The 922,746-nt window shown below is 46.2% G+C and carries 812 protein-coding genes, 1 tRNA gene, 11 pseudogenes, 12 riboswitches and 3 other annotated features (1 of these 839 running past the window's edge); of the genes and pseudogenes, 623 read left to right on the top strand and 201 right to left on the bottom strand.

The window, feature by feature from the left end:
• The first annotated feature begins 16 nt into the window (after window positions 1-16).
• On the top strand, window positions 17-208 hold the full coding sequence (locus tag C5I45_RS14480; RefSeq protein ID WP_007409223.1) for a membrane protein YhzF: 192 nt from the start codon (window positions 17-19) through the stop codon (window positions 206-208).
• 57 nt (window positions 209-265) lie between these two features.
• Here C5I45_RS14480 and C5I45_RS14475 read toward each other — a convergent pair whose 3' ends face one another.
• The 3 genes from C5I45_RS14475 to C5I45_RS14465 form a co-directional block, all read right to left on the bottom strand.
• Window positions 266-784, bottom strand: a complete 519-nt coding sequence (locus C5I45_RS14475) for a tryptophan transporter (protein WP_003155234.1) — start codon at window positions 782-784, stop codon at window positions 266-268.
• A gap of 120 nt (window positions 785-904) precedes the next feature.
• Window positions 905-1,984 carry a 3-phosphoserine/phosphohydroxythreonine transaminase gene (gene serC, locus C5I45_RS14470; RefSeq protein ID WP_025852104.1) on the bottom strand — a complete coding sequence of 360 codons (1,080 nt, stop codon included), beginning with the start codon at window positions 1,982-1,984 and terminating at the stop codon, window positions 905-907.
• Between the two features lie 136 nt (window positions 1,985-2,120).
• Window positions 2,121-2,558, bottom strand: a complete 438-nt coding sequence (locus C5I45_RS14465; protein WP_003155232.1) for an HIT family protein — start codon at window positions 2,556-2,558, stop codon at window positions 2,121-2,123.
• A 490-nt stretch (window positions 2,559-3,048) separates the two neighbouring features.
• Here C5I45_RS14465 and C5I45_RS14460 point away from each other — a divergent pair, with 490 nt between their 5' ends.
• From C5I45_RS14460 to C5I45_RS14450, 3 genes are read left to right on the top strand one after another with little or no spacing between them, the layout of a single operon-like run.
• Entirely contained in the window at window positions 3,049-3,792 is a 744-nt protein-coding gene (locus tag C5I45_RS14460) for an ABC transporter ATP-binding protein (RefSeq protein ID WP_025852101.1), read from the top strand.
• On the top strand, window positions 3,785-5,011 hold the full coding sequence (locus tag C5I45_RS14455; protein ID WP_025852099.1) for an ABC transporter permease: 1,227 nt from the start codon (window positions 3,785-3,787) through the stop codon (window positions 5,009-5,011). The genes C5I45_RS14460 and C5I45_RS14455 overlap by 8 nt, the downstream gene beginning before the upstream one ends.
• Window positions 5,012-5,053: 42 nt before the next feature.
• The gene (locus C5I45_RS14450) at window positions 5,054-5,758 is read left to right on the top strand and encodes an EcsC family protein (RefSeq protein WP_003155229.1); all 705 of its coding nucleotides are present in this window, start codon (window positions 5,054-5,056) and stop codon (window positions 5,756-5,758) included.
• Window positions 5,759-5,780: 22 nt separating this feature from the next.
• On the opposite strand, the gene C5I45_RS14445 is transcribed toward C5I45_RS14450, so the two are convergent.
• The 3 genes from C5I45_RS14445 to hmoB all read right to left on the bottom strand — a co-directional run bounded on the left by C5I45_RS14445 (window position 5,781) and on the right by hmoB (window position 9,041).
• The gene (locus tag C5I45_RS14445) at window positions 5,781-6,968 is read right to left on the bottom strand and encodes a M20 family metallopeptidase (protein ID WP_014304730.1); all 1,188 of its coding nucleotides are present in this window, start codon (window positions 6,966-6,968) and stop codon (window positions 5,781-5,783) included.
• 68 nt (window positions 6,969-7,036) lie between these two features.
• Window positions 7,037-8,422 carry a hypothetical protein gene (locus C5I45_RS14440; RefSeq protein WP_057080119.1) on the bottom strand — a complete coding sequence of 462 codons (1,386 nt, stop codon included), beginning with the start codon at window positions 8,420-8,422 and terminating at the stop codon, window positions 7,037-7,039.
• A gap of 118 nt (window positions 8,423-8,540) precedes the next feature.
• Window positions 8,541-9,041: a heme-degrading oxygenase HmoB gene (hmoB, locus tag C5I45_RS14435; protein WP_003155224.1), complete on the bottom strand. Its 501-nt coding sequence runs from the start codon at window positions 9,039-9,041 to the stop codon at window positions 8,541-8,543.
• Window positions 9,042-9,163: 122 nt separating this feature from the next.
• On the opposite strand from hmoB, the gene C5I45_RS14430 reads away from it, so the two are divergent.
• The 6 genes from C5I45_RS14430 (at window position 9,164) to C5I45_RS14405 (ending at window position 18,090) form a co-directional block, all read left to right on the top strand.
• Window positions 9,164-11,305: a transglycosylase domain-containing protein gene (locus C5I45_RS14430; RefSeq protein WP_069013597.1), complete on the top strand. Its 2,142-nt coding sequence runs from the start codon at window positions 9,164-9,166 to the stop codon at window positions 11,303-11,305.
• Between the two features lie 123 nt (window positions 11,306-11,428).
• A complete protein-coding gene (gene hemE, locus C5I45_RS14425; RefSeq protein ID WP_107994595.1) occupies window positions 11,429-12,490 on the top strand; it encodes a uroporphyrinogen decarboxylase in 1,062 nt (353 codons plus the stop codon).
• A gap of 75 nt (window positions 12,491-12,565) precedes the next feature.
• Window positions 12,566-13,501 carry a ferrochelatase gene (gene hemH / locus C5I45_RS14420; RefSeq protein WP_107994467.1) on the top strand — a complete coding sequence of 312 codons (936 nt, stop codon included), beginning with the start codon at window positions 12,566-12,568 and terminating at the stop codon, window positions 13,499-13,501.
• A 27-nt stretch (window positions 13,502-13,528) separates the two neighbouring features.
• Window positions 13,529-14,962, top strand: coding sequence for a protoporphyrinogen oxidase (gene hemY, locus C5I45_RS14415; RefSeq protein WP_003155220.1), 1,434 nt, complete (start codon window positions 13,529-13,531; stop codon window positions 14,960-14,962).
• Window positions 14,963-15,109: 147 nt separating this feature from the next.
• Window positions 15,110-15,682 (top strand): TetR/AcrR family transcriptional regulator, encoded by a 573-nt coding sequence (locus tag C5I45_RS14410; protein ID WP_003155219.1) that lies wholly within the window; start codon window positions 15,110-15,112, stop codon window positions 15,680-15,682.
• A gap of 74 nt (window positions 15,683-15,756) precedes the next feature.
• Window positions 15,757-18,090 (top strand): YhgE/Pip domain-containing protein, encoded by a 2,334-nt coding sequence (locus C5I45_RS14405; RefSeq protein ID WP_014304734.1) that lies wholly within the window; start codon window positions 15,757-15,759, stop codon window positions 18,088-18,090.
• A 50-nt stretch (window positions 18,091-18,140) separates the two neighbouring features.
• On the opposite strand, the gene fabHB is transcribed toward C5I45_RS14405, so the two are convergent.
• Window positions 18,141-19,118, bottom strand: a complete 978-nt coding sequence (gene fabHB, locus C5I45_RS14400; protein ID WP_003155217.1) for a beta-ketoacyl-ACP synthase III FabHB — start codon at window positions 19,116-19,118, stop codon at window positions 18,141-18,143.
• A gap of 136 nt (window positions 19,119-19,254) precedes the next feature.
• Window positions 19,255-19,476, bottom strand: coding sequence for a hypothetical protein (locus C5I45_RS14395; RefSeq protein WP_003155215.1), 222 nt, complete (start codon window positions 19,474-19,476; stop codon window positions 19,255-19,257).
• 131 nt (window positions 19,477-19,607) lie between these two features.
• On the opposite strand from C5I45_RS14395, the gene C5I45_RS14390 reads away from it, so the two are divergent.
• Window positions 19,608-20,639 (top strand): M42 family metallopeptidase, encoded by a 1,032-nt coding sequence (locus C5I45_RS14390; protein ID WP_406842680.1) that lies wholly within the window; start codon window positions 19,608-19,610, stop codon window positions 20,637-20,639.
• Window positions 20,640-20,679: 40 nt separating this feature from the next.
• Here the strand turns inward: C5I45_RS14390 and C5I45_RS14385 are convergent, their stop codons facing one another.
• Together C5I45_RS14385 and yhfH are read right to left on the bottom strand one after the other, a co-directional pair.
• On the bottom strand, window positions 20,680-21,969 hold the full coding sequence (locus C5I45_RS14385) for a glutamate/proton symporter GltT (protein WP_003155211.1): 1,290 nt from the start codon (window positions 21,967-21,969) through the stop codon (window positions 20,680-20,682).
• Between the two features lie 233 nt (window positions 21,970-22,202).
• Window positions 22,203-22,325: a protein YhfH gene (gene yhfH, locus C5I45_RS14380; protein WP_370465857.1), complete on the bottom strand. Its 123-nt coding sequence runs from the start codon at window positions 22,323-22,325 to the stop codon at window positions 22,203-22,205.
• A gap of 169 nt (window positions 22,326-22,494) precedes the next feature.
• Between yhfH and C5I45_RS14375 the strand changes: the two genes are divergently transcribed.
• The 4 genes from C5I45_RS14375 (at window position 22,495) to C5I45_RS14360 (ending at window position 26,635) form a co-directional block, all read left to right on the top strand.
• Window positions 22,495-23,229 (top strand): MBL fold metallo-hydrolase, encoded by a 735-nt coding sequence (locus C5I45_RS14375; protein ID WP_014304736.1) that lies wholly within the window; start codon window positions 22,495-22,497, stop codon window positions 23,227-23,229.
• A gap of 12 nt (window positions 23,230-23,241) precedes the next feature.
• A complete protein-coding gene (gene lplJ / locus C5I45_RS14370) occupies window positions 23,242-24,237 on the top strand; it encodes a lipoate--protein ligase (RefSeq protein WP_003155205.1) in 996 nt (331 codons plus the stop codon).
• Window positions 24,238-24,317: 80 nt separating this feature from the next.
• Window positions 24,318-24,962, top strand: coding sequence for an SDR family oxidoreductase (locus tag C5I45_RS14365; protein ID WP_003155203.1), 645 nt, complete (start codon window positions 24,318-24,320; stop codon window positions 24,960-24,962).
• Between the two features lie 131 nt (window positions 24,963-25,093).
• On the top strand, window positions 25,094-26,635 hold the full coding sequence (locus tag C5I45_RS14360) for a fatty acid--CoA ligase family protein (RefSeq protein WP_014304738.1): 1,542 nt from the start codon (window positions 25,094-25,096) through the stop codon (window positions 26,633-26,635).
• 47 nt (window positions 26,636-26,682) lie between these two features.
• Here the strand turns inward: C5I45_RS14360 and C5I45_RS14355 are convergent, their stop codons facing one another.
• Entirely contained in the window at window positions 26,683-27,078 is a 396-nt protein-coding gene (locus C5I45_RS14355) for a YhfM domain-containing protein (protein WP_003155199.1), read from the bottom strand.
• A gap of 154 nt (window positions 27,079-27,232) precedes the next feature.
• On the opposite strand from C5I45_RS14355, the gene C5I45_RS14350 reads away from it, so the two are divergent.
• Window positions 27,233-28,483, top strand: a complete 1,251-nt coding sequence (locus C5I45_RS14350; RefSeq protein WP_003155197.1) for a M48 family metallopeptidase — start codon at window positions 27,233-27,235, stop codon at window positions 28,481-28,483.
• Between the two features lie 44 nt (window positions 28,484-28,527).
• Here the strand turns inward: C5I45_RS14350 and C5I45_RS14345 are convergent, their stop codons facing one another.
• A complete protein-coding gene (locus C5I45_RS14345; RefSeq protein ID WP_003155195.1) occupies window positions 28,528-29,676 on the bottom strand; it encodes a S8 family peptidase in 1,149 nt (382 codons plus the stop codon).
• Between the two features lie 488 nt (window positions 29,677-30,164).
• On the opposite strand from C5I45_RS14345, the gene C5I45_RS14335 reads away from it, so the two are divergent.
• Window positions 30,165-31,043 carry an ABC transporter substrate-binding protein gene (locus C5I45_RS14335; protein WP_077722019.1) on the top strand — a complete coding sequence of 293 codons (879 nt, stop codon included), beginning with the start codon at window positions 30,165-30,167 and terminating at the stop codon, window positions 31,041-31,043.
• Between the two features lie 14 nt (window positions 31,044-31,057).
• Here the strand turns inward: C5I45_RS14335 and C5I45_RS14330 are convergent, their stop codons facing one another.
• From C5I45_RS14330 to C5I45_RS14305, 7 genes and pseudogenes are all read right to left on the bottom strand, one after another.
• On the bottom strand, window positions 31,058-31,633 hold the full coding sequence (locus tag C5I45_RS14330; protein ID WP_014304741.1) for a histidine phosphatase family protein: 576 nt from the start codon (window positions 31,631-31,633) through the stop codon (window positions 31,058-31,060).
• 50 nt (window positions 31,634-31,683) lie between these two features.
• Window positions 31,684-32,775, bottom strand: a complete 1,092-nt coding sequence (locus tag C5I45_RS14325; RefSeq protein WP_107994465.1) for an acetyl-CoA C-acyltransferase — start codon at window positions 32,773-32,775, stop codon at window positions 31,684-31,686.
• Window positions 32,763-34,199 (bottom strand): acyl-CoA synthetase, encoded by a 1,437-nt coding sequence (locus C5I45_RS14320; protein ID WP_014304742.1) that lies wholly within the window; start codon window positions 34,197-34,199, stop codon window positions 32,763-32,765. The genes C5I45_RS14325 and C5I45_RS14320 overlap by 13 nt, the downstream gene beginning before the upstream one ends.
• An 11-nt stretch (window positions 34,200-34,210) precedes the next feature.
• Entirely contained in the window at window positions 34,211-34,768 is a 558-nt protein-coding gene (locus C5I45_RS14315) for a biotin transporter BioY (protein ID WP_014304743.1), read from the bottom strand.
• A gap of 130 nt (window positions 34,769-34,898) precedes the next feature.
• Entirely contained in the window at window positions 34,899-35,414 is a 516-nt protein-coding gene (locus tag C5I45_RS20265; protein WP_369719112.1) for a methyl-accepting chemotaxis protein, read from the bottom strand.
• Between the two features lie 243 nt (window positions 35,415-35,657).
• Window positions 35,658-36,398 (bottom strand): annotated as a pseudogene (locus C5I45_RS20260) (protoglobin domain-containing protein); the annotation flags it as partial.
• Entirely contained in the window at window positions 36,314-37,837 is a 1,524-nt protein-coding gene (locus tag C5I45_RS14305) for an FAD-dependent oxidoreductase (protein ID WP_043866970.1), read from the bottom strand. The gene C5I45_RS14305 and the pseudogene C5I45_RS20260, both read right to left, overlap by 85 nt.
• A 124-nt stretch (window positions 37,838-37,961) precedes the next feature.
• Here C5I45_RS14305 and C5I45_RS14300 point away from each other — a divergent pair, with 124 nt between their 5' ends.
• Window positions 37,962-38,819 (top strand): SDR family oxidoreductase, encoded by an 858-nt coding sequence (locus C5I45_RS14300; RefSeq protein ID WP_007610477.1) that lies wholly within the window; start codon window positions 37,962-37,964, stop codon window positions 38,817-38,819.
• A 30-nt stretch (window positions 38,820-38,849) separates the two neighbouring features.
• On the opposite strand, the gene C5I45_RS14295 is transcribed toward C5I45_RS14300, so the two are convergent.
• Window positions 38,850-39,083 (bottom strand): IDEAL domain-containing protein, encoded by a 234-nt coding sequence (locus tag C5I45_RS14295; RefSeq protein ID WP_003155181.1) that lies wholly within the window; start codon window positions 39,081-39,083, stop codon window positions 38,850-38,852.
• 315 nt (window positions 39,084-39,398) lie between these two features.
• Here C5I45_RS14295 and C5I45_RS14290 point away from each other — a divergent pair, with 315 nt between their 5' ends.
• From C5I45_RS14290 to C5I45_RS14270, 5 genes are all read left to right on the top strand, one after another.
• Window positions 39,399-39,977 (top strand): competence protein ComK, encoded by a 579-nt coding sequence (locus C5I45_RS14290; protein WP_003155179.1) that lies wholly within the window; start codon window positions 39,399-39,401, stop codon window positions 39,975-39,977.
• Window positions 39,978-40,104: 127 nt separating this feature from the next.
• The gene (locus C5I45_RS14285) at window positions 40,105-40,290 is read left to right on the top strand and encodes a hypothetical protein (protein ID WP_072588961.1); all 186 of its coding nucleotides are present in this window, start codon (window positions 40,105-40,107) and stop codon (window positions 40,288-40,290) included.
• A gap of 3 nt (window positions 40,291-40,293) precedes the next feature.
• The gene (locus C5I45_RS14280; RefSeq protein WP_101562872.1) at window positions 40,294-41,670 is read left to right on the top strand and encodes a hypothetical protein; all 1,377 of its coding nucleotides are present in this window, start codon (window positions 40,294-40,296) and stop codon (window positions 41,668-41,670) included.
• Window positions 41,671-42,237: 567 nt separating this feature from the next.
• Complete coding sequence (locus C5I45_RS14275; RefSeq protein ID WP_003155175.1) at window positions 42,238-42,606, top strand: iron chaperone; 369 nt, start codon at window positions 42,238-42,240, stop codon at window positions 42,604-42,606.
• A 26-nt stretch (window positions 42,607-42,632) separates the two neighbouring features.
• Window positions 42,633-43,004 (top strand): iron chaperone, encoded by a 372-nt coding sequence (locus C5I45_RS14270; protein WP_032857761.1) that lies wholly within the window; start codon window positions 42,633-42,635, stop codon window positions 43,002-43,004.
• A gap of 134 nt (window positions 43,005-43,138) precedes the next feature.
• On the opposite strand, the gene C5I45_RS14265 is transcribed toward C5I45_RS14270, so the two are convergent.
• The gene (locus tag C5I45_RS14265) at window positions 43,139-43,849 is read right to left on the bottom strand and encodes a YrpD family protein (protein ID WP_003155170.1); all 711 of its coding nucleotides are present in this window, start codon (window positions 43,847-43,849) and stop codon (window positions 43,139-43,141) included.
• 195 nt (window positions 43,850-44,044) lie between these two features.
• Between C5I45_RS14265 and C5I45_RS14260 the strand changes: the two genes are divergently transcribed.
• Entirely contained in the window at window positions 44,045-44,314 is a 270-nt protein-coding gene (locus tag C5I45_RS14260; RefSeq protein ID WP_003155168.1) for an excalibur calcium-binding domain-containing protein, read from the top strand.
• Window positions 44,315-44,346: 32 nt separating this feature from the next.
• Here the strand turns inward: C5I45_RS14260 and C5I45_RS14255 are convergent, their stop codons facing one another.
• The 4 genes from C5I45_RS14255 to C5I45_RS14240 form a co-directional block, all read right to left on the bottom strand.
• Window positions 44,347-44,664, bottom strand: coding sequence for a YbjQ family protein (locus C5I45_RS14255; protein WP_003155166.1), 318 nt, complete (start codon window positions 44,662-44,664; stop codon window positions 44,347-44,349).
• 40 nt (window positions 44,665-44,704) lie between these two features.
• Window positions 44,705-46,174, bottom strand: a complete 1,470-nt coding sequence (locus tag C5I45_RS14250) for a sodium:solute symporter family protein (protein ID WP_015388467.1) — start codon at window positions 46,172-46,174, stop codon at window positions 44,705-44,707.
• Window positions 46,171-46,371, bottom strand: a complete 201-nt coding sequence (locus tag C5I45_RS14245) for a DUF3311 domain-containing protein (protein WP_003155162.1) — start codon at window positions 46,369-46,371, stop codon at window positions 46,171-46,173. The genes C5I45_RS14250 and C5I45_RS14245 overlap by 4 nt, the downstream gene beginning before the upstream one ends.
• Window positions 46,372-46,491: 120 nt before the next feature.
• Complete coding sequence (locus C5I45_RS14240) at window positions 46,492-46,851, bottom strand: YhjD family protein (RefSeq protein WP_003155160.1); 360 nt, start codon at window positions 46,849-46,851, stop codon at window positions 46,492-46,494.
• A 152-nt stretch (window positions 46,852-47,003) separates the two neighbouring features.
• On the opposite strand from C5I45_RS14240, the gene C5I45_RS14235 reads away from it, so the two are divergent.
• From C5I45_RS14235 to C5I45_RS14220, 4 genes are all read left to right on the top strand, one after another.
• Window positions 47,004-47,630 carry a TVP38/TMEM64 family protein gene (locus C5I45_RS14235; RefSeq protein WP_024085095.1) on the top strand — a complete coding sequence of 209 codons (627 nt, stop codon included), beginning with the start codon at window positions 47,004-47,006 and terminating at the stop codon, window positions 47,628-47,630.
• Entirely contained in the window at window positions 47,627-48,142 is a 516-nt protein-coding gene (lepB, locus tag C5I45_RS14230) for a signal peptidase I (RefSeq protein WP_003155158.1), read from the top strand. Before C5I45_RS14235 ends, lepB begins: the two co-directional genes overlap by 4 nt.
• Before the next feature lie 145 nt (window positions 48,143-48,287).
• Window positions 48,288-49,769 (top strand): monooxygenase, encoded by a 1,482-nt coding sequence (locus C5I45_RS14225; RefSeq protein ID WP_107994464.1) that lies wholly within the window; start codon window positions 48,288-48,290, stop codon window positions 49,767-49,769.
• 90 nt (window positions 49,770-49,859) lie between these two features.
• A complete protein-coding gene (locus tag C5I45_RS14220) occupies window positions 49,860-50,381 on the top strand; it encodes a MarR family transcriptional regulator (protein ID WP_107994463.1) in 522 nt (173 codons plus the stop codon).
• Between the two features lie 36 nt (window positions 50,382-50,417).
• On the opposite strand, the gene C5I45_RS14215 is transcribed toward C5I45_RS14220, so the two are convergent.
• The 5 genes from C5I45_RS14215 to C5I45_RS14195 form a co-directional block, all read right to left on the bottom strand.
• Entirely contained in the window at window positions 50,418-51,575 is a 1,158-nt protein-coding gene (locus tag C5I45_RS14215) for an AbrB family transcriptional regulator (protein WP_107994462.1), read from the bottom strand.
• A 167-nt stretch (window positions 51,576-51,742) separates the two neighbouring features.
• Window positions 51,743-52,939: an MFS transporter gene (locus C5I45_RS14210; RefSeq protein ID WP_003155154.1), complete on the bottom strand. Its 1,197-nt coding sequence runs from the start codon at window positions 52,937-52,939 to the stop codon at window positions 51,743-51,745.
• A gap of 15 nt (window positions 52,940-52,954) precedes the next feature.
• Window positions 52,955-53,575: a TetR/AcrR family transcriptional regulator gene (locus C5I45_RS14205; protein ID WP_014304751.1), complete on the bottom strand. Its 621-nt coding sequence runs from the start codon at window positions 53,573-53,575 to the stop codon at window positions 52,955-52,957.
• Between the two features lie 251 nt (window positions 53,576-53,826).
• Window positions 53,827-54,336 (bottom strand): ferritin-like domain-containing protein, encoded by a 510-nt coding sequence (locus tag C5I45_RS14200; protein ID WP_014304752.1) that lies wholly within the window; start codon window positions 54,334-54,336, stop codon window positions 53,827-53,829.
• 68 nt (window positions 54,337-54,404) lie between these two features.
• Window positions 54,405-55,118, bottom strand: a complete 714-nt coding sequence (locus tag C5I45_RS14195) for a DUF421 domain-containing protein (RefSeq protein WP_021734194.1) — start codon at window positions 55,116-55,118, stop codon at window positions 54,405-54,407.
• 141 nt (window positions 55,119-55,259) lie between these two features.
• Between C5I45_RS14195 and addB the strand changes: the two genes are divergently transcribed.
• The 5 genes from addB to C5I45_RS14170 all read left to right on the top strand — a co-directional run bounded on the left by addB (window position 55,260) and on the right by C5I45_RS14170 (window position 67,386).
• Entirely contained in the window at window positions 55,260-58,760 is a 3,501-nt protein-coding gene (gene addB / locus C5I45_RS14190) for a helicase-exonuclease AddAB subunit AddB (protein WP_088037062.1), read from the top strand.
• Window positions 58,747-62,451, top strand: a complete 3,705-nt coding sequence (gene addA / locus C5I45_RS14185; RefSeq protein ID WP_107994594.1) for a helicase-exonuclease AddAB subunit AddA — start codon at window positions 58,747-58,749, stop codon at window positions 62,449-62,451. The genes addB and addA overlap by 14 nt, the downstream gene beginning before the upstream one ends.
• Before the next feature lie 64 nt (window positions 62,452-62,515).
• Complete coding sequence (sbcD, locus tag C5I45_RS14180) at window positions 62,516-63,688, top strand: exonuclease subunit SbcD (protein WP_107994461.1); 1,173 nt, start codon at window positions 62,516-62,518, stop codon at window positions 63,686-63,688.
• The gene (gene sbcC / locus C5I45_RS14175) at window positions 63,685-67,077 is read left to right on the top strand and encodes an exonuclease subunit SbcC (protein WP_107994460.1); all 3,393 of its coding nucleotides are present in this window, start codon (window positions 63,685-63,687) and stop codon (window positions 67,075-67,077) included. Before sbcD ends, sbcC begins: the two co-directional genes overlap by 4 nt.
• A gap of 15 nt (window positions 67,078-67,092) precedes the next feature.
• Window positions 67,093-67,386: a hypothetical protein gene (locus C5I45_RS14170; protein ID WP_003155144.1), complete on the top strand. Its 294-nt coding sequence runs from the start codon at window positions 67,093-67,095 to the stop codon at window positions 67,384-67,386.
• A 43-nt stretch (window positions 67,387-67,429) separates the two neighbouring features.
• On the opposite strand, the gene C5I45_RS14165 is transcribed toward C5I45_RS14170, so the two are convergent.
• The 7 genes from C5I45_RS14165 to C5I45_RS14135 all read right to left on the bottom strand — a co-directional run bounded on the left by C5I45_RS14165 (window position 67,430) and on the right by C5I45_RS14135 (window position 69,779).
• On the bottom strand, window positions 67,430-67,648 hold the full coding sequence (locus tag C5I45_RS14165) for a spore germination protein (RefSeq protein WP_003155143.1): 219 nt from the start codon (window positions 67,646-67,648) through the stop codon (window positions 67,430-67,432).
• Window positions 67,649-67,687: 39 nt separating this feature from the next.
• The gene (locus C5I45_RS14160; RefSeq protein WP_003155142.1) at window positions 67,688-68,083 is read right to left on the bottom strand and encodes a spore germination protein GerPE; all 396 of its coding nucleotides are present in this window, start codon (window positions 68,081-68,083) and stop codon (window positions 67,688-67,690) included.
• Window positions 68,083-68,259, bottom strand: a complete 177-nt coding sequence (locus tag C5I45_RS14155; RefSeq protein ID WP_003155141.1) for a hypothetical protein — start codon at window positions 68,257-68,259, stop codon at window positions 68,083-68,085. The genes C5I45_RS14160 and C5I45_RS14155 overlap by 1 nt, the downstream gene beginning before the upstream one ends.
• Complete coding sequence (locus C5I45_RS14150) at window positions 68,256-68,873, bottom strand: spore germination protein GerPC (RefSeq protein WP_003155139.1); 618 nt, start codon at window positions 68,871-68,873, stop codon at window positions 68,256-68,258. Before C5I45_RS14150 ends, C5I45_RS14155 begins: the two co-directional genes overlap by 4 nt.
• A 35-nt stretch (window positions 68,874-68,908) precedes the next feature.
• Window positions 68,909-69,145 (bottom strand): spore germination protein GerPB, encoded by a 237-nt coding sequence (locus C5I45_RS14145; RefSeq protein WP_003155138.1) that lies wholly within the window; start codon window positions 69,143-69,145, stop codon window positions 68,909-68,911.
• 12 nt (window positions 69,146-69,157) lie between these two features.
• The gene (locus C5I45_RS14140; protein ID WP_003155135.1) at window positions 69,158-69,379 is read right to left on the bottom strand and encodes a spore germination protein; all 222 of its coding nucleotides are present in this window, start codon (window positions 69,377-69,379) and stop codon (window positions 69,158-69,160) included.
• Window positions 69,380-69,569: 190 nt separating this feature from the next.
• On the bottom strand, window positions 69,570-69,779 hold the full coding sequence (locus tag C5I45_RS14135; protein ID WP_003155132.1) for an aspartyl-phosphate phosphatase Spo0E family protein: 210 nt from the start codon (window positions 69,777-69,779) through the stop codon (window positions 69,570-69,572).
• A gap of 215 nt (window positions 69,780-69,994) precedes the next feature.
• Here C5I45_RS14135 and C5I45_RS14130 point away from each other — a divergent pair, with 215 nt between their 5' ends.
• On the top strand, window positions 69,995-70,900 hold the full coding sequence (locus tag C5I45_RS14130) for a fumarylacetoacetate hydrolase family protein (protein ID WP_107994459.1): 906 nt from the start codon (window positions 69,995-69,997) through the stop codon (window positions 70,898-70,900).
• A 93-nt stretch (window positions 70,901-70,993) separates the two neighbouring features.
• Window positions 70,994-71,350 (top strand): YisL family protein, encoded by a 357-nt coding sequence (locus C5I45_RS14125; protein ID WP_003155128.1) that lies wholly within the window; start codon window positions 70,994-70,996, stop codon window positions 71,348-71,350.
• 241 nt (window positions 71,351-71,591) lie between these two features.
• On the opposite strand, the gene C5I45_RS14115 is transcribed toward C5I45_RS14125, so the two are convergent.
• Window positions 71,592-72,182 (bottom strand): DUF2777 family protein, encoded by a 591-nt coding sequence (locus C5I45_RS14115; RefSeq protein WP_107994458.1) that lies wholly within the window; start codon window positions 72,180-72,182, stop codon window positions 71,592-71,594.
• Between the two features lie 127 nt (window positions 72,183-72,309).
• On the opposite strand from C5I45_RS14115, the gene asnB reads away from it, so the two are divergent.
• Together asnB and C5I45_RS14105 are read left to right on the top strand one after the other, a co-directional pair.
• Window positions 72,310-74,151, top strand: coding sequence for an asparagine synthase (glutamine-hydrolyzing) (asnB, locus tag C5I45_RS14110; protein ID WP_003155123.1), 1,842 nt, complete (start codon window positions 72,310-72,312; stop codon window positions 74,149-74,151).
• Window positions 74,152-74,236: 85 nt separating this feature from the next.
• Entirely contained in the window at window positions 74,237-74,977 is a 741-nt protein-coding gene (locus C5I45_RS14105) for a squalene/phytoene synthase family protein (RefSeq protein ID WP_107994457.1), read from the top strand.
• A gap of 35 nt (window positions 74,978-75,012) precedes the next feature.
• Here C5I45_RS14105 and C5I45_RS14100 read toward each other — a convergent pair whose 3' ends face one another.
• On the bottom strand, window positions 75,013-76,380 hold the full coding sequence (locus C5I45_RS14100; protein WP_003155121.1) for an MATE family efflux transporter: 1,368 nt from the start codon (window positions 76,378-76,380) through the stop codon (window positions 75,013-75,015).
• Between the two features lie 122 nt (window positions 76,381-76,502).
• On the opposite strand from C5I45_RS14100, the gene C5I45_RS14095 reads away from it, so the two are divergent.
• The 3 genes from C5I45_RS14095 (at window position 76,503) to iolG (ending at window position 79,683) form a co-directional block, all read left to right on the top strand.
• On the top strand, window positions 76,503-77,366 hold the full coding sequence (locus tag C5I45_RS14095; protein WP_003155120.1) for an AraC family transcriptional regulator: 864 nt from the start codon (window positions 76,503-76,505) through the stop codon (window positions 77,364-77,366).
• 35 nt (window positions 77,367-77,401) lie between these two features.
• Complete coding sequence (locus tag C5I45_RS14090) at window positions 77,402-78,427, top strand: LacI family DNA-binding transcriptional regulator (protein ID WP_107994456.1); 1,026 nt, start codon at window positions 77,402-77,404, stop codon at window positions 78,425-78,427.
• A 224-nt stretch (window positions 78,428-78,651) separates the two neighbouring features.
• Entirely contained in the window at window positions 78,652-79,683 is a 1,032-nt protein-coding gene (gene iolG, locus C5I45_RS14085; protein ID WP_107994455.1) for a scyllo-inositol 2-dehydrogenase, read from the top strand.
• A gap of 45 nt (window positions 79,684-79,728) precedes the next feature.
• Here the strand turns inward: iolG and C5I45_RS14080 are convergent, their stop codons facing one another.
• From C5I45_RS14080 to C5I45_RS14055, 5 genes are all read right to left on the bottom strand, one after another.
• Entirely contained in the window at window positions 79,729-80,223 is a 495-nt protein-coding gene (locus C5I45_RS14080; RefSeq protein ID WP_003155117.1) for a DinB family protein, read from the bottom strand.
• 172 nt (window positions 80,224-80,395) lie between these two features.
• Window positions 80,396-81,022, bottom strand: coding sequence for a pentapeptide repeat-containing protein (locus C5I45_RS14070; protein WP_014304763.1), 627 nt, complete (start codon window positions 81,020-81,022; stop codon window positions 80,396-80,398).
• 234 nt (window positions 81,023-81,256) lie between these two features.
• Window positions 81,257-81,697 carry a GNAT family N-acetyltransferase gene (locus C5I45_RS14065; RefSeq protein WP_007409151.1) on the bottom strand — a complete coding sequence of 147 codons (441 nt, stop codon included), beginning with the start codon at window positions 81,695-81,697 and terminating at the stop codon, window positions 81,257-81,259.
• Window positions 81,698-81,779: 82 nt separating this feature from the next.
• Complete coding sequence (locus tag C5I45_RS14060) at window positions 81,780-83,621, bottom strand: bifunctional homocysteine S-methyltransferase/methylenetetrahydrofolate reductase (RefSeq protein ID WP_107994454.1); 1,842 nt, start codon at window positions 83,619-83,621, stop codon at window positions 81,780-81,782.
• Window positions 83,622-83,710: 89 nt separating this feature from the next.
• A riboswitch (SAM riboswitch) is annotated at window positions 83,711-83,833 on the bottom strand.
• Between the two features lie 100 nt (window positions 83,834-83,933).
• Window positions 83,934-84,425, bottom strand: coding sequence for a YajQ family cyclic di-GMP-binding protein (locus C5I45_RS14055; RefSeq protein WP_003155112.1), 492 nt, complete (start codon window positions 84,423-84,425; stop codon window positions 83,934-83,936).
• 99 nt (window positions 84,426-84,524) lie between these two features.
• Between C5I45_RS14055 and C5I45_RS14050 the strand changes: the two genes are divergently transcribed.
• The 3 genes from C5I45_RS14050 to C5I45_RS14040 all read left to right on the top strand — a co-directional run bounded on the left by C5I45_RS14050 (window position 84,525) and on the right by C5I45_RS14040 (window position 88,215).
• Window positions 84,525-85,421, top strand: a complete 897-nt coding sequence (locus C5I45_RS14050; RefSeq protein ID WP_169539338.1) for a CvfB family protein — start codon at window positions 84,525-84,527, stop codon at window positions 85,419-85,421.
• A gap of 170 nt (window positions 85,422-85,591) precedes the next feature.
• Window positions 85,592-86,569, top strand: a complete 978-nt coding sequence (locus tag C5I45_RS14045; protein WP_107994453.1) for a BMP family lipoprotein — start codon at window positions 85,592-85,594, stop codon at window positions 86,567-86,569.
• A complete protein-coding gene (locus C5I45_RS14040) occupies window positions 86,566-88,215 on the top strand; it encodes a methyl-accepting chemotaxis protein (protein WP_107994452.1) in 1,650 nt (549 codons plus the stop codon). The genes C5I45_RS14045 and C5I45_RS14040 overlap by 4 nt, the downstream gene beginning before the upstream one ends.
• Before the next feature lie 60 nt (window positions 88,216-88,275).
• Here the strand turns inward: C5I45_RS14040 and C5I45_RS14035 are convergent, their stop codons facing one another.
• The gene (locus C5I45_RS14035; RefSeq protein WP_003155105.1) at window positions 88,276-88,398 is read right to left on the bottom strand and encodes a hypothetical protein; all 123 of its coding nucleotides are present in this window, start codon (window positions 88,396-88,398) and stop codon (window positions 88,276-88,278) included.
• A 48-nt stretch (window positions 88,399-88,446) separates the two neighbouring features.
• Window positions 88,447-89,298, bottom strand: coding sequence for a DegV family protein (locus tag C5I45_RS14030; RefSeq protein ID WP_043866975.1), 852 nt, complete (start codon window positions 89,296-89,298; stop codon window positions 88,447-88,449).
• Window positions 89,299-89,423: 125 nt separating this feature from the next.
• On the opposite strand from C5I45_RS14030, the gene C5I45_RS14025 reads away from it, so the two are divergent.
• Both C5I45_RS14025 and C5I45_RS14020 read left to right on the top strand, forming a co-directional pair.
• Window positions 89,424-90,266, top strand: a complete 843-nt coding sequence (locus C5I45_RS14025; RefSeq protein WP_003155101.1) for a YitT family protein — start codon at window positions 89,424-89,426, stop codon at window positions 90,264-90,266.
• A 14-nt stretch (window positions 90,267-90,280) separates the two neighbouring features.
• Window positions 90,281-90,742 carry a BsuPI-related putative proteinase inhibitor gene (locus C5I45_RS14020; protein ID WP_003155099.1) on the top strand — a complete coding sequence of 154 codons (462 nt, stop codon included), beginning with the start codon at window positions 90,281-90,283 and terminating at the stop codon, window positions 90,740-90,742.
• Between the two features lie 36 nt (window positions 90,743-90,778).
• On the opposite strand, the gene C5I45_RS14015 is transcribed toward C5I45_RS14020, so the two are convergent.
• The 3 genes from C5I45_RS14015 to C5I45_RS14010 form a co-directional block, all read right to left on the bottom strand.
• Complete coding sequence (locus C5I45_RS14015) at window positions 90,779-90,976, bottom strand: DUF3813 domain-containing protein (RefSeq protein ID WP_003155097.1); 198 nt, start codon at window positions 90,974-90,976, stop codon at window positions 90,779-90,781.
• Window positions 90,976-91,125, bottom strand: a complete 150-nt coding sequence (locus C5I45_RS19800; RefSeq protein WP_003155094.1) for a hypothetical protein — start codon at window positions 91,123-91,125, stop codon at window positions 90,976-90,978. The genes C5I45_RS14015 and C5I45_RS19800 overlap by 1 nt, the downstream gene beginning before the upstream one ends.
• A gap of 85 nt (window positions 91,126-91,210) precedes the next feature.
• Window positions 91,211-92,023: a Cof-type HAD-IIB family hydrolase gene (locus C5I45_RS14010; RefSeq protein ID WP_007610550.1), complete on the bottom strand. Its 813-nt coding sequence runs from the start codon at window positions 92,021-92,023 to the stop codon at window positions 91,211-91,213.
• Between the two features lie 120 nt (window positions 92,024-92,143).
• Between C5I45_RS14010 and C5I45_RS14005 the strand changes: the two genes are divergently transcribed.
• Window positions 92,144-92,911, top strand: coding sequence for a prolyl oligopeptidase family serine peptidase (locus tag C5I45_RS14005; protein ID WP_003155090.1), 768 nt, complete (start codon window positions 92,144-92,146; stop codon window positions 92,909-92,911).
• 62 nt (window positions 92,912-92,973) lie between these two features.
• Complete coding sequence (locus C5I45_RS14000) at window positions 92,974-93,282, top strand: metal-sulfur cluster assembly factor (protein ID WP_003155088.1); 309 nt, start codon at window positions 92,974-92,976, stop codon at window positions 93,280-93,282.
• Window positions 93,283-93,390: 108 nt separating this feature from the next.
• Here C5I45_RS14000 and fosB read toward each other — a convergent pair whose 3' ends face one another.
• The gene (gene fosB, locus C5I45_RS13995) at window positions 93,391-93,813 is read right to left on the bottom strand and encodes a metallothiol transferase FosB (protein ID WP_014304771.1); all 423 of its coding nucleotides are present in this window, start codon (window positions 93,811-93,813) and stop codon (window positions 93,391-93,393) included.
• Window positions 93,814-94,155: 342 nt separating this feature from the next.
• Here fosB and C5I45_RS13990 point away from each other — a divergent pair, with 342 nt between their 5' ends.
• The 10 genes from C5I45_RS13990 to C5I45_RS13945 all read left to right on the top strand — a co-directional run bounded on the left by C5I45_RS13990 (window position 94,156) and on the right by C5I45_RS13945 (window position 105,949).
• The gene (locus C5I45_RS13990; protein ID WP_003155084.1) at window positions 94,156-95,592 is read left to right on the top strand and encodes an FAD-binding oxidoreductase; all 1,437 of its coding nucleotides are present in this window, start codon (window positions 94,156-94,158) and stop codon (window positions 95,590-95,592) included.
• A complete protein-coding gene (locus tag C5I45_RS13985; protein ID WP_003155082.1) occupies window positions 95,589-96,131 on the top strand; it encodes an MFS transporter in 543 nt (180 codons plus the stop codon). Before C5I45_RS13990 ends, C5I45_RS13985 begins: the two co-directional genes overlap by 4 nt.
• A 166-nt stretch (window positions 96,132-96,297) precedes the next feature.
• Entirely contained in the window at window positions 96,298-97,335 is a 1,038-nt protein-coding gene (gene argC / locus C5I45_RS13980) for an N-acetyl-gamma-glutamyl-phosphate reductase (RefSeq protein WP_014417398.1), read from the top strand.
• Between the two features lie 22 nt (window positions 97,336-97,357).
• Window positions 97,358-98,575: a bifunctional ornithine acetyltransferase/N-acetylglutamate synthase gene (gene argJ, locus C5I45_RS13975; RefSeq protein ID WP_043866979.1), complete on the top strand. Its 1,218-nt coding sequence runs from the start codon at window positions 97,358-97,360 to the stop codon at window positions 98,573-98,575.
• A gap of 14 nt (window positions 98,576-98,589) precedes the next feature.
• Window positions 98,590-99,366 carry an acetylglutamate kinase gene (gene argB, locus C5I45_RS13970; protein ID WP_043866980.1) on the top strand — a complete coding sequence of 259 codons (777 nt, stop codon included), beginning with the start codon at window positions 98,590-98,592 and terminating at the stop codon, window positions 99,364-99,366.
• Window positions 99,363-100,520, top strand: a complete 1,158-nt coding sequence (locus tag C5I45_RS13965; protein WP_014304776.1) for an acetylornithine transaminase — start codon at window positions 99,363-99,365, stop codon at window positions 100,518-100,520. The genes argB and C5I45_RS13965 overlap by 4 nt, the downstream gene beginning before the upstream one ends.
• Window positions 100,521-100,588: 68 nt before the next feature.
• On the top strand, window positions 100,589-101,647 hold the full coding sequence (locus C5I45_RS13960; protein WP_079004793.1) for a carbamoyl phosphate synthase small subunit: 1,059 nt from the start codon (window positions 100,589-100,591) through the stop codon (window positions 101,645-101,647).
• A complete protein-coding gene (locus C5I45_RS13955; RefSeq protein ID WP_107994451.1) occupies window positions 101,640-104,735 on the top strand; it encodes a carbamoyl-phosphate synthase (glutamine-hydrolyzing) large subunit in 3,096 nt (1,031 codons plus the stop codon). Before C5I45_RS13960 ends, C5I45_RS13955 begins: the two co-directional genes overlap by 8 nt.
• Window positions 104,723-105,694: an ornithine carbamoyltransferase gene (argF, locus tag C5I45_RS13950; RefSeq protein WP_015388451.1), complete on the top strand. Its 972-nt coding sequence runs from the start codon at window positions 104,723-104,725 to the stop codon at window positions 105,692-105,694. Before C5I45_RS13955 ends, argF begins: the two co-directional genes overlap by 13 nt.
• Before the next feature lie 75 nt (window positions 105,695-105,769).
• Complete coding sequence (locus C5I45_RS13945) at window positions 105,770-105,949, top strand: YjzC family protein (RefSeq protein ID WP_003155070.1); 180 nt, start codon at window positions 105,770-105,772, stop codon at window positions 105,947-105,949.
• A 36-nt stretch (window positions 105,950-105,985) separates the two neighbouring features.
• Here the strand turns inward: C5I45_RS13945 and C5I45_RS13940 are convergent, their stop codons facing one another.
• Window positions 105,986-106,171: a YjzD family protein gene (locus C5I45_RS13940; RefSeq protein ID WP_003155069.1), complete on the bottom strand. Its 186-nt coding sequence runs from the start codon at window positions 106,169-106,171 to the stop codon at window positions 105,986-105,988.
• A 260-nt stretch (window positions 106,172-106,431) separates the two neighbouring features.
• Here C5I45_RS13940 and C5I45_RS13930 point away from each other — a divergent pair, with 260 nt between their 5' ends.
• The 4 genes from C5I45_RS13930 to C5I45_RS13915 all read left to right on the top strand — a co-directional run bounded on the left by C5I45_RS13930 (window position 106,432) and on the right by C5I45_RS13915 (window position 109,062).
• Window positions 106,432-107,166, top strand: coding sequence for a lipase family protein (locus tag C5I45_RS13930; RefSeq protein ID WP_069013065.1), 735 nt, complete (start codon window positions 106,432-106,434; stop codon window positions 107,164-107,166).
• A gap of 82 nt (window positions 107,167-107,248) precedes the next feature.
• The gene (locus C5I45_RS13925) at window positions 107,249-107,815 is read left to right on the top strand and encodes a Rossmann-fold NAD(P)-binding domain-containing protein (protein WP_041481852.1); all 567 of its coding nucleotides are present in this window, start codon (window positions 107,249-107,251) and stop codon (window positions 107,813-107,815) included.
• 89 nt (window positions 107,816-107,904) lie between these two features.
• Window positions 107,905-108,858 (top strand): BMP family ABC transporter substrate-binding protein, encoded by a 954-nt coding sequence (locus C5I45_RS13920; RefSeq protein ID WP_003155063.1) that lies wholly within the window; start codon window positions 107,905-107,907, stop codon window positions 108,856-108,858.
• A gap of 12 nt (window positions 108,859-108,870) precedes the next feature.
• The gene (locus tag C5I45_RS13915; protein WP_003155061.1) at window positions 108,871-109,062 is read left to right on the top strand and encodes a ComZ family protein; all 192 of its coding nucleotides are present in this window, start codon (window positions 108,871-108,873) and stop codon (window positions 109,060-109,062) included.
• Between the two features lie 29 nt (window positions 109,063-109,091).
• Here the strand turns inward: C5I45_RS13915 and C5I45_RS13910 are convergent, their stop codons facing one another.
• A complete protein-coding gene (locus C5I45_RS13910) occupies window positions 109,092-109,310 on the bottom strand; it encodes a hypothetical protein (RefSeq protein ID WP_003155059.1) in 219 nt (72 codons plus the stop codon).
• 167 nt (window positions 109,311-109,477) lie between these two features.
• On the opposite strand from C5I45_RS13910, the gene C5I45_RS13905 reads away from it, so the two are divergent.
• From C5I45_RS13905 to C5I45_RS13865, 9 genes are all read left to right on the top strand, one after another.
• Complete coding sequence (locus tag C5I45_RS13905; RefSeq protein ID WP_003155057.1) at window positions 109,478-110,416, top strand: beta-ketoacyl-ACP synthase III; 939 nt, start codon at window positions 109,478-109,480, stop codon at window positions 110,414-110,416.
• A 22-nt stretch (window positions 110,417-110,438) separates the two neighbouring features.
• Window positions 110,439-111,677, top strand: a complete 1,239-nt coding sequence (gene fabF / locus C5I45_RS13900; RefSeq protein WP_003155056.1) for a beta-ketoacyl-ACP synthase II — start codon at window positions 110,439-110,441, stop codon at window positions 111,675-111,677.
• 83 nt (window positions 111,678-111,760) lie between these two features.
• Window positions 111,761-112,546, top strand: coding sequence for a DUF2268 domain-containing putative Zn-dependent protease (locus C5I45_RS13895; RefSeq protein WP_012117278.1), 786 nt, complete (start codon window positions 111,761-111,763; stop codon window positions 112,544-112,546).
• 173 nt (window positions 112,547-112,719) lie between these two features.
• Window positions 112,720-113,706 carry an ABC transporter ATP-binding protein gene (locus C5I45_RS13890; RefSeq protein ID WP_003155054.1) on the top strand — a complete coding sequence of 329 codons (987 nt, stop codon included), beginning with the start codon at window positions 112,720-112,722 and terminating at the stop codon, window positions 113,704-113,706.
• Window positions 113,703-114,692 (top strand): ABC transporter ATP-binding protein, encoded by a 990-nt coding sequence (locus C5I45_RS13885; RefSeq protein WP_025851953.1) that lies wholly within the window; start codon window positions 113,703-113,705, stop codon window positions 114,690-114,692. Before C5I45_RS13890 ends, C5I45_RS13885 begins: the two co-directional genes overlap by 4 nt.
• A 77-nt stretch (window positions 114,693-114,769) precedes the next feature.
• A complete protein-coding gene (locus C5I45_RS13880) occupies window positions 114,770-116,398 on the top strand; it encodes a peptide-binding protein (RefSeq protein ID WP_025851951.1) in 1,629 nt (542 codons plus the stop codon).
• A gap of 74 nt (window positions 116,399-116,472) precedes the next feature.
• Window positions 116,473-117,423, top strand: a complete 951-nt coding sequence (appB, locus tag C5I45_RS13875; RefSeq protein ID WP_025851949.1) for an oligopeptide ABC transporter permease AppB — start codon at window positions 116,473-116,475, stop codon at window positions 117,421-117,423.
• Between the two features lie 14 nt (window positions 117,424-117,437).
• On the top strand, window positions 117,438-118,349 hold the full coding sequence (gene opp4C / locus C5I45_RS13870; protein WP_025851947.1) for an oligopeptide ABC transporter permease: 912 nt from the start codon (window positions 117,438-117,440) through the stop codon (window positions 118,347-118,349).
• A 145-nt stretch (window positions 118,350-118,494) separates the two neighbouring features.
• Window positions 118,495-119,247, top strand: coding sequence for a YjbA family protein (locus tag C5I45_RS13865; protein ID WP_014304784.1), 753 nt, complete (start codon window positions 118,495-118,497; stop codon window positions 119,245-119,247).
• 33 nt (window positions 119,248-119,280) lie between these two features.
• On the opposite strand, the gene trpS is transcribed toward C5I45_RS13865, so the two are convergent.
• Complete coding sequence (trpS, locus tag C5I45_RS13860) at window positions 119,281-120,273, bottom strand: tryptophan--tRNA ligase (RefSeq protein WP_014304785.1); 993 nt, start codon at window positions 120,271-120,273, stop codon at window positions 119,281-119,283.
• Between the two features lie 55 nt (window positions 120,274-120,328).
• Window positions 120,329-120,540, bottom strand: a binding site (T-box leader).
• 476 nt (window positions 120,541-121,016) lie between these two features.
• Here trpS and C5I45_RS13855 point away from each other — a divergent pair.
• From C5I45_RS13855 to spx, 8 genes are all read left to right on the top strand, one after another.
• Complete coding sequence (locus C5I45_RS13855; RefSeq protein ID WP_014304786.1) at window positions 121,017-122,651, top strand: peptide ABC transporter substrate-binding protein; 1,635 nt, start codon at window positions 121,017-121,019, stop codon at window positions 122,649-122,651.
• A gap of 106 nt (window positions 122,652-122,757) precedes the next feature.
• Complete coding sequence (locus C5I45_RS13850; RefSeq protein ID WP_003155043.1) at window positions 122,758-123,693, top strand: ABC transporter permease; 936 nt, start codon at window positions 122,758-122,760, stop codon at window positions 123,691-123,693.
• A gap of 3 nt (window positions 123,694-123,696) precedes the next feature.
• Window positions 123,697-124,614, top strand: coding sequence for an oligopeptide ABC transporter permease OppC (gene oppC, locus C5I45_RS13845; protein WP_003155041.1), 918 nt, complete (start codon window positions 123,697-123,699; stop codon window positions 124,612-124,614).
• A gap of 12 nt (window positions 124,615-124,626) precedes the next feature.
• On the top strand, window positions 124,627-125,703 hold the full coding sequence (locus C5I45_RS13840) for an ABC transporter ATP-binding protein (protein WP_003155039.1): 1,077 nt from the start codon (window positions 124,627-124,629) through the stop codon (window positions 125,701-125,703).
• Window positions 125,696-126,613 (top strand): oligopeptide ABC transporter ATP-binding protein OppF, encoded by a 918-nt coding sequence (oppF, locus tag C5I45_RS13835; protein WP_003155037.1) that lies wholly within the window; start codon window positions 125,696-125,698, stop codon window positions 126,611-126,613. The genes C5I45_RS13840 and oppF overlap by 8 nt, the downstream gene beginning before the upstream one ends.
• Before the next feature lie 106 nt (window positions 126,614-126,719).
• Window positions 126,720-127,907 carry a putative glycoside hydrolase gene (locus C5I45_RS13830; protein ID WP_043866988.1) on the top strand — a complete coding sequence of 396 codons (1,188 nt, stop codon included), beginning with the start codon at window positions 126,720-126,722 and terminating at the stop codon, window positions 127,905-127,907.
• Between the two features lie 117 nt (window positions 127,908-128,024).
• The gene (locus C5I45_RS13825) at window positions 128,025-128,603 is read left to right on the top strand and encodes a GNAT family N-acetyltransferase (protein ID WP_003155035.1); all 579 of its coding nucleotides are present in this window, start codon (window positions 128,025-128,027) and stop codon (window positions 128,601-128,603) included.
• A gap of 178 nt (window positions 128,604-128,781) precedes the next feature.
• Window positions 128,782-129,177: a transcriptional regulator Spx gene (spx, locus tag C5I45_RS13820; protein ID WP_003155034.1), complete on the top strand. Its 396-nt coding sequence runs from the start codon at window positions 128,782-128,784 to the stop codon at window positions 129,175-129,177.
• 57 nt (window positions 129,178-129,234) lie between these two features.
• Here the strand turns inward: spx and C5I45_RS13815 are convergent, their stop codons facing one another.
• Complete coding sequence (locus tag C5I45_RS13815) at window positions 129,235-129,891, bottom strand: TerC family protein (protein ID WP_003155033.1); 657 nt, start codon at window positions 129,889-129,891, stop codon at window positions 129,235-129,237.
• Between the two features lie 275 nt (window positions 129,892-130,166).
• Here C5I45_RS13815 and mecA point away from each other — a divergent pair, with 275 nt between their 5' ends.
• From mecA to pepF, 3 genes are all read left to right on the top strand, one after another.
• Window positions 130,167-130,823, top strand: coding sequence for an adaptor protein MecA (gene mecA / locus C5I45_RS13810; protein WP_003155032.1), 657 nt, complete (start codon window positions 130,167-130,169; stop codon window positions 130,821-130,823).
• 150 nt (window positions 130,824-130,973) lie between these two features.
• The gene (locus C5I45_RS13805; RefSeq protein ID WP_044053100.1) at window positions 130,974-132,134 is read left to right on the top strand and encodes a competence protein CoiA family protein; all 1,161 of its coding nucleotides are present in this window, start codon (window positions 130,974-130,976) and stop codon (window positions 132,132-132,134) included.
• A 227-nt stretch (window positions 132,135-132,361) separates the two neighbouring features.
• A complete protein-coding gene (gene pepF / locus C5I45_RS13800; protein ID WP_003155028.1) occupies window positions 132,362-134,191 on the top strand; it encodes an oligoendopeptidase F in 1,830 nt (609 codons plus the stop codon).
• Window positions 134,192-134,228: 37 nt separating this feature from the next.
• On the opposite strand, the gene C5I45_RS19790 is transcribed toward pepF, so the two are convergent.
• The 5 genes from C5I45_RS19790 to C5I45_RS13780 form a co-directional block, all read right to left on the bottom strand.
• Window positions 134,229-134,396 carry a hypothetical protein gene (locus C5I45_RS19790; protein WP_003155026.1) on the bottom strand — a complete coding sequence of 56 codons (168 nt, stop codon included), beginning with the start codon at window positions 134,394-134,396 and terminating at the stop codon, window positions 134,229-134,231.
• 285 nt (window positions 134,397-134,681) lie between these two features.
• Entirely contained in the window at window positions 134,682-135,584 is a 903-nt protein-coding gene (spxH, locus tag C5I45_RS13795) for a protease adaptor protein SpxH (RefSeq protein ID WP_003155024.1), read from the bottom strand.
• The gene (locus tag C5I45_RS13790) at window positions 135,581-135,979 is read right to left on the bottom strand and encodes a globin domain-containing protein (protein ID WP_003155023.1); all 399 of its coding nucleotides are present in this window, start codon (window positions 135,977-135,979) and stop codon (window positions 135,581-135,583) included. The genes spxH and C5I45_RS13790 overlap by 4 nt, the downstream gene beginning before the upstream one ends.
• A 228-nt stretch (window positions 135,980-136,207) precedes the next feature.
• Entirely contained in the window at window positions 136,208-136,894 is a 687-nt protein-coding gene (locus C5I45_RS13785; protein ID WP_003155022.1) for a lytic transglycosylase domain-containing protein, read from the bottom strand.
• A gap of 4 nt (window positions 136,895-136,898) precedes the next feature.
• Complete coding sequence (locus tag C5I45_RS13780; protein ID WP_015388447.1) at window positions 136,899-137,474, bottom strand: CYTH domain-containing protein; 576 nt, start codon at window positions 137,472-137,474, stop codon at window positions 136,899-136,901.
• Window positions 137,475-137,598: 124 nt separating this feature from the next.
• On the opposite strand from C5I45_RS13780, the gene C5I45_RS13775 reads away from it, so the two are divergent.
• Genes C5I45_RS13775 through C5I45_RS13760 form a run of 4 tightly spaced genes read left to right on the top strand, consistent with a single transcriptional unit; the run spans window position 137,599 to window position 140,357 of the window.
• Window positions 137,599-137,964: a UPF0738 family protein gene (locus C5I45_RS13775; protein WP_015388446.1), complete on the top strand. Its 366-nt coding sequence runs from the start codon at window positions 137,599-137,601 to the stop codon at window positions 137,962-137,964.
• Between the two features lie 27 nt (window positions 137,965-137,991).
• On the top strand, window positions 137,992-138,627 hold the full coding sequence (gene yjbM, locus C5I45_RS13770; protein ID WP_003155019.1) for a GTP diphosphokinase: 636 nt from the start codon (window positions 137,992-137,994) through the stop codon (window positions 138,625-138,627).
• Window positions 138,628-138,648: 21 nt separating this feature from the next.
• Complete coding sequence (locus C5I45_RS13765; RefSeq protein WP_003155018.1) at window positions 138,649-139,449, top strand: NAD kinase; 801 nt, start codon at window positions 138,649-138,651, stop codon at window positions 139,447-139,449.
• Window positions 139,450-139,463: 14 nt separating this feature from the next.
• Entirely contained in the window at window positions 139,464-140,357 is an 894-nt protein-coding gene (locus C5I45_RS13760) for an RluA family pseudouridine synthase (protein WP_060657725.1), read from the top strand.
• A 33-nt stretch (window positions 140,358-140,390) separates the two neighbouring features.
• Here C5I45_RS13760 and prpE read toward each other — a convergent pair whose 3' ends face one another.
• The gene (gene prpE / locus C5I45_RS13755; protein WP_107994450.1) at window positions 140,391-141,143 is read right to left on the bottom strand and encodes a bis(5'-nucleosyl)-tetraphosphatase PrpE; all 753 of its coding nucleotides are present in this window, start codon (window positions 141,141-141,143) and stop codon (window positions 140,391-140,393) included.
• A gap of 227 nt (window positions 141,144-141,370) precedes the next feature.
• Here prpE and C5I45_RS13745 point away from each other — a divergent pair, with 227 nt between their 5' ends.
• From C5I45_RS13745 to C5I45_RS13700, 10 genes are all read left to right on the top strand, one after another.
• Complete coding sequence (locus C5I45_RS13745) at window positions 141,371-143,215, top strand: monovalent cation:proton antiporter family protein (RefSeq protein WP_003155014.1); 1,845 nt, start codon at window positions 141,371-141,373, stop codon at window positions 143,213-143,215.
• Window positions 143,216-143,268: 53 nt separating this feature from the next.
• A riboswitch (TPP riboswitch) is annotated at window positions 143,269-143,377 on the top strand.
• Between the two features lie 87 nt (window positions 143,378-143,464).
• Window positions 143,465-144,172: a thiaminase II gene (gene tenA / locus C5I45_RS13740; protein ID WP_003155011.1), complete on the top strand. Its 708-nt coding sequence runs from the start codon at window positions 143,465-143,467 to the stop codon at window positions 144,170-144,172.
• Window positions 144,150-144,767, top strand: coding sequence for a thiazole tautomerase TenI (tenI, locus tag C5I45_RS13735; RefSeq protein ID WP_107994449.1), 618 nt, complete (start codon window positions 144,150-144,152; stop codon window positions 144,765-144,767). The genes tenA and tenI overlap by 23 nt, the downstream gene beginning before the upstream one ends.
• Window positions 144,751-145,860, top strand: coding sequence for a glycine oxidase ThiO (thiO, locus tag C5I45_RS13730; RefSeq protein ID WP_107994448.1), 1,110 nt, complete (start codon window positions 144,751-144,753; stop codon window positions 145,858-145,860). The genes tenI and thiO overlap by 17 nt, the downstream gene beginning before the upstream one ends.
• Entirely contained in the window at window positions 145,857-146,060 is a 204-nt protein-coding gene (gene thiS, locus C5I45_RS13725) for a sulfur carrier protein ThiS (RefSeq protein ID WP_003155008.1), read from the top strand. Before thiO ends, thiS begins: the two co-directional genes overlap by 4 nt.
• On the top strand, window positions 146,057-146,827 hold the full coding sequence (gene thiG / locus C5I45_RS13720; protein WP_088005363.1) for a thiazole synthase: 771 nt from the start codon (window positions 146,057-146,059) through the stop codon (window positions 146,825-146,827). Before thiS ends, thiG begins: the two co-directional genes overlap by 4 nt.
• Window positions 146,824-147,834 (top strand): thiazole biosynthesis adenylyltransferase ThiF, encoded by a 1,011-nt coding sequence (gene thiF, locus C5I45_RS13715; RefSeq protein ID WP_003155005.1) that lies wholly within the window; start codon window positions 146,824-146,826, stop codon window positions 147,832-147,834. Before thiG ends, thiF begins: the two co-directional genes overlap by 4 nt.
• Window positions 147,835-147,856: 22 nt before the next feature.
• The gene (thiD, locus tag C5I45_RS13710; protein ID WP_003155003.1) at window positions 147,857-148,669 is read left to right on the top strand and encodes a bifunctional hydroxymethylpyrimidine kinase/phosphomethylpyrimidine kinase; all 813 of its coding nucleotides are present in this window, start codon (window positions 147,857-147,859) and stop codon (window positions 148,667-148,669) included.
• A 130-nt stretch (window positions 148,670-148,799) separates the two neighbouring features.
• Window positions 148,800-149,576: an enoyl-ACP reductase FabI gene (gene fabI / locus C5I45_RS13705; protein ID WP_003155001.1), complete on the top strand. Its 777-nt coding sequence runs from the start codon at window positions 148,800-148,802 to the stop codon at window positions 149,574-149,576.
• A gap of 97 nt (window positions 149,577-149,673) precedes the next feature.
• Window positions 149,674-150,282 carry a CotO family spore coat protein gene (locus C5I45_RS13700; RefSeq protein ID WP_043866992.1) on the top strand — a complete coding sequence of 203 codons (609 nt, stop codon included), beginning with the start codon at window positions 149,674-149,676 and terminating at the stop codon, window positions 150,280-150,282.
• A 58-nt stretch (window positions 150,283-150,340) separates the two neighbouring features.
• Here the strand turns inward: C5I45_RS13700 and cotZ are convergent, their stop codons facing one another.
• The 5 genes from cotZ to C5I45_RS13675 form a co-directional block, all read right to left on the bottom strand.
• A complete protein-coding gene (gene cotZ, locus C5I45_RS13695; protein ID WP_003154997.1) occupies window positions 150,341-150,784 on the bottom strand; it encodes a spore coat protein CotZ in 444 nt (147 codons plus the stop codon).
• Between the two features lie 145 nt (window positions 150,785-150,929).
• Entirely contained in the window at window positions 150,930-151,412 is a 483-nt protein-coding gene (locus tag C5I45_RS13690; RefSeq protein ID WP_003154995.1) for a CotY/CotZ family spore coat protein, read from the bottom strand.
• 150 nt (window positions 151,413-151,562) lie between these two features.
• On the bottom strand, window positions 151,563-152,063 hold the full coding sequence (locus C5I45_RS13685; protein ID WP_003154994.1) for a spore coat protein: 501 nt from the start codon (window positions 152,061-152,063) through the stop codon (window positions 151,563-151,565).
• A gap of 92 nt (window positions 152,064-152,155) precedes the next feature.
• A complete protein-coding gene (locus C5I45_RS13680; RefSeq protein WP_003154993.1) occupies window positions 152,156-152,470 on the bottom strand; it encodes a hypothetical protein in 315 nt (104 codons plus the stop codon).
• Window positions 152,471-152,507: 37 nt separating this feature from the next.
• Complete coding sequence (locus C5I45_RS13675) at window positions 152,508-152,894, bottom strand: spore coat protein (RefSeq protein WP_003154992.1); 387 nt, start codon at window positions 152,892-152,894, stop codon at window positions 152,508-152,510.
• A gap of 170 nt (window positions 152,895-153,064) precedes the next feature.
• Between C5I45_RS13675 and C5I45_RS13670 the strand changes: the two genes are divergently transcribed.
• The 4 genes from C5I45_RS13670 (at window position 153,065) to C5I45_RS13655 (ending at window position 154,583) form a co-directional block, all read left to right on the top strand.
• A complete protein-coding gene (locus C5I45_RS13670) occupies window positions 153,065-153,421 on the top strand; it encodes a DUF1360 domain-containing protein (RefSeq protein WP_015388440.1) in 357 nt (118 codons plus the stop codon).
• 287 nt (window positions 153,422-153,708) lie between these two features.
• Window positions 153,709-153,906, top strand: a complete 198-nt coding sequence (locus C5I45_RS13665; protein WP_003154990.1) for a hypothetical protein — start codon at window positions 153,709-153,711, stop codon at window positions 153,904-153,906.
• Between the two features lie 92 nt (window positions 153,907-153,998).
• A complete protein-coding gene (locus C5I45_RS20255; RefSeq protein ID WP_003154988.1) occupies window positions 153,999-154,166 on the top strand; it encodes a YjcZ family sporulation protein in 168 nt (55 codons plus the stop codon).
• A gap of 162 nt (window positions 154,167-154,328) precedes the next feature.
• Window positions 154,329-154,583: a sporulation-specific transcription regulator SpoVIF gene (locus C5I45_RS13655; RefSeq protein ID WP_003154986.1), complete on the top strand. Its 255-nt coding sequence runs from the start codon at window positions 154,329-154,331 to the stop codon at window positions 154,581-154,583.
• 68 nt (window positions 154,584-154,651) lie between these two features.
• On the opposite strand, the gene C5I45_RS13650 is transcribed toward C5I45_RS13655, so the two are convergent.
• Entirely contained in the window at window positions 154,652-156,937 is a 2,286-nt protein-coding gene (locus C5I45_RS13650) for an ATP-dependent helicase (protein ID WP_107994447.1), read from the bottom strand.
• A gap of 120 nt (window positions 156,938-157,057) precedes the next feature.
• Here C5I45_RS13650 and C5I45_RS13645 point away from each other — a divergent pair, with 120 nt between their 5' ends.
• Both C5I45_RS13645 and bla (C5I45_RS13640) read left to right on the top strand, forming a co-directional pair.
• Complete coding sequence (locus C5I45_RS13645) at window positions 157,058-157,312, top strand: hypothetical protein (RefSeq protein ID WP_003154980.1); 255 nt, start codon at window positions 157,058-157,060, stop codon at window positions 157,310-157,312.
• A gap of 68 nt (window positions 157,313-157,380) precedes the next feature.
• Entirely contained in the window at window positions 157,381-158,130 is a 750-nt protein-coding gene (bla, locus tag C5I45_RS13640; protein WP_107994446.1) for a subclass B1 metallo-beta-lactamase, read from the top strand.
• Between the two features lie 40 nt (window positions 158,131-158,170).
• On the opposite strand, the gene C5I45_RS13635 is transcribed toward bla (C5I45_RS13640), so the two are convergent.
• The 6 genes from C5I45_RS13635 to C5I45_RS13610 form a co-directional block, all read right to left on the bottom strand.
• Window positions 158,171-158,893: an ABC transporter permease gene (locus C5I45_RS13635; protein WP_107994445.1), complete on the bottom strand. Its 723-nt coding sequence runs from the start codon at window positions 158,891-158,893 to the stop codon at window positions 158,171-158,173.
• Window positions 158,886-159,623 carry an ABC transporter ATP-binding protein gene (locus tag C5I45_RS13630; RefSeq protein WP_003154975.1) on the bottom strand — a complete coding sequence of 246 codons (738 nt, stop codon included), beginning with the start codon at window positions 159,621-159,623 and terminating at the stop codon, window positions 158,886-158,888. The genes C5I45_RS13635 and C5I45_RS13630 overlap by 8 nt, the downstream gene beginning before the upstream one ends.
• Entirely contained in the window at window positions 159,624-159,857 is a 234-nt protein-coding gene (locus C5I45_RS13625) for an AbrB/MazE/SpoVT family DNA-binding domain-containing protein (protein WP_003154973.1), read from the bottom strand.
• Between the two features lie 160 nt (window positions 159,858-160,017).
• Entirely contained in the window at window positions 160,018-160,449 is a 432-nt protein-coding gene (locus C5I45_RS13620) for a GNAT family N-acetyltransferase (RefSeq protein ID WP_003154971.1), read from the bottom strand.
• A gap of 4 nt (window positions 160,450-160,453) precedes the next feature.
• Window positions 160,454-160,969 (bottom strand): YjcG family protein, encoded by a 516-nt coding sequence (locus C5I45_RS13615; RefSeq protein WP_003154969.1) that lies wholly within the window; start codon window positions 160,967-160,969, stop codon window positions 160,454-160,456.
• A gap of 25 nt (window positions 160,970-160,994) precedes the next feature.
• Window positions 160,995-161,717, bottom strand: coding sequence for an esterase family protein (locus C5I45_RS13610; RefSeq protein WP_003154967.1), 723 nt, complete (start codon window positions 161,715-161,717; stop codon window positions 160,995-160,997).
• 174 nt (window positions 161,718-161,891) lie between these two features.
• A riboswitch (SAM riboswitch) is annotated at window positions 161,892-162,015 on the top strand.
• Window positions 162,016-162,084: 69 nt separating this feature from the next.
• Between C5I45_RS13610 and C5I45_RS13605 the strand changes: the two genes are divergently transcribed.
• The 3 genes from C5I45_RS13605 (at window position 162,085) to C5I45_RS13595 (ending at window position 164,584) form a co-directional block, all read left to right on the top strand.
• Window positions 162,085-163,206 carry a methionine biosynthesis PLP-dependent protein gene (locus C5I45_RS13605; RefSeq protein ID WP_024085136.1) on the top strand — a complete coding sequence of 374 codons (1,122 nt, stop codon included), beginning with the start codon at window positions 162,085-162,087 and terminating at the stop codon, window positions 163,204-163,206.
• Complete coding sequence (gene metC, locus C5I45_RS13600; RefSeq protein WP_003154961.1) at window positions 163,199-164,374, top strand: cystathionine beta-lyase; 1,176 nt, start codon at window positions 163,199-163,201, stop codon at window positions 164,372-164,374. Before C5I45_RS13605 ends, metC begins: the two co-directional genes overlap by 8 nt.
• Window positions 164,375-164,511: 137 nt before the next feature.
• Window positions 164,512-164,584 (top strand) — tRNA-Val (locus C5I45_RS13595).
• 278 nt (window positions 164,585-164,862) lie between these two features.
• Here the strand turns inward: C5I45_RS13595 and C5I45_RS13590 are convergent.
• Window positions 164,863-165,153, bottom strand: a complete 291-nt coding sequence (locus C5I45_RS13590; protein WP_025851902.1) for a contact-dependent growth inhibition system immunity protein — start codon at window positions 165,151-165,153, stop codon at window positions 164,863-164,865.
• Between the two features lie 16 nt (window positions 165,154-165,169).
• Window positions 165,170-167,052 (bottom strand): annotated as a pseudogene (locus C5I45_RS20165) (ribonuclease YeeF family protein).
• Window positions 167,053-167,754: 702 nt separating this feature from the next.
• Here C5I45_RS20165 and C5I45_RS13580 point away from each other — a divergent pair.
• The 9 genes from C5I45_RS13580 (at window position 167,755) to C5I45_RS13535 (ending at window position 174,589) form a co-directional block, all read left to right on the top strand.
• On the top strand, window positions 167,755-168,303 hold the full coding sequence (locus C5I45_RS13580; RefSeq protein WP_032861417.1) for a hypothetical protein: 549 nt from the start codon (window positions 167,755-167,757) through the stop codon (window positions 168,301-168,303).
• Window positions 168,304-168,351: 48 nt separating this feature from the next.
• The gene (locus tag C5I45_RS13575) at window positions 168,352-168,582 is read left to right on the top strand and encodes a hypothetical protein (protein WP_025851900.1); all 231 of its coding nucleotides are present in this window, start codon (window positions 168,352-168,354) and stop codon (window positions 168,580-168,582) included.
• A gap of 246 nt (window positions 168,583-168,828) precedes the next feature.
• Window positions 168,829-169,527: a hypothetical protein gene (locus C5I45_RS13570; RefSeq protein ID WP_025851897.1), complete on the top strand. Its 699-nt coding sequence runs from the start codon at window positions 168,829-168,831 to the stop codon at window positions 169,525-169,527.
• A gap of 47 nt (window positions 169,528-169,574) precedes the next feature.
• Window positions 169,575-169,835: a UPF0715 family protein gene (locus C5I45_RS13565; RefSeq protein WP_226565940.1), complete on the top strand. Its 261-nt coding sequence runs from the start codon at window positions 169,575-169,577 to the stop codon at window positions 169,833-169,835.
• 404 nt (window positions 169,836-170,239) lie between these two features.
• Window positions 170,240-170,617: a hypothetical protein gene (locus C5I45_RS13560; protein WP_058905941.1), complete on the top strand. Its 378-nt coding sequence runs from the start codon at window positions 170,240-170,242 to the stop codon at window positions 170,615-170,617.
• Window positions 170,618-171,889: 1,272 nt separating this feature from the next.
• Window positions 171,890-172,252, top strand: coding sequence for a hypothetical protein (locus C5I45_RS13550; protein WP_025851892.1), 363 nt, complete (start codon window positions 171,890-171,892; stop codon window positions 172,250-172,252).
• 291 nt (window positions 172,253-172,543) lie between these two features.
• Window positions 172,544-172,930, top strand: coding sequence for a VOC family protein (locus C5I45_RS13545; protein ID WP_015388384.1), 387 nt, complete (start codon window positions 172,544-172,546; stop codon window positions 172,928-172,930).
• Between the two features lie 347 nt (window positions 172,931-173,277).
• Window positions 173,278-174,198: a class A beta-lactamase gene (gene bla, locus C5I45_RS13540; RefSeq protein ID WP_095324102.1), complete on the top strand. Its 921-nt coding sequence runs from the start codon at window positions 173,278-173,280 to the stop codon at window positions 174,196-174,198.
• Window positions 174,199-174,307: 109 nt separating this feature from the next.
• Window positions 174,308-174,589, top strand: a complete 282-nt coding sequence (locus C5I45_RS13535) for a putative quinol monooxygenase (RefSeq protein ID WP_003154950.1) — start codon at window positions 174,308-174,310, stop codon at window positions 174,587-174,589.
• Between the two features lie 99 nt (window positions 174,590-174,688).
• Here C5I45_RS13535 and C5I45_RS13530 read toward each other — a convergent pair whose 3' ends face one another.
• The 9 genes from C5I45_RS13530 to lacG all read right to left on the bottom strand — a co-directional run bounded on the left by C5I45_RS13530 (window position 174,689) and on the right by lacG (window position 185,319).
• Complete coding sequence (locus C5I45_RS13530) at window positions 174,689-176,101, bottom strand: MDR family MFS transporter (RefSeq protein WP_025851887.1); 1,413 nt, start codon at window positions 176,099-176,101, stop codon at window positions 174,689-174,691.
• A 132-nt stretch (window positions 176,102-176,233) separates the two neighbouring features.
• The gene (locus C5I45_RS13525) at window positions 176,234-176,707 is read right to left on the bottom strand and encodes a MarR family transcriptional regulator (protein ID WP_003154948.1); all 474 of its coding nucleotides are present in this window, start codon (window positions 176,705-176,707) and stop codon (window positions 176,234-176,236) included.
• 269 nt (window positions 176,708-176,976) lie between these two features.
• Window positions 176,977-178,089, bottom strand: coding sequence for a glycoside hydrolase family 53 protein (locus tag C5I45_RS13520; RefSeq protein WP_095324101.1), 1,113 nt, complete (start codon window positions 178,087-178,089; stop codon window positions 176,977-176,979).
• Window positions 178,090-178,140: 51 nt separating this feature from the next.
• On the bottom strand, window positions 178,141-179,640 hold the full coding sequence (galT, locus tag C5I45_RS13515; protein WP_025851882.1) for a UDP-glucose--hexose-1-phosphate uridylyltransferase: 1,500 nt from the start codon (window positions 179,638-179,640) through the stop codon (window positions 178,141-178,143).
• A 1-nt stretch (window position 179,641) separates the two neighbouring features.
• The gene (gene galE, locus C5I45_RS13510) at window positions 179,642-180,634 is read right to left on the bottom strand and encodes a UDP-glucose 4-epimerase GalE (RefSeq protein ID WP_107994444.1); all 993 of its coding nucleotides are present in this window, start codon (window positions 180,632-180,634) and stop codon (window positions 179,642-179,644) included.
• A gap of 3 nt (window positions 180,635-180,637) precedes the next feature.
• The gene (locus C5I45_RS13505) at window positions 180,638-181,807 is read right to left on the bottom strand and encodes a galactokinase (RefSeq protein ID WP_107994443.1); all 1,170 of its coding nucleotides are present in this window, start codon (window positions 181,805-181,807) and stop codon (window positions 180,638-180,640) included.
• Window positions 181,808-181,822: 15 nt separating this feature from the next.
• Window positions 181,823-183,529, bottom strand: a complete 1,707-nt coding sequence (locus tag C5I45_RS13500) for a PTS lactose transporter subunit IIBC (RefSeq protein WP_044053114.1) — start codon at window positions 183,527-183,529, stop codon at window positions 181,823-181,825.
• Between the two features lie 11 nt (window positions 183,530-183,540).
• Entirely contained in the window at window positions 183,541-183,855 is a 315-nt protein-coding gene (locus C5I45_RS13495) for a PTS sugar transporter subunit IIA (RefSeq protein ID WP_107994442.1), read from the bottom strand.
• 63 nt (window positions 183,856-183,918) lie between these two features.
• Window positions 183,919-185,319: a 6-phospho-beta-galactosidase gene (gene lacG / locus C5I45_RS13490; protein ID WP_025851873.1), complete on the bottom strand. Its 1,401-nt coding sequence runs from the start codon at window positions 185,317-185,319 to the stop codon at window positions 183,919-183,921.
• Window positions 185,320-185,571: 252 nt separating this feature from the next.
• Between lacG and C5I45_RS13485 the strand changes: the two genes are divergently transcribed.
• The 3 genes from C5I45_RS13485 (at window position 185,572) to C5I45_RS13475 (ending at window position 188,532) form a co-directional block, all read left to right on the top strand.
• Complete coding sequence (locus C5I45_RS13485; protein ID WP_003154937.1) at window positions 185,572-186,333, top strand: DeoR/GlpR family DNA-binding transcription regulator; 762 nt, start codon at window positions 185,572-185,574, stop codon at window positions 186,331-186,333.
• Between the two features lie 17 nt (window positions 186,334-186,350).
• Entirely contained in the window at window positions 186,351-187,034 is a 684-nt protein-coding gene (locus tag C5I45_RS13480; protein ID WP_107994441.1) for an HAD family hydrolase, read from the top strand.
• A gap of 298 nt (window positions 187,035-187,332) precedes the next feature.
• Window positions 187,333-188,532 (top strand): Kelch repeat-containing protein, encoded by a 1,200-nt coding sequence (locus tag C5I45_RS13475; RefSeq protein WP_223151993.1) that lies wholly within the window; start codon window positions 187,333-187,335, stop codon window positions 188,530-188,532.
• Window positions 188,533-188,771: 239 nt separating this feature from the next.
• Here C5I45_RS13475 and C5I45_RS13470 read toward each other — a convergent pair whose 3' ends face one another.
• On the bottom strand, window positions 188,772-189,104 hold the full coding sequence (locus C5I45_RS13470; protein WP_003154935.1) for a hypothetical protein: 333 nt from the start codon (window positions 189,102-189,104) through the stop codon (window positions 188,772-188,774).
• A 101-nt stretch (window positions 189,105-189,205) separates the two neighbouring features.
• On the opposite strand from C5I45_RS13470, the pseudogene C5I45_RS20250 reads away from it, so the two are divergent.
• Window positions 189,206-189,602: pseudogene (locus C5I45_RS20250) on the top strand (MgtC/SapB family protein); the annotation flags it as partial.
• Between the two features lie 283 nt (window positions 189,603-189,885).
• Here the strand turns inward: C5I45_RS20250 and C5I45_RS20245 are convergent.
• The 4 genes from C5I45_RS20245 to C5I45_RS13445 form a co-directional block, all read right to left on the bottom strand.
• A complete protein-coding gene (locus C5I45_RS20245) occupies window positions 189,886-190,068 on the bottom strand; it encodes a hypothetical protein (RefSeq protein ID WP_071543315.1) in 183 nt (60 codons plus the stop codon).
• A gap of 112 nt (window positions 190,069-190,180) precedes the next feature.
• Window positions 190,181-190,354 carry a YjfB family protein gene (locus C5I45_RS13455; protein WP_071543316.1) on the bottom strand — a complete coding sequence of 58 codons (174 nt, stop codon included), beginning with the start codon at window positions 190,352-190,354 and terminating at the stop codon, window positions 190,181-190,183.
• Window positions 190,355-190,397: 43 nt separating this feature from the next.
• Window positions 190,398-190,799, bottom strand: a complete 402-nt coding sequence (locus C5I45_RS13450) for a ribosomal maturation YjgA family protein (RefSeq protein ID WP_014304825.1) — start codon at window positions 190,797-190,799, stop codon at window positions 190,398-190,400.
• Window positions 190,800-190,896: 97 nt separating this feature from the next.
• A complete protein-coding gene (locus C5I45_RS13445; protein WP_003154930.1) occupies window positions 190,897-191,466 on the bottom strand; it encodes a YjgB family protein in 570 nt (189 codons plus the stop codon).
• A 121-nt stretch (window positions 191,467-191,587) separates the two neighbouring features.
• On the opposite strand from C5I45_RS13445, the gene fdhF reads away from it, so the two are divergent.
• From fdhF to C5I45_RS13425, 4 genes are all read left to right on the top strand, one after another.
• Window positions 191,588-194,545, top strand: coding sequence for a formate dehydrogenase subunit alpha (gene fdhF, locus C5I45_RS13440; protein ID WP_095315335.1), 2,958 nt, complete (start codon window positions 191,588-191,590; stop codon window positions 194,543-194,545).
• Window positions 194,538-195,080: a helical membrane plugin domain-containing protein gene (locus C5I45_RS13435; RefSeq protein ID WP_012117344.1), complete on the top strand. Its 543-nt coding sequence runs from the start codon at window positions 194,538-194,540 to the stop codon at window positions 195,078-195,080. The genes fdhF and C5I45_RS13435 overlap by 8 nt, the downstream gene beginning before the upstream one ends.
• A gap of 207 nt (window positions 195,081-195,287) precedes the next feature.
• A complete protein-coding gene (locus C5I45_RS13430) occupies window positions 195,288-196,508 on the top strand; it encodes a cytochrome P450 (protein ID WP_025851864.1) in 1,221 nt (406 codons plus the stop codon).
• Window positions 196,505-197,689 carry a macrolide family glycosyltransferase gene (locus C5I45_RS13425; RefSeq protein WP_025851862.1) on the top strand — a complete coding sequence of 395 codons (1,185 nt, stop codon included), beginning with the start codon at window positions 196,505-196,507 and terminating at the stop codon, window positions 197,687-197,689. The genes C5I45_RS13430 and C5I45_RS13425 overlap by 4 nt, the downstream gene beginning before the upstream one ends.
• 38 nt (window positions 197,690-197,727) lie before the next feature.
• Here C5I45_RS13425 and C5I45_RS13420 read toward each other — a convergent pair whose 3' ends face one another.
• Entirely contained in the window at window positions 197,728-197,913 is a 186-nt protein-coding gene (locus C5I45_RS13420) for a DUF8096 family protein (protein WP_003154919.1), read from the bottom strand.
• 175 nt (window positions 197,914-198,088) lie between these two features.
• Here C5I45_RS13420 and C5I45_RS13415 point away from each other — a divergent pair, with 175 nt between their 5' ends.
• Window positions 198,089-198,907: a uroporphyrinogen-III synthase gene (locus tag C5I45_RS13415; protein WP_025851860.1), complete on the top strand. Its 819-nt coding sequence runs from the start codon at window positions 198,089-198,091 to the stop codon at window positions 198,905-198,907.
• 25 nt (window positions 198,908-198,932) lie between these two features.
• On the opposite strand, the gene C5I45_RS13410 is transcribed toward C5I45_RS13415, so the two are convergent.
• Genes C5I45_RS13410 through C5I45_RS13400 form a run of 3 tightly spaced genes read right to left on the bottom strand, consistent with a single transcriptional unit; the run spans window position 198,933 to window position 201,442 of the window.
• The gene (locus tag C5I45_RS13410; RefSeq protein WP_003154915.1) at window positions 198,933-199,694 is read right to left on the bottom strand and encodes an ABC transporter permease; all 762 of its coding nucleotides are present in this window, start codon (window positions 199,692-199,694) and stop codon (window positions 198,933-198,935) included.
• A gap of 1 nt (window position 199,695) precedes the next feature.
• Window positions 199,696-200,433 carry an ABC transporter ATP-binding protein gene (locus C5I45_RS13405; RefSeq protein ID WP_003154913.1) on the bottom strand — a complete coding sequence of 246 codons (738 nt, stop codon included), beginning with the start codon at window positions 200,431-200,433 and terminating at the stop codon, window positions 199,696-199,698.
• 25 nt (window positions 200,434-200,458) lie between these two features.
• On the bottom strand, window positions 200,459-201,442 hold the full coding sequence (locus tag C5I45_RS13400) for a DMT family transporter (RefSeq protein ID WP_003154911.1): 984 nt from the start codon (window positions 201,440-201,442) through the stop codon (window positions 200,459-200,461).
• 129 nt (window positions 201,443-201,571) lie between these two features.
• On the opposite strand from C5I45_RS13400, the gene C5I45_RS13395 reads away from it, so the two are divergent.
• The 12 genes and pseudogenes from C5I45_RS13395 to C5I45_RS13340 all read left to right on the top strand — a co-directional run bounded on the left by C5I45_RS13395 (window position 201,572) and on the right by C5I45_RS13340 (window position 214,034).
• Window positions 201,572-202,069: a cupin domain-containing protein gene (locus tag C5I45_RS13395; protein WP_024085183.1), complete on the top strand. Its 498-nt coding sequence runs from the start codon at window positions 201,572-201,574 to the stop codon at window positions 202,067-202,069.
• 387 nt (window positions 202,070-202,456) lie between these two features.
• Complete coding sequence (locus C5I45_RS13390; protein ID WP_003154908.1) at window positions 202,457-202,873, top strand: DUF1641 domain-containing protein; 417 nt, start codon at window positions 202,457-202,459, stop codon at window positions 202,871-202,873.
• Window positions 202,874-202,912: 39 nt separating this feature from the next.
• Complete coding sequence (locus C5I45_RS13385) at window positions 202,913-204,091, top strand: NAD(P)/FAD-dependent oxidoreductase (RefSeq protein ID WP_003154907.1); 1,179 nt, start codon at window positions 202,913-202,915, stop codon at window positions 204,089-204,091.
• Between the two features lie 186 nt (window positions 204,092-204,277).
• Window positions 204,278-205,675 carry a glucuronate isomerase gene (gene uxaC, locus C5I45_RS13380; RefSeq protein ID WP_107994439.1) on the top strand — a complete coding sequence of 466 codons (1,398 nt, stop codon included), beginning with the start codon at window positions 204,278-204,280 and terminating at the stop codon, window positions 205,673-205,675.
• A 24-nt stretch (window positions 205,676-205,699) separates the two neighbouring features.
• Window positions 205,700-207,091, top strand: a complete 1,392-nt coding sequence (locus tag C5I45_RS13375; protein WP_049589350.1) for an MFS transporter — start codon at window positions 205,700-205,702, stop codon at window positions 207,089-207,091.
• A 70-nt stretch (window positions 207,092-207,161) separates the two neighbouring features.
• Window positions 207,162-208,160 (top strand): LacI family DNA-binding transcriptional regulator, encoded by a 999-nt coding sequence (locus C5I45_RS13370; RefSeq protein WP_003154904.1) that lies wholly within the window; start codon window positions 207,162-207,164, stop codon window positions 208,158-208,160.
• A 75-nt stretch (window positions 208,161-208,235) separates the two neighbouring features.
• Window positions 208,236-209,681, top strand: coding sequence for a tagaturonate reductase (locus C5I45_RS13365; protein WP_107994438.1), 1,446 nt, complete (start codon window positions 208,236-208,238; stop codon window positions 209,679-209,681).
• Complete coding sequence (locus C5I45_RS13360; protein WP_025851843.1) at window positions 209,678-211,171, top strand: UxaA family hydrolase; 1,494 nt, start codon at window positions 209,678-209,680, stop codon at window positions 211,169-211,171. The genes C5I45_RS13365 and C5I45_RS13360 overlap by 4 nt, the downstream gene beginning before the upstream one ends.
• 183 nt (window positions 211,172-211,354) lie before the next feature.
• The gene (locus C5I45_RS13355; protein WP_003154900.1) at window positions 211,355-212,026 is read left to right on the top strand and encodes a response regulator transcription factor; all 672 of its coding nucleotides are present in this window, start codon (window positions 211,355-211,357) and stop codon (window positions 212,024-212,026) included.
• Window positions 212,023-213,381, top strand: coding sequence for a HAMP domain-containing sensor histidine kinase (locus C5I45_RS13350; RefSeq protein ID WP_003154898.1), 1,359 nt, complete (start codon window positions 212,023-212,025; stop codon window positions 213,379-213,381). Before C5I45_RS13355 ends, C5I45_RS13350 begins: the two co-directional genes overlap by 4 nt.
• A gap of 119 nt (window positions 213,382-213,500) precedes the next feature.
• A pseudogene (locus C5I45_RS13345) lies at window positions 213,501-213,683 on the top strand (ATP-binding cassette domain-containing protein); the annotation flags it as partial.
• 159 nt (window positions 213,684-213,842) lie between these two features.
• Complete coding sequence (locus C5I45_RS13340) at window positions 213,843-214,034, top strand: hypothetical protein (RefSeq protein WP_014304836.1); 192 nt, start codon at window positions 213,843-213,845, stop codon at window positions 214,032-214,034.
• A 75-nt stretch (window positions 214,035-214,109) separates the two neighbouring features.
• Here the strand turns inward: C5I45_RS13340 and C5I45_RS13335 are convergent, their stop codons facing one another.
• Both C5I45_RS13335 and C5I45_RS13330 read right to left on the bottom strand, forming a co-directional pair.
• Window positions 214,110-214,874, bottom strand: a complete 765-nt coding sequence (locus C5I45_RS13335; RefSeq protein WP_003154887.1) for a sulfite exporter TauE/SafE family protein — start codon at window positions 214,872-214,874, stop codon at window positions 214,110-214,112.
• A gap of 148 nt (window positions 214,875-215,022) precedes the next feature.
• Window positions 215,023-215,490 carry a DinB family protein gene (locus C5I45_RS13330; RefSeq protein WP_014304838.1) on the bottom strand — a complete coding sequence of 156 codons (468 nt, stop codon included), beginning with the start codon at window positions 215,488-215,490 and terminating at the stop codon, window positions 215,023-215,025.
• 204 nt (window positions 215,491-215,694) lie between these two features.
• On the opposite strand from C5I45_RS13330, the gene C5I45_RS13325 reads away from it, so the two are divergent.
• The 3 genes from C5I45_RS13325 (at window position 215,695) to C5I45_RS13320 (ending at window position 218,051) form a co-directional block, all read left to right on the top strand.
• Complete coding sequence (locus C5I45_RS13325; RefSeq protein WP_087920760.1) at window positions 215,695-216,831, top strand: Rap family tetratricopeptide repeat protein; 1,137 nt, start codon at window positions 215,695-215,697, stop codon at window positions 216,829-216,831.
• Window positions 216,821-216,955 (top strand): PhrA family phosphatase inhibitor, encoded by a 135-nt coding sequence (locus tag C5I45_RS19680; RefSeq protein ID WP_003154881.1) that lies wholly within the window; start codon window positions 216,821-216,823, stop codon window positions 216,953-216,955. The genes C5I45_RS13325 and C5I45_RS19680 overlap by 11 nt, the downstream gene beginning before the upstream one ends.
• A gap of 142 nt (window positions 216,956-217,097) precedes the next feature.
• Window positions 217,098-218,051: an N-acetylmuramoyl-L-alanine amidase gene (locus C5I45_RS13320; protein ID WP_107994437.1), complete on the top strand. Its 954-nt coding sequence runs from the start codon at window positions 217,098-217,100 to the stop codon at window positions 218,049-218,051.
• A 37-nt stretch (window positions 218,052-218,088) separates the two neighbouring features.
• Here C5I45_RS13320 and C5I45_RS13315 read toward each other — a convergent pair whose 3' ends face one another.
• On the bottom strand, window positions 218,089-218,466 hold the full coding sequence (locus C5I45_RS13315) for a PH domain-containing protein (protein WP_003154878.1): 378 nt from the start codon (window positions 218,464-218,466) through the stop codon (window positions 218,089-218,091).
• 109 nt (window positions 218,467-218,575) lie between these two features.
• On the opposite strand from C5I45_RS13315, the gene C5I45_RS13310 reads away from it, so the two are divergent.
• Complete coding sequence (locus C5I45_RS13310; RefSeq protein ID WP_003154876.1) at window positions 218,576-219,181, top strand: poly-gamma-glutamate hydrolase family protein; 606 nt, start codon at window positions 218,576-218,578, stop codon at window positions 219,179-219,181.
• Complete coding sequence (locus C5I45_RS19785) at window positions 219,171-219,320, top strand: hypothetical protein (protein ID WP_003154875.1); 150 nt, start codon at window positions 219,171-219,173, stop codon at window positions 219,318-219,320. Before C5I45_RS13310 ends, C5I45_RS19785 begins: the two co-directional genes overlap by 11 nt.
• 15 nt (window positions 219,321-219,335) lie before the next feature.
• On the opposite strand, the gene C5I45_RS13305 is transcribed toward C5I45_RS19785, so the two are convergent.
• The gene (locus C5I45_RS13305) at window positions 219,336-219,926 is read right to left on the bottom strand and encodes an ImmA/IrrE family metallo-endopeptidase (RefSeq protein WP_003154873.1); all 591 of its coding nucleotides are present in this window, start codon (window positions 219,924-219,926) and stop codon (window positions 219,336-219,338) included.
• A 148-nt stretch (window positions 219,927-220,074) separates the two neighbouring features.
• Entirely contained in the window at window positions 220,075-220,413 is a 339-nt protein-coding gene (xre, locus tag C5I45_RS13300) for an HTH-type transcriptional regulator Xre (RefSeq protein WP_003154871.1), read from the bottom strand.
• 191 nt (window positions 220,414-220,604) lie between these two features.
• Between xre and C5I45_RS13295 the strand changes: the two genes are divergently transcribed.
• The 36 genes and pseudogenes from C5I45_RS13295 to C5I45_RS13125 all read left to right on the top strand — a co-directional run bounded on the left by C5I45_RS13295 (window position 220,605) and on the right by C5I45_RS13125 (window position 247,431).
• Window positions 220,605-220,784 carry a hypothetical protein gene (locus C5I45_RS13295; protein WP_003154869.1) on the top strand — a complete coding sequence of 60 codons (180 nt, stop codon included), beginning with the start codon at window positions 220,605-220,607 and terminating at the stop codon, window positions 220,782-220,784.
• Window positions 220,774-221,601 (top strand): phage portal protein, encoded by an 828-nt coding sequence (locus C5I45_RS13290; protein WP_107994436.1) that lies wholly within the window; start codon window positions 220,774-220,776, stop codon window positions 221,599-221,601. The genes C5I45_RS13295 and C5I45_RS13290 overlap by 11 nt, the downstream gene beginning before the upstream one ends.
• On the top strand, window positions 221,501-222,301 hold the full coding sequence (locus C5I45_RS13285) for an ATP-binding protein (RefSeq protein ID WP_044053121.1): 801 nt from the start codon (window positions 221,501-221,503) through the stop codon (window positions 222,299-222,301). Before C5I45_RS13290 ends, C5I45_RS13285 begins: the two co-directional genes overlap by 101 nt.
• Window positions 222,301-222,468 carry a hypothetical protein gene (locus tag C5I45_RS19780; RefSeq protein ID WP_003154863.1) on the top strand — a complete coding sequence of 56 codons (168 nt, stop codon included), beginning with the start codon at window positions 222,301-222,303 and terminating at the stop codon, window positions 222,466-222,468. The genes C5I45_RS13285 and C5I45_RS19780 overlap by 1 nt, the downstream gene beginning before the upstream one ends.
• Before the next feature lie 97 nt (window positions 222,469-222,565).
• Window positions 222,566-222,895: a hypothetical protein gene (locus tag C5I45_RS13280; protein WP_014304844.1), complete on the top strand. Its 330-nt coding sequence runs from the start codon at window positions 222,566-222,568 to the stop codon at window positions 222,893-222,895.
• A 1-nt stretch (window position 222,896) separates the two neighbouring features.
• Entirely contained in the window at window positions 222,897-223,100 is a 204-nt protein-coding gene (locus C5I45_RS13275; RefSeq protein ID WP_003154859.1) for an XtrA/YqaO family protein, read from the top strand.
• Between the two features lie 112 nt (window positions 223,101-223,212).
• Window positions 223,213-223,725 carry a sigma-70 family RNA polymerase sigma factor gene (locus C5I45_RS13270; RefSeq protein ID WP_058905954.1) on the top strand — a complete coding sequence of 171 codons (513 nt, stop codon included), beginning with the start codon at window positions 223,213-223,215 and terminating at the stop codon, window positions 223,723-223,725.
• A 112-nt stretch (window positions 223,726-223,837) separates the two neighbouring features.
• On the top strand, window positions 223,838-224,635 hold the full coding sequence (locus C5I45_RS13265; RefSeq protein WP_003154855.1) for a terminase small subunit: 798 nt from the start codon (window positions 223,838-223,840) through the stop codon (window positions 224,633-224,635).
• Window positions 224,632-225,930, top strand: a complete 1,299-nt coding sequence (locus tag C5I45_RS13260) for a PBSX family phage terminase large subunit (protein WP_024085188.1) — start codon at window positions 224,632-224,634, stop codon at window positions 225,928-225,930. The genes C5I45_RS13265 and C5I45_RS13260 overlap by 4 nt, the downstream gene beginning before the upstream one ends.
• 48 nt (window positions 225,931-225,978) lie before the next feature.
• A complete protein-coding gene (locus C5I45_RS13255) occupies window positions 225,979-227,358 on the top strand; it encodes a phage portal protein (RefSeq protein WP_099762611.1) in 1,380 nt (459 codons plus the stop codon).
• Window positions 227,359-227,389: 31 nt separating this feature from the next.
• Window positions 227,390-228,238: an XkdF-like putative serine protease domain-containing protein gene (locus C5I45_RS13250; protein WP_014304846.1), complete on the top strand. Its 849-nt coding sequence runs from the start codon at window positions 227,390-227,392 to the stop codon at window positions 228,236-228,238.
• Between the two features lie 26 nt (window positions 228,239-228,264).
• On the top strand, window positions 228,265-229,200 hold the full coding sequence (locus C5I45_RS13245) for a phage major capsid protein (RefSeq protein ID WP_007407274.1): 936 nt from the start codon (window positions 228,265-228,267) through the stop codon (window positions 229,198-229,200).
• Between the two features lie 16 nt (window positions 229,201-229,216).
• A complete protein-coding gene (gene yqbG, locus C5I45_RS13240) occupies window positions 229,217-229,600 on the top strand; it encodes a protein YqbG (RefSeq protein WP_003154846.1) in 384 nt (127 codons plus the stop codon).
• Window positions 229,597-229,953 (top strand): DUF3599 family protein, encoded by a 357-nt coding sequence (locus tag C5I45_RS13235; RefSeq protein WP_003154844.1) that lies wholly within the window; start codon window positions 229,597-229,599, stop codon window positions 229,951-229,953. The genes yqbG and C5I45_RS13235 overlap by 4 nt, the downstream gene beginning before the upstream one ends.
• Window positions 229,950-230,453: an HK97 gp10 family phage protein gene (locus tag C5I45_RS13230; protein ID WP_043867016.1), complete on the top strand. Its 504-nt coding sequence runs from the start codon at window positions 229,950-229,952 to the stop codon at window positions 230,451-230,453. The genes C5I45_RS13235 and C5I45_RS13230 overlap by 4 nt, the downstream gene beginning before the upstream one ends.
• Window positions 230,450-230,896, top strand: coding sequence for a hypothetical protein (locus C5I45_RS13225; protein ID WP_014304848.1), 447 nt, complete (start codon window positions 230,450-230,452; stop codon window positions 230,894-230,896). Before C5I45_RS13230 ends, C5I45_RS13225 begins: the two co-directional genes overlap by 4 nt.
• Entirely contained in the window at window positions 230,893-231,102 is a 210-nt protein-coding gene (locus C5I45_RS13220) for a YqzN/YkzM domain-containing protein (protein WP_107994435.1), read from the top strand. Before C5I45_RS13225 ends, C5I45_RS13220 begins: the two co-directional genes overlap by 4 nt.
• Window positions 231,102-232,499 carry a phage tail sheath family protein gene (locus C5I45_RS13215; RefSeq protein ID WP_003154838.1) on the top strand — a complete coding sequence of 466 codons (1,398 nt, stop codon included), beginning with the start codon at window positions 231,102-231,104 and terminating at the stop codon, window positions 232,497-232,499. The genes C5I45_RS13220 and C5I45_RS13215 overlap by 1 nt, the downstream gene beginning before the upstream one ends.
• Window position 232,500: 1 nt before the next feature.
• Window positions 232,501-232,944, top strand: a complete 444-nt coding sequence (locus C5I45_RS13210) for a phage tail tube protein (RefSeq protein ID WP_107994434.1) — start codon at window positions 232,501-232,503, stop codon at window positions 232,942-232,944.
• A 76-nt stretch (window positions 232,945-233,020) separates the two neighbouring features.
• Window positions 233,021-233,467: a phage tail assembly chaperone gene (locus tag C5I45_RS13205; RefSeq protein ID WP_003154836.1), complete on the top strand. Its 447-nt coding sequence runs from the start codon at window positions 233,021-233,023 to the stop codon at window positions 233,465-233,467.
• Window positions 233,468-233,508: 41 nt separating this feature from the next.
• Complete coding sequence (locus C5I45_RS13200; RefSeq protein ID WP_015239684.1) at window positions 233,509-233,661, top strand: hypothetical protein; 153 nt, start codon at window positions 233,509-233,511, stop codon at window positions 233,659-233,661.
• Window positions 233,649-238,610, top strand: a complete 4,962-nt coding sequence (locus C5I45_RS13195; RefSeq protein WP_107994433.1) for a transglycosylase SLT domain-containing protein — start codon at window positions 233,649-233,651, stop codon at window positions 238,608-238,610. The genes C5I45_RS13200 and C5I45_RS13195 overlap by 13 nt, the downstream gene beginning before the upstream one ends.
• Window positions 238,603-239,262, top strand: a complete 660-nt coding sequence (locus tag C5I45_RS13190; protein ID WP_007610816.1) for a LysM peptidoglycan-binding domain-containing protein — start codon at window positions 238,603-238,605, stop codon at window positions 239,260-239,262. The genes C5I45_RS13195 and C5I45_RS13190 overlap by 8 nt, the downstream gene beginning before the upstream one ends.
• A gap of 13 nt (window positions 239,263-239,275) precedes the next feature.
• Window positions 239,276-240,253, top strand: coding sequence for an XkdQ/YqbQ family protein (locus C5I45_RS13185; RefSeq protein ID WP_003154829.1), 978 nt, complete (start codon window positions 239,276-239,278; stop codon window positions 240,251-240,253).
• Window positions 240,253-240,519, top strand: coding sequence for a DUF2577 family protein (locus C5I45_RS13180; RefSeq protein WP_007610818.1), 267 nt, complete (start codon window positions 240,253-240,255; stop codon window positions 240,517-240,519). The genes C5I45_RS13185 and C5I45_RS13180 overlap by 1 nt, the downstream gene beginning before the upstream one ends.
• Before the next feature lie 103 nt (window positions 240,520-240,622).
• The gene (locus C5I45_RS13175) at window positions 240,623-241,048 is read left to right on the top strand and encodes a DUF2634 domain-containing protein (protein ID WP_003154825.1); all 426 of its coding nucleotides are present in this window, start codon (window positions 240,623-240,625) and stop codon (window positions 241,046-241,048) included.
• Window positions 241,041-242,087, top strand: coding sequence for a baseplate J/gp47 family protein (locus C5I45_RS13170; RefSeq protein ID WP_003154824.1), 1,047 nt, complete (start codon window positions 241,041-241,043; stop codon window positions 242,085-242,087). Before C5I45_RS13175 ends, C5I45_RS13170 begins: the two co-directional genes overlap by 8 nt.
• The gene (locus C5I45_RS13165; RefSeq protein WP_007407262.1) at window positions 242,071-242,649 is read left to right on the top strand and encodes a YmfQ family protein; all 579 of its coding nucleotides are present in this window, start codon (window positions 242,071-242,073) and stop codon (window positions 242,647-242,649) included. Before C5I45_RS13170 ends, C5I45_RS13165 begins: the two co-directional genes overlap by 17 nt.
• Window positions 242,646-242,918: a hypothetical protein gene (locus tag C5I45_RS13160; RefSeq protein WP_014304854.1), complete on the top strand. Its 273-nt coding sequence runs from the start codon at window positions 242,646-242,648 to the stop codon at window positions 242,916-242,918. Before C5I45_RS13165 ends, C5I45_RS13160 begins: the two co-directional genes overlap by 4 nt.
• Before the next feature lie 2 nt (window positions 242,919-242,920).
• Window positions 242,921-244,543 (top strand): pyocin knob domain-containing protein, encoded by a 1,623-nt coding sequence (locus C5I45_RS13155; protein ID WP_107994432.1) that lies wholly within the window; start codon window positions 242,921-242,923, stop codon window positions 244,541-244,543.
• A 12-nt stretch (window positions 244,544-244,555) separates the two neighbouring features.
• Window positions 244,556-244,927, top strand: a complete 372-nt coding sequence (locus tag C5I45_RS13150) for an XkdW family protein (protein WP_014304856.1) — start codon at window positions 244,556-244,558, stop codon at window positions 244,925-244,927.
• A 5-nt stretch (window positions 244,928-244,932) separates the two neighbouring features.
• Complete coding sequence (locus C5I45_RS13145) at window positions 244,933-245,130, top strand: XkdX family protein (protein WP_003154819.1); 198 nt, start codon at window positions 244,933-244,935, stop codon at window positions 245,128-245,130.
• A gap of 56 nt (window positions 245,131-245,186) precedes the next feature.
• Window positions 245,187-245,947: pseudogene (locus tag C5I45_RS13140) on the top strand (phage portal protein).
• Between the two features lie 51 nt (window positions 245,948-245,998).
• Complete coding sequence (locus tag C5I45_RS13135; RefSeq protein WP_003154815.1) at window positions 245,999-246,262, top strand: hemolysin XhlA family protein; 264 nt, start codon at window positions 245,999-246,001, stop codon at window positions 246,260-246,262.
• Between the two features lie 13 nt (window positions 246,263-246,275).
• Window positions 246,276-246,539: a phage holin gene (locus C5I45_RS13130; protein WP_003154813.1), complete on the top strand. Its 264-nt coding sequence runs from the start codon at window positions 246,276-246,278 to the stop codon at window positions 246,537-246,539.
• 13 nt (window positions 246,540-246,552) lie between these two features.
• On the top strand, window positions 246,553-247,431 hold the full coding sequence (locus C5I45_RS13125) for an N-acetylmuramoyl-L-alanine amidase (protein WP_058905962.1): 879 nt from the start codon (window positions 246,553-246,555) through the stop codon (window positions 247,429-247,431).
• Window positions 247,432-247,466: 35 nt separating this feature from the next.
• Here C5I45_RS13125 and C5I45_RS19950 read toward each other — a convergent pair whose 3' ends face one another.
• The 6 genes from C5I45_RS19950 to C5I45_RS13100 form a co-directional block, all read right to left on the bottom strand.
• Window positions 247,467-247,592 (bottom strand): hypothetical protein, encoded by a 126-nt coding sequence (locus C5I45_RS19950; protein WP_003154809.1) that lies wholly within the window; start codon window positions 247,590-247,592, stop codon window positions 247,467-247,469.
• Window positions 247,593-247,688: 96 nt separating this feature from the next.
• Window positions 247,689-247,859: a type II toxin-antitoxin system SpoIISB family antitoxin gene (locus tag C5I45_RS13120; RefSeq protein WP_003154807.1), complete on the bottom strand. Its 171-nt coding sequence runs from the start codon at window positions 247,857-247,859 to the stop codon at window positions 247,689-247,691.
• On the bottom strand, window positions 247,860-248,606 hold the full coding sequence (locus tag C5I45_RS13115) for a type II toxin-antitoxin system SpoIISA family toxin (protein ID WP_003154806.1): 747 nt from the start codon (window positions 248,604-248,606) through the stop codon (window positions 247,860-247,862).
• Window positions 248,607-248,710: 104 nt separating this feature from the next.
• Window positions 248,711-249,709, bottom strand: a complete 999-nt coding sequence (locus tag C5I45_RS13110) for an inorganic phosphate transporter (protein WP_003154805.1) — start codon at window positions 249,707-249,709, stop codon at window positions 248,711-248,713.
• A gap of 12 nt (window positions 249,710-249,721) precedes the next feature.
• Window positions 249,722-250,339, bottom strand: a complete 618-nt coding sequence (locus tag C5I45_RS13105) for a DUF47 domain-containing protein (protein WP_003154804.1) — start codon at window positions 250,337-250,339, stop codon at window positions 249,722-249,724.
• A gap of 285 nt (window positions 250,340-250,624) precedes the next feature.
• Window positions 250,625-251,941: an APC family permease gene (locus tag C5I45_RS13100; RefSeq protein ID WP_003154801.1), complete on the bottom strand. Its 1,317-nt coding sequence runs from the start codon at window positions 251,939-251,941 to the stop codon at window positions 250,625-250,627.
• A 322-nt stretch (window positions 251,942-252,263) separates the two neighbouring features.
• Here C5I45_RS13100 and C5I45_RS13095 point away from each other — a divergent pair, with 322 nt between their 5' ends.
• The 3 genes from C5I45_RS13095 to C5I45_RS13085 all read left to right on the top strand — a co-directional run bounded on the left by C5I45_RS13095 (window position 252,264) and on the right by C5I45_RS13085 (window position 256,522).
• Window positions 252,264-253,214, top strand: a complete 951-nt coding sequence (locus C5I45_RS13095) for a ring-cleaving dioxygenase (RefSeq protein WP_069448685.1) — start codon at window positions 252,264-252,266, stop codon at window positions 253,212-253,214.
• 183 nt (window positions 253,215-253,397) lie between these two features.
• Window positions 253,398-255,539: a glycosyltransferase family 39 protein gene (locus C5I45_RS13090; protein WP_107994431.1), complete on the top strand. Its 2,142-nt coding sequence runs from the start codon at window positions 253,398-253,400 to the stop codon at window positions 255,537-255,539.
• Between the two features lie 11 nt (window positions 255,540-255,550).
• Window positions 255,551-256,522 carry a glycosyltransferase family 2 protein gene (locus tag C5I45_RS13085; protein WP_003154790.1) on the top strand — a complete coding sequence of 324 codons (972 nt, stop codon included), beginning with the start codon at window positions 255,551-255,553 and terminating at the stop codon, window positions 256,520-256,522.
• Between the two features lie 86 nt (window positions 256,523-256,608).
• Here C5I45_RS13085 and C5I45_RS19775 read toward each other — a convergent pair whose 3' ends face one another.
• Both C5I45_RS19775 and htrA read right to left on the bottom strand, forming a co-directional pair.
• A complete protein-coding gene (locus C5I45_RS19775) occupies window positions 256,609-256,785 on the bottom strand; it encodes a hypothetical protein (protein ID WP_014417532.1) in 177 nt (58 codons plus the stop codon).
• A gap of 100 nt (window positions 256,786-256,885) precedes the next feature.
• Window positions 256,886-258,235, bottom strand: a complete 1,350-nt coding sequence (gene htrA, locus C5I45_RS13080) for a serine protease HtrA (protein ID WP_152036128.1) — start codon at window positions 258,233-258,235, stop codon at window positions 256,886-256,888.
• 287 nt (window positions 258,236-258,522) lie between these two features.
• On the opposite strand from htrA, the gene C5I45_RS13075 reads away from it, so the two are divergent.
• The 10 genes from C5I45_RS13075 (at window position 258,523) to C5I45_RS13030 (ending at window position 269,604) form a co-directional block, all read left to right on the top strand.
• Entirely contained in the window at window positions 258,523-260,082 is a 1,560-nt protein-coding gene (locus C5I45_RS13075) for an MFS transporter (protein WP_107994430.1), read from the top strand.
• Window positions 260,083-260,237: 155 nt separating this feature from the next.
• Entirely contained in the window at window positions 260,238-261,062 is an 825-nt protein-coding gene (locus C5I45_RS13070; RefSeq protein ID WP_007407248.1) for a M55 family metallopeptidase, read from the top strand.
• A gap of 14 nt (window positions 261,063-261,076) precedes the next feature.
• A complete protein-coding gene (locus C5I45_RS13065) occupies window positions 261,077-262,003 on the top strand; it encodes an ABC transporter permease (protein ID WP_014304864.1) in 927 nt (308 codons plus the stop codon).
• Window positions 262,004-262,008: 5 nt separating this feature from the next.
• On the top strand, window positions 262,009-262,956 hold the full coding sequence (locus C5I45_RS13060; protein WP_024085201.1) for an ABC transporter permease: 948 nt from the start codon (window positions 262,009-262,011) through the stop codon (window positions 262,954-262,956).
• Between the two features lie 5 nt (window positions 262,957-262,961).
• Window positions 262,962-263,990 (top strand): ABC transporter ATP-binding protein, encoded by a 1,029-nt coding sequence (locus tag C5I45_RS13055; RefSeq protein WP_025851774.1) that lies wholly within the window; start codon window positions 262,962-262,964, stop codon window positions 263,988-263,990.
• Entirely contained in the window at window positions 263,987-265,606 is a 1,620-nt protein-coding gene (locus C5I45_RS13050) for a peptide ABC transporter substrate-binding protein (RefSeq protein ID WP_014304866.1), read from the top strand. Before C5I45_RS13055 ends, C5I45_RS13050 begins: the two co-directional genes overlap by 4 nt.
• Window positions 265,607-265,693: 87 nt before the next feature.
• Window positions 265,694-266,629, top strand: a complete 936-nt coding sequence (locus C5I45_RS13045) for a S66 peptidase family protein (protein ID WP_025851768.1) — start codon at window positions 265,694-265,696, stop codon at window positions 266,627-266,629.
• 36 nt (window positions 266,630-266,665) lie between these two features.
• Window positions 266,666-267,733: a dipeptide epimerase gene (locus tag C5I45_RS13040; RefSeq protein ID WP_221419323.1), complete on the top strand. Its 1,068-nt coding sequence runs from the start codon at window positions 266,666-266,668 to the stop codon at window positions 267,731-267,733.
• On the top strand, window positions 267,730-268,629 hold the full coding sequence (locus C5I45_RS13035) for a C40 family peptidase (RefSeq protein ID WP_025851766.1): 900 nt from the start codon (window positions 267,730-267,732) through the stop codon (window positions 268,627-268,629). Before C5I45_RS13040 ends, C5I45_RS13035 begins: the two co-directional genes overlap by 4 nt.
• Window positions 268,630-268,632: 3 nt before the next feature.
• Window positions 268,633-269,604 (top strand): ABC transporter ATP-binding protein, encoded by a 972-nt coding sequence (locus tag C5I45_RS13030; protein ID WP_025851764.1) that lies wholly within the window; start codon window positions 268,633-268,635, stop codon window positions 269,602-269,604.
• A 26-nt stretch (window positions 269,605-269,630) separates the two neighbouring features.
• Here C5I45_RS13030 and C5I45_RS13025 read toward each other — a convergent pair whose 3' ends face one another.
• Entirely contained in the window at window positions 269,631-270,680 is a 1,050-nt protein-coding gene (locus C5I45_RS13025) for a lactonase family protein (RefSeq protein ID WP_025851762.1), read from the bottom strand.
• A gap of 70 nt (window positions 270,681-270,750) precedes the next feature.
• Window positions 270,751-271,611, bottom strand: coding sequence for a dimethylarginine dimethylaminohydrolase family protein (locus C5I45_RS13020; RefSeq protein WP_107994429.1), 861 nt, complete (start codon window positions 271,609-271,611; stop codon window positions 270,751-270,753).
• A gap of 188 nt (window positions 271,612-271,799) precedes the next feature.
• On the opposite strand from C5I45_RS13020, the gene C5I45_RS13015 reads away from it, so the two are divergent.
• The 8 genes from C5I45_RS13015 to C5I45_RS12980 all read left to right on the top strand — a co-directional run bounded on the left by C5I45_RS13015 (window position 271,800) and on the right by C5I45_RS12980 (window position 278,042).
• Complete coding sequence (locus tag C5I45_RS13015) at window positions 271,800-272,318, top strand: acyl-CoA thioesterase (RefSeq protein WP_003154772.1); 519 nt, start codon at window positions 271,800-271,802, stop codon at window positions 272,316-272,318.
• Window positions 272,319-272,417: 99 nt separating this feature from the next.
• The gene (locus C5I45_RS13010) at window positions 272,418-272,963 is read left to right on the top strand and encodes a GNAT family N-acetyltransferase (RefSeq protein WP_014304873.1); all 546 of its coding nucleotides are present in this window, start codon (window positions 272,418-272,420) and stop codon (window positions 272,961-272,963) included.
• Window positions 272,964-272,975: 12 nt separating this feature from the next.
• A riboswitch (guanidine-I (ykkC/yxkD leader) is annotated at window positions 272,976-273,084 on the top strand.
• A 66-nt stretch (window positions 273,085-273,150) separates the two neighbouring features.
• Window positions 273,151-273,489, top strand: coding sequence for a DMT family transporter (locus tag C5I45_RS13005; RefSeq protein WP_003154767.1), 339 nt, complete (start codon window positions 273,151-273,153; stop codon window positions 273,487-273,489).
• Window positions 273,489-273,803: a DMT family transporter gene (locus C5I45_RS13000; RefSeq protein ID WP_025851759.1), complete on the top strand. Its 315-nt coding sequence runs from the start codon at window positions 273,489-273,491 to the stop codon at window positions 273,801-273,803. Before C5I45_RS13005 ends, C5I45_RS13000 begins: the two co-directional genes overlap by 1 nt.
• 73 nt (window positions 273,804-273,876) lie before the next feature.
• Window positions 273,877-274,779 carry a formyltetrahydrofolate deformylase gene (purU, locus tag C5I45_RS12995; protein ID WP_003154764.1) on the top strand — a complete coding sequence of 301 codons (903 nt, stop codon included), beginning with the start codon at window positions 273,877-273,879 and terminating at the stop codon, window positions 274,777-274,779.
• 86 nt (window positions 274,780-274,865) lie between these two features.
• Window positions 274,866-275,078: a binding site (T-box leader), on the top strand.
• A gap of 68 nt (window positions 275,079-275,146) precedes the next feature.
• On the top strand, window positions 275,147-276,259 hold the full coding sequence (gene proB, locus C5I45_RS12990; RefSeq protein WP_044053138.1) for a glutamate 5-kinase: 1,113 nt from the start codon (window positions 275,147-275,149) through the stop codon (window positions 276,257-276,259).
• On the top strand, window positions 276,256-277,503 hold the full coding sequence (proA, locus tag C5I45_RS12985) for a glutamate-5-semialdehyde dehydrogenase (protein WP_107994428.1): 1,248 nt from the start codon (window positions 276,256-276,258) through the stop codon (window positions 277,501-277,503). Before proB ends, proA begins: the two co-directional genes overlap by 4 nt.
• A 113-nt stretch (window positions 277,504-277,616) precedes the next feature.
• A complete protein-coding gene (locus C5I45_RS12980) occupies window positions 277,617-278,042 on the top strand; it encodes an organic hydroperoxide resistance protein (RefSeq protein WP_060386903.1) in 426 nt (141 codons plus the stop codon).
• Between the two features lie 27 nt (window positions 278,043-278,069).
• Here C5I45_RS12980 and C5I45_RS12975 read toward each other — a convergent pair whose 3' ends face one another.
• Window positions 278,070-278,516 (bottom strand): MarR family winged helix-turn-helix transcriptional regulator, encoded by a 447-nt coding sequence (locus C5I45_RS12975; protein WP_107994427.1) that lies wholly within the window; start codon window positions 278,514-278,516, stop codon window positions 278,070-278,072.
• A gap of 137 nt (window positions 278,517-278,653) precedes the next feature.
• Between C5I45_RS12975 and C5I45_RS12970 the strand changes: the two genes are divergently transcribed.
• From C5I45_RS12970 to C5I45_RS12955, 4 genes are all read left to right on the top strand, one after another.
• Complete coding sequence (locus C5I45_RS12970) at window positions 278,654-279,064, top strand: organic hydroperoxide resistance protein OhrB (RefSeq protein WP_003154758.1); 411 nt, start codon at window positions 278,654-278,656, stop codon at window positions 279,062-279,064.
• 140 nt (window positions 279,065-279,204) lie between these two features.
• The gene (locus C5I45_RS19945; RefSeq protein ID WP_025851750.1) at window positions 279,205-279,789 is read left to right on the top strand and encodes an alpha-helical endospore appendage domain-containing protein; all 585 of its coding nucleotides are present in this window, start codon (window positions 279,205-279,207) and stop codon (window positions 279,787-279,789) included.
• A gap of 21 nt (window positions 279,790-279,810) precedes the next feature.
• Window positions 279,811-280,275 carry a hypothetical protein gene (locus C5I45_RS12960; protein ID WP_107994426.1) on the top strand — a complete coding sequence of 155 codons (465 nt, stop codon included), beginning with the start codon at window positions 279,811-279,813 and terminating at the stop codon, window positions 280,273-280,275.
• 4 nt (window positions 280,276-280,279) lie between these two features.
• A complete protein-coding gene (locus C5I45_RS12955; protein ID WP_003154755.1) occupies window positions 280,280-281,407 on the top strand; it encodes a glycosyltransferase in 1,128 nt (375 codons plus the stop codon).
• A gap of 20 nt (window positions 281,408-281,427) precedes the next feature.
• Here C5I45_RS12955 and C5I45_RS12950 read toward each other — a convergent pair whose 3' ends face one another.
• Window positions 281,428-282,489, bottom strand: a complete 1,062-nt coding sequence (locus C5I45_RS12950) for a BclA C-terminal domain-containing protein (RefSeq protein WP_014304879.1) — start codon at window positions 282,487-282,489, stop codon at window positions 281,428-281,430.
• 242 nt (window positions 282,490-282,731) lie between these two features.
• Window positions 282,732-283,916, bottom strand: coding sequence for an MFS transporter (locus tag C5I45_RS12945; RefSeq protein ID WP_107994425.1), 1,185 nt, complete (start codon window positions 283,914-283,916; stop codon window positions 282,732-282,734).
• 81 nt (window positions 283,917-283,997) lie between these two features.
• On the opposite strand from C5I45_RS12945, the gene yeiL reads away from it, so the two are divergent.
• Complete coding sequence (gene yeiL, locus C5I45_RS12940) at window positions 283,998-284,669, top strand: transcriptional regulator YeiL (RefSeq protein ID WP_107994424.1); 672 nt, start codon at window positions 283,998-284,000, stop codon at window positions 284,667-284,669.
• Window positions 284,670-284,717: 48 nt separating this feature from the next.
• Here the strand turns inward: yeiL and metE are convergent, their stop codons facing one another.
• Window positions 284,718-287,006, bottom strand: a complete 2,289-nt coding sequence (metE, locus tag C5I45_RS12935; protein WP_107994423.1) for a 5-methyltetrahydropteroyltriglutamate--homocysteine S-methyltransferase — start codon at window positions 287,004-287,006, stop codon at window positions 284,718-284,720.
• Between the two features lie 83 nt (window positions 287,007-287,089).
• A riboswitch (SAM riboswitch) is annotated at window positions 287,090-287,244 on the bottom strand.
• Between the two features lie 139 nt (window positions 287,245-287,383).
• Window positions 287,384-288,343 carry a S8 family peptidase gene (locus C5I45_RS12930; protein ID WP_014304883.1) on the bottom strand — a complete coding sequence of 320 codons (960 nt, stop codon included), beginning with the start codon at window positions 288,341-288,343 and terminating at the stop codon, window positions 287,384-287,386.
• A gap of 219 nt (window positions 288,344-288,562) precedes the next feature.
• Here C5I45_RS12930 and C5I45_RS12925 point away from each other — a divergent pair, with 219 nt between their 5' ends.
• Window positions 288,563-289,396 carry an STAS domain-containing protein gene (locus C5I45_RS12925; protein ID WP_003154749.1) on the top strand — a complete coding sequence of 278 codons (834 nt, stop codon included), beginning with the start codon at window positions 288,563-288,565 and terminating at the stop codon, window positions 289,394-289,396.
• Window positions 289,397-289,441: 45 nt separating this feature from the next.
• Here the strand turns inward: C5I45_RS12925 and C5I45_RS12920 are convergent, their stop codons facing one another.
• The 3 genes from C5I45_RS12920 to C5I45_RS12910 are packed head-to-tail and all read right to left on the bottom strand — an operon-like array spanning window position 289,442 to window position 292,401.
• Window positions 289,442-290,203, bottom strand: a complete 762-nt coding sequence (locus tag C5I45_RS12920) for an energy-coupling factor transporter transmembrane component T family protein (protein ID WP_014304884.1) — start codon at window positions 290,201-290,203, stop codon at window positions 289,442-289,444.
• A complete protein-coding gene (locus C5I45_RS12915; RefSeq protein WP_014304885.1) occupies window positions 290,178-291,815 on the bottom strand; it encodes an ABC transporter ATP-binding protein in 1,638 nt (545 codons plus the stop codon). The genes C5I45_RS12920 and C5I45_RS12915 overlap by 26 nt, the downstream gene beginning before the upstream one ends.
• On the bottom strand, window positions 291,802-292,401 hold the full coding sequence (locus C5I45_RS12910) for an ECF transporter S component (RefSeq protein WP_003154744.1): 600 nt from the start codon (window positions 292,399-292,401) through the stop codon (window positions 291,802-291,804). Before C5I45_RS12910 ends, C5I45_RS12915 begins: the two co-directional genes overlap by 14 nt.
• Before the next feature lie 181 nt (window positions 292,402-292,582).
• A riboswitch (TPP riboswitch) is annotated at window positions 292,583-292,696 on the bottom strand.
• Between the two features lie 148 nt (window positions 292,697-292,844).
• Between C5I45_RS12910 and C5I45_RS12905 the strand changes: the two genes are divergently transcribed.
• The 3 genes from C5I45_RS12905 (at window position 292,845) to mgtE (ending at window position 296,197) form a co-directional block, all read left to right on the top strand.
• A complete protein-coding gene (locus tag C5I45_RS12905) occupies window positions 292,845-294,107 on the top strand; it encodes a glycosyl hydrolase family 18 protein (protein ID WP_107994422.1) in 1,263 nt (420 codons plus the stop codon).
• A gap of 90 nt (window positions 294,108-294,197) precedes the next feature.
• The gene (locus C5I45_RS12900) at window positions 294,198-294,335 is read left to right on the top strand and encodes a transcriptional regulator SplA domain-containing protein (RefSeq protein WP_107994421.1); all 138 of its coding nucleotides are present in this window, start codon (window positions 294,198-294,200) and stop codon (window positions 294,333-294,335) included.
• 106 nt (window positions 294,336-294,441) lie between these two features.
• A riboswitch (M-box (ykoK) riboswitch) is annotated at window positions 294,442-294,607 on the top strand.
• Between the two features lie 234 nt (window positions 294,608-294,841).
• Complete coding sequence (gene mgtE, locus C5I45_RS12885; protein WP_014304888.1) at window positions 294,842-296,197, top strand: magnesium transporter; 1,356 nt, start codon at window positions 294,842-294,844, stop codon at window positions 296,195-296,197.
• Between the two features lie 35 nt (window positions 296,198-296,232).
• Here the strand turns inward: mgtE and tnrA are convergent, their stop codons facing one another.
• Window positions 296,233-296,565, bottom strand: coding sequence for a MerR family transcriptional regulator (gene tnrA / locus C5I45_RS12880; protein ID WP_003154734.1), 333 nt, complete (start codon window positions 296,563-296,565; stop codon window positions 296,233-296,235).
• Between the two features lie 194 nt (window positions 296,566-296,759).
• On the opposite strand from tnrA, the gene C5I45_RS12875 reads away from it, so the two are divergent.
• From C5I45_RS12875 to C5I45_RS12860, 4 genes are all read left to right on the top strand, one after another.
• The gene (locus C5I45_RS12875; protein WP_003154733.1) at window positions 296,760-296,915 is read left to right on the top strand and encodes a hypothetical protein; all 156 of its coding nucleotides are present in this window, start codon (window positions 296,760-296,762) and stop codon (window positions 296,913-296,915) included.
• 88 nt (window positions 296,916-297,003) lie between these two features.
• Window positions 297,004-297,186, top strand: a complete 183-nt coding sequence (locus C5I45_RS12870) for a Fur-regulated basic protein FbpA (protein WP_003154731.1) — start codon at window positions 297,004-297,006, stop codon at window positions 297,184-297,186.
• Window positions 297,187-297,328: 142 nt separating this feature from the next.
• Window positions 297,329-297,793, top strand: coding sequence for a MarR family winged helix-turn-helix transcriptional regulator (locus C5I45_RS12865; protein ID WP_007610911.1), 465 nt, complete (start codon window positions 297,329-297,331; stop codon window positions 297,791-297,793).
• A 178-nt stretch (window positions 297,794-297,971) separates the two neighbouring features.
• Window positions 297,972-298,526, top strand: coding sequence for a YkoP family protein (locus tag C5I45_RS12860; RefSeq protein WP_003154727.1), 555 nt, complete (start codon window positions 297,972-297,974; stop codon window positions 298,524-298,526).
• A 9-nt stretch (window positions 298,527-298,535) separates the two neighbouring features.
• Here the strand turns inward: C5I45_RS12860 and C5I45_RS12855 are convergent, their stop codons facing one another.
• On the bottom strand, window positions 298,536-300,371 hold the full coding sequence (locus C5I45_RS12855) for a DNA ligase D (RefSeq protein ID WP_107994420.1): 1,836 nt from the start codon (window positions 300,369-300,371) through the stop codon (window positions 298,536-298,538).
• Between the two features lie 2 nt (window positions 300,372-300,373).
• Window positions 300,374-301,255 (bottom strand): non-homologous end joining protein Ku, encoded by an 882-nt coding sequence (gene ku / locus C5I45_RS12850; protein ID WP_003154722.1) that lies wholly within the window; start codon window positions 301,253-301,255, stop codon window positions 300,374-300,376.
• Between the two features lie 576 nt (window positions 301,256-301,831).
• Here ku and C5I45_RS12840 point away from each other — a divergent pair.
• From C5I45_RS12840 to C5I45_RS12825, 4 genes are all read left to right on the top strand, one after another.
• Window positions 301,832-302,467, top strand: coding sequence for a DedA family protein (locus tag C5I45_RS12840; RefSeq protein ID WP_370880545.1), 636 nt, complete (start codon window positions 301,832-301,834; stop codon window positions 302,465-302,467).
• A gap of 246 nt (window positions 302,468-302,713) precedes the next feature.
• A complete protein-coding gene (locus tag C5I45_RS12835; protein ID WP_046559538.1) occupies window positions 302,714-303,496 on the top strand; it encodes a TerC family protein in 783 nt (260 codons plus the stop codon).
• A 276-nt stretch (window positions 303,497-303,772) separates the two neighbouring features.
• Complete coding sequence (gene sigI / locus C5I45_RS12830) at window positions 303,773-304,528, top strand: RNA polymerase sigma factor SigI (RefSeq protein ID WP_003154719.1); 756 nt, start codon at window positions 303,773-303,775, stop codon at window positions 304,526-304,528.
• Window positions 304,525-305,703, top strand: a complete 1,179-nt coding sequence (locus C5I45_RS12825) for an anti-sigma-I factor RsgI family protein (protein WP_014304893.1) — start codon at window positions 304,525-304,527, stop codon at window positions 305,701-305,703. Before sigI ends, C5I45_RS12825 begins: the two co-directional genes overlap by 4 nt.
• 6 nt (window positions 305,704-305,709) lie before the next feature.
• On the opposite strand, the gene C5I45_RS12820 is transcribed toward C5I45_RS12825, so the two are convergent.
• Complete coding sequence (locus tag C5I45_RS12820) at window positions 305,710-305,904, bottom strand: alpha/beta-type small acid-soluble spore protein (protein ID WP_003154717.1); 195 nt, start codon at window positions 305,902-305,904, stop codon at window positions 305,710-305,712.
• Window positions 305,905-306,038: 134 nt separating this feature from the next.
• Entirely contained in the window at window positions 306,039-306,740 is a 702-nt protein-coding gene (locus tag C5I45_RS12815; protein ID WP_003154716.1) for a DUF1836 domain-containing protein, read from the bottom strand.
• A gap of 148 nt (window positions 306,741-306,888) precedes the next feature.
• Here C5I45_RS12815 and htpX point away from each other — a divergent pair, with 148 nt between their 5' ends.
• The 4 genes from htpX to C5I45_RS12795 all read left to right on the top strand — a co-directional run bounded on the left by htpX (window position 306,889) and on the right by C5I45_RS12795 (window position 310,235).
• Window positions 306,889-307,782 carry a protease HtpX gene (htpX, locus tag C5I45_RS12810; protein WP_003154715.1) on the top strand — a complete coding sequence of 298 codons (894 nt, stop codon included), beginning with the start codon at window positions 306,889-306,891 and terminating at the stop codon, window positions 307,780-307,782.
• Window positions 307,783-307,940: 158 nt separating this feature from the next.
• Window positions 307,941-309,293: a TrkH family potassium uptake protein gene (locus C5I45_RS12805; RefSeq protein ID WP_014304894.1), complete on the top strand. Its 1,353-nt coding sequence runs from the start codon at window positions 307,941-307,943 to the stop codon at window positions 309,291-309,293.
• 95 nt (window positions 309,294-309,388) lie between these two features.
• A complete protein-coding gene (locus C5I45_RS12800; RefSeq protein ID WP_025851707.1) occupies window positions 309,389-310,063 on the top strand; it encodes a DUF421 domain-containing protein in 675 nt (224 codons plus the stop codon).
• 1 nt (window position 310,064) lies between these two features.
• The gene (locus C5I45_RS12795) at window positions 310,065-310,235 is read left to right on the top strand and encodes a hypothetical protein (protein WP_003154711.1); all 171 of its coding nucleotides are present in this window, start codon (window positions 310,065-310,067) and stop codon (window positions 310,233-310,235) included.
• A 41-nt stretch (window positions 310,236-310,276) separates the two neighbouring features.
• Here the strand turns inward: C5I45_RS12795 and C5I45_RS12790 are convergent, their stop codons facing one another.
• The gene (locus tag C5I45_RS12790; protein ID WP_003154708.1) at window positions 310,277-311,299 is read right to left on the bottom strand and encodes an acyltransferase family protein; all 1,023 of its coding nucleotides are present in this window, start codon (window positions 311,297-311,299) and stop codon (window positions 310,277-310,279) included.
• Window positions 311,300-311,554: 255 nt separating this feature from the next.
• Here C5I45_RS12790 and C5I45_RS12785 point away from each other — a divergent pair, with 255 nt between their 5' ends.
• Both C5I45_RS12785 and C5I45_RS12780 read left to right on the top strand, forming a co-directional pair.
• Window positions 311,555-313,774: a PAS domain-containing sensor histidine kinase gene (locus C5I45_RS12785; protein WP_003154707.1), complete on the top strand. Its 2,220-nt coding sequence runs from the start codon at window positions 311,555-311,557 to the stop codon at window positions 313,772-313,774.
• Window positions 313,771-314,268: a methylated-DNA--[protein]-cysteine S-methyltransferase gene (locus C5I45_RS12780; RefSeq protein WP_107994419.1), complete on the top strand. Its 498-nt coding sequence runs from the start codon at window positions 313,771-313,773 to the stop codon at window positions 314,266-314,268. The genes C5I45_RS12785 and C5I45_RS12780 overlap by 4 nt, the downstream gene beginning before the upstream one ends.
• Window positions 314,269-314,509: 241 nt before the next feature.
• Here the strand turns inward: C5I45_RS12780 and mtnA are convergent, their stop codons facing one another.
• The 3 genes from mtnA to C5I45_RS12765 form a co-directional block, all read right to left on the bottom strand.
• Window positions 314,510-315,571 (bottom strand): S-methyl-5-thioribose-1-phosphate isomerase, encoded by a 1,062-nt coding sequence (gene mtnA, locus C5I45_RS12775; RefSeq protein WP_003154704.1) that lies wholly within the window; start codon window positions 315,569-315,571, stop codon window positions 314,510-314,512.
• Between the two features lie 6 nt (window positions 315,572-315,577).
• Window positions 315,578-316,762 (bottom strand): S-methyl-5-thioribose kinase, encoded by a 1,185-nt coding sequence (gene mtnK, locus C5I45_RS12770; RefSeq protein ID WP_003154703.1) that lies wholly within the window; start codon window positions 316,760-316,762, stop codon window positions 315,578-315,580.
• Window positions 316,763-316,871: 109 nt separating this feature from the next.
• A riboswitch (SAM riboswitch) is annotated at window positions 316,872-317,027 on the bottom strand.
• A 91-nt stretch (window positions 317,028-317,118) separates the two neighbouring features.
• On the bottom strand, window positions 317,119-317,898 hold the full coding sequence (locus C5I45_RS12765; RefSeq protein ID WP_058905979.1) for a carbon-nitrogen family hydrolase: 780 nt from the start codon (window positions 317,896-317,898) through the stop codon (window positions 317,119-317,121).
• A gap of 92 nt (window positions 317,899-317,990) precedes the next feature.
• Between C5I45_RS12765 and C5I45_RS12760 the strand changes: the two genes are divergently transcribed.
• From C5I45_RS12760 to C5I45_RS12735, 6 genes are all read left to right on the top strand, one after another.
• Window positions 317,991-319,187, top strand: coding sequence for a pyridoxal phosphate-dependent aminotransferase (locus tag C5I45_RS12760; RefSeq protein WP_058905980.1), 1,197 nt, complete (start codon window positions 317,991-317,993; stop codon window positions 319,185-319,187).
• Between the two features lie 36 nt (window positions 319,188-319,223).
• Window positions 319,224-319,323, top strand: a riboswitch (SAM riboswitch).
• Window positions 319,324-319,404: 81 nt separating this feature from the next.
• Window positions 319,405-320,619, top strand: a complete 1,215-nt coding sequence (gene mtnW, locus C5I45_RS12755; RefSeq protein WP_025851696.1) for a 2,3-diketo-5-methylthiopentyl-1-phosphate enolase — start codon at window positions 319,405-319,407, stop codon at window positions 320,617-320,619.
• On the top strand, window positions 320,616-321,320 hold the full coding sequence (mtnX, locus tag C5I45_RS12750) for a 2-hydroxy-3-keto-5-methylthiopentenyl-1-phosphate phosphatase (RefSeq protein ID WP_025851694.1): 705 nt from the start codon (window positions 320,616-320,618) through the stop codon (window positions 321,318-321,320). The genes mtnW and mtnX overlap by 4 nt, the downstream gene beginning before the upstream one ends.
• A complete protein-coding gene (locus C5I45_RS12745) occupies window positions 321,278-321,907 on the top strand; it encodes a methylthioribulose 1-phosphate dehydratase (RefSeq protein ID WP_003154694.1) in 630 nt (209 codons plus the stop codon). Before mtnX ends, C5I45_RS12745 begins: the two co-directional genes overlap by 43 nt.
• 15 nt (window positions 321,908-321,922) lie before the next feature.
• Window positions 321,923-322,459 carry a 1,2-dihydroxy-3-keto-5-methylthiopentene dioxygenase gene (locus C5I45_RS12740; protein WP_003154692.1) on the top strand — a complete coding sequence of 179 codons (537 nt, stop codon included), beginning with the start codon at window positions 321,923-321,925 and terminating at the stop codon, window positions 322,457-322,459.
• A 280-nt stretch (window positions 322,460-322,739) separates the two neighbouring features.
• Window positions 322,740-323,000 carry an aspartyl-phosphate phosphatase Spo0E gene (locus C5I45_RS12735; protein WP_003154690.1) on the top strand — a complete coding sequence of 87 codons (261 nt, stop codon included), beginning with the start codon at window positions 322,740-322,742 and terminating at the stop codon, window positions 322,998-323,000.
• Between the two features lie 210 nt (window positions 323,001-323,210).
• Here C5I45_RS12735 and C5I45_RS12730 read toward each other — a convergent pair whose 3' ends face one another.
• Window positions 323,211-324,728 carry a sporulation kinase KinD gene (locus C5I45_RS12730; protein ID WP_046559543.1) on the bottom strand — a complete coding sequence of 506 codons (1,518 nt, stop codon included), beginning with the start codon at window positions 324,726-324,728 and terminating at the stop codon, window positions 323,211-323,213.
• A 198-nt stretch (window positions 324,729-324,926) separates the two neighbouring features.
• On the opposite strand from C5I45_RS12730, the gene C5I45_RS12725 reads away from it, so the two are divergent.
• On the top strand, window positions 324,927-325,373 hold the full coding sequence (locus C5I45_RS12725; protein WP_003154686.1) for a MarR family transcriptional regulator MhqR: 447 nt from the start codon (window positions 324,927-324,929) through the stop codon (window positions 325,371-325,373).
• A gap of 35 nt (window positions 325,374-325,408) precedes the next feature.
• On the opposite strand, the gene motB is transcribed toward C5I45_RS12725, so the two are convergent.
• The 3 genes from motB to clpE all read right to left on the bottom strand — a co-directional run bounded on the left by motB (window position 325,409) and on the right by clpE (window position 329,247).
• Window positions 325,409-326,194, bottom strand: a complete 786-nt coding sequence (gene motB / locus C5I45_RS12720) for a flagellar motor protein MotB (protein WP_003154685.1) — start codon at window positions 326,192-326,194, stop codon at window positions 325,409-325,411.
• Window positions 326,166-326,981, bottom strand: coding sequence for a flagellar motor stator protein MotA (motA, locus tag C5I45_RS12715; protein ID WP_003154684.1), 816 nt, complete (start codon window positions 326,979-326,981; stop codon window positions 326,166-326,168). The genes motB and motA overlap by 29 nt, the downstream gene beginning before the upstream one ends.
• 169 nt (window positions 326,982-327,150) lie before the next feature.
• Entirely contained in the window at window positions 327,151-329,247 is a 2,097-nt protein-coding gene (gene clpE, locus C5I45_RS12710) for an ATP-dependent protease ATP-binding subunit ClpE (RefSeq protein WP_014304900.1), read from the bottom strand.
• Between the two features lie 401 nt (window positions 329,248-329,648).
• Between clpE and C5I45_RS12700 the strand changes: the two genes are divergently transcribed.
• From C5I45_RS12700 to C5I45_RS12670, 7 genes are all read left to right on the top strand, one after another.
• On the top strand, window positions 329,649-330,686 hold the full coding sequence (locus C5I45_RS12700; protein ID WP_046559544.1) for a YkvI family membrane protein: 1,038 nt from the start codon (window positions 329,649-329,651) through the stop codon (window positions 330,684-330,686).
• A 97-nt stretch (window positions 330,687-330,783) separates the two neighbouring features.
• Complete coding sequence (locus C5I45_RS12695; protein ID WP_107994418.1) at window positions 330,784-331,905, top strand: hypothetical protein; 1,122 nt, start codon at window positions 330,784-330,786, stop codon at window positions 331,903-331,905.
• A 109-nt stretch (window positions 331,906-332,014) separates the two neighbouring features.
• Window positions 332,015-332,059: riboswitch (PreQ1 riboswitch) on the top strand.
• A 96-nt stretch (window positions 332,060-332,155) separates the two neighbouring features.
• Window positions 332,156-332,815, top strand: a complete 660-nt coding sequence (gene queC, locus C5I45_RS12690) for a 7-cyano-7-deazaguanine synthase QueC (RefSeq protein WP_003154679.1) — start codon at window positions 332,156-332,158, stop codon at window positions 332,813-332,815.
• Window positions 332,816-333,256, top strand: coding sequence for a 6-carboxytetrahydropterin synthase QueD (queD, locus tag C5I45_RS12685; protein ID WP_015388312.1), 441 nt, complete (start codon window positions 332,816-332,818; stop codon window positions 333,254-333,256).
• Window positions 333,249-333,980: a 7-carboxy-7-deazaguanine synthase QueE gene (gene queE / locus C5I45_RS12680; protein WP_014304903.1), complete on the top strand. Its 732-nt coding sequence runs from the start codon at window positions 333,249-333,251 to the stop codon at window positions 333,978-333,980. Before queD ends, queE begins: the two co-directional genes overlap by 8 nt.
• A gap of 17 nt (window positions 333,981-333,997) precedes the next feature.
• Window positions 333,998-334,492, top strand: a complete 495-nt coding sequence (gene queF / locus C5I45_RS12675; protein ID WP_003154673.1) for a preQ(1) synthase — start codon at window positions 333,998-334,000, stop codon at window positions 334,490-334,492.
• A 347-nt stretch (window positions 334,493-334,839) separates the two neighbouring features.
• Window positions 334,840-335,115 (top strand): DUF3219 family protein, encoded by a 276-nt coding sequence (locus tag C5I45_RS12670; protein ID WP_003154671.1) that lies wholly within the window; start codon window positions 334,840-334,842, stop codon window positions 335,113-335,115.
• A gap of 77 nt (window positions 335,116-335,192) precedes the next feature.
• Here C5I45_RS12670 and C5I45_RS12665 read toward each other — a convergent pair whose 3' ends face one another.
• Complete coding sequence (locus C5I45_RS12665) at window positions 335,193-335,378, bottom strand: YkvS family protein (RefSeq protein WP_003154669.1); 186 nt, start codon at window positions 335,376-335,378, stop codon at window positions 335,193-335,195.
• Window positions 335,379-335,541: 163 nt separating this feature from the next.
• Here C5I45_RS12665 and C5I45_RS12660 point away from each other — a divergent pair, with 163 nt between their 5' ends.
• From C5I45_RS12660 to C5I45_RS12635, 6 genes are all read left to right on the top strand, one after another.
• On the top strand, window positions 335,542-335,736 hold the full coding sequence (locus C5I45_RS12660) for a hypothetical protein (protein WP_003154667.1): 195 nt from the start codon (window positions 335,542-335,544) through the stop codon (window positions 335,734-335,736).
• A gap of 272 nt (window positions 335,737-336,008) precedes the next feature.
• Window positions 336,009-336,632, top strand: a complete 624-nt coding sequence (locus tag C5I45_RS12655) for a cell wall hydrolase (RefSeq protein WP_003154665.1) — start codon at window positions 336,009-336,011, stop codon at window positions 336,630-336,632.
• Between the two features lie 115 nt (window positions 336,633-336,747).
• Window positions 336,748-338,088: a polysaccharide biosynthesis protein gene (locus C5I45_RS12650; RefSeq protein ID WP_003154663.1), complete on the top strand. Its 1,341-nt coding sequence runs from the start codon at window positions 336,748-336,750 to the stop codon at window positions 338,086-338,088.
• A gap of 62 nt (window positions 338,089-338,150) precedes the next feature.
• Window positions 338,151-338,645, top strand: coding sequence for an endospore biogenesis thiol-disulfide oxidoreductase StoA (gene stoA / locus C5I45_RS12645; RefSeq protein ID WP_060657354.1), 495 nt, complete (start codon window positions 338,151-338,153; stop codon window positions 338,643-338,645).
• 242 nt (window positions 338,646-338,887) lie between these two features.
• A complete protein-coding gene (locus tag C5I45_RS12640) occupies window positions 338,888-340,801 on the top strand; it encodes a heavy metal translocating P-type ATPase (protein WP_003154661.1) in 1,914 nt (637 codons plus the stop codon).
• Window positions 340,802-340,916: 115 nt separating this feature from the next.
• On the top strand, window positions 340,917-342,011 hold the full coding sequence (locus tag C5I45_RS12635; protein ID WP_003154660.1) for a M24 family metallopeptidase: 1,095 nt from the start codon (window positions 340,917-340,919) through the stop codon (window positions 342,009-342,011).
• Between the two features lie 57 nt (window positions 342,012-342,068).
• Here C5I45_RS12635 and C5I45_RS20125 read toward each other — a convergent pair whose 3' ends face one another.
• Window positions 342,069-342,194 (bottom strand): hypothetical protein, encoded by a 126-nt coding sequence (locus C5I45_RS20125; RefSeq protein WP_003154659.1) that lies wholly within the window; start codon window positions 342,192-342,194, stop codon window positions 342,069-342,071.
• Window positions 342,195-342,293: 99 nt separating this feature from the next.
• On the opposite strand from C5I45_RS20125, the gene C5I45_RS12630 reads away from it, so the two are divergent.
• The 9 genes from C5I45_RS12630 (at window position 342,294) to C5I45_RS12590 (ending at window position 353,065) form a co-directional block, all read left to right on the top strand.
• The gene (locus C5I45_RS12630; protein WP_003154658.1) at window positions 342,294-343,259 is read left to right on the top strand and encodes a LacI family DNA-binding transcriptional regulator; all 966 of its coding nucleotides are present in this window, start codon (window positions 342,294-342,296) and stop codon (window positions 343,257-343,259) included.
• A gap of 50 nt (window positions 343,260-343,309) precedes the next feature.
• Window positions 343,310-344,176 (top strand): glucose PTS transporter transcription antiterminator GlcT, encoded by an 867-nt coding sequence (gene glcT / locus C5I45_RS12625; protein WP_095836060.1) that lies wholly within the window; start codon window positions 343,310-343,312, stop codon window positions 344,174-344,176.
• A 230-nt stretch (window positions 344,177-344,406) separates the two neighbouring features.
• Complete coding sequence (ptsG, locus tag C5I45_RS12620; RefSeq protein WP_003154656.1) at window positions 344,407-346,503, top strand: glucose-specific PTS transporter subunit IIBC; 2,097 nt, start codon at window positions 344,407-344,409, stop codon at window positions 346,501-346,503.
• A gap of 96 nt (window positions 346,504-346,599) precedes the next feature.
• A complete protein-coding gene (locus C5I45_RS12615; RefSeq protein WP_003154654.1) occupies window positions 346,600-346,866 on the top strand; it encodes a phosphocarrier protein HPr in 267 nt (88 codons plus the stop codon).
• Entirely contained in the window at window positions 346,866-348,581 is a 1,716-nt protein-coding gene (gene ptsP, locus C5I45_RS12610) for a phosphoenolpyruvate--protein phosphotransferase (protein WP_003154648.1), read from the top strand. The genes C5I45_RS12615 and ptsP overlap by 1 nt, the downstream gene beginning before the upstream one ends.
• Window positions 348,582-348,668: 87 nt before the next feature.
• Entirely contained in the window at window positions 348,669-348,908 is a 240-nt protein-coding gene (locus C5I45_RS12605) for a splAB operon transcriptional regulator SplA (RefSeq protein ID WP_003154646.1), read from the top strand.
• Between the two features lie 86 nt (window positions 348,909-348,994).
• Complete coding sequence (gene splB, locus C5I45_RS12600; protein WP_003154644.1) at window positions 348,995-350,023, top strand: spore photoproduct lyase; 1,029 nt, start codon at window positions 348,995-348,997, stop codon at window positions 350,021-350,023.
• A gap of 127 nt (window positions 350,024-350,150) precedes the next feature.
• A complete protein-coding gene (locus C5I45_RS12595) occupies window positions 350,151-352,118 on the top strand; it encodes a methyl-accepting chemotaxis protein (protein WP_003154642.1) in 1,968 nt (655 codons plus the stop codon).
• 80 nt (window positions 352,119-352,198) lie between these two features.
• Window positions 352,199-353,065 carry an NAD(P)-dependent oxidoreductase gene (locus tag C5I45_RS12590; protein WP_003154640.1) on the top strand — a complete coding sequence of 289 codons (867 nt, stop codon included), beginning with the start codon at window positions 352,199-352,201 and terminating at the stop codon, window positions 353,063-353,065.
• A 32-nt stretch (window positions 353,066-353,097) separates the two neighbouring features.
• Here C5I45_RS12590 and C5I45_RS12585 read toward each other — a convergent pair whose 3' ends face one another.
• Window positions 353,098-353,874, bottom strand: coding sequence for a CAP domain-containing protein (locus C5I45_RS12585; RefSeq protein ID WP_107994417.1), 777 nt, complete (start codon window positions 353,872-353,874; stop codon window positions 353,098-353,100).
• 340 nt (window positions 353,875-354,214) lie between these two features.
• Here C5I45_RS12585 and C5I45_RS12580 point away from each other — a divergent pair, with 340 nt between their 5' ends.
• Both C5I45_RS12580 and C5I45_RS12575 read left to right on the top strand, forming a co-directional pair.
• The gene (locus C5I45_RS12580; RefSeq protein WP_021493760.1) at window positions 354,215-356,347 is read left to right on the top strand and encodes a peptidoglycan D,D-transpeptidase FtsI family protein; all 2,133 of its coding nucleotides are present in this window, start codon (window positions 354,215-354,217) and stop codon (window positions 356,345-356,347) included.
• Window positions 356,348-356,524: 177 nt separating this feature from the next.
• Window positions 356,525-358,345, top strand: a complete 1,821-nt coding sequence (locus tag C5I45_RS12575; RefSeq protein WP_003154628.1) for a PAS domain-containing protein — start codon at window positions 356,525-356,527, stop codon at window positions 358,343-358,345.
• On the opposite strand, the pseudogene C5I45_RS12570 reads toward C5I45_RS12575, so the two are convergent.
• Together C5I45_RS12570 and C5I45_RS19770 are read right to left on the bottom strand one after the other, a co-directional pair.
• Window positions 358,321-359,540 (bottom strand): annotated as a pseudogene (locus C5I45_RS12570) (aminotransferase A). The gene C5I45_RS12575 and the pseudogene C5I45_RS12570 overlap by 25 nt on opposite strands.
• A 200-nt stretch (window positions 359,541-359,740) precedes the next feature.
• Window positions 359,741-359,902 carry a hypothetical protein gene (locus C5I45_RS19770; RefSeq protein WP_007409608.1) on the bottom strand — a complete coding sequence of 54 codons (162 nt, stop codon included), beginning with the start codon at window positions 359,900-359,902 and terminating at the stop codon, window positions 359,741-359,743.
• A gap of 188 nt (window positions 359,903-360,090) precedes the next feature.
• Here C5I45_RS19770 and cheV point away from each other — a divergent pair, with 188 nt between their 5' ends.
• Window positions 360,091-361,002, top strand: a complete 912-nt coding sequence (gene cheV, locus C5I45_RS12560; protein WP_014304917.1) for a chemotaxis protein CheV — start codon at window positions 360,091-360,093, stop codon at window positions 361,000-361,002.
• Between the two features lie 42 nt (window positions 361,003-361,044).
• Here the strand turns inward: cheV and C5I45_RS12555 are convergent, their stop codons facing one another.
• The 4 genes from C5I45_RS12555 to C5I45_RS12540 all read right to left on the bottom strand — a co-directional run bounded on the left by C5I45_RS12555 (window position 361,045) and on the right by C5I45_RS12540 (window position 364,432).
• A complete protein-coding gene (locus C5I45_RS12555; protein WP_003154622.1) occupies window positions 361,045-361,509 on the bottom strand; it encodes a YkyB family protein in 465 nt (154 codons plus the stop codon).
• A 122-nt stretch (window positions 361,510-361,631) separates the two neighbouring features.
• A complete protein-coding gene (locus tag C5I45_RS12550; protein WP_107994416.1) occupies window positions 361,632-362,924 on the bottom strand; it encodes an MFS transporter in 1,293 nt (430 codons plus the stop codon).
• Window positions 362,925-362,999: 75 nt separating this feature from the next.
• Window positions 363,000-363,494: a L,D-transpeptidase family protein gene (locus C5I45_RS12545; protein ID WP_088037173.1), complete on the bottom strand. Its 495-nt coding sequence runs from the start codon at window positions 363,492-363,494 to the stop codon at window positions 363,000-363,002.
• A 74-nt stretch (window positions 363,495-363,568) separates the two neighbouring features.
• A complete protein-coding gene (locus C5I45_RS12540) occupies window positions 363,569-364,432 on the bottom strand; it encodes a metallophosphoesterase (RefSeq protein ID WP_003154619.1) in 864 nt (287 codons plus the stop codon).
• 143 nt (window positions 364,433-364,575) lie between these two features.
• Between C5I45_RS12540 and fadH the strand changes: the two genes are divergently transcribed.
• The 14 genes and pseudogenes from fadH to C5I45_RS12465 all read left to right on the top strand — a co-directional run bounded on the left by fadH (window position 364,576) and on the right by C5I45_RS12465 (window position 374,870).
• Window positions 364,576-365,340 carry a 2,4-dienoyl-CoA reductase gene (gene fadH, locus C5I45_RS12535; RefSeq protein WP_003154618.1) on the top strand — a complete coding sequence of 255 codons (765 nt, stop codon included), beginning with the start codon at window positions 364,576-364,578 and terminating at the stop codon, window positions 365,338-365,340.
• 110 nt (window positions 365,341-365,450) lie between these two features.
• Window positions 365,451-365,996, top strand: a pseudogene (locus C5I45_RS19935) (hypothetical protein).
• A 143-nt stretch (window positions 365,997-366,139) separates the two neighbouring features.
• On the top strand, window positions 366,140-367,360 hold the full coding sequence (locus C5I45_RS12520; RefSeq protein ID WP_069013466.1) for an EAL domain-containing protein: 1,221 nt from the start codon (window positions 366,140-366,142) through the stop codon (window positions 367,358-367,360).
• Between the two features lie 442 nt (window positions 367,361-367,802).
• Window positions 367,803-368,042 carry a YkuJ family protein gene (locus C5I45_RS12515; RefSeq protein WP_003154613.1) on the top strand — a complete coding sequence of 80 codons (240 nt, stop codon included), beginning with the start codon at window positions 367,803-367,805 and terminating at the stop codon, window positions 368,040-368,042.
• Between the two features lie 122 nt (window positions 368,043-368,164).
• Entirely contained in the window at window positions 368,165-368,683 is a 519-nt protein-coding gene (locus tag C5I45_RS12510) for a ribonuclease H-like YkuK family protein (protein ID WP_003154611.1), read from the top strand.
• A gap of 140 nt (window positions 368,684-368,823) precedes the next feature.
• Window positions 368,824-369,015, top strand: coding sequence for an antirepressor AbbA (abbA, locus tag C5I45_RS12505; RefSeq protein WP_003154609.1), 192 nt, complete (start codon window positions 368,824-368,826; stop codon window positions 369,013-369,015).
• 143 nt (window positions 369,016-369,158) lie between these two features.
• A complete protein-coding gene (gene cbpB / locus C5I45_RS12500; RefSeq protein ID WP_003154608.1) occupies window positions 369,159-369,602 on the top strand; it encodes a cyclic-di-AMP-binding protein CbpB in 444 nt (147 codons plus the stop codon).
• A gap of 140 nt (window positions 369,603-369,742) precedes the next feature.
• Entirely contained in the window at window positions 369,743-370,624 is an 882-nt protein-coding gene (gene ccpC / locus C5I45_RS12495; RefSeq protein WP_003154605.1) for a transcriptional regulator CcpC, read from the top strand.
• 111 nt (window positions 370,625-370,735) lie between these two features.
• On the top strand, window positions 370,736-371,209 hold the full coding sequence (locus C5I45_RS12490; protein WP_107994415.1) for a flavodoxin: 474 nt from the start codon (window positions 370,736-370,738) through the stop codon (window positions 371,207-371,209).
• Window positions 371,199-372,092 carry a WD40/YVTN/BNR-like repeat-containing protein gene (locus C5I45_RS12485; protein ID WP_003154601.1) on the top strand — a complete coding sequence of 298 codons (894 nt, stop codon included), beginning with the start codon at window positions 371,199-371,201 and terminating at the stop codon, window positions 372,090-372,092. Before C5I45_RS12490 ends, C5I45_RS12485 begins: the two co-directional genes overlap by 11 nt.
• A 26-nt stretch (window positions 372,093-372,118) precedes the next feature.
• Window positions 372,119-372,574, top strand: coding sequence for a flavodoxin (locus C5I45_RS12480; RefSeq protein ID WP_003154599.1), 456 nt, complete (start codon window positions 372,119-372,121; stop codon window positions 372,572-372,574).
• A gap of 81 nt (window positions 372,575-372,655) precedes the next feature.
• Window positions 372,656-373,366, top strand: a complete 711-nt coding sequence (gene dapD / locus C5I45_RS12475; RefSeq protein WP_003154598.1) for a 2,3,4,5-tetrahydropyridine-2,6-dicarboxylate N-acetyltransferase — start codon at window positions 372,656-372,658, stop codon at window positions 373,364-373,366.
• Window positions 373,367-373,436: 70 nt separating this feature from the next.
• Complete coding sequence (locus C5I45_RS12470) at window positions 373,437-374,564, top strand: N-acetyldiaminopimelate deacetylase (RefSeq protein ID WP_003154597.1); 1,128 nt, start codon at window positions 373,437-373,439, stop codon at window positions 374,562-374,564.
• 60 nt (window positions 374,565-374,624) lie between these two features.
• The gene (locus tag C5I45_RS12465; protein ID WP_003154596.1) at window positions 374,625-374,870 is read left to right on the top strand and encodes a YkuS family protein; all 246 of its coding nucleotides are present in this window, start codon (window positions 374,625-374,627) and stop codon (window positions 374,868-374,870) included.
• A 33-nt stretch (window positions 374,871-374,903) separates the two neighbouring features.
• Here the strand turns inward: C5I45_RS12465 and C5I45_RS12460 are convergent, their stop codons facing one another.
• Window positions 374,904-375,710 (bottom strand): mechanosensitive ion channel family protein, encoded by an 807-nt coding sequence (locus C5I45_RS12460; protein WP_003154595.1) that lies wholly within the window; start codon window positions 375,708-375,710, stop codon window positions 374,904-374,906.
• A 287-nt stretch (window positions 375,711-375,997) separates the two neighbouring features.
• On the opposite strand from C5I45_RS12460, the gene C5I45_RS12455 reads away from it, so the two are divergent.
• Window positions 375,998-376,456 carry a TlpA disulfide reductase family protein gene (locus C5I45_RS12455; protein WP_003154593.1) on the top strand — a complete coding sequence of 153 codons (459 nt, stop codon included), beginning with the start codon at window positions 375,998-376,000 and terminating at the stop codon, window positions 376,454-376,456.
• Window positions 376,457-376,907: 451 nt separating this feature from the next.
• On the top strand, window positions 376,908-377,504 hold the full coding sequence (gene rok, locus C5I45_RS12450) for a transcriptional regulator Rok (RefSeq protein WP_003154591.1): 597 nt from the start codon (window positions 376,908-376,910) through the stop codon (window positions 377,502-377,504).
• Between the two features lie 20 nt (window positions 377,505-377,524).
• On the opposite strand, the gene C5I45_RS12445 is transcribed toward rok, so the two are convergent.
• On the bottom strand, window positions 377,525-378,517 hold the full coding sequence (locus tag C5I45_RS12445) for a coiled-coil domain-containing protein (RefSeq protein ID WP_003154589.1): 993 nt from the start codon (window positions 378,515-378,517) through the stop codon (window positions 377,525-377,527).
• Between the two features lie 145 nt (window positions 378,518-378,662).
• Between C5I45_RS12445 and C5I45_RS12440 the strand changes: the two genes are divergently transcribed.
• The 14 genes from C5I45_RS12440 to sipT all read left to right on the top strand — a co-directional run bounded on the left by C5I45_RS12440 (window position 378,663) and on the right by sipT (window position 391,448).
• The gene (locus C5I45_RS12440; protein WP_003154587.1) at window positions 378,663-379,265 is read left to right on the top strand and encodes a molybdenum cofactor guanylyltransferase; all 603 of its coding nucleotides are present in this window, start codon (window positions 378,663-378,665) and stop codon (window positions 379,263-379,265) included.
• A gap of 51 nt (window positions 379,266-379,316) precedes the next feature.
• Window positions 379,317-380,336 carry a molybdopterin-synthase adenylyltransferase MoeB gene (locus C5I45_RS12435; protein WP_003154586.1) on the top strand — a complete coding sequence of 340 codons (1,020 nt, stop codon included), beginning with the start codon at window positions 379,317-379,319 and terminating at the stop codon, window positions 380,334-380,336.
• Between the two features lie 17 nt (window positions 380,337-380,353).
• Entirely contained in the window at window positions 380,354-381,646 is a 1,293-nt protein-coding gene (locus C5I45_RS12430; RefSeq protein ID WP_025851480.1) for a molybdopterin molybdotransferase MoeA, read from the top strand.
• The gene (gene mobB, locus C5I45_RS12425) at window positions 381,607-382,128 is read left to right on the top strand and encodes a molybdopterin-guanine dinucleotide biosynthesis protein B (protein WP_003154581.1); all 522 of its coding nucleotides are present in this window, start codon (window positions 381,607-381,609) and stop codon (window positions 382,126-382,128) included. Before C5I45_RS12430 ends, mobB begins: the two co-directional genes overlap by 40 nt.
• A complete protein-coding gene (locus C5I45_RS12420) occupies window positions 382,129-382,599 on the top strand; it encodes a molybdenum cofactor biosynthesis protein MoaE (protein WP_003154579.1) in 471 nt (156 codons plus the stop codon).
• Window positions 382,596-382,829 (top strand): molybdopterin converting factor subunit 1, encoded by a 234-nt coding sequence (gene moaD / locus C5I45_RS12415; protein ID WP_003154578.1) that lies wholly within the window; start codon window positions 382,596-382,598, stop codon window positions 382,827-382,829. The genes C5I45_RS12420 and moaD overlap by 4 nt, the downstream gene beginning before the upstream one ends.
• Before the next feature lie 323 nt (window positions 382,830-383,152).
• Entirely contained in the window at window positions 383,153-383,851 is a 699-nt protein-coding gene (locus C5I45_RS12410) for a YknW family membrane protein (protein ID WP_003154577.1), read from the top strand.
• A gap of 1 nt (window position 383,852) precedes the next feature.
• On the top strand, window positions 383,853-384,989 hold the full coding sequence (locus C5I45_RS12405; RefSeq protein WP_003154576.1) for an efflux RND transporter periplasmic adaptor subunit: 1,137 nt from the start codon (window positions 383,853-383,855) through the stop codon (window positions 384,987-384,989).
• Window positions 384,990-385,682 carry an ABC transporter ATP-binding protein gene (locus tag C5I45_RS12400; RefSeq protein ID WP_003154575.1) on the top strand — a complete coding sequence of 231 codons (693 nt, stop codon included), beginning with the start codon at window positions 384,990-384,992 and terminating at the stop codon, window positions 385,680-385,682.
• Complete coding sequence (locus C5I45_RS12395; protein ID WP_107994414.1) at window positions 385,679-386,872, top strand: ABC transporter permease; 1,194 nt, start codon at window positions 385,679-385,681, stop codon at window positions 386,870-386,872. Before C5I45_RS12400 ends, C5I45_RS12395 begins: the two co-directional genes overlap by 4 nt.
• Window positions 386,873-387,153: 281 nt before the next feature.
• Entirely contained in the window at window positions 387,154-387,909 is a 756-nt protein-coding gene (locus tag C5I45_RS12390) for a DeoR/GlpR family DNA-binding transcription regulator (RefSeq protein WP_003154573.1), read from the top strand.
• Window positions 387,906-388,817 (top strand): 1-phosphofructokinase, encoded by a 912-nt coding sequence (gene pfkB / locus C5I45_RS12385; protein ID WP_003154572.1) that lies wholly within the window; start codon window positions 387,906-387,908, stop codon window positions 388,815-388,817. The genes C5I45_RS12390 and pfkB overlap by 4 nt, the downstream gene beginning before the upstream one ends.
• A 14-nt stretch (window positions 388,818-388,831) precedes the next feature.
• On the top strand, window positions 388,832-390,736 hold the full coding sequence (locus C5I45_RS12380) for a PTS fructose transporter subunit IIABC (protein WP_003154570.1): 1,905 nt from the start codon (window positions 388,832-388,834) through the stop codon (window positions 390,734-390,736).
• Between the two features lie 130 nt (window positions 390,737-390,866).
• Complete coding sequence (sipT, locus tag C5I45_RS12375; protein ID WP_003154568.1) at window positions 390,867-391,448, top strand: signal peptidase I sipT; 582 nt, start codon at window positions 390,867-390,869, stop codon at window positions 391,446-391,448.
• A 36-nt stretch (window positions 391,449-391,484) separates the two neighbouring features.
• Here the strand turns inward: sipT and C5I45_RS12370 are convergent, their stop codons facing one another.
• On the bottom strand, window positions 391,485-391,754 hold the full coding sequence (locus C5I45_RS12370; protein WP_003154565.1) for a hypothetical protein: 270 nt from the start codon (window positions 391,752-391,754) through the stop codon (window positions 391,485-391,487).
• A 162-nt stretch (window positions 391,755-391,916) separates the two neighbouring features.
• Here C5I45_RS12370 and C5I45_RS12365 point away from each other — a divergent pair, with 162 nt between their 5' ends.
• Together C5I45_RS12365 and C5I45_RS12360 are read left to right on the top strand one after the other, a co-directional pair.
• Window positions 391,917-393,536 carry an ABC-F family ATP-binding cassette domain-containing protein gene (locus tag C5I45_RS12365; RefSeq protein ID WP_003154562.1) on the top strand — a complete coding sequence of 540 codons (1,620 nt, stop codon included), beginning with the start codon at window positions 391,917-391,919 and terminating at the stop codon, window positions 393,534-393,536.
• A gap of 112 nt (window positions 393,537-393,648) precedes the next feature.
• The gene (locus tag C5I45_RS12360) at window positions 393,649-394,557 is read left to right on the top strand and encodes a ketopantoate reductase family protein (RefSeq protein WP_025851471.1); all 909 of its coding nucleotides are present in this window, start codon (window positions 393,649-393,651) and stop codon (window positions 394,555-394,557) included.
• Between the two features lie 29 nt (window positions 394,558-394,586).
• On the opposite strand, the gene C5I45_RS12355 is transcribed toward C5I45_RS12360, so the two are convergent.
• The 3 genes from C5I45_RS12355 to mreBH all read right to left on the bottom strand — a co-directional run bounded on the left by C5I45_RS12355 (window position 394,587) and on the right by mreBH (window position 397,133).
• Window positions 394,587-395,819 carry an aminopeptidase gene (locus C5I45_RS12355; protein WP_025851469.1) on the bottom strand — a complete coding sequence of 411 codons (1,233 nt, stop codon included), beginning with the start codon at window positions 395,817-395,819 and terminating at the stop codon, window positions 394,587-394,589.
• Window positions 395,820-395,919: 100 nt separating this feature from the next.
• Window positions 395,920-396,054 carry a protein YkpC gene (locus tag C5I45_RS12350; RefSeq protein ID WP_003154559.1) on the bottom strand — a complete coding sequence of 45 codons (135 nt, stop codon included), beginning with the start codon at window positions 396,052-396,054 and terminating at the stop codon, window positions 395,920-395,922.
• Between the two features lie 71 nt (window positions 396,055-396,125).
• Entirely contained in the window at window positions 396,126-397,133 is a 1,008-nt protein-coding gene (mreBH, locus tag C5I45_RS12345; protein ID WP_003154558.1) for a cell shape-determining protein MreBH, read from the bottom strand.
• Between the two features lie 268 nt (window positions 397,134-397,401).
• On the opposite strand from mreBH, the gene C5I45_RS12335 reads away from it, so the two are divergent.
• From C5I45_RS12335 to ade, 5 genes are all read left to right on the top strand, one after another.
• On the top strand, window positions 397,402-397,686 hold the full coding sequence (locus C5I45_RS12335) for a transcriptional regulator AbhA (protein WP_024085249.1): 285 nt from the start codon (window positions 397,402-397,404) through the stop codon (window positions 397,684-397,686).
• A 172-nt stretch (window positions 397,687-397,858) separates the two neighbouring features.
• Complete coding sequence (locus C5I45_RS12330) at window positions 397,859-399,163, top strand: ATP-binding protein (protein WP_014304932.1); 1,305 nt, start codon at window positions 397,859-397,861, stop codon at window positions 399,161-399,163.
• A gap of 1 nt (window position 399,164) precedes the next feature.
• Window positions 399,165-399,992: a gamma-glutamylcyclotransferase family protein gene (locus C5I45_RS12325; RefSeq protein WP_025851463.1), complete on the top strand. Its 828-nt coding sequence runs from the start codon at window positions 399,165-399,167 to the stop codon at window positions 399,990-399,992.
• 40 nt (window positions 399,993-400,032) lie between these two features.
• A complete protein-coding gene (ktrC, locus tag C5I45_RS12320; protein WP_003154554.1) occupies window positions 400,033-400,698 on the top strand; it encodes a Ktr system potassium transporter KtrC in 666 nt (221 codons plus the stop codon).
• A gap of 148 nt (window positions 400,699-400,846) precedes the next feature.
• Window positions 400,847-402,580: an adenine deaminase gene (ade, locus tag C5I45_RS12315; RefSeq protein WP_025851460.1), complete on the top strand. Its 1,734-nt coding sequence runs from the start codon at window positions 400,847-400,849 to the stop codon at window positions 402,578-402,580.
• Between the two features lie 31 nt (window positions 402,581-402,611).
• Here ade and rnjA read toward each other — a convergent pair whose 3' ends face one another.
• The gene (gene rnjA / locus C5I45_RS12310) at window positions 402,612-404,279 is read right to left on the bottom strand and encodes a ribonuclease J1 (RefSeq protein ID WP_003154550.1); all 1,668 of its coding nucleotides are present in this window, start codon (window positions 404,277-404,279) and stop codon (window positions 402,612-402,614) included.
• A gap of 5 nt (window positions 404,280-404,284) precedes the next feature.
• Window positions 404,285-404,494: a DNA-dependent RNA polymerase subunit epsilon gene (locus C5I45_RS12305; protein ID WP_003154548.1), complete on the bottom strand. Its 210-nt coding sequence runs from the start codon at window positions 404,492-404,494 to the stop codon at window positions 404,285-404,287.
• Window positions 404,495-404,848: 354 nt separating this feature from the next.
• On the opposite strand from C5I45_RS12305, the gene C5I45_RS12295 reads away from it, so the two are divergent.
• Window positions 404,849-405,622 (top strand): Cof-type HAD-IIB family hydrolase, encoded by a 774-nt coding sequence (locus C5I45_RS12295; protein ID WP_003154546.1) that lies wholly within the window; start codon window positions 404,849-404,851, stop codon window positions 405,620-405,622.
• 33 nt (window positions 405,623-405,655) lie between these two features.
• Here the strand turns inward: C5I45_RS12295 and def (C5I45_RS12290) are convergent, their stop codons facing one another.
• A complete protein-coding gene (def, locus tag C5I45_RS12290; RefSeq protein WP_107994413.1) occupies window positions 405,656-406,210 on the bottom strand; it encodes a peptide deformylase in 555 nt (184 codons plus the stop codon).
• 112 nt (window positions 406,211-406,322) lie between these two features.
• The gene (locus C5I45_RS12285; RefSeq protein ID WP_003154542.1) at window positions 406,323-406,496 is read right to left on the bottom strand and encodes a YjcZ family sporulation protein; all 174 of its coding nucleotides are present in this window, start codon (window positions 406,494-406,496) and stop codon (window positions 406,323-406,325) included.
• A 246-nt stretch (window positions 406,497-406,742) separates the two neighbouring features.
• Between C5I45_RS12285 and C5I45_RS12280 the strand changes: the two genes are divergently transcribed.
• The 14 genes from C5I45_RS12280 to lpdA all read left to right on the top strand — a co-directional run bounded on the left by C5I45_RS12280 (window position 406,743) and on the right by lpdA (window position 466,529).
• Window positions 406,743-407,381 (top strand): YkyA family protein, encoded by a 639-nt coding sequence (locus C5I45_RS12280; protein WP_032861331.1) that lies wholly within the window; start codon window positions 406,743-406,745, stop codon window positions 407,379-407,381.
• A 466-nt stretch (window positions 407,382-407,847) separates the two neighbouring features.
• On the top strand, window positions 407,848-410,154 hold the full coding sequence (gene fabD / locus C5I45_RS12270; RefSeq protein ID WP_107994412.1) for an ACP S-malonyltransferase: 2,307 nt from the start codon (window positions 407,848-407,850) through the stop codon (window positions 410,152-410,154).
• A gap of 20 nt (window positions 410,155-410,174) precedes the next feature.
• Complete coding sequence (locus C5I45_RS12265; RefSeq protein ID WP_107994411.1) at window positions 410,175-422,426, top strand: SDR family NAD(P)-dependent oxidoreductase; 12,252 nt, start codon at window positions 410,175-410,177, stop codon at window positions 422,424-422,426.
• The gene (locus C5I45_RS12260) at window positions 422,426-427,198 is read left to right on the top strand and encodes a type I polyketide synthase (RefSeq protein WP_025851446.1); all 4,773 of its coding nucleotides are present in this window, start codon (window positions 422,426-422,428) and stop codon (window positions 427,196-427,198) included. The genes C5I45_RS12265 and C5I45_RS12260 overlap by 1 nt, the downstream gene beginning before the upstream one ends.
• A gap of 47 nt (window positions 427,199-427,245) precedes the next feature.
• Complete coding sequence (locus tag C5I45_RS12255) at window positions 427,246-435,954, top strand: type I polyketide synthase (protein ID WP_107994410.1); 8,709 nt, start codon at window positions 427,246-427,248, stop codon at window positions 435,952-435,954.
• Window positions 435,947-442,945, top strand: coding sequence for an SDR family NAD(P)-dependent oxidoreductase (locus C5I45_RS12250; protein ID WP_057079990.1), 6,999 nt, complete (start codon window positions 435,947-435,949; stop codon window positions 442,943-442,945). Before C5I45_RS12255 ends, C5I45_RS12250 begins: the two co-directional genes overlap by 8 nt.
• 23 nt (window positions 442,946-442,968) lie before the next feature.
• Window positions 442,969-448,680: a type I polyketide synthase gene (locus tag C5I45_RS12245; protein WP_107994409.1), complete on the top strand. Its 5,712-nt coding sequence runs from the start codon at window positions 442,969-442,971 to the stop codon at window positions 448,678-448,680.
• The gene (locus C5I45_RS12240) at window positions 448,680-456,062 is read left to right on the top strand and encodes an SDR family NAD(P)-dependent oxidoreductase (RefSeq protein WP_107994408.1); all 7,383 of its coding nucleotides are present in this window, start codon (window positions 448,680-448,682) and stop codon (window positions 456,060-456,062) included. Before C5I45_RS12245 ends, C5I45_RS12240 begins: the two co-directional genes overlap by 1 nt.
• Before the next feature lie 50 nt (window positions 456,063-456,112).
• On the top strand, window positions 456,113-459,967 hold the full coding sequence (locus C5I45_RS12235) for an alpha/beta fold hydrolase (RefSeq protein ID WP_107994407.1): 3,855 nt from the start codon (window positions 456,113-456,115) through the stop codon (window positions 459,965-459,967).
• A gap of 32 nt (window positions 459,968-459,999) precedes the next feature.
• Window positions 460,000-461,091 (top strand): serine hydrolase domain-containing protein, encoded by a 1,092-nt coding sequence (locus tag C5I45_RS12230; RefSeq protein WP_024085261.1) that lies wholly within the window; start codon window positions 460,000-460,002, stop codon window positions 461,089-461,091.
• A gap of 471 nt (window positions 461,092-461,562) precedes the next feature.
• Entirely contained in the window at window positions 461,563-462,678 is a 1,116-nt protein-coding gene (gene pdhA / locus C5I45_RS12225; RefSeq protein WP_003154530.1) for a pyruvate dehydrogenase (acetyl-transferring) E1 component subunit alpha, read from the top strand.
• A gap of 3 nt (window positions 462,679-462,681) precedes the next feature.
• Window positions 462,682-463,659 (top strand): pyruvate dehydrogenase complex E1 component subunit beta, encoded by a 978-nt coding sequence (gene pdhB, locus C5I45_RS12220; RefSeq protein WP_003154528.1) that lies wholly within the window; start codon window positions 462,682-462,684, stop codon window positions 463,657-463,659.
• Between the two features lie 124 nt (window positions 463,660-463,783).
• Window positions 463,784-465,112, top strand: coding sequence for a pyruvate dehydrogenase complex dihydrolipoyllysine-residue acetyltransferase (pdhC, locus tag C5I45_RS12215; protein WP_003154526.1), 1,329 nt, complete (start codon window positions 463,784-463,786; stop codon window positions 465,110-465,112).
• A 4-nt stretch (window positions 465,113-465,116) separates the two neighbouring features.
• Window positions 465,117-466,529 carry a dihydrolipoyl dehydrogenase gene (gene lpdA, locus C5I45_RS12210; protein ID WP_107994406.1) on the top strand — a complete coding sequence of 471 codons (1,413 nt, stop codon included), beginning with the start codon at window positions 465,117-465,119 and terminating at the stop codon, window positions 466,527-466,529.
• A 47-nt stretch (window positions 466,530-466,576) separates the two neighbouring features.
• On the opposite strand, the gene C5I45_RS12205 is transcribed toward lpdA, so the two are convergent.
• Window positions 466,577-466,951, bottom strand: coding sequence for a hypothetical protein (locus C5I45_RS12205; RefSeq protein ID WP_003154522.1), 375 nt, complete (start codon window positions 466,949-466,951; stop codon window positions 466,577-466,579).
• A gap of 247 nt (window positions 466,952-467,198) precedes the next feature.
• Here C5I45_RS12205 and C5I45_RS12200 point away from each other — a divergent pair, with 247 nt between their 5' ends.
• Together C5I45_RS12200 and C5I45_RS12195 are read left to right on the top strand one after the other, a co-directional pair.
• The gene (locus C5I45_RS12200; RefSeq protein ID WP_044053179.1) at window positions 467,199-467,990 is read left to right on the top strand and encodes a polysaccharide deacetylase family protein; all 792 of its coding nucleotides are present in this window, start codon (window positions 467,199-467,201) and stop codon (window positions 467,988-467,990) included.
• Between the two features lie 113 nt (window positions 467,991-468,103).
• A complete protein-coding gene (locus tag C5I45_RS12195) occupies window positions 468,104-468,223 on the top strand; it encodes a GapA-binding peptide SR1P (RefSeq protein ID WP_003154518.1) in 120 nt (39 codons plus the stop codon).
• Between the two features lie 48 nt (window positions 468,224-468,271).
• On the opposite strand, the gene C5I45_RS12190 is transcribed toward C5I45_RS12195, so the two are convergent.
• Window positions 468,272-469,744 carry an aminotransferase class I/II-fold pyridoxal phosphate-dependent enzyme gene (locus C5I45_RS12190; RefSeq protein WP_015388285.1) on the bottom strand — a complete coding sequence of 491 codons (1,473 nt, stop codon included), beginning with the start codon at window positions 469,742-469,744 and terminating at the stop codon, window positions 468,272-468,274.
• A gap of 180 nt (window positions 469,745-469,924) precedes the next feature.
• Here C5I45_RS12190 and C5I45_RS12180 point away from each other — a divergent pair, with 180 nt between their 5' ends.
• A complete protein-coding gene (locus C5I45_RS12180) occupies window positions 469,925-470,191 on the top strand; it encodes a UPF0223 family protein (protein ID WP_007409667.1) in 267 nt (88 codons plus the stop codon).
• Between the two features lie 35 nt (window positions 470,192-470,226).
• Here the strand turns inward: C5I45_RS12180 and C5I45_RS12175 are convergent, their stop codons facing one another.
• Window positions 470,227-470,859 carry a DUF1054 domain-containing protein gene (locus tag C5I45_RS12175; RefSeq protein WP_014470447.1) on the bottom strand — a complete coding sequence of 211 codons (633 nt, stop codon included), beginning with the start codon at window positions 470,857-470,859 and terminating at the stop codon, window positions 470,227-470,229.
• A 236-nt stretch (window positions 470,860-471,095) separates the two neighbouring features.
• On the opposite strand from C5I45_RS12175, the gene C5I45_RS12170 reads away from it, so the two are divergent.
• The 3 genes from C5I45_RS12170 (at window position 471,096) to C5I45_RS12155 (ending at window position 472,654) form a co-directional block, all read left to right on the top strand.
• The gene (locus C5I45_RS12170; RefSeq protein ID WP_003154513.1) at window positions 471,096-471,284 is read left to right on the top strand and encodes a hypothetical protein; all 189 of its coding nucleotides are present in this window, start codon (window positions 471,096-471,098) and stop codon (window positions 471,282-471,284) included.
• Between the two features lie 133 nt (window positions 471,285-471,417).
• Entirely contained in the window at window positions 471,418-472,215 is a 798-nt protein-coding gene (gene suhB / locus C5I45_RS12160) for an inositol-1-monophosphatase (RefSeq protein ID WP_003154512.1), read from the top strand.
• Window positions 472,202-472,654 carry a GNAT family N-acetyltransferase gene (locus C5I45_RS12155; protein ID WP_003154511.1) on the top strand — a complete coding sequence of 151 codons (453 nt, stop codon included), beginning with the start codon at window positions 472,202-472,204 and terminating at the stop codon, window positions 472,652-472,654. Before suhB ends, C5I45_RS12155 begins: the two co-directional genes overlap by 14 nt.
• Window positions 472,655-472,704: 50 nt before the next feature.
• Here the strand turns inward: C5I45_RS12155 and C5I45_RS12150 are convergent, their stop codons facing one another.
• A complete protein-coding gene (locus tag C5I45_RS12150) occupies window positions 472,705-474,273 on the bottom strand; it encodes a M4 family metallopeptidase (RefSeq protein WP_015388283.1) in 1,569 nt (522 codons plus the stop codon).
• A gap of 366 nt (window positions 474,274-474,639) precedes the next feature.
• On the opposite strand from C5I45_RS12150, the pseudogene C5I45_RS12145 reads away from it, so the two are divergent.
• A pseudogene (locus C5I45_RS12145) lies at window positions 474,640-474,774 on the top strand (RNA polymerase sigma factor); the annotation flags it as partial.
• Complete coding sequence (locus C5I45_RS12140) at window positions 474,771-475,064, top strand: anti-sigma factor family protein (RefSeq protein ID WP_003154508.1); 294 nt, start codon at window positions 474,771-474,773, stop codon at window positions 475,062-475,064. The pseudogene C5I45_RS12145 and the gene C5I45_RS12140, both read left to right, overlap by 4 nt.
• A 42-nt stretch (window positions 475,065-475,106) precedes the next feature.
• Here the strand turns inward: C5I45_RS12140 and C5I45_RS12135 are convergent, their stop codons facing one another.
• On the bottom strand, window positions 475,107-475,724 hold the full coding sequence (locus tag C5I45_RS12135; RefSeq protein ID WP_015388281.1) for a hypothetical protein: 618 nt from the start codon (window positions 475,722-475,724) through the stop codon (window positions 475,107-475,109).
• A 311-nt stretch (window positions 475,725-476,035) separates the two neighbouring features.
• Window positions 476,036-476,224 carry a YlaF family protein gene (locus C5I45_RS12130; protein WP_003154504.1) on the bottom strand — a complete coding sequence of 63 codons (189 nt, stop codon included), beginning with the start codon at window positions 476,222-476,224 and terminating at the stop codon, window positions 476,036-476,038.
• 111 nt (window positions 476,225-476,335) lie between these two features.
• Here C5I45_RS12130 and typA point away from each other — a divergent pair, with 111 nt between their 5' ends.
• The gene (typA, locus tag C5I45_RS12125; RefSeq protein WP_003154502.1) at window positions 476,336-478,174 is read left to right on the top strand and encodes a translational GTPase TypA; all 1,839 of its coding nucleotides are present in this window, start codon (window positions 476,336-476,338) and stop codon (window positions 478,172-478,174) included.
• A gap of 56 nt (window positions 478,175-478,230) precedes the next feature.
• The gene (locus C5I45_RS12120; protein ID WP_014304952.1) at window positions 478,231-478,551 is read left to right on the top strand and encodes a YlaH-like family protein; all 321 of its coding nucleotides are present in this window, start codon (window positions 478,231-478,233) and stop codon (window positions 478,549-478,551) included.
• Between the two features lie 42 nt (window positions 478,552-478,593).
• Here the strand turns inward: C5I45_RS12120 and C5I45_RS12115 are convergent, their stop codons facing one another.
• Window positions 478,594-478,803, bottom strand: a complete 210-nt coding sequence (locus C5I45_RS12115; protein WP_003154499.1) for a YlaI family protein — start codon at window positions 478,801-478,803, stop codon at window positions 478,594-478,596.
• Between the two features lie 101 nt (window positions 478,804-478,904).
• Complete coding sequence (locus C5I45_RS12110; protein ID WP_003154498.1) at window positions 478,905-479,528, bottom strand: YhcN/YlaJ family sporulation lipoprotein; 624 nt, start codon at window positions 479,526-479,528, stop codon at window positions 478,905-478,907.
• 154 nt (window positions 479,529-479,682) lie between these two features.
• Here C5I45_RS12110 and C5I45_RS12105 point away from each other — a divergent pair, with 154 nt between their 5' ends.
• Window positions 479,683-481,011: a PhoH family protein gene (locus C5I45_RS12105; protein ID WP_003154497.1), complete on the top strand. Its 1,329-nt coding sequence runs from the start codon at window positions 479,683-479,685 to the stop codon at window positions 481,009-481,011.
• Here C5I45_RS12105 and C5I45_RS12100 read toward each other — a convergent pair.
• Window positions 481,006-481,482, bottom strand: coding sequence for a hypothetical protein (locus tag C5I45_RS12100; protein WP_025851416.1), 477 nt, complete (start codon window positions 481,480-481,482; stop codon window positions 481,006-481,008). The two genes, C5I45_RS12105 and C5I45_RS12100, sit on opposite strands and share 6 nt — an antisense overlap.
• 103 nt (window positions 481,483-481,585) lie before the next feature.
• On the opposite strand from C5I45_RS12100, the gene glsA reads away from it, so the two are divergent.
• The 4 genes from glsA to pyc all read left to right on the top strand — a co-directional run bounded on the left by glsA (window position 481,586) and on the right by pyc (window position 487,842).
• The gene (gene glsA, locus C5I45_RS12095; RefSeq protein WP_107994405.1) at window positions 481,586-482,515 is read left to right on the top strand and encodes a glutaminase A; all 930 of its coding nucleotides are present in this window, start codon (window positions 481,586-481,588) and stop codon (window positions 482,513-482,515) included.
• A gap of 107 nt (window positions 482,516-482,622) precedes the next feature.
• Entirely contained in the window at window positions 482,623-482,904 is a 282-nt protein-coding gene (locus tag C5I45_RS12090) for an Fpa/YlaN family protein (protein ID WP_003154494.1), read from the top strand.
• A 204-nt stretch (window positions 482,905-483,108) separates the two neighbouring features.
• On the top strand, window positions 483,109-484,320 hold the full coding sequence (locus C5I45_RS12085; protein WP_003154492.1) for an FtsW/RodA/SpoVE family cell cycle protein: 1,212 nt from the start codon (window positions 483,109-483,111) through the stop codon (window positions 484,318-484,320).
• 75 nt (window positions 484,321-484,395) lie between these two features.
• Window positions 484,396-487,842 carry a pyruvate carboxylase gene (gene pyc / locus C5I45_RS12080; RefSeq protein WP_003154490.1) on the top strand — a complete coding sequence of 1,149 codons (3,447 nt, stop codon included), beginning with the start codon at window positions 484,396-484,398 and terminating at the stop codon, window positions 487,840-487,842.
• A 96-nt stretch (window positions 487,843-487,938) separates the two neighbouring features.
• Here pyc and ctaA read toward each other — a convergent pair whose 3' ends face one another.
• On the bottom strand, window positions 487,939-488,865 hold the full coding sequence (gene ctaA, locus C5I45_RS12075; protein ID WP_014304955.1) for a heme A synthase CtaA: 927 nt from the start codon (window positions 488,863-488,865) through the stop codon (window positions 487,939-487,941).
• 343 nt (window positions 488,866-489,208) lie between these two features.
• Between ctaA and cyoE the strand changes: the two genes are divergently transcribed.
• The 6 genes from cyoE to ctaG all read left to right on the top strand — a co-directional run bounded on the left by cyoE (window position 489,209) and on the right by ctaG (window position 495,181).
• Window positions 489,209-490,126 carry a heme o synthase gene (cyoE, locus tag C5I45_RS12070; RefSeq protein ID WP_003154486.1) on the top strand — a complete coding sequence of 306 codons (918 nt, stop codon included), beginning with the start codon at window positions 489,209-489,211 and terminating at the stop codon, window positions 490,124-490,126.
• Window positions 490,127-490,343: 217 nt separating this feature from the next.
• The gene (gene coxB / locus C5I45_RS12065; RefSeq protein ID WP_003154484.1) at window positions 490,344-491,414 is read left to right on the top strand and encodes a cytochrome c oxidase subunit II; all 1,071 of its coding nucleotides are present in this window, start codon (window positions 490,344-490,346) and stop codon (window positions 491,412-491,414) included.
• A 31-nt stretch (window positions 491,415-491,445) separates the two neighbouring features.
• Window positions 491,446-493,314, top strand: a complete 1,869-nt coding sequence (gene ctaD, locus C5I45_RS12060) for a cytochrome c oxidase subunit I (protein ID WP_007611227.1) — start codon at window positions 491,446-491,448, stop codon at window positions 493,312-493,314.
• A complete protein-coding gene (ctaE, locus tag C5I45_RS12055; protein ID WP_003154482.1) occupies window positions 493,314-493,937 on the top strand; it encodes a cytochrome c oxidase subunit III in 624 nt (207 codons plus the stop codon). Before ctaD ends, ctaE begins: the two co-directional genes overlap by 1 nt.
• Window positions 493,938-493,939: 2 nt before the next feature.
• Window positions 493,940-494,272 carry a cytochrome c oxidase subunit IVB gene (gene ctaF / locus C5I45_RS12050; protein ID WP_015388278.1) on the top strand — a complete coding sequence of 111 codons (333 nt, stop codon included), beginning with the start codon at window positions 493,940-493,942 and terminating at the stop codon, window positions 494,270-494,272.
• Between the two features lie 24 nt (window positions 494,273-494,296).
• Window positions 494,297-495,181, top strand: a complete 885-nt coding sequence (gene ctaG, locus C5I45_RS12045) for a cytochrome c oxidase assembly factor CtaG (RefSeq protein ID WP_003154480.1) — start codon at window positions 494,297-494,299, stop codon at window positions 495,179-495,181.
• 33 nt (window positions 495,182-495,214) lie between these two features.
• On the opposite strand, the gene C5I45_RS12040 is transcribed toward ctaG, so the two are convergent.
• Entirely contained in the window at window positions 495,215-495,574 is a 360-nt protein-coding gene (locus C5I45_RS12040; RefSeq protein WP_003154479.1) for a YugN family protein, read from the bottom strand.
• 140 nt (window positions 495,575-495,714) lie between these two features.
• Between C5I45_RS12040 and C5I45_RS12035 the strand changes: the two genes are divergently transcribed.
• The 9 genes from C5I45_RS12035 to coaD all read left to right on the top strand — a co-directional run bounded on the left by C5I45_RS12035 (window position 495,715) and on the right by coaD (window position 500,305).
• Entirely contained in the window at window positions 495,715-496,158 is a 444-nt protein-coding gene (locus C5I45_RS12035) for a CBS domain-containing protein (RefSeq protein WP_003154478.1), read from the top strand.
• 84 nt (window positions 496,159-496,242) lie between these two features.
• Window positions 496,243-497,283, top strand: coding sequence for a CAP domain-containing protein (locus C5I45_RS12030; RefSeq protein WP_014304958.1), 1,041 nt, complete (start codon window positions 496,243-496,245; stop codon window positions 497,281-497,283).
• A gap of 164 nt (window positions 497,284-497,447) precedes the next feature.
• Window positions 497,448-497,858 (top strand): YlbD family protein, encoded by a 411-nt coding sequence (locus C5I45_RS12025; protein ID WP_014304959.1) that lies wholly within the window; start codon window positions 497,448-497,450, stop codon window positions 497,856-497,858.
• Between the two features lie 15 nt (window positions 497,859-497,873).
• On the top strand, window positions 497,874-498,113 hold the full coding sequence (locus C5I45_RS12020) for a YlbE-like family protein (RefSeq protein ID WP_003154475.1): 240 nt from the start codon (window positions 497,874-497,876) through the stop codon (window positions 498,111-498,113).
• A 70-nt stretch (window positions 498,114-498,183) separates the two neighbouring features.
• Complete coding sequence (locus tag C5I45_RS12015) at window positions 498,184-498,633, top strand: regulatory iron-sulfur-containing complex subunit RicF (protein WP_003154472.1); 450 nt, start codon at window positions 498,184-498,186, stop codon at window positions 498,631-498,633.
• Window positions 498,634-498,691: 58 nt separating this feature from the next.
• Window positions 498,692-498,964, top strand: a complete 273-nt coding sequence (locus C5I45_RS12010; RefSeq protein WP_025851397.1) for a YlbG family protein — start codon at window positions 498,692-498,694, stop codon at window positions 498,962-498,964.
• A 90-nt stretch (window positions 498,965-499,054) separates the two neighbouring features.
• The gene (locus C5I45_RS12005) at window positions 499,055-499,264 is read left to right on the top strand and encodes a hypothetical protein (protein WP_015388275.1); all 210 of its coding nucleotides are present in this window, start codon (window positions 499,055-499,057) and stop codon (window positions 499,262-499,264) included.
• Window positions 499,264-499,818 (top strand): 16S rRNA (guanine(966)-N(2))-methyltransferase RsmD, encoded by a 555-nt coding sequence (rsmD, locus tag C5I45_RS12000; RefSeq protein ID WP_003154468.1) that lies wholly within the window; start codon window positions 499,264-499,266, stop codon window positions 499,816-499,818. The genes C5I45_RS12005 and rsmD overlap by 1 nt, the downstream gene beginning before the upstream one ends.
• A gap of 4 nt (window positions 499,819-499,822) precedes the next feature.
• Window positions 499,823-500,305: a pantetheine-phosphate adenylyltransferase gene (gene coaD, locus C5I45_RS11995; protein ID WP_003154467.1), complete on the top strand. Its 483-nt coding sequence runs from the start codon at window positions 499,823-499,825 to the stop codon at window positions 500,303-500,305.
• A gap of 18 nt (window positions 500,306-500,323) precedes the next feature.
• Here the strand turns inward: coaD and ylbJ are convergent, their stop codons facing one another.
• Window positions 500,324-501,550 carry a sporulation integral membrane protein YlbJ gene (gene ylbJ / locus C5I45_RS11990; RefSeq protein ID WP_003154466.1) on the bottom strand — a complete coding sequence of 409 codons (1,227 nt, stop codon included), beginning with the start codon at window positions 501,548-501,550 and terminating at the stop codon, window positions 500,324-500,326.
• A 179-nt stretch (window positions 501,551-501,729) separates the two neighbouring features.
• Here ylbJ and C5I45_RS11985 point away from each other — a divergent pair, with 179 nt between their 5' ends.
• The gene (locus C5I45_RS11985; protein WP_015388274.1) at window positions 501,730-502,509 is read left to right on the top strand and encodes a patatin family protein; all 780 of its coding nucleotides are present in this window, start codon (window positions 501,730-501,732) and stop codon (window positions 502,507-502,509) included.
• 5 nt (window positions 502,510-502,514) lie between these two features.
• Entirely contained in the window at window positions 502,515-503,537 is a 1,023-nt protein-coding gene (locus tag C5I45_RS11980; protein WP_003154464.1) for a SepM family pheromone-processing serine protease, read from the top strand.
• An 18-nt stretch (window positions 503,538-503,555) separates the two neighbouring features.
• On the opposite strand, the gene C5I45_RS11975 is transcribed toward C5I45_RS11980, so the two are convergent.
• The gene (locus tag C5I45_RS11975) at window positions 503,556-504,803 is read right to left on the bottom strand and encodes a nucleotidyltransferase (protein WP_015388273.1); all 1,248 of its coding nucleotides are present in this window, start codon (window positions 504,801-504,803) and stop codon (window positions 503,556-503,558) included.
• A 208-nt stretch (window positions 504,804-505,011) separates the two neighbouring features.
• Here C5I45_RS11975 and C5I45_RS11970 point away from each other — a divergent pair, with 208 nt between their 5' ends.
• From C5I45_RS11970 to gerR, 3 genes are all read left to right on the top strand, one after another.
• Entirely contained in the window at window positions 505,012-505,530 is a 519-nt protein-coding gene (locus tag C5I45_RS11970; protein WP_003154459.1) for a YceD family protein, read from the top strand.
• 21 nt (window positions 505,531-505,551) lie between these two features.
• Entirely contained in the window at window positions 505,552-505,731 is a 180-nt protein-coding gene (gene rpmF / locus C5I45_RS11965; protein WP_003154457.1) for a 50S ribosomal protein L32, read from the top strand.
• A gap of 167 nt (window positions 505,732-505,898) precedes the next feature.
• On the top strand, window positions 505,899-506,474 hold the full coding sequence (gene gerR / locus C5I45_RS11960; RefSeq protein ID WP_003154450.1) for a sporulation-specific transcriptional regulator GerR: 576 nt from the start codon (window positions 505,899-505,901) through the stop codon (window positions 506,472-506,474).
• 40 nt (window positions 506,475-506,514) lie between these two features.
• Here the strand turns inward: gerR and C5I45_RS11955 are convergent, their stop codons facing one another.
• Complete coding sequence (locus C5I45_RS11955) at window positions 506,515-506,997, bottom strand: N-acetyltransferase (RefSeq protein ID WP_003154449.1); 483 nt, start codon at window positions 506,995-506,997, stop codon at window positions 506,515-506,517.
• A gap of 162 nt (window positions 506,998-507,159) precedes the next feature.
• Here C5I45_RS11955 and C5I45_RS11950 point away from each other — a divergent pair, with 162 nt between their 5' ends.
• The 50 genes from C5I45_RS11950 (at window position 507,160) to C5I45_RS11700 (ending at window position 564,237) form a co-directional block, all read left to right on the top strand.
• Window positions 507,160-508,041 carry a 2-dehydropantoate 2-reductase gene (locus tag C5I45_RS11950; protein ID WP_032868805.1) on the top strand — a complete coding sequence of 294 codons (882 nt, stop codon included), beginning with the start codon at window positions 507,160-507,162 and terminating at the stop codon, window positions 508,039-508,041.
• Window positions 508,042-508,127: 86 nt separating this feature from the next.
• Complete coding sequence (gene bshC, locus C5I45_RS11945) at window positions 508,128-509,747, top strand: bacillithiol biosynthesis cysteine-adding enzyme BshC (protein WP_057080693.1); 1,620 nt, start codon at window positions 508,128-508,130, stop codon at window positions 509,745-509,747.
• A 125-nt stretch (window positions 509,748-509,872) separates the two neighbouring features.
• Window positions 509,873-510,304 (top strand): division/cell wall cluster transcriptional repressor MraZ, encoded by a 432-nt coding sequence (gene mraZ / locus C5I45_RS11940; protein ID WP_003154445.1) that lies wholly within the window; start codon window positions 509,873-509,875, stop codon window positions 510,302-510,304.
• Window positions 510,305-510,373: 69 nt separating this feature from the next.
• On the top strand, window positions 510,374-511,309 hold the full coding sequence (gene rsmH, locus C5I45_RS11935; RefSeq protein ID WP_003154444.1) for a 16S rRNA (cytosine(1402)-N(4))-methyltransferase RsmH: 936 nt from the start codon (window positions 510,374-510,376) through the stop codon (window positions 511,307-511,309).
• Window positions 511,310-511,348: 39 nt separating this feature from the next.
• Window positions 511,349-511,702 (top strand): cell division protein FtsL, encoded by a 354-nt coding sequence (ftsL, locus tag C5I45_RS11930; RefSeq protein ID WP_003154442.1) that lies wholly within the window; start codon window positions 511,349-511,351, stop codon window positions 511,700-511,702.
• A gap of 6 nt (window positions 511,703-511,708) precedes the next feature.
• Window positions 511,709-513,853: a penicillin-binding protein 2B gene (gene pbpB, locus C5I45_RS11925; protein ID WP_046559578.1), complete on the top strand. Its 2,145-nt coding sequence runs from the start codon at window positions 511,709-511,711 to the stop codon at window positions 513,851-513,853.
• 113 nt (window positions 513,854-513,966) lie between these two features.
• Complete coding sequence (locus tag C5I45_RS11920; RefSeq protein WP_003154438.1) at window positions 513,967-515,886, top strand: stage V sporulation protein D; 1,920 nt, start codon at window positions 513,967-513,969, stop codon at window positions 515,884-515,886.
• A gap of 195 nt (window positions 515,887-516,081) precedes the next feature.
• The gene (locus C5I45_RS11915; RefSeq protein WP_107994404.1) at window positions 516,082-517,554 is read left to right on the top strand and encodes a UDP-N-acetylmuramoyl-L-alanyl-D-glutamate--2,6-diaminopimelate ligase; all 1,473 of its coding nucleotides are present in this window, start codon (window positions 516,082-516,084) and stop codon (window positions 517,552-517,554) included.
• Window positions 517,555-517,661: 107 nt separating this feature from the next.
• Window positions 517,662-518,636, top strand: coding sequence for a phospho-N-acetylmuramoyl-pentapeptide-transferase (gene mraY / locus C5I45_RS11910; RefSeq protein WP_007409707.1), 975 nt, complete (start codon window positions 517,662-517,664; stop codon window positions 518,634-518,636).
• A complete protein-coding gene (murD, locus tag C5I45_RS11905) occupies window positions 518,637-519,992 on the top strand; it encodes a UDP-N-acetylmuramoyl-L-alanine--D-glutamate ligase (RefSeq protein ID WP_003154432.1) in 1,356 nt (451 codons plus the stop codon).
• Between the two features lie 58 nt (window positions 519,993-520,050).
• Window positions 520,051-521,151: a stage V sporulation protein E gene (spoVE, locus tag C5I45_RS11900; RefSeq protein ID WP_003154430.1), complete on the top strand. Its 1,101-nt coding sequence runs from the start codon at window positions 520,051-520,053 to the stop codon at window positions 521,149-521,151.
• Between the two features lie 116 nt (window positions 521,152-521,267).
• The gene (gene murG, locus C5I45_RS11895; protein WP_003154428.1) at window positions 521,268-522,359 is read left to right on the top strand and encodes an undecaprenyldiphospho-muramoylpentapeptide beta-N-acetylglucosaminyltransferase; all 1,092 of its coding nucleotides are present in this window, start codon (window positions 521,268-521,270) and stop codon (window positions 522,357-522,359) included.
• 25 nt (window positions 522,360-522,384) lie between these two features.
• Window positions 522,385-523,296: a UDP-N-acetylmuramate dehydrogenase gene (gene murB / locus C5I45_RS11890; protein WP_014304967.1), complete on the top strand. Its 912-nt coding sequence runs from the start codon at window positions 522,385-522,387 to the stop codon at window positions 523,294-523,296.
• A gap of 129 nt (window positions 523,297-523,425) precedes the next feature.
• Window positions 523,426-524,214, top strand: coding sequence for a cell division protein FtsQ/DivIB (locus C5I45_RS11885; RefSeq protein ID WP_107994403.1), 789 nt, complete (start codon window positions 523,426-523,428; stop codon window positions 524,212-524,214).
• A gap of 549 nt (window positions 524,215-524,763) precedes the next feature.
• On the top strand, window positions 524,764-526,077 hold the full coding sequence (gene ftsA, locus C5I45_RS11880) for a cell division protein FtsA (protein WP_003154425.1): 1,314 nt from the start codon (window positions 524,764-524,766) through the stop codon (window positions 526,075-526,077).
• Window positions 526,078-526,112: 35 nt separating this feature from the next.
• Window positions 526,113-527,261, top strand: coding sequence for a cell division protein FtsZ (gene ftsZ / locus C5I45_RS11875; RefSeq protein ID WP_003154424.1), 1,149 nt, complete (start codon window positions 526,113-526,115; stop codon window positions 527,259-527,261).
• A 274-nt stretch (window positions 527,262-527,535) separates the two neighbouring features.
• A complete protein-coding gene (locus tag C5I45_RS11870; protein ID WP_107994402.1) occupies window positions 527,536-531,831 on the top strand; it encodes a S8 family peptidase in 4,296 nt (1,431 codons plus the stop codon).
• Window positions 531,832-532,047: 216 nt separating this feature from the next.
• Window positions 532,048-532,977 (top strand): sigma-E processing peptidase SpoIIGA, encoded by a 930-nt coding sequence (gene spoIIGA, locus C5I45_RS11865; protein ID WP_003154422.1) that lies wholly within the window; start codon window positions 532,048-532,050, stop codon window positions 532,975-532,977.
• A gap of 57 nt (window positions 532,978-533,034) precedes the next feature.
• Window positions 533,035-533,754, top strand: coding sequence for an RNA polymerase sporulation sigma factor SigE (gene sigE, locus C5I45_RS11860; RefSeq protein ID WP_007409714.1), 720 nt, complete (start codon window positions 533,035-533,037; stop codon window positions 533,752-533,754).
• A gap of 140 nt (window positions 533,755-533,894) precedes the next feature.
• Window positions 533,895-534,677, top strand: a complete 783-nt coding sequence (gene sigG / locus C5I45_RS11855) for an RNA polymerase sporulation sigma factor SigG (RefSeq protein WP_003154420.1) — start codon at window positions 533,895-533,897, stop codon at window positions 534,675-534,677.
• A gap of 128 nt (window positions 534,678-534,805) precedes the next feature.
• Window positions 534,806-535,603 (top strand): ABC transporter ATP-binding protein, encoded by a 798-nt coding sequence (locus C5I45_RS11850; RefSeq protein WP_071391860.1) that lies wholly within the window; start codon window positions 534,806-534,808, stop codon window positions 535,601-535,603.
• Between the two features lie 4 nt (window positions 535,604-535,607).
• Window positions 535,608-535,712, top strand: a riboswitch (TPP riboswitch).
• 72 nt (window positions 535,713-535,784) lie between these two features.
• Complete coding sequence (locus C5I45_RS11845; protein WP_107994401.1) at window positions 535,785-537,065, top strand: acetylornithine deacetylase; 1,281 nt, start codon at window positions 535,785-535,787, stop codon at window positions 537,063-537,065.
• A gap of 60 nt (window positions 537,066-537,125) precedes the next feature.
• Complete coding sequence (locus C5I45_RS11840) at window positions 537,126-537,377, top strand: YlmC/YmxH family sporulation protein (RefSeq protein WP_003154415.1); 252 nt, start codon at window positions 537,126-537,128, stop codon at window positions 537,375-537,377.
• Between the two features lie 154 nt (window positions 537,378-537,531).
• Entirely contained in the window at window positions 537,532-538,368 is an 837-nt protein-coding gene (gene pgeF, locus C5I45_RS11835; RefSeq protein WP_275954018.1) for a peptidoglycan editing factor PgeF, read from the top strand.
• A gap of 4 nt (window positions 538,369-538,372) precedes the next feature.
• The gene (locus C5I45_RS11830; protein WP_024085283.1) at window positions 538,373-539,065 is read left to right on the top strand and encodes a YggS family pyridoxal phosphate-dependent enzyme; all 693 of its coding nucleotides are present in this window, start codon (window positions 538,373-538,375) and stop codon (window positions 539,063-539,065) included.
• Window positions 539,062-539,520, top strand: coding sequence for a cell division protein SepF (sepF, locus tag C5I45_RS11825; protein ID WP_003154410.1), 459 nt, complete (start codon window positions 539,062-539,064; stop codon window positions 539,518-539,520). Before C5I45_RS11830 ends, sepF begins: the two co-directional genes overlap by 4 nt.
• A gap of 6 nt (window positions 539,521-539,526) precedes the next feature.
• Window positions 539,527-539,805 (top strand): YggT family protein, encoded by a 279-nt coding sequence (locus tag C5I45_RS11820; RefSeq protein WP_003154408.1) that lies wholly within the window; start codon window positions 539,527-539,529, stop codon window positions 539,803-539,805.
• A gap of 61 nt (window positions 539,806-539,866) precedes the next feature.
• Window positions 539,867-540,637: a YlmH family RNA-binding protein gene (locus C5I45_RS11815; protein WP_015388260.1), complete on the top strand. Its 771-nt coding sequence runs from the start codon at window positions 539,867-539,869 to the stop codon at window positions 540,635-540,637.
• Between the two features lie 94 nt (window positions 540,638-540,731).
• Entirely contained in the window at window positions 540,732-541,226 is a 495-nt protein-coding gene (gene divIVA / locus C5I45_RS11810) for a septum site-determining protein DivIVA (protein WP_003154406.1), read from the top strand.
• A gap of 61 nt (window positions 541,227-541,287) precedes the next feature.
• Window positions 541,288-541,516: a binding site (T-box leader), on the top strand.
• A 51-nt stretch (window positions 541,517-541,567) separates the two neighbouring features.
• On the top strand, window positions 541,568-544,333 hold the full coding sequence (gene ileS, locus C5I45_RS11800; RefSeq protein ID WP_024085284.1) for an isoleucine--tRNA ligase: 2,766 nt from the start codon (window positions 541,568-541,570) through the stop codon (window positions 544,331-544,333).
• 149 nt (window positions 544,334-544,482) lie between these two features.
• Entirely contained in the window at window positions 544,483-544,854 is a 372-nt protein-coding gene (locus C5I45_RS11795; protein WP_014304976.1) for a TraR/DksA family transcriptional regulator, read from the top strand.
• A 101-nt stretch (window positions 544,855-544,955) separates the two neighbouring features.
• Window positions 544,956-545,417 (top strand): signal peptidase II, encoded by a 462-nt coding sequence (lspA, locus tag C5I45_RS11790; RefSeq protein ID WP_003154398.1) that lies wholly within the window; start codon window positions 544,956-544,958, stop codon window positions 545,415-545,417.
• Between the two features lies 1 nt (window position 545,418).
• Window positions 545,419-546,333 (top strand): RluA family pseudouridine synthase, encoded by a 915-nt coding sequence (locus C5I45_RS11785; protein ID WP_003154395.1) that lies wholly within the window; start codon window positions 545,419-545,421, stop codon window positions 546,331-546,333.
• A 188-nt stretch (window positions 546,334-546,521) separates the two neighbouring features.
• Window positions 546,522-547,067 carry a bifunctional pyrimidine operon transcriptional regulator/uracil phosphoribosyltransferase gene (gene pyrR / locus C5I45_RS11780; RefSeq protein WP_003154392.1) on the top strand — a complete coding sequence of 182 codons (546 nt, stop codon included), beginning with the start codon at window positions 546,522-546,524 and terminating at the stop codon, window positions 547,065-547,067.
• Window positions 547,068-547,221: 154 nt separating this feature from the next.
• Window positions 547,222-548,532, top strand: a complete 1,311-nt coding sequence (gene pyrP / locus C5I45_RS11775) for a uracil permease PyrP (RefSeq protein ID WP_003154389.1) — start codon at window positions 547,222-547,224, stop codon at window positions 548,530-548,532.
• Window positions 548,533-548,673: 141 nt separating this feature from the next.
• Window positions 548,674-549,588 carry an aspartate carbamoyltransferase catalytic subunit gene (locus C5I45_RS11770; RefSeq protein WP_107994400.1) on the top strand — a complete coding sequence of 305 codons (915 nt, stop codon included), beginning with the start codon at window positions 548,674-548,676 and terminating at the stop codon, window positions 549,586-549,588.
• A complete protein-coding gene (locus C5I45_RS11765) occupies window positions 549,572-550,858 on the top strand; it encodes a dihydroorotase (RefSeq protein ID WP_107994399.1) in 1,287 nt (428 codons plus the stop codon). Before C5I45_RS11770 ends, C5I45_RS11765 begins: the two co-directional genes overlap by 17 nt.
• Window positions 550,855-551,949, top strand: coding sequence for a carbamoyl phosphate synthase small subunit (locus tag C5I45_RS11760; RefSeq protein ID WP_007409730.1), 1,095 nt, complete (start codon window positions 550,855-550,857; stop codon window positions 551,947-551,949). The genes C5I45_RS11765 and C5I45_RS11760 overlap by 4 nt, the downstream gene beginning before the upstream one ends.
• Window positions 551,934-555,149: a carbamoyl-phosphate synthase (glutamine-hydrolyzing) large subunit gene (gene carB / locus C5I45_RS11755; protein WP_107994398.1), complete on the top strand. Its 3,216-nt coding sequence runs from the start codon at window positions 551,934-551,936 to the stop codon at window positions 555,147-555,149. The genes C5I45_RS11760 and carB overlap by 16 nt, the downstream gene beginning before the upstream one ends.
• Window positions 555,146-555,916, top strand: coding sequence for a dihydroorotate dehydrogenase electron transfer subunit (locus C5I45_RS11750; protein ID WP_014304981.1), 771 nt, complete (start codon window positions 555,146-555,148; stop codon window positions 555,914-555,916). The genes carB and C5I45_RS11750 overlap by 4 nt, the downstream gene beginning before the upstream one ends.
• Window positions 555,916-556,851 (top strand): dihydroorotate dehydrogenase, encoded by a 936-nt coding sequence (locus tag C5I45_RS11745; RefSeq protein ID WP_025851348.1) that lies wholly within the window; start codon window positions 555,916-555,918, stop codon window positions 556,849-556,851. The genes C5I45_RS11750 and C5I45_RS11745 overlap by 1 nt, the downstream gene beginning before the upstream one ends.
• Window positions 556,820-557,539 (top strand): orotidine-5'-phosphate decarboxylase, encoded by a 720-nt coding sequence (gene pyrF, locus C5I45_RS11740; protein WP_015388255.1) that lies wholly within the window; start codon window positions 556,820-556,822, stop codon window positions 557,537-557,539. The genes C5I45_RS11745 and pyrF overlap by 32 nt, the downstream gene beginning before the upstream one ends.
• Window positions 557,536-558,168 (top strand): orotate phosphoribosyltransferase, encoded by a 633-nt coding sequence (gene pyrE / locus C5I45_RS11735; RefSeq protein ID WP_007611309.1) that lies wholly within the window; start codon window positions 557,536-557,538, stop codon window positions 558,166-558,168. Before pyrF ends, pyrE begins: the two co-directional genes overlap by 4 nt.
• 101 nt (window positions 558,169-558,269) lie before the next feature.
• Window positions 558,270-558,374, top strand: a riboswitch (SAM riboswitch).
• 127 nt (window positions 558,375-558,501) lie between these two features.
• Window positions 558,502-559,203 (top strand): phosphoadenylyl-sulfate reductase, encoded by a 702-nt coding sequence (locus C5I45_RS11730; RefSeq protein WP_003154369.1) that lies wholly within the window; start codon window positions 558,502-558,504, stop codon window positions 559,201-559,203.
• Window positions 559,204-559,215: 12 nt separating this feature from the next.
• A complete protein-coding gene (locus tag C5I45_RS11725) occupies window positions 559,216-560,280 on the top strand; it encodes a sulfate permease (RefSeq protein ID WP_003154367.1) in 1,065 nt (354 codons plus the stop codon).
• 48 nt (window positions 560,281-560,328) lie between these two features.
• A complete protein-coding gene (sat, locus tag C5I45_RS11720) occupies window positions 560,329-561,477 on the top strand; it encodes a sulfate adenylyltransferase (RefSeq protein ID WP_024085289.1) in 1,149 nt (382 codons plus the stop codon).
• 13 nt (window positions 561,478-561,490) lie between these two features.
• Complete coding sequence (cysC, locus tag C5I45_RS11715; RefSeq protein ID WP_003154363.1) at window positions 561,491-562,084, top strand: adenylyl-sulfate kinase; 594 nt, start codon at window positions 561,491-561,493, stop codon at window positions 562,082-562,084.
• Between the two features lie 124 nt (window positions 562,085-562,208).
• Window positions 562,209-562,982, top strand: coding sequence for a uroporphyrinogen-III C-methyltransferase (gene cobA, locus C5I45_RS11710; RefSeq protein ID WP_025851340.1), 774 nt, complete (start codon window positions 562,209-562,211; stop codon window positions 562,980-562,982).
• Window positions 562,983-563,768 carry a sirohydrochlorin chelatase gene (locus C5I45_RS11705; protein WP_003154360.1) on the top strand — a complete coding sequence of 262 codons (786 nt, stop codon included), beginning with the start codon at window positions 562,983-562,985 and terminating at the stop codon, window positions 563,766-563,768. It abuts the gene before it with no gap.
• Window positions 563,749-564,237, top strand: a complete 489-nt coding sequence (locus C5I45_RS11700; RefSeq protein ID WP_015388251.1) for a precorrin-2 dehydrogenase/sirohydrochlorin ferrochelatase family protein — start codon at window positions 563,749-563,751, stop codon at window positions 564,235-564,237. The genes C5I45_RS11705 and C5I45_RS11700 overlap by 20 nt, the downstream gene beginning before the upstream one ends.
• A gap of 423 nt (window positions 564,238-564,660) precedes the next feature.
• On the opposite strand, the gene C5I45_RS11690 is transcribed toward C5I45_RS11700, so the two are convergent.
• Window positions 564,661-566,367 carry an Rqc2 family fibronectin-binding protein gene (locus C5I45_RS11690; RefSeq protein ID WP_107994592.1) on the bottom strand — a complete coding sequence of 569 codons (1,707 nt, stop codon included), beginning with the start codon at window positions 566,365-566,367 and terminating at the stop codon, window positions 564,661-564,663.
• Window positions 566,368-566,486: 119 nt separating this feature from the next.
• On the opposite strand from C5I45_RS11690, the gene C5I45_RS11685 reads away from it, so the two are divergent.
• The 17 genes from C5I45_RS11685 (at window position 566,487) to spoVM (ending at window position 584,040) form a co-directional block, all read left to right on the top strand.
• Window positions 566,487-569,159 (top strand): calcium-translocating P-type ATPase, SERCA-type, encoded by a 2,673-nt coding sequence (locus tag C5I45_RS11685; protein ID WP_107994397.1) that lies wholly within the window; start codon window positions 566,487-566,489, stop codon window positions 569,157-569,159.
• Between the two features lie 81 nt (window positions 569,160-569,240).
• Window positions 569,241-570,116, top strand: coding sequence for a YicC/YloC family endoribonuclease (locus tag C5I45_RS11680; RefSeq protein WP_025851329.1), 876 nt, complete (start codon window positions 569,241-569,243; stop codon window positions 570,114-570,116).
• A gap of 76 nt (window positions 570,117-570,192) precedes the next feature.
• On the top strand, window positions 570,193-570,462 hold the full coding sequence (remA, locus tag C5I45_RS11675; protein ID WP_003154355.1) for an extracellular matrix/biofilm regulator RemA: 270 nt from the start codon (window positions 570,193-570,195) through the stop codon (window positions 570,460-570,462).
• Between the two features lie 7 nt (window positions 570,463-570,469).
• Entirely contained in the window at window positions 570,470-571,084 is a 615-nt protein-coding gene (gmk, locus tag C5I45_RS11670; RefSeq protein WP_025851320.1) for a guanylate kinase, read from the top strand.
• 3 nt (window positions 571,085-571,087) lie between these two features.
• Window positions 571,088-571,291 carry a DNA-directed RNA polymerase subunit omega gene (rpoZ, locus tag C5I45_RS11665; protein ID WP_003154346.1) on the top strand — a complete coding sequence of 68 codons (204 nt, stop codon included), beginning with the start codon at window positions 571,088-571,090 and terminating at the stop codon, window positions 571,289-571,291.
• 90 nt (window positions 571,292-571,381) lie between these two features.
• Window positions 571,382-572,602, top strand: a complete 1,221-nt coding sequence (coaBC, locus tag C5I45_RS11660) for a bifunctional phosphopantothenoylcysteine decarboxylase/phosphopantothenate--cysteine ligase CoaBC (protein ID WP_025851318.1) — start codon at window positions 571,382-571,384, stop codon at window positions 572,600-572,602.
• Window positions 572,599-575,010 (top strand): primosomal protein N', encoded by a 2,412-nt coding sequence (gene priA / locus C5I45_RS11655; protein WP_107994396.1) that lies wholly within the window; start codon window positions 572,599-572,601, stop codon window positions 575,008-575,010. The genes coaBC and priA overlap by 4 nt, the downstream gene beginning before the upstream one ends.
• A gap of 24 nt (window positions 575,011-575,034) precedes the next feature.
• A complete protein-coding gene (gene def / locus C5I45_RS11650; RefSeq protein ID WP_003154343.1) occupies window positions 575,035-575,517 on the top strand; it encodes a peptide deformylase in 483 nt (160 codons plus the stop codon).
• Between the two features lie 4 nt (window positions 575,518-575,521).
• Complete coding sequence (gene fmt, locus C5I45_RS11645) at window positions 575,522-576,475, top strand: methionyl-tRNA formyltransferase (protein WP_032856784.1); 954 nt, start codon at window positions 575,522-575,524, stop codon at window positions 576,473-576,475.
• Entirely contained in the window at window positions 576,462-577,805 is a 1,344-nt protein-coding gene (gene rsmB / locus C5I45_RS11640) for a 16S rRNA (cytosine(967)-C(5))-methyltransferase RsmB (RefSeq protein WP_003154341.1), read from the top strand. The genes fmt and rsmB overlap by 14 nt, the downstream gene beginning before the upstream one ends.
• A 2-nt stretch (window positions 577,806-577,807) precedes the next feature.
• On the top strand, window positions 577,808-578,899 hold the full coding sequence (gene rlmN / locus C5I45_RS11635) for a dual-specificity RNA methyltransferase RlmN (protein WP_003154339.1): 1,092 nt from the start codon (window positions 577,808-577,810) through the stop codon (window positions 578,897-578,899).
• A 5-nt stretch (window positions 578,900-578,904) separates the two neighbouring features.
• The gene (locus tag C5I45_RS11630) at window positions 578,905-579,666 is read left to right on the top strand and encodes a Stp1/IreP family PP2C-type Ser/Thr phosphatase (RefSeq protein WP_015388247.1); all 762 of its coding nucleotides are present in this window, start codon (window positions 578,905-578,907) and stop codon (window positions 579,664-579,666) included.
• A complete protein-coding gene (gene pknB / locus C5I45_RS11625) occupies window positions 579,660-581,603 on the top strand; it encodes a Stk1 family PASTA domain-containing Ser/Thr kinase (protein ID WP_025851308.1) in 1,944 nt (647 codons plus the stop codon). The genes C5I45_RS11630 and pknB overlap by 7 nt, the downstream gene beginning before the upstream one ends.
• Before the next feature lie 14 nt (window positions 581,604-581,617).
• A complete protein-coding gene (rsgA, locus tag C5I45_RS11620) occupies window positions 581,618-582,508 on the top strand; it encodes a ribosome small subunit-dependent GTPase A (protein WP_003154333.1) in 891 nt (296 codons plus the stop codon).
• A 1-nt stretch (window position 582,509) separates the two neighbouring features.
• Entirely contained in the window at window positions 582,510-583,163 is a 654-nt protein-coding gene (gene rpe / locus C5I45_RS11615) for a ribulose-phosphate 3-epimerase (RefSeq protein ID WP_003154331.1), read from the top strand.
• Between the two features lie 65 nt (window positions 583,164-583,228).
• Window positions 583,229-583,873, top strand: coding sequence for a thiamine diphosphokinase (locus C5I45_RS11610; RefSeq protein WP_003154330.1), 645 nt, complete (start codon window positions 583,229-583,231; stop codon window positions 583,871-583,873).
• An 86-nt stretch (window positions 583,874-583,959) separates the two neighbouring features.
• Window positions 583,960-584,040, top strand: a complete 81-nt coding sequence (spoVM, locus tag C5I45_RS11605) for a stage V sporulation protein SpoVM (RefSeq protein ID WP_003154329.1) — start codon at window positions 583,960-583,962, stop codon at window positions 584,038-584,040.
• A 77-nt stretch (window positions 584,041-584,117) separates the two neighbouring features.
• Here spoVM and rpmB read toward each other — a convergent pair whose 3' ends face one another.
• On the bottom strand, window positions 584,118-584,306 hold the full coding sequence (gene rpmB / locus C5I45_RS11600; protein WP_003154328.1) for a 50S ribosomal protein L28: 189 nt from the start codon (window positions 584,304-584,306) through the stop codon (window positions 584,118-584,120).
• A 258-nt stretch (window positions 584,307-584,564) separates the two neighbouring features.
• Here rpmB and C5I45_RS11595 point away from each other — a divergent pair, with 258 nt between their 5' ends.
• The 124 genes from C5I45_RS11595 (at window position 584,565) to mutL (ending at window position 712,218) form a co-directional block, all read left to right on the top strand.
• The gene (locus C5I45_RS11595; protein ID WP_003154327.1) at window positions 584,565-584,927 is read left to right on the top strand and encodes an Asp23/Gls24 family envelope stress response protein; all 363 of its coding nucleotides are present in this window, start codon (window positions 584,565-584,567) and stop codon (window positions 584,925-584,927) included.
• A gap of 15 nt (window positions 584,928-584,942) precedes the next feature.
• Window positions 584,943-586,610, top strand: coding sequence for a DAK2 domain-containing protein (locus C5I45_RS11590; RefSeq protein ID WP_022553356.1), 1,668 nt, complete (start codon window positions 584,943-584,945; stop codon window positions 586,608-586,610).
• A gap of 142 nt (window positions 586,611-586,752) precedes the next feature.
• Window positions 586,753-587,415, top strand: a complete 663-nt coding sequence (gene sdaAB / locus C5I45_RS11585) for an L-serine ammonia-lyase, iron-sulfur-dependent subunit beta (protein WP_003154325.1) — start codon at window positions 586,753-586,755, stop codon at window positions 587,413-587,415.
• A 20-nt stretch (window positions 587,416-587,435) separates the two neighbouring features.
• On the top strand, window positions 587,436-588,338 hold the full coding sequence (gene sdaAA / locus C5I45_RS11580) for an L-serine ammonia-lyase, iron-sulfur-dependent, subunit alpha (protein ID WP_107994395.1): 903 nt from the start codon (window positions 587,436-587,438) through the stop codon (window positions 588,336-588,338).
• A complete protein-coding gene (gene recG, locus C5I45_RS11575) occupies window positions 588,316-590,364 on the top strand; it encodes an ATP-dependent DNA helicase RecG (protein ID WP_014304995.1) in 2,049 nt (682 codons plus the stop codon). Before sdaAA ends, recG begins: the two co-directional genes overlap by 23 nt.
• A 106-nt stretch (window positions 590,365-590,470) precedes the next feature.
• Window positions 590,471-591,037, top strand: coding sequence for a transcription factor FapR (gene fapR / locus C5I45_RS11570; RefSeq protein ID WP_003154320.1), 567 nt, complete (start codon window positions 590,471-590,473; stop codon window positions 591,035-591,037).
• Window positions 591,038-591,050: 13 nt separating this feature from the next.
• Entirely contained in the window at window positions 591,051-592,049 is a 999-nt protein-coding gene (plsX, locus tag C5I45_RS11565; RefSeq protein WP_003154319.1) for a phosphate acyltransferase PlsX, read from the top strand.
• An 18-nt stretch (window positions 592,050-592,067) separates the two neighbouring features.
• Entirely contained in the window at window positions 592,068-593,021 is a 954-nt protein-coding gene (fabD, locus tag C5I45_RS11560; protein WP_003154316.1) for an ACP S-malonyltransferase, read from the top strand.
• Window positions 593,014-593,754 carry a 3-oxoacyl-[acyl-carrier-protein] reductase gene (gene fabG, locus C5I45_RS11555; protein ID WP_003154312.1) on the top strand — a complete coding sequence of 247 codons (741 nt, stop codon included), beginning with the start codon at window positions 593,014-593,016 and terminating at the stop codon, window positions 593,752-593,754. Before fabD (C5I45_RS11560) ends, fabG begins: the two co-directional genes overlap by 8 nt.
• Window positions 593,755-593,838: 84 nt before the next feature.
• Window positions 593,839-594,072: an acyl carrier protein gene (gene acpP / locus C5I45_RS11550; RefSeq protein ID WP_003154310.1), complete on the top strand. Its 234-nt coding sequence runs from the start codon at window positions 593,839-593,841 to the stop codon at window positions 594,070-594,072.
• A 138-nt stretch (window positions 594,073-594,210) separates the two neighbouring features.
• Window positions 594,211-594,960 carry a ribonuclease III gene (gene rncS / locus C5I45_RS11545; protein WP_003154303.1) on the top strand — a complete coding sequence of 250 codons (750 nt, stop codon included), beginning with the start codon at window positions 594,211-594,213 and terminating at the stop codon, window positions 594,958-594,960.
• Between the two features lie 101 nt (window positions 594,961-595,061).
• Entirely contained in the window at window positions 595,062-598,622 is a 3,561-nt protein-coding gene (gene smc, locus C5I45_RS11540; RefSeq protein ID WP_069013486.1) for a chromosome segregation protein SMC, read from the top strand.
• Window positions 598,623-598,641: 19 nt separating this feature from the next.
• Complete coding sequence (gene ftsY, locus C5I45_RS11535; protein ID WP_003154301.1) at window positions 598,642-599,631, top strand: signal recognition particle-docking protein FtsY; 990 nt, start codon at window positions 598,642-598,644, stop codon at window positions 599,629-599,631.
• A gap of 83 nt (window positions 599,632-599,714) precedes the next feature.
• A complete protein-coding gene (locus C5I45_RS11530; RefSeq protein ID WP_025851293.1) occupies window positions 599,715-600,485 on the top strand; it encodes a phosphotransferase family protein in 771 nt (256 codons plus the stop codon).
• Window positions 600,486-600,606: 121 nt separating this feature from the next.
• A complete protein-coding gene (locus C5I45_RS11525) occupies window positions 600,607-600,939 on the top strand; it encodes a putative DNA-binding protein (RefSeq protein WP_003154299.1) in 333 nt (110 codons plus the stop codon).
• A 13-nt stretch (window positions 600,940-600,952) separates the two neighbouring features.
• Window positions 600,953-602,293, top strand: a complete 1,341-nt coding sequence (gene ffh, locus C5I45_RS11520) for a signal recognition particle protein (RefSeq protein WP_003154298.1) — start codon at window positions 600,953-600,955, stop codon at window positions 602,291-602,293.
• A gap of 105 nt (window positions 602,294-602,398) precedes the next feature.
• Window positions 602,399-602,671, top strand: a complete 273-nt coding sequence (gene rpsP / locus C5I45_RS11515; protein ID WP_003154296.1) for a 30S ribosomal protein S16 — start codon at window positions 602,399-602,401, stop codon at window positions 602,669-602,671.
• A complete protein-coding gene (locus C5I45_RS11510; RefSeq protein ID WP_007611392.1) occupies window positions 602,671-602,916 on the top strand; it encodes a KH domain-containing protein in 246 nt (81 codons plus the stop codon). The genes rpsP and C5I45_RS11510 overlap by 1 nt, the downstream gene beginning before the upstream one ends.
• A gap of 90 nt (window positions 602,917-603,006) precedes the next feature.
• Window positions 603,007-603,393, top strand: coding sequence for a YlqD family protein (locus C5I45_RS11505; RefSeq protein ID WP_003154291.1), 387 nt, complete (start codon window positions 603,007-603,009; stop codon window positions 603,391-603,393).
• A gap of 4 nt (window positions 603,394-603,397) precedes the next feature.
• Complete coding sequence (gene rimM, locus C5I45_RS11500) at window positions 603,398-603,922, top strand: ribosome maturation factor RimM (protein WP_003154290.1); 525 nt, start codon at window positions 603,398-603,400, stop codon at window positions 603,920-603,922.
• Window positions 603,919-604,650: a tRNA (guanosine(37)-N1)-methyltransferase TrmD gene (gene trmD / locus C5I45_RS11495; RefSeq protein ID WP_003154289.1), complete on the top strand. Its 732-nt coding sequence runs from the start codon at window positions 603,919-603,921 to the stop codon at window positions 604,648-604,650. The genes rimM and trmD overlap by 4 nt, the downstream gene beginning before the upstream one ends.
• A gap of 140 nt (window positions 604,651-604,790) precedes the next feature.
• Complete coding sequence (gene rplS, locus C5I45_RS11490) at window positions 604,791-605,138, top strand: 50S ribosomal protein L19 (protein WP_003154288.1); 348 nt, start codon at window positions 604,791-604,793, stop codon at window positions 605,136-605,138.
• Between the two features lie 142 nt (window positions 605,139-605,280).
• Window positions 605,281-606,129 carry a ribosome biogenesis GTPase YlqF gene (gene ylqF, locus C5I45_RS11485; protein WP_003154287.1) on the top strand — a complete coding sequence of 283 codons (849 nt, stop codon included), beginning with the start codon at window positions 605,281-605,283 and terminating at the stop codon, window positions 606,127-606,129.
• A gap of 72 nt (window positions 606,130-606,201) precedes the next feature.
• Entirely contained in the window at window positions 606,202-606,969 is a 768-nt protein-coding gene (locus tag C5I45_RS11480) for a ribonuclease HII (RefSeq protein ID WP_014304999.1), read from the top strand.
• A gap of 16 nt (window positions 606,970-606,985) precedes the next feature.
• Complete coding sequence (locus C5I45_RS11475) at window positions 606,986-608,689, top strand: glycosyl transferase (RefSeq protein WP_107994394.1); 1,704 nt, start codon at window positions 606,986-606,988, stop codon at window positions 608,687-608,689.
• Window positions 608,686-608,967 (top strand): FlhB-like flagellar biosynthesis protein, encoded by a 282-nt coding sequence (locus C5I45_RS11470; protein WP_003154284.1) that lies wholly within the window; start codon window positions 608,686-608,688, stop codon window positions 608,965-608,967. Before C5I45_RS11475 ends, C5I45_RS11470 begins: the two co-directional genes overlap by 4 nt.
• A gap of 174 nt (window positions 608,968-609,141) precedes the next feature.
• On the top strand, window positions 609,142-610,299 hold the full coding sequence (gene sucC / locus C5I45_RS11465) for an ADP-forming succinate--CoA ligase subunit beta (RefSeq protein WP_003154283.1): 1,158 nt from the start codon (window positions 609,142-609,144) through the stop codon (window positions 610,297-610,299).
• 28 nt (window positions 610,300-610,327) lie between these two features.
• A complete protein-coding gene (gene sucD / locus C5I45_RS11460) occupies window positions 610,328-611,230 on the top strand; it encodes a succinate--CoA ligase subunit alpha (protein ID WP_003154281.1) in 903 nt (300 codons plus the stop codon).
• A 64-nt stretch (window positions 611,231-611,294) separates the two neighbouring features.
• The gene (gene dprA, locus C5I45_RS11455) at window positions 611,295-612,194 is read left to right on the top strand and encodes a DNA-processing protein DprA (RefSeq protein ID WP_015388238.1); all 900 of its coding nucleotides are present in this window, start codon (window positions 611,295-611,297) and stop codon (window positions 612,192-612,194) included.
• A 181-nt stretch (window positions 612,195-612,375) separates the two neighbouring features.
• The gene (gene topA, locus C5I45_RS11450) at window positions 612,376-614,451 is read left to right on the top strand and encodes a type I DNA topoisomerase (protein ID WP_003154274.1); all 2,076 of its coding nucleotides are present in this window, start codon (window positions 612,376-612,378) and stop codon (window positions 614,449-614,451) included.
• A 64-nt stretch (window positions 614,452-614,515) separates the two neighbouring features.
• Window positions 614,516-615,823 carry an FADH(2)-oxidizing methylenetetrahydrofolate--tRNA-(uracil(54)-C(5))-methyltransferase TrmFO gene (gene trmFO / locus C5I45_RS11445; RefSeq protein WP_003154273.1) on the top strand — a complete coding sequence of 436 codons (1,308 nt, stop codon included), beginning with the start codon at window positions 614,516-614,518 and terminating at the stop codon, window positions 615,821-615,823.
• A gap of 69 nt (window positions 615,824-615,892) precedes the next feature.
• Window positions 615,893-616,810, top strand: a complete 918-nt coding sequence (xerC, locus tag C5I45_RS11440; RefSeq protein ID WP_007409774.1) for a tyrosine recombinase XerC — start codon at window positions 615,893-615,895, stop codon at window positions 616,808-616,810.
• 15 nt (window positions 616,811-616,825) lie between these two features.
• Window positions 616,826-617,371, top strand: a complete 546-nt coding sequence (hslV, locus tag C5I45_RS11435; RefSeq protein ID WP_003154267.1) for an ATP-dependent protease subunit HslV — start codon at window positions 616,826-616,828, stop codon at window positions 617,369-617,371.
• A 16-nt stretch (window positions 617,372-617,387) separates the two neighbouring features.
• Window positions 617,388-618,791 carry an ATP-dependent protease ATPase subunit HslU gene (gene hslU, locus C5I45_RS11430; RefSeq protein WP_014305002.1) on the top strand — a complete coding sequence of 468 codons (1,404 nt, stop codon included), beginning with the start codon at window positions 617,388-617,390 and terminating at the stop codon, window positions 618,789-618,791.
• A 37-nt stretch (window positions 618,792-618,828) separates the two neighbouring features.
• Entirely contained in the window at window positions 618,829-619,608 is a 780-nt protein-coding gene (gene codY, locus C5I45_RS11425; RefSeq protein ID WP_003154263.1) for a GTP-sensing pleiotropic transcriptional regulator CodY, read from the top strand.
• Between the two features lie 353 nt (window positions 619,609-619,961).
• On the top strand, window positions 619,962-620,351 hold the full coding sequence (flgB, locus tag C5I45_RS11420) for a flagellar basal body rod protein FlgB (protein WP_003154260.1): 390 nt from the start codon (window positions 619,962-619,964) through the stop codon (window positions 620,349-620,351).
• Window positions 620,351-620,803 (top strand): flagellar basal body rod protein FlgC, encoded by a 453-nt coding sequence (flgC, locus tag C5I45_RS11415; RefSeq protein WP_003154259.1) that lies wholly within the window; start codon window positions 620,351-620,353, stop codon window positions 620,801-620,803. The genes flgB and flgC overlap by 1 nt, the downstream gene beginning before the upstream one ends.
• Before the next feature lie 10 nt (window positions 620,804-620,813).
• Window positions 620,814-621,134 (top strand): flagellar hook-basal body complex protein FliE, encoded by a 321-nt coding sequence (gene fliE, locus C5I45_RS11410; protein ID WP_007409777.1) that lies wholly within the window; start codon window positions 620,814-620,816, stop codon window positions 621,132-621,134.
• A 42-nt stretch (window positions 621,135-621,176) separates the two neighbouring features.
• On the top strand, window positions 621,177-622,787 hold the full coding sequence (gene fliF, locus C5I45_RS11405) for a flagellar basal-body MS-ring/collar protein FliF (RefSeq protein WP_003154257.1): 1,611 nt from the start codon (window positions 621,177-621,179) through the stop codon (window positions 622,785-622,787).
• A gap of 12 nt (window positions 622,788-622,799) precedes the next feature.
• Window positions 622,800-623,816, top strand: coding sequence for a flagellar motor switch protein FliG (gene fliG / locus C5I45_RS11400; RefSeq protein WP_003154256.1), 1,017 nt, complete (start codon window positions 622,800-622,802; stop codon window positions 623,814-623,816).
• Window positions 623,809-624,564, top strand: coding sequence for a flagellar assembly protein FliH (fliH, locus tag C5I45_RS11395; RefSeq protein WP_025851275.1), 756 nt, complete (start codon window positions 623,809-623,811; stop codon window positions 624,562-624,564). Before fliG ends, fliH begins: the two co-directional genes overlap by 8 nt.
• Window positions 624,561-625,877 (top strand): flagellar protein export ATPase FliI, encoded by a 1,317-nt coding sequence (gene fliI / locus C5I45_RS11390; RefSeq protein ID WP_025851273.1) that lies wholly within the window; start codon window positions 624,561-624,563, stop codon window positions 625,875-625,877. Before fliH ends, fliI begins: the two co-directional genes overlap by 4 nt.
• 5 nt (window positions 625,878-625,882) lie before the next feature.
• The gene (gene fliJ, locus C5I45_RS11385) at window positions 625,883-626,326 is read left to right on the top strand and encodes a flagellar export protein FliJ (RefSeq protein WP_003154253.1); all 444 of its coding nucleotides are present in this window, start codon (window positions 625,883-625,885) and stop codon (window positions 626,324-626,326) included.
• 11 nt (window positions 626,327-626,337) lie between these two features.
• Window positions 626,338-626,952, top strand: coding sequence for a MotE family protein (locus C5I45_RS11380; RefSeq protein WP_015388236.1), 615 nt, complete (start codon window positions 626,338-626,340; stop codon window positions 626,950-626,952).
• A gap of 6 nt (window positions 626,953-626,958) precedes the next feature.
• Window positions 626,959-628,302, top strand: a complete 1,344-nt coding sequence (locus C5I45_RS11375) for a flagellar hook-length control protein FliK (protein WP_014305004.1) — start codon at window positions 626,959-626,961, stop codon at window positions 628,300-628,302.
• On the top strand, window positions 628,303-628,743 hold the full coding sequence (gene flgD, locus C5I45_RS11370; RefSeq protein WP_003154247.1) for a flagellar hook assembly protein FlgD: 441 nt from the start codon (window positions 628,303-628,305) through the stop codon (window positions 628,741-628,743).
• A gap of 24 nt (window positions 628,744-628,767) precedes the next feature.
• The gene (gene flgG, locus C5I45_RS11365; RefSeq protein WP_003154244.1) at window positions 628,768-629,544 is read left to right on the top strand and encodes a flagellar basal body rod protein FlgG; all 777 of its coding nucleotides are present in this window, start codon (window positions 628,768-628,770) and stop codon (window positions 629,542-629,544) included.
• A 39-nt stretch (window positions 629,545-629,583) separates the two neighbouring features.
• A complete protein-coding gene (locus tag C5I45_RS11360; RefSeq protein WP_043867090.1) occupies window positions 629,584-629,799 on the top strand; it encodes a swarming motility protein SwrD in 216 nt (71 codons plus the stop codon).
• Window positions 629,796-630,215, top strand: a complete 420-nt coding sequence (fliL, locus tag C5I45_RS11355) for a flagellar basal body-associated protein FliL (RefSeq protein ID WP_003154241.1) — start codon at window positions 629,796-629,798, stop codon at window positions 630,213-630,215. Before C5I45_RS11360 ends, fliL begins: the two co-directional genes overlap by 4 nt.
• Before the next feature lie 33 nt (window positions 630,216-630,248).
• On the top strand, window positions 630,249-631,247 hold the full coding sequence (gene fliM / locus C5I45_RS11350; RefSeq protein WP_003154240.1) for a flagellar motor switch protein FliM: 999 nt from the start codon (window positions 630,249-630,251) through the stop codon (window positions 631,245-631,247).
• Window positions 631,237-632,373 (top strand): flagellar motor switch phosphatase FliY, encoded by a 1,137-nt coding sequence (gene fliY, locus C5I45_RS11345; RefSeq protein ID WP_003154239.1) that lies wholly within the window; start codon window positions 631,237-631,239, stop codon window positions 632,371-632,373. The genes fliM and fliY overlap by 11 nt, the downstream gene beginning before the upstream one ends.
• Window positions 632,374-632,399: 26 nt before the next feature.
• Window positions 632,400-632,762 carry a chemotaxis protein CheY gene (cheY, locus tag C5I45_RS11340; protein WP_003154238.1) on the top strand — a complete coding sequence of 121 codons (363 nt, stop codon included), beginning with the start codon at window positions 632,400-632,402 and terminating at the stop codon, window positions 632,760-632,762.
• Window positions 632,763-632,776: 14 nt separating this feature from the next.
• Complete coding sequence (gene fliZ, locus C5I45_RS11335) at window positions 632,777-633,430, top strand: flagella biosynthesis regulatory protein FliZ (RefSeq protein ID WP_003154237.1); 654 nt, start codon at window positions 632,777-632,779, stop codon at window positions 633,428-633,430.
• The gene (fliP, locus tag C5I45_RS11330) at window positions 633,423-634,088 is read left to right on the top strand and encodes a flagellar type III secretion system pore protein FliP (protein WP_003154235.1); all 666 of its coding nucleotides are present in this window, start codon (window positions 633,423-633,425) and stop codon (window positions 634,086-634,088) included. The genes fliZ and fliP overlap by 8 nt, the downstream gene beginning before the upstream one ends.
• Window positions 634,089-634,102: 14 nt before the next feature.
• Window positions 634,103-634,372, top strand: coding sequence for a flagellar biosynthesis protein FliQ (fliQ, locus tag C5I45_RS11325; protein WP_003154234.1), 270 nt, complete (start codon window positions 634,103-634,105; stop codon window positions 634,370-634,372).
• 6 nt (window positions 634,373-634,378) lie between these two features.
• On the top strand, window positions 634,379-635,158 hold the full coding sequence (gene fliR, locus C5I45_RS11320) for a flagellar biosynthetic protein FliR (RefSeq protein WP_003154233.1): 780 nt from the start codon (window positions 634,379-634,381) through the stop codon (window positions 635,156-635,158).
• Complete coding sequence (flhB, locus tag C5I45_RS11315; RefSeq protein WP_003154232.1) at window positions 635,158-636,237, top strand: flagellar biosynthesis protein FlhB; 1,080 nt, start codon at window positions 635,158-635,160, stop codon at window positions 636,235-636,237. Before fliR ends, flhB begins: the two co-directional genes overlap by 1 nt.
• 33 nt (window positions 636,238-636,270) lie before the next feature.
• Window positions 636,271-638,304 (top strand): flagellar biosynthesis protein FlhA, encoded by a 2,034-nt coding sequence (gene flhA, locus C5I45_RS11310; protein ID WP_063174822.1) that lies wholly within the window; start codon window positions 636,271-636,273, stop codon window positions 638,302-638,304.
• A complete protein-coding gene (gene flhF / locus C5I45_RS11305; protein WP_003154230.1) occupies window positions 638,304-639,395 on the top strand; it encodes a flagellar biosynthesis GTPase FlhF in 1,092 nt (363 codons plus the stop codon). The genes flhA and flhF overlap by 1 nt, the downstream gene beginning before the upstream one ends.
• A complete protein-coding gene (locus C5I45_RS11300) occupies window positions 639,392-640,285 on the top strand; it encodes a MinD/ParA family protein (protein ID WP_003154229.1) in 894 nt (297 codons plus the stop codon). The genes flhF and C5I45_RS11300 overlap by 4 nt, the downstream gene beginning before the upstream one ends.
• Entirely contained in the window at window positions 640,282-641,349 is a 1,068-nt protein-coding gene (locus C5I45_RS11295) for a protein-glutamate methylesterase/protein-glutamine glutaminase (RefSeq protein ID WP_003154228.1), read from the top strand. The genes C5I45_RS11300 and C5I45_RS11295 overlap by 4 nt, the downstream gene beginning before the upstream one ends.
• Before the next feature lie 5 nt (window positions 641,350-641,354).
• A complete protein-coding gene (gene cheA / locus C5I45_RS11290; protein WP_003154227.1) occupies window positions 641,355-643,373 on the top strand; it encodes a chemotaxis protein CheA in 2,019 nt (672 codons plus the stop codon).
• Between the two features lie 22 nt (window positions 643,374-643,395).
• Complete coding sequence (cheW, locus tag C5I45_RS11285) at window positions 643,396-643,869, top strand: chemotaxis protein CheW (RefSeq protein ID WP_003154225.1); 474 nt, start codon at window positions 643,396-643,398, stop codon at window positions 643,867-643,869.
• A 15-nt stretch (window positions 643,870-643,884) separates the two neighbouring features.
• The gene (gene cheC, locus C5I45_RS11280; protein WP_003154222.1) at window positions 643,885-644,514 is read left to right on the top strand and encodes a CheY-P phosphatase CheC; all 630 of its coding nucleotides are present in this window, start codon (window positions 643,885-643,887) and stop codon (window positions 644,512-644,514) included.
• Entirely contained in the window at window positions 644,511-645,011 is a 501-nt protein-coding gene (gene cheD, locus C5I45_RS11275) for a chemoreceptor glutamine deamidase CheD (protein WP_003154219.1), read from the top strand. Before cheC ends, cheD begins: the two co-directional genes overlap by 4 nt.
• A 26-nt stretch (window positions 645,012-645,037) precedes the next feature.
• Window positions 645,038-645,802, top strand: coding sequence for an RNA polymerase sigma-28 factor SigD (gene sigD, locus C5I45_RS11270; protein WP_003154217.1), 765 nt, complete (start codon window positions 645,038-645,040; stop codon window positions 645,800-645,802).
• A 27-nt stretch (window positions 645,803-645,829) separates the two neighbouring features.
• Window positions 645,830-646,303, top strand: a complete 474-nt coding sequence (locus C5I45_RS11265; protein WP_003154216.1) for a DUF6115 domain-containing protein — start codon at window positions 645,830-645,832, stop codon at window positions 646,301-646,303.
• A 143-nt stretch (window positions 646,304-646,446) separates the two neighbouring features.
• Entirely contained in the window at window positions 646,447-647,187 is a 741-nt protein-coding gene (gene rpsB / locus C5I45_RS11260; RefSeq protein WP_003154215.1) for a 30S ribosomal protein S2, read from the top strand.
• Window positions 647,188-647,286: 99 nt separating this feature from the next.
• Window positions 647,287-648,168, top strand: a complete 882-nt coding sequence (gene tsf / locus C5I45_RS11255; RefSeq protein ID WP_003154214.1) for a translation elongation factor Ts — start codon at window positions 647,287-647,289, stop codon at window positions 648,166-648,168.
• 145 nt (window positions 648,169-648,313) lie between these two features.
• Window positions 648,314-649,036, top strand: a complete 723-nt coding sequence (gene pyrH, locus C5I45_RS11250) for a UMP kinase (RefSeq protein ID WP_003154213.1) — start codon at window positions 648,314-648,316, stop codon at window positions 649,034-649,036.
• 2 nt (window positions 649,037-649,038) lie between these two features.
• Entirely contained in the window at window positions 649,039-649,596 is a 558-nt protein-coding gene (frr, locus tag C5I45_RS11245) for a ribosome recycling factor (protein WP_003154212.1), read from the top strand.
• A gap of 125 nt (window positions 649,597-649,721) precedes the next feature.
• A complete protein-coding gene (locus tag C5I45_RS11240; RefSeq protein ID WP_003154211.1) occupies window positions 649,722-650,504 on the top strand; it encodes an undecaprenyl pyrophosphate synthase in 783 nt (260 codons plus the stop codon).
• A gap of 3 nt (window positions 650,505-650,507) precedes the next feature.
• Window positions 650,508-651,305, top strand: coding sequence for a phosphatidate cytidylyltransferase (locus C5I45_RS11235; protein WP_021734132.1), 798 nt, complete (start codon window positions 650,508-650,510; stop codon window positions 651,303-651,305).
• Between the two features lie 55 nt (window positions 651,306-651,360).
• Entirely contained in the window at window positions 651,361-652,512 is a 1,152-nt protein-coding gene (gene dxr / locus C5I45_RS11230) for a 1-deoxy-D-xylulose-5-phosphate reductoisomerase (protein ID WP_003154208.1), read from the top strand.
• Window positions 652,513-652,518: 6 nt separating this feature from the next.
• Complete coding sequence (rseP, locus tag C5I45_RS11225) at window positions 652,519-653,787, top strand: RIP metalloprotease RseP (protein ID WP_007611459.1); 1,269 nt, start codon at window positions 652,519-652,521, stop codon at window positions 653,785-653,787.
• A gap of 31 nt (window positions 653,788-653,818) precedes the next feature.
• Window positions 653,819-655,513 carry a proline--tRNA ligase gene (gene proS, locus C5I45_RS11220; RefSeq protein WP_025851262.1) on the top strand — a complete coding sequence of 565 codons (1,695 nt, stop codon included), beginning with the start codon at window positions 653,819-653,821 and terminating at the stop codon, window positions 655,511-655,513.
• 111 nt (window positions 655,514-655,624) lie between these two features.
• A complete protein-coding gene (locus tag C5I45_RS11215) occupies window positions 655,625-659,938 on the top strand; it encodes a PolC-type DNA polymerase III (RefSeq protein WP_025851260.1) in 4,314 nt (1,437 codons plus the stop codon).
• 239 nt (window positions 659,939-660,177) lie between these two features.
• Complete coding sequence (rimP, locus tag C5I45_RS11210; protein WP_003154197.1) at window positions 660,178-660,648, top strand: ribosome maturation factor RimP; 471 nt, start codon at window positions 660,178-660,180, stop codon at window positions 660,646-660,648.
• Window positions 660,649-660,687: 39 nt separating this feature from the next.
• A complete protein-coding gene (nusA, locus tag C5I45_RS11205; RefSeq protein ID WP_003154195.1) occupies window positions 660,688-661,809 on the top strand; it encodes a transcription termination factor NusA in 1,122 nt (373 codons plus the stop codon).
• A 13-nt stretch (window positions 661,810-661,822) separates the two neighbouring features.
• Window positions 661,823-662,098 carry a glucose-induced regulator RulR gene (rulR, locus tag C5I45_RS11200; protein ID WP_003154193.1) on the top strand — a complete coding sequence of 92 codons (276 nt, stop codon included), beginning with the start codon at window positions 661,823-661,825 and terminating at the stop codon, window positions 662,096-662,098.
• Between the two features lies 1 nt (window position 662,099).
• The gene (locus tag C5I45_RS11195) at window positions 662,100-662,402 is read left to right on the top strand and encodes a YlxQ family RNA-binding protein (protein ID WP_003154192.1); all 303 of its coding nucleotides are present in this window, start codon (window positions 662,100-662,102) and stop codon (window positions 662,400-662,402) included.
• A gap of 19 nt (window positions 662,403-662,421) precedes the next feature.
• The gene (gene infB / locus C5I45_RS11190; protein ID WP_003154190.1) at window positions 662,422-664,572 is read left to right on the top strand and encodes a translation initiation factor IF-2; all 2,151 of its coding nucleotides are present in this window, start codon (window positions 662,422-662,424) and stop codon (window positions 664,570-664,572) included.
• The gene (locus tag C5I45_RS11185) at window positions 664,569-664,847 is read left to right on the top strand and encodes a DUF503 domain-containing protein (protein ID WP_003154188.1); all 279 of its coding nucleotides are present in this window, start codon (window positions 664,569-664,571) and stop codon (window positions 664,845-664,847) included. Before infB ends, C5I45_RS11185 begins: the two co-directional genes overlap by 4 nt.
• 16 nt (window positions 664,848-664,863) lie before the next feature.
• On the top strand, window positions 664,864-665,217 hold the full coding sequence (rbfA, locus tag C5I45_RS11180) for a 30S ribosome-binding factor RbfA (RefSeq protein ID WP_003154185.1): 354 nt from the start codon (window positions 664,864-664,866) through the stop codon (window positions 665,215-665,217).
• A gap of 83 nt (window positions 665,218-665,300) precedes the next feature.
• Complete coding sequence (truB, locus tag C5I45_RS11175) at window positions 665,301-666,230, top strand: tRNA pseudouridine(55) synthase TruB (RefSeq protein WP_015388228.1); 930 nt, start codon at window positions 665,301-665,303, stop codon at window positions 666,228-666,230.
• Between the two features lie 19 nt (window positions 666,231-666,249).
• Window positions 666,250-667,191 (top strand): bifunctional riboflavin kinase/FAD synthetase, encoded by a 942-nt coding sequence (ribF, locus tag C5I45_RS11170; protein WP_107994393.1) that lies wholly within the window; start codon window positions 666,250-666,252, stop codon window positions 667,189-667,191.
• 165 nt (window positions 667,192-667,356) lie between these two features.
• Window positions 667,357-667,626 carry a 30S ribosomal protein S15 gene (gene rpsO, locus C5I45_RS11165; RefSeq protein ID WP_003154182.1) on the top strand — a complete coding sequence of 90 codons (270 nt, stop codon included), beginning with the start codon at window positions 667,357-667,359 and terminating at the stop codon, window positions 667,624-667,626.
• 174 nt (window positions 667,627-667,800) lie between these two features.
• Window positions 667,801-669,924, top strand: coding sequence for a polyribonucleotide nucleotidyltransferase (gene pnp, locus C5I45_RS11160; protein WP_003154181.1), 2,124 nt, complete (start codon window positions 667,801-667,803; stop codon window positions 669,922-669,924).
• 112 nt (window positions 669,925-670,036) lie between these two features.
• The gene (locus tag C5I45_RS11155) at window positions 670,037-670,996 is read left to right on the top strand and encodes a polysaccharide deacetylase family protein (RefSeq protein WP_003154180.1); all 960 of its coding nucleotides are present in this window, start codon (window positions 670,037-670,039) and stop codon (window positions 670,994-670,996) included.
• Window positions 670,997-671,035: 39 nt separating this feature from the next.
• Window positions 671,036-672,271, top strand: coding sequence for a M16 family metallopeptidase (locus C5I45_RS11150; protein ID WP_003154178.1), 1,236 nt, complete (start codon window positions 671,036-671,038; stop codon window positions 672,269-672,271).
• A 78-nt stretch (window positions 672,272-672,349) separates the two neighbouring features.
• Window positions 672,350-672,607, top strand: a complete 258-nt coding sequence (locus C5I45_RS11145) for a YlmC/YmxH family sporulation protein (protein WP_003154176.1) — start codon at window positions 672,350-672,352, stop codon at window positions 672,605-672,607.
• Window positions 672,608-672,763: 156 nt separating this feature from the next.
• Complete coding sequence (gene dpaA, locus C5I45_RS11140) at window positions 672,764-673,654, top strand: dipicolinic acid synthetase subunit A (protein WP_025851250.1); 891 nt, start codon at window positions 672,764-672,766, stop codon at window positions 673,652-673,654.
• 2 nt (window positions 673,655-673,656) lie between these two features.
• The gene (dpaB, locus tag C5I45_RS11135) at window positions 673,657-674,247 is read left to right on the top strand and encodes a dipicolinate synthase subunit B (RefSeq protein WP_007409809.1); all 591 of its coding nucleotides are present in this window, start codon (window positions 673,657-673,659) and stop codon (window positions 674,245-674,247) included.
• Window positions 674,248-674,381: 134 nt separating this feature from the next.
• Window positions 674,382-675,422 (top strand): aspartate-semialdehyde dehydrogenase, encoded by a 1,041-nt coding sequence (asd, locus tag C5I45_RS11130; protein ID WP_003154169.1) that lies wholly within the window; start codon window positions 674,382-674,384, stop codon window positions 675,420-675,422.
• An 88-nt stretch (window positions 675,423-675,510) separates the two neighbouring features.
• Window positions 675,511-676,725, top strand: a complete 1,215-nt coding sequence (gene dapG / locus C5I45_RS11125) for an aspartate kinase (RefSeq protein ID WP_025649453.1) — start codon at window positions 675,511-675,513, stop codon at window positions 676,723-676,725.
• 30 nt (window positions 676,726-676,755) lie between these two features.
• On the top strand, window positions 676,756-677,625 hold the full coding sequence (gene dapA / locus C5I45_RS11120) for a 4-hydroxy-tetrahydrodipicolinate synthase (RefSeq protein WP_003154166.1): 870 nt from the start codon (window positions 676,756-676,758) through the stop codon (window positions 677,623-677,625).
• A 178-nt stretch (window positions 677,626-677,803) separates the two neighbouring features.
• Window positions 677,804-679,471, top strand: a complete 1,668-nt coding sequence (gene rnjB, locus C5I45_RS11115) for a ribonuclease J2 (protein ID WP_003154163.1) — start codon at window positions 677,804-677,806, stop codon at window positions 679,469-679,471.
• Window positions 679,472-679,586: 115 nt separating this feature from the next.
• A complete protein-coding gene (locus C5I45_RS11110; protein WP_025851243.1) occupies window positions 679,587-680,324 on the top strand; it encodes a ClpP family protease in 738 nt (245 codons plus the stop codon).
• Window positions 680,321-680,530 carry a YlzJ-like family protein gene (locus C5I45_RS11105; protein ID WP_003154161.1) on the top strand — a complete coding sequence of 70 codons (210 nt, stop codon included), beginning with the start codon at window positions 680,321-680,323 and terminating at the stop codon, window positions 680,528-680,530. The genes C5I45_RS11110 and C5I45_RS11105 overlap by 4 nt, the downstream gene beginning before the upstream one ends.
• A 134-nt stretch (window positions 680,531-680,664) precedes the next feature.
• Window positions 680,665-683,025 (top strand): FtsK/SpoIIIE family DNA translocase, encoded by a 2,361-nt coding sequence (locus tag C5I45_RS11100; protein ID WP_025649451.1) that lies wholly within the window; start codon window positions 680,665-680,667, stop codon window positions 683,023-683,025.
• Between the two features lie 124 nt (window positions 683,026-683,149).
• Complete coding sequence (locus C5I45_RS11095) at window positions 683,150-683,875, top strand: GntR family transcriptional regulator (RefSeq protein WP_015388224.1); 726 nt, start codon at window positions 683,150-683,152, stop codon at window positions 683,873-683,875.
• Window positions 683,876-683,986: 111 nt separating this feature from the next.
• Complete coding sequence (locus C5I45_RS11090) at window positions 683,987-685,216, top strand: bacillibactin exporter BcbE (protein ID WP_003154158.1); 1,230 nt, start codon at window positions 683,987-683,989, stop codon at window positions 685,214-685,216.
• A 106-nt stretch (window positions 685,217-685,322) separates the two neighbouring features.
• Window positions 685,323-685,778 (top strand): MarR family winged helix-turn-helix transcriptional regulator, encoded by a 456-nt coding sequence (locus C5I45_RS11085; protein WP_003154157.1) that lies wholly within the window; start codon window positions 685,323-685,325, stop codon window positions 685,776-685,778.
• On the top strand, window positions 685,778-688,897 hold the full coding sequence (locus C5I45_RS11080) for an MMPL family transporter (RefSeq protein ID WP_044053214.1): 3,120 nt from the start codon (window positions 685,778-685,780) through the stop codon (window positions 688,895-688,897). The genes C5I45_RS11085 and C5I45_RS11080 overlap by 1 nt, the downstream gene beginning before the upstream one ends.
• A 151-nt stretch (window positions 688,898-689,048) precedes the next feature.
• On the top strand, window positions 689,049-690,329 hold the full coding sequence (yfmF, locus tag C5I45_RS11075) for an EF-P 5-aminopentanol modification-associated protein YfmF (RefSeq protein ID WP_025851237.1): 1,281 nt from the start codon (window positions 689,049-689,051) through the stop codon (window positions 690,327-690,329).
• Window positions 690,326-691,612 carry an EF-P 5-aminopentanol modification-associated protein YfmH gene (yfmH, locus tag C5I45_RS11070; protein ID WP_025851236.1) on the top strand — a complete coding sequence of 429 codons (1,287 nt, stop codon included), beginning with the start codon at window positions 690,326-690,328 and terminating at the stop codon, window positions 691,610-691,612. The genes yfmF and yfmH overlap by 4 nt, the downstream gene beginning before the upstream one ends.
• Before the next feature lie 58 nt (window positions 691,613-691,670).
• Window positions 691,671-692,399, top strand: coding sequence for an elongation factor P 5-aminopentanone reductase (gene ymfI, locus C5I45_RS11065; RefSeq protein WP_025851235.1), 729 nt, complete (start codon window positions 691,671-691,673; stop codon window positions 692,397-692,399).
• Between the two features lie 75 nt (window positions 692,400-692,474).
• A complete protein-coding gene (locus C5I45_RS11060; RefSeq protein WP_024085305.1) occupies window positions 692,475-692,732 on the top strand; it encodes a DUF3243 domain-containing protein in 258 nt (85 codons plus the stop codon).
• Between the two features lie 127 nt (window positions 692,733-692,859).
• Window positions 692,860-693,651: a DUF3388 domain-containing protein gene (locus C5I45_RS11055; RefSeq protein WP_003154149.1), complete on the top strand. Its 792-nt coding sequence runs from the start codon at window positions 692,860-692,862 to the stop codon at window positions 693,649-693,651.
• Window positions 693,652-693,669: 18 nt separating this feature from the next.
• A complete protein-coding gene (locus C5I45_RS11050) occupies window positions 693,670-694,569 on the top strand; it encodes a helix-turn-helix domain-containing protein (RefSeq protein ID WP_014305022.1) in 900 nt (299 codons plus the stop codon).
• Between the two features lie 73 nt (window positions 694,570-694,642).
• Window positions 694,643-695,224, top strand: coding sequence for a CDP-diacylglycerol--glycerol-3-phosphate 3-phosphatidyltransferase (gene pgsA, locus C5I45_RS11045; RefSeq protein WP_003154147.1), 582 nt, complete (start codon window positions 694,643-694,645; stop codon window positions 695,222-695,224).
• 17 nt (window positions 695,225-695,241) lie between these two features.
• Window positions 695,242-696,492 (top strand): competence/damage-inducible protein A, encoded by a 1,251-nt coding sequence (locus C5I45_RS11040; protein ID WP_043867100.1) that lies wholly within the window; start codon window positions 695,242-695,244, stop codon window positions 696,490-696,492.
• Window positions 696,493-696,662: 170 nt separating this feature from the next.
• Complete coding sequence (gene recA, locus C5I45_RS11035; RefSeq protein WP_003154145.1) at window positions 696,663-697,706, top strand: recombinase RecA; 1,044 nt, start codon at window positions 696,663-696,665, stop codon at window positions 697,704-697,706.
• A 166-nt stretch (window positions 697,707-697,872) separates the two neighbouring features.
• Window positions 697,873-699,054, top strand: coding sequence for a serine hydrolase domain-containing protein (locus tag C5I45_RS11030; protein WP_003154142.1), 1,182 nt, complete (start codon window positions 697,873-697,875; stop codon window positions 699,052-699,054).
• Between the two features lie 292 nt (window positions 699,055-699,346).
• Window positions 699,347-700,906: a ribonuclease Y gene (gene rny, locus C5I45_RS11025; protein ID WP_003154140.1), complete on the top strand. Its 1,560-nt coding sequence runs from the start codon at window positions 699,347-699,349 to the stop codon at window positions 700,904-700,906.
• 60 nt (window positions 700,907-700,966) lie between these two features.
• Window positions 700,967-701,761 carry a TIGR00282 family metallophosphoesterase gene (locus C5I45_RS11020; RefSeq protein WP_003154137.1) on the top strand — a complete coding sequence of 265 codons (795 nt, stop codon included), beginning with the start codon at window positions 700,967-700,969 and terminating at the stop codon, window positions 701,759-701,761.
• 199 nt (window positions 701,762-701,960) lie between these two features.
• Complete coding sequence (gene spoVS / locus C5I45_RS11015; protein WP_003154135.1) at window positions 701,961-702,221, top strand: stage V sporulation protein SpoVS; 261 nt, start codon at window positions 701,961-701,963, stop codon at window positions 702,219-702,221.
• Window positions 702,222-702,479: 258 nt separating this feature from the next.
• Window positions 702,480-703,526 (top strand): L-threonine 3-dehydrogenase, encoded by a 1,047-nt coding sequence (gene tdh, locus C5I45_RS11010; RefSeq protein WP_024085310.1) that lies wholly within the window; start codon window positions 702,480-702,482, stop codon window positions 703,524-703,526.
• A 12-nt stretch (window positions 703,527-703,538) separates the two neighbouring features.
• Window positions 703,539-704,717, top strand: a complete 1,179-nt coding sequence (locus tag C5I45_RS11005) for a glycine C-acetyltransferase (protein ID WP_095324086.1) — start codon at window positions 703,539-703,541, stop codon at window positions 704,715-704,717.
• Window positions 704,718-704,859: 142 nt separating this feature from the next.
• A complete protein-coding gene (gene miaB, locus C5I45_RS11000) occupies window positions 704,860-706,389 on the top strand; it encodes a tRNA (N6-isopentenyl adenosine(37)-C2)-methylthiotransferase MiaB (RefSeq protein WP_003154116.1) in 1,530 nt (509 codons plus the stop codon).
• 2 nt (window positions 706,390-706,391) lie between these two features.
• Window positions 706,392-706,823: a regulatory iron-sulfur-containing complex subunit RicA gene (locus C5I45_RS10995; protein WP_003154113.1), complete on the top strand. Its 432-nt coding sequence runs from the start codon at window positions 706,392-706,394 to the stop codon at window positions 706,821-706,823.
• Window positions 706,824-707,075: 252 nt separating this feature from the next.
• On the top strand, window positions 707,076-707,621 hold the full coding sequence (gene cotE, locus C5I45_RS10990) for an outer spore coat protein CotE (protein ID WP_003154111.1): 546 nt from the start codon (window positions 707,076-707,078) through the stop codon (window positions 707,619-707,621).
• Window positions 707,622-707,739: 118 nt separating this feature from the next.
• Window positions 707,740-710,325 carry a DNA mismatch repair protein MutS gene (gene mutS / locus C5I45_RS10985; RefSeq protein WP_003154108.1) on the top strand — a complete coding sequence of 862 codons (2,586 nt, stop codon included), beginning with the start codon at window positions 707,740-707,742 and terminating at the stop codon, window positions 710,323-710,325.
• Window positions 710,326-710,340: 15 nt separating this feature from the next.
• The gene (gene mutL / locus C5I45_RS10980; RefSeq protein ID WP_003154106.1) at window positions 710,341-712,218 is read left to right on the top strand and encodes a DNA mismatch repair endonuclease MutL; all 1,878 of its coding nucleotides are present in this window, start codon (window positions 710,341-710,343) and stop codon (window positions 712,216-712,218) included.
• A 320-nt stretch (window positions 712,219-712,538) separates the two neighbouring features.
• Here the strand turns inward: mutL and C5I45_RS10975 are convergent, their stop codons facing one another.
• On the bottom strand, window positions 712,539-712,748 hold the full coding sequence (locus C5I45_RS10975) for a hypothetical protein (protein ID WP_003154104.1): 210 nt from the start codon (window positions 712,746-712,748) through the stop codon (window positions 712,539-712,541).
• A gap of 1,070 nt (window positions 712,749-713,818) precedes the next feature.
• On the opposite strand from C5I45_RS10975, the gene C5I45_RS10965 reads away from it, so the two are divergent.
• From C5I45_RS10965 to C5I45_RS10905, 13 genes are all read left to right on the top strand, one after another.
• Window positions 713,819-714,496: an MBL fold metallo-hydrolase gene (locus C5I45_RS10965; RefSeq protein ID WP_003154103.1), complete on the top strand. Its 678-nt coding sequence runs from the start codon at window positions 713,819-713,821 to the stop codon at window positions 714,494-714,496.
• A gap of 314 nt (window positions 714,497-714,810) precedes the next feature.
• Window positions 714,811-715,680 carry an ACP S-malonyltransferase gene (gene fabD / locus C5I45_RS10960; RefSeq protein WP_025851197.1) on the top strand — a complete coding sequence of 290 codons (870 nt, stop codon included), beginning with the start codon at window positions 714,811-714,813 and terminating at the stop codon, window positions 715,678-715,680.
• Window positions 715,681-715,816: 136 nt separating this feature from the next.
• Window positions 715,817-716,791 carry an acyltransferase domain-containing protein gene (locus tag C5I45_RS10955; protein WP_003154101.1) on the top strand — a complete coding sequence of 325 codons (975 nt, stop codon included), beginning with the start codon at window positions 715,817-715,819 and terminating at the stop codon, window positions 716,789-716,791.
• Window position 716,792: 1 nt separating this feature from the next.
• Window positions 716,793-719,033 carry an ACP S-malonyltransferase gene (fabD, locus tag C5I45_RS10950; protein WP_025851194.1) on the top strand — a complete coding sequence of 747 codons (2,241 nt, stop codon included), beginning with the start codon at window positions 716,793-716,795 and terminating at the stop codon, window positions 719,031-719,033.
• 65 nt (window positions 719,034-719,098) lie between these two features.
• Window positions 719,099-719,347 (top strand): acyl carrier protein, encoded by a 249-nt coding sequence (locus tag C5I45_RS10945; protein WP_003154099.1) that lies wholly within the window; start codon window positions 719,099-719,101, stop codon window positions 719,345-719,347.
• A 51-nt stretch (window positions 719,348-719,398) separates the two neighbouring features.
• On the top strand, window positions 719,399-720,661 hold the full coding sequence (locus tag C5I45_RS10940; RefSeq protein WP_025851191.1) for a hydroxymethylglutaryl-CoA synthase family protein: 1,263 nt from the start codon (window positions 719,399-719,401) through the stop codon (window positions 720,659-720,661).
• Window positions 720,658-721,431: an enoyl-CoA hydratase/isomerase gene (locus C5I45_RS10935; RefSeq protein WP_024085319.1), complete on the top strand. Its 774-nt coding sequence runs from the start codon at window positions 720,658-720,660 to the stop codon at window positions 721,429-721,431. Before C5I45_RS10940 ends, C5I45_RS10935 begins: the two co-directional genes overlap by 4 nt.
• A gap of 9 nt (window positions 721,432-721,440) precedes the next feature.
• Window positions 721,441-722,190, top strand: coding sequence for a polyketide synthase (locus C5I45_RS10930; RefSeq protein WP_003154094.1), 750 nt, complete (start codon window positions 721,441-721,443; stop codon window positions 722,188-722,190).
• Between the two features lie 39 nt (window positions 722,191-722,229).
• Window positions 722,230-737,184 (top strand): non-ribosomal peptide synthetase, encoded by a 14,955-nt coding sequence (locus C5I45_RS10925; protein WP_107994392.1) that lies wholly within the window; start codon window positions 722,230-722,232, stop codon window positions 737,182-737,184.
• 1 nt (window position 737,185) lies between these two features.
• Window positions 737,186-750,610, top strand: coding sequence for a type I polyketide synthase (locus tag C5I45_RS10920; protein WP_107994391.1), 13,425 nt, complete (start codon window positions 737,186-737,188; stop codon window positions 750,608-750,610).
• Between the two features lie 17 nt (window positions 750,611-750,627).
• Window positions 750,628-761,172 carry a type I polyketide synthase gene (locus tag C5I45_RS10915; protein ID WP_107994390.1) on the top strand — a complete coding sequence of 3,515 codons (10,545 nt, stop codon included), beginning with the start codon at window positions 750,628-750,630 and terminating at the stop codon, window positions 761,170-761,172.
• Window positions 761,162-777,463, top strand: a complete 16,302-nt coding sequence (locus tag C5I45_RS10910; protein ID WP_107994389.1) for a non-ribosomal peptide synthetase — start codon at window positions 761,162-761,164, stop codon at window positions 777,461-777,463. Before C5I45_RS10915 ends, C5I45_RS10910 begins: the two co-directional genes overlap by 11 nt.
• Window positions 777,464-777,476: 13 nt before the next feature.
• Window positions 777,477-784,934, top strand: coding sequence for a beta-ketoacyl synthase N-terminal-like domain-containing protein (locus C5I45_RS10905; RefSeq protein ID WP_107994388.1), 7,458 nt, complete (start codon window positions 777,477-777,479; stop codon window positions 784,932-784,934).
• Between the two features lie 132 nt (window positions 784,935-785,066).
• Here the strand turns inward: C5I45_RS10905 and C5I45_RS10900 are convergent, their stop codons facing one another.
• Window positions 785,067-786,278 (bottom strand): cytochrome P450 family protein, encoded by a 1,212-nt coding sequence (locus C5I45_RS10900; protein ID WP_057080788.1) that lies wholly within the window; start codon window positions 786,276-786,278, stop codon window positions 785,067-785,069.
• A 288-nt stretch (window positions 786,279-786,566) separates the two neighbouring features.
• Between C5I45_RS10900 and C5I45_RS10895 the strand changes: the two genes are divergently transcribed.
• Both C5I45_RS10895 and C5I45_RS10890 read left to right on the top strand, forming a co-directional pair.
• Window positions 786,567-787,001, top strand: coding sequence for a NucA/NucB deoxyribonuclease domain-containing protein (locus C5I45_RS10895; protein WP_003154085.1), 435 nt, complete (start codon window positions 786,567-786,569; stop codon window positions 786,999-787,001).
• A 59-nt stretch (window positions 787,002-787,060) separates the two neighbouring features.
• Window positions 787,061-787,828 carry a YoaK family protein gene (locus C5I45_RS10890; RefSeq protein ID WP_025851167.1) on the top strand — a complete coding sequence of 256 codons (768 nt, stop codon included), beginning with the start codon at window positions 787,061-787,063 and terminating at the stop codon, window positions 787,826-787,828.
• Window positions 787,829-787,848: 20 nt separating this feature from the next.
• Here C5I45_RS10890 and C5I45_RS10885 read toward each other — a convergent pair whose 3' ends face one another.
• Together C5I45_RS10885 and C5I45_RS10880 are read right to left on the bottom strand one after the other, a co-directional pair.
• Window positions 787,849-788,211, bottom strand: a complete 363-nt coding sequence (locus C5I45_RS10885; protein WP_003154082.1) for a protein YmzB — start codon at window positions 788,209-788,211, stop codon at window positions 787,849-787,851.
• A gap of 192 nt (window positions 788,212-788,403) precedes the next feature.
• Entirely contained in the window at window positions 788,404-789,732 is a 1,329-nt protein-coding gene (locus C5I45_RS10880) for a serine protease AprX (RefSeq protein WP_024085327.1), read from the bottom strand.
• 179 nt (window positions 789,733-789,911) lie between these two features.
• On the opposite strand from C5I45_RS10880, the gene C5I45_RS10875 reads away from it, so the two are divergent.
• The 3 genes from C5I45_RS10875 (at window position 789,912) to C5I45_RS10865 (ending at window position 791,620) form a co-directional block, all read left to right on the top strand.
• Window positions 789,912-790,145, top strand: a complete 234-nt coding sequence (locus C5I45_RS10875; protein ID WP_031306556.1) for a hypothetical protein — start codon at window positions 789,912-789,914, stop codon at window positions 790,143-790,145.
• A 255-nt stretch (window positions 790,146-790,400) separates the two neighbouring features.
• Window positions 790,401-791,108: a poly-gamma-glutamate hydrolase family protein gene (locus C5I45_RS10870; protein ID WP_003154076.1), complete on the top strand. Its 708-nt coding sequence runs from the start codon at window positions 790,401-790,403 to the stop codon at window positions 791,106-791,108.
• Window positions 791,109-791,167: 59 nt separating this feature from the next.
• Window positions 791,168-791,620 carry an OsmC family protein gene (locus tag C5I45_RS10865; RefSeq protein WP_015388205.1) on the top strand — a complete coding sequence of 151 codons (453 nt, stop codon included), beginning with the start codon at window positions 791,168-791,170 and terminating at the stop codon, window positions 791,618-791,620.
• 13 nt (window positions 791,621-791,633) lie between these two features.
• Here the strand turns inward: C5I45_RS10865 and erbB are convergent, their stop codons facing one another.
• The 3 genes from erbB to C5I45_RS10850 all read right to left on the bottom strand — a co-directional run bounded on the left by erbB (window position 791,634) and on the right by C5I45_RS10850 (window position 792,750).
• A complete protein-coding gene (erbB, locus tag C5I45_RS10860; RefSeq protein WP_107994387.1) occupies window positions 791,634-791,987 on the bottom strand; it encodes an SMR family multidrug efflux transporter EbrB in 354 nt (117 codons plus the stop codon).
• Window positions 791,988-792,003: 16 nt separating this feature from the next.
• A complete protein-coding gene (erbA, locus tag C5I45_RS10855; protein WP_003154071.1) occupies window positions 792,004-792,318 on the bottom strand; it encodes an SMR family multidrug efflux transporter EbrA in 315 nt (104 codons plus the stop codon).
• Window positions 792,319-792,456: 138 nt separating this feature from the next.
• Window positions 792,457-792,750 (bottom strand): hypothetical protein, encoded by a 294-nt coding sequence (locus tag C5I45_RS10850; protein ID WP_003154069.1) that lies wholly within the window; start codon window positions 792,748-792,750, stop codon window positions 792,457-792,459.
• A gap of 101 nt (window positions 792,751-792,851) precedes the next feature.
• On the opposite strand from C5I45_RS10850, the gene C5I45_RS10845 reads away from it, so the two are divergent.
• The 9 genes from C5I45_RS10845 to C5I45_RS10805 all read left to right on the top strand — a co-directional run bounded on the left by C5I45_RS10845 (window position 792,852) and on the right by C5I45_RS10805 (window position 799,620).
• The gene (locus tag C5I45_RS10845) at window positions 792,852-793,256 is read left to right on the top strand and encodes a YmaF family protein (RefSeq protein ID WP_003154067.1); all 405 of its coding nucleotides are present in this window, start codon (window positions 792,852-792,854) and stop codon (window positions 793,254-793,256) included.
• Window positions 793,257-793,354: 98 nt separating this feature from the next.
• The gene (gene miaA, locus C5I45_RS10840; RefSeq protein WP_015388203.1) at window positions 793,355-794,299 is read left to right on the top strand and encodes a tRNA (adenosine(37)-N6)-dimethylallyltransferase MiaA; all 945 of its coding nucleotides are present in this window, start codon (window positions 793,355-793,357) and stop codon (window positions 794,297-794,299) included.
• 39 nt (window positions 794,300-794,338) lie between these two features.
• Entirely contained in the window at window positions 794,339-794,560 is a 222-nt protein-coding gene (gene hfq, locus C5I45_RS10835) for an RNA chaperone Hfq (protein WP_003154064.1), read from the top strand.
• Between the two features lie 96 nt (window positions 794,561-794,656).
• Entirely contained in the window at window positions 794,657-794,932 is a 276-nt protein-coding gene (locus C5I45_RS10830; RefSeq protein WP_024085330.1) for a YmzC family protein, read from the top strand.
• Between the two features lie 82 nt (window positions 794,933-795,014).
• Entirely contained in the window at window positions 795,015-795,230 is a 216-nt protein-coding gene (locus tag C5I45_RS10825; RefSeq protein ID WP_003154062.1) for a hypothetical protein, read from the top strand.
• 259 nt (window positions 795,231-795,489) lie between these two features.
• A complete protein-coding gene (gene nrdI, locus C5I45_RS10820) occupies window positions 795,490-795,882 on the top strand; it encodes a class Ib ribonucleoside-diphosphate reductase assembly flavoprotein NrdI (protein ID WP_014305044.1) in 393 nt (130 codons plus the stop codon).
• A complete protein-coding gene (gene nrdE, locus C5I45_RS10815; protein WP_003154060.1) occupies window positions 795,842-797,944 on the top strand; it encodes a class 1b ribonucleoside-diphosphate reductase subunit alpha in 2,103 nt (700 codons plus the stop codon). The genes nrdI and nrdE overlap by 41 nt, the downstream gene beginning before the upstream one ends.
• A 17-nt stretch (window positions 797,945-797,961) precedes the next feature.
• Window positions 797,962-798,951 carry a class 1b ribonucleoside-diphosphate reductase subunit beta gene (nrdF, locus tag C5I45_RS10810; protein WP_003154059.1) on the top strand — a complete coding sequence of 330 codons (990 nt, stop codon included), beginning with the start codon at window positions 797,962-797,964 and terminating at the stop codon, window positions 798,949-798,951.
• A gap of 48 nt (window positions 798,952-798,999) precedes the next feature.
• Window positions 799,000-799,620 (top strand): hypothetical protein, encoded by a 621-nt coding sequence (locus tag C5I45_RS10805; RefSeq protein WP_025851155.1) that lies wholly within the window; start codon window positions 799,000-799,002, stop codon window positions 799,618-799,620.
• A 55-nt stretch (window positions 799,621-799,675) separates the two neighbouring features.
• On the opposite strand, the gene C5I45_RS10800 is transcribed toward C5I45_RS10805, so the two are convergent.
• Entirely contained in the window at window positions 799,676-800,428 is a 753-nt protein-coding gene (locus C5I45_RS10800) for an N-acetylmuramoyl-L-alanine amidase (RefSeq protein ID WP_032857390.1), read from the bottom strand.
• A gap of 306 nt (window positions 800,429-800,734) precedes the next feature.
• Between C5I45_RS10800 and spoVK the strand changes: the two genes are divergently transcribed.
• The 12 genes from spoVK to C5I45_RS10735 all read left to right on the top strand — a co-directional run bounded on the left by spoVK (window position 800,735) and on the right by C5I45_RS10735 (window position 810,983).
• Window positions 800,735-801,703, top strand: a complete 969-nt coding sequence (gene spoVK, locus C5I45_RS10790; protein ID WP_015417523.1) for a stage V sporulation protein K — start codon at window positions 800,735-800,737, stop codon at window positions 801,701-801,703.
• Between the two features lie 129 nt (window positions 801,704-801,832).
• Entirely contained in the window at window positions 801,833-803,095 is a 1,263-nt protein-coding gene (hflX, locus tag C5I45_RS10785; protein ID WP_015239904.1) for a GTPase HflX, read from the top strand.
• Window positions 803,096-803,111: 16 nt separating this feature from the next.
• Window positions 803,112-804,377 carry a methionine gamma-lyase family protein gene (locus C5I45_RS10780; protein ID WP_107994386.1) on the top strand — a complete coding sequence of 422 codons (1,266 nt, stop codon included), beginning with the start codon at window positions 803,112-803,114 and terminating at the stop codon, window positions 804,375-804,377.
• Between the two features lie 109 nt (window positions 804,378-804,486).
• Window positions 804,487-804,891 (top strand): MerR family transcriptional regulator, encoded by a 405-nt coding sequence (locus C5I45_RS10775; RefSeq protein ID WP_007410366.1) that lies wholly within the window; start codon window positions 804,487-804,489, stop codon window positions 804,889-804,891.
• Between the two features lie 57 nt (window positions 804,892-804,948).
• A complete protein-coding gene (gene glnA / locus C5I45_RS10770) occupies window positions 804,949-806,283 on the top strand; it encodes a type I glutamate--ammonia ligase (protein ID WP_003154048.1) in 1,335 nt (444 codons plus the stop codon).
• 260 nt (window positions 806,284-806,543) lie between these two features.
• Complete coding sequence (locus C5I45_RS10765; RefSeq protein ID WP_371979680.1) at window positions 806,544-806,849, top strand: ArpU family phage packaging/lysis transcriptional regulator; 306 nt, start codon at window positions 806,544-806,546, stop codon at window positions 806,847-806,849.
• Window positions 806,850-806,957: 108 nt separating this feature from the next.
• On the top strand, window positions 806,958-807,587 hold the full coding sequence (locus C5I45_RS10760; RefSeq protein ID WP_025851142.1) for a hypothetical protein: 630 nt from the start codon (window positions 806,958-806,960) through the stop codon (window positions 807,585-807,587).
• Window positions 807,588-808,281: 694 nt separating this feature from the next.
• Entirely contained in the window at window positions 808,282-808,881 is a 600-nt protein-coding gene (locus C5I45_RS10755; protein WP_032859058.1) for a hypothetical protein, read from the top strand.
• 80 nt (window positions 808,882-808,961) lie between these two features.
• Window positions 808,962-809,171, top strand: a complete 210-nt coding sequence (locus C5I45_RS10750; RefSeq protein ID WP_025851137.1) for a hypothetical protein — start codon at window positions 808,962-808,964, stop codon at window positions 809,169-809,171.
• A gap of 29 nt (window positions 809,172-809,200) precedes the next feature.
• Window positions 809,201-809,572 (top strand): YrdB family protein, encoded by a 372-nt coding sequence (locus C5I45_RS10745; RefSeq protein ID WP_032861248.1) that lies wholly within the window; start codon window positions 809,201-809,203, stop codon window positions 809,570-809,572.
• A gap of 236 nt (window positions 809,573-809,808) precedes the next feature.
• A complete protein-coding gene (locus tag C5I45_RS20120) occupies window positions 809,809-810,096 on the top strand; it encodes a PIN-like domain-containing protein (protein ID WP_025851133.1) in 288 nt (95 codons plus the stop codon).
• Window positions 810,097-810,110: 14 nt separating this feature from the next.
• Window positions 810,111-810,983, top strand: coding sequence for a PIN-like domain-containing protein (locus tag C5I45_RS10735; protein WP_025851131.1), 873 nt, complete (start codon window positions 810,111-810,113; stop codon window positions 810,981-810,983).
• A 720-nt stretch (window positions 810,984-811,703) separates the two neighbouring features.
• Here the strand turns inward: C5I45_RS10735 and C5I45_RS10725 are convergent.
• Window positions 811,704-812,798 (bottom strand): L-dopachrome tautomerase-related protein, encoded by a 1,095-nt coding sequence (locus C5I45_RS10725; RefSeq protein WP_032861246.1) that lies wholly within the window; start codon window positions 812,796-812,798, stop codon window positions 811,704-811,706.
• 544 nt (window positions 812,799-813,342) lie between these two features.
• Between C5I45_RS10725 and C5I45_RS10720 the strand changes: the two genes are divergently transcribed.
• Both C5I45_RS10720 and xynB read left to right on the top strand, forming a co-directional pair.
• The gene (locus C5I45_RS10720) at window positions 813,343-814,734 is read left to right on the top strand and encodes an MFS transporter (RefSeq protein ID WP_003154046.1); all 1,392 of its coding nucleotides are present in this window, start codon (window positions 813,343-813,345) and stop codon (window positions 814,732-814,734) included.
• 41 nt (window positions 814,735-814,775) lie between these two features.
• Window positions 814,776-816,377: a xylan 1,4-beta-xylosidase gene (gene xynB, locus C5I45_RS10715; protein WP_025851126.1), complete on the top strand. Its 1,602-nt coding sequence runs from the start codon at window positions 814,776-814,778 to the stop codon at window positions 816,375-816,377.
• Window positions 816,378-816,538: 161 nt separating this feature from the next.
• Here the strand turns inward: xynB and xylR are convergent, their stop codons facing one another.
• Window positions 816,539-817,693, bottom strand: a complete 1,155-nt coding sequence (gene xylR, locus C5I45_RS10710; protein WP_025851124.1) for a transcriptional repressor XylR — start codon at window positions 817,691-817,693, stop codon at window positions 816,539-816,541.
• A gap of 262 nt (window positions 817,694-817,955) precedes the next feature.
• On the opposite strand from xylR, the gene xylA reads away from it, so the two are divergent.
• The 3 genes from xylA to ppsA all read left to right on the top strand — a co-directional run bounded on the left by xylA (window position 817,956) and on the right by ppsA (window position 824,101).
• Window positions 817,956-819,293: a xylose isomerase gene (gene xylA / locus C5I45_RS10705; RefSeq protein ID WP_024085337.1), complete on the top strand. Its 1,338-nt coding sequence runs from the start codon at window positions 817,956-817,958 to the stop codon at window positions 819,291-819,293.
• A 134-nt stretch (window positions 819,294-819,427) separates the two neighbouring features.
• A complete protein-coding gene (gene xylB / locus C5I45_RS10700; RefSeq protein WP_015388195.1) occupies window positions 819,428-820,927 on the top strand; it encodes a xylulokinase in 1,500 nt (499 codons plus the stop codon).
• Window positions 820,928-821,503: 576 nt separating this feature from the next.
• Window positions 821,504-824,101 (top strand): phosphoenolpyruvate synthase, encoded by a 2,598-nt coding sequence (gene ppsA, locus C5I45_RS10695; RefSeq protein ID WP_107994385.1) that lies wholly within the window; start codon window positions 821,504-821,506, stop codon window positions 824,099-824,101.
• 515 nt (window positions 824,102-824,616) lie between these two features.
• Here the strand turns inward: ppsA and C5I45_RS10685 are convergent.
• Window positions 824,617-824,715, bottom strand: a complete 99-nt coding sequence (locus C5I45_RS10685; RefSeq protein WP_003154037.1) for a YjcZ family sporulation protein — start codon at window positions 824,713-824,715, stop codon at window positions 824,617-824,619.
• Between the two features lie 502 nt (window positions 824,716-825,217).
• A complete protein-coding gene (locus C5I45_RS10680) occupies window positions 825,218-825,640 on the bottom strand; it encodes a hypothetical protein (protein ID WP_003154036.1) in 423 nt (140 codons plus the stop codon).
• A 1,128-nt stretch (window positions 825,641-826,768) separates the two neighbouring features.
• Between C5I45_RS10680 and C5I45_RS10675 the strand changes: the two genes are divergently transcribed.
• Window positions 826,769-827,683 carry a helix-turn-helix transcriptional regulator gene (locus C5I45_RS10675; protein ID WP_025851119.1) on the top strand — a complete coding sequence of 305 codons (915 nt, stop codon included), beginning with the start codon at window positions 826,769-826,771 and terminating at the stop codon, window positions 827,681-827,683.
• A gap of 63 nt (window positions 827,684-827,746) precedes the next feature.
• Window positions 827,747-828,247 carry a DinB family protein gene (locus tag C5I45_RS10670; protein ID WP_014305055.1) on the top strand — a complete coding sequence of 167 codons (501 nt, stop codon included), beginning with the start codon at window positions 827,747-827,749 and terminating at the stop codon, window positions 828,245-828,247.
• A 150-nt stretch (window positions 828,248-828,397) separates the two neighbouring features.
• Here C5I45_RS10670 and adhP read toward each other — a convergent pair whose 3' ends face one another.
• Window positions 828,398-829,414: an alcohol dehydrogenase AdhP gene (gene adhP / locus C5I45_RS10665; RefSeq protein WP_025851115.1), complete on the bottom strand. Its 1,017-nt coding sequence runs from the start codon at window positions 829,412-829,414 to the stop codon at window positions 828,398-828,400.
• Window positions 829,415-830,022: 608 nt separating this feature from the next.
• On the opposite strand from adhP, the gene C5I45_RS10660 reads away from it, so the two are divergent.
• The 9 genes and pseudogenes from C5I45_RS10660 to C5I45_RS10615 all read left to right on the top strand — a co-directional run bounded on the left by C5I45_RS10660 (window position 830,023) and on the right by C5I45_RS10615 (window position 836,868).
• The gene (locus C5I45_RS10660; RefSeq protein WP_025851114.1) at window positions 830,023-830,439 is read left to right on the top strand and encodes a UPF0715 family protein; all 417 of its coding nucleotides are present in this window, start codon (window positions 830,023-830,025) and stop codon (window positions 830,437-830,439) included.
• A gap of 35 nt (window positions 830,440-830,474) precedes the next feature.
• Window positions 830,475-831,236: pseudogene (locus tag C5I45_RS10655) on the top strand (GNAT family N-acetyltransferase).
• Between the two features lie 217 nt (window positions 831,237-831,453).
• On the top strand, window positions 831,454-831,996 hold the full coding sequence (locus C5I45_RS10650; protein ID WP_025851112.1) for a GNAT family N-acetyltransferase: 543 nt from the start codon (window positions 831,454-831,456) through the stop codon (window positions 831,994-831,996).
• 213 nt (window positions 831,997-832,209) lie between these two features.
• A pseudogene (locus C5I45_RS20160) lies at window positions 832,210-832,488 on the top strand (hypothetical protein).
• Window positions 832,489-832,518: 30 nt separating this feature from the next.
• Window positions 832,519-832,953 (top strand): DUF3902 family protein, encoded by a 435-nt coding sequence (locus C5I45_RS10640; protein WP_025851111.1) that lies wholly within the window; start codon window positions 832,519-832,521, stop codon window positions 832,951-832,953.
• Window positions 832,954-833,081: 128 nt separating this feature from the next.
• Window positions 833,082-833,540, top strand: coding sequence for a DUF4944 domain-containing protein (locus tag C5I45_RS10635; RefSeq protein ID WP_107994384.1), 459 nt, complete (start codon window positions 833,082-833,084; stop codon window positions 833,538-833,540).
• A gap of 562 nt (window positions 833,541-834,102) precedes the next feature.
• Entirely contained in the window at window positions 834,103-834,735 is a 633-nt protein-coding gene (locus tag C5I45_RS10625; RefSeq protein ID WP_025851107.1) for a DUF3885 domain-containing protein, read from the top strand.
• 225 nt (window positions 834,736-834,960) lie between these two features.
• The gene (locus C5I45_RS10620) at window positions 834,961-836,034 is read left to right on the top strand and encodes an LLM class flavin-dependent oxidoreductase (RefSeq protein ID WP_003154027.1); all 1,074 of its coding nucleotides are present in this window, start codon (window positions 834,961-834,963) and stop codon (window positions 836,032-836,034) included.
• Window positions 836,035-836,247: 213 nt separating this feature from the next.
• Window positions 836,248-836,868, top strand: a complete 621-nt coding sequence (locus tag C5I45_RS10615; protein WP_003154023.1) for a lytic polysaccharide monooxygenase auxiliary activity family 9 protein — start codon at window positions 836,248-836,250, stop codon at window positions 836,866-836,868.
• A gap of 160 nt (window positions 836,869-837,028) precedes the next feature.
• Here the strand turns inward: C5I45_RS10615 and C5I45_RS10610 are convergent, their stop codons facing one another.
• Window positions 837,029-837,127 carry a YjcZ family sporulation protein gene (locus C5I45_RS10610; protein ID WP_003154022.1) on the bottom strand — a complete coding sequence of 33 codons (99 nt, stop codon included), beginning with the start codon at window positions 837,125-837,127 and terminating at the stop codon, window positions 837,029-837,031.
• A gap of 141 nt (window positions 837,128-837,268) precedes the next feature.
• Here C5I45_RS10610 and C5I45_RS10605 point away from each other — a divergent pair, with 141 nt between their 5' ends.
• Window positions 837,269-837,808 (top strand): GNAT family N-acetyltransferase, encoded by a 540-nt coding sequence (locus tag C5I45_RS10605; RefSeq protein ID WP_025851103.1) that lies wholly within the window; start codon window positions 837,269-837,271, stop codon window positions 837,806-837,808.
• Between the two features lie 346 nt (window positions 837,809-838,154).
• Here the strand turns inward: C5I45_RS10605 and C5I45_RS10600 are convergent, their stop codons facing one another.
• The 3 genes from C5I45_RS10600 to C5I45_RS10590 all read right to left on the bottom strand — a co-directional run bounded on the left by C5I45_RS10600 (window position 838,155) and on the right by C5I45_RS10590 (window position 841,715).
• Window positions 838,155-838,691: a hypothetical protein gene (locus C5I45_RS10600; RefSeq protein ID WP_025851101.1), complete on the bottom strand. Its 537-nt coding sequence runs from the start codon at window positions 838,689-838,691 to the stop codon at window positions 838,155-838,157.
• 285 nt (window positions 838,692-838,976) lie between these two features.
• Complete coding sequence (locus C5I45_RS19765) at window positions 838,977-839,129, bottom strand: hypothetical protein (protein WP_015388185.1); 153 nt, start codon at window positions 839,127-839,129, stop codon at window positions 838,977-838,979.
• Between the two features lie 168 nt (window positions 839,130-839,297).
• On the bottom strand, window positions 839,298-841,715 hold the full coding sequence (locus C5I45_RS10590) for a peptidase G2 autoproteolytic cleavage domain-containing protein (RefSeq protein WP_107994383.1): 2,418 nt from the start codon (window positions 841,713-841,715) through the stop codon (window positions 839,298-839,300).
• A 380-nt stretch (window positions 841,716-842,095) separates the two neighbouring features.
• Here C5I45_RS10590 and C5I45_RS10580 point away from each other — a divergent pair, with 380 nt between their 5' ends.
• From C5I45_RS10580 to C5I45_RS10570, 4 genes are all read left to right on the top strand, one after another.
• Window positions 842,096-842,530, top strand: coding sequence for a dUTP diphosphatase (locus tag C5I45_RS10580; RefSeq protein WP_014305062.1), 435 nt, complete (start codon window positions 842,096-842,098; stop codon window positions 842,528-842,530).
• Between the two features lie 276 nt (window positions 842,531-842,806).
• Window positions 842,807-843,628, top strand: a complete 822-nt coding sequence (locus C5I45_RS10575; protein WP_025851095.1) for a poly-gamma-glutamate hydrolase family protein — start codon at window positions 842,807-842,809, stop codon at window positions 843,626-843,628.
• Between the two features lie 108 nt (window positions 843,629-843,736).
• The gene (locus C5I45_RS19760) at window positions 843,737-843,886 is read left to right on the top strand and encodes a hypothetical protein (RefSeq protein ID WP_003154013.1); all 150 of its coding nucleotides are present in this window, start codon (window positions 843,737-843,739) and stop codon (window positions 843,884-843,886) included.
• Window positions 843,873-844,703, top strand: coding sequence for a prohibitin family protein (locus C5I45_RS10570; protein ID WP_003154011.1), 831 nt, complete (start codon window positions 843,873-843,875; stop codon window positions 844,701-844,703). Before C5I45_RS19760 ends, C5I45_RS10570 begins: the two co-directional genes overlap by 14 nt.
• 27 nt (window positions 844,704-844,730) lie before the next feature.
• Here the strand turns inward: C5I45_RS10570 and C5I45_RS10565 are convergent, their stop codons facing one another.
• The gene (locus C5I45_RS10565) at window positions 844,731-845,180 is read right to left on the bottom strand and encodes a YndM family protein (RefSeq protein ID WP_015388182.1); all 450 of its coding nucleotides are present in this window, start codon (window positions 845,178-845,180) and stop codon (window positions 844,731-844,733) included.
• Window positions 845,181-845,321: 141 nt separating this feature from the next.
• Here C5I45_RS10565 and C5I45_RS10560 point away from each other — a divergent pair, with 141 nt between their 5' ends.
• Window positions 845,322-845,750 (top strand): hypothetical protein, encoded by a 429-nt coding sequence (locus C5I45_RS10560; RefSeq protein WP_025851092.1) that lies wholly within the window; start codon window positions 845,322-845,324, stop codon window positions 845,748-845,750.
• 339 nt (window positions 845,751-846,089) lie between these two features.
• Here the strand turns inward: C5I45_RS10560 and lexA are convergent, their stop codons facing one another.
• Window positions 846,090-846,710: a transcriptional repressor LexA gene (lexA, locus tag C5I45_RS10555; protein ID WP_003154004.1), complete on the bottom strand. Its 621-nt coding sequence runs from the start codon at window positions 846,708-846,710 to the stop codon at window positions 846,090-846,092.
• Window positions 846,711-846,866: 156 nt separating this feature from the next.
• On the opposite strand from lexA, the gene yneA reads away from it, so the two are divergent.
• From yneA to C5I45_RS10525, 6 genes are all read left to right on the top strand, one after another.
• Window positions 846,867-847,178, top strand: a complete 312-nt coding sequence (gene yneA, locus C5I45_RS10550) for a cell division suppressor protein YneA (protein WP_003154001.1) — start codon at window positions 846,867-846,869, stop codon at window positions 847,176-847,178.
• A 15-nt stretch (window positions 847,179-847,193) separates the two neighbouring features.
• Complete coding sequence (locus tag C5I45_RS10545; RefSeq protein ID WP_003153998.1) at window positions 847,194-847,844, top strand: YneB family resolvase-like protein; 651 nt, start codon at window positions 847,194-847,196, stop codon at window positions 847,842-847,844.
• Between the two features lie 68 nt (window positions 847,845-847,912).
• Window positions 847,913-848,146, top strand: a complete 234-nt coding sequence (locus C5I45_RS10540; protein ID WP_003153997.1) for a DUF896 domain-containing protein — start codon at window positions 847,913-847,915, stop codon at window positions 848,144-848,146.
• A 166-nt stretch (window positions 848,147-848,312) separates the two neighbouring features.
• The gene (gene tkt / locus C5I45_RS10535) at window positions 848,313-850,316 is read left to right on the top strand and encodes a transketolase (RefSeq protein WP_025851089.1); all 2,004 of its coding nucleotides are present in this window, start codon (window positions 848,313-848,315) and stop codon (window positions 850,314-850,316) included.
• A 151-nt stretch (window positions 850,317-850,467) separates the two neighbouring features.
• On the top strand, window positions 850,468-850,914 hold the full coding sequence (gene sirA, locus C5I45_RS10530) for a sporulation inhibitor of replication protein SirA (RefSeq protein ID WP_003153995.1): 447 nt from the start codon (window positions 850,468-850,470) through the stop codon (window positions 850,912-850,914).
• Between the two features lie 85 nt (window positions 850,915-850,999).
• On the top strand, window positions 851,000-851,218 hold the full coding sequence (locus C5I45_RS10525) for a YneF family protein (protein WP_003153994.1): 219 nt from the start codon (window positions 851,000-851,002) through the stop codon (window positions 851,216-851,218).
• Window positions 851,219-851,291: 73 nt separating this feature from the next.
• Here C5I45_RS10525 and C5I45_RS10520 read toward each other — a convergent pair whose 3' ends face one another.
• On the bottom strand, window positions 851,292-851,465 hold the full coding sequence (locus C5I45_RS10520) for an aspartyl-phosphate phosphatase Spo0E family protein (protein ID WP_012117647.1): 174 nt from the start codon (window positions 851,463-851,465) through the stop codon (window positions 851,292-851,294).
• Between the two features lie 201 nt (window positions 851,466-851,666).
• Here C5I45_RS10520 and C5I45_RS10515 point away from each other — a divergent pair, with 201 nt between their 5' ends.
• The 3 genes from C5I45_RS10515 (at window position 851,667) to C5I45_RS10505 (ending at window position 853,392) form a co-directional block, all read left to right on the top strand.
• The gene (locus tag C5I45_RS10515) at window positions 851,667-852,374 is read left to right on the top strand and encodes a cytochrome c biogenesis protein CcdA (protein WP_088037157.1); all 708 of its coding nucleotides are present in this window, start codon (window positions 851,667-851,669) and stop codon (window positions 852,372-852,374) included.
• An 84-nt stretch (window positions 852,375-852,458) separates the two neighbouring features.
• A complete protein-coding gene (locus C5I45_RS10510) occupies window positions 852,459-852,821 on the top strand; it encodes a response regulator (RefSeq protein ID WP_007410327.1) in 363 nt (120 codons plus the stop codon).
• Window positions 852,822-852,900: 79 nt separating this feature from the next.
• Window positions 852,901-853,392 carry a CcdC family protein gene (locus C5I45_RS10505; protein ID WP_088005392.1) on the top strand — a complete coding sequence of 164 codons (492 nt, stop codon included), beginning with the start codon at window positions 852,901-852,903 and terminating at the stop codon, window positions 853,390-853,392.
• Window positions 853,393-853,419: 27 nt separating this feature from the next.
• Here C5I45_RS10505 and C5I45_RS10500 read toward each other — a convergent pair whose 3' ends face one another.
• From C5I45_RS10500 to sspO, 4 genes are all read right to left on the bottom strand, one after another.
• Window positions 853,420-853,848, bottom strand: coding sequence for a DUF2621 domain-containing protein (locus tag C5I45_RS10500; RefSeq protein ID WP_003153987.1), 429 nt, complete (start codon window positions 853,846-853,848; stop codon window positions 853,420-853,422).
• Between the two features lie 233 nt (window positions 853,849-854,081).
• Window positions 854,082-854,453 (bottom strand): Hsp20/alpha crystallin family protein, encoded by a 372-nt coding sequence (locus tag C5I45_RS10495; RefSeq protein WP_003153985.1) that lies wholly within the window; start codon window positions 854,451-854,453, stop codon window positions 854,082-854,084.
• Between the two features lie 94 nt (window positions 854,454-854,547).
• Complete coding sequence (locus C5I45_RS10490; RefSeq protein ID WP_003153984.1) at window positions 854,548-854,694, bottom strand: small acid-soluble spore protein P; 147 nt, start codon at window positions 854,692-854,694, stop codon at window positions 854,548-854,550.
• A gap of 29 nt (window positions 854,695-854,723) precedes the next feature.
• Entirely contained in the window at window positions 854,724-854,870 is a 147-nt protein-coding gene (gene sspO / locus C5I45_RS10485; RefSeq protein WP_003153982.1) for a small acid-soluble spore protein SspO, read from the bottom strand.
• A gap of 230 nt (window positions 854,871-855,100) precedes the next feature.
• On the opposite strand from sspO, the gene acnA reads away from it, so the two are divergent.
• The 7 genes from acnA to C5I45_RS10450 all read left to right on the top strand — a co-directional run bounded on the left by acnA (window position 855,101) and on the right by C5I45_RS10450 (window position 859,897).
• Entirely contained in the window at window positions 855,101-857,827 is a 2,727-nt protein-coding gene (gene acnA, locus C5I45_RS10480; protein WP_014305071.1) for an aconitate hydratase AcnA, read from the top strand.
• Between the two features lie 61 nt (window positions 857,828-857,888).
• The gene (locus C5I45_RS10475; protein ID WP_107994382.1) at window positions 857,889-858,398 is read left to right on the top strand and encodes a TlpA family protein disulfide reductase; all 510 of its coding nucleotides are present in this window, start codon (window positions 857,889-857,891) and stop codon (window positions 858,396-858,398) included.
• Between the two features lie 78 nt (window positions 858,399-858,476).
• Window positions 858,477-858,602 carry an FbpB family small basic protein gene (locus C5I45_RS10470; protein ID WP_012117651.1) on the top strand — a complete coding sequence of 42 codons (126 nt, stop codon included), beginning with the start codon at window positions 858,477-858,479 and terminating at the stop codon, window positions 858,600-858,602.
• Between the two features lie 63 nt (window positions 858,603-858,665).
• Window positions 858,666-858,812, top strand: coding sequence for an acid-soluble spore protein N (locus C5I45_RS10465; RefSeq protein ID WP_003153977.1), 147 nt, complete (start codon window positions 858,666-858,668; stop codon window positions 858,810-858,812).
• A 24-nt stretch (window positions 858,813-858,836) separates the two neighbouring features.
• Entirely contained in the window at window positions 858,837-859,079 is a 243-nt protein-coding gene (gene tlp / locus C5I45_RS10460) for a small acid-soluble spore protein Tlp (RefSeq protein ID WP_003153975.1), read from the top strand.
• A gap of 86 nt (window positions 859,080-859,165) precedes the next feature.
• Window positions 859,166-859,582 (top strand): YbgC/FadM family acyl-CoA thioesterase, encoded by a 417-nt coding sequence (locus tag C5I45_RS10455; RefSeq protein WP_003153973.1) that lies wholly within the window; start codon window positions 859,166-859,168, stop codon window positions 859,580-859,582.
• 15 nt (window positions 859,583-859,597) lie between these two features.
• Window positions 859,598-859,897, top strand: a complete 300-nt coding sequence (locus C5I45_RS10450; RefSeq protein WP_003153968.1) for a hypothetical protein — start codon at window positions 859,598-859,600, stop codon at window positions 859,895-859,897.
• 31 nt (window positions 859,898-859,928) lie between these two features.
• Here C5I45_RS10450 and C5I45_RS10445 read toward each other — a convergent pair whose 3' ends face one another.
• Window positions 859,929-860,216, bottom strand: a complete 288-nt coding sequence (locus C5I45_RS10445; RefSeq protein WP_003153966.1) for a HesB/YadR/YfhF family protein — start codon at window positions 860,214-860,216, stop codon at window positions 859,929-859,931.
• A gap of 88 nt (window positions 860,217-860,304) precedes the next feature.
• Complete coding sequence (plsY, locus tag C5I45_RS10440) at window positions 860,305-860,886, bottom strand: glycerol-3-phosphate 1-O-acyltransferase PlsY (protein ID WP_003153964.1); 582 nt, start codon at window positions 860,884-860,886, stop codon at window positions 860,305-860,307.
• Window positions 860,887-861,037: 151 nt separating this feature from the next.
• Between plsY and C5I45_RS10435 the strand changes: the two genes are divergently transcribed.
• From C5I45_RS10435 to parC, 3 genes are all read left to right on the top strand, one after another.
• A complete protein-coding gene (locus C5I45_RS10435) occupies window positions 861,038-861,445 on the top strand; it encodes a CoA-binding protein (RefSeq protein ID WP_007410316.1) in 408 nt (135 codons plus the stop codon).
• Window positions 861,446-861,868: 423 nt separating this feature from the next.
• Entirely contained in the window at window positions 861,869-863,836 is a 1,968-nt protein-coding gene (parE, locus tag C5I45_RS10430; protein WP_025851072.1) for a DNA topoisomerase IV subunit B, read from the top strand.
• A 2-nt stretch (window positions 863,837-863,838) separates the two neighbouring features.
• Window positions 863,839-866,262 carry a DNA topoisomerase IV subunit A gene (gene parC, locus C5I45_RS10425; protein WP_025851071.1) on the top strand — a complete coding sequence of 808 codons (2,424 nt, stop codon included), beginning with the start codon at window positions 863,839-863,841 and terminating at the stop codon, window positions 866,260-866,262.
• Window positions 866,263-866,313: 51 nt separating this feature from the next.
• On the opposite strand, the gene C5I45_RS20115 is transcribed toward parC, so the two are convergent.
• Together C5I45_RS20115 and C5I45_RS10420 are read right to left on the bottom strand one after the other, a co-directional pair.
• Window positions 866,314-866,439: a hypothetical protein gene (locus C5I45_RS20115; RefSeq protein ID WP_003153957.1), complete on the bottom strand. Its 126-nt coding sequence runs from the start codon at window positions 866,437-866,439 to the stop codon at window positions 866,314-866,316.
• A gap of 24 nt (window positions 866,440-866,463) precedes the next feature.
• On the bottom strand, window positions 866,464-866,817 hold the full coding sequence (locus tag C5I45_RS10420; RefSeq protein ID WP_003153956.1) for a hypothetical protein: 354 nt from the start codon (window positions 866,815-866,817) through the stop codon (window positions 866,464-866,466).
• A 376-nt stretch (window positions 866,818-867,193) separates the two neighbouring features.
• Here C5I45_RS10420 and C5I45_RS10415 point away from each other — a divergent pair, with 376 nt between their 5' ends.
• From C5I45_RS10415 to C5I45_RS10365, 11 genes are all read left to right on the top strand, one after another.
• Window positions 867,194-868,612 carry an alanine/glycine:cation symporter family protein gene (locus C5I45_RS10415; RefSeq protein ID WP_003153955.1) on the top strand — a complete coding sequence of 473 codons (1,419 nt, stop codon included), beginning with the start codon at window positions 867,194-867,196 and terminating at the stop codon, window positions 868,610-868,612.
• 203 nt (window positions 868,613-868,815) lie between these two features.
• Window positions 868,816-869,772, top strand: a complete 957-nt coding sequence (locus C5I45_RS10410) for a sugar kinase (protein ID WP_025851068.1) — start codon at window positions 868,816-868,818, stop codon at window positions 869,770-869,772.
• A gap of 29 nt (window positions 869,773-869,801) precedes the next feature.
• Window positions 869,802-870,821 carry a zinc-binding alcohol dehydrogenase family protein gene (locus C5I45_RS10405; RefSeq protein WP_025851067.1) on the top strand — a complete coding sequence of 340 codons (1,020 nt, stop codon included), beginning with the start codon at window positions 869,802-869,804 and terminating at the stop codon, window positions 870,819-870,821.
• 13 nt (window positions 870,822-870,834) lie between these two features.
• Window positions 870,835-871,470, top strand: a complete 636-nt coding sequence (locus C5I45_RS10400) for a bifunctional 2-keto-4-hydroxyglutarate aldolase/2-keto-3-deoxy-6-phosphogluconate aldolase (RefSeq protein ID WP_003153952.1) — start codon at window positions 870,835-870,837, stop codon at window positions 871,468-871,470.
• Window position 871,471: 1 nt separating this feature from the next.
• Window positions 871,472-872,548 carry a mannonate dehydratase gene (gene uxuA, locus C5I45_RS10395; RefSeq protein ID WP_014305078.1) on the top strand — a complete coding sequence of 359 codons (1,077 nt, stop codon included), beginning with the start codon at window positions 871,472-871,474 and terminating at the stop codon, window positions 872,546-872,548.
• Window positions 872,545-873,381, top strand: a complete 837-nt coding sequence (locus tag C5I45_RS10390) for an SDR family oxidoreductase (protein ID WP_014305079.1) — start codon at window positions 872,545-872,547, stop codon at window positions 873,379-873,381. Before uxuA ends, C5I45_RS10390 begins: the two co-directional genes overlap by 4 nt.
• Window positions 873,382-873,464: 83 nt before the next feature.
• A complete protein-coding gene (locus C5I45_RS10385) occupies window positions 873,465-874,466 on the top strand; it encodes a substrate-binding domain-containing protein (protein ID WP_025851066.1) in 1,002 nt (333 codons plus the stop codon).
• A gap of 135 nt (window positions 874,467-874,601) precedes the next feature.
• The gene (locus tag C5I45_RS10380; RefSeq protein WP_014305081.1) at window positions 874,602-875,873 is read left to right on the top strand and encodes an MFS transporter; all 1,272 of its coding nucleotides are present in this window, start codon (window positions 874,602-874,604) and stop codon (window positions 875,871-875,873) included.
• 118 nt (window positions 875,874-875,991) lie between these two features.
• Window positions 875,992-876,807 carry a hypothetical protein gene (locus C5I45_RS10375; protein WP_003153945.1) on the top strand — a complete coding sequence of 272 codons (816 nt, stop codon included), beginning with the start codon at window positions 875,992-875,994 and terminating at the stop codon, window positions 876,805-876,807.
• Window positions 876,804-877,412 carry a DUF4166 domain-containing protein gene (locus tag C5I45_RS10370; RefSeq protein WP_003153943.1) on the top strand — a complete coding sequence of 203 codons (609 nt, stop codon included), beginning with the start codon at window positions 876,804-876,806 and terminating at the stop codon, window positions 877,410-877,412. Before C5I45_RS10375 ends, C5I45_RS10370 begins: the two co-directional genes overlap by 4 nt.
• Window positions 877,406-879,034: a YndJ family protein gene (locus C5I45_RS10365; RefSeq protein ID WP_107994381.1), complete on the top strand. Its 1,629-nt coding sequence runs from the start codon at window positions 877,406-877,408 to the stop codon at window positions 879,032-879,034. The genes C5I45_RS10370 and C5I45_RS10365 overlap by 7 nt, the downstream gene beginning before the upstream one ends.
• A gap of 173 nt (window positions 879,035-879,207) precedes the next feature.
• On the opposite strand, the gene C5I45_RS19675 is transcribed toward C5I45_RS10365, so the two are convergent.
• Complete coding sequence (locus C5I45_RS19675) at window positions 879,208-879,483, bottom strand: hypothetical protein (RefSeq protein ID WP_155759321.1); 276 nt, start codon at window positions 879,481-879,483, stop codon at window positions 879,208-879,210.
• Between the two features lie 15 nt (window positions 879,484-879,498).
• Here C5I45_RS19675 and C5I45_RS10355 point away from each other — a divergent pair, with 15 nt between their 5' ends.
• Both C5I45_RS10355 and C5I45_RS10350 read left to right on the top strand, forming a co-directional pair.
• A complete protein-coding gene (locus C5I45_RS10355; protein ID WP_231135361.1) occupies window positions 879,499-879,957 on the top strand; it encodes an MFS transporter in 459 nt (152 codons plus the stop codon).
• 144 nt (window positions 879,958-880,101) lie between these two features.
• Window positions 880,102-880,371 (top strand): hypothetical protein, encoded by a 270-nt coding sequence (locus tag C5I45_RS10350; protein WP_014418037.1) that lies wholly within the window; start codon window positions 880,102-880,104, stop codon window positions 880,369-880,371.
• Window positions 880,372-880,641: 270 nt separating this feature from the next.
• Here the strand turns inward: C5I45_RS10350 and C5I45_RS10345 are convergent.
• Both C5I45_RS10345 and C5I45_RS10340 read right to left on the bottom strand, forming a co-directional pair.
• Window positions 880,642-881,491, bottom strand: a pseudogene (locus C5I45_RS10345) (alpha/beta hydrolase).
• Window positions 881,492-881,686: 195 nt separating this feature from the next.
• Complete coding sequence (locus C5I45_RS10340) at window positions 881,687-883,186, bottom strand: cellulase family glycosylhydrolase (protein WP_025851060.1); 1,500 nt, start codon at window positions 883,184-883,186, stop codon at window positions 881,687-881,689.
• A 460-nt stretch (window positions 883,187-883,646) separates the two neighbouring features.
• Here C5I45_RS10340 and C5I45_RS10335 point away from each other — a divergent pair, with 460 nt between their 5' ends.
• Window positions 883,647-883,958 carry a magnetosome magnetite crystal formation protein family gene (locus C5I45_RS10335; RefSeq protein WP_014305088.1) on the top strand — a complete coding sequence of 104 codons (312 nt, stop codon included), beginning with the start codon at window positions 883,647-883,649 and terminating at the stop codon, window positions 883,956-883,958.
• A gap of 51 nt (window positions 883,959-884,009) precedes the next feature.
• Here C5I45_RS10335 and C5I45_RS10330 read toward each other — a convergent pair whose 3' ends face one another.
• From C5I45_RS10330 to bamA, 7 genes are all read right to left on the bottom strand, one after another.
• A complete protein-coding gene (locus C5I45_RS10330) occupies window positions 884,010-885,410 on the bottom strand; it encodes a sensor histidine kinase (RefSeq protein WP_071543332.1) in 1,401 nt (466 codons plus the stop codon).
• Between the two features lie 2 nt (window positions 885,411-885,412).
• Window positions 885,413-886,120, bottom strand: coding sequence for a response regulator transcription factor (locus C5I45_RS10325; RefSeq protein WP_025851058.1), 708 nt, complete (start codon window positions 886,118-886,120; stop codon window positions 885,413-885,415).
• A gap of 141 nt (window positions 886,121-886,261) precedes the next feature.
• Window positions 886,262-887,533, bottom strand: coding sequence for a glucuronoarabinoxylan endo-1,4-beta-xylanase XynC (locus tag C5I45_RS10320; RefSeq protein WP_058906062.1), 1,272 nt, complete (start codon window positions 887,531-887,533; stop codon window positions 886,262-886,264).
• 51 nt (window positions 887,534-887,584) lie between these two features.
• A complete protein-coding gene (locus C5I45_RS10315) occupies window positions 887,585-889,123 on the bottom strand; it encodes a glycoside hydrolase family 43 protein (RefSeq protein ID WP_003153930.1) in 1,539 nt (512 codons plus the stop codon).
• Between the two features lie 323 nt (window positions 889,124-889,446).
• Window positions 889,447-897,300 carry a non-ribosomal peptide synthetase gene (locus C5I45_RS10310; RefSeq protein WP_107994380.1) on the bottom strand — a complete coding sequence of 2,618 codons (7,854 nt, stop codon included), beginning with the start codon at window positions 897,298-897,300 and terminating at the stop codon, window positions 889,447-889,449.
• Between the two features lie 88 nt (window positions 897,301-897,388).
• Window positions 897,389-913,477 (bottom strand): non-ribosomal peptide synthetase, encoded by a 16,089-nt coding sequence (locus C5I45_RS10305; protein WP_107994379.1) that lies wholly within the window; start codon window positions 913,475-913,477, stop codon window positions 897,389-897,391.
• A gap of 44 nt (window positions 913,478-913,521) precedes the next feature.
• A protein-coding gene (gene bamA, locus C5I45_RS10300) for a bacillomycin D hybrid PKS/NRPS BamA (RefSeq protein ID WP_107994378.1) crosses the window boundary here: on the bottom strand, window positions 913,522-922,746 show its 3' portion. It continues 2,721 nt past the right edge of the window; only the last 9,225 of its 11,946 coding nucleotides appear in the window; its start codon lies off the right edge, out of view — the gene reads right to left on this strand; its stop codon occupies window positions 913,522-913,524.

Genomic DNA, 922,746 nt, shown 5'->3' with positions numbered 1-922,746 from the left:
AAAAGGAGGGAGAAGGTTGTCTGTCTTTATGATTGTTTTATCTTGTATGGCTCTTGTCTTTGCGGCGGGCGCCGTTTATTACCTGAAACTGCTCGGCCAGGCCGCTTCTTATCCGCCGAAGCGGGTCGTCCGCCAAAAGGCCATCGTCTGCTCAGCAGGAACCGCCCTCGCATTGTTCCTTATCTTTTTCACAAAACTTCTCGTATAAAACATGCTGAAACACATTAAAAAACCTCTTCCGGCCGGAAGAGGTTTCGGTATGCGGCTATTTCACCGTTTCAATCATATTGGACCGTTTTAAGATCGTCTGCACAATCGGATGCATAATGATAATGGCGATCGCATTCAGCGCAGCCGCCGGAAGGACGACCGCGAGCACCAAGGCGGTGAATCCCCCCGGCAGGCCGACAATCAGAAGGGCCAGCGCCAGAAAGAGCAAACCGGAGATGAAGGTGCCGGCTATTGTAATGACGGCGGCGGCCGCTGTTTTCACGCTCTTTTTCACCAAAAGCGCCAGCGCGAGAAACAGAAACGCCGTTACCGGTTTTTCAATGATATTCGGAAGCTGTCCGCCCGGAAAAGATGTCGTGAGTGCGGAAATGATTCCCGTTACAATCCCGATCATCAGCACGTTCTGCACACGGGGAAATAACAGAATACCCATAAACATCATCACAAGCATCATATCGGGTTTCATTCCGAATAATACCGGCGGCATAATGGAATGAAGCACCGCTCCGATTGCCGCAAACAGGGCCATAATGACTAATTCTTTTGTTTTCATACTAAGCTCTCCTCTGCTAAGCTTTTTCGCCATCCAATAATATGCTCGTCATTTATTGCGATGGCCGGAAAAATTGATATGCAAACAGTATATCAAAGGAACCGTTATGTTAGAAGAAATTTATTCGTTTTCCTGCTGGAACTTTTTCATAAACTGAGCCAGTTTTTCACAATCAGCCAGGCTGACGGCGTTGTAGATAGACGCCCTGCATCCTCCGACTGAGCGGTGGCCTCCGAGTCCGGTCATTTTAGCCGCTTTCGCTTCTTCAACGAATTTTTTCGTGAGACTGCTGTCGCGGAGGGTGAACGTGACGTTCATGTGAGAACGGCTGTCTTTTGCGGCATGCCCCGCGTAAAACCCGCCGCTTGCGTCGATTGTGCCGTACAGGACGTCGGCCTTTTCCTGATTGCGCCGTTCAGCCGCTTCGACACCTCCGTTTTCAGCCAGCCATTCAAGGACGAGGCTCAGCATATAAATCGCAAATGTAGGCGGCGTATTATACAGTGAATCGGCTTTTGTATGAGTGGAGTATTTCAAAATTTTAGGGACGTTGGCGTTTTCGTTTTCAAGCCATGATTTTTTCATGATGACGACCGTGACGCCGGACGGGCCGAGGTTTTTCTGGGCGCCGCCATAGATGACATCAAACGTTTTGACATCAATTTTTCTGCTCAGGATGTCGCTTGACATGTCGGCTACGAGCGGGATCGGTGAATTCGGGAACTCTTTCCACTGCGTTCCGAAAATCGTGTTATTGGACGTAAGATGCAGGTAGGCGCCGTCTTTGATTCCTGTGAGGTCCGCTTCCGGTATATGGTTGTGGTTTGAATCTGCGCTTGTTGCCGTGACGGATGTGTTTCCGAACAGTTTCGCCTCGGCGAGTGCTTTTTCAGACCATGCGCCCGTTACGATGAAGTGAGCCGTTTGCTCCGGCGTTAAAAAGTTCATCGGCAGCATGGAGAATTGAAGGCTTGCGCCGCCTTGAAGAAATAAAATATCATAATCGTCGGGAATATCCATCAGTTCTTTCAGAAGGCTTTTTGCTTTTTGATGCACCGCATCATATTCTTTGCTTCGGTGGGACAGCTCCATGACGGACATGCCGGTGTCATTGAAGTTGACAAATTCTTTCTGTGCTTTTTGCAGCACATCCAGTGGAAGGGCTGCGGGTCCTGCATTGAAATTCGTTGTACGTTCCATGTTTACGATCTCTCCCTGTTTTCCGCTTTAGTGTAAGAAATAATACAATTATCCTATCACAATTTTTTGATTTTTTTGATATGAAAAAATATAATTTTATGTTTTTTGTGTTGCCGGACGCAAAAAAACCTCATCTTTAAGATGAGGCAAGCCGTTTTCTGACGGTTGAAGCGATCTCCTGAAGATCGTCAGGCGTATAGTCTTCGGCGTGGGTCTTCCAGACAGCCCCGAAACCGTCGCCTTTTCCGTAACGCGGAATGATATGCATGTGAAAATGGAACACCGATTGGCCCGCTTTTTCACCGTTATTATTGAGAATATTCAGCCCGATCGGCTCGAATTCATCGCGGATGGCGCGTGCGACTTTCGGCACCGCTTCGAAATATTCTTTAGAAAGCTCAGGCGTAAACTCGTACACGTTTTCGATATGTGTTTTCGGAATCACGAGCGTATGGCCTTTTGTGACTTGGCTGATATCAAGAAACGCCACAACATGTTCATTTTCGTATACTTTTGAAGACGGAATGTCACCGGCAATGATTTTGCAGAAAATACAATCGTCCGCTTTGTGCATAGATGGGTTTCCTCCCTGAAAAGAAATATATGTATATTCTCATCGTACCACAAAAACGGTCAAAACAAAAAACAGGATGAACGGCTGCGCGTTCACCCTGATGCAGAAGTACGAGCTTTATCACAGAAAATTAAATATGCCTTTTGTAAGCACCTCATTTGTTTTTAAAATGAAGACTTATGGGTCTGCTTAATCATTCCTGGGACAAACACCTCATTTGATTATTTCATCATGAATGAAGAACATCATCAAAGCAGTGTGTGAAGAAATTGTAAGCACAGGACATGTTGATTTTCATCCAACTGTTCTAAGACGTCTTTTATAAACACCTCATTTTCAGTTGATTAAAGCTGTTTCCTTCTACATACATTATGATGTCCGCCAAAACGATAACTATGCACGCTTTTCACGTGAGAAAAAAAGGGAATCGTTTCAAATCAGACTTTATTTTTGGTACTATGAAGAAAAACGAATCAGAAGGGGAGAAATTATGTCTCTGCTATCGGTAAAAGACTTAACCGGCGGTTATACGAGAAACCCGGTCTTAAAAAATGTTTCATTCACCCTTGAGCCGAACCAGATTGTCGGACTCATCGGATTAAACGGCGCGGGCAAAAGCACGACGATCCGGCATATTATCGGATTAATGGACCCGCATAAAGGCTCGATCGAGCTGAACGGCAAGTCGTTTTCGGAGGATAAGGAAAGCTACCGCTCGCAATTTACGTACATCCCCGAAACGCCGGTGCTGTATGAAGAACTGACGCTCAAAGAGCATCTGGAGCTGACGGCCATGGCGTACGGCCTTTCCAAAGAAACGCTTGAAAAAAGGCTTCCTCCGCTTTTGAAAGAATTCAGAATGGAAAAAAGGCTGAAATGGTTTCCCGCTCACTTTTCCAAGGGGATGAAGCAGAAGGTCATGATCATGTGCGCGTTTCTCGCGGAGCCCTCGCTTTATATCATTGACGAGCCGTTTCTCGGCCTTGACCCGCTTGCGATCAATGCATTGCTGGAGCGGATGGACGCCGCGAAAAAAGCCGGATCAAGCGTGCTGATGTCAACGCATATCCTGGCTACGGCAGAGCGCTACTGTGACGCATTCATTATTTTACATAACGGCGAAGTGCGGGCAAGCGGCACACTGGAAGAACTGAGAGAGCAGTTCGGCATGAAAGACGCAGCTCTTGATGACTTGTATATTGAACTGACGAAGGAAGACGCCGGCCATGAATAATATGTCTACTATTTGGCAGTCCCGGCTTGAAGAGCATATAAAGGAAACCAGAATGTATATGAAATATATGCTCAATGATCATCTCGTCATTGTGCTGATCTTTTTTATTGCCGGCGCGGCGAGCTGGTACAGCAAGTGGGTCAAAGACATTCCCGTTCATTTTCCCTCTTTTTGGGTGATGGCGGTGCTCTTTTCATTTGTGCTGACCGGTTCATACGTCCGGACGCTGTTAAAGGAAGCGGACCTCGTGTTTCTGCTGCCGCTTGAACCGAAAATGGGGACATACTTTAAGCATTCATTTAAGTACAGCTATCTGTCACAGCTGTTTCCGCTTATTGCTCTGTCTCTTGTATGCATGCCTCTGTTTTTCGCTGTAAGTCCGGGGGCGTCGCTTGCGTCGTATGCCGCCATATTTATTCAGATGCTGGCGGTAAAAGCGTGGAATCAGGCCATGGAGTGGCGGATGACGTTTATGAATGACAGAAGCATGAAAATGATGGATGCGGTCATACGCTTTATCTGCAATATGCTGCTTTTATACTTCGTCTTACAGTCGTTTTATGTGTACGCTGCCGCCGTCTACATTGTGATGGCCGGCCTTTATGTGTATTTCACATCGGCAGCAAAACATAAATCATTAAAATGGGAAGCTCATATTGAATATGAATTAAGAAGGAAGCAGCGGTTTTACAGAATCGCCAATCTGTTTACCGATGTGCCTCACCTGAAAAAACAGGCAAAACGCCGGGCGTATCTCGACTTTTTGCTCAGAATGATTCCGTTTGAGCAGCGGAAAACGTTCTCCTATATGTATGCGCGGGCCTTTCTGCGTTCAAATGATTATCTCGGCATTCAGGTCAGGCTCACGATTATTTTTATCCTGATTATTATGCTCGTTTCCGCCAATCCGTGGATCACGGCGGCGTTAACCGTATTTACCGTCTTTATTACAGGAATACAGCTTCTTCCGCTGTTCGGGCATTTTCATCATCTTTCTCTGCAGGAGCTTTACCCGGTCAATCAGAAAGCGAAGCTGCAAAGTTTCTTTTCGCTGATGAAATCGTCATTAACCGTGCAGGCGCTGCTGTTCTGCGCAGCGTCAGCCTATGCCGCGGGAGTCAGCGGGGCGCTGTATGCGGCCGTTGCTTCAGCCGTTCTGATTTTTGTGATCATGCCATCGTATATGGGCGGAAGATTGAAAAAGTACGGCAAGCTGTAATCAATCGGGTTTTTGAAACCTCAATGAAAGAAGGAGACACAGATGACCGACGATCAGCAGCTGGTACAGGAAGCACTGCAATGGAAAGCGCGTTTTTTGCGCAAAGATTCCATGCTTGAACGCTTTTCTAAAGGAATGCAGGCGAAAATAAATGAGCGGATTCCCGAAAAAATTCATGCCGTCATCACAGAAAGCATTAAAAAAATGACCGAAGCAACAATGGCGGGTTCAAATCTGGTGAAAAGCAAGCGGGATACAAACGGTATGACGCTTGCTGAAAAAGATGCTCTCGCCAGACAAACCATCGCATCGTACCAAAAGGTCGCGGCAGCTGAAGGTATCGGTACGGGGGCCGGCGGAATTTTTTTAGGAATGGCTGATTTTCCTTTGCTGCTATCCATTAAAATGAAATGTCTGTTCGATCTTGCCTCCATTTACGGCTATGATGTGAAAGACAGGGATGAGCGATTGTTTTTGCTGTTTATTTTTCAGCTGGCTTTCTCAAGCGGTGAGCAGCGGAAACGCATATACTCAATGATTGAACAGTGGGATTCGAAAAAGCATGATGTCGATTGGAGAGTTTTTCAGCAGGAATACCGCGATTATCTGGACGTGGTGAAATTGTTTCAGCTTTTGCCGGTCGTCGGAGCCGCCGTGGGCGGAGCGGCCAATTATAAACTGCTGTCACAGCTCGGTGAGACGGCAAGGCACGTTTTTCATTTAAGAATTACAACAGCCGGTACGTAATGTACCGGCTGTTTTTTTTATGTCAGCGGGGGTAGCTTACCGCGGCGCCGATAAGCACCTTGGCGGCTGTCAGCATCGCTTTTTCATTAAAATCAAATTTCGGGTGGTGATGAGGATAAACGGTTTCCGCGTTTTCTAAAGCGGCGCCCGTAAAGAAAAAAGCGCCTTTTGTATGCTGCAGATAATAGGAAAAATCCTCTCCCGCCATCTGCGGCTCTCCTTCAACGACTTTCGTAACGCCGTCTGTTTCCGCTGCGGCTGCCGCCGCGTGCGCCGCTTCCTCAGGATGATTGACGACGGCGGGATAGCCGCGTTTGAAACGATATTCATAGGAAGCGGAGTGCATGGAACAGATTCCTTTTACGACGGCTTCTATTTCTGCTTCGAGCAGGCCGCGCACACTTTCGTCAAACGAGCGGACGGTGCCTGAAATGACTGCCTGATCGGCAATCGCATTAAACGGATTTTCAGCGGTGAACGAGCCGGCTGAGATGACGGCCGGCTGCACCGGATTTACCCGCCGGCTGACGATATGCTGAAGAGCCGTGACGATTTGTGAGCCGATTAAAACGGCGTCCTTCGTATCGTGAGGGATCGCACCGTGACCGCCTTTGCCGATGACTTTAATCGTAAAGCCGTCAGCGGCGGCCATTACTGGGCCCGGGCGGCATAAGACCGTTCCGACGGGTTCAGTCGCCCATAGGTGTGTGCCGAAAATGGCATCGACATGTTCGAGGCAGCCGTCCTCAATCATTGCTTTTGCTCCGCCGGGAGATAATTCCTCAGCGTGCTGGTGGATCATCACAAATGACCCTTTCAGCTTTTCCCGGTTGCGGTACAGCACTTTTCCGGCCGCGAGCAGAGCCGCCGTATGGCCGTCATGCCCGCAGGCGTGCATGACGCCGGGAATTTGTGAAGCATAGGGCACATCTTTTTCATCCTGTATCGGCAAAGCGTCAAAATCAGCTCTGAGTGCCACGACCGGTCCCGGTTCACCGCCTTCAATACAGGCTGTGACACCGTTGCCCCCGACATTCGTCCGGATGGGGACGCCGAGCTTTTCATAAAATGAGGCGATGAACGCCGGTGTTTTTTTCTCCTTAAAGGATGGCTCGGGATTCATGTGAAGGTGACGCCTGATTTCAACCATTTCCTCATACAGCCCGTCAAGCTGAGCGTTTAAGCTTTTTTGAAGTGTCGTTAACGTCAAAAGCGATGCCCCCTCGTCTGCTTTTCCCATGATTGTATAGAAAATGTCAGAAGATTTCAATCTTTTTGCTACGGGAGAATGATGATGGCGGCGATGGTCGTGATGATAAGTCCGGCCGCAACAGGGATAAAGTTTTTCCTGGCAAGCTCAAACGGGTCAACTTTACAAATAGCCGCAGCGGGAATCAGTGCCCAAGGGACCAATGTTCCGCCCCCGACCCAGATCGCTGAAATCTGGCCCAGCGCCGTTAAAACGGCCGGGTCCGTATGAAGCGCGGCAGAAAACAGCTTTGCCATCGAGCCTGCAAGAGATATACCGGAAAACCCTGACCCGTCGAGCCCGGTAATCGCACCGACTGCGGCCAGGGCGATGCCGGCGAATTCTCCGGACATCGGAAAAGAATGGGACAGGGCCAGTCCGAGGTCATTGACGATTCCCGCAGACCCTTTCGGCAGCGGGGTGTTCAAAATACTTTTAAACCCCGCGTCACCGAGATAAAAGAAGGCCGCGATCGGAATGACGGGGCCGAATACTTTAAAGCCGAATTGAAAACCGCCGATAAAATACTCGGTGATCTTTTCTAAATGCCGCTCTTTATATACAATGAAATGAATGATCAGGAGAATGCCGATCGCGGTTCCTCCGACGAGTGCCGTCGCATCGTTTCCTTGGAGGCGGTATACGATCATGCAGATAATATCGGCGAGAAAAACAAGCGGAATGAAAACCGCCAGGATCACCCTGAGTTTTTTCGGCAGATACATACTTGTGTCCAAAGAACCGGAGCTGTCCAAGGAGAGGGGGGCCTTCGTTTTTTTTCGATCCCGCATGATGAGGAAGAAAGCGGTGATTGTCGTCGTTAACCCCATGATCAAAACGAGCGGAATACTTGCCTGCATGACATCGCTCACTGGGATGCCCGCGGCATCGGCCGTTAATTTCGGGGCCGCCTGAATGACGTAATCGCCCGATAAAGCGAATCCGTGGCCGAACAGGTTCATCGCCATAGCCGCAGCGATCGGAGAAAGGCCCGCCCGGATCGCTGCGGGAAGCAGCACAGCGCCGATCAGCGCCACCCCGGGTGACGGCCAGAAAAAAAGAGAGATGGCAAACATCAGACAGCCGATAACCCAATACGCGACAGCCGGCCCTTTCATCAGCTTTGCAAACGGAGAAATCATCGCTTCATTAATACCGGTTTTGGTCAAAAGGCCGCTCATCGCCACGATAAAACAAATGATAAAAATCGTCGGCAGCAATTCTCCGGCGGCATACGTAAAGCTGTGAAACAGGCTGCTGACCGAAGCGGAGAATGAATGCGTCGTCCATAGCGCAATCACAAAAATGCCGGCGAGTGAAATAAAGGTTGTATCTTTTCTGAGAAGCATAAAAACGATAATGGCCGCGATAAAAGCAACATAAAGCAGATGTACCGAGTAGACGCCGATCCCCAATTGAACCACTCCGTTTATAAATAGGATTGCTACAGGGTATTCATAGGCGGGCGGAAGGTGCAAAGAAGGATGCGTAAAATCGGGACATCAAAAAAGCCGGAGAATCTCCGGCGGTTTTTTAGTCTATTGCGTAATAAGCGGTTACATAAGACGGACGGGAAAAAATAGACGTCGTGTCGATACCGGCAGATGTTCCGCGTTTTTTATGAGCTTCCTGATAAGAGTTTGACTGCTGCCAATCCTGAAAGGCTTTTTCCTCTTCCCACAGGGTCAAAATGACATACGTATCGCCTTCGAGCGGTCTTAATACGCGGATGGCTTTAAAACCGGGTTCATTTTCCACCTTGCCGGCGCGGTTTTTAAACCGGTTTTCAAACAGCGGACGGCCTTCCTGGGTAACGGCGATGTTGTTGAGGACGGCGTAGCCCGGATTTTTGATTTCCCCGACGCTGTCGATGCTTTCATAGGAATGGGGCGCCTGAAAAACGGTTTCTCCATTTGTTTCATGAATTAAAACCGCATTATCCTCCCCTTGCATCAGCACCATATTCTCACTCGGGTGTTTCTTGGCAATCGTCTTTAAAAAATCGGCTGTCCCGTATGTAATATAAACCTTCATATCAGCCACCTCCTGCTTGCTAGTATATCAAAAGAGTGGTATAAGTTTCTATTGGCGACTCATTCTGACATAATTCGAAACAATATTTCCCATACTACAAGTTAAGAAAGGCGAGGTGACTTATGCTGAAAAAGAAAAAAAGATTCTTTATTCCGGCTGTAATTGCGGCGGCAACCGCTTTTCTCGCGTTAATCGGATACATTATCATTATATTTCTCGGCCATTATGTCATCGATGAAAAGAAATTAATACTGCACGCATCTTCAAAAATCGTCGATCAAGACGGTGATGAAATCGCGAGCCTCTATACGGAAAATCGTGAGCCGGTATCCATTCAGCAGGTTCCGGAAGATGTGAGAGATGCCTTTATCGCCGTTGAAGATAAACGGTTTTACGAACATCACGGCATTGATGTGAAGTCTGTCGGCCGGGCGGTGTTCCGGGATGTTTTAGCAGGCGGCAAGGTGGAGGGCGGAAGCACGATCACCCAGCAGCTGGCGAAAAACATTTTTCTGACTCATGATAAAACATTTTTGCGCAAGACGAAGGAAGTCATTATCGCCATCAATCTTGAGCGTGATTACAGCAAGGACAAGCTGCTTGAAATGTACCTGAACCAGCTTTATTTCGGCCATGGCGTTTACGGCATTCAAGCCGCGTCCCACTACTACTTTAATAAAGAAGTAAAAGATTTAACCGTTGCAGAAGGAGCCGTTCTGGCAGCGATTCCGAAGGCGCCATCTCTTTATTCGCCGATTCAGCATCCGGATAAAAATAAAGAACGGCGCGATACGATTCTTGCAATGATGAACGATCAAGGCTATATCAGCGCCAAGGAAGCCGTCAGAGCCCAGGGCCGGACATTGGGGCTTAATGTCAAGAAAACATCAGAAACGCCTTGGTTTGACAGTTATATCGATCTTGTCATCAAGGAGGCGGAAGACCGTTATTCGATGTCAGGAGAACAGCTGCTTCAAGGCGGCTATACGATCCGGACGTCACTTGATTCCAAGCTGCAGAAAACGGCATATACCCTCATGAAGGAAAGCGGCTATTTTCCGGGGACGGATCAGGCGGCAGAGGGAAGCGCCGTCTTTATTGATAATAAAACCGGAGGCGTGCGCGCGGCGGTCGGCGGGCGCGACTACGTGACAAAAGGATACAACAGGGTTACGGCGAAGCGGCAGCCGGGCTCAACGTTTAAGCCGATTGCCGTATACGGGCCCGCCATGCAGGAAGACAAGTTCAAACCGTATTCGCTTCTCCAAGACAAACTGACGTCCTACGACGGGTATGAACCGAAAAATTATGACGGACAGTACAAGGGGGAAGTGACGATGCAGGATGCGATCACTTACAGCATAAATGCGCCCGCTGTCTGGACATTGAAGCAGATCGGCGTGGATACGGGAAAATCGTATCTTGAGAAAAACGGCATGAACATTTCTGACAACGGACTCGCGATTGCGCTGGGCGGTCTGTCTGAAGGCGTCACTCCGCTTCAGCTTGCCGGAGCTTATCATACCTTTGCGGCAAACGGAATGTATACGAAGCCATTTTTTATAGAGAACATCACGGACGAAGACGGAGAAACGCTATCCGGGCCTAAAAATGGCAAAACGCGCGTCTTCAGCGGACAGACGGCATGGAATATGACGAGAATGCTTCAGCAGGTCGTAAAAGAAGGAACTGCTTCACAAGGCAGCTATCAAGGTGACCTGGCGGGGAAAACCGGCACGACCACATTTACCGGCATCCCCGGCGCGACAAAGGACGCCTGGTTTGCGGGATACACTCCCGGACTGACGGGAGCCGTCTGGATGGGCTATGACAAAACGGATAAAACCCATTACCTGAAAGGCGGAAGCCAGTACCCGGTCAGACTCTTTAAAGATATCGTCACAAAAGCGGGGGAAAACGGCCGGACATTCAAAAAGCCTGAAAATGTGAAGGAACTGGGCAGCCCGATTGAGCTGGAAGCGGTAAAATCCCTGTCGGCCCGTTATACATTTAAGGCGATGGGACTGATTACGGTTCAATTAAAATGGGATATTCAAAAGGATGATCGGGTTGTTTACCGAATATATGAGAAGAAAGACGGAAAAGACAAGCTTCTGGATTCGGTGAAAGGAAAAGGCAGCTTTGACATACCGTACGCCAATCTGTTTTCAGGGGCTTCATACAAAGTCGTTCCATTTAATTCGCAGACGAATCAAGAAGGAGAGGGAACGGAATACGTTCAGCCGAAGCTTTTTTCTTCTTAATCATGAATTCGGCGATTTTTTGAACATTAAGCCTCAATTCTATACCATTCAGAAAAAACAAGGTATAGTGTAATGGGCGAAGAACACGAACGTATGGTTGCAGGAGGAAAGGTGGAAATTCAGATGAGTAAACGAGAAGCGTTTAATGATACGTTTTTAAAAGCGGCACGGGGAGAAAAAACAAATCACGTCCCTGTCTGGTACATGAGACAGGCGGGGAGGTCTCAGCCGGAATACCGCAAGCTGAAAGAAAAGTACGGCTTAGTCGAAATTACGCATCAGCCCGAGCTGTGCGCGTATGTGACGAGGCTCCCGGTCGAGCAGTACGGAGTGGACGCTGCCATTTTATATAAAGATATTATGACGCCTCTTCCTTATATCGGAGTGGATGTTGAAATAAAAAACGGAATCGGCCCGGTGATCGATCAGCCGGTGCGCTCTGCTGCGGATATTGAAAAGCTCGGCGAACTGAATCCCGAACAGGATGTTCCTTACGTGCTGGAAACGATCCGATTACTCGTAAACGAACAGCTGAATGTTCCGCTCATCGGTTTTTCGGGAGCGCCTTTTACGCTGGCCAGTTATATGATTGAAGGCGGGCCTTCTAAAAATTACAACAAAACAAAAGCGTTTATGCACAGTATGCCGCAAGCGTGGCAAATGCTGATGGACAAGCTCGCGGACATGATTATCGTTTATGTAAAAGCGCAGATTAATGCCGGCGCAAAAGCCATTCAGATTTTTGATTCATGGGTCGGCGCGCTGAACCGCGAAGATTACCGGCAGTTTATAAAATCGGTGATGGACAGAATATTCCGGGAGCTCTCAGCAGAGCAAGTTCCGCTGATCATGTTCGGCGTAGGCGCAAGCCACCTGGCCGGGGATTGGCATGACCTTCCTCTTGATGTCGTCGGTCTTGATTGGAGACTCGGCATAGATGACGCCAGAAAACAAGGCATTACAAAAACGGTTCAGGGCAATCTTGATCCGTCGCTTCTTCTTGCGCCTTGGGAAGTCATCGAGAAAAAAGCGAAAGCGATACTTGATCAAGGCATGAAAACGGACGGGTTTATTTTCAATTTAGGTCACGGCGTATTCCCTGATGTCAATCCGGCAACGCTGAAAAAGCTGACGGCGTTTGTACATGAATATTCCGCGGCCAAAAAAACGGAACAATCTTCCTGAGCAGATCGTTGGTTATAAGAAGATTTTCCTGTCAAAATCAAGGTAGACAGACCATCAAAAGAGGTGTTTAACAAAATGAGCAGCAAAAAGAAAATGGGACTTCTCGTCATGGCTTACGGAACGCCTTACAAAGAAGAGGACATAGAACGTTATTATACACATATCAGACGCGGAAGAAAGCCGGAGCGGCACATGCTTCAAGACTTAAAAGACAGATATGAAGCGATCGGAGGCATTTCTCCGCTGGCAAAAATCACGCAGGAGCAGGCGGAGAAGCTCGCACAGCGTTTAAATGAAATCCAGGATGACGTAACATTCAAAGTGTACATCGGATTAAAACATATTGAACCGTTTATTGAAGACGCGGTGGCGGACATGCATAAAGACGGCCTTACAGAAGCTGTCAGCCTTGTGCTCGCCCCTCATTTTTCAACATTCAGCGTCCAGTCATACAACAAACGCGCGAAAGAAGAAGCGGAGAAGCTCGGCGGCTTGACCATCAAGTCTGTTGAAAGCTGGTATGATGAACCGAAATTCGTTGATTATTGGGTCGGCCAGGTGAAGAAAACGTATGAATCAATGCCGAAAGAAGAACGGGATGACGCGATGCTGATCGTCTCAGCGCACAGCCTTCCTGAAAAAATTAAAGAATACGGCGATCCGTATCCTGACCAGCTGGAGGAATCCGCAAAACTGATTGCCGAAGGCGCCGGAATTACCGATTACGCAGTCGGCTGGCAAAGCGAAGGGAACACTCCTGATCCGTGGCTCGGGCCGGATGTGCAGGATCTCACGCGCGAGCTGTATCAAAAGCATCCTTATAAAGCATTTGTATACGTGCCCGCAGGCTTCGTTGCCGATCATTTAGAGGTGCTTTACGATAATGATTATGAATGCAAAGCTGTGACCGAAGAAGTCGGCGCAAGCTACTATCGTCCGGCCATGCCGAACGCACAGCCTGAATTTATCGACGCGCTTGCAGCGGTCGTGCTGAAAGAGCTGGACAAGTAGAATTAAACGGTAAAGAAGGCGATAAAAATGAGTGGCGATAAAAAACATCTGGTCATCATCGGCGGCGGCATAACGGGATTAGCCGCCGCCTTCTACATGGAAAAAGAAATCAAGGAAAAACAGCTGCCGCTTGAGGTCACCCTGATCGAAGCGGGCCCGAGAGCGGGCGGCAAAATTCAGACGGCGCATAAAGACGGCTACATCATTGAGCGGGGGCCGGATTCTTTTTTAGAAAGGAAAAAAAGCGCGCCGCAGCTCGTTAAGGATTTGGGGCTTGAGCATCTGCTCGTCAACAATGCGACCGGCCAGTCTTACGTGCTCGTCAATGAGACGCTTCATCCGATGCCGAAGGGCGCGGTGATGGGCATTCCGACCAAAATCGCTCCGTTCATCTCCACCGGTTTATTTTCTGTTCCCGGAAAAGCGCGGGCGGCGCTTGACTTTGTCCTGCCTGCGAGCAAACCGAAGGAAGATCAGTCTCTGGGTGAATTTTTCCGCAGACGCGTCGGTGACGAAGTCGTTGAGAATTTAATAGAACCGCTATTATCAGGGATTTATGCCGGAGATATTGATAAGCTGAGCCTCATGTCAACGTTTCCGCAATTCTATCAGACTGAGCAAAAGCACAGAAGCCTGATTCTCGGTATGAAAAAATCACGTCCGCAGCCTTCGGGACAGCAGCTGACGGCCAAAAAGCAGGGCCAGTTTTTAACGCTGACGACAGGGCTTCAAACGTTGGTGGAGGAGCTGGAAAAGCAGCTTACGCTGACAAAGGTGATGAAAGGAACGAAAGTCACCCATATCGGCCGCGAGGAGAAAGGATATTCCGTGACGCTTGATAATGGCAAAGTGCTCTATGCGGAAGGATGCATAGTGACAGCCCCGCATAAAGCCGCGGCGAAAATGCTTTCTGATCTGCCGGCGGTTTCATGTCTCAAAGATATGCATTCTACGTCCGTTGCCAACGTCGCCTTAGGTTTTCCTGAGGGAGCCGTCAAAATGGAGCATGAAGGTACGGGATTCGTTATCTCAAGAAACAGCGATTTCTCCATCACGGCCTGCACATGGACGAATAAAAAATGGCCGCACGCGGCGCCGGAGGGCAAAACACTTCTCAGGGCGTACGTCGGAAAGGCCGGAGATGAATCCATCGTAGATCTTTCAGATAACGAGATCATTAAAATCGTAATGGAAGATTTGAAAAAAGTAATGAAAATAAATGGCGAACCGGAAATGACCTGTGTGACCCGCTGGAACGAAAGCATGCCGCAATACCATGTCGGCCATAAGGAGCGCATCAAAGAGTTCAGAGATGCGCTGAAAGCTTCCTATCCGGGCGTATACGCGACGGGCGCGTCTTTCGAAGGGGTGGGCATCCCCGACTGTATCGACCAGGGAAAAGCCGCCGTATATGATTCACTCGCTTATTTATTTGAAACGTACCAGCCTCCGTTATCGTAAAACGGAGGTTTTTTGCATGTTCCCGTTCTGTAAAGGGAACACCAATAAAGAGAAAAAACATTTGAATCTTCTTTGCGACTGTGATAAGTTATCTTATGTACAAAATGACTAAAACGTTCAAACGGTCAATTTAACGAGGTGGGAAACATGTCCGTCGATCGGAAAAAGCTCATTCTGGAAGCGGCAACGAAGTCTTTTACACAATTCGGCTACAAAGCAACGACAATGGATCTGGTGGCAAAGCTTGCAAATGTGGGGAAGGGAACCATCTACACGTTTTTCAAAAACAAAGAAGAACTGTTTGATGATATTTTCACCACTATTTTAAGAGAAATGAAGGAACACGCAGACGAAGCGATGAAACCGGAGCTTTCATTTCACGAAAATGTTCACCGGGCGCTTGTCGCGATTTTGGAATTCAGAAAAACACACCAGCTGACTATTAAAATTTTTCAGGAGAACGCCGAGATTGGTACAATAGCCGTTCAGGATGTCATTGCGAAAATGGAGCGGGCCATTCTGTCATACATTAAAGAAAAGATAGAAACAGCCATTGAAAACGGAAGCATTAAACCGTGTGATCCGGAACTGACCGCTTTTGTGATGCTCAAGCTCTACATCGCGCTGATATTTGACTGGGAAAAAAACCATCCGCCTCTTGAAAAAGAGACGATCGCCGAATTGCTGGAAATGTATGTTGGTCAAGGATTATCTAAATAATAGATGATCCTTCACTTTTTAGGTGCCGTGACCGTTTTGTCAAATGAGTCAGTTTGCGGAAGGAGGCAACAGGGTTGAATACAATAAAAAGCCAGTGGAAAGACATTGTAACGAACAAGAAACTGTTAATCCCCATCATTGCCATATTATTCGTTCCGCTGATCTACAGCGGAGTGTTTTTGAAGGCGTACTGGGACCCGTACGGCACGGTGGATCAGCTGCCGGTTGTCGTTGTCAACCAGGATAAAGGGGCGGACTACGAAGGGAAACATCTTCAGATCGGTGACGATCTTGTGAAAGAGTTAAAGAAAAATGATAATTTTGATTGGCATTTTTCAAACGATCTTGATCAATCGTTAAAGGACTTATTAAATGCTAAATATTATTTATTGGTCGAGATTCCTGAAGATTTTTCTAAAAACGCCAGCACGGTAATGGATAAAAATCCGAAGAAGCTGGATCTGAAATATCATACGAATGCCGGATCAAACTATGTCGGCGCGACAATCGGCGAAAAGGCGATCGACAAGCTGAAAGCCTCCGTGTCGAAAGAAGTGACGGAGCAATACGCAAAAGTCATTTTTGACAATTTTAAAGATATTGCCAAAGGACTCGGCAAAGCCAGCAGCGGCGCCAAGAAAATAGACGACGGCACGAAAAACGCGAAAGACGGCAGCGCCAAGCTGAAGGAAAATTTAGCGAAGCTTACTGAAAGCACCGCCACCATCGGCGATAAAACGCAGCAGCTTGCAGACGGAGCGGCGAAAGTGACAAGCGGAATTCAAACGCTTGACAGCTCTATCGCAAAACTTCAGAGCGCAAGCGCCGAAATTCAAGATAAATCAGGACAGATTGCTTCAGGAGGAGGCCAAGTGGCCAGCGGGCTGAAAACGAGCCTTGACGCACAAAAGCAGCTCCAGCAAAAGCTTCCGGATTTAACGAATGGATTAAGCGCGTTAAACAGCAAGGCGCAGGAAGTGTCGCAAAAAGCGGCGGCATTTGAAGATGCGATCAATTCAGTCAACCTCTCAGATATTGAAAAAGCGGTTGGCGAGCTTGAGCAGACTGAAAAGGAATTGCAGCAGTTTAAGAAAAAGCTTTCTGATCTGAAAAACAGCCTGGATGCCCGGGATGATGCGGTCAAAAAGGTGATTAAGGACAGTGATTTCTTAACGGATGAGCAAAAAGCGAAACTTGTTCAGCTTCTGAATGAGAAGCTTCCGAAGGCCGACCTTCCGGATTTAGACAATATCGTCAGCCAGCTTCCGTCCGGCGGAGATATCCAGCTTCCGGATATGTCAGTCATAAAAAGCGCGCTGGCAGATGTAAAAGCGAAGGCTGATCAGCTGAAAGCACTGCCTCAGTCCACATCGAAACTGTATAACGGCGCGGCGGCGGTACAAGACGCGATTAACCAGCTGACGGCTGGAACTGATAAATTGTACAGCGGAGCGCAGACCGTCTTTGAAAGCCAAAACAAATTGACGGCCGGTATCGGCGAATACAACAGCAAGTTCGGACAGCTCAAATCAGGATCAGAAGCGTTAGTGTCAGGGAGCGGCCAGGTGTCTGGCGGCTTAACGAAACTGCTGGACGCGCAAAACAAAATCCATGACGGCTCGTCCAAAATTGAGCAGGGTCAAGCGTCTCTCGGCACCGGTTTAAGCAAGCTTTTAGACGGCACCGGACAATTGTCCAGCCAGCTGAAAGATGCGGCTGATCAAACCGGGGACATTAAGACAGATGACAAAACGTACAGCATGTTTGCCGATCCGGTAAAAACGGACGATAACGCGATTCATTCCGTGCCTAACTACGGTACCGGACTGACGCCTTATATTCTCTCTATGGGCTTGTATGTCGGCGGATTGATGCTGACGGTCGTATTCCCTCTGAGTGAAGCTTCAGGGCGTCCGAGAAACGGTTTTGAATGGTTCCTCAGCAAATTCAGCGTCATTCTGCTCGTCGGACTGATTCAATCCGTTATAGTCGCCACGGTTCTGTTAAAAGGAATCGGGCTTGATGTGGAAAGCACTTGGAGATTCTATCTCTTTACGATGATTACCAGCATCGCGTTCCTGTCGATGATTCAATTATTGGCGACAACGATGGGAAATCCGGGACGCTTTATCGCTGTCATCATTCTGGTGCTCCAGCTTGGGGCAAGCGGAGGAACCTTCCCGCTTGAACTCCTGCCGGGATTCTATCAAGTGATTCACGGGGCACTGCCGATGACTTACAGCATCAACGGGTTCCGTGCCGTCATTTCAAATGGCGATTACGGCTATATGTGGCAGCAGGCATCCATTCTGTTGGGCATCGCCGTTGTCATGATCGCGCTGACCATCGTGTATTTTACGGTGCAAAGCAAAAAAGAACACAAAACGGAAGAAGAAATAACAGCATAAGAAAAAGAGGCGCTGAGCAGATGCTCAGGGCCTCTTTTTTTTGATTTCGATTAAAATCCCCATCTCACCAAAAGTCCGGTATACGTCAATCCGCCGCCGAACCCGAACAATACCAGCGTCTGGCCTTCCGACAGTTTTTTTGCTTTCACAGCTTCATCCAAAGCGAGAATAATAGAAACCGATGAAGTGTTGCCGTAATATTCAACGCTTGTCAATGTCCGTTCAAGCGGGAAGGGCAGTTTTTCACAGATGGATTCGATCATCCGCATGTTGGCGCTGTGAGGAACGAACCAATCCAGATCGTCTTTTGAAAAGCCGGCTTTTTCTAAAAGGGCATTGCATTCCTCAGGCACGGTTCTGGCCGCCCATTTATATACTTCGCGCCCGTTTTGCACCATATTTCCTCCGCCTTTAAGCGGCTCGCCGTTTAATTCTGCGCTCAGTCCCGTGCGATACAACACGTCCGCGCTTCCTCCCGCTGTTCCTTGCACGGCTGCCAAAAAGCCCGGCGCTGATTCGTCGCGTTCCACCAATAGGGCGCCTGCAGCATCTCCGAAAAGAACGCAGGTCGTCCGGTCAGTATAATCCGTTACCTTTGATAATGTTTCACCGGCAATGACAATCACTTTTTGATGGGAACCGGCGGTAATTAATGCGTCTGCGAGCTGAAGGCCGTAAGTGAGTCCGGCGCATGTGGCGTTAATATCAAGCGCTCCCGTGTGCGGCCAGCCGAAGTAAGCCTGCACGCGTGCCGCGGTGCTTGGAAACGCATAGTCCGCCGTCGTTGTGGCGACAAGAATCATATCGACATCATCAAGAGTTCCGCTGTATCGTTCTGCAAGGTTTTTCACCGCTTCCACACACAAATCCGATGTGAATTCATGTTCGCCGGCAATGCGTCTTTCCTTCATACCGGTGCGCTGGACGATCCATTCATCAGATGTATCGACGATGCGCTCCAAATCCGCGTTTGTTAATCGGCGTGCCGGAGCATATGTACCGATTGCTGTAATTTTAGATTTTGACATGAAAAAATCACTCCTTTATATCAGATTATAACACCTGATATTATTACTTGGTACTAATTTTAATAAAAAAACCCAAGCAGCATCCGCTGTTTGGGGAGCATGAGAAATTTATTTGTAAAACGGGCTTGTGTGACGATTACCAATGACGGCAGCAGCGGCGGCATGAATGATGATGCTTCTTTTTGTCTTTCTTCTTTTTGTCTTTCTTCTTTTTGCAAGGGTCTTCTTTTTTCTTTTTACAGTGATCTTTTTCTTTTTTACAGCACCAGAAGGCTGCACCAGACCAATCATCCTCAAACCAATCCTCAAACCAATCATTATGAAACCTTTTCCGCTTGTGCGGTTTACGGCTGATCATACATTTCCCTCCTATGCTCATGCTCCCTTCATTCTATGAAAAAAGAGCAGGAAAAGATTGGACGGGTTATGGATCAAAAGAGTATATTTTAAGAAGAATAAAATTGATAGGAGGAATGACCTGTGGAAAATATGAAACATACGATGGAACTGATTAAAGAATTGGTGTCGATTCCGAGTCCGACGGGCAATACATACGAGGTTATCGCCTATACAGAAAGTCTTTTAAAAGAATGGGGCGTCTCCTCTTACAGAAACCGCAAAGGCGGTCTTTTTGTCACAATTCCCGGCCGTGATGACAAGAAACACAGATTGCTGACGGCGCATGTCGATACGCTCGGCGCGATGGTAAAGGAAATAAAGTCGGACGGCCGGCTGAAGATTGACTTGATCGGCGGCTTCCGATATCACTCGATTGAAGGGGAATATTGCGGGATCCAAACTTCTTCCGGCAAAACCTATACAGGCACCATCTTAATGCATCAGACTTCAGTGCACGTCTACAAGGACGCCGGCAAGGCAGAGCGGAATCAGGAGAATATGGAAGTCCGCCTTGATGAGCCTGTCCGGACGAAGGAAGAGACGTCCGATCTCGGCATCAGGGTCGGCGATTTCATCTCATTTGACCCGCGCGTGCAGATTACGCCGAGCGGCTTTATTAAGTCCCGGCATCTTGATGACAAAGCGAGCGTGGCTCTGCTCTTGAATTTAATCCGCCGCATCACGGAAGAGAAAATCGAACTTCCGTATACGACGCATTTTCTGATTTCTAATAATGAAGAAATCGGCTACGGCGGCAATTCCAACATTCCTCCTGAGACCGTCGAATACTTGGCTGTTGATATGGGAGCGATCGGCGACGGCCAGTCTACGGATGAATATACCGTCTCCATTTGCGTGAAGGATGCGAGCGGACCGTACCATTATCAGCTCAGAAAACATCTGGCCGGGCTTGCGGAGCGCTATGGCATTGATTATCAGCTTGATATTTATCCGTATTACGGTTCTGATGCCTCAGCAGCCATCCGTTCGGGCCATGACATCGTTCACGGGCTGATCGGCCCGGGAATTGACGCTTCACACGCTTTTGAACGCACGCATGAATTATCGCTTCTTAATACGGCGAAGCTTTTGCACCGGTACGTTCTATCGCCGATGGCATAAAAAACCCTGCGCGGAAATCATTCCGTGCAGGGTTTTCATTTTAACCTGAAATGGTTGTGTTTTGTTCTGTTTTGGCGAGGCTCATGACCTTCGCGCCTTTAACGGGATCATACTGGCCTTCCCATTTTGACATCACAACGGATGCCAGCGCGTTTCCGGTCAGATTGACGACCGTGCGGGCCATGTCCATAATCCGGTCAACACCGGCGATGAATGCAAGGCCTTCTGCAGGAATGTTGAATGCGCCTAATGTCGCAAGCAGGACGACGAAAGAAGTCCCGGGCACGGCAGCCATTCCTTTGGAAGTGACCATCAAGACAAGCACAAGGGTAATCTGCTGCCAAATGGACAAGTCAATGTGGTATACCTGAGCGAGGAATAAAGCGGCGATAGATTGGTACAGCACAGATCCGTCTAAGTTAAAGGTATATCCGATCGGCACAACAAAGGAAACAATACCTTTCGGACAGCCGATTTTCTCCATTTTTTCCATAACGCGGGGGAGTACGGTTTCGGAGCTTGACGTACTGAACGCTAATAAAATTTCATCCTTCATATAGGCGAGGAATTTGAAAATGTTTACTCCGGCAAGCTTTCCGACGATTCCGAATACAACAATGAGAAAGAAAGCCAAAGCTACATACACTAAACCGACCAGTTTACCGAGTGAAAGCAGGGAACTGAGCCCAAATTTGGAAACGGTAACACCAATCAACGCAAAAACACCAAACGGCGCAACTTTCATGACGAGGTTCACAACATGGAACATCGCATGAGAAACACCTTCAAAGAAGGCCAAGACAGGCTTTCCTTTTTCACCGATTGCCGAGATGCCGAGTGCAAACAGCACGGTAAAGCAGATGATGGCAAGCAGATCTCCTTCGGCTAATGATTGGAAGAAGTTTGTCGGTACGATATGCAGGAATGTGTCTGCGATAGATTTGTTATTTTGTTCTTTTTCTGTTTCAACATATTGACTGATATCTGTCTTTTGAGCTTCATGTATATTAACGCCTGTTCCCGGATGAAACAGATTCGCCAAAGCCAGCCCGAGAATAATGGCAAAAGTGGTAATGATCTCAAAATACAAAATCGTTTTGAAGCCTAATTTTCCGACTTGTTTTCCGCTTCCCGCGCCGGCAACGCCGATGATTAAGCTGGAGACGACAATTGGAATCACTATCATTTTGATTAAGCGTAAAAACAAATCGCCGATAGGCTGTAAATATGTTGGAATGGCGGGATTGCCGTACCAGATGACACCGACTACAACCCCTAGTATGAGTCCGACGAAAATTTGCGTCGCTAGTCCAAAGCGTAATTTTTTCATAGATTACCTCCCGAAGAAAAAAGTGCAATAAGTATCTAAAAAGATAGCTATTAGAACAAATTATAATAGAAAAGAAAACAATCCGTCTATAGAAAAATATAGATTGAAAATACTGAATCTTTTAAAACGTACAGATAATTGCTAATAATGGTGAATAACGCCCTATTCAGAAAGTATGATGACGGCCGAAAAAACGGGCGCCGCACAACTTAGAATTGTGCGGCGCCCTATTGTCACATATCCTTAATTTTCAAGCAGTCATTGCACAGATTAATGTGACACTCATACTGCTCAACAATCTCATTTCCGCATTCTTCGCATTTCTTACCGGGTAAATTTCTGAAAAAATCCGACATCTTTTCCAACATACCCATCCCTCTTTCATTGTTTTGTCTCTACATTGTATTATAACAGTTTCTGAAAATCAACGGCTGTTTTGGCACAATGTTTAAAACATGCAATTTGTACGAAAAATAGGTATATTGGAGGAAAGGGTCTTTTTATCATAAACATTCGGAGGGTCATATGAAAGTTACAGTCATTGGATGCTGCGGCGGGTTTCCGGCCGCAAACGAAGCAACTTCAGGCTATCTGTTTCAGTCCGGCGGCTATTCTCTGCTCGTCGATTGCGGAAGCGCCGTATTATCAAAGCTGTTTGCCTATGTTCCGGCAGAAGAGCTTGATGCCGTCATTTTGTCCCATTATCACCATGATCACATCGCTGATATCGGGCCGCTTCAATTTGCCAAACAGGTCGGCTCCTTTCTCGGAAAAGGGACGCATGCACTGCCGATTTACGGGCATGATGCTGATATAGAACAGTTTGAGCGTCTTACATATAAAACGCATACGAAAGGAGTGGCCTATCAGCCGGACCGCCCGCTTTCCGCCGGGCCGTTCACCATTACCTTCCTGAAAACGGTGCATCCGGTCACTTGTTATGCGATGCGGATTACTGACGGTTCAGCTTCTGTTGTGTATACGGCTGATTCAAGCTACCAGGACGCGTTTATCCCGTTTGCGGAAAATGCCGATCTGCTGATCTGCGAGTGCAATTTTTACGCGGACCAGGACGGCACGTCAGCCGGCCATATGAACAGTTTGGAAGCCGGACGTATCGCGGAGGAGGCCGGAGCGGGGGAGCTGATTCTCACACATCTGCCTCATTTCGGCGAGCACCGGAAGCTGAAAGAAGAAGCGGAATCCGTGTTCGGGGGCGAAGTGACAATCGCCGCTTCCGGATTGAAGTGGGAGAAATAAAGGAGGAGCACCATGTTATTTATCGACAACCAAAACATAACCGACCCGAGGATCAACCTCGCAATCGAGGAATATTGCGTGAAGCATCTCGACCCTGAACAGACATACCTGCTGTTTTATGTCAATCAGCCGTCGATTATCATCGGGAAGAACCAAAACACAATAGAAGAAATCAATACGAAATACGTAGAAGATAACGGAATCATCGTCGTCCGCAGGCTGTCAGGAGGCGGCGCGGTTTACCATGACCTCGGGAATCTGAATTTCAGTTTTATCACCAAGGATGACGGCGACAGCTTCCACAATTTTAAAAAATTCACCGAACCCGTTATTCAGGCGCTGCGCCAGCTCGGTGTGGAAGCTGAATTAAGCGGCCGAAACGACATCGTCGCGGACGGCAGAAAAATTTCCGGCAACGCTCAATTTTCGACGAAAGGGCGTATTTTCAGCCACGGAACATTAATGCTGGATTCCGCCATTGATCATGTCGTGTCAGCCTTGAAAGTGAAAAAAGACAAAATCGAATCAAAAGGCATTAAGTCAATCAGAAGCCGTGTCGCCAATATCAGCGAGTTTCTTGATGACAAAATGACGGCGGACGAATTCAAAAAACATCTGCTTCACCATATTTTTAATACAAATGATCTTTCCGAAGTGCCGGAATATAAACTGACCGATGAAGACTGGAAAGCGATCCGGAAGATTTCCGAAGAGCGCTATCAAAACTGGGACTGGAATTTCGGAAGGTCGCCCGCATTCAACCTTCAGCATTCGAAACGTTATCCGGTCGGATCGATTGATCTGCGTCTTGAAGTGAAAAAAGGAATCATTCAGGACTGCAAAATTTTCGGTGATTTCTTCGGTGCGAAAGATGTGAGTGAAGTCGAACAGGCGCTGACCGGAAAACAGTATGACAGAACCGCTATCAGGGAGGCGCTGGCCGGAATCGATCTGAAACAGTATTTCGGCAAAATAGAGCTGGAAGATTTCCTCGAGCTGATTTATTAGAACATTTGCCGAACGCATGATTTGAATCAGCGCCCGTTTTTGTGAAATGATAGAACCATAATGAATGGGGAGGGATCATGATGAAAGTATTTCTCATCGGAGCAAACGGACAGATCGGACAGCGTCTGACCGGGCTGTTTCAAAAAGACGGCACGCATACGCTGCGGGCGATGGTCCGGAAAGAAGAGCAGAAAGAAGCGCTTCAAGCCGCGGGAACAGAAGCCGTTCTTGCAGATTTGGAAGGAAGCACGGAAGACATCGCGAAAGCCGCTGAAGGCTGTGACGCGATTGTATTTACCGCCGGATCAGGAGGAAGCACCGGATACGATAAGACGCTTCTGATTGATCTTGACGGAGCGGCGAAAGCGATAGAAGCGGCAAAGAAAGCCGGCATCAAGCGGTTCATTATGGTAAGCGCCCTTCAGGCTCATAACCGCGACAATTGGAATGAAGCGCTGAAGCCGTATTATGCCGCAAAGCATTATGCGGATAAAATTCTTGAAGCGAGCGGTCTGACGTATACGATTATCCGGCCGGGCGGGTTATTAAATGATCCCGGCACGGGAAATATCAAAGCCGCGGCCGATTTAGAAAGAGGCTCCATTTCAAGAGACGATGTCGCCAAGACCGTTATCGCATCCCTTGATGAACCGAATACGTATGAAAAAGCGTTCGATCTGACAGCGGGCGGCACGCCGGTCAGTGAAGCGCTGAAACAATTATAGTTTCCGGTTTTACGGCACTCGGGGCTTTTTGCCCTTGAGTGTTTTTCTATATTTTTCTATAATAAAAGTGAACGTTTATTCCGGATAAATGAATGACTATTCATTCATTATATTTTTAAAGGGGTGGGAAAATGAATCTGGTTTCCAAATTGGAAGAAACGGCATCGCAGAAACCGGAAAAACCAGCTTGTCTGTTTCAAGATCAGTACATGACGTATGAGGAGCTGGCAGGTAAAATCAAAGCATTTGCAAACGGCTTGGAGGACAGGGGACTGAAAAAAGGGGATCATCTCGCGCTGCTGCTCGGAAATACGCCTGACTTTGTTATTGCGTTTTTCGGCGCGTTAAAAGCGGGAATTGTCGTCATACCTGTTAATCCGGCATACACACCTTCAGAAATCGCATACATGCTGAAAAACGGCGATGTCAAAGCGATCGCCGGCATCGACCTATTAATTCCCGTATTTGAAAGCCTGCACGGCTCGCTGCCGCTGCTGGAGCATATCATTATCAGCCAGACAGCAGAGAACGCTCCATCGACAGAAGACCCTCAATTGCGCTTAAAAATGACAACGTTTACAAAAATGCTCCGCCCGGCGGAGCGCAGCAGAACTTATCCGACATTGTCCAAAGACGATACTGCCGTCATTTTATACACCTCAGGGACGACCGGAAAACCGAAAGGCGCCATGCTCACCCATCAGAATCTTTTCTCCAATGCAAATGATGTCGCCGGATACTTAGGAATGAATGAGAAAGACAAAATTGTGGCGGCACTGCCGATGTTTCACGTTTTTTGTTTAACCGTTTGTATGAATGCGCCTCTGATGAGCGGAGCGTGTGTCTTAATCGAGCCGCAATTCAGCCCGGCTTCTGTGTTTAAACTGATTAAAAGCCGTCAGGCAACCATTTTTGCCGGCGTTCCGACGATGTATAACTATCTGTATCAATACGAGCACGGCAAGGCGGAGGATTTTGCGTCCGTCAGACTGTGCATTTCAGGCGGGGCCTCCATGCCGGTCGCTCTGTTGCAGACGTTTGAACAAACCTTTGACGTCACCATTCTGGAGGGATACGGACTTTCTGAAGCGTCTCCGGTTACTTGTTTTAATCCGTTTGACCGGGGGAGAAAGCCCGGCTCGATCGGGACGAATATTTTACATGTCGAAAATAAAGTCGTCGATACGCTCGGACGCGAATTGCCCGACCATCAAGTGGGAGAATTGATCGTGAAAGGGCCGAATGTGATGAAAGGCTATTACAAGATGCCCGAGGAGACGGAGCACGCGCTGAAAGACGGCTGGCTGTACACGGGTGATTTGGCGAAGCGCGACGAAGACGGTTATTTTTATATCGTCGACAGAAAAAAAGATATGATTCTCGTCGGCGGATACAATGTCTATCCGCGCGAAGTAGAAGAAGTGCTCTACAGCCATGAGGGCATTAAAGAAGCCGTGGTCATCGGCGTTCCTGACGCCAAAACGGGGGAAGCGGTGCATGCTTATATAGTGCCTGCGGACGGTGAGCTGACAGAGCAGGCGGTTTTCGATTACTGTGAAACACATTTGGCAAAATATAAGCGGCCGGCGGAAGTGGTTTTTCTTGATGAGATTCCGAAGAACGCGACCGGGAAGCTGCTGAGAAGGGCGGTCCGGGACATGCTTCCGAAATGACGGACGAAAAGCGAAGCCGGGGGCTTCGCTTTTACATGCTGATCCGGTCAGCTCTGCGATTCTTCCTTAATGATGCTTTGCACAAGCTTCGTATCATGCCGGGTCAGTTTGTAATACGTGTTTTTATACTTGTACATCATATAATTGCCGCTTTCGAGCCACATGCTGAATGAATCAAAACGGTCTTCATGGTATTTGACCGTTCCGTCGTAATCGGGAGACACGCTTTTGGTCAGTTTGACTTGTTTTCCTTGGTTCAAGATATCGAGCATATCTTTTACATTCTGCCTGTCTTTAATTTTGATTTCTTTTTTTCCGTGCTCTGACAGAATAATCAGATCTGCGTTGCTTGATGGAAACACATCGCCGGTCCGGCTGTATACATAGAAGAAAGCAATAACCAAAAGGGCGATTACTACAATAAACGCGATTATTTTTTTCATATTCATCACTCCGTCTTTTAGTCTTTCCCGCTTCCTGTTGTTCCATTCTTTTCTGTTGTGAAAAGATTAACATCCGTTTCGGAGGCTTGGTTCTATTTATTTGCATTTATGCTTACAATAGGAGTAAGTCATAAGGCTAAGGAGGGAGACTTCCATGCGCAAATGGATAGCGGCAGCGGGACTTGCCTATGTGCTGTACGGCCTTTTTTTCTATTGGTATTTCTTTATGACAGGAGACTCCGCCGTCCCGGAGGCCGTAAAGGGAACGAAAGCCGATCCGTCCTCGTTCATGGACCCGGGCCGCCTTGCAGCCGCTGAAAACTTTTCAAATGTAAAGGATTTTTTATTTTTCATCGGAGCGCCGTTAGATTGGTTTTTATTTTTTCTGCTGCTCATTACGGGGCTTGCAAAAAAAATAAAGCATTGGCTGGAAGCAGCAGTGCGCTTTCGGGTGCTGCAAATCGTAAGCTTCGTATTTGTGATTTCACTCATCGTTACGGCGGCTTCGCTTCCGCTTGAGTGGATCGGATATCGGGTTTCGCTTGCGTATCATATTTCGACGCAGACAGCAGCAAGCTGGATAAGAGACCATGTCATTGATTTCTGGATCAGTTTTCCGCTGTTTGCCGTGTGTGTGCTTGTGTTTTACTGGCTGATCACAAAGCATACAAAAAAATGGTGGTTTTACGCTTGGTGTCTTACTGTGCCGTTTACCCTGTTTTTGTTTTTCCTGCAGCCGGTCGTGATTGATCCTTTATACAATGATTTCTATCCGCTGAAAGACAAGGAGCTGGAAAGCAAAATTTTGTCGCTTGCCGACAAGGCCGACATTCCGGCCAGCCATGTGTATGAAGTAAATATGTCGGAGAAAACGAATGCGCTGAATGCGTATGTGACGGGCATCGGTTCGAATAAGCGGATCGTTTTGTGGGATACGACGCTTAACAAACTGAAGGATCGGGAAATTTTGTTCATTATGGGGCATGAGATGGGGCACTATGTGATGAAGCACGTGTACATCGGACTGGCCGGGTATCTGCTGCTGTCATTAGCCGGGTTTTATATCATTGACAAGCTTTATAAGCGGCTGTCCAAATTCTTCGGCCGAATGCTTCATATAAAGGGGCCTGAAGATCTGGCCGCCCTCCCGCTGTTATTGCTGCTCATATCCGTTCTCAGTTTTGCTTCTGATCCGATTACGAACGCCGTCTCCCGGTATCAGGAAAACGCCGCCGACCGTTACGGCATCGAGCTGACCGGAAACCGGGAAGCGGCGATTGAGACGTTTCAGGACTTGGCCGATACGGGACTGAGCCGGGTCAACCCGCCGTTTCTCGTCAAAATTTTCAGAGGGAGCCACCCGTCGATCATGGAGCGGATTGAACATGCGGAGGAAGAAAAATAATAAAAAAACCGGCGGGGCCATGGCCGACGCCGGTTTTTTATGTTTTACTGAGCTGCCGCCTGTACGTTGATCAGCCCTTTTCCATAGTAGAAAGCATCACCAAGTTTTGTAGTGGTGTTTTCTAAACTGCTGCGGACTTGAGTGTTTGTCCAGTTCGGGTGCTTAGAAAGAATCAAAGCAGCCGCTCCGGCAACGTGCGGAGATGCCATTGACGTACCATTGTACGCGCCGTATTTGTTTCCAGGAAGCGTACTTTGGATAGAGACGCCTGGTGCCATGACATCAAGCTCAGAACCTACGCTTGAGAAAGATGCTCTTTGGTTGCTGCTGTTAACAGCGCCTACCGCAATGACAGAAGGGTATTTACCAGGGTAGCCCACTGTGCTTGAGCCGCCGGAAGTGCCTTCGTTACCGGCTGCCGCAACCACTACGACGCCGGAAGCAACGGCTTTGTCAACTGCCGCTTTTAACGCTGCAGAACCAGAAGGTCCGCCGAGGCTCATGTTAATAACGTCCATATTGTTTGCGATCGCCCACTCAATTCCGTTAATGATCCAGCTGTACTGGCCGGAACCGTCAGCGCCGAGAACTTTTACAGCGTAAAGAGATGCGCTTGGCGCAACGCCTAATACACCGACTGAGTTATTAAGAGCCGCAACTGTACCGGCAACGTGAGTTCCGTGAGAGTTGTTATCTTGGAAAGGATTTGTTTCAGAAGGAACCATGCTGGCTCCGCCTGCTACCTTTAAATCAGGATGAGAAGAATCGATACCGCTGTCGATAACCGCTACTTTAACATTTGATCCGGTGAAGCCTTGAGAGTGCAGAGCAGGGGCTTTAATCTGTGATACGCCGTAAGGCACGGACTGCGCGTACGCCTGTGCAACATGATCTTCTTCAACGTAAGCGACGCTAGGGTCTTTTTTCAGCTCTTTTACAGCTTTTTCATTTAATGTAGCTGAAGCTGCGTCTACATATTTGAATTGCTTTTCCACTTTCCCGCCTTTTTCAGAAATGACATCTTTTTTCTTGGCGGCGCTCATCGTGCTCATTGTCTGCTTAAATCCGACAATATATTTCTTTTCCCCGTTTGATTTCCCTGCAGCCTGGGCAGAAGTCGTGCTGCCGAACGCCATCGTAAAGATTAACGCTAAAGCAAACAGCAAACTGATCCATACCTTTTTGCCTCTCACTCTTTATCCACTCCTTTTTTCATTTGCAGAATAACCAATAGACAGATTATTCTGTGGATTAATTGTATAGTATGGAATAATATTTTAGTAGACCCAATTTTTTTCAGTTTGTTTTATTTCTATTTAGGTATATCATCTCTCTTTCGTTTAATAGGAACCCGAAATATTTAAATTTTAATGGAAAAAACCGATGGAAGGACATGAGTATTTGTACACAGCCGCAATCGCTCTCTTGTTTACTGGGTCGAACGGTTTGATTCCATTTTTGGAAGCTGAGGCAAAAACAGGATAAATGTCACCTTTTGTTGAATGCAGAAGTCTGATGGAAACGAAAGCGGAATGAAATAAAGCGGCCGGCATGAATCAGTCTTTGGCTTTCTTGAGGGAGAAAAGCTGTGAAACCATTTTATAAAAATAATGATAATGAATATCATTGATACTCATATTATCAATGATATAATTGCGGAAAAACGAAAGAGGGGGAACAGATGAAACTAATTTTCAGTATGCTGATGATCTTATCCGTTCTCTTCATAACGGCATGCTCAGAACAGGAACATGAAACCGCCGTCAGGCATGATCTGGGGACGGCGCATGTGGCTGCGCACCCGCAGCGCATCGCCGTATTGAATGAGGGCTTTATTGACACCCTCCATGATCTCGGTATAAAGCCGGCGGCCGCGGCGGATAATCGGAAAGAGCGAAACGACGGCAGTCCGTCCGTCGGGCCCCCGTCACATCCCGATTTGAAAAAAATCACTTCGTTAAAACCCGATCTCATCATTGCAGACTCAAGCCTGCACAGGGGGATATACCATGAGCTGACAAAGATCGCTCCGACAATCGCTTTGAAAAATGAAGCTGCGGATTATCAGGATGCGGTTGATGCTGCCCTTACCATTGAAAAGGCGGTCGGTAAAGAGGGCATCATAGAGAAACAATTGTCGGCTCAGGAAGAAAAGCTGAATGACATCAAAAGAAAGCTGGATGCAGAAGGCGGCACGATTTTATTAATTGACGCTGCAAATGGCAGCATTTCCGTAAAGGATGACCGGTTTTTCACATCCCGGCTTATGACGCTCGCAGGGTTTACATATGCGGTCCAGACGGATTCCGGCGGGAAATCAGGCGCTATCAAAATGACGCCCGGGCAGCTTTTGCATATCGATCCTGATTACATCGTACTATTGGACGGTGAGAAAGAACTCGAAAAAAATCACCTCTGGAAACAGCTGACTGCCGTAAAAAACGGCCGCGTTTACCGCGCGGACAGGGCGGTATGGACGGAGCGCCGGAGCATTGACGGTGCGGACGCCGTATTACATGATCTTCAGAAAAAAATGCTCGCCAAAAAGGCCCAAAACTAATTCGGGCCTTTTTGTTATGATTCTGATAGGTGGCTGCTTACATTGTAATCTTTGACGCGCCACTTATTTTCAATTCGTTCGATATTGCTCAGGCACGCATTGACAAGCTTTGCGTTTTGTATGCCGGTATCACCGTCAGAAATAGCGGACAAGAGGGCGTGAATGGCTGCGCCGTGAGCGACGATCAGTACTTTTTGATCAGGAAACCGCTCCTGAACTTTCACTAAACCGGCAAGCATTCTGTCTGTCAGCTCTTCTGCGGTCTCCATGTTCGGGTAGTTTTTATCCGGGTAGCGCTTCGACCGTTCCGGCAAAGACATTCCTTCCGCATCACCGTAGCTCCGTTCTCTGAAATCTTCCATGACGACAATGGGAAGATTCAAAAACCCGTTAATAATGTCAGCTGTTTTTCTGGCCCGTTTCATCGGGCTCGAGACGATGACATCCCATTCGGACCCCTTTAAGTACTCTCCTGTTTCTTTCGCCTGACGCTCTCCCGTCGCATTTAACGGAATATCCGATTTGCCTTGAAGCTTCTTTTGGGCATTCCAATCAGTCTCTCCATGTCTTACTAAACAAACGGCAGTCATAAAGTCTCCACTCCGATCATTTTTTATCGATATCATCTATTATACTGCCGTTACGTTAACACTTCAAAGAGAAGCGCCAGTCCGACTCCGCCTCCGCTGCCGATCGCTGCTGCTGCGTAGCGGGCATCCGGGCGTCTTTTTGCTTCATAAAAAAGCCGGGTGATAAGCGCCGCCCCGGAAGCCCCGTACGGATGCCCGACGGCCAGAGCGCCGCCCCGGACATTTATTTTAGAATACGGCACTTGAAGCTGCTGTGAAAAAACGCATATTTTGACGGCAAACGCCTCGTTGATTTCGTATATATCAATATCATCCGGTGACAGGTCCCGTTCCTTCAAAAGCTTTTTGACGGCATAAACCGGAGCTGCTGACGGATAATGCGGATGGACGCCGCTTACCGCGCTTCCGATAAAACGCAATCCCGGCTTTAAACCGAGAGACCGCGCTTTTTGTTCTTCCATCACACAAACTGCCGCCGCCCCGTCAGAAATTCCGCAGCTGTTGGCCGCGGTGACAGAGCCTCCGGACTGAAAGACGGGTTTGGCGCGGGCGATGAGAGGCTCCATGTTCCGCTTTTTCAGCATGTTTTCGTCAGCGGCGAATCCGTGACAGGGGAGAATTTCCCGGCGGTACAAGCCGTCTTCGTACGCTTTGACGCTCCGTTCATAGCTGAGAAGGGCATATTCGTCCTGCATCTTTCTCGTTACGCCGTAAGCCTGTGCCGTATACTCGGCCGCTATGCCCATATCAGGATCGCCGATGTGTTCAGGAGAAAAGCGCGCCCGGGATGAGAAAGGGGAACGGCTGCTGCTCTCCGCTCCTCCCGCGATGTATGTGCTCCCCGCGCCGGCTTTAACAAAGTGGCACGCGACCCTCACGGCGTCCAATCCGGAACCGCACTGCCTGTCGATGGTCGTACCGGACACGCTCAAAGGAAGCCCGGCGGCCAAGGCTGACAGCCGGGCGAGGTTCCCGCCGCGGCCCGTCGCGTTTCCGATCAGGACTTCATCAATGTCTTCGGGCATGTTCCGGCTCAAATGTCGGATCAGCGGAGCTGCCAAATCTTCGGGGAGACAGTCTTTTAACAGGCCGTTTTCCCGGGCGAAAATCGTCCGCTTCGCATCCGTAATTACAGCTTCCATTCCATCATGTCCTTTGCCAGCTTTTGTACGGCGGCACGGGCGATCTTTCCGCCGGCTGTTTCCGGTATTTCTGAAAACAGCCATTTTTTCGGGATTTTATATGCCGCCAGCTGCTCGCGGCACTGTTTCTTCAGTTCCTTTACATTTGCATGTCCGTCGATCACCGCAACGGCGATGCTGCCCCAATAATCATCAGGAATGCCGATGACGGCCGCTTTTCTGACGCCCGGACAGCGGTTGAGCACACGTTCTATCTCTTCCGGGAATACATTCAGGCCGCCTGATACGATCATCCCGTTTTCACGTCCTTCGATATAAAGATAGCCTTCACGATCGATATATCCCATGTCATCAACCGTCATCCAGCCGGAATCATCAGGTTTTGCGCCGTTGATGTATCCGGAAAATTTCATCGGGCTGTTCACAAAAATCTTCCCCGTTTCGCCCGGCATGCAGCGTTCCCCGCCGGGCCGGCGGATTTCGATTGTAACATTTTCAAACGGACGGCCCGCCGCGTCAGGCTTCCGGGCGCTGTCTTCAGGCGATAAGAACGCCACGAAACTCAGCTCAGACGTTCCGTAAAAATCGTACAACCGTAAATGGGGATAGCGCTCTGACAGCGCTTGTTTAGACGAAGCGGGCCAGTCTGCACCGGAAGAAATCACCTTGAGCGGTGTATCCGGAAACGCCTCTAGTGAGAGCAGGGCGTCCGTCATTGTCGGAACGGTATATAGAACGTCAGCTTGTCTGAGCCGGTCTTTCATTCCGGCCGGATTGAATTTTCTTTGAAGGAGGACGGTTCCGCCGATAAACAAAGTGCTGACGGCGCCGTATAAAAAGTGTGACGAGCGAAGCGTGCCCGGTACCAGCACTTTGTCATCAGGGGAAATGCCGAACTCACGTTTCGTACAAGAAAAGCTCTCCAGCCACGAACGGTGAGAGCGGGTGAAGGCTTTCGGCTTACCGGTCGATCCCGAGGTGAATCCGGTATAAAAGGGCAGGCCGGTGTTTTTGATAAAAGCGCCTTCCGTTTTTTCCGCCTCGATCAAAGGCCTGCATTCATCCCACAGGATGACAGGCGTTTTGATGCCGTCCAGTCTGCCGCTCAGCCGGCGGTCACAGATGACGAGGTCGGTTTTGCTGATGTGCAGCTGGTCCGCGAGTTCCGCCGCAGCCGAGCGGGGATCTAACGGAACCGCCGTGCAGCCGGCATGCGCCGCCCCTGCGAAAAGTTGTAAAAATGGGATGCCGTTCGGCAGTAATATCGCAAGGTTTTCCGGTTTATCTGAAAGGCTGCCAAGCCAGTTTGCGGTTTGGTTTACTAGCCTGTTCCAAGTTTGATAGGTGATCTGTTCTGTTTCTGTCTGAATTGCGATCTGTTCCGGCGCTTGTCCGGCTGTATCTGAATATGATGATGTAATCATGGTGACTAAAATCAGCTTCCTTTCGTCGGCAAAAGCCGGCTTGCTTGAAGAGTTTTTCTGATTCTTACGGCTGCGAATGAGGCTGCGGCCGCTTTAAGCAGATCTCCGGGCACATAGATGAGGCTGAGCTTTACGGCAGTCAAGATATCAATGTGCATTATAAAAGCCTGAACGGGAATGCCGATGACATACAAAAACAGCACGCCGAACAAGAACTGTCTGATAAACAAATGGGGGACAGCAGCTGAGCGAAGGCCTTGGATGCTGAGGCTCAGCAGTAATGCCGCCAGCGGATATGCGATGAGATATCCGGCGCTCGGCCCGAAAAAAACCCCGAACCCGCCTCTTCCGCCTGAAAGGAGAGGCGCTCCGCATGCCACAATCAGCAAAAAAAGCAATTGGCTTAAAAATGCCGCTTTCGGTTTCAGGATGCTTCCTGATAAGAGCACACCGATCGTCTGGAGCGTAATCGGAACCGGCGTAAAGGATAAGAAAAGCGGCGGAAGCAGCCCCAAAAGTCCCATAATGGCGGTAAACACGGCAATATGCATCATTTCTGTCAATTTCATTATGTATTCCTCCAGCTTATCAAAATATGTTTATACAATAAAGCGAGTCTTTATATATGTCAACTCTATTATATTTTAAGTTAACATTAAAAAGACCGGCCCTTTATGAAAAAGGCCGGTCGGTTTATCTTTATTCTTCTGTAAGGATAACAAGTGAATCAACGGATGATGCAACGTGGGAAACGGCGCGGCTGACTTCTTGAAGGCCGCCGAGAAAGGCCTGCAAATCAACGTCGATTTTGCCTGTCTGGTCTTTGCTCGTTTTCATGCTTTGGACGATGTCATCAAACAGACGGTTGATCTGCGTCATTTTTTCTTTCGTTTCGCTTACAAGTCCGTTTACATCTTTAATATGTTTGGACACGATGTTGATTTGTGTATTGGTATTGTTCACGAGCTCTGATACGGTGGAAACGGTTTTTTTCGTATCCTCTGAAAGCTTCCTTACCTCCGTCGCGACAACGGCGAACCCTTTGCCGTGCTCTCCGGCTCTTGCGGATTCTATTGAAGCGTTGAGTGACAGGAGATTCGTTTGCTCGGCGATCCCCGTCACGATGCCGAAGATTTTTTCGATCTGCTGGGCGATGTCATTCAGCTTGTCCATTTCTTCTTCAATCTGCAGAAGGCTGGCGTCGATTTTATTCATCTGCTGCTGCTGGCTTTCAAGCTCTTTTTTCCCGCCGATTGATTTTTCTTCGACATGTACGGAAGTGACGGTGCCGGCTTTTGACGCCTCGGAAATGCCCTCGGATTTATCGACCAGCTCCTGCACGGCTCTGCTCGTTTCTGAAAACAAATCAGCGAGTGATCCGGAAGTTTCCTGGATTTTCTGATGAAGACGGGCTTTCTTTTTCTCTTGTTCGTCACGCTGGCAGTTATATTCAGTCTGGAATGCTTCAAGGACGAGCTGCTGTTCAAGATTCAATATTTTCGTCGTCGCTTTGATCGCTTTTAAAAGCTCATGCAAATCCGGAATGGTTGCTTCATATATGTTCATCATCGACAGAAGCAGATCCTGAAACGCTCCCATATACCATTTCGGTTCAAGGCCGATCCGCAAGTGGATGGAAGCGATGCGCTGTCTTTTTTCAATGAATTCATCATCAATTGTGCCGGCGAACATCTCATGGATATGACGCCGTAATGTTTTTTTCAGGCGCTCGACCGTGCTGTGGTCGTTAATGATCGTCATTAATGATTTTTCGTGATCAAGGTTTCGGTAAAAGGAATCGACGATTGTTGAGATATGTTCTTTAATTAACGGCTGCAGCTCTTCAAGCACATGAAGTTCTTCGTTTCCGAGCCTGACCATTTTCAGCTGTTTTTGGACATCTGCATATTGATTTGAAAGCGCGATGCGTTTTTTTCCATCGGCTTCTGAAAAATATGCTGTTTCTTTTTTGCGGTCTTTTTTAAATAACAATATAAGTTCCCCCAGATATTCTCTTTTTCTTTTTATCGGTTTGGAAGGAACTTGAATGAAGGAATCTGATAAAAATATTTTAATGCGGAAAAAAATAAAACCATTCGTACAGAATGGTTTAGTCAATCTTGGGTGAGACGTTTCAGCGGCTTGATGGCGGGACCTTCGGCAACCCCGCCGTCGGGTGTGAACCGGGACCCGTGACATGGACAGTCCCACGTCCGTTCGCCGTCATTCCATTCAACCTCACAGCCTAAATGGGTGCATGTCGTATCGACAAGATGCAGACAGCCTTTTTCATCTTTATAGGCGCCGGCCCGTTTGCCGTTTACCGTTACGATTTTTCCCTCCCCGGGCCCAAGACTCTCAGGCGCAGCGTCCGGCCTCTCAAGTTTGCCCGAGATAAGGTGTTTGGCCACGTCGGCATTATAGGAAATCAGTTTTTTCAGTCCGGGATCTGCGTGGAAGCGTGACGGAATAAACAGGCCGGAAAACGGGTTCTTTTTGTTTTGAATATGATCAGCCAAAAGCTTCGCGGCGAGCGCTGAGCTTGTCATGCCCCATTTTTTAAAACCGGTCGCCGCCAAAATATGTTCTTCATCGCCTGAGATCGGACCGATGAACGGAATTTTGTCAATGGTGACAAGGTCTTGTGCAGACCAATGATATGGGATGCTTTCAACTCCGATTGTGTCTTCCGCAAATTGTTTCAGCGCTTCGTAATGCCCGGACATTTCTTTTCCTTGGCCTGTTTTGTGGCTTTCACCGCCGACAAGCACCAGTTTTTCACCGTTCAAATCGGTGTATCGCAGTGATCTGGACGGCTTGTCTATGCTGAGATACATCCCGTCCGGATACGCTTGTTTCGGTTTTACCGCAAGTACGTAGGATCTGCTGGCATACATTCTGGCGGCATAAAGCCCGCCTCCGTCATAAAAAGGAAAGTGGGAAGCGCAGACAATGTAGCTGCACTTGATGCCGTGTCTGTTTTTCGTGACCACTTCCGGCTGCGGTTCTTTTTTTATGTCGATCGCAGCCGTCTGTTCAAAAATCCGCGCCCCGTTTTTAACGATCTCTTTGACGAGCGCCGCACCATATAAAAGCGGATGGAATTGCGCCTGATTCTTCATGGCGAGGCCGAGCCTGCAATCAACGGGGACGGGAAGTTCTTTCACAAGCTCGTGTTCAATACCGAGCTTGGTATAAGCTTCCTGCTCACTGCGCATTTTTTTGACGCCTGATTCTGTATTGGTGTAAAGATATGCGTCTTGTTCAATCAGTCTGCAGTCAATCGAAAGGTCCTTGATGATCTGCTTCATGTCTTCCATGGCGCGGAGATGGGCTTCGAAATACAGCCTTGCGCTGGTCAGGCCGATCTGCTGAATAAGATCGGCATAGATGAAATCATGCTGGGCGGTGATTTTTGCGGTCGTGCCCGCGGTCGTCCCGTTTAAAATCCGGTCTGCTTCAATGACAGCGACACGGAAACCTCTTTTCGTCAGTTCGTATGCCGTTGTCAGGCCCGTAATTCCTCCGCCGATCACCGCAACGTCACATTCCGTATCTTCAGTGAGGGCGGGAAAGGAAGGAATGTCAGCTGTTGCTTTCCAATAGGAAGCCGGTTCCTCGTTTGAAAAAGTAGTCAATTCAGATTTACCTCCTCTGTTGTATATTCTTAATTTTTCCAATAAGACTCTGTTCATACATGAAATTCGTATAAGATGCTCAAATTACTCATAATATAGTAATTAATGTAAAGGAGTGATCAAAATGGCGAATCAGAAGAAGAAAACCTTGCCGCCGCAGCATCAAAATCGGCAGCCGGGCTTTGAATATGTAATGGACCCGCGCCCCGTTTTTGACAAACCGAAAGCGGCGAAAAAACTTGAAGGGAAAACGGCGATCATCACGGGCGGAGACAGCGGGATCGGCCGCGCCGTATCCGTTTTATTCGCGAAGGAAGGCGCTAATGTGGTCATCGTTTACTTTGATGAGCATCAGGATGCCGAAGAGACGAAGCAATATGTAGAAAAAGAAGGGGCGAAGTGTCTGCTGATCGCAGGGGATGTCGGCGACGAAGCCTTTTGCAACGATGTCATCCGCCAGGCGGGCCAAGCCTTTCCTTCCATTGACATCCTGGTCAACAACGCGGGTGAGCAGCACGTGCAGCCGGGGATTGAGAAAATCACGAGCCACCAGCTCATCAGAACGTTTCAGACGAATATTTTTTCAATGTTTTACTTGACGAAAGCCGCGCTCCCTCACCTGAAAAAAGGAAGTTCAATCATTAATACGGCCTCCATTACCGCCTATAAAGGCCACAAAACATTGATTGACTATTCAGCGACAAAAGGGGCGATCGTCACGTTTACAAGATCTCTTTCCCAATCTCTTGTCACTCAGGGCATCCGGGTAAACGCAGTGGCGCCGGGGCCGATCTGGACGCCGCTGATCCCGGCGAGCTTCTCGGCGAAGGAAGTGGAAGTCTTCGGCTCAGACGTGCCGATGCAGCGCCCGGGAGAGCCTGTTGAAGTGGCGCCGAGCTATTTGTACTTAGCAAGCGATGATTCTTCCTATGTCACGGGACAGACGATTCATGTGAACGGCGGCACCATCGTAAACGGATAATGTAAAAAAAGCCAATCCATATGGATTGGCTTATTCACTCTGTTTGAGAGCGGCATATTCTTTTGAAAGCGTGAGGAACGCTTCTTTATTTTTATCATCAAGCGCCTTATTAATCTGCATTGTCAGCATGGCGATCCGGCGTTTATACAAGGATTCATCAAGCACCATTTGAATGTAAATATCGGCCATTGTCACATCGAATTCGTTTGCTTTTTCCGTGTTGCGGGACTTCATGAGCTCAGTGTACGACTTTTTCTCTTTCATAAAGAATCCCCCCAATGCCTTTTTTATAGTATATGGATAACGGCCGGAAAAATCAATTAATTTTTATAATCTTTAGATAACTAATACTTGGAAATATATCGACATATCCTGCAAATTGACGAAAAAACGAAAATGATCATTGTATAAATGAGGTGAAATGAAAAAGAAAAATAATATTTAAATAGTAATTTAAGACTAAATTACAGCTTTAAAAGGTGATTTTTAGCTATATTCAAAAAAAACCTGTCGTTTTCCAATGACAGATGATAGATTATTAGTATAAATTTTCAAGAAAAGGATTGGAGGCTGCACATCATGTGCCAGAAAACACACGCACCCTTAGAAAGCTACGAAGTAAATCGTTCAACCATCGCTGTTTTGCCTGAGGAAATAGACGGTAAAATGGGGTCGAAGGTCATTGAAAAAGACTGCATTCTGTATGTCAGCATGAAGCCGATTCACATCATCGACAGAAGCTGCCGCTACTTTGGCTCCAGCTATGCCGGGAGAAAAGCGGGAACATATGAAGCGATTAAAATTTCTCACAAGCCGCCGATTATGGTGGACCCTTCAAATCACATCTTTTTATTCCCTACACTTTCTTCTGCAAGGCCTCAATGCGGCTGGATATCTCATGTGCACGTTAAAGATTTTCAACCGACGGCATTTGATGACACAGCGGTCACGTTCTCAAACGGCAAAACGATGGAACTGGAAGTATCCTATCATTCTTTTGAAAATCAGGTTTACAGAACCGCCTATCTCAGAACCACTTTTCAGGACAGGATGGGCAGTCATATCCCGAAGCGGCAGGAATTCATGCTGTATCCGAAAGAAGAGCGGACAAGAATGATCTACGACTTTATTTTGCGGGAGCTGGGGGAGAGATATTAGAGAAAGCTGTGATGTAAAGGGACGGGCCCTTTCCTTTTGGGAAGGGCTTATGATTCGTCTGAGATTACAAAATTTTCATTTAATGATAATATTAAAGAAAAAATTCTTGTAATTAAGAGGTGTTAGCATGAATATTGATTCGCAAGCTATAGCTACAATTATTGCTGCTGTTATAAGTTTATTTGCGGGAGCTGCCCTGTTTCGTTTTAAATTAAATGCAAAAAAAACGACTGTTAATAAAATTAAAGGAAACAATAACGTTATTCAGTCTGGCAAAAGAAATAACTCTATAATCAATGAAAAGAAGGATTAAGTTATGAAAAACAAAATTAAAGGAAATAAAAATGTCATTCAATCAGGTTATGAAAACTTATCAATTGCGGATTCTGAAGTAACAATAGTGAAAGTCTCTACAAAAGATAAGATTAATGAACTTATGTCTCAAGGAAAACAAGATGAGGCCATAAAACTTTTACAGTATTATAGAAAACAACTAGAGAGTAGTCACCCTTTTTCTCCATTTTATAAATACGAAATTATTGATGTTGGTGATAGAACCTTAGTTAAGCATTCTCCTATAAACAAGCAAGCCGCTTATGATTACCCCTTATCATATAAAACCAATTTTACAGTTGATGATAACGAAATTAATGGATTTACTGATCTAAACGAGCTTATTGAAAATGCTTTTTTTAAAAGAAAAAAAGTTAAAATAAACTTATTGTCTCTGCAAGCAATAATTGGTAGTGAACCAGTGCACACACCACACTTAAATGAGTTTATTAAGGGAAATGAGTGGTTTATTGCACCTATAGGAGAGCCGCCGATCTTAAAATTAAATTTATATATCAAAAACCCTTCATCTGATATTATTATAGACTATCTTGAGATGAGTATTAACGAATTTAACAGAAAGAAAGGTTACATGATTATTAATAACGATGTTCAAGAAGAATCCAAGTTACAGGTAAGTATGTTAATTCCTCTCGTGATGAGCACAGATGGAAATTCATTCTCAATTGTTTCTGCTGAAATTATACTCAATATGAAAACAAGAGAAGGTTATGAAAAAAATGTTAGTGCACATAAAATTTTATTGAATTTTTTGGATGTTATTTCCGAAAATAAACATCCATTAGCATTTAAAGAGCTGGTCAGTGGGAAGGACTTTATGGTTGCAGAGAATTACATAAATAAACCTAAAGATGATAAGCTTGATTTTGAATTAGAAATTATAAAAAGGCTCAGTCGATTGGAGGATTTTTTCAAACTTACATTTGAACTCCCCGATACTATTTCAAAAAATGAATTTGAAGGAATTGAGTTGTTAGAAAGTATTATGAATAATACATTTGTTGAAAAAAAACTAGACAAGCTTGAATTGAGTGGAATTCAAAAAGAATCAGTTGAGAGTCTTATTTCTTATTTTGATAAAGGTGATGAGGACGGCATACCTTTTTATTTAGAGAGAAGCGGAGTTAATCCCCGCATAGAATTGTTTGGTGCGATTATTCCTATTGAAAAGATTGAATTAACATATAAATCATTGAGAATTTTCGAAATAGAAAAAATTAAGGAGAAATATAAGTTTATGGATTGTGGTGATAATATAACAATTAAATTTATTCCTGGTTCAAATCCAATATTTAAAGAACGGGTTATTTTAAAAAATGATGAATCTATAAGAAATTGAAATTTTCGTAAAAAAGCAAGACTGTAATAAATATCAGATTGATAGGAGTTTATTAGGGAAGGAATTTATAAACAATAACTAATGAGAGAACAATGCTTTGAAAAAGATTTGATTGAAATGAATAAACAGAGAGAATTGAATTAGGAAACACTTCATTCAATAAATACTCTGATTCGCTAGAATTGTTGATGATTTCATTAAATGAAAAAGCATCCTTTTTTTCGAAATGGATCATGTAAGAAGGAGATTAGAAATGTTGAATTTGTGAAAGCTGATCAATCAAGAATGTAGCATACCTTTCTTAATTTTCCTTTAGACTTTCTTAAACAGATTGGAGCTATTTTCTTGAGGAAATCCTTGCCCCAAAGGAAGAGGACAAGAATGATCTACGACTTTATTTTGCGGGAGCTGGGGGAGAGATATTAGAGAAAGCTGTGATGTGAAGGGACGGGCCCTTTCCTTTTGGGAAGGGCTTCGATTTACATGCCCGGATAGAGTTGTATCGTGTCCGTCTGTTGGCTATGATGATGTAAAGAGTAATGATAATTCATTTTAGGAGAGATGGGCATGGATGTGTTTGCAAAATATGTATCAGAAATCGATAATCCGGATCACCGTCTCAAAGCAGAGGAAATTTTGTCGTGGACGGCTGACCAATTTCCGAACTTAGAAGCGCAGATCAAGTGGAACAAACCGACATTTACCGATCACGGCACCTATATCATTATGTTTGCCGCGGCAAAAAATCATTTGAGCATTTTACCTGAAAAAGAGACGATGGAGCATTTTGCCGATGACATCGCCCAAGCCGGGTACAGCGCTTCTTCACGCCTGTTCAGAATTCGGTGGACTGATCCGGTGCACTATGATCTGCTTAAGAAGATCATCGAATTTAACATCAAAGAAAAAGCTGAAAATCCGGGGTTTTGGCGTTAGCGGACGTGATGTTGAAGGAGGAAGACATGGACGTTTTCAAAGACTATTTATCAAGTATCGACAGCCCTGACCATCGTCTGCGAATGGAGGAAATCCTGTCGTGGACGTCTGAGCAATTCCCGGGCTTAACACCGCAGATCAAGTGGAACACGCCGATGTTTACCGATCACGGCACCTTTATTATCGGCTTTGCGGCAGCAAAGCATCATGTAAGTGTTTCTCCCGAAGAAGCTGGAATTTCGCATTTTGCCGACGACATTGCCCGTGCCGGCTACAGCGCTACTTCCCGTTTGTTCAGAATTCAATGGACTGAACCGGTGTATTATGAGCTGCTTGAACGCATGATTCAATTTAATATCAAGGATAAGGCGGACTGCTCAGCGTTTTGGCGGAAATAATGAAAGAAATGTTAAAAAAACAACCCTGAGGAGGGCTGTTTTTTTATTAAACGTAATCCGAAAAATAAGGGATTTGCGTATCCGGCAGACCCTTACGAAACACACGATGGCGGAAATCGTGCGTTCAAAATTCTTTATTTGACGACAGACATGCTGACGCTGCTGCCTGACACTGTCAATTTGGCAAAATCCTGTGTATCAATCACAGGTGTGACTGCTTTATTGTCGATCGTGATGTTCGTAAAGGCTGTCGAGAAGTTTGATTTGATGTAAGGGCGCTGATCCTCTGATGTGACCGCGACGGTGGCGAGCGCTTTCCATTTTGAGACAGAGCCTACATTGGTTTGGGCGAGTTCTGAGATGATGCGGCCGGTGTATCCGTCATTATTCGTGCCCCAATATGTGGCGCGGGTATTGCCGTTCAGATTTTTGTAAATGGTCAGCTGTACGGTGCTGCCGGGCCGGAAGCCTTTCGTATAAGTGAATTGGCTTTCTCCTTCCAGATACCGGACCTGGCCTTGTCCCTTTGAACCGACTTTCATGATCGGTTTCCATACATGATAGGTGTCACTGTACTGAAGCCCGATATCGGCCTCTGTGCCTCCGGTAAATCCTGAGTAAATATAGGCTGTCCCATTTGACACCTGAATCGAGCTTGGAAGCTGAATTTTCGTGACGAGAACTGAGCCCGTGCTGTTCAGATAGGCCCTTCCGCCGATTCCTTTACTGAGCTGGGACGCCGCTTCCGCCGTATTGGGACTGATCACCCCCGGAATATCCGCCGTACATGCGCCGAATAGAACGGCTGTAGTGAGAACACCCGCAACAAGCCCTTTTTTCATCATCATTTCTCCTCCTATCATCATAGTCAGATAGCGCTATCAATTCATATTATAAAAGGTTTTGGGAAAAATTCCATAAAAGATATACGGGAGGACGTAAATTAAAACTATTTTCCTATTTATCTTGTAAATGGAGATTATTTGAACTATGATATGTTCAGTCATACAACATGATTCAGGAAAGGGGATAGGATAGAAATGAAAAAGACGGCAGCTGTGCTTTTGTCTTTCGGCCTGGTATTCGGTTGTTCATACGGAGCGGGGCAGACGGCAGAAGCGAAAACAAAGGTAAAAACGTATCAAAACTGTAAGGCGCTGAATAAGGTGTATAAGGGCGGCGTGGCCAAATCGTCGAAAGTGAAAAACAAGGGCGGCAGAACAAAGTACAAGCCGTATGTATCAAAAGCGCTTTATAATGCAAATAAAAGACTTGACCGGGATAAAGACTATATCGCATGTGAGAAATAAAAAAACAAGCCTCTTTAAAGAGGCTTGTTTTTTTAAATGGATTCGGCGGTGACGGCGGTTCCGTATCCGATTAATTCGGATGTGTTCTGTCCTGCGGTCAGTTCGAACCGCAGGCCGACGATGGCGTTCGCTCCGAGCTGCTCCGCCTCTCTGATCAGCCGCTCTTTCACCGCTTTTTTGGAGTCTTCCAGCATTTCGGTATAGCTTTTCAATTCGCCGCCGACGACAGATTTTAAGCCTGCAAGCAAATCTTTTCCGATGTGACGGGACTGGACGATACTGCTTGTCACCAAGCCTTTTACTTCCGTAATCTGTTTTCCGGCGACGGTTTCGGTCGTTGTCATGATCATGCGGCTTTCCCCCTTCATGTGTCTTACCGCTATTTTATCATTAAGCCGCCTTTTCGGCTGCGCTGATTTGTTTTTTTCTGACTGCGGCGCTGACGGCAAACATGACGGCAATGTTCAGAACCAGCGCGATGATGCCTGTATTCATATCCTTAACGATCTGCGGAAGAAACGGAAAGAGGGTTCCGACGGTTGATTCGGTCAGCGTAATGAAGGCCACTGTTCCGACCCCGGCCGTTATGCCGGCAAAAGCGCCGTGGCTTGTGATGAAACGCCGCTTCGGCAGGCTGAATAAGAGGGCGGGGAAAAGCTGGGTGACAAGGCTGTAGCCCATTAAAAGCAAGGTGACGATGGTATTTCCGCCTTTCAGCGTAAAATATACGGAAATCAGCGCGATAACGGGTACGGCGTATTTTGCGAGCCGTGAGACTTTTTCGTCAGTCGTGCCGGGCAGAATGGCTTTGTACACATTTTTGGCGAACAGCGTGCTTGAGGCCATTAATATCATTGAACCGGGTACAAGCGCCGTCAGGATGCCCGCCGATCCGATCAGCCCGACAAACCAGGGATCAAAGGTTTTCACAGACAGCTTTAATAAGGCGAGATCCGTGTCCGCCCCTTTTAAACCGGGCACCTGCAGAATCGCCGCAAATCCGGTAAAGATGACAAACAGCAGGACGAGCTGATAAAGAGGCATGATGATCGCGTTTTTCCGAAACACCCGCGGATGCTCCGCCGAATAGGAAGCGGCAAAGGTATGAGGCCACATATAAAAGCCGAGGGCGGTCAGCAAAACCGTTGAGCTGAACCAGGAAACGCTCTGTCCGGTTTCCGGCAGCGTGAGAAAACCGGGTTTTGCGGCGTCAATTTGTTTGAACATCTCCGTAAACCCGCCGTAATAATGAATGGGCAGATAAATACCTAAATACAGGACGATGCCTAAAATCATGATATCTTTGACGACGGATATCCACGCTGAACCGTGGATTCCTGAAATCATCACATAAATCGTGATGGAGACAGCGCCGATCCAGACAGCGGCGGAGGGCGGAATCTGTCCGTATGACGTTGCTGAAACAATTAATCCGAGCCCTTTCAGCTGCAGGACGAGATAGGGGATGAGGGATGCGATGCCGACGAGCGATACGAGAATGCCGAGGAGCGGGCTGTTGTATTTTGAAATAAAAAAATCTGATTGCGACATCAGTTTGTGTTGTTTGGCGTAAGTCCACACGGCTGGCAGAAGCCAATATGACAAAATGTAGGCAAGACAGCCGTACGCGATAATATAAAAGGCCGGGCCTCCTTTTCCGTAAGCCCATCCGCTTCCGCCGAGGAATGTAAAGGTCGTGTATATTTCTCCCGCCATTAATAAAAAGACAAACATCGTGCCGAAGCCGCGTCCGCCCACCGTCCATTGTTCAAGGTCCATATGTTTTCCTTTTCGGGCCCGGATTCCGAGATATACACAAAACAGGAGCACGGCGGCCATTACGGGAAATGCTGCGTTCATTCCGTCTCACCCGCCTTGTTTTCTTTGTCCAATTTGTAAACGGCGGCCATCAGAACGGAAGTCAGCACCGCCCAGATGACGACATATGCGAGAATGAAAGGCATTCCGAAAACATAAGGCGTCACCCGGTTGGCAAATGGAATGCCGGCGAGAATTCCGAAAAAGGGCAGGGCGGCGAGAACATGAATCAGTTTCATAACATTCCTCCTTTTCATTGAAAACAGCGTGTCCCGATTATAAAGAAAATCATGTCGAATGTATAGTGTGAATAGTCTGAATTTTATTTTTTGAAAAGGAAAAGCAGTCCCGGCTGCTTTTTAAATGGTCGCAAGAGACAGGTAATATTCCAATAAGGCGGTTACCTGTTCCCGTATTCTCGGGTTGAAATAACGGTGTTTTTCTTCATAGCCGTTAATGGTGCATATATAAAGCGTAAATGCTTCGTCTCTTTCCGCTTCGTATATTTTAATTTTACGCTTTCTTAACTCTTTTCGAACATCACTCAAATCCTTTTGTGCTAATTTTAAAGAGCAGCTGATAAGCTGTTTATAGGGTTGTTTTAATTTGAACGGGCACGAATCAAGCGCTTCGAGGTCCCGGTTCAGGATGGCGGCCGCCATGGGCAGAAACAGCCCTTTTTCGATGAGATCGCGGGAGCCGCTCCGAATGTCAGGCATAAATACTCCTTCTTTCTTAAAAAAGAGAACGTTTGTTCTTATTTTATACTCGCTTACACGATATTTCAAGACGGAAAATCCCGTAAACATTTTCGTTTTTTGGAGATAATGTGTAGAATAAGGATAGACAAACTCGTTAAGGAGTATAAACGTTGGAGCATTTTTTATCATATTTGACTGAGGAACAGCTGACGGAATGGTTCCAAAGCTATAGAGCTTTCGGCCCGGCGGCTGCGGCTGTATTGCCTTTTATTGAAGCGTTTCTTCCGTTTTTGCCGCTCGTTGTATTTGTGGTGGCGAATACGAATGCATTTGGTTTGTGGGAAGGTTTTTTTCTGTCATGGCTCGGGTCTGCGTCAGGATCGATGCTGATGTTTTATGCCGTCCGCCGTTTCGGACAGAAAAGAGCTTTCGGTTTCATCCGCAGGCATCAGACCATAAGGCGGATGATGCTCTGGGTTGAGCGGCACGGTTTCGGTCCGCTGTTTATTTTACTTTGCTTCCCCTTTACGCCGTCCGCTGCGGTTCATATCGTTGCCGGTCTGTCACGGGTAGGGGCGCTGCAGTTTATATCAGCAGCCGCGATGGGGAAAATGGTTATGATCTTTATGATCAGTTTTATCGGGTATGATCTTCACGCACTCATTACACAGCCTTTCAGGATGGCGGGCGCCATAATGGTGATCGCGGTGCTGTGGTATGCCGGAAAGCATATCGAACGGCGTTTACAGACGAGAATCAGTCAGCATGAGAAAGACGGAGGGAGACAGGAATCTTGAAAAAACGATTTTGGTTTATAGCCGGCGTGCTTATCGTTGTTTTGGCCATACAATTAAAGAATGCCATTTTTATTGATTATAAAGTCGAAGGAATCAGCATGAATCCGACCTTTAAACAAGGAAATGAGCTGATGGTCAACAAGTTTTCCCATCGTTACAAAACGATCCGCCGTTTCGATATTGTTCTGTTTAAAGGCCCGCACCGCAAAGTGCTGATCAAACGTGTCATCGGGCTCCCCGGCGAGTCAATCGCATACAGGGAGGATCAGCTGTATGTGAATGGAAAACGGGTGGCGGAACCGTTTTTAAAACCGTTAAAGTCATCATTGTCCGCCGGGAGCCATGTGACCGGTGATTATACGCTGAAGGAAACGACCGGGCGCAAAAGCATACCGAAGGGACAATACTTTGTTATTGGCGACAACCGCATATACAGCCTCGACAGCCGTCATTTCGGTCCGATTAAGGATAAAGACATTGTCGGAGTCATCAGTGAATCAGACGCCAAGTGAACGGCGTCTTTTTTTCGGAAATGATTGTCAAAAAGCGGAGGAAAGACTATAATGAAAATTGTTACGCGCGAAACAAAAAAGGAGGCGTTTTATTTTTCATATTTTTGTTACGCGCGCAACAAAAATATGAAAGAGGGCTGATGAAATGAAAACACAGGCTGCCATTATCGGGGGAGGTCCGGTCGGGCTTATGCTTGCATCAGAACTGGCGCTGGCCGGAGTGAAAACGACTGTCATTGAACGATTGAAGAAGACGGTGCCGTATTCCAAAGCGCTTATCATGCATCCGCGCACACTTGAGCTTTTTGCCATGAGAGGCATATTGGAACGCTTCTTGGAAAAAGGGACGAAGGTGTCTTCCGGCCATTTTTCCATGCTGGATACACGGCTGGATTTTTCTCGGCTGGATACGAAGCAGAATTATTCGTTAATGCTGCCACAGGCAGAAACGGAGCGGATGTTGGAGGAGTATGCATCAAGTCTCGGCGCAGACATCATCCGCGGGGCGGAAGCGGTGGCTGTTACCCAGACGGATGACGGAGTGGAGACGGTGTTCCGGGACGAAAGCGGAATCCGCACTCTTCACAGCTTATATGCCGCGGGTACAGACGGAGCGGGGAGCATTGTCCGGAAACAGGCGGGCATCGCTTTTTCGGGCACTGATGCCGACTTAACAGGAACCCTTTGTGATGCCGCTTTGAAACATCCGCCCGAATCTTCCTTTTTTTCAACGTGCCGGCTGGAGGGATCGGTTGTGATTATCCCTCTTACGGACGGACTTTTCCGCGTCCTCATCGTTTCTCCGCACGTCCCGCAAAAGCGGAAGGAAGAGCGGGTCACCGAAAATGAGCTGAAAGAAGACCTGCGGCGGATATGCGGCACTGATTTCGGATTGAGTGATCCGGTATGGATGTCGCGGTTCGGCAATGCCGAGCGTCAGGCTGAGCAGTACCGCTCCGGCCGGATTTTTGTGGCCGGGGATGCGGCGCACATTCATTTTCCCGCAGGCGGCCAAGGCCTGAATACGGGGCTTCAGGATGCCGTCAATCTCGGCTGGAAGCTGGCGGCGCAAATGAAGGGAAAAGCGGCGCCTCATCTTCTGGACAGCTATCATCAGGAAAGGCACAGCACAGGAAAAGAAGTGCTGCACAATATCAAAACGCAGATCAAGCTCATGGATTTTACCGAGTCGGGGATGGCATTAAGAGAAACGATGACCGCTTTGCTGGATTTTCAGGAGTCCAACCGTTTATTGGCGGGAAAAGTATCCGCGCTTGATCTGCATTATGAACCGGATGCGGAGCTGCCGCCGCATACCCTGAACGGAAAACGCCTGCCGGATATCGAACTGACCCTTCATGACGGGCGGCCGGCCCGGCTGTATGATTTTCTCCGCAAGGGCGGCTTTGTGCTTCTGTCATTAAGAGGGAGCATTCCCGCCGGTATTGATACGGACAGCGTGGCGGCAGTCAGGGCGGAGCTTGCTGAAACACGTGCCGATTGGAATGACGTCCACACCGTTTTAATCCGGCCGGACGGCCATGCGGCATGGGCAGCCGGCGGCTCGGGACGTGAAGCGGAAGAAGCCGTTCTGGCCGGTTTGGAAAGATGGGGATTATTCATCTGATAACCTTTTTATGCGCCTGTGTGATTGTTTCTTGTGTAACAAAACGTTATAGTAAAAAGAAACAATCAATACGGAGGGGTGACTCAGCAGTTGGACAGAAGACAGCCAGACCATGCAAAACACATGATTCTTGAAGGGCTGACAGATATTTTTCACGAGCAGGAGAGGTGTCAGGAGGATATCAGGGCGTCGTTGGCCGGACGGATGGATGAACTCCGTGAAGAAAACGGGAAAAAATTACAATTGACCTTGACGGAAATTCACATTTTGTCGTGTATCGGAGAACATGAACCGATCAATGTCACGTCAATAGCGGAAAAAATGAAGACGACAAAGCCGACCGTGTCGAGAAGCTGCGCGAAGTTTTTGGAAGCCGGCTTTCTGCGCAGAACCCGGCTGAGCGACAATAAAAAAGAAGTCTATTTCCGGCTGACTCCTGCCGGGAAAGAGCTGCATTCCCTTCATCATGAATATCATGAATTGATAAAACAGCGGCTCTTGGCGTTTTTAGACCGCTATACAGATGAAGAACTGTTATTTGCTGAACGGCTGTTCCGTGATCTTTCAGCAAACTGGCGGTCTGTCAATGGCAGCGGAGAGCTGTTCAAATAAAAAACACGCATATGGATGCGTGTTTTTTTATTCGGATCATGTTCCTCTTTCTGCCCGGCCTCTTTCGCCGTGTGCCCGTTTCAGCTGAGAAAGGTGGTGCAGCAGCCGATAGAAGGGCGGAAGCATGGCGATGACGAGAACGATCCGGATGACCTGAACCGCGACGACGAAAGTCGAGTCTTCGTGCAGGGTGATCGAAGTCGCCGCCATCTCGGCGATCCCGCCGGGAGAAAAGGCGAGAACAGATGTAATCATGGAGATGCCCGTTAATTTAGAAACCGCAACCGCGCTCAGAATCATGGCGGCGATTAATCCGACTGAAGAAATAAATCCGACGGTCAGCACTCTCGTCACGCCGGTGAACATGCTTTTGTACATTTTTGATCCGATTGTGGCGCCGAGAAAAATTTGTGACAGCTGGTTCGCTTCCGGCGGCCACCAGGCCAGCATGTCTTTGCCCGCCAAGGCGGACACGCCGATTTCCGCAACAGCAACGCCGATCATGCTGCCGAGCAGCCAAGGGGCGGGGAATTTCAGCCGTTTTGCGCCTTTACTTGCAAGCCAGGCAGCTAAAATAAATCCGGCCGTTAACAAGACGGGAATAAGGCCCGGATGTGAAGCTCCTGCTGAAACGGCTCCGGCTGGTGTCTGAGCCGCACCGTTTTGTTTAGTAAATAAGAAAATGACGAGAAACGGTATTGTCATGACGACCAAAAGGACGCGCGTCAGCTGAATAAGGCTTACAATCGCGGTGTTTGCGCCGACTTCCTGGGCGATACCCGGCATGGCGGATAAACCGCCCGGCGCCGTTCCTACAAAGCTTGTCATCATGTCCGTCCGGCTGAACCGAAAGAGCACATATCCGGAAACAAGCGCCATCACGATAGAGAAAATCAGCATGAAGCCTACCGGAAGCCAATGCTCCCGTAAAACCGACAGAACGGACAGGTTCAGTTTCTGGCCGAGTTCGATGCCGAGGATCATTTGTCCCGCCGCAAGCCATCTGCGGTGAATCCCTCTTCTGTCAGGCGCCATGAACAGCCAGCGGGGCCTCGTCATGGAGAGGATGCAGCCGGCGGCAAGCGTTCCGAGCATCCAGGCGATCGACATCCCTGTGAGCGAAAGAAGAAACCCCCCTGCCGCACTGATGAGAATAAACCAGATATCCGTAAGGAGATGTTTGTCTTTCTTCAATGAAAACCCTTCTTCCTGAAACATTCATATTAAATTGTTAAGCTCGTTAACCTTACTATTACTATAGTATAGATTTTGAGATAAATAAATAATGAATTATTTCTCATAATCCATTCATTTTTCTTATCGAAAACACAAAAAAAGCTCCGGAGATGGGTGAGTGCACCCTACTCCGAAACCTCGCCCGCTTTTCCTTTCCACACAAGCGTCAATCCCAGACCGAGAAATAAAACCACACCTGCGAACAGAAACGGGAAGTGAATATTCATATCAAATAAAATACCGCCCAGAGCCGGGCCGAAAATGGTGCCCAAACTCGTGTATGTTGAGTTCATACCGGCAACAAACCCCTGCTGATTTCCTGCGATCTTCGATAGATAAGTAGTCAGTGCCGGGCGCAGTAAATCAAACGCAAGGAAAATGATGCAGGTGACAGCGAGCACGGGCAAAAACCCTGACATCACCGTAGAAACGAAAGCCAGCACAGCGCCGATGATCAGACAAAGCTGAATGACTTTTTTCTCCCCGAGGAAGTTGACAAGTCTGCCGAACGCGAGCACTTGAATGAGGACTGCCACAATGGAGCTGAACGTAATAATAATGGCGATATCCTTTGGCGTGAAGCCGAATTTATGGTTTGTAAATAAGCTGAATACCGTTTCGTACGCCGACAGCCCGAATGCCAAAACAAAAACGATGATAAAGGCGATCAAGTAGCTTGGATGAATCGACTTTTTCAAATCTTTTAAGAAGGTTGATTCTTTGGCGCTTTCCATCTGCTTTGCGCGTTCTTCTTTAGTTAACGGCTCTTTCAGCATAAAGACAGAGGAAATCACTGCGATAAATGCAATTCCCGCCGCAAAGAAAAACGGCATACGAACGCCGTGATCGGCAATAAATCCTCCTATGCCGGGCCCGATGATAAACCCTGTGCTGATGGCGGCAGATACATAGCCCATCGCCTTCGATCTTTCCTGCACCGTCGTAATATCTGCGACATACGCTGTAACGGCGGGCATGATAAAAGCGGCACTGATGCCCCCCAGCACCCTTGCGAAATATAAAATGGAGACATGTGTGCCCAATCCGAAGGTCAGCTCGGATAATGCGAACAAAAACAGTCCGGCGAGAATCATGATTTTTCTGCCGAAACGGTCAACCCATCTCCCCGCAATGGGAGATGCAATTAATTGCGCGACGGCGAAGGCAGCGACAAGGTATCCCATTGTGCTGCCCGTCAAGTGCATCACATTCATAAACAGCGGCATAACGGGAATGATCAATCCGATGCCTAAAAACGCAATAAATATGTTGCTTAATAAGATGATGAGTACAGCCTTTTGTTCTCTGATCGGTTTTTGCATGTTGTTTCTCCTTTGTCAGCTGTCATTCAGTTTATCAGCGTTGATCGACCCGTGAATAAACACGGAGATGGCTTCTTTTTGCAATTCGATTCTTTGCTGAATGGTATCGTTTTTATATAACACATCTAAACCGTAGAAGACGGATAGCAGGATTTTTACTTTTGATTCGACATGATGAATGGACCAGCTTCCGTCTTGATTTCCTTCTTCTAAGATCTCTCTCATCACATCGTCATATTCAATATCAATTTTGTTGAGCCGCTTTACGACCTCCTCTGACGTAAACGCACTCGCATAAAACTCTTCACTTGCTCTCATAAGCGGGTAATTGATGCTCATCCGGCTGAGCAGCTCCGCAAAGCCCGTCAGCTTTTCGGCAGCATCTTTCAGATCAGCTTCCATTTCCCTCCACGTCTCGATCATCACGCGGTGATCCTCTTCCATGATATGAAGAAACAGAAACTCTTTTCCTTTAAAATGGTGATAAAGATTGCCTTTACTGATCTCGGCCGCCTCTAAAATATCCCGAATCGATGTTTCTGAATATCCTTTTTTTGCAAATAAGTCACGCGAAGCGGATACGAGCCTGTTCTTCGTCTTTTCGCTCTTTCCGGCACCGCCTTTTGTATTTGTCACTTCACACAGATCCTTTCCGCCTCATTCATATCGTTGTCCCGGCAAAGCGGGGCTCGGTTCGTTTAAAACCGACCAGTTGGTTTATTTTATTATAAAGGGTTTTTGCTGACTATACAATGAAGAAGTTATCCATTGTTTAGTGGAAGTATAAAAACGGCTCGAAAAATAAACCCCATTCTCTCCTATTGAAAGAACGGGGTTTGTCTGCCGTCTGAAGACTCCCGGCGGGGGAGTGTGATCTGCCTGAATCGTTATTTTCCGGTATTTACCTCGGTGTAGCTTGTGTTCGGCGCGTTTGATACCGTTCCCCCTGTATGGTGGAAAGGAGAGTGGGCCATATCGTATAAAAACCAGACGGCATGACGCTGCTCGTCAAATGCCGTGCGGGCAAATAACCGTTTCGCTTCCGGATGCACCGCTCTATCGGATGCCTGTAAATAAAAATCATTCGTTTTCTGCTCATCATAAAACGCCGCCCTCAGTCCTTCTCTGTATGTGTGCGGACAATGCTCCGTCTGTTTCGGCGTCAACTGTTTTCCGGTAATTGACGTATACAGTGAAGAGAAAGCGTGCATGTGGCGCACTTCTTCCTCTCTGATATGTTCGATTCGTCTTCTGATTTCTGCGGTCGGCGCTTTTTCGGCTAATATTGAGTAGCAAATCACAGCGCTGTATTCACCGTTTATGGATTTTACCAGATCCTTTATAAGCACAGAATCGTCACTGCAGATGGCTGTATAATGAAAAAAATTCTCGTGCATTGGACTCACCCCCGGATGTTTATAGGGTATTATACGGCGGCAGCCCGTGACATGTGCGGATGTCATTTTTATTCTTGATCCAGCGGCGATGTAATATGGTCGTCGTATGTGTCGACAAAAAGCCGGCCGTTGCTTCCGCGCACAGCGTATACGACGTCTTCCGGTTTGAGGTTTCTCTTATCCAATTCTTCTCTCAGCCATTTTTCCGATACGTGGTTTTCTTCCAGATTTTTCATTACCAGCCGGCCGTCCATAATCAGCTCAACGGCAAAGTTCTTTTCATGTCCGGCAAAGATGCCGAGATCCTGTCTTGTAACGGGCGCAAATTCCGGTTTGACCTCCACTGACATGCTGCCGTTTGTTTCAATGATGGCAGTCTGAACCTGAGAAATGTCAAATACATCATTTTCACGAAGCTGCTGGTTCAAGTAGTCGAGGGTATAGCGCATCTTTTTCATATTATGCTCAAGTATTTTTCCGTTTTGAATGATAATGGTCGGTTTGCCTGCAAAGAAACCCCTGGCAGTTCTGTTTTTCATAGAAAGATATGCGACAAGATAAATGATAACCACAAAAATCGTGTAAGCACTGACAGTAAAATGAATCGGCAGTTTTGTATTAAACGACAGATTGGCTGTGATGGCGCCGAGCGAGATGGCCGCAATGAAATCAAAAAGCGTCATCTGTGAAATGGTTTGTTTTCCGAGTATACGGGCGCCGATAAACAGAATGCTGAACGACAGAATCGTTCGCACAATCACTTCGGGATATTCTGACATCATATTTAATCCTTTTTTTCTTTAATTTGGTCAAAAACGATATGTTTTAAAACAGTCATCCCGTTTTTACCAGCAGATGAGATTGGTCATTTTCGTCAACTTTCGATAAAATGTAGAAAGATAAAAAGAGAGGGGTCTTCTAATTTGGGTGTTGAGTTTTTAGTAGGCAGATCGGGGAGTGGGAAAACGAGGCTGATTATCGACAGCATTCAAGATGAACTGCGCCGGGAGCCGTTCGGGAAACCGATCATTTTTCTAGTCCCGGATCAAATGACGTTTTTAATGGAATATGAGCTTGCTAAAACGCCGGATATCGGAGGCATGATACGCGCTCAAGTGTTCAGTTTTTCGCGTTTGGCGTGGCGCGTGCTTCAGCATACCGGGGGCATGAACCGTCCGTTTGTGACGACGACGGGTGTGCAGATGCTTTTAAGGAAACTGATTGAAGAACATAAGCACGATTTTAAAGTGTATCAAAAAGCGAGTGACAAAGCCGGATTCACTGAGCAGGTGGAACGGATGCTGACAGAGTTTAAGCGATACTGTATTGAGCCTGAAGACGTCCGCCGCATGGCGGAAAGCGGAACGGCGTCAGAGTATCGCGGAGAGCGGGTGCTGTCTGAAAAACTTCATGACTTAGGCATTTTATATCAGCAGATGGAAAGAAGCCTCGCCGGACACTATTTGCATTCGGAGGATTATTTGACGCTGCTCGCTCAGCAGATTCCTTTGGCGGACGTTGTAAAAGGCGCCCGTGTTTACGTCGACGGATTCTATCAATTTACGCCGCAGGAATTAAGGGTGCTGGAGCAGCTGATCATGTATGCTGAACATGTCACATTCTCGCTGACGGCGGACAGCCCTTCGGCGGAACAGGCACCGGATGAGCTCGATCTGTTCAGAATGACGGGAAGCACTTACTATAAGCTTTATCAGACGGCAAAGGAATTGAATGCCGATATTTCCTGCAAGGAACTGCATGGCACGAAGCGGCATCGGCATGTGCCGGAGCTTGCCTGTATAGAGTCGCAGTACGATGTGCGTCCCGCCGCCGCGTATACCGGCGGACAGGAAGCTTTTACCGTCATGCAGGCGCAAAACAGAAGAGCTGAGCTCGAAGGTATTGCCCGGGAAATTCAATCGCTTGTCCGGGACGGAGGATACCGGTACAAAGATATGGCGATTCTCATCCGTCAGCCGGAAGATTATAAAGATTTGCTGAAGGAAGTGTTTGCCGATTACGGGCTTCCTTATTTTATTGACGGAAAAGCTTCTATGCAGCATCACCCGCTTATTGAATTCATCCGTTCAAGCCTGGATGTCGTGAAGGGGAACTGGAGATATGAAGCGGTGTTCCGCTGTGCGAAAACCGAACTGTTATTCCCGCTTGATCAGCCGGAGCAGAAAATAAGAGAGCAGGTAGATCAGCTTGAAAATTACTGTATCGCCTACGGCATTAAAGGGGAGCGCTGGACGAACGGCGAGCGGTTTGTATACAGGCGCTTCGTATCGCTCGATGAGGATTTCGCGCAGACGGATCAGGAAATCGAGATGGAACACATGCTGAATGAGACGAGAGAGTGGATAGCTGCACCCCTTATCCGGCTGCAGAACCGGATGAAAAAAGCGAAAACGGTTCAAAGCATGGCGGAGGCTCTTTATCTCTTTTTGGAAGATACCGATGTTCCCCTGAAGCTGGACCGGAAAAGGCAGCGTGCCGAAGAGGCCGGAAACATGATCGAAGCGCAGCAGCACGGCCAGGCGTGGGATGCCGTTATCCAGCTTCTCGAGGAGTTTGCCGGCATGATGGGTGAAGATGAAATATCTTTGGCGCTGTTCCAGCAAATGCTTGAAACGGGAACGGAATCGCTTCATTTTTCTTTAATTCCTCCTGCGCTTGACCAAGTATTTGTAGGGAATATGGATCTCTCAAGAATATACGGCACGTCCTGCACATTCGTCATCGGGGCCAATGACGGCGTTCTTCCGGCGCGCCCGGATGAAAACGGCGTGCTGTCTGATGATGACCGGGAGTGGCTGAAAGCGGTCGGAGTGGAGCTGTCTTCCGCGGGGCGTGAGCGGCTGCTTGATGAGCATTTTCTCATCTATATGGCGCTGTCGAGTCCGTCTGACCGTCTTTATGTGTCATACCCGATTGCCGATGCGGAAGGAAAAACGCTCCTGCCGTCAATCGTTGTAAACAGGCTTGGCGAGCTGTTTCCCGATCATCAGGAAAAGCTGTCAGCGGCTGATCCCGAGCAGGTAAGCGAAGAAGAGCAGCTTCAGTATCTCGTCAATAAACAGGTGGCTCAGACGTATACGGCAAGTCAGCTCAGGCTGTGGACAAGAGAGTACGAGATCAGTGACGTATGGTGGAGCGCATACAATGTGCTGATGAAAGAGTCTGATCACCAGCGTGCGAAAAAGCTGTTTTCAAGCCTGTTTTTCCGCAATGAGGCGAAGCGTCTTGAACGGCCTGTTTCGCGCCAGCTTTACGGCGAGCATATTAAAGGAAGCGTCTCCCGGATGGAGGCGTTTAATGCCTGCCAGTTTTCTCATTTTGCATCTCACGGGCTGCAATTAAAAGAGCGGCAGTTTTTCAAGCTGGAAGCGCCGGATATCGGCCAGCTGTTTCACTCCAGTCTGAAGCTGATTTCAGACCGGCTTCGTGAGCAGAAGCTGGAATGGCGCGATCTGACGAAAGATCAGTGCCGGAATTTCTCCTATGAAGCGGTGGAACGGCTTGCGCCAAAGCTGCAAAAAGAGATTCTGCTCAGCTCAAACAGACACTTTTACGTGAAGGAAAAACTGCAGAAGATCGTCACGCGTGTTTCTGGCATATTAAGCGAGCATGCGAAGGCGAGCGGTTTCGTCCCGGTCGGTCTTGAACTCGGTTTCGGCGGAAGCGGACCGCTGCCTCCGCTCACTTTCACGCTGAAAAACGGCTGTACGATGGAACTCGTCGGACGGATCGACCGCGTGGATAAAGCGGAAAGTTCAAAAGGCCTGCTGCTGAGAATCGTTGATTATAAATCAAGCGACAGGGGGCTTGATCTGGCTGAGGTGTATTACGGGCTCGCTCTGCAAATGCTCACATATCTTGACTTATCGATTACACATTCTGCGGATTGGCTCGGCATGAAAGCGACCCCGGCAGGCGTTTTGTATTTCCATATCCATGATCCGATGATTCAGGCCAGTCTGCCGATGGGGCTTGATGAAATCGAGCAGGAAATTTTCAAGAAATTTAAAATGAAAGGCCTTCTCCTCGGTGACCGGGAGGCGATCAGCCTGATGGACACGACTTTGGAGGAAGGGCGTTCAAATATCGTCAATGCCGGTTTGAAAAAGGACGGGTCTTTAAGATCCGACTCAGCGGCGGTCAGCGAACAGGACTTTCATCTGCTGACAGACCATGTGCGGCGGACATTTGAACAGGCGGGGGAAGCGATAACGGACGGGCTTGTGTCCATTACCCCGTATAAGCTGAAAGATAAGACGCCTTGTACGTACTGTGCGTTTAAATCGGTGTGCCAGTTTGATGAGTCGCTTAAGGAAAATGAATACCGCAGCCTGAAAGCGGAAAAAGACGGCACCATACTGGATTGGCTGAAAAAGGAGGCGGATGATGATGCAAATTCCTAAACCGAAAGACAGCATATGGACGGATGACCAATGGAGCGCCATCGTTTCTTCCGGCCGCGATATTCTTGTCGCTGCCGCAGCCGGATCAGGTAAAACGGCCGTGCTCGTGGAACGGATGATCAGAAAGATAACCGCGGAGGAAGATCCGGTCGATGTTGACAGGCTCCTTGTGGTGACCTTTACAAACGCCTCAGCAGCGGAGATGAAGCATCGGATCGCTGAAGCATTAGAAAAAGAGCTCGCCAAAAATCCGGGATCTCTGCATATCAGACGGCAGCTCTCTCTATTAAATCGGGCGAGCATTTCGACGCTTCACTCTTTCTGTCTGCAAGTGCTTAAAAAATATTATTATATGATTGATCTTGACCCCGGTTTTCGCATGGCTGACCAGACGGAAGGCGAATTGCTCGGAGACGAAGTGCTTGATGAGCTGTTTGAAGATGAATACGCAAAAGGGAATCAGGCGTTTTTTGAGCTTGCGGACAGATATACGACAGACAGGCATGATCTGGATCTTCAAGACCTTGTCAAACGGGTGTACGAGTATTCCCGGTCGCATCCTGACCCGGAAGCGTGGCTGCAGAGCTTTGTCCGCTTGTATGACGTGACGGAAGAAAGCAAAATGGAAGAGCTTCCGTTTTACCAGTATGTGAGAGAAGATGCGGAAATGGCGCTCTTCGGGGCAAAACAAAAGCTTGAGAAGGCGCTTGAACTGACAAAAGCGCCCGGCGGGCCGGCCCCGCGCGCTGGTAATTTTCTGGATGACCTTCAGCAGATAGAAGAGCTGATCAGCTGCCGGCATGACTTCGATGCGCTGTATGAACGGGTCCCCGCAGTCTCATTTAAGCGGGCGAAGCCGGTAAAGGGTGATGAATTTGACAAAGCGCTTTTGGACGAAGCGACCGATTTGCGAAACGGCGCGAAGAAACTGATCGAAAAGTTAAAGACCGATTACTTTACAAGAAGTCCGCAAGATCACTTGAAGAGTTTAACAGATATGAAGCCTGTCATCGAAACGCTCGTTCAGCTCGTGATATCGTACGGAAAACGATTTGAAGCGGCGAAACAAGAAAAATCAATTATTGATTTCTCAGATTTGGAACATTACTGCCTGGCGATTCTAACTGCGGTTGATGAAGAAGGCCGGCGGGTGCCGAGCGAAGCGGCCGTTTATTATCAAGACCAGTTTCATGAAGTTCTGGTTGATGAATATCAAGATACCAATCTTGTGCAGGAGTCTATCCTGCAGCTTGTGAAAAGCGGGGATGAAGAGGCGGGAAATCTGTTTATGGTAGGCGACGTCAAACAATCGATCTACCGTTTCAGACTTGCTGAGCCGCTGCTGTTTCTCGGGAAATATAAAAGGTTCACAGAAAGCGGGGAAGGCGCGGGGCAGAAAATTGACCTGAACCAAAATTTCCGCAGCCGTTCCGATATTTTGGACAGTACGAATTTCTTGTTTAAGCAGCTGATGGGCGGAAAAATCGGCGAAGTGGACTACGATGAACAGGCGGCATTGAAGCTCGGCGCATCGTATCCGCCGAATGACGCGGCAAAAACGGAACTGCTGCTGATTGACAGCGCTGATGACGCAGACAGCTCCGAGGATGCCGAAGACTTTGAAACCGTGCATTGGGAAGCGAAAGCGATAGCCGGGGAGATCCGAAAGCTTGTCTCGTCTCCGTTTAAGGTCTATGACGGCAAAACAAAAACACACCGGAATATCCAGTACCGGGATATCGTGATTTTGCTGCGCTCCATGCCGTGGGCGCCGCAATTAATGGAAGAGCTGAAAAACCAGGGCATTCCGGTGTACGCCAATTTGACGTCGGGTTACTTTGAAGCCGTGGAGGTGGCTGCGGCGCTTTCAGTCTTGAAGGTGATTGATAATCCGTATCAGGATATTCCGCTTGCTTCCGTGCTGCGCTCGCCCATCGTCGGCTGTGACGAAAATGAACTTGCGCTGATACGCCTTGAAAAGAAAAAAGCGCCGTTTTATGAAGCGCTGAAAGCATATATAGCGAACGGTGACAGGCATGATGAACTGTATCAAAAACTGAGAACCTTTTATGACAGTCTGCAAAAGTGGCGGTCATTTTCGACGAATCATTCGGTGTCTGAGCTGATTTGGGAAGTATACCGCGATACCGGATATTTTGACTATGCAGGCGGCATGCCCGGCGGAAAGCAGCGCCAGGCCAATCTGCGCGTCTTGTATGACCGGGCGCGCTCGTACGAAGCGACGGCGTTCCGCGGGTTATTCCGCTTTTTGCGGTTTATTGAACGGATGCAGGAGCGCGGCGATGATCTGGGGACCGCCCGTGCGCTCAGCGAGCAGGAGGATGTCGTTCGGCTGATGACGATCCACAGCAGCAAAGGACTTGAATTTCCCGTCGTTTTCACCGCCGGACTCGGCAGAAGTTTTAATATGATGGATCTCAACAAATCATACCTGCTTGATAAAGAGCTCGGTTTCGGCACGAAGTATATTCATCCGGAACTCAGAATCAGCTATCCGACTCTTCCGCTTGTGGCGATGAAGAAAAAGATGCGCAGAGAGCTCTTATCCGAAGAATTGCGCGTATTGTATGTGGCGCTGACCAGAGCGAAGGAAAAGCTGTTTCTCGTCGGTTCCTGCAAAAACCGGGAAAAACAGCTGGCCAAATGGCAGGCCCAAGCAGACCGGGCTGATTGGCTTCTTTCTGAATTCGACCGCTATCAGGCGTCATCTTATTTGGACTTTATCGGGCCGGCGCTCATCCGCCACCGTGACATGGAGGCGCACAGGACGCCGGGACTTTCATCGTCTGAGGATATCGCGCGCGACCCGTCGCGTTTTCACATCCGGATGCTTCAGCAAAGTGAATTGCTGGAAGAGAATCCAAAAGAACGTGCTGAAGAAAAGAGCAAACGTCTCAAAGCGATACAGCAGGGCGAGCCGATTCCTGGTTCGTTTTCATTTGATGATCAGGCGCGCCGTCTGCTTGAATGGGAATATCCGTACCGAGAGCTGACGGCTATCAGAACGAAGCAGTCAGTTTCTGAGCTGAAGAGAAAGCAAGAGTACGAGGATGAATACAGCGGCCGCTCTCTCATCAAACCGTCAGGGGACACGCTTTTATACAGGCGTCCCGGTTTTATGATGAAAAAAGGGCTGACAGCCGCCGAAAAAGGGACGGCGATGCATACGGTGATGCAGCACATACCGCTGACGCACGTTCCGACTGCCGAAGAAGCAGAGCGGACGGTCCGGATGCTTTACGAAAAAGAGCTGCTGACAGAAGAGCAGCAGGAAGCCATTGATATAGAAGAAATTGTTCAGTTTTTCGGAACTGAAATCGGTAAAGACCTTCTCGGGGCGCTGCGGATTGACCGGGAAGTGCCGTTCAGTATGGCGCTTCCGGCCGGCGAGGTGTACAAGGATGCCGAAACGGCCGGTGAACCGCTGCTCGTGCAAGGGATTATTGACTGCCTCTACGAAACTGCGGACGGTCTCTATTTGCTGGACTATAAAACAGATCGGATAGAGGGGAAATTCCGGAATGGATTTGAAGGCGCGGCTCCGATTCTGCAAAAAAGATATGAAACACAAATCGAATTGTATACAAAAGCGGTTGAACAAATTACAAAAACGAAAGTGAAAGGGCGTGCGCTCTATTTCTTCGATGGAGGTCACGTTCTTACACTGTAACGAGATCCGAAGCTCCTTTTTGGAGCGGATCTTTTTTTCTATCAAAAAGTGAGGTGAATGCGGTATGCGCATTTTACATACAGCTGACTGGCACCTCGGCAAAACGCTGGAAGGCAGAAGCCGGCTGAGCGAGCAGGCCGAAGTGCTGGAAGAGCTGAATACCATTGTCAAGGAAGAAAACATTGATGCGGTCATTATGGCGGGGGATGTATTCGATACGGTCAACCCGCCTGCGCTCGCTGAACAATTGTATTACGAAAGTCTTTCCGCGCTTTCTGACGGCGGAAAACGCCCGGTTGTCGTCATTGCCGGAAACCATGACAATCCCGACAGGCTGGCGGCGGCTTCTCCGTTAACAAATGAGCGCGGCATTCATTTAATCGGCTATCCGCAGACAGAACCCGTCCATATTGAGGTGCCGTCGGCGGACGAGCTGTTAGCCGTAGCCGCGCTGGCATATCCGTCAGAGGCGAGATTAAACGAAGTGCTTTCTGATACGTTTGAGGAAAAGCTTCTTCGCGATCATTACGATGTGAAAATCAGAGAGGCGTTTGCTCACATGTGCGGACTGTGCCGGAACGATGCCGTGAAAATCGCGGCGAGCCACATTTATGTCGCGGGGGGAAATCAGACCGATTCAGAGCGTCCGATTGAAGTCGGGGGCGCTTACACGGTCGCCGCTGACAGCCTGCCGGCTGATGCGGCTTACGTGGCTCTCGGCCATCTCCACCGTCCGCAAACGATCAAGCGCGCCAAGACGGCTGCCCGTTATTCAGGCTCTCCGCTCGCATACAGCTTTTCTGAAGCCGGTTATGCCAAATCGGTGACAGTGGTAGAAGCGAAGCCCGGCGGAGAAGCGAAGTGGGAAGAGATTTTCCTGTCTTCCGGTAAACCGCTCGTCAAATGGAAAGCGCAGGGGCTGAGCGAGGTTCACGGCTGGCTTGATGAAGGGCGTGACCGGAATGCCTGGATCGATCTTGATATCCATTTGACGGATCAGCTTTCTCTCGAGGAAATTCATCGGCTGAGAAAGGCGCATCCCGGCTTTATCCATATCAGGCCGGTTTTTGAAGAAAAAGAGACCGAAAATGACCGGATTGAAGTGAAACACACATCAATTGAGGATCGATTTAAGAAGTTTTATGAAAAACAAACGGGCGGCGGCGTGCCGGATGAGGAGATGGTCAAGCTGTTTTTAGAGCTTGCGTCAGCAGATGATGAGGAGGATGCGACATGAAGCCGATTCTGTTAACGATAAAAGGGCTCCACAGCTTCAGGGAGGAACAGACCATTGATTTTGCCGGACTGTCAGGAGCCGGGGTGTTCGGGATTTTCGGGCCGACCGGAAGCGGAAAATCGTCGATCCTTGATGCCATTACACTCGCTTTATACGGAAAAGTGGAGCGCGCCGCAAATAATACGCACGGCATTCTGAATCATGCCGAAGATCAGCTTGCCGTCTCATTTACATTCGCGCTTCAATCCGGCCACCGGGTTTCCTACAAGGTCGAGCGCGTTTTTAAGAGAACGGATGAAACGAAAGTAAAAACCGCCCTCTGCCGGCTGATTGAAATCAAAGACGAACAAACGGTGCTGGCCGATAAAGCGAATGAAGTGAACAAAAAGGTAGAGGAGCTTCTTGGCCTGACCATTGACGACTTTACAAGAGCCGTCGTTCTGCCGCAAGGAAAGTTTGCCGAGTTTCTGTCGCTTAAAGGCGCGGAAAGAAGACATATGCTCCAGCGCCTGTTTAATCTGGAACAGTACGGGGACAGGCTTGTCAAAAAATTGCGGCGGCGGGCGCAGGAAGCGGCAGCGAAAAAAAATGAAATGCTGGCCGAACAATCCGGCCTCGGAGACGCAGGAGAAGATGCGCTGAAGCAGGCTGAACAGCAGTTTCACGAAGCGAACGAACGGCTTGAAGCAGCTGAGAAGAAACGGGTCCGGGCAAAAGAGCGTTTTGAAAATCACCAGGAAATTTGGAACTTGCAGACAGAAAGAGATGAATATGAGCGCCGGGAGAAAAAGCTTGAGGAAAGACGCCCGTACATCACGGATTTGACTGAGCGTCTTAAAGAGGCGGAAACAGCTCTCGCCCTTGAGCCGTACGCAGACCGCTGCACCGAAGCCGTCCGCCGGAAGCAGCGCGCCGAACAGGAACACGAACTGGCCAAACGGAAATCAGAGGCGGAAACCGTTTCATTTACCCGGCAAAATGAAGCCTATGAAGCATGGCGCGCCCATAAGGCCGAACAGGAGCCGAAACTTGTCAAGGAAGAAGAGCTGTATCAAAGACTTTCAGCCATTGAACAAAAACTGCTTGAAGCGAAAAAAGAAGCGGAAAAAACAAATGCGGAGCACAGCAAAAAAGAGGAAGAATACGAAGCCGCCTCGAAACAGCTGGCCGCAGTGAAAGACCGCCTGACCCGCGGCCAAAACAGGCAGAATGAGCTGAAAGAAGAGCTGAAAGCAGTTCAAGTGACCGCCGATGAACGGAAAAAATGCCAGACCGCAGCACAGCTGGCGGCGGGCTTTCAGCAGACACAGGAACAAATCACGAAAGAGCGGGCCAATCTGACAACGCAGCTGAAAAACGTGGAGAAGCTCAACGGAGAAAGCGAGTCGCTCACAGCGAAAGCGAAAACGGAAGAGGAAGACATTACGCGCGCTTATCAAACGCTGCAAACCGTTTACCATATGGTCTGTGAAACGGAACGTTCACTGAAAGCCGCAGCCGAACGGGCTGAAAAAACGCAAGCCGATCTCCGCAGGCGCTCAGAGGAAGCGAGAACGGCTGCATTAACAAAAGAATTATCGGAAAAACTGATCGAAGGAAAGCCTTGTCCTGTATGCGGCTCGACGCAGCATGACCGCCCGCGTTCCGCTCATGAAACATTCTCGCCTGATACCGCTGTGCAGGAACATTTGCAGCAGGTGGAAGCACTGCTTTCTGAGGCGGCGGCTCTTTCTCAGGAAGTGCTGACAGCCAAGGTTGCATTAGAAGAACAGTCGGGGCGTTTTACCGAAGAATGTCCGTTTCTGCAAAGCGCCCGGGTTCCGGAGCTGGAAGCCGCTTCTTCCATCAGCGGACGCCCGCTTGATGAAGCGTTCAGCGCCGTCCGCTTGGAATGGAAACAAATGAAACAGGATATGCTGTCGGTAAAAGAGAAGGTCACAAGACTGATCAGCGCGCATCAGCAGACGGTAAAACAAGCTGAGCAGCTTGCCGAACGAATCCGCTACGAGGAAAAAGAAGCCGACCGTCTCAGACATTCATTAGAAGAGCTTGAATCGCTGTCAGAAAGCCGATTGAATCAGTACAACGAAGTCTGCGGTGATATTCCGCCAAACCGGATTGACGCCTGGCAGGCTTCGATAGATGAGAAGGACAGGCAGGCAGAAGAATGTGAGAAGCGCATTGAAACAAGCATCGCATTCCTCAAGGAACATGAAGAGGAGAAAGAACGCCTGCAGGAGATGAAGCATCGGCTTGAACGGGAACGGCTCGAGCTTCACTATGCGTCTGAGCGCCTGCAGCAGGTGATTGACGGATATGAACAAGAGCTCGGAACAGCAGCTGAAGAAACATCAGTTTCCGCAAAGCTTGAAGCGGTGCGGCAGGAATTACAGCTGTTAAAATCAAAAGAACAGTCCCTATTCGATGCGCTGAAGCAGGCGCAGCAATCACTGAATGACGCAAAAGGCCGGGAATCAGGGAGTCTCATGTCACTCAGGGATGCTGAGGCCTCTCTTGAGAAAGCGCAAAACGACTGGCGCGTGAGGTCACAAGACACCGGGTTTACCGAACCGGACCAAGTTAAAAAAAGTCTGCTTCCACAAGGGCGTGCAGAGGAAATGAAAAAAGAAATTGATGAGTTTCTGGACACCTCAAAACAGCTATCGGCAAATATCAGCCGTGTTACTGATAAATTAGCCGAGCGCCGGATATCGGAGGAAGAATGGACAGCATCCGTTTCTCTGCTGAAGCAGGCAGAGGCTGAGTCAGGCGCCGCCATGGAGGAAAAAGGAGCACAGGCAAAAGCCTACGCGGTTATGCAAAAACAGCATAAGCGCTTTAAAGAGATTGAAGCCGAACTGAAAAACTGGCAGACACAGATTGACAGGCTTGATAAGCTCCAGTCTGTATGTAAAGGCAATACATTCGTCGAATTTTTAGCGGAAGAACAGCTGGAAAGCGTGGCTCGAGACGCCTCTGCCCGTCTCGGAGCGCTGACAAGGCAGCGGTATGCCATATTAGTCGATTCAGAAGGCGGTTTCGTCATGCGTGATGACGCGAACGGAGGCGTCAAACGGCCCGTATCAAGCCTTTCCGGCGGGGAGACGTTTCTGACATCGTTGTCGCTTGCGCTTGCCTTGTCCGCCCAGATTCAGCTGCGGGGGCAATACCCGCTGCAATTCTTTTTCTTAGATGAAGGATTCGGGACTCTTGACCAAGGGCTCTTAGACACCGTTGTCACAGCGCTCGAAAAGCTGCAATCGGACAACTTATCCGTCGGAGTGATCAGCCATGTGCAGGAGCTGAGAGCGCGTCTGCCGAAAAAATTAATCGTTCATCCGTCCGAACCGGGCGGGAAAGGCACCCGGGTCACATTGGAGATCATGTAGAAAGGAGAAGGAATTATGGCCGATTCTGCCGAGGGCACATGTGAATTATGCGGCCGCCATCATGTGCGGCTGACGGAGCACCACTTAACGCCTAAGGAAGAAGGCGGGACATTCCTTCCGACCGCAATGCTCTGCATCCCTTGTCATAAACAGGTTCACGCGCTCTATACGAATCAGGAGCTTGCGGCAAGGCTCGCGGGAATAGAAGAGCTGCGGCGTGACCCGAAACTCGCGCGGTTTGTGAAATGGATCAGAAAACAGCCGCCGGAAAAGCTTGTAAAAACAAAAAAAGCAAATGAACGAAAATAACGCTGAACCAAAAGCAGCCCTCTTCTGAAAGAGCGGCTGCTTTTTAGGCGTTTCCGACCACATTTTGATCGCTGACATCGGGGTCTATATAGTTTGTCGCATTGACAACGTTGTTTAATAACAGGAAATCTCCGGTATTGCCTGCTCCCGAACCGAGCGCAGATTTAGAAGAGCTTTTTGGAGAAAGGTAAAAGGAATCACCAAAGTTTACGACTCCGCCCGATATGGAATTGATAGCTATAGGTCCGGTAATTGCTGGCATAAACGACACCCTTTATAGAAGTCTCACCGTCATTATATGTCAGGGCTGCTGTGATTGTGAGCTTGGCGTGAAGATCTGCCTAATATGTTTCAGCCGCGAATCTCCCAGAACGACCGACGTCGATCCGATTTGAACCACGGACGCTGACGATACCCCTTGAACTTTCACATTCCTTACCCGAATTGAAGGATTTTCATGGCAGAATGCGCTTTGGACTCCCGTTTCCGGTAACGGCATGACGGCCGGCTGCCGAAAGATCTGGTACTCTTTTTTGTTAAATGAGCCTTCATCATCTCTGTATACAGCAAGACTGCGCTGATCGGCCAATACTTTGATCCGCATATTGATTTCATTCGTATCGCCTGCTTGAAAGACACTCGCAATCCCGACTGAATTGATTTTGGCGTTCCGGAGGCGTGAAATGCGCTTTAACATTATTCCGGCGCCAGCGGCACATAAGGCCCGATAATAAGAGATTCCGGAGGCGTGTCAAAGATGGAAGACAGATAGACGGAATCGGTGTCGCCGATTAATAATAAGGAAGAACTGGATACACCGGTAGACCGGATGTCGCCGACTTCAATATTCCGGTTAATCACTGTAAAAATCATGACGGATCATCACCTTTCATTTCACCAGGTATGTGTTTAATAAAGTGCTCGACGGCCCTGACAATATCACGCTTCACATGTTCGGCAATCTGCTCGGCATATTGCGCGGGCGCCGTATTTTCTTCTTTCGGGACATGGGACAGATAATACTGAATCCGGCTGTCCATCTGCTTTCTGATATCTTCAATAATATGATATTTGTTCGTTTCGTCCAGCCTGCTCTCATACTGAGTTTCGAGCTGCTCTAAAAGCGCGGGGATTTCTTCATTCAGGTACATATCGACGTTTTGACGGATTTGCTGCATTTGCTGGCCCGCCTGTTCCTGCTGCATCATTCCGACCTGCGGAGATGTCTGGCCGACTTCGAAGTTTTGCACGGCATTCGGATCAGTCGGATTCAATCCGATATTCAGCGTTCCTTCCAGCCGTTCAATTTTCAGCTGATCAAATTTATACTCGAGCCGATCGATTCTTGTAGAAGGCTGCTGCTTCAGCGTTGAAATTTCATTTTGGAATTCTTTCAGCTGCCGTTCGAGCTCCTGAATCTGCTGCGCCTGCTGCTGGACGAAAGAATTTAAATTCTGCAGGTAGGATGAAACGGATTGATCATACATGACATTCACCTCGCGTCTCGTTTCCTTCATTAAAACTACCGGCTTGGCGGCTGGAGCGGTACAAATGATGAGGTGCCGGGACCTCCCCCTGTTGTTACAGCCTGCTGCCCCGCGGTGACAGGCGGCGCCGGCTCAACATAACTCCCTGTGTTGTACAGATTGGAAAGAGATTTAATTGAACCGGCGCTTCCGATTTGCAGTATGGAGGAATTGCTGACAGATTCTACACGCATGTAATTGATATGGATCGACTGATTGACGTAAAAATTCATACGGCGCCTCCTTTATGCGTTTCCTGCCATCGGCTGATCGATTACATCATTATCGTACACATTCGTTGAATTCCTGTAATTCGTCAGTGTGAGATTGTCTCCGGTATTGAAGCTGCCCGCTCCGGCAAATGTCTTAACCTCTGCTTTTGGAGAAATGGTGATGCAGTCGCCTATATGAACGACTCCGCTCGTACCGACGGCATTAATTTTAAACGCTCCGACAATTGCGGGCATACGAGCACATCCTTTTCGTGAAGATTTTCATGACTGCACTCCAGGAGCTTATCTGGGCTGCCTGCCTAAAATAGCTTATGACAAATGCACATTTTTGTGAGCGGAAAAAACTTTAGACGTAAAAAACACCGGCACTTTACACATGCCGGGTCTTATACATAAATGATACAGATTTATATACATATCACGTTTATGAGAAAGCCTCTTTTCTTTCGCGGCCGTGCTGAATCTGTGCGGCCGGGTTCGGCCCGCTGTCTTTCGTTTGTTGGATGAGCCCGCCCCGGCACCCGTTTAAAAGGCTGTCCAGCTCCTGGCTGCACCTGATGGTCTCCGTCGCATTGATTCCGAATTTTTGCGCTGTCTCGAATAAAGTTAATCTTTTTTCTTCAATTTTGTTCATCGTGTGATCTCCAATTCTCGATTATTTTGGAAAACATAGGATGATAATAGTATAACCCATTTTGGCCAAGAAGGTTTTATTTCGTCAATATGACTAAAAAAGTGACAATTTTTGATACTCTTTTACACTTATTTTCAGCCTGTTTAAAAGAGGGATTTCCCGTCCGGAGGAAGAATACATAAAGGAATGCCATTTAAAAATGATGGGGGATTAACATGAAATTTGCGACAGGGGAACTGAACAGCCGAAAATTTGTCGGTCTGATTATTGATGATGACAAAATCTTAGATCTGCAAAAGGCTGAAAAAAAATTGTTTGAACTTGAGACGATTCCGGGTTCGCTGATCGAGTGCATTCAAAAAGGAGATAAGTTCGTCGCGCATGCCGGACAGCTTGCGGAATGGGCGAAAAAACCGAATGACGAGTCGGGTTCATTTATGTATGCGCTGTCTGACGTAAAGCTTTGCGCGCCTATTCCGAGACCTTCAAAGAACGTGATCTGCATCGGGAAAAATTATCGTGATCATGCCGTTGAAATGGGGAGTGAGACGGATATACCGGAGCATCCCATGGTTTTTACGAAAGCCCCGGCTGCCGTTACAGGACACGGAGAAACAGTGAACAGCCACTTGGACGTAACGGAGCAGCTTGATTATGAAGGGGAGCTTGCGGTAATCATATCAAAAAGCGGATCGCACATCTCCAAAGAACATGCGCTTGATCATATATTCGGCTATACAATTGTAAATGATATCACAGCGCGCGATCTGCAGAAAAAACATAAACAGTTTTTTATCGGCAAAAGCCTCGATACGACATGCCCGATGGGCCCGGTCATTGTACATAAGTCGGCCGTCAGTGATCCGCAAAGCCTGAAAGTTGAAACGCGGGTGAACGGAGAACTGCGCCAATCAGGATCAACGGGTGACATGATTTTTCCGATAGCTGAATTAATCGAGACGCTGTCAAAAGGGATGACGCTTGAAGCCGGTGACATTATAGCGACGGGAACGCCGTCCGGTGTCGGAAAAGGGTTTAAGCCGCCGAAATTTTTAAAGCCGGGGGACCGCATTGACATTACAATTGAACCGATCGGCACGCTGTCGAACCAAATCGGATAATTGTGTGTCTTTCGCACGATTGATAATGCTCCGAGCGGCTTGTTGTGGTACCATAAGTGAGGCAGATTGATCTGATAGGGGGAATTGAACATAATGACACATTGGCATATTACTTCATGGGTCGTTGCACTTATCCTGGTGTTTGTCAGCTACGGGCTGTACGGTGCCGGAAAAGCGAAGGGCGCAAAAATTACGCATATGATTCTGCGCTTATTCTACATTATTATTATTCTGACCGGAGCTGAGCTTTTTGTCCGTTTTGCGAATTGGAACGGAGAGTACGCCGGAAAAATGCTGCTCGGCATCATTACCATCGGACTGATGGAAATGCTCGTCATCCGCAAGAAAAAAGGCAAATCAACCGGCGGACTGTGGATCGGTTTTATTATCGTGCTCGTCCTGACGGTGCTGCTCGGCCTTCACTTGCCGATCGGTTTTCACGTATTTTAATCAATCGCTTGAAAAACCCGGATGCATCCGGGTTTTTTTAGTTGCGCAACTGGGCCGCTGAATGAGAAATGCCGTGTTGATGAGGCGAAAGAGATGTCCAGGATGCCAAAAGCGTCAATCACTCTTGTTGCCGCAAAAGCTACGGCTGTGATGGGTAAAAGCAAACGCCGGCCGTCAATCAGCGTGAAAAACAAAGCTGAATACATCAGGCGGCACCTATTTAAAAGGTGCCGCCTGTTTGTTACGCGGTGCCGTCTTGTCTTGCCGCTGAATACATAATGGAGCGCCGCCCGTCAGATGCCGTCCATTCAAATCTGTCGTGTTTACCCGAGTTGCCGCGGTGATGCTGCAGGGCGCATTGTGCGTCATCCGCCGAGAAGTGATAAAACGAAACGCCTTCACCGGAAAACAGTGCCTGATTATAGGAAAATACGCAATCATATACAGACAGGCCGAACCCGTGCAGATGGCTGAGAAACAGCAGAAACGTTTCATCGTCCAGCGAATCGAGCAAGGTTAACAGCGGCCGTTTGACCGCCTTTTCATAACGGATTTCTTCCCCGCCGAGCAGGGGGATGGTGTCTGCGCCGATTTCGGCCGAACCGCCGCAAATCTGTGCCGGCTGCCATCTGCCGTCGCGTTTCATCAATACGTCTGCGTTTCCGAGACTGTCTGCAAGCAGGATATCGCCTTCATCGTTTTCGACGAGGCAGATGCCGTCCTCTATCATCAGTGTGCCGCGCCCCCATTTGTTTTTTTCTGAGAAAAGCTGTTTTCGTTTCATAACCGTGCCCGTCTCCTTTGTTTGTTTCTTCTCTTCCGTTCTTTCCAAATCGGGCTTGTCTCATACAACTCTTAGTGGGACAAATCAACTATCTGCGTTTCTTTGCATAAACTGGGTAAAGTGCTGATAGAAACGAATTTGAAACCGACAGAAACGGGATTGGAGCTGATATCACATGTGTGGAATTGCGGGTTGGGTCGATTTTCAAAAGCAGCTCGTCCAAGAGAAACATATTATGAACAATATGATAGACACTCTTTCAAAACGAGGGCCTGATGATTCAAACGTCTGGGGAGAGCCCCATGTTTTATTCGGACATAAAAGACTTTCGGTCGTTGACATTGAAGGCGGCCGCCAGCCGATGGCCTGCACGCATCAAGAGGAAACGTACACCATCATTTATAATGGCGAGCTGTATAACACGGAGGAATTGCGGAAGGAGCTTCAGGCGAGGGGCCACCGTTTTGAGAGGACCTCTGATACAGAAGTGCTGCTGCACAGCTATATTGAGTGGCGGGAGGAGTGCGTGGACCGCTTGAACGGTATTTTCGCTTTTGCCATCTGGGATGAAAAGCGAAAGCGGCTCTTCGGGGCAAGAGACCGGCTCGGCGTCAAACCGTTTTTTTATAAAGAACACGGCTCTTCCTTTCTGTTTGGGTCGGAATTGAAAGCCATCCTTGCTCATCCTGATGTGAAAGCACGCACAGACAGCGGCGGACTTGCGGAAGTATTCGGACTCGGGCCGTCCAGAACTCCGGGCTGCGGGGTGTTTAAAGGAATTCACGAGGTGCGTCCCGCCCATGCGTTCACTTTCTCAAAGGACGGTTTGTCCATATGGCGTTATTGGAATGTAAAGAGCGAAAAGCATACAGACAGCTTCGATGAAACCGCCGCTCACATTCGGTACTTATTTCAGGATGCAGTGACACGCCAGCTCGTATCTGACGTGCCGGTTTGCACGTTTTTATCAGGGGGGCTTGATTCGAGCGCGATAACCGCGATAGCCGCCGCTCATTTTGAGAAACAAGGAAGAGATCCCCTTCATACTTATTCAATTGATTATGAGGAGAACAGCAAATTTTTTAAAGCGAGCGCCTTTCAGCCGAATGATGACGGCCCGTGGATCGATAAAATGACAAATGCATTCGGCACACAGCATCATAAGTGCGTGATTACGCAGGATCAGCTGGTTGAACATCTGGAGGAATCCGTTCTCGTCAGAGACCTGCCGGGCATGGCTGATGTTGATTCATCGCTATTATGGTTCTGCCGGGAAATTAAAAAAGATTTTGTCGTGAGCCTTTCCGGAGAATGCGCGGACGAAATTTTCGGCGGATATCCGTGGTTTCACACCGCGGCAGAAGAAGACGGATTTCCTTGGATGAGGTCGACTGAGGAGAGGGTCACGCTCTTGGATGAAAAGTGGCAAAAACGGCTGAATCTTAGAGAATACGTGAATGCGAGATATGAAGAAACCATTGCGGAAACGCCGCTGTTAGACGGTGAGACGGGAACAGATAAAGCGAGACGGCAGCTGTTCTACTTAAATATGCTTTGGTTTATGACAAATCTGCTCGACCGCAAAGACCGCATGAGCATGGGCGCAAGTCTTGAAGTACGGGTGCCGTTCGCCGACCACAGACTTGTGGAATACGTTTGGAATATTCCTTGGGAAATGAAAATGCATGGCAGCCGGGAAAAAGGCATTTTGCGGAAAGCGCTTGAAGGACTGCTTCCTGAAGATATTTTGTACCGCAAAAAAAGCCCTTATCCGAAAACGCATCACCCGAAATACACGCAGGGGGTCACAGAATGGCTGAAAACGATTTTGCAACAGAAAGATTCCGTGCTTCACACCCTGCTTGACAGAAAGAAGCTGGAAATGCTGCTGGAGACAGAAGGTTCATCTTTTCAGGTGCCGTGGTTCGGCCAGCTGATGAAAGGCCCGCAGCTGATCGCCCATCTTGCCCAGATCCATACATGGTTTGAGGCGTACCGTATCGATATAGAAGAATAACAGTGCCGCGACCGGTTTCCGCTGAAGGATATCGGTCTTTTTATTGTGAAACATATGGTACACTAAAAAACAGAGGAGTGATACCATGACCGAATATGAAACATGCGCCCAGCTTGCCGAGGCGCACTTTCCTTTATATAAACGGACTTTCTCATCCCTGCCGCCAAAAAACAGGCGGGCCGCATGGGCGGTGCTTGCTTTGTTTCACGAAGCTGATCGGCTCGATGTGCAGGAACTTGGGGGATTTGAACAGGCGGCACAAGACTTTCTGAACGGGGCACGCGCCGACGGCTTTTTGTGGGAGGCGCTCACCGATGTGCGGCAGCAATTTGCGCTTGAAGAAGAGCCGTTGCGTGAGTTTATCGCCGGCCACATCTCTGACAGAGAAAAAGTAACGTATCAAGAGTTTGATGACCTGCTGATGTACGCGGGCCAAACAGGCGGAGCCCTCGGCCTGCTTCTGCTGCCGGTTTGCGCGCGCCGGAACCAAGAGAAACTCCGCCATGCAGCCGTTTCATTAGGAGCAGCCATTCAGCTGACCCGGGTGCTTCTGGGGGTCCATACGGACGAGCTGGCGAAAAAGCGTCTCCCGCGCCAGGTGATGAAGCAATTCGGCTATACGGAAGAAGAGCTGGAGAGCCGTACCGTCAACAAAGCTTTTATGAATGTATGGGAGTACATCGCATTCGAGGCCGAGGCGTATTTCGAGGAGGCGTCTGAAGAGCTGGAGCTGTTTCCGTTATACTCAAGGCCCGCCGTTACCGGTTTGCTGGCACATTACCGGTCAGAGCTCGGTGACATGAGAAAACGGCTTTCGCAAGCATAAAAAAACGCCCGGCTTCTTAACGAAGCTCCGGGCGTTTATGCAATCCCTTTTTGAATCCAAATCCGCGACCGCCATCTTCTGTACATAAGAATGCCTCTGACCCATTCATCCGCGATAAATGAAATCCAGATGCCCATAAGCCCCAATCCGAAATGGATGCCGAACAGATAAGCGAGAGGCAGTCCGATACCCCACATGGAAATCATCGCCATGTAGACGGGGAATTTTGCATCTCCGGCAGCCCGCAGCGAGTTGATGATAATGACATTAAATGAACGGCCGGGCTCAAGAATGATCGTCATGGCGATCAGCATGCTCGCCGTCGCAATAATGTCAGGACTGCTTGTGAAAATTCCGATCAGCTGTTTTGAAAACAAGGTCATGATCACGGATGTCAAAGCGGCAATGCCAAGCGCCCAGTACAGACTTTTCATGCAGCGGTCATAAGCGTCGTCAAACCGTTTGGCGCCGATATATCTGCCGATCAAAATCTGTGTGCCCTGGCTGATCGCCGTTCCGAACAGCAGGATAAACATGGTGATGTTTTGTGTATAAACCTTTGTTGTAAGCGCCTGAGCGCCCATAATGGCGATAAAATAAGTGACAACCATTTGTGAAATGTTATAAGACAGCTGTTCGCCGGCAGACGGAATCCCGATTTTCAGGAGTTTCCGCAAGTGCTCTTTATGGACGTGAAAAATCTTTTGCCATGTCAGACCGAGTCCGATGCGTTTTTTGACGATCACAATCATCGCGATGAGCCCGATGATCCGCGCAAAGGACGTTGACATCGCAACACCGGCGACGCCTAACACCGGAAGGCCGAGCGGCCCGAAAATGACAAGAAAGTTTCCGGCAATATTTAAAATATTCATCCCGATCGTAACGAACATCGTATCCTTCGTATGACCGTAGCTTTTTAAAATGGCGCTGAACGTCATAATCAAAGCCTGAATGAAGGACAGCCCGCCGACCACCTGCAAAAAGACTTTGGCATCCGGCATCAATTCATTGGAAAGACCCATCACATGAAGCAGCGGAACGGCCGCAAAAAATATGGCGGCGCTGATGGCGAGACTGATGACAAAGTTCGCTCCTATTGATACATAAGCCACTTCCTGCGCCTCTTTTTTCTGTTTAGATCCTAAAAACTGTGAAATCACAATTGTCGTACCCGTAGCGATAAAGCTGAACATCACGATAATTAAATTTAAAATCTGATTGCTGACACCCACGGCCGCCACACTGTTGTCAGAGTATTGGCTAAGCATAAGAGTGTCGGCGTTTCCCATAAACATATATAATGAAACCTCAATAAATATCGGCCAAGTCAGCGCGTATAATGAGAGTTTGTGATCAGAGGATTGTTTGAATGCAGCCCGTTTTAAAATCGCTTGTTTCATTTCTTTTAACCCCTTTCCTGAAAAAATCAACGTTTAAAAGTGTACCTCCATTTTCTTATAATAAAAAGGGAGAGAAACGAAACTTCTTGCAAAAATCCGACTTAAAAAGGAGGGCCGGAAATATGTCCTTTCTCGAGTTCACAGTCCCTCCGTTCCCGGTCTTTATCGCTGCGGGAGAAGGAGTGTTCAAAAAAGGCGAAACCCATGTGAGACGGGTCTTCCCGGTGTTTGATCTGCTGTATGTGAAAGAAGGCGTCCTCTACATTACAGAAGACGAAAACGCCTTTTCCGTTGAAGCGGGAGAATATATTCTGCTTTCTCCCGGGCTTGAACATTACGGAACAAAAGGCAGTGAAGAAACGACATCCTATTCGTGGCTTCATTTTGAAGGAGCGGATTATGAGGTGACGGAAACCACCGGGAACAACTGGTCGGAGCTGAGGCGAAAAAAAGGGAGCTTTGAAGAGCCGTCCCGCTACCGCTTGTCCCTGCCGCAAAAAGGGAAGGTGAGACGCCCGCAGTTTATGGCCGGGCAATTCAGTGTGCTGACAGATGAAAGCGCCGAGAACTCCGACCTGCCGCTCAGAAAGCAGATTCTGTTTGAAGAGCTGCTGCTCCATCTTCAGAAAGAAGCGTTCCAAATCCCGTCCGCAAAGGAAAGAGTCGCATGGGAGGCCGCCCGGTACCTGCAGGAGCACTATCAGGAGAAAACAACCATCAAAGCGCTCTCTTCGGCTCTTCATTACAACCAAGACTACGTGACCCGCTGCATGCAGCAGGTGCTCGGCGTCACGCCCGGCCAGTATACGAACAAAGTCAGAATGACGGAGGCGAAACGTCTTTTGTCCGCAACCAATGACAAAATGGGGGCGATCGCGGACGCCATCGGCATGGAGGACCCAACCTATTTTTCCAAACTGTTTAAACAGATTGAAGGCATTTCGCCGCTTGAATACCGCAAATTCGTAAGCCGGAAAACGGACTGACCTAATACCAGAGAACAGAAGAGGGATCGGTAAGCATGAAAATGACAATTTACGACGTGGCCGAAAAAGCGGGCGTCTCCATCTCGACCGTCTCGCGGGTCATCAACAATACGGGGAGGATCAGTGACAAAACCCGCCGGATGGTGCTCCGTGTCATGGAGGAGATGGACTATCATCCGAATGTTCACGCATCCGCTTTGACGGGCAAAAAGACGAATATGATCGGCCTGATCACCCCGGACATTTCAAACCCGTTTTTCGGGGAACTGGCGAAAAGCATTGAAGACAGCGCCGGTGTACTTGGGTTTCATATCATTATCTGCAGCACCGATTATCAGCCTGAAAAAGAAACGAAGTATTTTTCGATGCTGCGGCAGAAGCAGGCGGACGGCATTATATTCGCGACGGGACTTGATCATGATGACAGCGTCACGGCGCTTGATGATATTGTGAAATCGGGCATCCCGCTTGCGATGATTACGCAGGATAAACCGCTCGCGCCGATGGACGTCGTCATTATCGATGACTTTCTCGGCGGCTATACGGCGGCTGAGCATCTCATATCTTTAGGCCATGAAAGAATCGCCTGTATCGTCGGAAACGGCTCGACCACGGGTGAAAGAGACAGAATCAAAGGTTTTCAAAAAGCGCTGCGGGAAGCGGGGATGACACTAGATGAATCGCTGGTCATACCGACGGAATATTCGCTGGAAAGCGGAAAACAGGCAGCGGGCGAGCTGTTTGACAGAGACCTTCCGACCGCCGTTTTCGCCTTTAATGATGTCTTGTCATGTGCGGCGATACAGGCGGCGCGCTCCCGGGGCATTCGGGTGCCGGAAGACTTGTCCGTCATCGGCTTTGACAATACCATTCTCGCTGAAATGACGGCACCGCCGCTCACGACGATTTCTCAGCCGATCCGCGAAATGGGGCGGCGTGTCGTTGAACTTCTCATTGATGAGATTCAAGGGAAGAAAAAAACAAAAAGCAAAATCATTTTATCTCCGGAACTCGTCATCAGGCATTCTACGGCACCGGTAAAAACGCGCCCTCAGCGATAAGGCGCGTTTTTTTCTGTGAAAAACATTGTCAAACGAGCGAAAAGCATTGTAAAATTAAAACAGCTTTTGAGAAAGCGCTTGCGCAAATACTGCGGATTGCAAGCAAAGAAAGCAAACAGCTTGAGTTGTAAATAAAGCGCTTTCAAAATAATGATTTCTGTTTAATAAGAGAAACCGCTTGCGCCATTACGGCATGCGGCCTCAAGAAAAAGGAGCGGTGATAGATGACAGATCAAGTCAGGTGTGCGGTGCTGGGATTAGGACGATTAGGGTATTTTCATGCGAAGCATTTAGCCGGCGAAGTGCGGGGAGCCGAGCTTGCGGCCGTCTGTGACCCGATGAAGGGGAAGGCGGAAGCGTGTGCGAAAGAATTAGGAATCGCCAAATGGACGGAGAATCCGTATGAACTGCTGGAAGATCTCACGGTTGACGCCGTCATCATTGTCACGCCGACAAGTACACATGCGGAAATGATCATGAAGGCGGCTGAAAACGGCAAGCACATCTTTGTTGAAAAGCCGCTCACCCTGAGTCTTGAGGAATCGATAAAAGTCATGAAAAAAATCGAAGAAACGGACGTCATCTGCCAGGTCGGTTTTATGAGGCGGTTTGATCCGGCATACGCCGACGCGAAAAGAAGAATCGACGCCGGGGAAATCGGCAGACCCATTTATTATAAAGGATTTACAAGAGATCAAGGCGCACCGCCCGCGGAATTTATCAAACATAGCGGAGGGCTTTTCATTGACTGCTCGATTCATGATTACGACATCGCGAGATATCTCATGAATGCCGAGGTTACGTCTGTCAGCGGGCACGGGAGGATTTTAAAGCACCCGTTCATGGAGGAGTGCGGCGATGTCGATCAGGCATTAACGTATCTTGAGTTTGATTCGGGCGCGGCCGGCGATGTGGAGGCAAGCCGAAATTCTCCGTACGGCCATGACATCCGCGCGGAAATTATCGGGACGGAGGGAAGCATTTTAGTCGGCACGCTGCGGAAAAGCCATGTCACCATTTTAACGGAGTCAGGCAGCAGCTACGAAATTATTCCGGATTTTCAAGCCCGCTTTAAAGACGCTTACCGTCTGGAGCTTGAGCACTTTGCCGAATGTGTGAAAAAAGGGGAAACGCCGATTGTGACAGACATCGATGCCGCGATTAACTTAAAAATCGGGATCGCCGCGACGGAATCTTTTAAAACCGGAAGGCCTGTAAAGCTTACCCCGGGCGCCCCCGGCTATGCCGGATTATGATAGATTCGAAGTAAAAAAGCAAAGGCCCGGCATGCCTTTGCTTTTTTATGATTCATATGAGAAAAAAATGTAGTCAGTCGGCACGCCTTTATAGCCCATTTGGTGAAGCATCGCGCTTATATTGCCGCGATGGTATGTGCCGTGATTCACAATATGCCGGATCACATCGGCATATGTCGTCCGGAGCGTTCCCATGCGCGGATGAGAAATGGAGATCGGGCCTTTCGTGTTCTCCATTTCTCTTAAAAATTCGCTGTATTCTTTGTCCAGTTCAGTCATTCTATGTTCAATCGCCTCAAAATCTCCGTCAAGCTTTTCAAATTGATCAAACTGCGAGACGATTTGTTCGTAAGTTTCTCCGTAAAGCACGTGAAGCCAAATGTAATCAGCCCGGCATATATGCACAAGCACGGCGTTCAAAGTCGGAAAAACACTATCCAGTTCCTGCTGTAAGCTTGCCGCGGGCAGGGTCTTCAGATGCTGAATAACTTGCTCATTTGCCCATCTGTGGTAGTGATACAGCTTTAAAATGTCTGACATTCCAATTCCCCCTTTTCCTTCCGGTACATTCAACATGGCCTGGCCGAATTCCTTTTATCGAAACAAAAGCGCCGCAAAATAAAAAGCAGCACCCCACATCACCAATGCCGAGCATTGATTCAGGATGCCGAGGAGCCGGCCGCCTGTATCCGCGGTTTCGTTTAATAAAAGATTACGTCACGATGGCGCCGAGCGCTTCTGCGAATGTAACGGCATGAGACGGAGAGATGCGGCATCCTTTCAGCTTATCAAGCGAGACGTGCAGATGATCAAATGTGCACGTGCTGATATCCATATTAAAAAGAGACGTGCCGATGAAGTTTGCGCCGTTCAAATCACAGACGTCAAGATCTGTGTATTCAAGAACAGCATCATTCCACTCACTTTCTGAAAGGCCGCACGAGTCAAAACGGACATGCTTCATATTGGAATAGCTGAAGGAGCTGTAATTTGCGAGGCAGTCTTCAAACCGTACATGACGCATGGCGGAATCCGCCAGATTCAAGCCGAGAAGTTTTGAATGCTGAAACGCCGTTCTATGGATGATGCTTCCGCTGAAATCAGCGTTTGAGACATCACATTTGTCAAACAGGACATCCGTACATTCCATATGTCTGAAAGAGACATCCGTAAAAACGGTGTTTCTGAAAATGACTTTTTCGGCGCGCAGGCCGTCCAGTTTGCCGTTTACGATGCCGTTTTCAATGATGACTTCTTTGAGCTCCTCATCCTGAAGCGCTTCAGTGAAAGAAAGCACCGGCAATTCTTTCGGGATTTTCGGTTTTTGGATCGTATTCATCTCATACTCCCTTTTCTAAACATAATAGCTGAAATCGGCAATTGGCAGATATCGTTTTCGCCCCTGCCCACCCTTGCCGAATTGCGTGTTGCTTACTGAACAAAGGGTAATATCAAAGCGGGATCGCGTCAATAGCGGCGCTTATAAAAGCTTCATTTCGTTTGAACTCATCCGGCACGCCGAAAGATAACAAAACAAAGCCCTTATAAGGGATGCCAAGGGCTTTTGTCTGTTTCAGGCGAGTTCTTTATACATGATCACATGCGGGCCGATGCCGGGTATGTCAAAGGGGCTGCCCGTGCTTTTCCAGCCGAGCTTTTCGTAATATCCCTTCACGTGGCATCTGGCGTTGCACCAGACAAGCGCCGCCCCCATATCTGCCAGTTTTCGTTCCGCATAGGCGATTAACGTGCTTCCCGCTTTTTGCGTCCGGTATTCTTCAAGCGTTGCCATGCCGCGCAGCTGGTAGGCGGGCGCCGCCTGTAAAGCCTGCTGGTTCTGTGGGTAGAAAGAAGCGATGCTGATCAATGTCCCGTCGTAAAAACCTCCGAGATGAAATGCTCCTTTGACGCTGTCCTGATCATATTTACAATCCTCAATCGTCTGATGGGGGCGCAGCACGCTGTGTCTGATCGCGTATGTGTCTTCTGCGGTGATGGGTTTTACTTCAACCATGAAAAAATCCTCCTTTGCTTGATTCTTTTTCTGTATCGTACCATGAAAAAGCCGCCTGTCGTATCAGGCGGCCTCTTCCGCGTCAATGCAAATATACATCAGCCCGCTTTTCATCCTTTTGCTTAATATAAGCTGCAAGTTCTGATGTCAAATCAGAACGGAGAAACGGGGTGATTAAATAAATTCCGTTAAACAGTTCGCACGCCGTGTCGAGAAGCGACTTGGCGATGGCGAGGCCTTCGGTTTTCTGCTTTTGCTTGTCTTCGCCGGCGAGCGCCATTTTTTCCCGGATGCTGTCTGACAGCTTAATGCCCGGGATTTCATGATGAATAAACTCTGCGTTGCGGCTGCTCGTTAACGGCATAATTCCGATATACACCGGTGTTTTGAGATGTTTCGTTTCATGATGAATGTCAATGAGCTGCTGCTCCGAGTAGACAGGCTGGGACACGAAGTAGTCAGCTCCGCACTCGATTTTTTTCTCCAGCCGTTTTACCGCTTTATCAAGATGGCGGACATTCGGATTAAATGCTCCGGCTACGGAAAAGTTCGTTTTCTTGCCGAGCGGTTTCCCTGATAAAGAAATGCCTTCGTTGAATTGTTTAATCAGCCTGATCAAGTCAAAGGACGTTAAATCATAGACGGAGGTAGCCCCCGGAAAGTCGCCGATTTTTGAAGGATCGCCCGTGATGGCTAAAATGTCGGTGAGCCCGAGCGTATCCAGCCCCATTAAATGTGACTGAAGGCCGATGATGTTGCGGTCTCTGCATGTAATGTGAACGAGAGAACGGATATCAAGGCGTTCTTTCAGCAATGAACCGCAGGCGGCATTGCTGATCCGCGGTGTCGCCAATGAATTGTCGGCGAGCGTCAGCGCTTCTATGCCGGTTTCTTTTAATTCAGCCGCCGCTTGCAGAAATTTGTCAAAATTCAATTTTTTCGGCGGATCAAGCTCTACGATAATTGACCGTTTTTGAGCGGCGATTTCGTTTAAACCCGGCTCGGTCCGTTCATTCCGGACGGAGATGACTTCTTCTTCACGTCTGATTTTCACTTCTTTATCAGTGACGGGAGAAAGTCCGCAGACCGCTTCAGCCATGGCTCTGATATGGTTTGGCGTCGTACCGCAGCAGCCGCCGATAATGCGCGCGCCCTGAGTGCGGAACTGTACGGCGCTCTCCCGGAAATAGGCATCGTCCGTATCATAAACAAGCCGGCCTTCTTCTAAAGACGGGAGGCTGCTGTTCGGATAGACCGATAAATAAGCGTCACGGAATATCGGCACTTCGGTGAGCGCTTCAATCATGTGGTACGGGCCGAGCCGGCAATTGATTCCCGTTATGTCAGCGCCGAGATCGGCAATTGACCTGAGGGCTTCCCGAAGCGGCGTTCCGTCCTGCAGCACGCCCTGTTCGTGCATGGATACATTCAGCATAATCGGAAGTTCCGTTTCTTTTCTCGCTATCTTCAGCACTTCGCGCGCCTCTTCTAAATCATAGTATGTTTCCAGGAGCAGACCGTCCGGCTCTTCGTAAAGCAATAAATAAAGCTGCTCCCGAAAGCTGCGTTTAATCTCCTCCAGGCTGTAGGCGTTTTTGTTAAATGTGCGGATGCCGCCCATCGTTCCCAATACATAAGCGCCGTCTGAGGAAGCGCGCGCGATTCTGACCGCCTCCTGATTGATTTTTTTCGTTTCATCCTCAAGTCCGTATCTTGAGAGCTTAATAAAATTCGCGCCGTACGTATTTGTCTGGATGATGTCTGCCCCGGCTTCGACGTAAGCCTTATGTATCCGCTTGATTTCCTCGGGCTTTGATACGTTCAGTTCCTCAAAACATCTGTCAATGCCGTAGGAATAGAGGAGAGTGCCCATCGCGCCGTCCCCGATTAAAATCCGTTCTTTTAAGTCTTGTAATAGTCCCATTGTTTGCCTCCTTCGTCGCATTCAGCAAGGAAAAAAGAGAAATAAAAAAAGTCTTCTTAAGAAGAAGACTTTGTAATCATTTGTCTCTCTTCTTATCTTCCAAGCTGTTTTTAGCTTGCTGGATTTAGCACCTTGGTCATGGTTTGGGTTAAACCATTACACCGGTTGCTGAAGCGTCGTCGGGCCAGTCCCTCGGCTTCTCTTGATAAGAACGTTCATGTAATTGTCATGGGTTTCCAAAACTTAACTGTGAAAATCCCTTTCTCCAAATTTACCGAAAATAGAGACAATAATCAATAGGAATCACATAATTTATCTAAAATTAATAAATTGAACGTCAATCGGCAGGTCTGCCCCGCGGACGGCTGCAATAATCTGCTGCAGATCATCTTTATTTTTTCCGGTGACGCGCACTTGGTCGTCCTGAATCTGCGACTTGACCTTCAAGCCGGAGTTTTTAATCACCGCGTTGATTTTTTTGGCGCTGTCTTTATCAATGCCCTGTACAAGCTTCGCGCGCTGGCGCACCGTGCCCCCTGAGGCATTTTCGATTTTGCCGTATTCAATGTTTTTCGTCGGCACGTCCCGTTTGATCAGCTTGCCGCTCAGCACATCTTTGAGCTGATTCAGTTTAAACTCGTCATCAGAAATCAGGACAAGTTCTTCCTTTTCTAAAGTTACATCGCTTTTAGATCCTTTAAAGTCATAGCGCGTGCCGATTTCTTTCAGCGTCATCTGAATCGCATTCTGCACTTCGGGAAATTCAACTTTGGATACAATATCAAAAGAACTTTCTTTTGCCATGAGAAAACCTCCTATAACATTTCACTTATGAGTTGATTATAGTAGAATAAAGAGAAATGTCCAACTGCATAAAGCATGAATTTATGCATATTGGAAAAAATGAGAAAAACATCAGCCCCATACGGGCGAATCAGGAAGGACGATAACATGAGACCAGGGCAGCAGCTCACGCTTAGTATAGATCACCAAACCGATTTCGGTTATTTTTTAACCGACGGCGAGGATACGGTTCTTTTACATAACAGTGAAATTACAGAGGATATTGAAGACAGAGATGAAGTGGACGTATTTATTTACGTCGATCATCAGGAAAGACTCGCGGCGACGATGAAAAAGCCGCTCATCAGCTTTTATGACTACGGATGGGTGGAAGTGACGGACGCTGTGGAGGATATGGGCGTATTCGTCGACGTCGGTCTGTCAAAAGACGCGCTCGTCGCAACGGAGCACCTGCCTCCGTACAAATCCGTCTGGCCGCAAAAAGGCGACAGACTGTATTGCATGCTGAAGGTGACAAGCCGCGGACGCATGTTTGCCAAGCCGGCGCCTGAGGATATCATCAGTGAATTATTTACGGATGCAGAGGAAGACGTCATGAATAAAGACCTGACAGGCACGGTGTACAGACTGATCGCATCAGGCTCTTTTCTGATTACCGATGAAGGCATCCGCGCGTTTATTCACCCTTCAGAAAGAAAAGAAGAGCCGAGACTCGGCAGCCGCGTGACGGGGCGTGTCATCGAGGTGAAGGAAGACGGCTCCGTCAACATGTCCCTGCTGCCGAGAAAGCAGGATGCGCTTTCGGTTGACGCGGAGGAGATTCTGACCTATCTGAGATCAAGAAACGGCGCGATGCCTTACGGAGACAAAAGCGATCCTGACGATATCCGCGAACGGTTTCATTTAAGCAAAGCCGCCTTTAAGCGGGCGCTCGGGCACCTGATGAAAAACGGCAAAGTGTATCAGAAAGACGGCTGGACATACGAAAAACAATAAATTTTCTGCAAAAACATCGGTGAACCAAAACCGGTGTTTTTTATTTTCTCAAAAGCTTCTATGCCCTCATTTGTTTATCACCCTGCCGAACATACATATTTTATTGAAATAAAATATTCTGACATCCGAACCGATATATAACTATAGAAAAAAACAAAAGGAGAGTTTCAATGAGAAAAATGGCGATATTTGCGGCTGTACTGCTGCTTGCGCTCAGCACGGCGGGATGTGCCGGCAAATCCGAGGGGGCGGCGGCTGAAAAAACGAAAACAATCGGCATCATGCTGACAGACAACGGCCTCGGCGACCAATCATTTAATGATTCAGGCTTTCAAGGTTTGATGAAAGCAAGAGACGAGCTCGGCATCACATTTGATTACAGAGAAATAAAAGACACCGGTACGTACGAAAAAGGACTGACCCAGCTTGTCCGGGAAGGCAATGATCTTGTTGTGGGGCTCGGTTACAGCATGCAGGCGGATTTAGAAAAGGTCGCCAAAAAATATCCGAAGCAGCGGTTTGTGCTGATTGATTCTGTATCAGACCTGGATAATGTCACCTCCGTCACGTTTAAAGAGGATGAAGGAAGCTTCTTAGCCGGAGCGCTCGCGGCTATGACGAGCAAAACCGGCACGATCGGATTTATCGGCGGTTCAGATGCCGACGTCATTAAACGGTTTAAGAAAGGCTATCTGAAAGGCGCGGAATCAGTCAAACCGAACATCCGCGTGCTGTCGGAAATCAGCGGTACGTTTGATGATGATAAGCTCGGGAAGCGCATCGCCAAAAACATGATCCGAAAAAAAGCCGATGTCCTGTTTACGGCGGCCGGCTTCACGGGTGTCGGCGCACTGAAAGAAGCGGAGGCGCGAAAAGTATACGCCATCGGTGTTGACAGCGATCAATATTACACCGCCGAGCACGCCGTTATCTCTTCTTTAGTGAAAAACGTCGACCATGTCATCTATGAATTGGCGAAAGATTTAAAAGACAACAAGGAGATCAAAAGCGGTGAGATCGTTTACGGACTGAAGGAAAACGGCATGGACTTAGCCAAGATCAGAGTTGTCAAAAACGCAGGCGGGCTGACGAAAAAGATCACGGATATGAAAAACAGTCTGATTGAAAAAGGAGGCGATCGGAAGTGACATTACGGACAAGGCTGCTCGTTAACGCAGCCGTTACGATGATTTGCTTCGCCGCCGTCATCGGCTTTACCATCGTAAACATGATGAAGATTCAGGCTTCAAATGAAGATGAAGTGGACGCGCTGTTAAACGTCCAGGAAGCAAAAGCCGACCTTAATACGTTAAAAGAAAGCATAACCGGTTATTCCTATACGCTCGCAGACGCCCAGAGAGAAGATGTACGAAGCTATATGAAAAGCAGCTCAGACAAACTGGCGGCGCTCAAAAAAACGATGACGGACGATGCGGACAAAGCCGCTTATGACAAACTCGCCAAAAAATACGAATCGTGGCAGGCGGAGGCGGACGCTGCTCTTGATTCGAAAAGCCCGGCTGAAGCGACAAGGACGGCGGCCCGCATCAACGGTCTTCTGAATGATATTTATATGCTGAATCTGAAAAGCCGGGATCACTATGAAGACATGCAGAAGCAGACGGCTGACCAGATTCAGTTTATCGTTTACAGCGCAGCCGTGCTGACCATCGTGATACTTGCTGTCACCGTCATATCTTCCATCAGGCTGACGAAGAGAATTGCAGGGCCGATCCGCCGCATGGCTGAAAATGCCCGTCGTATTGCAGCGGGGAACCTTGCCGTTGAAATGCTTGATTATAAAGGGAAGGACGAACTGAAAGAGCTGAATGACTCATTCGGAATGATGGCTGAACAGCTCCGCACCTTAATTCAGGCGATCGGAGAGGTCGGCCGTGAAGTCGAGACTTTTGCGGAAGGTTTGACGAAGGAAAACCAGACGCTGAAGGACATGACCGAGCAGGTGTCCGTATCGACGGAAGAAATGGCGCAAGGCTCCCAAACCATTTCAGAAGATCTGCAGCATGCGGTGCAATTCATTGAACAAATGGATGAACATTCAAAGGCGAACGCCGAACGTTCAAAACAAACGACGAGAAGCAGCGAAGAGACGATTGCTGCGGTGGCTGCGGGGCGAGGTGCTTTAGCCGAGACCAAGCAAGCCATTGATAAAAGCAATGAGACATCAAAAGAGATTTCCGAAGCCGCCGATCTCTTCATAGAGCATGCGGCAGGCATCAGTATGATGGCGCAGACCGTTTCCGACATTGCGGGCCAGACCAATCTGCTGTCCTTAAACGCCGCAATCGAGGCGGCCAGAGCAGGCGAGGCCGGAAAAGGATTTGCCGTCGTTGCCGAGGAGATACGGAAGCTCGCAGACGGATCAGCCAAAGCGACCGCGCAGATTTTCGATATGGTAAAGCAAATTGAAGACGGCATCACATCTATTACCGGAGCTGTCACGACCGGCGTCGCTTTAGCGGACAGACAGCAGGAGCTGATGGAGAAAACGTCAGAATCATTCGCCCATATTGAACAAAAAGCCGCCCATATTAAGGCGGAGCTTACTCAATTGGACGGACGGATCATCGAATCGAAACAGCTTGGTGAGCAAGTGCTGCATCATGCCGAAAGCATCAGCGCTGTCGTTCAGGAAACGGCTGCAGGAAGCGAAGAGATTTCTGCCTCCGCGCTTGAGCAGCTGTCTTCTTTTCATAAAATGGCGGAAAGCGTCAATAATCTGGTGAGCCTGACAGAGCGGTTTAACGATCAGGTCCGCCGGTTTACTTTGTAACAGACATCCGTGCGCAAAAAACAGCCCTCTTTCTTCTAAGACAAGAGGGCTGTTTTGCTTTTACAGATGGTCCGGTTTTTTGGAATTCTGGTTTTTTCCCGCCTGCCGGTTTTTTTCGGCAAGCCGGTTCTTTTTCTGATTTACGGCGTTATTGTCCAACGGTTTTTTGTCATCATCTTTCATGCGGCAAAGCCTCCCTTCTGTCCGTTAGGATGCCCGCCCGCATTGAAATTATGGCTTCAGGAAAAAAATCGCGAGCGTGCCCGGCCCGGAGTGGGCGCCGATCGCAGAGCCGATTGAATGAAGAATGATTTCTTTCGGATGGAACGCTTCTTCAATCATTTCCTTCATCCCAATCGCCGTCTCTTCATTATCTGCATAGCTGATTCCCACGGTTTGATCCGCCCAATCGCCGCCTTCTTCCTTCATCATTTCTATAATCCGTTTAAACAGTTTCTTCTGTCCGCGCAATTTTTCGAGCGGCACGAGCCTGCCGTCATCCACATGCAGAATCGGTTTGATGTTCAAAAGCCCCCCGACAAAAGCGGACGTTTTTGAAATTCTGCCGCCCCGTGCGAGATAGGCGACGTCATCGACCGTAAATATATGTTTCATCCGTGCGCAAAAGTTCTTTACAGACGTTTCGATTTCTTGTATTGTATTCCCGTTAACACAGAGTGTTTGCGCGTGCATCACCGCGAGGCCGCAGCCCAATGAAGCGCATTTGGAATCTACAATCCGTAAATCAAAATCGGGAAATTCCTCTTTTACTTCATTGGCGATCATTACGGCCGTCTGATAGGTGCCGGAAAGACCTGAGGAAAAGGCGATGTATATCGCCGGTTCTCCCAGTTCCGCGTATTGTAAAAATACTTTTTTTATCGTATCCGGTGATGCCTGGGATGTTTTCGGAACTTTCCCTTCCCGCATCGCTTGAAAGATATGATCCGCCTGAATGGTGACCGCGTCCTCATATTCGTTTCCGTCAAGTGTTACGTGCAGCGGAATGAACCCGATCCGGTTTTCTTCAATATAAGATTTCGGCAGGTCAGAGGCGCTGTCAGCAATAAGGTGAACTGTCATCATAATTCCCTTCTTTCCGGTTGGTGAGAGTGATGCCAACTATATCATATAAATTTGGCAAAATAGTGTTCAAAACTTTATTTTAAGGGAAAAGCTAATAATGAAAATGAGCGGAGGAGCAAGCCATGGTACTAGAACAAGTAAAAAAATTAGCAATCGTCGTCATCGGCGCGTTTCTGTATGCGGCGGGACTGAATTTATTCCTGATACCGGCGAATGTATATGCCAGCGGTTTTACCGGTGTCGCCCAGCTGCTGTCAAGCGTCGTTGATCAATACGCCCCCTTTTATATTTCGACAGGAGTTCTCATGTTCCTCTTAAACATTCCCATCGGTGTGTTAGGGTGGCTGAAAGTCGGCAGATCATTCACCGTGTACAGCATATTAAGCGTAGCGCTGACGTCCGTCTTTATGGGGATTCTCCCGGAAATGAGACTGTCACACGATATTCTTCTGAATACCGTATTCGGAGGAGTCATCTCAGCTATCGGCATCGGTTTAACGCTGAAATTCGGCGCTTCGACAGGCGGTCTTGATATCGTGTCGATGGTGCTGGCCAAATGGAAGGATAAACCGGTCGGCACATATTTCTTCATTTTGAACGGGATTATCATTTTGACGGCAGGATTATTGCAAGGATGGGAGAAAGCATTATATACCCTTGTCGCTCTGTATGTCACAACAAGGGTGATTGACGCCATTCACACGCGCCACATGAAACTGACCGCCATGATCGTTACAAAAAAAGCTGATGAAATCAAAGAAGCGATTTACGGGAAAATGGTCCGAGGCATTACGACGGTGCCGGCAAAAGGCGCTTACACAAACGAACAGAAAGAAATGATGATCATCGTCATCACGCGGTACGAATTGTATGACCTTGAGAAAATCGTGAAAGAAGTCGACCCGAAAGCCTTCACAAACATCGTGCAAACGACGGGGATCTTTGGTTTCTTCAGAAAAGACTGATAGGAGCGGATAGAATGAAGTGGCTGTTTGGCCTGTTATTACCGGTCATTTTATTGATCGGATGCAGCAGTCAATCCGGGCAGAAGGAGCCCGCTGAGGAGGTATCCGGAGAGATGAATGAACAGCAAGCGGAATTAGCCGTAAATCCTGTGCAGACAGATCAGCAGATCGAATTTCAAATGTCTTTAAAAAACAAAAGCGAAAGCCCGATCGATTTCACATTCAGCTCAGGGCAGAAATTCGAACTGACCGTACATGACCAACATCACAAAGAACTGTACCGCTATTCAAAAGACAAAATGTTTACCCAGGCGTTTCAGACCGTGACCTTAATGCCGAATGAAACGTATGACTTTTCAGATGTGTGGAAAAACGTGCCCGGTCCGGGAACATACACGGTGACGGTGACGTTTTTAGGGAAGTCCGATCAGATCGGAAAAAGACTGAAAACGGTAAAAACATTTGAAGTAAAATAAAAAAGCGGCGCCCTCATCTAAACGGGGCGCCTTTTTTTATTGCAATTTCTCCAGCTGATCCTGAAATTGGTGCAGCTGCTGACGTTCTGCATCCGTCGAATTGGCGTACGCGGAAGACACGGCATTTTTGGCGCGTGAGACAGCTTTTTCCTGGTCGCCGTCCTCGAAACCGTTAGCAATCATGACGGCCTGCTGGACAAATGACTTGGCTTGAGAAAACAGTTCGTTTCTCATTAAAAGTCAACCTGCCTTTCAGCCGAATCTTTTGCTGCATCATGCTGTGCTTCCTCTAATGTAGACCGATATGGAAATCTTGCGTCATGAAGACTGACAGAGTCCTTGCCTTGCTGAATAAACCGTTTTGATTTGTTTCGTTTACCCATTGCAATGTCCCCCTTCCATATTTAGACGAGATGAGTCGTCTGTTTTAGTATGGGCGGAAGGCTTTGTGTTATGAGCGGGAAAACCTCACAGGGAGAAATAGGATTTTAAAAATTCGGCGATTCCGTCCGCTTCATTTGAACCCGTGACGCGATCGGCGGCCTGTTTGACTTCATCCGTGCCGTTTCCCATCGCTACGCCGCACCCGGCAAATCGGAGCATTTCAAGATCGTTGTCTTCGTCGCCGAACGCGATGATCCGTTCTCTCGGCACTTGGTAATAGTCGCTGATTTTCTTCAGGCCGACCGCTTTATTCATCCCGTGTTTAATAATTTCAATCACATGCCAAGGAGCCGCCCATCTTCTGTGGTCAATGACCTCGGCGTGCACATCGGATAAATGCGCGCGTATGTCCGCGACGTCCTCTTCCTTCGCGTGAATCAATACGGACGTCACATCCTCTTGGACCGTTTCGCGCAGATCGCCGAATGTGACATTCGCCGTATTCATATGAAACGCCTCAATTAAATGCTCATCATGATAATGGAAGTACACATCATCAATGATCTCAGCGAGCACATTATGTATTTGGTAGGTCTCTGTAAGTTCGGCAAGCTGTCTGACCACATCGACAGATAAAGACGTGTGGTATCGTCCCCATGACTCGTCTTTCGGGTGGTGGACAAACGCTCCGTTAAAATTGACAATCGGCGTTGTCAGCCCAAGCTCGTCATAATACATCGAACTGGAACGGAAAGGGCGGCCGGTTGAGATGCAGACATGATGGCCCGCTTCTTTCAGCGTCTGAATCGTCCGTGCCGTTTCAGGGGAAATGGTTTTATCATCTTTTAATAAGGTTCCATCCAGATCTAAGGCGATGAGGTAAGGTTTTGTCTCCATAAATAACTCCTTTTGTCATATAATTTGCTGTTTTTCTCTTATGTACAGTGTAGCTTTTTACCATCTTTATTGTCTACATGTTACACTTATGATTATGGTTATCCTAAGGAGGGAGTCAACGTGATTCTTATTGATCATCAAACCGTATCAGGCATTCCGTTTTTACATATTGTAAAAGAAGAAAATCGGGACCGTCCCGCTCCCCTTGTTTTCTTTATTCACGGTTTTACAAGCGCGAAGGAGCATAATCTTCATTTCGCTTACCTGCTTGCTGAAAAGGGTTTCAGAGCCGTGCTGCCGGAAGCTCTTTACCACGGTGAACGCGCTGAACAGCTGTCAGCAGAAGAGCTCGCCGTCCATTTTTGGGACATTGTCTTAAATGAAATCGAGGAGCTTGACGTGCTGAAAAAGGATTTTGAAGGGCGCGGTCTGATTGAAGACGGGCGGATCGGTCTTGCGGGGACGTCAATGGGCGGAATTACGACATTCGGCGCGATGGCCGCGTATGATTGGGTCAAAGCCGGCGTCAGTCTGATGGGAAGTCCGAACTATACGGCATTTTTTCAGCAGCAGATTGACCACATTCAAAAGCAGGACATCGACATTGACGTCACAAAAGAACAGGTCGATGAACTGTTTGCGCGGCTCAAACCGTTCGATCTCAGTCTGGAACCGGAAAAACTCCGCAGCCGCCCGCTGCTGTTCTGGCACGGTGTTCAAGACAAAGTCGTTCCGTATGCACCGACCCGCGGATTTTATGAAACGATTAAACCTCATTACAGCAGCCGGCCCGACCATCTTCAGTTTCTGAAAGACGAACGGGCTGATCATAAAGTCCCGAGATACGCCGTTTTAGAAACCGTCGCCTGGTTCGATAAGCATTTATAAAGCACAAAGGTGTTAACAAAAGCCGCTTTTACGTTATACTGAGGAAAAAGGAGTGATGGAACGTGGAAGAAGCATTAAAAGAAAACATCATGGGCGCCTTGGAGCAGGTTGTTGACCCTGAGCTCGGCGTCGATATCGTCAATCTCGGCCTTGTATACGACGTTGATATGGATGACGACGGCCTGACGCACGTTACGATGACACTGACATCAATGGGGTGCCCGCTCGCTCCGATCATCGTCGACGAGGTGAAAAAAGCGCTCGCCGACATTCCGGATGTAAAAGAGACGGAGGTCCACATTGTCTGGAATCCGCCGTGGACAAGAGACAAAATGTCACGCTACGCAAAAATCGCATTAGGGATTCAGTAATAAGAAAATGCACCCCGGATTTTAGGTACATCCTAAAGTTTGGAGGTGCTTTTCTTTTGTCTGCATATAAGCGACAGTGAGGGCTTGTTTTGGATCGCAAACGAACCCTTATATATAAAATTTCATATGAGGTTTATCTTTTTTGTAATAGGACAGTCTGTCCTGGAGTGTACCTGTGCGGAATTCAAATTTATGTCCATCGGGATCAGTAAAATAAATTGACTTTTGATCTTGCTTATCCCTAGGACGCCCATTTAATATATTTACATTTAGATTTTTTAACCTTTGAAGTATTGCATCAAAATCTTTTGGGTCAATTGTAAAGGCCGTATGCGTATAGGATTTATGTATTTCATTTCTTGGTATATCCGCCTCTAAGTTAAGTGCAAGCCAAAGCCCGTTCAGATCAAAATATGCTGTTTTTTGCCCTTTAACCAGAAGTTGTGCATGAAATACTTTCTCATAAAATTCTATAGATTTTTCCAAATCTGAAACAGAAAAAAGAAGATGATTGATCCCTTTTATGTTCATTTTCCCCACCTCATTTAACATCTTTGTTTTAAACAATCCCTTTGGTAATACATCTGCATATATATCGATTATATACTGACTAAAAAATCATTTTTAGGGATTTCTGTGTATTTTTTATGCCCGGTGTTTTCCGGATGACCGTTTTGAACTGTACTAAACATGATTCTGCCGGGCGCCGTTTTGTCTGCTTTGTCGCTGCAGACCGGCGTGCGGAAAGAAGGGCAAGTCACTAAAAAAACCAAGTTTCCCGCCATTCGGGGTTTTTTGCGGTATCGGGTTAAAAAGGAAAAAAACGGACGGAGGCATGATATAATAGACCGGCTGCATGCGAGGGAGGAACCCATGAAGAAAAAATTACTTCTCATTATCCTTAGCATTCTTGTTTATACGGCGCTGTTCGCTGTTTCCGCCTTTCACAAAGAGCCGGAGGGGCAGGCAGGGACAATGACGGATGTCAGCCGTCTCATGCCCGTGAAAATTAAGCAGACGGTCAAAGGAAAAGAGAAAGAAACATTGGTCGAAACGATTAAGGAAGCAAAGAGAAAGCATTTGAAGATCTCAATCGCAGGCGCCCAGCACTCAATGGGCGGCCAGACGTATTATGAAGACGGTATCGTTCTCGACATGACGGGCTACAACAAAATACTCGGTCTCGACCGAAAGAAAAAAATCATCAGAGTGCAGGCGGGAGCGACGTGGAATGATATTCAGCGCTATGTCAATCCGTACGGGCTCGCGGTAAAAGTCATGCAATCGCAAAACATTTTTACGATCGGGGGCTCACTGAGCGCCAACGCCCACGGCCGGGATATCCGGTACGGTTCGCTGATTGATACGGTCAAATCGTTTCATCTTTTAAAGGCGGACGGCAAAGTCATCACCGTTACTCCGAAAGATGACCTGTTTTCAGCCGTCATCGGCGGCTACGGCCTGTTCGGCGTCATCCTTGACGCGGATATTGAGCTGACGGATGATGAGCTTTATGAAATGAAAACGAAACGCATGAACGCTGATACATACAGTCAATATTTTACGCAGCATGTTCAGCGCAACCCCGCCGTGCGCATGCATCTCGCGCGGATCGCAACAGGGGATAAAGGCTTTTTGCACGATATGTATGTGACTGATTACACACTCTCAGACAACCAGAAAGAATTAAAGCGGCACAATGAACTGAAAGAAGATGAGCATCCGGCGCTGACGAAATTCGCGCTCGGCCTCTCCCGCCGGTATGACTGGGGAAGAAATTGGTTCTGGTCAACCCAGCAGTCTTATTTTCTCAGTCAAAACGGCGTGAAAGTCTCCAGGAACAATGTCATGCGGTCAGAATCGAAATTTTTGGAATATGAAAACACGGACAACACCGACGTGCTTCAAGAATACTTCGTGCCCGTCGGCGAATTTGCACCGTACATTCATGATTTACGCAAGACGCTGTCACATGAAGATCTCAATCTCGTAAATATTACGATCCGCTACGTGCAAAAAAATGAAAAAGCCGATCTGTCATACGCAAAGGAAGACATGTTTTCACTCGTTCTTTTAATCAATGAAGGGTTTTCAAAAGACAGCCAGGCGAGTGCAGCGCGGATTGTCAGAAAAATGACGGATACGGCGTTGCGCCACCGCGGCAGCTATTATCTGCCGTATATGCTGTATCAAACGAAAGAGCAGATGCGCGAGGCATATCCGAAAAGCGATATGTTCTTTCAGAAAAAACACAAATATGATCCCGATGACTTGTTTATGAATTATTTTTATCAGAGGTACAAATCATGAAACACAACCATTTAAAATGGCTGATCCTGTCTCAGAGCAGTGTCTTTTTTGCCGGCAGCCTGATCTTTCCGTTTTATATTTTATTTATTAAAAACATCGGTTCCAGCTACACGCAATTCGGTCTATCATACGGCTTGTTCGGCCTGAGCGGCGCATTGATTCATCCGCTGCTCGGCCGGCTGTCGGCAAGACTGGATCCCCGCTGGTTCCTGATGGCGAATTCGTGGGGGATGGCGGTGCTTCTTCTGACGCTCCCGCACATTACCGGCGTGCACCAGGTTTATGTGGTGCAGGTGCTTTTGGGCCTGTTCGGCGCCATGCAAAAACACGGCGAGAAAATCATGATCGCCGATTACACTGACGGCGGGGAGCGGGGGAAAAAAGTCGGCAGCTATCATTTCTGGACGGCCGTATTTTCAGCTGCCGCCATTATTCTCGGCGGGTTTCTCGCTGATTTCTTCACGGTTTATATTATTTTTTACGCCAGCTCCGTGCTGTTTTTTATAAGCGGGCTGATGATGCTGAAAAAAACAGGCTGATCCGATCAGCCTGTTTTTCTTATGAAACCCCCTCGATCGAGAGGGGGTTTTTTGTCAGCGAAAACCGATGGAAAATGAATGAAAAAATATTAAATATACAATTGAATTAATTTTTATTCATGTTATAATGTTAAATAATTTCACAAAAACCAAGAAGGTGAACCCGTTGAAAATAGGTATTATAGGCGCGACTGGTTATGGAGGCGCCGAACTTGTCAGGATTCTTAACCATCACCCTTATGCAGAAGATTGTATATTATATTCATCGAGCGACGAAGGAAAAGAATATGCCGCTTCATATCCGCATTTGAGGAATATAGCGTCACAATCACTTCAGCCGCTTCATATAGAAACGATTCGAAACGAAATTGATGTCATGTTTATAGCCGCGCCGCCCGGCGTTTCCGGAGAGTGGTCGCCCAAGCTGGCGGAGGCGGGCATCCCGGTCATTGATCTATCCGGCGATCTGCGGATTCAAAACCCGGCCGTGTATGAAAAGTGGTATAAGCGGAAGGCCGCGCCGAAAGGAACGATTCAAAGCGCGGTTTACGGTTTAGCCGAACTGCAAAAAGAAGAGATTCAGACTGCTAAGCTGATTGCCAATCCGGGATGTTTTCCGACGGCTGTGCTGCTCGGGCTCGCCCCGCTGGCGAAGAATAAGCTTTTACAAGATTCTTTTCTGATTGTTGATGCGAAAACAGGCGTATCCGGTGCCGGCCGAAAAGCATCCATGGGCACTCATTATTCTGAGCTGAATGATAATTTTAAAATTTATAAGGTTAATGAGCATCAGCATACTCCGGAAATTGAACAGCAATTAGCGGCTTGGCAGCCCGGCACAGGCCCGATCACGTTTTCCGCACATTTGGCGCCGATGACAAGGGGCATTATGGCGACGATGTATACGGAGGCTCCCCCGGGTATGTCTGCTGCACAGGTAAGAGAATTGTATTCCGAATTCTACAAAGATTCATATTTTGTCAGAATCAGGCCGGAAGGTGAATTTCCGGCGACGAAAGAGGTATACGGCAGCAATTTTTGTGATATCAGTGTCACCGTGGATGAAAGAACAAACCGTGCCACCATCGTTTCTGTCATAGATAATCTGATGAAAGGCGCCGCAGGGCAGGCGGTTCAAAATTTAAATATCATGAATGGCTGGCAGGAAGAAACGGGACTTACGATGACGCCAGTCTATCCATAGAACGAAAGAGGGATTCGAAAATATGATTCAGCTGAGTGAGGAAATCACGAAAGTAAAAGGCGGCGTATCTTCGCCGAAAGGGTTTGAGGCAAAGGGCGTGCACTGCGGTCTGCGCTATTCAAAAAAAGATCTCGGAGCGATTATCAGCGAAGCGCCTGCAGTCAGTGCGGCGGTATATACGCAAAGCCATTTTCAGGCAGCGCCCTTGAAAGTGACGCAAGAGAGCTTAAAAAAAGAGGCCGTGCTTCAGGCGGTTATCGTCAACAGCGCGATTGCCAACGCCTGTACGGGAGACCAAGGATTAAAGGACGCCTATGAAATGCGGGACGGCTTCGCGAGCCAGCTCGGCATTGAGCCGGAGCTTGTTGCGGTTTCGTCAACCGGGGTGATCGGCGAGCTTTTAGACATGAAAAAAATTCAGGCGGGCATTGAACAGCTCGGTCAAGCGCCGTCAGTGTCCGGAGCATTTGAAGAAGCCATTTTGACGACGGATACAGTGACGAAACAGACGTGTTATGAACTGGTGATCGGCGGAAACATCATCACGATCGGCGGAGCGGCGAAAGGCTCCGGCATGATCCACCCCAACATGGCGACAATGCTCGGCTTTGTCACAACGGACGCGGCCGTGGAAGAACAGTCGCTCAAAAATGCGCTCAGAGAGATTACGGATGTTTCATTTAACCAAATCACCGTTGACGGAGAAACATCGACGAATGACATGGTGCTTGTGATGGCGAACGGCTGCGCGGGGAATGATTGCCTGACGGAGCAGCACCCTGACTGGCCGGCATTTAAAAAGGGGTTAAAGCTTGTATGCGAAGACCTTGCCAAAGATATTGCCAGAGACGGTGAAGGAGCGACGAAATTAATTGAAGCCAGAGTCGAAGGCGCGAAAAATAACCTTGAGGCGAATATTATCGCCAAAAAAATCGTCGGCTCAAGCCTTGTGAAGACCGCCGTTTACGGCACAGATGCCAACTGGGGGCGCATCATCGGCGCCATCGGGCACAGTGCGGCAAGCGTAACGGCCGAACAAGTGGAAGTTTTCCTCGGCGGTCAGTGTCTGTTTAAACACAACGAACCTCAGCCGTTTTCGGAAACTGATGCCAAGGAGTACTTATCAGGTGATGAAATTACGATTGCAGTCCGCCTGCAGGAAGGCTCCGGCAGCGGCCGGGCATGGGGCTGTGACTTAACCTATGATTATATCAAAATCAATGCGAGCTATCGCACATAGCAAAGGGGAGCGGCATGAAGAAAACCATCGTTTTTAAGTGCGGCGGCAGTGTAATCCGCGAGTTATCCGCCGATTTTTTTCAAAGTGTAAAAGAGCTTATGCAATCGGGCTGGAACCTTGCCGTCGTGCATGGAGGAGGCCCGGACATTTCAAGAATGCTGAAAACATTGCAGATTGAAACGGAATTTGTCGATGGACAGCGGAAAACGACCAAACCGGTGCTGGAAACAGCGGAAATGGTCTTGTCAGGGACGATCAATAAATTTTTCGTAACCGAACTCGCGAAAAACGGGCTGAAAGCCGCGGGAATATCAGGAAAGGACGGCGGTCTCCTTCAAGCGTCTTACCTTAATCAAGACAAATACGGAGAAGTCGGCGAAATACAAAAAACCGATCCGTCAATCATCCACGCATTAATGAAAGAAGGCATCATTCCCGTTATCGCTCCGCTTTCCATGACAAGTGATTTCGAAACGCTGAACGTCAACGCAGACGCCGCGGCATCGGCCATCGCTTCAGCCTTACACGCCGATAAACTTTTATTTGTCACAGATGTCGAAGGAATTATGGACGGAGAGAACAGGCTGGATACTTTGTCGCCGCAAGAAATTCAGGCCCTCATCGATGACGGCGTAATTTCAGGGGGGATGATTCCGAAGGTAAACTCGGCATTATCGGCACTGAGTGAAGATGTCGAGGAAGTGATGATCGTAAACGGAAAAGGAGCGTTTTTCACCAATCAAGTCTTCCGGGGAACAAAAATCGTCAAAGAAAAGGAGAGCGTGTCATGAGCAGCCTATTTCAAACCTACAGCCGCTGGCCTATCGATATTAAAAAAGCGAAAGGGACAATCGCAGAGGATGAAAACGGAAAAACGTATCTCGATTTTATTCAGGGCATCGCCGTTTCCAATCTCGGCCATTGTCATGATGCGGTGACAGAAGCGGTGAAAGAACAGCTTGGCAGCGTATGGCACGTTTCCAATCTGTTTGAAAATGATCTTCAGGAAAAAGCCGCGGCAAAGCTTGCCGGACATAGCGCGGGGGATCTCGTTTTCTTCTGCAACAGCGGAGCCGAAGCGAATGAAGGCGCCATTAAGCTTGCCCGTAAAGCAACGGGAAAGACAAAAATCGTAACATTTCATCAATCCTTTCACGGACGGACCTATGCGGGGATGGCCGCCACCGGACAAGACAAAATCAAGACCGGTTTCGGACCGATGCTCCAAGGCTTTCACTATCTTCCGTTTAATGACCCGTCGGCATTCAGCACACTTTCAAAAGAGGATGATATCGCCGCCGTCATGCTTGAGACGGTGCAGGGAGAAGGGGGAGTCAATCCCGCCGATCCGGAATTCATCGAAGCCTTACAGACATTTTGTAAAGACAAACAGGCGCTGCTTATCGCAGACGAGATTCAAACCGGAATCGGCCGGACGGGCAAGGCATTCGGCTATGAGCACTTCGGCATCTCTCCGGACATCATCACTGCTGCGAAAGGGCTTGGAAACGGTTTTCCCGTCGGAGCCGTGATCGGCAAAAAGAAGCTTGGCGACGCCTTTACGCCGGGTACGCATGGTACGACTTTCGGCGGTAATAAGCTCGCCATGGCAGCTGTGAAAGCAACTTTGGACATTGTGTTTCAGCCGGACTTTCTCCAGGCGGCGGCAGACAAAGGCTCTTTTTTAAAAGCGCAGCTGAACCGTGAACTGACAGGGCCTTTTGTAAAAGAAATCCGCGGAAAAGGGTTATTAATCGGCATTGAATGCGCAGGTCCCGTGTCCGGCATCATCGGAGATCTGCAGGAACGCGGGCTTCTCGTGCTTCCGGCCGGACCGAATGTCATCAGGCTGCTTCCGCCGCTTACGGTTTCTGAAGAAGAAATGCTGTCGGCCGTCAGTATGCTGAAAGCAGCGATCGAAGCGCATTCGGCAGTGAAACGGTAATTTTTTTCGATATAAAGGTATAAAAATTCATATTTTTAATTAATTATTCATCAAGAGGTGGGCTTTAGATGAAAGGCTATTTAGTATTGGAAGACGGAACATCATTCGGCGGTGAACTTGAAAAAGAGGCTTGCTGTGTTGGCGAAGCTGTTTTTTTCACCGGAATGACGGGCTATCAGGAAGTGCTTACAGACCCGTCATATAAGGGTCAGATCATCGTCTTTACGTATCCGCTGATCGGAAACTACGGAATTAATGAAAAAGACCTTGAAAGTAAAATTCCTCAAGTCAAGGCTGTTGCCGTCTATGAAGCGTGTGAACATTTTTCTCACCATGAAGCAGTCTCAAGCTTGAGAGAGTATTTAAATAAATGGAACATCCCGCTCTTAACCGAAGTGGACACACGGGCCGTCGTCAAAGCCATCCGCTCCGGCGGCACGATGAACGCTGCTGTGTCAACAGCAGGAGAAATTCCCGCAGCATCCGGAACACAAAATCCGGCGGAGCTGGCGCAGTCTGAAGACATCACTTCAATGGGGAACGGAGACCGGCATATTGCGCTGATTGATTTCGGTTATAAAAAATCAATCGCCTCGTCACTTGTAAAGCGCGGCTGTAAAGTAACGGTCATTCCGTATCAGCAGATGGACGCCGTTTATGACATTCAGCCTGACGGAATCGTGCTCTCAAACGGCCCGGGCGACCCGAAAGCGATTGCGCCGTACATGAACCGGATTACATCTTTACTCAGTGATTTCCCTGCACTCGGCATTTGCCTCGGGCATCAGCTGATTGCCCTGGCTTTCGGAGGAAATACGTATAAGCTGCCGTTCGGCCACAGGGGTGCCAACCATCCCGTCATTGACCGGAAAACGAAAAGGGTGTTTATGACAAGCCAGAACCACAGCTATGTCGTCGATGAAGCGTCAATTGACGAAAACGAGCTGTCCATCAGATTTCACCATGTCAATGATACATCAGTGGAAGGGCTCATTCATAAGCGCCTTCCTGTATTAAGCGTCCAGTTCCACCCTGAAGCTCATCCCGGTCCGGCTGAGAGCGAGTGGATATTTGATGAATTTCTAGAGAAAGTGATACCAGCAAGGAGAGAAATCGCTCATGCCTAAAGATACAACCATTTCCAGCATATTAGTCATCGGCTCCGGCCCCATCATCATCGGCCAGGCGGCTGAATTTGATTATTCAGGAACGCAGGGCTGCATGGCTCTGAAAGAAGAAGGATACCGCGTTATTCTAGTCAATAACAACCCGGCAACGATTATGACGGATGAGGCGTTTGCCGATGAAATATATTTTGAACCGCTCACAACCGACAGCATCGAGGCCATTATTGAAAAAGAAAAGCCCGACGGTCTGCTTGCCAATTTGGGCGGCCAGACGGCATTGAATTTAGCCGTTAAGCTTGAAGAAGCAGGCGTGCTGAAGAAGCATCACGTCAAGCTCTTAGGAACATCGGTGGAAACCATTCAAAAAGGCGAAGACCGGGAGCAGTTCCGCGCCCTGATGAAAGAGCTCGACCAGCCCGTTCCGGAAAGCGAAATCGTCGACAACGAAGAAGACGCCCTCCGCTTCGCTGAGTCTATCGGATTTCCGGTTATTCTGAGACCGGCGTACACATTAGGCGGAAAGGGAGGCGGAATCGCGAAAACGAAAGAATCGTTTCAGACGCTTATTAAACAGGCGCTGTTAGCAAGCCCGATCAGCCAATGCCTCGTCGAAAAAAGCATCGCCGGATTTAAAGAAATCGAATATGAGGTCATGCGCGACAGCAATCATACATGCATCACCGTCTGCAATATGGAAAACATCGATCCCGTCGGCGTGCATACAGGAGACTCTATCGTCGTCGCACCGTCCCAGACGTTAACGGATGAAGAATATCAGATGCTGCGTTCCGCAAGCCTGGCGATTATTTCGGCGCTGGATGTGGTCGGCGGCTGCAACATTCAATTTGCGCTGGATCCGTTCAGCAAACAGTACTATGTCATTGAAGTAAACCCGCGTGTCAGCCGTTCATCGGCCCTCGCGTCAAAAGCGACCGGCTACCCGATTGCCAAAATGGCGGCGAAACTTGCCGTCGGCTATACGCTCGACGAACTGAAAAATCCGCTGACGGGCTCTACTTATGCAAGCTTTGAACCGGCGCTTGATTATGTCATCGTCAAATTCCCGCGCTGGCCGTTTGATAAATTTAAACATGCCGACCGCACGCTCGGAACGAAGATGAAAGCGACGGGAGAGGTCATGGCGATCGAAAGAAATATGGAAGCGGCCATTCAAAAAGCGGCGGCCTCCCTTGAGCTGAAAACGATCGGCACCCGCCTGCCTGAACTCGGCGGCTGTACGATCAATCAGCTGTGGGAATTAGCGGTAACGCCGGATGACCGGAGATTTTTCGTCGTCATGGAACTGTTAAGCCGCGGTGAAACGATAGAAGATATCCATGCCAAAACGAAAATTGACCCGTTTTTTCTCCATGTATTCCGAAATATCATCACATTAGAAAACAAGCTGATGGAAGAAGGGGATCATCTGTCTGTCCCGCTTTTAAAGCAGGCGAAGGTAAAAGGCTTCACGGATGTCATGATCGCATCTCTCACGGGAAAAACGGAAGAAGACATCCGTGCTCTCAGAAAGAAATCAGGCATCGTCCCGTCGTTTAAAATCGTAGATACATGCGCCGCTGAATTTGATGCCAAGACGAATTATTTCTACTCCACCTACCTTGGGGAAAGCGACGGAGATGTCAGCCGAAAAGAGAAAAAACGCGCTCTCATCATCGGCTCAGGCCCGATCCGCATCGGTCAGGGAGTGGAATTTGATTACAGCGCCGTCCACGGCGTTCTGACCCTGCAAAAGCTGGGATATGAAACGATTATGATCAATAACAATCCGGAAACAGTAAGCACGGATTATGAAATCGCCGACCGGCTTTATTTTGAACCGCTGACGACAGAACATATTTTAAACGTGGCGGAACATGAAAACATTGATTTTGCCATCGTCCAGTTTGGGGGACAGACCGCGATCAATGCCGCTGAACCGCTGGAAAAAGCGGGCATTCCGCTGCTCGGAACATCCTTTGAAACCCTTGATGCACTGGAGGATCGGGATCTGTTTTATCAGCTGCTTGACGATCTTGACCTCAAACATGCCAAAGGCGAAACGGCTTATTCAAAAGAAGAAGCAACGGAAAAAGCAAGCCGAATCGGCTACCCCGTGCTGATCCGTCCGTCTTATGTCATCGGGGGGATGGGCATGATCATCGTTCATTCAGAAGCGCAAATGTCAGAGCTGCTGGGAAAAGAAGCGGGCATGCCGTACCCGATTTTGATCGATCAGTACATTACAGGAAAAGAATTGGAGATCGATCTGATTTCCGACGGACATGAAGTATTCGTGCCGACTTACACAGAGCACATTGAACGGGCCGGCGTCCATTCGGGCGACAGTTTTGCGATTCTTCCGGGTCCGTCTGTCACACCTGATATGCAGCGGAATATAAAAGAGGCCGCCGAAAAAATCGCGGTAAAACTGGCTTTTAAAGGCATTATGAACATTCAGTTTGTCATTGATGACAAAGGGGATATTCTCGTTCTTGAAGTGAATCCCCGGGCAAGCCGCACGGTTCCTGTCGTGTCTAAGGTGATGGGGGTGCCGATGATCCCGCTTGCCGCCAGATTGCTGGCCGGCGCTTCCCTTAAAGACATCAAGCCCGAGGTTCAAAATCAGCACGGAACGGCAGTGAAATTCCCGGTTTTTTCTTCTCACGCCATTCAGGATGTGGACGTAAAGCCCGGGCCGGAAATGAAGTCGACCGGAGAAGGCATGTGTGTCGCGTTTGACGCAGAAAGCGCACTGAAAAAAATCTACGCGCACGTCTGGGAGAAAAAAGGCAGCATCTATCTGGAAGGCTGTGATGCGGAATTGGAACGTCAGGCTCAAGAGGCGGGATTTACCGTATGCAAAGATGCGTTCCCGGCATGGGCAGAGCGAAAGGATAAAGCGGTCCATATTAATTTCAATCACTCTGAAGAAGCGCGTAAACAACGGATCGAAGCCATGACGCACGGTGTGACGGTCTTTACTGAACCGGAAACCGTAAAGGCATTTTTAGCAAGCGGCTCCGGCAAACCTCAGCCTGTATCGCTCAAAGATCTTTATCAAAAGGAAGTGGCATCATGCACACAATAAAAGCGGAACACACATTAACCCATTTGTACGGCAAAGATTTTCTTTCATTAAAAGATGTCAGCCCGTCAGACATCAATGCGCTTCTGACAGAAGCTTCATTATTAAAACAACATCCGATACAGCCGATTTTCCAAGGGAAAACATTGGCGATGATTTTTGAAAAATCTTCAACCCGCACACGTGTGTCTTTTGAAGCGGGAATGGCCCAGCTCGGGGGAACGGGACTATTTCTTTCAAGCAGCGACCTGCAGCTTGGGCGGGGGGAGACGGTCGCGGATACGGCGAAGGTGCTGTCCGGCTTCGTTGATGCCATTATGATCCGCACCTTTGAGCATGAAAAAGTCGAAGAGCTTGCCGAGCATGCTGATATTCCCGTCATAAACGGGCTGACCGACCGGTATCACCCGTGTCAGGCACTCGCGGATCTGTTAACAATACAAGAAATAAAAGGAAAATTAAAAGGGGTAAAAGTCGCCTATATCGGTGACGGAAATAATGTCGCGCATTCACTTATGATCGGCTGCGCAAAAATGGGCTGTGACATTGCGGTTGCTTCGCCGAAAGGCTATGAAGCAGAGGAAGAGGCGGTGAATGCCGCGAAAGAAGCGGCGGCTGTTTCCGGAGCGAAAATCACCCTTACCGAAAATCCGCAGGAAGCGGTGCGGGATGCAGACGTGATTTACTCCGACGTCTTCACGAGCATGGGGCAGGAGGAAGAGACGCAGCAGCGGCTGAATGTGTTTGCTCCGTATCAAGTCAACGCCTCACTCGTCAGTCTCGCCAAACCCGACTATACATTTTTGCATTGCCTGCCGGCGCATCGGGAAGAAGAGGTCACGTCCGAGATTATCGACGGCCCGAACTCTGCGGTATTCCAGCAGGCGGAAAACCGGCTTCACGCGCAAAAAGCGCTCCTGAAAGCTCTTCTATACAAACAGGATGAACAAAAAAACCGCTGAATCTCATTCAGCGGTTTTTGATATTTCTCCGCATACAAGCGCATACTACATAAAAAAGAAAAAGGAGGAAATGACGTGGGACAGCAGCATCAATTCCGCCCGGGACAAAAAGCGCCGAATAACGGTGTGTACGTTGAAATCGGCGAAACGGGAAGCATGGTCAAAAATCCGCAAAAAATCAAGCTTACGGTGGGAGAAATGTTCCCTGAAACTTCAAACCACAACAGATTGTGGACGTACCAACGAAAACCGTGAACACAAAAAAACCTGCTGAATAGCAGGTTTTTTTATTTAATGCTGGTTTGCATCCTGTTTGACAGGCATGATCTCCGCAAGAACAAAGACTAGCACCGCAATAACCACGGCAATAACGGATGATTGCTTGAAATTGTACGCCGCGCTGTTCATGGAGGCGACCAAATAACAGGCCATATGTGTTAAAAGGAACGTCCAAATAAAACCGATAATAAACCGCACGTTTCCACCTCGTCCTTCATTTTATTCTACGTTGTATCATACCATACATAAAGCGCGGGCGGAAGGTCATTTTCTCATCAAAAAGCGCGCCTGAAACTGACATGTGCCCGCCTGTCTTGCCGTCTGACGGAAAATTCGGTTCCCGTGCTTGGGATAATAGCCAAAACATAGCAGCAAATAGGAGTTTATCCGATCCGTTTTCATTCTTTTTACATATGATAGCCAATAGAGAGATTAGGAGTAAAAGGAGGCGGGCAGGCATGGGGATAACGGAAAGATTTTTCCAATTCGGATCTGAGCTGAACGTCATCCATCTGCCGTATCGGCCGAACGGCTTCTGTATCTTTATTCTGGGGGACAGAACTCACTTTGTCAGCCGGGACTCAAGCTTTTGGCTCGAACATGAAGGGAGGAACCAGCTGTTAAATACGCTGCTTGACAGAGGGTACACCATTTTCAACAGCAATTTATACGGACGGCATTGGGGTTCGGAAAAAGCCGCCCTTTACGCCAGACAGCTGATTCATTATGTGCTGAAACAAGAAACCCTCAATCCGAAAATACACTTGCTCGCAGAAGGCATGGGCGCCCTCATCGCCGATCAATTGCTGCAGTCTTCACCGGAGCATATCCGTTCAGCCGCAATGTTAGATCCTTGTCTTGACCTTCAAGCCCATTTTGAATCAGAGAAAGAAAATAAGTTTTTTTATAAGCAGTTTCTGAGGGAAACGGCACAAAGCTTCGGTGTTTCTGAAAAAGAGGCAAGCTCACTGAGCTATCAGACCATTACCGGCTGCCGCACCCGCGTGCCGGTACATATATGGCAAAGAACGACCGGAGCGCCGTACCCGTACACCCTGCACGCGAACACGTATAAAGAAGCCCGGGAAAAGACCGGAAGCAAGATTGATATCACGTATCACCTGCTTGAGAACCCTGCTCGTATGTACAGAGCCATCTGCCGGTTTTTCCGCAGTCATGAAAAAGACCTGTAATGAATAGAATACAACAGCCATCTCTTTTCAGAGGGCTGTTTGGCTTGTGTGTGTATGAAAAACCGGAAAGGCGGCAGATGTGATGAAAACAGCGCTGATCATTGGAGCAGATGAATTTCTCGGCCTTTCATTGTGCGAACGGTTGATGGATGAAGGTGTGCACGTTGATGTCATTTTGGCAGAACCGGAGGACAAAACGAGGCAGCTGTATTTAGAAGAACGTTTAATGTGGCTCGCGAGAAACGGGCTTTTTCAAATAATAGAGAAAATCGGTGAAAAGGAATACGATCGTATCTGCGTTCAATACGGGAGCGGGTGTCTGCCTGAAAAAAGGGCTGAGCCTTTATATTGGATTGTTTACAGTGAGGATCACGGAGACTGGGAAAAAAACGGTCAGCGGGATACGGCAAAAGCGATTATCCTTCCTCCCCTTTACGGTCCGTGGACGGAAGCAAAAGAAGATGGCGAAAGCAGGATCTTTTTAGAAGACGCGGTCTGCGGGCTGATGAATAAGCTTGAGGCTGACGGCACAGAAGACGAAAATCAGATTATTACCCTGGAAATAAAAGAAAAAACGCAAAAAACGGAAGCGGAAGAAAAAATTAAAGAATGGAAAAGACAATTTTCATCAATATTCGACATTTTTTAAGAAATACCTTCCATGTTATGTGCATTACCGCTACAATAAACGTATATCAATTATACATGTTATGAGTTTGAAAAGGGGTTGAACATGGCTTGATCACCAGGCTTGTCATGATCTTTTCTGTCCTCCTTTTATTGAGCGGATGCACACAAACTCCGTTTAAAGGAAAAATTGAGAAGGTCGGAATGCTTTTCCCCGATACCATCAGTGACTTGGTATGGGGCACAAAAGGTTACAAAGGTTTATTAGCGATACAATCTGAATTTAACGTTGACGTTTATTATAAAGAAAATATCAGATCCGATGAAGATATTTTAAAAGCGATAGATGATTTTCATAAAAAAGGAGTCAATCTTTTATACGGGCACGGAAATGAATACGAGGAAATCTTCAATATGATCAGCAAGGATTATCCCGACATGGAATTCGTCGTCGCAAACGGAACGGCGAAAAGCGATAATGTCACAAGCGTTCACCTTATGGGAGAAGCAATGGGTTTTTTCGGGGGAATGACGGCCGCCCATATGTCAAAAACCAATGAGGTCGGTGTCATCGCCTCCTTTTTGTGGCAGCCTGAAGTAGACGGCTTTATCAAAGGGGCGAAATATGAAAAGCCTGATATCACCGTCAATACTGAATTTACGGACCACTGGGATAACGGCAATGAAGCGCTGCATCTTTACGAGAAGTTAAAAGCGGAGGGCACGGATGTTGTATATCCGGCCGGAGACGGGTATAATGTTCCTGTCATTCAGCAAATCAAAAAAGACGGGCTTTACGCCATCGGCTATGTCGCCGAGCAATCGAATCTCGGCAAAAACACGGTGCTGACAAGCACGGTGCAAAACGTAGATAAAGCCTATACATTAATTGCCGAGCAATATAATAAAGGTACGCTCAAGAGCGGAGATCACGACTTTGATTTCAGGGAAGGAGTCGTTGAAATGGGGACGTTCAGCCCGCTGGTGGACAAAGCGTTTCAAGACAAAATCTCAGACCTTGTCAAAACGTATAATCAAACAAATGAACTGCCGTCAAATGAATAGAGGTGGATACACATGCAGCATGAAAAGTCTCTTGAATTTATGCAGATCGCGATGAAATACTTGCCGGAAGCAAAGGCGGAGCTTGAGAAATCCGGCATAGATCTGTCTATGGAAATGATTCAGCCGTTTATGGACCTGTTTACATCGGTCATGGCGGAAGCGTATGAGCTTGGCAGATCTGATGCCGGGGAGCTGAATAAATAAAGAGAGCCACTTTTTCATGAAGTGGCTTTTCACATGATTTTTTTCTTTATGGCGGACACCATCGGCGCAAAGTCTTTAAATACGGGCTTTAATTGATCCAGGGAGTTCATGATGGACCCCAGCTGATTCAACACGTGGTTGTAATCGATCTCTTCTTCGTTTTCAGCCTGAGGCTGCTCCGGGTTTTCTTCCGGTTCTTTATCCCGGTCTCTGGAATCGCCGAACATCATTTTGGAGAAAATATCCATAGTGAAGCCTCCTTTCGTCTTCCTTTTATTCTATGAGGAGCAGCGTCCGATAGTTTAGACGAATATATTGCCAACAGAAAAAAAATAGGGTAGAATTAGTACCTGATACTAATAATTGATCATAACTAATTAGTTTTAAATTCATTATAAAAAAGGAGTCTTTTCCAATGAAAGCTGGAATTCTTGGCGTCGGCCGTTACATCCCGGAAAAAGTGCTGACAAATCATGATCTTGAACAAATGGTAGATACATCGGACGAGTGGATTCGTACGAGAACAGGTATAGAAGAAAGAAGAATCGCCGCTGAAGATATGTATTCATCCGGCATGGCCGCTGAGGCTGCGCAAAAAGCGCTTGATCAGGCCGGCATTTCCGCTGAGGAGCTTGATATGATCCTTGTGGCGACGGTTACTCCTGACCAGTCTTTCCCGACCGTTTCCTGTATGATACAAGAGAAGCTCGGGGCCAAAAAAGCGTGCGCGATGGATATCAGCGCCGCATGTGCGGGTTTTATGTACGGTATTGTAACCGCCAAACAATTCATTGAATCGCAAACATACAAACATGTCCTCGTGGTCGGCGTGGAAAAGCTCTCAAGCATTACCGACTGGGACGACCGTAATACGGCTGTGCTGTTCGGAGACGGAGCCGGAGCGGCGGTCATCGGACCGGTCAGCGACGACAGAGGCATACTTTCATTTGAGCTCGGAGCAGACGGTACAGGCGGTCAGCACTTGTACTTAGATGAAAAAGGGCATACAATCATGCATGGAAGAGAAGTATTCAAATTCGCCGTCCGGCAAATGGGTGAATCGAGTGTAAATGTTATTGAAAAAGCCGGCCTCTCCAAAGAGGACGTAGACTTTTTGATTCCGCATCAGGCAAACATCCGCATCATGGAAGCGGCACGGGAACGTTTGGAGCTTCCGGTTGAAAAGATGTCTAAAACAGTCCATAAATATGGAAACACATCCGCAGCATCCATTCCGATTTCATTAGTAGAGGAACTGGAAGCAGGCAAAATTAAAGACGGCGACGTCATCGTCATGGTCGGTTTCGGCGGAGGATTGACATGGGGCGCCATAGCATTACGCTGGGGACGATAAAAAAAGGTGAGGTGCACACAAGATGAGTAAAAAAAGAGTAGTCGTTACAGGGCTTGGAGCCTTGTCTCCGCTTGGCAACGACGCCGAAACAAGCTGGAAAAATGCAATCGGCGGCGTATCCGGAATCGGACCGATCACACGTGTGGAATCGGACGAGTATCCGGCGAAAGTAGCTGCTGAATTGAAAGATTTCAATATTGAAAATCACATGGATAAAAAAGAAGCGCGAAAAATGGACCGCTTCACGCAATACGCTGTCGTAGCCGCGAAAATGGCCGTTCAAGATGCCGGTCTGAACATCACAGACGAGATCGCGCCGAGAGTCGGCGTTTGGGTCGGGTCCGGAATCGGCGGTCTTGAAACGCTTGAATCCCAATTCGAAATCTTCCTGACAAAAGGGCCGAGAAGGGTCAGCCCGTTCTTTGTTCCGATGATGATTCCGGATATGGCGACAGGCCAAATCTCAATCGCTCTCGGAGCAAAAGGAGTCAACTCCTGTACGGTGACGGCATGTGCGACGGGAACGAACTCTATCGGTGACGCGTTTAAAGTCATTCAGCGCGGCGATGCCGATGCGATGATTACGGGCGGAACGGAAGCGCCCCTGACAAGAATGTCATTTGCGGGCTTCAGCGCAAACAAAGCCCTTTCTACAAATCCTGATCCGAAAACGGCAAGCCGCCCGTTTGATAAAAACCGTGACGGCTTTGTCATGGGAGAAGGCGCGGGGATCGTCGTGCTTGAAGAGCTTGAGCATGCCCTTGCCCGCGGTGCGAAAATCTACGGGGAAATTGTCGGCTACGGCTCAACGGGTGACGCCTACCACATTACCGCGCCTGCCCAAGACGGGGAAGGCGGTGCAAGAGCGATGCAGGAAGCAATCAAAGATGCGGGCATCAAGCCTGAAGAAATTGATTACATCAACGCTCACGGCACAAGCACGTACTACAATGATAAATACGAGACAAAAGCCATTAAGACCGTTTTCGGTGATCATGCGTACAAGCTTGCCGTCAGTTCGACAAAATCAATGACGGGTCATTTGTTAGGCGCTGCCGGAGGAATTGAAGCAATCTTCTCCGTCATGGCAATTAAAGACGGCATTATCCCGCCGACGATTAACATCGAAACACCTGATGAAGAGTGTGATTTAGATTATGTACCGGACAAAGCGCGCGAGCAGGATGTCAACATCGTTCTCAGCAACTCGCTCGGCTTCGGCGGACATAATGCCACTTTGATCTTTAAAAAATATCAATAATACAGTTTTTGACCGGCTGCCTGAAAAAGGTGGCCGGTTTTTTTGTGCGTGCATATGATAACAACAAGAGGAGGCGAACCGGTATGAGCGTCAAGCAGACATATCAATGGATGGAAAAGGCGGCATCCGTAAATGACCTGGCCCCGCATCTTTTGCCGCTTTTTTCAGGGGCCGATAAGAAAGAGTGGAAGCCGATACTCGGGATGCTGCAAAACCACGGCATGTTCCGCCATCTGAAGGACGGCGTTAGGACCAGTAAACGGCTGAAAGAAAAAGGATGCTACAGCCATATACAAAAGGAGGAAGCCTATTTAAAGGAGAAGTGGAACGGGCCGGACGTGCCGATCGTAGTTTTGCCCGTTGATGAACGAAACCGGAAAATCCGTCAGGAATTCGGATCAAAATCCGGTCTGGCCTTTCGGGACAAAATGTTCCTCTTTCTATCGTCGGATAGTTCCAATTCAGCTGTATCCGCCCTTATGACACATGAATATAATCACGTCTGCCGGTTAGAACATGTGACAAAGGACGAAAAAGATGAGACATTTCTTGATACAATCATGATGGAGGGGCTGGCAGAATATGCTGTATATGAGCGGTTCGGCTCAAGTCTTACGGCGGAATGGACGTCCTACTATACGCCTGAGCAGCTTGATTTTTTGTTTGAAAAAAGAGTCAAGCCGAACCTCCGCTTAACGAGAGACAGCAGAATGTTTTCCCAGCTGTTATACGGAAAAGGATACTTCCCCTCAATGCTTGGCTATGCCGTCGGATTCAATATAGTAAAAAAATATTTAACCGACCATCAAAAAACAGTAAAAGAAGCATTGGCCATCCCTTCAAAAACCTTTCTGGAAGCAACGCTTTAATAGATTAAAAGAATGGAAATTATTTAAGGATATTACATTTATCCTAAAAAATTCTTGCTTTTGTAATAATGATGTAATAATATACAACTATAAAATTTTTCGACTATTCTATATTTTGTGATAGCGAAACGTATGTTTCCCTCTGCTTCAGCGGAATGAGAAAGGGGCGTATCATGAGCACACTATTAGAAGTGAATAATTTAAAGACCTATTTTTTCAGAAAGAAACAGCCGATCCCTGCAGTCGACGGGGTTGATTTTCACATTAACAAAGGCGAAACCGTCGCTCTTGTAGGAGAATCCGGCTCGGGCAAAAGCATCACCTCGCTTTCTATTATGGGACTTGTCCAAAGCTCGGGCGGAAAAATTATGGACGGCTCGATTAAGCTGGAAGGCAGGGACCTGGCCTCCTTCACCGAAAACGAATATTGCAAAATCCGCGGAAATGACGTCTCTATGATCTTTCAGGAGCCCATGACTTCCCTGAATCCGGTGCTGACCATCGGCGAACAAATTACCGAAGTGCTTGAATACCATAAAAAAATGAATAAAAAAGAAGCGGCTAAAAAAGCCGTTGAGCTTCTGGAACTCGTCGGATTCTCCAGAGCGGAACAAGTGATGAAAGAATATCCGCACCGTCTTTCCGGAGGGATGAGACAGAGGGTGATGATCGCCATTGCGCTCAGCTGCAATCCGAAGCTTCTGATCGCTGATGAGCCGACGACGGCGCTTGATGTGACGATACAAGCCCAAGTATTGGAGCTGATGAAAGACCTCTGCAAAAAATTCGATACTTCTATTCTGCTGATCACTCACGATTTAGGTGTGGTTTCCGAAGCCGCCGACAGGGTGATCGTTATGTATTGCGGACAAGTCGTAGAGAGTGCGGGTGTGGAGGACTTATTTTTAAACCCTCTTCATCCGTATACCGAAGGGCTGTTAAACTCCATACCGGTGATAGATGGAGAGATTGATACATTAAAAGCGATCAAAGGCAGTGTCCCGACACCGGATAATCTTCCGGAAGGCTGCCGATTCGCCCCGAGGTGTTCAAAAGCGATGGACAAATGCAAAACAGGGCAGCCGGAGCTGATAACGCATGAAAGCGGCCGTTCTGTAAGATGTTTTTTATATGAGGAAGAGGGTGCCCAATCAAAATGACAGCTGCAGACCAAGAAACGATTTTAGAGCTGAAAGACGTAAAAAAATATTTCCCGATCCGCTCCGGTTTTTTTCAAAGGAAAGTCGGTGATATAAAGGCTGTTGACGGCGTTTCTTTTTCACTGAAGCGCGGGGAGACGCTCGGCATCGTCGGTGAATCAGGATGCGGCAAATCAACGGCGGGAAGGACGATGATCCGTTTATACAAGCCGACAGACGGCCGGATTCTTTTTAAGGGGCAGGATATCTCCGGCTTATCTGAAGAAAAGCTGAGAAAAAGCGTCCGCAAAAACATCCAGATGGTATTCCAAGATCCCTTCGCATCCCTTAACCCGAGGAAAACGCTGCGTTCCATTATTAAAGAGCCGTTCCAGACTCACCATATGTACAGCATGAGCGAGCGGAACGAGCGAGTGGAGGAGCTGCTGGCGAAAGTCGGCCTTCACCCGAGCTTTGCAAACCGCTATCCGCACGAATTTTCCGGGGGGCAGCGCCAGCGGATCGGGATTGCGCGGGCTCTGACGTTGAATCCCGAGCTGATTATTGCGGATGAACCCGTTTCCGCACTCGATGTCTCCATTCAGGCCCAAGTCATCAATCTGATGGAAGAACTGCAGGATGAATTCAACCTGACCTATTTGTTTATTTCTCATGATTTGAGTGTTGTCCGCCATATCAGCGACAGAGTCGGCGTCATGTATCTGGGAAAAATGATGGAGCTGACCGATAAACACGAGCTGTACGGCAATCCGCTTCACCCTTATACGCAAGCGCTTTTGTCTTCAGTGCCCGTCACGAGAAAAAAAGACGCCGTCAAGCGGGAACGAATCATCCTGAAAGGAGAACTGCCAAGCCCGGCAAACCCGCCGAAAGGCTGCGTGTTCCACACGCGGTGCCCGATGGCCAAACCGATCTGCAAGGAACAAATCCCGGCATTTGAAGAAGCCGCTCCCGGCCATTACGTCGCCTGCCATTTATATGCCTGAAATGACAAGCATCGAGAGGGGGTATGCCGGATTACATAACCAGTTTGCTGCATATATATCACAAAGGGGGAATTGATATGAAATTACGTAAAAGCGCACTGATGATGCTAAGTGTTTTTATGGCGCTCGCCATCTTCCTGTCAGCCTGCTCCGGCTCAAAATCCACAAGCACCGAATCCAAACCGGCAGGAAAACCGCAAAAAGGCGGAGATTTGGTTGTCGGGTCAATCGGGGAACCCACACTTTTTAACTCTCTGTATTCTACAGATGACGCAAGTACGGATATTGAAAATATGCTGTACAGCTTTTTAACGAAAACGGATGAAAAACTGAACGTGAAATTATCACTCGCTGAAAATATTAAAGAATTAGACGGCGGCCTAGCATATGATGTGAAAATTAAAAAAGGCGTTAAGTTTCATGACGGAAAAGAACTGACTGCAGATGACGTCGTATTTACGTACAGTGTCCCTTTAAGCAAAGATTACAAGGGAGAACGCGGCTCAACATATGAAATGCTGAAATCCGTAGAGAAAAAAGGCGATTACGAAGTATTGTTCAAGCTGAAATATAAAGACGGTAATTTTTATAATAATGCGTTAGACAGCACAGCCATTCTGCCGAAGCACATTCTCGGTAATGTTCCGATTGCTGATTTAGAAGAAAATGAATTTAACAGAAAGAAACCGATCGGTTCAGGACCATTTAAGTTTAAAGAATGGAAGCAGGGCCAATATATTAAACTCGAAGCGAATAATGATTATTTTGCAGGAAGACCGTATTTAGATACTGTAACGTATAAAGTCATTCCCGACGCAAATGCTGCCGTTGCTCAGCTGCAGGCAGGCGATATTAATTTCTTTAATGTGCCCGCCACTGACTACAAAACGGCTGAAAAATTTAATAATCTGAAAGTCGTTACTGATTTGGCATTAAGTTACGTGTACATCGGGTGGAATGAAAAAAATGAATTATTTAAAGATAAAAAGGTCCGTCAGGCGCTGACAACCGCTCTTGACCGCGAGTCAATCGTCAGCCAGGTATTAGACGGAGACGGCAAGGTAGCCTACATTCCGGAATCCCCTTTATCTTGGAACTACCCTAAAGATATAGAAGTTCCGAAATTTGCGTACAACGAGAAAAAAGCGAAACAGATGCTTGCAGAAGCCGGCTGGAAAGATACAAACGGTGACGGCATCCTGGATAAAGACGGAAAGAAATTCTCGTTTACGCTTAAAACGAACCAAGGAAACAAAGTCCGTGAAGACATCGCTGTTGTCGTCCAGGAACAGCTGAAAAAAATCGGCATTGAAGTGAAGACCCAGATCGTTGAATGGAGCGCTCTCGTTGAACAAATGAACCCTCCGAATTGGGATTTTGATGCAATGGTCATGGGATGGAGTTTATCCACATTCCCGGATCAATATGACATCTTCCATTCAAGCCAGATTAAAAAGGGCTTAAACTACGTTTGGTATAAAAATGCCGAAGCGGATAAGCTCATGAAAGATGCAAAATCAATCAGTGACAGAAAGCAGTATTCAAAAGAATATGAGCAGATCTATCAAAAAATTGCGGAAGATCAGCCGTATACGTTCTTGTATTACCCTAACAACCATATGGCAATGCCGCAAAATCTTGAAGGATTCAAATATCATCCGAAACGTGAATTGTATAATATCGAAAAATGGTGGCTTGCAAAATAATTTTCCCTTAAGGGGAGGGAGAGCGTTTTCTCCCTCTTCTGTTTTTAATAAGGAAAGTAAAGGGGGACAAGTATATGGCTGCATATATTCTCAGAAGAACCTTAATGTCTATCCCGATTTTATTGGGAATTACAATTTTATCATTTGTTATTATGAAAGCCGCGCCCGGAGATCCGATGACATTAATGATGGATCCGAAAATCAGCCAGGCTGACAGAGAGCAGTTTATTGAAAAATACGGTTTGAATGATCCTCAGTACGTTCAATATTTAAAGTGGCTCGGTAACATGGTACAGGGCGATTTCGGAACGTCAATTGTAAGAAAAGGAACGCCTGTTTCAGAATTGATTATGGCCCGAATGCCCAATACGCTGCTGCTGATGCTCGTTTCAACGATTTTGGCACTTATGATTTCTATTCCGTTTGGTGTCCTGTCGGCAAAGCGGCCTTATTCAAAGCTCGACTATGGCATTACGTTTACCTCATTTATAGGTCTGGCCATTCCAAACTTTTGGTTTGGATTAATTTTGATTATGATTTTATCAGTAAATCTCGGCTGGTTTCCTACCGGCGGTGTCGAGACGCTGAATGCCGATTTCAATATATTTGACCGGATTCATCATTTAATTCTGCCTGCATTCGTATTAGCTACAGCTGACATGGCCGGACTGACGAGATACACGAGATCCAATATGCTTGATGTATTAAATCAGGATTATATCCGTACAGCGAGAGCGAAAGGGTTCAAAGAGAACCGTGTATTATTTAAACACGGATTGAGAAATGCATTATTACCCGTCATTACAATTTTCGGTTTGATGATTCCCTCGTTTATCGGAGGATCTGTCGTTGTCGAACAAATTTTCACATGGCCGGGGTTAGGAAAGCTGTTTGTTGATTCAGCGTTTCAGCGTGATTATCCCGTCATTATGGCGATGACCGTCATTTCAGCTGTTCTTGTGGTCATTGGCAACCTTGTCGCTGATATTTTATACGCAGTGGTTGATCCGAGAATTGAATATTAAAAGGGGGGACATCGATGGCTGAGCTGAACACATCTCCGTCACCGGAGATCGGGCTGAAAGAAAATATTGCTGAGAAACCGGAAACCATGACAAAAATCTTTTGGGAAAAGTTTTCGAAAAATAAACTGGCGGTTGCAGGTGCTGTTATTCTGTTCGTGATTATTATGTCAGCGATTTTTGCACCGGTGATTGCTCCTTATTCTCAAGAGCAGCAAAACCTGCTTGATAAATTTAAAGCGCCGGGTCTAGAACATTTGATGGGAACGGATAAATTCGGACGTGACATCTTCAGCCGGATTCTGTACGGCGCGCGAATCTCTTTACTAGTCGGATTTGCCTCTGTTGTCGGCTCTATTTTTATCGGGACGATTTTAGGAGCGGTAGCGGGTTATTTTAAAGGTTTCGCAGATGCTGCTATTATGCGGTTGGTGGATATAGTTCTTTCCATTCCTGATATTTTCTTATTGATTACGCTTGTTACAATTTTTAAGCCAGGCGTGGATAAATTAATTTTAATTTTCTGTCTGACGGGCTGGACGACAACCGCTCGTTTGGTCAGGGGAGAATTTTTATCCCTGCGATCGAGAGAATATGTATTAGCCGCTAAAACAATCGGAACAAAAACACATAAAATTATTTTTTCACATATCCTGCCCAATGCGCTGGGACCGATTATTGTGTCAGCCACTTTAAAAGTCGGATCGGTTATTCTGGCCGAATCGGCGCTAAGTTATCTCGGTTTCGGGATTCAGCCGCCGATCGCAAGCTGGGGCAATATGCTTCAGGATGCACAGAACTTTACGATTATGATTCAGGCTTGGTGGTACCCGTTATTTCCGGGACTGTTCATTCTTCTTACCGTATTGTGCTTCAACTTTGTCGGAGACGGGCTGCGTGATGCGCTTGATCCGAAAAATGTGAAATGATCTCCCGGACGAACGGGAGATTTTTTGTTGCAATGCATTCGGAAATCCAGCTCCGTAAAACGGAAATCTCATATTGAAATGGAATAATTTATCTATCCCTTGCCTATACTGTGGACAACAGTTTTTATAAAGTGAGGGGTCGAATATGTTATTTCTTCATGATGTATGGGTCAATTGGTTTGAAGGGGAAGAAAACGGCTACAATGTATGCCATTTTCACGAATGGCGGAAGGAAGACACGGTTGAGCTTTTGGATCAGACGCCGCTGCTCAGAGTGCCGTCGGTATTATTTCATTACATAGAAAACGACTTATCAGAGCTTCCGAAAGAGCTGCTTGACCAAGTCCACCAGAAGTCATACGTGCGAAAAAATCATGAGCGGACAAAGCTGGAGTACTGTTTTGTCGTGACAGACGGGATCGGCATCATTGCCGTGGATACGATCGGGTATACCATTCCGGTCAGAAAGAGCCGCCTGATTCCGAGACAGGAGCAGCTTGTTTATGAAATGGTAAAGGATGTAGAACCGGAATCGTTTCAATTTGAGCCGTCGCAATTGGAGTCTTCAAAGGAATATCACATTTTGTCATTGGCGCCGGAGCATGTCAGAGGTCTGACGAGAAAAGAGCGGCAGATCAAGCAGCTGATGTTTATGGCGCTCGACCAGCTGAAAGGGCTGAAAAACCGTGCGGAAATTGTGTATTGGTACACGGAATGGAATCCGCATATGTATGAGCAGATCAAACGGATGAGTTTTGAAGAGATCTGGGACATGCTTTACAATGAAACAATTGAAGGCTGGTCGGATAAACATCTTGCGTTCTGTGAAAATTTGATTAAAGGGCAGCCGTTTTTCGAAAAGCTTTGGGAAATGGAACAGGAATCAAAAGTGAACTAAAAAAAGAGGCGGGGATTCTCCCGCCTCTTTTTTTTATCTTCTTTTCCGTCCGAGACCCATGGCGTTTTCCATTTTCTTCACCATTTTGCCGGCCGTTTTGTTTGCGCGCGCCGCCCCTTCGTCGAGAATGCGGTCAAGCTCGTCGCTCTCAATTAATTCACGGTAGCGCTCTTGGATCGGTGTCAATGCGCCGATAACGACTTCGGCTAAATCGCTTTTGAATTCACCGTACCCTTTGCCTTCATATTTAGCTTCTAATTCTTCAATTGATGTGTTTCCTAAAATAGAATAAATCGTCAAAAGATTAGAAACGCCCGGTTTGTTTTCTTTATCATACTTTACAATGCCTTCAGAATCAGTCACGGCGCTCTTGATTTTCTTCTCGAGCTGCTTCGGCTCATCAAGCAGCGTGATGAATGCCTTTTGGTTCGGATCTGATTTGCTCATTTTTTTGAGCGGATCAGCCAGTGACATGATGCGCGCGCCTGATTCAGGAATTTTCACCTCAGGAATCGTGAAGATGTCATTGTATTTTTTATTAAAGCGTTCCGCCAGGTTGCGGGTCAGTTCAAGATGCTGTTTTTGGTCTTCTCCGACCGGAACAAGATCCGTTCCGTACAGTAAAATATCGCCGGCCATCAGCGGCGGATAGGTTAACAGTCCGGACACGACGGCTTCTTTGCCCTTTGACTTATCCTTAAATTGCGTCATCCGCTCAAGCTCGCCGATATATGCGACGCATTGGAGCATCCACCCCGCCTGGGCATGAGCGGGAACCTCCGACTGGATAAAGAGGGTCGCTTTCTCGGGATCAAGTCCGACGGCCAGATAAAGAGCCGCGAGATTGCGGATGTTCTTCCGCAGCTCAAGCCGATCCTGCGGAACCGTAATCGCATGCTGATCGACAATACAGAAGTAGCCGTTGTAGTCATGCTGCAAATCAACAAATTGCTTCATTGCGCCGATGTAGTTGCCGAGGGTAACGGAACCGCTCGGCTGAATGCCTGAAAAAATCGTTTTCTTCATAGTTCTTACCTCATTTCTTAAAACATAATAAAAAAAGCCCATTCTTCCCGTAGAAAAAAGGGACGAATGAACCGTGGTGCCACCCTGATTATTCCATTACAATGGAATCGCTCGAGACGTTGGTAACGGAGGCTGCTCCGGCTGGGCCTACTAACGTTCGGTCAGCTGCTCAGAAGTCCATTCCACATCGCCCGTTACCTGCTCCCAGCACCGCAGACTCTCTTCAAACGGATGAAAATGTGTACTACTCTTCATCATCGCAATCACAACAAATGTATTTGATTGATCTATTATAAATCAATTATAGCCAAATGTCATCAGAGGAATACAAGCTTATTTCCAGTTTGCTTTAGGGGTGGAAATCCTCAAAAAGAACTGAAAATGCTTAAATGATAACGTATATCAACATTTCGTATAACGAATATTATATGTAAAAAGCAATATGAACTGGAAATTACATTAAAAAAATTTAGTTAGGTCATGCTTTAAACTATAGAAGTGTATCACCTTTTTGACAGAAAAACTGACCAAATTTAAATATTTTAAATTGAGAAAATAGTATTGCAATAAATTATTCATTTCATTATAATGAACTTGTTCACTCTATTGTTACAGCTTCTTTACATAAAATAATCAGAAAAGACGGAACACAATTAAAGTTTAGAAAAATATTAAGTTATTTTGTCTGATATTTCTGAGTATTTAGTAGTAAAGGCTGAAAAATTTGATTAGGGGGTTAGTGCATGAAAAAGCGTTGGTCTATTGTAGGTTTGATGCTTATCTTCTCGCTTGTATTAAGTGCGTGCGGCGGATTCAGCGGCGGATCAGGCGGCGGTAAAAAAGACACCAAAGGACAGACTTCACTTAATATCAATATTAAAACCGAGCCGTTCTCATTGCATCCGGGTTTAGCGAATGATTCCGTTTCAGGAGGCGTAATCCGACAGACTTTTGAAGGATTGACACGCGTAAACTCCAAAGGTGAGCCTGAAGAAGGAATGGCATCTAAAATTGAAACAAGCAAAGACGGAAAGACCTATACATTTACGATTCGTGAAGGTGCGAAATGGTCTAACGGCGACCCTGTGACGGCGCAGGATTTTGAATATGCATGGAAATGGGTGCTTGACCCGAACAACGAATCACAATACGCTTATCAGCTCTACTACATCAAAGGCGCTGAAGCTGCCAATACAGGAAAAGGCAAGATTGATGATGTAGGCGTAAAAGCCGTAAATGACAAAACATTAAAGGTTGAACTGAATAACCCGACACCTTATTTCACGCAATTAACTTCATTCTATACGTATATGCCGATCAACAAGAAAATCGCCGAAAAACATAAAAACTGGAACACAAACGCGGGCGAAAATTATGTGTCAAACGGCCCGTTCAAAATGACGGCCTGGAAACACAGCGGTTCCATCACGCTCGAAAAGAACGATCAATATTGGGATAAAGACGCTGTGAAATTGAAGAAAATCAACATGGTGATGATTAACAATAACAACACCGAACTGAAAAAATTCCAGGCCGGTGAGCTTGACTGGGCAGGAATGCCGCTCGGCCAGCTTCCGACTGAATCTCTGCCGACATTGAAAAAAGACGGATCTCTTCACGTTGAACCGATCGCAGGCGTGTATTGGTACAAATTCAACACAGAAGCGAAACCGCTGAACAATGTTAACATCCGTAAAGCCCTTGCTTATGCGATCGACCGCTCGTCCATCGTGAAAAATGTAACGCAGGGCGAACAAATCCCGGCCATGGCTGCGGTGCCGCCGTCAATGAAGGGATTCAAGGATAACACAAAAGGTTACTTCAAAGACAATGACGTCAAATCAGCTAAAGAATTCTTAAATAAAGGACTGAAGGAATTAGGCGTCAAGAGTGCCTCTGACCTTCCGGCGATCAAGCTGTCCTACAATACGGATGACGCGCATGCGAAAATCGCGCAGGCCGTACAGGAAATGTGGAAAAAGAACTTGGGCGTCAAAGTTGAACTTGATAACTCCGAATGGAATGTTTACATCGACAAGCTGCACAGCCAAAACTACCAAATCGGGCGTATGGGCTGGCTCGGCGATTTCAACGATCCGATCAACTTCCTTGAATTGTTCCGTGATAAAGAAGGCGGAAACAATGATACCGGGTGGGAAGATCCTGAGTTTAAAAAGCTGCTGAACCAATCTCAGCTTGAAACGGATCCGGATAAACGTATCGAAGAGCTGAAAAAAGCAGAAAAGATCTTTATCGACGCAATGCCGGTCGCGCCAGTTTATTTCTATACGGATCCTTGGGTGCAGGATAAAAACCTCAAAAATGTGATCTTGACAGGAACAGGCGAAGTTTACTTCAGAAACGCTTCTTTTGAATAAAAGCCGGTTCTGAAAACAAAAGACCCAAGGTATATGGGGAGGATGTCCCCATATACCTTTCTTACTGATTACGTATAAAATTGTAAAAAACATGGAGGTGTTCACCTTGCTGAAATATATCGGTAAACGATTCATTTACATGATCATCACATTGTTTGTGATTGTGACCGCCACGTTCTTCTTAATGCAGGCAGCGCCGGGCGGACCATTTTCCGGCGAAAGAAAGCTGCCGCCTGAAATTGAGGCAAACTTAAACGAACACTATGGTTTGGACAAGCCTCTTTTCGTTCAATATGTCAGCTACTTAAAATCTGTGGCGATGTGGGACTTCGGGCCTTCTTTTAAATATAAAGGCCAAAGTGTTAATGATTTAATCAATTCAGGCTTCCCCGTCTCATTCACTCTCGGTGCAGAAGCTATTCTCCTCGCTTTAGCGTTCGGTGTGCTTTTCGGGGTGCTTGCTGCCCTGTACCATAATAAATGGCAGGATTATACCATTGCGATTTTAACGATCTTTGGGATCTCAGTTCCGAGCTTTATATTGGCGACGATTTTGCAATATATTTTCTCAATTAAATTAGAACTGTTCCCGGTCGCAGGGTGGGAATCCTGGGCATACACCTTTCTGCCCTCCATTGCGCTCGCTTCCATGCCGATGGCGTTCATTGCCAGACTCTCCCGTTCAAGCATGATTGAAGTGTTAAACAGCGATTACATACGGACTGCAAAAGCTAAAGGACTTTCCCGTCCGTCAGTCACCGTGCGCCATGCGCTGCGAAACGCGCTTTTGCCGGTCGTGACATATATGGGGCCGATGGCGGCATCCATTTTAACGGGAAGTTTCATCATTGAATCCATTTTCGGAATTCCCGGTTTAGGCGCGCATTTTGTAAACAGCATTACAAACCGTGATTATACGGTCATTATGGGAGTTACCGTGTTCTTCAGCGTGCTCCTGCTTCTATGCGTATTAATTGTAGATGTGCTGTACGGATTAATCGATCCGAGAATCAAGCTTTCCAAAGCAAAGAAAGGAGCCTAGACCATGCAGAACATTCCTAAAAATATGTTTGAACCAGCTTCAGCTAATGCCGGCGATGCCGAAAAAATAAATAAAAAAAGCCTTTCCCTCTGGAAAGACGCCATGCTCCGCTTCCGCAGCAATAAGCTTGCGATGGTCGGGTTCGTACTGATCGTTCTTATTATTCTGATGGCGATTTTTGCGCCTATCTTTTCAAGATATGATTATGCCACCACCAATCTATTAAATGCGGATAAAGCGCCGTCGAAAGATCATTGGTTCGGCACGGATGACCTTGGAAGGGATATATTCGTCCGGACATGGGTGGGCGCGCGGATTTCCATCTTTATCGGTGTCGCAGCTGCCGTGCTTGATTTATTGATCGGCGTAATCTGGGGCAGCATTTCCGGATTCCGCGGCGGACGCACAGATGAAGTGATGATGCGCATCGCCGACATTCTGTGGGCTGTTCCTTCATTATTAATGGTTATTTTGCTGATGGTTGTCCTGCCGAAAGGATTGCTCACCATTATCGTCGCCATGACGATCACGGGCTGGATCAATATGGCGAGGATCGTCCGCGGACAGGTGCTGCAATTAAAGAATCAGGAGTATGTGCTTGCTTCACAGACACTCGGTGCCAAAACCGGCCGGCTTTTGTTTAAGCATATCGTCCCGAACGCGATGGGCTCTATACTCGTAACGATGACACTGACGGTTCCGACGGCGATTTTTACAGAAGCGTTTTTAAGTTATTTGGGCCTCGGCGTACCTGCGCCGCTTGCGAGCTGGGGAACGATGGCCTCAGACGGATTGCCTGCATTAACCTATTACCCTTGGCGTCTGTTCTTCCCTGCCGGCTTTATCTGCCTGGCGATGTTCGGCTTTAACGTTGTCGGCGACGGGTTAAGAGACGCGCTGGATCCTAAGTTACGCAAATAAGGAGTGATATGAGTGACACGTTTGCTAGAAGTAAAAGACTTAGCCATTTCATTTAAAACATACGGCGGAGAGGTACAGGCAATCCGCGGCGTGAATTTCCATTTGAATAAAGGAGAGACGCTGGCGATCGTGGGGGAGTCGGGTTCCGGAAAAAGTGTGACCTCCCAAGCGATTATGAAGCTGATTCCGATGCCGCCGGGCTACTTTAAAAGAGGACAGATTCTTTTTGACGGACGCGATATCGTGCCGATGTCCGAAAAAGAAATGCAGGCCATCAGAGGAAAGGACATCGGAATGATTTTCCAAGATCCGATGACCTCTCTGAACCCGACGATGAGAGTCGGCAAGCAAATTACGGAAGTGCTTTTCAAACATGAAAAAATCTCAAGTGAAGCGGCGAAAAAGCGCGCCATAGAGCTGCTTGATCTCGTCGGAATACCGATGCCCGAAAAACGGATCGGCCAATTCCCCCATGAATTTTCAGGCGGGATGAGACAGCGTGTCGTCATCGCGATGGCGCTTGCGGCAAATCCGAAACTGTTAATTGCCGATGAACCGACAACAGCGCTTGATGTGACGATTCAGGCACAGATCCTTGAGCTGATGAAAGATCTGCAAAAGAAAATTGATACGTCTATCATTTTTATCACGCATGATCTCGGCGTTGTCGCCAATGTCGCCGACCGGGTCGCCGTCATGTACGCGGGTCAGGTCGTCGAATCGGGCACGGTGGATGAAATCTTTTATGATCCGCGCCATCCGTATACGTGGGGGCTGCTTGCCTCAATGCCGAGTCTGGACAGCACCGATCAGGAAAAACTGACGGCCATCCCGGGCACGCCGCCTGATCTGACGAATCCTCCGAAAGGGGATGCATTTGCGCTCCGCAGCTCATATGCGATGAAAATTGACTTTGAACAGGAACCGCCGATGTATAAAGTGTCTGATACGCATTTTGTGAAATCGTGGCTTCTGCATCCTGATGCGCCTAAGGTCGAGCCGCCTGAAGCGGTGAAGGCTAAAATCCGTCAGCTTCCGAATACGTATCAGCATCCTGTTTTAATGAAGGAAGGTGAAAAAAATGACTGAGAAACTTCTCGAAATCAAACACTTAAAACAGCATTTTTTCACGCAGAAAGGAACGGTAAAAGCCGTAGATGATTTGTCATTTGATATTTATAAAGGCGAAACGCTCGGCCTTGTCGGAGAATCGGGCTGCGGTAAATCAACGACGGGCCGCAGTATTATCCGGCTGTATGAGGCAACCGGCGGGGAAGTTCTCTTTAACGGGGAAAATGTCCACGGGAAAAAATCCCGCAAGAAGCTGCTGGAGTTTAACCGGAAAATGCAGATGATTTTCCAGGATCCGTACGCATCTTTAAATCCGAGAATGACAGTCGCCGACATTATTGCCGAGGGAATAGATATTCACCGCCTGGCAAAAACGAAAAAAGAGCGGATGCAGCGGGTTCACGAACTGCTGGAAACGGTCGGTTTAAATAAAGAGCACGCCAACCGCTACCCGCATGAATTTTCAGGCGGACAGCGCCAGCGTATCGGAATCGCCAGAGCGCTGGCGGTTGATCCGGAGTTTATCATCGCGGACGAACCGATTTCGGCGCTTGATGTCTCCATTCAGGCGCAAGTCGTCAATTTAATGAAAGAATTGCAGAAAGAAAAAGGGCTCACTTACCTGTTTATCGCCCATGATTTATCAATGGTCAAATACATCAGCGACCGCATCGGCGTCATGTATTTCGGAAAATTGGTGGAGCTTGCGCCGGCGGATGAGCTTTACGAAAACCCGCTTCACCCATATACGAAATCATTGCTGTCCGCTATCCCGCTTCCTGATCCGGACTATGAAAGAAATCGCACGCGAAAGAAATACGATCCGGCAGTTCATCAGCTCCAAGAAGGAGAAAAAATGGAATTCAGAGAAGTGAAACCGGGACATTTTGTCATGTGCACAGAAGCTGAATTTAAAACCTATCTATAAACGTATCATCCTCCAAGACTCAGTCTTGGAGGATTTTTTTGCGCACATTCAAGTTTATTAAGCCTGCTCCCGTTTTTCTATAATGGAAAAAAAGGGGGAGATCAGTATGAAAACCATTTTTTGCGCCATTTGTGCGGGACTGTTTATCAGTGCAGCCGCTTATCCGGCCCATGCCGCTGTGAAAGAGGAGCAGCCGCTTGTAAAAGTAGCACTGGCTGAAAAAGAACTGCCGAAATCAAATGCACGGTTCGCTTATCCGTCAGGGTTGCATTTTTCACATCCTGATAAGGTGCGGGGCATTTACGTCACAGGGCATTCAGCGGGAGGAAGCAAATTCGGGGAGCTGACAGACTTTGTGGACAAAACGGAACTCAATACAATGGTCATTGATGTCAAGGACGACAACGGGAACCTCACCTTTAAGCCGGACGGCCATTCTGAGTATGCAAAAATCGCCAAGCCGTACATCAAAGACCCAAAAAAGATGATGAAAAAGCTGGAGGAAAAAAAGATCTATCCGATCGCGCGTATTGTCGTATTTAAAGACAGCGAACTCGCGAACAAAAAGCCCGAGTGGTCCTTTAAAGAAAAAAACGGAAGTGTCTGGAAAAACGGCCGCGGCGAATCGTTCGTCAATCCGTTTATGAAAGAAGTATGGGATTACAATGTAAAGATTGCAAAACAAGCTGTAAAGATGGGTTTTCAAGAAATTCAGTTTGATTATGTCCGTTTTCCTGAAGGGTTTGAAAAACGTGATGACGAACTGACATACGGACACGGCGATTACGGAAAAACAGCAGACAGCAATGTGCAAAAACGCGTTCACGCCGTCACCGATTTTGTCGGTTATGCGAAGAAAAAACTCAAGCCGTACGGCGCGGATGTGTCGGTTGATATTTTCGGCTATTCAGCCACGCTGCCGGAAGCGCCTGGTATCGGCCAGAATTTCAGCAAAATTTCAGACCAGGTCGATGTCATTTCATCCATGATTTATCCGAGCCATTGGACAAGCTATTTCGGCATTGATAAACCGGATCTTGAGCCCTACAATGTCGTCAAAGAATACGCGAAGGTGGAAAATAAAAAGCTGTCCAAGCTGAAACACCCGCCTGTATCGCGTCCGTGGCTTCAGGACTTCACGGCATCATATCTCGGCAGCGGAAATTATCAAAAGTACGGGAAACGCCAGGTGGAAGACCAGGTTAAAGCGCTGCATGATGAAGGTATTGACGAATTTTTATTGTGGGACGCGGCAAACCGTTATACCAAAAACGTCGATTACACACCATTTTAAAAAAATTGAAACCATGTTAAAGGATCACACGTCTTAATAGATGTAAGATTGTTTAAACAATCGGAAATGGGGTATATCTAAAAGTGTGAAGACAACGAACCCATAAGGAGCAAATGAATGAACTGGTACGAAAAGCTGAGTGAATATTTTCCGATTGAAGAAATGAAATCAAAAGCGCATATGGAAGCTCTGTTAAAGGAGCAAAGCGATGTTTATCATAAAGAAGAGGGGCAGTACCACGTGCTGATGTATGCGGAATTTGACTCTTTCATCTTTATTGATTACCTGTTTGTGTCAAAGAAATCCAGAGGACAAGGCCTCGGAAGCAAGCTGATCGGCAGACTGAAAAAGAAGAACAAGCCGATTCTGCTTGAGGTGGAGCCTGTTGACGAGGATGACACGGATACACAGAAACGCTTGCGTTTTTATCAAAGAGAGCATTTCAAGCACGCGCAGTCAATCGGGTATCGGCGCCGGTCATTGGCTACGAATGAAGTGAACAAAATGGAGATTCTGTACTGGTCACCTAAGACGGAATCAGAAGAAGAAATATTTGAAGCGATGAAACAGACATATGAAAACATTCACACTTATAAAGATGAAAAATGGTACGGAGAATCATACGAAAAAACGGATGAAGTTCTCAAAGTCATTGATGAGAAAAAACAAAAAAACATTTTCGATCAGCTGAGCTAATTGAGAATGGAGAAAAATCCTCCAGCCGTAAATTTGCCGGATTGACACATTTTTTTCTCAGGAGACTGTTCACACTTACTTTTTTATAGTATAATACCTATAAAGATTCCTTTTTTAAAGTCATTTCAATTTGAGAATACAAACATGTTCATCCTACTAATTAGAGGAGTGAAGATTAATGGTTACATTATACACATCACCTAGCTGTACGTCATGCAGAAAAGCAAGAGCTTGGCTTGAAGAGCACGAGATTCCGTTTGTAGAAAGAAACATTTTCTCCGAGCCGTTATCAATTGATGAGATCAAGCAGATTCTGCGTATGACTGAAGACGGTACGGATGAAATTATCTCTACCCGTTCTAAAGTATTCCAGAAACTGAACGTAAATGTTGAATCTATGCCGCTTCAAGACTTATATACTTTGATCAATGAGCATCCGGGACTGCTCCGCCGTCCGATCATCATTGATGAAAAACGTCTGCAAGTCGGCTATAACGAAGATGAAATCAGACGATTCCTGCCAAGAAAAGTGCGTTCTTTCCAATTAAGAGAAGCACAGCGTCTTGCCAACTGATATAAGCTTACGATAAGCATGGAAAAAGCCCAAAACCATCGCGGTTTGGGCTTTTTGTTATTTTTCAGTCTGCTGGTAAATCATACTGGCGAGGATCACAAAAACGACGGTCAAAATCGGCAGCATCATCTGTATCATGCCGTGTTCTGCCATGAAAAATGACAGCTTGCTGTCTCCGGCAATCATTTCACCGCCGGTAAATGCGAGAAGACCGCTCCCGGCATACATCAATAAAGGCATTTTTTCCATGGCGGCATGAACGAGCTTGCTGCCCCAAATAATAATCGGCACCGAGATGAAGAGACCGATCACTACTAGTGTCAGCTCACCGTGAGAAGCGCCGGCTACTGCGATGACATTGTCAAGCGACATAAAGATATCAGCCAGAACGATTGTGCGGATGGCTTTCCAAAGAGAAGAACTGCTTTTCACATGCTGCGCATCTTTCTTCTCAATCAGAAGCTGATAGCCGAGATACAATAAAAATACCCCGCCTGCGCATTGTAAAAAAGGAACATTCAATAAATAGACCGCAGCGCTCGTCAGAACGATTCTCAAGACGACTGCGATAAATGTTCCGAAGATGATCGCTTGCTGTCTTTGTTTATGGGCCAGATTCCGGCTGGCCATCGCGATGACGACGGCATTGTCACCGCCGAGAATAAGGTCAATCCCGATAATAAGCAGAAGGGACAGCAGATAATCGTGCGGCATGGTAACACCTCGCTTATAGATCGATTGCTTGTACAGCTAATATATGAAGCAATGCGCTATTTATGATGGGAACCGGGAGAAAGCCTGTTTTTCGGTGTGAAAATGCTTTTTTATTTCTTTTATAACTGTTTTATCATAAAATAGAAATATAAAGAATTTGCGCTGTCTTCTATAAGGTTAAGATGTGGACGGAATGGGTAAAGTGTAGTAAAGTACTATTCATCGGGAGCTTAGATGTCCCTTCAACATCTTATAAAGAAGGGAAGGTTGGCAAAATGGAAATAGAAAGAATTAATGAGCATACTGTAAAATTTTATATGTCTTATGGTGATATTGAAGATCGCGGTTTTGACAGAGAAGAAATCTGGTACAATCGCGAGCGCAGTGAAGAACTGTTCTGGGAAGTCATGGATGAAGTGCATGATGAAGAGGAATTCGCTGTCGAGGGTCCTCTTTGGATTCAGGTTCAGGCATTGGACAAAGGACTGGAAATAATCGTAACAAAAGCCCAGCTTTCCAAGGACGGACAAAAACTCGAACTGCCGATCCCGGAAGATAAAAAACAAGAGCCGGCAGATGAAAATCTCGATGCTTTACTTGATGATTTCCAGAAAGAAGAGCAGGCCGAGAGCCGGGAAGATAAGGAGCAAAAGCTTCAGTTCACTTTGCGGTTCGATGATTTTGAGGATCTCATCTCGCTATCAAAATTGAATCTTAACGGAATCAAAACGACCCTGTATTCGTTTGAAGACCGATATTATTTATATGCAGATTTTTATGAGCAAACTGATGAAGAGGTTGAAAATCAGCTAAGCATCCTGTTGGAGTACGCGCACGAATCATCAGTCAGCATTCACCGTCTTGAAGAATACGGCAAATTGGTGATCGCTGATCATGCGTTATATACAATAAAAAAACACTTTGCATCATAACAAACCGATTTCTCTCAGCAGAAATCGGTTTTTTTTGTTCTGAATGACAGGATGAACGGCTGAAAACCGTATAACGGCTCTCATCCGCAAACAGGATTATGCCTTCTTTCTGCTGAATACAACAAGATTCAGGAAAGGAGAAGATGCAACATGTTCAGTGCAGTGACTGCCGGCGGACGGCTCATTCAGCTGGCCGGAAGCTATTCAAAGGAAAAAGCGGCGGAGCTGAGAAAGAAACGCTGGTTCTGCCCCGTTTGCAAAAGTGAGCTTGATATCAAACTGGGACGCGAAAAACTGCCGCACTTCGCTCATAAAAAAAGCAGGCTGTGTCCCGGGGAATCCGAACCTGAAAGCGAATACCATCTGGAAGGAAAAAGACAGCTTTTTCTCTGGCTGAAGACACAAGGGTGCAGTGTCAGCCTGGAACCGTATCTGACTTCCGCTGGACAGCGGCCTGACTTGACGGCAGAAAGCGGAGAAGAAAGGCTGGCTTTTGAATTTCAATGTGCGAACCTTTCGGCGGACTCTTTAAAGAGCCGGACGGCAGGCCTGAAAAACGCCGGGTACCGGCCGGTCTGGATCATTGGGGCAAAACGGTTAAAACGGATGGCCGCGCAATTTTTCCGGCTTTCTGCTTTTCACTGGCAGTTCTTTGAAGTCAATTCATTTTCCTCCTTAATGTTTTACTGCCCCGACGCCCGCTCCTTTTACAGGCTGCATTCCATCACTCCGTTTTACACCGGCTATTCTTATGCCGGCTTAACCGCAATCCCTCTTCACAAAGCAAACCTGAAAGACATTTGTCATCCGGAAGGGCGGCACAGCGTCAGACTTTCCTCGTGGGGGCGTGCCGTTGCCGGCTTCCGCAACAAAGACGGGCGGTTTTTATCTGAAGATGCCGGTCTTATCCGGCGTCTTTTTTACGAAAGACATCAGGTTGCATTTCCATTTCTCCCCTCTGAAGTGTTTATTCCCGTTTCAGCAGGCTTTGTGTTTGCAAGTCCCGTTTTTGTGTGGCAGGGCCATTTATACTTGCGGCTTGCGGAACTTTCTAAAAAAGGCGCGCCGATCCGATTATCCGGCATGGTTCATGATTTACGGCAAAAAATCAGGCATAAGGAGATCCGGATGCGGTATGGTTCACAAGACAGCCTTATCGGAATGGCGGTAAAACAATATGCTGATTTCTTATGCTTGCAGGATTTTTTAAGGGAAATTGAGAATGAAGTATATATGCCCTCATCCCAACAGAAGCGCCCTCAAACGGCAGAAGAGCTGCGCCGGCGGGACCTGCTCTTTTTTGGGGAATGAGAATGCTTCATTTCGTTCACCCTAACGTCAAGGTGGTGGCGAATGTGAGGGGCGTACAAGCATTTTGTTTTCGTTTTTTCACTGTATTATTGGTATGCTCGGTCTTATATGCCGCATATGATTTGACAAAAGGCAGTGAAAAGCCGGAAGATAATCACAACACAAGTTTTTGGAGAAACAATCGTTTTTTCAATTGGCTTGAAGTAAAGAAAACGAGGGGGATCACCATGACTGAGGAAAATAAAGCAGCACAGCTGCCTGACAGAAGTGAAGTAAAGGCAGAGCATACATGGAGACTAGAGGATATTTTTCCTAGTGATGAGGCCTGGAATAAAGAATTTCAAGCAGTTAAAGAATTAATTCCGAATTTATCTTCATTTAAAGGCACGCTTGCTCATTCGGCTGATAATTTATACGCGGCGCTTACGGCACAGGATGAAGTGACGAACCGCCTTGGGAAACTTTATGCATACGCGCATATGCGCTCAGACCAGGATACGGGAAATTCTTTCTACCAAGGGCTGAACGACAAAGCCGCAAGCCTGTATTCTCAGGCTGCCAGCGCGACTGCTTACATTGAACCGGAAATTCTGGCGATTCAGGAGGACAAGCTGCACCAGTTTATTCTGGAAAAAGAGGAGCTTAAGCTTTACTCCCATGCAATTGAAGAAATTACAAAACAGCGTCCGCACGTGCTGAGCGAACAAGAAGAGGCCCTGCTTGCGGAAGCCTCTGAAGCGCTGTCTTCGCCTTCCAATACATTCAGTGTTTTAAATAACGCCGATATTACGTTTCCGTCGATTAAAGATGAAAACGGCAAGGAAACTCAAATCACACACGGCAACTTTATTAATTTCCTGGAAAGCAGCAATCGTGAAGTCCGCAAAAACGCATTTGAAGCCGTATATAAAACATACGGACAGTATAAAAACACGATGGCGACTACACTCAGCGGCACTGTGAAAAAAGATAATTTTTACGCCCGTGTGAAAAAGTATAAATCAGCACGGGAAGCGGCTTTATCCAATAACAGCATTCCTGAAGAGGTTTACGATAACCTTATCAAAACGATCAATAAACATCTTCCGTTATTACACCGTTACATTGACCTGCGGAAAAAGGTGCTCGGCCTTGATGAAGTCCATATTTATGACCTGTACACACCGCTTGTAAAAGATTCGGGAATGAAGGTCACATATGAGGAAGCGAAAGATTATATGCTCAAAGGACTTGCTCCGCTGGGCGAGGAATACGCGTCTATTTTAAAAGAAGGACTTGAAAACCGCTGGGTCGATGTATACGAAAACAAAGGAAAACGCAGCGGTGCTTATTCGTCCGGTACATACGGCACGAATCCGTACATCTTAATGAACTGGCATGATAATGTCAATAATCTGTTTACGCTCGTTCACGAGTTCGGCCATTCCGTGCACAGCTACTATACGAGAAAATATCAGCCGTATCCGTACGGTAACTACAGCATTTTTGTCGCTGAAGTCGCTTCAACGACTAATGAAGCGCTGCTCGGTGAATATATGCTGAACAGCTTAAAGGATGAAAAACAGCGCCTTTACCTGCTCAACCACATGCTTGAAGGATTCAGAGGCACAGTGTTCAGACAGACGATGTTCGCTGAATTTGAGCATCTGATTCATACGAAAGCGCAGGAAGGCGAGCCGCTAACGCCTGAACTGCTGAACGAACTTTATTATGATCTGAATAAAAAGTATTTCGGTGACAACATGGTGATTGATAAAGAAATCAGTCTGGAATGGTCAAGAATTCCGCATTTCTATTACAATTATTATGTGTATCAATATGCGACGGGCTACAGTGCGGCCCAAGCGCTGAGCAGCCAGATCTTAAAAGAAGGCAAGCCTGCGGTGGAGCGCTATACCGAATTCTTAAAAGCGGGAAGCTCGGAATATCCGATCGACATACTGAAAAAAGCGGGGGTCGATATGACATCGCCTGAACCGATCGAGGCGGCCTGCAAAATGTTTGAAGAGAAACTGAATGAAATGGAAGAGCTTCTTTCGAAAGTGAACCCTTCGTAATTCAAAAAAGCCTGTGCATTAAATGCGCAGGCTTTTTCTAAAACCCCTTAAACGTTTTTCGGTGATTCAGCCGGTACAGGGCAAACAATATGGACAGAAACAGCAGTGGAGATGTAATGTAAATCGGCAGCATGTGCATCATGGCCAGCAGGTTTAAAAAGAAGAAAAACACAATCATTCCGATGATCAATACGGTGCGGAGCATTGATTTCCCTCCTTGTTTATGATTGATATATTCTATGAAAACAAGCAGTCAGTTATGTTTTGTGACAAAAATATGAACATTAATCTTATGGCTTGTCAAAACTCGACAAGATTTGATATGATAAGGATGTGAAATTGATCACAAACAAACATTACCCCTTTGTTTGACCGTGAAAAATTTCTCCCATCCCCTTTGTTGTCGTTAAGACATATGAAACCGCGCTTATCCCGGCGCGGTTTCTTTATTTGCACAAAAAAAGCCGGCTCCGTAAGGAATCAGCTTTTTTTAATGGTCACAACAGGTGACATCCTCCTGGGTGCCGGCCAGAGATTTCCAAAACAGACCGTGCTTTGCTTCCACTCTGGCGACCTTTTTGGCGAATGCCAGTTTTTTCATTTCTTTTTCAACTTCTTCTAGACTCAAATCATAAACGAGTGCGATTTCTTTCGATGCGACAAACCGGAAATATTCAATGAAACATTCCAAAGGCGGCGTTTCAGAAGGCTTCGGTTCATCCCCGAGCATTTCGAATAAGATCTCTTCGTATACGTCATAAGAATAGTTGCCGGGAACCTTCAGCCCTTCATCATCATGCAGGCTGTTAAAGAACGTCAATGTCGGGTTGACGGTGACGTCCATTTCCGCCGCGATTTTCATATCGCACTGAAGCGCTTTTACCGCGCTTTGCGAATGGAGGTCGCGCTTGAATTCTTCAACATCCAATTTTGTCTTTTCAGCAATTTCTAAAAGAACGTCTTCATCCGTAATATTCTGCTTGGAGACAAACAGGCTTTCCTGCATGCTGCGGAGAAACAGAATGCCCGCTTTTCTTCCCTGCAGTTCGGCCGCTTTTAAAGCGAGTGCGGCAAGGTAGGGCGATGAAAGAGGCTGATCCTGCTCAAGCCAAAGGCTTCCGTCACAGGGCATCCCGGAACGGTTCGCAATTTTTTCCCAAGCTTCGGCAAGAAGGTGTTTTTTCCGCTTTTGCTTATTCAGCGATGTAATGCTCGCGGAAACAATGATCCGCAGGGTGAAAAAACGTCCGTATTTGATTTTTAATTTTTTTATGGCGGGCTCCAGCGACCAGCATTCAGGACATAAAGGGTCGACAAACATGTAAATTTCGAGCGGTTTTTTTGGATGTCCGTGGCAATGGGCGAAGTATTGCTCATGCTGATAATTCGTCAATATGATCGATCCTCCGCTTCTGACTGGTTTACCATATGCCTGGCCGTCAGTTCCAGACGCCCGTACAGAAATTCACGAATATCGCCCTCCAGCCCGACCTGATCCATCGCTTTGCTCATACAGCTTAGCCACGCATCAGCCCTCTCGTCCGTAATCGGAAAGGGGAGATGCCTTGCCCTGAGCATGGGATGTCCGTGCTCTTCAGTATAAAGAGGAGGTCCGCCCAAATACTGGGTTAAAAATTGCTTTTGTTTTCTGGCCGTTTCAGTCAAATCACTTGGAAATATCGGCTTCAGCAAGGGATGAGACGAGACACGCTCATAAAAAGTATCAACAAGTTGCGATAGAAGTTCCTCTCCAATCGCTTCATATGGTGCGTTAAACGATTGTCCCATGTTGACTACTCCTTTATATGGCTAATAGGAATCATAATTCCCATTGCGAATTTATCTTTCAGTTTTACTATCTTCAGTTACTGTATATTTTAGCAATAACATTTTATTTCTACAAACAAAGTGCCTTTCTGTCAGGCGCTTGTATTTCATATCATATCACATCGCCTTCATTCATGTGTAAGATTTCACTCCGCAAAAAAACCAGAGGGCGAAGGAAGCCTCTCTGGTTTACGCGTAATACTGCCGGGTTATGTTTTTGACATATTGCTGTGTTTCCTTAAACGGCGGAATGCCTCCGTACCGATCTACGTTGCCGGGGCCTGCGTTGTAGGCGGCTAACGCGAGAGATACATTTCCGTCGTATTTCGTGAGCATCTGCTTTAAGTACTTTGTGCCGCCCTCAGCGTTCTGGACGGGATCAAGCGGGTTTGACACCCCGAGTGATTCTGCCGTAGAAGGCATGAGCTGCATCAGCCCCATTGCCCCCGCACCGCTGACCGCTTTCGGATTAAAGCCTGATTCCTGTTTAATAACCGCGCGGATCAGTTTTTCGTCCACTCCGTATTTTTCGGCTGCTTTCTGAATGGCGCTGTCTATTGAAAAGTTTCCGGTGCTGATGTCAGAAGCCGCATTCGGAGACTTTATGCTCGGGGAAACGGTCTGTGAAGCTGCCGCGGAACCGGATGAAACCGGAATTCTCGGTGAATATGAAGCGTGAGCGGTCCGCACACCGTTTAAAATCCCTGATTCCGGCTGCTGCCGGACGGCTGTGTCCGTATACTGGCTGAGCAGCGCGCTGAAATTGGCAAGCGGGCTTTCTGAAGATTGTCCGCCTGAATCCGTGCTTGTATGAGAGATTGATTGCAGCGCCATTGACTGCAGCTGGAGGAGGGCCGCCCAATTCGTTATATTCACTGTGTCATTCCACCTTTTTTTGTTTCTGTTCATAAAAACGCTGGATTTTATTTTTCGTGATCCGCTCTGGGATGCCGAATTGCTTGAGCAATTGTTCAAACGCCCGTTTTCCTTCATCCCAGTCAGCAGCCTCGAATTCCAATTCAAAGTCTTCTTTCTCTAAATATCGGCTGTGATCTAAAATGATTAAGCCTTTTTCTGATTCTTTTTCCGCGCGTGCGGTCGACAGTGTTCCGAAGCAGCAAATGTGTTCTGAACGGATACCTAGACCGTCCAGCTGCCGTTTGACGGGGCCATCCGGAATCTTGAAGACGTCAAGATCCGGTGCCGCCGCAAGCTGTTGGTGCGTTTCCAGCAGACCGACCGCGGCAGGTTCTTTTAAAGTCAGAACGAACGAGCCGTCTTTTTCTCGGATGCGGAGTGCTGATTTTTTTTGTTTCAGGGAAAAATCTTTCGTGTCGAAATAATGATTGACCTGCTGTTTAAAATCATATTCTTTCATGCAGAGTGCTTCACTCAGCTTCAGAAATTCTGATTTTGTCAGCAGGTTTTTGAATTCAATTTCTATTTCTTGGGTCATGACAGTCTTCCTTTCAGGACGAAAAATTGTATAATTCCCATTATCTCTTTAGAGGTTACGTTTATCAATATCGACCTTGATATGATAAAATAAATGCTGTACTTTGTTAAAAAAGGAGAACATTATGCAAAAGAGAATTGAAATCCAGAATGCATCATTAACAGAAGACGCGCTCCGCTTGAAGTGCGGAGAAGACTTAAGCGGAGCGGAACGCAAAGCCTCAGGTCAAATGCTTGTTGATTCCGATCACTTTGCTTTTGTATACATACTTGAATCAGCTGACTCTTTTGAATATGTCATTATAAAAGAACATATCTGGCCGGATCTGAAAGAAGCCTTAGACCAAGGAAAACCGGCGGTCCTTGAGGCCGGCGGAAAAACGGTTGAACTTTCAGGGCTGCATGAAGAACTCGATTATCTTCTTGAAAATATTAAAGATAATGCAAACTACGGAGATATGGAAGAAAAAGTGAAAAGCGTATTTCTTTAGAACAGGTTCGGAATTGGGGGATGTACGATGGATGACAAACAATGGGAGCAATTTCTAGCGCCATACCGCCAGGCTGTTGAAGAATTAAAGGTGAAGCTGAAAGGCGTCAGAACCCTTTATGAGTATGAAGATGACCACTCACCGATTGAGTTTGTGACAGGCCGCGTGAAGCCGGTGGCGAGCATACTTGAAAAAGCGAGACGAAAAAGCATACCGCTTCATCAGATTGAAACGATGCAGGATATCGCGGGGCTGCGTATTATGTGCCAATTTGTCGATGATATCCAGATCGTCAAAAATATGCTGTTTGCCAGAAAAGATTTTACCGTTGTCGATAAGCGGGATTACATAGCAGAGCATAAGGAAAGCGGATATCGGTCTTACCACCTTGTCGTTTTATATCCTTTACAAACAACGTCCGGTGAAAAGCACGTTCTTGTGGAGATACAGATTCGGACGCTTGCCATGAACTTTTGGGCAACCATTGAGCATTCACTGAATTACAAATACAGCGGGAACATTCCCGAAAAAGTAAAGCTGAGGCTGCAGCGGGCCTCAGAAGCCGCATCCCGGCTCGATGAAGAAATGTCAGAAATCCGCGGAGAAATCCAGGAAGCCCAAGCCGCGTTCTCGCGAAAGAAAAAAGCGGGAGACCGCCAGTAGGAAGGAAAGGAGGGGAATGGCATGAAATTTGCCGTTTCTTCAAAAGGAGACGAGGTTTCAGATACACTGAAAAGCAAAATACAGGCGTATTTACTCGATTTTGATATGACCTTGGATGAAAAAGAGCCGGAAATCGTTATTTCCGTCGGCGGTGACGGAACGCTTCTTTACGCATTTCACAGGTACAGCGACCGTCTTGATAAAACGGCTTTTGTCGGAGTTCACACGGGGCATTTGGGTTTTTATGCCGATTGGGTTCCGCAGGAGATAGAAAAGCTCGTTCTGGCCATTGCCAAAACGCCGTATCATACCGTGGAGTATCCCCTTCTTGAGGTGATTGTCACTTATCATGATGAAGAGCGTGAGGAGCGGTATCTGGCTTTGAACGAATGTACGATCAAAAGCATAGAAGGCAGTCTCGTCGCTGACGTGGAAATTAAAGGCCAGCTGTTTGAAACGTTCAGGGGAGACGGTTTATGTCTGTCCACGCCTTCCGGAAGCACGGCTTATAATAAGGCGTTAGGCGGTGCAATCATCCACCCTTCCATCAGGGCGATTCAGCTTGCCGAAATGGCATCTATCAACAACAGAGTGTTCAGGACTGTCGGCTCGCCGCTTTTGCTTCCCGATCATCATAACTGTGTCATCAAACCGAGAAACGACGTCGACTTTCAAGTCACAATTGATCATTTAACCTTGCTGCATAAGGATGTCAAGTCCATTCTATGCCGTGTGGCAAATGAAAAAGTCAGATTTGCAAGATTCCGCCCTTTTCCGTTTTGGAAAAGGGTGCAGGATTCCTTTATCGGAAAAGGCGAATAGAAAGAGGAAACGGATTGGACAACTTTTTTATCCAAAAGAACATGACTGCCCGGGAAGCCGGCATGACGGTAAAAGAATATACGGCGCAGCTCGGCATTTCAAAACGGCTTCTCGCTGACATTAAATTCGGCGGGGGAGACCTGCTTGTGAACGGAGAGCATGTAACCGTCCGCACCGTGTTAGCGGAGGGAGACGTGCTTAAGATTGAATTTCCGAAGGAGCATGTGAGTGAAACGCTTTTGCCTGAGCCGGTTCCGCTTGATATTCTTTATGAAGATGACCATGTGCTTGTGGTCAATAAACAGCCGTATGTCTCCTCAATTCCATCAAGAGAACACCCGTCGGAAAGCATCGCTAACGGAGTGATCAGCCACTACCGAAAAAGCGGCGTGCAATCAACGGTTCATCTTGTCACCCGCCTTGACAGGGACACATCGGGGGCGATGCTCATCGCCAAACATCGGCTTTCCCATTCTCTTTTGTCGGCAGCACAGAAAAAGGGGCTTGTCAGCAGGCGATATCTCGCTGTCGTACACGGGATCATGCTGCAGAAGGAAGGAACGGTGGACGCGCCCATCGGAAGAAAACACGACAGTATTATTGAGCGGATGGTAACGCCGGATGGACAACGAGCGGTGACGCATTTTCAAACGGAAAAAGCGGGACATGCGTTTACGCTTGCAGCCCTGCGGCTGGAAACGGGGCGGACGCATCAAATCCGGGTGCACATGAGCTACCTCGGCCATCCGTTAGTCGGTGATACATTGTACGGCGGAAAAAATGAGGGAATTGCCCGGCAGGCTCTTCACAGTGAGCGGCTTTCATTCGTACACCCCATGACCGGAGAAACGCTCGTTTTTCACGCTCCGGTGCCTGACGATATGAAAACATTAATTGAACACATGTAAAGCCCGAACCGTTTACCGGTTTCGGGCTTTTTTTCATGCCTGCCTGCCGTGATCCTCGCGAAATCGTGAAGCATCATACGGCATAGAGCTTTCCACAGAGACGGTTTCATGCTCGGGAAAACGAAAGCCTGTCAGCTGATTGCCGAAGACACAGCCTGTATCAATGTTGACCGTACGGTTGACGATCCGGGGGCGTTTTACCGGGGTATGGCCGTACACAACCCACGCCTTGCCTTCATAGTCGGCAGCCCAGTCTCTTCTGACGGGTCTGCCGTCGGGATGCGTTTCACCCGTAATATCGCCGTACAGAACAAATTCTTTTACCTTACGCGAGTATTTACCGATATCGTCAGCTTTTATGCCGGCGTGGGCGACAACGAGATCGCCATTATGTAAAATGTCATAAAGCGGCGCTGACTCATATAATCGGATAAATTGTCCGGAGACTTCCGTTCTGTCGGCAGGAGACAGCTCTTTCAGTTCGGCTGCCGTCGTTTCCAGTCCGTGCATCACTTTTACGGGGTTTCCTTTTAAGTAACGATACAGTTTGTTGCAATGATTTCCCGGGACATAACGGACGGTTCCTTTTTCATATGCTTTTGCCACAAAACGCATCACTTCTACGGATTTTGGGCCTCTGTCCGTTAAATCCCCCGCAAAGAAGACAAGCGTTCTGCCTTCAGAATGGACGGGGGTTCCGTCTTTCACTTCATATCCGAGCTTTTGCATTAAGGCGATCATTTCGTCATAACATCCGTGTATATCGCTGATGATGTCATAAGCCATTCGTTTCAGCCTCCTTATTAACGGTTTTTTATTTATTATGGGGCTAATTCCTATACCTAATTACGCTGTTTTGGTACAAATTAAAAAAAGAATTGAAGAAATAAAGCCTTATCACTTTTTTTTCGCGTTCAGCCTTGTTAGAATATGCGTTATGTTTTTAAAAAAAGTAAGGTTTCGTCCGCTTAAAGCGGGCTTTTATAACCCTTGTTTTAAGGAGGTATTTACAAATGGAACACACATCAGTCGCATCTTTAGTCGTCGTTCTGATCGTCGCTTTTTTGACGCCGCTCCTTTTACATCGGTTTAAGCTCAGCATCCCCGTCGTCGTCGCGGAGATCATCATGGGGCTTATTATCGGAAAAAGCGGCCTGAATCTTGTCGTTCAGGGAGACACGTGGCTGGAGACGCTGTCTGTTCTCGGCTTTATCTTTTTAATGTTTTTAAGCGGCTTGGAAATTGATTTTTCTTCATTTGAGAAAGGGAAGAAAAAACAATTCCTTCCGAACGGCAAGGAAGCGCCCAACACGTTTTCTGCCGCGCTGATTATCTTTTTCGGCATCTTTATTTTATCATTGCTGCTGTCCTATGCCTTTGTATTAGCCGGTTTTATTCAAAACGCATTTTTAATGACGCTTATTATTTCAACAATATCACTCGGTGTGGTGGTCCCGACTTTAAAGGAAGAACGGATCATGAACTCCAATATCGGCCAGATCATCCTGCTTGTCGCCGTTATCGCAGACTTGGCTACAATGATTCTGCTCGCTTTCTTCTCTTCTCTTTACGGAGAAGACAGCGGAAATATGTGGCTTCTGTTGATTCTCTTTGCCGCGGGGGTCGTGCTGTATTTCTTCGGCAGGATCTTTAAACACCGTTCATTTGTGCAGTCGATGTCTAAAGGCACTGTGCAGATCGGCACGAGAGCCATTTTCACACTGATTATCGTGCTTGTCGCTTTATCGGAATCTCTCGGGGCGGAAAATATTCTCGGCGCGTTTTTGGCAGGCGTTCTGGTATCGCTTCTGTCTCCGAATAAAGAAATGGTGGAACAGCTGGATTCCTTCGGCTACGGGTTTTTAATTCCGATCTTTTTCGTCATGGTCGGGGTGAAATTGGATATTTGGACGCTTTTCCAAGATCCGAAAACATTAACGATGATTCCGCTGCTTCTGCTTGCGCTGTTTATCAGCAAAATGTTCCCGGTGTTTTATTTAAAGAAATGGTACGACAAAAGAACCGTGTTTGCTTCGGGCTTTTTGCTGACGTCGACGCTGTCGCTTGTTATCGCGGCGGCTACGATCGGAGAAAGGCTCCACATTATCAGCGCCAATATGTCCGGCGCGCTGACTTTAGTTGCGGTTATTGCCAGCATCATCACGCCGATCGGCTTTAAGAAATTATTCAAACGGCAAAGCGCGCCGCAGGAAAAAAAGCGCATTACATTTATCGGCGCCAACCAAATGACGCTCCCGGTTACGCTGGAATTGCCTGAGGAGGAATATGAAGTACGGGTCGTCCATGTGTATCAGGAAAATGCCGGGGAAACGCTTGCGGAATCCGTTTTTTCGGTTGACACGATTTCTGATTACGAGCCCGGCACGCTTGAGTCGCACGGTATTTTCAAAACGGATATTCTTGTCGTGGCGACGGGAAATGAAGATGTGAACGCTGAAATCGCCTTACTGGCGAAAGAGAAAGGGACTGAGCGTATCATCGCAAGCGTCGGCTCGGTTGAGCATGAAACAAAACTGAAAGAAGAGGGCATCAGTATTTTTTCTATCCTTCTGTCTACAAAAACGCTGCTGCGCGCGTTAATTGAGGCGCCGGGCGTGATGAGCCTCCTGACGAATGAGGAGTCTTCGTTATATCAGATCAATCTGGAAAACCCGGCGTATAACGGCATCATTCTGCGGGAATTTCCGCTGATGGGCGATGTGATTTTCGTCCGGATTTTCAGAGGTGTGGACAGCATCGTTCCGCACGGAGACACACGGCTGAAAACAGGAGACCGTCTCATCGTCACAGGCTCGCGCAACTACGTGTCAGAACTGAGAAAAATCCTTGAAGCTTGACCAAATTGCAATTCGTGATAATATAGAAGGCATAACAAATAAATCATTAATCGTATGACCACTAGGGGTGTCCTTCATAAGGGCTGAGATAAAAGTGAGACTTTTAGACCCTCATAACTTGAACAGGTTCAGACCTGCGTAGGGAAGTGGAGCGGTATTTTTTTGGGGTTCCTTTTATCCATTTAAATTCCAAACCACTTTTCCGATGCGGGAAAGTGGTTTTTTTATTTTATCAGGGGGGAAGACATGATGACATTTTCTGAAGAATGCAGACAGGCGGCTGCCGAATGGTGGGACGGAAGTTTTGTTCATCCGTTTGTAACGGGAATCGGTGACGGAAGCCTGCCGATAGACCGTTTCAGCTATTACGTGCTGCAAGATTCCTACTATTTGACGCATTTTGCGAAAGTTCAGGCGTTCGGCGCCGCATATGCCGAAGACTTGTTTACGACGGGCAGGATGGCGGGCCACGCTCAAGGGACATATGAAGCGGAAATGGCGCTGCACCGCGAGTTTACGGAGCTTTTAGGAATTACGGAAGAAGAGCGTGCAGCATTTAAACCGGCACCGACCGCCTATTCTTATACGTCTCATATGTACAGGTCGGTGATGAGCGGCAATTTTGGAGAAATATTAGCTGCGCTTCTGCCTTGTTATTGGCTTTATTATGAAGTCGGCGAACACCTAAAAGAGTGCAAACCGGAGCATCCGATTTATGAAAAATGGATCGGTACATACGGCGGAGACTGGTTCAGACAGCAGGTCGAAGAACAGATCAGCCGTTTTGACGAGATTGCTGAAAACAGCACAGAGGAAATCCGCGCGAAAATGAAAGAGAATTTTGTGATTTCAAGCTATTATGAATATCAATTTTGGGGAATGGCTTATCAAAAAGAAGGCTGGTCCGAGAAGGACGGAAAAGAGGTGGAATCCTTTGGAGCTGCACGCGGTAACTGATAATCGCAAACCCGTTGCCGAGCTGGCCGAGGATATTCTATCGATTCAGCGCGAAGTGAGCTTTATCCATATCCGTGAGCGGGATAAAACAGCGGGAGAGATCATGCATCTTTTGTCCCTTTTGAAAAAGGGCGGTGCGGATAAGGACAAATTGATCATCAATGACAGGGCGGATATCGCGCTTTTTGCCAACATACACCGTGTTCAGCTTCCGTCCCGCAGCTTTTCCGTAAAGCAGGTGCGAAGCAGATTTCCCCATCTTCATATCGGACGTTCGGTTCATTCGCTGGAAGAAGCCATCCAAGCTGAAAAGGAAGATGCGGATTATGTGGTGTTCGGCCATATATTTGAAACCGAATGTAAACAAGGACTTGAAGCAAGAGGCATCAGCCTGCTTTCAGAGATCAAACGCACGCTTTCCATCCCCGTTATCGCAATCGGCGGAATGACACTGCAGACGATCGGACACACAAAGCAGGCGAAGCCGGACGGAATTGCCGTCATGTCAGGCATTTTCTCAGCTGAAAATCCCGAGGAGGCGGCAAAACGGTATGCACGCGCGGTAAGGGAGGCCGATTATGAAGAAGCACTATGATACGGCGGTGATCGGCGGCGGAATTATCGGGTGCGCCATTTCTTATGAGCTGGCGAAGACGCAGCAGAACGTTGTCTTGTTTGAAGCCGGAGAAGTCGGCCGAAAAACGACAAGCGCTGCCGCGGGAATGCTGGGCGCTCATGCGGAATGTGAAAACCGGGATGCGTTTTTTAATTTTGCCATGCACAGTCAAAGGCTGTATGAAGCGGCGGGGCAAGAGCTTGAGGAAGCTTGCGGCATTGACATCAGGCGCCATAACGGCGGAATGCTTAAACTGGCGTATACCGAAGAAGATATCGCCCGTTTACGGAAGATGGATGATCTGCCTTCCGTCACTTGGCTTTCAGCGGAAGATGCTCTTGAAAAAGAGCCTTACGCTTCAAAAGACATTCTCGGCGCAAGTTTTATAAAAGACGATGTCCATGTCGAACCGTACTATGTTTGCAAAGCGTATGCAAAAGGAGCGCGGCGCTATGGCGCTGACATATGTGAGCATACACAAGTCACTTCCGTAAAACGGGTGAACGGAGAATATTGCATCACAACGTCCGGCGGGGATGTTTATGCTGACAAAGTCGCAGTTGCAAGCGGTGTATGGAGCGGCCGGTTTTTCAGCCGGCTCGGCTTGGGACAGCCTTTTTTTCCTGTGAAAGGAGAATGCCTTTCCGTGTGGAATGACGATACCCCGCTGACCAAAACCCTTTACCATGATCATTGTTATGTCGTCCCGAGAAAAAGCGGCCGGCTTGTCATCGGCGCCACGATGAAACAGGGCGACTGGAGCGATACGCCTGACATCGGAGGAATTGAGGCCGTCATTGCAAAAGCGAAAACCATGCTTCCCGCCATCGAACATATGAAAATAGACCGGTTTTGGGCGGGGCTCAGGCCGGGAACAAGAGACGGAAAGCCGTTTATCGGGCAACACCCTGAAGACAGCGGCATCATCTTCGCCGCCGGCCATTTTCGGAACGGCATCCTGTTGGCGCCGGCAACGGCTGAAATGGTGCGGGATATGATCATGGAAAGACAGATTAAACAGGAATGGGAAGAAGCGTTTCGAATCGATCGCAAGGAGGCTGTTCATATATGATCCTTCAGCTGAACGGAAAACAAATTGATTGGAATCGAAAAGAGGGGACGGTTCAGGATTTGCTTGAATCGTACCAGCTTGACCAAAGAATCGTAGTTGTGGAGAGAAATAAAGAAATCATTGAAAAAAAGAATTATGAAAATACAAGTTTGTGTGACCGCGATGTCATAGAAATTGTCCATTTTGTAGGAGGCGGATGAGGATGTTAACAATAGGCGGAAAACAGTTTCGGTCAAGATTGCTGTTAGGAACGGGAAAATATCCGAGTTTTGAGATTCAGAAAGAGGCGGTGGCCGTCTCGGAATCAGATATTTTAACCTTTGCGGTGCGGCGGATGAACATCTTTGAAGAGTCTCAGCCTAACTTTCTCGAACAGCTTGATTTGTCTAAATACACGCTTCTGCCGAATACGGCCGGCGCCGCAACGGCTGAAGAGGCGGTCCGAATCGCAAGGCTTGCCAAAGCTTCAGGGCTTTGTGACATGATAAAAGTAGAAGTCATCGGATGCAGCCGGTCACTTTTGCCTGATCCGGTTGAAACGCTGAAAGCATCAGAACAGCTGCTCGAAGAGGGATTTATCGTGCTTCCGTATACGTCGGACGATGTCGTGCTCGCAAGACGTCTTGAGGAGCTCGGAGTGCATGCCATTATGCCGGGCGCTTCGCCGATCGGTTCCGGTCAGGGAATTTTAAATCCGCTGAATCTTTCCTTTATCATTGAACAGGCGAAGGTGCCGGTCATTGTCGATGCCGGCGTCGGATCTTCAAAAGACGCCGCCTACGCGATGGAGCTCGGGGCTGACGGCGTGCTGTTAAATACCGCTGTGTCAGGCGCAGATGATCCGGTCAAAATGGCCAGGGCGATGAAGCTTGCCGTAGAAGCTGGCCGTCTTTCTTATGAAGCCGGGAGAATTCCGGTGAAAGATTACGGAACTGCAAGCAGTCCGCGAGACGGTCTTCCGGTATGACGGACAGATATTCCAGACAGGAGCTGTTTCAGCCGATCGGTCCCACCGGCCAAGAGAAGCTCCGGTCGTCTCATGCCGTGATTATCGGCGCAGGTGCGCTTGGGACGGCAAGTGCGGAGATGCTTGTCAGAGCAGGGGTCGGGAAGGTAACGATCGCTGACAGAGATTATGTGGAGTGGAGTAATCTCCAGCGCCAGCAGCTTTATACCGAAGACGATGTCAGACAGGAAATGCCGAAAGCCGCGGCGGCTGAAAAACGGCTTCGGTCTATAAATAGCGATGTAGAGGTCGAGGGATTTGTCATGGATGTCACTGCGGAAAACGCACCCGGATTGATTCGTGATGCCTCCCTCATCGTGGATGCCGCCGACAACTTTGAAACGAGGCTGATTGTGAATGATGCGGCTGTGCAGAAAGGGATTCCCTTTCTGTACGGCGCCTGTGTCGGCAGCTACGGGCTCTCTTTTACCGTCATTCCCGGTGTCACGCCGTGCCTTCACTGTCTGCTTGAGACATTGCCTTTAGGCGGTATGACATGCGATACGGCGGGAATCATCAGCCCGGCTGTATTGCAGACGGCCGTTTTTCAGGCAGCAGATGCGCTGAAGCTGTTAACGGGCGGATCTATCGAGCATGTTCTCCGTTCCTTTGATTTATGGAAAAATGAACGGTCAGAAATAAACGTCGCCCGTCTTAAGTCGGCTGATTGCCCAAGTTGCGGCACAAACGATTTTCCGTTTTTATCCTATGAAAATCAGACAAAAGCGGCGGTTCTGTGCGGGCGGAACACGGTGCAGATCAGAACGGGGATTTCCGAACAGTTTGATCTGCAAAATCTTGCGGGGCAGCTCAGACGGGCAGGGCTTGATGTTTCAGCCAACCCGTATTTAATTTCGTTTTGCACAGACAATTTCAAGATGGTACTGTTTCGTGACGGCAGAGCATTAATACACGGCACAAGTGATATCAGCAGAGCGAAATCTTTTTATCATAAATGGATCGGATAATGTGAAAGGAGCGAAAAACATCATGAGCATATGCAAAGCATTGACGATTGCCGGATCAGACTCAGGAGGCGGCGCCGGTATACAGGCGGATCTCAAAACCTTTCAGGAGCTCGGCGTTTTCGGGATGTCAGCCCTGACAGCGGTAACCGCCCAGAACACGTTGGGCGTTCACGGCATTTATCCGCTCACCCGGGAGGCGCTGGGCAGCCAGATTGACGCGGTGGCGGAAGATTTGCGGCCTGATGCTGTAAAAACAGGAATGCTGTGGAGCGCGGAAATGATTGCGGAAATTGCGGAAAAAACGGATCAGTACGGGCTTGATCATCTCATCACCGATCCCGTCATGATTGCCAAAGGAGGCGCTTCCCTGCTGCGTGAGGAATCTCAGGCCGCGTTAAAAGAGCTGTTAATTCCGCGCAGCTATGCGGTGACGCCGAATGTTCCGGAAGCTGAGGTATTGACGGGGATGGAAATCCGCACGTTTGAGGACCGGAAAAAAGCGGCCGAACGCCTTTGCAAGCTTGGGGCAAAGCATGTCATCATAAAAGGCGGACATCAGCCTGAACAGGGGAGAATCGTTGATTTATTATTTGACGGTTCGTCTTTTACCCAAATCAGCCACGCTTATATTGACACGAAACACACCCACGGAACAGGCTGCACGTTCGCAGCCGCGCTGACGGCGGAAACGGCAAAGGGGAAAAACATTCAGACCGCGTTTGAGACAGCCGTCAATTTTGTGCGGGAAGCCGTGGAACATACACTCGGCATCGGAGCGGGACACGGCCCGACCAATCATTTTGCCTTTAAAAGGAACAGTCTGCAGACGAGATAAAAAAGAGACCGCTTCAACATCCGCGGTCTTTTTCCCATGCTTTCAATCTGGACAAGGTTATGATATGATAAAAATTAAGATCAGGTACTAAAACTATGTCTTTAAGACGATTACAGGAGGCTTTATACATATGAATTTCTCACTTGAAGGCCGCAACATCGTTGTGATGGGCGTTGCCAATAAACGCAGTATCGCATGGGGAATCGCCCGTTCGCTGCATGAAGCCGGAGCGCGCCTCATTTTCACTTACGCGGGAGAGCGCTTGGAAAAATCAGTTCATGACCTTGCGGCTACATTAGAAAGAAATGATTCCATCATCCTTCCGTGTGATGTGACAAATGACGCTGAGATCGAAACTTGCTTTGCAAGCATTAAAGAGCAGGTCGGCGTGATTCACGGCATCGCGCACTGCATCGCGTTCGCAAACAAAGAAGAGCTTGTCGGCGAATATTTAAATACGAACCGCGAAGGATTCCTGCTTGCGCATAACATCAGTTCTTACTCTCTGACAGCGGTCGCAAAAGCGGCGCGCCCGATTATGACTGAAGGCGGAAGCATCGTTACACTCACTTACCTCGGCGGAGAGCGCGTCGTTTCAAACTATAACGTAATGGGTGTGGCAAAAGCGTCTCTTGATGCGAGCGTGAGATATTTAGCCGCTGACTTAGGAAAAGAAAACATCCGCGTCAACAGCATTTCAGCAGGGCCGATCCGTACGCTGTCTGCAAAAGGAATCAGTGATTTCAACTCTATCCTGAAAGAAATTGAAGAGCGCGCGCCGCTGCGCCGCACGACAACACCTGAAGAAGTGGGCGACACGGCTGCATTCTTGTTCAGTGACCTGTCAAGAGGCATCACGGGCGAAAATCTTCATGTAGATTCAGGATTCCATATTACCGCACGTTAAATAACAAGCAGTCCCTTTCAGGGATTGCTTTTTTCTTTCTTCTGATTTTAATCATTCCGTCATATAAATAAAACATGACAGAATCGGAGGGATGAAGATGTCAAAACAAAACAGAAACGCGGAAAAAAAACCGCTCATGTATATTGTTCAGGCGGATTATTCAGACACGCAATCATCAATGCAGGACATATTAATCAAAAAAAGGAAAGCGCCGCAGCCGCCGGAAGAAGAGCCGATGCATGGAAAGCGGGAGGAAGAATGTAAAACTCAGCCTGAAGGAGCAGTGGCTGTCGAACCAGAAAAGCAAGTACCTGAACAGCACAGCCGCTCAGAAGAAGCCGTTCAAGAAGTTCCGGCGCAAGCGGAGCAGGACACTGCCAAGCCTGAAGCCGCTAAAAAAGAGCCTGAAGCCGCTGAAAAAGAGCCTGAAGCGGTTCACAATGCCGCCCCAGAGGAAAAGATCCCGCCAAAGCGCGTGAAAAAGCCGATGAGCAGAATGTCTATTCTTGAAAAAATTGATTTCTTAACGAAGCTGCCGCATAATATGCCGCGGACCCTTTGTCTGATAGAAGCTAACGGGAAAACCTACAGAGGCGTAATCGTCGGAAGAAAAAATAATGCGATCTTCCTGCGGACGACAAGCAACGGAGCGCCGGCAGAACTCGCAATAGACGATATTACCTCGCTGCATCCGCTTGGATTTTAACCATACAAAAAGCTGCCTGAATTCTTTAATCCGGCAGCTTATTTTTATGCTTTTTGATTTAAGAATGTGTGCGGTTGATCAGTCTCGGGTTCAGGCAATTGATGGCGCAGAAGCTATGGAGATCGACTTCAACGCAATAGTTCGTTTTTTCTAAACGGAATACATCGCAGAGAGAGTCTTTATCTGTAAAATCAAGAATGTGCTTATGCTCGTCAAAAGCAATAAGCAGGCTTAATGTGGCACAGCCGTCACAGACCCTTTCAACTCTGAAAAAAACGGTGTTAAAACACGGACCGTTATCCAGCTCGCCGACATTTCCGAATGCGGTAAACGGTGATGATTTAGAAGTGAAAAGTACAAACGGCACTGTATCGCCTAATGAAAAACCCGGCGATAAAAGGTTGGAATAGCATCCGGCCGGGCAATCTTCCTCGACCGCATTTTGAAGGTCTTCAATATTTTCTACCGCTTCACGCACACAGTATGTTGTATGCTTGCTCATAATATCCCTCCTGACTTCACGTTTTATATACCGGATTAAACGATATCGGAGAGTCAGCCGCCCGGAAGTCCGGGCGGGCTGATGATTGCATCTGTAATAGAAGGTTGGAAGGGGATTCTTCTTTAGGAAAGATGCGAATCAATGACTATCCGTGATGCTTTTTCTCTTTGTGCGGCTCAGGCCGGTCAACAAGCTCCGGTGAAAGGCATTGAATGGCGCTGAAGCAGCTCAGATCAACTTCAATGCAAAAATCTGTTTTTTCTAAACCGAAGAAATCCGGGTCACAAGGATGGCAGACGCTGAGGGTGTCGCCGTGCACATCTACGGGGCGCAATACTGAAAGCGTTGCGCAGCAATCACAAACTCTTTCTGCCCGGAAGAAAATAGACTCGAAGCACTGGCTGTCATCCGCAAATCCTCCGACGTTCCCGAATGTGGAGAACAAACCGCCTTTTTTATCAAACAAGAGAAACGGGATGGTATCTTTACCGGTAACCGTCGGGCTTAACAGATTGGTATAGCATCCAGTCGGGCATTGTTCTTCAACAGCCTCTTGTTCTGCTAAAATCTTCTCGACTGCATCGCATACACAACTTTCATCTCGGCCATGGTGTTTTCCGCAGCTCATGGATTTCAGCTCCTTCTTTTAGGGTATTTGACTTTTGTCTTTAACAACATATGTACGCGAGCCTCACTTGGTGTGGGTGAACGTCTATATATTCATCATATGCGGAGAAAATAAGAAAAAGCAGAGCATTTTTAGCTCTGCTTTTTCTTTTTAGAGGACAAGGGTGATGACTAAGACGGCAATCAGTAAATTTGTCGCTGTTGAGATCAACACTGCGATATCGGCATCTACTGTTGTCACGTTTACGCCGCGGGAGTTTTCGATGAGCAATTTTTGACGGTTGATTTGTTTGTTAGCTGTTAGCTGCAATAAGTCTTGTGCGACCAATTCAGCGATGACTCCGTCAGCAATTGAAGTGAGAGTGGCCGTTACGACTGCTGCATTAATCGCTGTCATGACTGAAGCGACTGCTTGAACGTCTGTTGACGTTACGTTAATATCACAAGAGTCTCTGATAATAATCGCTTCTTCAGAAACTTGTTTGTTGATATTCGCCTGAGCCAGGTCTTGGTCAAGGAAGGCATTATCTTCGCCAAATCCATGTCCATTACAGCAAACACTGCATCTTCTTCCTTCTTTTTCTTCTTTTTCTTCTCGCGGATGTTCGCATTCAGGATCAAGTGCAACCCAAGAGTATGGTCTGCTTTCCATATCTATTCCTCCTTTTCTTTTACTATTATTAAATGAGCCGGCCCCTTATTTTGACTCAGGCATCTATCCTGATAAAAATCACTATTTTTTAGTTATTGACCGGGATTTTGGCGTCTTTGCCGGAGCTGTTCGATTAATTGTTCTCTGCGGGTTTGCGGATTTGTCTGCTGTTCTTGCGCTTTTTCCTGCTCTTTTTTCTGTTTCTGGCTTTCAAGAAAAGCTTCTGTTTTCGCCTGCATGTCTTTGACTAATGCGATCAGCATTTCTTTTTCTTCATCAGGGATTTCCCGCATTTTATCCTTTGTCACGCCGTGTTTTTTGAAGACATTGCTGACGAGCACCTTTAAAAGCGGATCCACTTCTGGTAGATTTTCGAGTTCTTTTTTTAATTTTTCGTTATCTGCCATTTGTTCTCACCTCTATTTAAATATTTGAAAAGAAAGGTTAAAGGATGTCTAGTTCAGCAAAAAGTATATTTAATAATTGAAACAAAATTTGTACAAAGGCCATGATATCGTCTGCTGTCAGTGTGATTTTAATATTGCGGCTGTTCAGGACTTGAATGACGGTCCTCTTTTTTATTTGGCAATCATCCAGGATCAGCAGTTCGGTTGCGATTTGGTCGGCTGTGTCTTCATCTGCGATCGCGAGCTGTGTCGCGAGGATAATCGCCGTAGTAACTGAGGCTTGTATAGAAAGAGCGGCCGTTATATGTGTTGTATCTATTGTGACATTTTCGCAATCAATCACTTCGATCGTCTGCTCGAATTCGTTGGATAATTGTTCGTATATTTGCGGTTGCAGTGTTTCGACTTTTTCTTCAAACGACATAACCTTCACTCCTTTCTCATTCATACTCTATATAATGCAAATGAAACGCCGAGCGGAATAAGAAAAACAACTAAACCGCACCTATTTTTTTACCGGACAAGGTGCGATTCATGAAGATCAGGGTTTTCGCATATGTATAAAGAGGTCAAGTTTTAAAAAGGAGTGAACAGGTGGTTATCAATTGGCTTTCATTTATTCTGTTATCGTTTGCCGTTTTCCGGCTGGCCAGGCTTTTCGTATTTGACACCATTATGGCGCCGCTTCGGAGCCTTTTTCACGAGGAAAAAACAGAAACCGCACCCGACGGCACGACAGAAACCTACATTGTCATAAAAGGAAAAGGCATCAGGGCATTTATCGGTGAACTTCTCAGCTGCTATTGGTGTACGGGCGTATGGTGCGCCGCCTTTTTAATTGCGGCGCAGATTGTGATCCCCGAGGCCGCGCAATGGCTGATTTTGCTGTTAGCCATAGCCGGCGCGGCCGGGATCATTGAAGCTGCGGTTTCTCGTCTTCTGCAGGAATAAGGCGGTTCCACCAGCAACTTACCGTCACTTTCGGCATAAACTGGCATATATGACATAAGGAAAGGAAGGATCACCATGAATCAATCAAGCAAACCTTCCCAACACTCTCCATACAAATCAACTGTGCATCAGCCTTACGAAAAAAAAATTAAGAAAAAAGGCTGCGGCTGCGGCCAAAAGAAAAAACCGAAATAGCCGTTTTCAAAAAAAACCGGAGCTTCCGGTTTTTTTGTTTTTTGCCGAACGCCGGCCTCTGTCCGGCATAGATCATAGGAGGAGGGGATGTTATGAATATATTTGAATCATTCATAAACGGTAAATACCGCCGGCACAATCAAAATCAGCGGGAGCATGACAACTATATCTTATCTATTGAAAAACAGCTGTCTGAGTTTGATGAAGCGGGATCGCGCTTTGAGGAATGGATAGATGTGTTTGCCGCCGAAACAGAAGCGAAACTGAAGAAAAATGAGCATTCTCAATAAAATGAAATGAAATCCGCACCGGCCCTATGCATTTATCCAAGCCAAACAAGTCGGCTCACATAGAGTATAGAGAGTAAAGGAGGTGCTTAAATATGGGATTCGGATATGGCGGATTCGGCGGCGGCTACGGCGGTTACGGCTGCGGCGGCGGCTGCGGATACGGAGGCGGCTATGTCGGAGGCGGATACGGCTCAACATTTGTTCTTGTTGTCGTATTGTTCATCCTTCTGATCATTGTCGGTGCATCCTTTTTTGGCTAAACCTTAGCAAGACTTTGGATAAGCGCGGGACCGTTCAGTCCCGTGCTTCCCTAATGTATGAAGGATAGAGAAGGAGATGCGGAATTTTTTCCTTGTCTTACGGGCACACGTTCCGCCCTTTATTCATACAATATCGTATTACTCCACAAAAGGAGGCACACCATGGATAATCAATTTTTCAAAAATATTGAGAAGAAAACAGGCGTCAGCATGAAGGATGTCATGAACCTTGCAGGATCATTGCAAAATGCCAATTTCAAAGATGAAAACACGGTGAGAGGCGTCATTCAGAAGGTGTCCCAGCTGGCTAACAAGCGTGTTCCGAAAGAATTGGAAGACAAAATCGTTCAATCGATTACAAGCGGTAAAGAGAAACTTGATTTTGGCACCATTTCTAAAATGTTAAACAATAAATAGGCGTCAGCCGGCCTTGCTAAAAAGGCCTTTTTATGTGAGAAGAACCCGGCAGTGATCTGCCGGGTTCTTTATATCCTGAGTGCGCTCCGTCTGTCCGTCCGAAGAAGGGGCTCGAGAAATCTTGAGCTGCGCGCTGTTTTTCCCCGCCTGTACGCGGGACAAGATACATATAAATGCTGCATGGCCCTTGTCATGGCGACATACAGGAGCCGTCTTTCTTCTTCGAGCGGAGCGGGATCGCCCTGTCTCGCCGTCTCAAGCGCGAAGTCATGGGGGATCGAGCCGTCAGCCGCGCCTAAAATATAGACTGTATTGAATTCAAGACCTTTAGAGCGGTGAATGGTCAGCAGTTCGACGCCGTTTTCATCGGTTTTCTGATTCTCAGCGGCGCGCATATGATCGACATGCGCAAGAAAATCGGGAATGGTTTTGAATTTTTTGGCGGCCACTTTGACATCCCTGAGATCATCAGAGCCTTTTTCCAGTTTGTTTCCCTCATTGCCCCGTTTTTTTAAATACTCGGAAAAACCCATTTTGCTTTCTGCAAAGGTGATGGCTTCAACGGGCTTCATTGTCCGGATGCTTGCGAAAAACGGAACGATCTGCTTGATCTTTCCTATTTGAAAAGGCTTCAGGTCAGGCAGTTTCGTCAGTGCCTTAATCATCGTGCAATCTTCCGTGATTGACAGCGCCTTTAACGTTTGCAGGGCGGATTGCTTTAAAAATAAGGCGGGCAGCAGATCTTTCACCGCATCCGTATCATCTTCATTCTGACTCGCATATAAGTAGGCGAGGATCTGGCGTACGATTCTGCGGCTGTAGAACGTCTGCACGCCACGGTCGGCATGATAAGGAATCGATGATTGGTGCAGTCTTTCATAAATGGCCCGTCCGGCGCTGTTTGTCCGGTAAAGCACGGCAAAATCATCAGGACTCGCCCCGTTTTGAATTTTCTCTTTCATATCCGAAACGATCATGGTCGCTTCTTCTTCTTCATCGTAAGGATAAAACATCACGGGATTGTGAACGCCGTCTTTGACGGCAGAAAGTGTTTTTTCATACCGTTTTTTATTTTTCTTTACGACGGCATGAGCGCTTGAGACGATCGGATGCGGCGAGCGGTAATTTGCCGTTAAGTAAATGGTCTTTGCTGCCGGATAATCCTTTTGAAAATCAAGAATGAAAGACGGGCTGCTGCCGCGGAACGCATAAATGGATTGGTCGTCATCACCCACGCAGCACAGGTTATTCTCCGGGCTTGCGATCATTTGCATAATGTTGTACTGGACAGGATTAATATCTTGAAACTCATCAATCAAAATATGAGAAAATCTGTTTTGGTACTGCGCGAGAATATCAGGCCGGCTTTGAAACAGTTCATAACAGCCTTGGGCCATGTCATCAAAATCAAATTGCCGTTTTTCCCGCTTCTGCCGTTCGTAATGTTCGTAGAGCCGGTACACTTTTTTCTCCCAGTCGTCCGCAAGCGGAATGGTCTCATGGGGGAGATACGTGTTTTTCCAGCAGCCGATAAGCTGCAGCGCCTGGTCGACGGGAAACTCTTTTTCATCCAAATTTTCTTCATAGAGCGCCTTTTTCACATATTGCTCTTTTTGCCACTCCATTTTTAAAAGCTGGCTGCCGTTCCATTTTGAAGAATCAAAATGATAGAGTATTTTATAGAAAAAACTGTGGAATGTTCCGGTCACGAGACGGGAGACTTTTCCGGCTGCCAGCCCGTACTCATTCGCCATCCGCTCTTTCATTTCGGCGACGGCTTTTGTCGTAAAGGTCACAAGCAGCATATTCTCAGGTGAAATGCCGAGGTGTTCAATCATATGGGCGGCGCGGGCTGTCAGCACCCTTGTTTTTCCGCTTCCCGCTCCGGCAAGCACCAGCAGGGGGCCGTCCGTTTCCGTGACTGCCCGCATCTGTTCGCGGTTCAGGCCGATGCCGGGGAACAAAGATGTATCAGCTGCCTCGGATGTTGGTGAAAACGGTTCGGCCGCAGGCACTTTTTTCGGGCTTTTCCATTCTGAGACGATCGGTTTCGGATTCTCTGAAATCGCTTTTCCTTTCGGCAGGCGGAACATGCCTGCCTCCTTATACTCTTCTTTTTCTTTCTCCGCTTGTGGTTCCTCGGCCGCGCATGCTTTTTCACAGGCGGTGAAGTCTCCCTTTTGCCGATGATAAAATGCCGGCTGCTCTAAAATCGAAAGCCGCATCAAGACAGGCTGGTCACAATGTGCGCAAAAAATATTTCCTTTCTGAGCTTCTTCAAAAAGGAATTGGTAATGTTCTCTAGAATATGTATGTAAATGTATCATTCGGTTATTCAGTCGGGCGCATTTCAAAAAGGGGTCCTCCCATTAAAAGGTGTTCATCCATTTGATAGACAAAGAATATCATAACAAAAGAACCGCGTTTCAAAAAGTAAGATTAAGGGAAATGAAAAGCGAAGGGGAGGGGTACATATGATTTATGCAGGACGGATTCAAAACCAGCAGTATTCTCAATACGCAAACCGGGCAGCGGGTTATAAGCCTGATTACGCCGGCATTACGAAAGCGGCCGCCCTCGCCAATGACAGGGTGTACAGAGAGGTGGAGCGCCGCCAGGAAAACACCGCAGCCGCAGAAAAGAAAATGCATGAGGAAAAACGTAAGCGCTCTCTTTCCCGTCTGCCGCAAATTATGGGAAAAGGCCGGTTGATAAATCAATATGTGTGAAAAAGCCCGGAAATCTCCGGGTTTTTTTGAGCCGTATATATGAAAGATGCGGAAAGGAATGATTCAATTTGAGAAAGCTTTCATTATTAATTGCGGGGTTATTTCTATTCGGCCTCTTTACTGCCGGAATGAAACCGGCACACGCGGCGGAGAGCTCCGCAGCAAAAGATGTCACTCTCACACAGCTGGAGCCGCATGTCTGGATGCATACAAGCATCGGTACGGCAGACGGAAGTCCCGTCCCTGCGAACGGATTGCTTCTTGAAACTTCCAAAGGAATCGTACTGATTGATACTCCGTGGAATGACAGTCTCACAGAGCAATTAATGACACAAATAAAACAGCGGTTTCCCGGTAAAAGGATGACCGATGCCATTGTGACACACGCCCATGACGATCGCATCGGCGGGCTGAACGCACTGTACAAATACGGTGTAAAGGTGCACAGCACGAAGCTGACCGCCGACTTCGCCCGGCAGCAGGGATATGACCGGCCGCTCGGAGATTTGAAAAACGTGACAAAGCTGCAGTTTGGCGATATGAAAATTGAAACGTTTTATCCGGGAAAAGGGCATACGGAAGACAATATTACCGTCTGGCTGCCTGAGGATAAGCTCTTATTCGGCGGTTGCTTAATCAAGGCTTTAGAAACAAAGGAAATCATACCAACTCCGGGCTTTTATCCGGATCAGTGGCCGCGCGCCGTCCGCAAAGTCATGAAAAGATATCAGGACATCAGCATTGTTGTTCCGGGCCATGGCAGTCCGGGGGATGACCGTCTGCTGCCGCATACGATAAGCCTTCTGAAAGAAACGTAAAAAAGAAGACCGGCGCTCCCATTACGGAGTGCCGGCTTTTTTATCTCTTCCTGATTTTTATAAAACTGAGCAAAGCAAGTGCAAGCGCCAAAACGGTATATCCCGCTATCGGCCAAATATGCTGATGAAAGGAAGAATAATCTCCGGATATGACTTCCTGAGCCAGCTCGATCGAGTGGATAAACGGTAAGGCATAAGCGATATGTTTGAATGTGTCACCGAGCAGGCTCACCTCCATCCAAGCCCCGCCCAGAAATTGCACGAGTGTAATATAAATCGTTCCGATACCTGAAATTTGTTTGTCCGTAAACACAGCCCCTAAACATAAACCGAAGAAAACGGACATCATCGCAATCGGCAGCAAGACAGCGATACCTGCGAGAAGATTCATCCACTCGGCGGATAAACCGGCAGCAGCTGCTGCGATAAAACAAATGACGATTTGTAAAATGGCTAACGGAAGCATCGGCAGTGCGTAACCGATGATATACTCGGCTGTTTTTAAAGGGGAAGCAAACAAACGGGTCAAAAGGGCGGTCTGTTTGTCTTTTGCGATCAGCAATGCAGAGAACATCGTAAGGAAAGCGAAACCGAAAACAATGAGTCCGGGTGCTAAATGCTGAATTTTAAAGGTATCAAGCGGCGCATTTTTTTCAATTGCCGTAAACAGAAACAATAGAATAACAGGCAGTGCGATTCCAAGGATGATAGATAAGGGATCACGAAAAATCTCTTTGCGGTTGCGAATGGCGAAATCAAGCATAAAGACCCGCCTCTCCGTCACAAATCGCTAAAAAGGCATCTTCAAATGTGGCTGAATGAGTTTGTTTTTTCAGATCCTCTGCCGTGCCCAGTGCTTTTAATGTCCCATTTTCTAAAATGCAAATACGATCTGCCAGTGCTTCAGCCTCTTCTAAATAGTGTGTCGTTAAAATAATCGTCATGTCTCCCTTTAATGTCTCAAGATTTTTCCACAACTCGCGGCGTGAACGGACGTCCAGCCCTAATGTCGGCTCATCTAAGAAATAAATATCCGGTTTCGTAATCATGCCCATTGCGATGCTGAGGCGGCGCTGCATTCCTCCTGATAATGTTTTGGTTTTTGCTCTTTCTTTCTCTTTTAATTGAAACAATTCGAGCATCTCATCTGTTCTTTTTTTTGCTTCTTTTTTCGGAATTCCGTAGACTCCGGCTATAAACTCTAAGTTTTCCCGTACGGTTAGATGAGGAGCGATGGCTGTTTCCTGCGGGGACATATTCAATTTCGGTTTTATTTTATCCAAATCAGTCAAAATACTGTGTCCAAGCACTGATGCATCACCTTCATCCGGAGAAAGAAGTCCGCAAAGCATATTGATTAATGTCGTTTTTCCGGCTCCGTTCTCACCGAGTAAAGCGAAAAATTCCCCTTTCTCAACTGAGAACTCAAGACGGTCAACGGCGGCGGTTTCTTTATAATGTTTCGTTAATTGCTTCAGCTCAATCGCGTGCATTTACTCATCCTCGCTATCTGCGTCGATTTGCTTAGCGTTTAAAATATCTTTTGCAAACTCGAAAAAGAGTTCTTGTTTAACAAGTGCGATACCTTGCTGGTCATCCCCAAGCATAAGCAGTGAATCCCCCGGATTTATATCGAAAACATCTCTTGCTTCTTTAGGAATGACAATCTGTCCTTTTGTGCCCACTTTAACAGTCCCGAATATGTGTTTTCCTTTTGGTGCCGTCATGTTTATCCCTCCGAAATATGAATTGTATTTTTTGTATGAATTGTAATACTTCGTATACTAAACATACATTAACCTTCCAAAAAATGCAATAAAATTCATGAAACGGGATTGTTTTCATAAAAAAAGCACTCCTGCTATATCAACAGGAGTGCTTTTGATTTTATTGTTTGTATTCCTTTATCATTTCCAGATGGGGGATGCCCGCATCGAGAAATTCTTCGCCGGATGTGACGCGGTATCCTTGTTTTTCGTAAAACGGGACCGCCTGCGTCTGCGCATGTAAGATAAAGCTGCCGGCGCCCTTGGCTGCCGCCGCTTTTTCAAGCGCCTGCATTATGATGGCTCCGACGCCTAAAGAACGATGGCTTTTCATTACGCAGATGCGCTCTAATTTTCCATGCCCGTCTTTCAAGCGCCATCTGCCGGCTCCGACCGGCTGGCCACCGTCATATATGACTATATGCTCTGACGTGTCTTCGAATTGATCAATCTCTTCTTCTTCCGGAACGTGCTGTTCTTTAACAAAGACCTCTTTTCTGACGAAAAAAGCGTCGTTCAGCTGTTTTTCAGTTTTTACGATGATGGATTCCAAGCAGTTATTCTCCTCCGCCTAATAAAAATGTTTCGTACACAGTCCATGAGCCGTTATCCAGCTGATAGAGCAGGTGAAAACGGTCGATGACTTCTTCGTGGGAAATGTCCTGCATTTTCAGCTGTCCGAGTACGTCGGAATGTTCATCTGATGACAGCTTCTGGCCGACCGTGACATGCGGAACAAAGCTGTATTCCGGCTCGCCGGATAATGCTCCTGAGTAGCATTTCTCACTCAGAGATTTTAATTCCTCCGTCGGCTCTGCTTTCATATATATCACATTATTCACAGGAGAAAACGAGCTGTATTTTGTGATTTTCAGAACGAGCGGATGCGACTCTTTCGCCGTCTGTCTCAGCTGTGATACGACCTGCTCGATTTCCTGTTCTGTCGCTTCAAACGGATCTCTTACCGTCAGATGCGGCGGAATGAGCGCGTAGCTCGGGTCGTAGCGTTTCCGGTACGAATTTGCGAGATCCTGTAATTTTTTTGATGGAAATAAAACAATACCGTATTTCATGAAAGTTCCCTCCTTAAATGAATGGTTACAGCATTTTTTTCAGCGCCGGCGTGATGAGCGGCTGCCAGTAGGTCCATTTATGATCCCCGTCGAAGGTTTCATACGTGTATTCAGACTGTTTGCTTTCCAGCAGCTGTTTGAGCTCTTCGTTCGGCGCGGTGAAATCAAGAACCTGGCCGTCCGTCGTGTGAACGCCGGTTTCCTTTTCTCCGATTTGATGATAAACGGAAATCTGTTTGAGATCCTCCGACTGCCGGACGGCATCCAGCACGTGCCCGTCAACATACGGAGACTGCATGATGACGTTTCCAAACATATTCGGATAGTCAATCGCCGTCATGAGCGAAACGGTTCCGCCGAGGGAATCCCCGATCATGGTGCGGCCGTATCCGACTTGATAAGTCGGGTATTCTTTGTCGATAAAAGGAACGAGCTCATTGGCGATAAACCGCTTATATGAGGCGAACTTAGAGCCTTCTGGATGGTATGTGTTTCTTCGCTCCCGCACATTTTTATAAGGGACGCCGATAATGATGCAGCGGTCAATTTCCCCTTTTGACATAAGCTCTTCCGCCTGACGCCCGATTCTCCCTAATCTGAAATAATCATGGCCGTCCTGAGCGATGACCGTATGATATTTATACAGAGGGGAGAAGGTGGCGGGCAGGTAGACCAAAACGGTCATTTCCTCTTCAAGCTCATGGGAGAAAAGTGTTTTCTCATGAATGATTCCGTTTTTTGATGCCACTTCGCATTCCTCCAGGCCGCTTCTTGTCTTGATGGTTTTTTCCTATTGTACCATGAATTATTAGAAATTTCTTTCTTCAGATGCACTTCTTGCGAGAGTTCAGATAAATAAAAAGTTGTTGAAATCTATTTTATAGTGCGTTAATATAGAACAATCAGAAAATACAAAACAATATTCTTATCACGAGAGGTGGAGGGACTGGCCCTTTGAAACCTCAGCAACCGGTTTGCTTTGCCGCGGGAAGGCAAAGTGCCAAGGTGCTAAATCCAGCAAGCGATTCACGCTTGGAAGATAAGAGGAAGAGAAAAGCTCCTTCTTCTTATGAAGAGGGGGCTTTTTTATTTTTGAAAAAGGATGGTGCTTACTGATGACGCAGCATGTTGAAACAAAATTAGCCCAAATCGGAAATAGAAGCGAAGAAGCAACGGGAACGGTCAGTCCGCCGATTTATCTGTCCACCGCTTACCGCCATAGAGGAATAGGAGAATCTACAGGTTTTGATTACGTGCGCACGAAAAACCCGACACGCCAGCTCGTCGAAGACGCCATCGCCGTGTTGGAAAACGGTGCGAGAGGATTTGCTTTCAGCTCGGGAATGGCAGCCATTCAAACCATTATGGCTTTATTTAAAAGCGGGGATGAATTGATTGTATCCTCCGATTTATACGGAGGCACGTACCGTTTGTTTGAAAACGAATGGAGAAAATACGGCTTGAGCTTTATTTACGATGATTTCAGCGATGAAGACTGTTTACGCTCCAAAATAACGGAAAACACGAAAGCGCTATTTGTTGAAACACCGACAAACCCGTTAATGCAGGAGGCGGACATTGAAAAAATCGCCCGGATTACGAAAGAAGCCGGCCTGCTTTTGATTGTGGATAATACGTTTTATACCCCGGTCATCCAGCGTCCGCTTGAACTGGGAGCGGACATCGTCATTCACAGCGCCACAAAATATTTAGCGGGGCACAATGACCTCCTTGCCGGTCTGGCTGTCGTTAAGGATGAAGAGCTCGGCGACATCATGTTTAATCACCAAAATGCGATCGGCGCCGTTCTCCCGCCGTTTGATTCGTGGCTTTTAATGAGAGGGATGAAAACACTCGGACTCAGAATGCGCCGTCATGAAGAAAACGCCCGTGAACTTGCAGAATTTTTAGAACAGGAAGAGGAAATCGCCGACGTGTTATATCCCGGAAAAGGCGGGATGCTGTCTTTCCGGCTGCAAAAAGAGGAATGGGTCAATCCGTTTTTAAAGGCGCTGAAAACGATCTGTTTCGCAGAAAGTCTCGGCGGGGTGGAAAGCTTTATTACATACCCTGCGACACAGACGCACATGGACATTCCGGAAGATATCCGTATCGCAAACGGCGTCTGCAACCGCCTGCTGCGTTTTTCAGTGGGAATTGAACATGCAGAAGATTTGAAGCGGGATGTAAAGCAGGCATTACAGCAAGTAAAAGAGGGGGCCGTGTCATATGAGTAATCACAATTGGACGCTGGAAACCCAGCTCGTGCACAATCCATTTAAAACAGACGGAGCCACCGGAGCCGTCAGCGTCCCGATCCAGCATGCTTCCACATTCCATCAGTCTTCATTTGAAGAATTCGGGACATATGACTACAGCCGCTCAGGCACACCGACAAGAACAGCGCTTGAAGAAACGATTGCAGGTCTTGAAGGCGGAACGAGAGGTTTTGCTTTCAGCTCCGGTATGGCGGCGATTTCGACGGCGTTTCTGCTCTTATCCCAAGGCGACCATGTTCTCGTCACGGAGGATGTGTACGGCGGAACATTCCGCATGGTGACTGAGGTTCTGTCCCGTTTCGGAATCGAACATACCTTTGTCGATATGACGGACACAGAAGCGGTCGCCCGCGCCATCCGGCCGAACACGAAAGCCATTTATATGGAAACACCGTCAAACCCGACGCTCGGCATCACGGATATTAAGGGCGTCGTCAAACTGGCAAAGGAACACGGCTGTCTGACATACCTTGACAATACATTCATGACGCCTGCTCTGCAGCGTCCGCTTGATCTCGGTGTAGATATCGTGCTTCACAGCGCGACGAAATTTTTAAGCGGCCACAGTGACGTGCTGTCAGGCCTTGCCGCCGTAAAAGATGAAGAGCTCGGCAATCAGCTGTATAAGCTGCAAAACTCGTTTGGAGCGGTGCTCGGTGTTCAGGACTGCTGGCTCGTATTGAGAGGCTTAAAAACATTGCAGGTCAGACTGGAAAAAGCGAGCCGGACGGCTGAGCGGCTGGCTGCCTATTTTGACGGGCATCCCGCCGTCAAAAACGTTTACTATCCCGGACTTGCCGGACACCCGGGAGCCGATACCCATAAACGTCAAGCGAGCGGAGCGGGCGCCGTCCTGTCCTTTGAATTGGAAAGCAAAGAAGCCGTCAAAAAGCTGGTCGAAAACGTATCGCTTCCGGTATTTGCCGTCAGCCTCGGCGCTGTCGAGTCCATTCTCTCATACCCTGCAGCCATGTCGCATGCCGCCATGCCGAAATCAGAGAGGGAAAAACGCGGCATCACAGACGGCCTTCTGCGCCTGAGCGTCGGAGTCGAAAACGCCGAAGATTTAGAACGCGACTTCGAACAGGCATTGAAAAAAATAACCCCCGCCCAAGTGAGATCATAAACGAAAAGGGCGCCGTCAATTTTGCGACGCGCCCTTTTTTATTTTAGATAAAAAAAGTGTTGACGAATGAGAAATCAGGATATATAATTATAAATGTCAGAGAGACAACAACATACCCAGCAACACATACATATCATGATTCCGTAGCTCAGCTGGGAGAGCGCTACCTTGACAGGGTAGAGGTCGCTGGTTCGAGCCCAGTCGGAATCATAGCCAAAACCCTTGCGTAGCAAGGGTTTTTACTTTCTCTTAATATAGCCGGTTTATCAAATTCGCAAGTTGTTGGCAAACTGTTGGCGAACTCGATTTTTTGGCTCGAAATTTATTGTCCGTATCTCTTATTAGGGTCAAAATTGTTGAAAAGTTCAGCTGGTGATGCCGTCAAGTAGACCCAAACCGCACTGTCGGTATTGCATTTCTATCCGGCCACAAACTTCGGTATCAATATAAAAAGGCCCTCTCATAAAATGGGGGCCTTCAGTGTTCTTTTAAATAGCTTCTTTTAGTTGTTCTATTACACTTTTCAACCATTCTATAGGTGGTAAGCCAATTGTCGGGAAATATATTTCTGCATTACACTTTATAATGTCTTCCTTTTCTTCTATAGTTAAATCGCTATTTAGAAACTCTTCGCAATACTTTACTGTAAATAGCAGACCTTCTTTACTAATTTCCTCAATAAATTCCTCTAAGGCATGCTCAGGGGATTGGATATCTTGATGAAATGTTGCACCTAAAAAATTTTCTAATTCATCTAAGAAATCATACCTTTCATCCATGATACTTCCTCTCTTTCTATTTGGTTGGATATCCTGTAAGAATAAAGTTACCGTTATTATCTTTTTTGAGTATAATTTTTGCGTTTGTAACGTTTTCTACTAGATCTGAATTTCTTGATACACTTCTGCCGATTATTTCTCCATTGCCCTTGTATCTTAACATTAATTTAGGTTTTTTAGGATCATCAATCCAATTTTCGATTTTCTTTATATTTTTTGGATCGTTTAAAACTGAATTAGCAATTCTTTCAGCGGTAGCCCTATCTTTAAATGTAGATGAAGCTGTAATATGTGGGTTAGGATCAGTTTTCAGTCTTTCTATTAATTCTTTATCTGTTTTCCCAACATGTTTTTCCAATAAATGTCCGCCTTTTGCTTCGTGAGCAGCTAAACCCCCGCCCGGTGCGAGAGGACTGCTGTCTCCTTGTTTAACACTATGTATGCCGTTATTGTCAGAAGTCACAGATTTACTGAGCACACTCTCTTTCTGACCTTCAATAATACTTTTCAACAAAGGAGTATTCTTCACATTGTGAGTATTTTCAATATCCAGTGCTATTCCGGCAAGCGCGGGTTCGTACTTGTTTTTCGAAACAGAATTGATATAGTCTTTTCCTTTTTCAATCCTGGTTTTTACATGTTTTGCAGCCGCTTTTTCACTGGCTTCCAAGACGTTATCCACTTTGGCGGCGCCTGTTTTGGCGAGCTTACTTGATACTTTTACAGCTGAGCCGGAACCTTTTAGTCCGACGATGCTCCCGATGGCGTAGGTGATGTAATGGGATCTTGAATACGCATCCCCGTTAACCATTTTATCATTCCACGAATCCGCCAGGTTTGTCCATATGATTTTTGCGTAGGAGGGCGTGTTCAATACAGCCGATATGGTTTAGCGACTTTTTGTTCATCAGAGAGATGGTAAAAATCCCATGCGCCGACAGCCAGATCTTTGACGCCGGTTATGGTGTCTTTTCCAACATCATAAAGGCCGACGCCTATTCCTTTGACGATATCCCAAGCTGTTTCTCCGACTTCTTCGAGCTGCTTTGCTTGTTCGAGCTGCATCACGTATTCCACCTGAGCGGGTTCAAGGTTTTCATAGCCGATCTTCTTCGCGATTTCCAAATACTCATCCGGATCGGTGATACCATCCGCCAGCTTTTTCTTCAGATCCTTGATTTCACGCTCTTTCGCTTCTTCCTTTTTAATCGTCAAATAAGCATCCGAATGTCTTGCAATCTCGCCTTTTTTCTTATGGATGTCGCTTTCTCGGTATGCCTTGGCGTTGTAGTGAAGCGGCGTGGCGCTTTTTCCTTTGCCCGTGGCGTTTTGAAGCTGCTGGAAGTCAGCTTGGATGAACTGTTCGTTTGCTTTGGTTTCTGCGTATTCTTTCGTTAGATCGTGATCAAGCTTGCCGAGCTTATGTATCGTTTCGCTTCTTTTTTTGTCAGCTGAGGAAAGCTTTTGATCTGTGCTTTCCGTTGAAAACAGATCAAGCGAGATGATGTCTTCAATCTCTCCGAGGATGGAGCGCATGTCCTTTTTTTGCTCTTCCATAATCGCCTTTGATTTACTGAGGGCATGGGTGAGCTCGTGCTCCAGAAATGATTCCTCCACATGCGAATTGGAAAGTCCGGCATCTTCGACCTTGCCGGGAAGGCTTGTGAGAAATGCGATTTTCATATCGATCAGATCAAGCCAGCTGTCTGTGACGCCGGCGTGGTCTTTGAAAAAGGCTTTGATGTTGTCAGCGCCCCGGCCTGAGAAATCATTGTCACCAAGATCAGCCATACCTTGAAACGCTTTTTTCAGATTGACCATCTGGCCGCGCAGTTTTTTGTATTCACCCGCGCGCTGTTTGGCGGCGGCCAGGAGGGTGGTTGCTTCGAAAACTTTCATGACCATATCCTTTCATGCGAAATACTTCAACAAGATATTACCATGGAAGAATGAGGAATAAGGTCAATGTGCTATCTTAAATGGTAAAATGAATCATTTGACCCATTTCTTTGTCCTTTTAATTATGTGATTAAGCATTTGAGAAGAGAGCTTATGGATGAGAAACCGGAGTGCAGGGAATTTACTCGGCAGCGTTTGAATTAATTGAATTGGAAAGATTAAGCGGGGTAAAAAGGTTGGAACAGTCACATTAAAGACATTATTACTTTGATAAGGAGAAATAATTATGAAACAAATTCATTGAAAGGTATAGTATTATTAGATTATGAATTGTAGTGTGTTAAAAATGAAAATAGGGTAATTCAAGGTGCGGGTGAGTTATTAACCGGAAGTGATATATTAACGGAAAATAATGTACCAGGCAGCTTGAACTCATTGAAGGTGATGAAATTGAAGTCATTGTTAAAAAAAAATAATTTTTCATTTTAGTCAAATAAAACATGTATTTTAAAGAAAGGTTATTAACATGAAGATAGTATAAATAATCCTGATTCAAATGGAGAGATTAAATTATCTAAAACTTCGTATAAGTCTTTTTGTTCTGTTTTTTATTTCTGATACCCCTTTTACTTTGCTATAATACAGCTTTAAAGTTGCAGATCACAAATATAGAGCGCGGTGTATTAACGGGGGGGAATGAATATGGTAAACAAAGTATTACGTAAAATAAATGGAGCAACAATTTTCTTTATCCTGGTTTTAGCATTTGATTTAACTGTTTTCTTAATGTCTCATGATGGTTATTACTTAAGCTTTGTGGTGGAAACAAATTATATTTTCCCTGTACTGCTTACTTTAGTCGGTTTTTTTGTGTTAGCTCGAAGGTATAAAATACTGAAATTATATGTAACTTGTATAACAATTCCAGTAGTACTTATAGTTGCATTGTTGGCTGCAACTGGTGATTCATACGGTACCATTTCTTCGCCAGCTAAAAATGTAACAGTAACAATAGAACATAGAAACGCCACCTTAGGGGAAACGAATCACTTTTACGATTTTTATGTTCATGTTCCTAGTTTATACCCTGGTTTAATGAGAAAAGTGAATAAGGACACCGTATATATTATGACCCGAAATACAGAGGGTGAAGACGACCTTGATGTGTTAGGAGTAGGTAATGCCGAATGGAAAGATAACAAAATAATTTTCCATTCAGCATATGAAAAGGCGATTGAGGTTGATTTATAGTTTTAGTCTAAATTGACGCATTTCAATGAAACAGATCGGGGGATCGCAATGAAAATTTTGAAATTTAAATTTGACGATTCGTTCTTTGAGTTACATGCAGCATTTAAAGTTAATTTGGATATTCAAACAGATTATGATATCCAGAAGGATATGCTCATGATGAGTAAAGCGATACTCAAAACAGCCGGCTATACAAAGTTCTTAACCCAAGATACATATATTAGATATGAAGAAAGCAACTCAGTTTATTGTCATTATTCTTTTGAAGAAACTAAGTAAATATGCATCATAAGGAACTCTCGCCTTTTTTAGGAGGAAGGTATGTCAATTTTAACAATAATTGAAATCGTGTGAGTGGCAACTGTATTAGGGTTATTTGCATGGACTTTTAAAAAAGAGAAAAATACTGATGAAGATGTATTAAATTATGCTAGATATATGATTTATTTGCTTATCGCTGAAGTTGCATTGTATGTCGTATTTCAAATTGTTTAAGTTTATTCCAGGCAAAGAGAGATGTGAATCATGATAGATGTCTTAACTAATATCTTAAAAAATGACAGACTGGATGAATACCCATTATTTAAAAAGTTTTGCTCTCTCAAAGAAAAAGGGTTACGTAAAGAATCCTTTAAAGTATTATCTTCGTTTATCGATGAAGCCAAAACGTGGGATAATCATGCACAACAGAATTTTGCTTGTTGGCTATTTGCTTTATTAGAAACATCAGATGATATTCACCATATACTTGTTCACCCTTTAGAAATGGATCTTTTAAAGCCTTTGCTTGAATCATGGATGAAGAATAACCCCGAAGATCCAAGACCATACAGGTGGTATGGTGTGTTTTTAAATACTAAAAACCGTGTCGATTACTTAAATAATGCACTTAGACTAGGAGGCAGTAATGAACAATTATCTTTATTAACGTTAATCGATATTCATTTGAACGCCTTGTGGTATTCATTTCATCACATATCCGAAGATTTATATCTAGGCGATATTAAAGAAGATAAAGCACTTCTTATCAAGTCCCGGCAGTTGAACAACAAGATAGAATGTCAACAAACAAGAAAAAGCAATAACGAACAGCTTAACTATTATCAAGATTTGTTGAATGACTGGTTGTTGTTTAAAGAAGAACAATCAAAGGGATTTGTTGAATGGTGTGAAAATAAGGGCAGAAGCTATCCTTGGGTCAAATCTTATTATTACGAAAAATAGCAATTGCAAGCATGTTTGATTTTTAATTGTAAGGGGAGATAGATTTGATGATAATAAGATACGTAACTGTTCTTATTTTATCGGCCATATGCTCTGCACTGGTATATGTTATCACCTTGGATCAAGCTGAATATATCCCTTATCTTATAATTAGCGGGATCATGTTGACATGTTATTCAATTTTTGAATTGCCATTGCAGCTTTTCTTAAACCGAAAACCTAGAAGGTTCAATTTTAAATATCTCTTAATATATACAGTGTTTTCATTTATTGCATGGCGGTTCTCTTTGAACCTTATAACCCAATAGGGTCTATACTAGCGAGTTATGAGATATATTTATTCAGTGTATTATTTGCTCTGATCTTTTGACTTTGGGACTCTATTCTTGTACAGAAAGTTGTGGGTTAAGTAACTGAGCTCTAAATAAAAATACCTTTTTGTATTCATCAGTTCTTCCCTTATCTTCAAATATTGTACAATTTCAGAAGGGTGAGCAACTTTGAAGTGAATGGATTGAGGATAGATAGAAAAAAACATTGTTGTTGCGGAAGGCTGGGGTGAATAGGCATCAATCCTGGAAGACATTTATCAGCAGCGATTTAAGGATGTTGAATGGAAGCGGCTTGTTTAAAGTCTAAACATTTATATGTTAGTACATAAATTGTGAGATTTACTTATATCAACACGGCATGATAAAGAAAAGGGTTGTTTATGTTGAACTGGAAAATAAATGAAAAAATTATGTTTGCAGGAACTTTAATTGCAATTTTTTTGATTTTAATTTTTAGCGTAATATTTATTAAAGGAGCAAGCCATACTCCCGGTAAGGATGATGTTGCTGTTTTTGGGAAATTTGCAATCAGCAGACCGCCGGTCAACTATGATCTATATAATAAAGACAATTCCAAGACGGTTTTAGAAAACGTTACGGGTTACTATGAATTATCTGACTCCCAAGTTTATGTGCAAAATAATTCTGATTTTGTTGTGATTAATAAAGGAACATCATATGAGAAAAGATCGCTGAAGAGAGCTTCGAAAAATGATAGGAGAATGTTAAGCAGAATAAATAAATTTGAGAAAGAATAAAGAATTTATTAATCAGAAAAAAACACAAAATGTTAAAATTCCTTAAAGTTAAGGCATAATCATTTTTTTAGACGTATTGAAATCTTTTCTTAGAGGAGAAAGTTTATGGATTTACTTAATTGGACTTATATTATATCTACAATTATAGGAGCTCTGGGTTCATAAGTTTATTGTGGTTCTCTTATTTTAATAATAAAAGTGAAAAATAAAGCAGAACATCGCGATGAATTATTAAACGGAAAAATAAAAGTAAATAAAGTTTTAAAAACCGAGAATGTATTGCCGTATCATCATACAAGACCTTTTGGCCATTGCATTTTGTAGTTATTCCAAAAAAACGCATCTCTTCTTTGATAACTTTGGAAGAAGACGACCTTGCTCTAGTTGCTGGGTGTGAATAAAAAGGTGCGGAGAAGGTGACAAAAGAAAATGGTTCTAGCAGGGTACTTACAAAATCGAAGAATCTGAATTAAGCAAGTTCTTTATGTTTCTTCTCCATAGCTCTGAAGTACCTTAATTTGAAACATCTAACCCCTTGTTTAATTCTTTTCCTTTTTAATTAAATTTTTGTACATTAACATGGCGGCAAAATCATCACCTCTTCGATCCATTTTTGCATCTCTTCGTTTATTTCAGTTGTTACCTTATCCATGCTTAAAATATTTCAATCTAGAAAAAGTATATCTGCAGATGTTATTGAGATGCAGACATTTGGAGTTTAATAAAGAAATATCGCCACATACTCAAGACCCCCTCACCATTCTGTGAGGGGGTCTATTTTATTTATCTTATTAATTTGAAATATGCGTTGACCAGCAATTCATATTCAGAGAGATCAATTGTTTTTAGATTCACCGTTCTTTTTGTTCTCGACAAATCTTTTTGTCGACTAAATCACTCTGTTTAAGGTGAATCGGTTGTTAGAACATCATGTGACGCACTTTCTTTAAAAAGCATACACACACATATTAGAGGGCTGAAATTTACCCGAATGAATTAGGATACGGCGGCCCAAACTGCTTTCCGCATGGAATCAACCTGGGCAACTGGTCAATAGCTTTAAAAACTTCATCATAACAGGGAAGTGCGGCGGGCATTGGGAATATAAAGGAATATAGGCTTACAGCTATGCAGGATGGATGAAAATCCGTCAGACGGCGAAGGAAAGGCAATCTCCCTGTGTTGTGACAGTTCGAATGCGGGGGTATGGAACTTCCCATTCATCCGGAGATATGTCAGAGGGACGAAGCGACTTTTTGAGGAGGAAGCGGAATGATTAAATTTACACGGCCTTCACCTATGAAGAAAACATGTACGATGCACCCGGAAAAGGAATCTGTCAGATCAGTTTCGTTTACTGATTTTAACGGCAATTCTGTAACAATAACCCTTTGTCAAATGTGTCTGGCTGAATTAAAAATGAAAGCCGCGACTGAATACAGGAGCATGACCGAGGAGCGGGCCAAACTGAATCGTTTCAAGATTGGTGATCATGTGTATTTAGAGCATTTGGGAGTCGTCAGCGAGATAAAAAACATGGAAGGCGCTCGAGTGGCAAACAGGACAGACACAGACGGAGTCCGGAAGGCTACCCCTAAGGAAATCGCAGAGTATAAAAAGCAGGGGAAGCGATGACGGTGAAAAATTATTCAGTCAATTATTTATCAGTTGTGTTACTTATGGGAGCGGGGGCCGGATGTTTACGGGTGCGCGACTTACACGGCCGGAGCCTCCACGGTGGAGAGGAGGAGAATTCAAACTAAGAATGTGAATTGATCAAACGCAGTTTCATGAATCTTCGAAGGCTTTCCATCCGAAATTTGGGTGCAGTATGGGAAATTTTTTTGTGGAAACTTGACATAATGCTGTCAGGTCCCTATTGTATGATTAAATGAATGGCCAGTAAAATGATAGGAGGCGTTCAATATGAAGCTGCTGCAAATTAGACTATTGGTTAATGACTTTAAAAAAAGCGTCGAGTTTTACAGAGATTCATTAGGACTTCCAATAAGTTGGTTAGAGAAGGAAATGGAATATGCACTTTTCGATAATGGAGAAACGAAAATAGAGCTTTTATCTCAAGAAAATATGGCTGAAATAGTTGGAGAAGAAAGAAAATCTTTAGACGGAGATGCGCAATCGAGATTTTTGCTTCAATTTAAGGTAGAAGATGTTGATAAAACGTATGACTATTTGCACAAGCAAGGGATTACATGCGTCAATGAACCACATGATCGTCAGGAATGGCGTGCACGAGTTGCTCATTTCAGAGATCCAGATAATAATCTTATTGAAATATATAAAATGATATAATTTTTTGACCGGCAAGATTAAGGTAATGCGTTTGTTAACTTACCTTATGATTTTTATAGTCTGCAAGAGAAACATATATAGATCCAAGACGGAAAGCCTGCGGACACTGATCATTGCACAGCTCACTATGCTCTGATTGGTGTCCGTTTTTATTTGCACGGAGGGATAACAAATAGATAATGAACACGAAGCGGACATGCAAACATTCAGACGCGGCAAGGGCGGCGCATTTAATAAGGGGAGGAATCAGAATGCAGGATTTAATCATTCACAGGAAATATATTGACTTTCATCCTGTTTGTAATGTTAATTAGAAGATGTATACAAAAACATTATAATGAGGAGGTCTGGATGTGAAAAATAAAGCGGGAATACAAGTTGGAATATGCATTGGGCTTTTATGTTTAAGCTTTACCGGTTTCAGCCCTTTATTCGGCTCTACGCACGCTGAAGCAAAATCCATAGAAAACACAAAAATGACAAGCTGTATAACGGATCAAAAATTTGTTCAGCTTGAGAAAAAATTTGATGCCAGGCTTGGGGTTTATGCGATTGATACGGGGTCAAACAAGACAATCGCCTATCGGCCGAATGAACGGTTTGCTTACGCATCAACTTATAAAGTTCTGGCCGCAGCTGCTGTTCTGAAGAAAAGCTCAAATGAAAAACTTAATGCCATCATCCGCTACAGCAAAGACGATTTAGTTACATATTCTCCAATCACAGAAAAACACCTGGATACAGGCATGAGCCTGAAAGAAATCTCAGAAGCCGCTGTCCGTTACAGCGATAATACCGCCGGGAACCTATTACTGCAGCAGCTTGGCGGCCCTAAAGGTTTCGAAAAATCACTGAAACAGATTGGGGATCATGTAACGAAAGCGGATCGATTCGAGACGGATCTAAACTCTGCGATTCCCGGGGATCGTCGTGACACAAGCACAGCAAAGGCACTGGCAACCGATCTTAAAGCGTTCACTTTGGGTAACACTCTCACGACTGACAAGCGCACGATCTTAACGGATTGGATGCGGGGCAACGCTACCGGCGATGAACTGATTCGGGCAGGCGCTCCTGCAGGATGGGAAGTCGGCGATAAATCCGGAGCCGGAAGTTACGGGACGCGAAACGACATTGCCATCGTTTGGCCGCCTGACAGAGCTCCGATTGTTTTGGCAATCCTGTCAAACCGATTTACGGAAGATGCCGATTATCATAATGCTCTTATCGCTGAGGCTGCAAAAGTCGCTCTTCATGATCTTAAATAAACATGCCGTTCATTTTTTATGGACGGTTTTTTATATGTTGAGAATGCGGTATGCGGGTTTCGATGTTATAATGTAAAGCCATAAAATGATGGGAAGAGGGGGAGTTTCGATGCATTACATAACGGCATGCTTAAAAATCATCAGTGATAAAGACCTTAATGAAATAATGAAGGAATTCAAAAAACTTGAGGAAGAAACGAACAAAGAAGAAGGCTGTATTCAGTTCCATGCTCATCCGCTTGAACCATCAGAACGCAAAATTATGCTTTGGGAGATTTGGGAAAACGAAGAAGCTGTTAAAGTCCATTTTACGAAAAAGCACACAAAAGACGTTCAAAAACAAGAATTAACGGAAGTAGAATGGTTAATGAAAAGCAATGTGAATGAGTAAAAGGCTTTGTCTGTTGTTGGCTGACTCTGCCGGTAACAATCATCAGTTTCATTCATTAAAACCCTTGCTGCGCAAGGGTTTTTTACTTTGAAAAGTTCTTTATATCGCAGTCTTTTTATGGGTAAGGAACAGACTTGGAATGAAGATGGCCGCAAGGATGATGACGGATACTAAGAATCCGGCATGGTAGCCTTTTAAACTGTTCGGAATCGTTGGCTGCAATCCTTGTATGACAGTTGCGGTAACGGTTGCGATCACAGCTGACCCAAAGCTGGAACCGAGGTTTTCAATCATATGAATACCGACACCTGCTTCCGGAAGCTGTTTGCTGTCAAGACCTGTATAAGCGTCACTCATTAATGGGAGCATAATTCCTCCAAAACTGGTGCCGCGGATAAACAATACGACGGAAATCCAAATCATACTTGTGTTATCGGTGATAAAAATAAGCGGGATAGATCCGATCAGCGAAAGAACAAGACTGACCGTAACCACGTATTTCGCACCGATCTTATCAATCATTTTTCCGATCAGCGGACGAGTCACGAGCATTCCGACTCCTTGAGGGATTAAAGCGAGTGCTGCTCCGACTGTCGTGAAATGACGAATGTCTTGAAGAAACAGCGGAAGTATTAACATCGGCCCCATGATGGCAACATTCGCTAAGAACAACCCGATCGAAGATGCTAAGAAGCTCTTGTTTGCAAACAAATTCATAGGCAGCACGGTTTGGTTTTTCTTGATCAGATTATATACAAGATAAATGACTGCTGAAACAAGACCGATGCCCGCCCATAAAATGGTGTCGCTATTGTTAAATGATGCATGATCCGCCGCTTTCGTAATACCGTACATCAATGCCGCGCTCATTAATGACAAATTGATAATCCCGAAAATATCGAGTTTACGATCTTTGTTGAAGGGTTCAAAGTCTGGAATGGTTTTCATCATAAGCGGTGCGGCAACCAAAACGATGAACACGTTGATGTAAAAAATCCAATGCCATGAAGCGCCTTGGACGATGAAGCCTCCGATGACAGGTCCTAAGATCGGGCCGAAGATCATAGGGGTGCTGACGATTGCCATCACTTTTCCCAGGTTTTCCGGACCTGCCGTTTTAACCAAGAGTGTTGACATAAGCGGAGTGATAATGCCGGCGCTGAATCCTTGAAGCAAACGGAAGAAGATGAAGCTGGAAACGTCACGGCTCATTCCCGCAAAAACAGAAATGACACCAAAGGCGATGACTGAGCCGATGAAGATTTTCTTACCGTTATATTTATTCATAAGCCAGCCGGATACGGGTACTGCAATCGCAAGTGCTAACATATAGCCTGTAACGGACCACTGAATGGTATCCAATGTCGTGTTGAAGTCTTTGGTCAGTTTGTCGATGGCGATGTTTACCATCGTAGAGTCAAGCATTGGAGCAATTGCTCCCAGTGCAATAGCCCAGGCGGCTGTGAGAACTTCTTTTGGCAGCCGAAGTTCCTTTCTTTTATGTGTTGACATATTATTCTCCTCTCAAAATCTCTGTCTTTGTTTCCTTGTCAACAAAATAATAGAGTGATTTTGTTTCTTTGTCAACAATAAGAAGGATATAAAAAGGCAGCCCGTTTTCATGGAGCAGGGCTGCCTATGGTTTTATTCCGATTTCATGTCTGCACCAAGTTTCTTTATTTCTGAATCCAAATGCCTGCTGTATGTTTCCACGAAGCTCAGCATCGTGTCAAATTGTTCATCAGTTACTTGTTCAAACACGATTTTGTCCCGTTCTTGAAACTCTTTGTGCAATTCCTCGTGAATTTTATAAATGACTTTTCCTTGCTCGGTAAGCCTGAAATAGATTTCTTTCTTGTTAAGCGGCTTCTGATAGCTTTCGATAAGGCCTTTATTGATAAGCTTCTTCGTTAATTTACTTATAGCGCCTCTTGTCATATAAAGGGACTCCGCAAGTTTTGTCACATTGGCGTCTTCAATTTTTTCGATGAATTCGATGCAATGCACTTCAGAAGGTTTATGCCCCTTAAGGCTTTCTTCCATCTTCAGCCTATTCAGCCACACCATCTTGTTAAAAAAGTCCCTGAAATCCGTGAGGAGCTGTTCTTTTTTGTCCATGACCCGTCCTCCTGCTCGGTGGTGCTTACACAATATTATAAAATGTTTGTTTCTTTTTCAACAATCGTAAAGTTATTATTTAGGAACTGAGAGATAGTGCGCAGAAATAAGAAGGAGGGGGAACAGAAGAAGTATCCTATTTTTAACCGAAATGTGTTTTTTCGAGTATGTTTCTTTCCGTATTCGTTACTAGCTCTTCATAACAGGCTAACTCTGCAGCCTTACAAAAAAGCAGGCTGCGAAAAGAGCCTGCTTTAGAATTGCATCAATCATTTTCCTGTTGCGGCATCATAAAAAGCGTCAATTGCGGTTGTGTATTTCAAGACGTTTTTAGACACTTTTGCGGTTGCGCCTAGTGGATACGCATCTGACAGAACGCTGGAGTGAGCTTCGGGTTCCCAGTAAAATACGCCGGTTCCTTTGCCGTTCGGAACGGCTTTCACCAGTTTTATGGTGTCTTTTATGGTCCAGTAGGAATCTTTCGGATTATTTTCATCTCCGCCCAGTTCAACCACCATGACTTCCTTGTTGTAGCGTGAGGCGATGTCATTCAAATTAGATGATAAATGGCCGGTGAGCTCCCAGTACGGCTTACCTTCCCAATAGGGATAGAACGAAACGCCGATGATGTCGGTTTTCCCTCCGTTTTTAAAGAATTGATCAAACCACCATCTGAATAGGCTGTTGTCCGTGCCGTGTGCCAAATGGCTGATTACCTTGGTGGCCGGGCTGACGGATTTCACGGCGTCATAGCCTTTGTTCAGTAAGCCGGTCAATTTGCTGAAATCGTTCGTGCTGCCGTCGGGCAGTAAAATTCCTGAATTCATTTCATTTCCTACTTGCACCCAATCAGGGGAGATGCCGTGATTTTTAAGTTCTTTCATGACATCGTACGTATGGTTATACACGGCTGCCTGCAGCTGGCTGTTTGAATAGCCGGTCCATTGGTTCGGCTTGATCTGGTGGCCGGGATCAGCGAACACGTCACTGTAATGGAAGTCTACCATTACTTTCATTCCTAACGCTTTTGCCCTTTTGGCCGCCGCAAGTACGCCCGCTTTGTCACTATAGCCGAGCATGGTCCATGTTGTGCCGTCTTTCAGCCAATAATAGCTGCTTGGCGGATTCACAAACACTCTCAGTCTCACGGCATTTATTCCGTGATCTTTAAGAATCTGCAAGGCATCTTTCTGTTTCCCGCCGTCATCCAGCCAGCGCACACCTTCATCCTCCATTTGTTTCAGCCATCCTATATCCGCGCCATAGGCAAACGGGGCATCCGCTTTTGCTTTAGGAGACTTACCAATAAATGTAAAAGTGGTGAAAATGAGAGAAAGACAGATTGCGCTCACAAATACACGTTTCAATCGGTTTTTGAACATCACAATACCTCCTGATAAAAAAGATTGTTGATTGATTTCACTCTGAATGTTTCAGCTGCCATTCTCCAATAACGTCGTGAAACGCTGAAACGCCTGAATTCCTTCGGGTGTCATTTTAAAAACGCCTGCATCGGTCAGCGCGCGTAAAAATACATTCGCGGTTTCTCTTTGTAAAACAGCGGCTGCATTTTCCGGTGTCACGTCTTTATCCGCTTTGATGTTTTCAGCCCACGGAAGATGAATGTCCTTGATGTCATGATGTTCATTCAGTAAATACTTTTTCACTTCTGCCAGCTCATCTTTCAGACGGGGAGGTAAAACGGCGAGCCCCATCACTTCAATCAGACCGATATTTTCTTTTTTGATGTGATGGACGTCTTGGTGCGGGTGAAAAATGCCATCCGGATGATCTTCGGAGGTGCGGTTGTTTCTGAGAGCGAGATCGATTTCAAAATCCGTTCCCCTGCGTCTGGCAATCGGGGTGACGGTATTATGGGGTTCATTTGTCTTCGAGATGATGCTGACGGATTCATCTGAATATTCCCGCCACTTTTCAAAAACATAGGCAGCGGCATCTGTCAGCAAATCCGGATCTTTTGCGCGAAGGCGGATCACTGATACCGGCCACTTTACGGCTTCGGCCTGAACGTCTGGAAAATGACGCATATGAAAAGGGTAGAGGGAACCCGCTTTTGCCATGGGAAACTCATGGGCGCCGCCTTGATAATGATCGTGTGAAAGAATGGAACCTCCTACGATCGGCAAGTCTGCGTTTGATCCCGCGAAATAATGCGGGAAAATTTCCGTAATGGCCAGAAGCCTTCTGAAGCTGTCGCGGCTGATGTTCATCGGCTTGTGCACGCTTGAAAGAAAGATGGCATGCTCGCTGTAATACGCATAAGGAGAGTATTGAAAACCCCACTGTTCTCCCGCTAAGTCAAGCCTGATGATGCGGTGGTTTGAACGGGCGGGGTGATGCGGTGTTCCGGCATACCCCTCGTTTTCCATACAGAGCAGACATTTCGGATACCGATTTTCCGGACTGTTTTTTACCGCGGCGATGTCTTTAGGGTCTTTTTCCGGTTTTGATAGATTAATGGTGATGTCCAATTCCCCAAAAGGTGTTGTTGAGCGGTACACGATATTTTTTCGAATGGCCCGCGTCTTAATATAGTCGTTGTTTTGACTCAATCTATAAAAATAATCTGTTGCTTTTTTCGGGCAATCTGATAACAATTCTCTGAATGCGGCATTGATCAGAGAAGGGGCCGGTGTGATTACGTCCATGATTCTGCTTCCCAGCATGTCTCTTTCAGCCGGCGTATCGTTTATGATTGACCGTTTTACCGCGTCTTTCACCATTTCGTCCAAATAGTGAAGCCTGTTTTGTTTCTTGATACGTTTCGGTTCTGCATAATCCGTCAGTCCGAGCAGATCGAGAAGTCTGTTTCTTGTATAAATCACATCTGTTTCATTTATGTCGCCTAAGACAGTGCTTTCTTTCAGAAACCCTGCCACTGATTCAAAAACGTCAATGACCGCCGCCTCCATTTCATTTGTCCTTGTATCCGTTAGGATGATGCCGATGCCAATTCCATGCTGACGCAATGATTTCCGATATGTCCGTTTGTTTCGGATTCCAGCCGAGAATGTTCCGCGCTTTATCGCTGGAAGCGATGAGGGCGCTTGGATCACCGGGTCTTCTTGCGGACGCTCTTACTTTTATGTCTCTTTCGGTCACTTGCCGGGCCGCTTCCGCTATTTCTGATACGGAAAACCCGCTGCTTGATCCTAAATTGAAAATGCCGCTGTCTCCGCCGTTTTGCAAATATTCCAGAGCGAGAATATGGGCATCGATTAAATCGGAAACATGAACATAATCGCGGATGCACGTGCCGTCTTTTGTATCATAGTCAGTGCCGAATATCAAAACCTCCTCGCGCTGACCGAGCGCGGTTTGTAAAAGGATAGGGATAAGGTGGGTTTCCGGATGATGATCTTCTCCGATGGAACCGTCCGTTTTCGCGCCGGCAACGTTAAAATACCGAAGTGAGACATATTTTATGCCGCAGGCGGTATCGCACCACTTCAGCATTTTTTCTGCCATGAGTTTTGATTCCCCGTATGCGCTTTCCGGCTTTTCCGGCATGTCTTCTGTGATGGGCGCTTTTTCAGGTTCGCCGTAAACAGCGGCGGATGAAGAAAACACAATGTGTTTCACTTCGAATTCCTGCATGACCTCCAGCGTAATTTGCGTACCGTACACATTATTATTGAAATATGAAAGAGGGTCTTTCATTGATTCGCCGACAAGGGATTGAGCGGCAAAATGGAGAACGCCTGTTACGTTCTCCTTCGCAAATACAGAGCGAAGAAACGGTTTGTCACGGATATCTCCATGGTAAAAAACGGCTTTTTCATGAACGGCTTTCCGGTGGCCTGTCTGGAGATTATCCACAGCTATCGTTTCAAATCCTTTGTTTACTAATTGATCAACCGCATGAGAACCGATATAGCCGGCTCCGCCGAGAACGAGAATCGCCATGATTTATTTTTCCCTCCATTCAGCCGCGCCATCGCTTATATCCGCGATGTAGAAAGAAGCTTCAAGACCTGTCCTGCTGCGGTAGTGAGATGAAACGGCCCGGATAAAGCCGGCGGTTTCTTCACTTTCCACAATGGCTATGGCGCAGCCGCCGAACCCCGCGCCCGTCATCCGCGCTCCGAGTGCTCCTTCTTTCCAGGCTGCTTCAGCCAGCGCGTCTAATTCGTCACCGGTCACTTCGTAGTCATCACGTAACGAACGGTGCGACGCATTCATCAGCTCCCCGAACGTTTTCAAATCATTCGATTTGAGAGCTTCCGCCGCTGAGAGGGTCCGCTCGTTTTCATTGACCGCGTGCCGGGCTCTTTTACGCAAAGTTTCACGGGAGAGAAGAGGTTCGAGTTCGTTGAATTCTTCTCCCGTCAATTCCGCAAGTGATGCGATATTTTGATATTGCCGCAGTTCCGTGAGAGCCGCGTCGCATTCGCTGCGGCGTTCATTATACTTTGAAGCCGCCAGCTCCCGGCGCTTGTTCGTATTCATAATGACGATTTTATATCCGTTAAAAGCAGCCGGAATCATTTCGTGCTCAAGCTTATCGCAGTTTAACAGAATGGCCATGTTCTTTTTGCCTTTTTGCACTGCGAATTGATCCATAATCCCTGAATTCACGCCGATAAATTCATTTTCGACTCTTTTTCCGATAAGCGCCAGTTCAGTATCGGAAACATCCAGGCAGAATAACTTTCTTAAAATGGAACCGGTTAACATTTCAATGGAAGCAGAGGAGCTTAAACCGGCTCCGTTTGGTATCGTACCGTGAAAAAGAATATCCATTCCGCTGTCTATTTGGCCGCCGGCTTCAAGAAGATAATGGATCATCCCCTTCGGATAATTGGCCCAGCCGTCTTCTTTTTTGTATGCTGTGGCGGAAAGATCAAGGCAGACAATGCCGCTGTCAGGAAAGTTTTCTGAGTATAACCGGATCTGGTGATCTTCGCGTTTTGCGCATACGGCATATGTTCCGATCGTAATCGCGCATGGAAGAACGTGGCCGCCTATATAATCCGTATGTTCCCCGATCAGGTTGATCCGGCCGGGTGCGAAAAACAGTTCTCCGTTACTTCTCTTGAAAATGTCTTCGAATCTTGATTTCAAAAGTTTGGCATCCATGATAAACCTCCGATTCTATTTTGAGGTATGCTCCAGTATGAACTGAATGGCTTTTTGTGAATTTCTGGTGAGGCTGATATATTCCGCTCCTTTCGTTGCGACGAGTTTCACATGCAGGCGGTCCGCATCTTCTTTAATGTCATCATAATAAGAGCCGACTTGCGGAGCCAAAATGATCATATCGAAGTCTTTCATGATGTCGTAATGGGATCCGTAGGCGCCTGCTGAGGCGGTGATCGGCACGTTGTATTCTTCGGCTCCTTCTGTCAGTGCGTTCGCAAGCATAGCGCTCGTTCCCGCTCCGGCGCACAGCACTAACACATTGGTGCCGTGTTCCAAGGCGGATGAGGATTCCTGAAGATTTGTGCTGATGACGGTGGCCGCGTCTTCTGAGGCGCCGGCCATGGCTGGCTGTATCTCCCGGGATTTTTGCGGCGCGGTTTCAGGTTCGGTATGTTGGGCTTCTTCCGCCGCTAATACTTTGTCATAAGCTTTACAGAATGGCAGGTATATCAGGAAATCGACAATGATTAATACAGCCGTCAGCACAAAAGCCGAGAGCCCCATGCCGGTTCCGAGAATCAAGCCGGCGGGCGCCGGGGTGGCCCACGGAAGAACATACATAAAACTGTTCATTCCGATGACATCCACGAAAAATTTAAACAGACAGACATTCACCATCGGCGTTACAACAAACGGAATGAAAAAATAAGGATTTAAAATGATCGGCGCAGCAAAGAGAAGAGGTTCGTTTACTGCGAAAGACACCGGAACCGCGGATGCTTTTCCGACTGCTTTCAATTGCTTGGATTTTGCGAAAAGCAGAAAGATAAACGGAACAACAAGGGTTGCGCCGGTTCCTCCCATTGTGCCGACGAAGTTCCCGAGTCCGACGGTCAGCACGTTGGACGCCTGCTCGCCGGCATTATGAAGCTGAAGGTTCGCCTCCACATTTGCGTAAATAATAGCTGCGATGGCCGGCTCTACAATAGAAGGCCCGTGAACGCCGACAAACCAGAACAGCGCCATCATTCCCCAAATGACACAAATCCCGAGATAACCGTCTGCGGCGGTAAAAAACGGCGATAAGAGAGAGGAGAGAGCCTCTGCAAACGATACATTCAGCGTATTCCTGATCAATAAATCAACGATCACCATGGCCAAAACGGAAAAAGCGAACGGAAAAACATCTTTAAATGTTTGTGAAATGGTACCCGGTACTTCTTTAGGCATTTTAATCGTAATATTTTTCAGCACGCAGAATCTGTAAACGTTCACCGTTATGAAAGCGGATACAAAAGCGGCTAAAAGACCTTTTGTGCCGAGATATTCCGTGGAGAACCCGCCGTCGATTTGAGTGACGCTTAAAATGAGAAACCCGACGACTGAAGCAAGCATCGCTGAAACGGGGTTGATCCCTTTGTTTTTCGGCATTTTTCGGTTCATTGATTCACTCAGGCATTTCGCACTTGTTGCCGCAACGATCAGACCGAGGGCGCCCATTGAATAGTTATAAACTTTCCAAAGCCATTCAGAAACACTTTTAGGCCAAGTGAAACCCAACACTTCCGGCACAGCGGCGGTGAGGATGAAAATGCTGGCGAATAAAATAACAGGCATGGCAGTTAAGAAGCCGTCGCGGATCGCGCCTAAATAAATGTTTCTTGAGATTTTTTCGAAAAACGGTTTTCCCTTTTCGATTTGCTTGATGATACCGTTCATTTTTCCACTCCTTATCGGCGGCTTCGGTAGAGTTCTATAAAATCCTGAATAAGATCACGGAGCAAAAGGGTTGTCATCAAGTGGTCCTGGCCGTGAACGAAAATAAACCCTAATTCCATGTCCTTGCCGTCAGCTTCTTCAGCTAACATTTTCGTTTGCGCATTGTGGGCGAGGGTTAAATTTTCATCGGCGCTTTTCAATGCTGCTTCCGTGTTTTCGAAGTTTCCGGCACGGACTTCTTTCAGGACTTTCAATAAATTGCTCCTGGCGTCGCCGGCATAGGCGACGATTTCAAAACCGAGCATCTGCAATTCTTCCTTTGTCATGAAAAAAACCTCCTAAAGACGGCACACATGATGAAAAGAGATTCTTTTCATCATGTATGATCGTTAAATGATTGTTTTTGTTTCACTTACAAGTTTGTACCAGTAGGCCGATTCTTTCGGATACCGTTTTTGGGTGTCGAAGTCGACGTAAAAAAGACCGTAACGTTTGTTGTAGCCGTTGGTCCATGAAAATAAATCCATTAAGGACCATAAGAAGTACCCCTTTACATTGACTCCGTCGGTAATCGCTTTACTGACGGCTTCTAAATATACTTTTAAATAGTCGATTCTTGCCTTATCCATAATGATGCCGTCTTCAAACTCATCTTTATAGCCCATGCCGTTTTCGGTAATGTAAATTTTGTTATATTGGGGATAGTCCCGTTTGATGCGCATCAGCATGTCATACATGCCTTCAGGGTAAATAAGCCAGTCCCAATCGGTCCGCTTCAGGCCTTCTTTGTAAATTCGTTCGCCGATTCCTTTTACTTTATAGACCGAAGTGCCCTTATCGCCCGTTCCGTTATGGTGAATAATGGTTTCTCCGTCGTACGCTTTGACGAAATGGCATTGATAATGATTGATGCCGAGATAATCATTGCGCGTTGAGGCTTTTTTCATCACGTCAAAGTCACTGTCTGAAAACTCGTATGAAGCGCCGTTTGCCTCACAGATTTCATCCAGAGCACGCATGGTTTCCTCAGAATAATAGCCAAGGTAGGTGGCATCGAGGAGGAATCTCACTGATAACGCGTCATCCAGAAAACAGGCGTGGCGGTCTTCTTCTGTGCCGCTGGCGGGATATTTTGTTTCCAATGAGTGGACGACCCCGATTTCTCCCGGATAACCGCCGTCTTTAAAAAGGTTGACGGTCATCGCATGCGCTACCATCATGTGATGGAGGCATTGAATGACTTTTGTGATATCACTTTTAACAGATGGCGGGAAAACCCCGAGTAAATACTGGTTGGTGGCTGTGGGATAAATTTCGTTAAACGTGCTCCAATATCTGATTTCGCTGAATTCTTTAAAGCAAAACTCCGCATAGCTGACGAACGCTTCTATTGCAGCGCGGTTGAGGAAATCTCCCTGATCAAATAATCCTTTCGGTGTATCGAAATGATGCAGCGTGACAAAAGGGGTGACGTTGCGTTTATGGCACTCTGAGAAAATACGATGATAGTAATCAACACCTTCCTGATTGATTTTGCCCGTGCCGTCAGGGAAAATTCTCGTCCAGGCTATAGAAAGGCGGATGCCGTTTATTCCGAACTTTTCACATAGTTTAATATCTTCCGGAAACTGGCGGTAAAAATCACTTGCCGGATCAGGGCTGAATCTTCCCTGTTTTTCAAGAAATTCATCCCAGGCCACAGGCCCTTTGCCGCCTTCTTTTGTGGCGCCTTCCGCTTGATATGCCGCAGTCGCCCCGCCGAAAATAAAGTCATGAGGTAATTTGAGCATTACTGAATCCTCCTTCGCCAATGTGTGAATTGGAGTTTGTTAATGTTTGTAATTGTTATCTTTTGTTTAATAGTAAACGCATACATTTTTGTTGTCAATAGCTTCATAAAGAAATAACATCTGTGTTTATAGAGGTTATATAAGTTTTTCGTTGTTTCGCATGTTGATTATGTTGTTTGTTAATGTTTATTTTTGTTGACCGGATTGCCGCAGTATGTTAGATTGTGTGTAAAGTTGAGGGGATGATTGAACATGTTAAAAAAAGAGCGACTTTTAAAAATCATCGATATCGTAAACTCGCGGGGGTTTATTACGGTGAGTGATATTATCGATGAACTGGAAGTTTCTGATATGACAGTGAGAAGAGATCTGGACGAGCTGGATAAGGCCGGAAAAATCGTACGTATTCACGGAGGCGCACAGAGCATATCTTATTCCATTGATCACGAATTATCGCATAATGAAAAACTCGGTGTTCAAATGGAGGAGAAGGGGAAGATCGCGGAACTCGCAGCTTCCTATGTAAATGACGGCGATACCGTTTTTTTAGGGCCCGGCACGACGATTGAACTTTTAGCGAAACACCTGCTGCATAAGCGAATCAGGATTATCACAAACAACTATCCCGTATTTGATATTTTGAAACATGGCGACACTGCGGATACCATCCTGATTGGCGGCGACTTCCGAAAAAATACCGGTGCCTTCGTCGGCCCCATCGTGAACGGCAATCTGCAGAAATTCAATTTTACGAAGGCTTTCATCAGCGCCAACGGCATACATAATGATGAGATTTCTTCTTACAGCATTGAAGAAGGGGAAGCTCACCAAATCGCGCTGAATAATTCGCGGACGAAATTTTTGCTGGCGGATAATAAAAAATTTAACCGGGAAGATTTTTACGTGTTCTATAACTTGCACGATATGGACTATCTGATTACGGATGATAAAGTCATGAAAGATGTTCAAATTCATTACGAGCAATATGTAGATGTCAAAATCGCAAAAAAATAAAAAAGGCGGGCGGTTCGATGAAAGGGGTTATTTTTGATTTCAACGGCACGATGTTTCAAGATTCGCATCTGCACGAAAAAGCATGGTTTTTCATGGTGAAAAAATACGCGCCGAAAACCATTTCTGATGATGACATTTTCGTTAACATTCACGGGAGAACAAACAGTGAAATCCTGACGTATTTTATTTCCGGCGATTTAACAAATGAAGAAATCAGGAAGCTGTCTTTTGAAAAAGAAGCTTACTACAGAGAATTATGCCTTGAAAACAAAGACGAATTAAAGCTGACGAAGGGACTGACCGGCGTATTGAATCATCTGAAAAAATCTAAAACGCCGATGACCATCGCTACGGCTACGGTAAAGGAAAATGTCGAGTTTTACTTTGACGTCTTTCATTTGGATCAGTGGTTTGATTTTGACAAAGTCACGTTTGATGACGGGAGCTTCCCCGGAAAACCGGCGCCGGATATTTTTCTCATCGCATCGGAAAAGTTAGGCCTCAGACCTGAAGAATGCTTGGTCATTGAAGATGCCTTTTCGGGGCTCACAGCGGCGAAAAAAGCAGGTGCGGGCAAGATTATGGCCATTGACCCGCACGGAAAAAACCGCGCGCTATTTGAAGAAAAACAGCTGGCGGGTGACGGGATACTGACAGATTTCACCTCGTTTTTTGAGGTGATTGCCGGACATTCTGTTTGAGAGATGCAGTTGGATTGAGAGTGATCTTTACTTTAATGTGAAATGCCTTTGGTTGAAGCTATTATGAGCTTCATTAAGGATTCATTGAGAGGTGTTATTCTATATTACTCTTATATACTAAATTTTTAGTAAACTGTTGGCCAATAACCGAGAAGTGAAAACCAAATCACTTTTAAATCCAGAGGCCTTTTTCAATATTTCTTTGATCGAAAGTAAGTGATCTTGGATCGCTTAGTTAAATGAATCTCTTGTCATACGATCGCCATCTATAAATGGAATTATCACAAAGATGAGAGGAATGAATAAATTGACAGAGAAATATGACAAGTGGACAAGATTACTTGATATGATTGAACCTAATTATGCTTTTGAATCAGCAGTTGTGGGTAACTCTATTTATGTATTAGGAGGTGCACGTAATCAAAAATATAACAAAAATTATAGTTTTGACACCATAAGTCAAAAATGGACGCAAGGATTAGATATACCCACACCCAGGGTAGGTTCATGCACAGCAGTGATAGGTAATTATATTTATGTATTGGGCGGTTATAAGGGAGCAAATGTTTACAGCTCTGTAGATGTTTATGATACTAAAACAAATACATGGGGACGTGCACCTGATATTCCGACCCCGACTTGCCATGCATCAGCCGCTGTTATTAACGATACAATTTATTTGATTGGGGGATTCGACACCGATGCTGCTCATTCGCAACATTATGCTTTTGATACTTTATCCAAAACTTGGAGTGTTAAAAAAGCGCCCCCAATTAATATATATGCAACAGAAACTGAAGTTTTTAACGGAAAGATTTATTTAGTTGGCGGGCAAACTAAAGAAGTAGTTCAAGGACATATCAGAAGCGATCTAAACGAATATATTTACGAATATGATCCTGTTATGGATAGATGGAATCGCAAAAAATTTTTAGGACCTTTGCAAAATACTTCGACAGCTGTCCTTAATAATAAGATTTACATTATTGGCGGTAGAAAAAATCCAAGTGTGATTGAGCCTTTAACAAAAGTATATGATCCAATTAAAGATGAAATTAGCGTAGAAAAACCCTATCCTTTTGAAAGATATGATGCCAGAATAGCCGCAGTTGGAGACAATCTTTATCTTTTTGGCGGTCTAACGCCGTCTGGATATGCATTAGAATATCTGCATGCTCTTACTCCGGTAAAAACCGAAGAGGATAAAGATGGAGAACCAAAGAATCCTGAGGAACCACCAAATAAACAGCCCGCCAGTAATCGGGCAATTCTTCTTGTTACAATGACCACAGGTCTTGAGAAAGAATTTGATCTTTCAATGGAAGAGATTAAAGATTTTATCAGATGGTATGATCAAAAAAGTTCTGGAATAGGCTTATCTAGATATGTTATCGAGAAGCACTATAATAATATAGGGCCTTTTCAAAATAGAAGGGACCATATTGTTTTTGGAAACATTCTTACTTTTAATGTGAGTGAGTACACTTTAGATAAATAATTACCTGTTTTCCTTCTGCAGCCCTCTTTTTTAAAAAGAGGGCTTTTTTTATGAGGTGTCTATTCTTTTTCAGTTGCGCTTTTGTTTTTGTATAATGATTTTCTCATTGAAGGCGGCATTTTTGGATCAGAAAGGTGTTCGCCTTAATTGAAATATTGGCTGAATTTATAGATTCGCAGAGATAAGGGAGTCGTAAAAGATATGCCGTTTGCGGATTTCAGCCTGTCTTTTGAGAAGGATCATTCTTCAATGACGCTTATTTCCCCCGTGCCGAAAAAAAGTGAAACACGTTCTCCTCGCTTTTCATAGGTTTTGATAAGTCCTTCCTGCCCTTTAAGTTTCCAGCCTTTTTCGGCTATTTCCAATTGGTATAAACCGCTCGGACCTTCTTCTTCTTTTGCGAAACGGTATGTATAGTTTGAAACGTAATTTCCTTTTTCATATTCCTTTGTTTTAGTGTGCATAGCGAATAATGGCACCGGGAAATCAGGGTGAGAAACAGCTGCTTTATATCCTCCCAAAATAAATAAGCTAAATAACAATAATATAAAAAACCACAGAATATATTTCATAAAACCTCCTTATGTCAATTAGTCGGTGCATTTTAAAAAAAGATACACCGCATGATTGGGTTATAAAAGCGGGTAAGAAGATAAGGAAAGGAGAGAGACGGATGGAACTTGATTTTGTGATTCGTCTGGCGGTTGCGGGTCTGCTTGGGGCTCTTATTGGATTGGAGAGAGAATTCAGGGCAAAGGAAGCCGGTTTGAGGACGCATTTTTTAGTGGCCGTCGGCAGCGCCTTGATGATGATCGTTTCCAAATACGGCTTTTTTGATTTGTTATCCAACAGCCATACGTCCTTTGATCCGAGCCGGGTGGCGGCGCAGGTCGTCAGCGGCGTCGGATTTTTAGGAGCCGGCACGATTATTTTGCAGCGGCATGTCGTGCGGGGGCTTACGACGGCCGCGGGGATTTGGGCTACGTCGGGGATCGGGCTGACGATCGGGGCAGGTATGTATGTCATCGGCATCAGCGGCACGATTTTGGCGTTAATCGGGCTTGAACTGTTAAATTTTCTGTTTAAACCGGCGGCGCATTCTTTGTCTGTCAGTTTCAGGATTGAAGAGAAAGCCGTCATGCATGATATTTTAACTTCTCTTGAGGAAAAAGGAATTCTGATTACGTCCTATGAATTGAATAAGGCGGTGCTTGAAGTGAAGGGAAGGGTGAAAAGCAAAAGCGGGAAAGCAGCGGTAATGGAGAAAGTTCAAGTCCTCCCGTATATCCTGTCGGTCAAAGTTGAATAGCAGACAGGGGAAGCCTCCTGTCTGCAGTCATTTCTTTTCAAACATTAATACCAAGGATAGAACGGGATATACGGCCGCGGATAGTATGGGTATGGTCTGGGGTAATAATAAGGCGGCCGCGGATAGTATGGATATGGTCTGGGGTAATAATAAGGCGGCCGCGGATAATGATATGGCACCCGTTCGTGGCTCTCGGCTGTGTATTCATGATCGAAAGGATCGTACAAGAGGAAAACCTCCTTTTCAAATGTTGGTTCCGTTTACCTTATTCCTGTATGCCCGGTACGGTGTATGTACAATGGGCAAAAAAAAGACGCCGGTTATCATCCGGCATCTTTTTTACACTTTCACATCAATTGAATGTCCGGCAGTCGGGTGCTGGGACGGCAGCATTTTCACTGTTTCTTCCGCCGCAGCCTGTGCATGCTGCAGGACCGTTTTTGTTAAAGCGATATTTACATTCTTGGCCAGAGATGCCTGATGCATTGCGATTGATAACGCAGGTATATCCATAGCTTCCACCTCCTTATCCCTTCATATCGGCGGCGTGCTCCGATTATGAAGAGGGCTGGCGGTTTCTTTTTACGGCCCATTCTAAAAGTGCGGCAGCGCATACCCCGAGGGTATAGGCGAAAATGTCACTCCAGACAAATTGCCAGCCGAGGATCAGCCCCCCGAGCGTGCTGCTTCTGACCGCGTCAATCCACGGCGCGTGATACAGCTGGCTGCATTCAATCAGACAGCAAAACGAGAGGCTCAAAATTGCGGCTGTTTCCGTCCGGATGTGCCGAAATAAAAGCCCGAATCCTGTAAAAATCATGGCCGCCCACAAGGCATCTCCTAAATAAGCATTTATGATGCCGGGCAATAGGGCGGTGATGTATGCGGTTCTGGACAGCAAACCGAGGGCGATGATAAAAACGGTACATATTCCGTATGTCAATGGATGTCTATTCACTTCACACTGTTCCCCTTTTTTTGTACTCCCATGTATTGTAAGGAACGACGGAGAAGCTGTCTATGAAAAAAACGGCCCGGGAGGCCGCTTTTTTGCGTTATCTGGCTTTTAGGTTGACATGATCTGCTTTTTGATCACTGCCGATGACGAAGCGGAGCTCATACTGCCCCGTATGGTAGACGTAATCTGTTTCGCCCGTTTCTGGCACTGTCAGGATTTTGTCAGCGCTGCCGATTTGTTTGCTTAAGACGTCAGGTGTGACGCTGCCGAGGTTTAAGCGCCGCTCGACCCCCGTTCCGAAATAGCGTATTTCCGAGATTTTTCCGTTTTTATGATAGGAAAATCCATACCCGGGGTTTCCCATGTTCCAGCTGTATAAATCAAATGGATTGCGGCTGTCTGCTTTTTGTTCCGGCTCGCCGATTTTATTGTAAACGTCCTGTCTTGTGCTTTGGTTGATTTTCAGGCCTTTCACATTTTGCGGCATTTCCCCTTTAAATGCCGATTGGTAAAGGCTGTTCACCAGTTCTTGTGCACGCTGGTTTTCCGTTTTTGAAGCGGCTGCGGCATGGACGGGCTGTGTATCCGAAAATGCTTCTGCTCCGAAAGCGCATCCCGTGAGCATCACTGCCGATAATCCCGTGACGAGTGTTTTTTTCTTCAACATGTGAACGCCTCCTTTTTACCGCTCATACCCGTATGTTTCCTGAGATAAACGAGATGTTTTAGTGAAAGGCCGGTTGGGAATCATAGAGGATGTATAGAGGGGTACAGAAAGGGGAAAGAAAATGGCTGATACAAAGAAAGTTACAATCAATGGGGTTGAAATGGAAGCGCCGGACGGCCAAACCGTTTTGCAGCTTTTGAACAATAGTTCAATTGACGTGCCGCACGTGTGTTATCACCCGAGTCTCGGGCCGATTGAAACGTGCGATACCTGTATCGTCAATGTTAACGGGGAACTGGTGCGTTCGTGTTCCGCGCAAATAAAGGACGGAGATGTCATTGATACGCTTTCGTCCGATGTAAAAAAAGCGCAGGTTATCGGCATGGACAACATTTTGCACAACCATGAATTGTACTGTACGGTCTGTGATTACAACAATGGGAGCTGCGAAATACATAATACCGTAAAGGAAATGAAAATCAATCATCAAAGCATTCCGTTCGATCAAAAACCGTATCCTAAAGATGAATCAAATCCGTTTTACCGATATGATCCCGATCAGTGCATTTTGTGCGGACGCTGCGTCGAAGCCTGTCAGGACGTACAGGTAACCGAAACGTTAAGCATTGATTGGGAGCGGAAACGCCCGCGGGTCATTTGGGATCAGGATGTGCCGATCAATGAATCATCATGTGTTTCCTGCGGACATTGTTCGACGGTATGTCCGTGCAATGCCATGATGGAAAAAGGCATGGAAGGCGAAGCTGGGTATTTAACAGGCATTAACCAAGAGACGCTTCGGCCGATGATTGATATCACAAAAGGCGTCGAAACCGGATACGGATCAATTTTAGCCATATCGGATATGGAATCGGCCATGCGGGATGAAAGAATCAAGAAAACGAAAACCGTATGCACATACTGCGGTGTCGGCTGCAGTTTTGATATATGGACGAAAGGAAGAGACATTTTAAAGGTCGAGCCTCAGGCTGAGGCGCCCGCAAATGGAATTTCGACGTGTGTGAAAGGGAAATTCGGCTGGGATTTCGTCAATAGTGAAAAGCGCCTTACCAAACCGCTTATCCGGGAAGGAGACTCGTTTCGGGAGGCGGAATGGGATGAAGCGCTGCAGCTGATCGCTGATAAATTTACCGATATAAAAGAACATTTCGGCCCGGACGCGCTTGCTTTTATCACATCTTCCAAATGCACGAATGAAGAATCATACGTGATGCAGAAGCTTGCAAGAGCCGTTATCGGAACAAATAATGTCGACAACTGCTCACGCTACTGCCAGTCTCCCGCCACGGCCGGATTGTTCAGAACGGTCGGATACGGCGGTGATTCAGGGTCGATTACAGATATAGAAAAAGCTGAGCTCGTGCTGATTATCGGTTCAAATACATCTGAGTCTCACCCCGTCCTGTCCACACGCATTAAACGTTCTCATAAGCTGCACGGACAGAAGCTCGTCGTTGCTGACTTGCGAAAACATGAAATGGCCGAGCGCTCCGACGTGTTTTTCCAGCCGCGTGCCGGATCAGATATTGTCTGGCTGAATGCCGTATCGAAATATCTGCTTGATCACGATTTGGCGGATACTGCATTTCTGAAGGAGAGAGTGAACGGATTAGATGAATTCGTGAAAAGCCTTGAACCTTATACGATGGAATATGCGGAAAAACATACCGGTGTGGACAAGGATACCTTAATTAAAGTGGCCCGGATGATTCATGAAGCCAAAAGCGTATGCGCACTGTGGGCGATGGGGGTCACCCAGCATATCGGAGGAAGTGATACGAGCACGGCCATTTCCAACATGCTTCTTGTGACCGGAAATTACGGCAAGCCCGGCGCAGGCTCATATCCGCTTCGGGGCCATAATAACGTGCAGGGAGCCAGTGATTTCGGCAGTATGCCTGACAGCTTCCCCGGCTATGAAAAAGTAACGGATGAAAAAGCCCGCAAAAAGTATGAACAGGGCTGGGGAACAGACCTGCCGAAAGAAATCGGAATGACAAATCATGAAATGATCGAGGGCATCCACTCGGGAAAACTGAAGTGTATGTATGTAAAAGGGGAAGAAATGGGACTTGTCGACTCCAATATCAACCATGTTCATGCCGCCTTTGAAAAGCTTGATTTCTTCGTTGTGCAGGATATTTTTCTCTCGCGGACGGCCGAGTTCGCCGATGTGGTGCTCCCGGCAAGCCCGAGCCTTGAAAAAGAAGGGACGTTTACGAATACGGAACGGAGGGTGCAGCGCCTTTACAAAGTGTTTGAACCGCTGGGCGATTCAAAGCCTGATTGGCAGATCATTACGGACATCGCCAACCGGCTGGGCGCTGATTGGCGCTATGAACATCCGGCAGACATTATGGAAGAAGCGGCAATGCTTTCGCCGCTCTACGCAGGCGTCACTTACGAACGTCTCGAAGGCTACAATTCACTGCAATGGCCGGTAGCAGCGGACGGAACCGATTCACCGCTTTTATTTACGGACAAGTTTCCGTTTTCAGACGGCAAAGCGATTCTATATCCCGTTCAGTGGACCGAGCCGAAAGAATTTGATGAAGAATATGATATCCATGTGAATAACGGGCGGCTGCTCGAGCATTTTCACGAAGGGAATCTGACTTACCGATCAAAAGGAATATCCGAAAAAACACCGAGTGTGTTCCTTGAGGTCTCGCCCGAACTCGCCGAAGAAAGAGGGCTGGAAGACGGAACGCTTGTCCGTCTGACATCACCGTACGGAAATGTGAAAGTCAAATGCGTCATCACAGACAGGGTAAAAGGCAAACAAGTCTATCTCCCGATGAACGATTCAAAAGACGCCGCCATTAACCTTTTGACAAGCAGCTATGCGGATAAGGATACCGATACACCGGCATATAAAGAAACATCAGCGAAGATGGAGATTTTGAAAAAAGAAGGCGTTAATCCGCTTCCGAAAATCAATTTCCGTTACGGAAACCCGCAGCCGCAGATCGGTGTCCGGGTTGATCGGAAATGGGCGCGTCAAGATTATGTATTTCCGGGAGACGCCGTAAAAAGGGGGAAACAGCAGAATGGCTAAAGCAATCAGCGGCATCCGAAAACAGACCGTCACAGAAGAAGACAAACGAAAAAAGGACTTAGAAGAGATCGAAACGGCTCTTTTACGAAATAAAGACGCGATTTTGGAATCTCTGCACATTCTTCAGCACATGAACGAGCGCGGCGTTTTGGCGCTTCTGCGCGGGCTCTTCGGCCAAGGAGACAAAGTGATGGATATCCTCGTGAAGAAGGCGAATACGCCGGAAACGGCCAATATGCTGAAAAATCTCCTGCTGTTAAGCGGCGTTCTTGGCATGCTCGATGTAAAACAGCTTGAGCCGTTTATCGTTAAAATCAATGCGGGCGTCACAAAGGCCGTCGAAGAAAAAGACAGCGGCAGGAAGACAGGGTATTTTGATATCGTCCGCGCTTTAAAAGACCCGGAAATCAACAAGGCCGTCACTCTGCTGTTTTCTTTTCTGAAAGGCATGGGCGCTGATACGGACGATATGGAAAGGAATACGCAGCCTCCTGAAGACCAAAAGCAGCATCAGAAACCGCAGACGAATGAGTGAACATTTCTCCCGAGCCTGGCCGAAGGCTCGGGTTTTTTGTGCGCTTCTGCTGTTTTCTTGGGAGAAATTTCACCTCCGGATTCATGACTTTTGTTGTGTTATGTTAATAGTTAAGGTTATGAATAGAAAAAAATTGAAAATATGTGCTAGGATAAAATTCAAGGTACGTCAACTATTCAAATATGAAACAATCAGGAGTGATGTAACATGAGTAAGCTGAGGAGCACGAGACAAGCCATCCAAAGAACCCTGATGAAAGGAAAAAACGGCCTGGACGTATACAACCCTTTTCCTTGGTATGAAAAAATGAGACGGGAAAGCCCTATATACTTTGATGAAGAAACGAAGGTTTGGAGTGTGTTTTTATACGATGATGTCAAAAAAGTCATCAGTGATAAAGAGACGTTCTCAAGCCGCATGACTGATGTGAAAAGCTCGATTGCAAAGTCCATGCTGAATATGGACCCGCCGAAACATACCCAAATCAGATCTGCCGTCAATCGCGCTTTCACTCCCCGCGTCTTGAAGGAATGGGAGCCGAGAATTAAAGACATTACCGATCATCTCCTGAAACAGGCAAAGAACAAAGGGCGGATTGATATCGTTAAAGATCTCTCTTACCCTTTGCCGGTCATGGTGATTTCAGAATTATTAGGCGTTCCGTCCGAACGTATGGATCAGTTTAAAAAATGGTCGGACATTCTCGTCAGCATGCCGAAAGATGCGAGTCCTGAAGCGGCGGAGAAAAATCAGCAGGAACGTGACCAATGTGAGGCGGAGCTGGCGGCGTTTTTTGCGGGAATAATAGAAAGCAAACGAAAACAGCCCGGCCAAGACATTATTTCTATTTTGATAAAAGAGGAAGAAGAGGGGGAGAAGCTCACGCCAGAAGATCTGATCCCGTTTTGCAACCTGCTTTTAGTGGCGGGAAATGAAACAACGACTAATCTCATTTCAAATGCGGTTTACAGCATATTAGAGACGCCCGGCCTTTATGAAGAGCTGAGACAGGACCCTTCTCTCATCGCGCAAACAGTGGAAGAAACGCTGCGTTTTCGCGCTCCCGCTCCGTTTGTCAGAAGGACGGTCCGGCACAACACTGAACTGCGCGGGCGCCGCTTGAAAAGCGGAGAGATCGTTCTCTGCTACGTTGCATCTGCCAACCGTGATGAAAACAAATTTGAGAAGGCGGGCGTATTTGATATCCATCGCCAATCGAATCCGCACCTTTCCTTCGGATTCGGCGTACACTTCTGCTTAGGCGCTCCGCTTGCCAGACTTGAAGCGGAAGCCGCACTGAAAGGAATTGTAAAAGCCTTTTCACACCTTGAGCCCGTTCGGATTGAGCCGATCCGAAACAGTGTCATGTACGGGCTGGAGTCTTTAGAAGCCGAGATAAACGAAAATGAGGGAGAAGAAAAAAGATGAGAAAAACACACATCGCCATTATTAATGTGGCCGCTCACGGTCATGTCAATCCCACGCTGCCTGTAGCCGAGGAACTTGTCAATCGCGGATATAAAGTGACATTCGCTACGACTGAGGAATTTGAAGCTTCCGTTGCCAAAACGGGTGCCATTCCCGTTTTATACCGCACAAGCATAAAGGCGGACCCGAAGACGATAAAAGAACGGGTAAACAAAAGTGACGCGTTTGTGATGTTTCTGGAAGAAGCGGTTGAAGTGCTTCCGCAGCTGGAAGAGCTGTACAAAGACGACCTTCCTGACATCGTCCTGTTTGATTTTTTAGCGCTTGCCGGAAAATTGTTTGCGGATAATGGCGGCATCCCGGCCGTAAAGTTCTGCCCGAGTTATGCAATGAATGAGTATTTTCAATTAGGAAGAGACGAAGAAACGATGGAAGCGGCCAAACAGGCGATAGAAGAATATCAGGAGAAAATTGAAAATGAACAAGTGAAACGGATGACAATGGAAGAATTTTTCATGCCTGAAAAATTGAATATCGTCTTTATGCCAAGGGCCTTTCAGCCGAAACAGGAAACCTTTGATGAACGATTCTGTTTTGCGGGTCCGTCTCTTGGGGAACGCACAAATACGGGAAGTCTGGAAATTGATGCAGCCGATGACCGTCCGCTTATGCTCATCTCACTGGGAACGGCGTTTAACGCCTGGCCTGAATTTTACCGGATGTGTATTGACGCGTTTCGGGACTCGGGCTGGCGGGTTATTATGTCAGTCGGCACAACAATTGATCCGGAAAGTTTTTCGGATGTGCCCGATCACTTTATCATCCGCCAGCACGTTCCGCAGCTTGATGTGCTGGAGAAAGCAAAGCTGTTCGTATCTCACGGCGGGATGAACAGTACAATGGAGGCGATGAATGCGGGTGTTCCGCTCGTTGTCGTTCCGCAAATGCACGAACAAGAGGTCACCGCAAAGCGTGTGGATGAATTGGGGCTTGGCGTGCATCTGCCGCCGAAAGAAGTCACTGTGGCCCGTCTGCAAAAAGACGTTCAGAACGTATACGGCGATAAAAACATTCTCAGCCGCGTGAAAAGCATGCAGCAGAAAATAAAAGAAACCGGCGGCCCTAAACAGGCTGTTTGCGCCATTGAAGAATTTTTGAAAACGGCGGCCGTCGAAAATTGATTAGGAAAACAGGCAGCACCGGACGGCTGCCTGTTTTGTTATATGTTTTTCTTCATGCCGCATCTCCGGCATTCCCTCAAAAATTTTCCGCCCTTCACTGAGCTTTTAAACAGCGTGTAGTCGCAATTGTCACATCGGCCGCTGTGAACATCAGGATATTCATTGAACTCATAAATGACCGAAGTATCGTATCCTTTTGTCTCGAACTCTTTTTTTGTTTCCATGATTGAAAGTCCCTCCGCGAATCAAATCGTTCTGCCCGGTTAATGATACAGCAACTGCACGGGGGATTCAACGGGAGCATAGCTTGATTTTCCCGGCTGATTGCGTAACAATAATAGAAATAAATGACGGCCTGCCATAGGGCGCCCGGCATCTGAAGGGAAGAAGAAAACAGCGATGGGAAAAGGATTGAACGGGAAACGGATTGCCATCGGCGGTTCGCGGAAAACAGAAGAGATCACAAAATTAATAGAAAAGCAGGGCGGAACGGCGGTCATCCGTTCCCTCCAAGGAACCGTATACCTGGCGGAGGATCAAATGGAACCCGACGTAAGAACATTTGCCGGGCAAAAAGCCGACTGGGTGATATTCACCACAGGCATCGGTACGGAAACGTTATTGTCGGTATCGGAAAAAATCGGTCTGAAAGAAGAATTTTTAGCGGCCGTTCATGAAGCGAAAATCGGCTGCAGAGGCTATAAAACATATGCGGCCTTAAAAAAGCTCGGCATCACGCCGCATGCCTCAGATGAAGACGGTACAACAAGAGGGCTGATCCGCTCCTTGGAACGATTTGACTTTAAAGATAAAAAAGTTATGATACAGCTTCATGGCGAAAAAGCGCCGGTTTTAACGGAGTTCCTTGAGAAAAACGGAGCGGAGGTATTCCCTGTTCTGCCGTATCAGCATATTCCGCCTGAAAGGGAGACGGTCGATAAACTGATGGGAGAGCTGTTAAACGGAGAGGTCGATGCCGTATGTTTTACGACAGCCATTCAAGTGCGCTCTCTCTTTGATTATGCAAAAGAAAAAGGATCCGCAAAAGAATTGCAGCAGGCATTCGAAAAACATGTGCTTGCCGCCGCAGTCGGCAAAGTGACGGCTGAAGCGATCCGGGATGAAGGGGTAAAGAGGGTCCTTGCTCCGGACATTGAGCGGATGGGAGCGATGATAATTGAATTATCCCGTTACTATGAATCTCTGACCTTGTCATAAACCACCATTCAGCAGGGAAAAAAGCTTACGCTTCCCTGCTGAATTTTTTTAATTGCCAGTGTTCCGTGAAAAGGGAAGGATATGTCAAGGCGCTGAGTATGATGCATGTAAGAAGAGCGGAGGCCATCGTTGTAAAAACGATCAGCAGCTGAAAGCGCACCGCCTGTATCGGATCAGCCCCCGCTAAAATCTGCCCCGTCATCATGCCGGGAAGCTGAACGAGACCCAATGTTTTCTGGCTTTCTAGCGTCGGGATCATACTGAGTTTCATACTGGACGTCAATATCTGCCGGACGGCCTGCTTAGGCGTTCCTCCGAGAGAGAGAATCAGCTGGATTTCTTCTTTCCGCAGGTCTGCTTCCGAACTGAGCCGGCTTAAAAACAGACTTGAGAGCACCATGGAGTTTCCGATGACCATGCCGCTTATCGGAATGACATATCTTGAAGTGAACGGAATGATGTGAAGGGTCAGTAAAAGTCCCTGCGTCACGGTTTCTGCGATTGCCAGTGTCAGAAAAACGCGCCAAAATGAGCCGATCCGCATTTTTTTCCGTTTGGCGACATTGTGCGAAGCGGCCGTGAGCATGAGAAGCACCATTAATATGATAAATATCGGGTGATCACCGCGAAAAATCAGCGACAGCACATAGCCTATGATGAGAAGCTGAATGACGGCCCTGACGGTTGCGACGATCATATCCTTTTCGACGCCAGCTTTAAAAGATTTAGACAGGAATAAAGCGATAATGACAAATATACTTGTTAGTAACAGTGAAAGATCATTCATATCAGCACCCGCTCCCTTGTAAAAGCGCCCGGGCTTTTTCGTGTTTCGGTTCCTTAAAGAACGTTTTCGTTTCCGCGGTCTCTAAAAGCCGTCCCTCAGCCATAAACCATACCGTATCGGATAATCGTTCTGCTTGTTCAAGGTTATGGGTGATCCACAGGATTGTCAGCTGTTTTTGCCGATGGAGTTTCGTAATCAGTTTCTCAATGGTGAGAACGGATGAGGGGTCGAGCGCCGAGGTGATTTCATCCAGCAGCAGGATGGACGGCAGTCCGGCGAGAGTTCGCGCTAATGAGAGTTTCTGCCGCTGACCTCCGGATAATTCTTTCGCATTCCGATCCAGAAGCCCGCGCGGAAGGTCTGTAAAATCTGCGAGCTCTTCAGGGGTATAGTGCTGCGCCCCGTGGAGTTTTTCTGCGAGCAGAAGGTTGTCCCGCACCGTGCCCTCCGTGACGGGAGCTGATTGAAATGCAAGGCCCGCGGTTTTTCTGAGCTCCCTGATATCCCAGCGCCTTATTTCTTTTCCGAATACAAGAACTTCCCCTTCATCAGGTGTATTCATCAGATTGCAAAGTGACAGCAATGTGCTTTTTCCCGCGCCGGAAGGCCCTATCAACGCCGTGATAGAACCTTTTTGAATATGTCCGGTTACACGGCTTAGGACATCAAAGGACGTATTGTTTTGTTCAAAGCGTTTGCCGGCTGACAGAAAAGATATTGCCGGAATTTCTTCTTTCATATAGGATGACACCTTTCGTAAAAAATCAGGAACCGGTGAGATTGGCTGACGTTTGCTCCGCCGTTTTCTGATCTGTCTGCCGGGAAGCGAATGTATGCATGACCATTCCCGCAATAATAATGAACAGTCCGGCAAATGAAAGAAGTGACGGAAACGCCGCGGATAAAAAGACGATTTCGCCGATCAGTGCAAAAAGAACCTCTCCGGACTGCGTCGCTTCAACAGCAGCGAGCTTCTGCGGCTCATTCCTCACCATATCGGTGGCGCGGAAAAATAATACTGTTGCGATAACGCCCGAGCTGAGTGCGACGATAAAGGATTGGAATGTCTGTCCCATTGAGGGAAGCCCGTCTCTATGCCAGCCGAAAGCGGCGATCAAAAGCCAAAACGGAAGGCTTGCGAGCGTCATGCCGAGCACCCGCTGAAACGTATCGAGTTTTCCGCCGTATTGTTCCAGCATTTTGCGGTTGCCGAGCGGATAGGCAAACGCCGCGACGACGACCGGCGCCACGCTGAATAGTATCGTGCGGCCGGACAGAGAACCCGCATGCTGAAGCTGAATCAGCCCGGCTCCGATCAGGATGATGACGGAAGTAACCAGCGAAATCAGCGGGATCTTTTGTCTGACGGAAACCGGGCCCGCCGGTGAATTTTTTGTTTCGCAGAAAAACGGCGACAGAAGCACACCCGCGACAATTGTAATCTGCCACGTGCCGGCGATCAGCCAGCCAGGCCCATATGCCGCCGCAAACGTAATCGGGGCATAAAAAAGCACGAACCCGGTAAAACTCCACTTCAGCCAAAAAAACGGTTTTTTCCGGATTTCATGCCAGAGCGGCGCCCATTTTCCTTTCGCATAAACGATCAAAAATAAAAACGGAATCATAAAAAGAAAACGCAGGGAAGAGCTCCACATCCAGCTTCCGCCGGAAAGCTCCATCGCCCTGTTTAAAATAAATGTGACTGCAAAAAACAGAGATGCCAATATTCCGATCACGATGGCTTTCATTAAATCCCTCATTTTGACACATATTTTTTTATACTATACTATTCACCGGCAGGCTTCGCAATGGAATATGAGAAAATAGCGTTTTAATAAATGATGAATGGGAAACAGACATATACGGAGGTGAACACAATGCAGAAAGAAGATATTCAAGTGCTTTATTTCGAAGATGACGGCCGCATTCCGAATAACCCGAATCTTCCGCTTGTTATTTATAAAGCGGTATTTAATGAAGAAACGGTACAGAAAGCAGAGTCCGTCCTCAGCCGGCACGATTGGTCGAACAGCTGGACGGGCGGAGTATTTCCGTATCATCATTTTCACAGCACCACGCACGAAGTTCTTGTCGCGGTAAAAGGAACCGCGGTTTTGAGGTTCGGCGGGGAACAAGGGGCGGACGCCGTTCTTCAAACGGGAGACGCAGCGGTCATTCCGGCCGGCACCGGACATAAAAAACTGTCGGGCAGTTCTGATTTTACCGTGATCGGGGCTTATCCGGGCGGCCGGCAGTACGATACAAAAACGGAGAAAAATGATAGAACTTCAGAAGAAATCAGCCGTGTCCCGCTCCCGGAATGTGACCCCTTTACGGGAAAAACGGGCCCGCTTTTAAAACTGTGGGAAAAATGACAGGGGAAAAGCGGACGGTCTGTAAAAAAATAGCCTAAAAGAAACGTTATTACACCCCCGCCATATAAATAATTTCATAAACGAAACAATTCACGTTCAAATTTTGTTCAAAAAGTGTTATTATATAAGAGTAAATCAAATTGGGGTTTTTTATGTTTGCTATTTTCAGAGAGGAAAAAGAAATTTTGACTTATTCAATTGTTTTTGTTGATATAAAAATAATACTGGATATGGCAAAGTGAAAAACTGGGTAGTAAACATTTATTTTTGTAAATGATTGTGCACGAATTCACAATCTTGCTTTTTCGTGCTTTTCTGCATGAAGGGGGAAAGGCTACCCTTTCCAAAAAAAATCAGCATACTGCTTATAGTAAAGGAGAATCGGATATGCCAGAAACAATCGATCAAACAAATGCATCTGTCAGCCAAGGCCAACGCGATCTTATTGATCAGCTGCTAAAACCTGAAGTTCAAGAATCACTGACTGTTTTAGTGGATCAGCTTCCAAAACTGACTGAGTTAGTAAATATTTTAACGAAGTCTTATGATTTTGCACAGTCTGTAGCGACAGACGAAGTATTGAAGAGCGATACAGTGGGTGCGCTTACAGAAATTCTTGAGCCGGTGAAAGAAACAGCGAAAGAAGTTGCGGCTACTGCGATCGAAGCAAAAGACCGCGCGGATGCAAGCAATGAAACGATCGGACTTTTCGGCCTGCTGCGCATGCTGAAAGATCCTCAAGCTCAAAAGCTGTTCCGTTTTGCTAACAGCTATCTTGAAATCATGAACGAAAAACAAAAATAATCTCAGATTCAAATTGATATAAAGGACGGAGGATATACGATGTCAAAACATATTGTCATTTTAGGCGCTGGTTACGGCGGAGTTCTTTCTGCTTTAACCGTTCGCAAACATTACAGTAAAGATGAAGCACGCGTAACCGTTGTGAACAAATACCCGACTCACCAAATCATTACGGAACTGCACCGCCTTGCAGCCGGCAACGTGTCTGAACAGGCTGTTGCTATGCCGCTGGAAAAACTTCTGAAAGGAAAAGACGTTGACATTAAAATCGCAGAAGTCAATTCTTTCTCAGTTGATAAGAAAGAAGTTGCCCTTTCTGACGGTTCTAAGCTGACTTATGACGCGCTTGTTGTCGGACTTGGTTCTGTTACGGCTTATTTCGGCATTCCTGGACTCGAAGAAAACAGCATGGTGCTGAAATCTGCTGCTGATGCCAACAAAGTATACAAACACGTGGAAGACCGTGTGCGTGAATACTCTAAAACGAAAAACGAAGCTGATGCAACGATCCTTATCGGCGGCGGCGGCTTAACAGGCGTCGAGCTTGTCGGTGAGCTTGCTGACATCATGCCGAACCTTACGAAAAAATACGGCGTAGATCCGAAAGAAATCAAACTGAAATTAGTAGAAGCAGGTCCGAAAATTCTTCCTGTTCTTCCTGATGACCTTATCGAACGCGCGACAAAAAGCCTTGAAAAACGCGGCGTTGAGTTCTTAACAGGTCTTCCTGTTACAAATGTTGAAGGAAACGTTATTGATCTGAAAGACGGTTCAAAAGTCGTTGCCAACACATTTGTATGGACAGGCGGCGTACAAGGCAACCCGTTAGTCGGCGAATCCGGCCTTGAAGTGAACCGCGGCCGTGCGACGGTTAACGATTTCTTACAATCTACTTCTCACGAAGATGTATTCGTTGTCGGAGACAGCGCTGTATACTTTGCGCCGGACGGCCGTCCGTACCCGCCGACAGCGCAAATCGCTTGGCAGATGGGTGAACTTGTCGGTTACAACCTGTTCGCTTACTTAGAAGGAAAAACGCTTGAAACATTCAAGCCTGTAAACTCTGGTACGCTTGCAAGCCTCGGACGTAAAGACGCGGTTGCCATCATCGGAGCGAACTCTACTCCGCTGAAAGGCCTTCCGGCATCTTTAATGAAAGAAGCAAGTAACGTACGTTATTTAACACATATCAAAGGATTATTCAGCCTCGCTTACTAATCCTTAAGATCATACAGAAGACATTGCCGGACTTTTCTCGGCAATGTCTTTTTTACATGAAAATGTTAACGGATACAATTTTCTGAAAAATAAAATAAAAATGATTGATATGTGAGAAAGAGGAAGCTAAAATAAAAAAGAACCATTTTGTTAACGTTAACATTTTTTAAGAGGGAGGATGAGAGTGTGAAAGCTTTTATGGGTGATGACTTTTTACTGGATAGTAAAACGGCCGTAAAGCTGTACCGGGAATACGCTGAAAACATGCCGATCATTGATTATCACTGTCACTTAAGCCCAAAGGAAATCTATGAAAATAAAACCTTCGCAACCATTACGGAGGCATGGCTTTACGGTGACCACTACAAGTGGCGGATCATGAGGGCCAACGGCATTGAAGAGCGCTGCATTACCGGAAACGCTTCAGATGAAGAGAAGTTTTTCGCCTGGGCAAAAACGGTGCCGATGGCGATAGGCAATCCGCTGTACAGCTGGACGCATTTAGAGCTGCAGCGCTGGTTCGGCATTTATGACGTATTGAATGAAAAAACGGCCGCGGCAATTTGGAAAAATACGAATGAGCTCCTGCAGGGAGACGGGTTTGGCGCAAGGGATCTCATACTGAAATCAAATGTCAAAGTCATTTGCACAACCGATGATCCTGCCGATGCGCTGACATACCATGAACTGTTGAAAGAAAGTGATTTTCCGGTTCAAGTGCTGCCCGGATTTCGGCCTGACAAAGGTCTGGACATCAGCAGCCCGGGTTTTGCCGATTGGGTCCGGTCGCTGGAGAGCGCTTCCGGAATGGCTGTCACCACCTACCAATCGTATTTGGATGCGTTGGAATCCCGCGTCCGCTTTTTTCACAATGCCGGGGGAAGAGTGTCGGATCACGCATTAGATCAAATGGTTTATGCCGAGACGACCGAAGAGGAAGCGGCCCGGATTTTTGCCGCCGGATTAAGCGGAGAGCATGTGTCTTTTGAAGATGAAAAGAAATTCAAAACACGGACGCTGCAATATCTTTGCGGTCTTTACGCCGAACTGGACTGGGCGATGCAGTTCCATATTAACGCGTTAAGAAATACCAATACAAATAAGTTCAGCAGCCTCGGTCCTGATACGGGATATGACTCGATTAATGATGAATGTATCGCAAAACCGCTTGCCCGGCTGTTAGATTCCGCCGAAAAAAAGCGGCAATTGCCTAAAACGATTTTGTATTCTCTGAATCCGAATGACAACTATATTATCGCCAGCATGATCAACAGCTTTCAGGATGGGAAAACACCGGGGAAAATTCAATTCGGCACAGCCTGGTGGTTTAATGACACGAAAGATGGAATGCTTCAACAAATGAAAGCGTTATCAAACGCAGGTCTGTTCAGCCGTTTTATCGGGATGCTGACGGATTCAAGAAGTTTCCTGTCCTATCCCCGCCATGAATACTTCAGGCGGCTTGTCTGCACGCTGATCGGCGGCTGGGCGGAACAAGGCGAAGCGCCCTGCGATATGGAGCTTTTAGGGAGGATTGTCGAGGGAATTTGTTACCGGAATGCTGAGGAATATTTCCGCTTTTAAAAAATGGAATGAAAGAGGTGGCCTATGAGTAATGTGCCTGTCGTGACAGCACCTGCCGCAAAAGTGAAGGAGCATAAGCTGAGTCTGAAAGAAAAAGTATCCTATGGTTTCGGAGATTTTGGGAACGGATTTATGTTTGATCTCGGGCAGATCTATTTGCTGAAGTTTTTCACAGATGTCGCAGGCATTCCGGCAGCGTTCGCCGGCAGTATTTTTTTGGTCAGCAAGCTGTTTGCGGCTTTGACTGATCCGATTGTCGGCTCGGCCATTGACTACAGAAAAAAGATCGGACCCCGGGGGAAATTCAGGCCGTACTTATTATTCGGAAGTATTATTCTTGCGGTCATGACCGTATTGATTTTTGTGTCACCGGACGTGAGTGTCACCTGGAAGCTTGTGTACGCCTATGCTTCTTACATGCTGTGGGGGGTCGCTTATTCTTTCGTCAATATTCCGTACGGCTCCCTCGGTGCAGCCATTACACAGGATGCGGAGGACAGAACGGCGCTTTCCGCATTCCGCCAGATCGGCTCTCTCGGCGCGCTGCTCATTACAAGTGTCATCGTCATCCCGATTCTCGTTCATTTTGATAACGTTCACATCGGCTACCCGGCAGTTATGGGAATGATGGCCGTAATCGGAATCGCGGGATTTATGATCTGCTACCGAAACTGCAAAGAAAGAATTATCGTCCGTGAAGCGCCGAAAGAAAAGCTGTCCGTCATGTCGGTTTTCAAATGCTTTATCGGCAACAAACCGCTTCTGACTGTCGTTTTCATGACGATTTTCTCAATATCGGCATACAACATTAAATCCGCTATGCTTGTTTACTTCGCCCAATACAATCTCAACAATGCGGAGCTGATGTCCTACATGAGTTTTATCATCATCGGCTCTTCATTTTTAGGTGTGTTGTTTATGCCGAAACTCGTCAAACGCTTCGGAAAAAAGCAAACGGTGATGATCGGTTTTGCCGTCAGCGCCGCGGCTGATGCGCTGAATTTCTGTCTCCCGTCAAATGTATATATCTTTACGGCGTTAGCGAGCATTGCTTTTATCGGGATCAGTATACCAAACGGCATTACGTGGGCGCTTGTGTCGGACATTATTGATTACGGAGAGTGGAAGACGGGTGAACGGAAGGAGGCGACGACATATTCGCTTTTCAACTTCTCCAGAAAACTCGCCCAATCTTTATCAGGTTTTCTTTCAGGCATCGGGCTGAGCGTTATCGGCTATATCCCGAATGCGTCTCAGACAAAAGGCACGTTAATCGGGATTAAAGGGCTTCTGCTGCTGTACCCGGCTTTCGCTTTAGCGTGCGCCATGCTGATAATCGGTTTAATGTATAAACTGACGGACCGGCAGCATGCCGAGCTCGTTCAGGACTTACATCATGCAAAACCTCAACTTTAGTGATTTTATGGACTGTCCGTTAATGATACAATAGAAATAAATGACAGCATACAGAAAGAAAGGAAAAACGATGGTAACCATAAAAGATATCGCAAAACTCGCCAACGTATCCCACACAACCGTATCCCGGGCACTTAACGGCAGCCCCTACATTAAAGAGCATACAAAACAAAAAATATTAGAGCTCGCTTCACAGCTGAATTACACACCGAATGTAAATGCAAAAAGCCTTGCCATGCAAAAGTCCCATACGATCGGACTGTTTTTTACAAGCATCACAAACGGAACCTCACACAGCTTTTTTTCCGATACCATCAAAGGTGTAAACCGCACAATCAGTGAGGAATACAATTTGTTCGTCCGCGCGATTGACGATCTGAAAAGCTTTGAAACCATTACGCCCATGAGATATGACGGAATCATTTTAATGAGCCAAAGCGACAGTGATAATTCATTTATTTATCATATCCGCGAGAAAAACATCCCGCTCGTCGTGCTGAACCGGGACATTGATGACCGGAGCATCACGAATATCCTGTCAAACGATAAAGAAGGCTCCAGACAGGCGGTCGACTGCCTGATCGCAAACGGACACAGAGATATCGCGATCATTGAGGGAAAGGAAGGATTCAGGTCAGCTTCTCAGCGGAAAGAAGGCTATTTGACATCTTTAATTGATCATTCTATTCCGATTAAGCATGAATACAGTGTAAAAGGCCGCTATGATATGGAGAGCGGCAGTCAGGCGATGGAAAAACTCTTGGCGCTTCAATCACCGCCTACGGCTGTTTTTTGTTCAAACGATGATATGGCGATCGGGGCGATGAATACCATTTTCGCCAAAGGCCTGAACGTTCCGGAAGATATATCCGTTATCGGGTTTGATGACATCGGCATTTCCCAATACATGACGCCGAGGCTTTCGACAGTAAAACGCCCGGTTGAAAAAATCAGCATACTCGGCGCAGAGAAGATTTTGGCGCTTATCACCGACCCGGATACGGCGGCGGAAAAAATATACGAAAACACCGAGGTGATGATAAGAGATTCAATTAAAAAACTCACATAACGGCCCGTCTGATTATCCGGGTTTTCGTACGGAAAAATGTTAACGTGTGCATAAATGCAGAAGGAGGCGGACAGCTTGCGGCAGCTGAATAAAAAGATGTGCGGTGAATACATTCAATATCCTGAAAAAGTCCTTCAGTTCGGCGAAGGCAACTTTTTGCGGGCCTTCGCTGACTGGCAGATCGATCAATTGAATCAATTGACGGATTTTAACGGAAGCGTTGTCGCCGTACAGCCGAGAGGCTCTGAGAAAATAAAACGTTTAAACGAACAGGACGGTTTGTTTACGCTTTTTTTGCGGGGGTTAAAGGATGGAAAACCGGCTGAAGAACACACGATCGTCAAATCCATCAGCCGCGGCATTGATCTATTTTCTGACTATGATTCCTTTAAACAGCTGGCAGCACAAGAGGATCTTCGTTTTATCATCTCCAATACGACAGAAGCGGGAATCACGTTTGAGAAAGGCGACCGGCTTGAGGATAGACCTCAAAAAACATTCCCCGGGAAATTAGCGGCGTTCCTTTATTTCCGCTATAAGGCATTTGCGGGTGCCGCCGAGAAAGGGTGCATTGTGCTTCCATGTGAACTGGTCGAAGAAAACGGACGGAAACTGAAGGCTGCCGTGCTTCAATATGCCGGGCTGTGGAAGCTGGAGCCTGATTTTACTCAATGGATTCATGATGTGAACATCTTCTGCAATACCCTCGTGGATCGGATTGTTCCGGGATTTCCTGTTGATGCCGCGGAAGAACTTACCGATTTTCTCGGATACGAAGACCGTCTGCTTGTGGTCGGAGAGCATTATTATTTGTGGGTGATAGAAGGCCCGGAACAGCTTCAGAATGAGCTTCCTTTTGCTGAGGCCGGGCTGAACGCACTGATCACGTCTGACCTTACGCCTTACAGGACAAAAAAGGTGAGAATCTTAAACGGCGCTCATACGGCATTGGCGCCAGTGGCTTTATTATACGGACTCCAAACCGTCCGGGAAGCGGCTGAGCACGAGGTGACGGGCAGATTCATCGAAGAACTGATCAATGAAGAAATCCTTCCCGTGCTGCAAATGGAGGGTGTCACCCAGTATGCGGCAGATGTGTTACACCGGTTTAACAACCCTTATATCCAACATTATCTGCAAAGCATCACCCTTAACGCCGCCGCAAAATTCAAAACAAGAAACCTGCCGACGCTGAAGGCTTATATCGAACAGGAGGGCCGGCTTCCTGAGAGGCTGGTGTTTTCATTCAGCGCCATGATCTATTCATACTGGAACGGGCCGAACAAACCGGCAGACGGCGAGGAGGTTCTGAACCGTTTTCAAATGGCGCGGTCCCGTTGCAAAGATGATATGTTTCAAGCGGCATTTTCTATATTAGGAGAAGAGCGATTGTGGGGAAAGAATCTGAACCATCTTCCGGGGCTGACTGAACGAACGGCTTTTTTTCTCTCTGTCATTCATAAGCGGGGGATGAAGCATGCGTTACATGAATGCTGCGGCAATAAGGGGGAAGTGGAATGAAAGAGGTCATAAAAATCCATAAAAACGATAACGTGCTTCTCGCCATGCGCCATTTTAACAAAGGAGAGCGGCTGCATACAGACGGACTGACGATTGAAGTGAAGGACCCTGTAAAGCGGGGGCATAAAATCGCGCTGCAAACCATTGAAGAAAACGGCAGCATCATTAAATACGGTTTTTCAATCGGGCGTGCGACAAGGCGGATTTCGGCCGGCGAGCATATTCATACCCATAATCTGCAAACGAATTTATCCGATGTGCAAGAATACACGTATTCACCGCGCTTCGAGGACAATCCTTTTACAAATGAGAACCGGACATTTAAAGGCTACAAAAGAGAAAACGGTACATCCGGCGTCCGGAATGAACTGTGGATCGTGCCTACAGTCGGCTGCGTAAACGGCGTCGCTGAGAAAATCCTGCAGCGCTTCGTAAAAGAGGCGAAAGACATTGCCCCCTTTGACAATGTGCTGGTTTTAAAGCACCAATACGGCTGCTCCCAGCTTGGCGATGATCATGAGAATACGAAACAAATGCTGATTAACGCCATTCGCCATCCAAATGCGGGCGGTGTGCTGGTTTTAGGGCTGGGCTGTGAAAATAATGAGCTGGCGGCAATTAAGGAAACGCTTTCTGAAGTGAACGGAGATCGGGTGAAATTTCTCGAATCACAGGCTGTCACAGATGAAATTGAAGCGGGGACAGCGCTTCTTAAAGAGATACACCTTGCGGCAAAGGGAGATAAACGTGAGGAGATTCCGCTGTCAGAATTGAGCATCGGATTGAAATGCGGCGGGTCGGACGGTTTTTCCGGCATCACCGCAAACCCTTTATTAGGGAGATTTTCTGATTACTTGATTGCACAGGGAGGGAGCACGGTCTTAACGGAGGTGCCTGAGATGTTCGGCGCCGAGACGATTCTCATGCAGCGTGCGGCGAGCGAAGAAGTGTTTCATAAAACAGTCCGATTGATCAATGATTTCAAGCAATATTTTATGAAGCACGAGCAGCCGATTTATGAAAACCCGTCACCAGGGAATAAGGAAGGCGGCATTTCAACGCTCGAAGACAAGTCGCTCGGCTGCACCCAAAAAGCCGGTCTTGCACCGGTTTCTGATGTGCTGACATACGGTGAAACACTGAAAACAAAAGGATTGACACTGCTCAGTGCGCCCGGCAATGATTTAATCGCTTCTTCAGCGCTCGCTGCGGCGGGCTGTCACATCGTGTTGTTTACAACCGGAAGAGGCACGCCGTTCGGCACATTTGTCCCGACTGTGAAAGTATCAACAAATACCGATTTATTTCAATCAAAACCTCATTGGATTGATTACAATGCGGGCAGATTGGCGGAAGACCAAACAACAGAAGATCACATTGTGAGAGATTTTATTCAATACATTATTAAAGTTGCAAGCGGAGAATACGTCAATAACGAAAAAAACGATTTTCGGGAGCTTGCAATCTTTAAGTCCGGTGTGACGTTATAAGGGAAAAGGCGATCTGACAACAGACCGCCTTTTCGCATTCACTTATCGTTTTGCCCCTTGATGAATTGTGAATATCTATGAGCTATAATAATGGAATGGTGCCTTACATAAAGGAGATTTTTATAATATATATAATTATTATGGAAGATTGGTTTTTAGTCACATATTTCAGAGGGGGTCCTAATGAATAACATTTTATACATTGAAGATGACCAAGAAATTGGCCAATTTGTAAAGGATGATTTAGAAGATCGGGGCTATATGATTATATGGCTCACTTCTTCCTATAATTACGAAACATATATAGAAAAGGCTGATCTGATCGTGCTTGATATAATGATGCCCGGTTTAGATGGATTTACAATCGGTCAAAGGATGAAAAAAACACATCCGCAGATCCCGCTCTTGCTTTTAACAGCGAGAACGGGTCTGGAAGATAAACTGAAAGGCTTAGGATTTGCGGATGATTACGTGACAAAACCCTTTCATCCCGATGAACTGGCCGCTCGAATCGAAGTATTATTAAGAAGATTTGACAAGACTGCCATTCATGAATTAAAGCTAAAACACTTAAGTGTCCACTTGAAAGAAAAAAGAATTTTAAATCATCAAAGTCATGAGGAAATATTTTTAACTGATAAGCAGTTAAGAATTTTTTTGCTTTTGCTTAGACATCCCAATCAAATATTAACAAAGGAACAAATTTATGAAAATATTTGGGAGCAGCCTTATATCGAAGGGGATAAGACGTTGATGGTACATATCAGGCATTTACGGCAAAAAATCGAGATCAATCCAAATGAGCCGGAAATTCTTGAAACGATCAGAGGGATTGGATACAGGATTAAACAATGAAATTATCAACAAAATACCTTATTAATATCGTTGCCTCAATTTTGTTTTTTCCGATAGCCTTTTTAGGTGTGAATTTTCTTTACTATGTCACATTAACATACTTGATTGATCACCAGGGGCAAGTACACTATGAACCAAACAAGTTGGAAAGTGATTGGAAGTCTGATGTGGAAGGTTTTTCAGGGAAATCCAATCGGGAAATTACGTCTGCTTTCCCGCACATGAAGCAATATAAACACTCTGATATTGTATGGATAAATGATAAGGGAAAGGTGATGTTTTCGAACTCAGAACGGTTGGCCAAAAAGGGTGAGGTTATTCACGTTAGCGAATTGATTAAATTGATGGAACAAAACCAAAAGAAATATTTATTGCTGAGTGCTTATGTAAATGGGAGTGAAGACAGCGGATATGCATTTTTAGAAACTCCGCGCTCAATTATAGGATCTCAATGGGAGGTTATGAGGGCCAAGTATTCCTATATATGGTTTATCGCCTTGATTTTTGTCTGTTCACTTTTTGTGATTAATTCATGGATGTTTTTTGCGAAAATACAAAAAAGGTTAATTTCTTTGGGGAATCATATGAAAAAACAAGATAATGACGGCATACCGGAATTTGTAACAGTTAAACAGAAGGATGAACTGGGTCAAGTGGAATATTCATTCAACCAGATGGTTGAGGAACTAAGGAACAGCAGACAAAAAGAGCGTGAAGAAGGCGAAATCCGAAAAAACTTGATTGCTGATTTATCTCATGATTTAAGGACCCCTCTTACGGTTATAAGAGGGCATACATTTACGTTGAAGAATGAAATAAGCAGTGAAAATGGAAAGCATTCTTTAGGCATCATAAACGATAAAATAACGTTTATGGGCGAACTGATTGACAATTTGTCATCATTTTCTCTTCTTGCCGCAGGTAAATTGCCGCTTCATAAAAAGAGTTGTGACATATTAAAGATAATACGTTCTTCGTTAACAGCTTGGTATCCAATTTTTGAGAAAGAGCACTTCACAATAGATATTGATCTGAAGGAAAACATCGTATGGGAAATAGACGAGACTTGGCTTAAGAGAATTCTTGATAACATTTTTCAAAATGTTTTGCGCCATGCTCATTCAGGAAAATACGTTTCCGTACAGACAAAGCTAATTGAAAACAAACCCGTAATCATAATTGAGGATAGGGGCCCGGGAATGAATTATAAATCTGAAAGAAAAGGCGCCGGGATCGGCTTATCGATCATTAATATGATGCTTAAACAAATGGGGCTTGAACATAAAATAAAGAGCAATCAAAACGGAACGGTTTTTATTATTTATCCAAACAGCAATGAATACGTGAAGCCGTAGAGGCTTCACGTATTTTTTATATTGAGAAATTTAAACGTAAATTAACCTTGACTATATCTTCTTTTTAACCTCGTAAGTTTATATTATAAACAGAACAAGACGGAGAGGAATGATGAAAAGTGGGAAAGGCTGATCCAGCTTTAATATCCAAGGGTATCAATGTTTCTATAAAAAAGAAAGAAATTTTACATGATATAAATTTAACATTGGAAAAAGGTAAAATATATGGTTTATTAGGTCCCAACGGTGCAGGAAAAACGACATTGCTTAAAGTTCTTTTAGGGATATTTCCTCCAACTTCAGTCCCGGCAAACTATTAATAGCGACATTTTTTCTGCTGCTATAAACTTTGTAACGTTTCATTTCTAGTAATGAAAATGTCAGGTCGCAATAGTTTTATCTTTTTCCCAGACTAATAGGCATATTTGAGAAAATAGAATGTAAATGGAGGATGATTTGACATGGAGCAGGTTATTTTTGTGATTTCAATGCTCGCTTTAGGAGTTACACTGGTGACATTTTTCGGAATGATTTTGAATGATGGATTAAGGGGAGTATTAAACTTCTCAAGAAAACCCGTAAAATTTATGACTGGATCATTTCTGGTATACATTGTCGCGTTTGCTGTTTATATTTTAATAAGTGTAAGGTAATATTGAACTTTTATAGAGGTGCCTCATTGGGGGGATTTCCCAAATAAAAAAGCGATCCTGTAAAGGACGCTTTTTTTAGATTAATTTTATCCCGCTGATTAAAATAATCGCCGCCATCACAAACTGCAGCGGGCGCGGTGAGAATTTCGGCGAAAAGAAGCTGCCGAGAAGCACACCCGGCACAGAGCCGATCAACAGATTCAATACAAGCAGGTAATCGACGCTTCCGAAGCTTGCGTTTAACAGACCGGCAACAGTTACGAGCAGAAAGGCATGTGCGATATCCGTTCCCACCACTTCTGCCGTTTTCATTCTGAACAGGTATAACATGGCGATCGCAAATAATGAGCCGGACCCAATAGATGTCAGGCCGACGATGAAGCCGAAAATGACGCCGATCAGTATCATGAGTGTCCGCTTTTCTTCAAGTGTTTTTTGCTGCCAGCGGTTCGGCCGCAGCTTTTTATCGAAAAAAAGGCGGGCGATAATGGAAATGGCGACAAGGGTCAGCACGTAGCCGAGCGCCTGTTTGATAATCTGCTCCTGATGCTGGTGAAAAGCGGGAAACAAGTGAAGAACACCGATGGCGGCTGTTGCGCTGGGAATGCTCCCGAGCGCCAAGTAGCCGACAAGTTTAAATTGAACGGTGCGCTGCTTCCAATGAGAAACGACACCGAACAGTTTGGTGATGGAGTTATATAAAAGGTCAGTGCCGACGGCGATTGAGGGGTTGATCCCCAAAACGATCAGTAAAGGAGTCAAAAGCGCCGCTCCTCCCACACCCGTCAATCCGACCAGCGTTCCGACAAAGAAACCCATAAACACAATGCTTACAGTCATCTGTGTGCCTCCTGAATAATCCTACTATTTTTATCAGATTATATATGATTAAGAGGCAGTAATCAATTAAATTTTCGGAAAATTTTATACAGAACAAAAAAATCCGCCTGCCTGCTGTTATTTCGCAGATCGGCGGATGATGGCCGGATTATGATTTTTGCTGATAAAACGGAAGTTCCGTGTGGCCCATTTCTCTGACATACACGAAAAGATTGCCTTTATGATGAATTTCATGCTCCATGGCAAGCTGAAGGAGAGCCGCGCCGGTTATTTTTCTGCCGAAAGAGGCAGTCAGGTCAATTTCGCGGTTCAGCTGCTCTTCAGTCAGCTGTGACAGGATGTCTGTCGTTTTTTCAGTACATGCTTCAGCCAGTTTGACGAGGTCTGTTTCCGCTTCTTCTTTCGGTTTGTTCTGGATAGCTGATCCGTTTCCGTCGTTAATGACGTTTGCAAACATAAGAAAAGAATAAACGATGTGTTTTACAAGTTCCTGAGCGGACATTGATGTCTCCGCCGGCTTGTAGTCGTAATGCTCGCGACTGATTTTTTCCGCCAGCTCAATCGTCACGTTTCGATGTGACAGAAAGTGGCTGACCAATTGATTTTGTGCTGTCATGTGAAAACCCCCATTTAATACAGAATAAAAGCTGCAAGGATATGCTATATCAACGGCACGGAAGAAACAAGCAATAAGCTTGTGATGAAGATAAATCGTTGCGGATATCCGAAATTCGACAATTGCGGTCTTTTTGCGTTCTTCTTTTTCTAGCAATTATGATAAAATATGACATATCTCGGTCATTCCAAAAGGGGGGATTTATTGAGGATGAAGCAGACTATTCCGTCCTCTTTTGTCGGGCTCAAAATTAATGAATGGTATACCCATATCCGGCAGTTTCACGTCCTTGAGGCGGAGCGCGTCAAACGTGAAGTAGAGAGAGAGATTGAGGATATGGAAGAAGATCAGGATCTGCTGCTGTATTATTCATTAATGGAATTCAGACACCGCGTCATGCTGGATTACATCAAGCCCTTAAAGGAGGACCCTTCTCAGCCTGAGTTTTCAGAATTATTGGAAGACATTGAAGGCAACCAGTATAAACTGACAGGACTGCTTGATTACTACTTTAATTTTTTTCGAGGAATGTACGAATTTAAACAGAAAATGTTCCTAAACGCCATGATGTATTACAAACGGGCTGAAAAAAACCTTGCACTCGTTTCTGATGACATCGAGAAAGCTGAGTTTGCTTTTAAAATGGCCGAGATTTTTTACAACCTGAAACAAACCTACGTCTCCATGAGTTATGCCGTTCAAGCCCTTGAAACGTACCAATCGTATGAGACGTACAACGTCCGCAGAATCCAATGTGAATTCGTTATTGCAGGGAATTATGATGACATGCAGTATCCAGAAAGAGCATTGCCCCACTTAGAACTTGCTTTAGATCTTGCAAAACAAGAAGGCAATCCCCGTCTTATCAGTTCAGCCTTATATAATCTCGGAAACTGTTACGAAAAAATGGGAGACCTCTCTAAAGCAGCCGAATATTTTGAGACATCCGTTTCCATTTGCAGGTCAGAAAAGTTCGATAATCTTCCGCATTCTATTTACTCATTAACACAGGTTCTTTATAAACAGAACACTACAGCCGAAGCAGAGAAGCAATATCGCCTCGGGCTCAGTATCGCCCGCGAATACAATGATGAATTGTTTGTCAATCTGTTCCAATTTTTGCATGCGTTATACGGCAAGGAAATGGATAACGCATCCGTCAGGCACACGTTTGATTTTCTGGAAGAACACATGCTGTATCCGTATGTGGAAGAATTGGCGCATGACGCTGCCAAATTTTACATGAAACACGGACAGCCTGAAAAAGCGCTCACGTTTTATGAAAAAATGGTGCACGCCCAAAAACAAATCCAGAGAGGAGATTGTCTATATGAAATCTAAACTGTTGTCAGGATTGCTGCTTGTTGCTGTCGGGTTCAGCTTTACACAGGTGATCGGCCATGAAAGCCATTTGGAAAACCAAGCGGACGGCACATTCCATATTGCCGCACGCAACCAAACATAACATAAAGACCCTTCTTTGGAAGGGTCTTATTTTTTGCATGCGTATCCATTCCAATTTTATCCGAATGCAGGGTCGATATGCTCAAGTTATCTGTCCTACGAATGCCACCTATTGATGAAAAAGGCATAAGGAGAGATGAAGAGTGGGGATTGAAGTGAAAAAACGGCTCGTATCGGCTGATAAATATGCGTTAAAATGTCCGAATCCGATGACGCCGGAGTATATTACCATTCATAACACGGCAAACGACGCATCCGCCGCTAATGAAATCAGCTATATGACGGGAAACAGCGAATCAACGAGCTATCATTTTGCGGTTGATGACAAAGAAGTGATCCAGGGAATTCCGTTGGACCGGAATGCCTGGCATTCGGGAGACGGCACGAACGGCACCGGAAACCGAAAGTCGATTGCTATAGAAATCTGTTACAGCAAGTCAGGCGGCGAACGGTACAGAGCCGCAGAAGAACTGGCGATTGCGTTTGCGGCGCAGCTTTTGAAAGAACGGGGCTGGGGGATTGACAGAATCAGAAAGCATCAGGACTGGAACGGAAAGTACTGCCCGCACCGTATTTTGTCTGAAGGCCGCTGGGGTGAAGTGAAGGCGAAGATTGAAAAGAAATTAAGCGGAAGTATGCCGGCGAAAAAAGCCTCTATTTCTTCTTCCGCGTCTGAATACCATGTGAAAAAAGGCGACACCTTATCGGAAATCGCCGCATCGCACGGTGTCAGCGTAAAATCGCTGCAAAGCATCAACCATATCACCGATCCGAATCACATTACAGTCGGACAAGTGATCAAGCTCGCTCAGACGGGTTCTTCTTCAAAAAGTCAGGCTGTGTCTTCCTATCCGCTTCCATCCGGTGTGATCAAAGTGACGAAACCGCTGACGAAAGGGACAAACGTAAAACAAGTGCAAAACGCTTTATCCGCACTTTATTTTTATCCCGATAAAGGAGCAAAAAATCATGGGGCGGACGGCGTTTACGGCCCGAAAACGGCAAATGCCGTAAAACGTTTTCAATCCGTCAGCGGATTAACGGCAGACGGAATTTACGGCCCGAAAACGAAGGCGAAAATTGAAGAAAAACTGTAATCAAGAAAACGGAAGCTCCCCGGGCTTCCGTTTCTTCTTACATACAAACTGCGGCAAGGGCCTTTTGAATATCATAAATGCTTTCATCTTTTTTAAACTGCTTTGAGACAGCGGGAAGTTCCGCGCCTGAAATCCAAATTTTCAGCTCTGAATCAAGGTCAAAGCGGCCGGCGGTTTCTACGCTGAATCTGGAAATGCTCTTGTACGGAATGGATTGAATCTCCGTTTTCTTCCCCGTGAGTCCCTGTTTATCAACAAGAATAAGACGCTTATCCGTAAAGACAATGATATCTCGGACAAGCTTAAATGCGGCATTGACATTCTCGCCTTCCAGCAAAATACGGGCCAGTTCTGATTTTGCTTCAGCCGTCGATATTGTCGACGCATTGCCCAGCAATCCGTTGATGAACCCCATGATATCTCCCCCCTGATACGTATTCTATCAAATCATACTATAAAAAGGTTTCCATTCCCAGATGAGTAGAGTAAACTGGTGCTGACTGGAAAAGGAGAGCATGTTACACATGAAAGATAGATATGACAGCTTCGCAGCTCTTTCCGCTGCTGAATCGGAATACAGAATTATTTATGAAGAAAAAGAGGGAAGTAAATGTATCGTTCTCGCACCCCACGGCGGCAGGATTGAGCCGGGTGTCAGTGAGCTGGTGCAGGCATTTTCTGACCAAAGCTCAATTTATTTATTTGAAGGGACGAAGCGGTGCGATAACCGTTCTCTCCACTTGACAAGCACACGCTTTGACGAGCCTCTGGCTTTAGAAAAAGTGACCGCCCATCATTACGCATTGGCTTTTCACGGGTATCATGATCTGAAAAAGGCAAATACACTCGTCGGGGGCGCGGATCTGGAAAAAGCAAGACTGATTTGTGATCTGCTGCGTGAAGCGGGATTTGATGCCGAGCTGACAGAGAAGAATGATCGGCTGGCAGGTGTAAATCCCGGCAACATTGTCAATCGGACAAAAAGGAAAATGGGGCTGCAATTGGAAGTGAGCACGGCGCAGAGACACGCGCTGTTCAGCAATTTTGGCTGCCGGGGAGAAAAATACACGCCAACCGATCTGTTTTTTCGGTATGTAGAAACCGTGAAGGCCGGTTTTTATGATAAATGAACAGAGGGCCCGTTCTTACATTCACTGGAGCTATGCGGCGCATGAAGTGCTTGGCGGGCAGCACGGTGATTACAGCGTCATGATGCAAAAACCTTTTCTCCGATGTCAAAATGATGACATTCTGCCGGCTGTGTTCTAAGCCGGCGGAGAATCGCTAATTTTCAATAAAATACGGCGTTTTTTCTTCAGCGGCATGCAAGTGTGTCTGTCCGCTTCCATAATACACATTCGGCCGCTTGTCGGATAACAGACAAGCGAGCCGCTTCTGAAATTGAATACCTGCTTTACGCCGTTCAAACAGCTCGAGCCTTTTTTCCGCAAATGATGCCGTCACCCGGAAAGCGGCTGCGATTAAAATAACGGCGTGGCTCCTCCGCTGGGGCAGCTCCATGTTTAACAGCATAAAGGTCGGCACACAGAAGTGGTACATAAAATGGTTGGCCTGAAATTCCTGCAGTTCCCTGAACAGCTTGTTCATATGAAAATGGTTCCCGGTATGCTTCAGCACATGGCACAGTTCGTGCGCAAAATCCTGCCATTGCTCTTCGGGTGACTTTTTTTGATTCAGGACGATGCTGTACATGCCGTCCCGCTTCAGCATCATACTGTGCGTATCTTCAAAATGAATCCAAATGTCAAGCTCCTTGGCAATCATCTGCATATCAATATGGAGAGGGGCGGTCATTCCCATGCGGCAATATAAGTTTTTGACGTATTCCTCAAGATGTGTTAAAAAATCGCCCAATTGAATACACCCTTTCGAACATATGTTCTTTTTTAAGCGAGAAAGAAAAGCCCTGATCGGACTTTGAATCAATTCCCTTTTCTTTTAAAAATAAACATTCAGCTTTTATATCGGCTGAACGTTAAGCAGTTTAAAGGAAAAGAGCGGATTATTTATGTTTCGGCCTGCGGTTTTTCTCTTTTTCTTTTAAATAATTAATGAATTCAATGGCCTGCTGCTTGCTTTCCGGGGAAAAGTCCTGCATGTCCCGATATGCGATCTGCAGGTCGGGATCGGCAAACATGTCTTCATCTGAAGGTTCTTTTCCGGTTAACAAATAATCAGTCGACACTTTGAAATAATCCGCAAGCTTTTGCAGCGTGTCGTAATCGGGTTCAGATCGGCCGTTTTCATAATGAGAATATCTGGCGCGCGAGACACCGATATGATTTGCGACTTCTTCCTGCGTTTTCTTACCTCTGAGACTCTTTAATCTTCCGCCTATCATCCGAAATGACCTCTCTTTTTTCAACACCCTAAGTTACTTATGATTATAGATACAAAATGTATCAAAAGAAAGGGATGATAAAAAAAGTATCAAAAAGGTCTTGATGATACGAAATGTATCGTATATAATCAACATCATAGAGATACAAAACGTATCAAAATACGATAAGAAATTGATCAGGAGGGTGAGAGATGCAGCCGATAATCATCCGTTTCAGCAGCAATCCGGCTGACCAGAGATGTTTAGGAAAAGCAGGCGGTTCGATATCTTTTACCGCTTGCGGACTACCGGTATTCCGATTTGATAACCGATTGCAGTATGAGCGCTATATACGTCTGAAGAAAAATGGAGACGTCCCTTATGAATCGTAAAAGCTACCCGTTTTTCATCTATTCCGGATTATTGAATTCTGAACATTATGACAAAATAGGGTCCGCCATTTGGCTGTTTTTATGGTTCATCAGCTCAACGACAAAGGAACATGTAAAAGACGGCAAAAAGTGGGGGATCGTCCTCGGACATAAGCCCGTAAAAGCAAGAGAAATGGCCGATGTATTCGCGGTCAGCGAAAAAACCGTCAGGCGGTGGCTCGAGAGCTTGGAACAGCATGAGTATATCAAAACCGTCCGCGCCCCTTATGGACTCATCGTCTCCGTAAAACACTCGAAAAGATTCACTCCGAAAAAGACATTAACCCGCCCGGAAGCAACTGACCGGACAATATCGGCGGATCACCGGGACAAAAATGTCCGGAGAGAAATAGATATAACAAAAAATCATACTGCTGAAGAAGCGATTAACGAAATTGCCGCCCATTTTATCAGATTAAGGTCTGCACAGGAGGGGCGGAGCGTATACCCGTCGCCCCGGGATTATCAGGCCATCGCCCGGATTGTTTCCCTCGGTGCGTCAGCACAAGAAGCAATCAAATGGCTCGGCGAATGCTTTACCGCTTTTGAACAGCGGCGCACCTCTTCAGCTGAAACGATCAAGGCTTTCAGCTATTGCGCCAAGTTTATGGAAGACCGCTTGAATGCACGAATTGCGGGAAGGACAATCACAACAAAAAAAGAGAGGAATACGATACATGACAAAACGAACGATCGAGCAGATACTGGCCGACCTGAAAAACGGAAAACGTCCATTACTGGCGGACAGACCGGAAGAATCAGACAAAAGCCGCTTTGACTGCCCGCTCTGTAAAGATCAGGGCGGTTATCTCAAAAACCAGCTGGGAATGGAAGTGTGGGTGAAGTGCCGCTGCGCCGCCGAACGAAAAGTAGAACGCATTCTCGGCGCAAGTGAGATTACAAATGCCTTTCGGAAGCTGGATTTCAAAGGATTTATCACGCGGGGCAAGCCTCAGGCAGTCGTCGACGCATATGAGTGCGCCCTTGAATATGTTGAGAACTTTGACAAGATGAAAAACTGCCGGAAAAACAGCATTGCCCTTTTAGGGCGTCCGGGGTCGGGGAAAACCCATCTTTTGACCGCTCTCAGCAATTATGTCATGAGACAGAAGCAGACACCGGTGCTGTATTTTCCTTTTGTTGAGGGCTTTACGGATTTAAAAAATGATTTTGATTTGCTTGATGCAAAGCTTGGCCGTATGAAACAGGCGGATGTGCTTTTTATTGACGATCTGTTCAAACCGCTGAACGGAAAACCCCGGGCGACCGATTGGCAGATTGAACAAATGTACGCCGTCGTGAATTACCGCTATTTAAATCATAAGCCGGTTCTTATCTCGAGCGAGCTGGCCTGTGACGGATTGGTGCAGGTTGATGAAGCCCTGGGCACAAGAATTTATGAGATGTGCAGCGATTATTTAGTCATCATTAACGGCAATTCATTTGACGTAAACCACAGATTAGAGGGGGCGAGATAATGTGTAAGCTGTGCGGACCGAAGAAGGTCATTGTGACGGAAACGGGTTTCGGCGCTGTCTTTCACCCTTGCCCGAACTGCAAAACAGGCACTGATTTAACGCCGGTCATTAAACGGCTTGAACGAATGGTTCAAGACGCAAAAGCGAGGCTTGATGCACGTGTGTAAATATATCAAATGGCTTTTTTGCCTGCTGTTCAGGGCAAAACGGATAGAAAAGCAAATTGAAGCATGGCATGAGGCTGATGGAAAGTGAGGATCACCATTGCAAGAAAAAAACAGCCCCGCTCCATGGCGGGCCGTACACAGCGGAGAAGAAAAACCCATTTACATTTATTCCGCTTACAGCGAAGCGGATAAAGAGAAGTTCCCTTATTCAAACGGAAGGCTCATCGCGGCCGTTTTCAACTTAAGTTCATACTCACAGCACATCAACGCGGCATTGATGGCGAAAGCCCCGGAACTCTTTGAGGCGGCCGAAACGGCTCTCCGCCTGCTCCGGGGAGAAAGTTCTGAAGAAAAAGAAGCGTTCATAAATGAGCTCGGAAGCCTCATACATGAAGTGAACATTTTGAAAAAGACGGAGGACGTATAACATGAATCCTAAAAAACTGACTGACATTGAACATACAACATTAAAAAGCCAGCTGGAAGAAGGCAAGGTTCGGGTGATTATAGTAGACGGACTGAAGAAGGAAGCATGGCTCGCCGAAGCGCCGGAGCACGGCAAAACGCTTGTCGAAACGCGAAAAGGGGATCTGGCCCGGGTCGAATATGAAATCGGCTTTAAATTGAATTAATCGAAAAAAACAGAATACGTCCAAGACGGAAAGCCTGCGGACACTGATCAATCGCGCACATGCTGCGCATTGATTGGTGTCCTTTTTTGTTCCGAAAAAGAGGAGGATCTACATGGAAGACTTACTATTTGACTATAAACGCACGCTGAAAGAGACGAAAAAGTGGTACAAGCAGCTGGAGGAAGCCGATGAAACGGTGCTTACTTCAGAAGAACTGAAAGATAAAAAAATCATCAGAACGATTATTACAGATTTGGAGTATGTCATCGAATGGCTTGAAAAAGGCCGGCAGCCCGGCATAAGAAGAGCGATAGACCGCAGAGACGCTTATCAGAGAATGCTCATTAAAGATCCGAGAATCATAGAAACCTATTCGCAGGCGCTGATGTTTGAACCGTCCGCAAATGTGACTGAAGAAGACAGAATCAGACTGCGGGACGCATTAGCCGTTTTAACGGATAGAGAAAAAGAAATGCTGCTGCTCCACAAAGCGGAATGCTTTTCGTATGAACGGATCGCCGCCTTGCTGAATATAAAGAAATCAACCGTACAAACGACGGTCAAACGGGCGCTTCTGAAAATTCAAAAACAGCAGGAACAAAGAAATCAATCGCCTGCTTCATAAGTTGTCATACGTTTGCCACCTAGAAGTGAACAGACGATCACAAAAAGCGGCCCGATTAGAAGCCGCTTTTTATTATAGACAATCATGTCGGAGGTGGCGGTGATGCCGTAGCATGAAAAACGCAAAAAGAGAACAGGCATTTACAATCTATCAGTCTCATAAAGGCCGCATCACAAATCGCGCCCTTGCCGGCAAATCAGGCGTATCCGCAAGAACAATCGGCAGATGGAAAAAAGAAGGGCGCTGGGACGAGGCGCTTAATAAGAACGCGGAAAGCGGCGGAAAAAACAACCCGGGCGAAGGTGATGAGTTAAACGAACGCCAGCGGCTGTTTTGTCTTTATTATGTGAAAAGCTTTAACGCCACCCAATCTGCGATAAAAGCCGGGTATTCACCGGAAAGCGCGCATGTGACGGGAAGCAGGCTGTTAAAAAACGAAAAAGTCGCTAAAGAAATCAGCCGCATGAAAAAGGAAATGGTCAATAAAGTGTTTGTCGAAGCGATGGACGTTCTTCAAGTCTATGTGAAAATCGCTTTCGCTGACATTACCGATTATGTAACCTTCGGAAAAAAAGAGGTTCAGGCCTTCGGAAAATCAGGGCCGCTCTTTGACGAAAATGATAATCCGATTATGCAGGAGATCAGCTACGTTGACGTTAAAGATTCGCACCTTCTGGACGGAACCATCGTCACGGAAGCAAAACTAGGGAAAGAAGGCATTGCAATAAAGCTTGCCGACAAGATGAAGGCTCTTGAAAAGCTGTCCTTGTACTTTGACCTTTTCCCTGACCAATTTAAACAAAAAATCGAAAATGAAAAATTAAAGCTGGCACAGCAGAAGATGGAAAAAACAGAAGACAGCCAAAAGCCGATTGACATTGTCATTACGCGGAAAGAGGAACGGACATGATTGAAAAAGCGGTCAACCCGCGCTTTGAAGATTATTTGTTCAATTGGAATGAAACGTACCAATTTCTCGTCGGAGGCTATGGATCGTCAAAAAGCTATCATACCGCGCTGAAAATCATCTTGAAGCTGCTTCGTGAAAAGCGGACGGCGCTTGTCGTGCGGGAAGTTTTCGATACGCACAGAGATTCTACTTTTGCCTTGTTTGAGGACATTATCGAAGAGCTTGAGCTGGGACATGCCGTAAAGGCCGTGTCATCACCGATGCAGCTGAGATTTTCAAACGGAAGCCGGATTATGTTTAAAGGGATGGACAACCCGGCCAAATTGAAATCCATTCATCATATTTCACTGATTTGGATTGAAGAATGCTCTGAAGTGAAATATGAAGGCTTTAAGGAGCTGATCGGCCGTCTGCGCCATCCTGAGCTTTCGCTTCATATGATATGCACCACAAATCCCGTCGGCACCTCCAATTGGACGTACCGGCATTTTTTTCGTGATGAGCAAAACAAACGGTTCGTATTGGATGATCAGACACTGTATGAAAAAGGCACCGTCGTTAAGGGAGATACGTATTATCACCATTCCACAGCGTGCGATAATCTGTTTTTGCCGAAAAGCTATATTAAGCAGCTGGACAGCTTACGGCATTACGATCCTGATTTGTACCGGATCGCCCGCAAAGGACGGTTCGGCGTCAACGGCATCCGCGTGTTTCCGCAGTTTCAGGTCATGGAGCACAACGAAGTAACGGAGCGGATTGCGTCCATCAGGCGCCCCCTGTTTCGGACGGGCATGGATTTCGGTTTTGAAGAGTCATACAATGCGGTCATCCGGCTTGCCGTCGATCCGGATCAAAAAGAGCTTTATATTTTCTGGGAGTATTACAAAAACAAAATGACCGATGATCAGACAGCTGAGGAGCTTCAAGAATTGGCGGATCAAAAAGAGCTGATCAAAGCGGATTCGGCTGAGCCGAAAAGCATCCAATATTTCCGCAGGCAGGGATTTTGCATGGTCGCGGCCAAAAAGTTTCCGGGCTCAAGACTTCAGTATACAAAAAAGCTGAAACGGTTCAAACATATCTATTGCTCAGACAGCTGTGAAAATACGATCCGCGAATTGCAGAACTTAACGTACGCAAAAAACAAAAACGGCGTTCTGTCGGAAGATGAGTTTTCAATTGATCCCCACACACTTTCAGCCATTTGGTATGCGCTGGATGACTATGACGCGGCGGATCTGAAAGATGCATCACAAAAACGGAGACGTCCGAATCGGGAAAGGAGGAGATAGGCGTTGCCTAACTATCAAAACGTTAGAGCCACCGTCTTTAAATCAAAAATGGCCGCGCCGCAGGCAAGGCAGATGAACGAAGATCAATTTGCCGATCTGTACGGCGAAGACATCATTTCACCGCCCTATAATCTCATTGAACTGAAAACAATCGCCGAATACTCGACGATTCTTCAGCAGTGCATTGACGCGTATCGGGTCAATATTACGGGTTTTGGGTTCGATGTGGAATATACCTTTGATGTAAATAGCCCAGATTGCTCACCGTCTAAAAAGGCCCGGGCCGAAAAAAACTGGATGAAGCTGGAGAGCTTTTACAAATGTCTTCATTTTGATGAATCGGCCGAGACGGTCCTCGGATATGCGATAGAAGACCGCGAAAAAACGGGCAACGGTTTTCTCGAAGTGCTTCGGGACGGCGCGGGAAAACCGGCGGGGATTGAATATCTGGATGTGAAACATATGCGCGTCTGCGGTGTGACTGATCCCGTTGAAGTTACATTTTCATATGAAGAAAACGGCGCATCCAAAACGATTAAAAGGCAAAAACGGTTCCGTAAATATGTTCAGATGCTGAACGGACGGAAAGTGTTTTTTAAGGAATACGGCGATCCCCGCATGATGGACATGAGAACCGGTGAATACGTAAAGACCCTGTCTGAAGAATACCGGGCAAATGAAGCCATTCACTTAAAAATCGGCAGCGGCACTTACGGCATTCCGCGCTGGGTCGGCAATATCGTCAATCTGTACGGCGCCCGGAAAGCGGAAGAACTGAATTTTATGTATTTCAAGCAGGGCCGTCACGTGCCGGCCGCCATTACGGTTGAAAACGGCATGCTGTCAGAAACCTCGTACAAAGAGCTTCAGGATTATATGAATGACCTGGAAGGGGTGGAAAACGCCCACAAATTTCTGCTGATTGAGGCGGAAGGCATTGCGAAGGAAAAAGACCTTCACGGAGGCGAAGACATTACGCCCGTGTCTGTGGAAATTAAATCACTTGCGGAAATTCTGCAGGATGATGCGCTGTTTCTTGAATATGACGACAGAAGCAGAAATAAACTCCGTTCCGCTTTCCGTCTCCCGCCGCTTTATACGGGAGAGGCGCAGGAATACAACAAAGCCACAGCCGATACGGCACGGAAAATAACGGAGGAGCAGGTGTTTCAGCCGGAGCGGAAAACGCTGATTAATAAGCTCAACACGTTATTTTTGCCTGAACTGGGTCTCCACGATGTACAGCTCACATTAAAAGGGCCTGATTTTCGCGATCCGCTTGAAATTGCGAAGGTGCTTACGCCATTTATTTCCGCCGGCGCGGTCTCTCCTAATGACCTCCGTGATCTGGCGGGAAGAGTGCTCGGCAAGACGCTTGAGGAATGGCCTGAAGAGTACTACAGCCGGCCGGTGCTGAAAGGGAAATAGGAGCAATCCTGAAAGGGGGTGAAAACATCTCGTGCCGAGAGAATTGAGAAATGCCGTCATCAGTTTTGTGAGCTATGTCGATAAGGCGGCGAACCAAACGGAATTCTTTTTTACAAAATCAGCCGGAGGCCTTCCGTCATTTGAAAAAAAGGTGCAGGTGTTTACAAAAAACGAATCGGATGAGCAGAAGCTTGTTTACGGCATCGTTTACGAGCCTGATGTCCCCGATGCACATGGCGATTATATGACGGCTGAAGAGATTGAAAAGGCCGCTCACGGTTTTTTGGCGGACGCCCGCAACATCGATACAAATCATAATTTTGAAGGCGGGACCGGCGAGGTGGTGGAGTCGTACGTCGCCCCGGATGACTTTGAAATCGGGAATGCTGTGATCCGGAAAGGATCTTGGGTGCTTGTCACCAAAGCTTCCGATGAAGTATGGGATCAGATTAAAGCCGGTATCATTACGGGCTACAGCATGGCGGGAACCGCTGACGTTTACGAAGAGCCGGCAGAAAAGCAAGCCGGCTTATTCGGCGCGGTCAAGCAATTTCTCGACCGTGACCGCAAATCAAGAAACCGCAAGGGAGAGGACTTGAACAAGATGAGAAAAGAAGACGTAAGAGAATCGATTGAACACGCGCTGCACCCGCTTTTAAAGCGGCTTGACAGTTTAGACCAGAACAACACGGAAGACAAGGACGGGGCGGCTGCGCCGTCTGATGAAGAAAAGCTGAAAACACTTGTTGAGGACATGCTGGCGCCGATTATTAAACGCATTGAAGCGCTTGAAAAAGTAAGAGGCGCATCAAAGCAGCCGGAAGAAGAGACGGGCGGCCAAGAGCCTGTTAAAAAATCCATTTGGAGCGGACTGCTTTAAGCCCAGTCAGAAGGAGGAACTGTAGAGTGAGAAATCAAGATATCATCAGAAAGGCGGAAATGTCACTTTCCGCTTTAAAAAGCGGCGGTTTAATGAACCCCGCACAAGCTTCAGCATTTATCCGCATGGTGCAGAACACGCCGACCATTTTCAGCGAATCGCGTGTGATTCAAATGGAAAATGACTCGCAGAAATTTGAAAAAATCGGTTTCGGCCAGCGGATTCTGCGTGCCGCTGAGGAAGGAAAAGCCTTAACTGACGATCAGCTGACCGTCCCGGCAACAAGTACGGTGCAGCTGAATACGAAAGAAGTCATTGCGGAAATTAATATCACCTATGACACGCTTGAAAACAATATTGAAAAAGACGGCCTGCAGCAGACGATCATGCAGATTTTGGCGGAGCGGGCGGCAGTCGATATTGAGGAGCTTGTCGTAAACGGCGATACATCTTCTTCTGATCCGTACTTGGCACAGCTTGACGGAATCCGTAAGCAGACTGTATCTCACGTCATTGACGGAAACGGGGAAGAGCTGTCCAGAGCCACATTTAAAAAAGGCTTAAAAGCCATTCCGGCAAAATATTTGCGACTGCCTCAGGAATTCAGATTTTACACATCTCAAGGCATGGAGATTGAATGGAAAGACCGTGTGGCTGACCGTCAGACCAATCTGGGAGATCTTGCGGTGCAGGGCGGTTTGTCTTCAGCATTCGGCGTTCCGGTCAAAGGAGTGTCCAATCTGCAGCCGTACTCAGTCGGAGAAGGTGATTCCCAGTACGATGCGTCTGACATCATTTTGACTCACCCGAAAAATATCATTCTCGGTTTTTCAAGAAATATCCGAATCGAAGTAGATAAAGATATTCGCAGCCGCAAATTTATTATCGTACTGACGGCTAAACTTGACAGCAAATTTGAAGAAGAAGATGCAAGCGCCAAAATCGTAAACGTTAAAGAATAAGACGGGGGTGGCAGTTATGTTAATTCAGCCGTCTGACGTTGTTTCATATTCAGTTTATGATCAAGTCAAAAACAGGCCGGAGCCGCTTCTTATACAGGACATTCTGGAGGCGGAGGCGGAGGCGGCCAGAATGGCGGGGCATTCGTTCACTGACCCTGTTTACTCACCGCTTCCCGAAAAGATTAAGCTTGCGTTATTAAAGCTTTCTCAATATTTTGCGCTGATCAACCAGAATGAAGCAGCCGCTTCCGCCTATCAATCTGAAAAGATAGGCGACTACTCGTATACGGTGGCAGGTGAAGGCGGAATCAGAAAACCGGCGGTGCACCATCTGCTCTGTGAATATATCGCGCCGGGTTATTCCCCGGTTTCTGCACACGCAAAGGTGAGACCTTTATGAGCTACGAACGGCTGCTCACTGACAGATGCGATATTTATCATGAGACGGTGTCAGTTCCGAAGGCCGGACGCTTCGGGATTCCCGCCGAAAAGCTCCAGCCTGTCTTTTCTTATCCGGAAGTGCCCGATTATGAAGATGTGCCGTGTCTGTTTGTTGAAAAACAGCAGCAGCTTATTCAGCTTGAGCCTGATCATAAGGTATATCAGCGGTTTCTCGTTCATTTTCCGAAAGAGGCCGTTGTGCGTGTTAATGACAAAATCATTTGGGAAGGACAGGCGTATATTCTGGAAATGCCGAAGAAAGCAAGACAGCACCATTGGGAGGTTATCGCTGTGAGAGATGACAGACTATGAACATAAAAAACCTTGAACAATGGAATCGGTCGCTGCAAAAGGCATCATCCGGAGAATTTGCCCGTCAGGCAGGCGAATGGCTGGAACAGTCAGGAGAGGATTTTCTCGACTTGGTACGGGAGGAGCTTATTCATTCGGGCGGGATTGATACAGAAAGCCTGCTGTCTTCTTTCCGAAAAGGAGCGCAAGATCACGTATGGATCATTGAAAACGGGGGACTGACCCTTGAAATCGGCACCAATGTAGAGTATGCCTCATTCATAAATGACGGACATTGGACCGTCTCAGATGAAAATGTCAGATGGGTGCCCGGGTATTTTCAAGGCTCCCGGTTCATCTATGATCCGTCAGCTTCAACGGGTATGGCGCTCAAAAAACAGTGGATCAGCGGAAATGGGTTTTGGGACAAAGCCCTTCTTTTGTATGAAACACTCTTCGCCGAATCGCTGGACAAGCGTTTCAATCAGTGGCTTAACACGTTGGGGGGAGATATCGGATGAATCGCGAGACCGGTTCAATCGCCGCTTTTTTGTATCAGCAGTGCGGTGTGCCCGTATATGAAAATGAACTGCCTGAACAATTTCAGGTGCCGTCACTTTACATCCCGCCCCCGTATGCTTTTGACGAGAATGACACAGTCTCCACCTTTAAGAAGACATACAGTCTGAATGTGAAGCTGTTCCATGCCGACTCGGTGCAGGCCCTCTATGCAGCCGACGGGATCGCCGATGCGGTGAGAGAATCAAGACAGCTGATTCCGCTGCTTACGGAATCAGGGGAGGATACCGGTGATTTCGTCCGCATCAGCCGTATCGAAACAAGAGTCGGAGACAAAGGCGAGGCAGTGATCACCATCCGCTGGACGAGCCGCTACTACTATCAAAAACAAACATCTCCCGCACTGCGGGATGTGGACATTAACAGCGGGGTGAAACAAAAGTGAAACAATATAAAAAGAAAAACGCCGCAACGGCGGAACGAGCGGTTCTTTATGACACGGCGGATTTAACAAAGCACGCGAAGGGGCTTTTCGGCGTAAAACCCGAGATTCTCCAGGGGGCTTTATTCGGCGTGAAGCAAAAACAAATGACAAAAGCGCAAGCCAAGTCTTACATTGAAGCATTTTTAACCAAGGAGGTCATGCAATAATGAACGGCGGAACATTTACGCAAGGAAAAGAAAAAGAACGTGCCGGAATCTATTTTAACTTTAAAACAACCGCCCAGGAGCGGGTATCGATCGGTGAACGCGGGATTGTCGCCCTTCCCGTCGCATCCGGCTGGGGGGAAGCGAAAACATTCGTTTCCATTTCAAGCGTTGAGGATTTGAATAAAAAAGTGGGGCTCAGTATTGAAGATCCGTCACTGATTCTGCTTCGTGAGGCGAAAAAGAAAGCAAAAACCGTTTTGATGTACCGTCTGACAGAGGGAATCAGAGCGAGTGCAGATCTTTCGCAAGGTGTTAAAGCAACCGCTTTGTACGGGGGTTCAAAAGGAAATGACATCATCATCCGCATCAGTGAAAACGTCCTTGATCAGACCGCTTTCGATGTGACCACTTACATGGATGAAGCGGAAGTTGACAAACAAACGGTGAAAAAAGCCGAAGAATTAAAAGCAAACGGCTATGTCACATTTACGGGAACGGGCGAACTGTCGGCTTCCATCCCGCTGACAGGCACTGAGGAAGAATCCGGGGAAACGTTAAACCCGCAGGCAGGCATCCGTCTCGCGGGAGGAACTGATAAAGCACCGGTCAACTCAGACTATACGGATTTTTTAGCTGCGGCTGAAACGGAGAATTTCGATGTCATCGCTCTTCCTGTCGCGGAAAACGATCAGCTGAAAGCGACATTTGCCGCATTCATTAAACGCCTTCGCGATGGGCAGGGACAGAAAGTGCAAGGGGTGACCGCCCATTACAGCGGGGATTATGAAGGCATTATCAATGTGACTGAAGGTGTGCTGCTGGAAGACGGAACTGAGATTAAAGCTGAAGATGCGACCGCCTGGGTGGCAGGCGCAAGTGCCAGCGCCGCATTTAATCAATCCTTAACATTCGTTGAATACGAAGGCGCCGTCGATGTGCTGCACCGCCTGACTCATGATGAAGTGATCGAACGTCTTTCCAAAGGTGAATTCCTTTTCTCTTATGATGCCCGTGATAAGTCAGTCAGCGTTGAAAAAGATATCAACTCATTGGTGACATTTACGGCAGAGAAAAACAAAAAGTTCGCGAAAAACAAAATCGTCCGTGTGCTTGATGCGGTGAATAACGATTTGACACGTGAACTGAAAGCCTTAATTAAATCGAAAAAAGGCACCGGAAGCGATCTTCCTGCGACAAATGACGGCCTTCAATTCGTTAAAACGATGATTATTCAATATTTGACAACGCTCCAGGATGCGGGCGGCATCGCTAACTTTGATTCAGACAAAGACATTACAATCGGGCTGAATGAAGACCGCGACGGCTTTTTAATCGATCTCGCCGTACAGCCTGTGGATGCGGCAGAAAAATTCTACTTTAATGTGGAGGTAAACTAAGATGGCATTAAAAGCGCAAAACACGATTTCAGGAAAAGAAGGCCGTTTATTTCTCGACGGAGAAGAGATGGCGCATATTAAAACCTTTGAAGCAAACGTGGAAAAAAACAAATCAGAAGTAAACATCATGGGCCGCCGCATGACGGGACATAAAACAACAGGCGCCAACGGAACAGGCGCGGCAACATTCTATAAGGTCACATCCAAATTCGCCGTCCTTATGATGGATTACGTCAAAAAAGGCAGCGACCCGTATTTTACGCTGCAAGCCGTTCTTGACGACAAATCATCAGGCCGCGGAACAGAACGCGTCACCCTGTATGACGTCAACTTTGATTCTGCAAAAATCGCCGGACTGGACGTAGACTCAGAAGCCCTCGAAGAAGAAGTGCCGTTTACTTTCGAAGATTTCGATGTGCCGGAAAAGCTTTCTGAAACGTTTTAATCAGGATCATTATGAGTGAAACAGGCCTTTTAAAGGCCTGTTTTTTTATAAAAAAAAGAGTAAGGGAGTTTTCATCATGAGCGAAAAAAACGAACAAGTATATGATCTGTCATTCTTTATGCCGGGTAAAACAGTCGAGGCTGAGGAGATCCGGGTTCCGCTTTCAAAGCGTTTTGTCGATAAAAAAGGAAACATCGTGCCTTTTATTTTTAAAGCCATTACGACTGAGCGCATTGACGAACTGGAGAAGGAAAGCACGACATATAAAAATGTGAAGGGCAGAGGCCGCGTAAAAGACTTAGACAGCCAGCGCTTCTATGCGCGGATCGCGGTTGAATCTACGATTTACCCTGATTTCCGGTCTAAGGAGCTCCGCGACGCTTACAAAACGGCAGATCCGGTCGAGGTGGCAAAACGCGTTCTTTCAGTCGGCGGTGAGTATGCAAATTGGCTGAATAAAGCGATTGAGATCAATGGTTTTGAAGATGAATTAGAAGATCTGGAGCAAGAAGCAAAAAACTGATAAAAGATGGGAATAAGGAAGCCGTGTATCTCTATTACGCGATGCATGAGCTTCATTATTCTCCATCAGAACTGAAAGAGTTATATGAAGCACCGAGACATTTTAAGGCGCTGTTGTACGGTTTAATCGGTTACAAGCTGGACATTCTTGAAAAACAAGCGAAGAAAGGGGGAGCGACATCATGGCAAAGCTGACCGCCCGTTTTGAATTGGAAGATCGGGTTTCAAAGAAAATAAGGAAAATCCAAAATGGCTTCAGAGCGCTTGAGAAATACAGGAAAATGACAAAACGCCAAAGTGAAATTGATATACGCAAAGAGAGTAAATCTGTTTTAAGAACAATTGACCGCATCCAGCGCTCTATGAAAAGAAAGCTGGGCGCACAAATGATCTCTATTTCAGCTGAAGACGGAGCCAGTGCCGTCATTCAAAAGGTGCAAGCCCAATTAGCGGGTCTGCCTGCGTCTTTAACCGTTAAAATAGGAGCAAAAGACAGCGCGACAGCGGCATTTGAGAGATTGCGGGATCTGGCTGCCGGTTTTAAAGGATTTACCGTTTCACTGTATGCGTCAGACGAAGTGACTCCTGCCATGGAACGTATCAAACGCTACATGCAATCTGCGTTAAAGAACGGGTACTCTGTCACTATACGCGTCATAGATCACGTCATGAAAACAGTCGGCCGAATTTCAGCGGGGATTGATTCGCTGACGGGGAAAAACAATGTCATTCAATTATCGTTAAACGAAAAGGTGACAGCACAGCTGGCTGCAATGCAAAAGAATATGCCGGACGTCGGAAAAGCTTCTGCATCTGCTGCTCCTGCTTCACCGAAAAATGATTTTTCAATGCTTGACTCCATTGCAGACACCTTCATGAAAAAAGTCAATGATATCGCATCCAAATTTTATCCGGAAACAATCATAGCGGAACTGGATAAATTCGCTGCAAGCTTTATGAAGAAAGCGGACGAAATCGCGAGCAAATTCAGCCCGGAGACAATATTAGCAGAGCTGGATAAGTTCACGACCTCATTCATGGGGAAAGCGGATGAAATCGCGAGCAAATTCAGCCCGGAGACAATATTAGCAGAGCTGGATAAGTTCACGACCTCATTCATGGGGAAAGCGGACGAGATTGCGAGCAAATTCAGCCCGGCAACGATATTAGCCGAGCTGGACAAGTTCACGACCTCATTCATGGGGAAAGCGGACGAGATTGCAAGCAAATTCAGCCCGGAGACAATATTAGCAGAGCTGGATAAGTTCACGACCTCATTCATGGGAAAAGTGGACGAAATCGCGAGCAAATTCAGCCCGGAGACGATATTAGCCGAGCTGGACAAGTTCACGACCTCATTCATGGGGAAAGTGGATGAAATCGCGAGCAAATTCAGCCCGGAGACGATATTAGCAGAGCTGGATAAGTTCACGACCTCATTCATGGGGAAAGCGGATGAAATCGCAAGCAAATTCAGCCCGGCAACGATATTAGCCGAGCTGGACAAGTTCACGACGTCATTCATGGGAAAAGTGGACGAGATTGCAAGCAAATTCAGCCCGGAGACGATATTAGCCGAGCTGGAAAAATTCGCTGATTCGTTTATGAAAAAGGTAGACGGGGTCGTGAGTAAATTCAGTCTGGAAGCCATATTGAAAGAACTGGATAAATTCACTGATTCATTTATGAAAAAGGTTGATGACGTTGTCAGCAAATTCAGTCCGGAGACCATATTGAAAGAGCTGGATCATTTTACTGATTCGTTTATGAAGAAAGTCGACGACGTTGTCGGTAAATTCAGTCCTGATAAGCTAATCGACCGCGCCGAACAATTTGTAAATGACACGATTGACCGAATTTCTGAGAAATTCGATTTTCTCAATCCGGATAAGATTCTGGAAAAAGTGGAGCAGTTTACTTCCTCACTGTTCGGAGGCATTGATAAAAAGTTCGGCAAGTTCAGCCCTGATGCGATCATCGAAAAAGCCGAGGCATTTGTTGATAAAATTGTCAGCAAGATTGCCAAGAAATTTGAGAAATTCAGCCCGGACAAAATCATGGAAAAAGCCGGGGAATTAATAGAAAAAATATTTTCAGGAATCGCTGAAAAATTAGGCAAACTCAATATCGGCGGATTATTAGGAGGCGGCACGAAAAAAGAAAAGAGTAAGGGGAGCCTTTCTGCCGGCGGCACCAACAGCCCGAAGCGTCCTGAGCTGACAAAGGGTCCGCAGCGCACGGGACCATCACCGAAATCTTCAGGAAGGTCAGCCAAAAAAACCGGCGGGGCTTTGGGGGGCTGCTGCTGCTGTACCGGAGTGACGAGGGGCAAAAGCAGTAAAGTCGAAGGGCGGAATAAATCTTCGAAAAGAGGTTCCTCCGTAAAGGAAAGCAAACAGGCATCCGTAAACACGCCGAAAACAAAAGGGGCAGGTAAAGGCATCGGCGGGCTTTTGAAAGGCTTAGGAGATTCAAAGGCGCTGAAAGGCGGTATGAAAGGGTTAAAAGGTGCCGCTAAAGGAATTCCCGGCATAGGTGAATTGTTATCACTTACTGATTTAGCCGGCATCAATAAAGATAATGCAGGAGAGAAGGTCGGCTCAGCAGGCGGCGGTCTTGCAGGAGCCGCGGCCGGAGCGGCAATCGGCAGCGTTGTTCCCGGAGTGGGCACATTAATCGGCGGCGCGGTAGGCGGCATCGCCGGCAGTTTAGGCGGTTCCAGCTTGGGAGAGGCCTTTGATTCAGGGGCTTTGAAAGACACATGGAATGATATTTCCGAAGCGGCGCAAAGTGCTTGGACAACAATACAAGATACTTGGGGAAGCGTTTCATCCTGGTTCATGGAAAATGTATGGACGCCGGTTTCATCAGCTGTCGCCGGAGTGGCGACAAGCATCTGGTCAAATATTGTGAATGCGTGGACGACGATTCAAGGGATTTTCAGCACGGTGTCATCCTGGTTCATGGAGAATGTATGGACGCCGGTTTCAACGGCTGTCGTCGGAGTGGCGACAAGCATCTGGTCAAATATCGTGAATGCGTGGACGACGATTCAAGGTGTCTTCAGCACAGTATCCGGCTGGTTTATGAGCACTGTCTGGGAGCCCGTAAAATCGGCTGTCGTCGGAGTAGCGACGTCCATTTGGAGTAAAATCACAGGAGCTTGGGATAAAATTAAATCTGTTTTCAGTACGGTATCCGGCTGGTTCATGGATATTGTCTGGAACCCGGTGAAAAACATGGTGGAAAAAGTCGGAAAAGGAATATCAGACGCTTTCACGACTGCTTTAGATACGGTAAAGGATATATGGAAAGGGTTAAGCGGCTGGTTTGAGAAACATATAAAAGAACCTCTTGTAAAAGTGGGAACAGCCATATCAGATGCTTTTTCTGCAGCATTCGACTGGGTGAAAAAGATTTGGGATAAAACCGGCGGCAAATTGATTTCAGGCGTAATGGACTTCGTCACAGGCGGCGGAGATAAAAAGAAAAAACCGGACAAAAACGCCACGGGCGGCTACATTACAAAGCCGACCATTTCCTGGATCGGTGAAGCCGGAAAAGAATTTGTCATCCCCGTCGACAACAATCGCGGCCGGGGGAAGATGCTGCTTTCACAAGCTGCGTCTAAGCTCGGCATGCGTGTTGTCGATGATATGGGTGCGGCTTCAACTCAATCTTCTGCTGTGCCGGCGGGAGCGGGCGGTGTTTCTTCTTCGGCGTCTGTATCGGCCGCTGCGTCTGTGGATGCTTCCGGATTTGCGGGGACGGCTTCATCACTCGGCAAACAGTTTACTGAAGGCTTTGACAGCGGAATCAGCAATAAAGCGGTGGACATGGACGGCTGGAAGGAGAAAAACATCGGAACGCCGTTTAACGCCCTTATTTCGTCTTCGCCCGATTACGGAAAGCAAGTCGCTGCGGGCTATGCCAAAGGTCAGAATACATCGCCGACGGGCACCGATTCGTTTTTAAAAACAAAGGTGAAAACACCTTATCAATCGGCGGTTAATCAATCGTCATCATGGGGCGCCGCCACAGTGAAAGGTTATTCGGCCGGACAGAATGCAAAAGATACGGGAACGTCGCAATACGTAAGCACACATATCAATAAACCGTTTGTGCAATCAAGAGATTCCGCGAACGGCTGGGGGTCAGGCCTGATCGGACACTTCGTATCAGGAATGACTGCAAAAGGAAGCGAAGTCAAACAGGCGGCCAAAGATATGGCCAAAAAAGTCGAGGACGCATTCAGGGAAGAGCTTGATATTCACTCTCCTTCCCGTGTCATGATGAGTCTCGGACGCTTTGCTTCAGTCGGCGTCGTCAAAGGTCTCAGCTCAGTTGACGTGAAAAAATATGCGGAAAAACAGGCAGGCTCGCTTGCAGCAGCCTTTTCCGGTATGGGTGCAGCGGGAGGAAGCGTCAAAGAATGGCTTTTGGCCGCAATGAAAGCAACCAATACGCCGATCAGCTGGCTTCCGGGATTAATGACGATCGCACAGCATGAGTCAGGCGGCAACCCTAATTCCATTAATCTATGGGACAGCAACGCCAAAGCCGGACACCCGTCACAGGGGCTTATGCAGACGATTCCGAGCACCTTTGAAGATCACAAAGCGCCGGGCATGAATGATATCAGAAATCCAATCCACAACGCCGCTGCCGCTATCGGCTATATTAAAAGCCGATACGGCTCGATCAGCAATGTCCCCGGGATTAAAAGTATGGCTCATGGCGGCCCTTACGTCGGTTATGCCAATGGGGGTCTGATTACCAAGGAGCAGATCGCCCGTGTCGGCGAAGGGAACAAACGGGAGTGGATCATCCCTGAAGAGCGGGGCATCCGCGGCCGATATCTGCTGCAAAAAGCGGCTCAGGCGCTCGGCATGGAAGTGTCCGATCCGTCCCGGACGGAACCGGCGGCGCTTTCAGCCGGCACGGTTTCCGCAGCCGTTAAAGGCGGCGGCCAAACCGTTCAAAAAACGGGAACAAAAGAAATTAAAATCGAATTCAGCGGCGATCAGCATTTCCATAACGGGCAGGACGCCGAGAGCCTAGCCGCCAAAATCAAACAGGCGCTGATTGATGAACTGCAAAAAGACATTTATACCGGAGCAAAGGGGGCCGTTGCTTTTGACTAAATCTGTTTACGAATTTTGGCTGTCTCAGGGGAAGGACAAGCTCCGGCTTCCCGTTCTCCCTGAAGCGATTGATATCGCAAACAGCGTGCAGAATGATTCCGTGAAAGTCACCGGACTTGGAGAGGTGACGTTTATCGAAGAACCGGGAGCGAAAGAAATTTCGTTCTCTTCTTTTTTTCCGAAACGGTACAGCCCGATTGCCGAATATCAAAGCATTCCTTCACCGGAAAAAGCCATTTCAGCCATTGAAGCATGGATGAAAGCGAAAAAACCCGTTCAGTTTTTGATTACAGGGACAAAAATCAATGTCACATGCAGCATTGAAAGCTTTAATTACAGCGAAGGTGACAATGAAATCGGCGACCGGAATTTTGATATCGTACTGAAAGAATATAAAACCGCTTCGCCAAGAAAAATCAAACAAAAGAAAAAAACGAAAGCGAAGCGCCCGTCCAAAGCTTCACCCAAAACATATACCGTCAAAAAAGGGGATACGCTTTGGGACATCGCCGGCAAGTTTTACGGAAAACACACGGAGTGGCGGAAAATCTGGAACGCGAATAAAACCGCCATGATTAAGCGCAGCAAACGGAATATCCGGCAGCCTGGGCATTGGATCTTCCCGGGGCAGAAGCTGAAGATACCGCAATGAAACGGGTGAAAAGATGATTGAACTATTTGTCATAAAGGAAACGGAGTGGCTCGAGCTTGTCACAGAAAGCGTAACGCTGGAAGGACACAGATATCAGGCGCCCCGCTCCATCGAAGCGACGATTGTCGTAAAGCAGGGCAGCCAGACGTATTACGGCGTATCAGAAGGGGATACGGTTTTGTTCAAATGGAACGGAAAAGAGCTGTTCCGCGGCATTGTTTTTGCAAGAACGCCCGATGAGCATACCGTCGCCTTCACCGCATACGATATGCTCCAATACCTTGTGAAAAACCAGGACGTTTACGTGTTTTCCAACAAGCGCGCTGATCAAATATTAAAAAGGATCGCCAGCGATTTTCAAATTCCCGTCACATCCATTGCCAACACAGGCCATACCATTAAATCACTCGTTTTTAAAAATGATACAAGCCTTTACGATATGATGCTAAAAGCGTTAAAGCAGACAAAAAGCCAGACGGGGCGCAATTATCAGCTCTATTCAGAAAAAGGCAGGCTCGGCTTGCGTGAATGGCCGGAGCCGTCTGACATATGGGTGCTGGAAACAGGAGTTAATATTACAGGGTATCAATACAGCACCTCAATTGATGACACCGCAACCCGTGTCGTCATGCGGCTGCAAAAAGACAATAAAACGATAAAGGCTTCCGCCTCAGACAGCGCCGGCATGAAAACATTCGGCGTTTTGCAGTATACCGAAACGGTTTCTGACGACATTAACGAAGCCCAACTGAAACAGCGCGCAAAAGTGAAGCAGGCTGAGAAAAAAGGCATTAAGAAAGAGCTGAAAAATATACAGGCGATCGGTATTCCTGGGTTGGAAAGCGGATTGCCCGTCTATATTTCAATTCCGGAAATCGGGCTGAAGAAAACCTATTATGTAGATACGGACCGCCATGAATTCCAAGGAACAAAACATACCATGACGATTGACGTCACGGAGAAAAATTCACTTCCGGAGGGGACAGCCTGATGAGATTAAGTGATGCTATTAAACATTTAGCTGTCGGAGCGGTTGACGCTGAAGCGCCGGTGGAGCTGATGCCGGCCGAAGTGACCTCCGTTTCGCCGCTCGAGCTGAAACTGAAAGATCACGACAAACTTTTGATTCCGTCTGATGCACTCATTGTGCCGAAGCGGCTGAGATCCGGAGAAGATGATCAGCTCCAGGCGGGAGATCGGGTGATGACCGCCGCTTTAACAGGAGGACAGTCTTTCTTTGTACTGGACAAAATTTAACCGGCATCCGGACGGAGATATACGGGAATATCAGCCTATTAAAGCCGCTTCATCTGCCGAAGAGGGCTTTTTTACATGAACAAATCTAAAAGGAGCGGGTGCAATGGCCCTGACACCGGAAATCGAATTTGAAGATTTGGAGGATGCGAGTGAGGCTGTTGAGACTTCACAAACCTACCGAATTGACTTTGAAAACAACCGGATTACCAATGAACTGATAAACGGACTGGACGCAATCAGACAATTCGTCTATATCGCTCTTCACACAGAACGGTATTCATATTCGGTTTTCAGCCATGATATCGGAAACGAACTTCAGGAAGTGCTTTCAGATCAGAACACGACGGATGCTTATAAAAAAATGGAGATTCCAAGACTGATAGAAGAAGCCTTGCTGTATGATGACCGTATTTTGGCCGTTACCAATTTTGAGATTGAGAAAAAAGATGATGCCTTCATCGTCTCTTTTACCGTTGAAACTGATGAGGGCATGCTTGAGATAGAGGAGGTGCTGGGTGAGGATGTTTGAAGCTCAGACGTTTGACGACATTATGGACAGAATGCTGGCGCGCGTTACGGCGGATATTGATACGAGAGAAGGCAGCGTCATTTACAATGCGCTCGCGCCTGCGGCCGCTGAGCTCGCAAAGTCTTATATTTGGCTGGATACCGTGCTGGAGCTCGTGTTTTCCGATACGGCTCAGGGTGAATTTCTGGACAGGCGTGCTGCTGAGGCGGGAATTGAACGAACACCTGCCACTAAAGCGGTCAGAGCCGGAGAATTCACAGCGGGCATCACCATTCCGCCAGGCTCCCGTTTCTTCGTTGATAACCTGTATTTTCAATATACGGGGGATGGAACGCTTGAATGTGAAACAGCCGGTGAAGCGGGCAATGCCGGCATTTCGGGGCAGAACCTGCTGCCGCTTGATACGATACCCGGGCTTGAGAAAGCAGTCATGCGCGATATATTAATTCCCGGCCGTGAGGAAGAAGATGACAACAGCTTAAGGGCGCGCTATTTTACCCGTGTCCGCCGGGAGGCAGTCAGCGCAAATAAACAGCATTATAAACAATGGGCCGAAGAGGTTGACGGCGTCGGCAGGGCAAAAATCTTCCCGCTTTGGAACGGAGACGGAACAGTGAAAGTTGTCATCACAAATGCGAATTTGGAACCGGCATCAGATATTCTGATCAAAAAAGTAAAGGATTATATTGATCCGGACGAAGGGCAGGGAGAAGGACAGGCGCCGATCGGAGCGGCAGTAACGGTGGAAAGCGCCGTATGGAAGGAAATCGAAATCTCCGCTTCCGTGCTGCCTGAGCTGAACAGCTCGATCGATGACGTAAAAGCGGAGATTGAAAAAGGCGTCCTGAATTTATTCAAGAAAATGGCCTTTGAAGAAAACACCGTCCGTTTATCACAAATTAACAACATCGTTTATAACTCGGCATCCGTCAGTGACTACGCCGATATTAAAATGAACGGTGCGGCGGAAAACCTCGTGCTCAGTGACGTGGAAATTCCTAAACTCAAAGAGGTGAAAATCCTTGAGCAGACTCGATGAGATGACGGCGTACCTCCCGCCGTTTTTAACCCGATTAAAAGAGATGGCACAACTGCTTGAGGCGGAAGCTCCTGAGTTTGAGCGGCAGAATAACGATATTTTCGATTTGACGGATCAGCTCTTTATCACGACGGCGACATGGGGGCTTGACCGCTGGGAAAAAATATTAAAAATACCGCGGGAATCAGGTGACACGGAGGATATGAGACGGCTCAGGCTGATCTCGAAGATGTCGAATATTCCGCCCATCACACATCAAGCGATTGAGCAGGCGCTAAACCGTTTTTTAAAACATCCGTCAGCTTATGTTCGGATGTTTCCGGGGCAGTATCGTTTTTATGCCGATATCGGGCTTGATGACCTGCAGCACATGAACGAGCTGATTGAAACGCTTGAAAAAATCAAACCCGCTCATTTGGCGTATACACTGAGAGCCGCATTAAACGAAACACTGGAAATCAAAGACCGGGTCATTCTCAACAATCGGAGATACCGAAAAGTCAGTGAACTGAAGGTCGGTTATTCCGTCACACTCAACAATAACGAGGTGGTCTTACCATGATATCAGCCGCTTACAGACAGCGTGCCGCAGCCGATCTGAAAAACAGGATCACAAAAGTGCTGTTAAACGGCAAAGAAACTCCGATTGCGGACATTTCCGTAAAAGATGCCGCAGTCACCGTTCTCACACGCAGGGAAGAAGACGTCAAACACATTGAAACCGTGCAGATGCTTGACGAAACAGGAAGCGTCATTACAGAACGAAAAACAAATTTAGATCTCAACAATAACAGAACGCTTGATTTAAGATTTACCTTTGAGGTGGTGTAACGATGGCTTACGAAGAAAAAACAGACTGGCTTCCGGACGATCCGATTAATGAAGATGACGTCAACCGCTGGGAAAAAGGCATAAAAGACGCCCACACGGATCTGGCGGCCCATAAAAACGACATGAACAACCCGCACAAAACGACAAAGGCGCAAATCGGCCTCGGAAACGTGGACAATGTCCAGCAGGCAGCAAAGAAAGATTTTGACCGGCACAATCAAGATCTGGACCGGCATGTGACGAAAGAAGAGCGCCAGAAGTGGAATAACGGGCAATTGTCTAAAATCACAAAAGATGATGGCTCCGCTTTTATTAATATCTCTGACGGACAGGATTTTCATCAGACCGCTGCCAGCCAGAATAAGACCTTTACTTTCTCAGCAGCTGCAACCGGAATAAATACCCCGCCTAAACCGTCAGAGGGTATATACCTTTATTCTTCAGAGAATAACGGAGAGGCGGCCGCTTTCTCAGATGACGGGGGATTTTGGAGAAAAACGCTGAAAAACGGCATCTGGACGGAATGGATGCCATTTGAAACAGCTGCCGGAGCACAAGCAAAAGTAAATGAGCATGCCGACAAAACAGATCTTCATGTAACCAAGTCTGACAAAGACAAATGGAATGCAGGGCAGTTATTCAATCTGACTGACAATGACGGGAATGCTAAAACGGTAACAGAAACAAACTTAGACAATATAAAAACGTCCGGCATCTACTATATATCAGTTCAGCATACGGAAAATAAGCCTGCGGAATACGGACAATTAATTGTCATGCAAAGAACCCGCGGAGCATCACCGACTTTTGTCCAAATGTTTATAGACACAGTGACCGCCGGAAATCCCATATACGTCCGAAGTTTCAGCACTAAAGGCGTATGGTCGGAATGGAGCCAACAAGAAACAGATTCAGGCTCTCAAGCAAAAGTAGAGACTCACGCCAATAAAAAAGACATTCATGTCACACAGGCGGATAAAGATATGTGGAACGGCGCACAGCTTTCGAAAATAACAAACGATAACGGCGGCTATCTTCTGACAATTGGTGATGATGATAACTTTCTTGAAAAAATCGTTAAAAACGGCAGGGCGTTCGGCACCTTTTATTCAACCGGCAAAGCGGCAAACAGTCCGAGCAACGCTTCAACCCGCGGCATGTTTCATTTTACCTCTCTTGACAGTGAGGGGAAAGGAACGTTTGGGTATGTCATTGCCGTCGATTATAAAAATAATATGTTCACGAACTATTTGGATTTGAACTTGGGCTGGCAGGGCTGGCGTCGCCTCGTTACTGAACTTGATACTGAGAATGTACCTTGGATAAATGTTCCTTATAAAAATGGCGCTAAATCAGGAGACAGGCCGCTTCAATACCGTAAAGTGGGAAACACCCTTCACCTGAACGGACACGTTCTTACGGACAGAGAAGTGGTATTCGGGAGTGTGCCATCCTCTTGTGCGCCGGCCAAAGGCGTTGTGACGATGGTTGCAGCCAGCGGCACCACCGGTTACAGCAAATTTATTATCTATTCTAATGGAGATATGAAGCTGACGGGAATTATGGCCAATATAGAAAATAACGTGAACGGCTATTATATTGACCTTGTTTTGGCACTCACGTAAAGGAGCGAGAATATGAAATTAATATTTCCGTATGACAATGACAACATTTATACAGGCACTCCGGTTGAGCTTTATCCGGATTCTGAGACAGGAGATTATGTGATGCCGCCTAACGCTGCGGGCTTTCCGCCGGAAATAAACGGCGAAGGCATGTGGCGCCCATTTTTTGATGAAGAGAAACAAGAATGGGTGGAAACCGCTGACGAAGCATATAAAGAGAGCTTAAAAAAAGATACGGCTCCCGATTCAAACCAGCTTGCAGGCCTCGGCGGACAGCTGGCGAATGAGAAATTGGCCAGAAAAGCAGCCGAACAAGCGCAGCAGTCACTCGGCAGGCAATTAGCGTCTTTAAAACTGGAACTCTTAAACGTAAAAGGAGAATGAAAAAAATGAAAAAACTTAACTTTTGGGTTTACGCCTTGTTTTATGAGTGGGCCTCAACAGAAATGGTAAAACAGGCTATGGGCTATGATGACTGCTCTGCCGAAGATCTGGCTGAAGGGGTGGCCGCGAAGTATATCACGCCTGAGGAATTTCAAGAAATAACGGGTGAAACATACGAAAACTATAAAAATGCTGTGTCATAAGCCAAACGGCTTTTTTTATTTGTCATTTTTAATAAATGAGAACAGGAGGACGGCCGATGAAAAAGCATTCATTTGAATTTCCCGCCGATCAACTTGGCAGGCCCGGCGCCGTAAAAGCTTATCGCGGTAACAAAAACGATTATGTCACACCGGTTGCTGATTTGTCCGGAATGGCAGAGCTTCTTACCAATACGCCGCTAGAAGCGATTGAAGTCTACAGCCAATTCGGACAAGACCGTTTAGGAGCCGTCTTAATAGACAGAGCACAGGGTGGGCTTATTCGGACCGCAGCGGAACTCTTTTTATCGAAGAGAGCGAGGATAACAATTCGTGGACAGCTTCACATTTTGTCGCAGTAAAAGGCGGAGTGCTGACCGCTTCGGGGTGGGTCAGCCTGACAAAAAGATATTACCGGTTCCGTTTTGAAAATGGAAATCAAAAGCAGTCCGAATTTGTTTTATACCAATCTGTCGGTACGGGCGGTGATATGGCGTTTTCATATACAGACGTGATTTTTCATGGAAATGCAGCAGAGGCGGGCGAGGGAAGCATCTTCTCAGCAGGCGCTTGGAAAAAACTTCTCGTCGAAATCACCGGTACGGCTGAGTCGGGCCATGTCGCGTTTTGGGGGAGATCCATCTCGGGAAAAAATGTGCCGATCAGAGGAATCAGGTCTGATGACGGGACATCAGCCGCCGGTACGTCTGGCACAGAAGAAGTGTGGTCATTTGATATTGCCGGCTTTAAGGAAATCGTCATGGAAATCAAGAGCATTTCCGGCGGGAGCCTTTCTGTCAAAGGCACGGCATTTTCTTAAGAATGAAGCTTCCGAAGGGAGGTGAGAACAATGTAAGAGGAGGGAGCGGAAGTGCTTCTGGATGAACAAGCGGTGCAAAAAGAATTCGCAGGCATCAAAGGTGAACAAAAGGTGCTTGAACAGCGGGTAGCCGCATTAGAGCGGGTATCAGACCGGCAGGATCAGCAAATCATGACGCTGAATGAAAAACTGAACAAAATTGACGAAAACACAACATGGATTAAGCGGACCATTACAGGAGCGATCGTGACAGCAATCTGCACGGGCGTCATTGGCGGAGCCATCGCCATCATGTACAATCTGCTGCAAAAGTAAGGGGGAAACCGATATGAAATTCGCGGACAAAGGCACGGTCGTCAGGACGGTGCTTCTTTTGCTTGCTTTATTGAATCAAACTTTGCTGATGTTCGGCAAATCGCCGCTGAATATTCAGGAGGACCAGGTCAGCCAGCTTGCAGATACGCTGTATGCCGCCGGGTCGGCCGTTTTTACAATCATAACGACTGCCGCCGCCTGGTTTAAAAACAATTATGTTACAGCAAAAGGGAAAAAACAGCAGGCTTTATTAAAAATAAACAATTTATCGAAATAGGAGAGATGAGAATATGGTGAAAATCACACAGGATTTTATCCCGGCAGGAAACAATAACCGCCCAGGCTATGCAATGACACCGATTTACATTACGGTGCACAATACAGCCAATACCGCAGTCGGAGCTAACGCCAAAAGTCACGCAAGCTATGTGAAAAATCCCGATACACCGACAAGCTGGCATTTCACAGTCGATGATACGGAAATTTATCAGCATCTTCCGCTGAACGAAAACGGCTGGCATGCCGGTGACGGAAACGGGGACGGCAACCGTAAATCCATCGGTATTGAAATTTGTGAAAACGCAGACGGCAACTTTTCGCAGGCCGTGGCAAACGCCCAATGGCTCATCCGCACATTAATGACGTCGCACGGCATCCCGCTTGCGAATGTCGTTGCGCACAAGCATTGGTCAGGAAAGCTTTGTCCGAGAAGACTGCTGGATACATGGGATGAGTTTAAAGCGGGAATCGGTTCTGGGGAAAGACAGACGTATACCGTCCAAAAAGGAGATACGCTGTCGGCGATCGCGCGGAAATTCGGCGTCAGCGTGGCCGATCTGCAGAAATGGAATAACATCGCTGACCCGAACTTGATTAAAGTCGGACAAGTGCTGATCGTCAGCCCGCCGGTTGAAGCACTGTATTCTCTTCCGGATGAGGTGATCAAGCTGACAGAGCCGTACACGTCCGGTGAAAAGGTATACCAGGTGCAGAACGCGCTCGCCGCGCTTTATTTCTATCCTGAAAAAGGAGCTGTCAATAACGGCATTGACGGTATCTACGGTCCGAAAACGGCAGATGCCGTGGCCCGCTTCCAATCTGTAAACGGACTGACGTCTGACGGCGTCTACGGTCCCGCTGTAAAAGCGAAAATTCTGATGCAGCTTTAACAAAAAAAGGCTGAGTCCCGTTCACATTGCGGGATTCAGCCTTTTTTCTTTTTTAACCGGTTCAATAACCCGAGATTCCTCGCCCGCATCCTCAGCGAATAAGCGGAAAGCCCGAAGCGTCCGTAATCCACAAACTTTACGCGCCTGACAATTTTCTTCACATCATCACCTGTCGCATCTCTTTGTTGGTTTTATTATATGAAAGATATGGAAAAAAGGAATAAGGACAAGAGCCGTGTCTCCTGTCCTTAGTGTAATCAAGCTTTTTTTTGTTTATACTTGTCAATCAGCCGCTCGTTTTCTTTAAAAATTCTGGCGGTATGAGGGCTGACCTGGTAACTTGCGATACTTGTCATTGAACGTTTTTTAAACATTTTGAACGGTTTCGCTCTTTGTTCCGGCTGCCCGTTTTGAAATGCCTGCTCCATTTAACCGTCACCTTCCTCTTCTATTGGCAGCATTAAATCATAAATGCTCGTTAGCGATGTGAAAAGCAAATAATCGAATTCCGTCAACAGGTTTTCCGACGTGAGTTTGATCACGTAATGGCGGTCCTGGACTGTAAACGGAATAAGCACAAGCCTGCCTTTTTGATCATAGTAGACGTCTTTACGGTTAAGACGGGACTGAACGTCCGCCGCATCAGGCATATGCTCCGTCAAGCGGTCCTTATCCGATTGTGCGGAATAGTCGCACAAGGAAGCCGTGACATTCATTTTTTCTCCATAAGCGGCCAGCAGTCTGCTGATGCCTTCCGCATAAGCTTCTGTACTTCCATAATATACATGGATCGGTTCATTTTTCAACAGATATTGATAGGTTTTCAGTTTTTCAAGATAGGAGTGAAGCATTTCGTTATTTTCTTCTAAAATTTCCCGCGTATCCGTCTCTAATTCATTGCCGGCGAGCTTTTTGATATACGCGCTCAAAAAGATAAACGCATCAATAAGGGCAAAGCAGACGGCAACAATCAAATATTGTCTCCATGCGGCAAAGAGCGATTCGGGATCATATGTCCAATAGACCATGGCGCCTACTACAAATAGTAAATACCACGTTTTACGGATGGCAAACATTTTTTCTTTTACCTTTGCTTCATACCGCCAGGATGCGTACACATATAAAATGAGTGCGGCCGCCATCGTCCACACCATGATCTGAAAAAACAAAAGCATGAGCATCCCTCACAATTCGAAAAATGGTCTGCTATGTTCATTCTATGTCATGACATCATTTTCCTGTCACAAAAAAAACCGCTTCTGTAAAGAAGCGGATGTCATCAGAAAAAGAGATCTAAGATGAAAAAGGCGATGGCGCCGAGTGTACCTGCAATCGGCAGGGTGATGACCCATGTAATAAGCATCCGTTTAGCCGTTCCCCAGTTTACGCCTTTTACGCGGTGGGAAGCGCCCACACCGAGAATGGAAGACGAAATGACGTGCGTCGTGCTGACAGGGAGATGAATAAACGTGGCCCCGAAAATAATGGCTGCGCCGGTTAAGTCGGCAGATACGCCGTTTACCGGACGGATTTTCATAATTTTTCCGCCGACGGTTTTAATGATTTTCCAGCCGCCGATGGATGTGCCGAGACCCATTGCCAGGGCGCAAGAGAGCTGCACCCAAAAAGGAATGGCATCACTTTTATGTAAATTGGCCGTCATAAGCGCCATCGTAATGATACCCATCGCTTTTTGCGCGTCGTTTGTTCCGTGTGTATAGGATTGAATGGCAGCCGTCAAAATCTGCACTCTGCGGAAGCGTTTATTTGTTTTCGCCAGATTGCTGTCTTTAAAAATCAGCTTCACGATCGAATATACGATAAAGCCGAGAACAAAGGCGATAATCGGCGATAAAATAAGTGCTTCGATAATCTTAATGAACCCTTTATAATTAAGCGTCGCAAAACCTGACGCTGCAATGGCCGCTCCGGCGATCGCTCCGATAATCGCATGTGAAGAGCTGCTCGGAATGCCGAAATACCATGTGATCAAGTTCCAGGCGATTGCGGCGAGTAGAGCCGCCAGAATGACAACTGACCCGTTGTCTAATGTATAAGGATTCACAATGTCCTTCGTAATGGTTTTCGCCACACCGGTAAATGTCATCGCTCCGAGAAAGTTCATGATGGCGGCCATGACGATTGCGTGCCGCGGCTTCAGCGCTTTTGTCGAAACTGAGGTGGCGATTGCGTTTGCGGTATCGTGAAATCCGTTAATGAAGTCAAATACCAAAGCGCATATGACAATTAATATCGTTAAAAGTAATAGAGTATCCATTATAACCCCTCGTTACGCGTTTTTCATAATAATGGTTTCAAGGTTATTGGCAACGCTTTGGCAAGAGTCGGCAATTTCCTCAAGCGTTTCGTAAATCTCGCGGTACTGAATCACTTTAATCGGATCGGTTTCTGTGCCGAACAGATTTTTTAATGATTTACGGTGCAGGTTATCACAGCTGTGCTCGTATTCCTTAATTTTAATGGCGTGAGGGTGAATGTCCTTCAATCGGTTTTCTGCAAGCAGCTCAATCGTGATTAAAATTTCCTTCGCGCACTCTCTGATGTATCCGCTGAACTTATCGATATGCTCATCTGAAGAAGTGATCGAGAAAATCTCCATCATTGCTGAAAAATGTTCGATTCCGTCAAGCACGTCATCGAGGCTGTTTGTCAGCTCAAGGATGTCTTCACGTTCAATGGGAGTGATAAAAGCTTTGTTCAGCTCTTTAATCATGACATGAACATGATTATCTCCTTTTGTTTCAAACTCTTTTAACGTATCGGCAAATTCCTTTAAAGTCGTCTGGTTCGTCACTTTAAAGTTGACAAAGTATTCTGCGGTTTCGTCTATGTTTTTTGCGATTTCTGTTAAAAGGAGTGAGAACTTATCTTTTTTTCTTTTTATCATTAAAAACCCTCCATTGTTTGAATGAGACAATGCACACATCAAATTATTATATAGCCTTTTGTCGAAAAAAAACAGATAAAGTCGAAAAAAACGCCTCTTGATTTTTTCGTAAAAACGTGTCTCATCCTGTTTTTCTTATGTTACCCACTTCGCCAAAAAAACGTAACATACTTCGAATTCAGACATCTTGCTTAAAAAGTATAACAAAAGATGTGAATTTGCTGTCAACTTTTGCACGTGATTTTGCCAGAAAAAAAACGGCTCCCGTAAAAGGAACCGTTTTTGTCAGTTTTTTCTGCCGTTTTTCAGCCAAAAATAAAGCGGCAGCCCGGCGAGGCCGATCAAGAGGGACAGCGCGCAGCTCAGTGTATCTGTAATGATCGTGCTGATCAGCACAAACAGTGAACCCGCGATGGCCAAAACAGGAATGATCGGATACAAAGGCACGCTGTAGGCGCGCGGTTTTCCGCCGCTTTTTTTTCTGAGGATAAACACGGCGAAAAAAGCCATGACGTAAAAAATATAAATCATGAAAATAGAGATCTCAGACAGCTTATCGGGATTGCTGGCGATCATGAAAATAATGGCCAGCGCGATCTGAAATGACACGGCAATCCACGGGGTGCGGAATGTCGGATGCACCCGCGAAATCTGTCCGGCAAACGGCAGCTGTTTCCGTTCCGCCATCGCAAACGAGACACGCGGAAAAGCGAGAATCTTTCCGTTTAAACAGCCGAAGATGCTGACGATGATTCCGACGCTGATCAATTTTCCCCCGATGTCGCCAAACAGCATTCCGGCAGCGGTGCCGGTCGCATTTTCACCGAGTTTGACGATGTCGGTCGCAGGAAGAATGTGCAGCAGCGCAAAGTTAATGAAAAGATAAATGGCGGTGACGACCAAGAGTCCGCCCGTCATCGCTCTTGGGAGCAGCTTTTCCGGATTTTTCATTTCGCCGCCGAGTGCCGCAAGCAGAATCCATCCGTCATAAGCAAACAAGGTGGCCAGTATGGCGGCGCCGAAATTCATTTCCGACATGCTGCTTGTGACGGCTGTGAAAATATGCTGATCGCCTTTCCAAAGGCCGAACACGATCATGCAGATAATCGGAATCAATTTGCCGACAGTCGTAATTCCCTGTACGATGCCGCCATATTTCGTTCCGATAATGTTAATGATGCTTAAAAATAAAACGGCTGAAATCCCGATTAATTTAGACCAGCCGGAATCCCAATTGAACAAGTGCGCCATCAAAGAGCCGAAATACAAGCCGATTGCTCCGATAATGGCGGGGCCGTAAATGATAATTTGAACCCATCCGCACAAAAAGCCCCAAAATTCGCCGTACACTTCTTCCAGATATGTATAAAGTCCGCCCGTTTTCGGAATCTGAGTGCCGATTTCCGCAACGGTCAAGCCGCCGGCAAGCGTCAAAATGCCTCCTAACAGCCACGCGATAAGCGCGGTTTTCGCATCACCGGAGTAGGCAAGCACGGCGCCTGGTTTCATAAATACGCCGGAACCGATGATGGTGCCGATAACAAGTGAGAGGGCGATGGTAAGGCCGATCTCTTTTTTAAGTCCATTCTCTTCAATCTGCATATCCTTTCCCTCCAGATGTAAAATCGTTATGCTGAAAAAACTATTTTCCATATTGTAAACCCTAATTGCTGAAACACGAATAAAATAAATTTTCTGATTTTGGTGTTTTGCCTAAAAGATAAAGGTTTATGCTTTTGAGAAGGAAAAAATACTGTTTTAAAAGCGAACATTAATGGTTTTTTAATATCAAAAGTTCGTTATTTTGAGAGCGGCAGTCTGCAGACCGTCTGTGAAGCAGATGGGTTGACTTTACGATCCGGATAACATAAATTGTATATATAAAATATCTCGAAATCGAGATAATTGACTGGAGGATAACATAATGAAAGTTAATGGAATACACCATGTATCAGCATTGACGGCTGATGCGCAGAAAAATTTAGATTTTTATCGAAATATCCTGGGGCTGAAGCTTGTGAAAAAATCGGTAAACCAGGATGAACCGACGATGTATCACTTATTTTACGGTGATGAATCAGCCAATCCGGGATCGGAATTGACGTTTTTCGAGATTCCGCGGATCGCGCCGTTCCATGCGGGGACAAACAGTATTTCTTCAATCGGCCTGCGTGTTCCGGATGCACAAGCGCTTCAATATTGGAAAAAACGATTTGAAGAGCATCAGGTCTCTCACGGTGAGATCGTGAAAATAGCGGGCAGGGACACACTCGCTTTTCAGGATCATGAAGGACAGCGGCTTGTGCTGACAGCTGACGAAAAAGGAAAAGACATCGGTGAAGCGGTGAAGCAAAGCGGCATACCGGAAGAATATTCTTTCCGCGGTCTTGGTCCCGTTGAATTGACCGTCCCGTATGCAGAACCGACGCTGCGAGTGTTAACCGATGTGCTGGGCTTCACTGAAATCGGGAAAGAAACACATGAAGACCGGGGCACGGTTACGGTGCTCGAATCCGGAAACGGTGGCGCGCGTACAGAAGTCCATCTCATTGAAAGAAACGATCTTCCGCGCGAGCGTCCTGGAAAAGGCAGCGTGCACCATGTGGCCTTCCGTGTTCAGAATGAGGAGGAGCTTGCTTTATGGCACCGCATCATTACGAAAGAAGGTTTCAGCAACTCAGGCATTGTAGAGCGTTATTATTTCAAAGCGCTGTACTTCCGGGAACCGAACGGAATTCTGTTTGAATTGTCAACGGACGGTCCGGGATTTATGGTTGATGAAAAACCTGAAGAGCTAGGCAAAACGGTTGCGCTCCCGCCTTATCTCGAACACCGCCGTTCTGAAATAGAAGCGCGGCTGAAACCGATTCAGTAAATCAGAAATAATGACAGATGCCTTCCGGCTTGACGGGGGCATCTTTTTTTTGCTTTTTTACCCGTTTTGTCATTCTTTTTACCTATTTGTAAACGGCAAAATAATTGTCTTTGTTTATTAATAAATTTTTCACATTTGGTTGTTACACTTGTTCAAAGTTAAACAAAAGGAGTGAAAACACAGGTGAAAATGAAAAAACGCGAGATAGACGCAGTCTTAATCCTCATTTTACTCGCTTCCGCATTCTTGAATATGTACAACATCTGGAATGACGATACGGTGAATCCTTATTACACCGCAGCGGTAACGAGTATGCTTCAAAGCTTTCATAATTTCTTTTACGCTTCATTTGACGCAGCCGGATTTATCACGGTAGATAAACCGCCTGTTACATACCAGATTCAAACGATCAGCGCGCTGATATTCGGTATGCACGGGTGGAGTGTCATCCTGCCTCAGGCATTGGCGGGGGTAGGTTCAGTTCTATTCATGTACTTATTAATAAAGCCGACGTTCAGAAAAACGGCGGCGCGCATCGCTTCGTTTGTCATGGCGTGTACACCGATTGCTGTAGCCGTAGCGCGCACAAACAATGTCGATGCTTTACTGGTCTTTTTCCTCTTGTTCGCCACATGGCTTCTCTTTAAAGCGATTCGAAAAGGAAAACTGATCTGGCTTTTGGCGGCATTTTTTGTCGTCGGAGTAGGCTTTAACACAAAAATGCTTCAGGCTTATATGATCTTACCGGCCTTCTTGCTGTTCTATATGATGGCGGCAAATACCGCGATTAAGAAAAAAATCATTTCACTGGTAAGCGCGCTGGCCGTATTAGCAGCCGTTTCATTGTCATGGCCGCTCATTGTTGACAATATTCCTGCCGGCAAAAGGCCATATGTCGGAAGCAGCCAGACAAACTCCGTATTGGAATTGGCTTTCGGATATAACGGGATTCAGCGGCTGACGGGGCAAAGTTCCGGCGGCGGCCAGGGCGGGCCCGACGGAAACGCATCGAAAGGGATGTCTTCTTCCGGCGGTTCTTCACAAATGCAAAAACCGGCCGGCCAGTCAGCAAGCGGAGACAAATCACAAACCGGCAGTATGACGGCACCTCCATCTAACGGACAAATGCCAAGCGGCGGTCAAGGAGGCCCTCCAAGCGGCGGAGACGGCGGAAAAGGCGGTCCTGGCGGAGGAAAAAGCGGTACAGGCACCGGCTCGAAAATGCAGTCAGGATCAGGAATGTTCGGTACGGGAACACCCGGTCCGCTGAGACTCTTCCAACAAGAATTATCTGATCAGATCAGCTGGCTCCTGCCGTTTGCGATTTTTGGACTGGCCGGTTTATTGATCGCCGGAGCGAGAGAAAGAAGAAGATTATCAGCAGAACAGAAGGAAACGATCTTTTGGGCAGCTTGGCTTGTGCCGATTGCCGGATTCTTCAGTGTGGCGGAATTTTTCCACCATTATTATCTCATTATGCTGGCGCCTCCGATTGCTGCTCTTACCGGTGCGGGATGGGTCGCCCTCGTTCATCTGTACCGCAAGCAGGCGGGATGGAAAACTTGGCTATTGCCGGCCGCTATTCTTGTGACAACCGGATTTGAGCTGTTTATCCTTAGAAACTACAATGATCAAATCGGCGCAGGCTGGAGCATCGGAGCAGGCGTTCTCGGCGCAGTGGCGGCAATCGCCCTGTTCGTATTCAAACAGCGCCAAAAACCGCTCAGTTACTATGTTTCACTTGCAGCCCTTCTCGTCTTGATGGTGATGCCGATTTATTGGGCGAGCACACCGCTTCTGTACGGAGGCAACAGCTCATTGCCTGAAACAGGCCCTCAGCTTGCGTCAGCAGGCGGAAAAGGCATGGGAATGGATAACGCATCTGTCAATACAAAACTGATCAACTATTTAGAGAAACATAACGCCGGAGCGGATTATCTATTTGCTGCAACCGATTCCAACACAGCTGCGCCTTACATTATAAAAACGAAAAAAGCGGTCATGGCGATCGGCGGATTCAGCGGGTCTGACCCGGCCATTACGCTGACTCAATTTAAAAAGCTCGTAAAAGAAGGGAAAGTAAAATACTTCTTAACATCCGGAATGGGAAAAGGCGGAAACAACGATATTGTTGAATGGGTTGAGAAAAACGGAAAGAAAGTATCTTCATACAAATGGCAATCAAGCACAGATCAGAAAACGAAAAATCATGATGCAGCTGATACAAAAAGCAGCAAGGCCGCGGGTAAAAACAGCCGAATGAGCGGCGGGCCGGGCGGAATGAATCAGTCAGCTTCACTATACGAACTTCAATCTGATGAATAGGAGGAAAAAACATGAGCAGACATATTCAATATTCAATAGTCGTCCCGGTTTATAACGAGGAACTCGTCATTCAGACAACCTATCAGCGCCTGAAAGAAGTCATGGATCAAACAAAAGAGCATTATGAATTGATCTTTGTCAATGATGGAAGCAAAGACCGCAGTATTGAGATTTTAAGAGAGCAAAGTCTGATTGATCCGAGAGTGAAAATTATTGATTTTTCCAGAAACTTCGGACATCAGATCGCGATCACAGCGGGCATGGATTATGCAGAGGGGAATGCAATCGCCGTCATTGACGCCGATTTGCAGGACCCTCCTGAATTAATCCTTGATATGATTGAACAGTGGAAAGAAGGCTACGATGTGGTGTACGCCGTCAGAACGAAACGAAAGGGAGAAACCTTTTTCAAGAAACAGACGGCCTCTCTGTTTTACCGGCTGCTGCGGAGCGTGACTGATATTGATATTCCGCTCGACACCGGAGATTTCCGCCTGCTGGACAGAAAAGTCTGTGATGAGATGAAAAGATTAAAAGAAAAAAATCCTTTTGTCAGAGGACTCGTCAGCTGGGTCGGCTTTAAGCAGACTGCTGTAGAATATGAACGAGATGAGCGGCTTGCGGGGGAAACGAAATACCCGCTTAAAAAAATGCTGAAGCTTTCCATGGACGGGATCACAACGTTCTCTCATAAACCGCTCAAGGCGGCAAGCTATGCGGGAATGCTCATGTCCGGAGCGGGTTTTCTCTATATGTTTATCGTTTTATACATGAAGCTTTTTACAGACAGCACCATTACGGGCTGGTCCTCTCTGATTGTGATACAGCTGTTATTCAGCGGCATCGTTTTATTAATGCTCGGAATGATCGGCGAATATATCGGAAGGATTTATGACGAAGCAAAAGATCGTCCGCTCTATATCGTGCAAAAAGCGTACGGTATGAAAAACGAAAAGATTTATCGGGACCAGCATATGTCTTAACAAACACCCTGTCCGGCCGGCGGACAGGGTGCTTTTATGTAAAATAAAAGCCGCGGGATGACAGAATGTCCCGCGGCTTTTTTCATTCATCTGCGGCCGGTCTGCGTGTGCAGAGAGCGCATGATCAGTCCGGTTCCCGAAAGGTTCAGTAAAATGCTTGCACCAAGCGTCATTCCCCAAGCAGCGTTTTGCTGAGGAAGCTGAATGCTCAGCTGCAGCAAGATCAGGCCGGTAACGACCAGCAAAAGTCCGGTTTGTTTCATGTGTATGTATCCTCCTTTGCACACTGAGTCATACGGCTGATCCAGGCCTAAAGTTTCAGCTGTATATAAAAAAATCCAAGGCGGCTGCCTTGGATTTTTGTTAAGAAGATGTTTCTTCTTTTTGAGTCAGTTTCATTTTTTTCGTCATTTCCTTGCCGTTTCTGATAATCTTCACGTCAACGGTGCTGCCGACTTTCGTATTCTTGTAGAGAATATTGCGAAGTTCGCTGCCCGTGTCAGTTTCTTTCCCTTTTAAGCTGATAATGATGTCTTCTGCTTTTAATCCGGCTTTGGCAGCAGGGGATCCCTGCGCCACTTCGCGAATGTAAACCCCTTTATTCAGCTGTTTGCCGAAGAGGCCGAGTGTGCCTTCCTGATAGTTTTGCGGCACTTGTTCCAAGTCGATCATGCTCACGCCGATATAAGGGCGCTCCACCTGTCCTTTCGTGAGAAGCTCTTCGGCGATCGGTTTTACATCGTTGCTCGGAATGGCAAAGCCGATGCCTTCTACATCATTTTCGCTGATTTTCATGCTGTTGATGCCGATGATTTTGCCGTCTGTATTCAAGAGCGGTCCGCCGCTGTTTCCGGGATTGATGGCGGCATCGGTTTGGATGACGTTGATGCTTGACTCACCGGCTGACGTGGAGATCGAGACGGTTCTGTTTAAGCCGCTCACGATGCCCTGTGTGACGGTGCGGGAAAGGTCTTTTCCGAGCGGATCACCTATGGCGATGACGGATTCACCCGTTCTGAGAGCGGATGAGCTGCCGAAGCTTGCCGTTTTTGTTACGTGTTTATCACTGATTTCTAAAACGGCCAAGTCTGTCAGAGAGTCGCTGCCGACGAGTTTAGCTGTTACATCGGTGCCGTCATATAATGACACTTTAAGGGAAGAGGCGCCTTCGACCACGTGGTTATTCGTAATGATATACGCTTTGCCGTTTGCTTTCTTAAAAATAACGCCTGAACCCGATCCCGTTTCCGCATCATCACCCGATGAATTAGAGTTTGAATCTGAGCTTGATCCGAATCCGAATAAATCGGAACTGCTTTGCTGCTTTTGCAGATTAGTGATTCCGACGATCGCCGGTGAAATGTCTTCCACCATATTCGAAATGCTGCTTGAATTTGCCGATGAGCTGTTTGCCGATTTGCCGCTGCCGGATTCAGAAGATGTCTGCTTAGCGGTTACCGATGACGTTTCCTGAGCGGGAGCCGGATTGGAAGTATCTTGAGTCTGATGGTCTCCAAGCGGCGTAAATGTATAGATGCCGAGGGCGAGCCCTCCGCCGATCACTCCGCCGAGAAGCGGTCTGAACCAGCCGAAGCTTCGTTTTTTCTTGTCCTCGTCCGGCGCGGAATATCCGGCCGGCTGCGGGTTTTCTTTTACTAAAAGGACTTCCTGTTCTTTTTGGTCTGTCCGATTTTCATCACGATAGTTATCCATCATGTTCACTCCGTTTCTCTATTTCATCATAGCATGATTTGCCTATTATTACTGACTCCATCTTAAACAAAAAGTGTGGGATAATAATGAAAAGATTGTGGGAAATTGTGAAAAAGACGAAATCGGACGGCGGCGCTTTATATTGACAATTTCCATCGGATTTGAAATAATAAATGGGATATTATGTTCAATCCTTCACATGAAAAGATATAAAAAATTTTGTCAAGCTAATGGGGGAAATCTGTTAGCTTTTTCACTTTGTCAAATAGTAAGAAAGGAGCTGTCAAATGAAAGAAAAACATCACTGGATCATTTCTCTGCTTGCTGTGCTGGCTGTCGGGCCGGGGCTGATGTCGAATACCGCTCTTTCGGCTGCCCAAAGCCTTGTCCGGCAGACGGTCGGCGGAGAAAACTTTGACTCTTTTCATCCGATTATTATTGGTAATATGGCATTTGCCTTATTCGTGCCGGCAGGGCCGTATTTAAGAAAAAGATTCGGCTCCCGGCCTGTCTATATGATTTCGATGGCCGCGGGTGTCATCGGAGCGCTGCTTGCTGCTGTGACAAATGATATTTATCCGCTCGCCGCGGGCCGTTTTTTACAGGGAGCTGCGGCGGGCACTATGCTGATGATTATGATTCCGATGCTGGTGCTTTCGTTTCCGATTGAACGCCGGAATTATGCATTATTTGTGTTAATCGGCGGATTTTACGGGTCCGTCATTATGGGGACCGTTTTAGGCACGGCGGCGGCAAGCGCCGGCCATTGGCATTGGCTGTTCGGCATTTTTGGCCTGCTGTCTTTTTTCGGCCTCATTTTCAGTTATATGTGGCTGCGGGATGACGCTCATAAAAATACTGAAAAATCTCCATTTGACGGCATCGGTTTTCTGTTAGCGGGTGGATCAGCCGTGCTGACCGCCTATACTTTTATTCATCTGCCGAAATGGGGCTTTTCATCATGGCAGACATTGGCGGGATTTGGAGGAAGCATCGTCATTCTGCTGATCCTGCTGATTATGCAGTACAGAAACGAACATGCGCTGATTTCGATTAAACTTATGCTGATTCCAAAGCCGATTTTGGGTGTTTTCATGATCGCTGCGGGCAGTATTTCCATAGCGGTCAGTCTTTCTGCATTTCACGGGGAGCTTCAGACCGCATATCACATGTCACAAACTCAACTGATATTCTTATATGCGAGCCTTTTGGGAGGCGTGGCCATCGCCGCTGTTATCAGTGCATTAGCATATGATAAAGTCGGTCCGGGCATGCTCGGCATAACAGGCTCTGTTATACTGGTGTTCGTGAATTTCCAATGGATGACGGCGGGTCATCATATACCGTTTATTCTATTTGCGGCGCTTTTCGTGATGCTGGCGGCCGGGACAGGGCTTATCGTAGCAGCCGGACTGATGGGCGCCGCGTTGGGCGGACCGCTTCCGGAACTGGTGAAACGCATGACGGCCGTTCAGTTTTTAAGGCTGTTCATTTATATGGGCGCACCTGTTTTAATAGGATATTTTACGAAAAGAGATGCTTCCGGCATGCTTCGGGGCGCGCGCGGCACACAATCGCCGCATGACCTGCTGATGGGGACATACAGCGATTTGTTTCTTATTGCTTTCATCTTAAGCTTGCTTTTAGTGTGTTTATCATTTGTCATGAATGCGACCGGCATGGGACATAAGCTGGCGCATAAACCGCATGCCGTCCGTAAGCAGGCGGTTGAAGAGCCTTCGCTGCAGACTCCTGAACCGATCAGGCATCAGGTTATTCCCGATCGCGAATACAGAAGTGCGGTCAGACAGTTTCGGGGTCACCCTATAAACAAAAACGGTATGTAACTTTTTCTATCAGCAAACCCTTTTCCCGGTGAAAAGGGTTTGTTTTTTCCCATAATGGCAGAATGGTATATTGCATGTTTCATCCTTTTTTAATATAATTTGTTAGAATATTCGTAATTTAATATCGAAATTTTAAGTAAAAAAGGAGGCATTACATGAAACTGTATCTATCTGTGGATATGGAAGGGATTTCCGGACTGCCTGATGAAACATTTGTCAATTCCCGCATGCACAATTATGAGCGCGGCAGGGTTCTGATGACCGAAGAAGCAAACTGGTGCATCGCAGAAGCGTTTAATAACGGATGCACGGAAGTGACCGTGAATGACAGCCACTCAAAGATGAATAATCTGCTCGCGGAAAAACTTCACCCTGAGGCAGAGCTGATTACGGGGGATGTCAAGCCGTTTTCCATGATGCAGGGGCTTGATGAATCGTATTCAGGTGTGATGTTTATCGGCTATCATGCGAGAGCGTCGATGCCGGGCGTCATGTCGCACAGCATGATATTCGGCGTCCGCCACTTTTACATAAATGATAAGCCTGTCGGTGAACTGGGGTTAAATGCCTATCTCGCCGGATTTTACGATGTCCCGGTCATCATGGCTGCCGGAGATGATTGCGCCGCAAAAGAGGCGGAGGAGCTGATCCCGAATGTGACGACTGCCGCCGTCAAACAAACCATTTCAAGAACCGCGGTCAAATGCCTGTCCCCTCAAAAAGCCGGACGGCTCCTGACGGAAAAAACAGCCTATGCGCTCAAAAATAAAGATAAGGTCAAACCGCTGACTCCGCCTGAAAGACCTGTATTAGGCATTGAATTTGCCAATTACGGACAGGCTGAATGGGCCCATTTAATGCCGGGCACAGAAATCATCCCGGGAACGACAATCGTTCAATTTCAGGCAAAAGACATGCCGGAAGCCTATCAGGCCATGCTCGTCATGACAGAACTCGCTATGAGAACAACATTCTGTTAAAGGGGTGAACGGCATTGCTGCGGTATTTTATCAAACGTTTTATCGCCATGATGATGACCGTCCTCGTCATCACCACTCTGACATTTGTCATGATGAAAGTGATACCCGGCTCGCCTTTTAACGAAGAGCGGGGCACAAACGAAGCGGTCCAGCGAAATCTTGAATCCTACTACCATCTGAACGAACCTCTTATCACTCAATACGCCATCTATCTAAAATCCATTCTTACCTTTGATTTCGGTCCTTCAATCAAAAAACCGTCAGACAGTGTAAACGCCATGCTTGAACGCGGATTTCCCGTCTCCTTCGAGCTTGGGATAACGGCGATCATCATCGCTGTGATTTCCGGACTCGCGCTCGGCATAACGGCCGCTCTCAGGCGCGGCGGCTTTCTCGATTATGCGGCCATGAGCCTTGCGGTGCTCGGGATTTCCATTCCGAATTTTATAATGGCTACGCTGCTGATTCAGCAATTTGCGGTTCATCTGAAATGGTTTCCGGCAGCTACCTGGACGAGTCCCGTTCACATGGTTCTGCCGACTGTTGCGCTTGCCGTCGGTCCCATGGCCATTATCGCGCGGCTGACAAGATCAAGCATGGCCGAAGTGTTGACTCAGGATTACATCCGCACGGCAAAAGCAAAGGGGCTTTCTCCCGTCAAAATTGTGATCAAACACGCATTGAAAAACGCACTTATGCCTGTTGTGACAGTACTCGGGACGCTTGCCGCAAGTATTTTAACGGGCAGTTTCGTCATCGAGAAAATTTTTGCCATACCGGGAATGGGCAAATATTTCGTAGAAAGCATCAATCAGCGCGATTACCCGGTCATCATGGGAACGACCGTATTTTACAGTGTGATTCTGATCGTCCTGCTGTTTCTGGTTGATTTGGCATACGGCCTGTTAGACCCGCGCATAAAACTTCATAAGAAAGGGTGATCCTGATGAATCTCCCGCAAGAAACGGTAAAACACACAGAAGTGCCTGATGACTGGTTTCAGCCGGGCGCGGAAAGAAAGGGTGAAACCGAGTCGGTCAAGCGTCCGAGCCTGTCTTACAGTCAGGATGCGTGGCGGCGGCTTAAAAAGAACAAATTGGCGATGGCCGGACTTGTGATATTATGCTGCCTGTTTCTAGCGGCTGTGTTCGGCCCGCTGATATCACCGCACAGCGTGACAAGGCAGACGCTCGCCGAGCAGAATCTTCCGCCGTCTTTTTCACACTGGTTCGGAACCGATGAACTTGGCCGGGACGTGTTTACAAGAACGTGGTACGGAGCGAGGATCTCTTTATTTGTCGGTGTGATGGCGGCGCTGATCGACTTTTTGATCGGCGTTATCTACGGAGGCGTCGCCGGCTACAAAGGGGGCCGGACAGACAGCGCCATGATGAGAATCATCGAGGTTCTCTACGGTTTGCCTTATCTGCTCGTTGTCATTTTGTTAATGGTGCTGATGGGGCCGGGGCTCAGTTCCATTATCGTCGCTCTGACAGTGACGGGATGGGTCGGCATGGCGCGGATTGTGAGAGGGCAGGTGCTGAGGATGAAGCATGATGAACACGTATTGGCATCGAAAACATTTGGAGCGAAAACATTTCGGATCATTAAGAAAAATCTGCTGCCGAATACGATGGGAGCCATTATTGTCCAAATGACGCTGACGGTGCCGGCGGCGATTTTTGCGGAATCATTTTTAAGTTTTCTCGGACTCGGCATTCAGGCGCCGTTTGCAAGCTGGGGAGTCATGGCAAACGACGGGCTGCCGGCGATTTTATCAGGCCATTGGTGGCGGCTGTTTTTTCCCGCTTTTTTCATTTCCTTAACGATGTACGCGTTTAACGTGCTTGGAGACGGCTTGCAGGACGCGTTAGACCCGAAACTGAGGAGGTAGGAAAAATGGCGCAGCAAGTTCTTTCCGTTCAAAATCTGCATGTTACTTTTTCAACATACGGAGGCACTGTAAAAGCCGTCAGAGGCGTCAGCTTCGATTTATATAAAGGTGAAACGTTTGCGATCGTCGGTGAATCGGGATGCGGAAAAAGCGTGACGTCACAAGCCGTGATGGGTCTTCTTCCGAAACATTCGGCAAAGATTGAATCCGGAAGCATACAATTTAAACAGAAAGACCTTTGCCGAATGTCGGATCGGGAAATGCGGGGAATCCGGGGGCGCGATATTTCTATGATCTTTCAGGACCCGATGACGGCGCTCAATCCGACTTTGACCATAGGGGATCAGCTCTCAGAAGCGCTGTTGGAACACCGCGCCATGACAAGAAAACAAGCTGAATCCGAGGTTCTCGCCATGCTGGATCTGGTCGGTATCCCGGACTCGAAATCCCGCCTGAAGCAGTACCCCCACCAATTAAGCGGGGGCATGCGGCAGCGGATCGTGATCGCGATGGCTCTGATCTGCGAGCCGGAAATTATGATCGCCGATGAACCGACAACGGCTCTTGATGTGACAATTCAAGCACAAATCCTTGAATTATTTAAGAAGATTCAAAGAAAAACAGGCGTGTCTATTATTCTGATCACCCACGATCTCGGCGTCGTCGCTCAGACCGCCGACAGAGTCGCCGTTATGTATGCGGGGAAAATCGCCGAAATCGGCACGAGGCATGATATTTTTTACCATCCGGCTCATCCATACACAAAGGGGCTGCTTCGTTCAGTGCCGCGGCTGGATATGGAAGATAGTGAGCTTTCGCCGATTGACGGGACGCCGCCTGATTTATTCGATCCGCCGCCGGGCTGCCCGTTTGCCGCCCGCTGCCCGGACAGGATGATCGTCTGTGAAAAGGTATACCCGGCAACAACCGTGAAATCCAAAAGCCATATCGTCAACTGCTGGCTTCAGGATCACCGTGCAGAGCGGCTGAAGCAGCAGCTGACTGCAGCAGAGGAAAAAGGGGGATTGAAATGAAAAAGAGATGGGCGATTGGTGTGATTGCTGTTGTTTCGTTTGCTCTGATGGGCTGTACAGCCAATGAACAGGCGGGGACAGAACCCGGCAAAGCAAAAGAACAGGGGGGAGAGACGGTGCTGCGGCTCAATAACGAAAATGAGCCGACCTCACTTGATCCGCCGATCGGATTTAATAATGTTTCCTGGCAGCCGCTGAATAACATCATGGAAGGATTGACGAGGCTCGGAAAAGATAATAAGCCCGAACCGGCCATGGCGGAAAGCTGGAAGGTGTCCGCTGATAAGCTGACATATACCTTCAATATCCGAGATAACGCCGAATGGACAAATGGCGATCCCGTCACGGCGGAAGACTTCGTGTACGCCTGGAAGCGGATGCTCGATCCGAAAACGGGCGCATCTTCCGCTTTTCTGGGCTATATGATCAAAGGCGGAGAAGAATTTAACAGCGGAAAAGGCAAAAAAGAAGACGTGAAAGTCACGGCAAAGGATAAAAAAACGCTTGTCGTCACATTGGCGGCCCCGCAGGATTATTTTTTGAGCGTCGTGTCCAATCCGGCGTATTTCCCGATTAATGAGAAGGTCGCCAAGGCTGATCCGAAATGGTTCACTGAAGCAAAAACTTTTGTCGGCAACGGGCCGTTCAAACTGACGGAATGGAAGCATGACGACAGCATGACGATGGTCAAAAACGAGACGTATTGGGATAAAAAGACGGTGAAACTGGATAAAGTGACATGGGCGATGGTCAGTGACCGGAATACCGACTATCAGATGTTCCAGTCGGGGGATTTGGATACCGCCTTTGTGCCGGCAGAGCTGAGCGAGCAGCTGATGGGAGGAAAAAATGTCCGCACGTGGGATCAGGCCGGACTCTATTTCTATCGTTTTAACGTTAAAATGGAGCCGTTTCAAAATGAAAAGATCAGAAAAGCGTTCGCGGCAGCGATTGATCAGAAAGAAATCACGGATTATGTGACCAAAAACAGTGAAAAGCCGGCACATGCCTTTGTATCCCCGGGATTTACTCAGCCTGACGGGAAAGATTTCCGCGAAGCGGGCGGCAGTTTACTAACTCCGGATGAATCAGAAGCCAAAAAACTGCTGGAAAAAGGCATGGCAGAAGAGCATTATGACAAGCTGCCCGCCGTTACATTGACATACAGCACAAAACCGGAGCATAAGAAAATAGCGGAAGCGATTCAGCAGAAGCTCAAAAGTGTGCTCGGTATAGACGTTAAACTCGCCAATATGGAATGGAACGTCTTTTTAGAAGAGCAGAAAGGACTGAAGTTCCAGTTCTCTCAAAGCTCATTTTTACCGGATTACGCAGATCCGATCAGTTTTCTTGAGGCTTTCCAAACGGATAATTCCATGAACCGCACCGGCTGGGGCAGCGCGGCATACGACGGCTGCATCAAGCAGGCAAAACAGGAAGCCGATGCCAAAAAACGTTTTGCGCTCATGCATAAAGCGGAAAAGCTGCTCATGAACGAGGCTCCGATCATTCCGATTTACTTTTACAATCAGGTGCATCTGCAGAACAGCGGCGTGAAGGGCATTGTCCGGCACCCCGTCGGTTACATTGATCTGAAATGGGCGGAAAAGTCCTGATCTTACAGCGGAAACATATGCCGCTCTTTTGCCGTTAAAGGAGCGGCGTGTTTCACTTTTCAATCCGGAAAGGAGATTGAAAAAGTCATGAACCATAAACCGAAAGCACTGCAAAAAGGCGACACGGTCGGTGTGATTGCGCCCGCAAGCCCGCCTGAGAGCGGGACGCTGCAAACCGCGCTGCTGTTTTTAGAGAATGAGCTTGGCCTCCAAGTGAAACTCGGCCGGGCGCTGAAGACCCGTCACGGCTATTTGGCGGGAGAAGACCGGGCGCGCCTCGATGATCTCCATGATATGTTTAGTGATCAGAATGTCAAAGCGGTGATATGCGCGTGCGGAGGATTCGGCACGGGCCGCATTGCCGCCGACATCGATTTCGGCTTAATCCGCCGCAATCCGAAAATTTTCTGGGGATACAGCGATATTACTTTTTTACATACCGCCATTCATCAAAATACGGGGCTCGTCACATTTCACGGCCCGATGCTGAGCACGGATGTCGGGCTTGAAGATGCTGAACCCCTGACAAAAGCGTCGTATCATCAGCTTTTTACTGAAACGGAATTCACCTATACGGAGGACATTTCTCCGCTGGAGGTGCTGACAGGCGGAAGGGCCGAGGGAGAGCTTGCGGGCGGCAATCTGTCGCTCATTACGTCCACACTCGGCACGCCGTTTGAAATTGATACGAAAGACAAATTGCTGTTTATCGAGGATATTGATGAGGAGCCGTATCAAATCGACAGGATGCTGAATCAATTAAAGATGGCCGGAAAACTGTCAGACGCAGCCGGAATACTGGTCTGTGATTTTCACCAATGCGAACCGAAGCATAAAGAAAAGTCGCTTACTTTAGAGCAAGTGCTGAACGATTACATTGTCAAATCAGGGAAGCCTGCGCTCAAAGGCTTTAAAATCGGCCATTGTTCACCGAGCTTCGCCGTTCCGATCGGAGCCCGCGCGGTTATGGATACGGCAGCCAAAGCGGTAACGATTGAATCAGGGGTTTCCGGAAGGGAGTGATCAGGCGTGAGGATTACAGATATTCAAACGGGACGGATGTCCGTGCCGCTGAAAAAGCCGTTTAAGACCGCTTTGCGCACGGTTTACAATGCTGAATCGGTCATTGTGAAGCTCACATTTGACAACGGTCTGACCGGCTGGGGCGAGGCGCCGCCGACGGTTGTCATTACAGGCGACAGCACGGACGGTATTGAAAGCGCCGTCCGCGATGTGCTGAAGCCCGCTCTCTTGGGGCGGAGCCTTTCCGGCATAGAAGCTGTTTTGTATGATATCAGCCGGCTGTTGGAAAGAAATCAAAGCGCAAAAGCCGCGGTGGATATGGCTGTATATGACGGATGGGCGCAAATGCACGGACAGCCGCTTTACCGGCTTCTCGGAGGCTATCGGAATACACTGGAAACAGATTTTACCGTCAGCGTCAATTCTCCTGAGGAGATGGCGGGGGATGCAGACCGCTATGTGAACAAAGGATTTCATATTTTAAAGATAAAAGTCGGCATAGGTGACATATCGGACGATGTTGCCCGGATTCAGGCGATCAGATCACGTGTCGGCGGAAACGTCAAACTGAGATTGGACGCCAACCAAGGCTGGACGCCGAAAGAAGCCGTGACTGCGATCCGAAAGATGGAAGACGCCGGCCTCGGCATTGAGCTGGTCGAGCAGCCTGTTCATAAAGACGATATCGCCGGGCTGAAGCAGGTCACCGATGCCGTAGACACGCCGATTATGGCGGATGAGAGCGTCTTTACTCCCCGTCAGGCCTTCCACGTGCTGCAGACGAGAAGCGCCGATTTAATCAATATTAAGCTGATGAAAGCGGGCGGCATAAAGCAGGCGGAAACAATCAATGCGATGGCCGAAACGTGCGGCGTGGAATGCATGGTCGGCAGCATGATTGAGACCAAGCTCGGCATCACCGCCGCGGCTCATTTTGCCGCGGGCAAACGGAATGTGACAAGGTTTGATTTTGATGCGCCGCTTATGCTGAAAGATGATTTGATTAAAGGCGGCATCACATACAGCGGCAGTCAGATTACGATTCCCGATGAACCGGGTCTCGGCATTACCGGGGTGTCGAAACAAGAGGAGGCGAAAAGATGAGAGCAGCCGTTACAGCGGCGGCAGCCAACGTATGGACGATGCCGTCATCTCCCCGTTCGTATGATGCGCCGATGCTTGAAAACCCGCCGCAGATCAGAAGATGGTTAGCGTCTATGGGATATGAAGAGCGGCTGCAATTATGCACAGACAACCTTGTCCAAACGCAAGCGCTTTTCGGGGAAGAGGTGATCATTCTCAAAGAGGAAGGGGAATGGGCTTTTGTCGCCGTTCCCGGCCAGCCCTCAAACAAGGATGCGCGCGGATATCCGGGCTGGATGAAAAAAAGCCAGCTTTCAAAAGACGGCTTTTATACATCTTCGCCCGCCGTATGGATTACCAAACCGACAGCTATTTTATATCACACAAACGGCGAACCGGACTTGGAAGTAAGTTTCTTAACGCGTCTTCCGGCATCAGGACGTGAGAAAGGCTTTTTTCGGGTTGTGACGCCTCTCGGAGAACGGTTCGTAAATGAAGCTGACGCAGACGAGTGCCGGCATACGAAAGGACGGGCGGCCGATGTCATCGAAACGGGCATGATGTTTCTCGGGCTTCCGTATTTATGGGGAGGACTGAGCGGTTTCGGGTTTGACTGTTCCGGGTTTATGTATTCGATATTTAAAGCAAACGGCTATACCCTTCCCCGTGATGCAAAGGACCAAGCAAAAGCCGGGTGCGGCGCGGCGGTAAACGATATCCGGCCGGCTGACCTTTTGTTTTTCGCCTATGAAGAAGGAAAAGGCGCGATTCACCATGTCGGTTTGGCGCTGGGAGACGGCCGAATGCTGCACTCCCCGAAAACGGGAAAAACAATCGAAGTGCTGTCCTTGGAAGGAACGATCTATGAAAAAGAATTATGCACCGTACGCCGCTGTATAAGCGAAAAGGGGGAATAGAAAATGACGGCATCTCCGCTCCTTGAAGTCAGCGGGCTGAAAATGCATTTTGACGCAGGAAGAAAGAAAGCCGTAAAAGCAGTCGACGGTGTCAGCTTTCACATTAAAAGAGGGGAAACATTCGGACTTGTCGGAGAATCGGGATGCGGTAAATCGACGCTCGGAAGAGTTATTCTCCGTCTGTATGACCCGACGGCCGGTTCGGTATCATATGAAGGTACGGATATACACCGTGCCGCGGCCGAACAGCGGTCGGTCTTCTTCCGCAAGCTGCAGATGATTTTCCAAGACCCTTACGCCTCGTTAAATCCGCGCCTGACCGTAAGGGAAATTATTATGGAGCCGATGGAAATCCACAATCTTTACAATACAAGAAAAGCCCATATGATGATGGCGGATGAACTGCTTGAAGCTGTCGGGCTCCATCCGGATTTCGGCAGCCGGTATCCCCACGAATTCAGCGGCGGACAGAGGCAGAGAATCGGGATTGCCAGAGCGCTCTCTCTGCATCCCGAATTTATCGTGGCGGATGAGCCGATTTCCGCGCTGGATGTGTCGGTACAGGCTCAGGTCGTCAACCTATTAAAAAGGCTTCAGAAAGAGAAAGGGCTGACATTTTTATTTATCGCCCACGATTTATCAATGGTCAAGCATATCAGCGACCGGATCGGCGTGATGTATTTGGGCCGCATGATGGAAATAACAGAAAGCGCTGCGCTTTACCGGGAACCGCTTCACCCTTATACGAAGGCGCTTTTATCCTCAATCCCGATTCCTGATCCGCTTCTTGAGGACAAGCGTGAACGGATTATTCTGAAAGGGGAGCTGCCGAGCCCCCTTAACCCGCCGAGCGGCTGTGTATTCAGGACGCGGTGCCCTGAAGCGATGGAGCTCTGCGGTAAGATAACGCCTGAGCTTGAAGAAGTGAAGGCGGGGCGTTTTGTCGCCTGCCATTTATACAAAAAAGAAAGCTGACAATATAAAGTCAGCTTTCTTTTTGATTAAACCTGATGCAGAAATGACACGCAGACCGGATACGGAACCGGAATGTCGGATTGAAGCAGAGTCAATTTGCCTGTTTCCGGATCACGTTCAAACAAAACCAGATTTCCCGTTTCTTCGTTTGACGCGACAAGGAATGTCTCGGAAGGGTCAAACGCGAAATCACGCGGCCAGTTGCCTTCTGTCGGCACCCATTCAATAAGAGACAATTCACCGGAATATTGGTTGATCTTAAAGATGGCGATGCTGTCATGTCCGCGGTTGGCGGCATAAAGAAATCTGCCGTCTTTAGATATGCGGATTGCGCTGCCTTGCGATTTGTCCGTAAAGCCTTCAGGCAAAGCGGAAATGACCTGCAGCTCTCTGAATTCACCTAAGGTCGGGTTGTATTCAAGCGCGATGACTTCATTGCTGATTTCCGTCATGACATAGGCGTATTTTTCCGCCGGATGGAAAACGATGTGGCGCGGCCCTGAACCCGGTGCGAAAGAGTGAGTTTTCACCTCTGTGAGCGAACCGTTTTTCATTTGGTACGTATACAGCGTATCCGTCCCTAAATCGACGGCTGCAATGTAGTTATGCTCAGGTGTATAGCCAGCGAAATGGGTATGCGGTTTCTCTTGTCTTTCATGAGGACCTGTTCCCGTATGAGCGGCTTCGGCAGCCGGCTCCTGCAGACTTCCGTCCTCATTGACGGGAAAGGCGTGCACTTTTCCGCTGTGGTAATTAGCGGTTAACACATATTTATGTTTATTATCAATGCTGACGTGGCATGGAGACGGGCCTTCAATCAGCTGGTGGTTTACAAACGTTAATTCCCCGCTGTTCTGATGAATCTGATAGGCTGCGACGCCGCCTTTTCCGTCTGCTTTTTCAATGGAATACAGCATGCTGTTATCAGAATTCGGAGTGACGTATGTCGGGTTGCCGAGCTTTGCTGCCAGCTTCGGCCGGCTGAGCCTTTTCGCTTCTGTATCAAGTTCAAAACAATAAATGCCTTCGCTTCCGCCTTTTGTATATGTTCCCGCGTATCCTATGTACTTAGCCATTCGGTTTCCCCCTTTAGAGTCTTGTCTTCTCTATATTAACGTATCTTGAAGGAAACTGCCTTGTAAATGTTTAAGATGTTCTGACAAGCGGCAAGGTGCAGCAGCGGAAGGAACCGCCTGATTTGATAATTTCGGAAAACTCGGTTTCAATGACCGTATAACCCCTTTTTCTGAGCTCGCGGTTCGTATGACGGTGCTGCGGCAGGCTGATAATTGTCTGATTGCCGATTGACAGGATATTCGGGCCGAGCGTGAATTGCTCTTCTTCAGGCACTTCTATCATCTCAAAACGTTCGGCGAGAAGATCAATTTCTTTCTGCCGCAAGCCATTTTTGCAGTATAGTGCTTCCGTTTCCGAGATCATATTAAATACACAGTCCAAATGTAAGAAATCCTCCTTGAGAGGGATCGGCACAACAGTCATCTCCGGCAGCGCCTCCCGCAGCTCCCGGACAGCCGCTTTATCCGTACGCTTGCTCAGCCCGGCGTAAACGGTGCCGTCTGCGATCAAGATGTCGCCGCCTTCAATGTTCGCTTTTTTCAGTCGCGTATAAGGGATTTTCTTATCGTCAAGCAGGTCTTGAAACACTTTTTCTTCTCCCTGCCGGACTGAAGCCGCCATGTTTGAAATAAACGCTGTCTCGCCTAAGACAAATCCGATATCCCGGGTGAATACCTGCTCAGGCAAAGCGGGATCAGCAGGCAGCAGGACGACTTCAATCTGATGAGATCTTAAAATGTCAATAAACTCACTATGCTGTTTGAGGGCAACGGGTATGTTAATATTTTCTTGTTTGAAATGTTTCTGCGTTCTGTTAATAATATCCTTGATGGTCATGTGTTCCGGCCGGCATAAGATGACTGTCTGCAAAGCATCAAACTCACTGCGGCAAGCCGGTTTCCGCGTGGATTTGGGAATGGATACGTCCATGTGATATCCTCCTATCGGTATTCTATGTGCGTTTATTATTCCCGGATGTGCTGAATAATGAAACATACCTGATAGAATATCTAACCAACTTAATATTTAAAATTTTAGACAAAACGATCAAAGTATTGTTTAATAGGGTACAGATGAAATGTCAAAACGACCAGACACCAAAGGGGAGTTTAAATAATATGAAGTTGCCAGAATCAAGATTTTGCAAAGAAACAAGGGTTGTCAAGACAAGCAGGGTTTTTCCGCTTGATACGAATAATCACAATACGCTGTTTGGCGGAAAGCTGATGAGCTATATTGATGATATCGCTTCAATTTCCGCGGCCCGCCACTGCCGATGTGAAACAGTCACGGCCTCAATGGATTCTGTGGATTTTTTGCGCCCGATCGGCCAACAGGATTCCGTATGCCTTGAATCCTACGTCACATGGGTCGGCACATCGTCTATGGAGGTGTTTGTCAAAGTCATTAAAGAACATCTGATGACGGGTGAACGCGAGCTTGCGGCAACGTCGTTTCTGACATTCGTCGCGCTCGATTCAAACGGGAAATCGGTGCCCGTTCCGCGGATCGTGCCGGAAACCGAGGAAGAAATCATGCTTCACAATACGGCCGTTCAGCGCGCCGGAGAACGAAAAAACCGCTTAAAACACAGCAAGGCCCTGGCCGAGGCGCTCGGAACAGATAAACCTTGGTAATCGTCAAACCGCTTTTTTTAAAAGCGGTTTTTTTATGCTGAAAAAGGACTTTTCCTGCCGGGTCCATAATTTATTACAGGGAAAGGAGACGTGGCGTGCATGATGAAACATAAGTCTTCCGGCACCATCCTGACAACCGGGCGTATCCGTCTGCGGACTATGCGGGATGACGATGAAGACAATTTGTACGGGCTGTTTACCGACAGAGAGGTCATGAAATATTATCCTTCTCTTAAAAGCAGACGGGAAACGAAGGAATGGATTGCCTGGAACAAACGATTGGCCGCAGGATACGGCGTCAGTCTTTGGATCGCAGAGGATAAAGTGACGGGCGCATTTCTCGGTCAATGCGGAATCGTTCCGCAGACGGTAAACGGAAACACTTTGATGGAAATCGGCTATATGTTTGCCCGCTGCCGCTGGGGCTGCGGCTATGCGACAGAGGCGGCGAACGCCTGTCTGGACTACGGTTTTCATACGCAGCAATACGGACGCATAGCGGCGCTGATTGATCCGGAAAATGCTGCCTCCGTCCGCGTCGCGGAAAAAATCGGCATGGTGCCCGGTGAGACCGTTACCAAATGGGAGAGGCGGCTGACGGTATTTGACATCACATCTGACGTTGAACGTTTCGGCGAAATGTAGTATGATACGAACAGACATGTTTTCTAGGGTTCCGCATGTTCATACATGGCCTGGTCCGAGAGAAAACACATATGCGGACATATCCCGCATATGCACACGGAGGGAAAAAAGCCCGGGAGAGTCAATCTCATGTGAGACGACTATTCCGGGCTTTTTGTATTGCCCGGAAACAGAAAGGATGAAGAACATGAAATGGGGTTTAGTGGTCATAGCGGCCGTATTTGAAGTGGTATGGGTCACCGGCCTGAAACATGCTGATTCGGCACTGACGTGGGGCGGCACGATTACGGGAATCATCATCAGTTTTTATCTATTAATCAAGGCGACGGACAGCCTGCCCGTAGGAACGGTATATGCGGTCTTTACCGGACTCGGGACAGCGGGCACCGTGCTCAGTGAAATCCTGCTTTTCAAAGAACAGGCCGATCCGGTAAAAATCGTGCTGATCGGCGTTTTGCTGATCGGTGTCATCGGATTAAAGCTGGTCACACAGGATAAGCCTGAGACGAAGGAGGAGAAGGCGTAATGCATTGGATCAGTCTGATAGCCGCGGGTCTTTGTGAAATGCTCGGGGTCATTTTAATGAATCAATTTCAAAAAGAAAAGAAAGTCAAGTGGATTCTCTTCATAATCGTCGGCTTTGCGGCTTCTTTTTCCCTGCTTTCTTATGCGATGGAGACGATTGCGATGGGCACGGCCTATGCGATCTGGACCGGTATCGGCACGGCGGGCGGCGCTTTAGCCGGCATTCTTTTCTACGGCGAGCAGAAGGATGCGAAGCGCATCTTTTTCATTGCGCTTATTTTGGGCGCAGCCGTAGGGCTGAAAATTCTTTCGTAAATTGATTTTTATCAAATTTTCAGTATAATCTATAATAAGTTACGAATTATGAAGATACGAGGGATTAAAACAGATGAATTCATATATGACACAGCGGCTGAAAGAATACCGCCGCGGTAATGAGGAAAAAGGGCGCCTGCTTGTCAGCTGCCCCGATCAGCCGGGAATTGTATCGGCTGTTTCCGCGTTTTTGTTTGAACACGGCGCAAATATTATTGAATCAAATCAATATACGACTGACCCTGAAGGCGGACGTTTTTTTCTCAGGATTGAATTCGACTGCAAGGGCATTCGTGAGAAAAAAGAGGATTTACAGCAGGCGTTCGCCTCAATCGCCCAGACATTCGGCATGACATGGAGCCTCTCTCTGGCAAGTGAGCTGAAGCGAGTGGCGATCTTTGTATCCAAAGAGCTGCACTGCCTTCATGAACTGATTTGGGAATGGCAAAGCGGCAATATGATGGCCGAAATTGCGGTCGTCATCAGCAACCATGAAGAGGCGAAAGAAGTGGTCGAGCCGCTGAATATTCCATTCCATTACATGAAAGCTAACAAAGATATCCGCGCCGAAGTGGAGCGGCGCCAGCTTGAGCTGCTGGAGCAGTATAAGATTGATGTGATCGTTCTTGCCCGCTACATGCAGATTTTGACGTCTGATTTTGTATCTGCCCATCCGAATCGGATTATTAACATCCACCATTCATTTCTGCCGGCCTTTATCGGCGCTAATCCGTATAAACGGGCTTATGAGCGCGGAGTGAAATTAATCGGCGCGACCTCTCACTATGTGACGGACGATCTTGACGAAGGGCCGATTATTGAACAGGATATTGAACGCGTCGATCACAGAGATCACGCAGAGGATCTGAAGAATATCGGCAGAACGATTGAGCGGAGCGTGTTGGCAAGAGCCGTAAAATGGCATCTGGAAGACCGTGTCATCGTTCACGGAAACAAAACGATCGTATTTAATTAATGACGGTCCGCCGGGGAGGCGGGCTGTTTTTTATGGATGAAAATGTCTTGACAAGAACCTGTTTTCTTTGCATAATATAAAAAAATCATTGAGCGTTGAAGAGGATCAGTACGCAGAACTTTCTGTGACAGAGAGCAAAATGGCCCGCTGAAACATTTTGCCGCATGAAACCTGCCGAACCTGCCTTGGAGTCCTGAGGGGAAAACTCAGGCGCGATACCTGGCGTTACAGGAAAGCGGGACGCGTGAAAAACGCGTTCAAACAAGGTGGTACCACGGAAAGCCCATTTCGTCCTTATTTTTCAGGACGGAATGGGCTTTTTTATTGACGAGAGCCGGTTTGGATTGATTGCCACGGAGGAGAAACGATGAAAAAACAAAGAATTGTTGTGAAAATCGGGAGCAGCTCGCTCACCAACAGTAACGGAAGTATTGATGAAGCAAAAATCAAGGAACATACGGAAGCCATTTCTTTATTAAAAGAAAACGGGCATGAAGTGATCCTCATTACCTCAGGCGCGGTGGCAGCGGGTTTTTCCGCTCTCGGCTATCCGTCGCGACCCGTTACGATAAAAGGAAAACAGGCAGCTGCAGCAGTCGGCCAGACGCTTTTAATGCAGCAATATATGGACCATTTAAAAAGATACGGTCTGACGCCGGCACAAATTTTATTAACAAGAAATGATTTCTCAAAAAGAGAGCGGTACAGAAATGCCTATGCCACTGTAATGGAACTGTTGGAGCGCGGCGTCGTGCCGATTATTAATGAGAATGATTCCACATCAGTCGAAGAGCTGACGTTCGGTGATAACGACATGCTGTCGGCGCTTGTAAGCGGTTTGATTCATGCAGACCAATTAATGATTCTCACAGACATTAACGGGCTGTACGATGCCAATCCGAATGAAAACCCGGATGCAAAGCGGTTTGACTATCTGAATGACATCACACCTGAATTGCTCGGATATGCCGGGTCAGCAGGCTCAAAGGTCGGCACCGGAGGCATGAAGTCAAAACTTCTCGCCGCTCAGACCGCATTGTCGCTCGGGGTGAAGGTGTTTATCGGAACCGGCTCCGGACGTGAAAAACTGATGGTGATTTTAGACGGAAAAGGCGACGGCACTTATATCGGCGATAAAGACCTGTCCTCAGTGAATAATACACGGCAATGGATCATGTTTCATTCTCCGATATCAGGGGAAATCATCATTGATGGGGGAGCGGAGCAGGCGATGATCCATAACGGGTCAAGTCTCCTCCCGGCCGGCGTCGCCGATGTCTGCGGCAGTTTTCCGAAAGGAGCCGTTGTGGAAGTCAGAGGGCCCGGCGGCATTATCGGCAAAGGGCAGACGCAGTACTCATCCGATGAAATTTTAGAAGCCAAAGGGAAGCGGAGCGACCAGCTTTCAGGAACGAAGCAGGTGGAAGTGATTCACAGAGATGATTGGGTGAATTTATTTGACGAGGGGGAACACAAATGAGTGAAGTATTGCAAAAAGCAGCTTTGGCAAAAGAAGCGGCTGCCGAAATGGTCATGAAAACGACGGCTGAAAAAAACGAAGCGCTCCAATGTATTGCAGACGGACTCAGAAATGAACGGCAGCTGATTTTAACAGAGAATCAGAAAGATATTGAAGCGGGACGGAACAGAGGACTGACAGCTGACATTATTGACAGGCTGACGCTTGATGAAAAACGCCTGCTCGATATCGCGGACGCCGTGGAACTGCTAATCGGTCTTGAAGATCCCGTCGGTGAATCATTGGAGACCATTCAAAAAGAGAATGGATTATCTATTGAAAAGATCCGCGTGCCCCTCGGAGTAGTGGGCATGATCTATGAGGCCAGACCGAATGTTACCGTAGACGCGGCCACACTCTGTCTGAAAACCGGAAACGCGGTTGTGCTCAGAGGAAGTTCTTCCGCCATCCACAGCAACATAGCGCTTGTCAGTGTGATGAAACGCGCACTTGGGCTGTCAAAGCTTCCGATTGATGCCGTTCAGCTCATCGAAGATACAAGCAAAGAAACCGCCAAACAGCTCTTTACATTAAATGATGGGCTGGATGTATTGATCCCGCGCGGCGGTAAAAATTTAATTGATCTTGTGGTCAGGGAATCAACCGTACCCGTTTTAGAAACCGGAGCGGGCAATTGCCACGTGTACATAGATGAGTCAGCAGATCCCTTTATGGCAAGCGAGGTCGTCATCAACGCCAAAACACAGCGTCCTTCGGTCTGCAACGCGATTGAATCTCTTCTGATTCATGAAAAATGGGCCGAAGAACACGGACGAAAGCTGCTGAATCAGCTGACAGAAAAAGGGGTTGAGCTCCGAGGAGACCAGGTGATTTGCGGACTGGAGCCTCAAGCGAAACAAGCAGAAGAAGCCGATTGGGGAGCGGAGTACCTGGCGCCGATTCTCAGTGTAAAAACGGTGCAGGACGTACAGGAGGCGGTCCGCCACATTCAGCAGTACGGCACAAACCATTCAGAAGCCATTCTGACGGAGAACGCCGAGCATGCGGCTTACTTCCAGACCGCCGTTGACGCCGCCGCCGTGTATCATAATGCTTCAACCCGGTTTACGGACGGTTTTGAATTCGGATACGGAGCCGAGATCGGCATCAGCACGCAAAAGCTTCACGCGAGAGGGCCGATGGGACTTCCGGCGTTAACATCTACAAAAATCATCATCAAAGGAAACGGACAAATCCGGGTATAATCTTTTAAGCTTATCCTTCAAAAAGGGTAAGCTTTTTTTATGCGGAAAGATTGACGGTTTCCATTACATTTCGTAAAATTAAATTGCGCACAATATAATAGAGGTGAATTTACATGACAAAACCATTATTTACTGCAACCGTATCAGCCGACGGCGGACGTGAAGGGAAAGTCACGTCTTCTGACGGAGTGCTGAATCTTGATGTTGCCATGCCGGGAACGCCAAGAGCAAAAAAGCTCGAACAAGCCACAAACCCTGAACAGCTGTTTGCCGCAGGATATTCAGCCTGCTTTGACAGCGCTCTTCAACTCGTAGCAAGAAAAGAGCGTCTGAGTATTGAAACAGAGGTCACTGCGCATGTCAGTCTGCTGAAAGATGAAAGCGACCAAGGATATAAACTCGGCGTCACCCTTGAGGTCAAAGCTTCCGGCATTGAGAAACAGGAGCTTGAAGCCCTTATCCAAAAAGCGCACGGTGTCTGCCCGTATTCAAAAGCGACAGCGGGAAATATTGAAGTGAAGCTTCTGGCAGCAGAATAAAAATAAGGATGCCCATTCGGGGCATCCTTATTTTTTGCCGTGCAGCGTTTTCAAAACCTCATAAAGCGACTGTTTTACCTGCTTTAATTCCTCTTTTGACAGTCCCGTCTGTTCCAGCATGGTAATGGGGATATCCGCCGCTGTATTCTGCAAGGCCCGTCCTTCATCTGTGAGCCTGATCGTCACGGATCGCTCGTCTTCAGCCGACCGCTTTCTCATGATGATTCCGTGCTGCTCCATCCGTTTCAGCATCGGTGTCAGCGTTCCGGAATCCAGGTGCAAAAGCTCACCCATCCGTTTCACATTCAGTTCTTCGTGCTCCCATAATAAAAGCAGCGCCAAATACTGGGGATAAGTTACGTTGAGCTTATCAAGCAGCGGTTTGTACCGTTTCGTCATTTCCCTTGAGCTTGCGTACAGCAAAAAACAAAGCTGATTCTCCAGTTTCATATGTTCAAAATCTTTTTCTGCCATTACTTCTTTCACCAACTCTTTTTTGTTAACGTTACCCCTATTGTAGCCGAAAAACGGCCCATTTCCTATTGCAATCATGTTTAAAAATATGAGCAGGGGCAATATATACAGTAAGTACAATGAGGAGGCTGATAATAATGGCATTATTTACTTCAAAAGCGACCGCAGTCGGCGGACGAGCAGGACATATTAAATCCGAAGACGGGGTGCTGGATTTTGACATCATCATGCCGAATGCAAAAAAAGACGGAGAAACCGGCACAAACCCTGAACAGCTCTTTGCGGCAGGATATGCTGCCTGCTTCGGGGGAGCGCTTGAACTCGCCGCCCAAAAACAAAAAATCGACATGACCTCTGAAATTGAAGGACAGGTCAGCCTTTTAAAAGATGAGAGTGACGGGGGTTACAAAATCGGCGTAACGCTCGTCATTGATACAAAAGATCTTGATAAAGAAACGGCGGAGAAGCTGGTGCACGCCGCTCACGAGTTCTGTCCGTATTCAAAAGCAACAAGAGGAAATGTAGACGTCAAACTTGAATTGAAATAAAGAAACGAACGAATATCCCGGATTTCATATCCGGGATATTTTATTAACGAAAACATCAGTAATGATCTCTTCTCTCCCGGAATAAGAATACGATATAGCACTTTTGCATAATGACACCAAGAGAAAAGAGGGAGAAATCGATGACTCTTCCAAACATACCGAACATCACCCCCGACATTACACTCTCCAGATGTGAGACCCTGAACCTCCTTCTTTCATCCGTGGCTATGGAAGAAATCGGACTATCCCATATTCTGCAGGCGGAAGCGGAAAGGATTCAAATGTTTCTCAGCGCTTCCGGCGATCCCTCCTTAGGGGAATTATCATCAATCAATAGAAGCACTGAACGGCTCCTGCGCACCGTCATGAAATCACAACTCCTTTTGCAGACGAAGCTTGAAGACATTATCTACTTACAGGATGCTGAAGCCTGTATAGACCCGGACGATCCAAGTAATCCGAGTGATCCAGGCGATCCTGATGACCCGTGGAATCCGGACGACCCAAGTAATCCGAGTGATCCGGGCGATCCTGATGACCCGTGGAATCCGGACGACCCAAGTAATCCGAGTGATCCGGGCGATCCTGATGACCCGTGGAATCCGGACGATCCCAGTGATCCGGAAGATCCGTGTGACGACCTGTTTTACGGCCGTATTGGCTGCTGTGAGTGCGGGGATTGTGAGGACTGCGATTGGAAGAAAAAAGGCGGGGAGCGTTCATAAAAAAAGAGACGGGTGAAGCATATGCCGTATCCAAGCATCTCAAAAGCGAAACAGACATCTTTTGAAGCCTTGCATTGTCTCACGATGGCGCTGTTAAATATATTATCTGTGACCGTGGATAAAAGAAGGGGTTCAAATTACAAAGAAGAAATCAGGCTGTTCTCCGCATTGTGCCGCTGGCAGATGGAAACGGGCGGCCGGCTGTTTTTAATGATCAGCTTGGGAGAAGAACAGAAGCAGATGTATGCGCGGCACTTTCATGAAATGAAGACAGTGACGGAACGAACGAAAAAATTCATTTGTGAAAGCCCGCGCGAATTCCGGGCGCATCCCATTACGAAGCGGGCTGTCAGGCAGCTTCAGGAATGGGATGCAGAATCAACTGCCGAACCTGCCGTCAGATGGGTGCGGCCTGTCATCATAACGATGAACGGCACTCCTGGACGGCCTTGGTTCAATCAACAACTCCAAAATCGGGAAAGGTGAGAAAATGAGCGGAAATGCTGAATGTAAACTGACTCTTTGCATGATTGTGAAAAACGAGGAGAGATACATCTCCCGTTGTTTATCAAGTGTACAAGACATCGCTGATGAGATCGTCATCGCAGACACCGGATCACAAGATAATACAAAAGATATATGCAAAAGCTTTCAGGCAAGAGTGTTTGATTTCGAATGGGAGAATGATTTCGCAAAGGCCAGAAATTACGCCCTGCAGCATGCCGAAGGGGATTGGATATTAGTGCTTGACGCGGATGAAGAGCTCGATCAGGAGACGGGCCGTTTTTTAACTTCGCTGCTTCATGACGGATTACCGAGCCGGGGACTTTTGAAAATCATCAATTATACGGGGAAGCAGCTCGATGAAAACGAAGCGTTTGAAAGCATGCAGCCGAGGCTGTTCCGCAATCATAAAGGCCTTCTGTATCAAGGCAGAATTCACGAGAATATCTCGGCTCCCAATGAGGAAGAAAACAATGCTTTTTTCACGCTCCCATGTGTGATTCATCACTACGGCTACTTGGAGCAGGAAGAAAAAATCAAACAAAAACATAAACGGAATATCAGCATATTAAATGAAGAACTTTCAGAGGAAAATCCTGATCCGTGGCTAGTCTATCATCTGGCAAGTGAATGTTACAGAATAAAAGACTATGAAAAAGCATTACATCTTGTCAACGGCTCAATATTTCAATTTTTAAGTGAGAAACGAATGCCTCCGTCTCTTCTGTATTTTCTAAAATATACAATATTGCTTGAGCTCAAGCGATATGAAGAAGCCGAACAAGGGATTCAAAAAGTGCTCAAGCTTTATCCTGATTACAGCAATCTTCATTATTATAAAGGCCTTGTATTATATCATTTGGAAAAGTACAGAGCGGCAATCAAAGCATTTGAAGCCGGAACGCAGGTTGAAGGAGAAAACGCTGATCACTTCATTTTAAAAGGTGCTGCCGATTTCAGAGCTTTTTATTATATGGCGAAATGCCATGCTGCATTAAACCATGATATGACGGCCATCGCTTACGCCAAAAAATCCGTGAAATTCAATCCGCAATTTAAACCCGCGCAAGAACTTCTGTCTCAATTAAAAAAGGATCAGCGGACAAACGCCTGATCCTTTTTTTGCATGTTCCATTAAGATAATCGAATAATGTTTAAAGCTGCGCCGGCACTTCCTCTAAGCAATGTGGCCGCACCCAATAATCCGAACAGCTGGAGCTGAATGGTGCTGCCTGCTGTCAAAGTCACAATAAAGGAGTTATTGAAGCTTGCCAAAGACGCGACCGGGGCAATAATCGAACTTGCAGCCGGAGTGCCGTTGATTAAGATGCGCGAACTTACTAGCAGGCCGGCCGTTAAATTAATATGGTAGGAAATATAGTACCGTCCTGCCGGAGCAACGGTGAATACAGTATTTGCGGCATTAGCGGTAATATCCGCTGAGAGGTTTTGTTCATTCGGTAAGGAAATGTCCGTGCCGCCGACAATAACTGCGACAACACCGCCGCCCGTATTGCTCGCATAGCCGGAAGTGGCTGTCAGACTTGTTCCGGTGCTTCCCGGAGGCCCTGTAATGCCGGTAGCCCCGGTAACTCCGGTCGGTCCTGTAACGCCAGTAATTCCAGTTGATCCAGTGCCGCCAGTAGCCCCGGTAATTCCGGTCGGCCCGGTTGAACCAGTAGCGCCGGTGCTTCCCGCCGCAGCTAAAAGTGTATAGTCAGCTGAGGTTTCAGGGGTTCCCGACGGGCTGTTTACGTTTGCGACATAAGAGCTGCCGTTATACAAGACAACCTGTCCGGTCGTGTAAGTAGGGGCGATCAGCGGATTAAAAGCAACAATCCCTTGAAGACCCGCACCCGTGACCCCCGTCGGCCCCGTGGCACCAGTCGGTCCCGCCAATGTAGGGATATTTGAGATACTGTCCAATTTTGAACCGAGAAGGAGCTCCTGTTTCATTAAGCTGTCAAGCGTATCCCGGACGCTCTCATTCAGGTTAAGAATATCCGCAAGACTTGACGGGGGTCCTGTTAATCCGGGAATCGTTCCGAGCGCGTATTGGATTTTTTCCCCTTCCGCATTCAGAATATGTGCCATTCCCAGCTCTTCCATAGCAATTGACGAAAGAAGAAGGTTAATGGTATCGTCTCTGGAAAGTGTAACGACAGGGGTGATATTGGGCATATTAGGCTGTGACACAATGTCCCTCCTTATGAGTTGGCTGAAAATCATTTTATTGCGAACAAAGTTCCCCCCAAATGAGCGTAAGCAGTACTGTATCATTATATTCACTGATTCTGTCCAAGTTTCTGAACGAATTCCCTTCATTAATTTCATCATATATGATGGAAATACTTTAAATATAGAGAAAATACATCGCCCAGCATTCACAAAATCGGTCAAAATGACAGCGGGACATGTGATCGTCTATAAAGCGATGGCTATATATCTTGTGCGTTTCCTGCAAAAACGCTCTTTTTCATTTCAAGTTTTCTGTATAAAAGGGCGAGAAGCATGGACGGTATCGTACAAACAATCATTCCGATAAAGGAATACCGGGGTTCAATTTCATATAAAAAACCTCCGAAAATAGTAAATACCGCAGTGCTCCAGCTGAGAGCAAGCGCTGAATATATACCTTGGGCTTTCGGGATTTGCGCGGGTGAAATATTTTTAATTAAGTATTTCATAAATGCATAGTGTCCCATCGCGAATGAACAGGCATGCAGCGTCTGCGCAAGACAGAAAATGATGACATGCGGAAAGGCAAATACGAGTATCCAGCGTACGGTAGCACCAAGCGCCGCCAGGGCGAGCAAAGAGCCTGCCGTAAATTGATGAAAGTATCGGTCAGCGATTGCAAAGAAAATAATCTCCGCGATAACGGCGATGTTGATGATGATTCCGATGGCATATGCGGGCGCATCGATGTCCTGCAAAAAGAGATAACCGTAATTGTAGTAAGATGCATGTGCCGCCTGCAGTAAGATAACGATTGCGAGCACCAGACCGAAATATTTGATGCGGAATAAGGCAAACATGCCCTCTTTTCTTGCACGGTCTGTTTCCGGCCGTTTTGAAAGAACAGCTGGCGCATGCATAAAGCTTAGGGATGCGAATATCAGGGCGCCCAAAAGCAGTGCCCATAAAATCGCTTGATCTCCGAATATACCTGTAAAGACGGACAGGATGACGCCGGCTGAAACAAAACCCGCAGATCCCCACTGTCGGCTAGTCCCATAAGCCTTTAATTCGTTATGCTGTACAAGGACGCCGCAAGCGCTGTCTAAAGCAGGCATTAAAGCCGGGTAAAACACATGCAGCACTAATGTGACAAGAAGCAGGCTTTGAAAAGAATCAGCGGGAATATAACATAAAAGTGCGAGTAGCGTCCCGATTCTGGCACCGTTTAATAAGGCTTTGCTGCTGAATTTTCCTGATAAATAAGGGAAGAAAAATAATGTGGAAATCCCTCTTGCCGCCAGGCCCAGGCTCATAATGAAACTGGCTTCGGATACGGAAACCCCTTTTATATGCACCATCCATCCCGTCCAATAGGGCAGAAAAACACCCCATGTCATAAAAAAACTAAAAAAATGCAGACTCATCCAGCGATATGCTTTCATTCCCGTTCCTCCTTTAATTGGCATGTTATCATGTAAGGACATAAAGACAATATGAGATATCTCATATTTTTGGGGTGGACGATGGAAATTTATAAAGGCGAGAAAAAGCGGCATCAGTTAGAAAAACACTCAATCGCGCATTTATTCTCTTTCCCCGCTGAAGAGTTTATGGAAGTGCGCGAATATGAGCGGGACGAATGGATTATTCAAGAGGGCAGGAGGCCTGACTTCCTGTTTTACGTGATTGAAGGAAAAGCGAAAATATATGTAACCCACCAAAACGGGAAAGTTTCTTTAATTAATTTTATCAACAAAAATGATTACATCGGAGAGATGGAACTATTACATGAAGTGTATTACACAAAAGGAATTCAAGCCTCAGCGAAGACTGTTTGTTTTGTTCTGCCTATTTACCGCTGCCGCGCGCAATTGCTGCAGGATGCGAAATTCCTGCGTGAGCTGGCTAAGTTTTTAAGTGCTAAGGCAACGCTTATGGCTTCGAAATATTCACAAAGTCTGGCGTTCCCGCTTGAAAACCGGCTTGCTGATTTTATTTTGCAGACGGCTTATAAAGGGGTTTATAAAGAGAAGCACGTAACGGTCTGTGATTATTTGGGTGTATCTTACCGTCATCTCTTGCATGTGCTGACGCAATTCTGCCAAAAAGGGTATTTGCAAAAAGAGGGGCGGGGCTATCAAATTAAGCAGTATGATTCATTGTATGAACTTGCAGAAGCGCTGCAGAATAAGTAGCATGCCCAGAAAAAACAGCCACCCGCAATTTACGGATGGCTGTTTTCATTATACAAGCTGAGCTTGTTTTTTTCGTGCCTGTTTCGCGGCGTCGACCATATTTTTTAATGCCGCAACGGTTTCTTCCTGCTGTCTTGTTTTCAGTCCGCAGTCCGGGTTTACCCAGAAGCGGTCAGTCGGACACACCTCAAGCGCGTCATCAATAATTTGATAGATTTCTTCAGTTGCCGGCACACGCGGGCTGTGAATGTCGTATACACCGAGTCCGAGGCCTTTCACGTAAGGATGTTCTTTCAGGTACTCTAAAAATCCTCCGTGGCTTCTGCTGTGTTCGATTGTAATGACATCCGCGTCAAGATCATTGATCGTATCTACGATATCTTCAAAGTTGCTGTAACACATATGCGTATGAATCTGCGTCTCATTTTGCACAGAAGACGTCGTTAACCGGAATGCTTCTGCGGCCCAAGTTAAATATTCATCCCAATCCTGCGTTTTTAACGGCAGTCCTTCGCGGAGCGCGGGTTCATCCACTTGGATAATCTGAATACCGGCATCTTCAAGCGCTTTTACTTCTTTTCTGAGGGCAAGCCCGATCTGGAAGGCGATTTCTTTTCTTGAAATATCCACACGCGGGAATGACCAGTTTAAGATGGTGACAGGTCCCGTCAGCATGCCTTTTATATGTTTTTCCGTCAGCGATTGGGCGTAGACCGTATCTTTTACCGTCATCGGTTCGATAAATTCGACATCTCCGAAAATGACAGGCGGACGTACGCAGCGTGAACCGTAAGACTGGACCCATGCATATTTCGTAAAGGCGAATCCGGCCAGCTTTTCACCGAAGTATTCCACCATGTCCGTCCGCTCAAATTCTCCGTGAACGAGCACGTCTAAGCCGATTTCTTCCTGAATGTCAACCCAGCGCTTCGTTTCCGCATTAATAAAGGCTTGGTACTGTTCATCCGTCCAATCTTTTTTCCGCCATTTTTGCCGTGCGCTCCGCACCTCGGCAGATTGAGGGAAGCTTCCGATTGTCGTCGTCGGCAGAAGGGGAAGACCGAGTGATTCATTCTGCAGCGCCAATCGTTCTTCAAAGCTTGCCGGACGGGAGAAATCTTTTTCCGTCAGCTGATTCAGCTCTTCTTTTTGAGCGGAGTTCGCTCCTGTTGCGAATGCTTTTAAAGCCTTAAGTGCCGCTTTTGATTCTTCGATCTGCTCACTGACGGCCGCTTTGCCGGACAGAAGCCCTTCTTTTAAGACGCCGAGTTCCGCCAGTTTTTCTTTAGCGTATGACAGGCCGTTCAGCAAATCCTTTTCAAGATGCTCGTCAGGGTGTTTCGCCACCGGCACGTGCAGAAGGCTGCTTGAAGGCTGAATCCATAACTCCTCAACATCAGCGTGGCTGAGGATATCCAAAGCCGCATCAAGGCGTTCTTCTACATCGATTTTCCAAATGTTCCGGCCGTCGACCACACCGGCTGCCAGCACTTTATCTTTCGGGAAGCCGTGCTTTTTCAATTGCTCAAGGTTTCTGCCTTTATCATGCACGAAATCAAGTCCGATTCCCTGTACGGGATAAGAAACGAGTTCTTCATATGCATCAACTGAATCAAAGTATGTCTGCAGGAGGACATTCAGTCCTGAAAGCTCTTTTGTAATAGATTCATAGAGGTCTTTTGCGGCGCGGACATCTTCAGAAGAAGCTGTCACAAGGGCAGGCTCATCAATCTGAACCCATTTGACGCCTTCTGCTTCAAGCTCTTTCAGCAGCTGCACATAAAGAGGAACAAGGCGTTTTTGAATCGCTTTCGCTTCTGATTCTTCGTATCCTTTCGCAAGCGTGACGAATGTATACGGACCGACGATGACAGGTTTCGTTTCCGCTCCGAATTCTTCTTTGATCCGGCGGTAGTCGTCAAGCTGTTTGTTTCTCGTCAGACGGAATTCAATGCTTTCATCATATTCAGGAACGATGTAATGATAGTTGGTATTGAACCATTTCGTCATTTCACTGGAAACGGCGTCTTTTACACCGCGGGCAATCGCAAAGTATGTATCAACGGGATCCGTGATGCTGCGGAATCTTTCCGGAATCCAGTTAAAGCTGACGGCGGTATCAAGCACATGATCATAATGAGTGAAATCAGAGACCGGCACGATATCGATATGTTGGTCAAGCTGTGTTTTGACAGCTGATAAGAATAAACCGTCAAGCTTTTTAAGAAACGTTTCTTTATCAGTGTTTCCTTTCCAATAAGCCTCAAGTGCTTTTTTCCATTCTCTGTTCAAGCCGATTCTCGGAAAACCGAGGTTCGAAGTTTTGATTGTTGTCATTAAATCTCCTCCTTTAAGTGAGATGTAACAAAAAAGCCTCTTTCTCATGAGAGAAAGAGGCTTTAACTTCAAAATGCAAGCCTCTCTTATCTCTCAGATCACGTCTGATGGAATTAGCACCGTGCCTTATGAGACAATCGTCTCGGCGCAAAAATCACGCGCCCCATTTCACAATGGAATTACGGTCGGTTGCTGTTGGGGTCAAAAGGCCAATCCCTCGCCCAACTCTCGATAAGAGAAAGTATTTCAATTTTTTTGAAAAGTTACATCATTTGTTGGTTATCTTATCAGCTTATTCAGATCACTGTCAATAGAAAATCTCACAATTTAAAAATTGGTGATGTGACAAACTGATCAATCATTATACGAGAAAAATATCAGAAAGACAGCAGCTGTGCCTGTTCGGCTCTTTCCATCAGTACTTCAGGCGCGTCTAAATACAGAAATCCGTTCCCGGCCAATGTTTTGGCGATGTCCAAAGGAAGGGTCCGCCGCACGAGCTGGGCGTAGACTTCAGCCTCAGAAAGCGTCCGCTGAAACGCGTCCTGTTCAAGCCCTTTTATTAAGGCAAGCGCTCCGCTCACATGCGGGGCGGCCATTGAAGTGCCCGTCAGCTTCCCGTATTTATGGTTGGGAAGGGTGGAGAGAATATTTTCTCCCGGAGCCACCAGGTCAATCTCTTTATTAGCGTTTGAAAATTCAGACGATTTACGGGCGATTGAGACTGATCCGACTGCGATCACTTCGTTGTAAGCGGCCGGATACGACAGTTCCTCTGTACGCTCGTCTCCGTCGCCTTCGTTTCCTGCCGCGCAAACGACCAGAACACCGCTTTTTACCGCATTTGTGACCGCTTCTTTCAGTTCAGGCACATCGCTTGGCCCGCCGAGTGACATGGAAATAATGTCCGCCTTTTGTTCAACGGCGTAGTTGATGCCGTTAATAATCCATTCGTATTTGCCGCTGCCGTTTTTCCCGCCGAGAACTTTAACGATTAAAAGGCTTGCTTCCGGCGCGACACCCGAAATTCCGCCGTTTGAATCATTGGCTGCAATCGTTCCGGAAACGTGTGTCCCGTGTCCGTTGTAATCGGAAATCACGTCTTCTTTGCCTCCGTCATCATCGGTGAAGTTTTTCCCGCCGACAATCCGGTCTTTCAAATCAGGATGATTGATGTCGCAGCCTGTGTCAAGCACCGCGATTTTAATATCCTTGCCTTTAAACCCTTTTGCCCACAACTCTGGCGCCTTAATCACTTTAATCCCCTCAGGAAGCTCGTTCACATCCATGATCTGTTCATCCGTGACATAAGGAATCAAATGCATTTCACCATTCATAAAAAAGCCCTCCTTTTTTATGCTTGCGAGTGGATACAAGGGTGTTGCTACTATTTTATGGCAGAGCATGCCGGCCGGAAAGAGTCATTTGAAGCATTTTCATAAAAAAGGCGTAATCTATCGGACTAAAAAATTTCAAATAAATGGATAGTTTGACAGCTTTCATTTTCATTCATGACCCGCTGACGCTATAATTGGAAATGGGAAAGGAGAAGAGAGATGAAGATAAATGAAGCGTTATACAGCTATTTTTCAGAACAAGTGGATCAAATTGCGAAAGAGTGGATCGAAACGATGGAAGATTCGGATCCGAATTCGATTTATTCTTTGACAAATCCCGTCATCACAGAAGAACTGACGGAGCAGGATAAAGAATTTTACCGGCATATTAATAAAATGTATATCATGCCGGAAAAAGAATTTTTAGAAGAGTTCGAGCGGTGGGTGATTGAGCTTGCGAAAGACCAGAAGCATCTGGATACTCCCGTCCAGTATGTAGTCCGTGAATTCATGAGAAACCGGAGACTATACATCAGTTATTATGATGCGTTTGCCGATAAACATGAATCTTCATTTGCCGAGGGAGAAAGGAAGAAATGGGAGAATTTAATTGCACAAGTATTTGATTTTACGATTTACACGTTTGTCGATCATGCTGAGCATAACTCAAAAATGCAGCTGAATGCGCAAAGAGAAATGATTTTGGAGTTAAGCTCGCCGGTTATCACGCTGAGCAAACGGACGGCGCTGCTGCCGCTTGTCGGCGATATTGACACGGAGCGCGCCAAATTCATTCTTGAAAATACGCTGAGCACATGTGCAAAACGGCTGATTGAACATCTGTTAATTGACCTGTCGGGTGTAGTGGTTGTCGATACGATGGTGGCGCATCAGATTTTTAAATTAATTGAGGCGCTGAAATTGATCGGCGTCACGTCCACTTTATCCGGAATCAGGCCGGAAATTGCTCAAACCGCCGTACAGCTCGGCATTAATTTCTCAGAGATTACGGTCAAGTCCAATCTCGCTCAGGCTCTCAATTATCATCAATAACATACATAACAAAACAGGCTGCCGAATCACTCCGGCGGCCTGTTTTTATACAAACAACAATGAAATGAGCCAGCTTGCGCCGAATAACAGAAGCACGAGCAGGAAAAAGCACCAGTCGCCGCGGCGCACAGTAACAGTTCTGTAAAACGTGCGGTTTCGGCTCCCAGTAAAGCCTTTAGATTCCATCGCGATCGCCGTGCGTTCCGCCTTTCTGATTGCGCCTGCCAATAGCGGAATGGTGAAGCGCCTGAAGGCGGAGAGCTTTCCTTTCAGCCCGGAATCAGACGCCGCACCCCTGATTCTGTGCGCCTGCCGGATGATCAGGATTTCATCTTTCAGAAGAGGGAGAAACCGGAATCCCGCGATAACGCCGTATGCAAGCTTGGGCGGCAGCTTACACTGCTGAATCAGACTGAGCATGAACAGAATCGGATCGGTTGTAAAAAGAAACATCATCGACAAAGCGGAAAAACATAAAATACGAAACGCGATAGAAATCCCGAGCGCCGCGTTATCACTGTTGACGGCAATCGGCCCGAGTTTAAACAGCAGATTGCTCCCGGTTGTCGGGACGTTTCCGAATACGGCGGCTGTCCATAAAGAACCGAAGGCCAGAATGACAAACGGAATCGTGAACAGCAGCCATTTTTTCAGCGGCACACGCCCCGCCGAGAGGACGCCTCCCGCAATGATGATATAAAACAAAGCAGGGGTGTACGGATTATAAATAAATGACAGCATAATGACGCATAACAATACAGCCGCCGCCTTTATTGACGGGTTAACAGCCTCCAGCCGCAAGTTCATTTCTCCGCCTCCTGTCGTGTTTCATCCATTCATACCGCAGGGGCAAAGCTAAATGCGCCCGCTCCGCGATTCCGATATGATCAGAAAACAATGAGTCGGGCGTTCCGCGGTACACCAGCTTCGTGCCGCAGAGCACAAGGATCGTGTCGGCATAATCCGAGACGAGTTCCATATCGTGTGTCACCATCAAAACAGCCGTTCCTTCCTTTTGAATCTCACGGAGCATTTGCATACACTCCCGCGCCGTTTTGGCATCCTGTCCGAAAGTCGGTTCATCAAGCATCAAAACGTTCACATTGTGCATAAGCATCGTCGCGACGCTGAGCCTGCGTTTTTGTCCTTGGCTTAAAGAAAACGGATGCTGTGAGGCATGGCGTCTCAAGCCGAATCGGGTTAACAGCTGAAGAGCTTTCTCCTTTGCGGCTCTGTTGCTTTCAAAACCGAACATCAGCTCTTGAATGACGGAATCTGTGACAAACTGGTGTTCAGGATTCTGGAAAACATATCCGATCTGTCGCCGCAGCTCTTTTTCAGAATAGGAATCAATCGGTCTGCCGTCTATTTTGATGTCTCCGCCCAGCGGACGGATGAGCTTGGCCGCGGCAGAAAGGAGCGTGGATTTTCCTGTTCCGTTAGGACCGGCAATCGCGGTGATTGACCCTTTTTTTACGGAAAAGCTCACATCCTGAAAAATGACTTCTGCTCCTCTTGAGAATGACAGTTCGTGAACGCTCAGCGCGTCTTCTGCCGAAAGCGCGGCGGGCCGGGGTTCGGGCAGAGATGGTACAGGTTCGTCAAACAGATTTTCTTTACACAATGTAAAAGGAATGCTGACGTGCTCCTGCAATGAGATCACACGCGGAATCGGAATGCCGAGCTGCATCAGCTCTTCAATCTTTGTTTCAAAGATAACGTCTGTCTCTCCGTCCATCACCTTCTGACCCGTTTCGTCAAGGACAATCGTCCTGTCCATCCACGGCGCCCAGTGATCAAGCTGATGTTCGATAACGAGAAGGCCGAAGCCTTTTTTTGCTTGAAGATCTTTGATCAGCCGCACTAATTCACGTGCCGAATATGGATCAAGCTGTGCCGTCGGTTCGTCCAAAATAATGAGTTCCGGTTCCATTGCAATGATACAGGCAAGCGCCACTTTTTGTTTTGAACCGCCTGACAGCGAAGCGATCGTTCGCGTTTTCAGATGAGTGATCTCTAATTTTTCTAAAACGTCATCGATGATTGCGTCCATATCTTCTTTTGTATATTGCAAATTTTCCAGGCCGAAGGCGATTTCATCTTCAACCGTCAGCATGCAAAACTGCTGGTCCGGATCTTGAAACACGACGCCGATGGATCTGGCGGCGGGTTCTGTCAGGTGTGAAAGAGGTGTTCCGTATAAAGAAACGGTTCCCGATTGAACCCCATCGCATGCTTCCGGGTACAGACCGTTTAAACAGAGAGCGAGCGAGCTTTTGCCGCATCCGCTCGGCCCGAGCAATAAAGCCCGCTCTCCTTTGCGGAGCTGAAAGGACACGTTTTGAAAAATCGGCTTTTCATCCTGATCATAAGAAAAGGTAAGACGGCCGGCGGATAGAAGGGGTTCAGATGCCTGCATCTTGGTTCACCTGTTTCTTTTTCTTCTTGAATTGTTTTCCGAGCGCCATGCCGTTCAGCACTCCTGTGTAAGCCAGCGCATCACTGATTGCTTTGCCGAGAAGGCCGGCAAGAAGCGCACCTGAGACCAGACGGATGAGAAGCATGACGGCTAATAAACCCGGATTCAAAACAGAGTATCCGGAAACGAACAAGTCATAAATGAAGCTTGTCACAGAAGACCCCATACCGGATAAAAGAAGCACGGGCAGGGTATACACCCGCCAGCGTGTCGCTAAAAAGACCGCTTCCGCACCGATTCCCTGTGCGATCCCGATCAGAATCACCATCGGTCCTGACGGATTTCCGAGTAAGCACTCCACAAACGCGGCGATGATTTCAGAAACGAGAGCCGCTCCCGGTTTTTGAATAATGTAGGCGGCAATCACCGAGACGATAAACCAGATACCGTAAATCGGTTCGTAGCTCATCCGGCCGAAAAATCCTGCCGCTATATTGCTTGCATGAGTTGATACTAAATAAATGACAGCAAATACAACACTGATGACGGACATGACGACAATTTCTCTCATTTTCCAATTTTTCATTGTGATCTCCTGCTTTCTTATCGATAGTCGTAAGTATGAAAGAGTTGATTTTACGAAAGACGATTGATCGTAAGTTTCATATTGCGGTGTCCTCCCCCGTTTTTTAATGAAAAATAAAAAACTGCATATCCGAGGGAATATGCAGCAGCAGAACGAAAACGCATGGGGAAAAACCCTGCGCTCCGGTCAATCTGCACTTCCCCACGCTGGTATTATCCAGATCGGGTTATAAGGGATCAAAACACGCCTGCCGCATGTTTTATCTCAGCCGATAACAGCACCCCTAGTGCGTTTCCTATACAGTTTTTTATGATGACATCATCATAGTTGATCATGTCTGATTTGTAAACAGCCTTTCTCCGAACAGAGTTTGGAATCGGACCGGAAGATCATTCATAAAGATAAGAAGAGCCCTTTTGATCAAAAGGAAACGGAGGACATCTATGTTTGTTCATACAGTGCAGTCTGGCGACTCGTTATTTTCCATCAGCAGAAAGTACGGATACCCTGTTGACAGCATCAGAAGCGTCAACGGGCTTGAGGAAACGAATATCGTTCCGGGGCAGGCGCTTTTAATCCCTCTTAATGAATATACGATTCAGCCGAATGATACGTATGCCGTTATCGCAGGTAAGGCTTATGTGCCGCAGATGCAGCTGATGCAGGCAAACCCGGATATTCCGCCGAACCGGCTGCGGACGGGTATGAAAGTGAAGATCCCTGATATCTCTAACTATCTTGCGGGAACCCTGCAATTTTATGTCATTCGGACGCCTGAAGCGGATAGAGAGCTGATTAATGATTTTGCGCCGTATTCTTCGGCGATTTCTTTGTTTGAATATCATTTCGGCCCGAATGGAGATATCATGAACGATTTAAACGACAGAACCGCAATAGAAACCACATGGCAGAACAGAGTGCGCCCGCTTGCCGTCATTACGAATCTGACAGAAGGGGGATTCAGTCCGGAATTAGCCCATCAAGTGCTGCAGAATCCGGCGGCAAGAACGAATCTCGTCAACAATATCGTCTCCTTAACGGTAAGAAAGGGATACGGCGGTGTAAATATCGATTTTGAACGGGTCAGAGAAGCTGACAGGGATCTCTTCACAGGATTTCTCCGGCAGTTAAAAACCCGGCTTTCAGAGCATCAGCTCGCGTTAACGATATCGGTTCCGGCGAAAACAAGTGATGCAGTGCCGTGGCTGAGGGGATATGATTACGGCGGAATCGGAGCCGTCGTCGATTATATGTTCATTATGGCGTACGACTGGCACCACGCCGGCAGTGAGCCGGGACCCGTGGCGCCTTTGACAGAGGTCAGGCAAACGATCAATTTTGCCATCAGCAGGGTGCCGAGAAGAAAAGTGATTCTCGGTGTTCCGCTGTACGGGTATGATTGGGTGATTCCGTACCGTCCCGGAACGATCGGATCTGCCATCTCCAATCAGCGCGCCATGGAAACGGCGATGAAGCATCAATCAATGATCCGTTATTCCCAGCAGGAGCGTTCCCCTTACTTCCGGTATACTGATGAAAATGGAAGAACGCATGAAGTGTGGTTTGAGGATGTACGGAGCATGAGTGAAAAAATGGTTCTCGTTCGAGAGTTCGGACTGCAGGCGATCGGCGCGTGGCAATTAACGCTCGGTTTCAAACCGGGCCCGTGGCTGCTTAGGAACTTTTTCACGATCCGAAAAATATAGCTGCATGTCCCTCTCCGTAAGTGATTTTTTCTTTCCTATGATAACGGAGCTTCTTTTGGACAATCTAAAATTGAAAAGGAGGTCTGTCATATGAAGAAAAGGGAAGAGCAGTATATCAACGAGGCTGAGTATGTACCGCATCCGACAAAAGAAGGGGAATACGCGCTCATGCTGCATGAATCCTATCATTTCCTTTCAGAAGACGATGAAAGCGATTTGCCGGAATAAGGGCTTTATGCCTTTATTCCGTTTATTTTATAGGCATGTGCTGAAATCACAAATTTAAGGTTGACACATTCCTTTTTTTTCTGTAATCTCAGTGTGTCAATTCAAATAAGAACTTCGTTAGGTGAGGCTCCTGTATGGAGATACGCTGCTGCCCAAAAATGTCCAAAGACGCCAATGGGTCAACAGGAATCATCGACATAAGGTGATTCTTAACGCAGCTGGATGGCTGTCCTATGCCATACAGTGCTAAAGCTCTACGATTGGAGGCCCCGCACGTTTATTTGCCGTGCTTGTTTTCGCCTTCATATCGGAAGGTTTTTTTTATGCCTCAAAACGTACACGACTGAGCATGATAAGGAGGTGCGGAGTATGGATTCTCCCCATTCGAGTATGTCAGAAGAAGTACCCATATACAGCCAGATAACCAGTGACGACATGATGAGGAGACAAACCGCCGCACTTCCCTTGACGGACGGCGCGTCTCCGTAAAGGAGGTACGAGTCCCGATGGTCCAAAACATGACCTATGACGAACTCATATTACGCATTATCATTTTATTGCGGGACGGAAAAATAAAAGAATTCCGAAACATGATAGATGAGCTTCAGCCCTATGACATGGCATTTTTATTTAAAGAAATGCCGGAAAAGCACCGGGCCCGCTATCTGTCATATATGACGGTTGATGACATCACCGACATGATCGGAGAGCTGGAGCGGGAATTTCAGCTTGCCGTTTTGCATAAGGTCGGTAAAACGAAAGCCACTCTCGCAATGAATAAAATGGATAACGACGATCTCGCCGCATTGCTTGAAGAGATGGATGAAGAACTGAAAGAACAGCTTTTATCCAGTATGGAGGCTGAGGAATCAAAGGCCGTACAGCTTTTGATGAACTATCCGCAAGAATCGGCGGGCCGGATGATGACGAACCGCTTCGTCTGGATTCCGCAGCATTATACAGTAAAAGATGCGGTCGTGAAGCTGAAAAGCTTTGCAGAAATCGCAGAATCAATAAATTATTTGTACGTGATTAATGACAGCAAGCAGCTTGTCGGAGTGCTCTCTTACAGAGATTTAATTCTCGGCGAGCCTGACGATAAAGTGCAGGATCTCATGTTTACGCGTGTCATCTCGGCCGGGGTGCTCCAAGACCAGGAAGAAGTCGCCCGGCTGATCCAGCGGTATGACTTTTTAGCCATTCCCATCGTGGAAGAAAATAATGTGCTTGTCGGTATTGTCACTGTCGATGATATTATTGACGTCGTGATTAAAGAAGCCGATGAAGATTACGAAAAATTCGCAGCCTCCGGTAAGGCGATTACATTTGATACGAAAGCATACGTGGCGGCGTACCGCCGTTTGCCGTGGCTCATTCTGCTTTTGTTTATCGGATTGATTTCCGGAAGCATTCTGAATTATTTTGAAGATACATTGCAAAAAGTAGTCGCCCTCGCGTTTTTCATGCCGATGATCGCGGGAACGACGGGTAATACAGGCACACAGTCACTCGCCGTCGTCATCAGAGGACTGGCTAAAGAAGAAATGAATAAAAAAACCATTTTTAAACTGATTTTCCGTGAATTAAGAACCGGTATCTACATCGGCATTGTCTGTGCGATCGCGATTACGATCGTCGCAACCGTCTGGCAGAAAGACTTAACGCTCGGTTTTGTCGTCGGTTCATCGCTGCTTGCAACGTTGATTATCGGTACGATGGCCGGAACGATCGTCCCTATTATTCTTCATAAACTGAACATTGACCCGGCGATTGCGTCAGGACCGCTGATTACGACGCTGAACGATATTTTGTCCTTATTAATTTATTTCGGCATTGCAACTGCATTTCTTCATGCTTTATAAAAAAAGTCCGTCTCACAGGAGGCGGACTTTTTTGATCAGCGGTTTTTATACTTAAAATGAGCATTAAGCTGTCCTTCCAGCATTTTTTTGCGGAGCTGCGGGTCGTTTTTGAGAGCCTGTTCTTTTTTCCGCATGTCTTTTAAAATCTCAGCCGTCTGCACGCCGTCTTCCCGCTTGTTGGCAATATCCATCAGCCGCTCAACGTCCGCGAAGGAATACTTTCTCGTTCCCCGTGATGATCGCTGCGGGTAGATTAATTTCCGTTCTTCATAGTATCTGATCTGTCTGACTGACAATCCGGTTAATTCGCTTACAATGCCGATCGAGATTACTTTTTTATCTTTGTAAGATTGTTCGTCTGTCGTCATTTTTCCACCCCTGGATGTCTTTTACTCATATTATATAAGAAAAAAAGAGAAAAAACCTGACGCTTGTCAGGTTTTCTGACGCGGAATAGAAAATTTTAGAAAAAAAGCGGCAGAAAAATTGACAAGGTTAATGCATGGTTCTGTGCCCCCGTTTTATGCTTATTGTACAGATACAATGAGGAGGAAGGATAGGAATGGAGAAAGAAAAAGCGGTTTCGCTGGCAAAAGAAATCATTGAATTAGATATGAAACGCGATGAAATGCTGGAGGCGTTCATGCAGCTTGCCGGGGAACACGCTTTTCCGCTGCTCAGAGCGGTCCAGAACGGTCTTTACCGAAAAACATCATAATCTACAGAAGTTTTACAATGGCTTTATACGTCTTTGATATAAAAGCGTTATTCTGATCATAGAATAACGGAAAACAAAGGAGGCCGTCATGAGTCGTTTGCTTCAAAATGCATTGGATAAAGAGAGAAACCATTATTCCAAAAAGCTTCTGCAGATCGGAGTCTATACGAAAGAAATACTTAATTCCATGACAATTACGGAGCTGAGAAAGGAATACGCGTATTTTTTTCGGAACATTCCCTATAAAGAACGGAACCCTTATACAAATTAAATGATGTATAAGGGTATTTTTTTATATAAAAAAGAAGGAATTCTGAAAAACGGCACGAATAGAATATAAAACAAAGAACGACTCTTATGAATTGTAAGGGTTTACATTATTTTTTTATAAAAATCTTAAATACGGGGTAGATATGATGAGATTATCATTTAACGAAGAAGAAGTGATGCGTTCGATGAATTTGTACAAAGTTTTTGCGAGGGCTTTCAAGAGTGTGTCTGAACACAGCATCCGCGACAGTAAAGAACACGGTTTTAATCCGACTGAATTTGCCGTTTTGGAGCTGCTCTATACGAGAGGACCGCAAAAGCTTCAGCAAATCGGGTCGCGTCTTTTGCTTGTCAGCGGGAATGTCACCTATGTCATCGACAAGCTTGAAAGAAACGGGTTTTTGGTCAGAGAACAAGACCCGAAGGACAAACGGTCTGTTTACGCCCATTTAACTGATAAAGGAAACGAGTATTTGGATAAAATTTATCCGATTCATTCATTGAGAATTGCGAGAGCGTTTTCAGGACTTATGCCTGAGGAACAGGAACAGCTGATAGCCTTACTGAAAAAAGCGGGAATTCACAGCCAGCATTTGCTTTTCCGTTAAAAGAAAGCGGATACAGACACTCTTCTTCATGAAGAGTGTTTTTTTCTGTTTCGGACAGTAGAGCCTGAAGCGGTTTTTGCATAAGCTGATACAGGGCTGCATCATTATTTACCAATCATAATGTGTCATGCCTCATGCCAAAATATGAGGGTGCTTTGAATATAAAGAAGGTGAACATGTGAGAAGCTGTCTGCTGTCTATATGGTACTTACTTGATCCGCTTTATTTCTTCTTTACCCGGCTGACGCTGATTGATAAACGGCAATCGAATGTATTCCGCGTCCGTTTGACTAGATATAAAGGAAAAGAAGTCATCCTGAGCGACGGAACCAGAATTAAAAAAAACGACGTGTTAGTTAAGATTCATCTTCATAATGTCAAACTCCTGAAAGAGCTGCAGCCTATTGAAAGCGCGGTCAGAAGGGGGATTATGCTATATCAGAAGGTATATCAATCCATGCCACATTTAGCGGATTATATTAACCAGCATAAACGGAAAGACGAGATTAAGGGAGTCGTCGGCATTACAATGCTTCATAAAGGAGCGGCGAGACTCGGTTTTGATGTGATAAAACCGTCCAGCGGCTGCTACAGGCTGTTTAAGAAAGCGGCCCATCTTCCGATTTTATACTTTACTGCAAAACAGCTCACCCTCAAAAACATTCCTTACTCCTGCTATTTATTTATTTCCAAAGAAAAATTGATGTGCACGTATCAGACTGAAAAGAGCTGACCAAAAGCGTCAGCTCTTTCTCTTGATTTGCTCAAGCACGATTGAAAGCGGGCCGTCCTGCGGATTCCGGTAAAAATCATAAAACGGATCTCCCTCTGTCCTGACGCGGTTCACTACTGTATCGATCGTATAATCATCAGGTGTTAAAGAGGAGTTGACTTCGCTCCAATAAAGGGGAGCCGCAACCGTTCCCAATTCGTTGCCCCGGGTCGAATAGGGGGCGATAATGGTTTTCCCTTCGGCATGCTGCAAATAATCTAGGTAGAGCCTGCCGTTTCGGTTTTTGATAAACCGCTCTGTCGTAAAAAGATCCGGGCGTGTCCTGACGCAATAATCGGCGATGAGCATTGTGAAAGCACGGGTTTCTTCATAGGTGAATGCTTCCGGTGAAAGCGGGATGTAAAGCTGAATGCCTTTATTTCCGGAGAGCTTCGGGAATGACGTCATGCTGAATGAGTCAAACAGCTGTTTCAGCACATGCGCAGCCTCCACTGCCATAGGAAAATCATTCCTTGACGGAGGATCAAGATCAATGACGATTTCTGCGGGCCTTTCAGAATGCACTGTCTGAAACGGAACGTGAAATTCAAGCGCCAGCTGATTAGCCAGCCATAGAAGTGACGGTATGCTGCTGCATACGATGTGCTCGTGGCTCCCGTCAAACACGCTTGAGACAAAGTCCGGCGTGTAGTCCGGTTTGTTTTTTTGAAAAAAAGATTCGCCAGGCGCGCCGTGCGGATAACGGATCACCGTGACGGCCCGATCTTTAAGAAAGGGCATAAGAAAATCGCTCATTTTCACCATATAACTAAGGAAATCTGCTTTCGTTTTTTCATGTTTTTTAAAAACGATCTTATCCAGGCTTGTGAACTGCAGCTTCGGCGGCAGCGTTTTAGAGCGGAGGATAAGCTGCTGATACGTGCATTCCGTCCAATCCATTTCAAACTGAAAGGACACAAAAGATACTTCACGCAGCGTGTCCTGCAATATGGTTAAATACTGCACGGTCATGCAGATAGAAGGCTCAAGTGTATACTCGCCGCTTTTTTGTTTTTTTCCGTGGGTCTCCATAATGGTTCTGACGGCGTTTTTTTCTTCCGCCTGCATGCCGTGGGACACGGAAGCGATCGGGACGACGATGCCGTCTTTCAAAACAGAGGCTGTCACATACCCGTTCTTCGGATTGAATCCGGTTAATAGCACATGAGCCGTTTTCATATGTTTATACTTCTGCCAGTCGGGAGAGCGTTTATTTTCCGCCCATCCGCTGGAAGTCCTTTTGGCTACGATACCTTCTCCGTCATGGCGGACGACCTTGTCCCAAAGCGCGTCAAAGTCAGTGTGCTCCGGAATGTATTGAATTGCTTCTTCCGCTAAGTGATGAGGGCAGGCGGGAAGATTTGCTTCTTTAAGCAGTTTGGAAAGGGCGCGCTTCCGTTTCACATACGGTAATGAGACGGTGCCGGCGCCTTCCAGAACGAGGAGATCAAATGCCAGAAAGCGGCACGGCCGTCTCTCAGCGGTGCTTTTAATTGCTTCGGTTCGTTTTAAACGTCCGCGGATTTGAAGATGCTCAAAGTCCGCCCTGTACGGATTGATTAAATAGACAAGCTCTCCGTCAAGCGTAATGGGGAACCTGTCTTTCATGTGCTGAAAACACCGGGCCGCAAAAGCCGTGATTTCCGGAAATTGATTCGTCAGCGTCTGTCCGTTTCTGCTGGTTAATGTAACACCGTTTTCGTCTATGCGGAGAAGACAGCGGAATCCGTCATACTTTACCTCATAGCGCCACTCACTGCCTTCAGGCGGTACAGAGGTCAAAATCGGCTGCATCGTCAGCACCATGATTAAGACGTTCCGGCTTTTTGTCTGGTCGTCTTCTGCTTTTTGCCTCCGCCGCCAGCTGACGCTGTGTCTTTTGTCCGTGCCGGTGCAGCCTGTTCGCGATTCGGCCGCTTCGTCCGGTCAATGCTTGCCTGAAGCGCGCTGACAAGATCAATGACATCTTCTCGCGGGCCGGCAGGAGCAGGTGTCACGCCCGCTTCTTCATGTTCGAGCTTATCGTTAATTTTGGCGAGAAGGGCTTTCCGGTATGTGTCTTCGTATTGTTCCGGGTCAAACTCGGTTGTCAGCTCATTAATTAATGTGATCGCCGTCTGCAGCTCTTTTTCATTAACGGCTGTCTGCTCAGGAACGCCCGGCACATGTCCGGCATTTCTGACCTCATCCGGATAATGAATGGATTCCATCACGATGCAGTTGTCATACACGCGAAGAATCGCAAGCTGCTGTTTAGAGCGGATCGTAATGGAGGCAATCCCGATTTTACCCGTCGTCCTCAGCGCTTCCCGCAGAAGTGTATAGGCTTTTGTGCCGTTGTCTCCCGGCCCGACATAATATGACCGGTTAAAATAAATCGGATCGATTTCCTGCAGCTGGACAAAGTCAACAATCTCAACCGCTTTTTCTTCATGTTCCTGTTTTACGTCTTTCAAGTCTTCGTCTGTCATAATGACGTATTTCCCTTTTACATACTCATAGCCTTTCACGATTTCATCAGGCTCCAGACTCTTTTCACATCCGGTGCAGATTTTTTCGTATTTAATCGGCGCATGGTCTTCTTTATGAAGACTGCGGAATTTTATATCTTTATCTTCAGTGGCCGCAAAGAGCTTGACCGGGATATTGACGAGGCCGAAACTGATCGAACCCTTCCACATCGTGTGCATGAATAAAAACTCCTTTTTGTCTTTATTGTGGATAAACGGGTCCGTTCCATGTGTAGCAACTTATGGGTGATGCGGCGTTCATGGAGCGGCTGTTCTATTTCCTCATGCGGTAATGGCCGGCTGAAAAGGAAATCGCATGTGAATCGGTAAGTTCTTTAAATCGCTGAAGTCCCCGAAAATCATCAATGGTTGATCAAAAAGATTATACAGAATCATTCCCCGGGAAATGCCCACGCATTTCCATGTAGTGACCGAGAGAATTTCCCGCTCCCATAAAAACAGATTCGGCGATGGCAAAGATCCCGGCAAAACGCACTGCCCATATGAACTGAATTCCGGTCAGCGCCGCTTACCGCAAATGGTAACTTTCCGGAGATCTTAAGTGATGTAACCGCCGCCAGACGAGCAATCAGGAGACAGGCGGGACGTTGTATTGCGCATGTCATTCCCTCCCGCTATACCGATCTGAAACGACTATATTTATAACGGGCATGTCTAAAAGATATTTCAGCCTCAAGGTTTTGTGTTAAAATCATTCTTAAGTTTCAGAATATAGACGTAAGCCGGGAGTGATAGATCATCGAAGATTTCATCATATCAATAATTGAAGCGTTTAAAAGCTTATCTTACGCCGGAATTTTTTTGGCGCTCAGTATAGAATTCATCCCGGCGGAAATTGTTCTTCCGCTTGCGGGCTATTGGGTCTCAAAAGGGGATATGACGCTTGCCGGAGCCGTGTTTGCCGGTTCGCTCGGCGGTGTTTCAGGTCCGCTTGTCTTATATGGGATCGGCAGGCTGGGCGGTCGGCCGTTTTTGCTGAAATATGGAAAGTACATATGGATAAAACCCGAATCCCTGCAGAAATCAGATGAATTCTTTCAGAAGCACGGAGGTTTGGTAGCGTTCAGCGGCCGTTTTATACCGGGGGTCAGGACGCTGATTTCTTTGCCGTGCGGCATTGCGAAGATGAATGTCTGGGTGTTCTCTCTCTATACATATGCAGCGATGCTGCCGATTACATTTGCTTACGTATACCTCGGTATGAAACTCGGGGAAAATTGGAAAAGCGTCGGTTCCATTCTCGATCAATATATGCTGCCGCTCGGTATATTCATTGTGTTGCTTCTCGTTCTTTGGATGTTTTTGAAGAGAAGAAAACAGCGGGTCAAAACAGAAAAAATTTCTCAATTTGTTAAAAAAGTTAAGCGTTGACAAATGATGAAACAGGCTTTATCATGAGCGTATAAACAAATATTTCTTGAAATCCCAAAGGGGAGTAGCGTCCGGATATTCCGGAAACAAAGTCGTCAATTCATGGATCATATCCATCGGCTTTGTTGGCATGCCAATCATTCATGTCTAGCAAGACCTTTGCCTTATATCGGCAAAGGTCTTTTTTGCGTAAAAAAACCGCCGGTATAAGCTCGGATGATAGAAAAAAGAAACGGAGGGAATGGATTGGACTTTGCATTATTATTGGAGTATGGATGGGTTCTTCTCGTTTTAATCGGGCTGGAAGGGATTTTGGCGGCGGATAACGCGCTGGTAATGGCTGTGATGGTGAAGCATCTTCCTGAAAAACAAAGGAAGAAGGCTTTATTTTACGGATTGGCGGGCGCATTTATTTTGCGTTTCGGGTCGCTGTTCGCCATTTCATTTCTGGTGAATGTTTGGCAGATCCAGGCCGTCGGCGCTTTATACCTGTTTTACATTGCGGTCAGCCATTTGCTGAAGCGGTATGTATTCAAAGATAACGCCGGGCAGAAAACGCAGAAAGAAAGCGGGTTTTGGCAGACTGTCTTGAAAGTGGAACTCGCGGACATCGCTTTTGCCGTTGACTCCATTTTAGCGGCGGTCGCGCTTGCCGTAACGCTCCCGGGAACACGGCTTCCCGCCATCGGCGGCTTGGACGGCGGTCAGTTTCTCGTTATTTTAGCCGGCGGCGTAATCGGTTTAATCATTATGCGTTTTGCGGCATCAATGTTCGTATCCTTACTGAAAACCAGGCCGGGCCTTGAAACGGCGGCATTTGTGATTGTCGGATGGGTAGGCGTGAAGCTCGCTCTTTATACGTTGGCCCATGAGGAACTCGGTATAATTCCGGCAGATGTCATCCATTCGGCGGCCTGGAAAATCATTTTCTGGGCGGTTCTGGCTGCCATTGCGGTTTGCGGATGGTTTATGTCAGGAGCAAAACAAACAGAGTCCGGCGCGGCATCGGAAAAAAGAGAACACGCGTAAAATGATCAAAAAGGGAGTCTGGCTTTTTAGAAAGCAGGTTCCCTTTTTTGTTTGAAACGCTTACATTTAAGACATATGATAACAATTTTATAACAGCATTGTTACAAAAAACACAGAGAAAACCCCCTTAATTCTGCATGGGGGCACGAAATCATGTATAGTACGTCTTATTGGCTTGTCATAATTGAGACAAATGAAATCGATTTCTCTTTTTCTTCCTTTGCGAATCCCTACTAAATTAGCTATGATTATGAGTAGTTATAGGGAGGAACTGAGGTGAAACCAGTGCTTAGCCTTTTGTTTAAATTGGGAAAAAAGAAGCAAACGCTTGAAACATCTGTTGAAAAAATACAAAAAGGCGACAAAGATCTGCAGAACGATTTAATACAGCAATATAAGCCTTTTATCGCGAAGACGGTTTCATCCGTTTGTAAACGATATATAGATGAAAAAGACGACGAATTCAGCATCGGGCTGATCGCGTTTAACGAAGCTATTGAAAAGTATTCGGCTGAAAAAGGTAATTCGCTGCTTGCATTTGCAGAGCTGATTATAAAAAGAAAAGTGATAGACTATATCAGAAAAGAAGCAAGAACCGCTCAGCATATCAATATGGATGTGCAGGAGGGCGACGACCAGGAATCTTCGCAGAGCCTTATCGAAGCGGAGCTTTCCATTGATGAATACCGCAAACAGATAGAACAGGAACAGCGCCGGGAAGAAATTCTTTTTTTTCAGAAGCAGCTGAAAGAATACGGCCTGTCTTTTAAAGAGCTGCTGGAACAATCGCCGAAGCATACAGATGCGAGGCAGAATGCGATTAAGGTAGCCTACACGCTTGTTGAAAATGAAGAGCTGGCGTCCATTTTGCACCAGAAAAAACAGCTTCCTGTCAAACAGCTTGAGCAGCTCGTGTCGGTCAGCAGAAAAACGATCGAACGGAACCGAAAATATATCATCGCCATGAGTATTATTATTACCGGTGATTATATTTATTTAAAAGATTATCTTAAAGGGGTGTTGCACTCATGAGAAGAGGGATCATAGTAGAGAAAAATAAAAAATTCGTCACGTTGCTAACCCCTGACGGACAATTTTTAAAAACAAAAAATGATCACCGCACTTGTGAAATCGGAGAGGAAATTACGTTCGAAGGCGAAACGCGTATGGGAAGAAGGGCCAGCTTTTTTGATTTTCTGAAACTGCGCCCTTTTAAATTGGGAGTGTTTACGATGACTGCTATTATTTTGTTTATTTTAATTTTGCTCCCGGTTTTTTCTGATAACAAAGCTTACGCGTATATGACGCTTGACATTAATCCCAGCATTGAAATGGCTTTAAACAGCAAATATGAAGTCATTGAACTGACACCGCTGAACCATGACGCCAAACAGGTCATCAGTGACATCGGAGATTGGAAAAGCAGCGATTTTAAGGAAGTCATCAATAATATTATTACCGATTGCAGCAAGCATGGATATGTAAAGGAATCAAAAGAGATTTTAATTTCCACGGTTTATGAAAATACAGATGACAATACATATAAAAAAGGCGTTAAAAAACAGCTGGCTGACATGACTGAAAAATATAAGGGCACCTACCAGGTCCAATCTCTTGAATCTGATATGGAAACAAGAGAAAAAGCAAAACAGGAAGGGATGTCAACAGGCAGCTACATAAGAAGAAACGAAAAGAAAACAGAAGAAAAACAGTCTGAAAAGCAAACCGACGGCAATGAAACAGATCAAAAAGATACCGAAACAGACGCTGATCAAAGCAAGCAGCCGGACACAGAAAAGCCGGCGGCTGATGAAAAGACAGCTCCTGATGAAGAAAAGGCAGCAGAGAAGCCGGAAAACAATGAAACAACGCCCGGCACGGAAGAAGCGAAGCCGGACAGTCAGGACGGCAGTCAGCAAACCGACAAAAATGCAGCTTCCGGATCAGAAGAAAACACACAGAAGGAACAAGATGGGGAAACAGAGCAGCCCCCAACACAAAATCCTCAGGAAAACGGAAATGACAAAGAGCCTAAGCAAAAGTATTACAATCATTACTGGAATCAGCGGAATCATGATCGCAATGAACATTGGGACTCCTATCGGCATCATGAAGATTCATCAGACCGCAGGAATCCGAACGGCTACCGGCACGGAAAGGAGAATGCCGATAAATATCAAAATTCGCCGAGAAGTCCCGGCGAATAAGCTGCATTATTGATTTTTCCCGTTTAATTGTGATTGAGCCTGCTGTACAAGACGTTTTGTCATTTCCCCGCCTACAGAGCCGTTTGCGCGTGCTGCTGTATCAGAGCTAAGGTTCACGCCGAATTCTTGAGCCACTTCGTATTTAAATTGGTCAAGTGCCTGCTCAGCCCCTGGAACTAAGAGTTTATTTCTGCTCGCCATCTTTTTCATCTCCTTTTCTCTGGCAAGATGTGTTTACGCATTTTAGTTTCAAACGGAACGGTATTGATTATGCTGGCAATTGTTGTACAGCAAAAAACCCCGGCGCAGACACCGGGGCGAAGAAGCGTTATGAATTATAATAAATGGCTGGTCATTTTGTAGGCTGAGGCTTGAATATGGAAAGTCAAAACGGAGAGCACCGTGACGGCGATGATGGATCTGATATCGTTCCATTGTCCGCTTCCGAGTTCTTTAAAGCAGCCTTTGAGCTTGTCCGTCTGCTCTTCGACGAGCTCCTGCAGGCTCGTTTCCTTCATCGGCGGGTTTGCCTTATGATGAAGATAATCAATCACTTGAGCGCAGCTTTCATAGTAGCTGATCGGGCTGATGACGTCGTCTGATCTGTCTGTGATCGTGTTAAAAGCGATTTTTAATATGCCGCGTATATGTTCGAAGTCATAAATTGATTTTAAATCACGTACAATGAGAAGGATGACAGCTTGTTCAATTGTATATTTTTTGCCGAGTAAGGGGTGGCCGATTAAATCTTTAATATCGCGCTTCACCCAGTTTTGGACGGCGGTTGATTTTAAAGACGTCAGCTCGCACAGATTTCCCAGCTCGACAATCTCGTTAGTTGAAAGCCCGTATTCCTTTTTCTCTTTTTTTCGTTCGAATCTCGTCAGAAATTCAGGGATATGCAGACGGCTTTCCGCTTCATCCAATGTCATTTCCGCTGATTGCAATAAGATTTGGAGAGGAGTTGCGTCTCCTTGGCCTTTTAACGCGTAAAGAAGCCGGACCATATCAGTTCGGGTCAGTTTAAACGTGTTCATGGTTCACCTCTGATTGATTACGTGTTCACTTTCTGATATCACTGAGAATTACATTTACATCATACGTCGAAATTGTTGCATTTTCAAACAGATCATTTATAATTTAATTAAATAAGTTCTTTTGATCTTAAAAAAGACGGAGGTAATTATGGCGAAAAGAATATTTCTGTTTATTTTAACGAACCTTTTGGTCATTACGACAATCGGAATTGTGCTTACGATTATTACAAGCGTTACCGGTGTCGGCTCGTATATACAAAATGGCCGCATTGATCTGATGGCATTGCTCGTGTTCAGTCTTGTCGTCGGTTTTGTCGGTTCTTTTATTTCTCTCGGAATGTCCAGATGGATGGCCAAAACGATGATGGGCGTCCGGGTGTTAAATCCGAAGAAACAGTCACTCAGCTATGAAGAACAGCAATTGGTTGACCGTGTGCACAGATTGTCCCGTGCCGCAGGGATGACGAAAATGCCTGAAGTCGGCATTTATCAGTCCCCGGAGGTCAATGCTTTTGCGACCGGACCTTCTAAGCGCCGTTCGCTTGTTGCGGTTTCTTCAGGTTTATTGCAGCAGATGGATGATGCTGCGGTGGAAGGGGTTCTTGCCCATGAAGTCGCACACATCACAAACGGTGATATGGTCACGATGACGCTGCTGCAGGGAATCGTCAATACGTTCGTCGTATTCCTTTCCCGAATCGCGGCATGGGTTGCAAGCCGCTTTGTCAAAGAAGACCTCGCACCGGTCGTGCATTTTATCGCGATGATCGTGTTTCAGATTATCTTTTCCATTCTCGGCAGTCTTGTCGTCTTCGCCTACTCGCGCCACAGAGAGTTTCACGCTGACCGCGGCGGTGCAGACCTTGCCGGCAAGGATAAAATGATTCACGCCCTGCGTACGCTGAAGTCTTATACAGGACATGTGAATGAAGAAGACCAGACGGCGGTGCAGACGTTAAAAATTAACGGCAAAAAGCATTCGTCACTGTTCTCCACACACCCTGATCTCGATGAGCGCATCCGCAGGCTGGAAGCAAAATAATAAACAAAACCTCTGACAATCGTTTCAGAGGTTTTTTGTTTAAAGATCGGCAAATTACATAAGGTAATGAAAAATCTTTCTAAAAAGGCCTTTAAAAATTCTCCCAATATCATTAGAATAATTACGTACTACATTTGAGAGGCAGAAGGAACTATCTTATGAAATTAAAACTGAAGAAATTCATACAGATCTTGTCGCCTGCACAGCTGATTGCATTATATTATTTTCTTGCTGTGACGGTGGCATTTATTTTGCTAAGTCTGCCGGCCGCCCACAAACAAGGGGCCAGCTGGTCGTTTATAGACGCGCTGTTTACGGCTGTCAGCTCAGTCAGTGTCACCGGTTTAACGGTCGTCAACACGGCTGATACATTCAGCACGGCCGGGATTGTCATTTTGGCTTTCGTGCTTCAATTCGGCGGAATCGGCATTATGACGCTCGGAACATTCGTCTGGCTCATTATGGGCAAACGGATCGGTCTGCGGGAACGGAAGCTCATTATGGTGGATCAGAATCAATCGCAGTTTTCCGGTATCGTCAACCTGATGAAGCAAGTGCTGTTTTTGATTTTATTAATCGAGTTTTTAGGCGGCATCATCTTAGGAACATATTTTTTAACGTACTATGATTCGTTTGAACAGGCGTACTTGCACGGATTCTTTGCGAGCGTCAGCGCCACGACAAACGGCGGCTTTGATATTACGGGAAATTCACTCGTCCCGTTCAGACATGACTATTTCGTGCAGTTTATTACGATGCTTCTGATTATTTTCGGCGCGATCGGTTTTCCGGTGCTCGTAGAAGTAAAAGACTTTTTGTTTTCAAAACAGCGCAGATACTCATTCACGCTGTTTACGAAAATTACGACCGTTACGTTCGGAATGCTCGTTTTGTTCGGAGCCGTGGGCATTTACGCGCTTGAAGCAAGCCATGTTATGAAGGGGAAAAGCTGGCATGATGTTTTATTTTTATGTCTCTTTCAATCAACTGCTACGCGAAGCGGCGGGCTTGCAACAATTGATATCAGCCAGCTGTCGGCGCCGACATTATTTTTCATCTGCGCCCTCATGTTTATCGGCGCATCACCGAGCTCGGTCGGCGGCGGAATCCGTACGACGACGTTTGCGCTTAACCTTCTTGCCCTGTTTCATTTTGCCAGAGGGAATAAAGCGGTCAAGGTCTTTAAACGCGAGCTTCATCAGGCTGATGTCATGAAGTCGCTGGTCGTTACGATGATGGCGATTCTGCTCGTGTTCGGGTCGACGCTGATTCTTTCCGTGACGGAGACAAATCAGACGCTCCTCGGACTGCTTTTTGAAGTGTGTTCCGCTTTCGGAACGACCGGCCTGTCGCTCGGGATTACTCCGCATTTAAGCGACATCGGAAAATGTGTGATCATGATTGTGATGTTTATCGGGCGGATCGGCATTTTGACTTTCCTTTATTTGATCGGCCGAAAAGAAATCGAAGCAAATTATCATTATCCGAAGGAAAGGATGATTATCGGCTGACACCGCTTTTCAGAAAGCGGTGTTTTTTTATTGCCGTAAAATGGATGAGTGGAAACAGTTTCTTTGGAGATTCTACTTGTAAAGAGGTGACGTCATTGTTTGCCGTATTTTGGAAGTCGGTAGTTATGATAGCGGTCGGTACCTTTTTATTGCGGATTGCCGGACGGAAATCCATCAGCCAGCTGTCGGTGACCCAGACAGTCATCATGATTTCGATCGGCTCGATTATTATTCAGCCGTTTATTGAACATAATTTATGGGAAACCATTTTCGCGGCGGCGATTTTTATTGCGGTACTGATTCTGATGGAATATTTAGAAATCAAATCAAGCTTTTTTGAGTTTTTATTTTCAGGAAAAACCGTCGCCGTTGTCAGAAACGGAAAAATCATCCCGAAAAACTTAAAAAAAATGCGTTTTACCGAAGACCAGCTGTCAATGAGGATCAGGCAGGAAGGCCTCGGAGACATTCAAGATTTTAAATATGTGCTGCTTGAGCCGAACGGACAGATCGGCTATGAACTCATTGATGAGGCCAAAAACGTGACAGTGCGCGACTTAAAAAAAATGCTTAATGAATTCAAAACAGATTTGCTGACAGAAGGAGGAAATCAAATGAAACGCAAAGCAGCAAAGAATGAAGCTTTGACCAACAACAATACACCGACTGAGAGCATGGACAAAGATGCATACAAAACACAATATGACGGTGATCCCGGACTGAGAGGCGCAAACCGCAAATCAAAACACGGCAAACAAGGAGGCGAGTAATATGACGAAAAAAAACCGCCACAGCAAAGACATGCAAAACCATAAAAAGCCGATGGACCCTAAATTGCTTGAAGAAGAGTTTTCAAGCGAGCTCGGTGATTATAACGCCGGAAAATGGATTGAAACGCTTGAACAGACGAAGCCGAAGAAAAAAGAAGACGGCAAAAAATAAAAAATACCTCTTAAGCGGCAACGCTTAAGAGGTATTTTGCATTATTTCGAATAAGCACCGTTTCTTGTTCCTTTCACCGCTTGAAGCAAGCCGGTTATCCGCAGCTCAATAAACGGCTGTGCGGCCGTTTTCACCGCATTGCTGGAGAGAATGGACGTAAGAGCGGCTGTTAACATTAAGAGCATGACTAAATTCTGATAATCAGACAAGTGATCTTCAAGCCCGATCTGCCGCAGCGTTTTTATAATGAATCCATGCAGCAGATATACGTAAAACGTTCTCGTACCCCATTTCGTAAAGAAATAACGCTTTTGCGGAACGAGCGCCAAAAAGCTGAAAGTGGCGGCAAAGGCCAAAACATACCAGCCGATGCGCGACAGACCGCTCAACAGCGACACTGTGCCGAATGTAGAATAAGGCTCCGATCCGAACAGCCACGAGTAATCAAAATCAATGCACCAGCATAAGAGGAAAACAATCCCCAGTACGCCCGCGGCAATCTGCCTGCCTCTTTTAGCCCGAAGCAAATCAAAGTGCCGTTTCTTTAAATAAAACCCGACGAGAAACATCGGAAGAAAGACAAACGTCCGTGAAAGACTCAGCGTGCTGCTGATGAAATCGAGATACCCGATCATGACGGCAAGCCCGCAGCTCGCCCCAAGCGCCCACATTTTCGGCAGCTTCGTAAAGGGATAAAGCAGCAGATTCCAAAAGAATAAGCTGACTAAAAACCAGAGAGACCACTGCGGATCAATCGGATTGACGCTTGCCATGCTTTCATCCTGAATCAAATAGTAAAAAACCGAGTAAATGCCCTGAAAAATCAGGTACGGAATAATCAGCTTCACAGCCAGCTTCTTCACATAACCTTTCCGCTTAAAGTTTTTTGCGAAATAGCCGGAAACCAGGATAAAGGCCGGCATATGAAAAGTATAAATGAATTTGTAGAGATGGAGCATAAACTCATTTCCGTTAATAAATGACCGGAGGATATGGCCGAACACCACCAGAAAAATCAAGATAAACTTGGCGTTGTCAAAGTAACTGTCTCGCGATTTTGTCATAGCATCACCTTCTCTTCAAAAATCATCCACTGCATGATTATTTCCTGTTGGTGTTCATTTTAAAATAAAAAACAAAAAATTGAAGGAGGACAAAAGGGATTGTTAGGATGATGTAACGGGGAGGTAAGGATCGTAGAAAAAGACTTTAACTTGTCATATCATTGAAATTTTCTGAAATGTATAGGGCGAATGAAGGAAGATGAGGTATTTTGTAGAAATATTGAAGGATAGGTTTTTGAAGAAGGAGTGTACTGAATGGCTGAAACTCTGGATTTGCAAACAAACGAGTCGCTGAAAGAGCAGCTGAAGCGGATGAAAGAGGAAAATGACCGCCTGAAGAGTGATTTGAACCGGTATCATGTGATTATGAATAATACGCTTGATGCCATTTTTATATGCCGTAAGGAAATGAAAATCGTCCAGGCGAACGAGGCTGCGGCCCGGATGATGCAGATTGAGGCAGAGAGCCTTATTAACCGCTCCGTCCTGGACTTTTTATATTCCGTGCCTCAGGAAGAACTGAATAAGGCCGTGAAAAAGTTTTTAAAAAAAGGCCATCTGTGGAAAGAGGTGCCGATTAAGCTTGACAGCGGCGCGACGAAATACATTGAATTCCTCGCCAGAGACGGAATTGGAGAGGATTATTTTTTTGTGGTGATGAGGGACATCTCCTCTAAAAAAATATTAGAGCGCGAATTCTCCATGAACGAGCAGCTGTTTAAAGATTTGTTTGACAGGGCTGTCGACGGCATCGTGCTGTTTGATAAGGACGGCGGGTTTATTGATGCGAACCTCTCTTTTTGCAAAAGCTTTGAGATCGGCCAGAATGAATTGTCCCATCTGTCGCTCCGCCATTTTACCGACGGCGAAAACAAAAAGCATCTGAAAGAAATCTGGGAAACCCTCCGCAGAAAAGGAAATGCCAAAGGAGAACTGCCCGTCAAGCTTCGGTCCGGCGAAGAGAAGCTGTTTGAATTTACGATTACGTCCAACTTAATCAGCGGGTTCTACATGTCCATTATGAGAGATATAACAGAGAAACGGTTGATGGAATTGAAACTCTTTAAAAGCGAAGAGCGATTCCGCGAAATTTTTGAAAACGCGATGGACGCGATTGTCATTTGGTCTGATGACGGAAAGATTGCTAAAGCAAACGAATCGGCGTGCCGCATTTTCGAACTGCCGATGGATAAGCTGCTGGAGACGAATTTATGTACGTTTATCGTTGATCCGCAGAAAAAATACAAGCAGATTAAGAAGAAATATGAAAAATACGGGGAAATTCGTGAAGAAATGCTGTTTCAGATGGCAAACGGCCAATACAAAGAGCTTGAGTTCACATCAAAACGAACCATACTTGAAGGTCAGCATTTAACCATTTTAAGAAATGTCAGCGATCGTAAGCGGATGGAAAAAGAATTGCGGGAAAGCGAGCTGAAATTCAGAAAAGTATTCAACGGCTCAATGGACGGCAAGGTCTTATTTGACAACCAATTCCGCATTATTGACGCGAATCCTCTCGCAAGCCGTATACTGGGCATGCCGGATGAGGAGCTGAGAGCGTACACCGTTCCGGATATTCTTTCTTTATTTGATATTGAAAACGCGGGTGTTCCCGCCAGGAAGATTGATTTAGAAGGAATGGATAATGAAATCCCCTTCCTGTTAAGCAGCAGTGACAGCCGCAAACTGGAATTCTCCTTCAAAAGAAATATCATTCAAAATATGAATCTGGCCATCTTTAAAGATGTCACAGAGGCCAAAGAACTTGAAGAGAGGCTGCGGAAATCCGACACTCTTCATGTTGTAGGGGAGCTGGCGGCGGGCATCGCCCACGAAATCAGAAACCCGATGACAGCGCTGAAAGGGTTCATTCAGCTTCTTCAAGGAAGCATTGAAGGCGAATATTCCCTGTACTTTAACGTCATTACCTCAGAATTAAAACGCATCGAGTCTATCATCACTGAATTTTTAATTTTAGCGAAACCTCAGGCGATATTATATGAAGAAAAAGACGTGACGCAGATTATGAAAGACACGGCTGATCTTTTGAATGCCCAGGCCAATCTTGTCAATGTGCAGATTCATCTGAACCTGACCGGAAACATCCCGCCGATTTACTGTGAACCGAATCAATTAAAACAGGTGTTTATCAATATTTTAAAAAACGCCATTGAAGTCATGCCGGGCGGCGGCAATATCTACGTGACCATCCAGCCTTCTGATCAAGACCACATTTTGATTTCTTTTCAAGATGAAGGAACAGGCATTTCCGAAGACAAATTAAAACGTCTGGGCGAGCCATTTTACACGACAAAAGACAGGGGAACGGGCCTCGGTCTGATGGTCAGCTATAAAATCATCGAAGAACATCAGGGACGCATTCATGTGGAAAGTGAAGAAGGGAAGGGCACGGTTTTTCATTTGACGCTTCCGATCCGGCAGAATACCGAAGAAAGAAGGAGCGGGGAATGATCTGTTTTACAAGTGTAAAAGCGCCGTTTGGAACCGTTATCGTAACAGAGGAAGAGGGCTTTATTACCGGCCTGTTTCTCACCGGGGAAGATTTTGAGGAATGGCGGAAAGACGCGCCCGGCGTAAAGCCGTGCGAAACCGCTTTGCTGTCGGAGGCGAAACAGCAGCTGGCATCCTATTTTTCAGGAGAAAGAAAGCAATTCTCTCTGCCTTTGAGACAAAAAGGCACACCCTTTCAGGAAAAGGTGTGGAACGCGCTGACGATGATTCCTTACGGGGAATCCCGAAGCTACGGTGATATGGCCGAAGCGATCGGAAAACCGAAAGCGGTGCGCGCCATCGGACAAGCCAATAAACGAAACCGGCTGCCGATTTTGATCCCGTGCCATCGGGTAATCGGCAAAAACAGCGCCTTAACGGGATACGCGGGCACGAAGACGGATGTAAAAGCGGTGCTGCTGAACATCGAACAAATATCCTATAAAGAAAAATAAAACATATGGCACGTTCCGTTTTTTCGCGTCCGACATATCATTTTATTAAGTGAAAAAAGTTGGTCTGGTGAAAAAGGAGGACGAAGCCTGATGAAAATGAGCCGTCCGCAAAAGATAGCCGGTTATGCAGAGCTGTTTTTTAAAATGCATCTCATTACAGCCGCCCAAAAAGATGAAGTGATTACATTGTGCAGACAAAAAAACCGCTGACATTGCCCGAGGCAACATCATCAGCGGTTTTTCAGCTCAGCTGACAGTCGGCGAATAATTGTTCAATTTCTTCCGTGTAAGAACCGGTCACAATTCCTTTCTCGGTGATAATGCCTGAAATCAGGCTGCCCGGTGTGATGTCAAAGGCCGGATTGAAGACCGGCACATCTTCGGGAGCGGTGCGTATGCCTGAGATCTGTCTGACTTCATCCGGATCTCTTTCTTCAATCGGAATCTGATCGCCGTTTTCAATCTGCAAGTCAAAGGTCGAAAGCGGTGCGGCCACAAAAAACGGAATCTGAAAGGCGTTTGCCAAAATAGCGAGGCCGTAAGTTCCGATTTTGTTGGCCGTATCTCCGTTTTTAGCAATTCTGTCAGCGCCGACAATGACTGCTGAAATATGTTTTTCCTTCATTGTATGGGCGGCCATGCTGTCCGTAATGAGTGTGACATCAATTCCGCCCTGCATCAGCTCCCACGCCGTCAGCCGGGATCCTTGGAGAACGGGTCTTGTTTCACATGCGTAGATATGAAGGCCGAGGTCTTTTTGTTTCGCTAAGTAAAAGGGAGCAAGCGCCGTACCGTACCGGCTTGTAGCAATCGAGCCCGCATTGCAGATGGTCATGATCTGGTCGCCTTTTTTAAAAAGGTGCAGCGCATTTTGGCCGATCATTCGGCAGGTTTCTTCATCCTCAATCTGAATTTGAATGGCTTCATGAACGAGCGTTGTCTTCGCTTCATTGATTGAGATTGCATCCCTGATGGAATCCGTCAGTCTGTCAAGCGCCCACGCGAGGTTGACGGCAGTGGGCCTCGAACTGTTTAAATACGCTTTGACATCCGCGAACTGACGTCGGAAATCTGAAAGATCGCGGGCTTCAAATGACTTGGCGGAGAGCGCGAGTCCGAATGCCGCGGTTATACCGATGGCCGGGGCGCCCCTTACTTTCAGCGTGACAATCGCGTCGAATACATCTTCCTTTGTTTCAAGTTCCACATACTCAGTGACGTCGGGAAGTTTTTGCTGATTTAAAATGCGGATGTAGGTTTCTTTCCATTCCACAGAACGGGGGATGGCAAATTCATTGGTCATGCTGCATCATTCCTTTACACGGAGCTTAAATTGGTCCAGAACCTCGGTGATATGCTTCAGTTCTTTTCTGTTTTCGATATAATAGGCGCCGATCTCAAGCGCCAGCTTCTTCCGTTCGATTCGTTTGTCAAACGGAGTGATTTCATCTAAGTCAGCCACATGGGCGAGTCCGATCGTGCGCCGGATCAATTCGCATCCCGCAAAACCGACCGCTTCTTCAAACGCGTTTTTCAGTGTGTCTTCCAGCAGGTGTCTGCGGGAAGGCAGGCAGTCTTTCTCCCATGCTTCACTGAATGTTTTCACAAATGTATCCCATACGGCGGCAGTATGGTCATATAACGGCTGTCTGTCGTCACCGTCGCGGCTGAGGGCGTTTAACAGCAGATTGGCGATAAATTGGCCGATGTCAAACCCGATCGGTCCGAAGAAAGCAAACTCGGGATCAATCACCTTTGTTTCATGTTCATCGGCGAAGATGCTTCCCGTGTGCAGATCGCCGTGAACCAATGTTTCCGCGGAATTCAGAAAGATGGCTTTCAATTCGTCAGCGCCTTCTTTCAGCCGGGAATTGTTCCAAACTTTTTCTGCGTACGGGCGCAGCTCCTCCTCAAAATCGTTTGTCTCATGGTCGAGAAACGGTTCTGTAAACACAAGCCTTTCTGTAATATTGCAAAGCTCAGGATTTGTAAACTGCTTTGCGAGCTGCTGCTTTACTTTCGCATCGAGCGCATAATCGGATGAGTAAAAAAGCGTTTTTCCTAAAAATTCACCGATATGAACCGATAAGTTCGGATAATGCTGCCCTTCCAGCAGCCCTTTTCTTGAAATCTGCAAATGTGAGAGGTCTTCCATTACCGTGACGGCCATTTCAGTATCGGAATAGTAAACGGCTGGAACGAGGTGCGGCACGTGTTCGCCCTGGCGGATGAGGGCGCTGCTTTCGATTCTCGCCCGATCAATTGTAAGCGGCCAGCTTTCACCGACGACTTTCGCGTAAGGAATCGCCTGTTTGATAATCAGTCCTTTTTGGTTTTCTTTATCGTAAACATGAAAGACGTAATTTAAATTGCCGTCGCCGATTTCACGGCATGTCAGAGTGCTTTTGCTTTGGAATAAGCCGAGCTTGACGGCTAACGCGGCGGCGGAGCTTTCTGTTAATTGTTCATAAAGACTTGTTTTAGTTGCTGACATGGATTTACCCTCCAATTATGTAGTGGCAGTAAGAGATCGTGACGGAGAATACGCCCGAAAAAAAGCCTCCTTCTCTGAAAGAGAAGGAGGCTGAAACAGTGCAGTCCGCCTCTTATCTCTCAGATAACATCTGATGGAATTAGCACCGTGCCTTATGAGACAATCGTCTCGGCGCAAAATGTACGCGCCCCATTTCACAATGGAATTACGGTCGGTTGCTGTTGGGGTCAAAAGGCCAATTCCCTCGCCCAACTCTCGATAAGAGAAAATATATTGATTTGTATCACAATTCGGATTAATCAGTTGATGAAAATATTAGCAGGTGCCGGATATTCTTGTCAACATTTTTTTGAAAATTAATATAAATCACGCCGCAAGTCTTGGAAAACCGGAATGGTTCCGCGGACGGCCGCGCTTTCTGACACATCGATTTCCGCCCGGACTGCGCCTTCCGTCCGGTCTCCTTCGGCTAAAATCCGGCCCCACGGGTCAATAATCAGGCTGTGGCCGGCAAATTCATTATCGGGATTGGCCCCCGTGCAGTTAGAGGCTGCGACAAAACATTGGTTTTCAATTGCTCTGGCGATAAGCAGGCTTCGCCAATGATCAAGGCGGGGCAGAGGCCATTCCGCAGAGATAAACAGGACATTCGCGCCCTGGGACGTATGCTTTCTGATCCATTCGGGGAAACGGATATCATAGCAGATCAGCCCGGCGCACTTGACACCGTCGAGCTCAAAGGAACCGTCGCTGTTTCCCGCTGACAAGTAAAGGTGTTCATCCATCAGCTGAAACAGATGGGCTTTCTGATACCGCTTCACGATCTGTCCGCTGTTATCGGCGATGTACATGGTGTTATAGACATTTTCGCCTTCTTTGACCGCAAAAGATCCGGCAACGAGGTGTACGTTGTATGTTTTTGCCGTTTCTTTAAGCCATTGTTCCGAAACTTTGCCGTTTTCATCCGCCAGCTGGTCTAGCCGTGTGAGATCATAGCCGGTTGTCCACAACTCAGGAAGCACGATTACATCCGCATGGCGGCTTTCTTGCTCAATCAAAGATTCCGCTTTTTTAAAATTTTCTGAAGGATTTCCGTATGAAATATCAAATTGCAAACAAGAAACGGTCCATTTCATTTTTTAACACCTCAAGTTTCTCTTTACTTTTTTTATTTAACCATATATGATGATGGACTATCATTTCAAGACATTTTTAGAAGGTGAAAAATATGAACTTTGAAATCTCAGATGTACTCAAACAGCTGCCGGAACAATTTTTCGCATCATTGGTGCAAAAAGTGAATCAAAAGCTGAAAGAAGGCAGAGACGTCATCAATTTAGGGCAGGGAAACCCTGATCAGCCGACGCCTCAGCATATCGTTGAAGAAATGAAGCGCGCCGTCGAAAGGCCGGAAAATCATAAATACTCATCATTCCGGGGCGCTTACAGCTTCAAAAAAGCAGCCGCTGCATTTTATGAAAGGGAGTACGGGGTCACGCTTGATCCGGAAACGGAAGTCGCCGTGCTGTTCGGAGGCAAGGCGGGACTTGTTGAGCTTCCGCAATGTCTTTTAAACCCGGGAGATACCATTCTGGTGCCTGATCCCGGATATCCTGATTACTGGTCGGGCGTCGCCCTTGCGAAAGCGAAAATGAAAATGATGCCGCTGACGGAAGAAAGAGGGTTTCTCCCTGATTACAGCGTAATTCCTGAAAAGGTGCGGAGCGAGGCGAAGCTGCTTTATCTCAATTATCCGAATAATCCGACCGGCGCTGTGGCGACAGAGGCGTTTTTTGAGGAGACGGTCGGTTTTGCGGAACAAAACGGTATTTGTGTCGTTCACGATTTCGCGTACGGAGCCGTCGGCTTTGACGGGCATAAACCGCTGAGCTTTTTGCAGACGGAAGGCGCAAAGGAGACGGGAGTCGAAATCTATACCTTGTCCAAAACGTATAATATGGCGGGCTGGCGGGTCGGATTTGCCGTCGGAAACGCTTCTGTCATCGAAGCGATCAATCTTTATCAGGATCATATGTTTGTCAGCCTGTTTCCCGCGGCGCAGCAGGCGGCGGCAGCCGCTCTTTTAGAGGATCAGGCATGCGTCGCAGCGCAAAATGACAGATATGAATCGAGGCGCAATGCATGGATTGAAGCCTGCCGCGGTATCGGCTGGGATGTGACGGCTCCGGCTGGCTCCTTTTTTGCATGGCTCCCTGTGCCCGACGGTTATACGTCACAGTCGTTTTCAGATCTGCTGCTCGAGAAAGCGGATGTCGCCGTCGCTGCCGGAAACGGGTTCGGAAAATGGGGGGAAGGCTATATAAGAGTCGGTCTTCTGACAAGTGAAGAAAGACTTAAAGAAGCTGCGGAACGGATCGGGAAACTGAATCTTTTCACCCGAAAAAGCATTGACATATCTGGATAACAATGCGATAATTCAAAATACTTTATAAAATCATTATTCTTATCAAGAGCAGGCAGAGGGACGAGCCCGATGAAGCCCGGCAACCGACTGATAAAGCACGGTGCTAATTCTTGCAGCAGGAGCTGAGAGATAAGATTCGGACATAACACGAAGCCTCTTTCTGCTCATACGGAAGAGGTTTTTTTATGTTTTGTGAAAGAAAGAGAGGCGTTCACGCATGAGCGAAGTATTGGCAACATATCTTCTGACAGACACAACGGACAGTGAAAAGCGGGCGGAACAGATTGCGGCGGGGCTGACGGTAGGCTCCTGGACTGACCTGCCCCTGGTGAAGCAGGAACAGCTCAGAAAACATAAAGGCCGGGTCGTAAAAGTTGAGGAGAAAGAAGGAACCTCAGAAAACGAAACACAATCCGTCATCACTATCGCCTATCCCGAGGCGAACTTTTCAAGAGATATTCCGGCCGTCCTGACGACGGTATTCGGAAAGCTGTCACTGGACGGAAAAATAAAATTGACTGATCTTGAATTTTCCGAAGGGTTTAAACGCTCCCTTCCCGGGCCGAAATTCGGTATATACGGCATCCGCAAACTGCTGGGCGAATTTGAAAGACCGCTTCTGATGAGCATATTTAAAGGTGTGATCGGACGGGATCTCGCCGACATTAAAGAACAGCTCAGACAGCAGGCGCTCGGAGGCGTGGATCTGATTAAAGATGACGAAATTTTCTTTGAAAATGAACTGGCTCCGTTTGAAACCCGCATTATCGAAGGAAAACAAGTCCTGAAGGAAACCCGGGAGGAGACGGGGCATAAAACGCTGTATGCCGTAAACCTTACGGGAAGGACCGCTGAACTGCGGGATAAAGCGAGGCGCGCGGCAGAACTCGGGGCAGACGCGCTTTTATTGAATGTGTTCGCTTACGGTTTAGATGTGATGCAGAGCCTTGCAGAAGACAGGGAAATCCCGCTTCCGATCATGGCGCATCCGGCAGTCAGCGGCACATTTACATCATCTCCCGTTTACGGCTTGTCGCATGCGCTTTTGCTCGGCAAGCTGAACCGCTATTGCGGCGCTGATTTCAGTTTATTTCCGTCACCTTACGGATCCGTTGCTCTTCCGAAGGAGTCCGCGCTTGCAATCCATGATGAATGTGTAAAAGACGATGTCTTTCATCCGTCGTTTGCCGTCCCGTCGGCAGGCATTCATCCCGGTATGGTGCCATTGTTGATGCGCGATTTCGGCATCGATCACATTATCAATGCCGGCGGAGGCATTCACGGCCATCCGAAAGGAGCCGAGGGCGGCGGAAGAGCGTTCCGCGCCATCATTGATGCGGTGCTTGAAGCGCAGCCGATTGAAGAAAAAGCCGCGTCGTGCAAAGATCTTCAGCTCGCATTAGACAAATGGGGAAGGGTGGAAGCCGTATGACCCGCACACCGCTGATTATTTGTGATTTCGACGGAACGGTCACCATGAACGACAACATTGTCAGCATGATGAAAGAATTCGCGCCTCCTGAGTGGCTTGAATTAAAAGACGGTGTTCTGTCTAAAAGCCTATCAATCCAAGAAGGAGTCGGCCGGATGTTCGGATTGCTGCCGAGCAGCTTAAAAGGAGAACTGTTAGACTTTATTCTGAAGGATGCGAAAATACGGGACGGCTTTTTGGATTTTGTCTCGTTTGTCCGGTCAAACGGCCTCCCGTTTTATATCGTAAGCGGAGGAATGGACTTTTTTGTGCATCCGCTTTTGGAAGGGATCGTAGAAAAGGAGCGGATTTTCTGCAATCATGCATCCTTTGACAATGAATATATTCATATAGACTGGCCGCACGCCTGTGACGGAGGCTGCACCAATCAATGCGGCTGCTGCAAACCGTCAGTCATCCGGAAGCTGTCCGATCAGCAGAAATTTCTCATTATGATCGGTGATTCGGTCACGGATGTTGAGGCTGCAAAGTTATCCGATATGTGTTTTGCGAGAGATTATCTTTTGACTGAATGCAAAGAACTCGGCCTCCGGCATCTGCCTTTTCAAGATTTTCATGAGGTGAAAACAGGCATTGAAAACATCGGGGAGGTGCAGGCATGGCTGCAAAAGAAGAACGCTGGCGCGAACTTGCCGAGGTAAAGCGCGAGCTGGCCGAAAGAGACTGGTTCCCGGCAACGAGCGGGAATCTTTCCATCAAAGTATCCGACGCGCCGCTGACTTTCCTCGTTACGGCGAGCGGAAAAGACAAACGAAAAGAAACAGACGAAGATTTTCTCTTAATTGATGAGAACGGGAAGCCCGCTGAGACCGGCCATTCTTTAAAACCTTCAGCGGAAACGCTTCTCCATACTTACTTATACCAAAAGACAGAAGCCGGTTGCTGTCTGCATGTCCATACCGTTAATAATAATGTCATCTCAGAGCTTTACGGGGATGAAAAACAAATCACGTTTCAGGGGCAGGAGATGATTAAGGCGCTCGGATTATGGGAGGAAAACGCGTCCGTGACCGTTCCGATCATTGACAATCCGGCGCACATCCCGGCATTGGCCGAAAACTTCGCGCACCATGCGGACGCCGGCTCAGGCGCGGTGTTAATCCGCAATCACGGCATTACGGCATGGGGGCGGACCGCATTTGAAGCGAAAAGGGTGCTGGAAGCCTATGAATTTTTATTCAGCTGCCACCTCAAGCTTCTGTCACTGCGGCCGCAGCTTGTAAAATAAAAGGAGGAACGGAAAATGGCGACCATCAGAATTCATGACGAAAAGAATACGCTCATTGAAAATCAGGAAGAAGTAGCGCGCTTTTTAGACGAACAAGAGGTGATCTATGAGCAGTGGAACATTGAAAAACTTCCGTCTGAGCTTTCGGAGAAATACAATCTGACAGAAGATGAAAAAGAACGGATTCTCGCGGCGTTTGACACGGAGATTCAGGACATTTCAGCCCGGCGCGGATATCAGTCTCAGGATGTCATTTCTTTATCAGATACCACGCCGAATCTTGATGAATTATTAAAAAATTTCCAAAGAGAACATCACCACACGGATGATGAAGTCCGCTTTATCGTCAGCGGACACGGCATCTTCGTCATTCAAGGCAAAGACGGCACATTTTTCGACGTCCGTTTAAATCCGGGAGATTTGATTTCAGTTCCGGAGAACATCCGCCACTACTTTACGCTTCAGGAAGACCGCCGGGTCGTCGCAATCCGAATTTTCGTGACGACTGAGGGCTGGGTGCCGATTTACGAAAATGAAAGTGTGCAAAACTGATAGACGCCCGAACCTCTCATGCCCCCGCCGGCATGAGAGGTTTTTTATTGTAATATAAAGTCAGCTGGGGCTGTTTTTTAAATCTTGAATATGCCGCATTCTGTTTATATCATTACCTGAATGGGTATTATTCTCGTATTCATGCTAAAGATTCCAATATGAAATGAAAAAATAAGTTATTTAGTAAAAAAATGTTTACAAATAAAGTATAATCTGTAATAATGCTCAATAACCCAATCAAACTTGTTTCCTATTCTTTTAGCGGTGAGGGGTGAAGTGAATGGGCAGTTATTCTGAACAAGAAAAATTGCTTGTATCTATTGATAAAAAAAGAAAAATGATGATAGATGCGGCTAACAGACAAGGGTTTACCGGATATGACACGATCAGGCACAGCCAGGAACTGGACTGTCTGATGAACGCGTATCAGCAGCTGGTAAACCGTGATCGCACACATCACCAAGGAATACAGGGCCTTGTGAAGAAAATAGGCTTGTTCTCCCGCGGTGACGTCATGCCTGCATATGAAGCAAACAAATGATTGATGATAAAACAGATAACGAAGACTGAATGCGCTTCCTGATCAAGCGCCGCATCCGAAAGATGACCGCGTACAGTCAGCAGATTTTTCCGCTGGCACGGCTCACGAAGCGCCTCGTACTATCTGCCGGCTATGATGCCGTTCCTCTGGTATATCCTCTTACACATATTCTTCTTTAAATAAAAAACACCCCGACCCAGGGTGTTTTTTTCATCGTGAAGCGGCAGGGAGGGTAATGGTGACCTCTGTGCCCTTATCGACTTCGCTTTGAATGTCAATCGAACCGCCGTACATCAGCATGATTCGTTTACATACGACAAGGCCGAGGCCGGTGCCTTTTTCCTTTGACGTTACAAACGGAAGAAAAATGTGTTCAAGCATATCTTCAGAAATGCCCATTCCGTTGTCGGCCACCTTAATGACTGCTTTATGGTCGCGGGCTTCTAAATAGATGGACAGCCGGCCGCCTTCCTGCATGGATTCCAGCGCGTTTTTTGCGACATTTAAAATCACCTGTTTAATATGGTCTTTCGTGCAGTTGACCTTGAGCGGCCGATTGACGAGAATCTCCACATTCACTTCCACATTATACAGATTCCCTTCAGAATAAATAATCGGCATAATCTCATCAAGAATATCCTGCAGCGAGTTCACTTCCAACCGTTCAGCAGTGGGTTTACCGAGCACTAAAAACTCACTGACAATCTGATTGATCCGTTTAATCTCCTGCTCAATAATTGAGAAATACAGCTGATCTTCCTCCGATTTGTATTTTTTCTGCAAAAGCTGAATGAAGCCGCTGATCCCTGTAAGCGGGTTGCGGATTTCATGGGCGGTGCTGGCGGCAAGCGTTCCGATCAGCTCCAATTTCTGCGCTTCATTTTGAGCGCGCTCCAGCTGGGTCTTGCGCTTAAGCAGATAATATTGGACGAGGATGAACAGAATATTCAGCAGCACGGCAATACTGGACATCGGCAGCAGCACGCTTTTGGTCAGCTCGTTCAGCTCAACCGGTTTCGGATAAACATTGATATTCCAATTAATATCATCCAGATAGCCGCTGACCGGTTTCACCCCTTCTGATTGATCAGCCCGTCCGCTGGCAAATATCACTTTATTCTGATTGGTTGCCTTGACATAAACGTCAGGGCTCAGCATATTGATCATATTTCTCAAATAATCGACTTGAATGGCGGCTACTAAATAATCCGTGACTTCCCGTTTTGCGTCTAACACCGGCACGCAGATCGTGAAGATGCGCTGGCCTGTAATTCTGCTGGAGTAGTCATTTGTGATAACCGTTTTTTTCGTCTTTTTCGCCTTCGTAAAATACGGTCGGTCGGCCAAATTCACCTTTGATTTCAGATCAGTCGTGCTTGCGATGACATCACCTTTGGAATTCAGCATATACAGACCGCTGAATCTGGGTTCATCCTCAAAAGCCTGATCGAGAATATCAATGATCTTTTCTTCATTGACAGGCTTATCGACAGCGATCGCAAGTGTTGTCATCCGGGCTTTTGTTTCACCGATTAAATAATTGAGCTTATTGCGGTGAAGGTTGAGCATCATACTGGCTTCCTGTATGTGTTTATCGGCTATTTTCTGCTTTTCTTTTTCATAAATGAAAAAGCTGATAATAAGTGCCGGGATGATCACCAATATGAGATAAAGTTTGATCTTTCCCCGGGCACCTTTAAATGTATTCACTCTGCATCGCTCCAACATTACACTTGAATAGAGGTATTATATCATTTTTATACTTCTTTAATAAGAAAAAATAACCAAAATGATAGAAAAACAAATTATTTTATTAAGGCCAGACAAAAAGAAGAGAAATTTTGGAAACATTTTTGTTGACATTTTTCATTTTGTTTATTAATGTTTCTCTGTAACGGTTTCTTTTGTAAAAGGATGATTGAATGTATGACGGATAAAACAGAAAACTCATTGAAATTATTTATTGTACTGTCACGTGCGTACCGATCTATTAACGACCATATGAATAAACATATTCATAAGCACGGTCTGAACCCGACGGAATTTGCGGTGCTTGAGCTGCTGTACCACAAAGGCAACCAGCCGCTTCAGCAGATCGGCGACAAAATTTTATTAGCGAGCGGAAGTATTACATACGTTGTTGACAAATTAGAGAAAAAAGAACTTCTCATCAGAAAAGCCTCGCCGACTGACAGAAGAGTGACTTTCGCACAAATTTCCGAAAAGGGAATCCGTCTTTTGGACGATATTTTCCCTGATCATGCTGAAGAAATTAAAGAAATGATCAGTGTGCTGAGTGATGAAGAGATAGAAATGTGTACGGAAATGCTGAAAAGAGTGGGGTTAAACGCTAAACATTTTCATCAGAAATAAAAAAGGAAGCCGTTTGAAAGGCTTCCTTTTTTATATTACTGATTTTGGTCAGTCGCGGCGTTTCTAGGTTGTATCAATACCTCGACGCGCCTGTTTTTGCTGCGCCCTTCAGCGGTTTTGTTCGACACGGCCGGTTTATACTCTCCGAAACCTTTGGCGCTGAATACTTTTGCGTCAAGTTTCGGGTTTTCCGTGAGAATAGCCATGAAGTTGACGGCCCGCATGACGCTTAAATGCCAGTTAGATTGATATTGTGAGTTTTTAATCGGCACATTGTCCGTATGTCCGCTGATGATAATGTTCCTCGGCGGATTCAGCACAAGGAGATTCGAGATTTCCTTGGCAAGCGGAATATCTTCCTGACGGATATCCGCCCGTCCGGAATCAAAAAAGATACTGTCTTTAATGGTAATTAAGAGTCCTTCTTTAGTCAGCTTTGTTTCCAGCTGAGTTTCAAGCTTTTTGTTTTTTATAAATTGATTGACTTGCTTTTGCACGCCTTCAAGTTCTTCGCGGTCGGCTGCTTCTCTTTCTTTCTTTTTCTGTTCTTTATCTTTTTCCTTGTCTTTTTTTAACTGATCAACGCCGTCTTTTTCGTTTTCAGGAGGGGTGACGCTTGAATATTCAAGAACACCCGTGCCTCCGGTAAACACGGCGTTAAATGATTTAGACAGCATTTGGAATTTCGCCGCATCGACCGAGCTCATGGCGAACAATACAATGAACAGAGCCAAAAGAAGGGTGAGCAAATCCGCGTACGGGATCAGCCAAGACTCATCCACATGCTCGTCATCATGCTTCTTCTTCTTTTTTCTCGCCATTGTTTGCCTCTCCTTCTTGTTCAGCGACTTTTGCGCGTTCATTCGCAGGAAGATACATGAGAAGTTTTTGTTCGATCACTTTCGGGGCCTGTCCTTCAAGCACTGACAGAACGCCTTCGATCATGATTTCACGCAGTTTGACTTCCTGCTTTGATTTGCGTTTCAGTTTGTTGGCGAAGGGATGCCATAGTACATATCCTGTGAAAATCCCGAGAAGGGTGGCGACAAACGCCGCACTGATGGCATGTCCGAGCGCCTCGGTATTGTTCATGTTGGAAAGAGCGGCGATAAGGCCGATGACCGCACCCAAAACGCCGAGTGTCGGCGCATATGTGCCGGCTTGTGTAAAGATGGCTGCGCCGGCCTGGTGTCTGTCTTCCATCGCTTCAACTTCTTCAGTCATAATATCTCTGATAAATTCTGCGCTTTGTCCGTCAACCGCCATGCTCAGGCCGTTTTTTAAAAATGCGTCATCCACGTCTTCAATGCTTGCTTCCAATGCGAGCAGACCTTCACGTCTGGCGATTTGCGCCCATTGAGAGAACATAGGAATTAGTTGCGCAATTGTCAGCTGTTTGTTTTCTTTAAACAGCACTTTAAAAAGGGCAGGCACTTTTTTGATTTCTTTTCCGGGGAATGCGATGATCACCGCAGAAATCGTACCGAACAAAATAATCAGAATAGCTGCCGGGTTAGCGAGTGCGCTTAAGCTGACCCCTTTCAGCACCATGCCCACGCTTAAAGCAATCACTGCGAGGATGATACCGATAATCGATGTTTTATCCATAGTTTTCACCAAATCCTTTATACTAGCTTTCTATGGTTAATATCGGTGGCAGTGCATGGAACTTTAGGGTGATTGAAAAATTGTTCCCGAATTCTTCACAGTTTCTCCCTTCCGGCATGGAGAAAGAAACAAAAAAGCGGCTCCCCGCGAGGAGGGAGCCGCTTTTTTCTTATTGTGCCCGGACTTTGATGCCGTCCTCTTCCATTACGACATGGAAGGCTTTGATTTCGTTGTCATCCAATAAGAGATCTGTCATTTCGTCCTCGATCAATTCTTGGATGGTTCTTCTGAGCGGGCGTGCTCCGAAAGCGGGGTGGTAGCCGATTTCAGCGATTTTTTCCTTCGCATCATCGGTGACGCTCAGGCTGATGCCGCGCTCTTTTAATGTGTCTTCAAGCTCTGTGAGAAGCAGGCTGACGATTTTCACGAGATGTTCTTTTTTCAGGGATTGGAATTCAATAATGCTGTCAAACCGGTTTAAAAACTCCGGTTTGAAGAACGCGCTCAGTGAATCAATCAGCGTTTGTTCTTCCATGACGCTCTCTTCAGATTGGAATCCGACTTTCACCTGTTTTTCGCCGGTTCCAGCGTTGCTTGTCATAATCAAAACGGTATCTTTAAAGCTGACCGTTCTGCCCTGGCTGTCTGTCAGACGGCCGTCCTCCATAATCTGCAGAAACATATGCTGGACATCAGGGTGGGCTTTTTCAATCTCATCGAGCAGCACGATGCTGTACGGATTGCGGCGCACTTTTTCCGTTAATTGACCGGCTTCATCGTGTCCGACATATCCCGGCGGTGAACCGATAATTTTTGATACGGCGTGTTTTTCCATGTATTCACTCATATCGAGACGGATAATGGAATCTTTTGTACCGAACAGTTCATCTGCGAGTGTCTTTGATAACTCGGTTTTTCCGACTCCGGTCGGTCCGACAAAGAGGAAGGAGCCGACAGGTCTGTTTTTGGATTTTAAACCGGCGCGGCTTCGTCTGACCGCTTTCGCCACTTTTTTCACGGCTTTTTCCTGACCGATGACACGCTGATGAAGATGCTCTTCAAGTTCCTTCATTTTGACTTGTTCATCAGCCTGGAGTTTTCCGACCGGAATGCCTGTTTTCTGTTCAATGATGGCTTGAATATGCTCCGCGCCGATTTCAGGTGAAGAGGCCGGTGTTTCATGCGCCAGCTGCTTTTCCAAAGCCGCTTCTTCATCACGCAGTTTCGCGGCAAGCTCATAATTTTCTTCCCGAAGCGCTTTTGTTTTCTCCGCGTCAATTGCTTTGAGTCTCTCAGCCGCATCTTCTTCATTTACGGTATCAAGTTCCAGGTTCGCCTTAGAGCCGGCTTCATCTAATAAGTCGATCGCTTTATCCGGCAGGTGGCGGTCCTGAATGTAACGGGATGAAAGCGTAACACAGGCGTTTATCGCTTCATTGCTGAATGTGACGCCGTGGTATTTCTCGTATTTATCTTTAATGCCTTCAAGAATGCTGATGGCTTGTTCTATTGTAGGCTCGTGAACCATGACAGGCTGGAAGCGTCTTTCAAGCGCCGCATCTTTTTCAATCTGGCGGTACTCTTTCAGCGTTGTCGCCCCGATGACCTGCAGCTCGCCTCTGGCAAGCGCCGGTTTCAGGATGTTCCCGGCATCCATTGATCCCTCGGCAGAGCCGGCGCCTACAAGAAGGTGAATCTCATCAATGAACAAGATGACATTTTTCCGTTCTTTTAATTCGTTCATTAATTGTTTCATTCTTTCTTCAAACTGGCCTCTGATCCCTGTATTGGCGACGAGAGAAGCGACGTCAAGCAGGTAAAGCTCTTTGTTTTTCAATTTGTTCGGCACATCGCCTTCAGCGATTTTAAGCGCGAGGCCTTCTGCAATAGCCGTTTTACCGACGCCCGGCTCACCGATCAGCACCGGATTGTTTTTATTCCGGCGGTTCAAAATTTCAATTACGCGCGCCACTTCATTATCGCGGCCGATCACAGGGTCAATCAGACCTGCTTTTGCGCCGTTTGTGACGTTTTGAGCGAGCTCGTCAAGCAGGCCTTTTTCAGGGCCGGCCTGCTGTTTATTTTGATTGGGAGCGAAACCTTGCTCAAACGGGAATCCGAATGATTGCGGCCCCATGCTCATAGACGGTTTTCGGGTTAATTCTGTATAACATGTTTCACATAAAACGAATTGTTTTTGAATGGAATTGACTTGCATGTTCAGGCGAATCGTCGCCTCGTTTTTCTGACAATGTTGACAACGCATTTGCCAAAACCTCCTCGAAAAATGTTTGATCATCTTTGACCAAATGGGTTAGAAAATAAGGCCGAAACTTTGACCTTCTTTGATTATCAGTATACTCTGACCTTCTTTGACTTTCAAGTATTTTGTTTCAAACCCCGAAAAATAAATGTTTACAGCATGATAAGTGATATTCGTGAGGTTTGATTATTTTTGACCAATATAGTCGGAAAGGAAATGAAATGCTTTGACCTTTCTTGATGAAGAGTATACGCCGGCCCTTTTTTTCTTTCAATATTTTTGCTTAGAGGAGAGAGCTGAATCTGTTTTTTCCGGGGAAGGACGATTTGTTCGTCTTTTCGGGAGACTTGTCTCATAAGCATATATAAAGGCCTGGACAAATCTGCGTTTAGCCGGAGGGTGAAATGGGACAAACAAAAGGTTCTGCAAGTCAGCTTGCATTTGTATACGTAGGCACGGTTGTAGGAGCCGGTTTTGCCACGGGGCGGGAAATCGTTGAGTTTTTTCTGAAGTTTGGCTGGATCGGTCTGTTCGGTATCGTGGTAAGCGGTTTGATGTTTACATATTTAGGTGCCAAAATCATGATTATTTCCAAACGGATTCATGCAGCATCTTATCAGGAATTGAACACATATTTATTCGGCCAGTCCATCGGCCGCGCCGTGAACATGTTTATGATGTTTATATTGCTGGGAGTGACCTCTGTCATGCTGTCCGGAGCCGGAGCGCTGTTTCATGAACAGCTTGGCTGGCCCGCACAAGCGGGGATCCTTCTGACGATCGTACTGAGCTTTGCCGTCATGACAAGCGGTGTTAAAGGTGTGTTCGGCGTCAATATATTGGTTGTGCCGCTTTTAATTTCTTTCTCTTTTATCGTGACAGCTGATTCATTTGTATTTACAAGCACGAGAAACGCGGACGAATGGGTATGGCCTGACAAGTGGAACTGGCTTTTGTCCGCCGTCTCTTACGGCGCGTTAAATTTATCGCTCGCCCAAGCCGTCCTTGTGCCGCTTGCGAACGAAATGTCTTCAGAGAAGGTGATCAGAAGGGGAGCTTATATAGGCGGCGTTCTGTTGACACTGGTGCTTGCCGCGAGCTTTTTATCATTATCGGTGCTGCCGGATGTGCTGGAGTTTGACATTCCGATGGCTCAAGTCGTCTATTCGTATTCGCGTTCGCTTCATATCATTTATTTGTTTATTATTTTCGGGGAAGTGTTTACGTCGGTTATCGGCAATTTATACGGATTGGAAAAACAATTAAACAGTTTTCTTCATATAAAAAGTACATATATTTACGGCGGCATTTTGGCGTTTGCTTTCATTATCAGCCAAATCGGTTACGGACAGCTGATTTCCACCGTTTATCCGGTGTTTGGGTATGTGAGCCTCGCTTTCATCGGCGCATTGATTTGCAAAAAAACCCCGAAAGAAAAATAAGGATATAAGGAAAATGTCTGTATTTTTTGGGGATTCCCCTTCTTTTTTCCTGCCATTTCTGTATAATGAATTGGGAAATGATGGGGAGGAGTAAGAGATGAAGGATCGACGTGTATTATTGGGATTTATTTTTATTTGTATCGGCATTACGTTTTTTTTACAGAAGGCGGGAGTTATACATATATCCGCAGGTTCGGCGTGGCCGTTTCTTTTCATTATAATGTCCGCAGGGTTTCACGCCGGATTTATTTTTGCGAAAAAAACGCCTGAACAGGCGGGACTGCTCGTTCCCGGCGGTATGTTTCTTGTGCTGGGCTGCCTGTTTTGTTTTGAGACCGCAACGGGATGGACGTATTCAGGCATGACGTGGCCTGTTTATATATGGGCGCCTGCTCTCGGTCTGTTTGAACTGTGGTATTTCGGCGGGAGGAAGTTAGGTGTCTTGATTCCTGCTTTCATCCTGACAGCCGCGGGAGCACTATGCTTTGCCGGTATGCTGATGCCGGGGCTGTGGCCGCTTTTGATCATCGCAGCCGCGCTTTTGTTTCACGCCGCTGCCTTTATGCAGCCGAAAAAAAGATCGGGCCTTCTTATTCCGGGCGGCATTTTGCTTGTGACGGGCGGCTTGTTATGGTTTGAAACGCTGACGGATTGGACATACGCAACGATGACATCGCCTGTTTACCTCTTTGCCGTTGCATTCGGGCTGTTTGAAGCCTGGCTGTTCGGCAGAAGGCAAAGAGGGCTTTTGACTGCTGCGGCGGTTCTGTGCGCCGCGGGCATTTTCGGCATATTCACCAATGCAAATGAAGTCATCAGCGAACGCGGCTGGCCCGCTCTCATTCTGTTGCTGGGCGCCGCTTTTCACATTCCGATTTTCGGCCCGAAACCTGTCAAAAACGCGGGGCTTCTCGTACCGGGCGGCATCTTATTGATTACGGGGATCTTGTTTGTCTTTGAAACGGCAACCAATTGGTCCTACTCTGATGTGACATGGCCTGTTTACCTGTTGGCAACGGCATTCGGTTTATTTGAGCTGTGGCTGTTCGGCGGGAAACAGAAGGCGCTGCTCATTCCGGTTGCGGTGCTGACCTTGACAGCACTTTGCTTTATGATGACGTATCAGCCGATCATTCCGGTTTCTGTTTTCTGGCCTGCTTTATTTGTTCTGATCGGGATTGTGCTGATGGCATTTCCGGGGAAGAAACGCGGGGCTTAAACCCGCTTTTGCAGCCTGACACAGGGTTCAGGCTTGTTTTTTTATTGTCACGGGAAACAACATTATGGTATGATAGCAAAAGTGAAAAAAGAAGAAAATCCGTATTGATGCGGGAGAGGTTCTAGCTACACCCTCTATAAAAAACTAAGGACGAGCTGTATCCTTGGATACGGTTTTTTTATGTTTTTTAGGGCGCCTTCTCCGAAAAAGGCGCTTTTTTTATGGAATGATAGATAAGGGAGAGAAAGACATGAAAAAAGAAAAAGCAGTTGTGGTGTTCAGCGGAGGCCAAGACAGCACGACTTGTTTATTATGGGCTTTGCAAAACTTTGAAGAAGTGGAAACCGTTACATTCCATTATAATCAGCGTCACCAAGAAGAAATCGATGTGGCAAAATCGATTGCCGAAAAGCTCGGTGTCAAAAACCACTTGCTTGATATGTCTCTTTTAAATCAGCTTGCGCCGAATGCGCTGACAAGAGATGATATCGAAATTGAAGCGAAGGACGGGGAATTGCCGACAACCTTTGTACCGGGACGCAACCTTGTATTTTTATCCTTTGCATCGATTCTTGCATATCAAATCGGCGCGCGCCACATTATTACCGGTGTTTGCGAGACTGATTTCAGCGGCTACCCGGACTGCCGTGACGAGTTTGTCAAATCCTGCAACGTCACCGTCAACTTGGCGATGGAAAAGCCGTTCGTCATTCATACGCCCCTTATGTGGCTGAACAAAGCAGAAACGTGGAAACTTGCGGATGAGCTCGGCGCGCTTGATTTTGTAAAGAATAACACACTGACTTGCTATAACGGCATCATTGCGGACGGATGCGGCGAATGCCCGGCATGCCTGCTCCGCAATAAAGGATATGATGAATATATGAAAATGAAAGGAGAGCGGAACTAATTGCTTTCTCAAATTTACCCGCAGGTTCAGCATCCTTATTCGTTTGAGTTGAATAAGGATATGCACATTTCAGCCGCGCACTTTATTCCCCGCGAAAGCGCCGGAGCGTGCAGCAGAGTCCACGGGCACACGTATACAGTAAATATTACAGTTGCGGGGGATGAACTGGACGATTCAGGCTTTCTCGTGAATTTCAGCATGCTGAAGAAATTGGTGCACGGCGCTTATGACCATACATTGCTGAATGACCATGAGGAATTTTCTGATGATGACAGATATTCACTGCCGACGACCGAGGTCGTAGCCAAAACGATTTACGATAAGGTGCAGTCCTACCTCGAAACACTGGAGAATCAGCCGGTCTGCGTGCAGGTTTTTGTCAGGGAAACCCCGACAAGCTATTGCGTATACCGCCCGAAAAAAGGTGATAGGAATGGCTAAAGGAATTCCGGTATTAGAAATTTTCGGACCGACGATACAAGGGGAGGGCATGGTTATCGGCCAGAAAACCATGTTCGTCCGCACGGCGGGCTGTGACTACTCCTGCAGCTGGTGCGACTCCGCTTTTACATGGGACGGCTCAGCCAAAAAAGATATCCGCTGGATGACGGCGGAAGACATTTACCGCGAGCTGAGAGAAATCGGCGGAGACGCTTTTTCTCATGTCACCATCTCAGGAGGAAACCCGGCGCTGTTAAAGCAGCTTGACGCGCTGATTCTGCTGCTGAAAGAGCACGGGGTGCGCGCCGCTTTAGAAACGCAGGGAACAGTCTATCAGGATTGGTTCACAATGATTAACGACCTGACGATTTCACCGAAGCCGCCAAGTTCGGGGATGACAACCGATTTTGCAAAGCTCGATCACATTATGTCTTCGCTTGATGCGGCAGAAAGGCTTAACGCGGTCAGCTTAAAGGTCGTCATTTTTAATGATGAAGATCTGCAATTCGCGAAAACCGTGCACAAGCGGTATCCGAATATCCCGTTTTATCTTCAGGTCGGAAACGATAACGTCCATACGACGGACGACCGGGCATTGATCGCACATCTGCTCGGAAAATACGAAACACTCGTTGATAAGGTTTCAGCCGATTCGGATCTGAATCTCGTCAGAGTCCTGCCTCAGCTGCATACATTGCTTTGGGGCAATAAACGGGGAGTTTAATAGAAAGGGAGATTTATATGACAAGAAAAGAATCAGAATTAGAAGGAGTTACGCTCCTGGGGAATCAAGGGACAAACTATTTATTTGAATATGCGCCGGAGGTTTTGGAATCATTTCCGAATAAACACGTGAACCGTGATTATTTCGTTAAATTCAACTGCCCGGAATTTACGTCGCTTTGCCCGAAAACGGGACAGCCGGATTTTGCAACCATCTACATCAGCTATATTCCGGACGAAAAAATGGTGGAAAGCAAATCGCTGAAGCTGTATCTTTTCAGCTTCCGCAACCACGGAGATTTCCACGAGGACTGCATGAACATCATCATGAATGACTTGATCGAATTAATGGACCCCCGCTACATTGAAGTATGGGGCAAATTCACGCCAAGAGGCGGAATCTCGATTGACCCGTATACAAACTACGGCAGACCGGGAACAAAATACGAAAAAATGGCCGAACATCGGATGATGAATCATGATATGTATCCGGAGACGATTGATAATCGTTAATTTCAGACGGAGTACGGACTCGGACTATAACCTAAATACCCCCGCCTTTTAAGCGGGGGTTTTTTCGTCTCTGCCACGCAGCCAAAAAGGTGCATGATATTCGCACAGAACTTCTATAAGGAAAAGAGAGATCATTTGGAGAAAAGAAAAAGACGAGTAAACCCGGGGGGAGTGTACTCGCCGCTTCATTACGTGACGGGTGCTGGATGGCAGCTCGTCTGTTTTATTATAAAATAGGGAACGTATGTTTGTAAAGACCTGCGCTGTTTTTTCTTATTCGGAGCGGATCAATTGTAAAGGAATGGTCAGCATGGTAGCATGTCCTGTAAAAAGAAGGAGTGTTCGTTATGGAGCCGTTAGAGTTAAACGGTGTAAGGCTGAAAATGTATGATTGTAAAGAAAGTGCGGGTGAAAACGGCCGTATGATTTCATTCGTATTGAAGGTGACCTCTGAAACGTATCATGATATTGCCGTCCTTTTGTATGAAAAAACATTTGACATCAAGGCGCCCGAGCGCGGGCTTGAATTCCGCGGTAAAATAACCAACTACTATACATCCGTCACAAATCTTTACAATAAAGATGAGACCGGTGATTTTTTTGTGGAAATGACCGAGATCTGAATTCATTTGAAAAAGCTGCCGGGCGGCAGCTTTTGTGCGGGATATGTAAATGGTTCGGATTGTTCGGGGGGGGGGGGTTAATAGGAGTCTCTGATGATTTTATAATTCTTATGGTTGACGACAGTGAGGGAATCTAATTCAAGGTCACGATAATTATCCATGATGGTTACATCAACGATGACGGAGTTTTCATTTACTTTTTCAACAATACCGGTTAATCCGTTTTTAAATTCAATGACGTTTCCAACCTTAGCAATTTTCACGAGCTTCCTCTCCTTTATCATAAATCCTGTTTGAAAATATTTTGCAGTATTTTCTTTAAGAAGTAAAGCGATATGGGTATCAGCCCGCTCAATCATTGTCCCGGCGGGGGAAAGATGGTATATTGTTTTTCGGGAAAAAGCCGAGAAAAGGAGGCTGTATTCGTTGCTGCCTGAGGAAATTTCAGAACGTATCAACCAAATGCGCATCGGTGAAATCAAAGAATTCAGGGTGCAGAAAGAACATTTTCTTGCATTTCGAGCAGTTTTGTCGAAGCAGGAAGATTTTAAGCATTTCCGCGGTATTGCCCAGCAGGGCGGAGATGTTATCTTCCAGTATTTAGAACAGCCAAGAAGCTGACGGCTCCTCGCACTTGAGGAGTCTTTTTTTGTTTTCGCTGCTTATTTCATCTGGCTGTAACAGATGTAAACAAAATGTAAAATCCCTCCGATGGATACTTTTACTGCTATTTGGTTAATGTTGTGAAAATGACGGCTGTTTTCCTGCCAATAACAAGGCTGTTAACAAACTTCTTCCATCATAAAAGCTGATTGGGAGCATTGGAAAATCTTTAACCGTGAATTTGCGTACAGCTCTTGTTAAGGTAGTGAAGTATTTAAGGAGGAAATCGTATGACGACAAAATTTGCTGCCTTGGCTGTCTTTTTTCTATGTTTTATGCCTGCATCAAAAATTGAACATACAGAAGCTCTGTTTACTTTTGCGAAGAAGCCAAAGCAAGAACCCAGCACACTGGTTGCTGATTTAAATAAAAAAAGCCCGGTTCCGAAGCTCTCAGAAACGGATCATAAGCACTCTATCCAACCGATAAAGCTGTCATCTCACCAAGAGAAGAAAGCAAAACCGGACGAGACGGCTTATCAGCCGCCGAAAAAAACGTATTCCCGCGCTGACAGACAGCTCTTGTCACGTCTCGTTCACGCAGAAGCGAAAGGTGAATCTTATAAAGGGAAGGTTGCGGTAGCCAGCGTAGTGCTGAACCGTACTGAAAAAAACGGTTTCCCGGATACCATTCGGGGCGTGATCTATCAAAGGAATGCATTTGAACCGGTAGCAAACGGAAGCATTAATCAAAAGCCGGATAAGGATTCCATCGCCGCCGCAAATGAGGCGCTAGACCATCCGGGCAGAGAAACGAACGCGTTGTTTTTCTACAATCCGAAAACGGCATCTGACCACTGGATCCGTTCCCGAAAAATTATCGAACGGATCGGCAGACACGTATTTGCGATGTAAGCATAGCGGGATCAAAAATATCCCCGCTATGCTTTTTTCAATTTTGAGAAATCGAAAATATTTTCAGAACTTGTCTCATATGATGATGGAAGAACGTGAGACAAGGAGAGACACCATGAATCGATTTGTGAAAGGGATCATTCTTTTATCCATCGCCGCCTTTTTCGCGGAATGTCTGGAATTTGTCGTGAATATGATACTGGCGCGGGAGCTTGGCGAGCATGGGATGGGGCTTTACATGAGCATTCTGCCCACCATTTTTTTAATTATCGTGATCGCCAGTCTGGAGCTTCCGATCTCTATTTCAAAATTCATCGCGGAATCCAATCAGAAGCTGCATGAAAGCATGCTTCGGCATGCCTTCAGAATGACCGCCGTTTTTACCGCGTTTTCCACCGCGGCCGCAAGCATCGCGCTGCCGTTCATTCCTGTATTCGATACGTATCACCCGTTTATTAAAGGGATTGTCATCGGGCTGATTCCAGTCGTCGCTTTTACATCCATCGCCAGAGGTTATTTTATGGGTGTGCAGCAAATGGGGAAAATCGCGGTTGCGAATGTCTTGAAAAAAATCATTCAAGTGCTTTGTCTGTTTATCTTTTTTCAATGGTACTCTTTTGAAATTGATATGGCCGTGCTTATTTCGTTATTTGTGCTGGTCGCAAGCGATGTTGTGGTGTTCGTTTACTTGTATACGCAGTTTATTTTGGCGCGGAGGGCGCTTTCCGGCCATCAGCACATTCATCTTCGCGGGAAAGACGTACGGAAACGCCTCCTGGCCGTATCCATCCCGACAACGGGACTTCGTATATTTCATGCGGTGACAAACGCAATTGAACCCTTCTTGGTTAAAGGAGCGCTGCTGGCGTCCGGGGCAGCCGGGACCGCCGCGATTGATCAATACGGAATGCTTGCCGGTGTAGCGATGACAATCGGTTCGTTTCCCGCATTTATCGCCCATTCGCTGATGGTCGTCATGATTCCCAGTATTTCAGAAGCGTATGCGCTGTCCCAATATGATATTGTGCTGAAACGGCTGAGACAAGCGATTTTTATTACATTCGGCTACGGCATTCCGGCGGTCTGGGTCATGTTTCAGTTCGCGGGCCCGCTGACCCATTTGTTTTTTCAGTCTCCGGAAGCGCAGTATTATTTGCAGCTTTTGTGGCCGTTTTTTCTTTTTCATCTGTTTGTGATGCCGCTTCAGGCCTGTCTGATCGGCATCGGCCACGTGAAAACGGCGTTTTATCATAACGTATGGAGCAGCATTGTAGGGCTTTCGATGATGTATGTGCTCGGTTCTATGCCGGAATTGCAAATGCTCGGCATTATACTCGGTATGAATACCGGCATGATTCTTCTGACAAGTTTACATTACGCGACGATCTGCAAAGACCTCGGTGTCTCCGTGTTTTTGACGGGCGGCGGAAGAACAGCGCCCCGGATCGAAAGCTGAAAAGGCTGATACATTTCAATAAGGAAGGGCAAGCTATCCGAAACGCGTGAAAGGAAGATCATATGCATAAAAACCGCCTAATTGTATGTGCAGTCCTTTTGATAGCTGCCGCCGTCTGGATGCCTGAAGCAAAAGCCTCCTCAGAAAAACAGGCAGTTCCCGCCGTGTTTCTGATGAAGACGATTGAAGGGGACGAAATATCGATTCCGAATAAAGGGCAGAAAACGATTTTACATTTTTGGACATCGTGGTGTCCGCCGTGCAAAAAAGAACTGCCGCAATTCCAAACCTATTTTGAACAGCATCAGTCTGATGATGTAAGCCTTGTAACGGTAAATTTGATGAATGCCGAGCGAAATAAAAATACCGTCCAAAACTTTGTCACTCAGCACCATCTCACATTCCCGATTGTTCTTGACACGAAAGGCGAGCTTATGAAGGAATACGATGTCATGACGATTCCCACGTCATTTCTGCTGAATGAAAAAGGAAAAATCGAAAAAAAGATCGTCGGTCCGATGACCGCCTCACAATTAAAAGAATGGTCAGAGAAATAAAAAGGTGCGGGAGGAATTCCTCCCGCACCTTTTTTGCATATAATGAACAGCTGAAGAAACGCTAATGATAATTATTATCAAAAAGAAATTAAAACAATTATAATTGAAATCTTCCGCCGGCATGCTATAATAAAGAAAACACTGCGATAACACTGTGAAAATGCTGCCTGTCAGGCGGCTGTTTTACTTTTATCGGGGAATTGAAGATGATTTGCGTTCTCAATTAGAGAGGAGAATTCATAATGAATGAACAAGTGATGACACAAACCCATTCACAACAGCAGATACAAGAAGAGCGGGCCGGAAAAAGGTGGCTCCAGCATGCAGAACTCATTGCGGCGCTCGTATCCGGCGTCCTTATTCTTGCGGCCTGGTTTTTTACCGAAACAAAAGGCCTGTCCGTCACTTTGTATATCCTTGCCTTCCTGATCGGGGGATTTGCAAAAGCAAAAGAGGGAATTGAGGATACCATTGAGACGAAGGCGTTAAATGTGGAACTGCTGATGATATTTGCGGCTGTCGGCTCCGCCCTGATCGGTTATTGGGCGGAAGGCGCAGTTCTTATCTTTATTTTTTCGTTAAGCGGCGCGCTCGAAACATATACGATGAATAAAAGCAGCCGTGATTTAACATCCTTGATGAAACTGGAACCGGAGGAAGCGACCCTGCTTGCGGACGGACGGGAAAAGCGGGTGCCGGCTGCTGAACTTAAGATCGGTGACATGATCGTCATTAAGCCGGGCGAACGCGTAGCGGCAGACGGGATTATTGAGTCTGGCGTGACGAGCCTCGATGAATCGGCGCTGACGGGTGAAGCGATGCCGGCGGAAAAAACAGCAGGAGATTCTGTGTTTACAGGAACGGTAAACGGAAACGGCTCCTTAACGGTCCGTGTGACGAAAACAAATGAACAGTCTTTATTCAGAAAAATCATCCGGCTGGTGGAATCAGCCCAAAACAGCGTGTCACCGGCTCAGGCATTTATTGAGCGATTCGAAAGTGTCTATGTCAAAGGCGTGCTGTTAGCCGTGGCTGTGCTTTTATTCGTTCCTCATTTCGCTTTAGGCTGGAGCTGGAGTGAAACCTTTTACCGGGCGATGGTGTTTATGGTGGTCGCCTCCCCGTGCGCGCTTGTTGCTTCTATTATGCCCGCTGCGCTTTCCCTTATCTCAAATGGGGCCCGCAACGGATTATTGGTTAAAGGAAGTGTGTTTTTAGAGCAGCTGGGAAGCGTACGGATGATTGCATTTGACAAAACCGGCACGGTCACAAAGGGACAGCCGGCAGTCGCGGCATTTCAAGCAGCGGAAAATGTGAGTGAAGATGAGATCATGCAGGCGGTGTATGCGATAGAAAAGCAATCAAGCCACCCGCTTGCAAAAGCGATAGCTGAATTTGCCGAAAGCCGGGGCGCCGCGCCCGCAGGCCATCTATCGATTGACGAGACGTCCGGATTCGGTGTTCAGGCTGAAATAGAAGGCGTCAAATGGATGGTCGGAAAAGCGGGATTTGCAGGTGAACATGCGGCAGATGCTTTTTTGCAGACATCGGGAAAAGAATTAAAGGATAAAGGCTTTACACTGGTCTTTGTTAAAAAAGATGACCGGATTGCAGGCTGCTTCGCCTTAAAGGATCAAATCCGCCCTGAAGCCAAAGCCGTGATGGCTGAGCTTGAATCACTGGGCATTCAAACAGCCATGCTCACCGGTGATCAGTCTGAAACTGCGGCTGCCATCGCGAAAGAGGCGGGCATGACGACGGTTGTTGCCGATTGTCTGCCGAACCAAAAGGCAAAAGAAGTGAAGAAGCTGAAAGAAACGTACGGCACAATCGCCATGGTCGGAGACGGCATTAATGACGCGCCTGCTCTGAAAACCGCTGACGTCGGTATTGCGATGGGCGGGGGCACGGACGTGGCTCTAGAAACGGCTGACTTAGTCCTTATGAAAAATGATCTTCACAAGCTTGTGAAAATGTGCAGACTCTCAAGGAAAATGAACCGGATTATTAAGCAGAATATTGTTTTCTCGCTCTCGGTCATCTGCCTTTTGATCTGCGCTAACTTTCTGCAGGTGATGGAACTGCCGTTTGGCGTAATCGGCCATGAGGGGAGCACGATTCTGGTTATACTGAACGGACTGAGATTATTAAAATAAACATGACAGCCGCACATCACGGGCGGCTGTTTTTTAAATGTTCGTTCACAGCATAAACGCCGGAAAACTGATAGAATGAATAAAGAGTCACTTTGGTAAGGAGGAAAAGCAAAAAATGAACAGATTAGAACGTGTTTCATCTTGGCTGAAAAAAGAAGGACATGATGCGGCGTTTATACATACAAAGGAAAACGTATTTTATTTAACTGATTTTTACACGGATCCGCATGAGCGGTTAATGGGATTGTTCCTGTTTCAGGAACAGGAGCCGTTTTTCGTTTGTCCGGGAATGGAAGCCGGACAAGCCCGCAGCGCCGGATGGGAGCATGGTATTATCGGCTACGGCGATCACGAAGATCCGTGGGAGCTGATCAAAGCCGAGCTCACAAAACGAAATGTGCCGCTTGATTCCATCGCGGTTGAAAAGGATTCGATCTCTCTTTCCCGCTCAGAACAGCTCAAACAAGCTTCAGGGGGCGCGGCATTTGTTTCGGCAGAAGAAACGCTCAACCAATTCCGTCTCGTGAAAGATGAGAAGGAAATCAGCATTCTCAGGGAAGCGGCAAAACTCGCGGATTACGGAGTTGAAGTCGGTGTCGCGGCGCTTAAAGAGGGTGTGAGTGAAACCGAAGTACTCGCGCAGATTGAGTTTGAGCTGAAGAAAAAAGGTGTGCAGGGCATGTCATTTTCAACGATGGTGCTGTTCGGGGAAAAATCAGGCCAGCCCCATGGGAATCCGGGTGCAGACCGGTTGAAAAAAGGGGATTTTGTTCTGTTTGATCTGGGCGTTATTCTTGACGGCTACTGTTCAGACATTACGAGAACATTCGCATACCAATCAATCAGCCCGAAACAGGAAGAGATTTACGAAACGGTGCTTAAAGCTGAACAGACGGCGCTTCAATTAAGCAAACCCGGCGTCAGAATCGGCGATCTTGATTTAAAAGCCCGCGGCATTATTGAAAAAGCCGGATACGGAGACTATTTCCCGCACCGCCTCGGCCACGGACTCGGGATTTCGGTTCACGAATATCCATCAATGAGCAGCGCGAACGACACACTCCTCAAAGAAGGCATGGTGTACACGATAGAACCGGGGATTTACGTGCCGGATGTCGGCGGCGTGCGCATAGAAGACGATGTGTTTGTCACAAAAGACGGCGCCGAAGCATTAACGCAGTATCCGAAAGAATTAACGATTCTGAAATAGAAAGCTTTGTGATAAAAAAGGACGGTTCTGGAACGCAGCGTCCTTTTTTATCACCTTTTAAATGAAAAAATCATCAAAATGCTGAAATGGTTTGATGTCATGCTTTTCATTCAGGGGCCGCAGGGCAAGGTAACTGCCGCCGAGGATGGCCAGACACAAACCGATTAAGCAAAGAATCCCCATCGCTGTTCTTCTCCTTTCAAACGAATAGGATGTATCTGTTTCTAGCTTACTGTATGAAACGCATTCCAGATCAAGGGAAAAAAAGAAAGGGGGGACGCCATGGCTACGATCAGAGACATTGCCGGCGCTGCCGGGGTTTCCGTTACAACGGTATCAAGAGTTTTAAACGATCACCCTTATGTAAGTAAGGACAAAAGAGAAAGAGTGAAAAAAGCGATGCAATCGCTCGGATACACGCGCAACATTCATGCTGTGCATTTATCCAAAGGTTTTTCCGATATGATCGGCGTTGTGCTTCCGTCGGTGAACCTTCCGTATTTTGCAGACCTTGTTGCGGGTATTGCCGAGGCTGCCGAAGCGTCAGGCGTGCATCTTTGTTTATACCAGACAGATTATGAGCAGCAAAAAGAACGTTTTGCCTTATCACAATTACAGGAGCGCCAAGTGGACGGCCTGATTATCTGCTCCAAAGCAATTCCTGATGAGCATCTGCTTGCCGTGAAAGAACCGCTCATCCTCTGCCAGTACACTGATGCGGCAGGGCTTTCCTCCATCAGTAATCCGCATCGGGAAGCATTTCGGCACGGTCTGGATTATCTGATAGAAAAGGGACACCGGAAAATAGCGATCTGCCTGGCCAGAAAAAAGGGAAAAAACAGTCAAGTCCGAATCGCCGCATACAAAGAGGCGCTGAAGAAGATCGGGCAGCCTTACAGGGAAGAGCTGGTTGTGGAAAAGGTGCTGACGCTGCTTGACGGGAAAGCCCTTTTTCATAGATGGAAGAGCTGGGATGACAAACCGACTGCGCTGTTTGCGGCGAATGATCAAGTATCCGCAGGTCTTTACCTTGAAGCCAAGGCAAACGGGACGCGCATCCCGGAAGAGCTTGCGATTTTGAGCATCGACAATCATGATATCAGCAAGATGTTAGGTATTTCCACAATAGATATACAAACGAAAGAAATGGGAAAGCAGGCTTTTCACATGCTTGAGAACCGGATCAGCGGCGGGCCTCCGGGAAGGAAAGTTCTTGATTACCGCCTTATTGAACGATCAACCGTCTAAAAAAAGAATTGACGCGCTTTCCGTTCGTTTTGTACGATATGAGGTATTGAATGACAAAGGAGCTGAGGATCATGAAGGGGTCCTTTACAGTTGAAAAGGTATTAAATAACAATGTGCTCATCGCAACACATGATAGATACAGTGAGGTCGTCTTAATCGGAAAAGGGATCGGCTTTGGAAAAAAACAAGCGGATGTCATTGAAGATAAAGGGTATGACAAGATGTTCATCTTAAAGGATGAAAAAGAACAAAAACAATTTAAAAAGCTCCTCGGTTATGTGGACGAGACACTTGTCGACATCTCCAATGACGTCATTTATCATATCAAGAAGCGGACAAGCCAACCGTTAAATGAGCATATCCATATTGCGCTGACTGACCATATCGCCTTTGCGGTAAAGCGGCTGCAGCAGGGGTTTGACATTAAAAACCCGTTTCTCATGGAAACCGAAACGCTTTATCCGGAAGAATTCCAAATTGCCCGTGAAGTCGTCGGCATGATTAATGAAAAGACGGGAATCTGCCTTCCTGAAGGAGAGATCGGCTTTATCGCTCTGCATATCCATTCCGCCCTGACGAATCGGCCCCTTTCAGAGGTCAATCAGCATTCGCAGCTGATGTCCCGCCTCGTTCAGGTGATTGAGGACTCTTTCCAGATGAAAGTGAATAAAGAAAGCGTCCACTATTTGCGGCTGATCCGGCATATCAGATTTACCATAGACAGGATTAATCGGGAAGAGCAGACAAAAGAACCAGAAAAGTTAATGTTATTATTGAAAAATGAATACCCGCTATGCTACAATACTGCTTGGAAACTGATAAAAATCTTGCAGCAAATACTGAAAAAACCAGTTCATGAGGCGGAAGCGGTTTATCTCACGCTTCATTTGTACCGATTAACCAATAAAATTTCATAATTTCAGTTGAAACCTTAAAAACGTGTCACTGATTCGATCAGGCATGAGTGATTGAGGGTAAAAAACGGGAAGAACGATCCCGTTATTTTGCACACCCTTTTTACTCATGCCTTTTTTGTTGTGTAAAAGGGCAAATGTAAACGGTTAAACTGAAGACTTGCGCCAGTGAATTCGTTGTCATGAATTTTCGCTGTAAGGTCACACTAGCTAACAGAGGAGGTACATCTTTTATGTTTAAAGCATTATTCGGCGTTCTCCAGAAAATCGGCCGTGCTCTTATGCTTCCGGTTGCGATTTTACCGGCTGCGGGGATCTTGCTTGCGTTAGGGAATGCCATGCAGAACAAAGATATGATTCAAGTCATGCATTTCTTAAGCAATGATAACGTTCAGCTTGTGGCGAACGTCATGGAAAGCGCCGGTCAAATCGTATTTGACAACCTGCCGCTTCTTTTTGCAGTAGGGGTTGCGATCGGTCTTGCCAACGGAGACGGTGTTGCCGGAATTGCGGCCATTATCGGATACCTGGTCATGAACGTATCCATGAGCGCCGTGCTTATGGCGAACGGCAGTATTCCGTCTGACAAAATTGAACGGGCAAAGTTTTTTGCGGAAAACCATCCGGCCTATATTAACATGCTGGGGATACCCACTTTGGCGACTGGCGTGTTCGGCGGTATTATCGTCGGGGTCCTGGCCGCGTTATTGTTCAACAAGTTTTATAAAATTGAACTTCCGCAGTACCTCGGATTCTTTGCGGGTAAGCGGTTCGTCCCGATTATCACATCAATTTCCGCATTAATTCTCGGACTTATTATGTTAGTGATCTGGCCTCCGATCCAGCACGGTCTGAATTCCTTCTCCACGGGTCTTGTGGAAGCGAATCCAACCTTGGCGGCCTTTATTTTCGGGATGATTGAGCGGTCATTGATTCCGTTCGGTCTTCATCACATTTTCTACTCGCCGTTCTGGTATGAATTTTTCAGCTATAAAGATGCGGCCGGAGACATCATCCGCGGAGATCAGCGGATTTTCATGGCTCAGATCAAAGACGGCGTACAGCTGACGGCGGGAACATTTATGACGGGGAAATATCCGTTTATGATGTTCGGTCTTCCGGCGGCAGCGCTTGCAATCTATCATGAAGCGAAGCCTGAAAAGAAAAAACTTGTAGCCGGAATCATGGGTTCTGCCGCTCTGACAAGTTTCTTAACGGGAATTACCGAGCCGCTTGAATTCTCATTCTTATTTGTGGCTCCTATCCTGTTTGCGATTCACTGCGTATTCGCGGGACTTTCCTTTATGGTTATGCAGCTGCTGCATGTAAAAATCGGTATGACGTTCTCAGGCGGTCTGATTGACTACTTCCTGTTCGGAATTCTGCCTAACCGGACGGCTTGGTGGCTTGTCATTCCGGTCGGCCTAGGATTAGCCGTTATTTACTACTTCGGTTTCCGGTTTGCGATCAGAAAGTTCAATCTGAAAACGCCGGGCCGTGAAGAAGAGGCTGCGGATGAAGGTGCGGGCGCCTCAGGCGAAGCCGGCGACCTTCCTTATGAAATCCTGCAGGCAATGGGTGACCAGGAAAACATTAAGCACCTTGACGCTTGTATCACGAGACTCCGCGTTACGGTCAACGACCAGAAGAAAGTGGATAAGACTCGTTTGAAACAGCTTGGCGCCTCAGGCGTTCTTGAAGTCGGAAACAACATTCAGGCCATTTTCGGCCCGCGTTCTGACGGTTTAAAAACACAGATGCAGGATATTATCGCCGGACGCACGCCGCGCCCTGAACCGAAAGTATCCGCACAAGAAGAAGTCAGCCAGCAGGTTGAGGAGGTTATCGCAGATCCGCTCCGAAACGAGCAGGGTGAAGAAGTGTTCGCTTCTCCGATCACCGGCGAAATCCATCCGATTACCGATGTGCCTGACCAGGTGTTCTCAGGAAAAATGATGGGTGACGGTTTTGCGATTCTTCCTGAAGAAGGAATCGTCGTATCGCCTGTCCGCGGAAAAGTGCTGAATGTTTTCCCGACAAAACATGCGATCGGTCTTCAGTCTGACGGCGGAAGAGAGATCCTGATTCATTTCGGAATCGACACAGTCAGCCTGAAAGGCGAAGGATTCACTTCTTTTGTTTCTGAGGGTGACCGGGTTGAACCGGGGCAAAAGCTGCTTGAAGTTGATCTTGAAGCGGTTAAACCTCATGTTCCTTCATTAATGACACCGATTGTCTTTACAAATCTTGCCGAGGGTGAAGCGATTTCCCTTTCGGCCGAAGGTACCGTAAAACGGGAACAAAAAGATATTGTGAAAATCGGAAAATAAGCATATAAATACGCCGTGCTTGTCAGATGACAAGTACGGCTGTATGATATAATATTGTGTAGTAAAATAGCTTTAATTTAAAGGAGAATGATAATCATGGCACAAAAAACATTTAAAGTAACAGCAGATTCCGGAATCCACGCTCGTCCTGCGACAGTTCTTGTACAGACTGCAAGCAAATACGATGCTGACGTAAACTTAGAATATAACGGCAAAACAGTAAACCTTAAGTCAATCATGGGCGTTATGTCTCTAGGTATCGCTAAAGGCGCTGAAATCACAATTTCCGCTTCAGGCGCTGACGAAAACGATGCTCTTAACGCTTTAGAAGAAACAATGAAAAGCGAAGGACTCGGCGAGTAATGCAAGAATTAAAAGGAATAGGCGCTTCAGCCGGAATTGCGATTGCGAAAGCATACCGGCTTGAAGAGCCGGACTTAACGGTTGAAAAGAAAAACATTGCTGATGCTGCGGCTGAAGTAAGCCGTTTTGATGAAGCGATTGTACGTTCTAAAGAAGAGCTTGAAAAAATTAAAGAGCATGCTTTAAAAGAACTGGGACAAGACAAAGCTGACATTTTCTCCGCGCACCTTTTAGTTCTGAGTGATCCTGAGCTGCTGAACCCGGTAAAGGAGAAAATCAGCACAGATTCAGTCAATGCTGAATTCGCTTTGAAAGAAACAGCTTCCATGTTCGTTACTATGTTTGAATCAATGGATAACGAATACATGAAAGAGCGTGCGGCGGATATCCGTGACGTAACAAAACGTGTGACGGGGCACCTGCTGGGCGTGGAAATTCCGAACCCGAGCATGATCTCAGAAGAGGTTGTTATCGTGGCTGAAGATTTGACACCGTCTGATACGGCGCAATTAAACCGCCAGTTTGTAAAAGGTTTTACAACTGATATCGGCGGACGCACTTCACACTCCGCGATTATGGCCCGTTCGCTTGAAATTCCGGCTGTTGTCGGCACAAAAGTGGCTACAGGGACAATTGAAAACGGTGTTACGGTAATCGTAGACGGCATCGATGGTGATGTGATCATCGATCCTTCCAGTGAAACGTTAAAGAAATATGAAGAAAAGCACAGTGCTTACCTGGCGCAAAAAGCTGAGTGGGCGAAGCTCGTCAATGAACCGACTGTTTCAAAAGACGGCCATCATGTAGAGCTTGCCGCAAACATCGGCACACCTGACGATGTAAAAGGCGTTCTTGAAAACGGAGGAGAAGCTGTAGGGCTTTACCGTACGGAATTCCTTTACATGGGACGCGACCAGCTTCCGACGGAAGACGAGCAGTTTGACGCTTATAAAACGGTTCTTGAGCGTATGGAAGGAAAATCAGTTGTCGTGCGGACATTGGATATCGGCGGCGACAAAGAGCTTCCTTACCTGCAGCTCCCTAAAGAAATGAACCCGTTCTTAGGCTACAGAGCCATCCGCCTTTGCCTTGAAGAGCAAGAAATCTTCAGAACTCAGCTTCGTGCGCTGCTTCGTGCAAGTACATACGGAAACTTAAAAATCATGTTCCCGATGATTGCGACAGTAAACGAGTTTAAACAGGCGAAAGCGATTCTTCTCGAAGAAAAAGAAAAACTCGTCGAAGCCGGCGTAGCGGTTTCTGACGATATTGAAGTCGGTATGATGGTAGAGATTCCGTCTACAGCCGTTATCGCAGATCAGTTTGCTACAGAAGTTGACTTCTTCAGTATCGGAACAAATGACTTGATCCAATACACGATGGCTGCTGACCGCATGAACGAGCGCGTAGCTTATCTGTATCAGCCATACAACCCGGCGATTCTCCGTCTGATCACCCTTGTTATTGAAGCCGCTCACAAAGAGGGCAAATGGGTCGGAATGTGCGGAGAAATGGCGGGAGACGAAATTGCGATTCCGATTCTTCTCGGCTTAGGCTTAGATGAGTTCTCAATGAGCGCTACATCCATCCTTCCGGCAAGAACGCAGATCAGCAAGCTTTCTAAAAAAGAAGCTGAATCATTCAAAGAAACAATCTTGTCTATGAGCACGACAGAAGAGGTTGTCGCATTCGTTAAAGAAACATTCAATAAGTAATACAACAGCCAGACGGTATAAGCCGTCTGGTTTTTTTCATATTCGGAAAAAAGGGGGGAACAATAACGTTCAACAGGAGGGATTATTATGACAAAATCATTTGCAGCGGGGGATACGGTCTATGTGATTTACCGCAATCCGCATGCCGCCAATGTTGCCCATATTAAAGAGGCGGAGATCGTCCATCACCCGTATCATGAGGGAGAACTGTCTCTGTTTTTATACGAAACCTATCATCCGCTGGCCGAAGATGACGCGGTCTTTTCAACATATGAGGAAGCGGAAGCGCTTTACAGCGAGCTTTTTGAAGAAGACCGATATCATTGATCAAAGGAAATGTTTACAACGCATATTCACTCTCTTTTAAACGGAAAGTAACAACATGAGAATATGAAAAAAGGGAGTGTCAGTTCATGCTGAAGCCGTTTGTGCCCCAGCTTGTTTATATAGAACCGAGAGCGCTCGAATACCCGTTAGGACAAGAGCTGAAGAATAAGTTTGAAAATATGGGGCTTGAGATCAGAGAAACAACATCGCATAATCAAGTCCGGAATATTCCGGGGAAAAATCACTTGCAGCAATACCGGAACGCGAAATCAACATTGGTAATCGGCGTCCGGAAAACACTGAAATTCGATTCTTCAAAGCCGTCCGCCGAATATGCCATTCCATTTGCGACAGGCTGTATGGGGCATTGCCACTATTGCTACCTGCAGACGACGATGGGGTCAAAGCCTTACATCCGGACATATGTCAATGTAGAAGAGATTCTGGATCAGGCTGATGAGTATATGAAAGAACGAGCGCCGGAATTTACAAGATTTGAAGCCTCTTGTACGTCTGATATCGTCGGAATCGATCATCTGACACATACATTAAAAAGAGCCATTGAACATTTCGGACAAAGCGAATTGGGGCAGCTCAGATTCGTGACTAAATTTCACCACGTCGATCATTTGCTTGATGCGAAACATAACGGAAAGACTAGGTTCAGATTCAGCATCAATGCGGATTATGTCATAAAAAACTTTGAACCGGGAACTTCTCCGCTCGACAAACGGATCGAAGCCGCCGTCAAAGTCGCTAAAGCGGGCTATCCGCTCGGTTTCATCGTGGCGCCTATTTATATTCATGATGGCTGGGAGGAAGGCTATAAGGAGCTGTTTGAGAAACTGGATGCGGCGCTTGATGAAGACGTTCGGCATGACATCACATTTGAACTGATCCAGCATCGTTTTACAAAACCGGCCAAACGGGTGATTGAGAAGAACTATCCGAAAACAAAGCTTGAGCTTGATGAAGAAAAGCGCAGGTACAAATGGGGACGCTACGGAATCGGCAAATATATATACCAAAAAGACGAAGAACATGCCTTAAGGGAAACACTCGAATCTTATATCGAAACCTATTTTCCGAAAGCGAAAATCGAATATTTTACGTAAGGCGGAGCTGTCGGCATGACGGCTCTTTTTTTTGCTGCGCCAAATGACGGAAATGTTTGATATTTATTTCAAGATTTATTCATTTTCTTGGCCGAAAGACCGATATAACTCTCAGGAGGGGATGGTTATGTTTAAAAAAATGCATATCAAAATTGCTGTGTTTGTATCGGCAATGCTTATTGTAACGGTTGTTTTTTTAACGGTTTCTTCATATTTGACATTAAAGCCGATGATGACGGAGGAAGCAAAACGTACGACAGAGAATGTCACCAATTCACTCGGTCAGAACATTGAGCTTCAGCTGAAAAATGATGAGACCGTATTATTGAGATTAGCAGACGGTGAATTGTCCCGGTCTTTTCTATCAGATGGGAAGAAAGAAACCGCGCGGCTTTTTAACGATGAGTTAAAACAGATCGGACAGAATGACAAATATGTCGCGCTTACGTACGTCGGAACCGCAAACAAACAAATGTTTACATATCCAAAGGCCGATTTTGCCAAAGACTATGATCCGACAAATCGAACGTGGTATAAGATGGCGGCTGAAAAACCCGATAAGGTTGTCTGGACTGACCCTTATAAAGATGCAGTGACGGGAGACATGATCGTGACGGCGTCAAAAGCCATTCAAAACAGCGGAACCGTCGTCGGAGTGGCGAGCTTAGATTTGAAGCTGTCCTCCATTCAGAGCATGGTCAACGAGCAAAAGGTTCCGTATAAAGGATTTGCGTTTTTGGCGGATGAAAACGGCTCTCTTCTGGCCCATCCGGCAAAACAGGGAAAAAATATTTCGGAAGATCAGACGTTAAAAGACATCACTGCGGACAAAGAAGGCATCAAAGAGCTGCAAGGGAACATGGTCGTCTACCAAACGGTAAAAGAAACAGGGTGGAAAGTCGGAACGCAGTTTGAAAAAGATCAGCTGATGGGAGTAGCCGACAAAATGAACACGGTGAGCATTTTTATGTCACTGATCGCCCTTGTGATTACGATCGGACTCAGCTATTTCCTCGCAAAAACGATAACCGGGCCGATTCAGCAGCTGATCGCCAAAACAAATTCAGTCTCAGCGGGAGATTTAACCGTCCGCGCCCAGACGAAATCAAAAGATGAAGTAGGCGAGTTAACAAAAGACTTTAACCAAATGGTTGAAAATATGAAAGAGATGGTCGAACAGGTCAAGGCCTCCTCAGAAAATGTATCTGATACATCTGACCAGCTAACCGTCATTTCACAAGAAACAAATGAAACGAGCGGACAAATCGCAAAAGCGATAGAGGAAGTCGCCGCCGGAGCGACAGAGCAAGCGTCAGAGGTTGAGACGATCAACGAAAAATCAGAAAATCTCTCAGTCAAAATAAAAGGAATCGCAGATCGCGCGGGCAGCATAAAACTACTCTCAAAATCTTCAGAGGATGCCAGCTACAAAGGATTGGACGCGCTCGGGCAGTTGCTGATGAAATCAAACGAAGCCAATTCAGAAACGAAAAAAGTAGAGGCAATGCTGAATGACCTGGAAGAACAAACGAAAAACATAGAAGAAGTCGTGACGGCAATATCCGCTATTTCAGACCAGACGAATCTCTTGGCGCTGAATGCGAGCATAGAAGCCGCAAGAGCGGGAGAAAGCGGACGGGGCTTTGCCGTCGTCGCGGAAGAAGTCCGCAAGCTTGCTGAACAATCAGCTCTTTCTTCCGGCCATATCAGTGAGACGGTCCGTCTGATTCAATCTGAGACAAAAGAAGCGTCACACGCGATGATTGAGGCAAGCAGAATGAATGATGAACAAAACAGCGCCATTCATGAAACGGGTGAGGTTCTCAATCTGATTACGACGGAAATGCAGTCTCTCGTTCAAGGTATAGATCATATTTACAATGACATTCAAAAAATGAGTGAAGAACAAGCCGCGATTCAAGAAGCGATTCAAAGCATCTCCGCCATTTCTCAAGAATCTGCGGCAGCGGCGGAAGAAGTGAATGCTTCTACTGATGAACAGCTCGTTACGCTTGAAAAAGTGAAGCAATCGACTGATATGTTAAAGAGCGCAAGCGAAGATCTGATCAGCGCCATTTCTAAATTCACCTTGTGACGCGGTCTCTATCAGCCTATAATATGGTAATATAGACATGAAAGAGTGATATATGAATCGCATCAGGGGAGGAAAGCGCAGTGAACAAAACGGTCGGATTTATCGGTTTGGGCGTCATGGGAAACAGTATGGCATCGCACATTTTAGAAGCGGGCTATCCTGTTTTAGTCTACACGCGGACGAAACAAAAAGCGGAAGAGATTCTGAATAAGGGAGCGGTCTGGCAGGAGACGGTCAAAGACCTTTCAGAGAAAGCTGACATTATTATTACCATGGTCGGCTATCCGAGTGATGTCGAGGAAATCTATCTCGGCGAAAACGGCATTCTCCGGCACGCAAAAGAAGGGGCGTTTGTCATTGACATGACGACATCAAAACCGTCTCTGGCGAAGAAGATAGCGGAGAAAGCCAAAGAAAAATCCATTCACGCCCTGGATGCACCCGTTTCCGGCGGAGACATCGGCGCGCGGAACGGAACGCTTGCCATTATGGCCGGAGGAGAAAAAGAAGCGTTTGAAGCATGCCTGCCGCTTTTCTCCGTTATGGGGGAAAACATTCAGTATCAAGGGCCGGCTGGCAGCGGCCAGCATACGAAAATGTGCAATCAGATCGCGATTGCAGCAGGAATGGTCGGAGTGGCTGAAGCGATGGCTTACGCGGAAAAATCCGGTCTGAACCCGGAACAAGTGCTGAAAAGCATTACAACCGGAGCGGCTGGCAGCTGGTCATTGTCCAACCTCGCTCCCCGTATGCTGAAAGGCGATTTTGCGCCCGGATTTTACGTGAAACACTTTATTAAAGACATGGGAATTGCTCTTGAAGAAGCGGAGCTCATGGGAGAAGAAATGCCCGGATTGGCGCTGGCCAAATCATTGTACGACAAGCTTTCCGCGCAAGGTGAAGAAAACAGCGGAACTCAAAGCATTTATAAGCTTTGGGTGAAATAAAAAAGATTGCCCGCCGGGCAATCTTTTTTTATTTATTTTCCGATGAATTGTTGTGTCCAGATGTTTCCTGATTCTACATAACCTACACCGATTTGAGTGAACTCAGGATTCATGATGTTCTTTCTGTGGCCTTCACTGTTCATCCAAGCTTTAACGACGGCTTCAGGAGTCGTCTGCCCTTTGGCGATATTTTCACCGGCAGTTTTATAAGTGATTCCGAAAGACTTCATCATATCGAAAGGTGAGCCGTAAGTCGGACTTTGGTGATCGAAATAGTTTTTGTCTTTCATATCTTGTGATTTTGCGTGAGCTGATTTGCTTAATTTTTCATCAATCTGCAGAGGTTTTAAGCCTTGCTTTTGTCTCTCTGCATTTGTCAATTCAACGACTTTCTTTTCGTACGCACTGACAGATGAAGGAGTTTTCTCGCTGCTGTTGTTTGTGTTATCTGTCTGCTTTGCATTGTCAGCCGTCTTGTTTTGATCGGCTTTCGGTTTTTCGGCAGCTGCCGGAGCCGTTTTTGCCGGTGTTTCTTTTTGTACATCCCTAACTGTCATGTCAGAATGCTTTGCGTGTTTTTGCAGCAGCTGTTTCAGTTCTTTCTCATTTTTAACGTTCAGCTGTTTCGCGCTCGTTTTCATATGTAGTTTTTCAACAGCCTCTTGAAGAGTCAGATGCTGTACGGTGTTTCCTTTTTTCACGGTAACGACGTGCTGGCATGACAGCTCTTTGGCAGATGCCTGCTGAATGCCTCCGAATGTAATCAAACTGACTGCCGCGGCGGCAGATAAGAGAAATGCTTTTTTCATAAGTTTATAGCCTCCCAGAGAAGTTGTTTTTTTCTACATGAAAAATCTTATCACAGCTTTTTTGTCATAATGCAGGCAGCCATTTCCTTTGACAACAAACGTTTGTCATAATTGTAATTGAGCACAGAAAAATGGCTTTATATCAGGAAAAACGATCTGTATTTATTTTTTAAAATCCGTTACATCTCTTCAAATTATTTGAAGTGTTAGATATATTTTAAGATAATTTGATCTTGACAGTTTTTTTTACCCGTTTTCGCTGTAACAACTTTTACAAAAATGTTACAATTAAAATCTGTTTATGTAAATATATTCAATGATTTGAGAGGTGTAACAGAAAGTGGCTGAAGTCGCGCGCGAACCAAAGAAAAAAACGAAACGTTACAGAGCGCTGAGAATGAATCTCTATTTTTTGATTGTTTTTCTTCTCTTTACGGCACTGATTTTTAAACTCGGCATCGTCCAGATTGTCGAAGGGGATAAACACCGCCAGGATGCAGAGAAGGCAAATGCAAAAACCGCCTATTATCCGACACCGCGGGGAAAAATGTATGACAAGCGGAACAGGGTGGCGGTTGATAACCAGGCTGTGCCTGAAATTGTATACGTTTCTACCTCAAAAACCTCGGCAAAGGACAAATTGAAAACGGCAAAAAATCTCGCCGCACTGATTCATATTGATACTGAATTTATGAAGGATCGAAATATCATTGATTACTGGCTTGCGGCACATCCGAAGAAGGCGGAAAAGCTTATGAAGGATTCAGAAAACAGCCTGAAATCCCAAGAAGTGTACAAACGCCAGATTGAACGCGTTCCGAAGCAGGAGATTGATGCGATCAAACAAGATAAAAAAGAGCTGCAAATTGCGGCGATTTATACGCGTTTTTCAAGCGGCAACGCCTATCAGCCGCAAGTCGTCAAATCAATGGACCCGAATAAGCTGAACGGAAACGGAAACAGCGGTTCATTGCTTGACGAGCATGAAAACAACAAGCAAAAACCAAAAAGCGATCTGACATATGAAGAAGTTTCCGTCGTATCCGAGCACCTGAAAGAGCTCCCCGGCATTGACGTGATCAATGACTGGACGCGAAAATATCCATACGACAAAACGCTGTACTCTCTGTTCGGCGGTGTGACGACACCGGAACAGGGATTGTTGGGCGAACGGAAAGATTACTATGTCACAAGAGGCTACTCACTGAATGACCGGGTGGGAAAAAGCTACATCGAATATCAGTATGAGGACTATTTAAACGCGCATAAAGAAAAAGTAGAGTATGTGGAAAACAGCAAAGGTGAGGTCGTCAGCCAAAAGCCCGTCGATGAAGGCAGCAGAGGCTACGATCTGCAACTCTCGCTCGATATGGAATTACAGTCGAAAGTCGAAAAAGTCATTGAAAAAGAGCTGAGAAGAAGCCGCGCCGCAGGCAACTATATGGTTGACAGAGGATTTGCCGTCATGATGGACCCGAACAACGGGGATATTCTCTCAATGGCGGGGAAACGCATCGATCTCGAAACAAATAAAACACAGGATTTTGCGATCGGAGCATTTACGACCCAATATGAGATGGGCTCTTCTGTTAAAGGAGCGACTGTTCTCGCGGGTTACCAAAGCGGCCTCCCGCATTATAAAACGTTTGTCGATGCACCGCTTGTATTTAAAGGCAAAACGAGAAAACAATCGTGGACACAAATGGGAGCCATTACTGAGCTGACCGCGCTGCAAAGAAGTTCAAACGTGTATATGTTTCATGTGGCCATGCATATCGCCGGCATTACCTACAGGCCGTACGGCACGCTGCCTGCCGGATTAGACGATATTAAAAAAATGCGCAACTACTACGCCCAATTCGGTTTGGGTGTGAAGACCGGGATTGATCTTCCGCAGGAATCAGCGGGCATGCAGTCAAATCCGCAAATGGTCGGGGGATTGCTGCTTGACTTTGCGATCGGACAGTTTGATACGTATACGCCGCTTCAAATGGCTCAATATATTTCAGCCATCGCAAACGGCGGGTATCGCGTCCAGCCGCGGATCGTCACAAGCATTCATGAACCGGACAGCAAAAATAAGATTGGAAAAGCGATTGAACAGCGGGATATTAAAATTTTGAACAAAGTAAATAACAGTCCGAGCGATTTTGACCAAGTTCATAAAGGAATGAAATTGGTCACAAGCTCACCTCAAGGAACGGCTTATTCAACATTCCAAGGTTCCGGCGCTGATGTTTCCGGAAAAACGGGAACCGCGGAGACGCACTATTACGGCACGAACAAAAACTGGTGGGGGAAGTACACGTATAACCTGACCTTTGTCGGCTATTATCCGTCAGAGCATCCAAGAGTGGCATTCAGCGTCGTCGTTCCGTCTGTTGGAAATGATAAAGATCATGTAAGCAAAAACATTGCTAAGGGAGCAATTGACGCTTACAAAGAACTTGAAAAGAAATACAATAAAAAATAACAAATGAAAGGGCGGCCGAACATCTCGTGCGCCCTTTCTTTCATTCAGGAAAATTGACGTTCACAATAAGAATAGAAGGAGAATGCTTATTTTTTAGCGAATCAATCTAGTGGAATTTCTTTTTATATCAGTCCGTGTCCAGCCTGCAGTGCGAGTATAATGCAAAGGAGGGATTCTGTGGAACAGGATACTCAGCATGTCAAACAGTTTCAATCGAAAACCGATCTTCATGCCGTTTTGACGTCTAACGGGCGTATTATGTATATTTCTGCAAACTGCAAATCGTATTTCAGTTATTCTCAGGAAGAGATGATCGGGTCATTTCTCAAAACGTTCCTGCATGAAGAAGATCAATTTTTGGTTGAAAGTTACTTCTATAATGAGCATCATTTGATGCCTTGCACCTTTCGTCTTATTAAAAAAGATCATACCATCGTATGGCTTGAAGCGGGTGTGGAAATTGTCACACCGCAAATGGAGGGGACGGATCGGGAAATCATCCTCAAAATCAAGGTGCTTGAGGAGAAGACGCCCCGCCGGCCTTATATGTATGAACAAAAGAAGCAAAAGGCAGAACAACAGTCTGAAGATGCGGCTGGAAACGGCGAATTCGAGCGTCTTGTCGAAATGCTGCCGAATCCTTTATATGTCAGCATCAACGGCACAATCGCCTACGCCAACAACGCGATGCTTGCCATGCTGGGAGCCGAAAGCAAAGACGAGGTAATCGGCAGGCGCTCTTATGAGTTTATTGAAGAAGAGTATCACGACATTGTGAAAAACCGAATTGTGCGGATGCAAAAAGGAATGGAAGTCGGAATGATCGAACAGACGTGGAGAAGGCTCGACGGCACGCCCGTTCATTTAGAAGTGAAGGCGGCACCGACGACATATAAAAATCAGCGGGCGGAATTGCTGCTTCTGATTGATATTTCTTCACGGAAAAAATTCCAAACGATTCTGCAAAAAAGCAGAGAGCGTTATCAGCTCCTCATTCAGAATTCAATTGACACGATCGCCGTGATTCACAATGATAAGTGGGTATTCATGAATGAATCGGGCATTTCGCTGTTTGAGGCTGAAACATATGAAGATTTAATCGGGAAAAACGTCTATGATCAGCTTCATCCCTGTGATCATGACGGCGTGAAACAGCGGATCCAAAATATTATCAACCGAAAGACCGAGTCAGAAATCATTAAGCAATCGTGGTTTACCTTTAAAAACCGGCTGATCTACACGGAAATGGTCTGCATTCCGACGACGTTTTTCGGAGAAACGGCCGTGCAGGTCATTCTGCGTGACATTTCTGAGCGGAAGCAGACGGAGGAATTAATGCTGAAGTCGGAAAAGCTGTCTATCGCAGGGCAGCTGGCGGCGGGGATCGCTCACGAAATCCGCAATCCGCTGACGGCGATCAAAGGATTTTTACAGCTCATGAAGCCGACGATGGAGGAAAACGAACATTACTTTGAAATTGTGTTTTCTGAACTGAGCAGAATCGAATTAATTTTAAGTGAGCTTTTAATGCTTGCCAAACCTCAGCAAAACGCCGTGAAAGAGCGTGTAAACTTAAAGAAAATTATAAGTGAAGTGACCGCTCTTTTAGAGACGCAGGCGAATCTTAAAGGGATTTTTATCAAAACGGATTACGAACATGACAGCATGTATATTAACGGTGATCAAAATCAGCTGAAACAGGTGTTTATCAATCTGATTAAAAATGCCGTTGAGTCGATGCCGGATGGGGGAACGGTTCACATCATCATGACAGAAGATGAGTATTCCGTTAATGTGACGGTGAAAGACGAGGGCGACGGGATACCGGAAAACGTGCTGAAACGAATAGGCGAACCGTTTTTGACAACGAAAGAAAAAGGAACCGGCCTGGGGCTGATGGTCACATTCAACCTTATTAAAAACCACCAGGGAGCCATCCAAGTAGACAGCAAACCGGACAGAGGCACGGCCTTTCACATTACATTCCCGAAACAATAAAAAAACAACGGCGTTATGCCGTTGTTTAAATAGTCTGCATGGATTCTCTCGTTTTTAAAATAAATGCTTCCAGCCGGTCCAAGCCTTCTCTCAATGTATCCAGTGAATATGCGAATGACAGCCTCACATACCCTTCACCCAACTTTGAAAACGAGCTGCCGGGCACAAGAGCCACACCTGCATCCTCTAAAAGAGCCATACTAAAATCAAACGATGACATTCCGAATGACTTAATGGAAGGGAAGATATAAAATGCGCCTGACGGCTTTACGACGTCAAGCCCCATTGAAACAAGACGGTCATATACATAGTCAAGCCGCTTTTTATACTGTTCTCTCATAATAAGCGCATCATCAACACCGTTTGTCACCGCTTCAAGAGCCGCTTTCTGAGAGATTGAAGACGCGCATGTCACACTGTATTGGTGAACTTTTAAGATGTGCTTGGCAATTTCTTTCGGTGCGAAAATGAAACCGATTCTCCAGCCCGTCATGCTGTGTGATTTTGACAGGCCGTTGATGACGATCGTCTGGTCTCTCAAATAAGACGCGATCGAATAATGCGGTCTGTCATAGGTTAATTCGCTGTAAATCTCATCAGACAGGACAAAAACATTTCTGCCCTTCAGGACGGCTGCGATGTTTTGCAGCTCTTCCTCAGACAATGTCACACCGGTCGGATTTGACGGATAAGGAAGAATGACGCATTTTGTTTTTGGTGTCAGCGATTCTTCAATAAGCCGCGCCGTCAGCTTAAATCCGTGTGTCGTCGTATCCACATGAACCGGAACGGCGCCCGACATGCGGATGATCGGTTCGTAGCCCGGATATATCGGTCCGGGGAGAATAACTTCATCGCCTGGAGATAAAATCGTCCGCAAAGACGCGTCAATCGCTTGGCTTGCCCCGGTTGTGACGATGATTTCAGTTTCAGCCTCATAATTCAAATCAGCTTTTTTCTTCATATAAAGCTGTACGGCCTGTCTCAGCTCAAGGCCGCCCGCGTTCGGAGTATATGCCGTTGCGTTCTCGTCGATTGCCTTTTTGGCAGCCGCTTTGACATGGTGCGGCGTGAAGAAATCCGGTTGGCCGATCGTAAGCGAAATGACATTGGCGTGCTGAGCTACAAGATTTGAGAATTTGCGAATTCCTGAAATTTCAATTTCTTTTACATTCGGATTAAGCAAATGTTCCATAATTCATCACCTTATACTATATATTGAGTTTATCCTATTTTACCACTAGCTGAGCATTTGTCATCTTTTTATTGAACTATCCCGAGTATATGTCCGATATGTGAAAACATACCTTCTTTCAGAAAAAAATAAGACAACCAGCTGAAATGATTGTCTTCATTGTATCATGATCTATCTATTGTGATATGTGGCGAATGTCATTAATACCCGTATTCAAAGCTGACGTCTTCCCGCCATAAGATGTATGGAGCGGGCTTGTCGGGACGCTCTTTCGCCTCTTTTTTCATTTGCAGGTAAGCCGTTTTGCTGATATCTTCTAACACCGTCATTTGATCTTGGTCGAATATGACTACTGTACCCATTTATTACACCCTTCTTCCTGAAAAATCCTTGACTATTTTACCACTCGATGTCAAAAAGTCAATGGGATATCAGAAAAAAGCATCTTTTTATAAAGAGTTCATGGCCAGTTGGCCCGAATACATTCACTTTTTCCGTTTACAGCCGATATATACAGTACAATACTGAATGCGGATAGCGAGGGATTGAATTGTCTTTACAACAATACGATATTTTATTGGATTCAGGCACAAACGAATTAGAAATCGTCAAATTTGAAGTAGGCGTCAATACATTTGGCATAAATGTGATGAAAGTCCGGGAAATCATTCAGCCGGTAGATGTCACATCTGTGCCTCAGTCTCATAAAGACGTAGAAGGGATGATTAAGCTGAGAGGCGAAATTCTTCCCGTCATCAGTCTGTATTCCTTTTTCGGCGTTGATGCCGAAGGAGCAAAAGACGATAAATATATCGTAACGGAATTCAACAAGCGGAAAATCGTCTTTCACGTCGGTTCCGTTTCACAAATCCACAGGGTGTCCTGGGAGGCGATTGAAAAGCCGACTTCCCTGAACCAGGGGATGGAGCGGCATTTAACGGGAATCATCAAACTGGAAGACACGATGATCTTTCTGCCTGATTATGAAAAGATCATTTACGATATTGAATCGGCATCCGGAGTTGAGACTTATCATGTCCATCAGGAAGGATTTGATGAAAGACGGGCGGGTAAAAAACTGATCATCGTTGAAGATTCGCCGCTTCTGATGCGTCTTTTGACGGATGAGCTGACTGAGGCGGGGTACAGTGAAATCGTTACATTTGAAAACGGAAAAGAAGCGTATGATTACGTCGTGGAACTGACGGATAACGGAGCAAACCTGTCAGATCATATTGACATGATTATCAGTGACATTGAGATGCCGAAAATGGACGGGCATCGTTTGACGAAGCTCCTTAAGGATAACCCGCAAAGCTCTGATGTGCCGATTATGATTTTCTCGTCCCTGATTACGGACGACCTGCGCCACCGGGGCGAAGTAGTCGGAGCGGATGAACAGATCAGCAAGCCTGAAATCAGCGAGCTCATTAAAAAAGTGGATACGTACGTGATTGAATAGAAAAAAGCCGATGCATGACGCATCGGCTTTTTTGCGGCGGAATTAAAAATAACTCTCACCAAGTTTTTTAAATACGGGTTTATGATAAGCGGGCTGCTGCCTGTTGGCGGCAAGCGGTTTTTCCTTTAAGCCCACATATTTTTGCAATACGTTTTTCGCTTTTGTCAAAGACATTTGTGCTTTAGGATTGCGGTACGATTGATTTAGCGTACCTAAATGCGGAAGATGCTGGAAGTCTTCTTTTGTTGGAGGCATGTGAAAATAGTAGTCTCCGATAGAGATAAGTACGTCTGACTGCTGTTGGCTAAACCTGGGATTATTTGAAAAGTGAAGCCCTATTTTTTTCCCTTTGCCTTCTTTCACAAGCTTTTGTAATGCCCGTTTTTTCAGCAGATAAAGGTATTTAGGGTTGGGGGCGGTTTTTGCATGGCGGTTCACAGTATAAACAGCTTTTGAAAGATTCTCGATGGTTGGCTGCAGCTCTTTCGAATAAGCGTGGTCGTCCATTATTTCTCTCCTTTGCATTGATCAAGTTCATATATAGATTATACTTTTTTAGCGTTGAAATGCAAATATTGATTATAAAAATACGCCTTTTTCTGATGAAAAGGGCGCATTTTTTTCCTTTATTAGACAGGTTTCGCATGTTTTTCGGAATCAGCCTTTAATGATTGCTGCACATCGACCTCTGCTGCCTCGGCGCTGTATTTCGGAAGAGCGATAAAATAGAACACAAATACCGCTAAAATCACGATTCCCATGCCGTAATAAAGGTAATCAATATTGGAAACGAATTTCGGAAATAACAGGGCAACCAGTCCGAGTGTAATCGATTGGGCAAACATCATAAAAGGATCCTGCCAGCCGCTGACCCGGCCCATTATTTTCGGATGAACGATTTTCGGCATCCAGCCGCCGATGGCGATATTGACAGGGCCGATGCACATGCCGAGGATGAAAGCCGCCGCATAATAAATCCACAGCTTATCCGTATAGCCGAGGACAAAAATGAGCAGTCCGGCTGCCAAAATAGGAATCGACATCAAATGATGCGGTTTGACTTTTTTTGCGATCATTGTTCCGATCACACTTCCTGCAAGCAGGCCGAAGCCGAGTGCGACGGTGAAGATGGAAGTATGTGATTCGTAATGATCAGGCGCAAGTCCGTATTTCATCGTAAACATCGGCAGTACGGCAAAGCCGCCGTTGACAAAACCAAAGATAAAAAAGCCGAAAATAAGGGAAGCAAGCAATTTGTTTTTAACAATATATAAGATCCCTTCCTTAAAATCAGCGACCGAGTCTTTCAGAAACGAATCTCCCCATTTAAAAGGGCCGTTCGGCTGACGGGCTTCTTTCGGAATGCGGCAGGCGCGGATCAGAAAGCCTGATACAATAAAGCTGACAAAATCAAGGATAATAGCTCCGTGAATACCGATCGTTTTATACATAAACGCGCCCATACCGACGCCGAATACCATAAAGATGCTGAACAGGATCTGGTTAAGTCCCGCCGCTTTCGCATAATGCTCCTTAGGCAGAATAGCTTGTACAAGGCTGGCTTCCGCCGGGAAAAAGAACTTGGTCACGGCGCTTCTGATGAACAAAATACAGAACACGAGAGGGATGCTCCCGGTGTATAATGCGGCAAACAATACGATCGTCAGTCCGGCTCTGATCCAGTCACAATTCTCTGCGACCTTTTTCCTGTCAAGCCGGTCAGCTGCGACACCGACAATCAGAAATACGAAAACTGTGGGCAGTGAATACATCAGCTCAGCCAAAGTTGTGTATGCCGGCTGGTTTGAAAAATGGTCCAGCAAGTAAAAAGCGAAAGCCATATTACCTACAGTCGTTCCCATTTGAGAAGCGAGTGCTGCGAAAAAGAGACGGACAAAATTGCGATTTTTAAATATATCCATAAACACGCTCCTTACCCTAAAGGTCCCACTGTAATATATTATCATCAGCTCGTTCCATTAACAAATAAGATCTTTCTATCTTATAATGGTCACCCTTGTTCCATTAGGAACGGTAGCGGCAAGTTCAGTGACGTCCTGATTATACATCCGGATGCATCCTTTTGATACCGCTTTGCCGATGGAGGAAGGGTTATTTGTTCCGTGAATGCCGTAATGAATTTTAGAGAGGCTGAGCCAATAAGCGCCGAACGGGCCGCCGGGCTTGGGCTGGCGGTTCACAATGTAAAATTCTCCGGTCGGCGTGGTCGTCAATATTTTTCCGACGGCGATGGGGTACGTACGGATGAGCCTGCCGAGGCGGTATAACTCCAGTTTCTTCGCTCCGATATACACGACAATGGAATAGGGAATGGTGGATGGGTCGGGAAGATTCGGTATGATAATGTGCTGTCCCGCGTATATGACCGATTGGATTGAGGGATTTGCCTGAAGGAGAGCAGCAGTGCTTATTCTGAAGTCTTGCGCAATGCTTGAGATGGTTTCTCCTTGTTTCACTTGATATGTCAGCAGTTTCATCACCCTCCTTTTTGCTCTTTTCCATATACATATTACGGAGGGGGTGTCTGTGCATCGGGATAAAAGTCTTATTTTTGTACGGTTTTCAATGTGAACAGCGTGATTTCCGGTCTGGCTAAAAATCGATACGGCAGTCTTGTCGTACCGAGCCCGCGATTGACGTAAACGGCTGTGTCATGCAGCGTATACATGCCGTCGGTATACGTTTTTCCGTATGGAGGCGTAATGAGAGGGCCGAAAAACGGGAGCTGGACCTGGCCGCCGTGAGTGTGTCCCGACAGCTGGAGGTTTACGGGATATCCGCCGATCTTGAGAGCGGCATCAGGCTCGTGGACGATTAAAATGGAAAACGCATCTTCGGAAAGGCGGGACAGGGTGCCTTCATAATCGGGTTTTCCGAGCATTACATCATCCAAAAACGCGAGTTCAATCCGGCTTCCGTCTGTCAGCTGCACCTGACGGTAGCCATTTCGAAGCACTTGAAAATCAGCCGCTTCCATCAGAGCCTTGTACGTGTTCGTACCGTAGCCTCCGTGGTCATGGTTTCCGTAAACACAAAGTTTGCCGAAGGGAGCTTCCAGATTTTGCAGCACGGCCAGTGCTTGCTGGTGATCATTAAATAAATGCGGCTTATCAATTAAATCTCCCGTAAAGATGAGCAGATCGGGTTTCAGCTGATTGATCTTTTCCGCTGCTTTATTCAAGTCACCGGATGTAAACACATCACTGAGATGCGTATCGCTGAATTGAACGATTTTAAAATTGTCAAAGCCGCGGGGGATCAGGCGGCTGGTGATTGTATGACGGGTGATCTCAATCATGCGCGGTTCAATATACCGGGCATAGCCGTAACCTCCGCAAGCCGTTGCGAGAGTTGCACCCAAAATGCCGAATCCTCTTTTTAAAAATGTTCTTCTCGTCATTTTCTCCATATGTAAAACCAACCTTTGTCAGAGTTGTTCTATTATATCATCAGCCTGGCTGAAAAATCCCTTCTCAGCATGTAATGACGCGGAAAGATATCTATGATAAAATTATGAATGATTATTCATTCAATAAAAGGGGTGGGTTTGTTATGGATAAGAAAGCGGTAATCATTACAGGCGGTTCGAGCGGCATGGGAAAAGCAATGGCGAAAAAACAGGCTGAATTAGGATGGCACGTCATGGTGACAGGGAGGAACCATGAAGCACTTGAGGAAACAAAAAAAGAAATTGAGACCTTTGAGGGGCAGGTCGCCTGTTTTCAAATGGATGTCCGTTCTGATTCCGCCGCTTCAGACATGATTACAGAAGCGAAAAAAGTCTTTGGCCGGCTCGATGCGCTGATTAACAATGCGGCCGGCAATTTTATTTGCCCGGCAGAGAAGCTGACGCCCAATGGATGGAAAGCTGTTATTGAGATTGTTTTAAACGGCACATTTTTCTGCAGCCAAGCCGCGGCAAGGCATTGGATCGAGCAGGAGCAGAAGGGCGTCATCTTAAATATGGCCGCTACATACGCATGGGGAGCGGGAGCGGGTGTCGTTCATTCCGCTGCAGCCAAAGCGGGGGTATTGTCATTGACAAGAACGCTGGCCGTTGAATGGGGGAGCAAATACGGCATCCGGACAAACGCGATAGCCCCCGGCCCGATTGAACGGACAGGCGGTGCGGAGAAGCTGTTTGAATCGGAAAAAGCGGTGTCCCGCACTATGAACAGTGTGCCGCTCGGCCGTCTGGGGACACCGGAGGAAATCGCCGCTTTGGCAGCGTTTTTGCTATCCGATGAAGCATCCTATATAAACGGGGATTGTATCACAATGGACGGGGGGCAATGGCTGAATCCTTACCCGTTTTAATTCACATGACATATTTTGCAAAACAAGCGAACGTTAAAGGTGACCGTTCGCTTGTTTTATTTTTCTATTCAAAATTATGATATAATTTTTAAAGATTAAGAGGTGAATAAGTGAAGAAATTATTAAAATGGTTCGTTGTACTATTTGTAAGCAGTTTCGTTATCATCTTTAATATTTGGTACTTTATCATTTGCGCTTTTACTCCGGAGTATTATCAAAATACCAATCTTACATCTGATGAAATAATCAGATTTGAAAAGCTATATCATATAGATTTTCCTGATGAAACGAAATTTATTAAAGCCAGGGAGTATTTGAGTGGGCTCGGAGGCGATACATCGGCTGTATGATATGTGTCTCTGCCAACCAAGCTGGCGGAAATTTTATCTGATTATACGTATATGCCAATAAATCATACTGATCATGCCGGTTCAATGTATGGAGTTGACGTTTCCAAGAGTGCTGGCGGGTTAACAACTCTTACATTTGGCACTTTAGATAAAAAAGGAACTTTCTTTCAGTTGAAACATGATGATGATTGGATATTTAACAGTACTGATTGGAGCCATTATTTTTGGACAGCCGCCGGTTATCATGCTCTTATATTTATCCTTTTATTTGTAATGGTAAAACAAATGAATAACGTCCTTAATTAACCGGTCTGAAGAGTGATCTTAAAAAGTTTACCCCTTTTATTTTAAACTGCTGCCATACTGCCTCCTTTTTCCCCTAATCTAAACATTTGTGGTGCTGATATAATTGTGTATAATCAGACAAAGATAGAGAAGCAGGTGATAACATGTTGGACCCACTTGATATACTGACGAATATTGATGATGTTATTCCGTATTACCAAGCGATTTTTAACGCTGAGGAACAAAGAGTCGTAGGCTACGAAGTGCTTGGCCGTATTTTGGCAGATGCGGAGATTGAGAGCCTCGGGCCGTTTTTCTTAGATTCCGGTATTCCGGAAGAATATAAGCTTGAGGTCGATGACAGAGTCATCAGGCAGGCGCTGAAGCGGTTTAAAGAAGCTGATCGCGATCTGTTGATTTTTATCAATCAGGATGCGAATGTATTGATGCTTGACCACGGCGAGAGCTTTCTTGAGCTTTTGAAAGAATACGAAGAGCAGGGCATTGAATTGAACCGTATTGTGCTTGAGATCACCGAGCACAATTTCGAAGGCGACATTGAACAGCTGTACCATATGCTTGCCTACTATCGTACATACGGCATTAAAATCGCGGTGGACAATATAGGTAAGGAGAGCAGCAACCTGGACAGAATCGCGCTCCTTTCACCGGACCTTCTGAAAATAGATTTGCAGGCGCTGAAAGTATCTCAGCCGTCACCTTCGTATGAGCATGTGCTGTACAGCATTTCATTGCTGGCGAGAAAAATCGGCGCCGCGCTGCTGTATGAAGATATAGAAGCTGATTTTCAGCTCCAGTACGCATGGAGAAACGGAGGCCGATTTTTTCAAGGTTATTATCTGCAGGCACCGAGCGGCGATTTTATAGACCGGAGCCTGTTAAAAGCACGCTTGAAAACGGAGTTTCAGCAATTTATCACGAGAGAAAAAAAGAAGCTGGAGACAGTATACGAACACTCTGAGAATTTTTATAAGCGGGTCAATCAGGCAGTTTCCGAGCTGAAGAAAACCCATCAGGCGGACGATGAGTTTATTAAAAAACTGGCGGAAAACCTGACCGACTGCTGTTTCAGAATTTATATGTGTGATGAAGAAGGCTATCAGCTGACGGGAAATGTGTTCAAGCAGTCCGGCGAATGGCTTTATCAGCCTGAATACGTGGAGAAAAACTGGAGCTGGCGTCCGTACTTTTTAGAAAACATTATGAAGATGCGGAATTCAAGAAAAGGCTTTTTCAGTGACCTGTACAGTGATATTGAGACGGGTGAGATGATCAGAACCTTTTCATATCCGATGGATGACAATATGTATTTATTTATCGATCTGCCTTACTCTTATTTATATGAACAGGACGGGTTACTTTAAAGCGGCTGCTGTAAGCCGCTTTTTTTATAAATGTGAAAAAGTTTTAAAAAACGATTGACAATGATAGTGATAATCATTATCATTTAGTTATAGAGAGAAGTTACTCTCTGTTCCCCAACCCCTCTATCAGATCAAGATCCGAAAAAGCTTGGCGCTACCCCCGCCAAGTTTTTTTATGCTGTCTCCTCATAAAAGGTCTTCTCCTCACATACATCTGACAATGGCGGCTCAAAAAGCGAAAAATTATTTTTGAAAGGCGTATGACATTCCGAAAAAAGCTTCAAACTATTCGAAAACACGGTTTTCCCGTTTATTTCTTTTTGAAAATCCAGCGGGAAAATGCCATCCCGGTCTACTTTATGGTATGATGCTCTGTAGGACTTGTATTATAATAAATACTTGTTGATTTGAAGTTGTTTTTTGAAAGGAGTCTTTTTTTAGAATGTCACAATTAATGGGTATCATCACGCGGCTGCAAAGTCTGCAAGAAACAGCGGAAGCGGCTAACGAGCCGATGCAGCGTTATTTTGAAGTTAACGGCGAAAAAATTTGCAGTGTTAAATATTTCGAAAAAAATCAAACGTTTGAACTGACGGTTTTCCAAAAAGGTGAAAAACCTAACACATATCCGTTTGATAACATTGACATGATTTCTATTGAAATTTTTGAGCTCCTTCAGTAATGTGATTTGATTTTTCAGGCTGACCAAGCTTCCGGTCTTCCGCAAGCGGAGCTTTATTAAATTATGCAAAGGAACGTGCTTGTTCGTTTGGTTGTAGACTCTGGAAAGAGGAGTGTCCGTACATGGCTGATTCTTTTCTGTTTTATAATCTTTCTGAGGCACAGATGACCTTTCAAGACGTGACGGAGCGGCTGAAACGCTTTGTCAATAAAGACCCCCGTTCAGCATACGTGCTGTCTGTAGGGACTGATTCACAAGTTTACCGCGACTTCACAAAGTTTATTACGGCAATACACTTGCACCGTACAGGCAAGGGAGCTTGGGGCTGTTTGAAAAATCACGACCTTGCAAGACCGATACATAGCCTTCGCGAAAAAATCTCGCTGGAAACCGCGTTCAGCCAGGAGATGGCTGCGCATATCCTCGACGGCTGTCTTATGGAACTGACAGATTTGCTCTTGCCTTTTGCGGATGAAGGGGCGGATCTTTCATTTGAAGTGCATCTGGATATCGGTCAAAAAGGGCTGACAAAAGAATTGATACAAGAAATGACCGGCCGCATTACCTCGATGGGCATTGAAGCGAAAATCAAGCCCGATTCCTGCACAGCATTCAGTTATGCCAATCGTTACACAAAATAATATTTCATACAGAATCCGCAAAATGTCGAATTATGCGGTTGACGATTTTTTTCTGTTTACTTATTCTAGCGGTAGAGCTGAAAGCAAATTTCACATTGCTTTCAGAGGTATTCAGTTAAAAATAGGGGGCCTGATTACGTATGAGTCTTATCAGTGAACGATTTACGGAAGAAGAACAGAAACTTCTGCTGAATATCCTGATCAATCAAGAATATGCCATTGAGCTTTTGACCAGCGAAATCAACGATATAGAAGCAGGGTCAAAAAGCGTTGATGGAACCACTTATAAAAAACTCGTAACGCTCTATGACCGTTTTCGGAACGAAAATTAATCAGCGGCCTATAAATTGATACTCGATTGCAAAGAGTATCTTTTTTATTGACGGAAACTTTTCGACAAAAAATGATAATGTTTATATTATTGCAATATAGGGAATACATGCTTTGATGAAAAATGTAAAGGGGTCGAAGTGACATGATTAGCTTACAATCAGATCAGCTTCTTGATGCAACAGTCGGACAATTTATGATCGAGGCGGATAAAGTGGCGCACGTTCAAGTCGGAAACAACCTTGAGCATGCTCTATTAGTGCTGACGAAAACCGGCTATACCGCCATTCCCGTCCTTGACGCTTCGTACCGTCTGCACGGTTTGATCGGGACAAATATGATTATGAACAGCATTTTCGGACTTGAACGGATCGAGTTTGAGAAGCTGGATCAAATTACGGTTGAGGAAGTCATGCTGAAAGACATTCCCCGTCTCCACATCAATGATCCGATTATCAAAGGGTTCAGCATGGTCATTAACAACGGCTTTGTCTGCGTTGAAAATGATGAAGGCGTCTTTGAAGGCATTTTCACGAGAAGAGTCGTATTAAAGCAGTTGAGCAGTCATATCAGATCATTGAATAAGTAGGCTCGCACGGTCAGCCTATTTGTTCTTTCGCATGCCAGAAAAAGAAAACGCATACATACGAGTGGCGCTTGCCTCGGCAGCCTTTATTTGATTAGAATGGTAGATAAGAAATACGAAAAGGCATTGAAAAGGAGGACGACATGCAGCTTCAAGAGCTTCATATGCTCGTAGTTTTAGCTGAGGAATTAAACATGAGGAAGGCTGCCGAACGGTTATTCGTGTCACAGCCGGCTCTGTCCCAGCGATTGCAGACCATTGAAAAAACCTGGGGAACAAAGATCTTTCTTAGGTCTCAAAAAGGACTTACGGTAACGCCGGCAGGAGAAAAAATCATACAATTTGCAAATGACGTCACGGATCGGCAAGAAAGAATCAGAGAAAACATTGATGAACTTGAGGGTGAGATTCACGGCACATTAAAGCTTGCCGTCGCCTCGATTATCGGGCAGCACTGGCTTCCGAAAGTGTTAAAAACATATGTGGAACGATATCCGAATGCAAAGGTCTCTCTCATTACAGGCTGGAGCAGCGAAATGCTGAAAAGTCTGTATGAAGATCAGGTACATATCGGCATTATCCGGGGAAATCCGGAATGGAAAGGCCGGAAAGATTATTTAATGACCGATCATTTATATTTGGTCGATACGGAAATTTCCTGTATTGATGATATTGCCCATACCGACCGGCCGTTTATTCAATTCAAAAGTGACAGTACATATTTTCAGGAAATTCAGCATTGGTGGCATCAAAAATTCAAAACCTCGCCGAAACAGACCATCCTTGTCGATCAGATTGAAACGTGCAAGCAGATGGCGCTGCACGGGATCGGTTATGCCATTCTGCCGTCAGTCACCTTAGAAGAGGAAGATAAAGTAAATAAAATGCCCCTGCTTGATACAAAGGACCATCCGATCGGCCGTGACACATGGCTGCTCGGTTATGAGCCGGCATTTGAATTAAAACAGGTGCAGGCTTTTGTTTCTGTCATTAAAGATATGCTGAAACAGGAACGCCCATTTTAGAAAGACAGCAATCATGCTGTCTTTTTTTATTTTTTATTGACAATGAAAATCATTATCATTTAAAGTGTTATATATGTTAATGAAAATCATTATCAATTACGAGGTGATCATATGCAGAAAGCATTAATGATATACGCAAGCATGTCGGGGAATACAGAGGATATTGCCGGCATTATAAAAGAAACACTGAGCGGGCATCAGATAGCGGTTGACTGTCTTGATATGGACGAAGCAGATGTGGATTCTCTCAAAGCATATGATTATGTTTTTGTCGGCACATACACATGGGGGGATGGTGATCTTCCTTACGAAGCGGAAGATTTTTACGAAGATATTCTGCACAGCCAGCTCAACGGACTGAAAACGGCCTGTTTCGGTTCAGGCGATCACGCCTACCCGAAGTTTTGCGAAGCGGTCACGCTGTTTTGCGATGCGTTTGAACAGGCCGGAGCCAATTTATATCCGGAAACGCTGAAAATTGAGCTGGCGCCCGAGACGGCTGAAGATCAAGAATGCTGCAAAGAATTTGTCCGCGGTTTTCTTGCATGGGCCGCTCACCACGGAGACCGGTGCCATGTTTCATAAAGGCGCGACGGCTGTCATGGCATCAGTATCTTCAGGATTTTTTGTCGCTGTGAAAGGCGAAGGTATTTTTCATTTTTCGGCGGAAGAAGGCTGGAAAAGACTATTCCGAGTGAAGAGCAGGATTCATGTGCTGACTTATATAGGGCCCTACATATTCGCGGCTGGAGAAAAAGGCGCCGTCCTCAGATCGGCCGATCAAGGAAAGACTTGGACGGCCTCCCGATTTCCGACCAGCGCCTCCGTATGGGCCGTTGCCGGGCGGAATGACGGATTTGTCTGTGCGCACGGCACATACTGCATCTACTTATCTGATGATTTCGGCGTCACTTGGCATGTGGCTAAGCCTTTTTCACAATTAAAGGAGCCGCCTGTCATCCGTTCGCTTTGTTTACACGGTCAGACGGTTTATATCGGCACCCGGATTCATATGAATCATGGCGGCATTTGGGCGTATGATCTGACGGAAGGCCGCATCCGGCGTATAAGCCGCGAAAGGCAGCGCATGACGGCTTCAATGATGATGTATCAGAATGACTGGCTCATTGCAGCAAAGGGCGCGGCAAAGGGAGAACGGGGGGAGCTTGCTGTCCGAAACGTGCGGACGCATGAGGAGTTTGCCATTACAGCCGGGGACAATGTACGGGAAAAATCATTTCTTGACGTGTCTGAGGATAACGGGATTATTTATGTCACTTCGTCACAGGACGAAAGCGGATTTTCGCGTATTTATCAAGCTGATCTCGCTGCCGGTGAATTAAAGTGGTTTGATACGATCCGCGGTCACGGATGGCGGGTGGCCAACCGGGAAGAAGACTTTTTTTGCGCGGGCCTTTACGAAAGTAAGTTTGTCAGACCGTATGAGGCGGTTCGGCTCGCACATTAGTTTTTATGCATAAAGGAGAGACGAAGATGGGGAATGTATTGCTTGTTTACGCTACAATGTCAGGAAACACCGAGGCGATGGCGGATTTAATTGAAAAAGGGCTGATCGAAGCACAAGCATCCGTAGACAGATATGAAGCGATGGATATTCATGCCGGACTTTTTAATGATTACGAGTATATTTTATTAGGCACATATACGTGGGGAGACGGGGATCTTCCTGATGAAATGCTCGATATTGCTGAAGATATGGAAAACCTGGAGTTTACGGGAAAAACATTTGCTTTGTTCGGTTCCGGAGATACGTCCTATGAGTTTTTTTGCGGAGCGGTTGACGAATTGGAAAAAGTAATTACGGCCCGCGGCGGACGGGTGGTGCTGCCGTCGGTCAAAATTGAAAACAACCCTGAGGGCAGTGAGGAAGAAGAGCTCCGGGAATTCGGAAGACAGTTTGCCGCGCTGTGCAGCCAGCCGGCAGAATAAAGGCTTGTTCCTTTTTTTCTTGTCTTTGTATCCTTCCTTTGTTACAGTAATGAGGTAGAAAATCAGAGGAGGACAATACATATGAAAATGATGGATGCAAATGAAATTATTTCATTTATTCAAAATAGTACAAAATCAACGCCTGTAAAAGTGTATGTAAAAGGCGATCTCGAAGGAATCAGCTTTGGCGATTCCGCTAAAACATTCCTGAACGGCCAATCCGGCGTCGTTTTTGGCGAGTGGGCTGAAATTAAAAGCGCAATCGAAGAAAACAAAGACAAAATTGAGGATTACGTCATTGAGAATGACCGCCGCAACTCTGCGATCCCGATGCTTGATTTAAAAGATGTGAAAGCGAGAATCGAGCCAGGCGCTATTATCCGCGACCAAGTCGAAATCGGCGACAATGCCGTTATCATGATGGGTGCATCTATTAATATCGGTGCAGTCATCGGCGAAGGTACGATGATTGATATGAACGTTGTTCTCGGAGGACGCGCGACTGTCGGCAAAAACTGCCACATCGGAGCGGGTTCTGTATTAGCGGGCGTTATTGAGCCGCCTAGCGCTAAGCCTGTTGTCGTAGAAGACGACGTTGTGATCGGCGCAAATGCGGTTGTGCTTGAAGGCGTAACAATCGGTAAAGGCGCAGTTGTCGCCGCCGGAGCCATTGTTGTAAATGACGTCGAGCCATATACCGTTGTAGCGGGAACACCAGCGAAAAAAATCAAAGATATCGATGAAAAAACAAAAGGCAAAACAGAAATCAAACAGGAATTACGCCAGCTGTAAGGAATGGTTTGATAGAATGGGCGTGGATGATAAAATCCACGCCTTATTCTTATCTCAAGGAGGAATACATATGGAAAAAGAGCGGCTCATTGCCATCCGAAGAGATCTGCACCGCATTCCGGAGATCGGCTTTCAGGAATATAAAACCCAGCAGTACCTGCTGAATCTTTTAAACCAATATCCGGAAGAAAGAATTGAAATCGAAACTTGGAGAACCGGCATCTTTGTCAAAATCAACGGCACGGCTCCGGAAAAAAAAATGCTCGCCTACAGAGCGGATATAGACGCTCTGTCGATTGAAGAGCAGACGGGGCTTCCGTTTGCATCTGAGCACCCCGGTTTTATGCACGCATGCGGACACGATATGCACATGACCATCGCGCTCGGCATTATTGATCATTTTGTCCATCACCCCGTCAAACATGATCTGCTCTTTTTATTCCAGCCGGCTGAAGAAGGACCGGGCGGGGCGGCACCGATGCTTGAAAGCGATGTGCTGAAAAAATGGACGCCGGATTTAATCACCGCCCTACATATAGCACCAGAGCTGCCGGTCGGCACCATTTCCACCAAAAGCGGATTGCTGTTTGCCAATACGAGCGAGCTCGTCATCGATCTTGAGGGGAAAGGCGGACATGCGGCATATCCGCATACAGCAGACGACATGGTCGTTGCCGCAAGCACGCTTGTCACGCAGCTGCAAACGGTCATATCCAGAAATACGGATCCGCTTGACAGCGCTGTGATAACTGTCGGAACGATTACCGGGGGCACGGCGCAAAATATCATCGCAGAGCATGCTCATCTGGAGGGAACCATCCGGACGCTTTCCGAGGAATCAATGCGTATGGTGAAAAAGCGGATTGAAGAGCTTGTCAAAGGAATTGAAATCGGCTTCCGATGCAAAGGAAAAGTCACGTATCCGTCCGTTTATCATCAAGTTTATAATACAAGCGGCCTGACCGAAGAATTTATGCAATTTGTCAGCGATCATCAGCTTGCTGACGTGAAAACGGCGAAAGAAGCGATGACCGGAGAAGATTTCGGATATATGCTGAAAAAATATCCCGGCTTTATGTTCTGGCTGGGGGCCGATTCATCCCACGGGCTTCATCACGCCAAGCTGAACCCGGATGAAGATGCGATGGAAACCGCGGTAAATGTCATGGTCGGATATTTTTCGAAGTATGCCAATTAAATCCGAAAAGAAGAATAATCTAACAAAAATTGAGCATTCTACATAACGGAGGTGTTCAATATGACGAAAAAAATTGGAATTGAACAATCTTTATCGGATGTAGAACAGGCGTTAAAACAAAAAGGATATGACGTAGTGATGATGAAGACTCCTGAGGATGCGAAGAATTGTGACTGCTGTGTCGTAACCGGACTTGACAGCAATGTCCAAGGCATTGCCGATACGTCAACTCAGGCTCCCGTCATTACGGCTTCCGGAATGACCGCCGACGAAATCTGCAGCGAAGTGGAAAAAAAATTTCATTAAAAAGAAAAAACCGAAGCTTACGCTTCGGTTTTTCTATTCGGCGGAAGCGGCGTTTTTAAAACGGTCGAGCGCGATTTTCATTTCTCTCCGCAGTACGCGTTCAACCCGCCATTGCTCCATATTTTCTGTTTTGGCAATGATTCTGATCACCATTTCTGACGTGCTTAAATCCTGAACCCCGATGACGTCCGGCCCTTCCTTAATCTGCGGGAGCTCAGCGGCTGCTTTGTCACATGCGGTTTGCAGGATTTGAATGGTTTCATCAAGATTTTTTTCAAGCGGCACTTTAATATCGACAAGCGCCTGCATCGTTCCGCGGGAATGGTTGCTCACATTCGTGATGCCCCGGTTGGGAAGATAGTGAAGCGTGCCGTCAAAGCTCCGGATTTGCGTCGTACGGAGACCGACCTGCTCGACAATGCCGCTGTAGCCGGCAACCGTAATATAATCACCGACGTCGATCTGTTTTTCCAAAAGGATAAAAAATCCGGTGACGATGTCACTGACAAGCCCCTGAGCCCCGAAGCCGACGGCGAGACCGACCACGCCGGCGCCGGCAATGAGAGCGCTCGGATTGTAGTGAAATAAATCCAAAATCATTACGATAAAAACGAAAATCAGGATGTATCCATACACATTAAGCGCGAGGCTTCGCAAAGTATAAGCGCGGCCTGTGGAGAGGTTGTTTTGTTGCTCGAATTTCTGAAACAGATGCTTGATCAGCTTTTTTCCTGCCGTCCGGAAAATAAAATACGCTAAAATAATGAGAGCCAGCTTTATGATGAAAATCCCGGCAGATGTGAGAAGCCCGGCCCAATCAAAGTGTTTTAAATCAATCATAGTGATGTCTTCCTTTCAAGTCTATTGAGGAAAAAGCTAAAAGAGATATACCCGTTTTTTAAATAAGATAAACCTTCTCATAGAAACCAGTTATTACATTTATGATTTGTTCATATTGCCCGGTTTCAATATCTTCATTTTTGTGAAGATATGAACTAAGGAATCGCCACACTCATTTTAACATGGTGATTCAGCCAAATCATTTCCTTTGGAGGGAAAACAGGAGAACGTTGCCCGGCGGACTGAAAGCCCCGGCAAAAAACTTTTTTCATAAGGAGGGAAATAAGATGAAATTACATCAGCAAATGCCTGAATTAACAGGCGCTAAAGCATGGATTAACAGAGAAGTTACGAAGGAACAGCTGGTCGGCGGAAAGCCGGCACTGATTCACTTCTGGTCCGCCAGCTGCCGCATGTGTAAAGAAGCGATGCCTGAGGTGAACGGGTTTCGTGATAAATATAAAGATCAGCTGAATGTGGTGGCCGTCCACATGCCCCGTTCCGAAGACGATCTTGATCTTGAGAAAATCAAGAAAACAGCGGCTGAACACGATATCTCTCAGCCGATTTACGTCGACAGCGATCATACGCTGACTGCCGCATTTGAAAATGAATATGTGCCGGCTTATTACGTTTTTGATAAAAGCGGACAGCTCCGCCATTTTCAAGCGGGAGAGAGCGGGATGAAAATGCTTGAAAAACGCATCAGCCGGGTACTTTCAGAAACGGAGCAGGCTTCTGAGTAATCGGGACAATCTCCGCCGGACTATTGTCTCGGTTCTGCAAACCCTTTGCCGTTAGGTAACAGGGTTTTTTTGTGACTATTGGATAAAAAATTCCAATATGGCATGTATGGCTTAAAAAATAAGAGAAACAGCCGTAAACACGCTGTACCGCTTGTTTTATCCATATCATTAACTTTTACATATTATAGTCGAAAATTGTAGATATCACGCTAATTTTCATTAAACAAGTAATTTCAAGTTATATTTTGAAATGGTTCAATAAATTGGAACTTTGTCCAGAATCCCCTATATGATAAGGGATTTTTGTATATAAAGTACCATTTTCAGAAAATAAGCAATTTTTCATAGAGTAAATAAAATAGTAAAATGATAAAATAATAGTTGATAAAATTACTTTTGTAATCTAATATCTTAATAAAAGCGTTTAAATTTTTGACAGGGGGTTTTACACATGTTTAATGAAAGAGAAGCGCTGCGCTTACGTTTAGAACAATTGAACGAAGCAGAGGTAAAAGTCATTCGTGAATATCAAATAGAACGTGATAAAATATATGCAAAACTGAGAGAATTAGACAATACGGGCAGCCTGTCCGATACAAAAAAAGAGTTTCGTCCGGAGAAAAAAAGTGACTCTCTCCCGGTGCTTGCAGAGCTTGCAGCACAGGAAATGAGAAGCTATCAAAAGCCGCAGACACAGCCGCAATCCTCCCAGCCGCAGATGCAGTCTATTACGTCTCTTCCCGCCGGCATTCCAGACGGTTCTACAAGAAGAAGAAGAGGGACGGCGAGACCGGGATCAAAAGCGGCAAAACTGCGCGAAGCAGCGATTAAAACATTGAAACGCCACAATGCAGCGATCAAAAGTTCCGAACTGCAAAAGGAAATTGAAAAGGAAAGCGGCCTTGAAATTCCTAATATGACAACATTTATGCAAAGCTTAATTAAAATGTATCCGGAAGTGAAAAAACCATACCGCGGCCAATATATTCTTGAGGGAGAAATTTCTCAGGAAACAGCAGAAACGGCAAATGATACGGCTGCTGAATAAAACAGTAAAAACTGCTTGCGTTACTCAAGCAGTTTTTTTGCGTTTTCCCGTTTATTCTGCGGAAGTGACGCATCTTTTCCAGGCTTTTTTTCAAGCTTGACAACATATTTTTGGAAAGGCTTTTCGCCGTCAGCTCGTTCTTTCAACGCATCCAGTTTTTCATCAAACGACTGATCGCGGGACTCTGATTCTACAAATTGTTTTTGAAGGGAGATGACTTGTTCGGTAACGGCTGTAAGCAAGTCTTCTGCCTGAACAGTCTCTTTGGAAACGGAAGGGATTTCCAGAGTTTGTTCCGCCGGTTCCGCCGTGCGGCTGTCAATATCAGCAAAATGGCCGGCAATCCAAGCATCACTTTCGTCAAGCTGCCGTTTATATGAAAGAATGGTTTCTTGAAATAACTTTTCTTTCGTTTTTTCTATTTCTACAAGCCGTTCTTTTGTTTCTAGTATTCGATCTCTCATATGATTAATTTCTATTTTAATATGTTTGAGCTGGTATTCTTTTTCTATCATTTGTGTTTGGAGCCGGGTATTTTCGTCTGCAGCGGCATGATAACGCTGTTTCATATCTTCGTGAGAAGTCCGTTCGGTTTGAACGGCGGTCTCAAGTGAGCGGATGCGGGTATGTAAGTTTTTATTTTCTTCTTCAAATTTTACATTTGTAAGATGCAGACGATGTTTTTCTTCCATCTCATTTTTCCGCCGAAACGTTTCCTGCTGAAGCAGTTCTTGCAGAATGACGATTTTATCGAGCAGCCCGGCCCTGATTTCATGCAAAGAACGTTCCGTGTCACTTGTCTGTTTGTGTTTTTGAGCCATGGCTTCCAATTCGTCAGAAAGCTTGTGAAGCCGCTCTTTAATATTGGCGTTTTCCTCCTGAAGCTTATTGTTTTTTTGATGGAAGTAGCTTGCTTCAAATTCCGAAATTATTTTTCTGCATCTGGAAAGTTCGGATTTCAAGTAAAGGTTCTCTTGAGAAGTGTCGTGGAAAAACGGACCTGATATTTTCATAAGAACCATCTCCCTCTTGATGTTAACACTACAATATGGGAAAGGAACAACGGCTATTCCTCTTAATTAAACAGACAAGCACCGTAATATTGTATTTCGGCTGAGGCGTTTGCTATGCTTTTATATAGAATGGGAGAGCGATGACATGAAACGGGTGAATGTAATATTAGCGGGGGGAGCTTCCCGAAGATTCGGAGAACCGAAAGCTTTTGCAAAGTGGAAGGGCGGCATGTTTTATGAACAGGCGAAAAAAGCCTTCGGCGGCGGAGAAACGGTAATTATCAGCCGCCCTGAGCATATAAAAAAGTTCTTATCAAACAGGGAGCGGCATGTTTTTGCCGATGAGCCGCGGTTTCGGGGAATGGGCCCGCTTGCCGGCATATATACGGCAATGAAACAAACGGAAGGCGAAACATATACGGTCATATCCTGTGACACGCCGCTCGTGACAAGAAAAACGATGGCTGCGCTTGAAATGAAGCTGACGGGAAATCTGGACGCTGTCATACCGGTTTGTGAAAACAGAGAGCAGCCCCTCTTGGCGGTTTACCATAAACGGGTGCAGGATGTGCTTTTTGATCAGCTGACACAAAACAAACTGAAAATGACAGACACGCTGAAACGGCTGTCTGTCTGTTATGTGCAGGCTGAAGACATCGGCGCCGGGCCGGAGGAGTTCGCTAATATCAACACACGGGACGATTACACCAGACTTTTGGCGCATGTCGAGTCTTCAAATCAGGACTGATCGGTAAGAAACATGGTATGATGGAAATAAAAATGCAAGGGGACAACACAGATGGAAGAGCGCTATTCACGGCAGACAAGATTTAAGCCGATAGGGGAAAAAGGGCAGCAGGCGCTGGCTGACAGCAGTGTCCTGATTGTCGGAGCCGGAGCCCTCGGAACAGCCGCGGCAGAGGGCCTTGCAAGAGCCGGAGCGGGCCGTATGGCGATTATTGACCGGGATTATGTGGAATGGAGCAATTTACAAAGACAGCAGCTGTATACAGAAGAAGACGCGAGACAGCGCCTGCCGAAAGCAATGGCGGCCAAGGCGCGTCTTTTAGCGGTAAACAGTAATATACATATCGATGCTTACGCGGCGGAAGGTACGGCGGAAACGCTCGAACCGCTGATCGAACAAGCGGATTGCATTGTGGATGCGACAGATAATTTTGAAACGAGAATGGTCATCAATGATCTGGCGCTGAAAACGAAAACACCTTGGATTTACGGTGCCTGTGTCAGCAGTCAGGGAATGTGCATGACGATTATTCCGGGGGTTACGCCGTGTTTATCCTGCCTGTTTGAGCAGATGCCCGTGGGCGGAGCGACATGTGATACAGCAGGCATCATACCTCCGGCGGTTCATATCGTCTCCGCCTATCAGCAGGCTGAGGCGCTGAAATTGCTGACAGGAAATCATGCGGCGGTAAATCGGCGCTTTTTCACGTTTGACGTGTGGAATAACACCAATATGAGCATAAATGTGGATCAGATCAAACGGGATCATTGCCCTTCCTGCGGCGCGGAGCCCGTATATCCGTATCTGCAGCCTGAAAACAGGCCGAAAGCAAGCGTGCTGTGCGGAAGAGACACCGTTCAAATCAGATCGGAAGCCTTAAAGAGGCTGGATAAAGAAGAGCTTGTCAAACGTCTGAAGCAGATCGGTAAAGTGGAAGCAAATGAATTTTTGCTGCACATGGCGTACGAGCGCTTCAGAATCGTTATTTTTCAGGACGGACGGGCTCTGATTCACGGTACAAACGATATAAAAGAAGCGAATTCAGTTCTGGCCAGAGTGATCGGACTGTAGGAAGGGGATGTATTGCTATGCTTGAAAAAAGAACGCCGATTCAGGTGGACGAAGCAGTCCGCCGGGTGAGCCTGTATAAAAAAAAGGGGGATACCGAATGGGTGGCGCTGGAGGACAGTCTCCACCGCTATTTGGCGGAGGATGTTAAGGCGGATCATGATGTGCCGGCCTTTAACCGTTCTCCGTATGACGGGTTTGCCATCAGGGCGAGCGATTCAAAAAGGGCTTCCCGTGACAATGCCGTCACCTTTGAAGTCATTGACCATATCGGAGCCGGCGCCGTGTCAGAAAAAGAACTCGGGCCTTATGAAGCGGTCCGCATTATGACGGGGGCGCAGATTCCCAAAGGCGCGGATGCCGTAGTGATGCTTGAGCTGACAAAAACGTTTTCTGAAAACGGCACGAATTACATGTCAGTGAAACGCCCTTTTCATGCGGGCGATAATATTTCATATCAAGGAGAAGATGCGAAAAAAGGCAGCTCGCTATTAAAAAAAGGGACGAAAATCACGCCGGGCGTAACCGCTCTTTTAGCAACCTTCGGCTATGCTTCCGTTCCCGTGGTCAGAAAGCCGGTTGTCGGCATTATCGCAACGGGAACCGAGCTTCTTCATGTCAGCGATCCGCTTGAGCCGGGGAAAATCCGCAACAGCAACGCTGCCATGGTGTATGCCCAGGTCATTGAAGCGGGTGCGGTACCGCTGAACTTAGGGAAAATTTCCGATGATTTTGATGACAGCTATGCTGCGGTGAAGGAAGCTATGAAAAAAGTTGATTTTCTGATCACGACCGGCGGCGTGTCAGTCGGCGATTTTGATTTTCTTCCGGACATTTATAATAAGCTCGGAGCGGAAGTTCTTTTTAACAAAGTGGCAATGCGCCCGGGGAGCGTGACAACTGTCGCCCGGGCCGATGACATGCTGCTGTTCGGCCTTTCAGGCAATCCGTCCGCATGTTATGTCGGATTCACCCTGTTTGTCAAACCGATGATTCAGACATGGCTTCTGAATGAAAAACCTCATTCCGGATGGGCGGAAGCCGTGTTAACAAACGACTTTCCGAAGCCGAATCCGTTTACGAGATTTGTGAGGGCATTTGTTTATCATAAGGACGGAAAAATGATGGCGTCACCGGTCGGTCTCGACAAATCAAGCTCAGTCACATCTCTTGCCGAAGCAAACGCGTTTATCCTTCTGCCGGGAGGAACGAGGGGGTATGAAGCGGGCCGGACGGTTCACGCGCTCCTCATCCGTGATGAGAATGGAAGTGAATGGCCGTGGTCAATTCTTTCCCGATCGTCCAGATCGTAGGTTTTCAAAACAGCGGTAAAACAACGTTTATTGAACGTGTGCTGAAAGCTGCGCCGAAAGAGTGCGATATTGGATGTTTAAAACATCACGGACATGGCGGAGAACCGGAACCTTTTTCTGACGGAAAAGACTCGGAGCGCTTTTCAAAAGCCGGAGCCGCGGTTACGGCAGTAGAAGGGGACGGCGTCCTGCAGCTTACGGCGCGAAAAAAATGGGATCTGGCGGGTTTGATCAGTCTGTATGAATGTCTGGGAATTGACGGTCTTCTCATAGAGGGATTTAAACATGCGCCGCATCCGAAAATCATTATGATCAAAAACAGCGAAGATTGGCAAAAGCTGAAGCATTTGGAGCGCGTGATCGCGGTTGTCAGCAGAAATACGGAGCATATGCCGGCAGATGCTGGCAAGCCCGTATTCCATTCGGACGATCCTGCTGCCATTATGTTTGTGCTTTCGCAGCTGAAAGGGGAAACTGCTTAAATGGAACGTTTTCAAATTACAAGGGAACCTATCATTGCGGAAAATATCGTAAAAAAAGTTGAAAAGCGTGAAGCCGGGGCCATCACAACGTTTATCGGCACGGTCAGAGAGTGGACTGCAGGACGGCGGACGGTGCGTCTCGAATATGAAGCGTATGAACCGATGGCTGTTCAAATGCTTTCTCAAATCGGCAGTGAAATCAGCGCGAAATGGGAAGGAGCCGAAGCTGCAATCACTCACCGTGTCGGCGTCCTTGATATCGGTGAAGCAGCGGTCGTAATCGCCGTGTCTTCTCCGCACAGAAAGGCGGCATATGAGGCGAATGAATATGCAATTGAACGGATAAAACAGATTGTGCCGATATGGAAAAAAGAAATCTGGGAAGACGGGGAAGAATGGATAGGCGATCAGCTGGAAACAACGCCCTATCCGAACGGAAAACCGGATTTGGATAAAGGGGAATCGCGATGATTAAAGTATTATTATTTGCCGGGCTTGCGGAGCAGGCGGGAACATCGGTCATTGAACTTGACGAAAAAGAGACGGCGGCGTCTGCTGTAAAAACGCTGTTAAAGGAACGGTACGGCCTTCAGACGATTGACAATGCCATGATCGCAATCAATGAAACATATGTAAAAGACAACAGCATCGTAACAGAAGGTGATACCATTGCCTTTATCCCTCCTGTAAGCGGAGGGTGAAAAAAGAGCCGGGTGTGCATCATTGCCATCCGGCTCTTTTTGTATATAGGCGCTGAATTTCAGAGAATATTTAAATGGGATTTAAAGGGTTTTGCAATTGAGGCGGTTTTCACTGCATGAATAGGCTGATAACAGTGCCTTTACAAGGTTTTGAGCCACCCGTCATACCGGTCTGACGATGTTTTTTTTACATAATTATGGAACGTAAAGCTGAGAATTTGTGTTACAATTTAGCATAAATACGCAAACGGCAAAAAAATTGAAACTTCTCTCAGCCTAAAGCGTACGTATAAACAGAATAATACATAGGAGGCATCAGCCATATGGAACCAAATCTCGAAAAAAGCAATACGGCAGTAACGGAAAAGCCGTCAATTTTCGGCGTCATTACAAGTCCTGTTGTACAGTTTAAAAGACTAAATGAACACCCGGTCATCGGCCTTCCTCTCCTGATTGTCATCATTCTCATTGCGGCGGGGAGTATTTTGCGCGGGCTCGGAATGAATTATGAAGAACTGCTGAACAGCTCATCTCTTGACGGATTGACCGATGATCAGATTGAAATGACCAAAACCATTGCGAAATTCGGCTCGATTTTCGGAGGGATTTTCGGAGGCATTATCGGTCTCTTTATCGTTCCGCTTATTTATTGGCTGTGCGTCAAAATTTCAGGCGGCGTGACAACTTATAAAAAAATGCTCTCACTCGGCCTCTTTACTGCATTTATTACTAACATCGGCTTAGTCATTAACGGACTTGTCATTTATTTTACCGGTGCGGGCTCACTGTACCCTGTCACATCTTTGGCGAGTGTCATACCGGCCGGAGACGGCGTATCGGTCTTTTTAAGCGCGATCGATATTTTCAGCATCTGGAGCTATATTCTGCTCGCTTTGGGACTTCGCTATACAGGCGGTATTTCGAAAAAAGCGGCCTGGACTTCCGCGATTGTCCTGTTTGTTATTATGCTTTTGGTTTCGGCAGTCGGAGGACTGTTAAGTTCAGTGACAGCAGGTGTATAACATGAAAAAAATTTGGATCGGAATCGGCATCGCCGTAATTGTTGCAGTATTCATCGGTATCAATATTTATAAGTCTGCCGCTCCCGCGGGCGGCAGCGCCGGAAAAAAAATCGAAACCGGAACCATGGAAAACAGAGAAATCTCATCTACGGTTATGGTTCCGGGAACACTTAAATTCTCTAAAGAACAGTATGTTTTTTATGAAGCAGATAAAGGAACTCTTGATAAAGTGAAAGTAAAAGAAGGCGACAAAGTAAAAAAAGGGTCGTCGTTAGTCACGTATACAAATGAGCAGCTCAACCTTGATAAAGAACAAAATGAGTTGACAGAACAATCAAAACGGATGCAAATCGAACAAGTTGAAGAAAAACTCAGAGCATTAAACAGCAAGGAACAAGATCTGGCAAAACAAGTGGGAGAAGCGGAAGCCAAAAAACAAATTGAATCCGAACGGACTGATCTGCAGCTTCAGCAAAAAACGGCGGAAATCGAATTAAAGCAATCTGATTTGCAAAAGCAGTCTCTTGAAAATCAAGTGTCGAATCTCAATGTTAAGAGTGAGATGGACGGGACGGTTATCTCGGTAAATCAAGAAGCGGCTTCTAAAAAATCGGAAATTCAAGAACCGGTTATACATATAGGAGACCCGGAACACCTGGTCGTTGCCGGCAATTTGTCCGAATACGACACGCTGAAAGTGAAAAAGGGCCAAAGCGTTACAATCACCTCAGACGCCATCCCCGGTAAAACGTGGAAAGGGAGAGTGGCGGCTGTCGGCCTCGTTCCGGATCAAAAGTCAAGCGCTGCTTCGGGGGAAAGCACGGAACAAGCCGTCCAGTATCCGTTTCAGGTTAAGCTGATCGGAAACCTTCCGGAAGGCAAGCCGGGATTTAAATTAATTATGAACATTGAAACCGACAAACGGAAAGCCGACACGCTGCCGTCCTCCGCAGTCAAAAAAGACGGAGATGAGCACTGGGTCTTTACGGTAAAAGACGGGAAGGCCAAACGCGTGAAAGTTAAAGTCGGCGATACCGCAAATCAGCTTACGGAGATAAAAGAGGGGCTTTCAAAGGATGATAAAGTCATTCTGAATCCGGCTGACGGTTTGACTGACGGAACGGATGTGAAAGCATAGATGATTCAGCTTTCAAAGGTGAAAAAAAGCTATCAGATCGGCAAGGAGACGTTTGATGTTCTCCGTTCAATCGACCTGACGATTGAAGAAGGAGAATATGTGTCAATTATGGGACCCTCAGGATCGGGAAAATCTACGATCATGAATATCATCGGCTGTCTGGACAGACCGACGTCCGGCAATTACAGTCTTGCGGGCGAAGATGTTTCTTCATGCACCGAAAAAGAGCTTGCGGCGGTCCGGAACAAATCAATCGGTTTTGTCTTTCAGCAGTTTCAGCTGCTGCCGCGATTGAATGCAAGAAAAAATGTCGAACTCCCCATGATCTACGCCGGTATCGGCAAAAAAGAGCGTGAGGAACGGGCTGAGCACGCGCTGGAAAAAGTCGGTTTGGCGGATCGGATGCGTCACATGCCGAATGAGCTGTCCGGCGGCCAGAAGCAGCGTGTCGCGATTGCAAGAGCCATCGTGAACGAACCGAAGCTCATTTTAGCTGATGAACCGACCGGCGCGCTGGATACGAAAACAAGCATTTCCATTATGGAGCAGTTCACAGAGCTTAATGCAGAGGGCGTGACCGTGGTGCTTGTCACTCATGAGCCTGAAGTGGCGGACTGTACAAACAGAGTGATTTTCGTCCGTGACGGCATGATCGTTTCCCGCGATTCTGAGCAGAGGAGAGTGGGGGAATGAGCCTGTCAGAAAATCTCCGGATGGCCCTCAGTTCCGTAAGAGCTCACAAGCTGAGATCGATTCTGACAATGCTCGGAATCATTATCGGCGTCGGTTCAGTAATCGTTGTTGTGGCTGTCGGCCAGGGCGGAGAGCAAATGCTGAAGCAATCCATCAGCGGGCCGGGCAATACGATTGAATTGTTTTACATGCCCAGTGATGAAGAATTAACAGCCAATCCGAACGCCTTACAGCAAGCGAGTTTTACAGAAGAAGATATTAATGGATTAAAAGGAGTGGACGGCGTAAAGCAGGTTGTCGCTTCCGCGGTAAAATCCATGACGGCCCGTTACCATGAAGAAGACACGGATATTACGCTGAACGGCATTAACAGCGGCTACTTGGACGTAAAAAAGCTGGACGTTCAAGATGGACGGACGTTTACGGACAATGATTTTCTTTCCGGGAAAAGAGCGGGAATCATCTCGAAAAAAATGGCTGAAAAGCTGTTCGGGAAAACGTCTCCGCTCGGGAAAATCGTCTGGGCCGGCGGACAGCCCGTAGAAGTAATCGGCGTACTGAAAGAAGAGAGCGGCTTTTTATCGTTAGGACTCAGTGAAATGTATGTGCCGTTCAACATGCTGAAAACGTCTTTCGGTACTAACGACTACAGCAACGTTTCCGTTCAGACGGAGTCCGCTGATCAAATCAAAACAACAGGAAAAGAAGCGGCCCGTCTCTTAAATGACAATCACGGTACAAAAGAGGCCTATCAAGTCATGAATATGGAAGAAATCGCGGCGGGAATCAGTCAGGTCACGACCGTTATGACGACGATCATCGGTTCGATCGCCGGTATTTCACTCGTTGTCGGCGGGATCGGGGTCATGAATATTATGCTCGTATCAGTGACGGAACGGACAAGAGAAATCGGCATCCGCAAATCGCTCGGTGCCACGAGAGGACAGATTCTGACACAATTCTTAATTGAATCTGTTGTGCTTACTTTAATCGGCGGCTTAATCGGAATCGGTCTCGGCTACGGGGGAGCAACACTCGTTTCCCTTATCGCAGGCTGGCCGTCGCTCGTTTCCTGGCAGGTGGTTTGTATCGGCGTGCTGTTCAGTATGCTGATTGGCGTCATCTTCGGCATGCTGCCCGCCAACAAAGCATCACGCTTAGATCCGATTGAAGCGTTACGGTATGAATAACCGGCGCCCCATGCAGTCTGCATGGGGTTTTTTGTGTTTTAATGATTGAATGAATATAATAGACTTTTTTCATTTATGATAAAAAGAAAATGTCATACAATTGTCCCCCTTTTTGTCGAATTTACAGTTTACAAACCCTATGTACATACGTTAATATGAACAAATGTGAAAGATTTTGATAGTTATTGAATGAATTTGAGTGATTTTAGTTGCTTGAAGTAAAAAAAGCGTTTACAATTATCTTGCAGCCGAAATGAATACGTTTTCAAAGGAGGCGGAATATGCTTACTCCTGAAAGGTATCAGCTGATTATGGATCAGATTGAAAAGCGAGATGTGGTGAAGATTCAAGAGCTGATAAGCATGACAAACGCTTCTGAATCAACGATCAGAAGAGATTTATCAACACTTGAAGAGCGCGGATTTTTAAAGCGCGTTCACGGCGGGGCGTCTAAACTTTCCAACAGCAGGCAAGAACCCGATATGCTTGAAAAATCCTCCAAAAACCTTCAGGATAAACTGAAGATCGCTGAAGAAGCGGCATCTTTATTAGAAGAAGGTGACTGTATTTACCTTGATGCGGGAACAACTACATTGCACATGATTGATTTTATAGATCATACAAAGGACATTGTGGTTGTCACAAACGGGGTTATGCATATCGACGCTTTAATAAGGAAGGGGATTCCTTTTTATCTTCTCGGAGGATATGTGAAGCATAGAACAGGTGCGATGATCGGCGGCGCCTCATTAACGGCGGTCAGCCAGTACCGTTTTGACAAAAGCTTTCTCGGGGTGAACGGCGTGCACATTGAAGCCGGCTTTACAACACCCGATCCGGATGAGGCTCTTCTGAAGACAAAGGCTGTGAGACAGGCGAAAAATGCGTATGTTTTAGCCGATCCTTCTAAATTCGGCGAGATTTCTTTCGCAGCGTTCGCCGCCTTGGGCGATGCAGCTATCATTACCACTGAAGCTGAAGAACTTGCATTCGATGATTACCAAGAAAAAACTGTCGTAAAGGTAGTGAAACCATGATTTACACTGTAACTCTCAATCCGTCTGTTGACTATATCGTTCACGTTGAAGATTTTGCCGTAGGCGGTTTAAACCGTTCCAGCTATGACACGAAGTATCCCGGCGGAAAAGGCATCAACGTTTCGAGATTACTGAAAAGACACCATGTGCCGTCAAAAGCATTGGGGTTTGTCGGCGGATTTACCGGAAATTATATCACGTCATTTTTGCAGCAGGAAGGTCTGGAAACGGCTTTTTCTGAGGTGGATGAAGACACGCGTATAAATGTAAAACTGAAAACGGGCGATGAAACGGAAATTAACGGACAGGGCCCGACGATTTCAGACGAAGTGTTCAATGCCTTTTTAGAACAGTTCTCCGCTCTGGAAGAGGGAGACATCGTCGTTTTAGCGGGAAGCATCCCTTCTTCCCTGCCGCATAACACGTATGAAAAAATTGCTGAGGCATGCAGAAAGCAGAATGCCCGGGTAGTGGTGGACATCTCCGGTGAAGCGCTGATGAAAGCGACAGAAATGAAACCGTTTTTGATGAAGCCGAATCATCATGAGCTTGGGGAAATGTTCAATACGGTCATTGATTCAGCCGAAGCTGCCGTTCCTTACGGTAAAAAATTAATTGAACAAGGCGCTGAACACGCGATTGTTTCGATGGCTGGCGACGGTGCGCTTTTATTTACGAAAGAGGCGGTTTTCCTCGCCAATGTTCCTAAAGGAAAGCTTGTCAATTCGGTAGGCGCAGGTGATTCCGTCGTCGCGGGATTCCTTGCGGGAATTTCAAAACAGCTGCCTTTGGAAGATGCGTTCCGTTTAGGAGTTGCTTCCGGAAGCGCGACGGCATTTTCTGAAGAACTCGGAACTGAAGAGTTTGTACAGCAGCTTCTTCCTGAAGTTAAAGTCACACGTCTATAGAGGAGGAAAGAAAAGTGAAGATAACTGAGCTGTTAACAAGAGATACAATTCATCTCAATATAGAAAGCAAAGAGAAAGAAAACGTTATCGATGAAATGGTGACAGTGCTTGACAAAGCCGGCAGATTAAATGACAGAGAGGCTTACAAAGCAGCCATTTTAAATCGTGAAAGCCAAAGCTCGACGGGAATCGGCGAAGGTATTGCCATTCCTCACGCGAAGACGGCGAGCGTCATTAACCCGGCCATCGCATTCGGCCGTTCAAAAGATGGTGTGGATTATGAATCATTAGACGGTCAGCCGGCACACTTGGTCTTTATGATTGCGGCAACCGAAGGAGCGAACAATACGCATCTTGAGGCATTATCAAGACTTTCAACGCTTCTTATGCGTGAGGAAATCCGCAAACAGCTTCTTGAAGCTGAATCAGAAGATGCGATCATTGACATCATCAATCAGCATGACAAAGATGACGATGAGGAAGAAGAAGAGCAGGAAGAACAGGCAGCGCCGTCAGGAAAAGGGAAAATCCTTGCGGTTACGGCATGCCCGACAGGTATCGCTCATACGTTCATGGCAGCTGACGCACTGAAAGAAAAAGCGAAAGAGCTCGGCGTTGACATTAAAGTCGAGACAAACGGCTCAAGCGGTATTAAACATAAGCTGACGGCTCAAGAAATAGAAGACGCGCCTGCGATTATCGTGGCGGCTGATAAACAGGTTGAAATGGAGCGCTTTAAAGGCAAACATGTTCTTCAAGTGCCTGTGACGGCCGGTATCAGGCGTCCACAGGAACTGATTGAAAAAGCCGTTAACCAAGATGCGCCGATTTACGAGGGCAGCGGCGGAGGATCTTCCGCTTCAAATGAAGACGGCCCGAAACAGAAATCAGGCACAAGCATCGGAAGTACTTTCTATAAACACTTAATGAGCGGTGTCAGCAACATGCTGCCATTTGTCGTCGGCGGCGGAATTCTCGTTGCGATTTCATTCTTCTGGGGAATTCATTCAGCTGATCCGAAAGACCCGACATACAACACGTTTGCTGCAGCGCTGAACTTTATCGGTGACGGTAATGCGTTAAAGCTGATTGTTGCAGTACTTGCCGGATTCATCGCAATGAGTATTGCGGATCGTCCGGGGTTTGCGCCGGGTATGGTCGGCGGATTTATGGCTACGCAGGCGAATGCCGGATTCTTGGGCGGACTGATTGCGGGATTCTTAGCCGGTTATGTCGTAGTCCTTTTGAAAAAGCTGTTTGTCTTTATTCCTCAGACTCTTGACGGATTAAAACCTGTATTGATTTATCCGCTGCTCGGTATTTTTATCACCGGTGTCCTGATGCAGTTTGTCATTAACACACCTGTAGCAGCGTTTATGAATTTCTTAACAAATTGGCTTGAAAGCCTTGGAACTGGAAACCTTGTCTTAATGGGTATTATTTTAGGCGGTATGATGGCTATCGACATGGGCGGCCCGCTCAATAAAGCGGCCTTCACTTTCGGTATCGCGATGATCGATGCCGGAAACTATGCGCCGCATGCGGCCATCATGGCGGGCGGAATGGCTCCGCCGCTTGGAATCGCACTGGCGACAACATTCTTTAAACACAAATTCTCTAAACGTGACCGTGAAGCCGGTATTACGTGCTACTTCATGGGAGCAGCTTTCGTTACAGAAGGCGCCATCCCGTTTGCAGCGGCTGATCCGCTTCGCGTCATCCCTGCAGCCGTTGTCGGTTCTGCGGTAGCGGGCGGACTGACAGAGTTTTTCCGGGTAACGCTTCCTGCACCGCACGGAGGAATATTCGTTGCATTCATTACGAACCATCCGCTGCTTTACTTAATGAGCATCGTGATCGGAGCGATTGTAACGGCGGTTATCTTGGGAATCATCAAAAAACCGGTAGTAGAGAAATAAGCGAAAAGCGTCCTTTACGGGCGCTTTTTTCAATCATATACGCATAGAAGCGTTATGTATTTTGTGATGAGTTGTGATAAAGTAAAGATGGTACATGAACCGAAACAGTGATCGTCTAGGAGGAACCACGTTGACTGAAGAACAAAAACCTACTTCTGAAAAATCGGTAAAAAGAAAATCCAACACGTATTGGGAATGGGGAAAGGCCATCATTATAGCGGTTGCACTTGCGCTGTTAATCCGCCATTTCCTGTTTGAACCGTACTTAGTGGAAGGATCATCAATGTACCCGACATTACATGACGGTGAAAGACTGTTTGTCAACAAAAGCGTCAATTATATCGGAGAAATCGAGCGGGGGGACATCGTCATTATTAACGGCGATACATCGAAAGTCCATTATGTAAAGCGGCTCATCGGAAAACCGGGAGAAACGGTGGAAATGAAAAATGACACGCTTTACATAAACGGCAAAAAAATCGCAGAACCGTACCTCGCGAGCAATAAAAAAGAAGCGAAAAAACTGGGAGTCAACCTGACGGGAGATTTCGGCCCCGTAAAGGTTCCGAAAGGCAAATACTTCGTCATGGGCGACAATCGGCTGAACTCAATGGACAGCCGGAACGGCCTCGGCTTAATTGCCGAAAACCGGATCGTCGGCACCTCGAAGTTTGTGTTCTTCCCGTTTCATGATATGCGTCAGACAAAATAAAAACGCCGCGCTGCCCGATTCGGACAGCAGGCGTTTTTATTTGGCAAACGAGGCCGCGACGGCGATGAACAATACCGTGGCCAGCACTGATCCGACAATGGCCAGAACGCTGAAAAAAAGATTCACCTGCTTCTTCTCTTTGCCGCGTCTTTCAAGCATCCGTTTGGAAAAGAGATGCGAAAACGTATAAATGAGGGCGATTCCGACGTACAAGCCGATGTCACGTGCCGTAAAGCCTGTGACGGCCAGAAAAACCCCGGTGAAGAAAATCATAAGACAGTATTCTGTGAGTGTTAAAAGCTTCAACTTGTTCCTCCGTGATGAATATGTATATATATCTATTGTATCACAGCGCTCCGGGTTTGACGCCTGCATCTTTTCAAACCTGTATATTCGCAGGGAAACATTTCTCTTCCCCTTTATTCATGGTATACTTTTAATGATGATAGACACGATGGAGGATTCTAAATGATTGCTGTAAATAATGTGAGCTTGCGTTTTGCGGATCGCAAGTTATTTGAAGATGTCAATATTAAATTTACGCCGGGCAACTGCTACGGATTAATAGGCGCAAACGGTGCCGGAAAATCAACATTTTTGAAAATTTTATCCGGTGAGCTGGAGCCTCAGACCGGCGATGTCCATATGAGTCCGGGCGAACGTCTTGCCATTCTGAAGCAGAACCACTTTGAATATGAAGACTGCGAAGTGCTGAAAGTCGTCATTATGGGACATAAACGTTTATACGAAGTCATGCAGGAAAAAGACGCGATTTATATGAAGCCTGATTTTTCAGATGAAGACGGCATCCGCGCCGCTGAGCTTGAAGGAGAGTTTGCGGAATTAAACGGATGGGAAGCTGAAAGTGAAGCCGCTATTTTGTTAAAGGGGCTGGGCATCTCTGAAGACCTGCATACGAAGAAAATGGCCGACTTAGGCGGTTCAGAAAAGGTGAAAGTGCTTTTGGCACAGGCGCTGTTCGGCAAGCCGGACGTTCTGCTGCTTGATGAACCGACCAACCACTTGGATCTGAAAGCGATTCAGTGGCTGGAAGAGTTTTTAATCAACTTTGAGAACACAGTCATCGTCGTATCCCATGACCGTCACTTTTTAAATAAAGTGTGCACGCACATCGCCGATCTTGATTTTAATAAAATTCAAGTGTACGTCGGCAACTATGATTTCTGGTATGAATCAAGCCAGCTTGCTTTAAAGCTTTCTCAGGAAGCCAACAAGAAAAAAGAAGAGCAGATTAAACAGCTTCAGGAGTTCGTGGCCAGATTCAGCGCCAACGCCTCTAAATCAAAGCAGGCGACATCAAGAAAGAAACTCCTTGATAAAATCACGCTTGATGATATCAAACCGTCATCACGCCGTTATCCTTATGTCAATTTCACGCCGGAACGCGAGATCGGAAATGACGTGCTGCGGGTTGAAGGCTTAACAAAAACGATTGACGGGGTTAAGGTGCTTGATAACGTCAGTTTTATTATGAACAGAGAAGATAAAATCGCATTTACGGGCCGCAACGAACTTGCCGTTACGACATTGTTTAAAATCATTTCCGGGGAAATGGAAGCAGACAGCGGCACATTTAAATGGGGCGTGACCACTTCTCAGGCGTACTTCCCTAAAGACAACAGCGAATATTTTGACGGCAGCGATGCGAACCTTGTCGACTGGCTCCGCCAATACTCGCCGCATGACCAAAGCGAAAGCTTTCTGCGCGGTTTCTTAGGACGCATGCTGTTCTCAGGAGAAGAAGTCAACAAAAAATCAAACGTCCTTTCCGGAGGAGAAAAAGTGCGCTGCATGCTTTCAAAAGCGATGCTTTCCGGCGCGAATATCTTAATTCTGGATGAACCGACAAACCACTTAGATTTGGAATCCATTACAGCGCTTAACAACGGCTTAATCAGCTTTAAAGGCGCTATGCTGTTTTCATCTCATGACCATCAATTTGTACAGACAATTGCCAACCGCATCATTGAATTAACGCCTAAAGGCATTGTTGACAAACAAATGTCTTATGACGAATTTCTTGAAAACGCGGATGTGCAGAAAAAGCTTGAAGAGCTATACGCGTAATAAAGAAGCAGGGGAGACTCTGCTTTTTTATTTATGAAAAAAGTTTTCAATCTTCTGACTTCCCATTACAATAAAGGAATACATAAATTGAAAAGAGACGGAGGAATGCATCATGAAGTTTTTAGTTGTCGGAGCTGGGGGAGTGGGCGGATATATCGGCGCGCGTCTTGCAGAAAAGGGAAATGACGTTACATTTCTCGCCCGCAAGAAACGGGCGGAACAATTACAAGAAACGGGTTTGACCGTCAAAAGTGCAAAAGGTGATGTTTCAATCAAGCCGAAATTAATGTTGGCGGGCGAAGAAGGAGCATTTGACGCCGTTATCATCGCTTCAAAAGCGTATTCTTTGCAGGACGTCATTCGGGATGCCAAACCGTTTGTCAAGCCTTCGTCGGTCATTATTCCTTTTTTAAACGGATACAGGCACTATAACCAGCTGTTTGAAGCTTTTTCAAAACGGCAGGTGCTGGGCGGCCTCTGCTTTATTGAGAGCGCCCTTAACGACAAAGGGGAAATTCTTCATACGAGCGCTGCCCACCGCTTTGTTTTCGGTGAATGGAACGGGGAGCGCACAGAACGTATGAATGAGCTGGAAAACGCATTTGCAGGCGTGAAAGCGGATGTCATCATCAGCGGGGATATTGAAAAGGACATTTGGAAAAAATATATGTTTATTGCCGCGCAGGCGGGAGTGACCACTCTGTTTCAACAGCCGGTCGGACCGATTTTAGAAACAGAAGGCGGCCGCAGCACGGCAAAGCGCCTCTTTGCTGAAATCGGAGCCATTTTCAAGGCTGCCGGCATCCCGAAAGATCCTGGTCTGGAAGAAGAGAGTTATCGCACATTGACAAGCATGTCTTACCATATGAAATCGTCGATGCTGAGAGATATGGAAAAGGGCAGGGTGACGGAAGGTGATCATTTACACGGCTTTTTGCTTGAGAAAGCGAAAGGCTTGTCAATTGATACACCTGTTTTGGAAACCGTCTGCGCCAACTTGCAAATGTATGAAGCGAAATAAAAAGGAGGCCTGATCGCCTCCTTTTTTTATTAAAATGCCCAGTTTCCGTTTCTGAAGATCGGTTCTCTTTTGCCGTCCGCGGTAATGCCGTCGATATTCATTTCTTTGGAACCGACCATAAAATCTACGTGTGTAATGCTTTCATTTAAGCCCTCTTTGACAAGCTCTTCCCGTGTCATTTGTTTGCCGCCCTCAATATTAAAGGCATACGCACTGCCGATCGCCAAGTGGTTAGAGGCGTTTTCATCGTACAGTGTGTTGTAAAATAAAATATTTGATTGTGAAATCGGTGAATCGTACGGCACTAAGGCCACTTCACCGAGATAGTGTGAGCCTTCATCGGTTTCGACGATGCCTTTTAAAATCTCCTCGCCTTTTTCAGCTTTCACATCGACAATGCGCCCGTTTTCAAAGGTAAGAGTGAAGTTATCAATAATGTTGCCGCCGTAGCTAAGCGGTTTCGTGCTGGAAACCGTGCCGTTCACCCCGTCACGCTGCGGAAGGGTGAAAACCTCTTCTGTCGGCATGTTGGCCATGAATTCGTGCCCGCTTTCATTCACGCTTCCCGCGCCTGCCCATACATGTTTTTTCGGCAGTTCAATGGTTAAGTCTGTTCCTTCAGCCTGATAATGCAGGGCGCTGTAATGTTTTTTGTTCAGGTGTTCCACTTTTTCATGAAGATTTTGATCGTGTTTTTTCCATGCTTCCACAGGGTTTTCTTCATTTACGCGGGTTGTTTTGAAAATTTCTTCCCATAAAAGCTCAACGGCTGTTTCTTCCGGCTGATCCGGGAACACTTTTTTCGCCCAGCCTGTTGAAGCCGCTCCGATCACCGTCCAGCTGACCTTATCTGATTGAATATATTGTCTGTATGTATGCAATGCTTTTCCGGCGGCTTTTTGGAACGCTGCAATCCGTTTGCCGTCAGCGCCTTTTAACAGGTCGGGGTCGGATGAGACGACAGAAATAAACGCAGCCCCTTTTTTCGCGAGCTCTTCTTTGCCTTTTGCTTCCCATTCAGGATACTCTTCAAACGCTTCAAAAGGTGCCATCTCGTATTTTAATCTGGACAGTTCATCGTCCTGCCAATTTACGGTGACGTTTTTTGCGCCTTTTTCATAAGAATGTTTGGCAAGCAGTCTGACAAGTTCCCGGACATCAGTTGAGGCATTGATTACGACATGCTGTCCTTTTTGGACATTGACGCCGACTTCTACCGCCAGCTGAGCATATGTATTTAACTTTTCAGTAAACGAACTCATCGTTCATTCCTCCTCATCGGTTTTTCTCATCATATCAAATATCGCCTCATAAAGGAAAGGAAGGAGCACAAACGAAAAAGACACAGCTTTTGCTGCGTCTTTACGGGTGATTCAGTTTTACGGCGCCGCCGGCCGGAGAATGGGGCATATTGGCCAGTGAAATGCTCATACCCCCCAAAATAATTCCGCTTAAAATGACGGCTACTGCTACGCGTCTTCCCACATCTCTAAGCATATGCTTCCTCCTTAATGTTTCTCCAGTTCTCACAATATGAGCCGGCCGGAGAAAAAAGAAGCACAATCTTATTATTTAATCGCTTTTTGCAGCTTGTCGATGACGTCTAATGAACGCCCAGTGCCGATAGCCACTGATTCAAGCGGATTTGCCGCCAAATGAACGGGAACGACGATTTCATCTGTCAGCCATTCTTTCATCCCGTTTAAAAGGGAGCCTCCGCCGGTTAACACGACGCCGCGGTCAACGATATCACCGCTGAGCTCCGGCGGACAATCTTCAAGTGTCGCTCTGATCGCTTCAAGAATATGCAGGAGCGACTCACGCATCGCGTGCTGAATTTCATTAGACTGCAGTCTGATTGTCTTCGGCAGACCGGTTACGAGGTCACGCCCGCGGATTTCCATCGTTTCCGGCACATGTTCGATCAATGCAAATCCGATTTCCATTTTCACTTGTTCTGCCGTGCGTTCCCCGATCAGCAGGTTGTATTTTTTTCTGACGAACGAGGCGATATCTTCATCAAGCTGGTCGCCGCCGATTCTGATCGAGTGGCAGGATACGACGCCACCGAATGAGATGATGGCGACTTCAGTCGTACCGCCGCCGATATCTACGACGACGTTTGCGACCGGCTCGTCAACAGGGAGGTCGGCCCCGATTGCAGCGGCTACGGGTTCTTCAATCAAGTGAACGTTTTTCGCTCCGCAGTTTTTGACAGCGTCACTGATGGCGCGGCGTTCAACGGCTGTTGAGCCTGAAGGCGTGCAGACGACGACATTCGGTTTGCGGAAGGTCATTCCGATTTTTTTTCCGGCTTTTTTCATAATGTGTTTTAATAAGTCAGTTGTCATATCATAATCAGCAATGACACCGTCTTTCATCGGCCGTACGGCGACGATTTTCCCCGGCGTCTTTCCGATCATGCTTTTGGCATCCGTTCCGATGGCAAGCACCGCTTTCGTTGTTGTATCTACAGCGACAACGGAAGGTTCATTTAAAATAATTCCTTTATTTTTACTGTAAACAAGTATATTAGCGGTTCCTAAGTCGATTCCGATCTCAGTTGATTGAAACATGTTTTCACCCAATCCCTATCCTGATTTAATTGATTCTACATTTAAAGTTTCTGAGAAAAACCACGATTTTTGGGGGTTTCCGCCGGGAATGAAATGTTTTTGTAAAAAAGGAGGGAAAGTCTGTATCCCGTATTTCAAAAGGCTTTCTTTTGTAAAAAACATTCATTTCCGGATACTGAGAAACTTTTGCTCCGTTCCTTTCGTCTACGTTTATGAAGGATTTTCCTTGGACATAAAGAAGAGACATTAAGGGAAGTAGGGGATTTCTATGAAATCAATTGGTGTAGTAAGAAAAGTAGACGAACTCGGGCGTATTGTCATGCCGATTGAATTGCGAAGAGCATTGGATATCGCTATTAAAGATAGTATTGAATTTTTCGTTGACGGAGACAAAATTGTCTTAAAAAAATACAAGCCGCACGGCATTTGCTTAATGACCGGGGAAATTACCTCCGAAAATCAGGAGTACGGCAACGGTAAAATTATTTTAAGTCCTGAAGGAGCGAAAATGCTGCTTGAGGAAATCGAAGAAGCGTTAAAAGATAGATCATAATCAGCAAAAAGGGCGGGGCATCATTCCGTCCTTTTATTATGAACTTGTGCAAAAACTCACGGGAAAAGTAAGCGAACCTGCTCAATTAATTGGGAATAGTTATCATTTTTTAGTCAATAATGCAGTCAACAATGTTACAATATATGTAGAAATGTTAGCGGCAGGTGGGACTATGGGAAAATATCAAGCGCGTATCATTTCCTTAATCTTGGCAATGATTTTTATTATGTTTTGGGATTATTTATTTTATATGATTGAACGGAATCCGATTAACTGGCCCGTTGACATCACCTTTACCGCCGTCACATTAATCAGCGTCTGGCTGCTGGCTTATTATGTGGACAATAAAAAGCAGCTGCTGGCGGAGCTGAAGGACAGCGAGCAGAAAGCAAAGGCGCTTTCAGATGAGAAAAACCGGATCATGGACAATCTGCAGGAAATCGTTTTTCAGACGGATTCACAAGGGAATATTACATATTTGAATCAGGCCTGGACGACGATTACGGGCCACTCCATCAGCGAATGTATGGGCACGATGTATAATGATTATTTTATAAAAGAAAAACATATCATTGATTATATTATCTCCCAAATCAAGCAGCAGTCCCCGTCAGGAATGTTTACGGCCAAATATATTAAAAGAGACGGCACGATCTTTTGGGGAGAAGTCCATTATAAGCTGTATTATGACCGCAGACAGAAATTTGTCGGAAGCCTGGGGACGATGTCTGATATCAGTGAACGGAAAAAAGCGGTCGACGAGCTTCTGGAAACGAACGAACGCCTTGCCATGCAATCTCAAAAGCTGGCCATTGCCGGGGAGCTTGCGGCAGGAATCGCCCATGAAGTAAGAAATCCTTTAACGTCAGTCAGCGGCTTTCTCCAGCTGATGAAAGCCCAGTATCCGGAAAGAACGGATTATTTCGATATTATTTTTTCGGAGATTAAAAGGATTGATCTCGTGCTGGGGGAGCTGCTTCTGCTCGCCAAGCCGCAGACCGTGACGTTTACCGCTCATCATCTCAACCATATTTTAAGGCAGGTGGCGACGCTTCTTGACACGAACGCGGTGCTGTCGAACACTGTGATTGAGAAGGATTTCAGGCAGACTGAGTCCTGTATGGTCAACGGGGACGAAAACCAGCTGAAACAGGTATTTATCAATATTATTAAAAATGCGATTGAAGCGATGCCTGACGGCGGGAATATTCATATTTATACAGAACGGGATGAAGAATACGCGGTGATCAGCATACAGGATGAAGGAAACGGCATGTCGAAAGAAAAGCTTGAAAATATCGGGAAACCGTTTTTCTCAACAAAAGATCAGGGAACGGGTCTCGGGCTTCCGATTTGTTTACGAATTCTGAAGGAGCATAATGGTAAACTTAACATTAAGAGCAAAAATGGAGAAGGCAGTACGTTTCAGGTGATTCTGCCGTTAGAAGCGGCTGCTGTCCAAAAGGAGGAAAAATAACTTGCTTCTTTTTGTATACGGTTTGTTACGGAAGCGTGAAGAAAACCATGAACTGCTGAAAGGCGCTCCGTGTGTGTGCGAGCAGGCCGCGATAAACGGTGTGCTGTACGAAACGGATAAAGGTCAGCCTGCGGCGTCTTTAGCAGAAACAGCTTTTGTGTACGGGGAATTGTATGAAACAGATCATCAGATGATCCGTAAGCTGGATATGTATTATGCTGATTTTGACCGGAAAGAGGTTGCCGTGACGACGGATGCCGGGAATAAAACCGCCTTCGCATATGTCGTAAAGCACGGCCAGTGTGCCTCATTCAGCCGTATCAAAAGCGGAGACTGGAAAGAATACCGTTTTATGAAACGGGAGGATGACAGTCCGGTTTATTATTTCGCTTACGGCTCCTGTATGGACAATGCCCGGTTTAAACAGGCGGGGGTCGACCACTTCTTTGCCGAGCCGGTCGGAGGGGCGGTTGTTGAAGGGTATTCGACGAGATTCACGTTAAGACGTCCTGACGGTTCCAGAGCCGATCTTGTTGAAGACGGGGGACGAACTGAAGGCGTGCTGTACAAGCTCCCGTTTGAAGCGGCAACCTATCTGTACAAAAGAGAAGGTGTTGATAATCACACATACCGTCCCGCGTTCATAGAAGTGTGTGCCGGCGGCCGTGTATACAGGGGCGTCCTGACGTTTCTGGTTCTTGATAAAGCTGAGGAAATTGCGCCTCCGGGTCACTATCAGGAAGAAATCGAACGCGGAGCGGACCTGTATTTATCACCCGCCTTTTCAGAAAAGCTTAAACGCTATATGAACTCATTGCCGAAAATGTGATACTATTCCTATTAGAGATATTGTTTAAAGGAGTACTGTTATGAGAAAAGAGTTTGCCGTTATCGGTCTCGGACGCTTCGGCGGAAGTATTTGCAAAGCATTAAGTGAAGAAGGCCTTGAGGTCATGGCGATGGATATTGATGAAGATAAAGTAAATGAATACGCCAAAATCGCATCACACGCGGTGATCGGCGATTCAACCGATGAATCGGTGCTGAAAAACTTGGGGCTGCGCAACTTTGACCACGTCATTGTGGCAATCGGCGAAAATATACAGGCGAGCATTTTAACGACGCTGATCTTAAAGGAACTCGGCGTGAACACGATCACGGTTAAAGCGCAGAACGATTATCATGAGAAAGTGCTTGCGAAAATCGGGGCCGATCACATCGTCCACCCTGAACGTGACATGGCAAAACGCATCGCCCACAACATCGTATCAAATAATGTGCTTGATTATTTGGAGCTGTCCGACGAACACAGCATTGTGGAGATCGTGGCCAACAGCAGGCTTGCGGGCAACACACTGCTTGATCTGGACATCCGGGCGAAGTACGGCATTAATATCGTGGCCATCAAGAGAGAAAAAGAAGTGATCGTATCTCCGCTGGCGACTGAAATGATCCAAAAAGAAGATATTCTCATCGTTATCGGCTCTCTTACGGACATTTCCCGATTTGAAAAAAGAGTGCTTCATACAAAGTGAAAAGCCGTCCGTAAAAGGACGGTCTTTTATTATGTCAGAATAGAAAGACATTTATCATGTAAGCGGTATATTCTGCAATTTTTATTGACTATGATCAGGCGATCCGATAGCATATTGTACCATATAAAGAAAAAGAGGAGGCCTCATTTTGAACAAAGAAACACTGGCTGAACGGCTGAATGCATCAGCCGGCAGACAAAAAGCCGATACCGTCATTAAAAACGGAAAAATCATGGATGTATTTAATCAGGAATGGATTTCTGCAGATATCGCCATTACGGGCGGAGTGATCGTCGGGCTGGGCGAATATGAAGGGGAAGAAGTTATTGATGCAGAAGGCCAAATGATCGTTCCGGGCTTTATTGACGGACATGTTCATATCGAGTCCTCTATGGTTACTCCGATTGAATTTGCTAAAGCCGTCCTCCCTCACGGAGTGACTACTGTCATTACTGATCCTCACGAAATTGCGAACGTTTCCGGAGCAAAAGGCATTTCATTTATGATAGAGCAGGCGAAAAAGGCGCCGCTGAACATCCGTTTCATGCTTCCTTCCTGTGTTCCCGCCGCTAGCTTTGAACGCTCAGGAGCTGTATTAAAAGCCGAGGATTTAAAGCCTTTTTATCAGGAGAAAGAGGTGCTCGGGCTTGCGGAAGTAATGGATTATGTGTCTGTTGCGGAAGGTGAAGAGGATATGCTTCAGAAACTGCTTGATGCCAAGCGTCACGGAAAGCGGATCGACGGGCATTTAGCCGGACTGTCTGCAGATATCATCAATATATACAGAACCGCAATGGTGTCAAATGATCATGAAGTGACGACAAAAGAAGAAGCGCTGGACAGAATCAGACGGGGAATGTACGTCATGCTGCGCGAAGGATCGGTGGCAAAAAATACGCTCAATGTGCTGCCGGCGGTGAATGAAAAAAACGCGCGCCGCTTTTTCTTTTGTACGGATGATAAGCATGTAGATGATCTGCTTTCAGAAGGAAGTGTGAACCACCAAGTCAAAATGGCGATAAAGGCGGGACTTGATCCATTCCTTGCGTATCAGCTCGCCAGCTTAAATGCGGCTGAGTGCTACGGCCTTGAAACAAAAGGGGCGGTAGCGCCGGGTTTTGACGCAGATCTGCTGTTCATTTCAGATGTACGGGAGGCTGCCGTCACGAAGACCATGGTCGCCGGCCGGACCGTTGCCGAGAACGGACGGACGGTTTATGAACAGTCTGCCGGTTCCTATTCGCCGGATCAGGCACTGTTGGATACAGTGCGGCTGAAAGCGCCGCTGACTGAATCGGATTTTCATATACCGATTCAAGAGGGCAGGAAAATGAATGTAATCGAAATGATACCGAATCATTTGGAGACGAGAAAAAAAGAAGTGCCTGCACCGTCTGCTGACGCATTTCGTCCTGATACAGATAATGATTTATTAAAAATCGCCGTCGCAGAGCGGCACAGCGGCGAAAAAATGATAGGACTCGGGATTGTACAAGGATTCGGGTTAAAAGAAGGCGCCATCGCCACAACCATTTCTCACGATTCCCATAATATCATCGCCGTCGGTACAAACGATGCTGATTTGGCAAAAGCAATCAACAGGCTCCGTGACACCGGGGGCGGATTAACAGCCGTGAAAAACGGAGAATTGCTTCACTCCGTTCCGCTTCCGATCGCCGGGCTTTTGTCTGATAAGTCGGCGGAATGGGTTAATGACAGCTTGGGCGTGCTCCATGAAAAGCTTCCTCTGCTTGGATTCACCGGTGATTTCAATCCGTTTCTCACCTTATCGTTTTTAGCCCTTCCGGTGATTCCGGATATTAAAATGACGGCGGCCGGTCTGTTTGATGTCAAAGCCTTTCAGCATATTCCGCTGCAATAAAAAAACTGCACTCGTAATGAGTGCAGTTTTTTTAGACCTCCATAATGATCGGAAGGATCATCGGGCGGCGTTTTGTTTTTTCGTATAGGAACGGAGCAAGCGTATCGGTAATTTCGTTTTTAATTTCGGACCACTGCGTTGTTTTCCGATCCATTACTTTCTCCAGATGGTTCGAAATGAGCTGCTGCGCGTCATTGATCAAATCACCGGATTCTCTCATATATACAAAACCTCTTGAGATTAAATCAGGTCCCGCCGAAACCTTAAAGTCGTCCATATTGATGCTGACAACAACGATAACAAGGCCTTCTTCTGAAAGAATGCGGCGGTCGCGGAGCACGATATTGCCGATATCACCGATTCCGCTTCCGTCAATGTAAACGGAGCCTGACGGAATTTTGCCTGCCACAGCGGCTTCTTCGCCTTTGAGGGCCAGCACTTCGCCATTATCCATGATAAAGCAGTTTTCTTCAGGTATGCCGCAATCAGTCGCGAGTTTGACGTGCATTTTCTGCATTCTGTACTCACCGTGAATCGGCATAAAGAACTTCGGTTTGATCAGGCGGAGCATTAATTTCTGCTCTTCCTGTCCGCCGTGTCCGGATGTATGAATGTCATTCAATGAACCGTGAATGACTTCTGCGCCCGCACGGTACAGCTGGTTGATGGTGCGGCTTACGCTGATTGTGTTTCCGGGTATCGGAGAGGAAGAAAAGACGACCGTATCTCCGGGATTAATGGAAATCTGCCGGTGCGTCCCGTTAGCGATTCGTGATAACGCCGCCATCGGTTCACCTTGGCTCCCCGTACATAAAATCGTTACCTTATTGGCAGGCATACGATTGATTTCGTTATGCTCAATAAACGTATTTTTAGGACAGGTAATGTAACCGAGATTTTGTCCGATTTCAATAGCCGATTCCATACTGCGTCCGAATACGGCAACTTTTCTGCCGTTTAAAACGGCTGCTTCAATCACCTGCTGAAGACGGTGTATATTCGAAGCGAATGTCGCAAATATAATTCTGCCGTCCACTTTTCGGAAAATATCGTGAATGCTTTCGCCTACGCGGCGTTCTGACATGGTGAAATCAGGCACCTCACTGTTTGTACTGTCAGAAAGCAGGCACAAAACGCCTTCTTTCCCGATTTCAGCCATCTTTGTCAAGTTGGCCGGTTCGCCTACCGGTGTGAAATCGAACTTAAAGTCCCCGGTATGTACGATATTGCCCGGCGGTGTTTTGACGACGATTCCGTATGAATCCGGAATGCTGTGTGTCGTTCTGAAGAAGGATACAGACGTCTTGCGGAACTTCACGATGTCGTCTTCACCGATGATGTTTAATTTGGTCTGTCTTAACAGCCCGTGCTCTTCAAGTTTATTCCGAAGTAAGCCGATCGCGAGTTTACCGCCGTAAACGGGAATATTTACTTGTCTGAGCAGGTACGGAATACCGCCGATATGGTCTTCATGACCGTGGGTGATAAACAGACCTTTAATTTTATCTTCATTTTTTACTAAATACGTGTAATCGGGGATTACGTAATCAATGCCGAGAAGTTCATCTTCCGGGAACTTGATTCCCGCATCAATCAGTACAATTTCATCCTGAAACTGCACCCCGTACGTATTTTTCCCGATCTCGCCCAATCCGCCGAGGGCGAAAACGGCAGTCTGGTCATTTTTTACAAATTTCATTCCGCTCATAACTCCAATACTTTAAAATTTTCGCTCTGCTTCTCATATTCTAAAAAAGCACCGTCCACAGGCTGAACAAATTCAATGTTGTATTTCTGATCTTTCAGTTTCGTTCTGACGTCCCGTTCTGAAACGCCCTCAATGTAAAGTGAATCTGTTTTTTCCCGAACAGGTACTTCGTCAGCCTTCTCTTGATAAAATACCTTATAAATCATCCAAATCTCTCCTTAAATGCCGTATGTTAGACTCGCTTATTCTATTATATTCGAAAACGGATTATAAGGAAAGTCTCGAGCAAAAAAGGGACTTTCAAAAACCGAAAGATCCCTTCTATGCGATGACTTTTTTCCGGAGCATTCCGCCCCACTGTCTTCTGAGTTTCTTCCGTAATCGGCGCAGCATCGTATACCTCCTTTAAAGCCCTTTATAGCAGTAGTATGCGGAAAAAATGAATTTGTTTTCGTGGGTAAAACTGGAATTTCATCAAGGCGGTTTTCCGGAAGAAAAACTTTCTGTATGATGATATTGAAAAAGACACGACTGATAAACGGGAAAAAGGAGAAATTGACATGAAACCAAAACTGATCTTTTTTGATATTGACGGCACGATCTATGACCATGATAAACATATTCCCGATAGCGCAAGAAACGCCGTGACGGCGCTTAAAGAGGCTGGACATCACGTTTTTATCGCCAGCGGAAGGTCCCCGTTTATGGTAAAACCGATTCTGGAAGAGCTTGAGATTGAATCATTTATTTCATACAACGGCCAGTATGTCGTATTTGAAGGTGAGGTCATTTATAAAAATCCGCTTCCTGAAGATGCGGTTGCGCGTTTATTAAAGCAGGCGGCAGAAGGGGAGCACCCCGTCGTATTTATGGCGGAAGACACGATGAAAACGACCGTCCCCGGACATCCGCACGTCTCGGAAGGTATCGGCAGTCTGAAAGCGCCTTATCCCGAAGTTGATGAAACATTTTATAAAGGAAAAGAAATTTATCAGCTGCTTTTATTCTGCCGCGGACATGAAGAAAAAGCATATGCCGCTTTTCCGGAGTTTGATTACGTCCGCTGGCATGAATTGTCAACGGATGTGCTTCCGAAAGGCGGTTCAAAAGCGGAAGGCATTAAAAGAGTGCTTGAGCGGCTTCCGTACGGCGTAAGTGACACTTATGCATTCGGCGACGGACTAAATGACCTTGAGATGATCCGTTTTGCCGGCACCGGGGTGGCGATGGGAAATGCGGTTCCGGAATTAAAAGCTGCCGCCGATTTCGTCACAAAGCCGGTGGATGAAGAGGGAATCAGCTGGGCCGTCAAAGAACTGGGCCTTTTGAAATAAAGAAAACCGGCACTTTGGGAAGTGCCGGTTTTTTTAACGGTCAATGGCAATGGCGTTTTCAGGTTCTTTGAACGGATTTTCTTTATCGATATGATCGTAAAACATCACGCCGTTCAGATGATCGATTTCGTGCTGAAACACGATGGCCGGAAAACCTTTGAGGCGGATGTCAATCTGTTCTCCTTCAAGCGTCACCGCCTTTACGCGGATGCGGGCGTAGCGCGGCACATAGCCGGGAATGGGTTCGTCTACCGACAGGCAGCCTTCTCCGCTCGTCAAGTAGCTTTTTTCCACTGAGTGGCTGACGATTTTAGGGTTAAAAAGAGCATAGCTGTATAAAGTGCCTTTCGCATCTTCTGCATGGACGGCGATCATCCGTTTTTTTACGTCTGTTTGCGGAGCGGCAAGACCGACGCCCGGACGAAGCTTGTATTTGTCGGCTAATTCAGGATTTTGGCTGTTTTTCACAAACTCAATCATATCAGCAAGATGCTGTTTTTCTTCGTCGGAAGCGGGAAGCTGAACCTCTTCAGCGATCTCTCTGAGCGCGGGATGTCCGTCGCGTACAATATTTTCCATAGTAATCAAGAAACTTCACTCCTAAAGCTTAATATGTAAATTATAGCGAATTTCTTTATCGCGGCGCAACGAAACAATTGGCCGGCCATAGCAGGCCGGCCGATTTTCATGGTGTATAAGGTCAGCAGCCGCAGCCTAAATAAGCGGCACCGACGATGATTAATAAGATAAACAATACGACGATTAATGCGAATGTGCGGCCATATCCGCCGCCGCAGCCATAACCGTAACCGCCATAACCGTATCCGCCGCAGCAACCGCCGCCAAATCCGCCGCCAAATCCATATCCGTACATAAAAAAACCTCCTCTTTTAATTACGCTGACCCTTTGTCAGCAGGGCCGGCGTCTACTATAAACTATGTAAAAGCCAAAAAGATGTATGGTCATCCGCCCTGTTTTCTCAATTTTTTACGCAAGTATTCTTTGACAGCACCGTAAGCATCTTTTTACCCGGTCATGCCAATTACAGCTCAGCTATTGTCAAAAAGCGTTCGGGCTTCTATAGTGGAAATTGTCAAGATTGGGGGATTTTAAGTGAATATGATTCAAAAAAAGGTATTAGCAGGAATCGGAGCGCTCGGCGCCGCAAGTATGCTGCTTGCGGGCTGCGGGGGAAAAGATCCGGTTGAATCGCTTCATGACTCGATGGAAAAAGCCGTTCAAGCGGAAAAACCGTTTCAAAAAGAGCAGAAAACATTGGAAAAATTGGAGAAAAAAGAGCACAAGCTTTACGACAGCGCGGTTAAACTGAATATGGATGATTACAAGAAAATCGTCACACTGTCTGATCAGGCTCTGAGCAATGCAAATCAGCGAAAAAAACATCTGAAAGCAGAAAAAGACAGTATTGATGATTCAAAAAAAGCATTTGAATCCGCAAAAAAAACTTCTCAAGAAATAAAGGATAAGAAAGTAAAAGAAAAAGCCGGGCATGCTGTCGCTTTAATGGAAAAAAGGTATGCATCTTATGATCTTTTGTACAAAAAGTACGAAAAAGCCATTTCACTTGATCAGGACCTTTATAAACTGATTAAAGATAAAAAGCTCACATTATCGCAGCTGGAAGAGCAAATCGGCAAAGTAAACTCAGTTTACGAAAAAGTGCATAAACAAGCAGATGAGTTCAATCAATTTACTAAAGACTACAACAAAGAGAAAGAACTATTATTCCGCGAATAGTATAGTGAAGGCATATCGGCATGGGCTGATGAACTGATAACAACCGAGTTCAGCCGCTTGTAAATGGCGGCTGAAGAATTGGTATATACGTGTGTTTCCCATTGACAACATGTAAATCATGGTATAGTATTTATTTAGGGAAATATTCACATAAAACCAATCGTTGTTTCGGCACGTTGGGATGTTTTTATTATATTGATATATAAAAAACAGAATGAAAATGCGGTTTTAATTATCAGAAAATTCTATCTATTATTTGCGGCAATATGATCTTTGTACATGCTTTTTGCTTTTAAACCTTTATCCGGCATAAAGGTTTTTTTATTTTGCTTCGTAATGCTTATTAAGTAATGGTGCCGGGTGCTTAGAGTAAATGACAATTTTAAAAATTGAAGTGAAAAATGTTAAACAAATCACAATCGGAACGAAAAGAAACGGCAGAAATACGGAACAAGGAGGAAAACAAATGCTTGCTTACGTCTTTCCCGGACAGGGAGCGCAGTTTAAAGGAATGGGCAGAGACTTATTCGATGAATTCAGTGAGCTCATTAAAAAGGCAGATCATATTTTAGGATACTCCATAAAGGATTTATGCCTTTCAGATGAAAAAGAGAGGCTCACTGATACGAAGTATACACAACCTGCAATTTATACAGTGAGCGCACTGCAATATTTAAAGGGTTTAAAAGAAGGTCATACTCGCCCTGATGCTGTTGCAGGACATAGTCTGGGTGAATATACTGCGCTTTTTGCGGCCGGTGTTTTTAATTTTGAAACAGGTCTCCGGCTGGTTGCTAAAAGAGGCGAGTTAATGAGTGAGGCTTCCGAGGGCGGAATGGCTGCCGTGATCGGACTGGATGAGCATCACATAAAAAAAATACTTCAAAAGTATGAATTCGGCCAAATAGATATCGCCAATTACAATACATCTTCACAAATTGTGATAGCAGGGGCTGCAGAAGAGATAAAGCGTGCAGCCTCTTTTTTTGAAAAAGAAGGGGCGAAAGCTTATATCGTATTGCAAGTCGGCGGAGCTTTTCATTCTCGTTTCATGGAAAGTGCACAGCGTGAATTTGCGGAATTTATCGAGGAGTTTCATTTTTCTGAATTGAATTTCCCGGTCATCTCTAACTATACGGCAAGACCTTATAAACAAGAAGATATCAAACGGAATTTAATTGAACAAATAACAAACTCGGTGAAATGGACTGAGAGCATCAGGTACTTAATGGGACAAGGCGTCACTGTGTTTGAAGAGATCGGTCCCGGAAACATTCTGACTAAATTAATTCAAACCATACAAAGAGATGAGGAACCGCTTAATATTAGTGCGCCAAAAGACAGTCTCTTGTTTTCTGAAGGGAACAAGGACAATTCCGAAAGCGGGAAAGAGAAGGGCCTCATGGCCGAAAATATAGAAAGCGTTGCGGCTTCACCGGTGTCCCGATTGGGTGATCAATCTTTCAAAGAAGATTACGGTTTGACATACGCGTATTTGGCAGGTGCGATGCATAGAGGGATCTCTTCCGCTGAAATGCTGATCCGCCTCGGGAAGAAAGGGATGCTGGGGTTCTTTGGCACAGCGGGTTTAACTATAAGGGAAATTGAACAGGCCCTTATTTCTATTAAGGAGACACTCAAAAATGGCCAGCCCTACGGAATGAATCTGCGATTTGAACCGGATCATCAAGATAGAGAAAAGGAATTGATAGATTTATATATCAAGCATGACGTACGGGTAATAGAAGCGTCTTCGTATCTTTCCGTCAGCGCGCCATTAATTTATTACAAAGCGCATCAGTTGAAGATGGACAAAAGCGGCAGGGTCATACCTCATAATCGGATCATTGCCAAAGTTTCACGGCCGGAAGTTGCGGCCGCATTTCTGAGTCCGCCTCCTCAAAGTATCGTAAAGAGAATGTGTCAGCACGGTATGCTGACGGAAGAGCAGGCGGAGTGGCTCAGCCGTGTTCCGGCAGCAGACGATATCATTATTGAAGCAGATTGCGGCAGTAATACCGAACAGGGCTCATTGACGGCGATGCTACCGTTTTTTGTTAACCTGCGGGATGAAATGATGGAAACACATAAATACGCAAGGAAGATCAGAGTCGGGGCCGCGGGAGGAATCGGAACTCCCGAGTCTGCGGCGTCTGCTTTTTTAATGGGCGCTGATTTTATTATGACGGGATCCATTAATCAATGTACAGTTGAAGCCGCAACAAGCGGTTTTGTTAAAGAAATGCTGAGTGAGACAGAAATATGCGATACTGCTTATGCGCCTTCGGAGACTCTGTTTGAGTTCGGAACAAAGGTTCAGGTGCTGAAAAAGGGCACGCTGTTTCCGGTCAGGGCAAATAAATTATTTCAAATCTACCAACAACATGAGTCTTTGAGTGAGATAGATGAAGAGACAAAGATTCAGCTCGAAAATGTTTATTTTAATAAGACTTTTGATGAAATCTACGAAAGCATAATGGAAAAACAGCCGAACCTGGCCCAAAAAGCGGAGCGCAATCAAAAATATAAGATGCTGTTACTATTTAAGTGGTATTTGCAGAGAGGATGTCTGCTTGCTTTGGAAGGGCAGGAAGAACAAAAGGTGAATTTCCAAGTTCATTGCGGCCCGTCTTTAGGCGCTTTTAATCATTGGGTAAAGGGCACGGAGTTGGAATCATGGAGAAACAGACATGTCGATGACATTGGTGAAAAAATGATGAATGAGACCGAAAGTCTGCTAAGACGCAGATTGGATACGTTATTTCTACACTAAAAAGGGGCGGGTGGAGGCCAATGGTTCACTTGAATAAACAGAGTGCGGATATCGCGATAATCGGGGTTGCTTGCAGATTCCCCGATGCAGATCATTATCATGAATTCTGGGAAAACATAAATAGCGGCAAAGATTCCATCCGGGAAGTGCCGATTGAACGGTGGGATCCCGATCTTTATTACTCAGCTGATATCAGTATACCGAACAAAACAATCAGCAAGTGGGGAGGTTTTATTCATAAAGCTGACCATTTCGACCATAAGTTTTTTAATATCTCTCCCCGGGAAGCTAAAAACATGGATCCTGAGCAAAGAATCCTTTTAGAAGAAACTTGGCGGTGCATCGAAGATTCCGGGGTCTCTTTGCGGGATCTCCAGCGTAAAACCACTTCTGTTTTTGCGGGTATTATGAATTCTGACTACCGGCAGACAGGTCATGAATCGGAAATCGACAGTTACGCCTGTTTAGGAAGTTTCGAAGCTATGCTCTCCAACCGGCTTTCATACACATTCGGTTTGACCGGAAAAAGCATGTCTGTAAATGCCGCTTGTGCATCGTCGCTTGTTGCTTTACATGAAGCGGTTAAGTCATTGCGGACAAAAGAAAGCGATTATGCAATTGCATCGGGAGTAAACTTGAATTTCCAACCCGGAAAATATATTTCTTTTTCTAAAGCCAGAATGCTGAGTCCTGACGGCAAATGTAAAACCTTTGACGCAGCGGCGAACGGGTACGTTCCCGGAGAAGGGGCAGGCGTTGTATTGCTGCAGCGCCTTGGTGATGCAGTAAAAGCCGGTCACCATATATACGGGATCATAAAAGGGACGGCTGTTAATCATGGCGGTAAATCCCGTTCCATAACCGCTCCCAGAGCAGAAGCGCAGTGCCGGGTCATCTCAGAAGCTTTACACAACGCTGCTGTTGATGCTGCGACGGTTTCTTATGTAGAAGCACATGGTACAGGTACATCTCTGGGCGATCCGATAGAAATAGAAGCATTGACAAAAGCATATCGGCAATATACTGAGGATACTCAATATTGCAGAATCGGAAGTGTGAAAACAAATATCGGTCATACAGAAGCAGCGGCGGGAATGGCCGGATTGATAAAAGTTCTAATGATGATGAAACATCGGAGGGTGCCGAAAAGCCTGAATGTACATACGGTAAATCCAATTATACAGTTTGAAAAAACACCGTTTAGGCCGGCGCTTGATTCAAGTGATTGGAAGGCGGCAGACGGGGGGCCGCTCAGGGCGGGAATCAGCTCCTTCGGTTTTGGGGGTGTTAACTCTCACGTCATCATCGAAGAATTTATACATACAAATGACGAAACTGACAGAAAGGGAAGGGTTCCCTTCCTTTTTTCCGCTAAAAGTGAAGAAAGCATGAAACAAATGATACATAATTGGAGAACCTTTTCTGACGATTCTGAGGAATTTTGCAAAATATCAAATGAAGCGATCAGCAGCACCCTTTTAACAAGGACATCGTTTGATTACAGGGCGGGTTTATTGGCAGGCAGCAAGGAGGAATTTAAAAATCAGCTTAAAGAGGGATTAAGTTTTCGGAGGAAACATGATTCTGAATGGGCGCTTGCCATCGGTGACTTCAAATGGGAAAGTTATAAACAATTTGCCGTTTTGAAACGCGTGTTCCCTGATCTAGAAAAGAACGTAAGGTCGGTGCTGAAGGGTATACCAGCATTGCACAGTTCATTTAAAAGAAAATGGACGCCTGAGAAAATCCGCTTGTATTCTTTAGTTATCAATACGGAAATCATAAAAAGTATCCTGGCATCCGGTTTTAAGCCAAGTCTCATTACAGGCGCCGGAGACGGATATTACGTCGCTCTTGCAGCAGCGGATATCATCAAAATTGAAAAGGCCATTTCTGTCATCACAGGCGCTGAAAAACCTTCGCACTTATCCTGCGAGCCGCCGTCCATTCCATTTGTCAATCCGTACACTTCAAAAACGTACCCGCCGGTTCGATTAAATGAAGAATATGTAAGGATGCTGCTGAACGGTCTGAGCTTCCCGGCTGATTTTACAGACCGCCTGTACGGGAAAACACGGCTGCTTCTTGAGCACCAATATACGTTTAAAGGGTTTTTAGAAGAGTGGGATAAAGCGGGAAAGACTCAGGAAATCGAGATTTTATCTTATATTGTGAATCGCACGGCGGATAAAAGAAACGCATTGCCGGCTGAAGAGGAAGCGGCGATCATGGCTATCCTTGCCTCTATGAGAAGACTGTATAAGAGATGGGATTTAACAGATTATGATGGATTCTTTGATAATGATTATGTTCTGGAAATATTAAATTTACTGGATGAAGGAATCTTGTCTAAAGAACTTTTTCTGAGCATGTTATTGAAAAAGCAAGACGGAATTAAACAGGCTGTTGCTTGTATGAATGAGCATCCGTCAGGTTTTTATGATAAGGCCCGTTTTCCGCTGATGACAGAATACAATCAAGTGGATGCCGTGTCTCAGGAGATAGCTGACCATATGCCGCTTCACACGGAAGAAAAGGGAACGGAGCCGGATGTGAATATCTCTGATTTTTCAGTTTTTCAATTCGGATCGCTCCCTCCATCAGCAAAACTAAACAAAGCGGCTGCTTTTGAAGCGGACAAACCAGCCGATGAGGCTCTTTATCATTCATTTATGCAAATGTGGCTTTCAGGAGAAGAGATTGAATGGGCGAAACTAGGTGATTATCATAAAAGAAAAGCCCCGCTTCCGCCTTATCCGTTTGAGCGCTCTCAATTTTCTTTAAACCCTCAGCCGGTAAAATCAGACGCGGCTTTTTCAGAAAAGAAGAATCAGGCACTTTATACGCCGGTATGGAAAGAAGCCGCACTTGAGAATGAAGCGGGCAGCGGACAAGCCTGTACTATTTTGTTGTTCTCCGGGAATAAAGACTATTTTGAAGAGCTGAAAAAAAGAGAGAATACGTCCGCATATCTTATTATGCCCGGTGACCGTTTAGAGCAGATAAGCGACAGTGTTTTCACCATCAACAGGCAGTGTCCCGAAGATTATCAAGGTGTCATTCGTCTGTTAAAGGAAAAAGGCGCAGCGCCCGATGCAATTTTGCATACTTGGTCTGAAAAACAGCCTGAACTGGAAGAAACACTCGCATCAGGAATTTATTCTGTGTTTTATCTGACTAAGGCTTTAATCAGCGAGAACCTTATAAACAAAGTAACGTTCATTTATACATTCAGCGCAGATCAAAAAGAAAAATTGCCGTATTTTGAAGGTGTGAACGGTTTTTTAAAATCGGTAAAACAAGAGTACCCGCAGCTGCATTGTAAGACGGTTTGCTTTGAACATGATTCTGCATCCGTTTCATGTTCAGAGAAGGCTGACATTCTTTATAAAGAAATAAACACAGCGCCTGATCGGCATATTCATATCACTTACAGAGGCTGCGTAAGATATGCACGGATGTTAGAGAAGCAGAGAGAAACAAACAGAAAGACCATTCAATACCCTGAAAAAGATAAAGTATATTTAATTACAGGGGGATTTGGGGGGATTGGCAGTAAAATCGCTGAATATTGCGCGAAAACTGAAAGATCCACCATTATCCTATCGGGGCGATCTGTTTTAAACGGAGATAAGCAGAAACATTTAGAATACCTGAACAGCTTTAAAGCCAAGGTTTATTATATACAGGCGAATATATCCGATAAAGAAGCGGTAAAAAAAATGATTGACGGTATTACCGATCAGCATGCAGGTCTTCATGGCGTCATTCATTGTGCAGGAGTTATCAGAGACTCGCTGCTTTTTCGAAAAACAAAGCATGAACTTTCAGAGGTGATTGCTCCGAAAGTTCATGGCGCATTGAATCTTGATCATGCAACGAAGTCGCTCGAATTGGATTTTTTCGCCGTTTTTTCTTCAGTCGTCTCTATTGCAGGGAACGAAGGACAGTGTGATTATGCATATGCAAACGGCTTTTTAGATCATTTCGCCGAATATCGGGAACAGAAACGGCAAAATTCTCTGCGCAGCGGCCGCACCCTGACAATCAATTGGCCTTTATGGCAAGACATCGGAATGGGGGCGAACCTGTCAGGTCAAGGGCGGACGTCTCTTTTTCATGGTTCAGGGCTCGAAGAACTTCCTGCTGAAGACGGAACGCAATGGTTTTCGCGGATTGTAACTTCGGGTCAGCTGCATAATATTGCAGTTTGCGGTGATCACGAACGCTTTGAACAATTTATGCAGCAGAGATTTTTGACGGACGAAACAGAGACAGGCAGTGCCGTTCCTTTGGCTCAAGGCGATATTTTGGATCAGACAGTTTTGTTTTTAACCAATATCATCTCCTCTGAGGTCGGTGCAGAACGGGAAGAGATCGATCAAGATGTGCATCTGGCTGAATATGGAATGGATTCGGTTATGATTCATCAATGCAACACAAAGCTGGAGCAGTCACTGGGAGCAATTTCGAAAACGCTTTTATTTGAATTTCATACAATCAGAGATTTAGCAGATCATCTTGTAAAGGAATACCCGGATCGGCTGGGGCGTTTATTTTCACGGGAGGAAAAAGGAAAACAGATTCAGAGCATTACCCCCGCCAGGCCGGAACAAAACATCACTGCACCTGCGGCGGAGGAAAAAGAACATCTTGACGGGATAGCGGTAATCGGTATCAGCGGCCGTTATCCCGGGGCTGAAAATATCGAAGAATTGTGGGATCTTCTATCAAAAGAGAGAACCGCAATCACAGAAATTCCGAAAGAACGATGGAATTATGAGACCTACTATGATCCAGACCCCGCTAAAGCGCATGAGGGAAAAATTTATTGCAAATGGGGCGGATTTTTAAAGAATGCTGAATCATTTGATTCTTTGTTTTTCCAAATATCGCCGAGAGAAGCAGAAGCGATGGATCCTCAGGAACGAATATTTCTCGAAACCGTATGGAAAGCATTTGAAGATTCGGGATATACCATTGAAGGGTTGAGAAAGCAGACCGAAAAACATGTCGGTGTATTTGCGGGAGTTACAACCAATTCTTACAAGCTGCTCGGCGAAAGAATACCGACGGACAAAAACGATGTACTTCCAAATTCGTTCCCGTGGTCTCTCGCGAACAGAGTGTCTTACACATTTGATTTTACGGGTCCCAGTATCCCTGTAGATACGGCTTGCTCTTCATCCTTAACGGCAATTCACATGGCTTGCCAAAGTTTAAAAAAAGGTGAGTGCTCGGTTGCGGTTGCGGGAGGAGTAAATTTGTATCTTCATCCTTCTGACTATTTATACCGGTGTCAGATGGGAATGCTTTCAAAATCGGGAAAATGCAGAAGTTTTGGAGAAGGCGGCGACGGTTTCGTGCCCGGAGAAGGTGTCGGGGCCGTTATTCTTAAACCGCTTAAAGATGCCATACGTGATAATGATACTGTGTACGCCGTCATAAAAGGAACGGCAATTAACCATGGCGGAAAGACGAATGGCTATACGGTGCCTAATCCTGCCGCACAGGCGGATTTAATTCAAGGAGCTCTTAAAGCGGCCGGTTGGAGCGCCAGAAGTGTCAGCTTTATTGAAGCCCACGGCACGGGAACGCCGCTGGGTGACCCGATTGAAGTCCGAGGTCTGACCAAGGCGTTCAGAGCTTATACCGAAGATGTTTCATATTGCTCTCTCGGATCGATTAAATCTAACATCGGTCATCTCGAAGCGGCCGCGGGAATTGCCGGCCTGACAAAGATTATTTTACAAATGAAGTATAAAAAAATAGCCGCAACACTGCATGCTGAACGGGTGCATCCGGATCTTTATCTGGAAGAGACACCTTTTTGTCTTCAGCGGGAAACCGCCGACTGGATAAAACCCGCGAATGAAAAACATTCTGACAGCAAATATCCGCGGCGTGCGGGATTAAGTTCTTTCGGAGCGGGCGGGGCAAATGCTCATATCCTTGTGGAAGAGTATGAGTCTGCTGCTGACTGTCAAACGGGGCGTGAGGAAAGTGAAGAACTTATCGTACTCTCAGCCAAGCATTCACTGAGTTTACGGGAATCAGCAAAACAGCTGGAGGAATATCTTCAAAAGGCTCGTCATAAGCAGGGCGAGTGTTTACAGCCGGCGGGAACAAATAAGCCGCTTCACCTTTCTGATATTGCATATACCCTTCTTGAAGGGCGGGAAGCCATGCCGGAAAGGCTTGCTGTCATTTCGAAAAATATCGATGACCTGATGTTGAAATTAAATCACTTTTATAATGGAATTGACGATCACGAAATATTCAGAGGGAAAAAACCGAATCATAAACGCGGACAGCGGCAATCGGATCTTCCGCTCAAATCCGGCAGAACCACATTAGCCGAAATGGCTGAATTCTGGGTATCGGGAGGGAATTTAAGCTGGGAAGATTTCCGCACCGGCAGAAAACCGGCAAAAATTGCGCTGCCGACATACCCTTTCTTAAAAAACAGACTGTGGGTGTCAAATAAGGCGCAAACAACATCAGCAGCCGGTACAGCTCCTTTATTTGATTTTTCTGCAGGTGAGTGCCGATTTTATAAAACGCTTTCAGATTCTGAATATTATTTAAAAGACCATGTTGTGCATGGGAATATGGTTCTGCCCGGAGCGGCAATCATCGAAGCGGCCAGAGAAGCGGGAGAGAGGCTGTACGGAAAATCAGTCATAAAACTGAGTCAGGTTGTATGGGCGGTTCCGATAACCGTTGAAAAAGAAAAGACGATAATGATAGATCTGCTGCCGAATCAAAAAGACGGCAGATTTGTGGTGAAAACCGATATGCAATCTGAAGCGGCAGTTCATTGCCAAGGAAACATTATCACATGCGGAGATAAAGACGCCTCTCATACAGAGCATTTTAAATTGGACAGCTGGTTAACCGGACAGAAAAGATTAATCAGCGGCGCTGAGTGTTATAGGAACTTCCGGCAGAGCGGTTTGGACTATGGAGCCGGCTTTCAGGTAATAAAACAGCTGTTTATCCATGAAAATGCTGTTCTTGCACGAATATCACTTCCTGAGAGCATTGATAAAAAATCCGGCGGGCTGCTGGAACCGTGTTTATTGGATGGCATTTTTCAATCCACAATCGGGTTTACGTCCGCTCAGGAAGACGATCACACCGCATATTTGCCTTTTGAATTAGGTGAGCTGGAAATTCTTCAACCACCTTCGGCAAGCGGCTATGCTTACATTACAGCTGCCGATGAAAGACAACATGATGATGTCAAAAGGTTTCATATACTATTTATGGATGAACACGGATCTGTAAGTCTTAAAATAAAAAACTTAGCGTTGAAGGCATTAAGGGCTGCACCGCAGACTCAAAATGAGCGGCATTCAGCTAAGTATTACACTGATATGTGGAAGCGGGCCCCTATGCTTCATCAGCCTGAAGGCAGCGGTTTAAACAGCTGCCTTGTAATTTCACTCCGTCAGGATATATCAGAAACGCTTATCCGCCAGGCATATAAAGATATCGGCCTGAACATGATCTTTGTCCGCCATGGCGGAAGTTTTCAAGAAAAAGAAGCTGATTCCTTTGAATTGAACAGCGTCAAACTTGAAGGCTATAAGAAATTGCTGGCGATTCTTAAAGAAAGACAAGTGACAATTGACCGCGTCATTTTAATCGGGATGAGCCCTGAAACGGGAATTGAGCATAACATTCATGAAAAGCTGGAAGAGGCTGTTTTGCCGGTTTTCAATGTAACGAAAGCTCTGTTAGCAACAATCCCAAGACATAAAATTCTGATATCACATGTATTTTTCACAAGGAACAATCAAATCTTACCTTATCAAATGGCAATCAGCGGCTTTTTTAGGTCGCTTCATTTAGAACATCCAATGTTGTCCGGTAAAAATATTGAAATACACAGCGATGAAATTCAGTTACAGCTGAACACCGGTCTGCCTGAATTAAAAAACCTTGTGAAAGAAACAGTCATCAGCGATGATGCTTCAGAGATCAGATACAGAGATGGAATCAGGCAGGTGAAACACTCTGCAGAAATTGAAAGGGCAGAGCCCCCCAAAAAGATGGAAGTAAAAGAAGGGGGAGTTTACCTTATTACAGGAGGAACAGGCGGCCTGGGCCTGATTTTTGCCAGACATCTTGTGCGAAAAGGGAGAATAAAGCTTGTGCTTATCGGCAGGTCAGAGCTTTCTGAGGAAGCCGTAAGCAATGTAAAAGAGCTCGAAAAAAACGGATCAGAAGTTTTTTATGTAAGAACCGATATTTCTGATAAGGAAAATGTCAACAACCTGATAAAACTCGTCAAAAACAAATTAGGTCCTGTTAAAGGAGTTATTCACAGCGCCGGTGTGATAAAAGATTCATTACTCATCAATAAGCGTGAAGAGGATCTCGATTCAGTCCTGGCCAGCAAGGTTTACGGAACGATATGGCTTGACCGGTATACAGACAGAGAACCTCTGGACTTTTTTGTTATGTTTTCATCTATCAGCGCAATAATCGGGAATGCCGGACAAACTGATTATGCTTATGCAAACCGGTTTATGGATTACTTTGCGGAAATGAGAGCGGCGGAAAATAAACCTGGAAAAACAGTCTCGATTAATTGGCCTTTATGGAAAGAAGGCGGTATGCAAATTGACATTCATTCAGAGAAGTTCCTTTATGACCGTTTCGGAATGCTGCCTCTGGGAAAACGGGAAGGCCTTGCAGCATTTGATCAAGCAATGACAGGGTGTGAACATCAAATAATGGTATTTAGCGGTAATGAATTAAAGCTGGAACGAATGATAACGATTGACAGCGGAAAAAGTGACCCGGCAATCGCCGACGAAAATCACGAACCGAAAGAGCTGTCAATAACTGAATCTTTAAAAAGCACTTTGACGCGCATCATCACCGGCGTATTAAAAATTGAAGAACGGGAATTTGATTTTGAACTGCCGATAAGTGAATACGGATTTGATTCAATTATGTTTACAATGCTGGGCAACGAATTAAACGAAACATTAGGAATATCAATGATGCCGTCAGATTTTTTCGGTCTTACTGATTTTAATGAACTTCTTGAGTTTTTAAAGAGTGAGTATTCCGAAGAGCTTCATCTCTGCGGATCTTTTTCTTCAGATGAATCTGCGGCGAAAGACAGGAGAGAAAATCTGATTGAGGGCATCGCAAAGATGATGTCCAGTATTTTAAAGATTGACAGAAAGGAAATGGAAGAAGAGACTTCATTCGGCGAGTACGGATTTGATTCTATTACGTTTACCAGACTCGGAAATGAAATCAATCAACAATATGGTACGGAATTATTGCCGTCCATTTTCTTTGAATGCAATTCACTGGCTGAACTGACTGATTATGTAATCGAGCAATACGGAGAAATCCTTTTTGCTGAGACAGAACCTTTTTCTGCACCAGACGAAAAAACATTGTACAGCACGCCTCCGCCGGAATCCTATGAACATTCCCCTGAGCCTGAAAACAAAACCAGGCAAGAGGAAAGACATATGAATGAGCCGGTTGCAATAGTGGGAATAAGCGGCCGTTTCCCCCAAACAGATACGCTGGAAGACTTTTGGGAAGGAATTGAAAAAGGGCGGGATATGATTACAGACATTCCTGAAGACCGTTGGGACTGGAAAGAGTTTGACGGCGATCCGATCAGGGACGTCAATAGAACAAAAATAAAAAAAGGCGGATTTATCAAAGGCGCGGACAGTTTTGATCCGTTGTTTTTCGGGATTTCTCCCGCCGAAGCAGAATTAATGGATCCCCAGCAAAGAATTTTTATGGAGACTGTATGGAAAACAATAGAAGATGCGGGCTATAAGCCGTCAGATCTGGCAGGGACGAAAACCGCGGTGTTTGCTGGGGTCGCCACAACGGACTATGCGGAACGTCTCAATGAAAATGGCGTCTCTGTTCAGGCGCAGACCGCAACCGGTTTAAATCATTGTATATTGGCTAACCGTATTTCTTACCAGCTGAACCTGACGGGTCCGAGCGAACCGGTTGACACTGCCTGTTCAAGTTCGTTAGTTGCACTCCATCGTGCGGCTGAGGGGATTCAAAGAGGCGATTTTGAAATGGCGATTGCAGGCGGAGTGCATGTTATGACAAGCCCTACTCTGTTTATAGCTTTTGATAAAGCAGGTATGCTTTCCAAAGACGGAAAGTGCAAAACGTTTGATAAAAGCGCTGACGGCTATGTAAGGAGTGAAGGGGCGGCCGCAGTACTGCTTAAGCCGCTCAGCAAAGCACAGGCAGACGGTGATCATATTTATGGTTTGATTAAAGGGTCAGCTGTAAATCACGGCGGCCGCGCCAATTCTTTGACAGCTCCGAATCCGAACGCACAGGCGGACTTATTAACCGAAGCTTGGCGGAAGGCGGGGGTCAGTCCCGCCACTGCGGGATATATAGAAGCGCATGGCACAGGGACAAGTCTTGGCGATCCGATTGAAGTAAACAGTATCATAAAGGCTTTTAATACGTTATATCAAGAATGGGACATTCCTTTTGAGAAACAGAAAAGCTGCGGAATCGGGTCTGTGAAAACAAACATCGGCCATCTCGAAACCGCTGCCGGAATAGCCGGAGTGCTGAAAGTGTTACTGGCTTTTAAATATCGCAAACTTCCGGGACTCGCCCATTTTTCAGAACTCAATCCATACATCAAAATGGAAAATACGCCATTTTATATCACAGAAACCGCTCAAAAGTGGAATCCGATAAAAGATGAAGAGAACAACGATCTGCCGAGGAGAGCAGGTGTCAGCTCATTCGGATTCGGCGGTGTGAACGCACATATTGTTTTAGAGGAATATAGGGAACCTCAAAAAGAAGTACCGGAAAACAACGGTAAAACACACATTTTTGTTTTATCTGCGAAAACCAAAGATCAATTACTTGAGTATATCCGGCTTATGGTTCAGTACTTGGATCGCGTGATTGCCGGTGACATGACCGTTAATGCCAGTGACATGGAATTTACATTGCAAAACGGCCGGGAAGCAATGAACGAGAGAATTGCCGTATGTGCAGTGAGTCTGGCTGAGCTGAGAGATAAATACGTCAGCTTTCTTGATAAAAGCAAGGTGCAAAATGGCGTATTTATAAGCGAAAACACTGAAGAGCGCGCAGCTGTTTCTGAATATATGATTCAGGAGGCTCTTCAAAGCGGAAAAGAGGAGCTGCTCGCACAATGGTGGGCCAATGGAGCCGAGTTTGAATGGAAGACCATCGGCAATGAGAAATTGAATAGAGTGCCGCTGCCGTCTTATCCGTTTGCAAAAGAGAGTTATTGGTTTACTCCGAAAAAGAACAAAAGCGAGGTTAATAGCAAAAGTCTTCACCCATTAATCAGCGAGAATGTCTCAACATTAAAGAAACAAGCATTTAAAACTGTTATTTCCGGAACTGAATTTTTCGTCACTGATCACCTTGTTTCAGGAGACTGTGTGTTGCCGGGAGCCGCTTCGCTTGAAATGGCTCTAGTTTGTGCGGAAATAAGCGGAGAAAGTAAAGTATATAAAATAAAAGACGTGATGTGGAACAGACCTATATTATATAAAGGAAAAACGCTGCACATTTATACCGGCTTGGAAATGAAACAAGATAAGTTGAACGTAACGATATGTAAAGAGGGCCCGGATGGCGTGCAGCAAATCTGCACACAATGTGAAACAGTATTCGGAGACATAAACAGCAATCCTGAGTATGTCGATATTGATCAGTTCATACGCAGCAGTAAAACGGTCATAAGCCGGAAAGAGTGTTATCACCGCTTCAGTGGTATGGGCCTGACATATCAGAGCGGTTTTCAAACGTTGAAAGCCGTATATCGCGGTGATGTGGAGTTAATGGCAGAATTGGAGCTTCCGGATCATTTAACGAACGGGTTTTCACATTTTACACTCCATCCTTCATTAATTGACGGCGGTTTTCAAGCGGCGGCATTTTTGTTAAGAGAAAATGAGGAAGACGGCTTATTTGTTCCTTATTCACTTAGAGAGCTTCACATTAAGAGAGCGCTTACTGCCCGATGCCATGTTTCGGTGAGAGAAACCGGTTTTTATACGTATAACATTGATTTTATTAACGAGAGCGGCGAAGTAGCCGTGAGCATGAAAGACTTCTCTGTCAGAAAAGTGACCGGGGGAGAATTAACCGCAGGTCATAAAAATGAAGATCAGGAAATTCTCTTCTTATTGGAACAATTGAAAAACGGTGAACTTTCTGCTGACCAAGTTTATCAGCTGCTGGAGGGAAAATAGTGCAGATCAAACAAATACTTTCCTTAATTGAAGAACAGCAAATGTCTCCTGATGCAGGACTGGAGCTAATTCGTACTTACAGAAAACAACAAATGGAAAAAAAGGCGGAGCCGGAATCACAAGCTCCGTCCCCAACCATTTTTTTTAAGACCGATTGGGTCAGGACAAATCACATTGATATGCCGAATCAGCAGGCACCGGGGAATATGCTGATTTTTGATCAGGATAACCGTCTTTTTCAGCATGCCGAGATGATGAATGGAGAACATAACCGTGTCATTCTTGTAACGCCCGATTCTGATTACAGAATTGAACGGAATAGATGCACAATCAATCCTTCTGATGAACATCATGTCGAAATGCTGCTGTCTGATTTGGCTGAAAACGGATTTACACCTGATGTCGTGCTTTATTTATGGAATAGAGAAATCAGAGAATTCACTGAAGAATCTGTTAATGAAACTCTTCGCAGAGGGATAAACTCGCTCTTTTTATTATCAAAAGCTTTAATGCGAAGAAACGAACCTGTTACGTTATTGCATATTTATTGGACAAGCGGTCTGAATCAGCCGTTTCATGAAGCTGTCGGAGGGTTCGTGAAAACGGTAAACATGGAAAGCTCCAAGCTTAAAGCGAAAACCATACAGATACGCCACGAGGATTCTGACATAAATCCTCCGGTTTCCGAGATGTGGGATGCTGCAATCAGTGAAATGCAGCGCATTCAAACGGATGAATGTGAGGTTTTAATAGACTCATATACCCGTTATGTGAAAGGACTGCAGCCTATTGATATTCCGGAACACGATAACGGATCTGTAACGTATCAAAAAGGCGGCATATATATCATTACCGGAGGAGCCGGAAAACTCGGGCTGCTGTTTGCGGAACACATCGCTAATGAAAACCAAGCCGTGATTATACTTACAGGCCGTTCTTTTTTAACAGCTGATCAAAAAGAACGGATCAGTAAGCTTAATGAGAGCGGCTCTATTGTTGAATATCAGCGGACGGACATAACAGATCGAACAGAGGCAGAGCGATTCATTTTCGGCGTTAAAGAGCGGTACGGCAGCATAAACGGGATCATCCATGCTGCCGGCATCCTTCGTGATTCATTTCTTGTAAATAAAAGTCTCAGTGATTTTACGGACGTACTGAAACCGAAAGTTTACGGGACAATCTGGCTGGATGAGCTGACAAAAGACGAAGATCTTGATTTTTTTGTTCTCTTTTCTTCTTTTTCCGCTTACGGAAATGCCGGCCAAAGTGACTATGCGTACGCAAATCATTTTATGGACAGTTTTGCAATGCTTCGATCCCAGCTCTCTCGAAACGGAAAAACACTATCAATCAATTGGCCGTTATTGAAAGATGGCGGAATGAGTCTCGACAGCAGTGGAATCGTTCAAATAAAAGAAAAATACGGAATGACTCCGATGCGAGCTTCCTCTGTTCTGGAAGCGTTTCTGAAAATGCTGCGGTCTGCATTTACCAGCTTAATGCCTGCAGAAGGTGAGCGGGATAAAATGATAAAGGCGCTTTCGATTCAAAGAAATACAGCTGCAGCAGATCAAGATACACTCACGGCGGAACACGATGAAGAAGCGGAATATGCTGCGAAAGAAAAAGTCAATGACTATTTAATCAAGATCATCAGCGGTGTCTTGAAAATCCAAGCTCATAAAATAAATGCGAAAGACTCTTTTGAGAAGTTCGGAATCAACTCACTTATGATCATGTCACTTATTGCAAAGCTTGAAGATACTTTCGGGGATCTTCCGAAAACAATCTTTTTTGAATATCAGAACATTGAAGAGCTTTCAAACTTCTTCCTAACATCTTTTAAAGAAAAAGTGCTTAAGGCCGCAGGGGCAGCTCCGGTAACAAGAGTGCAGAAGAAAAGAGAAAATCCGAGTAAAAAACAGCACCGGCAGCAGAAGGATACATCTGCACCGAGCATGGATCAGCCGGGGGAGGATATTGCCATTATCGGTGTGAGCGGAAGATATCCGAATTCCGATACTCTTGAGGAGTTCTGGGAAAACATTGCCGGAGGGAAAAACTGTATTATTGAAATCCCCGAGGAACGTTGGGATTTCAGATCGAATTACAGTCCCGACAGAATGGAGAAGGGGAAAATCAACAGTAAGTGGGGCGGTTTTATCAGCGGTGTTGATCAATTCGATCCGCTGTTTTTCCACATTTCTCATAAAGAAGCTGAGCTGATGGACCCTCAGGAGCGAATTTTTCTCGAAACCTCCTGGCATACGTTTGAAGATTCAGGATATACAAAAGAGAAGCTTAACGGTATGAAAGCCGGTGTATTTGTCGGAGCCATGTACGGACAATATCAATTATTCGGCGCAGAAGAAACTGCGCGGGGCAATCCGATTGCGCTCAGTTCCTTCTTTTCATCTATTGCCAACAGGGTTTCATACTTTTTTAATCTCTCCGGCCCGAGCATTGCACTGGATACGATGTGTTCATCATCGCTGACGGCCATTCACTTGGCATGTGAGAGTATTAAAAGAGGGGAAAGTGAAATTGCGCTTGCAGGCGGCGTTAATGTATCAATACACCCCAGCAAATACCTTTGGCTGAGTCAAGGTAATTTTGTTTCCACCGAAGGATTGTGCAGAAGTTTCGGAGAGGGCGGAGACGGCTATGTCCCGGGAGAAGGTTCGGGAGCCGTTCTGTTGAAACCTCTGGAAAAAGCAATTGCTGATCAGGATCATATATACGGAGTGATTAAAGGAACATCTGTAAATCATGGCGGAAAAACCAATGGATTTACGGTTCCGAATCCGAATGCACAAGCTGAGCTGATTGCTGAAAATTTCAAGAAATCGGGCATCAGTCCGCGATCCGTCAGCTACTTGGAAGCACACGGAACGGGTACCTCGCTCGGAGATCCGATTGAGATCGCAGGATTGACAAAAGCTTTTGAGAAATTTACGGATGATAAACAATTTTGTGCCATAGGTTCAGTGAAGTCTAATATCGGACATTTGGAGTCTGCCGCAGGTATAGCAGCCCTTACAAAAGTTCTTTTACAATTTAAGCATCAGAAGTTGGCGCCATCCATTCACTCGGAACAGCTGAACCAAAATATTCGATTTGAAAAGACGCCTTTTTACGTTCAGCAGAAAGAAGAAGAGTGGCGGAAAGAATCAGGCGCCTCTAACAGGAGAGCAGCAATCAGTTCGTTCGGAGCGGGAGGAGCAAATGCCCATGTCATTGTGGAGGAATATCAAAACCATGCGGACACACAAACAATAAGCGGTCCGTTTGCCGCAGTTCTTTCTGCCAAAAATGAAGACAGACTGAAAGAATACGCCCGGCGCCTTCTGCAATTCACAGAGCGGGAGACAACAGCCTCGGCAGCTGATATCGCTTTTACATTGCAGACATGCAGGGAGCCTATGGAAGACAGACTTGCTGTTGTAGCTTCCGATTTGCCGGAACTTAAGGAGAAGCTGAGAACTTTCTGTACTGAAGGAACAATTGGAGAGGGCGTATACAAAGGCAATGTTACAAAAGATTTTGATAAAGTCTTTATCTTTCATGATCAAAAGATGAAAGATAAATTCCTCGAAGCGATGATGGAGACAAAGGACTTGAATCTTCTAGCAAAATTATGGTCTTTCGGGGCTGATATTCAATGGAGAGAGTTATATGAAGAGTATACCCCGCAAAAGGTCAAGCTTCCTTTATATCCATTTGCTGAGGAGTCTTACTGGGTGCCTCGAAATCAAAGCGCAATATTTCCGGAAATATTGCCGCAGCAGTCTTCACTGCACCCGCTTCTGGATTCGAATGAATCTACTCTGGAACAGCAGTTTTTTAAAACGACATTAAGAGAAAAAGAGATTTGGTTAAAAGACCACATCGTAAAAAACAAGAGCATTCTCCCGGCAGCTGCTTTTCTTGAAATGGCATGCGCAGCGGGAACGCGGTCATATCGAAAGAAAGAGGTCACTCGTTTAAAAAACGTGATATTTGCAAGACCGGCCATGCTTTTGCAAGAGAGCCTGACCATTTACACTCACGTTTCCGTAAAAGACGGCAAAATATTATTTAATATGTCATCTGACGAGGATGCTGCTGTAAGGAATGGATTTGTGACGGGGGAATTAGATTATGATCATCATTACGGTGATGATGATATAGAGAATATCGACAGACAAGAGATGATAAACAGAAGTGCTTTTGTCCGTGAACAAGATGAATGTTACAAGTATTTTCGGGAAAACGGGTTCCTGTATGGGCGCGCTTTTCAGCCGATTCAACGTTTATGGGGCGGAAAAACAGAAGCGGTTGCACACTTATTGCTGCCAAAAGAAGCCGCATATGCTCTTGAAAATTATACATTGCATCCGTCTTTAATTGATGGGGCTCTGCAATCTTTGTTCGGGATTACGGACGGAAGAGAAGAGGCATCTGTTTATGTTCCTTTTTCAATAGGAGAGATTACGATTCGGAAAAAAGTTTCAGCAGAATGCTGGGCTTATGCGCGTAAAACAGGCCAAAAAGGTCAATCCGAGCTTATTTACGATATTCAGCTGCTTAATGAACAAGGAGAAAGACTTGCAGGTTTGAAGGATGTAACCATTCGTAAAAAAGAAACGTTTTCCGCGGAGGCACAGACTCGTGCAACAGCGGATTCCAATGGAAAGAACGAGAGAGTAAAAGAGCTTCTCAGACAATTAAAAGCGGGCGAACTGACTGCCGAAGAAGCAGATTATGCGCTGGAGCGTATGCAGGATTAGTTTATCATTTTGCGGAAGTGCCATTTGTAAAGGGGATGAAGATTTTTATGAAAGAAGCCCGTCATATTAGAAAAAAAGTACTTTCTGACATAGAAAGCGGCAACATTTCTTTGGAAGAAGGAGTAAAGCGGATACAGCAGCTTGGTTTTCATTCCGCAGGGGTTAACGGACAGGCGATATATTATCAGACGGTCTGGCAGCGGACAGATCTCAGCATTCATGTAAAAGGCGGCCGGCGTGAGGGCAGCCTTTTATTATTTGATAAAAATGAAGATGTGAGTAAAGAACTTGCTGCATTGCATGATACAAGGGTTATTTTGGTTAAGCCGGGGAAAGAGTTTCGAAAAACCGGGGACGGTGTATTTGAAATCGACCCCCGCTCTGAAAAAGATTACATAAACCTGTTAGGATGGCTTATAGAAGAAGAGAAGTCAGATATACGGGAAGCGGTGCATTTATGGTCAGACATGCCGTTTGAAAAAACAGAGAGAGCAATTCGTGAACAATGCGACAGCGGAGTCTATTCTTTGTTTTTATTACAACAGGCGCTCTTCAAAAATAACTGCCGCAAACCGATCAAGCTGTTATATGGATATTTTTCGCACCTTTCCGGAGAACAGCCTCTTTACGCGGCGGCAAGCGGATTTTTGCGGACATTACAGCTGGAAAATCCGTTAATTTCAGCAAAAAGCATTGAAATGGAGCAGTCAATAGCAGCCGTTCACGCAGCTGATATCATACGCAATGAGCTGAGTGATTTCCAGCCTTCAGATGTAGAGATCCGTTATAAAGACATGCAGCGTTATGTCAAACAGCTCAAAACGTATGAACCCGAAAAAAATTCCGGAAGCGGAGATGTGCCGCTGAGAGAAAATGGAGTATATATTATCGCGGGCGGCGCGGGCGGATTAGGATTTACCTTTGCAGAATATTTGGCTTTTCAAACAAAATGCTGCCTTGTTTTAACAGGTAGATCTCCGCTTTCAGATCATATAAGAAAACAGCTGAGGCGATTGGAGGATGCCGGTTCTTCAGCTGTTTATGTTCAGGCTGATATTACCAATAAGGAAGAAGCCGAATATGTAGTCAAAAAAGCCAAAACTTCTTATGGAAAAGTAAACGGGGTCATTCAGGGCGCGGGAATCATCCGGGATTCTTTCCTTCTTAACAAGTCACGAGAGGAATTCGATCAGGTAATCAGACCGAAAGTATTGGGTACGATGTGGCTGAATGATGCTGTTGAGAAAGAAAATCCTGACTTTTTCATTTGCTTCTCCTCTACTTCCGCAGTGTTGGGAAATGTCGGGCAATCTGATTACGCGTTCGGAAACAGTTATATGGATCATTTCATGAATATGCGTTCTGCCCAGCATTCTGATACGATTTCTCTCTCTCTGAACTGGCCGCTGTGGAAAGAAGTCGGCATGCAAGTGGATGAGCGAACGGTAGAGACAATGAAAAAGGCGGGTTTTTATCCTTTAGAAAAAGAAGAAGGTAAAAAAGCGTTTGCCGTCGCATTGTCCTCCGGTTTTTCGCAATTTACTGTATTTTACGGAGATGAGCAAATTGACAATCATGTTCATCAATTATATGAACGAAAAGACAATATTCAGGCAGATGAAGGAACAGGGAGAAATATCGAATCATTTGATTCAGAGAAACTGACAGCTGAAACATCCGATTTTATCATAAAAATAATTGCTGCAGAATTCAGGATGCCTGCGGACAAAATAGATGCAGAAGAGGCATTGGAAAAATACGGACTTGATTCCGTTATGATTATCAATATGACGAATGAGCTTGAAAAACATTTCGGCGCGCTCTCAAAAACGCTGTTATTCGAATATCAGACTGCGGCAGAATTGTCACAGTATTTCGTTGAGGAGCACAGGGATACTCTTCTTCATAAACTCCGGTTAGGAGAAAACGGGAGCGGCACCCCATCTCAGAAGAAAAAAGATAATAAACAGACAGCCGATGTTAACGGGAAACAGAAAATGCAGATGAAAAATCAGGTGCAGCAGGAGAAGTATCATGACAATGATATCGCTATTATCGGTATCAGCGGACGTTACCCGATGGCAAATGATCTTGATACTCTGTGGGAAAACTTATTGAACGGTAAAGACTGTATAACTGAGATACCTGAGGATCGGTGGGATTCGAGGCTGCACTATCAGCCTGCGGCGGGCGACGAAGTAAAAAACCAAAGCAAATGGGGTGGATTTATTGACGATGTGTATCATTTTGATCCGTTGTTCTTTAATATTTCTCCTGCCGAAGCTGAATTAATTGATCCGCAGGAAAGACTGTTTTTAGAGACGGTTTGGCACACCATAGAAGATGCCGGGTACGCAAAGAAAACGCTTGAAAGAAAAAACGTCGGTGTTTTTGCAGGGGTTATGTACGGCCAATATCAGCTGTACAGCGTTGGTCACGAAGCGGCCGTTTCTTCCTCATATGCATCAATCGCAAACCGGGTATCCTACTTCTTTAATTTCAGCGGGCCAAGTATTGCTTTGGACACGATGTGTTCCTCATCATTAACGGCTGTTCATTTTGCCTGTGAAAGTTTAATCAGGAATGAATGTGAAATTGCAATTGCAGGAGGCGTCAATTTATCCATTCATCCTCATAAATATGAACTCCTGACTCAAGGCGGATTTTTATCCAGTGATGGCCGGTGCAGAAGCTTCGGTTCAGGAGGAGACGGCTATGTGCCGGGAGAAGGGACAGGTGCCGTGCTGCTGAAACCGGTAAAAAAGGCTATTGCCGACGGTGATCAGATTTATTCAGTTATTAAGGCAACAGCGATCAACCATGGTGCTAAGACGAATGGATATACCGTGCCGAATCCAAAAGCTCAAAGTGAGGTCATTACGAGAGCCTTAAAAAAAGGATGTATTGATCCAAAAAGCATCAGCTATATAGAAGCTCACGGAACAGGCACCGCGTTAGGAGATCCGATTGAAATCACCGGCCTGACCAAAGCATTTTCAGGTGCCGAACGCGATAAGAAGACATGCGCGATCGGGTCGGTTAAATCAAATATCGGACATCTTGAGGCTGCTGCAGGCATAGCGGGCATTACGAAAGTTATTCTTCAAATGAAACATAAAACGATTGTTCCGTCACTGACTCATTCTGCTGAATTGAATGAGAATATACCGTTTCAAAAAACACCTTTTTATGTACCGGACAGAGCCGAAAAATGGGAGTCATCCGTTCCCAGGCGTGCCGGAATCAGTTCTTTCGGGGCAGGAGGAGCTAATGCCCATGTTATTTTAGAAGAATTTGCGGATGAAGCTATCTCTCCTCTCGCGGCTGAAGAACCTGAACAGCTTTTATTTGTTTTTTCTGCAAAAAATGCCGACAGGCTGGCAGAATATGCAAAACGCGCAAAAGAACAAATAGCAGCCAGAGATTATTCATTAGAAACACTTAGAAATACAGCATTTACTTTACAAACCGGGAGAGAAGAAATGCCGCACAGATTGGCTGTTATCGCCTCCACAAGAGATGAATTGCTTAAAGGGCTGACAGACTATACTCTCGGAAATGCGAGGGATCATATTTTTACAAGCGGCGAAGACACAACAGAAGCTCAAAGGACGAACAAAGCTGAAATTGAAGAAGCAGCCGCAAACAGGGATCTTGTGAAGATTGCTGAATACTGGGTTGGCGGTAATGGAGTAGATTGGCTGTCACTTTATAAAGATGTCACTTTGAGACGGGTATCAGCACCGGGATATCCATTTGCCAAAGAGCTATGCAGAATAGATGCGCAAAATACGGGAAGCACCCGGATGAACGTAAATAACGATCTGCATCCTTATATTTCATGCAATATATCTGATTTTAAAGCCCAGAAGTTTCTTATCAATGTAAGCGATACCGATTTGTATATAAAAACAAAGTATCAAGACAAGGAAATGTTTCCGTTTCTCAGCCAGATTGAAATGGCGAGAGCTGCCGGAGCGATGGCTTCAGGGAATCCGATTATTAAATTAACTGAGCTCTCCTTTAGAGAACCGATGTTACAAAGCGGAAGCAATGAGCAGATCCGGATTGTATTAACCCCGGATAATCAGGGTGCATCGTATTCTATAGAAAAACAGAGCGACTCATCCATTTATTCCTCAGGGCGGCTCAAATTAGAAGGCGGGGCGTACGAGAACGGAAATATTCATCTTGAGCCGTTCCTGTCTCAGGGCGCAGACCGTATACCGTACGAAGCGTTTTATCAGCGGCTTGCCGAATTCGGATACAGCTGCAGTGACAGTCTGAAAGCCGCAGAGCACTGCGTCAGCAGGAACGGACAGGTGCTTTTAAAGATAAAAGCAAAGGCCGGGCCGAAAGGGTGCATAATCAAACCGGAAGTGATTGAGAGCGCATATCAAGCCGTCGTATACCTTGCGGGGGAAAATGCCGGAGAGACCCCGGAAAATATTAAAGAATGTACGATTTTTGATCATGAGACTGAACCCGTTTATGTATATGCAGAACAAACTGAAGAAAGCGATTCGGCTTATGATGTGTATGTATTAGACAATGCCGGCGGGATTTTGATGGAACTGAGCGGGCTGGTTTTTGGCGAAAAGCCTAATAAAAATGTACGTTTTTATGAGCATGAGTGGGATCAAAAAAACCCTCTGATTGAAAAGAAAGATAGGGAGCCAAAAACAATTCTGGTTTTTGCAAAAGATGAAGCATTGGCTGAAGCTCTGACAAATCAATCAGACAGCCGTGTCATTCTCGTCACGCCGGATCAGCGGCAGACCGATCAAAATCTGCTGACATTCTGTATAAACCCGGAAGTGACGTCAGATTATATTCGTTTATTCGAAGAATTGGAGAAAAAGGGGTTTTCTCCTGATGTCATCTTGCACACGGGAGAAACATTTTACGCGGGTGACCGCCTTCTCAGCGGCCTGGAATCAATTTTTTATTTATTAAAAGCCCTGAGCGCCCGCAGTGACGCCTCTCTTTATCTTCATTCTCTGCTTCTTGTTCACTCTTTTAAAGAAGGCATGAATGATCCGTATACGGGCGCTCTTGCAGGCTGTTTAAAAACGGCAAATATGTTGGTGCCATCCGCAGAGAATGTGAAGTCAATCGGTTTTTCAGAACGTATATCAATTGAAAAAATGGCTGAATTTTTTCTTAACGAAATGGTTTCAGGCGTGGAACGGCAGGCGGAAGAAGTTAAATATATAAATGACAAGAGGTATGTTAAGACATTAAAGGAGTATGTATTCAATCATACAGAGCACTCTCATCAGCTGAAACAGAAAGGGATTTACCTCATAACGGGCGGTTTGGGCGGTCTGGGCCTGATTTTTGCAAAATATTTAGCCTCTCAGTATCAAGCAAAATTAGTATTGACGGGAAGATCACCGTTAACAGCTGATAAACGACATAACATTGACCGGCTGCAGGCGCTTGGAGGAGACGCGGTATATTATCAAGCTGATGCCGCAGATCAAAAGACGATGGGATGGGTCATAGAAGAAACGAAACGGACTTGGGGATCCATTCAAGGCGTTATTCATTCAGCTGGTCATGCCGATGATCGGTTATTTACAGAGATGAATCTGACTGATTTTACGGAAGGCATGACTGCTAAAATTGAAGGAACGGTATGCTTAGATGAATTAACGAAAGATGAGCCGCTTGATTTCTTTATCGTATTCTCTTCTATTTCTTCGGTCTTCGGAGATTTTGGACAGGTTAACTATGCGATGGGCAATTATTTTCAAGATCAATATATCAATTGGAGATCCGAACAGAGCAGCCGGCAAGAGAGACAAGGCAAGAGCATTTCGATTAACTGGCCGTTGTGGCGTAAAGGCGGAATGCATTTAAACAAAGAAGCTGAAGACGCATATCTTTCCGCATCCGGGTTTGATTATTTGGAAACGGAAGAAGGGATAGCGGCTTTTGAGACAATTTTGGCAAGTGACTGTCCGCAAATTTCGGTTGTTACCGGGGATGCTGGAACTACACCAGCAAAAAAAGATCTGCCGTATCAAAAAGTAAATACGCTTCCGGTTCGTCAAGAGGAAAGTTCTTATACAGGACCGGATTCTGCAGACAATGTCCTTGAAGAACTGAAGCAAATGGTATCGGAATTATTGAAAATTAACATTGAACAGCTGGATACGGCAGAGAATTTCGGCAATCTCGGCTTTGATTCTATCAGTTTGAAAACATTAGCTGTCAGACTGAATAAAAAATACAAGCTTAAGCTGACACCTGCCGTTTTCTTTACTTACAGCCATATAAAGTCTCTTTCAGAATTTCTAAGCAGTGAACTGCGTACTGTTGCAAAAGGGAATACAGATGCAGAAAAAAACATTTCTGAAAAAAGGAAAGTCGTGCACGCCGGGAAAACCGCAGGGAAAACCGTGAAGCCGCCGCGAAGTTTTCCGTTTGAAAAAAAGACAGCAAGACAGGCTGACCATCATCCGGAGAAGCAGCCGGTTGCCATTATCGGGATGAGTTGTGTTTTTCCGGGAGCAAAAAATGCAGATGAGTTTTGGATCAATTTAATCAATGAAAAAGATTCGATTCAGGAAATTCCCCCGGATCGATGGGATTGGAAAAAATACGCCGAAGGCAAAGGAAGCAGCGAAGTACATTCGAAATGGGGCGGATTTATCACAGATGCCGATAAATTTGATGAGGCGTTTTTCAATATTAATCCGCGGGAAGCAGAACTCATGGATCCTCAGCACAGAATTTATTTGCAGGAAACCTGGAAAGCGATAGAAGATGCGGGTTACAAAGCTTCAAAGCTGTCCGGCAAACATATCGGCGTGTTTACGGGCATTCAATTTAATGATTACCGCCAGCTGCTGATGAGGCATTCGGACGGGGCGCATGCGTTTGCGGGAACCGGAAACAGCCAGGCGCTCATCAGCAATCGTGTATCCCACTATTTTAATTTCAGAGGTCCGAGTGAGTCCATTGATACAGCCTGCTCAAGCAGTCTTGTAGCAATCCACAGAGCTGTGCGCTCGATTCAAAATGGCGAAAGTGAGCTGGCGGTAGCAGGCGGGGTTTCGCTGCTCTTAGATCCAGTCACGCATATGTATACCGATAAACTCGGTATTTTGTCTAGGGACGGCCGGTGTAAGACGTTTGATAAACTTGCCGACGGTTATGTCCGCGGTGAAGGTGCAGCTGTTCTGTTATTGAAACCATTGCAAGCGGCAATGAATGACAGAGACAATATTTACGGAGTCCTGAGAGGAACCGGAGAAAATCACGGAGGAAGATCTGCTTCATTGACCGCTCCGAACCCGGAAGCTCAGGCAGAACTAATAACGTCTGTTTACAAAAATGCCGATATTCCTGTTGATACGATATCTTATATTGAAGCACACGGAACCGGAACAGAACTGGGAGATCCGATTGAGATTGAAGGCTTGAAAAAAGCGTTTGGATCTTTTGAGCCGCATCCAGGAAAGAATCATGACCAATATTGCGGCATCGGTTCAGTAAAAACGAATATCGGTCATTTAGAGCCCGCCTCTGGAATGCCGGGGCTGATTAAAGTATTACTATCCATGAAGTATAAAACATTGCCTGCCACACTTCATGTCAAGGAGCTGAACCCTTACATTCAATTAAGCGGAACACCGTTTCATATTGTCAATAAAACTATGAAGTGGGCCAGATTAAAAGATCGAAAAGGAAATGAAATTCCGCGCCGCGCCGGAGTCAGTTCCTTTGGATTCGGCGGGGCAAATGCTCATGTCATCGTGGAAGAATTTGAATACGGACAAGATAAAGCAGTAACTGCCGAGCGGGATCAAATCATTGTTCTATCGGCCAAAACAAAGGAAAGGCTGATGGTTAAAGCCAAAGAGTTAACAACGTTTTTACATGAAGAACTATCAGTTCAATTCAGTCATCAAGAGGTGCAGGAACGTGATGTGCAAGAGGCGGTTCGGGAAGCGGCAGCGGGTATCCTGCGTTTAGATACCGCAAATATAGATGCAAAGACACCTCTTTCAGAATTCGGATTTGATCCGTTGGCTTATTCCGAATTAATCTCTTATATAAACCAAATGTACGGCACAGAAATATCACTAGATATATTTCAGGAATTAATGACCCTGAGTGAGCTGTGCCGCTATATCAGCAGCGTCCGGAATCGATCAGCTGATAAACCGTATAACGGCAATTTTAGAGAAAAGTCCGGAATCGGTCTTGAAGAAATAGCATATACGCTGCAAACCGGAAGGGAACCATTTGAATGCCGCCTTGCGATCACTTGCTCGAATACCGGAGATCTTCTTGAAAAATTAAACGGTTACATTCAGGGGAGCAGACTGCAAGGTGTTTATGAAGGAAATGTAACGGATTTTGATAGTCTGTACGCTCCTTTATTCGGCGGCCCTGAAGGTCATGCATATGTTCAATCACTGATTCAGCAAAACAAGCCGGCCAAACTGGCTCAGTTGTGGACGATCGGTTGTGAAATCAGCTGGGAAGACTTGTATGAGGAGGAACTCAAACCGGTTAAACGGCCTCTTCCTCTTTATCCTTTCAGCAAGAACAGACATTGGATTCCTTTAAATAAAGATGAAGCGCAGAAGGCTGAGGCTTTCTCGAACACTGAGCTTCACAACTCAAATAAAGATACAGCAGATGGAGAAATCATGTCGCTTCTTGAAAAAGCACAAACAGGTGAGATGAATACGAAAGAGACGTCAGAGCTGATAGAGGAGTTGCTTTTCCATGAATGAAAAAACAATGCAAATTGAGCAAATCGTGAAAAAGGTGAAAGAAGGCAGCCTGACGCGTGAAGAAGGGCTGGAATTAATTAAGAGTTTGGGGAAAACCCATCTATATGAAATGGTATGGGATAGACATGAATTTAAAGGCAGTGAAAAATTCCCGAATACGAAAGAGCCAATTATATTTTTTTGCAAAGACGACAGCATGTATACCGTAATGAAGAGACAGCTTGAAGGCTATGAGGCGCCTTTCATTTACGTGACTTCCGGCGAGCGTTTCGAAGATTGCCGGAACGGTCGTTTTAAAATGAACTTTGCAAATGATGAGGATTATGATGCGCTATGCGGGGTTCTGCGTTCTCAAAATATAAGACCCCGCCATATTATTCATTTTTTAGCTGCCGGGCTCTTCAAAAATACAGAAGATGCAATAAGAAAGCAGCTCAATAAAAGTCTGTTTTCCTTGTTTCAAATGTTTCAGGCCTTCATGGCGAACAAACTTTGTCCGAAAGCAGAAGTTTTGTATCTGTATGAAAATGCCGAGGGCGAGGTTCAGCCCATTTATAATGCGGTTGAAAGTTTTCTTAAGACCGTACAGGCCGAAAATCCGAATTTCACATGTAAGGCTGCAGAGCTGAAATCAATGTTTGACGAGCCGTTTACAAAGCAGCATATTGCAGATGTCATCTCTTTTGAATGGAACAATCAATGCAAGACGGACCACTTTACCTGTTATGAGCCGAGGCATTATTATAAAAGGCAGCTTAAAAGAGTAAAAAAAGAAGATGGGGAGAAACATAGTTTCAGTGTAAAAAAGAACGGTGTGTATTTAATTACGGGAGGAGCCGGAGGCCTCGGGTATCTGTTTGCGGAATATCTGGCGAAACAGGCGGAAGTCAAGCTGGTATTAACCGGGCGTTCTCCGGCATCCCGTGAAACGGCGCAAAAATTGAGCGCGCTTGAAAATCTCGGCGCTGAAGCCTTATATGTCCCGGCAGATATTTCAAAGGAAAAAGAGGCGGACGCGTTAATTAAGCACATTAAGCAGACATTCGGGGAATTAAACGGAATTTTGCACAGTGCCGGACTTGTTAAGGATGCATTTATCATAAAAAAAGCGAAAGAAAGCATAGAAGAAGTTATAGCGCCTAAAGTATTCGGAACCGTTTGGCTGGATAAAGCAGCTGAGGAAGAGCCTCTTGATTTCTTCGTTATGTTTTCATCCCTTTCGGCCGTTCTGCCTAATGCGGGTCAGAGCGACTACGCCTTCGCTAACGGATGTATGGACGGATTCACCCAGTATCGAAGCATGAAAGGACGTCCCGGGAAAACACTTTCTATTAATTGGCCTTTATGGGATGCGGGGAATATGACAGTTGGTCCGGCAGAGCTGCAGGCTTTAAGACACACGGGGCTGGAACTTTTATCTGCCCAAGCAGGGCTTGCCGCTTTTCAGGACAGTATGAGCCGTTCTGCTTCTCAGCTGGCTGTTATCAGCGGAGACAAAGATAGAATAAGTGAATTACTCTCAACTGACCATAAAAAGATAGAGACTGTGCCTGAAAACAACAGTCTGCCGCAATTAAATGAAAAAGATCTGAAAAAGCAAACGATCCGTCTATTGACAGAGATCGTCGGTGCGGAAACGGGAAGACCGGCGGACAGCATTTTACCCGAGGATACATTTGACCGTTACGGAATTGATTCTCTAACAATTTTAGGTCTTAACTCCCGTCTCGAAAAGTATTTTGGAAGAGTGTCTAAGACTCTTTTCTTTGAATACAGCAGTGTTGAAGAGCTGTCAGAGTATTTTCTTGAACACTATCAACATGAGTTGAAGAAGGCGTTTTTACCGGCAGCCGAACAGCGAATTGATCATTCGGCGCCGGCGAAACGGGAGAAGCTTTCCGTTTCCCGTATACCATCCGCACCTTCCGAGGAAGATATTGCAATTATCGGTATAGCCGGCCGCTACCCGATGGCGAAGGATGTGGAACAGTTTTGGGAAAATATTTCTTCCGGAAAAGATTGTATAACGGAAATACCGAAAGAGCGCTGGGATTTTCGGAAATATTATCACACAGGTGACAATGCCCGTCATGACAGCAAATGGGGAGGTTTTATAAAAGACGCTGATAAATTCGATCCGCTGTTCTTCTCAATTTCGCCTCGTGATGCCGAGTTAATTGATCCTCAGGAACGGTTATTTTTAGAGACAGCATGGCACACGTTTGAAGATGCGGGTTACACAAAGAAAAAGTTGAAACGGCATAAGACAGGGGTATTTGTCGGCGTCACCTACAGCCACTATCAGTTATTTGCAGCCGGTGCTTCAGATGATGAGGGACGTCAGGCGCTCTTGTCTTCTTATTCGTCTATCGCAAACCGGGTGTCATATTTCTTTGACCTGCACGGACCCAGCCTTGCAATTGATACAATGTGTTCTTCTTCACTTTCTGCTGTTCATTTTGCATGTGAAAGTTTAAAAAGGGGAGAATCCACCCTCGCCATAGCCGGAGGAGTGAATTTATCCTTACACCCGGATAAATATACTTTACTTTCACAAAATCATTTTGTTTCAAGCGATGGGCGCTGCAGAAGCTTTGGAGCGGGAGGAGACGGATATGTGCCGGGAGAAGGAGTCGGGGCCGTTCTTTTGAAATCGCTTTCTGCCGCAAAGGCTGACGGGGACAGGATTTACGGTGTGATTAAGGGAACATCTGTAAATCACGGCGGAAAAACAAATGGATACACTGTGCCAAATCCAGGCGAGCAGGCAAACGTCATCAGTGAAACTCTTGATAAGGCGGGGATTGATGCAGACAGCATAAGTTATATTGAAGCGCATGGCACAGGGACATCTTTGGGAGACCCGATTGAAATTTCAGGTTTAACCAAAGCTTTGCACAGCTCGAAAAGCGATTATCGTTGTGCAATTGGTTCGGTTAAGTCAAATATCGGACACCTAGAGGCCGCGGCGGGAATTGCTTCTATCACAAAAGTGCTGATGCAAATGAAGTATAAACAGCTTGCTCCTTCCCTTCATTCCGATAACTTAAATCCTAATATTGATTTTGAGGAAACACCGTTTTACGTGCAGTCTGAATTGACCGATTGGGAGACGCCGCAAAATCAAGCCAGAAGGTCGGGTATCAGTTCGTTCGGCGCTGGAGGATCTAATGCCCACATTATCATCGAAGAGTACAAGAATGAAGAAAAGATGGAAACGGTACAGAGCAACAAGACGCAAATTATTCTGCTTTCTGCCAAAAATGAAGAACGGCTCAGACTCTTGATTGATGCATATATAAAAGAACTGGAGCCAAAAACGTCACTAGCTGATGCCGCGTACACTTCGCAGACCGGGAGAAACGCTATGGAAGAGCGGCTCGCTGTTGAGGTTAGCAGCATTGACGATCTTCGCGATAAGCTGACGATGTATTTGCGGTCAGATCATAAGTTAAACGGTTTATATAGGGGAAACGCCCGCCGAGGCGCCGGTCAAAAGAATGCCCTGTCAGCCGCTCACTTTGAAAATGCAAGAGATATGGCCATTCACTGGGTGAACGGAGGAGACGTTGAATGGGAAGAGATGTACACTGCGGAATTACCGAAGCTTATTTCTCTTCCTGCATACCCTTTTGAACGGAACAGATATTGGGTGCCTGCCGCAAAAGCAGCACAGAAACAGAAAACAGGTGTACCGCAGAGTCTGCCCCATGCACCGACTGACTTATCATTTGATGTATTAAAAAAATCGTGGAAAAAACAAAAGGCTGCGCCTTCCGCTTTTACGAAAGGACAGGTGATGATCCTGGCTAATAGTGAAAGTGAGCGGCTTGCATTCGAATTGTTTGATTCAGATCCTCTGATTGAACCCGCTGTCATTTGCGCAGATAACTGGGATCATTCGGATGGGGAAGCCAAAAAAACGGCTCTAGCAGTCATAGAAGAAAATCCGGAAATCATCGGCATGATTGACCTGTCAGATTTGCGGAGTAATCAAAACGGGGCACGCACCGGCACAATCGGGAAGCTGATACTGCTGCAGGAAATCATAAAGACACGTAAACAGCTTTTCGTTTTACATGTGACAAGAGGGCTCCAGACATTTCTGAATGACAAGCCGTCATTAGCCGGAGCCGAAACAGCCGGACTATATAAAATGCTGAGCGCGGAGTATCAAAAGATAAAATCAAAAACAATAGATGTAGACGGGCATGTCGGGACTGCGGCGGAACTGAGACAGGTAATCACAGATGAAGCTTGCGCTGACGGGCTGTATAGTGAAATCTGCTACCGGAACGGTGAACGTTATATTCCATACGTCGAGAAATTACATGCGGCGGAAATAAACCGGAAACTATCCGGTCTGCCGGTATGCCGTACGGATCAAACCTTGGTTATTACAGGGGGAACAAGAGGGATCGGAGCAGAACTTGCCAGACATTATGCCGGCAAGGGAGTCAAAAAACTTGTGCTGATGGGAGTAACCGACCTTCCGGAATCTGATAAAATAGCCGGCATGTTAGAAGACACCGATGAAAAGTCACCTCTTTTTTCGAAATTACAACTGCTGCATGAGTTGGATCAAAAGGGAGTTCAGGTGGAAGTGTATGCAGGGCCGCTCACGGAAAAAGAAAAATTACATCGCTTCTTTTCAGAGGTGCGAATGAAGTTCGGCAAAATCGGCGGGGTGATTCATTGCGCTGGTGCAGCCAATCATTCGAATCCGGCTTTTATTCATAAATCTGATCAAGAAATAAGAGAAGTATTTGAGCCAAAGGTGCAGGGGATGCAAGTACTTCATGACGTTTTTATTGATGACGAACTTGATTTCTTCATTTTGTTTTCATCTGTTGCGAGCGCTTTTCCTTTATTAGGCGCCGGAACAAGTGACTATGCCGCGGCTAACGCTTTTATGGATTACTTTGCGGCGTATCAGCATGCAGCCGGCAAAACATATTATCAATCAATTAACTGGCCGAGCTGGAAGGACATTGGGATGGGCGAGGTGACAAGTCCATCATATCAGGCACTCGGTTTACTTTCACACTCAACAGAAACAGGTATTTCCATGCTGGATGAAATCATGACGATAAACGGATATCCATGCCTTATACCGGCAAAGACACATCCGGAGAAATTCAAGCTGCAGCAGCTGCTTCAGACAAGAATTCAAGCTGCTAAAAATAACCCGGATGCTGAGGAAAAAGTGGTCTCTGGTCATGGAGACAATGAAGCTATGATCAGGAAGTTAATGGAGATTTTTTCCGCGGAGCTGAAAATACCTTACGGGAATTTAGATCAGGATACGTCTTTTGCGGATTACGGAGTTGATTCAATCTTACTGGTTCAGCTTGTCAAAAAAGCGGAAGAAGCATTTCAAATAAAAATTGAACCTTCGGCTTTTCTGGAGTATCCGAGTTTTTCACAACTGGGCGTCTATTTGAACGAGTTATTTGCAAGTGAGGGGATCAGTCCTCAAATTGATTCAGAAAACATTGAGGTTCGGAATAAAGAGCAACATATAAATCAAAATGCTCCCGAAGTACGGGACAGCGGATCTCAAATGCAACCAACCAGTCTGAACCAAATCGCAATTATCGGAATGGGCTGTGAGTTTCCGGATGCTCCGGACACAGAAACGTTCTGGAGAAATTTGAAGAAAGGACAAAATAGTGTCCGTGAAGTCCCGGCGTCGCGATGGGATATTTCTTCATACTACTCTGACACCTATGAAAAAGGAAAAAGTATCAGTAAGTGGGGCGGATTTCTTCAAGATATTGAGTCTTTCGATCCCGCGTTTTTTAATATGAACAAAAGTGAGGCATCAGAGCTTGATCCGTTAATCAAAAAATGCCTTGAGGTCAGCGTCCAGACATTGAGAGACGGCGGCTATACAAAGGAAGAAGTATCAAACAAAGAAGTCGGCGTTTTCATCGGTTCGCGCACCGGGACGTTTATGTCCAAAATAGGTTCCCCTTCAAAAAATACGATCGTGGGTATAGGACAAAATTTCATAGGCGCGCATATCTCACACTTTTTTAATCTGAAAGGACCGAATCTGGTTGTAGACACGGCTTGTTCTTCTTCATTGGTCAGCGTCCATCTCGCTTGTCAAAGCCTGATGTCAAAAGAGTCAGATATGGCAATTGCGGGCGGGGTTGACATTTTGCTGGATCAAAAGCCTTACGTCATGCTGAGTGAGGCTCGGGCGCTTTCACCTGAAGGAAAATGTCATACATTTGATGAGAAGGCAGATGGATTTGTACCGGGAGAAGGATGCGGCGCAGTCCTTTTAAAAAGACTTGATGACGCCCTTGCCGAAGGTGACAGAATTTACGCGGTAATTGACTCCTCCGCGGTTAATAATGACGGACAGACAATGGGGATGACAACACCTAATCCGAAAGCGCAAAGCGCAGTGATAAAAAAAGCCCTGAAAAAAGGCGGAATTGATGCAGATACTCTCAGTTATGTCGAAACGCATGGCACCGGTACGATGATAGGAGATCCGATTGAATTAAAAGCGCTGACTGAAGTGTTCCGGGAGGTTACGGAAGAAACGCAATTTTGCGGAGTAGGCAGCGTAAAAACGAATTTCGGACATTTAATGAGCGCAGCGGGGATAGCGAGTATTATAAAGGTTGCCTTATCCATAAAAAATCAGATGCTCCCGCCGACACTACATTGTAAAACGCCAAATCCGCGTTTTAAATTTGATCAGTCGCCTTTCTTTCCGAACACGTCTTTAAAAGAATGGCGTCCCAGAAAAGGGGTTTTGAGAGCCGGAATCAGTTCTTTTGGATTCGGGGGCACGAACGCACATATGATATTGAGCGACAGCCATCTCACGTTAGGATATGGAGAGACAAAAAGACACCCGCTTTCTCCGGTTATATTCAATAAGGAACAATGCTGGATCGACAATGGAGAAGCTCCAGAAAAGGAAGAGTCAGAATTGCTGATTCCTTTACTTGATTTCAAAGAATTATAAAGAAAAGAAAAGGAATGAGACAGGTGGCCAGTAATCAAAACTATCAGTTCACATTAACAATTAAACATACGGACTATATTGTCAGGGATCACCGGGTGCATGGCACCCGGATTATACCCGGTGTCACATTTTTAGATATGATATACCGTATGGCGCTGAGTAAAGGTTTGCCTATTGAAGAACTCGAGTGTCAGAATATTTTGTATTTGGAACCTGTAGCAACATCGGACACCTTTGACAGAGAAATCCGCATCCGTTTTCAGGGATTGGAACAGGGATGGGAAATCCAGGCGAAGAGCAGAAAGGTAAAAGATGACCGGATTCTGGATGAAAGCTGGGATGAGAATATGAACTGCAGGCTCATGCAGAAATTCCCGGAAAGCATGAGTTCAATTCATATCGATGAAATCAAACATGCCTCCGTCCGTGAAGCCGATATGGAGATATGCTATGACTATTTAAAAAAGGTTGATATAGAGCATTTTGAATTTATGAAGAGTCTGGGGAAGGTTTATGCGTCTGATCATTCTGTACTTGCAGAGTTGTCGCTCAGCCAAATTGCCAAACAATATACCGGCTATTTTCAATTGCATCCCACTTTTCTTGATGCGTCTACCATCATATCGATCCTTTATCAGGCATGTCCCGAATATTTTACACAAGGATCTCCGGCAAGCCGGATGAAAACGTATATTCCCATTCATATTGAATCTTTCCGTATGACGAAGCGCCTGGAAGACAGGTGTTATGTGTACATAGAGAAGCAAGACCAAAATCATGATTCAGGGGATGTCATCCAAGTCAGTTACGGTTTGTACGATGCACACGGGGAGATGATCGCTTATTTTACACGGCTGTCTGTGAAACATATTCGCTCAAAAGATTTAATTGAAAATCTGAAGCAGACTCGTTTAGAAACTGAAGCGGCTTCTCAGCCAAAAGACGGCCTGATGAGAAAAGATTCAATCATAGATCGAAGCGAAAGCATTGAGACACACCTTAAAGAATTAATATCCGGGGTTTCAAATATAGATCTGCGTGACATAAGGACAGACATTGGTTTTTATGAACAAGGCCTGGATTCCGCTTCTTTGCTTGCCATTGTCAAAGAACTTGAAAACAAAACAGGGGAACAGCTGTATCCTACACTCCTGTTTGAGCAGAAAACGATCCGGGAACTCGCCGCGTATATTAAAGAAAATCAAAAAATGTCCAGTTATTTCTTAACGCAAAATCAACCGGCTGAAAAGCCTGACATGAAAGAAAGTAAGAACGAAAATCTTTCCGCTCTTATAACAGAAGGAGACATTCAGCAGCTGATCGCAGACATCAAAGGGACTGCCCCTGAAACACTCTCTGTGGTAAAAGGTTTTTATGAACAAGGCCTGGATTCCGTCACACTTATGCAAGCCGTAAAGGCATTGGAGGAGAAAACAGGCAGGGAACTGTACCCTACTTTATTGTTTGAGTATCCGACGATTCAAAAACTTGCAAATTATTTTGCGGAGAGCGGCGAAAAGACTTCCGTTGACAAAGACCTCCCTCTACATCATGGAGAGAATCATACGGCTCTGACCTATTTAACGCCGTATTGGAGACAAAAGGCTGCCGCTTGGGACCCGCATTGCGGAAATAAAAAGAAAAGAACATGTCTGCTGTTTCAATATGACAGAGAGCTTTTTCATTTTATGCGGGAAAATGCTGAAAATGGATTCGAAAATACACAGATCATTCTCGTTTTATCAGGGAATCGTTTCTCCTATCACGGAGACGGTGTTTATGAGATAGATCACAGGGAGGAAGCCCACTTTGACAGGCTTGCAGCTGATCTGAAAAAAAGGGGGCAAATGCCCGACACCGTGGTGTACGGGTGGCCGGAAGGATCATTTGCCGACCCGGAAAAAATAAGTGAACAGCTTTATAAAGGGGCTTACCCGCTATTCTTTTTCAGCCGGGCATTGATGCGCAGCAAGGCGGAAAAAAAGGTTGTATCGCTTTTCCTTTATCCGGCGGACCATAAAAATGATCAGCCGCTTTACGCTTCAGTCCATGGCGCAGGGCAGTCTATTTTGCTTGAGAACCCGAAACTGGCCCTTAAGACAATCGGGATATCAGTTTCAGACAAGACATCGTTGCCGGCTCTTACAGCTGAAATCATCAGATGCGAATCAACTGAAGCGCATCCGGGAGAAACCGATCTTTATTATGAAGGAAATGTGCGCTGGGTCCGTGCCTTACGGGAAGCGGAACCGGCTCAAAACTCAAGTTTCTCCTTTAAAGAAAACGGAGTATACATGATTACAGGAGGGGCCGGCGGCTTAGGCCTTATATTTGCAGAACATATCGCAGCGCAAACGAAAGCCAATATTATTTTAGCGGGCCGTTCTGAACTGACGGAAGACAAAAAGAACAAAATCAGCCGAATGAAAGCAGGCGGTTCTTCCGTTCAATATATAAGAGGAGATTTTTCAGATAGCCGCGATGCAGAGCGAATCATAAAAACTATTAAAAGGAAATTCGGAGAAATCAACGGTGTGATACACAGTGCCGGTGTGACGCACGACGCTTTATTGATTCAAAAATCAAAAGATGAAATTCAGGAAGTGATCGCTCCGAAAATAAATGGGACGGTCTTATTGGACAGCTTGCTGCAAACCGAACCTTTGGACTTCTTTGTGATGTTTTCATCAAGCAGCTCGATGTACGGGAATATCGGACAGACGGATTATGCATTGGCTAACCGGTTCATCGATCTTTTTGCTGAGTGGCGTGAAGGAATGAGGCGGAAAAAAGAACGCTCCGGCGTCTCAGTAGCCATCGGCTGGCCGCTATGGGAAGACGGCGGCATGAAAGTGGATAAACAAACTGAAAAATGGATGAAACAAAAAATCGGTATGGTTCCCCTTAGTAAAACCAATGGGATCAAAGCTTTTCAAGATTCACTCTCTCTGAACGCATCACAGCTGATCGTGTTTGAAGGTGACAAAGAAAAATTGGAATCTGCACTTCAAGATACCTTCATGGTGGATGAAAGCCGTGAGATCCAAATAAATGAAACAGCTGATACAAGGCATCAAGACATTGCCATTATCGGTTTAAGCGGAAAGTATCCGATGGCTGAAGACTTACCTGAATTTTGGGAGAATTTAAAGAGCGGAAAAGATTGTATTACAGAAATCCCGCCTGACCGCTGGAATATAGATGATTTCTTCAGCGAAGACAGAGATATGAAAGGGAAGTCTTACAGCAAGTGGGGAGGTTTTATCAGCGGAGCCGATCAATTTGATCCGCTTTTCTTTCATATTTCCCCACGGGAAGCAGAACTTATGGATCCCCAGGAAAGGCTCTTTTTAGAAACGGCCAAAAATTGTTTTGAAGACTCAGGGTACCCGAGAAACATGCTGGAAAAGATGAAAGTCGGTGTATTTGTCGGTGCAATGTGGGGCCAATATCAACTATTTGAAGGAGAAGAAAACGGAGCGGCTTTCTCGCCGGCTTCCGTCTATTCTTCAATTGCCAATCGGGTGTCTTATTATTTTCATTTAAAAGGTCCGAGTTTGGCTCTGGATACAATGTGCTCTTCATCATTGACCTCTATTCATTACGCATGCCAAAGCATACATTGCGGAGAGAGCGATATGGCATTAGCCGGCGGAGTGAATTTGTCAATACATCCGAATAAATATAAGTTCCTCAGCATGGGACAGTTTCTATCAAGTGACGGCAGATGCCGGAGTTTTGGAAAAGACGGAAGCGGTTACGTTCCCGGTGAGGGAGTCGGAGCCGTATTGTTAAAACCATTGAAAAAAGCAATAGAAGATCAAGATCAAATATACGGCGTGATTAAGGGAAGCGCCGTTAACCATGGAGGAAAGACGAGCGGGTATTCCATACCGAATCCGGATGCGCAGGCGGAGGTCATTTCAGAAGCGCTTCGTAAAGCTGACATTGAACCAAACACCGTCAATTATATTGAAGCGCATGGAACAGGGACATCATTAGGCGATCCGATTGAAATTCAAGGACTCAAAGATTCCTATCAATTGAACCATCCTTGCGCCATCGGTTCGGTGAAATCCAATATCGGACATTTAGAATCTGCGGCAGGAATCGCTGCGGTAACGAAAGTGCTTCTCCAAATGAAGAATAAGCAGCTTGTTCCTTCTCTGCATTCCGATATTGTTAATCCGTTTATAGATTTTGATCAGGTTCCTTTTCAAGTCCAGCGGAAAGCGGCTGAATGGAATATTCCGCAAAACAGCCATGCTGTTCATCCTTTGAGAGCCGGGGTAAGCGCTTTTGGGGCAGGAGGAACAAACGCGCATCTAATATTGGAAGCGTATGAGCCGCCAAAAGCTTTTGATCATCAAAGCGGCCGAGTGATCTTTGTTTTATCGGCTCAAGACAAACAACGGCTGATAAAATATGCAAAGGTTATGGCTGATTTTCTATCAGAAAATGAATCGAAGGATAACAATCATAAACTGCGTCTTCAGGATATTGCCTATACACTTCAGACGGGACGCGATCATATGGAAGAACGGCTGGCGATAGTGGCAGATTCCGGGCAGGTCATTGCTGAAGAGCTTTCAGCTTATATCAGGGGTGAAAAAAGCAGCTTGAGCCATACCGGTAATACATTCGAATCAGAAGTTCACAATGAAATGCCTCACGTTTGTTCAGATTACGCCGAAGCAGCATCCAAATGGGTAAATGGAAGAAAGATAGATTGGGAGACTTTTGAGGTGAATCGGAATGCCCGCAGGATTTCTATTCCGGGACAACCGCTGATCAAACAGCGGTATTGGATAGCGGAAAAAGGGGAAGCACTTGTTTCAGCGGATGTGAGTAAGACGGGTCACCCTTTCTTGGGGAGTAACACGTCCGATTTTCATCAGTTCAGTTTCACGAAAAAAATCAGCCGTAATCATCCGTTCGCACTAAGTCTGTCTGAAGGAAACGTGTCCTTTTTCCCTTATGCATCTTTGGCTGAAATGGCTATCGTCAATGCAGCGGCGGCATTTGGACAACCAGTTCAAACATTGACCGATTTATTGTGGAACGAAAGCATGAACGGAATGACAGATATACGGGAACTGATGATTACGCTGACGCCTGAGCGTGACTTTGCGCGGTTTGACATATATGCAAACACAAAAAATGAGAATAAAGTACGACTTGCCAGCGGAAATGCGCATATGGTTAAGCCTGAAAGCGGTATGCTTCCTGAAGCGCTTGATATTGCTGAAGTCAAATCAGAAATGACTGAACATCCGGCTGAAGCGCCTTTTGTCATTGAATCAGCGAAAAACAGTGACGGAATGCTGTCGCTTCATTCAATGCCGGATGAGCTTTATGCAAAAAGAGAAAATTTTACGATTTCTCCTGAAGCGCTTGAGTCCGCGATTCAAGCCAGTGCATTTTTTGTCAGCGGAGAAACCTTCCCGGAATTGATCGGAATGGGAGCGGCGGATGTCTATCAGCCTCTCGCTCAAAATTTTTATGTTTATACTCAAAAAGTGAACAGGCAGAACAGCCGTGATGTAACGTGTCATATGACATTTACAGATGGAAACGGAAGCATTCTGGCGGAGTGCAGAGATGTGAGATTCAGATATGGTCATGAAAAAGACACTGTTCAGACGGACGATGAACTCATTCGTCTCCTGCGTCAATTGGAAACCAATGGTATTGATCAGAAGGCTGTATTGAAACAATTAATGGGGGAAGAATGATGAACGGAAAACGTGAACAAATCAGCGATATTCTTGATCTGATTCAAACAGGACAAATGTCGGCTGACGAAGGCTATGCCCGTGTGACATCCATTCAGAATCAAAAATCACGGGCATCGAACCATCCTCTTTTATATTACAAGCCGGAATGGACAGAATCGTTCATTCCGAGTACGAAGAGCGTACCCTTGACGGGATTGCTCCTGATTTTTGCAGAAAATGAACGGCAAATACAAGAATTGAGCGGTTTGTTTAAGGACTGCACTCTCTTGTTTGTCATCCGCGGAGAAGAATTTGCTGTTTTACATGATGATACGATTTGTATGAACCACGTGAAAAAAGACGATTATCTAAAGCTGTTCCGATACATTCATGATCATTATCAGCCGCCCGAAAAGATTCTTCACTTGTGGTCTGATTCTCAGGCTGACATGAGTAAGGGAGGTATACAGAAACAATTGGAAAACGGATTGTTTTCTCTTCTGTATATTACACAGGCGCTGATTGAATTAAAATGGAAAAAGATAATAAAACTGACGCATATTTTTCAAACTCAGAATAAAGAACAACTGCCGCTGCATCATGCTCTCGGCGGATTGGTGAAAACCGTTCACCAGGAACACCCCAATTTTCACTATCAGATTATCAATATCACTCAATCAGAGGGTGCGGGAGCCGCTCTTCCAGCAATAGCTGATATATATCAGAGAGAGTGTGACGAAAAACGGGATATCCACTTTGAAGTGCGCTATGAAAACGGCAGACGTTTTACGAAAAGCTATAATAAAGCCGGCTCATTCGATTTAACCCAGCCGCTGAAACATCATGGGAATTATCTGATTACAGGAGGCCTGGGCGGTCTCGGTTATATACTGGCAAAACATCTGTCGGAAAAATGGAAAGCGAATCTCATATTGACAGGGCGCTCTGATTTAACTGAAGAGCAGAAAAAAAAGATCGAATATTTAAGAAGCTCAGGTTCAACAATTGAATACATCCGATCTGATGTTTCAAAACAAAGTGATGCTGAACGGATGTTTGCTTTTGCAAAAGAGCAGTTCGGCACCTTGCATGGAGTATTTCACAGTGCCGGCGTACTCCGTGACTCTTTTATCTTAAGAAAGACAAAAGAAGAAATGGATCAAGTCACAGGTTCGAAAGTTTATGGCACGCTCTGGCTGGCGGAAGAAATCAAAAAAATGAAAGTTGAATTACTTGTCTTGTTTTCATCCACATCGGCAGTCTTCGGATCAGCCGGCCAATGTGACTATGCTTTCGCCAATGCCTTTTTGGATCAGTATGCAGCAGTTATGACCGCAAAAGAGTCTGCCGAAAGGGTGGTGTCAGTCAATTGGCCGCTATGGACTTCCGGCGGGATGAATATTGACGATGAAGGAATATCCTACATGAAACAGGAACTCGGCCTTGACCCGCTAGATGACGGTGACGGAATACAGGCTCTGGAGAACAGCTTGTGTCAATCATCTGAACAGCTGATTGCCCTGAAAGGCCGAAAAGAAAAGATTGAGGATGTGCTGAAGCGTGCCGGCACAATCAGCTTACATTCAGACCAGCAGGAAGATGCCGATTTGCAAAGCGATGAATTAAGACAAAATATCATCAGCTATCTAAAAAATATAATGTCCGAAGAATTAAAATTACCGGCCTCACTCATAGATGAAAAACAATACCTGGAGAAATACGGCATTGATTCAGTGATGATCATGCGTCTGACCAAAAAGCTGGAGCAAAGTATCGGCAGATTGTCGAAAACATTATTTTTTGAATATCATTCCATATCGCAGTTAGCCGAATATTTCCTGAGTCATCACGGCGAACGAATGATGAAACTGCTGAACCCGGCCGGCAAATCTGAGCTTGTTTCATATGAAAAAAAGCAAAAAAGAAAACCAGTGGAAACAAAAGCGCCGGCACGCTCTGAAGGAGAAGGTTCAAAAGAGCACATTGCGGCCGATCCCCTTTCTGCTGATATAGCCATTATCGGTGTCAGCGGCAGATACCCGGGTGCGGAAAACATCAGAGAGTTCCAGAATGTGCTGATGAATGGACGGGATTGCGTAAGCGAAATTCCTGATGACCGGAAGGAAATGCTCGAGGGAAGCTGCTATAAGTGGGGAGGTTTTCTGAAAAATCCAGACCGGTTTGATCCTTTATTTTTCCGGATATCACCGAAAGAAGCGGCTTTTCTTGATCCTCAGGAACGTCTCTTTCTAGAGACGGTGTACAATACCATAGAGGATGCGGGTTATAAACCTTCAGATCTGACCCGCAAAAAGGTCGGAGTATTTGCAGGCGTCACATATGGAAGCTATCAATTTTTCGGCGTTGAAGAATCACTTAAAGGAAATGAACTGGCCGTCGGGTCTCCATTTTCTGCAATAGCAAACAGAATATCGTATTTCTTTAATTTTAAGGGGCCGAGTATGGCGGTGGATACAATGTGTTCATCCTCTCTTAACGCCATTCACTTAGCCTGTGAAAGTATACGAAGAGGAGAAAGCACACTTGCTGTTGCGGGCGGAGTCAATCTTACGCTTCATCCGAATAAATATACATTATTAAATCAAAGCCGCTTCTTTGCAAGTGATGGCCGATGCCGTACATTCGGCGAGGGCGGTGACGGTTATGTACCGGGAGAAGGAGTGGGCTCCGTACTTTTAAAGCCGGCGGCGGAAGCGGTAAGGGACGGAGATCATATTTATGCGCTGATTAAAGCGACAGCGGTCAATCACGGAGGGAGAACAAACGGTTTTACGGTTCCTAATCCAAATGGTCAGTCTGAACTGATACAGGACGCGCTTCAGAAAGCTTGTATTGACCCTCGTACAATTAGTTATATTGAAGCTCACGGAACGGGAACTTCTCTGGGAGATCCGATTGAGATCACCGGATTAACAAAAGCGTTTCGGGAATTTACGGAGCACACTCAATATTGTTCAATCGGTTCTGTCAAATCAAATATCGGTCATCTTGAGGCCGCAGCGGGAATTGCCGGTTTGACAAAGGTTCTTTTGCAAATGAAATTGAAAAAACTGTTTCCTTCCATACATGCGGAGACGTTGAATCCAAATATTGATTTTAAAGCATCTCCCTTTTATGTACAGCGGTCATTGCAAGACTGGAAGAAACCGAAACTGCAGGAAAACGGAAAAACAGTAACTGTTCCGAGAAGAGCGGGAATCAGCTCATTCGGAGCAGGAGGAACGAATGTTCATATCATTATAGAAGAATATGAAGAAACAAACGTCTCAACAGAACATGTTGAGAACGAACCGCATATTGTCCTGTTATCTGCCAAAGACAATGAACGTCTTCTTGAGTATGCCGAAAACATGAAAGATTTTATTCAGCGTTCACTAAGTCCTGAAGTAAAGGATAAACAGCCTGATATGAAAGAAAAGGTGAATGAAGTACTCAAACCGTTTGTTTCGGAATTGCTTCATATTCATCCGGAAGAAATTAATATTTCTGATCACCTGAGTGAATTTGGCGTAGGTCCTTTGGAATTAAGCCGGATGGCGGATTTTATTAACGAAATGTTTCATATTGAACTCACGATGTATGAATTAACGGATTGCCCCTCCATTCAAGCGGTTACTGAATACTTACTGAAGGAATATGCCGGAGCGATAAGAGACATGTTCCCGAATGAAGTGATGGAAGGCGGCCAATCGGAAAGCGTCGTTTTACGGGATCTGGCATACACTACACAATCGGGCAGAGAAGCGATGGAGGCCAGAGCGGCGATTACCGGTACCTCTCTTAAAGAAATGAAAGATAAATTATCTCAGTTTTGCCGCGGTGACAAGCAAGTTCCAGGCGTATATGTTAATCAGCAATCAGATGCATTTGCTGAAAAAATGAAGGCGTTAACGGAAGGCAGAGCAGGCGAATTGTTTGTAAAGACCATTATTGAGAACGGTGAAGCGGAAAAGCTGGCTCAATTATGGGTTTGGGGGGCGGATATCGACTGGAAATCCGTTCATCAACATTTACAGCAGCCGGGTAAACGGATCTCAATTCCGACTTATCCGTTTGCAAAAGAACGTTATTGGGTTCCGTCCAGGACTGAGAGGACAGAGATCCCTCAGCATTCTTCTCAACATCACTTGCAAAAAAAATGGAGGGAGAATCCGTTTGTAAATCCATCCGAAACAAAAGAGTACGGACTGACAGTCGCATTTGTGAATCAAGACACAGAATCAATTGCCCGCACCATTTGTCCGGATATAGATCAGGAGAATTTGATTGTCATAAAACATCACTCTTCATTTATAAAACACTCTGATCAAATGTTTGAGTGTTCTTTATTAGATGAAACCCACGCATACGACGTTATCTGTGAGATCTTCTCGGGCGGTGAGCGGCAGGTCGAAAATATATTTGATTTCTCAGATATCGGAAACCAGAGTGAAAATCAGAACGGCATCCCATATGGTAAATTCTTATTTATACAAGAAATAATTAAGCGGAGTAAAAAGGAAACACCATTATCCATTTTACAACTAACCAATGGCTTGCAGGTATTTAAAGCGGAAAAACCAAAGCTGACGGGTGCAGAATCAGCGGCTTTTCTGAAAGCCCTTTCTGCGGAATACGGCTTTGTTCATGTGAAAACAATAGATATAGACAGCATGAAAGAAACGCATAAGCTGAAACAAATCTTTGAGATTGAAAGGGCGCAATGTACCGGAGAGAATGAAGTATGCTACCGCAGCGGCGTCAGGTATGTTCCGTATTTTGAAGAAGAAAGAATCCATACCGGCGGCGGTCCTGTTTCATTTCCTGCGGATAAAGCCATCGTCATTACCGGCGGGACAGGGGGCATTGGCAGAGCAATAGCTGAAGATTTGGTGAAACGGGGAGTGAAAAAACTCGTGCTGACGGGTACACGTCCATTACCTTTGCGAAGTGAATGGGATCATTTGCTGAAAGAGGGCAGACAGGACGAAAAGACAGTCAGCAATATAAAACTGTTTCAAAGTTTTGAAGAAAAAGGTGTCGACTATCTGTATTACAGCGGTTCTCTCACAAATGAAGAGAAGCTTCGATCATTCTTTCACCAAGTAAGCCTTGAATTTAAAGATATTAGCGGTGTCATACACTGTGCCGGACTGCACAGCGGCGGAAATCCGGCCTTTATTCATAAAAGAATGAGTGAATTTAAGACGGTGTACGGGCCGAAAGTCACTGGACTTCAGAATTTGGAGCGGATTTTTAATAATAGGCCGCTGGATTTCTTTATTCTGTTTTCATCAATTGCAGCACAGTCACCCAAACTGTCGAAAGGAATGACTGATTACGCGTCTGCAAATGCATATATGGACTATTTCGCGGCTTATCATTTTCAAAAGGGGAGAACGTATTTCACGTCCATCAATTGGCCGAGCTGGAAAGAAGTCGGAATGGGTACTGTGACGAGTCCTTTATATGATGAATTGGGATTGGACTCTCTATCCACGCGGGAAGGACTGGCGATTTTGTATCATGCACTGGAGAAAAAATCGGCCAATATCATTCCTATCGTGAAAAAAGGAACAGTGTTTCATGCAGACAGTCTCCTGAACATCAATAAAACCGGCAAGGCTTCATTTCCAGCCCGAAGACAGGAGACTCCCGGCACTTTTGATCATTCAGAAGGGCTTGTCAGTGAACTTTCTGCCGTATTTGCCGAGGAATTGAGCATACCCCTTGAAAAGCTTAACCCAAATACGGATTTTCAGGAATACGGTGTGGATTCTATACTTCTTGTCAGCATTATACATCGTATAGAAGCAATGATTCAGAAAAAAATCGACCCTACTGTGCTTCTTGAACACAACACGATTCATGGTCTCGCGGAATATATCGGTAAGACGGCGCCGCCGTTGAAAAAACAAATCGAACAGACTGATTCTCAAAGCAGCAATCAGCATGATATGCAGTCTGTGACGAGCCGAAATACAGAACCGCAGACGGCTTCCTCTGCAAAGATAGCTGTTATCGGAATCGGATGTAAGTTTCCGGGCGCGGCTGATAAAGAGGAATTTTGGGACAATCTGAGAAAAGGGAAGAATCATATTAAAGAAGTACCTGATTCCCGGTGGAATATAGAAGAAAATTACTCTCCGATGCAGCAAAAGGGAAAAAGCATCAGCAAATGGGGAGGATTTATCAATGGAATCGACAGCTTCGATCCGGAGTATTTCCGTATGGAAGAGGAGAAAGCCATCCAAACGGATCCGCTGATAAGACATTTCTTAGAAACGAGTGTACAGACTGTACGGGATGCCGGTTATGAAGAAACAGAATTATCGGGAAAAAAAGTCGGCGTATTTGTCGGTTCCAGAATGGGCGGCTACGGTCACAAACTGCCGAAAGAAAGCAGCAGCCACATCGTCGGGCTTAGTCAAAACTTTATTGCTTCACATGTGTCGCATTTCTTTAATTTTCACGGTCCAAGCATGGTGTCTGATACCGCTTGTTCTTCTTCATTAGTCAGCATTCATTTAGCCTGCCAAAGCATAAAAAACGGTGATTCAGAAATGGCGCTGGCAGGAGGGGCGGATCTGCTTTTGGATGAAATTCCTTACCTGATGTTAACAGAAGGAGGAGCTCTTTCGCCGGACGGTCAGTGTTTTACTTTTGATGAAAGGGCAAACGGCTTTGTACCCGGAGAGGGTTTTGGCGCTGTTCTGTTAAAACCGCTGGAGAAAGCAAAAGCTGACGGAGATCGGATATACGGTATCATTGAAGCATCAGCTATTAATAACGACGGTGCGACAATGGGGATTACGACTCCGAATCCTAAGCTTCAAGAGCAGGTTATTCAAGATGCATTTGAAAAAGCCGATATCACTCCCGGATCAGTCAGCTACGTCGAAACTCACGGCACAGGCACGATGATTGGAGATCCGATTGAGCTTCAGGCTCTGACAAAAGTATTCCGAAGAGACACAAACAAAACGCAATTTTGCGGAGTAGGAAGTGTAAAAACCAATATCGGACACTTATTAAGCGCCGCCGGAGCGGCAAGTTTCATTAAAGTGATTTTATCAATATGGCATAAGGAAATTCCGCCTACATTGAATTGTGAAACGCCAAATCCCCGCTTTGAATTTGAAAAGTCGCCTTTTTATCCGAATACAGAACTGAGAAGCTGGAAGGATGGAAAACGGAGGGCGGGCATCAGCGCTTTCGGTTTCGGCGGAACAAACGCCCACCTTTTGGTAAGCGGCCTGGATGATTCATATCATTCCGTCAGAACTCCGCTGCCGCCTGCCGAGTTTGTCAGAAAAGAGTACTGGCCGGATTCAAATCGAAAAAAACAAATCAAACAGAATAAAAAACGGCTTCTTGAAATTATTGATGAAACAGAGTAGCACCTGCTCTGTTTCTTTACTTTGTAAAAGAAGAAAGGTTGTCGAGTTGCATGAGGTTCAGCGTATTAGTCAAACATGACGATTATATTGTTTCAGACCATGTCCTTCATCAAGTGCGTACGATACCCGGCGTAACGTATCTGGATTTAATAACACGATTTTTAGCTGAGAAAGGGATATCACCCCGAAGTTTTGAAATCAAACATGTTTTATTCCGTGAACCTGTTGCGACGTCAGTCCATTTTGATAAAAAAGTCACCTTCCAGTTTACGGAACAAGAAAACGGCTGGCTTGTTGAAACAACAAGCAGGAAATGGGTCGCTGAAAAGGCGGAAGGTGAAGCGTCAGTCAACTTGCAGGCGGAAATCATAAGAAAAAATGCGATAAACGAAAAGACAATTTCAATCGAAGCATTAAAGAAAGGGGCCGTCCGGACTTCGGCTGCTGAAGCCGCCTATCGTAATTTGCGCAGGGGCGGCCTGATTCATAAAGATTTTATGAAATTGGAAGGTACGGTATATGAAGGTGAAAATTATATTCTGGGAGAGGTCAGTTTAAGCGGACTTTCAAAAGAATATACAGATGACTTTTACATGCACCCCGCATTTTTGGATGGATCTCTCAGCCTGTTGGGAGTCCTTACATCAGACTTGCCGGATGAAGGAACAAATGCGTTTATCCCTATATATATTGAGACATTCCGGGCACTGCATAAAACAACCGGGTCTTGTTTTGTGTATATTGATAAAAACAGTATAACGCAGCCGCCTTCTAAAGACATTTTATATGCGGACATAGAAGTATACAGGCCTGATGGAGAGCTTGCTTTTTATTATGAGCGATTCGGTGTGAAAAGAGTCAGAAATGAAAAATCAATACAAAGGCTGGAGCATTCCCAAAAAGCTAAAGACGTCGGCAGTGTAACGAACAATAAAGAAATGATCAGAAATAATTTAATCCAAGAGATAGCCGGCATGATTGAAAAGCCTGCTGAAACGGTGAAGAATGATATTTCCTTTTACGAGATGGGCTTGGATTCTAAACAATTATTAGACTTATCCAAAAAATTAGAACTGTTGTTAGGTTCAAAGCTGTACCCGACTTTATTATTTGATTACTCCACAATCGGTGAATTGACGGAATATCTGCAGGAGAAATACGGAGCTCGCGTTACAGACTCTATCTCTGATACAGTTCAGCACCAAGACAGTCAAAAAACATTAACAGATGAGCTGTCATCCATTATTGGAGATGTGACAAACACGCCGCCAAATAAAGCGGACAAACATCAATCTTTTTACGAACTGGGTCTTGACTCAAAACAGCTGCTTCATATATCGAAAATGCTCGAGGAAAGATTAGATACACAACTGTATCCGACATTGCTTTTTGATTATAACAATATTCATGATTTAGCAGCTTATTTAGAAGAAAAATATGATGTGCGTAATACGCCGGCCGCAGCTTTTAAAGAAAAAACGCAAACGAAAGAGCCGTCTGAAAAGCCGATGCTTGAATCTTTATATTTACAAAAAGAATGGATAGAATCGCCATTAAAGTCCGGAGAAGTGCCTAAGGAAAATACATTGATTTTCGATTTCGGCAGTTCATTGAGTGATGAAATCCGAAAGTACATCGGCAGTGAAAATGTTATTTATGCGGAAGCCGCCGCTGAATATGAAATGGTAAATGAAAAGCATTATAAATTTAATCCGGAGCAGTCTGCTCATTACACCAGACTGTTAGATGATATGAAAAAGTCCGGAGCGTTTCCGGCGTCAATCATTCATTACCTGTCAAAACAAGCTTATACTGAGGCAGCGTTAGATTTGACTCACAGCTTTTATTCAATCCTTTATTTAAGCAAAGCGTTGATCCATCAAAAAATAAAAGATAACATCAACCTTTTGTACGTACATGACAAGGATCAATATACAAATCCGATTTACGCCGCGATTGGAGGCTTTTTTAAAACGCTTAATGCGGAGCAGCCGAATATAAAGTGTAAAACGGTTGAGATTTCTTCAAGACAAACCATTGAAAAAGCATCTTTGCTTCTCAATGAATTAAGTGCCGGACATCATGAGGCTGTGAAATATGACGGCGATCAAAAAAGGCGGGTGACAGCATACAAAGATGCTTCGCTGCAACCAGGGCAAAAGGCCGCAAAGTTTGTAAAAAACGGAGTGTATCTCATAATCGGAGGGTTAAGCGGCATCGGCTGGATTATTTCAGCGTTTATTTATGCAAATCACGGAGCCAACGTTATCATTGCCGGACGATCGAAAATGACAGCAGAAATGGAAGAAAAATTAGACAGCATCCGATATGACGGGGCAAACATTTCTTACATCCAGGCTGACATGTCAGATAAACAGCAGGTCATCAATTTAGCGGAAAAAATTCATGCTGATTATTCCGAAATCAACGGGGTCATTTACAGTGCAGGCGTGTTAAAAGACTCTTTCATTCTGAATAAAACAGACGCGGAAGCTCAGGCGGTGCTGCAATCAAAGGTCAATGGTGTGATTCATTTGGATGAAGCGCTCAGAAATATGCCTTTAGACTTTTTTGTTTTGTTTTCTTCCATCTCTTCAGAAATCGGAAGTCTGGGTCAAGCCGATTACGCCTACGCCAATCGTTTTCTGGAGCATTTTGCCGAGTGGAGGGAATGTATGAGAAAGGAGGAGGGCAGATCAGGAAAAACCATCGCTGTAAATTGGCCTTTCTGGAAAGACGGAGGCATGTCAGTTGATCCCGGCATTCAAGACATTATGAAAACCGAGTACGGACTTCACCCATTAGAAAATACTGCCGGAATCAAAGCTTTTGAACACTCGCTTCTCGGCCAAGGCCACCAGCTGATCGTGTTATACGGAGAAAAAGAAAAAATACAAAATGATTTCAATCCGTTATCCGCCCGTTCAGCACCGCCTCTGGTAAGAGATTCAGCGATTGCAGCCGATTTTGATGCTTCGTCAATCGTTACGGAAGAAGAAGCTGAAAGTCCTTTCCGAATACTCGGCACAGCTTCCAATCGTCATCTCGACGATTATTTGCATTATTGGAGCAGACTGAAGAAAGGAGCCCTTCAGCACGATCAAAGCGATGCCGCAAAAAAACTCATCGCTTTTTACCAGACAGAAGAAACGGAAACCGTTCATTTTCTGGCAAACACAGAAAATGCCCGGCATATGGAAATATTGATGAGCGGTAAGGGTGAAACAATTTTACTGATTTGCGGTTTTGCTACCACTGCTTACATGTGGAAAGAACAAATGAAGGAGTGGGCAGACCAATTTAATGTAATTGTCATACACACACCGGGTTACGGGCTGAGTGAGGGGAGCGCCGATTTTACACTGAGCGGGCTGGCTCAGACTTTTATTGAAGTGCTGAACGAGATAGGGGTTGCTTGGCCGATCCACATTGCGGCAGCTTCTTGGGGAGGCATGATAGGACAGAGGATAGCCTATGAATACCCTGAAAAAGTAAAAACACTCATTCTTTCCGGAAGTTACACCGAATACGAAGAAGACCCTGAAAGCAGTGTTGAGGAAAAACTGAAAAATGATTTTATAGCTATAGGAAAATCGCATGAATATGAAAGTTTATACAGGAATCAATTCTTAAATGCTTCTATTGAACGTTTTATGAAGATACATCAACAAGAAGGCTATTCTACGATCGGCTTTTTAAAAGACATTTATACAAGAACGCTTATCCTTACGGGAGAGAAGGAAAGCGTAGTTGATCAGAAAGAAACAAAAAGGCTGAAGAAACTGCTGAGCAATGCAGAATTAAAGAAAATTAAGGGAGCGGGGCATCTTCCGAACATCACACACCCGGAAGAATTTAATAAAGCGGTGTCAGAATTCATCAAGAAATCAGTAAGTAAGGGATGAAAACGATACATACAGTACAGGGGGAGAAAACAATGAAACAAACAATAAGCAATCCGGCATTTGATATGAAACAAATTAACGCTCTTAACAGCCATTATCAGACGATGATAGACAATGGAGATCTGCAATGTGCGAGTTATATGATATCAAGAGGAGGCGAGGTTTTTGCGGCTGAGTCGTTAGGGGAATTTACCGGCGGACAAAAAGAAAAGCAAACATTTCAGCTTGATACAATCAGAGAAATCGGTTCTTTGACAAAAGTGTTTACCGCTGCAGCCGTCATGCAGCTCGTCGAAAAAGGTCTGCTCGATCTGAAAATGCCGGTCAAGCTCATTTTGCCTGCATTTGATAAACCGGGTTTCGGAGACATTAAAATTTTACACCTTTTGACTCATACGGCGGGATTAAGTTTTGAGCTGGATATTCAAAAGGCTGAAGGCATTGACTTAACGAATGAGGAAGAATGGATAAGCTATCTGGTCAGTACGCCTTTAGAGTACGGAGTGGATGAAGCATGGAACTATTCCAGAACCGGCTTTGTCATACTTGGCATCATTATTTCCAAAGTAACAGGCATGTCCTACGAACAGTATGTAACAAAGCATATTATTGAAGCGCTCGGATTAGAAAGAACGTTTTTTTATGTGCCTGATGCTTTAAAAGAAGAAGTTTGTGTGATCAATGAGCACGAGTGCGTACAGCTGGAAAAAAGTCATCACCCGTATTTTCCGAATAAAGCGACAAGCGGTCTGTACTCTTCATTGGAAGATATTTGGAAGTTAGCTGAAATGTTTAGAAATAAAGGCAGATTGAAAGATAAGAAGCTGCTTGGAAGAAAAACAGTCGAGGCCATGCTGAGAAATCAAATAAAGCCCGGTCTTCCTTTTTACTTCTTCGGAGCGCCAAGAGAGGAGGGCGGCTTTGGTTTAGGCATTAATTTGTGGCCGGCCGGTGACCATTATTTCATGACAGAAGGCACGTTCTCACATCTTGGAATGGGTTGGTGCGGCATGTTTTCTGATCCAGCCGAAGATTTTACGTATGTATTTTTCACTCCGATTTCCGAGTTTCATCCTCATGCCGTACTGACGCCGCTGAATATCGTGTGGGCGGGTATTGAATAATTAGACAAAAGCATCGTCCCGCCTGTCCGGCAGGCGGGACGATTGCTAACTGCCCGTTTTTATCCCGCGGCACCTTCTCAAAGCCCGCCCTCGAAGTTAAATAACTTAATTTACTCTTTGTAATTTTTTTTAATTATAGTACAGTAGAGCGTTTTTATAATACAGTTTAAAGTCTTTTATAGTACAGTTTGACGCAGTATGATCTTAAGTTTTATAAGCGGTTTCAAAATAAGGTTATAAATAATTGACGGCTTTGTTTAATTACTGTAAACTATGGTTGTTGATCATATTGTACTAATAAAAAATCTTTTTTTATTAGTACAGTTTAAACGTCATTATCTTTGCTTAAGCGCTATGTGAATTTCTGAATGATTAATTTTAGAATTGCAGAGCATGATAAGACTGTTTTTAATACGGATGGCTAAACGGTATCCTAACCCTGTTAAATCAAAAGAAGAGGTGGTTTAAAAAATGGCTGCAAAGACAAAAACTTCAATTGTTGATAGCAAAAAACAATTTGATGCTATTAATAAGCAGTTTGAAACGTTCCAAATTTTAAATGCTGAAGGAGAAGTCGTAAATAAAGACGCAATGCCTGATCTTTCAGATGATCAGTTAAAGGAATTAATGAGAAGAATGGTGTATATCCGCATTTTAGACCAGCGTTCAATTTCTCTTTCCCGTCAAGGACGTTTAGGTTTCTATGCACCGACAGCGGGCCAGGAAGCTTCTCAAATTGCATCACACTTCGCGCTTGAACAGGACGACTTTATCCTTCCGGGTTATCGTGACGTTCCTCAGCTGATTTGGCACGGGCTTCCTTTACATCAGGCATTCCTGTTCTCAAGAGGCCATTTTAAAGGTAATCAGATGCCTGAGGGAGTAAACGCTTTATCACCTCAAATTATTATTGGTGCTCAAATTATTCAAACCGCAGGTGTAGCTTTAGGTCTTAAAAAGCGCGGTAAAAAAGCGGTTGCTATTACTTACACTGGTGACGGCGGAGCTTCTCAAGGTGACTTCTATGAAGGAATGAACTTTGCCGGAGCATTTAAAGCGCCGGCGATCTTCGTTGTTCAGAATAACCGCTATGCGATTTCAACTCCTGTAGAAAAGCAATCATCCGCACAGACAATTGCCCAAAAAGCAGTTGCCGTCGGTATTACAGGTGTTCAAGTAGACGGAATGGACGCACTAGCCGTTTACGCTGCAACTGCAGAAGCACGCCAGCGCGCAATTAACGGTGAAGGTCCGACTCTGATTGAAACTCTTACATTCCGTTACGGACCTCATACAATGTCCGGTGACGATCCGACTAAATACCGTACGAAAGAAATAGAAAATGAATGGGAGCAAAAAGACCCGCTCGTACGTTTCCGCAAGTTCTTGGAAAACAAAGGACTATGGTCTGAAGAAGAAGAGAACAAAGTGATTGAACAGGCCAAAGAAGAAATCAAACAAGCTATCAAAAAGGCTGACGGCGAATCAAAACCGAAAGTAACAGAGCTGATTGAGAATATGTTTGAAGAGCCGACGTTCAACTTGAAAGAACAACTTGAAATTTACAAAGCGAAGGAGTCGAAGTAAGCCATGGCGCAAATGACAATGATTCAAGCGATCACTGATGCGTTACGCACAGAACTGAAAAACAATGAAAACGTTCTGCTTTTCGGGGAAGATGTAGGCGTTGCCGGAGGCGTATTCCGTGCAACTGAAGGCCTTCAAAAAGAATTCGGTGAGGACCGCGTATTTGACACGCCGCTTGCTGAATCCGGTATCGGCGGTCTCGCTCTCGGTTTAGGCCTGCAAGATTACCGTCCTGTTATGGAAATCCAGTTCTTCGGATTCGTATATGAAGTAATGGATTCAATCTCAGGACAAATGGCTCGTCTCCGCTACCGTTCCGGCGGACGCTGGACTTCTCCGGTGACAATCCGTTCTCCATTCGGCGGAGGGGTTCATACACCTGAACTTCACGCTGACAGTTTGGAAGGCCTTATCGCTCAGCAGCCGGGTATTAAAGTTGTTATCCCTTCCACTCCTTACGATGCAAAAGGACTGCTGATTGCCTCTATCAGAGACAATGATCCGGTTGTTTTCTTAGAGCATATGAAACTTTACCGTTCTTTCCGTCAGGAAGTTCCTGAAGAGGAATACACAATCGAGCTTGGCAAAGCTGATGTGAAACGCGAAGGTACTGACCTTTCTATCATCACATACGGCGCGATGGTTCATGAGTCGCTTAAGGCTGCTGAAGAGCTTGAAAAAGAAGGCGTTTCTGCTGAAGTTATCGACCTTCGCACTGTAAGTCCGCTTGATATTGATACGATTATTGCTTCTGTTGAAAAAACAGGCCGCGCAATTGTCGTGCAGGAAGCTCAAAAACAAGCCGGCATCGCTGCCAACGTTGTAGCTGAAATCAATGACCGCGCGATTCTGAGCCTGGAAGCTCCGGTTCTGCGTGTTGCGGCGCCTGATACAGTATTTCCTTTCTCGCTTGCTGAGAGCGTATGGCTTCCAAACCATAAAGACGTTCTTGAAACTGCGAAAAAAGTTCTTGAATTTTAATCAGGCATCTTAAAAGACGGTAAAGAGAGTCCTTTTCTCTTATGATGAAGGAGTCTGTTTACTAGGTTCAATGCTTGCGTATGCATAACTAAAATTTGCTTAATCAACTAGGAGGTCGAAAACTGTGGCATTTGAATTTAAACTTCCGGATATCGGGGAAGGTATCCACGAAGGCGAAATCGTAAAATGGTTTGTGAAGCCGAACGACGAGGTAGAAGAAGACGATGTTCTGGCTGAAGTGCAAAATGATAAAGCAGTGGTAGAAATTCCTTCACCTGTTAAAGGAAAAGTATTAGAATTAAAAGTTGAAGAGGGAACAGTTGCAACTGTTGGACAAACGATTATTACGTTTGACGCACCTGGTTACGAAGATCTTCAATTTAAAGGAAGCCATGATTCAGGAGAGGCGAAAACTGAGGCTCAAGTTCAGTCGTCTGCTGAAGCAGGGCAGGATATCTCTAAAGAAGAGACTCCTAAAGAGCCTGCAAAAGAAACCGGCGCAGGACAGCAGGACCAAGCGGAAGCTGATCCGAACAAACGCGTGATCGCGATGCCTTCCGTACGCAAATATGCCCGTGAAAAAGGCGTGGATATCCGTAAAGTAACAGGTTCAGGCAATAACGGACGTGTTGTAAAAGAAGATATCGACAGCTTTGCAAATGGAGGAGCGGCTCAAGAAGCGGCACCGCAAGAAACAGCTGCACCTCAGGAAACAGCTAAACCTGCAGCAGCTCAGGCTCCTGAAGGCGAATTCCCTGAAACACGCGAAAAAATGAGCGGTATCCGTAAAGCGATTGCGAAAGCAATGGTGAACTCTAAGCATACTGCACCGCACGTAACTCTTATGGATGAAGTTGACGTAACAAATCTTGTTGCTCACCGTAAACAGTTCAAACAAGTTGCTGCTGATCAAGGCATCAAGCTGACTTATCTGCCTTACGTCGTCAAAGCATTAACATCCGCTTTGAAAAAATTCCCTGTTTTAAACACATCGATTGATGATAAAACAGATGAAGTGATCCAAAAACATTACTTCAACATCGGAATTGCAGCGGATACCGAAAAAGGCCTGCTTGTGCCGGTAGTGAAAAATGCCGACCGTAAAGCCGTTTTCGAAATCTCTGATGAAATCAACAGCCTTGCTACAAAAGCGCGTGAAGGCAAGCTTGCACCTGCGGAAATGAAAGGCGCTTCTTGCACGATCACAAATATCGGTTCTGCCGGAGGCCAATGGTTCACACCGGTTATCAACCACCCAGAGGTTGCGATTCTCGGTATCGGCCGTATTGCTGAAAAAGCGATCGTCCGTGACGGTGAAATTGTAGCTGCTCCTGTCTTAGCTCTTTCTCTCAGCTTTGACCACCGTATGATTGACGGAGCAACTGCACAAAATGCGTTAAACCACATCAAGCGTTTACTGAACGATCCACAACTTATTTTAATGGAGGCGTAATGTTATGGTAGTAGGAGATTTCCCTATTGAAACAGATACTCTTGTGATTGGTGCGGGACCCGGCGGCTATGTAGCTGCCATCCGCGCTGCTCAGCTTGGACAAAAAGTAACAGTCGTTGAAAAAGCAACTCTTGGAGGCGTTTGTCTGAACGTCGGCTGTATTCCTTCAAAAGCGCTCATCAATGCAGGCCATCGTTACGAGAATGCAAAACATTCAGATGACATGGGAATCACTGCTGAGAACGTAACGGTTGACTTTACAAAAGTCCAAGAATGGAAAGCTTCTGTTGTAAATAAGCTTACCGGCGGTGTTGCAGGTCTTTTAAAAGGAAATAAAGTGGACGTTGTAAACGGGGAAGCTTATTTCGTAGACAGCAACTCTGTCCGCGTAATGGATGAGAACTCTGCGCAAACATACACATTTAAAAACGCGATCATTGCTACCGGTTCTCGTCCTATCGAATTGCCAAACTTCAAATATAGCGAACGCGTTCTGAACTCTACAGGCGCACTGGCGCTTAAAGAAATTCCGAAAAAGCTCGTTGTTATCGGCGGCGGGTATATCGGTACTGAGCTTGGAACAGCGTATGCGAACTTCGGAACTGAATTGGTTATTTTAGAAGGCGGAGATGAAATTCTTCCTGGCTTCGAAAAACAAATGAGTTCTCTCGTTACCCGCAGACTGAAGAAAAAAGGCAACGTTGAAATCCATACAGGCGCCATGGCTAAAGGCGTTGAGGAAAGACCTGACGGCGTAACAGTTACATTCGAAGTAAAAGGCGAAGAAAAAACGGTTGATGCTGATTACGTATTAATCACTGTCGGACGCCGTCCGAACACTGATGAGCTCGGCCTTGAGCAAGTCGGTATCGAAATGACTGACCGCGGTGTCATTAAAACAGACAAGCAGTGCCGCACAAACGTACCGAACATTTACGCAATCGGTGACATCATTGAGGGACCTCCTTTGGCTCACAAAGCGTCTTACGAAGGTAAAATCGCTGCGGAAGCTATTTCAGGAGAGCCGGCTGAAATCGATTACCTCGGTATTCCGGCGGTTGTATTCTCTGAGCCTGAACTGGCTTCTGTCGGTTACACTGAAGCACAGGCGAAAGAAGAAGGCATTGAAGTCGTTGCAGCTAAGTTCCCGTTTGCAGCAAACGGACGTGCGCTGTCTCTTAACGAAACTGACGGCTTCATGAAGCTGATCACCCGTAAAGAAGATGGTCTTGTAATCGGTGCGCAAATTGCCGGCGCAAGCGCTTCTGACATGATTTCTGAATTGAGCCTGGCGATCGAAGGCGGAATGACTGCTGAAGATATCGCAATGACAATTCACGCTCACCCGACATTGGGCGAAATCACTATGGAAGCTGCCGAAGTAGCAATCGGAAGCCCGATCCACATCGTAAAATAATGATGTAACAAAGAAACAGCCCCCGTTTATAAAAGCGGGGGCTGTTTTTATTGTGCAAGCACATGCTGCATAGGTTTGATGATATCCTCTTTTTTCTTTACGGATCCCTCAATCTTCATGACCACATGCCGATGATTGATCACCATCAGCGCAGGGAACGTGTTGATTTCCTCTTCCCATCCCTTTCTGTTGTCATAAACCTTCATTTGATCGACATGATGGGGATATTTCTTTTCTAAATCAAGAATCGCATCGTAATAAGGAACTTCTTTATCTATATGATTTTCATCGGAAAAAAACAAGATTTGAGTGTGATGAATGCTGTCGATCCGGTTATTTTTGAATGGACTGACAGTAGAAACCGAACAGCTTGACAGAACGAACAGCATCAAAAAAAAGGGAATCACCGTACGGTAGCGCATCTATCTTACTCCTCTGTTTTATATAATATATTGGTTCATCCATTTATAAGGACTATATCAAGTGTATCACGAGAGGTGAAAAACCTAAGGCTTGTTACTGAATTGTTATATAATTGAAACCGTTTTTAATGAAGAAATAATACGTGTGACAACTTGCACAGCCGATGTGTAAAAAAGGCACATTGTTTTTCGTGAGAGCGCTGTTTTTTCGTTATACTGGGGGCAAAACCATATCAGGAGGGATTGCATGTATAAAGCCATTGCAGCCGTCATATGTATGTGCTTACTCGCCGGCTGCCAATCAAATGAAAAGCTGCAAACAAACAAACCCCATTCTCAAGCCGCGGCCAATCATGCCAAACGGGAAAACCATCATACAAAAGAGAAAAAACAGAAGGCGGAGCCCCGTTACTATATCAATCCGAAAACCTTTTCTGTGGAAAAAATGGATGAACAGAAAGAGAAAAAACCGATCGCATTGGTAACGATCGATGACGCGCCTGATCAGCATGCCGCTGAGATTGCGGACAAACTGCATGATCTCAATGCGTCAGCGATCTTTTTTGTAAACGGACATTTTTTGAAAAAAGATGAAAATAAGAAAGCGCTTAAGCATATTCATGAGTTAGGTTTTATGATCGGAAATCATACAATGACTCATCAAAACTTAAAAGATCTTTCCGAACAAAAACAACGGGAAGAAATCATTGGCGTCAATAAAGCGGTTGAAAAGGTAATAGGAGAGAAACCCGCATTTTTCAGGGCGCCTTTCGGAAGCAATACGGACTACAGTGACAGACTTATAAAAAAAGAAGGTATGGTGAAAATGAACTGGACCTTCGGGTATGATTGGGATCAGAAATATCAATCCAAAAAAGCGCTTACCGATATCACACTGAGCAGTCCTTACCTGCGGGACGGCGCCAACATATTGATGCATGACCGGAAATGGACGGCTGAAGCCATGCCGGACATTGTAAAAGGATTGCGTCATAAAGGATATACCGTGATTGACCCTCGAGCTATAAAAAGACCGTAAAAAATAAATGTGTTATACAATTTATCAGTTGACATATTAAATGTGACATAATAATATAATAACAACAAGTAAAAATTAAGCGTTTTCAAATTCTGAGAAATGGGGAATGACAGATGGGTACAATTGTTTGCCAAGACTGTAACGAAGCGATTCATTACTTTGAGGATGAGAAGGTCACGACGTTATACGGAACATGCTGCGGACAATGCCAGTGTCATCTTGAAGAAGAGTAAAAAGCGTAAAAAAGGCCCGAAACGATTTCGTTTCGGGCTTCTTTATGTTTATTGGATGGCTTTTTGCTCTTTGATGACTCTGATCATTTCAAGCGTGGCATCTTCGGGACCCTGCACAGGAAGGCCGGCGTCCAAGTTTTTAAAAATGTAGCTGATATTTTCTTCAGTAATGATCTCACCCGGAATAAAGATCGGAATTCCCGGCGGGTACACCATGACAAACTCTGCAATGATCCGTCCCGCGGATTCTGTTAACGGAATGACTTCCGTATTTGCGTAAAACGCGTCTCTTGGCGTCATCGCTAACAGAGGAATCTCAGGAAGCAGAACTTCCGTTTGCTGATGAGCATAATCATTTGCGGAAGCCTGCTTTGAAATGTCTGTAAGCGCGCTTACAAGACGGTCGGCATCTCCTGCTCTGTCTCCGGGTGTAAAAATACATAAAATATTATACAAATCGGACAGCTCGACTTCGATATTAAATGATTCGCGGAGCCATTTTTCAACGTCATGACCCGTCAGGCCGAGGTTTTTGACCGAAATGATTAATTTAGTCGGATCATAACTGAAGGCAGCTTTAGACCCTGTGATTTCTTCGCCGACACAGCGGATGCCTTCAATTTGATTGAGACGTTCCCGTGTCTGATCCGCCAGCAGAATCGTATCTTCAAGAAGATCGCGGCCTTCTGTAGCGAGGCGTTTTCTTGCGACATCCAGTGAAGCGAGAAGCAGATAGGATGTTGACGTTGTCGTCAGCATGCTTAAAATCGACTGTACTCTTTCTTTGGAAACAAGGCCTTCTCTCACATTTAAAATGGAGCTCTGCGTCAGGGAGCCTCCCAATTTGTGCACGCTTGTGGCTGCCATATCAGCGCCCGCCTGCATGGCGGACAGAGGAAGCTTATCATGAAAATGAATATGCACGCCGTGCGCTTCATCGACAAGAACAGGCACATCGAAAGAATGCGCGAGCTTTACAATGCTGCTCAAGTCAGCTGCCACACCGAAGTATGTCGGATTTATGACAAGCAGGCCTTTTGCGTCAGGGTGTTCCGTCAAAGCCCGCTCGGCGGACTCAAGCGTAATGCCGTGAGAAATTCCGAGCTCATCGTCAATTTCCGGGTGTATAAAAATCGGCACCGCTCCGGAAAATACAATGGCCGACATAATGGATTTATGAACGTTTCTCGGAATGATGATTTTATCTCCGGGTCCGCATACGGCCATGACCATCGTCATAATGGCGCCGCTCGTCCCTTGTACGGAAAAGAAGGTATGGTCTGCGCCGAATGCTTCCGCGGCCAGATCCTGGGCTTCTTTAATGATGCCCTTTGGCGCATGTAAATCATCCAGGGGTTCAATATTAATTAAATCTATACTTAACGCGTTTTCTCCGATAAATTGTCTGAATTCCGGATCCATTCCCGCGCCTTTTTTATGGCCCGGAATGTGGAATTGGACAGGCTGTCTGTCCGCGTGCTTTTTCAGTCCGCTGTACAGGGGTGTTTCATGTTGCGGCAATTGTTTTCCCACCTTTATCATAATACCTACGGATTAGTTTGTATTACATTCAGTTTTATTACCCGTTTTTTAAACGTAAAACAAATGAATTATATTATGAACTTGAAAGAAAGTAAAGAACAATTTATGATCTATGGAAGATGCTTATTTTTGAGCATGATGATAAAGGAGTGAAGACATTTGGAATATCAATATCCGATGAATGAGGACTGGACGACAGAGGAGGCCGTGGATGTCATTGCTTTTTTTCAGCAGGTGGAAAACGCCTATGAAAAAGGAGCTGACCGAGACAGACTTCTGAATGCGTACCGCCGCTTTAAAGAAATCGTTCCCGGGAAAGCGGAAGAAAAGAAAATCTGCAGCCAATTTGAAGCTGACAGCACCTATTCCCCGTATCGGACTGTGAAACAGGCGAAACAATCAGATCAAGCGATTATCAAAATGTAGACAAAAGCGAGCCGGCAATCGGCCCGCTTTTTATGTTATGAGACTTTCTGAGTCAGTGTGTATAAAAAGGAAAGCTTCCTAAAAGCATCTTCAATGGTTTGCAGGAATTCATTGTTGTTCATGTTGATCACGTCTTCTTTTTGCAGCTGAATGCCGCATAAAAGCTCTGCTTTTTTCACTGTCTGCAGGCGTTCAAATAATGTTTTCAGCTGCTCCTGATCCATGTCGGACTGCTTGTACGCACCTGGCTTCGTATGATCCGGCGACCATACAAAATGGCCGGGAATCTGTTTTGTGATTTCCTCCTGCTTCGCTTCCAGCAATCTGCCGTATTCCTCTTTTATCGGAGATTCATAAATGATGGCAAACCATACAAACATATGGGTGTCCCATAAACCGATCTGAAAGTGAGGGAGTTTCTTATAGCCGCGTTTGCTGTTGGCAAAGGCAACCCAGCTGTCAGCCGGCGGGTTGACAGATCTTCTCGCGTGCTTGGCGACATGCGGGAACATTTCATCTCCTGTCAATGCTGACAATGTCGGTGCGAAATGCTCTCCTAACAAGGTCAGCTTCGGACGGACTTGTTCTTTTAACACCTCCATGCGCGGATCTAAACCTTCTATTGTAAATGTATCGAAGTCTTCTTTTGTAAAACGCATCTGAGTCATCTTTTTCCTCCTTAACGTAAGTATTCATATTTTACCACAGCCGCCGCCCGCCGCAAAAACATTGAGAACGTTTGAGCCGAGAGGAATGGTGGTAAAAAACGAATAGGTAAACACACAATTTTAAGAATGTTGTTACAGCCGAATATAAGTTTCCATACGATATAAGAAGTATCATTAATGAATTGGAAAAATGGGATGCTTTTTTAACAAATGATCTCTGGAAGGGGCGAAAGACAATGAGGCAAGTGGTGAAGGAAGGATTCAGGGAGGAAAAAAATAACCGTGTAGCTGTCTGGAGACTAGAGGTTGATTATGAATTGGCAACCCTGTACGAGGCCATGCAAAAAGAGAATGAAGATCAAATCGATCTCAGCAAAAGAAAACTGGAACGTCTCAGAAAAGAATGGATTCGGCTTAACGGATAAAGAATAGTAAAAACGAACCGCAGGAAATGGTTCGTTTTTACGTGAGAAGGCATTTTTTTCATTTTCCTTGCTTTTTCATCGCCTTTATCAGTATGCTATAGAATAAGCTATACATAGAAAAGAGGTACACGGTATGACAAATTGGACGGAAATTGATGATATCGCAAAACAATGGGTAAAAGAAGCCGGAACGAGAATCAGACAATCCATGCAGGAAAGCTTGACGATTGAAACAAAATCAAATCCGAATGATTTAGTCACAAATATTGATAAAGAGACGGAGCGCTTTTTCATTGACCGTATACAAGGAACTTTTCCCGGACACCGGATTCTCGGAGAAGAAGGGCAGGGGGATAAACTCCGCTCCCTTGACGGAATCGTCTGGATCATTGATCCGATTGACGGGACGATGAATTTTGTCCATCAAAAGCGGCATTTCGCGATCTCCATCGGCATCTTTGAAGACGGAAAAGGCAAAATCGGCTTAATTTATGATGTGATGCAGGACGAACTGTATCACGCATTCAGCGGAAAAGGGGCTTATCTGAATGATACGCCGCTTGCTCCTTTAAAAGAAGCTTCCATTGAAGAAGCCATTATTGCAATCAATGCCACATGGGTGACGGAAAACAGAAGGATTGACCCGAGTATTTTGGCGCCGCTCGTAAAACGGGTCAGAGGAACGCGTTCCTACGGTTCGGCGGCACTTGAGCTGGCCGGTGTTGCGGCCGGCCGCATTGACGCATACATTACGATGAGGCTCGCGCCGTGGGATTACGCTGCCGGCTGCGTGCTGCTGAACGAAGTCGGGGGCATTTACACGACCACAGACGGCGAACCGTTCACGTTTTTAGACAACCACAGCGTGCTTGCGGGCAATCCGGCTATACATAAAATTATCTTTGACGACTATTTACATGCTGACAGGTAGAGATTTTGAAGAAGAAGATCTCGGGTTTCTGGAGCAGCTGGCGGCATCACACCCGGTGTGGAAAAACGAAGAGTTCGGAACAAAAAATGCGGCGGAGTTTATGCTTGCATACTCCATGTACAATGGAACGTGGCTCGTATGGGAGATTGACGGCGCTCCTGCCGCCGTCAGTTTTCATTTGGAATGGGCGCCTTCAAACGGAAAACCGTGGCTCGGAACCGTGGCCGTCGCTCCGGAGGCAAAAGAGAAAGGAATCGGTCGCGCGGTCATTGAAGAGATTGCGGGCCGGCTGAGAGGAGAGCATAAAGCGATGTTTTCAGCCGTTCCCCTGGACAGGCAGGAATGGGTTTTGTTTTTAAGCCAATGCGGCTTTGAACAGCTTAAGCTTGAAAAAGACGATCGGGAAAAGACATATATGATCATGGTGAAGCCATTGTGAAATGTTCAGATATAAAAAAGAGACCGGATTTCTCCGGTCTCTTTTCTTGTTTACAAGCCGACCGCATTCCAGGCCGCTTCTACGCTTGCAGCGTCTTGAGAGCCGTAAAGGTCCCGCGCTGATTGAATCAAAGCTGCTTTTGCATCTTTAAAGCTTGATGACGGAGTGAGATATACCGTCAGTGCGCGATAGTAAATCTGCTCCGCTTTTTTCACGCCGATTTTTGTAATCGTGTTGTAAGCGGCTTTGTTCGGAATTCCGCTGTTTGTATGCACGCCGCCGTAGTCGCCGGCATCAGTGTTCGGAAGGTTTTGATAATTTTTGTAATGGTCGGGCTGTCCGTATTTTGTCGGATTGGATAAGCTGCGGAGAGCCGGCTGGCTGACCGTAATATCCTCACCGATATCCCAGTCCTCAGTATCGGTGAAGTACCCGAATACATCGGAGAAGGATTCGTTTAAAGCGCCCGGCTGATTTTCATAGTTCAGGTTGGCTGTTTCCTGTGTAACGCCGTGTGTCATTTCATGGGCCGTTACGTCCATTGAACCGGAAAGAGGCGAGAAGAATGAGCCGTCACCGTCACCGTAAATCATTTGGTCGCCGATCCAGGCCGCGTTATTGTATCTGCTGCCGTAATGAACGGAAGATACGATTTTGCCGCCTCTATTGTCGTAGCTGTTGCGTTTAAACGTCTGATAGAAATAATCATACACTTTGCCGAGATTGTAATGCGCATCAACCGCAGCGCGCTGAGAAGAAGTTGTGAACTGGTTTGTAGTGCTTGATACGAGCGTGCCCGGCAGGTTATATTGTCGGTTTTGCAGATCGTACGTAATAATTTGTGTTCCGGTAGGCTTCGAAAGATCACGCATTACATATTTGCCGTTTTCAGAAGAAATATTTAATGAGACCGTTTTTCCTTTAAGAGTCGTACCTGTTCCGGTTGCAGCGGCATGCTCCACTTTGTTTTGCTTTTTCAGGACTTTCCCTGTTTCCGCATCAACGGTTACTTCCCAGTTAGCTGGTTCCGGTTCGATGTAGCGGATGGTTACATCATAGGCGAGTCGGTATTTACCGTCTTTTGTGGCCGCTGCTTTCAGCTCGGCTTTGTTTTTGTTTGCAACGTTGCCGTTGGAGACGGCTTCAGGTGATTTGCCGATTGCTTTAAAAGCATGATCCAGCGCCTGATTTGCAGATAATTTTTTGCTGTTTGCCGTTTTGGCAGCAGAAGCATCGTTGTTTAATTCACCGTTAATCGCATAGACATTGTTGGATTTATCGACGTGAATAATGACTTGCGAGTCTTTCACAGGCACACCGTTAACGACAGGCACATAACGGAAGTGCTTGTAGCCGAGATCATCGGTCGTGTGGTCAATCAGCTTCAGTCTCTCAGAAGGGTTGCCTTTGAAGACTTTGCCGTTTTGTTTCAAGTATTGCTTGATTGCTTTGTCACTGACTGAAGGCAATTCAGATTGCACCAAAGAATGCTTCGGCACAAAGTTCGTCAGGTTTTCTTTAAGCTGAGGATTCTCAGCTGCCTGAACACCCGGAAGACTGATGGTTAAACTCATAAAGGAAGCGGCGACAGCAACAGACAATTTCTTACCTAAACCCACAATAAATCCCCCTTTTTGAAAATAATGAAAACTTATATTGTTATAATAAACCAGCATTCTCTCATTCTGCAATATAAAACTAGACTCCGCTGATGAATTGATAGAATCGTCCCGTAAAGGCTTCAGGCGGGCAGCGTCAGGGGATAAGCCGAGAGGCACGTGTTGAATCAAACATGAGTCGAATGATGCGATTTATTCTGAAAAAAATGACAAATGAAGTCGGGAGAAATGATAGAGGAAAAATGTTCCGATCTGTAAAACTTTTTTTATAGCCGTTTGTCTAAACAGGTGAGGCCTTAATAAACGAAAAGGATTGTTTCAGATGTCAGAGATTTTCAGTCATTTTATTCAGCATTTCGACAGATATTTCAAGAGCTGTCTTACGAAGAGATTGCTGATGTTTTGGACTGGAGTCTTTCGAAGGTGAAGAGCACTCTGTACAGGGCGAGAATGCAGCTGAAACAGCACTTGGCGGAAAAAAGGAAGGACGGACAGATATGACTTGCTGTTTAGTGAGAGATTTACTCCCTTTATATATTGAAGGCGATTGTGAAACAGAAACGGAGCGGTTTATTTCCCGCCACCTTGAATCATGCGGTAAGTGCGAAAGTTTATATCATATGATGAAGGAGCCGCTTGACCTCGGCAGCCCCGAGATGAAGGAGCCCGCCTGTTATGCAGAAGAAGAAAGGCGGTTTAAGGAACGGTATTACGGGAAGCTGCTGATAAAAGCAGCCTGTTTGTTCGGCGCTGTTTTCTTTATCATGCTGATCTTTAAACTGCTGATTTAAAAAAACGCCCGGCTGCATGACATGACCGGGCGTTTTATCCGTTTACTCAGCCGGATGAAAGGCTGTATAAATGCCTTCAAGCAAGTCCTGAGGCAGTGAATTAAAGAATCCGGCACACAGCTTTGCTTCTTTTTTTCCTGCTCCTGCTTTTTCAGCAAGGTCCTGATCAAACGTATACACACCGTCTTCTTCAATCAGCGCAGATTGAAGGATATGAAGACTTTGGGAAAAAGCGGTGAACAGCTGATCAACGATAAGGGCCTCTTTTTCCGTAAATCCGAGCTCCACCGCTTTTTCTTTATTAAATGTATATTCGCCGTCCGTTTTCTCAATACATTGAGAAAGAACGGTTAAAAATTCGGTTGAACTGTCCCACAGCTTTTGAATGGTCTGTGCGGCTTCTTTATCTAATCCCAATTCAACCGCTTTTTCACCGTCAAAATAATAGACGCCGTCTTTTTCGTAAATCGATTGGCTGATGATGTCAATGAGTTTTGCCGCGTCTTCCGGTGTTTTCTCTGCGGAAACCTGCAGGGTATGCGGTTCATTTGCCTGGATCGTTTTTGCGCCGGCAGAATCAAGCGGACTGAATGCAAGCAAGGCGGCTGAGGCGGTTGCGGCGGCAGTTACAGCGGTTTTCTTCAAAAAAGATGTTTTCATTTCATTCTCTCCTTGTCATGTGTATTTGCTTACAGTCACAAGTATAAAAAGACAATGATGGAATTGATATAGGAGGTATGGTATTTTCTGCATAACGATGCCGGACTATTTCAGACTGTATATTCTGAGGGAATCTGCTGATGTAACTAGAATGGGGGCCGTCATTCCCGGCTTCCTGACTAGACGGCGGGGGAGATAAGCCTTACATCTGCAGTCTGTTTTTGAGGATGTAAAAAAGCCTGAATCTTTGATTCAGGCTTCATAAGATATTGTCTTTCCATGTTTACGGAATTTTGCAAAGGGTCATGCTTTTAATCAAGCAGTCCCTGTTCGCGCATTTTTTTCTTTACGGTGAAACCGCTTCCCATCATGGCGATAACGAGAACAATGCTTCCGATGATACCCCATGCGCTTTTCTCAGCGATTGATACGCCGATCAGCATCATGCTGAAGACTGCTGCGAATGCAAATAATAATAAGAGCCAATTCAATTTTTTCATATTTCCATCCCCTTTAACGTCATACTTTCAGTTTACAGAAAAACGTAACGCTTTTAAAGAGGATGTGTGGTATAATATGAAAGTTATCTAATTTTTTTAGGAGATGAAAATGTGAAACTTCGAAACGATCTTCGCAACATCGCGATTATTGCCCACGTTGACCATGGGAAAACGACTTTGGTAGACCAATTGCTTCACCAAGCCGGAACATTCCGTGCCAACGAAAATATTGCCGAACGCGCAATGGATTCAAACGATCTTGAACGTGAACGCGGTATTACAATTCTTGCGAAAAATACTGCGATTAACTATAAAGATACACGCATTAATATTTTGGACACTCCGGGACACGCCGACTTCGGCGGAGAGGTAGAACGGATTATGAAAATGGTTGACGGCGTTCTGTTAGTCGTTGACGCATATGAAGGCTGCATGCCGCAAACCCGTTTCGTACTGAAAAAAGCCCTTGAGCAGAACTTAAATCCGGTTGTCGTCGTAAACAAAATCGACCGTGATTTCGCCCGCCCGGAAGAAGTCATTGATGAAGTGCTTGATTTGTTCATCGAGCTTGACGCAAACGAAGAACAGCTTGAGTTCCCTGTCGTCTACGCTTCTGCGATTAACGGAACGGCAAGTCTGGATCCGAAAAAGCAGGACGAAAACATGGAATCACTGTATGAAACGATTCTTGAACATGTCCCTGCCCCGGTAGATAACGCCGAAGAGCCTCTTCAATTCCAAGTGGCGCTGCTTGATTACAATGATTATGTCGGCCGTATCGGTATCGGACGCGTTTTCCGCGGCACGATGAAAGTGGGTCAGCAGGTTTCATTGATGAAACTTGACGGAACGGTTAAATCATTCCGTGTAACGAAAATCTTCGGTTTCCAAGGATTGAAACGCGTGGAAATTGAAGAAGCGAGAGCGGGAGACCTTGTTGCCGTTTCGGGCATGGAAGACATCAACGTCGGTGAAACGGTTTGTCCGGCTGACCACCATGAGCCGCTGCCGGTTCTGCGCATTGATGAGCCTACGCTTCAAATGACATTTGTCGTAAACAACAGCCCGTTTGCAGGCCGTGAAGGCAAATATGTCACAGCCCGCAAAATTGAAGAGCGTCTGAATGCGCAGCTTCAAACTGACGTCAGTCTTCGTGTCGAACCGACTGCATCACCAGACGCATGGGTTGTTTCAGGACGCGGTGAGCTTCACCTGTCCATTTTAATTGAAAACATGCGCCGTGAAGGCTATGAGCTTCAAGTGTCTAAACCTGAAGTTATCATTAAGGAAATTGACGGCGTCAGCTGCGAGCCTGTTGAGCGCGTGCAGATTGACGTGCCTGAAGAGCATACTGGTTCTGTTATGGAATCAATGGGTGCGAGAAAAGGCGAAATGCTTGATATGATTAATAACGGAAACGGCCAGGTCCGCCTGATCTTTACCGTACCTTCACGCGGACTCATCGGCTATTCTACTGAGTTTCTGTCACTGACACGCGGTTTCGGTATCCTGAACCACACGTTTGACAGCTATCAGCCGATGCAAAAAGGCCAAGTCGGAGGCCGACGTCAGGGTGTGCTCGTTTCCATGGAAAACGGAAAAGCGACATCTTACGGAATTCAAGGTATTGAAGACCGCGGCGTCATCTTCGTTGAGCCCGGAACAGAAGTGTATGAAGGCATGATTGTCGGCGAACATAACCGTGACAATGACCTTGTTGTCAATGTCAGCAAAATGAAACAGCAGACAAACGTACGTTCCGCTACGAAGGATCAAACGACTACGATTAAGAAAGCGCGCATTATGTCGCTTGAAGAATCACTCGAGTACTTAAACGAGGATGAATACTGCGAAGTAACGCCGGAATCCATCCGTTTAAGAAAGAAAATCCTGAATAAAAACGAACGTGAAAAAGCGGCGAAAAAGAAAAAAACAGCAGGAATGTCTTAATCACTTGCAGAATTTGAAAAGGTAGAACCCGAACGGAAAAGGGGAGGGGGATCTTTTTGAATGAAGTAAGTGAACGGCTGTCGTTCTTTGCGGCTCTTTACCAAGTGGATGAGCATCCGCTGGCGGGAATGTGGCTGTTATACGGAACGATCGTCGTGCTTTCGGTGATTGTATTTAAACTCGGCTTTGCCAAACGGCTGCCGGTTTTGAAGGCTGCGGCAGTTTATCTCTTTCTCGTGCTCGGCTGCACCGTGCTGACTTTTTTCGGTGTGTTTCTGCCGGTCGGAGAAGGGCTTGTTGTTGCCGCCTTGATTTTGATCATTTACAAAATCCGTCTGCACCAGTCCAAAAAAAGCCAGTCAGCTAAACCGCAATAAAAAAATGACCTTGCCTTCCGGCGGGTCATTTTTTATTGCGGTTTATTTTTTCAGTTTATCTTTTTTCGCTTTTTGTCCAGGATGAAAGGAAAAGTGTCCGGTATTCAGCCGCGCCTCCGTTTTGATTTTGATTCGGTCATGGCATTCCCGGCACATATATGTATGAATCGGACGATTGCGGAGGCGTTTGGCTGTCAGTGTTTCATCATCAATTTGTTCGATTTTGTCGCAAATGGAACATTTTACTCTCATTGATTTTCACCTCTTTCACTATGACAAGCATTATATCATGGATGCCCCTCCTGCCAAAGGGAAAGAAAGCAGCGCCCTTCTTTTGGAGCGGGCGCTGCTTTTTACTGGCGGTTTTTCATATGATGATCCGATTGATCGTTCTGTTCGTTCTGCAGCTTGTTCTGGTCTCTTTGGTTCAGCTGATCATCATTCGATTGAGTCGGTGATTCTTTTTCATTGTCGGTCACATCATTCGGGACTTCCGGCATGACACGACCGACGATGGCGGCAAGTTCGTCCAAAATGCCTGAAACGGGGCGGCCGGCTTTAATGTCGCTGCCCATGCCTCTCAGACGGGAAACCGTATCAGGATCAGCCACGACAACGGCATTGGCGCCGTAAGGATCGTTTTTTAACGCCTGGGCGACCGTGTATTTAATGCTCTCCACTTTGCTTCTTTCTAAATTGTCATCCACATCGATTCCGACAACGGAGTATCTTCCGAGTACAACCGCGGTGGCATCTGAAATGCCGGGGATTTTTTCGGTTACCTCGACGAGATGCTTAGCGATGTCTGTCCGGCCGGGATTTTCAGCTGTCTCAGGAGCCGTATTTTTCACATGAATCGGTTTTGCATCACGCTGATCGGTTGATTCGTTCTGGATATTGCGGCCGCGGCCGTCCTGTACAGCAGTGCAGCCGGTCAGGATAAACAAGGCTTGTATGATAATGAAAAGAATTCGCACGTCAGATTCCCTCCTTGAATGCTTTCATTTATTTTATTGTTGAATTAACCTTCTATCTTTATTCACCAAATCATATATTTTAGCAGGCATCCCCGTTTTTCGCGGAAAGAGAAGCACACGATGGGCTTTGATCCTTATTTCAGGAGGCTGAGACTTGAGTAAAATTTATGTGTTAGATACGAATGTACTTTTGCAGGATCCTAACGCCATTTTTTCCTTTGAAGAAAACGAAGTTGTCATCCCCGCCGTCGTGCTGGAAGAGGTCGATTCAAAAAAGCGGTATATGGACGAGGTCGGGAGAAATGCGAGGCACGTATCTAAGCTGATAGACGGGCTCAGGGAGAAAGGAAGGCTGCACGAGAAAGTTCCGCTTGAAAGCGGAGGAACGCTCAGAATTGAACTGAACCACCGGTCATTTCATCAGCTCCAAGAAATTTTTATCGAAAAAACGAATGATAACCGCATTTTGGCGGTGGCAAAAAATTTAAGCCTTGAGGAGGAAACGAAAGAAAACGGCCGCCTCGTCATCCTGGTCAGCAAAGATGTGCTTGTCAGGGTAAAGGCGGATGCCATCGGGCTTTTGGCGGAGGACTTTTTAAACGACAGAGTCGTTGACCATGATGAAATATATAGCGGGTACAAAGATATATTTATGAATAAAGAGCGGTTTGCCTCGTTTTATAAAAACAAACAAATTCCAGTCAAGGAGCTTCAGCAGCATCAGGTTTATCCGAATCAATTTGTGCTGATGAAAGATGAATTAGGAGGATCTTCGTCTGCGGTCGGCATGGCGGATAAGAAAGGAGAGACCGTAAAAAGACTCGTTTTCGATGATGAGCACGTATGGGGGATCAGGCCGAAGAACGTCCAGCAGACAATGGCGCTCGAACTCCTGCTGAGGGAAGATATCCCGCTTGTCACCCTGATCGGAAAAGCGGGAACGGGAAAAACCTTGCTTGCTCTCGCGGCAGGGCTTCTGCAGACGGAGGATCTCGGTATTTATAAAAAGCTGATCGTCGCGCGTCCCATCGTCCCGGTGGGAAAGGATATCGGATATTTGCCGGGCGAAAAAGAGGAAAAGCTCAAGCCGTGGATGCAGCCGATCTTTGATAATCTTGAATTTTTATTCAATGCGAAAAAGCCGGGTGAACTTGAAGCGATTTTGGCAGGAATCGGATCGATTCAGGTGGAGGCGCTGACATACATTCGGGGAAGAAGCATTCCGGATCAGTTTATTATTATTGATGAGGCTCAGAATCTGACGAGGCACGAGGTCAAAACGCTTTTGACAAGGGTGGGAGAGGGCAGCAAAATTGTCCTGATGGGCGATCCGGAGCAAATAGATCACCCATACTTAGACAGTTTAAACAACGGACTTGCTTATGTTGTAGAGCGGTTTAAAGGACAAACCGTCTCCGGCAGCGTGAAGCTTGTGAAAGGTGAGAGATCCGGCCTTGCACAGCTTGCCGCCGATTTGTTATAAAACTTCGATTTCTGTGACGCCCATTATCGGTTTTTCAAAGTCTCCGTCCACGTAAAAATGGACCGGACCGCCGTCTTGAAGCGGTTTCCCCGCATCGCTAAAATGCGCGATTGCGTCCATCGCCTTTTCGAGCGGCACTTCGGTTCTTTCTGATTTTGAAATAAATGCGCACAGGACAGCGCTTTCTTTCGGCTCGGCATTTGCTAAAACAGCGCCGAGCTTCATGGCGAAGCTGCCGTTCATCAGTCTTTCTTTTTCATAACGTTTTTCGCTTTTTAAAGTCGGCGGCGAAATGCGCCCTTCTCTGATCACCCGTTCAGGATCAAGCGTATGCTCCTGGGTTTCTGCAGAGCCGTCCGGATGAACAGGCTGATTGTTTTCAAACGGAAACTTGCGGTCATCGAAAATCCAGACACTCGGATCAATTGTAATCGGGTATGTAACATTGCCTTTTACTTGAATAACGCTCATGTTGAAGCCCCCCTTTACTTAAAGTATAAAAGTTTTCGCATGAATTGTCACTTTGCGTTGCAAATTAGATGTACACAACGGCAGCGAAGTGAGGATGATCGACATGGTATGCCGGCATTACCAAGAGCTGGACGCATTAGTTCAGGAAGCGAAAAAAAGAACCGAAGAAGGCAAAGTGGCAGACTATATTCCGGCTCTGGCTGAATCTGAACAAGACAGCCTTTCGGTCACGATTTATCATGCGGAAAATACATGTCTGACGGCAGGAGACGCCGACCGGACATTTACGCTGCAGAGCATTTCGAAAGTGCTTTCTCTGGCGCTCGTACTGATGGATTACGGAAAGGAAAAGGTGTTCAGCTGCGTGGGTCAGGAGCCGACCGGCGACCCGTTTAACTCCATGATTAAGCTTGAAACAGTGAATCCGGGCAAGCCTTTAAATCCGATGATTAATGCGGGAGCTCTCATCGTTACGGGTTTAATTAAAGGGCATTCGCCGAAAGACCGCCTGGATTACCTGCTCGGATTCATCAGAAGACTTGCGAACAATCAGGACATTACATATTGCAGACATGTCGCGGAATCGGAATTCAAATCTTCCATGATTAATCGGGCCATGTGTTATTACATGAAGCAGTATGACATTTTTAAAGGCGATGTTGAAGAGGTCATGGATTTGTATACAAAACAGTGCGCGATTAAGATGAGCAGTCTGGATTTAGCCAAAATCGGCTGTGTATTCGCCCTTGACGGCAAGCATCCGGAAACCGGGGAGCAGGTCATTAAAAAAGATGTGGCGAGAATCTGCAAGACGTTTATGGTGACATGCGGCATGTACAATGCGAGCGGGGAATTCGCAATCAAGGTCGGCATTCCCGCTAAAAGCGGCGTTTCGGGAGGAATCATGGGCATTTCGCCGTACAACTTCGGAATCGGTATATTCGGTCCGGCGCTTGATGAAAAAGGCAACAGCATCGCGGGTATGAAGCTTTTGGAAATCATGTCTGAGAAATACAGGCTGAGTATTTTTTGAAACATTTTTTATCATAACATCTGCTTAAATCCTCTTGCAATTTCATCTGATACCCTTTATGATAAATAGAAGAATTAGGTACTCGCCTGGGGAACGGAGGGATACTTTTGGCTTCAGAGATTATAGTTGACCATCAGCAGAAAGCATTCGAGCTGTTGAAGTTAGATGCTGAGAAGATTTTGAAGCTGATCCGAGTACAAATGGATAACTTAACGATGCCTCAATGTCCTCTGTATGAAGAGGTCTTGGATACTCAGATGTTCGGACTGTCGAGGGAAATCGATTTTGCTGTCCGCCTGGGATTAGTTGACGAAAACGACGGCAAAGAGCTGCTGGACAGACTTGAAAGAGAACTGTCTGCTTTGCATGACGCGTTTACAGGAAAATAAATGATCAAACTCAAACTATTCAACGGTTTGGGTTTTTTTATAACCGTAAACCGTTTTTTTGCATCTTCTTTTCGTAAGACGGTCTCTTAATCTGCATTTCATCCGAAAAACTATAAAGAAACTGCGTAAATTGTTTATGAATTATAGTAAAATATAATACGCAATAGGTATTAAACGTAAGCTTTAAGCAGGAAAGAGGATGTTATGTTTAAAAGAATGTTAAAATCTTACGATTATTCATTGATATGCGCTATCATTCTGCTGTGCAGTTTCGGATTGGTAATGGTATACAGCTCAAGCATGATTACCGCCGTTATGCGTTACGGCGTGAGCAGCGACTATTTCTTTAAACGGCAGCTGTTCGCCGTCATCGCGGGGTTTGTGCTGTTTATTATCGCGGCCGTTTTTCCGTACAAAGTGTTCGCCCATCAAAAGATTCAGAAAATCATACTGCTTGCGTCAGTGGCTGCGCTTTGCGCGCTGTTTGTTTTCGGACATGTTGCCGGAAATGCGCAAAGCTGGTTTAAAATCGGCGGAATGGCCATTCAGCCGGGGGAATTTGTCAAGCTGACCCTGATACTGTATCTTGCCGCGGTGTACGCAAAGAAACAAAGCTACATCGATCAGCTTTTGACGGGGGTTGCGCCGCCGGTGATCGTCACCGTAGTCATTTGTGCGCTTATCGCTATTCAGCCCGACTTCGGAACGGCGATGATTATCGGTCTGATCGCGTTTTGCGTCATTATGTGTTCGGGATTCAGCGGAAGGACCCTGCTCAGGCTGGTTCTCATGGCGGGAATCGTATTACTCCTTGTCAGCCCGATCATTTATCTGAAATGGGACGATATTTTGACACCCGGGCGTATGAGCCGGTTTGAAAGCCTTGAAAATCCATTTAAATACGCCAGCACATCAGGTCTGCAGATTATAAATTCGTATTATGCGATCGGCTCAGGCGGTTTTTTCGGTCTCGGTCTTGGAGAAAGCATTCAAAAATACGGTTATCTGCCTGAATCGCATACAGACTTTATTATGGCGGTTATTTCAGAGGAGCTCGGCATTTTCGGCGTCCTGTTTGTCATTGTGCTGCTGGCTTTTGTGGTGTTAAAAGGTTTTTATATTGCGAGAAAATGTGAAGATCCGTTCGGAAGCCTTTTGGCAATCGGGATATCCAGCATGATTGCGATTCAGACCTTTATCAATCTCGGCGGTGTCAGCGGTTTAATTCCGATCACAGGTGTTCCGCTGCCGTTTATCAGCTACGGGGGATCATCAATGTTTTTGTTATTGACGAGCGCCGGTATATTGGTGAATGTCAGCATGCATGTCAAGTACTCAGAAAAGAAGAAAAAGAGGGAGCCCGTTCCGTCTAAAGGGGTAAAAAGACGGCAGACGGAAAAATCTGTGTATCTCTAAAAAACAAGTGTATACACAGGGCGGATATTCCTTTATTATAAACTACATATTTATTAGGCCAAGGGGGAGAAAAGTTTGTCACAACAATCCATCCAAAAAGTGTTAGTAGCAAACAGGGGAGAAATTGCGATCCGGATTTTCCGGGCGTGCACAGAATTGAACATCAGAACGGTAGCCGTTTATTCAAAAGAAGATTCGGGCTCCTATCATCGCTATAAAGCGGATGAAGCTTATCTTGTGGGCGAAGGCAAAAAACCGATTGACGCGTATCTTGATATTGAAGGGATTATTGAGATCGCAAAAAGAAACGGCGTTGATGCCATTCATCCGGGCTACGGATTTCTCTCTGAAAATATCCAATTTGCGAGACGCTGTGAAGAAGAGGACATCGTATTCATCGGACCGACGTCAGCGCATTTGGATATGTTCGGAGATAAGGTAAAGGCGAGGGAGCAGGCGGAAAAAGCCGGTATCCCCGTTATTCCGGGGAGTGACGGACCGGCTGAAACATTAAAAGATGTCGAACAATTCGCAAAAGTCCACGGATTTCCGTTTATTATTAAAGCATCGCTCGGAGGCGGAGGCCGCGGCATGAGAATCGTCCGAAGCGAAAGCGAATTGAAAGAATCGTTTGAGCGGGCCAAATCAGAAGCGAAAGCCGCATTCGGAAATGATGAAGTGTATGTTGAAAAACTGATCGAAAATCCTAAGCATATTGAAGTTCAGGTGATCGGAGATAAAGAAGGCAATGTCGTCCATCTGTATGAGCGGGACTGTTCCGTTCAGAGACGCCATCAAAAGGTCATTGAAGTGGCGCCGAGTGTATCTTTGCAGCCTGAATTAAGGGACGAAATCTGTGAAGCGGCTGTGGCGCTTGCGAAAAATGTCGGCTATATCAACGCGGGGACCGTGGAATTTCTCGTAGCGGGCGGTGAATTTTACTTTATTGAAGTGAACCCGCGCGTACAAGTGGAGCATACGATTACGGAAATGATAACGGGGGTTGATATCGTTCAGACGCAGATTCTCGTCGCGCAGGGCCACGGACTGCACAGCCGCGCCGTCAATATCCCAGAGCAGAAAGACATTTTTACAAACGGGTATGCGATACAATCACGTGTGACCACTGAAGATCCGCTGAATGACTTTATGCCTGACACGGGTAAAATTATGGCTTACCGCTCAGGCGGCGGTTTCGGCGTCCGCCTTGATACGGGAAACAGCTTCCAGGGCGCCGTCATCACGCCTTATTATGATTCACTGCTCGTCAAGCTGTCGACATGGGCGCTGACGTTTGAACAGGCATCAGCGAAAATGGTCCGCAACCTGCAGGAATTCAGGATCAGGGGCATTAAGACCAATATTCCGTTTCTTGAAAACGTGGCAAAGCATGAAAAATTCCTGACGGGCCAATACGACACATCGTTTATCGACACAACGCCTGAGCTGTTTGTTTTCCCAAAACAGAAGGACCGCGGAACAAAAATGCTTTCCTATATCGGCAATGTCACGGTGAACGGTTTTCCGGGAATCGGGAAAAAAGAAAAACCTGCATTTGATAAGCCTCAGACCGTTACGTTAGATATCGGGGAAAAGCCGGCAAGCGGTACGAAACAGATCCTTGATGAAAGAGGCGCCGAGGGACTTGCAGACTGGGTGAAAGAGCAAAAATCCGTGCTCCTGACCGATACAACGTTCAGGGATGCCCATCAGTCCCTGCTCGCAACACGGATCAGGTCCAATGATTTGAAAAAAATCGCGAATCCTACGGCTGCCCTGTGGCCTGAACTGTTCAGCCTTGAAATGTGGGGAGGCGCGACATTTGATGTAGCGTACCGTTTCTTAAAAGAAGACCCTTGGAAACGCCTTGAAGATCTCCGTAAGGAAGTGCCGAACACATTGTTCCAGATGCTCCTTCGTTCATCAAATGCCGTCGGTTATACAAACTATCCCGACAATGTCATTCAAAAATTTGTCCGGCAGTCAGCGGAGTCCGGTATCGACGTATTCCGGATCTTTGACAGCCTGAACTGGGTAAAAGGGATGACGCTGGCCATCGATGCCGTCCGTGAAACCGGAAAAGTGGCGGAGGCTGCGATTTGTTACACGGGAGATATTCTTGATAAGACCCGGACGAAATATGATTTGCAATATTATCTTTCTATGGCGAAAGAGCTTGAGGCGTCTGGTGCGCACATTCTCGGCATTAAAGACATGGCCGGTCTTTTGAAACCTCAAGCCGCATACGAACTTGTCTCAGCGCTGAAGGAAACGATTGATATTCCCGTTCATCTTCACACGCATGATACGAGCGGCAATGGCGTCTTTCTCTATGCCAAAGCTGTTGAAGCGGGTGTGGACATCGTGGATGTCGCCGTCAGCTCAATGGCGGGTCTGACTTCACAGCCGAGCGCAAGCGGATTTTATCATGCGCTTGAAGGAAACAGCCGCCGTCCTGAAATGGATGTCCGGCAGGTGGAAAGACTGTCACAATATTGGGAATCCGTCCGTCAGTATTACAGTGAATTTGAAAGCGGGATGAAGTCTCCGCATACTGAGATTTATAATCATGAAATGCCGGGCGGCCAGTACAGCAATCTGCAGCAGCAGGCAAAAGGAGTCGGCCTGGGCGATCGCTGGAATGAGGTGAAAGACATGTACAGCGTCGTCAACCGCATGTTCGGCGACGTCGTGAAAGTAACACCTTCCTCCAAAGTCGTCGGAGATATGGCGCTTTACATGGTGCAAAACAATTTAACAGAACAAGATGTTTATGATAAAGGCGAAACGCTTGATTTTCCGGATTCAGTCGTTGAGCTCTTTAAAGGGCAGATCGGTCAGCCGCACGGCGGATTTCCGGAAAAACTGCAAAAGCTCGTTCTGAAAGGACAGACGCCGATCACGGTAAGACCGGGTGAGCTGCTTGAACCGGTATCTTTTGAAGGCATTAAAGAAGAATGGAAAGAAACGCATCAGATGGAATTGAGTGATCAGGACGCAATCGCGTATGCTCTTTATCCGAAAGTATTTACTGAATATGTTAAAACGGCTGAACGCTTCGGTGATATTTCCGTATTGGACACACCGACTTTCTTCTACGGCATGACACTCGGTGAAGAAATCGAAGTGGAAATCGAGCGCGGAAAAACGCTGATCGTGAAGCTTGTATCTATCGGTGAACCGCAGCCAGATGCGACACGTGTCGTTTATTTCGAATTGAACGGCCAGCCGCGCGAGGTGGTCATTAAAGATGAAAGCATTAAATCGTCCGTACAGGAAAAATTAAAAGCAGATCGGACAAACCCAAGCCACATTGCGGCATCCATGCCGGGAACGGTCATTAAATTGTTAACGGAAACCGGGGCAAAGGTGAATAAAGGCGATCATCTGATGATTAATGAAGCGATGAAAATGGAGACGACGGTACAGGCGCCGTTCTCCGGGACAATACAGCAGATTCATGTGAAAAACGGTGAACCGATTCAGACAGGCGATTTACTGATCGAAATTGAAAAAGCGTAAAAAATAAACATAAAAAACCTGATCCGCCCCGTGTGCGATCAGGTTTTTTATATGTAAAAAGGCCGAAGCTCTGATGCTTCGGCCTTTTCATGTGCCTCAGATGTTCCGCTGTTTTGATTCATAGCGGAAGCGGGCGATTAATAATAAGAAATAGCATAAGACGCCGAACAGACCGGCAATAAAGAGCGAATGGGCAAGTGCAAAGCCGGTGGCCATTTCTGAATAAACAACCATGATTCCGGACAGCGCCTGTAATACAACAAAGGCAAGAGCCGCTATCCAGCCACCAAGAATCTGTTTTTGGTCTTTGTAGGAGCGCACCGCATGCGCAAAAGCGACAAGAATCCATACGAACAGAAGCAGCGCTGCCGTTCTGTGGCCCATCTGCACCCACTCCTGAAAATGAGACGGAAACCCGTGGTTCAGCCTGCTGCAAAGCGGAACGTCAGGGCAGGCAAGGCTTGATTTCGTATGGCGCACATAAGCCCCCGTATAAACGACGATATACGTGTAAATCGAAAGGCCGATCATATGAAACTGCATTTTCCTGCCGATTCTGAGCGGCTTGACGAGCTTTTTGTCTGATTTATCAGCTTCAAATATGAGAAGCGTCAAAATCAGAACAGAAGCGAAAGAAATCAGCGATATGCCGAAATGAAGCGCCATAACGAGCGCATTTGATCCGAAAACAACCGCTAATGCGCCGAGAAGCGCCTGTAAAAATAAAAAGATAATGGACATAATGGCGAGAAAGGTTGTTTCACGGAAAACAGGCGTGACTTTTCTCCATGCCCAAAAAGCGAGACTCAGCACGAGAACGATTGAGACACCGCTTGCGAGTCTGTGGCTCCATTCAATGATAGAAGCGGCGTTAAGCTCCGGGAAAAACCGGCCGTGGCAAAGCGGCCACTGCCTTCCGCATCCGAGACCCGATCCTGTTTTTGTGACAAGAGCGCCGCCGATCAGCACGACGAGCATAACGAACGTCGTCAGCACGCCGAGCGCTTTCAAAGCTTTATTCATTTTACATTCACCTTCTTAACAAACTGGACAAAATGATATACGTACCAAGTGTAAGCGAATATGTGTTTTGTGGCAATTCTCAATTCTGTTTGTTCACAAAAATATAATAGAATCAGGACTTCTTAGATAATGGGGTTGATTATTCCAGATGGGTCTGATAGAAATAAAGTAACCGCTTTATTATGAAACCGGCGGATTTGGTAAAATTCATAAAAAGTTCACAAATAAATTCCTGTTTCTCGTTTAATATTTAAGAGGATGTTTTTTTACAGGTCATTATCTTGTATGATAGAGTTGCAGGTCTTAAAAAACCTGCTTTAGGTTTGTAAGGGAGGTTTACGTTATGGCTAATTCCAGAATTTTAAACGATACAGCTATAGACGGACAGATTGAAGAGACGACGGCATGGAAGGATTTCCTTTCGCTTATCAAAATAGGAATCGTCAATTCGAATTTAATTACGACTTTTACCGGCATGTGGCTTGCGTTACATATATCCGGTCTGAGTTTTTTAGGCAATTTAAACACCGTGCTTCTTACATTAATAGGATCTTCTTTGATCATCGCCGGTTCTTGTGCGGTTAACAACTATTACGACCGTGATATTGATCATTTAATGGAACGCACGAAAGTAAGACCGACGGTAACCGGAAAGATTCAGCCGAATCAAGCGCTGTGGTCAGGAATTTTACTCATTGCTTTAGGACTTATCATGCTTTTGATGACCACCGTGATGGCAGCAGTCATCGGTTTTATCGGCGTGTTTACGTACGTTGTTCTTTATACAATGTGGACGAAACGCCGTTATACGATTAATACGGTTGTCGGAAGTGTATCAGGCGCCGTGCCGCCGTTAATCGGCTGGACAGCGGTTGAAGGGCACATCGGTGTTGTCGCGTGGGTTTTATTCATGATTTTATTCATCTGGCAGATTCCGCACTTTTTAGCGCTTGCGATTAAAAAGACGGAAGATTACAGAGCAGCGAATATTCCGATGCTTCCGGTAGTGCACGGCTTTGAAGTGACGAAAAGACAGATTATCGTCTGGGTCGCATGCCTGCTGCCGCTTCCGTTTTTCCTCGGCAGTCTCGGTCTTCCGATCGTCATTCTCGGCACTTTGCTGAATGTCGGATGGCTTGTTCTCGGACTGATGGGATTCCGCATGAAAAACATCATGAAGTGGGCAACCCTTATGTTTGTCTATTCGCTTAACTACATGACCATTTATTTTGTAGCGATGGTGGTCTTCACGCTGTTTTAATTGAATAATGAGCTTGTTTGATCGCCAAAACAAACAATGACAACTAGTAAACGCCGCCTTGACCTTTTGTTTAATCAGGCGGCTTTGCTTTTATACATAGATGGAATTTTAAGTAAAAAATCTCATATTTTAAGAAATGAGGAAATGAAGTATTTCGGCTGGAAGCAGATTTACTGCTTGTGCATCTCGTACTGATTCAAAAAAGGGGTTGGGTGAAATGTTAAAGCGTTGGCGTCTTTTATCATTATTAGCCTTAGTGCCGCTTTTATTGAGCGGCTGTGGAAAACCGTTTCTGTCCACACTCAAGCCTGCCGGCGAAGTGGCTGATAAACAATATGATCTGACGGTGCTCAGCACACTTATCATGGTTGTCGTCGTTGCGGTCGTAGCAGTTATTTTCTTTTACGTCATTGTGAGGTTCAGACGGTCGCGTATAGGGGAAGACACGATACCGAAACAGGTGGAGGGGAACCGTTTTTTAGAAATCACCTGGACCGTTATTCCGATCCTGCTTCTGATTATTCTTGTCATTCCGGTTGTCATCGATACATTGGCACTGGCGGATACGTCGCCGATGGATAAGAAAAACCGTAAAGCAGAGGATGCGCTCGTGATTAATGTAAGGGCGAATTTATACTGGTGGGAATTCGAGTATCCCGATTACGGGTTTGTGACAAGTCAGGAGCTGATCGTTCCCACAGATGAACGCGTCTATTTCAAGCTGAAGTCCTCAGATGTGAAACACTCTTTCTGGATTCCGTCAGCCGGGGGAAAAATCGATACGAATACGGATAATGACAACACCTTCTTTCTGACCTTCGATTCTAAACGCAGCAAAGAAGCGGGAGAATATTTCTTCGGGAAATGCGCGGAGCTGTGCGGACCTTCACATGCGCTGATGGATTTCAAAGTGAAACCGCTGCCGTCAAAAGAATTTAAACAATGGACGAAAGCGATGAAAAATTATAAGCATACAACAGATTCCGGTTTAGCAGCACAAGGAGAAGAGCTGTTTAAGGAAAAAAACTGCCTGAGCTGTCATGCGGTTGAGCCCAATGATAAACGGGCTGAAGCGGCAAGAACGGCTCCGAACCTCGCTACCTTCGGTGAACGGGTCAAAGTGGCCGGCATTAAGGATGCGAATAAAGAGAATATAAAAGCCTGGCTGAAAAATCCGGACAGCATTAAACCGGGCAATAAAATGACAGGCACTTATCCGAAGCTCTCGGACGCTGAAACGGATGCGCTGTATGAATATTTAAAAGGGCTGAAAGCGGAGAACAAGTGAGGACAGGGAGATATCAGGGGGGAGGTCGCAAATGATGAATACGCTTACAGGACAGCAAAGAAAAAGCTCTTTGCTTTGGGATTATTTGACGACGGTTGACCATAAGAAAATCGCGATTTTATATATGATCGCCGGGGGATTTTTCTTCGTCGTCGGCGGACTTGAGGCCATGCTTATCAGGATTCAGCTCTTGAGGCCGGGGAACGATTTTATGGGTGCTCAGCAGTTTAATGAAATTATGACGATGCACGGCACGACAATGATCTTCCTGGCGGCGATGCCGCTGTTATTCGGGCTGATGAACGCGGTTGTGCCGCTGCAGATCGGGGCGCGTGACGTATCATTCCCATTTTTGAATGCGCTCGGATTTTGGCTGTTTTTCTTCGGAGGCATCTTTTTGAATCTGAGCTGGTTTTTAGGGGGCGCTCCTGATGCAGGCTGGACGTCGTACGCGTCGCTTGCGCTGAATTCGAAAGGGCACGGCATAGACTTTTTCGTGCTCGGCCTGCAAATATCAGGCTTAGGTACGCTCATTGCGGGGATCAATTTTCTCGCCACGATTATAAATATGAGGGCGCCGGGTTTAACGTATATGAGACTGCCGCTGTTTACGTGGACGACATTTGTGGCGTCGGCACTCATTTTATTCGCATTTCCTCCGCTCACCGTCGGTTTGGCGCTGATGATGCTGGATCGTTTGTTCGGAACGAATTTCTTTAATCCTGAATTGGGCGGCAATACGATTATCTGGGAGCATCTGTTTTGGATTTTCGGGCATCCGGAAGTATACATTTTAATTCTTCCCGCCTTTGGGATTTTTTCAGAAATCATTCCCGTATTTGCGAGGAAACGTCTGTTCGGTTATTCGTCTATGGTCTTTGCGATCGTGCTGATCGGCTTTCTCGGGTTCATGGTATGGGTTCACCACATGTTTACAACGGGACTCGGACCGATCGCTAATGCGATATTTGCGGTTGCGACGATGGCGATCGCGGTGCCTACCGGCATTAAAATTTTCAACTGGCTTTTGACCATCTGGGGAGGAAACGTCAAATTCACGACGCCTATGCTGTATGCCGTCGCCTTTATTCCTTCTTTCGTACTCGGAGGAGTCACGGGTGTCATGCTGGCGGCCGCAGCGGCAGATTATCAGTTCCACGATACGTATTTTGTCGTAGCGCATTTCCACTACGTCATTATCGGCGGCGTTGTGTTCGGCATCCTGGCGGGCGTGCATTTCTGGTGGCCGAAAATGTTCGGGAAGGTGCTTCATGAAACGATGGGGAAAATTTCGTTCGTCTTATTTTTTATCGGGTTTCATCTTACCTTCTTCATTCAGCATTTTCTCGGCTTGATGGGAATGCCGCGGCGCGTTTACACATATCTGCCCGGCCAGGGGCTTGATACCGGCAACCTGATCAGTTCAATCGGCGCGTTTTTCATGGCGGGCGCGGCCGCTTTACTCGTCGTCAATATTATTTATACCTCAATAAAGGGGAAATACGTCGGGAACGACCCGTGGCTGGACGGTCGTACGCTTGAATGGGCGGTCTCTTCGCCGCCGCCGGAATATAATTTTAAACAGCTTCCGTTTGTCCGGGGACTTGACCCGCTGTGGATTGAAAAGCAGGCCGGAAATGAAGGGATGGCGCCTGCAGAGCCTGTAGAGGACATTCATATGCCGAACGGCTCCATCATGCCGTTTATCATATCTTTCGGGCTGTTTGTGGCAGCGTTCGGGTTTTTATACCACTCCGATTATTCATGGGGGCTTCCGGTTATCTTCATAGGGCTCGGCATCACATTCTTTACCATGCTGCTTCGCTCTGTGGTCGATGATTACGGCTATCATATTCACAAAGAAGATCTGCCGAATGATGATAAAGGGGTGAAGGCGTAATGCAGCTGCAGGAAAAAATGACGGCTGAAACCTTTCCGGCTTCTCCTGAAAAAGCAACGCTGGAGGGGAAAAATAAGTTTTTGGGATTTTGGCTGTTTCTCGGCGGCGAAACGGTTCTGTTCGCCTCGCTATTTGCGACATTCCTTGCTTTACGGGAATCTAAAGCCGGAGGGCCGTCAACGGCTGAGATGTTTGAGCTGCCGATCGTGTTTATCGCGACGATGCTTCTTTTGACGAGCAGCTTAACGAGTGTGTATGCGATGTATCATATGAAAAATTTCTCCTTTAAAAAAATGCAGGTGTGGCTTCTGGTTACCGTATTATTGGGAGCGGGATTTTTAGGGGTTGAAATCTATGAATTTATGCATTACACTCACGAGTTCGGATTTACCATTACAAGCTCTGCGCTCGGCTCAGCGTTTTACACGCTCGTCGGCACACACGGAGCACACGTGGCGTTCGGGCTGTTGTGGATCAGCGCGCTCATGATCCGGAATGCGAAAAGAGGGCTCAGCCTTTATAATGCGCCGAAATATTATGTGGCCAGCTTATATTGGCATTTTATCGATGTCGTGTGGGTCTTTATCTTTACCGTTGTATATTTGATGGGGATGGTGGGATAACGATGGACGATAACAAAAACAGAGGGACTGTCAGTACGGATCTTGAATATCGGAGAAGGAAAAATGCCGAGGAGATGAAATATCAGGTCATCTCCTTCGGCTTGATGATCGGCCTTACGCTTGTCGCGTTTTTGACGGTGGCTGCAGACGGCATTGCCGGATGGTTTACGATGCCGTTTCTGATCCTGCTTGCGGTCATTCAGGTCATCTTTCAGCTGTTTTACTTTATGCATATGAGCCAGAAGGGGCATGAAGCGCCGTCATTATTTCTGTATTCGGGAATATTTGTCGCGTTTATCACCGTGCTTGCATTTGTCACGATTATTTGGTGGTAATCGGGGCGGCGGGGAGTGAGAGATTTGATTAATTTGGAAATGTTCGGGTTTCGCGCAATGTGGAGCCCGTATCTGTTTTGTATAACTGCCGTGATAACAGGTGTTTACTTTTACTGGTGCAGCCGGCATAAAGGACGTGTGGCCGTTAAGGAGAAGGTGCTGTTTGTGCTTTCCGCGCTATTTTTTTACGCGGCTGCGGGAAGTCCGGTTGATTTATTGGGCCATGTGATGTTCAGCGCCCATATGGCGCAGATGGCGGTTCTGTTTTTAGTCGTACCGCCGCTGTTGATCTCCGGAATTCCCGGCTGGGCATGGAAAAAACTGATCTTCCGTCCTGTCGTAAAGCCGCTGTTTTCGTTTTTTTCAATGCCGCTTATCGCTTTAGTGCTGTTTAACGGTATTTTTTCGCTGTATCACATCCCGTTTATATTTGATTTCGTCAAAACGGATTCGCTGTATCACACGCTGATGAACGGACTCATCTTTGTAACGGCGTTTTTTATGTGGTGGCCGCTTGTGCATAAGGTGGACGGTCTGCCCCGTCTCAGCGGTTTAATGAAGCTGGGGTATATTATGGCGGACGGGATTTTGTTAACGCCGGCCTGCGCGCTCATTATGTTCAGCGGGGCGCCCATGTATGCCACGTATACAGATCCGGCGGCTTGGGCCGAAGCAATGAAGCTTTGCGTTCCTTTAGATTTGCTGGAGGAGATCCCTTTATCCGGACCGGAGATGTTTAACACGCTACCTCCTTTGGAAGATCAGCAGCTTGGGGCAGTGCTGATGAAAATCATTCAAGAGGCGGTGTACGGAATATATTTGGCTGTCATCTTTTTTCAGTGGGTCAGAACGGAACGGGAAAAAGATACGCTGTCAGAGCCGCCGTATATCGAGCATACCGTCTCATAAAAAAAGTACAGCAGAATATGCTGTACTTTTTTATTACATTTGCACTGTTTTTAATGACTCTTCCAATTCAAGCAGTAAAGCTTTGCTTTCAGCGACGACATGTTCCGGAAATTCTTCAGCGCTGCCGTATTCTACGCCGTGCGGATAATAATGCTTTCCTAAAAGAGGGGCCTTCAGCTGAATCACGGCCCGTCTGCCGCCGACATCGCCCTCTTTTGCCGTTCCTTGAATCCGTAGATAAAATGTCCCCTCAGGTACTGAAAACTTTTTGTCGTAAGTCACTCTTTCATAATCCCATTGTCCAGCCAGAATGAGCCCTTTGCCTTCCATCAGATCGTTCAAGCGGCTGAGCTCCGCTGTTACCCCTTCAAGACCGCTGTTTTCAAACTTCAAACCTTCCCCCTCCTTTTAAAAATGCCCTTTCCTGACAATCATAGTATGAAAGCGTTACACTTTCAATGATTCATACGGTGAAAGTATGCAAAAACAAAAATTTGACGACAATAGTAGCAGAAAAAAGGAGGAATTCCGCAATGACAAAGATCAATAAGCTCATGACGTCAGACTTGCAATATTGTACAGTATTAGATAATGTATATGAAGCTGCGGTGAAGATGAAAGACGCGGATGTCGGCGCCATTCCGATAGTGGATGAAGACGGCGCCACACTTGTCGGGATCGTGACAGACAGAGATCTCGTATTACGGGGAATTGCTTCAAAAAAGCCGAACTCGCAAAAAATAACCGACGCAATGACAGAGCGGGTTATCAGTGCAGAAGAAGACGCCTCTGTGGAGGAGGTGCTCCATTTGATGGCTGAACATCAGCTCAGAAGAATTCCCGTCACACGGGATAAAAAACTGGTCGGCATTGTTACGCTCGGCGATCTTTCGTTGGCCGAGCAATCAAATGAGCAAGCAGGCCGGGCGCTGTCTGACATTTCTGAAGACGGAGGTCCGGAGGGGTTTATCCATTAAACATAAATCACGGACGATGCAAATAGGCTGTACTGTATAAGAGTACACAAAAACAGAACGGTTTGATGATATGGGGGTGAGAGGTTGAAAAATATTGCAAGGGCTCTCGTTATCCTTTTGCTTATTTACGGAGCGTATGTTCTGTTTATACAATATGGATCGGCTCCTCAGAAAAAGACCAATCAGGAGGAGCCTCAGGTTTCCAATGAAGAAGAGAGCGGAAAACGGCTGAAAATGCCGTCATCCGGACTGCTTTCTCTCATGGGGAAATCTGCCGCCGATGTGAAAAAGAAACTTGGGGAACCGTCCCGGAAAGATCCTTCTGCCTACGATTACGAGTGGTGGGTGTACAACCAGGGGAAAGACCAATACGTACAAGTCGGTATTCTGAATGATAAAGCCGTGACTTTATACGCTTCGGGAAGCGGCATCAACGCAAAACCGTTTAAGATCGGCGAATCGACGGGCGAAGTTTTTAAAACGACGCAGGTTTCTCCTTTTGTCAATGTGACTGACAAGGGAAACACGTATCGGTTTGAGTTTTCCGAAGAAGATATCAATACCCGTCCCACTGTCAGGATAGGCGGAATGTATGTTCAGCTGTACATGGACAAATTTGACGGGAATCTGTCAAGCATCAGGGCTTTTGATGCGGAAACGCTGGTGAAACAAAGGCCGTATGAGGTCATGTACAGAGGAAAGCTGACAGAACCCGAGCCAGTTTCTGATAAAAAATGGAGCGACATTGAACGAGCGAGTGAACAGCAGATTCTCGACATTACAAATGTCATCCGCGTGAAACACGGACTGGCAAGGCTGAAATGGGACGAAGGCGCCGCGAAAGTGGCATTCGGCCACAGCAAGGACATGAAGGATAACAAGTATTTCTCTCACGTCTCAAAGAAATACGGGACTCTGAAGGACCGCTTGGAAAAAGGCGATGTGAAATACCGGGAGGCCGGTGAAAATATTGCCTACAACTATGTGGACGGTCCTGCAGCCGTGGAGGGCTGGCTGAACAGCGAAGGCCACAGGAAGGCGCTGTTAAGCCCGGATTATACGCACCTCGGTGTCGGCGTGGACCGGAAGTATTATACGCAAAACTTCATTAAGCCTTGGCAGTAAAAAACCGCAGAGGGGCGCGTCCCCCGCGGTTTTTTTATGTTTTTTCGCGAGCGGCGCTCCTGCTGAAAAAAATATACCTGCTTTTTTTCGCAATTTAGGCGAACATTAAGGCGCATGAACCGATACATTATAGCAGGCAAAACTTTTCGGAGGGGGTGAGAATTGTGGCGAATCAGCAATCACGGCAATCAATCGATGATTTTAAACAATTCGTAAAAAAGCATCCCAAACTGATCCAAAATGTTCGCAAGGAACAAAGAAGCTGGCAGGAAGTCTATGAAAACTGGGTTCTCCTGGGCGAGGATGATTCGATGTGGGATCCTTTTAAAGACGAGGCCGTTCAGCCTTCTTCCGACGCGGAAACCAAACAGGAACCAGCTGAAAAGAACGATTTCGTTTCAAAAATGGTCACTGCCGTCAAAAAGATGGATATCAACCAAATGAATGAGCAGATCAATAAAATGAGCCAGTCCATTTCATCATTGCAAAGCCTTTTAAGCCAATTTTCGGGGAGCAGCACGAAGCAGCCCCGGCAAGGCTCCGGACAACATCCTTTTTCATTCAGAAAGGATTAAAGAAGGGGATCGTGTATGCGAAAAGAGGTTCAGGAATTCATATCCGCAGATGAGGAACGGAAACGGTTTATACGGCAGCGTCCCGTCTGGTACCGCAGACTTGCGAGAAAACCGGACGATCTCAATTCCTTTCAGCTTGACATGATGAATTTTTATGAAAAGACGATACCGCATCGGGTAAGTCAATTCTCAAACGGGATTCAAATGGCGCAGATGATGATGCAGATGGTACACGCCATGCGTTCGCAGGATTAAAAAGCGTTTAAACGCCGCATTTTCCAATTGGGTGGTTTCATGGTAAACTAGCAACTGGAGGTGCGTATTTATGTATGCAACAATTGAGTCCGTCAAGCTTCAAAGTGAAGCGGAACAGCTTGCCGGCATGATTCTGCAGTCTGAGACGGCTGAAAATTACCGCGATTGTTACAAGCGTCTCCGTGAAGATGAAGAGGCAGGGCGGATCATTCGTTCTTTTATGAGCGTTAAAGAGCAGTATGAGGATGTGCAGCGCTTTGGCAAATACCATCCTGATTATAGAGAGATTTCCCGCAAAATGAGAGAAATGAAGCGGGAGCTCGATTTAAACGATAAGGTGGCCGAATTTAAAAAAGCGGAGACTGAGCTTCAGTCGCTGCTTGACGAGATCAGCATTGAACTCGGAACGGCCGTCTCGGAGCATGTAAAAGTGCCGACGGGGAATCCTTATTTTGACGGCCTGTCATCCTGCGGCGGCGGCTGCGGTTCCGGCGGCGGCTGCGGATGCAAAGTTTCCTGACGAGACGGCCGTCTCGTCTTTTACATAAAATGAACAGAAAGTCAGGCGGGTGATCATGATGGAAAATAAGCGCCAAGGCATAATCGTATATCTGCATTCTTTAAAACACAGCAAAATGCTGAGAAAATTCGGCAACGTTCATTATGTTTCCAAGCGGCTGAAATACGTTGTGCTGTATTGCGATATGGACCTGATCGATAAAACAATGGAAAAGATTTCTTCTTATTCTTATGTGAAGAAGGTAGAGCCTTCTTATAAACCTTTTTTAAAGTTGGAATTTGAATCAAAGCTTGATAAAGCGAAAGAGTACGATTATAAAGTCGGTATATAAAAAAATCCCCGCAGATACCTGCGGGGTCCTTCTATTCCTTAACAAGTTAAGGAGAAGGAAAAGGGAGAGGAGAAACCGGAGGAAGAACTTATGGGGAAACGTAAGTCTTCTCCGCGGTTGGCAACAACATCATTCATTGATGCTGTTACACGTAGTCTTGACAGGAATGTGAATATGTATACACGTTTTTCACGTTCATTGTTTGAAAGAATGCTTTATGATAAGATAGGGATTGTTTTTATACATAACGGCTCAGCCGATGAGAAACATCAAAGTTTTCAGAAAAAGTGGTGTGAATAATGAGAGTAATTTCCGGTTCAAGAAAAGGACGAGCCTTAAAGGCGGTGCCGGGCACATCAACAAGGCCGACGACGGATAAAGTAAAAGAGTCTATTTTTAATATGATCGGCCCGTATTTTGACGGAGGAACGGGGCTGGATTTGTTTGCGGGGAGCGGCGGCCTCGGGATTGAAGCGCTGTCGCGCGGATTTGACCGCTGTATCTTTGTGGATCGTGATTTCAAAGCCATCCAAACGGTAAAAGCGAATATCAAAGCGCTCGATCTGCTGTCTTCATCGGAAGTATACCGCAATGATGCAGAGCGGGCCCTCTATGCCGCGGCGAAACGGGAAAAAGGTTTTGACGGAATTTTCTTAGATCCTCCGTATAAGGAACAAAAGCTGAAAGCGCTTATCGAAATGATTGATGAGCAGAACATGCTGAATGAAGACGGTTTTGTCGTAGCCGAGCATGATAAAGCCGTTGTGCTTCCTGAAGCCGTCGGCGCGCTTTCTGTAACAAGAAGGGAAATTTACGGGCTTACAGGAGTGACGATATACCGAAATAGGGGGTAATGATGTGGCAAGTATAGCTGTATGTCCCGGAAGTTTTGATCCCGTCACCTACGGACACCTGGACATTATCAGACGGGGGGCAAACGTGTTTGAGCATGTGTACGTATGCGTGCTCAATAATTCTTCTAAGCAGCCGCTGTTTACAGTCGAGGAACGCTGTGAGCTGTTAAGAGAAGTGACAAAAGACATTCCGAATATTACGGTCGAGACGTCACAGGGACTGTTAATCGACTATGCGAAAAAAAAGCGGGCGAAGGCGATTATCAGGGGGCTCAGAGCTGTTTCTGACTTCGAATATGAGATGCAGGGGACTTCCGTCAACCGCGTGCTTGACGAATCAATAGAAACTTTTTTTATGATGACGAACAATCAGTACTCTTTTTTAAGTTCAAGCATCGTAAAAGAAGTCGCAAAATATAACGGGCCTGTTTCAGAGTTTGTTCCTCCGGAAGTTGAACAGGCGCTGAAGCAGAAATTTAAAGGATGAGAAGCGCTGATCGGCGTCTCATCCTTTTTTTGTCCGTGCTGACAGCCTGTAACAATAAATCAATGCGTATACGGCGAGAGCTGTCAGCGTGATGGCGGGCCCGGTTTCAACAAGTGTATTCCATCCGCTGACGGCAGCAGATCCCGCGTCCTGATCGCGGAAAGGGAGGAATACGGACTGATAAGGTTCGTCCAATGCAAGGTAAAGCGGCTTCCACAGTAAGAGAATAAAGAGTGCAGCATAAATGCCCTGAAGGATACGCGCCGCGAAAAACGGTTTAAAGCGGATATCTGTTTCCGATAAAATGCCGGCTACCTGGGCCTGTACGGAAAGGCCGCTGAACCCGAGAATAAAACTCACAATCATGGCTTTCGGCAGCAAGGCGGCATCAGCTTCACTGACCAGCTTGCTCCCAAGTGTAATTTCAAACATTCCGCTGATAAGAGGGATGTCCAGATTTGCCGGAAGATGAAAAAGGGAAAGCAGCGCGTTTGTAAATACAGAAAGCACATCCATGACTTGTACGATTGATAATAACCGGCTGAAAACCGAAAACAATATAATAAAACCGCCCACCATCAGCAAGGTTTGTACAGAAGAGGTGACGGCGTCGCCCAAAATTTTTCCGAGCGGCCGCTTTTCCGAAAGCCGCGCCTTGTGGAGGGCCAGAAATGCTTCCTTCAGAGAAGGGAGAGCGATCGTCTTTTTACCGGTATACGCCGCTTCTTCTTTCCGTCCGTATGAACGCATCGTCAGGCCGACGGCGATGTTTCCGAGATAGTGAGCCGATGCCAGCAGAATGCCGAGAGACGCGTTATGAAAAAAGCCGACCGCCACGGCAGCGAATATAAATAACGGATTGGATGAATTGGTAAAAGAGACGAGGCGTTCAGCCTCTACTCTGGAGATTTGTTTATCCTGGCGCAGCCGTGCAGTCAGCTTCGCGCCGGCCGGATTGCCTGAAGCCATGCCCATAGCCAGTACAAATCCGCCGACCCCCGGCACTCTGAAAATGGGACGCATAAAGGGTTCGAGTAAAAGGCCGACAAATTTGACAATGCCGAATCCGATTAAAAGCTCAGATAGAATAAAAAACGGAAGCAATGAAGGAAAAACGACCTCCCACCACATGGAAAGACCGGTTTTGGAGGCTTCGAATGAGGCCTGAGGGTGTGAAATAACCGTCGCCGTCAAAAAAATGAAAAACAATGAAATCAAAAATGTATGAAACTTAGACAAATTCATTCTTACCTCCCCGATGCTAAAATTGCACACTGACATTTATATCATGATAAAATATAGAACAGACCTTAAAGGCGGCCGGGCAAGTACCTATTTGTCATCCTGTACTAATATACGAGCATAGGGGTTCAATTTAGACCATAGAATTCATGTATAGGATGTCTATTAGGGGGTTCGTCGCGTTGGCCAAACCTACAATCGGGTTAGCGTTAGGTTCGGGAGGGGCAAGAGGCATCGCTCATCTCGGAGTGTTATCCAGTTTACATAAGCATCAGATTCCAATTGATATGATTGCCGGCAGCAGCATGGGAGCATTAGTCGGAAGCTTTTATGCGGCCGGGCATGACGTGGCTACGATGAAAAAAGTCGCCAAAGCATTTAAGCGGCGGGTGTATGCGGATTATACGATGCCGAGGCTCGGATTTTTAAAAGGAGACCGCATCAGGCAGCTCGTTCATGCCTATACGTACGGCAAGCCGATAGAAGAACTGCGGATCCCGCTCGGCATCGTGGCCTGCGACCTTCAGACCGGCGAAAAACTCGTTTTTACGAAAGGTTCAGTATCCGAAGCCGTCCGCGCGAGCATCAGCATACCGGGCGTTTTCGTCCCGCAAAAAATGAACGGACGTATGTTAGTCGACGGCGCGGTGGTCGACAGAATACCGGTGTCTGCCGTAAAAGACATGGGTGCTGATATCGTCATCGCCTCTGACGTATCCCGGGTGAAAAAAACGGAAAAAGCGGCACATATTTTTGATGTAATCATGCAAAGTATGGATATACTGCAAAATGAATTGGTCCGTCACCAGACCATTGCCGCAGACGTCATGATCCGCCCTTCTCTTGAATCATTCAGCTCAAGTTCTTTTGCCAACATTGATCATATGATCACAGCGGGCGAAGAAGCCGCAGACCGGATGATCGGCCGGATTAAACAAGAAATAGAGAACTGGGAGGGCTAACTCATATGAAAGCAAAACATTTTCGCTGGGTGTTTATCATCCTGATCTTATTAATTGCTGTTACATTTATTAAGCTTCCGTATTACATTACACAGCCGGGAGAAGCATCAGAGCTGAGACCGCTGATTAAGGTGGACGGAGGCTATCCTGAAAAAGGAAGCCTTTCCTTGATGACTGTCAAAGTAGGCCCCGCCAATCCGTATACATATCTTTGGGCGAAAGTGCATCCTTACGATGAAATCGTCCCTGATGAAAGCATAAAAGAAGAGGGCGAATCGGACTCGGATTATATGAAGCGCCAGCTGCAAATGATGAAAAGCTCCCAAGAAAACGCGGTCATTGCCGCTTATCAAAAAGCCGGGAAACAGGTGAAATACTCATTTAACGGGATTTTCGCCAGCTCAGTCGTCTCTGACATGCCGGCAAAAGGAAAAATAGAGGTCGGTGATAAAATCATCAGCGCGGACGGGAAAACATACGAATCCGCTGAAAAGCTGATTGATTATATCAGCAGCAAAAAAGCGGGGGAAAAAGTAACGTTTCACATTGAACGGGACACGAAAGAAAAGACCGTTGACATTGTGCTGAAATCATTCCCGGACGACCCGAAAAGAGCGGGAATCGGCGTCGCGTTATATACGGATCGGAACGTGAAAGTGAAGCCGGATCTCCATTTCAGCATTGAAAATATCGGCGGGCCTTCTGCGGGTCTCATGATGTCTTTAGAAATTTACAACCAGCTGACAAAACCTGACGAAACAAAAGGCTATAATATAGCCGGAACGGGGACAATCGACGTGGACGGCAAGGTCGGACCGATCGGCGGAATCGATCAGAAAGTCGTCGCCGCAGACAAAGCGGGAAAAGATATTTTCTTTGCGCCGAATCAAAACGGAGCTGAAAATTCTGATTACAAAAATGCGGTAAAAACAGCGAAAGCAATCAAGTCCGATATGAAGATCGTCCCTGTCGACACCATGCAGGACGCACTTGACTATTTGGATCAGCTGAAAGTAAAAAGCACCTGATACAGGCAGGTGCTTTTTTTACGCATTCAAAAAACGCTGTTCGTCTTCATCATAGCGGATCGGCGCTTGTGAAAATTCCTGTTTCTCAAACAATGTGCGTTCAGGTTCTTTTATCGGCAGGCTGTAAACCCGTCCCGCCAGTATGTCCAGATCCAGAGCGGGGTGAGAGAAAGAAGAGAGCTTGCTGACGAGAGGTGCGGTAAGCTCTTTTTTCTTTGCCGACAGGTACGCCTGTCCTTTTTTCGTCATTCCGAGAAGACGGATATAAGGAGCGCTTGAAGGCTGTAAGAGCCGATGCATGTCCTCCTTTTTCGTCCGTGTCAGAATGTGCGTGTTCATCCGCTGCAGCCTCGTCCACGTGTATCGTTTTGTTTTCAATCGTTCCATCATTTCGCGATAGGATCGGGCTTGTCTGATGGTGCGCAGAATTCTGTGCTCAAGGCCTTCTTCCACTTCATAGATTCGGCTCATTTCTTCAGCGGACAGAGTGCTGAGGCTGTATTTTACATATGAAAAATAGTCTTCCGTGCTGTGCCATATCCCGTATGAATTTCTGTATGCCTCCAGCTCACGCGCAGACGCTTCCGGGAGAAAGCTCCTTGCGGCCGCCGTTCCTTTTTCTATCAGCGCTTTCCGGATGCTTGTTGCGCTGGCTATCCGGCTGTTATCTCCGGGAAGCTCGGCGTCATGATACTGGGAAGCGATTCTGGCTGTCGTATAAGGCTTCATAGCGGAACCGAAGGCGTGTATCGCTCTAACGTAGTGAAAACCGAGAATATTGTTCGGCTTGGACAAATCGAGCATGTCCCGCCCTTTGAATATGTGTGAAAAAGCTTTTGAGGCGGCGGCCGGATAGCTGAGACCCTTTTTCAGCTCCTCTTTCAGAATCAGGCTGCAGTCATCTTCCTTTCGGCTGAACGCTTCAGACGCTTCAATAAAGGGTTCGATCCGCCCGTTTTCGCTGCCGAAAAACAAGCTGCTGCATCCTAAATGATGAAGAAGCGAAACGCTGCCGCGCGCGAATAATTCCGCTTTTTGTACGGCATACATATAAGGGAGCTCAATGACGATATCCACGCCGTTTTCCAGCGCCATTTTTGTCCGGGCCCACTTTGAGACGGCGGCCGGTTCTCCGCGCTGCAAAAAAGGGCCGCTCATCACCGCCGCCGCGACGCTGCTGTCCGTTTTGATTTTTGCTTGTTCCGCATGATAGCGGTGTCCGTTATGAAAGGGATTATATTCAACAACCAGGCCGACTGCTTTCATATTTGTCCCGCCTTTCTTGCTATGTTTTGCTTCGTGTGGTACATTTGCAAATGAAGTGCATATTTTAGTCCGTTTCGTTTAGTGTATGCATAGCCTATCCGGCTGTCAACGATTGCATGACGGCGGCATTATGCTGTAAAGAAAAAATATTGACAAAAACATTCTGAAAAGCTATAATCATGTTTGTTGCTTTCCTGAGGTGATACAAATGAAATGGACGATTTATCAGCTTCATCAAATGGCGAAAAAGAGCTTTGAATTTGATGAAACAGTTGAGTTAAATGAGCTGACAAAATTGAATTCTGACATCCGCCGCATTTCTCCCGTCCGGGTGAAGGGCCGCGCGGAGATTGAATCCAAGCAAGTTTCGTTTGACTTTACGATTTCAGGCGAAATGGTTTTGCCGTGCTCAAGAACTTTAGTTGATGTGCCGTATCCATTTACAATCGCGACAAAAGAACTGTTTAGATTTCATAAGTCGGATGATATAGAAGATGAGGACGTTCATATTGCTGAAGACGATATCGTCGACTTAACTCCGATCGTAAAAGAAGAGATTCTTTTAGAAATTCCTATGCAAGTCTTTTGTGAAACTGAACAAAAAGAAGGAGCCGCTCCCCAAGTGGGGAAGGATTGGCAAGTGATTTCTGAGGAAGACAAGAAAAATCAAATCGACCCCAGACTTGCGGATCTGAAAAAGCTCTTAACACAAGATGATGAATCTTAACTCTTTAAGGAGGTGGGAATAATGGCTGTACCTTTTAGAAGAACTTCTAAAATGAAAAAAAGATTGCGCCGTACACATTTCAAACTAAATGTACCTGGTATGACAGAATGCCCGTCATGCGGAGAGATGAAATTGTCTCACCGTGTATGTAAAGCATGCGGATCATACAACGGCAAAGACATAAATGTTAAAAGCAATTAATGTATGAAGAAAAGCGCGGGAATCTCGGTTCCTGCGCTTTTTTTTTTTTTTTTTTTTTTTGCCCCTCCGGCCTGCTTCCGCCGAAAAAATTGTGAGCGCCAGTAGTCTATCTAATCTATCAGCGGCATATGTATGAGGTAAATGAGCAAATATGGAGGGAGATACGATTGACGATAACGAGACAAGACGCGTGGACGCAAGATGAAGATTTGCTGCTGGCCGAAGTGGTGCTCAGGCATATTCGGGAAGGCGGGACCCAGCTTTCCGCTTTTGAAGAAGTCGGCAGAGCGCTGACGAGAACGGCTGCCGCCTGCGGGTTCAGATGGAATTCTTATGTCAGAAAACAATATCAGTCAGGGATAGAACTGGCGAAAAAACAGCGGAAGGAATTAAGAAAGCAGATCGGGGTGCATTCCGCCAATCTGCCGGGAACCGTCAAACAGCCTCCGATCCGCAGGGCGGAAGGAGAAAAAGAGCTGTCCATTGATGATGTCATTTTGTTTCTTCAGCAATTTAAAGAGTCGCCGGCCGCAGCGGATGTTCGTCATGAAAAAGAAAAACTCACAGAACAGCTGACCGCGCTGCAAAAAGAAGTCGAGGATCTGCGTGAGGAAAATGAAAGCTTGAGAAACAAGCTGGAGATGACGGAAGAAGATTATAAAGCGTTAATTGACATTATGGACAGAGCGAGAAGGATGGTCAATTCAAAAGAAGACGACAGGAAATCGGCGCAGAGCCTGTAAAATGAACCGGCCTGAGGGCGGCGGCCCGGCCGGTTTTTTATTATGCCGTTTCTCCGGATGTCATTTCACCGTCCATATCGGGATGCCAGATGTATGGATTTTCTCCTTTATCACGCGCCATATCATATTTAACGGGCTCGAAATTCATCTTATCCCAGAATTCTGCTGATTTCATGCGTGAATTTGTCCTGATCGGCATTCTGAAGGATTTTGCAAAATCAACAAGCGCTTTTCCGTATCCGTTGTTTTGATAGCCCGGAAGAACCTCAAGCTTCCAAAGTTCCAAAAAGTCCTGACGCTGATCAAAATACGGATTCGCGCCTCCGTTTACCTGATATAAACTCATTCTCGCCACTAGTTTATCCCCGAAGTAAATCCCGTAAAAAGGCGAGGTGCTGTCATTTTCAATGATATTATCCTGAAGATCTTCAAGCATCGACAGCTCCTGCATCCCGTATTCCTTAAACCTTTTAAATTCTTCGAGTGTCTTATAGTTGATGAGCAGGCGCTCTATTTTCAACACAAACTCCCCCTTTGTTGTGTTCTACCATTATTGTAAACGCTTTAATTGAAAATTCCAACTATAATATGCTTGCCTGTCTTTTTGCTCAAAACGAAATTGAAGTAATTTGCGGCGGCTTCTGCTATGATAATATGGAAAAATGCAGATATAGGGTGTGACAGTGTGAAAATCGGAATTATCGGCGGCGGAGCGGTAGGCCTTTTATGTGCTTACTACTTATCGTCCCGCCATCAGGTAACAGTCATTACGCGGCGGACGGAGCAGGCTGATGCGATTAACTCAGGCGGTATACGGCTTTTGAAAGACGGAATAGAATGTACGGCGGCATGCAGAGCGCAAACAGGCATCACTTCCGGATTCGACCTCTTAATCGCAGCCGTTAAACAGCACCAGCTCAGTGCTGTGCTGCGGGATCTTGAGACGGTAAAAGGGACGAATGTGCTGTTTTTGCAAAACGGCATGGGACACATACACGACATTAGAGATTGGCATACGGATCATTCGCTTTATGCCGGCACAGTTGAGCACGGAGCAAAAAAGATATCGGATCATGCCGTTGAACATACGGGAGCGGGAGCCGTAAGATGGAGTGTATTCAGCGCATCCCGGCCGGAAACGCTCAAAAGCATCTTTTCCGGCATGCACCGGGATTTTCCCGTATATGATGAAAACGACTGGTATCGGCTGTTAACGGGAAAACTGATCATCAATGTATGCATCAACCCGTTAACTGCATTGCTGCGCGTGAAAAACGGAGAGCTGTTAAGAAATGACGCTTACAAAAAATATATGAGAAACGTTTTTGAAGAAGCGGAGACAATACTTGGCCTCGCCGATAGAGAAAAAGCGTGGAACAAGGTTTGCGAAGTTTGCAGACTGACGGAAAAAAATCATTCTTCCATGCTCGTCGATATCATGGCAGGCAGGCGGACAGAGGCCGATGCGATTATCGGCTACCTTGTAAAAGAAGCGGAAAGCCGCGGATTGCCGGCCGTTCATCTCACGTTTTTACACCGCAGCATAAAAGCGTTAGAAAGAAACTGAAACAAAGTCTTTTGAGGTTTTCCGGTAACATGCTATACTCATTTCGGAAACCTAACTATTTATTGGAGAAAGGAAGTTCCAGACAGATGCAGCTAACTGAACTTTCCATCAAAAGTCAAAATAAGTTTGTGCAGCACTATATAGATGGAGAAAACATGTCTTCATTTTTTGATTATGATATTCATTCAGAGGACGTATGGCAAAAGCGGCTTCATGACCTCTCTTCGCGGCCGTTTGCCAGAGAGGAATTAGCGGATTATTTATCCTCCTATCACGAAAAATTTCATTCCGACGCCATGCAGGCCTCCATCGAAAAACTGAGAGATCCAAAAAGCGCAGCGGTTGTAGGCGGCCAGCAGGCCGGTCTTTTAACAGGGCCTCTTTACACCATACATAAAATTATCTCCATTATCGTACTTGCCAGACAGCAGGAAGAGGCGCTGCAGATTCCTGTCGCTCCGATTTTCTGGGTGGCGGGTGAAGATCACGATCTGGAAGAAATTAATTATGTGCATACGTCAACAGAGAATAAAGGTCCGGTGAAGCGGAAACTGCCGCAGTCGTACTGGAAAAAAACATCGGCGGCTAAAACCGAGCTTGATCAGGAAAAATGCGCGGCTTGGATTGATGAAGTGTTCGCTGCTTTTGAGGAAACGGATCACACAAACACACTCCTTCAAAACGTGAAGCGATGTTTACGCTCATCAGAGACGTTCACGGACTTTTTTGAGCTGTTGATCGCCGACTTGTTTCAAGAAGAAGGCCTTATTCTGATGAATTCGGGAGATCCGGGGATTAAAAAGCTGGAAACGGGTATGTTTCAGCAGATTTTAAAACACAATCACGAGCTTGCCAAAGCCGTGTCAGACCAGCAGGTTCTTATGCGGGAAGCCGGTTATCACCCGATTATTGAATCGGACAAAGATCAGGCTAATCTGTTTTACGAACACGAGGGAGAGCGTTTCTTAATTGAAAAAGAAAACGGCGTTTTTGTCATTAAGGAGCTTGACCTGAAGTGGACGAACGACGAGCTTCATACCCATATGGAAGAAAAACCGGAATGTTTCAGCAATAACGTTGTGACAAGGCCGCTTATGCAGGAGTTTCTCATCCCGACTCTGGCGTTTATCGCGGGACCGGGGGAGATCAATTATTGGGGTGAGCTGAAGCAGGCTTTCTCATTAATGGGCTTCCGCATGACGCCGGTAGTGCCGAGACTGAACATTACGATTCTTGAGCGCCATATTGAAAAGAAGCTTTCAGAACGGAATATTCCGCTTCAGGAAGCGATCGAACACGGCACCGGACACCTGAAAGACGCTTATTTTGAAGAGCAGATTCCGGAAGAGTTTTCTTCTGTAATGGAACAGGCGAAGTCGCAGATTGAAGCCGTCCATAAAAGCGCAAGGAACGAAGCGCTGAAGGTCGATTCAAGCCTTGAGCCGCTCTTACAGAAGAATGCCGCCTTCATTCAGGATCAGCTCTTGTTTTTAGAACGGACGGTAACGAAAAGAATTGAAGAAAAAGAAGGTTTTGTGCTGCGTGACTATGAAAGAATCCAAAACAGCATCAGACCGCTCGGCGCTCCGCAGGAACGGATTTGGAATGTAATGTATTATTTGAACCGTTACGGTCCAAAATTCTTCACAACCTTCAAACATCTGCCATTTTCTTTTCAAAACCAACATCAGATTGTCAAACTTTGAAATAAAGTTTTAAAGAACCCTGAATAGTTCAGGGTTTTTTTTTATGTGTAAACAGTGTAAAATGAGGTTGTGGAGAGAAGTGGCGGATAGTGGTGAGTTTAGGGGAGAAAGTGGGGGTCCTTATCATGTTTATGGGTGAATACCGGCATACAATTGATGCAAAGGGCCGCATGATCGTACCCGCAAAATTCAGAGAAGGCCTCGGTGAGCAGTTTGTGCTGACAAGAGGACTTGACCAATGCCTTTTCGGCTATCCGATGAATGAATGGAAGCTGATTGAAGAAAAGCTGAAGGCTCTGCCGCTCACCAAAAAAGACGCCCGCGCATTTACCCGATTCTTTTTTTCCGGTGCGACCGAATGCGAACTGGACAAGCAGGGAAGGGTTAATATTGCGTCATCTCTTCTGAATTACGCAAAACTGGAAAAAGAATGTGTTGTCATCGGGGTTTCCAATCGAATTGAATTGTGGAGTAAGGTAATATGGGAACAATACACAGAAGAGCAAGAAGATTCATTCGCTGAAATTGCTGAAAACATGATTGGATTTGATATATAATGGATCTTCGTGCATCACAACAACAACTGACAATTCAATTCATTCCTGATAAAGGTGGGACCGACACAAATGTTTCAGCATAAGACAGTACTTCTTCGTGAAACCGTCGACGGTTTAAATATCAAACCGGACGGAACCTATGTGGACTGCACCCTTGGCGGCGCCGGGCACAGTACATATTTATTGCAGCAATTATCGGAAAAAGGACGCCTGATCGCCTTTGACCAAGATGACACGGCGCTTGAAAACGCACAGAAAACATTGTCCGAATACAAAGGACAGCTCATTCTGGTAAAAAGCAACTTTCGTTATTTAAAAGAGTGTTTACATGAACACGGCATTACGAGTGTCGACGGAATTTTATTTGATTTAGGAGTATCCTCTCCGCAGCTTGATACACCGGAACGGGGATTCAGTTATCATCATGACGCACCGCTGGACATGAGGATGGACCAGTCGGCCGCCCTTACGGCGAAAGAAGTCGTAAATGAATGGCGGTATGAGGACCTTGTGAGGATTTTCTTTAAATACGGAGAAGAAAAATTCAGCAAGCAGATCGCCCGGAAAATTGAAGAGGCAAGAGAAAAATCGCCTATTCAAACAACCGGCCAACTGGTCGATCTAATAAAGGACGCGATACCGGCTCCGGCGAGAAGAAGCGGAGGTCATCCGGCCAAACGTGTATTCCAAGCCATTCGAATTGCCGTAAACGACGAGCTTCAGGTATTTGAAGAGGCCCTCTTGCAAGCGATAGAGGTGCTGAAGCCGGGCGGAAGGGTGTCTGTGATCACTTTTCACTCGCTGGAAGACAGAATGTGCAAGACGACATTCAAGGAAAAATCATCACTTCCCGAACTGCCTCCGGGTCTTCCCGTGATACCGGAAGAATTTGAACCGGAATTAAAACTGATTACGAGAAAGCCCATTACGGCATCAAAAGAGGAGCTTGAAGAAAATAACCGCGCCCGGTCAGCGAAGCTCCGCATTGCGGAGAAACGAAAATAACGGGCAGCAAATGACAACATTAAAGGAGGTCATCAGCCTATGAGCAACTTAGCTTACCAGCAGGAAAAACAACAACGGCCAGTGATAAGTCCCGAAAAAAAGGTGATTGTCAAAAAGAGGGCTTCCATTACACTCGGAGAAAAGGTGCTGCTCGTCCTGTTTGCCATTGCCGTTCTCTCCACATCAATGTTTATCGTATCAAAGGCATACGCGGCGTACCAATCCAATATTGAGGTGCAAAAACTGGAGGAGAAAGTATCTGAGAAGAATAAGCAGATCGGTGATCTCGAAAAGACGGCTGCTGACTTAAGCCAGCCGCAGCGCCTGATGGATATCGCTAAAAAGCACGGTTTGAATCTGAAAGATAAAAAAGTGAAAAACATACAGGAATGATAACCCATGCCGAAAAAAAATAAGTTTATGAACAGAGGAGCAGCGATACTCAGTATTTGTTTCGCTCTCTTTTTCTTTGTCATTCTCGGGAGAATGGCGTACATTCAATTAACCGGTAAAGCAAACGGAGTAGAACTTGCAACAAAAGCGACCGAGCAGCACGAAAAAAAGCGGACGATAGAAGCGAGCCGCGGCTCTATTCTTGACCGGAACGGCAAAGTGCTTGCAGAGGACACGGCGACATATAAGCTCATTGCCGTGCTTGATAAAAAAATGACGAGTGATCCGAAGCATCCTCAGCATGTCAAAGACAAAGAGAAAACGGCGGAAAAACTGGCGACCGTTATCAATCTTGATAAAAGCGAGATTCTGGACATCTTAAACAGGAATGGCGCGAAGCAGGTGGAATTCGGTTCAGCCGGCCGCGATATCTCTTATGCGAAAAAACAAAAGATCGAAAAAATGGATCTTCCGGGTATTTCTTTCTTAAGAGATACGAAGCGCTACTATCCGAACGGCATATTTTTGTCAAATGTTCTCGGCTATGCCGATGTGAATGAAAAAACAAACGAGATACAAGGCTCTTTAGGGCTTGAAAAAATACTGAATAACTATCTGACGGAACGTGACGGGTCCGTCACTTACGAAAGTGATAAATCCGGCTGGAAACTTCCGAACAGCAAAGAAAAAATCACCGCACCTAAAAACGGTGACAATGTATATTTAACCATTGATCAGAAAATTCAAACCTTTTTAGAAGACAGCATGACGAAAGTAGCGGAAAAATATAAACCGAAAAAAATTATGGCGGCTGTCGTAGAACCGAAAACAGGCAAAGTGCTTGCGATGGGGCAGCGTCCGAGTTTTGACCCGAATATCAGAAACGTCACCAATTATTACAACGATCTGGTGTCGTACGCGTATGAACCGGGATCGACGATGAAGATCTTTACGCTTGCCGCGGCGATTCAGGAAAATGTGTTTTCCGCAAACGAGAAATATAAATCAGGAACATATAAAGTGGGAGGCGGACCTGTTAAAGATTGGAACGATGGCGCCGGATGGGGTATGACAAGCTTCCATGACGGCCTCATGAGGTCATCGAATGTTGCTTTCGCCAAACTGGCCAACGAAAAACTGGGGTTTGACCGGTTTAATGAGTACCTGCACAAATTCGGGCTCTATCAAAAAACAGGGATTGATCTGCCCGGTGAAGTATCAAGTAAAATTAACTACAAATATGATTTTGACAAAGCGTCTACGGCTTACGGCCAAGCATCGGCGATAACACCGATCCAGCAGCTTCAGGCCGTCACGGCGATTGCTAATAACGGCAAAATGATGAAACCTTACGTCATTGATCATATTGTCGACCCCGATACGAAAAAAGTCGTCAAGCAGACAAAACCGGAGCAAGTAGGCACGCCGATTTCAGCCGATACGGCGAAAAAAGTCCGGAACCTGCTCGGAGAAGTCGTGACATCAGACATCGGAACGGGGAAACCTTATAAAATTGAAGGTTTTGACGTCGCGGGTAAAACGGGAACCGCACAAATCGCCGGGACGGGCGGATATTTAAGGGGAACGAGCAACTATGTGTTTTCATTCATGGGCATGGCGCCGAAAAATGATCCTAAGCTCGTCATCTATGTAGCCGTGCAGCAGCCGCAGTTAAAAGCGGGGCAAAGCAGCTCTGATCCTGTTGCGGAAATCTTTAACCCGACGATGAAAAACAGCCTCCACTACATGAATATCGAACCGACGGAAAAAACAGATTCCGGTCAGGAAGAAACGAAAAGCCAAAAGATGCCTGACCTGACAGATAAGACAGTCACGGGCGCTGAGAAGGAAGCGAAAAATGAACATCTCACACCGATTGTCATCGGCAGCGATGTTGCCGTAAAAGAGCAGTATCCAACAGCCGGAGAAGATGTGATCACCAATCAGAAAATCTTCTTAAAAACAGACGGAAAGATGACGATGCCGGATATGTCCGGATGGTCGAGACGGGAAGTGCTTCAATTCAGCAAAGTATCAGGCATTCACATCGATGTGAGCGGTGAAGGTTACGCTTCAAGCCAAAGTGTGAAAAAAGGCAAAGAACTGAAAGAAAATACCGTGATTAAGGTGAAATTTAAAAATCCTGATTAACGGGACAGAGAAGTCCGCGGATGCCCGCGGGCTTCTTTTTTATGCGCCGCCGTTCTATGTGTCCAAGCTGAGGCATAAATTGAAACAAGCCTAAATAAGGAGTGGACGGTCCCTTGCGCGTTTCAAATGTAACGGTTCGAAAACGTTTATTACTGGTTTTGCTTTTTGGCGTAATCATTTTTTTGATCATTGACAGCAGATTAGGCTATGTCCAATTTGTGATGGGAGAAAAGCTGACTTCACTGGCTAAGGATTCCTGGAGCCGGAATTTGCCGTTTGAGCCTGAGCGGGGAGAGATCCTTGACCGAAACGGCGTGAAGCTGGCTACGAATAAAAGCGCGCCGACCGTCTTTGTCGTACCGCGCCAGATTCAAAATCCCATAAAAACGGGCAAGCTTCTCGCGTCAGTTTTAAATATGTCGGAAGAGAAGGTCTACAAACACATTACTAAGAAAACCTCCATAGAAAAAATCTCACCCGAGGGGCGGAAAATTTCCAATAAAAAAGCGAAAGAAATCAAAGCGCTCGACTTAAAAGGGGTTTATGTGGCTGAAGACAGCATCCGCCATTATCCGTACGGAAGCTTTTTGTCCCATGTTCTCGGTTTTGCGGGTATTGATAACCAGGGCCTTCTCGGATTGGAGGCTTATTATGATGATGACTTAAAAGGTGTCAAGGGATCAGTGAAATTTTATACGGATGCCAAGGGGAAGAAAATGCCTGATGAAGCGGATGATTACACCCCTCCGAAAGACGGACTTGATATGAAATTGACGATTGACGCCAAGGTTCAGACGATTATAGAAAGAGAGCTCGACAATGCAGCGGCGAAATATAATCCGGACGGAATGATTGCGGTCGCAATGAATCCGAAAAACGGAGAAGTGCTCGGTATGTCAAGCCGTCCTGATTTTGATCCGGCTGACTATCAATCGGTGGATCCGTCCGTTTACAACCGGAATCTGCCGGTATGGAGCACATATGAACCGGGTTCGACCTTTAAGATTATTACGCTTGCAGCGGCTCTCCAAGAGCAAAAAGTAAACTTGCAAAGAGACCACTTTTATGACAAAGGATTTGCCGAGGTTGACGGCGCCCGCCTCCGATGCTGGAAAAAGGGCGGCCACGGTTCGCAATCTTATCTTGAAGTCGTTCAAAATTCCTGCAACCCCGGGTTTGTACAGCTGGGGGAACGGCTCGGAAAACAAAAGCTGTTTCAATATATTAAGGACTTCGGCTTTGGAAAAAAAACAGGCATTGATCTGCAAGGGGAAGGAACGGGGATCTTATTCCCGCTAGACAGAGTCGGCCCGGTCGAACAGGCGACAACCGCTTTCGGACAAGGGGTTTCCGTCACGCCGATTCAGCAGGTGGCAGCCGTTTCCGCAGCAATAAACGGCGGAACGCTTTATACTCCGTTTATCGCCAAAGAGTGGGTTGATCCCGTTACGAAAAAAACCGTTAAGAAACAATCGCCGATTGCGAAAAGGCAAGTTATTTCCCAGGAAACGTCAAAGCAGATCAGATATGCTTTAGAAAGCGTCGTCGCTCAGGGAACGGGGCGGAATGCCTTCGTGGAAGGATATCGCGTCGGCGGAAAAACAGGTACCGCACAAAAGGTCAAAGACGGCAAATATCTCGAAAACAACCATATCGTCTCCTTTATCGGTTTTGCGCCGGCTGATGACCCGAGTCTCGTCGTGTATGTCGCGGTTGATAATCCGAAAGGCACGATTCAATTCGGGGGAACCGTCGCCGCGCCGATTGTCGGAAATATGATGAGAGACAGTCTGCCGGAGCTCGGCGTGAAACCGCGAAAAAATCAAATCGAGAAAAAATATCAATGGAACGACACAAAAACAATAGAGGTTCCGAATGTTGTAGGGATGTCTGTCTCTGATCTTGAGTCGCTGCTTGTCAATTTGAATATTGACTCCTCAGGAAAAGGAAGCAAAATTGTGAAACAATCACCTGCAGCCGGAACGAAAGTAAAAGAAGGCTCAAAGATCCGTGTTTACTTGAGTGAAGAATGAGTCTTTTTGAGGCAGCCGATTGTTTTCGGCTGCCTTTTATCATAAAGAGAAAAAAAGAAGATAACTTTTAAGATTAACTGGATGTATCCTTTTATTTACGCTAAAATATGAACTGTATGTTTAAAAGCCATTCTGACTTTTATAAACGGTTATCATGATAAAAGAATGAATAGAATTTCTGAGAGGTTTGATACAATGAAACTTACAAAGCTGCTTACATATTTAATGGCCGAACCTGTTCAAAATGACTTTCATGACCCTGACATAACTTCAATTGAGATGGACTCCAGGGAAGTGAGAAAAGGGAGTCTTTTTGTGTGTATAAAAGGGTATACGGTAGACGGACATGATTTCGCCCAAAAAGCCGCAGAAAACGGCGCAGCGGCCATCGTTGCCGAGAAAGAGCTTGACGTCGATGTTCCTGTCATTATCGTCCGCCGGTCACAGCGGGCGCTCAGCGTTCTTTCTGACGCGTTTTACGGGCAGCCGACAAAGCAGCTTCAGCTTATCGGCATCACCGGCACAAACGGCAAAACATCAACGACGCACATGGTTGATGAGATTTTCAAAAAAGCGGGAAGACAGACCGGTTTAATCGGAACGATGTACATTAAAATCGGGGATGAGACATTCCCGGTCAAAAATACAACGCCCGAAAGCGTCACACTGCAAAAAACGTTCAAGAAAATGAATGATGAGCATGTTGACACAGCTATTATGGAAGTGTCTTCTCACGCTCTGTCACTCGGCAGGGTTCACGGCTGCGATTATGATATCGCCGTATTCACGAACCTGACGCAGGACCATTTAGACTATCACAAGACGATGGAAGACTACAGACAGGCTAAAAGCCTCCTGTTTTCCCAGCTGGGCGGCTCCTTTAACCATGAAAAGCCGAAGCGGGCCGTTTTAAACGCAGATGACAAAGCCAGTGCTTATTTTGAAAAAGTGACGGCGGCGCACATCCTTACATACGGAATCGAGAACGATGCCGATGTCATGGCGAAACAAATCGAGATCTCTGCGCAAGGCACAAGTTTTGAACTCGTTACGCCGAAAGGAACAAAGCAGATCACGGTTTCACTCGTCGGCCGCTTCAACGTGTATAACGTACTGGCTGCAGCGGCGACAGCGATCGCAGCGGGTCTGCCGTTTGATACGATCACGAGCGCTCTTGAAAAGCTGCAAGGTGTCAGAGGCCGGTTTGAACTGGTGAATCATAATCAGCCGTTTCCTGTGGTCGTCGATTACGCGCACACGCCTGACAGTCTGGAAAACGTTCTGAATACTTGCAAAGACATGACAGAGGGCAAGCTTTTCGTCGTCGTCGGCTGCGGCGGAGACCGGGACAAAACGAAACGCCCGAAAATGGCGGAAATTGCGGTGCGGATTGCCGACGAACCGATTTTCACTTCAGATAACCCGAGAAGCGAGGACCCGCTGGCCATATTAAGAGATATGGAAAGAGGGGTAGAAGGCACCTACTATCACAGTATCGCAAACCGCGAGCAGGCTATCTTTTTTGCTATTGCCAACGCGAAAAAGGGAGATGTGGTTCTGATTGCCGGGAAAGGGCATGAAACCTATCAGCAGATCGGCAATGAAACATTCGACTTTGATGACGCCGAAGTAGCGGGAAGAGCTATTGTTGAGCTGAATAAAAAGTAAAACAGGAAAGAGTGTTAGAATGAGGGAAATGAAAAGAATTACGGGGACACAATGTGAATATGATAAATACGTATGTCGTTTGAACGAAACGGGAGGAGAAAAGAGCAATGCTTGAGCAAGTGATTTTATTTACAATAATAATGGGATTTTTAATCAGTGTTCTGATATCTCCGATTCTTATCCCGTTTTTAAGACGTTTAAAATTCGGCCAAAGCATCAGGGAAGAGGGGCCGAAATCACATATGAAAAAATCAGGGACGCCGACGATGGGCGGGGTCATGATTATCGTATCCATCGCCATTACGGCGATTGTCATGACGCAGAAATTTTCGCATCTGAGCGCGGAAATGTTTCTTCTGCTGTTTGTTACGATCGGATACGGCCTGCTCGGCTTTCTGGATGACTATATTAAAGTAGTAATGAAACGGAATCTCGGATTGACGTCGAAGCAGAAATTGATCGGCCAGATCATTATTGCCATTGTATTTTACGGAGTATATCATTATTGCCATTTTTCAACCGGCATCAGGGTGCCGGGCACACATCTGTCAATCGATCTCGGCTGGGGATACTTTATCCTCGTTCTCTTTATGCTTGTCGGAGGTTCAAATGCCGTCAACCTGACAGACGGTCTGGACGGTCTCTTGTCCGGTACCGCGGCTATCGCATTCGGCGCTTTCGCCATCCTTGCGTGGAACCAGTCACAATATGACGTTGCGATTTTCTCGGTTGCCGTTGTCGGCGCCGTTCTCGGTTTTCTTGTATTCAACGCCCATCCCGCCAAAGTATTTATGGGGGATACCGGTTCGCTTGCGCTCGGAGGAGCGATCGTGACCGTTGCCATTCTGACGAAGCTTGAAATTCTGCTCGTCATTATCGGCGGAGTTTTTGTTATTGAGACCTTATCTGTTATCTTACAAGTCATCAGCTTTAAAACGACAGGAAAACGAATCTTTAAGATGAGTCCGCTTCACCACCATTACGAATTGGTCGGATGGTCTGAATGGAGAGTTGTCGTCACATTCTGGACTGCGGGACTGCTGCTTGCCGTTTTAGGAATTTACATCGAGGTGTGGTTATAAGTGGAAAACGAACTTTTTTTGCGAAAACAAAACTTTCTGGTCCTCGGACTGGCGAAAAGCGGATATGCGGCTGCGTCGATTCTTCATGAAAAAGGCATTAACGTCGTCGTGAATGATCAAAAAGCCTTTGAAGAGAACGAACCTGCCCAAAGGCTTTCAGAAAGAGGAATCGAGGTCATCTGCGGTGAGCATCCGACGTCACTTTTTGATCAGCATCACATTACCATTCTGATCAAAAATCCCGGAATCCCGTATGAAAATATCATGGTGGAGGAAGCGCAAAGAAGAGGCATCCCGGTCTGGACGGAAATCGAGCTTGCGTATTATATCACCAATGCAAAATTCATCGGCATTACAGGTTCAAACGGGAAAACAACAACGACGACCCTGATTTATGAAATGCTGAAAGCTGACTCGATAAAGGCGCTGATCGCAGGAAATATCGGCACTGTCGCCAGTGAAGTGGCTTATCATGCTGACGGTGATGAATGGATCGTCACAGAGCTTTCTTCGTTCCAGCTTATGGGGACTCATGCGTTCAGACCTGAAATCGGCCTGATTTTAAATGTGTTCGACGCTCATTTGGATTACCATCACAGCCGTGAAAACTATGAAAAAGCCAAGCAGAACGTGTATCTTCATCAGCTTGAGAGTGATACGGCCATCGTGAATCAAAGCGATGAAACAGTCGTGCGGCTTGCCGAAAGCGGAAAAGCCGGCACCGTTCCGTTTTCAGTGCACCAGGAACTGTCAAGCGGCGCATTTATTAAAGACGGAATGCTGATGTTCGGCGATGAAGCGATTCTGCCTGTTGATGACATCGTGCTGCCGGGCGCGCACAATTTAGAAAATATATTGGCCGCTGTAGCCGCGGCAAAAACGGCGGGCGCGTCTAATAAAGCGATTCAGAAGGTGCTGACAAGCTTTACCGGTGTCAAACACCGTCTGCAGTATGTAACAGCAATCCGGAATCGTAAATTTTATAATGACAGCAAAGCGACGAATATTTTGGCCACAAGCAAAGCGCTCTCCGCGTTCAAAGCACCGGTTATTCTGCTTGCAGGCGGACTTGACCGCGGCAACGGTTTTGACGATCTGAAACCGTATATGGACAATGTCAAAGCGGTCCTGACGTTCGGACAGACAGCGCCGAAGATAGAAAAACTGGGCAATGAGCTGGGAATACAACATGTCAAACGTGTCGATAATGTTGAACAAGCAGTATCTGCGGCGTTTGCGCTCTCAAATGAAGGAGACGTCATCCTCTTGTCACCCGCGTGTGCGAGCTGGGATCAGTTCAAAACATTTGAAGAACGCGGTGACATGTTTATAGATGCCGTGCATATGCTTAAGTAAGGGCTTGTCTCTGTTCATCGGCAGCCCTAAATGACTTATGCTTGGGGTGTCGATTGCTTTGACTACTAAAAAAACAGCGCCTGATTTGTTATTAGTTATCATTACGTTATTGCTTTTAACAATAGGATTAATTATGGTCTACAGTGCAAGTGCGGTATGGGCGGATTATAAATTTGACGACTCGTTTTTCTTCGCGAAACGGCAGCTGCTGTTTGCGGGGATCGGCGTCATTGCCATGTTTTTCATTATGAATGTGGATTATTGGACATGGCGCACATGGTCGAAGCTGCTTCTGATCATTTGTTTTTTTCTGCTTGTGCTTGTGCTGATTCCGGGAGTCGGAATGGTGCGGAACGGTTCAAGAAGCTGGATCGGAGTGGGAGCGTTCAGCATTCAGCCTTCGGAGTTTATGAAACTCGCGATGATTGCGTTTCTGGCTAAATTTCTTTCTGAAAAACAGAAGAATATTACGTCATTCAGACGCGGATTCGTTCCCGCGCTCGGAATCGTGTTTTCTGCATTTATTATTATTATGTGCCAGCCGGACCTGGGAACGGGGACGGTAATGGTGGGCACGTGCATCGTGATGATTTTTGTATCCGGTGCGCGAATCGCTCATTTTGCGTTCCTCGGACTCATCGGTTTAAGCGGATTTGCGGCGCTTGTTCTGTCCGCTCCTTATCGGATTAAACGGATTACCTCTTACTTAAACCCGTGGGAGGACCCGCTTGGAAGCGGATTTCAGATCATTCAGTCGCTCTATGCCGTAGGTCCGGGGGGACTGTTCGGGATGGGGCTCGGCCAAAGCCGGCAAAAGTTTTTTTACCTGCCGGAGCCGCAAACCGATTTCATTTTTGCTATTTTATCTGAGGAACTCGGCTTTATCGGCGGTTCGCTCATATTGCTGCTGTTCAGTATTTTATTGTGGCGGGGCGTCAGGATTGCCCTCGGCGCGCCGGATTTATACGGAAGCTTTGTCGCCATCGGTATTATTTCTATGATAGCTATTCAAGTCATGATTAATATCGGCGTTGTGACGGGGCTGATCCCGGTAACAGGAATTACGCTGCCGTTTTTAAGCTACGGAGGCTCATCACTGACGCTGATGCTCGCAGCGGTCGGCGTGCTTTTAAATGTCAGCCGGTACTCGAGGTATTGATCTGTATCTTGCCTCATCACTCATGATCTATTCGTTATCTATAAAAAAACAGACAACATCAATAACCCTGTCCTAAAAAACAGGGTTATCGCTATGTGATTAAGGGGGACATACGAATGCGTATTGCAGTAAGCGGAGGCGGAACCGGAGGACATATTTATCCGGCCCTGGCCTTTATTAAAGAAGTTCAGCGCCGGCATCCGGATGTGGAATTTTTGTATATCGGAACAGAGAACGGTCTGGAGAAAAAAATTGTTGAACGGGAAAATATCCCGTTCCGCGCCATTGAAATTACAGGTTTCAAACGAAAACTTTCTTTTGAAAATGTAAAAACCGTCATGCGTTTCTTAAAAGGCGTGAAGAAAAGCAAATCATATTTAAAAGAGTTTAAACCGGATGCCGTTATCGGTACAGGCGGCTATGTATGCGGTCCGGTCGTATACGCGGCGGCAAAAATGGGAATTCCGACGATCATTCATGAGCAAAACAGCCTGCCCGGCATCACAAATAAGTTTCTCTCGAAATATGTTAATAAGGTGGCAATTTGCTTTGAAGAGGCAAAATCGCATTTTCCTGCTGAAAAAGTTGTGTTTACGGGAAACCCGAGAGCCTCTGAAGTCGTCTCAATTAAGACAGGCCGCTCATTAACTGAGTTCGGGCTGAAAGACAATCAAAAAACGGTGCTCATTTTCGGCGGAAGCAGAGGCGCGGCTCCCATTAACCGTGCCGTGATAGATATGCAGGAAGAATTGAAAACGAGACCTTACCAAGTGCTTTATATTACCGGGGAAGTGCATTACGAGAAGGTAACGGCTGAGCTGAAAGGCGGAAAAGCCGCTGATAATATGGTGACAAAACCGTTTTTGCACCAAATGCCGGAGTACTTACAATCAATTGATGTCATTGTGGCAAGAGCCGGAGCGACGACGATTGCGGAGATCACCGCTCTCGGCATTCCGAGCGTGCTTATTCCGAGCCCGTATGTGACAGCCAATCACCAGGAAGTCAATGCGAAGGCGCTCAGCCAGCATGACGCTGCAATCGTACTGAAGGAAACCGAGCTCAGCGGAGAAAAACTGATCGCTGCGCTGGACAAAATCGTCATGAATGAAGAAACCTTAAAAGACATGAGTGAGCGGACAAAATCACTCGGTGTTCCGGATGCGGCAGCCAGACTGTACAGTATCATGGAAGACATAAAAAAATAGAGCAAATGGAATGCGGAGGTTTATGATGGAGAACGTAATTCAGGAATTAAGAGACCGCGAAGTCGGCAAAGTGCTGGAACAAGAACCGCTCGCGAACCATACAACGATGAAAATCGGCGGTCCGGCGGACATTTTGATCATCCCCAACAGTGTGGAAGCGGTCAAAGATATTATGGATATTGTGAAGAAACATGATCTGCCATGGACGGTTATCGGCCGCGGTTCAAATCTGCTCGTGCTTGATGAAGGCATAAGAGGAGTTGTCATCAAACTGGGCGCGGGTCTGGATCATTTGGAGATTGACGGTGATCAGGTGACGGTCGGAGGCGGCTATTCGGTCGTCCGGCTTGCGACTTCCATGAGTAAAAAAGGAATGTCCGGTCTCGAATTTGCAGCGGGCATTCCCGGATCAATCGGCGGGGCCGTCTATATGAATGCCGGGGCGCACGGATCTGATATGAGTGAGATTCTTGTGAAAGCCCGTATCTTATTTGAAGACGGCACAATCGAATGGCTGACAAACGAAGAGATGGATTTCAGCTACAGAACGTCTGTTTTGCAGAAAAAACGCCCCGGCGTCTGTCTCGAGGCAGTTCTTCAGCTTGAGCAAAAGGAACGGGAAGCCATTACGGCGCAAATGCAGCAGAACAAAGATTACAGAAAAAATACGCAGCCGTATTCAAGCCCATGCGCCGGAAGCATATTCAGAAATCCGCTGCCGAATCATGCCGGAAACCTCGTTGAAAAAGCGGGATTAAAAGGACATCAGATCGGCGGAGCGAAAGTATCCGAAATGCACGGGAATTTTATCGTCAATGCCGGCGGAGCGACTGCCAAGGACGTTCTCGACCTGATTGAGTATGTGAAAAAGACAATCCGTGAGCAGTATGATGTTGACATGCATACAGAAGTTGAAATCATCGGAGGGAATCGTTAAAAGGTTCTCTGATTTCCATGAGCTCATGTGATATACTTTTAACAAATGTCAAACGGCATCACAGCATGCCGTTTGTTTTTCAATCAGACGAATGTCAAGCTGTTTCATTCTTAGTGAGGTGGACAGGCAGTGAACCCAAATCATGAAAGAGAAAAAATCGTAAATATTGAAGAGCGGATTCCGAAAATCAAAGAGCAGCGGAAACAAAAAGCAAACCGCCGGCTGATTTCATTCATTGTGCTCTTTTTTATGATGGTGCTGATCATCGTGTACTTGCAGATGCCGATCAGCAAAGTGTCTTCTGTCACCGTTTCCGGAAACGAAAACGTGTCTGTAAAAGAGATCAACGCGCTTTCTGATATACATAACGGACAAACCGAGTTCTGGAGTCTGAACAAGAAAAAAACAGAAGAAAAGATTGAGCAGAATAAACTGGTGAAAAAGGCGGATCTTTCAAAAGTATTTCCTAATAAAGTCAGCATTCACATTGAAGAATACAAGACGATCGCGTATCTGCAGCGGAATGATGTGTATTATGAAGTGCTGGAGAACGGCACCGTGCTGCCGAACGAAGTCACGCCGGATGACGCGGGCCCGATTTTGGTTGACTGGACAAACGCGAAAAAGCGGGTCAAAATGGCGGATCAGCTTGATAAGCTTTCCGGTTCGCTAAAGCAGTCGATTTCTGAAATCTATTATACACCGGTAAAAATGGATCAGGACCGGATCAAGCTGTATATGAACGACGGGTATGTAGTTACCGCTTCTATTAAAACATTTGCCGATCGGATGAAGACCTATCCTTCTATCGTTTCCCAGCTGGACGGCGGGAAAAAGGGGATTATCCACTTAGAAGTCGCTACGTATTTTGAAGAATTTAACAAAGGTAAATCCGGCAAGAAAAAAGAAAATGATTAATAGTTCTAAAGAACTAATTTTAAGGTGATTCAAAAGAATCTATTACAATCAGCGGGGCAGCCGATATAACCGATAGCGGAATAATTATGACTATGTTTGTTTTTGCCCGGGATATGGCTGCCGGACAAGGGGAAAATTCTCAATGCAATGGGCGTGTCTTCTTCAATGAACATTGCATTTGGAATTTTCCTCCTGTTTCTTCTTTTTTCGGATGTTTCTGGCAATATCTATAGCTTTTCTGGAGGTTCATCTTAGTGTAGACTAATGGAAAGCGGGTATATTTGCATCTGGTTTGCACATTATGGCACCGTGACAGGAAATCTTACGGTAAGGTGGGCCGTCTCTAAAAAAAATAAAAAAAATGCGATATAAAAGAGGATATACATAGAATATAACGAATAGTTTCATTAAACATAAATTGTGAGAAATCAGATAAGAATTTGTTGATGCTGTTGTTTTTGTTACACACTTGTAAAGCCACATTCATTGTATTGTTGTTCCGCAAATAATAGAATAGAATTTGATCGAAATGTGAGGAGGTGCCATAGAATGAACAACAATGAACTTTACGTCAGTCTTGACATCGGTACGTCCAATACAAAAGTGATCGTCGGAGAAATGACAGATGATTCCCTTAACATTATCGGAGTGGGAAATGTACCGTCTGAAGGGTTGAAAAAAGGCTCAATCGTTGATATAGATGAAACCGTTCATTCTATAAGAAAAGCGTTTGACCAAGCTGAAAGAATGGTAGGTTTTCCGCTGAAAAAAGCCATTGTCGGCGTTAATGGAAATTATATTCATATTCAAGATACGAACGGCGTTGTCGCTGTTTCCAGTGAAAACAAAGAAATTCACGTTGAAGACGTCCGCAGGGTAATGGAAGCGGCACAGGTCGTGTCGGTTCCGCATGAGCAGCTGATCGTTGACGTCGTTCCGAAACAGTTTATCGTTGACGGAAGAGACGAAATTACCGATCCGAAAAAAATGCTCGGAGTGCGCCTGGAAGTAGAAGGCACGCTGATTACCGGCTCCAAAACGATCTTACATAATTTACTTCGCTGTGTGGAGAGAGCGGGCGTTGAAATTACTGATATCTGCCTGCAGCCGCTTGCGGCCGGTTCGGCGGCTTTGTCAAAAGACGAAAAGAACCTCGGAGTCGCCATGATTGATATCGGCGGCGGCTCGACGACGGTGGCGGTATTTGAACAGGGGCACCTGAAGGAGACAGCCGTCATTCCGCTAGGAGGCGAAAACATCACGAAAGATGTATCGATCGGATTGCGCACTTCCACCGAAGAGGCTGAAAGAGTAAAAAAACAATTCGGACATGCATTCTACGATGAGGCTTCAGAAGATGAAGTATTTGAAGTCACCGTCATAGGAACGAATCAAAAGCAATCTTTTACACAGCAGGAAATTGCCAATATTATTGAAGCAAGAGTGGAAGAGATTCTTGAGATTGCCGCAGCCGAAATTGAGCATATGGGAATTACAGATCTGCCCGGCGGCTTTGTGCTGACCGGCGGACAGGCCGCAATGCCCGGAGTGCTTTCATTGGCACAGGAAGTGCTGAGGCACAATGTAAGGGTCGCAAGCCCGAATTATATCGGTGTAAGAGACCCTCAGTATATGACGGGTGTCGGCTTGATACAATTTGCCTGCCGAAATGCCAGAATTCAGGGAAGAAAAATAGGCTTTCATATGCCGGAAGAAGCCGTGCAGGAAATCGCGGTCTCTCACGAAGAAGAACATCATCAGCGGCCAGAGGCGCAGCAGCGTCCAAAAGCAAAACAAAAAACACAAGCCGAACACAACAAACCGAGCAAAATGAAAAAACTATTAAGCATGTTTTGGGAATAGATTGATAGTCATTCGGCAGATTAGGAGGATTTAGCATGTTGGATTTCGAAACAAACATAGACGGCTTAGCATCAATTAAAGTAATCGGAGTAGGAGGCGGCGGTAATAACGCGGTCAACCGAATGATTGAAAATGAAGTGCAGGGTGTAGAGTATATTGCGGTAAACACGGACGCGCAAGCTCTTAACCTGTCAAAAGCGGAAGTGAAAATGCAGATCGGGGAAAAGCTGACCCGCGGTCTCGGAGCGGGAGCGAATCCGGAAGTCGGCAAAAAAGCCGCTGAAGAAAGTAAGGAACAAATCGAAGAAGCGTTAAAAGGCGCTGACATGGTGTTCGTTACAGCCGGAATGGGAGGCGGTACCGGAACGGGAGCCGCACCGGTGATCGCTCAAATCGCAAAGGACTTAGGCGCTTTGACTGTCGGTGTCGTAACAAGACCGTTTACATTTGAAGGAAGAAAACGCCAGCTGCAGGCTGCAGGCGGTATCACGGCAATGAAAGAAGCCGTTGACACACTGATCGTTATTCCGAATGACCGCATTCTTGAAATTGTCGATAAAAACACACCGATGCTTGAAGCATTCCGTGAAGCTGATAACGTGCTTCGCCAAGGGGTGCAAGGTATCTCTGACCTCATCGCAACGCCTGGTTTAATCAACTTGGACTTTGCCGATGTCAAAACCATCATGTCCAACAAAGGTTCAGCATTGATGGGTATCGGGATCGCTACAGGAGAAAGCCGTGCTGCTGAAGCCGCCAAAAAGGCGATCTCCAGTCCGTTACTGGAAGCGGCAATCGACGGAGCGCAAGGTGTTTTGATGAACATTACGGGAGGTACAAACCTGAGCCTCTACGAAGTGCAGGAAGCAGCCGACATCGTCGCTTCTGCCTCTGACCCTGATGTCAATATGATTTTCGGTTCAGTTATCAATGAAAATCTGAAAGATGAAATCGTCGTCACCGTTATTGCGACCGGTTTTATCGAACAGGAAAAAGATGACTCAAAACCGCAGCGTCCGACTTTAAACCAAGGATTGAAGTCTCAAAGCCAAAACGCTGCGAAACGTGAGCCGAAACGAGAAGAAACACAGCATCAAAACACGGTGAACCGCCATACATCACAACCGGCGGATGATGCCCTCGACATTCCTACATTTTTAAGAAACCGCAACAAACGCGGCTGATGTAAAAAAGGACAAGACCACATGGTTTTGTCCTTTTTCTTTTTTGTGCACAGTCTTCCTTCCTATCCCCCATGATCTATACAGTGAAAAAAGAAGCTTTATACCTATGACGAATTGATTGTTTTTTAGTTTCATACGGCTTTCTACAGAATGTGACAATATCTGGATGGAAGATTGTCTACATTTAACGTACAGCATCGAAATGACAAACGATTCCAATTATGAAGGGGGGATACACATTTTATAGGGCGTTACCAAATAAGGGGGGATACGATTGAAGAAAAAAACGAGAAACAGATGGACAGGCTCCGTTTTAAGCGCGATTGTCGTCAGTTCACTGTTGTTTCCGGGTGCAGCCGGAGCGAACAGCACACCGGGGGCAGTTTCTTTCACCAAAGATCTTTCTTCCTCTAAGAGCATTCAGCATAAGATTTCCGATTCAGTCAAGAAGCGTTTTGAAAAAAATGATAAAGTCACGTTTCTTATCAAATTTAAAGAGAAAGCCAATACGAAAAAAGCGGTCAAAGAAGCAGAAAAAAATGCCGAGTCTCATTCGCTTTCCGCAGCAAAAACCGAATATCAAAAGCGGTCAGCCGTTGTTTCTTCTTTAAAACTGGCAGCTCATGATGCGCAGCAGAATCTGAAAACATATTTGGAAAAACAAAAAAAGAAAGGAAAGGCTGATCACATCCATTCCTATTATATTGTCAACGGAATGGCAGTCACTGCTTCGAAAGAGGTAATGGAAAAAGCCGCCTCATTTCCTGAAGTAGAAAAAGTTCTTCCGAATGAAAAACGTCAGCTTACTCAACGGCAATCAAAAGCTCCTTTTCAAATGAAGAAAAAACAAAAAGAGGTCAAAGCAAAGGAAGGCATCGAATGGAATATCAGCCAAATTGATGCGCCGCAGGCCTGGGCCTCAGGATACGACGGAACCGGCACGGTTGTCGCCTCCATTGATACGGGAGTTCAGTGGGATCATCCCGCGCTTAAGGAAAAATACCGGGGTTACGATCCTGAAAATCCAGCAGCGCCGAATCATGAAATGAACTGGTATGATGCCGTGTCCCATAAAGACGCTCCCTACGATGACCTTGAACACGGCACTCATGTAACAGGGACCATGACGGGTTCAGAACCTGACGGCTCAAATCAAATCGGTGTGGCTCCGGGGGCGAAATGGATCGCAGTAAAAGCATTTTCAGATGACGGAGGAACCGATGCCGATATTTTGGATGCCGGTGAATGGGTGCTTGCGCCTAAAGATAAAAACGGCACGCCGCATCCCGAGATGGCGCCGGATGTTGTCAATAATTCCTGGGCGGGCGGTTCGGGAATGGACGAGTGGTACCGCGATATGGTGAATGCGTGGAGAGCGGCAGGGATTTTTCCGGAATTCTCTGCGGGAAATGAAGACTTATTTACACCGGGAGGACCGGGTTCAATCGCAAATCCGGCCAATTATCCTGAAGCATTTGCGACAGGTGCGACTGACATCGACAAGAAACTCGCTGATTTCTCACTTCAAGGCCCCTCACCGTATCATGAAACAAAACCGGACATTTCGGCTCCGGGCGTGAATATCCGTTCTTCTATTCCTGGAGGAACATACGAAGGCGGCTGGGACGGAACTTCAATGGCCGGGCCGCATGTGGCGGCGACGGCGGCTTTGTTAAGGCAGGCGAACGCCTCTATTACGGTCGATGAAATGGAAGACGTTTTGACGCGCACCGCCGAAAAGCTGACAGATTCCGTTTTTCCGGAATCACCGAATAACGGTTACGGCCACGGTCTCGTTAACGCTTTTGATGCCGTTTCTGCCGTAACGGACGGAATCGGAAGCGTAGAAGGCAAGGTATCTTCTGCGGGCGAAGATCACAATCCGCCCAGCTTTCATCATGAACCGGTCTCAGAGGCTTACAAAGGGGCAAACCTTCCGTTAACGGTTACAGCAGAAGATGATGTAAGCGTAACTGAGGTGATCCTTTCCTATCAGTTTGATGAAGGAGAGTGGAAAACGACAGCCGCCGTTCAAAAAAGCGGTGATGAAAAAAAGGGAACATACCAGGCGGAGATTCCGGACATAACGGGAAGCAAGATAAGTTATAAATGGACCATAAAAGATTTCGGAGGTCATTCTGTAGAATCTGATACGTACCGGGCTGACGTGAAACCGAGCATTACGGCGGGATACAAAGAGGATTTTGAATCACAGCCGGCGGGCTGGTCCAGTTACGGGACACATGATCAATGGGAATGGGGTATCCCGGGTTCAGGGCCCGGCGCCGCATTTTCCGGAGATAAAGTGTATGCGACGAATCTGTCCGGCCCTTATGCCGATTCGGCCAACATGAATCTCGTGATGCCTCCGATTCAAGTTCCGGAAACAGGGCGGCTGTTTTTACAATTTAAAAGCTGGCACAAGCTCGAAGAATTTTTTGATTACGGGTATGTGTTCGTTCTGCCGGAAGGGAAATCAAATTGGGAGCAGGCGGCCGTTTACAATGGTGATTCCGCAGGATGGAATGATGAAGAGGCGGATTTATCTGCGTATAAAGGCCAAAACATAAAGCTCATGTTTAATATGCAGTCTGACGAAGTACTCAATGAAGACGGATGGTATATCGATGATGTCCGGCTTTCAAGCAGCCCTCTCGGCAAGGCGGCTAAAAAAAGTAAACACAATAGACAAACACCTCCCGGCCACCTGAAGAAAAAAGCCATCAGTCCGAAACAGGCCAAACCGGCAGTGAGATCACCCGGAAAAAGAGTGAAACGTGAAACAAACCTCCTGCCGCTCAGAGCGCAAATCAGTGTCGCCGAGACGGGGAAATCCGTATATTCCGACCCTGCAAGCGGAAGCTACAGCCTGTCACATAAGGCGGGAAGCTATACGCTGAAAGCCGAGGCTTACGGATTTAAGTCCGCTTCGAAACAAGTTTCTATTCAATCAGACAAAACCGCACAGGCAGACTTTACACTGGAGCAAATGCCGTCCGGCACGCTAAAAGGAACCATCACCAATCAGTCCACAGGCGAACCGGTAAAAGGGGCTGCGCTTTATGTGGCCGAGGATGCCGCAATTGAGCCGGCGGTGACAAACGATAAAGGGAAATATTCGCTTAAGGCGTACGAAGGCTCCTACACAATCAAAGTAGCGGCAAAAGGCTTTTACAATAGCGAATTTTCTGTCGACATCAAAGGAGATGCTGAAAAAAACGTCAAGCTTAAGCCGTATGTCGGTTATGAAGGGGAAATCGCCTATGATAACGGGACGGAAGAAGCCGCGCTGTCATATTTTAAAGCCGGCAGCAAATCTGCCGTTAAGATGACCCTCAAAGACGGAAAAGAACACGGTATGCTGACGGGAGGCCTTTTTAAATTTTGGGGCGCCGACTGGCCTGATCCGGGCGGTACCGAATTTCAAGCAGAAGTATATGATGCATCCGGCCCTGATGGAGCTCCGGGCAGCAAAATTGCCGGCCCGTTCCAAGCTGAAGCGCTTCGAAACGGCGAGTGGACCAAAGTGGATCTCAGCTCAAAAGGAATCGCGGTCGGAAAGGATTTTTATCTTGTGTTCCGTCAGACGAAACCCGATCCTTATACACCTGCCCTGTCATCTGATGACGGCAGTCCGTACTCGAACAGAAACTGGCAATACCTCGACGGCCGCTGGTCAAAAGCCGATAAATCAGACGGAAACTTTATGATCAGGGCTTTGGTCGACTACGAAGCTTCTGTGCCTGAGATAACGTCGCCTGAAAACCGGTCATTTACAAACAAGAAGTCAATCACGGTGAAAGGAACGGCTTCACCAAAAACCGCTGTCCGTCTTACCAATAACGGTAAAACCGCCGCAGAAACGAAAGCAGATGCAGACGGCAGTTTCCAGGCCGGTGTCACACTCACTAAAGATGGCAATCGGCTGACAGCGGCATCTGTGACAGACAGCGGGGCAACCGACGAGTCACGCCCTGTCACGGTCATACTGGATGAGGATAAGCCTGATGTGACGATTGACAGTCCGGCAAACGGTGATAAAACAAATAAAGAAGCAGTGACTGTAAAAGGAAAAGTGCACGACGCCCATTTAAAATGGGTAAAGGTGAACGGAAAAAAAGCTGAAGTAAATAACGGTTCTTATCAAGCGAGAACCCTTCTGGAAAACGGCAGCAATGAGATCAAGGTCACGGCCTCAGATGAAGCTGGTAACAAAACAACGAAAAAGACGGTAATCGATGTCAATTACAATGCTCCCGTCATTTCCGGATTGGTTCCCGGAGCGGATAAGGAATTAAAAGCCGGAGAATCAGTGAAAATCGCTTTTTCAAGCGGAAAGAAATTAGACGCTTCCTTCGTGATCCGTCTGCCTCTGACAAACGCCCGGGCAGGGAGCCAAAACGCAACAGAGCTTCCGCTGAGAGAAATTTCTCCGGGACGATATGAGGGTTACTGGACGGCGGCTTCTTCCATCAAAGCAAGCGGAGCAAAAATTGACGTTATCGCAAGAGATGACTACGGAAATGAAACGAGACAGACGGCTAAAGGAAAACTTTATATCAATGAGTAAAAACAGAGCGCTGCCAAATCACGGCAGCGCTTTTTTAGTTGAAGGGGACAATAGAAAATCAACCTTTTCGGCCCTCGACAAATAAAACGGTTATCCCTTAAAAATTGTACTTTACCCTCAACATTAATTGACAGACTTTCCCACAGAGCTTGCTTTATACTTATGAAACAAGAGAGAGAAACAGATATGTAAGACAAAAGAGGAAAGGGGTCAGATGTGAAAATCTATTTGGATGTCATTTGGCTGTTGAACTTTTGTTTTGATTCTCTTTTGCTTTTATTAACCGCCTTTATTTTAAAACGCCAGGTGAAAAAAAGAAGAGTGGCCGCCGGCGGTTTCATCGGGTCAGCCATTGTGCTTCTGATGTTTACGCCTGTTTCTCCCTTTGTGGAGCATCCGGCGGGAAAAATGGCGTTTTCGGTAGTCATCGTGCTTACGGCTTTTGGCTTTAAACGGTTCCGATACTTTTTTCAAAATTTGTTCGCCTTTTATTTCGCGACTTTTCTCGTCGGCGGGGGAATGATCGGCGTACATTCCCTGCTGCAGACAGAATCAATTGTGCAGCAAGGCGTAATGGTTACAAGCCAGACCGGATTCGGCGACCCGATCAGCTGGATGTTTGTAGTTATCGGATTTCCGGCCATATGGTTTTTTTCGAAAAAGAGAATTGAAGACATCGAGACGAAGTCCATTCAGTACGATGAACTTGTCATGGTGCAGGCGGAATTCAGCGGACAGACAATCCGCGCGAAAGGATTGGTGGATTCCGGGAATCAGCTGTATGATCCGCTGACGAAAACGCCGGTCATGATCCTTCACATTGACAAATTCGCTCCGATTCTCAGCGAAAAGGAAACGGACCTCATCAAATCCGCCAGTCCGCTTGAAGTGATAGAGCAGCTTGATGATTCGTTCCGTCATGCGGATAAGCTGAGGCTGATTCCATACAGGGGCGTCGGCCAGGACAATCAATTTTTACTCTGTTTAAAGCCGGATTACGTCACGATTTTAACAAAAGACGAGATGATCGCATGTGAAAAATGCCTGATCGGCATCAGCACGAAGCCATTATCCGCTGACGGTGAATTTGACGGAATCGTTCATCCGAAGATGCTGACAGGGAAGGCTGTAAAACATGTTTCCTGACGAAAAGTCTGTTATTCATCATACTCAAAACGCGTGGTATTTAGAAGGGGGAGGAAGATGAAAAAACTTAAGCTGCGTCTGACATATTTGTGGTATAAATGGCTGATGAAACTCGGACTGAAAAGCGATGAAGTGTATTACATAGGAGGAAGCGAGGCGCTGCCGCCGCCTTTGTCTAAAGAAGAGGAGCAGGTGCTCTTATTAAAGCTGCCGAGCGGGGATCAGGCGGCGCGGGCCATCCTGATTGAGAGAAACTTACGTCTTGTCGTTTACATTGCCCGCAAATTCGAAAACACCGGCATCAATATCGAGGACTTAATCAGCATCGGCACCATCGGTTTGATCAAAGCGGTAAACACGTTTAATCCGGAAAAGAAAATCAAACTCGCCACCTACGCATCGCGATGTATCGAAAACGAAATTTTAATGTACTTGCGCCGAAACAATAAAATCCGTTCAGAGGTGTCCTTTGATGAACCGCTGAACATTGATTGGGACGGAAACGAGCTGCTGCTTTCGGATGTGCTCGGCACAGATGATGATATTATTACAAAAGACATTGAAGCCAATGTGGATAAAAAACTTTTGAAAAAAGCGCTTGAGCAATTAAACGAAAGAGAAAAGCAGATTATGGAACTGCGTTTCGGGCTTGTCGGAGAAGAAGAAAAAACCCAAAAAGATGTAGCCGACATGATGGGGATTTCACAATCTTATATCTCCCGGCTCGAAAAGCGGATTATCAAAAGACTGAGAAAAGAATTTAACAAAATGGTGTAAAATTTTTTCCATCTGACAGCCCTTACTGCTGCAAGGATTGCCGCCGCCGGATGTTTATTTCTGTAAAATGGCGGTGCATATTTTTCCCACCCGAGGAGATACTTAACGTTGTACAGCAGCTCCTAGTGGGAGGGAAAAACGTGTCAAGAAATAAAGTCGAAATTTGCGGGGTGGATACCTCCAAATTACCGGTGCTCAAGAATGAAGAGATGAGAAAGCTGTTTAGGCAATTGCAGGATGAGGGCGATGATTCAGCGAGGGAAAAGCTTGTAAACGGCAATCTGCGCCTTGTCTTAAGCGTCATTCAGAGGTTTAACAACAGAGGAGAGTATGTTGATGACTTATTTCAGGTCGGCTGCATCGGACTAATGAAATCCATTGATAATTTTGACCTAAGCCATAATGTTAAGTTTTCAACATACGCTGTACCGATGATCATCGGAGAAATCCGCAGATATTTGCGGGATAACAATCCGATCCGCGTCTCGAGGTCGCTTCGCGATATCGCATATAAAGCGCTTCAAGTAAGAGAGCGGTTAATCAGTGAGACAAGCAGGGAGCCGACAGCAGAGGAAATCGCCAAAGTTCTTGAAGTGCCCCATGAAGAAATTGTGTTTGCCCTTGACGCCATCCAGGATCCGGTTTCACTGTTTGAGCCGATTTATAATGACGGCGGCGATCCGATCTACGTGATGGACCAGATCAGCGATGAGCGCAATAAGGATACACAATGGATTGAGGAGCTCGCTCTGAAAGAAGGCATGAGAAGACTGAACGAACGGGAAAAAATGATTTTGCGAAAGCGCTTTTTCCAAGGGAAAACCCAAATGGAAGTCGCTGAAGAAATCGGGATATCCCAAGCTCAGGTCTCAAGGCTTGAAAAGGCAGCCATTAAACAAATGAATAAAAATATCCATCAATAACGGAAAAAGCCTTTAAACCTTGTTTAAAGGCTTTTTTCATGCGATGGTTTACGTTTGCAAAAAAGTGATGTATTCTAATGTGTAAAAGTTTTTAGAAAATTTAAATAAAGTAAACGGGGGAAACGGCAATGATTTTACAGCTGGACAGTGTGTCATTAAAAAGAAACGGGAAATGGATTTTGAAAGATATTAACTGGCGCGTCGAGAAAAACGAAAATTGGGTGCTGTACGGATTAAACGGAGCCGGAAAAACGGCTTTGCTGAATATGTTATGCTCTTATTACTTCCCCACTTCAGGAGAGATGCAGGTGCTCGGCCATCAGTTCGGAAAAACAGAGCTCGGTGACAGGCTCAGGAGGAAAATCGGCCTTGTTTCGGCAGGTCTTCAGCACAAATTATATGCCGCGGACTCCGCTTTTGAAATCGCCCTCAGCGGCGCGTACGCCTCAATCGGGCTGTACGAAACTCCGAGTGAGCAGGTAAGGGAAAAAGCGATCGGTCTTCTGAAGGATTTGGGCGCCATCAGTTACGCCGACAGACGGTATGAAACTTTATCACAAGGGGAAAGACAAAGAGCGCTGATTGCGCGGGCGCTTATGGCTGATCCCAAACTGCTGATTTTGGACGAGCCCGTGACGGGTCTTGATTTTATGGCAAGGGAGCAGCTGCTGGACACGATTACGTCGATCGCCGAAAAAGAAAATGCGCCGTCCATCCTTTATGTCACCCATCACGCTGAAGAAATTCTGCCGGTATTTGATCAGGCGCTGCTTTTAAAACAAGGCGAGGTGTTCGCCTCCGGGAAAATCAGGGATATGCTTTCTGACGAGCGGCTTACAGCGTTTTTCGATACGCCTGTCAATGTCTTATGGAACAATGGCCGCCCGTTTTTAACACGGGCAAAAGAGGCATCATCCGTAAAATAACATCAATTCACCCTGGGGGTGCTGCCATGCGGCTGAGAGAGACGTTGTCTCAACCCTTAACGGACCTGATCCGGATCATGCCGGCGGAGGGAAGCGGTGAAAAAGCGGAGGAAGATCCGTTTTTTACCCGTTTTATTTTAATGAAACGGGTTTTTTGATACAGCCAAAGGGGAGATTTCCAATGCATCAGATTGATATGCTGTTACACCAGGCGGAGAAACGGAGGCACGACTTCATACATATTGCTGAAAGGTTGATCGCCTTTCCCACTCCGGCCCCGCCAGCAAGAAATACGGCAGAAGCCCAAAAGTGGGTGGCCGGCTTTTTAAAAGAAACGGGCTGCTCGGTCGATATGTGGGATGTGTATCCGGAAGATCCGAATGTAGTCGGTGTTTTAAAAGGGACAGATTCAAGCAGGCATCAAAGCCTGATTTTAAACGGACACATTGATGTGGCAGAAGCCGGGGGCGAAGACTGGAACTCTGACCCGTTTCAGCCGCTCGTAAAAGACGGCATGCTGATCGGAAGGGGCGCCGCTGATATGAAAGGAGGTTTGGCGTGTGTTCTTTTCTCTCTGAAGCTGATCCATGATGCCGGCATTAAGCTTCCGGGCGACCTCATTGTACAGTCTGTAATCGGAGAAGAAGTCGGCGAGGCGGGGACGCTGGAATGCTGCAAACGCGGCTATCACGCGGATTTTGCGGTTGTCGCGGATACGAGCAGCCTGCATATTCAAGGGCAGGGCGGTGTCATCACCGGCTGGATAGAATTGAAAAGCAAACAAACATTTCATGACGGCATGAGGCGCAATATGATTCATGCGGGCGGAGGCACATTCGGAGCGAGCGCCATCGAAAAAATGGCGAAAATCATCACTGCCTTGGGAGAGCTGGAGCGCCACTGGGCGGTAACGAAAAGCTATCCCGGCATTGCGCCCGGCACCAATACGATCAACCCCGCCGTCATTGAAGGCGGAAGACACGCAGCGTTTGTCGCCGATGAATGCCGGTTATGGATCACCGTCCACTTTTATCCGAACGAAACGCACGAACAAGCAGCCGCAGAAATCGAAGACTATATTAATCGTGTCGCTGACAGTGATCTGTGGCTCAAAGAAAACAGGCCGGTGTTCAAATGGGGCGGATCTTCGATGATTGAAGACAGAGGAGAGGTGTTCCCGGCGCTGGAAATCGATCCGGATCATCCGGCAGTTTCTGTCTTGGCTGCATCACACTCTGCCGTCAAAAAACAGGAGCCCGTCTTTGATGTTTCCCAAACCGTAACAGACGGAGGATGGCTTTATCAGGCCGGGATTCCGAGCGTCATATACGGCCCCGGCGATTTAAAAAACGCCCACTCCGTAAACGAGGAAGTGTCCGTTGATGAGCTTATGGACTATACGAAAATCATGCTGAGATTTATTCTCGGCTGGTGCAGCCGCAAAAAAGATTGCCCGATGTGACAAGGTTCAGCCCGGCCGTTCATATAATAGGAAAAAGAACGGGCAAAGGGCGTGATACGGATGATCAGCATATCTGAATTTCAAATAAAAGATGTGGTAAACGTGTCGAACGGAAAAAAACTCGGAAGCATCGGGGATATTGATATTAACGTGACAACGGGAAAAATTCAGGCGATTATTTTAGGCGGCAGCGGAAAAGTTCTCGGTTTTTTCGGAAAAGAAGAGGAAATGATCATTCCTTGGCGAAATATAGTTAAAATTGGGGAAGATGTCATCTTAGTGCGTGTAAATGAACCAAAGGGGGGAGCGTAATCCTCCCTTTACTTGTAAAAAGCCGGAAATCTCAATGTTTCCGGCACATTTATTTATCTCATTTTTCAATCAGCCGCTAAACGTATGCTTAAAATTGTGTTAAAATGAGTGGGAAATTACGCTTTTTTAATGTTTGTCGAAAGGTTGGATCTCCATGAATACATATCACCCGTTTAGTCTTACCACCCCCTCGGCACTCATGATAGAAGACTGGAACTGTGTGAATCAGCTTAACACAAAGGTCATCGCCGGATTCACAACGAAAAACGGCGGTGTCAGCAATCCTCCGTATGAGTCATTAAATACCGGATTGCACGTCCGGGACGAAGCTCATGATGTTGTGACAAACCGTGAAGTCATAGCGTCCTTATGCGGTACTGATCTGGATTCCTGGGTGTTCGCCGACCAGACACATGAAAACCGCGTCCGGCGCGTGACAGCCGGGGATAAAGGAAAAGGAGCGAGAGACTATTCTTCCGCATTCCGCGGGACGGACGGGCTCTACACGAAAGATGCGAATCTTTTTTTGGCCCTTTGTTTTGCGGACTGTGTGCCCTTGTATTTTTATGACCCGGTGAAATCCATTATCGGCGCTGCCCATGCCGGATGGAAGGGGACGGTCAAACAAATCGGACGCATCATGACGGAACGCTGGGTAAACGAAGAAGGCTCCCGTTTAACAGATATTCAGGCTGTCATCGGTCCGTCCATCAGTGCGGGAAGTTATACAGTCGACGACCGCGTCATCAATGAAGTGCGGGCGCTGCCCTTTACGGCTGAATCCGCCATATGCGAAACGGAAAAAGGCCAGTATCAGCTTGATTTAAAAGAGGTTAACCGTCTTCTTCTGATACATTGCGGCATTCCGGAAGGAAACATTTCAGTCAGCGGATTATGCACCGAACGAGAGCATGAACTATTCTTTTCACACCGCCGCGACAAAGGGAAAACGGGACGCATGATGTCCTTTATCGGAATGAAGGAGGCATAAGATCTTGCGTGTTGCTGATCAATTACGACATATAAACGAAAGAATAAACGAAGCATGTAACAGATCGGGCCGAAGCCCCGAAGATGTTACCGTCATCGCGGTTACAAAATACGTATCAGCTGAAAGGGCTCAAGAGGCCGTTGATGCCGGTATTACAAGTCTGGGAGAAAACCGGGATGCCGAGCTTATCCATAAGCAGGAAGTCATCAAAGGAAGCCCGAAGTGGCACTTTATCGGCAGTCTTCAGTCCAGAAAGGTGAAGGCCGTCGTTGACCGTGTATCTTATATTCATTCCTTAGACAGACTGTCATTGGCAAAAGAGATTGAAAAACGGGCGCAGCATACGGTTCGCTGTTTTGTGCAGGTGAATACTTCGCTTGAGCCGTCTAAGCACGGTTTGAAAACAGAGGAGGTCATCCCCTTTATCAGAGAGCTTTCTGAGTTTAGAAACATTTCTGTAGAGGGCCTGATGACGATGGCTCCCCTGACAGACGATACAGAAACGATCAGAGCCTGCTTCCGGCAATTGCGTGATCTGAGGGATCAGGTGCAAAAACTGAATCAGACAAACGCGCCGTGCCGGGAACTGTCAATGGGCATGTCAAATGATTATGAAATCGCTGTTGAAGAGGGCGCAACTTTTATCAGAATCGGCTCTTCATTAGTCGGAAATGAACCGGGGGGTGTAAACAAATGAGCATGAAAAATAAACTGAAAAACTTTTTCTCAATGGATGAGGAGGAGTACGAGTACGAATACATTGAAACGGAGCAGGATCATCAGGAAGAGCATGAACAGCAGAAAGATAAACAGCCTGCTTACGCTCAGAAGCCGCAGGGCAAGCAGAACGTAGTAAGCTTGCAAAGTGTTCAGAAATCCTCTAAAGTGGTCTTGAGTGAACCGCGTGTATATGCGGAAGCGCAGGAAATCGCCGATCATTTAAAGAACAGGCGGGCGGTTGTCGTCAATCTGCAGCGCATCCAGCATGATCAGGCGAAAAGAATCGTCGACTTTTTAAGCGGTACCGTCTACGCCATCGGCGGCGACATTCAGAGAATCGGTTCAGATATTTTTCTGTGCACGCCTGATAATGTCGACGTTTCCGGCACGATTTCGGAGCTTATAAATGAAGACGAACATCAGAGGTGGTAAAGCAGGATGATTCTTTATCAAATTTTTTCCGTTCTGAGTTATTTAATTTACATCTACTCGTTTGCCCTGATCATCTATATCTTTATGTCATGGGTGCCGAGTACGAGAGAAACGGCGGTCGGACGGTTTCTCGCAGCGATTTGCGAACCGTATTTAGAGCCGTTCAGAAGGATCATTCCGCCCATTGCCATGCTGGATATATCCCCGATTGTAGCGATTATCGTGCTTCGGTTTGCCACGACGGGACTTTGGGGCCTATACCGCATGATCGCAATGTATACTTGAATGCGACAGTTTGATACGGGCTTGGCACCAGCCAAGCCTCTTTACATAGAAAGGAAAGAACATGAGCGATATTTACCAGCACTTCAGACAAGACGAGCGGCCTTTTATTGATCAGGTGCTTGAATGGAAACAGATTGTCCTGGACCAGTATCGGATGAAGCTGACTGATTTCTTAGATCCCAGGGAACAGGTGATTGTAAAAGCCGTTATCGGCGACGCCTGCGGTCTTGCGTTTTTCGGAGGATATGACAGAGCTGAGCGCAAACGCGCGATTTTATACCCTGAATATATGGAACCTGAACAGGATGATTTTGAGCTCCGGGCTTTTGACGTTCAATACGCTGAAAAATTCGTCAGCATTGACCACCGCTCTCTTCTCGGATCATTAATGGGGATCGGCTTAAAGCGTCAGAAATACGGCGATCTGATTTTCTCAGAGGAAGCCGTGCAGCTCATCGTCTCCGGTGAAATCGCCGATTTTGTCAGCACTCAGCTGACGAAGGCGGGCAAAGCGCCGGTAAAGCTTGAGAAAATCGAGCTTTCCGCTCTTCACATTCCCGCTTCAGATGTCGAAATAAGGGATGACACGGTTTCTTCATTGCGTCTCGACGCCGTCTGCGCTTCAATGAGCAGGCAATCCCGGCAGAAAGCGCAGGCGCTTGTGAAAAACGGGCTCGTTAAGGTGAATTGGAAAGCTATTGAAGATCCGTCTTATCAGGTTGCTGAAGGGGACATGCTCTCGATTCGCGGCTTCGGACGATGCAGTTTGGCAAAAGTTGACGGAAAAACGAAAAAAGACAAATGGAAAGTTACATTTGAACGGCAAAAATGAGTCGTTTTTTCAGTTTTTTTCTCCATCTGTGCCGTATTTGTTTTATAATGTGAACTAGATAACCGTACTGAAATGTAAAAATGGAGGTGGCAATATGCCATTAACGCCGAATGATATCCATAACAAAACGTTTACAAAAGGTTTTCGCGGATATGATGAAGATGAAGTAAATGAATTTTTAATGCAGGTCAGAAAAGATTACGAAATCGCACTCCGTAAAAAAACGGAGCTTGAGGCGAAAGTGAACGAGCTGGACGAAAAAATCGGCCACTTTGCCAATATCGAAGAAACGCTGAATAAATCAATTCTCGTAGCCCAGGAAGCCGCAGAAGACGTAAAGCGCAACTCGCAGAAAGAAGCGAAGCTGATCGTCCGTGAAGCAGAAAAAAATGCCGATCGCATCATCAATGAGTCGCTTTCCAAATCAAGAAAAATCGCAATGGAAATCGAAGAGCTGAAAAAACAGTCTAAAGTCTTCAGAACACGTTTCCAAATGCTGATTGAAGCGCAGCTCGACCTGCTGAAGAACGATGATTGGGATCATCTGCTGGAATACGAAGTCGACGCGGTATTTGAGGAAAAAGAATAATTTTCTGATTTTCTTGACATTCTTCGGCCCGTTCGAATATAATACGTTCATAAATTCAGATGAAAAGACGATTGAAAGGGACCGGCATGACTCAAAACAGGCTATAAAGCGAACCGGGGAAGGTGAAAGCCCGGGATGGCCGGAATCATGCAGATCAGCCCTTTAGTTTCCTTTCTGAACCTAGAGTAGGAAAGGACGTTCCATCACGTTACGATGTTCGAGAGGAAAAGACGGATGATCCGTTTTTTCTAAAAGGGTGGTACCGCGAGATAAGCTTTCTCGTCCCTTATGGGATGAGAGGGCTTTTTTTATTTTCTGAAAAATGTTGTGGAGGAATGAAAATGGATTACAAAGATACGCTGTTAATGCCGAAAACAGATTTTCCGATGCGGGGAAATCTGCCGAATCGTGAGCCGGACATGCAAAAAGACTGGGAGGAGCAGGACATTTACCGTCTTGTTCAAGAACGGACGAAAGACCGCCCGAAATTCGTGCTGCATGACGGACCTCCTTATGCAAACGGAGACATCCACATGGGCCATGCCCTGAACAAAATCCTGAAAGACTTCATCGTCCGCTATAAATCAATGAGCGGCTACAACGCACCGTACGTGCCGGGCTGGGATACGCACGGACTGCCGATTGAAACGGCGCTGACGAAAAACAAAAAAGTAAACCGGAAAGAAATGTCCGTCGCTGATTTCCGCAAGCTTTGCGAAGATTATGCATGGCAGCAGATCGAAAGACAGCGCGAACAATTCAAGCGTCTCGGCGTCAGAGGCGATTGGGAAAACCCGTATGTTACGCTTCAGCCTGAATTTGAAGCGCAGCAGATCCGCGTTTTCGGCGAGATGGCGAAAAGAGGCTATATTTATAAAGGTCTGAAGCCGGTCAACTGGTCGCCTTCAAGTGAATCTGCCTTAGCAGAAGCGGAAATTGAATATCAGGACAAACGTTCCGCGTCTATTTATGTTGCGTTTAAGGTGAAAGACGGTAAAGGCGTTCTGGAAAACGGAGAAAGCTTCATCATCTGGACGACGACGCCGTGGACGATGCCTGCCAACCTCGGAATTTCCGTTCATCCTGATCTTGAATACAATGTCATCAAGGTTGGAGACAAGCGTTATGTAGTGGCGGCTGAACTGATCGAAAACGTAGCGGAGGCATGCGGCTTTGAAAATCCTGAAGTTGTCGCATCATATAAAGGCAGAGAATTAGAATACATCACTGCAGAACATCCGCTGTACGGCAGAGATTCACTCGTTATGCTCGGTGACCACGTCACAACCGATGCCGGAACAGGCTGTGTTCATACTGCCCCGGGCCACGGGGAAGATGACTTTATCGTCGGCCAAAAGTACGGCTTAGAAGTGCTGTGCCCTGTTGATGAAAAAGGAAACATGACCGACGAAGCGCCGGGCTTTGAAGGAATGTTTTACGATAAAGCCAATAAACCGATCACGGAGAAGCTTGAAGAAAACGGCGCGCTTTTGAAACTCGAGTTTATTACACACTCCTATCCGCATGACTGGAGAACGAAAAAACCGACGATCTTCAGAGCGACTGCGCAATGGTTTGCGTCAATTAAAGATTTCAGATCCGATCTGCTTGATGCCATCAAACAAACGAAGTGGGTGCCGGAGTGGGGCGAACAGCGCCTTTACAACATGGTGCGCGACCGCGGTGACTGGTGTATCTCAAGACAGCGCGTCTGGGGTGTTCCGATCCCGGTATTTTATGCAGAAAACGGTGAGCCGATCATCACTGACGAAACGATTGAACACGTGTCTGAGCTGTTCAAACAGCACGGCTCAAACGTATGGTTTGAAAGAGAGGCAAAAGACCTCCTGCCGGAAGGATTTACACATCCGGGAAGCCCGAACGGAATCTTCACGAAAGAGCAAGACATTATGGATGTATGGTTTGATTCAGGTTCTTCCCATCAGGCCGTTCTTGAAGAACGAGATGATCTTGTCCGTCCGGCTGATTTATACCTTGAAGGCTCTGACCAATACCGCGGCTGGTTTAACTCATCTCTTTCCACTGCTGTTGCAGTCACCGGCAAAGCGCCGTATAAAGGCGTATTAAGCCACGGATTTACACTTGATGCAAACGGCCGTAAAATGAGTAAATCACTCGGCAATACGATTGACCCGACAAAAATCGCAAAACAGCTTGGAGCTGAAATTCTGCGTTTATGGGTATCTTCCGTAAACTATCAGGCCGATCACCCGGTTTCTGAAGATATTCTGAAGCAGGTCGCGGAAGTATATCGGAAAGTCCGCAACACGTTCCGCTTCCTTCACGGCAACCTGTTCGATTTCGATCCAAGCGTCAATGCCGTGGATGTAAAAGATCTCCGCGAAGTGGATCAATATATGCTGATCAAGCTGAATAAGCTGATCGATAAGGTGAAAAAAGCGTATGATGAATACGAATTTGCGGTTGTTTATCACAGCATTCACAATTTCTGTACGATCGAGCTCAGCTCCTTCTATCTTGATTTTGCAAAAGATGTTGTGTACATCGAGCATGCGGATCATCCGGACCGCCGCAGTATGCAGACCGTCTTCTATGAAACGCTGCTGGCGTTAGTGAAACTGACGGCGCCGATTCTCCCGCATACGGCGGATGAAATGTGGTCTCACTTATCATTTGTTGAAGAAGCGAGCGTGCAGCTGACAGATATGCCGGAAACCATTGCTGTTCCGGACAGTCAGGCGACAGAAGAAAAATTCGACCGCTTCATGGAGCTTCGAAACGACGTGCTGAAAGCTTTGGAAACAGCCCGTAACGAAAAAATTATCGGAAGATCATTGGAAGCGAGCCTGACTTTGTATCCGAACAAAGAAAACCGCGACCTCTTGTCATCCATTAAAGAAAACATCGCGCAGCTGTTTATCGTCTCAGAACTGACAGTAAAAGACGAAAGTGAAGCGCCGGAAAACGCGCAAAGCTTTACAACAGGAAAAATGACCGTAGAAAAAGCGGAAGGCCAGATGTGTGAGCGTTCCCGCGTAATTTCTAAAGATGTCGGAGCCAATCCGAAATATCCGACATTATCACTGCGCAATGCGGAAATCGTTGAAAAATATTATCAAAAATAATAAATGAGAAAGCGCCCGGTGTCAGCCGGGCGCTTTTTTACATGCCAGCAATGTCATCGATTAGAACGGCAGGAAAATTCTTATGGGCTTCAAATGGCGCTCTGAGGGCAACAATAAAGCTATAACATCAAGAGCAGGAGTTGTGATGAATGAATGATCAACTGACCGCAATCCACACGGAGCTTCTCATGATGAAAGAAGAACTTCAATCAAGATTATTCGAATATTCTTGCTTTCAAATGTCAGCATCTGTTGAACCTTCAATGAACGACCAAGAAGCAACTCTGATCTATCATATAAAAGAAGAACTTCAGGATGTTCTTCTTGCCCTGTCTAAGTTTGAAAACAATACGTACGGTTATTGTGAAAAAACAGGCGCCCCCATTCCGATTGAAAAACTTGCGGTGCTGCCGACGGCCAGAACCGCTGATGATTTTTATTATCCCGCTCAATTTGAAAAGAAAACCCTTCCATACTGGGTAACCGGAGATTATGCATATGATCAGGCGCTGTATGAGTGACAGCGTCTGTTTGCATACGCTTATGATCTGCCTTTACTCTGGCATCTTTTACTGATAAAATTCATAAAGGATAAAAGTAACTGTATACTGGAGGAACGTGTGTGCTTTATTATCTTATCGCTCTTTTTATTATTATTGCCGACCAATTGACCAAATGGCTTGTCGTCAGCCATATGGAATTGGGACAAAGCATACCTGTCATCGACCAGGTGCTTTATATCACATCTCATCGCAACACGGGAGCAGCGTGGGGGATTTTAGCCGGCCAAATGTGGTTTTTCTACGTCATTACCATCGCCGTGATTATCGGAATCGTTTATTACATACAGCGTTATGCAAAAGGGCAGATGTTACTCGGAATTTCTCTCGGCTTAATGCTGGGAGGTGCGGCCGGAAACTTTATTGACCGGGCGGCGCGCCAGGAAGTGGTGGATTTTATTCATGTCATCATCGTGGATTATCACTATCCGATTTTTAATATCGCGGACTCCTCACTGTGCGTCGGTGTAATACTTTTATTTATTCATATGCTGTTTGACAGCGGGAAAAAGAAGGAGCAATAACATGAATCAATTTGAGATAACCGTTCAGCCTGAACAAAAGAGCGAACGGATTGATAAATTTTTGGCTTCAACGGGAGAAAACTGGTCACGCACTCAAGTGCAGCAATGGGTAAAAGAGGGACTGGTATCCGTTAACGGCAAATCCGTAAAAGCGAATTATAAAATGCAGCCCGGCGATCAGGTAAACGTCACTATTCCTGAACCGGAAGAATTGGACGTGCTTGCAGAGCCGATGGATTTGGACATTTACTATGAAGACCAGGATGTCTTGGTTGTGAACAAACCGCGGGGCATGGTCGTACATCCGGCTCCCGGCCATGTGACAGGGACGCTCGTAAACGGACTGATGGCTCACTGCAATGATCTTTCCGGCATTAACGGCGTCATGCGCCCGGGAATCGTCCACCGGATTGATAAAGATACCTCCGGCCTGTTAATGGTCGCCAAAAACGATATGGCGCATGAATCACTCGTTAATCAGCTCGTCAATAAAACCGTGACGAGAAAGTACACAGCGGTTGTCCACGGGTTGATTTCACATGATGACGGAACGATTGACGCTCCGATCGGGAGAGATAAAAAAGACCGACAAAGCATGACCGTAACAAGAGAAAGCAGCAAAAATGCCGTCACGCATTTCCACGTGCTTGAGCGTTTTCAAGATTTCACGCTCGTAGAGTGCCGTCTTGAAACCGGAAGAACGCATCAGATCCGTGTTCATATGAAATATATCGGATTTCCTTTGGCAGGCGACCCGAAGTACGGACCGAGAAAAACCATTGATTTCAACGGTCAGGCGCTTCATGCCGGAATATTAGGTTTTGACCATCCGCGGACGGGCGAATACATGGAGTTTGAAGCGCCCCTTCCTGAAGACATGAAAAAACTCATTGAACATTTGAGAAATAGCCATTGACAGCGAGTTTCTTTTCTGAAATAATAAAAACAAGCTGAATAGATTCTTTAACACAGTCCAGAGAGGCTGAGAAGGATAACGGATAGGACAGAAGAGATACACGTGTGTCTTGGTCCTGGAAAGGAACCCCTCTATGCTCTGGCAGGAGGGGTTTTTTCTTCTTATATACGAATGGAGAGGTGTCACGAGTGAATCAAAAAGCTGTTATTCTCGACGAACAGGCCATCAGAAGGGCGCTGACAAGGATAGCCCATGAAATGATCGAACGGAATAAAGGAATGAATGACTGCATTCTTGTAGGGATTAAAACAAGAGGTATTTATTTAGCGAAGCGGCTGGCCGAGCGGATCGAACAGATTGAAGGAAATCCGGTCACCGTCGGGGAAATCGATATCACCCTTTACCGTGATGATCTCACAAAAAAAACGAGCAATGAAGAGCCGCTTGTAAAAGGCGCGGACATTCCGGCCGATATCACAGACCAAAAGGTCATTGTGGTTGATGATGTGCTTTATACCGGCCGGACGGTGAGAGCTGCGATGGATGCTCTCGTTGATGTCGGGCGGCCGTCATCGATACAGCTTGCCGTGCTTGTCGACAGAGGACACCGGGAGCTGCCGATCAGAGCGGACTATATCGGGAAAAACATTCCGACCTCAAAAGCTGAAAAAGTGATGGTTCAGCTGAGCGAAGTTGATCAGACTGATATGGTCGCCATTTACGAAAATGAATAATCACCCTTTTTAAATGCATTCCAGAGAGTTTGCAAAGAGGATTTTAAAACACAAAGCCGGGCGGATCGACGCGGCCGGGCTTTGTATGCCTCTTTGCGCAAAAAGCAAAGAGGTTTTTTTATACCATTTGAAAGTCAACCGGGAGGAAAACGCCATGAGTAAGAAAAAAGTAAACCTGGGAGTCAGGGACGTCCCCAATCCATTGTCCTGGCTGTCATTCAGCCTGCAGCATTTATTCGCCATGTTCGGTTCAACCATACTCGTGCCGAAACTGGTCGGAATGAGCCCGGCAGTGGCGCTTGTCACGAGCGGAATCGGGACACTCGCCTATCTCTTGGTGACAAAAGGCCAGATTCCCGCTTATCTCGGCTCATCATTCGCCTTTATATCACCGATTATCTTGGTGAAGGCGACGGGAGGGCCGGGGGCTGCCATGGTCGGCGCTTTCCTGGCGGGAATTGTGTACGGCCTGATCGCGCTTCTCATCAGGCAGCTTGGAACGGGGTGGCTGATGAAGCTGCTGCCCCCGGTGGTCGTCGGGCCGGTCATCATCGTCATCGGCCTCGGACTGGCAAGCACAGCCGTCAATATGGCAATGTATGCTGATCCGAATGCGAAGGAACTCGTTTACAGCCTGAAACATTTCAGTGTAGCCGGCGTCACTTTGGCCATCACCATTATCTGCGCCATCTTTTTACGGGGATTTTTAAGCTTGATTCCGGTATTGATCGGCATTATAGGCGGATATCTGTTTGCGCTGACACAGGGCATCGTCAATTTTCAGCCGGTCATTGATGCAAAATGGTTCGCCGTTCCTGAATTTATCATCCCTTTCAAAGACTACACGCCGTCAGTGACATTGGGCATTGCCGCTGCGATGGTGCCGGTCGCTTTCGTGACGATGTCAGAACATATCGGCCACCAAATGGTGCTGAGTAAAGTCGTCGGACAGGATTTCATTAAAAAGCCGGGACTGCACCGCTCCATAATGGGGGACAGCGTAGCGACGATTATCGCTTCGTTAATCGGCGGCCCGCCGACGACAACATACGGCGAAAACATCGGTGTCCTGGCAATTACGAGAGTTTTCAGCGTCTTTGTCATCGGCGGCGCAGGAGTGATTGCGCTGTGCTTCGGATTTATCGGCAAAGTTTCAGCGCTGATCAGCTCTGTTCCGTCCGCGGTTATGGGAGGCGTTTCCTTCCTGCTCTTCGGAATCATTGCCTCCAGCGGCTTGAGAATGTTGATTGACAACAACATTGATTATGAAAACAAGCGAAATTTAATTATCACATCCGTCATCCTCGTCATCGGCGTCGGAGGGGCTTTTATTCAAGTATCAAAAGGCGGGTTCCAAATATCCGGCATGGCGCTTGCGGCAATCGTCGGAGTCATCCTGAACCTTATCCTGCCGCATGCAAATGAAGAAGACGCGATTGCATCGGAAAAACCAAATCATATGTAAACCTTTTAAAGAAAGTCCAGAGAGGCTTGGAAGGGTTATAACGGGAAGAAGCTGTACGGCTCTTCTCTCTTTAACCGCACCCCGAGTCTATAGACCGGGGTGTTTTTTACGGCCTTCAAGCGGAAACGGAGGAGAAAAAACATGAATCATTTAACGGCGATGTCTGAACTGAGCGCGGCTGAAATTACAGAACTGCTGCGAGAGGCAAAAGCGATAAAAGAGGGTGCAGTCCGTCCCGATCTCGCGGGAAAATTCGTTGCGAATCTGTTTTTTGAACCGAGCACGAGAACGAGGTTCAGCTTTGAAGTGGCGGAAAAGAAACTCGGGATGAACGTGCTCAGCTTAGACGGCACGAGCACAAGCGTTCAAAAAGGCGAGTCCTTATACGACACGGTCAAAACACTGGAATCAATCGGAGCGGATGCCTGTGTCATCAGGCACAGCACGGATGAATATTACAAAGATCTGACCGGCAGAGTCAATATTCCGATCTTAAACGCTGGCGACGGCTGCGGCCAGCACCCGACCCAGTCATTGCTTGATTTAATGACGATTCAAGAGGAATTTGAGACCTTTCAGGGCCTGACGGTTTCCATTCATGGCGATATCAAACACAGCAGAGTGGCAAGGTCAAATGCCGAGGTGCTGACAAGGCTCGGCGCACGTGTGCTGTTTTCCGGGCCGCCGCAGTGGCAGGATGAGAAAAACGCCTTCGGCACCTGTGTTCAGACGGATGAAGCCATACAAGCTTCAGATGTCGTCATGCTGCTCCGCATCCAAAATGAAAGGCATCAGACAGAAGCCGACCAAAAAGGCTACCTGGAAGCATACGGGCTGACCGAAAAACGGGCGGAGAGCATGAAGCGGCATGCTATCATCATGCATCCCGCACCGGTGAACAGAGGAGTCGAAATTGACACAACATTAGTGGAATGCGGAAAATCAAGAATCTTTAAACAAGTGGAAAATGGTGTGTATATCAGAATGGCAGTCTTAAAAAGAGCACTGCAAACCAATGTGAAAAGGGGAGAAGCGGCTTATGTCTTATCTCATTAAAAACGGCTGGATATTAAATGAACAGGGAGAAAAAGCGGTACAGGATATCCGGGTAACGGGTGAATTCATTTCGGAAACCGGGCTTCTGACAGCGAAAGACGGAGAAACGGTGATCGACGCTGAGGGACTGTTCGTTTCACCTGGGCTCGTAGACCTTCATGTCCACTTCAGAGAACCGGGCGGCGAGAAAAAAGAAACCATTGAGACGGGCTCTAAAGCCGCGGCGCGCGGCGGTTTTACCACAGTCGCCGCCATGCCGAATACAAGGCCGGTGCCGGATACGAAAGAGCAGATGGAATGGCTGCAAAACAGGATCAAAGAAACCTCATCTGTCAGGGTCCTTCCTTACGCATCGATTACGATCAGACAAACCGGCGAAGAGATGACAGATTTTGAGGCGCTTCATGAAGCGGGCGCATTCGCCTTCACCGATGACGGCGTCGGCGTTCAGACGGCCGGAATGATGTATGAAGCCATGAAACGGGCGGCTTCAATAAATAAAGCGATTGTCGCTCATTGTGAGGATAACTCGCTTATTTACGGAGGGAGCGTGCATGAAGGTTCTTTTTCAAAAGCGAACGGCCTGAAGGGTATACCTTCCATTTGTGAAGCGGTACATATCGCCCGTGATGGGCTGCTGGCGGAAGCGGCGGGCTGCCATTACCACGTGTGTCATATCAGCACGAAAGAATCCGTCAGAGCCGTAAGAGACGCAAAAAAAGCGGGCATCCGCGTGACGGCGGAAGTATCGCCGCACCACCTGCTGCTTTGTGACGAAGATATCCCGGGACTTGATACCAATTTTAAGATGAATCCGCCGCTTCGCAGCAAAGAGGACAGAAAGGCGCTGATTGAAGGGCTTTTAGACGGTACGATTGATTTCATCGCCACTGACCATGCGCCGCATACAGAAGAAGAGAAAAACACGGACATGAAGCTTGCGCCTTTCGGTATTGTCGGGTTAGAAACTGCCTTTCCGCTTCTGTACACACATTTTGTGAAAAACGGGGCGTGGACGCTGAAGCAGCTGGTTGATTTCATGACGGTAAAACCTTGCGAGGCATTCGGTCTTCCGTACGGAACGCTTGCACCGGGGGCGCCGGCTGACATCACCCTGATTGATCTGGACAAAGAAGCGGCCATTGACAAAGATACATTTTTATCTAAAGGAAAAAATACGCCATTCAACAAGATGAAGTGCTTCGGCTGGCCTGTTGTAACGATGGCTGCCGGTAAGCTTGCATATGAAGAAGGGAGACTCGTCAAATGAAAAGAAGACTAGTGCTGGAAAATGGAGCGGTATTTGAGGGTGAAGCATTCGGGAGCCTGGAGCATACCGCGGGTGAAGTCGTATTCAACACGGGAATGACCGGTTATCAGGAAATTTTATCAGACCCTTCTTACTGCGGGCAGATCGTGACGCTGACGTATCCGCTGATCGGCAACTACGGAATTAACAGAGATGACTTTGAATCTATCACTCCTTTTGTAAAAGGGCTGATCGTAAAAGAACTGTGCGAGCTGCCTTCCAACTGGCGCTCGGCTTACACGCTTGATGAGTATCTGAAAATGAAAAATATCCCCGGCTTACAAGGGATCGACACGCGAAAACTCACCAGAATGATCCGCACGGCCGGGGCATTAAAAGGAACGTTTGCTTCAAGTGAGGAGAATGTCGGAGAGGTTCTTGCAAGGCTGAAAGAAACGGAACTGCCGAGAAATCAAGTCGCTCAAGTATCGGCGAAAACGGCATATCCGAGTCCGGGCCGCGGCAAACGCATCGTGCTCGTCGATTTCGGTATGAAGCACGGCATCTTAAGAGAGTTAAACAAAAGAAAATGCGATGTCATCGTTGTGCCGTACAATGTAACGGCGGAAGAAGTGCTTCAGCTCAAGCCGGACGGCATCATGCTTTCTAACGGACCCGGAGATCCGAAAGATGTGCCGGAAGCCATTGAAATGATAAAAGGCATACTCGGGAAGGTGCCGTTATTCGGAATCTGTCTCGGCCATCAATTATTTGCGCTGGCATCGGGAGCGGAAACGGAAAAAATGAAATTCGGACACAGGGGTTCCAATCATCCGGTTAAAGAGCTTGCGACAGGGAAAGTCGCTTTAACAGCCCAAAACCACGGATATACGGTTTCTTCAATAGATGAGACAGAGCTTGAAGTGACGCACATTGCGATCAATGATCAAACGATCGAAGGACTCAAGCATAAAACATTGCCGGCATTTACGGTTCAGTACCACCCTGAAGCTTCACCGGGACCGGAAGACGCCAATCACTTATTTGACAGATTCATTGACTTGATCGAAACAACTGAGAAAGAAGGGGAAGCGGTATGCCAAAACGCGTAGATATTAAAAAGATTTTAGTGATCGGATCAGGCCCGATTATTATCGGACAGGCGGCGGAATTTGATTATGCGGGCACACAGGCGTGTCTCGCTTTAAAGGAAGAAGGCTATGAAGTCATTCTCGTCAACTCGAATCCGGCAACGATTATGACGGATACGGAAATGGCTGATCGGGTATACATAGAACCGCTGACGCCGGAGTTTCTCACGCGTATTATCAGAAAAGAACGGCCGGACGCCATCCTGCCGACTCTGGGAGGACAGACCGGACTGAATCTTGCCGTCGAGCTGTCTGAACTCGGGGTTCTTGAGGAATGCGGAGTGGAAGTGCTCGGCACAAAGCTGTCCGCCATCCAGCAGGCGGAAGACCGCGACTTATTCCGTACGCTGATGAATGAGCTGAATGAACCGGTGCCGGAAAGTGAGATCATCCGCACTTTACAGGAAGCCGAGGAATTTGTCGGCCGGATCGGGTTTCCGGTTATCGTGCGCCCCGCTTACACATTAGGCGGAACGGGCGGCGGCATCTGCTCGAATGAAGCGGAACTGAAAGAGATCGTCGAAAACGGATTAAAGCTCAGCCCCGTTCATCAGTGCCTTCTGGAAAAAAGCATTGCCGGTTACAAAGAGATCGAATATGAAGTCATGAGAGACAGCAGAGATCACGCGATCGTCGTCTGCAACATGGAAAATATCGATCCGGTCGGCATCCATACGGGCGACAGCATCGTCGTTGCCCCGAGCCAGACTTTGAGCGACCGGGAATATCAGCTTTTGCGCAATGTTTCATTAAAGCTGATCCGCGCGCTCGGCATTGAAGGCGGCTGTAATGTTCAGCTCGCGCTCGATCCCGACAGCTTCCAATATTACATTATCGAAGTGAATCCGCGGGTGAGCCGCTCATCTGCCCTCGCTTCAAAAGCGACGGGTTACCCGATCGCAAAGCTTGCGGCGAAAATCGCAGTCGGGCTTTCTCTTGATGAAATGATGAATCCCGTAACGGGAAAAACATATGCGGCTTTTGAGCCCGCGCTTGACTATGTCGTTTCTAAAATCCCGCGCTGGCCGTTCGACAAATTTGAGTCGGCAAACCGCAGGCTCGGGACGCAGATGAAAGCCACCGGAGAGGTCATGGCCATCGGACGCACCCTTGAAGAATCGCTGTTAAAGGCGGTCCGCTCACTGGAAGCCGATGTCTATCACCTGGAACTGAAGGATGCGGAAGAGATTTCTGACGGGCTTTTGGAAAAACGGATCAGAAAGGCCGGAGATGAACGGCTGTTTTATCTTGCAGAAGCGTTCAGAAGAGGCTACACAGTGGAGCAGCTTCATGAGTTTTCCGCAATTGACGTATTCTTTTTGCACAAGCTCTGTAAGCTGGTCGCTTTTGAAACCGAGCTGAAAGCGGAAAAAGGCAGCCTCGCCGTCCTGCAGACAGCGAAGGAACTCGGTTTCTCCGACAAATATATCAGCCGGGAATGGAATATGCCGGAACAAGAGCTGTATCAAATGCGAAAAGAAGCAGCCATCAAGCCTGTATATAAAATGGTGGATACATGCGCGGCGGAATTCGAATCAGAAACCCCGTACTTCTACAGCACATATGAGGAAGAAAACGAGTCTGAGGTAACATCAAGAAAAAGCGTCGTCGTCCTCGGCTCCGGCCCGATCCGCATCGGACAGGGCGTCGAATTTGACTATGCGACCGTTCATTCTGTCTGGGCCATCAAGCAGGCAGGATATGAAGCGATTATTATCAACAACAACCCGGAGACGGTGTCCACTGATTTCAGCATATCAGACAAACTGTATTTTGAACCGCTGACGGTAGAAGATGTCATGCACATCATCGATTTGGAACAGCCGGAAGGCGTTGTTGTCCAATTCGGCGGCCAGACGGCGATCAACCTTGCGGAAGAATTGAGCGCCCGCGGCGTCAAAATTCTCGGTACATCACTTGAAGATTTAGACCGTGCGGAAGACCGGGATAAGTTCGAGCAGGCGCTTGAGGCGCTGAATGTGCCGCAGCCGCTCGGAAAAACCGCCGTGTCGGTGAACGAAGCGGTCAAAATCGCTGCATCCATCGGCTATCCGGTACTTGTCCGCCCTTCGTATGTGCTCGGCGGCCGGGCGATGGAAATCGTCTATCACGAAGAAGAACTGCTTCACTATATGAAAAATGCGGTCAAAATCAACCCGCAGCATCCGGTGTTAATCGACCGTTATCTGACGGGGAAAGAAATCGAAGTCGATGCCGTATCTGACGGCGAAACAGTCGTTATTCCGGGGATTATGGAGCATATCGAACGGGCCGGCGTCCATTCAGGGGATTCAATCGCCGTCTATCCGCCTCAGTCTTTAAGCGGAGACATTAAGAAAAAAATCGAACAATACACTGTTGCCTTGGCAAAAGGCCTTAACATCATCGGGTTGCTGAACATCCAGTTCGTACTTTCGCAAGGTGAGGTGTATGTGCTTGAGGTAAATCCGCGGTCAAGCAGAACCGTGCCGTTCTTAAGCAAAATCACTAAGATTCCGATGGCGAATCTGGCGACAAAGGTCATTCTAGGCCAAAAGCTTGCTGATTTCGGCTATCAAGAGGGGCTGCAGCCTGAACAGCAGGGGGTGTTCGTGAAAGCGCCTGTCTTCTCATTCGCGAAGCTGAGAAGAGTGGATATTACGTTAGGCCCTGAAATGAAGTCGACGGGAGAGGTCATGGGCAAAGATTCAACCTTGGAAAAAGCGCTCTATAAAGCGCTGATTGCCTCTGGCATTCAAATCCCGAACTACGGCTCAGTGCTGTTGACCGTTGCTGATAAAGATAAAGAAGAAGGACTGCTGATCGCCAAGCGGTTCCACGCCATCGGCTATAAAATCTTGGCGACGGCAGGAACGGCGGCTTATTTGAAAGACGCTCAGATTCCGGCTCAAGTCGTCGGGAAAATCGGCGAAGAAGGGAAAAATCTGCTCGATGTGATCAGAAACGGAGAAGCGCAATTTGTCATCAATACGCTGACAAAGGGCAAACAGCCGGCCAGAGACGGCTTCAGAATCCGCCGCGAATCCGTTGAGAACGGAGTCGCCTGCCTGACATCTTTAGATACGGCCGAAGCCATTTTGCGGGTATTGGAAAGCATGACATTCCGGGCGGATCATATGCCTGCATCCGAAACCAATCAAAAGGCGGCAGTCACGATATGAAAAAAGCGCATTTGACTGTTCAATCCAACTTAGAAATTGCCGACCGGATTTATAAGATGGTGCTGAAAGGAGAGCTTGTCCGGCACCTTACCGAGCCGGGACAATTTCTTCATCTGAAGGTGAGTGACGCGGTCACACCGCTATTAAGAAGACCGCTCAGCATTGCGGACGTCAATTTCGCCGCGGATGAAGTATCCGTTATCTACAGAGCTGACGGTGAGGGAACGCGCCTTTTGTCCGGGAAAAAAGAGGGCGGCAGAATAGACGTTCTCGGCCCTCTCGGCAACGGATTTCCCGTGCGGCGGATTGAACCCGGCAAAACCGCGCTGTTAGTCGGAGGCGGAGTGGGGGTTCCGCCTTTGCAGGAACTGTCAAAGCGCCTGACGGAAAAAGGCGTAAACGTCATTCATGTGCTTGGATTTCAATCAGCAAAGGATGTTTTTTACGAACAGGAATGCCGTGCGTACGGAGACACTTATGTGGCGACGGCTGACGGAACATATGGAGAGAAAGGATTTGTCACCGATATCATCCGTGAAAAGCAGCTCGAATTCGATGTCCTGCTAAGCTGCGGACCGACACCGATGCTGAAAGCTCTGAAGCAGCAGTACGGCCATAAAGAGGTTTATCTTTCGATGGAAGAGCGGATGGGCTGCGGCATCGGGGCCTGCTTCGCCTGCGTGTGCCGCACGGGTGAAAGCGATACATCCTATGTAAAGGTCTGCCTTGACGGGCCGGTATTTAAAGCTGAGGAGGTGGCGCTGTAATGTTAGAGGTGAATCTGCCGGGTCTCCAATTGAAAAACCCGATCATCCCCGCTTCCGGATGTTTCGGTTTCGGGAAAGAATATGCCGGATTTTACGATTTATCATGCCTTGGAGGCATTATGATTAAAGCCACGACGAACGAAGCCCGCTTCGGAAATCCGACGCCGAGAGTGGCGGAGACAAGCGCGGGAATGCTGAATGCCATCGGACTGCAAAATCCCGGCCTTGAGCATGTGCTCAATCACGAGCTGCCTTGGCTCGAACAATTTGACACGCCGATTATCGCAAATGTCGCCGGTTCTCAGGTGGACGACTATAAAGAAGTGGCCGAGCACATCAGCCAAGCGCCGAATGTGCATGCGCTTGAGCTTAACATTTCATGTCCGAATGTCAAAACGGGGGGGATTGCTTTTGGTACTGATCCCGTCATGGCGGCCGAACTGACAAAAGCGGTGAAAGAAGTTTCCGCAGTGCCTGTGTATGTGAAGCTTTCGCCTAATGTCGCAAACATAACCGAAATTGCCAAAGCGATTGAAGCGGCCGGTGCTGACGGTCTGACGATGATTAATACTCTCATCGGGATGAGGCTCGATCTCAAGACGGGCCGGCCGATTTTAGCAAATAAAACGGGCGGACTGTCAGGCCCGGCGATCAAACCGGTCGCCATCCGGATGGTATACGAAGTCAGCCAGGCCGTTCAAATTCCGATTATCGGGATGGGCGGCGCTCAGACCGCAGAGGATGCATTAGAATTTCTTCTTGCGGGAGCGAGTGCGGTTGCCGTCGGCACGGCGAACTTCGTCAATCCGTTCGTCTGCCCGGAAATCATAGAACAGCTCCCCCATGTGCTGCGCCAACACGGCTTTCAATCTGTAAGTGAATGCATCGGAAGGAGCTGGAAACATGAAAAACAACCTGCCCATCATCGCGCTTGATTTTGCATCAGGGGAAGAGACTTTAACGTTTTTAGACTTGTTTAAAAAGGAAAGGCTCTTTGTCAAAACGGGGATGGAACTTTTTTATCAGGAAGGCCCCGCCATCATTCACCAATTAAAAGAACGGAACTGTGATATATTTTTAGATTTAAAGCTTCATGATATCCCGACTACGGTCAATAAAGCGATGAAGCGGCTGGCCGGCCTCGGCGTTGATCTCGTCAATGTGCATGCGGCAGGGGGTGCACGCATGATGCGCGCGGCCCTTGAGGGGCTTGAAGAAGGCACGCCGGCAGGCAGAAAACGCCCGTCTTTAATCGCGGTGACTCAGCTGACCAGCACTTCAGAGCAGGTGGCGAGGGAAGAGCTTCTGCTGCATAAGCCGCTGTTAGAAACGGTTGTGCATTACGGCAAAATGGCGGAAGAGTGCGGGCTGGACGGAGTGGTATGTTCGGTCCATGAAACAAAAGCCATTTATGAAGCGGTCCGGCCTTCATTTCTGACAGTCACGCCGGGCATCCGCACCGCCAGTGACGCAGCTGACGATCAAGTCCGTACGGCGACTCCGTCATTTGCGAAAGAAAACGGTTCGTCAGCCATCGTCGTGGGCCGCTCAATTACAAAAGCGGAAAACCCCGTTAAAGCATATGAAGCAATTAAACTGGAATGGGAGGGCGTTCGCCGATGAAACAGGCTATCGCAAAACATCTATTACACATTGAAGCTGTCTTTTTACGCCCGAATGAGCCGTTTACGTGGGCGAGCGGCATTTTATCACCGATCTATTGTGACAACCGTCTGACATTGTCGTATCCAAAAGTGAGAAATGATGTGGCGGACGGGCTCGGCAAACTGCTGAAAGAGCATTTTCCCGAGGCGGAGATGATCGCGGGCACTGCAACGGCGGGCATTCCGCATGCTGCGCTTCTCGCAGACCGTACAGGCGCGCCGATGTGCTACGTCAGAAGCAAACCGAAAGCGCACGGCAAAGGAAATCAAATAGAAGGCGCCATTAAGAAAGGACAAAAAACAGTCGTGATTGAAGACTTGATTTCTACCGGGGGCAGCGTGCTTGAAGCTGCGGCGGCCCTTCAAAGAGAGGGCGCGGAAGTCCTCGGCGTCATTTCCATTTTTACATACGGACTGCCGAAAGCAAAAGAAGCCTTTAAAAAAGCGGGTCTTCCTTATTACTCGTTAACCGATTATGACACGCTGATTGAAGTCGCGCTTGAAAACGGAACGATTCATTCAGCTGACATTGAAAAACTGAAATCATGGAAACTGAATCCCGAGTCAAAAGATTGGTTTAAAAAATAATGACAATAAAAACAGGCCTCAGAGCCTGTTTTATTATTCCTATCAAAAAACTCGGGTTGACTTCTGTTAGAATTGTGCTAAAATTTAGTACAAATCTAAAAAGCTTATCAAGAGCGGCTGAGGGACTGGACCGATGACGCCCGGCAACCTGCGTGTATTGCAAGGTGCCGCATCCAGAAAAATGCACAGCATTTTGAAGATAAGGGCTATACCGGGTCACTGTCTTTCATTCCGCTGGATTGAAAGTTTTTTATATGAAAAAAAGATTGAGGGATAAGACAACCGGCAGAGAACAACAGCTGTTTGATTGTCTCCGGGAGGAGGAAAGAAAAAATGCTAACGTATGACACATGGGAGGAACCGGCGATTACATTTCCGGAAGACGATTCCTATAAAGGCGCGCTGTCCGTTTTAAAATGGGCATACGGCCACTACGGAGACCAGCTTGTTTACGCGTGCAGCTTCGGGATTGAGGGCATCGTCCTGATCGATTTAATTTCTAAAGTAAAGAAAGACGCGGAAATCGTGTTTCTCGATACGGGTCTTCACTTTAAAGAAACATATGAAACGATCGAAAAAGTGAAAGAACGTTATCCGGGGCTGAACATTATCCTGAAAAAGCCCAGCCTTACTCTCGAGGAACAGGCCGAGGCTCACGGAGATAAACTGTGGGAAAGAGAACCGAACCAGTGCTGCTACATCAGAAAAATTCTGCCGTTAAGAGAAGCGCTCGCAGGGCATCCGGCATGGCTGTCCGGCCTTCGCCGGGATCAAGGGCCGAGCCGGGCGAATACGAATTTCCTGAATAAAGACGACAAGTTTCAATCGATTAAAGTATGCCCGCTGATCCATTGGACATGGAAAGACATCTGGAGATATACTTCCAAGCATGAGCTGGATTACAATATCCTCCATGATCAGGGGTATCCGAGCATCGGCTGTGAACCGTGCACTTCACCTGCGTTTACCGCGGAAGATTTGCGGAGCGGCAGATGGAACGGCATGGCGAAAACAGAATGCGGACTGCATGAATAAAGGAGCTGCCCGATGGAATTAGCCGCTATTTTATTCTGTCTGTTTTTTGCCATGAATATCGGAGCCAGCGGAGCCGCGGCATCAATGGGAGTCGCTTACGGGTCCGGCGCCGTTAAAAAGAAAACGTATGCGCTGATCATCTGCGCGGCCGGAGTCCTGTCAGGGGCGGTTATCGGCGGCGGTGAAGTCGTTAAGACGATCAGCGGCGGAATCATTCCCGAACAAACCATTACGCTCACCATTGTCTGCATTATAATCGGAGCGGCGGCGCTATCGTTATTCACGGCGAATGTGCTCGGCATTCCGCTGTCGACGAGTGAGGTCACTGTCGGGGCGATTGTCGGTGTCGGCGTCGCGTACAAAGTATTGTTTTTACAGCATCTTTTGGTCATCGTGATTTTTTGGGTGCTCGTACCGTTCGTCGCGTTCTGTTTCACTTTTCTCGTATCGAAGGTATTCAGTTCTCTGAATATTCGAGTCATTTCGAAACGGAAACAGAAGATTTTAGGAATTGTGCTGCTTTTTGCGGGTTTTTGGGAAGCTTTTTCAGCCGGAATGAACAATGTCGCAAATGCGGTGGGCCCTTTGGTGGCTGCGGGCGTACTCAGCGTGTCAAAAGGAACGCTGTACGGAGGCATCTTTGTCGCTCTCGGCGCTCTGCTTTTAGGACGCAAAGTGCTTGAAACCAACGGGAAAAAGATTACGAGGTTTTCAGCCGGAGAAGGCATACTGCTTTCAGGAACCGGTGCGGGGCTTGTCATTATCAGTTCCGTCTTCGGTCTGCCGGTCCCATTGGCGCAAGTCACATCATCATCAATTATCGGTATCGGAATGGCCAAAAACGGGCCGAACGTTTTTCATAAAGAAGTCGTGAAAACGATGCTCAAAGTATGGGTTGTTTCGCCGTTTTTGTCACTGTCGATTTCGTATCTGCTTGTCTCCCTGCTGTTAAAAGGAGATTACTATTCCATCTTTATGATGGCCAGCGTGCTTTTGGCAGCTGGCGGAGCCGCCAGTCTGATGAAAGCCATCCGAAAAGAGAAACGCTCTGTCCATGAACAAGGCGGGGGCATTTAACTATTAATCTGAGTTTATTTATCTGTTAACTGGGAGGAATCATGTATTATGAGTTTAGCACCGCACGGAGGAACATTAATTAATCGGGTGAATGAGCAGTATGATCTTACATCCGTCCACAAAGAAATTGAGCTTGATTTGATTTCGTTCGCTGATTTAGAGCTGATCGGGATCGGGGGGTACAGCCCGATTGAAGGATTTTTCACAGAAAAAGATTACGTGTCAGTCGTTGAAAATATGCGTCTGGCATCAGGGGTTGTCTGGTCCCTGCCGATCACGCTTCCGGTCGATTCAGAAAAAGCGGCTGAGCTTGCCGTCGGCGACACGGTGAAACTGACTTACGGCGGAGAAACATACGGTGTCGTCGACATCGAAGATATTTATACGCCGGATAAACAAAAAGAAGCCGTTCACGTATATAAAACCGATGATGCCGCGCATCCGGGCGTGAAAAAATTATTTTCACGCGGCGATACGTATGTCGGCGGGCCGATCACATTAATTAAAAAAGCGTCAAAGCAGTTTCCTGAGTTTACATTTGAACCTGCCGATACAAGACGAAGCTTCGAAGAAAAAGGCTGGAAAACCATCGTCGGTTTCCAAACGAGAAATCCGGTCCACCGCGCCCACGAATATATCCAAAAAACCGCGCTTGAGACGGTTGACGGCCTGTTTTTGAACCCGCTCGTCGGTGAAACAAAATCAGATGACATTCCGGCGGATGTCAGAATGGAAAGCTACCAGGTGCTGCTCGATCATTATTATCCGAAAGACCGCGTATTCCTCGGCGTGTTTTTGGCGGCAATGCGGTATGCGGGGCCGAGAGAAGCCATTTTCCACGCGCTTGTCCGCAAAAACTACGGCTGCACGCATTTTATTGTCGGCCGCGATCATGCCGGCGTCGGTGATTACTACGGCACATATGAAGCGCAAGAGCTGTTTGATCAATTTACAGCGGATGAACTCGGGATTACACCGATGAAATTCGAGCACAGCTTCTTCTGCCAGAAATGCGGCAACATGGGAACGGCCAAAACATGCCCGCATGACAGAGAAGACCACGTCATTCTGTCAGGAACAAAGGTCAGAGAAATGCTGCGAAGCGGCGTCATGCCGCCGGCGGAATTCAGCCGTCCTGAAGTTGTCGAGGTGTTGATTAAAGGGCTGAAAACGAAAGAAGAAGCAGGCGTTTCTTAAGGAGGAAAATAGAGTGACAAATCGTGATATCGTATGGCATGAAGCCTCAATAACGAAAGAAGAATACCAGCAGAAAAACAAGCATAAAAGCTCTATCCTCTGGCTGACGGGCTTAAGCGGTTCAGGGAAATCCACAATTGCAAACGCCGCAGCGCGCGAGCTGTTTGAACAAGGCTATCAAGTCATTGTGCTTGATGGTGATAACATCCGCCACGGCTTAAACAAGGACTTAGGTTTTTCCGATGATGACCGCAAGGAAAATATACGCCGCATCGGGGAAGTGGCGAAGCTTTTCGTTCAGCAGGGAACCATCGTCATCACGGCTTTTATTTCTCCGTTCCGTGAGGACAGAGATCAGGTGAGAGAGCTTGTGGCAGAGGGCGAATTTAATGAAATCTACGTGAAATGCGACCTCGATATATGTGAAAAGCGCGATCCGAAAGGGTTATATAAAAAAGCAAGAAATGGTGAAATTCCGTTCTTTACGGGGATCGACTCACCGTATGAAGAGCCGAAAGCGCCTGAGCTCGTACTTGATTCAGGCAAATTTGAACGTGAAGAATGCACCGGAAGACTGGTTGACTTTGTGAAAAACAGCTTAGCATAATAGGTCCAAAAAGGCCGCGCAATCAGCCGGATATCCCCCGCAATGGCGGGATATGGTAAAATAGCTGAAGTGCGGCCTCGCGGCTGTTCTGGGAAGATTTCAAAACGGATCGGGGAGACATGCTATGGGGAAAGTATTTATCGTTGGAGCCGGTCCGGGAGATCCGGACTTATTAACGGTGAAGGCAATGAAAGCCATACAGAAAGCGGACGTTATATTATATGACAGATTGGTAAACAAAGAGATTTTACAGTACGCCGGAGAAGAAGCGGATCTGATTTACTGCGGCAAGCTCCCGGATTTTCACATTATGAAACAGGATACGATCAACCGTTTCCTTGTGAAGTATGCGAAAAAGGGGAAAACCGTTGTAAGGCTCAAGGGGGGCGACCCGTTTGTTTTCGGCCGCGGAGGCGAAGAAGCGGAGGCTCTCGCGCAAAACGCCATTCCGTTTGAGATCGTTCCCGGCATTACATCAGGAATCGCGGCTGCTGCTTATGCCGGCATTCCGGTGACGCACAGAGAGGCGAGCTCCAATGTCGCATTCGTTACGGGGCATTATAAACAAGAAGACGACTTTGAAGAAAAATGGAAAGCGCTGGCGACGGGCATTGATACGCTGGTGATTTATATGGGAATTAAAAATATCCGGCAGATTGAAAGAATGCTGCTGGAAAACGGCAGAGACGGCGGCACTCCGGCAGCCTTTATTCATTGGGGGACGACGGACAGGCAAAAAACAGTCGTCTGCACCGTCGGCACGCTTTCAGACACAGTGATAAAAGAAGAAATCAAAAACCCGAGTTTAATTGTTATCGGTGATGTCGTCAATTATCACTGCACACTGGACTGGTATGCATCTGATCAGAAAAATCCGGATTTGAGCGAGGCGTTGTAAATGAAGCAGGCGATTTTATATATCGGACACGGAAGCAGGCTGAAAAAAGCGCAGACAGAGTCGGCGGCGTTTTTAAAAGGGTGCATGCCGCACGCTGACGCTCCCATTCAGGAAATCTGTTTTTTAGAACTGCAGGAACCGTCTATTGAAGCGGGATTTGAAGCTTGTGTCAGACAAGGCGCCACTCATATTGCGGCTGTGCCTTTGCTGCTGTTGACCGCTGCCCACGCGAAACATGACATTCCGGCTGAAATCGCCCGTGCGGCGGCCCTGCATCCCGATATAAAAGTGACATATGGTGTTCCGATCGGAGTAGACGATGAAGTCGTAAAAGCGGTCCATCATCGCATTGAAGATACCGGAGTGCCCATTGAGCAGGCGAAAGTGGTGCTGATCGGAAGAGGAAGCACAGATCCGGCAGTTAAAAGCGCAGTCAGTGAGATTGCCGGAAAACTTGAGGCGATTACACCTGTTAAAGAAGTCATCCCCTGTTTTTTAACAGCATGTGACCCGCACTATAAAGAAGTGTTTGCCGGCCTTGAAGAGGATGACGGAGCACCCGTTTTTATCGTTCCATATCTTCTGTTTACCGGGCTTTTAATGACTGAGATTGAACGGGAAGTTCAAAAGCTTCAAACGGTCAATCAAAATGTTCATCTCGCTTCATACTTAGGTTTTCACCCGCATATTAAGCAGGCGTTTTTGAACCGTGTGACGGAAGCTGTCCGAAACCCCGGCGGGCAGTTTGATTTTAAGGGGGGACAGTATGCTGCCTCTGCACATTAATCTCAGCGGAAAAAGAATTGTCATCGCGGGCGGAGGCAATGTTGCCTTAAGAAGACTCAAAACAGTGCTTCCGGAAGGCGCGGATATTACTGTAATCAGTCCCGATGCCCTGCCTGAAATTAAACAGCTGGCGGATGAAGGACGTATCCGCTGGGTTTCCCGTAAAATTGACATGAAGGATCTCGCGCCCGCTTTTTTCATCATTGCCGCGACAAATGACCGCAGCGTGAATCGGGAGATAGCCGAGGGCGCTTCTGAAACGCAGCTGGTCAATTGTGTAAGCGAGGCTGAACGGGGCAGCGTGTATATGCCGAAGATCATCCGCAAAGGGCGCATTCAAGTATCCGTATCAACAAGCGGCGCAAGCCCTGCACATACGAAAAGACTGGCTGAGGACATAAAGCCTCTTATTACTGCTGATTTGGCTGAAGAAGTGGATCGATTATTTGAGAAAAGAAGAAGACCATAAAAAACACCCTGTCTGTCATCAGGCAGGGTGTTTTTTATACTGTCCTGACAGTCCGCCGAATGTGAAAAATTCAAAATGAAAGCGGGCAGTTTGAATGGTATATGCCGACAAGCGGTCAGGATTGCGAAGTGATGCGGAATATGTATGTGATCCCGATGCCGCCTGGATTTCGCCCGCATACAAAGGAAAGGTCAGAGACCCGCCCGGATGTGCTCAGGTTCGGCGAGGGAAGGTGAATGTATCCGCCGCCAAACCAGGTGTGACCGTTTTATCACAGACGGCCCGGCGGATCAGGCAGACATGACGGGAAACTGATCTGATACTGTAAAGATCGGTTCTGACGGCTGGGAGAGTTTCGTCTCCGTTTATACGTAATAAAAAAACACCTCCAAGCCGAGTGCGGGTTTCAGCTTGGAGGTGCGTTTATTTTTTCAGCCGTATGACAAGGTCGGCATCAGGTGTGACAAATACGGTATGCTGGCTGTCATAGGTGACAAATCCGGGCTTTGCGCCGTTTGGCTTTTTCACATGTCTGATTTTTGTATAATCAACCGGAACGGAGCCGGAATCTTTCGCTTTGGAAAAATAAGCGGCGATTGCAGCGGCCTCCAGTATGGATTGTTCATCCGGATCGCTGCTTTTAATCACAACGTGGGAACCCGGAATGTCTTTCGTGTGGAACCATAAATCATCCCTCGCGGCAGCTTTTGTCGTTAAGTACTCATTTTGTTTATTGTTTTTGCCGACAAGAATCGTCAATCCCCGTGAAGATTCATATTGCTCCAAAACAGGAACGTGCTGCTTCTGTTTTTTCTGTCCTCTCTGCTGTTTCGGCCGCAGATATTTGCCTTCCACAAGCTCTTCCCTTATTTCGTGAATATCCTTTGTGGAGGCGGAGGAGAGCTGCTGGATCAGCTGATCGAAATAAGCGATTTCCTCCTCGGCCAGACGGATCTGTTCTTTTACCACCTCGACGGAATTCTTCGCCTTTTGATACTTTGTAAAATACATCTGCGCGTTTTCTGACGGTGTTTTGTTCGGATTTAAAGGGATGGTCACCGTCTTACTTTCTTCATCATAATAATTGATGACTTCCGCTTCTTTGTCACCTTTTTTCAGCATATACAAATTTGCCGTCAGCAGTTCGCCGTATAGCTGGAATTCCTTCGCATTCTCTGAGTAGTCGAGCGTCTTTTCCAGCTTTTTTATCTTATTGGCATTCTTTTTCCGTTCATTTGCGACAAAACGCTCGAGATCCTGAGCCTGCTGTTTGACGCGGTCGCGTTCCGCTCTGCCGAAATAAAACCGGTCCAACAGCTCACTCAGTGAGTGAAAGGTGCGCTCCTCTCCGTTTACATGTGTGAGAGACAGGAGATAAAAGTATTCCTTTCCGCCGGCTGTCGTAATGTTCGGTGTAAACCTGCAATCTTTCACGGCATGGAACATTTCAATCAGCGTCTTCGGCAGCGTTATTTTGTTAGCGAGACCCGCTCTGTGCACGGCTTCTTTTGCAAACAGCGGAGAAACACCGGAAAAATGTCTGACGATCTGCTGGTCAAGCCGTCCTTCCTGAAAACTGAGATAACGCAAAACGTCCTCTTCATCCGCGGCAAGCGGCGAAATTTTTTCCTGAGCGGGAGGAAGCTTGTAATCATAGCCCGGCAGAACGGTCCGGTAGCTGTTCATCGACGGAGATAAATGCTTCAGCCCGTCGATGATGGATCCTTCTCCGTCAGTCAGAATAATATTGCTGTGCCGTCCCATAATTTCAACATACAGCGTTCTTACGGTTTCGTCGCCGATTTCATTTCTGCTTTTTATGCGGAATATCATAATCCGGTCTAATCCGGCCTGTTCTATTTTCTCAATAAATCCGCCTTCTATATGCTTTCTGAGCAGCATACAAAACATCGGCGGCTCGCTCGGATTTTCATAGGCCTGGTTTGTCATGTGCACCCGTGAATAGCTCGGATGCGCCGACAATAATAATTTGTGGTTTTTTCCGTTGGCGCGGATATGGAATATCACATCGTGCTTAAAAGGCTGATGGACTCTCGTGATCCGTCCTCCGGCAATTCGGCTGTTTAATTCATGTGTCATTCCGTATGTAAACATGCCATCAAAAGACATATAAAACACCCTTTCCTTCTTCCTGCATTCGATAATTATAGCATGAAAAGGGACGAGTCAGAATAAGCTTGTTTACAGAGTGACATCTCTAAAGCGAGGCAGGGGAGTGGACGAGAAGAATGAAGTTTCATGAAATGGGACAAACCGATTTGCTGAAAGCAACAAATACGTCCATTAAACAGGGGTTGACCGAAAAAGAGGTGAAAAAACGCCTTGAAAAGCACGGGCCGAACGAGCTTCAGGAGGGCAAGAGGACACCGGCGATCGCCGTGTTTTTCGCCCAATTTAAAGATTTTATGGTGCTCGTGCTGCTGGCGGCAACCTTAATATCCGGGTTTTTAGGCGAATATGTAGATGCCGTAGCGATTATGGCGATTGTATTTGTCAACGGGGTTCTCGGTTTTTTTCAAGAGCGGCGGGCGGAAAAGTCTTTACATGCATTAAAAGAGCTGTCAACGCCGTATGTGTCAGCGTTGCGGGACGGGAGCTGGAAGAAAATTCAGTCCAAGGAGCTCGTTCCCGGCGATATCATGAAATTTTCAAGCGGCGACCGGATTGGCGCGGATGTGCGGATCGTTGAAGCGAAAAGCCTTGAAATTGAGGAATCGGCGCTGACCGGGGAATCAATTCCGGTGGTTAAACAAGCCGATAAATTGAGAAAGCCGGATGTTTCGTTAGGCGACATCAGCAATATGGCGTTTATGGGTACGATCGTAACGCGCGGCAGCGGTGTCGGCGTTGTCGTCGGTACAGGAATGAATACGGCAATGGGGAAAATCGCCGATATGCTGGAATCCGCCGGCAGCCTTTCAACACCGCTGCAGCGAAGACTTGAAGAGCTCGGCAAAATTTTAATTATCGTCGCGCTCCTTTTAACGGTATTGGTCGTTGCAGTCGGCGTCTTACAGGGACATGATCTTTACAGCATGTTTTTGGCCGGGGTGTCATTGGCCGTCGCCGCGATTCCGGAAGGGCTTCCCGCCATTGTTACGGTGGCATTATCAATCGGCGTCCAGCGCATGATCAAACAAAAATCAATTGTCAGAAAGCTCCCGGCGGTTGAAACATTGGGCTGCGCCTCTGTCATTTGTTCTGATAAAACCGGCACGCTGACACAAAACAAAATGACCGTCACCCATATGTGGTCAGGCGGCAAAATTTATAAAGTGTCAGGCATCGGCTATGAGCCGGAGGGCGTTTTCACCCGAGATGAGCGGGAAATCAAGCCGAAAGATGAGAAGATTCTTGAACAGATGCTGGTTTTCGGCGCGTTGTGCAACACATCTGAAATCGCACTGAAAGACGGCCGTTATGTACTCGACGGTGATCCGACAGAAGGAGCGCTGCTGACGGCAGCAAGAAAGGGCGGCTATTCAAACGATTGGCTCAGCGGGCAATACCGCGTGGTTGCCGAGTTTCCGTTTGACTCCGTCCGCAAAATGATGACCGTCATTATAGAGGATAAGGAAAAAAAGCAGTTCGTCATCACTAAAGGAGCGCCCGATGTGCTGATTGACCGCTCGTCACATCTGATGCACGGCGCAAGAAGTACGCCTTTTTCAGGAGAAAAGAAAGCAGAAACGGAAGCGGTTCTGAAAGAGCTGGCGTCGCAAGCTTTGCGTACGATTGCGATTGCTTATAAACCGCTTAAGGCCGGAGAAAAGCCGACAATGGAGCAGGCGGAAAAAAATCTGACGATGCTCGGCTTGTCAGGCATGATTGATCCGCCCCGTCCGGAGGTCAGACAGGCCATTAAAGAATGCCGTGAGGCCGGCATTAAAACGGTTATGATCACAGGAGATCACGTCGAAACGGCAAAGGCCATCGCAAAAGATTTGCGTCTTCTTCCGAAAAAGGGACGTGTGATGGACGGCAAGACGCTGAATGAGCTTACGGAGAAAGAACTTATCGAAACGGTCGATGATGTCTACGTCTTCGCACGCGTGTCACCTGAACATAAATTGAAAATCGTCAAAGCGTTTCAGGAAAACGGACACGTCGTCGCCATGACGGGAGACGGGGTTAATGACGCGCCGGCCATAAAGCAGGCAGATATCGGTGTTGCCATGGGCGTGACGGGAACGGATGTGGCAAAGGAAGCCTCTTCTCTCATTCTGGTGGATGATAACTTTGCTACGATTAAATCAGCCATAAAAGAGGGACGGAATATCTATGAAAATATAAGAAAATTCGTCCGGTATTTGCTCGCCTCCAACGTCGGTGAAATTTTAGTGATGCTGTTTGCGATGCTTCTCGCTCTGCCGCTGCCGCTCGTCCCGATCCAGATATTGTGGGTGAACTTAGTCACTGACGGGCTGCCGGCGATGGCCCTCGGTATGGATCAGCCGGAAGGAGACCTGATGAGGCGGAAGCCGCGGCATCCGAAAGAAGGAGTGTTTGCGAGAAAACTGGGCTGGAAAGTTGTATCAAGAGGGTTTTTAATCGGAGCCGCAACCATTTTTGCGTTTATCATCGTCTATCACCGCAATCCTGAAAATCTGCCCTACGCACAGACCGTTGCATTCGCGACTCTTGTCCTGGCTCAGCTTATACACGTGTTTGACTGCCGGAGCGAAACGTCTGTTTTCTCCCGGAATCCGTTTGAAAATATTTATCTGCTCGGCGCCATCATTTCTTCTGTCTTCCTGATGGTCATCGTCATCTATTATCCGCCGCTGCAGCCGATTTTCAAAACAGTGCCGATTACGCCGGGCGATTGGATGCTGATTATCGGGATGTCTGGCATACCTACTTTTTTGCTGGCGGGTTCACTTTTGACAAGAAAAAAATAATTCCATATGATATAATCTTAGGGGTAATAGCATGTCTATTGCCCTTTTATTTTGATAACGGGAAAGAATTGGGTGTTTCATATGATACGGAGTATGACAGGCTTCGGCAGCGCAAGCAGCACAAAAGGCGATCTCTCGGCAACCGTTGAATTGAAATCCGTCAATTACCGGTTCAAAGAAGTGAACGCCCGCCTGCCACGGCCTTTGCTATATGTAGAGGATAAGCTGAAACAAACGATATTGCAGCATATACAGCGCGGAAGAGTAGAGCTGTTTCTCACTGTAAACAGTGACGCGCTTATAAAAAGAAGCCTGAACATCGATTGGGAGCTCCTTGATGAATATGTGAGCGCCGCACGCGTCATGAAAGAGCGCTACAGCCTGGCCGCAGAACCCGATGCAATGGATTTCTTTAGATTTGAACACATTGCGCAGATTCACGAAGAACAGATGCGTGATGACAAGCTTGAAGAAGTCATCAGGGAAGCCGCTGAGCTGGCTGTAAAGGAACTTTGTGACATGAGGAAAAAAGAAGGCCGGCTTTTGGCGGAAGACTGTTTTCTGCACATTGAGCGGCTTGAGACGCTGTCCGAACAGGTGAAAGAGCGCGCTTCGGCCGTTGTTATTCAATACCGCGAGCGTCTTTACGCCCGAATGAAGGAATGGACGGAGGACGCGCTCGACGAAAGCAGGCTGATCACGGAATGCGCCATTTTCGCCGATCGTTCTGATATAACGGAAGAAATTACCAGATTAAAGAGCCATTTTGTTCAATTCCGTGATATATTAAAAGAAGGCGGGGCAGTCGGCCGCAAACTTGATTTCCTTGTTCAGGAGCTTAACCGGGAAGCGAACACGATCGGCTCAAAAGCCAATGATCATCAAATCACAAAGCTTGTCGTTGAAATGAAAAGTTCTATTGAAAAATTGAAGGAACAAGTGCAAAATATAGAATAGCGACTGTGCGTATTGTTTACAGACGGTCTCTTCAGGTTACACTAGAGACGTCTATTTTACAGGGGGAACGTAGAAGATGACGATTAAACTGATTAATATCGGATTTGGCAATATCATCTCCGCCAATCGGATGATTTCGATTGTCAGCCCGGAGTCTGCGCCAATAAAGCGAATGATCCAGGATGCAAGAGACCGCGGAATGCTAATAGACGCTACATACGGACGAAGAACCCGTGCAGTTGTCGTCATGGATAGTGATCACATTATCTTATCTGCCGTCCAGCCTGAGACAGTTGCACACAGACTTTCTGTGAAAGAAGAAATTATGGATGAAGGGCAGGGGTAATTGCCGCATGAAAGAAAGAGGGTTATTAATCGTTCTCTCAGGTCCCTCCGGAGTTGGAAAAGGAACGGTTCGGCAAGCAATATTTTCACAACAGGACACGAAATTTGAATACTCAATTTCAGTCACGACGAGAAACCCGAGAGAGGGCGAGGTCGACGGCGTCGATTATTTCTTTAAATCCAGAGAAGAATTCGAACGCATGATTGAAAACAACAAACTGCTTGAGTGGGCAGAATATGTCGGCAACTATTACGGAACGCCCGTTGATTATGTCGAACAGACGCTTCAAGAAGGAAAAGACGTCTTCTTAGAGATTGAAGTGCAGGGCGCGCTCCAAGTGCGGAATGCATTTCCGGAAGGCCTGTTTATCTTCTTAGCGCCGCCGAGTCTTTCTGAGCTGAAAAACAGAATCGTGACAAGAGGGACTGAAACCGACGATTTAATCGAAAACAGAATGAATGCCGCAAAAGCTGAAATCGAAATGATGGACGCGTATGATTATGTCGTTGAAAACGACGATATCCAAACGGCTTGTGATAAGATTAACGCAATCGTTCTCGCCGAGCACTTAAAACGTGAACGCGTCGCTCCGAGATATAAGAAAATGCTGGAGGTAGAATAACTTATGTTAGATCCGTCAATTGACTCTTTAATGAATAAATTAGATTCTAAATATACGCTGGTGACTGTGTCTGCAAGACGCGCGCGTGAAATGCAGATCAAAAAGGACCAGCAGATTGAACATACCATTTCTCACAAATATGTAGGCAAAGCTTTAGAAGAAATTGACGCGGGCCTGCTTTCGTTTGAAAGAGAAGACAGCGAATAACAAGCACACGTAGCAACCTATCTCTACATAGGTTGTTATTTTTTTCCGTTTGGGATTTGTCCAATGCTTTCATAAAGGGGAGAAGACTTCATGAAAAACCGAAACATTTTGCTATGCGTAAGCGGAGGAATCGCCGTTTATAAAGCTTCCGCACTCACGAGCAAGCTGGTTCAGGCCGGCGCAAATGTCAAAGTGATTATGACTGAGTCCGCGCGTGAGTTTGTTTCTCCGCTGACATTTCAGGCGCTGAGCCGGAATGAAGTGTATACAGATACATTTAATGAACAAAATCCGAAGGTGATTTCTCATATTGATGTCGCTGACTGGGCGGATTTAATTATTGTCGCGCCCGCTACGGCAAATATCATCGGCAAGCTTGCCAACGGAATTGCTGATGATATGCTCACAACGACGGTGCTGGCGGCTGAGGCCCCGGTCTGGGTGGCGCCTGCGATGAATGTCCATATGTATGATCATCCGGCGGTGAAACGGAACATCTCTGTGCTTTATCAGGACGGGGTCCGCTTTATCGAGCCGAGTGAAGGCTATTTGGCATGCGGATATGTCGGCAAAGGAAGGCTGGAGGAGCCGGAGCTTATTGTTGAGCGTGTCAGAGAGCATTTTAAGGAGCCTGAAGACGATGCGCCGCTGAAAGGAAAACATATTGTCATTACAGCCGGTCCGACGCGCGAAGCCGTGGACCCTGTCCGCTTCTTCACAAATAAATCCACCGGCAAAATGGGCTACGCTGCTGCTGAAGCCGCCGTCCGTCTCGGGGCGCGGGTGACGCTGATTTCAGGCCCGGTGTCAATAGAGCCGCCAGTCGGGCTGTATCAGTTTCTTCCTGTGCAATCGGCAGCTGATATGAGAGAAGCCGTGCTTTCTGTGTTTGATTCATGCGACATGGTGATTAAGACGGCGGCCGTGGCCGATTTTACGCCGGCGGCTGTTTCTGATCACAAAATGAAGAAGAAAGACGGTTCGCTCGTGATCGAATTCAACCGTACAGCAGACATACTGAAAGAACTCGGCGAACGGAAAACACACCAGCTGCTGGTCGGATTTGCGGCTGAAACGCAAGACGTCGAACGCTATGCGCGCAGAAAACTCGAACAGAAAAACCTTGATATGATCGTTGCGAATGATGTGAAAGCGGAAGGGGCCGGGTTTGGCACGGATACGAATGTCGTCACCTTCTATTTCCGGGACGGAAGAAAACGGGAGCTTGCGCTTATGTCTAAACTTGACGTTTCTTTTGAAATGCTGAAGGAAATGACCGCTTTGAAAGCCGAGGACCGAAAACCCGTATGAATGTAGCAGAAGTCATTGTCGATGTCAGCTCCAAAAACATTGACAGACCCTTTGATTACAAAATTCCCGATCATTTAAAAGGGATGATCGAAGTCGGCATGCGGGTGATTGTCCCGTTTGGCCCGCGCAAGCTTCAAGGATTTGTGACCGGTTTGAAAGATTCGTCCGAATTAAACGGCGGCTCAATGAAGGAAGTCGAGAAGCTTCTTGATTTGACGCCAGTTCTGACTGAGGAACTGATGCGGCTGTCTTCATGGCTTTCTAACAAAACGCTGTCGTTTAAAATCACGGCGCTTCAGGCAATGCTGCCCGCCGCACTGAAGGCGAAGTACGAGAAAGAGCTGAAAGTCGTTGACGAAGAAGCGCTGACCCCGGACATCAAACAGCTTTTCAGGAATCAAAAAAGTCTTCTGTACTCGGATATTACCGATGAAAGCATTCTTTCGTCACTTCAGAAATTCGTGCGTAAAGGAAGCATTGATGTCACATATAAAGTCGCCCAAAAAACGAATAAAAAAATGATCCGCATGATCGAAGCGGGGGCAGACAAAGAAGAACTCGCCCGGCACGCAGATTCATTGACAAAGCAGGCTTCTAAACAGCTCGCCGTGCTTACTTATTTTATCGGCGGGGGAGAAAAGATTTCCGCGGCTGAACTTTGCAAAAAGACCGATTCCAGTTCCGCGACGCTGAAAACGCTTCTTAAAAAGGGGCTTCTTACGGAAAGCTTCGAGGAGGTTTACCGCGATCCTTATCAGGACAGAATGTTCAAAAAAACAGAGCCGCTCTCTCTTACAGAAGAGCAGCAGGCCGCTTTTGAGCCGATTAAACAAGCCGTAGCCGACCATGTCCACCACGTCTTTCTGCTTCACGGCGTCACGGGAAGTGGCAAAACGGAAATTTACCTGCAATCCATTGAAAAAGTGCTGGCAAAAGGACAAGAAGCCATCGTGCTCGTTCCGGAAATCTCGTTGACACCGCAAATGGTCAACCGTTTTAAAGGCCGCTTCGGCTCACAGGTTGCGGTCATGCACAGCGGATTATCCACAGGTGAAAAATACGATGAATGGCGGAAGATTCAGCGCAAGGAAGTCCGGCTTGTCGTCGGAGCCAGATCGGCCATCTTTGCCCCGTTTGAAAATCTCGGCATGATCATTATTGATGAAGAGCACGAATCTTCCTATAAGCAGGAGGAAATGCCGCGGTATCATGCAAAGGACGTAGCCATCCGCCGGGCCGAGCATCACAGCTGTCCGGTCGTCCTCGGGAGCGCCACGCCGACATTGGAGTCATTTGCGCGGGCGAAAAAAGGCGTTTATGAGCTGCTTCCATTAAAACATCGCGTAAACCGCCAGCTCATGCCTGACGTTTCTCTCGTTGATATGAGAGAAGAACTGAGAAACGGCAACAGATCAATGTTTTCAAGAGAGCTGATGGAACAGCTGGAAGAGAAGCTTGCAAAAAAAGAGCAGGCCGTCCTTTTTCTGAATAAACGGGGGTATTCCTCGTTTGTGATGTGCCGGGACTGCGGTTATGTGCCGCAATGTCCGCATTGCGACATTTCCATGACTTATCACCGCTACGGACAAAGGCTGAAATGCCATTACTGCGGCCATGAGGAACCTGTCCCGGGAACATGCCCGGAATGCGGAAGCGAACATATCCGCTTTTTCGGCACGGGAACACAGCGTGTGGAGGAGGAGCTTACCAAAGTGCTGCCTCAGGCGCGCGTGATCAGGATGGATGTGGACACCACTTCAAGAAAAGGCGCCCATGAAAAACTGTTGTCAGCGTTCGGTGAAGGGAAGGCGGATATCCTGCTCGGTACGCAGATGATCGCAAAAGGGCTTGATTTTCCGAACGTGACGCTTGTCGGAGTATTAAGCGCCGATACGACGCTTCACATCCCAGATTTCAGGGCCGCGGAGAAGACATTCCAGCTGCTGACACAGGTAAGCGGACGGGCCGGGCGGCATGAAAAGCCGGGAACGGTGGTCATTCAAACGTATACACCGTCTCATTACAGCATTCAGCTGACGAAAACGCACGACTATGAAACTTTTTTTCAGCAGGAAATGGCGCACAGACGGACCCAGTCATACCCGCCGTATTATTACGTGGCGCTGGTGACCGTTTCTCATGAAGAAGCGGCAAAAGCCGCGGTCACCGCAGAAAAGATTACAAACTATTTAAGAGCGGGATGCGGGCCTGATACGAAAATTCTCGGGCCGGCGGCTTCCCCGATTGCCAGGATCAAAGATAGATATCGCTATCAATGCGTGATAAAATACAGACAGGAAAACGAGTTGCAGATTCAGTTGAAAAAGATACTGGAGCACTATAAACGCGACATTGCGCAAAAGCATGTAATGATTTCAATTGATATGAATCCGTACATGCTGATGTAACATTAGTTTTTGGAGGGCAAAATTTTGGCTGTAAAAAAAATCGTCACACACCCGGCGGAGGTTCTGGAAACACCCGCCGATGAAGTGACAGTGTTTGATAAAAAATTAAAAAAACTGCTTGACGATATGTACGATACGATGCTCGAAATGGATGGCGTCGGTCTCGCCGCGCCGCAAATCGGCATTTTAAAAAGAGCGGCCGTCGTGGACATCGGTGAAGAAAGCGGCCGGATCGACCTTGTAAATCCGGTTATTCTTGAAAAGAGCGGTGAACAGACCGGAGTCGAGGGCTGCTTAAGTTTTCCCGGGGTTTTCGGTGATGTCACCCGCCCGGATTACGTAAAGGTAAAAGCCCACGACCGTAAAGGAAAACCGTTTATTTTAGAAGCGGAGGGTTTTTTGGCCAGAGCCGTTCAGCATGAAATGGATCATTTAGACGGCATTTTATTCACATCAAAAATTACGGCTTACTACACTGAAGAAGAACTGGCAGAAATGGAAGGATGATTGGATGACAAGGATCGTTTTTATGGGAACGCCCGACTTTTCAGTTCCCGTCCTGCGCACGCTTATTGAAGACGGATATGAAGTGGTTGGTGTCGTTACGCAGCCTGACCGCCCGAAAGGCAGAAAAAAAATCATGACGCCCCCTCCTGTAAAGGCTGAAGCTGAACGTCACGGCATTCCCGTGCTTCAGCCCGAAAAAGTAAGGCTCGAAGAAGAAATAGAAAAAGTGCTAAGCCTGAAGCCGGACCTGATTGTTACGGCGGCATTCGGACAGATCCTGCCCAAGCAGCTGCTGGACGGTCCGAAATACGGCTGTATCAACGTACACGCGTCCCTATTGCCTGAATTAAGAGGCGGAGCGCCGATACATTATTCGATTCTCCAAGGCAAGAAGAAAACGGGCGTGACGATCATGTATATGGTTGAAAAGCTTGATGCGGGCGATATGATTTCTAAAATCGAAGTGGAAATTCATGAAACGGATAACGTCGGCACGCTGCACGACAAATTAAGCATAGCGGGGGCAAAGCTTTTGTCAGAGACCGTCCCGAACGTCATCTCCGGAAATATTAAACCGATCAAACAGGACGAATCAAAAGCGACTTACGCGCCTAACATTAAGCGTGAGCAGGAGCGGATTGATTGGGCAAAGCCCGGAGAAGAAATCTACAACCAGATCAGAGGTTTAAACCCTTGGCCTGTCGCCTATACAACTTTGAACGGTCAAACTATTAAAGTATGGGCTTCTGAAAAAGTTGCGGCAAAAACTGATGCTGCGCCCGGAACAGTCATCCGCACGGAGCAAAACGGCATTGTCGTCGCATCAGGAAACAGCACCGCCCTTTTAATCACTGAGCTGCAGCCGGCGGGGAAAAAACGGATGAAGGGCGAAGATTTTGTAAGAGGCAAAAATGTGCAGCCCGGTGACGTGTTAGGAGCAGCAAATGAAGAAAATTAATGTCCGGGAGCTCGCCCTTGAAGCGCTTGAGAAGCTTGAGCAAAATCAGGCATACAGCAACCTGCTTCTTACATCGGTTATCAAAACGAACACGCTCAGCGATCAGGACAGAGGACTGCTGACAGAGCTTGTCTACGGAACGCTGCAAAATAAAATCGCCTTAGACTATATGCTGAAGCCTTTTATCCGCAAGCCGAATAAGGTGAAGCCGTGGGTGATTCAGCTGCTTCGTCTGTCCGCGTATCAAATGGAGTATTTAGAAAAAATTCCGGATCGCGCCGCCATCCATGAAGCGGTTGAAATCGCCAAAAAACGCGGGCATAAGGGCATTGCGTCCTTTGTCAACGGCATTCTCCGCTCCCTGCAGCGTGAGGGGGCGCCGTCATTTGCTGAAATTGAAGACCCGGTTCTCCGTCTTTCTACAGAGACAAGCCATCCCGAATGGCTCGTAAAAGAGTGGGTCGAGGCGTACGGCTTTGAGGCGGCTGAAAAAATCTGCCGGATTCATCTCATTCCGCCGAAGCAGACGCTCCGTGTCAATCACATAAAGAGCGACAGGGAAACGGTGCTGAATGAGATGGAGAATGCCGGTCTGGAAGCGGAAGCCGGAGACCTTTCTCCTGATGCGATTAAGCTTTTGAAAGGAAGCATCGCGAACACGGCATTTTTCCAAAACGGCCGGGTATCCATACAGGATGAAAGCTCAATGCTTGTCGCGCGGGCGCTGGACCCGAAGCCGGGCGAAACCGTTTTAGATGCATGCGCCGCACCGGGCGGAAAGTCGGCTCACATTGCGGAACTGATGGAGAACGAGGGGAGCCTCACATCGCTTGATCTTCACCGCCATAAAGTGAAGCTGATTAAAGAGGGCGCAGAACGGCTCGGACTTACGATCATCGACGCGCAAACGATGGATGCGCGAAAAGCGGGAGAGGCCTTTGGCGCAGAACGGTTTGACCGTATTCTCGTTGATGCCCCTTGCTCAGGTTTCGGCGTCATCAGAAGAAAACCCGATATGAAATATACGAAGACGCCGGAGGACAGCAGACGGCTGTCAGAAATCCAGCTCGGCATTTTAAGGGAAATCGCCCCATTAGTAAAAAAAGGTGGCACACTCGTATACAGTACGTGTACAATGGATCGGACAGAAAATGAAGAAGTTATGCATGCGTTTATACAAGAACACCCTGAGTTTGAACCCGATTTGTCTCTTGAAAAGCGGCTGCCTGAAAAGGCGAGACCCTTTGTTCAGGATGGAAGCCTTCAAATTCTTCCGCATTATTTCGGAACAGACGGTTTCTTTATTAGCAGCATGAGAAAGAAGGGATAAAAATGACACAATTAAAAAAGACAAGCGTACGGAAAGAGCTGCGGACTGAGCAGCCGTCCATTTACTCTTTTGAATTAGATGAAATCAAACAATGGCTGACCGAGAATGGCGAAAAGCCGTTCCGCGCAGCACAGATTTTTGAATGGCTCTATGAAAAGCGGGTTTCTTCATTTGATGAAATGACGAACCTCTCAAAAAGCCTGCGTGAAAAACTCGAGAGCAATTTTGTGCTGACAACGCTGAAAACGGCTGTAAAACAGACATCTCAAGACGGCACGATGAAATTTTTATTTGAGCTTCATGACGGTTATACGATTGAAACGGTTTTAATGAGACACGAGTATGGTAATTCTGTATGTGTAACGACACAGGTCGGCTGCCGGATCGGCTGCACATTTTGCGCATCAACGCTCGGCGGTCTGAAACGGAATCTTGAAGCGGGAGAAATCGTCGCTCAAGTCGTGAAAGTGCAAAAGGCGCTTGATGAAACGGATGAACGCGTCAGCTCAGTCGTCATCATGGGAATCGGAGAGCCGTTTGATAATTTCAATGAAATGCTCGCTTTCTTAAAAATCATTAACCACGATAAAGGGCTGAACATCGGAGCGCGTCATATCACAGTTTCCACCAGCGGAATCATTCCGAAGATTTACGATTTCGCCGATCAAAAAATGCAGATCAATTTCGCGATTTCTCTGCATGCTCCGAATACGGAAATCAGAAGCCGTCTGATGCCGATTAACAAAGCCTATAAGCTTCCTGACCTTATGGAGGCCGTCAAATATTACATCGAGAAAACAGGCAGACGGATCAGCTTTGAATACGGGCTGTTCGGCGGCGTAAATGATCAGGTCGAACATGCAGAAGAGCTTGCAGAACTGTTAAAAGACGTGAAATGCCATGTCAATTTAATTCCGGTAAACTATGTGCCTGAACGGGATTACGTCCGCACACCGAGAGATCAGATTTTCGCATTCGAAAAAACGTTAAAATCCCGCGGTGTAAATGTCACGATCAGAAGAGAGCAAGGCCATGACATTGACGCGGCCTGCGGTCAGCTTCGCGCGAAGGAGCGTCAAGACGAGACGAGGTGAAGAGGTTGATTACAGCCTTGAAAACAGATACAGGTAAAGTCCGCCGGCATAATGAAGATGCGGCGGGCATTTTCACAAAAGAAGACGCGGTGCTTGCGGTTGTCGCCGACGGCATGGGCGGTCATCTTGCCGGAGATGTAGCGAGCAGGATGGCGGTTGCGGCGATGGAAGAGCAGTGGAACCGGACCGAAACGGTTCCTTCTCTGCCGTCCGCTTGCGAGGATTGGCTGAAAGACCGGATTCATGAGGCGAATGTCAAAGTGCATGACCACGCTAAAGCCAATGAAGAATGCCGGGGAATGGGCACCACCATTGTCTGCGCCTTATTCACGGGGAAGTTTGTCACTGTGGCTCATATTGGTGACAGCCGGTGCTACCTGCTTCAAGAGGGGGAATTCACTCAGCTGACTGAGGACCATTCGCTTGTGAATGAGCTGGTCAAGACGGGGGAGATTTCGAAAGAGGACGCCGAGCACCATCCGCGGAAAAATGTATTGACGAGAGCGCTGGGGACAGATGAAACCATCAGCCCCGACGCCCGTTCTTTTGAACTGTCTGACGGCGATCAGCTGCTTTTATGCTCTGACGGACTGTCAAATAAAATAGAAGATCACGAGATCAAACAAATGCTTCAAGCCGAATCTGATCCTCAGGAAAAAGTAGACCTTCTCATCAGCAAAGCAAATCAAAACGGCGGCGAAGATAACATCACGGCTGTGTTGATTGAGTTTTCCGCAGATGCAAAAGAGGGTGAAGACAAGTGCTAACCGGCAAGCGGATCAGCGGGCGTTATCATATCCTCCGGCCCATTGGCGGCGGCGGAATGGCAAACGTTTTTTTAGCTGAGGACATCATTCTCGAACGTGAAGTCGCAATTAAAATTCTGCGGTTTGACTTTGTGAATGACATTGATTTTATCAGGCGTTTCAGAAGAGAAGCACAGTCGGCATCAAGCCTCGATCATCCGAATATCGTCAGTATTTACGATATCGGGGAGGAAGGCGATATTTATTACATTGTCATGGAATATGTGGAAGGCATGACATTAAAGGAATACATAAACGCACACGGACCGCTTCATCCGAAAGAAGCGCTGTCCGTTATGGAGCAGATCGTCTCGGCCATCGCCCATGCCCATCAAAACCATATCGTGCACCGGGATATTAAACCGCACAATATATTGATAGATCATTTAGGGCATATCAAGGTGACGGATTTCGGCATCGCCACAGCGCTTACGTCTACGACAATCACACATACGAATTCTGTGCTGGGCTCGGTTCATTATTTGTCTCCGGAGCAGGCGAGAGGCGGTCTGGCAACGAAAAAATCAGATATTTACGCGCTCGGCATCGTGCTGTTTGAGCTTTTAACAGGCAAAATCCCTTTTGACGGAGAATCAGCCGTCAGCATAGCGCTAAAGCACCTGCAAACAGAAACGCCTTCCGCCAGAAAGTGGAACCCTTCCATTCCGCAGAGCGTTGAAAACATTATTTTAAAGGCAACCGCCAAAGACCCGTTTCACCGCTATGAAAGCGCCGAGGACATGGAGGCGGACATCAGAACGGCTTTTGACGCCGGCAGGCTGAATGAACAAAAATTTTCCGTGCAGGATGATGAGGAAATGACAAAAGCCATTCCCGTTATTACTGACGGCCCAAAAGCCGCGTCTCAGGCGGAAACGCCGGGGGAGACGGATGATAAGGAACAGCAGCCAGCCAAAAAGAAAAAACGGAAATGGCCGTGGGTTTTGCTGGCCGTCTGTTTCATTTTTATTATGGCGGCTGTTCTTGCGGTCACCGTGTTCCCGTCTTTATTTATGCCTAAAGATGTAAGCGTCCCCGACGTACGGGGCATGAAGTACGAAAAAGCGGAAGCCCTGCTTGAAAAGAACGGGCTCCGGGCTGATCCTGATATAACGGATATTGAAGATGAAAAAATAGAAGAGGAATTAATGGTCAAAACGGACCCAAAAGCGGGGTCTACCGTTAAAGAAGGCTCTTCTGTAAAACTGTACAAAAGCATCGGAAAACCGAAAACCCAGCTGATCGACGTGAAAGGACGGCAGATCGGCGACGCAAAAAAAGCGCTGAAGGAAAAAGGTTTCAAACATGTCAATGTCAAAGAAGAAAACGATGACAGCGAGGCCGGCACCGTAATTGATCAGGACCCGTCAGCCGGCACCGATATGGTCGCAAGCGACGATGAAGTCAATCTAACGGTCAGCCTCGGCCCGGCGGACGTTACGCTGAGGGACTTAAAGACTTACAGCAAAGAAGCGGCTTCAGGGTATCTTGAAGATAACGGCCTGCAGCTTGTTGAAAAACAAGCCCATTCAGATGACGTGCCGGAAGGACAAGTCATGAAACAAGAGCCGTCAGCCGGCACTGCGGTTAAGCCGGGAAGTAATGTTGAAGTGACGTTCTCGCTCGGACCTGAAGAAAAACCGGCGAAAACGGTAAAAGAAAAAATCAGCATTCCTTACGAACCCGAACATGAAGGGGACGAGCTTGAAGTGCAAATCGCCATCGATGATAAGGACCACAGCATCTCTGATACGTATGACTCATTTAAAATAAAAGAGCCGACCGAAAAAACAATTGAACTGAAGATTGATCAGGGACAGAAGGGGTATTATCAAGTGATGGTCGATCATAAAGTCGTCAGCTACAAAACGATTGAATACCCGAAAGATAATGACTGATAAGGAGGGACCCTATGCCTGAGGGCAAAATTATAAAAGCGTTAAGCGGATTCTATTATGTCTTGGATGAATCACAGGACAAGATCATTCAATGCAGAGGCCGGGGCATTTTCAGAAAAAATAAAATAACGCCCCTGGTCGGCGATTATGCCGTTTATCAGGCTGAAAATGATAAAGAAGGCTACCTGCTGGAAATCAAAGAACGAACAAATGAGCTCATCAGGCCGCCGATTTCAAATGTCGATCAGGCCGTTCTCGTCTTTTCTGCCGTTCAGCCGGCGTTCAGCACGTCTTTATTGGACCGTTTTCTCGTCCTTGTGGAAGCCAACGGCATTCACCCGATCATCTGCATAACCAAAATGGACTTAGCTGCAGACGGGGAATCGAAAGAGGCGATACTTTCTTACGTGAAAGACTATCAAGCGATCGGTTATGACGTATATGTGACGTCATCAAAAGAAAACAGCGGTTTAACAGGCATTGTGAAACACTTCGAGGACAAAACGACGGTGTTTGCCGGTCAGTCCGGAGTCGGAAAATCTTCGCTTTTAAATGCGATCAGCCCGGAGCTTGAGCTGAAAACAAACGAGATTTCCGCGCATTTGGGACGCGGAAAACATACGACGCGCCATGTGGAGCTCATTCATACATCAGGCGGTCTGGTTGCGGATACTCCGGGGTTCAGTTCGCTTGAATTTACCGGCATTGAGGAAGAAGAGCTGGGCAGCACGTTCCCTGAGATCAGAGAAATAAGCGCCTCCTGCAAATTCAGAGGCTGTCTGCATCTTAAGGAGCCGAAATGCGCGGTAAAGCAAGCGGTGGAAGAAGGAGAGATTCAGCCGTACCGCTACGAGCATTACAAAGAATTTATGCAGGAAATAAAAGAGAGAAAGCCGAGGTATTAATATGATTAAGGTTGCGCCATCAATTCTTTCCGCCGATTTTGCTTCACTGGGCGAGGAAATTAAAGACGTGGAAAAAGGAGGGGCGGACTATATCCATATTGATGTCATGGATGGCCATTTCGTCCCTAACATTACAATCGGGCCGCTTATCGTTGAAGCCGTCCGTCCGGTGACTGATCTGCCGCTGGATGTCCATCTTATGATTGAAAACCCGGACCGCTACATCCCGGCATTCGCAAAAGCCGGTGCGGACATCCTTTCCGTTCACGCTGAAGCGTGTCCGCATCTTCACCGGACCATTCAATTGATAAAAGAGCAGGGGGTAAAAGCGGGAGTTGTGCTTAATCCGCATACGCCCGTCCAAATGATTGAACATGTGATCGAGGAGCTTGACCTTGTGCTGTTAATGACGGTTAACCCCGGTTTTGGCGGACAGCGCTTCATTCATTCGGTTCTGCCGAAAATCCGTCAGGTCAAACAGCTGGCTGAGGAGAAAGGCCTGTCTGAGCTTTTAATCGAGGTGGACGGAGGCGTTAATAAAGAAACAGCCCCTTTATGCGCTGAAGCGGGCGCCAATCTGCTTGTTGCCGGGTCTGCCGTATATAATCAGCCGGATCGGAAAAAAGCCATCGCTGACATCCGAAACGCATCATAAACATGCTGAAAAAGAGCCCGGTGAAAGCCGCCGGCTCTTTTCGCGTCTAAGAGAGAGGATAGCATATGAAGACAATCAATATCGTTGCGGGCGGCCCGCGGGAGCTTATTCCCGATCTATCCGAATACACAGACGGAGATACGACGTGGGTCGGAGTTGATAAAGGGACGGTTGCTCTTTTGGAGGCCGGAATCATTCCGCAGGAAGCTTTCGGTGATTTTGACAGCATTACGGAAGAGGAGCTCATGCAGATTCAAAAAGCGGCGCCGGCCCTCCATGTGTATCAGGCGGAAAAAGATTATACCGATCTTGAACTCGCCCTTGACTGGGCTTTACAAAAAGAACCGGAAAATATTCGGGTATTCGGTGTGACGGGCGGAAGAGCCGATCACTTTTTAGGGAACATCCAGCTGCTGTATAAAGCCTTACATAAGCATACCGATGTCAAGCTGATCGACCGGCAGAATGACATTCAGATGTTCGGGCCCGGCCGTTATACAATTGAAGAAAAAGCGCGCAGACGCTATATTTCTTTCATTCCGTTTACGGAAGCGGCAGACGGCCTGACACTCGACGGTTTTAAATATCCCCTTGATAATTGTCATATTCCTCTGGGTTCCACACTATGTATTAGTAACGAACTCATTCATTCACGAGGTACTTTTTCGTTTGCAAAAGGCATATTAATAATGGTAAGGAGCGCGGATTAGAAAAGCGGCTTCTGCCATATGCGGAAAAAACCATGAATCCTAAAGTGATGAACGCAGCGGATACGGGACTTATAGGAGGGGACAAAATGAAATTTTATACCATTAAATTGCCGAAGTTTTTAGGAGGAATTGTCCGGGCGATGCTGGGCTCATTTAGAAAAGAGTAAGCCCAAGAAGCTGAAATCGCCCTCTTTGAACGCATAAAAAACGCCTGCCGCATAAAAGGGCAGGCGTTCATTTTTGCTTATACACGCTCAACTTTACCGGATTTTAAAGCCCGGGCAGATACATACACTTTTTTAGGTTTGCCGTCAACGAGGATGCGGACCTTTTGAAGGTTGGCGCCCCAAGTACGCTTAGAAGCGTTCATTGCGTGAGAACGGTTGTTTCCGGCTTTTGTTTTTTTACCTGTAATAAAACATTTACGTGCCATTTGTTTCCCTCCTAACTGCGCGAAACATCTTTTTAAACATAGTGTCTCAGATGCTTTCGTTATACAATACTTTAAATAATTTACCACAGCTAAAAACCGTTTGCAACTATTGTTTCCCTTACTTTCAAGAAAAATCACTTGACATGTAAAACCAATCACATTTCCGCGCTGAAGGCCGCTGTCTGTATCTTTTCTTTTCATAATGGGATACATATAGTAGAATAATGATAACTCTATGCACCTGAAGGAGGAACCTGTGTGTCCATTGAAATGAAGACAAAATACGGACAGATTGATATATCCAACGAAGTCATCGCAATGGTTGCCGGAGGCGCTGCCATTGACTGTTACGGAATAGTGGGGATGGCCTCAAAAAACCAGATTAAAGACGGTTTGTCTGAAATCCTCCGGAGAGAGAACTTCGCAAAAGGCGTACATGTCCGTCAGGAAGCCGAACAAATACATATCGACATGTACATTATTGTCAGCTACGGCACTAAAATATCCGAAGTAGCCCACAATGTTCAGACGAAGGTAAAATACACAGTAAATCAAACAATCGGACTTGCAGTTGATTCTGTAAATATTTATGTCCAAGGCGTACGAGTAACGAACCCGTAGTGAGGAGGATGAGTATTGTCTAGACGAAACTTAGATGGGAGAGCTTTTGCGGCAATGATTCTGGCGGGGGCTGAGACATTGTCTCAAAACGCATCCGCGGTGGATGCGCTGAACGTGTTTCCCGTGCCTGACGGCGATACCGGAACAAATATGAATTTATCGATGTCATCCGGTGCAAGAGAGGTAGAGCACATTGACTCACCCGACATCGGCAAAGTCGGCATCGCCCTGTCAAAAGGCCTGCTTATGGGAGCGAGAGGAAACTCAGGGGTGATCTTGTCCCAATTGTTCAGAGGTTTCACAAAGAGCATTGAAAACAAAAACCAAATTGACGCCCAAGAGTTTGCCGCAGCACTCCAAGCGGGAGTGGATATGGCATATAAGGCGGTTATGAAACCGGTCGAAGGAACGATTTTAACCGTGGCCAAGGATGCGGCTAAAAAAGCGGTCGCCTCGGCCAAAGAAGAAACCGATATTATTTCGGTCATGGAGGCCGTTATTGAAGAAGCGGAAGCGTCGCTCAACCGCACGCCGGATCTGCTTCCTGTTTTAAAGGACGTCGGTGTCGTTGACAGCGGCGGAAAAGGTCTGCTTTGTGTATATGAAGGCTTTTTGGCTGCTTTAAAAGGAGAGGCCGTACCGAAAAAAGCGGTTCTTCCGGCACTCGATGATATGGTGAATGCCGAGCATCATAAAAGCGCGCAGAGCATGCTGAGTACAGAAGACATTGAATTCGGATTTTGTACGGAAGTGATGGTGAGGCTGGATCAAGATAAACGGACGTTCAAGGAAGAGACGTTCAGAAACGAACTGAGCCGTTTCGGCGATTCATTGCTGGTCGTGGCTGATGATACGCTGGCGAAAGTTCATATTCATGCCGAAGAACCAGGAAACGTACTTAATCTCGCACAGCGTTACGGCGATCTGATTAAAATTAAAATTGAAAACATGAGGGAACAGCATACTTCAATCATCAGCCAAGAACATGATGAAAAAAAGCCGGCAGGCGTTATGAAAGAAGCCCGCAAGCCTTTTGGCATCGTGACTGTGGCAATGGGAGAGGGCATTTCTGAATTGTTTACGAGCATCGGCGCTTCACACGTAATCGAAGGCGGCCAGACAATGAATCCGAGTACGGAAGATATTGTTGAAGCCGTTCAGTCTGTCAATGCGGAGACGGTTTTCATTCTTCCGAACAATTCCAATATTGTGATGGCTGCCAATCAGGCGGCGAGCGTAGCTGAAGAAAATGTCATTGTCATTCCGGCAAAAACGGTCCCTCAAGGCATGACCGCCCTGCTTGCGTTTAACCCTGACCAGCCGGCTGATGTAAATGAAGCCAATATGCTTGAGGCCATCCGGAATGTAAAAAGCGGACAGGTGACATATTCAGTCAGAGACACCCATATTGACGGCAAAGATATTAAAAAAGGTGATTTTATCGGCATTTTAAACAGTTCAATTATCGGCAGCGCCGAAGATCGGATAAGTGCGGCGAAATTGCTGCTGGATGAAATGATCGGGGAAGAAGATGAAATCGTCACCATCCTGTACGGAGAGGACGCGCCGGAAGAAGAAGCTGAGAAACTCGCTGAGTATATTGCTAGTGTCTGTGAAGATATCGAGGTTGAAATCCATAACGGCAGACAGCCTCTGTATCCATATATATTTGCGGCAGAATAGAAGGGCTTATCAGGCCCTTCTATTCTTATGCCTTTATTTACCTGCGGCAGTGCGGCAGTGTGCCTGCTTGCCAATTGAGAAATGTTCAATTAGTCTAAAGAAAAGCGCTGAATGAAGTGATGTTAAGGAGGAGCAAACCAGCATGAAGTATAGAAGCGTTTTTGATATTATCGGCCCGGTCATGATCGGTCCGTCCAGTTCACATACCGCAGGCGCCGCCCGGATCGGCAGAGTGGCCAGAAGCTTATTCAGGCGGGAGCCCCGCCGGATCGTTGTGTCTTTTTACGGATCATTTGCAGAAACGTATAAGGGTCACGGCACTGATGTCGCGATTATCGGCGGCCTGCTTGATTTCGATACATTTGATGAACGGATTAAAACAGCGATTCAAATTGCGGAAGAGAAGGGCATATATGTAGAGTTCCGTACAGAGGATGCCGTGCCCGTTCATCCGAATACGGCGCGTATCGTCATTTCTGATGATGAGGGAGAGCTTGCCCTTACCGGTATTTCCATCGGCGGCGGAAAAATAGAAATCACGGAGCTTAACGGCTTTGAGCTGCGACTTTCCGGAAACCACCCGGCTATTTTAGTCGTTCACAATGATAAATTCGGCACGATTGCAGGCGTTGCCAATGTGCTTGCGAAATTCTCCATCAACGTCGGACATATGGAAGTGGCGCGTAAGGACGTCGGCCAGCTTGCGCTGATGACGATTGAGGTCGATCAGAATATTGAAGAAGAAGTGCTTGACGAGCTTTCAACACTTCCTAATATTATACAGGTTACTAAGATAGCTGACTAAAAAGTCAGGAGGAAAATGACATGTTTCGTAATGTAAAAGAATTAATAGAAATCACTCAAGAAAAACAAATTCCGATTTCGGAAGTGATGATCACCCAAGAGATGAAAGTGACGCAAAAAACACGGGAAGAAATCTTTCAAGGAATGGAGCGCAATCTCTCCGTCATGGAAGCAGCTGTTGAAAAAGGGCTGAAGGGCGTCACGAGTCAGACCGGTTTAACAGGCGGAGATGCCGTGAAACTTCAGGCATACATCCAATCGGGAAGAAGCCTGTCGGGCAATCTGATTTTAGACGCCGTTTCTAAAGCTGTGGCGACAAATGAAGTCAATGCGGCGATGGGAACGATCTGCGCTACACCGACCGCCGGCTCTGCCGGGGTTGTGCCGGGAACGTTATTCGCCGTAAAGCATAAGCTGAACCCTACGACAGAACAAATGATCCGTTTTCTGTTTACAGCCGGCGCGTTCGGTTTTGTCGTAGCAAATAATGCGAGTATTTCAGGAGCGGCAGGAGGCTGTCAGGCGGAAGTCGGGTCAGCATCAGGCATGGCAGCGGCCGCGATTGTGGAAATGGCGGGCGGAACGCCTCAGCAATCAGCGGAAGCAATGGCGATTACACTGAAAAATATGCTCGGTCTCGTATGTGACCCGGTCGCCGGATTGGTAGAAGTGCCGTGTGTCAAACGAAACGCAATGGGAGCATCCAACGCGATGATCGCGGCGGATATGGCGCTGGCCGGGATTACAAGCCGCATTCCTTGCGATGAGGTGATTGACGCGATGTACAAAATCGGCCAGACAATGCCGACAGCACTGCGTGAAACGGGACAAGGCGGTTTAGCTGCGACACCGACGGGAAGAGAATTAGAGAAAAAAATTTTCGGAGGAGCGCTGAAATCAAGTGACACACCATCAGCAAACTAGTATAGCGGAAATTAAGGGCATTGGGCCGGAAACAGAAAAAACATTGCACGAACTTGGTATCTATGACATTTCTGATCTTCTGAATTATTTCCCTTACCGTTATGACGACTATGAGCTGAGGGATTTAGAAGAAGTAAAACATGAAGAAAGAGTGACGGTAGAAGGGAAGGTTCATTCAGAACCTTCTCTTACCTATTACGGCAAAAAACGAAACAGGCTGACATTCAGGGTGCTTGTCGGCAATTATTTAATTACCGCGGTCTGCTTTAACCGTCCCTACTTAAAAAAGAAACTGACGTTAGGTTCTGTCGTCACGATATCCGGGAAATGGGATAAACACAGACAGACCGTTTCCGTGCAGGAATTAAAAAACGGTCCTCATCAAGAAGATAAAAGCATTGAGCCTGTTTATTCCGTTAAAGAAAACGTCACCGTAAAAATGATGAGACGGTTTATTAAGGAAGCGCTGCAGCATCATTTGGACAGTGCGGCCGATCCGCTTCCTGAAAAATTGAGAATCCGCTATAAGCTGCCTGATTACAAACATGCCCTGCAGACGATGCATCAGCCTGAAACGAGGGAATCGTTACAGCAGGCAAGACGACGGTTTGTTTATGAGGAATTCTTATTATTTCAGCTGAAAATGCAGGCGTTCCGTAAAGCGGAAAGGGAACAGTCAAAAGGCATCAGCCATGTGTTTCCTGCTGAAAAGCTCACCGCTTTCACAGACAGCCTGCCGTTTTCGCTCACGACCGCACAGACGCGCGTGCTTCGGGAAATTACCGCTGATATGACATCCCCTTACCGAATGAACCGTCTGCTGCAAGGTGATGTCGGTTCAGGGAAAACGGCCGTCGCCGCCATCGCTTTGTACGCTGCGATTCTGTCGGGGCATCAGGGGGCATTAATGGTGCCGACTGAAATTCTGGCCGAACAGCATGCAGATTCTCTCGTATCGTTGTTTGCAAATGAAGATGTAAATATCGCGCTTTTGACGAGTTCTGTAAAAGGAAAGCGGCGCAGGGAGCTTTTGGAGCGGCTTGCTCTCGGAGAGATTGATATTTTAGTAGGGACCCATGCTTTAATCCAGGATGAAGTGGAATTCAAAGCGCTGAGTCTTGTTATTACGGACGAGCAGCACCGGTTCGGGGTCGAACAGCGCAAAAAACTCAAGAATAAAGGTCAGGATCCGGATGTGCTGTTTATGACAGCCACTCCGATTCCGAGAACGTTGGCCATTACCGTCTTCGGAGAAATGGATGTTTCCGTGATAGATGAAATGCCCGCGGGGCGAAAACAAATCGAAACGTATTGGGTGAAACACGACATGCTGGAGCGGATTTTGGCTTTTATAGAAAAAGAGCTGAAGCAGGGAAGGCAAGCCTATATTATCTGCCCGCTCATTGAAGAGTCGGATAAACTGGATGTACAGAATGCGATTGACGTATATAACATGCTGTCTGACGTTTACCGCGGTAAATGGAATGTCGGCCTGATGCACGGGAAGCTCCATTCTGATGAAAAAGATCAAGTGATGAGAGAATTCAGCGCTAATCAATGTCAGGTACTTGTGTCAACAACCGTCGTAGAAGTCGGGGTGAACGTGCCGAATGCGACGATTATGGTCATCTATGACGCCGACCGTTTCGGATTATCTCAGCTCCATCAGCTCCGCGGCCGGGTCGGGCGGGGAGACCACCAATCTTTCTGCATCTTGATGGCCGATCCGAAATCCGAAACCGGGAAGGAACGGATGAGAATCATGTCAGAGACAAACGACGGCTTCGAGCTGTCTGAAAAGGACCTTGAACTGCGCGGTCCCGGTGATTTCTTCGGAAAAAAACAGAGCGGTATGCCCGAGTTCAAGGTGGCGGATATGGTTCATGACTACAGAGCTTTGGAAACGGCCCGCCAGGATGCGGCCAATCTGGTGTCTTCAGAGGCTTTTTGGAAAGATGACGAATACCGCATGCTGCGCGGTCAATTACTTTCAAGCGGCGTCTTAGAAGGGGAGAAATTAAGCTGATTCTGTAAAATTCGGCGGCTTTCAAAAAACAATCATTGCATTCCAATCTATGAGATTATATACTACTATTAGTACCTAGTCTTAATTGTCCGGATGGTGTTTACAGATGAGAAGAAGCAAGAAAGAACGCCAAAAATTATTGCAGCAGACGATCAAATCGACACCCTTCATCACAGATGAAGAATTAGCGGGGAAATTCGGCGTCAGCATTCAGACGATCCGTTTAGACCGCTTAGAGCTCTCAATACCGGAGCTGAGGGAAAGAATTAAAAACGTGGCAGAACAAACGCTTGATGATGAAGTGAAATCATTGTCTTTAGACGAAGTGATCGGTGAAATCATTGATCTGGAGCTTGACGGCCAGGCCATTTCCATATTAGAAGTAAGACGCGAACATGTCTTCAGCCGCAATCAAATTGCGCGGGGGCATCATTTGTTTGCGCAGGCGAACTCACTCGCCGTAGCCGTCATTGATGATGAGCTGGCGCTGACCGCAAGCGCAAATATCCGCTTTACAAGACAGGTGAAAGAAGGCGAGCGCGTCGTTGCGAAAGCCAAAGTGACGGCAGTCGAAAAAGAAAAAGGCAGAACGGTAGTTGAAGTCAACAGCTATGTGGGAGAAGAAGTCGTGTTCTCCGGCAGCTTTGATATGTACCGTTCAAAACAATCATAAAGGTGGAGCATGCATGAGAATAGCTGTAGATGCAATGGGAGGCGACAACGCACCCAAAGCTGTTATTGACGGAGTAATGAAGAGTATTGAGGCATTTGACGATCTTCATATTACGCTGGTCGGTGACAAGACAACGATAGAATCACACTTGCCAACAACATCAGACCGCATCACTGTGTTGCACGCCGATGAAGTGATTGAACCGACGGATGAACCGGTCCGCGCCGTACGCAGAAAGAAAAACTCTTCTATGGTGCTGATGGCGCAGGAAGTGGCTGAAAACAGAGCGGACGCCTGTATCTCAGCGGGGAATACGGGCGCACTCATGACAGCGGGACTGTTTATCGTCGGCAGAATTAAAGGAATCGACCGGCCTGCGCTTGCGCCGACGCTTCCGACCGTTTCAGGCGACGGTTTCCTTCTTTTGGACGTGGGAGCCAATGTCGATGCCAAACCGGAGCATCTCGTCCAGTACGGAATTATGGGATCTGTATATGCCCGGCAGGTCCTCGGAATCAGCTCGCCCCGCGTCGGATTGTTAAATGTCGGCACGGAAGAAAAGAAAGGAAACGACCTGACAAAAAAGACGTTTGAATTATTAAAAGAAACAAACGTGAATTTTGTCGGAAACGTTGAGGCGAGAGACTTGCTCGAAGGCGCTGCTGACGTCATCGTCACAGACGGCTTTACGGGCAACGTCACGTTGAAAACATTGGAAGGTTCAGCGTTATCGATTTTCAAAATGCTGAAAGATACACTGACTTCAAGTTTTGTTTCTAAGCTCGCAGCGGGAGTGCTGAAGCCGAAGCTGATGGAAATGAAACTGAAAATGGACTATTCTGAGTACGGCGGGGCGAGTCTTTTCGGTTTGAAAGCGCCCGTCATTAAAGCGCACGGCTCTTCTGACGCACGCGCTGTTTACCATGCGCTGCGCCAGGCGAGAGAAATGGTCAGCCAAAACGTGGCCGCATTTATAGAAGAAGAAGTAAAAGAAGAAAAAACAGATGAGTAGTCTGGAGGTTACCGCATCATGAGTAAGATTGCATTTTTATTTCCCGGACAGGGATCACAATATATCGGTATGGGAAAAGACCTGTACGAACGCGAAGAAGCGTCAAAACGTATTTTTGATGAAGCGGATGAAACGCTTGAAACAAAGCTGAGCTCGCTCATTTTTGAAGGTGACGCCGAAGAATTGACCCTTACATACAATGCGCAGCCTGCGCTGTTGACAACGAGCATCGCCGTATTGGAAAAGTTTAAAGAATCCGGCATCACCCCTGATTTCACCGCCGGCCACAGCCTCGGAGAATATTCGGCGCTTGTTGCGGCGGGAGCGATGACATTTAAAGATGCCGTTTACACGGTAAGAAAACGGGGAGAATTCATGAATGAAGCCGTGCCGGCCGGAGAAGGCGCCATGGCAGCGATTCTCGGAATGGATGCGGAGTCCTTGAAAAAGGTGACGGATCAAGTGACGGAAAACGGTCATCTCGTACAGCTTGCAAATCTGAACTGCCCCGGCCAGATCGTCATTTCCGGAACGGCAAAAGGCGTGGAGCTGGCTTCAGAGGAAGCGAAAAACAACGGAGCAAAACGGGCGATCCCATTAGAAGTAAGCGGACCGTTCCATTCTGAATTAATGAAGCCGGCAGCGCAAAAACTCGAGGAGGTGCTCAGCGCCTGTGAGTTAAAAAATGCGGCTGTTCCCGTGATTTCAAACGTTTCGGCTGACGTTATGACAGAAAAAGACGATATCAAGAAAAAACTGATCGAACAGCTGTATTCGCCTGTTCGCTTTGAAGAAACCATTAACAAACTGATTGACGAAGGCGTCACGACGTTTGTTGAAATCGGGCCCGGAAAAGTGCTTTCAGGCCTTGTGAAAAAAGTGAACCGCCGCCTTAAAACAATCTCGGTTTCTGACCATGAAACCATCGAACTGGCGATTCAAACGCTGAAGGAGGAGAATCAGGATGCTTAATGAAAAAACAGCAGTGGTAACGGGAGCGTCCCGCGGAATCGGTCGGGCGATCGCGCTTGATCTTGCGAAAAACGGCTGTAATGTAGTAGTCAACTACTCCGGGAATGAAGCGAAAGCGAACGAAGTCGTAGATGAGATCAAATCTTTGGGCCGAAACGCGATCGCCGTAAAAGCCGATGTATCAAATTCCGAAGAAGTACAAAACATGATGAAAGAGGCTGTCGCTGCATTTTCTTCAATCGACATTCTCGTGAACAATGCGGGGATCACAAAAGACAATCTTCTGATGAGAATGAAAGAAAATGAATGGGATGATGTCATTAACATTAACTTAAAAGGTGTATTCAACTGCACGAAAGCCGTTACAAGACAGATGATGAAACAGCGCTCCGGCCGGATTATCAACGTATCATCAATCGTCGGCGTCAGCGGAAACCCCGGCCAGGCAAACTATGTGGCGGCAAAAGCCGGTGTAATCGGCTTAACGAAGTCATCAGCCAAAGAGCTTGCGAGCCGAAATATTACGGTCAATGCCATTGCTCCGGGCTTTATTTCCACGGATATGACGGACAAGCTTTCTAAAGAAGTCCAAGATGAAATGCTGAAGCAGATTCCGCTCGCGCGTTTCGGTGATCCTTCCGATATCAGCAGCGTTGTTACGTTCCTTGCTTCTGAAGGATCGCGTTATATGACGGGCCAAACCCTTCATATTGACGGCGGAATGGTGATGTAAAGATTTGTTTTTAAAATTTCATCCTAGTTTCTCTAGTTTTTTAAAAACGAATCCTCTATAATACTTGAGGGGAGGTGAATTGCTATGGCAGATACATTAGAGCGTGTAACGAAAATCATCGTAGACCGCCTTGGCGTTGATGAAGCTGACGTCAAACTTGAAGCTTCTTTCAAGGAAGACTTAGGTGCTGATTCCCTAGATGTAGTTGAGCTTGTTATGGAACTTGAAGACGAGTTTGATATGGAGATTTCTGACGAAGATGCTGAAAAGATTGCAACAGTCGGCGACGCTGTGAACTACATACAAAACCAGCAATAAGCTGATGCTAAAAGTCCCGCCTGACAGCGGGGCTTTAGCCCTTTAATCGTTCGGTTACCGGCGTCTGACGCTGTACGCGCTGCTGATTCCGTTTACGGCGGGGAGCGCGGTGAACCTGATGTGCCTATGGAGGTTACTATGTCAAAACACTCACATTTTAAAGATAAAAAAAAGTTCTATAAAAAAATAGAGCAATTTAAAGAGTTCCAAGAACGGATTTCGGTTCATTTTCAAAACGAGAAACTTTTGTATCAAGCATTTACACATTCATCTTATGTGAATGAGCATCGGAAAAAGCCGTATGAAGACAACGAAAGGCTTGAATTTTTAGGTGACGCTGTTTTGGAACTGACGATCTCCCAATTCTTATTTGCCAAATATCCGGCCATGAGTGAAGGAGATTTGACGAAGCTGAGAGCCGCTATCGTATGCGAGCCGTCACTCGTCTCACTTGCCCACGAATTGTCATTCGGCGATCTTGTTCTCTTGGGAAAAGGAGAAGAAATGACGGGCGGCAGAAAGCGTCCTGCGCTTTTAGCGGATGTGTTTGAAGCGTTTATCGGCGCACTGTATCTGGATCAGGGCCTTGAGCCGGTTCAGCAATTCCTGAAAGAGTACGTGTTCCCTAAAATAAACGATGGTGCTTTTTCTCATGTGATGGATTTCAAAAGCCAGCTTCAAGAATTTGTACAGCGGGACGGAAAAGGATCGCTTGAGTACAAAATTCTCAATGAAAAAGGGCCTGCCCACAACCGGGAATTCGAGGCGCTCGTCTCTCTTAAAGGTGAGGCGCTCGGTATCGGGAACGGACGTTCCAAAAAAGAAGCCGAGCAGCATGCGGCACAGGAAGCTCTTGCAAAATTGCAAAAACATCATACGAAACAATAAAATCCCCCTGTATCCCTAGGGGGATTTCAGTATGTCTGCGCCTGATATAAGCGGGTGATTATGATAATATTGAGATACTTATACGATAAGGAGGATCTGGGATGTTCCTCAAACGTTTAGACGTTATAGGATTTAAATCATTTGCAGAACGGATATCCGTTGACTTTGTAAAAGGCGTCACGGCCGTTGTCGGTCCGAACGGCAGCGGAAAGAGCAACATTACCGAAGCCATCCGCTGGGTGCTCGGCGAACAATCAGCCCGCTCGCTTCGGGGCGGAAAAATGGAAGATATCATTTTTGCGGGAAGTGATTCGCGCAAGCGGCTGAACCTTGCCGAAGTCACGTTAACGCTTGATAATGAAGATCATTTTCTCCCGATCGATTATCACGAAGTCAGCGTGACGAGGCGGGTGTACCGTTCCGGAGAAAGTGAATTTCTCATCAACAATCAGCAGTGCCGCCTGAAAGACATCATTGACTTATTTATGGACTCCGGGCTCGGAAAAGAAGCATTCTCCATTATCAGCCAGGGGAAAGTCGAAGAGATTCTCAGCAGCAAAGCGGAAGACCGCCGCAGTATTTTTGAAGAAGCGGCCGGCGTGCTGAAATATAAAACACGAAAGAAAAAAGCGGAAAACAAACTGTTTGAGACGCAGGATAACTTAAACAGGGTGGAAGATATTCTCCACGAGCTTGAAGATCAGGTCGAACCGCTGAAAATCCAGGCATCAATCGCCAAAGACTACTTAGAAAAAAAGAAAGAGCTTGAGCATGTCGAAATTGCCCTTACCGCCTTTGACATCGAACAACTGCATGGCAGATGGTCGGGTTTAAAAGAAAAGGTGCAGACGGCAAAACAAGAAGAATTGGCGGAATCATCAGCTCTGTCCGCAAAAGAAGCGATGATAGAAGAGACGAGAGATAAAATCCACGCGCTTGATGAATCCGTCAACGAACTGCAGCAGGTGCTGCTCGTGACAAGTGAAGAGCTGGAAAAGCTGGAAGGCCGGAAAGAAGTGCTGAAAGAGCGCAAAAAAAACGCCGCGCAAAACCGGGAACAGCTAGAGGAATCCGTTACACATTACACGAACAAAGAAGCCGAACTGAAAGCGGACATTGAAAAACAGTCTGCCGTCTATGATAAACTTCGTGCGGAAGTGAAGCGGTTAAACGCCCAGGTGAAAGAAAAGCAGCAGGCTCTCAGTCTGCATAATGAAAATGTAGAAGAGAAAATCGAACAATTAAAAAGCGATTACTTTGAATTGTTAAACAGCCAGGCGTCGATTCGCAACGAGCTGCAGCTTTTAGATGATCAGATGTCCCAATCTGCGGTCCAGCAGGCGAGACTGACCGCAAACAATGAAAAATACCTTGAAGAACGTAACGATATTGCAGTCCGCAAAGCGGCGTGCGAAGAGGAATTGGCCGCCGTTGAAGAGGATATTCACAATCAGGTCGTCCGCTTTCGCGAAGTCCAGACAGCATATGAACAGAAAAAACGCCAGTATGAAAAGAAAGAATCAGCGCTGTATCAGGCATATCAATTCGTCCAGCAGGCCAGATCCAAAAAAGATATGCTTGAAACGATGCAAGGCGATTTTTCAGGATTTTACCAAGGCGTAAAAGAAGTGCTGAAGCAGAAAGAGCAGCTCGGCGGCATCCGCGGCGCCGTTCTCGAACTGATTGCGACCGAACAAAAATATGAAACGGCGATTGAGATTGCACTCGGCGCAGCGGCGCAGCACGTTGTCACAGACGATGAGCAGGCGGCGCGGAAAGCGATTCAATATTTAAAACAGAATTCCTTCGGCCGCGCGACGTTCCTGCCGCTTACAGTTATGAAACCGCGCCAGCTTCAAACCCGTGATGAACAGACGGCTTCAAAGCATCCGTCTTTCCTCGGCACAGCGAGCGGGCTTGTCACATATGATGCGGCGTATCGGAATGTCATTCAAAACCTTCTCGGCACCGTGCTGATCACTGAAGATTTAAAAGGCGCGAATGAACTGGCCAAGCTTCTCGGGCACCGCTACCGCATCGTCACGCTTGAGGGCGATGTCGTCAATCCAGGCGGATCAATGACAGGCGGCGCGGTCAAAAAGAAAAACAATTCTCTGCTCGGCAGAAGCCGCGAGCTTGAGACGGTGACTGCGCGGCTTGCCGAAATGGAAGAAAAAACAGCTCTGCTCGAAAAAGAGGTCAAAGCGCTGAAGCAGGCCATTCAAGAGCTTGAACATACGCTGAGCGGCCTCCGTGAAGACGGTGAGGCTTTCAGAACAAAGCAGCAGGATGTAAAAGGCAGGCTGTATGAACTCGAAGTTGCTGAAAAGAACATCAATACCCATTTGGAGCTTTACGATCAGGAGAAAGCATCACTGACGGAAAGCAGCCGGGAAAAAGAGACGCGCAAATCAGCTCTGGAAGAACAGCTGAGTGAGGCATCCGGCCAGCTGAAAGAGCTTGAGGAAGAGATGGAAAGGCTGACAAAACAAAAGCAGACCCTATCCTCAACAAAAGAAACGCTCTCTCATGAACTGACGGAATGTAAAGTGGCCGCTGCGAAAAAAGAACAGGCGTGCTCGAGTGAGGAAGACAACCTCAAAAGGCTGAAAAAAGAGCTTGAAGAAACGCAGCTCGCTCTGAAAGAAACACGGGAAGATTTAAGCCTCCTGACCTCAGAGATGACGTCCAGCACAAGCGGAGAGGAGCAGCTTGAAGAAGCAGCCCATCATAAGCTTCACGATAAAACGAGAACGATCGAATTGATCGCCAGCCGGCGCGACCAGCGTGTGAAGCTCCAGCGGGCGCTTGATACGAACGAGCTTGAGCTGAAAGAGATGAAGCGTCTGTACAAGCAAAAAACGGACATTCTGAAAGATGAAGAGGTAAAACTCGGCCGGATGGAAGTTGAGCTTGATAATCTCTTGCAGTATTTACGCGAGGAGTACAGCTTATCCTTTGAAGGGGCAAAAGAACAATATCAGCTTGAACTCGAGCCTGAAGAGGCGAGAAAACGGGTCAAACTGATCAAGCTTTCAATTGAAGAGCTCGGAACGGTCAATCTCGGCAGCATCGATGAGTTTGAAAGGGTAAACGAACGGTATCAGTTTTTAACAGAGCAGAAAAATGACCTGACGGAAGCGAAAAACACACTGTTTCAAGTCATTGAAGAAATGGATTCTGAAATGACGAAGCGATTCCATGAAACGTTTATCCAGATCCGTTCTCAATTCAACGACGTGTTCCGTTCTTTATTCGGAGGAGGACGGGCTGAACTGAAGCTGACTGATCCGAATGATCTTCTTAATTCCGGGGTGGACATTATCGCGCAGCCTCCGGGCAAAAAACTGCAAAACTTAAATCTTTTGTCAGGGGGAGAACGGGCGCTGACTGCCATTGCCCTTTTATTCTCTATTCTGAAAGTAAGGCCCGTGCCGTTCTGCGTCCTTGATGAAGTGGAAGCTGCGCTTGATGAAGCCAATGTATTCAGGTTTGCGCAATATTTAAAAAAATACAGCGGCGACAGCCAGTTTATCGTCATCACCCACAGAAAAGGCACCATGGAAGAAGCGGATGTCCTCTACGGTGTTACGATGCAGGAATCCGGCGTTTCCCGAATGGTTTCGGTCAAACTGGAAGAAACAAAAGAATTCGTTCAGTAACGAGGAAAGAGGTTGAAAGATGAGCTTTTTTAAAAAATTAAAAGAGAAAATCACGAAACAGACAGATTCCGTCTCTGAAAAATTTAAAGATGGTCTTGAAAAAACAAGAAATTCCTTCTCAAATAAAGTGAACGAACTCGTCTCCCGCTACCGGAAAGTCGACGAGGATTTCTTCGAGGAGCTTGAGGAAGTGCTGATTGGCGCTGACGTAGGTTTTACAACCGTCATGGAGCTGATTGATGAGCTCAAAAAAGAAGTGAAGCTGAAAAACATTCAGGATCCTCAGGAAGTGCAGTCCGTCATTTCTGAAAAGCTTGTCGACATTTATAACAGCGGCGACGAACAGATTTCTGAATTAAATATTCAGGACGGGCGCCTGAACGTTATTCTGCTTGTCGGGGTAAACGGCGTCGGAAAAACGACAACGATCGGAAAACTTGCCCATAAGCTGAAGAATGAAGGCAAATCCGTTGTGCTCGCTGCCGGAGACACCTTCAGAGCCGGGGCGATTGAACAGCTTGAAGTGTGGGGGGAGCGTACAGGTGTGCCTGTCATTAAGCAGGCTGCCGGAAGCGACCCTGCGGCGGTTATTTATGATGCCGTACACGCGGCTAAAGCAAGAGGAGCGGATGTGCTGATTTGTGATACGGCCGGCCGCCTTCAGAATAAAGTTAACTTAATGAAAGAGCTTGAAAAGGTCAAACGCGTCATCGAACGCGAAGTGCCTGAGGCCCCGCATGAGGTTCTCCTTGCGCTGGACGCGACGACAGGCCAGAATGCGATGGCGCAGGCGAAAGAATTCTCCAAAGCGACGAATGTGACGGGTATCGCATTAACGAAGCTTGACGGCACCGCAAAAGGCGGTATCGTCCTGGCGATCCGCAATGAGCTTCACATCCCCGTGAAACTGGTCGGCCTCGGAGAAAAGGTTGACGATCTCCAGCGGTTTGATGCAGAATCTTACGTATACGGTCTCTTTTCGGATTTAGTTGAAAAAGCCGAAGATTAATGAATAAAAAACGAGTATAAAATGGACGGTTTTATACTCGTTTTTTTATACGCATTGATAGATCGGAATGGAGGGGGCAGTTGTTGGACAAATGGCTGAAAGCTGAATTGGAAAGTAAGATCGGCGCGATAAACCATATGTCGCTGCTGGATGAACAGGGAGGCACTTCAACCGTTCGAAAAATAGTGACCGGCCAAGACGCATTTTTGCTGAAAAGTTCTTTTCAACAGAAGTATCGGGAATGGTTAATGAGAGAAGCCTTCGTTTTACAACAACTGACGGAAACTCGTCGTCTGCCTGTTCCTATTTACTATGGGATGATACAGGAACAGCATGCCAGCCATATCATCATGTCATTTGAGGATGGAATCACCCTGACTTCGGCTTTAAGAAAAGCCAAAGGGGATACTGAAAAGAAAAAGCTGATCAAAAGTTTCGGCCAGTTTCTGCAGCGGCTGCATGAAACCGAAATGGTCTCTGGTTTACAGCCGGAAACAGACTGGCTCGATCTGCAAATCAAACGAGCCGGGGAATATGTCAAAAAAGGACAAGCTGAAGGAAGTGCAGAGCTATTGAAGGAATTGGACAGGTACAGGCCTGTTCCTGTTCAGCAGACAATGATTCACGGTGACTGCACGACTGATAATGTGCTGGTGAGAGACGGAGAGGTCTATCTGTTTATCGATGCTGCGGGAATATCGGCGGGAGATCCGCGTTATGATGAATCATTAGCGATCAGTCGTTTTGTCACAAATGAATCATGTCTCAATGCTTTTTACGAAGGCTATTGCCGCTATCGTGTATCAAAACAAGAATTCGAGTATTTTAACGACGGTCTGTATGAATTTTTTTGAAAACACTTATTATGTAAAAAGGGCATCCTGCTTTGACAAGATAAAAACTTGACACACGCTCTGAAACCATGTAAACTAAGTTTTTGTAAAGGGATTTGACTTAACAAAGGGGAGAGCTCAAATGTCGCTCGAAAAAACGACGAGAATGAACTATTTGTTTGACTTCTATCAGTCGTTGCTGACGTCAAAACAAAAGAGCTATATGTCGCTTTATTATCTGGACGATTTCTCCCTTGGTGAAATAGCCGAAGAGTATGACGTTTCAAGGCAAGCCGTTTACGATAACATCAAACGGACTGAAGCGATGCTTGAACAATATGAAGAAAAACTGCTCCTTTTTAAAAAGTTTCAGGAGCGTAAAGAAATGTTTACAAAGCTGAAAGAGCTTGCTTCCGGCTTGCAGGAAGAGGAAAAAATGACGGCTCTGATTGAAGCGCTTGAGAAATTAGATTAGGAGGCGGCAAACAATGGCATTTGAAGGATTAGCCGACCGACTGCAAAAGACGATTTCAAAAATCCGCGGAAAAGGAAAAGTCAGCGAACAAGACGTAAAAGAGATGATGCGTGAAGTCCGTCTTGCGCTTCTTGAGGCTGACGTTAACTTTAAAGTCGTAAAGGATTTTGTGAAAAAAGTAAGTGAACGGGCTGTCGGGCAGGACGTCATGCAGAGTCTGACACCCGGTCAGCAGGTTATTAAAGTCGTAAAAGAAGAGCTTACCGAGCTGATGGGCGGCGAAGAAAGCAAAATTGCCGCCGCCAAACGCCCGCCGACCGTTATTATGATGGTCGGGCTCCAAGGTGCCGGTAAAACGACAACCACGGGGAAGCTTGCCAACCTGCTGCGCAAAAAACATAACCGCAAACCGCTGCTCGTGGCTGCGGATATTTACCGCCCCGCCGCGATTAAACAGCTGGAAACACTGGGGAAACAGCTTGATATGCCGGTCTTTTCGCTTGGCGATCAGGTCAGCCCGGTGGAAATTGCCAGACAGGCGATTGAAAAAGCGAAGGAAGAGCATCATGATTATGTGATTTTAGATACCGCCGGACGGCTGCACATCGATCATGAACTGATGGATGAGCTCTCCGGCGTAAAGGAAGTCGCAAATCCTGAGGAAATTTTCCTTGTCGTCGACTCAATGACCGGTCAGGATGCGGTAAACGTCGCCAAAAGCTTTAATGACCAGCTCGGTTTAACGGGCGTCATTTTAACAAAGCTTGACGGGGATACCCGCGGAGGTGCGGCGCTTTCTATCCGCGCGGTCACCGAAACGCCGATTAAATTCGCCGGAATGGGAGAAAAGCTCGATGCTCTTGAAGCGTTCCATCCTGAACGGATGGCATCCCGGATTCTCGGAATGGGTGACGTGCTGACGCTGATTGAAAAAGCTCAGGCGACCGTTGATGAAGACAAAGCCAAAGAGCTTGAGCAGAAAATGAGAACGATGAGCTTCACATTGGATGATTTTCTGGAGCAGCTCGGCCAGGTCCGAAACATGGGGCCTCTTGACGAACTGCTGCAAATGATGCCCGGCGCAGGCAAAATGAAAGGCTTAAAAAACATCCAAGTCGATGAAAAACAGCTGAATCATGTGGAAGCGATCATTAAATCAATGACTGTTCTTGAAAAAGAACAGCCGGATATTATTAACGCCAGCCGGCGGAAGCGGATTGCAAAAGGAAGCGGAACATCCGTTCAGGAAGTCAACCGTCTTTTAAAGCAGTTTGAGGAAATGAAAAAAATGATGAAGCAGATGACCAACATGTCAAAAGGGAAGAAAAAAGGCTTTAAATTACCTTTTATGTAATCGGTTATACATGATAAAACCGTTGTTAAGAAAAAACACTTTACAAACACTTTTATCATTGTTAATATACTATCTTGTTGAAATATTTTCGGAGGTGCTAGTAAAATGGCAGTAAAAATTCGTTTAAAACGTATGGGAGCAAAAAAATCTCCTTTCTATCGTATTGTTGTAGCAGATTCTCGTTCACCGCGTGACGGCCGTTTCATCGAAACAGTCGGCACATACAACCCGGTTGCAAAGCCGGCTGAAGTGAAAATCAATGAAGAGCTTGCTCTTAAATGGCTTCAAACAGGAGCTAAACCTTCTGATACAGTCCGCAACTTGTTCTCAAGCCAAGGAATTATGGAAAAATTCCACAACGCTAAACAAGGCAAGTAATGACTGATCAGAACTTGGAAGATTTGATTGTCAGCATTGTGGCTCCGCTTGTCGACCATCCGGAAGACATAACGGTCACAAAGGAAGAGACTGATCAAAAGATTGCGCTGCGCTTATCTGTCAATAAGTCGGATACCGGTAAGATTATCGGAAAGCAAGGCCGGACTGCAAGAGCGATTCGAACCGTCGTTTTTGCAGCTGGCGCACAGTCTTCTAAGAAAGTTCAATTTGAAATATTTGACTGAAAAAGGGAGAGGGCCGGCACCTCCCCTTTTTTTACACGTAAAAAAGGCAAATGAACAGAAATATGTTGGAAGAGTGGGGAGTCTGGTCCTATGCAGATTATTCACAGGGTAACCGTTATGCAGGTTCTGACCGAGCAAAGCAAGGAAAAGCTTTTGGCCTCTTTTGCAGAAAAAAAGCAAACGCTTGAACGAGAATGCAGCCAGCTCTATTTTCAGCTTAGAAAACATGAAAAAGATCAGCAGAATCCCGATGTAGCGGAATCTTTTAAAAAAGCCATTGAAAAAAGACAAGATAAAATCAAAATGATCGATTTCCAAATAAGCCAGACAGAGTCGCTCCCGCTTGGAAGCGAAGTGAAGGAAAAGGAGATCGATGCGCTGCTTTCAATCAATGTCGGTGATAACTGGCATGAAAAAACAGCGGCAAATACCATCGTCATAAAAGACGGGGTAGTAATTGAAATCCGCCCGAGGTGATAATATGACAAACAGATGGTTTAATGTAGGCAAAATTGTAAATACCCACGGCATTAAAGGCGAAGTGCGGGTCATTTCTAAAACGGACTTTGCCGAAGAACGGTACAAGCCCGGCAATACGCTCTATTTGTTTGCGGAAGGGGCTGCGGAGCCAATCAAAGTAACGGTCAGCGCCCACAGGCTTCACAAGCAGTTTCACCTGCTGCAATTCAAAGAAATGCCGAGTCTCAATGAAGTCGAACACCTAAGAAACATGGTGATCAAAGTTCCTGAAGAAGACTTGGGAGAGCTTGAAGAAGATGAATTTTATTTTCATGAAATCATCGGCTGCGAGGTTGTGTCAGAAGACGGGGAACTGATCGGCACAGTGAAGGAAATCTTGACGCCCGGGGCTAATGACGTATGGGTGGTTGCAAGAAAAGGCAAAAAAGATGCGCTCATTCCGTATATAGCTTCTGTGGTGAAGGATATTAATATAAATGAGAAGAAAATTAAGATTCATGTAATGGAAGGGTTAATAGACGAATGAAAATCGACTTTTTAACACTGTTTCCCGAAATGTTTCAAGGGGTGCTCGGTTCATCCATTCTGCAAAAAGCACAGGAAAAAGAGGCTGTCCGTTTTGACGTCATCAATTTCCGGGCTTTTTCGGATAATAAACACCAAACGGTTGATGATTACCCGTACGGCGGGGGAGCCGGGATGGTGTTAAAGCCGCAGCCCGTATTTGATGCGGTTGAAAAGCTGACAGCCGGTACGGACGCCAAGCCGCGCATTATTCTCGTCTGCCCGCAAGGTGAGCGTTATACGCAGAAGAAAGCCGAGGAGCTGGCGGAAGAGGAACATCTCATGTTTATTTGCGGGCATTATGAAGGGTATGATGAACGGATCCGGGAACATCTTGTCACTGATGAAATCTCCATCGGGGATTTTGTGCTGACCGGGGGAGAGCTCCCTGCCATGATGATTGCCGACAGCGTTGTCAGGCTTTTGCCGGGCGTCCTCGGAAAAGAAGCATCCCACGTGGAGGATTCCTTCAGCACGGGGCTTTTAGAGCATCCTCACTATACGAGGCCAGCCGATTATAAAGGCTTAAAAGTGCCTGAGACCCTTTTGTCCGGCAACCATGCCAAAATACAAGAATGGCGCAATAAAGAATCAATCAGAAGAACCTTTTTAAGACGTCCGGATCTTCTTGAAAACTATCCTCTCACTGATGAGCAAAGAAAATGGATTTCCGAGTGGGAAAACGAATAGATTCTATTGCGCAGGTGATGAAGATATGATAAGATACTACTTGTGGCTTAAGGAGGCTTATCCTTCAGAAGCTTGAAAACGATGTTCCGCTGTGCCTTGCAGTTGTGGCCAAGAGCATCTGTTGGAAGGAGTTGAAAACGATGCAAAAACTAATTCAAGATATCACAAAAGAACAGCTTCGCACTGATCTTCCTGCGTTCCGTCCTGGTGACACTTTACGTGTACACGTAAAAGTTGTTGAGGGTAACCGTGAGCGTATCCAGATCTTCGAAGGTGTTGTGATCAAGCGTCGTGGTGGTGGAATCAGCGAAACGTTCACAGTTCGTAAGATTTCTTACGGTGTTGGCGTTGAACGTACATTCCCTGTACACACACCAAAAATCGCGAAAATCGAAGTTGTACGTTACGGTAAAGTACGTCGCGCTAAGCTTTACTACCTGCGTGAACTTCGCGGAAAAGCGGCTCGTATTAAAGAAATCAGACGATAATGATAACGAACGAAAAGAGCTTGTTACCCGTAACAGGCTCTTTTTTTATATGAAATTTGTAAAAGCGGAACAAGCAACGTAAAATACATAAGAGATCATCGGAACATCCGGTTCCGGTAAATAAGGCAGGTGTCGAAGTCACATGACCATTCAATGGTTCCCGGGCCATATGGCTAAAGCGAGACGGGAAGTAACAGAAAAACTGAAATTAATTGATATCGTATACGAATTGGTGGATGCGAGAATCCCGATGTCATCGAGAAATCCGATGATTGAGGAGATTTTAAAAAATAAGCCGCGCATTATGCTTTTAAATAAAGCCGATAAGGCGGATGCGGCTGTGACTGCCCAGTGGAAGGACCACTTTCAGGAACAGGGCATTCCCTCTCTTTCAATAAACTCCGTTAACGGGCAGGGACTGCATCAAATCGTGCCGTCCTCGAAAGAGCTGCTGAAGGATAAGTTCGATAAAATGAAAGCAAAAGGTGTTAGGCCGAGAGCAATCCGCGCATTAATCATCGGCATTCCGAATGTCGGCAAGTCTACGCTCATTAACCGGCTGGCCAAAAAAAACATTGCCAAGACGGGAGACAGGCCCGGCATTACCACTTCACAGCAGTGGGTAAAGGTAGGCAAGGAATTAGAGCTGCTCGATACACCGGGAATTTTATGGCCTAAATTTGAAGATGAGCTTGTCGGCTTGCGCCTGGCGATCACCGGGGCGATTAAAGATACGATTATCAACCTGCAGGATGTGGCTGTTTTCGGGCTGCGCTTTCTGGAAGAGCATTATCCCGACCGTTTGAAGGAGCGCTACGGACTTCAGGAAATCCCTGAGGATATCGCCGCTCTTTTCGACGCGATCGGTGAAAAACGCGGCTGTTTGATGGGCGGCGGAATGGTTGACTATGATAAAACAACGGAAGTTATCATTCGGGACATCCGGACGGAAAAATTCGGCAGGCTTTCATTTGAAGCACCATCAGAATAAAGACGCGCAGCGATGCGGGTCTTTATTTTTTCCGCAGAATACCGATATACATAATGTAAGGGAGAAGAGAACGTGAATACATTAACCGTAAAAAGCGTAAAAGAACGCCTGCAAGAGATCAGGGACGAAAGCGACCCCTTCCTTGCCCAATGTGAGAAAGACCCGAGAAAAAGCGTACAGACGCTTTTAGAGCAATGGCTGAAAAAGCATGCGAAGGAAAAAGCTCTTAAAGAGCAATGGCTGGACATGACGGCATACGAAAGACTGTCATCCAAAAAGGGCTTCCGCCTGATTGCGGGTGTTGACGAAGCCGGAAGAGGGCCGCTTGCCGGACCGGTTGTCGCCGGCGCCGTCATTTTGCCGGCAGAATGCGAGATTCTCGGTCTCACGGACTCGAAGAAATTGTCGGAAAAGAAGCTCGAGGAGTATTACAGCCGGATCACGGAAGAAGCGGCGGCTGTAGGAGTCGGCATTGTCCATGCGGACGTCATTGACCGGATCAACATTTATGAGGCCGCGAGACTGGCGATGGTAAAAGCCGTCAATGCTTTAACGGAAACACCTGATTATCTGCTTGTTGATGCCATGACCCTTCCGCTTGACATTCCGCAGTCATCAGTTATAAAAGGGGATGCCAAAAGCGTGTCAATTGCCGCCGGAGCCTGCATAGCAAAAGTAACGCGGGACCGTCTCATGGCTGAGTACGCCAAAACTTACCCCATGTACGGCTTTGAAAAAAATAAAGGCTACGGAACGAAAGAACATCTTGAAGCTCTTCAGGCATACGGACCGACAACTATTCACCGAAAAACGTTCGCTCCCGTTCAATCTTATTGTTAGAAAAGAGGCTTAAGACATGAACATTAGCGGCGAAATCCAAGCGGCTTTCAGACAGCTGACGGCGGAAATCCCTCCGGACCGGCAGGACGGCGGTAAAGACAGCGGTACTCAAAGGCTGCTGTTAGGGAAGGTTCTCCGTTTGCTGGACGATCAAAGCGCTCTTATCCAGATCGGCGGCCGGACGATGCAGGGAAAACTTGAAACCGCCCTTCGTCCGCAGGCGTATTACTGGTTTTCTTATGACAAACAGCCGGCGGAAAAAACGGGCCGGCTTCATGTCATCGACCAATTCGAAGGAAGCCCGAAAACCGTTCAGGAAGCGGCGGGTAGACTGTTAAACGCTCTTTCCGTCAAACCGGGCCCTGTGTCTCTGCAGATTGCCGAAACGTTTATGCAGCAGAAGCTGCCGATGACGGAAAACAGCCTCAAAGCCTGCATCCGCTGGGCTGAATCGCTTCCGGCCGCCGAATTGAAAAAAGCGGCGGAAACAATCGTATTTGCGCTGAAACGGGAACTGCCCGCACATCCGGAAGTCTTGTCATCCATTCATGCCGTTAAATATCCGGTTCCGACCCGTCGCCTCCTCTCAGGACTGCTTCAGGCAATCAATCAGGCTCCGCAATCGGCAAAAGAGCTGTCTGTGCTCAAAGAGGCGGTTTCTGACGTATTAAACGCGGAAACGGATCTTCATGCAGAACGTCTCTTGAAGAAGCTTGCCGAGGCTGCACGCATGCCGATCCCAGAAACCGGGCTGATGGATGAAGGAGAACGGACGGAATCAAAACAATCACCATTTGTCAGAGAGACTCGTGAAAACGGAAAGGCAGTCTCAAGCCAACCTTCTCCTCCGAGTGCGCGGACAGATCCGGAACTTCCTGAAAAAACGGCAAAACAGATTATAGAGAAATTAATGACATCGGCAGAAAAAACTGAAAACCGCCCCGTAAAAGAAACGGCGGAGATCATTAAGGCTTTCATTTCTCAAGAAAAAACATTTAAAACAGCACCTGTTCTTCAAAAAGCACATCTGACAGAACAGGAGGCGGCTGTTTTCGAAAAAGCCGTTCAGCTCACCGAATTGAAATATGCGGAAAAAGATGATGTATTAAGCCTTTTGCAGAAAATCAAAAAAGGATTGGGCACGCGTGATGAATTATCATTCATTACAGCGCTTGAAAAAGGCGTATCTCCGCAGCCGGAGAAACAAGCGCTGAAAACGGCCCTCCAAGCCGTCCGGACGCTTCAAGAAGCGCCCCAATCCGTTAAACAAGAGGCGGAACCGCTTATTCATAAATTAAACGGCCAGCTGTTTATTGAGCAGCATAACCCTTCTTTTACGCAGATGGTGCTGTCATTTCCGCTGGGAGCGTCCGCGTATGAGAATGACATCACAGTTCTCTTTAAAGGACGGAAGAAGCCGGACGGAAAACTCGATCCGTCACATTGCAGGCTCCTGTTTTTGCTGCATCTTGAAACACTGCAAGAAACCGTTGTGGACTGCATGATTCAGCAAAATGTAATGACCATTACGGTTGAGACTGATTTTGAGCTTCAGGCGGCCATCGACACTCTCGTACCGGCTTTAAAAGAAGCCGTAAAAGAAACGGGCTTCAGCCTGTCAGGCGTCACGTCTAAAAAACGGCGCCCGAAAGACCAGAGCGCTCTTGTGGAAGAGTTTATAGAAAAAGACGGCGGAAGAAAAGTGGATGTGAAAATATGAAAGAGCAAACGCCGTTAAGAAGAGCTGTCGCCCTGCATTACGACCGGCAGAAAGACCAAGCCCCGAAGGTTGTCGCAACAGGCAGGGGGCACGTGGCGGAAAATATTATAAAAGAAGCTGAGAAGGCTGGGGTTCCCATTCAGGAAGACAGAACCCTTGTCGAATTAATGCGCCATTTGACGGTTGACGATCACATACCGGAGGCGCTTTATGAAACCGTTGCCGAAATTTTTTCATTTGTTTACAGACTGGACGAAACCCTGAAAAACGAAAAATAAGGACCATTCATTTCCCGGACTCCGTTTAAATTTATATTTTCAATAAAATAAAAGTTAGAATGTTTGGAAGGATATAAAGATTTTGTTTTGAACCCTAGACAATTCTTCCAGTATTATATAGAATGAAAGCGCAGTCTATTTTTAGTTTTGCTACATAAGTTAGGAGGATGGGAAATGAATATCCATGAGTACCAGGGAAAAGAAGTCCTCAGAAAATACGGGGTGTCTGTTCCTGAAGGTAAAGTGGCTTTTACAGCAGAGGAAGCAGTTGAAAAAGCAGAGAGCCTGTCAAGCTCGGTTTATGTCGTAAAGGCGCAAATCCATGCTGGCGGCCGCGGCAAAGCTGGTGGGGTAAAGATTGCAAAAACAAAAGATGAAGTGAAAGAGTATGCCGAAGAACTGTTAGGCAAGACGCTCGTCACACATCAAACGGGTCCGGACGGACAAGTAATAAAACGCTTACTTATTGAAGAAGGCTGCGATATTAAAAAGGAATACTATGTCGGGCTTGTACTTGACCGCGCTACTTCAAGAATCGTTTTAATGGCGTCTGAAGAAGGCGGAACGGAGATTGAAGAAGTAGCGGAAAAAACACCTGAAAAAATTAAAAAAGCGGTAATTGATCCGGCTGTCGGCCTTCAGGGCTATCAGGCAAGGGAAATTGCATTCGCAATTAACATCCCGAAAGAGCTTGTCGGCAAAGCCGCTAAATTTATGCTCGGTTTATATAAAGCATTTGTTGAGAAGGACTGCTCCATCGCTGAGATCAACCCTCTCGTCGTTACGGGGGACGGAAACGTCATGGCGCTGGATGCTAAGCTGAACTTCGACAGCAATGCGTTATACAGACAAAAAGACATTATGGAATACAGAGATTTAGATGAAGAAGATCCGAAAGAAATCGAAGCGTCAAAATACGATTTAAGCTACATTTCCCTTGATGGAAATATCGGCTGTATGGTAAACGGCGCGGGTCTTGCAATGTCTACAATGGATATCATTAAACACTACGGCGGAGAACCTGCAAACTTCCTTGATGTCGGGGGCGGCGCAACCGCAGAAAAAGTGACGGAAGCTTTTAAAATCATTCTTTCCGATCAAAATGTAAAAGGAATTTTCGTTAATATTTTCGGAGGCATCATGAAGTGTGATGTCATCGCCGAGGGCGTTGTTGAAGCGACGAGACAAGTCGGATTGACATTGCCGCTGGTCGTGCGCCTTGAAGGGACAAACGTAGATTTAGGAAAGAAAATCCTGAATGAATCAGGCTTAAACATCACATCTGCGGAATCAATGGCAGACGGCGCACAGAAAATCGTATCCTTAGTTTAGGAAAGAATGAAAGGCAGGGGACCAGATAATGAGTGTTTTTATCAATAAAGATACAAGAGTTATTGTACAGGGGATTACAGGTTCTACCGCTTTATTTCATACAAAGCAGATGCTGGAATACGGCACGAATATCGTTGGCGGTGTAACACCTGGAAAAGGCGGAACGGAAGCGGAAGGCGTACCGGTATTCAATACGGTCGCAGAAGCGGTTCACACAACGGGCGCTGATGCGTCAGTCATTTACGTTCCGGCTCCGTTTGCGGCGGACGCAATTATGGAAGCGGTTGACGCAGAAATTGATCTTGTCATTTGTATCACTGAGCACATTCCGGTTTTGGACATGGTGAAAGTGAAGCGCTTTATGGAAGGCAAGAAAACGAGATTAATAGGGCCGAACTGCCCGGGTGTTATTACACCTGAAGAATGCAAGATCGGCATTATGCCGGGATACATTCATAAAAAGGGTCATGTAGGCGTTGTATCCCGTTCAGGAACATTGACATACGAGGCCGTCCATCAGCTTTCAGAAGCCGGCGTAGGCCAGTCTACCGCTGTAGGGATCGGCGGCGATCCGGTCAACGGCACGAACTTTATTGACGTGTTAAAAGCGTTCAATGAAGATCCTGAAACACATGCCGTCATCATGATCGGAGAAATCGGCGGCACAGCTGAAGAAGAAGCGGCTGAGTGGGTGAAAGCGAACATGACGAAGCCTGTTGTCGGCTTTATCGGCGGTAAAACCGCGCCTCCGGGAAAACGCATGGGCCATGCGGGCGCCATCATCTCCGGAGGAAAAGGCACGGCAGAAGAAAAAGTCAAAACGATGAACGCCTGCGGAATTGAAGTCGCGGAAACCCCTTCTGTAATGGGTGAAACGCTGATTAAGGTGTTAAAAGAAAAAGGCTTATTTGAAACGTGCAAAACGCACTGATCGAAGCAGGGGCAGCCGTAACGGCTGTTCCTGTTTTTGCTGAAAAAAGAGGAGGTTGCCCGATTTGGATCAAGCATCGCGCTGTTTAATGGTCTGCAGTATTAATCAAATCATTTCCCCGTCTCTTCTATTAAAATGGTGGAAAGCTGATCACTCTCTGTCTTTTTTACCGGATCCGCATCCATTAACTGTTTTATCAGAAGGGAAAACAGCCCCGGAAGCAATTTTTCGGGAAATAGAGCGCAAGGATCCGGAACTTGATGAAGTTCTGTCCGATTACCGCCGCGAAGGCATTACTGTTATTCCGATTTCATCAAGCCGCTACCCAACATGGCTTAAAGCGATTTATGATCCGCCGGCTGTCTTGTATGCAAAAGGGAACACACCGCTTCTTGAAAAAGGCAGAAAAATCGGGATTGTAGGAACGCGGAAACCGACGGAAGACGGAATAAAAGCGGCTGGGCATCTTTCCGCCGAACTCTCAAAAAAAGGCTGGGTCATTGTAAGCGGGCTTGCATCCGGTATAGACGGTTTGTCTCATAAGGCGAGCATCAGGGCAAAAGGGCTTACGATCGGCGTGATAGCCGGCGGATTCCATCACATCTATCCCCGGGAAAATCTCCTGTTAGCAGAATACATGGCTGAACACCATCTCCTACTCTCAGAACATCCTCCTGAAACAAAGCCGAAAAAATGGCACTTTCCGATGAGAAACCGCATAATCAGCGGACTAAGTGAAGGAATTGTGGTCGTGCAGGGAAAAGAAAAAAGCGGTTCATTAATCACAGCTTACCAGGCCCTCGATCAAGGCAGAGAGGTATTTGCCGTTCCGGGTTCCATATTTAATCCATATTCCGGAGGACCTATAAAACTCATTCAAGAAGGGGCGAAAGCTGTATTATGCGCAGAGGATATTGACGGAGAGCTGACCGCCCGATGCGTTCAGTATACGGAACCCTTTTGAAATATCGTTTGACAAACGGTATTGTAATATTTAATAATAGTGAGGATTTAAAGTTGCATATTATTTTCATGTATAAAATGACGTTCATCATAAAGAATGAAATGTTGAAAGCCATAAAAAGGCAGCTCTAAAATGAATTGATACTTGAAAAGAGAGAGAACACCTCTTGAGGGGGATGAAAATGTCTGATTATCTAGTCATCGTGGAATCGCCGGCAAAGGCGAAAACGATTGAACGTTATTTAGGGAAGAAATATAAAGTCAAAGCTTCAATGGGACATGTCCGGGATCTTCCGAAAAGTCAAATGGGAGTTGACATCGAACAGAACTTTGAACCGAAATATATTACGATCCGCGGAAAAGGCCCTGTTTTAAAAGAATTAAAAACAGCGGCAAAGAAAGCAAAAAAAGTCTATCTCGCGGCCGACCCCGACAGAGAAGGGGAAGCGATTGCATGGCATCTCGCACACAGCCTTGATCTGGATCTCAGCTCTGACTGCCGGGTCGTCTTTAATGAAATAACGAAAGACGCCATTAAAGAATCATTTAAACATCCGCGCATGATTAACATGGATCTTGTCGATGCGCAGCAGGCGCGCCGCATACTAGACAGACTCGTCGGATACAAAATCAGCCCGATTCTTTGGAAAAAAGTAAAAAAAGGCCTCAGTGCGGGCCGTGTTCAATCCGTTGCGCTCCGGCTGATCATCGACCGGGAAAAGGAAATCAATGACTTTAAACCTGAAGAGTACTGGACGATTACCGGCTCATTTTTAAAGGGAAAAGAGACGTTTGAAGCCGGATTTTTCGGGAAAAACGGCAAAAAGCTTCCTTTAAAAAGCGAAGAAGACGTAAAAGCCGTCCTTGCTCAGCTGAAAGGCAATAAGTATACAGTTGACAAGGTGACGAAAAAAGAGCGCAAACGAAATCCCGCTCTGCCGTTTACAACGTCAACTCTGCAGCAGGAGGCTGCCAGGAAGCTGAATTTCAGAGCGAAGAAAACGATGATGATCGCTCAGCAATTATATGAAGGAATTGATCTCGGCAAAGAAGGGACAGTCGGACTCATCACGTATATGAGAACGGACTCAACGCGGATTTCCAATACAGCCGTTGAAGAGGCGTCAGCTTTTATTGATCAGGCATACGGAAAAGAGTACTTAGCGGGAAAACGGAAACCGGCAAAGAAAAATGAAAACGCTCAAGATGCCCACGAAGCGATCCGCCCGACTTCGGTGCTCAGAAAACCTGCCGACTTAAAAGCGGTGCTTGGAAGAGACCAGCTCAGACTATACAAGCTGATTTGGGAGCGTTTTGTTGCAAGCCAGATGGCGCCTGCCGTACTTGATACGATGAGCGTCGATCTCAGCAATAACGGATTGACATTCCGGGCAAACGGAAGTAAAGTCAAATTCGCCGGCTTCATGAAAGTCTATGTAGAGGGTAAAGACGATCAGCTGGAAGAAAAAGACCGCATGCTTCCGGACCTTAAAGAGGGAGACACGGTTTTATCAAAAGATATTGAGCCTGAGCAGCACTTTACTCAGCCGCCTCCGCGTTACACAGAGGCGCGCCTGGTTAAAACGCTTGAAGAACTGGGGATCGGCCGTCCTTCGACATATGCGCCGACTCTTGACACCATCCAGCGCCGCGGTTACGTGGGATTAGACAATAAACGGTTTGTGCCGACTGAGCTTGGGCAGATCGTGCTGGATCTTATCATGGAGTTTTTCCCGGAAATCATCAACGTTGAATTCACGGCTAAAATGGAAAGGGACCTTGACCATGTTGAAGATGGCGAGACAGAATGGGTTCAAATCATTGACAGCTTCTATACCGATTTCGAAAAACGCGTGAAAAAAGCGGAAGCTGAAATGAAAGAAGTGGAAATTGAACCTGAATACGCAGATGAAGATTGTGAATTATGCGGCTCCCGGATGGTTTATAAAATGGGCCGATACGGTAAATTTATGGCGTGTTCCAACTTCCCTGACTGCCGGAATACAAAACCGATTGTTAAACAAATCGGCGTAAAATGTCCTAAGTGCCATGAAGGAAATATTGTCGAACGAAAATCAAAAAAGAAACGCGTCTTTTACGGCTGTGACCGTTATCCTGAATGCGACTTCGTATCTTGGGACAAACCGATTGAACGAAAATGCCCGAAATGTGAAAATATGCTCGTAGAGAAAAAGCTTAAAAAAGGCATACAAGTCCAATGCGTCGAATGCGATTATAAGGAAGAACCACAGAAGTAGCGGTGAGCAGAGCCTTGCTCACCTTCTTTGTGTGGAAGGGACAAACAACAGGAGATGAAAAGAAATGAACCAGCAAACAGTTAATGTAATCGGAGCAGGCCTTGCCGGAAGTGAAGCGGCATGGCAGCTTGCAAAACGAGGAATTCAAGTAAAACTATACGAAATGCGGCCCGTCAGGCAGACGGCAGCCCATCATACCGATAAATTCGCTGAACTGGTATGCAGCAACTCCCTCCGTTCAAATACACTCGCCAATGCGGTAGGCGTATTAAAAGAAGAAATGCGGGCGCTTGACTCAGCAATCATTCAATCTGCTGATAAATGCTCGGTTCCGGCAGGGGGAGCGCTTGCCGTTGACCGCCATGAATTTGCGCAAAGCGTGACGGATCTCGTGAAAAACCATCCGAACGTAACGGTTCTTACTGAGGAAGTAACAGAGATTCCGGAAGGCCCGACGGTTATCGCGACCGGACCGCTTACATCAGAATCGCTTTCACAGCAGCTGAAAGAGCTCACGGGAGAAGAGTATCTGTATTTTTATGACGCGGCGGCGCCGATTGTCGAAAAAGACAGCCTTGATATGGATAAAGTGTACTTAAAATCCCGTTATGACAAGGGAGAAGCGGCATACTTAAACTGCCCGATGACAGAGGAAGAGTTTGACCGTTTCTATGAAGCATTGACGACGGCTGAGACGGTTCCTTTAAAAGAATTCGAGAAAGAAATCTTCTTTGAAGGCTGCATGCCGATTGAAGTCATGGCGAAAAGAGGCAAGAAAACGATGCTGTTCGGACCGATGAAACCGGTCGGACTGGAAGATCCGAAAACAGGCAAGCGCCCTTATGCAGTCGTTCAGCTCAGACAGGATGACGCGGCGGGAACGCTTTATAATATTGTAGGTTTTCAGACACATTTAAAATGGGGAGATCAAAAAGAAGTGCTGAAACTGATCCCCGGCCTTGAAAATGTTGATATCGTCAGATACGGCGTCATGCACAGAAACACATTTATCAACTCGCCGAGCCTTTTGAACCCGACATATCAATTTAAACAGCGGAACGATCTGTTTTTCGCGGGCCAAATGACCGGTGTAGAGGGTTATGTTGAATCTGCCGCTTCAGGTCTTGTAGCGGGAATCAATGCCGCCAAACTTGTGCTCGGTCAGGATCTTGTGACATTCCCGCAGGAGACGGCGATCGGAAGCATGGCTCACTACATTACGACGACAAATCAGAAGAACTTCCAGCCGATGAATGCAAACTTCGGCCTCTTAAAAGAATTGCCTGTAAAAATTAAAAACAAAAAAGAACGAAATGAAGAATACGCTAAACGCGCAATTGAGACTATTCAAACTATTTCGAAAACGATATAGCTTTTCATTGCAACTTCGATGCATTATATGATACCATTTAAAAGCCCTTCGGAGAGGGAGGTCTTCATAATGACTGAGAATGTTAACTTTTTTTTAAAGTTATTCGTTGAATATTTACAAATTGAAAAAAATTATTCACAATATACTATTGTGAATTATGTTAATTCGATTGAAGAATTTGGGATGTTTCTGCATGCTCAAAATATAAATGGAATGAAAGAAGCTGCATATCATGATGTGAGAATATTTTTGACAGAGGCTTATGAAAAAGGCCTGTCAAGAAAAACAATCAGCAAGAAAATTTCAGCTTTGAGAAGCTTCTATAAATTTTTAATGAGGGAAAAGCTTGTTGAAGAGAATCCGTTTCAGCTTGTTCATCTGCCGAAACAAGAGAAACGGATTCCGAAGTTTCTTTATGAAAAAGAACTTGAGGAACTATTCGCTGTCTCAGACAGAAGTCAGCCGTCAGGGATGCGCGATCAGGCCCTGCTTGAGCTTCTTTATGCGACCGGAATGAGGGTCAGTGAGTGCTGTACGCTCACTGTCGGCGATCTTGACCTGTTCATGGATACGGTGCTCGTTCACGGGAAAGGCAAGAAGCAGCGCTATATCCCGTTCGGCTCATATGCCCGTGATGCGCTGGAGCTGTATATCAACAGCGGAAGGCAGTGCCTGCTTGAAAAAGCAAAAGAGCCTCATGATGTGCTGTTTGTCAATCAAAGAGGCGGCCCGCTGACCGCCAGAGGAATCCGGTATATTTTAAGCGGGCTTGTAAAAAAAGCATCCGGCACTTTACATATACACCCGCATATGCTTCGGCACACGTTTGCGACTCATCTGCTGAATGAAGGGGCTGATTTAAGAAGCGTCCAGGAGCTTTTGGGCCATTCCAATCTGTCTTCTACGCAGATATACACGCATGTATCGAAGGAAATGCTGAGAAACACATATATGTCCCACCACCCGAGAGCTTTTAAAGAAAATTAAAAGGAGGCCCTTCTCATGTCATCTTTTCATGCGACAACGATTTTTGCCGTCCAGCATAACGGGAAAAGCGCTATGTCAGGAGACGGCCAGGTCACATTCGGTCAGGCTGTAGTCATGAAACATACCGCGAGAAAAGTGAGAAAGCTGTTTAACGGAAAGGTTCTGGCCGGATTTGCGGGATCTGTTGCAGACGCTTTCACACTTTTTGAAATGTTTGAGGCGAAGCTTGAAGAATACAACGGCAATTTAAAACGTGCGTCGGTTGAGCTTGCGAAAGAATGGCGCAGCGATAAAGTGCTGCGCAAGCTGGAAGCCATGCTGATTGTCATGAACCAGGATACCTTGCTTCTCGTATCGGGAACAGGTGAAGTGATTGAGCCGGATGACGGCATTTTGGCAATCGGCTCCGGCGGAAACTACGCCCTTTCAGCAGGAAGAGCGCTGAAAACCTATGCCGGAGAGAATCTGTCCGCCAAAGATATTGCAAAAGCCGCTTTGAAAATCGCAGGCGAGATTTGTGTGTACACAAACGATCAGATCATTTTGGAAGAACTTGAATAGAAAGGACTTGAGGCGCATGGAAAACAAACCGTTAACACCGAGACAAATCGTAGATCGGTTGGATCAATACATTGTAGGACAGCAGGATGCGAAAAAAGCTGTCGCCGTGGCATTAAGAAACCGCTATCGCAGAAGTCTTCTTGATGAAAAACTGAGAGACGAGATCGTTCCCAAAAACATCCTGATGATGGGCCCGACCGGGGTGGGGAAAACAGAGATCGCCAGACGGATCGCCAAGCTTACCGGTGCGCCATTTATAAAAATTGAAGCGACAAAATTTACAGAAGTCGGCTATGTAGGCAGAGATGTCGAATCAATGGTCAGAGACCTCGTTGAGACATCCGTGCGGCTCATTAAAGAAGAAAAAATCAGCGAAGTGAAAGAACAGGCTGAAGAAAATGCAAACAAACGTATCGTGCGGCTTCTCGTTCCGGGAAAGAAAAAACAAGCGGGTGTGAAAAATCCGTTTGAAATGCTTTTCGGAGGAAGTCAGACGGCAAATGATGATGAAGCCGATCAGCAGGAAGAAGCAAGCCTTGAAGAAAAAAGAAAACGCATGGCGCATCAGCTCGCATTGGGAGAGCTCGAAGACCATTACGTCTCCGTAGAGGTGGAAGAGCAGCAGCCGTCGATGTTTGACATGCTGCAAGGCTCCGGGATGGAGCAGATGGGCATGAATATGCAGGATGCGCTGAGCAATCTGATGCCAAAAAAGAAAAAACGCCGCAAAATGACGGTCAGAGAAGCAAGGAAGGTTCTGACCAATGAAGAGGCAGGCAAATTAATCGATATGGATGAAGTCGGCCAAGAGGCCGTGTTAAGAGCTGAAGAGGGCGGCATTATCTTTATTGACGAAATAGATAAAATCGCAAAAAACGGAGGGGCTTCTTCCTCAGCAGATGTATCGAGAGAAGGCGTTCAAAGAGATATCCTTCCGATTGTCGAAGGATCTACCGTCGTCACGAAATACGGCTCCGTCAAAACAGATCACGTGCTGTTTATCGCAGCCGGGGCATTCCATATGGCCAAACCGTCTGATCTGATTCCGGAGCTGCAGGGCCGCTTTCCGATTCGTGTAGAATTGAGCAAGCTGACGGTGGATGATTTTGTGAAGATTCTCGTCGAACCCGATAACGCGCTGTTAAAACAATATCAGGCTTTATTGCAGACAGAAGGTATATCTCTTGAATTTTCTGACGAAGCTATTCGTAAGATCGCCGAAGTGGCTTATCATGTGAATCAGGATACGGACAACATCGGAGCGAGAAGGCTTCACACGATATTGGAACGTCTCTTGGAAGACCTGTCGTTTGAAGCGCCGGACGTGACGATGGAAAAAGTCGCCATCACGCCGCAATATGTTGAAGAAAAGCTCGGAACGATTGCAAACAACAAAGATCTAAGTCAATTTATATTGTGAAAATTTAATAAGAGGAATTCTAGGAGGATTATTTATCATGGCTTTACTACAAAAAACACGAATTATTAACAGCATGCTGCAGGCTGCGGCAGGCAAACCCGTAAACTTTAAAGAAATGGCTGAAACGCTTCGTGACGTCATTGATTCTAATATTTTCGTCGTCAGCCGCAGAGGAAAGCTTTTGGGCTACTCTATTAATCAGCAGATTGAAAATGACCGCATGAAAAAAATGCTTGAAGACCGCCAGTTCCCGGAAGAGTACACGAGAAATCTGTTCAATGTTCCGGAGACGTCTTCAAACCTTGATATCAACAGCGAATACACGGCGTTTCCTGTGGAAAACAGAGACCTGTTCCAAGCGGGCTTAACAACGATCGTGCCGATCATCGGCGGAGGAGAGAGACTGGGCACGCTGATTCTGTCCCGTCTGCAGGATCAATTTGAAGATGATGATCTCATTCTTGCTGAATACGGAGCAACCGTTGTAGGAATGGAGATTTTAAGAGAAAAAGCGGAAGAAATCGAAGAAGAGGCGCGAAGCAAAGCGGTTGTTCAAATGGCGATCAGTTCTCTGTCTTACAGTGAACTTGAAGCGATTGAGCATATCTTTGAAGAGCTTGACGGAAATGAAGGCTTGCTTGTGGCAAGTAAGATTGCGGACCGTGTCGGCATTACGCGTTCAGTAATCGTTAACGCGCTGAGAAAGCTGGAAAGCGCAGGCGTCATTGAATCCAGATCATTGGGAATGAAGGGGACGTACATTAAAGTTCTGAACAACAAATTCCTTATTGAATTGGAAAACCTTAAATCTCATTAAGACAAAAGCAGGATCCCTGAAAATGGGGGTCCTGCTTTTTTTATGGACAATAGGTGAAAAGTTGCAGTTTAAAGTTGCTTATTGGAAGCTGATCTGAGATAATCCATCTTGCTGTGTGAAAAAAGGAGGAAGATACAGAAATTCTGCTATTTTCAGTCTTATATTAAACAAATGCTTGTAGTCCAAATACTCTAGGACTTAATACCTACATGCAAAATAGATATAATTGAGCACTTTTTTTTAGCCTAACTTCATAGACTTTAAGCCTGTTATTTCTTACAATAAGCATATGGTTTTACAATTCTCGACAAGGGTTTTTAGGAGAAAAATATCTGAAATGGAGGTAAGTGGATTTGGACTTATTTTCTGGAACTATACAAAATCTTGAGAATGCCTTGGGGAGAGCGGACATTAAGCAAAAAGTCTTAACTAATAACATCGCCAATATAGATACACCGAACTATAAGGCGAAAAAAGTCTCTTTCCGAAATTTGTTAGATCAGGAAACATCCAATCTTGAGGCGGTAAAAACCGACTATCGGCACGTTGACTTTACGGGTTCGGGGGACGATTATTCTATCGTGTCCAGCAGTGATACATCGTACCAGCAAAACGGAAACAATGTCGATATCGATAAAGAAATGACAGATTTAGCCGAAAACCAAATTAATTATCAGGCTTTGGTTGAAAGAATGAGCGGCAAATTCAATTCTCTGAAAACCGTCTTGACAGGAGGAAAATAATGAGTGGCTTTCAAAGCTTAAATATTTCGGGCTCCGCTTTAACTGCACAGCGTGTCCGGATGGACGTCGTATCGTCCAACCTGGCCAATATGGACACAACGAGAGCGAAGCAGGTAAATGGCGAATGGGTGCCTTACAGAAGAAAGCTGGTATCTCTCCAATCCGGAGGCGAATCATTTTCGTCCCTTTTACATTCCAAGATGAACGGAACAGGAAGCGCGGGAAATGGCGTAAAGGTATCTGGCGTTACGGAAGACCCGTCCGCTTTTAATCTCGTTTATGATCCGGAGAATCCTGATGCGAATAAAGACGGATATGTACAAAAACCAAATGTAGACCCATTAAAAGAAATGGTGGATCTTGTCAGCAGCACGAGATCATATGAAGCAAACGTAACTGCATTAAACGCCTCCAAAGGCATGCTTTTAAAGGCTTTAGAAATCGGAAAGTAAGGTGATGTAAGTGGTTAACGCTATTACTCCTTTTCAGCTTCAACAAACCCAAAACACTCAAAACGTAACGAATCAATTAAACCAAACTCAAAAAACTGATTCTTCAAACCAAACAAGCTTTTCGGAGCTTTTAAAAAACTCTATTGATTCGTTAAATGAGTCACAAGTAAAATCTGACCAAATAACGAACGAACTGGCTGCAGGAAAGGATGTAAACCTTGACGAGGTCATGATCGCTGCCCAAAAAGCAAATATCTCTCTGACGGCCGCTACCGAATTCCGCAATAAAGCCGTGGAAGCCTATCAGGAAATCATGAGAATGCAGATGTAGTGGTCAGATTGAAGAGAATGACTGGAATGACCGGGGGTTAACATGAATCGTACTCTAATGCAAATGAAAACCAAAACGGCAGCGTTTTGGAACAACAGATCAAAAACACAGAAGATACTCATGGTAAGCGGCTTGGCCGCATTCATTATTTTACTCATCGTCGTTATTATTTTTACTTCGTCTGAAAAGATGGTGCCTCTTTATAAAGATTTGTCCGCGGAAGAAGCGGGGAAGATTAAAGAAGAGCTCGATACGAAAAAGGTGTCTTCTGAACTTGCTGACGGCGGCACGGTCATAAAGGTTCCTGAGAGCCAAGTGGATTCACTTAAAGTCCAGCTTGCCGCGGAAGGCCTGCCGAAAACGGGATCAATTGATTATTCGTTTTTCGGACAAAATGCGGGCTTCGGCCTGACAGATAATGAGTTTGACGTTTTAAAGGTTGAGGCGACTCAGACCGAATTGTCAAACCTGATAAATGAAATGGACGGTATTAAAAGCTCGAAGGTCATGATCAATATGCCGAAAGAAGCCGTGTTCGTCGGTGAAGATCAGCCGGCAGCGTCCGCATCCATCGTTTTGCAGATGAAACCGGGCTACTCGCTTGATCAAAACCAGATCAACGGGCTGTACCATCTCGTTTCTAAAAGTGTTCCGAACTTAAAAGAAGATAATATCGTCATAATGGATCAAAATTCTACATATTATGACAAAAGTGACAGCGGTGCAGGGTCCGTTTCTGACAGTTATGCATCTCAGCAAGGTATTAAGTCGCAGGTCGAAAAGGACATTCAAAAACATGTTCAGTCACTGCTCGGCACAATGATGGGGCAGGATAAGGTCGTTGTTTCCGTAACGGCGGATATTGACTTCACGAAGGAAAAACGCACTGAAGACACTGTCGAACCTGTAGATAAAGATAACATGGAAGGCATAGCGGTAAGCGCCGAAAAAGTCGCGGAAACGTATAAAGGCGACGGTGCGGCCAACGGCGGCACGGCCGGAACGGGAAGCAATGACACCGCGAACTATGCCGAGACAAACGGCGGTTCAAACAGCGGGGACTACGAAAAAAGCAGCAATAAAATCAACTATGAAGTCAACCGCATTCATAAAGAAATCGCGGAAAGCCCGTATAAAGTGCGTGATTTAGGCATTCAGGTCATGGTGGAGCCGCCTAATCCGAAAAATGCCGCTTCCTTATCAGCACAGAGACAGGCTGATATACAGAAGATTTTAGGAACGGTCGTCAGAACGTCTCTTGATAAAAACGAAACGCAAAATCAAAACCTGACAGACAATGATATCAACAATAAAATCGTTGTATCCGTTCAGCCGTTTGACGGAAAAACAAGCCTGAACACAGATTCGGCACAATCTTCAGGTCTTCCGATCTGGGTATATATTACAGGCGGCGTACTGCTTGCGGCCATTATTCTGCTTATTATTCTCCTTATCAGAAAGAAACGCTCACAAGAGGATGAATACGAAGAATATGAATATGAAACACCGCCGGAGCCGGTTCGATTGCCTGATATCAACGAAGAGAAAATTGAAACGGAAGAAACAGTCAGACGAAAACAGCTTGAAAAAATGGCTAAAGAAAAACCGGAAGACTTTGCTAAATTGCTTCGAAGCTGGCTGGACGAGGATTAGGGGGAATGGAAAATGGCGAAACGTGATCAGAACAAGCTTACAGGAAAACAAAAAGCAGCCATCCTCATGATTTCCTTAGGCCTTGATGTATCAGCTTCTGTGTACAAGCATTTGTCTGAAGAAGAAATTGAAAGGTTGACTCTCGAGATTTCGGGAGTCAGAAGCGTCGATCATCAAAGAAAAGATGAAATCATTGAAGAATTTCATAATATCGCAATCGCTCAGGACTATATTTCACAAGGCGGTTTAAATTACGCCCGCCAAGTGCTTGAAAAAGCGCTCGGAGAAGACAAAGCGGTAAGCATTTTAAACAGGCTCACCTCTTCTTTGCAGGTAAAGCCGTTTGATTTTGCGAGAAAAGCGGAGCCCGAACAGATTTTAAATTTTATTCAGCAGGAACATCCGCAAACGATGGCGCTGATTTTATCCTACCTTGACCCGGTGCAGGCCGGACAGATTTTGTCTGAGCTGAACCCGGACGTTCAGGCTGAGGTGGCAAGAAGGATCGCGGTTATGGACAGAACGTCTCCTGAAATCATAAATGAAGTGGAGCGGGTCCTTGAACAAAAGCTGTCCTCCTCCTTTACGCAGGATTATACGCAGACCGGCGGCATAGAAGCCGTTGTTGAAGTGTTAAACGGCGTAGACAGAGGAACGGAAAAAACGATCCTTGATTCATTAGAAATCCAAGATCCTGAATTGGCGGATGAAATCAAAAAACGGATGTTTGTCTTTGAAGATATTGTCACCCTTGATAACCGTGCGATTCAGCGCGTGATCAGAGATGTTGAAAACGACGACCTCCTGCTTTCATTGAAGGTTGCGAGCGAGGAAGTCAAAGAGATTGTCTTCAGCAATATGTCACAGCGTATGGTTGAAACATTTAAAGAGGAAATGGAAATTATGGGGCCTGTGCGTTTGCGTGATGTGGAAGAGGCGCAATCAAGAATCGTGGGCGTCGTCCGCAAGCTGGAAGAAGCCGGAGAAATTGTAATCGCGCGAGGCGGAGGAGACGATATTATTGTCTAATATCATTAAACAGCAATCATCATTTTCTCCTGAACAAAAACGGCGCAAGCTTTCCTTGCAGGAAGTCAGGAAAACACATTCCCAGCCAGACCGGGAGGAACCTGAAAACCCGGAGGCGCTCATGGCCTTTGCCAAGGCCGAAGCCGACAGGGTTTCTGAAGAAGCGAAAATTCAATTGGATCACACTCTTCGGCAGATTGAAGAAGCGAAAAACCGCTGGGCGGAAGAAAAACAAAGATTGATTGAAGAAGCGAAGGCAGAAGGATATAAAGAAGGCATGGCATTGGGAAAAGCCGATGCTCAAGCAGAATATGCCAATCTCATCAGCCGGGCCAATGCCGTTATGGAAATGGCGAGACAGTCAGTCGAGGAAAAACTGGAAAGCGCTGAGGAAGAAATTATTGAGCTTTCCGTTGCGCTCGCTAAAAAAGTATGGCGGCAAAAAAGTGACGATAAAGAGGCTTTCCTTCTGCTGGTCAAACAGGTAGTAGCCGAAGTAAAAGATTATGATGACATCTCCATCTATGTGGACCCTGAATATTATGAGACGGTTCATCAGCATATGGACGAAATTCAGCAGCTGTTATACAAAGAATGCAGATTAAGCTTATATGCCGATGAAAAAGCCGCGAAGGGAACGTGCTCGATAGAAACTCCGTTTGGACGTGTTGATGCAGGCATAGACACCCAGCTGATGCAATTAAAGCAAAAGCTTTTAACGGCGCTTGAGGCGGGAGCGGAGCAATGAGGACACAGTATTTAATAGACTCAATTGAAACAGCGGATCCGTACAAACGCTACGGCAAGGTTAAACGGGTCATCGGGCTGATGATTGAATCAAAAGGGCCCGAAAGCTCAATCGGAGATGTTTGTCTCATTTATCCGAAAGGCCATGCGAAAAAAGCGATTAAAGCTGAGGTTGTAGGCTTCCAGGATGAAAACATTCTGCTAATGCCTTATCTGGAAGCGGCCAGCATCGCGCCGGGCAGCATTGTGGAGGCCACTGGCGAGTCGCTCCGCATCAAAGTAGGGGCGGGTTTAATCGGACAAGTTGTCGACGCGTTCGGCGAACCTCTTGACGGCCGGGCGCTTCCGAAAGGTTTGTCCCCCGTTTCGACGGAACAGCCGCCGCCAAACCCGATGAAACGCCCGCCGATACGGGAAAAGATGGGTGTCGGCGTCAGATCGATTGACAGTCTGCTGACGGTAGGAAAAGGGCAGAGAATCGGGATTTTTGCCGGAAGCGGAGTCGGAAAAAGCACCTTGATGGGAATGATTGCGAAGCAGACTGAAGCTGATTTAAACATTATCGCACTTGTCGGCGAACGGGGGCGCGAGGTGCGTGAATTCATCGAGAAGGATTTAGGCGAAGAAGGCCTGAAACGCTCGATAGTCGTAGTCGCGACCTCTGATCAGCCTGCGTTAATGCGATTGAAAGCGGCGTATACGGCCACCGCCATTGCGGAGTATTTCCGCGATAAAGGCCGGAATGTGATGTTCATGATGGACTCCGTCACGAGGGTCGCGATGGCTCAGCGGGAAATCGGCCTGGCAGCGGGAGAACCGCCGACAACAAAGGGATATACACCTTCTGTGTTCGCTATTTTGCCCCGTTTGCTGGAAAGAACGGGCGCAAATGAACAAGGAACGATAACCGCTTTTTATACGGTTCTCGTTGACGGAGATGACATGAACGAACCGATTGCCGATACGGTGCGCGGAATATTAGACGGGCATATCGTTCTCGATCGGGCGCTTGCCAACAAAGGACAGTTCCCGGCTGTGAACATCCTGAAAAGCATCAGCAGGGTCATGTCCAATATTTCAGACACAGCGCACATAGAGGCGGCCAACAAATTCCGCGATCTTCTGTCAACTTATCAAAACTCTGAAGATCTCATTAATATCGGAGCTTACAAAAGAGGGTCATCAAGAGAAATTGATGAAGCGATTCAGTTTTATCCGCAGCTTATTCAATTTTTAAAACAAGGAACGGAAGAACCTGCTCAATTGGAAGACAGCATTGCGGCATTGACGAGTCTGACAGGAAAAGAGGAATAAACATCATGGCGTACCAATTCAGATTTCAAAAGCTGCTGGAATTAAAAGAAAATGAAAAAGACCAAACATTGACTGAATACAGACAATCGGTTTCTGAATTTGAGACAGTGGCTGAAAAACTATATGAAAATATGAGCAAAAAAGAATTGCTCGAAAAAGACAAAGAATCAAAGCTGAAATGCGGGATGAGCGTTCAGGAAATGAGACATTATCAGCAATTCGTTTCCAATCTTGAGAACACCATCTATCATTATCAAAAGCTTGTCATCATGAAACGAAATGAAATGAATGAGAAGCAGGAACAGCTCACCGAAAAAAACATTGAAGTAAAGAAATTTGAAAAAATGCGGGAAAAACAATTTAATATGTTCGCACTTGAAGACAAAGCTGCAGAGATGAGGGAAATGGACGACATTTCAATCAAGCAGTTTATGATTCAGGGGCATTAGGAGCGAATGAAATGGCCGATAAAGAAAAGAGATCTGGAAAGTTCGGTTCAATCCTGCTTTTTATCATGATCCCGCTGATTTTTCTGATCATCGTCGCAAGCATCATCCTTTGGGCTGCCGGCGTTGATGTGATGAAGCCGATTCAGGAAACAGCCGCTAAAACGCCTGTTTTAAAAGAATTGGTTCCCGAAACGAAAGAAATGAAAAGCGCGGCGGAAAAGCAGAAGGAAGACAGAACGGCTTCTCTTGAAAAGACCATAAAGGAACAAAAAAGTGAAATTAACATTTTGAATAAAGATTTAGATACAAGCAAGTCCGAAATCGATAATCTGAATCAGAAAATCCGTTCGCTGAAACAGGAAGCTGAACAGCAGCAGAAAACGAAGACGGATGAAACGAAAAAAGACGCTTCGGATTCAGCCGGAAAAGATAAAATGATCAACATCTATAAAAGTATGGACAGCGGTAAAGCGGCAAGCATTATCGTAAAGCTGAAAGAAAAAGAAGCCCTCGATATTTTAAACGGATTAAGTAAAAAGCAGCTTGCTGAAATCTTGACGAAAATGACTCCTGAACAAGCGGCTAAATATACAGAAAAACTATCCGCTGACGGAAATAAGGAGTGATGTAAGTTGAAGCTGCTTGAATTAACGGGTAATCGTACGCAGACTGCGCAAAACAGCAATGTGAAGATGAATGTAAACAGCTTAGGTCTATTTCAGAACTGGCTCCTGTCGGAAATCACTTCTCCCCGGCAGCCCGGAGATGAAACAAAAACAAGTGACGCAGAGCTGAATGATGCCCTATCGAAAATCGGTGATTGGCTGAAAGCCGGCACGGAAGATAAAGAATTGCAGCTTAAACAGCTGCTTGAGGCGGTAAAAGCTCTTGAAGGAAAGCAGACGGCTGAAACAGCTCTTCCTTTATTGAAACAGCTTGCCGAATCCGTTGAAGACATGTTAGCGGGAAAACAGCATGGGGCGAAGCCTGAAACGAATGAGCCGGATTCTTCCGCAAAAGACGGGGATTCCGTCAAGGATGCGCTTGAGAAGGGCCTGCTTTTCATTCAAGAAGCCGTATCCCAGCTCTTCACATCTCAGCAGGAACTGCCGGACAGCACGCAGGCAAAGGCGGTTTACCAGGAAGGCGCCCGTTTATTAGAGGCATTGAAAAAACAAGGCGTTCCGGACCGCGTGATTCAAGACCTGCGGCAGACATTTTTTCCGAAAAACGAATCTGCATCTAAACTTTACTCCATGACAGCCGCTGAGCTGAAGAGCTTTCAAAGCGTCGCGGAGCAGCTTGCGGGCCTTTCTCAAAAGGGAACAAAGGAATGGGATATGGCTGAAACTGAGCTGAAAGCTTTTGTGTTATCTCAATCATCTGAATCATCCCAAGAGTCAGCCGGGAAAACGGAACAGCAAAACGGCGGCACGGTTTCTCACGCAAAGGCGCCTGACAGCAAATTGTCTGCACATATACTGTTTTCGGGAACGAGAAGCCTTGCCGGCATTCAGCAAGCGTCCGCAGGAGCTGAACAGCAGCCGGCAGAAAATAAACCGTTAACGGATCAGGTCATCAGCGGCTGGAAACAGATGAAATACACGCCTTTCGGGAAAACAACCGGAAGCTTTACGATTCGTCTTAATCCCGAGAACCTCGGATTTGTCACAATTAAGGTGACAAACGAAAACGGGATGTTTCAAAGCAAAATAATCGCATCCAGCCAGTCCGCGAAAGAGCTGCTGGAACAGCATCTTCCTCAGCTGAAACAGTCGCTTCCGAATATGTCGGTCCAGGTCGACCGTTTTACAGTCCCGCTTCAAGGCGGGGATCAGCAGCCTGTTTACGGGCAGACGGCCGATCACAATAAACAGCAGCATCAGGGACAGAGAGAGCAGAAGAACAAGCAGCAGTCAGGCGATTTCGGAGATATGCTGGAGGAGCTTTCTCTCAATGAAATGGAGGAAGAATAGGTGACATCAGTAAACTCGGATTATGCCGCGGCGGGCGCTTCAACCACTTCAAACGCGAAGAGCACCTCCGCAGTAAACAGCAGTACGAATTTAGGGAAAGACGAATTTCTGAAGATCTTAATGACACAGGTTCAAAACCAGGACCCGCTCAATCCGGTTGATGACAAAGAATTCATCAGCCAGATGGCGACATTTTCTTCATTGGAACAAATGATGAATATGAATACGACGATGACTAAATTTGTAGAAAATCAAGATCCGTTTACGATGTATGTGAACTGGATCGGCAAAAATGTCACATTCAGCGACAGCGACGGGAAGGATCAGACAAGCCCAGTCAATTCAGTCAAGCATTCAAACGGCAATTACGTGCTCGTGCTTGAAAACGGCAAAGAGGTCAGTCCGTGGAATGTCACGGCCGTCAGCGAAACATCTAAATAAAAAGAAACCCAGGGGGAATTTAACATGTTACGTTCATTATATTCCGGTATCAGCGGCATGAAAAACTTTCAGACAAAACTAGATGTAATCGGCAATAACATCGCCAATGTCAACACAGTGGGATTTAAGAAAAGCCGCGTTACATTTAAAGATATGATCAGCCAGACAGTCGCCGGCGGTTCAAACGTGACCAATTCAAAACAAATCGGCTTGGGTGCCGCGACTTCTTCCATTGATGTCGTTCATTCAACCGGCGCCCCGCAGGCTACACAGAATAAAACCGACCTAGCCATTGACGGAGACGGCTACTTTCAGATTAATACAGGTTCGGGAATCGTTTACACACGTGCGGGGAATTTCGGAAAGGACAATCAAGGCAACCTTGTTACGACTGACGGGTACTACCTTGAAAAAATCGGCGGCGGCAAAATCAATATTCCGACTGATGCGAAAGATTACAGCATCGGTGCAGACGGAACCGTTACATACACTGATGCAGGGGATGCGGTTCATGATGCCGGACAAATCGGTCTGGTCACGTTCCCTAACAGCGCCGGTCTGGAAAAAATCGGAGGCAACCTTTACAGAGAATCATTAAGTTCAGGAGCTGCTAGCGCAGTCACCACTCCGGGCGAAAACGGAACGGGTAAGCTTTTGGCAGGCTATCTTGAAATGTCAAACGTAGATCTGACAGATGAATTTACCGAAATGATCGTTGCTCAGCGCGGTTTCCAATCAAACTCAAAAATCATTACGACTTCAGATGAAATCCTTCAGGAGCTGGTTAATCTGAAACGGTAAGGAGGGAGGAGAGGCGGTTAGGCCGCTTCTCCGGATTGCATGATTCAAGTCACCCGTTTAAACGGCCAGCCTTTTACGCTGAACGCGCTGTTTATCGAACAGATTGAGTGCTTCCCCGACACGACGATTACACTGTCCAACGGCAAAAAGTTCGTAGTGAAAGAACCGGAAGAAGCAGTTCTCAAAAAAGTCATATCGTTTTACCATTGCATACAAATATTTTCACTGGATCAGGGAATAGAGGAAGAAGAATGAAGAAAAAATTAGTCATCATTTTGCTGATTATTTTAATTGTCATCGCCGGCCTCGGAACGGCAGCATATTTTGTCGTCAGCGGACATTCCGGCAAAGATAAAAAGCCGACAATTGACGAAGTCGTTGCAGCCACTGTGTCTGTCGACGATATCACGACAAACTTAAAGTCTGACAGCATCATCCGTATCGGCATCAAGCTTGAAACCGACTCGGCTAAAGCGAAGGAAGAACTTGAAAAACGCGATTTTCAGGTGAAAGACAACATCATTTCCATTTTAGCTGACACAAGCGCCGGAGAGATTGAGGGAGATAAAGGAAGAGAAGCGTTTAAACAATCATTAAAAGAGAAAGTAAACAGCTATCTCCAAGAAGGAAAAGTTCAGAAAGTGTACATTACCTCCTTTAATCTGCAATAAAAACAAATTTGACAGAATACGGAGGTGAAGAAAATGTCAGGAGAAGTTCTCTCCCAAAATGAAATAGACGCACTGCTTTCCGCCATTTCCACGGGTGAGGCGGATGCGGAAGAGCTGAAAAAGGAAGTTAAAGAGAAAAAAGTAAAGGTATATGATTTTAAACGGGCTCTCAGATTCTCGAAAGATCAGATACGCAGTTTAACCCGGATACATGATAACTTTGCGAGGCTTCTCACAACACACTTTTCCGCCAAGCTCAGAACGTATATTCATATATCCGTCAGCTCAGTTGACCAGGTGCCGTATGAAGAATTTATCCGTTCCATACCGAACATGACGATTTTAAATTTATTCGATGTTCATCCGATGGAAGGCAGAATCATGATGGAGGTTAATCCCACCATCGCATACGCAATGCTTGACCGCGTCATGGGAGGCATCGGCATCACTCATAACAAAGCTGACAGCCTTACGGAAATTGAAACGAATATTATTTCTAACTTATTTGAAAATGCACTGGGCAACTACAAAGAAGCTTGGCAATCGATTGCTGATATTGACCCTGAAATGACTGAATTTGAAGTGAATCCTCAGTTTGTACAGATGGTTTCCCCAAATGAAACAGTCGTTGTCATTTCTCTCAATACACAGATAGGTGAAATCAGCGGTGTCATTAATCTTTGTATTCCCCATGTCGTACTTGAGCCGATTATCCCTAAGCTTTCCGTACATTATTGGATGCAATCAGACCGGAATGAAGCGAAGCCCGAAGAAACGAAGCTGCTTGAAAAGCGCATCATGACGGCTCAAATTCCCGTTGTGGCTCTCTTGGGCGCTTCTGAACTGACAATAGAAGAATTTTTAAGTTTGGAAGTCGGGGACTGTATAACTCTGGACAAATCAGTGACTGATCCTCTTACTGTATTGGTCGGAAACAAACCGAAGTTTTTAGGGCAGGCCGGCCGGGTGAATCGAAGACAGGCAGTGCAAATTTTAGATCACGACATAAGAGGTGAACAAGATGAACAATAGATTATCTCAAGATGAAATCGATGCTCTTCTTAACGGCACAAGCAGTCAGTCAGAGGATACAGAACAGCCTCAAGAGGCGAACTTGTCTGAACTTGAGCGCGATGCGATCGGAGAAATCGGGAATATTTCGTTCGGCAGCTCGGCTACGGCGCTGTCCACTCTTTTAAATCAAAAAGTGGACATTACGACACCGAGTGTGACCGTCATTTCAAAAAGCAAAATCAGTGATGAATTTCCTCATCCGTATGTTGCCATTGAAGTGAACTACACAGAAGGCTTTGACGGCAGCAATTTGCTCGTCGTCGAACAAAGCGACGCGGCCATCATCGCGGATTTGATGATCGGCGGAGACGGCCGGGGCGCCGATCCGTCACTCGGTGAAATCCACCTGAGCGCCGTGCAGGAAGCAATGAATCAAATGATGGGCTCGGCTGCTACGTCAATGTCGACCGTATTCAGTAAAAAGATTGACATTTCTCCGCCAAGGGTTGAACTTCTGGATGTGACGGAAGAAAAAGGGACCGACAGAATACCTGAGGATGACCTGCTCGTAAAAGTGTCATTCCGTCTGAAAGTCGGCGAATTAATCGATTCGAGCATCATGCAGCTTTATCCGATTACGTTTGCGAAAGATCTGATCGCAGACCTGATGACTGCAGACCAGCATGAGTCAGAGGCCGCAGAAACCGCATCAGAACCACAGGAAACATACGAAACGCCGCAGCCGGAACCTGCCATGCAGCCGGAGCCGCAGGCAAAACCCGAGCTTCCGAAGAGACAGGGAACCGCAAAAAAAGCTGCTCCTGTTCAAGTCGCTCCGGTAGAATTCCAGGCGTTTGATCATAACGAAGCGGCGCAAGGATCAAGGAATAACCTTGATATGCTGATGGATATTCCGCTTTCCGTTACGGTTGAGCTCGGCAGAACGAAGAGAAGCGTCAAAGAAATCCTTGAACTTTCTGCGGGAAGCATTATTGAGCTTGACAAGCTGGCTGGTGAACCTGTTGACATCCTGGTCAACCAGCGGATCGTGGCAAAGGGCGAGGTCGTTGTCATAGAAGAAAACTTCGGCGTGAGAGTCACTGATATTTTAAGTCAGGCAGACCGCCTTAACAATTTAAAATAAGCGAACATAGAGGAGAGAAACAGATTATGGCACACAGAATTTTAATTGTAGACGATGCAGCATTTATGAGAATGATGATCAAGGATATTTTAGTGAAGAACGGTTTTGACGTTGTAGCTGAAGCTTCAGACGGAGCGCAGGCAGTCGAAAAATTCAAAGAGCATTCCCCCGACCTAGTGACAATGGATATTACAATGCCTGAAATGGACGGGATTACAGCTCTAAAGGAAATTAAACAGATCGATCCGCAGGCGAAAATCATCATGTGTTCGGCTATGGGCCAGCAGTCAATGGTTATTGACGCGATTCAGGCCGGCGCAAAAGACTTTATCGTGAAACCGTTCCAAGCGGACCGCGTGCTTGAAGCCATTAATAAAACATTAAGCTAAAGGGTGTACGACTGTTGAAAAAGAGTCATGGTTTACTAGCTTTGATTTGTTGTTTCGTTTTACTCAATGTACATCCGTTCCCTGCTTTTGCGGCGGAGTCTGATAATTCCACCGTCAACGAATGGTTTGACAAACAATCAACAAACAAAACAGAGAAAAAAAGCGATACATCGAAACAAACGGCTGATCAAGAGATAGGGGATGCTTCTGCATCTTCTGTCTCCGCTTTTGATTTTGTAAAGATGATCGGGGCGTTATTATTCGTCATTCTGCTGATCTATGGATTTGTCAAACTGATGAATAGAAGAAACCGTCTGCTGAAGCCGTTTCAATATGTAGAAAATATCGGCGGAACGTCAGTCGGCCAAAATCGTTCCGTGCAGCTGATTAAAGTGGGAAACAGCGTTCTCGTAGTCGGTGTGGGCGAAACGATACAGCTTTTAAAAGAAATTGAAGATGAAAAAGAGCGCGAGGCGATTCTGAGCCAATACGAAGAGTCGATGTCTTCAAAAGTGGAATGGACCAAGCTCGTAAATCCGCGTAAGGATGGAGAAAAAAAGCCGCAAACGATGCTTCCGTCGTTTTCAAAAGCGCTGAAAGAACAGCTGAACGAGCTGAAACAAAGCCGTTCTGAAGGAAAGAAGAAAGGCCCTTATCATCATGAATGAATTCGTTAATCTTTTTAATTCAAGCAGTCCGACCGAAGTCAGCTCCACTGTTAAATTACTGCTGCTTTTGACTGTCTTTTCAGTAGCGCCGGGGATTCTGATTTTGATGACCTGCTTTACGAGAATCGTCATCGTTCTGTCTTTTGTGAGAACCTCACTGGCGACGCAGAACATGCCTCCGAACCAGGTTTTAATCGGCCTTGCGCTGTTCTTGACGTTTTTTATTATGGCGCCGACTTTTTCAGAGATTAATAAGGAAGCCTTAACGCCGCTGATGGACAACAAAATCAGTCTCGATGAAGCATATACAAAAGCCGAGAAGCCGATTAAAGAGTATATGAGCAAGCATACAAGGCAGAAGGATCTGGCGCTGTTTATGAACTATGCCAAAATGAAAAAACCTGAATCGATTCAGGATATTCCTTTGACGACGATGGTGCCTGCTTATGCGATATCAGAACTCAAAACCGCTTTTCAAATGGGCTTTATGATTTTTATTCCGTTTTTAATTATCGATATGGTCGTGGCGAGCGTCTTAATGTCAATGGGAATGATGATGCTACCGCCGGTTATGATCTCTCTGCCCTTTAAAATATTGCTTTTCGTTTTGGTCGATGGATGGTATTTAATCGTGAAATCTTTGCTTGACAGCTTTTAGGGTAGGTGCTAATTGTGAGTTCAGAATTTGTAATTTCCATGGCGGAAAAAGCCGTATATGTAACACTAATGATCAGCGGGCCGCTGCTTGCGATCGCGCTGATCGTCGGTTTGCTCGTCAGTATCTTTCAAGCGACAACTCAAATCCAGGAACAGACGCTTGCGTTCATTCCGAAAATCGTGGCGGTGATGCTTGGACTGATCTTTTTCGGTCCTTGGATGCTGTCGACGATTCTTTCGTTCACAACTGATTTGTTCTCTCATCTGAACCGATTTGCAGGGTAGAATCAAATGAATTCCATCATTGATTTATTTCCCGCTTTTTTATTGGTCTTTATCAGAATCTCTGCTTTTTTTGTAACGGTGCCGGTGTTCGGACATCGGAATCTGCCGGCGGTTCACCGAATCGGCTTTGCTTTTTTTCTTTCGGTGATCTGCTTCAGCACGCTGAAACATGCGCCGGAAATAGAAATAGGGGAACAGTATATGCTGCTTGTCATAAAAGAGGCCGTTGTTGGCTTGAGCCTCGGGCTGATTGCTTTCATGATGATGACAGCCATTCAGATAGCGGGTTCCTTTATTGATTTTCAGATGGGCTTTTCCATCGCCAATGTCATTGATCCGCAATCAGGAACGCAAAGCCCGCTGATCGGACAATTCGTTTATACGCTGGCGCTGTTATTTATGCTCAGCGTAAACGCCCATTATCTTTTATTGGACGGGATTTATTACAGCTTTCAGTATATCCCGCTTGATCAGGCATTTCCGTCGTTTGGAAATGATCACTTTGGACTTTTTATCGCAAAAAGCTTCAATGCCATGTTCATTATCGCTTTTCAAATGTCTGCGCCGGTTGTGGCCAGTCTGTTTTTAGTTGATTTGGCGCTCGGTATTGTGGCGAGAACGGTGCCGCAGCTGAATGTTTTCGTTGTCGGGCTTCCTCTGAAAATAGCCGTGAGCTTTATTATGCTGATCGTTTGTATGGCGGTGATGTTTGTCGTCGTCCGCAACATCTTCAGCCTTACCGTTGAAACCATGCGGAATCTATTGGCATTGGTCGGTGTGACATGATGAGACTCAGACTGAATCTGCAATTCTTTGCCGGTGAAAAAACGGAGAAAGCCACTCCGAAAAAACGGAAGGATACAAGAAAGAAAGGACAGGTCGCGAAAAGTACGGATGTGAATACAGCCGTTTCTTTACTGATTATCTTTCTTTCGCTGATCGCGCTCGGTCCTTATATGCGGGACAGGCTGCTGTCCTTTATTAAAACGTTTTATACGAAATCGATATCATTACATCTGTCAGCATCTTCCGTGCATGAACTGTTCGTAGATACGGTGAAAGATATCAGCCTCATCCTCGCGCCGATTATGCTGGTCGCGCTTGTGGCAGGTGTCGTGAGCAATTACATGCAGGTGGGTTTTCTGTTTTCTGCGGAAGTTCTCAAGCCTGACTTGAATAAGCTCAGCCCGCTGAAAGGATTTAAGCGGATTTACAGCATGAGGGCGATTGTTGAACTGGTCAAATCCATTTTGAAGATTACTGTGGTCGGTTTTGCCGCCTTTATGGTGCTCTGGCTGCATTATGGCGATATTCTCCGCCTTCCGCTTTTAACACCTGCGGAAGTGCTCACTTTCGTTTCTAAGCTCACGCTTTGGATGGGGCTTGCGGGATCAGGGGCTCTAATGCTGCTGGCCGGGCTTGATTATTTATATCAGCGTTTTGACTATGAGAAAAATATCAGAATGTCAAAGCAGGATATAAAAGATGAATACAAAAAATCGGAGGGTGATCCGATTATCAAGTCCAAAATTAAGCAGAAGCAGCGGGAAATGGCGATGAGGCGGATGATGCAGGAAGTGCCGAAAGCGGATGTCATCATTACCAACCCGACCCATTATGCGATTGCTTTAAAATATGATGAAAAGAAAATGGACGCCCCTTACATTGTTGCCAAAGGGGTCGACCATCTTGCATTAAAAATCAGGCAGATCGCCAAAGAACACGATGTCATGACGATTGAAAACAGGCCGCTCGCGCGTGCGTTATATGATCAGGTTGACATTGACCAGGCTGTGCCGGAAGAGTTTTTTAAAGTCATTGCGGAAATTTTGGCTTATGTATATAAAACGAAACAAAAAGTATAGTGAATTTCAGATTCAAAAGGAGAGAAAAACAGCATGTCAACAAGAGATTTATCGGTTTTAATAAGTGTTGTCCTCATTGTGGCAATGCTGGTGATTCCATTCCCTCCATGGTTGTTAAGTATTTTGATCATCATTAATATCTCTCTTGCGTTGATCGTGCTTCTCACCACAATGAATATGCAAGAACCGCTGCAATTCTCGATATTCCCGTCATTGCTGCTGTTATTGACGCTGTTTCGGCTTGCGCTCAATGTGTCGACGACACGTTCGATTCTTTCTCACGGAGAAGGGGGAAAGGTTGTTGAGACATTCGGGAATTTCGTTGTCGGCGGAAATGTGCTGGTAGGGCTTGTTGTCTTCATTATCTTAATTATTATTCAGTTTATCGTCATTACAAAAGGCGCCGAGCGGGTATCGGAAGTGGCGGCGAGATTTACGCTCGATGCGATGCCCGGAAAGCAAATGAGTATTGACGCGGATTTAAATGCCGGCATGATTACGGAGCAGGATGCAAAGCACAGACGTGAAAAAGTCGCCCGGGAAGCGGATTTTTACGGTGCCATGGACGGTGCGAGCAAATTCGTCAAAGGGGATGCCATCGCGGGGATCATCATCGTGATGATCAATATTATTTTCGGAATCGTAATCGGCATGCTGCAGCAGGGGATGAGCATACAAGAAGCTGCGTCTCACTTTACAATGCTGACGGTCGGTGACGGTATCGTTTCTCAAATGCCGGCCTTGCTCATTTCAACGGCTACGGGGATTGTCGTGACGAGAGCGGCATCTGAAGGAAACCTCGGTCATGATATTACAGGCCAGCTGTTTGCTTATCCGAAGCTCTTGTATGTAGCCGCGGGAACTGTACTTTTGCTCGGTCTGCTTACACCGATCGGCATTCTGCTGACGGGGCCGATCGCCGGTCTGCTTGCATTCGGCGCTTATATGCTGTCCAAAGCGGATAAGCCGAGCGAAGAAGAGGAAGAAATTCTTGAAGAAGAGGCTCAGGCGGATGAACTGAAAAGCCCGGAAAGCGTTGTGCAGCTTTTACATATTGATCCGATTGAATTTGAGTTCGGATACGGACTCGTGCCGCTTGCAGACGCGGGGCAGGGCGGTGATCTTCTTGACCGCATCGTCATGATCAGACGTCAGCTTGCGCTTGAATTGGGACTTGTCATTCCGGTTGTGCGCATCAGGGATAACATCGCACTCCAGCCGAATGAATACAGATTGAAAATTAAAGGCAATGAAGTCGCTAAAGGAGAGCTCCTGCTGGATCATTATTTAGCGATGTCACCGACGCCTGAAGATGACGTCATTGAAGGAATTGAAACGATTGAACCGTCGTTCGGACTTCCCGCAAAATGGATCAGCGAAGCTGCAAAAGATGAAGCGGACATGCTGGGGTATACAGTTGTTGATCCGGCGTCAGTCGTATCTACGCATATTACAGAAAAAATTAAGCAGCATGCTCATGAACTGGTCGGCAGACAGGAAACAAAGCAGCTGATCGATCATCTGAAGGAAAATTATCCTGTGCTTGTTGAGGAAGTCACGCCGAACCCTCTTTCTGTCGGCGATATTCAAAAGGTGCTTGCCAAATTGCTGAGAGAAAAAGTTTCAATCAGAAACTTGGTGACCATTTTTGAAACTCTTGCCGATTACGGAAGATTAACGACAGATTCAGACCTTTTGACAGAATACGCGAGACAGTCGCTTGCCAAACAAATCACGGCACAATATGCGAGAGAGCATGAAACGCTGAAGGTCATCACATGCTCAGGCCGGGTGGAAAAAGCGATTGCAGACGGGGTTCAGCAGACTGAACAGGGCAATTACCTGTCACTCGACCCTGAGGTTTCGGACAGCATCATCCGTTCTGTCGCTAACGAGGCCGAGCAGCTTTCCATCCGTCAGGAGTCGGCGATTCTTCTTTGCTCGCCTGCTGTCAGAATGTATGTAAAACAGCTGTTAGAACGGTATTTCCCTGATCTTCCGGTTCTTTCTTATAATGAGCTGGAAGCAAATGTTGAAGTACAGAGCATTGGAGTGGTGGATATTTAATGAAAATAAAAAAATTTACAGCCGCTTCAATGCAGGATGCCGCGAAGCAAATCAAAAAGGAACTCGGCAATGATGCCGTTATTTTACATTCCAAACAAGTAAAGAAACGAAAATGGCTGGGGCTGCGGTCGCAGCAGGCCGTCGAAGTGATAGCGGTTTTAGATCGTGACGTCAGGGAAGCGAGAAAAACGCCGCCGGCTGCCGCTGAAGAAATGAAAAAGACGGAAACGGCGGAGAAAGCTGAGCCTGTTCAGCCGCCGCGCCTTCCGGATCAAAGTATTTCCGGCGAACTGGCGCATTTGAAAGAAGTGCTCCCTGAACCATTAAAAAAAGCCGAGAGACTATTGAAGCAAGCCGGGCTTCCTGATCATACGCAAAACGCCGTACTCAGTGAATTGCTCAGTTCTTCAATTGTTTCCGGAGATTTAACTGAAGATAATGTCAGCTCAAAGCTGCAGGATTTGTTAGTGAAAAAACTCCCTTCGACAGACAGGTGGCAGGAAGGGATTCAATCAAAATACGTCGTGCTTTTCGGTTCAACCGGGGCCGGCAAAACGACTACACTTGCGAAACTTGCGGCCTCATCAATGCTGACAGAGCATAAAAAAATTGCCTTTATGACGACGGATACTTACCGGATTGCCGCGGTCGAGCAGCTGAAGACATATGCGGAGCTGCTTCAGGCTCCTCTTGAAGTATGCTATTCAAAGGAAGAATGTCTGAAGGCACTGGAAAAATTCGCTGAATACGACCATGTTTTCATTGATACAGCCGGCAGAAACTTTAAAGAAGAGCAGTATATTACGGAATTACAAGAGATGATTCCGTTTGAATCAGGCTTACAATCCTTTCTCGTATTATCGGCATCTGCAAAATATGAAGATATGAAACAGGTGCTGAAACAGTTTTCCGGTGTGCCGGTCAATCAATTCATTTTCACGAAAACGGATGAAACCGCCTCACTCGGCTCCGTGTTTCAAGTGCTGTCGGAATCAAGAATCGGCGCCGCCTATTTGACAAATGGACAGGATGTGCCTGAAGACATCCTATCGGCTTCACCAAAAGAGTTTGTAAGGATGCTTTTGGCATGAAACCCGATCAGGCAGAGTCATTAAGAAGGAAAATGAGAGAGAGGCAAATGATCAAGCCGGAGCTTTATGAGAAAAAAGCGAAGACATTAGCCGTCATAAGCGGTAAAGGCGGCGTCGGAAAATCTAATTTAACATTAAACATGGCAGTTGCCCTGCAGGAAAAAGGAAAAAAAGCACTCATCATTGATCTTGACATCGGAATGGGCAACATTGATGTGCTGATCGGAGCTGCTTCTTCCCGCACCATTATTGATGTGATGGAGAATCGGCACGCGTTGGCTCAATCACTTTCCTCCGGTCCGAAAGGCCTTCGCTACATATCCGGAGGAACGGGGCTTGAGGCGTTCTATCAAGCAGACAGAGAGAAGTGGTCGGCTTTTATGAATGGTCTTTCCGCTGTATTAAGCGATTTTGATTACGTTCTGTTTGATATGGGAGCGGGACTTTCAAAAGAACAGCTGCCGTTTATTTTATCGGCGGAAGACATTCTCGCCGTGACAACGCCTGAGCCGACGGCCATTATGGATGCGTACAGCGCGATCAAACATCTTTTGCTCGCGGATGAACGGCTGACCGTAAACATTGCCGTCAATCGCGCCCGCGCCCAAAAACAGGCGCTGGACACGTACAACCGCCTTTCTCATGCGATCCACACGTTTTTAGGCGCGGAGGTGCGTTTCGCCGGCTCCATACCCGATGATCCGCTAGTAAGTCAAGCCGTCATTGACCAGGTGCCTTTTTTAATAAAAAGTCCTCAAGCAAAAGCCAGCAGGTCCGTCCGTCTTCTGACGGATGTCTTGTTTCAAACGGAAGAAAACAAACCAAGAGAAGAGAAACCGGCATTTATTGAGAGATTATCTTCTTTTTTATTGAGGAGGACTTTACAGTGATTCGTGTGCTTGTCGTTGATGACTCAGCTTTTATGAGAAAGATGATTACCGATTTTCTGGCTGCGGAAGTGCAGATAGAAGTCATCGGGACAGCCAGAAACGGGGAAGAGGCGCTGAAGAAAATAGAGCTTCTCAAACCGGATGTTGTCACACTTGATATTGAAATGCCGGTCATGAACGGAACGGATACATTGCGGAAGATCATCAGCATATATAAACTTCCCGTCATCATGGTATCGAGCCAGACACAGCAAGGGAAGGACCGAACGATCAACTGCCTGGAGATGGGCGCTTTTGATTTTATCACCAAGCCTTCCGGAGCGATTTCACTTGATCTTTATAAAATTAAAGAGCAGCTGATTGAGAGGGTGATTGCAGCCGGGCTGTCCCGCGCCCAAAAACCTGAGGCGGCAGTGAAAGAGTCTTCTATCCCGGAACGTCCGGCTTTGGCGGGATTTGAAAGACCGAAAGCAAAATCCGCCAAGCAGGCCGTATTCATCGCGACCTCTACAGGCGGACCGCGGGCTCTGCAAAAGGTGGTTCCGAAACTGCCGAAGGATTTAAAGGCGCCTGTATTTGTCGTTCAGCACATGCCTGAAGGCTTCACCGCTTCACTTGCAGACAGACTCAACCATTTGTCAGATATTCAGGTCAAAGAAGCGGAAAACGGTGAAGAAGCGAAAGACGGATGGGTGTACATCGCGCCCGGCGGAAAAAATATGACGGTTGCAGAGGAAGGCGGAAGGCTCCGCATCATTCTTGATGTTCATGATACGGAAAGCCGGCATAAACCGTCAGCCGATTATTTGTTTCGGTCGGCAAGCCGTTTATCCGGTTACGAAAAGGTAGCCGTCATTATGACAGGCATGGGCAGCGACGGAACCGAGGGCGTAAAAGAAATGCTCAGAACAGGCGGCGTTAAAACGATTGCGGAATCGGACGAATCCTGTGTTGTGTTCGGAATGCCGAAGTCAGCGATAAAGGCGGGCCTCATTCATGAGATTAAACATGTGGAAGATATCGCGGCATCCATCACCGGATGTGTGAAAAAAGAGAGGGTGTGAATCAATTGGATATGAATCAATATTTAGATGTCTTTATTGATGAAAGTAAAGAGCACTTACAGACATGTAACGAAAAGCTGCTGCTGTTGGAAAAAGATCCGGCAGACCTTCAGCTTGTGCATGACATCTTCAGAGCTGCCCATACGCTGAAAGGCATGAGCGCAACGATGGGATATACAGATCTGGCGCATTTAACCCACCTGATGGAAAATGTGCTGGACGCCATCCGCAACGGAGAAATGCCCGTTACATCGGATTGGCTGGACGTGCTGTTTGAAGCGCTTGATCATCTTGAAGAGATGGTGCAGTCCATTATTGACGGAGGAGACGGCAAACGTGATATTTCTGAAGTAAGTGCGAAGCTCGACGTAAATGCGGCGCATGAGACTGCGGCTTCAGCCGAAACAGCAGAACCGCCGGCTTCAAAACAACAGACTTCAACTGAATGGAATTATGATGAGTTTGAACGGACTGTTATTGAAGAGGCGGAAGAGCAAGGATTCAGCCGCTATGAAATAACGGTTTCCCTGAATGAAAGCTGTATGCTCAAAGCCGTGCGCGTGTACATGATATTTGAAAAGCTGAATGAAGCCGGGGAAGTCGCAAAAACGATACCTGCCGCGGAAGTGCTTGAGACGGAAGATTTCGGAACGGATTTTCAGGTGTGTTTCTTGACAAAGCAGCCTGCTGAAGAAATTAAAGAACTCATCAGCGGCATTTCAGAAGTGGAGAATGTCGAAATTTCTGCCGGTGCGCCGTTAAAAACGGCCGAAAAACCGCAAGCAGCTGAACCGGTGAAGGAAACTCCGGTTAAAAAGGCTGAAAAACAGCCGAAACCGCAAGCGAAAACGGAAGAGCAGCCGAAGCATCACAGCGGCTCGAAAACGATTCGCGTCAACATTGAAAGACTGGATTCTTCAATGAACCTTTTTGAAGAACTTGTCATTGACCGCGGACGTCTTGAGCAGATCGCCAAAGAGCTTGACCACAATGAGCTGACTGAAACCGTTGAACGCCTGACCAGAATTTCGGGCGACCTTCAGTCTATTATTCTTAATATGCGGATGGTGCCGGTAGAAACCGTCTTTAACCGTTTCCCGAGAATGATCCGCCAGCTTCAAAAGGAATTAAACAAGAAAATCGAATTGTCCATCATCGGAGCTGAAACGGAGCTGGACCGCACGGTGATTGATGAAATCGGTGATCCGCTTGTCCATTTAATCAGAAACAGCATCGATCACGGCATTGAATCGCCTGAAGTGCGGGTGAATAAAGGAAAACCGGAATCGGGTCATGTCGTGCTTAAGGCATATCACAGCGGCAATCATGTCTTTATTGAGGTTGAAGATGACGGGGCCGGCCTGAACAGAAAGAAAATTCTTGAAAAAGCGCTCGAGCGGAGTGTAATCACCGAACGTGATGCTGAAACGCTTGAAGATAATGAGATTTACGAGCTTATTTTTGCTCCTGGCTTCTCGACTGCCGATCAAATTTCTGACATTTCAGGTCGGGGCGTCGGTCTGGATGTCGTAAAAAATAAACTCGAATCACTCGGCGGCTCTGTCAGTGTCAAATCCGCGGAAGGCCAAGGTTCTCTTTTCAGTATCCAGCTTCCGCTGACACTTTCAATTATATCCGTTCTTCTCATTAAACTGGAAGAAGAGACGTTTGCGATACCGATTTCTTCTATTATAGAGACGGCTGTTATTGATAAGAAAGATATCCTGCAGACGCATGACAGAGAAGTGATTGATTTCAGAGGACAAATCGTTCCGATCGTCTATCTCAAAAAAGAATTCGGCATTACGGATTCAAAACAGGATGCCGATCAGTTCCATGTAATCGTCGTGAAAAAGGGCGATAAATCCACTGCTTTTGTCGTGGACTCTTTTATCGGACAGCAGGAAGTCGTACTGAAATCACTCGGCGACTATTTGACGAACGTCTTTGCGATTTCCGGCGCTACGATTCTCGGAAACGGAGAAGTGGCGCTGATTATTGATTGCAATGCGCTGATCTACTAAAACGACACGAGGAGGTGCCCGCATGACTGCTGAAATCAAAACAGGTGAAAAAATGATTGTGTTTATGATAAACGGGAAAGAATACGCTATCTCAGTTTCCCAGGTGAAATCAATTGAAAAGTGGCAAAAACCGACGAGGGTCCCGGGTGTGGAATCGTATATCCGCGGCGTTATCAATCTGCGCGGAGTGATTACCCCGGTTCTTGATTTAAGAAAACGTCTGAACCAGCCTGAACAGGACATCACAGAAGAGACACGGATTATCATCATTTCTTACCGTGACGCCGATGTCGGATGGGTCGTGGATGAGGCCAATGACGTCATCACCGTGCATGAAAATGAAATTGAATCCGCGCCTGAAAGCCAGACAAAGGAAACGGATGTGTGGATTAAACAGATCGTCAAGCAAGATAACAGGCTCCTCAATATTATCGATGCGCATGCGGTGCTGGATAAAGGTGCTTCGGCATCTGCGTCCGGAGAGCCGAATGCTTAAAGGGGAAAAGACAACATGAGTAAGTTTGAAGCGATCAAAGAAGAGCAGATGGATATTTTGCGGGAAGTCGGAAATATCGGGGCGGGTCACTCGGCTTCTGCCATGGCTCAGCTGCTGAACAGAAAGATAGACATGGAAGTGCCGTTTGCGACTTTATTGACATTTGATGAGCTCGCTGATTTTTTCGGCGGGGCTGAAACGCCGGTCGCCAGTATCTTTTTAAGAATGGAAGGCGACATGACAGGCTCTATCTTTCTCATCATGCCTTTCCATCAGGCGGAACAGTTTATCAGAGAGCTGATCGGAAATCCGGATTTTGATATTGACCAGTTGGGCGAAGATCATTTGAGTTCTTCTGCTTTACATGAATTCGGCAATATTTTAGCAGGCTCCTATTTAACGGCATTGGCTGATTTGACAAAGCTTGAGATTTACCCGAGCGTGCCGGAAATCTCACTTGATATGTTCGGCGCGGTTATCAGTGAAGGACTGATGGAGCTCAGCCAAGTCGGAGAGCATGCCATTGTCGTGGATACTTCTATTTTTGACCAGGGCAGCCGGCAGGAGCTCAAAGCCCATATGTTTATGCTCCCGGACTATGATTCTTTTGAAAAGCTCTTCGTCTCATTGGGTGCGGCTTTATGAGCCGTGCGGAAGCCGCAGTCGTTAAAGTGGGGATTGCGGATGTTCAAGTCGCGCGTTATCCGGATAAAATCCGGACTTCGGGACTCGGTTCATGCGTGGGGCTGGTTTTATACGATAAAGACAAACAAACGGCAGGACTCGTTCACGTCATGCTGCCGGACTCCGGGTTATCAAAAACGGCGGAGCTCAACCGTGCAAAATACGCGGACACCGCCGTTAAGATGACAATTGATATGCTTTTGAAAGCCGGCTGCCGCAAGTTTGCCCTGAAGGCAAAACTCGCCGGGGGAGCGGAGATGTTTAAGTTTAAAATGACAAACGACCTGATGAAAATCGGCCCGAGGAATGTAGCGGCTATCAAAGAGCAGCTTTCATTGTATAACATTCCGGTCATCAGTGAAGATACGGGCGGCTCAAGCGGCCGGACGATTGAATTTGAGCCAAAGTCCTGCATGCTGCACATTCGAACTGTTAAACAAGGTGAAACAACGATTTAATAAAGGTATGAGGTAGGGGGATAACAATGCAATCCTTGAATTATGAAGATCAGGTGCTTTGGTCGCGCTGGAAAGAGTGGAAAGATCCTAAAGCCGGTGATGATTTAATGCGCCGTTACATGCCGCTGGTCACATATCATGTCGGCAGAATTTCCGTCGGACTGCCGAAATCGGTGCATAAAGACGATCTAATGAGCCTTGGTATGCTTGGTTTATATGATGCCCTAGAAAAATTTGACCCCGGCCGGGATTTAAAATTTGATACCTATGCCTCGTTTAGAATTCGCGGTGCAATCATCGACGGGCTGCGTAAAGAAGATTGGCTGCCCAGAACTTCACGGGAGAAGACAAAAAAAGTCGAAGCGGCAATCGAAAAACTTGAACAGCGCTACCTTCGGAATGTGACGCCTTCAGAGATCGCAGAAGAGCTGGGGATGACGGAGCAGGACGTAGTATCAACGATGAATGAAGGGTTTTTTGCCAATCTCTTATCAATTGATGAAAAGCTTCACGACCAGGATGACGGTGAGAATATTCAAGTGATGATCAGAGATGACAAAAATGTGCCGCCGGAAGAAAAAATCATGAAGGACGAGCTGATCGCTCAGCTTGCGGGCAAAATTCACGAGCTCTCTGAAAAAGAGCAGCTTGTCGTCAGTTTATTCTATAAAGAAGAACTGACTTTGACCGAAATCGGACAAGTCCTGAACCTTTCGACGTCGCGGATTTCACAGATTCATTCAAAGGCGCTGTTTAAATTAAAGCACCTGCTTGAAAAAGTAATTCAATAATGAACTCATGGTTAGCGAGTGAAAAACATGTCAACACTATTATGGCTTTTAAGCTTTGTGCTTCACGGCGTACTGCTTTATGCCGTCATTATTCTGTACACGAGGTTTTCAGCCCTCAAGGAGACGGAGCGCCAGCAGAAGAAGATTCTTGAAGAGACGGAAAACACCCTTGCAGCGTTTCTGCTTGAGCTGAAAGAAGAAAATGAAAGACTCGAAGACGCAAAAAGCCGGAATGATCAAGCGCCTGACGCAGAAGACGCCGAACCCCGGCCGGAACCGAAAAAAGAGCCTGATATTCCGGATCACATGGAAAAGCTCATCAATGCAACGGAACGGGCTGAAAGTGACGAAAACAACGGTGCGCATTCGTTTGAAGAACGTGTTTCAGAATTATATGAACAAGGGCTCACCCCTGCGGAAATCGCCAAACGGGTGCAGGGCGGAAAGACAGAAATCGAGCTGTTTTTAAAATTTCGCGGCAAAGCTGTAAAGGATTCTTGATTGTCGCATAAAGCTGTGTTATATTATGTCTTGGTGTTAAATACACACGCTTAACGATTTATGCAGAGGGTGCTGCAAACGGCAGTTCTGCACAAAAATGACCTAAGCGGAGGAAAAAAACCATTTTATTAGGAGGAAATCACATGTCAGTTATTTCTATGAAACAATTGCTTGAAGCTGGTGTTCACTTCGGCCACCAAACACGCCGCTGGAACCCAAAAATGAAGCGTTACATTTTCACGGAGCGTAACGGAATCTACATCATTGACCTTCAAAAAACAGTGAAAAAAGTAGAGGAAGCTTACAACTTCACGAAAAACCTTGCTGCTGAAGGCGGAAAAATCCTTTTCGTCGGCACAAAAAAACAAGCTCAGGATTCTGTTAAAGAAGAAGCTGTACGCTCTGGCATGTACTATGTCAACCAACGCTGGTTGGGCGGTACACTGACAAACTTCGAAACAATCCAAAAACGCATTAAGCGTCTGAAAGACATCGAGAAAATGCAAGAAAACGGTACATTTGAAGTACTTCCGAAAAAAGAAGTTGTTCAATTGAAAAAAGAATTAGAGCGTCTTGAAAAATTCCTCGGCGGAATTAAAGACATGAAGGATCTTCCTGATGCATTATTCATCATCGATCCTCGCAAAGAGCGCATCGCTGTTGCGGAAGCTCGCAAATTGAACATTCCTATCATCGGAATCGTAGATACAAACTGTGATCCTGATGAAATTGATGTCGTAATCCCTGCAAACGATGACGCAATCCGCGCTGTCAAACTTCTTACTTCTAAAATGGCAGATGCCATTCTTGAAGCGAAGCAAGGCGAAGAAGAAGCGGAAGCTGCTGAAGAGACTGCACCTGAAACAGAAACGACAACTGCGTAACCTAATCAAAAGGTGATAAGAGGGACTGCCTTTTATCACCTTTTTTCAAGAAAAATGTATCTATACATATCTTGTTTACACATATAAGGAGGAATTCAAATGGCTATTACTGCACAGCAGGTAAAAGAACTGCGTCAAAAAACAGGCGCTGGTATGATGGACTGTAAAAAAGCATTGACTGAAACTGACGGAGATATGGACAAAGCAATCGACCTTCTGAGAGAAAAAGGAATTGCGAAAGCGGCTAAAAAAGCTGACCGTATCGCTGCTGAAGGTTCTACTCTTATTAAAACTGACGGCAACAAAGGCGTTATCTTAGAAGTAAACTCTGAAACTGATTTCGTTGCGAAAAACGAAGGCTTCAAAGAGCTTCTGAACACGCTTGCTGACCACCTTCTTGCAAACGCTCCTGCTGATCTTGAAGAAGCGATGGGTCAAAAGATGGAAAACGGTTCTACTGTTGAAGAATACATCACAAGCAACGTTGCTAAAATCGGAGAGAAAATCACTCTTCGCCGTTTTGCTGTTCTTACAAAAGAAGACAGCGAAGCGTTCGGTGCTTACCTTCACATGGGAGGCCGCATCGGCGTATTATCCGTTCTTAGCGGAACAACTGACGAAGATCTTGCAAAAGACATCGCGATGCATGTTGCAGCGGTAAATCCTCGTTATATTTCCCGCGACCAAGTGTCTGAAGAAGAAGCAAACCATGAGCGTCAGATCCTGACTCAGCAAGCTCTTCAAGAAGGCAAACCGGAAAACATCGTAGCTAAAATGGTTGAAGGCCGTCTGAACAAATTCTTCGAAGAAATTTGCTTATTAGACCAAGCTTTCGTTAAAAACCCAGACGAAAAAGTGAAACAAGTTGTGGCTGCGAAAAACGCATCTGTTAAAACTTACGTCCGCTACGAAGTTGGAGAAGGCATTGAAAAACGCCAAGAAAACTTTGCTGAAGAAGTTATGAACCAAGTGAAAAAATAATGGCGGAAAGCCTTGGCGAATCTTTCGCGGCTTTTCAGGCAGTATAGGGGACACTACTTGTGTTCCCTATTTTTAAAACTATATTTACAAACCTTTTTTTCTCTTGCATAATAGGAAACGGCAATGTTTACACTTGGAGGTTATTATGGAAAAACCAAAATACAATCGTATCGTTTTAAAGCTTAGCGGAGAAGCATTGGCAGGAGAGCAGGGAAACGGCATTAATCCGACTGTTATCCAATCCATCGCTAAACAGGTAAAAGAAATCGCTGAGCTTGACGTCGAAGTGGCCGTAGTTGTAGGCGGCGGCAACTTATGGCGCGGAAAAACAGGCAGTGACTTAGGAATGGACCGTGCGACGGCCGATTATATGGGCATGCTTGCTACTGTCATGAACTCACTTGCCCTGCAGGACAGCCTGGAAACGCTCGGAATTCAGTCCAGAGTGCAGACATCAATTGAAATGCGTCAGGTCGCTGAGCCTTACATCAGAAGAAAAGCCATCCGCCACCTGGAGAAAAAACGCGTTGTGATTTTTGCCGCGGGAACAGGAAACCCTTATTTCTCTACGGACACAACCGCAGCGCTGCGTGCCGCTGAAATCGAAGCGGATGTGATTTTAATGGCGAAAAATAATGTCGACGGTGTGTATAATGCCGATCCGAGAAAAGATGAGTCAGCTGTTAAATACGAAAAATTATCTTATCTCGATGTGTTAAAAGACGGGCTGGAAGTCATGGATTCTACGGCTTCTTCACTATGTATGGATAATGATATTCCGCTGATCGTCTTTTCTATTATGGAAGAAGGAAATATTAAGCGTGCCGTAATCGGCGAATCAATCGGAACGATCGTAAGGGGGAAATAACGTTGTCAAACGAAGTATTAACACAAACAAAAGAACGCATGGAAAAAGCGGTTGCTGCTTATTCACGTGAATTGGCGTCAGTCCGCGCGGGACGTGCCAACCCATCTCTATTGGATAAAGTGACAGTAGAATACTACGGTGCCCAAACACCTTTAAACCAGCTGTCTTCCATCAATGTGCCTGAAGCGCGTATGCTTGTTGTCACACCGTATGACAAAACGGCAATCGGCGATATTGAAAAAGCGATCCTGAAAGCTGACCTTGGCGTAACTCCGACAAGTGACGGCACAATTATTCGCATCGCGATCCCGGCTCTGACGGAAGAAAGACGTAAAGAACTTGTCAAAGTCGTGAAAAAATACGCGGAAGAAGCGAAAGTAGCAGTCCGTAATGTCCGCCGTGACAGCAACGACGACCTCAAAAAACTTGAGAAAAACGGGGACATTACAGAAGACGAGCTTCGTGCTTCCAGTGAAGACGTTCAAAAGCTGACAGATGAATATGTGTCAAAAATTGACAGCGTCACGAAAGACAAAGAAAAAGAAATCATGGAAGTTTAATGAAAAACTATGTACAATAGATAATGTGAAAAGACCCTCTCATGTTTACAGGGGGTTTTTTTGTTAATACTGTTGATTACATTGATCATCAGCAACGCAACCTTTTTGGGTGACGGAGGAATCTCATGCTCAACATACTCAAAAATTGGAAGAATCAGCAGAATGCGGCTTCCAACTTAGAACGGTATACAAAAGAAGACATACTGAAGGGTGAAATTCCCGCACACATTGCCATTATTATGGACGGAAACGGACGCTGGGCGAAGAAGCGCTCACTCCCGCGGATTGCCGGACATCATGAAGGAATGAAAGTGGTAAAAAGGGTGACAAAGCTCGCAAATCAGCTCGGCGTTAAAGTTCTGACTCTTTATGCGTTTTCAACGGAGAATTGGAAGCGACCGAAGATGGAAGTCGACTTTTTGATGAAGCTTCCGGAAGAGTTCCTGAATACGTATCTTCCTGAATTGATAGAGGAAAATGTACAGGTGAAAATTATCGGAGATGAATCCGCGCTCCCTTCTCATACGTACAGGGCGATTGAGAAGGCCGTAAAAGATACAGAACAAAATGACGGGCTGATTCTCAATTTCGCTTTGAACTACGGCGGACGCACGGAAATCGTCAATGCGGCAAAAGCATTGGCCGAACAGGTGAAAAGCGGCACGCTGAATATCGAAGACATTGATGAAGCCCTCTTTTCCGGGCATTTAATGACAGAATCAATCCAGGACCCGGAACTGCTCATCAGAACGAGCGGAGAAATCAGACTGAGCAACTTTATGCTTTGGCAGGTGGCTTACAGTGAATTTGTTTTTACAGATGTCCTGTGGCCCGATTTTAAAGAAGATCACTTTCTGCAGGCAGTGGGAGAATTTCAGCAGCGGGGCCGGAGGTTTGGCGGAATTTAGAGGATGGTGGAAATGAAACAAAGATTGTTAACAGGTGTTCTGGCAGCGGCACTATTTTTATTTTTGGTTATTTTCGGAGGATTGCCGTTCACCGTATTTGTTTACGTGATGGGAAGTATAGCGCTTTTTGAGCTTTTGCGGATGAAAAAGCTCAGATTTTTTTCTTTTCCGGGTCTGATCAGCTTCTTGTTGTTATGGCTGTATATGATGCCGGACAAATATCATTTTTTCGATGCGAAAATGGAAGTAACGATTTTCGCCGTATTGATTCTGCTCAGCTATACGGTGCTCGTGAAAAACACCTTTACGTTTGACGAAGTCGGGTTTATCGTTCTCGCGACGGTATATATCGGACTGTGTTTTCATTATTTTATTGAAATCAGAAACATTGAAACAAACGGGCTTTTGTATATCTTTTATGCCTGCGTTGTCATATGGTCAACGGACTCAGGCGCATATTTCGTCGGAAAGTCGCTCGGGAAGCGGAAGCTGTGGCCCGAAATCAGTCCCAACAAAACAGTGGAAGGGTTTCTCGGCGGTATTGTCATCGCCCTTATTTTTACGGCTGTTTTTCAGCTGTTTGCACACCTTCCGATTTCATATCCGGTTCTTTTGGTCATCACGCTTGTTCTGTCTGTGTTCGGACAGATCGGGGATTTGGTTGAATCAGCGCTTAAGCGGCACTATGATGTGAAGGATTCGGGGAAAATCCTTCCCGGGCACGGCGGCATTTTAGACCGATTTGACAGCTTTTTGTTTGTCATGCCGTTCTTATACTTTCTGCTTGCGCTTTTTTCATGAGAAAGGCTAATATGAAAATAAGACCGATCTGGACGCATAGAATGGGAGTGGCATTTTGAAGAATATTTGTCTTTTAGGAGCAACAGGATCAATCGGGGAGCAGACGTTAGACGTATTGCGCATGCATCAAGATCAGTTCCGTCTCGTCTCGATGACTTTCGGTAAAAACGCCGAGAAAGCGATCCCGTTGATCAGAACGTTTCAGCCGAAATATGTAGCAGTCGGCGACATGGATACATATCAAAAAGTGAAAGAAGCGTCTTTTTCGCATGAATGTCAAATCGGCATCGGAGAAGAAGGCCTGATTGAAGCGGCAGTCATGGACGAAGTGGATATCGTGGTCAATGCGCTGCTTGGAAGCGTCGGTTTAATCCCGACTTTGAAAGCGATTGAACAGAAAAAAACAATTGCGCTTGCAAATAAGGAAACTCTCGTCACTGCCGGGCATATAGTGAAAGGACACGCAAAACGATACGGTGTTCCTCTTCTTCCGGTTGACAGCGAACATTCCGCTATTTTTCAGGCGCTGCAAGGCGAACAGAGCAAAAATATCGAGCGCCTGATCATTACGGCATCCGGCGGCAGTTTCAGGGATAAAACGCGGCAGGAGCTTGAGTCTGTAACGATTGCCGACGCCCTTAATCACCCGAACTGGTCGATGGGTGCAAAGATTACGATTGACTCGGCTACAATGATGAATAAAGGGCTTGAAGTCATTGAAGCGCATTGGCTTTTTGACATTCCGTATGAACAGATTGACGTTGTATTACATAAAGAGAGCATCATTCATTCGATGGTTGAATTTCACGACAGAAGCGTCATCGCCCAGCTCGGAAATCCGGACATGAGGGTGCCGATTCAATACGCGCTGACATATCCGGACCGGCTGCCTCTGCCTGAAACAAAAAGGCTTGAATTATGGGAGATCGGAAGCCTTCATTTTGCTAAAGCTGACTTTGAAAGGTTCCGCTGCTTACAATTTGCCTTTGAATCAGGTAAAATAGGGGGAACGATGCCGACGGTTTTAAATGCGGCCAACGAAGAAGCCGTTGCCGCTTTTCTTGCCGGACGGATTTCATTCTTATCGATTGAGGACCTGATTGAAAAAGCATTGGACCGCCACAGCGTAATTCAGGATCCGAGTCTTGCGGATATCCAAGAAGTGGACAAAGACACCCGGGGATACGTTAATTCAATACTCACATAAGGTGGTATGTTCGTGAATACAGTTATCGCGTTTATTATTATTTTCGGAACGCTCGTTTTTTTCCATGAGCTCGGGCATTTATTGCTCGCCCAAAGAGCGGGAATCCTTTGCCGTGAATTTGCGATCGGCTTCGGCCCTAAAATCTTTTCATTTAAAAAGAATGAAACCGTGTATACGATCAGACTCCTTCCGGTCGGAGGGTTCGTCCGCATGGCCGGTGAAGACCCGGAGATGATCGAAGTCAAACCCGGTTATACCGTCGGGCTTCTTTTTAATAAAGATGACGAAGTGGAAAAAGTCATCATTAATCAAAAGGAAAAATATCCCGACGCTTTAATTATCGAGGTGGAGACGGCTGATCTTGAGCACGAAATGAAGATTACCGGGTACGAGCAGGGGAAAGAAGATGAACTGGCGGGCTTTACTGTCAGTCAGACCTCTTTTTTTATCGTAGACGGAGAAGAAGTGCAGATTGCGCCTTACAATCGACAATTCGGGTCTAAACCCGTATGGAAGCGGATTAAGGCGATTGCTGCCGGTCCGATTATGAACTTCATCTTAGCGTATGTCATTCTCGTCATGCTCGGATTCATTCAAGGCGTGCCTTCAAATCAGCCTGAGCTCGGGAAGCTGACAGACAATGGACGCGCAGCTGCTGCAGGTTTAAAAGAAGGCGACTATATCCAGAGCATTAACGGTGAAAAAATGAGGTCATGGACCGACATCGTGACAGCGGTAAAAGAAAATCCCGGGAAAAAAATCGATGTCGCCGTCAAACGGGATGGCAAATCGTTTCATATCTCGGTTACACCTGAAGCTGTAAAAGATGAAAATAAAAAAACAATCGGCCGCTTCGGCTCTTATGCGCCGACTGAAAAAGGCGCGCTTGCAGCGATTGCTTACGGCGCGACATCTACCGTTGATGTCACAAAAGCGATCCTGACCAATCTGAGCAAACTTGTGACAGGCCAGTTTAAGCTTGATATGCTTTCGGGTCCTGTCGGCATTTATGATATGACGGATCAAGTTGCAAAAACCGGTATTATCAACCTATTCCAGTTTGCGGCGTTTTTAAGCATCAACCTGGGAATCGTCAACCTGCTGCCGATACCGGCGCTTGACGGCGGACGGCTGCTGTTTTTATTCATTGAAGCAATCCGCGGCAAGCCGATAAACCGTGACAAGGAAGCATTTGTCGTATTTATCGGCGTAGCTTTCTTAATGCTTCTTATGCTGGTTGTCACATGGAACGATATCCAGCGTTTATTCTTATAATTGACTAGTAAAAAATCAGAGGTGCGAAGACATGAGACAAAGTTTGACGCTTATTCCGACCCTGAGAGAAGTGCCGGCTGATGCTGAAGCAAAAAGCCATAAGCTTCTGCTGAGAGCGGGATTTATCAGACAAAATACGAGCGGGGTTTACAGCTACATGCCCCTGGCTTACAGGGTCATTCAAAACATTCAGAAGATCGTGCGTGAAGAAATGGAAAAAATCAACGCGGTGGAAATGCTGATGCCGGCCCTTCAGCAGGCTGAAACATGGCAGGAATCAGGCAGATGGTATACGTACGGGCCTGAATTAATGCGTCTGAAAGACCGCCACGGCCGTGAATTTGCTTTAGGCGCGACACATGAAGAAGTCATTACTTCTCTCGTGCGTGATGAGGTGAAATCTTATAAGCGTCTGCCGCTCACTCTTTACCAGATCCAGTCTAAATTCAGAGATGAAAAACGCCCGCGTTTCGGGTTATTGCGCGGACGCGAATTCATCATGAAAGATGCGTATTCTTTCCATGCTTCTGAAGAAAGTCTGGAGGAAACGTACCAAAACATGTACGGCGCATACAGCAGCATTTTCGCACGCTGTGAATTAAACGTCCGTCCCGTTATTGCCGACTCGGGCGCGATGGGCGGAAAAGACACGCATGAATTTATGGCTCTTTCTGAAATAGGGGAAGATACCATCGCTTATTCCGATGGATCCTCTTACGCAGCCAATACGGAAATGGCGGAAGTTGTCATGAACAGCGAGCCGTCAGATGAAACACCCGAGGCATTGGAGAAAATTGATACGCCGAATGTCAAAAGCATTGAAGAGCTCGCTTCGTTCTTGCAGATCGAGCCGAGCGCCTGCATCAAATCAATGCTGTTTAAAGCGGATGACCGATTTGTTCTTGTGTTAGTAAGAGGCGATCATGAGGTCAATGACGTGAAAGTGAAAAACCTTCTGAACGCGGAAGTGGTTGAGCTTGCGTCTCATGAAGAAGTAGCGGAGAAACTTGGCACGGAGCCGGGATTTGCGGGGCCGATCGGCGCTGCCGGCGACATTGAGATTTATGCCGACCAAGCCGTGAAAGTTATGGTAAACGCCGTTTGCGGCGCGAATGAAAAAGACCGTCATTACCGAAACGTAAACATCGAACGTGACGCGTCTGTAAAAGCGTATGCCGATCTTCGAATCATTCAGGAAGGCGATCCGTCACCTGACGGAAAAGGCACGATCCGTTTCGCTGAAGGGATTGAGGTCGGACAAGTCTTTAAACTCGGCACGCGTTACTCTGAAGCGATGAATGCGACATACCTTGATGAAAACGGGCGTGCGCAGCCGATGCTGATGGGATGTTACGGAATCGGCGTGTCCAGAACGCTTTCTGCCATCGCTGAACAGCATCACGACGAAAAAGGCTTGATCTGGCCGAAGAGCGTTGCTCCGTATGATCTTCATATTTTGGCGCTGAATATGAAAAATGAAGCGCAAAAAGAGCTTGCTGAACAGCTTTACGGCAAATTCCAGGCGGAAGGTTATGAGGTATTATACGATGACCGCGCTGAACGCGCAGGCGTGAAGTTTGCTGATTCTGATCTGATCGGCCTTCCGATCCGCATCACTGTCGGAAAACGTGCCGACGAAGGCATCGTAGAAGTGAAAATCCGCAAAACCGGTGAATCTGCCGAAGTTTCAGTGGAAGAGCTTTCTGAATTTATTAAGACGAAGTAATCACCATAACGAATCGTACAAAATCATGTTAAAATAGAGAAAAAAGAAGGTACCTCATCACCTGCGGAGGTACCTTCACTTATGATGTTTTAAGGGAGGGATACTGTCTGAATGGAACAGTTATCAGTAAACAGAAGACAGTTTCAGATTCTTCTGCAGCAGCTTAATATGACAGATGATACCTTCATGACATACTTTGAAGACGGAGAGATTGATAAACTGACAATCCATAAAGCAGAAAAAGCCTGGCATTTCCAATTTCGCTTTAAGGCTCTTTTGCCGTATCAAATATATGATTCATTCATGATGAGGTTAACACAATCGTTTGCTCACATCGCCCGTGTCACATCGTCTGTTCAGGTCATCGATCCTACAGTGACAGAGGAGCTTGTACAGGATTATTGGACACGCTGTATTGAAGAGCTTGAAGGAACCTCGCCGCCGATGGTGGCTCTTTTGAATCAGCAGAAGCCGAAGCTCAAGGGAAACAAACTGATCGTGAAAACAAAAACAGATACAGAAGCATCGGCGCTCAAAAATAAATACAGCGCACTGATTCAGCACAGCTATCGCCAATTCGGATTTCCGGAACTGCAGCTGGATACCGAAATTTTCGTATCTGACCAAGAAGTCCAGAAATTCCGCGAGCAAAAGCTTGCTGAAGATCAGGAGCGGGCGATGCAGGCGCTTATCGAAATGGAGAAGAAGGAAAAAGAGGGCGATGAGGATCAAGCGCCGTCCGGCCCGCTTGTCATCGGCTATCAAATTAAAGAGAACGAAGAAATCCGGACGCTTGACAGCATCATGGATGAAGAAAGAAGAATCACGGTGCAGGGGTTTGTGTTTGATGCTGAAACACGCGAGCTGAAAAGCGGACGCACGCTCTGCATTTTCAAAATCACGGACTATACAAACAGTATTTTAGTAAAAATGTTCGCCAGAGAAAAAGAAGACGCCGCTTTGATGAAAACGCTGAAAAAAGGCATGTGGGTGAAGGCGCGGGGAAGCATTCAAAACGATACATTCGTCAGAGACCTCGTCATGATTGCAAATGACGTGAATGAAATAAAAGCCAAAACCCGTGAAGACACCGCTCCTGAAGGCGAAAAACGGGTTGAGCTTCATCTGCATTCTCCGATGAGCCAAATGGATGCTATAACGGGCATCGGAAAGCTTGTCGAACAGGCGAAAAAATGGGGACATGAAGCGATTGCGTTAACTGATCATGCCGTTGTGCAGTCTTTCCCGGATGCCTATTCCGCCGCGAAAAAACACGGCATTAAAATGATTTACGGAATGGAAGCCAATATCGTGGATGACGGTGTTCCGATCGCATACAATCCAGCTCACCGTCTTTTGGAAGAAGACACATACGTCGTCTTTGACGTTGAAACGACAGGTCTGTCCGCAGTGTATGACACCATCATTGAGCTTGCCGCAGTCAAAATAAGAGGCGGAGAAATCATCGATAAATTCGAAGCGTTCGCCAATCCGCACCATCCGCTGTCAGCAACGACGATAGAGCTTACCGGGATTACGGATGACATGGTCCGCGACGCTCCCGATGTCGTTGACGTCGTCCGGGATTTTAAAGAATGGATCGGCGATGACGTGCTTGTGGCTCATAACGCCAGCTTTGATATGGGATTTTTAAATGTGGCGTACAAGCGTCTACTGAAAACGGAAAAAGCGAAAAATCCAGTCATTGATACGCTGGAACTCGCGCGTTTCCTGTATCCTGAGTTTAAAAATCACCGCTTAAATACGTTATGTAAGAAGTTTGATATCGAATTAACCCAGCATCACCGAGCGGTCTTTGACGCTGAAGCAACGGGTTACCTGCTGTTGAAAATGCTCAAAGATGCCGCTGAAAAAGACATTTTTTATCATGATCAGCTGAATGAGAATATGGGACAATCCAATGCTTATCAAAGATCAAGGCCTTATCACGCTACATTGCTTGCCGTAAATGAGACCGGCCTTAAAAATCTGTTTAAGCTCGTGTCCATTTCTCATATTCAATATTTCTACAGAGTGCCGCGCATTCCGAGGTCGCAGCTTAATAAATACAGAGAAGGTCTGTTAATCGGCTCTGCCTGTGACAGGGGAGAGGTCTTTGAAGGCATGATGCAAAAATCACCTGAAGAGGTTGAAGATATCGCATCATTCTATGATTATCTTGAAGTGCAGCCGCCGGAAGTATACAGACACCTTCTGCAGCTTGAGCTCGTCCGGGATGAAAAAGCGCTGAAAGAAATCATCGCCAACATCACGAAGCTCGGGGAAAAATTGAATAAGCCGGTCGTTGCCACCGGAAATGTTCACTATTTAAACGATGAGGACAAAATTTACCGGAAGATCTTAATATCTTCCCAAGGCGGCGCCAACCCGTTAAACCGGCACGAACTGCCTAAAGTGCACTTCAGAACGACAGATGAAATGCTGGATGCTTTCTCCTTTCTCGGTGCGGAAAAAGCGAAAGAAATCGTGGTTGACAATACGCAGAAAGTCGCTTCGATGATCGATGAGATCAAACCGATCAAAGACGATCTGTACACGCCGAAAATTGACGGAGCCGATGAAGAAATCCGTGAAATGAGCTATCAGCGCGCCAGAAGCATTTACGGTGAAGAGCTTCCTGAAATTGTGGAAGCGAGAATAGAAAAAGAATTAAAAAGCATCATCGGTCATGGATTCGCCGTTATTTATCTCATCTCCCATAAGCTTGTAAAACGGTCTCTGGATGACGGTTATCTCGTCGGCTCCCGGGGGTCCGTCGGTTCATCGCTTGTGGCGACCTTAACGGAAATCACTGAAGTGAATCCGCTCGCTCCGCACTATGTGTGCCCGAGCTGCCGATATTCCGAATTCTTTAATGACGGATCAGTCGGTTCCGGTTTTGACCTTCCGGATAAAAGCTGCCCGTCTTGCGGCACACCTTTGAAAAAGGACGGACATGATATCCCGTTTGAAACGTTCTTAGGCTTTAAAGGTGACAAAGTACCCGATATCGACTTGAACTTCTCAGGTGAGTATCAGCCCCATGCTCATAACTACACGAAAGTGCTGTTCGGTGAAGATAATGTTTACCGCGCGGGAACGATCGGCACCGTTGCGGAAAAGACGGCTTACGGATATGTGAAAGGCTATGCGGGTGATCATAACCTACACATGCGCGGCGCGGAGATCGACCGTCTGGTGCAGGGCTGCACCGGCGTTAAGAGAACGACCGGCCAGCACCCGGGGGGGATTATCGTTGTCCCGGATTACATGGATATTTACGATTTTTCCCCGATACAATTCCCGGCAGATGCGACGGGGTCTGAATGGAAAACGACTCATTTTGACTTCCACTCCATTCATGACAACCTGCTGAAGCTTGATATATTGGGGCACGATGATCCGACAGTCATCCGGATGCTCCAGGATTTAAGCGGAATTGATCCGAAGACGATTCCGACAGATGATCCGGAAGTTATGAAGATTTTCCAAGGCACAGAATCGCTCGGCGTCACTGAAGAGCAGATCGGCTGTAAAACGGGGACGCTCGGCATTCCTGAATTCGGGACGCGATTTGTGCGGCAGATGCTTGAGGATACGAAGCCGACGACGTTCTCCGAGCTTGTCCAGATTTCCGGGCTTTCCCACGGCACGGACGTATGGCTCGGCAACGCGCAGGAACTGATACACAACAATACGTGTGAACTGAGCGAAGTGATCGGCTGCCGTGATGACATTATGGTTTACTTGATTTATCAGGGCCTTGAGCCTTCACTGGCCTTTAAAATCATGGAATTCGTGCGTAAAGGCAAAGGCCTGACGCCGGAATGGGAAGAAGAAATGAAAAAGAACAATGTGCCGAACTGGTATATTGATTCATGCAAAAAAATCAAATACATGTTCCCGAAAGCCCACGCCGCCGCATACGTGCTGATGGCGGTGCGGATTGCCTATTTTAAAGTGCATCACGCGCTTTTATATTATGCTGCGTACTTTACCGTCCGCGCAGATGACTTTGACATTGATACAATGATTAAAGGCTCAACCGCCATCAGAGCGGTGATGGATGATATCAGCTCTAAAGGGCTTGATGCTTCGCCGAAGGAGAAAAACCTCCTTACCGTGTTAGAGCTTGCGCTTGAAATGTGTGAGCGCGGCTATTCCTTCCAGAAGGTCGATCTATACCGTTCGAGCGCTTCGGAATTTATCATTGACGGCAACAGTCTCATCCCGCCGTTCAACTCAATTCCGGGACTCGGAACCAACGCCGCTCTCAATATTGTGAAAGCGCGGGAAGAAGGGGAGTTCCTTTCAAAAGAGGACCTTCAAAAACGAGGAAAAGTGTCAAAAACCATTTTAGAGTATTTAGATCGTCACGGCTGTCTTGAGTCGCTTCCGGACCAAAATCAGCTGTCGCTGTTTTAAGCTTTGTGCACAGCCTCCGAGCGGAGTTTGATTTGCATTAAATATATGGTTATGGTATAGTTTTATTGGAAATGCTAACGATTACCGAGGCAAAGAGTGGGGAAACCCGCTCTTTTGTATTGAACAGGCAATTTTGCCTCGACATGTCCATCGTTTTCTCAATGCCCCTGCTCTTTAGAAGCAGGGTTTTTATGCAGAGGAACGGCTGATATGATATCGACAGCACAAGGAGGAAAAACATGAGCAAAAAAGTGACTGATACCGTTCAAGGAATGGCTCAGCCCATACTGGATGACCTTCAGCTTGAACTCGTAGACATTGAATTTGTCAAAGAGGGTCAAAACTGGTTCCTTCGCGTGTTTATTGATTCCGATAACGGTGTTGATATTGAGGAGTGCGCCAAAGTCAGCGAAGCGTTAAGCGAAAAGCTGGATGAGGCCGATCCGATCACTCAGAACTACTTTCTTGAAGTATCTTCTCCTGGAGCCGAGCGTCCATTAAAGAAAAAAGCCGACTTCGAAAAATCACTGGGCAAAAATGTGTACATGAAAACGTACGAACCGATTGACGGTTTAAAAGTGTTTGAAGGCAAATTGGCTGAATTTGATGGACAAACTGTTACAATAGAGATGACGGTCAAAACAAGAAAGAAACGGGTCAATATTCCGTATGAAAAAATAGCTAACGCAAGATTAGCTGTAACATTTTAATGAATGAAGTATTAGTGTTTAAGGGGGGAGACCGCTAACATGAGCAGTGAACTATTAGATGCTCTCACTATTCTTGAAAAAGAAAAAGGCATCAGTAAAGACATTATCATCGAAGCAATTGAAGCTGCCTTAATTTCCGCGTATAAGCGAAATTTTAACCAGGCGCAAAACGTACGGGTCGATCTGAACCGTGAGACGGGCACGATCCGCGTGTTCGCAAGAAAGGATGTCGTAGACGAGGTATACGATTCAAGACTTGAAATCTCGCTTGACGACGCTCAGCACATCCATCCGAACTACCTTGTCGGAGATGTCGTTGAAATAGAAGTAACGCCGAAAGACTTCGGCCGCATTGCTGCGCAGACGGCGAAACAAGTGGTGACGCAGCGTGTCCGTGAAGCTGAGCGCGGCGTGATTTACTCAGAATTTATCGATCGTGAAGAAGACATCATGACGGGAATTGTACAGCGCTTAGACAGCAAGTTTATTTACGTGTCTCTCGGCAAGATTGAAGCGCTGCTGCCCGTCAATGAACAAATGCCGAATGAGAGCTATAAACCGCACGATCGGATTAAAGTATTTATCACAAAAGTCGAAAAAACGACAAAAGGGCCGCAGATCTATGTATCAAGAACGCATCCTGGCCTGTTGAAGCGTCTTTTTGAAATCGAAGTGCCGGAAATTTATGACGGAACGGTCGAACTGAAATCCGTTGCCAGAGAAGCGGGCGACCGCTCTAAAATCTCCGTCCGCACTGATGACCCTGACGTTGATCCGGTCGGTTCATGCGTCGGTCCTAAAGGCCAGCGGGTGCAGGCGATCGTCAATGAACTGAAAGGCGAAAAAATTGATATCGTCAACTGGTCTGATGATCCGGTTGAATTTGTTGCCAATGCGCTCAGCCCGTCTAAAGTGCTGGATGTCATCGTCAGCGAAGAAGAAAAAGCCACGACTGTCATCGTTCCTGATTACCAGCTTTCTCTGGCAATCGGAAAAAGAGGGCAAAACGCCCGCTTAGCCGCGAAACTGACAGGCTGGAAAATCGATATCAAAAGTGAAACGGATGCAAGAGACCTTGGCATCTATCCGAGAGAGCATGAAGAAGATGACGATTTAGAGCCGCTCTTTATGGAGCCTGAAACAGCCGAATCGGATGAATAAGAGGTGACTTTAGGTGAATAAGCGAAAAAAAATTCCTCTGCGCAAATGCGTGGTAACGGGGGAAATGAAGCCTAAAAAGGAACTGATCCGAATTGTCCGTTCTAAAGAAGGAGAGATTTCAGTCGATCCGACCGGAAAGAAGAACGGGCGGGGTGCCTATATCACCCTTGAGAAAGAATGCATCTTAGCTGCGAAAAAGAAAAACACATTGCAAAATCAATTTCAATCACAAATCGATGACCAGATTTTCGAAGAATTGCTGGAACTGGCGGAAAAGGTGAAAAAATAACATGTCTGGAATGGAATGGTTTCCCTTGCTGGGTCTGGCCAATCGAGCTCGTAAGGTCGTGTCGGGCGAGGACTTGGTTATAAAAGAAATTAGAAATGCGCGTGCAAAACTTGTTCTGCTGACAGAAGATGCATCTGCGAATACTGCAAAAAAAGTATCCGATAAATGCAATTATTATAAAGTGCCTTATAAAAAAGTCGAAAGCCGCGCGGATCTCGGCCGCTCTATCGGCAAGGAATCACGTGTCGTTGTCGCCGTCACTGACCAAGGTTTTGCGAATAAGCTGATCAGCTTGCTCGATTAATATTTTTGGGGGTGAACGAATGGCTAAAATGAGAGTTTACGAATATGCAAAAGCCATCAATGTTTCAAGCAAGGAAATTTTGACTGCGCTGAAAAACATGGATATAGTAGTAAATAACCATATGGCAATGCTTGAAGAAAAGACCATTAAGCAGCTTGATGCGAAATTTAAAAAAGGCGGCGCCGGCGTTACATCTCAGAAGCCTGCGGAAACGAACAAAAACAAGCCGCAAGGGATTAATCAGCAGCCTGCTGGGAATCAACCAAACAAAATTCGAGACGGAAAGAAGAATGACGTGCAGAATAATCAATTTAACAAAAACAAGAAGAATAACAACAACAACAAAAACAAAAACAAACGCAATCATAACAACAAAAATCAGTATCAGCAAAAACCGCTGAAGCCGAAAAAAGAGCTTCCTGAGAAAATTACGTTTTCCGGCTCTTTAACAGTCGGGGCCTTAGCCGAAGAACTTGGCAAAGAACCGTCTGAACTCATTAAAAAACTGATGCTTCTGGGTGTAATGGCTACCATTAACCAGGAGCTTGACAAAGACACAATCGAACTGATCGCATCTGAATACGGTGTGGAAACAGAAGAAGTGATTGTGCTCGAAGAAACTGAGCTTGAAAAATATGAAGAGGCTGACAAAGAAGAAGATCTTCAAATCCGTCCGCCTGTCGTGACGATCATGGGCCACGTTGACCACGGGAAAACGACCCTCCTTGACAGCATCAGAAAAACAAAGGTTGTTGAAGGTGAAGCCGGCGGAATCACCCAGCATATCGGGGCGTACCAGATCGAAGAAAACGGCAAAAAAATCACGTTCTTAGATACTCCGGGACACGCGGCGTTCACAACAATGCGTGCGCGCGGTGCGGAAGTAACTGATATTACCATTTTAGTCGTAGCGGCTGATGACGGCGTTATGCCGCAAACAGTCGAAGCCATCAACCATGCGAAAGCGGCTGAGGTTCCGATTATCGTTGCCGTGAATAAAGTGGATAAAGAAAGCGCGAACCCTGACCGTGTCATGCAGGAGCTGACTGAATACGGACTCGTTCCTGAAGCATGGGGAGGAGAAACGATTTTCGTTCCTCTGTCCGCTCTTACAGGCAAGGGAATTGACGAGCTTGTCGAAATGATTCTGCTTGTCAGTGAAGTGGAAGAGCTGAAAGCCAATCCGAACCGTCAGGCAAAAGGAACGGTTATTGAAGCTGAGCTCGATAAAGGAAGAGGTTCTGTCGCAACACTTCTCGTTCAAACGGGAACATTGCATGTCGGAGATCCGATCGTTGTCGGAAATACATTCGGCCGCGTGCGGGCCATGGTCAATGATCTCGGCCGCCGCGTGAAAACAGCCGGACCGTCCACACCTGTAGAAATCACGGGCTTAAACGACGTACCGCAGGCTGGCGATCAATTCCTCGTCTTTAAAGATGAAAAAACAGCCCGTTCTGTCGGTGAAGCACGCGCTTCCAAGCAACTGGAAGAACAGCGCAGCGACAAAGCGAAGCTGAGCCTCGATGATCTGTTTGAACAAATTAAACAAGGCGATGTTAAAGACATCAATTTAATCGTAAAAGCTGACGTTCAAGGTTCAGCCGAGGCGTTAACAGCCGCTCTTCAAAAAATTGAAGTAGAAGGCGTAAAAGTGAAAATCATTCACACAGGCGTCGGTGCGATTACGGAATCAGACATCATTCTCGCATCTGCTTCAAATGCAATTGTTATCGGGTTTAATGTGCGCCCAGACGGAAATGCTAAGAGCACGGCTGAAGCTGAAAATGTAGATATCCGTCTTCACCGTATCATTTACAAAGTCATCGAAGAAATTGAAGCGGCGATGAAAGGAATGCTTGATCCTGAGTACGAAGAAAAAGTCATCGGTCAGGTTGAAGTGCGCCAAACATTCAAAGTGTCGAAAATCGGCACGATTGCCGGCGGATATGTAACAGACGGCCACATTACACGTGACAGCGGACTCCGCCTGATCCGTGACGGCGTGGTCATCTTCGAAGGGGAAGTAGACGTTCTGAAACGCTTCAAAGATGATGTGAAAGAAGTTTCACAAGGATATGAATGTGGTATAACGATTAAGAAATACAATGACATTCGCGAAGGCGACGTCCTTGAAGCGTATGTCATGCAGGAAATCGAAAGAAAGTGATCGGATTTGCGGAATGTGAATGCATCATTTATGATGCGGGATCATTAAAGGAGAAACGAGCCGTTCTGAAGCGGATTATAACGAGGGTTCAGAATAAGTTCAACGTGTCGGCCGCAGAAATCGGCTATCAGGACACTTGGCAGCGGACCAGCTTCGGAATCGCCGTCGTCTCTTCCTCTCACGTTCAGGCGGAAAAGGAGATCCAGCGCGTACTCGCGTTTATTGACTCCTTTCCCGAGATAGAACGGACGATCACTAGAACAGAGTGGTTTTAACTTAGAGGTGATTGAATTGAGTATGAGAGCAAACCGTGTCGGCGAGCAGATGAAAAAAGAGCTCGGGGATATTATCAGCCGAAAGCTGAAAGACCCGAGAATCGGATTTCTCACTGTAACAGACGTACGTGTTTCAGGTGATTTACAAATAGCGAAGGTGTATATCTCCGTTCTCGGCGGAGAGAAAAAGAAAGAGGAGGCGCTGAAAGGGCTTGAGAAAGCGAAAGGATTTATCCGTTCCGAAATCGGCAGCCGAATCAGACTCCGCAAAACGCCTGAGCTTGAATTTGAATTTGATGAATCAATTGAGTACGGCAATCGTATTGAAACATTGATTCACGAACTGCATTCAGATAAACCGTCTGAATAACGGGAAAGAGGATGGGCGAGTGTCGTCTGTCCTCTTTTCTGCGTTTTACGGGATACAATTGATAACAAAGGAGCGAAAGACAGATGGTTAACGGAGTTCTCCTTTTACATAAACCGGTCGGCATGACTTCTCACGACTGTGTAATGAAAATAAGAAAACTGTTAAAAACAAAGAAAGTCGGGCATACGGGAACCCTTGATCCGGAAGTGTCAGGCGTACTGCCGATCTGCGTCGGACGGGCTACAAAGATCGTTGAGTACGTCACCGACAAGTCAAAAACGTACGATGCTGAGATCACTCTCGGTTTCTCCACATCGACCGAAGATCAGACTGGAGAAACGGTCAGCGTAAAGCCTGTCAGGGAGCCGCTGGAAGAAGCGGATATCAAAGCCGTTTTAGACAAATTGAAGGGACCGCAGGAGCAAGTGCCGCCGATGTATTCCGCGGTAAAGGTCAACGGGAAAAAGCTTTATGAATACGCCAGAGCGGGTATTGAAGTGGAGCGGCCGAAGCGGAATATCACGATTGAAGATATCGCGCTCACTTCCCCTGTCACTTATAACGAAGACACAGCATCATTCCGCTTTACAGTCACGTGCTCAAAAGGCACTTACGTCAGAACGTTGGCGGTGACAATCGGTGAAAAACTCGGCTATCCCGCGCATATGTCGCATCTCATCCGCACTGCTTCGGGCGATTTCAGCCTTGATGAATGTTTCACGTTTGAGGAACTTGAACAGCAGGTTTCGGACGGAACGGTTGCAGAGCATGCCGTGCCGATCGATAGAGCGCTCAATCATTTGCCGAAATGGGTCATAAGTGATACATTAGCTAAGAAAGCTGAAAACGGGTCGGTGTTTGACATCCCGGCGGAATTTTCTGCAATGACAGCTGACGCCCGTATAGCGGTCTGTACTGAAGACGGAGAATGTGTGGCCATTTATATGCCGCATCCTTCAAAAAAAGGACTGCTGAAACCGGCTAAAGTGCTCATGCAAAAAAGCGAACAATAAGAAAAAAGGTGACCGTTCTGTGAAGACGATACATATTTCTCATCCGCATCATTTACAAAAAGAAGAGCAGCCGGCGTCTGTCATGGCGCTCGGCTACTTTGACGGCGTTCATTTGGGACACCGGAAAGTAATCGGAACAGCCAGACAAATTGCCGAAGAAAAAGGCCTGTCGCTGGCCGTTATGACGTTTCATCCACACCCTTCCCATGTGTTGGGTAGGGACAAAGAGCCAAAGGATCTGATTACGCCGCTTGAAGATAAAATCAGCCAGATCGGGCGTTTAGGCGCTGATGTGCTGTATGTCGTAAAGTTTGATGAAGCGTTTGCGTCTCTGTCTCCAAAACAGTTTGCCGAGGAGTATATTTTAGGGTTGAACGCGCGGCACGCTGTGGGAGGCTTCGATTTTACGTACGGAAAATACGGAAAAGGCACGATGGAGACGCTGTCGGACGATTTAAACGGCAAGGCCGGATGCACGACTGTCGAGAAACAGACCGAGCAGGACAGAAAGATCAGCTCCACTTATATCCGGTCAGCGCTCCAGGATGGTGACGTTGAACTTGCGCACACTCTTCTCGGTCAGCCGTATTTTATCCGGGGCACTGTGATTCACGGAGACAAGAGAGGCCGCACCATCGGTTTTCCGACCGCGAATATCGGCCTGCACAACAGCTATATCGTGCCGCCGACAGGCGTGTATGCAGTGAAAGCCGAAATAAAAGGCGAGGTGTATGAAGGCGTCTGCAACATCGGCTACAAACCGACCTTTTATGAAAAGCGTCCCGATCAGCCGTCAATTGAAGTTCATTTGTTTAATTTTCAACAGGATGTATACGGAGAAGACGTTAAAATCGAGTGGTACAAACGAATCCGAAGCGAACGGAAGTTTAACGGCATCGATGAACTGACGGCTCAGATCGGGAAAGACAAACAAGAAGCGATCCGTTTTTTCAGCAAATAACGGAAAAAACATCAAAAGTACACAAATTTTATTCTAAAAGATTTGCATATGGGCGCGATTTTTAGTATCATATGTTTCGTAGTCTTAAAACCATTGCTTGGCAATCCGAAGTCACCGACGGTTGCTAGGTAACTGGGGCTAATTATGATATGGAGGTGAAACAGGATGGCAATTACTCAAGAGCGTAAAAATCAACTCATCAGCGAGTTCAAAACACACGAATCTGATACTGGTTCTCCAGAAGTTCAGATCGCTATCCTAACAGACTCAATTAACAACTTGAACGAGCATTTGCGTACTCACAAGAAAGATCACCACTCACGTCGCGGTCTTCTTAAAATGGTAGGTAAACGTCGTAATCTTCTTACGTATCTGCGTAATAAAGACGTAACTCGTTACCGTGAGTTAATTAACAAACTAGGCTTACGTCGATAATCGTAAAAAGCGGGAGGATTCCCGCTTTTTTATCGTATTAAAGCGAAAAAAATAATAATAAAAAAACAATGAAATCCTTTTACATACTACTTTGACATTGATATGTTCAATTCATTTCGTTCATAATAGGAGTAATTGATTATTTCACACATTAAGAGAGGAGCTCGTAATCGAATGGGACAAGAGAAACATGTCTTTACCATAGATTGGGCCGGCAGACAGCTTACAGTAGAAGCCGGCCAGCTTGCCAAACAGGCAAACGGCGCTGTCATGGTCCGCTACGGCGATACTGCAGTGCTCAGCACAGCAACCGCATCAAAAGAACCGAAACCGCTAGATTTTTTCCCGCTTACCGTTAACTATGAAGAAAGATTATACGCAGTAGGTAAAATTCCGGGCGGTTTTATTAAAAGAGAAGGCCGTCCAAGTGAAAAGGCCGTTTTAGCCAGCCGTCTGATCGACCGTCCGATCCGCCCGCTTTTCGCAGACGGATTCCGTAACGAAGTACAGGTCATCAGCATTGTCATGAGTGTTGATCAGGACTGCTCATCTGAAATGGCTGCAATGTTCGGTTCATCACTCGCTCTTTGCGTTTCCGATATCCCGTTTGAAGGCCCGATCGCGGGTGTGACGGTAGGCCGCATTGACGGGAAATTCGTCATCAATCCGACGGTTGACCAGCTTGAAAAAAGTGATATCAACCTCATCGTTGCAGGCACAAAAGATGCCATCAACATGGTGGAAGCCGGAGCGGATGAAGTTCCTGAAGAAATCATGCTTGAGGCGATTATGTTCGGTCACGAAGAAATCAAGCGCCTGATCGCATTCCAAGAAGAAATCGTCGCAGCAGTCGGCAAAGAGAAAACAGAGATCGAACTGTATGAAATTGACGAAGAGCTCAGCGCAAAAGTAAAAAGCCTTGCGGAGCCGGATCTTCTCAGCGCCATTCAGGTTCACGAAAAACATGCTCGCGAAGACGCGATCAATGAAGTGAAAAATGCAGTTGTCGCGAAATTCGAAGAAGAAGAGCATGATGAAGATACAATTAAAAAAGTGAAACAGACACTGTCTAAACTCGTGAAAAACGAAGTGCGCCGTTTGATCACAGAAGAAAAAGTCCGTCCGGACGGCCGCGGCGTTGATCAAATCCGCCCGCTTTCTTCAGAAGTCGGTCTTCTGCCGAGAACGCACGGATCCGGGCTGTTTACGAGAGGACAGACGCAGGCGCTCAGCGTTTGTACATTAGGCGCCCTTGGAGACGTTCAGATTCTTGACGGTTTAGGCGTGGAAGAGTCAAAACGCTTTATGCATCATTATAACTTCCCGCAGTTCAGCGTAGGGGAGACAGGCCCGATGCGCGGACCGGGACGCCGTGAGATCGGTCACGGTGCTCTTGGAGAGCGTGCGCTTGAGCCGGTCATTCCGAATGAAAAAGACTTCCCGTATACGGTCCGCCTCGTATCTGAAGTGCTTGAATCAAACGGTTCCACTTCACAGGCCAGCATCTGCGCAAGTACGCTTGCCATGATGGACGCAGGTGTTCCGATTAAAGCCCCTGTTGCAGGTATCGCGATGGGACTTGTGAAATCAGGCGAGTACTATACAGTATTGACGGATATTCAAGGGATGGAAGACGCCCTCGGTGACATGGACTTTAAAGTAGCCGGCACGGAAAAAGGCGTGACAGCGCTGCAAATGGACATTAAAATTGAAGGCCTTTCAAGAGAAATTCTTGAAGAAGCGCTTCAGCAGGCGAAAAAAGGAAGAATGGAAATCTTGGACAGCATGCTCAGCACGCTTGGTGAATCAAGAAAAGAACTTTCTCAATATGCGCCGAAAATTTTAACGATGACCATTAATCCGGATAAAATCCGTGACGTTATCGGACCGAGCGGTAAACAAATCAACAAAATCATTGAAGATACCGGTGTTAAAATTGACATTGAACAAGACGGCACCATCTTTATTTCTTCTACTGATGAAAGCAGCAACCAAAAAGCGAAAAAAATCATCGAAGATCTTGTCAGAGAAGTCGAAGTCGGCCAGCTTTACCTCGGTAAAGTGAAACGGATTGAGAAATTCGGCGCTTTCGTTGAAATCTTCAGCGGAAAAGACGGTCTCGTTCACATCTCTGAACTAGCGCTCGAACGGGTCGGCAAGGTTGAGGATGTTGTGAAAATCGGTGACGAAATCCTTGTGAAGGTAACTGAAATTGACAAACAGGGACGAGTAAATCTGTCGCGTAAAGCAGTGCTGCGCGAAGAGAAAGAAAAAGAACAGGAACAACAACAATCTTAAATGAAAACCTAACAAGGAGCCTGGGAGACCCGGCTTCTTTATTTTGAGAAAGACAACAGACGGGTTCTACCTTGTCCTCCTCATACATAATGTGTGATGAGGGGGGAAGGACATGTTGAAAAAATTCGTGCCGTTTGCCGTTTTTTTATTTCTTTTTTTTGTTTCGTTTGAAATGTTAAAAAACCCGTATACAGTTGATTACATAGACGCAATGAAAAAAGACGCGGTAACTGTGTCAGCATCAAAAGATCCGCTCTATGAAGAATTACTGCAAAAAGCGTCAGAGTATGAAGTGAAGCCGCAAGACGCGCGGATTGATAAAATATGGAAGAGTATACCGGGATATAACGGTTTAAAAGTCAATGTGGAAAAATCCTATAAACAAATGAAAAAGGACGGAGAATTTCACGAAGACGACCTTGTCTATGAGCAGGTAAAGCCGAAAGTCCATCTTGATTCTCTCGCGCCCGAACCCATTTATAAAGGAAATCCCGACAAACCGATGGTCGCTTTCCTGATAAATGTCGCCTGGGGAAATGAATACGTGGAGCAAATGCTGCCTATTCTGAAGCAGCACCAGGTCAAAGCAACTTTCTTTCTTGAAGGGAAATGGCTGAAAAACAATCAGGAACTGGGGAAAAAAATAGCGGCAGACGGACATGAAATCGGAAATCATTCATACAATCACCCTGATATGAGCAAACTGACTTCAGGAAGCATTTCCGAACAGCTTGACAAAACCAATGCACAAATCAGCGAGACGCTCGGCATGAAGCCGAAATGGTTTGCGCCGCCAAGCGGCAGCTTCAGAAAAGCCGTGGTCGACCTTGCGGCGGAAAAAGGAATGGGCACCATCATGTGGACCGTTGACACCATTGACTGGCAAAAACCGTCTCCCGCTGTTTTACAAACAAGGGTGTTGAGCAAAATACATAACGGAGCCATGATTTTAATGCATCCGACTGATCCGACTGCGAAAAGCCTGGATACACTGATTGCAAAAATCAAAGAAAAAGGCTACGCGCTCGGCTCAGTGTCTGACTTAATGGATGAAAACAGGCTGATGAAGTAGCAGGCGGCAGTTGCCTGTCTTTGAATAGGAGGAACAGACTTGATAAAACGCTATACATGCCAAAACGGTGTAAGAGTTGTGCTTGAAAATAATCCAACGGTGCGGTCTGTGGCAATCGGCGTCTGGATCGGGACGGGATCACGTCATGAAACGCCGGAGACAAACGGTATTTCGCACTTTCTTGAGCATATGTTTTTTAAAGGAACAAATACCAGGTCCGCACGTGAAATCGCAGAATCCTTCGATCGGATAGGCGGCCAAGTGAATGCCTTCACTTCAAAAGAATATACGTGCTATTACGCCAAAGTGCTGGATGAGCATGCAAACTACGCACTTGATGTGCTGGCTGATATGTTCTTTCATTCTGCTTTTGACGAAGATGAGCTCAAAAAAGAAAAGAACGTCGTATATGAAGAAATCAAAATGTATGAAGATGCGCCGGATGACATTGTCCACGATCTGCTGAGCAAAGCGACATACGGCAATCATTCGCTCGGATACCCGATTCTCGGGACGGAGGAAACGCTTTCGTCGTTTAACGGCGATTCTCTCAGACAGCATATGGATGACTTTTACACGCCGGACCGCGTCGTCATTTCTGTCGCCGGAAATGTAACGGAACAATTCATTAAAGACGTGGAGAAATGGTTCGGTACATACGAAGCGAAGGGCAAAGCAAGCGGCATCAGCGAGCCTGAGTTTCATTATGAAAAGCTGACCAGAAAAAAAGACACCGAACAGGCGCATCTCTGTCTCGGTTTCAAAGGCCTGAAAGTCGGAGATCCGGACATTTACGATTTGATCGTCTTAAACAACGTGCTTGGCGGAAGCATGAGCAGCCGTCTTTTCCAGGATGTGCGCGAAGATAAAGGACTGGCCTATTCTGTATACAGCTATCACAGTTCCTATGAAGACAGCGGTATGCTGACGATTTACGGAGGCACCGGCGCGAATCAGCTCGGACTTCTGTCTGAAACCATTCAGGAAACGTTATCGGTTCTAAAACGTGACGGTATCACTCCAAAAGAGCTGGAAAACAGCAAAGAGCAAATGAAGGGGAGCTTAATGCTCAGCTTAGAAAGCACAAACAGCAAAATGAGCCGGAACGGGAAAAACGAACTCCTGCTCGGAAAGCATAAGACCATGGATGAAATTATCGCTGAATTAAATGCGGTCAGCCTGGAAAGCGTCAACGGCCTCAGCCGCCGCTTATTTACGGATGATTACGCACTATCGCTCATCAGCCCGACCGGCAATATACCGGCCTCGTCTTAAGCTGCAAAGCAGTCTGCCTCTATACGGGGCAGGCATTTTTTTTTGCTCCGGGTCATATAGTACAAGGGGGTGGCTATCATGAGGCTCAGTGAACTGTCAGGTAAAGAAATTGTGGACATTAAACGGGCAGAGCGGCTCGGCGTGCTCGGCCAGACCGATTTGGAAATTAATGAACAGGACGGACAAATTACCGCGCTGTTGATACCGACGGTAAAATGGTTCGGATTGCGAAAACAAGGCCACGACATCCGCGTCCCCTGGAACCATATCCAAAAAATCGGGTCAGACATGATCATTTTAGACGTTCCGGGGGAGATCACGCCTCCCGAAGAGTAGATCTTATTCATTTTTTGCAAGCACCGGCTCATACAGCCGGTGCTTTTTTTATGAAAAAGACGCTGTACATTCACCGCCCTTTCTCTTTGCACATACGATGAAGAGGAGGATGACACTTAAAAGATCCAGTAACTGTAAAGAAGGTGAACGTTTCAGATGTTAACCGGATTAACAATTGCGATCATTGGTGGTGACGCAAGACAGCTTGAGATTATAAGAAAGCTGACAGAACAGCATGCCGATATTTATCTTGCAGGGTTTGACCAATTGGATGATGGTTTTACAGGAACCGTCAAATGCAAAATTGATGAGATTCCCTTTCAAAAAATAGACAGTATCATCCTGCCTGTATCGGCAACGACCGGAGAAGGCGTTGTTTCCACGGTTTTTTCAAATGAAGAAGTGGTATTAAAGCAGAGCTATCTTGAGCGGACACCGGAGCATTGCGTCATTTATTCAGGCATCTCCAACGCGTATCTTGAGGGGATCGCCAGCGAAGCCGGCCGTAAGCTTGTGAAATTATTTGAGCGGGACGACATCGCGATATTCAACTCGATTCCCACTGTTGAAGGAACAATCATGATGGCGATTCAGCATACGGATTATACCATTCACGGATCAAATGTCGCCGTTCTCGGCATGGGGCGCACCGGTATGACGATCGCCCGGACGTTTGCAGCGTTAGGGGCGAAAGTAAAAGTGGGCGCGCGGAGTTCGGCTCATTTAGCCCGTATATCGGAAATGGGGCTTTCTCCTTTTCAACTTGAAGAGCTTACTGAACATGTAAATGATATTGATATCTGCATTAACACCGTACCGAGCTTGATTCTGAATCAAAGCGTTTTATCGCGCATGACGCCGAAGACCTTGATTTTGGATTTAGCATCCCGTCCGGGCGGAACGGATTTCAAATATGCTGAAAAACAAGGCATTAAAGCGCTGCTTGCTCCGGGTCTTCCGGGAATTGTGGCCCCGAAAACAGCCGGACAGATTATTGCGAACGTATTGAGCAAGCTTTTGGCAGACTTAAAGAAAGAGGGGAAATAGCCATGTCTCTGAAAGGGAAAAGAATCGGATTCGGATTAACCGGCTCGCATTGCACATATGAGGAAGTTTTTCCGCAAATAGAGGCGCTTATCAGTCAAGGAGCTGAAGTCCGGCCGGTCGTGACGTCAACCGTTCAATCGACCGATACCCGCTTTGGGGAGGGGGGAGATTGGGTCAGAAAAATTGAAGAAGCAACAGGCTTTGAGGCGATTGATTCCATCGTAAAAGCGGAGCCTCTCGGGCCGAAACTTCCGCTCGACTGCATGGTCATCGCCCCTTTAACCGGAAATTCAATGAGCAAACTCGCAAATGCGATGACTGACAGCCCCGTCCTTATGGCTGCGAAAGCCACGATCCGCAACGGCCGGCCGGTCGTGCTCGGAATTTCAACAAATGACGGACTCGGTTTAAACGGAACGAATTTAATGAGGCTGATGTCCGCAAAAAACATATATTTCATCCCGTTCGGCCAGGATGACCACGTGAAAAAACCGACATCGCTCGTCGCCAGAATGGATCTCCTTCCGATTACGGTAGAAAAAGCTCTTTTGCACCAGCAGGTTCAGCCGGTGCTCGTACACCATCATGAATAAAAAATCATGATGACAGAAAATCATTCCGGAATAAAAAAATTCGGTCAATCCGTGACTATTCTATGGTAAAATAAAACGTAAAATGCAAAGTCAATTCAACAAATGATGCTTAATTGGCGGAAGGAGTTTTACAGATGGGAAGAGGATTACACGTAGCAGTTGTCGGAGCGACGGGAGCCGTAGGACAGCAAATGCTGAAAACACTGGAAGACAGAAACTTTGAAATCGAAACACTCACACTACTATCCTCAAAGCGTTCTGCTGGTACGAAAGTAACGTTTAAAGGCGAAGAATATACAGTGCAGGAAGCTGTTCCTGAAAGCTTCGAAGGCGTTCATATCGCGTTATTCAGCGCTGGCGGAAGCGTATCACAAAGCTTGGCGCCTGAGGCTGTAAAACGGGGAGCCATCGTGATTGACAATACGAGCGCATTCCGTATGGACGAAAATACACCGCTCGTGGTGCCTGAGGTGAACGAAGGTGATCTGCACAAACATAACGGCATTATCGCCAACCCTAACTGTTCAACGATTCAGATGGTGGCTGCGCTTGAACCGATCCGCAAAGCGTACGGTTTGAAAAAAGTCATTGTATCTACTTACCAAGCTGTGTCCGGAGCCGGCAATGAAGCGGCGAAAGAATTGTACAGCCAGACAAAGGCGATTTTAAACAATGAACCCGCAGAACCGTCCATTATGCCGGTTAAAGGCGACAAAAAGCATTATCAAATCGCATTTAACGCCATTCCGCAAATTGATAAATTCCAAGACAACGGCTATACGTTTGAGGAAATGAAAATGATTAATGAAACGAAAAAAATCATGCATATGCCGAAGCTGGAAGTGGCTGCGACATGTGTCAGACTGCCGATTGAAACAGGGCACTCAGAATCTGTTTACATTGAGCTTGACCGTGATGACGCAACCGTTGAAGATATTAAACAGCTTTTAAAAGAAGCTCCGGGTGTTACGCTTCAGGATGATCCGGCGGAGCAGCTTTACCCGATGCCTGCTGATTGCGTCGGCAAACGCGATGTATTTGTAGGAAGAATCCGGAAAGATTTGGACAGAGCAAACGGTTTTCATTTGTGGGTTGTTTCTGATAACCTGTTAAAAGGCGCCGCTTGGAACTCAGTTCAAATCGCGGAAAGCCTGCAAAAACTGAACCTCGTATAAAACAAACGTATTTTCTATAGGCGAACAGAAGAGAGTAAGGCTCTGCCTGCTCTCTTCTGTTACGTCAGACTAATTTGGAGTGAAAATAGTGAAGATCATAGTTCAAAAATTCGGCGGAACATCCGTAAAAGATGACAAAGGCCGCAAGCTTGCGCTAGCACACATTAAAGATGCCATAAGTGAAGGTTATAAGGTTGTCGTTGTCGTATCGGCGATGGGAAGAAAAGGAGACCCGTACGCGACAGATTCTTTAATCGGGCTCCTTTACGGCAGCCAGTCCGACATTTCTCCGAGAGAGCAGGATATGCTTCTGTCTTGCGGAGAAACGATTTCGTCCGTTGTTTTTTCCAGCATGCTGAAGGAAAACGGCATAAAAGCCGCAGCTTTAACAGGAGCCCAGGCCGGCTTTTTAACCAATGCCCAGCATACTGACGCCAAAATTATAGAAATGAAAACAGAGCGGCTTTTCGCTGCACTCGCCAGCCATGATGCCGTCGTTGTCGCAGGGTTTCAGGGAGCGACTGAAAAAGGCGACACGACGACGATCGGCAGAGGAGGAAGCGATACATCAGCGGCGGCGCTCGGCGCGGCGGTTGATGCTGAGTTTATCGACATTTTTACGGACGTGGAAGGCGTTATGACAGCCGATCCGAGAATCGTGGAAAATGCTAAGCCGCTTCCGAATGTAACATATACGGAAATCTGCAACCTTGCTTATCAAGGCGCGAAAGTCATTCATCCGCGCGCGGTGGAAATCGCCATGCAGGCAAAGGTGCCGATCCGCGTGCGCTCCACTTATTCAAAAGACAAAGGCACTTTGGTGACGTCCCATCATTCGTCCAACGTCGGCAGCGATGTATTCGAACGGCTGATCACAGGGATCGCACATGTGAAAGATGTGACGCAATTTAAGGTTCCCGCCAAAATGGGGCAATACAACGTTCAGACTGAAGTCTTTAAAGCAATGGCAAATGCCGGAATCAGTGTAGATTTCTTTAACATTACGCCGAGTGAAATCGTATATACCGTAGCCGGCAGTAAAACGGAAGCCGCGCGCAGCATTTTGGCTGAATTAGGATATGAACCGACAGTGACGGAAAGCTGTGCGAAAGTGTCAGCGGTCGGCGCCGGAATAATGGGTGTTCCGGGTGTCACGTCAAAAATCGTCTCCGCACTTTCTGATAAAGGCATTCCGATTCTGCAATCTGCCGACAGCCATACGACGATCTGGGTGCTCGTTCATGAAAAAGATATGGTAACGGCCGTAAATGCGCTGCATGAAGTGTTTGAACTTTCAAAGTAAATGTGATTGAATCATGATGAGGTGAAAAAAATGAATGTCGGAAATATATCTACAGCGATGATTACCCCCTTTGACAGTAAAGGGAATGTAGACTTTCAAAAACTGTCTACATTAATCGACTATTTGTTGAAAAACGGCACGGATTCTTTAGTCGTCGCAGGCACGACCGGCGAATCTCCGACACTTTCAACGGAAGAAAAAATTGCACTCTTTGAATTTACAGTCAAAGAAGTGAACGGACGCGTGCCTGTTATTGCGGGTACGGGAAGCAACAATACGAAAGACTCCATTAAACTGACAAAAAAAGCTGAAGAAGCCGGCGTCGATTGCGTTATGCTTGTCACGCCGTATTATAATAAGCCTTCCCAAGAGGGGATGTACCGTCATTTTAAAGCCATAGCTGAAGAAACGTCTCTTCCTGTGATGCTTTACAACGTGCCGGGCAGAACGGTCGCTTCGCTTGCGCCGGAAACGGCCATCAGACTTGCGGAGATTCCGAATATCTCTGCGATTAAAGAAGCGAGCGGCGATCTTGATGCCATTACGAAAATCATTGCCGAAACACCGGAAGATTTTTACGTCTATTCAGGTGATGACGGGTTAACGCTTCCTATTCTTGCAGTCGGCGGAAGAGGAGTCGTGTCAGTGGCCAGCCATATCGTGGGTTCTGACATGCAGCAGATGATTAAAAACTATACGAACGGGCAGACGGCAACCGCGGCACTGATTCATCAGAAGCTTCTGCCGATCATGAAGGAGCTCTTTAAAGCGCCTAATCCGGCTCCGGTCAAAACGGCGCTGCAGCTGAAAGGCCTTGATGTCGGATCTGTGCGTCTTCCTCTTATCCCGCTGAATGAAGATGAACGTCTGAGCCTGAGCAGCGTCATCAGCGAACTGTAAGAAAAAATTTATACAGTTGAAATACGCGGTCATTCTCATTTTTATCGTGAGTTTGACCGTTTTGTATACATATTGGTTTTCCCTAAACCTTCCGCTTCTTCTTGTTTTCTAAAATTGATATCAGTTATAATAGGAACAAGTGATGATGGACGGGTATGAGACTAGGAGGATACAGATTTTGAAAAAGAAAAATACAGAAAACGTCAGAATTATCGCCCTTGGCGGCGTCGGAGAAATTGGGAAGAACCTATATGTCATTGAAATTGACTCAGACATATTTGTAGTGGATGCAGGGCTGATGCACCCTGAAAATGAAATGCTCGGTATTGATGTTGTCATTCCGGATATTTCCTACTTAGTAGAACGGGCTGACCGCGTGAAGGCCATCTTTCTGACACACGGGCACGATGAAAACATCGGGGGCGTCTTTTATTTATTGAACAAGCTGTCGGTGCCGGTATACGGAACGAAGCTTACGCTTGCATTACTGAGAGAAAAACTCAAGCAGTACGGGCATAATCGAAAAGCTGATTTACGTGAAGTTCACTCTAAATCAGTCATTACATTTGAATCAACGAAAGTATCGTTCTTTAAAACGATTCACAGTATTCCGGATTCAGTGGGAGTCAGCTTCAAAACATCACTTGGCTCTATTGTATGCACGGGAGACTTCAAATTTGACCAGACGCCTGCATATCACCAATCATGTGATATTGGCGAAATTGCCAAAATCGGAAACAGCGGCGTGCTCGCCCTGCTTTCTGACAGCGCCAATGCGGAGCGCCCGGGGTATACTCCGTCAGAAGCATATGTAAGCGGTGAAATTTCCGATGCGATGAACAATTCAGAAAACCGTGTCATCATTGCTGTATTCGCGTCTAATATCAACCGGATCCAGCAAGTGATACAGGCTGCCGTCCAGAACGGCCGCAAACTTGCAATCGCCGGAAAAAATCTGCAAAACGTGCTTCAGCTTGGGCGCAAACTCGGCTATATTGAAGCCGAAGATGAAATGTTTATTCCTGTGCAGGATGTGAAAAAATATCCGAAGCGGGACGTGGCAATTGTTACAGCCGGAAGCCATGGTGAGCCGCTGGCCGCTCTTACGCGGATGGCCAAGCAGGCGCACAAGCAGCTTAACATTGAAGAAGGAGACACCGTTGTCATTGCATCAACACCGATTCCGGGGCATGAATTGATATATTCCAAAACCGTCAACCTGCTTGCCCGCGCCGGCGCTCAAGTCATTTTCGCCCAAAAACGAGTGCATGTGTCCGGTCACGGTTCGCAGGAAGAATTGAAACTCATGCTTAATTTGCTGAAACCGAAATATTTAATTCCGGTTAACGGTGAATTCAGAATGCAAAAAGCGCATTCCAAAATCGCAGAAGAGATCGGCATGAAACGCAGCGACATTTTCTTGATTGAAAAAGGTGACGTCGTTGAATTCCGCGGCCAGAATGTGAAAATCGGGGATAAAGTCACATACGGAAACGTTCTGATTGACGGCCTCGGAGTCGGCGACATCGGCAACATCGTGCTGAGAGACCGCCGCTTATTGTCACAAGACGGCATTCTCATCGTCGTGATTTCACTCGATAAGCAGAAGAAGAACCTTGTTTCAGGCCCTGAGATCATTACGCGCGGTTTCGTGTATGTCAGAGAATCAGAGGGGTTAATTGTACAAGCTACTGAGCTCGTCCGCTCTATCGTGACTGAAGCGACGGAAACATCTGCCGTAGAATGGTCCACGCTGAAACAAGCAATGCGTGATGCGCTGAATCAATTCCTTTATGAAAAAACAAAACGCAAGCCGATGATCATTCCGATCATTATGGAAGTATAATGTATACAAAGCCGGAGCGCATCATGCTCCGGCTTTGTTTTTGTTCATGTCCCGGATGGAAATCATCATCTTTGTTCATAATACAAAGAGACATTCGGAAAGGGTGAAAGATAAAATGGATCATCGTATGGAAAACACCGAGGAACAGCAGCCCGAAAAATCAGATGCGAAAGACAGCATTATGAGCAAAATTCAGCAGCTGGGAGAGACATCTCTGCCGCAAATGTCCCAAGATACCAATATTCACTGCCTGACGATCATCGGCCAAATTGAGGGGCACGTCCAGCTCCCGCCGCAAAATAAAACAACCAAATATGAACATGTCATTCCGCAAATCGTCGCCATTGAGCAAAATCCGAAAATCGAAGGACTTCTGATCATCTTAAACACCGTCGGAGGCGATGTGGAAGCGGGGCTTGCGATTGCGGAAATGCTCGCATCCTTATCAAAACCGACCGTCTCAATCGTACTCGGCGGGGGCCACTCCATAGGTGTGCCGATCGCCGTGTCATGTGATCATAGTTTTATCGCGGAGACAGCGACAATGACCATTCACCCCGTTCGGCTTACAGGTCTGGTTATCGGTGTTCCGCAAACGTTTGAATACCTGGATAAAATGCAGGAGCGGGTTGTCAACTTTGTGACCCATCATTCAAATATTTCCGAAGAAAAATTCAAAGAGCTGATGTTTTCAAAAGGAAACTTAACCAGGGACATCGGAACGAACGTAGTCGGCAAAGATGCGGCTGATTACGGACTAATTGATGACGTGGGCGGCGTCGGACAGGCGATAAAAAAGCTGAATCAGCTGATTGAGGAACGAAAGGGCGAGGAAGGAAGGATGATTCAATGATCCTTTATACCGTCATGCCCCAAGAAGTCGTTTACGGTCAGGATATAGAGCAAAGCGTGCATGAACAGGTAGATTACGCCGGTGTGCCGCTGCTGGTTGAGATGAAGGGAAATGAAGCTGAAGTCGTACAGATTTTAAGTACGAACCCGATGGATTTTCTGAATCCGGACATCGCTCCGGGACAAAAAATCAAGCTGAAAATCTAACCGGCATTCAGTCCGCTTCTCGGGGGCAAAATATGCTATAATAGGGGAATCCTACAGAAAAATGCAGCCGGCAAAAGGCTGCTTTTCTTCATGATGTATGATTTTACATTTTTTAACGCAGTAAGGTGATGAGTGTGGCAAAGAAAAAACGGAAATCTAAAAAGAAACAAGAGAGTAAGCTCAATCTAAAATACGAACTAAGCGGACTGCTCTGTGTTGCAATCTCGATTATTGCTGTTTTGCAGCTCGGCGTTGTGGGACAGACATTTGTGTACTTGTTCCGTTTTTTTGCCGGAGAGTGGTTTATTTTATGCTTAATTGCGCTCTTCCTTCTCGGAATTTCGCTGTTTTGGAAAAAGAAGAGTCCAAGCCTTTTAACGAGAAGAAAGGCAGGGTTGTACTGTATTATCGCCAGTATTTTGCTGCTGTCTCACGTGCAGCTCTTTAAAAATCTGTCTCATCACGGGTCGATTCGGTCGGCAAGTGTCATCGGCAACACGTGGGAGCTGTTTATGATTGACATGAAACAGCAGGCTGCTTCCCCTGATTTGGGCGGCGGCATGATCGGCGCGGTACTGTTTGCAGCTTCCCACTTTTTATTTGCATCAACGGGTTCACAGATCATGGCGATCGTGCTGATCTTAATGGGGCTGATTCTTGTAACGGGGCGTTCACTGCAGGAAACGCTCAAAAAGTGGACGAGCCCCGTCGGCCGGTTTATCCGCGGCCAATGGCAGGCATTTCTTGAGGATATGAAGACGGTCAGAACGAATATGTCTTCGCCGAAAACAAAAACCAAATCGGGCAAAAAACAAAAACGGGTTCAAAAGAAAAAAGAAATGCCTGAGCCCGAAGAAGAGGATGAGGAAATCATTTCGCCGATCATCCATTCAGAGCCGATTATTTCAAGCTTTTCAGACCGTCAGGAAGAACGCGTCGAACCGCTGATTCCGGAAAAAACGCAGGAGACGGCGCAAGCGGCAAAAGATGAGCCTTCCGGCGGCGCTCAAGACAGTGACGAAACGGCTGCGGCTCCGCCGATGACGTTTACAGAGCTTGAAAATAAAGATTATCAAATGCCTTCATTGGACATCTTGGCTGACCCGAAACATACCGGCCAGCAGACCGATAAGAAAAACATTTACGAGAATGCAAGAAAACTCGAACGGACTTTTCAAAGCTTCGGGGTAAAAGCGAAAGTGACCCAAGTTCATCTCGGCCCGGCGGTCACAAAATATGAGGTGTATCCGGACGTCGGGGTCAAAGTCAGTAAAATCGTGAATCTGAGCGATGACCTTGCGCTCGCGCTTGCCGCCAAGGATATCCGGATAGAAGCGCCGATTCCGGGTAAATCAGCAATCGGCATCGAGGTGCCCAATGCTGAAGTTGCGATGGTTTCGTTAAAAGAAGTGCTTGAATCCAAGCTCAATGACAAGCCGGACGCGAAGCTTCTGATCGGCTTGGGACGAAATATTTCCGGGGAAGCCGTGCTTGCCGAACTGAACAAAATGCCCCACCTGCTTGTAGCGGGGGCAACGGGAAGCGGAAAAAGCGTCTGTGTCAACGGTATTATTACGAGCATTCTGATGAGGGCCAAACCGCATGAAGTGAAGATGATGATGATTGATCCGAAAATGGTTGAGCTGAATGTGTATAACGGCATTCCTCATCTGCTTGCGCCGGTCGTGACAGATCCGAAAAAGGCCTCGCAGGCTTTGAAAAAGGTCGTCAATGAGATGGAGCGCCGCTATGAGCTGTTCTCCCATACGGGTACGAGAAATATAGAAGGCTATAACGACCATATTAAGCGGTCAAATGCCGAAGAAGAAGTCAAGCAGCCCGAGCTGCCGTACATCGTCGTCATCGTTGACGAGCTTGCCGATCTGATGATGGTTGCTTCTTCCGACGTGGAAGATTCAATTACGAGACTTTCACAGATGGCGCGGGCGGCGGGAATTCATTTGATTATCGCGACTCAGCGGCCTTCAGTCGACGTTATTACCGGTGTTATTAAAGCCAACATTCCGTCAAGAATTGCCTTCAGTGTCTCATCTCAGACTGATTCACGGACAATTTTAGACATGGGCGGCGCTGAAAAGCTTCTGGGGCGCGGAGACATGCTGTTTCTGCCTGTAGGCGCGAATAAGCCTGTCCGGGTCCAGGGAGCATTTTTATCGGATGAAGAGGTTGAGCATGTCGTCGATCATGTGATTACGCAGCAAAAAGCGCAGTATCAAGAAGAGATGATTCCGGAAGAAGTGTCGGAAACACACAGTGAAGTAACGGATGATCTCTATGACGAAGCGGTCGATTTGATTATCGGCATGCAGACGGCATCAGTCTCCATGCTTCAAAGGCGGTTCAGAATCGGATATACGAGAGCAGCCCGTCTGATTGACGCAATGGAGGAACGGGGCGTCGTCGGGCCGTATGAAGGAAGCAAACCGAGGGAAGTACTATTATCTAAGGAACAATATGATGAGCTCTCTTCTTAAAAAGGAGAGAGTTTTCACTGAAAATGATATCACCAAAATCATTCCTATTTATTTTTTTATTAAAACATGATATAGTTGTCCCAATTGTTCAATAATTTATGAAAGTGGTTTACGGAGGGGAAACATGTCTACAAAAGCTGACAATCGTCACTTGTACCTAAAAGTGATTGAGCGAATCAAAGAGGATATACAAAACGGAATTTACACCGAAAAGGAAAAGCTTCCTTCTGAATTTGAGCTTTCAAAATCTATGGGTGTCAGCCGGGCAACTCTGCGTGAAGCTTTGCGTATCCTTGAAGAGGAGCATGTGATTATCAGAAGGCACGGTGTGGGCACTTTCGTCCATACAAAACCGCTGTTTCTTTCAGGTATTGAACAGCTCAACAGCGTGACGAAAATGATTCAGCAGGCGAACATGGTGCCGGGTACGATTTTTTTGTCGTCTCAGGTCATCACGCCGTCTGATGAAGATATCGCTAGATTCCGGCTTGAGCCTGAGCAGGAGCTTTTTTATTTGGAACGCGTGAGAACGGCAAGCGGCACTCCGGTCGTTTACTGTTTAGATACGATTCCGATGCACATTCTGCCGAATTCTTTCTGTCATGAACAGGAATCTATTTTTGATCTTTTGGAAAAAAACTCCGGGTCTGTGATCAGCTATGCCGTTGCTGATATCGAACCGATCGGATATCACGATACGATTTCACCGGTTTTGGAGTGCGAGCCGGAGACGGCGCTTTTATTGCTGAAGCAAACCCACTATAATCAGAATGATGAACCTGTGCTGTATTCATTAAATTATTTCCGGGCTGATAAGTTCAGTTTTCATGTTGTAAGAAAACGTTTTTAAGACAGACGCGTCATGTGTCTGTTTTTTTATTTGCCGCTTCAATACATACTTTGTTTTCCGCAAGGCACAATAAAACAGGAAACAACCAAGTATAGTGAATGGGTGAATAAGTTGAGTAAGAAGAAAAATGGAACAAAAAATATCATTGCTCTGGCTTCTGTACCGCTCGTGATGACACTCGGGAATTCCATGCTGATTCCTGTGCTTCCGATGATTGAAAAGAAGCTGTCCATATCGTCTTTTCAAGTATCGTTAATTATAACGGTCTATTCGATTGTGGCGATTATTTGTATTCCGATTGCCGGATATTTGTCCGATAAATTCGGAAGAAAAAAGGTTCTTCTGCCTTGTCTTCTCATAGCCGGTGCGGGCGGAGCGCTTGCCGCGATAGCTTCCACCGCGTTCAAGCATCCTTATCCCATTATCTTGGCGGGGCGGGTGCTGCAGGGAATCGGTTCGGCAGGGGCGGCTCCTGTAGTGATGCCGTTTATCGGTGATTTATTCAAAGGGGATGATGAGCGGATTACCGCGGGGCTCGGCGACATTGAGACATCAAACACGGCCGGGAAAGTATTAAGCCCGATTCTCGGGTCGCTCTTGGCTGCATGGTTTTGGTTTATGCCGTTTTGGTTCATTCCGTTTTTTTCGCTCATCAGTTTTTTTCTCGTATTGTTTTTGGTGGCAAAGCCGGAGAAACAAAAAGAAGCGCCTTCTATTTCCGAATTTGTGAAAAATGTCGGCCGCATATTTAAGCGTGACGGACGCTGGCTCTTTACGGTATTTATCATCGGCTGCGTGATTATGTTTTTGCTGTTCGGGGTTCTTTTTTATTTATCAGACTCACTGGAGAAGAAATACGGAATTGACGGTGTGGCTAAAGGAGCGCTTTTGGCAATCCCGCTTTTATTTCTATCCGTCAGTTCATATATATCAGGCAGAAAAATCGGGAAAGACCAAGGCAAAATGAAGTTCTGCATCGTTTTCGGAATGAGTGCCGTGACACTGTCGTTTATCGGCCTATGGTGGAATCACAGTTTTTATTTATTATTTATCTTTTTGTGTGTCAGCGGTATCGGTATCGGAATAGCATTACCGGCATTAGACGCTGTCATCACAGAAGGCGTAGACAACGAGGAATCGGGAACCATCACCTCATTTTATAACAGCATGCGGTTTATCGGAGTAGCGGCGGGACCGCCGATCTTTGCTGCCCTGATGTCAAATGCAGGCTGGCTGATTTTTATTTTATCCGCTTTTTGCGGCATTGTGTCTGTATTTTTAGCGCTGTTAAATATCTCATCACAAGCAAAAGAAAAAAAGGAATCATTAAAGACGGTGTAATCTGCACTGTCTTTTTTTATTTTATTTTGAAGATTGACATGATATCGTCAAGTCGTTATCCTTTTTAATAGTTAAACATTTTAACTATTGGAAGGAGGGGGAAAAGATGCATGAAGAAAAAGTAAAGCAGCTGATTCAGCGTTATTCCGATGTATACCTGCACGTCTTAAAAAAAATTGACAGCATTATCGCTGAAAAAGTGAACAAAGAGCTGACATTGGATCAATATTACATACTCCGCTATATTATGCTCAATCCGGATTGCAAATCAATTGAACTGGCCGCGGTGTGCCACGTCAACAAAAGCGCCATTACATCGATGACGAACCGCCTGTATGAAAAAGGCTACATCAATAGAGAACGCAGCCAAAGCGACCGCCGGAGCATACTTTTAAATGTCACGGAAAAGGGGACGGAAGTATTTCACCGTGTGGAGCGGCGGATTGAGGAACTCGTCCGTTCATATATTATGTATTTTGATGAAGACGAGGCGGAGATGTTCGTTAATACATATGAAAAATTATATCGATTGATGATGACAGAGGAGGATCAGCAGACATAATGAAAAACATTATCCGAGCCCGCTGGATCATCGCCGCGGTATGGATCGCCGCAACGGTGATATTTATGCTTACAGCGCCTGATATGGCTGAATTGACACGGGAGAAAGGGCAGATTTCCGTACCGGACGGATATTCCTCTTCTTATGCCCATGAATTGCTTGATGAAATGTCTGATTCAGATGCACCGTCTTCTTCTGCCGTCATCGTATTTCACGAAAAAGGCTTAATGACAGACAAAAAAGATCGTCTGGAAGAAGCCGTCAGCACTTTGTCTGAACAGAAAAAAGCGCTTCAGATTAAAACGGTGACTTCATACTTCGGGGAGAAAAATGACGACATCAAAAAACAGCTGCTGTCAAAAGACAGACAAACGATGCTCGTTCAGCTGCAGCTTGATACATCCAAAAACGATATCCTCGAAATCAAAAATAAAATTGATAAAGAGCTGAAACCGTACGGCGTATCATACGGCATTACAGGCCAGTCGCTGATCGATGAAGATGTGTTAAAAAGCTCACAGGACGGATTGAAAAAGACTGAATATATAACGGTCGCTTTTATCCTGATCGTGCTGATCCTTGTATTCCGGTCAGTGGTCGCTCCGTTTGTGCCGCTTTTATCTGTATTGATATCTTATTTAGTCAGCCAGTCGATTGTCGCATTTTTAGTCGACCAGCTGAATTTTCCGCTCTCAACTTTTACGCAGATTTTCATGGTTGCGATTATGTTCGGAATCGGCACAGACTACTGCATTCTGCTTCTCAGCAGATTTAAAGAAGAACTGTCGCATGGCGCTGATATAAGAGAGGCGATCGTCGTCACCTACAAAACGGCCGGAAAGACGGTTTTGTACAGCGGCGGTGCGGTGCTGATCGGATTTGCCTGCATCGGGTTTGCGACATTTAAGCTGTATCAGTCGGCAGCCGCCGTTGCGGTCGGTGTCGCGGTGCTGCTGCTTGCGCTCATGACGATCGTGCCGTTTTTTATGGCTGTTTTAGGAAAAAGACTGTTTTGGCCCGTTAAGGGTGATATTTCCCATCCTCAAAGCAAAGCTTGGGAAACGGCAGGGCGGTTTTCATTTAAAAGGCCGCTCATCAGTCTTGCAATCGTTGCGGTATTCACCGTCCCGCCGATCCTTCTTTACAAAGGATCGCTATCTTACAACAGCCTTGACGAAATCGGGGATAAATATGAATCCGTCCGCGCGTTTAATACGATTTCAGACGCATTCGGCCCGGGGGAGCTTCTTCCGGCCACAGTCGTCATCAAAAATGATGAGCCTTTAAATACCGAAAAACACCTGATTGATATCGAAAAAATCAGCAGAGAACTTGAAAAAACAGAGGGTGTAAAAACGGTCAGAAGCGCCACGCGCCCTGCCGGAAACGGATTGAATCAATTATTTGTCACAAATCAGGCAAAGCAGCTTCAAGAAGGGCTTGATAAAGGCAATACAGGACTTGAAAAAATCACGGACGGATTAGGGCATGCCGCAAAGTCGTTAGCTGATTCACAGCCGCAGATCGAAGAGTCGGGGAAAAGCGTCAATCAGCTTATTAACGGAACATTGTCTCTGAAATCCGGGCTTTCTGATATAGGCGAAAACCTGAATAAACTGCAGGCTGGCGTGAATGAGAATAAAGCCGGCGTCGCCCAGATGAGAAAGCAGATTGAAGAGCAAAAACAAATGCTGACTTCACAGCTCAAACAAAACAGCGGTCTCGCTTCAGAAACGCAAAACGCTTTAAAATTGGTAAAAACCGTCCTGCCGATGAAAGATGAAGCCAGCAGACAGCTTGCCGATTTGAACAAGCAGCTTGCCCGGCTGCCGTTTGCAAAATTGGAAGCGTCAATACCGTCAGTCAAAACCGATCCCTCTTACAAAGAAATCAAATCGGCCTTTACGGGTGTACAGTCAGCCGTTTCCAAGGCAAACGCGGATGCAGAAGCGTTTTCTAAACAGGTCGACAGTCAAAAGGATCATCTGCAGCAAGCGGAAAAACAATTTGCCCGGCTGGCAGCCGCTCAAAAAAAGATCGACACTCAAATTAACGCAATGATCAACGGTCTGACCAGTATTGAAAACGGTCTGCAGCAAGTGTCAGACGGACAGGGGGCTCTTGCAGGACAAATGCCGCGCCTTGAATCGGCGGCAGGACAGCTCGCGGAGGGCCAGAAAAAAATGAAGAGCGGTCTCGGTGATTTTTCTTCCCGGCTCAGCGATCTTTCTTCAGGCCTTAACGATAGTGTAAAAGGGCTTAAGAAAGTATCAAGCGGCATGATGGGGGCGAATGATTACCTGGGTGAGCTTCACAAGGCCTCAGATAAAGAAATGACAGGCTGGTTTGTGCCGAAAGACGCGTTGACAAACAGTGATTTCACAAGCGTGTTTAATACGTACATGTCAGATGACAGAAAAACGACAGAATTGACCGTCGTTCTTGATAACAATCCTTACTCAAATACGGCCATTCAAGATATTCAAGCGATCAAAGCGAGCGTAAAAAGAGCCATTCCGAACACGGATCTGAAGAATGCCTCTTTCGGCGTTTCGGGAGTCTCCAGCATGAATGCCGATCTGAAAGAAGTATCGGATTCAGACTTCAAACGGACGGCAATGTTTATGCTGGCGGGAATTTTTCTGATTCTCATCATAATGCTGCGCTCTCTCATTATGCCTGTTTATTTAGTGGCGTCGCTCGTACTGACGTATTTCGCATCCATCGGCGTGACGGAATACATCTTTACACACTTCTTCGGGTATCCGGGCGTAAACTGGGCCGTGCCGTTCTTCGGCTTTGTCATTTTGATGGCTCTTGGTGTGGATTATTCCATCTTTTTAATGGACCGCTTTAATGAGCTGAAAAAAGAAGGAACGGAACCCGCAATGATCAGCAGTATGAAAAATATGGGTTCCGTCATCATTTCTGCGGCGATTATTTTAGCGGGAACCTTTGCGGCCATGCTGCCGTCAGGCGTTCTTTCCTTATTACAGATTGCAACCGTGGTATTAACAGGCCTTCTCATGTACGCAATTGTCGTCCTTCCGTTTTTTGTGCCGGTCATGGTGAAAATATTCGGAAGAGCCAACTGGTGGCCTTTCAATTTGAAAAAATAACGTTCAATGCCTCTGCCTGTTTTCGGGCAGAGGTTTTTTGTTTCCTTATAAATCCTCCAGTTGATATAATTACATCTGCGCACTCTTTTTTGCGAATCCTGAAATTTGGCCATAATACATACTATTAAAGAATGAACGAAGGAGGTTTCACATGACTTACGTAAATGAAATGAAGTCAAAGCACGGCGGGATCACCGCCCACATCGTAAAGACTGAGAAATTTAAAACCGTTTCGCTGACGTTTAAAATGCTGGCTCCTTTAACGAAAGAGCTCGTAACAAAAAGGGCGCTGTTTCCGCATGTGCTTCTGCGCGGAACAGAAAGCCGCCCGAAAACCGCTGATCTGCGTTCTTATTTTGATGAGCTGTACGGCACATCCGTTTCAGCTGATCTGACAAAAAAGGGAGAACGTCATGTCATTACGTTCAGACTTGAGATTCCTAACGAAAAGTATCTGAAGGACCGCACACCGTTATTGGAAAAAGGCCTTCAGCTTTTATCAGAGCTTGTCTTTTCGCCCGCTTTGGAAAACGGCGCCTTCCTGCCCCTTTATGTCACGCAGGAAAAACGGACGCTGAAACAGCGGATTCAAGCCGTATATGATGATAAGATGAGATATTCTAATCTGCGTCTCGTTCAGGAAATGTGCAAAAGCGAACCGTATGCCCTTCACGTCAACGGCGAGTTCGATGATGTCGAACACATTACACCGCAAGATTTGTATGAAGCCTATCAAAAAGCCATACGCGAAGATCAGCTGGACCTGTACGTCATCGGCGATGTTGATTCAGATCAGGTGAAAACGGCCGTTGATACGTATTTTAAAACGGAAGAACGGGAGCTGCAGCCTTTTGAAAGAAGCAAGACGAATGAACAGCCCGATCCGAAGGAAGTCATTGATGAAGAGGACGTCAAGCAGGGCAAGCTGAATATCGGATTCCGGACCAATACGACATATACAGATCCGGATTATCCGGCATTGCAGGTGTTTAACGGGCTGTTCGGGGGTTTCTCTCATTCAAAGCTGTTTATAAATGTCCGTGAAAAAGCAAGCCTCGCCTATTATGCAGCCTCAAGGGTGGAAAGCTTCAAAGGGCTTTTGATGGTCATGTCGGGCATTGAGGTGAAAAATTATAAGCAGGCCGTCACCATTATCGAAGAACAATTTCAGGCTATGCAAAACGGTGACTTTTCAGAGGACGATATCGCCCAAACGAAAGCCGTTATTAAAAACCAAGTGTTAGAAACGATTGATACGGCATACGGCTTAGCGGAATTTCTGTATCAGCAGGCTTCAGCCCAAGTGGAAATACCGATCGAAACTTTCCTCGACAATATCGAGAAAGTGACAAAAGAGGACATTATCAATGTCGGAAAGAACATTAAGCTGGATACGACTTATTTCTTAAAAGGGACGGGGGGAGCATCTTGACTAAACCGATAAATTTCGAACAGCTTCAGGAAACGCTGTATCATGAAAAAATGGCAAACGGCCTTGATGTCTATGTGCTGCCGAAACACGGTTTTAATAAAACATACGCCGTGTTTACGACAAAGTACGGTTCCATTGACAATCAATTCGTTCCTTTAAATAAGGAAGAAATGGTACACGTGCCTGACGGAATCGCGCATTTTCTGGAACATAAACTGTTTGAAAAAGCGGACGGCGACGTGTTTCAGGACTTCAGTAAGCAGGGGGCGTCGGCAAATGCCTTTACATCATTTACACGAACCGCTTATCTGTTCTCCAGCACTTCTAATGTAGAGAAAAACCTGGAAACACTCGTGGATTTTGTTCAGGATCCGTATTTCACGGAAAAATCAGTTGAAAAAGAAAAAGGCATCATCGGCCAGGAAATCAATATGTATGATGATAATCCGGATTGGCGGCTGTTTTTCGGCCTTATCGAAAATATGTATAAAGACCACCCTGTGAAAATTGACATTGCCGGAACGGTGGAGAGCATCTCTCATATTACGAAAGATCTGCTGTATGAGTGCTACGAAACGTTTTATCATCCGAGCAATATGCTGCTCTTTATCGTCGGCCCCGCAGATCCTGAAGCGATCATCAGCCAGGTGCGGAAAAACCAGGAGAAAAAGCCGTTTACAGACCAGCCTGAAATCAAACGTAAAGAGGTTCAGGAGCAGGAAGCGGTTTTCCGCCGGGAGCAGGAATTAAAAATGAACGTGCAAGGCTCAAAATGTCTTGTCGGTTTAAAGGCGAAAGACCCTTATAAAACGGGGCGGGAGCTGTTGAAGCACGAGCTCAGCATGAACCTCATGCTTGAATGTCTCTTCGGAAAAAGCTCACCGCATTACGGCAACTTGTACGATAAAGGCTACATTGATGAAACCTTCAGCTTTGATTACACGGCTGAATACGGATTCGGCTTTGCCTCTGTCGGAGGAGATACACCAGAGCCGGATAAGCTCGCTGACGAACTAAAACAGATGCTGCTTGATGCAGAATCAGCCGTGACTGCGGAAAAACTTGACCTTGCGAGAAAAAAGAAGATCGGGTCATTTTTAAAAGCGCTCAATTCGCCTGAATACATCGCCAACCAATTCACACGCTACGCCTTTTTAGATATGAGTCTGTTTGATGTCGTAACCGTACTGGAGCAGATCACCCTGGAAGACGTAAAGCGGGTCATTAAAGAAGAAATATCAGAAGACAGGCTGACAGTCTGCAAAGTCGTGCCAAAATCATAACAAAACATCCCTCACGCCCTGAGGGATGTTTTTCTGGGGAAAGAAGGAGTATTGATTGATGAAACAGACAGCGCTCGTAACCGGAGCAAGCGGCGGAATCGGACAAAGTATAAGTGAAGTCCTCGCAAAAAACGGATATGACGTCCTTTTGCATTATCATTCTAATAAGGAAGCCGCACACAGGCTTGCGGAAAGGCTGAGCGCATCATTCGGCGTAAAAGCCTCCGCTATCCAGGCTGATCTGTCCTCACCGGATGGCGCGGAGACACTCAGCCGTTCCGTTAAGCAGCCTGTGGACGCTCTGATATTAAACAGCGGCAAAAGTCATTTCGGCCTGATTACGGACGTTACGGATGACACGGCGCGGGAGATGGTGCAGCTGCATGTGACGAGTCCGTTTCTTTTGGCGCGTAATCTGGTGCCCGGCATGATCCGGAAAAAAAGCGGGGGCATTGTCGCGATCGGTTCCGTCTGGGGAGAAACAGGTGCATCGTGCGAGGTATTATACAGCATGGTCAAAGGAGCGCAGCATTCGTTCGTCAAAGCGCTTGCCAAAGAGCTCGCTCCGAGCGGCGTCCGCGTGAATGCGGTCTCGCCGGGTGCCGTTGATACAAATATGCTTGATCAGTTCACGTCTGATGAAAAAGAAGCGTTGGCAGAGGAAATTCCCGCGGGCCGGCTGGCGAAGCCGGAGGAAATCGCCGAAGCGGCGGCCTTTTTATTATCGGACAAGGCTTCCTATATTACGGGGCATATATTATCCGTAAACGGCGGCTGGCACTGCTGAAAAAAATGTGTGTATAGTTTGCATCTGCACGGACAAAATAATTTTGTAACAACAGATGAAATGGAGGAACCCAACATGTCAGTATTAGAAAACTGGGATAATTGGAAGAATTTCCTTGGCGACAGATTGAACTATGCGCAGGAAAAAGGGATGAGTGATGAAACGATCACTGACCTCGCTACAGAAATCGGCGGTTACCTTGCGAACGAAGTCGACTCGAAAAACCATCAGGAAAAAGTGCTTGCTGATCTTTGGAGCGTTGCTTCTCAAGATGAACAGCGCGCCATCGCAAATATGATGGTGAAGCTTGTTGAAAATAACAGCACTCATTAAGAGGGGGGATTTCTCCTCTCTTTTTTTATGTTTTCCTCTATAGAGCAACATTCTTCTTTCTAATTAGAGAAAAATGTTTTATGATAAAGGAAGGTAAAAATTTGCCACAATGGAGGGGGTATATCATTTGGCAAAGCTCGAATGGTATTTTGAATATGAAATTCAAGTGAACCGCCCCGGCCTGCTCGGGGATATTTCATCTCTTCTCGGGATGCTGTCAATTAATATTGTCACAATTAACGGTGTCGACCTTTCCAGAAGGGGAATGCTGCTCAGATGCCGGCATATAGATCAAATTAAACGATTGGAATCAATTTTAAAAACAATGGAGACCATTAAAGTAACGAAGCTGAGAGAACCGAGGCTTCGCGACCGTCTTGCAGTCCGCCACGGAAGATACATTCAGCGTGATGCCGATGACAAAAAAACCTTCCGTTTTGAAAGGGACGAGCTCGGTCTTCTGGTTGACTTTATGGCCGAGCTGTTTAAAAAAGAAGGGCACAAACTGATCGGAATCCGCGGAATGCCGAGGGTCGGAAAAACGGAGTCCATCGTTGCGTCAAGCGTTTGTGCCAGCAAAAGATGGCTTTTCGTATCATCAACGCTGCTAAAACAAACGATCCGGAGCCAGCTGGTTGCCGATGAATACAGCACGGAAAACGTGTTTATCCTCGACGGCATCGTTTCGACAAGACGGGGATCTGAGCGCCATCTTCAGCTCGTCAGTGAAATTATGCGGCTTCCGGCGACAAAGGTCGTGGAGCACCCCGATATTTTTGTTCAAAATTCGGAGTATACGCTCGATGACTTCGATTATATTATCGAACTCAGAAATGATCCTGACGAAGTCATTACATATGAACATGCAGAAGAACCGCAAATGTTTGACCAGACCGGTTTTTCAAGCTTTGATTTTTAATATTGGAAGGTGTTTGTTGTGACAGAATTAGCAATCCGGCTTAAAGAAGCCAGAGAGGAAAAAGGGATGTCATTGGATGAACTCCAGGCGGCGACGAAAATTCAGAAAAGATACTTAACCGCTCTGGAAGAAGGCAATTATGACGTCATTCCCGGCAATTTTTATGTGCGGGCGTTTATCAAGCAGTACGCTGAAGCTGTCGGGCTTGATTCAGATCAGTTATTTGAAGAATATAAAAAAGACATCCCTAACACGTACCATGACGATGTGTCGGAAAAAATCTCCGGTCTCGCCATGCAAAGGGAGCTTCCTAAGTCCGCTTCAAAGGCGGCGGAATGGCTTCCGACCGTCCTTGTCGTCATCGGTGTCATTATCGTCATCGCGATCATTTATGCGATTATTCAGTTCGGAATGAGCAAATCCGGGCAGACAGACGGAGATAAGACCGTCACCCAAAGTGAGAGCAAGTATGAGATTCCTAAGGATTCTGCGCTGAAAAACGACGGCAATACAAACGACGAAGCGCAATCTGACAGCAAAAAAGACAAAAAAGACACAAAAGCGTCAGAGCAGAAAAAGAAAGAAAAAAGCAGTGAAAAGACGGAGATCAAAGCGGCCGGAACGGAAGGCTCGGCTTCTTCATACAACGTCTCCGGGGCAGATAAGTATAAGCTTGAACTGATTGCTTCTGACAGCGCGTGGATCCGCGTTCGTGATGACAGCGGCGGTTCTTTAAAAGAAGGAACGCTGCAAAAAGGCGAAACCTTTAAAAAAGACGTCACGGATCAAAAGCAGATTGAAATCCGCACGGGCTATGCCCCTAACCTGAAAATTAAAATCAACGGAGAGGTTCTGTCCTATGAACTCAATCCGCATGATGTGATGGCGCAGACCATCACAATCAAGATGAAAAAATAAAAGGGGAAAAGTCATCTGAACGATTAAGATGACTTTTTCTTCACGTCCGAGTACATATTATTGGAGGGGCTTTATGTTTAACTTACCGAATAAAATCACACTGGCAAGAATCGCTTTAATTCCTGTATTTATGATTATCATGCTTGTTCCTTTTCATTGGGGCAGCGTTCATATAGGGGATGAATCGATTCCGGTCGCGCATCTTACGGGAGCTGTTTTATTCATTATCGCATCAACGACTGACTGGGTGGATGGCTACTACGCCAGAAAACTGAACCTCGTGACAAACTTCGGGAAATTTTTAGATCCGCTGGCTGACAAACTGCTGGTGTCCGCGGCATTAATTACGCTTGTGCAATTTGACCTTGCGCCGGCGTGGATGGTCATCATCATCATCAGCCGCGAATTTGCCGTAACGGGATTAAGACTTGTGCTGGCGGGAACGGGGGAAGTTGTAGCCGCCAATATGCTGGGGAAAATTAAAACATGGGCCCAGATCATCGCTGTTGCCGCGCTTTTGCTGCATAATCTTCCGTTTGAGCTCGTTTCTTTCCCGTTCGGCGATATCGCTTTATGGGTGGCCGTGCTCTTCACAGTCATTTCCGGCTGGGATTATTTTGCGAAGAACTGGGATGCGTTAAAAACATCTAACTAAGGAAGAAGGACTTAAAGATGGAAATAGCAAAAAAAGCAGAAATCATTGCGGTCGGCTCGGAGCTTCTGCTCGGCCAGATCGCCAATACGAACGCGCAGTTTATCAGTAAAGAGCTGGCGGAAATCGGTGTAAACGTGTTTTACCATACCGCTGTCGGTGACAATCCGGAGCGGCTTAAGCAAGTCATCCGCATTGCCGAAGAGCGCTCAGATCTGATTATTTTTTCAGGCGGCCTCGGACCGACCAAGGACGATTTAACGAAAGAAACCATTGCAAACACACTGGGGCGCCCGCTCGTTCTGAATGACGAAGCGTTCCGGTCGATCGAAGAATATTTCGCGAAAACAAAACGGACCATGTCGCCGAATAACCGCAAACAGGCGCTCGTCATTGAGGGCTCGGACGTTTTGGCGAATCATTTCGGCATGGCGCCGGGAATGCTTGCAGAGCACGGCTCAAGGCTTTATATGCTGCTTCCCGGACCGCCGAGCGAGCTGCGTCCGATGTTTGAAAATGAAGCGAAGCCGCTGCTTCTTAAAAAGCTCGGTTCTAATGAGAAAATCGTTTCAACCGTGCTGCGTTTTTTCGGAATCGGTGAATCCCAGCTTGAAGCTGATTTAGAAGATATCATTGACGCGCAGACGAATCCGACGATTGCGCCGCTTGCTGCTGACGGCGAGGTCACGCTGCGTTTAACGGCGAAACATGCTGACGAAAAAGAAACAGAACGGCTTTTAAAAGAAACGGAAGCCGCCATTTTAGAACGTGTCGGTGAATTTTTCTACGGATATGATGATACGTCCCTGGTGAAGGAGCTTTCAAAAGCATGCAGACAAAACAAAATCACGATTTCTTCTGCCGAAAGCTTTACAGGCGGCCTGTTTTCAGAGTGGGTGACTGATTTAAGCGGTGCGTCTCAACTATTTGCAGGGGGCGTTGTCTGCTATTCCGACAGCGTGAAACAGCATGTGCTCGGCGTGAAAGCTGAGACGCTCGCAGAAAGCGGAGCGGTCAGCAAAGAGTGTGCGAAAGAGCTTGCAGCCGGTGTGAGAAAGCTGACCGGAAGCGATATCGGCATCAGCTTTACCGGGGTTGCGGGTCCCGACCCGCAGGAAGGGCATGCGCCGGGCCGCGTCTTTATCGGCATTTCAGCGGAAGGAAAAGAAGAGGTGCACGAATTTCACTTTGCCGGCTCAAGAACCGGAATCAGAAAGCGCGCCGCTAAATACGGCTGCCATCTCATTTTAAAAATGCTGGATCAAAAATAAAGTTTTAAAGAGCCGTTTTCTCTGATTTTTAAGTTTTATAAGGGAAATTATGCTCTTTTGCAGAAAAGCGAACGCGGAAAAAATCCGAATATGCGTTCGCTTTTTTCTTGGCAAATGTCAGTAAACAAGGTATAGTATATGTAGTGGCAAGATAAAGGAGGAAAAAATAAATGAGTGATCGTCAGGCAGCCTTAGATATGGCTCTTAAGCAAATAGAAAAACAATTCGGCAAAGGTTCCATCATGAAGCTCGGAGAAAAAACGGATACAAGAATTTCAACGGTGCCAAGCGGCTCCCTTGCACTTGATACCGCTCTCGGAATAGGCGGATACCCGCGCGGACGGATTATTGAAGTATACGGACCTGAAAGTTCAGGTAAAACGACTGTAGCGCTTCACGCAATCGCTGAGGTTCAGGAAAAAGGCGGACAGGCCGCATTTATTGATGCTGAGCATGCTCTTGATCCTGTTTACGCGCAAAAGCTCGGTGTCAATATCGAAGAGCTTCTGCTTTCTCAGCCGGATACGGGAGAGCAGGCGCTTGAGATTGCTGAAGCGCTGGTGCGAAGCGGAGCTGTTGATATCGTAGTCGTTGACTCTGTTGCGGCGCTTGTTCCAAAAGCTGAAATTGAAGGTGACATGGGTGATTCACACGTCGGTTTACAGGCGCGTCTTATGTCTCAGGCGCTCCGTAAGCTTTCCGGCGCCATCAATAAATCTAAAACAATCGCAATCTTTATTAACCAGATTCGTGAAAAAGTCGGCGTTATGTTTGGAAATCCGGAGACGACACCGGGCGGCCGCGCGCTGAAATTCTATTCTTCCGTGCGCCTTGAAGTGCGCCGTGCCGAGCAATTAAAGCAGGGTAACGACGTCATGGGGAATAAAACGAGAATTAAAGTCGTAAAAAACAAAGTCGCTCCTCCGTTCCGTACGGCTGAAGTGGACATTATGTACGGTGAAGGAATCTCCAAAGAAGGGGAAATCATCGACCTTGGAACTGAACTGGATATCGTGCAAAAAAGCGGTTCGTGGTATTCTTATGAAGAAGAACGCCTCGGTCAGGGCCGTGAAAACGCCAAGCAGTTCTTAAAAGAAAATAAAGACATCATGCTGATGATTCAGGAACAAATCCGTGAATATTACGGTTTAGACAATAACGGTGTAACGGACAAAGCGGAAGAAGTTCAGGAAGAGATGGAATTAGAAGAATAAAAACACGATCAAAAGAGCGGAGTAAGCAATTTCCGCTCTTTTTTTGTGTGTTTCAAAAAACACTGGCTGTTTCGGAAAATTTTATCTGGAATGTTACAACTTTTTTCACCCTTCACTCGTCTAACATCATGGCGAAAGTTGAAATTATATCTGAGGAGGAAAAAAGATGACGAGCCCCCGCCGCACAAGAATAAATAAAAAAAGAAAGAAGAAGCTGATGAAAACGGGAGGGCTGTTTCTTTTTCTGCTGCTTGTCACTGTTTTTATTATGATCTGGACCGTCACAGCGCATCATCGGGAGAAGGAATCCGTTAAAAACGCTCCCGCCGCTCAATCTGATACTTCAAAAGACCAGACTCAACAGAAAAAAGAAAAGACGCAAAAAGAGAAAACACCTAAATCAATCGATCACAATAAACAGATCAGCAATTACTTGCAACAGATCGGGTTCAGCGGCACAGCAATGATCGTAAAAGATGGAAAAGTTGTGCTGAAAAAAGGCTTTGGCTATGCAGACCGAAAACAAAAAATTAAAAACAATCCGGAGACATCATATTATATCGGTTCTTCACAAAAAGCGTTAATCGCGACGGCTGTCCTGCAGCTTGAAGAAAAAGGGCTGCTGCAGACGAGTGACCCCGTCAGTACATACTTGCCGAATTTTCCTAACGGCACGCGCATCACATTGAAAAACCTGCTCAATCATACGTCCGGCATAAACGGGCATATTGAGGGTCGGGGACCGATTTCTCCAATTGATTTAATCAAGGATATAGAATACCGCGGAATTAAAAGGCAGCCCGGGGTTTGGGATTACAGGGATTCCAACTATTCAGTGCTTGCTTATATCGTATCTCAGGTCAGCGGGGAGTCTTATGAACAATATATAAAAGAACACGTGTTCAAACCGGCCGGAATGAAGCATGCCGGATTTTACAAAACATTTGCTGAAGCCAAATATCCTGCCGTCGGCTACAAAGTCGATGAGAGCGGCAGTCTTGTAACGCCGCACCTTTTGGACTTATCGCAGCTTTACGGGGCGGGCGACATGTATATGAGCGCTGAAGATCTCTATAAATTTGATAAAGCGATCGTAAACGGCACGCTCCTTTCAAAAGAAAGCTTCACAAAAATGTTTACAGCAGGAAGCAGTGCCGCTTACGGGATGGGGTTTTACATTGATCCGGGCAGCTATTCCAATCACGGTGTTATGCCCGGTTACAACATTTTAAACAGTTTCAGCCATTCGGCAAGCAAATATGTCATATTACTGTCAAACATTCAGAATAACGCCAAATTAGGACAGGTAAACAATAGAATTTACCAATTGCTTAACCAGGCGGACTGACAGAGCCGTCATTCACGAAAAGCGGATGAAGGTATGGTATGATATATACATGGGCGGCGATCCGAGCTGAAGGCGAATCGTTAAGCTGGCAAGCTTGACAAGTATTTCCGACACAATTACAATGAAGTTGTAACATTTGTTTTTTTAACATGATTGTTAAACCATTTAAACTTGACAAGGGCATGAGAGACTCATTCCCTGTGAAGGTTCTGTATGTTGAGAAAATCAGACAATGTACATGCCGGCACTTATTTAAGCAAAAACCAAGTTCATAGCAAGAGGAGGTGAAAGTATGACCCCAATGACGGTTCTCATCTCCATTTTGCTGACTCTGCTCGGTTTAGTTGTTGGCTACTATGTTCGTAAAACCATTGCCGAAGCAAAGATTGCGGGCGCACGCGGTGCTGCCGAGCAAATCCTTGAAGATGCAAAGCGTGATGCTGAAGCACTGAAAAAAGAAGCTCTGCTTGAAGCAAAGGACGAAATCCATACACTTCGAATAGATGCTGAACAGGAAGTTCGTGAAAGACGAAATGAGCTTCAAAAACAAGAAAACCGTTTACTTCAAAAAGAAGAAAATCTTGACCGTAAACATGAAGGAATTGATAAACGGGAAGCGATGTTGGAGAAGAAAGATCATTCTCTGAATGAACGACAACAACATATTGAAGAGATGGAAAGCAAAGTGGATGAGATGATTCGTATGCAGCAGTCAGAACTCGAACGCATTTCGAGCCTGACACGGGATGAAGCGAAACAAATCATTCTTGACCGGGTTGAAAATGAGCTTTCACATGACATCGCCATCATGACAAAAGAAACCGAAAACCGTGCGAAAGAAGAGGCAGATAAAAAGGCGAAAAACATTCTGTCGCTTGCTTTGCAGCGCTGTGCAGCAGATCATGTTGCCGAAACGACGGTATCGGTCGTCAATCTTCCGAATGATGAGATGAAAGGACGTATCATCGGCCGTGAAGGGCGTAATATTCGTACGCTTGAAACGCTTACAGGTATTGACCTGATTATTGATGACACACCTGAAGCAGTCATTCTTTCCGGATTTGATCCGATCAGACGGGAGACGGCAAGAATCGCTCTTGATAAACTCGTTCAGGATGGCCGTATTCATCCGGCGCGAATTGAAGAAATGGTTGAAAAATCCCGCCGTGAGGTTGATGACTATATCCGGGAAATGGGTGAGCAGACGACGTTTGAAGTCGGCGTTCACGGACTTCACCCGGATCTGATCAAGATCCTCGGCCGGTTGAAATTCCGTACAAGCTACGGGCAGAACGTACTGAAACATTCTATGGAAGTTGCGTTTTTAGCCGGTTTAATGGCTTCCGAGCTTGGAGAAGATGCAAAGCTTGCCAAGCGGGCCGGTCTTCTGCATGACATCGGAAAAGCAATTGACCATGAAGTGGAAGGAAGCCACGTGGAAATCGGAGTGGAGCTTGCGACCAAATATAAAGAGCATCCAGTCGTCATTAACAGTATTGCGTCACACCATGGAGACGAAGAGCCGACTTCCATTATCGCCGTTCTGGTCGCTGCCGCTGATGCACTGTCAGCCGCAAGACCGGGCGCGAGAAGTGAAACGCTCGAAAACTATATCCGCAGACTTGAAAAGCTTGAAGAAATCTCCGAGTCTTACGAAGGTGTTGAAAAATCATTTGCGATTCAGGCCGGCCGTGAAGTTCGCATCATGGTGAAGCCGGACTCCATTAATGATTTAGAAGCCCATCGTTTGGCGCGTGATATCCGTAAACGAATTGAGGACGAGCTTGATTATCCGGGACACATTAAAGTGACCGTGATCAGAGAAACTCGAGCCGTAGAGTATGCAAAATAAAGTGATGCTTAGCGCATCACTTTATTTTTTTGAGTCCCTGAAAAGGAAGGAATGGAATGTATGAGAATTTTATTTATCGGAGATGTTGTCGGTTCCCCGGGCCGCGACATGGTAAAAGAATATGTCCCGAAACTGAAAGCGAAACATAAACCGCATTTTACAATTATTAACGGAGAAAATGCAGCACACGGAAAAGGACTGACGGAAAAGATCTACCACAGCCTGATGGAAGCGGGAGCCGACGCCATTACAATGGGAAACCATACGTGGGATAAAAGAGAGATCTTCGACTTTATTGATGATGTGCCGCATCTTGTCCGGCCGGCGAATTTCCCGGAAGGTACGCCGGGCAAAGGCATTACTTATATTAAATCGAACGGAAAAGAGCTTGCCGTCATTAATTTACAGGGGCGGACGTTTCTTCCGCCGCTTGATGATCCGTTTGCTAAAGCGGATGAATTAATAGAAGAAGCGAAAAAGCGCACACCGTACATTTTTATTGATTTTCACGCGGAAGCGACAAGCGAAAAAATTGCGATCGGCTGGTATACAGACGGAAGAGCCTCTGCCGTGGTAGGCACCCATACACACGTGCAAACGGCAGATAACCGCATTTTGCCGAAAGGAACGGCATATATTACTGATGTAGGCATGACGGGTCCGTACGACGGAATTCTCGGTATGGACAGAGAAACGGTCATCAAGCGGTTTAAAACCAATCTTCCCGTCCGGTTTACGGTGGCGGAAGGTAAAACTACGCTGAGCGGAGTGCTCATTGACATCGACGATCAAACGAAAAAGGCCGTAAATATCGAACGGATATTAATCAATGATGACCATATGTTCTTTGAATAGGTGATCATGTGTTTATTTTATAAAAATATTAAAAGGAAAAGCAGGAATATAGCAACTTCTTAGTGAATATAGTAGAAATGGAAGGTAGCCCGCTATTTTTGAAAAGCATTGTGGGGATGGCTTTTTGGATAGCAACATCTAATAATGATTGTTCTAATGAACACTCACTTATCCATTGTAAAACTAAGGGGGAGCAGAAATGGAAATCTTAAAAGTTTCAGCAAAATCAAGTCCAAATTCAGTAGCAGGCGCGCTTGCCGGCGTATTGAGGGAACGCGGAGCCGCCGAAATTCAAGCAATTGGGGCGGGTGCCTTAAACCAGGCTGTTAAAGCGGTTGCGATTGCCAGAGGCTTTGTCGCGCCAAGCGGCGTAGATTTGATTTGTATTCCGGCTTTTACAGATATACAGATTGACGGAGAAGAAAGAACGGCGATTAAGTTAATCGTCGAACCCCGTTAAAAACAAAAACATGTACATTCTCAACCTGCTTGCGTAAGGCGAGCAGGTTGTTTTTATTGCTGTCATATTTTCTCACAATATTATATTGATAGTACGAAGAGATGATAAATGGCTTTATTCATATAATATTCAAAAAAAATCCCGCCCATTTTCCCGGACGGAAGCAGTTGTTTTCCTCGAGTGGACACTGGTGTTTACCTCCTTTTTATCTCATGTTACAATCCAGTTATTACAGTGTTTTTTCGAGGAGGAGTGTACATGTTGGGAGGAAAGATGAAAGCTATCGTTAAAAATGAAAACGCTTTCGGAGCAACACTGAAAGAAATTCCCATACCTTCCATTAATGAGAATGAAGTTCTCATTAAAGTACAGGCCGCATCTATATGCGGTACAGATGTGCATATTTATAATTGGGATCAATGGGCGCAGAAACGAATCAAAACACCTCAAGTATTCGGACATGAATTCAGCGGTATCGTAGCGGAAACGGGCAAGCACGTCACAAATGTCAAAATAGGTGACTACGTTTCGGCTGAAACCCACTTCGTCTGCGGTACTTGTGTCCCGTGTTTAACAGGAAAACATCATGTGTGCACCCATACAAAGATCCTCGGCGTAGATACAGCCGGCTCCTTCGCTGAATATGTCAAAGTGCCGGCCCGAAATGTTTGGAAAAACCCCGCTGATATGGACCCCGCCGTTGCCTCTGTTCAAGAGCCGCTTGGCAACGCGGTGCATACGGTGCTGGAAAGCAGCGGGCTTGCGGGCGGTTCCGCTGCAATTATCGGCTGCGGACCGATCGGGCTGATGGCGGTGGCGGTGGCTAAAGCGGCCGGTGCATCCCGTATTGCGGCCATTGATAAAAATGATTACAGGCTGGCTCTTGCGAAGAAATTGGGAGCTGCGATCACCATTTCAGCTGACGAGGAAGATCCGCTTGAGGTGATCGACACCTTAACAGGCGGAGAAGGGATCGACCTTGTCTGCGAAATGTCAGGCCACCCGGCAGCCATAACACAAGGATTAAAGATGGCGGCCAACGGGGGGAGGTTCCACATGCTGAGTCTGCCGGAACGTCCGGTGACGGTTGACCTGACAAATGACGTGGTGTTTAAAGGACTTACCGTCCAAGGCATCACAGGCAGAAAAATGTTTGAAACATGGCGGCAGGTATCGCACCTGCTTGAATCCGGCCTTGTTGATCTGACGCCGGTGATCACGCATCAGTTTCCGCTTGAAGACTTTGAAAAAGGGTTTGACCTGATGAGAAAGGGACAGTGCGGCAAAGTCATTTTGATTCCATAAGGGGAGGGTTCTATAATGAAAGAATTTGAATTTCTAAAAGCAGAGCTTGATAAAATGAAAGAAAATAAAACGTGGCAGCAAATGAAACAAATTGAAACGAAGCAGGGTCCGTCGGTGGAAGTCAAAGGGGAAAACGTGATACAGCTTTCATCGAACAATTATCTCGGTTTGACGTCGCATCCGAGACTTGTCGAAGCGGCCAAACGCGCCGCGGAAGAATTCGGAGCGGGTACGGGGTCCGTCCGTACAATCGCCGGAACATTCACAATGCACAATGAGCTGGAGAAAAAATTGGCAACCTTTAAAAAAACAGAAGCGGCACTTGTTTTTCAATCGGGGTTCACAACGAATCAGGGCGTCTTATCAAGCATTCTTACAAAAGAAGATATCGTGATCTCTGACGAACTGAACCATGCTTCCATTATTGACGGGATCAGGCTGACAAAAGCAGATAAAAAGGTGTACCGCCATGTTGATATGGACGATTTGGAAAGGGTGCTGAAAAAATCAATGAATTACCGCATGCGCCTGATCGTCACCGACGGCGTATTCTCAATGGACGGCAACATCGCTCCTTTGCCTGACATCGTCAAACTTGCCGAGGCGTACGATGCCTTTGTGATGGTCGACGATGCGCATGCTTCCGGCGTACTCGGAAAAAACGGAAGGGGGACGGTTAATCACTTCGGGCTTGATGGAAGAGTCCACATACAGGTGGGCACATTAAGCAAAGCCATCGGAGTGCTTGGCGGTTACGCCGCAGGGCCGCAGGTTCTGATCGATTACCTGCGCCATAAAGGGCGTCCTTTCTTATTCAGCACTTCTCATCCGCCTGCAGTAACGGCCGCATGCATAGAAGCCATTGACGTCCTGCTGGAAGAGCCTGAGCATATGGAAAAGCTATGGGAGAACACGGCGTATTTCAAAGACAAACTGGTTCAAATGGGGCTGACCCTCACAAAAAGCGAAACACCGATCGTGCCGATATTAATAGGGGAGGAAGAAAAAGCCCAGGCATTATCAGACCTTTTATTGACCCGCGGCGTGTTTGCACAAAGCATCGTGTATCCGACGGTCGCCCAAGGAAAAGCGAGAATCCGCACCATTATTACGGCGGAGCATACAAAAGAGGAGCTTGACCGGGCCCTGGAAGTAATCCGTTCAGCCGCAAAAGAGCTTCAGCTTGTGTAAGGGGGAAATGATTCCCTCTTTTTTATTTCTTATTGATTCTTATTCTCAATAAGGTGTACAATAATAGGCTGGCGGTTGTGCCAAACGCTTTTAACCAGTATACTTGAGGGTGGAAGTTTCGGTTGAAAGGAGACATTCGAACATGAATGAAAAGCAAAAGCAGGAAAGCGGACAAGTGAATCCGGCGGACAAAAAATCCGAAAAGGATTACAGCAAGTATTTTGAAGCCGTATATATTCCGCCTTCTTTAAAAGATGCGAAAAAACGGGGCAAAGAATCCGTTCAATATCATAACGATTTTAAAATCTCTGAAGAATTTAAAGGCCTTGGTGAAGGCAGGAAATTTTATATCCGCACGTACGGATGCCAAATGAACGAGCATGATACGGAAGTCATGGCGGGTATTTTTATGGCGCTCGGTTATGAAGCGACAAATTCGGTTGATGACGCGAACGTTATTTTATTAAACACTTGCGCCATCCGGGAAAACGCTGAAAACAAAGTGTTCGGAGAGCTCGGCCATTTAAAGGCGCTTAAAAAAAACAACCCGGACTTGATTCTCGGCGTCTGCGGCTGCATGTCACAGGAAGAATCAGTCGTAAACCGCATCCTTAAAAAGCACCCGTTTGTCGATATGATTTTCGGCACGCACAACATTCACCGTCTGCCGGAACTGTTATCAGAGGCATATTTATCAAAAGAGATGGTCATTGAAGTGTGGTCGAAGGAAGGGGATGTCATTGAGAACCTTCCGAAAGTCCGCAACGGAAAAATTAAAGGCTGGGTCAACATTATGTACGGCTGCGACAAGTTCTGCACATACTGCATCGTACCGTATACCCGCGGAAAAGAACGAAGCCGCCGTCCTGAGGAAATTATCCAGGAAGTCAGAAGACTTGCAAGCGAAGGCTATAAAGAAATCACGCTGCTCGGTCAAAACGTGAATGCGTACGGAAAAGATTTTGAGGATATGACGTACGGTCTCGGTGATTTAATGGACGAACTGCGTAAAATTGATATTCCGAGAATCCGATTCACGACGAGTCATCCGCGTGACTTTGATGATCATCTGATCGAAGTGCTCGCCAAAGGCGGCAACCTTTTAGACCATATCCATCTTCCGGTTCAATCAGGAAGCTCAGCGATGTTAAAAATGATGGCCCGTAAATATGACCGAGAACGCTATCTGGAGCTTGTCGGAAAAATTAAAGCGGCGATGCCGAACGCTTCACTGACGACCGATATTATTGTCGGTTTTCCGAATGAAACGGATGAACAATTTGAAGAAACGCTTTCGTTATATCGCGAAGTGGAATTTGACAGCGCATATACGTTTATTTACTCTCCTCGTGAAGGCACGCCGGCAGCGAAGATGAAAGACAATGTTCCGATGAGGGTCAAGAAAGAACGTCTTCAGCGCCTTAATGATTTGGTGAAAGAAATTTCAGCCAAAAAAATGAAGGAATATGAAGGCAGGACTGTCGAAGTATTAGTTGAGGGAGAAAGCAAAAATAACCCTGACATTCTTGCCGGCTATACGGAAAAAAGCAAGCTCGTCAACTTCAAAGGGCCGAAAGACGCCATCGGCAAGATTGTACGCGTCAAAATCGAACAGGCGAAAACATGGTCGCTTGACGGTGTGATGGCAGGAGAAGCAATCGAGGTGAAATAATAATGACGCTTTACTCAAAGAAAGACATTGTACAGCAGGCTAGGAACCTTGCGAAAATGATTTCTGAAACAGAAGAAGTTGATTTTTTCAAACGCGCCGAGGCGCAGATTAACGAAAATGAAAAAGTCTCTGCGATTATTAATCAGATTAAAACCCTGCAAAAGCAAGCCGTTAACCTGAAGCACTACGAAAAGCTTGAAGCGCTGAAACAAGTGGAAAGTAAAATTGACGCCCTGCAGGAAGAGCTTGAAGGGATTCCGATCATTCAGGAATTCAGAGATTCCCAGATTGAGGTCAATGACCTTCTTCAGCTTGTCGCACATACGATCTCAAATCAGGTGACAAACGAAATTATTACATCTACCGGAGGCAACCTGCTGACGGGAGAAACCGGTTCAAAAGTAAAACATTCGAATAACAGCTGTTCTATTTAAACACGGGGCCTTCATCGGCCCGTGTTTTTTTCTGTTTGAGAACTAATTGTAATATGTACTAAATTTTCATTGTCTCAACGTTTTGTCCTATTTTTACTGGAAAGTTTTATCATACTTAAAAGTAAAGTTTCTGGGCAGGGCTGCATACAATGAAACAGAAACTTTGTATTTTTATATTTTTATTATAAAAATGCACATGAGACAAATGCCCAGCATAAGATAACACGAAGAAGAACAAGGAGGCCTGCCGGAATGTCTGAATACAGGGAAATTATTACGAAAGCGGTAGTTGCGAAAGGAAGAAAATTCACCCAATGCACCAACACGATCTCGCCTGGAGAAAAACCGTCAAGTATACTGGGCGGCTGGATTATCAACCACAAGTACGATGCCGAAAAGATCGGGAAGACTGTAGAAATTGAAGGGTATTATGATATAAACGTCTGGTACTCTTACGCCGATAATACAAAAACGGAAGTTGTAACCGAGAGAGTAAAGTATGTCGATGTGATTAAACTCAGATACAGAGATACAAATTACTTAGATGACGAACACGAAGTCATTGCCAAAGTGCTGCAGCAGCCGAATTGTCTTGAAGTCACCATTTCTCCTAACGGAAATAAAATCGTGGTTCAGGCAGAGAGGGAATTTTTAGCAGAAGTGGTCGGTGAAACGAAAGTCGTCGTCGAAGTCAATCCTGACTGGGAAGAAGACGATGATGATGATTGGGAAGACGATCTTGACGAAGAATTAGAGGACATTAACCCTGAATTTTTAGTCGGAGATCCTGAAGAATAAGTTGAGGCTAGGGGAGTTTAACACCCCGAGTCTCTTTTTTATATATAAAGATATCACTCTTTTGTTTATGTTATAATGGGATTCGGATAAGAGAAGATACATAGTGAGGGATTAAATGATGGCTAGTTACACGCCTATGATACAGCAATACTTGAAGATAAAGGCAGAGCACCAAGATGCCTTTTTATTTTTTCGGCTTGGTGACTTTTATGAAATGTTTTTTGAAGATGCAAAAAAAGCGTCGCAAGAGCTTGAAATTACACTGACAAGCAGAGACGGAGGTTCGGCTGATAAAATTCCGATGTGCGGCGTGCCGTATCATTCCGCGGCGGCTTATATTGAACAGCTGATTAAAAAGGGCTATAAAGTGGCGATCTGTGAGCAGACGGAAGATCCGAAGGCGGCTAAAGGCGTTGTAAAAAGAGAAGTCGTCCAGCTGATCACCCCGGGAACCGTGATGGATGGAAAAGGCATCCATGAGTCGGAAAACAACTTTATCGCTTCCGTTTCCGAATTTCGTAACGGATACGGTCTCGCTTTATCAGACTTAACGACCGGAGAAAACCTGGCCGTATTTATTGAGCGGATTGAAGATGTCATGTCAGAAATTTACTCAGTCGGCGCAAAGGAAATTGTCGTATCAAGCAAGTTTAACGAACATACGGCTGCTCAGCTGAAAGAACGGTGCGGCGCAACGATTTCTATCGAAGACGGGGAAATAACAGAACGCATTGAAATCGCAAAGCACTTGCCGGGCGAAGAGCTGACAGAGACGTTTATGCGTTTATATACGTATTTGCAGAAAACGCAAAAACGGAGCCTGGATCATCTGCAGCCGGTTCAAGTATATGAATTGGAAGAAGCGATGAAAATTGACCTGTATTCAAAACGGAATCTTGAGCTGACGGAAACGATCCGTTCGAAAAGCAAAAAAGGGTCATTGCTTTGGCTTTTAGACGAGACGAAAACAGCAATGGGCGGCCGGCTTCTCAAACAATGGATTGACCGCCCGCTGATCAGGGCATCCCAAATCGAAGAACGCCAGGAAATGGTCGAGACGCTGATCAATCATCTGTTTGAGCGTGAAGATCTGCGCGAGCGCCTGAAGGAAGTATACGATTTAGAACGTCTGGCGGGCAGGGTCGCATTCGGAAACGTCAACGCAAGAGATTTAATCCAGCTGAAAGAATCTTTAAAACAAGTGCCGAGCATTAAAGAGCTTGTAGGATCTCTTAACCATAAAAAAGCAAAAGAACGCGCCGGCTTGATTGATCCGTGCGGGGATTTGCTTGACCTGTTAGAAGAAGCCCTTCATGAAAACCCGCCGTTATCGTTAAAAGAAGGCAACTTAATTAAAGACGGCTATCATCAGAAGCTCGATGAGTACCGTGACGCCAGCAAAAACGGTAAAGACTGGATTGCCAGATTGGAGCAGCAGGAACGCGCTTATACGGGCATCCGTTCATTAAAGGTCGGTTTCAATAAAGTGTTCGGCTATTATATTGAAGTCACAAAAGCAAACCTTCATCTGCTTGAGGACGGGCGGTATGAGCGGAAGCAGACCCTCACAAACGCCGAACGGTACATTACGCCGGAATTGAAGGAAAAAGAAGCGCTTATTTTAGAAGCGGAAAACAACATCTGCGAGCTGGAATATGAGCTTTTTGCCGGTCTTCGTGAAAAGGTGAAACAATTTATTCCGCGTCTGCAGCGTCTTGCCAAACAAATGAGTGAGCTGGATGCGCTGCAATGCTTTGCTACGATCAGTGAAAACAGGCATTACACAAAGCCCGTCTTTTCTGATAATGAAGTAAAAGTCATTGAAGGGAGACACCCCGTCGTTGAAAAGGTGATGGACAGTCAAGAATACGTGCCGAACAACTGCCTGATGGGTGATTCGCGGGAAATGCTCCTGATTACGGGTCCGAATATGTCAGGTAAAAGCACGTACATGAGACAGATCGCACTTCTATCGATCATGGCCCAAATCGGCTGTTTTGTGCCCGCAAAAGAAGCGGTTCTGCCGATTTTTGATCAAATCTTCACGAGAATCGGGGCAGCGGATGATTTGATTTCCGGACAAAGCACCTTTATGGTGGAAATGCTGGAAGCGAAAAACGCAATTGTGAACGCCACAAAAGACAGCCTGATCCTGTTTGATGAAATCGGCCGCGGGACATCAACGTACGACGGAATGGCGCTGGCACAGGCGATTATTGAATATGTTCATGATCATATCGGCGCTAAAACACTGTTCAGCACGCATTATCATGAGCTGACGGTGCTTGAAGATAAGCTTCCTCAGCTGAAAAACGTTCATGTGCGCGCAGAGGAATATAACGGAACGGTCGTGTTTCTCCATCAAATCAAAGAAGGAGCCGCAGATAAAAGTTACGGCATTCATGTCGCCCAGCTTGCGGAGCTCCCGGACGATCTGATCAGCCGCGCGCAGGAGATTTTGAAACAGCTTGAGCAGACGGGAGATAAACCGGAGCTTCCGGCGGCACCTGAGAAAAAGCCCGCCGTCAAAGAAGAACCGGCACAGCTGTCCTTTTTTGCTGACGGTGAAAAAGAACAGAAGGCACCGGCGGTTTCTAATAAAGAAAAACAAGTGCTTGAAGCTTTTAAGTCAATCAATATTCTCGATATGACGCCGCTTGAGGCGATGAATGAAATGTACAAGCTGCAAAAAAAATTAAAATAGAAAGAGGTGACGGACTTGGCAAAAGTCATCCAGCTGTCAGATGAACTTTCGAATAAAATAGCGGCCGGCGAGGTGGTCGAACGGCCTGCCTCAGTCGTTAAAGAATTGGTGGAAAACGCCATCGACGCAAACAGCACAGTCATTGAAATCGACATAGAGGAAGCGGGGCTTTCGTCGATTCGGGTGCTCGATAACGGCGAAGGGATGGAAACCGATGATTGCAAGCGGGCTTTCCGCCGCCACGCGACCAGCAAAATCAAAGATGAAAACGACCTGTTCCGGGTGAGAACACTCGGTTTCCGCGGAGAAGCTTTGCCAAGTATCGCGTCTGTTTCTCATCTGGAAATCAAAACGAGCATCGGCGAGGGAGCGGGAACCCATCTCATTCTTCAGGGCGGGAATATCATTTCTGAGCAGAAATCCTCCAGCAGAAAAGGAACGGAGATTATCGTTACCAACCTGTTTTTCAATACGCCCGCCAGATTGAAATATATGAAAACCGTGCATACGGAGCTCGGCAATATTACGGATGTTGTCAACCGGATTGCTCTTGCGCATCCGGAAGTATCCATCCGTCTGCGCCATCAGGGGAAAAATCTGCTGCAGACAAACGGTAACGGGGACGTGCGCCATGTGCTGGCCGCAATTTACGGGACGGCGGTTGCGAAAAAAATGATACCGCTCCATGTCAGCTCGCTTGATTTTGAAGTCAAGGGCTACATCGCGCTTCCGGAAATCACGCGTGCATCCAGAAACTACATGTCATCTGTCATTAACGGAAGGTACATTAAGAATTTCCCGCTTGTAAAAGCGGTGCATGAGGGCTATCACACACTTCTGCCGATCGGCCGCCATCCGATTACGTTTATCGAAATTACGATGGACCCGATTTTGGTCGATGTCAATGTCCATCCGTCGAAGCTTGAAGTCCGCCTCAGCAAAGAGACGGAGCTGCATGAGCTGATCCGTGACGGGATAAAGGAAGTGTTTCAAAAGCAGCGGCTTATTCCGAGCGCCCAGCTCCCGAAAAAAACAGCGCCGGCACCGGCCAAAAACGAACAGCAATTTATGACATTCGAGGAAAGCGCGCCTGAGCGGAAACTTCCTGAAAAAACGCCGGAGCCGTCTTACTCACCGATGAAGCTGAGTTCGGTCGTAAAAGAGCCGGAGCCGGTCATAGAAGAAGAGTCCCTGCCGGATGAAGCGGGTCACGGAGTGCCGCCGGAGCTCGGCATGCCGGTAACGGAAGCGCCTGTTTCCGATATTCCGGAGCCTGAAGAGGAGGCTGACTCTGAAGAAATACGGGAAGAAAGAGTTCCGGTGATGTATCCGATCGGCCAAATGCACGGGACGTATATTTTAGCCCAAAACGAAAACGGCTTGTATATCATTGACCAGCATGCGGCGCAAGAACGGATTAAATACGAATATTTCCGGGAGAAAGTCGGGCAGGTCGAGCCTGAAGTGCAGGATATGATCGTGCCGCTCACCTTTCATTATGCGGCAAATGAAGCGCTGATCATTGACCAGCATCAGCATGAGCTTGAAAGCGTCGGAGTATTTTTAGAAGCATTCGGCACGAACAGCTACATCGTCCGCTGCCATCCGGCCTGGTTTCCAAAAGGGGAAGAAGCTGAACTGATTGAAGAAATCATTCAGCAGGTGCTTGACGCCAAACAGATCGATATTAAAAAACTCCGGGAGGAAGCGGCCATTATGATGAGCTGCAAAGGCTCAATCAAAGCGAACCGCCATTTGAGAAACGACGAAATCAAAGCGCTCTTGGACGACCTGCGCCGAACGACAGACCCGTTTACATGCCCGCACGGCCGGCCGATCATTATCCACCACAGTACGTATGAGATGGAGAAGATGTTTAAGCGTGTGATGTAATAACAACGTTTATGTGAGACTAAACCGTTATTTACCCACAAGCAGCCTTACTAGTTTGAATGACCCAGCCTTTCAGAGATAACTTTTGAGTTCTGGCATAATTGTTGCATGGTATACCGTAAATCATGAAGATAATTTGTTTAACATCCAGTTATTTGGGAAGGATCCCTTAAGTACAAGATGAATACTCTGTATGCGGGTACCTGCTTTTACAAAGTCACAGGGAAGAGATGGGGAAGAATTTAAATAAAATTGGAATTTGGCGGGTTATACTATCCGCAAGTTAGTCAAGGGGGACTAGTAATTAGTCCCCCTTACATTTAGTTCTTTCTGCGGTTTTTTCTATTTTTGATCAAACTGAAAACCACTAAAAGAACCACACCGACAGCAACAATATAAAATGAAATTTCCGCTGCGGCGGTGTTAATATTCTTAAGAACAAGGATAAGCCCTATTAAAAATATAGGAATGATGTAAGTTAGAATTCTTATAGCTTTCGGGCTCGGTTCAGCATTACTTTTATCTTCCATAGTTACCTCCGATCTTAAACACTTTAGAAAATAATCACTTTAAAGCTTAACACAGGATAAATTTGTTAAACACCAACAATAGCCCCGTTTAAAGGAAAAGCATAAGAGTTTTAGTAACCCACAAAGTTGCAGCCTGGTTACCAGTTACTTTTAGAGCATCCGCATAGCACGCATCTTCAACTGCACCAGTAAAATTGTCAATGATATTAAGAATTATTTCAAAACCGCCGATTCCACCCATAGCAGCTTTAACTTTAGTAGGTATTGCGTCCCGAGCTGCTCTCAGTGCTTTTATAGCTCAGGACAAATCACCTTGAGCAGTAAACTCCGACCCATATAACATAGTCTATTTGTCTAAATCTTAATATTTACTTTTTACACTTAATGATTTTATGTTAGTTTTGTTTTTGCACAGTAAAAAGATAACTTTATTTAGCCCTAACAAAAACATCTGAGCTCCTTGTCAATAATCAAATATAAATCGTCTTCAACTGACGTCTTTTTTCATGCGCGACGCTTTCGTGAATTGTTGCAGCTAGACTTGTTTTTGAACGGTTTTCTCGCAAAAGAAAAGAGTGTAAATTAAGCCGTACTTTTCTCAGTTCAATTATGTTAATGTCAACATAACGTTGAATTCGGTGTAAGAACTAAGGTATTCTGATATATTTCGAGAGCCCGTGTGGTTTAGTTTATCTGAAGAAAAGGATTGAAATAATAATCTTAATTGCGGGTCATTTCTAAAAACTGATTATCTCCTCCGGCCGCTTCTGTAATTGCTTCTCAAAACAAAAGCTCAATTTGTTTTCTTTTTATCCGAAACTCATATTCATCCTTCATTTTCTGAATAAAATTCCCTAAAGAATTCATCTGAATTAATATTCTGATTTCCTTATATATCAGCATAGCAATTTGTAAAAAAGGCCCAGACTGGTGCTTTTGGCGGAAGCAGAAAGTTTTTTAAACTTTACCGGAAAATCCATGGAAAAACGTGGTGCCATCTGGTAAAGTGGTTACAGTCGGCTGGGCGGCGGCAGCAGTCTGCCCGGATCTTTTAAATGGGAATGGTGACAATGGATCATACATATGAAGTGCATCAAATCAAAACTTATCACCAGATGTGGTCCAACTATTGTTATATTATCGCAGACCGCTCAAAAAAATCTGCGATAGCGGTGGACCCGTCCTGGGAAATCGATAAAATAACCGATAAACTGCATGAATTGGATGTTGATTTATCAGCTATTTTATTAACACATTCGCATTATGACCATGTAAACTTGGCGGAGCCGCTTCAGCAAATCTATCATTCTGATATATACATGTCGTCGGCGGAAATCGATTTCTATCAATTCCGGTGCAGAAACTTAATAGCGCTTGAAGACGGACAAACCTTTGCAGCCGGAGGGTTTATCATCAGAAGTATATTGACCCCGGGACATACGGCCGGGGGAATGTGCTATTTGCTATCTGATCACCTTTTTACCGGTGACACCGTGTTTACAGAAGGGTGCGGTATATGTGAGGACAGGGGCAGCTCAGCTGAAGATATGTTTCACAGTATACAGAGGATCAAAGCCTCTATTCCGCCGCATGTGCGTGTGTATCCGGGGCACTCCTTCGGGGAGAAGCCGGGTCAAAAAATGGAGAGTCTTTTGAAAAACAATATTTACTTTCAGATTGAAAAAAAAGAACATTTCGTGAACTTCCGCAACAGAAAAAATCAAAAAGGGCTGTTTCACTTTAAGTAGCGTATAATTTGGTTCTATCTAACTAGTTTTTCTTTTAGGCCACGGAACTTCTGAATTGAAATGATAGTCATTGCTCGCTTTTTGGTGATGAATGGCTGAGTAACGGTAGTTTGCGGATAAAAGCGCCGGGCAGGCTGAATGGGACATTCTGCTTATATCTATTCCAAAAGCCCTGAGTCCGCCTTCCGTCAGGGAAAAATAGGCATTATTCAGGATTCCGCATAGGATAAATTAACTTGACATGGTATTTTTGTGAAGTTACTATCAACTTGAACATGCTTCTTAACTGAATCCGAGAAAGGATGGCTGAGAAAATGATCACATACATATTCCCCGGACAAGGTTCTCAAAAGCAGGGAATGGGAAGCTCATTGTTTGATGAATTTAAAGACTTAACGGAGCAGGCTGATGAAACACTCGGATATTCCATGAAACGGCTTTGTCTTGAGAATCCGTATTCCAATCTTCACAAGACGCAGTTCACCCAGCCTGCTTTATATGTTGTAAACGCGTTAAGCTATTTGAAAAAAATCCAAGAAAATGACATAAAGCCGGATTATTTGGCCGGCCACAGTTTGGGAGAATATAATGCGCTGTTTGCAGCAGGTGCTTTTGATTTTATTACCGGCCTGCAGCTTGTCCGTAAAAGAGGCGAATTAATGAGTATGGCCACTGACGGAAAAATGGCCGCCGTTATGGGGTTAACCGCAGCTCAAGTGTCGGACGCCCTTCAAACGCACGGATTACATACGATTGATATTGCCAATATGAATTCTCCTCACCAAGTTGTCATATCCGGACGCAAAGAAGACATTGAAAGAGCCAAAAGCGTATTCGAAGGAATAAAGGACGTTACGATGTTTCATCCGTTAAACGTCAGCGGCGCTTTTCACTCGAGATATATGAGCGAAGCAAAACAAGAGTTCGAAAAATTTTTACAGTTATTTCATTTTTCTGCTATATCAATTCCTGTCATTTCTAATGTGCATGCCAGACCTTATGAGCAAGACGGAATCCACTCCGTTCTGGCCGATCAGATCGACCATTCAGTGCGATGGAACGACAGCATCCGCTATCTGCTGGACAAAGGACGGATGGAATTTGAAGAAGTCGGCCCGGGTCATGTGCTGACAGGACTTATTCACCGCATCAAAAAAGAAACTGAAGCTTCACCCGCCATGTAGCGGAATGCAAGTCAAAATTCTTATCTCACATAATAGTGCCAGCCATACAACATCACGACCACTTCATCTGCACACAACATCAAGAAAAACTTACAAATCAATATTTTAAAAAAATAAAGAGCGAAAAGGAGAACAAATGAACCAGCCAATTGTTTTCATGTTTTCTGGACAGGGTTCCCAATACTATCAAATGGGGAAAGAGCTGTTTGCACATAACGCCGCTTTTCGGCAGAAAATGCTTGACTTGGACGATTTTGCAGTCAGCCGTTTCGGTTACTCTGTCCTGAAAGAGGTTTATCATACAGGCAATCGTCTGTCTGATCCATTTGACCGCCTTCTTTTCAGCCATCCTGCCATTTTTATGGCTGAGTACGCACTTGCATATGCTTTGGAGCAAAGAGGCATACGTCCCGATTATGTGATCGGAGCAAGCCTTGGAGAGTATGCAGCGGCCGCTGTGTCGGGTGTGCTGAGTGCTGAGGATGCTTTAGATTGCGTGCTGGAACAGGCCCGAATCATTACGGAAACTTGCCGTAACGGCAGCATGCTTGCGATACTGGGTGATCCGGCTTTATATCAAGATGATCCGCTGCTCGGCGAACATAGTGAATTGGCATCTGTAAACTATCATTCTCACTTTGTCATCTCGGGAGAGCGGGAACATATCAAAAAGATCATGGACGATCTGAGAGAAAAGCAGATTCCTCATCAGCTATTGCCGGTATCTTACGGGTTTCACTCAGCGCTGGTTGATCAGGCGGAACAGCCGTACAAGCGCTTTTTAGCTCAGAAATCAATCCGGACTCCGTTTATACCGTACATCTCCAGTGCGACCGGAGAGGCTGAGACCGATATACAAGCGGACTTTTTCTGGGATATTGTAAGAAAGCCGATTCGATTCCGCGAAGCGCTTCAATTCGCAGACAGCCGCCAAAAAGGATTGTATATCGATGCCGGGCCTTCCGGAACATTGGCCGCATTTGCCAAACAGATTCTTCCCGCAGGATCGGCTGAACGCATCCGTGCCATTATGACGCCGTTTCATAAAGAACAAACCCATTTGCAGCAAATAGAAGACAGCATTTTATCACCGCCCGGAAGGAGACTGTAAGATGATCAGCTTTGTTTTTCCAGGCCAAGGCTCGCAAAAAATAGGGATGGGAGAGGACCTGTTCGGCCGCTATCCTGAATTAACCGCAAAGGCGGATCACATTCTCGGATATTCCATTCAGGAGCTGTGCTGGGACGGGGAACGTCTCAATCAGACTCAATTCACTCAGCCGGCGCTCTATGTCGTCAATGCCCTCAGTTATTTGAAAAAAACAGAAGAAACCGGCTTGAAACCGGATTTTACCGCCGGACACAGTTTAGGCGAATATAACGCGTTATACGCCTCGGGCGCTTTTGATTTTGAAGAAGGCCTACAGCTGGTCAAAAAAAGGGGCGACCTGATGAGCCGCGCAAAAGGAGGCGGCATGGCAGCGGTGATCGGCCTGACTCATGAGCAGGTGACGGACGTTTTAAGAGAGTATCACTTGCATACGATTGATATCGCCAACATGAACACTCCGCAGCAAATTGTCATTTCCGGATATAAAGAAGATATTGAAAAAGCCGCATCCGTTTTTGAAGCCGTAAACGGCGTAAAAATGGTTCACCGCTTAAATGTCAGCGGCGCCTTTCATTCCAGATACATGCTGGAAGCGAAGGAGGAATTTTCACGGTTTATTGAAACTTTCCATTTTAAGCCGCTGTCCATTCCGGTCATTTCAAATGTGACGGCAAGACCTTATGAGCAGACCGAGCTGAAAAAGACACTCACCGGACAAATAACGGGATCGGTGAACTGGACAGACAGCATCCGTTTTTTAATGGGAAGAAAGAACATGATCTTTGAGGAAATCGGTCCCGGAAAAGTGCTGACGGGGCTGATTCAAAGAATTACGGCTGAAGCGGAGCCGATAACAGATGAAATCAAAGTCCCGGCTGAAGCTGGAAAAAGCTCAATTACGGCGGTGTCTTTAGGAAATGAAGAGTTTAAGCGCGATTATCAATTGAAATACGCCTACTTGGCCGGCGGCATGTACCGCGGAATTTCTTCGAAGGAAATGGTCGTCAAACTGGCCGAAAAAGGAATGATGGGCTTTTTCGGAACGGGCGGTTTGAACATCGCGCACGTTGAGGACGCCATTTTGTCAATTCAGCATGAGCTTCGTGACGGCGGTTCCTTTGGCATAAATGTTGTACATAACATGAAGCATACAGATTCAGAAGAAAAAATGATTGATCTTTTACTGAAGCATGGGGTTCAGAACTTGGAAGCATCAGCATTTTTAACGGTTACTCCCGCTTTAGTAAGGTTTCGCGCTAAGGGGTTAAAACGCGGTGCCGGCGGACAAATAATAGCGCGTCAGCGGATTATCGCAAAGCTGTCCCGTCCGGAAGTAGCGGAAGCATTTCTCAGCCCGGCGCCTGATCACATTCTGCAGAAACTTGCAGCCGAAAACAAAATTACCGCTGAAGAAGCAAGTCTGATGAGAGAAATACCCGTTGCGCATGACATCTGCGTAGAGGCTGATTCAGGCGGCCACACTGACGGCGGAGTTGCTTACAGTCTCATGCCGGCGATCATCCGTTTACGAGATGACATGATGAAAAAATACCGATACGGCAAAACCGTCCGCATCGGAGCCGCAGGGGGAATCGGAACGCCTGAGGCTGCTATGGCCGCATTTATGCTCGGCGCTGATTTTATTGTGACCGGATCCATTAACCAATGCACCGTTGAAGCAGCGACGAGCGGCCTCGTAAAGGATCTCCTGCAGCAGATGAATGTACAGGACACGGCCTACGCGCCGGCCGGCGATATGTTTGAATCAGGCAGCAAGGTGCAGGTATTAAAGAAAGGGCTGTTCTTTCCGACCCGGGCCTCTAAGCTGCATGAACTGTATCAGCGTCACCGCTCAATTGAAGAAATTGATGAAAAGACACTCAGACAAATAGAAGAGAAGTATTTTAAGGCAAGTGTAAGCAGTATTTATGACAAAGTGAAGGCTCATTATTCGAATGAAGACATTTCAAAAGCCGAACGGAATCCGAAACAGAAAATGGCGCTCATATTCAAATGGTATTTCAGGCAAAGCTCTGCTTCGGCGATTAAAGGAGACCCGGATGCCAAGGTAGACTTCCAGATTCATTGCGGCCCGGCATTAGGCGCCTTTAATCAATGGGTGAAAGGTACGGAGCTGGAGTCCTGGAAAAACCGCCATGCCGATGGTATCGGCCTTCGTCTTATGGAAGAGACGGCCTCGCTTTTGAATCAGAAGTTAGGCTCATTTCTGCAAACGTGTTGACAAGACGAAATGATAGATTGAAAACATGGAATATTCATAAAAGATGAAACAGGGAGGAACTGACAATGAGTGAAGAAAGAATCTTTGAATTGCTGCAGAACACAATCTACGAGGTTTTGCCTGATTTAGAAGGCGAACAGCTTTCAAAGGAAGACCGGTTAGTTGATCTGGGGGCGGACTCAGTGGACCGCGCCGAAATTATCACGATGATGCTTGAAGAATTATCACTGCAGATCCCGCGTGTTGAGCTGACGGGAGTGTCAAACATCGGCGAATTGGCGGCAAAGCTTTATGAAAAGGTACAGGCTGTCTGATAAAACGGTGAAAAAATCGGAAACTCAAAATTCATATTGGAGGCGAAGTTCATGGCGGCTGCCGGAATAGAAGCGATAAATGTGTTTGGCGGGACGGCATACCTTGATGTCATGCAGCTGGCGGAGTACAGAAACTTAGACCCTGCCAGATTTGAGAATTTACTGATGAAAGAAAAAGCGGTGGCGCTTCCGTACGAAGACCCCGTCACATTCGGCGTTAATGCGGCAAAGCCGATTATCGACCGATTGACAGAGGCTGAAAAAGACAGAATCGAGCTGCTGATTACCTGCTCGGAGTCCGGCATCGACTTCGGAAAATCACTCAGTACATATATTCATGATTACTTAGGCCTCAACCGGAACTGCCGTTTATTTGAACTGAAGCAGGCCTGTTATTCAGGAACGGCGGGTTTGCAGATGGCGCTTAACTTTATTTTGTCGCAGACATCCCCCGGAGCGAAGGCGCTTGTCGTCGCGACGGATATTTCCCGGTTTTTAATTGCCGAAGGCGGCGATGCGTTAAGCGAGGATTGGTCTTACGCCGAACCGAGCGCCGGAGCGGGTGCCGTCGCCTTATTGATCGGTGAAAACCCAATCGTATTTCAGGCGGATGCGGGCGCCAACGGCTATTACGGCTATGAGGTGATGGATACATGCCGTCCGATCCCGGACAGTGAAGCCGGTGACGCCGACTTGTCATTGATGTCTTATCTCGATTGCTGCGAACAGACATTTCGCGAGTACAAAAACCGTGTGCCGGGCGCTGACTATAAAGAGACGTTTCACTATCTTGCCTTCCATACACCGTTTGGCGGCATGGTCAAAGGAGCTCACCGGACGATGATGCGTAAGCTTGCAAAAGCGAAAAACGCTGAGATCGAACAGGATTTTCAAACCAGGGTAGAGCCGGGGCTCCGCTACTGCCAAAGAGTCGGAAACATTATGGGGGCAGCCTCTTTACTGGCTCTTACAAGCACGATTGACCAAGGGGCTTTCGACACTTCTAAGCGGATCGGCTGTTTCTCGTACGGCTCCGGATGCTGTTCGGAATTTTACAGCGGCGTTGTGACGCCTGAAGGACAAACGCGGCAGCATTCTTTCAAAATAGAAGAGCATCTGAACAACAGATACAGGCTGTCCATGGAAGAGTATGAAGAACTGTTTAAAGGCAGCGGTCTGGTGAAGTTCGGAACCCGGAATGTCAAATTGGATATGAATATGATTCCGAACATTTTAGACCATCATGCCGGGAGCCCTCGTTTATATTTGGAAGAAATCACGGAATTTCATCGGAAATACAGGTGGATGCCGTGACCTATGAGACGATCAACGTCCGTTTTCAGCAAAATGTCTGCTTCATCACCTTTGATCGGCCTGAAGCCAACAATACGATTAATGAGCGTTTAGTGGAGGAATGCCTGCACGTTCTTTCTGAATGTGAAGACTCCGTGACCTCCGTAGTGCTTGAAGGGCAGCCGGAGGTATTTTGTTTCGGGGCGGATTTTGATGAGATGTACCGGAAAATGAGGCAGGGAATGCAGCATGCGGAATCGCAGGAGCCGCTTTACCGTTTGTGGCTGGCATTAAAATCCGGGCCGTACATCACAATCGCCCGCGTCCGCGGAAAAGTAAATGCGGGAGGTGTCGGTTTTGCCGCCGCGTGCGATATCGTCATTGCAGAGGAGAGTGCTTCGTTCAGTTTATCTGAACTGTTATTCGGACTTTATCCAGCCTGCGTTCTGCCGTTTTTAATTCAAAGAATCGGATTTCAAAAGGCGCATTATATGACGATTATGACAAAGCCCGTGCCGGCGCATCAGGCGCTTGAATGGGGACTTTGTGACGTATGCGTTCCGGACTCAGCAACAGAGCTGAGAAAGCATTTGCTGCGTCTTCGCCCGCTGTCGAAAAAAGCAGTCATCCGTTATAAAAAATACATGGATTCCTTAAACGACCTTGTTCATCGTTCGAAATCCATTGCTCTAGCCGAAAATCAAGCGATGTTTTCAGATCCGGATAACCAATCAGCCATTTTCCGTTATGCAGAAACGGGGCGGCTTCCTTGGGAAACGGAGAACAGTTAGGAGGATATCATGCCGAACGCCGCAGTTGAACTGCTCGAAATTGAACCGGATATTATCCAAGTGACAATGCAGGATAAAGCCCATAAAAACGCCTTCTCCAAAGAACTGACGGATGGATTGATGGAAGCATTCACCCGTATAAAAAAATCGTCAGTCTATAAAGCTGTGATTTTAACAGGATACGGCCATTACTTTGCTTCCGGAGGCACACAGGAAGGTCTGCTCAGGATTCAGCAGGGCATCACAAAGTTTACGGAAGACCGCATGTACTCTTTGGCGCTGGAATGTGATATCCCCGTCATTTCAGCCATGCAGGGCCACGGAATCGGAGGCGGGTTTGTCATGGGGCTTTTTAGTGATTTTGTCATTTTAAGCAAAGAAAGCGTGTATACCGCAAACTTTATGAAATACGGTTTCACTCCCGGAATGGGGGCCACCTTTATCGTTCCGGAGAAGCTTGGGGCAAGCCTCGGCCATGAAATGCTGTTAAACGGCGGCCACTACCGCGGCGGTGACCTGGAGAAAAGAGGGGTGCCTTTTCCGGTGCTTCCGCGGCAGGAAGTATTAGACTATGCGCAGGAATTGGCCCGTGAGCTTGCGGAAAAACCGAGAAACTCTTTAATTACATTGAAAAGGCACTTGGTGACGCCGTTTCGCGAGCAGCTTCCGGCTGTCATTGAGAAGGAGTTAATCATGCACGATGAGACGTTTCATGATGATGAAGTGAAAAAACGAATCACGACGATGTACGGAGTATAAGACATACATCTTACATACAGATGAAATGGAGGCAGCTCTATGAAAAGTGATATGAAGGCAAGCGGGTTACTCAAGCCATCTGTCAGCTACGGAAAACCATTGCGGCTTTCAGCGGATCAGCCGATGACGATTCCTGAAGTCCTGCACAAAACCGCCGCGGCAGCGGGAGATCAAAAGGGCATCACATATATACAGCCTGACGGCACCAAAGTGTACCAGACTTACAGCGGCCTGAAAAAGATCGCTCTTTCGATTGTGAAAGGGCTCCGCCAATCAGGAGTGAAGGATCAGGATGAAGTCATATTACAGCTCAGTGACAATTCCCAGCTGATTCCTGCGTTTTGGGGCTGTGTTTTTTTAGGAGCGATCCCGGTTCCGCTTGCGGCCGCTCCGGCTTATACAGAAATGAACAGCGGGACGCAAAAACTGAAAGACGCCTGGACGCTTTTGAATCAGCCGTATGTCATCACAAGCCGTGAAGTGCTGCCGGAGATGACTGAATGGGCGGAGGAGCAGGAGCTTTCCGGGTTTTGCGCTTTGGCGGCAGAAGATCTCAGTGCGCATGAAATGGATACGGACTGTCATCATCCCCGTCCGGAAGATTTGGCGATGCTGCTTTTGACCTCGGGAAGCACGGGCAAGCCGAAAGCCGTGATGCTCAGCCATGAAAACATCGTCTGCATGGTCAAAGGAAATATTCAGATGCAGGGCTATACAAGTGAGGATGTCACGTTTAACTGGATGCCTTTTGACCATGTCGGCGGCATCGGAATGCTTCATCTTCGTGATGTTTATCTTGGATGTGAGGAAATCAACATACCGAGCGAATCCATTTTGATGGATCCTTTAAAATGGCTCGACCTGATTGATCATTACCGCGCTTCGGTCACGTGGGCCCCCAATTTTGCCTTTGGGCTGCTTGCCGATTTCGCAGAAGAGATTCAAACGCGGAAATGGGACTTATCTTCCATGCGTTATATGCTGAACGGCGGGGAGGCCGCGGTGGCGAAAGTCGGACGCAGAATTATGGAGCTTTTAGAGCCGCACGGTCTGCCGGTTAATGCCATCCGTCCCGCATGGGGAATGTCCGAAACGTCTTCGGGCGTTATTTTCTCAGATGAGTTTACACTGGAAAACACGAGTGACGACGATCGTTTCGTCGAGATCGGTCTGCCGATCCCGGGGTTTAATATGAGAATTACGGATGACCGCAATCAAGTGGTGGAAGAAGGAGAAATCGGCCGCTTTCAAGTGTCCGGTCTGACTGTAACGAGCGGATATTATGAGCGCCCGGACTTAAATGAGAGTGTCTTTACAGAAGACGGTTGGTTTGAAACGGGAGATCTCGGATTTCTGCGTGAAGGCCGCCTGACGATAACGGGGCGCACGAAAGATGCCATCATTATCAATGGTGTGAATTATTACAGCCACGCCATTGAATCAGCCGTTGAGGAATTGCCGGAAATTGAAACGTCATATACAGCGGCATGCGCCGTCCGGCCGAATCAAAGCACGACAGATGAGCTGGCGATTTTCTTTGTGACGTCTGTTCCATTGGATGAGAACCGCATGACGAAGCTTCTTCATCACATTCACCAGCACGTGACACAGAGAATCGGCGTTACCCCTGATTATCTGCTACCGGTCGCAAAAGAAGACATTCCTAAGACGGCAATCGGGAAAATCCAGCGCACTCAGCTGAAACATTCATTCGAACAAGGGCAATTTGATTCATTACATAATAACAGACAAGAAGGCGGCAATTCAGCCCCGGCTTCTGCAGAGAAAGAAATTGAACGGGATTTTATCCGTTTTCTGAAAGAGGAACTTTCCATCGCGGATGAGCTTGTTGATCCAAATACACCGTTTCAAAGCCTTGGCGTTAACTCCATCAAGATGATGAAACTCGCCAGATCAATTGAAAAAACGTATCACATCCGGCTGACGGCAAGAGAGCTGCACAAAAACCCGACGATTGGCGCTTTAGCGGCTTATACTGCTGAAAAAGCGGCAAACATGTCAGCGGAGCATCATTCCCAAAAAGCCGAACCGCCGGCAGAACGGGAGAGACGGCAAACGGCGCCGGCGCTTTCAGAAGTCCAAAAAGGGCTGTGGACATTGCAGAAAATGTCGCCTGAAACGACTGCATACCATGTCCCGCTCTGTTTCCGATTCACATCCGGAATCGACAAAGAGAAACTGAAACAGGCGTTTCAGCTCGTATTAAAGCAGCATCCGATGCTCAAAAGCGCCGTGAATGAAACAGACGACGGGTTTTATTTCATAGAAGCGGCAGATCCTTTTGTATTCTCGGAAGAAGATATTTCTGACGTCAATGAATCACAAATACCCGCTCTGATACGGAAAAAAGTGAAAGAGCCGTTTGTCAAAGAAGGCGGGCCTTTGCTGCGCGTGCGGCTGCTTTCAAAATCCGCCTCGGAACATTATCTTTTGACGGTCATTCACCACATCGTGTTTGACGGTTTTTCATCCATTACATTTATTCACAGTCTGCTGGATCACTATCAGGCGCTGCTGGAGGGAAAAGAAGGGTTTACGGCCGCCGCTCCCGGCATTCATTCCGATTTCGCGGCTTGGGAAAAGCGGTATTTAGCGAGTGAAGAAAGCAAAGCTGCCCGCGCTTACTGGATGAAACAGCTCGGGGGCGATCTGCCTGACCTTCAGCTTCCGCCGATGCGCACGGACAGCAGCGTTCCGGAGTTTACAGAAGATACGCTGACACGCCGTTTTCCCGAACGGCTGCTGAATAATCTAACGGCGTTTGCCGCATCCCGTTCGATTCATTTGTCTACCGTTATGCTGAGCTGCTATATGGTGCTTTTAAGCAAATATACGGATAAGGAAGATATTGTGACAGGCATGCCTGCAATGGTCAGACCTGAAGAACGCTTTGACGGAGTGGTCGGCCATTTCCTCAACATGCTTCCTATACGGAGCAGAGCCGGACGAAAAGAAACATTTGCTGACTTTGTTCAAAAGGTGCAGGATGCCGTTCTGGACGGACTGGATCACTCCTTTTATCCGTTTCCGAAAATGGTGCGTGATGTGCATGCGAAACCCCTGCAGAACGGTTCGCCTGTTTTCAGCAATGCCTTTTTCTATCAGAACTTTCTGCAGCATTCAAGCTATCAATCGATGCTGGATGAATACAAGGAATTCTCCTGTGAGTTTGTAAAAGACATTCATCAGGAGGGGGAATATGATCTTGTATTTGAAATGTGGGAAGAAGCATCAGGTATGGATCTTACGATTAAATACAGCACCGAATTATTCGACGAAGCAGGGGCGGCCAGACTTTTCAGCCAATTTGTACAGGCCGCTGAAGCTTTGACGGCGAATGCGGATATGCCGCTTGAGAACGTTTCTCTCATGACAAAAAGAGAGGAGCACATGATTCTTAAGACTTGGAATGAGACAAGCCGTGAATATCCGGATGCCTGCTTCCATGAATTATTCGAACGTCAGGCGGCAGAAACGCCGGACGCTTGTGCGGTCGTGTATGAACAGCAAAAGCTGACATACCGTGAGCTTGATGAAAAAAGCACGAAGCTGGCGCTCTATTTGCAGGCGCACGGTGCAGGCCCTGATGATCTCATCGGCATTTATACAGACCGTTCATTGCATATGGCTGTCGGCCTTCTCGGCATTTTAAAAGCCGGGGGAGCGTATGTGCCGCTTGATCCTTCTTATCCCGCTGACAGATTGGAATATATGGTCGCCGACAGCAGGATTTCAATGTGTCTGACGACAGCTGATTTAGAGCACTCCTTGAACTGGGGAGGCGTGCAGACAACTGCCATTGACCGCGATTGGTCTCGTATTGAAAGTACAGCCGCGGAAAGAACGTCGCTGAAGCGGTTAGTGACACCTGACGATCTGGCGTACGTCATTTACACGTCGGGCAGCACGGGCAAACCGAAGGGCGTGATGATTCCGCACCGGGCGCTGACCAATTTCTTAATCTCGATGGCGAATGAACCGGGGCTTACGTCCGAAGACAAACTGCTTGCCGTCACGACATATTGCTTTGATATCGCGGCACTGGAGCTTTACCTCCCTTTAATCAAAGGAGCAGAGTGCAACATCTGTAAGACAGAATTCACAAAAGACGCACGGAAGCTGAAAGAGCTGATTCAAGAGTACAAACCGACGATCATGCAGGCGACGCCGTTTACGTGGAAAATGCTCTTTCATTCCGGATGGTCAAATGAAGAAAAAGTGAAAATCCTTTGCGGCGGAGAGGCGCTTAGCGAACAATTGAAGCAGCAGTTTCTCGATACGAAAAGTGAGGCTTGGAATATGTTCGGGCCGACAGAGACGACAATCTGGTCCGCGGTGCAGCGTATAACGGAAAATGAGAGCGCGCTTACGATCGGGCGCCCGATCGCCAATACCCGTGTGTATATTATGGATTCCGCTCTCAACCCTGTTTTAGAAGGGATGCCGGGAGAACTTTGTATTGCGGGAGACGGATTGGCAAGAGGGTATTTCAACAAGCCTGAGCTGACAGATAACGTTTTCGTCAGCCACCGGCTCGAACTGGGATCAAAGATTTATAAAACAGGCGATATGGCGCGTTTTCTTCCCGGCGGCCGCATTGAATACATGGGACGGATGGACACCCAAGTCAAAATCCGCGGCTACCGGATTGAACCCGGAGATATTGAGAGCCGGCTGAATGCCTATCCGGCCGTACAGGAAAGCGTGGTGGTTGTGAACAATCACTCCGGAAATGAAAAACTTTGCGCATTTTATATCCTGAAAAACGGAGAGCCGCTTCCGTCTGCAAAGGAATTGCGCAATCATTTGAAACAAGCGCTGCCGGCCTATATGACGCCAGCTTCGTTTATCCGTCTTGAAGAGCTGCCGCTCACACCGAACGGAAAAGTTGACCGCAAGCTTCTTGCTGCGCGCGATCTGACGGAAAAGCAGCCGGACACACAAACATTTTCATCATCTCATATCCAGCAGGCGGTGCTGGCGATTTGGCAGGATGTATTGAAAAGCAAAGATATAGAGCTTGATGACCGCTTTTTTGATGCGGGGGGAGATTCGCTTCTTGCCGTGACTGTCACTGACCGGATGACGCAGGAACTGGATTGTGAATTCAGTGTAACGGAGCTGTTTGAATACGCGACGGTAAAAGACATCAGCCGGTACATCACAGAACAAAAACTGAAAGAAACCGTTTTGGCTCCTGTGCCGCAAAAGAAAGTGAATACAGAAGACCGGGAACACCCAGCGGGAGAAATTCCCGATTATTATGAGGACAGTGTCGCGGTTATCGGTATATCCTGTGAGTTTCCGGGAGCAAAAGATCATTATGAATTTTGGAATAACATCAAAGAAGGCAAAGAAAGCATCACCTTCTTTTCAAAAGAGGAGCTCCGCCGATCCGGTGTTTCTGAAGAACTGGCTGATCATCCCGGCTTCGTTCCGGCTAAATCAGTTTTAGAGGGGAAAGAAATGTTTGATCCCGGTTTCTTCGGCTTTTCACCGAAAGATGCGGAATATATGGACCCTCAGCTGAGAATGCTTTTGCTCCATTCATGGAAGGCAATCGAGGATGCGGGATATATCTCAAAAGAAATTCCGGAAACAAGCGTGTATATGTCTGCAAGCACGAACTCTTACCGCAGCCTGCTGCCGGAGGAGACGACAGCACAGCTGGAAACGCCGGATGGCTACGTATCATGGGTGCTTGCCCAAAGCGGCACGATTCCGACGATGATTTCTCATAAACTCGGGTTGAAAGGGCCGAGCTATTTTGTCCATGCCAACTGCTCATCTTCGTTAATCGGCCTGCATTCGGCTTTTCAAAGCCTGCAGTCCGGCGAAGCCAAGTATGCCCTTGTCGGCGGTGCGACCCTTCATACGGAATCAAGTGCCGGATATGTTCATCAGCCGGGGCTGAATTTTTCAAGCGACGGGCATATTAAAGCGTTTGACGCGGCTGCTGACGGAATGATCGGCGGTGAAGGAGCCGGCGCCGTGCTCTTGAAAAAAGCGTCGGATGCCGTTAAGGACGGCGACCATATTTATGCGCTGCTGCGCGGAATCGGCGTCAATAACGACGGAGCGGATAAGGTCGGATTTTATGCGCCGAGCGTCAAAGGACAGGCTGAGGTCATTCAGAAGGTCATTGATCAGACCGGCATCCATCCTGAAACGATCGCGTACGTCGAAGCTCACGGCACAGGAACAAAACTCGGCGACCCTATCGAACTGTCCGCACTTCAATCGGTGTACGGCCGATATACAGATAAAAAACAATACTGCGGCATCGGTTCAGTCAAAACAAATCTCGGGCATTTGGATACAGCGGCCGGAATGGCGGGCTGCATCAAGGTTGTCATGAGCTTATATCATCAGGAAATCGCGCCGAGCATCAATTACAAAGAGCCGAACCCGAATCTTCATTTAGAAGACTCTCCGTTTTACGTAGCGGGAGAAAAGAAAGAGTTAACCCGTGAGAACAGAGCGCACCGCATGGCTTTAAGCTCTTTCGGTCTTGGCGGAACAAACACACACGCGATTTTTGAACAATATCCGGATGCATCCGAAGCAGCAGACGCTGCCGGTCCGTTCATCATTCCGTTGTCTGCCAGAAAAAAAGATCGTCTGAAGGAGTACGCAAAACAGCTGCTGGCTTTTCTGGAAAGAAAAACGGACGCCGGCCTCGCTGATCTTGCCTACACGTTCCAAGTCGGAAGGGAAGCGATGGAAGAGCGCGCGGCCTTTATCACAAGCGGCACTGCGGAGCTCAAGCGGCAGCTTGCCGATTTTATCAATGATAAGCCGGCTGTAACAGGCTGCTTCAGAGGAGAAAAACAGCAGGCAAAAGATATTGCCTGGCTTTCTGATGATGATGACAGCGCTGAACTCATTGAGAAATGGCTTGCGAAAGGAAAAGGAACGAAGCTCTGTGAAATGTGGAGTAAAGGTGTCCCCATTAATTGGCACAAGCTTTACAAAGACAAGCATCCGAAACGGATCAGCGTGCCGGTCTACCCGTTTGCAAAGGAGCCGTACTGGCCGAAAAAAGCAGAAAAGAAAACATCTGCCGCACACACCGGAGTCTCAGTTTTACACCCGCTTGTGCAGCAAAATACGTCAGATTTGGCCGTTCAGCGGTTCAGCTCACGGTTTACAGGCTCAGAATTTTTCCTGAAGGATCATGTGGTCAGGGAAAAAGCGGTGCTGCCGGGAGCGGCATATTTGGAAATGTCTTATGAAGCGGTAAAACGGGCGCTTGGCGGCTTATTAAAAGACCAAGACAGAATAACGCTCCATCATACCGTCTGGATGAAACCGATCGTCGTTCACGAACAAGAGCGCCAAGTCCATATCGCGCTGTTTCCTGAAGAGGACGGCATCATCTCATATGACATTTACAGCGTAAACGCTGACGATGAAGAAGTGCTGCACAGCCAAGGACGGGCTGAAATCATAAAGGCTGAACGAGAGCCTGAGGCCGACCTTTCTGCCATACAAAACAGATGCACAGCGGACATTCTTGATCCGGCGGCCTTTTATCGGGAAGGCCGGAGCAGGGGGATGTTCCACGGAAAAGCCTTCCAAGGCATTAAGTCCGCCTTTATCGGCGAGAAAGAAGTGCTTTCGGATATACAGCTTCCGGATTCTGTTTCTCATACGAACGGACAATTTACGCTTCATCCGAGCATCATTGATTCGGCTATTCAGACGGCGACGATCTGCATTATGCAGGAGTTTTCCGGACAAAAGCTGATTCTGCCGTTTGCGCTGGAATACCTTGAAGTCATCAAACCATGCACACCGACTATGCGGGCGCATGCACGCTTCAGCGAAGGATATCAAACCGGTGATTCCGTGCAGAAAGCCGACATTGACCTGTTCGACGAAACAGGAGCGCTTTGCGCGAAGGTGAGAGGATTCTCTACGAGAGTGCTTGAAGGCGATGCAGAATCGGCTCAGCGGCCATCAGGCTCGGAAAAGGTCTTGTTTGCACCGGTTTGGAAAGAAGCCGCCGCATCCGAGAAAGCTTCTGTCCATGCTGATGAGCATTTGATCATACTTTGTGAAGATGCCTGCCGTATAAAAGATAAAGCGGCATCCGGCCTGAAAGACGCCGAACTGCTGATTGCAGAAGGTGAGGGAGAAACAGCCGCTGAACGCTTCCAAAGCTACGCGCAGACAATCGCTGAACACATCCGGCGGATCATCAGCGAAAAAAGGCAGGGCCGCATTCTGATTCAGACTGTTATTTCAGCAGACGGAAGCCAGCAATTGTTTGCGGGGTTAACAGGTTTGTTAAAAACAGCCGAGCTGGAATACGGAAAACTTGACTGTCAGCTCATCGAGATGGAATCAATCGGCGAAATGCCGGCTGCCGCTCAAAAACTGAAAAACGACAGCCATCGGCCGCATGATAAACATATCCGTTATACAGGAGAAAAACGGTATGTGAAGGCTTGGGAAGAAATGCATCCTGCAGGTGGCGGCGCCGTCTGGAAGGACGAAGGCGTATATCTGATTACCGGAGGCGCAGGAAGCCTGGGGTTGATGTTCGCAAAAGAAATCGCTGGTCGCGTAAAACACCCGAAAATCATTCTGACCGGCCGCTCAAATCTGGCAGAAGCCAAACAGCGTGAACTTGCTATGCTTCAGGACTCGGGCGCAAATGTCGTCTACAAAAAGCTGAATGCGGCAGACCGGCGGGAAAATGAAGCGCTGATAAAAGAGATTACGTCGGAATTCGGGGAGCTTAACGGAATTATTCACGCAGCGGGCGTGATACAAGACCGTTTCCTGCTGCAAAAAACGAAGGAAGAGTTCAGGGAAGTGCTTGATCCGAAAGTGATCGGCACCGCTTATTTAGATGAAGCCAGCAAAGACTGCAATCTTGACTTTTTCGTATTGTTCTCCAGTGTTTCCGGCGTTCTCGGCAATGTCGGGCAGGCTGATTATGCCGCCGGCAACGCGTTTATGGATGCATACGCCGCTTACAGGCAATCCCTTACGGAGAATGGCCTGCGGCACGGAAAAACGATCGCCTTTAACTGGACGCTGTGGAAAGATGGCGGTATGCAGGCGGGAGACGAGACGGAAAGAATGATGAAAAAAGCTTTCGGCATGGTTCCGCTTCAAAAGGCGTCAGGCCTGGCTGCATTTTATGAAGGAATGGCTCAGGAAAGGCCGCAGCTTTTAGCAGCTGAAGGACACGCAGCAAAATTAAAACAGTCGTTCCTGTCCGTTTCTGAAACTGAAAAGCCGCAGGTGGAGAAAATAGAGCCTGTATCCGCCGTTTCGGGAGACAAATGGCACGGTGCGCTTATCAGATTGGTCAGTTCAATTTTAAAAGTCGGCCAAGACGAGATTGATATTGATACGGAACTGAGTGAATACGGTTTTGATTCCGTATCCTTTACCGTCTTTACGAATCAATTAAATGAAGCGTATCAGCTGGAGCTGGCACCGACGATCTTCTTCGAGCACGGGACGATCCGCAGTTTAGCAGAGTATTTGTCGGATGAAACAGAAAGAGGTCTTCCTTTTCAGCCGGAAGAAAAACACGATGCAGAAGAATCTCTTCAAGCGCTTCACACCGCTTTGACAGCCATGGTAAGCAGCATTTTAAAAGTTGACCGTGAGGACATTGATACAGATACGGAACTGAGTGAATACGGTTTTGATTCCGTATCCTTTACCGTCTTTACGAATCAATTAAATGAAGCGTATCAGCTGGAGCTGGCGCCGACGATTTTCTTTGAGTACGGAACGATCAGTAATCTCGCCGGATATTTGGCAAAAGAACATCCGGGCCGTTTCGGCGAAAAGAAGAAGGAGTCTCCGAAAAAAGAGCAGCCAAAAGCCCAAAAACCGAAAATGCAGCGGAAAAAGCGCTTCGCAACGGTAATGAACGCTAGGGCAGCGACACAAGAGCCGCGCCGCTTGGACCCGGTTGCCATTGTCGGAATCAGCGGCCGATTCCCGGGCGCGAAGGATATAGAGGAATTTTGGCGCAATCTGAAAGAAGGAAAAGATTCTATCACAACCATTCCGAAAGAACGCTGGGATTGGCAAGCGTTTGATGGCGACCCGAACCTTGAAAGGAACAAAACGAATATCAAGTGGGGCGGCTTTATCGACGGAATAGCTGAATTTGATCCGCTGTTCTTTGGGATTTCACCGCGGGAAGCCCAATATTTAGATCCGCAGCAGCGGCTGTTATTGACTTATGCATGGCGGGCGATAGAAGATGCGGGCTGTAAGCCGGAAAGCCTTTCCGGCACAAATACGGGTGTCTTTATCGGCACCGGAAATACCGGTTATAAAGATTTGTTCACAAGGGCAGGTCTTGCGCCGGAAGGACATGCGGCGACAGGCAGCATGATTCCTTCCATCGGTCCGAACCGTTTAAGCTATTTGTTAAATCTTCACGGGCCGAGCGAGCCGGTTGAAACGGCATGTTCAAGCTCGCTTGTTGCGATTCACCGGGCGGTATCCGCTATAGAAAACGGAGAATGCGACATGGCGATTGCCGGGGGAATCAACACGATTCTGACGGAAGAAGCGCATATCAGCTACAGCAAAGCAGGCATGCTCAGCAAAGACGGAAAATGCAAAACCTTCTCCAAAGATGCCAACGGGTATGTCAGAGGAGAAGGCGCGGGAATTCTGATGCTGAAGAAACTGACAGATGCAGAACGTGACGGCAATCCGATTTACGGCGTGATCCGCGGTACGGCTGAAAACCACGGCGGCCGGGCGAATACGTTAACCTCGCCGAATCCGAAACTGCAGGCTGATTTATTGGTGAAAGCATATCGGAAAGCGGGAGTGGACCCGAGCACCGTCACGTATATTGAAGCGCACGGTACAGGAACGGAATTGGGCGACCCGATTGAAATAAACGGTTTGAAAGCGGCGTTTCACGAGCTGGCGAAAACAAATCAAGAGCCTGAAGTCTCCGATCACCGCTGCGGCATCGGTTCGGTCAAGAGCAATATCGGCCATTTAGAGCTTGCCGCGGGAGTATCAGGCGTCATGAAAGTGCTTTTGCAAATGAAGCACAAAACGCTGGTGAAAAGCCTGCATTGCGAGACGATCAATCCGTACATTCAGCTCGATGACAGTCCTTTCTACATCGTGCGGGAAAATCAGGAATGGACGGCAGCGAAAGATAGAAACGGAAATGCGATTCCGCGCCGGGCCGGGGTCAGCTCATTTGGCATCGGCGGGGTCAACGCCCATATCGTCATTGAAGAGTATGTCCCGAAAGCAGCCGCGCAGCCTGAGCACAGCCCGGAAAATCCGGCAATCATCCTTTTGTCCGCCAAATCAAAAGAAAAACTGTTTGAACAGGCGCAGCAGCTGCAAAAAGCGATCCGTCAAACGCCGTATACAGATCAAGACTTGGCGGGCGTCGCTTATACGCTGCAAACCGGAAGGGACGAAATGGAAGAGCGCCTGGCCATTCTTGCAGCGACGATGGCGGAATTGGAAACAAAGCTGGAAGCATTTACGAAAAATGAGAAAAACATCGCCGGGCTGTATACCGGCCAGTCTCACCGCAATAAAGATACGTTTGCCTTGTTCACGGCAGATGAAGATATGGACATCGTCATTGACGCCTGGATTAAAAAAGGAAAATTCGCCAAGCTGGCAGAGGTATGGGTGAAAGGCGGCGTGTTGAATTGGAACCGGCTGTATGAAAAGGGCACGCCGCGTTTACTCAGTCTTCCGTCTTATCCGTTCGCAAAAGACACGTATTGGGTGCCTGAGAATCCTGACAAAAATAAGGTCCATACAGAGGAACGGATGAAACGTATTCTGACAAAACAATGGGAACCGAGCCCGCTCGAACTGCGTGAACCGTGCCCACGTTCTGTTGCGATTTTGACAGGCGGGGACACGATCAATCTCGCAGAAGAGATCGCAGCGCATATGCCGAATCACCGTATTATCACAACATCAGACCTTACCGGTGAATATGACTGGCAGGCGTTTGGCGGAGTCATCGACCTTCTCGGCGCAGCGAAAGAAGAAGCTTCTGGAGATATGCCCGGTATCAAATGGCTTCAGCAATTGATTGAGCATGGGCATAAAGAAGGGATAACACTGCTTTGTGTCACGAAAGACCTTGAGTCAATGGGGAAAGAGGCCAATCAAATAACGGGAGCAAAACGGGCCGGGCTGTACAGAATGCTGGCATGCGAGTACAGTCATCTGTCTTCAAGGCATCTCGACCTTGAAGGAGCGCTTTCGGATGACAAACTGGCGAAGCAGATTGCCGATGAGTTTCATGCCCGTACTGATGACGCGGAAGTTTGCCGGAGGGACGGCTTGCGCTACCGCGCCGTATTGAGCGGATCAGAAAATATGAATACGCAAGGCGAGAGAATTGATTTTCCGGACCACCATGTGCTTCTGATCACCGGAGGGACGAGAGGGATCGGCCTTTTATGCGCACGCCATTTTGCCGAACATTACGGAGTGAAAAAACTGGTGCTTACAGGCCGTGAGACCCTTCCGCCGCGAAGTGAGTGGACGGGCGGACTGAATGGGGTGACGGCTTCTGTAAAAGCGAAAATTGAAGCTGTTCTCGACTTGGAGTCCAAAGGTGTACAAGTGAAGGTATTGTCAGTCCCGTTAGCTGATGAAGCCGGGCTGAGACAGGAATTGAGTCAGATCAAACAGACGCTCGGACCTATCGGCGGCGTGATTCACTGCGCGGGTGTGACCGATAAAGAGACGCTCGCATTCATCAGAAAAACCGATGAAGACATACAGCGCGTGCTCGAGCCGAAAGTAGAGGGGCTTCAGGCGTTATACAGTGTGCTCAGTGAAGAGCCGCTGAAGTTTTTCGTCTTGTTCTCTTCTGTGTCAGCTGCGATACCGGCGCTTTCGGCAGGACAGGCCGACTATGCCATGGCCAATGCGTATATGGACTATTTTGCAGACTCATACAAAGAGCAACTGCCGATCGTAAGCATTCAGTGGCCGAACTGGAAAGAAACCGGAATGGGCGAAGTAACGAACAAAGCTTATAAAGAGAGCGGGCTATACAGCATCACGAATGCAGAAGGATTACAGCTCCTTGACGGCATACTTCTTGAATCAGCAAGGGGCCCGGTGCTGCCGGCCGTTCTGAATCCTAAGCTGTGGAAGCCGGAGCGATTCCTGCGGCGGAGCAGGCAGGATCAGCCAATGAGCCCGGCTATGGTAAAATCGGCGGAAAAAACCGCTGATACCGCCGCAGACAACGCTCAATTAACAAGGAAAACAGAAGAATGGCTGAAAGAATTATTTTCTGAAGAGCTGCGGATTGACCAGGATCAGCTTGAGACAGACGTATTATTCCAAGATTACGGAGTGGACTCCATTATCCTTGCTCAGCTTCTGCAGCGGATCAATCGGAATCTCTCGGCATCGCTTGACCCGTCCATTCTGTATGAATATCCGACGATTCAATCTTTCGCAAAATGGCTTCTCGAAGGATATACAGAAGTTTTGTCAGAACGGTTTGATTTGGCGGCGGCTGAGCCTGTTATGAAGAAGCCGGCTGAGCCGGTAATTGTAACACAAGCCGTTAAGGTGCAAGAAGAGGCGGCCGAAAAACAGATTCACCGGGAAGATATCGCGGTCGTCGGCATGTCCTGCCGGTTTCCGGGGGCGGCTTCCTTAGAGGCGTACTGGTCGCTTTTGGCTGAAGGCCGTTCGGCTATCGGTCCTGTTCCGGCTGAGCGATGGGGGGTGAAGACGCCTTATTACGCGGGAATGCTTGATGGAATTCATCAATTTGATCCGGACTTCTTTTTACTGGCTGAAGAAGATGTAAAGGCAATGGACCCTCAAGCTTTGGCCGCTCTGGAAGAATGTCTTAACCTGTGGTATCACGCGGGCTATACGCCGGATGAGATAAAGGGAGAAGCAATAGGTGTGTACCTCGGCGGACGCAGCCGTCACAGACCGGGTGAAGAGAAACTGCTGGATGCGAAAAACCCGATCGTCGCGCTGGGCCAGAATTATTTGGCCGCAAATCTCTCTCAATATTTTGATATGCGCGGCCCGAGTGTTGTCCTCGATACGGCTTGTTCTTCTGCTTTAGTCGGAATGAATATGGCCGTGCAGGCTCTTGTAACAGGAGAAATAAAAGCGGCCGTCGTCGGCGGCGTGAGCCTGTTTGAATCAGAAGAAACCCATAAATTATTTGAACAGCGCGGCATATTAAGTAAAGCGCAGTCGTTCCATGTATTTGACGAACGCGCCGATGGAGTCGTGCTGGGCGAGGGAGTCGGAATGGTTCTTTTAAAAACCGTGTCTCAGGCCATTGCAGACGGAGATTCTATTTATGCCGTAGTGAAGGCGGCATCCGTCAATAATGACGGAAGAACGGCAGGCCCGGCTACGCCGAGTCTGGAAGCGCAAAAATCCGTCATGAAGACGGCTCTTGAAAAAAGCGGAAAACAGCCGGAAGACATTACTCATATTGAAGCGAACGGTTCAGGCACGGTCGTGACGGATCTGTTAGAACTGAAGGCCATTCAATCCGTCTACCGTTCAAAAGACGCCGGCCCGCTCGGAATCGGATCTGTGAAACCGAACATCGGGCACCCGCTTTGCGCGGAAGGAATTGCAAGTTTCATAAAGGTTGTTCTCATGCTGAAAGAAAAGAGCTTTATCCCGTTTTTATCGGGTGAGCATGAAAACACACATTTTGATAGAGAAAAGGCCAATATTCAGTTCAGCCGCACTCTGGCAGACTGGCCGTCACCAATGCCGGCGGCAGGAATTAACTGCTTTGCCGACGGCGGAACAAATGCACACGTCATTGTGGAAGCGTGGCAGGGAGACGAAGGGCGCCGAATCAAGCGCCACCCTTTAACACCGCCTGCATTAAATAAGCGGCTGATTTCGCCGGACAGCAAAGAAGAAACGAACGAAAAAGCTGCGGCAAACATCTGGGATACCTATGAAGTGGAGGTTTAACGTGAAGAACTTCAATAAGCAAATCACTTTATCGCTGAAAAATCCGTTTATTTTACATCATGACGTTTACGGACAAAAAGTCCTTCCGGGATTGGCTTATATTGATATGTTTTATCAGATTTTTAAAGAGCGCGGCTATTCATACGACGGGCTTCAGCTGCGCCATTTATCCATATATCAGCCGCTTATTGCGAAAGAAGACAGCGCCGTCAAGCTTACGGTTGAATGTACAAAGGTAAAAGAAGGGCGCTGGAAACTTACCGCAAAAGGGGCTGAGGTCAGCGGCGGCCGAGTCCAGCCGGAAGAACGTATTTACGTCAAAGCGGAAATGCACGAGACGGCACCCGCAGTTTTTAGTGACACGCTTGATCTTGACTCTGTCAAACGCGAGGCGGAATGCACCATCGATTTAAATGAGCTGTATGCACAATGCAGAGCCCAGGAATTGGTTCACAGCGGATATATGAAAGCGGAAGGAGAAGTGTTTGAGGAGCGGGACGGCGTCACCTTTGATGTATCGCTCGGAAAAGACGCGATGGGACAGGCCGAAGGGTTTTTGTTCCATCCGACTCTTCTTGACGGAAGCGGCGTCGGCGCAAACCTATTGATCTCCTCGCTGTTAAATGGGGAAAAGAGGCTGTTTCTGCCTCTTTTCTACGAATCTTTTACAGCTTCCGAACCTTTGCAGGCCGGCTGCATCACGAGAATCAAACGTTCGTCGCTTCGGCAGGAAAAAGAGCTCATTTACATTACACTGGAGTTTTTTAACACATCCGGCCGAAAAGTAGCCGAGCTGAAAGATTTCACAAGCAAGCTCGTGCGGGATGCCGAGCTGATCAATACAGACCGAAAGACTGCTGAGAAGTCTCCTGAAAAAGCCGGTTTACCGGAAGTTGCGGCATCGCTTGAAGGCGGACACCCGCATGAGGAAGCAGAACGGTTTGTCATGAATCTGATGGCTGAAAAAATCGGCAAGCCGCTTGAACAGATTGATTCACAAGTCGGCTACTATGAAATGGGGCTGACATCGTCCGGACTGCTTGACGTCGTCGAAACGATCAGCGAAAAAATCGGCGAAACCCTTTCTCCGACTTTGCTGTTTGAATATACGACGGCATCAGAGCTGGCGGCTTTCCTGACAGAGCAGTACGGAAGCCATTTCAGCGCGTCTCCTGCAAAAATAGAGAAGCAGGTTGAGAAGCAAACAGAAAGAAGACGGAAAAGCAGTGTTCCGCAAGATGAAGATATCGCGATTATCGGCATGGCCGGCCGCTATCCGCAGGCCGAAAATATTCATGAATTCTGGGAAAACCTGAAAGAAGGAAAAAACTGTGTCACCGAAATTCCGGAGTCTCGCTGGGACTGGCGCCGGTTTGAAAATGTAAAGTCGCCTTCCGGAAAGAGCATTTCAAAATGGGGCGGATTTATTGATGATCCGGATTGCTTTGATCCCCAATTTTTCCGGATTACGCCGCGGGAAGCTGAAACAATGGACCCTCAGGAACGGCTGTTTTTACAAACATGCTGGGAAACGATTGAGGATGCCGGATATACGCCGAAGTCGCTCGCAGAGGCGCGCGGACGGAATAAGAGACAGCGCGTCGGCGTCTTCGCGGGGGTGATGCATAAGGATTATACGTTGGTCGGGGCGGAAGCTTCTTCTGAAGATCATGTATTCCCGCTTTCTCTTAATTATGCGCAAATCGCAAACAGAGTTTCATATTTTTGCAATTTTCACGGGCCGAGCATGGCGGTCGATACGGTCTGTTCATCTTCGCTGACTGCGGTTCACCTTGCTGCGGAAAGCATTCGGCGCGGGGAATGTGAATCGGCGGTTGCCGGAGGGGTCAACTTGTCGCTGCATCCGAATAAATATCTGACATACGGTTTATGGGACATGTTTTCAACAGACGGGGTTTGTCATACATTCGGGAAAGACGGAGACGGCTATGTACCGGCTGAAGGAATCGGTGCCGTTTTATTAAAACCGCTGCGAGAGGCGGTAAAAGACGGAGACCGGATTTATGCGGTGATAAAGGGCAGTGCCGTCAACCACGTGGGGACAGTGAGCGGAATTTCCGTGCCGAGTCCTGTCGCGCAGGCCGATTTGATTGAAGAATGCCTGGACAAAGCGGGCATCGATCCGCGCACGGTCAGTTATATTGAGGCGCACGGGACGGGAACTTCTCTCGGCGATCCGATTGAGGTTCAAGGCCTTGTCAAGGCGTTCCGCCAGTACACACAGGACAAACAGTTCTGTTCGATCGGATCAGTGAAGTCCAATATCGGCCATGCGGAATCGGCGGCGGGCATCAGCGGCTTAAGCAAGGTTGCCCTGCAGCTTCACCATAAAACTTTGGTGCCGTCTCTTCATTCCGAGGAGCTGAATCCGTATTTAGATTTTGAACAATCACCGTTTTACGTCCAGCATCATACCGAAGCATGGCAGCAGCCATCAGTGACGGAAAACGGAAACGAGACCGTATATCCCCGGCGTGCGGGCATCAGTTCTTTCGGGGCGACAGGTTCAAACGTGCATCTCATTCTGGAGGAATTTATCCCTGAAGAATCACAGAGAACAGCGTATGAACCGGCAGAAGAACAGACTTTCATTTTCCCGGTTTCCGCCCGGAATGAAGAACGGCTAAAAGAGTATGTTGCGAAGCTGTCTTCATTTATTCATCCCGGCCTGCCGCTTGAGGATGCGGCATATACACTTCAGATCGGCCGTGAACAGATGGAGGAGCGGGTTGCGTTCACCGCTCAGAATATGACACAGCTCAAAGAGCGGCTGGAAGGCTTTCTGGCGGGTAAAACGGTCAGCGGATGCTGGCGGAACCGAGCCGATAAAAGCAATCAGGCAGAGCTTGCTCCGGACTTGATACATAAATGGCTTTCTTCCGGGAGTCTGGAGATGATTGCCGAAAAGTGGACCGGCGGAGGAACGATGGATTGGAATCTCTTGTACGGTGAAAACAAACCGAATCGGATCAGCCTGCCGACATATCCGTTTGAAAAAATCCGGTATTGGGTGCCGAAGGCGGAGAAAAGAGAATCGCTGCCGCAAAAAAGGGCAGGCATGCTGCATCCGCTCCTTCATGAAAATGTATCAAACATGTCAGGTGTTCGTTTCCGGTCCTCTTTTAGCGGCGGAGAATTTTTCCTGAAAGATCACGTCGTCAAAAACGAGCGGACGTTACCGGGCGCGGCTTATCTGGAAATGGTCCGGGCGGCCGTTGAACACGCGGCAGAAACGAAGGAAGAAGGAACAGTCCGTCTGAAAAACGTCGTATGGATACGTCCGTTTACAGCGGCGGATGAATCCGCAGAACTGTATCTCCGTCTTTATGATGAAGAAAATGGGGAGATGGGCTTCACGGTTTACGGTGAATCGGCTTCCTCGGAACAAGAGCCCGTTCTCTATGCGCAAGGAAGCGCGGCGTTTGTCCGAGGGGGCGAACCGGCCAAAATCGAGATTGACAAATTAAGAGAGTCACGCCGTCTGATCACACCTGACGCTTGCTATCAGGCATACAAACAGATGGGGATTGAATACGGGGATGCTCACAAAGCGGTCACGAAAATCTATGCAAAAGACAGCAAAGTGCTCGCGAAGCTCTCACTCCCGTCATCTATTTCTCATACAAAAGATCAGTTTGTCCTCCATCCGAGCCTTTTGGATGCGGCTTTCCACGCGACAATCGGGTTAATGCTTGACAGAGACGGAAATGACATAAGGCCGATGCTGCCGTTTGCTCTCGAACAGATTGATGTGTTGAAAAGCTGTAAAAGCGATATGTGGGTTTCCATTGCGTACAGCGGCGAAAGCAAGCCAGAAGATGCCGTGCAGAAGCTGGATATTGATGTATGTGACGAACAAGGCAATGTATGTGTGAAAATGACTGGTTATTCCGCACGGGAAATTGAAACGGATAAAACAGATACACTATTTTTTGAACACGTATGGGAAGAGAAGGCCGCTGTACATGAAAAAGCGCCGACTCATTTCAAAGCCCGTCACGTGATGATATCAGACCGGTTTACGGATCAAATGAACAGCATACAGACAGACTTCAGCTGTCACGTGCTCCGTGATCAGCATAAGAGTGAAGACGAACGGTTTGAAGCTTGTGCGCTTCAGGCGTTCGAAGAAGTGAAGAAAATTCTCGCTTCAAATTCCGGCGGGCGCGAGCTCATTCAGATTGTCGTGCCTCAAGAAGCGGATACGCAGCTCCTTTGCGGCTTAACGGGGCTTTTGAAAACAGCGGCGCTTGAAAACCCGAACCTGACCGGCCAGCTGATTGAATTGGAGCCGGACGTCAAGGCAGACACGCTGTCCCGATATGTAAAAGAATGCAGCGCTCATCCTGATGACAAACATATTCGCTATGAAAACGGCAAGCGCTATACGGCACAATGGCAGGAAACAGGGCTTGAACAGTTCGGCGCCGAAAAGCCGTGGAAGGATAAAGGTGTTTATCTGATCACAGGCGGTGCGGGCGGACTCGGATTTTTATTCGCCAAAGAAATCGCCCGGCATGCAAAAGACGCCGTGCTTATTTTAACGGGGCGTTCTCTGTTGGATAACCGTAAAAAAGACCAGCTTCAAGAACTGTCCGATCTCGGCGCGGAAGCCGTGTACAAACAAACGGACATGACGGAAAAACAAGAAGTTCAATCGCTCACAGCGGACATCTGCCGGCAGTACGGCGGATTAAACGGTATCATACACAGCGCGGGAATGATAAAAGACAATTATATTCTGAAAAAGCCCAAAGATGAAATCCGTGATGTACTGGCGCCGAAAGTCTCCGGACTGGTTCATCTTGATGAAGCGGCAAAGGACATTGAGCTTGATTTTCTGATTCTTTTCTCTTCCGGAGCCGGAAGCGCCGGAAGCGCGGGCCAGGCTGATTATGCGATGGCCAATGCGTTTATGAACGCCTTCAGTGAAAAAAGAAACCGTAAAAAAGCCCGAAATGAACGCTATGGACACACCCTTTCAATCTGCTGGCCGCTTTGGAAAGACGGCGGCATGACGGTTGACGCTGAAACGGAAGCGATGCTGACAAAAGAAAGCGGCATGGTCCCTATGAAAACAGAAAACGGCATCCATGCTTTGTACCGCGGGTGGGCGGCAAACACATCCCAAATCATGGTGACGGAAGGCTACGCCGCAAAAATCCGGGCGTTTCTGAATAAATCAGCGGATGATCAGCCGGATAAGGGCAGCGAAACGGAAGAACCGGCAGGTCTTACGGCAGACGGAGAGAACATGCTTGCAGAAAAAACGGAGCATTTCTTGAAACATGTGCTTTCGGAAGTAACCAAACTTCCTGTCGGCAAAATTGACGCCAAGGCGCCTATGGAAGATTACGGAATTGATTCGATTATGATTATGCATTTGACGGGCCGGCTGGAAAAGAGCTTCGGTTCATTGTCAAAAACATTGTTTTTCGAATATCAGAATATCGAATCGCTGGCGCAGTATTTTATGAAAGCACACCGGGACACGCTGCTGGAAGTGACCGGGCTGAAAACAGAAGAAACCCCTGCAGCCAAACCGGCGCTGTCTGAAAAAGCCGAAATAAAGCCCGTTTCCAAACGGAATGAAGGCAAAAAAGGCTTTGCGCAAGTCCGCACAGACACGCGGAAAAATCCAGTGACGGAGCGTGAAGATATCGCGATTATCGGTATATCAGGACGATATCCGCAAGCCGAAAATCTTCAGGAATTTTGGAAGAACTTGAGTGAAGGCACTGACTGCATAACTGAAATTCCAAACGATCGCTGGGATCACAGTCTTTATTACGACGCTGATAAAGATAAAGAAGGCAAGACGTACGGAAAATGGGGAGGATTTTTGAAAGACGTGGACAAATTTGATCCGCAATTCTTCTCTATTTCGCCTCGGGATGCAAAATTGATGGACCCGCAGGAGCGGTTATTCCTGCAATGTGTCTACGAAACGATGGAAGATGCCGGTTACACGCGCAAAAAGCTCAAGGAAAAATCGGGTGATTTGCTTGGCGCCAATGTCGGTGTTTACGTAGGCGTCATGTATGAGGAATATCAGCTTTACGGAGCCGAAGAACAGGCGCGCGGAAAATCGCTTGCGCTGACCGGAAATCCGTCATCTATTGCGAACAGGGCTTCCTATGTATTCGGTTTTAACGGTCCGAGCATGGCGCTGGATACGATGTGCTCTTCTTCTTTAACAGCCATTCATCTGGCATGCCAAAGCTTGCGGAACGGCGAATGCGAGACAGCATTTGCCGGGGGCGTCAATGTATCCGTTCATCCGAATAAATATTTGATGCTCGGCCAGAACAGATTTTTATCAAGCAAAGGCAGATGTGAAAGTTTCGGTGAAGGCGGGGACGGTTATGTGCCCGGTGAAGGAGTGGGAGCGGTACTCCTTAAGCCGCTTTCTAAAGCGAAAGCGGACGGTGATCATATTTACGGCCTGATCAAAGGAACGGCCGTAAACCATGATGGAAAAACAAACGGGTATTCCGTACCGAATCCGAACGCCCAAGCCGCGGTGATCAAACAGGCGTTAAAAGACGCGGGAACCGATCCGAGGGCGGTCAGCTACATCGAAGCCCACGGCACTGGGACTTCACTCGGTGATCCGATTGAAATCACGGGTCTGACAAAAGCCTTTTCAGAACAAACACAAGATAAACAGTTTTGTGCCATCGGCTCAGCAAAATCCAATATCGGTCACTGTGAAAGCGCGGCGGGCATCGCGGGTCTGACGAAGGTGCTCCTGCAAATGAAACATAAGAAACTCGCACCGTCACTGCATTCCCGGACGCTTAACCCGAATATTGATTTTCTCGCTACGCCGTTCAAAGTGCAGCAGACGCTTGAAGAGTGGAAAAGACCGGTCATAAATGAAAACGGAATAAATAAAGAACTGCCGAGAACCGCGGGGCTTTCCTCATTCGGAGCCGGGGGCGTCAACGCCCATATCGTCATCGAAGAATATACCGCTGATGAGGATAAGGAGACGGCTTTTGCCGCACCTCATCCGTCGATGATCGTCCTTTCCGCGAAAAATGAACAAAGGCTTCAAAAACGGGCGGAACGTCTTCTTGATGCGCTGCGGAGCGGGCGTTACCAAGAAGCGGATCTGAGCCGGATCGCATATACGCTTCAAATCGGACGTGAACCGATGGAAGAGCGTCTCGGAATGATTGTCAGCAATTTGCGTGAGCTTGAAGAAAAGCTTGACGAATTTACGGGCGGCAAGGAGTCAATTGACCGGCTCTACCGCGGACAAGTCAAACAGAATAAAGACACGATGGCGCTGTTTGCGGCTGATGAGGACATGGAAAAAACCATTGAGGCATGGCTTGAAAAAGGCAAAGCCGCAAAGGTATTAGAGCTTTGGGTGAAGGGCCTTCCGCTGAATTGGGATAAGCTGTATCAAATGGGCAGACCGCAAAAAATCAGTCTCCCGGCCTACCCGTTTGCAAAAGACCGTTATTGGATCGACACATCAGCTGATGCAGCTGTCAAAAGACCGGCCGAAACACAGTCTGCGCCGATCGCACCGGCGGCCGTCCCGGAACCGGTCATTGAAGTAGCAACTCTTCACGAGGAGACTGCCAAAGAAAAACCGTCAAACATTTCATTGCAGCCTTTGAGCGGCGCGAAACCGAAAAGAACCGTACAGTCTGCTTCCCGTCCGGCGGTATCCGCTGAAAAAGTAAGTGCCGAATTAACGGAAAGGTTGGCGGACGTGTTATATATGGATGCCGACGATATCGACGCAGATGACACATTTATTGATATCGGCATGGATTCAATCACAGGTCTTGAATGGATAAAGGCCGTTAATAAAGCGTACGGCACGTCCCTTACGGTGACGAAAGTATATGATTATCCGACAATCCGCCAGTTTGCGGCCTTCTTGCAAAAAGAGCTCGGGACAGAACCGATCCTTGAGGAAGCAGCCGAACCGCAGAAAACAGAGGCCGTAAAAAAACCGTCAAACATACTGCTGCAGCCTTTAAACGCTCATAAGCAGCATGTGATACAAGCAGAAGCGGATATTCTGGAGGCGATGTCTGAAACGGCAGCTTCCGCCGAACCGGAAGAACCGATTGAAGCGGTGCATGACGAGTTATCAAAAGCACTGGCTGATGTATTGTACATGGAGCGGCATGAAGTGGATATTGATGAGGCCTTTATTGACCTCGGTATGGATTCGATTACCGGTCTTGAATGGATAAAGGCCGTCAATAAACGGTACGGCACGGACTGTAACGTAACGAAAGTGTATGATTATCCGACAATCCGTCAATTTGCCGATTTTCTGCGTACGCAGCCGTCCGTCCGCGGCAGAAAAAAACAGGCGGTTCCCGTACGTCCAAAGCCGCTTACACAGCAAGCCGCCCCGCAGGAGAAAACACCTGCCGAGCCGGAGAGATTAACGGTTCAAAAGGAACCTGAACCGGTGCAGGCCAAACGGGAGCCTAAAGACGAGATAGCGGACGCGATAGCCATCGTCGGCATGTCGGGCAAGTACCCGGATGCGCCGGACCTAAAGGCATATTGGGACAACTTAGCCCATGCGAAAAACGCTATCCGCGACATCCCGCTTTCCCGCTGGGATGTAAACAAATACTATGATCCGGCCTTAAACAAGAAGGGCAAAGTATACTGCAGATCAATCGGTATGCTTGACGGCATTGAAGAGTTTGATCCGCTGTTCTTTAATATTTCTCCGTCTGAAGCGGAACTTATGGACCCGCAGCACCGGATATTTTTACAGGAAGGTTTTAAAGCCTTTGAAGATGCGGGTTACAGCTCAAAAGAATTAAACGGAAAAAATTGCGGCGTTTATTTGGGGATTATGAACAATGAATACGGAATGATGTTAAACAAACATCAGACAGGAGGAAGCGCGACGGGCAACAGTTTCAGCATCGCGGCGGCCCGCCTGCCTTATTATCTCAATTTGAAAGGGCCGGCCATTCCGATCGATACGGCATGCTCTTCATCTCTCGTCGGGACTCATTTGGCGCGTCAGGCGCTGTTGAATCATGAAATTGACATGGCCCTTGTCGGCGGCGTCACCTTGTATTTAACGCCTGAATCATACATCAGCATGTGTGAAGCCGGAATGCTGTCTCCTGACGGCCAATGTAAAGCATTTGATAACAGTGCGAACGGATTTGTGCCTGGCGAAGGCGCGGGGGCGCTCGTTTTGAAGAGGCTGAAAGATGCGGAAGCCGATCAAGACCATATTTACGGAGTCATTATCGGATCTGGAATTAACCAAGACGGAAAAACCAACGGCATTACCGCACCAAGCGCGAAAAGCCAAATGGATTTAGAGCGTCAAGTGTATGAAGCGCACAACATCCACCCTGAGAGCATCACCTATGCGGAAATGCACGGCACCGGCACAAAGCAGGGGGATCCGATTGAATTAGAAGCCTTATCTTCTGTATTCAAGGAAAAAACGGACCGCAAACAATACTGCGCCATCGGTTCGGTTAAATCGAATATCGGGCATACGTCGGCGGCGGCAGGTGTAGCAAGCGTCCAGAAGGTTCTGCTGTCGATGAAGCACCAGCAGCTTGTGCCGACCCTTCATTTCAGCACGCCGAATGAACATTTTGATTTCGATGACTCGCCTTTATTTGTCAATACCGAACTTAAACCTTGGGAAACAGGCGGAGCACCGCGGCGGGCCTGCGTCAGCTCATTCGGCTACAGCGGCACAAACGCTCATCTCGTTATCGAAGAGTATCAGCCGAAAGACCGGGGAAGCCGCAAGTCTGATGAGACAAACATTTTTGTGCTGTCGGCGAAAAAAGCGCCGCAGGTAAAAACCTATGCTGAGTCTGTGATCGAATTTGCAAAAGCCAATCAGAATATCAATCTTTCGGATATGGCATACACGCTTCAGACCGGGCGTGATGCGATGGATTACCGTCTTGCGGTTACAGCCGGTTCGAGAGAAGAACTGATCAGCCGTTTAACCGATTTTGTAAACGGAAATACGGGTGAAGGGATATATGAAACCCACATCAAAACGGCAAAAAAAGAAATCAAAGCATTTGAAACGGACGATGATCTGAAGCAGCTTGTCAGGTCGTGGTTCGATAAGAAAAAATACGCCAAAATAGCGGAATTGTGGGCCAAAGGGCTTCAGACGGACTGGGACAGACTCTATCAAGGCGAAAAACCCCGCAGAATCAGTCTGCCGGCTTACCCATTTGCGAAGGAGCCGTACTGGCTGCCTGAGCCGAAAGCCGTACCGCAGGAAACAGAAGACCGGCGCAAGGCTGTGCTTTTAGAAAAGCAATGGGTTCCGTGTGAGATCGATTCGGCCGGTGAGAAAAGCGGCAGGACGGTCATGATTCTGGCTGATGTAAGAACAGCGGAACTTGCCGAAGAGACTGCGAAGCATTTCGCTGACTCGTTCATTCTCCCGGCCGCTGACGCTGACACTGCAGCTAGCGATTGGAATCACATAGATGGCGTAATCGATCTGACGGGATGCGGAGACGAAGACCCTTCACTGGAAGGGATCAGCCGGCTCCAGACTCTGATTGATACAAGCCGCCGGCAAGCGCGGCCGCTGACGCTGCTATATGTAACAAAAGGCTTGGAGCCATTTCAGCAGAAAACGATTCATCTTGCAGGAGCGGCAAAAAGCGGCCTGTACAGAATGCTTCAAAATGAGTATCAAAACGTGACGTCCAGACACATGGATGCCGATACAGATACGGATCAGCAGACGCTTGCCAAACAGATTGCAGATGAATTTTCGGCGGACAGCACAGAACCGGAAGTCTGCCGCCGAAACGGACAAAGATACCGTGCTTTGTTCAGCGAGATTCCAAGCGGGAAGCGAGCAGAACATAAGCCAGCACCGTTTCCTGAAGACCATGTGCTTTTCATTACCGGAGGGACGAGGGGACTGGGTCTCTTATGCGCCCGCCATTTCACAGAAAAACACGGCGTGAAAAAAGTAGTGCTGACAGGCAGGGAGCCTATTCCTCCCCGTCATAAACGGTCAGCCGTTAATACGAGGCTGAGAGAGAAGATACGGGCGATTGAAGAGCTTGAAGCAAAAGGAGTGCAAGTGGCGGTGATCAGTCTGAAATTGTCTGATCATGATGCGGCGGCAGCGGAAATTGAAACGATCCGGCGCACGATGGGACCGATCGGCGGCGTCATTCACTGTGCGGGATCGGTTAATTCAGTAAATCCGGCGTTTATCAGAAAGACTGCCGACGACATACAAGAAGTGCTTGAACCGAAAGTCGCCGGGCTTCAAACATTAAGCAGCCTTTTCACAAATGATCCTTTGCAATTTTTTGTCTTATTTTCTTCAGTATCTGCAGTCGTTCCGGCGCTCGCGGCGGGACAGTCGGATTATGCGATGGCAAATGCGTACATGGATTATTTCGCGGCGGCTCATCAGCATCAATATCCGCTAGTCAGCATTCAATGGCCGAACTGGAAGGAAACCGGATTGGGTGAAGTCCGCACAGAAAACCTGAAGCAGACCGGGCTGCTGGGACTGTCCAACGCGGAAGGACTTGACTTGCTGGACCGCATTTTATCTGGAAACATCCGCCCGTCCGTTCTGCCGGCTATCGTTGATCGGAGCGAATGGCATCCCGACAGGCTGCTCTGTCAAGAGAAAAAACCAAAAGAGACTGAAGCCGTAATAAACGGCAAAGCCGCGGAAAAACATTCAGACAGAGAACTGCTTCTTGATACGAAGGCATGGCTTGTGAAACTGTTTTCCGATGAGCTGAAAATCGCTCCGGAAGATCTGGAAACAGACGAACCGTTTCAGGATTACGGGGTTGATTCGATCATTTTAGCGCAGCTTTTACAGCAAATGAATCAAGCGCTCAAAGAGGATTTAGATCCGTCTGTTTTATATGAACATCCGACGATTGACGCGTTTGCCGAATGGCTTGTATCCAATGGGCAGCCGCTGCTTGCAGAAAGGGAGGAACCTGATACGGAAATCTTGGTTCCGGCTGCCGTACAAACGGTTCACACTGAGCAAAAGCGTGCTGCCGTAACTGAAGACATTGCCGTCGTCGGAATGAGCTGCCGTTTTCCGGGAGCGGAATCGTTAGAACAATATTGGGACTTGCTGAGAAGCGGCAGGTCCGCAATCGGCTCCGTCCCGGCGGAACGTTTCGGATATGCAAATCAATATGTTGCGGGATTGATTGACAATATGGATCACTTTGATTCCGAATTCTTTTTCATTCCGGAAAACGACGCGAAAGCGATGGACCCTCAGGCGTTGGCGGTGCTGGAAGAGAGCTTGAAACTTTGGTGCCATGCCGGCTATACCCGTGAAGAAATCAAGGGCATAGAGGCCGGTGTGTATATCGGAGGCCGCAGCCAGCATCAGCCTGATCCTGAAAGTCTTGCGAATACCCGCAACCCGATTGTTGCGGGCGGGCAGAATTATTTAGCGGCAAACGTTTCGCAATTTTTTGATCTGCGCGGGCCGAGTATCGTGCTTGATACGGCTTGTTCATCAGCTTTGACAGGAATGAACATGGCCGTTCAGGCACTGAGAAGCGGCGATATCAAAGCGGCGGTAGTTGGCGGCGTCAGCCTGCTGAACACAGATGCGGCGCACCGGATGTTCCAAGAGCGCGGGCTGTTAAACGAGAAACCGGCATTTCACGTATTTGACAAGCGTTCAGGCGGAGTGGTCCTCGGTGAAGGCGTCGGCATGGTGCTGTTAAAAACAGTAAGCCAGGCGCAAAAAGACGGCGATACGATACACGCGGTCATTAAGGCTGCCGCCATGAACAATGACGGCAGAACGGCAGGCCCGTCAGCCCCGAATATGCAGGCGCAAAAGAACGTTATGCAAAGCGCGCTTCTCAAAAGCGGCAAAAAGCCGGAAGACATCACTTATATCGAAGCAAACGGATCGGGTTCCGCGGTGACTGATTTGCTTGAGCTGAAGGCGATTCACTCCGTATACCGCTCAGGTCAGCATGTTCCGCTCGGCATCGGGTCAATCAAGCCGAACATCGGGCATCCGCTTTGCGCAGAAGGCATTGCAAGCTTCATTAAAGTCGTATTAATGCTGAAGCATAAACAAACGGTTCCGTTTCTCTCAGGAGACGAACCGATGCCGCATTTTGATATAACAAAGACAGATTTTCACTTTCATAAAACAGCCGGCGAATGGGATGCAGCCAGACCGTCAGCAGCCATCAACTGCTTTGCCGACGGCGGAACGAACGCCCACGTCATTCTGGAAGCTTGGGAAGAAAAAGATACCCGATTGAAAAGAAAGCCGCTGCCGGTACCGTCATTAAGACGTAAGGCTCTGGTAAAAGAACCTGTCGTACGAGCGGAGAAACAAGAGCTTCCTGCGAAAAAAATGTTTTGGAAAGCATTTAAATAAGAGAGGAGTGGGAAGGAATGATATCGGAAAAAATCAATATCTCACTGGATCATCCCATCATGAAGGGCCATATGGTCTTTGGTGAAGCGGTATTGCCCGGTCTTGCTTATATCGATTTGATTTATCAGGTTTTTCAGGAACACGGTTATGTATACAATGAGCTTGAATTGAAGCACGTTACGATTTATCAGCCTTTAACCGTCAGTGAAACGGCTGCAATCATTCTGACCATTCAATGTTCTGATAGCGGAGATGGAAAGTGGCTCATCTCCCTTTCAGGGCAGAAACAGCAAGGTGACGAGCTGTCAGACAATATACAATATGCGACGGCTGAAATGGTGAAAAGAGACGCTGTCACATTTGACGAAATCATTGATTTCAGCGATGTGAAGCAGTCAGCCAGGTCTCGGAATCTTGATGACATGTATAACCGCTGTCTGGATCATGACTTGGTTCATTCCGGGATGATGAAATCAAATGGACGATTGTACGAAACAGAAAGCGGCATGCTGGCTGAGCTTTCTTGCGAAGAAGGAAAAGATTTCTTTTTATTCCATCCGGCCCTTTTGGATGCGAGCGGAATCGGGGGGAGCGGTTTGCTTTCAGAAACAAACCGGCTTCACCTGCCTTTATATTATGAATCGTTCACGGCCGCTGACAGGCTTCAATCAGAGTGCACGGCGCGTATCGCCGCTTCCGGCGTCCGTCAGGAAAAAGAACTCACAACGATGACGATCGAGTACTTCAGCCGATCCGGACAAAAGGTGGCGGAGCTTAAAAACATTACGGGAAAAGCGGTTCGGCTCGAAGAAGACGCGAATACAGCCGAACAGAATCAACAGGCTGCAGCTGAGCCGGAAAGCGCAGATGAAAAAGACATCATTCTGTTTTTAAAGAAGCTTTTGGCTGATAAGCTTGGGCAGCCTTGGGAGACGCTGGACGTTCTTGCAGGCTACTACGAGCTTGGACTGGATTCATCTTCTTTGCTTGAGATTGTACAGGATATCAGTAAAAAGACGGGTGCGGACCTCGCGCCCACTCTTCTCTTTGAATATACAAATATAAAAGAACTCGCAGCCTTTCTGAAAAAGACTGGTTCATTTGAATATGCGGAGGAACGTGCAGCCGAATCATCACGGTCTGAAGCTGAAGCGCCGGACGCGCCAGAACATCATAAAAACACCGGAGACATCGCGATTATCGGAATGGCCGGCCGCTATCCGAAAGCGAAAAGTGTGGCGGAGTTTTGGGAAAATCTTAAGGCAGGCACCGATTGCATCACTGAAGTTCCGAAGTCCCGATGGGATTGGAAAACATATCAAAACGTAACGTCCCCGTCTGGAAAAACAGTATCAAAATGGGGCGGTTTCATTGACGATGCCGACTGTTTCGATCCGCAGTTTTTCAGAATCTCACCGCGTGAGGCGGAAACGATGGATCCGCAGGAGCGCCTGTTTTTAGAAACATGCTGGGAAACGATTGAAGATGCGGGGTATACGCCTGAAACGCTGGGGAATAAAGGGGAGAAACAGCATCCGATCGGCGTATTTGCAGGGGTGATGCATAAAGATTATTCCTTAATCGGCGCAGAACAATTATCTGAAGCTGATCCTTTTCCGGTTTCACTGAATTATGCGCAGATCGCCAACAGAGTGTCCTATTATTGTGACTTCCACGGGCCGAGCATCGCGGTGGATACCGTTTGTTCCTCATCATTGACCGCCGTTCATCTGGCCATTGAAAGCATCCGCCGCGGCGAATGTGAAGCCGCGCTTGCGGGAGGGGTGAACTTGTCGCTGCACCCGGCGAAATATCTCAGCTACGGAAGCGTAGGGATGCACTCAAGTGACGGCCGCTGCCGCACATTCGGCGAGGGCGGGGACGGCTACGTTTCCGGAGAAGGAGTCGGTGCGGTCTTGCTCAAGCCGCTGGAAAAAGCCGAACAAGACGGCGACCGCATTTACGCTGTCATTAAAGGAAGCGCCGTTAACCACGTCGGGAAAGTAAGCGGAATTACCGTCCCGAGTCCTGCTGCACAGGCAGAAGTCATTAAGGCCTGTCTGAAAAAAGCAGGTATCAGCCCGCGGACCGTCAGTTATGTGGAAGCCCATGGCACGGGTACTTCGTTAGGAGACCCGATTGAAATTGAAGGTCTGTCAAAAGCGTTCAGCCAAGGGACGCAGGATCAGCAATTTTGTTCCATCGGTTCGGTCAAATCAAATATCGGTCACGCAGAATCAGCGGCGGGGATCAGCGGGTTAACAAAAGCGGCGCTGCAGCTTCATCACAAAACGCTTGTCAAATCACTGCATTCTGCGGAATTAAATCCTTACCTGAAATTTGAGGGATCTCCTTTTTACGTACAGCAGCAGACTGCTCCGTGGAAGCAGCCGGCAGCCGAAGAAAACGGAAAAGTCACACATTATCCGCGCCGGGCCGGACTCAGTTCCTTCGGTGCATCAGGCTCGAACGCCCATATCATTTTAGAAGAATACATTCAGCCTGAACAAAAAGCGCCTGCACCTGAGAACAATGCAGCAAAACTCATCCCGCTGTCAGCAAGAAATAAAGACAGGCTTCTGGCCTATGCGGAAAAACTAGCCCGATCGCTTTCAGAAAAGACGGTGCTGTCTGAACTGGCTTATACACTTCAGACAGGACGTGAAGCAATGGAGGAGAGAGCTGTCTTCCTTGTAAATGACACCCGCGACTTGAAAGAAAAGCTGAATGATTTCGTAAAAGGAAACGAAAACATCCCCGGTCTTTGGCGCGGACAAGCCGAGCTGCCGGAACTGAGCGAAACCGCTCCTGAGACGGACGATCCGATACGGCTTGCCGAGTTATGGGCAGAAGGGAAAATAATAGATTGGAATAGGCTGTACGCTTTGGGTAAACCGCGTAAAACAAGCGTTCCGACGTATCCGTTTGCAAAAGAACGCTATTGGATTCCGCAGCAGAAAAAACAGGAGAAAAGCCCGTCAGGCACAGTGCTGCATCCGCTTTTACAAGAAAACACGTCAGATTTTTCGCAGCAGCGCTTCACGTCTCTTTTTACTGGAGATGAATTTTTCCTATCTGACCATGTCGTCAACGGACAAAAAATACTGCCGGGCGTTGCCTATTTGGAAATGGCCAGAGAGGCGGTTAAAAAGGCTGCTGCCGTGACGGAAAAAGACCATAGCGTCACACTCAGGCAGGTTGTTTGGGTCCGGCCGGTCATGATTGAAGACAAACCGAAGGAAATACATATTGCCCTTTACCCAGAAGATAATGGTGAGATTACCTATGAAATATACAGTGAGGCAGAAAACGGCGAAGATCCGGTTATTCACAGCCAGGGTGAAGCGGTCATTACCGAACCGGGAAGCGCCCAGATTGATATCGAGTCTGTCAAAGCTTCCTGCAATTCAGGGACCGTGACTGCGGAAGAATGTTACGGTGCTTTTGAGAAGATCGGTCTGGATTACGGAGAGGCATACAGAGGCGTACAGCAATTGCTGATCGGAGAAGACCGATTATTGGCCCGTATTTCACTCCCGGCTGCCGTACATGACAATAAAGAACAGTATACGCTTCACCCGAGTATGATGGACGCCGCTTTTCACGCCTCAGTCGGTCTGCTTGTCCGCTCAATACATGACGATGCAGACAGCCACGAGCTTTCTCTGCCGTTTGCGATGCAGGAAGTGGAAGTGTTCGGGCCGTGTCCTGAACATATCTGGTCATATATCCGGTACACAGAAGGCAGCAAAGCAAATGACAACGTAAGAAAATTTGACATTGATATGTGCGATGATGCCGGTACGGTTTATGTCCGGATGAAAGGCGCGTCCGTCCGGGCGCTTGACACAGGCCAAACAGCGGGCGGAGAAACCCCGGAAGCGCCTGTCGGCCATACGATGCTGATTCCGGCATGGGAGCCCGTTGCACTTGAAAAAACGAAGAAAGCAAAAACAGCGGAAAAGCAGACTGCGGTTTTCGGTGAAACTGACAGAACGCATACGTGCATAAAAGAACATCTGCCGAACGTTTCCTATTATCCGATCAGAGGTACGGATGATATCACATCTCTTACGCACATGCTTGAAGGACAAAAAGAACTGGAGCAAATCATTTGGCTTGCTCCGCAGGCTGAGAGTGCTTGCAGCCTCAAGGAACAGGAAAGAAACGTTCTTCATGTGTTCAAGCTGATGAAAGCATTACTTGCCTTGGGGTACGGAGAAAAACATTTGGACTGGTGCATCGTCACAGCAAATGCCCAGCCGTTTTCCGATCAAGACAGCGCCGACCCGTCACAGGCCGCAGTCAGCGGACTTGCCGGAACAATGGCGAAAGAATATCCGCATTGGAATATCCGCATGATTGACACGGAAACGGACGGCAGCTGGCCGGTCAAAGAGGCGCTCAGTCTTTCTGCCGGAAAAAACGGTCAAATTTGGGCGTACCGCAATCAGCAGCTGTTTGAGCGGCAGCTGATACCGCTTGACAATATGCCGAAAAACGGCACGCTGTACCAAACAGGCGGGGTTTATGCCGTGATCGGAGGCGCCGGATATCTTGGCGAGGCATGGAGTGAATACATGATCCGCCGCTACAAAGCACATATCATTTGGATCGGAAGAAGCACACTGAATGATTCCATACAGGCGAAACTCGACCGGCTCAGCGCATTCGGCCCGGCGCCTGAATATGTTTCCGCCGATGCCGCTGACAGTGCTTCCTTAGAACGGGCTTATCAGTTCATAAAAGAGCGTCACACAAAAATGAACGGAATCATCCACTCGGCAATGGATCTGTCTGAGCAAAGCTTAAATAATATGAAGACAGAAGAGTTCAAATCGGTGCTGCGGGCAAAAGCCGATGTCAGTGTGTCCATGGCGGAGGTATTTGGACGGGAGCCGCTTGACTTTGCGCTCTTCTTCTCCTCGCTTGTGGCATTTATCCATAACGTGAAACAAAGCCACTATGCCGCAGGATGCGCTTTCAGTGACGCATTTGCGAAAGAACTTGATCAGACGTGGAATTGTCCGGTCAAAGTCATGAATTGGGGCTATTGGGGCAACAGCGAAGCGGCTGAAGACGGCAATTTTATTCAGCTGATGGATCAGATCGGATTGGGATTGATCGAACCGGACGCTGCAATGGAGGCGCTTGAAACCCTTATGACGCTGCCGGTTGATCAAGCGGCTTTCATTCATACGACAAAACCGGTCGCAGTCGAAGGGATGAGTGAAACAGAAAAAATTTCCGTTTATCCGTCTCAGCCGCTTGTCTCTTCACAACAGCTGAAGGCCGCTCCGCCCGGCGCACGTCTTGTAAAAGAGGCTGAACATCAAAAGCTCGATGATTTTCTGTATCAGCTTTTGATCGCCCAGCTTAAAGAAGCAGACTTGCTGACGCCGCAAAGCCTTAAAGCGTATGAGCCCGAACACGAATATTTTAAAAAATGGCTCAATCAAACGATCGCTTTCCTTCTGGAACATGGTTATCTGGAAGGGAATGCGGATTCATATAAACTGTCGGCCCGTGCCGAAGACACAACCGCCTCGCTATGGCAAAAATGGGAGCAGGAAAAAGAGGAATGGCTCAATAACGCCGATACAAAAGCGATGACTGTTTTAGCCGAGACGATGCTTAAAGCACTGCCGGACATTCTGCGCGAAGACGTGCCGGCGACTGACATCATGTTCCCGCACTCTTCAATGGAACTTGTTGAAGGAATTTATAAGCACAATCAAGTCGCGGATTACTTTAACAGCGCCCTGTCAGAAACATTAACGGCTTATGTGAAAGAAAACATCAGCAAACATTCAAAAGCCGAGATCCGCATACTGGAAATCGGAGCGGGCACAGGCGGCACAAGCGCAGGCATATTTGAAAAGCTTAGGCCGTATCAAAACCATATAAAAGAATACTGTTACACCGATGTATCGAAAGCTTTTCTCGTGCATGCGGAGACGGAATACGGCAAACGGAATCCTTATCTGACGTATAAGCTTTTTAACGCAGAAGCGCCGCTTGCCGGCCAGGACATAGAGCCGGGCGCATACGACATCGTCGTTGCCGCCAATGTGCTCCACGCGACGAAAGACATCCGCCAGACGCTGAGAAACGCTAAAGCCGTCTTAAAAGACAACGGTTTGCTGCTCTTAAATGAAATGGCGGGAAACAGCCTGTTCCCGCATATTACTTTCGGACTGCTTGAAGGCTGGTGGCTGCATGAAGATTCTGCCCTTCGTATTCCGGGGTGCCCGGGCTTGTATCCGGAAAGCTGGAAGCGCGTGTTAGAAAGTGAAGGCTGGCATTCTGTCTTCTTCCCGGCAGAAGCGGCACATGAATTAAGCCATCAGATTATAGCGGCAAAAAGCAACGGCGTTGTCCGCCAAAAAACGCTTAAAGCAGGGGCCGGAAAACGGACCGATCCGCCAAAAGCAGCACAAGCGCCGGAATTTAAAGCGCCGCAAACAACGGTGCAAAAAGGCGACACGTCTTTAACAGAAAAAAGCACCGAGTACTTGAAAACGTTAATCGGAGAAACGTTAAAAATTCCGCCGGCTCAAATTGATCCGAAAGCGCCGCTTGAAAAATACGGAATTGATTCTATCGTCGTCGTACAGCTGACAAACGCGTTACGAAATGTATTGGACCAAGTCAGCAGCACTTTATTTTTTGAATATCAGACGATCGAAGCGCTCGTCGCTCACTTAATCAAAACGAAAAAAGACGCGATGATCAAACTGACGGGACAAACGCCTGTTCAGGAAGAACGGAAGGCATCACCAGAACCGCAGGCTGTACAGCCGGCCAAGCCGCTTCGCACTGACTGGCGGCGGAGGGAAAAGCGGGCAGCCAGAGAGACCGTCCGGCAAAGTTCGGTTCGCGACGTGGCCATCATCGGTGTTTCAGGACGCTACCCGCAGGCAAAAACAGCGGCTGAGCTTTGGGCCAATATTAAAAAAGGAAAAAACTGCATAGAAGAAATTCCGCAGGAACGCTGGAACTGGCAGGATTACTACGATGAAGAGAAAGGTAAAGAAGGCTCTATTTATACGAAATGGGGCGGCTTCATTGAGGATATGGACAAGTTTGATCCGCTGTTCTTTCAGATTTCTCCTTTGGAAGCGGAGCGAATGGACCCGCAGGAGCGATTATTTTTAGAAACGGCGTATGCGAGTATCGAGGATGCCGGCTATACGCCTGACAACCTGTGCCAAAGCAGAAAAATCGGTGTTTTTGCCGGCGCGATGAACAAAAACTACCCGACAGGCTACGGCTACTGGTCCATTGCCAACAGGGTATCTTACCTTTTTGATTTCCAAGGGCCGAGCATTGCCGTTGATACAGCCTGCTCCTCTTCTTTGACAGCCATTCATCTGGCGCTTGAGAGCATATACAGCGGTTCAAGCGAATGCGCGATTGCCGGGGGCGTAAACATAGTGACCGACCCGATTCATTATATGAATCTGTCAGTCATGAACATGCTTTCCGCAAGCGACACGTGCAAATCGTTCGGAGACCGCGCGGACGGTTTTGTAGACGGAGAAGGGGTGGGCGCGGTCGTATTAAAGCCGTTGGAGCAAGCGATTGCCGACAACGATCACATTTACGGTGTGATTAAAGGAAGCGCCATTAACAGCGGAGGCAAAACGAACGGATACACCGTTCCGAATCCGAATGCGCAGGCCGCCTTAATAAAAGAAGCTTTCGAAAGGGCAAACGTCCCGGCGCGCACCGTCAGTTATATTGAAGCCCACGGCACGGGGACCGCATTAGGGGATCCGATTGAAATCGCCGGATTAACGAAAGCATTTGAAGAGGATACAACAGACAAACAGTTTTGCGCCATCGGCTCAGCAAAATCAAATATCGGCCATTGTGAAAGCGCCGCGGGCATTGCGGGTCTGACAAAAATATTATTCCAGCTCAAAGACCGCCAAATTGCGCCGTCCCTGCACGCGGAACAGCTGAATCCAAATATTGATTTCGCGTATACACCGTTTGCCGTTCAGCAGGAGCTCGGTGAGTGGAAACGTCCCGTCATCGGCGGCAAAGAGCTTCCGAGAAGAGCGGGGTTAAGCAGCTTCGGCGCGGGAGGAGCAAACGCCCACCTCATTATAGAAGAATATACGCCAGACAAAGTGCCTGATGAGACGCCGGCAGATCAGCCCGCCATCATCGTCCTGTCCGCGAAAAACAGCGAACGGCTCACTGAAAAAGCAAAACAGCTCAGAGACGCCATCCGTGAAAAAAGATACAGCGGCCGCGATCTTATGAGCATAGCCTTTACTCTCCAGACTGGCCGGGTGCCGATGGAAGAGCGTCTCGGCTTTATCGTCCATTCACTTCATGAACTTGAGGAAAAACTGAACGGATTTATCGCCGGACAAAACAGCGCCGGACTGCACCGTGACGGCAGGGAAGAAAACAAACGGATGCTTGCCGTATTTGCGGCCGATGATGACATGGAAACCATCATAGACGCTTGGATCAGCAAACGGAAATATTCTAAGCTGCTTGAGCTTTGGGTAAAAGGATTGGACATCAATTGGGCGAAATTATACGGAGACCGTCCTCCGGTCCGCATCAGCCTGCCTGCTTATCCGTTTGCGAAAGAACGCTTCTGGCATCAGCAGCCTGTACAAAGCAAGGCCGCGCCCGTTAACGCGCCGGCTGATGAAAGTGATCCGGCGGAGCAGTTTGAAGTAATGGCTTTTAGAGAAGTTCTTAAAGAACAGGCTCTGCCGGCTGCCGGAGAAAAGCAAGTCAAAACGGTGATTTCTTTCTTAACTGATCAGAAGAAGCAGCAGGAAGCCGTCTCTGTGATCAAATCGTATGACAGTGACATTGACGTTATTTTTATCGCTCAGGGAGACCGGTATGAGGCCTTGTCCGCCGGCCGCTGCCAAGTGGTGCGGGAAGATCCGCAATCATATGTGAATGCTTTTGCGGATATTCAAAAAGAGTACGGTGAAGCTTCTGCCATTTTGTATTTATGGGCGCTTGAAGATAAAAGCTGCATCGAAGATTATTCATGTATTGTCCATATTCTCAAAGCAATGGCTGAGACCGGTCTGCAGCCGGAAAGGCTGTTATTGGCGGGGGAATATGCATCCGGTCTGGAAAGGTGCTACTTGGAATCATGGATCGGCTTTGAGCGTTCGCTCGGCATTGTTCTTCCGAAAACAAGTGTTACCGGCCACTTCCGAAAAGCCGGCGCGGCCATAACGGACTGGATGAGAACCATTTGGGACGAGCTGAAAGCTGAAACAGACCATACCGTTTTCTTGGAAGAGGGAAAACGATATGTCTATCACACCGAACCAACCGGACTAACGAAAGAAAACGGCAGGATCAGAACCGGCGGAACATATCTCATTACAGGCGGATTAGGAGGGCTCGGCTACTTATTTGCCCGCCATCTCGCCCGGAACTACCAGGCAAATGTCATTCTCACGGGGCGGTCGCCGATCAATGAAGAAAAGAAAGAAAAAATGAAAGACCTGGAAAATCTCGGCGCGGGTGTTCTTTACGCCGAAGCCGATGTTTGTGATCCGATCGGAATGGGCGACTGCATCAAGCGCGCGAAAGAACGATTCGGAGCTATTCACGGCGTCATTCATGCGGCGGGCATCGAAAGCAGAACATCCGTCTTTGAAAATGAAATCGGGAATTTCCGCAGTACGCTTGAACCGAAAATAAACGGGAGCCTGCTTCTTGACGAGTGGCTGAAAAACGAAACGCCTGATTTCATCTGCTACTTTTCATCCACATCGGCTGTTTTAGGAGATTTCGGCTGCTGTGATTACGCGGTCGCGAACAGGTTCCAAATGGCGTATGCCCGCTATAAAAACGAACAATCCGAAAGCGGAAACGCTTTTGTCATAAACTGGCCGGTCTGGAAAAACGGCGGAATGGCCGTCGGCGGTGAAGAGACGACGGGCATGTACCTGCAATCAAGCGGCCAGCGCCTGTTAGAAACTAATGAAGGCATTGAGCTGTTTGAGCGCATCATTTCTCAAGACAACACCCAGTGCCTTGTCATTGCCGGCAAAAGAAGCCGCGCCGAACGATTTTTAGGCATACGGCGGGACGATTCATCAAAACCGGATGCGCTTTTGGAAACCGTGAGCCGCCGCATCCCGGAAGAAAGCACGGAAAAACGGCTCGAAGCGGATTTGAAAGAGCTGATACACAGTCTGCTGAAAATATCTAAAGATAAACTCGTCCTGCATAAAAACTGGGCGGAATTCGGATTTGATTCCATCTATTTAGCCAAATTTGCCGCTCTTTTGTCGAGTCATTACGGCATTGAAGTCACTCCGGCGTTATTTTACAGCTATGCCACGCTCGGAGACGTCATCAGCTATTACCTGACAGAACACAAAGAAACGATCGAAACGTTTTACCGAACGGAAGAAACTGAAACAAAAGCCGCCGCTCCGGATAACAAGGAGTACACGGATCAGGAGATCATCGCCATGATGAAACAGGTCTCTGAGGGGACATTAGATTTTAAAAGAGTGCAAGACATCATAGAAGGGAGTAAGACCTATGAATCATAAAGAACTTCTCGATGCCTACAGATCAGGAACGCTCACCATCGCTGAAGTAGAACAAAAGCTTCAGGCTTTCAAGCGGACAACTGCAAAACGTCCGCTTTCTGAAGGCCAGAAAGGTTTGTGGATGCTTCAGAAAATGTTTCCGGAGATGAGCGCATATAACATTCCGTTATGCTTTCGTTTTCAAAAGCTGGATATCGAGACATTCAAAAACGCCCTTTTGTCCGTGCAGCGCCAGCACCCTATTTTGACCAGTGTGATAAAAGAGGAAAACGGCCTTCCGTATCAGATAGAAGATACGGATCGGCATTTTCCGATTGAAGAAATGGATCTTTCTGAATTAAGCGGGCGTGACGCTCTTTCGTTTATTAAAGAAAAAGCAAAAGAACCGTTCGCGCTTGAAACCGGGCCGCTCCTGCGTGTTCATGTATTCCGGCGGGCGAAGCGGGAGCCGATTGTGTTAATCACCATTCACCATATCATTTTTGACGGCGTCTCTCTTATGACGTTTATGTCGGCGCTGCTGGACGCTTATGTAAAAGCAAGTGAAGGCAAAGAACCTGTCATGGTTCAGCAGGCCGCAGATTATCATGACTTTGTGAAATGGGAAAAAGAGCTGCTGGAAAGCGAAGCGGGAAAAACGCATCTCTCTTATTGGAAAAAGCAGCTGGAAGGACCGCTGCCGGTGCTTGAGCTTCCGTCGGATTATCCGAGATCATCGGTTCAAACTTGCAAAGGGCAGGCGTATCAGCGCTTGCTTCCTGATGAACTGAACCGGCAGATTAAAGTGTGCGCCCAAAAACATAATGTCAATGAATCCGTTGTGTATCTCGCTATTTTCAAAGGGCTGCTCTATCAATATACGAATCAGGAAGATGTCATCGTCGGCATGCCGACGATGGGGCGCTCTGAGGCTCAATTTGAGTCTGTCATCGGATACTTTATTAATATGATCGCGGTCAGAAGCAGGGAGACGGGCGCCAAATCCTTTACGGCGTTTTTGAAGGAGCTGCAGCTGACACTGGCAGAAGGGCTGGACCATGCCGCGTATCCGTTTCCCGCGCTTGTCAAAGAATTGAAGACGGAACGCTCGCCTGCGGTTTCGCCTGTTTTTCAAACCGCGTTTTTCTATCAAAACTTCTTCCGGACAGAAGGAGCGGAAAAGCTGGCGGAACTATATCAATCACTCGGCATTGAAATGATAGAAGACATTCATCAGGAAGGCGAATTTGAGCTTGCGCTTGAAGTCTATAAAAAAGAAACGGAAACCGTCCTGCAATTTCTGTACAACCCGGATGTCTACAGCCCTTCTTTCATCGAACGGATGGCGGAGCATTATATGAAACTGGCAGAAAAGGTGCTTTCTGATCCGGAGATCACTTTTGAAGCCTGTTCCGGCCTGCTCAATCAAAAACGTGAAGCAAGCCGTTCATCTCATCAGCCGAATGAGCGCTGCATTCATGAAGTGTTTGCGGAAAAAGCCGGACGCCACCCTGACAGAGAAGCCGTCACATTCGGTGAAAACAGTCTTACATATCGCGAATTAGATGAACGAAGCACGGCGCTCGCCGTGTACCTGCAAGAAAAGGGCGTCACACCGGAATGCCCGGTCGGCATTTGTACGGAGCGTTCTTTTGAGATGGTCATCGGCATCCTCGCCATTTTAAAAGCGGGAGGCGCGTATGTGCCGCTGGACCCGGCTTTTCCAAATGAACGGATGGTCCACGTGTTGACTGACAGCGGCGTTTCAATCGTATTAACGCAAGCAAATACGCGCGGCATGATTGAACAGTTGGCCGTCGGCGGTGTGAGCACGGTGGAAATTGAAAAGAGCGGACGTTCTGTCAGCGGGGCAAAACTGACGCCGCGTTCAAAACCGCATCATCTCGCTTATATTCTATATACGTCCGGAAGCACGGGAAAACCGAAAGGCGTCATGGTTGAGCACAGGGCCATCATGAATACGCTGCAGTTTTTGGAAGCTGAGTATCCGGTCGCACAAGAGGATGCCTATTTGTTAAAAACGAATTACGTATTTGACGTTTCGATTTCTGAATTATTCGGCTGGTTTATCGGAAACGGACGGCTTGTCATTTTGCCGCCTGGTGCAGAAAAAAACCCGCAGCTTTGTATGGAATACATCCAAACCCACCAGGTCACGCATCTGAATTTTGCTCCCGCCGTGTTTAATGTATTTCTGGAAACGGTAAAGCGGCATACGGCATTTACAGAAGACGGCCCTGTGAAATATGTGATGGTGGCCGGTGAGGCATTTCCGAAAGATTTAGTCAAAAAGGCCGTTTCCATCTTCAAACATGCCAGAATTGAAAACATATACGGCCCGACGGAAACATCTATTTATGCCGCTTACTACAGCTGCGGCCAAAAGGAAATCACAAGCAGGAATACGCCGATCGGGAAACCGATTCAAAATACACGGCTTTATATTGTCGATGAAAAGCTCAGCCCCGTCCCTGACGGTGTGGCCGGCGAGCTTTGCGTGGCCGGCGCCGGTCTGGCCAGAGGCTATTACAATCAGCCTGAGCTGACGGCGGCATCATTTATTGATAATCCGTTTAGTGAAGGAGAAAAGCTTTACAAGACAGGTGATTTGGCCAGATGGCTGCCTGACGGAAATATAGAATATGCCGGCCGGATTGACAGTCAGGTGAAAATTCGCGGCTTCCGCATCGAATTGGGAGCGATTGAAACGAAACTGAACGAACATCCGGACATTCTTGATCAGGCGGTTGTTGTTCAGGAAAAGAACGGACATAAAAAGCTGATTGCTTATTATACGGCCCGTTCCGGTCATACGGCAGATGAAAAAGCGCTCCGCAACCATCTTTTATCGAGTCTGCCGGATTATATGGCGCCTGCCCATTTTATCCGTCTGGATGCGCTGCCGTTAACACCGAGCGGAAAAGTGAACCGCAAAGACCTAAAACAGCGCAAGGTAATTGTTCACCGGTCTGAAAAGACGGGCAGACTGCCGTTATCAGAAGCGGAAGCGAAAGTGACCGCAATATGGGAAGACCTGCTGAATACGGCGGGCATCAAAACCGAAGACGGCTTTTTCGATGTGGGAGGCGACTCGCTTTTGGCTGTTGCGGCGGCAGAACGCATTAAACAGGAGCTGGAATGCGATTTTACCGTCACGGATTTATTCGAACACTCTACCATTCAGGCGATCAGCCGATTTATTGTTGAAACTAAACAGACGGCTGAATCAGAGGCACCAGGCCAAGATGAAAGAGAAAGAGAACAAACACCGCAAAACGGGGTGCCGTCTTACTTTGACGACAGTGTGGCGATTGTGGGAATTTCCTGCCAGTTCCCCGGCGCGAAAAATCATCATGAGTTTTGGAAGCAGTTAAGAGAAGGAAAGGAAAGCGTCCGGTTCTACTCGGAAGAAGAACTTCGGGAAGCCGGCGTGCCTGAAGATTTGATCGAAAATCCCGACTATGTGCCGGCATTATCGACGATAGAAGGAAAAGATCTCTTTGACCCTGAGTTCTTTCACATTTCTCCGAAAGACGCAGAATTTATGGATCCTCAGCTTCGGCTTCTGCTGCTACATTCTTGGAAAGCCGTCGAGGACGCGGGATATGTATCCAAAGAGATTCCGAAGACAAGCGTATATATGTCGGCAAGCAATAATTCGTATCGGTCGCTTTTACCGGAAAAAACGACAGAAGGCCATGAATCTCCCGACGGCTATGTGTCATGGGTGTTAGCGCAGAGCGGCACGATTCCGACGATGGTTTCCCATAAGCTCGGATTAAAAGGGCCAAGCTATTTCGTTCATTCCAATTGCTCATCATCTTTAGTCGGTCTTTATTCAGCCTATAAAAGCATCACGAGCGGAGAATCGGAATACGCGCTCGTCGGCGGAGCAACGCTGCATGCAGCGACAAGCATCGGCTATGTGCACCAAAACGGATTGAATTTTTCAAGCGACGGGCATGTCAAGGCATTTGACGCTTCAGCCGACGGTATGGCGGGCGGAGAAGGAGCGGCCGTCATTCTGCTGAAAAAGGCGTCGCAAGCCGTTCAGGACGGAGATCACATATACGCCATGCTCAGAGGCATCGGTCTGAACAATGACGGAGCGGATAAAGTCGGTTTTTACGCACCGAGTGTAAAAGGTCAGACTGACGTCATCCAGCATGTTTTAGACAGCACGAATATTCACCCGGAGACGATTTCCTATATCGAAGCGCACGGCACAGGAACGACATTGGGTGATCCGATTGAAATGTCTGCGCTGCAGCAAGTGTATAAACGTTACACGGACCGGGAGCAGTATTGCGGAATCGGCTCCGTAAAAACGAATATCGGACATTTGGATACAGCAGCGGGTCTGGCCGGGTGCATCAAAGTCGCCATGAGTTTATATCATCGGGAGCTGGCGCCTACCATTAATTACACGTCACCGAATCCGAATATCAAATTCAGCGGTTCGCCGTTTTATGTGGCGGATAAGAGAAAATCGCTTCCGGAGAGAGAGACGCCGCACCGGGCAGCGTTAAGTTCATTCGGACTCGGAGGAACAAACGCACACGCCATTTTTGAACAGTATGAAAACAAAACGATCAGCGGATCAAATGACGGACAGCCGCCTTATATCGTTCCGCTGTCAGCGAGAAATAAGCAGCGTCTTACTGCCTATGCAACTTGTTTATCCGGCTTTCTGGATGAAGCCGAAAACGATGTTTCCTTGCATGATCTGGCATTTACGTATCAGACCGGACGTGAAGCGATGGAAGAGAGAGCCGTTTTTATCAGTCATGATCGTCACGATCTGAAGCGTCAGCTGCAGGATTTCATCAACGGCAATGACCAAAACATCTTACGGGGCGAAAAAGTGAGAAGCAGAGAAGTGTCGGCTCAGGAGATGGAAGAGCTTGCGGCATGTCAGACACGTGATGAAAAGCTGAAAGCACTTGCGGCGCTCTGGATTGAAGGAGCGCGTGTTGATTGGGGCTTATTGTATCAGGATTCCGCGCCGCGAAGAATCAGTGCGCCGACCTACCCGTTCGCAGAGGAGCGCTTCTGGCCGGAAGAAACTGTGAAGCAAACAGATGCGAAGTTTTTGCATCCGCTGGTACATCAGAATACATCCGTCTTGCAGGAGCAGCGGTTCAGTTCGGAATTTACGGGAAAAGAGTATTTTATTGCCGAGCATATCATTAAAGGAATGGCGATCGTGCCGGCTGCCGTCACCCTTGAGATGGCACGGGCCGCGGCGGAGAAAAGCATCGGCGGGGCAACAGAGGAGTCTCTCGGCCTGCGCTTAAAGAATATCGTATGGGTCCGCCCGGTGATAGTCGATCAGGACGCTGTCCGTGTCCATATCGGACTTTATGAAGAAGAGGACGGACAGATTCAATACAGAATGTACGGCGGTAACGATTCTATCGGTGAAGAAGCTCCTCTTTATAATCAGGGCATCGCTGAAATCATCCGGAAGGAACCGGAGGAAGCGGCGGATATTGAGCAGCTGAAGCGCCGGTGCACGCAGGGAACAATCGAATCTCAAGCGTTTTACAAAGGAATGATCGGAGCTGATTACGGGCCGGGCTACAAAGGTGTCCAGCTTGTATACAAAGGCGAAGACCGGCTGCTTGCTAAATTGAAGCTTCCTGAATCCGTCTCCCATACGAAAGCTGATTATATCCTTCATCCGAGTATGATGGACGGTGCGCTTCAGGCCGCCGAATATTTGCAAAACGTGACGAGAGCGCTGCTGGCAGAAAGCGGGGAACCATTCAAAGCCGCATTGCCGTTTGCTTTAGAGGAGCTGGACGTTCTGAATCCGTGCGCTGATGATATGTGGGTGCACGTCACATTCAGTGCGAACAATAAAGCCGGCGATCCTATCCAAAAAGCCGATATTGATTTATATGACAGTAACGGCGGGCTTTGTGTGCGGATGAGAGGTTTCTCAACGCGGATCATGGAAGAAAACGCGGGTGCCGGCGTTTCGGTCAGCCGTACGGACACATTGTTCGCTGAACCGGTCTGGAAAGAGCAGCCGGCACCGGCCGATCACGCGCCTTCGTATGAAGATCATATCATTTTCCTTTGTGAGTACGATGAAGCCGTTAAACAAGCTGTCGAAGCAAAGCTTGAACATGCACGCGTCATTATCCTGGACGATCGTCCCGCATCTATTGCAGAGCGGTATCATTCTTATGCGGGTCAGCTGTTTGGCCATATCAAAACCATAATGAAAAGCAAGCCGAAGGGCCGCGTTCTTTTTCAGGCTGTTACGCGGTCAGCAGGCTTACAGCAGGTGTTCTCAGGCATTACCGGCCTCTTCAAAACCGCATGTCTTGAACATTCCAAGCTGATCTGTCAAATGATCGAAGCCGAGGAGAAAGAAAGTGCTGAAGGCATCGCGGAAAAAGCGGCGGAAAACCGTATGCATGCCGAAAGCGTCCATGTGAAATATGAAAACGGCAAGCGCTTTGCCGCTGATTGGGAAGAGATGGATATTTCTCAAGCGGAGCCGGACATTCCGTGGAAAGACGAAGGCGTTTATCTCATTACAGGAGGTGCCGGAGGTTTAGGTCTGATTTTTGCAAAAGAGATCGCAAACCGTACAAAAGACGCCGTCATCATACTAACCGGCCGGTCCGCTCTCGGAGAAAAGCAGAAAGACATGCTGGAAACAGTACGTGCTGCCGGCGCTTCTGTTTTCTACGAGCAGACCGATGTCACGGACGAAGCAGAAGTATACCGATTGATCCGCAATATCCGTAAACGGCACGGCAAGCTGGACGGGATTGTTCACAGTGCCGGCATTATAAAAGACAACTACATGGTGAAGAAGACGGCAGAGGAATTCCAACACGTTCTCGCTCCGAAAGTGAAGGGCCTTGTGTATCTTGATGAAGCGTCACAACATGAGAAATTAGATGTCTTTATTGTCTTCTCATCCTTATCAGGTGTGCTTGGAAGCGTCGGCCAGGCTGATTATGCGTCTGCAAATGTCTTTATGGAGATGTATGCCGAGTACCGCCGTTCTTTACAAGCCGCAGGACAAAGATACGGAAAGACGCTTTCTGTCAGCTGGCCGTTATGGAAAGAAGGCGGAATGCAGGCAGGAAAGCAGACGGAAGATATGCTGATGCAGCAGGCGGGAATCGCACCGCTCGGCACAGATGCCGGCATCAAGGCTTTATATCAAGGCTTGATGAGCGGGACAGCCCGGATGACGGTTTTTGAAGGAGATGTGAAACACATGAAAGCAAAACGGTTCCGCAAAGAGAATGATCATCCGGAAGCAGAGACCGGCGTACGTCATGACATTGATGCTGACAGCCTGCTTGAAAAAGTGAAGCATCTGTTAAAACAGCAGACGGCCTCGCTGTTAAAAGTAAACATTGACAAAATTGATCCTCATGAAGAAATGACAAAATACGGGCTGGATTCTATCTCGATGACTGAGTTTACGAACCAGTTAAACAAAACGTACCGGCTTACGTTAACGCCGACGATTTTCTTTGATCATCCGACAATCCATGAATTTGCCGTTCATTTAATCAGTGAATACGAAGAGGAATTTGCCGGACGGTTTGCGGTAAATACAAAAACGATTCAATCGGCAAGACCGGTAAAAGAGACTCAAATTACGCGCCCGGCCGTTAAGCGACGCCGCACTCTGCCTGAGACACTTCCGCAGACAGTGCAGCGGGACCAAGGGCCGGAACCGATCGCAATCGTAGGCATCAGCGGGATTTTCCCGATGGCAGAAGACATTGAAGCTTTCTGGCAGAACCTGAAAGAAGGCAAAGACTGCATGACCGAGATTCCGAAAGACCGCTGGGACTGGCGGGACTATTACGGGGATCCCGCAAAAGAAGCCAATAAAACAAACGTCAACCAAGGCGGGTTTATTGACGGAATTGCTGAATTTGATCCGTTGTTTTTCGGGATTTCACCGCGGGAAGCGGAGCAAATGGACCCTCAGCAGCGCCTCTTGCTGACGTATGCGTGGAAAGCGATTGAAGATGCCGGATATGCGTCAAAGAGTCTCTCAGGCACAAAGACAGGTGTGTTTATCGGGACCGGAAACACCGGCTACGGTTCTCTTTTAGCCAATGCCGATGCGGCGATTGAAGGGTCATCCGCGGCGAATACAAGTCCGTCTGTCGGACCGAACCGTGTCAGCTATACGCTCAATCTGCACGGGCCGAGCGAGCCGATTGATACCGCCTGCTCAAGCTCACTCGTTGCCATACACCATGCCGTTTCTTCAATTGAAGAAGGGACGTGCGACATGGCTTTGGCGGGAGGAATCAATACGATTGTTCTTCCGGATGTGTATATCAGCTTTGACAAAGCGGGCGCGCTGAGCAAAGAAGGAAGATGCAAAACGTTCTCCGATCAGGCTGACGGTTTTGCCCATGGTGAAGGAGCCGGGCTCTTTTTCCTTAAAAAGCTGAAAGCCGCTGAGGCGGATGGGGACCATATTTACGGCGTCATTAAAGGAAGCGCGGTGAATCACGGCGGCCGTGCGGCATCTTTAACAACGCCTAACCCGAAACAACAGGCGGAAGTTATTAAAGCCGCATACAAAAAAGCGGGCATTGATCCGAAAACAGTCTCTTATATCGAAGCGCACGGCACCGGAACAGAATTGGGAGATCCCGTTGAAATTAACGGCCTGAAACAAGCGTTCAGCTCGTTTGCAGACGGAAAAGAGAAAGCGGCCGGCTATTGCGGCTTAGGGTCGGTCAAAACGAATATCGGCCATTTATCCCTTGCCGCGGGAGCAGCGGGCATTATTAAAATTTTGCTGCAGATGAAGCATCGCACATTAGTCAAAAGTCTCCACTGTGAGACGGTAAATCCGTACATTCAGCTTGAAAACAGCCCGTTTTATCTGGTGCGGGAGACGATGGAATGGAAGACGCAGACGGACGAACGCGGAAACGAACAGCCGCGCCGCGCGGGCATCAGCTCATTCGGCATCGGAGGCGTAAATGCCCACGTCGTCATCGAAGAATACATTCCAGAAGACAGAGAGGAAGCAGATGATTCTCATATCGACCCATGTCTTTTCGTTCTGTCCGCCAAAAATGAAAAACGCCTGAAAGAGCAGGCAAAACAGCTGAAACGTGCGCTTACTGAAAAACGGTACGATCATTCCAGCCTCGTTTCTATGGCATATACTCTCCAAATCGGAAGGGACGCCATGGAAGAACGCCTGGCGGTTATTGCCGGATCCGCAGAAGAACTGCAGGAAAAACTGTCACAGTTTATCACTGGAGATAAGCATGCGGATTTGTACAGAGGAAGAATAGACAAAGGCACGCTGCAAATGCTGACGGAAGATGAAGAAATTCAAGAAGCCGTTGAAAAATGGATGGCACGCGGCAAATACGCGAAGCTGCTTGAATTATGGGTCAAAGGGCTGAACGTCGATTGGGCGAAGCTGTATGGAGACCGGCCGCCTAAACGTATGAGCCTGCCGTCGTATCCTTTTGCAAAAGACCGCTATTGGGCGGCGAAACACACCGGAAAACACGAAAAAACAAGCACTGTATCTGCCGGAAAACAAGACGCGCTTCATCCGCTTCTGCACAGAAATACTTCAAACCTTGCAGAACAGCGGTTCAGCTCAATCTATACAGGAGAAGAGTTTTACCTTGCGGATCATGTTGTAAAAGGCGTGCCGATTTTACCGGGTGTGGCACATCTTGAAATGGCGCGCGCAGCAATGGAACAGGCATCTGAAGTTCCGGCCGGACAAGGAAGCGTCAAGCTTAAGAATACGGTTTGGGTGCGGCCGATTACCATTGAAGACGAGCCGGTTCATGTCAACATCCGTCTCATTCCCGAAACGGCAAATGACGTTCAATTCGACATTTACTGCGGCCGGGAAACAGATCAGCCGTCCGTTTACAGCCAAGGGGCAGTATCAGTCCGCCCTGACGCAAAGGCTCCGGTCATTGATCTCCAAAAACTGAGATCACAATCCGCCGAGACACCGTTTTCTGCAGATGAAGTGTACGATATGTACCGCAAAATCGGTTTTGATTACGGCCCGGCTTTCCGGGGAGTCAAAGCGATTTATACAGGTGATGATTTCGTATTGGGCAGACTGTCTCTTAATGCGGCTTGTGCGGACACGGTACAGGAGTATGTCATGCATCCGGGCTTAATGGACTCTGCATTGCAGGCATCAAGCATATTAACCGGAACAAATGATGAACAACTGATGCTTCCGTTTGCGGTTCAGGAGCTTGAAGTATTCAGCGCATGCGCTGCCGAGATGTGGGTTTACGCCAGACTTTCTGAAGACCACAAAGCCGGCCAGGTTGAAAAACGCGATCTTGATATTTGTGATGAAAATGGCAAGGTTTGCGTAAGGCTGAAAGGTTTGTCATTCAGAACGGCTGAAAAAGAACCTGAGAAAAAAGAAAAAGCTCCGGAAACGCTCATGCTTGAGCCGGTATGGACACGAAGCGATGAAACTGCCGTTCAAACGGAACCCGTTTTTGCCCGGCATATCGTAATGCTTTGTGACACAGACGCCGGATTAAAACAAGCCGTTGAAGCCGCGGGAGCTGAATGTTTTGAAATGACCTCCCCGCACGGGAAAGCGGCGGCGCGCTTCCGTGATTATACAGGACGGATATTGGAGACGCTGCAAAAACTGCTGAAGGAAGAGACGGAAGGAGACGTCCTTATCCAGACGGTTCTCTCTAAAACAGATAAGCATCAGCTGCTCTCAGGGATTTCAGCTCTGCTAAAAACAGCCGGCCTGGAACATAAAAAACTGAAAACCCAGCTGATTGAAATAGAACCGGCGGAAAACGGCAGAATCACAGACATCATCAGAGAAAATAAAACAAGGGCTGATGACAGCCATATCAAATATGAAAACGGCATCCGATACAGCGCAGATGTCAAAGAAACGGCCGTGTCCGGCGGCAAAATACGCATTCCGTGGAACGACGGAGGGATTTATCTCATTACCGGAGGAGCCGGGGGCCTCGGCTTTATTTTCGCGAAAGAAATCGCCCGGAAAGTCAAAGAGCCGACGCTGGTTTTGACAGGCCGTTCCGCATTAAGAGAGAATCAGCGGAAGCAGCTGCAATCGCTTGAATCACTCGGAGCAAAAGCGGAATACAAACAGGCTGACGTAACAAACGCTCAAACTGCGGCAGACCTGGTCAAAACAATTGAAACGGAATATGGCGGCCTTCACGGCATCATTCATAGCGCGGGTGTGATGAGAGATCAATATATCGCAAAGAAAACAACCGAAGAGTTTTACAGTGTATTGGCTCCTAAAACGGACGGATTTGTCAACCTTGATGAAGCAACCGAGCATTTAGCGCTGGACTTTTTCATCGTTTTCTCATCCATTTCCGGTGTCACCGGGAATGCGGGACAGGCGGATTATGCGGCGGCAAACGCATTTATGGACAGCTATGCGGCATACCGCAACGCGCTGGTTACGGCAATGTACCGCCACGGTCACACATTGTCAATCAATTGGCCGCTTTGGAAAGACGGCGGAATGCAAGTCAATGAAGAAATGGCGAAGCTCACCGAAAAAAGAACCGGTGTAACGCCGATGCGCACTGAAACCGGAATAGAAGCTCTTTACAAAGCATGGAGCACGGGGAAAACAAGCGTGCTCGTTATGGAAGGAAACCGCGCCGTAATGCGGGAAAAACTGCTTCAAAAGACTCCCGCAGCCGCTTTTGCACCGGTTAAGAAAACGGAAGAAACGCCTGCGCCGAAAGACCTGACGGCCAAACTTCAGGAATTGCTGGCAAAAGAAGTTTCCGGACTTCTGAAAATAAACATTGAAGAAATCGATATCGAATTGGAGTTCAATCAATACGGATTTGATTCCATTACGCTGACGGAATTCGCGAACAAGCTGAATGACACTTATCAGCTTGATCTGACACCGACCGTATTTTTTGAATATGCGACGATTCAAGCCTTGGCGCATCATTTAGCAGAAGACTATCAAACGCAATTTGCCGGCAGCACACAGCCGAAAGAAGAAAAGCAAAGCGGTGTAACAGATGGTGGCGGCATCAGACTGGCAGGGAACAAACGATTTGCAAAAACAGCCGTACAGCATGTTCAGACTGCGGCTGAACATAAACCGGAACCGATCGCCATTGTCGGCATGAGCGGAGTGTTTCCGAAGGCCGCAAATATTGATGAGTATTGGCGCAATTTAGAAGAGGGAAAAGATTGTATAACAGAGGTGCCGGCGGATCGCTGGGACTGGCGGGAGTATTACGGTGACCCGCTTAACGAAGCCAACAAAACAAATGTAAAGTGGGGCGGATTTATTGACGGAGTTGCGGAATTTGATCCGCTGTTCTTCGGAATTTCACCGCTGGAAGCCGAACAGATGGATCCCCAGCAGCGCTTGTTAATGATGTATGCGTGGAAGGCGATAGAAGATGCGGGATATTCGGCTAAAAGCCTTTCCGGCACGAAAACCGGCCTGTATATCGGCACGGGGAATACCGGGTACGGCTCACTGTTTTCCGATCTGGATATCGGCGGTGCGTCAGCCGCAAATATGAGTCCGTCAGCAGGGCCGAACCGCGTCAGCTATATGCTCAATCTGCACGGGCCGAGTGAACCGATCGACACGGCTTGTTCCAGCTCGCTGGTCGCGATTCATCACGCCGTATGCGCCATTGAAAACGGGAACTGCGAGATGGCGATCGCCGGCGGCGTGAATACCGTCGTCACACCGCAAGGCCACATCGCTTATGATAAAGCGGGTGCGCTGAGCAAAGAAGGGAAATGCAAAACGTTCTCCGACAGGGCGGACGGATTTGCCGTCAGTGAAGGTGCCGGAATTCTGTTTTTGAAAAAGCTGTCAGAAGCGGAAAAATCAGGCGATCATATTTACGGCGTCATTAAAGGCAGCGCGGTCAACCACGGCGGACGTGCGAACTCCTTGACGACACCGAATCCGAAAGCCCAGGCGGAAGTCGTCAGAACGGCTTATGACAAAGCAGGCATTGATCCGAGAACCGTCACTTATATAGAAGCGCACGGAACCGGAACGGAGCTTGGCGATCCGGTCGAAATCAACGGCCTGAAATCCGCCTTTCAAAAGCTGTACGAAAAAACAGGCGATCCCGCCGTTTACGCGAGTCACTGCGGTTTGGGATCGGCAAAAACCAATATCGGCCACCTGTCACTGGCAGCCGGTGTCGCGGGTGTGATCAAAGTGCTGATGCAGATGAAGCATAAAACACTTGCAAAAAGCCTCCACAGCGAGGTCATCAACCCGTATATCAAACTGAAAGACAGTCCGTTTTACATCGTACAGGAAAAAAGAGAATGGACAGCATTGAAAGACGAAAACGGCAATCATCTGCCGCGCCGTGCGGGAATCAGTTCTTTCGGCATCGGCGGCGTAAACGCCCATGTCGTCATTGAAGAATATATCCCGAAGGAAGAAAGAAAAACAGCTGTTTTCACACACCCTCAAATCTTTGTGCTGTCGGCCAAAGAAGAAGAACGTCTGCAGGAACAGGCGCAGCAGCTGGCGCAAGCTTCTTTTACGGATGCGGATCTTGCCGATGTTGCTTACACGCTTCAGCAGGGGCGTGATGCGATGGAAGAAAGAGCGGCCATTATCGCTTCCTCGGCCGCAGAACTGCGGGACAAGCTAAAGAGCTGTGCGAAAGGACGTTATGACAAAGCGGGCATTTATAAAGGAAAAGCGGGTAAAATCCCGCTGAAATCCATTATGGCAGGCGCAAACGGCGAAGCGGATATCGAAGAGCTGATAAGCCGCCGGGAGAATGACAAGCTTGCGGAATTATGGGTGCAGGGCGCGGATATCAAATGGGACGGCTTATATTCTGATATCAAGCCCCAACGGATGAGTCTTCCTGCTTACCCGTTTGCGAAAGAGCGGTACTGGATCACGGACAACCGGCCGAAAGCAGAAAAACCGCAAGCTGTGCCGACGTCGCGGGTGCTGCACCCGCTGCTTCACGAGAATGTATCGGATTTAACAGAGCAGCGGTACCGATCCGAATTTACGGGACAAGAGACGATTTTCACCGATCATCTTATTAAAGGCAAGCCGGTCATGCCGGGCGTTGCCTACTTGGAAATGGCCAGGGCGGCGGTTGCTCAGGCAGTCAAAGGGCAAAAGAAAGTTCCGTCTGTCATCCGTCTGAAAAACATCGTTTGGGTTCGGCCGATCGAAGCGGGAACCCGCCCGATTGAAGCGCAAATCAGCCTGATTCCGAGGGAAAACGGTGAAATCGTGTATGACATTTACACGGATTCACAAGCAGAAGCAAGCGGCAGGCAGATACACTGTCAGGGGGCTGCCGGCATTCTCGGCGCCGGGGAGGCTAAGCACCGTGATATAGGCGCACTGAAAGCTCAATGCGGCCTCAGTATACTGACTTCTGAACAGTGTTACGGCTTATTCAGCAAAATCGGCATTGACTACGGTCCCGGACAACAAGGAATTCAGCACATTCATATCGGAAGCAATCAAGCATTAGCTGAGCTCCGTCTGCCTTCCTTCCTCGAAGAAACGGCAGATCAATACGTTCTTCACCCGTGTATGCTTGATTCAGCTCTGCAAGCGACAATCGGACTGAAGCTGCATGCAGATGATAACCAGCTGTCACTGCCGTTCGCCCTTGAGGAACTGGACATTTTCAGCCCGTGCACGACAAGCATGTGGGCGTATGTCAGCTCCCGGGGAACGGATGAAAAAATACAGCGGCTGGACATTGACTTATGCGATGAGACAGGCCGCGTCTGTGTCAGGATTAAAGGGATTTCTTCCAGAATGATGGAAGGCCCGGCGCCGGAAACATCATTAAATGGAGCAAACCTTCTGGCTCCGGTATGGGATCTTGCGGAATTCCGTGACCAAAGCCCGGCATATAAGACGGAAGAGATTGTCTTTATCGCAGGGGATGAGGAAAGCGCGGCTTTTCAATTGCATCATCCTTCTGCGAAACGGCTTCATATCAACCCGGAGGATGAAATAGAGGCTGTTGCGGCTGAACTGAAAGCAAGAGGGTCTTTCGGGCATATCGTATGGATCGCTCCTTTTCACAGCGATGGTGACATGGTGAAAGCTCAAGATGCGGGCGTCATCCAGATGTACAGAGTGATTAAGGCGATGCTTGCTTTAGGATATGGAGGCAAGCGAATCAGCTTGACTGCAGTCACAATAAAAACACAGTCCGTACAGCCGGCGGACATCATTGATCCGGCTCATGCAGGCATTCACGGTTTGATCGGTTCGCTCGCAAAAGAGTATCCGAACTGGCAAACACGGCTGATTGATGCCGGATGTCCGGAAGATGTTTCAAAGGCGGAGCTGTTCTCAGCGCCGTTTGATGAGCAAGGCAATACATGGGCGTACCGCAACAATCACTGGTACAAACAGCGCCTCATCCCTGTACAGCAGCCGGTGTCAAGCCGGCCCGCTTACCAAAAAGGCGGCGTTTATGTCGTCATCGGCGGCGCGGGGGGTATCGGCGAGGCATGGAGCGAATATGCCGTGAAAACGTATCAGGCTCGAGTCGTTTGGATCGGCAGACGAAAACATAACAGCGCCATCCAGGAAAAAATCGACAGACTCAGCCAATTCGGGCCGGCGCCGATTTATATTGAAGCTGACGCGGCAAACCCGGATGAGCTCACACGGGCGTATGAAACGATCAAACGCACGCACCCGCAAATTAACGGAATCATCCATTCCGCAATTGTTTTAGAGGATCAGAGCCTGGCGAATATGCCGGAAAGCCGTTTGAGAAGCGTGCTCGCTGCAAAAGTCAATGTCAGCGTGAATATGGCCCGCGTGTTCCAAAATGAGCCGCTGGACTTTGCTTTGTTCTTCTCATCCGTTCAATCATTTGCGCGAGCGGCCGGACAAAGCAATTATGCTGCCGGGTGCAGTTTCAAAGATGCCTTTGCCGCTCATTTGGCTCAAGTTCGGCCGTATTCGGCGGCAGTGATGAATTGGAGCTACTGGGGCAGTGTCGGAATCGTATCATCTGCCGAATATCAAGAACGGATGAAACAGGCGGGAGTCGGATCAATTGAAGCGCCGGAAGCAATGGCGGCGCTTGAACGATTGCTCGGCGGCCCATTGAATCAGTTCGTCATGATGAAACAGGCGGAAGAGCCGGAGGAAAAACCGGAAGAAATGATAGAAGTATACCCTGAACATCACGGCTCGGCGATGCAAAAACTGCGAAGCTATCAGCCTAAAGTAACAAGACATGTACAACAATTGAGTTAAGGAGGGGACGGCTTTGCAAAACACTGAAGATCTTCTTTACAAACTATTGGCAGGCCAGCTGAAATCTGTCGGATTTTTTACGGAAAACGAAACGCAGCCTGTTATGCAGGGGTTTTACGGCAGGTGGCTGGAAGAAAGCATCTCCATCTTGGTGCAAAAAGGCTTTTTGAAACAGTCTGGCAGTACGTATGTGTTAACGGGTCCGATAGAGCGTGCGGACGTTCTGTGGCAAGAATGGGATGAAAAGAAAGCTCCTTTACTCAAGGACAGCAGCAAACGGGCGATGATCACCTTAGTGGAGACCGCTCTCAGAGCTTTGCCGGATATTTTATCCGGCAGAGTTTCTGCCACTGATGTTCTGTTTCCTGATTCCTCAATGGAATTGGTTGAAGGAATCTATAAAAACAATGAAACGGCAGACTACTTTAATGAGGTGCTCGCTGACACATTGACGGCTTTCATTGAAGAACGCCTGAAAGAAGACCCGAACGCGGAAATCCGGATATTAGAGATCGGAGCGGGGACGGGCGGGACGAGCGCGGCCGTTTTCAAAAGATTAAAAGAGGTCAAACATCATGTGAAAGAATATTGCTACACCGATCTGTCAAAGGCCTTTTTCATGCATGCTGAAAAAGAATACGGTCCCGACAATCCGTATTTGACTTATAAGCGGTTTAATGTGGAAGAGCCCCCGGCTTTGCAGGGTATAGAGGCGGGTGCATATGACGCGGTAATTGCGGCAAATGTGCTTCACGCGACAAAAAATATTCGGCGGACACTTCGCAATGCCAAAGCGGTGCTTAAAAAGAATGGGATTTTGCTATTAAATGAGATCAGCAGCCATTCGGTTTATTCTCATCTGACATTCGGTCTTTTGGAAGGCTGGTGGCTGTATGAAGACGCCAAACTGCGTATTCCCGGATGCCCTGGGCTGTATCCTGAAGCGTGGCAGTCTGCGCTGGAAAGCGAGGGATATCGGTACGTTACATTTATGGCGGAATCGTCACATCACCTCGGCCAGCAGATCGTGGCAGCAGAAAGCGACGGCGTCATCAGGCAAAAGCAGCCGGACGCGCCGGCGGTTGAAGAAATTGCGGCTTCCAAAGAGCCGGCTGATTTCACAGAACCGTCTTTCTCAGTCACAGACCGGACGGTGCAATTCATAAAAGAAACGTTAGCCAAGTCCATAAAGCTTGCTCCCGAGCGCATTCAGCCGGAAACCAGCTTTGAAAAATACGGCATCGACTCCATTTTGCAGGTGAATTTTATCCGTGAACTGGAAACATTGACGGGCGAGCTGCCGAAAACGGTCTTATTTGAACACACGAATACGAAAGAACTTGCCGAGTATTTGCTGGAAACTTACCCGGATAAGCTGCAACAGGCATTCGGAGCCGATCAAGCGCCTCCTGAAACGGAGCATCCGGAACCTGCAATGAATGAACCGGTGCCGCTTGTCACGGAAACGCGGCGATTTATCACTGAACAAAAAGAGCCAAAAGCGCCAAAGCCGGAAACAGAAACCGTCACCGATAATCGCTCAGATCGTGACGACATTGCCATTATCGGCATCAGCGGCCGCTATCCCGAGTCTGAAACCCTCGATGAGCTGTGGGAGCATTTAAAAGCCGGAGACAGCTGTATTACGGAAGCTCCGGAAAACAGATGGAAGTCCGGTCTTCTGAAAACGATGGCAAAAGAAACACGAAAAGAAGAACGCAAAACACGGTACGGCGGATTTCTGCAGCATATTGACGCTTTTGACCATCACTTGTTTGACATCCGGGAAGACCATGTGATGGAGATGACACCTGAGCTCCGTCTAAGCCTTGAAACCGTATGGGAAACATTTGAAAACGGCGGCTACTCGTTAGAGAGAGTAAACGAATGGCAGGAATCAGACAGCGGAATCGGTGTATTTATGGGCAGTATGTACAATCAATATTTCTGGAATATCCCGTCATTGGAAAAAGCTGCGCTCAGCTCTAACGGAGGGGATTGGCATATCGCCAACCGCATTTCCCACTTTTTCAATTTAACGGGCCCGAGCATGGGCGTTACGACCGCATGCTCCAGCTCACTGAGCGCCATTCATCTCGCCTGTGAAAGCCTGAAGCTTAACAGCTGTTCCATGGCGATTGCCGGGGGGGTCAATCTCACGCTTGAACCGTCTAAATATGATGCGCTCGAACGGGCGAATTTGCTTGAACAGGGAAGTGAAAGCAAAAGCTTCGGAACCGGCACGGGGCTGATGCCGGGAGAAGGAGTCGGTGCGGTGCTCTTGAAGCCGCTCTCCAAAGCGGTTGCCGACAAAGACCATATTTACGGGGTCATTAAAAGCAGCGCGTTGTGCCATAGCGGCGGAAGGCAGATGTACACGGCTCCGGATCCGAAACAGCAGGCGAAGCTCATGGCGGCTTCCATTGACAAAGCCGGAATCAATCCGGAAACAATCAGTTATGTTGAATCAGCGGCAAACGGCTCTGTATTGGGAGATCCGATTGAGGTCATTGCCCTGACGAACGCGTTCTCGCAATATACCGATAAAAAACGATTTTGCGCGCTTGGATCCGTCAAGTCAAATCTCGGCCATTTAGAGGCGGCCTCCGGGATGTCCCAGCTCGCGAAAGTGCTGCTGCAAATGGAGCGGGAAACATTAGTTCCGACCATTAACGCAAAACCGCAAAATCCGAATATCGCGCTTGAACAAACGGCCTTTTACCTGCAGGAGAAAACCGAGTATTGGGAGCGTCTGAAGGATGCCGAGACGGGAGACATCGTACCGCGGAGAAGCATGATCAATTCCTTCGGGGCAGGCGGGGCATATGCAAATCTCATCGTAGAAGAATATATCAGCCCGAATTCCGATCAGGCCCGTCACGGCGATGAGGAATATATTTTCCCTGTGTCAGCGAAAACAAAATGGAGTTTTGAAGCCTATCTTGAGAGACTTGCGGCCTTTTTAGAAAAGACGCCATCTCTTCATCCGGCCGCCATCGCATCTGCGCTGCAAAAAAGAACGCATCATCCGGAGTATCGGGCGGCATTTACGGCTGCTTCCGTTCAGGAACTGCTGGAAAAACTGGCCGCTTACCGCATGGATCAGCGGAATCTCAATTTCTCCGATTCTGATATCGGCCGGCGTGCGCGGCAATGGGAAAAAGGAGAGAATATCACGTTTGATCAGTTGCAGCAAGAGCACGCCGTTCATCTGCCGGCCTACGCTTTTGACCACGGGACTTCTTTTCATTTCGGTGAATCAGAAAACGCTGCCGGCGTTCAGGCGGTATACAGTGATGACGACCCATACGTGAAAGGGCATCAATTCGGCGGAGAACCGGTACTCGTCGGCGCTACATATAACAGTCTGGCAGTCGATCATTTTTGTGACCTTTTTCCTGAAGCGGAAGGAGGACATATTAAAAAACTGAATTACGTCAGCCCCATTACCGTAAAAAAAGGCGATCACATCGAGCTGAAAACAGAATCGAAACAAAACGGGGATGGATTTGAACTGAGCATAATGCACCGCAGCCGCACGTCTCCTGATTGGAGCATAGCGGCGTATGCCGAGTGCAGCCCGTATCCGTTTCAAAAGCAGCACGCAGATCTGGCGGCCATTCAGCGCTCTTACCGGGAAGTGGGCCGGATAGATGAGTTATACGGAGATGGAACGGGAACCGTCGTGTGGGGAGAAGAATTTAAAACGATCACCCGTCTGTACAAAGGCACTGATGCCGTTTTAGCGAAAGTGAACCTGAACAATAGCGACTCACAACAAGCGCATCATTATGCCATAAATCCATTAATCGCCAACAGTGCTTACTTGGGCTCGCTTTCTTTATTGGACCAAACAGAGACGGAAAGCTATCTGCCGTTCGGCATTAATTCCGTCACCTTCAGCAGCCCGGAAAATCTTACCGATTGCTGGCTGCACATCAAGCTGGCTAAACAAACGGGGGAAATGATTCTGATTAACGCAGATGTCATCAGCAGCCGATCGGAAGTGGTGATGCGTTTTGAAGGCTATGCCCTGAAACGGTTCCGCCCGAAAACCGAACAGATGAATCAGCCGGCCCGAACGGCTGTTAAGAATGCGGGAGCACCGATTTCTGCCGGCAGTCTGACAGATGATATCCGCAGCTACGTCCTTGGCAAGCTCGCCAAGATGATGGATGAACCCGCGTCATCTCTTCGTTCTGACGCGAATATCATGGAATTGGGACTTGATTCAGCGAGTCTGATCGGGCTGACAAAAGAGATCGGCCAAGAGGCGGACATCGATGTGAATCCAACATTGTTTTTCGAGTATCCGACGGCGGAGGAGCTGACCCGCCACTTCGCGTCAGCATATGAGAGCAAGTTTTCTCAATTGCTTGCCGATCATAGGCATTCAGAAGAGGCCGGGGTCACGGAAACAGAAGAGCGCACTTTACCGAAGAAACAGCATACGCCTTGTGAAAACGCCGATGTCAAGCAAGGAATCGCGATTATCGGTATGTCAGCTCAGTTTCCGCAATCCCCGGATATCCAGTCTTTTTGGGGACACATCGTAAACGGGGATCACTGTATTACCGAAATTCCGGCGGACCGCTGGGACTGGCGCCGTTACGCCGGCGATGAGAATGACACGAGTCTCAGATGGGGCGGTTTTATTGACGGTGTCGGCGAATTTGACCCGCTCTTTTTCGGAATTTCTCCTAAAGAGGCATCACAAATGGGGCCGGAGCAGTTTCTGCTTTTGATGCATACATGGAAGGCAATGGAGGATGCGGGCCTGACAAATAAGGCATTATCAAGCAGACCGACAGGCGTTTTCGTTGCCGCGGGCAACAGCGATCCGAACAATGGAACAGCCATTCCGTCCATCATTCCGAACAGGATATCATATGCCTTGAATTTACAAGGACCGAGTGAATATTACGAGGCTGCCTGCACGTCAACGCTGGTGGCATTGCACAGGGCGGTTCAATCAATCCGTCATAACGAATGTGAGCAGGCTGTCGTGGGCGCCGCCAATATTCTGCAATCGCCGAAAGGTTTTATCGGTTTTGACTCGATGGGATATTTAAGCAAAAACGGCCGGGCGAAATCGTTCCAAAAAGATGCCGATGGCTTTGTCAGAAGCGAAGGGGCGGGCGTTATCATCATCAAACCGCTTGAGGCGGCAATTGAAGACGGCGATCATATTCACATGGTCATTAAAGGAACAGGAGTGTCTCACGGCGGTAAAGGCATGTCGCTTCACGCACCGAATCCGGCGGGAATGAAGGCCGCGATGAAAAAAGCGTACGAAGACACCGATGTTGATCCGCAAACCGTCACTTATATTGAAGCGCACGGCATTGCCTCCGAAATGGCAGATGCGCTGGAGTTTAATGCAATCAAAGCGGGTTACGGCGAGTCTGCAAATCAAGAGGAAAGCGCGCCTTGTTATATCAGCACCGTGAAACCTTGCATCGGGCACGGCGAACTCGCTTCCGGACTGGCCGCCCTTATAAAAGTAGCGATGGCCATGAAGCATCATACCATCCCGGGCATTCCCGGATTTACAGCTGCAAATGAGCAAATGGTTATTCAAAAAAGCCGCTTCCGTTTCACCGAAGACAATCAGGAATGGTCACAGCTCACCGACCATACGGGCAGACCGATCCCGCGCCGGGCCGCAATTAACAGCTATGGCTTCGGCGGCATGAATGCGCATGTCGTCTTGGAACAGTACAGTCCGAGCCATAAAGACAAAGAATCTGCGCATGACCCGCAGCTTATCGTGCTTTCTGCTAAGAGCGAAGGGCGTCTTAAGGCGTCCGCAGGTCAGCTGGCTGATTTTGTGCAAACTGGAGATACTCCGTCATTGCGGGATATTGCTTATACGCTTCAGACCGGCCGTGAGGCGATGAACTGCCGCTTGGCACTCGTTGCCCGCAATCAAGATGAATTGCTGGAAAAACTGAAAGAGTACAGAGCATTTTCCGAAGAAAGCAATGGAATGAAAAGCTTCTTTACAGGCAGTCAGCAGACTGGATCAGGAGATATCGGCGTTTTACTGGAAGGGACTCTCGGTACAGTCGTCACGGAGACGCTGTTGGCTGAAAACAATCTGGAAAAGCTTGCATTTTGCTGGGTGAAAGGTGCGGATATACCGTGGGACAGACTCCACCAAGGCAAATCTGTTCAAAGAGTGCCGCTTCCGACATATCCTTTTGAACACCACAAGTATTGGAACGGCGGTCAGCCAGAAGACATCACCCTTGCGCCGGTTTCCCAGGACCCTCAGCTCCGCCGCGAGAGCGCAGCTGACATTGTGGCTGACATTTTGGGGATGAAGGCAGCGGAAATTGATCAAAATAAGCCGCTGACTGAATACGGCTTTGATTCAATCTCCTCTATTCAGCTGCAGAAAAAACTTGAGGACGGAGACAGCCGCATCAGTCTGGAAGCTCTTCAGAAATGCAGCACTCTTCAGGAGATCGGCATGCTGTTAAAAACGAACCAACCGCATGAGGCGGGCCGGAATTTTCCCGAACTCGTCAAGCTGAATGAAAGAGAAAAAGGCCGTCCTGTTTTTTGGTTTCACGGCGGAACAGGAGGCGTTGAAGCATACCAGCCATTCGCCAAAAAGAGTCAGCGTCCTTTTTACGGCATCCAGGCAAGAGGTTTGACAGGGAAAGAGCCGCTGCAAGGAATCGAAGAGACGGCCGCTTCTTATATGAGAATCATCCAAGCGGTACAGCCGAAAGGCCCTTATGACCTCGGCGGATATTCCTTGGGCGGGATGCTTGCTTATGAAACCGCGCGCCTCTTGCAGGAGGAAGGTCATACAGTAAAAAGCGCCGTCATGATCGACACCCCGTACAGTGAAAAATGGAAAGAGAGAAAACCATCTGTTAAGTCAGTCATGCTGCAAACGATCAATACGATGCTTACGGCATATCTTAAGCCTGAAAACCATGAAGAGGCATTAATCAGCAGAGAAGACATTACCGTCCAGGCTGAGGAAGAAGAAGTATTGAAAGAATTGATCGGCCTTGCCAAAAAGCGCGGTCTGCCAAAATCCGAAGAAGCGATCCGGATGCAGCTGGAGCAAATGATGAAGACGCAGCTCGCTTACGGAATGGAAGAGTATGACATGAAGCCGCTGCCTCATCCGGAAGCGCTGCAATGCTACTACTTCCGTAATAAAAGCGGTTTGTTTCTCGGAGATCTTGAACGTTATCTGACAGCAGAGGAAGAACAAATTCCGTTAGACCATGATGCGTATTGGAAAGAATGGGAACACCAGATAAAACACTTTCACCTGCTGGACGTCCACTCTTCCAATCATGTCACAATGCTGTCGGAACCAAAGCCGCAAAACGCCATTAAGGCATTCTGCGAAAAACTGTACGCAAACAAAGGAACGATAAGCGCAAATTTCCTTAAATCTTTCAAAAAAAAGCTGGACGAAACAAATGAGTTGGTAAAACGGTAATAGAGAACGGCCGGAGCAATCCGGCCGCTTTTTTTACAATAGAACTAAATACACTATGTACTAAATATTCACTGTTATATTGATTTCCTGTTTATAAGACATTAAAAAACCCCCGATAAACAGGGGGCGATATTAAAATCTGACAGGCAATGTTTCAAGCCCTCTCAAAAACACGTTTTTTCTCCACTTTACATCCTCGTGCGCGCCTTTCAGCTCTATATTCGGAAACCGTTTTAAAAGCGAAGTAAAGGCAATGGATGCTTCCATCCGGGCGAGCGGAGCCCCGAGACAAAAATGAATGCCGAATCCAAAAGAGATATGACGGTTCGGTGTTCTCGCTATATTTAATGTATCAGGATCATCGAAATATTCCGGGTCCCGATTGGCTGAACCGATGCCGATAAATATCATATCGCCTTTTTTAATAGAAACATCTTTATAGGTGAAATCTTCAATCGCCCATCGATTCGCCATCATGATGACGGGAGAGGTGTAACGCAAAAGCTCTTCGACCGCCGTCTGGATATTTTCGGGCTGCCGCTTTATCTTCTCCATCTGGTCTTTGTGCAGAAGAAGCGCCAGGGTGCCGGAGCCGAGAAGGTTAACCGTTGTTTCAAGCCCGGCAACGACTAACAAAAACAGCATGGAATACAGCTCTGATTCACTCAGCTTTTGGCCGTCCTCTTCAGCGTAAATAAGCTTGCTTGTCAGATCTTCAGCGGGATGTTTTCTTTTTTCTTCGATCAGTGTTTTCATATATTGTTTAAATTCTTTGAGAGCCTGGTTGGTCGCATCTTGTCCGCTCTCTGACGTGTCGACCATCGCGTTTGTCCATACTTGAAATTTGGCGCGGTCCTCTTTCGGAATTCCGAGCAGCTCGGAAATGACGATAAACGGAAGCGGTGCCGCGAAATCTTTCATGATATCAGGGTCTGCTTTTGTTTCCATTTCATCCAGCAGCTCTTCTGTGATCTGCTCTATCCCGGTGCGAAGCTGCTCAATCATCCGGGGAGTGAACCCCTGATGCACCAAAGATCGAAGACGTGAATGATCCGGAGGGTCTTTTGCCAGCATATGCTCTGAGACAAAATCGATATCTTCGCTGACATTCAGCTTCGCGATCAGCTCCTTCGGCATAACCCGTTTTACATCTCTCGTAATTCTGCCGTCTTTTAAAAACGCCATACAATCATCATAACGCGTGATGAGCCATGCCGGAAAGGTGCCTCCGAAACGCTGCAGTTCGAATTTATGTATGGGGTCCTGCTCTCTGAATCTGCTTAAAACCGCAAAAGGGTCTTCGTGAAACTCGGGTGAGTGTGGGTGAAACATTGTTTTTTCCATCTGGATTTCCCCGCCTTCATGTTTTTGAAAAGACATAACCAACAGCCGGTGCCTGCCGACCGGACGGCATTCCTCCTTTTATCTGCCGAAGACACTGATCACAACGGCTCATAAGTATGTCTAAAATATATAAGGAAAAAGAAGCCGGTTCAATAGACAAATCGTAAAGCCGCCATTTTCGTTGATTATCAACAAAACAGCAAACTTTTTTTGCCATTTCATCATGTGTGTTAAATCCGGCTAATATACATATTTACGCTTCATATCAACTTCTTAAGGAGGATGTGAATGAATGCGTTTATGAAATGGGCGGCAAGTCTGCTTTTGGTGATCTCTCTTCAGTTCGGCCTTACGGGCGCCGGCATCCATTCGGACAGTGCTGCTCATGCTGCATCCCGATACGATCAGGTGCTGTATTTCCCGCTGTCAAAATATCCGGAGACGGGAAATCATATAAAAGACGCCATTTCGGCAGGTCATTCTGAGATTTGTACAATTGATCGGGGCGGAGCGGAGAACAGAAGGAAAGAATCATTGAAAGGAATTCCGACAAAGCCCGGGTTTGACCGTGATGAATGGCCCATGGCAGTCTGCACAGAAGGCGGGGCGGGGGCTGATATCAGATATGTAACCCCATCGGATAACCGCGGGGCCGGTTCATGGGTTGGAAATCAAATGAGCGGCTATTCCGACGGCACGAGAGTATTATTTATCGTTCAGTAACTTCTCCGGTTCGCCGGAGTTTTTTTATGCTTTGAAAAAGCGGCACGCCGGCTGGACATATGAAATGGCAAAGAGTAAACTTATATGTTGGAATCAGCATGAGAAAGGATTGGATCACATTGACAGTGACTACATACCGAAATATTGCACTTTTACTTCTTTGTTTAACAGCGGGAATTGTGGATGTGATCGGTTATTTAAGCCTGGGACATATCTTTACCGCCAATATGACGGGGAATATCGTTCTGTTCGGCCTGGCGATCGGCAACTCATGGCACCTTGCCGTACTCAAATCGTTAACCTCGTTAATCGGATTTATTGCCGGCGTTATTGCCGCGGCCCTGCTTGTGGGCAATAAAAAGAAATCATTCTGGCCCCCTGCGGTAACTGCCGCTTTAGCTATTGAAGGAGCTGTTTTGCTGCTGTTTGCTTTGTTCTCCTGCTTTTTTGCAGACGCCATTTCTGTTTATGTGCTGATTATGCTGCTCAGCTTCGCAATGGGAATGCAGACGACAGCCGCGAGAAAACTTGGTGTAGCGGGGATTTCCACGACCGTATTAACGGGAACGCTCGCTAATTTTTTTGAAGATCTCACCGCAAGGTTTTACAAAGCGGACAAGCGGAAGCAGTTTACGAGAGATGCTGTATTGCGCGCGCTTGCCTTGGTTCTGTATTGCTTTGGGGCGGTCATAGGCGCTTTTGCCGAACCGGATTATAAGTTTGCCGTGATCTGGCTCCCGATTATCATTATTTTAGGCATTATGCTTTGCGCATTCACGATGTTCCACGGATATTCTGAAGAAAAAAACAATAAAAAAACGCCCTGAATCAGCGGCGTTTTTTCTTTTTATTGCTCTTTCCGGGTCCCGATTGTATACACGGCCCGATCTGTATGTACCTTTAATCCGTCTTGCTCCTGTTGGATGGTAATGTCGCCGAGCAGAGGAATTTCATACGCATCTTGGGGAAGCGGGACATTTCCTTCCTCCGTATAGGTTGTGCCGTGCCCTTTTAAGACGAGTTCTTCATCCGCTACATAGTCATCGGGATGGTTTGTCCGGCGGACGAGAACGTCATCAAGGTGAAGCATGATCTGATCCATATCAGAAATCTCGTTTCGGCTGTCTGTCAGCTCTCCTTTTCTGATATCAAGCGTTTGTCCGATCTGTTTTTGCAGCCATTCAGACAATTCGGTGTTTGTAAGTGCCATTGTGATTCCTCCTTTTATCTACACCATACTTATTCCCTATTTTTTTAGAAATACACTGCCTTGCATTGATCTTTTTTTCTGACAGCCGGTTCTGACCTGTTCCGAGTTCCTTCATTATAAATGTTTCATCTATTCACCTGAAAAACGGAGTCATCTGCCGGTGCAGACGACCCCGTTCTCATGATAAAAAGGTTACTCTTTCGGCACGGCGTTTTCGGCGTTCACTGCGCCCGCTCCGTAAATGTTCGGATCTTCATTTGTCCATTGATCCGGACTTTGTCTGATCAATGTTTTCACTTCGTCAGGCGAAAGCTGCGGGTTTTGCTGAAGGATTAAGGCAGCGATGCCCGCACAGATCGGAGTGGCCATGGACGTGCCCGACAGACTGAAATACAAGGAGCCTACACGGTTTGATTTCTGTAATTTGTCAAGATATGAACGCGGAGAACGGAGAGATACGATATCGACCCCGGGCGCAAGAATGTCAGGCTTCTCTTTTCCGTACACCGTCGGGCCGCGGCTTGAGAAAGAAGCGACCGTATCGTCCTCATTGCTGGCCGTATCATTGTCATCATAGGCGCCTACCGTGATGACCTTCTCGCTGACACCGGGGCTTGAAATCGTTTGAGCTTCCGGACCGGAGTTGCCCGCGGCCACGCAGACGACGATTCCTTCATTCCATGCCTCTTCAACGGCCTTGACGAGCGGGTCGTCCGTTTCTTTATCATATTTGAGCGCATCTCCGCCCAGCGACATGCTGATGATTCTGATCGGATTCTTTGTGTGTTCTTTATTATATTGTATGCACCATTCCACACCTTCAATGATATCAGCCAAGGTTCCTGATCCTGATTTGTTTAAAACCTTGACTCCGATCAGATCGGCTTCCGGCGCCGGCCCCTGATATTTACCCGAAGATGAAGCGCCGCTGCTTGCGATATCACCGGCGCAATGGGTGCCGTGTCCGTTGTCATCATACGGTTCTGTCTTTTGGTTGACAAAGTCCGCAAATCCGATAATCCTGCCTTCTAAATCGGGATGCTGATAGATTCCGGTATCAATAACGGCGACGGTTACGCCTTTTCCTGTTAATACGGTGCCGTTACGGGTCACTTCTTTTGCATGAGACGATTCAGCTGCTGTATCAAGGAGAGCTTTTACTTCACGGTTTAAATAGATTTTACGGATATCCCGGCATTGCGAAAGAAGCATGTGAAGGGCGGACGGCGTGACTTCGGCGCTGCAGCAATTGATTGTTTGAAACTGCTTTTTTATGGTGCAGCGTTTTTCTTTTGATAAGACCTGTCCTGTGCTGTGAAAACCGGATTCATGGCAGCCCTCTTCAAATTCAATGATGACTGACATTTTCTTTCTGTTTTTCACCTTTTTTTCGAAAAAATTGTGTAAAAAGCAAGGTGTCCATTTGAAAGGTTTATATAACTGTAATACGTTTTCTCTGAGCGGCCAGTCCAGCTTATGAGCATTTGACCGCACCATTTGTACCATTGAGTAACCAAACATATATACTTTTCCTCCCATTCTGGCGATTCTCTCTATACCATATGAACAGGCCGTAAGTTCGGTCAGTTTGTTTGTCCTTCAGGAGCGCTGGTTACTTGCGGCTTTTTCAGGAGAAGAAATCGAGTCGAAACGGAACGTTTGTTCGTTTTGTAATGAAGCCGGCGGAAAGGAGTTTATACATGAACATCGTATTGAGACATTCCTTGGAAAAACAGCTTCCGATTGATATTATATATATGAAAAAAGACGGCTCCGTTTCAAAACGGACCATTATGATAAAAAAAGGGGATGAGGGGGCTGTAACGGCATTTTGCTGTACAAAAAGGCAGATGAGAACTTTTTTGACGGGCTCCATTCTGTCCTGCGCATTTGCTTCGGGAGGCGGATATTCATTTCTAAAAGCGTATTCTTGATGCCGTCCGTTTCCGGTCGTGAATCTCCCGCCCCTGAAAATTCGGGCGTTCCTCCCTTTTTTTTTGCCCTCTCTCAACCTTTTTTCACTGATGCCCGGCATTTGAGCGCTTGAACCGTGACAATCCATTGATTTTTCGAAACCGGGAAGTTTTTCACTGATGATAATGTTAATAGAATGTTAAGATAAGACCTATTGACAAAAATCCATATAATGAATATTTCATTTTTCAGAAAGGAGCAAAGAAGGAGAGCTGATGAAAAGAATTTTACTTAATGTCATCATTATCGTAGCAATGGTCTTACTAATAAGATGTGCTCATTATGCGTCAGACCCTGATCCCTCGAATTCTTCTGATACATACACAGATTTTAAAGATCTGGCTGAACATGAAGACCCCGATGATTATCATATATCGTACAATAAGAGAAAGGGGAGCCCCGTATTGATCATGTCCCCGCACGGAGGGAGAATTGAGGGCGGGGTGAGCGAGATCGTCCGCTCTTTCAGGGATGATTATTCAACCTACCTGTTTGAGGGATTAAAAGCGCATGATAACCAGACTCTTCATATTACGAGCACCAAGTTCGATGAGCCTTCAGCAGTCGAAAGCATTAAGCAGCACCATTATGTTATCGCAGTTCACGGTTATAAAGGCGACGAGAAAAATACTCTTGTCGGAGGAAGCGACCGGAAGCGGGCAAAAAAATTGGTGAGAGCTCTCAAACGAAACGGATTTCCTGCAGAATTGGCAACCTCAAAAACCGGTCTGGCCGGGGTTGACACCGAAAATATCAATAACCAGGCGCAAACCGGGCTGAGTATACAGCTTGAGATCAGCAGAGAACAGCGGGAAGCGTTTTTTGATAATTTTGATTACCGCGAAAGGGAATTCACAAAAACGGAGGAATTTTACCGGTTTGTCCGTACGATAAAAAGAGTGATCAATCAAGAGTATTCATGAGCTTAAAAAAAGACAAACCAGTGAAAGATGAGTAAACTGAAAAAAAGGAGGTTTGTCCCTTGGCAAAACATCACTTTTATTTAAAAGCAAATTGGCCCGGAAATCGCAATGACGTCGGCGATATTAAAAGCGGCCGGCTGGAAACCGCTGTGTCCATTCCTAAGGAAATGGACGGACCCGGAGAAGGCACAAATCCTGATGAAATGCTGCTTGGAGCGGCCGCGACCTGTTATATTATAACGCTTGCGGCGATGTTGGAAAGAAGCGGCCTGGATAAAGAAGATCTACATATGGAATCTGAAGGAATTGTAGACGTCACGAACGGTGTGTTCACGTACCAGAAAATCATTCACCGCCCGTTTATATTATTAAAGCCGGATGCAGCCGAAACGGACTTTACGCTCGCCAGGAAGTTAGCGCAAAAAGCGGAGTCCTCATGTATGATTTCACGAGCGGTCCAAGGAAACGTGGAGATGGAGCTTGAGGTTGAAGTAAAAGCTGCCCGCGCTTGACGAGTTCAAACGGTCAGCTCCGGGCCGTTTGATTTTTTTTAGCTTTTTGAGACTTGGAACGGTTCAGCAGGATGACGCCCGTGATGACAAAAATAAGCCCGATCATCATTTTAGCTGTCATGGCTTCCTTAAAAACAAAAAAGCCGACAATTGCCGTTAAAGCCGTGCCGACACCTGACCATGTCGCGTATGCGGCGGATAAATCAAGGCTTTTCAAAGAGAAGCTCAAAAACATAAAAGAGGCTCCGATTCCGGCAATGACGCCGAGAGCGGGCCATAAGTGCGTAAAACCGTCCGACAGCTTCAGCATCGAGCTTCCGAACACTTCTGATACAATGGCTAATGCCAGGCAGAGTAATCCTTTCATATCATGCTTCTCCTTTCTACCAATTCATCAGAATGACACCGGCCAATAAGAATACAAGTCCGATGACGGCCTGCTTGTCCAGTTTTTCATGAAACCATTTCGCTCCGATAATGGATGCGAGCACCGTTCCCGCTCCGCTCCATGTTGCATAGGATAAGCTGAGCGGAATGAGATTCAGTGTAAGTGAAAGCATATAAAAGGCCAATGAATAGCCTGCCACTACAAGCGCGCTCGGCAAAAACCGCGTAAATCCGCGGGAGACCTTCAGCATGGCCGCGCCGATTGACTCTGATAAAATAGCAATTGTGAGGAAGATATAACCCAGAATCATATCAAATCCCCCTCTCATCATAATCCTTATGCCTTTTGTTTAAGGCAGTAAAATAAAATAATATCCGAACTTTGCCCGCCAAGTCAAGACATTAGGCCTATATAAAAAGGCCCCTGAAAGGAGCCCTTTTTGATTGTCTTAGTAGTAATACGGATAGTAAGGGTAGCCGTAACCTCCGTACAGGTACGGATTGAATAAAGCGCTTCCGACAAGCCCCCCGACAAGCCCTCCGAAGAACGGTCCGCCGTAAAAACCAAACGGCCGTCCGAATCCATAACCAAACCAAGGCCGGCCAAATCCAAAACCCGGCCGCCCGAAGCCGAAGCCGAATCCGGGACGCCCGAACCCGAAGCCCGGCCGTCCAAACCCAAATCCGGGCCGTCCAAACGGTCTCATATCACTATCTGCTGCATATGTGTATTCTTCATTCATAATTTAGGTACCTCCAAGAATAAATTTGAGATGATAACAGAGTATTCAGCCCACCAATTTTTGATTGGGCATTTATCAAAAAAATAAAGGAGTGAGCTTTTGTGGGCCTGTATCAGTCCGATTGGTCAAAAAAACCTCCGCACACACACGCATACCGGGCTGTTACGGATGTAGTGCAGGGGCACTACCATATGATCGAAGGCTTTTCGCAGCCGGAGAACGGCAGCAATACAGATGAGCATACACATTTCTATACGGGCATCACCTCGTTTGAAAACGGCCATTTTCATAGGTATTACGGCATTTCCGGCCCTGCCATCCCGAGGGTTGACGGAACACATTACCATGAGCTTTCAGAGACCACCTTTGCCGCCTACAATGAGCCGATTCGGATCCAGCATGGCGGCGTCGTTTACGATCCGCGGGAGGAAGGACGGAAAACGCACCGCCATACGCTCAAAGGAAAAACGAGAGAGGTTGTCGGAAACGAGCCGATCGGGTGGTAGCGGACGTTTAGCGCTCAGGAAAAAGGGCAAAATGGATAGGTGCCTGAAGAAATGAATGCTATAATTAGGGGGAGATTTATAAAAGAGAGTGATACATATTGAAAAATAAAAAACAGCCTGTCGTCATACTCGTCGGACCGACGGCAGTCGGAAAAACAAAACTAAGCATCGGACTCGCGAAAATGCTGAATGCGGAAATCATCAGCGGAGATTCCATGCAGGTATATAAAGGGATGGACATCGGAACGGCCAAAGTCACCGAAGAAGAGACAGAAGGCGTGCCGCATCACCTGATTGATATTTTGGAGCCGTCCGACACTTTTTCAACGGCGGATTATCAGAAAATGGTGAGGGGAAAAATCACCGAGATTGCCGGTAGAGGAAAGCTGCCGATGATTGTCGGGGGGACGGGTCTGTACATTCAGTCCGTGCTGTATGACTATACGTTCACGGAAAACTCCGGCGACCCTGTATTCCGGGAGCGAATGGAGAAACTGGCGGCTGAAGAAGGGGCGGAAGCGCTTCATGCCAAGCTTGCGGCAGCCGACCCGGAAGCGGCGGCAGCCATTCATCAAAACAATACGCGAAGAGTCATCCGCGCGCTCGAAATCCTGCATGTATCGGGAAAAACAATGTCAGAGCATCTTAAAACCCAAAAACGGGAGCTGCTTTACAATGCGGTTCTTATCGGTCTTACAATGGACAGAGAAGTACTGTACGGCCGGATTAACGAGCGCGTTGACCTGATGCTGGAAACCGGCCTTCTTGACGAAGTAAAGCGGCTGTATGATATGAATATCCGGGACAGCCAATCGATTCAGGCGATCGGCTATAAAGAGCTGTATGAATATCTTGATGGAAAAGTGCCGCTTCCTCAGGCCGTGGAGCAATTAAAACAAAATTCAAGGCGATATGCGAAACGCCAGCTGACCTGGTTTCGCAATAAAATGCCCGTTTCATGGACAGATATGACGCCGCCTGTTGATATTGAGCAGAAAAAAAAGGAAATTTTCGAGTGCATAGCAGGAAAACTGGAAATTTAATCGAAACAGTATTGTATTGAGAACCAAGGAGGACGAAACATGAAACCGATTAATATTCAAGATCAGTTTTTGAATCAAATCCGAAAAGACAATACGTTCGTCACGGTGTTTTTACTCAACGGCTTTCAGCTTCGCGGCCAGGTAAAAGGCTTTGACAACTTTACCGTTTTGCTCGAAACGGAGGGGAAGCAGCAGCTTATTTATAAACATGCCATCTCCACGTTCGCCCCGCAAAAAAACGTCCAGCTTGAGCTTGAATAGACTTTTTGACAAAGACCATGAACAATGGTCTTTTTCTATGCGCGTCTGTATATTGCAGGCCGTATATCGGAAAGATAAAAGGGGGTTCGGAAAATCGTGTTCGAAAGTGAAAATGAACTGAGAAGAATCAGGATTACGCTCGTTTGGATCGCTGTTTTTTTGCTGTTTGGAGCTTGCAGCAATCACGAGACGGTGGTGACGGATGATGACGGCGGCTTGGCGGATGCCGAATCGCAGACAGAAGGCATGGTGCAGCTGGAACATAATCGTTTCGGCATTGTCGAGGGCGGTTATCTAAAAATATACCGCTATGATGAAAAAACGAATAAAATCGAACTGAAAAAAGAAACGGCGCTGGATGAGCTTGAATAAATTTCACAAGCGTTCGAATTTACAAAGCGGGCCGCACAAGCTACACTAAGTACTGACATTGATCATGCAGAGGGTGAGACGATTGAAACACAAGGTGATAATCAACCATTGGGAAGAAACTTGTGAAGATGATTCCTGCTATGAATATGGAACCAGCATCATCGTTGACGGCAAAGAACTGATCAGGGAGGCTTCCATCACAAGCGCTCTGAAAGCCGTACTGAAAGAAATCGGTGCTGATGTAGAGATTGAAGAAACCGTTGAAAGCGAAAAAAAATGTGATTCTTACAAAAAATAAGAATAAAAGTCTAGACTACTAAGCAGTTTTTTTTCATGTTATGATAGACATCGGCTTACACATGACACCTTGAGTAGGATGAGAGATGATTCTCGTTCTGCTCTCTTTTTTGGGCGTTAATCGGGCCGGAGCCAAAGTCCGCTCTTTCAAAAATATGAATTTTTTATAAATCGATCTCAATATGTTGTGTTTTTCTGAGAGGTTAGTATACTATATATAGTGTTAAGAGATTCATTATTTTTGATAGGTCGTGATAAGGATGGTTCAAATCATATTTGATTCAAAGACAGGGAATGTTCAGCGTTTTGTGAATAAAACAGACTTTCAGCTGATCCGCAAGGTGGACGAAATGGACCACGTGGACACTCCGTTTGTTTTGGTCACCTACACGACAAACTTCGGTCAGGTACCGGCATCAACACAATCATTTCTCGAAAAATACGCCCATCTCTTATTAGGAGTCGCTGCGAGCGGCAACAAAGTATGGGGCGATAACTTTGCAAAAAGCGCCGATACCATCTCTAGACAATATCAGGTGCCGATCTTGCACAAATTTGAACTCAGCGGCACATCTAAAGACGTTGAATTGTTTACTCAGGAGGTAGAAAGAGTTGTCACAAAATCAAGTGCCAAAATGGATCCAGTTAAATAACGAAATCATGATCCAACAAGATGGAAAATTCCAGTTTGATAAAGATAAAGAGGCTGTACATAGCTATTTTGTAGACTATATCAATCAAAACACAGTTTTCTTTCACGATTTAAAAGAGAAGCTGGATTATTTGATTGAAAACCAATACTACGAAGAGGAATTCTTAAGCCTTTATTCTTTTGAAGACATTAAAGAAGTGTTTAAGACAGCTTACGCTAAGAAGTTTCGTTTTCCTTCCTTCATGAGTGCGTTTAAATTCTATAATGACTATGCTTTGAAAACGAATGACAAGAAAAAAATCCTCGAGCGTTATGAGGACCGGATCTCAATTGTTGCGCTGTTCTTCGCAAATGGCGACACTGAGAAAGCAAAAGAATATGTGAATCTGATGATCAATCAGGAATATCAGCCGAGCACACCGACATTTTTGAATGCCGGCAGAAAACGCCGCGGAGAACTGGTGAGCTGTTTCTTGCTCGAAGTCAATGATTCCTTAAACGATATTTCACGGGCGATCGATATTTCCATGCAGCTTTCTAAACTGGGCGGCGGTGTTTCTCTTAACCTGTCCAAGCTCCGCGCGAAAGGTGAAGCGATTAAAGATGTTGAAAACGCCACAAAAGGTGTTGTAGGCGTCATGAAGCTTCTTGATAACGCGTTCCGTTACGCTGACCAAATGGGCCAAAGACAAGGCTCTGGCGCGGCGTACTTAAACATTTTCCACCGCGATATCAATGACTTTCTTGATACGAAAAAGATTTCTGCGGATGAAGATGTGCGCGTCAAAACGCTTTCTATCGGTGTCGTCATTCCGGATAAGTTCGTTGAGCTTGCACGTGAGGACAAAGCGGCTTATGTATTCTATCCGCACACGATTTATAAAGAATACGGCCAGCATATGGATGAGATGGACATGACGGCGATGTATGAGGAGCTTGTTGACAACCCGCGTGTCAAAAAAGAAAAAGTGAATGCGCGCAAATTGCTTGAAAAGCTTGCCGTTCTCCGTTCTGAGTCAGGTTATCCGTACATTATGTTCCAGGACAACGTAAACAAAGAGCATGCGAATAACCACGTATCAAAAGTGAAATTCTCGAACCTTTGCTCTGAAGTGCTTCAGGCGTCACAGGTTTCGGCTTACACAGATTATGACGAGGAAGACGAAATCGGCCTGGACATTTCCTGCAACCTTGGTTCATTAAATATTTTGAATGTCATGAAACATAAATCGATTGAGCGCACGGTGAAACTCGCGACGGATTCCCTGACTCATGTATCTGAGACGACGGATATCCGCAACGCGCCGGCAGTCAGACGCGCGAACAAAGCGATGAAGTCGATCGGTTTAGGCGCCATGAACCTTCACGGCTACCTGGCCCAAAACGGCATCGCTTATGAAAGCCCGGAAGCAAGAGATTTTGCGAATACGTTCTTTATGATGGTGAACTTTTATTCCATCCAGCGTTCAGCTGAGCTTGCGAAAGAAAAAGGCGAAACGTTTGAGCATTACGAAGGCTCCACTTATGCAACGGGAGAATATTTCAATAAATATATCGAAAAAGAGTTCTCACCGGCATACGAAAAAATCGCTGCGCTCTTTGAAGGCATGCACATCCCGACAATTGAAGACTGGAAAGAGCTGAAGGCGTTTGTCGCCGAAAACGGCATGTACCACAGTTACAGACTGTGCATCGCGCCGACAGGCTCCATTTCCTACGTCCAATCCAGCACGGCGTCCGTTATGCCGATCATGGAACGGATCGAAGAAAGAACATACGGAAATTCAAAAACGTATTACCCGATGCCGGGGTTAGCGTCTAATAACTGGTTCTTCTACAAAGAAGCTTATGATATGGACATGTTCAAAGTGGTGGATATGATCGCGACAATCCAGCAGCATATCGATCAGGGAATCAGCTTTACCCTGTTTTTGAAAGATACGATGACAACTCGTGATCTGAACCGTATTGATCTGTATGCCCACCATAGAGGCATCAAAACCATTTACTATGCAAGAACGAAAGATACCGGGCAGGACAGCTGTCTTTCTTGTGTCGTTTGATTAAAGGAGAGTTAACAGTGACAAAAATTTATGACGCAGCAAACTGGTCAAAGCATGAAGATGATTTCACCCAAATGTTCTACAACCAAAACGTAAAGCAGTTTTGGCTTCCGGAAGAGATCGCATTAAACGGCGATCTTCTTACTTGGAAGTATTTGGGTAAAAATGAGCAGGATACGTACATGAAGGTGCTCGCCGGCCTGACACTGCTTGATACAGAGCAGGGGAACACAGGCATGCCGATTGTGGCCGAGCACGTCGAAGGCCATCAGCGAAAAGCGGTTCTTAATTTCATGGCGATGATGGAAAACGCGGTGCACGCAAAATCATATTCAAATATTTTTATGACGCTTGCTCCGACTGAAACGATCAACGAAGTATTTGAATGGGTAAAGCAGAATAAATATCTGCAGAAAAAAGCGCAAATGATTGTCGGGCTTTACAAAGCCATTCAAAAAGATGATGAAATTTCACTGTTCAAAGCGATGGTTGCTTCTGTCTATCTGGAAAGCTTCCTTTTCTACAGCGGTTTCTATTATCCGTTATATTTCTACGGACAGGGAAAACTGATGCAAAGCGGTGAGATCATCAACCTGATTCTTCGTGATGAAGCGATCCACGGTGTATATGTCGGACTGCTGGCCCAGGAAATATTCAATAAACAAACAGAAGCGAAAAAAGCGGAACTTCGCGAATTTGCGGTTGAGCTTTTAGAAGAGCTTTATCACAATGAGCTTGAATATACAGAGGATCTCTACGACCAAGTCGGGCTGTCTCATGACGTAAAGAAATTCATCCGCTATAACGCCAATAAAGCTTTGATGAACTTAGGGTTCGATCCTTACTTTGAAGAAGAGGATATTAATCCGATTGTATTAAACGGATTAAACACCAAAACAAAATCACATGATTTCTTCTCCATGAAAGGGAACGGCTACAAAAAGGCGACGGTAGAACCGATTAAGGACGAAGATTTTTATTTTGGCCAAGATGAAGAGCAGATATAATATCTGCTCTTTTGGCTTGAGTGGAGAGGTAAGACAGGGGGAACGGGCATGAATAAAATGGATGAAATCATCTTGGCTGCACCGCGGAGTGACGTCTTTCAAAACGAAATGCTGACATTTCAGGGAGTCAACAGCGAGGATGAACGTATCATAAAAATTATGGCTCAAATTGAGGCGCATTTTTTTGAAATCAGAAGAGGCGACGCGGAAGAGGACCCGCGATTTAAACAGCCGATTCCGTATGTCGTCATCCGCCGCGATGATGAGGTATTTGTGTATGAACGGCTCGCGGGCGGAGGGGAATCGCGCCTCCATAATAAGCTTTCTCTCGGCTTCGGCGGACACATGAACCCTATGGAAGGGGCGGCTTCATTTTCGGAAGTGCTGAAACAGAACACCGACCGGGAGCTGGCGGAAGAACTGTACATTCGCGAGGAGGACAAACAAAACATTGTCACACTCGGCCTGATCAATGATGATGAAAACGATGTAGGGAAGGTGCATATCGGCATCCTTTCTGCGCTCCAGTTAGCGCCTGCAGCACAAGTCAAAGTGAAAGAAAAAGATCAAATCGCCGGGCGATGGATGAAACTGAGCGAACTGAAAGAGGAAAATGTGTATCATCGTCTTGAAGCTTGGTCTCAGTTTGTCGCCGATATACTTCAATAACAAAAAACCCCCGTTCGTCCCAAAAAAGGGAGAGCAGGGGTTTTTTCATTTAGTCTTACACAATGAAGGCATCAAATCCGGCTTTTTCGGCCCGCGCTGCCAACGCTTCAGCATAATCTCTGGAAGAGAATGCGCCGATCTGCACTTTGAATAAGCCGCCTTTTGGAAGCACAATCGCGTCAAAACCTTTAGACACCGCATCGGCGGCAAGCGCATCAGCATTTGCTTTCACTTTGAATGCGCCGATTTGCACTTTATATAAGTCAGCCTTTTTTTTTAGACCGAAAGCTTGCTCCAAGCCCTTGGCATGTCCTCTTGCAAGGCTTTCAATAAAACTGGCTGTTTTCAGTTTGTTTGCATCAGCTGACGTATCAACAAAACCATTCTCCGTCAAAATCGCCGGCATACTTGTCTCCCGCAGCACATGGAAGTTGGCTGTTTTTTTTCCGCGGTCATTAAAACCCGATGCTTGAATTACTTGCGTGTGGACGGCTGATTGGTAAGTCGAGGTCGGCGCTCCGACACCGGGGTAAATATAGCTTTCGAATCCGGTTCCGCCTCCTGAGTTAATATGAATGGATAAAAAATAATCTGCGCCCCAGCTGTTGGCGGCATCCGTTCTTTCCGTCAGGCTGACCGTCTTATCGCTTGTCCTGCTCATCGTGACAGAAACTCCTTCATACTCATTCGACAGAATCGTGCGCAAAGCCAGCGCGATCTCCAGCGTGACCGCTTTTTCCTGAAGTCCGTTTCCGGTTGCACCTGAATCAGTTCCGCCATGACCGGGGTCTATAAAAATTTTAACCATTCTCCATCACCTCATTACAGCATATGATGATATTCAAAAGGTGCTTGTACGGCTGTCATTCATGAAAAAAATGAGAAATACACCCAACATTTCCCGGAAAATAAAAATAAATGGTTTGTCCTCCCGTTTCTGCTGAATACAATAAGAAATGAAAAATATTTCTCGGGAAAGCGCAGGATTCAACATCATTCCCGAAGAGAACGGAAAAAGTGACAGATAAAGAGGAAAACGGGCCTCATGATGATAGGCGGATGTCACAGAACCGCTTCATCATGAGTAAGATAAAGAGAGAACAGAGAGGTGAGCATGTTGGAGCGCGCTGTAACCTATAAAAATAACGGACAAATTAACATCATTCTTAATGGCCAAAAGCAAGTGCTGACAAATGCAGAAGCTGAGGCGGAATATCAGGCCGCCCTGCAAAAAAATGAAGCCAAGCACAGCATTCTGAAAGAAATTGAAAAAGAAATGAACACATTAGTGGGTATGGAAGAAATGAAGCGCAACATTAAAGAAATTTACGCATGGATATTCGTCAACCAAAAACGGGCCGAACAAGGGCTGAAAGTCGGAAAACAAGCTCTTCATATGATGTTCAAAGGGAATCCCGGCACCGGGAAAACCACCGTCGCGAGACTGATCGGCAAGCTTTTCTTCGAAATGAACGTTCTCTCCAAAGGACATCTGATTGAAGCGGAACGTGCCGATCTCGTCGGTGAATACATCGGACACACGGCGCAAAAAACGAGAGATCTGATTAAAAAATCGCTTGGTGGCATTTTATTCATTGATGAAGCATACTCACTTGCAAGAGGCGGAGAAAAGGATTTCGGTAAAGAGGCGATTGATACGCTTGTCAAGCATATGGAAGACAAACAGCATGAATTTATTCTGATCCTGGCAGGGTACTCAAGAGAAATGACACATTTCCTGTCATTAAATCCCGGTCTGCAATCGCGTTTCCCTATCAGCATCGATTTTCCGGATTACTCTGTCACTCAGCTGATGGACATCGCAAAGCGCATGATAGCAGAGCGGGAGTATCAATTAAGCCAGGAAGCCGAGTGGAAGTTAAAAGATTACTTAATGACAGTGAAAAGCACGACAAGCCCCATTAAATTCAGCAACGGGCGCTTTGTCAGAAACGTGATTGAAAAATCGATCCGCGCTCAGGCCATGAGACTTTTAATGGGAGACCAATACTTGAAAAACGATTTAATGACGATCAAGAGCCAGGATTTACTTATAAAAGATGAGGCGGCAGCTCACGAATAGACCTCTCAGCCGGTTTGAGGGGTCTCTTTTTTATTTCTCTCTTTAAAACCCGCCGGATGTGTGGTATACGCCCTGCGGGTTTGGTATGATAGTACTACTGCCCAATACGACACAGAAAGGAACATCCATTTGAACGAACAGGAAGGAAAAAAAGAAACGGTCATTTTGGTCGGCTGCCAGCTTCCGCACATGACAGATGAGCACTTTGAACATTCCATGGAAGAGCTTGCTTCATTGACAAAAACGGCTGACGGAACGGTGCTGACCCGGATTACGCAAAAACGGAACAGAGCGGATGCCGCTACATACATAGGCAAGGGGAAAGTAGACGAGCTGAAGGCGCTGTGTGAAGAGCTTGAAGCGGATCTGGTTATTTTTAATGATGAACTGTCACCGAGCCAGCTTAAATCACTCGCCACTGCAATTGAAGCGAAGATCATCGACCGCACGCAGCTTATTTTGGATATATTCGCAAAAAGGGCGAAGACGAGAGAAGGAAAGCTTCAGATCGAATTGGCCCAGCTTCAATACGCGCTGCCGCGTCTGAGCGGACAAGGAATCAATCTCTCAAGACAAGGCGGCGGAATCGGGACGAGAGGGCCCGGTGAGACAAAGCTTGAAACAGACCGGCGCCACATTAGAAACCGCATACACGAAATTAACGTGCAGCTGTCAACGGTTATCCGCCACAGAAGCCGTTATCGGGAGAGACGCAAAAAGAACGGCGTGCTTCAGGCTGCACTCGTCGGTTATACCAATGCAGGAAAATCAACGTGGTTCAATCAATTAACAAGCTCAGACAGCTATGAAGAAGATCTGCTGTTTGCAACACTTGATCCGATGACGAGAAAGATGGCGCTCCCAAGCGGCTACAGCGTCCTTTTGTCTGATACGGTCGGCTTCATTCAGGATCTGCCGACGACCCTGATTGCCGCTTTCCGTTCAACGCTTGAGGAAGTGAAGGAAGCAGACTTGATCATTCATGTCATTGATTCATCCAATGAAGATTATGCCGGGCATGAACAGACTGTCCTCGGTCTGTTAAAAGAGCTTGAGGCAGACGACATTCCGGTGCTGACCGCTTATAACAAACGTGATGAGACACTTCCTGACTTCATCCCGACAGCGGGAGAAGGCCACATCATGATCAGCGCCCGAATCGCCGGGGATGAAGCGAAACTAAAAGCGGAAATCGAAGCTTATTTGCGCCGGGAGCTGATGACACCGTATGAAGTTCATGTGCCTGCCGCCGAAGGCAAATTGATGTCACGCATCAAATCAGAGACCATGATCGACAGCCTTTATTTTAATGAAGAAAATGAACGCTACGAAGTCTCAGGTTATGTACAGGAAGAACAAAGCATACTCGGAGAATTGAAGAAATTCATGTAAGGAAGGTATACACAACATGTTTGACACACTGACCCACGGCGCTCTTTTACAAAAAACCGCCGAAGAAACAGAAGCGGAAATCTCCGCCGTTCATAAAAGAATAGAAGAAATCAGTGAACGGAATGAATGGAGAGTCCTGCAAAGCTACAGAAAACATAAAGTAAGCGATACGCATTTTACGCCTTCAACCGGATACGGTTATGATGATATCGGACGAGATACACTGGAGAAGATCTATGCTGATGTGTTCGGAGGAGAGGCGGGACTTGTGCGGCCGCAAATCATTTCCGGTACGCATGCGATTTCAATCGCGCTCTTCGGCGTGCTGAGACCCGGGGACGAATTGCTTTATATCACAGGCAAGCCTTACGATACACTCGAGGAAATCGTCGGAGTAAGAGGCGGGGAGTATTCAGGCTCGCTTAAGGAATTTCAAATCGGATACAATGCAGTCGATTTAACATCAGAAGGCAGAGTGGACTTTGAAGCAGTCCGGGCTGCAATCCGGCCGAATACAAAAGTGATCGGCATCCAGCGTTCAAAAGGATATGCGAATCGTCCGTCTTTCAGAATAAATGAAATTGAAGAGATGATTCGTTTCGTAAAGGAAATCAAAGAAGATGTCATTGTTTTTGTGGACAATTGCTACGGAGAATTTGCAGAAGAGCGGGAACCCTGCCACGTCGGAGCGGATCTTATGGCCGGCTCCCTGATTAAAAACCCGGGCGGCGGCCTTGCTAAAACGGGCGGCTATCTTGTAGGGAAAGCCAAGTGGATTGAGGCCTGCTCTTACCGGATGACCTCCCCGGGAATCGGAAGTGAAGCCGGGGCTTCGCTTTATTCACTGCAGGAAATGTATCAAGGTTTCTTTCTCGCTCCGCATGTAGTGGCGCAAAGCTTGAAGGGAGCGGTATTTACCGCCCGTTTTCTTGAAAAGCTCGGCTTTACGTCAAACCCTGCATGGAATGCAACGAGAACGGATCTGATTCAATCAGTTGAGTTTCAGGACCCTGATAAGATGATCGCTTTTTGCCAGGCGATACAATATGCATCACCGATTAATGCGCATGTGACGCCTTATCCGAGCTATATGCCGGGATATGAAGACGATGTCATTATGGCAGCGGGCACTTTCGTACAGGGAGCAAGCATTGAATTATCAGCAGATGGACCTATCAGACCGCCTTATGTCGCGTATGTCCAAGGTGGATTAACCTACGCGCACGTGAAAAATGCGATTTGCAGCGCCGTAAATGCTTTAATGGAAAAAGAGCTGATTTAGGGCGTTTGCAATTTTCAAAGAATTTGATGTTAAGATTCCTTACATTGTGTTGACACAAAATATAACATCACCTATAATGAGACTAAGATAAGAAAAGGAGGAAATTGAGATGAGTGATAACATTCGCCGCTCAATGCCTTTATTTCCAATTGGGATTGTCATGCAGTTAACAGAACTTTCTGCCCGGCAAATTCGATATTATGAGGAAAATGGATTGATATTTCCAGCGAGAAGCGAAGGAAATAGACGATTATTTTCATTCCATGATGTAGATAAACTGTTAGAAATCAAAAATCTGATTGAACAAGGCGTCAATATGGCGGGGATCAAACAAATTCTGGATAAGGCATCTGCCGAACCGGAAGAAAAATCCGAAAAAACCGCCAAACCGATGAAGCACAATCTGTCTGATGACGAACTCAGAAAGCTTCTGAAAAACGAACTGATGCAGGCAGGCCGTTTCCAGCGGGGAAATACTTTCCGCCAAGGTGACATGTCCCGATTCTTTCATTAATCCGTTAGCAACTGTTTTGCTATATACATTTACCTTTTAGAGGAGGAGTTTTACGAAATGGCAAAGTACACAAGAGAAGACATCGTAAAATTAGTAAACGAGGAAAACGTAAAGTATATCCGCCTTCAATTCACAGACATTCTCGGAACGATTAAAAACGTGGAAATTCCTGTGAGCCAGCTTGAAAAAGCACTTGATAATAAATGCATGTTCGACGGTTCTTCCATCGAAGGTTTCGTCCGTATCGAAGAGTCTGATATGTACTTATATCCTGATCTGAACACATTTGTAATCTTCCCGTGGACGGCTGAAAAAGGTAAAGTAGCACGCTTCATCTGTGACATTTACAATCCGGACGGCACGCCGTTCGAAGGTGACCCGCGTAACAACCTCAAACGGATTCTGAAAGAAATGAAAGAACTCGGTTTCAGCGATTTCAATCTTGGACCTGAGCCTGAATTCTTCCTGTTTAAATTAGATGAAAAAGGCGAACCGACGCTTGAATTGAACGATAAAGGCGGATACTTCGACCTGGCTCCGACTGACTTGGGAGAAAACTGCCGCCGCGATATCGTGCTTGAGCTTGAAGAAATGGGCTTTGAAATCGAAGCATCTCACCATGAAGTTGCTCCTGGTCAGCACGAAATCGATTTTAAATATGCCGGTGCCATCCGTTCTTGTGACGACATCCAAACTTTCAAACTGGTTGTCAAAACGATCGCCCGCAAACATGGTCTGCATGCGACATTCATGCCAAAACCGCTGTTCGGCGTAAACGGTTCCGGTATGCACTGCAACCTATCACTCTTTAAAGATAACGTTAACGCATTCTTTGATAAAGACGCTGATCTTCAGCTGAGTGAAACAGCAAAACATTTCATTGCCGGTATCGTAAAACATGCGACAAGCTTTACGGCTGTCACAAACCCGACAGTGAACTCTTACAAACGCCTTGTTCCGGGCTATGAAGCACCTTGCTACGTGGCATGGAGCGCGCAAAACAGAAGCCCGCTGATCCGTATCCCGGCTTCCCGCGGCATCAGCACGCGTGTTGAAGTCCGCAGCGTAGACCCGGCGGCAAACCCGTACCTGGCGTTAAGCGTATTGCTTGCAGCAGGCCTTGACGGAATCAAAAACAAACTTGAAGCACCGGCTCCGATTGACCGCAACATCTACGTCATGAGCAAAGAAGAGCGCATGGAAAACGGCATCGTAGATCTTCCGGCGACACTGGCGGAAGCTCTCGACGAATTCAAATCAAACGAAGTCATGGTTGCAGCGCTCGGCGAGCACCTGTTCGAACACTTCATCGAAGCAAAAGAAATCGAATGGGATATGTTCCGCACACAGGTTCATCCGTGGGAGCGCGAACAGTATATGTCTCAGTATTAATCTCTCAATCCCTTGGCACTATTGGTGTCAGGGGATTTTTTGGATTTCTTAACAAGTTTAATAACTTAATATAAATCAAGCAAGTATCCCCCACAAAACACTACTCCATAATTGTGGAGATATAATCCTCATTCATATGCTACACGTAAAAAAAGGTATGTCATCGCTATTGATAAACTCCATATTGTATTCTCGTTTTTTATTTGTTTTGATGATCCATTCGTTTTTCTTTTTCAGCTACAGCCAATTGAACCTCTTTTTTGTGGAAAACCACGCTTAGACTTTTCTTTAAATTTTTGAAGGAATCGGTTGACGCTGGCATCAGTCCGTTTCCTTCAATCAGAGATTCTTTCATATTAAATGAACTGAAGGTTAAGCAGATGGAAAGGGCGCTAGAAAACAGCCTGGACGATGAAGAACGAATGATCATTGAGAAAAAATACTTAACAGCCAGCCAAACAAAAGACATTCATATTTATATGGAACTCGGCATGAAGAACGACACCTATTATGAAATAAAACAGCGTGCCATTTTACGTATTGCTACAGCACTCGGAATAATCTGAGTGTCTTTTTGTAGTAAGCAGTTGTGTAGGTGGGATTTCCTATTTTAACGTTATATGGTGTATTTTTCATTATGACTATGTTAGTCTCCTTAAAGGAGGGATAATAATTTGAAAACAAAAATAGTAAGCTTGTTTCTTGTATTGAGTTTAGTCTGCGGATTTGCACTTCCTTCTTATGCTAAGACATCGATGAATGAAAAGGTAAAAACCAATGTTTCTGGAATGAATGTTATAAGTCAGTCTGAAGGTGAAGCATCTTATACAGTCGAATATGGCGGAAAACAGTATTTTATTGATCAAAAAATTCTAGATAAAGGAACCTCTAAAGAGTCGATTAAAGTTGATCAATATTTATTAACTGATGGCCATCGAACACTAGTCGATTCTGCTACAGTTAATATTTCCGATGAATCAAGTGAGATGTCAACTCTAGCAAAATGTAGAGGGAAACAAGGTGTTTCGGTAGCAATTCCTATAGTCAAGGTGAGCATGAATTCGTGTGTAATTAAAAAATTCTTAGATATTGTTGAGGATGCTGACGGTATTGCAGGAGCTATCGCCGGGATAACAGCATTGATAAAAAAAATACCTGGGATTTCAGTATATGCTGGAGCAATTGCAGGGGCAATGTTTGCTGGTAAGTATGCCATAAAAAAAGTATCCGATAATGGAAAGTATGGAATTTCTTATAATTGGATAATTGGTACCCCTGTTGTTGTACCTTGGAGAAATGGTTAATTATAAGGTGGTAATGTCAAATGAATCGTATATTAGTCTCAATAGCTATTATTATATTCCTGATTGAATATATTGTAGCTCCACTCACAGATATAGATACCGGAAAATACGGCACGTTTATAGGCTTAATATTATTGAGTATTACGGTTCTAAGACTATCTGATAATGACAAATCATAAACTTTTGAAGGGAGCAGACTTCGGTCTGCTCTTTTTTGTTTATTTTATTTGGGTGTAAAACGACAAATAAGCGACAAATTTCCGACAAAACAGGGGAAAATTAGGGGAGAAAAAGGGGGGACTATTTATGTTTGAAATCTCGATAAACTTAACCTATCGATGAAATACGATAAATAAAACTTATTGAAATCTACGGGTGAATCGTCTTTCCCTTATCAAGACAGATTCGGATACGGAACAAAGGTGTTGAGGAATGAAGCCAAAACGAGAGGAGCATTCTGAACCTGGATAGCAACTAGTCTGAGGTGTCCGTATTGGGAGAATAGTGATATCGTGTTTCATTGTGCGATTTTGCTATACTTGGCTTCCTCTCGGAGTATGGGTGAGATCAATCTTTAAAAAGTGATTAACATAAGGGGGTAAAAGATTAGATTGCCTAAACTTTTTTCGACAAATTCTGCATACTATTCCATTGTCCTTTCCTTTCATCGATAATAAGGTAGGAGGGGATTAACTTGGATCAGTTTTCATTTGTACAAGATGCCGTAAGTAAAGGAAATGATTTATCTAGTGACTTGTTCGCTGTTTATATGGATATTGCATCGACATTTCAGAATTACGAAACAACCTTTAAGTATTTTTATGAAAAAATAAAAGAAGATGTTGAGGCTAGAAACAATTCAAACGGTGAACATTTATTAATAGAGCCGATTATAATTCCTTCTGTTTCCAGTGCGTTATTTACTGGAATATATGGTGATTTTGAATACTTTCTTAATTTAATTTGCAATGCTTATAAAACAAAACATGGTTATAAGATCGATCTAAAAGATATATCAGGAAATGGTATTGAAAGAGCTGTTTTGTATTTAACTAAGGTTGTTCAAGTTAGAGACTTAAAAAATACACCTGAATGGAATAAAATAAGGCACTGGAATAGAATTAGAAATATTATTGTGCACAATAATCGGGTTATTAGAAATAAAGAAGATAAAGATTCAATTATTTTTTTGAACCTTAATATTAATAAAAAGCAAAATAGAGTGTATCTTTTAATAGATGATTGCAAAAGGTTTCACGGTCTTATATTGAATTTTCTTAGGATATGTATTTGAGTAGTTTTTCGTTCGACAAATTCCGCAAATAGCTCCTTTGTCACGATCCTTAACCGATAATAAGGTGGGTGGTGAGGAAATTGAAACATCAAGAGAAGTATAGACTTTCAAAAATAATACAAAAATTAATTGATGAGGACATTGCTTTAAGAAAAGTAACCAATACTGTATCAGAAGAATTTGAAAAAGAAAGAACCGAAGAATTACAAGGGATAATAGAACATCTAGAAAAAAGCTCAAACCATTTAAAAGAATCTATTAAAGAAATTGAACAAATAACCTTGAAGTAATAGTCACCAAAGAATTAGAGTATTTGGAGCTGAATAATTTGAACCAAATTAATTTACTTCTAAGATTTTTGCTTGAAGTTGCTGCACTAATCTTTATCGGGTTATTTGCTTGGAGTCATTTCAATGGTTTTTTAAGATATGTTTTAACTTTAGTATTACCGATATTAGCAATGCTAATTTGGACTGTATTTGCAGTACCTAACGATCCAAGCCGAAGTGGTCAAACTGTAATAGCCGTAAATGGAGTTATAAGATTGATTATTGAATTACTGATCTTCGCAATAGCTGTTGCGGCGATTTACTTTAGTGATTTAAAAACAGTTAGTATTATCTTTTTTTGTTTAATAATACTACACTACATAGCTTTAGTTGAACGTATAAAATGGCTTCTAAATCAATAAAGCATCATTATAGATTCAGCACCCTTTATAGGGTGCTTTTTCATGTTCTCTGTAAACTGATTCCGGTAAATCTCAGGATAGACTATTGGCGGTTAACGGCTTGAGTGCGGTGGCAGTTTAGAAAGAATAAATATGTGATTTAAAGGGAATCGTTCGACAAATTTCGCGATTGGTTTCTTTTTGATATGTTTAACCGATAATATATAAGAATGAAAAATTTTGTAGGAGAGTTATGAATGAAGGATTGGAAACGATACTTATATCAACCAAAACCAGCTTCTGAGTTGCTAAAAGATGCGACAATTGTAATTGATACTAACGTTTTACTAGCCGCTTATCAGTGGAGAGAAGTAACAGTTAATAAAGTTTTAACAACTTTACAGCGATTAAAAGGTGAAGATAGACTTAGAATTCCTTTACAAGTTATAAAGGAATTTTCTAAGAATAGAACAAAAGAAATTAAACAACGAATGAATGATATAGACCAAGTCATATCTAAGTTACAAAGAGACAAAATCCAATAAGAGAACGTGTTCCCATGCTTGAAGGAAAAGATATCCTTAAGAATATTGAGACTCTACAAGAGAATCATCATAGTGCCCTTAAAGAATATAAGGATGGATTAGTTGAGCTAAGAGACCATCTAAAAAAACTTTTTTATGAAGACCATTTCTTGGACAGTATTCTGGAAATTGCACAAGAGACGATTATTTTCCCACCGGATGGAAAAACCGATAAGGATCTGATGAAAGAGGCTGAAGAACGTTTTAAAAATAAAATTCCGCCGGGATATAAAGATAATCCTAAAGAGGAAAATAGTTCAGGAGATTTTATTATATGGTCTTCAATTCTTCAACTGGATACTGATGTGGTTTTTGTTAGTGGGGATAAAAAAAGTGATTGGGTCTATAAGGATAATAATGAAAACCCCATAGTTGCAAGGCGTGAATTAATTGAAGAATTCTTTATACAAACTGGTAAGGATTTTGCACATATTACCCCAAAAGATTTTATAACGTCTTTAAATTCAGATGTAAGTGAAGATGTAAGAGCAGACTTATCCAACTACAAAACAAAATTTAAAGTTGAGGACTCAGATGAATTAACTGTCATAGAACCAGTTAATTCTCAGGAGAAGTTAGATAAAATTACCCGAAGAATATTTGAACTCGTCGAAGATCTTTGTCAAAAAGAAGAGCTTAAAATAGAAGGCGATATATATAAAGCACTAAACTCCTTAGTTGCAAATAATATAATTAGTAGAAAAACTCGTGAAGAAATAGAAACAATCATAAAAATTAATAGAGATATTGATCTTGGTTTATTAGGTGTGAATGATTTCAGTGTTGGCTGGGCTATTTCAAAAGGGACGCATTGTATAAACAATATAACAAAATATCTACAAGATTAATGCTCTTTAAAAAGAGCATTTTTTTAGCAATTAAAGAAGTGATATTATTGCCACGTAAATATCTAAGAATATGCGCAGCCCCTCGGTGCCCCAGCTTTACCCGTGACCGATACTGTGATGCACACAAGGCACAGCAACAGAAAGAAACAAAACAATAACAATTTTTTATAAATCAATAGATTGGAAACGAACAAGACAACTTGCATTGATACGAGACAATTATCTTTGTCAGCATTGTTTGAAAGATCATTGCTTTACTCGTACGAAAGGCCATTACAGGGTGAAAATATTGTCCGATGTTTGTTTGCAAGCGATGTGCAGCGAACACTATAAGTATACCTGAACTCATATATCAAATCAGCGTCATTCTCTTTCTAAGGCGGGGTAAACGCGAAAAAAATATTCGCATTCATGCTGCTGCTTTTGTTAAATGATTTTCTTTTTATCACAGGTGCAGCATTAGTTCACCCTTGGGAGCGCGAACAATACATGTCTCAGTATTAATCTCTCAATCCCTTGGCACTATTGGTGTCAGGGGATTTTTTAAGTTTTGGTCAAAAGGTTAAGAGGTCGATATTTTGGTCCTTGACCAAAAAAAATGAAGTTATGAATCTAACTCCATAATTGAGGACACGTATTTATTGTAATCCCTTATTCGGTTTAGGATGAAGGCTAAATGAAGCCAATTATGCTCTAAAATTGAACCGGCCATTTTTATTTTCAAAAAGCAGGAGCAGGAAATTCATCAATTTTAATACGAAGTAAACTATAAGGTTTCTGTCGTAAGTCTTCTCCATAATGAAATCTAGCCTGCCGATGTAATTGGTTCACGATGACGTATAAGTATCCATCCGGACCAATCGAAAAAGTATCCGGCCATAAAATTCTCGGATCATGTGCGATGGTTTCCATTGTGCCATTCGGCAGCATATTTCGAATACTATTGTTCTCGTAATCTCCGGCATAAACGGCTCCCTTTGCATCTGTAATCATTCCATCAGACGCGCCTTTTTCTCCCCAATACGCCACATGATAAAGTAAATCCATGTCCGATATATTTCTATCTCTCAGGGCTTCTGTTGAGATAGAGAACAAATGGCGGCTGGTCAGGGGACAAAAAAATAATACCTTTCCGTCAGGAGAGATCGCAATACCGTCGGATGCCAGCCTAAATGGGGAAGTTGAACCATCCTTGTTACGATTCATCAAAATTTTACCTTCTACTTTCGGTATAAAAGAGGAATCCGGTGAAGTTGGATTTGCTCCATTTAACCGTCTAAATGCGTTTCCGGTTTCTAAATTAACGACGATAATAGCTCCTGGTCCTTTGGAAGAAGAATCCGTTATATAGGCATAACCTGCAGTTCCGACACGAAAATCAAATCGGACATCATTCAGGTAGGTTGTTGGAAGGACAACATCTTCTGTAAAGGTATACACTCTTCTGATTGTATTGGTTTTTAAATCAACAGCGACTAATTTTGCCCCGCCTTTAATTGGTTCAGAAAAATTGGGTGCCGCTGTATCTAGTATCCAAAGCGTTCCTCTTCCATCAGCAACTACACTTTGGACACTGATGAAAGTCATTTTGATATTCTCAAAGTTAACCAAATTGGTTTGTAAATCAGGATAAGGCTGCAATTTATCCCCAATTATTTCCGCTACCGTAAATTTAACATCGTCTCCCCATTTCGGAAAACAAATGAATATACGACCGGTTTCTGAGACAGTAACACCGGTAGGCATAGCTCCATAAAATGCATAAACCAGTTCTAAATCACCAAAATATTTTTCAAAAGGCAGCATAGGTTTCATAATATCCTCCTCAACCAATTAAACGGGATATCACTTATATATGATTCGCATTTTTTCAAGTGCATGTTTCTTAATAAGTTTTTCTAAACAAAAGATGATGGAAGTGCTTATCATTTAATAAATCAGTCAGGTGACACATAGGGTTTTTACTTAACGTCTGTCGAAGGAGCCGGCAATTACAACATGGTATGTCCTTTGATCGGTTTTAAATTTTCTGAAAAAAGAGTTGAAAAAGCAGAAAAGATTTTATAATATGAAATCAAGTTAGTTTGTTCGATCAACAAACTAATAAACCACTTTAATTGTCCTTCATGTAAAGGTCTTAAATGGAAGGGGGATAAGAGGCTCAATTTAATTGGAGGTATATATAAAACGAAAGCCAAGCTTTTATCCTGTTCACTATGATGAAAATGCTCTGTGAAAGTAAACCGCTATCATTTTTTTGAAAGCGCTTTTATAAAGACCTCACTGGCCGATAAAATTGAAGAAATGTTATACCATTCATCATGTTCCTTATGTAAAGGATCGAAAAGGGGAGGAAATCATGCTCAGTGAAAATGTAAAGAAGATCAGCATGGTTGAAAAAGTTGGATATGCGTCTGGAGATTTTGCATGTAATTTAATTTATGCAACAGTGTCTACTTATCTTTTGTTCTTCTATACAGATATATTTGGTTTACCGGCAGCAACAGCCGGTACGATGTTTTTAGTGGTTAGAATCATCGACGCTCTCGCTGATCCTTTTATTGGAACGATAGTAGACAGAACAAATAGCAGGTTTGGACGCTTCAGACCGTATCTTTTATTCGGAGCTTTTCCATTTGTCATATTGGCAATACTCTGTTTTACAACCCCGGATTTTTCGGATATGGGGAAATTAATATATGCCTATATCACCTATGTCGGTTTATCGCTTACATACACCATGATAAACGTGCCATATGGCGCGTTAACCTCTGCAATGACCCGAAATAATCAAGAAGTTGTTAGTATAACGTCTGTCCGTATGTTATTTGCGAATCTTGGGGGACTTGTCGTTGCATTTTTTGTTCCCTTGCTGGCTGCTTATTTAAGCGATACTTCCGGCAGCGAATCTCTTGGCTGGCAGCTAACCATGGGTATTATGGGAGTTATAGGCGGGTGCCTTTTAATCTTTTGTTTTAAAAGCACAAAAGAGCGTGTCACGCTTCAAAAATCTGAAGAAAAAATTAAATTATCGGATATATTTGAGCAATTTCGTGTTAATCGGCCTCTAGTTGTATTAAGTATTTTCTTTATTATTATTTTTGGAGTGAATTCAATCAGTAATTCGGTTGGCATCTATTACGTAACGTATAATTTAGAAAGAGCGGATTTAGTGAAGTGGTACGGTTTGTTGGGAAGTTTGCCTGCTTTGGTCATTTTACCGTTTATTCCAAAGCTTCATCAATTATTAGGGAAGAAGAAATTACTAAACTATGCATTATTACTGAATATGATCGGCCTCTTAGCTTTACTGTTTGTTCCGCCAAGTAATGTATTCCTGATACTTTCCTTTCGATTGCTGGCCGCTGCAGGAAGTCTCACTGCCGGGGGATATATGTGGGCGCTTATTCCTGAAACAATCGAATATGGAGAGTATAAGACCGGGAAAAGAATGGGCGGTCTCATATACGCTATTATCGGATTTTTCTTTAAATTCGGCATGGCCTTGGGAGGGGTTGTACCGGGTTTGGTTCTAGATCAGTTTGGATATGTGGCAAATCAGGCGCAAACGCCGGAGGCATTGACGGGAATTTTAATTACAGCAACCATTATTCCCGTGTTCTTACTGGTTCTGGCCATGATTGATATTAATTTCTATAACTTAGATGAGAAAAAATATAAAAACATGGTTCGAGAATTAGAGAATAGAGACAAAGTTTATTTGGATCATATTGACGATTTCAAAGCTTAAAACATGATAGTCAACAGAAAATAGCTGAGGAGGCGTTCTGCATGAAGATTATCAATCCAGTACTTAAAGGATTCAACCCCGATCCGAGTATTTGCAGGGTGGGAGAGGATTATTATATCGCTGTATCTACATTTGAGTGGTTTCCGGGAGTCCAGATACACCATTCAAAAGATTTAGTCAATTGGCACTTAGTTGCACATCCATTACAGAGAGTTTCGCAATTAGACATGAAAGGAAATCCTAATTCAGGCGGAGTCTGGGCGCCATGTTTAAGTTACAGCGACGGAAAGTTTTGGCTGATCTATACGGATGTTAAGGTCGTAGATGGCGCCTGGAAAGATTGCCACAATTATTTAGTGACTTGTGACACGATTGATGGTGATTGGGGGGAGCCGATCACATTAAACAGCTCGGGATTTGATGCTTCTTTGTTCCATGATACGGATGGAAAAAAATATTTATTAAATATGTTATGGGATCAGCGTATTGATCGGCACTCCTTTGGAGGCATTGTCATGCAGGAATATTCTGATAAGGAGCAAAAACTGATCGGTAAACCGAAAGTGATATTTAAAGGAACTGAAAGAAAGCTGACGGAAGCGCCGCACCTTTATCATATCGGGAACTATTATTATTTATTAACCGCAGAAGGAGGAACGCGGTTCGAACACGCTGCTACAATTGCCCGTTCTGCAAATATCGAGGGGCCATATGAAGTTCATCCCGATAATCCAATCTTAACGTCATGGCATGCGCCGGAAAACCCATTGCAAAAATGCGGGCATGCATCTATTGTACAAACACATACAGATGAGTGGTATTTAGCTCATTTAACGGGACGTCCTATTCATCCGGACGATGATTCAATTTTTCAGCAGCGAGGATATTGTCCTTTGGGCAGAGAAACAGCTATTCAAAAGCTCTATTGGAAAGATGGCTGGCCTTATGTAGAAGGCGGAAAAGAAGGGAGCTTGGAGGTGGATGCGCCTTCTATACCTGAAACCATATTTGAAGACACGTATCCGGAAGTTGATGAATTTGAGGATGCGACATTAAATATTAATTTTCAAACGTTAAGAATCCCTTTTACGGAGAAATTAGGTTCATTAACTCAAGCGCCAAATCATTTACGATTATACGGCCATGAATCCTTAACTTCGACATTTACTCAGGCATTTGTAGCCAGACGCTGGCAAAGTCTCCATTTTGAAGCGGAAACGGCTGTTGCGTTTTATCCGGAAAATTTTCAGCAAGCCGCTGGTTTGGTGAACTATTACAATACAGAGAACTGGACGGCTCTTCAAGTCACGCATGATGAAGAACTTGGCCGTATTCTTGAATTAACGATATGTGATAACTTTTCTTTTTCACAACCGTTAAAAAATAAAATTGTGATTCCTCGTGAAGTCAAGTACGTCTATTTAAAAGTGAATATTGAAAACGAAAAATATTATTATTTCTATTCATTTAACAAAGAAGATTGGTACAAAATCGATATTGCATTGGAATCGAAAAAATTATCAGATGATTACATCCGCGGCGGGGGATTCTTTACAGGAGCTTTTGTAGGGATGCAATGCCAAGATACGAGCGGAAATCATATTCCGGCCGACTTCAGATATTTCCGTTATAAAGAAAAATAATTAGCACATGAAAAAGGAGCTTTCTATTTTGGAACTCCTTTTTCATATTAGAAAATGCCTGTGTGGAAAAACACGTCAGAAATGCTCCCATTCAGGATGAAAATAACAAAACAAAAAACCCATCTTTAAAGATGAGCGTAAAACATAGAAGTTTGTACATTTCAGTTATGAACCATGTCGAGAAAATGATCAATCACAATAGAGGACATTCCCAATGCCGGTGCGTTTTTTCCTAGGATAGATGGTAATAATTCATAGCTATTGTCTAGGTGGGAATAAACCCTGGACGATACTTCGCTTTTAATTGAATGTAAAACCATAGGATGCGATTCGATGATGCTGTTTCTTAAAATGATGGCTTGCGGATTGAATGTATTTAAAATATTGGTCAGGCCTATCCCTAAATAGAATCCAAAATTCTGTAACGCATGTAAAGTTTCAATATCATTCAGATGGGCGAGGTCTATGATATCTTGAGTGGACACTTTTTTCTCTTTCGTCTGAAGAGATGTTAATAAAGCCTTTTCGGAAGCATACAATTCCCAGCAGCCTCGGTTTCCGCAACTGCATTTCGGACCATTAAAGTCTATTGTCATATGTCCCATTTCTCCAGAGAATCCGCCAACCCCTCTGTATAAATCATTGTTTATAATAACGCCGATTCCTATCCCTGTACCGATACTTGCATAAATCATGTTATCGTGATTTTTTGCAGCGCCGAATACTTTTTCTCCATATGCGCCGGCATTTGCCTCATTTTCAATAAAAACAGGCACATTGAACTTCTCTTGGATGAAAGATTTTAAGTCAATATCTCTCCAGTTGGAGTTCGGAGCGAAAACAATTTTTTGATTTTTATCAATTAACCCGGGAACGCATATGCCTATACCGATAAGCCCGTACGGAGATTGCGGCATATTCGCAATAAAGTGATGAATCATCTCAATTAAAATATCTTTCGTTATTTCAGGAGAGCTGCATTCCAAATGGTGGTGTTGATCAAGAACAATTGTCCCTTCAAGGTCGGTTAAAATGCCGTTAATATAATCCACACCTACATCTATTCCTACGGAGTATCCTGCTTTTTTATTAAAAACAAGCATGACAGGTCTTCTGCCGCCGCTTGATTGTCCCTGACCGATTTCAAATACAAGATTTTCTTTCATTAATGTGTTTACCTGTGATGAAACAGTCGATTTATTTAATCCGGTCATTTCAGATAATTTTGCTCTTGAAATAGGAGCATTCTTAAGTATTTCGTTTAGTAATAACTTTTGGTTAACTTTTTTGACAAAGGCTTGATCAGCGATATCCACTTCATCCACTCCGTTTGTATAATCTTTAAATTAAGTTGAACGTTCTGTGTTTATCGTGCGAAACGCTACATAGCGAATCCAACCTTTATTATATCTAATGTGTTCGTAAAAAACTAAAAAAAATATTGAAAATACTGATGAGGTTATATAAGATGAAAATAAGTTAGTTTGTTTAGGCAACAAACTAATATATAACATGACATAAAAGCATCTGTATTCGAATCATCAAGTTTAGAATTTATTTTTAAGGGGGAAATCACACATGGCTCACTCTCATTCCGGTTCAGTCAACTATTTTGAAAGCGTAAACAAAGTGATTTACGAAGGGAAAGAATCCACGAATCCTTTAGCATTTAAATACTATAATTCTCAAGAAGTAATTGGCGGAAAAACGATGAAAGAGCATCTGCGATTTTCTATTGCCTATTGGCATACATTTACCGCTGACGGCACAGACATGTTTGGCGCAGCTACGATGCAGAGACCGTGGGATCACTATAAAGGCATGGATCTGGCGAGAGCGAGAGTAGAAGCAGCGTTTGAGCTGTTTGAAAAACTGGATGCGCCATTTTTTGCTTTCCATGACCGGGATATCGCACCGGAAGGAAGTACGTTAAAAGAGACAAATCAAAATCTGGATATAATCGTGGACATGATAAAAGACTACATGAGAACCAGCGGCGTTAAGCTTTTATGGAATACTGCAAATATGTTCACGAATCCCCGTTTTGTGCATGGTGCGGCGACTTCTTGTAATGCAGATGTATTTGCGTATGCCGCAGCCCAAGTAAAAAAAGGATTAGAAACAGCAAAAGAGCTTGGCGCCGAGAACTATGTATTTTGGGGCGGACGTGAAGGGTACGAAACTTTGTTAAATACCGATTTAAAATTTGAGCTTGATAATATGGCCAGATTTATGCATATGGCAGTGGATTATGCGAAGGAAATCGGGTATACAGGGCAGTTTTTGATTGAACCAAAACCAAAAGAGCCGACCACCCATCAATATGATACGGACGCAGCAACAACCATTGCCTTTTTAAAGCAATACGGCTTAGACAATCATTTTAAATTAAATCTCGAAGCCAATCATGCCACATTAGCCGGGCATACATTCGAACATGAATTACGCATGGCGAGAGTGCATGGCCTTCTCGGCTCTGTTGACGCGAATCAGGGTGATCCGCTTTTAGGATGGGACACAGATGAATTTCCGACAGATTTATATTCTGCGACATTAGCAATGTACGAAATCCTGCAAAATGGCGGTCTTGGAAGCGGGGGATTAAACTTTGACGCAAAGGTCAGGAGATCTTCTTTTGAGCCTGATGATTTACTATATGCCCATGTTGCAGGGATGGATACATTTGCAAGAGGGTTGAAAGCCGCCCACAAATTAATCGAAGATCGTGTGTTTGAAGATGTGATTCAACACCGTTACCGCAGCTTTACTGAAGGGATTGGTCTTGAAATTGCAGAAGGAAGAGCTGATTTTAAGACACTTGAGCAATATGCGCTGAACAATCAGCCAATTAAAAACGAATCAGGGAGACAGGAACGGCTAAAAGCGATATTAAACCAATACATTTTACAGGTATAACCAAATGAAAAAAGAAGCTCCAGATCCCGCATAAAAGATGCAGGCAGCCAAGTTCCCGGAATTGCCCGTCATGAAGTTACTGTTATGGCGGGTCATTTCAACGGAAATCTATTTAGAGAGGAAGGAGTGAAAAAATGAAGTATGTCATTGGAATAGACCTTGGAACGAGTGCTGTTAAAACCATTTTAGTCAATCAAAACGGCAAGGTTTGTGCAGAAACGTCCAAAAGTTACCCGCTCATCCAAGAGAAGGCGGGATATAGTGAGCAAAATCCTGAAGACTGGGTGCAGCAAACAATTGAAGCGTTGGCTGAATTGATTTCGATATCCAACGTTCAAGCCGGGGATATTGACGGGATTAGCTATTCAGGACAAATGCATGGATTAGTACTGCTTGACCAAGATCGGCGGGTGCTGCGTCATGCGATTCTTTGGAATGATACCAGAACGACGCCTCAATGCAGCAGGATAACCGAGACATTTGGCAATCATCTGCTTGATATCACAAAAAATCGTGTCCTTGAAGGGTTTACATTACCTAAAATGTTATGGGTGAAGGAACATGAGCCTGAACTTTTTAACAAAACCGCTGTTTTTCTGCTTCCGAAAGACTATGTGAGATTCCGCATGACTGGCGCCATTCACACCGAATACTCCGATGCCGCGGGAACGTTACTTTTACATATGACCCGCAAAGAGTGGAGCGATGAGATTTGCAATCAATTTGGTATTTCAGCAGAAATTTGTCCTCCGCTTGTGGAATCCCATGACTGTGTAGGATCGCTGCTTCCGAGCGTTGCGGCGAAGACAGGGCTGCTCGAAAAAACAAAAGTGTACGCTGGGGGAGCAGATAATGCTTGCGGTGCTGTCGGAGCCGGTATTCTTTCTTCCGGAAAAACGTTATGCAGCATTGGGACGTCAGGAGTCATACTTTCCTGTGAAGAAGACAAAGAAAGGGATTTTAAAGGGAAAGTGCACTTTTTTAATCATGGAAAAAAGGATTCTTTTTATACGATGGGGGTCACGCTCGCTGCAGGGTACAGCTTGGACTGGTTTAAAAGAACGTTTGCGCCGAACGAATCGTTTGAACAATTATTGCGGGGGGTGGAATCTGTTCCGATAGGAGCAAATGGACTGCTGTACACTCCTTACTTGGTCGGTGAAAGAACGCCGCATGCTGATTCATCTATTCGGGGAAGCTTGATCGGAATGGACGGAGCCCATAAAAGAGAGCACTTTTTGAGGGCGATAATGGAAGGCATCACATTCTCTTTATATGAATCAATTGAGCTATTCCGCGAAGCGGGAAAATCAGTTGATACGGTTGTCTCTATTGGCGGGGGAGCTAAAAATGAAACGTGGCTTCAAATGCAGGCTGATATTTTCAATACGAGGGTGGTTAAGTTAGAAAATGAACAAGGTCCGGCCATGGGGGCTGCGATGTTAGCTGCCTTCGGAAGCGGGTGGTTTGACTCTCTTGAAGAATGTGCAGAGCAGTTCATTCATGAAGCAGCTGCATTTTATCCAAAAGAACAAAATGTTCAAAAATATAAAACACTATTCGAGTTGTATAAGAACATTTACGTTCACACAAAAGATCTCAATACAGCTTTAAAGAGCTTTAGACAAACCTAATTTTCAGGAGGTCAAAGGAAGAACAATAAACGGCCACTCATTATCAATGGCCTTGGTTTTATAAATCTGTTAACAAATGAGAAAGCCGGCATTAATAAACCATGGAATGCAATTCTTTCTCCCGCGAAATACCCTAAGCGATTACAGTTTAGGTATATCATAGCAACGAAAGCGCTAATATAACTTCAAATGTGTTAAGATAAGCATTCTTGTAAGTTGTGACTGCATCAGTCTAAACTCATATGACGATGAAATGAGAAGTATACACACAAAACATCCCTCACATTGCGTGGGGGATGTTTTTTATTATTGAGATTTTCCTGTTTCTTGAATCCGTGGGGATAGCCTTTCTGCAATGGATTCACAGGTATCACTCAACTTCAGGATTTCCTTAGAAAATGAAGAAAGAACCTCGCCAAATTGGCCAGGTTCTTTTTATATTGCACAAAAACAGACACGGTGATATAATCAGAACACGCGCGCTTTCTGTGTGAAAAGTCATAGTTATCCATCTTATATTATGATTATATCATGCTGAAAAGCTCTTGTCAAATTTTTTTGAAGGGGAGATATAGAATGAGTTCTTTGGTTCTCGGCATTCACGAAATTGAAAAAACACAGCCTTTGCTCGTTGGAGGAAAAGGGTTACATTTAGGGGAATTATCAAAAATTCAAGGAATACAAGTACCGGAAGGATTTTGTGTCACAACCGCCGGATATCAAAAAGCCATTGAACAAAACGAAACGTTACAAGCGCTGTTGGATCAACTGACCATGCTGAAAGCGGAGAATCGGGATCAAATTGGTGAAGTCAGCAAAAAAATCCGGCAAACCATTATGGAAGCAGAAATTCCTTCAGATGTAGTCAAAGCAGTCGCTTGCCATCTCTCCCGGTTCGGCGAAGAACATGCCTATGCCGTACGTTCTAGTGCGACAGCTGAGGATTTACCGCATGCCTCTTTTGCCGGTCAACAAGACACCTATTTAAATATTACCGGCGTCGATGCGATCTTGCAGCATATCAGTAAATGTTGGGCGTCCCTATTTACGGATCGCGCGGTCATTTACCGTATGCAAAATGGGTTTGATCACAGCCAAGTTTATTTATCTGTTATCATCCAAAGGATGGTGTTCCCCCAGGCTTCGGGGATTTTATTTACCGCTGATCCGATGACCGGAAACCGAAAGCTGCTGTCCATCGATGCCGGTTTTGGACTTGGTGAAGCACTGGTCTCCGGCTTAGTATCTGCCGATTGTTATAAAGTACAGGACGGGAAAATCGTCGATAAGAGAATAGAAACCAAAAAAAAGGCTGTCTATGAACGAAGAGAAGGCGGAACGGAAACACGGGAGATTGATCTTGATCAGCAAAAGATTCAAACACTGACTGATGAACAAATTTTACAGCTGGCACGTATCGGGAGACAGATCGAAGCTCATTTCGGCCAGCCGCAAGATATCGAATGGTGTTTGGACCGCGATACTTTTTATATTGTCCAAAGTCGTCCGATCACAACGTTATACCCCGTTCCTGAAGCGAACGATCAAGAAAATCACGTCTATATCTCTGTCGGTCATCAGCAAATGATGACGGATCCCATAAAACCCCTTGGATTGTCTTTTTTTTTGTTGACGACTGCTGCACCCATGCGTAAAGCCGGCGGAAGGCTATTTGTCGATGTCACACATCAACTGGCATCCCCTAATGTCAGAGAAGTTTTCTTAAAAGGTATGGGGCAGCACGATCCGCTCTTAAAAGACGCACTTATGACCATAATAGAGCGACATGATTTCATTAAACCGATACCTGATAAAACGGCGCCGATTCCCGGCAAAGGCAATGCAGATATGCCGGATCAAGCTGAAAACGATCCTGCAATTGTTTCTGATTTGATTAAGAGCAGTCAGGCATCGATAGAAGAGTTAAAACAAAACATCCAGACGAAATCAGGATCTGATTTATTTCGTTTTATTTTGGAAGATATCCAGGAATTAAAGAACATTTTATTTAATCCAAAAAGTTCGGTGCTGATTCGAACTGCAATGGATGCTTCATCATGGATTAACGAAAAAATGAACGAGTGGTTAGGTGAAAAAAACGCAGCAGATACGGTTTCTCAATCTGTACCCCATAATATTACTTCAGAAATGGGGCTTGCGCTATTGGACGTCGCCGATGTGATCCGTCCTTATCCAGAAGTAATTGCCTATTTAGAGAATGTAAAAGATGATCACTTTTTGGATGGGCTGGTGAAGTTTCAAGGCGGGCGGGAAACCCATGACGCTATCTATGCTTATCTCAACAAGTACGGAATGCGATGTGCCGGAGAAATTGATATCACAAGAACTCGATGGAGCGAAAAACCAATTGCACTTGTCCCTATGATTCTTAATAATCTCAAAAACTTTGAGCCAAATGCCAGCCAGCGGAAATTTGAGCAAGGGCGGCAGGAGGCGTTGAAGAAAGAACAAGAGTTATTAGACCGATTGAAGCAATTACCGGATGGTGAACAAAAAGCCAGAGAAACTAAACGAATGATCCAAATCATCCGGAACTTCAGCGGATTCAGAGAATATCCAAAATACGGCATGATCAGCCGCTACTTCGTTTATAAGCAGGCTTTACTGAAAGAAGCCGAACAACTCGCAAAAGCGGGGGTTATTCATGAAAAAGAAGACATATACTATCTCACTTTTGAAGAACTTCAGGAAGTCGTACGCACAAATGAATTGGATTACCAAATCATCAGCACACGAAAAGGCGAGTACAAAGTATATGAAAAACTATCTCCGCCGCGTGTTATCACGTCTGACGGTGAAATCGTTACAGGCGAGTACAAACGAGAAAATCTCCCGGCCGGAGCGATTGCCGGGCTGCCCGTTTCCTCGGGAGTCATAGAGGGCAGGGCACGGGTTATTTTAAACATGGAAGATGCCGATTTGGAAGATGGGGATATATTAGTTACCCCCTATACTGATCCCAGCTGGACACCATTGTTTGTGTCCATAAAAGGCCTGGTCACTGAAGTTGGCGGACTGATGACCCATGGAGCGGTTATCGCGCGTGAATACGGCTTACCTGCAGTTGTTGGAGTTGAAAATGCAACCCAATTGATAAAAGATGGGCAGCGAATCCGCGTTCATGGAACAGAAGGCTCTATTGAAATATTATAATAGCGGGTGTGTGCACGTCACCAGATATTTCCCGCATATTAACTGACAAATACCGAACAAAAAGAAAAGCCGGAACCTTTTAGAAGAGGAATCCGGTTTTTTTATGTGAAAATGATTTAATGTGAGAACACCGCATTTTGTGGGCGGACCCTTACAAAAAAGATTCAGTGGCTAAATCTAACGATGACAATTTTATAAAGGTGAGTAATATCCTTTTTAAGTTCACAGCCTCTGTAATCCTGATGAATTAAAAACGCCTTAGTTTTTTAACAACTATTTAGGGGTTTTGTTCATGAACAAGTCTTTATTCTGAATTGAATTGTTCGCCTTATTCTTCATAGCGGCAATATTGGCGCAGGCAGGGGAGAAAACTCTCCCGCTTACCAGAGTGAAAATAAAAAATGTTTATCTTAGATAGATTTTTTTAAAAAGTAAAAACGCCATAAAACTTCTTATGGCGTCTGTCCGAACTAAGGGATGCAATGTTTGGGAGACGAATATAAATCGTCAATGTGCTAGAAAAGGAATGCAGCACCTACAATGATTAACAAAATGAACAGCACAACGATCAATACGAAAGAACTTCCACCGTAATTTCCACCGTAGTTCCCCATATTATTGCCACCTCCTGTTGTTAGGATAGTACATAATATGCCGGACGATAAATTTCGACATAGATTTAAGTCTAAATAAGAAAAAATGGATATTAAGTCTAAAATGAAGAGCTTCTAAGAATATGAAATAATAGAAAGAGAGAAATGGATGGGACGGGTTGCTGTTTAAAGAGGAGGGATATGGCTCAACATGCAATAAAACTGTGTATGAAAGTGGTGAGCCATGAAGTTACTTCATCATGCAGAGCTACATACGAAGAGGTACAGGGAAATTATAGTTAACGAAAATATTCATCATTTCCCGGGCAAGCGCAGTATACGACAAATCAAAACAAATCACAAAGGGACAGAAGGTACGATACAAGGAGGCTGCTTGCGGGTTTGTGGTGCAGATAAAGTTTCCGTTTCAAAAAGGTCATATGTTTATTCGACACTTTACTTTTATTTCTGCAGAATGCTTGGAAAAGAAAGTCGGCAAAACTGCCGACTTTCCTAACGGAATTTAGATCTCAACAGATCTAAAGAAACCATCGACACTATCACCGGTGCCGCTATCATATTTCAGGATGTATTCTCCTTTTTGGTTAACGCTGAATTCTTGAATGAACGTTTTCCCCGCATTTAATGTCGTAGAGGATAAGAGTGTATTCCCATTAGGATAATTAATGGTGAATTTGAAAGATTTGCTGCCGTCATTCGCTACAAAAACTCTGATTTTTCCTGGAGAGCTGCCTTGATAGTTGAATGAAATCTTACCGGTACCGCCAGAAAAAGGCTGACACGCAATATACGGAGCGTCACATGACCAACCGGCAGGTTTCATGACTTTATCTTGATTTGGCAAAGATTTTGCAGAAACATCTGCAGCCCCCATTAGCGGAATTAACCCAAAAGCAAGAGCGCCGGCAATAATTTTCTTTTTCATTCGTATTCCTCCTCTTAATAGTGAATATGATACAGCCTATAAATTTACAAATATTTTATAAAAAATTCCTCCTTGTTTCAAGCTGAGGAAGAAGAAAAAATTTAAGAGGACAAATATAATGTCCACAAATTAACAATCCATACACTGCCAGTAACTGGTCAAAGCATGAAGTGATTTCACTTAAAATGAAAAGCGGGCCTATTGGGTGGGGTATATTATGTAGCAACGATGCCGGGGCGGCCTGCGGATCAACTGAAACGAAGTATATTCCCAAGGCAGGAGGTATTTCTTTAACCCTGAAACTTTTATAAAGCATTAACGTATTACTTTATAAAGGTAAATAAGGAGGGCTTATGATGGGAATTAAAAAATTTCTTTAATACCATCGAGCCTTAAAATGCTCTATCTGCGGAAAAACATTAAAATCAGGGGATGAGATAACAGCTTATCTTACACTTCCGAGTGAGAAGAAGATGCCTGTGGGGAGAATGGATAAAGTGTTAAGCAAACACTCTGATAAGGTCTGCTGTAAAAAGTGCAGTGAGTAGGTTTTTAGTGTTATGAGGAACCTCTGGCGGGTTTCCTCATAACAAATATCAACCAATTAAATTAGAAAAAAGCGAAATTGTGATGATTAAAGTAGATAAAGAACTGAGGGATACCAAAGGGATCATTTTTCGTTTACTTTGCTTTTTTGAAGGTTTGTTTAGCTCGTGGATCACTGCACCCCATAAAAGCGTGGATGCTAAAATGATAAGACTCATATGTAACAACACTCCCTTGTTTTTAAGAATTTTACCATATTTATCATAAGGATGTCGATAGAACGAACATCTCTATAAAAAGAAGATTTTTATCTAAAATTGTTGAGAGATTCAGTGAACTATTATGTAGATTAAATTGAGCCTCAAATTACTCAGTGAAGAGAACAGGCGTTTTATTGAATATCAGATGAAGCGATAGAAGGGTTTATCAGGGTCACAAAGTATATGGTAATTCGCGTATTATGCGGTTGGGTGGAAAAATTAAGCTTTCTGCGTGGTATCTTGAAGTGACAGGAGGTGAACGGCATAAATGTGTCAGAGTAAAAAGAGCACTTCCAACCCTAATAAGGAAAGGAATTGAGAATTGAAATTAGAACGTTTGTTATCAATCATTTTCAAGCTCTTACATAATGAAATTTTATCTGCTTCCAGTTTAGCTGATGAATTTCAAGTATCAACGCGGACAATTTATAGAGACATCGAAGCGATTTGTGCAGCTGGAATACCAGTCGTTTCATACCAAGGGGCTAACGGCGGTTTTGGGATAATGAGAGGATACAAATTTGATAAAAGTTTAATCGGTTCTCATGATGTATTGAATTTAATTACAGTATTAAGCAGTTTGTCGAGTGTTTTTGAAGATAAAGAAGTTGAACACACGATAGATAGATTAAAATCTCTGGATACAAGCGAAAACAGCGGGACTTTGTATGTTAACTTGGAAAGCCTTAGAACAGAACCGAATTCATTAATCCGGCTGCGAAAAGCTATACAGGAAAAAAAGGCAGTACGCTTTGATTATGTCAGTAATAAAAATGAATTTACATCACGTGAAGTAGAACCTATCCACCTTCATTATAAGTTTCGTAATTGGTATGTATATGGCTTCTGCAGAGAACGTCAAGATGATAGAGAATTTAGAGTATCACGTATGATGAATATAATGCTTACTCAAGAAGAGTTTTTGCGCAGTCACAAAGTGAAAGATGAACCATCTTATTCAGAATCCGACCTAGGAGGGTTTGCGGATGTAGTCATTTGGGTTAATCCTAATTCCATAGCTAAAGTATTAGATCAATTTCAGAACGCTTCAAAAGTCATGAACAGAGATGGAAGTATGACGTTTACAATCTCTGTGTATCGGCCTCAGCATGCCGGATGGCTTAAATCAATTCTTTTGAGCTTTGGCAGTGGCGCTAAAATTATAAAACCGCTGGAACTGCAATCAATTTTAATGGATGAAGCCGAAAAAATAATGAAAATTTATAAAGATGTATGACAATCTGCTGTCATATATCTTTTTTTATAATCACAAGTATCAACTTTAAAGGAGAGATGTTAAATGAACCATGCGAAAAATATGTATCAGTATCATGTGTGGGCGAATAAAGCGTTATTAGAAAGAATAAAGGAATTACCAAGTAATGTCCTTTATGAAGAGGTTCACAGTTCATATCCTACAATTGCTCAAACGTTCAGTCACATCTGCGCGGTGGATGTTATGTGGCTGCAAGTGCTTAAAGGAATAGACATGCAGGAAGCATTGGAAGGTTCTGTGGCTTATGCGGAAAGAGCTCATTTATATTCTGCAGATGAATTTGCGGCGTCTTATGAAGAACTGGCTTCACAGTTTGAAGAATGGATGAATAGCCAAACAGATTTAGAACAAAAAATGAACTTAAATAATCCTTGGTTAGGTTACAGAGAAACTGCTTACTCAGAAATTTTATTCCATGTTGCCAATCACGGAACTTATCATCGGGGCAGCATAACAACTATGTTAAGACAGCAGGGCTACGCTTCGGCAATGAATGACCTTGCATTATATTGGTATCAGGGTTAGTTCAGAGAGTACTTGCAAAATGAATAACCGCTGAATGGTCTGTAGAGCTTCTTTTCTGAACTAAATGACAAAGTCTCATTCAGTCTGGGTGGGGCGCAGAGCAAGAATAGAGATCAAAGGCTGCCGTATCATTCCCGGCAGCCTTAATGATTAGGAAGTAAAATCGATAACCATGCGGCCGGTCACTTTGCCTTGCTCCATTTCTTCAAAAATATCATTCACATCTTCAATCGGGCGTTTTGTAACTTTAGGTACAACTTTACCGTCTGCAGCAAATTGAAAAGCTTCCTTCAGGTCTTCTCTGGTACCCACTAATGAACCTACTACCTGAATTCCATCTAACACGAGACGGGGAATATCTAAATCCATTTTGTCCACCGGTAAACCGACGGCGACTACGCGAGCTCCTGCTTTTACAACATCAATCGCTTGATTGAAAGGGGTTTTAGAGACAGCCGTGATGACCACTGCATCAAGCCCTGAATCGTTAGTCACTTCTTTTGCTTTAGCGACGGGGTCTTCGTTTAAACTGTTTACAACCGCATCAGCGCCTAAGCTCTTAGCAAAATTCAATTTTTCATCGCTAATGTCGAAAGCAATTACTTTAGCGTTAAAGACATTTTTTGCATATTGAACAGCCAAGTTGCCTAAACCGCCGACTCCAAATACACCGATCCATTGACCTGGCTTAATTTCACTGACTTTAACGGCTTTATAAGTTGTTACACCTGCACAAGTAATGCTGCTTGCTGCTGCAGGGTCTAAGTTTTCCGGCACCTTTATTGCATAATCAACTGCTACGATTGCTTCTTCAGCCATTGCGCCGTCAACTGTATAGCCGGCATTTTTTACATCCCGGCACAAGGTTTCACGGCCAGTTAAGCAATATTCGCAGCGGCCGCAGCTTTCAAACATCCAGGCAATAGAGACGCGGTCTCCCTTTTTCAAACTTGTTACGCCTTCACCAATCTCAGTTACAATGCCTATTCCCTCATGACCTAAAGTGATGCCTGTAACATCCCCGAAATCAGCATTTTTAACATGCAAGTCAGTATGACATACACCGCAGTATTCCATCTTAACTTTGGCTTCACCATGCCGCAAAGGACGTAATTCTTTTTGTACGATCGCTATATTTTTGTCTTTTGTTGCTACTACTGCTTTCAAATCATACACCCCTTTCAAATATTCGCAGAAAATTTTTACTTATCTTACAATTTAGCACACGACTCTTCTTTTGAAAACCCTTACATTTTTTGCGGACAAGTGTCTCTACAAAAATTGAGGGAGCTATGCAGGGAGGATTCTACGGATGATTTGTCATCCGAATGGTGTATAAATGGGGGTTTGTCATCTCCAAATGCACAGAATGCTTTGAATTTGTGGTCATAATCTTTCTATAGATATTTGACTTGCACTGCAGAGAATTACACCGGCAGGATATGATTTTACCCTTAGTGAAAAGAATTTCACGGGTAATCATTTGAACTTGAGCTCGGCTGATAAGGTGAATGGTGATGCAAACATAAATCATTACTTATTGATCACAAAAGGAGCCGGCTGCGGAGATGTGTGGATTTCACGGATTCGAACACGATGAGCCGGATGCAGATTGGTGAGCGACCTTTTTTAATGGCAATAAAATTTCTGGATATTAAGATAGTGAATTGATGATCTGCCAAAAAACATAGATCTTTTAAAGTGATGGATATATACTGATTTTAAACAATAGGAAAAAATGAGAAATGTATTTTTATATAAAGCAGGTGAACTATATGGGAGCGGCGTCTTGGAGCAAAAGTCGAAAGTATATTTACACATTGGCATTTTCAAGTTTGTCGTATGGTTTGATCTTCGGGCTATATATGTTTGTATACTCGGGTTTTGTGCCATTTGCATTGGTTACTGTGGTTATCATTGCTTTTTACGCATTCATTACTTACCTTTTGTTTGCTGTTCCTGTGCAACTATGGCTAAGAAAGAAGCCTAAAAAGTTTAGTTTGGTGCATCTTCTCATTTATACAGCAGTCGCTTTTTTAGCCGTGTTCTTGTTCTGGCACATAGATAATCCGCCAATTGATTTCACAGTTTTCGGAAGTTCCATTTATTACATAATGAGCATTGTTGCTGCGTTCATATATTGGTTCTGGGACTCTATATTTCTGAGAAATTACAATGTTCACTGCAAGTAAAGCTGATGTTCCCAAAAGAAAGCGGGTGAGGAAAAATGGAATACATTGAGTTGACTAGGGACAATATTGATGACAATCATATTTGCTGTGCATTAGGTACGAAACAATATGAGGATGCAGTAAATGAAAAGAAGAGCTGGCTCAAGGATCGAATGATTGATGGCTTGGTGTTCTATCGCCTAAACGAACGGGCAAAAGTTTTTATTGAATATTTACCTGCAGAAGAAGCGTGGGTTCCGGTAAGCGCACCTCATTTTATGTTTATTAATTGTCTTTAGGTCTCAGGTAAATATAAGAATAACGGGCATGCGAAATACTTGTTAGAAAAATGTGTGTCAGATGCAAAATCCCGCGGTATGGATGGGATAGTTCATATAGTGGGGAAGAAAAAACTCCCTTATTTAAGTGATAAGCATTTCTTTGAACATATGGGATTTGCTGTGCAAGATGAAGCAGAACCCTATTTTCAGTTGATGTCACTGACGTGGAATGAACATGCACATCCTCCTGTATTTAAAAAACAGGTGAAAAGTAATTCCGTTAATGATGAGGGAATCACAATATTTTATACAGCCCAATGTCCATTTGCAGTCGGAGTGTTAAAGGATTTAAAGGAACTGACTGAAAAGAAAGGACTTCATTTTCAGGCCCGGCGAATATCGTCAAAAGATATGGCGCAAAAATCCCCGGCAGTTTGGACGACTTTCAGCGTGTTTTATAATGGGACATTTCTCACTCATGAGATGATGGGCGTAAATAAGTTTGAAAAAATACTCAATAAGCTTTTAATGGCTTAACTTTGTTTTATTACTATTGCCCGTTTTTATATTCGATACTGAGGGTTTTTCACGAAAATTGTTCAGTACTTTACATTGCGGGCGGCAAATGAATGATTATTGTTTTTGACAAAGATGATAACACCCATCATTATAGTAAAAATAGATTGTGATAAGTTCTTCAACAAACGAAGAAGTTCTTTTCAAAGGTCGATAACAATGAAACAGGAGACTGCAAATGCAAAAAATTGAAACCCATCGCTTAATTTTAAGAAATTTTACCGAGAGAGATGCACAAGGTCTGTTGGAATATTCGGCACATCCGAGAGTGAATTGTTTTCTTGATGACAGAATATCTACGTTAGAAGAAGCTGCCGTAAATGTTCAAAAAAGAAGCCGAGATGACTCTTATATTGCAGTTTGTTTAAAAGACAGTAATGATCTAGTCGGAGAACTATTTTATTTAAAAGAAGAGCCAGATACCTATTCCGTTTGTTGGAATTTCAATGCCCGTTTTGAAGGGGCGGGATACGCAAGTGAAAGTGCGAAGGCTTTCTTTGAGTATCTCTTTATGCAAAAAGAAGCAAGAAGGCTTTATGCATATGTTGAAGATGATAACTGCAGGTCACAAAAACTATGTGAGAGATTAGGAATGCGTAAAGAAGGTTATTTTCTTGAATTTATTTCATTTACTGCCCACGAGGATGGAACACCTAAATATGAAAACACTTACCAATACGCATTGCTAAAGAAAAAATGGTTAAAACAAAAACATAGTTAATAGAATTTGTGGGGAAATAATCTCCCCTTTACCGAAAAAACCTTGCTAAAAGCAGGTTTTTTTGTATTTAAGTTCATTAGGTTACCGATCATACCAATGGATTATGGAATTGAAAAAAAACTTAGATTAGTAACGATCAAAAAGATTAAGCTTGAAGGTTGGGAAAAACATAAAATTCATTATAGCAACGTTGTAAAATTGGAGAGAGGATGAATGGGATGGACATTTTGCAGTTTAGCGACAGAAGGAGCGGGAAGTAATCGAATCAGCAATGATGCGCTTGAGAATGGAAAAGTGGTTGATAATCAAAATGTTAAAAGCTGTTCAGAATGAAATCACCAGTTTGATTATTGGAAATCCAGAATAACTGGTGGACGAGCTGTAACTGAAACCGATAATCAAGTGCTGGATATCATCAAACAAGCATACAATCTTGGAATGGTTAAGAAAGATAGAAATCAAGCAATTAACGCTTATAAAACATCTATTTAATTTTAAATCGGCGTTTCAGGTGAACTTTATATGATTTCTTTTTTCGTAAACATATTTAAAAACGAAATAAGAATTAAAATATGCAGACAAAGCGGCGAAGCATATCGCATAAAAGGTGTTATCAGATGTATGACCGTTCCTAAAAATAAAACTTATGAAGAAAGGAACTCTAACGTGAAATCAAATTTAGTTTCGTTTCTATTAGCATTGTCAGGATTTATATTCAGTATTTATATGCAGTCAATGGCTTACTGGAGCAATGACTCTATGCTGTGGTATTGGGTCGGTGCGGTTTTGTCGTATCTATTTGCTGCAGGATCAATAATTACTCTGATTCTTAACAAAAACAAAGACTCAATTCTAACAATAAGTTGTCTCATTTTAATGATTGTAACCGTTATGCTTATTTTAGTCACAACTTTTTGGACGACTTTTATCATTATTGCATGGCAGTCTGGGATGTGAAGCTAAGGGGAATATGATCTTCTTAGTATTTTTTTTATTCCTGGAATTAGAACCCTTTTTATTATTCTTTCAAATTAAATGTAACAATTCTAATATTCATACGTTCTAAATGATAAAGGCGGGATGTCATGAAAAAACGTAAAGTCATTAAAACATTGCTGGTTATTATCACTGTTCTCATAATAGCAGCCGGATTTGCACTGTTTTCTTTAATTTCAGGAGAAAAAGTTAAATATATCGGCTATAGCCAAAGCAAGACGTGGGAAGCGTCAATCGAAAAATCAGGCAAGACATCTATCGGCCCTAACTATTTCTTGAATTTGTATTACAGAGGTAATAAAGTGAATGAAAAGAACACGGTGATTAAGAGATTAACATTATTTGTTGACGGCCGGAAATATGGTGAAGATAAAGACTATCATCTTTCAGAATACACCGGAGAGAAATTAGAAGGAGGCGGAACGGGAGAAGACCATATTCAAACGTTTGAATATATGCCGGAACATGAAGTGATCGGTCATGAAATCACTGTTGAAGCAGCATGGAAAATCGATCATGAGTCCTATTCAGAAAAAAATTCAATCTGAAAAGAACGCATTGGTATGACTGAAAGAATAAAAAGAGGGCGGTATAACCCTCTTTTTGACGCAGAGCCTTTATTTTTGTCTGTTTTTCCTCGATGTGCTGAAGTCGATAAAAGAGGCATTGGAGCCGATGAAATTACTTATCATAAAGAAACCATTAACAGCTCCCTGCCGGCATCCGTAAAAAAGAATGGGTAATGAGATAAGCAATACAGCCGTAAGCAAGTCTGCAGCCAGACCTATTTTACGGTGAGACTGAAAATATGCTCTTAATCTTCTGATGTTGTTCAAAGCTGACACCTCTTGATGCTTATGTATAAGAAAATAATACCATTGAAATATATGTATAAGGTTGGAAACGGAGGGGATCAAAGTTGGTGCGATCTTGTGTAAAAGAAAGGATCAGGATGAATGTGACCAGCATCCACCCTGATCAATGGGGTTCACAGTGTTCTATTTCATTGTATTCCAATCGGAATAATATTACAAGGGTGAAAAAGAAATAAGCGGAATGTTTTCGGCTTCTTCTGTCTCTGGAGCGGGAAACGGAAAGTGAGATGTTTGAATGAAAATAAATGATTATCTGAAGGAAAGGTTTCCGACTTTAAAATTAGTGCCCGGCATTTATCATCAATGGGACGTGGGAATTCATTTTTCTCTCGGCGGCAATATGTATCAATTTAATGAAAGCGGTGCTTTGAATCTTGAGTATTTTCAGCTTGTTCATCATCAAACCGCCGTACTTTTCAATGAACTGTTTGAACATAGCGATGACATGTTCCTTGTTGCCAACGTATATAAGCACAAAACTCAAGGTAATCACCCGAGAAAATTAAAGGTTTATCAGCCGTTTCTGAAGTGTAAGGATGATTTATATCGGATCCAGGTGAAGACCTGCCCCTGTCCGTTTGAAGAAGATGATGCAGAAGAATATGAAATGCAGCAGTTTTCTTTATTATGTAAACGGAAAGATCTGCGTATTCCCCAATTACTTAAGGCAGCCGTCCACGAAGATTTTCCGCTGAAGCCAAGGTTCGGGGGCTGTTCCGTTGGGTATCCTGATGTTTTCTTTGTGAATATGACAAAAGATATTATTTTCTTTCTGTATGATGACAGAGGGTGTGAAGTCATCGCTCTTGATGCCGGAAGAATAGGAAAGCTTTATGATCAATATCACGATTGGATTGAATTGGACTGAAAACGAACACATGAATTCGAATCCGCTTGTGCCGGCTTTGTTCTTGCCTAGTCCGGCTACATGAGTATAATGGGCAGAATTGAAGGGCGCCGGAAACTTTTTTTCCTCTCATACCGGCCTTCTGCATGTTAAGCTTCTGTATTTATTTTGAATAAATTCCTATTTATAAAACGGCTGAATAGAATAACATAAAAGCTTTTTTACACAGTGCAGGAGGAGAGAAATGTGAGGGCTGAACACCGTGATTGTATGGAAATTGGAATTTATTCATTTGCAGAATTATATCCCGATCCTCTGACAGGGAAAACAGTCAGCGCAAAGCAGCGGATAGATGAATTGATGAAGCTGGCGAAACTGGCTGACGACGCAGGGCTTGATGTATTCGGTGTAGGCGAGCATCATCGTCTTGATTATGCGGTATCTTCGCCGCCGGCCATCTTATCAGCGATTTCACAGATCACTGAAAATATTAAGCTGACCAGTGCCACGACCGTATTATCCACCGCAGATCCCGTCCGTTTATTTGAGGATTTTGCAACGCTTGATCTGATTTCAGACGGCCGGGCGGAAATCATTGCGGGACGGGGCGCATTTTTAGACTCGTTTCCTCTTTTCGGTTATGACGTAGGCCATTATAAAGAACTGTTTGAAGAACACATTGACCTTTTTTTAAAATTAAATTCCGGGGAAGAATCGGTTACCTGGAAAGGACGTTACCGGCCGCCGCTGCGCGAGGCAGAAATTTCTCCTCGGCCTTTTTGCGGAAGCATTCCGCTATGGTTAGGTGTTTCGGGGACTCCGGAAAGCGCAGAACGAGCCGGGCGTGCAGGTGCGGGTTTGGCATTAGCTGTACTGAGCGGTGATCCGATGTCATCTAAGCCGCTTGTTGACAAATACCGGGAAGCGGCTTCTAAAGCCGGTCATCCTCCGGAAAATGTGAAGGTTGCCGTGACCGGACATATGTTCATTTCAAAAACGAATGAACAGGCAATACAAGAATTTTACCCGTATCATTCAAATTACTGGTCTCACGTTCATTCATATCACGGGATCGATGAGCCTTTAACGAAGGAAGATTTTGAGCGGGCGTCCGGAAAAGAAACAGCTTTATTTGTGGGAAGTTCACAGCAGATCATTGAAAAAATCATGCATCAATATGAGTTGTTCGGGCATCAGCGATTTCTCGCGCAAATCGATATAGGAGGTATGCCGTTTAAAAAAGCCGCGGAAAACATCGAACGATTAGCAGCGGAAGTAGCACCGGTTATCCGAAAAGAAACCCGCAAATCCAGCGAATGAAGTTCTGAGCATAAGGGGCGGGCCGGTTTTTGGCAATCGCGGATTCGACAACAGAATCGGCCCGGCTTTCTCTTTATGATTATAAAAAACAAAGGGGAAAGCGCGAACCTCATTGCTTTTTTCTATCAAGAAAAGGAAGGTCATTTCATCCTCTATCGTGAAATGTATATACCGAAAGGTTTTTATTAACAAAAGAGGGAGGATGATGCAGTAATGAAGGGTTTGGTCAAAGCTGCAGTTTTAACTGTTACTCTTGGGATTGGAGGCGCTTTCTATTCAAGTGATGCATCTGCGCACGGGTATATAAAAGAGCCCGTCAGCAGAGCGTACATGGGAGCTTTAGAGAAACAAACATTAGGCTGGACGGCCGCTGCGCAGAAATATGGCTCCGTCATTGATAATCCTCAGTCTGTAGAAGGGCCGAAAGGATTTCCGGCTGCAGGTCCGCCGGATGGAAGAATTGCGTCTGCAAATGGGGGATCGGGACAAATTGACTTCGGTTTAGACAAGCAGACTGCAGATTATTGGGTAAAACAAAACATCCGCGGCGGTTTTAACACCTTTACTTGGTACTACACGGCTCCTCATGCGACATCAAAGTGGCACTATTATATCACCAAGAAAAACTGGAATCCGAATAAACCTTTGTCAAGAGATGAATTCGAATTAATCGGAACGGTAAACCACGACGGTTCCAAGGCAGATACGAATCTGACTCATAAGATTTTTGTGCCGACTGATCGAAGCGGGTATCATGTCATTTTGGGGGTATGGGACGTTGCGGATACTTCCAATGCCTTCTATAACGTCATCGATGTAAACCTTACACAATAATCTATGAATTACTGATCGGCTGCATGTTTATCGGCCGATCTTTTTAGTTTTAATGTGTGAATGAAAAGGGGAAAAACAGCAGAGCGCCATAAACATTTCATTTATGGCGCCGTACGATCATGGAGGTGCTGCTGACATGGATGCGGAGGTAAGAGGATTCTTAATAACCGCCGAGGAAAGAAGCCCCAACGATGATTAATAAAATGAATAGCACCACGATTAACGCAAAGGAGCTACCATAACCACCTGAGAATCCCATATAATCTCACCTCCTAAAGAGGATTAATACATATTATGCCGAAATGTAAAATTTGATAGGGATGCTAGTTTACTTTTTAAAAAAAGGGTTTTAGTCTGCATATATTTTCTTCTCACATTTCTTTTAAAGGGGGGACCGTAAATGCTTCCTGTAATAGAAACGGACAGACTTATTCTTAGAGAAGTTGAAAAGAAAGATGCAAAGCAAATATTTGCTTATTTTTCAAATACAAATGTAACACGCTATTATGGTTTGGAACCTTTTGATTCAATGGAACAGGCTGAAAAAATGATTGGCTGGTTTAAAGATCAATATCATGATAAAAAGGGAATGCGATGGGGAATCGAGAGGAAAGATGCGAAGGGAATAATTGGAACTATTGGTTTTAACTCTTGGGTGCCCAAGCATAAGCGGGCGGAGGTCGGTTATGAGATTCATCCGAATTATTGGAGGAATGGCTATGCTTTTGAAGCGTTGGAGAATGTTCTTTCTTTTGGGTTTGAAAAGCTTGGGTTGCATCGTATAGGCGCTGTTGTGTTCATTGAGAATGCAGCGTCTCATCAATTACTGATAAAGGCGGGGTTTCAATCTGAAGGAATTTTGAGAAGATATATGTATCAAAACGGACTGCCCCATGATACACGTGTATATTCTATACTGAATGAGATCGTTAACGAATAAATTGAAAATTCGTCGTTTTGTCAGGTGTTCTGTGGTTTAAAAAGCCGGTGAAGACTTATGGCAGAACTTTAAAATTGATTAGAAGCCATAAAGCATTTTTTTGCTGCGCTTTCTGCAGACGGAGTTTGATTGTAAGAAACGATTCCGATAATCACTAACAAGATGATGAACACCAATATGCTCCACAACATTATTTTTAAAGACTTTGACATGGCATACCCTCACTTTGAAAGACTTTACCGGGGCTGCGTTCGGAGCCCGCACTTCAAGTATAGTCGTTATAACGGTGAAAAATGTGCAGTCCAGTTAAAAAAACTTGCGGGCGCTGCCGCAAGTTTTCTCTGAATTAAGGTCTGTGGAATTCAATATGCTGATTATCACGATCGAACCATCCTCTGAATGCCCAATTGATCCAGCCCCCGTCTCCTTTGTTATCAAAGGAACCGTCTTCGAAGACCCAGATTCCGTAAGTAATGCCGTCATAAACGGCTGATCCGTAAAATTGAACGCCGTTAAAGCGGTCTTCATATTCTTGATTTAAATTGAACACCATGACGTTGTACTTCTGTCCTGATGCGTAAAATGTTGTTTCCATGACATTTTTTACCCAGCCGGTTCGGTTTTGATCTGACTTAACCGCTTCAGTAATGCGATCTGAAATTCCGAGAACATCTACGTTTACGTTCAGCCCGCCATCAACACCTGCTGCTTTTACGTTTTGGCCTGCTGTTTGGGATAATTTACTTTCTAACGGATTTGCAACGGGTGAAACGTGAGGCGCATTCGGGTGTTCAGACTGACTGGCTGCTGAGGCACTGGCTGTGAAAGGAATTGTTAGAGATAAAGCTAAGCATGATCCGACTATTGTTCTGGCGATTTTCATGTCTATGACCTCCTGAGGAAATTTTTAAAAATTGTTGCAAATTCATGGTATCACGGAAAAATTGACCAAGCAAAGAGCAGATTTTCTCAAAAGTCATGTCATTCTATTTATGTTGTTTTCTGTAAATGAAATACTTTTAATCAGGCGAAAAGGGAAGAAAATAATAGAGTCTTTTTATGTATTGTGATAGAATGACCAGATTTTGGTTGAAAATAGCCCGGAGAAACGCCATAATAAGAAAAACACCCGGGATTTACCGGGTGTAAAAAGTGTTGATATGTCAAGTCAGCAGCATTTTTTACATTTTCTTTTATAAACAACGATGTAATCATAATCAAGATGCTTTTTATCTTGTTTCTTCTTTTTCTTTTTTTGTTTAGGCTGCTTTGGCTGGTGATCATAATGTCCGTTCATGTCCATACCCATGTCCATACTCATACTCATATTCCTCCTTTTTTCATCTGACGGTAGTATTCTATGACAGAAAGCATGGATGGCTTGGACAAATGAAACGGTATGCTGAAAAAGAGGCATCTCATTCGGTATAAAAAACAGGATCATACCCGCCCGATAGAAAAGAGAGAAGATGATCCTGATATTGAGATCCTATTTGATAACCGCAATTGCAATGCCGTACCCTTTTTCAGCGCTGTATAAGGCCGTCAGTTTCAATACCTTCCAGCCTTCCGCGGCTTTAGTCCCGATTCCGTTATGAGCCGTGATATAATCTCCCGGGCTGACCGTACTGTCGACTCGTACGTAATGCCGGCCGTTGAGTCCGACAATGTGCCATTCGTCTCTGGCCGCGCGTGCTTCATAGTCAGCTTCAAGAGCCGGACTGCAGTCCGGGTTTTGTTTCGGTACGCGTACCGTTTCTCCTGTTTCTTCGTCAGTCACATTTTCGTATATGAAACCGCCGAACTCATTTGTCAAAAAGCGGCTTTGCCATCCGAAGCTTGCGGCTCCTGAGATAAAAGCGGCTGTTTCTGAAATGACGCCGAGCATGTAATCTCCGACGTGAGCCGATTCAATTTTTTCGCCTTTCACTGTGACGATCGTCCCGGCGGGAATCGTCTGGCCGGTTACACTTTCAAAATATTCTCCGTACCCTGACAGGGAAGAGGTGACAGCTCCGGCGAACGTACCGTGGCCGCCCGCTGAATCCAGTTTCCATTTGATGGACTGATGCCCTCCGGCAACCGTGTATGGTTCTTCCAATGTAATGCTTTCTGATGACAGAATCGTTCTGGAGACTTTGCCGCCCGTAATATGGACATTGTTTGAAGCGGCGATAAATGCCCTTGAACCTTCGGAACTTGAACCTCCGGAAGAGCTGATGATCGCATTTCTGTCACCTCTGGCCGTAATATCGCCTGTTCCCGCAATAACGGCGCTTGTCGGGTTGAATGCAAAACCGGAGCTGGTCGCGAGTTGTGCGCCTCCCTTTAAATTGACGGGGATCTGCTCATAAGTCTGTCCTTTTATAGATGCGGCCGCGCTGTAACCTTCAGCTTGCACCCCGAGAATGACAGCCTGACTGTTAGGGGACGTAATTCCGACGGAACCGCCGTCTCCGATCATCGTACCGTTCATAATATTTACGTTATATTGGCCTCCGCCGATTGTGATACCTTTAGGAGAAGACTTGTATATATCAAAATTTAAAATTTTAACATAATCGGTTTTATTAGATCCGCCGGATATATTGATGTCAACCCCGGCTTGTGTAAAGCCGCGTATTTTAATGCCGTTCATCGTAATATTTTGACTGCGGTATTGAAGAGCCACGACTGGATTCCCGCCATAGTCGTATGAGGGATCACCAATAGCTGTGAATCCGTTTACATTAACGTTTTTATAGGCAGAGATGACCAGCGCCCTCGGGGTTACACCGTCATAGAGGGCATTGAATACCGGTTCAATCGCGGTGCAATCGGTTAAAGTAACATCATAAGCCGTCGTGCTTTCGGGGTCTGAGGCCTGATGATGGCCGATATGACGAATATCAAATGAACGTACATCACGATACGAAACATGACCGATAATATGAACATTTTGAGAAGCCGGCCACAGGCTGTGCGCCTTTACCTCAATCCCGCGGATATTTCCGCTCGTATAGTTATTTAAAAGCCACACATGTTTAGAGCCGTCGTCAATTTCAATGCCGTTCGAGTTTGCGCTGCCCTCAGCATGCTCTGTGCCGCGGGGGTTTCCGGAATGGCAGTTGGAAATGAAAATATATTCGCTGTAATGGGTGGTAATGCCGTCGTCTCCGGCGCCGTATGCCACACAGTTATCAATCCATATATAACGGCAGCCGTCTTTCGTCCATTCTGTTTCAGGCAAATGATCGTAAGTCGGAGATGTAATATCTATACCATGCAGACCCGCGTTAACCGTTTCAACATTCTTAATCCAGCCGTATTGCACATTAGCAAACGTTAAACAGCTGGAACACTGTCCTCCGGGGTTCCTGACTCCGCATTGACGGTCAGGATTCCAGTCTAAAGTCATGTTCTGGACAAAAATATTACGGTTTCCATTTTCGTAATCATCGTTAGTAATGACCCATTCGTATGCGGGAGTGTCCTCATGAAGCTTAAGCACGGTAATCCCTTGTCCCTCACCGGAAATAGTAGTCCATGAGGGGAGTTTTATCCCTTGAACCAAAAATTCTCCTGCGGGAACATTTACTTTGACCCGGCCGTTCCCGATCGCTTTCCGAAAGGCTTCTGTATTGTCCCGGCCGTCAGGGACCGCTCCGTAATCCTCCACATTCACTTCCCGGGTGATTTTATTCATAAGCATTTCGTATTCTGTATCAAGCCGTTCTTTTAAAAGTGAGGTGACCATTCCTTCCGCCGTCACCCGGGCATCTGCAATCTCAAGATTATCATCCGTTGCGGAATGCTTAATAAAATTCTGCATCCTTGCTTTGAGATGCTCCAATTCAGAGGGCTGTGCAGGGCGAGACTGCAATGGGGCGTTTAAAGACGGATCAGGAAAGTTTTTAAATTGAACCATTCTAAAGACACCTCTTTCTTTTGATATAAGCGCCTGAGGCAGTTGACAGAAAAGAATCGCGCGCCCTTTAAGCGCTTATTCTTCAAATTCTTTATTCAGAACGAAATTCCTTTTGAAACCGAGGCGAAATTTTAAAAAAGCTCTGTTGACAGAACGGACATATAGCTTTGCATTATTGTAATTGAAACTGTCATGTGAAAATGGAGGAAAAAACTGATAGGAGGGGCCCTCATTTTTAGGTTTATTCTCATTGACTTCGCCGTGCTTCCTCTTCGGCAGCATATACACCAAAATCAGCATTCTTATCAGTTAAATGGTATAATGGGGCACGGATTGGTCATCAATACGACTGAAATAGGGAAGCAAAAGGAGCAGCGAACATGACTTTACAAATCAAAATTAAATATTCAGATGATACGCAAACGAGAATCAGTAAAATTGAACAGGGCGATTGGATTGATCTGCGGGCAGCTGAACATATAACAATCAAAAAAGGCGAATTCAAACTTATCCCGCTTGGAGTTGCGATGGAACTGCCGGAAGGATACGAGGCCCATGTCGTTCCGCGTTCAAGTACATATAAGCATTTCGGGATCATTCAGACAAATTCAATGGGAGTCATTGATGAATCTTATAAAGGCGACAATGACTTCTGGTTTTTTCCTGCATTCGCGCTTCGGGATACCGACATTTCCAAGGGGGAGCGGATCTGCCAATTCAGAATCATGAAGAAAATGCCTGAAGTGGAGCTGATCGAAGTAGACAAGCTCGGGAACAATGACCGCGGCGGACTGGGATCAACAGGCACGAAATAAAACGAAAAAAAGACTGCTTAACAGCAGTCTTTTTTTTATGGAGACAGCAGTTACATTCAAATTTTTTCGGGGATTCTTGAATTGGGAAATCAAACAAAACTAAGGAGACGGGTTTCATTTTTATCATTTAAGCTTTCCGTCTCTTTGAACAGAAAGACTTTTTTAGGTTAAAGGATAGAGGTTGTTTTGATGTTTTTATTCTTCAAGATGAACGGAGGTTTTGTCCAACGTATATAATATTGTGACAAAAGTGTAAACAAAAGAAAGGATGATGTTATGGCAAAAAGGGTTAGAAGAGTAGACCGTAAAGCAGCCGGCAAAGAGGCAGAGCAGAAGAAACCGTCCAAAGTCACCCTGTTCTGCCGTTCGCTTCAAAGGCTGAAGCATTTGTATTGTAACATAAACATACAAATGCCATCAATAACCAAAAAAGGAATTTCAATTTTAATTTTACCGTTTTTGCTTCTGCCGTTCTTTCGGGCTGATGCCGCTTCAGATCTTTACGGCAGTTTCGAGGAATTAAAGCTGAATGAAGATCCTTCCGATTTTTCCATTTCAACGCGGGAGCATGACCCTTCTGTCCTCATATTAGCTATACACGGCGGAGGCATAGAGCCGGGGACCAGTGAGTTAGCCAGAGAAATTGCCGAAAACCGGAGTTTATATTTATTTGAAGGGTTAAAATCAGCCGGTAATGCAGCTCTGCATTTGACAAGTTCGCATTTCGATGAAACCAAGGCCGTGCAAATGGTGAAAGGGCACTCTAATGTCATTTCATTGCACGGTTACGGCAGTGATGATAAAAAGATAAAAATCGGCGGTACAGACAGAGAACGGGCCGAACTCTTGACCGATGTGCTGAAACGGCACGGGTATCCTGCCGTTCTTCTTGGCACAAATGATAAATACGCAGGCGTCAGTCCGAACAACCTTGCCAATCAATCTTCATCCGGATTGAGTATTCAAATCGAAATGAGCACCGGCTTCAGAAAATCACTATTTGACACCTTTACGCTGAAAAGCAGAGCATCCGCACAAAACGGGACCTTTTACCAATTTACAAAAACGATTTCTGATTTTATCAGTGACAATTATTAATAAGCACGCTTATTTTGTCGGCGGGGCTTTTTCTTTTGAAATTTATGAAACTTTAAGTTCTTAAGATCGTATACATAATTGACAGGATGAAAGAAAAGAGGTGGGCAAATGAAAGTGATGATCGGGTCTATCATTCTTCTTGTCATCATCGGATTCGGTTTATGGCTAATGCTTAGTCCAATCTTTAAACAAGTGGGAAGCGGAGCCAAAAAATTAAAAAAGTCATGGGAGGAAGAAGATCAGCATGAGCGAAAATAAGCGCGGAAACACAAAAAAAATTCTCGGCGGTGTGATTATAGGTGCAGCCCTTTTAATTGCGGGCGTCACAGCGTCACTATTCATTGAAAAAATACCGAACGGTTATGTCGGGGTTGTATACTCACCGAATGGCGGGGTAAAATCCGACACATTGGACCAAGGCTGGCACTTAGTCGGATTATTTAATAAAGTAACGGAATATCCGGTGCGTATGCAGACAGTGAATAATGAAAATATAAAAGTGGCAACCTCTGACGGTAAAAATATAGAAATGGATATCGCTTACAACTATGTCGTGCAGCCTGATAAAGTAGTCGATCTGTTTAACAAATTCGGGGCGGTAGACGTTGAAACGATTGAAAATACATATTTAAAAACAAGGCTGTGGGATGCGGCGCGAAAATCAATCAGCAAATACTCGGTTATTGACACATACGGGCAAAAATCTGCTGAAGCCGCGGCCGATGTTCAAAAGAGATTTGCTGATGATATGAAGAGTCTTGGATTTTTAATTGATGATCTGACGCTTGGCGTACCGAAGCCGGATAAAGCCACACAGGAAGCCATCGATGCAAGGGTGAAGTCTTCACAGGAACTAGAACGGACACAAACTGAAATTAAAATAGCCGAAGCCGAAGCGAAAAAGAAAAAAATTGAAGCGGAAGGGATCGCTGACTATAACGAAATCATTAAGAAATCAATGTCCGATGAAATGATCAAATATAAATGGATTGAAAAATGGGACGGAAAAACGCCGAAAGCGACAGGCACAGACTCACTGCTGCAGCTGCCGCTGGACGATCAGAAGCAAAAGTAAAAAGAGAAGGAGGCGATTGCCTCCTTTTTATGTTTTTTCCTGAGGGTCTTTTTCCGGCACTAATTCTTCAGACGCCTCGGTTTGATAGCTCCATAGCGTGCTATCCGTCTCTGTTGTGTCCTTATAATCTTCGGGAAGTACATATTGCTGCAAATACCGGTGAAAAAATGCCTCAAAAACAGAAATGCAAAGTGCAGAGATAACCGCTGCCGCGGCAGGAGAGACATTAAACCCGCCAATGTTCATCAGGAATATCCATAATATAATGAATGAAATTCCGAAATCAGCTGCAACGGCTGTGAAATTGCTTGTTCTCGGCAGAATCATGCAATCACCCGCAAAATAAGTGATTAAACTTAAGATCACTGTAATAAACAGAACGTTTAAAAAGGTTACTTGGTACATAAGATCCAGAACAATGTACAGTAAAGCAAGTGTGAGCGCCGTTTTAGAAGCGAAAGCAATTACGTGTTTCATTTGAACCACCTTCGTTATTTCGTTTAGTCTTCATTGTAAGCAATCCGCAAATTTTTAAACTGGTATATAGTGGTTATAAAGTAAAATGTGAATAGACATCACAGGATTCACAAGTTAAAATATGTAAAAAGGGGGATGCAAATGAAAAAATACTGGATGTGTATTGCTGTTTTTTTATTATGTTTTAGCGGAATACACTCAGCTAAAGCGGCTACCACTGAATTCGGATCAAAAACAAGCTTCACTTTGGAGGGAAACGCAAAAGAGTTTCATATTGAAAATCCGGGTGCTGTAGCTGCCGACGATTACTTTTTAGGATATAAGTTCACCATAATGAACAACTCTTCGTGCGGTTTAAGCATGAAACTCCAGCGGATGGCGCTGAACGGAAATTTTTATACATTAAGTTCTAAAAACTACAGCGGCAGCTGGTTAAACCTCAGTGCCCAGGATAAAAAATCAATTGATCCGTATCACAAATACAGGATTCTGGTTGAAAGTTCTTCAAACGTCTGTGGTCCCGTCTATATTAAAGGGTTCTACGGTGTAGAATATTATCATTTTGATTGAAAATAGATACTCGCTAAAGGCAGCGGGTTTTTTTATATCTATATTTAACTTATCGCACTATGTACTAAATATTCATATATAAATTTTTGACGTGCCCGCCCAAAGAAAAGATAAAAAAGCAAATTCATCACGCACAAATATATAAAAAGTTGAAAAATGGATGAAAAGTTTCTTGAGGGAAACATTATTAGTTGACTTCAAAAGTGTGATGTCGGATAATAAGAATGTAAGTTTTTCCTCCTTAGCAGGTTCGTTTCTTAAGCCAGGGCGAATCTGCTTTTTTTATGCAAAAAAACCCCTTACAGAGGGGTTTTTTACGATAAATGAAGTTTAATAGAATTAATGGACGGCTCTGAATACGCCGATCACTTTCCCCAAAATGCTTACGTTTTGCAGGATAATCGGCTCCATCGTCGGATTTTCCGGCTGCAGCCGCACATAATTGTCTTCTTTATAGAAGCGCTTGACCGTCGCTTCATCATCTTCGGTCATAGCTACGACGATTTCTCCGTTATTGGCCGTGTTCTGCTGTTTGACAATGACGTAATCTTTGTCAAAAATGCCGGCGTCAATCATACTTTCTCCCATGATTTCTAACATAAAGACATGTTCGCCCGGAGGAACCATCCGGTCAGGAAGCGGAAAATACTCGTCGATATTTTCAACAGCCGTAATCGGAATACCCGCCGTCACTTTCCCGATGACCGGAACGTTTACGACCTGGCTTTTCGGAATATGGACTTCTTCTTCATCCAATACCTCAATCGCCCTCGGTTTCGTAGGGTCCCGTCTGATCAGGCCTTTTGTCTCCAGCCGCGCCAAATGGCCGTGCACGGTTGAACTGGAAGCCAGTCCTACTGCTTCTCCTATCTCTCTTACAGAAGGCGGATATCCTTTCGTTTTTACCTCTTCTTTAATAAAACGCAGGATATCAAGCTGCCTTTTTGATAGCTTCGTCATATTTCGCACCTCAAAACGTCGATTTTAAGTAGATTATAGCATGATTTTCCTGACAGTACAAACATAGGTTCGAAAAAAACGATTGACAGAAACATTTGTTCGTATATACTGAAAGATATAAAAAGCGAACAAACATTCTTATCGGAGGTTGTTTACATGGCGAAAGAATCTATCATATTTGTCGGGCTGTTTACTGCGATTTTAAGTGCCGCTATTTTACTTGTTTCATGTGCGGGAAATGATCAGTCCCTCAGCCAATATGTTAAAATAAAGGTTCAGGACGGCGATACACTCTGGTCACTTGCGGATCATGTAGCAGAAAAGAAACACATTAATAAAGAAGATTTCATTGAGTGGGTGACGGAGAATAATCATCTCCAAACTGCTGATATAAAGCCCGGAGACGAACTTATTCTACCGGTTAAGAAGAAGCATCCGGCCGTATATCAGCTGGCCATTGTCAATTAGAGAGGAAAGAGAGAAATGAAGGCGCTCATTTATGCCCGCGTAAGCACAAACAAAGAACAGCAGCAAACGTCATTAAAAAGACAGGAAGAGGAGCTCAGTGAGATCGCTGCTGCAAACGGCATGGAAGTCGTGAAAGTCATTTCTGAGAAAGCCAGCGGTTACGAAATGGACCGCGACGGAGTATTTGAAATGCTTGATGAAATTAAAAAATCACATATTGACGCGATATTGGTGCAGGACGAAACGAGATTAGGAAGAGGAAACGCCAAGATTGCGCTTTTGCATTGTATTTACAGGGAGAACGTTAAAATATATACGACGGCTCATAAAGGTGAACTGGAGCTTTCCGAAGCTGATTCGATGGTACTTGAAATCGTCAGTATTGTTGAGGAATATCAGAGGAAAATTCACAATATGAAAATCCGGCGGGGAATGAAAAGAGCCGTGAAAAACGGCTACAAGCCTGAACGGAATCTGAAAAACAGACATGAAAACAGCGGAAAAGAAAAAAAAGAGGTTCCGGTTTCGGAAATTATCAGGCTGAGAGCCAACAAGCTTACCTTTGCAGAAATCGCAGCGACCTTAAGAGGATTCGGCTATGACGTGTCCAAAGCCACGGTTCACCGGCGGTTTCAGGAATATACCGCAGACACAGAAGGCAGCTGACGCGCATCAGTTGTAAAAAAGACTGCGTTTTAGTAGTATATAATCAACACGCACCAAAGGAGCTTATTATGATTTCTAAAGAAAAAATCGCAAGAATTAACGAATTGGCTCAAAAAGCTAAATCAAACACAATAACGGATGAGGAAAAAGCTGAACAGCAAAAGCTTCGCCAGGAGTATTTGAAAGGATTCCGCTCCTCAATGAAAAATACGTTAAAGAGCGTAAAAGTGATTGATCCGGAAGGCAACGATGTCACCCCTGAAAAATTAAAAAGAGAACAACAGAAAAATAATCTTCACTAAACAGAAAGAATACGGCAATACGTATTCTTTTTTCGTATATACTAATATCAGGATGTGCTTTACGACAATTTTCAACAAGTTTATCTCAAATTTAAGCTGAAAGAGTTGAGAAAAAGTCAGCATCGCTTTATGATGAAAAGGTACAACAATAAGGAAGGGGATTATAATGGATACAATTGAAAAGAAATCAGTTGCCACCATTCGTACACTATCTATAGACGCAATTGAAAAAGCGAATTCCGGACATCCGGGCATGCCGATGGGAGCCGCTCCGATGGCATACACGCTGTGGACGAAATTTATGAATGTAAATCCGCAGAATCCGGGCTGGTTTAACCGCGACCGCTTTGTTTTATCAGCAGGCCACGGTTCAATGCTTTTATACAGCATGCTGCATTTAAGCGGATATGACCTCAGCATTGAAGACTTGAAACAGTTCCGTCAATGGGGAAGCAAAACACCGGGACATCCGGAGTTCGGGCATACAGCCGGAGTAGACGCAACGACCGGGCCGCTTGGACAGGGGATTGCAATGGCAGTGGGAATGGCAATTGCAGAACGCCATCTGGCTGAGACATATAACCGTGATTCATTCAACGTAGTTGATCATTATACATACAGTATTTGCGGAGACGGCGATTTAATGGAAGGCATTTCTTCCGAAGCCGCTTCTCTTGCAGGCCATCTTGAATTAGGCCGCCTGATCGTATTATACGATTCTAATGACATTTCCTTAGACGGCGATTTAGACCGTTCTTTCTCTGAAAATGTAAAGCAGCGTTTTGAAGCAATGAACTGGGAAGTTCTTTATGTTGAGGACGGAAACAACATCGCTGAATTGACGGCTGCAATTGAAAAAGCGCGCCAGAATGATAAAAAACCGACTTTGATTGAAGTGAAAACCACGATCGGTTTCGGATCTCCAAACCGCGCGGGCACATCCGGCGTTCACGGCGCTCCGTTAGGACTAGAAGAGAGCAAGCTGACAAAAGAAGCGTATGCTTGGACGTTTGAAGAAGATTTTTATGTTCCGGAAGAAGTATACGGGCATTTCAATCAAGCTGTAAAAGAAGCCGGCTCGAAAAAAGAACAGGAATGGAATGAACTGTTCGCGGCTTATAAAGAAAAATATCCTGAGCTTGCTGAACAGCTGTCACTCGGCATGAAAGGCGAGCTTCCTAAAGACTGGGATCAGGAAGTTCCCGTTTATGAAAAAGGCAGCAGCCTTGCTTCCCGCGCATCTTCAGGTGAGGTGCTGAACGGGATCGCCAAGAAAATTCCTTTCTTTGTCGGGGGATCTGCTGACCTTGCGGGTTCAAATAAAACGACAATCAAAAATGGAGGAGACTTCACGGCCAAAGACTACGCCGGGAAAAACTTCTGGTTCGGTGTCCGTGAATTTGCGATGGGCGCTGCATTAAACGGAATGGCGCTTCACGGCGGCCTCCGCGTATTCGGCGGCACATTCTTTGTATTCTCTGATTATTTAAGACCTGCCATTCGTCTGGCATCATTGATGGGACTCCCTGTCACTTATGTATTCACGCATGACAGTATTGCCGTAGGAGAAGACGGGCCGACTCACGAACCGGTTGAGCAGCTTGCTTCTTTACGCGCACTTCCTAACCTTTCTGTGATCAGACCTGCTGACGGAAATGAAACCGCAGCTGCATGGAAGGTTGCCGTTCAAAGCCAAGATCATCCGACAGCTCTTGTATTGACACGCCAAAACCTGCTGACGATTGATCAGCAGGCTGAAGAAGCGTATGCGGGCGTGGAAAAAGGGGCTTATACCGTTTCCAAAGCAAAAACCGATTCACCGGACGCCCTTCTTTTAGCGACAGGCTCTGAAGTCGGACTTGCGATCGAAGCTCAAGCGAAACTGGCTGAAGAAAACATTCACGTATCTGTAGTCAGCATGCCGAGCTGGGACCGCTTTGAAAAACAATCGGCTGAGTACAAAAACAGCGTGCTTCCTCCGAATGTGACGAAACGTCTTGCGATCGAAATGGGTTCAAGCTTCGGATGGGGCAAATTTACCGGTCTTGAAGGAGACGTTCTCGCAATTGACCGTTTCGGTGCTTCAGCTCCGGGAGAAACAATTATGAAAGAATACGGGTTTACTGCAGAAAACGTAGTTGACCGCGTGAAAAAACTTCTAAACAAATAACGAGACAAAAGAGGATGAGTCAAATCATCCTCTTTTTCCTGTTTATGCGACAAAAATAGAAGGGGCGGCGTAACAGTAATAGACAATTCTTTCTTTTCTCCTTTTGTATAATAGAAAGCAATAACGAAGCGCTGTAAAAGGGGATGAGGAAATGGAACGTCATTACTATACGCACCTGATAAAGGATGAGTTTGCGAACCACTACTTCGGGCGGGAAACGGCTATGTTTGAGTTGTTTCGAGACTATCATTGGACAGATCTGACACCCCAGGAATATCAAATGACAGAAAAGCAAGTTCAATATATAACGGAACCGATTCCGGTGATACATATGCATCAGCGGCTCCAGCTGCATTTAAACCGAATGAGTTACAGCCGTTTGGATTCCATTTACCGGCTTACACTGCCCGGAGAAAAGGGCCGCGCCACCTTCATGATGAAAGACAGTTTAATTGAGATTGCGGCTTCGGGAGATTATGAGGCGGAAACGATTTTCTTTGAGATTCTGCGTAAAATCAGCCCCTGTTTTCTTGCAATGGATTTCAAGACACGGCGCTACGGGTGGTTAAATCCGGTCAGGGAAAGAAATTTTGTCTAAAAACGAGGAAAAAGAGATGTAAATGTTGTATAATAGCCTTTGGTTTAGTACACTTTAAACTAGACAACATGAAGGAGGAAATAAAATGACTTTATGGGTTGGCATCCTAGTGGGCGTTGTCGCATTGCTCATAGGTGTTGCACTCGGGTTTTTTATTGCTCGTAAATATATGATGAGCTATTTGAAAAAGAATCCGCCTATTAATGAACAAATGTTACGCATGATGATGATGCAAATGGGAATGAAACCTTCTCAAAAGAAAATTAATCAAATGATGAAAGCCATGAATAATCAAGCGAAATAATACGTACAGATTATGATATAGAGATACATGGTTATAAAAATAAAAAACCCGGAGAGGGTTTTTTATTTTGGCGTCATGTTTCACCCCAACTGCCGGTGTGCAGTTCTTTTTGGTATTGTATGAGAAGGTGGTCAAGCTCCTGGCTGAGTTCTATCGTAATGTTTGATGTCATTCCGTTTGTCATGACGATTTTAAGCAGCTCTGCCCGTTTTTTTTCAATTTCATTTAATAGATGCTCTCTAATCACAGGGATATATCCTTTCATACATAAATCTTTCACCTGAGTCGCTATTATTATATCCACATTTATACTGTTTTTCAAATAAGAAGGAGTATAATATCTCGATGTCAAATTAAATTATATAAGCTTTTTCTATAAAAAGTAATCCTTCTCGGGAAAGTGTTAAAAAAATGAAATGATTTTGTCATAACTCGAAGGGAGTGTGTCATCGTGAGTTTTAATTACTTTCTGACGTTTGGGGCCGGATTTCTGTCTTTCATTTCTCCATGCTGTCTGCCGTTGTACCCCGCCTTTTTATCTTACATAACTGGTGTCAGTATGGACGAGGTGAAAACAGAAAAGGTGATGCTGCAAAAGCGTGGCCTCGTGCATACACTTTGTTTTTTGCTTGGCTTCTCCGTGATTTTTATCGCATTGGGATATGGAACTTCGTTTATCGGCAGTTTTTTTACCCAATATCATGAAGCGATCCGCCAGTTTGGCGCTATCATGCTGATCCTTTTCGGGCTGATTACTGCCGGTGTGTTTCAGCCGAAATTCATGATGAAAGAGCGGCGCATTCACTTTAAGCGCCGTCCGGAGGGGTTTATCGGTTCGGTTCTGATCGGTCTTGCGTTTGCAGCCGGCTGGTCGCCGTGCAGCGGGCCTATTTTAGGAGCCGTGTTTTCGCTGGCAAATACAAATCCTTCTTCAGCAGTGCCGTATATGTTTTTATATGTTCTCGGTTTTGCGATTCCTTTTCTTATTCTTTCATTTTTTATTACCAGAATGAATTGGATTCGCAAGCATCAGCTGCTTATCATGAAAATCGGCGGCATTCTTATGATTCTGATCGGAGTTATGCTGTTTTTTAACTGGATGAGCTACATTCTGATCGTTCTGTCAAATCTTTTCGGAGGATTTACGGGTCTGTAACGGATTAATAACTTTTGAACTATTATATACCCTTTCGTTTTTGGTACAATAAGACTAGTTAATGTTAAATATGTGGAGGGGAATATGACACGAGTTTTAGTTGTAGATGACGCCAAGTTCATGAGGGTGAAAATCAGAGAGATTCTGGAATCGGCGAATTACACAGTGGCCGGGGAAGCGGCTGACGGGGAGGAAGCCCTGGCAGTATATCAAAAAATCCGTCCCGACCTGGTGACAATGGATATTACCATGCCGGTCAAAAACGGTATACAGGCGCTGCAGGATATTTTAGCTTTTGACCCGAAAGCCCGGATCATCATGTGCACCGCCATGCGGCAGCAGCGGATCGTTCTGGAAGCGATTGAATTAGGCGCTAAAGACTTTATCGTTAAACCGTTTGAAGCATCTAAAGTGCTGGAGGCCGTAGGCCGGGTAACGGGAACGTAAACGTGTTCTCTTTTCAAATTGGTTTTTTTTATGTTTTTGGAGTATAGTATATAGTATCAAACTCCGTGCAAGCAAAGGAATGATAAAGATGATGATTATAATTTCATCCGTTATTGCAGCGGCCATGGCAATTTCCGTGATGATCGTCAGGATTAAAGCCTCCGACAAGCCCGCTTCACCTAAAAAAATAATTCTCCCGCCGATTTTCATGAGTACGGGAGCGCTTATGTTCCTTTTTCCGATTTTCAGAGTGACGGGCGAAGAATTTTTGGAGGCCATTACGCTGGGCGTGATCTTCTCTATTTTTCTGATTAAAACATCTAAATTTGAGATTAAAAATAATGAAATCTATTTAAAACGGTCAAAAGCGTTTGTGTTTATCCTGATTGGTTTGCTGGTTATCAGAATCGCTATGAAATCCATTTTGAGCACGACGATTGATTACGGAGCTTTAAGCGGAATGTTTTGGATTCTGGCTTTCGGAATGATTGTCCCGTGGCGCATCGCGATGTTTATGTCTTACCGCAAACTTTCGAATGAACTGAAGACCGCTGATATTCAGATGAATTAAAACCTTTCCGTCCGCCGGAAAGGTTTTTTATTTGAGCAGGGCCTGATAAGGAGTAAGATCAATCTGTTTTTCGCGGAGATGCTTTTTTAAAAATTGATGATCACGCTTAGGAGTGGCCAGTATGTAACCCCTGATGATTAAATCACGATTTATTTGTTCCGCTTCCTCCGCTAAGGAAAGTTCACCGATTTTTCCGGCGATTTTCGCTTTGGCTACATCCCGAAAGAGCTCCGGCACGGGAGCGACCAATTCATCCAAAAACGCCTTGTCACCCGCATTCCATAAGTGCCTGCTTTTTTCAATATAATAGTCCTGCCAATCCAGTTCTGACCGGCCGTCTTCTTTCGGTAAGCGTTTTAAAAATTTTCGGAACATAAAAAATCCGCCGATAGACAGCAATCCGATCATCACGATGACCCAAAATAAAATAAACCACATAAACCAGCCTTCTAGCATTGTTCTATCTCCTCCTTACTTTAACCATATTGTAAACGAAGACAGAATAGAAGAACACATGAAAAAAAGAATAGAAAAAATGATAGATGTCCAGTCAATTCGGTTGCTAGAACATATTCTATCGTATAGTGATTCTGCTATTTGGCCATGGGAGATTCACTTTGAGGGTATATGACTGATATGACCGGACAAAAAAGCCGCTTCCATTGAGGGATGAAAGCGGCTTTTTTATGTTATAGAGGAAATTGAAAGGAAAATGAGGCAGGAGTCTCATTAGGCTCCTTGTTCATGGAGACGGTCAGAATATGGTTGGTGAAATCAGTGAAAATATGTTTGTCATTCAGATAAAAAGGAAGCACCATTTGTTTGTTTAATGTCCGTTCAAGCGTTTTAACAGAGAGCATAAACTCATTTCCCGAAAGAGTGACGGTGATCGCCTGCACCTGCTTCAGGGCCGTCAGGTCGGCTTCAATGATATACTGACGGCTTGTTTCATATAGATCGATCGGCAGCGTCTCGTCATACCAAGCATACGGGTCCTCGTAAAACTGCCGCAGCCATTCTTCCGTATCATCAAATTCTTCAGCGTTTTTTGAGTGATTCATGGAAGCATTCCTCCATATTAAAAAGCCTTGCTATAACGTATGCAGAAGCTTTAAATGGGTGAATGGCACAAAAAAACAGACACCGGGGTCTGTTTTACATATCGTGGCTTGTATTATGTTTTTGTCTTGTATGGTTGCGGTTTTTCACTTTTTTGCTTCCGCTCAGCGGTTCCGGCTGGCCGGGGTTATGGCCCTTCGGAGCATTTTTATGCATATCTTTACTCGTATTTTTATTTGTCATGTTAAAGCCTCCTTTTTAAGGTGTTCCGGCTATTGGTTTGTTTTTCTTTTTTTATTGTTCTGCCGTTCTTCTTCCGTCAGGACGAGCTGGTCATTTTCTATATAACCCGCGCCTTTGCCTTGGCTTTTCGCATCATTCATGCCGTTAATTACATGATTGGCTTTCCGTTTTACCATGATCATCACCTCAACATTAATATGGCTCTTTACAGCCCGTTGTATGAGGCGGAAAATCGGACAAAATTTACCGAAAATATTCTCATAAGACGATCTTATTGTATTTAATAAAAACATTGATATTTACTTATGTATGATTTTATACTAAGATGAAATTGTGAGAAAATTGTGATGGAATGTGAACATTCATCTAAAGAACGATCTTGATCATTGAAGGGGGATTTTGGAGAATGACAAATCAGCAAAAAGTCGCAACACAAGACGTTTTCCAAGCAAGAAAAACATTTTCTTCAAATGGGAAAACATACAACTACTATTCATTAAAAGCATTGGAAGACGCAGGGGTCGGCAATGTTTCAAAACTTCCTTATTCTATTAAGGTTCTTTTGGAATCCGTTTTGCGTCAGGTAGACGGACGCGTCATTACAAAAGAACATGTTGAAAATTTAGCAAGATGGGGTACTGCTGAATTAAAAGATATCGATGTGCCGTTTAAACCGTCACGGGTTATTCTGCAGGACTTTACCGGCGTTCCGGCCGTAGTTGACCTGGCATCTTTAAGAAAAGCCATGGCCTCTGTCGGCGGAGACCCTGATAAAATCAATCCTGAAATTCCGGTTGACCTGGTCATTGACCACTCCGTACAAGTTGACAAAGCCGGTACGGAAGATGCGTTAGCCATTAATATGGACTTAGAATTCGAAAGAAATGCAGAACGTTATAAATTTTTAAGCTGGGCAAAGAAAGCGTTTAACAATTATCAGGCCGTTCCGCCTGCAACAGGTATCGTTCACCAGGTAAACCTTGAGTTTTTGGCAAGTGTTGTCCATACGAAAGAGGAAGACGGAGAACTTGTGACCTATCCTGATACTTTGGTGGGAACTGATTCCCATACAACAATGATTAACGGAATCGGCGTCCTCGGCTGGGGTGTCGGCGGTATTGAAGCGGAAGCGGGAATGCTCGGCCAGCCTTCATATTTCCCTGTTCCTGAGGTCATCGGCGCGAAACTTGTCGGAAAATTGCCTAACGGAACGACGGCGACTGACTTGGCGCTGAAAGTCACTCAAGTGCTGCGTGAAAAAGGCGTAGTCAATAAATTTGTTGAATTCTTCGGTCCTGGTGTTGCTGAGCTTCCGCTTGCGGATCGGGCGACTATTGCCAATATGGCGCCGGAATACGGAGCGACTTGCGGATTCTTCCCGGTTGACGAGGAAGCACTTTCTTACCTGCGTCTGACCGGCCGTGAAGAAGAGCAGATCGATATTGTGGAAGCATACTGCCGCAGCAACGGTTTATTCTATACGCCTGACGCGGAAGAGCCGATTTTTACAGACGTTGTGGAAATTGATCTGTCAAAAATCGAAGCGAACCTTTCAGGCCCGAAACGTCCGCAGGATTTAATCCCGCTTTCCGTTATGCAGGAAACGTTTAAAAAACATCTTGTCAGCCCGGCCGGCAACCAAGGATTCGGAGCGGATGCTGCTGAAGAGAACAAAGAAATTTCATTTAAACTTAACAGCGGTGAAGATGCGGTTATGAAAACAGGGGCGATTGCAATCGCCGCTATTACAAGCTGTACGAATACATCAAACCCTTATGTATTAATCGGTGCCGGATTGGTAGCCAAAAAAGCGGTAGAATTAGGCTTGAAAGTGCCGAATTATGTGAAGACTTCACTTGCACCGGGGTCTAAGGTTGTTACTGGATACTTAGTCAACTCAGGTCTGCTTCCTTACATGAAGGAGCTCGGCTTTAACCTTGTGGGGTATGGCTGTACGACATGTATCGGGAACTCCGGCCCGCTTTCTCCAGAGATTGAAGAAGCGGTTGCTAAAAATGATCTCTTGATCACTTCTGTCCTGTCGGGTAACAGAAACTTTGAAGGCCGGATCCATCCGCTTGTTAAAGGAAACTACCTTGCGTCACCGCCGCTTGTTGTCGCATACGCATTGGCGGGCACTGTAAACATCAACCTGAAAACGGACCCGATCGGTGTCGGAAATAACGGACAAAATGTTTATTTCGATGACATCTGGCCGTCCATGGATGAAATCAATTCTCTCGTCAAACAGACTGTTACGCCGGAATTATTCCGCAAAGAGTATGAAACGGTATTTGACGACAACCAGCGCTGGAACGAAATCGAAACGACGGATGAAGCGCTGTATAAGTGGGACCAGGATTCCACTTACATTCAAAACCCGCCGTTCTTTGAGGAAATGTCTGTAGAGCCGGGAAAAGTTGAGCCTTTAAGAGGACTTCGCGTTGTCGGCAAATTCGGCGATTCCGTGACGACTGACCACATTTCTCCGGCTGGAGCGATCGGAAAAGACACACCGGCGGGCAAATACCTGCAGGAAAAAGGCGTTTCTCCTCGTGACTTTAACTCTTACGGCTCACGCCGCGGAAACCATGAAGTCATGATGAGAGGAACATTCGCCAATATCCGCATTAAAAACCAAATCGCACCGGGTACAGAAGGCGGCTACACAACACATTGGCCTACCGGGGAAGTGACATCTATTTATGATGCCTGCATGCGGTATAAAGAAGATAAAACGGGTCTTGTCGTCCTGGCCGGAAAAGATTACGGAATGGGCTCTTCACGTGACTGGGCTGCAAAAGGAACAAACCTGCTCGGCATCAGAACAGTTATTGCCGAAAGCTTTGAAAGAATTCACAGAAGCAACCTCGTCTTCATGGGTGTGCTGCCGCTTCAGTTCAAACAGGGTGAAAACGCGGATACACTCGGCTTAACCGGTAAGGAAGTCATCGAGGTGGATGTTGATGAATCTGTACGTCCGCGCGACTTGCTGACTGTCAGAGCAATCAGTGAAGACGGTACGGTAAAAACGTTTGAAGTCGTTGTCCGTTTTGACAGTGAAGTGGAAATTGATTACTATCGCCACGGCGGCATTTTACAAATGGTGCTTCGCGATAAAATGAAACAGTAGCAGAATGAACAAAGGAGAGAAAGCAGTCTGCTTTCTCTCTTTTTATGCGGGAGGCCTTAAGATGCTTGCGAAATGGCTGGGCGGAATGTTACTTATCGGGTTGTTAGTATATGCGGGCTGGAACATTTATTCTGTGCAAAAAAGTCCGAAAGAAGGGACAGAAGAAGGGATGAAAGCCCCTGACTTTACACTTGATACATTGTCAGGAAAAAGTATCTCCCTTTCTGATTATAAAGGAAAAAAAGTGCTTCTCAATTTCTGGGCGACGTGGTGCAAGCCGTGCCGAATGGAAATGCCCGCTATGCAGGAGCTGCAGAAAGAATATCCTGATATTGCGGTAGCAGCCGTTAATTTTACGTCTTCTGAAAAAAATATACAGGCTGTGAAATCATTTGCTGATCATTATCAGCTGACCTTTCCTATTCTGATTGACAAAAGCGGAATTAACGGGGATTTCAACGTGCTTTCTTATCCGACAACATGCATATTAGACGAAAAAGGAACCATTCAGCACATTCGCGTAGGCACGATGACAAAAAAAGAAATGAAAGAAAAACTGGATCTCAAATAGAGGTTCAGTTTTTTTATTGTGAAGGGCTTAGGTTTTGAAAAATTGGAAAAAATGAATGAAAACACGGAGGTGAGAAGATTGAAAAAAATGCGAAAACGTTCTTTTCATGAATTGGTTATGGAAAATAAACGTGAGCTGATGACCAATACGGAATATTTGAATCAGCTTGAAGAAAAGCTGGAGCAGCGGTTCAAACAAAAATAACCTTTAATTTGCAGTCATGTTTGCACCTCCTTTTGCAAAATATACTCTTAAGGAGGGATGAACATGGGCATAAACAAGAAAGACGGCCAGCCGCAATACGCTCCGAGCCACTTAGGGACAAAACCCGTTAAATATAAACGCAACAAAGGGGAAAAGTTTCATGACAAGTCAAACGGACATCCGATTGTCATGCAGACGAAAGGCGAATAACATCATCAAAGGAGAGCAGACATTATGACAAACAATGATCAAAAACCGAATCCGGATGACCGTTCCGATAACGTTGAAAAGCTGCAGGATATGGTGCAGAATACAATTGAAAATATAGAAGAAGCGAAAGAATCAATGGAATTTGCGACAGATGAGGAAAAACAGCGCATTCAAGAAAAGAATGCCAGACGCAATGAAAGCATTGAATCGTTCCGCAGTGAAATTCAGGATGAATCGGCTGCAAGAGAAAACGGCTATCAATCATAATAAAAACCAGGGAAACCTGGTTTTTTTCTCTTTCCGGCTCGTTGTGATAAAATGGGGCTAATCTGATAAAAAGGGAGCAGAGAACGTTGCATGTGTCAAAAAAAGAAATAGAAGTGCGTTATGCGGAAACAGATCAAATGGGCATCGTCTATCATGCCAATTACTTAGTCTGGATGGAGGTCGGCAGAACGGCGCTGATTAAGGAACTCGGATTCCTTTACAAGGATATGGAAGATAGAGGAGTGCTGTCCCCTGTATTGGATATCAGCATTTCTTATAAAAAGCCGCTCCGCTACGGTGAAACGGCTGTCGTACATACTTGGATTGAAGAATATAACGGATTTAAAACCGTTTACGGCTACCACATCTATAATCCGGATCAAGAACTTGCCATCAAAGCGACATCCTCTCATATATGCGTTGATAAAGAGAGCTTCAAACCGATTCAGTTTCGCAAGGCTTTTCCTGATTGGCATGCCGCTTACGAAAAGGCAAAAAAATAAGGAGCGGCTGCACTTATGGCATTTGGAATTACGCGTAAGGAACTGGAAAGATGGAAGCGGGATGTATCGGAAGGGAAAATCGCTTTTTTAACGCATTACTGGCTGGACGACCGCTTTCCGGAGGCTAAGACCGTGACGAAGGCCGGTTCAAGCGATCTCAATAAACTGATCAGATGGGGAGCGGAGTACGGGCTGAAGCCGGAGTGGATTCACCATAAAAATGAATTTCCCCACTTTGACCTGCTCGGAGAAACGCAAAGAAGCATATTAGAAAAAGAACGTCTGACTGATCACCTAAAAAGGTTCAGGCTGTAAAAAAAAGAACGCATCCGCTGCGTTCTTTTTTTTACACGTAATCAAATACCGGCTCTTCTGCCTGATCTGAATATGTGACTGACAAATCGTGATTATCAAAGTACCATAAGTCGCTTTCTTCAATAAAAAAGGTAATGCCTTCAACTTCCGTGCTGGTGCCGATGTTCATCGGCAGGTCTTTTAAAATGCCGAGAGAAAAGCCTTTCTGAACGTTGCTGCATCCCCCGTAACGGACAAAGAAACGGACATGGTCGCCTGTTTCCAGATCGAGCTCTTCTTTGTACCAATCCAGCGCGCCTTTCGTTACTTTCATGTTCATCCGGAACACTCCCTTTTTGTTTCTCATATAAAGAAATTATCTCTATTATAAACGAATATGGCATTTTGATGTCAAAATTGAAGTTTCATCAAAACCATTTGATCTTCGGTTCTGTTTTGTTTATAATCCGTTTGATGTTTGCCCTGTGTCTGTAGATAACAAACGCGGTCAAGAGCGTCACTACGATTAATAAATAAGGGTCTTTTACAAACAGACAGTAAATAATCGTATAAATCCCTGTTAACATTGAAGACAGAGAAACAAATTTCGTAAGGAATAAAAATACGAAAAATACTGCAACCATCGTAACGAATAACAGCGGAGCATAAAACAGCAGGACGCCCCCTGATGTGGCTACGGCTTTGCCTCCCTTAAACTTTGCGAACACGGGGAATACATGGCCGATCACTGCTGCCACCCCTGCGAGAAGAGGATGAATGGGGACGTGCAGTAAATATGGGAGCGCCGCGGCCAGGGTGCCTTTTAAAATATCGGCTGCGACGACGACAGATCCCGCTTTAACGCCAAGCGTGCGAAAAGCATTTGTAGCGCCCAAATTGCCGCTTCCGTGTTCTCTAATATCGATCCCTTTCGCAAGTTTGCCTACGACTAAACCTGACGGGATGCTGCCTATTGCATAGGCCAAAATAATCAATAAAGCAATCAACATCTACATTTCTCCTTTTCAATGTCCCTTCACTCTATTTTAACACGAGTTGTTACCGTCTGATGACAAGTTTTTTGAGAATTAAGCTGACAAATCGCTTTTTTTGATTCCGGCGAAGCGGTCATGTACAATATATCAAAAGGAGATGGTAAAGATGCAAAATCCTTCAAAATCAGAGATTAAAGAAATTCTGGACCGGAGCAAACGGATCGCAGTCGTCGGGCTGTCAGACCGTCCCGACCGGACTTCTTACATGGTTTCCAAAGCGATGCAGGATGAAGGGTATGAAATTATTCCCGTCAACCCAACGATTGATGAGGCGCTTGGCGTTAAAGCCGTTGCTTCATTAAAAGACGTGGAGGGACCGATTGATATCGTGAATGTGTTCAGACGCTCTGAGCAGCTTCCCGGCGTTGCTGAAGAATTTTTACAGACGGACGCTCCCGTTTTTTGGGCGCAGCAGGGTCTTGCAAATGAAGAAGCGTATCGCATGATTACAGACAAAGGACGGACGGCTGTAATGGATTTATGTATAAAAGTCGCCCGCGCTGTTATAAAATAGGAACAAAAAAGGCAAAAATCCTTGGCAAATCAGGGGTTTTTGCTTTTTTATTGAAAGAATACTCTTTGCGTATGATGATGAAACAGATACAATAAAGCATGAACAGCTTTTTTTGAAACCCCTTTATACAGGGGTTTGCAGTCTGTTTGCGATGGCCGGCATAAAGCTATATAATAGAAAGCGAACTCATGTTCTTATCTGCCGAAAAGGGCACCAAAAAGATGAAAAGCCGTTCGAATGTATGTCTTGCGGCCTAAAAAACGAGCCATTCGCTTAAATATGTTGCGAAATCAAGCATATTGGTTATAATTGTGAGTCCGAGGAGAATTGGACCGAAGCTTGCGCATACTGAAAAACAAAGACATGAAAACATTTAAAAAAGAGAATGATTAAGAGCAGGTTTTTTGAAAGGGGTTTGTACGTTTGGCTAGAAAACAGCAATTTGATTACAACGAAGATGCCATACAGGTGCTTGAAGGCCTGGAAGCCGTCAGAAAACGACCGGGAATGTACATCGGTTCGACGGACGCACGCGGCCTGCACCATCTGGTATATGAGATCGTCGACAATTCCGTCGATGAAGTTCTTGCCGGCTACGGAGATCATATTATCGTAACGATACATAAGGACAACAGCATCTCCGTTCAGGATAGAGGACGCGGAATGCCGACCGGGATGCATAAGCTCGGAAAGCCGACGCCGGAAGTTATTTTCACTGTGCTGCATGCCGGGGGGAAATTCGGACAGGGCGGCTATAAAACAAGCGGCGGTCTGCATGGTGTCGGCGCATCTGTCGTAAACGCATTATCGGAGTGGCTGACAGTTACTATTGAGCGTGACGGATATGTTTATAAACAGCGGTTTGAAAACGGCGGCAAGCCCGTGACTTCACTTGAAAAAATCGGAACGACCAAAAAAACGGGAACGCTTACCCATTTTAAACCTGATCCGTCAATGTTCAGCGCAACGGTTTATAATTTTGACACGCTGTCAGAACGTCTGCGCGAATCGGCTTTCTTGTTAAAAGGTTTGAAAATAGAATTAATTGATGAACGGAACGGCGTAAAAGAAGTATTTTATTATGAGAACGGAATTGAAGCATTTGTCGCTTATTTAAACGAGGAAAAAGACGCTTTATGCGAAGTCGTTTCCTTTGAAGGCGAGCATCATGACATTGAAGTCGATTTCGCGTTTCAGTTTAATGACGGGTATTCAGAAAATATGCTGTCATTCGTTAATAACGTCAGAACAAAGGACGGCGGCACCCACGAATCAGGAGCCAAAACGGCAATGACAAGAGCGTTTAACGAGTATGCGCGAAAGGTCGCCCTTTTAAAAGAGAAAGACAAGAACCTTGAAGGCGCCGATATCAGGGAAGGTTTGTCCGCAATCATTTCCGTCCGTATCCCGGAGGAACTGCTGCAATTTGAAGGCCAGACGAAAGGAAAGCTCGGCACAAGTGAGGCGAGATCCGCCGCAGATGCCGTCATTTCTGAGAATCTTGCTTATTTCTTGGAAGAAAACCGCGATACGGCAACCCTGCTTGTCAAAAAAGCGATTAAAGCAAGCCAGGCCCGTGAAGCGGCCCGTAAAGCGAGAGAAGAAGCGAGAAGCGGCAAAAAGCGCAAAAAATCAGAAGCGACGCTGAGCGGAAAACTCACACCGGCCGGTTCCAGAAATCCGGCGAAGAATGAATTGTATCTGGTGGAGGGAGACTCTGCTGGAGGTTCTGCAAAACAGGGAAGAGACCGGAAATTCCAAGCCGTGCTGCCCCTTCGCGGAAAGGTCATCAACACAGAGAAAGCAAAGCTAGCAGACATCTTCAAAAATGAAGAAATCAATACGATTATTCATGCGATCGGCGGCGGTGTCGGCGCAGATTTTGATATAGAGGACATCAACTATGACAAGATCATCATCATGACGGACGCGGATACCGACGGCGCGCACATTCAAGTCTTGCTGTTAACGTTTTTCTACCGCTATATGAAACCTTTAATCGAGCACGGAAAAGTTTTCATCGCCCTTCCGCCTCTTTACAAAGTGAGCAAAGGAAGCGGCAAGAAAGAGATTATTGAATATGCTTGGTCCGACGAAGAAATGGACGGCGTTTTAAAGAAAGTCGGCAAAGGATATACCATCCAGCGCTATAAAGGTCTGGGAGAAATGAACGCAGACCAGCTCTGGGAAACGACGATGAATCCCGAATCGCGAACGCTCGTCAGAGTCAAGATCGACGATGCGGCACGGGTAGAGCGCCGTGTAACGACATTAATGGGAGACAAAGTAGAACCGAGAAGAAAATGGATTGAAAAGAATGTTGCCTTCGGATTAGATGAGGAAAGCAATATTTTGGAAAATGAAAACTTGTCGGTCGCTGAGGAGGTTTAATAGTGGCACAGCCAGAATTATTTCATGATTTACCGTTAGAAGAAGTAATCGGCGACCGTTTCGGACGCTACAGTAAATATATTATTCAAGACAGGGCGCTGCCCGACGCTCGTGACGGTTTAAAGCCGGTGCAGCGGAGAATTTTATACGCCATGCACGCAGACGGAAATACATTCGATAAAAATTTCCGTAAAGCGGCAAAAACGGTCGGAAACGTTATCGGTAATTATCATCCGCACGGTGACAGCTCCGTTTATGAAGCGATGGTGCGGATGAGCCAGGATTGGAAAGTGCGGAATGTGCTGATTGAGATGCACGGCAACAACGGAAGCATTGACGGTGATCCGCCGGCTGCCATGCGTTATACGGAAGCGAGATTATCTTCTATCGCGTCAGAGCTTTTGCGTGATATTGATAAAAATACGGTTGAATTCGTTCCGAACTTTGATGACACCAGTAAAGAGCCGGTTGTTTTGCCCGCCATGTTCCCTAACTTGCTTGTTAACGGATCAACCGGGATTTCAGCGGGCTATGCGACTGATATTCCCCCTCATCATCTGGGTGAGGTCATTGATGCCGTCATTAAACGGATTGAATCTCCGGATTGCACCGTCGATGACTTGATGCAGGTGATTAAAGGGCCTGACTTTCCGACAGGAGGCATTATTCAAGGAGTCGACGGCATTCGGAAGGCTTATGAAACCGGTAAAGGCAAAATTATTATCCGCGGCAAGGCTGAAGTGGAATCCGTAAGAGGCGGACGGGAGCAGATCGTCATTACAGAAATTCCGTTTGAAGTAAACAAAGCCAATCTCGTTAAGAAAATGGACGAATACCGCATAGACAAAAAAGTCGAAGGCATTTCTGAAGTCAGGGATGAAACTGACCGCACGGGGCTTCGGGTGGTCGTTGAGTTAAAGAAAGAAGCCGATGCAAAAGGCATCCTGAATTTCTTATATAAAAACACTGATCTGCAGACAACATATAACTTTAATATGGTCGCCATACATAACCGCCGGCCGATGCTGATGAGTCTTACGGCCATCCTGGATGCGTATATTTCCCATCAGAAGGAAGTGGTGACAAACCGCTCCGTCTTTGAATTACAAAAAGCAAAAGAGCGGCATCACATCGTTGAAGGACTGATGAAGGCACTGTCCGTGTTAGATGAGGTCATAGCGGTCATCCGGGCAAGCAGCGACAAGAAAGATGCGAAACAAAACTTAATTTCTAAATTCGCATTTACGGAGCCGCAGGCCGAAGCGATCGTATCCTTGCAGCTGTATCGTCTGACAAACACGGATATTACGGCGCTAAAAGAGGAAGCGGAAGAGCTCAGTAAGAAAATTCAGGAGCTCGAAGCCATTTTAAGTCATGATAAAAAGCTGTTAAAAGTCATTACAAGCAGCCTGAAAAAATTGAAAAAGACCTATGCTGACAGCAGACGGTCTGTCATTGAAGAAAAGATTGAGGAAATTAAAATCAATCTTGAAGTCATGGTTGCCTCTGAGGACGTATATGTGACAGTCACAAAAGACGGCTATGTAAAACGAACAAGCCAGCGGTCATTTGCCGCTTCTAACGGCCAGGATTTCGGTATGAAGGATACTGACAGGCTGATTCACCAATTTGAAATGAATACAACGGATGTTCTTCTGCTCTTTACCAATAAGGGAAGCTATGTTTATTGTCCGGTTCACCAGCTTCCCGATATCAGGTGGAAAGACATGGGGCAGCACGTAACGAACATCATCACGATTGACCGTGATGAAACCATCGTGAAAGCTATACCGGTAAAAGAATTTGATCCATCTTCATATTTATTGTTCATGACGAAAAACGGTATGGTGAAGAGAACTGAAATGACGCATTACAAAGCGCAGCGTTACTCGAAAGCGCTTGTTGCCCTTAACCTTAAAGGGGATGATGAGCTGATTGATGTTCATGTCACAGACGGCGGCAGCCAGCTGTTTATCGCCACCCGCCTCGGGTACGGTTTATGGTTCGGTGAAGATGAAGTAAATGTAGTCGGTGCCCGTGCGGCCGGCGTAAAGGGCATAAATTTAAAAGACGGTGATACCGTCGTATCAGGGCAAATCCTGCATGAAACAGATTCGCTTGTCCTCGTCACACAGCGGGGAGCAATCAAACGGATGAACCTATCTGAATTCGAAAAAACATCCAGGGCGAAACGCGGTGTCGTCATGCTGCGTGAGCTTAAAAAGAACCCGCATCGGGCAGTCGGCGTATTTGCGTGCGCTTTGGCTGACATGATCACTGCGGAAACAGAAAAAGGCGAGAGAATCGAAATCGCCGTGAAGTCCTTGCGGGCGAATGACCGATACAGCAACGGCTCCTTCTTTACCGATGAAGATGAGACAGGGCCGGTAACAGATGTATGGCGTATCCCTGCATACGATGTTTAAGAGTAAAAATAAAATAAAAAACCTCCGCTCATTGAGCGGAGGTTTTACTATTTAGCTTTCATGGCTGCCGAATAAGTCAGTGATAGCGTGAATGACTTCGATTCCCTGCCATACAAATAAATTCAATGCAGTGAATGAAAACAACCCTAAAATCACCATTCGTAAGATAAACAACATGTTTAACAACCTCCTCATTTTATGTTACATAGATAGGCGATGTTGAACATGAAGTTCATCGAAATACGAGGACTGATAAAATTTAGCGATTAAAAAGCTTTTCTTTCGCTGTCTTCTCCGGGAAGCGGGGCGTCTCCTGTCTGATATCACGATCAGTGAGACAGAAGCGGCAAAAAGCGCCGTCAAGATATATGAGCCCGTCAGCGATTTTTTCTCATCATCAGCATTTTGGCCGGCCTTCATTTCGTGCATTTCCTGCTGGTCGGCTACCGCTTTAAAATGATGAGCGGTATCAAACGCATGGGGAATGGAGAGCAAATGAAAGCTTGCAATCGCTAAAAATAAAATAGAAGCTTTTAAAAACAAGATTTTTTTCAAATGTTCTCCTCCCTTCATAAGTCTGAATATTTTTATTATAATACCCTAATTTAAATGTAAAGTAAACACATTTATTAAATTTAAAAAAATATTATCCTGGTTAAGTATATACCATTCCATCCATCTTTTCATCTCTTTTTTCTTAAAGACCTATTTGTTATGATATGCACGCATTCCTTATAACGTGACAACATTTTTCAGGCTGTATGATAAAAAACGGGGCATGACAGCAAAAGATGTGATGAAGAAACCGAAACATTTTCTTAAAAAAACTTCTCAACCACTGTTGTTGTGATATAATAATACCCGTTGTGTTAAAAGATCTAACATATACAGCAAAAATGACAGTAAAAGATATGTAAAAGGGAGGTTAAACATGGAGGCTTTCATCAGTGAAATCATAAATGTTCCAAATGATTTTATTTGGAAGTATCTTGTTTATATTTTAGTCGGGATCGGATTGTACTTTACGTTCCGTTTTCGCTTTATTCAATTCCAGTACTTTTTTGAAATGTTCAGAATCGTCGGGGAGAAGCCGCAAGGAAATAAAGGAGTGTCTTCAATGCAGGCATTCTTTATCTCAGCCGCTTCTCGTGTCGGAACCGGAAACTTGACCGGCGTCGCGCTGGCGATTGCAACAGGCGGTCCCGGCGCAGTATTTTGGATGTGGATCGTAGCGATTGTCGGTATGGCTTCCAGCTTTGTGGAAAGCACCTTGGCGCAGCTGTATAAAGTGCGTTCCGGTGACGAATTCCGCGGCGGTCCGGCATATTACATGGCAAAGGGACTGGGCGCCCGCTGGCTCGGTATTTTATTCGCCGTATTGATTACCGTTTCTTTCGGACTTATCTTTAACGCGGTGCAGTCAAATACGATTTCTGTGGCGTTTGACGAAGCATTCCATGTGAATAAAACAGTTATCGCAATCATTTTAGCTGTATTAACGGCTTTCATTATATTCGGCGGTCTGAAGCGTGTTGTTTCCGTCTCGCAATTAATCGTTCCGGTTATGGCGGGAATGTATATTCTGATCGCGCTGTATGTCGTGATTGTAAATATTTCGGCGGTACCTGAGCTGCTTGTTACGATTGTGAAAAATGCGTTCGGTCTTGAGCAGATCGTCGGCGGAAGCTTAGGAAGCATCATTATTATCGGAGCGCAGCGCGGCCTGTTTTCAAACGAAGCGGGAATGGGAAGCGCGCCGAATGCCGCAGCGGCTGCACATGTGTCGCATCCGGCTAAGCAGGGATTAATTCAGACCCTCGGCGTGTTCTTTGATACGTTTATCGTTTGTACATCGACTGCTTTTATCATTTTATTGTACAGCGTTACGCCTAAAGGCGACGGCATCCAAGTGACGCAAGCCGCACTGCAGCACCATCTCGGCGGATGGGCGCCGACATTTATTGCGATTGCGATGTTTTTATTCGCATTCAGCTCAGTCGTCGGCAACTATTACTATGGTGAAACGAATATTGAATTTATTAAAACAAGCAAAACATGGCTTAATATTTACCGCGTATTCGTCGTAGTGATGGTGGTATACGGATGTTTGGCTGACTTCCAGATCGTCTGGGACATGGCAAACTTGTTTATGGGACTCTTGGCTCTCATTAACTTAGTGGCAATCTTACTGCTGAGTAATGTAGCCTACAAGATCTATAAGGATTATGCCGCTCAGCGCAAAAAAGGTCTTGATCCCGTATTCAAAGCCGAGAATACTCCGGAGCTCAAGCATATCGAAACATGGGCGGAAGAAGAAGGTACAAGCCCTGAACGTAAGACTGCTAACTGAGGAAACATGCATACAATTTTCAAAAAACCCCCTTACATTTTGTTGTGAGGGGTTTTTTATGTGAAAAACCGGGTTATTTTTACTGAAAACAGATTTTTTTGAATTTATTGTATTTTTATCTTGTATATGTAAGTGCTTTCATATAAAGTTTAACTAAATCGGTTTACCAAACCGATTTAGTCTTAAAGGAAAGGAGTATTGATGTGGCTTCTGATTATGGCATTTTTACGATCGGTGATGCGATGATCACCTTAAATCCCGCAAGCACAGGACCTTTGCGTTTTGTTACCCATTTTGAACGAAAAGCAGGAGGAGCTGAACTGAATTTTGCGATTGCATGCGCCAGATTGAACCTGCACTCAAAGTGGGTCAGCAGACTGGGGAAGGATGAGTTCGGCAGAGTGATTTATCAGTTTGCCAAAGGAGAAGGAATTGATGTGACTGACGTCTCCTTTGTTGAAGGCTTTCCTACATCTTTAAATGTCAAAGAGATCAGAAATGACGGTTCAGGCAAGACGTTTTATTATCGTTTCAATTCACCAATTCTGACTCTTGCACCGGAAGATATAACTGAGAATATGTTTGACGGCATTCACATCGTTCATCTTACCGGTGTGTTCCTCGCGCTTGATAAGAAAAATCTTGAAATTGCTGAAAGGGTGCTTTCTATCGCCAAAGCAAGAAAGATTCCCGTATCTTTTGATCCGAATATCAGGCTGAAGCTGTGGACGATTGAGGAGGCACGTGCGGCATTTCATCAAATCTTTCCGCATACTGATATTCTTCTGGCGGGCCGGGACGAAATGAAACAGCTGACAGGTATAGGAGAAAATGAAGCATTAGCCCGGTTTGCAGAGAGCTATTCAATCAGTCAGCTTGTCATAAAAGACGGTGAAGCGGGTTCTGCGCTGTATCATGATCATAAGTGGGTTCACAAAGAGGCTTTCCCGGTTGCGCCTGTCGACACGGTAGGAGCGGGTGACGGCTTTAATGCCGGCTACCTGTACGGTTATCTACATGGTTTTGAACCGGAAAAACGTCTGGAGTTTGCAAATGCAGTCGGTGCGCTCGTCACCACAGTTTCCGGTGACAATGAAGGGCTTCCCTGCCTAGAAGAGGTTCTGTCATTTGTAAACAAAGAGACTGTGATTGAACGGTAGCAAGCACAACTTAAAAAGCGGGTGAAAAAATGAAAGCGGTTCAAGTACGGAAAGCATTTGATCTGATGGTGACGGAATGTGAGAAACCGTCTGTTGTCCACGCGGATGATGTTCTTGTCAAGGTGAAGCGGGTCGGAATTTGCGGATCAGATTTGCATATTTATCATGGGACAAATCCGTTAGCGTCCCTGCCGAGAGTAATCGGACATGAAGTCACAGGGGAAGTCGCAAAGACCGGTTCTCATGTCCGGCGTTTCAAGCCGGGTGACCGGGTAGTGATTGAACCGATATCTTATTGCGGAACATGCTATGCCTGCCGGAAAGGACGTCCGAACGTCTGCAAAGCGCTTTCGGTGTTCGGCGTTCATGAAGATGGCGGGATGCGGGAATATATCGTGCTTCCGGAAAAGCAGCTGTATGCTGTTTCGCCCGATCTGCCCTGGGAGGAAGCGGTCATGGCAGAACCATATACGATCGGCGCCCAGGCCGTTTGGAGAGGCCGTGTCGAGAAGGAAGATACCGTTTTGATTCAAGGAGCGGGGCCGATCGGAATCTGCATATTAAAAATGGCAAAGTTCAAAGGCGCTTCCGTCATGATAACCGACTTGAATGATGAACGCTTGGCCTTCGCTGAAAAAAACGGTGCGGATGTTACCGTCAACGCGCAAAAAGAAGATCCCGTTTTGCGGGTGAACGAATGGACAAAAAATGAAGGCGCTAATGTCGTCATTGATGCCGTCTGTCTCCCCTCAACGTTTGAAACGTCAATTGACGCAGTGTCTCCGGCCGGTCATGTGGTTGTGCTTGGTTTTGATGAGAGGACTGCCGGCATTTCTCAGCTTCCGATCACAAAAAAGGAAGTCACGATCACCGGTTCAAGATTGCAGACGAATCAGTTTCCGTACATTACAGACTTACTGAATAAAGGCCTGTTAACGCACGGCGGTCTTATTACACATACATTTTCAGCAGATGACGTCCATCGAGCATTTCAGTTGATCGAACAGCACCCGGGCAAGGTGGGAAAAGCAATCATTACGTTTGATTAAAGGAGGAGCGAGAATGCTGCCTAAGTACGCCATTTACGAAAAACTTCTGCATGCACAAGTGGTGGCTGTCATAAGGGGACAAAACAGCCAAGAGGCGCTTGAAGTTTCAAAAGCGGCCATTTCAGGAGGTATCAGCGCCATTGAGCTTACATACACAACTCCTGAAGTGGAAGATGTCTTTAAGGAACTCCGGCATCAAGATATTCTTCTTGGAGCCGGTTCTGTAATGGATACCGAAACAGCGAGACACGCCATTTTATCAGGCGCCTCATTTATCGTCAGCTCTCATTTTGTAAAAGAGATAGCATCTCTATGCAACCAGTACAGCGTACCGTATCTTCCGGGATGCATGAGCGTGTCTGATATGGCTTTGGCGCTCGAAGCCGGATGTGATGTGGTAAAGCTGTTCCCCGCTAATTCGTTTAATCCCTCATTTATCAAGTCGGTCAACGGCCCTCTGCCGAATGTCCGCATTATGCCGACCGGGGGTATCTCATTAAACAGCATGAATGACTGGCTTTCTGCCGGAGCGGTCGCGGTCGGAGTGGGAAGCGACTTGACAAAAGCATATCAAAAGGGCGGCTATGAAGCTGCCGTATCCCTCAGCAAAGAATACGTCTGCCGAAAAAACGAATATACGGGGGTGTAACATGAATATCACGTTTCGCTGGTACGGCCAAGGTAATGATACGGTGACGCTTGAACATGTCAGACAAATTCCCGGGGTCAAAGGCATCGTCTGGGCTCTTCACCAGAAGCCCGCGGGCGAAGTATGGGAAAAGGAGGACATTGAAGCCGAAGTCAGATTCATTCAATCCTATGGGTTTCATGCAGAGGTCGTGGAAAGCGTGAATGTTCATGAAGCCATTAAACTCGGCCATGAAGAACGCGGACAATATATTGAGCACTATAAACAGACCATTCGCAATCTGTCCGAATTCGGCGTGAAAGTCATCTGTTACAATTTCATGCCGATTTTTGACTGGACGCGTACTGATATGTTCCGCGCACTGGAGGATGGGTCAACTGCTTTGTTTTTTGAAAAAGCGAAAGTGGAAAGTCTCCCTCCGGAGGAACTGATCCGCACGGTTGAAGAATCTTCTGATTTGACGCTTCCCGGGTGGGAGCCGGAGAAAATGGCCCGGATCAAGGAACTGTTTGAAGCCTATCAAACGGTCGGTGAAAAACAGCTTTGGGCCAATCTAGAATTCTTTTTACATGAAATCCTTCCTGTAGCGGAGGAACACGGCATTCAAATGGCCATTCATCCGGATGATCCGCCTTGGTCAATTTTTGGCCTGCCCCGTATTATCACCGGTGAGAAAAGTTATGAAAAGCTGCGAGAGATTTCAGATTCACCCGCCAACTGTATTACGTTGTGCACGGGTTCGATGGGAGCGGATCCCGCCAATGATATGGTGAAGATCGCCAAACACTGTGCGGGAGCTGCGCCGTTTGCCCATATACGAAATGTGAAAATCTGCGATAACGGTGATTTTACGGAAACTTCGCATCTTACCAGTGATGGGTCCATTGATATTACCGGTGTGGTAAAAGAATTGCACGGCCAAGGCTACAAAGGATATGTACGGCCTGATCACGGCCGTCATATCTGGGGCGAACAATGCCGGCCGGGCTATGGTTTATATGATCGTGCCTTAGGAATTATGTACTTGAGCGGACTGTGGGATGCGTTCTCGTCTCATGAGAAAGAGGTGAAGAGATGAGACCGATTCATGAACGTTTATCAGGAAGAACCGCTGTCATAACAGGCGGGAGCGGTGTTCTCTGTTCAGCAATGGCAAAGGAGCTTTCACGGCAGGGGATGAAAATTGCGATCGTCAGCCGGAATGCTGATAAAGCAGAGCGTGCGGCGGGCGAGATTGCTGACGCTGGAGGAACCGCGGTTTCTGTACCGGCTGATGTTTCAGCCCGTGATTCGCTCGAAAAGGCAAAAGACGAGATTATCAGCCGGTTCGGTTCTGTCAATCTTTTAATTAACGGAGCCGGGGGAAACCACGCTGATGCGATCACTGCCAATGAGACGTATGAAGAGGATGAGCAGAGCCCATCATTTTTTGATATGGACGAAACGGGATTTTCCAGCGTATTTTCAAGCAACTTTACCGGTGCATTTCTGGCATCGCAAGTGTTTGGAAAAGACCTTTTGAAGGCGGAATGTCCCGCGATTATTAATATTTCTTCTATGAGTGCGTATACACCGATGACAAAGGTGCCTGCCTACAGCGCGGCTAAGGCGGCGGTTCAGAATTTTACGATGTGGATGGCTGTTCATTTCGCAAAAAAAGGGCTGCGGGTGAATGCCATCGCTCCGGGTTTCTTTTTGACTGCGCAAAACCGTGAGTTGTTATTACAGGAAGATGGAAGTCTGACAGACCGATCCAATAAGATTATGGCACATACACCGATGAAACGTTTCGGGAAACCGGAAGACCTTCTGGGAACGCTCCTGTGGCTTTCGGATGATTCATGCTCAGGCTTTATCACCGGGGTCACCGTTCCCGTCGACGGAGGTTTTATGGCTTATTCGGGAGTGTGACAGAATCCAGTTCCCTGTCAGATTGTAAACTATTTACTTCTGACTTATACTAGTGAAAAATGAAGACAGACGGGGATGAGTCTATGAAAACCATTACAATTTCTGATGTGGCGAAATATGCAAACGTATCTAAAAGCACCGTATCTCAATTTTTAAATCAGCGCTATGACTATATGAGCGAGAAAACGAAACAAAAAATAGAAGCGGCCATTCATGAGCTGAACTATCAGCCGAATTTCGTCGCCCGCAGCTTAAAACAGAAATCAACATTTACGGTAGGTGTGGTGGTGGCTAATATTCTTCACACCTTTTCCACTCAGGTCATCAGGGCGGTGGAAGACTATTTTCATGAACAAGGATTTCATATTATTGTCTGCAATGCGGATGATGAACCGGAAAAAGAAAAGAAATATATTGAAATGCTCAGGGCCAAGCAGGTGGACGGAATTATTATTTTTCCGACGGGCGAAAATCTCTCCTTATATGAAAAGATGAAACGCGATACGTTTCCGGTCGTGTTTATGGACAGAACCATTGAAGAACTCGGGATTCCGACAGTGATGCTTGATAACCATCATGCAGCCGGTCTTGCCGTTGACCGGTTTATCGAGAGCGGCATTAAGAGAATCGCGATTATTACGACGTCCATTATTCGGGAAATCAGTCCGAGGGTAGAACGGATTGAAGGGTATAAAAAGGCGCTTGACCGCCACGGAATGATGGTGCGGAACGAATATATCAAAACAGCCGATGCGGCTGATATTTCTAATGTTTTGTCAGAGCTGTTCTCACTTCAGGAGCCTCCGAAAGCGATATTGGCGGCAAACGATATCGTTCTTGTTGAGGTGCTGAAGTATATGAAGGAGCATGATATGACAATCCCGGATAAGGCAGCCGTCATCGGAATTGATGAAGTTCCTTTTGCAGGTTTTTTTACTCCTCCGATTACGACGATCGTCCAGCCTGCGGCAGAAATGGCGCGAAAAGCGGGAAGCCTTCTTCTTTGCCAGATACAAGAAAAAGATAGCGTTGAAAAACGGATTCACCGCTATAAACCGGCGCTTCTTCCAAGGCAATCCGGATAACCGGTTTCATTACATAAACCGGTTTACTCCGGCTATAAACCGGCGCTTCTTCCAAGGCAATCCGGATAACCGGTTTCATTACATAAACCGGTTTACTCCGGCAATTTAAATTATGAAATAAGAGGGAGGGATTTTATGTTCTCAAAGGATAGATTCCCTATTATTCTTCTTTTATTTTCAGCCGGGGTGATTAACTATTTAGACCGTTCAGCGCTGTCTATTGCGGCGCCGTTCATACAGCAGGATCTCACATTGTCTGCAACCCAAATGGGGCTGATTTTCAGCAGTTTTTCTGTCGGATACGCTGTGTGTAACTTCCTTGGCGGTGTTGCATCTGACCGGTACGGGGCTAAATTGACATTGTGTACGGCGATGATCGTTTGGTCTCTTTTCAGCGGGGCGGTTGCGCTTGCTTTCGGATTTGTAAGTCTTTTGATTATCCGTGTTTTATTCGGTATGGGCGAGGGGCCGCTGTCGGCTGCCATAAGCAAAATGGTCAACAATTGGTTTCCTCCGTCTCAGCGCGCCACGGTCATCGGCCTGACAAACAGCGGCACGCCGCTCGGCGGAGCGATTTCCGGCCCGATTGTCGGGATGATTGCTGTGGCATTCAGCTGGAAGGTTTCCTTTGTCCTGATCATGATCGTCGGTTTAGTCTGGGCGTTTATCTGGTTTAAATTTGTCAAAGAACGGCCGGCACAGACGGAAGACACCCCGGCAATGAAAGCGGCGGTTCAATCGCATGAGCAGCATATCCCGATGACCTTTTATTTAAAACAAAAAACGGTTCTCTTCACGGCTTTTGCCTTTTTCGCCTACAATTACATCTTATTTTTCTTCTTAACATGGTTTCCGAGCTATCTGGTGAAAGAACGCGGATTAAGTATTGAATTTATGAGCGTGGTGACTGTTATTCCCTGGATTCTTGGATTTATCGGTTTGGCGGCAGGCGGAATGATTTCTGATTATGTATACAAAAAAACCGCCGGAAAAGGGGTTTTGTTCTCACGGAAAGTCATTCTTGTCACTTGCCTGTTCGCTTCCGCTGTACTGATCGGATTTGCCGGACTTGTTACCACTGCCGTAAGTGCCGTTATTCTCGTTGCTTTATCAGTCTTCTTTTTATATATAACGGGCTCTATCTATTGGGCGGTGATTCACGATGTGGTTGATCAAAGGAATGTCGGGTCAGTCGGCGGCTTTATGCATTTTCTTGCAAACACGGCCGGTATTATCGGGCCTGCTTTAACCGGCTTTATCGCGGATAAAAGCGGATCATTCTCGGGGGCGTTTTTGCTTGCAGGCGGATTAGCTGTTTTGGCCTCGGCTGCGGTAATCCGTTTTGTGCGTCCGATTATCATTCAAACAGTTTCTGAAGATAAAAAAGACACGATACCTTATTCATAAGTCATCAAAGCCACTGAGGCTGTCCTGCTGATAACGGGATGGCCTTTTCGTTCTCCCGCTTGATCTGTTCCTATGATAATATAGGAATTGTTTACAAAAGAAGGGAAGAGGAGGGAGCATGAAACAGAAGCCGATATATGTCGAAATCAATATTGCATCTGATATAGAAACGCTTTGGGAATATACGCAAAACCCGCATCTTCATAAAGAATGGGATCTGCGTTTTTCTGACATTACATATCTTCATAGGCTGCCAGATGAACCGCAGAGATTTCTATATGAAACACGAATCGGTTTTGGGCTGAAGGTATCCGGCACGGGCGAATCAATAGGTGACATAAGGCCTCGCTTGTCAGAAAGAGTGTCTTCGCTCGCTTTTGCCTCTGATCATCCGCTGTCACTTATAAAAGAAGGCAGGGGCTACTGGAAGTATATAGAGCGGGATAACGGACAAACCTCATTTTTGACTCAATATCAATATGAAACGGCCCGCGGTCTGCCGGGAAGTTGGATAGACCGGTTTTTATTTCGTCCTCTGCTAAGCTGGGCTACCGCATGGAGCTTTGATGCGTTGCGGCTTTGGATAGAACAAAACAGACATCCGAAGATATCGGTCCGTTTCGGATTTGTCTATGTCTGTATGTGCCTCGTATTCAGTCTGTATTGGTTTTTTCAAGGCTTTCATGATGGCTGTGCCGATGCAGAGATCGTGAGGGGAACGCTGGAGACAGGGTTAGGGGTATTATGGCTGCTTCCCATGCGGAGAAAGTGGCTGATTCACGCCGGGCAGTCAGTCTTCTTTTGTGTAACGGCACTGTTATATTCCGGCGGCGGATTCTTGATTTCATTAGGAGTCCTTACGATAGCCGGCATGATTCTTAAGCTCAAGCTGCCGAGCGCCTGGCATACAAAACGAAAGAGAGAAGTGAAATGACGGATTCAATGTATGAAAAAACGATTACTCATTATCAATCACTGCACCCGATGCTGCAGAAACGGTACAGATTTGACGGATCACGCACGTTTTGCGGAGAAGGCGTTATGTCAGAAATAAAGGGAGGTTCTTTTCTTGTCAGAATGCTTTTAAAGACCGGTGTTTTTTTCAGATGTTTTTTCTCAGAGAGGGGAAACGATATCCCTTTTACTATCGAAAACAAAAACAGGCAAAATGGCGTGGAATGGAATCGTACCTTTTTCTTTAAAGGCAAAACGCGTTTTTTTGATGCGGTCATGGAATATGATGAGCGGGAAAACAGAATTCTTGATTACTTCGGCAAACCTCACATCCTACTGTCTGAACTGCATTTAGAAGCGTCTTCAGACGGAGGGCTTATTATTACATCCGGAAGGCAGTGGCTCCTGATAGGCGGAAAGAAAATCCCGCTTCCGGCATGGCTGTGCGGGAATTCAACCGTTTATGAGGCTTATGATGAGGAAATGAATTGCTTCAGCATAAAGGTTCATGTGAAAAACCGGATACTCGGCACGCTTTTCTCTTACCGGGGGACTTTCCGGGAAACAGAGGGAGAAACATGCTGAAGCGTCATCTCATGGTAAGCGTTGTTTGCTTTTTGGGATTTGCGGCGGCTGAAGCTCCGCATATATCAGCGGCTGAGACGTTTGTTTTATTTTCCGTGCTTTTTTTCGTTCCCGCTGTATTCTGCTTTGCTTTTCGGCCGTCAAAGACCTTAGAGAATGTGTGGTTACGGAGTTATCCTGTTGCCGCTATATGTGCGGCGCTTGCGCTTGTCACAGGCTTCAGCTTTTTTGCCTTTGTGTGGTTCATTTATACGCTTGGACTGGCACTGTATGCTGTCCGCCGGCTGATGAAAACAAATATTCACAGAACAGAAGAGATGTCAGTTATGGCGGGTTTCATTTATTTGGCCGGGGGCGGATTCTGGTTCTTCGCATATGTCCTTGAGATTCCCGTCCTGAATTTCGGCCCGCTTATCGTTCTGCTGACGGCGGTGCACTTTCACTATTCCGCTTTTCTCATTCCGATCTTTAACGGATTGCTCGGCAGGATCATACGGGAGAAACGCGGACTTTACCGGTGGAGCACGGTCATTATTTTGATTTCGCCGGTCCTAATTGCCTTGGGGATTACATTTTCAAAGACACTTGATGTGATTGCTGTCGCTCTGTATCTTGCGGGTCTGTATGTAAATGCATATCTCGTCTTTAAGGCGCCGTTTGTTACGAAAACAGGCAGGATCTTGATCAGGAGTTCTTCGGCTGTGTTAATGATCACAATTGCTTTTTCTTTGATATATTCGTACGGTGTCTACCGCGCGGAGGCAACGCTCACGATCAGCCAGATGATTTGGATTCATGGGGCCGTCAATGCATTCGGCGTTATCCTGCCGGCTTTGGCGGGGTGGAGAATAGAAAATCCTAGACCGTTCGATGAGAACAGTGAAAAAACGTTCAGCAGAATTTACGGGAAGGGAACGATAGGCAAAGATTTTTTGACTGACATTCATGCAGCAAATGACATCCATTATACCGGCCTTCAGGATCAGCTGAGAGAACTGCATTCTGAAGACTTTTCAACTGAAAAGCTGGCGCCGGCCGTTATTTCCTTTTATGAAGAGACAATTGATTATGACATCATGGCGAAAGTGACGTGGAGCGGTTGGTTTCGTCCGTTCGCGCGCGTGTACGAGCCGTTCAGCAGAAGAGCGGGGCAGATTCATCTGTCCATGAATCCGGATTGGTATATCATGCACAGTGATATTATAGGAGTTGACTCTGATAAAGACGGCAGAAAAAATGTCCGTGCGTGGATCAGAACAAATGAAAAGCAGGAAACCGTTTTTACTGCGCTGTATTCAGCGTACAGGGCAAAAGGGGAAGGATACATGAATATCTCTCTTCCGCTGCCGTACGGCCAAATGACGGGCATTTTAAAACCTTATGAGCGTAAGCAGAATCTTGTTTTGACAAGCAGACGGCGAAAAAGCGGAGCGGGTGATGAAGGGATTTATCTGCAGACGAAATGGGGGACGTGTCATCTTCCGCTGGCAGAGACATTTCTTATTTCAGCCCAGAGCGAAACAAGCCTGAAGGCCGTTCATCATATGTGGCTGTTCGGACTGAAATTTTTAACTGTGCATTATCGGATCACTCATGCTTCCGCAGGTAACCGAAGCAAATAACAAGCTGCAGAGCCGTCTGTTCATCAGGCGGCTTTTTCTCATCTACATGGGTTATATTCACCATTTTATTTGCGAGCTATTTTGCGGCGGATGACACGAAAGGAGTCATGCGCTGGATCTCATTTATTCTCGTGTTAGCTCAGCTGTCCGGGATGACATGAGCGGTTATGTTGTCAGTGAATGAGGATGGGACGCAGCCTCGGTCTTGCCAGTCTTTGCCTGTCTTTCATGATTCGCGAAATGAAAACGACCGCAAAGATACCTGTTACATTGAGCGGTATGGTGAAGGCAGCCGGGCATATGTCCTTGCTGAAAATCTCGTTTTTATCCATTTTAGCCCATGACATGATTTTTACGAAAATGTTTGGCTTCACAACGGCATATGCGCTGCGTATAGGTGTCAGTGAGAAAGAAATCAGCTTGTTGTCTTTTCGTTTATGACTCCCCACGCACTGGCTCCGCTAGTGATAGGAACGTTAGTTCGCAGGTGCGGAAACTGGGTAACATTAAAGCTGTTTTATTTACTCGCAGCCGTTTTTATTTTTATCATTCCTTTTACCATCAGCCCGATGGCGCTTTATGTGGTTCAGATTTTAATAGGTTTTTCACTCGGCATTATCTTTTCTTTGCTGCTTGGAATGTCGATTGAGTCTGTTCCGGCAGACATGAGAGCAACATCGATGGGGGCGTACCAGGCGCTTTATGCACTCGGTATTTTTGGAGGACCTTTGGTCGAGGGATTTTTTAACGATTGGCTGGGGCTCAGGGCCGGATTTTATTTCGCGGCAGTGCTCGGGCTGGCGGCTGTCATACTTGCTCAGCTCATATGTGAGGAGCCGATGCGAAAAAATCGTCGGAGTATTACCAGACATGATTTTATTTTTGTGTACGCTTTCAAAAAAGAAGAGATCTTATTCGGATAAAATTCATCACAATATATGTATTTTTAGTGAAAATAAGTATCTTATCTACAAAATATGACAAATTCCCTTTGTACAAGATGGTAAAATCAGATTACCTGCTAAGTGAGAAAGCAGCAGGCAATAAATCACAAGGGGGCAATATTAATGTTAAAAAGTAAAATTAAAAAAATAGCCGGTGCGGCTGTAATTGCTGGAGCATTATTGGTTTCTGTGTCGCCAGCAAAAGCAGAAACTCTTCCGGGATTGATCTGGGTCATGGACAAATATACTGACGCTTTTAAATTCGACATGTTTATTAAAAACGGAAATGAAAAATGGGTTTATGTTTACACAAGATTATCCGATGGCAAAGTTGATGTGGAAGAAGTAAAGTGTGAAACGATTTATAAAGATCGATGCTATGTAAAGCAGTAAGAAATAAATACAAATCGTAATACATCCTATTTTTTAATTCCGTCTCATCAACTAAGTATACTTAAGATAACGAGACGGAATTTTCATTAAAGATTTAACTTCCTAGAATATATATTATGTAAACTAGAAATTGTGAAGAGAATATAAAAGTGGATCCATATATTCTAACAGCTTCCCCTTTTAGTAAGGTAATATTAAAAAACCTCTACGTCCTTAATAAATTAAATTGGTTATAAAGGTTTTTCAGTTTGAGTATTTTCATCTGTTATGTCACTTGTTGCTGGTCTTCTTGATCAAGTCCACGCCATCGTATGCCAGACTTTCCACACTTGCAGCTTTCTGCAGGATGTAATGATCAAAAAAGTTCTTCGTATAGTCTGTAACAAGATTTCGCATCTCCGTGGCATTCCGTTCGCCTCTAAGTTCCTCATTCACACTGGTAAACACGATGTCGCAGTAATCTAAATGCGCAGCACGATCAACAGAGAAATAATAGGTATCCATGCTATTGTCAGCGCCAATGATCGCATTCATGTTATAGTTCGGTTCACAAAACAGCAGCAAAAAGGGTTTCTTAAGGTCGCTGCCCTGAAGGCCGAACGCTCCGCTATCCAAGCCAACGCCAGCATCTCCGGATCTTCGAAAACGCCAAAATGGCATCAGAAAAATCCTTTGATACATTAAAACAGGCGCCCATCTTTACGCTTATACATCGTGCTATTCTGATGGCCGATGCTTACCACCACATATCCCACGCTTGCCAAGTCTGTACAGATCACTGTGCCCCATTCTGAAGAACCGCCCCCGCCGCAAACATAGAATAACACCGGATAACGCTTTCTTTCCCGGAGAGAGCAAGGTCGTCGTAACATTGGGTCTTGATATCTATAGAGTAAGCATCCTTCAACGCAGTGAGAAGCGGCTGCTCATCAAGCATTTCGCAGACTTCAGGAAACATGTACGTTGATGTAGTCTTCCCTTCGCTGCTGTCGGACGGATAGTACACAAACGCAGTCAGTTCTCTTTTTGTATGATCTGATGCCGTGTACTCAAAATCCAGTTGGGTGCGGCCGACAGTATAGCCGCCAATCGGCTCTGGAAATGCATCATACCTTTTCATTCTCTTGTTCCCCCTTAAGTAATAAAAGTGGCGGGTGTGAAATACATACATTGCGCTTTAAACACTTTTCAAAACTGTAAAACGATTACATTATATGTTGAGTGAATCATATCTACTCCTTCACGTAAACCTCCATGTATTGCTGTTTAAGATAATAAAAGCGGACATCGTTGCTGATGTCCGCCTAAAGCTTAACTAATTGGGTTCTGTTCCCCAAATCAGTTTTCCTTGATGATATAATGTAATTTTTTTCGTTGTTTTAAACGTATTTGATTGAAAAAAGGAATAATCACCGCTTTGTGCATAACTACTCCAGTCATCATTGTGAAGACGAAGCTGAATATTCCCTGTGCTTGCTCCCGGTGACAGCGTTCCTGTTTTAAAACCCAGTTCCAGATAGGTATCTGCACCTTGCTTAGGTTTATGCAGCGTCACAAATTTGTGGGTCAGATTGCCGCATCCAATCTGCGCGTAGTCACAGTCAAAGTTTTGGCCTTTGTTTTTCGCGTTATACCAGTAACGGGCAGTGACATCTTTTAAATCAACCGTCGCATTGCCGTTATTTTTTATGTGAAGCTGCGGGCGGATTTGGTTGCTATTCACACCCCCATCCCCTGCTTTGTATTGTACAGAAATGCCGTTTTCCTGTGCGGGGTTATCTTGTGCTGGCGTTTCAGGGCGTTCTTTCGTTGAATCTTTGTTGCCGAGAATGTTTTCTCTTACGAATGTTCCTGAAGCAGTTAAATTTGTAAGCGGCCAGCCGCCTGTTTTAGATGCTCCCGGCTTTAACGCTGAGGATGATTCCTGCTTATCAGAAAGATTCCAGTTCACCCAGCTGATGTTCTTGCTGTCGAGATAATTCAGCCATTCCCGCGACTGGTCAAGGAATACACCGCCATTTCCAGACGCGTCGCTTGTTCCCCATTCCGTCACGAAAATAGGCGCTCCTTTACTGAGTGCATAGTTTGCTTTATCCCGTAAAGATTGGCCGTGTGTGCCGGCATAAAAATGAAGCGCGTACATGACGTTTGCATCTTTTAGCTGATCATCGGCTGCATCATTCACATCTTGGCTCCATGTACCGGTTCCGACAATGATGATGTTGTCTGGATCATTTTTGCGGATAACGGAAATCACTTCTTCCGCATACGGTTTAATATCACGCTTCCAGTTCACATCACCGTTTGGTTCGTTTGCAATTTCATAAATGACGTTTGGCGTGTTTCCGTAAAGACTTGACATTTCCTTAAAAAAATCTTTTGCCTTCTCTTTATTTTGGTTTGGGTTGCCGTCATTTAAGATATGCCAGTCAATGATGACATATATCCCAAGTTCTTTTGCCGCTTCAACCGCTTCTTTTACTTTATTTTTCACGGACGGATTATCAATATAACCGCCGTCTGCCGTATACATCGCCGCGCGGAAAACGGTTATGCCCCAATCGTCTCTCAGCCATTTTAAGCTGTCTTTATTGACAAAATCGCCATACCATTGCAATCCATGTGAACTGATCCCTTTCAATTGTACCGCTTTGCCGTCCCGGTTTACGAGCTGTGTTCCTTTTATGCTAAGCTGCCCATTCTTGGCTACTGGCGTTTTTGTCCCTGCTGCAGATGCCGGCGAAGCCTGCAAGCCGCCCATTGTCAATACCGTAATCAATAAACACGTAATAAAAATAGAAATTGACCGTTTCATATCTGATCTTTTCCTCCTTCTCATCATTTTGGCTCTCCACTTCTTATGAGCACGAACTCATTGTAAAAATCTTTCTCATGATTGTCTATCAACCTAATTTCTTGTTTTTAGAAGGTGTAAAAGCCTGTGAATGTGCTCTTTCTCTATTGAATTAGTTGCACCTGACACATATAGAACAAAGAAAACTGGACTGAACCGGGACTTTACACGTCATTTTTCAATCGAGTCGAAAAATTAAATGTATTTCTGACGTAGACGCGCTAAATGTGATGAGTCTCAATATGGCATTGAATCTTATGATTGTAATAAGACGAGCCCTTGCCCGTCCTTGTTAATTTAAGGTTGATGTAAGGTTCGGATTAATACGGGTTAAGGTTGGAGTTGTACAATAAGATTGTACTTCAGTGTGGGATTCAGCCAGAAGAATTCCCCCTTCAATAAATCATAGAGGTGAAAAGGTTTGAGAGAAAATAAAATTTTGTCTTCATTATGTTACTTCAGTATATTTTTTGCGCCGTTTCTGTTTCCGATTATCGTCTATTTCTTAAGCCGGGACGATGTGAAAGAACATGCGAAAAAATCTTTGTGGACGCATCTGATTCCTTATTTGATTTTTGGAATCGGCATCATCGCTTCAGGTTTACTTGGTATGAATGATATCAGACATGCCGGGCCTTTCCTGCTTGCGACTTATGCTGTTACATTCCTTGTGGCGATCTATTTTTTCATTTGGAACATTGTCAAAGGAATCAAAGTGTTTTCGGAACAATAGGAAAAAACGGTTCTGTTATTAATCAGCAGAACCGTTTTTTTTGTATAGCCATTATGATAATTGTATATCTATCGTTGTCCCTTCTCCCGCGGTGCTGTGAATGGTGATGTCCCCTCCGTGCTTTTGGATAATATCCTTTGCTATGGCCATTCCGAGACCAGAGCCTGCATGCGTCGTTCCTGTATTTGTCCCCCTGTAATAGCGGTCAAACACTTTTTCCAGCTCCTCTTCTTCTATCCCTTTGCCGTTGTCCTTAATTGTCACATGAGTTCGTTCTTTTTGTTCAAGCTGTACAACGATCTTCACATCGGGATCATTGTGAACGAGGGCATTTAAAATGAGATTCGTGACCGCTCTCCGAATCAATATCGCATCAAGGTTCAGCATCAGCTTTTCCAGGTTCGTTTGAAGCTCAATGGACTTATCCGCATATCTGGAATCGTTTAAAATATCAATTAACGTTTCACGCAGCAGCGATACAAGGTTTACCCGTTCTCTATTTAACATCACATCGTTGTTTTTCAGCCTTGTCGTTAAGTTTAAATCTTCCATCACATCTTTCATATAGAGCGATTTACTCTCAATGATCCGGGCGTAATCTCTGATCTGTTCGACTGTGAGATGATAATTCGGATCTTTAATGATTTCTGCATAGCCTTGAATAGATGCTAATGGTGTTTTAATGTCATGAGAAATATGACTGATCCACTCTTCACGCATTTGCTCTAATTTATCTTTTTCTTTTTTGCTTAAAGATAGTTGTTCCGATAAGTGATTGACATTATAGAAGACATCTTTATAAATGCCTTTGGATTTCATTTTGATCGTATAATCTCCATTAGCTAACCGCTGGATTCCTTGGATGACACGGCCGAGCGGTTTTGTGAGCTGCCGGCTGAATAGATAGCCAATGAGTAATGCGATCAATGCATCTATTGATAATAATATGATGGTTCCTGCATTGAACTTCGTCACAAATTCCTTGGTATCATATGAGAGGACAAATTTTCCGAGAGAGGGATTTTTAAACCCTATAAAGTAACTGTACTCCTTGCCGTTTACTTTTTTTCCGCCGGCGTAAATGGTTGATAATAATTGTTCATCCTTATATTTATGTAAATTTACAATTTCAATAGGCGTATATTTTTTCTTCAGTCCTTTAGGTTCTCTATCATGATAAACATCCTGTCCGTTTTCATCTAATATTTGAATCCATGCATTCTGCTCTTTTAAAGCTTTTTGGCCCTCTTTGTTTACTGTGATACCATTGTTCGATAACGTGACATATTGTCCGAATGATCTTGTGAAAGTTTCCGGTGTACTTTCTTCGTCATGTTGGCTGTTCGCCTGGAAAACAAGCCAAAACATAAAAATAAATAAATTAATGAAGACTGTAATGATGGTCACTATGATGACAGATACCATGTATCTGCCTGTTAATCGCCAATTCATCCCTACGCATCCTTTACAACAAATTTGTAGCCTAACCCTTTCACAGTGACGAGAAATTCTGGTTTTGATGGGACAGTTTCTATTTTCTCACGGAGCCTGCGTATATGAACCATCACCGTGTTGTCAGAACCGAAAAAGTCTTCTCCCCATACAGCTTGATAGAGTGTTTCTTTACTGATCACCCGATTGGGATGCTGCAGAAAATAGGCCATAAGCATAAGTCCTTTAGGTGTTAGCTCAATAGCCGCTCCATTTTTGGTGAGCTCGGCTTGTTGTTGGTTTAATTCAAATGGTCCTTTTTTTATCACGGTTCCGGTTTGAGAAGGCTGTAAGTAAGAGACCCGTCTCAGCTGCGCTTTGACCCGGTATGCGACTTCTTTAGGGCTGAAAGGTTTTGTAATGTAGTCGTCCCCGCCGATGGCAAGTCCTACAATTTTATCCGTTTCCTCCCCCTTTGCAGACAAAAAGATAATAGGAATGTGTGAAATGTCCCTTATTTGCTTGCAGATATCATAGCCTTCACCGTCTGGCAGCATGATATCCAATATCACAAGATCGGGATTTTCTTGATGAAATTGAGCCAATCCGTCACGGGCAGTTGAAGCGGTCACTACGCGATCAATGCCTTCTCTTATTAATACGGTTTTGATCAGTTCCAAAATTTCTTTTTCATCGTCTATGATTAATACTTTGCTGTGAAGCCGTGACATATATTGATCACTCCTTGAAGTCATTGTCATTATTATACCCAATGTCCGTGTATCGTTAAAAAATCAACATTCTCTCCCACAGAAAATAAGCCAATTTTCTTTTCCGAGTAAGAAAATTGGCTTAATGCAATGCTGATGCCTTTAACGCTTTACAACAAATGTTGTCACGCTTTGAGCCGGCAGATGGGCCCAAAAATGATTATCCGTTACTTTGAGATCCGTTCCAGGTTGAAGATTGCTGCTGCTGCTCGTGATCCATCTGGATACTTGCGAAGCAGATCCATTCTGCAACACGAAGTTTTGGTTGACCCCTGTGTTATTTTTATTAATGGCAACAATCACGACTTTATTGTCTCCTTTATAGGCTGACACGTAAACATTCGGTTCAGGATTTTTCGTTGCATCAATCCTTACATAGCCAGGGCGCACAAATTTTGAGAAATGAGCCATATTGTATCCGCGTTTGCTGATCATCCCATCTTCTTTCATAGGGCCGTATGATCTGCGGATGTACCACCACACATAAGCTTGAAAATCTCCCTCTACCATTGAATGATGAATATGCTCTGAAACACCTAAAGCCTCAGGCCAGCGATCCGCTGAATTGTTGTCACTGTTCGGATAGTATACCTCCGTCATCCATAGCTCTTTCCCTCCTCCTTTTTGTTTGAAAAGAGGATAAGGAAACTGACTGACCTGAGTGCCGTACAGGTGGGTTCCGAGGATATCCATATTCCTAAGCGCCTGCGGATCGTTCAAAATGGGATCCGATATATTTTTCAGGTATTGAAATGATTCCGGCGCAATCACACGGGCATTAATGGAACCGGCATTCTCTCTCATGAAACGCAGGATTTCTTGAGGCGTCCACCATGTCCATTCGTGAGCGTAATCAGGCTCGTTCTGCATAGAAATCGCATACAGATTCACACCATTACTCTTCATGAAATTAACGAAATCGTTAAGATGCTGCGCGTATGCGGCGTACTTATCGTATCTCAGCCGCTTAGCTGATGTGTCACCATTATGATTGAAAGTCTCAACCATATCGTTTGGCGGATTCCAAGGGGAAGCAAAAACGATTGCTCCGTGTTTGATCGCACTCTTTGCAGTCTCCACTTCCTTGTACCAATTATTTCTATTCTCATCTACATGAATTCTTAAGACCGAAAAACCTAACTGATTCTGTCCATTGCCAAAAGCGGTCTCCCGTTGAGCCGCAGTCAAGTCTCCAATCCAAGCCGGGTGATTCATTCCTCCAAAACCGCGAATCACTTGTCTTTCTGCAGATATATTAACTGTTGCATCACTTGCTGCTGAAACTTCAGTAACTCCCGGTCCTAAGAGCATGACGGACAGCATTGTGAAACATACCAATAATACACAAATTGGTTTTTTTACGCTCGACATCATTTTTTCCTCTCCTTCATTTATCTTTTATAGACTTAGAAAACGTACCTTTGCTTATCTTTGTGTAAACTGCCAGTAATCAACATTAAACAAGTTTCCTGTACCAGTTCCGGTAAATACAAAGAATACGTTGTGAACACCGGATGCGCCGCTTACCGCAGTTTCTATTTCTCTCCAGGATTGCGTTCCGCCTGTGGAAGGGACATTCAAGGTTCCGACAAGCTTACCGTTTGCACTGTCTAGTCGCACTTCTATTTTTCCGCCGAGAGCGGACGCTACATTTGCTTTAAACGTCCTGGCACCGCCTGACCCGAAATCTGCATTTCCTACAGCAATCCAGTCTCCGTTATGAATGTTTGTGACATGTTGATTATTGACCGGCCCGCCGGGTGCTGAGGATGCCTCTGTCAAAATCCGTCCGTTCCAGGCAAACGTTTCCGCTTCTACCCGGTTATATGGATTCAAGTTGGATAGCTGTTTGACACCTGCAAAATTTGCCGCTACCTCTTGCAGGGAGCCATCTGGATTATGCACAAGCTTATTTATATGGGGAGAACGGTATCCTTTGCCGGCCCCGTAAAGAGCGGAGCTGACAGTTTGAGTATGATACACCACATACCACTCGTTTTTAAAATTAAAAACAGCATGGTGATTATTTCCGCCGCCTCCGAAAAATGCTCCCGGATTTTTCAGAAAGTGCCCTCTATACGAAAAAGAATTCATAGGACTTGAGCTGGTCATATAGCCGATCTCACCTGGAGGTTTATCGGCCGGGTGCGCGCCCCCGAAATTGATACAATAGGAATAGTAATATTTTCCGTTATACTTATGCATTCCCGAATCTTCAAACATAAAAGGCGCATCAATCGTAGATGCACTTCCGGCAACACTGGTCATATCAGGCCCTAATTTCATGACTCTTGCTGTTTTAGGATTGGCCCATTGTCCCTGCGTTGGATTTGAACCGCCCGGAACGCCTCCGCCGGCATATAGGTAACCGGTACCGTCATCATCTACGAATACTGCCGGATCAAAAAGCCATACAACACCGGACATTCCTGGTGTACTTGGCGTCACCAGCGGTTTTCCGATCGGATCTGTCCACGGACCGGTCGGGCTGTCTGCGGTGAGAACCCCGATACCTCCGCCGCCGTTTGCGAAATAAAGGAAAAATTTATCCTTACCGTTGATCTTTTTCACCGCGGCTGACGGGGCCCATGATGCTCCTGCCCATTTGGCAATCCCCCGGCCGCCATTCACCCCATTGGCACCCGCTGCGGGAATCGCTCCGTGATCTGTCCAGTTCACCATATCCGCTGAAGATATGACGGATATTTTATTCAAATTGGCAAATGAATTATCCTTAATCGTGCCGTCGCTATTATATTCATAGTCATCGCTTGACATATAGATGTAGACTCTTCCGTTATAGGTCAGCGCAAACGGATCCGCGCCCAGATGATGGTCGATAAGCGGATTTGAATTCCCAACATGTTTTGCAATTGGAGTGCTGGCAGCATACGCAGACTTCCCAGTGAAGCAACTCAATAATAAAGCAAGGACCCATAGGCATACGCAACATTTTTTACACATAACTTAACGCTCCTCCTTTTTCTTTAAATTCGGGGAACTTTTACCATTTGAGAACAAATTGCAGTACCGGCAGTAAAAAGCAGACTCCGCAGTGAAGCAACTCAATAATAGAGCTAGTACCCATACACATACGCTACACTTTTTTCTAATAACTTGACATCCTTCTTTTTCCTTAAAATGTATGATGATTTTTTTACCATTTGATGACAACCGGTCATGGAGAACGGCTCTGGAGTAACTTGCGAACACAGGAGTATGACTCTCGCCTTTTTAATAAAAAACGCCGCTGAGTGCCAGGCCAGCGGCGTTTTACACTTGATCACTTACATTTTGTCAAACTTCGTGTCGCCAGCAAACGATCCTATTGACAGTTGTTCTTCAAGAACAAGTCCGTGATGATGCCGTTCTTCAATCCTTTTGATAATAGATCGAATTGCATCCGTATTTTCTTCGATATTGTGAGGTTCAAAGATCGTCACGTGATCTCCTTTTAATTTGTACTCAAGATAATGCTGTGCTGTTGATTGTGTCCAGCCCCTATCATCGGTTACATCGCCGCATAGCAAATGATGGATGTTGGCGTTAACGGCGCCGGAATTGATCAGTTCATTGTGATACGCTAGATAGCCTCTGATTTTATCCTTAATCGAAGGAATGGTTAATATTTCTCTGTAGTAGTCCGGAATAATGTCCATATTCAGATGGACGATCTCTTGGATTTCCTCTTCCGATAAATGAGTTACCGAATCGGTGATTTTAGAATCCAGCATAATCACATCAGATACGGTGCGCCCCCGCTTTTCTAAGGCTTTGGCAACCTCAAAAGCCAAATTCGATCCGGAAGAGTAACCAAGCAGAACAAAAGGCCCTTGTTCTTGAATGCTTATCATGCTTTCTGCATACCGGTCAACGATCTCTTTCCCATGAGACGGCTCTTCTAAGAAATCAGCGGCATAGATGGTGCTGACGCCGTCAAGTCTTTTCGCCATTTCATTATAAACGAGTCCATACCCGATTAAAGGCGGGAAACAGAACACAGGGATTGAATCTTCCTGATTCAGCTTGACGAATACGTTATCCGTCTCGGATTCGAAAACGGCCGCTTGAATGGCGCGTGCCATTGTTTCGATGGTAGGAAAATCGTATACGGCTTGATAATGCATGTTGATTCCCATACTGGCGTTAATTTGATGAATGAGCTGCAATACTTTAAGTGAATGGCCGCCAACGTCAAAGAAGTGATCTTTAATCCCGGGGTCAGGCAGAGCTAAAATATCCTTCCATATATCGGCCAGCTGCTTTTCAATTAACGTTCCTGGCGCTGCGTATTCGGTTCCGGTAAGCCTATTTCCCTCAGGAGCCGGCAACGCTTTTCGATCGATTTTTCCATTAGCGGTTATCGGCATATTCTCTACTTGTACAAAATAAGCCGGAATCATATACGTAGGCAGATTGTTCAGCAAATGACGCTTCAGCTGCGCCGTATTTAATGACTCGTCTCCTGACAAGTAAGCGCACAGCTGTTTTGAGCCCTCTTTTTCAATCGCGATGACGACCGCTTCTTTGACAGCATCGAGTTGTAGTAAAGATGCTTCGATCTCGCCGAGTTCTATCCGGTAGCCTCGGATTTTCACTTGATGATCAATTCTTCCCAAATACTCGATATTGCCGTCAGGCAGCCATCTTGCCAAGTCGCCTGTACGGTACATCAGCTTCCCTGCTTCATATGGGTGAGCTGCAAACTTCTCAGCCGTCAGCTCCGGGCGGTTCAAATAGCCCCGTGCGAGCCCGTCTCCGGCGATACACAGCTCTCCTGCCACACCGAGCGGTTGAAAATATTCCGATTCGGGGTGTACGATATACAATTGAATGTTGGAAATCGGTTTACCTATCGGAACTGAGTTAAGCGTTTCTCCCGCTTCGCATTCAAAATACGATACATCGATCGTCGCTTCGGTCGGCCCGTATAAATTGATGATTTGAGCCTCACCCGCCGGTGTGATCAAGCGATGAAACCCCGCAACGTGCGCAGGCGTCAAAGCCTCGCCGCTTGCAAATACATATTTTAATGATGCCAGCTTTCTCTTTAATTCCTCGTCGGATTTTTGCTCCATGGACTCAAGAAAAGCATGCAGCATCGCAGGCACAAAATGCATAATGGTGACATTTTTCTGCGCAATCGTATCTAAGATGACGTCAGGGTTCTTTTCTCCTCCGTTTGGAAGCAATACCGCTTTAGAACCAGTCATCGACCACCAGAACAATTCCCACACCGATACATCAAAGGTGATTGGGGTTTTTTGCAGAATGACATCCTGCTTATCCAGCGGGTAATGTTTCTGCATCCAAACGAGACGGTTGATTACGGATCGGTGTTCCACCATAACCCCTTTCGGTCGGCCTGTTGATCCCGAAGTATAGATAACATAAGCTAAGTGATTCGGTCCGGCAGTCTGTTTCAAGTTTGAACCATCTTCCCAAGAGAATCGCGGATCTTCCAGGTCAAGCACTTTTCCCGTAAAAGGCACGCTTTTCCTCAAGTGACTCTGTACTAACAACAGCTTCGGATCCGAATCCTCCAATATATAGTGAATCCGTTCTTCCGGATAGCTCGGATCGATCGGCACATACGCGCCGCCGGCTTTTAAGATTCCGAAGAGTCCTACGATCATTTCCAAGGAACGTTCGGCCATAATCCCGACCGGCTGATCCGGCTGCACGCCTTCTGATTGCAATGTCCGGGCAAGTTGATTGGCTCTTTCATTCAGTTCCCGGTATGTCAGCTGGCTTTCCCCGTATACGACAGCCGTTTGATCAGGCGTACGCTGTGCTTGTTCCTCAAACAATTTATGAAGCGTCTTTTCCTTTGGATAATCTGCTTCCGTATCATTAAATGCCTCTATAAGGAGCGAACGTTCATCCCCCGTAAGTATATCCAAGTCTTGGACGCGAATCGCCTGACTGTTCACCATCTGCTTAATGATTTGCATAAAATGCCCTTCCATCCGCTTGACACTTGCATGATCATAGACGTTGCTATTGTATACAAAATGAATGTCGATTTCTCCCGCGGGCATGACAATGAAATTGAAATCGTAATGGGTATGCTCTTCCATATGGAAATTGATAATGTCCAGTGCGTCACGATTCGGTTTCATATGCTCCATTTGTTTCTCGACCGGATAATTTTCAAATACCATGATATGACTGATCAGCTGCTGCTTTTGTTCAGTTTGAGCCTGAATTTCATATAACGGAAATGTATCATACCCTTGAGAAGCCAATGCCTGCTCCTGGCTCATTTTCAACACTTGTTCCACAGTCATTCCAGGCTGAGCGGTAATACGGACGGGAATGGTGTTGATAAATAAGCCGACCATGGACTCGATACCCGGAATTTCTGCCGGGCGGCCGGATACAACCGACCCGAAAACGACATCCTGACTGTTGTTGTACCTTTGCAGCAATAGTCCCCACGCACTTTGAATGAACGTATTCACGGTGACGTGATGCTTGCTTGCAGTCTGTCTGATTTCTTCTGACAGCTGTTTTCCGAGCCGGCATGCAAGCCTTTGTTTTTGATATCCCTTGGCTTGGTTTGAGACAGGTTCTTTCAGTAAAACAGTTTGTCCTTCATAACCGTCCAAATATTTTTGCCAATAGGCTGAAGCGTGCTTATGATCCTGGTCTTCCAGCCATTCGATATATCGGCTGTACGGGGTGACGACTTCCCGCTCCGCTTTTCTTCTATCAAGAATCGCATAATAGGTTTCAAATACTTCATTCGTAATAAGAGGCAGACACCAGCCATCCATTAAAATATGATGGAAGCTCCATATCAATCGGACTTGGTCATCCTCTGTACGAAGGATTGATACGCGCATTAATGCATCTTGGGTAAGGTCGAATCCTCTTGCCTTATCTTTTTGTACAAAGCCGGCAATGAACTCGTTTCGTTGTTTATTCTTCATGCTTCGAATATCTTCAACAGTTATTTCGATCGTTTTTTTTCGGAATACGATCTGCAAAGGCTGATCTTTCCATTCCGTATAAAAATGAGTCCGGAGAATCTCATGTCTTTCCGCCAGCTGCGACAAACTCATTGTAAATGCCTTGATATCCAAGTCGCCTTTGAGATCAAAAACGGCTTGTTCAAAGTAAGCTCTGGAAGCCGAATCGATTAAACTATGGAACAGCATACCTTTCTGCATGGGAGTTAAAGGATATATATTTTCAATCTCGCCGATATGCTGTGTTTGCTGAACAAATTGATCTAATTCCTCGATTCTTATGTCCTTCAGTGAGATATCGCTTGGCGTCAGGTGAATGTCTTCTTGAGCTGCGCAATGTTCGATGACTTCTTTTAGGCTGTTCTTTAAGAGAGCTGCACATGTTTCCATCGTTTCTCTTCGATATTGTTTACCGCTGTAACTGATGGCCAATGACAGCCGGCCGTCTGAGATCATGCCGTTAATGTCAAGCGTATAGGCAATGGGATGTCTGTCGCTTGCAATTTTCCCTCCGGAGTAAGGAGATACTTCGATTCCTCCATTTTCGAAATCTTGATCAAATTGTCCGAGGTAATTGAAGCTGATTTCCGGATGTCCGGTCCATTCTGATGCCTTCGGATGATCGGACGAATATTTCATCAGGCCATATCCTATTCCTTTTTGGGGAATCTGACGCAGCTGTTCTTTCACCGTCCTAATCCGCTGGGAGATGTCCCGGTCTGCCTGGATTTGAAAAGAAACCGGGTATTGGGTTGTGAACCAGCCCACTGTACGTGAAATATCAACGTCTTGAAAAATAGATTCCCTGCCGTGTCCTTCCAGATGAACATGAATTTCTTCATGCCCCGTCCAGCGATGAACAGCCATTCCGAGTCCGGTCAGCAATAAATCATTAATGTCAGTCGTATAGGCCCGGTTCGATTTTTTTAATAAATGCTCGGTTTCTTCCTCTGTCCATTGGACGATGATCGTTTCCCGGTCTTCGGCCAGACCGGTCTCCTGCTCATTATCCTTTGGCAATTTGTGTTGCGAGATATGTTTCTGCTCAAGCCAATATTGATTTTCTGCTTCAAATTCCGGAGTTTCTGCATAATGTTTCAATCGTTCAGCCCATAACAGATAGGAATCCGTCTTCTTAGGGAGCGTGAGCGTTTCTCCGTTTTGGAGCTGCTCATAAGCTGACGTTATATCCTCAAGTAAAATCCTCCACGATACGCCATCTACAACCAGATGATGAATCGCAATCAGCAAATGATCGCCATCCTGACATTGAAACAATCCCAGTTTCATGAGCGGTCCATCGGCTAAATGGATGGATTGCTGAATGTCATTTGCTATCGTTTCTATCGTTTCGGCAGGGTTGTTTTCTTCGAGTAAAGAGAACACGTCGAGGCTGAATAATTCTCCTTCACTGATCCCGCGGGTTCTGGCTTCGTATTCATGATCTCCCTGAACATAGACCATGCGCAAAGCATCGTGATGCTCGGCAATCTTCTTCATGACTTTCTGAAGCTTCGATTCGTCCAAACCCCCTTTAAAATAAAGCATGACAGATTGATTATAATGATGCGGATCAGGGTATTGCCGGGCGAAAAACCAATGCTGAATCGGCGTCAATAAGGTACGGCCTTTGATCTCCCCTTGTTCTGCGATTCGGGTAATGGGCTCAATAAAAGGAGCAAGCCCGGAGATCGTCGGGTGTTTGAACAAGTGTTTGATGTCAAGCTTATACCCGGCTTGATATAAGCTTGAGGTCACCTGAATCGACTTAATCGAATCTCCTCCCAGCTCAAAGAAATGATCATCGATTCCGACCTGTTCTGCGCCTAATACCGATTCCCACACCCCGGCCAGTATTTTTTCCAGTTTTGTCCGCGGAGCTGTATAAGGATTTCCAGTGAGATTTCTCGTTGGAGCAGGCAGAGCCTGACGATCTATTTTTCCGTTGGAAGTAAGCGGCATCGCATCCAGCTGTACAAAATAAGCAGGGATCATATAGGACGGAAGTTGCCGGGACAGGCGCTCCCGAATTTCGCCTGCGGTTAAAGAATGCTGTGCGGTATAATAGGCGCACAAGGATGTTTCCCCGTTGGTTTCTTGTGCCGTAACGAGAGCTTCTTGAATCGGCGGTATTTGGAAAAATGCGGATTCGACTTCCCCGATTTCAATGCGGTAACCGCGGATTTTCACCTGGTGGTCGATCCGGCCTAAATATTCAATATTTCCATCCGGGAGCCGCCTTGCTAAATCTCCCGTCCGGTACATTTTCACCTCTGGCACAAAGGGGTGCTGCAAAAATCTTTCTGCTGTTAATTCCGCTCTGTTCAAGTATCCTCTGGCGATGCCGTCCCCGCTGATATAGATTTCTCCCGGAACGCCGGCCGGCACCGGCTTCATGCTCTTATCCAGCACGAAAATGTTCATGTTGTCCGCGGCGGTTCCGATCGGCACTGATTCCCGTCTGTCGTTTTGCGGATCAAAGGAATAAATCATACAGCCGACGACTGTCTCTGTAGGCCCGTATTCGTTAAAAATTTCGATTTTTCCGCCGAATTTCCCGCTGATGCTACGGGCGAGCCGCATGCTTAAATTGTCACCGCCGACAATCAATTTCCGAATGGTGCACTCAGCAGGGATATTCATCTCTTTCAATAACTGCAAGTGCGCCGGGGTCAGCTTGATAATATCCGTCCTTGAATCCTGAATAATGCAATCAAGCAAGGCAGCACTGTTTTCTCCTCCGTAGACAATAATGGAATTTCCTGTAATGAGCGGAGTGAAAACAGACGTTATCGTCAGATCAAAAGCGATGGACGAATATAGGGGAAAGTTGGTTTTTTCCCCTTTGACATAGACCCGGCGGGCCCACCAAATATAATTGGTTAAGCCCTGATGCTCAATTGCCACTCCTTTAGGCTTGCCTGTGGAGCCTGACGTATAAATGACATAAGCCAAATCCTTCGTATTGCTGATCAGTTCCAGGTCAGAGCCGTCTTCGTGGTAAGAGCTTTCCTGATCGAGGAAAACCATTGTGCCCGCAAGTTCCAACTGTTTTTGAAGATGGCTCTGCGTCAGGATGATATCAGCTTGGGAGTCTTCTACTATATACTGTATGCGATGCTTCGGATAATCCGGATCAATTGGCACATAGGCCCCTCCCGCTTTTAAAACGGCCAGTATTCCCACGACCAGTTCGATCTCATGCTCGCAAATAATCGCAGTGAGCCGGTCCGTCTTTACCCCCTTTTTCCTTAACGTTCGGGCTAATTGATTGGCACGTTCATTGAGCTGACGATATGTGAATTGCTTTTCTCCGTAAATAACGGCTGCTTGATCCGGTGTTCGTTTCATCTGTTCTTCGAATAACTGATAAACCGTCTTATCCCGCGGATATTCAGTTTTCGCAGTTTGAATGTCAACGAGAAGTGTATGTGTCTCCGATTCTGGCAAAATATCCACTTGGCCGAGGGGGAGGTCAGGCTGAAATAATATGACAGAAAATAGCCGGTTTAAATGTCCGAGCACCTGCATCATATACTGACGGTCATAGACTTGTTCATTAAAACATAATTTTAGGTCAATCAAGTCTTCACCCATAGCAAACTGAAATAAAGCATCTGCAGCAGCCGTTTCTATGAAACCATCAGAATGAATTTGCTCTAGTGAAACAACTGTATGGATGATCGGCAAATGATTTGCATTGTAGTTCAGCCTCAGCTGTCCGGCCATTTTATCAAAGGGAACGTCCTGATATAAGATCGCTTCGTCCAGCGTATGTTTCAATTCATGGAAAATTGATTTAAACGTACTGCCGGAATTGATATGCTGTTTGATTAACATGAGCTGGTCTGAACGAAGATCTTCATCAGTTTCGTCTTCAAAGGTTGGAACCCCTGTAATCACTCCCTCATCCCCCGTGTATTTGTATAAAAGGGATTCAATTCCGACCAGGAGAACCAGATAGACGGCCATTGGCGTTTGGTTCGTCATGGTCAGAATGCGCCGTGATACCTCCGCACTCAATGAACTGTGAATACAGTCAGATCCGCTTGTTATATCACGCTTTACTGTTGAGTCGGACACTTGAAACGAAGGGAATGCACCGGGACGGTCTTCCGTGTGAAACATTCGGCCCCAGAACAACTCCTGTTGTTTGAATTCTGACATTCATATCCCTCCAGTTGGTTTCATTCCTGTTTTCAGGCAGCTGGCGGCAGCCGCGGCATTTATGCCGGGACAGCCGCTGCCCCCGTGATTAGAAATCCAATTCGATTGTGCTTGCGAGATGTTTACTTTTGTTTACTTTTTCGCTTAATTGAATGTCTTTTAAAGGAATGGATGGGTTTCTCATAATCGCCGAAAGGATCATGACGTAATCCTTGGCCAATACAGCAATGGTTTTCTTTTTAAACAGTTTTGTACAGTAATCAAAACTGCCCTGAATCTCATCTTGATCTATTAAGAAGTTCAGCTGTAAATCAAACTTGGCTGCCGTCTCTGTTTGTTCATAAGGCCTGACTGCGAGAGAGTCCACTTCAATATCCGTTTGTTCCGTATTTTGCAGGACAAACATCGTATCAAACAATGGATTGCGGCTTAAGTCCCGTTTTACACCCAGTTTTTCAACTAATTCTTCAAAAGGATACTCTTGATGTTCAAAAGCCTTCAGCATGGTTTCTTTCGTTTCCGTTATATAATCCAAAAATGTCTTTTCCGCCATCGGAGCGGTGCGGATGGCTAATGTATTGACAAACATTCCGATAATGGGTTCCAAATCCGCATGCGGTCTCCCCGCAATAGGTGTGCCGACGACGATATCACCCTGACCGCTGTATTTAGCCAGCAGTATGGAATAGGCCGAGAACAAAATCATGTAAGCGGTCGTCCCGGTCAATTCTTCCAGCTGCTTTATCCCTTGGGTGACAGTCTTATCGAGCGTAAAATTGTGCCTTTTCCCATCAAAGCTTCTAACCGGCGGTCTCGCAAAATCTTTCGGCAGCTCAAATGAAGGCAGCTCTTCATGAAATACACCAAGCCAATACCCTTCCTGCTTCTTGATTCGTTCTCTTTGCTCTTTTTGATGTTTCCATTCCGTAAAGTCTTTGTACTGAATACGGAGCGGAGCTAACTCTTTGCCGTCATACAATTGAATCAGTTCTTCGACAAAAATATTCATGGAGGCGCCGTCCGTGATGATGTGGTGCATGTCAAACATGAAAATATGCAGGTCTTGTTCTAACTCGATGAGTCCGGCCCTGAGTAATGGAGCCTGGCTGAGATCGAACGGCCGCACGAAGGTGCGGAAACATTCCTCAACCTCGTCAGCTGTTGCCTTGTATCTTTCCATCGAAAACTCCGCTTGCGGTTTGATCACCTGCACCGGTTCTCCGCGGACCAGCTCAAAACCGGTACGCAGTGATTCATGACGCTGGATCAGTCTTTGGAAAGCGGTTTGCAAGCGATTTATGTCGAGTTTTCCTTCTAATGTAAGGATTCCCGGCATATTGTAGCTCAGTTCTCCGCCTTCTATTTGTGTTGACAGGTAAACCATCTTCTGCACGGAAGATACAGGATAGACATCTTTTGCTTTGGCTTTCGGAATGTAATCCGGCCCGTTGGTTTCAGCTCCTGCAATTGCCTTTGCCATTTCCTCAACTGTCGGACATTGAAAGACCTCTCTTAATGAAATGTTTTTGCTGAATTGCTTATGAATTTTGGCGATGAGCGTCATCCCCCGCAACGAGTGGCCGCCCAAATCGAAAAAGTTATCTTTTACACCTATTTCTTTTACCTTCAAAACGTCTTGCCAGATGCATATCAGCTGCTCTTCCATATTCGTCCGCGGAGCAACGTAGTCGGTTCCCGTTTGTAAACCTGCTTCAGGCATCGGTAATGCTCTTCGATTTACTTTTCCATTGCCGGTTAGCGGCAGTTTCTCAAGCTGGATGAAGTATGAAGGGATCATGTATCCCGGTATTTGGCCAGCAAGTTTTTCTTTCAGCTGACTGATCGAGAGTGATTGCTCCGCTGTAAAATAGGCATATAAATCGATTTGGCCATCGGTATTTTCTTTTGATAGGACAACTGCTTCCTGTACGTGCTTGAGAAGAGCGGCCTCCACCTCACCGAGTTCAATCCGGTAACCGCGGATTTTGACCTGGTGGTCTCTCCTTCCCGCATATTCAATGTTTCCGTCAGGAAGGTAACGGGCCAGATCGCCTGTTTTATACATCCGCTGATTCGAGTCATATGGGTGCGGAACAAAAGTTTCGAGTGTCAAAGGCTCCCTGTTATGATAGCCTCTGGCAAGGCTCGCTCCTGAAATACAAAGTTCACCGACGATTCCGACAGGCTGAAGCGTTCCGGCTTCATTCAAAATGAAAATCTCCGTATTTGAAATCGGTTTGCCGATCGGCTGAAGCTCCTGATCTGTATCAGGATCGACGGTATACATGGTCACAACATGCGTCTCCGACGGGCCATAATGATTATGCAATGTGACTTGATGGCGTGCCAGCATGTCACGCAGCATACTTGTTACGATGAGCTGTTCTCCCGCAGCGATGATGTGATCCACGCACGCGGCAAACGGTTCGAAATATTGTTTCTCTGAGGCAAGGAGCTTAAGGAACGCTGTCGGGAGGAATGCTGTTTGTATCCCGTGCGTTCTGACAAAATCATTGAGCTGACGTATGTCACGTTTTGCCTCATTGCCGATGATAAAGAGTGTTCCTCCGCTTGAAAGCGCGGAGAACATTTCTTGATAGCAGACATCAAAGCTCATCGCGGCAAATTGCAGCACTCTGTCAAAGCGAAGCTGCGTATGATCCTGCTCATAAGCGAGCAGATTCGTCATCGTCTTGTGCTCCAACTGAACTCCTTTCGGCTGCCCCGTTGTGCCTGACGTGTAAATAACATACATTAAATCATTTTCCGAGCAGGAAAGATTAAGATTGTCTGCTCTGCCTTGATATATCATCGGATCATCAAGCTGAAGCACTTCTCCTTCAAAGCGCGGCGGAATAGCGTGGCCTGCACAAGTCAAAAGCACATCGGCGCCGCTGTCTTTCAGCATAAAAGCCCGCCGTTTTTCGGGAAGCTCCGGATCAATAGGAAGAAATGCTGCGCCGGCCTTTAATATGGCTAAAATGCCGATGATCATATGTGCTGAGCGATCCGTGAGAACGGCAACAACCTGATCAGTGCAGGCCCCCTTATCTTGAAGGATGCGCGCCAGCTGATTGGAACGCTCATTCAGCTGACGATAAGTCAGTGTCTGAATTCCAAACATGACGGCTTCATGATCCGGGTTAAGCTCAGCCTGCTGCTCAAAAAGCTGATGAATCGTTGTCGGAATTCGTTTTTCCGCAACTGCAGTATCGTTAAAGAGTTGCTGAATGTCTCCTTCCTCTTCCTTGGTCATCATATTCAGACGAGCCAGCTCGGCATCAGGCTGTTTAATAATCGAATCAATCAGCTGCACAAAATGCCCCATCATGCGTTTGATCGTTTCCGGTTTAAACAGAGCCGTCAAGTATTCCATTGTGAACTGAATACCCGACTCTTCTTCCACCGCCGTTAAGGTTAAATCAAATTTAGCCATCGTATGTTCGCTTGGATATGGTTTGAAAGTGACGTCATTTATCTCTAACTGTTCCTGCTCCGTGTTTTGAAGCACAAACATGGTGTCAAACAATGGATTACGGCTCAAGTCTCTGGCGATATTCAGTTGATCGATCAGCGCTTCGAACGGATAATCTTGATGCTCATAAGCTTTTAATGCATTCTCCTTCACCTCGGACAGATACTGAGAGAACGTCTTCCCTTTTTCAGGGTAATTTCTCATGGCCAATGTATTCACAAACATTCCGATAATCGGTTCCAAATCGGCGTGCGGTCTTCCCGCTATAGGACTGCCGACAATTATGTCTTCCTGGCCGCTGTATTTTGAAAGCAATAATGTATAAGACGCAAGGAGCACCATATATAAAGTCGATTCAGTTTGGGATGCCAGCTGCTTTAACCCGGCGCTTTTTTGCTTATCAAGCGTAAACTGCATTGTGGCTCCCGCAAAATCCCGTGCCGACGGCCGGATATAATCGGTCGGCAGATGAAGGACAGGAACGTCGCCGCTGTACAGCTCTAACCAATAGGCTTCTTGATTTTGGATCTGTTTTAACCGCGCTTCGCCGGTCTGCCATACTGCGTAGTCCTTGTACTGGATGCGCAAAGGCGGTAATGTTTCTCCTTCATAAATGCGGATAAATTCTTTAATCAATACACTCATGGATGTTCCGTCAGAAATAATATGGTGCATATCAAACATCAGAATTCCGCGGTCAGGTTGAAGTTCAATCAGCCCCACGCGAAGCAGCGGCGGCTCATCCAGATGAAATGGACGAATAAATTTGCGGATATAAAGGTCCGCATCATTTTCTTCTGCCTGATACCACTCTGCTTCGAACTTTGCGTGATCTAAGACATACTGAACGGGTTCTCCGTCAGCCATTTTAAAACCGGTGCGCAAAGATTCATGGCGCAAAATCAGCGTGCGGAAGGCTTGCTGCAGCTTGTCACGGTCAAGCTTGCCTTCGACAGCCATCAGTCCCAGCATGTTGTAACTGAGTTCTCCGCCTTCCAAGTGATTCAGGATGTACAACCGTTTTTGTGCTGAGGATACCGGATAATAAGGTCTTTTTTCAATTGCAGGAATCGCAGCATATCCGGTCAGCTCCGTCTTCGTGATCGTCTGTGCGAGCTGTTCAATGGTTGGGAGACGGAAGACGTCCCGCAAAGGAATTTGGACATGCAATTGCTTTTGTATTTTTGCAATCAGCGCCGTTGCCCGCAGGGAGTGTCCGCCGATCTCAAAAAAGTGATCTCTGATCCCCACCTGCTCTAATCCGAGGACATCTTCCCAAATTGCTGTCAGCTGGATTTCTGCCGAAGTTTGCGGCGGGACGTACTCTATGCCGCCGTCACGCTTTTTGACCGGAGCCGGCAATAACTGGCGATTCAACTTCCCGTTTGGCGTCAGCGGCATCTTATCCAACTGCACAAATTGAGCCGGGATCATATATCCCGGTAAATGCCGGGCCATTCTTTCGCGAAGTTCACTGATCTGTATTGTCTTATCCGCAGCAAAGTATCCGCACAAGTAATATTCATCATCTGCATCTTTAAGGGCAGCTGCGGCGGCTTCTTGAATATCAGGAACGTTAAGCATCACCGATTCGATTTCACCGAGTTCAATCCGAAAACCTTGAATTTTCACCTGATGATCAATCCGGCCGATATATTCAATATTTCCATCCGGCAGAAGGCGGGCCAGATCACCGGTTCTGTACATTCGGTCCTCCGGTACAAACGGATCGGCAACAAATTTTTCGTCCGTCAGTTCCGGCAGGTTCAAGTAACCCCGCCCGACACCGTCCCCTGCAATATACAGCTCGCCTTGGACGCCCGCCGGCTGCAGCCGTTTTTTTGAATCAAGAATGTACATGCGGTTTCTGCCTAACGGCTTGCCTATAGGGACATAGTTTTGGCTGCGTGCCCACGCATTGGAAGAACATTCAATGTTGAACAGAGACGCGTCTACGCAAGTCTCCGTAGGCCCATATACATTGGTAATCCCAGGTGAAGCGCCATGATCGCCGAATAATTGCATGAGCTTATTTACCGTCGTTTTGGAAAGTGCCTCTCCTCCGATTAAAAGATGCTGAAGCGGAACTCCCTGCAAATCACCTGCAGCTATCAAAAGCTTTAAGTGGGCAGGTGTTCCGTCGGTGATGTCAATCGAATGCTGCCGATAATAACGGCATAAGGCAGCACCGTCTGACACAATCTCTTTCGGAACAATAAACAAGGTATGTCCTGACAGCAAGGAAGCATACATTTGCTGAACAGAAGCATCGAAATAATATGGAGCGAGCATGGCTACATTCAGCTCCGCATCGTAGGCAGAGTAAATTTGGCGTCGAAGTCCTTCAATCAGGTGAATGACCTGGCGATGTTCAATTAACGTGCCTTTAGGCTTGCCTGTCGTACCGGAAGTATAAATGGCATAGGCCAGTTGACTGGACTGATAAGAGAGTGCAAGACTGCTGTCTTTTTGGTGATAGAAATGTTCCTCCATGAGATCGATACATGTTCCTGAGAAGCCGATGTCATCCTGCAGCTTCCCGCGGTAAAGCAATACGCTGATGCTTGAATCATTTAAAATATAACTGATGCGTTCAGACGGAGAATCAGGATCTATCGGCAAATATGCGCCGCCCGCTTTTAAAACTCCCAAGATGCCTACAATCATCTCAAGCGAGCGTTCAGTCATAATACCGACAAGCTTATCGTTCCGCACACCTTTTGCCTGCAAGGTTCGCGCAAGCTGATTGGCACGCCGGTTCAGTTCTCCGTAGGTGAGTTGTGTACCCTCGAATACAACCGCTGTATTGTCTGGAGTACGATGCGCCTGTTCCTCAAACAGCTCATGTATCGTTTGTTCAAGCGGGTAATGCATGTCATTAGACTGAAAGCGGCTGAGCAAATGTTCTTTTTCTTGCCTAGAGAGAAGCTCCAATTCTTCTATTTTGACAGACGGCTGCTGTAATACTTGCTGCATGAGCTGTTCAAAATGTCCGCAGATCCGCTCCACTTCTGATTTTTCATATTCGTTTTCATTAAAACCGAAATGAACGGCCAGCTGTTTGCCAGGTATGACAACCACATTCAAATCATAGTGGGAGTGTTCCAGCATATGAAAATTCGTAATGTTCAGCTCCGTACTATGATGTCCCGTCTCTTCGACCTGCTGACCGATCGGATAGTTTTCAAAAATCATGATATGGTCAATCAGGTTCTGCTTTTGTTCCGTTTGGGCCTGAATTTCGTATAAAGGATAGGTATCGTATGATTGGGAAGCCAGAGCGTTTTGTTGAACCATTTGCACCGTATCAGCAAAAGTGCTGTCCTCATCGCAGCGGATGCGAACCGGAATGGTATTGATGAACAGACCGATCATCTGTTCCACATCAGGAATTTCCGCCGGTCTTCCCGACACGACACTGCCGAAGACAACGTCTGCGGACCCGCTGTATTTCTGTAATAAAACTCCCCATAACGTTTGGATCAACGTATTTAATGTAACCTGATGCTGATTTGCGATCTGCTGTAATTGTTTTGTCTGTTCGTGATCAAATCGGCAGGTCACATTGGCATAGGCGTATTCTTTTTGTTCATGCTGCTCTATTTTATGAAGAAGCGTGGTTTCACCTTTATATCCTTCGAGATACCCGCTCCAGTACCGCTTTGCCGCTCCCTGATCTTGGCGGTCAAGCCACTCGATATAGTTGCTGTAAGGAGCTGCCGATGACGGTTCTGGTTCCCTGCCTTCTTGTAAGGCGCGATAATGATCAAACACTTCCTTCGTGATAAGAGACAGGCACCAGCCATCCATCACAATATGATGGAAGCTCCAAATCAAATGATATTTGCGGTCTTCCATACGGAAAATCGCTATGCGCATCAGCGGATCCCGAGCCAAGTCAAATCCTTTTGCCTTATCTTCTCTTTGATAGGCTGCGATTGCATCCTCTCTCAGGTGCTCCTCTATATCACGCAAATCTGCAAAATGAATTTGCGGTGTTTGCGTTTTATAGACAATTTGTAAAGGAGTATCGTTCCAGCCGCTGTAAAAACGGGTTCTGAGCACGGCGTATGTTTCAAATAATCGTTCAAGGCTTGCTTTAAACCAATCAATCTTTAATTCTCCCTGCAAATCGAACGATGCTTGTTCAAAATAAGAACTTGAGGCCTCGTCCAGCAGGCTGTGGAAGAGCATTCCTTTCTGCATCGGAGTGAGCGGATACACGTTTTCAACCTCACCTGCATGCGGCAGTTGAATGAGGAGCTGATCCAATTCGTCAATCGACATGCCTTTTAACAAAATATCGCTTGGCGTCAGTTCCGATTGTTCTCTATGGACGCAATGCGTAATGATTGTCCGCAGGCGGCTTTGAATCGTTTCCGATAACCGCATGATCGTTTCTTTTGCGTACTGTTTGCTGCTGTAGCTGATCGTAAGCTTCAGCCGGCCGTCGGTGATCATTCCGTTTATATTCAATACATACGGTCTTTCTTGATTTCCGCTAGAGTCTGAACCGCAAGAATAAGAAGATAATTGAACCCCATGCTGCTGTAAATCTTGGTCAAACTGTCCCAGGTAGTTAAAGCTGATCTCAGGATTGAGTTTCGATGGCATTCCGCCGCTTAAGTACCTTGCTATTCCATATCCGATCCCTTTATGCGGAATTTGGCGCAATCCTTCTTTGGTCGTCTTGATATAATCAGAGATCTCTTTGCCCGGCTGCGCGTGCAGCACAACCGGATACAGACTTGTAAACCATCCGACCGTGCGGGAGATATCTATATCTTGTATAATCTGTTCTCGGCCGTGTCCCTCTAAATGAATCGGAATTTGTTTCAGTCCTGACCAATGCGATATGGAAAGACCGAGAGAAGTTAAGAGCAAATCGTTTATTTCCGTGTTATAAGCGCGATTCGCTTGTTTTAATAGCAGCTCCGTTTCCTCTTTCGTCCATTCCACAGTTGCTGTTTCACTGTCTTTTGCAGTTGTATGGGTTTCATGAAAATCTTTAGGCAGCGGTTTGACTTCGGTTCGTTCGATCTTTGTCCAATATTCCTGTTCCTGTTTTATGGTTTCACTTTGCGCATATTCTGAAAGTCTCTTAGCCCATAATTGGAAGGAATCTGTTTTTTGCGGCAGTTGAATCACTCGCCCGTTCTCGGCTTGCTTGTAGCCGCTAACGATATCTTCCAGTAAAATGCGCCATGAAATCCCGTCTATAATCAAATGATGGATGGCGATGAGCAGATGATCTCCATTTGCGCATTGAAACAACCCGGCTTTCATTAACGGCCCATCACTTAAACGCATACTGCTTTGTATCTCATCAGCTTTGGCTTCAATTGTCCGTCCCGGATCGGAATCTTCTTTCAGATTCAGGACTTCTAAGCGGTACAGTCCGCTTTGGGCGATTTCTTCATTCTGTGCCTCGCAGCCATTTTCCGTAGTCCGGAACGTCATGCGGAGCGCATCGTGATGTTCAGCAAGTTTTTGTAGGGTTTGACGAAGCTGCGTTTCCTGAAAACCTTCCGGCGCATACAGCATGACGGCTTGATTATAATAATGCTGATCTGTCGTTATTTGTTCGAAAAACCAATGCTGAATAGGAGTCAGGCTGACTTTTCCTTTGACCTCACCTTGATCGGCTATACGCAGATTCTGCTTGATATGCGGACTCAATTCTGCAATTGTTGCATATTGAAACAAGTCTTTGATTTCCATTTTGTATCCTTGCTGATTTAATCTGGAGGATACTTGAATGGATTTAATGGAATCTCCGCCAAGGTCAAAGAAATTATCAAGAATACTGACGTTTTCAGCGCCTAATACCGATTCCCAGGCAGAAACTAATATTTCTTCCGCTTTTGTTCGGGGAGCTTTATACTCTGCTCGGTCCTGCAGCTCGAAATCCGGAGCCGGCAGCCCTTTTTTGTTTATTTTTCCGTTAGAAGTTAAAGGCATTTCATCAAGCTCGATAAAATAAGCCGGAACCATATAACTTGCAAGGGTATGAGACAATTGTTTCCGGAGCCGGGCAGCCGTTGTTTGCCCGCCGCTTACGTAATATGCACACAATTGTTTAAACCCGTGGACATCCTCTCTGGCTGTAACGACAGCTTCCTTGATCGCTTCTTCTTGAAGCAGTGCCGCCTCGATCTCGCCTAATTCGATACGATAGCCTCTGATTTTCACTTGTTCATCTATTCTGCCCGCATATTCAATGTTTCCGTCCGCCAGCCACTTCGCCAAATCTCCGGTCTTATACATCTTCGCTCCGGGTTCAAACGGGTCATCGACAAATTTCTCTGCCGTTAATTCAGGACGGTTCAAATATCCTCTTGCCACACCGGCGCCGCTGATATAGATTTCTCCCGGCACTCCGATCGGCGCGGGTTTCATATTCTCATCAAGAACGTAAATGCTCGTGTTTGCCGCAGCGGTTCCGATCGGTACCGATTCCCGTCTGTCCTTTACGGCATCATAACGGTAAATCATGCAGCCGACAACGGTTTCCGTCGGTCCGTACTCATTGCATATTTCAACCCGGCCTTCGAACTGTTCATGAATGCTGCGGGCTAACCGGGTGCTTAAGTTTTCCCCGCCCACAATCATTCTTCGGACAGCCGTTTGATCGGCAATGTTCATTTCTTTCAAAACCTGCAAATGGGCCGGAGTCAATTTAATGATATCCACCCTCGGGTCCCGCACAATCGATTCAAGCAGAGCTGTTTTATCTTCTCCGTCATAGACGATGATTGCATTTCCTGTGACAAGCGGCGTGAAAATAGAAGTCACCGTCAGATCAAAAGAAATTGACGAATACAATGGGAAGTTGGCTTTCTCGCCTTTTACATAAACCTCTTTCGCCCACCAAATATAATTGGTCAAGCCTTGGTGCTCGATTAGTACGCCTTTCGGCCGGCCTGTGGAACCTGACGTATAAATGACATATGCCAAATGGCTCACATCATTTATCGGAGCAAGGTCAGAGCCATCTTGGTGATAAGAACTTTCATCATCAAGTAAAACCGTGACGCCTTCATAGGCAAGCTGTTTCCTGACGTCCCGCTGCATTAAAACGATTCCGGCTTGGGAGTCATCCAGCATATACCGTATGCGGTCTTGCGGATATTCCGGATCTATAGGGACATAGGCTCCCCCTGATTTTAAAACGGCAAGGATTCCGACCACCGATTCGATGCTGTTTCTCGTGATGATGGCTACAGGCTGATCCGTCTGGACTCCTTTCGCTCTTAACGTTCGCGCGAGTCGGTTGGCCCGCTTATTGAGCTCTCCGTACGTGAGCTGCCTGTCCTTATCAATGACGGCTGCTTGATCGGGCGTACGCTGCGATTGCTCTTCAAATAATTGATGAACCGGCGTCTGCGGAAACGGCGCGGCCGTGTCGTTAAGCGTCTGCAGAAGGGTTCTTCTTTCGCCTTCCGTTAACAATTCCGCTTGATCCACCCGGATATCCGCATTTGTCACGACTTGTTGCAGGATTTGCATGAAATGTTCCCGAACCCGCTCTATGCTTGCCCGATCATACACATTTGCATTGTATTCAAAAGAGATGGTCATCTCGTCGCCCGGTATAACGGTCAAATTAAAATCGTAGTTGGTCTGTTCTTCCATTTGCACGTTGGAGATCGTGATGGATGTTCCGTTCTGGCGGCCTATACTTTCCATATACTGATCAACCGGATAATTTTCGAATATCATTAAATGTGTAATTAAATCTTGTTTTTGCGTTGTGCGCGCTTGAATATCGTACAGCGGGTGCGTCTCAAATTGTTGAGACGCTACAGCCCTTTCCTGCGCCTCTTTCATAAGCTCGGCCAACGTTGTCCCGGCTTCGCACCGGAACCGGACGGGAATGGTGTTAATGAATAAGCCGATCATGGTTTCCACGTTTGGAATTCCAGCAGGTCTTCCGGATACAACACTTCCAAACACAACGTCCCGGCTGCGGTTATATTTCTGCAGCAAAACCGCCCATGCCGTCTGCAGCAGCGTATTCAGCGTGACATGATGCTCGCCTGCCGTCCGCTTCATTTTCGAAGTGAGATCGGAGCTTATGTCACACGTCACTTTTTCAGGAACGTATCGTCCGTCTTCCGCTGCATGATGATCCTTAGGAAGGCCGGTTTGCTCCTCATATCCCTCCAAGTACTGATCCCAATAAGCCGTGGCCTCTTTCGCATCTTGCCGGCCGAGCCATTCAATATATTGACTGTACGGAGTAATTGATGATTGTTCAGGCTGCTTTTGCTGAAGCAAGGCAAAGTAATTCTCGAATATTTCTTTTGTAATCAGCGGCAGGCACCAGCCGTCCATCAAAATATGGTGGAAGCTCCAGATAAAACGGTATGTCTTTTCATCCGTACGAAGGATGAATAGCCGCATTAAAGCACCTTTTTCTAAGTCGAACCCCCGCATCTTATCTTCTCTGGCATACTGCTGAATCATCGCTTCTTTTTGTGATTCCTTCATCTCTCGTAAGTCATTGAATTGAAAACCGATTTTTTTCGTTTTGAATATGATTTGGAGCGGCTGATCCTTCCAGCCTCTGTAAAAATTCGTGCGGAAAATATCATATTTTTGCGATAAGCCGTCCAAGCTTTTTGAAAATGAATCAATCTCCAGATCTCCATGCAGATCAAACATCGTTTGCTGAAAATAAGCACCTGAATTCGGATCAAATAAGCTGTGAAACAGCATGCCCTTCTGCATCGGCGTTAATGGATAAATATTTTCCGCTTCGCCTAATTCACGCGTCTGCTCCAAAAGCTGTTCCAGTTCGTCGATTGAGATATCTTTTAACAGGATGTCACTTGGTGTGAGAGAAGTCTGCTGCCGGCTTACGCAATGCGCAATGACTTCTTGCAAACTTTCTTTCAACCCTTGGGCAAATTGCGCCATAGTAGATCTTTCGTATTGTTTGCTGCTGTAGCTCAGTGTCAGTGATAATGTCCCTTCGGCAATCATGCCGTTCAAATCAAGCACGGCCGTTCTCTCTTGGTTTTCGTTCATCGATAACCCTGTGGAATATGGCGATATGTGCAAAGCCTGATGCTTCAGGTTTTGGTCAAATTGTCCCAAATAGTTAAACGATATCTCCGGATTCAGCTGCAGGCTGTCGGCTTCCGGATGCCCGGATATATATTTGATGATGCTGTAATTCATTCCTTTATCAGGGATGCGGCGCAGCCCTTCTTTCACGATCTTGATCCGCTGCGACAGGTTTTTTCCGGCTTCCATTCTCAGGACGACAGGGTACTGGCTTGTGAACCATCCTATCGTGCGGGAAATGTCAGCATCCCGAATAATCGGTTCTCTCCCGTGGCCTTCCAAATTCACGACAATGTCTTCCGTGCCTGTCCACTTGTGAACGGCCAACCCTAACGAAGTCAGCAGCAGATCGTTGATATCCGTGTTGTAGGCGCGGTTCGCTTGTTTTAATAATTGCTCCGTTTCCTCTTTTGTCCATTGAATCGTCACTTCTTCGCTGTCTCTTAATAACGATCCTTCGCTGATAGTGTCTTTAGGCAATGGCTGAGGCTTTATGCTTGAAAGCTCAGTCCAATACGCAATCTCCTCTTCCATATCGGTTTCCGCCGCATACTTGGACAATTGATCGGCCCAGAATGGAAACGAATCTGTTTTTTGCGGGAGCTGGATCGTTTGTCCGCGTTCTGCCTGCTCATAACCGCTTGCAAAATCCTCGAGCAAAATACGCCAGGATACTCCGTCAATCAGCAAATGATGAATTGCAATCAGCAAATGATCTCCGTCCGGACATTGGAACAAACCGAGCTTCATCAATGGCCCTTTGTCTAATACCATACTGCTTTGAATCTCATTCGCTTTATCGGCAATCGCTTGAGCCGGATCGGTTTCCCCTTTATAATTCATCACTTCCAGATGGTATAGTTCACTTTCATCCGTTCCTGTAATTCGCGGAGCGTATCCATCCGGCGTTTTTTCAAAAATCATCCTCAAGGCATCGTGATGCGACGCGATCTGTTCTATCGTCCGGCGAAGCGGAGCCTCTTTAAAGCATTCCGCCGAATATAACATGACGGCCTGATTGTAATGGTGTGCATGCGGCATGTTTTGTTCAAAAAACCAATGCTGTATCGGGGTCAGCTTGGTTCCGCCATTCACTTCTCCTTGATCAGCCACCCTGCTGACCGGCGCTACAAACTGACTAAGTTCAGCAATCGAGGGGTGTTTAAACAAATGCTTCATATCAACCTTGTATCCGGCTTGATACAATCTGGATGATACCTGAATTGATTTAATCGAATCTCCGCCAAAATCAAAGAAATTATCCAAAATTCCTATACGTTCTGCCCCTAATACTTCTTGCCAGATGGACGCCAGCAGTTCTTCTATTGTGTTCCGCGGGGCTATGTATTCGTATTCCGCCCGCGTATTTTCGTCAGCAGCAGGCAAAGCTTTCAGATCAATCTTCCCATTGGAAGTGAGCGGAATGCGTTCCAAAGGGATAAAGCGGGAGGGAATCATATAATTGGGCAGTTCCCGGGATAATTCTTTTCTGAACTGCGCTGCTGTCAAAGAAGGCTCGCCGACATAATAGGCATACAATTGTTTGGCTCCGTCTGCGTCTTCCCGCGCGACGACTGCGGCTTCATGAACGTTTTCCAGATTGAACATGGCTGCCTCTACCTCGCCGATCTCAATCCGGTAGCCGCGAATTTTTACTTGATGATCAATCCGCCCTAAATATTCGATTCTTCCATCCGGCAGCCATCTGGCGAGATCCCCCGTTTTATACATCTTTTGACCAGGAACATGCAGATGCTCCACAAATTTTTCCTCCGTCAATTCAGGGCGATTGAGGTAGCCGCGGGCCACTCCCGCTCCTCCGACATACAGCTCTCCCGGTACGCCGATCGGCTGGATTTGATGGTGCGCTCCTAAAATATAAGCTTGATGGTTGGCCACCGGGCTGCCGATTGTGATCTGTTCATCAGCGGACTGAACAGGGTGAAATGTAGATACCACGCTGTTTTCTGTCGGTCCGTATTCATTATTGATCCGAATGCGAGGCTGCAGAGAATGCAGCTTCTCAACTGTATCTGTTTCCAGCTGCTCACCGCCTACAACAACATGCTGAACATGGATGAAGTCCTCTGCATTCATCTGTTCGATCATCGTTTTCAGAAGACGGGGAGAAGTTGAGAAATGAGTAATTCTCTCTTGTTTTATGGCATTTTGAATGGCGAAAGTTTCTTTATTCTCTTCATTAGGCAATAGGTGCAAAGTTGCCCCCGAGATGAGCGGGCCGAAGAAATTTAAAATGAACGCATCAAAAACATACGGGTACAAGACAAGCACGCGATCCGCCGGAGAATGCTTAAAAAACGCCTTCTTCCATTGGAGCGAATTCACAATGCCGCCGTGTTCAACCATGACTCCTTTCGGCTTTCCTGTTGTACCCGACGTATAAATGACATAGGCTAAATGGCTGTGTCCCGCTGCTGGTGATAACAATGAGCTATCGGCATGGTATGATGTTTCATCATTCAAATCAATCACCGGGCCGTCAAAGGTGAGACTGTTTTTTAAATGACGCTGAACAAGGAGAACGTCTGCATCCGCATCATGAAGCAAATATTGAAGCCGCTCTTTTGGATATTCAGGATCCAGGGGCACATAAGCGCCCCCTGCCTTCCAAACGGCTATAATGGATACGATCATCTCTAATGAACGATCAGCGAGAATGGCGACTAACGTATCGGGTTGAACCCCGCAATTACGCAATGTTCTTGCCAAACGGTTCGCCTTCTCATTCAGTTCCCTGTACGTCAAATGGTCGTTTTTAAACTTGACGGCCGCATGCTCAGGCGTTCTTTCTGCTTGCTCTTCAAATAATTGATAGACTGTTCTGCTCCCGGAGAAATCTCTGACGGTGTCGTTAAAATCAAACAATAGCTTCTGTTTTTCCGCTTCCGGTAAGATCTCTGCCGTATGGATCGCGGCTTGAGGCTGAAACAGGATCACAGACAGCAGCTGATCCAAATGGGATACAATTTGATTGATATAGCGCTCATCGTACAGATTGCCGTTATAAAAAAGCTTCAAATGAACCCCGTTGTTCTCCAAATCAAAGTGAAACAGCGTATCGGCTGCAGTATCTTCTTTAAATTGCAAGGAATGAATTTCGTTAAGCGAAACGACGGTATGAATCAACGGCAGATGCTCGTCATTGTATTGCACGCTCAGATGCTGAACCATTTTTCTAAACGGCAGGTTTTGATTTTTCAGAGAATCATTAACGGCTTCTTTCAGCTGCCCGAATACGGTTTTAAATGTACTCTCGTTTGAAAGCGTATTTTTTAAGAGGACAATGTTGTTAACGGCTGACTGGCCGGCTTTTTGCTTCGATACCGTCGGAATGCCAAGAATCAGGCTCGTTTGATCCGTATATTTATATAACAAGCATTCAATACCCGCCAATAAAATCAGATAGGCCGCCATATCGGAATGATTCGCCATTGTCATGATTCTTTGAGATACTTCCGGAGATAAGGAACGGCAGATGCATTTTTCCTGGTAGCCGGTACGGGCAAACGACGCTTTATCCGCTGCTTTAAAGTAAGGGAATGCGCTTAGTCCGTCTTCTTCATCAAACAGGTTTTCCCAGTACGTTTCTTGGTTTTTAAATACCGACATTGGAGCACCTCATTTTATATAATTTAAAGAAATAATGCTTTTCCCTAAAAGTTCAATTGAATAGAATCAAGCGCGTTCTCTTCTTCCTCATTGCTGCCGCTCAATCCGATATGTTCGATTAGAATGCTTGGCTGTTCCAAAATCGCCGATAGGATGTGTAAGTAGTCGTTTGATAAAACCTCGATTCTGCTTTTCTTAAACAGTTTTTTCGAATATTCAAACAGTCCGTGATAGTTGTCTTGGTCCGTCTGAATCGACAAGGTCAAATCGAATTTGGCAACCGGATGATGAAATGAATACGGCTTGAGTTGAAGAGAATCGAAAGTCAATTCAGCATGATCGAGATTTTGCAGCACAAACATCGTATCGAATAAAGGATTGCGGCTTGAATCTTTTGGAAGATGCAGATGCTGAATTAATTCTTCCAATGGATAGTCTTGATTTTTATAGGCGTTCAGCATGTTTTCTTTTACTTCGTTTAAGTAGGCATCAAATGTTTTACGGCCCGCCGGGTGATTGCGAATGACTAACGTATTGACGAACATTCCCACGACCGGCTCTACATCCAAATGAGTCCGCCCGGCAGATGGCGTTCCTACGATAATATCTTCTTGTCCGCTGTACTTGGATAAAAGAATCGTATAGGCCGCCAATAAAATCATATACAGTGTTGCTCCTGTGTCTTCTTCCATTTGGCTTAAACGCTGTTTCAAGTGTTCGGGTATAAGAAATTCAAATGATTCGCCTTCGTAATCGCGTATGGCAGGTCTCTCATAATCCGCAGGCATATCCAGTACAGGAATATCACTGTGAAACTGATCCAGCCAATACGCTTCCTGGCTCTTGATGTTCCGTTTCTGAATGTCCGATTGCTGCCAAACTGCAAAGTCTTTATATTGAATAGAGAGCGGGTCCGGTTCGTTCCCCTCGTAGATTCGGCTTAAATCTTTCATCAGAATATTGACGGACACGCCGTCAGAAATGATATGATGCATATCAACCACAAGCACGTGCCGTGCAGGTTCAATTTCAATCAGTCCGGCCCGCATCAGCGGCGGTTTGGCTAAGTCAAACGCTTTGATGAAATCAAGCACACGGTCTTCCGCTACTTCTTCGCTTGCTTGAATCCGTTCTATCGTAAAGTCGACGTTCTGATGAATACGCTGTGCCGGCTCGCCTTCATATAAATCAAAGCTGGTCCGCAACGCTTCATGACGCGCGATTAATTTTCGGAAAGCGGCGTTTAACCGTTCGGGATCGATCGTCCCTTCCACATTCATGGCACCCGTCATATTGTAAGTCAGCTCGCCGCCTTCTGTGTGACTTAACAAATACATACGCCTCTGAGCTGAAGAAACCGGATAATATGGCATTTCCTTTGCAGCCGGAATCGGTACATATCGGTTTTTGTCCATGTGTAACGCCTTGTCAGCCAATTGTTCAATGGTAGGAAACTTGAATATGTCTTTTAGAGACAGATTCACATCCAGCTCTTTGTGAATTCTGGCGGCTAAGGCAGCCGCTCGGATGGAGTTGCCTCCGAGATCAAAGAAATTATGTTTGATCCCCGCATGGCTTATTCCGAGCACTTCCTTCCATAAATCTGTCAGTTTGGACTCCGTCTCATTACCCGGCGGAACATATTCAGCTGTCAGCTGCAGACTCGCTTCTGGTGCTGGCAGTGCCTTACGGTTTATTTTCCCGTTGGACGTTAACGGCATATGCTCCAGTTGGACAAAATAGGACGGAATCATGTAGTCCGGAAGCTCCGATGACAATTGTTCCCTAAGCTGCGCAGCCGCTATAGGCTTGTCGCTTACGTAATACGCGCATAATTGTTTTAAGCCGTCTTCTTCTTTCACTGTAACCGCGGCTTTTTGCACCGCTTCCGCGTTATGCATTGCTGCTTCAATTTCACCAAGCTCGATTCGGTGTCCCCTGATTTTGACTTGTTCATCAATGCGCCCGATATATACAAGATTTCCGTCCTTCAACCGCTTAGCCAAATCCCCTGATTTGTACATCTTCGCTCCCGGGACATACGGGTTTTCAACAAATTTCTCTGCCGTTAAATCCGGACGGTTCCAATACCCTCTGGCAACACCCGGTCCGCTGATATATATTTCGCCGATTACCCCGATCGGAACCAGATTTCTGCTTGCATCGGCCACATAAATATCCGTGTTGGCAGCCGGAGTGCCGATCGGTACAAATTCCCGCTTGTCCCGTTCTGCGTCGAAGTGATAAATCATACATCCGACGACAGCTTCCGTCGGTCCGTATTCATTGAAAATGTCCAGCCGGCCTTTAAACTGCTCGCTGACACATTTGGCCAGACGGGTGCTTAAATTTTCTCCGCCGACAATCATTTTCCGTATTGCGGTGCCGCCAGCGATATTCATCTCCTTGATGACGTGCAGATGTGCCGGGGTCAACTTGATCATGTCTATTCTTGAGTCCCGCATAATCTCAGAAAGCACAGCGCTTTTGTCTTCGCCGTCAAAGACAATGATGGTATTTCCCGTAACCAGCGGCGTAAATATCGAGGTCACAGTCAGATCGAAAGAGATGGAAGAGTATAATGGGAAGTTGGTTTTCTCACCTCTTACATAGACCTCTTTCGCCCACCAAATATAATCAGCCAGTCCCTGATGCTCAATGAGGACACCTTTTGGATTTCCCGTGGAACCTGACGTATAGATCATGTAGGCCAAATCATGCGCATCGCTGTCCGATTCAAGATTCGAGTGATCCTCATGGTATGAGTTTTCCTCATCCAAAAGCACAACGTCACCATCATACGGTAATTGATCCAGCAGGCTGCGCTGTGTCAACACAACCTCCGCCCTTGAATCTCTCAGCATATATTGGATCCGATCTTCCGGATATTCAGGATCAATGGGCACGTATGCGCCGCCTGATTTCAGAACAGCCAAAATACCAACAATCAACTCGATGCAATGCGGAGAGATGATGGCAACGAATTGATCAGCTTGTACGCCTTTTGTCCGTAACGTCCGCGCCAATCGGTTCGCCCGTTCATTGAGCTGTCTGTACGTATACCGCTCATTGCCAAAAATAACGGCTGCATGATCGGGACTCTGTTCCGCCTGCATTTCAAACCATCGGGTTACTGTTTCGTTATGCGGATACGGCGTCTTTGTGCCGTTACACTCCGTCAGCAGTTGATGCCGTTCGGTTTCAGACAGCATAGGAACGGAAGACAATGTCATCTCCGGCTGCTCAACAAGACTGTTTAAAATGCCGGTATAGTGTCTGGTGATCTGTTCAATGGTGTCTTTTGTGAATCGTCCCGGTTTATAATCAAAATGCATCTCTATCTGTTGACCGGCATCTTCGATCGTGAGCATCAAATCATACAAAGAGACCCCTGGATTTCGTTCTTTCACTTTAAATGTACATTCATTGTGCCGGATTTCATGAAATTCAATGTTTTGAAACACAAACATCGTGTTAAACAGAGACTTTCCGGTTGTTTCCCGCTGCACATTTAATTTCTCCACAAGCCGGTCGAATGGATAGTCTTGGTTTTCGAAAGCGTCAAGCGTCTGCCGCTTTACTTCTTCCAGATAATCCGTAAACGTTCTATTGGCGTGCGGCTTCGTCCGGATTCCGATGGTTTGTATGAAAATACCGATGATTTTTTCGATATCCGGATGATTTCTTCCTGAAGCAGGCGTGCCTACGACAATGTCTTCTTGTCCGGTATATTTATGAAGCAGCACATTATAGGCGGCCAGAAGCACCGTATAGAGAGTGGTTTCCGCCTTTTGCGCCAAATCTTGAAGCGAACGGATGACATCCGGCTGTAAGGAGCATGTCACACGCTGTCCCTCAGAAGACCGTTCTGCCGCTTGTGAACCGTCTGTCGGCAGGTTAAGGATGGGAATTTCGTCTTGAAATTGTTCCAGCCAATATGTCTCCTGCCGCTTCATGGCATCCTCATTCAGCCGTTGGTTTTGCCATTCTGCGAAATCTTTATATTCAAATTCAATGTCCGGTAATGGTTTCTGATGATATAAAGCCAGCAATTCATTTGTAAGGATGTTGACGGAATAACCATCCGAAATGATATGATGCATATCGATGAGCAGTTCGGCCTGCTCGTTTTCAATCTTGATCAGCTCCGCACGAACTAACGGAGCTTGGTCCAGGCGGAACGGTTTTACAAACCGGTCTGAATAGGCATCAAATTCGTCCCGGCTCATTGTCCGGACATGAACGTTAAAATCAACTTCGTTTTCAAGTTTCTGAACGATATCGCCATCTATAATGTCGAAATACGTGCGAAACGCTTCGTGCCGCTGCATCACTTGTTGAAGAGACGAGATCAGGGCTTGCTCATCGTACTTCCCTGTTATTGATATTTGGCCGAACATATTTTGCGCCAGCTGATCCGGTTCCAGTTGGTGCAGGAAATATACTCTTTGCTGCGCCGGCGATGTCGGGTAATACGCTTTTTTCTCGGCAGCCTTCATCGGGAGGTGCACGACTTTTGTTTCGTTCTGAATGAAATGTGCTAATTCCTTAACAGTCTGGTGATTGAAAAATTGTCCGATGGAAACCTTTTGATGAAATGTCTTCTGAACTTTGGAAAGCATAAGCGTCGCCTGGAGCGAGTTTCCTCCCAGAGCCAGAAAGCGATCTGATCTGCCGACCCGTTCAAGGCCGAAAAGTTCCTCCCAAATCCGCGCCAGCTGCCGTTCCGTTTCATTTATCGGCGCCTCGTAGGCTTCAGTGAAATTTGCTGTATTGCTTCCTATTGAAGAGACCCGCTTCTGGTGTTCATCATACAGTTTTTGTAAATCGTGCTGTTCTTCATCGGAAAACATCATCATGGCGTCAAGAGGGATTGAATCCCCCTCAACCATTTTTTGCAGCAAATTTGTAAAACCCGCTCCCCACTTTTTCATGATTTCCGGACTGATGACGTTCGTATTAAAGTCGAAATCAAGAACATATTCTTGATGCGCGTCTGTTATGTTAAGAAATAAATCGTACAGGGTGCATTTTACCGGGTATGCAACGGGCTCCGCTTCCGCCTTTCCGAAATGCAGCTTTCGAAAAGGCCTGTCTAAATTAAAGATAATACGCATATCCGGCACTTGATCGTGCGGAAGCTCTCTGGCCACCAGTGTCATCGGGACGGCTTGGTGCCGCATTGCAAGATTCACGCTTTCTTTCATACTGCCAAGATAACCGGTTAAAGTGCTTTCTGAAGTAGACGTGTTCTTCACCGGAATCATATTGACGCAATTTCCAATCAGATCATGCTGTTTTATATGCGATTGACCTGCTGCGGGGATCCCGATCACAAGGCCTGACTGTTTGGTAAGCCGGTGCAGAAAAAGATGAAATGCACCCAGCATTGTCACAAATACGCTATTTTTCATCTGAATGCTTAATGACCTTAAAGCCTCGCTCAATGGCCGTCCAAGCCTGACGGTACACCGGTCTCCCTCATACCCGTTCGGATAACGGACAGAACCTGTGCTCGGCAGAATTGGCTGCTGAATCGGTTCAGAGAAATGACGCCGCCAATAACGGACCCCTTCTTCATAATGGCCGCTGTCAATCTGTGCCTGCTGCCAGTCTAAGTATTGGCGAAACGAAACATCTGCCTCTTTCGGTGAAATCGGCTTTCCTTGTACAATTGCCGCGTAGTTGCTCTCCAGTTCTTGAACAAATACGGCGATTGACCATCCATCGGCAATGATATGATGGAACGTGAGCACAATCAGATGTTCATTGTGAGCCGCAGTAAGCACATGGATTCTAAACAAAGGCTTTTGTTCATGGAAATGAAACGGCCGCTTGGCATCTTCTGTCAGCCATTTTTGAATTTCCGACTCCCGATGTTCATGCGGGTGACCGGTAAAATCAATGACTGGTATTTCTATATTCATCCGTTCCTGCACTTGCTGTACCTCGTCATCGGGATGAATCACTGTACGTAAAGCTTCATGACGGTCAACGATATGCCGGACGGCTTGTTTTAATGGCGTATGCTGCAGTTCGCCCTCCACTTTCAGCATAATGGACTGGTTTAAAGCGGCGGAAGCTTCATTCCCGTAATGGGATGCCATAACCAACTGCTTTTGTTCAGGTGAAAGCTCGCGCGTCCCGGACTTTTTACGGCCTCCGCCATCAGGGGAGTCCGGGCCTTCCGGAATAAATCCGCCTCGGCTAAGATCCTCCACCGTGTCTTTCACCGCTTGAATAATCTTTTCTATATCATCAGCGGTATGCGCCGCAGACAAGAAGCAGTTGCGTCCTTCCCACACATAGACACCTTTATAGTTGAGATGGTAAAAGAACAAGTCATTATCAAGCGATGAGACAAACCGGAATAAAGAACCGAATCGAACCATGCGGATAGGCACTTGCGCTTGTTCGAAGCAGCGATTCAGCTCATCGACCAAGTAGGCTGTTTTTTGATTAAGCTGCTCATACAGATGTTCTCCCTCGGTTTGTAAATGACGAAGCACGGCTAATGACATTCTCATGGTAAGCGGATGAGTATTGAAGGTTCCGGCCACAAACGTGCGTTTCGCCTCGTCTTGCGGGTAGGAATCGTCCCCATACTGCCAGGTACCCCCGTCGATCGCATTCATGAACTCAGCTTTTCCGGCAACTACCCCTAACGGCTGTCCGCCGCCGATGATTTTTCCGTAGGTCACTAAATCAGCCTGAATGCCGAACCATTCCTGTGCGCCGCCGAGACCGATCCGAAATCCGGTAATAATTTCATCCATAATCAGAGCTGTTCCGGATTGCTGCGTGATCGCCCGCAATTCTTTCAAAAATGCCCGCGGCTGCAAATCCGGTCTGCGGCTTTGTACCGGTTCCACCAGTACGGCTGCCAATTCATCACCAAGACTGCGGATCACGTCCAGCGAATCGGGATTGTTGTAATGTAAAATAATCAAATCATCCATAAAGCTCTGCAGTATACCAGGAGCCAGCGGATTCGCAGACGCAGCTCCGCCTTTTGTGCCGGCAACCCCTAATACGCCGTCAAACGTGCCGTGATAAGAGCCCGAGAACGCCACCACTTTCTTTCTTCCTGTTGCCGCCCGCGCCAAACGCAGGGCAACCATGACGGCCTCTGTTCCGGAATTATAGAAAGCGACCCTTTCTACCCCGGTACATGTGCGGATCCGGTCGGCAACTTCACCGGCGACATCTGACATCGGTCCGAGCGGAGGCAATGATGAACGGGCTGAATCATCGATAACCTGTGTAATAAAGGAAGGATGATGCCCGAAAAGGTTAACCCCGAATCCCATGGTGACATCGATATATTCATTTCCGTCAATATCCCACATTTTAGAACCGTCAGAACGTTCGGCGATAATCGGGTATACGATTTCCTTCCAATATGAACGGAAGCTGGACAAGTTGCGGTTGTTTGCATGAGCAAATCGGGTGTTGTCCGTATATTGTTTGGAACCTTTCGTTTTATCTGCGTATTTCTTGATGAAATCTTCTAAGTATTGTTTTTGCCGTGCGGTATAGTGTCCCTGTTCATGCAGGTTCTGAGGCTGGAAAGGAACATAGGGTTTCGCTTCTTGAGCCGCTTTCTTTTCTGCAGTGACGGCCGGAGGCCCCTGCTGGACAGAAGGAATTGATCTCTCTTGCGCTTTAGCGTATTCTTTCTCATCGGAATGATGTCCGCTGTTTCTCAACAAATTAAAGCTATTTAATTGAGCTTGCAAGGTATCCTGAATTAATTGATTCTGAGAAGCGATTATTTTTTCGAGCATATGCTCTTGATGACCTTCTCTGCGATCCGATTCAGACTGTGCTTCTGAAATGACCTGCATTTCCTGCGCCGGAACATTCTCTTGAGGCGGAGCGGATGCAAAGGACGATGGAACGGTCTCAGCCAAGTAATCTATGACACTTTGAAGGTTGTTCATCGTATCAAAAAAACGATCCATCGGGATGTCTGCCCCAAATTCGTCCGCGATGGCTTTTTTGACCTGTGACAGCATGATAGAATCCATTCCGAGTCCGATAAAATGAGCATTCAGATCGAGTTCCTCCGCTCTGATCCCCGAAGTATTGCTGATTACAGTTTTCAGGAAGGATTCAATATGCGACTTCGATTGATTGATATTCAATGCCGCTTCTCCTCTCTTTTCGTCCTCGTTTAAGCGCAATTGGTCAGCTTCAGCCCAGCATCGGCTCCGTTCAAACGGATACAAGGGCAATGGCGTCTTTTGTACAGTTTCACCTGAATAAAGCGCGCGCCAATCGATAACGGCTCCTTGCACAAATAATTCGGCGGCGCGATGCAGCCATGTGATCCGTTCATCTTGCGTACGTAAACGCTGCTTAATCAGTGCGGCTGCTTGTTTATTCAGCTCTTCTTTATGAGCGGGCAGCATTTCCTTCATATTCTTGTAGCCGATGTATACACCGGGAAGGTTTCTGTCTCCCTGAATCAGGCGGGTCAGCTTATCCGATAGTTCTTGTTTACCGGATACAATCATGGCAATGCCATGATCCAAATGAGCCCTGCCCGTACTGGCTGTATAGCAAATGGACTTTAATGAAGCTTGGCTGTCATCCGATACATATTGCCGGTACTGCTGTGCGAGTTCATAGAGTGATTTTTCAGTATGAGCGGATAAAACAAATAGGTGCGGCCCATGTTCATCCTCGGGCGCATACTCACTTTGAGAAATATATTCTTCCAATACCACATGAGCGTTCGTTCCGCTAAAGCCAAATGAGCTGACTCCGCCTCGCAGCGGCTCATCACCGGATGGGAACGCTGCAGCTTCCTGGTTTACGTAAAATGGTGAAGAGTGAAAATGAATGAGCGGATTAGGTTCATTAAAGTGCACTAACGGCGGATTTTTCTTGTGATTCAGCATGAGGACAGATTTGATCAGCCCGACGATGCCTGCCGCTTCAAACAAATGACCGATGTTCGATTTAACAGAACCAATCGCACAAAATTGTTTTTTTGCCGTATACTTTTCAAACGCTTTACAAAGCCCGTTAAATTCAACCGGATCGCCGAGCTTCGTTCCGGTGCCATGCGCTTCGATGAAAGACAGTGTTTCAGGGGCAATGCCCGCGTCTTTCCAGGCCGTCTCAATGACCTCAGTCTGAGCTGCCGGATTCGGTGCTGTAATCCCGGCGGTTGTTCCGTCTTGATTCAACGCGCTTCCCTTGATTACGCCGTAAATATGGTCTCCGTCGCGAACAGCATCCTGCAGAGGTTTCAGCAGGAC

The organism is Bacillus sp. ZY-1-1 (assembly GCF_003047165.1).
GTDB classification, from domain to species: domain Bacteria; phylum Bacillota; class Bacilli; order Bacillales; family Bacillaceae; genus Bacillus; species Bacillus velezensis.
The sequence above is the reverse complement of the archived record's forward strand: the minus strand, read 5'-3'. Positions and strand labels throughout refer to the sequence as shown.

Bases quoted from the DNA above. Each gene is read 5' to 3' on its own strand.
- C5I45_RS13145 (WP_003154819.1), top strand. From the start codon at position 244,933: ATGAAAAAACTTAACTTTTGGGTTTACGCCTTGTTTTATGAGTGGGCC.
- htpX (WP_003154715.1), top strand. From the start codon at position 306,889: ATGGCGAAAAGAATATTTCTGTTTATTTTAACGAACCTTTTGGTCATT.
- hmoB (WP_003155224.1), bottom strand. From the start codon at position 9,041: ATGAAGGTTTATATTACATACGGGACAGCCGATTTTTTAAAGACGATT.
- C5I45_RS10375 (WP_003153945.1), top strand. From the start codon at position 875,992: ATGAAACAGAAGCCGATATATGTCGAAATCAATATTGCATCTGATATA.
- hslU (WP_014305002.1), top strand. From the start codon at position 617,388: ATGGAAAACAAACCGTTAACACCGAGACAAATCGTAGATCGGTTGGAT.
- pbpB (WP_046559578.1), top strand. From the start codon at position 511,709: ATGCCGAAAAAAAATAAGTTTATGAACAGAGGAGCAGCGATACTCAGT.
- asnB (WP_003155123.1), top strand. From the start codon at position 72,310: ATGTGTGGAATTGCGGGTTGGGTCGATTTTCAAAAGCAGCTCGTCCAA.
- C5I45_RS14030 (WP_043866975.1), bottom strand. From the start codon at position 89,298: ATGACAGTTCACCTTATTGCTGACAGCGCCTCTGACCTGCCGAAATCT.
- rsgA (WP_003154333.1), top strand. From the start codon at position 581,618: ATGCCTGAGGGCAAAATTATAAAAGCGTTAAGCGGATTCTATTATGTC.
- C5I45_RS12430 (WP_025851480.1), top strand. From the start codon at position 380,354: ATGCTTGAAAAAAGAACGCCGATTCAGGTGGACGAAGCAGTCCGCCGG.
- C5I45_RS14170 (WP_003155144.1), top strand. From the start codon at position 67,093: ATGGCCGATTCTGCCGAGGGCACATGTGAATTATGCGGCCGCCATCAT.
- C5I45_RS13865 (WP_014304784.1), top strand. From the start codon at position 118,495: ATGTTATTTCTTCATGATGTATGGGTCAATTGGTTTGAAGGGGAAGAA.
- fabI (WP_003155001.1), top strand. From the start codon at position 148,800: ATGAATTTCTCACTTGAAGGCCGCAACATCGTTGTGATGGGCGTTGCC.
- C5I45_RS11685 (WP_107994397.1), top strand. From the start codon at position 566,487: ATGAAGTTTCATGAAATGGGACAAACCGATTTGCTGAAAGCAACAAAT.
- C5I45_RS13315 (WP_003154878.1), bottom strand. From the start codon at position 218,466: ATGGGGTTCATCAACGGATTGCTGGGCAATGCGTCGACAATATCGACG.
- divIVA (WP_003154406.1), top strand. From the start codon at position 540,732: ATGCCATTAACGCCGAATGATATCCATAACAAAACGTTTACAAAAGGT.
- C5I45_RS20120 (WP_025851133.1), top strand. From the start codon at position 809,809: ATGAAGGATTGGAAACGATACTTATATCAACCAAAACCAGCTTCTGAG.
- C5I45_RS14330 (WP_014304741.1), bottom strand. From the start codon at position 31,633: ATGACTGCCGTTTGTTTAGTAAGACATGGAGAGACTGATTGGAATGCC.
- C5I45_RS13930 (WP_069013065.1), top strand. From the start codon at position 106,432: ATGGGGATAACGGAAAGATTTTTCCAATTCGGATCTGAGCTGAACGTC.
- C5I45_RS11680 (WP_025851329.1), top strand. From the start codon at position 569,241: ATGATACGGAGTATGACAGGCTTCGGCAGCGCAAGCAGCACAAAAGGC.
- C5I45_RS13775 (WP_015388446.1), top strand. From the start codon at position 137,599: ATGCAAAAGAGAATTGAAATCCAGAATGCATCATTAACAGAAGACGCG.
- clpE (WP_014304900.1), bottom strand. From the start codon at position 329,247: ATGCGTTGTCAACATTGTCAGAAAAACGAGGCGACGATTCGCCTGAAC.
- C5I45_RS12745 (WP_003154694.1), top strand. From the start codon at position 321,278: ATGGCTGCAAAAGAAGAACGCTGGCGCGAACTTGCCGAGGTAAAGCGC.
- C5I45_RS14225 (WP_107994464.1), top strand. From the start codon at position 48,288: ATGAAAACACAGGCTGCCATTATCGGGGGAGGTCCGGTCGGGCTTATG.
- C5I45_RS13350 (WP_003154898.1), top strand. From the start codon at position 212,023: ATGAAATTATCAACAAAATACCTTATTAATATCGTTGCCTCAATTTTG.
- ctaA (WP_014304955.1), bottom strand. From the start codon at position 488,865: ATGAATAAAGCTTTGAAAGCGCTCGGCGTGCTGACGACGTTCGTTATG.
- stoA (WP_060657354.1), top strand. From the start codon at position 338,151: ATGCATAAAAACCGCCTAATTGTATGTGCAGTCCTTTTGATAGCTGCC.
- C5I45_RS19945 (WP_025851750.1), top strand. From the start codon at position 279,205: ATGACTCTTCCAAACATACCGAACATCACCCCCGACATTACACTCTCC.
- spoVS (WP_003154135.1), top strand. From the start codon at position 701,961: ATGGAAATCTTAAAAGTTTCAGCAAAATCAAGTCCAAATTCAGTAGCA.
- C5I45_RS12205 (WP_003154522.1), bottom strand. From the start codon at position 466,951: ATGCGCTACCGTACGGTGATTCCCTTTTTTTTGATGCTGTTCGTTCTG.
- opp4C (WP_025851947.1), top strand. From the start codon at position 117,438: ATGGCTGAGCTGAACACATCTCCGTCACCGGAGATCGGGCTGAAAGAA.
- C5I45_RS12900 (WP_107994421.1), top strand. From the start codon at position 294,198: ATGAAGAAAAGGGAAGAGCAGTATATCAACGAGGCTGAGTATGTACCG.
- C5I45_RS10850 (WP_003154069.1), bottom strand. From the start codon at position 792,750: ATGAATGAAGAATACACATATGCAGCAGATAGTGATATGAGACCGTTT.
- C5I45_RS12700 (WP_046559544.1), top strand. From the start codon at position 329,649: ATGGGACAAACAAAAGGTTCTGCAAGTCAGCTTGCATTTGTATACGTA.
- ktrC (WP_003154554.1), top strand. From the start codon at position 400,033: ATGAGAAAAGAGTTTGCCGTTATCGGTCTCGGACGCTTCGGCGGAAGT.
- queF (WP_003154673.1), top strand. From the start codon at position 333,998: ATGACAAGAAAAGAATCAGAATTAGAAGGAGTTACGCTCCTGGGGAAT.
- pyrF (WP_015388255.1), top strand. From the start codon at position 556,820: ATGAAAAACAACCTGCCCATCATCGCGCTTGATTTTGCATCAGGGGAA.
- erbA (WP_003154071.1), bottom strand. From the start codon at position 792,318: ATGATTCTGGGTTATATCTTCCTCACAATTGCTATTTTATCAGAGTCA.
- C5I45_RS14125 (WP_003155128.1), top strand. From the start codon at position 70,994: ATGACACATTGGCATATTACTTCATGGGTCGTTGCACTTATCCTGGTG.
- C5I45_RS12355 (WP_025851469.1), bottom strand. From the start codon at position 395,819: ATGAGTTCGTTTACTGAAAAGTTAAATACATATGCTCAGCTGGCGGTA.
- cyoE (WP_003154486.1), top strand. From the start codon at position 489,209: ATGGCTAATTCCAGAATTTTAAACGATACAGCTATAGACGGACAGATT.
- rpmB (WP_003154328.1), bottom strand. From the start codon at position 584,306: ATGGCACGTAAATGTTTTATTACAGGTAAAAAAACAAAAGCCGGAAAC.
- C5I45_RS12805 (WP_014304894.1), top strand. From the start codon at position 307,941: ATGAAATTAAAACTGAAGAAATTCATACAGATCTTGTCGCCTGCACAG.
- C5I45_RS13520 (WP_095324101.1), bottom strand. From the start codon at position 178,089: ATGTTCAAAAACCGATTGAAACGTGTATTTGTGAGCGCAATCTGTCTT.
- argF (WP_015388451.1), top strand. From the start codon at position 104,723: ATGCACACAATAAAAGCGGAACACACATTAACCCATTTGTACGGCAAA.
- C5I45_RS14060 (WP_107994454.1), bottom strand. From the start codon at position 83,621: ATGGGACTATTACAAGACTTAAAAGAACGGATTTTAATCGGGGACGGC.
- yhfH (WP_370465857.1), bottom strand. From the start codon at position 22,325: ATGTCGGATTTTTTCAGAAATTTACCCGGTAAGAAATGCGAAGAATGC.
- fabD (WP_025851197.1), top strand. From the start codon at position 714,811: ATGATCACATACATATTCCCCGGACAAGGTTCTCAAAAGCAGGGAATG.
- C5I45_RS10900 (WP_057080788.1), bottom strand. From the start codon at position 786,278: ATGGAAAAAACAATGTTTCACCCACACTCACCCGAGTTTCACGAAGAC.
- C5I45_RS13530 (WP_025851887.1), bottom strand. From the start codon at position 176,101: ATGTCAACACATAAAAGAAAGGAACTTCGGCTGCCAAAAGAAGTTCTC.
- C5I45_RS13110 (WP_003154805.1), bottom strand. From the start codon at position 249,709: ATGGATACTCTATTACTTTTAACGATATTAATTGTCATATGCGCTTTG.
- C5I45_RS12485 (WP_003154601.1), top strand. From the start codon at position 371,199: ATGTTTCATAAAGGCGCGACGGCTGTCATGGCATCAGTATCTTCAGGA.
- C5I45_RS13405 (WP_003154913.1), bottom strand. From the start codon at position 200,433: ATGAAAGAAGAAATTCCGGCAATATCTTTTCTGTCAGCCGGCAAACGC.
- C5I45_RS12465 (WP_003154596.1), top strand. From the start codon at position 374,625: ATGACGAAAAAAATTGGAATTGAACAATCTTTATCGGATGTAGAACAG.
- C5I45_RS13475 (WP_223151993.1), top strand. From the start codon at position 187,333: ATGAATAAATTGACAGAGAAATATGACAAGTGGACAAGATTACTTGAT.
- C5I45_RS13965 (WP_014304776.1), top strand. From the start codon at position 99,363: ATGAGCAGCCTATTTCAAACCTACAGCCGCTGGCCTATCGATATTAAA.
- C5I45_RS14465 (WP_003155232.1), bottom strand. From the start codon at position 2,558: ATGCACAAAGCGGACGATTGTATTTTCTGCAAAATCATTGCCGGTGAC.
- C5I45_RS13020 (WP_107994429.1), bottom strand. From the start codon at position 271,611: ATGGACGTATCCATTCCCAAATCCACGCGGAAACCGGCTTGCCGCAGT.
- C5I45_RS10590 (WP_107994383.1), bottom strand. From the start codon at position 841,715: ATGGTTCAATTTAAAAACTTTCCTGATCCGTCTTTAAACGCCCCATTG.
- C5I45_RS13340 (WP_014304836.1), top strand. From the start codon at position 213,843: ATGGAGCAGGTTATTTTTGTGATTTCAATGCTCGCTTTAGGAGTTACA.
- metE (WP_107994423.1), bottom strand. From the start codon at position 287,006: ATGACAACAATCAAAACTTCGAACCTCGGTTTTCCGAGAATCGGCTTG.
- C5I45_RS11030 (WP_003154142.1), top strand. From the start codon at position 697,873: ATGACGAGCCCCCGCCGCACAAGAATAAATAAAAAAAGAAAGAAGAAG.
- C5I45_RS10540 (WP_003153997.1), top strand. From the start codon at position 847,913: ATGATTTCTAAAGAAAAAATCGCAAGAATTAACGAATTGGCTCAAAAA.
- C5I45_RS11235 (WP_021734132.1), top strand. From the start codon at position 650,508: ATGGTGGAAATGAAACAAAGATTGTTAACAGGTGTTCTGGCAGCGGCA.
- C5I45_RS13255 (WP_099762611.1), top strand. From the start codon at position 225,979: ATGGCCGCGCCGCAGGCAAGGCAGATGAACGAAGATCAATTTGCCGAT.
- C5I45_RS12085 (WP_003154492.1), top strand. From the start codon at position 483,109: ATGTTTAAAAGAATGTTAAAATCTTACGATTATTCATTGATATGCGCT.
- flhF (WP_003154230.1), top strand. From the start codon at position 638,304: ATGAAAATAAAAAAATTTACAGCCGCTTCAATGCAGGATGCCGCGAAG.
- C5I45_RS13030 (WP_025851764.1), top strand. From the start codon at position 268,633: ATGACGGCATCTCCGCTCCTTGAAGTCAGCGGGCTGAAAATGCATTTT.
- sdaAB (WP_003154325.1), top strand. From the start codon at position 586,753: ATGAAGTATAGAAGCGTTTTTGATATTATCGGCCCGGTCATGATCGGT.
- ctaF (WP_015388278.1), top strand. From the start codon at position 493,940: ATGGACGATAACAAAAACAGAGGGACTGTCAGTACGGATCTTGAATAT.
- C5I45_RS10885 (WP_003154082.1), bottom strand. From the start codon at position 788,211: ATGGCACTTACAAACACCGAATTGTCTGAATGGCTGCAAAAACAGATC.
- suhB (WP_003154512.1), top strand. From the start codon at position 471,418: ATGACAAATTGGACGGAAATTGATGATATCGCAAAACAATGGGTAAAA.
- C5I45_RS12170 (WP_003154513.1), top strand. From the start codon at position 471,096: ATGAGGCAAGTGGTGAAGGAAGGATTCAGGGAGGAAAAAAATAACCGT.
- yqbG (WP_003154846.1), top strand. From the start codon at position 229,217: ATGTTAATTCAGCCGTCTGACGTTGTTTCATATTCAGTTTATGATCAA.
- C5I45_RS13370 (WP_003154904.1), top strand. From the start codon at position 207,162: ATGGTAACCATAAAAGATATCGCAAAACTCGCCAACGTATCCCACACA.
- flhA (WP_063174822.1), top strand. From the start codon at position 636,271: ATGTCAACAAGAGATTTATCGGTTTTAATAAGTGTTGTCCTCATTGTG.
- C5I45_RS20265 (WP_369719112.1), bottom strand. From the start codon at position 35,414: ATGAATAAAATCGACGCCAGCCTTCTGCAGATTGAAGAAGAAATGGAC.
- sdaAA (WP_107994395.1), top strand. From the start codon at position 587,436: ATGTTTCGTAATGTAAAAGAATTAATAGAAATCACTCAAGAAAAACAA.
- C5I45_RS10940 (WP_025851191.1), top strand. From the start codon at position 719,399: ATGGCGGCTGCCGGAATAGAAGCGATAAATGTGTTTGGCGGGACGGCA.
- C5I45_RS11475 (WP_107994394.1), top strand. From the start codon at position 606,986: ATGAACATTAGCGGCGAAATCCAAGCGGCTTTCAGACAGCTGACGGCG.
- glcT (WP_095836060.1), top strand. From the start codon at position 343,310: ATGACAAAGGAGCTGAGGATCATGAAGGGGTCCTTTACAGTTGAAAAG.
- C5I45_RS13285 (WP_044053121.1), top strand. From the start codon at position 221,501: ATGACAAAACGAACGATCGAGCAGATACTGGCCGACCTGAAAAACGGA.
- C5I45_RS12460 (WP_003154595.1), bottom strand. From the start codon at position 375,710: ATGATTGATTTAAAACACTTTGATTGGGCCGGGCTTCTCACATCTGCC.
- C5I45_RS10925 (WP_107994392.1), top strand. From the start codon at position 722,230: ATGAAAAGTGATATGAAGGCAAGCGGGTTACTCAAGCCATCTGTCAGC.
- C5I45_RS14055 (WP_003155112.1), bottom strand. From the start codon at position 84,425: ATGGCAAAAGAAAGTTCTTTTGATATTGTATCCAAAGTTGAATTTCCC.
- C5I45_RS13225 (WP_014304848.1), top strand. From the start codon at position 230,450: ATGAATCGCGAGACCGGTTCAATCGCCGCTTTTTTGTATCAGCAGTGC.
- mtnA (WP_003154704.1), bottom strand. From the start codon at position 315,571: ATGACCAATGAATTTGCCATCCCCCGTTCTGTGGAATGGAAAGAAACC.
- rny (WP_003154140.1), top strand. From the start codon at position 699,347: ATGACCCCAATGACGGTTCTCATCTCCATTTTGCTGACTCTGCTCGGT.
- C5I45_RS14165 (WP_003155143.1), bottom strand. From the start codon at position 67,648: ATGCCAGCAATTACCGGACCTATAGCTATCAATTCCATATCGGGCGGA.
- C5I45_RS12390 (WP_003154573.1), top strand. From the start codon at position 387,154: ATGCTTACTCCTGAAAGGTATCAGCTGATTATGGATCAGATTGAAAAG.
- C5I45_RS13330 (WP_014304838.1), bottom strand. From the start codon at position 215,490: ATGACAGCACAAAATCAATTGGTCAGCCACTTTCTGTCACATCGAAAC.
- cheY (WP_003154238.1), top strand. From the start codon at position 632,400: ATGGCACACAGAATTTTAATTGTAGACGATGCAGCATTTATGAGAATG.
- C5I45_RS10720 (WP_003154046.1), top strand. From the start codon at position 813,343: ATGCTCAGTGAAAATGTAAAGAAGATCAGCATGGTTGAAAAAGTTGGA.
- C5I45_RS10475 (WP_107994382.1), top strand. From the start codon at position 857,889: ATGCTTGCGAAATGGCTGGGCGGAATGTTACTTATCGGGTTGTTAGTA.
- fabHB (WP_003155217.1), bottom strand. From the start codon at position 19,118: ATGTCAAAATCTAAAATTACAGCAATCGGTACATATGCTCCGGCACGC.
- fliM (WP_003154240.1), top strand. From the start codon at position 630,249: ATGTCAGGAGAAGTTCTCTCCCAAAATGAAATAGACGCACTGCTTTCC.
- spx (WP_003155034.1), top strand. From the start codon at position 128,782: ATGGTTACATTATACACATCACCTAGCTGTACGTCATGCAGAAAAGCA.
- C5I45_RS19765 (WP_015388185.1), bottom strand. From the start codon at position 839,129: ATGAGTATGGACATGGGTATGGACATGAACGGACATTATGATCACCAG.
- gmk (WP_025851320.1), top strand. From the start codon at position 570,470: ATGAAAGAAAGAGGGTTATTAATCGTTCTCTCAGGTCCCTCCGGAGTT.
- proB (WP_044053138.1), top strand. From the start codon at position 275,147: ATGAAAAAACAAAGAATTGTTGTGAAAATCGGGAGCAGCTCGCTCACC.
- C5I45_RS10405 (WP_025851067.1), top strand. From the start codon at position 869,802: ATGAAAGCGGTTCAAGTACGGAAAGCATTTGATCTGATGGTGACGGAA.
- C5I45_RS14320 (WP_014304742.1), bottom strand. From the start codon at position 34,199: ATGATTACATCATCATATTCAGATACAGCCGGACAAGCGCCGGAACAG.
- lpdA (WP_107994406.1), top strand. From the start codon at position 465,117: ATGGTAGTAGGAGATTTCCCTATTGAAACAGATACTCTTGTGATTGGT.
- fabD (WP_107994412.1), top strand. From the start codon at position 407,848: ATGCTTGCTTACGTCTTTCCCGGACAGGGAGCGCAGTTTAAAGGAATG.
- C5I45_RS11795 (WP_014304976.1), top strand. From the start codon at position 544,483: ATGAATGATCAACTGACCGCAATCCACACGGAGCTTCTCATGATGAAA.
- glsA (WP_107994405.1), top strand. From the start codon at position 481,586: ATGGTATGCCGGCATTACCAAGAGCTGGACGCATTAGTTCAGGAAGCG.
- trpS (WP_014304785.1), bottom strand. From the start codon at position 120,273: ATGAAGAAAACGATTTTTTCAGGCATTCAGCCGAGCGGTTCCGTTACC.
- spoVK (WP_015417523.1), top strand. From the start codon at position 800,735: ATGTTGGAGCGCGCTGTAACCTATAAAAATAACGGACAAATTAACATC.
- C5I45_RS13480 (WP_107994441.1), top strand. From the start codon at position 186,351: ATGAAAGGGGTTATTTTTGATTTCAACGGCACGATGTTTCAAGATTCG.
- C5I45_RS13890 (WP_003155054.1), top strand. From the start codon at position 112,720: ATGAGCACACTATTAGAAGTGAATAATTTAAAGACCTATTTTTTCAGA.
- C5I45_RS13495 (WP_107994442.1), bottom strand. From the start codon at position 183,855: ATGACAAAGGAAGAATTGCAGATGCTCGGTTTTGAAATCGTCGCCTAT.
- rpsO (WP_003154182.1), top strand. From the start codon at position 667,357: ATGGCAATTACTCAAGAGCGTAAAAATCAACTCATCAGCGAGTTCAAA.
- C5I45_RS14275 (WP_003155175.1), top strand. From the start codon at position 42,238: ATGGATGTGTTTGCAAAATATGTATCAGAAATCGATAATCCGGATCAC.
- C5I45_RS11265 (WP_003154216.1), top strand. From the start codon at position 645,830: ATGTCAACACTATTATGGCTTTTAAGCTTTGTGCTTCACGGCGTACTG.
- C5I45_RS13535 (WP_003154950.1), top strand. From the start codon at position 174,308: ATGCATTACATAACGGCATGCTTAAAAATCATCAGTGATAAAGACCTT.
- C5I45_RS10870 (WP_003154076.1), top strand. From the start codon at position 790,401: ATGAAAAGAATTTTACTTAATGTCATCATTATCGTAGCAATGGTCTTA.
- fosB (WP_014304771.1), bottom strand. From the start codon at position 93,813: ATGAACATAAAAGGGATCAATCATCTTCTTTTTTCTGTTTCAGATTTG.
- ptsG (WP_003154656.1), top strand. From the start codon at position 344,407: ATGTTTAAAGCATTATTCGGCGTTCTCCAGAAAATCGGCCGTGCTCTT.
- C5I45_RS11820 (WP_003154408.1), top strand. From the start codon at position 539,527: ATGATTCTTTATCAAATTTTTTCCGTTCTGAGTTATTTAATTTACATC.
- C5I45_RS13205 (WP_003154836.1), top strand. From the start codon at position 233,021: ATGAGCGAAAAAAACGAACAAGTATATGATCTGTCATTCTTTATGCCG.
- C5I45_RS12735 (WP_003154690.1), top strand. From the start codon at position 322,740: ATGGGCAGTTATTCTGAACAAGAAAAATTGCTTGTATCTATTGATAAA.
- C5I45_RS13990 (WP_003155084.1), top strand. From the start codon at position 94,156: ATGAAGAAAAAATTACTTCTCATTATCCTTAGCATTCTTGTTTATACG.
- C5I45_RS13025 (WP_025851762.1), bottom strand. From the start codon at position 270,680: ATGGCTAAGTACATAGGATACGCGGGAACATATACAAAAGGCGGAAGC.
- C5I45_RS10490 (WP_003153984.1), bottom strand. From the start codon at position 854,694: ATGACAAATAAAAATACGAGTAAAGATATGCATAAAAATGCTCCGAAG.
- C5I45_RS13385 (WP_003154907.1), top strand. From the start codon at position 202,913: ATGTCAAAACATATTGTCATTTTAGGCGCTGGTTACGGCGGAGTTCTT.
- C5I45_RS13885 (WP_025851953.1), top strand. From the start codon at position 113,703: ATGACAGCTGCAGACCAAGAAACGATTTTAGAGCTGAAAGACGTAAAA.
- tlp (WP_003153975.1), top strand. From the start codon at position 858,837: ATGACAAACAATGATCAAAAACCGAATCCGGATGACCGTTCCGATAAC.
- C5I45_RS12555 (WP_003154622.1), bottom strand. From the start codon at position 361,509: ATGGACGACCACGCTTATTCGAAAGAGCTGCAGCCAACCATCGAGAAT.
- queC (WP_003154679.1), top strand. From the start codon at position 332,156: ATGAAAAAAGAAAAAGCAGTTGTGGTGTTCAGCGGAGGCCAAGACAGC.
- C5I45_RS12725 (WP_003154686.1), top strand. From the start codon at position 324,927: ATGACGGATAAAACAGAAAACTCATTGAAATTATTTATTGTACTGTCA.
- C5I45_RS13295 (WP_003154869.1), top strand. From the start codon at position 220,605: ATGCAGCCGATAATCATCCGTTTCAGCAGCAATCCGGCTGACCAGAGA.
- C5I45_RS14090 (WP_107994456.1), top strand. From the start codon at position 77,402: ATGAAAATGACAATTTACGACGTGGCCGAAAAAGCGGGCGTCTCCATC.
- C5I45_RS14105 (WP_107994457.1), top strand. From the start codon at position 74,237: ATGACCGAATATGAAACATGCGCCCAGCTTGCCGAGGCGCACTTTCCT.
- C5I45_RS13375 (WP_049589350.1), top strand. From the start codon at position 205,700: ATGAGTAATGTGCCTGTCGTGACAGCACCTGCCGCAAAAGTGAAGGAG.
- C5I45_RS14300 (WP_007610477.1), top strand. From the start codon at position 37,962: ATGGCGAATCAGAAGAAGAAAACCTTGCCGCCGCAGCATCAAAATCGG.
- C5I45_RS13185 (WP_003154829.1), top strand. From the start codon at position 239,276: ATGATTGAACTATTTGTCATAAAGGAAACGGAGTGGCTCGAGCTTGTC.
- C5I45_RS13675 (WP_003154992.1), bottom strand. From the start codon at position 152,894: ATGTCGTTTGAAGAAAAAGTCGAAACACTGCAACCGCAAATATACGAA.
- murG (WP_003154428.1), top strand. From the start codon at position 521,268: ATGCGTATTGCAGTAAGCGGAGGCGGAACCGGAGGACATATTTATCCG.
- C5I45_RS10725 (WP_032861246.1), bottom strand. From the start codon at position 812,798: ATGAAACCTATGCTGCCTTTTGAAAAATATTTTGGTGATTTAGAACTG.
- cotZ (WP_003154997.1), bottom strand. From the start codon at position 150,784: ATGAGCAAGCATACAACATACTGTGTGCGTGAAGCGGTAGAAAATATT.
- C5I45_RS10805 (WP_025851155.1), top strand. From the start codon at position 799,000: ATGAATAAAATGGATGAAATCATCTTGGCTGCACCGCGGAGTGACGTC.
- rncS (WP_003154303.1), top strand. From the start codon at position 594,211: ATGTCAAAACACTCACATTTTAAAGATAAAAAAAAGTTCTATAAAAAA.
- C5I45_RS11300 (WP_003154229.1), top strand. From the start codon at position 639,392: ATGAAACCCGATCAGGCAGAGTCATTAAGAAGGAAAATGAGAGAGAGG.
- C5I45_RS13200 (WP_015239684.1), top strand. From the start codon at position 233,509: ATGCATGAGCTTCATTATTCTCCATCAGAACTGAAAGAGTTATATGAA.
- mraY (WP_007409707.1), top strand. From the start codon at position 517,662: ATGCTTGAGCAAGTGATTTTATTTACAATAATAATGGGATTTTTAATC.
- C5I45_RS14245 (WP_003155162.1), bottom strand. From the start codon at position 46,371: ATGAAACTGATTCATGTTCTCGCCGCCCTGCCCTTTTTCGGAATTCTC.
- C5I45_RS20255 (WP_003154988.1), top strand. From the start codon at position 153,999: ATGGGATTCGGATATGGCGGATTCGGCGGCGGCTACGGCGGTTACGGC.
- C5I45_RS10780 (WP_107994386.1), top strand. From the start codon at position 803,112: ATGTTTGACACACTGACCCACGGCGCTCTTTTACAAAAAACCGCCGAA.
- nrdI (WP_014305044.1), top strand. From the start codon at position 795,490: ATGGTTCAAATCATATTTGATTCAAAGACAGGGAATGTTCAGCGTTTT.
- C5I45_RS14035 (WP_003155105.1), bottom strand. From the start codon at position 88,398: ATGAAAGATGATGACAAAAAACCGTTGGACAATAACGCCGTAAATCAG.
- mtnW (WP_025851696.1), top strand. From the start codon at position 319,405: ATGAGCGAAGTATTGGCAACATATCTTCTGACAGACACAACGGACAGT.
- C5I45_RS12400 (WP_003154575.1), top strand. From the start codon at position 384,990: ATGATTCAGCTTTCAAAGGTGAAAAAAAGCTATCAGATCGGCAAGGAG.
- C5I45_RS14130 (WP_107994459.1), top strand. From the start codon at position 69,995: ATGAAATTTGCGACAGGGGAACTGAACAGCCGAAAATTTGTCGGTCTG.
- C5I45_RS13170 (WP_003154824.1), top strand. From the start codon at position 241,041: ATGTTTGAAGCTCAGACGTTTGACGACATTATGGACAGAATGCTGGCG.
- plsX (WP_003154319.1), top strand. From the start codon at position 591,051: ATGAGAATAGCTGTAGATGCAATGGGAGGCGACAACGCACCCAAAGCT.
- mtnK (WP_003154703.1), bottom strand. From the start codon at position 316,762: ATGTCAGCAACTAAAACAAGTCTTTATGAACAATTAACAGAAAGCTCC.
- C5I45_RS12870 (WP_003154731.1), top strand. From the start codon at position 297,004: ATGAGTCGTTTGCTTCAAAATGCATTGGATAAAGAGAGAAACCATTAT.
- C5I45_RS12540 (WP_003154619.1), bottom strand. From the start codon at position 364,432: ATGGAGAAAATGACGAGAAGAACATTTTTAAAAAGAGGATTCGGCATT.
- C5I45_RS10445 (WP_003153966.1), bottom strand. From the start codon at position 860,216: ATGAACATGAAAGTAACGAAAGGCGCGCTGGATTGGTACAAAGAAGAG.
- mreBH (WP_003154558.1), bottom strand. From the start codon at position 397,133: ATGTTTCAATCAACTGAGATCGGAATCGACTTAGGAACCGCTAATATA.
- C5I45_RS12520 (WP_069013466.1), top strand. From the start codon at position 366,140: ATGTTGGACCCACTTGATATACTGACGAATATTGATGATGTTATTCCG.
- C5I45_RS13915 (WP_003155061.1), top strand. From the start codon at position 108,871: ATGCAGCATGAAAAGTCTCTTGAATTTATGCAGATCGCGATGAAATAC.
- rimP (WP_003154197.1), top strand. From the start codon at position 660,178: ATGAGCAAAAAAGTGACTGATACCGTTCAAGGAATGGCTCAGCCCATA.
- flgC (WP_003154259.1), top strand. From the start codon at position 620,351: ATGAGTGGCTTTCAAAGCTTAAATATTTCGGGCTCCGCTTTAACTGCA.
- C5I45_RS13100 (WP_003154801.1), bottom strand. From the start codon at position 251,941: ATGCAGATTGAAGAGAATGGACTTAAAAAAGAGATCGGCCTTACCATC.
- C5I45_RS13855 (WP_014304786.1), top strand. From the start codon at position 121,017: ATGAAAAAGCGTTGGTCTATTGTAGGTTTGATGCTTATCTTCTCGCTT.
- C5I45_RS11730 (WP_003154369.1), top strand. From the start codon at position 558,502: ATGCTAACGTATGACACATGGGAGGAACCGGCGATTACATTTCCGGAA.
- galT (WP_025851882.1), bottom strand. From the start codon at position 179,640: ATGGAGGCGGCGGTCATTGACGTTTTTGAATCAGTGGCAGGGTTTCTG.
- C5I45_RS10350 (WP_014418037.1), top strand. From the start codon at position 880,102: ATGTTAAAAAGTAAAATTAAAAAAATAGCCGGTGCGGCTGTAATTGCT.
- ftsY (WP_003154301.1), top strand. From the start codon at position 598,642: ATGAGCTTTTTTAAAAAATTAAAAGAGAAAATCACGAAACAGACAGAT.
- C5I45_RS13545 (WP_015388384.1), top strand. From the start codon at position 172,544: ATGAAGCTGCTGCAAATTAGACTATTGGTTAATGACTTTAAAAAAAGC.
- C5I45_RS10305 (WP_107994379.1), bottom strand. From the start codon at position 913,477: ATGTCGGTATTTAAAAACCAAGAAACGTACTGGGAAAACCTGTTTGAT.
- C5I45_RS11510 (WP_007611392.1), top strand. From the start codon at position 602,671: ATGACTGATCAGAACTTGGAAGATTTGATTGTCAGCATTGTGGCTCCG.
- C5I45_RS10495 (WP_003153985.1), bottom strand. From the start codon at position 854,453: ATGAATCACTCAAAAAACGCTGAAGAATTTGATGATACGGAAGAATGG.
- coaBC (WP_025851318.1), top strand. From the start codon at position 571,382: ATGAAAAACCGAAACATTTTGCTATGCGTAAGCGGAGGAATCGCCGTT.
- C5I45_RS10415 (WP_003153955.1), top strand. From the start codon at position 867,194: ATGGAGGCTTTCATCAGTGAAATCATAAATGTTCCAAATGATTTTATT.
- proS (WP_025851262.1), top strand. From the start codon at position 653,819: ATGAGACAAAGTTTGACGCTTATTCCGACCCTGAGAGAAGTGCCGGCT.
- C5I45_RS13580 (WP_032861417.1), top strand. From the start codon at position 167,755: ATGGTAAACAAAGTATTACGTAAAATAAATGGAGCAACAATTTTCTTT.
- C5I45_RS12330 (WP_014304932.1), top strand. From the start codon at position 397,859: ATGGGAAAATATCAAGCGCGTATCATTTCCTTAATCTTGGCAATGATT.
- C5I45_RS10435 (WP_007410316.1), top strand. From the start codon at position 861,038: ATGCAAAATCCTTCAAAATCAGAGATTAAAGAAATTCTGGACCGGAGC.
- C5I45_RS10775 (WP_007410366.1), top strand. From the start codon at position 804,487: ATGAGTGATAACATTCGCCGCTCAATGCCTTTATTTCCAATTGGGATT.
- C5I45_RS11915 (WP_107994404.1), top strand. From the start codon at position 516,082: ATGAAACTTACAAAGCTGCTTACATATTTAATGGCCGAACCTGTTCAA.
- C5I45_RS13000 (WP_025851759.1), top strand. From the start codon at position 273,489: ATGCATTGGATCAGTCTGATAGCCGCGGGTCTTTGTGAAATGCTCGGG.
- C5I45_RS13985 (WP_003155082.1), top strand. From the start codon at position 95,589: ATGAAACACAACCATTTAAAATGGCTGATCCTGTCTCAGAGCAGTGTC.
- ku (WP_003154722.1), bottom strand. From the start codon at position 301,255: ATGCACACGATGTGGAAGGGTTCGATCAGTTTCGGCCTCGTCAATATC.
- C5I45_RS13630 (WP_003154975.1), bottom strand. From the start codon at position 159,623: ATGCACGCGATTGAGCTGAAGCAATTAACGAAACATTATAAAGAAACC.
- C5I45_RS12960 (WP_107994426.1), top strand. From the start codon at position 279,811: ATGCCGTATCCAAGCATCTCAAAAGCGAAACAGACATCTTTTGAAGCC.
- C5I45_RS10565 (WP_015388182.1), bottom strand. From the start codon at position 845,180: ATGAAACACGTAATTGCTTTCGCTTCTAAAACGGCGCTCACACTTGCT.
- C5I45_RS10965 (WP_003154103.1), top strand. From the start codon at position 713,819: ATGGATCATACATATGAAGTGCATCAAATCAAAACTTATCACCAGATG.
- C5I45_RS12015 (WP_003154472.1), top strand. From the start codon at position 498,184: ATGTATGCAACAATTGAGTCCGTCAAGCTTCAAAGTGAAGCGGAACAG.
- C5I45_RS10610 (WP_003154022.1), bottom strand. From the start codon at position 837,127: ATGGGATTCTCAGGTGGTTATGGTAGCTCCTTTGCGTTAATCGTGGTG.
- C5I45_RS13040 (WP_221419323.1), top strand. From the start codon at position 266,666: ATGTCCGTGCCGCTGAAAAAGCCGTTTAAGACCGCTTTGCGCACGGTT.
- xerC (WP_007409774.1), top strand. From the start codon at position 615,893: ATGACTGAGAATGTTAACTTTTTTTTAAAGTTATTCGTTGAATATTTA.
- C5I45_RS13180 (WP_007610818.1), top strand. From the start codon at position 240,253: ATGAGATTAAGTGATGCTATTAAACATTTAGCTGTCGGAGCGGTTGAC.
- C5I45_RS12230 (WP_024085261.1), top strand. From the start codon at position 460,000: ATGAAACAAACAATAAGCAATCCGGCATTTGATATGAAACAAATTAAC.
- rsmB (WP_003154341.1), top strand. From the start codon at position 576,462: ATGAAGAAAATTAATGTCCGGGAGCTCGCCCTTGAAGCGCTTGAGAAG.
- trmD (WP_003154289.1), top strand. From the start codon at position 603,919: ATGAAAATCGACTTTTTAACACTGTTTCCCGAAATGTTTCAAGGGGTG.
- mecA (WP_003155032.1), top strand. From the start codon at position 130,167: ATGGAAATAGAAAGAATTAATGAGCATACTGTAAAATTTTATATGTCT.
- C5I45_RS14350 (WP_003155197.1), top strand. From the start codon at position 27,233: ATGCGCAAATGGATAGCGGCAGCGGGACTTGCCTATGTGCTGTACGGC.
- C5I45_RS10735 (WP_025851131.1), top strand. From the start codon at position 810,111: ATGCTTGAAGGAAAAGATATCCTTAAGAATATTGAGACTCTACAAGAG.
- C5I45_RS13780 (WP_015388447.1), bottom strand. From the start codon at position 137,474: ATGACCCAAGAAATAGAAATTGAATTCAAAAACCTGCTGACAAAATCA.
- pepF (WP_003155028.1), top strand. From the start codon at position 132,362: ATGACTGAGGAAAATAAAGCAGCACAGCTGCCTGACAGAAGTGAAGTA.
- C5I45_RS13825 (WP_003155035.1), top strand. From the start codon at position 128,025: ATGAACTGGTACGAAAAGCTGAGTGAATATTTTCCGATTGAAGAAATG.
- C5I45_RS14260 (WP_003155168.1), top strand. From the start codon at position 44,045: ATGAAAAAGACGGCAGCTGTGCTTTTGTCTTTCGGCCTGGTATTCGGT.
- C5I45_RS11215 (WP_025851260.1), top strand. From the start codon at position 655,625: ATGGAACAGTTATCAGTAAACAGAAGACAGTTTCAGATTCTTCTGCAG.
- thiO (WP_107994448.1), top strand. From the start codon at position 144,751: ATGAAGAAGCACTATGATACGGCGGTGATCGGCGGCGGAATTATCGGG.
- C5I45_RS13590 (WP_025851902.1), bottom strand. From the start codon at position 165,153: ATGGATGAAAGGTATGATTTCTTAGATGAATTAGAAAATTTTTTAGGT.
- C5I45_RS14240 (WP_003155160.1), bottom strand. From the start codon at position 46,851: ATGCCTGACATTCGGAGCGGCTCCCGCGATCTCATCGAAAAAGGGCTG.
- C5I45_RS13905 (WP_003155057.1), top strand. From the start codon at position 109,478: ATGAAAGCTGGAATTCTTGGCGTCGGCCGTTACATCCCGGAAAAAGTG.
- C5I45_RS10670 (WP_014305055.1), top strand. From the start codon at position 827,747: ATGAACCATGCGAAAAATATGTATCAGTATCATGTGTGGGCGAATAAA.
- C5I45_RS12815 (WP_003154716.1), bottom strand. From the start codon at position 306,740: ATGAACACGTTTAAACTGACCCGAACTGATATGGTCCGGCTTCTTTAC.
- C5I45_RS12650 (WP_003154663.1), top strand. From the start codon at position 336,748: ATGAATCGATTTGTGAAAGGGATCATTCTTTTATCCATCGCCGCCTTT.
- C5I45_RS13150 (WP_014304856.1), top strand. From the start codon at position 244,556: ATGAAATTAATATTTCCGTATGACAATGACAACATTTATACAGGCACT.
- C5I45_RS12240 (WP_107994408.1), top strand. From the start codon at position 448,680: ATGAACGGAAAACGTGAACAAATCAGCGATATTCTTGATCTGATTCAA.
- C5I45_RS14045 (WP_107994453.1), top strand. From the start codon at position 85,592: ATGAGAAAAATGGCGATATTTGCGGCTGTACTGCTGCTTGCGCTCAGC.
- C5I45_RS12635 (WP_003154660.1), top strand. From the start codon at position 340,917: ATGAACAGATTAGAACGTGTTTCATCTTGGCTGAAAAAAGAAGGACAT.
- oppC (WP_003155041.1), top strand. From the start codon at position 123,697: ATGCAGAACATTCCTAAAAATATGTTTGAACCAGCTTCAGCTAATGCC.
- C5I45_RS11470 (WP_003154284.1), top strand. From the start codon at position 608,686: ATGAAAGAGCAAACGCCGTTAAGAAGAGCTGTCGCCCTGCATTACGAC.
- fabF (WP_003155056.1), top strand. From the start codon at position 110,439: ATGAGTAAAAAAAGAGTAGTCGTTACAGGGCTTGGAGCCTTGTCTCCG.
- sspO (WP_003153982.1), bottom strand. From the start codon at position 854,870: ATGGTAAAACGGAAAGCCAATCATGTAATTAACGGCATGAATGATGCG.
- trmFO (WP_003154273.1), top strand. From the start codon at position 614,516: ATGAACCAGCAAACAGTTAATGTAATCGGAGCAGGCCTTGCCGGAAGT.
- C5I45_RS10315 (WP_003153930.1), bottom strand. From the start codon at position 889,123: ATGTGTAAAAAATGTTGCGTATGCCTATGGGTCCTTGCTTTATTATTG.
- iolG (WP_107994455.1), top strand. From the start codon at position 78,652: ATGACAGATCAAGTCAGGTGTGCGGTGCTGGGATTAGGACGATTAGGG.
- C5I45_RS10310 (WP_107994380.1), bottom strand. From the start codon at position 897,300: ATGTCAGAATTCAAACAACAGGAGTTGTTCTGGGGCCGAATGTTTCAC.
- C5I45_RS10975 (WP_003154104.1), bottom strand. From the start codon at position 712,748: ATGGAAGATAAAAGTAATGCTGAACCGAGCCCGAAAGCTATAAGAATT.
- C5I45_RS12865 (WP_007610911.1), top strand. From the start codon at position 297,329: ATGATGAGATTATCATTTAACGAAGAAGAAGTGATGCGTTCGATGAAT.
- hslV (WP_003154267.1), top strand. From the start codon at position 616,826: ATGTCATCTTTTCATGCGACAACGATTTTTGCCGTCCAGCATAACGGG.
- pdhA (WP_003154530.1), top strand. From the start codon at position 461,563: ATGGCTGCAAAGACAAAAACTTCAATTGTTGATAGCAAAAAACAATTT.
- nusA (WP_003154195.1), top strand. From the start codon at position 660,688: ATGAGCAGTGAACTATTAGATGCTCTCACTATTCTTGAAAAAGAAAAA.
- C5I45_RS12605 (WP_003154646.1), top strand. From the start codon at position 348,669: ATGACAAAATCATTTGCAGCGGGGGATACGGTCTATGTGATTTACCGC.
- C5I45_RS12945 (WP_107994425.1), bottom strand. From the start codon at position 283,916: ATGAAAGCATATCGCTGGATGAGTCTGCATTTTTTTAGTTTTTTTATG.
- C5I45_RS10325 (WP_025851058.1), bottom strand. From the start codon at position 886,120: ATGTCACGGCTTCACAGCAAAGTATTAATCATAGACGATGAAAAAGAA.
- C5I45_RS13880 (WP_025851951.1), top strand. From the start codon at position 114,770: ATGAAATTACGTAAAAGCGCACTGATGATGCTAAGTGTTTTTATGGCG.
- C5I45_RS12595 (WP_003154642.1), top strand. From the start codon at position 350,151: ATGTTTAAAAAAATGCATATCAAAATTGCTGTGTTTGTATCGGCAATG.
- lacG (WP_025851873.1), bottom strand. From the start codon at position 185,319: ATGCTCAAATTACCTCATGACTTTATTTTCGGCGGGGCGACTGCGGCA.
- C5I45_RS14325 (WP_107994465.1), bottom strand. From the start codon at position 32,775: ATGGAAGCTGTAATTACGGATGCGAAGCGGACGATTTTCGCCCGGGAA.
- lexA (WP_003154004.1), bottom strand. From the start codon at position 846,710: ATGACGAAGCTATCAAAAAGGCAGCTTGATATCCTGCGTTTTATTAAA.
- C5I45_RS14355 (WP_003155199.1), bottom strand. From the start codon at position 27,078: ATGAAAAAAATAATCGCGTTTATTGTAGTAATCGCCCTTTTGGTTATT.
- C5I45_RS13625 (WP_003154973.1), bottom strand. From the start codon at position 159,857: ATGACGGCACCAAAAGGAAAACACATATTCGGGACTGTTAAAGTGGGC.
- flhB (WP_003154232.1), top strand. From the start codon at position 635,158: ATGAGACTCAGACTGAATCTGCAATTCTTTGCCGGTGAAAAAACGGAG.
- C5I45_RS10875 (WP_031306556.1), top strand. From the start codon at position 789,912: ATGAACATCGTATTGAGACATTCCTTGGAAAAACAGCTTCCGATTGAT.
- C5I45_RS14375 (WP_014304736.1), top strand. From the start codon at position 22,495: ATGAAAGTTACAGTCATTGGATGCTGCGGCGGGTTTCCGGCCGCAAAC.
- rplS (WP_003154288.1), top strand. From the start codon at position 604,791: ATGCAAAAACTAATTCAAGATATCACAAAAGAACAGCTTCGCACTGAT.
- C5I45_RS12360 (WP_025851471.1), top strand. From the start codon at position 393,649: ATGAAGTTTTTAGTTGTCGGAGCTGGGGGAGTGGGCGGATATATCGGC.
- C5I45_RS10615 (WP_003154023.1), top strand. From the start codon at position 836,248: ATGAAGGGTTTGGTCAAAGCTGCAGTTTTAACTGTTACTCTTGGGATT.
- moaD (WP_003154578.1), top strand. From the start codon at position 382,596: ATGATTAAAGTATTATTATTTGCCGGGCTTGCGGAGCAGGCGGGAACA.
- C5I45_RS19785 (WP_003154875.1), top strand. From the start codon at position 219,171: ATGATAAATGAACAGAGGGCCCGTTCTTACATTCACTGGAGCTATGCG.
- motA (WP_003154684.1), bottom strand. From the start codon at position 326,981: ATGGATAAAACATCGATTATCGGTATCATCCTCGCAGTGATTGCTTTA.
- C5I45_RS12035 (WP_003154478.1), top strand. From the start codon at position 495,715: ATGACAAAGATCAATAAGCTCATGACGTCAGACTTGCAATATTGTACA.
- sucD (WP_003154281.1), top strand. From the start codon at position 610,328: ATGAGTGTTTTTATCAATAAAGATACAAGAGTTATTGTACAGGGGATT.
- C5I45_RS13215 (WP_003154838.1), top strand. From the start codon at position 231,102: ATGAACGGCGGAACATTTACGCAAGGAAAAGAAAAAGAACGTGCCGGA.
- C5I45_RS12930 (WP_014304883.1), bottom strand. From the start codon at position 288,343: ATGAATGGTGAAATGCATTTGATTCCTTATGTCACGGATGAACAGATC.
- C5I45_RS13060 (WP_024085201.1), top strand. From the start codon at position 262,009: ATGAATCTCCCGCAAGAAACGGTAAAACACACAGAAGTGCCTGATGAC.
- xylB (WP_015388195.1), top strand. From the start codon at position 819,428: ATGAAGTATGTCATTGGAATAGACCTTGGAACGAGTGCTGTTAAAACC.
- xylA (WP_024085337.1), top strand. From the start codon at position 817,956: ATGGCTCACTCTCATTCCGGTTCAGTCAACTATTTTGAAAGCGTAAAC.
- truB (WP_015388228.1), top strand. From the start codon at position 665,301: ATGGTTAACGGAGTTCTCCTTTTACATAAACCGGTCGGCATGACTTCT.
- C5I45_RS10880 (WP_024085327.1), bottom strand. From the start codon at position 789,732: ATGTTTGGTTACTCAATGGTACAAATGGTGCGGTCAAATGCTCATAAG.
- C5I45_RS19780 (WP_003154863.1), top strand. From the start codon at position 222,301: ATGTGTAAGCTGTGCGGACCGAAGAAGGTCATTGTGACGGAAACGGGT.
- ftsA (WP_003154425.1), top strand. From the start codon at position 524,764: ATGAACAACAATGAACTTTACGTCAGTCTTGACATCGGTACGTCCAAT.
- metC (WP_003154961.1), top strand. From the start codon at position 163,199: ATGAGTAATCACAATTGGACGCTGGAAACCCAGCTCGTGCACAATCCA.
- cheC (WP_003154222.1), top strand. From the start codon at position 643,885: ATGAGTAAGTTTGAAGCGATCAAAGAAGAGCAGATGGATATTTTGCGG.
- C5I45_RS14080 (WP_003155117.1), bottom strand. From the start codon at position 80,223: ATGTCAGACATTTTAAAGCTGTATCACTACCACAGATGGGCAAATGAG.
- mgtE (WP_014304888.1), top strand. From the start codon at position 294,842: ATGGTCCAAAACATGACCTATGACGAACTCATATTACGCATTATCATT.
- cotE (WP_003154111.1), top strand. From the start codon at position 707,076: ATGTCTGAATACAGGGAAATTATTACGAAAGCGGTAGTTGCGAAAGGA.
- C5I45_RS10930 (WP_003154094.1), top strand. From the start codon at position 721,441: ATGCCGAACGCCGCAGTTGAACTGCTCGAAATTGAACCGGATATTATC.
- C5I45_RS14150 (WP_003155139.1), bottom strand. From the start codon at position 68,873: ATGTATGATCAATCCGTTTCATCCTACCTGCAGAATTTAAATTCTTTC.
- topA (WP_003154274.1), top strand. From the start codon at position 612,376: ATGTCTGATTATCTAGTCATCGTGGAATCGCCGGCAAAGGCGAAAACG.
- C5I45_RS13390 (WP_003154908.1), top strand. From the start codon at position 202,457: ATGCCAGAAACAATCGATCAAACAAATGCATCTGTCAGCCAAGGCCAA.
- C5I45_RS13435 (WP_012117344.1), top strand. From the start codon at position 194,538: ATGGCTAAAGCAATCAGCGGCATCCGAAAACAGACCGTCACAGAAGAA.
- C5I45_RS10680 (WP_003154036.1), bottom strand. From the start codon at position 825,640: ATGAAAAAGAAAATTATTGCCGGCGCTCTTGCTTTTGGGTTAATTCCG.
- C5I45_RS12640 (WP_003154661.1), top strand. From the start codon at position 338,888: ATGAATGAACAAGTGATGACACAAACCCATTCACAACAGCAGATACAA.
- C5I45_RS20125 (WP_003154659.1), bottom strand. From the start codon at position 342,194: ATGGGGATTCTTTGCTTAATCGGTTTGTGTCTGGCCATCCTCGGCGGC.
- rsmD (WP_003154468.1), top strand. From the start codon at position 499,264: ATGAGAGTAATTTCCGGTTCAAGAAAAGGACGAGCCTTAAAGGCGGTG.
- C5I45_RS11040 (WP_043867100.1), top strand. From the start codon at position 695,242: ATGGAAATAGCAAAAAAAGCAGAAATCATTGCGGTCGGCTCGGAGCTT.
- C5I45_RS12175 (WP_014470447.1), bottom strand. From the start codon at position 470,859: ATGACTCAGATGCGTTTTACAAAAGAAGACTTCGATACATTTACAATA.
- yjbM (WP_003155019.1), top strand. From the start codon at position 137,992: ATGGATGACAAACAATGGGAGCAATTTCTAGCGCCATACCGCCAGGCT.
- C5I45_RS12790 (WP_003154708.1), bottom strand. From the start codon at position 311,299: ATGACAAAATCGCGAGACAGTTACTTTGACAACGCCAAGTTTATCTTG.
- C5I45_RS13615 (WP_003154969.1), bottom strand. From the start codon at position 160,969: ATGAAATACGGTATTGTTTTATTTCCATCAAAAAAATTACAGGATCTC.
- pnp (WP_003154181.1), top strand. From the start codon at position 667,801: ATGGGACAAGAGAAACATGTCTTTACCATAGATTGGGCCGGCAGACAG.
- prpE (WP_107994450.1), bottom strand. From the start codon at position 141,143: ATGGCTTATGACATCATCAGCGATATACACGGATGTTATGACGAAATG.
- C5I45_RS12135 (WP_015388281.1), bottom strand. From the start codon at position 475,724: ATGAAAACATCTTTTTTGAAGAAAACCGCTGTAACTGCCGCCGCAACC.
- C5I45_RS14155 (WP_003155141.1), bottom strand. From the start codon at position 68,259: ATGATTTTTACAGTGATTAACCGGAATATTGAAGTCGGCGACATCCGG.
- C5I45_RS14160 (WP_003155142.1), bottom strand. From the start codon at position 68,083: ATGTTAAAGCGCATTTCACGCCTCCGGAACGCCAAAATCAATTCAGTC.
- hfq (WP_003154064.1), top strand. From the start codon at position 794,339: ATGAAACCGATTAATATTCAAGATCAGTTTTTGAATCAAATCCGAAAA.
- C5I45_RS11725 (WP_003154367.1), top strand. From the start codon at position 559,216: ATGGAATTAGCCGCTATTTTATTCTGTCTGTTTTTTGCCATGAATATC.
- tsf (WP_003154214.1), top strand. From the start codon at position 647,287: ATGGCTATTACTGCACAGCAGGTAAAAGAACTGCGTCAAAAAACAGGC.
- C5I45_RS13815 (WP_003155033.1), bottom strand. From the start codon at position 129,891: ATGCCGCACGATTATCTGCTGTCCCTTCTGCTTATTATCGGGATTGAC.
- C5I45_RS10800 (WP_032857390.1), bottom strand. From the start codon at position 800,428: ATGGTTAAAATTTTTATAGACCCCGGTCATGGCGGAACTGATTCAGGT.
- rpsB (WP_003154215.1), top strand. From the start codon at position 646,447: ATGTCAGTTATTTCTATGAAACAATTGCTTGAAGCTGGTGTTCACTTC.
- purU (WP_003154764.1), top strand. From the start codon at position 273,877: ATGAATTCATATATGACACAGCGGCTGAAAGAATACCGCCGCGGTAAT.
- cheW (WP_003154225.1), top strand. From the start codon at position 643,396: ATGACTGCTGAAATCAAAACAGGTGAAAAAATGATTGTGTTTATGATA.
- C5I45_RS12795 (WP_003154711.1), top strand. From the start codon at position 310,065: ATGACGAAAAAAAACCGCCACAGCAAAGACATGCAAAACCATAAAAAG.
- yfmF (WP_025851237.1), top strand. From the start codon at position 689,049: ATGACTTACGTAAATGAAATGAAGTCAAAGCACGGCGGGATCACCGCC.
- C5I45_RS13290 (WP_107994436.1), top strand. From the start codon at position 220,774: ATGAATCGTAAAAGCTACCCGTTTTTCATCTATTCCGGATTATTGAAT.
- C5I45_RS13745 (WP_003155014.1), top strand. From the start codon at position 141,371: ATGGAACACACATCAGTCGCATCTTTAGTCGTCGTTCTGATCGTCGCT.
- C5I45_RS12740 (WP_003154692.1), top strand. From the start codon at position 321,923: ATGGCGACCATCAGAATTCATGACGAAAAGAATACGCTCATTGAAAAT.
- C5I45_RS14010 (WP_007610550.1), bottom strand. From the start codon at position 92,023: ATGGAGACAAAACCTTACCTCATCGCCTTAGATCTGGATGGAACCTTA.
- C5I45_RS12955 (WP_003154755.1), top strand. From the start codon at position 280,280: ATGAGCGGAAATGCTGAATGTAAACTGACTCTTTGCATGATTGTGAAA.
- C5I45_RS13310 (WP_003154876.1), top strand. From the start codon at position 218,576: ATGAAAGATAGATATGACAGCTTCGCAGCTCTTTCCGCTGCTGAATCG.
- xre (WP_003154871.1), bottom strand. From the start codon at position 220,413: ATGATAGGCGGAAGATTAAAGAGTCTCAGAGGTAAGAAAACGCAGGAA.
- proA (WP_107994428.1), top strand. From the start codon at position 276,256: ATGAGTGAAGTATTGCAAAAAGCAGCTTTGGCAAAAGAAGCGGCTGCC.
- C5I45_RS14025 (WP_003155101.1), top strand. From the start codon at position 89,424: ATGGTACTAGAACAAGTAAAAAAATTAGCAATCGTCGTCATCGGCGCG.
- C5I45_RS11110 (WP_025851243.1), top strand. From the start codon at position 679,587: ATGGATCATCGTATGGAAAACACCGAGGAACAGCAGCCCGAAAAATCA.
- C5I45_RS10390 (WP_014305079.1), top strand. From the start codon at position 872,545: ATGAGACCGATTCATGAACGTTTATCAGGAAGAACCGCTGTCATAACA.
- ccpC (WP_003154605.1), top strand. From the start codon at position 369,743: ATGCAGCTTCAAGAGCTTCATATGCTCGTAGTTTTAGCTGAGGAATTA.
- C5I45_RS11845 (WP_107994401.1), top strand. From the start codon at position 535,785: ATGCATCAGATTGATATGCTGTTACACCAGGCGGAGAAACGGAGGCAC.
- C5I45_RS13070 (WP_007407248.1), top strand. From the start codon at position 260,238: ATGAAACTGTATCTATCTGTGGATATGGAAGGGATTTCCGGACTGCCT.
- C5I45_RS19680 (WP_003154881.1), top strand. From the start codon at position 216,821: ATGAAATCTAAACTGTTGTCAGGATTGCTGCTTGTTGCTGTCGGGTTC.
- tenA (WP_003155011.1), top strand. From the start codon at position 143,465: ATGACATTTTCTGAAGAATGCAGACAGGCGGCTGCCGAATGGTGGGAC.
- acpP (WP_003154310.1), top strand. From the start codon at position 593,839: ATGGCAGATACATTAGAGCGTGTAACGAAAATCATCGTAGACCGCCTT.
- C5I45_RS13685 (WP_003154994.1), bottom strand. From the start codon at position 152,063: ATGGAAAGCAGACCATACTCTTGGGTTGCACTTGATCCTGAATGCGAA.
- C5I45_RS13360 (WP_025851843.1), top strand. From the start codon at position 209,678: ATGAAAGAGGTCATAAAAATCCATAAAAACGATAACGTGCTTCTCGCC.
- C5I45_RS11850 (WP_071391860.1), top strand. From the start codon at position 534,806: ATGATTTTACAGCTGGACAGTGTGTCATTAAAAAGAAACGGGAAATGG.
- sucC (WP_003154283.1), top strand. From the start codon at position 609,142: ATGAATATCCATGAGTACCAGGGAAAAGAAGTCCTCAGAAAATACGGG.
- galE (WP_107994444.1), bottom strand. From the start codon at position 180,634: ATGGCGATTCTCGTTCTCGGCGGAGCCGGCTATATCGGTTCTCATGCG.
- thiG (WP_088005363.1), top strand. From the start codon at position 146,057: ATGAGGATGTTAACAATAGGCGGAAAACAGTTTCGGTCAAGATTGCTG.
- motB (WP_003154685.1), bottom strand. From the start codon at position 326,194: ATGGCGAGAAAAAAGAAGAAGAAGCATGATGACGAGCATGTGGATGAG.
- C5I45_RS12130 (WP_003154504.1), bottom strand. From the start codon at position 476,224: ATGAAAAAATTGAATTGGCTCTTATTATTATTTGCATTCGCAGCAGTC.
- addA (WP_107994594.1), top strand. From the start codon at position 58,747: ATGCAAATTCCTAAACCGAAAGACAGCATATGGACGGATGACCAATGG.
- C5I45_RS13415 (WP_025851860.1), top strand. From the start codon at position 198,089: ATGGGAAAAGGATTGAACGGGAAACGGATTGCCATCGGCGGTTCGCGG.
- C5I45_RS11155 (WP_003154180.1), top strand. From the start codon at position 670,037: ATGTTGAAAAAATTCGTGCCGTTTGCCGTTTTTTTATTTCTTTTTTTT.
- plsY (WP_003153964.1), bottom strand. From the start codon at position 860,886: ATGTTGATTGCTTTATTGATTATTTTGGCCTATGCAATAGGCAGCATC.
- rpmF (WP_003154457.1), top strand. From the start codon at position 505,552: ATGGCTGTACCTTTTAGAAGAACTTCTAAAATGAAAAAAAGATTGCGC.
- rsmH (WP_003154444.1), top strand. From the start codon at position 510,374: ATGTTTCAGCATAAGACAGTACTTCTTCGTGAAACCGTCGACGGTTTA.
- fliL (WP_003154241.1), top strand. From the start codon at position 629,796: ATGAAGAAAAAATTAGTCATCATTTTGCTGATTATTTTAATTGTCATC.
- murB (WP_014304967.1), top strand. From the start codon at position 522,385: ATGGAGAACGTAATTCAGGAATTAAGAGACCGCGAAGTCGGCAAAGTG.
- dpaA (WP_025851250.1), top strand. From the start codon at position 672,764: ATGTTAACCGGATTAACAATTGCGATCATTGGTGGTGACGCAAGACAG.
- C5I45_RS10500 (WP_003153987.1), bottom strand. From the start codon at position 853,848: ATGCTAGAAGGCTGGTTTATGTGGTTTATTTTATTTTGGGTCATCGTG.
- C5I45_RS10510 (WP_007410327.1), top strand. From the start codon at position 852,459: ATGACACGAGTTTTAGTTGTAGATGACGCCAAGTTCATGAGGGTGAAA.
- C5I45_RS12410 (WP_003154577.1), top strand. From the start codon at position 383,153: ATGGAACCAAATCTCGAAAAAAGCAATACGGCAGTAACGGAAAAGCCG.
- C5I45_RS12155 (WP_003154511.1), top strand. From the start codon at position 472,202: ATGCTGACAGGTAGAGATTTTGAAGAAGAAGATCTCGGGTTTCTGGAG.
- C5I45_RS14020 (WP_003155099.1), top strand. From the start codon at position 90,281: ATGAAGTGGCTGTTTGGCCTGTTATTACCGGTCATTTTATTGATCGGA.
- C5I45_RS10660 (WP_025851114.1), top strand. From the start codon at position 830,023: ATGGGAGCGGCGTCTTGGAGCAAAAGTCGAAAGTATATTTACACATTG.
- C5I45_RS12440 (WP_003154587.1), top strand. From the start codon at position 378,663: ATGAAACGGGTGAATGTAATATTAGCGGGGGGAGCTTCCCGAAGATTC.
- argJ (WP_043866979.1), top strand. From the start codon at position 97,358: ATGATTCAGCTGAGTGAGGAAATCACGAAAGTAAAAGGCGGCGTATCT.
- C5I45_RS13425 (WP_025851862.1), top strand. From the start codon at position 196,505: ATGAGAAAAACACACATCGCCATTATTAATGTGGCCGCTCACGGTCAT.
- C5I45_RS14270 (WP_032857761.1), top strand. From the start codon at position 42,633: ATGGACGTTTTCAAAGACTATTTATCAAGTATCGACAGCCCTGACCAT.
- C5I45_RS14365 (WP_003155203.1), top strand. From the start codon at position 24,318: ATGAAAGTATTTCTCATCGGAGCAAACGGACAGATCGGACAGCGTCTG.
- C5I45_RS10400 (WP_003153952.1), top strand. From the start codon at position 870,835: ATGCTGCCTAAGTACGCCATTTACGAAAAACTTCTGCATGCACAAGTG.
- C5I45_RS12630 (WP_003154658.1), top strand. From the start codon at position 342,294: ATGGCTACGATCAGAGACATTGCCGGCGCTGCCGGGGTTTCCGTTACA.
- C5I45_RS10685 (WP_003154037.1), bottom strand. From the start codon at position 824,715: ATGGGGAACTACGGTGGAAATTACGGTGGAAGTTCTTTCGTATTGATC.
- infB (WP_003154190.1), top strand. From the start codon at position 662,422: ATGGCTAAAATGAGAGTTTACGAATATGCAAAAGCCATCAATGTTTCA.
- C5I45_RS10365 (WP_107994381.1), top strand. From the start codon at position 877,406: ATGCTGAAGCGTCATCTCATGGTAAGCGTTGTTTGCTTTTTGGGATTT.
- C5I45_RS12235 (WP_107994407.1), top strand. From the start codon at position 456,113: ATGAGGTTCAGCGTATTAGTCAAACATGACGATTATATTGTTTCAGAC.
- C5I45_RS11750 (WP_014304981.1), top strand. From the start codon at position 555,146: ATGAAAAAAGCGCATTTGACTGTTCAATCCAACTTAGAAATTGCCGAC.
- coxB (WP_003154484.1), top strand. From the start codon at position 490,344: ATGTTAAAGCGTTGGCGTCTTTTATCATTATTAGCCTTAGTGCCGCTT.
- C5I45_RS10320 (WP_058906062.1), bottom strand. From the start codon at position 887,533: ATGATGTCGAGCGTAAAAAAACCAATTTGTGTATTATTGGTATGTTTC.
- C5I45_RS10915 (WP_107994390.1), top strand. From the start codon at position 750,628: ATGATATCGGAAAAAATCAATATCTCACTGGATCATCCCATCATGAAG.
- pyrH (WP_003154213.1), top strand. From the start codon at position 648,314: ATGGAAAAACCAAAATACAATCGTATCGTTTTAAAGCTTAGCGGAGAA.
- yeiL (WP_107994424.1), top strand. From the start codon at position 283,998: ATGGAAATTTATAAAGGCGAGAAAAAGCGGCATCAGTTAGAAAAACAC.
- C5I45_RS10945 (WP_003154099.1), top strand. From the start codon at position 719,099: ATGAGTGAAGAAAGAATCTTTGAATTGCTGCAGAACACAATCTACGAG.
- C5I45_RS13910 (WP_003155059.1), bottom strand. From the start codon at position 109,310: ATGGATATTTTCTCCAAAATGATGTTCGGCGATTCCAGAGACCGGGAT.
- hemE (WP_107994595.1), top strand. From the start codon at position 11,429: ATGAGTAAACGAGAAGCGTTTAATGATACGTTTTTAAAAGCGGCACGG.
- C5I45_RS14360 (WP_014304738.1), top strand. From the start codon at position 25,094: ATGAATCTGGTTTCCAAATTGGAAGAAACGGCATCGCAGAAACCGGAA.
- C5I45_RS12490 (WP_107994415.1), top strand. From the start codon at position 370,736: ATGCAGAAAGCATTAATGATATACGCAAGCATGTCGGGGAATACAGAG.
- codY (WP_003154263.1), top strand. From the start codon at position 618,829: ATGGCTTTACTACAAAAAACACGAATTATTAACAGCATGCTGCAGGCT.
- fmt (WP_032856784.1), top strand. From the start codon at position 575,522: ATGACAAGGATCGTTTTTATGGGAACGCCCGACTTTTCAGTTCCCGTC.
- C5I45_RS14455 (WP_025852099.1), top strand. From the start codon at position 3,785: ATGAATAATATGTCTACTATTTGGCAGTCCCGGCTTGAAGAGCATATA.
- rnjA (WP_003154550.1), bottom strand. From the start codon at position 404,279: ATGAAATTTGTAAAAAATGACCAGACTGCCGTTTTCGCCCTCGGCGGA.
- sbcD (WP_107994461.1), top strand. From the start codon at position 62,516: ATGCGCATTTTACATACAGCTGACTGGCACCTCGGCAAAACGCTGGAA.
- C5I45_RS10955 (WP_003154101.1), top strand. From the start codon at position 715,817: ATGAACCAGCCAATTGTTTTCATGTTTTCTGGACAGGGTTCCCAATAC.
- C5I45_RS10650 (WP_025851112.1), top strand. From the start codon at position 831,454: ATGCAAAAAATTGAAACCCATCGCTTAATTTTAAGAAATTTTACCGAG.
- bshC (WP_057080693.1), top strand. From the start codon at position 508,128: ATGCAGCTAACTGAACTTTCCATCAAAAGTCAAAATAAGTTTGTGCAG.
- C5I45_RS13010 (WP_014304873.1), top strand. From the start codon at position 272,418: ATGATGAAACATAAGTCTTCCGGCACCATCCTGACAACCGGGCGTATC.
- C5I45_RS13455 (WP_071543316.1), bottom strand. From the start codon at position 190,354: ATGGATATACCTGCGTTATCAATCGCAATGCATCAGGCATCTCTGGCC.
- C5I45_RS14430 (WP_069013597.1), top strand. From the start codon at position 9,164: ATGCTGAAAAAGAAAAAAAGATTCTTTATTCCGGCTGTAATTGCGGCG.
- C5I45_RS19775 (WP_014417532.1), bottom strand. From the start codon at position 256,785: ATGAAACAAACCGGACTTTTGCTGGTCGTTACCGGCCTGATCTTGCTG.
- C5I45_RS12005 (WP_015388275.1), top strand. From the start codon at position 499,055: ATGGGGAAACGTAAGTCTTCTCCGCGGTTGGCAACAACATCATTCATT.
- C5I45_RS13605 (WP_024085136.1), top strand. From the start codon at position 162,085: ATGACGCAGCATGTTGAAACAAAATTAGCCCAAATCGGAAATAGAAGC.
- C5I45_RS13195 (WP_107994433.1), top strand. From the start codon at position 233,649: ATGGCAAAGCTGACCGCCCGTTTTGAATTGGAAGATCGGGTTTCAAAG.
- yneA (WP_003154001.1), top strand. From the start codon at position 846,867: ATGGCGAAAGAATCTATCATATTTGTCGGGCTGTTTACTGCGATTTTA.
- C5I45_RS12305 (WP_003154548.1), bottom strand. From the start codon at position 404,494: ATGATTTATAAGGTATTTTATCAAGAGAAGGCTGACGAAGTACCTGTT.
- C5I45_RS14100 (WP_003155121.1), bottom strand. From the start codon at position 76,380: ATGAAACAAGCGATTTTAAAACGGGCTGCATTCAAACAATCCTCTGAT.
- fliG (WP_003154256.1), top strand. From the start codon at position 622,800: ATGGCGAAACGTGATCAGAACAAGCTTACAGGAAAACAAAAAGCAGCC.
- hemY (WP_003155220.1), top strand. From the start codon at position 13,529: ATGAGTGGCGATAAAAAACATCTGGTCATCATCGGCGGCGGCATAACG.
- fliR (WP_003154233.1), top strand. From the start codon at position 634,379: ATGAATTCCATCATTGATTTATTTCCCGCTTTTTTATTGGTCTTTATC.
- C5I45_RS10545 (WP_003153998.1), top strand. From the start codon at position 847,194: ATGAAGGCGCTCATTTATGCCCGCGTAAGCACAAACAAAGAACAGCAG.
- C5I45_RS12445 (WP_003154589.1), bottom strand. From the start codon at position 378,517: ATGAAAATATCAGGTCCGTTTTTCCACGACACTTCTCAAGAGAACCTT.
- C5I45_RS13335 (WP_003154887.1), bottom strand. From the start codon at position 214,874: ATGACTGTAAGCATTGTGTTTATGGGTTTCTTTGTCGGAACGCTGGTC.
- C5I45_RS10380 (WP_014305081.1), top strand. From the start codon at position 874,602: ATGTTCTCAAAGGATAGATTCCCTATTATTCTTCTTTTATTTTCAGCC.
- C5I45_RS12585 (WP_107994417.1), bottom strand. From the start codon at position 353,874: ATGAAAAAAGCATTTCTCTTATCTGCCGCCGCGGCAGTCAGTTTGATT.
- C5I45_RS13430 (WP_025851864.1), top strand. From the start codon at position 195,288: ATGAGTAAGCTGAGGAGCACGAGACAAGCCATCCAAAGAACCCTGATG.
- C5I45_RS19800 (WP_003155094.1), bottom strand. From the start codon at position 91,125: ATGGGTAAACGAAACAAATCAAAACGGTTTATTCAGCAAGGCAAGGAC.
- C5I45_RS13700 (WP_043866992.1), top strand. From the start codon at position 149,674: ATGTCAAAACAAAACAGAAACGCGGAAAAAAAACCGCTCATGTATATT.
- ffh (WP_003154298.1), top strand. From the start codon at position 600,953: ATGGCATTTGAAGGATTAGCCGACCGACTGCAAAAGACGATTTCAAAA.
- C5I45_RS12365 (WP_003154562.1), top strand. From the start codon at position 391,917: ATGATTGCTGTAAATAATGTGAGCTTGCGTTTTGCGGATCGCAAGTTA.
- C5I45_RS11525 (WP_003154299.1), top strand. From the start codon at position 600,607: ATGTCGCTCGAAAAAACGACGAGAATGAACTATTTGTTTGACTTCTAT.
- C5I45_RS12395 (WP_107994414.1), top strand. From the start codon at position 385,679: ATGAGCCTGTCAGAAAATCTCCGGATGGCCCTCAGTTCCGTAAGAGCT.
- C5I45_RS12785 (WP_003154707.1), top strand. From the start codon at position 311,555: ATGGCTGAAACTCTGGATTTGCAAACAAACGAGTCGCTGAAAGAGCAG.
- C5I45_RS14335 (WP_077722019.1), top strand. From the start codon at position 30,165: ATGAAACTAATTTTCAGTATGCTGATGATCTTATCCGTTCTCTTCATA.
- C5I45_RS11970 (WP_003154459.1), top strand. From the start codon at position 505,012: ATGAAATGGACGATTTATCAGCTTCATCAAATGGCGAAAAAGAGCTTT.
- C5I45_RS10625 (WP_025851107.1), top strand. From the start codon at position 834,103: ATGAAAATAAATGATTATCTGAAGGAAAGGTTTCCGACTTTAAAATTA.
- C5I45_RS14070 (WP_014304763.1), bottom strand. From the start codon at position 81,022: ATGAATACGATCCAAAAACCGAAAATCCCGAAAGAATTGCCGGTGCTT.
- C5I45_RS12670 (WP_003154671.1), top strand. From the start codon at position 334,840: ATGGAGCCGTTAGAGTTAAACGGTGTAAGGCTGAAAATGTATGATTGT.
- queE (WP_014304903.1), top strand. From the start codon at position 333,249: ATGGCTAAAGGAATTCCGGTATTAGAAATTTTCGGACCGACGATACAA.
- C5I45_RS10340 (WP_025851060.1), bottom strand. From the start codon at position 883,186: ATGAAACGGTCAATTTCTATTTTTATTACGTGTTTATTGATTACGGTA.
- fadH (WP_003154618.1), top strand. From the start codon at position 364,576: ATGGATAAGAAAGCGGTAATCATTACAGGCGGTTCGAGCGGCATGGGA.
- C5I45_RS14065 (WP_007409151.1), bottom strand. From the start codon at position 81,697: ATGGTTGAAGTAAAACCCATCACCGCAGAAGACACATACGCGATCAGA.
- C5I45_RS13035 (WP_025851766.1), top strand. From the start codon at position 267,730: ATGAGAGCAGCCGTTACAGCGGCGGCAGCCAACGTATGGACGATGCCG.
- C5I45_RS10570 (WP_003154011.1), top strand. From the start codon at position 843,873: ATGAGCGAAAATAAGCGCGGAAACACAAAAAAAATTCTCGGCGGTGTG.
- cobA (WP_025851340.1), top strand. From the start codon at position 562,209: ATGGGGAAAGTATTTATCGTTGGAGCCGGTCCGGGAGATCCGGACTTA.
- rpe (WP_003154331.1), top strand. From the start codon at position 582,510: ATGATTAAGGTTGCGCCATCAATTCTTTCCGCCGATTTTGCTTCACTG.
- C5I45_RS13275 (WP_003154859.1), top strand. From the start codon at position 222,897: ATGAATCCTAAAAAACTGACTGACATTGAACATACAACATTAAAAAGC.
- C5I45_RS11975 (WP_015388273.1), bottom strand. From the start codon at position 504,803: ATGAAAGCAGTCGGCCTGGTTGTTGAATATAATCCCTTTCATAACGGA.
- C5I45_RS13120 (WP_003154807.1), bottom strand. From the start codon at position 247,859: ATGGAGCAGGCATTTCAAAACGGGCAGCCGGAACAAAGAGCGAAACCG.
- C5I45_RS13005 (WP_003154767.1), top strand. From the start codon at position 273,151: ATGAAATGGGGTTTAGTGGTCATAGCGGCCGTATTTGAAGTGGTATGG.
- C5I45_RS13400 (WP_003154911.1), bottom strand. From the start codon at position 201,442: ATGAAAGCCATCGTGATCGGAATATTGGCATCTCTGTTTTTTGCAGTC.
- C5I45_RS10640 (WP_025851111.1), top strand. From the start codon at position 832,519: ATGATTTCTTTTTTCGTAAACATATTTAAAAACGAAATAAGAATTAAA.
- carB (WP_107994398.1), top strand. From the start codon at position 551,934: ATGCCAAAACGCGTAGATATTAAAAAGATTTTAGTGATCGGATCAGGC.
- C5I45_RS13485 (WP_003154937.1), top strand. From the start codon at position 185,572: ATGTTAAAAAAAGAGCGACTTTTAAAAATCATCGATATCGTAAACTCG.
- C5I45_RS20115 (WP_003153957.1), bottom strand. From the start codon at position 866,439: ATGTTGTTTATCTTACGAATGGTGATTTTAGGGTTGTTTTCATTCACT.
- C5I45_RS10385 (WP_025851066.1), top strand. From the start codon at position 873,465: ATGAAAACCATTACAATTTCTGATGTGGCGAAATATGCAAACGTATCT.
- dpaB (WP_007409809.1), top strand. From the start codon at position 673,657: ATGTCTCTGAAAGGGAAAAGAATCGGATTCGGATTAACCGGCTCGCAT.
- thiF (WP_003155005.1), top strand. From the start codon at position 146,824: ATGACGGACAGATATTCCAGACAGGAGCTGTTTCAGCCGATCGGTCCC.
- ylqF (WP_003154287.1), top strand. From the start codon at position 605,281: ATGACCATTCAATGGTTCCCGGGCCATATGGCTAAAGCGAGACGGGAA.
- C5I45_RS11020 (WP_003154137.1), top strand. From the start codon at position 700,967: ATGAGAATTTTATTTATCGGAGATGTTGTCGGTTCCCCGGGCCGCGAC.
- ymfI (WP_025851235.1), top strand. From the start codon at position 691,671: ATGAAACAGACAGCGCTCGTAACCGGAGCAAGCGGCGGAATCGGACAA.
- C5I45_RS11700 (WP_015388251.1), top strand. From the start codon at position 563,749: ATGCTGCCTCTGCACATTAATCTCAGCGGAAAAAGAATTGTCATCGCG.
- dapD (WP_003154598.1), top strand. From the start codon at position 372,656: ATGAAAATGATGGATGCAAATGAAATTATTTCATTTATTCAAAATAGT.
- C5I45_RS12020 (WP_003154475.1), top strand. From the start codon at position 497,874: ATGCGAAAAGAGGTTCAGGAATTCATATCCGCAGATGAGGAACGGAAA.
- C5I45_RS13175 (WP_003154825.1), top strand. From the start codon at position 240,623: ATGGCCCTGACACCGGAAATCGAATTTGAAGATTTGGAGGATGCGAGT.
- C5I45_RS13790 (WP_003155023.1), bottom strand. From the start codon at position 135,979: ATGGGACAATCGTTTAACGCACCATATGAAGCGATTGGAGAGGAACTT.
- C5I45_RS12195 (WP_003154518.1), top strand. From the start codon at position 468,104: ATGGGTACAATTGTTTGCCAAGACTGTAACGAAGCGATTCATTACTTT.
- C5I45_RS13830 (WP_043866988.1), top strand. From the start codon at position 126,720: ATGAAAACCATTTTTTGCGCCATTTGTGCGGGACTGTTTATCAGTGCA.
- C5I45_RS13550 (WP_025851892.1), top strand. From the start codon at position 171,890: ATGATTAAATTTACACGGCCTTCACCTATGAAGAAAACATGTACGATG.
- C5I45_RS13125 (WP_058905962.1), top strand. From the start codon at position 246,553: ATGGTGAAAATCACACAGGATTTTATCCCGGCAGGAAACAATAACCGC.
- C5I45_RS12975 (WP_107994427.1), bottom strand. From the start codon at position 278,516: ATGGCAGAAAAAGATTTTGAACATATGAAACTGGAGAATCAGCTTTGT.
- C5I45_RS11085 (WP_003154157.1), top strand. From the start codon at position 685,323: ATGCATGAAGAAAAAGTAAAGCAGCTGATTCAGCGTTATTCCGATGTA.
- C5I45_RS14410 (WP_003155219.1), top strand. From the start codon at position 15,110: ATGTCCGTCGATCGGAAAAAGCTCATTCTGGAAGCGGCAACGAAGTCT.
- C5I45_RS12920 (WP_014304884.1), bottom strand. From the start codon at position 290,203: ATGAACTTGCGGCTGGAGGCTGTTAACCCGTCAATAAAGGCGGCGGCT.
- mutS (WP_003154108.1), top strand. From the start codon at position 707,740: ATGGCTAGTTACACGCCTATGATACAGCAATACTTGAAGATAAAGGCA.
- C5I45_RS12435 (WP_003154586.1), top strand. From the start codon at position 379,317: ATGGAAGAGCGCTATTCACGGCAGACAAGATTTAAGCCGATAGGGGAA.
- smc (WP_069013486.1), top strand. From the start codon at position 595,062: ATGTTCCTCAAACGTTTAGACGTTATAGGATTTAAATCATTTGCAGAA.
- C5I45_RS14460 (WP_025852101.1), top strand. From the start codon at position 3,049: ATGTCTCTGCTATCGGTAAAAGACTTAACCGGCGGTTATACGAGAAAC.
- C5I45_RS13210 (WP_107994434.1), top strand. From the start codon at position 232,501: ATGGCATTAAAAGCGCAAAACACGATTTCAGGAAAAGAAGGCCGTTTA.
- priA (WP_107994396.1), top strand. From the start codon at position 572,599: ATGAATGTAGCAGAAGTCATTGTCGATGTCAGCTCCAAAAACATTGAC.
- C5I45_RS12280 (WP_032861331.1), top strand. From the start codon at position 406,743: ATGATTCAAAAAAAGGTATTAGCAGGAATCGGAGCGCTCGGCGCCGCA.
- C5I45_RS13160 (WP_014304854.1), top strand. From the start codon at position 242,646: ATGATATCAGCCGCTTACAGACAGCGTGCCGCAGCCGATCTGAAAAAC.
- C5I45_RS10465 (WP_003153977.1), top strand. From the start codon at position 858,666: ATGGGCATAAACAAGAAAGACGGCCAGCCGCAATACGCTCCGAGCCAC.
- glnA (WP_003154048.1), top strand. From the start codon at position 804,949: ATGGCAAAGTACACAAGAGAAGACATCGTAAAATTAGTAAACGAGGAA.
- C5I45_RS11360 (WP_043867090.1), top strand. From the start codon at position 629,584: ATGATTCAAGTCACCCGTTTAAACGGCCAGCCTTTTACGCTGAACGCG.
- fliY (WP_003154239.1), top strand. From the start codon at position 631,237: ATGAACAATAGATTATCTCAAGATGAAATCGATGCTCTTCTTAACGGC.
- pdhB (WP_003154528.1), top strand. From the start codon at position 462,682: ATGGCGCAAATGACAATGATTCAAGCGATCACTGATGCGTTACGCACA.
- C5I45_RS13095 (WP_069448685.1), top strand. From the start codon at position 252,264: ATGAAAGTTAATGGAATACACCATGTATCAGCATTGACGGCTGATGCG.
- C5I45_RS14145 (WP_003155138.1), bottom strand. From the start codon at position 69,145: ATGAATTTTTACGTCAATCAGTCGATCCATATCAATTACATGCGTGTA.
- sigD (WP_003154217.1), top strand. From the start codon at position 645,038: ATGCAATCCTTGAATTATGAAGATCAGGTGCTTTGGTCGCGCTGGAAA.
- C5I45_RS13355 (WP_003154900.1), top strand. From the start codon at position 211,355: ATGAATAACATTTTATACATTGAAGATGACCAAGAAATTGGCCAATTT.
- C5I45_RS12255 (WP_107994410.1), top strand. From the start codon at position 427,246: ATGAAAGAAGCCCGTCATATTAGAAAAAAAGTACTTTCTGACATAGAA.
- C5I45_RS13765 (WP_003155018.1), top strand. From the start codon at position 138,649: ATGAAATTTGCCGTTTCTTCAAAAGGAGACGAGGTTTCAGATACACTG.
- C5I45_RS14050 (WP_169539338.1), top strand. From the start codon at position 84,525: ATGAGAAAAACATCAGCCCCATACGGGCGAATCAGGAAGGACGATAAC.
- cheD (WP_003154219.1), top strand. From the start codon at position 644,511: ATGAGCCGTGCGGAAGCCGCAGTCGTTAAAGTGGGGATTGCGGATGTT.
- C5I45_RS11815 (WP_015388260.1), top strand. From the start codon at position 539,867: ATGAGCGATATTTACCAGCACTTCAGACAAGACGAGCGGCCTTTTATT.
- rseP (WP_007611459.1), top strand. From the start codon at position 652,519: ATGTTCGTGAATACAGTTATCGCGTTTATTATTATTTTCGGAACGCTC.
- C5I45_RS10910 (WP_107994389.1), top strand. From the start codon at position 761,162: ATGAATCATAAAGAACTTCTCGATGCCTACAGATCAGGAACGCTCACC.
- oppF (WP_003155037.1), top strand. From the start codon at position 125,696: ATGACTGAGAAACTTCTCGAAATCAAACACTTAAAACAGCATTTTTTC.
- C5I45_RS12615 (WP_003154654.1), top strand. From the start codon at position 346,600: ATGGCACAAAAAACATTTAAAGTAACAGCAGATTCCGGAATCCACGCT.
- C5I45_RS19770 (WP_007409608.1), bottom strand. From the start codon at position 359,902: ATGGGTACAGTAGTCATATTCGACCAAGATCAAATGACGGTGTTAGAA.
- C5I45_RS11785 (WP_003154395.1), top strand. From the start codon at position 545,419: ATGAATCAATTTGAGATAACCGTTCAGCCTGAACAAAAGAGCGAACGG.
- C5I45_RS14095 (WP_003155120.1), top strand. From the start codon at position 76,503: ATGTCCTTTCTCGAGTTCACAGTCCCTCCGTTCCCGGTCTTTATCGCT.
- fapR (WP_003154320.1), top strand. From the start codon at position 590,471: ATGAGAAGAAGCAAGAAAGAACGCCAAAAATTATTGCAGCAGACGATC.
- C5I45_RS13525 (WP_003154948.1), bottom strand. From the start codon at position 176,707: ATGGACAAAAAAGAACAGCTCCTCACGGATTTCAGGGACTTTTTTAAC.
- C5I45_RS12420 (WP_003154579.1), top strand. From the start codon at position 382,129: ATGGAACGTTTTCAAATTACAAGGGAACCTATCATTGCGGAAAATATC.
- C5I45_RS14295 (WP_003155181.1), bottom strand. From the start codon at position 39,083: ATGAAAGAGAAAAAGTCGTACACTGAGCTCATGAAGTCCCGCAACACG.
- C5I45_RS12820 (WP_003154717.1), bottom strand. From the start codon at position 305,904: ATGGCGAGCAGAAATAAACTCTTAGTTCCAGGGGCTGAGCAGGCACTT.
- C5I45_RS12925 (WP_003154749.1), top strand. From the start codon at position 288,563: ATGAAGATAAATGAAGCGTTATACAGCTATTTTTCAGAACAAGTGGAT.
- C5I45_RS12010 (WP_025851397.1), top strand. From the start codon at position 498,692: ATGGAAAATAAGCGCCAAGGCATAATCGTATATCTGCATTCTTTAAAA.
- cbpB (WP_003154608.1), top strand. From the start codon at position 369,159: ATGATTAGCTTACAATCAGATCAGCTTCTTGATGCAACAGTCGGACAA.
- spoVM (WP_003154329.1), top strand. From the start codon at position 583,960: ATGAAATTTTATACCATTAAATTGCCGAAGTTTTTAGGAGGAATTGTC.
- C5I45_RS14450 (WP_003155229.1), top strand. From the start codon at position 5,054: ATGACCGACGATCAGCAGCTGGTACAGGAAGCACTGCAATGGAAAGCG.
- C5I45_RS11770 (WP_107994400.1), top strand. From the start codon at position 548,674: ATGAATCATTTAACGGCGATGTCTGAACTGAGCGCGGCTGAAATTACA.
- C5I45_RS10895 (WP_003154085.1), top strand. From the start codon at position 786,567: ATGAATGCGTTTATGAAATGGGCGGCAAGTCTGCTTTTGGTGATCTCT.
- C5I45_RS14385 (WP_003155211.1), bottom strand. From the start codon at position 21,969: ATGAAAAAATTACGCTTTGGACTAGCGACGCAAATTTTCGTCGGACTC.
- C5I45_RS13655 (WP_003154986.1), top strand. From the start codon at position 154,329: ATGGATAATCAATTTTTCAAAAATATTGAGAAGAAAACAGGCGTCAGC.
- C5I45_RS12285 (WP_003154542.1), bottom strand. From the start codon at position 406,496: ATGTACGGATATGGATTTGGCGGCGGATTTGGCGGCGGTTGCTGCGGC.
- C5I45_RS11060 (WP_024085305.1), top strand. From the start codon at position 692,475: ATGTCAGTATTAGAAAACTGGGATAATTGGAAGAATTTCCTTGGCGAC.
- C5I45_RS12910 (WP_003154744.1), bottom strand. From the start codon at position 292,401: ATGAAAAATTGGAAAATGAGAGAAATTGTCGTCATGTCCGTCATCAGT.
- C5I45_RS14390 (WP_406842680.1), top strand. From the start codon at position 19,608: ATGAAACATACGATGGAACTGATTAAAGAATTGGTGTCGATTCCGAGT.
- C5I45_RS12335 (WP_024085249.1), top strand. From the start codon at position 397,402: ATGAAATCAATTGGTGTAGTAAGAAAAGTAGACGAACTCGGGCGTATT.
- C5I45_RS10370 (WP_003153943.1), top strand. From the start codon at position 876,804: ATGACGGATTCAATGTATGAAAAAACGATTACTCATTATCAATCACTG.
- fabD (WP_025851194.1), top strand. From the start codon at position 716,793: ATGATCAGCTTTGTTTTTCCAGGCCAAGGCTCGCAAAAAATAGGGATG.
- xynB (WP_025851126.1), top strand. From the start codon at position 814,776: ATGAAGATTATCAATCCAGTACTTAAAGGATTCAACCCCGATCCGAGT.
- C5I45_RS12760 (WP_058905980.1), top strand. From the start codon at position 317,991: ATGAACTTTGAAATCTCAGATGTACTCAAACAGCTGCCGGAACAATTT.
- tkt (WP_025851089.1), top strand. From the start codon at position 848,313: ATGGATACAATTGAAAAGAAATCAGTTGCCACCATTCGTACACTATCT.
- C5I45_RS13575 (WP_025851900.1), top strand. From the start codon at position 168,352: ATGAAAATTTTGAAATTTAAATTTGACGATTCGTTCTTTGAGTTACAT.
- C5I45_RS12200 (WP_044053179.1), top strand. From the start codon at position 467,199: ATGTATAAAGCCATTGCAGCCGTCATATGTATGTGCTTACTCGCCGGC.
- tnrA (WP_003154734.1), bottom strand. From the start codon at position 296,565: ATGACGACAGACGAACAATCTTACAAAGATAAAAAAGTAATCTCGATC.
- C5I45_RS11840 (WP_003154415.1), top strand. From the start codon at position 537,126: ATGATCAGCATATCTGAATTTCAAATAAAAGATGTGGTAAACGTGTCG.
- rpoZ (WP_003154346.1), top strand. From the start codon at position 571,088: ATGTTAGATCCGTCAATTGACTCTTTAATGAATAAATTAGATTCTAAA.
- C5I45_RS13925 (WP_041481852.1), top strand. From the start codon at position 107,249: ATGAAAACAGCGCTGATCATTGGAGCAGATGAATTTCTCGGCCTTTCA.
- C5I45_RS14255 (WP_003155166.1), bottom strand. From the start codon at position 44,664: ATGATCATGACAACGACCGAAACCGTCGCCGGAAAACAGATTACGGAA.
- C5I45_RS12550 (WP_107994416.1), bottom strand. From the start codon at position 362,924: ATGGATATATTTAAAAATCGCAATTTTGTCCGTCTCTTTTTCGCAGCA.
- C5I45_RS13895 (WP_012117278.1), top strand. From the start codon at position 111,761: ATGAGCGTCAAGCAGACATATCAATGGATGGAAAAGGCGGCATCCGTA.
- tdh (WP_024085310.1), top strand. From the start codon at position 702,480: ATGTTGGGAGGAAAGATGAAAGCTATCGTTAAAAATGAAAACGCTTTC.
- fabD (WP_003154316.1), top strand. From the start codon at position 592,068: ATGAGTAAGATTGCATTTTTATTTCCCGGACAGGGATCACAATATATC.
- C5I45_RS12250 (WP_057079990.1), top strand. From the start codon at position 435,947: ATGAATGAAAAAACAATGCAAATTGAGCAAATCGTGAAAAAGGTGAAA.
- C5I45_RS13155 (WP_107994432.1), top strand. From the start codon at position 242,921: ATGGCTTACGAAGAAAAAACAGACTGGCTTCCGGACGATCCGATTAAT.
- C5I45_RS10600 (WP_025851101.1), bottom strand. From the start codon at position 838,691: ATGAAAATCGCCAGAACAATAGTCGGATCATGCTTAGCTTTATCTCTA.
- C5I45_RS12265 (WP_107994411.1), top strand. From the start codon at position 410,175: ATGGTTCACTTGAATAAACAGAGTGCGGATATCGCGATAATCGGGGTT.
- C5I45_RS13265 (WP_003154855.1), top strand. From the start codon at position 223,838: ATGAAAAACGCAAAAAGAGAACAGGCATTTACAATCTATCAGTCTCAT.
- C5I45_RS10505 (WP_088005392.1), top strand. From the start codon at position 852,901: ATGATAAAGATGATGATTATAATTTCATCCGTTATTGCAGCGGCCATG.
- C5I45_RS13505 (WP_107994443.1), bottom strand. From the start codon at position 181,807: ATGGATGCCAAACTTTTGAAATCAAGATTCGAAGACATTTTCAAGAGA.
- C5I45_RS10635 (WP_107994384.1), top strand. From the start codon at position 833,082: ATGAAAAAACGTAAAGTCATTAAAACATTGCTGGTTATTATCACTGTT.
- dapA (WP_003154166.1), top strand. From the start codon at position 676,756: ATGAATGTCGGAAATATATCTACAGCGATGATTACCCCCTTTGACAGT.
- C5I45_RS10995 (WP_003154113.1), top strand. From the start codon at position 706,392: ATGACGCTTTACTCAAAGAAAGACATTGTACAGCAGGCTAGGAACCTT.
- C5I45_RS11690 (WP_107994592.1), bottom strand. From the start codon at position 566,367: ATGTCTTTTGATGGCATGTTTACATACGGAATGACACATGAATTAAAC.
- C5I45_RS11765 (WP_107994399.1), top strand. From the start codon at position 549,572: ATGTCTTATCTCATTAAAAACGGCTGGATATTAAATGAACAGGGAGAA.
- pfkB (WP_003154572.1), top strand. From the start codon at position 387,906: ATGATTTACACTGTAACTCTCAATCCGTCTGTTGACTATATCGTTCAC.
- C5I45_RS11195 (WP_003154192.1), top strand. From the start codon at position 662,100: ATGTCTGGAATGGAATGGTTTCCCTTGCTGGGTCTGGCCAATCGAGCT.
- rlmN (WP_003154339.1), top strand. From the start codon at position 577,808: ATGACACAATTAAAAAAGACAAGCGTACGGAAAGAGCTGCGGACTGAG.
- C5I45_RS13260 (WP_024085188.1), top strand. From the start codon at position 224,632: ATGATTGAAAAAGCGGTCAACCCGCGCTTTGAAGATTATTTGTTCAAT.
- C5I45_RS13075 (WP_107994430.1), top strand. From the start codon at position 258,523: ATGAAAGAAAAACATCACTGGATCATTTCTCTGCTTGCTGTGCTGGCT.
- C5I45_RS10330 (WP_071543332.1), bottom strand. From the start codon at position 885,410: ATGAATTGGCGATTAACAGGCAGATACATGGTATCTGTCATCATAGTG.
- htrA (WP_152036128.1), bottom strand. From the start codon at position 258,235: ATGGATAACTATCGTGATGAAAATCGGACAGACCAAAAAGAACAGGAA.
- pyrP (WP_003154389.1), top strand. From the start codon at position 547,222: ATGAGTAAGAAAAAAGTAAACCTGGGAGTCAGGGACGTCCCCAATCCA.
- C5I45_RS14135 (WP_003155132.1), bottom strand. From the start codon at position 69,779: ATGAACAAAATTGAAGAAAAAAGATTAACTTTATTCGAGACAGCGCAA.
- ptsP (WP_003154648.1), top strand. From the start codon at position 346,866: ATGCAAGAATTAAAAGGAATAGGCGCTTCAGCCGGAATTGCGATTGCG.
- C5I45_RS11505 (WP_003154291.1), top strand. From the start codon at position 603,007: ATGCAGATTATTCACAGGGTAACCGTTATGCAGGTTCTGACCGAGCAA.
- C5I45_RS13690 (WP_003154995.1), bottom strand. From the start codon at position 151,412: ATGAGCTGCGGAAAACACCATGGCCGAGATGAAAGTTGTGTATGCGAT.
- C5I45_RS11240 (WP_003154211.1), top strand. From the start codon at position 649,722: ATGCTCAACATACTCAAAAATTGGAAGAATCAGCAGAATGCGGCTTCC.
- C5I45_RS12980 (WP_060386903.1), top strand. From the start codon at position 277,617: ATGACAAAACCATTATTTACTGCAACCGTATCAGCCGACGGCGGACGT.
- C5I45_RS12695 (WP_107994418.1), top strand. From the start codon at position 330,784: ATGAAGGATCGACGTGTATTATTGGGATTTATTTTTATTTGTATCGGC.
- C5I45_RS12915 (WP_014304885.1), bottom strand. From the start codon at position 291,815: ATGCAGGCATCTGAACCCCTTCTATCCGCCGGCCGTCTTACCTTTTCT.
- C5I45_RS12140 (WP_003154508.1), top strand. From the start codon at position 474,771: ATGACTTGCTGTTTAGTGAGAGATTTACTCCCTTTATATATTGAAGGC.
- C5I45_RS13230 (WP_043867016.1), top strand. From the start codon at position 229,950: ATGAACATAAAAAACCTTGAACAATGGAATCGGTCGCTGCAAAAGGCA.
- sbcC (WP_107994460.1), top strand. From the start codon at position 63,685: ATGAAGCCGATTCTGTTAACGATAAAAGGGCTCCACAGCTTCAGGGAG.
- C5I45_RS12765 (WP_058905979.1), bottom strand. From the start codon at position 317,898: ATGAAATGGACCGTTTCTTGTTTGCAATTTGATATTTCATACGGAAAT.
- acnA (WP_014305071.1), top strand. From the start codon at position 855,101: ATGACAAATCAGCAAAAAGTCGCAACACAAGACGTTTTCCAAGCAAGA.
- rpsP (WP_003154296.1), top strand. From the start codon at position 602,399: ATGGCAGTAAAAATTCGTTTAAAACGTATGGGAGCAAAAAAATCTCCT.
- C5I45_RS14195 (WP_021734194.1), bottom strand. From the start codon at position 55,118: ATGATGTCAGAATATCCCGAAGTGATTGTGCGAACGATTCTGTCGTTC.
- C5I45_RS12455 (WP_003154593.1), top strand. From the start codon at position 375,998: ATGAAATTACATCAGCAAATGCCTGAATTAACAGGCGCTAAAGCATGG.
- C5I45_RS12470 (WP_003154597.1), top strand. From the start codon at position 373,437: ATGGAAAAAGAGCGGCTCATTGCCATCCGAAGAGATCTGCACCGCATT.
- C5I45_RS12655 (WP_003154665.1), top strand. From the start codon at position 336,009: ATGACGACAAAATTTGCTGCCTTGGCTGTCTTTTTTCTATGTTTTATG.
- C5I45_RS14140 (WP_003155135.1), bottom strand. From the start codon at position 69,379: ATGCCCGCAATTGTCGGAGCGTTTAAAATTAATGCCGTCGGTACGAGC.
- C5I45_RS11145 (WP_003154176.1), top strand. From the start codon at position 672,350: ATGAGGCTCAGTGAACTGTCAGGTAAAGAAATTGTGGACATTAAACGG.
- C5I45_RS10575 (WP_025851095.1), top strand. From the start codon at position 842,807: ATGGCAAAAAGGGTTAGAAGAGTAGACCGTAAAGCAGCCGGCAAAGAG.
- C5I45_RS12510 (WP_003154611.1), top strand. From the start codon at position 368,165: ATGGCTGATTCTTTTCTGTTTTATAATCTTTCTGAGGCACAGATGACC.
- miaB (WP_003154116.1), top strand. From the start codon at position 704,860: ATGAATGAAAAGCAAAAGCAGGAAAGCGGACAAGTGAATCCGGCGGAC.
- C5I45_RS13235 (WP_003154844.1), top strand. From the start codon at position 229,597: ATGAGCTACGAACGGCTGCTCACTGACAGATGCGATATTTATCATGAG.
- ftsL (WP_003154442.1), top strand. From the start codon at position 511,349: ATGAGCAACTTAGCTTACCAGCAGGAAAAACAACAACGGCCAGTGATA.
- fliP (WP_003154235.1), top strand. From the start codon at position 633,423: ATGAATGAATTCGTTAATCTTTTTAATTCAAGCAGTCCGACCGAAGTC.
- C5I45_RS14395 (WP_003155215.1), bottom strand. From the start codon at position 19,476: ATGATCAGCCGTAAACCGCACAAGCGGAAAAGGTTTCATAATGATTGG.
- thiD (WP_003155003.1), top strand. From the start codon at position 147,857: ATGAGCATATGCAAAGCATTGACGATTGCCGGATCAGACTCAGGAGGC.
- C5I45_RS12115 (WP_003154499.1), bottom strand. From the start codon at position 478,803: ATGAGAGTAAAATGTTCCATTTGCGACAAAATCGAACAAATTGATGAT.
- C5I45_RS13955 (WP_107994451.1), top strand. From the start codon at position 101,640: ATGCCTAAAGATACAACCATTTCCAGCATATTAGTCATCGGCTCCGGC.
- C5I45_RS12350 (WP_003154559.1), bottom strand. From the start codon at position 396,054: ATGCTTAGAGATGTGGGAAGACGCGTAGCAGTAGCCGTCATTTTAAGC.
- C5I45_RS14475 (WP_003155234.1), bottom strand. From the start codon at position 784: ATGAAAACAAAAGAATTAGTCATTATGGCCCTGTTTGCGGCAATCGGA.
- C5I45_RS11705 (WP_003154360.1), top strand. From the start codon at position 562,983: ATGAAGCAGGCGATTTTATATATCGGACACGGAAGCAGGCTGAAAAAA.
- C5I45_RS13130 (WP_003154813.1), top strand. From the start codon at position 246,276: ATGAAATTCGCGGACAAAGGCACGGTCGTCAGGACGGTGCTTCTTTTG.
- C5I45_RS10560 (WP_025851092.1), top strand. From the start codon at position 845,322: ATGAAAAAATACTGGATGTGTATTGCTGTTTTTTTATTATGTTTTAGC.
- C5I45_RS12730 (WP_046559543.1), bottom strand. From the start codon at position 324,728: ATGTTGGAGCGATGCAGAGTGAATACATTTAAAGGTGCCCGGGGAAAG.
- C5I45_RS11105 (WP_003154161.1), top strand. From the start codon at position 680,321: ATGATCCTTTATACCGTCATGCCCCAAGAAGTCGTTTACGGTCAGGAT.
- C5I45_RS12295 (WP_003154546.1), top strand. From the start codon at position 404,849: ATGAAACCAAAACTGATCTTTTTTGATATTGACGGCACGATCTATGAC.
- C5I45_RS13560 (WP_058905941.1), top strand. From the start codon at position 170,240: ATGTTGAACTGGAAAATAAATGAAAAAATTATGTTTGCAGGAACTTTA.
- C5I45_RS13470 (WP_003154935.1), bottom strand. From the start codon at position 189,104: ATGAAATATATTCTGTGGTTTTTTATATTATTGTTATTTAGCTTATTT.
- thiS (WP_003155008.1), top strand. From the start codon at position 145,857: ATGATCCTTCAGCTGAACGGAAAACAAATTGATTGGAATCGAAAAGAG.
- ftsZ (WP_003154424.1), top strand. From the start codon at position 526,113: ATGTTGGATTTCGAAACAAACATAGACGGCTTAGCATCAATTAAAGTA.
- C5I45_RS19790 (WP_003155026.1), bottom strand. From the start codon at position 134,396: ATGCTCCGCACCGTATTGATCATCGGAATGATTGTGTTTTTCTTCTTT.
- C5I45_RS13445 (WP_003154930.1), bottom strand. From the start codon at position 191,466: ATGTTGAAGAAAAAAACACTCGTCACGGGATTATCGGCAGTGATGCTC.
- C5I45_RS13045 (WP_025851768.1), top strand. From the start codon at position 265,694: ATGAACCATAAACCGAAAGCACTGCAAAAAGGCGACACGGTCGGTGTG.
- C5I45_RS11080 (WP_044053214.1), top strand. From the start codon at position 685,778: ATGAAAAACATTATCCGAGCCCGCTGGATCATCGCCGCGGTATGGATC.
- appB (WP_025851949.1), top strand. From the start codon at position 116,473: ATGGCTGCATATATTCTCAGAAGAACCTTAATGTCTATCCCGATTTTA.
- C5I45_RS12515 (WP_003154613.1), top strand. From the start codon at position 367,803: ATGTCACAATTAATGGGTATCATCACGCGGCTGCAAAGTCTGCAAGAA.
- C5I45_RS13570 (WP_025851897.1), top strand. From the start codon at position 168,829: ATGATAGATGTCTTAACTAATATCTTAAAAAATGACAGACTGGATGAA.
- ylbJ (WP_003154466.1), bottom strand. From the start codon at position 501,550: ATGAATTTGTCTAAGTTTCATACATTTTTGATTTCATTGTTTTTCATT.
- C5I45_RS13055 (WP_025851774.1), top strand. From the start codon at position 262,962: ATGGCGCAGCAAGTTCTTTCCGTTCAAAATCTGCATGTTACTTTTTCA.
- C5I45_RS11095 (WP_015388224.1), top strand. From the start codon at position 683,150: ATGTCTACAAAAGCTGACAATCGTCACTTGTACCTAAAAGTGATTGAG.
- hemH (WP_107994467.1), top strand. From the start codon at position 12,566: ATGAGCAGCAAAAAGAAAATGGGACTTCTCGTCATGGCTTACGGAACG.
- mtnX (WP_025851694.1), top strand. From the start codon at position 320,616: ATGACCCGCACACCGCTGATTATTTGTGATTTCGACGGAACGGTCACC.
- pgsA (WP_003154147.1), top strand. From the start codon at position 694,643: ATGTTTAACTTACCGAATAAAATCACACTGGCAAGAATCGCTTTAATT.
- C5I45_RS13105 (WP_003154804.1), bottom strand. From the start codon at position 250,339: ATGATAAAAAGAAAAAAAGATAAGTTCTCACTCCTTTTAACAGAAATC.
- C5I45_RS14200 (WP_014304752.1), bottom strand. From the start codon at position 54,336: ATGCACGAGAATTTTTTTCATTATACAGCCATCTGCAGTGACGATTCT.
- uxuA (WP_014305078.1), top strand. From the start codon at position 871,472: ATGAATATCACGTTTCGCTGGTACGGCCAAGGTAATGATACGGTGACG.
- fliJ (WP_003154253.1), top strand. From the start codon at position 625,883: ATGGCGTACCAATTCAGATTTCAAAAGCTGCTGGAATTAAAAGAAAAT.
- C5I45_RS13500 (WP_044053114.1), bottom strand. From the start codon at position 183,529: ATGAACGGTATCATCAAGCAAATCGAAAAGGGAAAACCGTTTTTCGAA.
- C5I45_RS14315 (WP_014304743.1), bottom strand. From the start codon at position 34,768: ATGAAATTGACAGAAATGATGCATATTGCCGTGTTTACCGCCATTATG.
- C5I45_RS12780 (WP_107994419.1), top strand. From the start codon at position 313,771: ATGATCTGTTTTACAAGTGTAAAAGCGCCGTTTGGAACCGTTATCGTA.
- splB (WP_003154644.1), top strand. From the start codon at position 348,995: ATGCTGAAGCCGTTTGTGCCCCAGCTTGTTTATATAGAACCGAGAGCG.
- ctaE (WP_003154482.1), top strand. From the start codon at position 493,314: ATGCAGCTGCAGGAAAAAATGACGGCTGAAACCTTTCCGGCTTCTCCT.
- C5I45_RS13805 (WP_044053100.1), top strand. From the start codon at position 130,974: ATGTTCAGTGCAGTGACTGCCGGCGGACGGCTCATTCAGCTGGCCGGA.
- C5I45_RS11760 (WP_007409730.1), top strand. From the start codon at position 550,855: ATGAAAAGAAGACTAGTGCTGGAAAATGGAGCGGTATTTGAGGGTGAA.
- C5I45_RS13015 (WP_003154772.1), top strand. From the start codon at position 271,800: ATGAAGTTGCCAGAATCAAGATTTTGCAAAGAAACAAGGGTTGTCAAG.
- C5I45_RS11610 (WP_003154330.1), top strand. From the start codon at position 583,229: ATGAAGACAATCAATATCGTTGCGGGCGGCCCGCGGGAGCTTATTCCC.
- C5I45_RS10890 (WP_025851167.1), top strand. From the start codon at position 787,061: ATGAAATGGCAAAGAGTAAACTTATATGTTGGAATCAGCATGAGAAAG.
- ctaD (WP_007611227.1), top strand. From the start codon at position 491,446: ATGATGAATACGCTTACAGGACAGCAAAGAAAAAGCTCTTTGCTTTGG.
- C5I45_RS12970 (WP_003154758.1), top strand. From the start codon at position 278,654: ATGGCATTATTTACTTCAAAAGCGACCGCAGTCGGCGGACGAGCAGGA.
- C5I45_RS12905 (WP_107994422.1), top strand. From the start codon at position 292,845: ATGTTTGTTCATACAGTGCAGTCTGGCGACTCGTTATTTTCCATCAGC.
- pyrE (WP_007611309.1), top strand. From the start codon at position 557,536: ATGAAACAGGCTATCGCAAAACATCTATTACACATTGAAGCTGTCTTT.
- asd (WP_003154169.1), top strand. From the start codon at position 674,382: ATGGGAAGAGGATTACACGTAGCAGTTGTCGGAGCGACGGGAGCCGTA.
- C5I45_RS14285 (WP_072588961.1), top strand. From the start codon at position 40,105: ATGAATATTGATTCGCAAGCTATAGCTACAATTATTGCTGCTGTTATA.
- C5I45_RS13420 (WP_003154919.1), bottom strand. From the start codon at position 197,913: ATGGAAACAAAAAAAGAGTTCGAGACAAAAGGATACGATACTTCGGTC.
- flgG (WP_003154244.1), top strand. From the start codon at position 628,768: ATGTTACGTTCATTATATTCCGGTATCAGCGGCATGAAAAACTTTCAG.
- fabG (WP_003154312.1), top strand. From the start codon at position 593,014: ATGCTTAATGAAAAAACAGCAGTGGTAACGGGAGCGTCCCGCGGAATC.
- ileS (WP_024085284.1), top strand. From the start codon at position 541,568: ATGGATTACAAAGATACGCTGTTAATGCCGAAAACAGATTTTCCGATG.
- C5I45_RS12875 (WP_003154733.1), top strand. From the start codon at position 296,760: ATGGAGAAAGAAAAAGCGGTTTCGCTGGCAAAAGAAATCATTGAATTA.
- C5I45_RS13050 (WP_014304866.1), top strand. From the start codon at position 263,987: ATGAAAAAGAGATGGGCGATTGGTGTGATTGCTGTTGTTTCGTTTGCT.
- C5I45_RS10580 (WP_014305062.1), top strand. From the start codon at position 842,096: ATGACTTTACAAATCAAAATTAAATATTCAGATGATACGCAAACGAGA.
- C5I45_RS13115 (WP_003154806.1), bottom strand. From the start codon at position 248,606: ATGCTTTTGTTTTTTCAGATCATGGTGTGGACGATGGCGGCCGCACTC.
- rok (WP_003154591.1), top strand. From the start codon at position 376,908: ATGTTTAATGAAAGAGAAGCGCTGCGCTTACGTTTAGAACAATTGAAC.
- serC (WP_025852104.1), bottom strand. From the start codon at position 1,984: ATGGAACGTACAACGAATTTCAATGCAGGACCCGCAGCCCTTCCACTG.
- pgeF (WP_275954018.1), top strand. From the start codon at position 537,532: ATGAATACATATCACCCGTTTAGTCTTACCACCCCCTCGGCACTCATG.
- C5I45_RS13565 (WP_226565940.1), top strand. From the start codon at position 169,575: ATGATAATAAGATACGTAACTGTTCTTATTTTATCGGCCATATGCTCT.
- mraZ (WP_003154445.1), top strand. From the start codon at position 509,873: ATGTTTATGGGTGAATACCGGCATACAATTGATGCAAAGGGCCGCATG.
- C5I45_RS10525 (WP_003153994.1), top strand. From the start codon at position 851,000: ATGACTTTATGGGTTGGCATCCTAGTGGGCGTTGTCGCATTGCTCATA.
- C5I45_RS11380 (WP_015388236.1), top strand. From the start codon at position 626,338: ATGGCCGATAAAGAAAAGAGATCTGGAAAGTTCGGTTCAATCCTGCTT.
- C5I45_RS13680 (WP_003154993.1), bottom strand. From the start codon at position 152,470: ATGGCAGATAACGAAAAATTAAAAAAAGAACTCGAAAATCTACCAGAA.
- sirA (WP_003153995.1), top strand. From the start codon at position 850,468: ATGGAACGTCATTACTATACGCACCTGATAAAGGATGAGTTTGCGAAC.
- lplJ (WP_003155205.1), top strand. From the start codon at position 23,242: ATGTTATTTATCGACAACCAAAACATAACCGACCCGAGGATCAACCTC.
- ppsA (WP_107994385.1), top strand. From the start codon at position 821,504: ATGAGTTCTTTGGTTCTCGGCATTCACGAAATTGAAAAAACACAGCCT.
- C5I45_RS13645 (WP_003154980.1), top strand. From the start codon at position 157,058: ATGATTTATGCAGGACGGATTCAAAACCAGCAGTATTCTCAATACGCA.
- C5I45_RS13270 (WP_058905954.1), top strand. From the start codon at position 223,213: ATGGAAGACTTACTATTTGACTATAAACGCACGCTGAAAGAGACGAAA.
- C5I45_RS14250 (WP_015388467.1), bottom strand. From the start codon at position 46,174: ATGAACGCAGCATTTCCCGTAATGGCCGCCGTGCTCCTGTTTTGTGTA.
- C5I45_RS13085 (WP_003154790.1), top strand. From the start codon at position 255,551: ATGAGCAGACATATTCAATATTCAATAGTCGTCCCGGTTTATAACGAG.
- C5I45_RS13960 (WP_079004793.1), top strand. From the start codon at position 100,589: ATGAAAGGCTATTTAGTATTGGAAGACGGAACATCATTCGGCGGTGAA.
- C5I45_RS12480 (WP_003154599.1), top strand. From the start codon at position 372,119: ATGGGGAATGTATTGCTTGTTTACGCTACAATGTCAGGAAACACCGAG.
- C5I45_RS14290 (WP_003155179.1), top strand. From the start codon at position 39,399: ATGTGCCAGAAAACACACGCACCCTTAGAAAGCTACGAAGTAAATCGT.
- C5I45_RS13665 (WP_003154990.1), top strand. From the start codon at position 153,709: ATGAATATATTTGAATCATTCATAAACGGTAAATACCGCCGGCACAAT.
- C5I45_RS13635 (WP_107994445.1), bottom strand. From the start codon at position 158,893: ATGCTTGATTTCGCCATTCGCAACCGCAAAGAGATTTTTCGTGATCCC.
- fliF (WP_003154257.1), top strand. From the start codon at position 621,177: ATGAATCGTACTCTAATGCAAATGAAAACCAAAACGGCAGCGTTTTGG.
- abbA (WP_003154609.1), top strand. From the start codon at position 368,824: ATGAGTCTTATCAGTGAACGATTTACGGAAGAAGAACAGAAACTTCTG.
- C5I45_RS10450 (WP_003153968.1), top strand. From the start codon at position 859,598: ATGGCATTTGGAATTACGCGTAAGGAACTGGAAAGATGGAAGCGGGAT.
- C5I45_RS12100 (WP_025851416.1), bottom strand. From the start codon at position 481,482: ATGAGCGTTATTCAAGTAAAAGGCAATGTTACATACCCGATTACAATT.
- recA (WP_003154145.1), top strand. From the start codon at position 696,663: ATGAGTGATCGTCAGGCAGCCTTAGATATGGCTCTTAAGCAAATAGAA.
- C5I45_RS12405 (WP_003154576.1), top strand. From the start codon at position 383,853: ATGAAAAAAATTTGGATCGGAATCGGCATCGCCGTAATTGTTGCAGTA.
- fliI (WP_025851273.1), top strand. From the start codon at position 624,561: ATGAGGACACAGTATTTAATAGACTCAATTGAAACAGCGGATCCGTAC.
- C5I45_RS14015 (WP_003155097.1), bottom strand. From the start codon at position 90,976: ATGAGAAACGAACTGTTTTCTCAAGCCAAGTCATTTGTCCAGCAGGCC.
- sigE (WP_007409714.1), top strand. From the start codon at position 533,035: ATGAAAAAACTTAAGCTGCGTCTGACATATTTGTGGTATAAATGGCTG.
- sat (WP_024085289.1), top strand. From the start codon at position 560,329: ATGAGTTTAGCACCGCACGGAGGAACATTAATTAATCGGGTGAATGAG.
- C5I45_RS14265 (WP_003155170.1), bottom strand. From the start codon at position 43,849: ATGATGAAAAAAGGGCTTGTTGCGGGTGTTCTCACTACAGCCGTTCTA.
- rimM (WP_003154290.1), top strand. From the start codon at position 603,398: ATGACAAACAGATGGTTTAATGTAGGCAAAATTGTAAATACCCACGGC.
- C5I45_RS19760 (WP_003154013.1), top strand. From the start codon at position 843,737: ATGAAAGTGATGATCGGGTCTATCATTCTTCTTGTCATCATCGGATTC.
- C5I45_RS10605 (WP_025851103.1), top strand. From the start codon at position 837,269: ATGCTTCCTGTAATAGAAACGGACAGACTTATTCTTAGAGAAGTTGAA.
- sepF (WP_003154410.1), top strand. From the start codon at position 539,062: ATGAGCATGAAAAATAAACTGAAAAACTTTTTCTCAATGGATGAGGAG.
- mobB (WP_003154581.1), top strand. From the start codon at position 381,607: ATGGCCGTGGTCAATTCTTTCCCGATCGTCCAGATCGTAGGTTTTCAA.
- C5I45_RS14210 (WP_003155154.1), bottom strand. From the start codon at position 52,939: ATGCAAAAACCGATCAGAGAACAAAAGGCTGTACTCATCATCTTATTA.
- erbB (WP_107994387.1), bottom strand. From the start codon at position 791,987: ATGAAAGGATTACTCTGCCTGGCATTAGCCATTGTATCAGAAGTGTTC.
- fdhF (WP_095315335.1), top strand. From the start codon at position 191,588: ATGGCTGATACAAAGAAAGTTACAATCAATGGGGTTGAAATGGAAGCG.
- C5I45_RS12825 (WP_014304893.1), top strand. From the start codon at position 304,525: ATGAGAAGAGGGATCATAGTAGAGAAAAATAAAAAATTCGTCACGTTG.
- C5I45_RS11980 (WP_003154464.1), top strand. From the start codon at position 502,515: ATGAAAGCAAAACATTTTCGCTGGGTGTTTATCATCCTGATCTTATTA.
- C5I45_RS13410 (WP_003154915.1), bottom strand. From the start codon at position 199,694: ATGAATGATCTTTCACTGTTACTAACAAGTATATTTGTCATTATCGCT.
- remA (WP_003154355.1), top strand. From the start codon at position 570,193: ATGACGATTAAACTGATTAATATCGGATTTGGCAATATCATCTCCGCC.
- C5I45_RS12855 (WP_107994420.1), bottom strand. From the start codon at position 300,371: ATGGTGCTGACGATGCAGCCGATTTTGACCTCTGTACCGCCTGAAGGC.
- C5I45_RS13395 (WP_024085183.1), top strand. From the start codon at position 201,572: ATGCAGAAAGAAGATATTCAAGTGCTTTATTTCGAAGATGACGGCCGC.
- C5I45_RS11745 (WP_025851348.1), top strand. From the start codon at position 555,916: ATGTTAGAGGTGAATCTGCCGGGTCTCCAATTGAAAAACCCGATCATC.
- C5I45_RS14280 (WP_101562872.1), top strand. From the start codon at position 40,294: ATGAAAAACAAAATTAAAGGAAATAAAAATGTCATTCAATCAGGTTAT.
- argB (WP_043866980.1), top strand. From the start codon at position 98,590: ATGAAGAAAACCATCGTTTTTAAGTGCGGCGGCAGTGTAATCCGCGAG.